General features: G+C 70.5%; 699 protein-coding genes, 15 tRNA genes, 1 other RNA gene, 50 pseudogenes and 1 riboswitch (1 of these 766 running past the window's edge). Of the genes and pseudogenes, 352 read left to right on the top strand and 413 right to left on the bottom strand.

Annotation, left to right across the window (positions count from 1 at the left end; translation table 11 throughout):
* The 9 genes and pseudogenes from trpB to ACRAWB_RS07150 all read left to right on the top strand — a co-directional run.
* On the top strand, positions 1 to 884 hold an 884-nt coding region (gene trpB, locus ACRAWB_RS07190), incomplete at its 5' end, for a tryptophan synthase subunit beta (protein WP_431352679.1).
* Positions 881 to 1,681, top strand: a complete 801-nt coding sequence (trpA, locus tag ACRAWB_RS07185; RefSeq protein WP_431352678.1) for a tryptophan synthase subunit alpha — start codon at positions 881 to 883, stop codon at positions 1,679 to 1,681. The genes trpB and trpA, both read left to right, overlap by 4 nt.
* 83 nt (positions 1,682 to 1,764) lie before the next feature.
* Positions 1,765 to 2,754 carry a prolipoprotein diacylglyceryl transferase gene (lgt, locus tag ACRAWB_RS07180; RefSeq protein WP_431352726.1) on the top strand — a complete coding sequence of 330 codons (990 nt, stop codon included), beginning with the start codon at positions 1,765 to 1,767 and terminating at the stop codon, positions 2,752 to 2,754.
* A gap of 170 nt (positions 2,755 to 2,924) precedes the next feature.
* Positions 2,925 to 7,501 (top strand): annotated as a pseudogene (gene gltB, locus ACRAWB_RS07175) (glutamate synthase large subunit).
* 42 nt (positions 7,502 to 7,543) lie between these two features.
* The gene (locus ACRAWB_RS07170) at positions 7,544 to 9,001 is read left to right on the top strand and encodes a glutamate synthase subunit beta (protein ID WP_431352677.1); all 1,458 of its coding nucleotides are present in this window, start codon (positions 7,544 to 7,546) and stop codon (positions 8,999 to 9,001) included.
* Between the two features lie 89 nt (positions 9,002 to 9,090).
* Positions 9,091 to 10,506 carry a pyruvate kinase gene (gene pyk, locus ACRAWB_RS07165; RefSeq protein WP_431352676.1) on the top strand — a complete coding sequence of 472 codons (1,416 nt, stop codon included), beginning with the start codon at positions 9,091 to 9,093 and terminating at the stop codon, positions 10,504 to 10,506.
* Positions 10,507 to 10,650: 144 nt separating this feature from the next.
* A complete protein-coding gene (locus tag ACRAWB_RS07160) occupies positions 10,651 to 11,709 on the top strand; it encodes a LolA family protein (protein WP_431352675.1) in 1,059 nt (352 codons plus the stop codon).
* Complete coding sequence (locus ACRAWB_RS07155) at positions 11,706 to 12,641, top strand: ABC transporter ATP-binding protein (protein ID WP_431352674.1); 936 nt, start codon at positions 11,706 to 11,708, stop codon at positions 12,639 to 12,641. Before ACRAWB_RS07160 ends, ACRAWB_RS07155 begins: the two co-directional genes overlap by 4 nt.
* Positions 12,642 to 12,737: 96 nt before the next feature.
* Positions 12,738 to 13,508 carry an ABC transporter permease gene (locus ACRAWB_RS07150; RefSeq protein WP_431352673.1) on the top strand — a complete coding sequence of 257 codons (771 nt, stop codon included), beginning with the start codon at positions 12,738 to 12,740 and terminating at the stop codon, positions 13,506 to 13,508.
* Positions 13,509 to 13,526: 18 nt separating this feature from the next.
* Here the strand turns inward: ACRAWB_RS07150 and ACRAWB_RS07145 are convergent, their stop codons facing one another.
* From ACRAWB_RS07145 to ACRAWB_RS07135, 3 genes are read right to left on the bottom strand one after another with little or no spacing between them, the layout of a single operon-like run.
* Positions 13,527 to 14,414: an EamA family transporter gene (locus ACRAWB_RS07145; protein ID WP_431352672.1), complete on the bottom strand. Its 888-nt coding sequence runs from the start codon at positions 14,412 to 14,414 to the stop codon at positions 13,527 to 13,529.
* Positions 14,415 to 14,462: 48 nt separating this feature from the next.
* On the bottom strand, positions 14,463 to 15,032 hold the full coding sequence (locus ACRAWB_RS07140) for an N-acetyltransferase family protein (RefSeq protein ID WP_431352671.1): 570 nt from the start codon (positions 15,030 to 15,032) through the stop codon (positions 14,463 to 14,465).
* 40 nt (positions 15,033 to 15,072) lie between these two features.
* Complete coding sequence (locus ACRAWB_RS07135; protein ID WP_431352670.1) at positions 15,073 to 17,514, bottom strand: phosphoketolase family protein; 2,442 nt, start codon at positions 17,512 to 17,514, stop codon at positions 15,073 to 15,075.
* A 94-nt stretch (positions 17,515 to 17,608) separates the two neighbouring features.
* Here ACRAWB_RS07135 and ACRAWB_RS07130 point away from each other — a divergent pair, with 94 nt between their 5' ends.
* Complete coding sequence (locus tag ACRAWB_RS07130; protein WP_431352669.1) at positions 17,609 to 18,532, top strand: alpha/beta fold hydrolase; 924 nt, start codon at positions 17,609 to 17,611, stop codon at positions 18,530 to 18,532.
* Here the strand turns inward: ACRAWB_RS07130 and ACRAWB_RS07125 are convergent.
* The gene (locus tag ACRAWB_RS07125) at positions 18,529 to 19,314 is read right to left on the bottom strand and encodes an SGNH/GDSL hydrolase family protein (protein WP_431352668.1); all 786 of its coding nucleotides are present in this window, start codon (positions 19,312 to 19,314) and stop codon (positions 18,529 to 18,531) included. The two genes, ACRAWB_RS07130 and ACRAWB_RS07125, sit on opposite strands and share 4 nt — an antisense overlap.
* A gap of 62 nt (positions 19,315 to 19,376) precedes the next feature.
* Between ACRAWB_RS07125 and ACRAWB_RS07120 the strand changes: the two genes are divergently transcribed.
* Positions 19,377 to 19,844 carry a VOC family protein gene (locus ACRAWB_RS07120; protein ID WP_431352667.1) on the top strand — a complete coding sequence of 156 codons (468 nt, stop codon included), beginning with the start codon at positions 19,377 to 19,379 and terminating at the stop codon, positions 19,842 to 19,844.
* A gap of 78 nt (positions 19,845 to 19,922) precedes the next feature.
* Here the strand turns inward: ACRAWB_RS07120 and ACRAWB_RS07115 are convergent, their stop codons facing one another.
* Together ACRAWB_RS07115 and ACRAWB_RS07110 are read right to left on the bottom strand one after the other, a co-directional pair.
* Positions 19,923 to 20,864, bottom strand: a complete 942-nt coding sequence (locus ACRAWB_RS07115) for a hypothetical protein (RefSeq protein ID WP_431352666.1) — start codon at positions 20,862 to 20,864, stop codon at positions 19,923 to 19,925.
* Positions 20,865 to 20,987: 123 nt separating this feature from the next.
* On the bottom strand, positions 20,988 to 22,019 hold the full coding sequence (locus ACRAWB_RS07110; protein ID WP_431352665.1) for an LLM class flavin-dependent oxidoreductase: 1,032 nt from the start codon (positions 22,017 to 22,019) through the stop codon (positions 20,988 to 20,990).
* A 48-nt stretch (positions 22,020 to 22,067) separates the two neighbouring features.
* Here ACRAWB_RS07110 and ACRAWB_RS07105 point away from each other — a divergent pair, with 48 nt between their 5' ends.
* The gene (locus ACRAWB_RS07105; RefSeq protein ID WP_431352664.1) at positions 22,068 to 22,877 is read left to right on the top strand and encodes a hydrolase; all 810 of its coding nucleotides are present in this window, start codon (positions 22,068 to 22,070) and stop codon (positions 22,875 to 22,877) included.
* Here the strand turns inward: ACRAWB_RS07105 and ACRAWB_RS07100 are convergent.
* Positions 22,870 to 23,196, bottom strand: coding sequence for a thioredoxin family protein (locus tag ACRAWB_RS07100; RefSeq protein ID WP_431352663.1), 327 nt, complete (start codon positions 23,194 to 23,196; stop codon positions 22,870 to 22,872). The two genes, ACRAWB_RS07105 and ACRAWB_RS07100, sit on opposite strands and share 8 nt — an antisense overlap.
* Before the next feature lie 84 nt (positions 23,197 to 23,280).
* Here ACRAWB_RS07100 and ACRAWB_RS07095 point away from each other — a divergent pair, with 84 nt between their 5' ends.
* Complete coding sequence (locus ACRAWB_RS07095; RefSeq protein WP_363809149.1) at positions 23,281 to 23,781, top strand: FBP domain-containing protein; 501 nt, start codon at positions 23,281 to 23,283, stop codon at positions 23,779 to 23,781.
* 7 nt (positions 23,782 to 23,788) lie between these two features.
* Here ACRAWB_RS07095 and ACRAWB_RS07090 read toward each other — a convergent pair.
* Positions 23,789 to 23,871, bottom strand: a tRNA-Leu gene (locus ACRAWB_RS07090).
* Between the two features lie 38 nt (positions 23,872 to 23,909).
* Between ACRAWB_RS07090 and ACRAWB_RS07085 the strand changes: the two genes are divergently transcribed.
* Positions 23,910 to 24,518 (top strand): ANTAR domain-containing response regulator, encoded by a 609-nt coding sequence (locus ACRAWB_RS07085; RefSeq protein ID WP_064109160.1) that lies wholly within the window; start codon positions 23,910 to 23,912, stop codon positions 24,516 to 24,518.
* Between the two features lie 13 nt (positions 24,519 to 24,531).
* Here ACRAWB_RS07085 and ACRAWB_RS07080 read toward each other — a convergent pair whose 3' ends face one another.
* Positions 24,532 to 24,876: a hotdog fold thioesterase gene (locus tag ACRAWB_RS07080; RefSeq protein ID WP_431352662.1), complete on the bottom strand. Its 345-nt coding sequence runs from the start codon at positions 24,874 to 24,876 to the stop codon at positions 24,532 to 24,534.
* A 116-nt stretch (positions 24,877 to 24,992) separates the two neighbouring features.
* On the opposite strand from ACRAWB_RS07080, the gene polA reads away from it, so the two are divergent.
* The 26 genes and pseudogenes from polA to ACRAWB_RS06950 all read left to right on the top strand — a co-directional run bounded on the left by polA (position 24,993) and on the right by ACRAWB_RS06950 (position 53,059).
* Positions 24,993 to 27,665: a DNA polymerase I gene (gene polA, locus ACRAWB_RS07075; protein ID WP_431352661.1), complete on the top strand. Its 2,673-nt coding sequence runs from the start codon at positions 24,993 to 24,995 to the stop codon at positions 27,663 to 27,665.
* Positions 27,666 to 27,686: 21 nt separating this feature from the next.
* Positions 27,687 to 28,031 (top strand): hypothetical protein, encoded by a 345-nt coding sequence (locus tag ACRAWB_RS07070; protein WP_431352660.1) that lies wholly within the window; start codon positions 27,687 to 27,689, stop codon positions 28,029 to 28,031.
* Between the two features lie 88 nt (positions 28,032 to 28,119).
* On the top strand, positions 28,120 to 29,793 hold the full coding sequence (locus tag ACRAWB_RS07065; protein WP_431352659.1) for a DUF885 domain-containing protein: 1,674 nt from the start codon (positions 28,120 to 28,122) through the stop codon (positions 29,791 to 29,793).
* 14 nt (positions 29,794 to 29,807) lie between these two features.
* A pseudogene (locus ACRAWB_RS07060) lies at positions 29,808 to 30,350 on the top strand (DUF4166 domain-containing protein); the annotation flags it as partial.
* A gap of 91 nt (positions 30,351 to 30,441) precedes the next feature.
* Positions 30,442 to 31,425 (top strand): epimerase, encoded by a 984-nt coding sequence (locus ACRAWB_RS07055; protein ID WP_431352658.1) that lies wholly within the window; start codon positions 30,442 to 30,444, stop codon positions 31,423 to 31,425.
* 108 nt (positions 31,426 to 31,533) lie between these two features.
* Positions 31,534 to 32,976, top strand: a complete 1,443-nt coding sequence (gene rpsA / locus ACRAWB_RS07050; RefSeq protein WP_431352657.1) for a 30S ribosomal protein S1 — start codon at positions 31,534 to 31,536, stop codon at positions 32,974 to 32,976.
* A gap of 83 nt (positions 32,977 to 33,059) precedes the next feature.
* Positions 33,060 to 33,661 (top strand): annotated as a pseudogene (gene coaE / locus ACRAWB_RS07045) (dephospho-CoA kinase).
* A gap of 77 nt (positions 33,662 to 33,738) precedes the next feature.
* Entirely contained in the window at positions 33,739 to 35,805 is a 2,067-nt protein-coding gene (uvrB, locus tag ACRAWB_RS07040; protein WP_431352656.1) for an excinuclease ABC subunit UvrB, read from the top strand.
* A 51-nt stretch (positions 35,806 to 35,856) separates the two neighbouring features.
* A complete protein-coding gene (locus tag ACRAWB_RS07035; RefSeq protein ID WP_431352655.1) occupies positions 35,857 to 36,609 on the top strand; it encodes a DUF4129 domain-containing protein in 753 nt (250 codons plus the stop codon).
* Positions 36,610 to 36,661: 52 nt separating this feature from the next.
* Positions 36,662 to 37,249 carry a hypothetical protein gene (locus ACRAWB_RS07030; protein WP_431352654.1) on the top strand — a complete coding sequence of 196 codons (588 nt, stop codon included), beginning with the start codon at positions 36,662 to 36,664 and terminating at the stop codon, positions 37,247 to 37,249.
* Positions 37,239 to 38,264, top strand: a pseudogene (locus tag ACRAWB_RS07025) (AAA family ATPase); the annotation flags it as partial. The gene ACRAWB_RS07030 and the pseudogene ACRAWB_RS07025, both read left to right, overlap by 11 nt.
* A gap of 55 nt (positions 38,265 to 38,319) precedes the next feature.
* Entirely contained in the window at positions 38,320 to 39,675 is a 1,356-nt protein-coding gene (locus ACRAWB_RS07020; RefSeq protein ID WP_431352653.1) for a DUF58 domain-containing protein, read from the top strand.
* Positions 39,672 to 40,193, top strand: a complete 522-nt coding sequence (locus ACRAWB_RS07015) for a hypothetical protein (RefSeq protein ID WP_431352652.1) — start codon at positions 39,672 to 39,674, stop codon at positions 40,191 to 40,193. Before ACRAWB_RS07020 ends, ACRAWB_RS07015 begins: the two co-directional genes overlap by 4 nt.
* A 210-nt stretch (positions 40,194 to 40,403) precedes the next feature.
* Positions 40,404 to 43,309 (top strand): annotated as a pseudogene (uvrA, locus tag ACRAWB_RS07010) (excinuclease ABC subunit UvrA).
* Positions 43,310 to 43,312: 3 nt separating this feature from the next.
* Positions 43,313 to 45,334: an excinuclease ABC subunit UvrC gene (gene uvrC / locus ACRAWB_RS07005; protein ID WP_431352651.1), complete on the top strand. Its 2,022-nt coding sequence runs from the start codon at positions 43,313 to 43,315 to the stop codon at positions 45,332 to 45,334.
* Between the two features lie 37 nt (positions 45,335 to 45,371).
* The gene (gene rapZ, locus ACRAWB_RS07000) at positions 45,372 to 46,265 is read left to right on the top strand and encodes an RNase adapter RapZ (RefSeq protein ID WP_431352650.1); all 894 of its coding nucleotides are present in this window, start codon (positions 45,372 to 45,374) and stop codon (positions 46,263 to 46,265) included.
* A 55-nt stretch (positions 46,266 to 46,320) separates the two neighbouring features.
* The gene (gene whiA, locus ACRAWB_RS06995) at positions 46,321 to 47,301 is read left to right on the top strand and encodes a DNA-binding protein WhiA (RefSeq protein ID WP_431352649.1); all 981 of its coding nucleotides are present in this window, start codon (positions 46,321 to 46,323) and stop codon (positions 47,299 to 47,301) included.
* Positions 47,302 to 47,341: 40 nt separating this feature from the next.
* On the top strand, positions 47,342 to 47,968 hold the full coding sequence (locus ACRAWB_RS06990; RefSeq protein ID WP_064109144.1) for a superoxide dismutase: 627 nt from the start codon (positions 47,342 to 47,344) through the stop codon (positions 47,966 to 47,968).
* A gap of 103 nt (positions 47,969 to 48,071) precedes the next feature.
* Positions 48,072 to 49,076, top strand: coding sequence for a type I glyceraldehyde-3-phosphate dehydrogenase (gene gap, locus ACRAWB_RS06985; RefSeq protein ID WP_431352648.1), 1,005 nt, complete (start codon positions 48,072 to 48,074; stop codon positions 49,074 to 49,076).
* 15 nt (positions 49,077 to 49,091) lie between these two features.
* A complete protein-coding gene (locus ACRAWB_RS06980) occupies positions 49,092 to 50,309 on the top strand; it encodes a phosphoglycerate kinase (RefSeq protein WP_431352647.1) in 1,218 nt (405 codons plus the stop codon).
* Positions 50,297 to 51,100, top strand: coding sequence for a triose-phosphate isomerase (gene tpiA, locus ACRAWB_RS06975; RefSeq protein WP_363809118.1), 804 nt, complete (start codon positions 50,297 to 50,299; stop codon positions 51,098 to 51,100). The genes ACRAWB_RS06980 and tpiA overlap by 13 nt, the downstream gene beginning before the upstream one ends.
* A 70-nt stretch (positions 51,101 to 51,170) precedes the next feature.
* Positions 51,171 to 51,416, top strand: coding sequence for a preprotein translocase subunit SecG (secG, locus tag ACRAWB_RS06970; RefSeq protein ID WP_018191139.1), 246 nt, complete (start codon positions 51,171 to 51,173; stop codon positions 51,414 to 51,416).
* 23 nt (positions 51,417 to 51,439) lie between these two features.
* Positions 51,440 to 51,805: an RNA polymerase-binding protein RbpA gene (locus ACRAWB_RS06965; protein ID WP_431352646.1), complete on the top strand. Its 366-nt coding sequence runs from the start codon at positions 51,440 to 51,442 to the stop codon at positions 51,803 to 51,805.
* 87 nt (positions 51,806 to 51,892) lie between these two features.
* Positions 51,893 to 52,324, top strand: a complete 432-nt coding sequence (locus ACRAWB_RS06960; protein WP_431352645.1) for a hypothetical protein — start codon at positions 51,893 to 51,895, stop codon at positions 52,322 to 52,324.
* 79 nt (positions 52,325 to 52,403) lie between these two features.
* Positions 52,404 to 52,670, top strand: coding sequence for a type II toxin-antitoxin system Phd/YefM family antitoxin (locus ACRAWB_RS06955; RefSeq protein WP_431352644.1), 267 nt, complete (start codon positions 52,404 to 52,406; stop codon positions 52,668 to 52,670).
* A complete protein-coding gene (locus tag ACRAWB_RS06950; RefSeq protein ID WP_431352643.1) occupies positions 52,667 to 53,059 on the top strand; it encodes a PIN domain-containing protein in 393 nt (130 codons plus the stop codon). Before ACRAWB_RS06955 ends, ACRAWB_RS06950 begins: the two co-directional genes overlap by 4 nt.
* Positions 53,060 to 53,080: 21 nt before the next feature.
* Here the strand turns inward: ACRAWB_RS06950 and pgl are convergent.
* The 6 genes and pseudogenes from pgl to tkt form a co-directional block, all read right to left on the bottom strand.
* A pseudogene (pgl, locus tag ACRAWB_RS06945) lies at positions 53,081 to 53,850 on the bottom strand (6-phosphogluconolactonase).
* On the bottom strand, positions 53,847 to 54,812 hold the full coding sequence (locus tag ACRAWB_RS06940; protein WP_431352642.1) for a glucose-6-phosphate dehydrogenase assembly protein OpcA: 966 nt from the start codon (positions 54,810 to 54,812) through the stop codon (positions 53,847 to 53,849). The pseudogene pgl and the gene ACRAWB_RS06940 overlap by 4 nt, the downstream one beginning before the upstream one ends.
* On the bottom strand, positions 54,809 to 56,350 hold the full coding sequence (gene zwf / locus ACRAWB_RS06935; RefSeq protein ID WP_431352641.1) for a glucose-6-phosphate dehydrogenase: 1,542 nt from the start codon (positions 56,348 to 56,350) through the stop codon (positions 54,809 to 54,811). Before zwf ends, ACRAWB_RS06940 begins: the two co-directional genes overlap by 4 nt.
* Before the next feature lie 24 nt (positions 56,351 to 56,374).
* Complete coding sequence (locus ACRAWB_RS06930; protein WP_431352640.1) at positions 56,375 to 57,985, bottom strand: glucose-6-phosphate isomerase; 1,611 nt, start codon at positions 57,983 to 57,985, stop codon at positions 56,375 to 56,377.
* Positions 57,982 to 59,112 (bottom strand): transaldolase, encoded by a 1,131-nt coding sequence (gene tal / locus ACRAWB_RS06925; RefSeq protein WP_431352639.1) that lies wholly within the window; start codon positions 59,110 to 59,112, stop codon positions 57,982 to 57,984. The genes ACRAWB_RS06930 and tal overlap by 4 nt, the downstream gene beginning before the upstream one ends.
* Positions 59,113 to 59,140: 28 nt before the next feature.
* Positions 59,141 to 61,231: a transketolase gene (gene tkt / locus ACRAWB_RS06920; protein ID WP_431352638.1), complete on the bottom strand. Its 2,091-nt coding sequence runs from the start codon at positions 61,229 to 61,231 to the stop codon at positions 59,141 to 59,143.
* A gap of 276 nt (positions 61,232 to 61,507) precedes the next feature.
* Between tkt and ACRAWB_RS06915 the strand changes: the two are divergent.
* Both ACRAWB_RS06915 and ACRAWB_RS06910 read left to right on the top strand, forming a co-directional pair.
* Positions 61,508 to 62,427, top strand: a pseudogene (locus ACRAWB_RS06915) (heme o synthase).
* 133 nt (positions 62,428 to 62,560) lie between these two features.
* On the top strand, positions 62,561 to 63,040 hold the full coding sequence (locus ACRAWB_RS06910) for a GNAT family N-acetyltransferase (protein ID WP_431352637.1): 480 nt from the start codon (positions 62,561 to 62,563) through the stop codon (positions 63,038 to 63,040).
* Here ACRAWB_RS06910 and ACRAWB_RS06905 read toward each other — a convergent pair.
* Entirely contained in the window at positions 63,014 to 63,955 is a 942-nt protein-coding gene (locus ACRAWB_RS06905) for a COX15/CtaA family protein (protein WP_431352636.1), read from the bottom strand. The two genes, ACRAWB_RS06910 and ACRAWB_RS06905, sit on opposite strands and share 27 nt — an antisense overlap.
* A 276-nt stretch (positions 63,956 to 64,231) precedes the next feature.
* Between ACRAWB_RS06905 and sufB the strand changes: the two genes are divergently transcribed.
* The 6 genes from sufB (at position 64,232) to ACRAWB_RS06875 (ending at position 70,017) form a co-directional block, all read left to right on the top strand.
* A complete protein-coding gene (gene sufB, locus ACRAWB_RS06900; RefSeq protein WP_431352635.1) occupies positions 64,232 to 65,650 on the top strand; it encodes a Fe-S cluster assembly protein SufB in 1,419 nt (472 codons plus the stop codon).
* Positions 65,647 to 66,864 (top strand): Fe-S cluster assembly protein SufD, encoded by a 1,218-nt coding sequence (sufD, locus tag ACRAWB_RS06895; protein ID WP_431352634.1) that lies wholly within the window; start codon positions 65,647 to 65,649, stop codon positions 66,862 to 66,864. The genes sufB and sufD overlap by 4 nt, the downstream gene beginning before the upstream one ends.
* On the top strand, positions 66,864 to 67,193 hold the full coding sequence (locus tag ACRAWB_RS06890) for a non-heme iron oxygenase ferredoxin subunit (RefSeq protein ID WP_431352633.1): 330 nt from the start codon (positions 66,864 to 66,866) through the stop codon (positions 67,191 to 67,193). Before sufD ends, ACRAWB_RS06890 begins: the two co-directional genes overlap by 1 nt.
* Before the next feature lie 2 nt (positions 67,194 to 67,195).
* The gene (gene sufC / locus ACRAWB_RS06885; RefSeq protein ID WP_431352632.1) at positions 67,196 to 67,990 is read left to right on the top strand and encodes a Fe-S cluster assembly ATPase SufC; all 795 of its coding nucleotides are present in this window, start codon (positions 67,196 to 67,198) and stop codon (positions 67,988 to 67,990) included.
* Between the two features lie 23 nt (positions 67,991 to 68,013).
* Complete coding sequence (locus ACRAWB_RS06880) at positions 68,014 to 68,343, top strand: metal-sulfur cluster assembly factor (RefSeq protein WP_064109127.1); 330 nt, start codon at positions 68,014 to 68,016, stop codon at positions 68,341 to 68,343.
* 75 nt (positions 68,344 to 68,418) lie between these two features.
* Positions 68,419 to 70,017, top strand: a complete 1,599-nt coding sequence (locus ACRAWB_RS06875) for an ABC-F family ATP-binding cassette domain-containing protein (protein ID WP_431352631.1) — start codon at positions 68,419 to 68,421, stop codon at positions 70,015 to 70,017.
* A 71-nt stretch (positions 70,018 to 70,088) separates the two neighbouring features.
* On the opposite strand, the gene ACRAWB_RS06870 is transcribed toward ACRAWB_RS06875, so the two are convergent.
* From ACRAWB_RS06870 to ACRAWB_RS06855, 4 genes are all read right to left on the bottom strand, one after another.
* A complete protein-coding gene (locus ACRAWB_RS06870) occupies positions 70,089 to 70,964 on the bottom strand; it encodes a patatin-like phospholipase family protein (protein WP_431352630.1) in 876 nt (291 codons plus the stop codon).
* Between the two features lie 160 nt (positions 70,965 to 71,124).
* Entirely contained in the window at positions 71,125 to 72,000 is an 876-nt protein-coding gene (locus ACRAWB_RS06865) for an SURF1 family cytochrome oxidase biogenesis protein (protein WP_431352629.1), read from the bottom strand.
* Positions 71,997 to 72,206, bottom strand: coding sequence for a hypothetical protein (locus tag ACRAWB_RS06860; protein ID WP_431352725.1), 210 nt, complete (start codon positions 72,204 to 72,206; stop codon positions 71,997 to 71,999). The genes ACRAWB_RS06865 and ACRAWB_RS06860 overlap by 4 nt, the downstream gene beginning before the upstream one ends.
* A 24-nt stretch (positions 72,207 to 72,230) precedes the next feature.
* Positions 72,231 to 72,482, bottom strand: a complete 252-nt coding sequence (locus ACRAWB_RS06855) for a DUF3099 domain-containing protein (protein WP_431352628.1) — start codon at positions 72,480 to 72,482, stop codon at positions 72,231 to 72,233.
* A gap of 157 nt (positions 72,483 to 72,639) precedes the next feature.
* On the opposite strand from ACRAWB_RS06855, the gene ACRAWB_RS06850 reads away from it, so the two are divergent.
* Positions 72,640 to 73,350, top strand: coding sequence for a beta-ketoacyl-ACP reductase (locus tag ACRAWB_RS06850; RefSeq protein WP_431352627.1), 711 nt, complete (start codon positions 72,640 to 72,642; stop codon positions 73,348 to 73,350).
* An 83-nt stretch (positions 73,351 to 73,433) separates the two neighbouring features.
* Here the strand turns inward: ACRAWB_RS06850 and serB are convergent, their stop codons facing one another.
* Both serB and ACRAWB_RS06840 read right to left on the bottom strand, forming a co-directional pair.
* On the bottom strand, positions 73,434 to 74,093 hold the full coding sequence (gene serB / locus ACRAWB_RS06845) for a phosphoserine phosphatase SerB (protein WP_431352626.1): 660 nt from the start codon (positions 74,091 to 74,093) through the stop codon (positions 73,434 to 73,436).
* Positions 74,090 to 75,334 carry a glucose-1-phosphate adenylyltransferase gene (locus ACRAWB_RS06840; RefSeq protein ID WP_431352625.1) on the bottom strand — a complete coding sequence of 415 codons (1,245 nt, stop codon included), beginning with the start codon at positions 75,332 to 75,334 and terminating at the stop codon, positions 74,090 to 74,092. Before ACRAWB_RS06840 ends, serB begins: the two co-directional genes overlap by 4 nt.
* Positions 75,335 to 75,381: 47 nt before the next feature.
* On the opposite strand from ACRAWB_RS06840, the gene glgA reads away from it, so the two are divergent.
* The 3 genes from glgA (at position 75,382) to ACRAWB_RS06825 (ending at position 77,782) form a co-directional block, all read left to right on the top strand.
* Positions 75,382 to 76,569 carry a glycogen synthase gene (gene glgA, locus ACRAWB_RS06835; RefSeq protein WP_431352624.1) on the top strand — a complete coding sequence of 396 codons (1,188 nt, stop codon included), beginning with the start codon at positions 75,382 to 75,384 and terminating at the stop codon, positions 76,567 to 76,569.
* A 50-nt stretch (positions 76,570 to 76,619) separates the two neighbouring features.
* Positions 76,620 to 77,408: an ABC transporter ATP-binding protein gene (locus ACRAWB_RS06830; protein WP_431352623.1), complete on the top strand. Its 789-nt coding sequence runs from the start codon at positions 76,620 to 76,622 to the stop codon at positions 77,406 to 77,408.
* Positions 77,409 to 77,530: 122 nt separating this feature from the next.
* A complete protein-coding gene (locus tag ACRAWB_RS06825; protein WP_115696813.1) occupies positions 77,531 to 77,782 on the top strand; it encodes a type B 50S ribosomal protein L31 in 252 nt (83 codons plus the stop codon).
* Positions 77,783 to 78,011: 229 nt separating this feature from the next.
* On the opposite strand, the gene ACRAWB_RS06820 is transcribed toward ACRAWB_RS06825, so the two are convergent.
* The 3 genes from ACRAWB_RS06820 to treS form a co-directional block, all read right to left on the bottom strand.
* Positions 78,012 to 78,335 (bottom strand): DUF4190 domain-containing protein, encoded by a 324-nt coding sequence (locus ACRAWB_RS06820; protein ID WP_431352622.1) that lies wholly within the window; start codon positions 78,333 to 78,335, stop codon positions 78,012 to 78,014.
* Positions 78,336 to 78,395: 60 nt separating this feature from the next.
* Complete coding sequence (locus tag ACRAWB_RS06815) at positions 78,396 to 79,082, bottom strand: exonuclease domain-containing protein (RefSeq protein ID WP_431352621.1); 687 nt, start codon at positions 79,080 to 79,082, stop codon at positions 78,396 to 78,398.
* Positions 79,083 to 79,199: 117 nt separating this feature from the next.
* Positions 79,200 to 80,909: a maltose alpha-D-glucosyltransferase gene (treS, locus tag ACRAWB_RS06810; protein ID WP_431352620.1), complete on the bottom strand. Its 1,710-nt coding sequence runs from the start codon at positions 80,907 to 80,909 to the stop codon at positions 79,200 to 79,202.
* A 101-nt stretch (positions 80,910 to 81,010) separates the two neighbouring features.
* Here treS and ACRAWB_RS06805 point away from each other — a divergent pair, with 101 nt between their 5' ends.
* On the top strand, positions 81,011 to 81,922 hold the full coding sequence (locus tag ACRAWB_RS06805; RefSeq protein WP_431352619.1) for an alpha/beta fold hydrolase: 912 nt from the start codon (positions 81,011 to 81,013) through the stop codon (positions 81,920 to 81,922).
* Positions 81,919 to 82,998: a glycosyltransferase family 4 protein gene (locus ACRAWB_RS06800; RefSeq protein ID WP_431352618.1), complete on the top strand. Its 1,080-nt coding sequence runs from the start codon at positions 81,919 to 81,921 to the stop codon at positions 82,996 to 82,998. The genes ACRAWB_RS06805 and ACRAWB_RS06800 overlap by 4 nt, the downstream gene beginning before the upstream one ends.
* Before the next feature lie 6 nt (positions 82,999 to 83,004).
* Here the strand turns inward: ACRAWB_RS06800 and ACRAWB_RS06795 are convergent, their stop codons facing one another.
* Positions 83,005 to 83,604 carry a histidine phosphatase family protein gene (locus ACRAWB_RS06795; protein ID WP_431352617.1) on the bottom strand — a complete coding sequence of 200 codons (600 nt, stop codon included), beginning with the start codon at positions 83,602 to 83,604 and terminating at the stop codon, positions 83,005 to 83,007.
* 38 nt (positions 83,605 to 83,642) lie between these two features.
* The gene (locus ACRAWB_RS06790) at positions 83,643 to 84,488 is read right to left on the bottom strand and encodes a Sir2 family NAD-dependent protein deacetylase (RefSeq protein WP_431352724.1); all 846 of its coding nucleotides are present in this window, start codon (positions 84,486 to 84,488) and stop codon (positions 83,643 to 83,645) included.
* Between the two features lie 77 nt (positions 84,489 to 84,565).
* Between ACRAWB_RS06790 and ACRAWB_RS06785 the strand changes: the two genes are divergently transcribed.
* Both ACRAWB_RS06785 and ACRAWB_RS06780 read left to right on the top strand, forming a co-directional pair.
* Positions 84,566 to 85,390 carry a TrmH family RNA methyltransferase gene (locus ACRAWB_RS06785; RefSeq protein WP_431352616.1) on the top strand — a complete coding sequence of 275 codons (825 nt, stop codon included), beginning with the start codon at positions 84,566 to 84,568 and terminating at the stop codon, positions 85,388 to 85,390.
* Between the two features lie 19 nt (positions 85,391 to 85,409).
* Positions 85,410 to 86,666 (top strand): D-alanyl-D-alanine carboxypeptidase family protein, encoded by a 1,257-nt coding sequence (locus tag ACRAWB_RS06780; protein ID WP_431352615.1) that lies wholly within the window; start codon positions 85,410 to 85,412, stop codon positions 86,664 to 86,666.
* Positions 86,667 to 86,675: 9 nt separating this feature from the next.
* Here ACRAWB_RS06780 and ACRAWB_RS06775 read toward each other — a convergent pair whose 3' ends face one another.
* On the bottom strand, positions 86,676 to 87,464 hold the full coding sequence (locus ACRAWB_RS06775) for an SGNH/GDSL hydrolase family protein (RefSeq protein ID WP_431352614.1): 789 nt from the start codon (positions 87,462 to 87,464) through the stop codon (positions 86,676 to 86,678).
* A 55-nt stretch (positions 87,465 to 87,519) separates the two neighbouring features.
* Here ACRAWB_RS06775 and ACRAWB_RS06770 point away from each other — a divergent pair.
* Positions 87,520 to 89,342: pseudogene (locus ACRAWB_RS06770) on the top strand (DEAD/DEAH box helicase).
* Positions 89,343 to 89,368: 26 nt separating this feature from the next.
* Here ACRAWB_RS06770 and ACRAWB_RS06765 read toward each other — a convergent pair.
* The 3 genes from ACRAWB_RS06765 to ACRAWB_RS06755 all read right to left on the bottom strand — a co-directional run bounded on the left by ACRAWB_RS06765 (position 89,369) and on the right by ACRAWB_RS06755 (position 92,748).
* A complete protein-coding gene (locus tag ACRAWB_RS06765) occupies positions 89,369 to 90,463 on the bottom strand; it encodes an FUSC family protein (protein WP_431352613.1) in 1,095 nt (364 codons plus the stop codon).
* 10 nt (positions 90,464 to 90,473) lie between these two features.
* Positions 90,474 to 91,583 carry a winged helix DNA-binding domain-containing protein gene (locus ACRAWB_RS06760; RefSeq protein ID WP_431352612.1) on the bottom strand — a complete coding sequence of 370 codons (1,110 nt, stop codon included), beginning with the start codon at positions 91,581 to 91,583 and terminating at the stop codon, positions 90,474 to 90,476.
* Between the two features lie 67 nt (positions 91,584 to 91,650).
* Positions 91,651 to 92,748, bottom strand: coding sequence for an App1 family protein (locus ACRAWB_RS06755; RefSeq protein WP_431352611.1), 1,098 nt, complete (start codon positions 92,746 to 92,748; stop codon positions 91,651 to 91,653).
* A 201-nt stretch (positions 92,749 to 92,949) separates the two neighbouring features.
* On the opposite strand from ACRAWB_RS06755, the gene ACRAWB_RS06750 reads away from it, so the two are divergent.
* The 5 genes from ACRAWB_RS06750 to ACRAWB_RS06730 all read left to right on the top strand — a co-directional run bounded on the left by ACRAWB_RS06750 (position 92,950) and on the right by ACRAWB_RS06730 (position 97,185).
* Complete coding sequence (locus ACRAWB_RS06750) at positions 92,950 to 93,606, top strand: TetR/AcrR family transcriptional regulator (RefSeq protein WP_431352610.1); 657 nt, start codon at positions 92,950 to 92,952, stop codon at positions 93,604 to 93,606.
* A 262-nt stretch (positions 93,607 to 93,868) separates the two neighbouring features.
* Complete coding sequence (locus ACRAWB_RS06745) at positions 93,869 to 94,765, top strand: ABC transporter ATP-binding protein (RefSeq protein ID WP_431352609.1); 897 nt, start codon at positions 93,869 to 93,871, stop codon at positions 94,763 to 94,765.
* On the top strand, positions 94,762 to 95,451 hold the full coding sequence (locus ACRAWB_RS06740; RefSeq protein ID WP_431352608.1) for an ABC transporter permease: 690 nt from the start codon (positions 94,762 to 94,764) through the stop codon (positions 95,449 to 95,451). The genes ACRAWB_RS06745 and ACRAWB_RS06740 overlap by 4 nt, the downstream gene beginning before the upstream one ends.
* A complete protein-coding gene (locus ACRAWB_RS06735) occupies positions 95,448 to 96,188 on the top strand; it encodes an ABC transporter permease (protein WP_431352607.1) in 741 nt (246 codons plus the stop codon). Before ACRAWB_RS06740 ends, ACRAWB_RS06735 begins: the two co-directional genes overlap by 4 nt.
* 70 nt (positions 96,189 to 96,258) lie before the next feature.
* A complete protein-coding gene (locus ACRAWB_RS06730) occupies positions 96,259 to 97,185 on the top strand; it encodes an ABC transporter substrate-binding protein (protein ID WP_431352606.1) in 927 nt (308 codons plus the stop codon).
* Positions 97,186 to 97,203: 18 nt separating this feature from the next.
* Here the strand turns inward: ACRAWB_RS06730 and ACRAWB_RS06725 are convergent, their stop codons facing one another.
* The 3 genes from ACRAWB_RS06725 to ACRAWB_RS06715 all read right to left on the bottom strand — a co-directional run bounded on the left by ACRAWB_RS06725 (position 97,204) and on the right by ACRAWB_RS06715 (position 99,325).
* The gene (locus ACRAWB_RS06725) at positions 97,204 to 97,896 is read right to left on the bottom strand and encodes a DedA family protein (protein WP_431352605.1); all 693 of its coding nucleotides are present in this window, start codon (positions 97,894 to 97,896) and stop codon (positions 97,204 to 97,206) included.
* A 107-nt stretch (positions 97,897 to 98,003) separates the two neighbouring features.
* A complete protein-coding gene (locus tag ACRAWB_RS06720) occupies positions 98,004 to 98,960 on the bottom strand; it encodes a M56 family metallopeptidase (RefSeq protein ID WP_431352604.1) in 957 nt (318 codons plus the stop codon).
* Entirely contained in the window at positions 98,957 to 99,325 is a 369-nt protein-coding gene (locus ACRAWB_RS06715; protein WP_363809064.1) for a BlaI/MecI/CopY family transcriptional regulator, read from the bottom strand. The genes ACRAWB_RS06720 and ACRAWB_RS06715 overlap by 4 nt, the downstream gene beginning before the upstream one ends.
* Before the next feature lie 92 nt (positions 99,326 to 99,417).
* Between ACRAWB_RS06715 and ACRAWB_RS06710 the strand changes: the two genes are divergently transcribed.
* From ACRAWB_RS06710 to ACRAWB_RS06690, 5 genes are read left to right on the top strand one after another with little or no spacing between them, the layout of a single operon-like run.
* Positions 99,418 to 100,827, top strand: coding sequence for a cytochrome ubiquinol oxidase subunit I (locus ACRAWB_RS06710; RefSeq protein ID WP_431352603.1), 1,410 nt, complete (start codon positions 99,418 to 99,420; stop codon positions 100,825 to 100,827).
* Between the two features lie 12 nt (positions 100,828 to 100,839).
* Complete coding sequence (gene cydB / locus ACRAWB_RS06705) at positions 100,840 to 101,868, top strand: cytochrome d ubiquinol oxidase subunit II (protein WP_431352602.1); 1,029 nt, start codon at positions 100,840 to 100,842, stop codon at positions 101,866 to 101,868.
* A 1-nt stretch (position 101,869) separates the two neighbouring features.
* Entirely contained in the window at positions 101,870 to 102,037 is a 168-nt protein-coding gene (locus ACRAWB_RS06700) for a hypothetical protein (protein WP_431352601.1), read from the top strand.
* 5 nt (positions 102,038 to 102,042) lie between these two features.
* On the top strand, positions 102,043 to 103,671 hold the full coding sequence (cydD, locus tag ACRAWB_RS06695; RefSeq protein ID WP_431352600.1) for a thiol reductant ABC exporter subunit CydD: 1,629 nt from the start codon (positions 102,043 to 102,045) through the stop codon (positions 103,669 to 103,671).
* Between the two features lie 19 nt (positions 103,672 to 103,690).
* Positions 103,691 to 105,526 (top strand): amino acid ABC transporter ATP-binding/permease protein, encoded by a 1,836-nt coding sequence (locus ACRAWB_RS06690; RefSeq protein ID WP_431352723.1) that lies wholly within the window; start codon positions 103,691 to 103,693, stop codon positions 105,524 to 105,526.
* Positions 105,527 to 106,192: 666 nt separating this feature from the next.
* Here ACRAWB_RS06690 and ACRAWB_RS06685 read toward each other — a convergent pair.
* The gene (locus ACRAWB_RS06685) at positions 106,193 to 106,750 is read right to left on the bottom strand and encodes an aminotransferase class IV (protein WP_431352599.1); all 558 of its coding nucleotides are present in this window, start codon (positions 106,748 to 106,750) and stop codon (positions 106,193 to 106,195) included.
* 256 nt (positions 106,751 to 107,006) lie between these two features.
* Here ACRAWB_RS06685 and pabB point away from each other — a divergent pair, with 256 nt between their 5' ends.
* From pabB to holA, 6 genes and pseudogenes are all read left to right on the top strand, one after another.
* On the top strand, positions 107,007 to 108,470 hold the full coding sequence (pabB, locus tag ACRAWB_RS06680) for an aminodeoxychorismate synthase component I (RefSeq protein WP_431352598.1): 1,464 nt from the start codon (positions 107,007 to 107,009) through the stop codon (positions 108,468 to 108,470).
* 138 nt (positions 108,471 to 108,608) lie between these two features.
* A pseudogene (gene leuS, locus ACRAWB_RS06675) lies at positions 108,609 to 111,193 on the top strand (leucine--tRNA ligase).
* 60 nt (positions 111,194 to 111,253) lie between these two features.
* Positions 111,254 to 112,111 carry a PHP domain-containing protein gene (locus ACRAWB_RS06670; RefSeq protein ID WP_431352597.1) on the top strand — a complete coding sequence of 286 codons (858 nt, stop codon included), beginning with the start codon at positions 111,254 to 111,256 and terminating at the stop codon, positions 112,109 to 112,111.
* 104 nt (positions 112,112 to 112,215) lie between these two features.
* The gene (locus tag ACRAWB_RS06665; protein ID WP_431352596.1) at positions 112,216 to 112,872 is read left to right on the top strand and encodes a helix-hairpin-helix domain-containing protein; all 657 of its coding nucleotides are present in this window, start codon (positions 112,216 to 112,218) and stop codon (positions 112,870 to 112,872) included.
* Positions 112,872 to 115,148 (top strand): annotated as a pseudogene (locus ACRAWB_RS06660) (ComEC/Rec2 family competence protein); the annotation flags it as partial. The gene ACRAWB_RS06665 and the pseudogene ACRAWB_RS06660, both read left to right, overlap by 1 nt.
* Positions 115,149 to 115,456: 308 nt before the next feature.
* Positions 115,457 to 116,497: a DNA polymerase III subunit delta gene (holA, locus tag ACRAWB_RS06655; protein WP_431352595.1), complete on the top strand. Its 1,041-nt coding sequence runs from the start codon at positions 115,457 to 115,459 to the stop codon at positions 116,495 to 116,497.
* A 110-nt stretch (positions 116,498 to 116,607) separates the two neighbouring features.
* Here the strand turns inward: holA and rpsT are convergent, their stop codons facing one another.
* The 3 genes from rpsT to ACRAWB_RS06640 form a co-directional block, all read right to left on the bottom strand.
* The gene (gene rpsT, locus ACRAWB_RS06650; protein WP_064109082.1) at positions 116,608 to 116,868 is read right to left on the bottom strand and encodes a 30S ribosomal protein S20; all 261 of its coding nucleotides are present in this window, start codon (positions 116,866 to 116,868) and stop codon (positions 116,608 to 116,610) included.
* Positions 116,869 to 117,019: 151 nt separating this feature from the next.
* Positions 117,020 to 117,502 (bottom strand): NAD-dependent epimerase/dehydratase family protein, encoded by a 483-nt coding sequence (locus ACRAWB_RS06645; protein ID WP_431352594.1) that lies wholly within the window; start codon positions 117,500 to 117,502, stop codon positions 117,020 to 117,022.
* Positions 117,421 to 117,897 (bottom strand): NAD(P)H-binding protein, encoded by a 477-nt coding sequence (locus ACRAWB_RS06640; RefSeq protein ID WP_431352593.1) that lies wholly within the window; start codon positions 117,895 to 117,897, stop codon positions 117,421 to 117,423. Before ACRAWB_RS06640 ends, ACRAWB_RS06645 begins: the two co-directional genes overlap by 82 nt.
* An 88-nt stretch (positions 117,898 to 117,985) precedes the next feature.
* Here ACRAWB_RS06640 and ACRAWB_RS06635 point away from each other — a divergent pair, with 88 nt between their 5' ends.
* Both ACRAWB_RS06635 and lepA read left to right on the top strand, forming a co-directional pair.
* A complete protein-coding gene (locus ACRAWB_RS06635; RefSeq protein WP_431352592.1) occupies positions 117,986 to 119,206 on the top strand; it encodes an amidohydrolase in 1,221 nt (406 codons plus the stop codon).
* A 69-nt stretch (positions 119,207 to 119,275) separates the two neighbouring features.
* Positions 119,276 to 121,126 (top strand): translation elongation factor 4, encoded by a 1,851-nt coding sequence (lepA, locus tag ACRAWB_RS06630; protein ID WP_431352591.1) that lies wholly within the window; start codon positions 119,276 to 119,278, stop codon positions 121,124 to 121,126.
* A gap of 3 nt (positions 121,127 to 121,129) precedes the next feature.
* On the opposite strand, the gene ACRAWB_RS06625 is transcribed toward lepA, so the two are convergent.
* A complete protein-coding gene (locus tag ACRAWB_RS06625) occupies positions 121,130 to 121,738 on the bottom strand; it encodes a dihydrofolate reductase family protein (RefSeq protein ID WP_431352590.1) in 609 nt (202 codons plus the stop codon).
* A gap of 118 nt (positions 121,739 to 121,856) precedes the next feature.
* Here ACRAWB_RS06625 and ACRAWB_RS06620 point away from each other — a divergent pair, with 118 nt between their 5' ends.
* Together ACRAWB_RS06620 and hemW are read left to right on the top strand one after the other, a co-directional pair.
* Positions 121,857 to 122,504, top strand: coding sequence for a DUF1990 family protein (locus ACRAWB_RS06620; protein WP_431352589.1), 648 nt, complete (start codon positions 121,857 to 121,859; stop codon positions 122,502 to 122,504).
* Positions 122,504 to 123,739: a radical SAM family heme chaperone HemW gene (gene hemW, locus ACRAWB_RS06615; protein WP_431352588.1), complete on the top strand. Its 1,236-nt coding sequence runs from the start codon at positions 122,504 to 122,506 to the stop codon at positions 123,737 to 123,739. The genes ACRAWB_RS06620 and hemW overlap by 1 nt, the downstream gene beginning before the upstream one ends.
* A gap of 12 nt (positions 123,740 to 123,751) precedes the next feature.
* On the opposite strand, the gene ACRAWB_RS06610 is transcribed toward hemW, so the two are convergent.
* Both ACRAWB_RS06610 and ACRAWB_RS06605 read right to left on the bottom strand, forming a co-directional pair.
* Positions 123,752 to 124,135 carry a DUF4870 domain-containing protein gene (locus ACRAWB_RS06610; protein ID WP_431352587.1) on the bottom strand — a complete coding sequence of 128 codons (384 nt, stop codon included), beginning with the start codon at positions 124,133 to 124,135 and terminating at the stop codon, positions 123,752 to 123,754.
* A 91-nt stretch (positions 124,136 to 124,226) separates the two neighbouring features.
* A complete protein-coding gene (locus tag ACRAWB_RS06605; protein ID WP_431352586.1) occupies positions 124,227 to 124,739 on the bottom strand; it encodes a DUF4870 domain-containing protein in 513 nt (170 codons plus the stop codon).
* Between the two features lie 73 nt (positions 124,740 to 124,812).
* Between ACRAWB_RS06605 and hrcA the strand changes: the two genes are divergently transcribed.
* The 10 genes from hrcA (at position 124,813) to ACRAWB_RS06555 (ending at position 134,703) form a co-directional block, all read left to right on the top strand.
* On the top strand, positions 124,813 to 125,835 hold the full coding sequence (gene hrcA, locus ACRAWB_RS06600; RefSeq protein ID WP_431352585.1) for a heat-inducible transcriptional repressor HrcA: 1,023 nt from the start codon (positions 124,813 to 124,815) through the stop codon (positions 125,833 to 125,835).
* Between the two features lie 50 nt (positions 125,836 to 125,885).
* Positions 125,886 to 126,998, top strand: coding sequence for a molecular chaperone DnaJ (gene dnaJ / locus ACRAWB_RS06595; RefSeq protein ID WP_431352584.1), 1,113 nt, complete (start codon positions 125,886 to 125,888; stop codon positions 126,996 to 126,998).
* A gap of 2 nt (positions 126,999 to 127,000) precedes the next feature.
* Positions 127,001 to 127,729, top strand: a complete 729-nt coding sequence (locus tag ACRAWB_RS06590; RefSeq protein WP_431352583.1) for a 16S rRNA (uracil(1498)-N(3))-methyltransferase — start codon at positions 127,001 to 127,003, stop codon at positions 127,727 to 127,729.
* A 70-nt stretch (positions 127,730 to 127,799) separates the two neighbouring features.
* Positions 127,800 to 128,156 (top strand): histidine triad nucleotide-binding protein, encoded by a 357-nt coding sequence (locus tag ACRAWB_RS06585; protein ID WP_431352582.1) that lies wholly within the window; start codon positions 127,800 to 127,802, stop codon positions 128,154 to 128,156.
* Entirely contained in the window at positions 128,143 to 129,231 is a 1,089-nt protein-coding gene (locus tag ACRAWB_RS06580; protein ID WP_431352581.1) for a PhoH family protein, read from the top strand. The genes ACRAWB_RS06585 and ACRAWB_RS06580 overlap by 14 nt, the downstream gene beginning before the upstream one ends.
* Before the next feature lie 8 nt (positions 129,232 to 129,239).
* Positions 129,240 to 129,701 carry an rRNA maturation RNase YbeY gene (ybeY, locus tag ACRAWB_RS06575; protein WP_064109068.1) on the top strand — a complete coding sequence of 154 codons (462 nt, stop codon included), beginning with the start codon at positions 129,240 to 129,242 and terminating at the stop codon, positions 129,699 to 129,701.
* An 8-nt stretch (positions 129,702 to 129,709) separates the two neighbouring features.
* On the top strand, positions 129,710 to 131,071 hold the full coding sequence (locus ACRAWB_RS06570) for a hemolysin family protein (protein ID WP_431352580.1): 1,362 nt from the start codon (positions 129,710 to 129,712) through the stop codon (positions 131,069 to 131,071).
* Positions 131,068 to 131,961: a GTPase Era gene (era, locus tag ACRAWB_RS06565; RefSeq protein ID WP_431352579.1), complete on the top strand. Its 894-nt coding sequence runs from the start codon at positions 131,068 to 131,070 to the stop codon at positions 131,959 to 131,961. The genes ACRAWB_RS06570 and era overlap by 4 nt, the downstream gene beginning before the upstream one ends.
* Positions 131,962 to 132,058: 97 nt before the next feature.
* Positions 132,059 to 134,005 carry a sensor histidine kinase gene (locus ACRAWB_RS06560; RefSeq protein ID WP_431352578.1) on the top strand — a complete coding sequence of 649 codons (1,947 nt, stop codon included), beginning with the start codon at positions 132,059 to 132,061 and terminating at the stop codon, positions 134,003 to 134,005.
* Positions 134,002 to 134,703, top strand: coding sequence for a response regulator (locus ACRAWB_RS06555; RefSeq protein WP_431352577.1), 702 nt, complete (start codon positions 134,002 to 134,004; stop codon positions 134,701 to 134,703). The genes ACRAWB_RS06560 and ACRAWB_RS06555 overlap by 4 nt, the downstream gene beginning before the upstream one ends.
* Positions 134,704 to 134,768: 65 nt before the next feature.
* Here the strand turns inward: ACRAWB_RS06555 and ACRAWB_RS06550 are convergent, their stop codons facing one another.
* A complete protein-coding gene (locus tag ACRAWB_RS06550) occupies positions 134,769 to 135,059 on the bottom strand; it encodes a DUF6504 family protein (protein WP_431352576.1) in 291 nt (96 codons plus the stop codon).
* A 102-nt stretch (positions 135,060 to 135,161) separates the two neighbouring features.
* Here ACRAWB_RS06550 and ACRAWB_RS06545 point away from each other — a divergent pair, with 102 nt between their 5' ends.
* On the top strand, positions 135,162 to 135,650 hold the full coding sequence (locus ACRAWB_RS06545; protein WP_431352575.1) for a DUF1707 SHOCT-like domain-containing protein: 489 nt from the start codon (positions 135,162 to 135,164) through the stop codon (positions 135,648 to 135,650).
* Between the two features lie 8 nt (positions 135,651 to 135,658).
* On the opposite strand, the gene ACRAWB_RS06540 is transcribed toward ACRAWB_RS06545, so the two are convergent.
* The 5 genes from ACRAWB_RS06540 to ACRAWB_RS06520 form a co-directional block, all read right to left on the bottom strand.
* A complete protein-coding gene (locus ACRAWB_RS06540) occupies positions 135,659 to 136,747 on the bottom strand; it encodes a VIT1/CCC1 transporter family protein (protein ID WP_431352574.1) in 1,089 nt (362 codons plus the stop codon).
* A 10-nt stretch (positions 136,748 to 136,757) separates the two neighbouring features.
* Positions 136,758 to 137,387 carry a helix-turn-helix transcriptional regulator gene (locus tag ACRAWB_RS06535; RefSeq protein WP_431352573.1) on the bottom strand — a complete coding sequence of 210 codons (630 nt, stop codon included), beginning with the start codon at positions 137,385 to 137,387 and terminating at the stop codon, positions 136,758 to 136,760.
* Positions 137,384 to 137,758 carry a helix-turn-helix transcriptional regulator gene (locus ACRAWB_RS06530; RefSeq protein WP_431352572.1) on the bottom strand — a complete coding sequence of 125 codons (375 nt, stop codon included), beginning with the start codon at positions 137,756 to 137,758 and terminating at the stop codon, positions 137,384 to 137,386. The genes ACRAWB_RS06535 and ACRAWB_RS06530 overlap by 4 nt, the downstream gene beginning before the upstream one ends.
* A gap of 58 nt (positions 137,759 to 137,816) precedes the next feature.
* On the bottom strand, positions 137,817 to 138,770 hold the full coding sequence (locus ACRAWB_RS06525) for a cation diffusion facilitator family transporter (RefSeq protein WP_431352571.1): 954 nt from the start codon (positions 138,768 to 138,770) through the stop codon (positions 137,817 to 137,819).
* Positions 138,771 to 138,846: 76 nt separating this feature from the next.
* Positions 138,847 to 138,932 (bottom strand) — tRNA-Leu (locus ACRAWB_RS06520).
* A 132-nt stretch (positions 138,933 to 139,064) separates the two neighbouring features.
* On the opposite strand from ACRAWB_RS06520, the pseudogene ACRAWB_RS06515 reads away from it, so the two are divergent.
* Together ACRAWB_RS06515 and ACRAWB_RS06510 are read left to right on the top strand one after the other, a co-directional pair.
* Positions 139,065 to 140,383, top strand: a pseudogene (locus ACRAWB_RS06515) (M20/M25/M40 family metallo-hydrolase).
* Positions 140,384 to 140,426: 43 nt separating this feature from the next.
* On the top strand, positions 140,427 to 141,290 hold the full coding sequence (locus ACRAWB_RS06510; protein ID WP_431352570.1) for an undecaprenyl-diphosphate phosphatase: 864 nt from the start codon (positions 140,427 to 140,429) through the stop codon (positions 141,288 to 141,290).
* A 16-nt stretch (positions 141,291 to 141,306) separates the two neighbouring features.
* Here ACRAWB_RS06510 and ACRAWB_RS06505 read toward each other — a convergent pair whose 3' ends face one another.
* On the bottom strand, positions 141,307 to 142,242 hold the full coding sequence (locus ACRAWB_RS06505) for a proteasome assembly chaperone family protein (RefSeq protein ID WP_431352569.1): 936 nt from the start codon (positions 142,240 to 142,242) through the stop codon (positions 141,307 to 141,309).
* Between the two features lie 146 nt (positions 142,243 to 142,388).
* Between ACRAWB_RS06505 and ACRAWB_RS06500 the strand changes: the two genes are divergently transcribed.
* From ACRAWB_RS06500 to lnt, 10 genes and pseudogenes are all read left to right on the top strand, one after another.
* On the top strand, positions 142,389 to 143,057 hold the full coding sequence (locus ACRAWB_RS06500; protein ID WP_431352722.1) for an HAD family hydrolase: 669 nt from the start codon (positions 142,389 to 142,391) through the stop codon (positions 143,055 to 143,057).
* The gene (locus ACRAWB_RS06495) at positions 143,054 to 144,097 is read left to right on the top strand and encodes a tRNA (adenine-N1)-methyltransferase (protein ID WP_431352568.1); all 1,044 of its coding nucleotides are present in this window, start codon (positions 143,054 to 143,056) and stop codon (positions 144,095 to 144,097) included. Before ACRAWB_RS06500 ends, ACRAWB_RS06495 begins: the two co-directional genes overlap by 4 nt.
* Before the next feature lie 40 nt (positions 144,098 to 144,137).
* Positions 144,138 to 145,055, top strand: coding sequence for a peptidylprolyl isomerase (locus ACRAWB_RS06490; protein ID WP_431352567.1), 918 nt, complete (start codon positions 144,138 to 144,140; stop codon positions 145,053 to 145,055).
* Positions 145,056 to 145,077: 22 nt separating this feature from the next.
* Entirely contained in the window at positions 145,078 to 146,136 is a 1,059-nt protein-coding gene (locus ACRAWB_RS06485) for a helix-turn-helix transcriptional regulator (protein WP_431352566.1), read from the top strand.
* On the top strand, positions 146,129 to 147,103 hold the full coding sequence (locus tag ACRAWB_RS06480; RefSeq protein ID WP_431352565.1) for a helix-turn-helix transcriptional regulator: 975 nt from the start codon (positions 146,129 to 146,131) through the stop codon (positions 147,101 to 147,103). The genes ACRAWB_RS06485 and ACRAWB_RS06480 overlap by 8 nt, the downstream gene beginning before the upstream one ends.
* Before the next feature lie 29 nt (positions 147,104 to 147,132).
* Positions 147,133 to 147,492 carry a hypothetical protein gene (locus tag ACRAWB_RS06475; protein WP_064108918.1) on the top strand — a complete coding sequence of 120 codons (360 nt, stop codon included), beginning with the start codon at positions 147,133 to 147,135 and terminating at the stop codon, positions 147,490 to 147,492.
* A gap of 4 nt (positions 147,493 to 147,496) precedes the next feature.
* A complete protein-coding gene (gene tatA, locus ACRAWB_RS06470) occupies positions 147,497 to 147,760 on the top strand; it encodes a Sec-independent protein translocase subunit TatA (RefSeq protein ID WP_431352564.1) in 264 nt (87 codons plus the stop codon).
* A gap of 43 nt (positions 147,761 to 147,803) precedes the next feature.
* Entirely contained in the window at positions 147,804 to 148,556 is a 753-nt protein-coding gene (gene tatC / locus ACRAWB_RS06465) for a twin-arginine translocase subunit TatC (protein ID WP_431352563.1), read from the top strand.
* A 36-nt stretch (positions 148,557 to 148,592) separates the two neighbouring features.
* The gene (locus ACRAWB_RS06460; RefSeq protein WP_431352562.1) at positions 148,593 to 151,025 is read left to right on the top strand and encodes a DEAD/DEAH box helicase; all 2,433 of its coding nucleotides are present in this window, start codon (positions 148,593 to 148,595) and stop codon (positions 151,023 to 151,025) included.
* Between the two features lie 58 nt (positions 151,026 to 151,083).
* Positions 151,084 to 152,642 (top strand): annotated as a pseudogene (gene lnt, locus ACRAWB_RS06455) (apolipoprotein N-acyltransferase).
* A gap of 46 nt (positions 152,643 to 152,688) precedes the next feature.
* Here lnt and ACRAWB_RS06450 read toward each other — a convergent pair.
* From ACRAWB_RS06450 to ACRAWB_RS06435, 4 genes are all read right to left on the bottom strand, one after another.
* On the bottom strand, positions 152,689 to 153,060 hold the full coding sequence (locus ACRAWB_RS06450) for an RNA polymerase-binding protein RbpA (protein WP_064108923.1): 372 nt from the start codon (positions 153,058 to 153,060) through the stop codon (positions 152,689 to 152,691).
* A gap of 126 nt (positions 153,061 to 153,186) precedes the next feature.
* Complete coding sequence (locus ACRAWB_RS06445) at positions 153,187 to 153,936, bottom strand: glycerophosphodiester phosphodiesterase family protein (protein ID WP_431352561.1); 750 nt, start codon at positions 153,934 to 153,936, stop codon at positions 153,187 to 153,189.
* Positions 153,933 to 154,943, bottom strand: a complete 1,011-nt coding sequence (locus ACRAWB_RS06440; protein ID WP_431352560.1) for an SPFH domain-containing protein — start codon at positions 154,941 to 154,943, stop codon at positions 153,933 to 153,935. The genes ACRAWB_RS06445 and ACRAWB_RS06440 overlap by 4 nt, the downstream gene beginning before the upstream one ends.
* Positions 154,940 to 155,434, bottom strand: coding sequence for an NfeD family protein (locus ACRAWB_RS06435; protein WP_064108926.1), 495 nt, complete (start codon positions 155,432 to 155,434; stop codon positions 154,940 to 154,942). The genes ACRAWB_RS06440 and ACRAWB_RS06435 overlap by 4 nt, the downstream gene beginning before the upstream one ends.
* A 133-nt stretch (positions 155,435 to 155,567) precedes the next feature.
* Between ACRAWB_RS06435 and ACRAWB_RS06430 the strand changes: the two genes are divergently transcribed.
* From ACRAWB_RS06430 to ACRAWB_RS06420, 3 genes and pseudogenes are all read left to right on the top strand, one after another.
* Positions 155,568 to 156,338, top strand: coding sequence for an SDR family oxidoreductase (locus ACRAWB_RS06430; RefSeq protein ID WP_431352721.1), 771 nt, complete (start codon positions 155,568 to 155,570; stop codon positions 156,336 to 156,338).
* Positions 156,335 to 158,328: pseudogene (locus ACRAWB_RS06425) on the top strand (S9 family peptidase). Before ACRAWB_RS06430 ends, ACRAWB_RS06425 begins: the two are co-directional and overlap by 4 nt.
* Before the next feature lie 61 nt (positions 158,329 to 158,389).
* Complete coding sequence (locus ACRAWB_RS06420; protein ID WP_431352559.1) at positions 158,390 to 160,090, top strand: RICIN domain-containing protein; 1,701 nt, start codon at positions 158,390 to 158,392, stop codon at positions 160,088 to 160,090.
* An 87-nt stretch (positions 160,091 to 160,177) separates the two neighbouring features.
* Here the strand turns inward: ACRAWB_RS06420 and ACRAWB_RS06415 are convergent, their stop codons facing one another.
* The 3 genes from ACRAWB_RS06415 to ACRAWB_RS06405 all read right to left on the bottom strand — a co-directional run bounded on the left by ACRAWB_RS06415 (position 160,178) and on the right by ACRAWB_RS06405 (position 162,526).
* Positions 160,178 to 160,819 carry an HdeD family acid-resistance protein gene (locus ACRAWB_RS06415; RefSeq protein ID WP_431352558.1) on the bottom strand — a complete coding sequence of 214 codons (642 nt, stop codon included), beginning with the start codon at positions 160,817 to 160,819 and terminating at the stop codon, positions 160,178 to 160,180.
* A 100-nt stretch (positions 160,820 to 160,919) separates the two neighbouring features.
* Positions 160,920 to 161,750 carry a DUF1206 domain-containing protein gene (locus tag ACRAWB_RS06410; protein WP_431352557.1) on the bottom strand — a complete coding sequence of 277 codons (831 nt, stop codon included), beginning with the start codon at positions 161,748 to 161,750 and terminating at the stop codon, positions 160,920 to 160,922.
* Positions 161,747 to 162,526: a phosphatase PAP2 family protein gene (locus tag ACRAWB_RS06405; protein WP_431352556.1), complete on the bottom strand. Its 780-nt coding sequence runs from the start codon at positions 162,524 to 162,526 to the stop codon at positions 161,747 to 161,749. Before ACRAWB_RS06405 ends, ACRAWB_RS06410 begins: the two co-directional genes overlap by 4 nt.
* 139 nt (positions 162,527 to 162,665) lie before the next feature.
* Here ACRAWB_RS06405 and ACRAWB_RS06400 point away from each other — a divergent pair, with 139 nt between their 5' ends.
* The 3 genes from ACRAWB_RS06400 to ACRAWB_RS06390 are packed head-to-tail and all read left to right on the top strand — an operon-like array spanning position 162,666 to position 165,281.
* Positions 162,666 to 163,907 carry an RICIN domain-containing protein gene (locus ACRAWB_RS06400; RefSeq protein ID WP_431352555.1) on the top strand — a complete coding sequence of 414 codons (1,242 nt, stop codon included), beginning with the start codon at positions 162,666 to 162,668 and terminating at the stop codon, positions 163,905 to 163,907.
* The gene (locus ACRAWB_RS06395) at positions 163,898 to 164,428 is read left to right on the top strand and encodes a hypothetical protein (protein WP_431352554.1); all 531 of its coding nucleotides are present in this window, start codon (positions 163,898 to 163,900) and stop codon (positions 164,426 to 164,428) included. The genes ACRAWB_RS06400 and ACRAWB_RS06395 overlap by 10 nt, the downstream gene beginning before the upstream one ends.
* A gap of 40 nt (positions 164,429 to 164,468) precedes the next feature.
* A complete protein-coding gene (locus ACRAWB_RS06390; RefSeq protein WP_431352553.1) occupies positions 164,469 to 165,281 on the top strand; it encodes an aldo/keto reductase in 813 nt (270 codons plus the stop codon).
* 10 nt (positions 165,282 to 165,291) lie between these two features.
* Here ACRAWB_RS06390 and ACRAWB_RS06385 read toward each other — a convergent pair whose 3' ends face one another.
* Both ACRAWB_RS06385 and ACRAWB_RS06380 read right to left on the bottom strand, forming a co-directional pair.
* Complete coding sequence (locus tag ACRAWB_RS06385; RefSeq protein WP_431352552.1) at positions 165,292 to 165,807, bottom strand: hypothetical protein; 516 nt, start codon at positions 165,805 to 165,807, stop codon at positions 165,292 to 165,294.
* Between the two features lie 49 nt (positions 165,808 to 165,856).
* Positions 165,857 to 166,315: an SRPBCC family protein gene (locus tag ACRAWB_RS06380; protein WP_431352551.1), complete on the bottom strand. Its 459-nt coding sequence runs from the start codon at positions 166,313 to 166,315 to the stop codon at positions 165,857 to 165,859.
* A gap of 82 nt (positions 166,316 to 166,397) precedes the next feature.
* Between ACRAWB_RS06380 and ACRAWB_RS06375 the strand changes: the two genes are divergently transcribed.
* Complete coding sequence (locus tag ACRAWB_RS06375; RefSeq protein WP_431352550.1) at positions 166,398 to 167,168, top strand: SRPBCC domain-containing protein; 771 nt, start codon at positions 166,398 to 166,400, stop codon at positions 167,166 to 167,168.
* Positions 167,169 to 167,178: 10 nt separating this feature from the next.
* On the opposite strand, the gene ACRAWB_RS06370 is transcribed toward ACRAWB_RS06375, so the two are convergent.
* Positions 167,179 to 167,823 carry a TetR family transcriptional regulator gene (locus ACRAWB_RS06370; RefSeq protein WP_431352549.1) on the bottom strand — a complete coding sequence of 215 codons (645 nt, stop codon included), beginning with the start codon at positions 167,821 to 167,823 and terminating at the stop codon, positions 167,179 to 167,181.
* A 95-nt stretch (positions 167,824 to 167,918) separates the two neighbouring features.
* Between ACRAWB_RS06370 and ACRAWB_RS06365 the strand changes: the two genes are divergently transcribed.
* Positions 167,919 to 168,308: a carboxymuconolactone decarboxylase family protein gene (locus tag ACRAWB_RS06365; protein WP_431352548.1), complete on the top strand. Its 390-nt coding sequence runs from the start codon at positions 167,919 to 167,921 to the stop codon at positions 168,306 to 168,308.
* A gap of 55 nt (positions 168,309 to 168,363) precedes the next feature.
* On the opposite strand, the gene ACRAWB_RS06360 is transcribed toward ACRAWB_RS06365, so the two are convergent.
* The 3 genes and pseudogenes from ACRAWB_RS06360 to adhP form a co-directional block, all read right to left on the bottom strand.
* Complete coding sequence (locus ACRAWB_RS06360; protein WP_431352547.1) at positions 168,364 to 168,666, bottom strand: hypothetical protein; 303 nt, start codon at positions 168,664 to 168,666, stop codon at positions 168,364 to 168,366.
* A 1,160-nt stretch (positions 168,667 to 169,826) separates the two neighbouring features.
* Positions 169,827 to 171,776, bottom strand: coding sequence for a heavy metal translocating P-type ATPase (locus tag ACRAWB_RS06355; RefSeq protein ID WP_431352546.1), 1,950 nt, complete (start codon positions 171,774 to 171,776; stop codon positions 169,827 to 169,829).
* Positions 171,757 to 172,826 (bottom strand): annotated as a pseudogene (gene adhP / locus ACRAWB_RS06350) (alcohol dehydrogenase AdhP). The gene ACRAWB_RS06355 and the pseudogene adhP overlap by 20 nt, the downstream one beginning before the upstream one ends.
* Positions 172,827 to 172,981: 155 nt before the next feature.
* On the opposite strand from adhP, the gene ACRAWB_RS06345 reads away from it, so the two are divergent.
* A complete protein-coding gene (locus ACRAWB_RS06345) occupies positions 172,982 to 173,404 on the top strand; it encodes a hypothetical protein (RefSeq protein ID WP_431352545.1) in 423 nt (140 codons plus the stop codon).
* Between the two features lie 28 nt (positions 173,405 to 173,432).
* Here the strand turns inward: ACRAWB_RS06345 and mgtA are convergent, their stop codons facing one another.
* Both mgtA and ACRAWB_RS06335 read right to left on the bottom strand, forming a co-directional pair.
* Entirely contained in the window at positions 173,433 to 176,075 is a 2,643-nt protein-coding gene (mgtA, locus tag ACRAWB_RS06340) for a magnesium-translocating P-type ATPase (RefSeq protein WP_431352544.1), read from the bottom strand.
* Complete coding sequence (locus ACRAWB_RS06335; RefSeq protein ID WP_431352543.1) at positions 176,072 to 176,998, bottom strand: universal stress protein; 927 nt, start codon at positions 176,996 to 176,998, stop codon at positions 176,072 to 176,074. The genes mgtA and ACRAWB_RS06335 overlap by 4 nt, the downstream gene beginning before the upstream one ends.
* A 116-nt stretch (positions 176,999 to 177,114) precedes the next feature.
* Between ACRAWB_RS06335 and ACRAWB_RS06330 the strand changes: the two genes are divergently transcribed.
* Positions 177,115 to 177,666 (top strand): flavodoxin family protein, encoded by a 552-nt coding sequence (locus ACRAWB_RS06330; RefSeq protein WP_431352542.1) that lies wholly within the window; start codon positions 177,115 to 177,117, stop codon positions 177,664 to 177,666.
* Positions 177,667 to 177,701: 35 nt separating this feature from the next.
* Here ACRAWB_RS06330 and ACRAWB_RS06325 read toward each other — a convergent pair whose 3' ends face one another.
* Genes ACRAWB_RS06325 through ACRAWB_RS06315 form a run of 3 tightly spaced genes read right to left on the bottom strand, consistent with a single transcriptional unit; the run spans position 177,702 to position 179,520 of the window.
* Positions 177,702 to 178,190, bottom strand: coding sequence for a universal stress protein (locus tag ACRAWB_RS06325; protein ID WP_431352541.1), 489 nt, complete (start codon positions 178,188 to 178,190; stop codon positions 177,702 to 177,704).
* A 19-nt stretch (positions 178,191 to 178,209) separates the two neighbouring features.
* The gene (locus ACRAWB_RS06320; RefSeq protein ID WP_431352540.1) at positions 178,210 to 178,587 is read right to left on the bottom strand and encodes a pyridoxamine 5'-phosphate oxidase family protein; all 378 of its coding nucleotides are present in this window, start codon (positions 178,585 to 178,587) and stop codon (positions 178,210 to 178,212) included.
* 27 nt (positions 178,588 to 178,614) lie between these two features.
* Complete coding sequence (locus ACRAWB_RS06315) at positions 178,615 to 179,520, bottom strand: universal stress protein (RefSeq protein ID WP_431352539.1); 906 nt, start codon at positions 179,518 to 179,520, stop codon at positions 178,615 to 178,617.
* A 124-nt stretch (positions 179,521 to 179,644) separates the two neighbouring features.
* Between ACRAWB_RS06315 and ACRAWB_RS06310 the strand changes: the two genes are divergently transcribed.
* From ACRAWB_RS06310 to ACRAWB_RS06280, 7 genes are all read left to right on the top strand, one after another.
* The gene (locus ACRAWB_RS06310; RefSeq protein ID WP_431352538.1) at positions 179,645 to 180,646 is read left to right on the top strand and encodes a zinc-binding alcohol dehydrogenase family protein; all 1,002 of its coding nucleotides are present in this window, start codon (positions 179,645 to 179,647) and stop codon (positions 180,644 to 180,646) included.
* An 11-nt stretch (positions 180,647 to 180,657) separates the two neighbouring features.
* Positions 180,658 to 181,533, top strand: a complete 876-nt coding sequence (locus tag ACRAWB_RS06305; protein WP_431352537.1) for a universal stress protein — start codon at positions 180,658 to 180,660, stop codon at positions 181,531 to 181,533.
* A 98-nt stretch (positions 181,534 to 181,631) separates the two neighbouring features.
* Positions 181,632 to 181,910: a hypothetical protein gene (locus tag ACRAWB_RS06300; RefSeq protein WP_431352536.1), complete on the top strand. Its 279-nt coding sequence runs from the start codon at positions 181,632 to 181,634 to the stop codon at positions 181,908 to 181,910.
* Positions 181,907 to 182,932, top strand: coding sequence for a GAF domain-containing protein (locus tag ACRAWB_RS06295; RefSeq protein WP_431352535.1), 1,026 nt, complete (start codon positions 181,907 to 181,909; stop codon positions 182,930 to 182,932). Before ACRAWB_RS06300 ends, ACRAWB_RS06295 begins: the two co-directional genes overlap by 4 nt.
* A 58-nt stretch (positions 182,933 to 182,990) precedes the next feature.
* The gene (locus ACRAWB_RS06290) at positions 182,991 to 183,317 is read left to right on the top strand and encodes an ATP-binding protein (RefSeq protein ID WP_431352534.1); all 327 of its coding nucleotides are present in this window, start codon (positions 182,991 to 182,993) and stop codon (positions 183,315 to 183,317) included.
* A complete protein-coding gene (locus ACRAWB_RS06285; RefSeq protein WP_431352533.1) occupies positions 183,314 to 183,958 on the top strand; it encodes a response regulator in 645 nt (214 codons plus the stop codon). Before ACRAWB_RS06290 ends, ACRAWB_RS06285 begins: the two co-directional genes overlap by 4 nt.
* Before the next feature lie 81 nt (positions 183,959 to 184,039).
* Positions 184,040 to 184,759 carry a BON domain-containing protein gene (locus ACRAWB_RS06280; protein WP_431352532.1) on the top strand — a complete coding sequence of 240 codons (720 nt, stop codon included), beginning with the start codon at positions 184,040 to 184,042 and terminating at the stop codon, positions 184,757 to 184,759.
* Here the strand turns inward: ACRAWB_RS06280 and ACRAWB_RS06275 are convergent, their stop codons facing one another.
* From ACRAWB_RS06275 to ACRAWB_RS06255, 5 genes are read right to left on the bottom strand one after another with little or no spacing between them, the layout of a single operon-like run.
* Positions 184,760 to 185,371 carry a universal stress protein gene (locus ACRAWB_RS06275; RefSeq protein WP_431352531.1) on the bottom strand — a complete coding sequence of 204 codons (612 nt, stop codon included), beginning with the start codon at positions 185,369 to 185,371 and terminating at the stop codon, positions 184,760 to 184,762.
* Entirely contained in the window at positions 185,371 to 185,616 is a 246-nt protein-coding gene (locus tag ACRAWB_RS06270) for a hypothetical protein (RefSeq protein ID WP_431352530.1), read from the bottom strand. The genes ACRAWB_RS06275 and ACRAWB_RS06270 overlap by 1 nt, the downstream gene beginning before the upstream one ends.
* Complete coding sequence (locus ACRAWB_RS06265; protein ID WP_431352529.1) at positions 185,613 to 186,107, bottom strand: universal stress protein; 495 nt, start codon at positions 186,105 to 186,107, stop codon at positions 185,613 to 185,615. Before ACRAWB_RS06265 ends, ACRAWB_RS06270 begins: the two co-directional genes overlap by 4 nt.
* 30 nt (positions 186,108 to 186,137) lie before the next feature.
* The gene (locus ACRAWB_RS06260) at positions 186,138 to 187,022 is read right to left on the bottom strand and encodes a universal stress protein (RefSeq protein WP_431352528.1); all 885 of its coding nucleotides are present in this window, start codon (positions 187,020 to 187,022) and stop codon (positions 186,138 to 186,140) included.
* Entirely contained in the window at positions 187,019 to 187,501 is a 483-nt protein-coding gene (locus ACRAWB_RS06255) for a pyridoxamine 5'-phosphate oxidase family protein (RefSeq protein ID WP_431352527.1), read from the bottom strand. Before ACRAWB_RS06255 ends, ACRAWB_RS06260 begins: the two co-directional genes overlap by 4 nt.
* Positions 187,502 to 187,602: 101 nt before the next feature.
* Here ACRAWB_RS06255 and ACRAWB_RS06250 point away from each other — a divergent pair, with 101 nt between their 5' ends.
* Entirely contained in the window at positions 187,603 to 187,896 is a 294-nt protein-coding gene (locus ACRAWB_RS06250) for a DUF5652 family protein (RefSeq protein WP_431352526.1), read from the top strand.
* A gap of 3 nt (positions 187,897 to 187,899) precedes the next feature.
* Here ACRAWB_RS06250 and ACRAWB_RS06245 read toward each other — a convergent pair whose 3' ends face one another.
* A complete protein-coding gene (locus ACRAWB_RS06245) occupies positions 187,900 to 188,100 on the bottom strand; it encodes a hypothetical protein (RefSeq protein ID WP_431352525.1) in 201 nt (66 codons plus the stop codon).
* A gap of 132 nt (positions 188,101 to 188,232) precedes the next feature.
* Between ACRAWB_RS06245 and ACRAWB_RS06240 the strand changes: the two genes are divergently transcribed.
* Genes ACRAWB_RS06240 through ACRAWB_RS06230 form a run of 3 tightly spaced genes read left to right on the top strand, consistent with a single transcriptional unit; the run spans position 188,233 to position 189,619 of the window.
* The gene (locus ACRAWB_RS06240) at positions 188,233 to 188,877 is read left to right on the top strand and encodes a hypothetical protein (protein ID WP_431352524.1); all 645 of its coding nucleotides are present in this window, start codon (positions 188,233 to 188,235) and stop codon (positions 188,875 to 188,877) included.
* Positions 188,799 to 189,404: a hypothetical protein gene (locus ACRAWB_RS06235; protein ID WP_431352523.1), complete on the top strand. Its 606-nt coding sequence runs from the start codon at positions 188,799 to 188,801 to the stop codon at positions 189,402 to 189,404. Before ACRAWB_RS06240 ends, ACRAWB_RS06235 begins: the two co-directional genes overlap by 79 nt.
* Positions 189,404 to 189,619, top strand: a complete 216-nt coding sequence (locus ACRAWB_RS06230; protein ID WP_431352522.1) for a DUF1918 domain-containing protein — start codon at positions 189,404 to 189,406, stop codon at positions 189,617 to 189,619. Before ACRAWB_RS06235 ends, ACRAWB_RS06230 begins: the two co-directional genes overlap by 1 nt.
* A 90-nt stretch (positions 189,620 to 189,709) precedes the next feature.
* Here the strand turns inward: ACRAWB_RS06230 and ppsA are convergent, their stop codons facing one another.
* The 4 genes from ppsA to ACRAWB_RS06210 all read right to left on the bottom strand — a co-directional run bounded on the left by ppsA (position 189,710) and on the right by ACRAWB_RS06210 (position 195,943).
* Positions 189,710 to 192,271, bottom strand: coding sequence for a phosphoenolpyruvate synthase (gene ppsA / locus ACRAWB_RS06225; protein ID WP_431352521.1), 2,562 nt, complete (start codon positions 192,269 to 192,271; stop codon positions 189,710 to 189,712).
* Complete coding sequence (locus ACRAWB_RS06220; RefSeq protein ID WP_431352520.1) at positions 192,238 to 193,275, bottom strand: 1-phosphofructokinase family hexose kinase; 1,038 nt, start codon at positions 193,273 to 193,275, stop codon at positions 192,238 to 192,240. The genes ppsA and ACRAWB_RS06220 overlap by 34 nt, the downstream gene beginning before the upstream one ends.
* An 18-nt stretch (positions 193,276 to 193,293) precedes the next feature.
* A complete protein-coding gene (locus tag ACRAWB_RS06215) occupies positions 193,294 to 194,481 on the bottom strand; it encodes an HAD-IC family P-type ATPase (protein WP_431352720.1) in 1,188 nt (395 codons plus the stop codon).
* Between the two features lie 241 nt (positions 194,482 to 194,722).
* Positions 194,723 to 195,943 (bottom strand): HAD-IC family P-type ATPase, encoded by a 1,221-nt coding sequence (locus tag ACRAWB_RS06210; RefSeq protein WP_431352519.1) that lies wholly within the window; start codon positions 195,941 to 195,943, stop codon positions 194,723 to 194,725.
* 115 nt (positions 195,944 to 196,058) lie between these two features.
* On the opposite strand from ACRAWB_RS06210, the gene ACRAWB_RS06205 reads away from it, so the two are divergent.
* Positions 196,059 to 199,175 (top strand): HAD-IA family hydrolase, encoded by a 3,117-nt coding sequence (locus ACRAWB_RS06205; RefSeq protein ID WP_431352518.1) that lies wholly within the window; start codon positions 196,059 to 196,061, stop codon positions 199,173 to 199,175.
* A gap of 21 nt (positions 199,176 to 199,196) precedes the next feature.
* Here ACRAWB_RS06205 and ACRAWB_RS06200 read toward each other — a convergent pair whose 3' ends face one another.
* Entirely contained in the window at positions 199,197 to 199,508 is a 312-nt protein-coding gene (locus tag ACRAWB_RS06200; protein ID WP_431352517.1) for a DUF805 domain-containing protein, read from the bottom strand.
* Positions 199,509 to 199,672: 164 nt separating this feature from the next.
* Between ACRAWB_RS06200 and ACRAWB_RS06195 the strand changes: the two genes are divergently transcribed.
* Positions 199,673 to 200,965 carry a wax ester/triacylglycerol synthase domain-containing protein gene (locus tag ACRAWB_RS06195; RefSeq protein ID WP_431352516.1) on the top strand — a complete coding sequence of 431 codons (1,293 nt, stop codon included), beginning with the start codon at positions 199,673 to 199,675 and terminating at the stop codon, positions 200,963 to 200,965.
* 39 nt (positions 200,966 to 201,004) lie between these two features.
* Here the strand turns inward: ACRAWB_RS06195 and ACRAWB_RS06190 are convergent, their stop codons facing one another.
* The 3 genes from ACRAWB_RS06190 to ACRAWB_RS06180 form a co-directional block, all read right to left on the bottom strand.
* Positions 201,005 to 201,229 (bottom strand): hypothetical protein, encoded by a 225-nt coding sequence (locus ACRAWB_RS06190; RefSeq protein WP_431352515.1) that lies wholly within the window; start codon positions 201,227 to 201,229, stop codon positions 201,005 to 201,007.
* Between the two features lie 104 nt (positions 201,230 to 201,333).
* Entirely contained in the window at positions 201,334 to 201,759 is a 426-nt protein-coding gene (locus tag ACRAWB_RS06185; protein ID WP_431352514.1) for a MarR family winged helix-turn-helix transcriptional regulator, read from the bottom strand.
* Positions 201,756 to 202,109: a VOC family protein gene (locus ACRAWB_RS06180; RefSeq protein WP_431352513.1), complete on the bottom strand. Its 354-nt coding sequence runs from the start codon at positions 202,107 to 202,109 to the stop codon at positions 201,756 to 201,758. The genes ACRAWB_RS06185 and ACRAWB_RS06180 overlap by 4 nt, the downstream gene beginning before the upstream one ends.
* Before the next feature lie 123 nt (positions 202,110 to 202,232).
* Here ACRAWB_RS06180 and ACRAWB_RS06175 point away from each other — a divergent pair, with 123 nt between their 5' ends.
* Entirely contained in the window at positions 202,233 to 203,054 is an 822-nt protein-coding gene (locus ACRAWB_RS06175; RefSeq protein WP_431352512.1) for an MIP/aquaporin family protein, read from the top strand.
* Between the two features lie 4 nt (positions 203,055 to 203,058).
* Here the strand turns inward: ACRAWB_RS06175 and ACRAWB_RS06170 are convergent, their stop codons facing one another.
* Entirely contained in the window at positions 203,059 to 203,400 is a 342-nt protein-coding gene (locus tag ACRAWB_RS06170) for a hypothetical protein (protein ID WP_431352511.1), read from the bottom strand.
* Positions 203,401 to 203,500: 100 nt separating this feature from the next.
* Here ACRAWB_RS06170 and ACRAWB_RS06165 point away from each other — a divergent pair, with 100 nt between their 5' ends.
* Positions 203,501 to 204,793 carry an MFS transporter gene (locus tag ACRAWB_RS06165; RefSeq protein ID WP_431352719.1) on the top strand — a complete coding sequence of 431 codons (1,293 nt, stop codon included), beginning with the start codon at positions 203,501 to 203,503 and terminating at the stop codon, positions 204,791 to 204,793.
* Positions 204,794 to 204,810: 17 nt separating this feature from the next.
* Here the strand turns inward: ACRAWB_RS06165 and ACRAWB_RS06160 are convergent, their stop codons facing one another.
* A complete protein-coding gene (locus tag ACRAWB_RS06160) occupies positions 204,811 to 205,581 on the bottom strand; it encodes a helix-turn-helix domain-containing protein (RefSeq protein WP_431352510.1) in 771 nt (256 codons plus the stop codon).
* A 251-nt stretch (positions 205,582 to 205,832) separates the two neighbouring features.
* Between ACRAWB_RS06160 and ACRAWB_RS06155 the strand changes: the two genes are divergently transcribed.
* Positions 205,833 to 207,218 (top strand): dihydrolipoyl dehydrogenase family protein, encoded by a 1,386-nt coding sequence (locus ACRAWB_RS06155; RefSeq protein WP_431352509.1) that lies wholly within the window; start codon positions 205,833 to 205,835, stop codon positions 207,216 to 207,218.
* A gap of 3 nt (positions 207,219 to 207,221) precedes the next feature.
* Here ACRAWB_RS06155 and ACRAWB_RS06150 read toward each other — a convergent pair.
* Positions 207,222 to 208,231, bottom strand: a pseudogene (locus ACRAWB_RS06150) (aldo/keto reductase).
* Positions 208,232 to 208,389: 158 nt separating this feature from the next.
* Between ACRAWB_RS06150 and ACRAWB_RS06145 the strand changes: the two are divergent.
* The 10 genes from ACRAWB_RS06145 to ACRAWB_RS06100 all read left to right on the top strand — a co-directional run bounded on the left by ACRAWB_RS06145 (position 208,390) and on the right by ACRAWB_RS06100 (position 216,932).
* Positions 208,390 to 209,304: an AraC family transcriptional regulator N-terminal domain-containing protein gene (locus ACRAWB_RS06145; protein WP_431352508.1), complete on the top strand. Its 915-nt coding sequence runs from the start codon at positions 208,390 to 208,392 to the stop codon at positions 209,302 to 209,304.
* A 22-nt stretch (positions 209,305 to 209,326) separates the two neighbouring features.
* Positions 209,327 to 210,433 carry a phospho-N-acetylmuramoyl-pentapeptide-transferase gene (gene mraY, locus ACRAWB_RS06140; RefSeq protein ID WP_431352507.1) on the top strand — a complete coding sequence of 369 codons (1,107 nt, stop codon included), beginning with the start codon at positions 209,327 to 209,329 and terminating at the stop codon, positions 210,431 to 210,433.
* A gap of 111 nt (positions 210,434 to 210,544) precedes the next feature.
* The gene (locus tag ACRAWB_RS06135; protein ID WP_431352506.1) at positions 210,545 to 211,396 is read left to right on the top strand and encodes a trypsin-like serine protease; all 852 of its coding nucleotides are present in this window, start codon (positions 210,545 to 210,547) and stop codon (positions 211,394 to 211,396) included.
* 69 nt (positions 211,397 to 211,465) lie between these two features.
* Positions 211,466 to 211,588 carry a type B 50S ribosomal protein L36 gene (gene ykgO / locus ACRAWB_RS06130; RefSeq protein ID WP_064108940.1) on the top strand — a complete coding sequence of 41 codons (123 nt, stop codon included), beginning with the start codon at positions 211,466 to 211,468 and terminating at the stop codon, positions 211,586 to 211,588.
* 124 nt (positions 211,589 to 211,712) lie between these two features.
* Entirely contained in the window at positions 211,713 to 213,185 is a 1,473-nt protein-coding gene (gene cls / locus ACRAWB_RS06125; protein ID WP_431352505.1) for a cardiolipin synthase, read from the top strand.
* Positions 213,186 to 213,208: 23 nt separating this feature from the next.
* Positions 213,209 to 213,613 (top strand): VOC family protein, encoded by a 405-nt coding sequence (locus ACRAWB_RS06120; RefSeq protein WP_431352504.1) that lies wholly within the window; start codon positions 213,209 to 213,211, stop codon positions 213,611 to 213,613.
* A 119-nt stretch (positions 213,614 to 213,732) separates the two neighbouring features.
* Positions 213,733 to 214,716 carry an MFS transporter gene (locus ACRAWB_RS06115; protein WP_431352503.1) on the top strand — a complete coding sequence of 328 codons (984 nt, stop codon included), beginning with the start codon at positions 213,733 to 213,735 and terminating at the stop codon, positions 214,714 to 214,716.
* On the top strand, positions 214,659 to 215,207 hold the full coding sequence (locus tag ACRAWB_RS06110) for an MFS transporter (protein ID WP_431352502.1): 549 nt from the start codon (positions 214,659 to 214,661) through the stop codon (positions 215,205 to 215,207). The genes ACRAWB_RS06115 and ACRAWB_RS06110 overlap by 58 nt, the downstream gene beginning before the upstream one ends.
* Before the next feature lie 2 nt (positions 215,208 to 215,209).
* A complete protein-coding gene (locus tag ACRAWB_RS06105) occupies positions 215,210 to 216,322 on the top strand; it encodes an epoxide hydrolase family protein (protein WP_431352501.1) in 1,113 nt (370 codons plus the stop codon).
* A 10-nt stretch (positions 216,323 to 216,332) separates the two neighbouring features.
* Positions 216,333 to 216,932, top strand: coding sequence for a dihydrofolate reductase family protein (locus tag ACRAWB_RS06100; RefSeq protein ID WP_431352500.1), 600 nt, complete (start codon positions 216,333 to 216,335; stop codon positions 216,930 to 216,932).
* A 9-nt stretch (positions 216,933 to 216,941) separates the two neighbouring features.
* Here the strand turns inward: ACRAWB_RS06100 and ACRAWB_RS06095 are convergent, their stop codons facing one another.
* A complete protein-coding gene (locus ACRAWB_RS06095; RefSeq protein WP_431352499.1) occupies positions 216,942 to 218,372 on the bottom strand; it encodes an FAD-dependent monooxygenase in 1,431 nt (476 codons plus the stop codon).
* A 98-nt stretch (positions 218,373 to 218,470) separates the two neighbouring features.
* Positions 218,471 to 219,067 (bottom strand): TetR/AcrR family transcriptional regulator, encoded by a 597-nt coding sequence (locus tag ACRAWB_RS06090; protein ID WP_431352498.1) that lies wholly within the window; start codon positions 219,065 to 219,067, stop codon positions 218,471 to 218,473.
* Positions 219,068 to 219,143: 76 nt separating this feature from the next.
* Between ACRAWB_RS06090 and ACRAWB_RS06085 the strand changes: the two genes are divergently transcribed.
* Positions 219,144 to 219,596 carry an ester cyclase gene (locus ACRAWB_RS06085; protein WP_431352497.1) on the top strand — a complete coding sequence of 151 codons (453 nt, stop codon included), beginning with the start codon at positions 219,144 to 219,146 and terminating at the stop codon, positions 219,594 to 219,596.
* A 2-nt stretch (positions 219,597 to 219,598) separates the two neighbouring features.
* Here the strand turns inward: ACRAWB_RS06085 and ACRAWB_RS06080 are convergent, their stop codons facing one another.
* On the bottom strand, positions 219,599 to 219,901 hold the full coding sequence (locus tag ACRAWB_RS06080; protein WP_431352496.1) for a YciI-like protein: 303 nt from the start codon (positions 219,899 to 219,901) through the stop codon (positions 219,599 to 219,601).
* Between the two features lie 17 nt (positions 219,902 to 219,918).
* Between ACRAWB_RS06080 and ACRAWB_RS06075 the strand changes: the two genes are divergently transcribed.
* From ACRAWB_RS06075 to ACRAWB_RS06045, 7 genes are all read left to right on the top strand, one after another.
* Positions 219,919 to 220,866 carry a cytochrome c oxidase assembly protein gene (locus ACRAWB_RS06075; RefSeq protein WP_431352718.1) on the top strand — a complete coding sequence of 316 codons (948 nt, stop codon included), beginning with the start codon at positions 219,919 to 219,921 and terminating at the stop codon, positions 220,864 to 220,866.
* Positions 220,867 to 220,985: 119 nt separating this feature from the next.
* On the top strand, positions 220,986 to 221,318 hold the full coding sequence (locus tag ACRAWB_RS06070; protein ID WP_431352495.1) for a PadR family transcriptional regulator: 333 nt from the start codon (positions 220,986 to 220,988) through the stop codon (positions 221,316 to 221,318).
* A 2-nt stretch (positions 221,319 to 221,320) separates the two neighbouring features.
* Positions 221,321 to 221,701, top strand: a complete 381-nt coding sequence (locus ACRAWB_RS06065; RefSeq protein ID WP_431352494.1) for a DUF1048 domain-containing protein — start codon at positions 221,321 to 221,323, stop codon at positions 221,699 to 221,701.
* On the top strand, positions 221,698 to 222,489 hold the full coding sequence (locus ACRAWB_RS06060; RefSeq protein ID WP_431352493.1) for an ABC transporter ATP-binding protein: 792 nt from the start codon (positions 221,698 to 221,700) through the stop codon (positions 222,487 to 222,489). Before ACRAWB_RS06065 ends, ACRAWB_RS06060 begins: the two co-directional genes overlap by 4 nt.
* Positions 222,486 to 223,250: an ABC transporter permease gene (locus tag ACRAWB_RS06055; protein ID WP_064108950.1), complete on the top strand. Its 765-nt coding sequence runs from the start codon at positions 222,486 to 222,488 to the stop codon at positions 223,248 to 223,250. The genes ACRAWB_RS06060 and ACRAWB_RS06055 overlap by 4 nt, the downstream gene beginning before the upstream one ends.
* A gap of 62 nt (positions 223,251 to 223,312) precedes the next feature.
* The gene (locus tag ACRAWB_RS06050) at positions 223,313 to 223,609 is read left to right on the top strand and encodes a DUF4287 domain-containing protein (protein WP_431352492.1); all 297 of its coding nucleotides are present in this window, start codon (positions 223,313 to 223,315) and stop codon (positions 223,607 to 223,609) included.
* Complete coding sequence (locus tag ACRAWB_RS06045; protein WP_431352491.1) at positions 223,606 to 223,863, top strand: hypothetical protein; 258 nt, start codon at positions 223,606 to 223,608, stop codon at positions 223,861 to 223,863. The genes ACRAWB_RS06050 and ACRAWB_RS06045 overlap by 4 nt, the downstream gene beginning before the upstream one ends.
* A 155-nt stretch (positions 223,864 to 224,018) precedes the next feature.
* Here ACRAWB_RS06045 and ACRAWB_RS06040 read toward each other — a convergent pair whose 3' ends face one another.
* The 3 genes from ACRAWB_RS06040 to ACRAWB_RS06030 form a co-directional block, all read right to left on the bottom strand.
* Entirely contained in the window at positions 224,019 to 224,387 is a 369-nt protein-coding gene (locus ACRAWB_RS06040) for a YciI family protein (protein ID WP_431352490.1), read from the bottom strand.
* 89 nt (positions 224,388 to 224,476) lie between these two features.
* Positions 224,477 to 225,220, bottom strand: a complete 744-nt coding sequence (locus tag ACRAWB_RS06035) for a class I SAM-dependent methyltransferase (protein WP_431352489.1) — start codon at positions 225,218 to 225,220, stop codon at positions 224,477 to 224,479.
* 25 nt (positions 225,221 to 225,245) lie between these two features.
* Positions 225,246 to 227,162 carry a diguanylate cyclase domain-containing protein gene (locus tag ACRAWB_RS06030; protein WP_431352717.1) on the bottom strand — a complete coding sequence of 639 codons (1,917 nt, stop codon included), beginning with the start codon at positions 227,160 to 227,162 and terminating at the stop codon, positions 225,246 to 225,248.
* A 127-nt stretch (positions 227,163 to 227,289) separates the two neighbouring features.
* On the opposite strand from ACRAWB_RS06030, the gene ACRAWB_RS06025 reads away from it, so the two are divergent.
* Positions 227,290 to 227,535 (top strand): hypothetical protein, encoded by a 246-nt coding sequence (locus ACRAWB_RS06025; RefSeq protein ID WP_431352488.1) that lies wholly within the window; start codon positions 227,290 to 227,292, stop codon positions 227,533 to 227,535.
* Between the two features lie 34 nt (positions 227,536 to 227,569).
* On the opposite strand, the gene ACRAWB_RS06020 is transcribed toward ACRAWB_RS06025, so the two are convergent.
* The gene (locus ACRAWB_RS06020; RefSeq protein ID WP_431352487.1) at positions 227,570 to 227,959 is read right to left on the bottom strand and encodes a RidA family protein; all 390 of its coding nucleotides are present in this window, start codon (positions 227,957 to 227,959) and stop codon (positions 227,570 to 227,572) included.
* A gap of 284 nt (positions 227,960 to 228,243) precedes the next feature.
* Here ACRAWB_RS06020 and ACRAWB_RS06015 point away from each other — a divergent pair, with 284 nt between their 5' ends.
* Positions 228,244 to 228,732, top strand: coding sequence for an FBP domain-containing protein (locus tag ACRAWB_RS06015; protein ID WP_431352486.1), 489 nt, complete (start codon positions 228,244 to 228,246; stop codon positions 228,730 to 228,732).
* Between the two features lie 25 nt (positions 228,733 to 228,757).
* On the opposite strand, the gene ACRAWB_RS06010 is transcribed toward ACRAWB_RS06015, so the two are convergent.
* Together ACRAWB_RS06010 and ACRAWB_RS06005 are read right to left on the bottom strand one after the other, a co-directional pair.
* A complete protein-coding gene (locus ACRAWB_RS06010) occupies positions 228,758 to 229,600 on the bottom strand; it encodes a class II glutamine amidotransferase (protein WP_431352485.1) in 843 nt (280 codons plus the stop codon).
* 96 nt (positions 229,601 to 229,696) lie between these two features.
* Positions 229,697 to 230,356, bottom strand: coding sequence for a Type 1 glutamine amidotransferase-like domain-containing protein (locus ACRAWB_RS06005; protein ID WP_431352484.1), 660 nt, complete (start codon positions 230,354 to 230,356; stop codon positions 229,697 to 229,699).
* Between the two features lie 69 nt (positions 230,357 to 230,425).
* On the opposite strand from ACRAWB_RS06005, the gene ACRAWB_RS06000 reads away from it, so the two are divergent.
* Positions 230,426 to 230,650, top strand: coding sequence for a hypothetical protein (locus ACRAWB_RS06000; RefSeq protein ID WP_431352483.1), 225 nt, complete (start codon positions 230,426 to 230,428; stop codon positions 230,648 to 230,650).
* Positions 230,651 to 230,683: 33 nt separating this feature from the next.
* On the opposite strand, the gene ACRAWB_RS05995 is transcribed toward ACRAWB_RS06000, so the two are convergent.
* The 6 genes from ACRAWB_RS05995 to ACRAWB_RS05970 form a co-directional block, all read right to left on the bottom strand.
* Complete coding sequence (locus ACRAWB_RS05995; protein WP_431352482.1) at positions 230,684 to 231,046, bottom strand: universal stress protein; 363 nt, start codon at positions 231,044 to 231,046, stop codon at positions 230,684 to 230,686.
* Between the two features lie 244 nt (positions 231,047 to 231,290).
* Positions 231,291 to 231,719 carry a VOC family protein gene (locus ACRAWB_RS05990; RefSeq protein ID WP_431352481.1) on the bottom strand — a complete coding sequence of 143 codons (429 nt, stop codon included), beginning with the start codon at positions 231,717 to 231,719 and terminating at the stop codon, positions 231,291 to 231,293.
* A gap of 115 nt (positions 231,720 to 231,834) precedes the next feature.
* A complete protein-coding gene (locus ACRAWB_RS05985; protein ID WP_431352480.1) occupies positions 231,835 to 232,902 on the bottom strand; it encodes a zinc-ribbon domain-containing protein in 1,068 nt (355 codons plus the stop codon).
* A gap of 46 nt (positions 232,903 to 232,948) precedes the next feature.
* Positions 232,949 to 233,704 (bottom strand): DUF1295 domain-containing protein, encoded by a 756-nt coding sequence (locus ACRAWB_RS05980; RefSeq protein ID WP_431352479.1) that lies wholly within the window; start codon positions 233,702 to 233,704, stop codon positions 232,949 to 232,951.
* Between the two features lie 90 nt (positions 233,705 to 233,794).
* On the bottom strand, positions 233,795 to 236,074 hold the full coding sequence (locus ACRAWB_RS05975) for a glycoside hydrolase family 3 C-terminal domain-containing protein (RefSeq protein WP_431352478.1): 2,280 nt from the start codon (positions 236,072 to 236,074) through the stop codon (positions 233,795 to 233,797).
* A gap of 23 nt (positions 236,075 to 236,097) precedes the next feature.
* A complete protein-coding gene (locus tag ACRAWB_RS05970) occupies positions 236,098 to 237,387 on the bottom strand; it encodes an MFS transporter (RefSeq protein ID WP_431352477.1) in 1,290 nt (429 codons plus the stop codon).
* 99 nt (positions 237,388 to 237,486) lie between these two features.
* Between ACRAWB_RS05970 and ACRAWB_RS05965 the strand changes: the two genes are divergently transcribed.
* On the top strand, positions 237,487 to 238,095 hold the full coding sequence (locus ACRAWB_RS05965) for a TetR/AcrR family transcriptional regulator (protein WP_431352476.1): 609 nt from the start codon (positions 237,487 to 237,489) through the stop codon (positions 238,093 to 238,095).
* A gap of 109 nt (positions 238,096 to 238,204) precedes the next feature.
* Here the strand turns inward: ACRAWB_RS05965 and ACRAWB_RS05960 are convergent, their stop codons facing one another.
* The 3 genes from ACRAWB_RS05960 to ACRAWB_RS05950 form a co-directional block, all read right to left on the bottom strand.
* Entirely contained in the window at positions 238,205 to 238,957 is a 753-nt protein-coding gene (locus ACRAWB_RS05960) for a hypothetical protein (protein WP_431352475.1), read from the bottom strand.
* Positions 238,958 to 239,010: 53 nt separating this feature from the next.
* Positions 239,011 to 239,083: transfer RNA gene (locus ACRAWB_RS05955), tRNA-Val, on the bottom strand.
* 140 nt (positions 239,084 to 239,223) lie between these two features.
* Complete coding sequence (locus tag ACRAWB_RS05950) at positions 239,224 to 239,694, bottom strand: peroxiredoxin (RefSeq protein WP_431352474.1); 471 nt, start codon at positions 239,692 to 239,694, stop codon at positions 239,224 to 239,226.
* A gap of 157 nt (positions 239,695 to 239,851) precedes the next feature.
* Here ACRAWB_RS05950 and aceE point away from each other — a divergent pair, with 157 nt between their 5' ends.
* From aceE to ACRAWB_RS05920, 6 genes are all read left to right on the top strand, one after another.
* Entirely contained in the window at positions 239,852 to 242,578 is a 2,727-nt protein-coding gene (gene aceE, locus ACRAWB_RS05945) for a pyruvate dehydrogenase (acetyl-transferring), homodimeric type (protein WP_431352473.1), read from the top strand.
* 22 nt (positions 242,579 to 242,600) lie between these two features.
* Complete coding sequence (locus ACRAWB_RS05940; RefSeq protein WP_431352472.1) at positions 242,601 to 243,800, top strand: PucR family transcriptional regulator; 1,200 nt, start codon at positions 242,601 to 242,603, stop codon at positions 243,798 to 243,800.
* An 84-nt stretch (positions 243,801 to 243,884) separates the two neighbouring features.
* Positions 243,885 to 244,805: an ACP S-malonyltransferase gene (locus ACRAWB_RS05935; RefSeq protein ID WP_431352471.1), complete on the top strand. Its 921-nt coding sequence runs from the start codon at positions 243,885 to 243,887 to the stop codon at positions 244,803 to 244,805.
* Positions 244,805 to 245,809, top strand: coding sequence for a beta-ketoacyl-ACP synthase III (locus ACRAWB_RS05930; protein ID WP_064108969.1), 1,005 nt, complete (start codon positions 244,805 to 244,807; stop codon positions 245,807 to 245,809). Before ACRAWB_RS05935 ends, ACRAWB_RS05930 begins: the two co-directional genes overlap by 1 nt.
* A gap of 44 nt (positions 245,810 to 245,853) precedes the next feature.
* Positions 245,854 to 246,105, top strand: a complete 252-nt coding sequence (locus ACRAWB_RS05925; protein ID WP_021765217.1) for an acyl carrier protein — start codon at positions 245,854 to 245,856, stop codon at positions 246,103 to 246,105.
* A 104-nt stretch (positions 246,106 to 246,209) separates the two neighbouring features.
* Positions 246,210 to 247,445, top strand: a complete 1,236-nt coding sequence (locus ACRAWB_RS05920) for a beta-ketoacyl-[acyl-carrier-protein] synthase family protein (protein WP_431352470.1) — start codon at positions 246,210 to 246,212, stop codon at positions 247,443 to 247,445.
* Between the two features lie 104 nt (positions 247,446 to 247,549).
* On the opposite strand, the gene ACRAWB_RS05915 is transcribed toward ACRAWB_RS05920, so the two are convergent.
* Positions 247,550 to 248,053, bottom strand: a complete 504-nt coding sequence (locus ACRAWB_RS05915; protein ID WP_064108971.1) for a DUF3145 domain-containing protein — start codon at positions 248,051 to 248,053, stop codon at positions 247,550 to 247,552.
* Positions 248,054 to 248,240: 187 nt separating this feature from the next.
* Here ACRAWB_RS05915 and ACRAWB_RS05910 point away from each other — a divergent pair, with 187 nt between their 5' ends.
* Entirely contained in the window at positions 248,241 to 248,444 is a 204-nt protein-coding gene (locus ACRAWB_RS05910; protein ID WP_431352469.1) for a PadR family transcriptional regulator, read from the top strand.
* Between the two features lie 74 nt (positions 248,445 to 248,518).
* Complete coding sequence (locus ACRAWB_RS05905) at positions 248,519 to 248,815, top strand: hypothetical protein (RefSeq protein ID WP_431352468.1); 297 nt, start codon at positions 248,519 to 248,521, stop codon at positions 248,813 to 248,815.
* Between the two features lie 3 nt (positions 248,816 to 248,818).
* Here the strand turns inward: ACRAWB_RS05905 and ACRAWB_RS05900 are convergent, their stop codons facing one another.
* Entirely contained in the window at positions 248,819 to 249,658 is an 840-nt protein-coding gene (locus tag ACRAWB_RS05900) for a DUF1684 domain-containing protein (protein WP_431352467.1), read from the bottom strand.
* A gap of 67 nt (positions 249,659 to 249,725) precedes the next feature.
* Positions 249,726 to 251,428: pseudogene (locus ACRAWB_RS05895) on the bottom strand (bifunctional 3'-5' exonuclease/DNA polymerase).
* Positions 251,429 to 251,537: 109 nt separating this feature from the next.
* Here ACRAWB_RS05895 and ACRAWB_RS05890 point away from each other — a divergent pair.
* Positions 251,538 to 251,873: a hypothetical protein gene (locus ACRAWB_RS05890; protein WP_431352466.1), complete on the top strand. Its 336-nt coding sequence runs from the start codon at positions 251,538 to 251,540 to the stop codon at positions 251,871 to 251,873.
* 19 nt (positions 251,874 to 251,892) lie between these two features.
* Here ACRAWB_RS05890 and ACRAWB_RS05885 read toward each other — a convergent pair whose 3' ends face one another.
* The gene (locus ACRAWB_RS05885) at positions 251,893 to 252,351 is read right to left on the bottom strand and encodes an NUDIX domain-containing protein (RefSeq protein ID WP_431352465.1); all 459 of its coding nucleotides are present in this window, start codon (positions 252,349 to 252,351) and stop codon (positions 251,893 to 251,895) included.
* A gap of 50 nt (positions 252,352 to 252,401) precedes the next feature.
* Here ACRAWB_RS05885 and ACRAWB_RS05880 point away from each other — a divergent pair, with 50 nt between their 5' ends.
* From ACRAWB_RS05880 to ACRAWB_RS05865, 4 genes and pseudogenes are all read left to right on the top strand, one after another.
* Complete coding sequence (locus ACRAWB_RS05880; RefSeq protein ID WP_431352464.1) at positions 252,402 to 252,881, top strand: NUDIX domain-containing protein; 480 nt, start codon at positions 252,402 to 252,404, stop codon at positions 252,879 to 252,881.
* A 61-nt stretch (positions 252,882 to 252,942) separates the two neighbouring features.
* Positions 252,943 to 253,305 carry a hypothetical protein gene (locus ACRAWB_RS05875; protein WP_431352463.1) on the top strand — a complete coding sequence of 121 codons (363 nt, stop codon included), beginning with the start codon at positions 252,943 to 252,945 and terminating at the stop codon, positions 253,303 to 253,305.
* Between the two features lie 149 nt (positions 253,306 to 253,454).
* Positions 253,455 to 257,371, top strand: a pseudogene (locus ACRAWB_RS05870) (Pls/PosA family non-ribosomal peptide synthetase).
* A pseudogene (locus ACRAWB_RS05865) lies at positions 257,368 to 258,661 on the top strand (M1 family metallopeptidase). The pseudogenes ACRAWB_RS05870 and ACRAWB_RS05865 overlap by 4 nt, the downstream one beginning before the upstream one ends.
* Positions 258,662 to 258,674: 13 nt before the next feature.
* Here ACRAWB_RS05865 and ACRAWB_RS05860 read toward each other — a convergent pair.
* Both ACRAWB_RS05860 and ACRAWB_RS05855 read right to left on the bottom strand, forming a co-directional pair.
* Positions 258,675 to 259,241, bottom strand: coding sequence for a 4'-phosphopantetheinyl transferase family protein (locus ACRAWB_RS05860; protein WP_431352462.1), 567 nt, complete (start codon positions 259,239 to 259,241; stop codon positions 258,675 to 258,677).
* 164 nt (positions 259,242 to 259,405) lie between these two features.
* Positions 259,406 to 259,987 carry a hypothetical protein gene (locus tag ACRAWB_RS05855; protein WP_431352461.1) on the bottom strand — a complete coding sequence of 194 codons (582 nt, stop codon included), beginning with the start codon at positions 259,985 to 259,987 and terminating at the stop codon, positions 259,406 to 259,408.
* A gap of 173 nt (positions 259,988 to 260,160) precedes the next feature.
* Between ACRAWB_RS05855 and ACRAWB_RS05850 the strand changes: the two genes are divergently transcribed.
* A complete protein-coding gene (locus ACRAWB_RS05850) occupies positions 260,161 to 260,352 on the top strand; it encodes a hypothetical protein (protein WP_431352460.1) in 192 nt (63 codons plus the stop codon).
* Entirely contained in the window at positions 260,349 to 260,906 is a 558-nt protein-coding gene (locus ACRAWB_RS05845) for a hypothetical protein (RefSeq protein ID WP_431352459.1), read from the top strand. The genes ACRAWB_RS05850 and ACRAWB_RS05845 overlap by 4 nt, the downstream gene beginning before the upstream one ends.
* A 30-nt stretch (positions 260,907 to 260,936) precedes the next feature.
* On the opposite strand, the gene ACRAWB_RS05840 is transcribed toward ACRAWB_RS05845, so the two are convergent.
* On the bottom strand, positions 260,937 to 261,539 hold the full coding sequence (locus ACRAWB_RS05840; RefSeq protein ID WP_431352458.1) for an LON peptidase substrate-binding domain-containing protein: 603 nt from the start codon (positions 261,537 to 261,539) through the stop codon (positions 260,937 to 260,939).
* 34 nt (positions 261,540 to 261,573) lie between these two features.
* Between ACRAWB_RS05840 and ACRAWB_RS05835 the strand changes: the two genes are divergently transcribed.
* Positions 261,574 to 262,071 carry a DUF427 domain-containing protein gene (locus tag ACRAWB_RS05835; RefSeq protein WP_431352457.1) on the top strand — a complete coding sequence of 166 codons (498 nt, stop codon included), beginning with the start codon at positions 261,574 to 261,576 and terminating at the stop codon, positions 262,069 to 262,071.
* A gap of 27 nt (positions 262,072 to 262,098) precedes the next feature.
* On the opposite strand, the gene ACRAWB_RS05830 is transcribed toward ACRAWB_RS05835, so the two are convergent.
* The 3 genes from ACRAWB_RS05830 to ACRAWB_RS05820 form a co-directional block, all read right to left on the bottom strand.
* A tRNA-Ile gene (locus tag ACRAWB_RS05830) sits at positions 262,099 to 262,172 on the bottom strand.
* 16 nt (positions 262,173 to 262,188) lie between these two features.
* A complete protein-coding gene (locus ACRAWB_RS05825; protein WP_431352456.1) occupies positions 262,189 to 263,442 on the bottom strand; it encodes a glycosyltransferase in 1,254 nt (417 codons plus the stop codon).
* A gap of 97 nt (positions 263,443 to 263,539) precedes the next feature.
* Positions 263,540 to 264,499, bottom strand: a complete 960-nt coding sequence (locus ACRAWB_RS05820; RefSeq protein ID WP_431352455.1) for a multidrug DMT transporter permease — start codon at positions 264,497 to 264,499, stop codon at positions 263,540 to 263,542.
* 41 nt (positions 264,500 to 264,540) lie between these two features.
* Between ACRAWB_RS05820 and def the strand changes: the two are divergent.
* Positions 264,541 to 265,106 (top strand): annotated as a pseudogene (gene def / locus ACRAWB_RS05815) (peptide deformylase).
* An 11-nt stretch (positions 265,107 to 265,117) separates the two neighbouring features.
* On the opposite strand, the gene ACRAWB_RS05810 reads toward def, so the two are convergent.
* Together ACRAWB_RS05810 and ACRAWB_RS05805 are read right to left on the bottom strand one after the other, a co-directional pair.
* Entirely contained in the window at positions 265,118 to 265,993 is an 876-nt protein-coding gene (locus tag ACRAWB_RS05810; RefSeq protein WP_431352454.1) for a sensor histidine kinase, read from the bottom strand.
* Positions 265,994 to 266,073: 80 nt separating this feature from the next.
* On the bottom strand, positions 266,074 to 266,397 hold the full coding sequence (locus ACRAWB_RS05805; RefSeq protein ID WP_431352453.1) for an SHOCT domain-containing protein: 324 nt from the start codon (positions 266,395 to 266,397) through the stop codon (positions 266,074 to 266,076).
* A 174-nt stretch (positions 266,398 to 266,571) separates the two neighbouring features.
* Between ACRAWB_RS05805 and ACRAWB_RS05800 the strand changes: the two genes are divergently transcribed.
* From ACRAWB_RS05800 to ACRAWB_RS05790, 3 genes are all read left to right on the top strand, one after another.
* On the top strand, positions 266,572 to 266,775 hold the full coding sequence (locus tag ACRAWB_RS05800; protein WP_431352452.1) for a hypothetical protein: 204 nt from the start codon (positions 266,572 to 266,574) through the stop codon (positions 266,773 to 266,775).
* A gap of 105 nt (positions 266,776 to 266,880) precedes the next feature.
* A complete protein-coding gene (locus tag ACRAWB_RS05795) occupies positions 266,881 to 268,119 on the top strand; it encodes a histidine kinase (protein WP_431352451.1) in 1,239 nt (412 codons plus the stop codon).
* The gene (locus tag ACRAWB_RS05790) at positions 268,116 to 268,778 is read left to right on the top strand and encodes a response regulator (protein WP_431352450.1); all 663 of its coding nucleotides are present in this window, start codon (positions 268,116 to 268,118) and stop codon (positions 268,776 to 268,778) included. The genes ACRAWB_RS05795 and ACRAWB_RS05790 overlap by 4 nt, the downstream gene beginning before the upstream one ends.
* 51 nt (positions 268,779 to 268,829) lie before the next feature.
* Here ACRAWB_RS05790 and ACRAWB_RS05785 read toward each other — a convergent pair.
* From ACRAWB_RS05785 to dusB, 11 genes are all read right to left on the bottom strand, one after another.
* Positions 268,830 to 268,902, bottom strand: a tRNA-Asn gene (locus ACRAWB_RS05785).
* A 79-nt stretch (positions 268,903 to 268,981) separates the two neighbouring features.
* A complete protein-coding gene (locus tag ACRAWB_RS05780) occupies positions 268,982 to 269,995 on the bottom strand; it encodes a D-isomer specific 2-hydroxyacid dehydrogenase family protein (RefSeq protein ID WP_431352449.1) in 1,014 nt (337 codons plus the stop codon).
* 11 nt (positions 269,996 to 270,006) lie between these two features.
* Positions 270,007 to 270,882, bottom strand: coding sequence for an ATP-binding cassette domain-containing protein (locus ACRAWB_RS05775; RefSeq protein ID WP_431352448.1), 876 nt, complete (start codon positions 270,880 to 270,882; stop codon positions 270,007 to 270,009).
* 10 nt (positions 270,883 to 270,892) lie between these two features.
* Complete coding sequence (locus tag ACRAWB_RS05770; RefSeq protein WP_431352447.1) at positions 270,893 to 272,581, bottom strand: ABC transporter ATP-binding protein; 1,689 nt, start codon at positions 272,579 to 272,581, stop codon at positions 270,893 to 270,895.
* Positions 272,578 to 273,648, bottom strand: a complete 1,071-nt coding sequence (locus tag ACRAWB_RS05765; protein WP_431352446.1) for an ABC transporter permease — start codon at positions 273,646 to 273,648, stop codon at positions 272,578 to 272,580. Before ACRAWB_RS05765 ends, ACRAWB_RS05770 begins: the two co-directional genes overlap by 4 nt.
* 1 nt (position 273,649) lies before the next feature.
* On the bottom strand, positions 273,650 to 274,747 hold the full coding sequence (locus ACRAWB_RS05760) for an ABC transporter permease (RefSeq protein WP_363809000.1): 1,098 nt from the start codon (positions 274,745 to 274,747) through the stop codon (positions 273,650 to 273,652).
* A 93-nt stretch (positions 274,748 to 274,840) separates the two neighbouring features.
* Complete coding sequence (locus tag ACRAWB_RS05755; RefSeq protein ID WP_431352445.1) at positions 274,841 to 276,469, bottom strand: ABC transporter substrate-binding protein; 1,629 nt, start codon at positions 276,467 to 276,469, stop codon at positions 274,841 to 274,843.
* Positions 276,470 to 276,635: 166 nt separating this feature from the next.
* Positions 276,636 to 278,495 (bottom strand): DNA primase, encoded by a 1,860-nt coding sequence (gene dnaG, locus ACRAWB_RS05750; RefSeq protein ID WP_431352444.1) that lies wholly within the window; start codon positions 278,493 to 278,495, stop codon positions 276,636 to 276,638.
* Positions 278,496 to 278,542: 47 nt separating this feature from the next.
* Complete coding sequence (locus tag ACRAWB_RS05745) at positions 278,543 to 279,814, bottom strand: DUF4282 domain-containing protein (protein ID WP_431352443.1); 1,272 nt, start codon at positions 279,812 to 279,814, stop codon at positions 278,543 to 278,545.
* Between the two features lie 73 nt (positions 279,815 to 279,887).
* Positions 279,888 to 281,210 (bottom strand): deoxyguanosinetriphosphate triphosphohydrolase, encoded by a 1,323-nt coding sequence (locus tag ACRAWB_RS05740; RefSeq protein WP_431352442.1) that lies wholly within the window; start codon positions 281,208 to 281,210, stop codon positions 279,888 to 279,890.
* Positions 281,200 to 282,390: a tRNA dihydrouridine synthase DusB gene (gene dusB / locus ACRAWB_RS05735; RefSeq protein WP_431352441.1), complete on the bottom strand. Its 1,191-nt coding sequence runs from the start codon at positions 282,388 to 282,390 to the stop codon at positions 281,200 to 281,202. Before dusB ends, ACRAWB_RS05740 begins: the two co-directional genes overlap by 11 nt.
* Before the next feature lie 138 nt (positions 282,391 to 282,528).
* Here dusB and ACRAWB_RS05730 point away from each other — a divergent pair, with 138 nt between their 5' ends.
* Both ACRAWB_RS05730 and ACRAWB_RS05725 read left to right on the top strand, forming a co-directional pair.
* Entirely contained in the window at positions 282,529 to 282,951 is a 423-nt protein-coding gene (locus ACRAWB_RS05730) for an aminoacyl-tRNA deacylase (RefSeq protein WP_431352440.1), read from the top strand.
* Between the two features lie 312 nt (positions 282,952 to 283,263).
* Positions 283,264 to 283,986: an endonuclease domain-containing protein gene (locus ACRAWB_RS05725; RefSeq protein WP_431352439.1), complete on the top strand. Its 723-nt coding sequence runs from the start codon at positions 283,264 to 283,266 to the stop codon at positions 283,984 to 283,986.
* Between the two features lie 173 nt (positions 283,987 to 284,159).
* On the opposite strand, the gene ACRAWB_RS05720 is transcribed toward ACRAWB_RS05725, so the two are convergent.
* The 3 genes and pseudogenes from ACRAWB_RS05720 to recO all read right to left on the bottom strand — a co-directional run bounded on the left by ACRAWB_RS05720 (position 284,160) and on the right by recO (position 286,415).
* On the bottom strand, positions 284,160 to 284,831 hold the full coding sequence (locus tag ACRAWB_RS05720) for a DsbA family oxidoreductase (protein WP_431352438.1): 672 nt from the start codon (positions 284,829 to 284,831) through the stop codon (positions 284,160 to 284,162).
* Between the two features lie 29 nt (positions 284,832 to 284,860).
* Positions 284,861 to 285,679 (bottom strand): isoprenyl transferase, encoded by an 819-nt coding sequence (locus ACRAWB_RS05715; RefSeq protein WP_431352437.1) that lies wholly within the window; start codon positions 285,677 to 285,679, stop codon positions 284,861 to 284,863.
* Positions 285,676 to 286,415, bottom strand: a pseudogene (gene recO, locus ACRAWB_RS05710) (DNA repair protein RecO). Before recO ends, ACRAWB_RS05715 begins: the two are co-directional and overlap by 4 nt.
* A gap of 144 nt (positions 286,416 to 286,559) precedes the next feature.
* Between recO and ACRAWB_RS05705 the strand changes: the two are divergent.
* A complete protein-coding gene (locus tag ACRAWB_RS05705) occupies positions 286,560 to 287,330 on the top strand; it encodes a trimeric intracellular cation channel family protein (protein ID WP_431352436.1) in 771 nt (256 codons plus the stop codon).
* On the opposite strand, the gene leuA is transcribed toward ACRAWB_RS05705, so the two are convergent.
* The 8 genes from leuA to ACRAWB_RS05665 all read right to left on the bottom strand — a co-directional run bounded on the left by leuA (position 287,327) and on the right by ACRAWB_RS05665 (position 296,340).
* Positions 287,327 to 289,093: a 2-isopropylmalate synthase gene (leuA, locus tag ACRAWB_RS05700; RefSeq protein WP_431352435.1), complete on the bottom strand. Its 1,767-nt coding sequence runs from the start codon at positions 289,091 to 289,093 to the stop codon at positions 287,327 to 287,329. The two genes, ACRAWB_RS05705 and leuA, sit on opposite strands and share 4 nt — an antisense overlap.
* Positions 289,094 to 289,230: 137 nt before the next feature.
* Positions 289,231 to 289,665: a phosphatidylglycerol lysyltransferase domain-containing protein gene (locus tag ACRAWB_RS05695; RefSeq protein WP_431352434.1), complete on the bottom strand. Its 435-nt coding sequence runs from the start codon at positions 289,663 to 289,665 to the stop codon at positions 289,231 to 289,233.
* On the bottom strand, positions 289,662 to 290,789 hold the full coding sequence (locus tag ACRAWB_RS05690) for a bifunctional lysylphosphatidylglycerol flippase/synthetase MprF (RefSeq protein WP_431352433.1): 1,128 nt from the start codon (positions 290,787 to 290,789) through the stop codon (positions 289,662 to 289,664). The genes ACRAWB_RS05695 and ACRAWB_RS05690 overlap by 4 nt, the downstream gene beginning before the upstream one ends.
* 940 nt (positions 290,790 to 291,729) lie before the next feature.
* Complete coding sequence (locus ACRAWB_RS05685; protein WP_431352432.1) at positions 291,730 to 292,110, bottom strand: hypothetical protein; 381 nt, start codon at positions 292,108 to 292,110, stop codon at positions 291,730 to 291,732.
* Positions 292,020 to 292,853: an alpha/beta hydrolase gene (locus ACRAWB_RS05680; protein WP_431352431.1), complete on the bottom strand. Its 834-nt coding sequence runs from the start codon at positions 292,851 to 292,853 to the stop codon at positions 292,020 to 292,022. The genes ACRAWB_RS05685 and ACRAWB_RS05680 overlap by 91 nt, the downstream gene beginning before the upstream one ends.
* A 316-nt stretch (positions 292,854 to 293,169) precedes the next feature.
* Positions 293,170 to 294,618, bottom strand: a complete 1,449-nt coding sequence (locus ACRAWB_RS05675) for an FtsX-like permease family protein (protein WP_431352430.1) — start codon at positions 294,616 to 294,618, stop codon at positions 293,170 to 293,172.
* Complete coding sequence (locus ACRAWB_RS05670; RefSeq protein WP_431352429.1) at positions 294,615 to 295,370, bottom strand: ABC transporter ATP-binding protein; 756 nt, start codon at positions 295,368 to 295,370, stop codon at positions 294,615 to 294,617. The genes ACRAWB_RS05675 and ACRAWB_RS05670 overlap by 4 nt, the downstream gene beginning before the upstream one ends.
* Positions 295,371 to 295,380: 10 nt before the next feature.
* A complete protein-coding gene (locus ACRAWB_RS05665) occupies positions 295,381 to 296,340 on the bottom strand; it encodes an acyltransferase family protein (RefSeq protein WP_431352428.1) in 960 nt (319 codons plus the stop codon).
* A gap of 407 nt (positions 296,341 to 296,747) precedes the next feature.
* Between ACRAWB_RS05665 and ACRAWB_RS05660 the strand changes: the two genes are divergently transcribed.
* Both ACRAWB_RS05660 and ACRAWB_RS05655 read left to right on the top strand, forming a co-directional pair.
* Complete coding sequence (locus ACRAWB_RS05660; RefSeq protein WP_431352716.1) at positions 296,748 to 297,581, top strand: DUF3097 domain-containing protein; 834 nt, start codon at positions 296,748 to 296,750, stop codon at positions 297,579 to 297,581.
* Between the two features lie 199 nt (positions 297,582 to 297,780).
* Positions 297,781 to 300,705 carry an MSCRAMM family protein gene (locus tag ACRAWB_RS05655; protein WP_431352427.1) on the top strand — a complete coding sequence of 975 codons (2,925 nt, stop codon included), beginning with the start codon at positions 297,781 to 297,783 and terminating at the stop codon, positions 300,703 to 300,705.
* Positions 300,706 to 300,764: 59 nt separating this feature from the next.
* Here the strand turns inward: ACRAWB_RS05655 and ACRAWB_RS05650 are convergent, their stop codons facing one another.
* Entirely contained in the window at positions 300,765 to 303,083 is a 2,319-nt protein-coding gene (locus ACRAWB_RS05650) for a SpaA isopeptide-forming pilin-related protein (RefSeq protein WP_431352426.1), read from the bottom strand.
* A 290-nt stretch (positions 303,084 to 303,373) separates the two neighbouring features.
* On the opposite strand from ACRAWB_RS05650, the gene ACRAWB_RS05645 reads away from it, so the two are divergent.
* From ACRAWB_RS05645 to ACRAWB_RS05625, 5 genes are all read left to right on the top strand, one after another.
* Positions 303,374 to 303,586 carry a hypothetical protein gene (locus ACRAWB_RS05645; protein ID WP_431352425.1) on the top strand — a complete coding sequence of 71 codons (213 nt, stop codon included), beginning with the start codon at positions 303,374 to 303,376 and terminating at the stop codon, positions 303,584 to 303,586.
* A gap of 135 nt (positions 303,587 to 303,721) precedes the next feature.
* Positions 303,722 to 304,414 carry a hypothetical protein gene (locus ACRAWB_RS05640; protein WP_363808848.1) on the top strand — a complete coding sequence of 231 codons (693 nt, stop codon included), beginning with the start codon at positions 303,722 to 303,724 and terminating at the stop codon, positions 304,412 to 304,414.
* On the top strand, positions 304,415 to 304,984 hold the full coding sequence (locus ACRAWB_RS05635) for a hypothetical protein (protein WP_431352424.1): 570 nt from the start codon (positions 304,415 to 304,417) through the stop codon (positions 304,982 to 304,984).
* Entirely contained in the window at positions 304,957 to 305,979 is a 1,023-nt protein-coding gene (locus ACRAWB_RS05630; RefSeq protein WP_431352423.1) for a hypothetical protein, read from the top strand. The genes ACRAWB_RS05635 and ACRAWB_RS05630 overlap by 28 nt, the downstream gene beginning before the upstream one ends.
* A complete protein-coding gene (locus ACRAWB_RS05625; RefSeq protein WP_431352422.1) occupies positions 305,979 to 309,368 on the top strand; it encodes an error-prone DNA polymerase in 3,390 nt (1,129 codons plus the stop codon). Before ACRAWB_RS05630 ends, ACRAWB_RS05625 begins: the two co-directional genes overlap by 1 nt.
* Before the next feature lie 20 nt (positions 309,369 to 309,388).
* Here ACRAWB_RS05625 and ACRAWB_RS05620 read toward each other — a convergent pair whose 3' ends face one another.
* From ACRAWB_RS05620 to ACRAWB_RS05610, 3 genes are all read right to left on the bottom strand, one after another.
* Positions 309,389 to 310,219, bottom strand: a complete 831-nt coding sequence (locus ACRAWB_RS05620; RefSeq protein WP_431352421.1) for an AMP nucleosidase — start codon at positions 310,217 to 310,219, stop codon at positions 309,389 to 309,391.
* A gap of 45 nt (positions 310,220 to 310,264) precedes the next feature.
* Complete coding sequence (locus ACRAWB_RS05615) at positions 310,265 to 310,990, bottom strand: VIT1/CCC1 transporter family protein (protein WP_431352715.1); 726 nt, start codon at positions 310,988 to 310,990, stop codon at positions 310,265 to 310,267.
* 78 nt (positions 310,991 to 311,068) lie between these two features.
* Positions 311,069 to 312,835: a proline--tRNA ligase gene (locus ACRAWB_RS05610; protein WP_431352420.1), complete on the bottom strand. Its 1,767-nt coding sequence runs from the start codon at positions 312,833 to 312,835 to the stop codon at positions 311,069 to 311,071.
* A gap of 68 nt (positions 312,836 to 312,903) precedes the next feature.
* Here ACRAWB_RS05610 and ACRAWB_RS05605 point away from each other — a divergent pair, with 68 nt between their 5' ends.
* On the top strand, positions 312,904 to 314,334 hold the full coding sequence (locus ACRAWB_RS05605) for an RNB domain-containing ribonuclease (RefSeq protein ID WP_431352419.1): 1,431 nt from the start codon (positions 312,904 to 312,906) through the stop codon (positions 314,332 to 314,334).
* A gap of 51 nt (positions 314,335 to 314,385) precedes the next feature.
* On the opposite strand, the gene ispG is transcribed toward ACRAWB_RS05605, so the two are convergent.
* The 4 genes from ispG to ACRAWB_RS05585 form a co-directional block, all read right to left on the bottom strand.
* A complete protein-coding gene (ispG, locus tag ACRAWB_RS05600; protein ID WP_431352714.1) occupies positions 314,386 to 315,519 on the bottom strand; it encodes a flavodoxin-dependent (E)-4-hydroxy-3-methylbut-2-enyl-diphosphate synthase in 1,134 nt (377 codons plus the stop codon).
* A gap of 85 nt (positions 315,520 to 315,604) precedes the next feature.
* Positions 315,605 to 316,927 carry a M50 family metallopeptidase gene (locus ACRAWB_RS05595; RefSeq protein WP_431352713.1) on the bottom strand — a complete coding sequence of 441 codons (1,323 nt, stop codon included), beginning with the start codon at positions 316,925 to 316,927 and terminating at the stop codon, positions 315,605 to 315,607.
* Between the two features lie 79 nt (positions 316,928 to 317,006).
* Positions 317,007 to 318,089: a 1-deoxy-D-xylulose-5-phosphate reductoisomerase gene (locus tag ACRAWB_RS05590; RefSeq protein ID WP_431352418.1), complete on the bottom strand. Its 1,083-nt coding sequence runs from the start codon at positions 318,087 to 318,089 to the stop codon at positions 317,007 to 317,009.
* A gap of 61 nt (positions 318,090 to 318,150) precedes the next feature.
* A complete protein-coding gene (locus ACRAWB_RS05585) occupies positions 318,151 to 319,497 on the bottom strand; it encodes an aminotransferase class III-fold pyridoxal phosphate-dependent enzyme (protein WP_431352417.1) in 1,347 nt (448 codons plus the stop codon).
* A gap of 75 nt (positions 319,498 to 319,572) precedes the next feature.
* Between ACRAWB_RS05585 and ACRAWB_RS05580 the strand changes: the two genes are divergently transcribed.
* The 3 genes from ACRAWB_RS05580 to ACRAWB_RS05570 are packed head-to-tail and all read left to right on the top strand — an operon-like array spanning position 319,573 to position 322,230.
* Positions 319,573 to 320,559: an FKBP-type peptidyl-prolyl cis-trans isomerase gene (locus ACRAWB_RS05580; RefSeq protein ID WP_431352416.1), complete on the top strand. Its 987-nt coding sequence runs from the start codon at positions 319,573 to 319,575 to the stop codon at positions 320,557 to 320,559.
* A 7-nt stretch (positions 320,560 to 320,566) separates the two neighbouring features.
* Complete coding sequence (locus tag ACRAWB_RS05575) at positions 320,567 to 321,469, top strand: hypothetical protein (protein WP_431352415.1); 903 nt, start codon at positions 320,567 to 320,569, stop codon at positions 321,467 to 321,469.
* A gap of 2 nt (positions 321,470 to 321,471) precedes the next feature.
* Positions 321,472 to 322,230 (top strand): lysophospholipid acyltransferase family protein, encoded by a 759-nt coding sequence (locus ACRAWB_RS05570; protein WP_431352414.1) that lies wholly within the window; start codon positions 321,472 to 321,474, stop codon positions 322,228 to 322,230.
* On the opposite strand, the gene ACRAWB_RS05565 is transcribed toward ACRAWB_RS05570, so the two are convergent.
* Positions 322,227 to 322,700: a CGNR zinc finger domain-containing protein gene (locus ACRAWB_RS05565; RefSeq protein WP_431352413.1), complete on the bottom strand. Its 474-nt coding sequence runs from the start codon at positions 322,698 to 322,700 to the stop codon at positions 322,227 to 322,229. The genes ACRAWB_RS05570 and ACRAWB_RS05565 overlap by 4 nt on opposite strands.
* A 67-nt stretch (positions 322,701 to 322,767) precedes the next feature.
* Between ACRAWB_RS05565 and ACRAWB_RS05560 the strand changes: the two genes are divergently transcribed.
* The gene (locus ACRAWB_RS05560; RefSeq protein WP_431352412.1) at positions 322,768 to 323,001 is read left to right on the top strand and encodes a hypothetical protein; all 234 of its coding nucleotides are present in this window, start codon (positions 322,768 to 322,770) and stop codon (positions 322,999 to 323,001) included.
* A gap of 27 nt (positions 323,002 to 323,028) precedes the next feature.
* Here the strand turns inward: ACRAWB_RS05560 and ACRAWB_RS05555 are convergent, their stop codons facing one another.
* On the bottom strand, positions 323,029 to 323,502 hold the full coding sequence (locus tag ACRAWB_RS05555) for an OsmC family protein (RefSeq protein WP_363808828.1): 474 nt from the start codon (positions 323,500 to 323,502) through the stop codon (positions 323,029 to 323,031).
* A 37-nt stretch (positions 323,503 to 323,539) separates the two neighbouring features.
* Here ACRAWB_RS05555 and gabT point away from each other — a divergent pair, with 37 nt between their 5' ends.
* Together gabT and ACRAWB_RS05545 are read left to right on the top strand one after the other, a co-directional pair.
* Positions 323,540 to 324,901, top strand: a complete 1,362-nt coding sequence (gene gabT / locus ACRAWB_RS05550) for a 4-aminobutyrate--2-oxoglutarate transaminase (protein ID WP_431352411.1) — start codon at positions 323,540 to 323,542, stop codon at positions 324,899 to 324,901.
* Positions 324,898 to 325,899, top strand: a complete 1,002-nt coding sequence (locus ACRAWB_RS05545) for an asparaginase (protein WP_431352410.1) — start codon at positions 324,898 to 324,900, stop codon at positions 325,897 to 325,899. The genes gabT and ACRAWB_RS05545 overlap by 4 nt, the downstream gene beginning before the upstream one ends.
* A gap of 74 nt (positions 325,900 to 325,973) precedes the next feature.
* On the opposite strand, the gene ACRAWB_RS05540 is transcribed toward ACRAWB_RS05545, so the two are convergent.
* From ACRAWB_RS05540 to ACRAWB_RS05525, 4 genes are read right to left on the bottom strand one after another with little or no spacing between them, the layout of a single operon-like run.
* Positions 325,974 to 326,825 carry an ABC transporter permease gene (locus tag ACRAWB_RS05540; RefSeq protein WP_431352409.1) on the bottom strand — a complete coding sequence of 284 codons (852 nt, stop codon included), beginning with the start codon at positions 326,823 to 326,825 and terminating at the stop codon, positions 325,974 to 325,976.
* On the bottom strand, positions 326,822 to 327,742 hold the full coding sequence (locus ACRAWB_RS05535; RefSeq protein ID WP_431352408.1) for an ABC transporter permease: 921 nt from the start codon (positions 327,740 to 327,742) through the stop codon (positions 326,822 to 326,824). The genes ACRAWB_RS05540 and ACRAWB_RS05535 overlap by 4 nt, the downstream gene beginning before the upstream one ends.
* On the bottom strand, positions 327,742 to 328,941 hold the full coding sequence (locus ACRAWB_RS05530) for an ABC transporter ATP-binding protein (RefSeq protein WP_431352407.1): 1,200 nt from the start codon (positions 328,939 to 328,941) through the stop codon (positions 327,742 to 327,744). Before ACRAWB_RS05530 ends, ACRAWB_RS05535 begins: the two co-directional genes overlap by 1 nt.
* Complete coding sequence (locus ACRAWB_RS05525; protein WP_431352406.1) at positions 328,941 to 330,155, bottom strand: ABC transporter substrate-binding protein; 1,215 nt, start codon at positions 330,153 to 330,155, stop codon at positions 328,941 to 328,943. Before ACRAWB_RS05525 ends, ACRAWB_RS05530 begins: the two co-directional genes overlap by 1 nt.
* 398 nt (positions 330,156 to 330,553) lie before the next feature.
* Between ACRAWB_RS05525 and ald the strand changes: the two genes are divergently transcribed.
* A complete protein-coding gene (gene ald / locus ACRAWB_RS05520) occupies positions 330,554 to 331,669 on the top strand; it encodes an alanine dehydrogenase (RefSeq protein ID WP_431352405.1) in 1,116 nt (371 codons plus the stop codon).
* 91 nt (positions 331,670 to 331,760) lie between these two features.
* Here the strand turns inward: ald and ACRAWB_RS05515 are convergent, their stop codons facing one another.
* From ACRAWB_RS05515 to ACRAWB_RS05475, 9 genes and pseudogenes are all read right to left on the bottom strand, one after another.
* Entirely contained in the window at positions 331,761 to 331,979 is a 219-nt protein-coding gene (locus ACRAWB_RS05515; protein WP_431352712.1) for an FHA domain-containing protein, read from the bottom strand.
* A gap of 385 nt (positions 331,980 to 332,364) precedes the next feature.
* Positions 332,365 to 333,909 carry a transglutaminase TgpA family protein gene (locus ACRAWB_RS05510; protein ID WP_431352404.1) on the bottom strand — a complete coding sequence of 515 codons (1,545 nt, stop codon included), beginning with the start codon at positions 333,907 to 333,909 and terminating at the stop codon, positions 332,365 to 332,367.
* Positions 333,855 to 334,673, bottom strand: a complete 819-nt coding sequence (locus ACRAWB_RS05505; RefSeq protein ID WP_431352403.1) for a transglutaminaseTgpA domain-containing protein — start codon at positions 334,671 to 334,673, stop codon at positions 333,855 to 333,857. Before ACRAWB_RS05505 ends, ACRAWB_RS05510 begins: the two co-directional genes overlap by 55 nt.
* Positions 334,673 to 336,016 carry a DUF58 domain-containing protein gene (locus ACRAWB_RS05500; RefSeq protein WP_431352402.1) on the bottom strand — a complete coding sequence of 448 codons (1,344 nt, stop codon included), beginning with the start codon at positions 336,014 to 336,016 and terminating at the stop codon, positions 334,673 to 334,675. The genes ACRAWB_RS05505 and ACRAWB_RS05500 overlap by 1 nt, the downstream gene beginning before the upstream one ends.
* Entirely contained in the window at positions 336,013 to 336,984 is a 972-nt protein-coding gene (locus tag ACRAWB_RS05495; RefSeq protein WP_431352401.1) for an AAA family ATPase, read from the bottom strand. Before ACRAWB_RS05495 ends, ACRAWB_RS05500 begins: the two co-directional genes overlap by 4 nt.
* A 96-nt stretch (positions 336,985 to 337,080) precedes the next feature.
* Positions 337,081 to 342,999, bottom strand: a complete 5,919-nt coding sequence (locus tag ACRAWB_RS05490) for an Ig-like domain-containing protein (RefSeq protein ID WP_431352400.1) — start codon at positions 342,997 to 342,999, stop codon at positions 337,081 to 337,083.
* On the bottom strand, positions 342,996 to 344,426 hold the full coding sequence (locus tag ACRAWB_RS05485) for a serine/threonine-protein kinase (RefSeq protein WP_431352399.1): 1,431 nt from the start codon (positions 344,424 to 344,426) through the stop codon (positions 342,996 to 342,998). Before ACRAWB_RS05485 ends, ACRAWB_RS05490 begins: the two co-directional genes overlap by 4 nt.
* Before the next feature lie 142 nt (positions 344,427 to 344,568).
* Positions 344,569 to 345,405 carry a PP2C family protein-serine/threonine phosphatase gene (locus tag ACRAWB_RS05480; RefSeq protein ID WP_431352398.1) on the bottom strand — a complete coding sequence of 279 codons (837 nt, stop codon included), beginning with the start codon at positions 345,403 to 345,405 and terminating at the stop codon, positions 344,569 to 344,571.
* 163 nt (positions 345,406 to 345,568) lie between these two features.
* Positions 345,569 to 345,634, bottom strand: a pseudogene (locus tag ACRAWB_RS05475) (hypothetical protein); the annotation flags it as partial.
* A 589-nt stretch (positions 345,635 to 346,223) separates the two neighbouring features.
* Between ACRAWB_RS05475 and ACRAWB_RS05470 the strand changes: the two are divergent.
* Positions 346,224 to 346,574, top strand: coding sequence for a hypothetical protein (locus ACRAWB_RS05470; RefSeq protein ID WP_431352397.1), 351 nt, complete (start codon positions 346,224 to 346,226; stop codon positions 346,572 to 346,574).
* A gap of 77 nt (positions 346,575 to 346,651) precedes the next feature.
* Here ACRAWB_RS05470 and ACRAWB_RS05465 read toward each other — a convergent pair whose 3' ends face one another.
* Entirely contained in the window at positions 346,652 to 347,392 is a 741-nt protein-coding gene (locus ACRAWB_RS05465) for a cache domain-containing protein (protein WP_431352396.1), read from the bottom strand.
* Positions 347,385 to 348,170, bottom strand: coding sequence for a FadR/GntR family transcriptional regulator (locus ACRAWB_RS05460; RefSeq protein ID WP_431352395.1), 786 nt, complete (start codon positions 348,168 to 348,170; stop codon positions 347,385 to 347,387). Before ACRAWB_RS05460 ends, ACRAWB_RS05465 begins: the two co-directional genes overlap by 8 nt.
* A 37-nt stretch (positions 348,171 to 348,207) precedes the next feature.
* Between ACRAWB_RS05460 and ACRAWB_RS05455 the strand changes: the two genes are divergently transcribed.
* Genes ACRAWB_RS05455 through ACRAWB_RS05445 form a run of 3 tightly spaced genes read left to right on the top strand, consistent with a single transcriptional unit; the run spans position 348,208 to position 351,982 of the window.
* Positions 348,208 to 349,416 (top strand): CaiB/BaiF CoA transferase family protein, encoded by a 1,209-nt coding sequence (locus ACRAWB_RS05455; protein WP_431352394.1) that lies wholly within the window; start codon positions 348,208 to 348,210, stop codon positions 349,414 to 349,416.
* A complete protein-coding gene (locus ACRAWB_RS05450) occupies positions 349,413 to 350,576 on the top strand; it encodes an acyl-CoA dehydrogenase family protein (RefSeq protein ID WP_431352393.1) in 1,164 nt (387 codons plus the stop codon). The genes ACRAWB_RS05455 and ACRAWB_RS05450 overlap by 4 nt, the downstream gene beginning before the upstream one ends.
* Positions 350,573 to 351,982, top strand: coding sequence for an aldehyde dehydrogenase family protein (locus ACRAWB_RS05445; protein ID WP_431352392.1), 1,410 nt, complete (start codon positions 350,573 to 350,575; stop codon positions 351,980 to 351,982). Before ACRAWB_RS05450 ends, ACRAWB_RS05445 begins: the two co-directional genes overlap by 4 nt.
* 73 nt (positions 351,983 to 352,055) lie before the next feature.
* On the opposite strand, the gene ACRAWB_RS05440 is transcribed toward ACRAWB_RS05445, so the two are convergent.
* The 3 genes and pseudogenes from ACRAWB_RS05440 to ACRAWB_RS05430 all read right to left on the bottom strand — a co-directional run bounded on the left by ACRAWB_RS05440 (position 352,056) and on the right by ACRAWB_RS05430 (position 355,803).
* On the bottom strand, positions 352,056 to 352,589 hold the full coding sequence (locus ACRAWB_RS05440) for a gamma carbonic anhydrase family protein (protein WP_431352391.1): 534 nt from the start codon (positions 352,587 to 352,589) through the stop codon (positions 352,056 to 352,058).
* Positions 352,590 to 352,748: 159 nt separating this feature from the next.
* Complete coding sequence (locus ACRAWB_RS05435; RefSeq protein WP_431352390.1) at positions 352,749 to 354,278, bottom strand: APC family permease; 1,530 nt, start codon at positions 354,276 to 354,278, stop codon at positions 352,749 to 352,751.
* A gap of 89 nt (positions 354,279 to 354,367) precedes the next feature.
* Positions 354,368 to 355,803 (bottom strand): annotated as a pseudogene (locus tag ACRAWB_RS05430) (gamma-aminobutyraldehyde dehydrogenase).
* 88 nt (positions 355,804 to 355,891) lie between these two features.
* Between ACRAWB_RS05430 and ACRAWB_RS05425 the strand changes: the two are divergent.
* The 3 genes from ACRAWB_RS05425 (at position 355,892) to ACRAWB_RS05415 (ending at position 359,263) form a co-directional block, all read left to right on the top strand.
* Complete coding sequence (locus ACRAWB_RS05425) at positions 355,892 to 356,374, top strand: Lrp/AsnC family transcriptional regulator (RefSeq protein WP_064108876.1); 483 nt, start codon at positions 355,892 to 355,894, stop codon at positions 356,372 to 356,374.
* A 2-nt stretch (positions 356,375 to 356,376) separates the two neighbouring features.
* Positions 356,377 to 357,792 carry an aspartate aminotransferase family protein gene (locus ACRAWB_RS05420; RefSeq protein ID WP_431352389.1) on the top strand — a complete coding sequence of 472 codons (1,416 nt, stop codon included), beginning with the start codon at positions 356,377 to 356,379 and terminating at the stop codon, positions 357,790 to 357,792.
* A gap of 82 nt (positions 357,793 to 357,874) precedes the next feature.
* Positions 357,875 to 359,263, top strand: a complete 1,389-nt coding sequence (locus ACRAWB_RS05415; protein WP_431352388.1) for an NAD(P)/FAD-dependent oxidoreductase — start codon at positions 357,875 to 357,877, stop codon at positions 359,261 to 359,263.
* A gap of 71 nt (positions 359,264 to 359,334) precedes the next feature.
* Here ACRAWB_RS05415 and ACRAWB_RS05410 read toward each other — a convergent pair whose 3' ends face one another.
* From ACRAWB_RS05410 to ACRAWB_RS05370, 9 genes and pseudogenes are all read right to left on the bottom strand, one after another.
* The gene (locus tag ACRAWB_RS05410) at positions 359,335 to 359,886 is read right to left on the bottom strand and encodes a YceI family protein (protein ID WP_431352387.1); all 552 of its coding nucleotides are present in this window, start codon (positions 359,884 to 359,886) and stop codon (positions 359,335 to 359,337) included.
* 111 nt (positions 359,887 to 359,997) lie between these two features.
* The gene (locus ACRAWB_RS05405) at positions 359,998 to 361,173 is read right to left on the bottom strand and encodes a glycoside hydrolase family 3 N-terminal domain-containing protein (protein ID WP_431352386.1); all 1,176 of its coding nucleotides are present in this window, start codon (positions 361,171 to 361,173) and stop codon (positions 359,998 to 360,000) included.
* 16 nt (positions 361,174 to 361,189) lie between these two features.
* Positions 361,190 to 362,185 carry a carbohydrate ABC transporter permease gene (locus ACRAWB_RS05400; RefSeq protein WP_431352385.1) on the bottom strand — a complete coding sequence of 332 codons (996 nt, stop codon included), beginning with the start codon at positions 362,183 to 362,185 and terminating at the stop codon, positions 361,190 to 361,192.
* Positions 362,182 to 363,111, bottom strand: coding sequence for a carbohydrate ABC transporter permease (locus ACRAWB_RS05395; protein WP_431352384.1), 930 nt, complete (start codon positions 363,109 to 363,111; stop codon positions 362,182 to 362,184). Before ACRAWB_RS05395 ends, ACRAWB_RS05400 begins: the two co-directional genes overlap by 4 nt.
* A 2-nt stretch (positions 363,112 to 363,113) precedes the next feature.
* Positions 363,114 to 364,490 (bottom strand): ABC transporter substrate-binding protein, encoded by a 1,377-nt coding sequence (locus ACRAWB_RS05390; protein ID WP_431352383.1) that lies wholly within the window; start codon positions 364,488 to 364,490, stop codon positions 363,114 to 363,116.
* 45 nt (positions 364,491 to 364,535) lie between these two features.
* Positions 364,536 to 366,216: pseudogene (locus ACRAWB_RS05385) on the bottom strand (glycoside hydrolase family 13 protein).
* Between the two features lie 151 nt (positions 366,217 to 366,367).
* Positions 366,368 to 367,380: pseudogene (locus tag ACRAWB_RS05380) on the bottom strand (LacI family DNA-binding transcriptional regulator).
* Positions 367,381 to 367,435: 55 nt separating this feature from the next.
* Positions 367,436 to 367,843 carry a hypothetical protein gene (locus ACRAWB_RS05375; RefSeq protein ID WP_431352382.1) on the bottom strand — a complete coding sequence of 136 codons (408 nt, stop codon included), beginning with the start codon at positions 367,841 to 367,843 and terminating at the stop codon, positions 367,436 to 367,438.
* A 1-nt stretch (position 367,844) separates the two neighbouring features.
* Entirely contained in the window at positions 367,845 to 368,522 is a 678-nt protein-coding gene (locus ACRAWB_RS05370) for a DUF433 domain-containing protein (RefSeq protein ID WP_431352381.1), read from the bottom strand.
* 69 nt (positions 368,523 to 368,591) lie between these two features.
* Between ACRAWB_RS05370 and ACRAWB_RS05365 the strand changes: the two genes are divergently transcribed.
* Positions 368,592 to 369,425, top strand: coding sequence for a UbiA family prenyltransferase (locus ACRAWB_RS05365; RefSeq protein ID WP_431352380.1), 834 nt, complete (start codon positions 368,592 to 368,594; stop codon positions 369,423 to 369,425).
* On the opposite strand, the gene ACRAWB_RS05360 is transcribed toward ACRAWB_RS05365, so the two are convergent.
* The gene (locus ACRAWB_RS05360) at positions 369,407 to 370,804 is read right to left on the bottom strand and encodes an MFS transporter (protein WP_431352379.1); all 1,398 of its coding nucleotides are present in this window, start codon (positions 370,802 to 370,804) and stop codon (positions 369,407 to 369,409) included. The two genes, ACRAWB_RS05365 and ACRAWB_RS05360, sit on opposite strands and share 19 nt — an antisense overlap.
* A 70-nt stretch (positions 370,805 to 370,874) precedes the next feature.
* Between ACRAWB_RS05360 and ACRAWB_RS05355 the strand changes: the two genes are divergently transcribed.
* Positions 370,875 to 371,513: a hypothetical protein gene (locus ACRAWB_RS05355; RefSeq protein WP_431352378.1), complete on the top strand. Its 639-nt coding sequence runs from the start codon at positions 370,875 to 370,877 to the stop codon at positions 371,511 to 371,513.
* Positions 371,510 to 371,716: a DUF6186 family protein gene (locus ACRAWB_RS05350; protein WP_431352377.1), complete on the top strand. Its 207-nt coding sequence runs from the start codon at positions 371,510 to 371,512 to the stop codon at positions 371,714 to 371,716. Before ACRAWB_RS05355 ends, ACRAWB_RS05350 begins: the two co-directional genes overlap by 4 nt.
* Here the strand turns inward: ACRAWB_RS05350 and ACRAWB_RS05345 are convergent.
* The gene (locus ACRAWB_RS05345) at positions 371,713 to 373,050 is read right to left on the bottom strand and encodes an LCP family protein (protein WP_431352376.1); all 1,338 of its coding nucleotides are present in this window, start codon (positions 373,048 to 373,050) and stop codon (positions 371,713 to 371,715) included. The two genes, ACRAWB_RS05350 and ACRAWB_RS05345, sit on opposite strands and share 4 nt — an antisense overlap.
* 234 nt (positions 373,051 to 373,284) lie before the next feature.
* Between ACRAWB_RS05345 and ACRAWB_RS05340 the strand changes: the two genes are divergently transcribed.
* From ACRAWB_RS05340 to ACRAWB_RS05330, 3 genes are read left to right on the top strand one after another with little or no spacing between them, the layout of a single operon-like run.
* Complete coding sequence (locus ACRAWB_RS05340) at positions 373,285 to 374,499, top strand: epoxide hydrolase family protein (protein ID WP_431352375.1); 1,215 nt, start codon at positions 373,285 to 373,287, stop codon at positions 374,497 to 374,499.
* Positions 374,496 to 375,449, top strand: coding sequence for an alpha/beta fold hydrolase (locus tag ACRAWB_RS05335; RefSeq protein ID WP_431352374.1), 954 nt, complete (start codon positions 374,496 to 374,498; stop codon positions 375,447 to 375,449). Before ACRAWB_RS05340 ends, ACRAWB_RS05335 begins: the two co-directional genes overlap by 4 nt.
* Positions 375,439 to 376,476 carry a thioredoxin gene (locus tag ACRAWB_RS05330; protein WP_431352373.1) on the top strand — a complete coding sequence of 346 codons (1,038 nt, stop codon included), beginning with the start codon at positions 375,439 to 375,441 and terminating at the stop codon, positions 376,474 to 376,476. Before ACRAWB_RS05335 ends, ACRAWB_RS05330 begins: the two co-directional genes overlap by 11 nt.
* Before the next feature lie 15 nt (positions 376,477 to 376,491).
* Here the strand turns inward: ACRAWB_RS05330 and ACRAWB_RS05325 are convergent, their stop codons facing one another.
* On the bottom strand, positions 376,492 to 377,370 hold the full coding sequence (locus ACRAWB_RS05325; protein ID WP_431352372.1) for a response regulator transcription factor: 879 nt from the start codon (positions 377,368 to 377,370) through the stop codon (positions 376,492 to 376,494).
* Positions 377,360 to 377,503 carry a hypothetical protein gene (locus ACRAWB_RS05320; RefSeq protein WP_431352371.1) on the bottom strand — a complete coding sequence of 48 codons (144 nt, stop codon included), beginning with the start codon at positions 377,501 to 377,503 and terminating at the stop codon, positions 377,360 to 377,362. The genes ACRAWB_RS05325 and ACRAWB_RS05320 overlap by 11 nt, the downstream gene beginning before the upstream one ends.
* Positions 377,504 to 377,728: 225 nt before the next feature.
* Between ACRAWB_RS05320 and ACRAWB_RS05315 the strand changes: the two genes are divergently transcribed.
* The gene (locus ACRAWB_RS05315; protein ID WP_431352370.1) at positions 377,729 to 377,974 is read left to right on the top strand and encodes a hypothetical protein; all 246 of its coding nucleotides are present in this window, start codon (positions 377,729 to 377,731) and stop codon (positions 377,972 to 377,974) included.
* A 307-nt stretch (positions 377,975 to 378,281) separates the two neighbouring features.
* Positions 378,282 to 379,457 carry an RtcB family protein gene (locus tag ACRAWB_RS05310; protein ID WP_431352369.1) on the top strand — a complete coding sequence of 392 codons (1,176 nt, stop codon included), beginning with the start codon at positions 378,282 to 378,284 and terminating at the stop codon, positions 379,455 to 379,457.
* Here the strand turns inward: ACRAWB_RS05310 and ACRAWB_RS05305 are convergent.
* The 11 genes and pseudogenes from ACRAWB_RS05305 to rplU form a co-directional block, all read right to left on the bottom strand.
* A complete protein-coding gene (locus ACRAWB_RS05305; RefSeq protein ID WP_431352368.1) occupies positions 379,444 to 380,070 on the bottom strand; it encodes a GNAT family N-acetyltransferase in 627 nt (208 codons plus the stop codon). The two genes, ACRAWB_RS05310 and ACRAWB_RS05305, sit on opposite strands and share 14 nt — an antisense overlap.
* Positions 380,071 to 380,138: 68 nt before the next feature.
* Positions 380,139 to 380,211, bottom strand: a tRNA-Ala gene (locus ACRAWB_RS05300).
* A gap of 85 nt (positions 380,212 to 380,296) precedes the next feature.
* Positions 380,297 to 380,674 (bottom strand): ribosome silencing factor, encoded by a 378-nt coding sequence (gene rsfS, locus ACRAWB_RS05295; protein ID WP_431352367.1) that lies wholly within the window; start codon positions 380,672 to 380,674, stop codon positions 380,297 to 380,299.
* A gap of 64 nt (positions 380,675 to 380,738) precedes the next feature.
* Positions 380,739 to 382,148 (bottom strand): hypothetical protein, encoded by a 1,410-nt coding sequence (locus ACRAWB_RS05290; RefSeq protein WP_431352366.1) that lies wholly within the window; start codon positions 382,146 to 382,148, stop codon positions 380,739 to 380,741.
* Positions 382,145 to 382,747 carry a nicotinate-nucleotide adenylyltransferase gene (gene nadD / locus ACRAWB_RS05285; protein ID WP_431352711.1) on the bottom strand — a complete coding sequence of 201 codons (603 nt, stop codon included), beginning with the start codon at positions 382,745 to 382,747 and terminating at the stop codon, positions 382,145 to 382,147. The genes ACRAWB_RS05290 and nadD overlap by 4 nt, the downstream gene beginning before the upstream one ends.
* A gap of 28 nt (positions 382,748 to 382,775) precedes the next feature.
* On the bottom strand, positions 382,776 to 383,012 hold the full coding sequence (locus ACRAWB_RS05280; RefSeq protein WP_431352365.1) for a hypothetical protein: 237 nt from the start codon (positions 383,010 to 383,012) through the stop codon (positions 382,776 to 382,778).
* A 54-nt stretch (positions 383,013 to 383,066) separates the two neighbouring features.
* A complete protein-coding gene (locus ACRAWB_RS05275) occupies positions 383,067 to 384,344 on the bottom strand; it encodes a glutamate-5-semialdehyde dehydrogenase (RefSeq protein ID WP_431352364.1) in 1,278 nt (425 codons plus the stop codon).
* 9 nt (positions 384,345 to 384,353) lie between these two features.
* Complete coding sequence (gene proB, locus ACRAWB_RS05270) at positions 384,354 to 385,196, bottom strand: glutamate 5-kinase (RefSeq protein WP_431352363.1); 843 nt, start codon at positions 385,194 to 385,196, stop codon at positions 384,354 to 384,356.
* Positions 385,193 to 386,745 (bottom strand): annotated as a pseudogene (gene obgE, locus ACRAWB_RS05265) (GTPase ObgE). Before obgE ends, proB begins: the two are co-directional and overlap by 4 nt.
* 79 nt (positions 386,746 to 386,824) lie before the next feature.
* Complete coding sequence (rpmA, locus tag ACRAWB_RS05260) at positions 386,825 to 387,082, bottom strand: 50S ribosomal protein L27 (protein ID WP_285117004.1); 258 nt, start codon at positions 387,080 to 387,082, stop codon at positions 386,825 to 386,827.
* Positions 387,083 to 387,112: 30 nt separating this feature from the next.
* Positions 387,113 to 387,421, bottom strand: coding sequence for a 50S ribosomal protein L21 (gene rplU, locus ACRAWB_RS05255; protein ID WP_431352362.1), 309 nt, complete (start codon positions 387,419 to 387,421; stop codon positions 387,113 to 387,115).
* Positions 387,422 to 387,673: 252 nt separating this feature from the next.
* Here rplU and ACRAWB_RS05250 point away from each other — a divergent pair.
* Positions 387,674 to 387,948: pseudogene (locus ACRAWB_RS05250) on the top strand (DUF4031 domain-containing protein).
* A 4-nt stretch (positions 387,949 to 387,952) separates the two neighbouring features.
* On the opposite strand, the gene ACRAWB_RS05245 reads toward ACRAWB_RS05250, so the two are convergent.
* Entirely contained in the window at positions 387,953 to 390,460 is a 2,508-nt protein-coding gene (locus ACRAWB_RS05245) for an Rne/Rng family ribonuclease (RefSeq protein ID WP_431352361.1), read from the bottom strand.
* A gap of 308 nt (positions 390,461 to 390,768) precedes the next feature.
* On the opposite strand from ACRAWB_RS05245, the gene ACRAWB_RS05240 reads away from it, so the two are divergent.
* Positions 390,769 to 391,386, top strand: a complete 618-nt coding sequence (locus ACRAWB_RS05240; protein WP_431352360.1) for a vitamin K epoxide reductase family protein — start codon at positions 390,769 to 390,771, stop codon at positions 391,384 to 391,386.
* Positions 391,387 to 391,462: 76 nt separating this feature from the next.
* On the opposite strand, the gene ndk is transcribed toward ACRAWB_RS05240, so the two are convergent.
* The 5 genes from ndk to ACRAWB_RS05215 all read right to left on the bottom strand — a co-directional run bounded on the left by ndk (position 391,463) and on the right by ACRAWB_RS05215 (position 398,006).
* Positions 391,463 to 391,885, bottom strand: coding sequence for a nucleoside-diphosphate kinase (gene ndk / locus ACRAWB_RS05235; RefSeq protein WP_363808710.1), 423 nt, complete (start codon positions 391,883 to 391,885; stop codon positions 391,463 to 391,465).
* A complete protein-coding gene (locus tag ACRAWB_RS05230) occupies positions 391,882 to 392,319 on the bottom strand; it encodes a DUF4233 domain-containing protein (RefSeq protein WP_431352359.1) in 438 nt (145 codons plus the stop codon). Before ACRAWB_RS05230 ends, ndk begins: the two co-directional genes overlap by 4 nt.
* Entirely contained in the window at positions 392,316 to 393,683 is a 1,368-nt protein-coding gene (locus tag ACRAWB_RS05225) for a bifunctional folylpolyglutamate synthase/dihydrofolate synthase (RefSeq protein ID WP_431352358.1), read from the bottom strand. The genes ACRAWB_RS05230 and ACRAWB_RS05225 overlap by 4 nt, the downstream gene beginning before the upstream one ends.
* Positions 393,680 to 397,042, bottom strand: coding sequence for an isoleucine--tRNA ligase (gene ileS, locus ACRAWB_RS05220; protein ID WP_431352357.1), 3,363 nt, complete (start codon positions 397,040 to 397,042; stop codon positions 393,680 to 393,682). Before ileS ends, ACRAWB_RS05225 begins: the two co-directional genes overlap by 4 nt.
* A gap of 346 nt (positions 397,043 to 397,388) precedes the next feature.
* Positions 397,389 to 398,006, bottom strand: coding sequence for a TetR/AcrR family transcriptional regulator (locus ACRAWB_RS05215; protein ID WP_431352356.1), 618 nt, complete (start codon positions 398,004 to 398,006; stop codon positions 397,389 to 397,391).
* Positions 398,007 to 398,073: 67 nt separating this feature from the next.
* Between ACRAWB_RS05215 and ACRAWB_RS05210 the strand changes: the two genes are divergently transcribed.
* From ACRAWB_RS05210 to ACRAWB_RS05190, 5 genes are all read left to right on the top strand, one after another.
* On the top strand, positions 398,074 to 399,396 hold the full coding sequence (locus ACRAWB_RS05210; protein WP_431352355.1) for an MFS transporter: 1,323 nt from the start codon (positions 398,074 to 398,076) through the stop codon (positions 399,394 to 399,396).
* A 93-nt stretch (positions 399,397 to 399,489) separates the two neighbouring features.
* Positions 399,490 to 402,096 (top strand): valine--tRNA ligase, encoded by a 2,607-nt coding sequence (gene valS, locus ACRAWB_RS05205; RefSeq protein WP_431352354.1) that lies wholly within the window; start codon positions 399,490 to 399,492, stop codon positions 402,094 to 402,096.
* Complete coding sequence (locus ACRAWB_RS05200; protein ID WP_431352353.1) at positions 402,093 to 402,539, top strand: N-acetyltransferase family protein; 447 nt, start codon at positions 402,093 to 402,095, stop codon at positions 402,537 to 402,539. Before valS ends, ACRAWB_RS05200 begins: the two co-directional genes overlap by 4 nt.
* A 312-nt stretch (positions 402,540 to 402,851) precedes the next feature.
* Complete coding sequence (locus ACRAWB_RS05195; RefSeq protein ID WP_431352352.1) at positions 402,852 to 403,082, top strand: GNAT family N-acetyltransferase; 231 nt, start codon at positions 402,852 to 402,854, stop codon at positions 403,080 to 403,082.
* The gene (locus ACRAWB_RS05190) at positions 403,082 to 403,354 is read left to right on the top strand and encodes a hypothetical protein (RefSeq protein ID WP_431352351.1); all 273 of its coding nucleotides are present in this window, start codon (positions 403,082 to 403,084) and stop codon (positions 403,352 to 403,354) included. Before ACRAWB_RS05195 ends, ACRAWB_RS05190 begins: the two co-directional genes overlap by 1 nt.
* A gap of 128 nt (positions 403,355 to 403,482) precedes the next feature.
* Here ACRAWB_RS05190 and ACRAWB_RS05185 read toward each other — a convergent pair whose 3' ends face one another.
* From ACRAWB_RS05185 to ACRAWB_RS05175, 3 genes are read right to left on the bottom strand one after another with little or no spacing between them, the layout of a single operon-like run.
* Positions 403,483 to 403,668: a hypothetical protein gene (locus ACRAWB_RS05185; RefSeq protein WP_431352350.1), complete on the bottom strand. Its 186-nt coding sequence runs from the start codon at positions 403,666 to 403,668 to the stop codon at positions 403,483 to 403,485.
* Entirely contained in the window at positions 403,665 to 404,930 is a 1,266-nt protein-coding gene (locus tag ACRAWB_RS05180; RefSeq protein ID WP_431352349.1) for an MFS transporter, read from the bottom strand. The genes ACRAWB_RS05185 and ACRAWB_RS05180 overlap by 4 nt, the downstream gene beginning before the upstream one ends.
* Positions 404,930 to 405,583, bottom strand: a complete 654-nt coding sequence (locus ACRAWB_RS05175) for an ArsR/SmtB family transcription factor (RefSeq protein ID WP_431352348.1) — start codon at positions 405,581 to 405,583, stop codon at positions 404,930 to 404,932. Before ACRAWB_RS05175 ends, ACRAWB_RS05180 begins: the two co-directional genes overlap by 1 nt.
* Before the next feature lie 107 nt (positions 405,584 to 405,690).
* Between ACRAWB_RS05175 and ACRAWB_RS05170 the strand changes: the two genes are divergently transcribed.
* Complete coding sequence (locus ACRAWB_RS05170) at positions 405,691 to 407,730, top strand: M3 family metallopeptidase (protein WP_431352347.1); 2,040 nt, start codon at positions 405,691 to 405,693, stop codon at positions 407,728 to 407,730.
* Between the two features lie 74 nt (positions 407,731 to 407,804).
* Complete coding sequence (locus tag ACRAWB_RS05165; protein WP_431352346.1) at positions 407,805 to 409,118, top strand: ion channel protein; 1,314 nt, start codon at positions 407,805 to 407,807, stop codon at positions 409,116 to 409,118.
* Here ACRAWB_RS05165 and clpX read toward each other — a convergent pair.
* The 7 genes and pseudogenes from clpX to ACRAWB_RS05130 form a co-directional block, all read right to left on the bottom strand.
* Positions 409,075 to 410,348: pseudogene (clpX, locus tag ACRAWB_RS05160) on the bottom strand (ATP-dependent Clp protease ATP-binding subunit ClpX). The gene ACRAWB_RS05165 and the pseudogene clpX overlap by 44 nt on opposite strands.
* A 101-nt stretch (positions 410,349 to 410,449) precedes the next feature.
* Positions 410,450 to 411,196, bottom strand: a complete 747-nt coding sequence (locus ACRAWB_RS05155; RefSeq protein ID WP_431352345.1) for an AAA family ATPase — start codon at positions 411,194 to 411,196, stop codon at positions 410,450 to 410,452.
* Between the two features lie 13 nt (positions 411,197 to 411,209).
* Positions 411,210 to 411,896 carry an ATP-dependent Clp protease proteolytic subunit gene (locus ACRAWB_RS05150; RefSeq protein ID WP_363808674.1) on the bottom strand — a complete coding sequence of 229 codons (687 nt, stop codon included), beginning with the start codon at positions 411,894 to 411,896 and terminating at the stop codon, positions 411,210 to 411,212.
* Positions 411,897 to 411,923: 27 nt separating this feature from the next.
* Positions 411,924 to 412,517: an ATP-dependent Clp protease proteolytic subunit gene (locus ACRAWB_RS05145; protein WP_431352344.1), complete on the bottom strand. Its 594-nt coding sequence runs from the start codon at positions 412,515 to 412,517 to the stop codon at positions 411,924 to 411,926.
* Between the two features lie 90 nt (positions 412,518 to 412,607).
* Positions 412,608 to 413,114, bottom strand: a complete 507-nt coding sequence (locus ACRAWB_RS05140; RefSeq protein ID WP_431352343.1) for a tetratricopeptide repeat protein — start codon at positions 413,112 to 413,114, stop codon at positions 412,608 to 412,610.
* A 76-nt stretch (positions 413,115 to 413,190) separates the two neighbouring features.
* The gene (gene tig, locus ACRAWB_RS05135) at positions 413,191 to 414,609 is read right to left on the bottom strand and encodes a trigger factor (RefSeq protein ID WP_431352342.1); all 1,419 of its coding nucleotides are present in this window, start codon (positions 414,607 to 414,609) and stop codon (positions 413,191 to 413,193) included.
* 60 nt (positions 414,610 to 414,669) lie between these two features.
* A tRNA-Pro gene (locus tag ACRAWB_RS05130) sits at positions 414,670 to 414,744 on the bottom strand.
* Between the two features lie 119 nt (positions 414,745 to 414,863).
* On the opposite strand from ACRAWB_RS05130, the gene ACRAWB_RS05125 reads away from it, so the two are divergent.
* Positions 414,864 to 414,934: transfer RNA gene (locus ACRAWB_RS05125), tRNA-Gly, on the top strand.
* Positions 414,935 to 414,994: 60 nt separating this feature from the next.
* The gene (locus ACRAWB_RS05120; RefSeq protein WP_431352341.1) at positions 414,995 to 415,666 is read left to right on the top strand and encodes a hypothetical protein; all 672 of its coding nucleotides are present in this window, start codon (positions 414,995 to 414,997) and stop codon (positions 415,664 to 415,666) included.
* A gap of 14 nt (positions 415,667 to 415,680) precedes the next feature.
* On the opposite strand, the gene ACRAWB_RS05115 is transcribed toward ACRAWB_RS05120, so the two are convergent.
* The 5 genes from ACRAWB_RS05115 to ACRAWB_RS05095 all read right to left on the bottom strand — a co-directional run bounded on the left by ACRAWB_RS05115 (position 415,681) and on the right by ACRAWB_RS05095 (position 418,437).
* Positions 415,681 to 415,893, bottom strand: coding sequence for an antitoxin (locus ACRAWB_RS05115; protein WP_064108829.1), 213 nt, complete (start codon positions 415,891 to 415,893; stop codon positions 415,681 to 415,683).
* A gap of 43 nt (positions 415,894 to 415,936) precedes the next feature.
* Positions 415,937 to 416,269 (bottom strand): cupin domain-containing protein, encoded by a 333-nt coding sequence (locus ACRAWB_RS05110; RefSeq protein WP_431352340.1) that lies wholly within the window; start codon positions 416,267 to 416,269, stop codon positions 415,937 to 415,939.
* A gap of 14 nt (positions 416,270 to 416,283) precedes the next feature.
* Complete coding sequence (locus ACRAWB_RS05105; protein WP_431352339.1) at positions 416,284 to 416,943, bottom strand: response regulator transcription factor; 660 nt, start codon at positions 416,941 to 416,943, stop codon at positions 416,284 to 416,286.
* 85 nt (positions 416,944 to 417,028) lie between these two features.
* A complete protein-coding gene (locus tag ACRAWB_RS05100) occupies positions 417,029 to 417,154 on the bottom strand; it encodes a hypothetical protein (RefSeq protein ID WP_431352338.1) in 126 nt (41 codons plus the stop codon).
* A complete protein-coding gene (locus ACRAWB_RS05095) occupies positions 417,130 to 418,437 on the bottom strand; it encodes a sensor histidine kinase (protein WP_431352337.1) in 1,308 nt (435 codons plus the stop codon). Before ACRAWB_RS05095 ends, ACRAWB_RS05100 begins: the two co-directional genes overlap by 25 nt.
* Positions 418,438 to 418,594: 157 nt before the next feature.
* Between ACRAWB_RS05095 and ACRAWB_RS05090 the strand changes: the two genes are divergently transcribed.
* Positions 418,595 to 419,077 (top strand): Dps family protein, encoded by a 483-nt coding sequence (locus ACRAWB_RS05090; protein ID WP_064108827.1) that lies wholly within the window; start codon positions 418,595 to 418,597, stop codon positions 419,075 to 419,077.
* A 61-nt stretch (positions 419,078 to 419,138) separates the two neighbouring features.
* Here the strand turns inward: ACRAWB_RS05090 and ACRAWB_RS05085 are convergent.
* Positions 419,139 to 419,587: pseudogene (locus tag ACRAWB_RS05085) on the bottom strand (NUDIX domain-containing protein).
* Between the two features lie 78 nt (positions 419,588 to 419,665).
* On the opposite strand from ACRAWB_RS05085, the gene ACRAWB_RS05080 reads away from it, so the two are divergent.
* The gene (locus ACRAWB_RS05080) at positions 419,666 to 420,394 is read left to right on the top strand and encodes an alpha/beta hydrolase (RefSeq protein ID WP_431352336.1); all 729 of its coding nucleotides are present in this window, start codon (positions 419,666 to 419,668) and stop codon (positions 420,392 to 420,394) included.
* Positions 420,346 to 420,942, top strand: a complete 597-nt coding sequence (locus ACRAWB_RS05075) for an alpha/beta hydrolase (protein ID WP_431352335.1) — start codon at positions 420,346 to 420,348, stop codon at positions 420,940 to 420,942. Before ACRAWB_RS05080 ends, ACRAWB_RS05075 begins: the two co-directional genes overlap by 49 nt.
* A gap of 390 nt (positions 420,943 to 421,332) precedes the next feature.
* Here the strand turns inward: ACRAWB_RS05075 and ACRAWB_RS05070 are convergent, their stop codons facing one another.
* Genes ACRAWB_RS05070 through ACRAWB_RS05055 form a run of 4 tightly spaced genes read right to left on the bottom strand, consistent with a single transcriptional unit; the run spans position 421,333 to position 424,905 of the window.
* Complete coding sequence (locus ACRAWB_RS05070; RefSeq protein ID WP_431352334.1) at positions 421,333 to 422,787, bottom strand: amidohydrolase; 1,455 nt, start codon at positions 422,785 to 422,787, stop codon at positions 421,333 to 421,335.
* On the bottom strand, positions 422,784 to 423,422 hold the full coding sequence (locus ACRAWB_RS05065; protein WP_431352333.1) for an FMN-binding negative transcriptional regulator: 639 nt from the start codon (positions 423,420 to 423,422) through the stop codon (positions 422,784 to 422,786). Before ACRAWB_RS05065 ends, ACRAWB_RS05070 begins: the two co-directional genes overlap by 4 nt.
* Positions 423,423 to 423,430: 8 nt before the next feature.
* Positions 423,431 to 424,417, bottom strand: coding sequence for an Fpg/Nei family DNA glycosylase (locus ACRAWB_RS05060; RefSeq protein WP_431352332.1), 987 nt, complete (start codon positions 424,415 to 424,417; stop codon positions 423,431 to 423,433).
* Positions 424,417 to 424,905, bottom strand: coding sequence for a ribose-5-phosphate isomerase (locus ACRAWB_RS05055; protein ID WP_431352331.1), 489 nt, complete (start codon positions 424,903 to 424,905; stop codon positions 424,417 to 424,419). Before ACRAWB_RS05055 ends, ACRAWB_RS05060 begins: the two co-directional genes overlap by 1 nt.
* 110 nt (positions 424,906 to 425,015) lie before the next feature.
* Here ACRAWB_RS05055 and pepN point away from each other — a divergent pair, with 110 nt between their 5' ends.
* On the top strand, positions 425,016 to 427,562 hold the full coding sequence (gene pepN, locus ACRAWB_RS05050) for an aminopeptidase N (protein ID WP_431352330.1): 2,547 nt from the start codon (positions 425,016 to 425,018) through the stop codon (positions 427,560 to 427,562).
* Positions 427,563 to 427,623: 61 nt separating this feature from the next.
* On the opposite strand, the gene ACRAWB_RS05045 is transcribed toward pepN, so the two are convergent.
* Positions 427,624 to 429,399, bottom strand: coding sequence for an alkyl sulfatase dimerization domain-containing protein (locus tag ACRAWB_RS05045; RefSeq protein ID WP_431352329.1), 1,776 nt, complete (start codon positions 429,397 to 429,399; stop codon positions 427,624 to 427,626).
* 156 nt (positions 429,400 to 429,555) lie between these two features.
* Between ACRAWB_RS05045 and ACRAWB_RS05040 the strand changes: the two genes are divergently transcribed.
* The 7 genes from ACRAWB_RS05040 (at position 429,556) to ACRAWB_RS05010 (ending at position 436,768) form a co-directional block, all read left to right on the top strand.
* Positions 429,556 to 430,467 (top strand): ATP-binding cassette domain-containing protein, encoded by a 912-nt coding sequence (locus tag ACRAWB_RS05040; protein WP_431352328.1) that lies wholly within the window; start codon positions 429,556 to 429,558, stop codon positions 430,465 to 430,467.
* Positions 430,464 to 431,315: an ABC transporter permease subunit gene (locus ACRAWB_RS05035; protein WP_431352327.1), complete on the top strand. Its 852-nt coding sequence runs from the start codon at positions 430,464 to 430,466 to the stop codon at positions 431,313 to 431,315. The genes ACRAWB_RS05040 and ACRAWB_RS05035 overlap by 4 nt, the downstream gene beginning before the upstream one ends.
* A gap of 71 nt (positions 431,316 to 431,386) precedes the next feature.
* Positions 431,387 to 432,733: a sensor histidine kinase gene (locus tag ACRAWB_RS05030; protein WP_431352326.1), complete on the top strand. Its 1,347-nt coding sequence runs from the start codon at positions 431,387 to 431,389 to the stop codon at positions 432,731 to 432,733.
* Positions 432,730 to 433,404: a response regulator gene (locus ACRAWB_RS05025; protein ID WP_431352325.1), complete on the top strand. Its 675-nt coding sequence runs from the start codon at positions 432,730 to 432,732 to the stop codon at positions 433,402 to 433,404. Before ACRAWB_RS05030 ends, ACRAWB_RS05025 begins: the two co-directional genes overlap by 4 nt.
* A gap of 62 nt (positions 433,405 to 433,466) precedes the next feature.
* Positions 433,467 to 434,678: a mechanosensitive ion channel domain-containing protein gene (locus ACRAWB_RS05020; RefSeq protein ID WP_431352324.1), complete on the top strand. Its 1,212-nt coding sequence runs from the start codon at positions 433,467 to 433,469 to the stop codon at positions 434,676 to 434,678.
* Positions 434,675 to 435,085, top strand: a complete 411-nt coding sequence (locus ACRAWB_RS05015; protein ID WP_431352323.1) for a globin — start codon at positions 434,675 to 434,677, stop codon at positions 435,083 to 435,085. The genes ACRAWB_RS05020 and ACRAWB_RS05015 overlap by 4 nt, the downstream gene beginning before the upstream one ends.
* Positions 435,086 to 435,121: 36 nt before the next feature.
* Positions 435,122 to 436,768 (top strand): FAD-binding dehydrogenase, encoded by a 1,647-nt coding sequence (locus ACRAWB_RS05010; protein ID WP_431352322.1) that lies wholly within the window; start codon positions 435,122 to 435,124, stop codon positions 436,766 to 436,768.
* Positions 436,769 to 436,778: 10 nt separating this feature from the next.
* On the opposite strand, the gene ACRAWB_RS05005 is transcribed toward ACRAWB_RS05010, so the two are convergent.
* Positions 436,779 to 437,012: a hypothetical protein gene (locus ACRAWB_RS05005; RefSeq protein ID WP_431352321.1), complete on the bottom strand. Its 234-nt coding sequence runs from the start codon at positions 437,010 to 437,012 to the stop codon at positions 436,779 to 436,781.
* 96 nt (positions 437,013 to 437,108) lie between these two features.
* Here ACRAWB_RS05005 and ACRAWB_RS05000 point away from each other — a divergent pair, with 96 nt between their 5' ends.
* Both ACRAWB_RS05000 and ACRAWB_RS04995 read left to right on the top strand, forming a co-directional pair.
* Positions 437,109 to 437,324 (top strand): hypothetical protein, encoded by a 216-nt coding sequence (locus ACRAWB_RS05000; protein WP_431352320.1) that lies wholly within the window; start codon positions 437,109 to 437,111, stop codon positions 437,322 to 437,324.
* A 182-nt stretch (positions 437,325 to 437,506) separates the two neighbouring features.
* A complete protein-coding gene (locus tag ACRAWB_RS04995) occupies positions 437,507 to 438,376 on the top strand; it encodes an acyl-CoA thioesterase (RefSeq protein WP_431352319.1) in 870 nt (289 codons plus the stop codon).
* A 200-nt stretch (positions 438,377 to 438,576) separates the two neighbouring features.
* Here ACRAWB_RS04995 and ACRAWB_RS04990 read toward each other — a convergent pair whose 3' ends face one another.
* Positions 438,577 to 439,296 carry a zf-HC2 domain-containing protein gene (locus tag ACRAWB_RS04990; protein ID WP_431352318.1) on the bottom strand — a complete coding sequence of 240 codons (720 nt, stop codon included), beginning with the start codon at positions 439,294 to 439,296 and terminating at the stop codon, positions 438,577 to 438,579.
* On the bottom strand, positions 439,293 to 439,805 hold the full coding sequence (locus tag ACRAWB_RS04985) for a sigma-70 family RNA polymerase sigma factor (protein ID WP_431352317.1): 513 nt from the start codon (positions 439,803 to 439,805) through the stop codon (positions 439,293 to 439,295). Before ACRAWB_RS04985 ends, ACRAWB_RS04990 begins: the two co-directional genes overlap by 4 nt.
* A 120-nt stretch (positions 439,806 to 439,925) precedes the next feature.
* Between ACRAWB_RS04985 and ACRAWB_RS04980 the strand changes: the two genes are divergently transcribed.
* Positions 439,926 to 440,360: a ubiquinol-cytochrome c reductase iron-sulfur subunit gene (locus ACRAWB_RS04980; RefSeq protein ID WP_431352316.1), complete on the top strand. Its 435-nt coding sequence runs from the start codon at positions 439,926 to 439,928 to the stop codon at positions 440,358 to 440,360.
* 85 nt (positions 440,361 to 440,445) lie between these two features.
* On the opposite strand, the gene ACRAWB_RS04975 is transcribed toward ACRAWB_RS04980, so the two are convergent.
* The 5 genes from ACRAWB_RS04975 to msrA form a co-directional block, all read right to left on the bottom strand.
* Positions 440,446 to 440,934 (bottom strand): acyl-CoA thioesterase, encoded by a 489-nt coding sequence (locus tag ACRAWB_RS04975; RefSeq protein ID WP_431352315.1) that lies wholly within the window; start codon positions 440,932 to 440,934, stop codon positions 440,446 to 440,448.
* Positions 440,935 to 440,947: 13 nt separating this feature from the next.
* Positions 440,948 to 442,630, bottom strand: coding sequence for an energy-dependent translational throttle protein EttA (gene ettA / locus ACRAWB_RS04970; RefSeq protein WP_431352314.1), 1,683 nt, complete (start codon positions 442,628 to 442,630; stop codon positions 440,948 to 440,950).
* A 108-nt stretch (positions 442,631 to 442,738) separates the two neighbouring features.
* Positions 442,739 to 443,239 (bottom strand): DUF6993 domain-containing protein, encoded by a 501-nt coding sequence (locus ACRAWB_RS04965; RefSeq protein WP_431352313.1) that lies wholly within the window; start codon positions 443,237 to 443,239, stop codon positions 442,739 to 442,741.
* Between the two features lie 22 nt (positions 443,240 to 443,261).
* Positions 443,262 to 443,675, bottom strand: a complete 414-nt coding sequence (locus tag ACRAWB_RS04960; protein ID WP_431352312.1) for a single-stranded DNA-binding protein — start codon at positions 443,673 to 443,675, stop codon at positions 443,262 to 443,264.
* Between the two features lie 135 nt (positions 443,676 to 443,810).
* Positions 443,811 to 444,335: a peptide-methionine (S)-S-oxide reductase MsrA gene (gene msrA / locus ACRAWB_RS04955; RefSeq protein ID WP_431352311.1), complete on the bottom strand. Its 525-nt coding sequence runs from the start codon at positions 444,333 to 444,335 to the stop codon at positions 443,811 to 443,813.
* 107 nt (positions 444,336 to 444,442) lie between these two features.
* Here msrA and ACRAWB_RS04950 point away from each other — a divergent pair, with 107 nt between their 5' ends.
* Positions 444,443 to 445,177 (top strand): hypothetical protein, encoded by a 735-nt coding sequence (locus ACRAWB_RS04950; RefSeq protein WP_431352310.1) that lies wholly within the window; start codon positions 444,443 to 444,445, stop codon positions 445,175 to 445,177.
* A gap of 80 nt (positions 445,178 to 445,257) precedes the next feature.
* Here ACRAWB_RS04950 and nadE read toward each other — a convergent pair whose 3' ends face one another.
* The gene (gene nadE, locus ACRAWB_RS04945; protein WP_431352309.1) at positions 445,258 to 446,097 is read right to left on the bottom strand and encodes an ammonia-dependent NAD(+) synthetase; all 840 of its coding nucleotides are present in this window, start codon (positions 446,095 to 446,097) and stop codon (positions 445,258 to 445,260) included.
* Positions 446,098 to 446,177: 80 nt separating this feature from the next.
* Here nadE and ACRAWB_RS04940 point away from each other — a divergent pair, with 80 nt between their 5' ends.
* On the top strand, positions 446,178 to 447,395 hold the full coding sequence (locus ACRAWB_RS04940) for a cation:proton antiporter (RefSeq protein ID WP_431352308.1): 1,218 nt from the start codon (positions 446,178 to 446,180) through the stop codon (positions 447,393 to 447,395).
* A gap of 1 nt (position 447,396) precedes the next feature.
* Here ACRAWB_RS04940 and ACRAWB_RS04935 read toward each other — a convergent pair whose 3' ends face one another.
* Complete coding sequence (locus ACRAWB_RS04935; RefSeq protein ID WP_431352307.1) at positions 447,397 to 448,251, bottom strand: LysR substrate-binding domain-containing protein; 855 nt, start codon at positions 448,249 to 448,251, stop codon at positions 447,397 to 447,399.
* Between the two features lie 163 nt (positions 448,252 to 448,414).
* Between ACRAWB_RS04935 and ACRAWB_RS04930 the strand changes: the two are divergent.
* Both ACRAWB_RS04930 and ACRAWB_RS04925 read left to right on the top strand, forming a co-directional pair.
* Positions 448,415 to 449,718: pseudogene (locus tag ACRAWB_RS04930) on the top strand (MFS transporter).
* A 41-nt stretch (positions 449,719 to 449,759) separates the two neighbouring features.
* Positions 449,760 to 449,835, top strand: a tRNA-Arg gene (locus ACRAWB_RS04925).
* A 51-nt stretch (positions 449,836 to 449,886) separates the two neighbouring features.
* On the opposite strand, the gene ACRAWB_RS04920 is transcribed toward ACRAWB_RS04925, so the two are convergent.
* The 4 genes from ACRAWB_RS04920 to ACRAWB_RS04905 form a co-directional block, all read right to left on the bottom strand.
* Positions 449,887 to 449,962: transfer RNA gene (locus ACRAWB_RS04920), tRNA-His, on the bottom strand.
* 49 nt (positions 449,963 to 450,011) lie between these two features.
* Positions 450,012 to 450,635 (bottom strand): oligoribonuclease, encoded by a 624-nt coding sequence (gene orn / locus ACRAWB_RS04915; RefSeq protein ID WP_431352306.1) that lies wholly within the window; start codon positions 450,633 to 450,635, stop codon positions 450,012 to 450,014.
* Positions 450,636 to 450,645: 10 nt separating this feature from the next.
* Positions 450,646 to 450,966, bottom strand: a complete 321-nt coding sequence (locus ACRAWB_RS04910; protein WP_431352305.1) for a hypothetical protein — start codon at positions 450,964 to 450,966, stop codon at positions 450,646 to 450,648.
* On the bottom strand, positions 450,945 to 451,442 hold the full coding sequence (locus tag ACRAWB_RS04905; RefSeq protein ID WP_431352710.1) for an SGNH/GDSL hydrolase family protein: 498 nt from the start codon (positions 451,440 to 451,442) through the stop codon (positions 450,945 to 450,947). Before ACRAWB_RS04905 ends, ACRAWB_RS04910 begins: the two co-directional genes overlap by 22 nt.
* 96 nt (positions 451,443 to 451,538) lie before the next feature.
* On the opposite strand from ACRAWB_RS04905, the gene ACRAWB_RS04900 reads away from it, so the two are divergent.
* Complete coding sequence (locus ACRAWB_RS04900; RefSeq protein ID WP_431352304.1) at positions 451,539 to 451,841, top strand: thioredoxin family protein; 303 nt, start codon at positions 451,539 to 451,541, stop codon at positions 451,839 to 451,841.
* 4 nt (positions 451,842 to 451,845) lie between these two features.
* Here ACRAWB_RS04900 and ACRAWB_RS04895 read toward each other — a convergent pair whose 3' ends face one another.
* Together ACRAWB_RS04895 and ACRAWB_RS04890 are read right to left on the bottom strand one after the other, a co-directional pair.
* The gene (locus ACRAWB_RS04895) at positions 451,846 to 452,064 is read right to left on the bottom strand and encodes a hypothetical protein (RefSeq protein ID WP_431352303.1); all 219 of its coding nucleotides are present in this window, start codon (positions 452,062 to 452,064) and stop codon (positions 451,846 to 451,848) included.
* A gap of 167 nt (positions 452,065 to 452,231) precedes the next feature.
* A pseudogene (locus tag ACRAWB_RS04890) lies at positions 452,232 to 452,327 on the bottom strand (helix-turn-helix domain-containing protein); the annotation flags it as partial.
* Between the two features lie 143 nt (positions 452,328 to 452,470).
* Here ACRAWB_RS04890 and ACRAWB_RS04885 point away from each other — a divergent pair.
* From ACRAWB_RS04885 to ACRAWB_RS04870, 4 genes are all read left to right on the top strand, one after another.
* Positions 452,471 to 453,739: an MFS transporter gene (locus ACRAWB_RS04885; protein WP_431352302.1), complete on the top strand. Its 1,269-nt coding sequence runs from the start codon at positions 452,471 to 452,473 to the stop codon at positions 453,737 to 453,739.
* Positions 453,740 to 454,079: 340 nt separating this feature from the next.
* Positions 454,080 to 454,871 (top strand): hypothetical protein, encoded by a 792-nt coding sequence (locus ACRAWB_RS04880; protein ID WP_431352301.1) that lies wholly within the window; start codon positions 454,080 to 454,082, stop codon positions 454,869 to 454,871.
* 54 nt (positions 454,872 to 454,925) lie between these two features.
* Positions 454,926 to 455,978 (top strand): hypothetical protein, encoded by a 1,053-nt coding sequence (locus tag ACRAWB_RS04875; protein ID WP_431352300.1) that lies wholly within the window; start codon positions 454,926 to 454,928, stop codon positions 455,976 to 455,978.
* Positions 455,979 to 456,057: 79 nt separating this feature from the next.
* Positions 456,058 to 456,339, top strand: a complete 282-nt coding sequence (locus ACRAWB_RS04870; RefSeq protein WP_431198315.1) for a metallopeptidase family protein — start codon at positions 456,058 to 456,060, stop codon at positions 456,337 to 456,339.
* A gap of 7 nt (positions 456,340 to 456,346) precedes the next feature.
* Here the strand turns inward: ACRAWB_RS04870 and ACRAWB_RS04865 are convergent, their stop codons facing one another.
* From ACRAWB_RS04865 to ACRAWB_RS04835, 7 genes are all read right to left on the bottom strand, one after another.
* Positions 456,347 to 456,625: a hypothetical protein gene (locus tag ACRAWB_RS04865; RefSeq protein ID WP_431352299.1), complete on the bottom strand. Its 279-nt coding sequence runs from the start codon at positions 456,623 to 456,625 to the stop codon at positions 456,347 to 456,349.
* A complete protein-coding gene (locus ACRAWB_RS04860) occupies positions 456,622 to 457,257 on the bottom strand; it encodes an ATP-binding protein (protein WP_431352298.1) in 636 nt (211 codons plus the stop codon). The genes ACRAWB_RS04865 and ACRAWB_RS04860 overlap by 4 nt, the downstream gene beginning before the upstream one ends.
* Complete coding sequence (locus ACRAWB_RS04855; protein ID WP_431352297.1) at positions 457,241 to 458,020, bottom strand: energy-coupling factor transporter transmembrane component T family protein; 780 nt, start codon at positions 458,018 to 458,020, stop codon at positions 457,241 to 457,243. The genes ACRAWB_RS04860 and ACRAWB_RS04855 overlap by 17 nt, the downstream gene beginning before the upstream one ends.
* The gene (locus ACRAWB_RS04850) at positions 458,017 to 459,528 is read right to left on the bottom strand and encodes an ABC transporter ATP-binding protein (RefSeq protein WP_431352296.1); all 1,512 of its coding nucleotides are present in this window, start codon (positions 459,526 to 459,528) and stop codon (positions 458,017 to 458,019) included. The genes ACRAWB_RS04855 and ACRAWB_RS04850 overlap by 4 nt, the downstream gene beginning before the upstream one ends.
* A gap of 5 nt (positions 459,529 to 459,533) precedes the next feature.
* Positions 459,534 to 460,157: an ECF transporter S component gene (locus ACRAWB_RS04845; protein WP_431352295.1), complete on the bottom strand. Its 624-nt coding sequence runs from the start codon at positions 460,155 to 460,157 to the stop codon at positions 459,534 to 459,536.
* 36 nt (positions 460,158 to 460,193) lie between these two features.
* Positions 460,194 to 460,305: riboswitch (TPP riboswitch) on the bottom strand.
* Between the two features lie 41 nt (positions 460,306 to 460,346).
* On the bottom strand, positions 460,347 to 460,673 hold the full coding sequence (locus tag ACRAWB_RS04840; protein ID WP_431352294.1) for a spore germination protein GerW family protein: 327 nt from the start codon (positions 460,671 to 460,673) through the stop codon (positions 460,347 to 460,349).
* 43 nt (positions 460,674 to 460,716) lie between these two features.
* Positions 460,717 to 461,991: a DNA polymerase IV gene (locus ACRAWB_RS04835; RefSeq protein WP_431352293.1), complete on the bottom strand. Its 1,275-nt coding sequence runs from the start codon at positions 461,989 to 461,991 to the stop codon at positions 460,717 to 460,719.
* A gap of 69 nt (positions 461,992 to 462,060) precedes the next feature.
* On the opposite strand from ACRAWB_RS04835, the gene ACRAWB_RS04830 reads away from it, so the two are divergent.
* Positions 462,061 to 463,065, top strand: a complete 1,005-nt coding sequence (locus tag ACRAWB_RS04830; RefSeq protein WP_431352292.1) for an aldo/keto reductase family protein — start codon at positions 462,061 to 462,063, stop codon at positions 463,063 to 463,065.
* 73 nt (positions 463,066 to 463,138) lie between these two features.
* On the opposite strand, the gene ACRAWB_RS04825 is transcribed toward ACRAWB_RS04830, so the two are convergent.
* The 4 genes from ACRAWB_RS04825 to ACRAWB_RS04810 form a co-directional block, all read right to left on the bottom strand.
* Positions 463,139 to 463,795 (bottom strand): hypothetical protein, encoded by a 657-nt coding sequence (locus ACRAWB_RS04825; RefSeq protein ID WP_431352291.1) that lies wholly within the window; start codon positions 463,793 to 463,795, stop codon positions 463,139 to 463,141.
* Positions 463,796 to 463,847: 52 nt separating this feature from the next.
* Positions 463,848 to 464,165, bottom strand: coding sequence for a hypothetical protein (locus tag ACRAWB_RS04820; protein WP_431352290.1), 318 nt, complete (start codon positions 464,163 to 464,165; stop codon positions 463,848 to 463,850).
* Positions 464,166 to 464,223: 58 nt separating this feature from the next.
* The gene (locus tag ACRAWB_RS04815) at positions 464,224 to 464,997 is read right to left on the bottom strand and encodes a YidC/Oxa1 family membrane protein insertase (protein ID WP_431352289.1); all 774 of its coding nucleotides are present in this window, start codon (positions 464,995 to 464,997) and stop codon (positions 464,224 to 464,226) included.
* Positions 464,998 to 465,081: 84 nt separating this feature from the next.
* On the bottom strand, positions 465,082 to 465,402 hold the full coding sequence (locus ACRAWB_RS04810; RefSeq protein WP_431352288.1) for a DUF6412 domain-containing protein: 321 nt from the start codon (positions 465,400 to 465,402) through the stop codon (positions 465,082 to 465,084).
* Positions 465,403 to 465,522: 120 nt separating this feature from the next.
* Here ACRAWB_RS04810 and ACRAWB_RS04805 point away from each other — a divergent pair, with 120 nt between their 5' ends.
* Positions 465,523 to 466,185, top strand: coding sequence for an SDR family oxidoreductase (locus ACRAWB_RS04805; protein ID WP_431352287.1), 663 nt, complete (start codon positions 465,523 to 465,525; stop codon positions 466,183 to 466,185).
* A 9-nt stretch (positions 466,186 to 466,194) separates the two neighbouring features.
* On the top strand, positions 466,195 to 467,913 hold the full coding sequence (locus ACRAWB_RS04800) for a long-chain-fatty-acid--CoA ligase (RefSeq protein WP_431352286.1): 1,719 nt from the start codon (positions 466,195 to 466,197) through the stop codon (positions 467,911 to 467,913).
* Here ACRAWB_RS04800 and ACRAWB_RS04795 read toward each other — a convergent pair whose 3' ends face one another.
* The 13 genes and pseudogenes from ACRAWB_RS04795 to ACRAWB_RS04735 form a co-directional block, all read right to left on the bottom strand.
* Entirely contained in the window at positions 467,914 to 468,420 is a 507-nt protein-coding gene (locus ACRAWB_RS04795) for a PaaI family thioesterase (RefSeq protein WP_431352285.1), read from the bottom strand.
* Between the two features lie 21 nt (positions 468,421 to 468,441).
* Positions 468,442 to 469,364 (bottom strand): annotated as a pseudogene (locus ACRAWB_RS04790) (oxygenase MpaB family protein).
* Positions 469,361 to 469,915 (bottom strand): YbaK/EbsC family protein, encoded by a 555-nt coding sequence (locus tag ACRAWB_RS04785; protein ID WP_431352284.1) that lies wholly within the window; start codon positions 469,913 to 469,915, stop codon positions 469,361 to 469,363. The pseudogene ACRAWB_RS04790 and the gene ACRAWB_RS04785 overlap by 4 nt, the downstream one beginning before the upstream one ends.
* Positions 469,916 to 469,954: 39 nt before the next feature.
* Positions 469,955 to 471,469 carry an Asp-tRNA(Asn)/Glu-tRNA(Gln) amidotransferase subunit GatB gene (gene gatB, locus ACRAWB_RS04780; protein ID WP_431352283.1) on the bottom strand — a complete coding sequence of 505 codons (1,515 nt, stop codon included), beginning with the start codon at positions 471,467 to 471,469 and terminating at the stop codon, positions 469,955 to 469,957.
* Positions 471,469 to 473,016: an Asp-tRNA(Asn)/Glu-tRNA(Gln) amidotransferase subunit GatA gene (gatA, locus tag ACRAWB_RS04775; RefSeq protein WP_431352282.1), complete on the bottom strand. Its 1,548-nt coding sequence runs from the start codon at positions 473,014 to 473,016 to the stop codon at positions 471,469 to 471,471. Before gatA ends, gatB begins: the two co-directional genes overlap by 1 nt.
* 3 nt (positions 473,017 to 473,019) lie before the next feature.
* Entirely contained in the window at positions 473,020 to 473,331 is a 312-nt protein-coding gene (gatC, locus tag ACRAWB_RS04770) for an Asp-tRNA(Asn)/Glu-tRNA(Gln) amidotransferase subunit GatC (protein ID WP_100059395.1), read from the bottom strand.
* Between the two features lie 68 nt (positions 473,332 to 473,399).
* Positions 473,400 to 475,190, bottom strand: coding sequence for an alkaline phosphatase family protein (locus ACRAWB_RS04765; protein ID WP_431352281.1), 1,791 nt, complete (start codon positions 475,188 to 475,190; stop codon positions 473,400 to 473,402).
* Positions 475,191 to 475,239: 49 nt separating this feature from the next.
* Positions 475,240 to 476,532: an alpha/beta hydrolase gene (locus tag ACRAWB_RS04760; protein WP_431352280.1), complete on the bottom strand. Its 1,293-nt coding sequence runs from the start codon at positions 476,530 to 476,532 to the stop codon at positions 475,240 to 475,242.
* Between the two features lie 230 nt (positions 476,533 to 476,762).
* Complete coding sequence (ligA, locus tag ACRAWB_RS04755; RefSeq protein ID WP_431352279.1) at positions 476,763 to 479,021, bottom strand: NAD-dependent DNA ligase LigA; 2,259 nt, start codon at positions 479,019 to 479,021, stop codon at positions 476,763 to 476,765.
* Positions 479,022 to 479,030: 9 nt separating this feature from the next.
* Positions 479,031 to 479,429, bottom strand: coding sequence for a YrhK family protein (locus tag ACRAWB_RS04750; RefSeq protein ID WP_431352278.1), 399 nt, complete (start codon positions 479,427 to 479,429; stop codon positions 479,031 to 479,033).
* Positions 479,426 to 479,707 (bottom strand): hypothetical protein, encoded by a 282-nt coding sequence (locus ACRAWB_RS04745; protein ID WP_431352277.1) that lies wholly within the window; start codon positions 479,705 to 479,707, stop codon positions 479,426 to 479,428. The genes ACRAWB_RS04750 and ACRAWB_RS04745 overlap by 4 nt, the downstream gene beginning before the upstream one ends.
* Positions 479,708 to 479,772: 65 nt before the next feature.
* Positions 479,773 to 480,872 (bottom strand): annotated as a pseudogene (gene mnmA, locus ACRAWB_RS04740) (tRNA 2-thiouridine(34) synthase MnmA).
* A 34-nt stretch (positions 480,873 to 480,906) separates the two neighbouring features.
* On the bottom strand, positions 480,907 to 482,085 hold the full coding sequence (locus tag ACRAWB_RS04735) for a cysteine desulfurase family protein (protein ID WP_431352276.1): 1,179 nt from the start codon (positions 482,083 to 482,085) through the stop codon (positions 480,907 to 480,909).
* Between the two features lie 46 nt (positions 482,086 to 482,131).
* On the opposite strand from ACRAWB_RS04735, the pseudogene glgX reads away from it, so the two are divergent.
* The 3 genes and pseudogenes from glgX to ACRAWB_RS04720 all read left to right on the top strand — a co-directional run bounded on the left by glgX (position 482,132) and on the right by ACRAWB_RS04720 (position 485,191).
* A pseudogene (glgX, locus tag ACRAWB_RS04730) lies at positions 482,132 to 484,218 on the top strand (glycogen debranching protein GlgX).
* Entirely contained in the window at positions 484,218 to 484,706 is a 489-nt protein-coding gene (gene ybaK / locus ACRAWB_RS04725; RefSeq protein ID WP_431352275.1) for a Cys-tRNA(Pro) deacylase, read from the top strand. Before glgX ends, ybaK begins: the two are co-directional and overlap by 1 nt.
* Positions 484,703 to 485,191, top strand: a complete 489-nt coding sequence (locus tag ACRAWB_RS04720) for an N-acetyltransferase family protein (RefSeq protein ID WP_431352274.1) — start codon at positions 484,703 to 484,705, stop codon at positions 485,189 to 485,191. The genes ybaK and ACRAWB_RS04720 overlap by 4 nt, the downstream gene beginning before the upstream one ends.
* An 84-nt stretch (positions 485,192 to 485,275) precedes the next feature.
* Here the strand turns inward: ACRAWB_RS04720 and glgP are convergent, their stop codons facing one another.
* From glgP to ACRAWB_RS04705, 3 genes are all read right to left on the bottom strand, one after another.
* Positions 485,276 to 487,846 carry an alpha-glucan family phosphorylase gene (gene glgP, locus ACRAWB_RS04715; protein ID WP_431352273.1) on the bottom strand — a complete coding sequence of 857 codons (2,571 nt, stop codon included), beginning with the start codon at positions 487,844 to 487,846 and terminating at the stop codon, positions 485,276 to 485,278.
* Positions 487,847 to 487,881: 35 nt separating this feature from the next.
* Positions 487,882 to 488,430: a hypothetical protein gene (locus tag ACRAWB_RS04710; RefSeq protein ID WP_431352272.1), complete on the bottom strand. Its 549-nt coding sequence runs from the start codon at positions 488,428 to 488,430 to the stop codon at positions 487,882 to 487,884.
* 137 nt (positions 488,431 to 488,567) lie between these two features.
* The gene (locus ACRAWB_RS04705; RefSeq protein ID WP_431352271.1) at positions 488,568 to 490,529 is read right to left on the bottom strand and encodes an alpha/beta hydrolase; all 1,962 of its coding nucleotides are present in this window, start codon (positions 490,527 to 490,529) and stop codon (positions 488,568 to 488,570) included.
* A gap of 504 nt (positions 490,530 to 491,033) precedes the next feature.
* On the opposite strand from ACRAWB_RS04705, the gene ACRAWB_RS04700 reads away from it, so the two are divergent.
* From ACRAWB_RS04700 to ACRAWB_RS04680, 5 genes are all read left to right on the top strand, one after another.
* Complete coding sequence (locus ACRAWB_RS04700; RefSeq protein WP_431352709.1) at positions 491,034 to 492,998, top strand: alpha-1,4-glucan--maltose-1-phosphate maltosyltransferase; 1,965 nt, start codon at positions 491,034 to 491,036, stop codon at positions 492,996 to 492,998.
* A 29-nt stretch (positions 492,999 to 493,027) separates the two neighbouring features.
* On the top strand, positions 493,028 to 495,235 hold the full coding sequence (gene glgB / locus ACRAWB_RS04695) for a 1,4-alpha-glucan branching protein GlgB (RefSeq protein WP_431352270.1): 2,208 nt from the start codon (positions 493,028 to 493,030) through the stop codon (positions 495,233 to 495,235).
* Positions 495,236 to 495,356: 121 nt separating this feature from the next.
* Positions 495,357 to 496,346, top strand: coding sequence for a hypothetical protein (locus ACRAWB_RS04690; protein ID WP_431352269.1), 990 nt, complete (start codon positions 495,357 to 495,359; stop codon positions 496,344 to 496,346).
* A complete protein-coding gene (locus ACRAWB_RS04685; RefSeq protein WP_431352268.1) occupies positions 496,343 to 497,260 on the top strand; it encodes a cell wall-binding repeat-containing protein in 918 nt (305 codons plus the stop codon). Before ACRAWB_RS04690 ends, ACRAWB_RS04685 begins: the two co-directional genes overlap by 4 nt.
* A 49-nt stretch (positions 497,261 to 497,309) precedes the next feature.
* Positions 497,310 to 498,338: a cell wall-binding repeat-containing protein gene (locus tag ACRAWB_RS04680; protein ID WP_431352267.1), complete on the top strand. Its 1,029-nt coding sequence runs from the start codon at positions 497,310 to 497,312 to the stop codon at positions 498,336 to 498,338.
* 224 nt (positions 498,339 to 498,562) lie between these two features.
* Here the strand turns inward: ACRAWB_RS04680 and ACRAWB_RS04675 are convergent.
* The 3 genes and pseudogenes from ACRAWB_RS04675 to ACRAWB_RS04665 all read right to left on the bottom strand — a co-directional run.
* Positions 498,563 to 499,156, bottom strand: a pseudogene (locus ACRAWB_RS04675) (SDR family oxidoreductase); the annotation flags it as partial.
* Positions 499,157 to 499,221: 65 nt separating this feature from the next.
* Positions 499,222 to 500,208, bottom strand: a complete 987-nt coding sequence (locus tag ACRAWB_RS04670; RefSeq protein ID WP_431352266.1) for a tetratricopeptide repeat protein — start codon at positions 500,206 to 500,208, stop codon at positions 499,222 to 499,224.
* A 70-nt stretch (positions 500,209 to 500,278) separates the two neighbouring features.
* The gene (locus ACRAWB_RS04665; RefSeq protein ID WP_431352265.1) at positions 500,279 to 502,147 is read right to left on the bottom strand and encodes a hypothetical protein; all 1,869 of its coding nucleotides are present in this window, start codon (positions 502,145 to 502,147) and stop codon (positions 500,279 to 500,281) included.
* 192 nt (positions 502,148 to 502,339) lie between these two features.
* Between ACRAWB_RS04665 and ACRAWB_RS04660 the strand changes: the two genes are divergently transcribed.
* Positions 502,340 to 505,174, top strand: coding sequence for a DivIVA domain-containing protein (locus ACRAWB_RS04660; RefSeq protein ID WP_431352264.1), 2,835 nt, complete (start codon positions 502,340 to 502,342; stop codon positions 505,172 to 505,174).
* Between the two features lie 15 nt (positions 505,175 to 505,189).
* Positions 505,190 to 506,227 carry an AI-2E family transporter gene (locus ACRAWB_RS04655; RefSeq protein ID WP_431352263.1) on the top strand — a complete coding sequence of 346 codons (1,038 nt, stop codon included), beginning with the start codon at positions 505,190 to 505,192 and terminating at the stop codon, positions 506,225 to 506,227.
* A gap of 1 nt (position 506,228) precedes the next feature.
* On the opposite strand, the pseudogene ACRAWB_RS04650 reads toward ACRAWB_RS04655, so the two are convergent.
* The 15 genes and pseudogenes from ACRAWB_RS04650 to ACRAWB_RS04580 form a co-directional block, all read right to left on the bottom strand.
* A pseudogene (locus tag ACRAWB_RS04650) lies at positions 506,229 to 506,971 on the bottom strand (alpha/beta hydrolase).
* Positions 506,968 to 507,267, bottom strand: a complete 300-nt coding sequence (locus tag ACRAWB_RS04645) for a hypothetical protein (RefSeq protein ID WP_363808547.1) — start codon at positions 507,265 to 507,267, stop codon at positions 506,968 to 506,970. Before ACRAWB_RS04645 ends, ACRAWB_RS04650 begins: the two are co-directional and overlap by 4 nt.
* Positions 507,268 to 507,302: 35 nt before the next feature.
* Complete coding sequence (locus tag ACRAWB_RS04640) at positions 507,303 to 508,013, bottom strand: lytic transglycosylase domain-containing protein (RefSeq protein ID WP_431352262.1); 711 nt, start codon at positions 508,011 to 508,013, stop codon at positions 507,303 to 507,305.
* A 54-nt stretch (positions 508,014 to 508,067) separates the two neighbouring features.
* Positions 508,068 to 508,613, bottom strand: coding sequence for a DivIVA domain-containing protein (locus tag ACRAWB_RS04635; RefSeq protein WP_431352261.1), 546 nt, complete (start codon positions 508,611 to 508,613; stop codon positions 508,068 to 508,070).
* 12 nt (positions 508,614 to 508,625) lie between these two features.
* Complete coding sequence (locus tag ACRAWB_RS04630) at positions 508,626 to 509,657, bottom strand: phosphatidate cytidylyltransferase (protein ID WP_431352260.1); 1,032 nt, start codon at positions 509,655 to 509,657, stop codon at positions 508,626 to 508,628.
* A gap of 3 nt (positions 509,658 to 509,660) precedes the next feature.
* A complete protein-coding gene (gene frr / locus ACRAWB_RS04625; RefSeq protein WP_064108768.1) occupies positions 509,661 to 510,215 on the bottom strand; it encodes a ribosome recycling factor in 555 nt (184 codons plus the stop codon).
* A gap of 55 nt (positions 510,216 to 510,270) precedes the next feature.
* A complete protein-coding gene (gene pyrH / locus ACRAWB_RS04620; protein WP_064108767.1) occupies positions 510,271 to 510,984 on the bottom strand; it encodes a UMP kinase in 714 nt (237 codons plus the stop codon).
* Positions 510,985 to 511,089: 105 nt separating this feature from the next.
* A complete protein-coding gene (tsf, locus tag ACRAWB_RS04615) occupies positions 511,090 to 511,920 on the bottom strand; it encodes a translation elongation factor Ts (protein ID WP_431352259.1) in 831 nt (276 codons plus the stop codon).
* Between the two features lie 30 nt (positions 511,921 to 511,950).
* Positions 511,951 to 512,859 (bottom strand): 30S ribosomal protein S2, encoded by a 909-nt coding sequence (gene rpsB / locus ACRAWB_RS04610; protein ID WP_363808536.1) that lies wholly within the window; start codon positions 512,857 to 512,859, stop codon positions 511,951 to 511,953.
* A 222-nt stretch (positions 512,860 to 513,081) separates the two neighbouring features.
* Positions 513,082 to 514,518, bottom strand: a complete 1,437-nt coding sequence (locus tag ACRAWB_RS04605) for a sugar porter family MFS transporter (protein ID WP_431352708.1) — start codon at positions 514,516 to 514,518, stop codon at positions 513,082 to 513,084.
* Between the two features lie 901 nt (positions 514,519 to 515,419).
* Positions 515,420 to 516,043: pseudogene (locus ACRAWB_RS04600) on the bottom strand (tyrosine-type recombinase/integrase); the annotation flags it as partial.
* Positions 516,044 to 516,472: 429 nt separating this feature from the next.
* A pseudogene (locus ACRAWB_RS04595) lies at positions 516,473 to 516,724 on the bottom strand (site-specific integrase); the annotation flags it as partial.
* 69 nt (positions 516,725 to 516,793) lie between these two features.
* Entirely contained in the window at positions 516,794 to 518,035 is a 1,242-nt protein-coding gene (dprA, locus tag ACRAWB_RS04590; RefSeq protein WP_431352258.1) for a DNA-processing protein DprA, read from the bottom strand.
* A 110-nt stretch (positions 518,036 to 518,145) separates the two neighbouring features.
* Positions 518,146 to 519,684: a YifB family Mg chelatase-like AAA ATPase gene (locus ACRAWB_RS04585; RefSeq protein ID WP_431352257.1), complete on the bottom strand. Its 1,539-nt coding sequence runs from the start codon at positions 519,682 to 519,684 to the stop codon at positions 518,146 to 518,148.
* Positions 519,684 to 520,040 carry a YraN family protein gene (locus tag ACRAWB_RS04580; RefSeq protein WP_431352256.1) on the bottom strand — a complete coding sequence of 119 codons (357 nt, stop codon included), beginning with the start codon at positions 520,038 to 520,040 and terminating at the stop codon, positions 519,684 to 519,686. The genes ACRAWB_RS04585 and ACRAWB_RS04580 overlap by 1 nt, the downstream gene beginning before the upstream one ends.
* Positions 520,041 to 520,187: 147 nt before the next feature.
* On the opposite strand from ACRAWB_RS04580, the gene ACRAWB_RS04575 reads away from it, so the two are divergent.
* Positions 520,188 to 520,733 carry a YbhB/YbcL family Raf kinase inhibitor-like protein gene (locus ACRAWB_RS04575; RefSeq protein WP_431352255.1) on the top strand — a complete coding sequence of 182 codons (546 nt, stop codon included), beginning with the start codon at positions 520,188 to 520,190 and terminating at the stop codon, positions 520,731 to 520,733.
* 3 nt (positions 520,734 to 520,736) lie between these two features.
* Here ACRAWB_RS04575 and ACRAWB_RS04570 read toward each other — a convergent pair whose 3' ends face one another.
* From ACRAWB_RS04570 to ACRAWB_RS04555, 4 genes are all read right to left on the bottom strand, one after another.
* Positions 520,737 to 521,060: a DUF2469 family protein gene (locus ACRAWB_RS04570; protein ID WP_431352254.1), complete on the bottom strand. Its 324-nt coding sequence runs from the start codon at positions 521,058 to 521,060 to the stop codon at positions 520,737 to 520,739.
* Between the two features lie 46 nt (positions 521,061 to 521,106).
* The gene (locus ACRAWB_RS04565) at positions 521,107 to 521,787 is read right to left on the bottom strand and encodes a ribonuclease HII (protein ID WP_431352707.1); all 681 of its coding nucleotides are present in this window, start codon (positions 521,785 to 521,787) and stop codon (positions 521,107 to 521,109) included.
* 83 nt (positions 521,788 to 521,870) lie between these two features.
* A complete protein-coding gene (rplS, locus tag ACRAWB_RS04560; protein WP_064108758.1) occupies positions 521,871 to 522,218 on the bottom strand; it encodes a 50S ribosomal protein L19 in 348 nt (115 codons plus the stop codon).
* A 204-nt stretch (positions 522,219 to 522,422) separates the two neighbouring features.
* Complete coding sequence (locus ACRAWB_RS04555; RefSeq protein ID WP_431352253.1) at positions 522,423 to 522,917, bottom strand: hypothetical protein; 495 nt, start codon at positions 522,915 to 522,917, stop codon at positions 522,423 to 522,425.
* A 91-nt stretch (positions 522,918 to 523,008) separates the two neighbouring features.
* Here ACRAWB_RS04555 and map point away from each other — a divergent pair, with 91 nt between their 5' ends.
* Entirely contained in the window at positions 523,009 to 523,773 is a 765-nt protein-coding gene (map, locus tag ACRAWB_RS04550) for a type I methionyl aminopeptidase (RefSeq protein ID WP_431352252.1), read from the top strand.
* Here the strand turns inward: map and trmD are convergent.
* Entirely contained in the window at positions 523,770 to 524,453 is a 684-nt protein-coding gene (gene trmD / locus ACRAWB_RS04545; RefSeq protein ID WP_431352251.1) for a tRNA (guanosine(37)-N1)-methyltransferase TrmD, read from the bottom strand. The genes map and trmD overlap by 4 nt on opposite strands.
* An 11-nt stretch (positions 524,454 to 524,464) precedes the next feature.
* Entirely contained in the window at positions 524,465 to 525,676 is a 1,212-nt protein-coding gene (locus tag ACRAWB_RS04540) for an MFS transporter (protein ID WP_431352250.1), read from the bottom strand.
* 46 nt (positions 525,677 to 525,722) lie between these two features.
* Here ACRAWB_RS04540 and ACRAWB_RS04535 point away from each other — a divergent pair, with 46 nt between their 5' ends.
* A complete protein-coding gene (locus ACRAWB_RS04535; protein WP_431352249.1) occupies positions 525,723 to 526,370 on the top strand; it encodes a GntR family transcriptional regulator in 648 nt (215 codons plus the stop codon).
* A gap of 35 nt (positions 526,371 to 526,405) precedes the next feature.
* Here ACRAWB_RS04535 and rimM read toward each other — a convergent pair whose 3' ends face one another.
* Genes rimM through rpsP form a run of 3 tightly spaced genes read right to left on the bottom strand, consistent with a single transcriptional unit; the run spans position 526,406 to position 527,769 of the window.
* A complete protein-coding gene (rimM, locus tag ACRAWB_RS04530) occupies positions 526,406 to 527,056 on the bottom strand; it encodes a ribosome maturation factor RimM (RefSeq protein WP_431352248.1) in 651 nt (216 codons plus the stop codon).
* A gap of 1 nt (position 527,057) precedes the next feature.
* Positions 527,058 to 527,288, bottom strand: a complete 231-nt coding sequence (locus ACRAWB_RS04525) for an RNA-binding protein (RefSeq protein WP_115694959.1) — start codon at positions 527,286 to 527,288, stop codon at positions 527,058 to 527,060.
* A 4-nt stretch (positions 527,289 to 527,292) separates the two neighbouring features.
* On the bottom strand, positions 527,293 to 527,769 hold the full coding sequence (rpsP, locus tag ACRAWB_RS04520) for a 30S ribosomal protein S16 (RefSeq protein ID WP_431352247.1): 477 nt from the start codon (positions 527,767 to 527,769) through the stop codon (positions 527,293 to 527,295).
* A gap of 181 nt (positions 527,770 to 527,950) precedes the next feature.
* Here rpsP and ACRAWB_RS04515 point away from each other — a divergent pair, with 181 nt between their 5' ends.
* From ACRAWB_RS04515 to ACRAWB_RS04500, 4 genes are all read left to right on the top strand, one after another.
* Positions 527,951 to 529,087 (top strand): glutamate--cysteine ligase, encoded by a 1,137-nt coding sequence (locus ACRAWB_RS04515; protein WP_431352246.1) that lies wholly within the window; start codon positions 527,951 to 527,953, stop codon positions 529,085 to 529,087.
* A gap of 51 nt (positions 529,088 to 529,138) precedes the next feature.
* Entirely contained in the window at positions 529,139 to 529,816 is a 678-nt protein-coding gene (locus ACRAWB_RS04510) for an SGNH/GDSL hydrolase family protein (protein WP_431352245.1), read from the top strand.
* Between the two features lie 34 nt (positions 529,817 to 529,850).
* Complete coding sequence (locus tag ACRAWB_RS04505) at positions 529,851 to 530,561, top strand: SGNH/GDSL hydrolase family protein (protein WP_431352244.1); 711 nt, start codon at positions 529,851 to 529,853, stop codon at positions 530,559 to 530,561.
* A gap of 82 nt (positions 530,562 to 530,643) precedes the next feature.
* Positions 530,644 to 531,363 carry an SGNH/GDSL hydrolase family protein gene (locus ACRAWB_RS04500; protein ID WP_431352243.1) on the top strand — a complete coding sequence of 240 codons (720 nt, stop codon included), beginning with the start codon at positions 530,644 to 530,646 and terminating at the stop codon, positions 531,361 to 531,363.
* 85 nt (positions 531,364 to 531,448) lie between these two features.
* Here the strand turns inward: ACRAWB_RS04500 and ffh are convergent, their stop codons facing one another.
* The 4 genes from ffh to ftsY all read right to left on the bottom strand — a co-directional run bounded on the left by ffh (position 531,449) and on the right by ftsY (position 537,863).
* Positions 531,449 to 533,020, bottom strand: a complete 1,572-nt coding sequence (gene ffh, locus ACRAWB_RS04495; RefSeq protein WP_431352242.1) for a signal recognition particle protein — start codon at positions 533,018 to 533,020, stop codon at positions 531,449 to 531,451.
* An 83-nt stretch (positions 533,021 to 533,103) separates the two neighbouring features.
* Complete coding sequence (locus ACRAWB_RS04490; protein ID WP_431352241.1) at positions 533,104 to 536,400, bottom strand: ricin-type beta-trefoil lectin domain protein; 3,297 nt, start codon at positions 536,398 to 536,400, stop codon at positions 533,104 to 533,106.
* An 80-nt stretch (positions 536,401 to 536,480) separates the two neighbouring features.
* Entirely contained in the window at positions 536,481 to 536,978 is a 498-nt protein-coding gene (locus tag ACRAWB_RS04485) for a DUF2004 domain-containing protein (protein ID WP_431352240.1), read from the bottom strand.
* Between the two features lie 9 nt (positions 536,979 to 536,987).
* Complete coding sequence (gene ftsY / locus ACRAWB_RS04480) at positions 536,988 to 537,863, bottom strand: signal recognition particle-docking protein FtsY (RefSeq protein ID WP_431352239.1); 876 nt, start codon at positions 537,861 to 537,863, stop codon at positions 536,988 to 536,990.
* Between the two features lie 23 nt (positions 537,864 to 537,886).
* Here ftsY and ACRAWB_RS04475 point away from each other — a divergent pair.
* A pseudogene (locus ACRAWB_RS04475) lies at positions 537,887 to 538,683 on the top strand (CHAD domain-containing protein).
* A 7-nt stretch (positions 538,684 to 538,690) separates the two neighbouring features.
* Here ACRAWB_RS04475 and smc read toward each other — a convergent pair.
* From smc to ACRAWB_RS04445, 6 genes are all read right to left on the bottom strand, one after another.
* Positions 538,691 to 542,239 (bottom strand): chromosome segregation protein SMC, encoded by a 3,549-nt coding sequence (smc, locus tag ACRAWB_RS04470; RefSeq protein ID WP_431352238.1) that lies wholly within the window; start codon positions 542,237 to 542,239, stop codon positions 538,691 to 538,693.
* Between the two features lie 130 nt (positions 542,240 to 542,369).
* Positions 542,370 to 543,083 (bottom strand): ABC transporter ATP-binding protein, encoded by a 714-nt coding sequence (locus ACRAWB_RS04465; RefSeq protein ID WP_064108738.1) that lies wholly within the window; start codon positions 543,081 to 543,083, stop codon positions 542,370 to 542,372.
* Positions 543,070 to 543,981, bottom strand: coding sequence for an ABC transporter ATP-binding protein (locus tag ACRAWB_RS04460; protein WP_363808493.1), 912 nt, complete (start codon positions 543,979 to 543,981; stop codon positions 543,070 to 543,072). The genes ACRAWB_RS04465 and ACRAWB_RS04460 overlap by 14 nt, the downstream gene beginning before the upstream one ends.
* Complete coding sequence (locus ACRAWB_RS04455; protein WP_363808492.1) at positions 543,978 to 545,225, bottom strand: branched-chain amino acid ABC transporter permease; 1,248 nt, start codon at positions 545,223 to 545,225, stop codon at positions 543,978 to 543,980. Before ACRAWB_RS04455 ends, ACRAWB_RS04460 begins: the two co-directional genes overlap by 4 nt.
* Entirely contained in the window at positions 545,222 to 546,229 is a 1,008-nt protein-coding gene (locus tag ACRAWB_RS04450; RefSeq protein ID WP_431352237.1) for a branched-chain amino acid ABC transporter permease, read from the bottom strand. The genes ACRAWB_RS04455 and ACRAWB_RS04450 overlap by 4 nt, the downstream gene beginning before the upstream one ends.
* 115 nt (positions 546,230 to 546,344) lie before the next feature.
* Positions 546,345 to 547,571 carry a branched-chain amino acid ABC transporter substrate-binding protein gene (locus ACRAWB_RS04445; protein WP_431352236.1) on the bottom strand — a complete coding sequence of 409 codons (1,227 nt, stop codon included), beginning with the start codon at positions 547,569 to 547,571 and terminating at the stop codon, positions 546,345 to 546,347.
* 225 nt (positions 547,572 to 547,796) lie between these two features.
* Between ACRAWB_RS04445 and ACRAWB_RS04440 the strand changes: the two genes are divergently transcribed.
* Positions 547,797 to 548,153: a hypothetical protein gene (locus ACRAWB_RS04440; RefSeq protein WP_431352235.1), complete on the top strand. Its 357-nt coding sequence runs from the start codon at positions 547,797 to 547,799 to the stop codon at positions 548,151 to 548,153.
* 100 nt (positions 548,154 to 548,253) lie between these two features.
* A complete protein-coding gene (locus tag ACRAWB_RS04435) occupies positions 548,254 to 548,850 on the top strand; it encodes an N-acetyltransferase family protein (protein WP_431352234.1) in 597 nt (198 codons plus the stop codon).
* Between the two features lie 10 nt (positions 548,851 to 548,860).
* Here ACRAWB_RS04435 and mutM read toward each other — a convergent pair whose 3' ends face one another.
* The 10 genes from mutM to ACRAWB_RS04385 form a co-directional block, all read right to left on the bottom strand.
* Entirely contained in the window at positions 548,861 to 549,775 is a 915-nt protein-coding gene (gene mutM / locus ACRAWB_RS04430) for a bifunctional DNA-formamidopyrimidine glycosylase/DNA-(apurinic or apyrimidinic site) lyase (RefSeq protein ID WP_431352233.1), read from the bottom strand.
* Positions 549,753 to 550,466: a ribonuclease III gene (gene rnc, locus ACRAWB_RS04425; protein ID WP_431352232.1), complete on the bottom strand. Its 714-nt coding sequence runs from the start codon at positions 550,464 to 550,466 to the stop codon at positions 549,753 to 549,755. The genes mutM and rnc overlap by 23 nt, the downstream gene beginning before the upstream one ends.
* A gap of 7 nt (positions 550,467 to 550,473) precedes the next feature.
* Positions 550,474 to 550,677 (bottom strand): 50S ribosomal protein L32, encoded by a 204-nt coding sequence (rpmF, locus tag ACRAWB_RS04420; RefSeq protein ID WP_064108731.1) that lies wholly within the window; start codon positions 550,675 to 550,677, stop codon positions 550,474 to 550,476.
* A gap of 2 nt (positions 550,678 to 550,679) precedes the next feature.
* The gene (locus ACRAWB_RS04415) at positions 550,680 to 551,243 is read right to left on the bottom strand and encodes a YceD family protein (RefSeq protein WP_431352231.1); all 564 of its coding nucleotides are present in this window, start codon (positions 551,241 to 551,243) and stop codon (positions 550,680 to 550,682) included.
* Between the two features lie 11 nt (positions 551,244 to 551,254).
* Positions 551,255 to 553,522: a transglutaminaseTgpA domain-containing protein gene (locus ACRAWB_RS04410; RefSeq protein WP_431352230.1), complete on the bottom strand. Its 2,268-nt coding sequence runs from the start codon at positions 553,520 to 553,522 to the stop codon at positions 551,255 to 551,257.
* On the bottom strand, positions 553,512 to 554,771 hold the full coding sequence (locus ACRAWB_RS04405; protein WP_431352229.1) for a DUF58 domain-containing protein: 1,260 nt from the start codon (positions 554,769 to 554,771) through the stop codon (positions 553,512 to 553,514). The genes ACRAWB_RS04410 and ACRAWB_RS04405 overlap by 11 nt, the downstream gene beginning before the upstream one ends.
* A gap of 76 nt (positions 554,772 to 554,847) precedes the next feature.
* On the bottom strand, positions 554,848 to 555,915 hold the full coding sequence (locus tag ACRAWB_RS04400) for an AAA family ATPase (protein WP_431352228.1): 1,068 nt from the start codon (positions 555,913 to 555,915) through the stop codon (positions 554,848 to 554,850).
* A gap of 8 nt (positions 555,916 to 555,923) precedes the next feature.
* A complete protein-coding gene (gene coaD, locus ACRAWB_RS04395; RefSeq protein ID WP_064108726.1) occupies positions 555,924 to 556,406 on the bottom strand; it encodes a pantetheine-phosphate adenylyltransferase in 483 nt (160 codons plus the stop codon).
* Between the two features lie 85 nt (positions 556,407 to 556,491).
* On the bottom strand, positions 556,492 to 558,723 hold the full coding sequence (locus ACRAWB_RS04390; protein WP_431352227.1) for an ATP-dependent DNA helicase RecG: 2,232 nt from the start codon (positions 558,721 to 558,723) through the stop codon (positions 556,492 to 556,494).
* Positions 558,720 to 559,505 carry a hypothetical protein gene (locus ACRAWB_RS04385; protein WP_431352226.1) on the bottom strand — a complete coding sequence of 262 codons (786 nt, stop codon included), beginning with the start codon at positions 559,503 to 559,505 and terminating at the stop codon, positions 558,720 to 558,722. The genes ACRAWB_RS04390 and ACRAWB_RS04385 overlap by 4 nt, the downstream gene beginning before the upstream one ends.
* Positions 559,506 to 559,554: 49 nt before the next feature.
* On the opposite strand from ACRAWB_RS04385, the gene rsmD reads away from it, so the two are divergent.
* Positions 559,555 to 560,142: a 16S rRNA (guanine(966)-N(2))-methyltransferase RsmD gene (gene rsmD, locus ACRAWB_RS04380; protein ID WP_431352225.1), complete on the top strand. Its 588-nt coding sequence runs from the start codon at positions 559,555 to 559,557 to the stop codon at positions 560,140 to 560,142.
* Positions 560,143 to 560,153: 11 nt separating this feature from the next.
* On the opposite strand, the pseudogene thiL reads toward rsmD, so the two are convergent.
* Positions 560,154 to 561,153, bottom strand: a pseudogene (thiL, locus tag ACRAWB_RS04375) (thiamine-phosphate kinase).
* Between the two features lie 25 nt (positions 561,154 to 561,178).
* Here thiL and ACRAWB_RS04370 point away from each other — a divergent pair.
* Positions 561,179 to 561,676: a DUF3515 family protein gene (locus tag ACRAWB_RS04370; RefSeq protein ID WP_431352224.1), complete on the top strand. Its 498-nt coding sequence runs from the start codon at positions 561,179 to 561,181 to the stop codon at positions 561,674 to 561,676.
* 21 nt (positions 561,677 to 561,697) lie between these two features.
* On the opposite strand, the gene ACRAWB_RS04365 is transcribed toward ACRAWB_RS04370, so the two are convergent.
* The 19 genes and pseudogenes from ACRAWB_RS04365 to ACRAWB_RS04275 form a co-directional block, all read right to left on the bottom strand.
* Positions 561,698 to 562,795, bottom strand: coding sequence for a D-alanine--D-alanine ligase family protein (locus ACRAWB_RS04365; protein WP_431352223.1), 1,098 nt, complete (start codon positions 562,793 to 562,795; stop codon positions 561,698 to 561,700).
* Positions 562,707 to 563,837 carry an NAD(P)H-dependent glycerol-3-phosphate dehydrogenase gene (locus ACRAWB_RS04360; RefSeq protein ID WP_431352222.1) on the bottom strand — a complete coding sequence of 377 codons (1,131 nt, stop codon included), beginning with the start codon at positions 563,835 to 563,837 and terminating at the stop codon, positions 562,707 to 562,709. The genes ACRAWB_RS04365 and ACRAWB_RS04360 overlap by 89 nt, the downstream gene beginning before the upstream one ends.
* The gene (locus ACRAWB_RS04355; RefSeq protein WP_431352221.1) at positions 563,830 to 564,603 is read right to left on the bottom strand and encodes a lysophospholipid acyltransferase family protein; all 774 of its coding nucleotides are present in this window, start codon (positions 564,601 to 564,603) and stop codon (positions 563,830 to 563,832) included. Before ACRAWB_RS04355 ends, ACRAWB_RS04360 begins: the two co-directional genes overlap by 8 nt.
* Positions 564,604 to 564,660: 57 nt before the next feature.
* A pseudogene (gene murA, locus ACRAWB_RS04350) lies at positions 564,661 to 566,030 on the bottom strand (UDP-N-acetylglucosamine 1-carboxyvinyltransferase).
* Complete coding sequence (gene leuD / locus ACRAWB_RS04345) at positions 566,027 to 566,626, bottom strand: 3-isopropylmalate dehydratase small subunit (RefSeq protein WP_064108718.1); 600 nt, start codon at positions 566,624 to 566,626, stop codon at positions 566,027 to 566,029. The pseudogene murA and the gene leuD overlap by 4 nt, the downstream one beginning before the upstream one ends.
* On the bottom strand, positions 566,626 to 568,119 hold the full coding sequence (gene leuC, locus ACRAWB_RS04340) for a 3-isopropylmalate dehydratase large subunit (protein WP_431352220.1): 1,494 nt from the start codon (positions 568,117 to 568,119) through the stop codon (positions 566,626 to 566,628). Before leuC ends, leuD begins: the two co-directional genes overlap by 1 nt.
* Positions 568,120 to 568,271: 152 nt before the next feature.
* Complete coding sequence (locus ACRAWB_RS04335; protein ID WP_431352219.1) at positions 568,272 to 568,796, bottom strand: FHA domain-containing protein; 525 nt, start codon at positions 568,794 to 568,796, stop codon at positions 568,272 to 568,274.
* Between the two features lie 21 nt (positions 568,797 to 568,817).
* Complete coding sequence (locus ACRAWB_RS04330) at positions 568,818 to 571,187, bottom strand: transglutaminaseTgpA domain-containing protein (protein WP_431352218.1); 2,370 nt, start codon at positions 571,185 to 571,187, stop codon at positions 568,818 to 568,820.
* On the bottom strand, positions 571,184 to 572,323 hold the full coding sequence (locus ACRAWB_RS04325) for a DUF58 domain-containing protein (RefSeq protein ID WP_431352217.1): 1,140 nt from the start codon (positions 572,321 to 572,323) through the stop codon (positions 571,184 to 571,186). The genes ACRAWB_RS04330 and ACRAWB_RS04325 overlap by 4 nt, the downstream gene beginning before the upstream one ends.
* A complete protein-coding gene (locus tag ACRAWB_RS04320) occupies positions 572,320 to 572,499 on the bottom strand; it encodes a hypothetical protein (RefSeq protein ID WP_431352216.1) in 180 nt (59 codons plus the stop codon). Before ACRAWB_RS04320 ends, ACRAWB_RS04325 begins: the two co-directional genes overlap by 4 nt.
* A 40-nt stretch (positions 572,500 to 572,539) precedes the next feature.
* Complete coding sequence (locus ACRAWB_RS04315; RefSeq protein WP_431352215.1) at positions 572,540 to 573,508, bottom strand: AAA family ATPase; 969 nt, start codon at positions 573,506 to 573,508, stop codon at positions 572,540 to 572,542.
* A 13-nt stretch (positions 573,509 to 573,521) separates the two neighbouring features.
* Complete coding sequence (locus ACRAWB_RS04310; protein ID WP_431352214.1) at positions 573,522 to 574,973, bottom strand: fibronectin type III domain-containing protein; 1,452 nt, start codon at positions 574,971 to 574,973, stop codon at positions 573,522 to 573,524.
* Positions 574,859 to 576,739: pseudogene (locus ACRAWB_RS04305) on the bottom strand (Ig-like domain-containing protein); the annotation flags it as partial. The pseudogene ACRAWB_RS04305 and the gene ACRAWB_RS04310, both read right to left, overlap by 115 nt.
* Positions 576,740 to 577,066: 327 nt before the next feature.
* A pseudogene (locus ACRAWB_RS04300) lies at positions 577,067 to 577,642 on the bottom strand (Ig-like domain-containing protein); the annotation flags it as partial.
* A gap of 1,142 nt (positions 577,643 to 578,784) precedes the next feature.
* Positions 578,785 to 579,663: a hypothetical protein gene (locus ACRAWB_RS04295; RefSeq protein WP_431352213.1), complete on the bottom strand. Its 879-nt coding sequence runs from the start codon at positions 579,661 to 579,663 to the stop codon at positions 578,785 to 578,787.
* Entirely contained in the window at positions 579,651 to 581,315 is a 1,665-nt protein-coding gene (locus ACRAWB_RS04290; protein ID WP_431352212.1) for a protein kinase domain-containing protein, read from the bottom strand. Before ACRAWB_RS04290 ends, ACRAWB_RS04295 begins: the two co-directional genes overlap by 13 nt.
* A 5-nt stretch (positions 581,316 to 581,320) precedes the next feature.
* Positions 581,321 to 582,568 carry an FHA domain-containing protein gene (locus ACRAWB_RS04285; protein ID WP_431352211.1) on the bottom strand — a complete coding sequence of 416 codons (1,248 nt, stop codon included), beginning with the start codon at positions 582,566 to 582,568 and terminating at the stop codon, positions 581,321 to 581,323.
* Positions 582,569 to 582,575: 7 nt separating this feature from the next.
* The gene (locus ACRAWB_RS04280; protein ID WP_431352210.1) at positions 582,576 to 583,394 is read right to left on the bottom strand and encodes a PP2C family protein-serine/threonine phosphatase; all 819 of its coding nucleotides are present in this window, start codon (positions 583,392 to 583,394) and stop codon (positions 582,576 to 582,578) included.
* Positions 583,391 to 584,458 (bottom strand): TerC family protein, encoded by a 1,068-nt coding sequence (locus ACRAWB_RS04275; protein ID WP_431352209.1) that lies wholly within the window; start codon positions 584,456 to 584,458, stop codon positions 583,391 to 583,393. The genes ACRAWB_RS04280 and ACRAWB_RS04275 overlap by 4 nt, the downstream gene beginning before the upstream one ends.
* Positions 584,459 to 584,663: 205 nt before the next feature.
* On the opposite strand from ACRAWB_RS04275, the gene ACRAWB_RS04270 reads away from it, so the two are divergent.
* On the top strand, positions 584,664 to 584,891 hold the full coding sequence (locus tag ACRAWB_RS04270; protein WP_431352208.1) for a KTSC domain-containing protein: 228 nt from the start codon (positions 584,664 to 584,666) through the stop codon (positions 584,889 to 584,891).
* A 99-nt stretch (positions 584,892 to 584,990) separates the two neighbouring features.
* On the top strand, positions 584,991 to 585,695 hold the full coding sequence (locus ACRAWB_RS04265) for a phosphatidate cytidylyltransferase (protein ID WP_431352207.1): 705 nt from the start codon (positions 584,991 to 584,993) through the stop codon (positions 585,693 to 585,695).
* A gap of 544 nt (positions 585,696 to 586,239) precedes the next feature.
* On the opposite strand, the gene ACRAWB_RS04260 is transcribed toward ACRAWB_RS04265, so the two are convergent.
* Positions 586,240 to 586,935 carry a hypothetical protein gene (locus ACRAWB_RS04260; RefSeq protein WP_431352206.1) on the bottom strand — a complete coding sequence of 232 codons (696 nt, stop codon included), beginning with the start codon at positions 586,933 to 586,935 and terminating at the stop codon, positions 586,240 to 586,242.
* Positions 586,936 to 586,982: 47 nt separating this feature from the next.
* Between ACRAWB_RS04260 and ACRAWB_RS04255 the strand changes: the two genes are divergently transcribed.
* Positions 586,983 to 587,651 (top strand): lysophospholipid acyltransferase family protein, encoded by a 669-nt coding sequence (locus ACRAWB_RS04255; protein WP_431352205.1) that lies wholly within the window; start codon positions 586,983 to 586,985, stop codon positions 587,649 to 587,651.
* Between the two features lie 115 nt (positions 587,652 to 587,766).
* Here the strand turns inward: ACRAWB_RS04255 and ACRAWB_RS04250 are convergent.
* The 3 genes from ACRAWB_RS04250 to ACRAWB_RS04240 form a co-directional block, all read right to left on the bottom strand.
* A tRNA-Glu gene (locus ACRAWB_RS04250) sits at positions 587,767 to 587,842 on the bottom strand.
* A gap of 94 nt (positions 587,843 to 587,936) precedes the next feature.
* On the bottom strand, positions 587,937 to 588,839 hold the full coding sequence (locus ACRAWB_RS04245) for a YegS/Rv2252/BmrU family lipid kinase (RefSeq protein ID WP_431352204.1): 903 nt from the start codon (positions 588,837 to 588,839) through the stop codon (positions 587,937 to 587,939).
* Positions 588,840 to 588,889: 50 nt separating this feature from the next.
* Complete coding sequence (locus tag ACRAWB_RS04240; protein ID WP_431352203.1) at positions 588,890 to 591,076, bottom strand: heavy metal translocating P-type ATPase; 2,187 nt, start codon at positions 591,074 to 591,076, stop codon at positions 588,890 to 588,892.
* Between the two features lie 86 nt (positions 591,077 to 591,162).
* On the opposite strand from ACRAWB_RS04240, the gene ACRAWB_RS04235 reads away from it, so the two are divergent.
* Together ACRAWB_RS04235 and ACRAWB_RS04230 are read left to right on the top strand one after the other, a co-directional pair.
* Positions 591,163 to 591,801 (top strand): MBL fold metallo-hydrolase, encoded by a 639-nt coding sequence (locus ACRAWB_RS04235; protein WP_431352202.1) that lies wholly within the window; start codon positions 591,163 to 591,165, stop codon positions 591,799 to 591,801.
* Positions 591,802 to 591,811: 10 nt separating this feature from the next.
* Entirely contained in the window at positions 591,812 to 593,203 is a 1,392-nt protein-coding gene (locus ACRAWB_RS04230) for a cryptochrome/photolyase family protein (protein WP_431352201.1), read from the top strand.
* A 7-nt stretch (positions 593,204 to 593,210) separates the two neighbouring features.
* Here ACRAWB_RS04230 and ACRAWB_RS04225 read toward each other — a convergent pair whose 3' ends face one another.
* A complete protein-coding gene (locus ACRAWB_RS04225) occupies positions 593,211 to 593,474 on the bottom strand; it encodes a hypothetical protein (RefSeq protein ID WP_431352200.1) in 264 nt (87 codons plus the stop codon).
* Positions 593,475 to 593,515: 41 nt separating this feature from the next.
* Between ACRAWB_RS04225 and ACRAWB_RS04220 the strand changes: the two genes are divergently transcribed.
* Entirely contained in the window at positions 593,516 to 593,704 is a 189-nt protein-coding gene (locus ACRAWB_RS04220; RefSeq protein ID WP_431352199.1) for a hypothetical protein, read from the top strand.
* Between the two features lie 79 nt (positions 593,705 to 593,783).
* Entirely contained in the window at positions 593,784 to 594,530 is a 747-nt protein-coding gene (locus tag ACRAWB_RS04215; RefSeq protein ID WP_431352198.1) for a nuclease-related domain-containing protein, read from the top strand.
* A 30-nt stretch (positions 594,531 to 594,560) separates the two neighbouring features.
* Here ACRAWB_RS04215 and ACRAWB_RS04210 read toward each other — a convergent pair whose 3' ends face one another.
* On the bottom strand, positions 594,561 to 595,439 hold the full coding sequence (locus tag ACRAWB_RS04210; RefSeq protein ID WP_431352197.1) for a metal-dependent hydrolase: 879 nt from the start codon (positions 595,437 to 595,439) through the stop codon (positions 594,561 to 594,563).
* Between the two features lie 62 nt (positions 595,440 to 595,501).
* On the opposite strand from ACRAWB_RS04210, the pseudogene ACRAWB_RS04205 reads away from it, so the two are divergent.
* Positions 595,502 to 596,380, top strand: a pseudogene (locus tag ACRAWB_RS04205) (Dyp-type peroxidase); the annotation flags it as partial.
* Between the two features lie 37 nt (positions 596,381 to 596,417).
* Here ACRAWB_RS04205 and ACRAWB_RS04200 read toward each other — a convergent pair.
* A complete protein-coding gene (locus tag ACRAWB_RS04200; RefSeq protein ID WP_431352196.1) occupies positions 596,418 to 597,323 on the bottom strand; it encodes a DMT family transporter in 906 nt (301 codons plus the stop codon).
* A 39-nt stretch (positions 597,324 to 597,362) separates the two neighbouring features.
* On the opposite strand from ACRAWB_RS04200, the gene ACRAWB_RS04195 reads away from it, so the two are divergent.
* The 5 genes from ACRAWB_RS04195 to ACRAWB_RS04175 all read left to right on the top strand — a co-directional run bounded on the left by ACRAWB_RS04195 (position 597,363) and on the right by ACRAWB_RS04175 (position 600,789).
* On the top strand, positions 597,363 to 597,860 hold the full coding sequence (locus tag ACRAWB_RS04195) for a MarR family winged helix-turn-helix transcriptional regulator (RefSeq protein ID WP_431352195.1): 498 nt from the start codon (positions 597,363 to 597,365) through the stop codon (positions 597,858 to 597,860).
* Positions 597,861 to 597,947: 87 nt separating this feature from the next.
* The gene (locus tag ACRAWB_RS04190) at positions 597,948 to 598,799 is read left to right on the top strand and encodes an ABC transporter substrate-binding protein (RefSeq protein WP_431352194.1); all 852 of its coding nucleotides are present in this window, start codon (positions 597,948 to 597,950) and stop codon (positions 598,797 to 598,799) included.
* Positions 598,760 to 599,689, top strand: coding sequence for an amino acid ABC transporter permease (locus ACRAWB_RS04185; RefSeq protein ID WP_431352193.1), 930 nt, complete (start codon positions 598,760 to 598,762; stop codon positions 599,687 to 599,689). Before ACRAWB_RS04190 ends, ACRAWB_RS04185 begins: the two co-directional genes overlap by 40 nt.
* Complete coding sequence (locus ACRAWB_RS04180) at positions 599,686 to 600,432, top strand: amino acid ABC transporter ATP-binding protein (RefSeq protein ID WP_431352192.1); 747 nt, start codon at positions 599,686 to 599,688, stop codon at positions 600,430 to 600,432. The genes ACRAWB_RS04185 and ACRAWB_RS04180 overlap by 4 nt, the downstream gene beginning before the upstream one ends.
* Positions 600,433 to 600,507: 75 nt before the next feature.
* Complete coding sequence (locus ACRAWB_RS04175) at positions 600,508 to 600,789, top strand: hypothetical protein (RefSeq protein ID WP_431352191.1); 282 nt, start codon at positions 600,508 to 600,510, stop codon at positions 600,787 to 600,789.
* A gap of 6 nt (positions 600,790 to 600,795) precedes the next feature.
* Here ACRAWB_RS04175 and sufU read toward each other — a convergent pair whose 3' ends face one another.
* Positions 600,796 to 601,233, bottom strand: a complete 438-nt coding sequence (sufU, locus tag ACRAWB_RS04170) for a Fe-S cluster assembly sulfur transfer protein SufU (RefSeq protein WP_431352190.1) — start codon at positions 601,231 to 601,233, stop codon at positions 600,796 to 600,798.
* On the bottom strand, positions 601,230 to 602,516 hold the full coding sequence (locus ACRAWB_RS04165) for a SufS family cysteine desulfurase (RefSeq protein ID WP_431352189.1): 1,287 nt from the start codon (positions 602,514 to 602,516) through the stop codon (positions 601,230 to 601,232). The genes sufU and ACRAWB_RS04165 overlap by 4 nt, the downstream gene beginning before the upstream one ends.
* Positions 602,517 to 602,674: 158 nt before the next feature.
* Between ACRAWB_RS04165 and ACRAWB_RS04160 the strand changes: the two genes are divergently transcribed.
* From ACRAWB_RS04160 to ACRAWB_RS04150, 3 genes are all read left to right on the top strand, one after another.
* Positions 602,675 to 604,342 carry an HAD family acid phosphatase gene (locus ACRAWB_RS04160; RefSeq protein ID WP_431352188.1) on the top strand — a complete coding sequence of 556 codons (1,668 nt, stop codon included), beginning with the start codon at positions 602,675 to 602,677 and terminating at the stop codon, positions 604,340 to 604,342.
* 50 nt (positions 604,343 to 604,392) lie between these two features.
* Positions 604,393 to 604,590: a hypothetical protein gene (locus ACRAWB_RS04155; RefSeq protein WP_431352187.1), complete on the top strand. Its 198-nt coding sequence runs from the start codon at positions 604,393 to 604,395 to the stop codon at positions 604,588 to 604,590.
* A gap of 97 nt (positions 604,591 to 604,687) precedes the next feature.
* A complete protein-coding gene (locus ACRAWB_RS04150) occupies positions 604,688 to 605,491 on the top strand; it encodes an alpha/beta fold hydrolase (protein WP_431352186.1) in 804 nt (267 codons plus the stop codon).
* Positions 605,492 to 605,606: 115 nt separating this feature from the next.
* Here ACRAWB_RS04150 and ACRAWB_RS04145 read toward each other — a convergent pair whose 3' ends face one another.
* Together ACRAWB_RS04145 and ACRAWB_RS04140 are read right to left on the bottom strand one after the other, a co-directional pair.
* Positions 605,607 to 607,010 (bottom strand): MFS transporter, encoded by a 1,404-nt coding sequence (locus ACRAWB_RS04145; protein ID WP_431352185.1) that lies wholly within the window; start codon positions 607,008 to 607,010, stop codon positions 605,607 to 605,609.
* 109 nt (positions 607,011 to 607,119) lie between these two features.
* Positions 607,120 to 607,999 (bottom strand): annotated as a pseudogene (locus ACRAWB_RS04140) (oxidoreductase).
* 101 nt (positions 608,000 to 608,100) lie between these two features.
* Here ACRAWB_RS04140 and ACRAWB_RS04135 point away from each other — a divergent pair.
* Entirely contained in the window at positions 608,101 to 608,967 is an 867-nt protein-coding gene (locus tag ACRAWB_RS04135) for a helix-turn-helix domain-containing protein (RefSeq protein ID WP_431352184.1), read from the top strand.
* On the opposite strand, the gene ACRAWB_RS04130 is transcribed toward ACRAWB_RS04135, so the two are convergent.
* Entirely contained in the window at positions 608,949 to 609,353 is a 405-nt protein-coding gene (locus ACRAWB_RS04130) for a DUF2510 domain-containing protein (protein WP_431352183.1), read from the bottom strand. The genes ACRAWB_RS04135 and ACRAWB_RS04130 overlap by 19 nt on opposite strands.
* Before the next feature lie 131 nt (positions 609,354 to 609,484).
* Here ACRAWB_RS04130 and ACRAWB_RS04125 point away from each other — a divergent pair, with 131 nt between their 5' ends.
* The 11 genes from ACRAWB_RS04125 (at position 609,485) to ACRAWB_RS04075 (ending at position 620,830) form a co-directional block, all read left to right on the top strand.
* Positions 609,485 to 611,392, top strand: coding sequence for a DUF4062 domain-containing protein (locus ACRAWB_RS04125; protein ID WP_431352182.1), 1,908 nt, complete (start codon positions 609,485 to 609,487; stop codon positions 611,390 to 611,392).
* Complete coding sequence (locus tag ACRAWB_RS04120) at positions 611,389 to 612,063, top strand: hypothetical protein (RefSeq protein WP_431352181.1); 675 nt, start codon at positions 611,389 to 611,391, stop codon at positions 612,061 to 612,063. The genes ACRAWB_RS04125 and ACRAWB_RS04120 overlap by 4 nt, the downstream gene beginning before the upstream one ends.
* A complete protein-coding gene (locus ACRAWB_RS04115; RefSeq protein ID WP_431352180.1) occupies positions 612,060 to 612,890 on the top strand; it encodes a hypothetical protein in 831 nt (276 codons plus the stop codon). Before ACRAWB_RS04120 ends, ACRAWB_RS04115 begins: the two co-directional genes overlap by 4 nt.
* A 73-nt stretch (positions 612,891 to 612,963) precedes the next feature.
* On the top strand, positions 612,964 to 613,749 hold the full coding sequence (hpaH, locus tag ACRAWB_RS04110; protein WP_431352179.1) for a 2-oxo-hept-4-ene-1,7-dioate hydratase: 786 nt from the start codon (positions 612,964 to 612,966) through the stop codon (positions 613,747 to 613,749).
* Positions 613,734 to 614,546, top strand: a complete 813-nt coding sequence (locus tag ACRAWB_RS04105) for an HpcH/HpaI aldolase family protein (RefSeq protein WP_431352178.1) — start codon at positions 613,734 to 613,736, stop codon at positions 614,544 to 614,546. Before hpaH ends, ACRAWB_RS04105 begins: the two co-directional genes overlap by 16 nt.
* An 85-nt stretch (positions 614,547 to 614,631) precedes the next feature.
* Positions 614,632 to 616,065, top strand: coding sequence for a fumarylacetoacetate hydrolase family protein (locus tag ACRAWB_RS04100; RefSeq protein ID WP_431352177.1), 1,434 nt, complete (start codon positions 614,632 to 614,634; stop codon positions 616,063 to 616,065).
* Entirely contained in the window at positions 616,047 to 616,727 is a 681-nt protein-coding gene (locus ACRAWB_RS04095; protein ID WP_431352176.1) for a GntR family transcriptional regulator, read from the top strand. Before ACRAWB_RS04100 ends, ACRAWB_RS04095 begins: the two co-directional genes overlap by 19 nt.
* A gap of 26 nt (positions 616,728 to 616,753) precedes the next feature.
* Complete coding sequence (gene hpaE / locus ACRAWB_RS04090) at positions 616,754 to 618,316, top strand: 5-carboxymethyl-2-hydroxymuconate semialdehyde dehydrogenase (protein ID WP_431352175.1); 1,563 nt, start codon at positions 616,754 to 616,756, stop codon at positions 618,314 to 618,316.
* Positions 618,317 to 618,363: 47 nt separating this feature from the next.
* The gene (hpaD, locus tag ACRAWB_RS04085; RefSeq protein ID WP_431352174.1) at positions 618,364 to 619,497 is read left to right on the top strand and encodes a 3,4-dihydroxyphenylacetate 2,3-dioxygenase; all 1,134 of its coding nucleotides are present in this window, start codon (positions 618,364 to 618,366) and stop codon (positions 619,495 to 619,497) included.
* 40 nt (positions 619,498 to 619,537) lie between these two features.
* Entirely contained in the window at positions 619,538 to 619,981 is a 444-nt protein-coding gene (locus ACRAWB_RS04080; RefSeq protein WP_431352173.1) for a hypothetical protein, read from the top strand.
* A gap of 33 nt (positions 619,982 to 620,014) precedes the next feature.
* On the top strand, positions 620,015 to 620,830 hold the full coding sequence (locus tag ACRAWB_RS04075) for a hypothetical protein (RefSeq protein WP_431352172.1): 816 nt from the start codon (positions 620,015 to 620,017) through the stop codon (positions 620,828 to 620,830).
* 8 nt (positions 620,831 to 620,838) lie between these two features.
* Here the strand turns inward: ACRAWB_RS04075 and ACRAWB_RS04070 are convergent, their stop codons facing one another.
* The 3 genes from ACRAWB_RS04070 to ACRAWB_RS04060 are packed head-to-tail and all read right to left on the bottom strand — an operon-like array spanning position 620,839 to position 622,790.
* Positions 620,839 to 621,966: an FAD-dependent oxidoreductase gene (locus ACRAWB_RS04070; RefSeq protein WP_431352171.1), complete on the bottom strand. Its 1,128-nt coding sequence runs from the start codon at positions 621,964 to 621,966 to the stop codon at positions 620,839 to 620,841.
* A gap of 41 nt (positions 621,967 to 622,007) precedes the next feature.
* Positions 622,008 to 622,346, bottom strand: coding sequence for a hypothetical protein (locus ACRAWB_RS04065; protein WP_431352170.1), 339 nt, complete (start codon positions 622,344 to 622,346; stop codon positions 622,008 to 622,010).
* Positions 622,347 to 622,394: 48 nt separating this feature from the next.
* Positions 622,395 to 622,790: a VOC family protein gene (locus tag ACRAWB_RS04060; RefSeq protein ID WP_431352169.1), complete on the bottom strand. Its 396-nt coding sequence runs from the start codon at positions 622,788 to 622,790 to the stop codon at positions 622,395 to 622,397.
* 140 nt (positions 622,791 to 622,930) lie between these two features.
* Between ACRAWB_RS04060 and ACRAWB_RS04055 the strand changes: the two genes are divergently transcribed.
* Positions 622,931 to 624,373, top strand: a complete 1,443-nt coding sequence (locus tag ACRAWB_RS04055; RefSeq protein WP_431352168.1) for an MFS transporter — start codon at positions 622,931 to 622,933, stop codon at positions 624,371 to 624,373.
* A 48-nt stretch (positions 624,374 to 624,421) separates the two neighbouring features.
* On the top strand, positions 624,422 to 624,751 hold the full coding sequence (locus ACRAWB_RS04050; RefSeq protein WP_431352167.1) for a hypothetical protein: 330 nt from the start codon (positions 624,422 to 624,424) through the stop codon (positions 624,749 to 624,751).
* A 24-nt stretch (positions 624,752 to 624,775) separates the two neighbouring features.
* On the opposite strand, the gene ACRAWB_RS04045 is transcribed toward ACRAWB_RS04050, so the two are convergent.
* Positions 624,776 to 627,118, bottom strand: a complete 2,343-nt coding sequence (locus tag ACRAWB_RS04045) for a cell wall-binding repeat-containing protein (RefSeq protein ID WP_431352166.1) — start codon at positions 627,116 to 627,118, stop codon at positions 624,776 to 624,778.
* Between the two features lie 192 nt (positions 627,119 to 627,310).
* Between ACRAWB_RS04045 and ACRAWB_RS04040 the strand changes: the two genes are divergently transcribed.
* Complete coding sequence (locus tag ACRAWB_RS04040) at positions 627,311 to 627,640, top strand: hypothetical protein (RefSeq protein ID WP_431352165.1); 330 nt, start codon at positions 627,311 to 627,313, stop codon at positions 627,638 to 627,640.
* Between the two features lie 77 nt (positions 627,641 to 627,717).
* Positions 627,718 to 628,071 carry a hypothetical protein gene (locus tag ACRAWB_RS04035; RefSeq protein ID WP_431352164.1) on the top strand — a complete coding sequence of 118 codons (354 nt, stop codon included), beginning with the start codon at positions 627,718 to 627,720 and terminating at the stop codon, positions 628,069 to 628,071.
* A 63-nt stretch (positions 628,072 to 628,134) separates the two neighbouring features.
* Here ACRAWB_RS04035 and ACRAWB_RS04030 read toward each other — a convergent pair.
* The 5 genes from ACRAWB_RS04030 to ACRAWB_RS04010 form a co-directional block, all read right to left on the bottom strand.
* A tRNA-Gln gene (locus ACRAWB_RS04030) sits at positions 628,135 to 628,206 on the bottom strand.
* Between the two features lie 57 nt (positions 628,207 to 628,263).
* Complete coding sequence (locus ACRAWB_RS04025) at positions 628,264 to 629,205, bottom strand: NAD(P)/FAD-dependent oxidoreductase (protein WP_431352163.1); 942 nt, start codon at positions 629,203 to 629,205, stop codon at positions 628,264 to 628,266.
* Positions 629,206 to 629,209: 4 nt separating this feature from the next.
* A complete protein-coding gene (gltX, locus tag ACRAWB_RS04020; protein ID WP_431352162.1) occupies positions 629,210 to 630,727 on the bottom strand; it encodes a glutamate--tRNA ligase in 1,518 nt (505 codons plus the stop codon).
* A gap of 25 nt (positions 630,728 to 630,752) precedes the next feature.
* Complete coding sequence (locus ACRAWB_RS04015; protein ID WP_431352161.1) at positions 630,753 to 631,538, bottom strand: fumarylacetoacetate hydrolase family protein; 786 nt, start codon at positions 631,536 to 631,538, stop codon at positions 630,753 to 630,755.
* 10 nt (positions 631,539 to 631,548) lie between these two features.
* A complete protein-coding gene (locus tag ACRAWB_RS04010; protein WP_431352160.1) occupies positions 631,549 to 632,028 on the bottom strand; it encodes a MarR family winged helix-turn-helix transcriptional regulator in 480 nt (159 codons plus the stop codon).
* Positions 632,029 to 632,153: 125 nt separating this feature from the next.
* Between ACRAWB_RS04010 and ACRAWB_RS04005 the strand changes: the two genes are divergently transcribed.
* Both ACRAWB_RS04005 and ACRAWB_RS04000 read left to right on the top strand, forming a co-directional pair.
* Positions 632,154 to 632,807 (top strand): hypothetical protein, encoded by a 654-nt coding sequence (locus ACRAWB_RS04005; RefSeq protein WP_431352159.1) that lies wholly within the window; start codon positions 632,154 to 632,156, stop codon positions 632,805 to 632,807.
* The gene (locus ACRAWB_RS04000) at positions 632,804 to 633,154 is read left to right on the top strand and encodes a Fe-S protein (RefSeq protein ID WP_431352158.1); all 351 of its coding nucleotides are present in this window, start codon (positions 632,804 to 632,806) and stop codon (positions 633,152 to 633,154) included. The genes ACRAWB_RS04005 and ACRAWB_RS04000 overlap by 4 nt, the downstream gene beginning before the upstream one ends.
* Positions 633,155 to 633,169: 15 nt before the next feature.
* Here the strand turns inward: ACRAWB_RS04000 and ACRAWB_RS03995 are convergent, their stop codons facing one another.
* The 4 genes from ACRAWB_RS03995 to ACRAWB_RS03980 all read right to left on the bottom strand — a co-directional run bounded on the left by ACRAWB_RS03995 (position 633,170) and on the right by ACRAWB_RS03980 (position 637,852).
* Positions 633,170 to 633,985 (bottom strand): ketopantoate reductase family protein, encoded by an 816-nt coding sequence (locus ACRAWB_RS03995; protein ID WP_431352157.1) that lies wholly within the window; start codon positions 633,983 to 633,985, stop codon positions 633,170 to 633,172.
* Positions 633,986 to 634,034: 49 nt separating this feature from the next.
* Positions 634,035 to 635,165: a branched-chain amino acid aminotransferase gene (locus ACRAWB_RS03990; protein WP_363808382.1), complete on the bottom strand. Its 1,131-nt coding sequence runs from the start codon at positions 635,163 to 635,165 to the stop codon at positions 634,035 to 634,037.
* A gap of 25 nt (positions 635,166 to 635,190) precedes the next feature.
* Positions 635,191 to 636,246, bottom strand: coding sequence for a 3-isopropylmalate dehydrogenase (locus tag ACRAWB_RS03985; RefSeq protein ID WP_431352156.1), 1,056 nt, complete (start codon positions 636,244 to 636,246; stop codon positions 635,191 to 635,193).
* 73 nt (positions 636,247 to 636,319) lie between these two features.
* Complete coding sequence (locus tag ACRAWB_RS03980; protein WP_431352155.1) at positions 636,320 to 637,852, bottom strand: MFS transporter; 1,533 nt, start codon at positions 637,850 to 637,852, stop codon at positions 636,320 to 636,322.
* Positions 637,853 to 637,910: 58 nt separating this feature from the next.
* Here ACRAWB_RS03980 and ACRAWB_RS03975 point away from each other — a divergent pair, with 58 nt between their 5' ends.
* A complete protein-coding gene (locus tag ACRAWB_RS03975; protein WP_431352154.1) occupies positions 637,911 to 638,480 on the top strand; it encodes a TetR/AcrR family transcriptional regulator in 570 nt (189 codons plus the stop codon).
* Between the two features lie 60 nt (positions 638,481 to 638,540).
* Here ACRAWB_RS03975 and ACRAWB_RS03970 read toward each other — a convergent pair whose 3' ends face one another.
* The 3 genes from ACRAWB_RS03970 to serA all read right to left on the bottom strand — a co-directional run bounded on the left by ACRAWB_RS03970 (position 638,541) and on the right by serA (position 641,868).
* Positions 638,541 to 639,776 (bottom strand): RNA polymerase sigma factor, encoded by a 1,236-nt coding sequence (locus ACRAWB_RS03970; protein ID WP_431352153.1) that lies wholly within the window; start codon positions 639,774 to 639,776, stop codon positions 638,541 to 638,543.
* A gap of 42 nt (positions 639,777 to 639,818) precedes the next feature.
* Entirely contained in the window at positions 639,819 to 640,184 is a 366-nt protein-coding gene (locus ACRAWB_RS03965; protein ID WP_431352152.1) for a YciI family protein, read from the bottom strand.
* Between the two features lie 91 nt (positions 640,185 to 640,275).
* Positions 640,276 to 641,868 (bottom strand): phosphoglycerate dehydrogenase, encoded by a 1,593-nt coding sequence (serA, locus tag ACRAWB_RS03960; RefSeq protein ID WP_431352151.1) that lies wholly within the window; start codon positions 641,866 to 641,868, stop codon positions 640,276 to 640,278.
* Between the two features lie 155 nt (positions 641,869 to 642,023).
* On the opposite strand from serA, the gene ACRAWB_RS03955 reads away from it, so the two are divergent.
* Complete coding sequence (locus ACRAWB_RS03955; protein ID WP_431352150.1) at positions 642,024 to 642,404, top strand: DoxX family protein; 381 nt, start codon at positions 642,024 to 642,026, stop codon at positions 642,402 to 642,404.
* Positions 642,405 to 642,418: 14 nt separating this feature from the next.
* Here ACRAWB_RS03955 and ACRAWB_RS03950 read toward each other — a convergent pair whose 3' ends face one another.
* The 9 genes from ACRAWB_RS03950 to ACRAWB_RS03910 form a co-directional block, all read right to left on the bottom strand.
* Entirely contained in the window at positions 642,419 to 643,150 is a 732-nt protein-coding gene (locus tag ACRAWB_RS03950) for a copper homeostasis protein CutC (RefSeq protein ID WP_431352149.1), read from the bottom strand.
* 84 nt (positions 643,151 to 643,234) lie between these two features.
* Complete coding sequence (gene ilvC, locus ACRAWB_RS03945; RefSeq protein ID WP_121260240.1) at positions 643,235 to 644,263, bottom strand: ketol-acid reductoisomerase; 1,029 nt, start codon at positions 644,261 to 644,263, stop codon at positions 643,235 to 643,237.
* Positions 644,264 to 644,302: 39 nt separating this feature from the next.
* Complete coding sequence (gene ilvN, locus ACRAWB_RS03940) at positions 644,303 to 644,812, bottom strand: acetolactate synthase small subunit (RefSeq protein ID WP_064108653.1); 510 nt, start codon at positions 644,810 to 644,812, stop codon at positions 644,303 to 644,305.
* Between the two features lie 3 nt (positions 644,813 to 644,815).
* Positions 644,816 to 646,621 carry an acetolactate synthase large subunit gene (locus ACRAWB_RS03935; RefSeq protein WP_431352148.1) on the bottom strand — a complete coding sequence of 602 codons (1,806 nt, stop codon included), beginning with the start codon at positions 646,619 to 646,621 and terminating at the stop codon, positions 644,816 to 644,818.
* Positions 646,622 to 646,674: 53 nt separating this feature from the next.
* Positions 646,675 to 648,369, bottom strand: a complete 1,695-nt coding sequence (ilvD, locus tag ACRAWB_RS03930) for a dihydroxy-acid dehydratase (RefSeq protein WP_363808372.1) — start codon at positions 648,367 to 648,369, stop codon at positions 646,675 to 646,677.
* A 71-nt stretch (positions 648,370 to 648,440) separates the two neighbouring features.
* Positions 648,441 to 649,265 carry a trehalose-phosphatase gene (gene otsB, locus ACRAWB_RS03925; RefSeq protein ID WP_431352147.1) on the bottom strand — a complete coding sequence of 275 codons (825 nt, stop codon included), beginning with the start codon at positions 649,263 to 649,265 and terminating at the stop codon, positions 648,441 to 648,443.
* A gap of 38 nt (positions 649,266 to 649,303) precedes the next feature.
* A complete protein-coding gene (gene otsA / locus ACRAWB_RS03920; protein ID WP_431352146.1) occupies positions 649,304 to 650,749 on the bottom strand; it encodes an alpha,alpha-trehalose-phosphate synthase (UDP-forming) in 1,446 nt (481 codons plus the stop codon).
* Between the two features lie 128 nt (positions 650,750 to 650,877).
* On the bottom strand, positions 650,878 to 651,783 hold the full coding sequence (locus ACRAWB_RS03915; RefSeq protein ID WP_431352145.1) for an SGNH/GDSL hydrolase family protein: 906 nt from the start codon (positions 651,781 to 651,783) through the stop codon (positions 650,878 to 650,880).
* Positions 651,784 to 651,831: 48 nt separating this feature from the next.
* Entirely contained in the window at positions 651,832 to 652,494 is a 663-nt protein-coding gene (locus ACRAWB_RS03910) for a TetR/AcrR family transcriptional regulator (RefSeq protein WP_431352144.1), read from the bottom strand.
* Positions 652,495 to 652,614: 120 nt separating this feature from the next.
* Between ACRAWB_RS03910 and ACRAWB_RS03905 the strand changes: the two genes are divergently transcribed.
* The 3 genes from ACRAWB_RS03905 to ACRAWB_RS03895 all read left to right on the top strand — a co-directional run bounded on the left by ACRAWB_RS03905 (position 652,615) and on the right by ACRAWB_RS03895 (position 657,478).
* Positions 652,615 to 655,500 (top strand): MMPL family transporter, encoded by a 2,886-nt coding sequence (locus ACRAWB_RS03905; protein ID WP_431352143.1) that lies wholly within the window; start codon positions 652,615 to 652,617, stop codon positions 655,498 to 655,500.
* Positions 655,500 to 656,297 carry a YhgE/Pip domain-containing protein gene (locus tag ACRAWB_RS03900; protein WP_431352142.1) on the top strand — a complete coding sequence of 266 codons (798 nt, stop codon included), beginning with the start codon at positions 655,500 to 655,502 and terminating at the stop codon, positions 656,295 to 656,297. Before ACRAWB_RS03905 ends, ACRAWB_RS03900 begins: the two co-directional genes overlap by 1 nt.
* 71 nt (positions 656,298 to 656,368) lie before the next feature.
* The gene (locus ACRAWB_RS03895) at positions 656,369 to 657,478 is read left to right on the top strand and encodes a hypothetical protein (protein WP_431352141.1); all 1,110 of its coding nucleotides are present in this window, start codon (positions 656,369 to 656,371) and stop codon (positions 657,476 to 657,478) included.
* 22 nt (positions 657,479 to 657,500) lie between these two features.
* Here ACRAWB_RS03895 and ACRAWB_RS03890 read toward each other — a convergent pair.
* Positions 657,501 to 658,654 (bottom strand): annotated as a pseudogene (locus tag ACRAWB_RS03890) (SLC13 family permease).
* 62 nt (positions 658,655 to 658,716) lie between these two features.
* Between ACRAWB_RS03890 and ACRAWB_RS03885 the strand changes: the two are divergent.
* Positions 658,717 to 658,935: a hypothetical protein gene (locus ACRAWB_RS03885; RefSeq protein WP_431352140.1), complete on the top strand. Its 219-nt coding sequence runs from the start codon at positions 658,717 to 658,719 to the stop codon at positions 658,933 to 658,935.
* 152 nt (positions 658,936 to 659,087) lie between these two features.
* Complete coding sequence (locus ACRAWB_RS03880; RefSeq protein WP_431352139.1) at positions 659,088 to 659,543, top strand: hypothetical protein; 456 nt, start codon at positions 659,088 to 659,090, stop codon at positions 659,541 to 659,543.
* Positions 659,544 to 659,589: 46 nt separating this feature from the next.
* On the opposite strand, the gene ACRAWB_RS03875 is transcribed toward ACRAWB_RS03880, so the two are convergent.
* Positions 659,590 to 660,966 carry a glucose-6-phosphate dehydrogenase gene (locus tag ACRAWB_RS03875; RefSeq protein WP_431352138.1) on the bottom strand — a complete coding sequence of 459 codons (1,377 nt, stop codon included), beginning with the start codon at positions 660,964 to 660,966 and terminating at the stop codon, positions 659,590 to 659,592.
* Between the two features lie 29 nt (positions 660,967 to 660,995).
* On the opposite strand from ACRAWB_RS03875, the gene ACRAWB_RS03870 reads away from it, so the two are divergent.
* From ACRAWB_RS03870 to ACRAWB_RS03860, 3 genes are all read left to right on the top strand, one after another.
* A complete protein-coding gene (locus tag ACRAWB_RS03870) occupies positions 660,996 to 662,771 on the top strand; it encodes a glycoside hydrolase family 15 protein (protein WP_431352137.1) in 1,776 nt (591 codons plus the stop codon).
* Between the two features lie 76 nt (positions 662,772 to 662,847).
* The gene (gene clpS, locus ACRAWB_RS03865) at positions 662,848 to 663,072 is read left to right on the top strand and encodes an ATP-dependent Clp protease adapter ClpS (RefSeq protein WP_431352136.1); all 225 of its coding nucleotides are present in this window, start codon (positions 662,848 to 662,850) and stop codon (positions 663,070 to 663,072) included.
* On the top strand, positions 663,069 to 663,572 hold the full coding sequence (locus ACRAWB_RS03860; protein WP_431352135.1) for a DUF2017 family protein: 504 nt from the start codon (positions 663,069 to 663,071) through the stop codon (positions 663,570 to 663,572). The genes clpS and ACRAWB_RS03860 overlap by 4 nt, the downstream gene beginning before the upstream one ends.
* A 7-nt stretch (positions 663,573 to 663,579) precedes the next feature.
* On the opposite strand, the gene ACRAWB_RS03855 is transcribed toward ACRAWB_RS03860, so the two are convergent.
* Positions 663,580 to 664,701: a hypothetical protein gene (locus ACRAWB_RS03855; protein ID WP_431352134.1), complete on the bottom strand. Its 1,122-nt coding sequence runs from the start codon at positions 664,699 to 664,701 to the stop codon at positions 663,580 to 663,582.
* Between the two features lie 175 nt (positions 664,702 to 664,876).
* Between ACRAWB_RS03855 and ACRAWB_RS03850 the strand changes: the two genes are divergently transcribed.
* From ACRAWB_RS03850 to ACRAWB_RS03790, 13 genes and pseudogenes are all read left to right on the top strand, one after another.
* A complete protein-coding gene (locus ACRAWB_RS03850) occupies positions 664,877 to 666,931 on the top strand; it encodes a hypothetical protein (protein WP_431352133.1) in 2,055 nt (684 codons plus the stop codon).
* Positions 666,928 to 667,950 carry a LacI family DNA-binding transcriptional regulator gene (locus ACRAWB_RS03845; protein WP_431352132.1) on the top strand — a complete coding sequence of 341 codons (1,023 nt, stop codon included), beginning with the start codon at positions 666,928 to 666,930 and terminating at the stop codon, positions 667,948 to 667,950. The genes ACRAWB_RS03850 and ACRAWB_RS03845 overlap by 4 nt, the downstream gene beginning before the upstream one ends.
* A gap of 28 nt (positions 667,951 to 667,978) precedes the next feature.
* Entirely contained in the window at positions 667,979 to 669,271 is a 1,293-nt protein-coding gene (locus tag ACRAWB_RS03840) for an ABC transporter substrate-binding protein (RefSeq protein WP_431352131.1), read from the top strand.
* Positions 669,272 to 669,347: 76 nt separating this feature from the next.
* A complete protein-coding gene (locus ACRAWB_RS03835; RefSeq protein WP_431352706.1) occupies positions 669,348 to 670,229 on the top strand; it encodes a carbohydrate ABC transporter permease in 882 nt (293 codons plus the stop codon).
* Between the two features lie 71 nt (positions 670,230 to 670,300).
* Positions 670,301 to 671,152 (top strand): carbohydrate ABC transporter permease, encoded by an 852-nt coding sequence (locus ACRAWB_RS03830; RefSeq protein WP_431352705.1) that lies wholly within the window; start codon positions 670,301 to 670,303, stop codon positions 671,150 to 671,152.
* Positions 671,149 to 672,171, top strand: a complete 1,023-nt coding sequence (locus tag ACRAWB_RS03825; RefSeq protein ID WP_431352130.1) for a hypothetical protein — start codon at positions 671,149 to 671,151, stop codon at positions 672,169 to 672,171. Before ACRAWB_RS03830 ends, ACRAWB_RS03825 begins: the two co-directional genes overlap by 4 nt.
* Positions 672,168 to 673,226, top strand: coding sequence for a glycoside hydrolase family 130 protein (locus ACRAWB_RS03820; RefSeq protein ID WP_431352129.1), 1,059 nt, complete (start codon positions 672,168 to 672,170; stop codon positions 673,224 to 673,226). Before ACRAWB_RS03825 ends, ACRAWB_RS03820 begins: the two co-directional genes overlap by 4 nt.
* Before the next feature lie 71 nt (positions 673,227 to 673,297).
* Positions 673,298 to 673,639: a YciI family protein gene (locus ACRAWB_RS03815; RefSeq protein WP_363808344.1), complete on the top strand. Its 342-nt coding sequence runs from the start codon at positions 673,298 to 673,300 to the stop codon at positions 673,637 to 673,639.
* A 6-nt stretch (positions 673,640 to 673,645) separates the two neighbouring features.
* Positions 673,646 to 674,869: an RNA polymerase sigma factor gene (locus ACRAWB_RS03810; RefSeq protein WP_431352128.1), complete on the top strand. Its 1,224-nt coding sequence runs from the start codon at positions 673,646 to 673,648 to the stop codon at positions 674,867 to 674,869.
* A gap of 45 nt (positions 674,870 to 674,914) precedes the next feature.
* Positions 674,915 to 675,306: pseudogene (locus ACRAWB_RS03805) on the top strand (NAD(P)-binding domain-containing protein); the annotation flags it as partial.
* Positions 675,307 to 675,450: 144 nt separating this feature from the next.
* Positions 675,451 to 675,756 (top strand): NAD-binding protein, encoded by a 306-nt coding sequence (locus ACRAWB_RS03800; protein WP_431352704.1) that lies wholly within the window; start codon positions 675,451 to 675,453, stop codon positions 675,754 to 675,756.
* An 83-nt stretch (positions 675,757 to 675,839) separates the two neighbouring features.
* A complete protein-coding gene (locus ACRAWB_RS03795; protein ID WP_431352703.1) occupies positions 675,840 to 677,012 on the top strand; it encodes an APC family permease in 1,173 nt (390 codons plus the stop codon).
* A 280-nt stretch (positions 677,013 to 677,292) separates the two neighbouring features.
* Positions 677,293 to 677,889: a TetR family transcriptional regulator gene (locus ACRAWB_RS03790; protein WP_431352127.1), complete on the top strand. Its 597-nt coding sequence runs from the start codon at positions 677,293 to 677,295 to the stop codon at positions 677,887 to 677,889.
* A gap of 69 nt (positions 677,890 to 677,958) precedes the next feature.
* Here the strand turns inward: ACRAWB_RS03790 and ACRAWB_RS03785 are convergent, their stop codons facing one another.
* Positions 677,959 to 678,192: a hypothetical protein gene (locus ACRAWB_RS03785; RefSeq protein WP_431352126.1), complete on the bottom strand. Its 234-nt coding sequence runs from the start codon at positions 678,190 to 678,192 to the stop codon at positions 677,959 to 677,961.
* Between the two features lie 139 nt (positions 678,193 to 678,331).
* On the opposite strand from ACRAWB_RS03785, the gene ACRAWB_RS03780 reads away from it, so the two are divergent.
* Together ACRAWB_RS03780 and ACRAWB_RS03775 are read left to right on the top strand one after the other, a co-directional pair.
* The gene (locus ACRAWB_RS03780; protein WP_431352125.1) at positions 678,332 to 678,880 is read left to right on the top strand and encodes an acyltransferase family protein; all 549 of its coding nucleotides are present in this window, start codon (positions 678,332 to 678,334) and stop codon (positions 678,878 to 678,880) included.
* A complete protein-coding gene (locus ACRAWB_RS03775) occupies positions 678,877 to 679,374 on the top strand; it encodes an acyltransferase family protein (RefSeq protein WP_431352124.1) in 498 nt (165 codons plus the stop codon). Before ACRAWB_RS03780 ends, ACRAWB_RS03775 begins: the two co-directional genes overlap by 4 nt.
* A gap of 74 nt (positions 679,375 to 679,448) precedes the next feature.
* On the opposite strand, the gene ACRAWB_RS03770 is transcribed toward ACRAWB_RS03775, so the two are convergent.
* Together ACRAWB_RS03770 and ACRAWB_RS03765 are read right to left on the bottom strand one after the other, a co-directional pair.
* A tRNA-Lys gene (locus ACRAWB_RS03770) sits at positions 679,449 to 679,524 on the bottom strand.
* 77 nt (positions 679,525 to 679,601) lie between these two features.
* Positions 679,602 to 680,663 carry an AI-2E family transporter gene (locus ACRAWB_RS03765; protein WP_431352123.1) on the bottom strand — a complete coding sequence of 354 codons (1,062 nt, stop codon included), beginning with the start codon at positions 680,661 to 680,663 and terminating at the stop codon, positions 679,602 to 679,604.
* A gap of 995 nt (positions 680,664 to 681,658) precedes the next feature.
* Between ACRAWB_RS03765 and ACRAWB_RS03760 the strand changes: the two are divergent.
* The 4 genes and pseudogenes from ACRAWB_RS03760 (at position 681,659) to ACRAWB_RS03745 (ending at position 685,608) form a co-directional block, all read left to right on the top strand.
* Positions 681,659 to 682,455, top strand: a pseudogene (locus tag ACRAWB_RS03760) (inositol monophosphatase family protein).
* Positions 682,452 to 683,369 carry an ABC transporter ATP-binding protein gene (locus tag ACRAWB_RS03755; protein ID WP_431352122.1) on the top strand — a complete coding sequence of 306 codons (918 nt, stop codon included), beginning with the start codon at positions 682,452 to 682,454 and terminating at the stop codon, positions 683,367 to 683,369. Before ACRAWB_RS03760 ends, ACRAWB_RS03755 begins: the two are co-directional and overlap by 4 nt.
* A 2-nt stretch (positions 683,370 to 683,371) precedes the next feature.
* Positions 683,372 to 684,628, top strand: coding sequence for an ABC transporter permease (locus ACRAWB_RS03750; RefSeq protein ID WP_431352121.1), 1,257 nt, complete (start codon positions 683,372 to 683,374; stop codon positions 684,626 to 684,628).
* The gene (locus ACRAWB_RS03745; protein ID WP_431352120.1) at positions 684,628 to 685,608 is read left to right on the top strand and encodes an NAD(P)H-quinone oxidoreductase; all 981 of its coding nucleotides are present in this window, start codon (positions 684,628 to 684,630) and stop codon (positions 685,606 to 685,608) included. The genes ACRAWB_RS03750 and ACRAWB_RS03745 overlap by 1 nt, the downstream gene beginning before the upstream one ends.
* Here ACRAWB_RS03745 and ACRAWB_RS03740 read toward each other — a convergent pair.
* Entirely contained in the window at positions 685,511 to 685,960 is a 450-nt protein-coding gene (locus ACRAWB_RS03740) for a DUF2809 domain-containing protein (RefSeq protein ID WP_431352119.1), read from the bottom strand. The genes ACRAWB_RS03745 and ACRAWB_RS03740 overlap by 98 nt on opposite strands.
* 80 nt (positions 685,961 to 686,040) lie before the next feature.
* Between ACRAWB_RS03740 and ACRAWB_RS03735 the strand changes: the two genes are divergently transcribed.
* Together ACRAWB_RS03735 and ACRAWB_RS03730 are read left to right on the top strand one after the other, a co-directional pair.
* On the top strand, positions 686,041 to 687,054 hold the full coding sequence (locus ACRAWB_RS03735) for an adenosine deaminase (RefSeq protein ID WP_431352118.1): 1,014 nt from the start codon (positions 686,041 to 686,043) through the stop codon (positions 687,052 to 687,054).
* Positions 687,051 to 687,878, top strand: coding sequence for an alpha/beta fold hydrolase (locus ACRAWB_RS03730; RefSeq protein ID WP_431352117.1), 828 nt, complete (start codon positions 687,051 to 687,053; stop codon positions 687,876 to 687,878). Before ACRAWB_RS03735 ends, ACRAWB_RS03730 begins: the two co-directional genes overlap by 4 nt.
* 19 nt (positions 687,879 to 687,897) lie before the next feature.
* Here the strand turns inward: ACRAWB_RS03730 and ACRAWB_RS03725 are convergent, their stop codons facing one another.
* Together ACRAWB_RS03725 and ACRAWB_RS03720 are read right to left on the bottom strand one after the other, a co-directional pair.
* Positions 687,898 to 688,164, bottom strand: coding sequence for a hypothetical protein (locus ACRAWB_RS03725; protein WP_431352116.1), 267 nt, complete (start codon positions 688,162 to 688,164; stop codon positions 687,898 to 687,900).
* 25 nt (positions 688,165 to 688,189) lie between these two features.
* Positions 688,190 to 688,588 (bottom strand): DUF7144 family membrane protein, encoded by a 399-nt coding sequence (locus ACRAWB_RS03720; RefSeq protein WP_431352115.1) that lies wholly within the window; start codon positions 688,586 to 688,588, stop codon positions 688,190 to 688,192.
* 241 nt (positions 688,589 to 688,829) lie between these two features.
* On the opposite strand from ACRAWB_RS03720, the gene ACRAWB_RS03715 reads away from it, so the two are divergent.
* A complete protein-coding gene (locus tag ACRAWB_RS03715) occupies positions 688,830 to 689,099 on the top strand; it encodes a hypothetical protein (RefSeq protein WP_363808303.1) in 270 nt (89 codons plus the stop codon).
* A gap of 25 nt (positions 689,100 to 689,124) precedes the next feature.
* Here the strand turns inward: ACRAWB_RS03715 and ACRAWB_RS03710 are convergent, their stop codons facing one another.
* Positions 689,125 to 691,290, bottom strand: a complete 2,166-nt coding sequence (locus tag ACRAWB_RS03710) for a hypothetical protein (RefSeq protein ID WP_431352114.1) — start codon at positions 691,288 to 691,290, stop codon at positions 689,125 to 689,127.
* Between the two features lie 417 nt (positions 691,291 to 691,707).
* On the opposite strand from ACRAWB_RS03710, the gene ACRAWB_RS03705 reads away from it, so the two are divergent.
* The 3 genes from ACRAWB_RS03705 to ACRAWB_RS03695 all read left to right on the top strand — a co-directional run bounded on the left by ACRAWB_RS03705 (position 691,708) and on the right by ACRAWB_RS03695 (position 693,160).
* Positions 691,708 to 691,986: a hypothetical protein gene (locus tag ACRAWB_RS03705; protein ID WP_431352113.1), complete on the top strand. Its 279-nt coding sequence runs from the start codon at positions 691,708 to 691,710 to the stop codon at positions 691,984 to 691,986.
* Between the two features lie 125 nt (positions 691,987 to 692,111).
* Positions 692,112 to 692,858 carry a hypothetical protein gene (locus tag ACRAWB_RS03700; RefSeq protein ID WP_431352112.1) on the top strand — a complete coding sequence of 249 codons (747 nt, stop codon included), beginning with the start codon at positions 692,112 to 692,114 and terminating at the stop codon, positions 692,856 to 692,858.
* Positions 692,859 to 692,860: 2 nt separating this feature from the next.
* On the top strand, positions 692,861 to 693,160 hold the full coding sequence (locus tag ACRAWB_RS03695; RefSeq protein WP_431352111.1) for a hypothetical protein: 300 nt from the start codon (positions 692,861 to 692,863) through the stop codon (positions 693,158 to 693,160).
* Between the two features lie 38 nt (positions 693,161 to 693,198).
* Here ACRAWB_RS03695 and ACRAWB_RS03690 read toward each other — a convergent pair.
* From ACRAWB_RS03690 to ACRAWB_RS03680, 3 genes and pseudogenes are all read right to left on the bottom strand, one after another.
* A pseudogene (locus ACRAWB_RS03690) lies at positions 693,199 to 694,058 on the bottom strand (formylglycine-generating enzyme family protein).
* A gap of 84 nt (positions 694,059 to 694,142) precedes the next feature.
* The gene (locus ACRAWB_RS03685) at positions 694,143 to 696,500 is read right to left on the bottom strand and encodes an arylsulfatase (RefSeq protein ID WP_431352110.1); all 2,358 of its coding nucleotides are present in this window, start codon (positions 696,498 to 696,500) and stop codon (positions 694,143 to 694,145) included.
* 67 nt (positions 696,501 to 696,567) lie between these two features.
* Positions 696,568 to 697,482: an HAD family hydrolase gene (locus ACRAWB_RS03680; protein ID WP_431352109.1), complete on the bottom strand. Its 915-nt coding sequence runs from the start codon at positions 697,480 to 697,482 to the stop codon at positions 696,568 to 696,570.
* A gap of 93 nt (positions 697,483 to 697,575) precedes the next feature.
* Between ACRAWB_RS03680 and ACRAWB_RS03675 the strand changes: the two genes are divergently transcribed.
* Complete coding sequence (locus ACRAWB_RS03675; RefSeq protein WP_431352108.1) at positions 697,576 to 699,822, top strand: LuxR C-terminal-related transcriptional regulator; 2,247 nt, start codon at positions 697,576 to 697,578, stop codon at positions 699,820 to 699,822.
* Between the two features lie 7 nt (positions 699,823 to 699,829).
* On the opposite strand, the gene ACRAWB_RS03670 is transcribed toward ACRAWB_RS03675, so the two are convergent.
* The gene (locus ACRAWB_RS03670; protein ID WP_431352107.1) at positions 699,830 to 701,230 is read right to left on the bottom strand and encodes an MFS transporter; all 1,401 of its coding nucleotides are present in this window, start codon (positions 701,228 to 701,230) and stop codon (positions 699,830 to 699,832) included.
* A 7-nt stretch (positions 701,231 to 701,237) separates the two neighbouring features.
* The gene (locus tag ACRAWB_RS03665) at positions 701,238 to 701,630 is read right to left on the bottom strand and encodes an SHOCT domain-containing protein (RefSeq protein ID WP_431352106.1); all 393 of its coding nucleotides are present in this window, start codon (positions 701,628 to 701,630) and stop codon (positions 701,238 to 701,240) included.
* A 199-nt stretch (positions 701,631 to 701,829) separates the two neighbouring features.
* On the opposite strand from ACRAWB_RS03665, the gene ACRAWB_RS03660 reads away from it, so the two are divergent.
* The 4 genes from ACRAWB_RS03660 to ACRAWB_RS03645 all read left to right on the top strand — a co-directional run bounded on the left by ACRAWB_RS03660 (position 701,830) and on the right by ACRAWB_RS03645 (position 704,356).
* The gene (locus tag ACRAWB_RS03660) at positions 701,830 to 702,060 is read left to right on the top strand and encodes a hypothetical protein (protein ID WP_431352105.1); all 231 of its coding nucleotides are present in this window, start codon (positions 701,830 to 701,832) and stop codon (positions 702,058 to 702,060) included.
* A gap of 105 nt (positions 702,061 to 702,165) precedes the next feature.
* Complete coding sequence (locus ACRAWB_RS03655) at positions 702,166 to 702,390, top strand: hypothetical protein (protein ID WP_431352104.1); 225 nt, start codon at positions 702,166 to 702,168, stop codon at positions 702,388 to 702,390.
* Between the two features lie 87 nt (positions 702,391 to 702,477).
* Entirely contained in the window at positions 702,478 to 703,332 is an 855-nt protein-coding gene (locus ACRAWB_RS03650) for a serine/threonine-protein kinase (RefSeq protein ID WP_431352103.1), read from the top strand.
* Between the two features lie 112 nt (positions 703,333 to 703,444).
* On the top strand, positions 703,445 to 704,356 hold the full coding sequence (locus ACRAWB_RS03645) for a helix-turn-helix domain-containing protein (protein WP_431352102.1): 912 nt from the start codon (positions 703,445 to 703,447) through the stop codon (positions 704,354 to 704,356).
* 147 nt (positions 704,357 to 704,503) lie between these two features.
* Here the strand turns inward: ACRAWB_RS03645 and ssrA are convergent.
* Positions 704,504 to 704,898: a transfer-messenger RNA gene (gene ssrA, locus ACRAWB_RS03640) on the bottom strand.
* A gap of 128 nt (positions 704,899 to 705,026) precedes the next feature.
* On the opposite strand from ssrA, the gene ACRAWB_RS03635 reads away from it, so the two are divergent.
* Positions 705,027 to 705,695, top strand: coding sequence for an SIMPL domain-containing protein (locus ACRAWB_RS03635; RefSeq protein ID WP_431352101.1), 669 nt, complete (start codon positions 705,027 to 705,029; stop codon positions 705,693 to 705,695).
* 11 nt (positions 705,696 to 705,706) lie between these two features.
* On the opposite strand, the gene ACRAWB_RS03630 is transcribed toward ACRAWB_RS03635, so the two are convergent.
* The 6 genes from ACRAWB_RS03630 to prfB form a co-directional block, all read right to left on the bottom strand.
* Positions 705,707 to 706,345 carry a DUF5666 domain-containing protein gene (locus ACRAWB_RS03630; protein WP_431352100.1) on the bottom strand — a complete coding sequence of 213 codons (639 nt, stop codon included), beginning with the start codon at positions 706,343 to 706,345 and terminating at the stop codon, positions 705,707 to 705,709.
* A gap of 45 nt (positions 706,346 to 706,390) precedes the next feature.
* Entirely contained in the window at positions 706,391 to 707,158 is a 768-nt protein-coding gene (locus ACRAWB_RS03625) for a tyrosine-protein phosphatase (RefSeq protein ID WP_431352099.1), read from the bottom strand.
* 13 nt (positions 707,159 to 707,171) lie between these two features.
* Entirely contained in the window at positions 707,172 to 707,648 is a 477-nt protein-coding gene (gene smpB / locus ACRAWB_RS03620) for an SsrA-binding protein SmpB (protein ID WP_064108608.1), read from the bottom strand.
* Between the two features lie 68 nt (positions 707,649 to 707,716).
* Positions 707,717 to 708,622, bottom strand: a complete 906-nt coding sequence (gene ftsX / locus ACRAWB_RS03615; RefSeq protein ID WP_431352098.1) for a permease-like cell division protein FtsX — start codon at positions 708,620 to 708,622, stop codon at positions 707,717 to 707,719.
* On the bottom strand, positions 708,619 to 709,698 hold the full coding sequence (gene ftsE / locus ACRAWB_RS03610) for a cell division ATP-binding protein FtsE (RefSeq protein ID WP_431352097.1): 1,080 nt from the start codon (positions 709,696 to 709,698) through the stop codon (positions 708,619 to 708,621). The genes ftsX and ftsE overlap by 4 nt, the downstream gene beginning before the upstream one ends.
* A gap of 50 nt (positions 709,699 to 709,748) precedes the next feature.
* Entirely contained in the window at positions 709,749 to 710,861 is a 1,113-nt protein-coding gene (prfB, locus tag ACRAWB_RS03605; protein WP_431352096.1) for a peptide chain release factor 2, read from the bottom strand.
* A 78-nt stretch (positions 710,862 to 710,939) separates the two neighbouring features.
* Here prfB and ACRAWB_RS03600 point away from each other — a divergent pair, with 78 nt between their 5' ends.
* The 3 genes and pseudogenes from ACRAWB_RS03600 to ACRAWB_RS03590 all read left to right on the top strand — a co-directional run bounded on the left by ACRAWB_RS03600 (position 710,940) and on the right by ACRAWB_RS03590 (position 713,394).
* A complete protein-coding gene (locus tag ACRAWB_RS03600; protein WP_431352095.1) occupies positions 710,940 to 712,205 on the top strand; it encodes an MFS transporter in 1,266 nt (421 codons plus the stop codon).
* 61 nt (positions 712,206 to 712,266) lie between these two features.
* Positions 712,267 to 713,300 (top strand): annotated as a pseudogene (locus ACRAWB_RS03595) (LLM class flavin-dependent oxidoreductase).
* A gap of 14 nt (positions 713,301 to 713,314) precedes the next feature.
* Positions 713,315 to 713,394 (top strand) — tRNA-Leu (locus ACRAWB_RS03590).
* Between the two features lie 61 nt (positions 713,395 to 713,455).
* Here the strand turns inward: ACRAWB_RS03590 and ACRAWB_RS03585 are convergent.
* Both ACRAWB_RS03585 and ACRAWB_RS03580 read right to left on the bottom strand, forming a co-directional pair.
* Entirely contained in the window at positions 713,456 to 713,590 is a 135-nt protein-coding gene (locus ACRAWB_RS03585) for a hypothetical protein (RefSeq protein WP_431352094.1), read from the bottom strand.
* Positions 713,591 to 713,820: 230 nt separating this feature from the next.
* On the bottom strand, positions 713,821 to 714,933 hold the full coding sequence (locus tag ACRAWB_RS03580) for a hypothetical protein (protein WP_431352093.1): 1,113 nt from the start codon (positions 714,931 to 714,933) through the stop codon (positions 713,821 to 713,823).
* A gap of 143 nt (positions 714,934 to 715,076) precedes the next feature.
* Here ACRAWB_RS03580 and ACRAWB_RS03575 point away from each other — a divergent pair, with 143 nt between their 5' ends.
* Complete coding sequence (locus ACRAWB_RS03575; protein ID WP_431352092.1) at positions 715,077 to 715,805, top strand: DedA family protein; 729 nt, start codon at positions 715,077 to 715,079, stop codon at positions 715,803 to 715,805.
* Between the two features lie 118 nt (positions 715,806 to 715,923).
* Here ACRAWB_RS03575 and ACRAWB_RS03570 read toward each other — a convergent pair whose 3' ends face one another.
* The 4 genes from ACRAWB_RS03570 to murI all read right to left on the bottom strand — a co-directional run bounded on the left by ACRAWB_RS03570 (position 715,924) and on the right by murI (position 719,086).
* Entirely contained in the window at positions 715,924 to 716,826 is a 903-nt protein-coding gene (locus ACRAWB_RS03570; protein WP_431352091.1) for a cation diffusion facilitator family transporter, read from the bottom strand.
* Between the two features lie 86 nt (positions 716,827 to 716,912).
* Positions 716,913 to 717,503, bottom strand: coding sequence for an RdgB/HAM1 family non-canonical purine NTP pyrophosphatase (gene rdgB, locus ACRAWB_RS03565; protein WP_431352090.1), 591 nt, complete (start codon positions 717,501 to 717,503; stop codon positions 716,913 to 716,915).
* The gene (rph, locus tag ACRAWB_RS03560; RefSeq protein WP_431352089.1) at positions 717,500 to 718,246 is read right to left on the bottom strand and encodes a ribonuclease PH; all 747 of its coding nucleotides are present in this window, start codon (positions 718,244 to 718,246) and stop codon (positions 717,500 to 717,502) included. The genes rdgB and rph overlap by 4 nt, the downstream gene beginning before the upstream one ends.
* 21 nt (positions 718,247 to 718,267) lie before the next feature.
* Positions 718,268 to 719,086 carry a glutamate racemase gene (gene murI, locus ACRAWB_RS03555; protein ID WP_431352088.1) on the bottom strand — a complete coding sequence of 273 codons (819 nt, stop codon included), beginning with the start codon at positions 719,084 to 719,086 and terminating at the stop codon, positions 718,268 to 718,270.
* A gap of 76 nt (positions 719,087 to 719,162) precedes the next feature.
* Here murI and ACRAWB_RS03550 point away from each other — a divergent pair, with 76 nt between their 5' ends.
* A complete protein-coding gene (locus ACRAWB_RS03550) occupies positions 719,163 to 720,482 on the top strand; it encodes a nicotinate phosphoribosyltransferase (RefSeq protein WP_431352087.1) in 1,320 nt (439 codons plus the stop codon).
* Between the two features lie 9 nt (positions 720,483 to 720,491).
* Here ACRAWB_RS03550 and ACRAWB_RS03545 read toward each other — a convergent pair whose 3' ends face one another.
* From ACRAWB_RS03545 to ACRAWB_RS03530, 4 genes are read right to left on the bottom strand one after another with little or no spacing between them, the layout of a single operon-like run.
* Positions 720,492 to 720,770, bottom strand: coding sequence for a DUF3039 domain-containing protein (locus ACRAWB_RS03545; RefSeq protein WP_064108596.1), 279 nt, complete (start codon positions 720,768 to 720,770; stop codon positions 720,492 to 720,494).
* A 40-nt stretch (positions 720,771 to 720,810) separates the two neighbouring features.
* Complete coding sequence (locus ACRAWB_RS03540) at positions 720,811 to 721,509, bottom strand: hypothetical protein (protein WP_431352086.1); 699 nt, start codon at positions 721,507 to 721,509, stop codon at positions 720,811 to 720,813.
* A complete protein-coding gene (locus ACRAWB_RS03535; RefSeq protein WP_431352085.1) occupies positions 721,506 to 722,351 on the bottom strand; it encodes a hypothetical protein in 846 nt (281 codons plus the stop codon). Before ACRAWB_RS03535 ends, ACRAWB_RS03540 begins: the two co-directional genes overlap by 4 nt.
* Before the next feature lie 11 nt (positions 722,352 to 722,362).
* Positions 722,363 to 723,328 (bottom strand): ABC transporter ATP-binding protein, encoded by a 966-nt coding sequence (locus ACRAWB_RS03530; protein ID WP_431352084.1) that lies wholly within the window; start codon positions 723,326 to 723,328, stop codon positions 722,363 to 722,365.
* 331 nt (positions 723,329 to 723,659) lie between these two features.
* Between ACRAWB_RS03530 and ACRAWB_RS03525 the strand changes: the two genes are divergently transcribed.
* The 6 genes from ACRAWB_RS03525 to ACRAWB_RS03500 all read left to right on the top strand — a co-directional run bounded on the left by ACRAWB_RS03525 (position 723,660) and on the right by ACRAWB_RS03500 (position 728,086).
* Entirely contained in the window at positions 723,660 to 724,352 is a 693-nt protein-coding gene (locus ACRAWB_RS03525; protein WP_431352083.1) for an NTP transferase domain-containing protein, read from the top strand.
* A gap of 74 nt (positions 724,353 to 724,426) precedes the next feature.
* Positions 724,427 to 725,290 (top strand): ABC transporter permease, encoded by an 864-nt coding sequence (locus ACRAWB_RS03520; protein WP_363809315.1) that lies wholly within the window; start codon positions 724,427 to 724,429, stop codon positions 725,288 to 725,290.
* A complete protein-coding gene (locus tag ACRAWB_RS03515; RefSeq protein ID WP_363808265.1) occupies positions 725,291 to 726,025 on the top strand; it encodes an ABC transporter ATP-binding protein in 735 nt (244 codons plus the stop codon).
* Between the two features lie 139 nt (positions 726,026 to 726,164).
* Positions 726,165 to 726,482 (top strand): hypothetical protein, encoded by a 318-nt coding sequence (locus ACRAWB_RS03510; protein ID WP_431352082.1) that lies wholly within the window; start codon positions 726,165 to 726,167, stop codon positions 726,480 to 726,482.
* Between the two features lie 178 nt (positions 726,483 to 726,660).
* The gene (locus ACRAWB_RS03505) at positions 726,661 to 726,972 is read left to right on the top strand and encodes a helix-turn-helix domain-containing protein (protein WP_431352081.1); all 312 of its coding nucleotides are present in this window, start codon (positions 726,661 to 726,663) and stop codon (positions 726,970 to 726,972) included.
* A gap of 61 nt (positions 726,973 to 727,033) precedes the next feature.
* Positions 727,034 to 728,086 (top strand): hypothetical protein, encoded by a 1,053-nt coding sequence (locus ACRAWB_RS03500; RefSeq protein ID WP_431352080.1) that lies wholly within the window; start codon positions 727,034 to 727,036, stop codon positions 728,084 to 728,086.
* A 6-nt stretch (positions 728,087 to 728,092) separates the two neighbouring features.
* On the opposite strand, the gene ACRAWB_RS03495 is transcribed toward ACRAWB_RS03500, so the two are convergent.
* The 4 genes and pseudogenes from ACRAWB_RS03495 to ACRAWB_RS03480 form a co-directional block, all read right to left on the bottom strand.
* Positions 728,093 to 728,968, bottom strand: a complete 876-nt coding sequence (locus ACRAWB_RS03495; RefSeq protein WP_431352702.1) for a glycosyltransferase family 2 protein — start codon at positions 728,966 to 728,968, stop codon at positions 728,093 to 728,095.
* 1 nt (position 728,969) lies between these two features.
* Positions 728,970 to 729,787: pseudogene (locus ACRAWB_RS03490) on the bottom strand (CDP-alcohol phosphatidyltransferase family protein).
* Between the two features lie 2 nt (positions 729,788 to 729,789).
* The gene (locus ACRAWB_RS03485) at positions 729,790 to 730,833 is read right to left on the bottom strand and encodes a glycosyltransferase family 2 protein (protein WP_431352079.1); all 1,044 of its coding nucleotides are present in this window, start codon (positions 730,831 to 730,833) and stop codon (positions 729,790 to 729,792) included.
* A 124-nt stretch (positions 730,834 to 730,957) separates the two neighbouring features.
* The gene (locus tag ACRAWB_RS03480; protein ID WP_431352078.1) at positions 730,958 to 732,622 is read right to left on the bottom strand and encodes a trypsin-like peptidase domain-containing protein; all 1,665 of its coding nucleotides are present in this window, start codon (positions 732,620 to 732,622) and stop codon (positions 730,958 to 730,960) included.
* Positions 732,623 to 732,767: 145 nt separating this feature from the next.
* Here ACRAWB_RS03480 and ACRAWB_RS03475 point away from each other — a divergent pair, with 145 nt between their 5' ends.
* Positions 732,768 to 733,967, top strand: coding sequence for a pyridoxal phosphate-dependent aminotransferase (locus ACRAWB_RS03475; protein WP_431352077.1), 1,200 nt, complete (start codon positions 732,768 to 732,770; stop codon positions 733,965 to 733,967).
* Here the strand turns inward: ACRAWB_RS03475 and ACRAWB_RS03470 are convergent.
* The 7 genes from ACRAWB_RS03470 to ACRAWB_RS03440 are packed head-to-tail and all read right to left on the bottom strand — an operon-like array spanning position 733,954 to position 739,991.
* Positions 733,954 to 734,793 carry a carbon-nitrogen hydrolase family protein gene (locus ACRAWB_RS03470; RefSeq protein WP_431352076.1) on the bottom strand — a complete coding sequence of 280 codons (840 nt, stop codon included), beginning with the start codon at positions 734,791 to 734,793 and terminating at the stop codon, positions 733,954 to 733,956. The two genes, ACRAWB_RS03475 and ACRAWB_RS03470, sit on opposite strands and share 14 nt — an antisense overlap.
* Positions 734,790 to 736,568: a sensor histidine kinase gene (locus ACRAWB_RS03465; RefSeq protein WP_431352075.1), complete on the bottom strand. Its 1,779-nt coding sequence runs from the start codon at positions 736,566 to 736,568 to the stop codon at positions 734,790 to 734,792. The genes ACRAWB_RS03470 and ACRAWB_RS03465 overlap by 4 nt, the downstream gene beginning before the upstream one ends.
* Positions 736,565 to 736,966, bottom strand: a complete 402-nt coding sequence (locus ACRAWB_RS03460; RefSeq protein ID WP_431352074.1) for a response regulator — start codon at positions 736,964 to 736,966, stop codon at positions 736,565 to 736,567. The genes ACRAWB_RS03465 and ACRAWB_RS03460 overlap by 4 nt, the downstream gene beginning before the upstream one ends.
* A complete protein-coding gene (locus ACRAWB_RS03455; RefSeq protein ID WP_431352073.1) occupies positions 736,959 to 737,117 on the bottom strand; it encodes a hypothetical protein in 159 nt (52 codons plus the stop codon). Before ACRAWB_RS03455 ends, ACRAWB_RS03460 begins: the two co-directional genes overlap by 8 nt.
* The gene (locus ACRAWB_RS03450) at positions 737,114 to 737,902 is read right to left on the bottom strand and encodes a PHP domain-containing protein (protein WP_431352072.1); all 789 of its coding nucleotides are present in this window, start codon (positions 737,900 to 737,902) and stop codon (positions 737,114 to 737,116) included. Before ACRAWB_RS03450 ends, ACRAWB_RS03455 begins: the two co-directional genes overlap by 4 nt.
* Positions 737,899 to 738,912, bottom strand: coding sequence for an ATP-grasp domain-containing protein (locus ACRAWB_RS03445; RefSeq protein WP_431352071.1), 1,014 nt, complete (start codon positions 738,910 to 738,912; stop codon positions 737,899 to 737,901). The genes ACRAWB_RS03450 and ACRAWB_RS03445 overlap by 4 nt, the downstream gene beginning before the upstream one ends.
* Positions 738,909 to 739,991: a response regulator gene (locus ACRAWB_RS03440; RefSeq protein WP_431352070.1), complete on the bottom strand. Its 1,083-nt coding sequence runs from the start codon at positions 739,989 to 739,991 to the stop codon at positions 738,909 to 738,911. Before ACRAWB_RS03440 ends, ACRAWB_RS03445 begins: the two co-directional genes overlap by 4 nt.
* Before the next feature lie 119 nt (positions 739,992 to 740,110).
* On the opposite strand from ACRAWB_RS03440, the gene ACRAWB_RS03435 reads away from it, so the two are divergent.
* Positions 740,111 to 740,187: transfer RNA gene (locus tag ACRAWB_RS03435), tRNA-Met, on the top strand.
* Between the two features lie 108 nt (positions 740,188 to 740,295).
* Here the strand turns inward: ACRAWB_RS03435 and ACRAWB_RS03430 are convergent.
* Positions 740,296 to 741,306 carry a hypothetical protein gene (locus ACRAWB_RS03430; RefSeq protein ID WP_431352069.1) on the bottom strand — a complete coding sequence of 337 codons (1,011 nt, stop codon included), beginning with the start codon at positions 741,304 to 741,306 and terminating at the stop codon, positions 740,296 to 740,298.
* A gap of 158 nt (positions 741,307 to 741,464) precedes the next feature.
* Between ACRAWB_RS03430 and ACRAWB_RS03425 the strand changes: the two genes are divergently transcribed.
* A complete protein-coding gene (locus ACRAWB_RS03425) occupies positions 741,465 to 742,616 on the top strand; it encodes an ROK family protein (protein WP_431352701.1) in 1,152 nt (383 codons plus the stop codon).
* A gap of 28 nt (positions 742,617 to 742,644) precedes the next feature.
* Here the strand turns inward: ACRAWB_RS03425 and ACRAWB_RS03420 are convergent, their stop codons facing one another.
* From ACRAWB_RS03420 to ACRAWB_RS03405, 4 genes are all read right to left on the bottom strand, one after another.
* A complete protein-coding gene (locus ACRAWB_RS03420) occupies positions 742,645 to 743,118 on the bottom strand; it encodes a hypothetical protein (RefSeq protein WP_431352068.1) in 474 nt (157 codons plus the stop codon).
* Complete coding sequence (locus ACRAWB_RS03415) at positions 743,118 to 744,287, bottom strand: ROK family transcriptional regulator (RefSeq protein ID WP_431352067.1); 1,170 nt, start codon at positions 744,285 to 744,287, stop codon at positions 743,118 to 743,120. The genes ACRAWB_RS03420 and ACRAWB_RS03415 overlap by 1 nt, the downstream gene beginning before the upstream one ends.
* 21 nt (positions 744,288 to 744,308) lie before the next feature.
* A complete protein-coding gene (locus tag ACRAWB_RS03410; RefSeq protein WP_431352066.1) occupies positions 744,309 to 747,368 on the bottom strand; it encodes a UPF0182 family membrane protein in 3,060 nt (1,019 codons plus the stop codon).
* A gap of 84 nt (positions 747,369 to 747,452) precedes the next feature.
* Positions 747,453 to 748,592, bottom strand: a complete 1,140-nt coding sequence (locus ACRAWB_RS03405; protein WP_431352065.1) for a YlbL family protein — start codon at positions 748,590 to 748,592, stop codon at positions 747,453 to 747,455.
* A gap of 171 nt (positions 748,593 to 748,763) precedes the next feature.
* Between ACRAWB_RS03405 and ACRAWB_RS03400 the strand changes: the two genes are divergently transcribed.
* Both ACRAWB_RS03400 and ACRAWB_RS03395 read left to right on the top strand, forming a co-directional pair.
* The gene (locus ACRAWB_RS03400) at positions 748,764 to 750,125 is read left to right on the top strand and encodes a zinc-dependent metalloprotease (protein WP_431352064.1); all 1,362 of its coding nucleotides are present in this window, start codon (positions 748,764 to 748,766) and stop codon (positions 750,123 to 750,125) included.
* Between the two features lie 90 nt (positions 750,126 to 750,215).
* The gene (locus ACRAWB_RS03395) at positions 750,216 to 751,142 is read left to right on the top strand and encodes a hypothetical protein (RefSeq protein WP_431352063.1); all 927 of its coding nucleotides are present in this window, start codon (positions 750,216 to 750,218) and stop codon (positions 751,140 to 751,142) included.
* Here ACRAWB_RS03395 and ACRAWB_RS03390 read toward each other — a convergent pair.
* Entirely contained in the window at positions 751,087 to 752,952 is a 1,866-nt protein-coding gene (locus ACRAWB_RS03390; RefSeq protein ID WP_431352700.1) for an ATP-dependent helicase, read from the bottom strand. The genes ACRAWB_RS03395 and ACRAWB_RS03390 overlap by 56 nt on opposite strands.
* A 5-nt stretch (positions 752,953 to 752,957) precedes the next feature.
* A complete protein-coding gene (gene nudC, locus ACRAWB_RS03385; protein WP_431352062.1) occupies positions 752,958 to 753,977 on the bottom strand; it encodes an NAD(+) diphosphatase in 1,020 nt (339 codons plus the stop codon).
* 61 nt (positions 753,978 to 754,038) lie between these two features.
* On the opposite strand from nudC, the gene ACRAWB_RS03380 reads away from it, so the two are divergent.
* The gene (locus tag ACRAWB_RS03380) at positions 754,039 to 755,112 is read left to right on the top strand and encodes a phosphotransferase (RefSeq protein ID WP_431352061.1); all 1,074 of its coding nucleotides are present in this window, start codon (positions 754,039 to 754,041) and stop codon (positions 755,110 to 755,112) included.
* On the opposite strand, the gene ACRAWB_RS03375 is transcribed toward ACRAWB_RS03380, so the two are convergent.
* On the bottom strand, positions 755,043 to 758,411 hold the full coding sequence (locus tag ACRAWB_RS03375; protein WP_431352060.1) for a UvrD-helicase domain-containing protein: 3,369 nt from the start codon (positions 758,409 to 758,411) through the stop codon (positions 755,043 to 755,045). The two genes, ACRAWB_RS03380 and ACRAWB_RS03375, sit on opposite strands and share 70 nt — an antisense overlap.
* Positions 758,408 to 758,982, bottom strand: the 3' end of a protein-coding gene (locus ACRAWB_RS03370) for an ATP-dependent helicase (protein ID WP_431352059.1). It continues 2,626 nt past the right edge of the window; the window shows 575 of its 3,201 coding nt (coding positions 2,627-3,201); its start codon lies beyond the right edge, outside the window; its stop codon occupies positions 758,408 to 758,410. The genes ACRAWB_RS03375 and ACRAWB_RS03370 overlap by 4 nt, the downstream gene beginning before the upstream one ends.

Raw genomic sequence — 758,982 nt, 5'->3', positions numbered from 1 at the left:
TCGCCGAGACCGGCGCCGGCCAGCACGGCGTCGCCACGGCGACAGCCGCCGCCCTGTTCGGACTCGAGTGCACCATCTACATGGGCGAGGTCGACACGGAGCGCCAGGCGCTCAACGTCGCCCGGATGCGTCTGCTCGGCGCCGAGGTCGTGGCCGTCAAGACCGGCTCGCGCACGCTCAAGGACGCGATCAACGACGCGATGCGCGACTGGGTCACCAACGTCGAGAACACCAACTACATCTTCGGCACCGTCGCGGGGCCGCATCCCTTCCCGGCGATGGTCCGCGACCTGCAGAAGATCATCGGCGAGGAGGCGCGCGAGCAGGTGCTGGCGCTGACCGGGCGTCTGCCGGACGCGGTCGCCGCGTGCGTCGGCGGCGGGTCGAACGCGATGGGCATCTTCCACGCGTTCCTGGACGACGAAGACGTCCGGCTGATCGGCTTCGAGGCCGGAGGCGAGGGCGCCGACACCCCGCGGCACGCGGCCACGATCACCAAGGGCCGCCCGGGCGTGCTGCACGGCGCACGCTCCATGCTGCTGCAGGACGAGGACGGCCAGACCATCGAGTCGCACTCCATCTCGGCGGGCCTCGACTACCCGGGCGTCGGCCCGGAGCACGCGTGGCTGGCGAAGATCGGCCGCGCCGAGTACCTGCCCGTCTCCGACGCGGATGCGATGGAGGCGCTGCGCCTGCTCAGCCGCACCGAGGGCATCATCCCGGCGATCGAGTCGTCGCACGCCCTCGCGGGTGCTCTGGCGCTGGGCCGCGAGCTCGGGCCCGACGGTCTCATCCTGGTGAACCTCAGCGGACGCGGCGACAAGGACATGGAGACCGCGGGTCGCTACTTCGACCTCATCGACGCGGACGCGGTGCAATCGTGAGCGGGGTCGCGGTCAGCCGCGTCGCCGACACGATCGCGCGACGCAACGAGGAGGCGGCCGGCGCCCTGGTCGGCTACCTGCCGGCGGGCTTCCCGGACCTCCGCACGAGTGTGGACGCCGCGGTGGCCCTGGCGCAGAACGGCGTCGACGTCATCGAGCTCGGGCTGCCGTACTCCGACCCCGTCATGGACGGCACGGTCATCCAGGCGGCGACCCAGCAGGCGCTCGGCGCCGGCTTCCGGCTCCGCGACGGCTTCACCGCAGTGCGCGAGATCACGGCGCAGGTCGACATCCCGGTGCTCGTGATGACGTACTGGAACCCCGTGCTGCAGTACGGCGTCGACCGCTTCGCCGACGACCTCGCCGAGGCCGGGGGAGCGGGGCTCATCACGCCCGACCTCATCCCGGACGAGGGCGCCGACTGGCTCGCCGCCTCCGACCGCGTCGGCCTCGACCGCGTCTTCCTCGCCGCACCGAGCTCGACCGACGCGCGCCTCAAGCAGGCCGTCGACGCCAGCCGCGGTTTCGTCTACGCCGTCTCCACCATGGGCATCACCGGCGCGCGCAGCGACGTGGATGCGGCGGCGCGCACACTCGTCGGCCGCCTCCGCGAGGCGGGCGCGACCAGCACGTGCGTCGGCCTCGGCATCTCCACGGCCGCCCAGGTGGCCGAGGTTCTGGAGTACGCCGACGGCGCGATCGTCGGCTCGGCGCTGGTCAAGGCGCTGGGCGACGGCGGCGTGGCCGAGGCGGGCCGCGTGGCCGCTTCCCTGGCCCGCGGCACGGACCGCCCCTGACCGCGTCCTAGACTAATCTCGCAGCGCGACACGTCGTGCGCTGTGCATCCTGATCGAAAGGCAGTCCTCGGGTGACCCTGACCATGAGCAGCTGGTACGCCAGCATCCCCAGCCCCGGGCCGGAGTGGCAGCAGATCCCGATCGACATCTTCGGGCTCCACTGGCGCATCCAGACGTACGCCATCATGATCCTCATCGGCATCGTCATCGCCGCGATCTGGACGTCGCGCCGCCTCACCAAGCGCGGTGCGGAGCCGGGCGTGGTGCTCGACATCCTGATCCCGGTCGTGGTGCTCGGCATCATCGGCGCGCGGCTGTACCACGTGGTCACGCACCCGGGCGACTACTTCTACCCGGGCGCCGACCCGTGGAAGGTCTTCGCGATCTGGGAGGGCGGCAACGCCATCTTCGGCTCGCTGCTCGGCGGCGCGGTCGGCGCCTGGATCGGCTGCCGCTGGACCGGCATCCGGTTCTGGACCTTCGCCGACGCCCTGGCCCCGGCCCTCCTGCTCGCGCAGGCGATCGGCCGCCTCGGCAACTGGTTCAACCAGGAGCTGTTCGGCCTGCCGACCAACCTGCCGTGGGGCCTCGAGATCGACTCCACCAACAAGGCCATCCCGGTCGGGCTCCCGGACAACACGCTGTTCCAGCCGCTGTTCCTCTACGAGATCATCTGGAACGTCATCGGCGTCGTGCTGCTCGTGCTCATCGAGCGCAAGTGGCACCTCCAGTGGGGCAAGCTGTTCGCCCTGTACCTCGTCTGGTACGGCCTCGGACGCTCCTACCTGGAGTCGATCCGCATCGACCCGAGCGAGTTCTCGTTCCTCGGCATCCCGACCAACGTCTGGGCCGCTTTCGCGGCGGTGGTGCTCGGTGTGATCGTCTTCGTCGTGCAGTCCCGCCGTCACCCCGGACTCGAGCCCAGCCCGTACCGGCCGGGTCGTGAATGGGTGCGTCCCGATGCTGAGGTAGACTCGGACGACACGGACCTGGACGACGAGGGCGCCGCCGACGTAGACGGTGCACCTGCCGGGTCCGCTTCGGCCAAGGCCACAAGCCCCACGAACGGATGAATTCCGACGGCACGAAGTAACCGTCGAGGCGATCCCACGCACTGACCGCACCGAACAGCCCGACCGCACCCGGATCGGGCGGAGCGGCGGAACCCCCTCCCAGCACGGGCCGAAGGCGTCCCCGCATTCACACATCCCCACATCCACGACACTGTGAGGACGGTCGACAGATGGCGCTCACGCCTCCCCATTCCCGCTTCGGGACCGTGCCAGGCCCCCAGGGCCTGTACCACCCTGCCCACGAGAAGGACGCCTGTGGCCTCGCCATGGTCGCCACGCTCCGCGGCACCGCCGGGCACGACATCATCGACGCGGCGCTCGAAGCGCTGCGTCACCTGGAGCACCGCGGTGCGGTCGGCTCCGACGCCGGCACCGGCGACGGCGCGGGCATCATCACCCAGGTTCCCGACGCGTTCCTGCGCGCCGTGGTCGACTTCGAGCTGCCCGCCGCCGGCCGCTACGCCGTCGGCAACGCCTTCCTGCCGAGCGACGATCAGACGCGCGCAGAGGTCAAGGCGGCGCTCGAGGAGATCGCCGGCGAGCACGAGCTGACCGTGCTCGGCTGGCGTCCCGTCCCCGTGCGCCCGGAGGAGCTGGGCACGCTGGCCCGCCAGGCCATGCCGGTCATCGAGCAGCTGTACGTCGCCTCCACCCGCGTGGACGAGAACGGCGAGCAGGTCTCGGGGATCGCCGTCGACCGCCAGACCTTCTTCCTGCGCAAGCGCGCGGAGCGCGAGCTCGACCTGTACTTCTCGTCGCTCTCCAGCCGCACCCTGGTCTACAAGGGCATGGTGACGACCCTCCAGCTGGAGCCGTTCTACCCCGACCTGTCGGACGAGCGCTTCGCGTCCAAGCTGGCGCTGGTGCACTCGCGCTACTCCACGAACACCTTCCCGTCGTGGCCGCTCGCGCAGCCGTTCCGCATGATCGCGCACAACGGCGAGATCAACACGGTTCAGGGCAACCGCAACTGGATGCGCGCCCGCCAGTCCCAGCTCGAGAGCGAACTGCTCGGCGACCTGCGCCCGATCTTCCCGGTCGTGACGCCCGGTGCGTCCGACTCGGCCTCGTTCGACGAGGTCGTGGAGCTCATCTCGCTCAGCGGCCGCCCGCTCCCGCACGCCGTCATGATGATGGTGCCGGAGGCGTGGGAGAACCAGACTGAGATCGACCCGGTCCGCCGCGCGTTCTACGAGTACCACTCGATGCTCATGGAGCCGTGGGACGGCCCCGCCGCGATCGTCTTCACCGACGGGTCCCTGGTCGGCGCGACCCTCGACCGCAACGGCCTCCGCCCCGGCCGTTACGTCGTCACCAACGACGGTCTCGTGGTGCTCGCCTCCGAGATCGGCGTGCTCGACATCGAGCCGAGCCGCGTGGTGCGGAAGGGCCGCCTGCGTCCCGGTCGCATGTTCCTTGTGGACACGGTCGCCGGCCGCCTCATCGAGGACGAGGAGATCAAGTCCGAGCTCGCCGCCGCCGCGCCGTACGGCGAGTGGCTGGACGAGGGCCGGATCAACCTGAAGGACCTCCCGGAGCGCGAGCACATCGTCCACACCCCGGCGTCGATCGTGCGCCGGCAGCGGACGTTCGGCTACACCGAGGAGGAGGTCCGCATCCTCCTGAAGCCGATGGCCACCACCGGCGCCGAGCCGCTGGGCGCGATGGGGTCGGACACGCCGGTCGCCGTGCTCTCCGAGCGCCCGCGCCTGCTGTTCGACTACTTCACGCAGCAGTTCGCGCAGGTCACGAACCCGCCGCTCGACTCGATCCGCGAGGAGGTCGTCACCTCGCTGAAGCTCGGCCTCGGCCCGGAGCGCAACCTCCTGACCGCGGGCCCCGAGCACGCGCGGCAGGTCGTGCTCGACTTCCCGGTGATCGACAACGACGAGCTGGCGAAGATCCAGCACATCGACCCGCGCCCGGGCAGCACGCTCACCACGACCGTGCGCGGCCTGTACCGGTCGGACGCAGGGCCGGATGCGCTCGAGCGCCGGCTGGCGGAGATGTGCGACGAGGTCGACGAGGCGATCGCGAACGGCGCGCAGTTCATCGTGCTGAGCGACCGCGACTCCACGAAGGACCTGGCGCCCATCCCGTCGCTGCTCATGCTGGCCGCGGTGCACCACCACCTCATCCGCTCCGAGACCCGCATGAAGGCGGGCCTCATCGTAGAGGCGGGCGACGTGCGCGAGGTGCACCACGTCGCGCTGCTCATCGGCTACGGCGCCTCGGCGATCAACCCGTACCTGGCGATGGAGACCTGCGAAGAGCTGGTCCGCAGCGGCATGATCACCGGCGTCAGCCCCGAGAAGGCGGTCAAGAACGTCATCAAGGCGCTCGGCAAGGGCGTGCTCAAGATCATGTCCAAGATGGGCATCTCGACCGTGTCGTCCTACGCCGGAGCGCAGGCGTTCGAGGCCGTCGGCCTGTCGCAGGCGTTCGTCGACCAGTACTTCACCGGCACCACCAGCAAGCTGGGGGGCGTCGGGATCGACGTCATTGCGGCCGAGAACCTGGCCCGGCACGACAGCGCGTACCCGTCGGAGGGCGCGGCACTCGCGCACGAGCGGCTGGCGACCGGCGGCGAGTACCAGTGGCGCCGCGACGGGTCGCCGCACCTCTTCAACCCGGAGACGGTGTTCCGCCTGCAGCATTCGACGCGCACCCGCCGGTACGACGTGTTCCGCGAGTACACGAAGCTCGTCGACGACCAGTCCGAGTCGCTGATGACCCTGCGCGGGATGTTCTCCCTCAAGGAGGGCGAGCGTCCGCCGGTTCCCATCGAGGAGGTCGAGCCCATCTCGTCCATCGTGAAGCGGTTCTCCACCGGCGCGATGAGCTACGGCTCCATCTCGAAGGAGGCGCACGAGACCCTGGCGATCGCCATGAACCGGCTCGGCGCCAAGTCGAACACCGGTGAGGGCGGCGAAGACCTCGACCGTCTCCTCGACCCGGAGCGCCGCAGCGCGATCAAGCAGGTCGCGTCCGGCCGGTTCGGCGTCACGTCGATGTACCTGACGCACGCGGACGACATCCAGATCAAGCTCGCGCAGGGCGCCAAGCCCGGCGAGGGCGGCCAGCTGCCGCCGACCAAGGTGTACCCGTGGGTCGCGCGCACCCGTCATGCGACCGCGGGCGTCGGCCTCATCTCGCCGCCGCCGCACCACGACATCTACTCGATCGAAGACCTCAAGCAGCTGATCTTCGACCTCAAGCGCGCCAACCCGGGCGCCCGCGTCCACGTCAAGCTCGTCTCCGAGTCGGGCATCGGCGCGGTCGCGGCCGGCACGGCGAAGGCGCTGGCCGACGTCATCCTGGTCTCCGGACACGACGGCGGCACCGGCGCGTCCCCGGTCAACTCGCTCAAGCACGCGGGAACGCCGTGGGAGCTCGGGCTCGCCGAGACGCAGCAGACCCTGATGCTGAACGGGATGCGCGAGCGCGTGGTCGTGCAGGTCGACGGCCAGCTGAAGACCGGCCGCGACGTCATCGTCGGCGCCCTGCTCGGGGCCGAGGAGTTCGGCTTCGCGACCGCCCCGCTGGTCGTCTCCGGCTGCATCATGATGCGCGTCTGCCACCTCGACACCTGCCCGGTCGGCGTCGCCACGCAGAACCCGGAGCTGCGCTCACGGTTCTCGGGCAAGCCGGAGTTCGTGGTCAACTTCTTCGAGTTCATCGCGGAGGAGGTGCGCGAGTACCTGGCGGCTCTCGGCTTCCGCTCGCTCGAAGAGGCGATCGGCCACGCCGAGCTGCTGGATGTGGACCGCGCGATCGACCACTGGAAGGCGTCCGGCCTCGACCTGGCGCCCATCCTGCACGGTCCGTCGTTCGGTCCGGAGGCGCCGCGACGCAACGGCCGCCAGCAGGACCACGAGCTGGAGCACCACTTCGACGTGCAGCTCATCGAGGCGGCCGAGGACGTGCTGACGAACGGCGGCACGCTGGAGCTGTCGCTCCCGATCCGCAACACGGAGCGCGCCGTCGGAACGATGCTCGGGCACGAGGTGACCGTGCGCCACGGCGAGAACGGGCTGCCCGCGGGTTCGATCGACATCACGCTGACCGGTTCGGCCGGCCAGTCGCTCGGCGCGTTCCTCCCCGCGGGCATCACGCTGCGCCTGGAGGGCGACTCCAACGACTACGTCGGCAAGGGGCTCTCGGGCGGCCAGATCGTCGTCCGGCCGCCACGCGACAGCGTGTTCCCGGCGGAGCGCAACGTGATCGCGGGCAACGTGATCGGCTACGGCGCGACCCAGGGCAGCATGTTCATCCGCGGCATCGTGGGGAGCGCTTCCTGGTCCGCAACTCGGGTGCCACGGCGGTCGTCGAGGGCGTGGGCGACCACGCGCTCGAGTACATGACCGGCGGGCTCGCCGTGATCCTGGGCGGCACGGGCCGCAACCTCGGCGCCGGAATGTCCGGCGGCACGGCGTACGTGTACGACCTGAAGCCCGAGCGCGTGAACCGCGAATCGCTCGCGAGCGGCGAGCTGGAGCTCCTGCCGCTCGGCAGCGCCGACATCGAGATCGTGCGCGATCTGCTCGAGCGGCACGTGGCGGAGACCGGATCGGCGCTCGCCACCCGTCTGCTGGAGGACTTCGACGCCACGGTGGCGAAGTTCGTGAAGGTGCTCCCGCGGGACTACGCCGCGGTGCTGCAGATGCGGCAGGAGGCCGTCGACGAGGGGCTGGACCCCGACGGCGATGTTGTGTGGAATCGGATCTTGGAGGTGACGGGCGGATGATTCTGTCTGACCCCAAAGGATTTGTCGACTTGGAGGTGACCGGTGGCTGACCCCAAAGGCTTTTTGAAGACGACCGAGCGGGAGCTGCCGAAGCGCCGTCCCGTCTCCGTGCGGCTCATGGACTGGAAAGAGGTCTACGAGGCGCAGGACCCGGCGCAGCTGCGCCGGCAGGCGGGCCGCTGCATGGACTGCGGCGTTCCGTTCTGCCACTCGGGCTGCCCGCTGGGCAACCTCATCCCGGAGTGGAACGACCTGATGTGGCGCGGGGAGGGCCGCCAGGCGATCGACCGCCTGCACGCGACCAACAACTTCCCCGAGTTCACCGGCCGCCTGTGCCCGGCGCCCTGCGAGTCGTCGTGCGTGCTCGGCATCAACCAGCCCGCAGTGACGATCAAGCAGGTCGAGGTCTCGATCATCGACCAGGCGTGGCAGAACGGCTGGGTGCAGCCGCACCCGCCGGAGCGCCTGACCGGCAAGACGGTCGCCGTCGTCGGCTCCGGTCCCGCCGGCCTCGCCGCCGCGCAGCAGCTCACCCGCGCCGGCCACACCGTCGCCGTGTACGAGCGCGACGACCGCATCGGCGGCCTGCTGCGCTACGGCATCCCGGACTTCAAGATGGAGAAGAAGCACCTGGAGGCGCGCCTCAACCAGATGATGGCCGAGGGCACCCGCTTCCGCGCGGGCGTCAACATCGGCGTCGACATCACCTGGGACGACCTGCGCGCCCGCTACGACGCGGTGGTCGTCGCGACCGGCGCCATGGTGCCGCGGGACCTGCCCATCCCGGGCCGTGAGCTCTCCGGCGTGCACTTCGCCATGGAGTACCTGGTACAGCAGAACAAGGCGGGCGCCGGCGACCAGGTCGCCGACCAGATCACCGCCGACGGCAAGCACGTCGTCGTCCTCGGCGGCGGCGACACCGGCGCCGACTGCATCGGCACCGCGCACCGCCAGGGTGCCGCCAGCGTCACGAACCTCGCCATCGGCAAGCAGCCGCCGGCGGAGCGCCCGTCGAACCAGCCGTGGCCGACCACCCCGACGCTGTTCGAGGTCCAGTCCGCGCACGAGGAGGGCGGCAAGCGCGAATACCTCGCGTCGACCGTCGAGTTCCTGGCGAACGAGTTCGGCGAGGTCCGTGCGCTGCGCGTGGCCGAGACGGAATTCCTCGACGGACGCCGCGTGCCGAAGGCGGGCACCGAGCGCGAGATCCCGGCCGACCTGGTCCTCCTGGCCCTCGGTTTCACCGGTCCGGAGCAGGACGAGCTGTCGTCGCAGCTCGGGCTGCCGTTCGACGGGCGCGGCAACGTCGCGCGCGACGGGCAGTACCAGACCGAGCAGGAGGGCGTCTTCGTCGCCGGCGACGCCGGCCGTGGCCAGTCCCTCATCGTCTGGGCGATCGCCGAGGGCCGTGCAGCAGCCGCGGCCGTCGACCGGTATCTTGAAGGGGAGACGCAGTTGCCGTCTCCGATCCGTCCCACCGACCGCGGCATCCTCGTCTGAGCTTTTCGAACGAGGCGATGCCCGCCAGGCCGGGCGCCAGAGCCACAACACGCGCCCCCCGGCGCAGAATCACGGAGCGAACAAAAAGCATGAGAAGGGCCAAAATCGTCGCGACCCTCGGGCCGGCGACCTCCAGCTACGACAACATCCGCGCGATCATCGACGCGGGTGTGGACGTGGCTCGGATGAACCTGAGCCACGGCAGCTACGAGGTGCACGAGGGGGTCTACGCCAACGTGCGCAAGGCCGCCGACGACGCCGGGAAGCCCGTCGCCGTCCTGGTCGACCTGCAGGGACCGAAGATCCGTCTCGGCAAGTTCGAGGCCGGCCCCTACGAGCTGGCCGAGGGTGACATCTTCAAGATCACCACCGAGGACATCATCGGCACCAAGGAGATCTCCTCGACCACGTTCAAGGGGCTGCCGAACGACGTCAAGCCGGGCGACTACCTCCTCATCGACGACGGCAAGGTCCGCGTCCGCGTGGTCGCGGTCGACGGTCCGGTCGTGACGACCGAGGTCGTCGTCGCGGGTCCCGTGTCGAACAACAAGGGCATCAACCTGCCGGGCGTCGCCGTGAACGTCCCGGCGCTGTCCGAGAAGGACGAGGCCGACCTCCGCTGGGGCCTCAAGCTCGGCGCCGACCTCATCGCCCTCTCGTTCGTGCGGAACGCCGCCGACATCGAGCGCGTGCACGAGATCATGGCGGAGGAGGGCCGCAAGGTCCCCGTGGTCGCCAAGATCGAGAAGCCGCAGGCCGTGGATGCGCTCGAGGAGATCATCGAGGCGTTCGACGCCATCATGGTCGCCCGCGGCGACCTCGGCGTGGAGCTGCCGCTCGAGGCGGTCCCGATCGTGCAGAAGCGCGCCGTCGAGCTGGCCCGCCGTGCGGCGAAGCCCGTCATCGTCGCCACCCAGATGCTCGAGTCGATGATCTCGAGCCCGGTCCCGACCCGCGCCGAGACCTCCGACGTCGCCAACGCCGTGCTCGACGGCGCGGACGCGGTCATGCTCTCGGGCGAGACCAGCGTCGGCGAGTACCCGGCCATCACCGTCCAGACCATGGCCCGCATCGTGACCTCGACCGAGGAGCACGGTCTGGAGCGCATCCAGCCGCTCGGCACCCGTCCCCGGACGCAGTCGGGCGCGATCACGCTGGCCGCCACGGAGGTCGCCGACTTCGTCGAGGCGAAGTTCCTGTGCGTCTTCACCGAGTCGGGCGAGTCCGCCCGCCGCATGGCGCGCCTGCGCAACAAGATCCCGATCCTGGCGTTCACGCCGGAGGAGTCGGTGCGTCGCCGCATGTCGCTGTTCTGGGGCGTCGAGTCCTTCGTCGTCGGCCGCGTCACCCACACCGACCAGATGGTCGCGCAGGTGGACGAGGCGCTGAAGTCGACCGGCCGCGCCGTCGACGGCGACAAGGTGATCATCATCTCCGGTTCCCCTCCCGGGATCCCCGGCACCACCAACGACATCCGCGTGCACCGGGTCGGAGACGTCCTCTAGCGCCGGTCGGAAGGGCCCCGCTGCGGCGGGGCCCTTCTGCATGTACGACCACGGGATGACGCCACGTCCGACCGGGGGATGAACTCCGGTTTCCCCAGGCAATCCGGAGGGTCGGAGCGCCCTCCGCGCGCGTATCCTCGGGCTATGGAACACCGTTGGATCCGCTGGGCGCCGGCCGTCGTCGTCCCCGTCGCGATCGCGGCCGCCGTGGTCGTCACGCCGCTGGCCGCCGGGGCGACCGATCTGCCCGTGAAGTCGCCGTCGGATGTGCTCCGGCTCGTCGCCGCGAGCGACACCCGGTCGTTCTCCGGCACCGTCGAGCAGACGTCCGAGCTGGGGCTGCCGAGCCTCCCGTCCACGTCGAGCGGTTCGCAGGATCGGAGCGCGACCGACGCGCTGGAGCTGGCACTGGCCGACCACACCGCGAAGGTGTGGGTCGACGGCCCGGCGAAGGTCCGTGTCCAGGTGCTCGACAGCCTGGCCGAGCGCGACGCGTACCGCGACGGCTCCGACCTCTGGCTGTACGACTCGAAGGGCGAGAACGTCACGCACGCGGCGATCCCCGCGCACGAGGAGAAGGCCCCGACGCCGGATGCGACCTCGCTCACGCCGTCGCAGCTCGCGCAGCGGTTCCTGGCCGCCGTCGACCCCTTCACGAAGGTCACCCTCGGCGACCCCGTGAAGGTCGCCGACCGCGACGCCTACGACCTCGTGCTCACCCCCAAGACCGATGCGACCCTGGTCGGCTCGGTCTCGATCGCCGTCGACGGCAAGACGGGCATCCCGCTGAAGGTCGCCGTCACGGCACGCGGAGAGAGCTCCCCGGCGTTCGAAGCGGGCTTCACCGCGTTCAGCACCGACAAGCCGGACGCCTCGGTGTTCTCGTTCACGCCGCCGAAGGGCGCGACCGTGACCGAGCAGAAGCTGCCGACCCGCGAGGACGCGGCCGCCGCCAAGGGTACGCACCCGAAGCCGACCGTCACCGGCGAGGGATGGTCGACCGTCGTCTCCCTGCCCGCCGGCTCCGTACCGGCGTCCGTGGCCGACGATCCGCTGTTCGCGCAGCTGACGCAGCCGGTGGACGGCGGACGCGCGCTCAGCGCCTCGCTGCTCTCCGTGCTGATCACCTCCGACGGCCGCGTGCTGGCCGGCGCCGTGCCGGTGTCGTCGCTGCAGGCCGCGGCGAACGCGCCCGCGCAGTGACCGACGCGGCGATCGCGACCAGCGGCCTTACCAAGCGCTTCCGGTCGCGGTCGGTCGTCGACGGCCTCGACCTGCACGTTCCGCGCGGCTCGGTGTTCGGGTTCCTCGGACCCAACGGCTCGGGCAAGACCACGACCATCCGGATGCTGCTCGGGCTGATCTCGCCGTCGGCCGGCTCCATCCGTGTTCTCGGCGAGGCGATGCCCGGTCGAGGAGCGACCGTCCTCCCGCGCGTCGGCGCTCTGGTCGAGGGCCCGGCGTTCGCGCCGTACCTGTCGGGCACGGCCAACCTGATCCGTCGCGACACCGCCGACCGCTACGCGCCCGGTGCGACGCGCCGCGCGCGGGTGGAGGCTGCGCTCGACCGCGTCGGCCTCTCGCACGCGGCGGGCAAGCACGTGCGCGCCTACTCGCTCGGCATGAAGCAGCGGCTCGGCATCGCCGGCGCGCTGCTCACCGACCGCGACCTGCTCGTACTGGACGAGCCGACCAACGGCCTCGACCCGCAGGGCACGCGCGAGGTGCGCACGCTGGTCCGCTCGCTCGCCGATGAGGGGACGACCGTGTTCGTCTCCAGCCACCTCCTGGCCGAGATCGAGCAGGTCTGCACGCACGCCGCGATCATGCGCGCCGGGCGGCTGGTCGCGCAGGGGTCGCTCGACGACCTACGGCGCGGCTCCGGGCCGCGGGTGGCCGTCGAGACGCCGGATGCCTCGCTCGCCGCGTCCGTGCTGGCGCGCTTCGGCTTGACCGCCGAGACCGCCGCTGGTGGCGTGGAGGCGGCTCTCCCCGCGGATGCTGCGCCCGCCGAACAGCTCGCCGCCGCCCTCGTCGGCGATGGCGTGCGGCTGCGCGGCTTCGCGGTGCGCGCGTCGAGTCTCGAGGAGCGGTTCGTCGAGCTGACCGGGGAGGGCTTCGATGTCGAGCAGTGAGCTGACCGCCACCGCGCCCGCCGTGCCGGCGTCCGTCGCCGCGCGCCGGGAGCGTCCGTCGGGGGATGGGCGCTGCTCGGCTCCGAGATCTCGGTCATGTTCCGCCGGTGGCGCACCTACGCGATGTTCGCCGCCCTCGCGGCCGTCCCCATCCTGATCGCCGTCGCCGTACGGATCACCGGGGGCAGCTCGCGCGGGCCCGCGTTCCTCAGCGAGATCAGCAGCAACGGCCTGTTCGTCGCGTTCACCGCCCTGGTGGTCTGCGTGCCGCTGTTCCTCCCGTTGACCATCGGCGTGGTCGCCGGTGACACGATCGCGGGGGAGGCGAGCCACGGCACCCTCCGCTACCTCGTGATCGCGCCTGCGGGCCGGCTTCGCCTGCTCGGCGTCAAGTACGTGGGCTGCGCGGTCTTCTGCGTCGCTGCGGCGCTCGTCGTCGCGCTCGCCGGCGCGCTGATCGGGATGCTGCTGTTCCCGATCGGACCGGTGACGCTGCTGTCCGGCGTGCAGGTGAGCCTCGGGGAGGCGTACCTGCGGATGCTGCTCATCGCGCTCTACATCGTCGTGTCGCTGCTCGGCCTGTGCGCGATCGGGCTGTTCCTGTCGACGCTCACCGACGTCCCGGTCGGCGCGATGGCAGCCACCGCGGTGCTCGCCGTCATCTCGCAGGTGCTCGACCAGCTCCCGCAGCTGGAGGGCCTGCACCCGTGGCTGTTCAGTCACTACTGGCTGGGCTTCGGCGACTTCCTGCGCGACCCGATCTCGTGGGACTCGTTCGGCCAGAACGCGCTGCTGCAGCTCGGCTACATCGCCGTCTTCGGCGCCCTCGCCATCGGCCGGTTCACGACGAAGGACATCCTGTCCTGACGGCCGACCGCCACCGGGTCACGGCACTGCTTCGGCCGTCTGCTCCAGCTCGGAGCGCGGCTGATCGCGCTGCGTCGCGATGGTGATGCCCGCCGCTGCGCACACGACGAGGATGCCGACCAGCTGGACGACCGTGAAACGCTCGCCCAGCACGATGACCCCGAAGATCGTCGCCACGACCGGACCGAAGCTCGTGATCACGGCGTAGAGCCGCGGGGTGAGCCGGCGCAGGATGAACGTGTCCAGGCTGTACGGCACCGCCGACGACAGCACGCCGAGGGCGAGCAGCATGAGCAGGATGCGCAGGTCGAGCTTGGAGTAGTCGACGACGATCAGGGCGAGCGGGACCGTCAGCACCGTGGAGACGACGCTCGCGACGCTCAGCCCCTCCAGTCCTGGAAGCCGCATCGCGACCCGGCGGGTCAGCAGGATGTACGCCGCCCAGGCCGCCGCCGCGGTCAGCGCCAGCACGACGCCCCAGGGGTCGATCGCGCCCTCCGTCGCCGTGAGCAGGAAGACGCCCGCCGCTGCGGCGACCGCGCATCCCGCATCCAGCAGCCGCCGTGACCCGACCAGCGCGAGTGCGAAGGGACCCAGGAACTCGATGGTCGCCGCGATCCCGAGCCCGAGCCGGCCGACCGCCTCGTAGAAGCTGAGGTTCATCGCCGCGAGCACCACGCCGAGCGCCAGCGCGGGCCAGAGCCGCGTCCACGTCAGCTCGGCGCGCTTCGGCCGGTAGAACGGCAGCACGGCCGCGGCGGTCACCACCTGGCGGGCGGCGACGACGACGATCGACCCGACAACCGGGATGAGCAACCCGGCGACCGCCGAGCCGAAGTTGATGCTGACCTCCGTCGCGACCTGGGTACTCGCTCCCACGAGACGGTCGCGACGGGTGGAGCTCACCCGATCGAGCTTACCGGCGCGCCAGCGCCGGGACCGTCGCCGTTCCCGTCACACCGTCCGCCGCATGATCGCCCGCGTCGCGCTCGGCCGGCGGACGACCTCGAACCCGCCGTCGCGGAACAGCGACACCGTCCCGTGGAACCGCTCGGCGTTCGACAGCGACGGCCGCACCTCCGGGTCGACGGGATACCCCTCCACGACGTCGGCGCCCTGCGAGCGCGCGTGCTCCACCGCGCCGTCGAGCAGCGCCCGCGACAGCCCCCGGTTCCGGAACTCCAGCCGCACCACGAAGCAGGTGACCGCCCACGGGTCCTCCGGGTCGCCCTCCACCCGCTTGGTGATGGGCGAGCGCCGCAGATTCGGGTAGGCCGAATACGGCTCGACCGCCGCCCATCCGGCTGGCTCCCCGTCGACCCAGCCGATCACGCCGGGCGTTCCCGCCTCCACCTGCTCGTGCAGCCGCGAGGCGCGCTCCGGACGCGACAGCTCGCGGAACTGCGACCCCGGCACCTTGAACCACTGGCACCAGCACCCCGAGGGATCGCCGCGCGTACCGAACACCACCTCCAGCTCGCTCCAGACGGAGGCGTCGGCCGGGCGGACCACGATGTCGCTCATGCGTCGACTCTAACGGCGACCCCCGACGACGCCGGACCCGTCAATCGTTGTCCCCGCCCGTGGTGTCGATCCGCGTGGTCCGCTCTCCGCCGCCCCACTTCCACTCGGCGACATCGGGGATGTCCTCCCCGTGCTCGCGCGTGTACTGGCGCGCCCGCAGCCGCGCATCCTGCATCTCCTGGCGGAGCCCCGCCTCCCGCGAGGCGAGCCCCGGCACCCGATCGATGACATCGATCACGAGGTGGAACCGGTCGAGGTCGTTGAGCATGACCATGTCGAACGGCGTCGTCGTCGTGCCCTCCTCCTTGTAGCCGCGCACGTGCAGGTTGTCGTGACCGGCCCGGCGGTAGGTGAGGCGGTGGATGAGCCACGGATACCCGTGATACGCGAAGATGACCGGCTTCTCGGTGGTGAACAGCGCGTCGTACTCCCGGTCGGTCAAGCCGTGGGGATGCTCGCGCGCGTCCTGGAGCCGCATCAGGTCGACGACGTTCACCACCCGCACCTTCAGGTCGGGGAGATGGCGGCGCAGGATGTCGGCCGCGGCCAGGGTCTCCAGCGTCGGGATGTCGCCCGCGCAGCCGAGCACCACGTCCGGCTCCTCGCCCTCCACCTCGGTCCCCGCCCACGGGAAGATGCCGATGCCGCGCGTGCAGTGCGCGATCGCGTCCTCCATGCTCAGCCACTGCGGCGACGGCTGCTTGCCCGCGACCACGACGTTCACGTAGTCCACCGACTTCAGGCAGTGGTCGTACGTCGACAGCAGGGTGTTCGCGTCGAACGGCAGGTAGACGCGCACCACGTCCGCCTTCTTGTTGACGACGTGGTCGATGAAGCCCGGGTCCTGATGCGAGGCGCCGTTGTGGTCCTGCCGCCACACGTGCGAACTGAGCAGGTAGTTGAGGGATGCGACAGGACGCCGCCACGACACCTCGCCCGCCGACTTCAGCCACTTCGCGTGCTGGTTGAACATCGAGTCGACGATGTGGATGAACGCCTCGTACGACGTGAACACCCCGTGCCGCCCGGTCAGCAGGTACCCCTCCAGCCAGCCCTGGCACTGGTGCTCGCTCAGCACCTCCATCGCCCGGCCGGTCGGGGCCAGGTGGTTGTCCGAGTCGATCGGCAGGTACTCGGCGTTCCACTGCTTGCTCGTGTCGTCGTACACGGCCTGCAGGCGGTTGGACGCGAGCTCGTCCGGGGCGAACAGCCGGAAGTCGTGCGGGTTCGCGGCCATCACATCCCGGAACCACTCGCCGAGCACCTTCGTCGCCTCCGCCACGGTGTCGCCGGGAGTGGACACGTCGACGGCGTAGTCGCGGAAGTCCGGCAACCTCAGGTCCTTACGCAGCAGGCCGCCGTTCGCCACCGGGTTCGCGCTCATCCTGCGCTCGCCGCGGGGCGCGAGCGAGGACACCAGCTCCACCGGGCGCCCCTCCTCGTCGAACAGCTCCTCCGGGCGGTACGACTTCAGCCACTCCTCCAGCAGCCGGGTGTGCGCCTCGGTGTCGCGCGCGTTCGCGAGCGGCACCTGGTGCGAGCGCCAGTTGTTCTCGGTCGGATGCCCGTCGATCTCCGCGGGGCATGTCCACCCCTTCGGCGTGCGCAGGATGAGCATGGGCCACGCCGGGCGTCCGTCGAGGGTGCCGGCGCTCGCCGCATCCTTGATCTCGGCGATGCGATCCAGGATCTCGTCCAGGGTCGCGGCCATGCGCTCGTGCACGGCGCGCGGGTCCTCGCCGTCGAAGCCGCCGGAGACGATGAACGGCGTGTAGCCGTAGCCGCGCATCAGATCGAGCAGTTCGGACTCCGGGATGCGCGCGAGCACGGTCGGGTTGGCGATCTTGTAGCCGTTGAGGTGCAGGATCGGCAGCACCACCCCGTCCTGCGCCGGATTGAGGAACTTGTTCGAGTGCCACGCTGTCGCGAGGGGCCCGGTCTCGGCCTCGCCGTCGCCGACGACCGCGGCGACCAGCAGGTCGGGGTTGTCGAACGCGGCTCCGTAGGCGTGCGAGAGGGCGTAGCCGAGCTCGCCGCCCTCGTGGATGGAGCCGGGCGTCTGCGGCGCCGCGTGGCTCGGGATGCCGCCGGGGAACGAGAACTGGCGGAAGAGGCGGCGGAGCCCGTCCTCGCTCTGGTCGATGGTGTTGTAGAGCTCGCTGTACGTGCCGTCGAGGTAGGCGCTCGCGACGACGCCCGGGCCGCCGTGTCCGGGGCCGGCGACGAACAGCGTGTTGAGGTCGCGCTCCTGGATGGCGCGGTTGAGGTGCGCGTAGATGAAGTTGAGGCCCGGGGTGGTGCCCCAATGACCGAGCAGGCGGGGCTTGATGTCGTCGCGGCCGAGCGGCCGGCGCAGCAGGGGGTTGTCGAGCAGGTAGATCTGGCCGACGGAGAGGTAGTTGGCGGCACGCCACCAGGCGTCGAGCCGGTCGAGGGTTTCCTCGCTGAGGTCGTGTCCGCGGATCTCGGTCGTGTCGGTCATGTGCTCCTCCGGTCCGGCCGCCGCGGCAGGCGGGTACGTCGTTCGTGGGCGGCTTGTCGCGCATCCTACGGCCGGTCCGCTCCGAACAACAGGCGTGGAAAAGACGATCGTGCAGACGGATGCCGGGGCGGTGGCCGTGCACCGAACGGCAGGTGAACTCCCGCCGGAGGAGTCGGTCGCGACCATCCTGCTGCACGGCGCGGCCGGATCGTGGACGACCTGGCGGCCGCTGATCGCGGCGCTGGAGGCGGAGCGCGGCGGCCCGGTGCCGGATTTGGTGGTGCCGGACCTTCCGGGCTGGGGCGCGTCGCCTGCGGAGCCGTCGACGCTGGATGCCGGGGTGCTGGCGGAGGCGGTGGCGGAGGTCGCGCGCGCGCTCGGCTACCGGCGATGGCGGGTGGTGGGGCACTCGCTCGGCGGGTTCGTCGCGCTGGAACTGGCGGTGCGGGAGCCGCAGGCGACCGAGAGCGTGGTGGTCGTGTCGGCGACGGTGTTCGGGGCGCGGGCCGACCGGCTGACCCGGGGCGGGATGCTGCTGCGGTACGCGCCGCTCGTCCTCCTGCTGGCCGGGATGCGGGTGCTGGCGGCGCTGGGCCGCGGCGGCCCGGCGTTCGTGCGCGCCCTCGACCGGTGGGGGCTGCTCCGGGTGCTCGTGTCGCCGCTCTTCAGCGTTCGGGTGCCGGGAGTCGTCCACGAGCTGGCGCGTGACTTGCGCCCCGCCGCGTTCGTGCGCGCCGTCACCGCCGCGCGCGCCTACCCGGCAGGGGAGCGGTGGGCGCGCATCCACTGCCCGGTGCTGGCGATCCGGGGTGACCGCGACGTGTTCGTCCCGGCCCGCGACGACGCGCGCCTGCCGGCGCTCATCCCCGGGTGGCGCACCGTCGTCCTGCCCGGCACCGGCCACTTCGCGCACGTCGAGCATCCCACCGCCGTCGCCCGCCTCGTGCTGGCATCCATGGGTCGCAACACGCCGTCACGCCCGTGCCAAAACGGCGTGTTGCGTCCCCTGGATCGCTAGAGCGGCTGGGCGGAGGTGGGGTCGACGACCGTGAGGGTGGCGATCTTCGCGGCGCGGCCGTCGCCGGAGGAGCGGCCGGTGAGCCTGCGCCCGATCCACGGCAGCACGTAGCGGCGGTAGTAGTCGGCGGTGCGCCGGGTGCGCTCTCCGGGCGGGGCGGCCGCGACCTCCGCGACGCCCCACTCCTCGGGCACCGGGACGCCGAGCGCCGTGAGCACGTTGCTCGCGACGCGCGCGTGGCCCAGCGGACCGAGGTGGAGGCGGTCGGCCGACCAGTAGCGGATGTCCTCCAGGCCCTCGTCGGCCCAGTTGTCCACGAAGGTGATGCCGTCGCGCGGCAGCATCGCGCGGACCGCGACCGCGAGCTCTTCGCCGCGGCGCCGCATGAGTCCACCCAGCGGGAGGTGCGCGCTCGGGTTCGCGCCGCTGAGGAGCAGCATGTGGCTGCCGGATGCGACCACGCGGTCGGCCGCATCCATCAGCGTCTTCGCCACGCCCTCGATGTCGACCCGCGGGCGCATGATGTCGTTGCCGCCGCCGTTGAGACTGACGAGGTCGGGATGCTGCGCGATCGCCGGCTCCACCTGTTCCGCCACGATCGGCCCGAGCTTGCGGCCGCGCACCGCGAGGTTCGCGTAGCGGAACGGCTCGGGCGACGCCGCGGCCATCCCGAGCGCGACGAAGTCGGCCCAGCCGCGCACCCGCCCGTCGGGGAGGTCGTCGCCGACGCCCTCCGTGAAGCTGTCCCCGATGGCGATGTAACTGGAGAATGCGATCGACACGGAGCAACGCTACTCCGCGCGGCTACCATGGGCCGCATCCACGACGGTGTGAGGGGGCTCCCATGCAGAAGGTCAGCACGTTCCTGTGGTTCGAGCGCGGGGTGGAGGAGGCGGCGGCCCTGTACACGTCCCTCATCCCGAACTCCGAGATCCTGGAGGTCCAGCGCTACGGGGAAGGGATGCCGGAGGGCCTGATCGTGCTGCGGTTCACGCTCGACGGGGTCGAGTACCAGGCGATGAACACCGGGCCGGCGAACGGCTTCACCGAGGCGTTCTCGCTGTCGGTGCTGTGCGACGACCAGGCGGAGGTCGACCGGCTGTGGGAGGCGCTGACCGCGGACGGCGGCGAGGAGAGCATGTGCGGTTGGCTGAAGGACCCGTGGGGCGTCAGCTGGCAGATCGTCCCGCGGCGGCTGCTGGAGCTGCAGTCCGACCCGGACCGCGCACGCGCGGCCCGCGCCAACCAGGCCATGCTCCGGATGCGGAAGCTCGACATCGCCGCGCTGGAGGCCGCCGCCGACGCCGCCTGACCACCCCGTGAAGTGCAGGTCGTTGCGCAGTTCTACGGCGTGTCGACCGCAACTAGCTGCACTTCACCGAAGGGAGAGTCAGCGGGCGAGGAGGTCCTGCCAGCTGCGCAGGTGCTCGACGGTCACGCCGCCGTAGCCGCGCAGCGACGAGAGCGCCGTGCGCACCTTCGCCGTCTCCGACTCCAGCAGGGCCGCGGTGTCGTCGCCGAAGGTCGCGGCGGGGCCGCCGGCGACCTCGGGCGTGTCGGTCTCGACGCCGATCGAGAACGGGATGCGCTTCGCCGCAGCGGCGGTCGCGGCCGGCTTCGCGTACGTGATGATCCCGTCCGTCTCGGCCGCATGGTCGCTGAACGCGACGATCGCGACCGACTTCAGGTGGGGGAGCAGCGCGTCGAAGGCGGTGCCGCCTCCCGGCTGCGGCTTGAGGGCCAGCCACCACGGCAGGTCCGCACCGACCGGCACCGAACCGGCCGCCACGCGTGCGGCGTCGTACATGGCCTGGAGCTTCGCGACCACCGCCGGCAACTCGCTGTCCGAGGACACCACCCACGGCTCGACGTCGAACTGCACGGCGTCGAACGGCGCGGCACGAAGCGCCGCGGTCGTCCACTGCGCCGCGAGCGACGGGTCGTCCGCCCAGGCAGGGTCGCCGCCGAGCGCGGCCACCTTCGTCACGCCGACCGCGTGCAACGCCGCCACGGCGTCCGTCAGCCACGCCGAGAACGGCCCCTCGTCGGCGGCCCACGGCACCGATAGGAACACCGTCTTCAGCTGGTGCGCCGCCGCGAACTGCGCCAGCGCCTGCGGCTCGAACTGCGGCATCCCCTCGCCCCGCGCGTCCACGGCCGGGTCGATCGGGTTGCCCCACGCCCACATCCCGGTGATGGCCGAGGAGGCGGTGGTGCCGCTGTCGACCCGCGCGGTCACGGCCGACGCCGGTGCGGCCGCGAGGAGCGACCCGCCGAGAGCGACGGCGAGCGCTGTGGAGACGAACACGGAGCGGAGACGACGGCCATCCATGGCACACCCTTCGGAAGCAGATCCATTGCAGTACTGCAGCTTCGGGTGCGCAGTACGTCAATCATCCCAATTTCCTGGGTATCGTCTATGCCGCGTTCGGGGTACAAACGCCCGAACCGGGGTTCAGTCCCGCCAGCCGAGCGCGGGGGCGATCTGCATCACGATCGTCTCGAGCAGGTGCGCGTTGTACTCGACGCCGAGCTGGTTGGGCACGGTCACCAGCAGGGTGTCCGCGTCCGCGACCGCGGCGTCCTCGCGCAGCTCCTCGACGATCTGCTCCGGCTCGCCGACGTAGCTCTTGCCGAACCGGGCGAGGCCGCCGTCGAGGTGACCCACCTGGTCGTGGCGGTCGGCGAGGGCGGATGCGCCGAAGTAGCGGCGGTCGAGGTCGGTGGTGATCGGCAGGATGCTGCGGCTCACCGAGACGCGCGGCTCGCGCTCCCAGCCGGCGGTCTTCCACGCCTCGCGGTACTGCTGCAGCTGCTCGTACTGGAGGTCGGAGAACGGGACGCCGGTGTCTTCCGTGAGCAGGGTCGAGCTCATCAGGTTCATGCCCTGCTCGGCCGCCCAGACGGCGGTCGCGCGCGTGCCGGCGCCCCACCAGATCCGGTCGGGGAGCCCGGGGGACTGCGGCTCGATCGCGAGCGCGCCGCGCTGGCCGCCGGTCATGGCCGGGTTCGCCTCGGCGACGCCCGCACCGGCGATCGCTGCGCGGAACAGCTCCGTGTGCCGGCGCGCCATGTCCGCGTCCGTCTCGCCCTCGGCCGGGACGTAGCCGAACGACTCCGACCCGCGCAGCGCCGTCTCGGGTGACCCGCGACTCACGCCGAGCTGCAGCCTCCCGCCGCTGATCAGGTCGGCGGCCGCCGCGTCCTCGGCCATGTAGAGGGGGTTCTCGTACCGCATGTCGATCACGGCCGTGCCGATGTCGATCCGCTTGGTGCGCGCGCCGATCGCCGCCAGCAGCGGGAACGGCGACGCGAGCTGCGGCGCGAAGTGGTGGACGCGGACGAATGCGCCGTCCGCGCCCAGCTCCTCGGCGGCGACGGCGAGCTCGATGGTCTGGGTGAGGGCGTCCGCCGCGGTGCGCGACACGGAGCCGGGGATGGGCTGGTAATGCCCGAAGCTGAGGAACCCGATGCGTTTCACATCCACTCCAATCCGTCCTCGTGGCAGCCTATTCCGCCGCGCTAGGGTCGAGGCATGGCGGAGTGGCTGTGCGCGACCTGTGCGGTGGAGTACGGAACGGCGGAGCATCCACCCGCCTCGTGCCCGATCTGCGAGGACGAGCGGCAGTACGTGCCGCCGACCGGCCAGGAGTGGACCACGCTGCAGCGGCTGCAGCGCGAGGGCGAGCGCGTGGTCGTCACCGAGCTGGAGCCCGACCTCTACGGCCTGCGCAGCGAGCCGAAGGTCGGGATCGGGCAGCAGAGCATCCTGCTGCGCACGCCCGACGGCAACCTGCTCTGGGACCCGACCGGCTACGTCGACGAGGCCGCCGCCGCAGCGGTGCAGGACCTCGGCGGCGCGGCCGTGATCGCCACCAGCCACCCGCACATGTTCGGCGCGCAGGTGACGTGGTCCCGGATGCTCGGCGACCCTCCGGTGCTCGTCAACGCCGCCGACCGGCACTGGGTGCAGCGCGAGGACGCCGCCATCCAGACGTGGACCGGCGAGGTGGAGGTGCTGCCCGGCGTCACCCTGCGGACGATCGGCGGCCACTTCCCGGGCAGCGCTGTCGTCCACTGGGATCGCGGCGTCGTGCTCAGCGGCGACACCGTCTTCCCAGGGCCGTCGCAGCGCTGGGTGACGTTCCAGCGCAGCTTCCCGAACGACATCCCGCTGTCGGCGCCCGTGGTGCGCCGGGTCGCCGACGCCGTGTGCGACCGGCCGTTCGAGCGGATGTACGGCAACCTCGGCAACGTGATCCCGGAGGATGCGCGCGGCGCCGTGCTGCGCTCGGCCGACCGGTACATCGGCTGGGTGAGCGGCGCCTACGACGACCTCACCTGAGGAACGGCGCCAGCTCCATCTCCATCGCGGGCTTCGGCTTCGCGCCGATGATCGTCTTCACGACCTCCCCGTTCTGGAACACCTTGATGACCGGCAGGGCGAGCGCCTTGTACGCGACCGTCGTGTCCATGTTCTCATCGGCGTTGATCCTGAGGATGCGGATTCGGTCCGCGTGCTCGTCCTGCAGCTGCTCCAGGATGGGCGTCAGCGCCCGGCAGGGCCCGCACCATTCCGCCCAGAACTCGACGACGGTGGTGCCCGGGGCGGCGAGGACATCCTCCTGGAAGCGGGCGTCGGTGACGCTCTCGATCGTGGTCATGGCGGCAGGCTAAGCCTTGACCCGTGGGGCAGGGTCAAGCGGTGCCTCCCGAAACCTGTGCGAGCATGGGACGAGGAGGTGCGCATGGAGATCCTGAGCCCGCAGCAGATCCGCGAGTCGTTCGTCAACTGCTCCCGCAGCGAAGCCGAGGAGCTTCCGATGCCGCCCGGCCTGCACGAGGTCGACTGGTCCCGCCGCGAATACCTCGGCTGGCGCGACCCGCGGCTGCCGCAGCGCGGCTACGTCGTCATCCCCACCGACGACGGCCCCGTCGGGATCGTGCTCCGCGCCTCTGAGGCCAGCATGCGGTCGCACGCGCCGTCGATGTGCGGCTGGTGCCAGGACGTGCACCTCACCAACGACGTCTGGTTCTGGTCGGCGCGGCGCGCCGGAGCCCCTGGCCGCAATGGTGACACCGTGGGCACGCTGGTCTGCGGCGCCTTCGAGTGCAGCGCCAATGTCCGCCGCACTCCGCCGCCGTCGTACGTCGGATTCGACGCCGATCTGGTGGTCGAGCAGCGCATCGAGGGGCTGGCCGAACGCGCCCGCCGCTTCGCCGCGACCGTCGTCGGCGCCCGCATCTAGAGAGTCGTGCCGCCGGTGGGACTCGAACCCACACGCCCTTCCGGACAAAGCATTTTGAGTGCTCCGCGTCTGCCATTCCGCCACGGCGGCGCACAACAACACCTGAACGATACCGTAGGATTTTGCTCGTGACTGACCAGGAACCGACCACCCCCACCGCACCCCGCCGCGTCGTCGTCGCGGAGGACGAGTCCCTCATCCGCCTCGACATCGTCGAGATCCTGCGCGACAACGGCTTCGAGGTGGTCGGTGAGGCCGGAGACGGCGAGACCGCCGTCGCACTCGCCACCGAGCTGCGCCCGGACCTGGTGATCATGGACGTCAAGATGCCGCAGCTCGACGGCATCTCGGCCGCAGAGCGGCTGTCGAAGGACCACATCGCCCCGGTCGTCCTGCTGACGGCGTTCAGCCAGAAGGAGCTCGTGGAGCGCGCGACCGAGGCCGGCGCCCTCGCCTACGTGGTGAAGCCGTTCACGCCGAACGACCTGCTGCCTGCGATCGAGATCGCGCTGGCCCGCTACCAGCAGATCATCGCCCTCGAGGCCGAGGTGTCGGACATGGTTCAGCGCTTCGAGACCCGCAAGCTGGTCGACCGCGCGAAGGGCCTCCTCAACGAGAAGATGGGCCTGTCGGAGCCGGAGGCGTTCCGCTGGATCCAGAAGGCGTCGATGGACCGCCGTCTCACCATGCACGACGTCGCCCAGGCGATCATCGAGCAGCTGGCGCCCAAGAAGTAGGGGCGCGGGGGCCTTACAGGTCCTTGATCAGGTTCGTGATGCGGATCGTGGAGCAGCGGCGGCCCTTGTCGTCCGTCACCGCGATCTCGTGCGTCGCCAACGTCCGGCCGAGGTGGATAGGCGTGCACACGCCGGTCACGTAGCCGCTGGTCGCGGAGCGGGTGTGCGAGGCGTTGATCTCGATCCCGACCGCGAGGCGCCCTTCGCCGGCCCAGAGGTTCGCCGACATCGACCCGAGCGATTCGCCGAGCACCACGTACGCGCCGCCGTGCAGGAGGTCCGCGGGCTGGGTGTTGCCCTCCACCGGCATGCGCGCGACTGCGCGGTCAACGGTGAACTCGAGCATCTCGATGCCCATCTTCTCGGCCAGTGCGCCGAGCCCCTCTGCTGCACGTACGCGAGTGCGTCCTCGGTCATCCTCGGCCTCTCCTGACGGTCGTCTGGACTGTCACCGGCCCCTTGTAGGCTGGGCTGGTGTCAGACTCCGAAAAGCCTACCCTTCTGATCATCGACGGCCATTCGCTGGCATTCCGGGCCTTCTACGCCCTCCCCGTCGACAGTTTCGTGAACCGCGAGGGTCAGCACACGAACGCGATCCACGGCTTCATCGCGATGTTCATCAACCTGCTGCAGCAGCAGAAGCCGACGCACCTCGCGGTCGCCTTCGACATCTCCCGCTACTCCTTCCGCACCCGGGAATATCCCGAGTACAAGGGCACGCGCGGCGAGACCCCGTCCGAGTTCGCCGGCCAGGTGCCGCTGCTCGAAGAGGCGCTGCACGCGATGAACGTGAGGACGATCGCGAAAGAGGACTTCGAGGCCGACGACATCCTCGCCACCCTCGCGCGCCAGGGAGCCGAGCAGGGCTACAAGGTCTTCATCGTCTCGGGCGACCGCGACACCATCCAGCTCGTCAACGACGACGTCACCCTGCTCTACCCGAACGTGCGAGGCGTCTCCGAGCTCAAGGTCTACGACCCCGCCGCCGTGCGCGAGAAGTACGGGATCGAGCCGTACCAGTACCCCGAGATCGCGGCGCTGGTCGGAGAGACGAGCGACAACCTGATCGGCATCGACAAGGTCGGCGAGAAGACCGCCGTCAAGTGGGTCCAGCAGTACGGCACGGTCGAGAACATCGTCGCCCACGCGGACGAGATCAAGGGCGTCGTGGGGCAGAACCTCCGCGACCAGAAGGAGAACGCGCTCCGCAACCGCCGCCTCAACCAGCTGCGCGACGACGTCGAGCTGCCGATCGGGCCGGCCGACCTCGAGCGCAAGCCGCTCAACGAGAACGCCGTGCGCGACATCTTCGCGCGCCTCCAGTTCAAGACGCTGCTCGAGCGGCTGATGAAGACGGCGGCAGAAGAGGGGATGCTCGACGGCGTCGCGGCGTCGGCCCAGGTCGGTGACGCGGGCGCGGTCACCGCGCCGGCCGTCCGCACGATGGTCGACGAGGAGCTGGCGAACTGGCTGTCGAAGGCGTCGGCCGATGGCGCGGCCGTCGCCGTCCAGCTGGAGCTCGGCCCAGCGGGCATCTCCGGTTTCGGCCTGGCGACCGCCGACGACAGCGTCTTCGTGCCGTGGGTGCCCGGCCGGCCCGACTACGCGGCGCTGGAGGAGTGGCTGGCGAGCAGCGCTCCCAAGTACTTCTTCCACGCCAAGCCGCAGTTCAAGGCGCTGAGCCGCGCCGGCTTCGTGGTGGACGGCCTCGCGTTCGACACGCGCATCGCATCCTGGCTCGTGAACCCCGGGGCGGCGGCCCAGTCGCTCGCCGAGCAGGTGTACGAGGTGCTGGGCGAGACCCTGCCGGTCTCCGACCCGAACCAGCTCGTCCCGATCAACGACGCCGTGAGCCCGGCGACCGAGGCGTGGTTCATCCGCCGCGTCGCCGAGGGCCAGGCGATCGCGCTCGACGAGGGCACCCGCAGCGTCCTGGACGACATCGAGCTGCCGCTGGTCGCCGTGCTCGCCGAGATGGAGCTGAACGGCGTCACTATCGACTCCGCGGTGCTCGCGCGCCTGCGCGGCCAGCTGACCGACAAGGCCAACGACTACGCTGCCCAGGCGTACGCGCAGGTCGGCCACGAGCTCAACCTCGGGTCCCCGAAGCAGCTGCAGCAGGTGCTGTTCGAGGAGCTGGGGATGCCGAAGACCCGCGCGACCAAGACCGGCTACTCCACCGACGCCGGGTCGCTGGCGGACCTGCAGGAGAAGAACCCGCATCCGTTCCTCGGCCTGCTGCTGCAGCACCGCGACGCGACGAAGCTCAAGCAGATCGTCGAGACGCTGGAGCGCTCGGTCGAGTCGGACGGCCGCATCCACACGACCTACGACCAGACGGGCACGAGCACCGGTCGTATCTCGTCGAACGACCCGAACCTCCAGAACATCCCGATCCGAACCGAGGAGGGTCGCGAGATCCGCTCCGCGTTCACGCAGGGCGAGGGCTTCGAGACGCTGCTGACCGCGGATTACTCGCAGATCGAGATGCGCATCATGGCGCACCTGTCGGAGGATCCGGGCCTGATCGAGGCGTTCAACGGCGGAGAAGACCTGCACCGCTTCGTCGGCTCCCGCGTCTTCGGCGTCACCCCGGCCGAAGTCACCCCGGCCATGCGCACAAAGGTCAAGGCGATGTCGTACGGCCTCGCTTACGGACTGTCCGCATTCGGCCTCTCGAAGCAGCTGCGCATCGAGACGTCGGAGGCGCGCCAGCTGATGACCGACTACTTCGAGCGCTTCGGCGCTGTGCGCGACTACCTCCGAAACGTGGTCGAGCAGGCCCGCGTGGACGGCTTCACCGAGACGATCTTCGGCCGTCGCCGCCCGTTCGCCGACCTCACCTCGACCAACCGCGTCATGCGCGAGAACGCCGAGCGTCAGGCGCTGAACGCGCCCATCCAGGGCTCGGCGGCCGACATCATGAAGGTCGCGATGCTCGGCATCGCCGGCGACATCATCGACCAGAAGCTCGAATCCCGGATGCTCCTCCAGGTGCATGACGAGCTCATCTTCGAGGTGGCGACGGGGGAGTGGGACGCGCTCGAGGCGATCGTGCGCGCCCGCATGGCCGGTGCGGCCGACCTTCGGGTGCCGCTCGACGTGCAGGTCGGCCGCGGCGCGAACTGGGACGCGGCGGCGCACTGACGGCAGGCGTAGCCTGCCCGTGTGAGCGAGCTCGAGCCGCGTAGACGCCGACGGAAGGCTGTCGCCCCGCGGCACGTCCCGAGCGAGGTCGTGCCGATCCCGCCGGAGGAGGCGCGCGAGTTCGTGCGCGCGGCCTTGAGGGGGACGAGCCTGCGCGACCCGGCCGCTCAGCTGCTGTCGCTCTTCGTGCTGTTCGAGCCGCACCTGCGGTTCCTCCCGGTGGATGCGACGCACACGCGCATCGAGTTCGACGCGGTCGGGCGGGTGCGCGGGGCCGACACGCTGCTGTACACGCGGAAACTCGGCGAGATCGACCGGTTCTTCGTCGCACTGCAGGACGAACTGGACCGGCGCGGCCTCGCCTGAATCCGTCCACACCCCGACTCTTTCGCGACTTGTCCACAATTCTGGGCGCCCCGTGCCGGGCGGGAGCGGTCGTCGGTAGTGTCGGAGCATGACCAACGATCAGAAGCGCGAACCCACCCCGGTCGACACGATCGCCGAGGAGTGGGTCGACACCCAGCTCGAGCTGTACCCGGAGTTCCACGTCTGGCTCGGCCGTCCCGGCCGTGAGGGCGAGTACGCCGATTACTCGCCAGCCGGCGCGGAGCACGCCATCGCCAAGGTGAAGGAGGCGCTGGCCCGCATCGAGGCGGCAGAGCCGGTCGACGACATCGACCGCGTCACCAAGATGGACCTCACGCGCGAGCTGCAGCTCACCGTCGAGAAGCACGAAGCGGGGTTCGCCCAGCGCGACCTCAACGTCATCGCGTCGCCGGCGCAGGAGCTGCGCGACATCTTCGACCTCGTGCCCACCGACACCGAAGACGACTGGGCCAACGTCTCCAAGCGCCTCCACAACCTCCCTGCGGCGATGGACGGCTACATCGAGACCCTGCGCAGCGGCATCGCGGCCGGCAACGTCCCGGCCATCCGTCAGGTGCGCGAGGTGCTGGCGCAGGCGCGCAAGCAGGTCGCCGACACCGGTTTCTTCTACGAGTTCACCGCCGACGCCAAGCCGCTGAACGGCGTGCTTCCGGAGTCGCTGAAGGCCGACCTCGCCGACGGCGCCCAGCAGGCCGCGCAGGCGTACGCCACGCTGGCCGACTTCTTCGAGAACGAGCTGGCGCAGCACGCGCCCGAGAAGGACGCGGTGGGCCGCGAGCTGTACGCGCTCGCCTCGCGCGGCTTCCTCGGCGCGACGGTTGACCTCGACGAGACCTACGAGTGGGGCATCGAAGAGCTGGCGCGCATGCGCGCCGAGCAGGAGTCGATCGCGAACGAGATCAAGCCGGGCGCGAGCGTGCTCGAGGCGATCGAATTCCTCGACGGCGACGCCAGCCGCAAGCTCCACGGCACCGATGCATTGCAGCGGTGGATGCAGGAGACCAGCGACCGCGCGATCGAAGAGCTCGGCCGCTCGCACTTCGACATCCCGGCCGAGATCCGTCGCCTGGAGTGCATGATCGCCCCCACGCAGGAGGGCGGTATCTACTACACCGGCCCGAGCGACGACTTCGCGCGCGCCGGCCGGATGTGGTGGAGCGTGCCAGAGGGCGTGACCGAGTTCGACACCTGGCGCGAGCTGACGACCGTCTACCACGAGGGTGTTCCCGGGCACCACCTGCAGATCGCGCAGGCGACGTACAACAAGGCGCAGCTCAACTCCTGGCGCCGCATCGCCGGCACCTCGGGTCACGCCGAGGGCTGGGCCCTCTACGCCGAGCGCCTGATGGAGCAGCTGGGCTACCTCGACGACCCGGCCGACCGCCTCGGCATGCTCGACGGCCAGCGGATGCGCGCGGCGCGCGTGGTGCTCGACATCGGCGTGCACCTGGAGAAGCCGCTGCCCGACGGGTCCCGTCCGTGGACGGGTGAGGACGCCTTCCCCTTCCTGCGCGAGAACGTCAACATGAACGACGGCTTCGTCCGCTTCGAGGTGAACCGCTACCTCGGCTGGCCGGGGCAGGCGCCGTCGTACAAGATCGGTCAGCGCATCTGGGAGCAGCTGCGCGACGAGTACGCCCGTCGCGAGGGCGCGTCTTTCGACATCAAAGCGTTCCACAAGAAGGCCCTCGACATCGGCGGCGTCGGCCTCGACACGCTGAAGTCGGCGCTGCTCGACTGAGCCGCGCGACACCTGTGACCTCTCCCTACCGCGTCGTGCTGGCCGCGGCGTTCGACGAGCTGCATCCGCGCCTGCGGACGTACTTCGACGCCATCCCGGCCGGCGCGGTGGGGCGGGGGAGCGGCGTGTTCGAGACGGTCGGCACGCCGCGGCGCTGGCTGTGGCCGGTTCTCGCCTGGTTCGCCAGGGCGCACGTCATGTTCCCGGTGTGGGAGCGGGATGTGCCGTTCACCGTGGCGAACCGGGCGGCGGTCGGTGCCGATGGCTCGCTGGCGGTTGCCGCGGTGCGGTCGTTCGAGTTGGCCGGGCGCGGCCGGGCTCGGTCGGCGCTCATGGTCGACGAGATCGGGGTCCGCGGCGGCGCGCTGATCGACCGGCTCGGCGATCCGGTGCGGGCCGAGGCGGTGTTCCGTGCGACCGTGCGGGATGGCGGCCTCCGGCTGCGGTCGACCGCCGTCAAGCTCGTGGTCGGTGGCCGACGGGTGCCGATCCCGCGGCTGGTCGCGCCGGTCGTGGTCCTCACGGAGCGCTGGGACGACCTGGCCGAGCGCCAGGAGGTGTCCATCGTCGTCGCCGTGCCGGTGATCGGCCGGATCTATCAGTACACGGGACGATTCCGGTACGGGATCGAGGAGGGGAGCAGCCGGAGTGACCGAGCGCATCGTGATCGCAGGGGCATCCGGATTCGTCGGGCGGTACCTGGAGCAGCACTACCGGGCGTCCGGCGCCGAGCTGGTGCTGGTCGGGCGCGCCGGGCCGGATGTCCGGTGGGACGATGCGGCCGGGCTACGAGCGGCGGTGACGGGAGCCGATGCGGTGATCAACCTCGCCGGCAAGAGCGTCAACTGCCGGTACGGCGACGCCAACCGCGCGGAGATCTTCCGGTCGCGGCTGGAGACGACGAAGGCCGTGCGTACGGCGATCGCCGCGAGCGACGCGCCGCCTCCCGTCTGGTTCAACGCGTCGACCGCCACCATCTACCGGCACGCGGAGGACCGGCCGATGACCGAGTCCACCGGCGAACTCGGCACGGGGTTCTCGGTGAACGTGGCCAAGGCCTGGGAGCGCGAGCTGTTCGAGGGCGATCTGCCGGCCACGCGCCGGGTCGCGCTGCGTATGGCGATCGTCCTGGGCGACGGCAGCGCGCTCACGCCCCTGGTGAACCTCGTGCGGTTCGGCCTCGGCGGACCGCAGGTCGACGGGCCGTGGTTCGCGACGGCGGCGCGACGCAACGCGGGCACGTTCCACGAGTTCCGGGCGCGCGGCGGACGCCAGAAGTTCAGCTGGGTCCACATCGCCGACGTGCTCGGCGCCATCGAGTTCCTGCGCGCGCGTCCCGACCTCGTCGGGCCGGTCAATGTGGCGGCACCGCATCCGACCGACAACCGCACTCTGATGGCGCTGCTGCGCCGGCTGCTCGGCGTGCGGGTCGGGGTCCCGGCGTACCGGTGGATGCTCGAGCTGGGCTCAGCGGCGATCCGCACAGAGACCGAACTGGTGCTGAAGAGCCGCTGGGTGGAGCCCGAACGACTGCTCGACGCCGGCTACCGTTTCGCCTTCCCCGACCTGGAGCCGGCGCTCCGCGACATCCTGGGCGAGCGCAGCTTGCTGGACGCGTCCAACGCCCGGTAGACTAGAACGTCACTTGTGTGACATCCCTATCCGCCTGCCGTTCGCGGAATCACATCGAAAACCTATCGCGACCGGCCTGATTCCTGTCCATTACGGAGCACCCACTACATGACAACCGCAACGACCGACAAGGCACCCAAGCAGGTCGCCGTCAACGACATCGGATCTGCTGAGGACTTTCTTGCCGCGGTCGAAAAGACGCTGAAGTTCTTCAACGACGGAGACCTCATCGAAGGCACCGTCGTCAAGATCGACCGCGACGAGGTCCTCCTCGACGTCGGTTACAAGACCGAGGGTGTCATCCCCTCGCGCGAGCTTTCCATCAAGCACGACGTCGACCCCACCGAGGTCGTCGAGGTCGGCGACACCGTCGAGGCCCTTGTTCTCCAGAAGGAGGACAAGGAAGGCCGCCTCATCCTGTCCAAGAAGCGTGCGCAGTACGAGCGCGCCTGGGGCGATGTGGAGAAGATCAAGGAGGCCGACGGCGTCGTCACCGGTACGGTGATCGAGGTCGTCAAGGGCGGCCTGATCGTCGACATCGGCCTGCGCGGCTTCCTGCCGGCTTCGCTCATCGAGCTGCGCCGCGTCCGCGACCTCACCCCTTACCTGGGTCAGGAGATCGAGGCCAAGATCCTCGAGCTCGACAAGAACCGCAACAACGTGGTGCTCTCGCGCCGCGCGCTGCTGGAGCAGACCCAGTCCGAGTCCCGCACCACGTTCCTCAACAACCTGCACAAGGGCCAGGTCCGCAAGGGCGTCGTCTCGTCGATCGTCAACTTCGGTGCGTTCGTCGACCTCGGCGGCGTCGACGGTCTCGTCCACGTGTCGGAGCTCTCCTGGAAGCACATCGAGCACGCCTCCGAGGTCGTCGAGGTGGGCCAGGAGGTCACCGTCGAGATCCTCGAGGTCGACCTCGACCGCGAGCGCGTCTCGCTGTCGCTCAAGGCGACGCAGGAGGACCCGTGGCAGGTCTTCGCCCGCACCCACGCGATCGGTCAGGTCGCGCCGGGCAAGGTCACGAAGCTCGTCCCGTTCGGTGCGTTCGTCCGCGTCGCGGACGGCATCGAGGGCCTTGTCCACATCTCCGAGCTGTCCGGCAAGCACGTCGAGCTGGCCGAGCAGGTCGTCTCGGTGGGCGACGAGGTGTTCGTCAAGGTCATCGACATCGACCTGGAGCGCCGCCGCATCTCGCTCAGCCTCAAGCAGGCGAACGAGGGCGTCGACCCCGAGGGCACCGAGTTCGACCCGGCGCTCTACGGCATGGTCACCGAGTACGACGACCAGGGCAACTACAAGTACCCGGAGGGCTTCGACCCGGAGACCAACGAGTGGAAGGAAGGCTTCGAGGCGCAGCGCGACGAGTGGGAGCAGCAGTACGCTGCGGCCCAGGCGCGCTGGGAGGCGCACAAGCGCCAGGTCGCCAAGGGCCTCGAGGAGGCTGCTGCCGACAGCGGCACCTCGTCGTACTCCTCCGACTCGGGCCAGGGTGGAACCCTCGCCGACGACGAGTCGCTTGCGGCTCTGCGCGAGAAGCTCAGCTCCAACAACTGAGCATCCTCACCAACGAGCGGCCGGCCCTTCGGGGCCGGCCGCTTCGTCGTTCCCGGCGGCACGGCCGCCGCTAGGCTGAACGGGTGCAGCTGATCGGACTCACCGGCGGGATCGCCTCCGGCAAATCGACCATCGCCTCCCGTCTCGCTTCCCACGGCGCCGTCGTGGTGGACGCGGACCGCATCGCCCGCGAGGTCGTCGAGCCGGGCACTCCGGCTCTCGCCGCCATCGCCGAGCGCTTCGGGGACGGGGTCATCGCCGCCGACGGCTCCCTGAATCGCCCCGCCCTCGGTGCCATCGTCTTCGGCGACCCCGAGGCTCTGCAGGCGCTCAACGGCATCACCCACCCCGCCGTGATGGCCGAGTCCACCGCGCGGTTCCGGGCCGCGGGGAGGCCGACCCGGACGCGATCGTCGTCTACGACGTCCCGCTGCTCGTGGAGTCGGCCAACGAGTACCGGTTCGACCGCGTCGTCGTGGCACACGCCGACGCGGAGACGCGCATCCGGCGCCTCGTCGACCTGCGCGGGATGGACCGCGCCGAGGCTGAGCGACGCATCCGGTCGCAGGCGTCGGATGACGAGCGGCTGGCCGTCGCCGACGTCGTCATCGAGACCGGTGGCACCCTCGCCCACACGCTGGAGCAGGTCGACGCCCTCTGGGAGGAGTTGCGCGCGGCCTCCTGAGCGGGCAGGGCCGATCGGCCGTTCCGCTGTGAGCGAGAGCGGGCCGCAGTGTCAGTGGTCCTTCCTAGACTGGAGACATGCTTCCCACGCGCTCCGTCCGTCCCTTCGAGGTCGTCAGCGAATACCAGCCGAGCGGTGACCAGCCGCAGGCCATCGCCGAGCTGGCGGGTCGCATCAACGCGGGTGAGACCGACGTGGTGCTGCTCGGCGCCACCGGTACCGGAAAGTCCGCGACGACCGCCTGGCTCATCGAGCAGGTGCAGCGCCCGACACTCGTGCTCGCGCACAACAAGACCCTGGCTGCGCAGCTGGCCAACGAGTTCCGCGAGCTGCTGCCGAACAACGCGGTCGAGTACTTCGTCTCGTACTACGACTACTACCAGCCCGAGGCCTATGTGCCGCAGACGGACACCTTCATCGAGAAGGACTCGTCCATCAACGCCGAGGTCGAGCGGCTGCGGCACTCCACCACCAACTCGCTGCTGAGCCGGCGCGACGTCGTCGTCGTCTCGACCGTGTCCTGCATCTACGGCCTCGGTGCGGCCGAGGAGTACCTGGAGGCGATGGTCGCCCTGCAGGTCGGCCAGAACGTGGGGCGCGACGCCCTCATCCGCCGCTTCGTCAACATGCAGTACGAGCGCAACGACGTCGACTTCTCGCGCGGCAAGTTCCGCGTGCGCGGCGACACGATCGAGATCATCCCGGTCTACGAGGAGCACGCGATCCGGATCGAGCTGTTCGGCGACGAGATCGAGGCGCTGTACTCGCTGCACCCGCTGACGGGCAACGTGATCGCCAAGCTCGACGCGGTGTCCGTCTTCCCGGCGACGCACTACGCCGCGAGCCCGGCGACCATGCAGCGCGCGATCGGCACCATCCAGGAGGAGCTGCACGAGCGCCTGCAGGAGCTGGAGCGCGAAGGCAAGCTGCTCGAGGCGCAGCGGCTGCGCATGCGCACGCAGTTCGACCTCGAGATGATGGAGCAGATCGGCTTCTGCTCGGGCATCGAGAACTACTCGCGCCACATCGACGGGCGGCTGCCCGGCGAAGCCCCGCACTGCCTTCTCGACTACTTCCCGGACGACTTCCTCGTCGTCATCGACGAGTCCCACGTGACGGTGCCGCAGATCGGTGCCATGTACGAGGGCGACGCATCGCGCAAGCGCACGCTGGTCGAGCACGGGTTCCGTCTCCCGAGCGCGCTCGACAACCGCCCGCTCCGATGGAACGAGTTCAAGGACCGCGTCGGTCAGACCGTGTACCTGTCCGCGACGCCGGGCAAGTACGAGCTGGGCATCGCCGACGGCGTCGTGGAGCAGATCATCCGCCCGACCGGACTCGTCGACCCCGAGATCGTCGTCAAGCCGACCAAGGGGCAAATCGACGACCTGCTCGAGGAGATCCGGCTGCGCGTCGAGCGCGACGAGCGCGTGCTCGTCACGACGCTCACCAAGAAGATGGCGGAAGAGCTCACCGACTTCCTCGCAGAGGCCGGCGTCAAGGTGCGTTACCTGCACTCCGACGTCGACACGCTGCGACGGGTCGAGCTGCTGACGGAGCTGCGCGCGGGCGTCTACGACGTGCTGGTCGGCATCAACCTGCTGCGTGAAGGACTCGACCTCCCCGAGGTGTCGCTGGTGGCGATCCTCGATGCGGACAAGGAGGGCTTCCTCCGCTCGTCCACGTCGCTGGTGCAGACGATCGGCCGTGCCGCCCGTAACGTCTCCGGGCAGGTCCACATGTACGCCGACGTGCTCACCGACTCGATGAAGAACGCCATCGAAGAGACCGAGCGCCGCCGCGAGAAGCAGATCGAGTACAACCGCGTGAACGGGATCGACCCGCAGCCGCTGCGCAAGCGCATCGCCGACATCACCGACATCCTCGCCCGTGAGGAGGCCGACACGGCCCGGATGCTCGCCGGCCGCGACCAGAAGCGCAAGAGCCCGACCCCGAACCTCCGGAACGGGGGCATCGCCGCCCAGGGGGCGGCCGAGCTCGAGGGGATCATCGCCGACCTCAACCAGCAGATGCTGGCGGCCGCGGGTGAGCTCAAGTTCGAGCTGGCGGCGCGGTTGCGCGACGAGCTCTCCGACCTCAAGCGCGACCTCCGGCAGATGGAGAAGGCCGGCCACCTGGGCTGACGCCCTTCGGTCGTCCACACGGTCGGCGCCCGAGCGCGTTACGGTGGCAGGGTGGCTTCGAGGACGACCGGACGGCGGCGCTGGACCTTCGCGGTGTGCGCCGCGCTGGTCGGCGTCGCGGTGGTCGCGGTCGCCTTCCAGGGCGCGCCCGAGTTCACCGGGCCGAGGATGTTCCTGCCGCCCGCGCCGATCGCCAGCGCACCGCCGCGGCCGCAGGTCTCGGGCAGTCCGGAACCGCAGGAGCAGACGCAGGTGCTCCACCTGGACCTCTCCTGGCTGTTCGTCGCGCTCATCGTGCTGGCGGTCGTGATCGCCCTCGCCCTGCTCTGGCGTCTGCGCCGCCGGCGCGCGCCGCCGAGGGAGCTGCCTCCGCTCATCGACGTGACGGACGCCGAGGTCGGCGACCCGCATCCTGAGCCGGAGCGCCATGTCGATCCGGAGCACGTGCGCCGCGGACTCGACCGCGCGTCCGCCGAGCTCGCCGACGTGCGGGAGCCGCGGGATGCGATCGAACGCGCCTGGGTGGGGCTGGAGGAGGACGCGGCCGACTCCGGCGTGCGCCGCCTGCCGGCGGAGACGCCCGCGGAGTTCACCACACGCGTCCTCGCTCGGGTCGCAGCCGACCGGGACGCGGCGCAGCGCTTCCTCGCGCTGTATCAGCGAGCGCGGTTCAGCAGCGCACCGGTCACGCCGCAGGACGTCGCCGCCGCGCGGTCCGCCATAGACGCGCTCCGGGCCTCGTGGAGCGACGCCCCGCGCGCACGCGCGTCGACATCGGCCGACCGCTTCGGAGCGAGCCGATGACCCGTCGCCTGCCCCCGCGGCTGCCGCGGCTCGACCGCTTCGGAGCCCGCCCATGACCCGCCGCCTGCCGCCCCGGATGCTGCGGCGGCTCATCCTGAGCGCGGTGCTCGGGATCGCGTTCGGCGTCGCCGCCTGGTACCTCGGGATGGACGCCGCTCACGCCATCGGGCTCGGCGCCGCCGCCTTCGCGATCACCGCCTGCCTCTCGGCGCTGGGCGAGGCCGCCGACGTGGTCTGGGCGGTCCCCGCGCCGCAACCCCGGCCGGGAGCGCGCCGCGACATCGTCCAGCTCGGCTGGTCGCTGGGCGCCCGCGGCGGCCGGGCGTCACCTGAAGGGGTCCGCCGCCTGCGGCTCGTCGCCGAGCGCGCTCTGGTCCTCCGGGGCCTCGACCTGGAGGACCGCACCGCCGACACGTGCCTCGAGGAACTGCTCGGGGCCGACGCGCTCCGACTGCTGCGCCGCGGGTCCGGAGTCGCCCCGCCGCGCACGTCGGAGGTGTCGGCGGCGCTCGCCCGACTGGAGGCGTCGGAGCGCGAGGACGCGGCCACGTCCCTTCCCACCGTCGGCGCCGCGGACGAGCCGAGCACCGCATCCCGACAGCCCGCCCCGAGCATCCAGGAGCCGCCACATGCCCGCTGATCCCATCCACCAGCACGACGGCGCGGCGACCGCGCCGACGACGGGGACGACCGCCCCGGCGGCCCTCGACATCCCCGACGTCGCTCGCCTGGGAGCCGCGGTGCTCGACCGTGTGAGCAGCGTCGTCGTCGGCATGCGGCAACCGCTCCGCATCGCTTTCGCGACCATTCTCGCGGGCGGCCACGTGCTGTTCGAGGACGTCCCGGGCCTCGGCAAGACGCTCGCCGCCCGGAGCATCGCGGCGGCGGTCGGGCTGGACTTCCGCCGGTTGCAGTGCACGCCCGACCTCCTGCCGTCCGACATCACGGGCTCGTTCGTGTACCTGCCGAGCACGGCGGAGTTCGAGTTCCGGCCGGGCCCGGTGTTCACCGGACTGTTCCTCGCCGACGAGATCAACCGCACGTCCCCGAAGACACAGTCGGCGCTGCTGGAGGCGATGGCCGAGGGGCAGGTGTCGGTCGAGGGTCGCAGCTTCGCGCTTCCGTCGCCGTTCCACGTGGTCGCGACGGCGAACCCGATCGAGTCGGAGGGCACGTATGCGCTGCCGGAGGCCCAGCTCGACCGGTTCATGGTCCGACTGAGCGTCGGCTACCCGGACGAGGCGGGCGAGTCGCGCGTACTCCTCGCCCGCGTGGCGCGTCGGCACGAGGTTGCGAGCGTCGAGCCGGTGATCGACGCCGCGACGCTGGCGGCCATGCAGGCGGGCATCGAGGCGGTGGATGTAGACCCCGACATCGCCGCCTACTGCGTCCGCCTCGCCGCGGCGACCCGCAGCCACCGGTCGGTGGAGGTGGGTGCGTCTCCGCGTGGCTCGCAGGGCCTGCTTCTGGTGGCTCGGGCGCTGGCCGTGCTGGATGGACGCGACTTCGTCCTGCCGGACGACGTCAAGGCCGTCGCCGTGCCGGTGCTCGCCCACCGCCTCACGCTCACCGTGCAGGCGTGGACGGGCGGCGTGCGCGCCGAACAGGTCGTCGCGGAGGTCGTCAACACAGTCGCCGGTCCGCCGGCGGTGGGGTGGGCCGCCACACGCCGGAGCCGGCGGAGGCGGCGGGGACGGACGCGCAGGGACGATGACCCACGGCACCGACCACTCCCACTCCGACCGCACGCACACCGCCGCGCGCGGCGGCTGGACGCTGAGCCCGGCCCTCGCCGGCGCCGTCGTGGTCGGTGTGGTGGGTGTGGTCGCGGCGTTCGTGATGACCCGCGTCGAGCCCGCGCTCGTCGGCGCGCCCCTGCTGCTCGCCGCCGCACTGAGCTGGGATCGCCGGCCCCGCAGGAGCACCGATACGGAGCCCTCGGACGACCTCCTCACCGAGACGTCCGTCGCCTCCACCGGCCCCGCGCATCCCGCGCCGGACGGCTCCACGGTCCTCACGGTGGACCTCCACGCCGCCGCCACGCAACGCCCGGACGCCCTCCAGCTGCGGCTGTCCCTCGGCGGCACCGCCCCGGTGGACGCCGTGCTGACCCCGCGCGCCGCCGCCCGGACAACGGGCGAGGTCCCGGTCGTCCACTCGGGTCCGCAGCGCGTGGCGGAGGTCGCCGCTCGCGCCCTCGGGGCCGACGCAGCGTGGGTCGGCGTCCCGGGCGAGGAGGCCTCCGTGGAGCGCGTCGTGCGTCCGCGCCGGCTGTCGCTCCGCCGCCTCCCGCTGCCGGCGCGCCTCCTCGGCCTCACCGGCCAGCACGTGTCGACGCGGCCCGGTGACGGGGGCGAGTTCCGCGACATCGACCTGTTCCATCCCGGCGACCGCCTCCGCCGCATCGACTGGCGCGCGACCGCTCGCGCCGGCCGCTCGGGCGAGCTGTACGTGCGCCGGACCACCGCCACGTCCGACGCCGCCGTGCACGTGGTGCTCGATGCGCGCGACGACGTGACCGGGATCGTCGCGGACTGGTCGCGCGCGTATCCGCGGCCCGCGCTGTCCTCGCTCGATCTGGCCCGCGAGGCGGCGGCCTCGCTGACGGTCGCGTACGCAGCGGTGGGGGACCGGGTCGGCTTCGACGATCTGGGGGAGTCTCGCCGCGTCCTCCCGCCTCGCGCCGGAGCCCGCCACCGCGAGCGGGTGCTGCGCGAGATCGAGCTGACGACGGCAACGGGCCTGACGTTCCAGCGCGTCCGCTCGCCGCGGCTGTCGCCGGGTGCGATCGTCTACGTGCTCTCGACCTTCCTCGACGACCAGCCGTCGACGCTGGCCCTCGGCTGGCGCGCGTCCGGCCACCGGGTGATCGCGGTCGACGTCCTCCCGGCGCGGGATGCGCGCGAGCTGACCGCCCGCGAGCGGCTGGCCCTGCGCACCATCGAGCTCGAGCGGCGCCTCCGCTTGCGGCAGTTGGAGGCCGGCGGGGTGGAGCTGCTGGGCTGGCAGGACCCCGTCTCCCGCGAGGCCGGCCTGCGCGCGCTGACAACAGCGAGGCGCGGATGAGCGACCCGGCACGCACGACGCCCGACCTCGGTACCCGCACCCTCCCCGGCTGGTCAGTGCGCGCGCTGTTCGCCGCGGTGGGACTGGCGCTGGTCCTCGCGGGTGTGCCGAGCGGCCCGTGGACGGCGATCGCCGCGCTCCTCGTGGGCGTGGCCGTGTGGCGGCCGCGCTGGCTGACCGCGTGGGTCCTGATCGGCGTGCTGGTGCTGTCGTCGCTGGTCGAGCCCGGCACCCTGACGGTCCGGATGCTCGCGCTGATCGCAGGCGCGCACGCCCTGCACCTGCTCGGTTCGTGGATGCTCGTGGTGCCGGCGGCGGCGCGGCTCCAGCCCGCAGTGCTGGTCCCGTCGCTCCGCCGGTTCGTGCTCCTCCAAGTGCCGATGCAGGTGGTGGCAGTGGCGCTGCTGCTGCCTGCCGGGCGGATCTCCGTCCCGATGCTCGCCGTCGTCTCCGGCCTCGCCGTGCTGGCGCTGGTCGGGATGCTCGTCCCCGCGCTGCTCCGCCGTCCGAACCGCTGAACCAAGGCCGTGGACGGGGTCACCCGGTTCGAATGTCGGTGGTCGCTCCTAAACTCACGCGTGCGGCGGATCACCGCGCTCCAGAGGGTAGAATCGAACGGATGTTCGAGGCGCCGGAGTGCGGTGCGCGGTGGGCGAACAGCCCCCTCGAATCAGTACGGATGGCGGAGAATAGAGCGAGTGAGCAACGGGCGAGTGAACAACGATCGGGTGCACGGGGACGGCGACATCGGCAGCAGCATCAGCCGGGTGACGGGCTCGCACCTCAGCGTGCGCGGCGCGCGGGTGCACAACCTCCACAACGTCGACCTCGAGATCCCGCGCGACTCGATGGTCGTCTTCACAGGCCTCTCCGGATCGGGTAAGTCGTCGCTCGCGTTCGACACCATCTTCGCCGAGGGCCAGCGGCGCTACGTCGAGTCGCTGTCCGCCTATGCGCGACAGTTCCTCGGTCAGGTCGACCGTCCGGACGTCGACTTCATCGAGGGTCTGAGCCCCGCGGTCTCGATCGACCAGAAGTCCACCAATCGCAACCCGCGGTCGACCGTCGGCACGATCACCGAGATCTACGACTACATGCGTCTGCTGTGGGCGCGCATCGGCGTGCCGCACTGTCCTATCTGCGGTGAGCGCATCCAGCGTCAGACCGTGCAGCAGATCGCCGACCAGCTCATGGAGCTCGAGGCCGGCACCCGCTACATGGTCGTCAGCCCGGTGGTCTCGCAGAAGAAGGGCGAGTTCGTCGACCTCTTCAAGGAGCTCGCGGCGAGCGGCTACTCGCGCGCCCTGGTCGACGGCGAGCAGATCCAGCTGTCCGACCCGCCGACGCTGAAGAAGCAGGTCAAGCACGACATCTCCGTGGTCATCGACCGTCTGGTCGCCGGCCCCGACATCCTGGGCCGCCTCACCGACTCGCTCGAGACCGCGCTCCGGCTCACCGACGGCCTGGTCCAGATCAACTACGTCGACCGCGAGGGTGCGGCGGCCTGGCAGAACTTCAGCGAGAAGCTGTCCTGCCCGAACGGGCACCCCATCCAGCTGACCGAGATCGAGCCGCGGACGTTCTCGTTCAACGCCCCGTTCGGCGCCTGCCCCGAGTGCTCCGGCCTCGGCACGCGCATGTCGGTGGATGAGGAGCTGCTGCTCGACGACGACGAGCTGAGCATCGCCGACGGCGTCATCGTGCCGTGGACCAGCCAGGGCAAGAGCCTCTTCAACTACTACGAGAAGCTGCTCGACGGTCTCGCGCGCGACCTCAAGTTCTCACTCAAGACCCCCTGGAAGAAGCTGCCGCAGAACGTGAAGGACGCGGTCCTGCACGGCGACAACTTCGAGGTCAAGGTCAAGTGGCGGAACCGCTACGGCCGAGAGATGTCGTACACCTCCGGCTTCGAGGGCGTGGTGCCCTACATCGAGCGCCAGTACCTCCAGGCCGAGACCGACACGCAGCGCGCCCGCTGGGCGGAGTACCTGCGTGAGGTGCCGTGCCCGGTCTGCGGCGGCAAGCGCCTCAAGCCCGAGGTGCTTGCGGTCCTCGTCCACGGCAAGAGCATCGCCGACGCGTCGCTGCTCAGCCTCAGCGACGCCCGTGCGTTCATGGAGAAGCTGCACCTGACCGAGCGCGAGCAGAAGATCGGCGCGCAGGTGCTGCGCGAGATCAAGATCCGCCTCGACTTCCTCATCCAGGTCGGCCTGAGCTACCTCGACCTGGCGCGCGCCGCAGGCACGCTTTCGGGCGGCGAGGCGCAGCGCATCCGTCTGGCCACGCAGATCGGCTCCGGCCTGACCGGCGTGCTGTACGTGCTCGACGAGCCGAGTATCGGCCTGCACCAGCGCGACAACCGCCGTCTGATCGACACCCTGGTCGCCCTGCGCGACCTCGGCAACACGCTGATCGTGGTCGAGCACGACGAGGACACCATCCGCACCGCCGACTGGATCGTCGACATCGGCCCGGGCGCGGGCGTGAACGGCGGGCACGTCGTCCACTCCGGCTCGTACGACGAGCTGCTGAAGAACACCGCGTCGCTCACGGGCGACTACCTGGCCGGGCGCCGCGAGATCGCCATCCCGGCGAAGCGCCGCAAGATCGACAAGAAGCGGATGATCCGGGTGGTGGACGCCCAGGCCAACAACCTCAAGAAGGTGACGGTCGACTTCCCGCTCGGCACGTTCGTCGCCGTGACGGGCGTCTCGGGTTCGGGCAAGTCGTCGCTGGTCAACGACATCCTGTACCGGGTGATGGCCAACAAGCTCAACGGCGCCCGCAAGGTGGCCGGCAAGCACCGCACCATCACCGGCCTCGAGAACCTGGACAAGGTCGTGCACGTCGACCAGGCGCCGATCGGCCGCACCCCGCGGTCCAACCCGGCGACCTACACGGGCGTGTTCGACCGCATCCGGAACCTATTCGCCGAGACGCCGGAGGCCAAGGCCCGCGGCTACCTGCCCGGCCGGTTCAGCTTCAACGTCAAGGGTGGACGCTGCGAGGCGTGCTCCGGCGACGGCACGATCAAGATCGAGATGAACTTCCTGCCCGATGTCTACGTCGCGTGCGAGGTCTGCGGGGAGCGCGGTACAACCGCGACACCCTGTCGGTGCACTACAAGGGCAAGAACATCGCCGAAGTGCTCGACATGCCGATCAGCGAGGCGGCGGAGTTCTTCAAGCCGATCTCGGCCATCCACCGCTACCTGCAGACGCTCGTCGACGTGGGCCTCGGCTACGTCCGACTCGGCCAGAGTGCGACGACCCTCTCGGGCGGCGAGGCGCAGCGCGTCAAGCTCGCGACCGAGCTGCAGCGCCGCTCCAACGGCCGCAGCGTGTACGTCCTCGACGAGCCGACCACCGGTCTGCACTTCGAAGACGTCCGCAAGCTCCTCCTGGTGCTGAACGGGCTGCTCGACAAGGGCAACACGGTCATCGTCATCGAGCACAACCTCGACGTGATCAAGTCGGCCGACTGGATCATCGACATGGGTCCGGAGGGCGGCGCCGGCGGCGGCGAGGTCATCGCGACGGGCACCCCGGAGCAGGTCGCCGAGACGCCCGGCAGCCACACCGGGTTCTTCCTCAAGGAGATCCTGCAGGGCGAGTCCGCCCGGGGCGCTGCGTAAGGGATGGCCGACACCGTCAGCTACCGGCCGAAGGCCGGCGAGATCCCGACCCAGCCGGGGGTGTACCGGTTCCGTGACAAGAACCGGCGCGTGCTCTACGTGGGCAAGGCGAAGAACCTCCGCGCCCGGCTCAGCAACTACTTCCAGCCGCTGCGCAGCCTCCACGAGCGCACCCGGCGGATGGTGACCACCGCGTCCAGCGTCGAGTGGACGGTCGTGGGCACCGAGTACGAGGCGCTGCAGCTCGAGTACACCTGGATCAAGGAGTTCAACCCGCCGTTCAACGTCAAGTTCCGGGACGACAAGACGTACCCGTACCTGGCGGTGACCCTCGGCGACCGCATCCCGCGGGTCATGATCACGCGCAACCGCAACATCAAGGACGCGCGCTACTTCGGGCCGTACACGAAGGTCTGGGCGATCCGCGAGACGGTCGACCTGATGCTCAAGGCGTTCCCGATGCGATCCTGCTCCGACGGGGTCTACCGGCGCGCTGAGCTCACGGGACGGCCGTGCCTGCTCGGCGACATCGGCAAGTGCGCTGCGCCCTGCGTCGGGCGCATCACCCCGGAGGACCACAAGTCGCTCGCGATCGACTTCGCGAGCTTCATGGCGGGGAACGACAGCGGTTACTTGCGCGACCTCAACGACAAGATGAAGCAGGCGGCGAGCACCATGGACTACGAGTCCGCGGCGCGCCACCGGGACGCCATCCAGGCGCTGGAGGGCGTGCTCGGCAAGAGCGCCGTCGTGCTGCCGGAGGATGTGGACGCCGACGTGTTCGGCATCGCCCACGACGAACTCGCCGCCGCGGTGACGCAGTTCATCGTCCGCGGCGGCCGCGTGCGCGGTGTCCGCAGCTGGGTGGTCGACAAGGAGCTCGACATGGGACTCGGCGAGCTCGTCGAGACCGTGGTGCAGAACGCCTACGACGGCCCGGACGCGCCGCCGCGCGAGATCCTGGTGCCTGAGCTGCCGGACGACACCGCCGAGCTCGACGAATGGCTCACGCAGCGCCGCCGCGAGACGCCCGACCCGTCCGCCCCGCGCGGCCGGCTCACCGGCCGGGTGGCGCTCCGCATCGCGCAGCGCGGCGACAAGGCGGCCCTCGCCCAGACCGTCGAGATGAACGCGAAGAACGCGCTCGTGCTCTACAAGACGCGCCGCAGCTCCGACTTCGTCGCGCGCTCCAAGGCGCTCAACGACATCCAGGACGCGCTCGGGATGACCGATGCGCCCCTCCGGATGGAGTGCTACGACGTCTCGCACCTCAGCGGCACCAACATCGTCGCCTCGATGGTCGTCTTCGAGGACGGCCTGCCCCGCAAGGATCAGTACCGCCGGTTCAGCATCCCCGAGTCGACGGACGACACCGAGTCGATCTACCAGGTGATCTCCCGCCGGCTGGCGTACCTGAAGGAGACGCCGGCGGCCGTGGTGGAGACGCTGGACGAAGAGACCGCCCTCGACGCCGAGGGCGCGGCGGGCGCCGACGAGGTCGTGGAGGACGCCGCCGAGCGCCGCCGCCGCAAGTTCTCCTATCCGCCCAACCTCCTGATCGTCGACGGCGGCCAGCCCCAGGTCGCCGCCGCGAAGCGGGCGCTGGATGAGTCGGGCGTCACGGGCATCCAGCTCGCCGGCATCGCGAAGAGGCTGGAGGAGATCTGGTTGCCCGACTCCGACTTCCCGGTGATCCTGCCGCGCAACAGCGACGCGCTGTTCCTCATCCAGCGCCTCCGCGACGAGGCGCACCGGTTCGCGATCACCTACCAGCGGGCGCGCCGCAAGCGCGACATCGGCACCGTGCTGGGCGAGATCCCGGGCCTCGGTCCGTCGCGGGTGAAGGAGCTGCTGAAGCACTTCGGCTCCGTCGCCCAGCTCCGCAAGGCGACGCCCGAGCAGATCGCCGAGGTGCGCGGCGTCGGGCCGCGGCTCGCGACCGCGGTGTTCGAGCGGCTGGCCGACGGCGCCGCCGCAGCGGATGCGCAGCCGCAGGACGGCCAACCGGTGGACAGCAGTCGCTAGGCTGGGAGCACAGCAGGAAAGCGGAGGAGACCGGTCGATGGCCACCGACGATGAGACGAACGCAAGCGCAGAGCAGCAGGAAGTGCTCATCGTCACGGGGATGTCGGGCGCCGGCCGCTCGACGGTCGCCAACGCGCTCGAAGACCTCGACTGGTACGTGGTCGACAACCTGCCCCCGCAGATGCTCCGTCCGCTCGTCGAGCTGGCGAACCGCGCCGAGTCCGGGCTGCCGCGCATCGCCGCGGTCGTCGACGTGCGCGGGCGCAACTTCTTCGTCGACCTGCGCGACATGATCCAGAGCCTCCGCGAGGGCACCAAGGTGCGCGTGCTGTTCCTGGAGGCGTCGGATGCGGTGCTCGTGCGCCGCTTCGAGCAGGTCCGGCGTCCGCACCCGCTGCAGGGCGACGGCACGATCCTCGACGGCATCAACGCCGAGCGCACCCGCCTGCGCGAGATCCGCGAGGCGGCCGACATCATCGTCGACACGACCGACCTCAACATCCACCAGCTCGCCACCAACATCACCGACACGTTCGCGGCGGAGGACGCGGCCGACGTCCAGGTCACGGTGATGAGTTTCGGCTTCAAGTACGGGCTGCCCGCCGACGCCGACATGGTCGCCGACGCGCGCTTCCTCCCGAACCCCTTCTGGAACCCCGAACTGCGGCCGCACACCGGCCTCGAGGAGGTCGTGCGCGACTTCGTCCTGACGCAGGACGGCGCGGCCGAATTCATCCAGGGCTACATGGCGGCGCTCAAGCCGATCGTCGCCGGCTACCAGCGCGAGAACAAACGCCACGCGCTGATCGCGATAGGCTGCACTGGCGGAAAGCACCGTTCCGTCGCGATTGCGGAAGAGCTCGCGGCACGGTTGCGCACTTTCCCCGGTCTGGCGGTGAACACCAAACACCGCGACCTCGGCCGTGAATGATCCCGGCCCATCCACCCACGGCATCACCCCCGCCTTGAGACAGTAAGGAATCCGATTGGCTCTCACCGCCGACGTCAAGGACGAGCTCACGAAGGTCGAGGTCGGCAAGACCACCGTCCGGGCAGCTGAGCTGGCCACCATCCTCCGGTTCTCGGGCGGCCTGCACCTCATCGGCGGCCGCATCGCGGTGGAGAGCGAGCTGGACACGCCCGAGCTCGCCCGGCGCGTGCGGAAAGACCTGGCGGAGCTCTACGGCGTCCGCAGCGACGTGTCGGTGACCTCGCCCTCCGGTGTCCGCCGCACCAGCCAGTACCTGGTGCGCGTGCTCGACGGCGGCGAGACCTTGGCCCGTCAGACCGGCCTGCTGGACGCTCGACGCCGCCCGATCCGCGGCCTCCCGAACCGCCTCACCACCGGCTCCCGCGAAGAGCTTGCGGCGGTGTGGCGCGGGGCGTTCCTCGCCAGCGGATCGCTGACCGACCCGGGCCGCTCGGCCGCGCTGGAGGTCACCTGCCCCGGCAACGAGGCGGCGATGGCCCTCGTCGGCGCCGCCGGCCGCATCGGCATCGCCGCGAAGGCGCGCGAGGTGCGCGGCGTGCACCGCGTCGTCATCCGCGACGGCGAGGCGATCAGCGCGATGCTCGTCGCCATGGGCGCCGCGCAGACGGTGGCCAATTGGGAGGAGCTGCGCCAGCGCCGCGAGGTCCGCGCAAACGCCAACCGCCTCGTCAACTTCGACGACGCCAACCTGCGCCGCTCCGCGCAGGCCGCCGTCGCCGCCTGCGCGCGCGTCGAGCGTGCGCTCGAAATCCTCGGCCCCGACGTGCCGAAGCACCTGCAGTACGCAGGCGAACTGCGCCTCGCCCACCGCGACGCGAGCCTGGACGAGCTCGGCCACCACGCCGACCCGCCGATGACGAAGGACGCGGTCGCCGGCCGCATCCGCCGCCTCCTCGCGATGGCCGACAAGCGCGCCTCCGACCTGGGCATCCCGGGCACGGAGGCGAGCCTCCCGGCCGATCTGGACGGGGTGTAGTTTTCAAACGTCGAACCCCAACCACAAGTGGAGATGAGTAATGGCTGACTACACGCTGCCTGACCTGCCGTACGACTACTCGGCCCTCGAGCCGAACATCAGCGGCCGGATCATGGAGCTGCACCACGACAAGCACCACAAGACGTACGTGGACGGCGCCAACACCGCCCTCGCGAAGCTCGCAGAGGCCCGCGACGCCGACGACCTGACCTACGTCAACAAGCTGGAGAAGGACCTGGCGTTCAACCTCGCCGGCCACGTCAACCACACCGTGTTCTGGAACAACCTCTCGCCGGACGGCGGCGACAAGCCCGTCGGCGAGCTCGCGGCCGCGATCGACGAGTTCTTCGGGTCGTTCGACAAGTTCCGCGCCCACTTCACGGCGTCGGCGCTCGGCATCCAGGGCTCCGGCTGGTCGATCCTCGCGTGGGACTCGCTGGGCCAGAAGCTCATCATCGAGCAGCTGTACGACCACCAGGGCAACCTCGCCGCGGCGACCGTCCCGCTCCTCATGCTCGACATGTGGGAGCACGCCTTCTACCTCGACTACGTGAATGTGAAGGCGGATTACGTCAAGGCGTTCTGGAACATCACCAACTGGGGCGATGTCAACGACCGCTTCCTCCGTGCGCGCGAGAAGACCGCGGGTCTGCTGCTACTGTCGTAGGCAGGATGGCGTCCCGGGAGGGAGCCTCCCGGGACGCCGACGTCCGCAACAACCACCCACCAAAGTGCGCCGTCCGGCGCCCATCGAGTAACTGGAGACATCTGTGTCCGTAAAGATCGGAATCAACGGATTCGGTCGCATTGGTCGTAACTACCTGCGCGCCGCCCTCGCGAAGGGCAGCGACCTCGAAGTCGTCGCGGTCAACGACCTCACCGACAACAAGACGCTCGCGCACCTGCTCAAGTACGACTCGATCACGGGCCGTCTGGACGCCACCGTGGAGCTCGACGGCGACAACATCGTCGTCAACGGCAAGCCGATCAAGGTCCTCGAGGAGCGCGACCCCGCCAACCTCGGCTGGGGCGACCTGGGCGTCGACATCGTCATCGAGTCGACCGGCCGCTTCACCAAGGCCGACGACGCGCGCAAGCACCTCCAGGCCGGCGCCAAGAAGGTCATCATCTCCGCTCCGGCGACGGGCGAGGACGCCACGTTCGTCATGGGCGTCAACGAGCACCTGTACAACCCGGAGACCGACAACATCATCTCCAACGCGTCGTGCACCACGAACTGCCTCGCGCCGCTCGCGAAGGTGTTCAACGACGAGTTCGGCATCGAGCGCGGTCTGATGACCACGGTCCACGCCTACACCGCCGACCAGAACCTCCAGGACGGCCCGCACTCCGACCTCCGCCGTGCCCGTGCCGCCGCGATCAACATCGTGCCGACCTCGACCGGCGCTGCGAAGGCCATCGGCCTGGTGCTCCCGGAGCTGAAGGGCAAGCTCGACGGCTTCGCCCTCCGCGTGCCGGTGCCCACCGGCTCCATCACCGACCTGACCGTCACGGCTTCGCGCCCGGTCACCGTCGACGAGGTCAAGGCCGCGTACAAGAAGGCAGCCGAGGGTCCGCTCAAGGGCATCCTGAAGTACACCGAGGACGAGATCGTCTCCAGCGACATCGTCTCCGACCCGCACTCCTCGATCTTCGACTCGGGTCTGCTGCGCGTCATCGGCGACCAGGTCAAGCTCTCGAGCTGGTACGACAACGAGTGGGGCTACTCCAACCGTCTCGTCGACCTGACCGAGTACGTGGCCGAGCGCCTCTAACGACAGGGAACCGACGTGACGCTCCGCACACTCGACGCACTCGGTTCGCTCGCCGGCAAGCGGGTCGTCGTCCGCTGTGATCTCAACGTGCCCCTCGAGGGCTCGAAGATCACGGACGACGGCCGCGTGCGAGCGTCGATTCCCACCCTGAACGCCCTGATCAATCAGGGCGCGAAGGTGGTCGTCATCTCCCACCTGGGCCGCCCCGAGGGCGCGCCCGACGCGAAGTACAGCCTGGCGCCGGTCGCCCAGCGGCTCTCGGAGCTGCTGGGCAAGCCGGTGACCTTCGCGAAGGACACCGTCGGCGGCGGCGCCGCTGACGCCGTGGCCGGACTGAAGGACGGCGACGTCGCCCTGCTCGAGAACCTTCGCTTCAACCCGGGGGAGACCGCGAAGGACGACGCCGAACGGAAGGCGTTCGCCGAGAAGCTGGCCGCCTTCGGCGACGCCTTCGTGTCCGACGGCTTCGGCGTCGTGCACCGCAAGCAGGCGAGCGTGTACGAGCTCGCGCAGCTGCTGCCGAGCGCGGCGGGCACGCTCATCGAAGCCGAGCTCGACGTGCTCGACCGGCTGACCGAGAATCCCGAGCGCCCCTACGCGGTCGTGCTCGGCGGCTCGAAGGTGTCCGACAAGCTCGGCGTGATCGGCCACCTCCTGCCGAAGGTGAATTCGCTGCTCATCGGCGGCGGGATGCTGTTCACGTTCCTCGCGGCGCAGGGCCACAAGGTGGGCTCGAGCCTGCTGGAGGCCGATCAGATCGACACGGTCAAGGGCTACCTGGCCAAGGCCGAGGAGCTGGGTGTGGAGCTGGTGCTTCCGCGCGACGTGGTCGTGGCCTCGAAGTTCGGCGCCGACGCGGAGCACGTGGTGCGCCCGATCGACGCCATCGAGGACACCGACTGGGGCGACAAGGGCCTCGGGCTCGACATCGGCCCGGAGACCGCAGAGCTGTTCTCCGAGTACGTGCGCGGCGCGAAGACGGTGTTCTGGAACGGTCCGATGGGCGTGTTCGAGCTCGCACCGTTCGCCGCCGGCACCAAAGCGGTCGCCCAGGCGCTGACCGAGGTCGACGGCCTGAGCGTCGTCGGCGGCGGCGACTCGGCCGCGGCCGTCCGTGCGCTCGGCTTCCGCGACGACCAGTTCGGTCACATCTCGACGGGCGGAGGCGCGAGCCTCGAATTCCTCGAAGGCAAGCGACTCCCCGGACTGGAGGTCCTCGGATGGCAGCAGTGAGCCCGTCGGTGCGGCGTGTGCCGCTCATCGCCGGCAACTGGAAGATGAACCTGGACCACCTCCAGGCGATCGCGTTCGTGCAGAAGCTGGCGTGGACGCTGAAGGACGCGAACCACGACTTCTCCGCGGTCGAGGTGGCCGTCTTCCCGCCGTTCACCGACCTCCGCAGCGTGCAGACGCTGATCTCGGCCGACAAGCTCCCGCTCGCCTTCGGCGGCCAGGACGTCTCCGAGCACGAGTCCGGCGCGTACACCGGCGAGATCTCCGCCGCCTTCCTGGAAGCGCTTGAGACCCGCTACGTGATCATCGGCCACTCCGAGCGGCGCACGCTGCACGGCGAGACCGACGAGCAGGTGGCCGCCAAGGTGGCCGCATCCTTGAAGCACAACATCGCGCCGATCATCTGCGTCGGCGAGACGGCGGAAGACCTCGAGGTCCACGGTGCGAGCGCCGTGCCGGTCGCGCAGCTGCGCGCCGCGCTGTCGAAGGTCGACTCGGCCGCCGACATCGTCGTGGCCTATGAGCCCGTGTGGGCGATCGGTTCCGGCCAGGCGGCGACGCCGGAGCAGGCCGAACAGGTCTGCGCCGCGCTGCGCGCCGTGATCGCCGACGTGCTCGGCGATGACGTGGCGGCCAAGACCCGCATCCTCTACGGCGGATCGGTGAAGTCGGGCAACATCGCCGGCTTCATGCGCGAGCCCAACGTCGACGGCGCGCTGGTCGGCGGGGCGAGCCTCGACGTCAACGAGTTCGCCGCGATCGTGCGGTACCAGAAGCACGTCGGCCTCTGAGCGGCCCGCGAGTTATACTGGTCGTTGGTTTTCCCCGGGCTCGGCCCGGTCGCTTCCCGAAAGGTTCCCCGTGCTCATTCTCCAGGTCGTCCTGCAGGTGCTGCTGGGCATCACCAGCCTCCTGCTGACGCTGCTCATCCTGCTGCACAAGGGCCGCGGCGGTGGCCTCTCCGACATGTTCGGCGGCGGTGTCACCTCCAACCTCGGCGCGTCCGGTGTCGCGGAGCGCAACCTCAACCGGATCACGGTCATTCTCGGGCTCATCTGGATCACGTGCATCGTGGTCCTCGGCCTGATCACCAAGTTCAGCGCCTAAGCGCTGGGAAGAGGGGAAACACTATGGCTTCCGGAGGAAGTGCCATTCGTGGCTCGCGCGTCGGCGCGGGCCCCATGGGGGAGCAGGACCGCGGTTTCCACGCGGAGCGCATCGCCATCTCGTACTGGGACGCTCTCGGCAACGAGACCGTCCGCTACTTCGCGGCGAACCTCCCCGAGGAGGAGATCCCCGACGTCATCGACTCGCCGTCGACCGGTCTGCCGGCCGGCCGCGACAAGGAGAACCCGCCGTCGGTCGCCAAGACCGAGCCGTACAAGACGCACCTCGCCTACGTGAAGGAGCGCCGCAGCGAGGAGGAGGCCGAGCAGCTGCTCGAGGACGCCCTCAACCAGCTCCGCGCCCGCCGCGGTCGTCCGACCAGCAACTGACGCGACTCTCGCACGAAGGCCGTTCACCCGATGGGTGGACGGCCTTCGTCGTGCGGCTAGACTGCGTCCCACAGCAGGAGGTGGCACATGCGCGGACCCGCCGACGACCGGATGCCCGCCTCCCGCGCGCTCGGGGACGAGGTCGGACGGCTCAGCCTGGTGGCTCTCCTCGACGAAGCCGTGGATCGCGCCGAGCAGGCGGAGGCGCTGCTCACCCGTCACGAGAACGGCGATGCGCTGGGCAGCGGGGAGGCCCGTCACTGCCTGCGCCTCCGCGTGGCCTTCGCGGAGCTGCAGCGCTGGGTCGACGACCTCGATCTGCCAACCGAGCAGACGGAGGTGCGAGACGAGGCCTCGCGGCTGCTTGCCTTCTACCTGCACCTGCTGACGCACGCCTTCGAGCGCGGAATCGGTCCGCTGGGCCGGGATCGCCTCGCCATCCGCAGCCGCGGCCCGCTGACCGGAGCCCCCGCCGCGCGCCTGGCGACCCTTCGCGAGCGCGTCCGCGCCGCGGCCTGACCGGGCCAATGCTTTTGTAGATAATTGTCTACGGTCTGGGATAGCGTTAGGGCTATACCGTGAAGGGATGCTCATAGCGATGACCGAAGAACCCCAGGCCAAGGAGATCACCGTAGGCCAACTGCGCCAGAACCCCACGCGCATGCTCGCCGACGTACAGGATGGCGCCGTGTACACGATCACGACCCACGGCCGTCCTATCGCGGATGTGGTCCCTCACTCTGCGTCCGCTTGGGCGGCGATCGACGAGGTCCGAGACTTCCTCGCGCGACCGGGAGACGTCGACTGGGCGAACGAGCTGGAGGGTCACCGCGCCGAGCAGCAGATGCGGGACCCGTGGGCATGAGGGCCCTCCTTGACACCAACGTCCTCATCCGCGGAAGGTATGAAGCGCCGGCGTCCGTGACTGAGACGGCGATCTCATCCGTCAGCTACGCCGAACTCGAGTTCGGCCTCGCCCGGCCGGACCTCGATCCCGTGGTCCGGTCGGAGCGGCGGTTCGAGCTGGCCGAGATCCGACGCCATTACGGCGCAGGCTTGCCGTTCGACGATCGGGCGGCCGCGTACTACGGGCACATCATCGAATCGGTGTACGCCCGTGGTCGCAATCCACGCGGGCGGATCGCCGATCTGATGATCGCCGCGACCGCACGGGCCCACGACGCGGTCATCGTCACGCACAACGCGGCGGACTTCGCGGGTCTGGAGCGGATCGTCCGCATCCTCCCTGCGTAGTCCGCCGCGTCGGGCGGTGCGTCAGTACGACGGCGCGATCAGCTGCTCGGGCACGTCGACCGCGGCGTCCTTGTCCACGAAGAACACGGTGCGCTTGCGGCCCTTGGCGCCCGCGACGGGCACCTCGGTGTAGCTCGCGCCCGCGAGGGCGAGGCCGAGGGCGCTCGCCTTGTCGCTGCCGGCGAGCACCAGCCAGATGCGGTCGGAGGAGTTGATGACGGGACGCGTGAGGCTCAGCCGCTGCGGCGGCGGCTTCGGCGACTCGCGCTCGGCGATCACCGACACCTCCGTCTCGCGGATGCCCGGCCGGTCCGGGAACAGCGACGCGATGTGCCCGTCGGGACCGACGCCGAGGAAGGTGATGTCGAACTTCGGCACCCGCCAGTCCTCGTGCCCGAACGCCTCGAGCTCGGCCGCGTAGACGCGGGCCGCCTCGTCGATGTCGGGGATCTCGTCGGACGCGGGGAAGGGGTGGACGTTCTCCGGCGGCACCGCGATGTGGTCCAGCAGGGCCTCACGCGCCTGGCGCTCGTTCCGCTCGGGGTCGTTCCGCGGCACGAACCGCTCGTCTCCCCACCAGAAGTGCACCTTCGACCAGTCGATGGTGTCGCGGGCGGGGAGGCGTTGACCGCCTCCAGCACCGCGATCCCCATCGTGCCCCCGGTCAGCGCGATGTTCGCGCGGCCGAGGTCGTCGAGGATGTCGATCGTCTTGGTGAGGAAGCGCGCGGCCACCGACGCGGCCAGAGCTTCCTTGTCGGGGTGAACGAGCACCCGCCGTTCGTTCGTCATGCCCTGGCGCCTGCTCCTTCGTCAGCGGTCTCCAGCAGTGCGAGACCCTTCGTGATCACCTCGCCGTAGAGGTCGTCCGGGTCCAGCCTACGCAACTCCTCGGCCAGGCAGTCGCGCAGGTTGCGGCGTGGCAGGGCGAGATCGTGGGTGGGCTGTCCCGGCTGCGACAGGCGGGCGACGTTCGGGACCTCGCGCTCCAGCTCGATGACGCCGGACGCGCGCTCCATCTTCACACCGTGGATGCCGCCGGAGCCGATCTTGCGCGAGGCGAGGTCGTACTGCACGGGCACCTGCAGCCGCAGGCGCAGCCACGCGGCGAGGAGGAGGGTGGAGGGGGAGTCCGCCGCACCGGCCACCTCGACGGAGGTGATCGGCTCGTACGGCGGCTGGTCGAGCACGGCCGCGAGCTGGGCGCGCCACAGCGTGAGGCGGGTCCAGGCGAAGTCCGTGTCACCGGGTGCGTACGTCTTGCCGAGGTGGAACAGGAAGTCCTGCGGGTTCGGCTGAGCGGAGGCGTCGGTGATGCGGCGGGTCGCGATGCGGCCCAGCGGGGAGTGGGACGCCTTCTCGGGCGCGATCCCCGGCCACCAGACCACGACCGGCGCGTCGGGGAGGAGCAGGCCGGTGACCAGTCCCTCCTCGTCGCTGGCGGTCTCGCCGTAGGCGCGGAGCACGATGACCTCGCTGGCCCCGGCGTCGCCGCCGACGCGGATCTGCGCGTCGAGGCGGGCTTCGCCCTTCTTGCGCTCGTCGTCCTCCTCGGTCGAGACCACGATGACGCGCATCGGGTGCTCGCGGGAGGCGTCGTTGGCGGCCTCGATGGCCTCCTCCTCCTGCCCGAGGTGGGTGGCGATGATCAGCGTGAGCACGCGGCCGAGGGCGACGGCGCCGCCCTCTTCGCGGATCTTGACCAGGGCCTTCGAAATGTTGCTGACGGTCGTCGCGGGAAGGTCGACGATCATGGACGCCTCCAAACGCGGCCGTCGCGCTCCAGGAGCTCGTCGGCCGATTTCGGGCCCCAGGTTCCGGGGCGGTACTGCTCGGGCTGGCCCTGCGTGGCCCAGAAGTCCTCGATCGGGTCGAGGATCTTCCAGGACAGCTCGACCTCCTCGTGGCGGGGGAACAGCGGCGGGTCGCCGAGCAGCACATCCAGGATCAGCCGCTCGTACGCCTCCGGGCTCGCCTCTGTGAAGGCGTGGCCGTAGCCGAAGTCCATGCTCACGTCGCGCACCTGCATGCCGGCGCCGGGGACCTTCGAGCCGAAGCGGATGGTCACACCCTCGTCGGGCTGCACGCGGATGACGAGCGCGTTCTGACCGAGCGCGCTGGTCTGCGACTCCGCGAAGAGCTGCTGCGGAGCCCGCTTGAACACGACCGCGATCTCGGTCACGCGACGGCCGAGGCGCTTGCCCGCGCGCAGGTAGAACGGGACGCCCGCCCAGCGGCGGGTGCCGATCTCGAGCTTGATGGCCGCGTATGTCTCCGTGGTGGAGTGCGGGTTCATCCCGTCCTCCTCGAGGAAGCCGACGACCTTCTCGCCGCCCTGCCAGCCGCTGCCGTACTGGCCGCGCGCCGTGGACGTGGAGAGGTCCTTCGGCAGCCGGACGGCGGCGAGCACCTTCTCCTTCTCCGCGCGCAGGTCTGCCGCGTTGAACGAGATGGGCTCCTCCATCGCGGTGAGCGCGAGCAGCTGGAGCAGGTGGTTCTGGATGACGTCGCGCGCCGCTCCGATGCCGTCGTAGTAGCCGGCACGGCCGCCCACGCCGATGTCCTCCGCCATGGTGATCTGGACGTGGTCGACGTAGTTGGCGTTCCAGATCGGCTCGTACAGCTCGTTCGCGAAGCGCAGCGCCAGGATGTTCTGGACGGTCTCTTTGCCGAGGTAGTGGTCGATGCGGAACACCGAGTCCGGCGGGAACACCGTCTCGACGACGGCATTAAGCTCGCGCGCGGACTGCAGGTCGTGACCGAACGGCTTCTCGATGACGACCCGTCGCCAGCCCTCGCCGGACTGGTCGGCGAGGCCGGACCGCTTCAGCTGCTCGGTCACGATCGGGAACGCCTTCGGCGGGATGGACAGGTAGAACGCGTGGTTGCCCATCGTTCCGCGCTCGGCGTCCAGCTGCTCGACGGTCTCCTTGAGGCGCCGGAACGCATCGTCGTCGTCGAACTCACCCGGAACGAACCGGATGCCCTGGGCGAGCTGCTGCCACACGTCGTCGTCGAACGGCGTACGGGCGTACTGCTTGACCGCGTCGTAGACGACCTTCTCGAAGTCCTGGTCCTCCCAGTCGCGCCGGGCGAACCCGACGAGGGAGAACCCGGGCGGCAGCAGGCCGCGGTTCGCGAGGTCGTACACCGCGGGCATCAGCTTCTTGCGCGACAGGTCACCCGTCACTCCGAAGATGATGAGGCTGCTGGGCCCCGCGATGCGATTCAGTCGGCGGTCGGAGGGCAACCGCAGCGGGTTGAACTCCGGGGTGATCTCCACCGGTGACAAGTGTCTGATCTCCTTAGTCGAGGGTCAGTTGACGGCCTCGAACAGCGAGACGACATCCGCCTCGGGGTTCGTGAGCGTCAGGGTCAGCACCGGACGGCCGTGCTCGCCGAGGACGCTCGCGTCGCCGGCGGCCTGAGCCTGGATGAGCTGACCGAAGGTGAAGGGACGGCCGGGGATCTCGAGGTCTTCCGGAGCCGTCGCCGTGATCTGGAGGAACACGCCGACCGCCGGACCGCCCTTGTGGAACTGACCGGTGGAGTGAAGGAAGCGCGGACCCCAGCCGAAGGTGACCGGGCGGTTCGCCTTGGCCGCGAGCAGGTCGCGGATTCCGGCGAGCTGGGGGAGGGCGAGCCGGTCGACGTAGGCCTGCACCGCGACGTAGCCGTCCGGGCCGAGCTGCGCGAGCAGCGCGTCCACAGCAGCGTCGAGGGTGTTCGCCTCGCCGAGGAAGGACCCGGTGGTGCGGACCTCGATGCCGCCCGCGGTGAACGCGGGGGCGACGGGCTCCGGCCGGTTGTCGAGCAGGGCGCGCGCGGCGACCTTGGCGGCCTCCACGTCCGGCTGGTCGAACGGGTTGATCCCGAGCAGGCGGCCCGCGACCGCGACCGCGTACTCCCACACGATGAGCTGCGCGCCGAGGCTGCCGGAGACCAGGATCTCGCCCTCGTGGCGGTCGGCCGGGAACAGGTGGTGCGCCTCCGCGTTGGCGACGAGGCGGACGACCTGCAGGTCGGCCGGCTTCGACTCCAGCTCAGGAGCCAGCGTGTCGAGCACGACCGGGAGAAGCCCCGTGCCCTCCTTGCCGGTGGACTCGGCGATCAGCTGCTCGGCCCAGTCGGCGAAACCGACGATGTGGGTGCCGTCCGCGACGATGCCGAGCTTGTCCTTGAGCGGGCTGGTGCCGGCGATCGCGGCGCCCAGCACGAGACCCGGGTTCTGCTCGTTGTCGACGGCGAGCTCGATCTGCGTGGCCTCGGCCTCGTCCAGCAGCTCGGAGATGTCGACGCCGGCGAGGCCCGAGGGGACCAGGCCGAACGCGGTCAGCGCCGAGTAGCGGCCGCCGACGTTCGGGTCGGCGTTGAAGACGCGGTAGCCGGCCTCGCGGGCGGACTGGTCCAGCGGCGAGCCGGGGTCGGTCACGACGATGATGCGCTCACGCGGGTCGATGCCCGCATCCTGGAACCACTTCTCGTAGACGCGCTTCTGGCTGTCGGTCTCGAGCGTGGAGCCCGACTTCGACGAGATGACCACCGCGGTGGCCTCGAGCCGGTCGCGGAGCGCCGAGAGCACCTGGCCCGGGTCGGTCGAGTCGAGCACGGTGAGCTCGGCCTCGGCCGTCCGGGTGATGACCTCCGGTGCGAGCGACGAGCCGCCCATGCCGCCGAGGACGATGTGGTTCACGCCCTTGGCGTGCAGCTCCTCGCGCAGCGCGACGATCTCCGGGACGAGCGGGCGCGAGATGGCGACCGCCTCCGTCCAGCCGAGGCGCTTGCTGGCCTCGGGTTCGGCGGCCGGGCCCCAGAGGGCCGGGTCCTGGGCGGTGATGCCGGACGCCACCTTGTCGGCGACGAGCTGGGGCACCACGGTGCGGACGGCCTCGGCCGCCGCACCGGTGACGTGGATGCGGAACGTCACTTGGCGGCTCCCTCGAGGGCGTTCTTCACGGTCTCGACGAGCTCGTCCCAGGAGACGATGAACTTCTCGACGCCCTCGCGCTCCAGGAGCTCGGTGACCTCGTCGTAGCTGATGCCGAGGTCGGCCAGCTTGTTGAGCACGTCGTTCGACTCGGCGTAGGTGCCGGTGACGGTGTCGCCGGTGATGTTGCCGTGGTCGAACGTCGCGTCCAGCGTCTTCTCCGGCATGGTGTTGACCACGTTCGGAGCGACCAGCGACTCGACGTACAGCGTGTCGGGCAGGCTCGGGTCCTTGACGCCGGTGGACGCCCAGAGAGGGCGCTGCTCGTTGGCGCCGGCGGCGACCAGCTGCTTGGCGCGGTCGGTGGCGAACTCCTTCTCGTAGACCTCGTAGGCGAGGCGGGCGTTGGCGATGCCCGCCTTGCTCTTCAGGCTCTCGGCCTCGTCGGTGCCGATGGCCGAGAGGCGCTTGTCCACCTCGGTGTCGACGCGCGAGACGAAGAACGAGGCGACCGAGTGGATGCCGGAGAGGTCGATGCCCGCCTCCTGGGCCTTCTCGAGGCCGGTGAGGTAGGCGTTGATGACCTCGCGGTAGCGCTCGAGGCTGAAGATCAGGGTCACGTTGACGCTGATGCCCGCCGCGATGGTCTCGGTGATGGCCTCGAGGCCTTCGACCGTCGCCGGGATCTTGATCATGACGTTCTGCTTCTGGATCTTGTCCGAGAGCTTCTTCGCGGCGTGGATGGTCGCCTGCGTGTCGTGGGCCAGCCCGGGGGCGACCTCGATGGACACGCGGCCGTCGACGCCGTTCGAGCGCTCGTAGACCTCGTAGAAGATGTCGCTCGCGTTGGCGACGTCGTCGGTGGTGATCTCGAAGATCGCGTCGTCGACGGAGACGCCGGCGGCGGCGAGCTGGCGGACCTGCTCGTCGTACGCCTCGCCCTTGGAGAGGGCGGCGGCGAAGATCGTCGGGTTCGTGGTGACGCCGACGACGTTCTTCTCGGCGATCAGCTTCTGCAGGCCGCCGGAGTTGATGCGCTCACGGGAGAGGTCGTCCAGCCAGATGCTGACACCCGCGGCCGACAGAGCGGCGGTGGGGGTCTGGGTGGTGGAGGTGGTGTCGGTCATTTTCTTCTTCTTCTCCTCTTGCCCGCGCTCAGAGCGACGCGAGCGATTCCTTCGCGGCGGACACCGCGTGCTCGGTGGTTATCCCGAACTCGCGGAACAGGGTCTTGTAGTCGGCGGACGCGCCGAAGTGCTCGATGGACACGCTGCGGCCGTGGTCGCCCACGATCTTGTCCCAGGCGAGCGCGAGGCCGGCCTCGATGGAGACGCGGGCCTTGATCTCGGCGGGGAGCACCTTCTCCTGGTACTCGGCGGGCTGCTCGGCGAACCACTCCAGGCTCGGGGCGGACACGACGCGGGCGTTGATCCCCTCGCCGCGCAGCACCTCGCGGGCCTCGAGCGCGATCTGCACCTCGGAGCCGGTCGCGATGAAGATCACGTCCGGCGTGCCGCCCGGCGCCTCGGCCAGGATGTACGCGCCCTTCGCGACGTTCGACGCCGACGCCAGGGTGTCGCCCTCGGCCTCGCCGTCGCCGCGCTCGAACACCGGGATGTTCTGGCGGGTCAGCGCGATGCCGGCCGGGCCCTGACGACGCTCCAGCATGGTCTTCCATGCCCAGGCGACCTCGTTGGCGTCGCCGGGGCGGACGACCGTGAAGTTCGGGATGGCGCGCAGCGTCGACAGCTGCTCGATCGGCTGGTGGGTCGGGCCGTCCTCGCCGAGGGCGACGGAGTCGTGCGTCCATACGAAGATCGACGGGATGTTCATCAGCGCGGACAGGCGCAGCGACGGGCGCTGGTAGTCGCTGAAGATGAGGAACGTGCCGCCGAACGGACGGGTCGGGCCGTGCAGCACGATGCCGTTGATGATCGCGGCCATCGCGTGCTCGCGGATGCCGAAGTGCAGCACGCGGCCGTAGGGGTTGCCGGTCCACTCGTGGGTCGAGCGCTCGCTCGGCACGAAGGACGGCGCGCCCTCGATGGTGGTGTTGTTCGACTCGGCGAGGTCGGCCGAGCCGCCCCACAGCTCCGGCATGGCCGGCGCGATGGCGTTCAGGACCTTGCCGCTCGCGGCGCGGGTGGAGACGTCCTTGCCGGGCTCGAAGACCGGGATGACGCTCTCGAGGTCGGGCGCCTCGCCGGACAGCAGGCGGTCGAGGAGCTGCTTGCGCTCCGGGTTCGCGGCGGCCCAGGCGTCGAAGCCCTTCTGCCACTCGGCGCGCTGCTCGGCGCCGCGCTCGACGGCCTTGCGGGTGTGCTCGATGACCTCGTCGGCGACCTCGAAGGTCTGCTCCGGGTCGAAGCCGAGGACTTCCTTGACGGCGCGCAGCTCGTCGGCGCCCAGGGCGGAGCCGTGGATCTTGCCGGTGTTCTGCTTCTTGGGCGACGGCCAGCCGATGATCGTCTTCAGGATGATGAGCGACGGCTTGTCGGTGACGGCCTTGGCGTTCTCGATCGCCTGGTACAGCTCCTCGACGTCCTCCTGGTAGACGCCGGTCTTCTTCCAGTCGACGACCTGGACGTCCCAGTGGTACGCCTCGTAGCGCTTCTGGACGTCCTCGGTGAACGCGATGTCGGTGTCGTCCTCGATCGAGATCTGGTTGCTGTCGTAGATCGCGATCAGGTTGCCGAGCTCCTGGTGGCCGGCGAGCGACGAGGCCTCGGAGCTGACGCCCTCCTCCAGGTCGCCGTCCGACGCGATCACGTAGACGTAGTGGTCGAACGGGCTCGTGCCGGGCGCGGCGTCGGGGTCGAAGAGGCCGCGCTCGTAACGCTCCGCATAAGCGAAACCGACGGCGGAGGAGATGCCCTGACCGAGAGGTCCGGTGGTGATCTCCACGCCGTCGGTGTGTCCGTACTCGGGGTGGCCGGGGGTGAGGGAGCCCCACGTGCGGAGCGCCTTGAGGTCATCGAGCTCGAGACCGTAGCCGCCCAGATAGAGCTGGATGTACTGGGTCAGCGAGGAGTGTCCCGCCGAGAGGATGAAGCGGTCGCGGCCGAGCCAGTGCTGGTCGTGCGGGTCGCGGCGCATCACCTTCTGGAAGAGCAGGTAGGCGGCGGGGGCGAGGCTCATGGCGGTGCCGGGATGCCCGTTGCCCACCTTCTCCACCGCGTCGGCCGCGAGAACGCGAGCCGTGTCTACCGCCTTGTTGTCAATGGGATCCCACTGCAGTGCTGCCACGTTGAAAACTGACCCTTCGTAGATATGGTGAGGGTCGTCGTGGAACCCGCACCGGTTGAGGTAGTGCGCGCCGTGGACGTCATCGGCGCCGCAGCCCGATGAGGGGCTTCGGCTGGCGAGCATCTTCAAGTATAGGTAACACGCACGAAACGTGGGGTCTTCCCCCAGGTGCTTGTGCTGTGGGCGGACACGGCGTATCCCGGCGAGGGCGCCTCTACGTGCCGTAGACTTGCACCGGGCTCTTCTGCCCCATCCGCTGAACACCACCGAGGAGCAATGGACGTCGCTGTAGAGAGCCGTGTCGAACCGGGCCGCATCGGCGTCGCTCGCAAGGTGAAGGCGTACTTCGCGCTCACCAAGCCGCGCGTGGTCGAGCTGCTGCTGGTGACCACGGTCCCCACGATGATCCTCGCGGCGAACGGCATCCCCAACCTCTGGCTCGTGCTCGCGACCGTCATCGGCGGCTACATGAGCGCGGGCTCGGCCGGCGCGTTCAACTGCTACATCGACCGCGACATCGACCGGGTGATGCGCCGCACCAAGAACCGCCCGCTGGTGACCGGCGAGCTTTCCGACCGCGAGGCCCTGGTCTTCGCGTGGGCGCTCGGCATCGCGTCCGTGCTGGTTCTCGGCTTCTTCACGAACTGGCTCGCCGCCGGGCTGTCGGTCGCGGCCATCCTGCTCTACGTCGTCTTCTACACGCTGATCCTCAAGCGCCGCACCCCCAGAACATCGTGTGGGGCGGCGTCGCCGGCTGCATGCCGGTGCTGATCGGCTGGGCCGCGGTGACCGGGTCGCTCGACTGGGCGCCGTTCATCCTGTTCGGAATCATCTTCCTCTGGACGCCGCCGCACTACTGGCCGCTGTCGATGAAGTACCGCTCCGACTACCAGGAGGCGGGCGTCCCGATGCTCGCGGTGGTCCGCGGCCGCGCGGTGGTCGGCCTGCAGGTCATCCTCTACGCGTGGGCCATGGTCGCCTGCTCGCTGCTGCTCATCCCGGTCGCGCACATGGGGCTGCTCTACACCGCGGTCGCGCTGGTCGCCGGCGGCTGGTTCATCTACGAGTCGCACCGCCTGTACAACCTGGCGATCCGTCACGAGAGCGTGTCGCCGATGCGCGTGTTCCACGGCTCGATCGCCTACCTGACGCTGATCTTCCTCGCGGTCGCGATCGACCCGCTGCTTCCCTTCTGAGGATTCTTCGACATCCGGTGGCGCGCCGCCTCGCACGCCCTTAGCATGTGCGCATGACGGCACCGCTGCTGACGACCCGCCTGTTGACGCCTCGGCTGGTGCTCGACCAGCCGGGGAGGCCGACATCCCGGACGTGCTCGACGCCTGCCAGGACGCCGAGACCCGGGCCTGGGTGCCGCTCCCGCTGCCCTACACACGGGACAGCGCGGAGTTCTTCGTGCGGTCGTACTGCCCGCACGGGCTGGCGAGCCACCGCTATACGGTGTGGGCGCTGCACCTCGCCACGGGCGGCCGGATGCTCGGCGCGCTCGAGGTGCGCCGCGACGAACGGGCGGGATCAGCCTCCCTCGGCGCCTGGTCCGGGCCCTGGGCGCGCGGGCGCGGCTACATGCGCGAAGCGCTCGTGGCCGTGACGCGGCATGCGCTCGACCCGCACGGCCTCGGCTTCGACCGGCTGAACTGGGAGTACGTGCCGGGAAACGAGTCCAGCAGGCGGCTCGCCGAGGCGGCCGGCTTCACGTTCGTGGAGGGGATCCGCTCCGTGGTCGAGCTCCACGGCGAGCAGCGCGAGGCGCTGGTCGGGACGCTACGCCGCGACGACGTCGGCCTCTGAGTCGGCCGCCGCGCCGAGCTGCGCGGCCGGAGCCTTGAGCGACAGCACGACGGCGGTCATCGCGGACGCCAGCAGGGCGGCGAGCATCATGTGCACGCCGACGAGGATGCCCGGCAGGCCGGTGTTCGCCTGGATGAGGCCCACAGCGATCTGCACCAGCTCGACCGCCAGCAGCAGGCGGGTGAAGAGGTGGACGCGCGTGGTCCGGTACCGGAACGATCCGATCACCAGCACGAGGGTCAGGGCGAAGGTGACGTACGCCGGGATGGCGTGCACATGCTGCAGGATCTCGGAGTTCAGCCCGTTGCGGGGCGCGTGCGCGTCGCCCGCGTGCGGGCCGCTGCCGGTGGTGAGGATGCCGACCAGGATCGTCAGTGCGACGACTCCGCTCGTGAGGTGCGCGACCCCCGCGAACCAGCCCGGCACCGCGCGGACGCGCGGCCCCGGCACCGCGTACAGCCGGAAGACGAAGGCGGTGCAGAGGCCAACGAGCACGATCGAGACCACGAAGTGCAGGCCGACGACGTACGGGTTCAGGCCGCTGAGCACGCTGAGGCCGCCGACGACGGCCTGGGCCGGGATGCCGAGCCCGGCGATCAGGGTCAGCCAGAACAGGTCCGGGCGCTGCTTGCGCAGCCGCAGGATCGCCACGAACGCGATGATCGCCACGAGGCCGAGCAGGACGCTGAGCACGCGGTTGCCGAACTCGATGATCCCGTGCACGCCCATCTCGGGGGTGTTCACCAGCGAGTCCGCCGTGCACTTCGGCCAGGTGGGGCAGCCGAGGCCGCTGGCCGTGAGGCGGACGAGGCCGCCTGTCCCGACCAGGACAACCTGCCCGACGAGGTAGATCCACCCGATCACCTTCAGGCGCGCATCCACACGGTCCGGCAGCCAGGCGATGAAGCGGTTCATGGTCTCTTTCGGGTCTGGGGATGCGGATACTCGGTCAATGCGCAGGCGCGCCTCTGTTCTTAGCTCGTCGCACCTGTAGAATTGATGGGTTCGAGGAACGCGCCTCGGTGCGCGGCCGTCAGGCGGTGCGCCACGGCCCGCCTCCACGAACAGTCTAGGTACGCAGTTGCGCCATTCGCACAATCACGACTCTCCGCGCCGACGGTCTCGCGCCGCGCGCCGAGGGGAATGAGCCGGACTGATATCCGGTTACGGATGGTAGGAAACGAGGTAGATATGTCAGACATCCTGATCGATCGGCCTGAGCTCGCCTCTTTGGGGCAGTACGAGTTCGGCTGGGCTGATTCCGACGCCGCGGGAGCTTCCGCACGTCGCGGGCTCTCGCCCGAGGTGGTGAAAGACATCTCCGGGCTCAAGAACGAGCCCGAGTGGATGCTCCAGCGCCGCCTGAAGGCCCTCCAGCTCTTCGAGCGCAAGCCGATGCCGACCTGGGGTGCCGACCTGTCGGAGATCGACTTCGATAACATCAAGTACTTCGTCCGCTCCACGGAGAAGCAGGCCCAGAGCTGGGAGGACCTGCCGGAGGACATCCGCAACACCTACGAGAAGCTGGGCATCCCCGAGGCCGAGCGCCAGCGCCTCGTCGCCGGCCTCGCCGCCCAGTACGAGTCCGAGGTGGTCTACCACCAGATCCGTGAAGACCTCGAAGAGCAGGGTGTCATCTTCATGGACACCGACACCGCGCTGCGCGAGCACCCCGAGTTCTTCGAGGAGTACTTCGGCACGGTCATCCCGGCCGGCGACAACAAGTTCGCGGCGCTCAACACCGCCGTCTGGTCGGGCGGCTCGTTCGTCTACGTCCCCAAGGGCGTGCAGGTCGAGATCCCGCTGCAGGCCTACTTCCGCATCAACACCGAGAACATGGGCCAGTTCGAGCGGACGCTGATCATCGCCGACGAGGGCTCCTACGTCCACTACATCGAGGGCTGCACGGCGCCGATCTACAAGTCCGACTCGCTGCACTCCGCGGTCGTCGAGATCATCGTCAAGAAGAACGCCCGCGTGCGCTACACGACCATCCAGAACTGGTCCAACAACGTCTACAACCTCGTCACCAAGCGGGCCACCGCGGCCGAGGGCGCGACCATGGAGTGGATCGACGGCAACATCGGCTCCAAGGTGACGATGAAGTACCCGTCGATCTACCTGATGGGGGAGCACGCAAAGGGCGAGACCCTGTCCGTCGCGTTCGCCGGCCCCGGCCAGCACCAGGACGCCGGCGCCAAGATGATCCACATGGCGCCGTACACGCAGTCGTCGATCGTCTCGAAGTCGATCGCCCGCGGCGGAGGCCGTGCCGGTTACCGCGGCGAGGTGCGGGTAGATGCGGCTGCGCACCACTCCGCCAACACGGTGCGCTGCGACGCCCTGCTGGTCGACACGATCTCGCGGTCCGACACGTACCCGGCGATCGACATCCGCGTCGACGACGTGCAGCTCGGCCACGAGGCGACCGTGTCGCGCGTGAGCGAGGAGCAGCTGTTCTACCTCATGTCGCGCGGCATGCCGGAGGACGAGGCCATGGCCATGATCGTCCGCGGCTTCATCGAGCCGATCGCTCGTGAGCTCCCGATGGAGTACGCACTCGAACTCAACAAGCTCATCGAGATGGGCATGGAAGGCTCCGTCGGATGACGCAGGACAGCCAGACGCAGACGCAGACCCCCCAGGCCGCGCCGGCGCCCACGCACATGCGCGCCCCGGTGCCGGTGCAGACCCGCTCGGAGCGGTTCACCTCGACTGAGGTGTCGGAGTTCCCGGCGGTCACCGGCCGCGAGCCGATGTGGAAGTACACGCCCGTCGCCCGCATCCAGGAGCTGACCACCGGCGACCTGGACGGTTCGCCGTACGTCTACGACGTGACCAGCGCCAAGGGCGTCTCGACCCTCTGGGTCGGCCGCGAGGACTCGCGCATCGGTCGCGCCGGCCGGCCGGAGGACCGCGCGTCCGCCAACGCCTGGACGGCGTTCGAGCAGGCGCTGCTGGTCAGCATCTCCGCCGATCTCAGCGGCGACCACCGCGAGGTCACGCTCTCGCGCGCCGGCCTCGGTGCGGCTCCGCGTGCGGCGCACACCGTCGTCGAGGTGGCGGAGGGCGCGACCGCGACCCTCATCCTCCAGAACACGGGCGCCGCGCACCTCACCGAGAACGTCGAGTTCCTGCTCGGTCGCGACGCCGACCTCACCGTCGTGTCGCTGCAGGAGTGGGACGACGACGCACTTCACGTGGCCGCCCACTTCGCGCGGCTCGCGGAGGGCGCGCGTCTCAAGCACGTCGCGATCACCCTCGGCGGCGGCGTCGTGCGGCTCAACCCGTCGGCGCACCTCGCCGGCGCGCGGTCGGATGCCGAGCTCCTGGGCGCCTACTTCGCCGACGCGACGCAGCACCTCGAGCAGCAGGTGTACGTCTACCACGACGGCCCCGAGACCCGAAGCCGCGTGACCTACAAGGGCGCGCTGCAGGGCGAGGGCGCACGGACCGTGTGGATCGGCGACGTGCTCATCGGCCCGAAGGCCGTCGGCACCGACACCTACGAGCAGAACCGCAACCTCGTCCTCACCGACGGCGCCCGCGCCGACTCGGTGCCGAACCTCGAGATCGAGACCGGCGACATCGTCGGCGCCGGCCACGCGAGTGCTACCGGCCGCTTCGACGACGAGCAGCTGTTCTACCTGCAGTCCCGCGGCATCCCGGAGGAGGAGGCGCGCCGCCTGGTCGTTCGCGGCTTCCTCGCCGAGATCGTGCAGCAGATCGGTTCGCCGGCGCTGCAGGAGCGCCTGCAGGCCAAGATCGAGGCCGAGCTCGAGACGACGTCGGTGACGGCCGCCTCGACCGAGGCCGCGCACTGATGGCGGGCCAGCGCGTCGCGTCCGTCGCCGAGCTCGTCGAGAACCAGGCGACGCGCGTGGTGCTCGACGGCGTGCCGATCGCCGTCGTGAAGGACTCCGCCGGCGACGTCCACGCCATCGGCGACACCTGCACCCACGGCGAGATCTCGCTGTCGGAGGGTTTCGTCGAGGACGAGACCCTGGAGTGCTGGGCGCACGGCTCCCAGTTCTCGCTCGTCACCGGCAAGCCCCTGAACCTCCCGGCCTATGAGCCGGTCCCCGTCTTCGCCGTCGAGATCATCGACGGAGACGTCTTCATCGACCCGAGCGTTACGAAAGAAACGAACTGACAATGTCCACGCTGGAAATCCGCGACCTGCACGTCACCGTCGAGACGGAACAGGGCACCAAGCCCATCCTGAACGGCGTCGACCTCACCATCAATGAGGGTGAGATCCACGCGATCATGGGCCCCAACGGCTCGGGCAAGTCCACCCTCGCCTACACGATCGCCGGTCACCCCAAGTACACCGTCACCGGCGGCACGATCACGCTCGACGGCGAGGACGTCCTCGCGATGACCGTCGACGAGCGCGCCCGCGCCGGCCTGTTCCTCGCCATGCAGTACCCGGTCGAGATCCCCGGTGTCACCAACACCAACTTCCTCCGCACCGCGAAGACCGCGATCGACGGCCAGGCGCCGTCCATCCGCACCTGGGTGAAGGACGTCCGCGAGTCGATGAACGCGCTGCGCATGGACAGCTCGTTCGCCGAGCGCAACGTCAACGAGGGCTTCTCGGGCGGCGAGAAGAAGCGCAACGAGATCCTTCAGCTCGAGCTGCTGAAGCCGAAGTTCGCGGTTCTGGACGAGACCGACTCCGGCCTCGACGTCGACGCGCTGAAGATCGTGTCGGAGGGTGTCAACCGCGCGAAGGCGAACACCGGCCTGGGCATCCTGCTGATCACCCACTACACGCGCATCCTGCGCTACATCAAGCCGGACTTCGTGCACGTCTTCGTCGCCGGCAAGGTGGCGGAGCAGGGCGGCCCCGAGCTCGCCGAGCGGCTGGAGGAGGAGGGCTACGACCGTTACGTCGACGCCCCCGAGTCCGCGTCCGCCGCTGCGGGCGAGCTGGCCGAGGCGTAAGGACCGAGAGGTAGAATCCAGGTATGCCCGCCACTCTGAGCCCCGCGCTCTTCGACCAGGTCGAGGAGGCGCTGAAGAACGTGATGGATCCCGAACTCGGGATCAACGTCGTCGACCTCGGCCTGATCTACGACCTGGCGTTCGACGAGGAGAACAACGCGCTCATCATCTCCATGACGCTGACGAGTGCCGGCTGCCCGCTCACCGACGTGCTCGAGGAGCAGACCGCCGAAGCGCTCGACGGCATCGTCGAGGCGTTCCGCATCAACTGGGTGTGGATGCCGCCGTGGGGTCCCGAGCGGATCACCGATGACGGCCGCGACATGATGCGCGCCCTCGGCTTCGCCATCTGACAACACCAACGACGGGTCCCGGTACGCGAGTGCCGGGACTCTCGCATGACCACCCCTGAACGAACGGACTGAACTGTGCTCGCCGTGCACGACCTCGAACTGCGCGTCGGTGCGCGCCTCCTCATGGAGGGCGTCTCCTTCCGCGTCGCGGACGGCGACAAGATCGGCCTCGTCGGGCGGAACGGCGCGGGCAAGACGACGCTGACCAAGGTGCTCGCGGGCGACCTGCTGCCCACGGCGGGCAAGGTCGACCGCTCGGGCGACCTCGGCTACCTGCCGCAGGACCCGCGCTCCGGGAACCTCGACGACCTCGCGCGCACGCGCATCCTCGACGCCCGCGGGCTCGGGTCCATCGTGCTCGGGATGCAGAAGGCCACCGTCGACATGGCGAGCAGCGACTCCGCGGTGTCCGAGGCCGCCATGAAGACGTACGGACGACTCGAGGAGCGCTTCCACCTGCTCGGCGGGTACGCCGCGGAGGCCGAAGCCGCATCCATCGCGTCCAACCTGAACCTGCCGGACCGCATCCTGGAGCAGCCGCTGAAGACCCTCTCGGGCGGTCAGCGTCGTCGCATCGAGCTGGCGCGCATCCTGTTCTCGGACGCCCGCACGATGATCCTCGACGAGCCGACCAACCACCTGGATGCCGACTCGATCCTGTGGCTCCGCGAGTTCCTGAAGAACTACACCGGCGGCTTCATCGTGATCTCGCACGATGTCGACCTCGTGGGCGAGACGGTCAACCGCGTCTTCTACCTGGATGCGAACCGCCAGGTGATCGACATCTACAACATGGGCTGGAAGAACTACCAGCGTCAGCGCGCCGCCGACGAGGAGCGCCGCAAGAAGGAGCGCGCCAACGCCGAGAAGAAGGCGGGCGCGCTGCAGCTGCAGGCGGCGAAGTTCGGGGCGAAGGCGACCAAGGCGGCCGCCGCGCACCAGATGGTCGCGCGCGCCGAGAAGCTGCTCGCCGGCCTCGAGGACGTCCGCCAGGTCGACCGGGTGGCGAAGCTCCGCTTCCCGACCCCGGCACCGTGCGGCCGCACCCCGCTGCAGGCGAGCGACCTGTCCAAGAGCTACGGCTCGCTCGAGATCTTCACCGCGGTCGACCTCGCGATCGACCGCGGCTCGAAGGTCGTGGTGCTCGGGCTGAACGGTGCGGGCAAGACCACGCTGCTCCGGATGCTCGCGGGCGTGGACGCGCCCGACACCGGGCAGATCGAGCCGGGCCACGGCCTCCGGATCGGCTACTACGCGCAGGAGCACGAGACCATCGACGTCGACCGCTCCGTGCTGCAGAACATGGTGTCGTCGTCGCCGAATCTGACCGAGACCGAGGCGCGCAAGGTGCTCGGCTCGTTCCTGTTCACCGGGGACGACGCGCACAAGCCCGCGGGCGTCCTGTCCGGTGGCGAGAAGACACGGCTGGCCCTGGCGATGATCGTCGTGTCGGGTGCCAACGTGCTGCTGCTCGACGAGCCGACCAACAACCTCGACCCGGCGAGCCGCGAGGAGATCCTGGATGCGCTCGCGCACTACGAGGGTGCCGTCGTGCTGGTCAGCCACGACGAGGGAGCGGTCGAGGCGCTGAACCCCGAGCGCGTCCTCATCATGCCCGACGGCACCGAGGACCACTGGTCGCGCGACTACCTCGACCTCATCTCCCTCGCCTAGCCGCCGAGCACAGGAAAAACGCTCTCGATCCGAGGGATCGGCGACGTTTTTCCTGTGCTCGCGGGGCGGGGTCAGGCCCAGAGGGCGGCGACCACCGGGGCGTACTCGCGGCCGCGGGTGTAGCCCGCTCGGGCCGCGGCGGGGCGCAGGGTCGGGTCGGTCGCGTTCGCGCCGTGCAGCTCCTCCGACTCCGGGCCGATCACCTCGACGCGGCTGCCGGAGGCGCGGAGCGCATCCACCTGCGCCGCGAGGTGCGTGCCCCAGGACGCGGGCGCGAGCGATCGGCCGTTGAACGGGGACAGGACCAGCACGCGCGCGTACCCGGTCGCTAGGTCCGCGTTCTCGGCGTTGATGCGGTAACCGCCGTCGAGGTAGCGGCCGTCCCCGATCCGCAGCGGATGCGCGTTCGACGTGCTCGCGGCCACCGCATCCAGCACGTCCACCCCGCTGTCGCGGTCGAAGACCACGCCCTGGGCGGTGCGCGCGTCCACGGCGGTGATCAGGATGCGCCGCTCCGGCCAGACCGCGCCGGGGAGCCGGGAGGCTGCGATCGCCCGCCAGCGCTCGGAGCGCGAGCCGTCGTCCTCGGCGTCGAGCTCGAGGCCCGACGCGCTCATCCGGCGGCGGTAGTCGTCCATGTCGGTGGAGGCGGCGATCAGTGACAGGACGCGGTCGAGCCCGCCGATCGGCCGACCGGCCGGTGCCGCCCCGCGCTGCGGTGGGGGAGTGAGGGCGGCGGCGTACAGCTCCGCCGGCTCGGTCAGGGACAGCTGGACGGCGGTCGTCGATCCGGCCGACGTCCCGACCGTGAGATCGGGCGCGGTGACGTCCACGCCCGCGTCGGCGAGGCCGGCGACCACGCCGATGAGCCAGGCGTTGCCGGTCGCGCCGCCGCCGCCGAGGACGAGTGCGCGCTCGGTGCGCGCAGAAGAAGGAGAAGTGTTCATGGGAGTCGCCTTTCGCGATGATGCGGAACGGCGCTCCCGGCGGCGAGGGTTCTAACCGCGCGATCGTGGGCTGAGGGGAGCGCCCACTGTCTGTGTGTGCATGGGTCTCACCTCCTGGAGTCGGAACACGATCGGCACGACCCTAGCACGCGCGCGGCGCTCAGCGCGTGGCGTCGAGCAGTTCGTCCTCGACGTCCGAATCCGTCCGCCTCGCCCGGCGCCGCCGCTCGCGCTCGGCGGCGCGCGCCCGCTCGGCCGGGTCGTCGGAATTGCGCTTGCGATACTCCGTCACGAGCGCGTAGCCGAGACCGAAGAACCCGATCAGCGCGAAGATGATCCACTGGATCATGTACGACCAGTGCAGCCCCTCGTCCTGTGTCGGCGGGGCGGTCACGGTGGGAGTCGGGGCGGTCGCCGGGGCCGGGTCCTCGCTGTCGAGCAGGCCGTAGGCGCCGGTGTAGAGGTCCGCCCCGTCGAGCTTCTGCTTGACGACGGAGAGCTGGATGGTGCCCACCTGATCCCCGGTCGCCGTGCGTCCGGCGATGGCCGGCTCGCTCGCCTTCAGCCGGGCGACCACGGTCACGGTGCCGGACGGCGCGGCCGGGATGTGGTCGGGCGAGTCGGTCTTGTTGCCGGTGGGGACCCAGCCGCGGTCGACGATGAACAGCGCCCCGTCCGCGGTCCGCAGCGGGGTCAGCACCTCGAACCCGGGGCTGCCGTTGAAGGGACGGTTGCGCACCAGCAGCTGCTGGTCGCGCTCGTACGTCCCGGTGACGGTCACGCGCGTCCACTCCTGCTTCGGCGAGTACGAGCCGAGCGTCGGCAGCTCGTCGGTCAGCGGCACCGGCTTCGAGTCGAAGTTCGCCGTGACCAGGGCGTTCGCAGCGGCAGCCTCCTTGGAGCGGGCGAGCTGCCAATTGGACAGGAAGCCGCAGGCGATGGCGAAGACGATCGCGAACGCGAGGTATCCGAGCCACCGGCGAGAGAACGCGAACCCCCAGCCCGACGGCTTTCCCTCGGCGTCGGGGCGGCTCATGCCTCTGCCCCGACGGCCGGCACGACGCGCAGCGGGAACTCCCGCGCGGCCAGGAACTCGCGCAGGAAGTCGACGTGCTCGTCGCACGCCAGCCAGATCTTCACGCGGTCCTCGCTGTGGATGCGCGGGTTGCGCCACTCGATCCGCCAGGACGCGGTCTCACGGCAGCCGGCGCGCGAGCAGGTGAGTGGCGCCGGCGCGTCCATCCCGATCACTGCGCGCCTCCTGTTTTACGGATCCTCGCGCGGGTTCTCGGCGCTCTGATCGGCGCGGGGAGTCTGCGGAGGGTACACAGGAACGATACCGCCTGGACGCTGGACGTCCGCCTGGCCGCGCTCCACCGACACGTTCGCGACGACGACAGCGAAATAGGGCAGGAAGACGGCCGCGATGATCGGCACGGCGGCCCACCATCCCGGCACGATCACGGCCACCAGCAGACAGATCACGCGGATGCCCATGGCGACCGAATAGCGGATCATCCGGTGCTTGCGCTCCTCGTCGGGAGAGAGGGGAGACTCGTGATCGCAGGTGCTGAGGGCTTCTTCATGAGCGTTGACTCAAGCGTACGTCCATAAACTTGGGTCGGACCCTGCTCGGGTCGAATACGCAGCAAGCACCATTCCTGAAGGGAAGCGCATGACCACGCCACGCACCGTCCTCGTCACCGGAGGCAACCGGGGGATCGGCTACGCGATCGCCGAGGAGTTCGTCGCCCAGGGCCACCGGGTCGCGGTCACCGCGCGCTCCGGGGAGGGTCCCGCCGGCGCGCTCACCGTGCGCGCCGATGTCACCGACACGGCGAGCGTCGACGCCGCCTTCACCGAGGTGGAGGAGAAGCTGGGCCCGGTGGAGGTCGTGGTCGCGAACGCGGGTATCACCAAGGACACGCTGCTCATGCGCATGACCGACGAGGAGTTCGACTCGGTCATCGAGACCAACCTCGGCGGCGCCTTCCGCGTCGTCAAGCGCGCGAACAAGGGGATGCTCAAGGCGCGCTTCGGCCGCATCGTCCTCATCTCGAGCGTCGTGGGGCTCTTCGGCGGCGCCGGACAGGTCAACTACGCCTCGTCGAAGGCGGGCCTCGTCGGCATGGCACGGTCGATCACGCGCGAGCTCGGCGCGCGCGGCATCACCGCGAACGTCGTCGCGCCCGGCTTCATCGAGACGGACATGACGGCGGAACTGCCCGAGGCGCAGCAGGCCGAGTACAAGAAGAGCATCCCCGCCGGTCGCTTCGCGCAGCCGAGCGAGGTCGCCAAGGTCGTCGCCTGGCTCTCCTCGGACGACGCCGGCTACATCTCCGGCGCGGTCATCCCCGTCGACGGCGGCCTCGGGATGGGTCACTAGATTCGTCATCGCTTCCTCGCTTATTCCTTCGGCACGCCGCACCCGAACGGATTAAGCGAGGAAGCGATGGATGTCCGCCGGGTTCAGCCGCGGAGGCCCAGGAGCGGGAGCACCTGGGAGAGGTCGGGGCGATCGATCACGAGGTCGGCCTCGGCGCGCACCTTCGGCTTGGCGTTGAAGGCGACCGCGAGGCCGGCCTCCGCCATCATCCGCAGGTCGTTCGCGCCGTCGCCGATGGCGACCGTTTCGGTGAGGTGAACGCCCGCCGCGGCGGCCCAGAACAGCAGGGCCTGCGCCTTGGCTGCGGCGTCGATCACCGGACCATCGACCTCGCCGGTGAGCCGACCCTCCTGGACCACGAGGCGGTTCGCGCGCCAGTGATCGAGGCCTAGCCGCTCGCCGATCGGGTCCAGCAGCTCGTGGAAGCCGCCCGACACCACCCCGACCACGCCGCCGGCGGCCTGGACGCCCGCGATGAGCTCGGGCACGCCCTCCGTCACCCGGATGCGCTCACCGACGTGCTGGAACACGGATGCGGGCAACCCGCGCAGGGTGCGCACGCGCTCCCGCAGGCTGCGCTCGAAGTCGAGCTCGCCGCGCATCGCCCGCTCGGTGATCTCCGCGACCTCGGTGCGCGAGCCCGCCTCCTCGGCGAGCAGTTCGATCACCTCGTCCTGGAGCAGGGTGGAGTCGGCGTCGAGCACGACGAGGACGGACGCTGTTCGGTTGTGCCTGTCAGTCATGGGACGACGTGCACGCCCTTGCCGACCACCGTGATGCCCGACTCGGTGACGGTGAAGCCGCGGGCGCGGTCGCGCTCCGGGTCGACGCCGATCTGCGCGCCCTCGGCGACCACCACGTCCTTGTCGAGGATGGCGCGGCCGACGAAGGCGTTCGGCTCGATCACCGCGCGCTCGAAGACGACCGAGTCGATCACCTTCGCGCCCGAGTCGACCTTCGCCCACGGCCCGAGGACGCTGCGCTCGAGGTGCGCGCCGGAGATGACGGAGCCGAGCGAGACGATCGAGTCGATCGTCGTGCCGAGGGCGCCGCGTCCATCCCGCACGATCTTCGCGGGCGGCGAGTTGAGCACCTGGCTGAAGATCGGCCAGCTGTTGTTGTAGAGGTTGAAGACAGGCAGCGCCGAGATGAGGTCCTGGTGGGCCTCGAAGAACGAGTCGATCGTCCCCACATCCCGCCAGTAGTAGCGGTCGCGGTCGGTCGATCCCGGCACGTCGTTGTTGTTGAAGTCGTACACGGCGGCCTCGTTGCGCGACACGAAGTCGGGGATGATGTCGCCGCCCATGTCGTGGTTGGAGTCCGGCCGGTCGCCGTCGCGGATCACGGCGTCGATCAGGGCGTCGGCGTCGAAGACGTAATTGCCCATGGAGGCCAGCACCTCGTTGGGCGAGTCGGGCAGGCCGATCGGGTCGCGCGGCTTCTCGCGGAACGCGCCGATGTGCGAGGGGCGCTGGGGCTCCACCTCGATGACGCCGAACTGGTCGGCGAGCCCGATGGGCTGGCGGATGGCGGCGACGCTCGCCGGAGCGCCCGAGTCGATGTGCGCCTGGATCATCTGACCGAAGTCCATCCGGTACACGTGGTCGGCGCCGACGACGACCACGATGTCGGGCTTCTCGTCGCGCAGCAGGTTGAGGCTCTGGAGGATCGCGTCCGCCGAACCGCTGAACCAGCGCTTTCCGAGGCGCTGCTGCGCGGGCACCGAGGCGATGTACGAGCTGGTGATGCCGTCGAGGCGCCAGGTCTGCGACACGTGGCGGTCGAGGCTGTGCGACTTGTACTGCGTGAGCACCACGATCTGGCGCAGCTGGGAGTTGATGAGGTTCGACAGCGCGAAGTCGATGAGACGGTACTGCCCGCCGAACGGGACGGCGGGCTTCGCGCGGTCCGCCGTCAACGGCATCAGCCGCTTTCCCTCTCCGCCCGCGAGGACGATGCCGAAGATCTTCTTGCCTGGTGCCATGCCCATAACAGTAGAGGCGAAGTGGGGGCTGTACTAGCGTTTCGGTCATGCGCGTCGATCTTCTGACCCGGGAGTACCCGCCGGACATCTACGGGGGAGCCGGGGTGCACGTCACCGAGCTGGTGCGTGCCCTGCGGACCGATACCGAGGTGGTGGTGCGCGCCTTCGGCGAGCCTCGGGACGAGCCGGACACCGCGTCCTACCGCGTTCCGGCCGAGCTGGCGGATGCCAATGGCGCCATCGCGACGCTCGGCGTCGACCTGCAGATGGCGCAGGACTGCGGGGGAGCGGACGTCGTCCATTCGCACACCTGGTATGCGAACGGCGCCGGTCACCTGGCCAAGCTGCTGCATGGCGTCCCGCACGTCGTCACGGCGCACAGCCTCGAGCCGCTGCGCCCGTGGAAGGCCGAGCAGCTGGGCGGCGGCTACCGCGTGTCCAGCTGGATCGAGAAGACCGCGTTCGAGGCCGCCGACACCGTCATCGCGGTGAGCGACGGGATGCGGCGGGACATCCTCGCCGCCTACCCCGCGCTCGACCCGACCAAGGTCGTCACGATCTATAACGGCATCGATCTGGAGCGCTGGCAGCCGCTGCGCGACGACGACCGCGCGCGGGCGCTCGGCATCGACCCCGACCGTCCGGCCGTCATCTTCGTCGGCCGCATCACGCGCCAGAAGGGCCTGCCGTACCTGCTGCGCGCAGTGCGGAAGCTGCCGCCGGAGGTGCAGATCATCCTGTGCGCCGGCGCGCCGGACACCCCGGAGATCCTGGCCGAGGTGACCGGCCTGGTCGAGCAGCTGCAGGCCGAGCGCGACGGCGTCGTGTGGATCGACCGGCTGCTTCCGAACGACGAGCTGCGGATCGCGCTCACCGCGTCCACCGTGTTCGTCTGCCCCTCGATCTACGAGCCGCTGGGCATCGTGAACCTGGAGGCGATGGCCTGCGGGCTGCCGGTCGTCGGCACTGCGACCGGCGGCATCCCCGAGGTGATCGTGGACGGTGTGACCGGCCGGCTCGTGCCCATCCAGCAGCTGCAGGACGGCACGGGGACGCCCACGGATCCGGAGCGTTTCGTGGACGATCTGGCTGCGGCGCTGATCGAGGTCGTCAGCGATCCGGCGCGCGCGGCGGAGATGGGCGAGGCCGGACGCGAGCGCGCCGAGACGTCGTTCAGCTGGACCACGATCGCCGAGCAGACCCGGGACGTCTACCGGTCGCTGCTGGCACGCTGACACGGCCGCTTCGTCACGGAGGGGCGCCCGGCGCAGGTAGGCTGGAGGGCATGGCCGACAGCGTTCTCCGACTTACCGACGTGTCCGTTGTACGGGACGGCAACCCCGTCCTCCAGGGAATCGACTGGGCGGTCGAGCCGGACGAGCGGTGGGTCATCCTGGGCCGGAACGGCGCGGGCAAGACCACGCTGCTCCAGATCGCCGCGGCGGCGCTGCACCCGAGCTCGGGCGAGGCCGTCGTGCTCGGCGAGTCGGTCGGCCACACGGACCTGTCGGAGCTGCGGCCGCTGCTCGGCTTCGCGTCCAGCGCGCTGGCCCGGCGCATCCCGCGCAACGAGCGCGTCCTGGATGTGGTGATGACCGCCGCGTACGCCGTCACCGGCCGCTGGAACGAGCTGTACGAGGAGATCGACGAGCGCCGGGCGCTCCGGGTGCTCGGCGAGTGGCACCTCGACCACCTGGCAGAGCGGACGTTCGGCAGCCTGTCGGACGGCGAGCAGAAGCGCGTGCAGATCGCGCGGTCGGTGATGACGGACCCCGAGATCCTGTTGCTCGACGAGCCCGCCGCGAGCCTCGACCTCGGCGGCCGCGAAGAGCTCGTGAAGCTGCTCGGCGGCTACGCCAGCGACCCCAAGTCGCCCGCCATCGTCATGGTGACCCATCACGTCGAGGAGATCCCGCAGGGCTTCAACCGCGCACTGCTCCTGGCGGATGGCCGGATCGCGGCCGCAGGCCCGATCGACGAGGTGCTGACCAGCGAGAACCTGAGCGACACCTTCGGCGTCGCGGTCGAGCTGAGCGAGACCGACGGCCGCTACGCCGCGCGCGCCACGTCCTGACCGATTTCGCAGCGCCGATCTGCTAAAGTAGGTAGCTGGCCCGGTCTGGGCCGACAAGCTTCCCGTCCTCACGCCGTCCGGCGCGGACACGACCGAATACGACACGCAACAAGGAAGTCCTGATGAAGACTGGCATCCACCCCGACTACGCCCCGGTGGTTTTCCGCGACCTGGCCTCGGGTGCGACGTTCCTCACCCGCTCCACCGTCTCGAGCGACAAGACCATCGAGTGGGAGGACGGCAACACCTACCCGGTGATCGACGTCGAGATCTCCTCCGAGTCGCACCCGTTCTACACGGGCAAGCAGCGCATCCTCGACTCGGCCGGCCGCGTCGAGAAGTTCAACTCGCGCTACAAGAACTTCGGCAAGTAAGCCGCGGCGGCTCCGCCGCACGCACGAAGGCCCCCGTCCTGTGGACGGGGGCCTTCGTCGTGTGTGGGACCCGGGCTGGATGCTGAGCATCCAACTCGATTCGTCACGAATGCACCTCATTCGAGGCGAAGGCGGTGCATTCGTGACGAATCTCGGGAGGAGCAGAGGCGCCCACACGCACGAAGGCCCCCGTCCTGCGGACGGGGCCTTCGGCGTCGCGGGGCGGGAGTCAGGAGCCCTGGTAGTAGACGTTCGGGTTGGCGGCGATCGCGGCGACGATGATGATCGTGAAGATGATGCCGAGGGCCAGCGCGATGAAGCCGATGATGATGGCGGCGAGAGCGAGGCCGCGGCCCTGCTCGCCGGTGCGCTTGATCTGCGACAGGGCGATGAAGCCCAGGATGATGCCTAGGATGCTGATGAAGAAGGTCGCGATGAAGGCGACGATCGCCAGCACGTTCCAGCCCCGCTGCGCAGGGGCGCCGTAGGACTGCTGGTACTGGGGCTGCTGCTGCGGAGGGAGAGGCTGCGGGTTCAGGTTGGAGTCGCTCATGGCCCACAGAGTAGTGGCCCAGCGGGGGCGGCTACCAGCCCCCGCATGCGGGGGAAGCGGTCAGCGCAGCGGCCAGGCACCGGAGGTCGTGAACGCGGGGTCGCGCTCGCGCTGCATGTACTCCTGGAAGTCCGCCGCCTGCTCCCGGCACCAGTCCACCTGGCGCAGGTGCAGCTCCGCCGCCTCCAGGGCGAGGGCGTCGGCGTGGATGCGCGCGAGCGCCTGAGCGACGCGGCCGGCGGCGATCGCGTCGGCTCCCGCGTCGTGGGCGGCGAGCAGGTCGACGCCGTAGTGGGTCGCGGTCACCGTGAGGGTGCGCTTGCCGCGGCGGAACTTGTCCACCGCCTTGTCGATCACCAGCGGGTCGATGATCGGACCGGGGGAGACCAGGGGCGCCACGCCGTAGCGGCGCGCCTCGCGGTCGAGCAGGGTGAAGTCGTACGGTGCGTTGTAGGCCACCACGGGGATGTCGCGGTCGAAAAGGCTGCGCAGCTGGGCGACGATCGCGGCCACTCCGCGGGCCGGATCCATCCCCAGCTCCCGCGCGCGCTCGGTCGTGATGCCGTGCACGGCGGTCGCCTCGGAGGGGATCTCGACGCCGGGGTTCAGGATCCAGTCGCGGCGGTGCAGCACCTCACCGGTCTCGTCGAGCAGGCCGACGTGGGCGGTGACGATGCGAGCCGACTCCACGTCGATCCCCGTGGTCTCCAGGTCGAAGACCCCCAGACGGTGGTGCCACGTGCTCATACCGCAACGTTATGCACCCCCACTGTCACTCCTGCGGATCACACGCCGAAGTGCAGGTAGTTGCGGTCGACACGCCGGTGGAGGGCGCAACTACCTGCACTTCACGCGAGGGGAGGCTCAGTCGCGGCGGGGCTCGATGTGCAGCCAGTAGAAGTTCTGCGTGCCGAGGGTCAGCGTGAAGCGGCCGTCCTCGGCGACGGTCGGGAACTCGGCCCCGCCGAACAGGTCGTACAGCGTCCGCCCGGCGAACTCCGGCGCCTCCAGCGTGACCGACACGGGATTGTGCGCGAACGAGAACACGCACAGCACGTCTTCCGGCTGGTCGCCGAAGTGCGTCCCGCTGCCCGCGTACGACCGGATGAACGCCAGCACCGACTCGTGATCGGTCGGCAGCACGCGGATGTCGCCCAGCCCGAACACGGGGTGCGCCTTGCGCACGTGGATGACGTTCCGGATCCAGTGCAGCAGCGACCGGGACTGCGCGAGCTGCGCCTCCACGTTCACCTGGTTGTAGTGGAACACCAGCGACTGGACGACCGGCAGGTACAGCTTGCCCGGGTCGGCGCTGGAGAAGCCGGCGTTGCGGTCCGGCGTCCACTGCATCGGGGTGCGGGAGCTGTCGCGGTCGGGCAGCCAGATGTTGTCGCCCATCCCGATCTCGTCGCCGTAGTACAGGAACGGGCTGCCCGGGAGCGAGAACAGCAGCGCGTGGGCGAGCTCCAGCTCGGCGCGGGAGTTGTCGAGCAGCGGCGCGAGGCGGCGGCGGATGCCGATGTTGGCGCGCATGCGCGGGTCGTAAGCGTACCAGCCGTACATCGCCTGCCGGTACTCCTCGCTCACCATCTCGAGCGTCAGCTCGTCGTGGTTCCGGAGGAACACGCCCCAGGCGGCGCCCTCCGGCACGTCGGTGGTCTCGGACAGCACCCGGACGAGCTCGCCGGCCTGCTGCGACCGCAGCGCATAGAAGATGCGCGGCATGACGGGGAAGTCGAAGGCCATGTGGCACTCCGGCTCCTCCTCGCTGCCGAAGAAAGCGGCCACCTCGCGCGGCCACTGGTTCGCCTCGGCGATCATGATGCGGCCGGGGTACTCGCGGTCGACCCACTCCCGCAGCCGGATGATGAACTCGTGCGTCTTCGGCTCGCCCTCGCCGTTGCCCTCGTCGGACTCGTACAGGTACGGGATGGCGTCCAGCCGGAAACCGTCCACGCCGAGGTCGAGCCAGAACTTGACGATGTCGTACATCGCCTCGTGGACGGCCGGGTTCTCGAAGTTGAGGTCGGGCTGGTGCGAGAAGAAGCGGTGGAAGTAGTACTGGCGCCGGGCCTCGTCGAACGCCCAGTTCGAGTCCTCGGTGTCGACGAAGATGATCCGGATGTCCGGCCACTTGTCGTCGGTGTCGTTCCACACGTAGAAGTCGCCGTACGGGCCCTCGGGGTCGGACCGCGACTGCTGGAACCACTCGTGCTGGTCGGAGGTGTGGTTGATCGGCAGGTCGATGATGATGCGCATGTTGCGCTCATGCGCCTTGGTGACGAGCTCGCGGAACTCCTCGATCGTCCCGAACTCGGGCAGGATCGCCTTGAAGTCGGACACGTCGTATCCGCCGTCGCGCAGCGGCGACTGGAAGAACGGCGGCAGCCAGAGCGCGTCGATGCCGAGCCACTGCAGGTAGTCGAGCTTGGAGGTGAGCCCCGAGATGTCGCCCGACCCGTCGCCGTTGCTGTCGACGAACGACCGCACCATGACCTCGTAGAAGACCGATCGGCGGTACCACTGGGGATCGAGGGCGAGCCCGGGCAGCGTGATGGGCGCAGTGAAGCTCACGGTTCTCCTTCCGGCGCGAGGCCGATGCAAACGATTACAACCAGTGAAGTCTAAGGTTCATTCGGGGTCCCGCGCGCCTCGGTTGCCTAGACTGGCGGACGATGTCCATCACCTCGCCCTACGCCGCCGACCTCGAGCGCGTCCCCGTCCGCGAGGGGGCCCTCGGCATCCTCGGCTCGACCACCCGCTTCTGGGACTACGGAGACCCGGATGCGGACACGACCCTGGTGCTCGTGCACGGCTTCCGCGGCGACCACCACGGCCTGGAGCCGGTCGTCGCACAGCTGCGCGGGGTGCGCATGGTGTCGCCCGACCTCCCGGGGTTCGGGGAGTCGACGCCGATGACCGAGGCGGCCCACGACATCGACGGGTACGGCCGCTGGCTGCGGGAGTTCGTGGCCGCGCTGGAGCTGCCGGCCGGAGGCCGTACGGTGCTTCTCGGGCACTCGTTCGGGTCCATCGTCGTGGCGGGCGCGCTGGCGACCGCGTCGTCCGGTCTCGCCCGGCCGGACGCCGTCGTGCTCGTGAACCCGATCGGCCAGCCCGCGCTGGAGGGCCCACGCGGCGTCCTCACGCGCCTCGCGATCTTCTACTACTGGCTCGCCGCCGTGCTCCCGGACCGTCTCGGCTTCGGGCTGCTGCGCAACCGCGTGATCGTGCGCGTCATGAGCATGGCGATGGCCAAGACGCGGGACGCATCCCTCCGCCGCTGGATCCACGACCAGCACGACCGCTACTTCTCCGCCTTCAGCGACCGCCGGGTGGTGCTGGAGGCGTTCCGCGCGTCCGTCTCGCACGACGTCAGCGAGTACGCCGCGCGCATCCCCGAGCGGACGCTGCTCGTCGCCGCCGAGAAGGACGACATCACGCCGATCGAGGCCGAGTTCCGGCTGCGGACACTGTTCCCGGACGCGGAGCTCGTCGCCATCCCTGATGTCGGGCACCTCATCCACTACGAGACGCCGGTGACGGCCGCGGAGGCGATCGAGCGCTTCCTGGGGGATTCCGCGTGAAGATCCTCTTCGACTGCCGCTACACCCGCATCGGGCGTCACGACGGCATCAGCCGCTACACCGCAGGCATCGTGACGGCGCTGGCGAAGCTGCACCCGGTCACCATGCTGATCAGCGACCACCGCCAGCTCGAGCTGCTTCCCGACCTGCCGTGGGAGCTCATCCCGTCGCCGACCTCGGCGGGGGAGCCGTGGGTCGCGCGCACGGTGAACAAGCTCGACCCCGACATCGTCTTCACGCCGATGCAGACGATGGGAGGCTTCGGCCGGAACTACCGTCTGGTGCTGACCGTCCACGACCTCATCTACTACCGGCACCCGACGCCGCCGCGCGATCTGCCGGCGTTCGTCCGCGGACTATGGCGGCTCTATCACCTGGCGTGGTGGCCGCAGCGGATGCTGCTGAACCGCTCCGACGCGGTCGTCACCGTGTCGGAGACGACCAAGGGCCTCATCGCTGAGAACCACCTGACGAAAAAGCCGGTCTACGTCGTGCCCAACGCGGCGGACATGCCCGCGCTCGCCCCGGGGCGTGCCGAGCGCACGGCGCCCGAGTCGAAGACCCTCGTCTACATGGGCTCGTTCATGCCGTACAAGAACGTGGACACGCTGGTGCGGGCGGCCGCGCTCCTGCCGGACTACACGCTCCACCTGATGAGCCGCGTCTCCGACGACGAGCGCCGGCGCCTCACCGAGCTCGCCCCGGACGCGCGCATCGTCTTCCACGACGGCGCGAGCGACGAGGAGTACGCCGAGACCCTGGCCGCCGCGACGGCACTCGTCACGGCGTCGCACGACGAGGGCTTCGGCATCCCCCTGGTGGAGGCGATGGAGCTCGGGACGCCGGTGATCGTCAGCGACATCCCGATCTTCCGCGAGATCGGCGGGGAGGCGGCACTGTTCTTCTCCGCGGACGACGCCGAGGAGGTCGCCGCGCGCGTGCGGCATCTCGAGGAGGACGGCGTGTGGGCCGCGCGCTCTGCGGCGGGTCGGGCGCAGGCGCAGCGGTACACCTGGGACGGATCGGCCCGGCACCTGCTCACGGTGCTGGAGACGACGGCGGCGCGATCTCGCTGAGGCCCGCTACATCACCGACGCGGTGAACAGGTCGCGATCCTCCGGTCCGAGGTTGAAGCGGTCGAGGGTCAGCTCGCCGTCGTCGTAGATGAACCGGTGCACCGATCCGTTCGGGATGAGCTCGCCCGGCCCGGGCAGCGCATGGTCGGTCACGTGACGCACCAGCGACGAGATGACGCCGCCGTGGCTGACGACGATGACGTTCTCGCCGGGATGCTGCTCGCCCAATTCCCGCAACGCAGGCAGCGCCCGCGCGACGACCTCGTCGCGGGTCTCGCGCCCGGGGACGGTCATCCCGTCGGGCCAGCGGTCGAGGATCTGTTCGCCGGTCAGCCCCTCCGCCTCGCCGTAATTGCGCTCGGCGACGGCGGGCAGACGCTCCGGGTCGCCGAGGCCGACGTGCCCCGCGATGATCCGGGCGGTCTCGAGCGCCCGGGAGAGCGGGCTCGCGTAGATCGCATCGAAGCGGCCTCCGGAGAGCGCGCGTCCGGTCGTCTCCGCCTGGGCCCGGCCCGTGTCGTTGAGCGGGATGTCGCTGGAGCCCTGGATGCGCTTCGCGAGGTTCCAGTCGGTCTGACCGTGCCGAACGAGGGAGATGAAGGTCACGCGCGTCCTTTCGCCGCGGGACGCGGGTGCTGGGTCGTTCAGCCGAGGCGCTTGGCGAGCTCGACGAGCGTTTCCGTCGTCCCGCCGTCCAGCTTAATGGTCGCGCGGCCGTCGCCCTTGGTCTGGCCCCGGTTGACGATGACGATCGGGAGGCGGCGGCGCCGGGCCTCCTCGAGCAGCCGGATGCCGGAGTTGACGACGAGCGACGAACCAGCGATGACAAGCGCGTCCGCCGACCGGACCAGCGCACTCGCCTCGCGGTACTTCTCGGCCGGGACGAACTCGCCGAAGAACACCACGTCGGGCTTGAGGTGACCACCGCAGACCGTGCAGTCGGGCACCACGAAGGCGTCGATGTCGGTGACGATCGCGTCGCCGTCCGGCGCGATCTCGACGGCGCCGTCGGTGTCGAGCCACGGGTTGGCGGCGTCGATGCGCGCCGTGATCGCCTCGCGGGCGAAGATCTGGCCGCAGACCAGGCAGAGCACCCGGTCCATCGCGCCGTGCAGGTCGACGACGCGGCGGGAGCCCGCCTGCTTGTGCAGGCCGTCCACATTCTGGGTGATGACCCCGTTGGCGGCGCCGGACGCCTCCAACTGCGCGAGGGCGCGGTGGCCGGCGTTGGGATGCGCGGCCGCGAAGCGGCGGTAGCCCAGGTGGCTGCCGGCCCAGTAGCGCTTGCGGAACCGGTCGTCGGCCAGGAACTGCTGGAACGTCATCGGCGTGCGCTTCGGCGCGCCCTCGCCGCGGTAGTCCGGGATGCCCGAGTCGGTCGACACGCCCGCACCGGTCAGCACCGCGAAGCGGCGGCCGCTCAGGAGCTCGACGGTCTGGTCGATGCCGCGGGCGAGCTCCGGCGGGAGCTCGGTCGTCAGCGTGGTCACAGGCACCTCCAGATCCTCCTCCACTCTAAACACCCCAGTTTTCGGATTTGTTTCGTCGGCCTGGCAATGTGGACGCCATGCTCCTGCACCGCATCGACGACCTGGAGGCCGACGGCCTCGCCGACTACTCCCGCCTCACCGATGTGGCCCTCCGCCGGGTGAGCGAGCCCGCGGGCGGCCTGTACATCGCCGAGTCGACCAAGGTGATCACGCGGGCGCTGGCCGCCGGGCACCGGCCGCGGTCGGTGCTGCTGCAGGAGCAGTGGCTCCCGGATGTCGAGCCGCTGTTGGCGCCCTATCCGGAGGTCCCGGTGTTCGTCGGCTCGGCGGAGGTGCTGGAGCGGCTGACCGGCTACCACCTGCACCGCGGCGCCCTGGCGGCCATGCACCGGCCGGAGCTGCCCGATCCCGCCGACCTGCTGCGGGATGCGCGGCGCGTGGTGGTGCTCGAGGACATCGTCGACCACACCAACGTCGGCGCCATCTTCCGCGCGGTCGCCGGCCTGGGCGCGGACGCCGTGCTCGTCACGCCGCGCTGCGCCGACCCGCTGTACCGCCGCAGCGTCCGGGTGAGCATGGGCACGGTGCTGCAGGTGCCGTGGACGCGACTGCCCGAGTGGGATGAGGCCGTCCCGCTGCTGCACGACGCCGGCTTCGACATCGCGGCGCTCGCCCTCGCCGACGACGCCGTCACGCTCGACGAATACGCGGCCGCGCCGCCGGAACGGGTCGCGATGGTCTTCGGCGCGGAGGGGGACGGGCTCAGCCGCCGGGCGCTGGCCGCGGCGGACACGGTCGTCACCATCCCGATGCTGCACGGGGTGGACTCGCTCAACGTCGCGTCCGCATCGGCGGTCGCGTTGTGGGCGCTGCGCGCGCGTTCTCAGCCGTCGCATCGGTAGCCCCGGATACCATCGGTACGTGCCCCAGCAAGTCCTCGCCGATCCGCCGCGCCGCGTTTCCCGTCAGGTGTACCGCCGCCGCCGGATCGTCGTCTTCGGGCTGCTGACCGCCATCCTGGTCGCATTCGTCTACGTCGTCGGGTCGCTCGTGGCTCCGGTGCCGGCGACCGCCGCCGTCACGGCACACGACAAGACGATCGTGCAGCCGGCGGCGCAGCTCGCCTGGCCCGGGTATGGATCGGCCGCGATCGTCGCTCCCGACTATCCCGGAGCGTCGGCGTCGCACGGCAGCGAGGCGAGCGTCCCGATCGCGAGCATCACGAAGACGATCACGGCTCTCGTGGTGCTGGAGAAGAAGCCGCTGAACGGGAACGAACAGGGCCCGGACATCACGTTCACCCAGCGCGACGTCGACATCTGGAATCAGGTGATCGGCGCCGGGGGATCCTGGGCGCCGGTCGTCGCCGGCACCTCGATGACCGAGAAGCAGGCGCTCGAGGCGATGCTGCTCCCGTCGGCGAACAACTACGCGATCTCGCTCGCGAACTGGGCGTACGGCTCCACGAACGCGTACGTGAAGGCGGCCAATGACTGGCTGGCGCAAAAGGGTTTCACGGGCACGAAGGTCACCACGCCGGACGGCCTCGACCCGGCGAACGTCAGCACGACGAAGGACCTGATCGGGATCGGCAAGCTCGTGCTCGCTTCGCCCGCACTCTCGTCCATCGTGTCGCAGAAGAGCGTGACGCTGCCCGGCGCGGGAGCTCAGGACAACACGAACTCGCTCCTCGGTTTCGAGGGAATGGACGGCATCAAGACCGGCAACACCGACGAGGCGGGCAACTGCCTCCTGTTCTCGGCGCAGGTTCCCGTCGGCGACACCAAGGTGCGCGTGCTCGGCGTCGTGCTCGGCGCGCCGACCCACGACGACCTCTGGGCGGGAGTGCAGGCGCTGCTGACCAGCGTCAAGGCGGGCTTCCACCAGGTGACGCCGGTGGAGAAGGGCCAGGTCTTCGGCACCTACACCACGGCGTGGGGCGCGTCGTCGAAGCTGATCGCCACCGAATCGAAGTCGTTCGTGGTCTGGTCGGACACGCCCATCGCGGTGGACCTGCAGACGCGTCCGCTGTCGTCCGGCTTCACGGGCGACATCCTCGGTCAGGGCACCTTCACGCTCAACGGCAAGACGGAGACGGTGCCGCTGGCGCTCGCGAAGGACGTGCCCGATCCCGGATTCGGCTGGCGGCTGGCGCACCCGGGCGGGCTCGGGGCGTAGGACCGGCGCTCAGTCGCCGCTGAGCAGGAAGGGCCCGGCCTCCGGACGCTTCGCCGTGATGTGGTCGCCCGACGACTGGTGCCGGATGCGGCGGAGCACCCACGGGACCAGGTACTCGCGCGCCCACGACAGGTCCTCCGACCGCGCCTGACGCCACGTCCGCGGCGGCAGTGGCTCGGGCTCCATCGGCTGCAGGTCGTTCTCGACGTTCAGCGCGGCCAGCACCATGCGGGCCACGGTGTGATGGCCGAGCGGCGCGAGGTGGAGGCGGTCGGGCGCCCACATGCGCGCATCCTGGATCTCGGTCAGCGACCACTGGTCGGCGACGATGCAGTCGTAGCGGGCCGCGATGGCGCGCACGTTCTCGTTGTAGATCGCCACCTTGCCGCGAATGCCGCGGAACACGGGCGAGAAGCCGACGTCGACCCCGGTGAAGACGACGACCGTCGCGCCGTCGGCACTCAGCAGCGACACGGCCTCGTCGAACAGCAGCGCGATCTGGTCGGGGTCGGTCCCGGGGCGGATGACGTCGTTGCCGCCCGCCGAGATGGTGATGAGGTCGGGGCGCAGCGCGACCGCCGCATCCACCTGCTCGTCGAGGATCTGCTTGATCAGCTTGCCGCGCACCGCGAGGTTGGCGTAGGCGAAGTCGTCGGTCTTCTGGCTGAGCACTTCCGCGACGCGGTCCGCCCAGCCGCGGTGACCGCCCGGGCTGCCGGGCTCCGGGTCGCCGATGCCTTCGGTGAACGAGTCGCCCAGAGCGACGTAGCGGGACCAGGGATGCTGAGCTTCGGCCATTGCTCCATTCTGCAACGCCCGAGGGTGTCGGTGCTCTCGGGTAGATTTGATCCAAGTGGAGACGACAGCAACACCCGAGCCGGACGAGTCCGAGCGACCCGGCGCGCACGCCGGCAGCTTCGCGGCCGAGCACCTGTCGCCGTCGTTCCCCGAGCGCGCGGCGTGGGGAACGGCCGGCAAGCTCCGTGCCTGGCAGGCCGAAGCGCTCGACGCCTACTTCGTGAACGAACCGCGAGACTTCCTCGCCGCTGCGACGCCCGGCGCCGGTAAGACGACCTTCGCCCTCCGCCTCGCCACCGAACTGCTCTCGCGCCGGGTCATCGAGCGGGTCACCGTGGTGGCGCCGACCGAGCACCTGAAGCGCCAGTGGGCGGAGGCGGCCTCCCGGGTCGGCCTCAACCTCGACCCCGACTTCAAGAACTCCGACGGCCGGTACGCGCGGCACTATCGCGGCGCAGCGGTCACGTACGCGCAGGTCGCGATGCGTCCCTCCCTGCACAAGGACATCACCGAGGCGCACCGGACGCTGGTCATCCTCGACGAGGTGCACCACGGCGGCGACGCGCTCAGCTGGGGCGACGGCATCCGTGACGCCTTCGAGCGCGCGACGCGCCGCCTGTCGCTGACCGGTACCCCGTTCCGCTCCGACACGGCGCCGATCCCGTTCGTCACCTATCTGCCCGACCGCCAGGGCATCCGCACCTCGGTCACCGACTACAACTACGGCTACGGCCGAGCCCTCGAAGACGGCGTCGTCCGTCCGGTCATCTTCATGGTCTACGCGGGCCACATGCGCTGGCGCACCAAGACCGGCGACGAGATGGAGGCGCGGCTCGGCGAGGGCAACACGAAGGACATCACCTCGCAGGCGTGGCGCACCGCCCTCGACCCGCGGGGCGAGTGGATCCCGGCGGTGCTGTCCGCGGCCGACCGCCGGCTGACCGAGGTGCGCAACTCGATCCCGGACGCGGGCGGCCTCGTCATCGCGACGGACCACTACGCGGCCCGGGCGTACGCCGACCTGCTGCAGCAGATCAGCGGCGAGCCGGTGACCGTGGTCCTCTCCGACGAGAAGGAGGCCTCCGACCGGATCGAGGCGTTCTCGAAGGGCGATTCGCGCTGGATGGTGGCGGTGCGCATGGTGTCGGAGGGCGTGGACGTCCCGCGGCTGGCCGTCGGCGTGTACGCGACCAGCGCCTCCACCCCGCTGTTCTTCGCTCAGGCGATCGGCCGCTTCGTGCGTGCCCGGCGTCGGGGTGAGACGGCGTCGGTGTTCCTGCCCAACGTGCCGACGCTGATGGCGCTGGCGAACGCGATGGAGTTGGAGCGGGACCACGCGCTCGACCGCGTCGTCGAGGAGAACGCCGAGGGCGATTTGTGGAACCCCGAGGACGCGATGGTCGCCGAGGCGAACCGCGAGGAGCGGGCGTCGGAGGCGCTGACCGAGGAGTTCGCGTTCGAAGCGCTCGGGTCGGAGGCGAACTTCGACCGCGTCCTGTACGACGGCAAGGAGTTCGGCAGCTTCGCCGTGCCCGGGACGGACGAGGAGCACGACTTCATCGGGCTGCCCGGGATCCTCGAGCCCGAGCAGGTGCACGAGCTCCTGCTGCAGCGCCAGCAGCGGCAGGCGCGCCGCCACTCGTCACGTCCCGCAACGGCCGAGGGGCACCCGCCGGCGCCGCTGCACCGGACGCTGAAGGAGCAGCGCCAGCTGCTCAACAGCCTGGTGGGGCTGTACTCGAAGAATTCGGGGGAGGCGCACGGCCTCATCCACGCCGAGCTGCGGCGCGTCTGCGGGGACCTGCGGTCGCGCAGGCGAGTGTGACGCAGCTGCAGGCGCGGATCGACTTCCTCCGCAAGCGGCTCGGCTCGCACTAGCGGCACGAAGCCGCTGCGCCGCGGGACTACGTCGTCGCCGCGTCGTCTCCTGCGATCTCGACGTGGATGCGGCGCAGATCCTCCACCAGGGAACCGATGAGCACCCAGTGCCGCGGGTCGGGCGTCGCGATGGTCAGCGGCGCCGTCAGCACCGGGATGCCGGCCGTCTCGGTTCCCGGCTCCACCACGGGCTCGTCCGGGTCGCGGGACAGCAGCCGCAGGTCGTGCGCGGCGCGGTGCAACTCGTCGCTGATCGCGTGGAGGGTCGGCTCGTCGGCGAGGCTGTCGTCGTAGTGGTCGTGGTAGGCGCGCGTCATCCCGAGCGTGCGGTTGATCAGCGGGCGGAGACTGTCGAACAGCTGCTGGTCGTGCTCGAGGTAGACGCGGTGCTTGCGCTGCCGCGGGTTGAGCGACAGGCTCTCGCCGGCGGCCGTGAGGGCGGTCTGCGCCTTGGCCTCCATCGGGCGGAGGAGTCGCGCCTCGATGAGCAGCGCATCCAGTTCGCCGCGGGTGTGCGTGGTGCGGAGCGCGTCGCCCAGCCGGTCGAGCGTGGAGGCGATCTCGTTCCCGAGCGCGACGACCGCCTGCCGCGCCGGCGCCGTGAGCACCGGCGGGACGATGGCGACGTTGACGACGACGCCGATCGCGGCTCCGATGACCGTCTCGACGATCCGCGCGAGCGCGTACTCGGGATCGGACGCGCCGATCGCCAGCACGAGCATCGCGGTGATCGGCACCTGATTCGCGGTGCCGGGCGTCAGCTTCAGCGCCCAGGCGAGCAGCACCGACACGACGACCGCGAGGAGCACGATCCAGCTGTTGGTGCCGAAGGCGAGGCCGATCAGGTAGGCGATCACCACGCCGACGATCACGCCGAGGGAGCGCTCGATCGCGCGCCCGACCGACTGGTTGACGCTCGGCTGCACCACCAGCAGAGCCGCGATGGTCGCGAAGATCGGCAGTTCGCCGTGCACGAAGACGCTCGCCACCGCCCAGGCCACGATCATGGCGACCGCGGTCTTCACGACCTGGAGGAACGGCGCCCGCGTGCTGGTCCGGATGGTGGCGGGGAGCGCGATCCCGGCCGGAAGCCGGCGGCGTTTCGTGCTGGTGCGTGCCACGGACTCCACGCTACCGGGCGTAGCGGGCGTACGCCTTCGCCGCGCGCTCCAACCGGGTGCTGCGGGCCTCGGTGAGCGGTGCGAACGGCTGCGGCACGACCCGTGAGCCGTCGCGGCGCCAGGTGCCGACGACCCGGCCGCCCGCGACGATGATGGGCTGGAAGACGCCGTTACCACCGGGCACGATCAGCTCGAAGTGGCCGTCGTCGAGGATGGGCGAGCGGTCCTGGTAGCCGAGCAGGTACTCGTCGAAGCCGGGCAGCAGGTGCACCGCATCCTTCTCGGCGCGGGTCGCGGGGGTGGAGGCGGCGCGATCCACGAGCTCGGCGGTCACCAGGTACTCGATGCCGTCGCTCTCGATCGTCGTCACGGCGTCGCCCAGGATGGCTAGACCCGTCTTCGCGCCGGCCACGGTGCCCTTCGTCCACCACACGAAGTCGCGGATGGTCGCCGGGCCATGGCCCTGCAGGTAGCGGAGGACGAACTGCGCGTGAGCCTCATCGGGTTCGAGCGCCGGGGGAGCGGGCGCCCACTCGTCGAGCAGCACCAGCGCTTGGGTCGGGTTGCCGTTGCCCGAGCGGATGACCGGTCCCCAGCACAGCAGGCCGGTCTGGGCGAGGAAGTAGATGAGGTGGTAGCCGCGCTGTCCGGCCGTGGACACTCCCGCGGCCTCCCACACCTCCATCAGTTCCGCACGGCCGATGCTGCGGCTGCCCGCGAGAGCGCCGGTGACGACCTCGGCCGCGCGATCGAAGTCGGCCGTTGTGAGCCCGAGCTGCTGCTGCCGTCGCCCGAGGCCGGCGACCAGGCGATCCATCGTGACCGAGAGCATCCAGCGGAGGTCTTCCGGCGGGACGAAGTGGAGCGTGCCGCGCATCGGCCACGACCGGATGAGGCGGCCGGCGTCGAGGTCGGCCAGCACGTCCGTGAGCGTCGCGCCGGTCGTGCGCAGGGCGAGCGCCCAGCAGCCTGCCGCGAAGTCCTGTCCCTGCAGAGCGAGCATCCGGCGCGCGACGGCGGCCGCGTCGGGCTCGCGCGGCCCGTCGATCGCCTGCGCGAGCCGCCGCATCCGGAGCATGTCGGCACGGGAGACGCGGGCGGGGGTGCGGCTGGCGGGCATGGAGGCCAGCCTGCCAGAGACCACCGACAGCCAGTCGCCACCGACACCTATCAGCGGCCAGGAGGCGTCAGAGCAGCCCGAGCTCGGTCAACTGCTCGCTGAGCCCGGCGCCGTCGGGCGCGTACACCCACGGGGTGCCCGACAGCTCGCTGTGCTTGTCGGCCTTCGACCGGCCACCGGCGAGCACCGCCTCCCCGCTGGACAGCTGCCGGATGGCCACCGCGGCGACGTTGTCGGGGTGCGCCACCGTGAACTCGCCGTAGAGGTCTTCGTCGTGCTGCCCGTCGTCGCCGATGAGCAGCCACTTGAGCCCGGGGAACTCCTGGGCCAGCCGCTCCAAGCTCGTCCGCTTGTGCTCGCGTCCGCTCCGGAACCAGCGGTCGTGCGTCGGGCCCCAGTCGGTCAGCAGCAGGGGACCCGCGGGGAACAGGTTGCGCGAGAGGAACCGGGTGAGCGTCGGTGCGACGTTCCAGGCGCCGGTCGAGAGGTAGAGGACCGGAGCGCCGGGATGCGCGGTCGCCAGGCGCTCCAGCAGCACCGACATCCCCGGCGTGGGCACGCGGGCGTGCTCGTCGAGCACGAACGTGTTCCACGCGGCGAGCAGCGGACGGGGGAGCGCCGTGACCATCACCGTGTCGTCGACGTCGGAGATGACGCCGAAGGTCGTCTTCGGGTCGACGACGAACACCGGCGCCTCGAAGACGCGGGTCGACTCGGAGGTGAACAGCTTGACCGTGTGCCAGCCCGGTGCGAGCTGCACGGGGACGACCGTGTCGATGACGCCGCCCCGGTCGGTGACCACCTCATGCCGGTCGCCCTCGATCTCGACGGTGACCGTCGTGTTCGCGAGCGGCACGCTGATGAACGAGCGCCAGCCGCGGACCGACTCCTCGCGCTTGCGGTGCAGCCGCTCGGCGCGGCTGCCCGGGCGCGGATCCTTCGCCAGCACGACGCGGCCCAGGATGCGCACCCAGCTGGGCGCGCCGTAGCCGGTGTACGGCACGATCGTCGGGAGGAAACCGCGTCTGCGGGCGCGCCGCGCACGGAAGTCGTGGAAGGCGTCCTCGATGCGGGCCGCCCGGTGCATGATCGGCTCCACCGCCGCGCTACGACGGGAAGCGAGGTCGCCGGAGACCTTGGCGGGGCGCGATTCGGGGGAGGGCATCTGATCCATTTTCTCATGGAGTGAAGGTTCATTCGTATGCATCCCCCAGATCTGGGGGACATTTCTTCGGCGGGTCGAAGAGTAATACCCAGCGGAAGTGAGGTTTCCCCGACTACGATCGAGGTATGTGCGACGGTGATCCCGTCGCCGGGCTGGGGACCCGCACCACCGACTGATCCAGAGAGAGAAGGAGTCGCCCTCGTGCCCATCAACGATCTGGTCGCCGGACAGAGCAGCGTCGGAGCGCCGCTCGTCCGAACCGAGCCGATCCAGGAGCGCAGCGCCGCCCGTATCGACGCCCTGCTCGACGCCGCCGCCGACGTGGTCGACGAGATCGGCTTCGACCGCCTGACCACGGCCATGGTGGCCGAGCGGGCCGGCGCGTCCATCGGCACCGTCTACCGCTACTTCCCGGACCGCATCGTGCTGCTGCAGGCGCTGCGCGACCGGGCCCTGCTGCGCTACCGCCACTCGGTCGTCGCCGCCATCCACGCCCAGGCGCCGGAGCACTGGTGGAACGCCGTCGAGGCGGCCATCGACGCATTCGTCGACATGTTCCGGACCGAGCGCGGATTCCGCATCATCCGGTTCGCCGACGCCGAGCGCGCGGGCGTGCCCGAGGACGAGGTGGTGCGCGAGGCCGGCTTCGCTCAGCAGTTCGCGCAGATCCTCTCCGACGAGTACGGCCTTCCGGCGGGCGACGACCTCGCCTTCCGCCTCGAGGTCGTCGTGGAGATCATGGACTCCCTGATCAACCGCGCTTTCGTGGAGGACCCGAACGGCGACGAGCGGTACATCGCCGAAGCGCGGACCGTCGCCCGCGAATACCTCGAGAGCCGGTTCGACCCCAAGGGCTGATCCGCCGGCCGCGGGAATGTCGGTGGTCGGTGGCAGGTTGCCATCCACACGGGCGAGCGCTCCGAACAGGGAGCGAACGCCGCTGAACGGCACCGTCACCGAACGAAGGGGGCCGCGTGAAAGCGACCCTGAACGTCACGATTCGACGCATTTCATTGCCAAAACAGCGCCCGGCTGTTTGGCTGGGGGCGATGGCCGCCACAGTCTTCACCTCCCGCAGCGACGCCGATCGCGCAGCGACCCGGTCGACGGGAGCGCTGTCGTGATCGAGTTCCGCGACGTGACGAAGCGCTTCCCGGACGGGACGCTGGCCGTCGACGACTTCTCGCTGGTCATCCCGTCCCGCAAGATCACCGTGCTCGTGGGCTCGTCGGGCAGCGGCAAGACGACCATCCTGCGCATGATCAACCGGATGGTGGATCCCACCTCGGGCGCGGTCGAGATCGACGGCCAGGACGTCCTGTCGCTGAAGCCCGTCGCTCTGCGCCGCTCCATCGGCTACGTCATGCAGAACTCCGGCCTCCTGCCGCACCGCAAGGTCGTCGACAACATCGCCACCGTGCCGCTGCTCAAAGGCGTCAAGAAGAAGGAGGCGCGGGAGCGGGCGCTGGAGCTGATGGACACCGTCGGCCTCGAACCCTCCCTCGCCGATCGCTACCCGAGCCAGCTCTCCGGCGGCCAGCAGCAGCGCGTCGGCGTCGCCCGCGGTCTCGCGGTCGACCCCAACATCCTGCTGATGGACGAGCCGTTCGGCGCGGTCGACCCGATCGTGCGAGACGACCTGCAGAACGAGCTGCTGCGCCTGCAGCGCGACCTCGGCAAGACGGTCGTCTTCGTGACCCACGACATCGACGAGGCGTTCAAGCTCGGCGACCAGGTCGTCATCTTCCGGAAGGGCGGCATCGTCGCCCAGAAGGGCACGCCCGCCGAGATCCTGGCCGACCCGGCCGACGACTTCGTCGCGTCGTTCGTCGGCGCCGACCGCGGGCGCCGCGTGCTGCACGTGGAGCAGACCCCGACCGGCTCGGTGCTGGTCGACAGCGACGGGCGCGCCGCCGGCGTGCTCTCCGGCGCGCAGCAGGGCGCCGTCCCCTCCGAGGCAAAGGCCGCGACCGTCTCGGTCGCGGGTGCTCCGGCGCAGGGTGAGGACGCGTCGTGAGCTTCTTGTGGTCGAACCTCGGCCCTGTCTGGAATCTCACGGTCAACCACGTGTGGCTCGCCGCGCTCCCGATCCTGATCGGCTTCGTCATCTCGGTGCCCATCGGCTGGGTCGCCAACCGCTATCGGTGGAGCCGCGGCGTGCTGCTGACGATCTGCGGCATCCTGTACGCGATCCCGTCGCTGCCGTTCTTCTTCGCCATGCCGGCGCTGATCGGCACGCAGATCCTGTCGCCGCTCAACCTCGTCGTCGCCCTGAGCGTCTACGCCGTGGCGATCATGGTGCGGACCGCGGCGGATGCGCTCGCGTCCGTTCCCGGCGACGTGCTGCAGTCGGCGACGGCGGTGGGTTACTCCGGCTGGCGCCGCTTCTGGTCAGTGGAGCTGCCGCTCGCCGGCCCCGTGCTGCTGGCCGGCCTGCGCGTCGTCTCGGTGAGCACCGTGAGCCTGGTCAGCGTCGGCGCGCTGCTCGGTGTGCCGAACCTGGGCTTCCTGTTCACCGACAGCCTCAACCGGTACTACCCGGAGGAGGCGGTCGTCGGGATCGTGCTCATCATGATCCTCGCGCTGCTGTTCGACCTGCTTCTGGTGGGGATCGGCCGGGTTCTGCTGCCGTGGGCGCGCGCCGATCGGCGGGCCAAGCGCCTCAGGCACCGTGAGACCGTGAAGGCGGTGACCGGCGCATGACCGACATCCTCGCCGCCTTCCAGTGGATCGCCGACCCGGCCAACTGGGCCGGACCCGGCGGCATCCCGGCGCGCACGGGCGAGCACATCCTGTACTCGCTGCTCACGCTGCTGCTCGCCGCGGTCATCGCGCTGCCGATCGGCTTCGCCATCGGGCACACCGGCCGCTTCCGGGGCCTCGCGGTCGGCGTCTCCGGCGCCCTCCGCGCGCTGCCGACGCTCGGCCTCGTGATCTACCTGGCGCTCATCACCACGAACCTGACGATCGTGCCGCCGCTGATCGCCCTCACCATCCTCGCCATCCCTCCGGTGCTCGCCGGCGCCTACTCCGGGGTCCAGTCCGTCGACCGGGCGCCCATCGACGCGGCGCGAGCGATCGGGATGACCGGCTGGCAGGTCTTCACCAAGGTGGAGCTGCCGCTCGCCCTCCCGCTCGTCATCGGCGGCCTCCGCTCCGGCGCGCTGCAGGTGATCGCGACTTGGACGGTCGCGGCCATCCTGCCCGTCGGCGGCCTGGGGCGGTTCCTCATCGACGGGATCGCCGTGCAGAACTACCCGGAGATGCTGGGCGGTTCGATCATCGTGATCGCGCTCGCCCTGGTCTCCGACGGGTTGTTCGCGATCGTCCAACGGCTCGTCGTCCCCCGGGGCGTCGTCGCCGGGCGCGTGCGCGACACCGCCGAGGGCGATCGCCGCTCCTCCCGCACCACGGCCCGCGAGAGCGCGCCGACCACCTGACTCGCACCACCCTCCCGAAAACCCCACGCACACCGAGCTCCCGCACCGGGACACCAAGAGAGAAGAGATCATGTTCGCATCCAAGAAGAGCCGCATCGCGGCCGGCGTGCTCGCCGCCGGGGCGCTGCTCGCGCTCAGCGCCTGCTCCTCCGGGGGCGGCGCGTTCAGCACCGGCTCCGCCTCGTCCTCGAGTGACGCCGTCACCATCGGCTCGGCCGCGTTCGGCGAGTCCGAGATCCTGATGCAGGTCTACGGCCAGGCCCTGGCGGCCAACGGCGTCAAGGTCAACTACAAGCCGAGCATCGGCCAGCGCGACGTCTACCTCAAGGCGCTGCAGGACGGCTCCATCGACCTCATCCCCGAGTACAGCGGCAACCTGCTCCAGTTCTACGACAAGAGCACCACCGCCACCTCGAGCGACGACGTCTACGCCGCCCTCAATGACGCGCTGCCGAAGGGCTACGAGGTGCTGGACCAGTCGGAGGCGCAGGACGCCGACTCGTACAACGTCACGAAGGAGTTCTCGGACAAGTACAACGTCAAGAGCCTCGACGACCTGAAGAACGTCACCGTGCCGTTGACCGTCGGCGCGAACCCGGAGTTCGCGACGCGCCCGTACGGCATCCCGGGCCTCAAGTCGGCCTACGGCGTCACCGCGACACTCAAGCCGATCAGCGACTCCGGCGGCCCGCTCACCGTGGCGGCGCTGAAGAACGGCGACGTCCAGCTGGCCGACATCTACACGACGACCCCTGCCATCAAGGACAACGGCTTCGTCACCCTGAAGGACCCGAAGAGCCTGATCGCCGCGCAGAACATCGTGCCGCTGATCAACAGCAAGAAGGCGTCCGACAAGGTCAAGGAGGTCCTGAACAAGGTCTCCAAGGAGCTCACCACCGAGGACCTGATCGACATGAACGGCGAGAACCAGGGCGAGAGCAAGACCCAGCCCGACCAGGTCGCCAAGAAGTGGCTTCAGGACCACCCGATCAAGTAACGGTCAGGCAAGTAAAGATCAAGCGGCTCCACCACGCGGCGGCTCGGGTTCCCGGGCCGCCGCGTCGGTGTCTGCGGACTCCATGTGCCGCGCCTCGCGCTTGCCGAGCACCTTCTTGACCACGTAGACCGCGACGATGAACAGCGCGATCACCGCGACGAAGATGTAGCCCGCCCAGTGCAGCTCGCGGGACAGCTCGCGGTAGCCGCCGGCCGCGGCCGAGCCGACGCTGACGTACGCGAACGCCCAGAGGATGCACGCCGGCACCGTCCACGCCATGAAGGTGCGGTACCGCATCGGGCTCATGCCGACGGTCAGCGGGATGAGCGAGTGCAGCACCGGCAGGAACCGGGACAGGAACACGGCGATACCTCCGCGCCGAGCGAGGTACGCCTCGGCGCGGTCGAAGTTGCGCACACCGATCCTGCGGCCGAGCGCGCTCGCGCGGATGCGCGGCCCGAAGAACCGGCCGAGCGCGAAGCCGATCGACTCGCCGCACAGCGCTCCGACGATGACGGCGACGACCAGGGCGACGTACTCGACGGGACTCGAGACCCCGGTGCTCGCAACCAGCACGACGGTGTCCCCGGGGACGACCAGCCCGACAAGGATCGACGTCTCCAGCATGATCGCGACCCCGGCCAGGAGCGTCCGCAGCACCGGGTCGACGCTCTGGACCAGGTCGAGGATCCAGGTGAGGGCGTCGTTCATGTCGTCGGCATCCGTCGCGGCATGCTCGAAGCGTAGCGGTGCACCCTGACCCGTCGCTGCACAGTGGCGGCGAGGACGCCCGGCTGCCCGTCAGCCCCGCGGCCCGGTCAGCTCAGGAGGATGACCAGCGGCGGAACGACCACCAGCAGCACGGTCGTCACCACGACGGCGGCGCGGGGCACCGGGCCGACGGTCCGTCGGTCGGCGGTGAGACGTTCCTCGCGGGCGAGCAGGGCCGCGCGACGCTGCTCGGGTGTCCGCTTGTCCTTCGGCGCGCCGAGGGCGGCGCCGGCCGGACCGGTCGCATCCACGAGCCTGATCGCGTCGGCGAGCACGGCGTCGCCCGACGCCTTGCGGGCGGTGTCGTCGGCCAGCTCCTCGAGCAGCAGCGCAACCGCATCCTGCGCCCGGGTCGCGATCGGGAACCAGGGGAGCGCCCGCTTCCAGGAGCGGAACGCGTCGAGCAGCAGGTGGTGCTTCTGACGCAGGTGGGCGCGCTCGTGCGCGACCACGGCGTCCAGCTCGGCGGGGGAGAGCAGTTCGATCATGCCCTCCGAGAGCACGGTGACGCTGCGCGCGCCGGGCAGGCAGTAGGCGGCGGGCGCGGGATGGTCGATCACGCGGGTGCTCGGCGTGTCCGGGAGTGGCGACGACAGCAGCCGCAGCAGCTCCATGTGCCGGTGCCTCTGGTTGCGGCTGCGCACCGCGGTGAGCGCCAGATTGAGGAGCAGGTGCGCGGTGAGGAGGATCGCCGCGCTCAGCAGGAACGCGTTGAGCAGGCTGACGCCCGGCGGCAGCGGGCCGCTGAACAGCGATGCGGCGGCGCCCTGGATGCGGCTCCACAGGTCGTCGCCGAACGGCAGCAGCCCCGCGAGCAGCAGGGACCCGATCATCGAGATGCCACCGGCGAGGGCGATGGACTGCCACAGCGCGACCGCGAGCACGGGCGCGGCGGCCGGCCACTTGGCGCGCGCGAGCAGCAGCGGCACCGGCCACGCGAGTGCGACGGCGAGCGCGCCCAGGAAGATCGCCCCGGCGAGCGGCGCGACGGGGTCGGTGCTCACACGCTGCGGGCGTCGAGCAGGCGGCGCAGCACCTCGGCTTCGGACTCGTCGACGGAGCCGACGAAGTACGCTAGCGCCTCGGTGCGGTCGGAGGACGACTCGAGCACTTCGCGCATGAGGTCGGCGACGTGGCCGGCGCGCGTGAGGGCGGCGTAGTAGAGGTGCGGTCGCGCGTCGCGGTCGCGGCCGACGAATCCCTTGGACTCCAACCGGGACAGCACGGTGAGGACCGTCGTCAGAGCTGGTGGCTTCCCACCCTCGCGGGATGCCGCTAGCTTGTCGCGTAGCTCACCGGCCGCGATGGGGGCGTCGCCGTCCCAGAGGGTGTCCATGACAGCCCGTTCCAGTTCTCCGAGGTTCGCCACGATCCCAGGGTAGCGCGAATGGGCTGGGAATGTTCTACACTTCGTAGAAGTTATTGTTCTACAGAACGTAGAAGTGATCCGGAGGGATGCACGTGAACGAACTGCTGGACCCGCTCCTGCTCTCACGCTGGCAGTTCGGGCTCACCACGATCTACCACTTCCTCTTCGTGCCGCTCACGATCGGGTTGGTCACCTGCACCGCGATCTTCCAGACCGCGTGGTACCGCACGGCGAAGCCGAAGTACCTCCAGCTGACCCACTTCTTCGGCAAGATCTTCCTCATCAACTTCGCGATGGGCGTGGTGACCGGCATCGTGCAGGAGTTCCAGTTCGGCATGAACTGGTCCGATTACTCCCGGTTCGTCGGCGACATCTTCGGCGCCCCGCTGGCGCTCGAGGGACTGCTCGCGTTCTTCCTCGAGGCGACGTTCATCGGCCTCTGGATCTTCGGCTGGGACAAGCTCCCCAAGGGGCTGCACCTGGCGACCATCTGGGTCGTCTCGGTGGGCAGCATCCTGTCGGCGTACTTCATCCTCGCCGCCAACGCGTTCATGCAGAACCCGGTCGGCTACCACCTCAACGAGGCGAAGGGACGTGCGGAGCTCACCGACCTGTGGGCGGTGCTCACGAACAAGGTCGCCCTCGCCGCCTTCCCGCACACGATCTTCGGCTGCTTCATGGTGTCGGCCGGCCTCATCATCGCGGTCGCCGCGTGGCACCTGTCGCGCAACCAGCACCTCGACACGATGCGCCCGGCGCTGAAGTTCGGCCTGTGGCTGATGATCGGCGCCGGAGTGGGCACCGTCCTGAGCGGCGACCAGCTGGGCCTCGCGATGGTCGAGACCCAGCCGATGAAGATGGCCGCGGCCGAGGCACTGTACAAGACCTCGACCGGCGCCGACGCCTCCTTCTCGATCTTCACCCTCGGAACACCCGACGGCGTCCAAGAGCTGTTCAGCATCCGCATCCCGTACCTGCTGTCGTTCCTCTCGACGCATACGCTGACCGGCACGGTCGAGGGCATCAACGACCTGCAGGCGCAGTACACGCAGCTGTACGGGCCCGGCGACTACACCCCGATCATCTGGGTCACCTACTGGGCGTTCCGGTGGATGATCGGCCTCGGCGCCGCGCACATCCTGGTCGCCCTCGCCGGCCTCTGGTTCACCCGCAAGGGCCGAAGCCCCAAGCCGTGGATGTGGCGGGTCGCGATCTGGGCGATGCCGTTGTCGCTGCTCGCCATGATCGTCGGCTGGATCTTCACCGAGATGGGCCGCCAGCCGTGGATCGTGTTCAGCCTCATGAAGACGGCGGACGGCGTCTCGCCCGGAACGAGCGGCCTGGAGGTGCTGATCTCGCTGATCGCCTTCACCGCGATCTACGGCACCCTCGCCGTCGTCGAGTTCAGGCTCATCAAGAAGGCGGCGCAGAAGGGCCCGGACGACGCCTCGAAGCATCTCGACGAGGCGGGCGAGCCCATCCCCGTCACCACGGTCTACTAGGAGGAGCAGGCAATGGATCTCGCAGTTCTCTGGTTCGGCATCGTCGCCTTCTTCTTCGTCGGCTACTTCGTGCTCGACGGCTTCGACTTCGGCGTCGGGATGGCCCTGCCGTTCCTCGGCCGCGACGACACCGACCGGCGCGTGATGATCAACACCATCGGCCCGATCTGGGATCTCAACGAGACGTGGGTGATCGTCGGCGGGGCCGCGCTCTTCGCGGCGTTCCCCGAGTGGTACGCGACGCTGTTCAGCGGGTTCTACCTGGCCCTGCTGCTCATCCTGCTCGCTCTCATCGTCCGCGGCGTGTCGTTCGAGTACCGCCACCAGCGGGCGAGCGCGCGCTGGAAGAAGTGGTTCGACGGGTTGATCGTCGTCGGGTCGGCGATCCCGGCGTTCCTTTGGGGTGTCGCGTTCTCGAACATCGTGCAGGGCGTGGCGCTCGACGCGAATCACGACTACACCGGCACGCTGTTCGACCTGCTGAACGGCTACGCGCTGCTCGGCGGCCTCACTATGCTGCTGCTGTTCTTCACTCACGGAGTCGTCTTCGTGTCCCTCAAGACCGACGGCGACCTGCGGCTCCGCGCGCGCCGGTTGGCGATCTGGTCGGGACTGGCCGCGATCGTCGTGGCCGCCGTCTTCCTCGGCTGGACGGCCGTCGCGCACTTCTCGCCGGTGTTCCTCGCGCTCGCGATCCTCGCCGCGGTCGCCCTCGTCGCCTCCTGGATCGCCAACCTGCGCGGCGTCGAGGGCTGGGCGTTCGGCTTCATGGCGGTGACGATCGCGCTGGCCGTGGTGTCCCTGTTCGCGGCGCTGTTCCCGGACGTCATGCCCTCCTCGCCGAACCCGGAGAACAGCCTGACGATCGCCAACGCGTCGAGCTCGCAGACGACCCTGACGATCATGACGTGGGTCGCGGCGATCTTCCTGCCGCTCATCCTCGTGTACCAGGGGTTCACGTACTGGATCTTCCGCAAGCGGGTGACGCGGGCGCACATCCCGCAGGAGGCCGAGGGCGCCCCGGAGTCGGTGACGGCCTGACATGCGCCCGCTCGACCCCCGCCTCCTCCGCTACGCGTCCGCGACGCGCGGCACGCTCGCTGCCGGCGCCCTCCTCGCGCTGCTGCAGACGGCGACCGTCATCGCGTTCGCGTGGCTCGTGACGGACGTGGTGGTGCGGGCGATCGCGGGGAGCCGCTGTCGTCCCTGAGCGGTGTGCTCGCGCTCCTCTGTGGGGTCGTCGCGGTACGCGCTGTGCTGTTCTGGGCGGTGGAGGCGGTGGCGTCGCGCGGGGGCGCGCGCGTGGTGGGGCAGCTGCGGGAGCGGCTGGTCGCGTCCATCGGGCGGCTCGGGCCGGGATGGGTCTCCCGCCGCAGCACGGCCTCGGTCACCCTCGTCGCGGGGCGCGGGATGGAGGCGCTGGACGGCTACTTCGCGAAGTACCTGCCGCAGCTGATCGCGACGGCGGTCGCCATGCCGCTGCTCGTGCTGGTGATCGGCTGGCGGGATCTCACCAGCGGCATCATCCTCGTGGTGACGCTCCCGCTCATCCCGCTGTTCATGGTGCTCGTCGGCTGGGCGACGCAGGCCGCGCAGCAGCGTCAGTGGGCCGCGCTGTCGCGGCTGTCGAGCGCGTTCCTGGATGTGGTGGCGGGCCTCTCGACGCTGAAGCTGTTCGGGCGGCAGCACCGGCAGGAGGCGCGCATCCGCGAGGTGAGCGAGCAGTACCGCGTGCACACGATGAAGGTGCTGCGCATGTCGTTCCTCTCCGGGTTCGTGCTCGAGCTCGCGGCGAGCCTGTCGGTCGCGGTGATCGCCGTCACCATCGGACTGCGGCTGCTCGGCGGGTCACTGGACCTCTCGGTCGGGCTGTTCGTGCTGCTGCTCGCGCCGGAGGCGTTCCTGCCGCTGCGGAACGTCGGGGCGGCGTATCACGCGGCGACGGAGGGGATCGAGGCGGCCGCGAACGCGTTCGCGATCATCGAGGAGGCGGAGGGTGCGGCTGGCGCGGCTGCGGTTGCGGCTGCGTCGCCTGCTGCTGTCGCGTCGGACGGGTCGCGGGGGCTGGTTTTCGACGGGGTCTCCGTCGGCTACGACGGGCGGGAGGTCGTCGGCGCGTTCGGCGCCGTCGTGGCGCCGGGGACGCTGGCCGTGCTGCGGGCGCCGAGCGGGAGCGGCAAGTCGAGCCTGGTGGCGGCCGCGCTCGGTTTCGTGCCCTACGAGGGACGAATCCTGGTGGATGGGCGGGCGGATGCGGCCGCTCGGCGTTCGGGGATCGCGTGGGCCGGGCAGCGCAGCGGACTCATGGCCGGGACGATCGCGTCGAACGTCGCGCTGGGCGACCCGTCGCCGTCTGCGGCTCGTGTCGCTGCCGCTCTGCGGGAGGCGGCGGCCGGCGAACTGGACCCCGCGACTCCCGTGGACGCGGGCGGGGCGGGACTCTCGGGCGGCCAGGCGCAGCGGGTCGCGGTGGCGCGGGCGCTGTACCGGCTGCGGTCGCGCGGGTGCCCGGTCCTCATCCTGGACGAGCCGACGTCGGCGCTCGACGCGGCGACCGAGGCGCGACTGCTGGAGTCGCTGCGCGGGATCGCACGGGACGGGGTGGCGGTGCTGGTGGTGAGCCATCGGGATGCGGTGGCGGAGGCGGCGGATGTGGTGCTGACGATGGAGGTGGGTGCGGGGGCCGTCTCCAAGGCGGCGGACGTCGTGCTGACGATGGAGGCGGGTGCGGGGGCTGTGTCCGCGGATGCGGTGCTGTCGACGGAGGCCGCTGCGGGGTCGCAACGCGCGGATGGACTACTGGCGGGTCCGGCGGCGAGGGACGCGGAGGTGTCGCGTGTCTGACGTGCGTGTGTCGGAGTCGATGGCGGCCGGTACGGACCCGGTGGAGGTCCGCCGCATCCTGCGCCTGGCGATCCCGCCCGCGGGACGCCTGTGGACGGCGATCGCGTTCGGCGTGCTGAGCGGCGCGAGCGCCGTTGCGCTGCTGGGGGTGTCGGCGTGGCTCATCACGCGGGCGTCCGAGCAGCCGGCGATGATGTACCTGTCGATGGCGGTGGTCGGCGTGCGGGCGTTCGCGCTCGGGCGAGCGTTCTTCCGGTACCTGGAGCGGCTGGCGGGCCACGACGCCGCGTTCCGTCAGCTCGGGACCGTGCGTTCGCGCCTCTACGCCCGGCTGGAGCCCCTGGCGCCGGACGGCCTCCGCGGAATCCGCTCGGGCGACCTGCTCACGCGGCTCGCGGACGACGTGGACGAACTCCAGAACCTCGCGCTCCGCGTCATCCAGCCGCTGGTCACGGCAGGGATCGTGGTCGCGGGTAGTGTCGTGGTCGCGTTTCTGGTGCTGCCGGCCGCGGGGTTCGGGCTGCTGGTCATGTTGGCCATCGCGTTCGTGGGCGGCGTGCTGCTGAACCGCTGGGCGGCCGGGACCGCCGAGCGACGGATCGCGCCACTGCGCGCGGCGCTCAACGACGCGCTCCACGACCTCGTCGCGAATCTCGATGTGCTGACCGCCTTCGGCGCGCTGGAGGCGGGGGAGCAGCGGGTGCGCGAGGCGAGCGAACGCCTGACCGCCGCCGCGCGTTCCCGGGCCATCGGACTCGGCGTGACGGCGGGGGCGGTCTCGCTGCTCGCCGGCGGCGCCACGGTGTGGGCGCTGGCCGCCGGCGTGCCGGCGCTGAGCGGCGGCGGACTGTCCGCGCCGGGACTCGCGGTGATCGCGCTACTCCCGATCGCGGTGTTCGAGGTGTTCGGGACGGTGCCGCTCGCCTTCGGCGCGTGGCGGAGCGTGCGCGCCAGCGCCGAGCGGATCGCGTCGGCCGCGCCCGCGGTGCTGCCGGACGGCATCCCGGTGGATGCGGCGGATGCGCTGCCGCTGGACGGAGGGGCGGTCGCGCCGGAGGTTACGTGCGGCGGCATCCCGGCGGATGCGCCCGATGCGCGGCCGCTGGCTGGAGCGGCCGTCGCGCCGGAGGCCGTGCACGGCGGCATCCCGGCGGATGGGCTCGGTACAGGGAAGCCGGGCACCGTGCGGGCTGTCGCGCCGGAGGTCGTGCTCGACGGAATGTCGGCCCACTGGCCGGACGCGGACGTCCCGGTGCTGCGCGACGTTGCGCTGCGCCTCCGTCCGGGCGAACGCGTCCTGCTCACCGGGCCGACCGGCGCAGGCAAGACCGCGCTGGCGCACGTGCTGACGCGGCTGATCGCCCACACCGGCGTCTACCGGCTCGGAGGTGCCGACGCGGACCGCGTCCGGCAGGACGACGTCCGCCGCGTCGTCGGACTGGTCGAGCAGCGTCCACACCTCTTCGACGCCGACGTTCGGCAGAACCTCCTGTTCGCCCGGGACACCGCGACCGACGACGAGCTGCTGGCCGCGCTCGAGCGCGTCGGCCTGCGCGAGTGGGTGGTCGAACGCGGCGGGCTGGGAGCTGCCGTGGGCGAGCGCGGCGCGCTGGTCTCGGGCGGTCAGGCGCAGCGGATCGCGCTCGCGCGTGCCCTCCTCGCCGACTTCCCGGTACTCGTGGTCGACGAGCCGACCGCCAACGTCGACGCCGCGGCCGCCGACGCGATCATCCGCGACGTGCTCACGACCGCCGCCGAGGACGGCCGCACCGTCCTCCTCATCTCGCACGCCGACGTCCCGCCCGACCTCGTCGACCGCACCCTCCGCCTCGAGGCCGGTGCGCTGGTCCACTGACTCGGCCCCTACCGCGCACCTACTCGTCCCAACACGCCGCTACGCCCCGTCGCAAAACGGCGTGTTAGGCCCACCAGATCGCGTGCCGTGGGCGGCGACACGCTCACCAACATCCTGGGCGGCGCCTGACAGCCTGTCCGTTCATCTACCGCTCCCAACACGCCGTTATGGCTCGCCGCTTAACGGCGTGTTGCGACCACTAGATCGCGTGCCGCGGGCGGCGGGACGCACGGCAGCACCCTCGGTGGGCCTGCTGACCACTCGCCGTTCATCTACTTGTCGCAACACGCCGTTATGGTTCGCCGCTTAACGGCGTGTTGCGACCACTAGATCGCGTGCCGGCGTCGACCGCCGCCGCGGCGGCTGAGACCGGCGCTTGCGTCATCCATGGGTTGCAACACGCCGTTATGGCACGCGCTTAGCGGCGTGTTGCGTCCCGTGGATGCGCGTCAGGGCAGCGGACGGGCGAGCGCCGCGAAGCGCTCTACTTGTCGCAACACGCCGTTGTGGCTCGTCTCCTAACGGCGTGTTGCGACCACTAGAGCGCGTGCCGGCGTCGACCTCCGCCGCGGCGGCGGCCGTGACCGGCGCTTGCATCATCCATGGGTCGCAACACGCCGTTTCCGGACGCGCGTAGCGGCGTGTTGCGACCCATGGATGCGCGCGTCACGGCAGCGGCCGCGCGAGCGCCGCGAAGCGGGCGCGCCACGCGTCCGTGCGCGCCGGGTCCAGCGCCAGCGCCGGGCCGTCGACCCACGACGTGACCGCCCGGATCCCGTGCAGCGCGTTGACCGCCCACAGCACTGCGCCGTCCAGCTCGGACGGACGCACCGTCTCCTCCTCGACCGGCACGCCGACCGCCGCCGCGATGCCGCGCACGGTCCGCGCGGCGACGCTGTCGACGCGGGGGAGCGAGAACGGCGGCGCGAATAGCGTCCCGTTCCGCCACCACAGCAGCGCCGAGGTCGCGCCATCGGACACGTGCCCGCCGTCGAGGATGACCGCCTCCTGAGCCCCCACCCGCTGCGCGCGCTGCCGCAGCGCGCTCAGCCGGTCGATGTCCGGACCCTTGAGGTGCGGCACCCGCCGCGGATCCCCGTCGGCGGTCGCCACGACCAGCGACTCCGTCAGCGCCGGCGCCGGCCGCAGCCGGAACCGCAGCCGCAGCGCCTCCCGCGCCCGCACGAGCTCGAACCGGGGGAACCACGCACCATCCGCGGGCACAGACGCGATCGCGGCATCCCAGAACGCCGACAGGTCGTCGCCCGCATACCCTGCTCGCGCACCGTCTCCATGAAGCGCGCGCGGTGCAACCCGAGCGCCAGGACGCGGCCATGCCGGACGAGGAACGAGTCCGCCCCCAGCAACTCTGTCTCGACGACCTCGCAGTCGTCGCGCACGCGGAGCGCGCCCTCCGCCCAGTCGGCGAGGGTGTTCACGGGACCGGCGCTGCGTGCATCCACTCGCCTAGGCTAGTGCGGTGGCCCACCCGCTCCGTGTTCACCGGCTCGACGCCTGGGTCGATCCCGCGGATGCCTTCGCGACCCTCTTCGGCGGCGACGGCGTGGATGCGGTCTGGCTCGACAGCGGTCCGGACGCGGTGACCGGGCGCTCGTTCATCGGCACCGGGCAGCTCACCGCGACGGCGTCTGTCCAGGACGGCACTGTCACGATCGGCGGCGAGACCCGGCCGGGCGGCATCCTCGACGCCCTGCGCGACGACCTCGCCGAGCGCGCGCACACCGATGCCACCGGCTACCCGCTCGGCGGCGAGACCCGGTCGGGCGGGATCCTCCACGCCCTGCGCGACGACCTCCGCGAGCGCCCGCATCCCGACACCAATGGATACCCGCTCGGCTGGTGGGGCAGGCTCGGGTACGAGGCCGGCGCGACCGTTGCCGGCGCGCCGGTCGCAGCCCCCAACGCCGCGAACCGGACCCCGGACGCAGCCCTCCTCTTGGTGGACCGCCTGATCGCCTTCGACCACAGCACCCGCACGGTCGACATCGTCGCCCTCGACGCCCCGGACGCCCGCGCCTGGATCCGCACCACCGCCTCCCGCCTCCTTACCGCCACCGGTGCAGCAGAAGCCCACGAGGCCTCGCGTCCCATCCCCACCATCCCCGCAGCCTGGCGCCACGACGCCCCCGCCTACCTCGCCCTCATCGCCGCCTGCCAGGACGCCATCCGCGCCGGCGACGCCTACCAGCTGTGCCTCACCAACCGCGCCCAGGCACGCACAGACGCCGACCCACTCGCCGTCCACCTCCGCCTGCGTCGGGCCAGCCCCGCGCCCTACGCGGGGTTCCTCCGGATCGGCGGCGACGTCCTGGTCAGCTCCTCGCCGGAGGAGTTCCTGCGGATCGACGGCCGCCGAATCCGCACCCGCCCGATCAAGGGCACCCGCCCGCGTGGCGCGACCGTCGCCGCCGACGTGGAGCTGCGCGCCGAGCTGGAGGCCAGCGAGAAGGAGCGCGCCGAGAACGTCATGATCGTCGACCTCATGCGCAACGACCTCGGGCGCGTCTGCGTGACTGGTTCCGTCGAGGTCAGCCACCTGCTCGCCGTCGAGAGCTACGCCCAGGTGCACCAGCTCGTCTCCACGGTCGAGGGGACGCTCCGCCCGGGCCTCGGCGCCGTGGACGCGGTGGCCGCGTGCTTCCCGGCCGGATCCATGACCGGTGCGCCGAAGCTCAGCGCCATGCGCATCCTGAACGGGCTGGAGGGCGGCCCGCGCGGCGCGTTCGCGGGCTGCTTCGGCTATCTCGGCGTCGACGGCAGCGCCGACCTCGCCATGGTGATCCGCAGCATCCACTTCTCGGACGGCGTCGCCACGATCGGGGCGGGTGGCGGGATCACCGCGCTCTCGGTGCCGGAGGAGGAGCTGGAGGAGGTCCGCGTGAAGGCCGCGGCGGTGCTCGCGGCGGCCGGAATCACGCCGTAGGCGAACCGGGAGCGCGCTGGGAACGGTCTGGACGCGTCCGACGTTTAGTACTCTGGAGACCCGGGCCCTGTCGCCCGGACCTCTTCCGTGCCCTCCCGCAGCAGGCGCAGGCACGACGGAAACGAGATTGAGAGTCACGTGGCAGACCAGCACGACGAGCAGACGCAGCCCGAGCGCGGGCAGTACGACTTCGCGACCATCCAGGAGAAGTGGCTCCCGGTGTGGGAGGAGCTGCGCCCGTTCGCGACCGACGACCCCGCCGACAAGCGGCCGCGCAAGTACATCCTCGACATGTTCCCGTACCCGTCCGGGGACCTGCACATGGGTCACGCCGAGGCGTACGCGCTGGGCGACGTCATCGCCCGCTACTGGCGTCAGCAGGGCTTCAACGTGCTGCACCCGATCGGCTGGGACTCCTTCGGCCTGCCCGCCGAGAACGCGGCGATCAAGCGCGGCCTGGACCCGGCCGGGTGGACCAACGACAACATCGCGCAGCAGAAGGCGTCGATGCGCCGCTACGCGCCCAGCTTCGACTGGGATCGCGTGCTGCAGACGAGCGACCCGGGCTACTACCGCTGGAACCAGTGGCTGTTCCTGAAGCTGTACGAGAAGGGCCTGGCCTACCGCAAGGCGAGCCAGGTCAACTGGTGTCCCTTCGACCAGACGGTGCTGGCGAACGAGCAGGTCGTCAACGGCCGCTGCGAGCGCTGCGACCACCTGGTCACCAAGAAGAAGCTGACCCAGTGGTACTTCCGCATCACCGACTACGCGGACCGCCTGCTGGATGACCTGAACCAGCTGGAGGGCGCCTGGCCGTCCAAGGTCATCTCGATGCAGCGCAACTGGATCGGGCGCTCGACCGGTGCCGACGTCACGTTCCAGATCGAGGGACGCGACGAGCCGGTCACGGTCTACACGACCCGTCCGGACACGCTGTACGGCGTCACCTTCATGGTCGTCGCGCCCGACTCCGACCTGGCCGCCGAGCTGGTGAGGGATGCGCGTCCCGAGGTCAAGAAGCGGTTCGACGACTACCTGGACGTCGTCCGCGGCACCACCGAGATGGACCGCCTGAGCACCGAGCGCGAGAAGACCGGCGTCTTCCTGGAGCGGCACGCGATCAACCCGCTGACCGGTGAGAAGCTGCCGATCTGGGCAGCCGACTACGTGCTGAGCGACTACGGTCACGGCGCGATCATGGCCGTGCCCGCGCACGACCAGCGCGACCTGGACTTCGCCCGCGCGTTCGACCTGCCGGTGCGCGTCGTGGTGGACACCACGCAGCCGGTGACCGGCGCCATCCCGGTGATCCACACGGATCCCGAGACCGGCGAGCCGATCCTGCCGGACGACGTCGAGCTGTCCAACCCGTCCGAGACGGGCGTCGCGCTGACCGGCGAGGGCCGGCTGATCAACTCCGGGCCGTTCGACGGGCTGAGCAAGTCGAACGCGATCCGTCGCGTCACCGAGGCCCTGCAGGCGTCGCACCTGGGCGCCCCGGCGAAGAACTTCCGCCTGCGCGACTGGCTGATCTCCCGGCAGCGGTACTGGGGCACGCCCATCCCGATCATCCACTGCGAGGAGTGCGGCGAGGTGCCGGTCCCCGAGGCCGACCTGCCGGTGCTGCTGCCGCCGGCCGAGGGCCTGGACCTGCAGCCGAAGGGCACCAGCCCGCTGGGCGCGGCGACCGACTGGGTCAACGTCTCGTGCCCGAACTGCGGCGGCCCGGCGAAGCGCGACACGGACACGATGGACACGTTCGTCGACAGCTCCTGGTACTTCCTGCGCTTCCTGAACCCGAACGACGCCACGCAGGCGTTCGACCCGCGCGAGGCGGAGAAGTGGGCTCCGGTCGACCAGTACGTCGGCGGCGTGACCCACGCCATCCTGCACCTGCTGTACGCGCGCTTCATCACCAAGGTGCTGTTCGACTTGGGTTACATCTCGTTCACGGAGCCGTTCACGGCGCTGCTGAACCAGGGCCTGGTGCTGATGGACGGCTCCGCGATGTCGAAGTCGCGCGGCAACCTGGTCAAGCTGTCCGAGCAGCTGGACGAGCACGGTGTGGATGCGGTGCGCCTGACCATGGCGTTCGCCGGCCCCCCGGAGGACGACATCGACTGGGCCGACGTGTCGCCGTCCGGCTCCGCGAAGTTCCTGGCGCGCGCCTGGCGCATCGCGGACGACGTGACGAGCGCTCCCGACGTGGTCTGGAAGACGGGGATGCGGCCCTGCGCCGCGTCACGCACCGCCTCCTGGCCGACGCGCCGGGCCTGGTGGAGTCGTTCAAGTTCAACGTCGTCGTCGCCCGTCTGATGGAGCTGGTCAACGCCACCCGCAAGACGATCGACTCCGGTGCCGGCCCCGCCGATGCCGCCGTCCGCGAGGCCGCCGAGGTCGTCGCCATGGCGCTGAACCTGTTCTCGCCGTACACGGCGGAGGACATGTGGGCGAAGCTGGGCTACGAGCCGTCGGTGGCGCTGGCGCAGTGGCGCAAGCCCGACCCGACCCTCCTGATCGAGGAGTCGGTGACCGCGATCGTCCAGGTCGATGGCAAGGTGCGCGACCGCCTGGAGGTCTCGCCGAAGATCCCGTCCGACGAGCTGGAGTCGCTGGCGCGCCAGTCGGAGGCCGTCATCCGTTCGGTGGGCGACCGCGAGGTCGTGAACGTGATCGTGCGCGCGCCGCGACTGGTGAACATCGCGACGAAGCCGCGGGGCTGATCCGGGTCTCCTGCCGGGCGCGAACGCGCAGGCAGGAGGCCGGGGGTTAGCATCGGCCGCATGACCCTGCCCGCTGACAGCCACGTTCACAGCGAGTGGTCGTGGGACACCGGTGGTCCACACTCGGAGGCCGTCGGACGGATGCGGGCGACGTGCGAGCAGGCCGTCCGCATCGGCCTCCCCGCGCTCTTCTTCACGGAACACCTGGACATCCCCGGCACCTGGCGCGCCGAACCGGACGATCTGATGCCGCACCAGCGCCACTATGTGCAGCCCGACGGTTCGATGGTCTTCGACCCTCTGGACGTGGACGGCTACTTCGACGCGATCGACCGGATGCGGCACGAGTTTCCGTCGCTGGAAATCTTCACGGGTGTCGAGTTCGGCCAACCCCATCTCTTCGAGGCCGAGGCCCGGGCGCTCGTCGACCTCGGCCGCTTCGACCGCGTCAACGGGTCGCTGCACACGCTCGACATGGGAGGCGGACGCGCCGAACCGAGCAGGCTGCTGAAGGAGCATCCACCCGCCGCGGTGATGGAGGCGTACCTGGCGGAGATCCCGGTCATGGTGGCGGGGTCGGATGCGTTCGACGTCTTCACGCATATCGACTACGCGCTGCGTCATTGGCCGGCGGACTCGGTCGGACCCTTCGACCCTCGGGAGTTCGAGGAGGGCATCCGCAGTGGGATGCGTGCCATCGCCGAGAGCGGACGCGCGCTCGAGCTGAACACGAGGCGCCTCTGGTCGTGGGTCGTCCAGTGGTGGGCGGAGGAGGGAGGGCGCACCATCAGCTTCGCGAGTGATGCGCACACGCCGGATGCGATTGCGAGCAACTTCCCGGAAGCGGTGATTCTTGCGGAGTCGTTCGGATTCCGTGCGGGGGCGACTCCGGGGGAGCTGTGGGTGCGTAGGGGTTGACGGAGCTGGGTTGAGCTGTTGTGCACAGCTCCGCGGTTTCGTCGTCTCTCCACAGATTCCCGCAGGCTGACGTGGTCTGAGTTGCGTCTTCCTAGCGTGGAGGGATGCGACACCGAGCCGAACACACTTCCGACGCCGAAGCCCCGGAGGGGCGTTCGGCGCGCGTCCAGGTCAGCATCGGCGCTGCGGTGGTGCTGGTCATCCTGGTGGCAGTCGTCGGCGTGCTCGTGTCGGCTGCCGCGCAGGGCGGTAGTGAGGTCCCTGTTGTGGAGCCGACGGCCTCCGGTTCGTCCCTCCTCCCGTCTCCAGCTGCGGTGGATACCGGCGGCCAGCTGCTGGTGCACGTCACGGGGGCTGTGCGGAAGCCGGGCATCGCATCGCTCGCCGCCGGGTCGCGCGTGCTCGACGCCGTTGCGGCGGCCGGCGGGCTGACCGATGACGCCGATCCTTCTGCCGTCAACCTCGCGCGCCCCGTCGCCGATGGTGAACAGCTCGTCGTCCTGCGCGTGGGTGAAGCGCCGCCGCCCGCGGCTGCAGCAGGCGGCGCGGGAGGTGCGGGCGCCGTAGGAGGCGTGGTCAACCTCAACACCGCGGCGCAGGCCGACCTCGAGACTCTGCCGCGCATCGGACCGGCGCTCGCCCAGCGCATCCTGGACTGGCGGCAGGCCAACGGCCGCTTCACCGCGGTGACGGACCTCCTGAAGGTCTCGGGGATCGGCCAGAAGCTGTTCGACGGGCTCAAAGACCGGGTGGCCGTCTGATGCCGGACCTCCGCCTCGCGCTGCCCGCGATCGGGCTGTGGATCACCTGCGCAGTGCTCATCGGGGTGCCGTCCGCGGCTGGGTGGACTGCGGTGGCGGCCGCTGGGGGAGCGCTGCTCCTGCTCGGGATTGCGGCCGTCCCGCGTCGGCGGGGCCGCTCCGATGTGCGCCTTGCGAGAGTCGTGCCTGCCGGGTCTGATGAGCCCACGACAGGCCGCGTGCCTCCCGTGTCCCGGTCCACCTCCGCTGTCCCCGCGACGGCACGTGCCGCCGTAAGGTTCCGTCGCGGGCCGTCCGCTGTGCATGCTGCGGGCCCCGCCGCCGCGACCCCCCGGCCCCGTCGCGGCCGCTTCGCCGCGGCCGCCACCGTCCTCGCCGCGACAGCCCTCGGGGCTGCAGTCGTCGCGGCGCAGAGCCCGGGCCGGGACAGCGCCACGCTCGCGACCGCCGCGCGCGACCGGGACTCCGTCGAGCTGCTGGTCCGCATCGATCGGACACCGCAGCGCATCTCCTCTGGCTTCGGCGACGAGCCGAGATGGTCGGCGCGCGGCACCACCATCTACTCCCCGACGAGCGTGCCGGTCACCCTTCAGTTCGACGCCGCGGTGAACGACGCACGCCGGCTCGCGAACGGCGCAGAAGTCCGCGCTCACGGCACGCTGGTCCGCAACGAACCCGGTGAAGCGACCACCTACACCGTGCGCGCTCCGAGCGGGGAATCGCCGGCTGTCGAGCGGGAGCCGCCGCCCTGGCTGGCGTGGGCGGCGACAGTCCGGACGGCGTTCGCCGAGTCCGCCTCCCGAACACCGGGAGGCGGCGGTGCCCTCCTCCCTGGCCTCGCGATCGGGGACGAGACATCGCTCCCGCCCGACCTCGACGAAGCGATGAAGGCGTCCTCGCTGAGCCACCTCACCGCCGTCTCCGGCGCGAACTGCGCGCTCGTCATCGGCCTCGTCTTCCTCTTGGCGCGCGCGGTGGGAGCAGGACGCCGGCTCCGGATCGGCCTCGCCGCGTTCGCACTCCTTGCCTTCGTGGGTCTCGTCGGCCCTGGGCCGAGCGTCATCCGGGCGGCCGCGATGGCCGGCGTGCTGCTGCTGGCGCTCGCACGCGGCCGTCCGGCCGACGGTGTCCCCGCGCTGTCGCTCGCCGCCGTCGTCCTTCTGGTGCACGACCCGTGGCTCGCCCGCGACTACGGGTTCGCGCTGTCGATCCTCGCGACGGCGGGTCTGCTCGTCCTCGCCGGTCCGCTCAGCGTCATCCTCCGTCGGTGGATGCCGCGCTCGCTCGCCATCGCGATCGCCGTACCGACAGCCGCCCAGCTGGCGTGCCAGCCGGTCCTGATCCTGCTGACGCCGTCCCTGCCGCTGTGGGGGATCCCGGCGAACCTGCTGGCCGAGCCGGCCGCCCCGGTGGCGACGGTGCTCGGCTGCCTGGCCTGCGCGGTTCTGCCGTGGGCTCCCGGCCTCGGCGACCTGCTCGTGCGACTCGCCTGGGTCCCCTCCGCCTGGATCGCCCAGGTGGCCACCCTCGCGAGCGGGCTGCCGGGCGGAGCGCTGCCGTGGGCTCCGGGCATCGTCGGGGTCGGGCTGTGCGCGGTCGTGCTGGTCGCCGTGGTCCTGGTCGTGATGCGCGGCGCGCCGCGGACGGTCGCTGTCGTGGCGGCGCTCGCGCTGGGCACCGGGGGAGTCGCTTACGTCGCCGTCCTCGGCGGTGGCACAGTCGGACGCGCCCTGGCCATCCCCGGTGACTGGCGGATCGCCGCGTGCGACGTGGGGCAGGGTGACGGTGTGCTCCTGCGCGACGGCGACGCGGTGGCGATGATCGACGTCGGTCGTCATCCCGAGCCGGCCGCCGCCTGCCTCGACCGGCTCGGCGTGAGCACGATCGAGCTGCTGGTGCTGACGCACTTCGACGCCGACCACGTCGGCGGGATCGCCGGGGTGGTGCCGCGCGTCCGGCGGGCGATCACACAGGCGCCCGACCGGGACGCGGACCTGCACACCCTCGCCGTGCTCGCCGAGCACCGCGTTCCCGTGGAGCAGGGCCACGCGGGCATGAGCGGGCGTCTCGGTTCGACGACGTGGCGGCTGGTCTGGCCTCCTGCTCCTGGTCCTTCCGTGCCGACGGACGCAGGCATCGGCAACCCCGGCAGCATCACCTTGGAGGCGGAGGGCGGCGGCGTCCGCTCGATCTTCCTCGGCGATCTGGGTGAAGAGGCCCAGGATGCGTTGCTCGCCACGCGCACCGTCCGCCCGGTCGACGTGGTGAAAGTCGCCCACCACGGCTCCGCCGACCAGAGTCCCGCGCTCTACCGCGCGCTCCAGGCCCGAGTCGGCCTCATCTCCGTGGGCGCGCGCAACGGTTACGGGCACCCGACGGCGTCGGCTCTTCGCATGCTGTCCGCCGCTGGCACTGTCCCGGTGCGTACGGACGAACGCGGGATGCTCTTGGTCTCGGCGGGATCGGGATCGTCGGGCGTCCGGGTCTGGAGCGAACACGGCTCGGCCGCGACTGACGGTGGTCGCCCGTATCCTGGAGGGGCGGCGCTGGGACGAGCCCTGACCGCGAACCAGCGAGGAGACACGTGGCGACCCGAGGCGGCAGCAGAGGCGGAGCGACCAAGGCACGCGCCGCCGTCAGCGCGATCCCGCAGCTCCCGTGGAACCAGGTGCGCGCGGCTCCGGTCGTGCTGGTCACCGGGTCGGAGGGGTTTCTCGCCGACCGTGCGGTCCGCACGCTGCGCGATGCCCTCAAGGCCGACGACCCCAGCCTCGAGATCAGCGACCTCCACGCCGGCGACTACGCGCCGGGCGAACTCCTCACCGTCGCGAGCCCCTCCCTGTTCGGCGAGCCACGGCTGATCCGCGTCGAAGCCGTGGAGAAGTGCAACGACGCGTTCCTCGCCGACATGCTCGACTACCTCAACGCCCCCGCCGATGGCACAGTCGTCACCCTCCGCCACGGGGGAGGGGTGCGTGGCAAGAAGCTGCTTGACGCGATCCGTTCGGGCACGGGTGGCGGCATCGAGGTCGTGTGCGCCGAGCTCAAGAAGGACGCCGAGAAGTACGACTTCGCGCAGGCCGAGTTCGCCGCGGCGGGCCGCAAGGTCACCCCGGGCGCGCTCCGTGCGATCACCTCCGCCTTTTCGGACGACCTCGCCGAGCTCGCGGCCGCCTGCCAGCAGCTGCTGTCCGACTCCGCCGAGCAGATCACCGAGGCGACCGTCGACAAGTACTACGGCGGCCGCGTCGAGACGAACGCGTTCCAGGTCGCGGATGCCGCGATCGCGGGGCGACACGGGGAGGCGCTGGTGACCATGCGGCACGCGCTCGCGTCCGGCGCCGATCCGGTTCCGATGGTGGCCGCTTTCGCCAGCAAGATCCGCACGATGGCGAAGATCTCAGGCTCGCGCGGCGGCTCCGGCCAGCTCGCACAGCAGTTCGGCCTGGCGCCGTGGCAGGTCGACCGCGCCCGCCGCGACCTCCAGGGCTGGACGGAAGACGGCCTCGGCCGCTGCATCGAACTCCTCGCCGAGACCGACGCGAACGTCAAGGGCGGAGGCCGCGACCCGGTCTTCGCGCTCGAGCGGATGATCCGCATCGTGAGCGCCCGCGGACGCGACTGAGTCGCGTCCCACCCGGCACCTCCCGCACATGCAGCGAGCCCCCGCCCGGACCGTGGTCCTGAGCGGGGGCTCGCTAGCGGCGCGGGACAGGTCCCGCGGTCGGTCGTCGCTTAGAGCGCGGCGACCTGCTTGGCGATCGCAGACTTGCGGTTCGCCGCCTGGTTCTTGTGGATGACGCCCTTGCTGGCCGCCTTGTCGATCTTCTTCGCGGCGAGACGCAGCGCCGCGGTCGCCTTCTCCTTGTCGCCCGCCACGACGGCCTCACGGGTGGCGCGGATGGCGGTCTTGAGCTCGCTCTTGACGGCCTTGTTGCGCTCCTGCGCCTTCTTGTTCGTGCGGTTGCGCTTGATCTGCGACTTGATGTTTGCCACGAGTGGTCACTTTCGTTTCTGAGTGAGTTAGGGATGTGCCGCTCAGCGGAGAGGGCGCCTTGCGGCGTTTCGTGCGGACACATCCACACGCAAGCCAACAAACAACTCTACCAGCGCCCTACGTCTCCTGCCAAAACCCGCGAGCGCCCGGTCAGACGCGGGCGGGCGCGTAGCTCCCGACCAGCAGCTCCTCCAGCAGCGACGGGCCGTTCGGCTCCCAGCCGAGGTCGATCCGCGCCTTCGTGCCGCGCGCCTGCTGGTCGAGCAGCAGCGCGTCCGCGAGCTGTTCGCCGAGCCGCGACCGCGATTCCTCCACCGACTCACCGGCGACACCGCCGGCGAGGCCCGCCGCCTGGGCCGCGGCCTCGCCCAGTTCGCGCACGGTCGGGTTCTGACCGCCGGCGCCGATGTACGTCGCACCGGCCGCGCCATGCTCGAGCGCGAGCACGTACAGCGCCGCCAGGTCGTCGACGTGGACGGTCGCCCAGTGCTGCGAGCCGTCGCCGATCAGGCGCAGGGCGGGAACTCCGGATCCGCGGGGCGCGTCCACGATCACGTTCGCGAGACCCTTGCCGTATCCGTACACGATCGACGGGACGACGACCGTGCCGCGCACGCCCTCGGCCTCGCGCACCAGCGCCTCGGCGGCACCGCGCCAGGCGGTGAGAGCCGGCGGAGCGACGGGGAGTCCTCGGCGATGTCGTCGTTGGAGCCGTACGTCCAGATGCCGCCGGTGTGGACGAACGGCTTGCCCGTTCCGGCCAGTCCGGCCAGCACCGCCGGGACCAGCACCGCGTCCACGTCCTTGGCCGACGCCAGGTGGATGACGCCGTCGCTCTCGCGCGCAGCCCGCTCGACGAGGGCCGCATCGGTCGCGTCACCGATCAACGCGGTGGCGCCGACCGCCTCGACTGCGGCGGCCTTCTCGGCGTCGCGCACGAGCGCGATGACGGAGTGGCCTTCGTCGAGGAGGCGGGGGAGGACAGAGGATCCGATGAAGCCGGTTGCACCGGTGAGAAGGATGGTCATAGCTGTCCACAACGCCTGTGGAGATCCCACATTCCCCAGATTTGGTCTTCGCCGCTGACGCGGGTTGCGCCGCGCGTAGGCTCGATCCATGACTTCCACCAGCATCGCCATCGTCAACGGTTATGTCGTCCCGGTCTCCGCGGAGCCCATCGAGAACGGCGTCGTCCTGGTCAGGGACGGCGTCATCGAAGCGGTCGGCACGGCCGACGAGGTGAGGTTGCCGGAGGGCGTGGAGGTCGTGGATGCGGCCGGCAAGTGGGTGCTGCCCGGCTTCATCGAGTCGCACGGCCATGTCGGCATCCATGAGGAGGCGAACGGCCCCGCGGGCGACGACACGAACGAGATGACGACCCCGAACACCGCGGCGGTCCGAGCGATCGACGCGATCAACATCGACGACGAGGGCTTCCGCGACGCGCTCTCCGGAGGCGTGACCTCGGTGGTGGTCAAGCCCGGGTCCGGCAATCCGATCGGCGGCCAGACGGTCGCCATCAAGACCTGGGGCGGCCGCATCATCGACGAGCAGGTCATCCACGAGGCCGTGAGCGTGAAGTCCGCCCTCGGAGAGAACCCGAAGCGGGTCTACGGCGGCAAGAACCAGACGCCGAGCACGCGTCTCGGCGTGGCGATGATCATCCGCGAGGCGTTCGTCGCGGCTCAGAACTACCGGGCGGCGCGCGACAACGCAGCGGCCGAGGGCAAGCCGTTCGACCGCGACCTCTCCAAGGAGACGCTGGTGCGCGTCCTCGACGGCGAGCTGGCCTGGGACCAGCACACTCACCGCCACGACGACATCGCCACGGCACTGCGCCTGGCCGACGAGTTCGGCTACCGGCTCGTCGTGAACCACGGCACCGAGGCGCACAAGATCGCCGACGTCCTCGCCGAGCGCGACATCCCGGTCATCTTCGGCCCGATGTTCACCTCGCGGTCCAAGGTCGAGCTGCGCGACCGGGCGATCGCCAACCTGGCGACGCTCGCCAAGGCCGGCGTGCGGGTGGCGATCACGACCGACCACCCGGTGGTGCCGATCAACTTCCTGATCTACCAGGCAGCCCTCGCGGTCAAGGACGGCCTGCCGCGCGAGACCGCCCTGGAGGCGCTGACGGTCAACCCGGCGGCATTCCTGCGGCTCGACGACCGGGTCGGCTCGCTGACCGCCGGTCTCGATGGGGACGTGGTGGTCTGGTCGGGCGATCCGCTCGACGTCAACTCTCGCGCGGAGCGGGTCTTCATCCAGGGCGCCGAGGTCTACCGCTTCGAAGACGGCCAGGGGCACGTCGTGGAGCGCGCCGAGCGCTTCGCCTGAGCGCCTCCGGGCGCACGCGTCACCGCGCGTGCGTCCGGGGGCCGGGGTTCATGGGAGAATGGCCGGACGATGTCACCACGAGCTCTTCAGGCCCTCGAGCCCGCCGCGACCGACCCGGCCTCCCTGCGCAACTTCTGCATCATCGCGCACATCGACCACGGCAAGTCGACGCTGGCCGACCGCATGCTGCAGATCACCGGCGTGGTCTCCGACCGGGACATGCGCGCGCAGTACCTCGACCGCATGGACATCGAGCGCGAGCGCGGCATCACCATCAAGAGCCAGGCCGTCCGGATGCCGTGGTCGGTCGACGGTGACACGTACGCGCTGAACATGATCGACACTCCCGGCCACGTCGACTTCACGTACGAGGTGTCCCGGTCGCTCGCCGCGTGCGAGGGCGCGATCCTCCTCGTGGACGCGGCCCAGGGCATCGAGGCGCAGACCCTCGCCAACCTCTACCTCGCCCTCGAGAACGATCTGACGATCATCCCGGTGCTGAACAAGATCGACCTGCCGGCGGCCGACCCGGACAAGTACGCGGAAGAGCTCGCCAGCCTCATCGGCGGCAAGCCGGAGGACGTCCTGCGCGTCTCCGGCAAGACCGGCATGGGCGTCGAGGCGCTGCTCGACCGGGTGGTCGCCGAGATCCCCGCGCCGGTCGGCGTGGCCGACGCGCCCGCCCGCGCGATGATCTTCGACTCCGTCTATGACAGCTACCGCGGTGTCGTCACCTACGTCCGCATGGTCGACGGCAAGCTGCAGCCGCGCGAGCGCATCCAGATGATGTCTACGCGCGCGACGCACGAAATCCTCGAGATCGGCGTCTCGTCGCCCGAGCCCACCCCGTCGAAGGGTCTCGGCGTCGGCGAGGTGGGCTACCTGATCACCGGCGTGAAGGACGTCCGTCAGTCGAAGGTCGGTGACACGATCACCTCCGCCGCGAAGCCGGCCACCGAGGCGCTGCCCGGTTACACCGAGCCCAAGCCGATGGTGTTCTCCGGCCTGTATCCGATCGACGGCAGCGACTACCCGGAGCTGCGCGAGGCGCTGGACAAGCTGAAGCTCTCCGACGCGGCGCTCGTCTACGAGCCCGAGACATCGGTCGCGCTCGGCTTCGGCTTCCGCTGCGGCTTCCTCGGGCTCCTGCACCTCGAGATCATCACCGAGCGCCTGTCCCGCGAGTTCGGCCTCGACCTCATCACGACCGCGCCGAGCGTGATCTACGAGGTGACGACCGAGGACAAGAAGACCGTCACGGTCACCAACCCGAGCGAGTTCCCGGGCGGCAAGATCGACAAGGTGGAGGAGCCGATCGTCAAGGCGGCCATCCTCGCCCCCAAGGACTACGTCGGCGTCATCATGGAGCTCTGCCAGAGCCGCCGCGGCTCGCTGCTCGGCATGGAATACCTCGGCGAGGACCGCGTCGAGATCCGCTACACGATGCCGCTCGGCGAGATCGTCTTCGACTTCTTCGACCAGCTGAAGTCGAAGACCGCCGGCTACGCCTCCCTCGACTACGAGCCCTTCGGCGAGCAGGAGTCCGACCTCGTGAAGGTCGACATCCTCCTGCAGGGGGAGACGGTGGATGCGTTCAGCGCGATCGTCCACCGGGACAAGGCCTACGCCTACGGCACGATGATGGCCTCCCGCCTGCGGGAGCTCATCCCTCGGCAGCAGTTCGAGGTCCCCATCCAGGCCGCCATCGGCGCCCGCATCATCGCGCGCGAGAACATCCGCGCGATGCGCAAGGACGTCCTCGCGAAGTGCTACGGCGGCGACATCACGCGTAAGCGCAAGCTCCTCGAGAAGCAGAAAGAGGGCAAGAAGCGCATGAAGATGGTCGGCCGCGTCGAGGTCCCCCAGGAGGCGTTCATCGCTGCGCTCTCCGGCGACACGGAGAAGAAGGACAAGAAGTAGCGGTCAGCCCCGCCGGTACACGTTCACCAGAACGCCCGACGCCAGCGGCCGGGTCGACTCCAGAGTCAGCCGCTGGTACGGGAAGCCGTCCGGGAACAGCTTCTTCCCCGTGCCGAGCACCAGCGGGTAGACCATCAGCCGGTACTCGTCGACGAGGTCGGCGGCCGCGAGCGTCTGCACGAGCTCCGTGCTGCCCCAGATGCGGATCTCGCCGTCGATCTCGTCCCGCAGCCTCGCGACCTCGTCGGCGACGTCCGGTCCGAGGAGGAATGAGTTCTTCCAGCCGAGCTCGGTGACCGTGCGGGAGACGACGTACTTCGGGATGCGGTTGTAGCGGCGGGTCAACTCGCCTTCGAGCCCCGGTGCGTCCTCATTCCACACACCCCACGAGCGCGCCCAGATGTCGTAGGTCGTCCGGCCGAGCAGCAGCGCCTGCGTCCGGCTCTCCCAGTCGAGCACGAGCGATCCGTCGGAGCCGTCGTCGTGCTCCGCGTCCCAGTCCAGCGCCCAGCCGCCGTACGGGAAGCCGCCCGACGGGTCCTCCTCCGGCCCGCCGCCTCCCTGCACCACGCCGTCGAGCGTGATGAACGCTTGCAGCACGATCCTGCCCATGGGTGCTCCCTTCCTCGCGAGTCCCGAGTCCCGAGTCCCGTCCACTACAGCACGACCGCCTCCCCGGCTCCAGACCCCCGTTTCGCGAACCCGCGCCGGATGGCGGAAGATGGATGACATGCGGCGCTCCAGCTTCACCGACCAACCCGTCACGTACGGGGCGGTCGGCGCCACCCAGGCGGCGGATCTGCTGTACTACCCGCCGAAGGGCTACAAGCCGCTGGAGCGCAGCATCCGGCTGGGCAGCGGCGACGAGCGCTTCGACACCGCGGCCACCGCGCTCATGGCGTGGGGCGTGCAGAAGGGCAGCGGCATCCTCGTCACCGACGTGAACGAGGGCACGGGCGTGCAGTACGAAGGCGTCGAGTTCGGCCCGGATGGCACCCCGATGCGGATGCGCGCCAACCGGCCCGAGGAGGACGTCTTCGCCGACGACGGCACGCCGTTCGTCCGCAACGGCATGACCGCCGTGCTGAAGATCCCGTTCGGCGCGTTCAAGGTCTCCGCGCCCATCCGCGTCGTCTACGTCATCGACGAGCCGCACCGGCGCGGTTTCGCCTATGGGACGCTGCACGGGCACCCCGAGAGCGGCGAGGAGCTGTTCCTGGTCGAGCGCCACGACGACGGGACAGTCTGGTTCGTCCTCCGCGCGCTGTCGCGGCCGTCCAACACGTTCTACCGCCTGGTCTCGCCGATCCTCGGGATGGTGCAGCGCCGCTACACGGCGAAGTACCTCCGGGCGCTCCACCCCGCGAGCTCCGCCTGATGCCGAGCACCCTGCCCCTGGGCGACCCGGCTCCCGCCGACGGGCTGCTGCCCGCGTCCGCCGCGCACGACGCGCACGAGCGCGACTTCGGCGTGTACCTGCACGTCCCGTTCTGCCGCGTGCGTTGCGGCTACTGCGACTTCAACACCTACACCGCCACGGAGCTGCGCGGCGTGTCCCAGTCCGAGTACGCGGGACACGCGGTGCGCGAGGTCGAGTTCGCCGCCGGCGTGCTGCGCGAAAGCGGCCTCCCGCACCGTCCCGTGTCCACCGTGTTCTTCGGCGGCGGCACCCCCACGCTGCTGCCGCCGGGCGATCTCGCCGCGATGCTGGGCGCGGTCCGCGACGCCTGGGGTCTCGCCGACGGCGCCGAGGTGACCACCGAGGCGAACCCCGACTCGGTGGATGCAGACGACCTGCGCCGCCTCGCCGACGCGGGCTTCACGCGCGTGTCGTTCGGGATGCAGTCCGCCGTCCCGCACGTCCTGGAGACGCTGGAGCGCACCCACGACCCGGCGCGCGTCCCGCTCGTCGTCGGCTGGGCGCGCGAGGCCGGCCTGCAGGTGAGCCTCGACCTCATCTACGGCACGCCGGGGGAATCGCTGGACGACTGGTCCCAGAGCCTGGACACCGCGCTGGCGTGCCGGCCGGACCACCTGTCGGCGTATGCGCTGATCGTGGAGCCGGGCACGAAGCTCGCGCGGCAGATCCGCTCCGGCCAGGTGCCCGAGCCGGACGACGACCTCGAGGCGGACATGTACGAGCTGGCCGACCAGCGCCTCGCCGACGCCGGGTACGACTGGTACGAGGTCAGCAACTGGGCGACCGACCATACCCACCGCTCCCGCCACAACCTCGCTTACTGGCTGGGTCACGACTGGTGGGGGATCGGCCCGGGCGCGCACAGCCACGTCGGCGGCGTCCGCTGGTGGAACGTGAAGCATCCCGCCGCCTATGCCCAGCGCGTGCTGGCGGGGGAGTCGCCGGCTGCCGGACGCGAAACGCTCGACGCCGGGACGCGGCACGTCGAGCGTGTGCTGCTGCTCAGCCGCATCCGCGAGGGCGTGTCGACCGCCGAGATCGGCGACGCCGGCCGCCACGAGATCCCCGGCCTGATCGCGGACGGCCTGGTAGACGGAAGAGCCGCCCTCCGCGGGTCGATCGTGCTGACCCTGCGGGGGCGGCTCCTGGCCGACGCGGTGGTGCGCCGGCTGCTCGCGGACGAGGCCGCCTGAGCGGCGAGTCCGCTAGCTGACGAACTTGATCGCGATCGGGTACGTGTAGTACTCGCCCTGGTTCGCCTTCACCGCGGCGATGATGCTGAACACGATGTCCAGGATCCACGCGGCGATGATGATGAAGATGCCGATGACGACGATCGACAGGATGCCGCCTACGACGTAGGCGATGAAGATCGTGATCTGGAAGTTCAGCGCCGTGGCCGCGTGCGCCCGGACGAACGGTCCGCGGTCCTTCAGCACCAGGTATCCGATGAGCGCCGGGATCCAGCTGAACAGGATGCCGCCGATCTGGATGAGGGTGGCCCAGAGCTTTTCGTCGGCCGGGCTGAGCTGCTGCGCGGCGCCGCCGTAGGGCTGCTGCGGCGGGGGCGGCGGAGGTGTCGCGGACATGGTGCTGTTCTCCCTTGTTGGACAGGGTGGACATGGTCGGCCTCAGCCTAGGGCGTGAAGCCCCAGCCTGAGAAGAGCCTGAACGCGTCGGTTACTTGATGAAGCGGAAGTTCACCGGGTAGCGGTACGTGCCGCCGCCGTTCACGCGCACGAAGCCGAGGATCGAGAACACCAGGTTCACGATGTACAGCGCCCACGGGATGAGCAGGCTGAACAGCAGCAACCCGATGCCGGTGAAGGCGAGGATGGCGCCGATGATCTGCGACGCGATCCACGCGAGGATCCAGGTGATCTGCCAGTTGAGCGCTTCCTTGGCCTCCTGGTTGGTGAGACGCCCGCGGTCCTTGAAGACGAGGTAGATGATGAGGGAGGGGAGGATCCAGAGGATGCCTCCCAGGTGAGCGAAGGCGGCCCACTGCTTGTCCTGCGCGGCGTCGAGCGGGGCGGCGGGGGTGGAGCCGTAGGGCTGCTGCGGGGGACGCCGCCGGCGGGGTCGGCGGGCTGGTTCGGGTCTGACATCGGCGTAACCCTTTCGTGATCGGTTGCGACACGCGTCGAACCGGTGCCCATACGGTACTGCCGCCGTGTCACAGGCGACAATCATCCTGTCCGCGTTTCCTCGCGGTAGGATTGGCACTCAAGAACAGCGAGTGCTAATCGGTCGACGGGAGGCGGGCATGGTCTCGGAACGCAGTCTCGAAGTGCTGCGCGTCATCGTTCAGGACTACGTGGCGTCGCGGGAGCCGGTGGGGTCGAAGAGCATCGTGGAGCGGCACTCCTTCGGTGTGTCCGCCGCGACCATCCGCAACGACATGGCACTGCTCGAAGAGGAGGAGCTGATCGCGGCTCCGCACACCTCGTCCGGCCGCGTCCCCACCGACAAGGGCTACCGCCTGTTCGTCGACCACCTGGCAGAGGTCCGGCCGCTGTCGACCGCTCAACGTACGGCCATCGAGACCTTCCTGGGGGCGTCCGCCGACTTCGACGACGTGCTCTCTCGTACGGTCCGCCTGCTCTCCCAGCTGACCAATCAGGTCGCTCTGGTGCAGTACCCGTCCGTCACCCGGTCGCGCATCCGGCACATCGAGCTGGTCGCGCTCGCCCCGCGGCGGCTGCTCAGCGTGCTCATCACCGACTCCGGCGCAGTGGAGCAGCGTGTCATCGAACTCCCGGCCGAGCTGAGCGATGAAGATGTGGCCGAAATCCGCGGAGCGATCAACGGCGCCGTCGCAGGGCTCACCCTGACCGAGGCGACCGCGCGGATGCGCGACCTGCCCGCCGCGCTCACGGACCGCACACGCACGCTGGTGGAGCCCGTCGCCAGCGCCCTGCTCGACCAGATCGCCGCCAACCGGCAGGAGAAGCTGGTGATGGCGGGCGCGGCCAACCTGGTCCGCACCGAGCTCGACTTCCCGGGCAGCATCACGCCGGTCCTGGAGGCGATCGAGGAGCAGGTGGTGCTGCTGCGGCTCTTCGACGAGATGGCGACCGACCAGCACGGCGTGGCCGTCAGCATCGGCCGCGAGAACGCCGGCTTCGGGCTCGCGGAAGCATCCGTCCTGTCCAGCGGTTACAGTGCGGCGGGAGCGGATGTGGCCCGCGTGGGCCTGCTCGGTCCGCTCCGCATGGACTACTCGGGCAACATGGCGGCCGTCCGCGCCGTCGCCCGTTACCTCTCCCGGCTGCTCGGCGACCAGTAGGCCGCCGGCACCCCGATCACAGCACGACGAAAGAAGAAGGAACAGCCCACGTGGCCGACCACTATGAAGTCCTCGGTGTCGAGCGAGACGCCAGCCCCGACGAGATCAAGAAGGCGTACCGCCGCCTCGCGCGCGAGCTCCACCCGGATGTGAACCCCAGCGCCGAGGCGCAGGAGCGGTTCAAGCTGGTGACGCACGCGTACGACGTGCTCAGCGACCCGCAGCAGCGTCAGCAGTACGACCTGGGCGGCTCCGGCGGGTTCGGCGGAGCGGGCGGGGCCGACTTCGCCGGCTTCAGCGACATCTTCGAGACGTTCTTCGGCGGGGGAGGCGGCGGAGGTCGCGGTCCCCGGTCTCGTCGCGAGCGGGGCCAGGATGCGCTGCTGCGCGTCGAGGTCGACCTCGACGAGGTCGTCTTCGGCACGCACCGCGACCTCGAGGTCGACACCGCCGTGGTCTGCGAGACCTGCAACGGCTCCTGCTGCCAGCCCGGCACCCAGCCGGTCACCTGCGACATCTGCCACGGCACCGGCAGCATCCAGCGGTCGGTCCGCTCGCTGCTCGGCAACGTGATGACCTCCAGCCCCTGCGGCACCTGCCGCGGCTACGGCACGGTCATCGCCACCCCGTGCGTCACCTGCCAGGGCCAGGGCCGCGTGCGCGCCCGCCGCACCGTCCCGGTGGACATCCCCGCCGGCGTCGACACCGGCCTGCGCCTGCAGATGCCGGGCAGCGGCGAGGCCGGCCCCGCCGGCGGCCCGAACGGCGACCTCTACCTCGAGATCAAGGTGAAGCACCACGAGGTGTTCAGCCGCGACGGCGACGACCTGCTCTGCACGCTGGAGCTCTCGATGACGGATGCGATCCTCGGCACGACCGCGACGGTGAAGGCGCTCGACGGCGACATCCGCCTCGAGCTCAAGCCCGGCACGCAGTCCGCCGACATCGTCACGGTGAAGGACCGCGGCATCACGCACCTGCGCGGCAGCGGCCGCGGCGACCTGCGGGTCGGCATCCAGGTGGTCACGCCCACCAAGCTCGACCACAAGGAGAAGGAGCTGATCAAGAAGTTCGCCTCCACCTACAAGGGGTCGCAGCCGACGCTGGCGCACTTCCAGCAGGGGCTGTTCGCCAAGCTCCGCGACCGGTTCCTCAACCTGTAGCCGTGGCGTCGCTCTACCTGCGCGAAGACCTGACCGACGTCGAGGTCGGCGGCCGGCTGTCGCTGACCGGCGCGGAGGCGAAGCACGCCGCGACGGTGAACCGCACACGGCCGGGGGAGTCGGTGCTCATCGGCAACGGCCGCGGCCTTGTCGCTTCGGGCGAGGTGCTGGTGTCCACGAACACCGAACTGACCATCGACGTGGAGTCGGTCTCCCGTGTCCCGCGTCCGACACCCGCGATCACGCTGGTGCAGGCGCTGGCCAAGGGCGACCGGGACGAGCTGGCCATCCAGGCGGCGACGGAGCTGGGGGTGGACGCGGTGGTGCCGTGGTCCGCATCCCGCTCGGTGTCGCGCTGGGAGGGACCGAAGGTCGCGAAGGGCCGGGAGCGCTGGGCGACGATCGTGCGCGAGGCGGCGAAGCAGTCGATCCGCGCATGGACGCCGGAGGTCGGCGAGCTGGCCACGACGAAGCAGATCGCGGCCCTGGCAGCGGGCGCGCGCGTGCTGGTGCTCGAACCCGACGCGGAGACGCCGCTCACAGGCATCGCGGCGGACGGCCGCGACCTCGTGCTGGTCGTCGGGCCGGAGGGCGGGATCGCGCCGCAGGAGCTCGAGGCCTTCCGCGCGGCGGGCGCGGAACTGGTGCGGCTCGGCGACACGGTGCTGCGCACGTCCACCGCGGGCCCCGCGGCGCTGGCGGTGCTGAACGCGGCGCTCGGGCGCTGGTGACCGCATACACCCGTCACGCCGACAGCGGACAGCCCGGCCGCATGTCACCCCGCGCGAATAGGATGGACGCATGGCAGACACGGAGCGTTCGATCTTCTCCCGCATCATCGCGGGCGAGATCCCGGCCGACGTGGTGTACGACTCGGAGCGCGTGATCGCGTTCCGCGACATCGCGCCGAAGGCGCCCGTGCACCTGCTCGTCGTTCCCAAGACCGAGCAGTACCGCGACGTCACCGAGCTCGCGGCGGGCGACCCGGCGCTGCTCGCCGAGGTCGTCGCCACCGCGCAGAAGCTCGCCGACGAGCACTCGGACGGCGACTACCGCCTCATCTTCAACACCGGCGCGGGCGCGGGCCAGACCGTGTTCCATGTCCACGCACACGTACTGAGCGGCCAGCTCGAGGAAGGATCACTTGCCCAGCTCTGAATCCACCCAGCCGAACCCGGCGGAGTCCGGCGCCGAGGCGCGCCTCAGCGTCGACGGCGTCCAGATGGTCCGCCTCCTCGGGCCGCAGGACCGCCTCCTCACCACGCTGGAGCGCCAGTACCCGCTGGTGAACGTGCACGTGCGCGGCAACGAGATCACGCTGACCGGAGACGCGACCCAGGTCGCGGCGGCGCAGCGGCTCGTGGAGGAGCTGCTGCAGATGGTCCGCAACGGCCAGGACCTCTCACCCGCTGAGGTCACCAGCTCGGCGAAGATGCTCGGCACCGACCTGAACCTCAGCCCGTCCGACGTTCTCGGGCAGGCCATCCTCACCGCCCGCGGCAAGAGCATCCGGCCGAAGACGCTCGGCCAGAGCCAGTACGTCGACGCGATCGACCACAACACGATCGTGTTCGGGATCGGCCCGGCCGGCACAGGCAAGACCTACCTCGCCATGGCGAAGGCCGTACAGGCGCTGCAGCGCAAAGAGGTCACCCGCATCATCCTGACGCGTCCGGCGGTCGAGGCCGGCGAGCGGCTGGGCTACCTGCCCGGCACGCTGACCGACAAGATCGACCCGTACCTCCGCCCGCTCTACGACGCGCTCAACGAGATGCTGGACCCGGACCTGGTGCCCAAGCTGCTCGCGGCCGGCACCATCGAGGTCGCCCCGCTCGCCTACATGCGCGGACGCACGCTGAACGACTCCTTCATCATCCTCGACGAGGCGCAGAACACGACGCCGGAGCAGATGAAGATGTTCCTGACGCGTCTCGGGTTCAACTCGAAGATGGTCGTCACCGGCGACATCACGCAGATCGACCTGCCGAACGCGGCGAGCGGCCTGCGGCTGGTGACCCGCGTCCTGAACGACATCGACGACATCCACTTCGCCCGCCTCACCAGCGAAGACGTCGTGCGCCACAGCCTCGTCGGCCGGATCGTCGACGCCTACACCGAGTACGACGCGCGTCAGCAGGCGCGCCACTTCGAGCGCGAGCAGGCGGCCGAGTTCGCCAACCGCGGCGAGCGGCGTGCCGGCTCGCCGCGAGTCCACCTGCCGAAGCGACGATAAGGGCCGCCGTGAGCATCGAGATCAACAACGAGTCGACCATCGAGGTGGACGAGTCCGCCCTGCAGCGGCTCGCTGCGTACGCGTTCGACATCCTGCACGTGCACCCGGACGCCGAGCTCGCCATCGTGCTCGTCGACGAGGCGGCCATGGAGCAGCTGCACGTGCAGTGGATGGACGAGCCCGGCCCCACGGACGTCCTGAGCTTCCCGATGGACGAGCTCCGCCCGGGCACCGAGGAGGAGCCGTCCCCGGCCGGGCTCCTCGGAGACGTGGTGCTCTGCCCGCAGGTCGCACAGGTCCAGGCGGAGACCGCCGGTCACAGCCTGCAGGACGAGCTGCTGCTGCTGACGACGCACGGCATCCTCCATCTGCTCGGCTTCGACCACGCCGAGCCGGCGGAGGAGCGCGAGATGTTCGCGATCCAGCGCGACATCCTGGTCGGCTTCGGCCGCTACGACCGACAGCGGTAGGAACCGGGATGCTGCAGGCGCTGTTCTTCATCGCCGCGTTCCTGCTCGTGGCGTTCGGCGGCCTCATGGCCGCGGTCGATGCCGCTCTGGCCGTCCGCTCGCGCGGCGACATCGCCGACCTGGCCACGACCTCACGGGCGAAGAGGTCGCTCCAGGCGATCTCCGAGGATCCGGGCGCGTACCTCAACGCGATCAACTTCACGCGACTTCTGGCCGAGACGACCGCTGCCGTGCTGGTGACGCTCGCCTTCGAGCAGATCTTCGAGCAGTGGTGGGTCTCGCTGATCCTCGCCGCGATCATCATGACCGCGGTGTCGTTCGTGCTGGTCGGCGTGAGCCCGCGCAGCGTCGGCCGTGCGAACTCGACCCTGCTGCTGCGGCTGACCGCGCCGGTGGTGCACTTCATCCGCATCGTGCTCGGACCCATCCCGGGCGGCCTGGTCGCGCTCGGCAACCGGGTCACGCCGTCCCGCGCCCGCTCGGCCCCGGTCACGAGCGAGGAGCAGCTGCTCTCGATCGTCGACGAGGCGACCGAGTTCGACGTGCTGGAAGAGGACGACCGGGAGCTCATCCACTCCATCTTCGAGTTCAACGAGACGGTCGTGCGCGAGGTGATGATCCCGCGCACCGACATGGTCACCGTCGACTCCACCGCGACGCTCGGCACCGCCATGGGGCTGTTCTTCTCGACCGGTGTCTCGCGCGTGCCGGTGATCGACGGCGGCGACCCGGACGAGGTGGTCGGCATCCTGTACCTGCGGGATGCGGCCAAGCTCAGCTTCGAGCGTCCGCTCGGCGCCGACGAGCTGACCGTGCGCGACCTCGCGCGCCCGGCGCTGTTCGTGCCGGAGTCGCAGAAGGCCGACGCGCTCCTCGCGCAGATGCAGCGCGAATCCAATCACCTGGCCATGGTGGTGGACGAGTACGGCGGCATCGCGGGCCTCGTCACGCTGGAAGACCTCATCGAGGAGCTGGTCGGCGACATCTCGGACGAGTACGACCATGAGGTCGCGCTCATCCAGCCGCTGGGCGAGGGCCGCTACCGGATCGCCACGCGCCTGCCCATCGACGACCTGGGCGAGCTGTTCGACCTGGAGATCGAGGACGAGGACGTCGACAGTGTCGGCGGGCTCGTCACCAAGGCGCTCGGCCGGCTGCCCGAGGTCGGCTCGACCGTCACCGTTCACGGGCTGCGCTTCACGGTCGACCGCATCGAGGGCCGGCACAAGCATGTCGCCTCGGTGCTGGTGGAGCGGGATGTCGCCCTGCTGCCGGAGCCGCACGGCGACGACGTCCCCATGCCCGCGGACCAGGACCGCCCCGACAAGCACCGTTCCGACCGCCACACCACCCAGGAGAGCCGCTCGTGACCGAGTACCACGCCGGATTCGTCTCATTCGTCGGCCGCCCCAACGTGGGCAAGTCGACGCTGACCAACGCCCTCGTCGGCGAGAAGGTCGCCATCACGAGCTCGAAGCCGCAGACCACCCGCCGCGCCATCCGCGGCATCATGCACCGCCCGGACGGCCAGCTCATCCTGGTCGACACACCGGGCATCCACCGTCCGCGGACCCTGCTCGGGGAGCGGTTGAACACCCTCGTCCAGTCGACGCTCGGCGACGTGGACGTGATCGGCTTCTGCGTCCCCGCCGACGAGAAGATCGGCCCGGGCGACCGGTTCATCAACGAACAGCTCGACGACTACCCGCGCGCCAAGAAGGTCGCGATCGTCACAAAGGTGGATGCGGCGGGTAAGGCGCAGGTCGCCGAGCAGCTGCTCGCGGTGTCCGCGCTGCGCGACTGGGAGGCGATCGTCCCGGTGTCGGCGGCCAGCGCCATCCAGCTCGACACGCTGACGACCGAGCTCATGAAGCTGCTCCCGGTGTCGCCCGCCCCGCTCTACCCGGAGGAGGCGACGACCGACGAAGGCCTCGAGGACCGCATCGCGGAGCTCATCCGCGAGGCCGTGCTGGAAGGCGTCGAGGACGAACTCCCGCACTCGCTCGCGGTGACCATCGACGACATGGTCGAGCGCGACGACAAAGACCTCGTCGACATCTACGCGAACCTCTTCGTCGAGCGCGACAGCCAGAAGGCGATCGTGATCGGCAAGGGCGGCAGCCGCATCCGCGAGGTCGGTGCCGCGGCGCGGAAGCCGATCGAGGAACTGCTGGGTCGTCACGTGTTCCTGTCGATCCGGGTGAAGGTCGCGAAGGACTGGCAGCGGGATCCGAAGCAGCTGGGGCGCCTGGGGTTCTAGCACCGGAGTCGTCCACAGGCACGGCTCGGCTACATCCCGAGGATGATTCCTGTGGATAGTCGCCGCGCCCGCGGTGGCAGGACCGTACGGTAGAAGCATGGCCTCCCGCAGCCGACTCCTGAGCGCGCTCGCTCCGCACCGCTGGGTGCTCGAGCCCGCGCTGGCCGTCGTGCTGTTCGGGGCGTGGTTCGTCACCGGGCTGCCGTTCGACCTCGCGGCCGCGCTGGCGCTGGTGTTCTACTGCGCCGCGGTGGCGCTGTCGCGGACGCTGCCCGGAGTCGCGCTCGGGCTGATCTGGATCGCGGTGCTGCTGGAGCTGACGGAGCAGTCCTCGTTGCCGGGCGCCTTCCGCGTGATCGCGGCGATCGCGGTGGTCGTGGCGCTGGTCGGCGTCGCCTCGCACGGCGGGCGGGTGCTGCGCTGGCTCGACCTCGCGTCGGCGATCCTGCTCGCGCCGGCCACGGCGTACCTGTTCACGGTGCGCGGCGACCTCAAGTTCCCGCAGTTCGGGCCGGTCATCGGCGGGTACTACACCAGCCAGGGCGTCGGCTTCCTGCTGATGAGCCTGCTGCTCGCGGTCATCTTCGTGGCGGCGTGGCTGCTCGGCTTCCTGGTAGCGCGTCAGCGCGCCGCGCAGGGCGGCTCGGCCGGGGGCGGCGGGGTCATCGGCGGGCAGGGGCCGTCGGTGCTCGTCTGGCTGGCGTCCAGCGGGGGAGCCGACGTCGAGGAGGACGACGCCGACCGGGCGCAGCTGGTGCGGCGGCTGACGCGCACGCAACTCACGGTCGACATGGTGGGAGCGGTCGCCTTCGAGGTGTTCTGCCTGCTGGTGGGGGAGCAGGACCGCGCCGCGTTCGTCGTGATCACGGTGTTCGCCGTGGCCGTCGCGCTGCGGCGGATGTCGCCGGCGATCGCGCTCTCGCTGGCGTGGCTCGCCGCGGTGCTGCAGATGACCACCGGGCACAGCATCCTGGTCAGCGACGTCGCGGTGCTCATCGTGCTGTATGCGACGGCGGCCTACGGCGACCGGGTGGTGCGCGCCGCCGGACTCATCTCGGCCGGCATCGGCGCGTTCGTCGCCGCGCTGTACCTGACGGTCACCGCGGCGGTCGCACAGGGGTACTACAACCTGCTGTCGAGCCAGATCGCGAGCGTCGCGCTGCAGTTCGCCTTCCTCTTCGTGGTGAGCGTCACCGTGCTGGGGCTATCGTGGGTGCTCGGGCTGCTCGTCCGCACCTGGCGGAACGCCCGCGCCGCACGGCGTGCCCGCGATGAGGCGGAGCTGGTGCGCGACCGGGCGGTCGAAGACGTCGTTGTCGAGCAGGAGCGGACGCGCATCGCGCGCGACATGCACGACGTCGTCGCGCACTCGCTGGCGGTGGTCATCGCGCAGGCGGACGGCGCGCGGTACGCCCGCCAGTCCGACCCGGATGCGGTGGATGAGGCGCTGGCGACCATCGCATCCACTGCCCGCTCAGCGCTCGGAGACGTGCGGGTCCTGCTCGCCGAACTGCGCGCGTCCGGGCCCACCGGCGCGGGGCTTCCGGGTGACTCAGAACGTCCGGTCGCCCACGACGGCCCGCAGCCGTCGCTCGCCGATCTGGACCAGACCGTCGAGCACATCCGCTCGGCCGGACTCGAGGTCCGCCTCGAGCGGACCGGAGCCGTCGAGCGGTTGGGATCGGCCCAGCAGCTGGCCGCCTACCGCATCGTGCAGGAGGCGCTGACCAACGCGCTCCGGCACGGCGACACCAGCCGTCCGGCGAGCGTCGTGCTCTCCGAGGGGGCCGCCGACGGCGGCTCCGGCCCGGGCGCGCGTCCGCCCGGCCTCGTCATCACCGTGAGGAACACCATGAAAGACACCATCGAGTCCACATCGACCGGGCCCGTGGGCACGGGTTCGGTGCCCCGCGTGGGCCACGGGCTGCCCGGGATGCGCGAGCGCGCCTCCCTCGCCGGTGGCTCGCTGACCGCGGGTCCCGTCGAGGGGGAGTTCGTCGTGTCGGCGTTCCTGCCGGGCGCTCCCGTCGGGGCGACGGCGTGAGCGGGGCGGAGGCGGCGGTCGAGACCGGCGCTCGCATCCGGGTGCTGCTCGTCGACGACCAGCCGCTGTTCCGTGCGGGCGTGCGAATGCTCCTCGGCTCGCAGGACGACCTGGAGTTCGCCGGGGAGGCGGGCAACGGGCAGGAGGGCGTCCGGGTCGCCGCCGAGACCCGGCCGGACGTGGTGCTGATGGACATCCGGATGCCGATCATGGACGGCATCGCCGCGACGAGCGCGATCATCGCGGACGCGGAGCGCGCCGGGCGCACGCCGCCGCGGATCGTGGTGCTGACGACGTTCGACCTCGACGAGGCCGCGGCCCGCGCCATCCGCGGCGGGGCGAGCGGGTTCGTGCTGAAGGACGCCGAGCCGGAGTTCCTGCTCGCGGCGATCCGCACCGTCCACGCGGGCAGCGCGGTCATCGCGGCGGGCGCCACCCGGGAGCTGTTCGAGTACTTCTCCGCGGCGAAGCCGGTGCAGCAGACGCCGCCGGAGTTCGAGTCGCTGACCTCTCGCGAGCGCGAGATCTTCGTGCTCGCTGCGCGCGGGTTGAGCAACGCCGAGATCGCAGGGTCCGAGTTCCTGAGCGAGGCGACGGTCAAGACGCACATCTCGCGCATCCTGGCGAAGCTCGGCCTGCGCGACCGCGTGCAGATGGTCGTCTACGCCTTCGAGCACGGGCTGACTGCGGCCGAATAGCCCCGCAGCGACGGTCGCGACGATCTCGCGGCGGTCCCCGCAGACGCCGACGGACCGCGCGGCCCTCAGTCGAAGACCCGCACCAGCCGCCACGAGCGCTCGACCGCGTCGTGCCGGACGTCGAACACGAGCGCCGCGCCGTCCTCGCTGGTGCCCTGGAAGCGCCAGCCGCCGATCTCGCGCGGGAGGCTCCCGACGGCGTACCGGTTGGCACCGAATGGCCGCCACCAGGCGCAGACCTCGGCCCAGACCGTGGGCGTGTCGGAGACCCGGTATCGTGTCGCCCGCCAGACCAGCCTTGTCGGCACCCCGTCCTCGGTCGTCCACACGGCGACCGCCTCGTCGATCTCGGTCATGCAGCTCACCTCATTCATCGAACATATGTTCGAATCCGAGTGTAACCGCGACCCGCCGACATCGCACCCCTCACGTCGGGCCGCCCTGTCATACTGGCCTCTATGGCCGACTTCACGGATCACTCGACCGCGTCCCTTCGCCTCAGCAACGACGAGCGCGAGCGGGCGGTCGCCGCCCTCCAGGCGGAGGCGGCGCAGGGGCGCCTGACCGCGGAGGAGGTCGAGGCCCGCACCGCGGCGGCACGATCGGCCGTCACCCGCGGCGACCTGGCTCCGCTCTTCCGGGATCTGCCCGGAGGCCTCCGCCTCGACCCGCAGACACCGCCCCAGCCCCAGCCGCCCTACCCGGCGCAGCAGCCGTACGCGGCACAGCCGGATGCGCGCGCGTGGGGCGGAAACGGCGCCGGCGCCGGCCGAGAGCCCGCGAGCCGTTGGGGCCTGCTCGCCGTGTCGATCATCCCGTTCGTGTCGCTGATCCTGTTCTTCATCACCGGCGCGGTGTGGGGTTACCAGTACAGCTGGCTGTGGTTCCTGCTCATCCCGCTCGTCGGCGCGATCACCTACGGGCCGGACGCCGGGCGCCGCCGCTAGGACGGACCTCAGCCGACGGTCGCGCCGAACAGCAGACCCAGGAGGTACGTGGCCCCGGCCGCGCCGTAGCCGATCAGGAGCTGCCGGATCGCGCGCTTGAGCGGCGACGCGCCCGACAGCAGGCCGACCACGGCCCCCGTGCCGAGGAGCACGATTCCGACGAGCAGCGCCGAGACGATGATCGCCACCGTGCCCGTGAGCCCGAACAGGAACGGCAGGATCGGGATGAGCGCCCCGGATGCGAAGAAGCAGAAGCTCGACAGCGCCGCGCTCCACCCCGTGCCGATCGCCTCGTGCTCGTCGTCGCCGTTGGTCGGCTGGATCGGGATGGGCGACGTCACCGCCTGGAGGCTGGAAAGCACCTCGCGCGCGTGCGACTCCGCCTCCTCGGCGGACATGCCGCGAGCACGGTAGACCAGGGTGAGCTCGTTCGCATCTACGTCGAGGTGGGGGAGCGCGGAGCCGGTGGCGGGGTTGGGTGTCGTCGCCTCGAGGAGTTCGCGCTGGGATCGCACCGAGACGTACTCGCCCGCGCCCATCGAGAGCGCGCCGGCGAGCAGGCCGGAGATGCCGGTGAGCAGGACGACGTGGGTCGGGACGCCGCTCGCGCTGATGCCGAGGACCAGCGCCAGGTTGCTGACCAGGCCGTCGTTGGCGCCGAAGACCGCCGCGCGGAAGGTGCCGGAGAGCCGCTGCCGGCCGCGTGCGGCGAGCGCGCGCACGACCTCCTCGTGCACCTGCTCGTCGGCGGCCATCTGCGGTGTGGCGTCGCGGTCGTCGGAGTACGGGGAGCGGGCCTCGGCGCGCTGGGCGAGCGCGAGCACGAAGACGGAGCCGAAGCGGCGGGCGAGCCAGCCGAGCAGCCGGGTGCGGACGTCGCCGCGCAGCGGCTTGCCCGCCTGCGGACCGAGGAGGTCGATCCAGTGCTGTTCGTGGCGGCGCTCGGCCTCCGCCAGGGCCAGGAGGATTTCGCGCTCCTCGCCCTCGCGGCGGCTGGCGAGGTCGCGGTAGACCGCAGCCTCCGCGCGCTCGTCGGCGAGGTAGCGTCGCCACCTCTTGATGTCGGCGGGGCTCGGGGTGCGGGCTGCGATCGTCATCGCCTCCAGTCTACCGGGGGTCGGGGAGCCTGACCTCGGCGGAGCCGTCGATGACCAGCTCCGCCGCGGAGCGGGTGAAGCGCTCGCCCCAGTCGGCCGCGGCGAGAACGGCCTCCTCGGGTCCCGAGATCCGGAACGGCGCATCCACCGCTGCGAGGCCGAACAGGGCCCACTCGGCGCTGTCCGCGGTGATCCGGACGGCGCAGGTGCCGTCGCCGTTGTCCTCGACCGTCGCCCAGCGGCCGAGGATGTCGACCACACGGTCGTGCGGGGCCTCGATGACCGCCTCGACGATCAGCGGCTCGATCGCCGTGTGCAGCGACGCGCGCACGTACTCGGCCGCATCCTCCGCGGGGAGCGCGCGCGGGCGGAACCGATGCCCGGTGGGCTTCGGGTCGGCGATGCGGTCGAGCCGGAAGCTGCGCCAGTCGAATCGGGTGAGGTCGTAGGCGACGAGGTACCAGCGGCGCTCGATCGAGACCAGGCGGTGGGGCTCCACCGTGCGGGTGGACGCCTGGCCGTCGCGGGCGACGTAGGCGAACTCGATCCGCTCCTCGTCGCGGCAGGCCTGGGCGAGGACCGTCAGGATGCCGGCGTCGGCGGTGGGCCCGGGGCCGAGCGCGGTGGTCAGGGTCGTCATCCGGAGGGCGTCGACGCGCCTCCGCAGCCGCGGGGGCATGACCTGCACCACCTTCGCGAGCGCGCGGACGGAGGCCTCGTCGACGCCGGCGATCCCGCTCTGGGCCGCTGTGCGCAGGCCGACCGCGAGCGCGACGGCCTCGTCGTCGTCGACGACCAGCGGGGGAGGGAGGCGCCGGCCGCCAGCTGGTAGCCGCCGGAGACGCCGCGGGTGGCGTCGACCGGGTAGCCGAGGTCGCGCAGGCGTTCGACGTCGCGGCGCAGCGTCCGCGGGGAGATGCCGAGCCGGTCGGCCAGTTCGTGGCCGGGCCAGTAGCGGTGGTTCTGCAGGAGCGACAGGAGTTGGAGTGCTCGGGATCCGGTGCTTGCCATGGATCCATTGTGCCCGGCATGCGGTCGGTTCCTGGCCGCTATGGCCGCAATACCCGCATTAGGGCACGGACGCTGGTACCAGTGCTTTCGCGCCCGGACGCGAGAGCGTCAGCACCGCCTCCGTGATCCAGGGCGACTCCTCGAGCGCCGCCTCGACGTCCTGCAGGTCGACCGCCACATCGGCTTCGCGGTCGTTTCCCCGCAGGTCGATCGCGGCCACCAGGTAGAACCGCTCCGGTCCCACGTACTCGAGGTGCAGGTAGGTGACCTTCTCGACTTCGGGATGCTCGAGCAGCGCGGCGAGGGCGGCCTCCCAGGCCCGATCCGACCCGGGCTGGCCGACGAGGAACCGCCGGTTGCGCTCGATGAGCACGAAGGCGACGATCGCCAGCAGCACGCCGACCAGGATGGAACCGAGCGCATCCCAGAAAGGGTTGCCCGTCAGCTCGTGCAGCAGCAGGCCGAGGAAGGCGATCACCAGACCGACCAGCGCCGCCGAGTCCTCCGCGAACACGGCGCGCAGCGTCGGGTTCGAGGTGCGGAGGACGTGCTCGAAGGTGTTCGTGCCCGCATCCGACGCCTTGGCGTGCGCCTGCCGGTACGACTGGATGAACGAGATGCCCTCGAAGACGAAGGCGGCGGCCAGCACGATGTAGCCGATGAGGTAGTTCGTGTCCTCTTCTTCGGACGAGAGCGCGGAGACGCCGTGCATGATCGACACCACGGCACCTGCGGTGAAGAGGCCGACGGCGGCGAACAGGCTCCACACGTACGCGTCGCGGCCGTACCCGCCGGGATGGGAGTCGTCACGCGGCTTGGCCGCCGCCCGCTCCGCCTGGATGAGGAAGATCTCGTTGCCCGCGTCCGCCCACGAGTGCGCCGCCTCGGCCACCAGCGACGCGGAGCCGGTGATCGCGGCGGCGATCGTCTTCGCGATGGCGACGAGGATGTTGGCCCCGAAGGCGAGCAGGACCGTGAACAGGCTGGAGGACGATCGCTTCTCACCGGGCACAGCGACACCATAGCCCCGCGGCGGAAACGCGGAAGGCCCCGGTCTTGTGCGACCGGGGCCTTCTCGCTCCTGCGATGTGTCCGAGGGGGACTTGAACCCCCACGCCCTATACGGGCACTAGCACCTCAAGCTAGCGCGTCTGCCATTTCCGCCACCCGGACAGGTGTTTTCGGCCTCCGGATCGCTCCGGCTGCCGAAGAAAGACGATAGCACGGTTTTCCCCTGCGCTTTCACTCCTCCACACACCCCGGGCGTGGCGCGGCGGCGGCGTGCACCGCCCGGTAGCGTAATGGGATGACCGACGAACTCCGCACCTCCGAGCCCGAGCTCGACGAGACCGCGATCATCGCGCGTGACCTCATCCGCTTCGACACCACGAACTTCGGCGAGGGCCGCTCGAACGGCGAAGCGGATGCGGCGGAGTACGTCGAGGCCAAGCTGGCCGCGCTGGGCCTCGCGCCCCGGGTGTTCGAGTCCGACCCCGGCCGCGCGAGCGTCGTCGCGCGGGTCGAGGGCGCCGACCCCGGCAAGCCGGCACTGGTCGTGCACGGGCACCTCGACGTGGTCCCCGCCGACCCGCGCAACTGGACCGTCGACCCGTTCGGCGGCGAGATCAAGGACGGCCTGCTCTGGGGCCGCGGCGCGGTCGACATGAAGAACATGGACGCGATGATCCTGACCGCGGTCGGCGACATCCTGAGCGCGGGGAGCGGCCCGCTCGCGACCTCGTCGTGGCCTTCTTCGCCGACGAGGAGGATGGCGGCCGCCGCGGCTCCCACCACCTGGTCGACAACCACCCGGAGCTGTTCCAGGGCGCGACCGAAGCGATCAGCGAGGTCGGCGGCTACTCCATCGACCTCGCGGGCCGGCGCGCCTACCTGCTGCAGACCGGCGAGAAGTCGCTGGTCTGGATCAAGCTGATCGCGCGCGGCCGCGCGGCGCACGGCTCGCGCCTCATCCGCGACAACGCGATCACGAAGCTCGCGGAGGCGGTCGTCACCATCGGTCGCGAGGAGTGGCCGATCCAGCTCACCGCGACGACCACGCGTCTCATCGGCGAGCTCGGCCGTCTGCTCGACGTCGACCCTCAGCGTGTCGGACCGGACGAGGTCGTGATCCGCACGGGCACGGCCGCGGGGTTCATCCTCGCGACGCTCCGGACGACGACCAACCCGACGCTTCTTGAGGCCGGCTACAAGCACAACGTCATCCCGGACACGGCGGAGGCGCTGGTCGACATCCGCACGCTCCCCGGCGAGGAGGACGCGGTGCTCGCGCGTGTCAGGGAGCTCGTCGGAGAGGACGTCGAGATCCAGGTGATGCACCGCGACATCGGGCTGGAGGCGGAGTTCGGCGGTGGACTCGTCGACGCCATCACCGGGACGCTCAACCAGCACGATCCCGAGGCGCCTGTGCTGCCCTACCTGCTCTCCGGCGGCACCGACAACAAGGCACTGAGCAAGCTCGGGATCACCGGCTACGGCTTCGCCCCGCTGCGGCTGCCGGCCGAGCTCGACTTCCCCGGCATGTTCCACGGCGTTGACGAGCGCGTGCCGCTCGACGCGCTAGTGTTCGGGAGGACCGTGCTCCGCGACCTCCTGCGCAGCTACTAGGTCCGTCCGTCCGCCTCCGACCCCCGGGACCGTCTACACGACCATGGAATTCATCAACGCCCTGATCCTCGGCTTCGTGCAGGGACTCACCGAGTTCCTGCCGATCTCGTCGTCGGCCCACATCCGCATCGTCGGCGAACTGCTCGGCACGGGTGCCGACCCCGGCGCCCGGTTCACCGCCATCATCCAGCTCGGCACCGAAGCGGCCGTGCTGCTCTACTTCTGGCGCGATATCGCGCGCATCGTCGCGCAGTGGTTCCGTGCGCTGTTCGGCCGCATCCCGCGCAACGACCCGGACGCGCGGATGGGCTGGCTGGTGATCGTCGGCAGCATCCCGATCGTGGTCCTCGGGCTGCTCTTCCAGAACCAGATCGAGACGGTGTTCCGGTCGCTGTGGATCGTCGCGACGACGCTGATCGTGTTCGGCATCCTGCTCGGCATCGCGGACTGGGTGGGCTCGAAGACGAAGCGGCTGCGGGATCTGACCTGGCGCGACGGCATCATCTACGGCTTCGCTCAGGCGCTCGCTCTCATCCCGGGCGTCTCGCGCTCGGGCGGCACCATCACCGCCGGGCTCTTCATGGGCTACCAACGCCGTGCGGCCGCCCGCTACTCGTTCCTGCTCGCGATCCCCGCCGTGTTCGGCAGCGGCCTCTACCAGCTGTACAAGGCGATCAAGGAGCCGTGCACCCAGGCGCTCGCGCAGGCAGGCACCTGCACCGTGGAGGTGTTCGGACCGGTCGAGACGGCCGCGGCCACCGTCGTCGCGTTCGTGGTCGGGCTGCTCGTCATCGCCCTGTTCATGGGCTACATCTCGCGCCGCAGCTTCCTGCCGTTCGTCATCTACCGCATCGTGCTCGGCGTGCTGCTGATGATCCTGCTCGCCACCGGAGTGCTCCAGGCCTGAGAGCCGCCGAGCCGGCTCAGCCGCGGCGCGGGTCGTCGGGCGCGCGCCCGGCCGTGCCGCCGTCGCGGCCGTCACCGCGGCGGCGCAGGTAGCGCTCGAACTCCTGCGCGATCGCCTCGCCGCTCGCCTCGGGCGAGTCGACGGTGTCGCGCGCCTGCTCCAGCTGCTGGATGTAGGACGCCATCTCCTCGTCGTCCGCGGCGAGGGCGTCGATCCCGGCCTCCCACGCGGCGGCCTCGTCCACGAGCGTGCCGCGGGGGATGGTCACGTCGACCAGCTCCTCGAGCTTGTCGATCAGCGCCAGCACCGCCTTCGGGCTCGGCGCGTTGTGCACGTAGTGAGGCACGGACGCCCAGATCATGATGGTCGGGATGCCGACGTCCTCCGCGCCCTCGGCGAGCGCGCTCAGGATGCCGACCGGACCTTCGTAGGTCGACCGCTCCACGCCGAGCTCGGCCCGCACCGCGGCGTTGTCGCTGGAGGCGAAGACCGAGATCGGCCGGGTGTGCGGCACGTCGGCGAGCATCGCGCCGAGGAAGACGACCGCTCCGATGTCGGCGGCGAGCGCCACATCCATGATCTCCGCGGTGAAGCTGCGCCAGCTTCTGGACGGCTCCGTCCCGAGCAGCAGGAAGATGTTGCCCGCGTTATCGCCGGTGACCGTGAGCTCGGCGTCGCCGGCCAGATCCTCCCCGATGCGGCCGGGCAGCGACGGGCCGTAGACCACGGCGGACGGCCAGATGAGCCGCCTCTTCCCGTCGTCGTCGGTCACCACGGGCCGGTTGAACTGGAAGTCGAAGTAGAGCTCGGGGTCGACCTCGGCGATCGGCACCACCTCGAGCTGTTCCTTGAGCGTCTTCACCGCGCCGCTGGCCGCCTCACCGGCGTCGTTCCATCCCTCGAACGCCACCACGAGGATGCGGCCACCGAGGATGTTCTGTCCGTCAGTCACGAAGTCGTCCCTCGTCCTTCCCGGCGACCGGTCGGGCCGCCATCCCTCAAGGATAGGCCCGCCCCTCTCCCGATAGACTTGCCCGTTGTGACCGCGTCTTCCCCCGCAGCGAACAGGCCCCCAGCGTCCCCGACCCCGGCGACGGCCTGCCCGCCGCCGTCCTCTGGGACATGGACGGGACCCTCGTCGACACCGAGCCGTACTGGATGGCGTCCGAGCAGGAGCTCGTCGGCTCGTTCGGCGGCACCTGGACGCACGACGACGGCCTGCTGCTCGTCGGGCTCGGGCTGTGGAACTCCGCCGAGATCCTGCGGTCGCATGGGGTCGCCATGGAGGCGGACGAGATCGTCCACTGGCTGACCGACCGCGTGCAGCGCAAGCTCGACGAGGAGGGTGTGCCGTGGCGTCCCGGTGCCCGCGAACTCCTGGAGTCGCTGCGCCAGCGCGGCATCCGCACGGCGCTGGTGACCATGTCGGTGCGCCGGATGGCGGAGCAGATCGTGTCCCACATCCCGTTCGACGCGTTCGACGTGATCGTGAGCGGCGACGAGGTGGAGGAGCCGAAGCCGGCTCCCGAGCCGTACCTGCGCGCCGCCCGGCTGCTCGGCATCGACGCCGCCGACGCGGTCGCGATCGAGGACTCGCTGGTGGGCCTGGCCTCGGCCGTCGACTCCGGCGCGGCCACGATCGGCGTGCCTCACATCGTCCCGCTGCCCGAGTCGGATGAGCACACCCTGTGGGAGTCGCTGGCGGGCCGCACCGCCGACGACGTGATCGCCGTGGCGCGGGCGCGCCGTGAGGAGGCCGGCCGATGAACGAGACGCGACGCAATTCCGGACCGTTCCGCGTAGGCGACCGGGTGCAGCTCACCGGGCCGAAGGGTCGGATGAACACCATCACGCTCGAGCCGGGCAAGCTCTTCCACAGCCACCGCGGTGTGCTGGAGCACGACGCCATCATCGGGCTGCCCGACGGCTCGGTCGTCACGAACAACGCCGGAGTCGAGCACCTGGCACTGCGTCCGCTGCTCACCGACTTCGTGATGTCGATGCCGCGTGGCGCTGCGATCGTCTACCCGAAGGACGCAGCACAGATCCTCGCCCTGGCCGACATCTTCCCGGGCGCGACCGTCGTCGAGGCGGGCGTCGGCTCCGGTGCTCTGTCGCTGTGGCTCCTGCGCGCGATCGGCCCGGAGGGCCGGCTGCTGTCGTTCGAGCGCCGCGAGGAGTTCGCCGACGTCGCCCGTGGCAACGCGGCCACCTTCCTCGGCGGCGACCCGGAGAACTGGACGCTGACCGTCGGCGACCTGCAGGACACGCTGCCCGCCGCCGTCGAGCCCGGCTCGGTCGATCGGGTCGTGCTCGACATGCTTGCGCCGTGGGAGACGCTGGACGCGGTCACCACCGCGCTCAAGCCCGGCGGCGTGGTGATCTGCTACGTCGCAACCGTGACGCAGCTGTCGCGCGTCGCCGAGGCGATCCGCGCCTCCGGCCACTACACGCATCCGCAGTCGAACGAGACGATGGTCCGCGGCTGGCACGTCGAGGGCCTGGCCGTCCGTCCCGACCACCGCATGATCGCGCACACCGGCTTCCTCATCACGGCGCGCCGGCTGGCTCCGGACACGGTCCTCCCCGAGCTCAAGCGCCGGCCCTCCAAGTCCGACTACTCGGACGAGGACGTCGAGGCCTGGACGCCCGGCGCGCTGGGGGAGCGGCAGTCCAGCCCCAAGAGCCTGCGCAAGCGGATGCGCGAGGCCGCCGCGAGCGCCGACCTGGCCCGCGGACGCGACGCGGATCACGACTCGGTCTCGGACTCCCCGGAGCCGGGCGAGGACACATCCGGCGTCCGTTAGCATGAACACGCCTTCGCAAGCCCCGACCGAAAGAGAACCCGTGCGCAGAGTCACCATCGGAAGAACGTCCGCCGTCGTGGTCGCCGTCGGCCTGGTGGCCGCCGCGCTCACGGGATGCTCGTCCAACCCGAACGCGGACTGCGGCACGGCCCTCCCGTCCGGAGGCGCTTCGCAGCTGGTGGAGGCGACCGGCAAGATCGGCTCCAAGCCGGACATCACCGTGCCGACCCCGCTCGACACGACGACGTCGCAGCGAACCATCCTCACCGAGGGCACGGGCGAGAGGGTCCACGAGGGCCAGGTTGTCGAGATCCAGTACACGATCCTCGACGGCAAGACCGGCCAGGTGCAGCAGACCTCCTACGGCAGCGGCGACACGTACCCGCTTGCGCTCGGCTCCGGCAATGCGGCGCTCAGCAAGGGCCTGCAGTGCGCGCCGGTCGGCTCGCGCGTCGCGGTCGTCATCTCGCCGAAGGACGCGGGCGGCCAGGGGGCGACCAGCTCCGGCGTCCTCGTGGTCGACATCCTGAAGGCGTACCTCTCGCAGGCGAACGGCGCCGTGCGCCCCTCCGCGTCGGGCTTCCCGACCGTGGTCCTCGCGCCCACCGGGCAGCCGGGCATCACCATCCCGTCCTCCGGTTCCGCGCCGAAGTCGATCCGCAGCGAGGAGCTGAAGGCGGGCGACGGCGCGACGGTCAAGCAGGACTCGCTCGCGATCCTGCACTACACGGCCGTCGGCTGGGAGAACAAGAACGTCGTGCTGTCCAGCTGGCAGTCCGGCTCGCCCGACCTCGTCTCGATCAAGACGGGTCAGAGCCAGGTCAACCAGGCGTTGCCGCAGAGCGTGCTGAAGCAGCTGGTCGGCAAGAAGGTCGGCTCGCAGGTCGTCGTCGAGGCTCCGACCGAGGGACAGGTCCCCGCGGCCGCCTGGGTCATCGACATCCTGGGGATCCGCTAACCGCTCGGACTAGGATGGACGGGTGTCCCGTTCCTCCTCCTCGCCCGCGCGCGTCCCGGTCGAGGAGCGCCTGTTCAGCCTCGTGCTGGCGCTGCTCGCGACCGAGAACGGGCTGACCAAGAGCGAGATCCTGTCGACCGTGCAGGGGTACCGCCAGCGGTACGAGCCGCACGGCGACAACAGCAGCCTCGAGCGACAGTTCGAGCGCGACAAGGACGACATCCGCGAGCTCGGCGTGCCGCTCGAGACGGTGGAGGCGCCGGAGGCCGCAGGCAACAATCAGCTGCTGCGGTATCGCATTCCCAAGGGGGCATACGACCTGCCGTCGGATGTCAGCTTCTCGCCGGAAGAGCTGACGCTGCTCGGGCTCGCCGCCGCCGTCTGGCGCGAGGGATCGCTGTCGGGGGAGTCGCGCCGCGCGCTGATGAAGCTGCGGTCGCTGGGCGTCGAGGCGGATGACCCGGTGGTCGGCTACGCGCCGCGGCTGCGCGTCCGTGAGAGCGCGTTCGAACCGCTCAGTCAAGCGCTGGAGCGGCACGTCATGGTGCAGTTCCCGTACCTCAAGCCCGGTGAGAGCGCGTCCCGGCAGCGCACCGTCGCGCCGCTGGCGCTCGTCCAGCACCAGGGCCGCTGGCACCTTCAGGGCATCGACCAGGATGCGCAGGGATCACGCACCTTCCTACTGTCGCGCATCGTCGGGGCGGTCAAGCTGACCTCTCGCGTCTTCGACCCGGAGCAGTACCGCGTCGCGGGCGAGGCCTTCGCCGAGCGCGCTCTGCTGGAGCTCGAGCGCATCTGGGAGTCCAACGTCGCCACGATCGAGGTCACCGCGGGCACGGACGCGGCGACGCGGCTCGGCAAGCGCTACGGCGACGCGGTGCCGGTGGGCGCGGAGGGCGAGCCGCTGCGGCTCACCGTCAACTTCTCCGACAGCAACATCCTCGCCGACCAGCTTGCGTCGTTCGGGCCGGAGGTGCTGGTGATCGCGCCGCCCGAGCTGCGCGACCAGGTGCTGCAGCGGCTCGAGGCCGTCGTCGCCGCCCACGGCGCCGACACGACCGGGGAGGCCGCCCATGGCTGAGCGCCGCAAGCCGATGCAGGCGCAGGACAAGCTGGCTTTCCTCCTCGCGCTAGTCCCGTACCTGATGGACCGCGACCGCGTGAGCGTCGCCGAAGCGGCGGAGCACTTCGGCGTGGAGCAGGAGCAGCTGCGCGACGCCGTGCGGCTGATCGCCGTGTCCGGCATCCCGGGCGAGACGAACGCGTATCAGCCGGGCGACCTGTTCGACATCGCCTGGGACGACTTCGAGGACAACGACCAGATCGTCCTGACGCACCAGGTCGCGATCGACGACTCGCCGCGCTTCTCGGCGCGCGAGGCGGCGGCGCTGATCGCCGGGCTCCAGTACCTCACCGCGCTGCCCGAGAACGCCGACCGGGATGCGATCGGCTCGCTCATGGCCAAGCTCGCCCGTGGTGCCTCGGCCGCGCCGAGCCAGCTCGCCGTCGCGCGGTCCGAGACCGACGAGGCGCTGGCGACCATCCGCGACGCCGTCATCGCCGGCGTGCAAGTGGAGTTCGACTATCTCAGCTCCCGCGGCGAGCGGGAGCGCCGCCGCGTCGACCCGCTGCGCATCGAGTCCGTCGACCAGGACTGGTACCTGCGCGGCTGGGACCACCTGCGCACCGCGATCCGCACCTTCCGCCTCGACCGCATCGACAACCTGGTCGCCACCACGGAGCCGATCACCTACCGGCCGGGTGACGTCAAGCTGCCGGAGACGCTGTTCACCGGCACCGACGAGGACCAGCTGGTGACCGTGGAGGTGTCGGCGTCGGCCATCCCGCTGATCGAGGACTACATCCCCGAAGGCGCAGCGCGTGTGGAGCGCGGGGGAGTCATCCGCACGAGCGTGCGCGTCGCCCACTTCCACGGGCTCAAGCGGCTGGTCGCCGGTCTCTCCGGCGTGCTCACCGTGCTCGACCCACCGGAGGCGCGCCAGGTCGTGGCCGGCTGGGCGCAGGCGGGCGTCGACCGCTACCGCTGAGCCACGCGCCCGCCCGCTAGGCTGGGCGTATGCCCTGGTGGTCGTGGCTGGTGATCTGGACCGTGCTCGTGCTCGGTCTGCTGGGCATGCTCGCGTTCTTCGCCTGGTGGCTGTTCCGCAAGGTGGTCGCCGCCGGTCGCGAGGCCGCCGCGCTCATGGAGAAGGCGGAGGTGCTGTCGCGCCGCGCCGATGAGCTCCACGAACGGTTCGAGCCGGCGGTTCTGGCCGACGCGGACGAGCTCCGCGCCGAGCGCGAGGACGAGCGCACCCGGCGCGCCTATGCCCGGCAAGCTCGCAGGGATGCGCGGGTCCGGCGCGGTAGACTACTGGTCGATGTGGATCCGGCGACGGTTCCCGATCGCTTCGCCCACCTTTTGAGAAGGACCTGATCTCATGTTCGCAGGACTGACCGGATGGCATCTGCTCATCATCCTCGCCGTGATCCTGCTGCTCTTCGGTGCGCCCAAGCTCCCGGCCCTCGCCAAGAGCATCGGCCAGTCGATGCGCATCTTCAAGGGTGAGGTCGACGAGCTGAAGAAGGACGGCAAGGACAGCACGTCCGACAAGCCGGCCGACGGCACCCAGAACGCGACGCCGGCGCCGACGGTCGCTCCCGCGCCGGTCGACCCCACGACCGAGCCCAAGCCGAAGTCCTAGTACCGTGGCCTCCACGAAGCGAGGCAAGAACCGCGAAGGACGGATGACGCTCGCCGAGCATTTCGTCGAGCTTCGCAAACGCCTCTTCCGCTCCGCCCTGGCACTGCTGGTCGGCTCCGTCGTGGGCTGGTTCCTCAGCGGTTACGTGATGGATGCGCTGCGCGGCCCGATCACCGAGATCGCGAAGCAGCAGGACCGCGTCGCGACGCTCAACTACGACAGCATCACGGGCGCGTTCGACCTGAAGATGCAGGTCGCGATCACGATCGGCGCGATCATCTCGAGCCCCGTCTGGCTGTACCAGATCTGGGCGTTCTTCGTCCCGGCGATGACGCGCCGGGAGCTCAAGTACGGGTTCGGCTTCTTCTTCACCGCGGTCCCGCTGTTCATCGCGGGTGGGGTGACCGGCTGGCTCCTGGTGCCGCACATCGTGAGCCTGCTGACGAGCTTCGCACCCGCTCCGGACACGGCCATCATCGGCGCGAAGACGTACTTCGACTTCATCCTCAAGCTGGTGATCGCGGTCGGGATCGCCTTCGTATTGCCGGTGTTCCTGGTCCTGCTGAACTTCGTCGGCGTCCTGAGCGCGAAGTCGATCATCGCGTCCTGGCGCTGGGCGCTCATCCTGATCGCGCTGTTCACCGCGATCGCCACCCCGGCCGCCGACGTGCTGTCGATGTTCCTGCTGGCGATCCCGATGGTGGGGCTGTACTTCGCGGCCTACGGCGTCGCCTGGCTGCACGACCGTCGCGCCGCGAAAGCCGCGAACCGGCTGGAGGCCGAACTCGCCGCGTGATGCGGGCCCTCCTGACGACAGGCATAGGCTGGTGGGGTGACCGACCAGACGCTCTCGCCGGCGGAGCGGTACGCCGCCTCCCGCGACCGGGCCCGCCAGCCCCTGCTCGAGACCTTCCGCGAGGGCCTGCGGTTCGATCTCGACCCGTTCCAGCGTGAGGCGTGCGCCTCGCTCGAACGCGGGAGCAGCGTCCTCGTCGCCGCACCGACCGGCGCCGGCAAGACGATCGTCGCCGAGTTCGCCGTGTTCCTGGCGATGCGCGAGGCGAACGCGAAGGTCTTCTACACGACGCCGATGAAGGCGCTCAGCAACCAGAAGTTCCAGGAGTTCGTCGAGGCGTACGGCCCGGAGTCCGTCGGACTGCTGACCGGCGACACGAACATCAACTCCCGCGCCCGCATCGTCGTCATGACGACCGAGGTGCTGCGCAACATGCTCTACGCCGACTCCGACCTGCTCACCGACCTCGCCTATGTGGTGATGGATGAGGTGCACTACCTGGCCGACCGGTTCCGCGGCGCGGTGTGGGAGGAGGTCATCATCCACCTGCCGTCGGAGGTGCGGATGGTGTCCCTCAGCGCCACGGTGTCCAACGCGGAGGAGTTCGGCGACTGGCTGCAGGCGGTGCGCGGCGACACCGACGTCGTGGTGTCGGAGGAGCGTCCAGTGCCGCTGGAGCAGCACATCCTGATGCGCTCCAAGCTGATCGACCTGTTCGACTCGTCCGGCCTCGCCGCGACCAACCGGGTCAACCCCGAGCTGGTGCAGATGGCCCGGTACGGCGGCCGGGTGCTGAGCAGCCGGCAGATGCGGGATGTCGGCCGCTACCATTCCAAGGGCGGCCGACCCGACGGCTTCCGGATGAACCGCGCCGACCTCGTCGCCCTGCTCGATGACCGCAACCTCCTGCCGGCGATCTTCTTCATCTTCAGCCGCAACGGCTGCGATGCGGCCGTCCAGCAGGTGCTGCGCGCCGGTGTGCGGCTGACCGAGCAGCACGAGCGCGAGGAGATCCGCGCGATCGTGGAGGAGCGCTGCCGCACCCTCCTCGATGAGGACCTGGCCGTGCTCGGCTACTGGGAGTGGCTGGAGGGGCTGGAACGCGGTGTCGCGGCCCACCACGCCGGACTGCTGCCGGCCTTCAAGGAGGTCGTGGAGGAGCTGTTCCGCCGCAAGCTCGTGAAGGTCGTCTTCGCGACCGAGACGCTGGCCCTCGGCATCAACATGCCGGCCCGCACGGTCGTGCTGGAGAAGCTGGAGAAGTTCAACGGCGAGGCGCGCGTCCCCATCACGCCGGGGGAGTACACGCAGCTCACCGGCCGCGCGGGGCGCCGCGGCATCGACGTCGAGGGGCACTCCGTCATCCAGTGGGAGGACGGGCTCGACCCGCAATCGGTCGCCTCCCTCGCCTCGCGGCGCAGCTACCCGCTCAACTCCAGCTTCCGGCCGACGTACAACATGGCGGTGAACCTCATCGACCAGTTCGGCCGGGTGCGGACGCGCGAGATCCTGGAGTCGTCGTTCGCGCAGTTCCAGGCCGACCGCGCGGTCGTCGACCTCGCGCGCAAGGCCATGCAGCAGGAGCAGTCGCTCGCCGGGTACGAGGAGGCGATGGCCTGCCACCTGGGCGACTTCAAGGAGTACTTCAGCATCCGCCGCGAGCTGACCGACCTGGAGCGCAAGGGCTCCCGCATCGAGTCCGCGTCCAACGAGGAGCGCGAGAAGCGGCAGCGCCAGCTCGCCGCGCTGCGCAAGCGGATGAAGGACCACCCGTGCCACCGGTGCACCGAGCGCGAGCAGCACGCCCGCTGGGCGGAGCGCTGGTGGAAGCTGAAGCGCGACACCGACCGGCTGCGGGCGCAGATCCAGTCCCGGACGGGCGCCGTCGCGAAGGTGTTCGACCGGGTCTCCGACGTGCTCCTCGAACTCGGCTATCTGACCGAGGAGGACGGCGAGACGGCGCTCACCGTGCACGGCCGCACCCTCAAGCGCATCTACGGCGAGCGCGACCTCCTCGTCGCCGAGTGCCTGCGCCGCGGCGTGTGGAAGGACTTGGATGCGCCCGGCCTCGCCGCCATGGCCTGCGCGCTCGTGTTCGAGCCGCGGCGCGACGAAGGCCTGGCGAACGAGCGGACGCTGCCGCGCGGCGCCTTCCGCCCCGCGCTCGAGAAGACGACCACCCTGTGGAGCAAGCTCGACGATCTGGAGCAGGACCACCGCCTCCCGGGCAGCGAGCCGCCCTCGACCGCGATCTCGCTGGCCATGTGGATGTGGTCGCGCGGTTCGGGGCTGGATGCGGTGCTCCGTGAGGCGGACATGGCAGCCGGTGACTTCGTCCGCTGGGCCAAGCAGACGATCGACCTGCTCGACCAGTTGTCGATCGTCGCCCAGGGCAACGTGGGCCGCGTCGCGCGGCAGGCGCTGGAGTCCATACGGCGCGGCATCGTCGCGTACTCGTCCGTCGCCTAGCCTGCTCGGGGCCTAGCCTGAGCGGCGCGCACGGCCGGATGACATAAGCTCTCCCTTCGTGCACATCCTCCCGCGAGCCCCGCTTCCGCTGTGGCTCGCGGTCATCGTCGCCGCGACCGCGGGGCCGGTGCTCGACTCCGGATTCCCTGCGCTCGACTGGTGGCCGATGACCTTCGTCGGCATCGCGATGGTGCTGCTGGCCCAGCGCGGCCGGCGGGCGGGATCGGCGTTCCTCGTCGGCTTCGTCGCGGGCGAGGCGTTCTACCTCGTCCACGTCGCCTGGACGGCGCTCTACCTCGGCCCGCTGCCCTGGATCGCGCTCTCCACGCTCGAGGCGCTTTTCTGGGGCGTCGGCGGCATCTTGATCACCCTCGCGTATCGCTGGGTGCCGCGTGCGTTTCCCACGCGGCTCGGGAGGCTCGGGCTGCTGCCCGTCGTCATCGCCGGGCTCTGGGTGCTCCGTGAGTTCGTAACCGGCACCTGGCCGTACGGCGGGTTCTCCTGGGGTCGGGTGGCCGAATCCCAGTCGACGAGCCCGCTCGCACCCCTGGTCGCCTGGCTCGGCATCTCCGGACTCAGCTTCGCGATGGTCTGGCTGGTGGCCTTCCTGATCGAGCTGGATGGCGCCATCGACGTGCGCGTGACCCCGCGCGCGCTCCTCGCCGGCGTCGCGGTCGCGCTGGTGTTCGCCATCCCCGCGTGGCCCGCCACCACGAACGGCACGACCCGCATCGCCGCGGTCCAGGGCAACGGCCCCGCCGGGTACTTCGACAACGCGCCGCCCGGCGCGGTCTTCGACACCCAGGTCACCGAGACGCTGCGCATCCCGGCCGCGCAGACGACCGGCGACAAGAAGGTCGACATGGTGGTCTGGCCCGAGGGATCGGCGATGCCGGACCCGACGCGCGACCCGGACACCGCCGCCATCCTGGACGCGCTCAGCCGTGAGCTCGGCGCTCCCTTCATCGTCGGCACGATCACGCAGCGCGACGACAAGCTCTACAACACCTCGCTGCAGTGGGAGGCAGGCAAGGGCGCCGTCGACTACTACGACAAGAAGCATCCCGTGCCGTTCGGCGAGTACGTGCCCGACCGTTCGTTCTGGCGCCCCTTCGCGCCCGACCTGATCGACCTGATCGGCCGGGACTACACACCGGGGACGCGGGACAACGTCTTCGACGTCGGCGGCGTGCGGGCCGGCATCTCGATCTGCTTCGACATCGTCGACGACCAGCTGCTCACCGACATGATGCGCGGGGAGCGCAGGTCATCCTGGCGCAGACGAACAACGCCGACTTCGGCGAGACCGACGAGAACCAGCAGCAACTGGCCATCGCCCGGCTTCGGGCGATCGAGTCCGGGCGGTCGCTGGTGAACATCTCGACGGTCGGCAGCAGCCAGATCGTGGGGCCGGACGGGCGGACGATCACGGCGATCGCGCCCTTCAAGCCGGGGCACATGGTCGCGGACGTGCCGCTCGGCACCACGACCACTCCGGCGACGCTGCTGAGCCGCGGGATCGAATTCCTCGCCGCCGGTCTCGGGCTGTTCGGGCTGCTGGTCGCGTTCACCGGGCGGCGTGGACCGCTACCGACGCCGGTCCCGCCGCTGACATGAAAAAACCGCCCTCACCCGAAGGTGAGGACGGTCTTCACGCTGCGGCTCAGGCGCTGTGCTTGCGCTCGCTGGTGCCGCGACGGGCCCGCAGGTACTGAAGGCGCTCCTCCAGAAGCTCCTCGAGCTCGGCGCGGGTGCGGCGCTCAAGCAGCATGTCCCAGTGGCTGCGCGGCGTCTTGACGTCGGTGTGGTCGACCTCGACGGGGGTGTCGTTGACCAAGAGGCGGGCCTCATGCCCGCAGTGCTTGCACTCCCACGTGTCGGGGGCCTCGGCCTCGGCCGAGAACACCATCTCGGTCTCCTGGCCGCAGACGGTGCATAGGTACGTGTAACGGGAACGCGGAGAGTAGACGACGCCTTCTTCGCTCTGTAGGCTTTGGGCGCCGAGTCTCATTCCGCGCAAGCTGCGATCTGCCATTGTGTGGTTCTCCTCTGTGCGCGCGAATCCTCACAGTTATAAACCGTCAAGCTGGGGATTCTCTTTCCGGGGGACCCGTTCTCCCAGTGGCCTCACAGAGTCAGTGCCCGCGGTCAGCGGCCGGAGTCAGCGCCGGGAGTCGACGATCCGGCGCAGGATGTCGCAGCGGTCGGTCACGATGCCGTCGACGCCCAGGTCGAGCAGGCGGATCATGTCGCCCGGCTCGTTCACGGTCCACACGTGCACCTCAGCCCCGGCATCATGGATGCGTTGCACGGTGCGGCGCGTGACGATGCGGAGCGGACCGCGCCGCTCAGGCACCTGCACGGCGACGAACCCGCGCAGCGCGCGGTGGACGGCCGATCCGACCCCGGTCTTGGCCCCCAGGAGCACCGGCACGAACTCCGACACCGCCGGGGAGGACGCGACGCCCGGGAGACCGTTGGTCACCGCTTTCCGCCGCTCGGGGGAGAAGCTGGTGATGAGGACGCGGTCGGTCGCGCGTGCGGCCCGGATGACCTCGACCGCCGGTGCGGTGGCGCGCGCATCCTTGACGTCGATGTTGAAGCGCGCCTGCGGGAACGCGTCGAGCGCTTCGGCGAGCGAGCAGAAGCCCTGGCCGTGCCCGAGGTCGATGCGCCGCAGCTCCGACATCGTCAGCTGCGCGACCTGGACGCTGCGTCCCGCGACGCGCGACAGGTCCGGGTCGTGCGCGATCACCGCAACGCCGTCCGCCGACGCGTGGATGTCGGTCTCCAGGTGCGTCGCACCCGCGGTCAGAGCGCGCGCGAACGCGAGCAGGGTGTTCTCGGGCGCGTCGATCGCCAGGCCGCGGTGCGCGATGACGCGTGGCGGCCGTCCGTCGAGGAAGCTCACGGAGTGGGCGCGGGGGCGGGCGGCACCGGGGGAGCGGGCGGTGCAGCGGCCTCGCCGCCGTCCGTCTGCGGCGCGATCGCATCATCCGTCGGGCCGCCGGCGCGCGGGGCGCCCGCCTGGCCGAACGCCGTCCCGATGCCCTTCAGCGCCTCCGTCAGCTCGCTCGGGATGATCCACAGCTTGTTCGCCGGGCCGTCCGCGAGCTTGGGCAGCGTCTGCAGGTACTGGTACGCCAGCAGCATGTTGTCCGGGTTGCCCTGGTGGATCGCGCCGAACACCGTGGTGATCGCCTGCGCCTCGCCCTCCGCACGCAGCACCTGGGCCTTAGCGTCGCCCTCGGCGCGCAGGATGGCGGCCTGCCGCAGACCCTCCGCGTTCAGGATCTCGGACTGCTTGGTGCCCTCGGCCGTCAGGATGAGCGCACGCCGGTCGCGCTCGGCGCGCATCTGCTTCTCCATCGAGTCCTGGATGGAGGTGGGCGGGTCGATCGCCTTGAGCTCGACACGGGACACGCGGATGCCCCACTTGCCGGTCGCCTCGTCGAGCACGAGGCGCAGCTGGCCATTGATGTTGTCTCGGCTGGTCAGCGCCTCTTCGAGGTTGAGGCCGCCGACGACGTTGCGGAGGGTGGTCGTGGTCAGCTGCTCGACCGCACCGAGGTAGTTGGCGATCTCGTAGGTCGCGGCGCGCGCATCCGTCACCTGGAAGTAGACGACCGTGTCGATCGAGACGACGAGGTTGTCCTCGGTGATCACCGGCTGCGGCGGGAACGACACGACCTGCTCGCGCATGTCGATGAGCGGCCGCACCTTGTCGATGAACGGCACGACCACGTTCAGACCCGGCATCAGCGTCTTGTGATACCGGCCCAGCCGCTCCACGACCCCGGCCCGCGCCTGCGGGATGATGCGGATCGAACGGAACAGCGTGACCAACACGAAGATCGCGATGATCAGGACGATCACGCTGACGACGATGGTCACGATGAGCTGGCTGGCGTCGTTCACGGGGCGATCCTCTCGGTCAGGCCGTCGGCGCCTGCGGAGACCGGTGCGGGTGCCACGACGGCGGTGGCGCCTTCGATCGAGACGACGACCACGTGCTCGCCGGGCACCAGCTCCGGGGGAGCGGCGGAGGCGATGCGCGCGGTCCAGGTCTCGCCGACCTGCAGCTTGACCAGCCCGGAGGTGCGGGTGACCGTCGAGACGACCACCCCGCCCATCCCGATCAGCCGGTCGACGTTGCTCTTGGCCGGGTCGCCGCCGCGTTTCAACGCGTGCAGCAACGGCGGCCGGATGAAGAAGATGAGGACGACCGAGAGGATGGCCGCGATGAGCAGCTGCAGCCACCACGGCGCTCCGAAGAGGCCCGAGAGCAGGCCCCCGAGGCTGCCGACGGCGATCATCAGGAAGACGAAGTCGAGCGTCAGCATCTCGATGATCACGAAGATCAGGATGAGGACCAGCCAGACGATCCAGGCGAAGGACGTGATGTCCATGACGTCCCCCTTTCGCTCCTTGATATGAAGGTACCAGCGTCGGCCGACGCCGCGTCGGACGCACTTGGTAGTCTCAGGATGCTAGACATCGACGCCGAGGAGTTTTCGTGGCCAACCCCTTTCCCCTGGTTCGCTGACGGGCAAGCGCGCCCTCGTGACCGGTTCGTCCCGCGGTATCGGCGCCGACACCGCGCAGTACCTCTCCGAGGCCGGCGCGAGCGTCGTCATCAACTACCGCAACAAAGAGGCGCGGGCTCAGAAGCTCGTCGCCGCCATCGAGGAGCAGGGCGGGACGGCCCTGGCTGTCGGCGCCGACCTCACGGATCCGGACTCGGTTGCGGCCATGTTCCGGACGGTCGAGGAGGCCTGGGGCGGTCTCGACATCCTCGTGCTCAACGCCTCCGGCGGCATGGAGTCGGGCATGGCCGAGGACTACGCCATGCAGCTCAACCGCGACGCGCAGGTCAACACGCTGACCGCCGCGCTGCCGCTGCTCGGCGAGGGCGCGCGCGTCGTGTTCGTCACCAGCCACCAGGCGCACTTCATCAAGACCACCCCGACGATGCCCGAGTACGAGGCCGTCGCAGTAAGTAAGCGAGCCGGAGAGGACGCCCTGCGCGCCCTCCTGCCGACGCTCGAGGAGAAGGGCGTCGAGTTCGTCGTCGTCTCCGGCGACATGATCGAGGGCACCATCACCGCGACGCTGCTCAACCGCCTGAACCCGGGCGCGATCGACGCGCGCAAGGAGGCCGCCGGTCGCCTGTACAACGTGAGCGAGTTCGCCGCCGAGGTCGCCGCCGCCGCGGTGGAGCCGATCCCGGCCGACCACACGCGCCTCGTCGGCGACGTGTCCAGCTTCACGCCGATCGTGGAGTCGGAGCTGACGGAGGGGCGCGGCGAGTGAAGCCGGCCGACCTCGACCTGCTCGTCGGCGTCTCCACGCCGACCGTGCATCCCGGGCGCGGCCGCGCGGTCGTCTCGATCACGCATCCGTCGCTCTCGGCGGACGCGACCGTCGGGCAGCTGTGGACCATCCCGCTCGGCGGTCACGCGGCGCCCAAGCTGCTGACCCGCGGCTTCCGCGACACCGCGCCGCGTTTCTCGCCGGACGGCCGCCTGCTGGCGTTCCTCCGCGCCGAGCCGAAGCGGCCGCCGCAGCTCTACGTCGTCGACGCCGGCGGCGGAGAGCCGGTCGCCGTCACGGACCGCACCCTGGGGGTCACCGAGTTCGCCTGGGCGCCCGACGGCCGCACTCTGGCCTTCGTCAGCCGCGAACCCGAGCAGGGCCGGTACGGGACGGTCGAGGGCATCGACCCGAACGGGGAGCCCGCCCGCCGCATCGACACCCTGAAATATCAGGCCAACGGGCTCGGCTACACGATCGACCGGCACGCGCACGTCTTCGTCGTCGCCGTGCCGGACGTCTGGTCGACGCCGACGCCCGCGCCCATCCCGCTGCCGGACGGCTCCAGCGACCCGGCGTCGGCGGTCGCGGAGCCGCGGCAGGTGACCGACGGGCCCTGGGACGACGGCTCGATCTCGTTCTCGCCGGACGGCAGCCGCATCGCCTTCGTCTCGGCGCGCCACGCGAGCCGCGACATCGACCTGCGCTCGAACGTCTTCACCGTCCCGGTAGAGGGCGGGGACGCACGCGACCTGACCGGCCCGCACGGGTCGTACAGCGTCGTGGACGCGCAGTACGCGAACAACGGCGTCCTGTTCTTCACCGCGCAGGACGTGGGGAGAGCGGCCGCGACTTCGTCGCCCGTAACGCCGCGCTCTACGTCATCGACGGCGAGGGTGCCGCACCGCGTATCCTGACCGATCCCGAGACCGTGGACTTCACTGAGTCGGAGATCGTCGCCTATCGCGACGACACCGTGCTCGTCCACGACCGCCGTCGCGGGGCGCTCGTGCTCACCGAAGTGGATGCGTCGGGCGCGGTCCGCACGCTGACCGACGACCGGACCGTGGTCGGCGGCGCCGGCGTCGCGGGTGACACCATCGTCGTGAACTTCGCCGACGCGCGCACAACCGGCGATGTCGCCCTGGTCGACGGTGAGGGGCTGCACCGCCTCACCGACCTCTCCGCGCCGTTACGTGCGAAGGGCGTGATTACCCCGCAGGAGCTGACGGTCACCGGTCGCGACGGCTACCCGATCCACGGGTGGGTGCTGGTGCCGGAGGGGGAGGGTCCGCACCCCGTGCTCCTCAACATCCACGGCGGTCCGTACGCCTCCTACACCGCCGCACTGTTCGACGAGGCGCAGGTCTACGCCGCCGCGGGCTACGCGGTCGTCATGTGCAACCCGCGCGGTTCCGCGGGGTACGGGCAGGAGCACGGCCGGGTCATCCGTCAGAAGATGGGCACGGTCGACCTCAACGACGTGCTCGACTTCCTCGACGGTTCGATCGAGCAGGTCGCCGGTCTCGACCGCGAGCGGGTCGGCATCATGGGCGGTTCGTACGGCGGCTACCTCACGGCGTGGACCATCGCGCACGACCACCGGTTCGCCGGCGCGATCGTCGAGCGCGGGTTCCTGGACCCCGACGCCTTCGTCGGCACGAGCGACATCGGCAGCTTCTTCGCCGACGAGTACACCGGTACCGACCCGGAGCTCATGCGCTCCCAGAGCCCGCAGGCCGTGGTCGATCAGGTGCGGACGCCGACGCTCGTGCTCCACTCGTCGGCCGACCTCCGCTGCCCGCTGGGTCAGGCCGAGCGCTACTACGCGGCGCTCAAGCGGCGCGGCGTGGAGACCGAACTGGTCATCTTCCCCGGAGAGGACCACGAGCTGAGCCGCAGCGGACGGCCGCGCCATCGCAGGCAGCGGTTCGACGTCATCCTGGACTGGTGGGCCGATCACCTGCCCAGCCGCAGCAACCACCGCTGAACGACGGAGCGGATTCCGTCGGATCGCGACATGATCCCGACGGTCGCTCGTCTTCATTGGTGTGAGCATCTTTTCCCAGAATCGCGGTACCAGCAAGCGCCTTCGCGTAGGCGGGGTCGTCGCGACCATCGCCGCCGCGGCTGCACTCGTCGTCGCCGGGGCCGGCCCTGCATCGGCGCACGTCGGGGGAGGGAACGTGGCGATCGACTGGTCCATCCCCGGCGCGCCCGCTGAGGGCGTACCGGAGATCCGCTTCCCGATGACGGTCAGCCCGGACGCCGCCCGCGTGTACGGCGTCTACTACGCGCAGCAGTTCGTCATCACGAACAACCCCGACGGCGGCTATACGGGTCTGCAACCGCGGCCGGACGTCGACGGTGTGCAGCGATTGCGCGCCGTCTTCTCCAGCTTCATCGCCGGGTCGAGGTCCACAGATCCCAACTGCAGCGACGGCGCGGATGGAGGCGCGGGCGTCAGCTGCGGCGTCGAGTTCGACGCCGTCTACGGGCACACCTACGACCTGGTCGTCTCCAAAGCCGCGGACGGCAGCTGGATCGGCACGGCGGTCGACACGGTCGACGCTTCCGAGGTCCACATCGGCCGGTGGACGGTGCCGGGCGACGGGCTGCTCACGACCACGTTCCGAGGCTTCGCGGAGTATTACGCGGGAGTGATCAGTTGCGGGGAGGCTCCGCGGATGGACGTGATCTACGGCGGTCCCACGGCGCCGGGTGGGCTGACCGGAGTCTCGACGTCGGGGGGCGAGTACAGCGACTGCGTCGGCCAGGCGAACTTCACGGCGACCACGGTCGGTAACGGAGTCAGGATCACGCGCGGCACCGTGGCCGCTCCCAGCGCGAGCGGGCCGCTCCAGAGCGCAGCGTCGACCAGCGATACGGGGGAGTGCGTCGATGTGCCTGGGAGCGACTTCAAGGACGGAGTGAAGCCGGCGCTGTGGTCGTGCCACGGCGGTGGCAATCAGCGATGGTCGCTGACAGCAGGCGGCCAGCTCATCGCCGGTGATATCTGCCTGGATGTGGACGCGGCGAGCCCCGCAGCAGGGTCGGAAGTGTTCTTGATGAATTGCTCGGGATCCGCTCGCCAGCGGTGGCAGTTCGCCGACGGGGCGATCCAGCATGTGGACTCCGGACTGTGCCTCCAGCCGGTCGGCGCCGTCACCGCGATCGGCACCACCTTCGAGCTCGCCGTCTGCGACGGGACCGCGACGCAGAACTGGCGCCTCGGCGGTTCGTCGAGCGTCGCGAGCGCACGTCAATCCGCGATCCCCACGCTTGAACCGGGCGCCACCGGGAATGTGAAGGTCTCGGTGACGGCTGGCGACACGGCCGTGAGCTCGCGCGTCGTGCTCACTGCGCCGACCGGCACCGTCTTCACCGGGCGGGCACAGTACTCGAACGGGGCGAGCGGGGCCACGTTCGACGGCGTTCTGTCGGCCGATGGCAAGACGCTCGAGCTGTCGCTCGACATGATCGCGGATCCGACGTTCGCCGACTCCCTCAGCCCGTTCGCCACGCTGACCTATAGCGCCGTCCTGCAGGCGGACGCCTCGCTCGCGCTCCGCGGGCCGGTCGCTGACGGTTCCTGGCGGGCCGCCGGTTCGAGCGGCGTGCTCGAGTACGTCGCTGACGGAGCCCAGTTCACGGCCGACGTGCCGGTGATGCATCCGCTCGGGTTGGCCGGGCTCGGTGTGGGCGCGCTGCTCTATGCGTTCCTCGCTCTGCGACGGGCGCGCATGGTCTGACGGGCGCGAGTTCGCCGCAGCACGACCGGGGGCGGCGGAACAGCCCCGCTCGAGTGATTCGAGCGGGGCCGTTTCGACTTCGTGGCGCTACGCGACGCGCGGAGCCGCGGGAGCGGAGTCCGTCGCCTTCAGCACGTCGCGGCCGAATGTGAACGCCCGGACGATGCCGATGATGCCGAGCACGATCAGCGCGATCGCGGCGAACAGCAGCAGCACCGCGGCGGACGACACCGGCAGGAACAGCACGACGATGCCGGCGATGATGCTCAGGATGCCGAACGCGATCGACCATCCGGAGTTGGGGGAGCGGCCGGACTCGGCCAGCGCCATGACGCCCTCGATGATCCACCCGACGCCGATGAACGCGACGGCGAAGATCACCAGGGTGATGGCGGCTGTCTGGACGTTCTTGAGCGCGAGGATGCCCACGAAGATGAGGAGGACGCCGAGGATGATATTGAGCGCCCTAGAGCCGCCCCTCATCCCGCGGCTGAAGATGCCGACGCCGAGACGCAGCACGCCGGCGACGAGGAAGTAGATCCCGAGGAAGACCGCCAGCACGGCGATGGTCTTCTCGGGCCAGAACAGCAGAACGATCCCCAGGATCAGCCCGACGGCGCCGCTGATGCCCAGCGCCGTGCGGATCGCGTTGATAGCGGAGCGCGTCATGTGACGGGCGTCCAGGGAGAACTCGTGCAGCATCGGGTCGGTCGGGTCGTTGAGGCTCATTGCTTCATCCCTTCGCATGGCAGCCGCGGCCTGCGGCTGGTGCTGACATTAGCGCTGGGATGGGGCCTGCCGTCAGAGGTGATCGCGGCGAGCGCCGGATTCAGAAGCGTGCGACCCAGGCCCGAAGGATGTTGTAGACGCCCGACGCGATGAGGCCTGCGCCGGTGGCGATCAGCAGCGCGACGCCGAGGGGGAGCGTCGACAGCGACTCGAACGCCCCGTACAGTCCGGAGGCCTCGTCCGGACGGACGGTGACGGCCGCCACGACGAACAACGTCCCGGCGACGCCGAGCACGAATCCTTTGGCGACGTAGCCGACAACGCCGAGCACGGTCAGCGCGGTCGCGCTGCCAGGGAGGTCGGGCAGCTGGATGTCGCGCAGGAACTTTCGACGCACGCCCTTGATGAACAGGAACACGCCGATGCCGATGACGGCGAGGCCGACCAGCACCAGGAGCACAACACCGCCGGGAAGGGCGAGGATCTGCGCGCTGAGGGTGCGCGTCGAGGAGCTGGCATCGCTCGGATGGCCCTGCAGCACAGCGAGGGCGGTCAGCGCGAGGGCTGCGTAGGCGATCGCCTTCCCGACGTTCTGGAGCCGCCTCGCCCAGCGCTTCGCCGGTGTGCCGGCGCGCATCAGGGCGGCCTCGATGAGCAGCCACACCGCGAGGGAAAGCAGGCCGATCAGGCTCACCCAGAGCAGCACGACCCCGCCGGGGAATTGTCCCAGCTGCTCCATCGCGCCGGACTGGTCCGCGTCCGCGAAGTGGTTGATTCCGAGCTGGATGGCGAGTGCCCCGAGCAGCACCTGCACCAGACCGCTGGCAGCGAAGCCGATCCGGGCGAGGACGTGCAGCACCGTGCTGTCCCGCGCTGTGCGGGCGGCGTCGCGCACCTTGTCGCCGGCGTCGGCGGTCCCGTTGGACGTCATGTGCCGTCCACCTGCGGCTGCGAGTGCTCGCCTTCGATCTTCTCGCCCTCGACGCGCACGGTGCGCCGGGTGTCGAGCGCGATCACTCCGCCGAGGACGGCGAGCGAGAGGGCGACGGAGCCGGTGGTGTCGCTGATCCAGTGGTATCCCAGGTAAAGGCGGCTGGCCACCTGCAGGACGATCAGCGCAACGGCGACCGTGAAGGCAAGGACGGTGAACCAGGGTTTCTGGATGCGGCTCGCCAGCAGGAACGCGAGGATGAGGAAGAAGTCGGACGCGCCGAGGACGTGCCCCGAGGGGAACGAGAAGGTGTGGTCCGGTCCCATCAGCATGAGCGACAGCGGCGGACGGGGGTGCTGGATGATCGGGGCGAGGATCTGCGCGAGCACCACGCCCGTCAGCATTCCCACCGCGAGCAGGAAGGGCCTCCACAAGTGCCGGGCCAGCAGCGCCCAGACGATCACGGTGATGAGCACGATGAACGGCATGGCCACCGGCCCGAAGATGATCGCCAGAACGGTCATGAACCCGGTCGTCTCGGCGGACCGCTGGGCGTTGAACCAACGTTCGACCGGTACGTCCAGGCGCTCGTAGCCGGTGTGGGTGATGACGTTCGTGGCGAGGAGGACGAAGGAGGTCAGGCCGACGATGACGAGCACGACAGACGTCAGGTACAGTCGCCGGCGGGTCTCGGCGGGGAGGTAGCGTTCTTCGACGATGAACCGTCTGTTCCAATCGGACAGACGGCTCGTTCGGAGGTCAGCGGCTGCGGGCACTTGGGTGGGGCCTTTCGGGACGGCGAGCAACGGCGACCCGTGGGGCGGGCGTCATGCACTGTACGCGGAAATCGTGCGGCTCTCCATTCCGTCGGGGTCTCCGGCGACACGATCCGGCCCCGAGCACGTCTTAAACAGTGTGAAGATCTTCTCCAGAAAGCTCGCCGGCGTCGTCGCTGCACTCGGCGCGGCCGGCGCACTCGCACTGGTCGCCGCATCCCCGGCCGCAGCGAATGTGGGCGGCGGCAATGTCCAGGTGACGTGGTCGATCCCAGGGTGGCCGCCGGAAGGGCTGTCCGACGTGAGCTTCCCGATGACGGTGGCGCCCACGACGTCCCGTCAGCCTGGCACCTACTACGCCGAGTTGTTCAACTTCACCGACTCGACGTACGTCGGATACACCGGCCTGCAGCCGCGGCCCGACCTGAACGGCTCGGAACGCATCCGAGGCGTCTTCTCGAGCTTCATGCCGGGCACGGTCACCGACCACCCGAACTGCGCGGACGGCGCAGACGGGGGACCGGGCGTCAGCTGCGGTCTCGAGTTCGACGCCGTCTACGGCCGCACGTACGACCTGCGCGTCGAACGGACGGCTCCGCGGAAGTGGACCGGCACGGCGGTCGACACGGTGACCGGCGCGGAGGTCGAGATCGGCTCGTGGACCGTCCCTGCGCTGGGCGGTCTCAAAGGCACGCGTACCTCGGGCTTCGTCGAGCACTACTCGAGCGTCGCGCAGTGCTCGCAGATGCCCTATGTCGACGTCACGTTCGGAGCCCCGCGCAGCGCGAGTGCGGGGCTGACGGGCAACGTCGGATTCAGCATGGAGTACGCCGACTGCGTCGGCCAGGGCGCCCTCACGCACACCACCGTGGGCTCCGGCGTCCGCGTCACCCGAGGCTTCGTGCAGCCGCCGCTCACGACGGCCGTCTCGCTCAACACCGGCGTGAACAACCGATGCCTCGACGTCCCTAGCAGCAAATGGGAGAACGGCACGGTCGTTGCGATGTGGAGCTGCAACTACAACAACAACCAACGGTGGTCGTTCACCTCGACGGGCCAGCTGCAGTCGAACAAGACCTGCCTGCAGACCCAGACGCCGAACCCGCTGGCGGGGGACAGGGTGATCATCCAGGACTGCGACAACAGCAAAGGGCAGCTCTGGGACTACGTCGACGGCGCCATCGTGGCGAGGACGTCGGGCCTCTGCCTGCAGCTCGATCCGGGCAACTCCTGGGCGGTCAGCCTGGGGACCTGCAACGGCTCCGCCGGGCAGAAGTGGCGGGCCATGAACGGCGCGAACCAGCCGGTTGCGACAGACCCGGCCGCCTCGCAGACTCGCTCGACGACCCTGCGCGAGGGGAGACGGGAACCGTGCAGCTGACCCTCAACGGAGGTGCCTCCGCCAGCAGCTCGCGGGTGACATTGACGGCCCCCAGTGGAACCACCTTCACCGGCGACGTCATGTACTCCAACTGGACCGGCGGCCTGCCCTTCACGGGAGAACTGTCTGACAGCGGTCGAACCCTGACCATCTCGCTGGCGATGCTGCCGAGCATCGCCGATGACAGCCTCATCCCGTTCGCCACGGTGCAGTACACCGTCGGTCTGCGCGCGGATGACGATCTCGCGCTGAAAGGCCCGGTGGGCGACGGTTCGTGGCAGGCCGGTGGGGCGAGAGGGCCGCTGAGTTATCAGGCGGACGGCGTCGTGCCGACGGACGTGACGGATCCGGACCCGGATGGAGGGCCGGTCGACCCGGACGGAATCGTCGATGTCCCGGTGGTCGATCCGCTGGTCGCCGTCGCAGGTGCCGGCGGCCTGGCCGTCCTCGCCGTGGTCGGAGCGCTCATCGCGGTCCGTCGTCGCGGACGGTGCGGGAGCGCAACGATCGGAGGGGCGTAAGGGGTTCACAGCCGCCACCGCGGGCGTACCGTCCGTCCACATGGAAACGACCCGCTCCCGGCTCGCCCAGGGCACGTGGTACATGGGCGAGGATGCGTCACGGCACGACAGCGAACTGGATGCGCTGCGCACCGGTATCGACGCCGGCCTCACGACAATCGACACCGCCGAGATGTACGGCGACGGAGCATCCGAACTGCTGGTCGGCGAAGCCATCGCCGGGCGCCGGGACGATGTCTATTTGATCAGCAAGGTCCTGCCGACCAACGCCCATGGACGGCGGATGGGGGAGTCGTGTCGCGATAGTCTCCGTCGGCTGGGCACCGACCACCTGGATCTCTATCTGCTGCACTGGCGGGGACGCCATCCACTGAGCGAGACCGTCGCTGGATTCGAGGAGCTGCTGCGCGAAGGACTCATCCGTTCGTGGGGCGTCAGCAACTTCGACACCGACGACATGGACGAGCTCGTCGCGGTGCCGGGCGGCGACCGCGTCGCCACCGACCAGGTGCTCTACAACCTGGAAACACGAGGGCCCGAAGTCGACCTGCTCCCGTGGTGCCGCGACGCGCGCGTCCCGCTGATGTCGTATTCGCCGATCGGTCACGGCAGCCTCCTGCGCACCTCGTCGCTCGCGTCGCTGGCGGAGGCGAAGGGCGTCACCGCGGCCCAGATCGCCATCGCCTGGGTGCTGCGCCATCCCGACGTCTTCGCGGCGGCCAAGGCCTCGACACGCGAGCATGTCCTCGAGAACCGGGCCGCCATGGATGTGACGTTCACGCCGGACGAGCTCGATCAGCTCGACCAACTCTTCCCGCGACCGCCGCGGAAGGTGCCGTTGGAAGTGCTCTAGCCGGACGGCCCTACTTCTTGCCCTTCTTGTCGTCGACGATTCCACCGATGAGGCCGCCGATCGCTCCGCCGAGCACGCCGCCGGCCGGCCCGCCGAGGAGCGATCCGATGCCGGCGCCGATGCCCGCAAGACTCGAGCCGTAGCTCACCCGGGCGATGGTGACGGTCGTGGACCCCTCAGGGGCGACCGAGATCTCGAAGGAGCCGACGGCAGCGGACGCCACGACGAGCGCAACGGGGCTGGCCTTGCCGCCCGCCGCCATCCTGTCGTAGATCTCTCGCGACTCGAAGTACGCCCGTTGCGGATCGGTCTTCTTCTCGCCGGCCTCGTACCCGAGTCTGTACAGCGCGAGCAGTGTCTCGACTTCCTCGTCGGTGATCAGTTCGGCCGCTTCCAGCCGGTCGAGGATGGCTTTGTGGTCGCCGACCATGTCACCCTTGTTCGCGTCCATGATGCGTCGGGCTTCCGCGCGTGCCGCATGCATCATCCCCGCGATGTCGGTACCGAGATACGTCGCATTCTCCATCGTGTGCCCCCGTTCGAGTTCTTCTCAGTAAAACACTCGGGGTCTGCTGTCAGGAGACCAGTCGTACGAGGTTGTCCAGCTCATTGGCGCGACCGGCGAGAAGGCGCTCGGTCCAGACGTCGTCGTGGAGCTCCTCCACCTGCATGACCACGCGCGTGCCGTCGTCCGAGGGCTGGAGGTCGACCACTGTCAACTGCTCATACGGTTCATGGTCCGGCACGAAGTCGATGACCGAGCGGTAGGCGATCCGGTGGGGTCGGTTCAGCTCGGTGAAGACCTTCCTGGCCTGCGTGCCCAGCGGCAGGCCGTTCTGTTCGAGGAAGGCGATCTGTGCGGGGTCCTCCGCGGTCATCGTGTAGACGAGCTCGCCTCCGGGGCGCACGTCGATGCGCTCGACGTCGGTGCGGAAGCCGTCCGGCGCCCACCAGCGCGAGATGCCGTCGGCGGTGGTCCAGAGCTCCCATACGGTTTCGGACGGGGCGGGGATGGTGCGCTCGATGGTCTTCATGGTTCTGTCCTCTCGGTTGGATTGCGTCGATACGAGCGAGACGATATATTCGTCGTGACGAATGTGTCAAGAGGGAGTCGACATGGAGATCCAGCAGGCGCTGGCCGCGATGGGGGAGCCGACGCGCTTCCGCATCCTGAGCCTGCTCGCCGACGGCCCGCGCACGGTCGGGGAGGTGGCTATCGGGATCGGCGCGCTGCAACCGCAGACCACGAAGCACCTGCAGCTGCTCGAATCGGTCGGCGTCGTCTCCATCGAGCGACTTGGTCGCCGACGCCTCGCGCGGCTGGACAGAGACGGCTTCCGCGAACTCGCCGACTGGCTGGGCGGCTTGGCGGCCGCCACGCCCGACGACGACGCCCTGCAGCGCTACGCGGCCGCGGTCCGGTCCGCCGGGGCGACGGCCGACATCCGGCTCGAGCGCACGTTCGCCGCGCCGGCCGATGCGGTGTGGCGGGCCTGGACGGACGCGCGGGAGGCGGCGCGCTGGTGGGCGCCCCGGCACTTCGAGGTCGTCCGCTGCGTCGTGGCGCCGCAGGCCGGCGCGCCGGTCGAGCTGGTGCTGCGCGAGGGTGACGGCGCCGAGTACGCGTCCGCTGGGGCGGTCCGCTCGGTCGACCCCGGCCGCCGCATCGTCTTCGACCTGTCGCCGATCGACCCGAGCGGCCGGCCGTACTTCGAGGTGATCGTGGATGCGGCGCTCGAGCCCGTCGGCGACGGCGCGGCGCTGCGCGTGCGCATCACCGCGGAGGGAGCCGATACGGAGGCGGCGCCGATGCTCGCCGGGTTGGAGCCCGGCTGGAGCCAGCAGCTGGACCGGCTCGAGGAACTGCTGGCGGGTGCGGGGTCCTGACGCCGTTCCGTCAACCGGAGCTGGAGCCGTTCGCGAACGGCAACGGCAGGGTGCCCTTCAGCTCAGATTCGGTCCCAATGTGTCTCTTCGGCACGTCGATGAGCCGGCTTACTGCGTCCCTCACCGCGGCGTGTCGGCGTTCTCGAGGCTCGGGTGTCGAACTGCCGAGTTGCGGGGCGAGGTTGTCCCATGCCATCGCGATTCCCCGCACGAGCGCGAGCAGTTCGACGGGGCTGTAGTCGTCAGGCACCGTGCCGGCGGCCTGGGCGTCGGCGATGGCGTTGAGCTTGACCTGGTGGGATTCGACGATTGCGCGAAGGGGCTCACCGTCGGGGCGCTCGAGCTGGTACCAGTGGGTGAGGCGGAGGGTGCGCGGGTGGTCTTGGTAGGAGTCGAAGAGTTGGGTGGCGTACCCGGGGAGGTCAGCGGGGTCGAAGTGGATGCGCTCGACGAAGGCGACGACGTGAGCCGTGAACACGGCATCGAACAGCTCGTCTTTGGTGCCGAAATACCGGTAGAGCATGGCCTTGTTCGCGTCGGCGTTCTCGGCGATCCGGTCAACGCGGGCACCGGCGATACCCACGGCGGCGAACTCCTCAGCGGCCGCTTCCAGGATGCGCGCGCGGGTAGCATCCGCGTCTCGAAACCGTGTCATCTGGCCACTCTAGTGGTAAGTAACCGGTTAGTTGCATTAGGGGGAGGGGGCGAGTATGTTCCCATGTAACCAACTAGTTACTTAGAGAGGTCGACATGACGGAGGACACACGCGATTACGACGCGGCGCTCGACGAGGCGGAGCGACTGCTCGGTTTCCGACTCGAACGGTTCCTCGGCACTGCGCCGACCGAGCCGGAGAACGCCGACGACTTCAAACGCATCGCGACCATCCAGGCGTTCGGTGATGCGTGGCCGCGCACCGACAGGCTGGACACCCGGACCCGTGCGATCGTCTCTGTGGCCATCGCAGCGACGCTCGGAGTGCTCGAACCGCTGCGCGGCCAACTCCGGATCGCACTCAACAACGGCGTGACGAAAGAAGAGATCGTCGAGGTTTTCATCCAGCTCGCCGCCTACGCCGGTGTCGCTCGTGCATTCGAAGGCTACGGTGTCGCGGCGGAGGTGTTCGCGGAGAACGGCTAGCGCGGCCGCAAGTCGCGGTTATACGCCGATAATGCACATTATGTCAGCTTACGCATCACTGAAGCGGACACGCGCTCACCTTCCACAGCACGGCGTGGTTGTCCTCGTTCGGGTTGGAGGCGAACCCTGCGACCGTTCCGTCCGGAGCGATAGCCGCGCCGATACCGTCCTCGTCGCCGCCCGGGAAGACGCCGAGCCGAGTGATCGCGCCGGACGGCGACCAGCGTGCTGCCACAGGAAGCACCGCGTCCGACGGGCGTGCATACCCGGCCATGTACCCGCGGTCGTTGATGTCGACGACGGTCGTCTCGGCGCCGAGAGTCGCCAGCGGGACGATCTGACCTGCCCTGTTCCACATGACGGCGCGGAGCGCTCCCCGGGCGTCGAATTGGCCGAGCCGATGGTGACGCCGGCCGCGTTGATGCCTGTGGCGATGCTCGCGTCACCGCTCGGCAGCGCACCGAGGGGCCGCGCGTGTCCGTAGGAGTCCCACCGCACCGCTCGGGTGAGGCCGCTGCTGAAGGTCGCCGTGCCGACCGCGGTGCCGTCGTTGTTGACCGCGTTCGCGGTGCTGCGCACGGCTCCGGGCAGGCTCTCCAGACGCGTGACCTGACCGACGGCGTTCCACCGCAGCGCCACGCCCACCGAGCGACTGGTTCCGAGCACCGAGTTGCCCACTACGACCCCGTGGTCGTTGATCGCCAGCGGCACGCTGCCCGCGGTCCCCGGCAGGGCGGCGAGAACGGTCATCCCGCCGAACGGCGTCCACCGAAGCGCGTCGGTCCGGGTCGCACCGTCCGCGCGCCCGATCATGATCGCGAGCTGGTTGAGCTGGGTGGCGGAACTCGACGTCGTTCCGGCCGGGACCGGGAGCCGGTGGATATGTCCGAAGGGATCCCAGAAGACGGCGCGTGACGGCGACACTCCGCTCGCCGTTCCAGCGTTCGAGTCACCGGCGACGAAGCCCAGAGCGTTGATCGCCCTCGGCGTGCTCTCCGTGCCTCCTGGCAGGGTTCCGAGGTCGGTAACGCGACCACCGGGGCTCCACCGCGCTGCGCGGAAGAACCGGGGTTGGTTGTCGGCTGTCGAGACGCCGACGCTGACGTCGAACGCGTTGATGTCCCTCCCCTCGCTCATGGTCCCTCCGGGGAGGGTCCCGAGATCGAACGGCGGACAGGAGACGGTTACCGTGGACCCGGTCGCCGTGTGCGCGGCGAGCGTTCCGGCGTCTGCCGGCGCTGCCAGGAGGACCGTCACAGCGGCGACGGCCGCCGTGGCCGAGGCGGCCGCGGTCAGGCGCCGGGCTGAGCGCAAGGTGTGGGTATGCATTTCGGGCTCTTTTCGATCAATAAGCGGACCGATGACGGCCCGCGGCGCTCCCCGTCGTCGCGCCGCGGGCCCCGCCGGCGGGCTCCACCGTCCCGCTTCGCACGCGGGTCCGGGAGCGATAGACCGGCGCCCTGACCGCTGGGACCGTCGCGGTCAGTGCTGCGACGCGGTCAGGCGGCTTTCGTTCCGTCACCCATCCTGCGGCGCCGTGGAAGCCGCCGGGGAGGGACTTTGGTCACTCGAGGACGACCGGCGCTCGGCACGGCCGGGTCGCGCGGCACGCAGGGAGGCGAGGATCGTCACCGCGTCGACCAGCTCCTGCAGCAACGCTCCGACGATCGCCGGGATGACGCCGAACGCCGCCACGATCATGAGGGCCACCGAGACGCCGATGCCCAGCCACACGCTCTGGAGGGCGATTCGAAGGGTGCGGCGTCCGATCCGGATGACGTCCACGACACCGGCGATGTCGTCGACGAGGAGCACGACGTCGGCGGACTCGCTCGCCGCCGTGGCGCCACGCGCCCCCATGGCGACGCCGACGTCTGCGCGTGCGAGCACGGGCGCGTCGTTCACGCCGTCCCCCACCATGACCACCGGCCGCTGCTGCAGCGATCCGACGTGCTCGACTTTGTCGGCAGGAAGGCACTCCGCCGTGAACCGGGTGATACCGAGCTCGCGGGCGATGGACGCCGCCGTCTCGGGCGCATCCCCGGTGAGCATTTCGACGTTCTCGATCCCGAGCGCGCGCAGCTCTCGCAGGGTCGAGGCGGTATCGGCGCGCGGCGGGTCCCGCTCGATCAGCGACCCCGCGAAAGCGCCGTCGACCGCGACGTAGACCGCCAATTCACCCGGGCCGATCAGTGTCCGTTCGGCCCCGACGGAGCGCGCGGACACGAAGGGGAACGTGCCGACGACGACGCGGTGTCGGTCCACGTCGGCGGTGACCCCGCTCGCAGCCCGCTCCTCGGCCGTCGAGACGCGGAGCAGCGGGAGCGATCGCTCCTCGGCGGCACGCACCACCGACTCCGCCAGCACATGGGAGGAGTACCGCTCGGCGCTCGCGGTGAGCGCCAGGAGACGGTCGGGGTCGTGGCCGGGCGCCGCCCTGACCTCCCGCAGGACGGGGCGGCCGGTGGTGAGGGTGCCGGTCTTGTCGAACACCACGGTCCTCGCGGACGCCAGCGTCTCCAGCACGGTCCCGGTGCGCACGATCACACCCCGGTGCGCCGCACAGCCCATCCCGCCGATGAACGCGACAGGAGCCGCGATCAGGAGCGGGCACGGGGTCGCAAGGACGAGCACTTGCGCGAATCGCACCGGATCGCCGCTGACGAACCACGCGAGGCCGGCCAGCGCGAGCGAGAACACGGTGAACGGGACGGCGACACGGTCCGCGAGGCGCACCACCCGGGCCTTGCTGCGCGCCGCCTGCGCGACCAATCCGACGATCTGCTGATACTGGCTGTCGACGGCGCTGGCGGTGGCCCGGAGGCGGATCGCGGTGGCGCCGTTGACGCTGCCGCTGAGAAGGGCGTCCCCGGGTCCGCGCTCGACCGGGATGCTCTCCCCCGTGATGGAGGAGAGGTCGAGCGATGCGCTCGGGCCGAGGAGCACGCCGTCCACGGGGACCACCTCCGCCGGACGTACCAGCAGCGCGTCGCCCGGCGCGACGTCGGCGATGGGCACGTCGTCGACCTCGTCGGCGCGCGCGGCGACGAACCTGTGCGCGGTCCGCGGTTCCCGCTGCAGCAGCGCATCGAGTTCCCGGCGCGCCCGCCGATTGGCGTAGTCCTCCAGCGCCTCACCGCCGGCGAGCATGAGGACGACGACCAGCGCTGCCGCGACCTCCCCCACGAGCACGGTCGCGGCGATGGCGACGATCGCCAGGAGATCGACACCGACCCGGCCGCCGATGACGCTCCGGATCATCCGGACGGTGTACCCGACAGCGTTGGCGAGGGCGTAGAGCGCGGCCGCCCATAGCGCGACGGTCCGGCTGCCGGCGAGGTAGAGCACCGCGCAGGCGATGCCGACGCCGAGGGTCAGAGTGACGACCCAGTAGCGACGAGCGAGTGAGAGGACGCGGCGACCCGTGCCCCGAGCCGCGGAGGCGTCGTCAGCCGTCCGTGGTGGCACGGGCGGTGCTCGGTGTCGCGGTCTCTGCAGGAAGCCCCGACTCGTAGGTGAAGACCAGCCGGGCTTGCACGCGGCCGGACAGCACCTCCTCGACGGCGTCGTTGACTTCGCGGAGGTGCCGCGCCTCGGCGATGACCCGCGTCCTGCCGGCCTTGTGCAGCGCGAACACCTCGGCCAAGTCCTGCCGCGTTCCGACGATGGATCCGATGATCGAGATGCCTTTAAGGACGGTGTCGAAGATCGGGACGGTGAGGGTCCCCTCCGCCGGAAGCGACACGAGGACGAGCCGGCCGCCGCGATTCAGCGACCGGAAGGCCTGATCGAACACGCTCGGAGCGACCGCCAGCACGACGGCGACGTCCGCGCCCCCGAGATGGTGGATGGCCTCCGCCGGGTCCACCTCGGCCGCGTTCACGGCGTGGTCGGCGCCCAATTCGACGGCGAGGTCGAGCTTGTCCTCGGAGACATCGACGGCGACGACCTTCGCCCCGACCAGTCGCGCGTACTGAACAGCCAGGTGGCCGAGCCCGCCGATGCCGAAGATCGCGACCCGCTCCCCGGGACGACCCGTGCGTTCCTGATGGCGGCGTACGTGGTGACGCCCGCGCAGGTCAGAGGGGCCGCTTCGAACGCGCTGACGCCGTCCGGGACGGGTGTGGCGAAACGCGCCTCCGCGACGGCGTACTCGGCGTACCCGCCATCCACGGAATAGCCGGTGTTGTGCTGTCGCTCGCACAGGTTCTCGCGACCGTCGATGCAGTAGCGGCACTCGCCGCAGGCGTAGCCCAGCCACGGCAGCGCCACCCGCTGTCCCACCTCACGGCTGGTGACGCCGTCGCCGAGGCGTTCGACGATCCCCACGCCCTCGTGGCCGGGGACGAACGGCAGCCCGGGCTTGACCGGCCAGTCGCCGTTCATCGCGTGGATATCCGTGTGGCAGAGGCCGCACGCCTCCATACGCACCAGGACCTGCCCCGGGCCGGGGGTCGGGATGGGACGGTCCTCGACGGTCAGCGGCTCGCGGTAGCGGTTCACGACGGCTGCATGCATGAGAGTGCTCCTTCGGTTCTCCAGCCAGTGTCGATGGAGGCGCCGGCCGCCACTGGGCCGAAGGTCCCTCGCATCACGCGCTGACGGGTCTTTCGGCCCGTCGCGGTGGCCATCGGCGGACCACCCTGGGAGGAGAAGAGACTCCGGGAGAAGCCATGAAACGTTGGATTCGCATCACCCTGACCGTGCTGAGCGCGGCAATCGGTGTCACGGCGGTTGCGGGCGGCCTCGCGCTGATCATCGGCGCTCTCACCGCCGCCTCCGGCGGCGTCGTCCCGCCCCGCGCCTATCTCGGCGGCAGCCCGTTCACGACCTACGTGGTGCCGGGGCTTATCCTCGCCGTCGTCGTGGGTGGCACCCACCTGGCGGCGTCCGTGCTGGTCGGTCGCGAGCGGCCTTCCGGCGCATTCGCAACCGCGGTCGCGGCGTTCGGGCTGTTGATCTGGATCTTCGTCCAGATGATGTTCATCCCGTTCAGCCCGTTGCAGGCGGCGTACTTCGTCGCCGGGCTGGGTGAACTCGGTCTCGTGCTGCTCGGCCTCGGCCTGTTCCGGCGCAGCACGGCGACGGCGTCGTGAGCCGTCATCCATCGATCCGGCGAGACGATCACCGTCGCGCGATCGTCCGCAACGGCTGCCGTGCCGTGAACCGGGCCGCGCGGCGCGCGACGCGGTGCCGGTACTCCCTGTGCCGGTGCACAGGCACCGCGGCTGCCAGCCTCCGGTAGTACCAGAGCTTCGCCGCCTCGACGAGCACCAGGTACACGAGCACCGTGGCGACCAGGGCGAGGAAGAACCCCGTGGGCAGCGGGGTGAACCCGAGCAGACCGGACAGGGGTGAGTACGGCAGCCACGCCCCGACGGCCACCACGCCGAGCACCGCAGCTACGAGGGCCGGCGACGGGCGGCTGCGCAGGAACGGGACGCGGTGGGTGCGGATGGCGAAGACGATCAGCGTCTGAGTCGCGATCGACTCGATGAACCAGCCCGAGCGGAACTCCGGTGGCCCCGCATGCAGGACGGCGAGCATGAGCGCGAAGGTCGCGAAGTCGAAGAGCGAGCTGATCGGGCCGAACAGCAGCATGAACCGCCGGATCGCTCCGATGTCCCAGTGGGCGGGGGCACGCAGCTGCTCCGGATCGACCCGGTCGGTCGGGATGGCGAGCTGGCTGCTGTCGTACAGCAGGTTGTTCAGCAGCAGCTGCCCCGGCAGCATCGGCAGGAACGGCAGCACGACCGACGCGACCGAGGCACTGAACATGTTGCCGAAGTTGCTCGACGTGCCCATGAGCACGTACTTGATCGTGTTCGCGAAGATGCGGCGACCCTCGGTGACCCCGTCGGCCAGCACACCGAGGTCCTTCTCCAGCAGGATCACGTCGGCGGCGTCCTTCGCCACATCGACCGCCGTGTCCACCGATACCCCGACATCGGCGAGATGCAGGGCCAGCGCATCGTTGACGCCGTCACCGAGGAAGCCGACCGCGCGGCCCTTCTGACGGAGGGCGCGAACGATGCGCGCTTTCTGTTCCGGCGACACCCGCGCGAAGATGGACGCGCTGCGGGCCTGCTCGACGAGGTCGGCATCCGTGAGCCGGTCGATGTCCGCCCCGGTGAGAGTCCGGAGTGTCGGCATGCCCAGCTCGGTGCAGACGCGTTCTGCGACCACCGCGCTGTCACCCGTCGCCACCTTCACGTCGACCCCCAGATCGACGAGCCGACGCAGGGAGTCGCGAGCGTCCGGCTTCAGGCCGTCGCGGAAGGTGAGGAAGCCCTGCAAGGTCAGACCGGCCTCGAGCCGGTCGTCCAGCGTGTCACTGCCGGGGACGGCACGGGAGGCGACGGCCACGACCCGCGCGCCGACCGCGTACAGCTCCGCCAGGACGGTGGCTGCGCCGGCGGCGTCCGGGCCGCAGAGCGGCATCACCGATTCCGGTGCGCCTTTGACGACGACGGTCGGCGGGGATCCGCCGACGGCGACCAAGGCCGTGCACCTTCTCCGCTCGTGGTCGAAGGGCCGAAGAGCGAGTCGGCGGTAGGCGGTGACCTCTGAGCCTGCGGCATCCGCCGCCGCCCACAGGGCCGTATCCAGCGGATTCATCCCCACATCTCCCGCCGCGCTCGGCTGAGCGTCCGTCGCCAACAAGCCCAGGAGCACCACGTCGGCCGGACCGGCTGCGGCGACGGGCACCGCCCGGTCGAAGGTGATCTCCCCGCTCGTCAAGGTTCCCGTCTTATCGGTCACCAGCAGGTCCAGGTCGCCTAAGTCCTCGATGCACACCATCCGCTTCACCAGCACCCGTTGGCGTGCGAGGGATCGGGCCCCGGCGGCGAGACTGGTGCTGACGACGGCCGGCAGGAGCTGCGGGGTGATCCCGACGGCGATCGCCAGCGCGAACAGGAGCGACTCCACCAACGGACGGCCGAGCACGAGAGCCGCGGCGAAGATGACGGTCGTCAGCACGAGGGCGACAGCCAGGAGGAACACCGAGAACCTGCCGAGCCCGCGCTGGAACTCCGTCTGCGGCTCCTGCGCCCCGAGACCGATCGCGATCCGCCCGAACTCGGTCGCCGCCCTCGTGGCGACCACCACCCCCACTCCCCTGCCCGCATGGACGACCGTCCCCATCAGCGCGCACGAGGACAGGTCGGCGACCGAGCTGCCTGATGGCACCGCCGTGACCGATTTGGCCACGGGAGCCGCCTCGCCCGTGAGGATGCTCTCGTCGCATTCCAGTGCCGTCGCTTCCAGGAGGCGGAGGTCCGCCGGGACCACGGTGCCGACGCTGAGCCGGACGACGTCGCCGACGACCAGCTCCGTCACGTCGACGGATGCAGGCGCTCCCGATCGCAGTACGACCGCCCGGTGGCGCAGCCGGTCGTGCAGAGCGTCCGCCGACCGTTCCGCTCGGAACTCGTTGACGAAGCCGAGGCCGACGCTGATCAGCAGGATGACGGCGATGATCCACGAGTCGACGCGGTCGCCGACGACGGCCGACACCGCGGAGGTCACCAGGAGCAGCAGGAGGATCGGGCTCCGGAACTGGCGGAGCAGGACCATCCAGGGTCGTGCCCGGTGCCCCCTGACTGCATTCGGCCCGTCGCGCGAGAGCCGGGCCGCCGCCTCTTCCGCTGACAGCCCCTCGGCGGAAGAGCGAGTGTCCGCGAGCAGTGAGGCCGCGTCGCGCGCGGCCGCGTCCCGTACGGGGCTCGCGGAATCCGGCTGCCGGAGCGCGGTAGCCTCGTTCACGGATGGAGCCGGGTGAGCGCCTCGTTGCGCGTCCGTACGACGACGACAGGGACGCGGACGTTGAGCAGGACATCGTGTCCGACCGAGCCCAGCATCACCCGTTGGACGCCGTGCCGGTCCCGCGTGCCGATGACGAGCATCCGGGAGCCGTCCGCCTCCGCCACGATCCCGGGCGCCGGCGACGTCTCCACCACCTCCGCGAACACGGTGATGCCCCGATCCAGTTCGAGCGCGTACTCCCGGGCCGCGTCCACGATCTGCCGGCGACGGTCCCCGAGCGAGATCTCCGGGACGAGACCGGCGAGGAGGGGGTTCGCGACATAGCCGGCGCACACCACGGTGAGCGGTTCGTCGAGTGCTGCGGCCTCATCAGCCGCGAACGCCACGGCGGCCTCGGCCGGCGGCTCCCCGTCGACCCCCACCACGACGCCCCTCCCCCGCGGCTCCCAGCCATGCGGGACGACGGCGACGGCGCATTCCGCCGCCGCGGCGACGCGAACGGCGAGCGAACCGGAGAAGGCGTGCTGGCGGTCGAGCTCCGAGGGCGTCCCGATGACAAGGAGGTCGGCCCCGGCCGACGCTCGTACGAGCTCGCGCCCGACGTGGCCGTAACGGAAGCCGGCTGTGACCTCCTGCTCGCCGCCGGGCAGAGCCGCATCGCTCGCGCTCGACGGCGGCACCGTCACCCGACGTGCGAAGTCCGCCATCCGTCGAAGGGCGATCGTCCGCTCCGCCTCGAGGAGCGTGCGTGCCGCGAGTTCCAGCGCTCTGCCCGGCCGGTCGGGGCTGTCGCCCCACGAGCGTTCGATCACGTAGACGAGTTCGAGCCGAGCCGCGTCCCGCGCCGCGCGGGTCGCTGCCCAGTCGAGGGCCGCCCGGTGCTCGGGGCGGCCGTCCACCGCGACCATGATGGTGTACGTCATCGCATCCTCCGAGGGCTGAACCGACGAACCGATCCTCCTGGGACCGCCAGCTCCTCCGTAGTGCCGAAGGTCCTTCGGCCCTGTCTGGCGTCGCCCGGCCCGGCGAGGGTATCGGCATGAACGAGACAGCACCGGTCGCACGGGCGACCATCCTCTACGAGTCCATGTTCGGAAACACGAGAAAGGTCGCCGAAGCCATCGCCGAAGGGCTGCGTCCGGTCGCATCGGTCACCCTGCTGCCGGTCAAGGACGCACCGGAGGCCATCGACGCCGACCTGCTCATCGTCGGCGCGCCCACCCACGTCCACGGCCTCAGCCGGCCCGCGACCCGCACGCAAGCGGGCGCATGGGCCGACGATGAAGCCCGTCACTTGACCCTCGAGCCGGACGCGGAAGGGATCGGCCTGCGCGAGTGGCTGGAGACCTGCGGCCGTGTGCCGCCGCAGTTCGCAGCGTTCGACACGCGGGCGGACATGACGGAACTGTTCTCCGGGTCCGCCGCCTCCGTGATCGACAAGCGGATGCGGAAGCTCGGCTCTCGCCGGTTCGTGCAGAAGCAGAGCTTCCTCGTCGACAAGGACAGCGTCCTGGAGGACGGTCAACTCGAGCGGGCGCGCGAGTGGGGGCGCACCCTGGCCGGCGAACTGCGGATGCCGGCGCTGCGCTGACGGGTCGCGCGCATCGCGGAACGGCGCGGGATGCCTCAGTGGCGCCCGGCGCCCTCGGTGTCGTGGATCACTAAAACCGGGCAGTCGGCGTGCTCGGCGCACGCGCGGGACACGGACCCGAGGAGCAGGCCGGTGAACCCGCCCAGGCCGCGGCTGCCGACGATCAGCATCTCCGCACCCTCGGATTCCGCGATCAGCTGACGTGCGGCCGACCCCGTGCGGATGACGGTGGAGTACCAATCGGGCACCTCCGCTCCGAACACGTCTTCGGCGGTGTCCCGGGCGATCGCCTGCGCGTCGGCCTCCGGCGACCAGTCCATGACGTAGCCGGGCCACGACTGCGGGTAGTCCCAGACCGTCACACCGACCAGGGTGCATCCGAGACGTTCCGCGATGCGGGCGCCTCTGCGCAGACCGGAGCGCGACGACGCGGAGCCGTCCACTCCGACCACGATGCGGCCGCCCGGATGGATGCGCTCCTCTTCCGGTCCGGTCGCGTTCGGGGAGGCGGTACCTGCGGACATGACGAACTCCTTTCGCGGGTCACCAGCGGTCGGGTTCGGGCATCCGGAGGAACCGGCGCCCGCTCAGGCTCTCGATGTCGATGTGCACGTAGCGGTACTTCAGCGTCGGAATCCAGGGTTGCAGCGGCGCCCGGTCCGCCTCGTCGATCTCCGCCTGATGGTCCAGCTGTCGGGCGTGGCCGTGGACGACGACACTCCAGGCCTCCTCGTCGCTGAACCCGTCGACCTCGAACGCGACGGCGCTGTGCACCGTCAGTTCCAGCAGCTTCGTGCCCGGGGCGGTCCGGATCAGGATGCTGTCCCCGTCCGAGTAGAAGTTGACCGGGAAGATATCGGGCTCTCCCCGGCGGCGGTCGCCAATCGCCCGAGAACCGCGCCTTTCAGCAGTTCGCGACACTCGTCCCGGCCGAGTTCCTGGACGGGCTCATCCGACGGCATGATGTTCTCCTTCTTGTCGGACCCCGGCGTCGACGACTGCCGGGGCGTGGACGATGATCGTCGGCGATGAGAGATTCAGCAGCACGTCGTACGCGACCGAACCGAGGGCGCCGGGCTGGGGCGCCTCTCGACGCGAGTCGCCGATGACCAGCAGCTCCGCCGATCGGGCGATCTCGTTGAGAGCGATCCCGGGCGGCCGGCGTACGACGCGGGCGCGGACGTTGATGTCCCGCTGGCGTCGTCGGACCCGTTCTATCGCCGTAGCCAGCAGCCCGCGCGCCACATCGTCGCGCCGGAGCTGCCAGTCCTGCGCCTCGTCGTCGCGGTCGGTCCGGAACGGTTCGGTCGCGTGGGAGGACCGCACGATGATCAGCTCGCAGTGATGGTCGCACGCCAGATCGGCCGCTACGTCGAGCGCTGCGCCGCCGGCAACGGTGTCGTCGAGTCCGACGACCACGCCACGTCGAAGGCGGGACTCCGCCTCGGGAACCACGGCCACCGGACCCGCTGCCAGGTTCGCCAACTGCAGGCTCCGCGACCCGAATGCCCGACCGTAGTGGAATCCCGTCTTATGGGTTCCGACGACGACCATGACGTCCGCATCGCTGAGCGACGCGAGCACCACCATCGGGCTCCCCGAACGCAGTTCGCCCGAGATCGGGAGGTCGCTCGCCAGCGCACGCGCGAACCGCAGCTCGCCATCCAGCCTCTGCCGTGCGTCCTCGTCCACCTCATCGATGAGGCCGGTGCCGACCACTCCCCACTCGTCGTCGGCGACAAGCACGAGCCGAACCTCCGCTTCGTGCTCCCGCGCGTGAGCGATGGCCCAGCGGGTGGCCGCACGGGCGGGGAGCGATCCGTCGACGCCGACGATGAACCTGCGCATGTGCATGGGGACCTCCACGCACAGTGTCGAAGACCTCTCCGAGAAGCGGGAGGGCCGTAGGTCCCGCGGGACCTTGGACCCGCTCCGGGCCCCATCCCGGCGATTGACTGCTTCCCGGAGGAGGTCGCCCATGACCGTGATGCGCGCGTGGCGTACGACCGGCGAGCCGGGCGGCCTGCGGCTCGATCGCATCGGGATTCCGGAGCCGGGTGCCGACGAGGTCCTGGTCCGCGTCGAGGTGTGCGGGCTCTGCCGCACCGACCTGCACGTGATCGACCATGAGATCCCCGTCCACCGGCCGGTCGTCACGCCGGGGCATCAGGCGGTCGGCCGGGTCGTCGCCGCGGGCGAGTGCGTCGTGGAGCCGGCCGTGGGCGCCCGGGTGGGCGTGGCCTGGCTGCGGTCGACCTGTGGGCAATGCGACTACTGCCGGACCGGCGCCGAGAACCTGTGCCCTCACTCGCGATACACGGGGTGGGATGCGGACGGCGGCTTCGCCGACTTCCTCACCGCGCCCGCTGCCTACGTCTACACGCTGCCCGACGACACGGCGGCGCTGGACCTGGCGCCGCTGTTGTGCGCAGGGATCATCGGCTTCCGCGCGCTCACCCGCGCACACCTTCCGCCCGGTGGCACGCTCGGGATCTACGGCTTCGGATCGAGTGCGCACGTCACCGCGCAGCTCGTCCGTGCCGCCGGGGGCCGATTCGTGGCGCTGACCCGCGGCGAGCAGAATCGCGAGCTCGCCCGCGAGCTGGGGGCCGCTTTCGTCGGAGAAGAGGCGCAACCGCCGCCCGAGCCGCTCGACGCCGCGATCGTGTTCGCGCCGGCGGGCGGACTGGTGCCGGTCGCGCTCAGAGCCACGCGAAGCGGCGGCACCGTCGTGCTCGCCGGCATCGAGATGTCCGACGTGCCGGTTCTCTCCTACGAGGACGACCTGTTCCGTGAGCGCGACCTCCGTACCGTCACCGCCAACACCCGGGCCGACGGCATGCGATTCCTCGCCGTCGCCCGGACGCTCGGGCTCCGCCCCACGGTCACTCCGGTACCCTTCGAGGCGCTTCCGGACGCCGTCGACGACCTGCGCCGGGGACGCGCACGCGGATCGCTCGTCCTGCGGGTGGACGCCTGAGGGGGAACCGCATGCTGGAACGAACGGTCGTGTGCTGGAACGGCACTCCCGCGTCCGCGTCCGCGCTGCGCTGGGCGCTCCGGCGCGCACGCGGGCCGCGCGGCGCACCCGTCGACGTGTTCGATGTGGTGGACCGTGGTCTGTTCGAGGGGGATCCGCGCGCCCTCGAGCGGGCGACCGTGCAGGAGGAGGAGCGTTTCGACGCCGCGCTGCGCGGCCTGGGCGAACTGTATCCGGGGACCGTCGGCGCCAGCGCGCTGCTCGTCGGCGACCCGCTGGAGGTGCTGTTGGGTCAAGCCGGCCCGCGGACACTCATCGTCGTCGGTTCATCGCCGCGGATCGGTCCGCGCCTGCGCTACGGGTGGTCCTTCGGCGCGCGGCTCGCGACCAACGCTGTCGGCGCCGTCGCCATCGTGCCGCAGGAGGAGGAGACGGTCGCCGGAGCGCGCGGCGGGGTCACCGTGGGCGTCGACGGCTCCGACACCGCCGAGATCGCCCTGGCCTTCGCCTCCGACGAAGCACAACAGCTCGATCAACCACTGAAAGTGGTGCATTGCTGGCGTGAGCCGCTGGCCGACGAACCGTTGATCGTCCCCGACGAGGACTTCGTCGACAGTCATGAGCGGGCTCACCGCGAACTGCTGGACGATCAGCTGCGTCGTCTGCGCGCTTCCCGGCCGGGAATCGAGGCCGAGCCGGTCCTGCTGCGCCGCCGGCCGGTCCAGGGACTGCGTCTGGAGGCGGAGCGCGCCTTCATGCTGGTCGTCGGAAGCCGCGGCCTGACCGGATGGCGGCGAGCCTGGGTCGGCTCCGTCTCGCACGGTGTGGTCCTGGACCTCGCCGCCCCGACGGTCGTCGTCGGGCCCGAGACCTCCGCGGATCTGTGAATGCACAACGTGGTGCCCCGAAAGGCGCCCAGAGCTACACTTCCCTTGAGCAACGTCACCGATACCGCCGCCTCGCGCGTCCGAGAGGGGGTCATGCGATGCCGGGCGATGAATCCCTCACCTTCCCCGATGCCCCGCGGGCCGAACTCGACAAAGCGCTCGCCCAGTTGGTCGAACAGGCCAGCCGGGTGATGCAGACGCAGGGGCGGCTGCGCGCGTTGGTGCGCGCGAACCGTGCGGTCGTCTCGCATCTCGAATTGCCCACCGTCCTCCGCACCATCGTCGAGTCCGCGGTCGACCTGGTCGGCGCCCGCTACGGCGCCTTGGGAGTGATCGCCGAGGGGGTGGCCTGGAGCAGTTCATCCACGTCGGCATGACGCACGAGGACGTCGCGGGGATCGGCCACCTCCCGGAAGGGCACGGCCTGCTCGGCGCGCTCATCGACGACCCGCGCCCGATCCGGATCGACTGCATCGCCGACGACCCGCGCGCTGCGGGCTTCCCGGCCGGTCACCCGCCCATGACGGCGTTCCTCGGCGTTCCGATCACGGTGCGGGACACCGTGTACGGCAACCTCTACCTCACGGATCCGGAATCCGGCGGCTTCAGCGACGAGGACGAGCAACTGGTCAAGGCGCTCGCCGCGACCGCCGGCTTCGCGATCGACAACGCGCGACTGTACGCGGAAACGGTGACACGGCAGCGCTGGACGGGTACCCTCGCCGAGATGACCGCGGCCGTGCTGGCAGCCGACGGCGCCGACGCGCTCAGCGAACTCGTCAGCCGGGTGGCGGCACTGGTCGACGCCCGGGCCGTCTTCGTGGCGGGCGCCGCAGCCGGGTCCGCCGAGATACGCGTGCTCGCTGCGGCGAGCGATGGAGCGGCGGATGAAGCCGCGTACCTGGTCGAGCAGCTGCATGGGGTGCTCGAGAGCGGCCAGCCGGTCCGCCTGGACGACATCCCGCTCCCTGCATGGAACGACGGGTGGCAGATCGGGCCCGTGCTGGTGGCGCCCTTCACCCTGGACGACGGCACGCCGGCAGCTTTACTCGCATTGCGAGAAGCCGGAGCGGCGGGATTCACCGCGTTCGAGCTGGAGCGGACCACCGGCCTGGCTCGTCAGGCGTCGCTGGTCATGGAACTCGCGGCGGCACGTGCGGATCGGCAACGGGCCCAGCTCCTGGAGGACCGCGCACGGATCGCGCGCGATCTGCACGACCACGTCATCCAGCAGCTCTTCGGTGCGGGCATCCAGCTCCAAGCCGTCGAGTCGGCAATCGGCCCGGGAGCGCACAGCGACCGGATCGACGGCGCAGTCGCAGCCATCGATCAGGCGATCGCCGAGATCCGGACGGCGATCTTCGCCCTCTCCCACCAGCACGACGTGGCGGGGGATTGAGGCACCGGGTGCTCGACATCGTCCACGATGTGGGTGGAGCGCTCCCCACCCGGCGACGGTGTCCTTCGCCGGCCCGGTCGACATCGTGACGGAGCCCGCGGTCGCCGACGATATCGCTGCATTCGTCCGCGAAGGCCTCACCAACGTCGTCCGGCACGCGGAAGCCGCCACCGCCTCCGTCGCCGTCTCGGCCTCGCCGGACGACATCACCGTGGCGGTCGTCGACGACGGCCACGGGATCGGAGAGACCAGCCGGCGGAGCGGCCTCGGGAACCTGGAACTGCGAGCGCGTTCCCGCGGAGGGACGCTCAGGGTGGAGTCGGGTGCCGACGGGACCCGGCTGTGGTTGCGGATCCCGATCGCAGAGGAACGGACGGACGCATGACGAGCTCGGCCATCCGCGTCTTCCTCGCCGACGACCACGAGATCGTGCGCCGCGGTCTCGCCGCCTTCATCGATGCCCAAGACGACCTCGAAGTCGTCGGGGAGGCGGCGACCGCCGCTCAAGCACGTTCACGCATCCTCGCCGTGAGGCCCGACGTCGCCGTCCTCGACGTGCGCCTTCCGGACGGCAGCGGAATCGAGGTGTGCAGACGGATCAAGCAGGAGGAGCCGGCTGTCCGCTGTCTCATGCTCACCGCGTACGACGATGAGGACGCGCTGCGCTCGGCGGTCATCGCGGGCGCGGACGGGTACGTCATCAAGGACATCCGCGGGAGCTCGCTCCTGGATGACATCCGCGCGGCGTCCCGCGGGCGTCGGCTGATCGACCCCCGCATGGCCGCGCGGGTGTCGTCGCAGCTCCGCGAGCCGGCCGACGATCCCCGGTTCGCCTCGCTGGGCCTCCGGGAGCGGCAGGTCCTCGCACTGATCGCGGACGGGCTCACCAACCGGCAGATCGGGGAGCGCCTGGGCCTCGCCGAGAAGACCGTCAAGAACTACGTCAGCTCGTTGCTGGCGAAGCTGGGCCTGGAGCGGCGGACCCAGGCCGCGGTGCTCCAACTGGAGCACCGCGGCCGCGGCTGATCAGCCGGCCTGAAAGTCCTCCCTCTGCGGGTGGGACCTTCGACTCTCACGGTGTGGTCACCGATGCGCGAACGTTGTGCCATGGACAGCACCAGCACGATGACCGGCACCCCCGATCCGCGCCCCGACCACGCGAGGACCGTAGACGACCTCGCGATCCGGCAGGCCGTCCAGGCGGAGCTCGCCTGGACTCCCGACGTCCACAGTCCCGAGATCGGTGTCGGGGTCAAGGAAGGCGTCGTCGTCCTCACCGGGGACGTCGGCTCACTGCGGGAGCGGATCGCGGCGATCTCCGCCGCACGGCGGGTCGCGGGCGTGCGAACGGTCGCAGACGAGCTTCGACTCCCCCGCGGTGACGGCGAGCCCGGCGGCCACAAACTGGCTGCAGCAGTGGACGCCATCCTCGCGTGGACCAGCGGCGTCCCGCACCAGGGCATTCGGGCCGAAGTGCACGACCACGCGGTGGTCCTCTCCGGAAGCGTCGACTGGGACTGGCAGCGCGTCGCAGCGAAGAAGGCGGTGGAACGAGTGTACGGAGTGCACGAGGTCGAGAGCCGGATCGAGCTGACCGGGCGCCCGCAGGCCGAGGACGTGCAGGAGCAGATCCGGAACGCCATCGTGCGGAGCGCGGTCCTCGACGCGGCGCGCATCCATGTCTCGGTGGAGGGCAGCGCCGTCACTCTGACGGGCCGTGTCGGCTCGTGGGTGGAGCGAAGCCAAGCCGTACGGACGGCATGGGCGTCACCGCACGTCACCGCCGTCCACGATCTGCTGCTGGTCGATTCCGGCGAGCGCGCGTGATCAGACCAGGCACTCCGGTGCGACCACGATGGTCGGCACCTCGATGCGCAGGATCATGGCGTGGCTGACCGACCCGAGCAGAAAGCGGTCCACGCCGCGGGTCTGCTGTGTGCCGAGCACCAGCAGTGAGGCGCTGCGTGCCTCCTGGGCGAGCGCGTCGGTCGCCTGTTCCTGTGTGAGGTGCGAGGAGATGATGAGGTCCGGATTGCTGCTGCGCAGGCTGTGGACGAACGCGTCCAGCATGCGCGCGTGCTCCGCCTCCAACTCGCCGAGGAGGGGCGACTCTACACGGATGTCGGAGACCGCGATCATCGGATCGAGCCAGGAGTGCACGACGAGTAATCCTTGCTCGAGCCTTCGCGCTTCCCGAGCGGCGAAGCGCGCCGCCTTCATCGACACCTCCGAACCGTCGATCCCGACGACGACCATGGTGCGGTCGCCCTCCGGCAAGGATGGTACGACTGCGAGCGCGCCGTGGACGCACCCCGCGAGCCGCGCGCCGAGGGACCAGTGGTATCGAGTCCGGAGTCCTGTTCGCCGACCGGTGCCGACGACCACCAGATTGTCCGGGCGCGAGAAGCTGCGCAGCTCGTCGAGCCGACCTCCCGCCATCACGTGCGTGTAGACGCGGAGCCCCGGATGCTGGTCGGAGATCCGCTCCGCCTCCCTGTCCGCGTCGCGGTGCCGTCGGCCACCATCTCCGGCGTGACCACCGCTCCGGGCACCGGTCGATCGGTGTCCTCGATGTCGACGAGGAGGATTCCGTCGCCGGTCCGTTCGGCCCGCTCGACCGCCCACTCCATCGCCACATCGGCCTCCAGCGAACCCTCCCAGCCGACGATCGTGCGCTCGCTCATACCCGGCCCCTCTCGTCCTGCCGCGTCGTGTGCGCAGCCGTGTTGCCGTTCGATGCAGGTCGGACCACCAGCACCGGGCACGGCGCCTGCGTGGTGCAGTAGAGACTGACCGACCCGAGGAACGGCGACGCCAGGCCACTGCGGCCCCGGCAGCCGACGACGAGCATCGCTGCACCCTCGGCCGCCGCGACCAGTACAGCGCCGGCATGCCCCGGCTCGGCCCGCACGGTGACCCATTCGGGGAGCGCTTCGCCGAACTGCTCCCGCGCGAGCTCCTGCAGCACCCCGTAGGCCACGACCTTCGGTGAGCGCCCGGGCTCGGGGAAGTACGCGTCGTACATGGAGGTCGAATGCTCCCAGGCCATGACGATCTCGAGGCGCGCGTCCAGCGCCTCTGCGAGCCGCGCCGCTTCGCGCAGCGCGTTCCGGGACTCGTCCGAACCGTCGACTCCGCACACGATGGGCGGCGACACAATCTTCGACTGGTGCATCTCCGGGCTCCTTCCAAGGGCTGAACGCGATCAGATCTCGTCGTCGAGCTCGGGCACGGAGAAGGCGTACTCGCGCGGCGTCACGAGCACGGGGCACGGCAGGTTCAGCAACACGTCGTGGCTCACCGAGCCGAGCATCGCGGCGGCCACCCTGCCCCGCCCGCGGGTTCCGACGATCAGGAGCGCGGCGCCGGCGCCCGCCGACACGAGGGCGGCCGCCGGGTTCTGACGCACCACCCGCGGCTCGATGCGCGCCTCCCGAGCGATCGGGACGTCGGCGATCGCGTCGGCGACGACCTGCTCTTCGCGTCGCACGTGCTCGGGGTCGGGCTCCGCCCCCGCGTCGAGAGCCGCCTGGAACATCACGGGGACGTCCCAGGCGTGGATCGCCTCCACCGTCCCGCCGAGCCAGCTCGCCTCGGTCACGGCGAGCGCCAGAGCCGAGCGCGCGAAGCTGGAGCGGTCGATCCCGACCACCACCGTATTGCGCTCCGGTTCCGGCGCGGCCGGTATCACGGCGACCGTGCACCGCGCCTTCGCAGCGACACGGAGCGGCAACGACCCGATGTGGGGCCCGCCCCCGTCGATCCGGCGGTCAGTGCCGACGACGAGGAGGGACGCGGCGTCGGATTCCCGCACCAGCGCGGCCGCCGGGGATCCGTCCACCCAGTGGAACGCGGCCGCGATGTCGGGTGTCAGCGCCCGCACGTGCCCGCGCGCCTGTCGCAACTGCGCCTCCACGGTCTCCGACAGGTCGAGGTGCGGACCGAACACGGCGCCGCTGAGGCGCGTGTCCAGGGCTGTGACGACGTCCAGGGCGCCGCCGCGCTGCCGAACCCGGGCGAGCGCCCAGTCCAGGGCCCGCCACGAGGATGCGGTGCCGTCGAAACCGACCACCGTCGTGCCGTCGCTCATAGCTCCTCCGCGCGTCCGGTGAAGATGTTCAACCGGATGCGGAAGACCGCTGCAGCACTGTCCGGCCGACCCAGAGTCGCCGTGTTCATGCGCGGGATGTCGACGACGCGGGCCATTCCGAGCTCAGCACCCGGGTGCTCCGTGCCAGTCGCGCCCGTGGCAGGTCGGAACCGTTCCAGCAAGATGTCGAGCCCTTCGCGTGCCGCGCCGCCGAGCAGCTGCTCGTATGTCCCCCACGCGATGACGCTCCGCCAGCGGTCGAGTGCGTCGACCGCGTCCACCTCGAAGCACACCTCCGGGCGCGCTCGCAGGGCCGACAGTTTACGGCCCTGCGCACTGTGGGCGTACACGTCGCCCTCGCGATAGGCGTAACTGATCGGCACCACGTAGGGTACGGAACCGTCGATCATCCCGAGCCGGCCCACCATCTGCTGCTCCAGGAGGTCTTCGATCTCGTCGCTCGTCATCTCTCGTGGCATCGGCCGCTCCCTTCAGCTCCTCCGACCCTGCCCCCTCGTGCGCGGGCCGGCCAGGACTTTGGGCCCTTCCGCCGCTCCCCCTGGCGGGCTTGAGTCGACACATGAACAGCAAGACCCATCAGTCCCCTCCGATGCCCGGCCCTGGCGGCAAGGCCCTTCTGGGGGCGGCGATCGCCTGGAGCCTCGCCTGGAAGGGCGCCTCCCTCTGGCGCGCGGCCCGCAACGGGAGCAAGCCGTGGTTCGTGACCCTCCTGGTCGCCAACACGCTCGGCGTGCTGGACGCGATCTATCTGTTCGGCGTCGACCGCCGACATGGGGATGAGGCGTTGGTCGAACGCGTGATCCTGGCCGAGACCGGCGAGCCCCCGCAGCGCGGCCACGCGCAGGAGACGTAGCCGTCACGCTCCCAGCAGCACCAGCACATGGTAGGTGACGTAGACCGGCCACACGATCGCCTCGAGCAGCCCGAGCACGACGCCCCAGAAGGAGCCGTCCGAGATCGACACGAAGTAGATCGCCGCACCGATGTACGCCAGCAGGAAGACGAAGCCCCACGGGCCGGCCGTCTCCACGATCCGGGTGTTCCTCTCACGAGACATCGCGCACCTCCATTGCGGACGATCATCGCGGGCGCGCGAGCGAGGCGACAGGACTTTCGGCCCCGGATGCCGTCAGCCTCCGGAATAGCGTTCAGACAGATGCTGAGCGCATCGTTCCCCGGAGGAGGAACCATGAACAGCCGGTCGCGAACCCGCCGATACCTCGCCGCTGTCGGCGCTATCTGCCTCGTCGTCCTCTGTGCGGGAGCGGCGCAGCTGCCGTCCGCGACAGATGCGCACGGACCCCATTTCTACAGCGGCGTCGCCGTCGACGTCTCCGGACCCGTCGACGGCGACGTCTACGCCGCCGGTCAGAGCGTCACGATCAGCGGCGATGTCCGCGGCGACGTCATCGCCGCGGCTCAGACGGTGACGGTCAGCGGCTCCGTCGACGGGAACGTCCGGCTCGCCGGGCAGGCCGTCACCATCACCGGCAAGGTCACGCGCAGCGGCACGATCTTCGCATCCACCCTGCTGGTCGATCGGCAGGGCGCCCTCGGGCGGGACCTCGTCGCGGCAGGCGGCTCGATCAACATCGCCGGCCAGGTCGGACGGGATGTGGTCGCTAGCGTCTCGCAATTGACGGTCGACGGCACCATCGGGGGCGATCTCACCTACTCCAGCGACAATACGGCGAGCATCCGGCCTGACGCGGTCGCAGGCACCGTCGAGCACACCCGACCCCAGGCAGCGCCACGGTGGAGATCTCCCCCTGGGCGGTCGTCGCCGGCTGGCTGCTGGGCGCGCTGTACGCCCTCGTCGCCCTCAGCCTCGTGACCGTTGCGGCCGCTCTGCTCGTCCCCCGCTGGTTGCACCGGGTGACGGACGAGCTCTTCCCCTCACCGTGGCGTGCGCTGCTCGTCGGATTGGTGGCGGCGATCGTCGTCCCGTTCGCGCTGCTGTTCCTCCTCGTCACCATCATCGGTGCGCCCCTCGCCCTGGCGGCCACGCTGATCTGGATCGTCCTGACGCTGGCCACGTTCGTCTTCAGCGCCCATTACCTCGGGCGACTCGTCATGCCCGGGCGGCACCATCCGGTGCTCACCACCTTCGTCGGCGGCGTCATCCTGATCATCGGGCTGCAGATCCCCTGGCTCAACATCCTGGTCTGGGTCGCCATGGTGCTGTTCGGCCTCGGCGCAGAACTGCTCGCGTTCCGCCGCGAGCGGCCGTGGACGATCGTGCCGCCTGCCGTCGGAACGGCCGCCACCGCCTCTGGGCTCGCACCCGCTCCTGCGACGACGGCGCCGCAGGAGACGCACTCGACGGCGGCTGCGCCGTCCCTCCCGGAAGGAGAGCACTGATGCGCGCATCTGTCGGAGAGTTCCTTGTCATCGCATCACGGCACGTCGACGAACCGGCCCGCGTCGGATTGATCCTGGAAGTGCACGGCCAGGACGGCGAACCGCCCTACGTGGTCAAGTGGGAGGACGACGAGAGCACCACGATCATGTTCCCCGGGCCGGATGCGCACACCGAACGACGGGGCAGCCGCGACCCCGACTCATCCCGCGGCTGACCGGTCCGGCACCGGCGTCAGTCGGCGAACCGTGCCCACTGATCGCGGGGTACAAGAACCTCCGCGCCCGCCCGCTCGATCACCCAGCAATCATCGCGGACGGCCACGAAGCGCCCGGCCAGGGTCTGCGGCGACCAATCCCCTGTGTCGTAGTGGACCCAGTGGACCAGATGGATCAAGGTGCCCTTCCGCGGGGTCGCCCCTGGCGCCAGTTCGGTCTCGGTCATGACGCGCCCCTTGTCCGCGCGCGTCGTACACGAAGGTGCGCACGGAGTGCATCGCCCGCTGCTCCACCTCCGCGACACCGGTGACGGCGTGGACGAAGCTGTCGGGGTTCAGCGAGAGGGAGTCGATCCCGTTCTCGACGAGGAAGCGTGCGAAATCCGGGTGGTCGCTCGGGCCCTGCCCGCAGATGCCGATGGGGATCCCGGCGGCGTGGCATTCGCCGATGGCGCGGGCGATCATCCACTCGACGGCCGGGTCGCGCTCGTCGAAGAGAGTTGTCAGCCGGTCGGAGTCCCGATCGACCCCGAGCACGAGCTGCGTGAGGTCGTTGGAGCCGATGGAGAATCCGTCGAACCGGGCGGCGAACTCGGCCGCCCGGATGACGTTCGACGGGATCTCGCACATCATGTACACCCGCAGACCGTTCTCGCCGCGCGCCAAGCCGTTGGCGGCGAGCTCGGCGAGCACGTGGTCCGCCTCGCCCGGCGTACGGCAGAACGGGACCATGACCAGGATGTTCCGGAAGCCGATCGACTCCCGCACCCGCTTGATCGCCTGGCATTCCAATGCGAACGCCTCGCGGTACGCCGGGTCGTAATAGCGTGAGGCGCCCCGGAAACCGAGCATGGGGTTCTCCTCGGGGGTCTCGAACGCCGCACCTCCGACGAGGTGCGCATACTCGTTGGCCTTGAAGTCGCTGAATCGGACGATGACGTCGTGCGGGTGGTAGGGCGCCGCCAGCTTCGCGAGCCCTCGCGCGAGCGTCTCCACGAAGAACTCGGACGGATACGCGAAGCGAGCCGTCGCCTCCCCTATCCGCCGGCGGGTCTCAGCCGGGACGCGCTCCGGATGCACGAGTGCCATGGGGTGGATGCCGATCAGCTCGCTGATGATGAACTCCATCCGGGCCAGACCCACCCCGGCGGCCGGAAGCCGCCACCAGCGGAACGCCGTCGCCGGGCTGGCGACGTTGACCATCACCCGTGTCCGGGTCGTAGGGAGATCGCTCACGTCGACCTCGATCCGCTCGAATCGCAGATCGCCGCGGTAGACCGTGCCGACGTCTCCTTCGGCGCACGAGACCGTCACGCGCTGCCCGTCCCTGAGGGTCTCCGTCGCGGATGACGCGCCGACCACCGCAGGAACACCGAGCTCGCGGCCGACGATGGCCGCGTGGCTCGTCGAGCCCCCGTGGTCGGTGACGATGCCGGACGCGCGCGTCATGATGGAGACCCAGTCCGGGTCCGTCATCTCGGCGACCAGCACCGCGCCGTCTGGGAAACGGGCGATGTCGGCGGGATCGCGGATGACGCACACGTCGCCCGAGGCGATACCGTCGCCGATCGCCGTTCCCGTCAGCAGCGGCTCCGAGCTCTCCAGGAGCCGATATTCGGTGAACGCCAGGTCGCTCCGTGCCGACTGCACCGTTTCCGGGCGCGCCTGCACCAGATACAGCGGCCCGGATTCGCCGTCGCGCGCCCACTCCATGTCCATGGGTCTTCCGTAATGCCGTGCGACCGCGACGGCCCAGCGGGCGAGTTGGAGGATCTCCTCGTCAGCCAGCACGAAGGCGCGCCGCCGCCGCGCCGGGGTCTCCACGATCCTGGTACGCCGCGTCCCGCCGCCTCCGTAGACCATGGTGCGATCCTTCGCGCCGAGCGTCCGCTCGATTATGGGAGACGCACCCGGCTGCTCGAGCAATGGCGTGAAGACCACGTAACGGTCGGGGTCGACGGCCCCCTGGACCACGAGCTCGCCGAGTCCCCACGCAGCGCTGATCACCGCGACCCGTGGGAACCCGGTCTCGGTGTCGATGGAGAACATGACGCCGGAGCCGCCCAGATCCGACCGCACCATGCGCTGCACGCCGACCGACAGGGCGACCGCGAGGTGGTCGAAGCCCTTCGCCTCCCGGTAACTGATCGCCCGGTCGGTGAACAGCGAGGCGTAGCAGCGGCGGCAGGCGTCCAGGAGTGCGCGTTCGCCGACCACGTTGAGAAAGCTCTCCTGGGCGCCGGCGAAACTGGCCTCTGGCAGATCCTCCGCCGTCGCACTGCTGCGGACGGCGACGGCCGGGGCCGCCTCCGCGGTCCGCTCGCCCAGTGCACGGTAGGCCTGCGCGATGGCGTCGGCTGTGCGAGCCGGAAAGGAGCCGCCCAGGAAGAGGGCGCGAAGAGCCTCGCCGGTCTCGCGCAGTCCGACCTCGCCCGAACGGAAGAGACGGAGCCGCTCCCGCAGCGCGGGCTCGATGCCGTTCTCCGAGACGTAGGCCCGGAAGGCTGCGGCCGTCGTCGCGAAACCGTCGGGGACCCGTATGCCCTCCTCAGCGAGCGAGCGGATCATCTCTCCCAGCGATGCGTTCTTGCCTCCGACTCGAGGGATGTCGGCCATGCCTACCCGCTCGAACCACACGACGTCTTCGTCCATGGGCTCAGGCTACGAACGGGCCGCCGGCATCCGCAGGGTCTTTGGGCCCCCTCGCGGAGGATCGCAGCCTCCAGCCGCTCGAACTCCGCCACGGTGCCGAGCCCCGTCCCCGGCGCGAGGACGGCCGCCGTCCCCGCGGCCACGCCCGCGACCAGCGCCTGCTCCGCCGGCCGTCCGGACGCCAGCCGATGCACCAGCCCGGCGACGAACGCGTCGCCGGCCCCGACCGTCCCCCGTGCGCGCACCGGCGGGGGCGCGACGAATCGAGCGCCGTCCGGACCGGCCAGGACCGCTCCTGCGGGGCCGAGCGTCACCGCCACGTAGCGGGCACAGCCGGCGTCGACGAGGGTGAGGGCCGCGGCCGCAGCCGCCGTGACGTCCGGGAGATCGCGTCCCAGGTGCGCCCCGAGCTCCCGACGGCTGGGGGTCGCGAGGAGGACGCCTTCGGCCAGCGCCTCCGCCAGGGCCGGTCCGGTCCCATCCACGACGCAGAGGACGTCGTTCTCCCGGGCGCGACGGGCCGCCCGCGCGTAGAAGTCGGTCGGCACCCCGGGCGCCAGGCTTCCGCTGGCCACCAGGATGTCGCCAGGAGCCGCGAGCTGCACGGCATCGTCGAGCAGCTCGCTCCACTCGGCCTCCCCCAGCTCCGGCCCCTCGAGGACGAATCGGTACTGCGAGCCGCTGTCGGCGTCGCCGACGCTGAAGCTGGCTCGGGTGCTCCCCCGCACCGGGACGACCACGGAGGGCACGTGCTCCTGCTCGACCAGCCGTCGGCAGGTCTCGCCGATGGTGCCGCCCGCCGTGTAGACCGCGACCGCGCGGCCGCCGAGCCTCCGCACCACCCGGGCCACGTTGATGCCGCCGCCACCGGGGTCGAGCCGGCTTCCGGTGCAGCACAGCTTGTGATCCGGAATCACCTCGGGAGCCATCGCACTGATGTCGAGCGCTGGATTCACCGTCAGGGTGATCACCAGCGCCTGCCGCGCGCTCGATTCGACCTCCATGTCGGGAGCATCGACCTCTCAGCCCGGGGACGCCAGGACTTTCGTCGCGCGGCCTCGTCGCCGTTCGGTCCAGCGCAGCAGCTCGTCCGCGCCCCAGACGATCAGCGGGCACGGGATCATCAGCACGACGACCCAGGGCGGGAGCGGGGCGGTGCCGAAGACCAGTTGAAGGGATGGGATGGTGCACAGGCCGACGACGAACAGCAGCTCCGCTGCGATCGCGCCCAGCAGCGGGCGATTGGTCAGCACGCCGATGCTGCGGAGGGATGACCGCTCGGTCCGGGCAGCGAACGCCGTGCCGACCTGGCAGGCGACGATCGTGGCGAAGGTCGCCGTCGTCGCTTGCACGTAGACCCCGTGAAGAGGCGTCCCCGGGCCGACGGGAGCACCCGGATACCAGCCGCCGACGCGGAGAACCACGAAGAACATGGCGAGCGCGAGGCACGCCGAGATCGTCCCCATGACCGCCCACGCCCGCAGGAGCAGCCGACGGCTGATCAGGTGCTCCGTCCGCGGGCGCGGACGTCTGGTCATGATGTCCGGCTCCGCGCGCTCGCGGCCGAGCGCGAGTGCCGGGAGGATCTCGGTGCCCAGATCGATGGCGAGGATCTGCAGCACCGTCAGAGGCAGCGGGATGAGTCCGCCGGACAGCGCGAACAGAAGGAACGGCACGATCTCCGGCACGGCGTGCACGAAGATGTAGAGGACGAATTTGCGGATGTTGTCGTAGACGCGGCGGCCCTCGCGCACCGCGGCGACGATGGTGGCGAAGTCGTCGTCGGTCAGGATCATGGTGGCGGCCTCGCGGGCCACGTCCGTTCCCGATCTGCCCATCGCCACACCGATGTCGGCGCGGTGGAGGGCCGGCGCGTCGTTCACCCCGTCACCGGTCATCGCGACGACGTGACCCAGCTGCTGGAGGGCCTCCGCGATGCGGAGCTTGCCTTCGGGGGTGCTCCGCGAGAACACGATCTCTCCCGGCTCCTCCAGCAGAGCGTCGAGCTGCGGTTCGGGGAGCGCATCCGCCTCCGGCCCCGGGATGACGCGATCGGCGCCGATGCCGACTTCCCGGGCGATCTCCGCGGCCGTGCGCCCGTTGTCACCGGTGACGACATGGATCGTGATGCCCGCGCTGTGGCAGGCGGCGACCGCCTCGGCGACTCCGGGTCGCGGGGGTCGAGGAGTGCGACGAGCCCGGTCAGGCAGAGGCCGGTCTCCGCCGACTCGGCGTCGGGCGGAACCGCGCCGACCTCCCGGTCGCCGAGGGCGATCACGCGCAGGCCACGACCGGCGAGGCCGTCGACGGCTCGTTCCACCTCCGCGCGCCCGACGTCCGTCAGCGGCTCCGGACCCTCGAGGGAGAGAACGGTGTCGCAGAGCGGGAGCACGGTCTCCGGTGCTCCCTTGACCTCGACGACCAGGCTGTCGGGTCGCCGGGTGACGACGCTCATCCGTTTGCGCTCCGCGTCGAAGGAGAACGTGGCGAGCCGGGGAGCGGGCTCGACCCCGAGCGCTCCGGCCCGCTCACGGAGAGCGGCCTCCATGGGATCCGTCGTCCGCTCGAGCTCCGTGCAGTCCGCCATGACGGCCGCCGACCGCCGCTCGACGAGGGATCCGGCGGCCGGCGGATCCGCCCCCAGGCCCAGAGCCGGTCCACCTCCATGACATTGCGGGTGAGCGTCCCGGTCTTGTCCGTGCAGATCACGGTCGTGCAGCCGAGCGTCTCGACCGCCGAGAGCTGCTTGACGATGGCGCCGAGCCGCGCCAGGGCACGCACCCCGACCGCAAGGGCCAGGGTGATGGTCGGGAGCAGCCCCTCCGGCACGTTCGCCACGAGCAGGCCGACCGCGAACACCGCCGCCTCCGGCAGCGAGAGCCCCGCGAGGAGCCCCAACGGGAGGAAGAGCGCACCGACGCCGACGGCGACTGCGGCGATCAGCCAGGTGGAGGTCCGGACCTGCCGCTCGAGCGGACTGGTCGCCGGCCGGCCGCGGTGGGAAAGCGCGGCGATCCGGCCGAGTTCTGTCGCGGCGCCGGTCGCGAACACGACCGCCCGAGCTGAACCTCCGGTGCAGGCGGCGCCCGAGAATACGGCGTCGGGGGCGTCGATCAGGCGCTGTGCGGTGTCGGGGATCCCGGCCGACCGCGTCACCGGAGCCGACTCGCCGGTGAGGGCGGACAGGTCGACCTGGACGCTGCCGCCGATGATCCGGGAATCGGCCGACACCCGGTCGCCCTCGGCGATCAGGAGCACGTCTCCCGGGACCAGCTCGGTCGCCGGGATGGTCGTCACAGCGCCGTCGCGGAGGGCCCTGGCCTGCTGCGGCAGGTAGCGTCCGAGCGCTTCGACGGCACGCTCCGCCTGACGCTCCTGCAGGAATGCCACGACGGCGTTGAGCAGGACCACCACGACGATCGCACCGGTGAGGATCGGCGTGCCGGCGATCCACGCCAGTACGGCGGCCAGCCACAGCAGCAGCGCCAACGGGTGCGTGAGCTGCCGCACCAGCTGCCCCGCCCAGCCGGTCTGCTTGCCTTTCGGCAGCGCGTTCGCCCCGTGGACGATCAGCCGCCGTGCGGCCTCGCGGCTGCCGAGGCCGTCCTCGCTCGTGCGCAGGTCGCGCAGGAGCACTGGCACGGGCATCTGGGTGATCCGGTCGGCCTGCACGCCCTCCCCTTCGCTCTCCCACAGGGTGCGGCCCCCTCCGCTCGCCGCGCAGGGGCTTAAGACCCGCACCCCGGACATGGAGCGCGCTAGCGTGCCGCTGTCGGAGGAGGCGCCTATGCACACGCTGCTCCACCGGACGTTCGCCGCGGTCGTCTTCGATCTGGACGGCGTGCTCACCGATACCGCATCCCGGCATCGTGAAGCATGGGCCCGCCTCTTCGACGAGGAACTTCCCCGGCTGTCCCCCGGCACGGGCGCGTTCACTCCCGACGACTACCGGCGGTATGTCGACGGCAGATCCCGAGAGGAGGGTATCCGCACGCTGCTCGCAGCGCGCGGCGTTCCGGCCGAAGAGTTGACGTTCGAACTCGTCGGGCGTCTCGCGCGCCGGAAGCAGTCCCTTTTCGAGGCGTCACTGGAGGAACGGGCCATCGCCCTTCTGCCGGGAGCGTCCGCGCTGCTGCATCGGCTTCGCAGCACGGGGGTGCGTGTGGGAGTGGCCACCTCCAGCAAGAACGCCGCGCGCATTATCGAGCAGACCGGGCTCGGTCCGCTCCTCGATGCACGCGTCGACGGAACGGACGCCGCCGCACTGGGCCTCCCCTCCAAGCCGGACCCGGCGCTCTTCCGCGAGACGTGCCGGCGTCTGGGCGTCGTCGCGTGCGACGCCGTTCTGGTCGAGGACTCCGAGGCAGGTCTCCTCGCAGCAGCTGCCGCCGGGTTCGGCTTCGCGCTGGGCATCGGCAGCGGACCGTCGCGTACCGCCGCACTCCGTCGGGCCGGTGCGGACGCGGTGGTCACAGGGCTGGACGTCGTGCGGGTCACCGCGACGGGAGGCCTCGCGTCCGTCGGTGTCATCGACGAGTGGGTGCTGCGCTTCGACGGCTCCGATACCGCGGCTGAGACCACCCGGGAGACCCTCTGCACGGTGGCCAACGGCTTCTGGGGCACGCGCGGATGCACCGAGGAGGCCGTGAGCGGGCCCGGCCACCGTCCCGGAACCTACTTAGCAGGGGTCTACGACGACGTCGAGGACAGCGCTGTCCATACCGAGGAGATCGTCAACCTGCCGAACTGGCTGCCTCTCCTCGTCCGGCCGGCCGGCGCAGACTGGCTCCGCCCCGGGACCGGGCGGTCCGACGTGCGGCAGGAGCTCGACGTCCGCCAGGGGGTGTTCCGACGCACCGTCACGATCTCCGACGCTGACGGTCGCGTCACCACGCTCCGATTCCAACGCTTCCTCTCCCTCGCCGACTGCCGCACGGGCGCGCAGCGACTGACCGTCGTCGCCCACAACTGGTCCGGCCGCGCGACCATCCGCAGCGGCATCGACGCCGGTGTGGTGAACACCTCGCCCGACATCCCAGGACCGGCACGCCGCCGGCACCTGCGCGTCCATGAACATCGGCCCCTCTCCGCGGACTCCACCGTCGTGGCCGCACAGACGGCGTCGACCGGGGTCGTGTTCGCTCTGGCGGAGCGCACCCGACTGTTCCGCAACGAGGTCGACGTGACCCCCGCCGGTCGATTCGGTCGCGACGCGGGACTCGCCTTCCACGACTTCGAGGTGGACATCGTCCCGGGCGAACCGCTGGTCATCGAGAAGACCGTCGCCATAGCGACGTCCCGCGACCGCGCGAGCGACGCGCCCGCGACCGCCGCGGCGGCCCGCGTCTCGCGGACCCCGTCCTTCTCTTCCGCCTTGGCGGCTCACGCCGAGGAGTGGGAGGCGCTCTGGAGCCTGTTCGCCGTCGAGATCCGTCCGGGCGGGCGCCACAGCCTGGAGGTGAATGTCAACACCTTCCACGTCCTTCAGACGCTCTGCGGCGCGGACGACGACCGCGACGCGGGCGTGCCGGCACGCGGCCTGCACGGTGAGGCCTACGGCGGCCACGTCTTCTGGGACGAGCTGTTCGTCCATCCACTGCTGACCCTGCGTCGGCCCGACCTGACACGGGCGCTCCTGGCCTACCGGGCGCGGCGCCTCCCCGAGGCCCGGTACGCGGCCGTCGCGTCGGGCCACGCCGGTGCACGATTCCCGTGGCGCAGCGCGACCTCGGGCGAGGACGTCACACCGGACCGGCTGCTGAACCCCCTGACGGGACGCTGGATGCCGGACCACTCGGCGCTGCAGCGCCATGTCGGCCTCGCGGTCGCCTACAGCGCGTGGCAGTTCTACGAGACCACCGGCGACGCGGACTACCTGGCGGAGCAGGGCTCCGAGCTCATCGTCGGCGTGGCCCGGTACTTCGCCTCGCTCGCCGAATGGGACGCTCCGTCGTCGCGGTACCGGATCTCAGGAGTGATGGGACCTGACGAGTTCCACGACGGACCCGTCGACGCGCCGGGGACCGGACTCACCGACAACGTGTACACGAACGTCATGACCGCCTGGTGCCTGCTCCACGCGGTCGACGCCGTCCGTCTGGTGTCCGCCCGCCCGGACCCCACCGCCCGGGACGCCCTGGGGGTTACCCCCGACGAGCTCGACCGATGGGCCCACATCGCATCACGCCTGCGCATCGTCTTCAACGCCGACGGCACTCTCTCGCAGTTCGACGGCTACGACGATCTGGAGCCGATCGACCTGGACGCGTTCCGGTCGCGCTACCCGACCGCGGGGCGCCTGGACCTCGTGCTGAACGCGCGGGGCGACACGACGAACCGCTATCAGGTCTCCAAGCAGCCGGACTGCCTGATGCTGCTCTACCTGCTCTCGGCGGAGGAGTTGCGTGACCTCCTGGCGCACCTCGGCTACCGCCTCGATCGCGATGCCGTCGTGCGGACCGTGGCGCGCTACTCGCGCGACTCGAGCTACGGCTCGACGCTGTCGAACGTCGTCCACTCCTGGCTGGAGGCGCGGGTCGATCGCGGGACGTCCTGGCGGTTCCTCGAGCGCTGCCTGCGGAGCGACCTGGCCGACATCCAGGGCGGCACGACGCAGCACGGCATCCATGTCGCCGCGATGGCCGGTTCGGTGGACCTCCTGGTGCGCTGCTACGCCGGCCTGGAGGCGCGTGCCGGCATGCTGTGGTTCCATCCGCTCCTCCCGGGCGAGCTCCGCTCCCTGCGGTTCACGGTCATGTACCGCGCCCATCGCCTTCAGGTGGCGATCACCCCGCGCACGGTGCGCATCGAGTCCGCACCCGGCGCGGCCGAGCCGATCCGGTTGATGGTCGAGGGCCGCCAGGCGGTCCTCCGCACCGGCCAGTCGCGGACCTTCCGGTTGTAAGGCACTCCCCGGTTCGGGTCGTCATGGACCGGGCGCGCCCGGTGGACGCCGGTCGAAACGAGCGCCGCGGGCGTTCGGCGGTAGCAGCGTCAGGACCAGCACGGTGAGCCCGCCCACGAGCGGAACGAGGACCAGCAGGAAGAAAGCACCCGAGAGGTCGGCGTCGTGCAGCCGCCGCCAGACCAGGGCAAGCCCGGGAACGAGGGTACCGAACGCCCAGGCGAGCGCGATCATCGTCGGGAGCGCCACGAGTGGTCCCGCGTCGAATCCGCCCTCCCCGTCGATCCGGCCGCCGGGCGGCGCGGAGACGAGGAACGTGACCTGGAGTGCCATCCCCTTCCCTGTCGAGGCCACCAGACCACTCCGCCCGCTCCGGCTCCGGTAGGGCCGATCGACCTGTCCGCGGTGTCGAGGCGGTGCTAGCCTCCGGCTGTCGACGGGAGGTCTGCGATGGCGGAACCGCAGGGCGCCCCGGAAACAGTGAAGGTGAGGATGTCATGCCCCGTGCGGTCAGCGGTTCGACACCGATGGCGGACGTGGACGCGGCGAACCTTGCGCTCGAAAGCGGCCAACCCAACGTCATCACCCTCGCCGGCCTCCTCGCACCGGGCGGCTTCGTCGATTCCCGGGGCGAGCCGGACGTGGCCGCGCTCCGCGACGCGCTCGCTCCGCGCATCCGGTCGGTGCCCGCGCTGAACCGGGCTCCCGAGAACGTCGACGGCGCGTGGAGCTGGCGGGAGGTCGCGCCGGATCTCTCGCACCACATCCGCCTCATCCCACCGGACTCCGCCTTCGAGGAGACGTGCGCCCGCGTCATCGTGCAGCCGCTCGCCTCCGGCCGCCCGCTCTGGGAAATGCTCCTCGTTCCGCACGCAGAGGATGACCGCTGCGGCTTGCTCTTCCGGCTGCACCACGCCGTGGCCGACGGAATGGGCGCCGAAGAATTGATCGCGGCGATCGCGGACCCGATGCGGACGGCTGGGCCCGGCGCCGTGACCGCGGGACCACCGCATCAGGCCGCCCCGCCACGGCGGCGGCCGCTCGTCCACCGAGCGGCGGACATCGCCGCGCAGACCCTCGCCGTCTTCCGCCGCTCCGTCGACTCCCGAGTCCTCCTCGGTCCGCTCGGGCCGACCCGCGACGTCGCGTTCGTCGATGTCGACCTGCAGAGGCTGCACGACGGAGCCCGGCTGCTCGGCGGCACGGTAGGTGACGCGTTCCTCGCCGCATTCGGACGCGGGCTCGGAGCCCTGCTGATCGCGGCGGGCGAAGAACCGCCAGTCACCGTTCCGGTCTCGTGTCCGGTCCGGATCACACGGCAGCAGGGCGAAGGGAACGCCACCGGAGTGATGCTGATCCCGGTGCCGGTGGCCCCGGTGGGCTCCGAGGACGACATCAGCGGTCGTGTCGCCCGAGTCGCTGCCGTGACCCGTTCCGAGAAGGTGCGAGCACGCGCCGCGGGAACGTTCCACCCGATGCGCAGCCCTCGTGCTGCCCGGTTGCTCATGCGATTCGCGCAGAGGCAGCGGGCGGTCGGCGCGATCGCGTCCGAGTTGACGGGACCGAGCCGCACCCTGCGCCTGGCGGGGTCGGAGCTGGTGGCCGCGTGGCCGCTCGCTCTGCTCTCAGGCAACGTTCGCGTCGGTGCCCTGGGCGTCTCCTACGCGGGGCGTTTCCGGGTGAGCATCCAGACGGAGGCGGATCACCTTCCGACTGCGCGGGTCGTCGCCGAGAGCATGGCGACCGCCTTGGACAGGATCGCCGCAGCACCGCAGGAGTCCGAGCGTTGAGATCCTTCCCTCAGCGAATCACTCCGAGGAGTGGGAGCCCTATACCTCCGCCGCGGCATCCGCCCGCTCGCGCTGCAGCCGGGAAATCGCTGCGATCAGCGCTACCCCGAGCACCCCGATCGCGGTCACCGCCGCCACGTGCTCTCCCGTGTGGCTGTGGCTCTCATGGCCGTGGTGATGATGCGCGCGCTTGTGCGCGCGCCGCCATTCGTGCTCGAGGTTCTTCCACTCGTGCTCCAGGCTCTTCTTGGACTTCGCGTTCATTTCTCGCACTCTCCGGCTCACGTCATGCGTCGACGCGGTCAAGCGACCGCCCGTGGCCAAAAGTAGATCGCGGCGCTTGCCGGGCGACAGACAGCGGAACCGCCTCAGTCGAGCGCGTTCCGGAGCCGCCGCAGAACGTCGGTCGTCTGCGCCAGCTCGTCCGGCGTGCTGACCCGGGCGGTCTCGTCCGCCCACGCCTGCCTCACGGGGCGAATGCGTTCGAGCGTCGCGCGTCCCTCCGCCGTGAGGTGCACCAGCGGTGCTCGTGCGTCATCCGGATCCGGCTCACGCCTCACGAGGCCGGCGCGTTCCAGGGCTCCGACGCTCTCGGCGGCGGACTGGCGGCGCATGCCGCGGCGGCGGGCGATCCCGGCGACGCTCAGTGGTCCGTGGGCGACCGCGCCGAGCGTCAGCCAGCGGGCCGAGGTCAGGCTCTCCCCCGCGACCAGGCGGTCCCCAGCCGCCGCGAAGGCGTCGGCCAGCCGGAAGACCTCGTCGACGAGGGCCGTGAGCTCCCGGCCGCCGCTCATGCCGACTCCACGAGGCAGACGAGGTGGCCGTCGGCGTCGCGCACCACGGCCATCCGCTCGCCCCACGGCTGCACAGCGGGTGGGTCGACGACCGCTCCCCCGGCGGCAGTCCAACGCTCGACCAGACGGTCGAGGCCGTCGACGGCGAACGTCAGCGCCACGGCAGCATCGGAGGCGGACGACGGCCGTTCGTGGAACATCATTTCGACCCCATCGCCGGTGCGCAGCCACGCGAACCCCTCCGCCGTGCGTTCGATGGCGAGCCCGAGCCCATGCACATAGGCCGGCAGAGTCGTCACGAGCGAACTCGACGAGATGACGACACGATGGAGGACCGCGCGAGATGACATGGCGCCATCATGCCGAGCTCGACAGGCCCCTGTCAAACCGTTGCGTGTCTCCCCGAACCCGTCGAACCAGTCCTACAATGCCGCTCGCCAGGCGCTGGCCGGGCGGTCGGGATCGGTGGAGTGATGAGCGAACCGCGTGCAGCAGGGATCGAGGGCCGCTTCGAGCGGTGGTTCGAGGCGGAGGTCGTCGAGCCGATGGCCGACTTCCGAAATCCGCGGCAGGAGTGGCGGCGGCTGGTGTCCGAGGTCTTCGGCACGTTCCTGCTCGTCATCGTCGCCGCCGGCGGAGGCATGATGAGCCAGGCGTATCCCGGCGCGATCAGCCGGACCGCCGCCGTGGTCGCGCCCGGGCTCATGGTGCTGGGGGTGATCCTGTTCATGGGCAAGGTGTCCGGCGCCCACCTCAATCCCGCGGTGTCGATCGCCTTCGCGCTGCGCGGCGACTTCCCGTGGTGGCGCGTACCCGGCTACATCATCGCCCAGCTGGGCGGCGCGGCGCTCGCGGCGTGGCTCCTGCACGGGATCATCGGTGTGTCTGCTCGCTACGGCAGCAACTACCCCGCGTCGAACGCCACGGACTGGCAGGCCTACTTCATGGAGGCGCTGCTGACACTCGGGCTGGTGAGCGTCATCCTCGGCACGGCGTCCGGCGCGCAGAACGTGGGCGTGGTCGGCGCTGTCGGCGTCGGCGGATACATCGCCCTGGCGGGGCTCTGGGGCAGCCCGATCTCGGGCACCTCGATGAATCCCGCCCGCACGTTCGGGCCCGACCTCGTCGGGCTCGACTTCCGGTCCTACTGGGTCTACGTGGCCGGCCCGCTCACGGGAGCCGTCATCGCCGTGCTGCTCGCGTTCGTGCTGCGGGGCTACGGCGGCGGCCGCAGCGGTTCCGCCGCGGCGCAGGGCGACCTGGCGACCGAGCCCGGTCGTCCGGACCAGGCCTGAACCCTCAACTCCCACGCACCAGCCGCGCCAGCGCCAGCCCGGCCGCCGACACCAACGGCGCCGCGGCGATAAGCACCGCGACGGGGTTCGGACGGAACACCGGCCCGCGGGGTCCGCCGATGTAGGCGCCGATCGGGAACGCGTAGCCGCCTCCACCGCCGCCGCTCCCCTCGCCGCGCTCCGCACCGCCCAGGTCCTCGCCGGACCCCTCGCCGCCTCCGAAACCGAAGACGACGATGGCGACGGGGAGGACGTCGTGACCGTCGAGCGTGGTCGTGTCGCCGTACGCGAGCCGCGCGCCCCAAGAGGGCACGTACTCAGCCAGTCTCTCGATGAGCTTCGTCATGGCTGAACGGTACGCGCGTGACCGGGCCACGGCCACTCTGGTGCACGAGGCCCGAGCGGACGATGATGTGCTCCGTGATGGCACCACCCGGGTCGACCCCATGACCCCCTCCGCCCGCCGGGTGCAGGGCGTCTACCTGACCCTCCTGCTCGGCAACACGCTCGCGGCGGCGTTCATCTGGGGCATCAACACGCTGTTCCTCCTCGACGCCGGCCTGACCAACTTCGAGGCCTTCGCCGCGAACGCCTTCTTCACCGCGGGCATGGTCGTCTTCGAGATCCCGACCGGCGTGGTCGCCGACACCATCGGGCGACGCGCCTCCTACCTCCTCGGCACCATCACCCTCTCGCTCTCGACCGCCCTGTATTGGCTGCTCTGGGTGTGGCACTCGCCCTTCGTCTGGTGGGCGCTGGCGTCCGTGCTGCTCGGTCTGGGATTCACCTTCTTCTCCGGTGCCGTCGACGCCTGGCTCGTGGATGCGCTGGGCGCGACCGGCTACACCGGGAGTCTCGAGGCGGTCTTCGGGCGCGGCCTGGTCGTGACAGGGGTGGCGACTCTCGTCGGCTCGGTGCTCGGCGGTGTGATCGCACAGGTGACGAACCTCGGCGTGCCGTTCCTTCTCAGGGCCGCGGTGCTGGCGATCATGTTCGTCGTCGCCTTCGTCGAGATGCACGACCTCGGGTTCACCCCCGACAAGTCGATGGGTCCGCTGAAAGCGACCAGGAACGTCCTGAACCAGTCCATCGAGCACGGGATGCGCAAGCGCTCGGTGCGGTACGTCATCCTCTCTGCACCGTTCGCGTCGGGCGTCGGGATCTACGCCTTCTATGCTCTGCAGCCCTACCTGCTGGTGCTCTACGGCGACCCGAACGCCTACTCGATCGCGGGCCTCGCGGCGGCCGTCCTGTCGCTCGCGCAGGTGGCCGGCGGCCTCCTCGCCCCTCGCCTCCGAAGGATGTTCGCCAAGCGGACGACGACCGTGATCGGGGCGTCTCTGACCAGCATCGTCATCCTGGTACTCCTCGGTCTGACGGCGTTCTTCTGGTTCGCAGTGGTGCTCCTGGTGGTGTGGGGGTTCGTCTTCGCCGTCGCCGGGCCGGTGCGGCAGGCGTACCTGAACGACATGATCCCGTCGAAGCAGCGCGCGACCGTCCTGTCGTTCGACTCGCTGTTCGGGAGCCTCGGCGGCGTCGTCATCCAGCCGACCCTCGGACGCGCGGCGGACCTCTGGGGCTACGGCACGTCGCTCGTCATCGGCGGCGCGATCGAGCTGATCGGGATCCCGTTCCTGCTCGCGAGCCGCCGCCAGGGCGATCCGGCCGACACGGCGGGCGCCCGGGACGACCAGGGCGACGCAGGCGACCACGGCGACACCGCGGTCAGCGCCTCCTGACGACGACCGGAGACGGATCAGACGGGCTGCCGCCTCTGCTGGCGCCGGAAGCGTGCGGGAGTCTCCCCCACGTCATCCCGGAACGCCCGGGTGAACGCCGACTCGGACCGGTACCCCACCTGCGATGCGATCTGTGCGACGCTCTCATCGCCGTCGACCAGCAGCTCGGCCGCGTGCATCAGACGCGCGCGGACCAGGAACCGCCCGAAGGTCATTCCGGTGGCCGCCTGGAAGCGCCGGAAGAACGTCGCCCGGGAGACCAGCGCCGTCGCGCTCATGCGGTCGACCGACCACTCCTCCCCCGGGTTCGCCAGCACCTCCTGGACGACGCGGCTCATGCGCTCGTCCGCCACGGCCGTCCAGAGTCGGGCGCGCCCGCCGGCGTCGGTCCCGGTGCGCAGCACGAGCGCGATGAGCACGGTGCACAGCGCCGACATGATCGCGGAGGATCCGGCGCCGTCGACGTCCGCCTCCGCCCGCATGAGAGCACTCAATCGCGCAAGGGTGGCCGCGCCGTCGCCGTTGCCGTCCCCGTCCCCGGACGCGTAGAGCGACGCTTGCGTCGGCGTCGGGAGCGACCCGAAGAGGATGGAGCCGGCTCCCGCCCCCACGCGGTAGTGGCCGCAGAACAGGTCGATGACGGGAGGCTCGTCCTCCCGGTCATCGCTCACGATCAGGTCGTACGACGACTGCTGCCGCTCCCGGGTTCCGGAGCTCGCCTCCGGCCCGCCGGTGATGATGCGGTGGCGATGCCCGGACGGGATGATGACGACGTCGCCTGCTTGCATGTGGTGGAGACGGCCGTCGACCTCGAGGTCGCACTCCCCTCCAGCAGGACGTGGAACGGCACTTCGCGCTCGCCGTGCGGGTCGATCGCCATCGTCGTCGAACCCGCGAGCAGGCAGCGCTTGTCGAGCGAGGCCTCGAGCCGCGCCATCCTCAAGAGTCGACTGATGTCGTCCATGATCTGAGACTATCGCGCGGATTCGTGACACCAAAACGCCTTCTGCTCTCACTCCAGCGCGAGCACACTCGAAGCATGAACACCACAACAGCACTGACCGCCGACGTCCTCGTGGTCGGCTTCGGAAAAGGCGGGAAGACCGCCGCACACGCGCTGACCGATACGGGGAAGCGCGTCATCCTGGTGGAGCAGTCCGACGAGATGTACGGCGGCACCTGCCCCAACGTCGGCTGCGTTCCCACGAAGATGCTGGTCCACTATTCCGGTTCGCGTCGCCTCGAGGACGAAGCCCAGGAGTTCTTCGCGAACTCGATCGAGGGTGTCCGGGCCCTCACCAGCGCCTTCCGCGCCGGGAACTTCGCGTCGCTCGATGGCAAGGACACCGCCACCGTCATCACGGGCACGGCGTCGTTCGTCGACCCGCACACTGTGAGCGTCGGGTCCGGAGAGGACCGCATCACGATCACCGCGCCGATCATCCTGATCAACACCGGTTCTGAGCCGATCCTCCCGGATGCGCCGGGCGCGGCCGGCAGCCGCTACCGGGTGACCAGCACCGACCTGATCAAGAAGGACGCGCTCCCCGAGCACCTGGTCATCATCGGCGGGGGCTACCTCGGGCTCGAGTTCGCCTCGATCTATCGGCACTTCGGGTCGCAGGTCACCATCCTGGAGGCCGCTGACCGCCTCCTTCCGAAGGAGGACGCCGACGTGGCCGAGGTGGTGGCCGGCATCCTGACCGGCGACGGCATCGAGCTCGTCACCGGCGCGCGCGTCACCTCCGTCGAGGACGCCGACTCGGGCGCCAGGATCGCGTACGAGAAGGACGGCGAGACGCACGTCGTCGAGACGGCAGCCTTCCTGGCCGCGACCGGCCGGCGCCCGGCCACCGACGGGCTGGGTCTCGCCGCCGCCGGCGTGGAGACCACCGCGCGCGGGGCGATCGTCGTCGACGAGAAGCTGCGCACCAGCCAGCCCCACATCTTCGCTCTCGGGGACGTGAACGGAGGGCCGCAGTTCACGTACATCTCGCTCGACGACGCGCGCATCGTCCTCGACCAGCTGCTCGGGGACGGCAGCCGGAGCACGACGGACCGCGTCGCGGTGCCGCGGACCCTGTTCATCACCCCACCGCTCGCCACCATCGGCCTGACGGAGGCGGAGGCGCGCGCCGAAGGTCGGAACATCAAGGTGGCGCGGGAGAACGTCGCCGACATCGTCGCGATGCCGCGCGCCTACACCGTGGAGGAGACGCGCGGCGTCATGAAGTTCATCCTGGACGCCGACACCGACCAGGTGCTCGGCGGCGCGATCCTCAGCATCGACGCGCAGGAGGTCATCAACGTCCTCGCTCTCGCCATGCGCCAGGGCGTGACGGCGAGCGAGCTCAAGCGCGCGATCTACACCCACCCGAGCAGCACAGAGGCCTTCAACGAAGTCTTCGACAAGATCGTGGCCTGAGGGTCACCGGCGACGCCGCGCCCGCTCCGTCAGGGCGGGCGGCGTCGCCGCGTAGCTGTCGTCGTTCAGTTCGGTGCCGGGCGGGACGATGGCGTCGATGCGGTCGAGGATGTCGTCCGTCAGGGTGACGTCGGCGGCGGCCAGCAGTCCGTCCAGCTGCTCCTGGGTCCGCGGGCCGATGATGGCGGCGCTCACCGCGGGATGCGAGGTCACGAACGCGATCGCCAGCTGCGGCATCGTGAGCCCGGCGTCGGCGGCGACCGCCTGCAGCTGCTCGAGGGCACGCGCCCGCCGCTGCCCGGCTTCGGTCTCCGGGTCGTAGAGCCCGGCTCGGGAACGGGCGCGGTGGCTCGACTCCGGACGTGGACGGCCGGACAGCCAGCCGCCGTGGAGCGGGCTGTAGGTGAGGACGCCCATGCGGTACTGCTGCGCGACCGGGAAGACCGCCCGCTCCGGGACCCGGCCGAAGATCGAGTACATCGGCTGCTCGCTGAGGAAGCGGTGGGTGCCGGCGGTCTGCGCGACCCACTGCGCCTCGACGATCTTCTCGGCGGCGAAGGTGGAGGCGCCCACCGCCAGCACCTTCCCGGACCGGATCAGGTCGTCGAGGGCGGTCAGCGTCTCGCTGAGGTCGGTCGTCCAGTCATATCGGTGCAGCTGGTAGAGGTCGATCCGGTCGGTGCCCAAGCGGCGGAGGCTGTCCTCCACGGCTCGCACGATCCACCGCCGCGACGCCCCCGCGGAGTTCGGGTCGGAGCCCATCGGGAGGCCGAACTTGGTCGCGAGCACAACCTCGTCGCGGCGGTCGCGGATCGCCCGGCCGACGATGGCCTCGGACTCCCCGCCGAATACACGTCGGCCGTGTCCACGAAATTGATCCCCGCGTCGAGCGCGCTGTTGATGATGCGGGCGGCGTCGTCATGGTCGGGGTTGCCCATCGCCCCGAACATCATGGTGCCGAGCGCGAGCTCGCTCACCGACCAGCCGGTCGCCCCGAAGGTCCTGCGTCTCATGTGGATCCATCCCTTTCCTGCGGATGACTCCATCGCATCACCGACGGCGGGGACGCCCTACACCGATCCTGCGGAGGTCGTGCACGATCCTGTCATGTCAGCGGACAACGCCACCGGATCGTTTGCGCCCAACCGCGTCCTGGTGCTTGTCTCGGAGCATGGGACAGCCGGCCGACCTGCGCGATCTGATCATCCGCCACGCGCGCGGTGGGATCCGCAGGAACATCGTCAACGGCCTCAGCCTCGGCGTCGTGACCGACGGCACTCCCCCGGCGGCCACCATGTCGGAGCCGTCGGTGACCCTCGTCGCCGGCGGCAGCAAGCGGACGGCCGTCGGCGACCTGGAGGTGGTCTACGGCGCGGGCGAATACCTCGTCGTCTCGATCGACCTCCCCGTCACCGGCCGTGTGGAGCGGGCGACCCCCGACGATCCGTTCGTCGTGTTCAGCCTGGCGCTGCGGCCGGCCGTTATCGCCGCCCTCCTGCTCGACACGGTGGAGGTCGCGCGGCCGCCCGCGTTCACGGGCCTCGCGGTCGGCACGGCCTCTCCGGACCTGCTCGACGCAGCGTCGCGGATGCTGCGGCTGCTGGACGACCCGGCCGACCTGGCGGCCTTGGGCGCCGCCGCCGAGCGCGAGATCGTCTGGCGCCTGCTCAGCGGCCCGCAGGGCGGGATCGTCCGGCAGATCGGCGTGGCCGACGGCAGCCTGGCGCACATCTCCCGGGCGATCCGCTGGATGCGCGATCACCTTGCCGAGCAGGTCGCGATCGAGGAGCTGGCGCGGATCAGCGGGATGAGCGCATCCACCTTCCACCGTCACTTCCGGGCGGCCACCTCGATGACACCCATCCAGTGGCAGAAGGCCTTGCGGCTGCGCGAGGCGCGGGCGCTGCTGCTCCGGGGCGCCGCGGGCGTCGCCGAAGCCGGGTACGCCGTCGGCTTCGGGAGCGCGTCGCAGTTCAGCCGCGAGTACCGCCGTGCCTTCGGGCAGCCGCCCGGACGCGACGCCCAGAACTTCCGAGGCGATGACGCTCCCGCCGCGCCCATCGGCGAGGGTGCCTGGATCCCCTGACCGCCGATGAGAGGATTCCCCGGTGGGGACCCTTCTGACTGCCGGCAGCCTTGCCCTCGTCTTCTCGTTGGCTCTGACTCCGGCGTTCATCCGGTTGTTCCGGCGGCTGAATCTGGGGCAGTTCATCCGCGACGACGGGCCGGAGAGCCACCACGTCAAGAGGGGTACGCCGACCATGGGCGGGATCGTCTTCATCCTGGCGACCCTGTTCGGTTTCTTCGTCGCCGCCTGGCTGAACGGTGGCGCCGCGATCACCCCGTCGGCCCTGCTGGTCCTCTTCATGCTCGTTGGGATGGCGGCGGTGGGCTTTCTGGACGACTACCTCAAGGTGCGCAATCAGCGGAGCCTGGGCCTCGGCGGCTGGTCCAAGATCGCCGGCCAGCTCGCCGTGGGCACCGCATACGCGATCCTCGCCGTCCAGCTCACGAACGCGGACGGCCTGACGCCGGCGTCGACGGCGATCTCAGCCGTCCGCGACATCCCGGACCTGGACTTCGCGCGGATCGCGACCGCCGTCCCGGCCGTCGGGGTCATCCTCTACCTGCTCTGGGTCAACGTCCTCGCCGCCGCGTCGACCAACGGCGTGAACCTCGCGGACGGATTGGACGGCCTCGCCACCGGGGCGTCCATCCTCTCGATCGGAGCCTTCGCGTTCATCGGCTTCTGGCAGTTCAGCCAGGCGTGCGGAGGCGATCGTGTGCAACCGGACAACGTGTCCAAGTGCTACCCGACCGCCGATCCGCTCTCCCTCGCCATCGTCGCCGCCGCCATCTGCGGAGCCCTCATCGGCTTCCTCTGGTGGAACACGAACCCGGCGAAGATCATCATGGGCGACACCGGCGCCCTCGGACTGGGCGGGGCGCTGTGCGCGCTCGCGATCGAGACGCACACCGAACTGCTGCTCCTGCTCATCGGCGGCCTCTTCGTCATCGAGGCGGGCTCGGTGATCGTCCAGCGCGCGTACTTCAAGGCCACCGGAGGCCGGCGGCTGTTCCTGATGACGCCGATCCATCACACGTTCGAACTCATGAACTGGCGCGAGGTGACCATCGTCGTGCGGCTGTGGATCGTGACCGGCATCCTCGTCGCGCTGGGCCTCGGCGTCTTCTATGCCGAATGGCTCGGCTGAGCTCGTCCCGTTCAGACGGCGAACGTCCCGGACGTCGGGGGTCTTGGCCGATCCTGTGAAAACGTACATACTCGATCCCACCGAATCCGCTTCGAGATCCAAGGGGGATCCATGCGAAAGAGAATCCTGGCAGCCGCGATCGCGGCCGCCGCTTTCGGCGCACTGCTGACCGGCGCACCCGCCGTCGCCAGCACCGGGGGCACGCCCGACGGGAACACCCATCCCGACGTCGGGCTGATCCTGTTCTACGACGCCGACGGGAGGTTCCGCTGCTCGGCGACGCTGGTGTCGCCGACGGTCGTGCTGACCGCGGCGCACTGCACCTCTGGGACGCTGGGCAAGACGCTCGTCACCTTCGACTCGGTCATCGCCGAGCAGCCGCCGGCGCCGTTCCCGGCCGCGGCGGACCCGAGCGCCGGGTACACGGCGGCGGAGATCACGGCTGCGGGGTACTACTCAGGGACCGCGTACACGCACCCGGACTACTCCGACTTCACCGACACTGCGAACTGGAACGACGTCGGCGTGATCGTGCTCGACCAGCCCCTCCCCTCGTTCGGCTCCGGCTACCCGGAAATCGCCCCGGTGGGGACGTTGGACGCGATCAAGAAGAGCGACCTGTCGAAGACGCTGTTCACGGCGGTCGGCTACGGCACCGAGGTGCGCAAGCCCGAGACCGGTCCGCAGAAGCCGCAGCCCATGAGCTACCCGCTCATCCGTCGCTACGTCGATATGCCGGGCCAGAAGCTGACGCCGCAGATCCTCCAGACGAACGGCAACCCGAACGACACCCGCGGGACGGGCGGCACCTGCTTCGGCGACTCGGGCGGCCCGGTGTTCCTCGGTGACCGGCTCGTCGCCGTGACGAGCTACGGCTACACGGACAACTGCCGCTACCTCGGCGGCTACCAGCGGGTCGACATCCCGGTGGTGGACGCCTGGCTCGCGACGTTCGGGGTGTAGCCGCACTGATGCAATAAACCGGCCCCTCCCGGTGTTGTTGAGAACAGGTTTCAATAAGGGAGGTCCGCCATGAAGGTACGCAACTCGTTGAGCTCGCTCAAGTCGATGCCCGGAGCGCAGGTCGTGCGCCGCCGGGGCCGCACGTTCATCATCAACAAGAAGAACCCGCGGATGAAGGCCCGCCAGGGCTGAGCGGCACGCGGTAGGAGGGCGCAGGGTCACGGACCCTGCGCCCTTCGTCGTGCAATCGCCGCCTTCCCGACCCGTCCCCTGCCCTGCCATACTCGCGACACCATCCGCGCGGGAAGGCGGTCGCATGAGCCCGGAGCAGTTCCCCATCCTCGGCGGCATCCTGATCGTCGCCGATCTCGTCATCCGGATCGCCGCCCTCATCATCGTGCCGCGCGACCGCAAACCGACTGCGGCCATGGCGTGGCTGCTCGCGATCTTCCTCATCCCGTTCATCGGCATCATCCTGTTCCTGCTGATCGGGAACGTGCGGCTGCCGAAGAAGCGGCGGGAGAAGCAGAAAGAGCTCGACCGGATCATCGCCGACCGAGCGCAGGGCATCCCTCCCCTCGGCGACCGCGGCGGATTCCCGGACTGGTTCGCGTCGCTCGCACGCCAGAACCGGGAGAACGGAGCCTTGCCGGCGGTCGCGGGCAACGCGGCCACCCTGATCGGCGACTACCGCTCGTCGATCGATGCGATGACCGCCGACATCGAGACCGCCCGGACGTTCGTGCACGTCGAGTTCTTCATCGTGTCCTGGGATGCGACGACGAAGCCGTTCTTCGCCGCGATGGAGCGGGCGGTGCAGCGCGGCGTGACGGTCCGGCTGCTCGCCGACTATGTCGCCTCCCGCCGCGCGGTCGACAGCGACAAGACGTTCGCCGAGCTCGACCGCATCGGTGTGAAGTGGAGCTGGATGCTCCCCGTCCGGCCGTTCTCGGGCGAATACCAGCGGCCGGATCTGCGCAACCATCGGAAGCTCGTGGTCGTGGACGGCCTCGTGGCGCACATGGGGTCGCAGAACCTCATCGACCGCAGCTACAACACGCCGAAGAACCTCAAGCGCGGACTCCAGTGGCAAGAGCTCATGGCCCGGATCACCGGGCCGGTGGTGGCCGAGACCAACGCCGTCTTCCTCTCCGACTGGTACCTCGAGACCGGTGAACTGCTGGGCGCGGATGCGCAGGTGCCCGCGGTGGACGTGCCCGCCGATCCCTCCGCCGACGCGCTCGTCTGCCAGGTGGTCCCGAGCGGCCCCGGCTACGAAGGTGAGAACAACCTCCGTCAGTTCCTCACCCTCGTCACGTCGGCGCAGCGGAAGGTCATCATCACCAGTCCGTACTTCGTCCCGGACGAGGCGATGATGTACGCCATCACCTCGGCGTGCCAGCGCGGGCTGGATGTGCAACTCTTCGTCTCCGAGATCGGCGACCAGGGGGCGGTGTGGCACGCGCAGCGGTCGTACTACGAACCGCTGCTGCGCGCCGGCGTGCAGATCTGGCTGTACCCGGCACCATTCATCCTGCACTCGAAGCACCTGTCTATCGACGACGACGTCGCCGTGATCGGGTCGAGCAACATGGACATCCGCTCCTTCGCGCTGAACTCCGAGGTGACCCTGCTGGCCTACGGCCGCTCGTTCGTCGACCAGATGCGCGCCATCGAGCAGGGCTATCGGGATGCGGGGCGGCAGCTGACACTCGAGGAGTGGCTGCGCGAGCCGAAATCGGCCACCTTCCTCGACGGGGTCGCCCGGCTCACCTCGGCGCTCCAGTAGGGGCCCTCCCTAGACTCGCGCGTATGGCCCTCGTCGACCACCTCGGAATGACCGTCGCCCACCTGCCGTCCGCGATCGCCCAGTTCGATCCGGTGTTGACCGCTCTCGGGTACACCCGGCGGGACGCCGAGGGGTCGGTGTCCTGGGACTGCGGGACCGAGACCGAGCTGATCCTCTTCCCCGAGCGGGAGGCTGGCTCCGGGCCGCACCGCCATGGTCGCGTCGGCTGGCAGCATCTCGCCTTCGACATCGCCACGCGGGAGGAGGTGGATCGACTCCACCAGATCGCGCTCGCGGCGGGATGGACGTCGGTCCGCGACCCGAAGCCGTACCCGCGCTTCAACGAGCGGTACTACGCGGCCTTCGTCGAGGACGACAACGGCATCCGCCTCGAGTTCGCGTATAACCCGCCGCGCACCGGCGCATAAGAAAAGGGAGGTCTTGACTCCCATACTCAATATATAGCACTCCAGGGGGCTTGCCGCAAGAGCCCCTCCCCGTGCAGAATGGCAGGCCTCACCCCGCCGTACGCACTGAAGGAGAGCGCTTGTCCGACATCCGGACCACATCCGCACCGACCGATTCCGCATCCGATCACTCCTCCCGCAACCGTCTCGTCATCTCGCTCCTGCTGGTCTCCGCCTTCGTGGTGATCCTGAACGAGACCGTCATGAACGTCGCACTGCCCGACCTCATGGCGGACCTCCACATCCCGCCGAGCCTCGGCCAGTGGCTGACCACGGCGTTCATGCTCACCATGGCCGTCGTCATCCCGACCACCGGCTTCCTGCTGCAGCGCTTCCGCACCCGCACGGTGTTCGTCACCGCGATGAGCCTGTTCACGCTCGGGACGCTCATCGCCTCGGTCGCTCCCGGCTTCGGCGTCCTCGTGGCAGCGCGCGTCGTGCAGGCGAGCGGAACCGCGATCATGATGCCGCTGCTCATGACGACCGTGATGACGCTGGTCCCGCCCACCTTCCGCGGCCGGACCATGGGGAACATCTCCATCGTCATGTCGGTGGCCCCTGCGCTCGGCCCGACGGTGGCCGGCGCCATCCTGAACGTCGCGGGATGGCGATGGATCTTCCTCTTCGTCCTCCCGTTCGCGGTCGGCGCGCTTCTGCTCGGCGCGCTGCGCATCCCGAACGTGAACGAGCCGAAGAAGGTGCCGGTCGACGTTTCTTCGGTCATCCTGTCGGCGTTCGCCTTCTCGGGGCTCATCTACGGGTTCAGCAGCGTGGCCGAGGCCGCGCAGGGCCGGCAGAGCCTTCCCGTGTGGATCCCGATCGCGATCGGCGCGCTCGCGCTCGCTGCGCTGGTCTGGCGTCAGCTCGCGCTCCAGCGGACCGACCGGGCGCTGCTCGACCTGCGCGTCTTCCGCTCGAGCGGGTTCAGCCTCGGAGTCGGAATGATGGCGATCGCGATGGCGTCGATGTTCGGGACGCTGATCCTCCTCCCCTCTACCTGCAGGGCGTGCTCGGGCTCACTCCCCTGTCGACCGGGCTCGTCCTGCTTCCGGGCAGCCTGCTGATGGGGCTGCTGGGTCCGGTCGTCGGCCGCAGCTACGACCGGTGGGGACCGACTCCCCTGATCATCCCGGGCACGATCGTCGTCAGCGCGGTGCTCTGGATGCTGACCCTGGTGGACCACGCGACCCCGGTGTTCCTCGTGGTGCTGGTTCACGTCGGCCTGTCCCTCGGGCTCGCGCTGACGTTCACGCCGCTGTTCACCTCGGCGCTGGGGTCGCTGCCGCCGCGCCTGTACTCCTACGGGTCGGCGATCATCGGGACGAACCAGCAACTCGCCGGTGCGATCGGTACGGCCCTGTTCATCACGGTGCTGTCGACCGTCGGCGCGCACGCGGTGACCGGCGGCGCACCCGCTGCCGCCGCGACCGAGGCCGGTATCCGGGCGGCGTTCCTCTGCGGGGCGTCGCTGTCGGTGCTGCTGGTGGTCGGCGCGTTCTTCGTACGCAAGCCCGTCGCGCCGGCGGCGACGCCTGTGCCGAGTGAGGAGGGATGACCATGGCGACGACTCTTTCGCCGTTCCGGGTCGAGGTTCCGGAGGCCGTGCTCGACGACCTGCGGACGCGACTGGAGCGGACGCGGGTCCTCCCGGCGATCGGGACGCCGAAGCGTCCGGGCGGACTCGGCGGGGAGCGACTGCGGGCGTTCGTGTCGCGCTGGTTGGACGTCGACTGGCGCGCCGAGGAGGAGCGGCTGAACGCGTACGAGCAGTATCTTGCGGAGGTGCGCGGGCACCGCATCCACGTCGTCCGGGTGCGGCCGCCCCGGCCGGCAGCGCGGGTGGTTCCGCTGCTGCTGCTCCACGGCTGGCCCAGCGCGTTCACCGAGTACCTACCCCTTGCGGACGAGCTCACGCGCGCCTCCGACGACGAGCTCGCGTTCGACATCGTCATCCCGTCGCTGCCCGGGTTCGTCTTCTCCGAGCTGCCGGAGGGACCGCTCACCCGGGTCGCCATCGCGGAGGACCTGCACGCGCTGATGACCGACGCGCTCGGCTTCGAACGGTACGGCGCCTTCGGCGGCGATATCGGGGGCGCCGCGGCGGGGTGGCTCGGCGCGGTGCACCCGGACGCCGTGATCGGGCTGCAGTTGCTGCATCCGCCGTTCCCCGCGGACGAGGAGCCGCAGTCCGACGAGGAGACCGCGTACCTCGCGGCCCTCGCGGAGTTCGACGAGGACGACGGCGGCTACAGCGCGATCATGGCCACCCGCCCCGACACCCTCGCCGCAGCGCTCGCCGACTCCCCCGCCGGCCTGCTGGCGTGGATCGGTGACAAGTGGGACGCATGGACGGACGGCGGGCTCGATGCCGCCACGGAGCGGGAGGTGATCCGCATCGCCACGCTGTACTGGACGACGGGCACCATCGCGACCTCGTTCCAGCAGTACGTGGACTGGCCCGACAACCCGCCGCGACCGACCATTCAGGCGCCGACCGCTCTGCTGCTCAGCCGGGAGTCGTGGCTGGACGGGTTCCCGCGCTCGTTCGCAGAGCGAGCGGTCGCCGGCCTCCGCTCCGTCGAGACCGCGGCCGCGGGCGGTCACTTCCTGGGCCTGGAGCACCCGCAGGCGACCGCTGCCGCCATCCGCGACACGTTCCGCCGATTCTGAAAGGAGCACCATGCGTCCCCTCATCGTCTCCGCCGCCGTCACCCTCGACGGCTTCAACGCGGGCCCGGGCGGAAACCCGCTCGCGCTCAACCTGGACCCGGCGTTCGACGCCCACAACCTCGCGCTGATGCGCGAGGCCGGGACCGTGCTGCTCGGCCGCGCGTCGTTCGACCTGTTCGGCTCGTTCTGGCCGATGGTCGCGGACGCGCCGGAGGACCCCGCCAACCCGGCCCTCAGCGCGGTGAACCGCGAGTTCAGCCGCCGCTATCGGGAGGTGCCGAAGCTGGTCGTCAGCGACCGGCTCGAGATCCCCGACGACCATCCCTGGCGGGACACGACCACGGTCGTCCCGGGCTCCGGCCTGCGTGAGCGGATCGAACGGGAGAAGGCGGGCGAAGGCGGCAGCATCGTCGTCTTCGCCAGCGGCTCCCTGTGGAATGGGCTGCTCGCCGACGGGCTGCTGGACCGGCTCGATCTCGTCGTCGGACCCGACGCGATCGGCGAAGGGGTGCCGGCGTTTCGGGGCGGTGTGCGGCTGAGGCCGGTTGAGGCGCGGATCCTCGACGGCTCGCGCAACGTGCTGCTCAGGTACGTGCCGGTGGCGGGCTGAGCGGGGGCCTCACACGGGTGGCGCGCCGAACCACCGGCGGAGCGCCGCGTCGAGCCCGTCCGCGTCATCGCCCAGCCACACCACATGGCCGTCAGGCCGCAGCAGCAGGGCGGGCGTGGGCAGCTCCCCCGGCGCCGCCGTGACCACATCGACACGCCCGGCCCACCCGTCCGCCGACAGCGTCCCCGTCCCGTCGAGCAGCATCCCGCGGCCGTCGCGCATCCGCTCGTAGAGGCGACCGTCGCCGACCGGCAGATCCCGCAGGCGGTTCCCGAGCAGCCGGGGCCCCTCGCCGACGTCGTAGCGGATGGCGGTCCCGGCCACCTTCTCGGCCAGGTACGTCGCCACGTCGTCGAACTCCATGAGCTCGGCCAGCACGCGGCGCACGGCCTGCGGCCCCGGTTCCGGCGACGTGAGCACCGCCTGTGCGCGCGTCGATGTGAGCACACCGTCGGCGACGGGATGCCGCTCGCTGCCGTAGGTGTCCAGCAGGCCCGCGGGCGCCCATCCGGCGATCTCGGCGGCGAGCTTCCAGCCCAGGTTCACCGCGTCCTGGATGCCGAGGTTGAGGCCCTGGCCGCCGAGGGGCGGATGCACGTGCGCGGCATCGCCCGCGAGCAGCACCCGGCCCTCCCGGTACCGCTCCGCCAGCCGGGTGGCGTCGGTGAAACGCGTGAGGGACCGTGGAGAGTGGACGCCGAAGTCGGTTCCGGCGACCTCTCGGAGCCGGGCGGCGAACTCCTCGAGCGTCGGCGCGACCGTCCGGTCCTCGGCGACGGCGGCGGCCGGGACGACGGCGCGCACCAGCCCGTCCGGGGTGGGGCCGATGCCGAAACCGCGCTCGGTCGTGCGGATCTCCGCGGTGACGGCGGCCATCTCCTCCGGCGACGCGGTCACCTGCACCTCGCCGAGGATCCACTCGATCTGGGCAGGCTCGCCGGGGAAGCCGATCCCGGCGAGCTTCCGGATGAGGCTGCGTCCGCCGTCCGCGCCGACCAGCCAGCCGCCGCGGACGGTCAAGCCGTCGGCCAGGGAGACGGTCACGCCCTCGTCGTCCTGGGCGAAGCCGACCACTTCGGCGCCGCGGCGCACCTCCGCGCCGAGCTCGACGGCGTGCTCGAACAGGATGCTGTCGGTGACCGGCTGCGGGATGCCGAGGACGTACGCGTGCGAGCTGTCCAGGTGCACGGGATGCGGGCTCGGAATGCCCGCGAAGTGCCCGATGGCCTGCGGATACGGGGTGCCGACAGCGAGGAACCGGTCCAGCAGTCCGCGCATGTCCAAGAGTTCGATGCTGCGCGGATGCAGGCCCAGCGAGCGGACCAGCGGCGTCGGCTCGGCGTCGCGCTCCAGCACCAAGACGTCGACGCCGTGAAGGCGCAACTCCGCCGCCAGCATCGTCCCCGTCGGGCCGGCCCCGCTGATGATCACGTCGTGCACATCGCTCCCCTCGTTCCGTGGAGCGACCATTCTGGTGCCTCACCGGGGCCTTGCAGCAAGACCCCACCCGGCCGGTATCCTGGAAATGCGGGAGGGGATCAGAGCAACTGCGCCGTGAGCACGTCGTGCAGCCAGCGCTCGAATCGCTCCGGCGGCCATCCCGACGCCACCACCAGCTCCTGGTAGACCCCGGGGGCCGCCATCGCGCGGTACACCGACTGCGCCTCCCCCACCGGCACAGCGAGGATCGGCTCGACCGACGCGATCAGGCTGTCCATCACGCGGTTCCTCCCGCGCAGTTTGGAGCGCAGCAGCTCCTGCGTCTCGCGGTCCTCATCCTGAGCGGCGTCGAGGATGCGGACCACGTCGAAGTCGGTCGAGTACAGCACGGTCAGCCAGTGGGCGGCGCCGGCGAGCCGGGCGCGGGGGTCGTCCTCCTCGAGAACGGCCTTGGCGAGCTCCCGCGCGCCCGCCCGTTCGAGCCATCGTTCGCAGATCAGGTTGAGGATTTCGCGCTTGGCTCCGAAGGCCGCGTACACGGTGCGGGTGGCGACCCCGGCCTCCCGTGCGATCGCCTCGATGCTCGTCACGGCGTAGCCGTCGCGCGCGAACAGCCGCTGCGCCGCCCACGCGATCCGCTGGCGGGTCTCGGCGGCCTGCTCCTGCCGGTACGTGCTCTTGACGTCAGCATCCACGAGTCGGATACTACCGGTGTACTCAGTGCAGTGTAACTGCATCGAGTACAGCGACAATGCAGACGAAGGAGTCATCATGATCACCGAGCGAGCGGCATCCACCGCTCTGAACGTCGTCGAGCGCATGCTCGACGAGGGGTTCTCCGACGGCCGTCTCGAGGTCGTCGACGAGCTGTGCTCCCCGGACATCGTGGAGCACCAGTTCGGCATGTCCGGCACGGCGGCGGACGCCATCCAGTACATCAAGAAGTGCATGGCCGACGTGCACACCGCGTTCCCAGACCTGCACTTCGAAGTGCAGGACTGGGTGGAGCGGGACGACACCATCTGGGTACGGGCCGAAGGCGTCGGGACCAACACCGGGCCGTTCGCGGGCCCGCCGACCGGGCTTCCGATGCGGCTCACCGTGTTCGACGTCGCGCGCGTGCGCGACGGACGCATCGTCGAGCACTGGGGCGTCCCCGACCGGTTCGAGATCCTGGTGCGGCTGGGACGCATCCCCGCCACCGCGGTCCCGTCGGCGGCGTAGCGCTACGGCCGGACGGGCGCCGTGGCCGTCTCTCCGAGTGCCGTCTTCCACTCGCGCGCCGTCCAGGCGGTGACCAGGCCGTGGGCGACGTACGGGTCGGCCGCGGCAAAGCGCTCGGCCGCACCGAGCGCGTCGTCGCCCTGGAAGACGAGCAGCCCGTCGAACGGGCCGTCGCCGAGCACGCCGCCGAGCAGCAGCTCGCCCCGTTCGACGGCCTCCCAGCCGAGGGCCAGGTGCGCAGGCCGAAGCGCCTCGCGAGCCGTCAGGTAGTCGTCGGCGTACGTGTACTGGAGAGCGGCGTGCATGGCTCCAGCCTAGGAGCATCCAGCGACGCCACAGAAGCGCAGGAGGAGGATGCGGTCGTCCCGAGATCCGAACGGAGCCGACCACGCCACCCCTCGCCGTCCTCCTCAGCACCTGGTCGCTCGATCCCGCGGCGGCGGCCGTCCTCGTCGCCGCGGCCGCCCTCTACCTCGGCGGCGTGGCGCGGCTGCGTCATCGGGGCCACCGCTGGCCCGCCCGGCTGACCGGCGCGTACCTCCTGCTCGGCCTCGGGTCGTACGCCGTCGTCTCGTTCGGCTTCCTCGGCGCGGAGAGCACCGACCTGCGCTGGGCCTTCACGACGCGGATCGCCCTCCTCCTGTTCGTCGTGCCCGCGCTGATCAGCCTCGGCCGCCCCGTCGCGCTCGCCCGCGCAGCGCTCGGCCCGGCCGGCCGTCGCCGCACCGACCGCATCATGCGCTCGCGGCCCGTCCGCGTCGTGGGCAGCGCCGCCTTCGCCCCCGTGTTCGCCTGCGCTGTGTTCCTGGTCTTCCTGACGCCGGTCGCCGCGATCCTGCGGGACTCCCCGTGCTCCGAGTGGACAATTTCGGTCGTGACCCCGCTCGCGGGCCTGCTCCTCGTCCTGCCGATCGCGGCGCACTCCGTGCTGCGCACAGGGTTCTTCGTCACCGTGGAGTTCCTGCTCGCATTCGTCGAACTCGTGCTGGACGCGATCCCCGGCCTCCTGCTGCGGCTCAACGACGGCATCCTCGACCACGCCCCGGCGATCGCCGGGCGCCTGCCGATCTGGTTCCCCACTCCCCTGCACGACCAGCACCTGTCGGGCGATCTACTGTGGTTCATCGCCGAGCTCGCCGACGTGCCGGTGCTCGTTATCCTCTTCGTTCGCTGGATGCGCCTCGACCGGCATGAGAGCCGCCGGCTCGACGACCTGAGCGACGAGGAGATGGCGGAGCTGACCCGGCGGCATCTGCAGGGGCGTAGTTAGGCCCCGGGTCGCCTTCTGATCCACTCAGACGGAGAAGTCACTATTCGGTCTTGCTAGGTACCGGTACTCAGTGATACTTTCTACCAGTAGTCAACATCACTGAGTAGGAGGTGACCCCGATGGCCAGCCAGATGACGGAAATGCTCAAGGGCACCCTCGAGGGGATGGTCCTCGCGATCCTCTCCGATCGTCCCGCATACGGATACGAGATCACCGCGCGGCTGCGCGACCAGGGCTTCACCGACCTCGTCGAGGGCACGGTGTACGCGCTGCTGGTGCGTATCGAGCAGCGCGGATTCGTGGACGTCGAGAAGGTGCCGTCCGAGAAGGGGCCGCCGCGCAAGGTCTTCTCGCTCAACGCGCAGGGGCGCGAACAGCTCGCAGAGTTCTGGAGGACATGGAGCTTCCTCGCGGAACGGATCGAACAGCTCCACACCGAAGGGAACGACTGATCATGGCAGCGAAGTGGATCGAGGCCCTTACCGGGTCGCTCGAGCAGAAGAAGCAGTACCGGCAGACCGTCGCGCGCATCGACGCGCTCCCCGAGCCCTACCGTTCGGCCGCGAAGGCGTTCCACCGGTACTTCCTGTACCAGGGCGGCCTGGTTGACGGGGACGTGCTCGTCACGATGTTCGGCGACTTCGCCGACCTGTGGGAGCGTGCGGCGGCCGACGGCACGCCCATCCGCGAGATCACCGGGGACGACCCGGCCGAGTTCGCGGAGACGTTCGCGGAGGCCTACACGGGCAAGCGCTGGATGGACAAGGAGCGCGACCGGCTCGACCAGGCGGTCGCAGCGGCCGCCGAACAGCAAGAAGGGGGAACACCATCATGACCGCCACCACGCTCGACCCGGCGATCCGGGTGCAGGGCATCACCAAGTCCTTCAAGGAGCTGGAGGTGCTGCGCGGGGTCGACTTCGACGTCGCCGCCGGCAGCATCTTCGCCCTTCTCGGCTCCAACGGGGCCGGCAAGACCACCCTCGTCCGCATCCTCGCGACCCTTCTGGAGGCGGACGGCGGCAGCGCCAGCGTCCAGGGCTTCGACGTCGGGTCGGCTCCGGCGGACGTGCGCCGCTCGCTCAGCCTGACGGGGCAGTTCGCGGCCGTCGACGAGGTGCTGACCGGGCGCGAGAACCTGGTGCTGGTCGCGAAGCTCCGGCACCTGAAGGACCCGGGCCAGGTGGCCGACCGGATGCTGGCCCGCTTCTCACTCAGCGACGCGGGCGACCGCAAGGCGGGCACCTACTCCGGCGGGATGCGGCGCCGGCTCGACATCGCGATGAGCCTGATCGGCGACCCGCCGGTCATCTTCCTCGACGAACCGACCACCGGCCTCGACCCGCAGGCGCGCATCGAGGTCTGGGACACTGTCCGCGAGCTCGCCCGCACCGGCACGACAGTGCTGCTCACCACGCAGTACCTCGACGAGGCCGAGCAGCTGGCCGACCGGATCGCGATCCTGCACAAGGGCACGATCATCCAGAACGGCACGCTCGCCGAGCTGAAGAGGCTCCTCCCCGCGGCCACGGTCGAGTACGTGGAGAAGCAGCCGACGCTCGAAGAGGTCTTCCTCGCCCTCGTCGGCGACGAGGACGCAGCAACCGAAAGGAGTGAACGATGAGCACCTACGTCCTCAGCGACACGCGCACCCTCACCGGGCGGTCGCTGCGTCACATCCTCCGCAGTCCGGACACGATCATCACCACCGCGATCACCCCGATCGCCCTGATGCTGCTGTTCGTGTACGTGCTCGGCGGGGCGATCCGGATCGGCACAGGCCAGTCGTACATCGACTACATGCTGCCGGGCATCCTCCTCATCACCATCGCATCCGGGATCGCCTACACGGCGTACCGGTTGTTCCTCGACCTCCAGGGCGGGATCTTCGAGCGGTTCCAGTCGATGCCGATCGCGCGGTCGTCGGTGCTGTGGGCGCACGTCCTCACCTCGCTCGTGGCCAACCTGGTCTCGGTCGCGCTGGTGATCGGGGTCGCCCTGATCATGGGCTTCCGCACCGGCGCGTCGGTCGGGGCGTGGCTCGCAGTGGCCGGCATCCTCATCCTGTTCACCCTCGCGCTCACCTGGATCGCCGTGATCGCGGGTCTGTCGGCCAAGACGGTGGACGGCGCCAGTGCGTTCAGCTACCCGCTGATCTTCCTGCCGTTCATCAGCTCGGCCTTCGTGCCGACGGAGTCGATGCCTGCGCCGGTCGCCTGGTTCGCGGAGAACCAGCCGGTCACCTCGATCGTGAACACCATGCGCGCGCTCTTCGCCGGACAGCCGGTGGGCACCGACATCTGGATCGCGCTCGCCTGGCTCGTCGGGATCCTGGTGGTCGCCTACGCCTTCGCCATCGCGAAGTACCGTCGCAAGTTCAACTGATCACCACGCCGACGCCGCCCGTCTCCCCATGGAGGCGGGCGGCGTCGCGTACGCTCGGCGCTATGTCATTCCAGGCGTATTTGGACACCATCGAGAAGAAGACCGGACTCACCCCGCGGCAGCTGGTCGACATCGCCCACGAGCGCGGGCTCGACGCGCCCGGCGTGAAAGCGGGCGACATCCTCGCCTGGCTGAAGGACGACTACGACCTCGGCCGCGGCCACGGGATGGCGTTGGTGCACGTCATCCAGAAGGGTCCGACGATCAGCACCAAGCACGTCGGCACGGACGGCGTGCACCGCGACGAGTCGGAGACCCTGTGGCTCGACGGCGTCGCGACCAAGCCGGCGAACCCGTGACCGAGTACCGCGCCGTGTTCGACGCCGAGGTCACGTTCTCGAACGAGGGCGGCCTGCAGGCGCAGGGCTTCCGCGTCGATCTGCCGGGGCCGGACGTCAGCGAGGACGAGATCGGCCGGCTGTTCGTGACCTCCCTCGACCTCCTCATGACCGAGACGGTGACCGTCCACAACGTGCGCATCATCGAGGAGCCGCACAAGGGGACGCGCGGAGGTCCTAGCGACCCGCGCGCGTTTGGCCCCGTCAATTCTTGACGGTTTCGGTCCTCCGAATTGAGGACACCGCCACTCCCCGCTAGCGTGATGGAGGCCCGGGGATGCCGGACCCGACGCGGACACGAATTCGCTGGCGAAGACGTCTCAACCCGACGCGAACGGATCGGCATCCCGGGGGAACCACCCCCGTTCCCCTAGCTGCTCTTGTCGCTGTGATCGACCAGCGGCTGCACCTGCACTCCGCTGTGATCGTGCCGCGCCTCCGCCAGTCCCGACGCCAGTTCGACCGCGGTCTCGCGGTCCGGCACGTCGATCAGATAGAACCCGCCGACGACCTCCTTCGCCTCGGTGAACGGCCCGTCGACCGCGACCGGTTCGCCGCCGTCGCCGCGCCGGACGGTCACCGCCGTCCGCGAGCCCTGCAGCTCGCCCGAGGCGCGGATCGCATCCCCGGCCTTCTCCCAGAACGCGCCGTGCGCGGCGTCGATCTCCGCACGCTCGGCCTCGGTCATGCTGCTCCAGCGCTCTTCGTCTCCCTGGATGAGGATGATGTATTCGGTCACGGTCAAGCCTCCTGTCTCGCATCATCTCGTGCTGATGCGTCGAACGGGAACCGCCCGGATCGACACGGCCCTGATCGACGCGGGCGGCCTCAGCGGACCGGTTCGAGCACCAGGAGCGGCGTCAGATAGTGCTCGGTGACCGTGCCGCCCAGCTCGTCGACCGCCCGGGCGGCTTCCTGCGCCTCGGCGGCCGTCCAGTCGCTGAACGTCGTGAACAGGTCCCGGACTCCGTCCGCGTCGAGGGCGATGGTCCAGGCGAACTCATCGGAGTGAACGGTGCGGAACAGGCCGCCGGACTCGAGAGCTCGTGCCCAGCTCACCGTGTCGGCCTCGTCCGGCTGCGGGCGGGGTGGAGCGTCCCGTGCGTCGACGATCCGCTGCACGCGTTCGCGGAACGGCCCAGGCGGGACCGACGGATCGCCGTAGGCGGTGCGCCACACCGCGAGCCGGCCGTCGGTCGCGAGGGTGCGGTGCAGCTTCGGCAGCACGACGTGGAGGTCGAACCAGTGCACGGCCGTCGCGATCGTCACGAGGTCGAACGCCCCGTCCGGGAGCTCGGCCTCCTCCGCCGTTGCGCGGATCACCTGCACGGCCGGAAGCGTCTTCTTCAGCCGCGCGGCCAGGGCGCGGCCCGGCTCGACGGCCGTGACCTCCATCCCGGCGTCGACCAGGATGCGCGTCGCCTGCCCGCTCCCGGCGCCGAGGTCGAGCGCCCGGGCGCCGGCCCGCAGCAGTCCGAGGGCGGCGAGGCGGTCGGTCAGCGCCGTCGGGTACGGCGGCCGGGCGCGGTCGTACAGGTCGGCATGCCGGTCGAAATGCATGGGGTCGGGCATGCCCCGACGCTACGCCGTCGGCGCCTCAGCGCGAGACGCGGTTGCGTCCCGTGTTCTTGGCGCGGTACATCGCCGCGTCCGCGGCGTCCAGGAGCTGCTTCGCCGTCGGCCCGGGCTCGATGGTGATGACGCCGCAGGAAGCCGTGACGGTCATCGCGCCGCGAGCCGTGTCGATGGGGTCGGCGATATCGCGCACCAGGCGGGCGGCGAAACGCTCCCCGTCCTCCTGCGTCGCCCCGCCGCTGAGCACGACGAATTCGTCGCCGGCCAGCCGCGAGATCACGTCGGTGGAGCGGCTGTCGCGGGTGAGCCGGTCGGCGATCGCACGCAGCACCGCGTCCCCGGTCTCGTGCCCGTGCCGGTCGTTGATCGACTTGAAGCCGTCGAGGTCGAGGAACAGCAGGACGCCGCCCTGGCCGTCGGTGACGGTCTTCTCGAGCTCGTGCTCGAACGACCGGCGGTTGTGCAGGCCCGTCAGGTGGTCGATCAGCGCGAGCTGCGCAAGATGGGCCTCGCGACGGCGGTCGAGCGCCCGAGCGAGGTCGCGGCCCAGTTCGCGCGACTCCTCGGCGACGGGACCCCACGGCAGGGCCGTGCCCTCGACGCTCTGCTTCCACTCGGAGAACGAACGGCGCGGCGACAGCGCATCGTCGCGGTTGGAGGCGGTCTGATCGCCGAGCCAGCGGATGACTCGCGCCACCTCGTGCCGGAAGAACAGCAGGACGCCGTGTGCGCCGACCGGGACGACCATGAGCCCCGCGAAGCCCGGCATCAGCACGCTGAGCGCCGGGTGCGTGCGCGCCAGCTCGTTCGTCGCCAGCGGCTCGGTGCCCGCGGCCGAGAGCAGCAGGCTGCGATCGGTCAGGGGCACGGCGCCGACGCTGCGGCTGACACCGTCCAGAGCGAGGATGGCGCCGTCGGCGCCCACGAGCCGGCACAGCTCGGCGCCGTTGTCGACGAGCGTGATCAGCGGGTCGTCGGAGGACGGGACCCCGGCGAGTACGGTAGCCCGCTGCTCCCGGATGCTGAGGTCACGGCGAAGCTGCCCGATCGACTCGAGCGCGCCGAGCTGCAGGGTCAGCTGCGTGGCCAGCACCTCCAGCGCGCGGCGCAGCAGGATCGGCATCCGTCTCCGGGTGCGGTGGGCGCACGTGATCATGCCGACCAGCCGGTCCTCCTGGATGAGCGAGAACGACACGGTCGACGCCTGTCCCATGTTGCGCATGAACTGGAGGTGGTGCGGCGACACGGCGCGCAGCTCCGCGCTGCTCAGGTCGAGCGGCGGGGAGTCGACGACCGAGACCAGCGGAGTCCCGAGGTCGTCCGTGCTGACGATCTGGCGCGAGAGCTTGGTCAGGTAGAGCGAACGGGCCTGCTGCGGGATGTCGGAGGCTGGGAAGTGCAGCCCACGATAGGACTCCATGTCCGGCTCGGACGCCTCGCCGGCGACCTCGCCGTGGCCGTCCTCGAAGAAGCGGTAGACCATCACCCGGTCGAAGCCGCTGATGCGCTTGACCTCCTCGGCGGCTGCCTGGCGGAGCTCGTCCGCGCCGGCCAGCAGGCCGAGCGAACGGATCGCACCGACGACGGAGGCCGACGGAAGGTCGGGCGCGGTGTCGGCGGGCTCCAGCTCGATGATGACCTGACCGCCCTGGCGGTGGGTCACGGCGTCGAAGGCCTCGTCGCCGATCTCGACGCGGATGGGGTCGCCGTGCGTCTCGGCGGTGACGCTCCACTCCAGCGTCGGGCTGTTCAGCTCGGAGACCGAGCGGCCGAGCCAGCGACCGGCGTTCTCGCTGACGGTGACGATTTCGTACGTCGCGATATCGACGACGAAGAGCATCCCGAACGACTGGATGCGACCGGGCGTCCTGATCGGTTCTTTGACGCATTCTTGCAGCCGTCGGAGCTCTGCGGGGTCGAGCCCGATATGTCCATCCACCACTTGACCCTAATGCACCTATTTCCGATTCACTAACGTCACCGTTATCCGAAAAACGCAGTCGCGAGGACTGTGCGCGGCGCCCGGACGGGTGGATGATGCCGCCGTGGACACGAAGGAGGACCCCATGGTCGACGCACACGACGATGACGTGACACCGCGCGACAGCGAGTACCCGGACGACGCGGGCTACCCGGACGGCGAGGGAACCCTCGACGAGGGCACCGGCGCCTACCGCGACGGGTCGTCCGCCGTCGGTCCGACCGGCGACGAAGCCGCCGACGACGGTGGCCGCGACGACACGGGCGCCGAGGGCGAGGCGGTCGTCGAAGAGCTCACCGAGTTCGACGGACCCGACCGCCGGGACGAGTAGGCCGGGACGAGTAGGCCGCGATCGCGATCCGGGCTCAGCTCGGGACGGATGCCACGGCGTCGATCTCGACCAGAGCCCCCGGACGCGCCGGCGTCACCGCGAGCACCGTGACCGCGGTGCGGTGGTCGCCCCACACGGTCCGCGTCGCGGCGTAGGCCGCTGTCGGGTCGATGCCCGCCGCGAGGTGGATGGTCAGCTTGACCACGTGCTCCGGCCCGCTCCCCGCGGCCGCGAGCACCGCGAGCAGGTTGCGCAGCGCCTGCTCCGTCTGCGCCTGCAGGCCCTCGAGGAGTTCGCCCTCGGCATCCACGCCGTTCTGGCCGCCGACGAAGAGCAGCGGCCCCGCCGGCGCGATCATCCCCTGCGCGAACGCCGGGCTGCGGAAGAGCTCCGGCGGGTCGACGGGTGTCGGTTCTCCGCTCATGACGCGTCCCTTTCTCCCTGTGCGGACCACTCTGCCCCCGACCACCGACATCGGCCAGAGCGTTAGAGTGGAAGAGTGAACCCGCTCATCTCGCAGCCCATCGGGCGTCTGGAGGTCGTCGGCGCGCTCAGCGCCGGCGCGAGATAGCGCTGTCCCCTCGCAAGTGATTCCGTGCGCTTCTGCGCGCGTCCCGCCGTGCATCCGCACGCTCCCGTGCGCTCGCGGCGTCTCCCACGGCCGGCATCCGGCCGTGCTCTCACGACCTCCGATAGACAGGTTCATCCATGATTCCCCTGACCGAGAGTCAGATCCGCTCCTCCTTCGTCAACGCCTCCCAGCGCGAGCGCAAGGAGCTCACCCTCCCCGACCTGGCGCAGCTGCGCTTCGACGACCTCGACTACCTGGGCTGGCGCGACCGCAGGCAGCCGGCACTGGGCTATGTCGTCGCCGTCGTCGACGGCGAGCCCGTCGGCGTGCTGTTGCGACAGGCGGACGGCCGCATCCGCTCGCGTCCCCAGTGCTCCTGGTGCGAGGACGTGCATCTCCCCAACGACGTCGTGTTCTTCATCGCGAAGCGCGCCGGCAAGGCGGGCCGCAACGGCAACACCCTCGGCACCCTGGTCTGCGACCACTTCCAGTGCTCGGCGAACGTCCGCAAGCGTCCGCCGACCGCCTACGTCGGCTTCGACGTCGAGGCCGCGCGACAGCAGCGGATCGACGCGCTGCGCGAGCACGTCGACGCGTTCGTCCGCCGGGTGATGGACGGCGACTGACGAAGACCCTGCGGGAGGCCGCCGCTCACGCCGCCTCCCGCAGGAAGTCCTGGTGCCGGTACCCGTCATCGTCCAGGATGGCGACGGTGGACTCCTCCACCTGGACGAACGCACCCGGCATGTCCGTCAGCGGTTCGGAGACGACCACCTTCGCCTTGTCACCGAAGACGTCGAGCCGCGCCGCATCCGGGTACAGCTCGCGGAGCTCCGGGATGGCCGTCGAGTGGAAGAGGGTCCGGCTCTTGTGCGCAGTGGAGTAGCGGAAGGCCCAGAGCGTGTGCCCGTCGGAGACGGCGATCGTGCCCTGCATCGGGTACTCGATGCCGGCCTTCCTCCCCTCCTCCTCCACGCGGCGGATGGCACGGCCGAGCGCGCCGATCGGGTCCTCCTGCAGGCCCTCCGTGATGGCGAGGTAGAACAGCACCTCGGAGTCCGTCGTCCCGTGGATGAGCGGGTACAGCGACGGGTCCACCGCGAAGGCGAGGGCGCGCTTGGTCTTCTGGAACCCGTCGAGGAAGCCGTTGTGCATGAACAGCCAGTTCTCGTAACGGAACGGGTGGCAGTTGCTCTGCTGGATGGGCGGACCCGCCGCCGCGCGGACGTGTCCGAAGAACAAGGGGCTGCTGACGGCGTTGGTGAGTTCGCGCAGGTTCTCGTCGTGCCACGCGGGCTCGATGCTGTGGAACAGGGACGGCGTGTCGCCCTGCACCGGGTCGCCGCCGTACCAGCCGAACCCGAAGCCGTCGCCGTTCACGGTCTCGTTGCCGAGCGGCGAGTTGAGCGACTGGGCGACCAGTGAGTGCTGCGTGTCCAGGATGAGTTCGGCGGGCTTCAGCGGCTCCCCCGAGTATGCGAGCCAACGGCACATGACGTTCCTCCCGAGGTTCCGGATGCGTCCGGGTGCGGACGGCCGCACCCTAGCCCGCGGCGGGGTATGGCGGGAATACAGAGAACGGCGGCGCGGTCAGCGGTCGAAGCGCTCCCAGTGCCCCTCGCTGACGACCTCGACGCGGTCGCCGACCACCGCGATCGCGGTCTGGTCGTCGATCGCGTACGACCGGCCCGGGATGCACTCCGCCCAGCGTCGCGCCGCGTCGAGGGTGTTCTCCGACCATCCCGGGTAGTCCAGGTGCGGGAAGATCGAGAAGTCGACCAGGCCGAGGGTGTCGTCCGGCCCGTCCGGCTGCCAGTCCAGGAACTCCCGGCCGACGCGCGGGGTCATCACCATGCTCCCCGCGCTGACGCCCACCCAGACGGTGTCGGGCAGCTCCGCGAGCAGGGCGGTGAGACCCGACCGCTCCATCCAGGTGCAGAGGTAGCGCGCCTCGCCGCCGTCGACCAGGAGCACGTCGGCATCGCGTACCCACGGCATCCAGCGCTCCTCGGCGATGCTCGGAAGCGCCGTCAGTTCGAGCACGCCGACGGACTTCCAGCCCAGCCAGACCAGGGCATCGCCGTCGCGGGTCGACCTCCACACGGTCTGCGGGCTGCACGCGGGCTGGCCCCATTGCGCGGTCGGGATGAACAGGGCGTCGCTCTCGGAGATCGGCTTGCCGAGCATCCCGACGAGCGCATCGCGGATGCTCGGATTGGTCACTCCGCCTGAGGTCAACAGCAGTTTCATCCATCACTCCTTCGTCGGTGCGGTGTCAAGGCCTGGCCGCAGAACAACCGGTCCACTTCACTTGGATGCATGACGACGCACACGGTCTACCTCCGGCAGGGGCTGGAGGTGGCGGAGATCTCGGACCACGAGTGGCGGATCAGCGACGCCGAGGCCGCTGCGCTCGGGGTGCCGCCGGTCGTGGGCTTCATCCTCCAGCTGGACGGCATGTTCGAGGTCACGCAGATCGGGCGGCCGGGGCGCCGCACCTACTTCCGCTCGTTCGACGCGGCGTTGCGCGAGCTGCACGGCTGACCCGCGCAGCGTCCGGGCCGACGGATGGACCCGTCACGCGATCGTCGGCGTGGCCAGGTCTTTGGCCGTCACCGGGACCACGACCACCGGTGTCCGCTGATCGTGCGTCAGCCGCGCCCCGACGGATCCGGCCAGCCAGTTCTCGAGCGCGTTGGAGAACCCCCGCCGGTGCGTCCCGACCACGATGAGCCGCGCCTCGGTCTCGGCCGCCAGCCGCCCCAGGGCCTTGGCCGGATCGCCGGCGAGCAGCCGCACCGACCATCCGCTCGGCGCGGGGTCGGCGTCGGCCAGCGCCGCTTCGATCGCGGAGGTGAGTGCCAGCAGGGCCTCGCCCTCCCCGCTCCGACCTCGGTCGGATGCAGCGACTCGTCGGCGACCTCGCCCGGCTTGTCCCACTCGGTGAGGTAGCTGTCCTCGGACACGTACGCGCACAGCAATGGTCTGCCCAGCTCGGCCGCCAGCCGCGCCGCCTCCGCCAGCACCGCTCGCGACTGACCGCGGTGCACCCCGACGATCACCGGATGATCCGGCGCGGCCCCTTCCCCGTCCGCCGCGGCAGCCGCTTCCCCCTCCGCACCGGCCGCTTCCTCCTCCGCAGCGGCCGCTTCCTCCTCCGGAACGCCGCCGCCCTGGTCGGACATCAGTCGTCCGACTCCTGCGGCGTGCCCGCGATGTTCACCAGCCACTGCACGCCGAACCGGTCGATCGCCATGCCGAAGCTGTCGCCCCAGGGCGCCTTGTTGAGCGGTTCGAGGACGGTGCCGCCCTCGACCAGCTTCTCCCAGTAGCCGGTGAGCTCGGCCTCGTCGTCGCCGCTCAGCGAGATGGAGATGTTCGAGCCCTCCTGAAGGTCCATGTGCGCGGGGACGTCTGCGGCCATCAGAGTGAAGCCGCCCGGAGTGGTGAGCTGCGAGTGCATGATCAGGTCGTTGTCCGCCGGGTCTTGCGCCATCTGGTACTCGGCGAAGGTGCTGCGCTGCACCTCCCCGCCGAAGACGGACTGGTAGAAGTCCATCGCCTCGCGCGCGGACGCGCGGAAGTTGAGGTAGGGATTCAGGATCGACGGCATGGTGTCCTCCTCGTGAGAGCTCGTGGATGCCCGTTCGCCGCCCAGCGTAGCGAGCGGTCCGGGCGCGTCACCAGAGCACAGACAGCCGGAAAAGCAGGCGAACGATCCGGCTCGCTCAGCGCCGGTACGCCGCCACGAACAGTTCGCCGCGGATCTCCCCCAGCCGCCCGAGGATGCGGTCCACGAGCGCGTCGGTCACGCCGCCGGCCGTGACGTCGAACGGCCCGATCGGCTGCAGTTTGCCGCACCGCACCCGGACGACCTCCCAGCCCACGGCGCGCAGCAGCCGGTCCTTCCGGCGGTCCGACTCCTCGCGCGGCCCGACGTGCTCGAGTCCGTGCCGCCCGGTCGTGTCGTACTCGATCGCCACCTTCAGTTCGGGGATGAGGATGTCGGGCCATACCTCGAGGTGCGCGTGGAACGGCTTCGCGACCCGTACCGCGTTGGCGTCGAGCGAGACGTCGAGCCGTGCCGCCAGCCGCCGCTTCAGCTCCGGCTCGGCCGCCGACGCGGGAACCGGCGCCCAGCGGCTGACGAACGCCTCTCCCACGGCGACCCGGTCGGCTCCGCCGCGCGCGTGCCGGCAGATCGGGCAGCGCCGACCTCCGAGGATGCGTTCGATCGTCGCCTGGTATGTCGGATGCCCGTGCTCGCACTGCCACGAGAACTTCCCGGCCGTGCTGTTCGCCGCCGATACCGCCACCCGCGACCCGGGCGCCGCCATGCTCACCAGCTGTTCGCGGGTCAGCGTCTCGCGGTCGAGACGCCGACAGAGGTAACAGCGGTCGTCATTCGGATCGTTCTCGATCCGTCGCAGGTCCCGCGCATGTCCGCAGACGTGGAGTCCCGCATCCGGCTCCGGAACCTTCACCGCGCGCGGCGCGGCCGCCTCCGCGCACTGCGGGCACCACACCGACCGCCGCCGCGTGCCGCCGGGCCGCGACCGCTGCTCCTCCGGGGTCGCCACGAACAGATGGCCGGAGTCGCACTGCCACACCAGGTACACGTCGGCAGCGGGCGGGATCTGCGTCAGCGTGATCCCATGGTTGAGGTCGGGATGGTACTGCCGCACGAGCACGGGATACCGCTCCCAGTCGGTGCGGTAGCGGCCGATCGCGTACGGCACGGCCTGGCCCTTCGACCACTGGCGGCGCGCCCACCACTGCTCGACGCTCTCGGGCACGGCATCCCTCCTTTCGGCGTCAGCCTAGGCGGGGCCGCCGACACCGTCAGAGCACGAAGGGGATGATCGCGCGCCGCTCGTGCGGATAGTCCGGGAACGTCGACCGGTACCACCGGTGGTTGGACACGGCCCTCGGAGCCAGGTTCGCCGCGGTGTACAGCGCGAAGGCGAGGCCGGCGAGCGACCAGGTCGCGATCGCCCACCCCGTCCATTCGACGATCTCGCCCAGATAGTTCGGGCTCGACACGTAGCGGAAGCCGCCGCCGTGCGGGATGCGGTACTCACCGCTGCCGTCGCCGCGGAGCTGCCGCAGCGTCCGATCCGACCGCATGTTGAGCGCCAGCCCGCCCGCGAACAGCGCCACGCCGATCCAGAACCGCGGGTCCGCGAGCCAGGCGGCCGGATACGCACCGTACTCCGAGATCCACCGCGCGTTGACCCACGCGTTGAGAAGGTTGAACAGGATGGCCAGCAGCATCACGACCACGGGCATCCGCGATCCCGACCGCATCAGGAACGGGTACACGAACGCCCGGTAGACGTAGTGCACCTGCCAGAGCAGCAGGAACAGGAGCGGCACGAGCTCGAACCGGTGCTCGCCCAGCAGATAGAACGCCGCGAACAGAAGGGACGCCGGCGCCTCCATCACGACCCACCCGACTCGCGCCGGCACCGTCGGCCCCCACCCGCCGCGCCCGTGACGCCCGCCGTACGGCGCAACGACGAACAGCAGCGCGACGAAGGTCACGGCCGCGAGCAGCAGCTCGGCGTACACGAACCAGCGGTATGGTCCCTCAGGCATGCCGTCAGGCTAGCGGGACACCACCTACTGGTCCCGACACGCCATTACGAGGCGGTCGATAACGGCGTGTCGGGACCAGTGGATGAGGCGCTACGCCTCCGGCGCGTTGGCCGCGGCGAGCAGCCCGTCGATCATCTCCGGCGTGACCGACCCGTCGGCCATCATGCCGATGCGGCCGATCGGGAACGAGCCCATCATCTTGTCCATGGACACCCCCTCCGGCATGATCGCCGACGCGCCCTCGAGCATCTGCGACATCCCGGCCAGCGCCTGCTGCACCAGCGGACCGGCGACAGGATGCGCCATCACCTCGGCGAGCGACGACTCGCGCGTGAGCGGCAACCGCACCTCGTCACCCGCGACCGCCACGGTCGCCGACGTGCGCAGGTCGCGGCTGGAGGCGCCGGCCTCGATCACGTAGTCGCCGCCCTCCACGATCCAGCGCTCGGCGCGGACGTCCCAGTACGCGAGATCCTGGCGGCGCACGGGGATCGTGACCTCGCGCGACTTCCCCGGCGCGAGCTCCACGGACACGAAGCCCTTGAGCTCGCGGGGCGCCCGCTGCACAGCCGATCCCGGCAGCGAGACGTACGCTTGCACCACCTCGCGGCCGGCGCGCTCGCCGGTGTTGCTGATCGTCAGGCGCACCTCCACGTCGCCCGCCGGGGTCGTCGAAGCGGTCGCATCGCCGTATCCGAACGTCGTGTACGACAGGCCGTGGCCGAACGGGAACGCGACCTCCATGCGCCGGGCGTCGTACCAGCGGTAACCGACGAAGATGCCCTCGCCGTAGCGGACGTGGCCCTCCTCCCCGGGGAAGTTGAGGAACGCGGGAGTGTCCTCCAGCCGCAGCGGGACCGTCTCGGTCAGCTTGCCCGACGGGCTGACGGAGCCGAACAGCACGTCGGCGGTGGCCGAGCCGCCGGCCTGGCCGAGCAGCCACGCCTCCACGATCGCCGGGACCGACTCCGCGAACGGAAGGGCGACCACACCGCCGTTCGACAGCACCACCACCGTGCGCGGGTTCGCGGCGACGACCGCGTCGATGAGGGCGAGCTGGTCGGCGGGGAGGTCGATGTCCTCGCGGTCGTAGCCCTCGGACTCCAGACGAGCGGGAAGCCCCGCGAACACGACCGCGACCGAGGCACGGGACGCCGCCGCGACGGCCTCGTCGCGCAGGCGTGCCGTCTCGGCGTCGGCGACATCCACCGAGAGCGAGAAACCCGGGGCGTACGACGCCTGCGGGGCGACCGCGCGGATCGAGGTGAGCGCGTCGTCCAGCCGCGTCGGGTGGATCATGGACGACCCCGCGCCCTGGTAGCGGGGCTTCTCGGCGAAGGCACCGATCACGGCGATGGACTGGTCGTCGCGCAGCGGGAGCAGCGGCGCGCCGTCCACCTCCTCGTTCTTCAGCAGCACGATCGAGCGGGAGGCGGCTTCGCGGGCGAGCGCGTGGTGCGCATCCACGTCGAGCGGTCCCTCCACCCTCGGAGTGGCCGCCCAGCGGACGGCGAGGTCGGCGTTGCGCTGCGCGGACGCGTCGAGCACCGCCTCGTCGAGCGTGCCATCCTCGACGGCCGCGACGATCTGCGCGTCGGTCACGCCGCCGGTGCCGGGCATCTCCAGGTCGAGGCCGGCCCGGAGAGCGGAGACGCGGTCGTTCACCGCGCCCCAGTCCGAGACGACCAGGCCCTCGAAGCCCCACTCGTTGCGCAGCACGTCGGTGAGCAGCCAGCGGTTCTCCGAGGCGAACACGCCGTTGATGCGGTTGTACGAGCACATCACCGTGTGCGGCTGAGCGTCCTCGACGACGCGCTGGAAGCCCCGCAGGTAGATCTCGCGCAGCGGACGCGCGTCGACGTCGGAGGAGGACCGCATCCGGTCGTCCTCCTGGTTGTTGGCCGCGAAGTGCTTCAGCGACGCGCCGACGCCCTGCGACTGGATGCCGCGCACCAGTCCCGCGCCGAGCACACCGGAGACGATCGGGTCCTCGCTGAGGTATTCGAAGTTGCGGCCGCACAGCGGGGACCGCTTGATGTTGATGCCGGGACCCAGGATGACGGCGACGTCCTCGATGGACGACTCGACCCCGAGGGCGGTGCCGACGCGTTCGGCGAGCTCCACATCCCACGACGAGCCGAGGGCGACCGCCGGCGGGAAGCAGGTGGCCGGGACGCTGTCGCCGAGCCCGAGGTGGTCGCCGCCCTCACGCTGCTTGCGCAGGCCGTGCGGGCCGTCCGTGAGCATGACGGACGGGACGTCGCCGACCGCCTTGGTGCGCCAGAAGCTCGCGCCGCTGGTCAGCGCGGCCTTCTCCTCGACGGAGAGGCCGGTGAGGTCGGCGCGCGCGCCGGTGGTGGTGTCGGTCATGGGGTTCCTTTCGGTGGTGATGGTCAGCGGGTCGCCTTGATGGGCCACACGGCCAGCGCGCCCAGGATGCCGAGAACGATCGCTATCGGGAAGAGCGCGGCGTAGCCGAAGGCGAGGACGATGGCGCCGGCGAGGCCGGGGGCGAGGGTCTGCGGGAGGGTGGCGGCGATGTTCACGACGCCGAGGTCCTTCGCGAACGACTTCGCCGACGGCAGCACCTCGCTCATCAGCGCGGTGTCGACGGCCTGGAACATCCCGAAACCGAAGCCCGAGAGGACGGTCATGATGATCCAGGCGTTCACATCCGGCCAGATCCACGGGAGCAGGAAGCCGAGGCTGACGACCGCGGCGGAGGCGAAGACGAACGGTTTGCGACGGCCGAAGCGGTCGGACAGCGGGCCGGAGACGACCGTCGAGATGATGATCCCGACGAGGCTGAGCAGGCCGAGCAGCGGGATGAGCCGTTCCGGGTGGTCGACATGGAAGTAGTCGGTGAGCAGGAAGAGCTGGAAGCCGGTGACGGCGAAGTAGCCGGTGTAGAGGAGCAGCCGCCCGGTGAACGCCCAGAAGAAGTCGGGGTGCGCGACCGGGTTCACCCAGAACGTCTTGAGGAACTGAACGTACGTGAACGGCTCGCGCTCCAGACGGGTGCTCGAGTAGTCCGGGTTGAACAGGACGAACAGGCTCAGCACCACGAGGGAGAAGACGGCGAAGAACACGTAGCCGACCGTGAGGCTGTTGAAGAAGAGGGAGCCGACGATCTGGCCGCCCAGCGCACCCACCATGAGCCCGATGCCGGACAGCGCGGCGAAGGTGCCGCGGCGCTTGAGCGGGACGCGGTCGGGCATGATCGCGGTGAGCGGGCCCTGGGCGAAGTTGTAGCTGATCTGCACCAGCGTCCAGGCGATGACGACGCCGACCAGGGAGTTCGCGAAGGCCAGGCCGACCAGGGACAGACCGCCGGCGAGCGATCCGATCACGATCCAGGGCGCGCGTCGACCGAACCGGGAGCGCGTCCTGTCGGAGATCTGTCCGGCGATCGGCTGGGCGATCATGGCGGCGAAGGCACCGATGGTGGCGGCGATGGTGAGGTTGGCGACCTTGTCCTGCTCGCCGAACAGCACGGTGATCTGCTGCGGGAGCAGGATGCCCGGCAGCGCGCCCCAGATTAGGTAGATACCGAGGTTGGCCGGGATGATCCACACCATCAGGCGGCGGAGCCCCCTGATAGGCGCGGGCGGGTCGTCGTTGCCGGCGGCGGTGCCGACGAAGGTGTTGGTGGTGACGGGTGGGACGGAGGTGTCTGACGTCATTGTCGTGGGGGTCCTCTCACCATCCACCGTGGATGGTGGCAAAACCTTACGTCACTCGGTTTTGGAAAAGCAAGCGTCGTTCGGGTTTATGCTCGGGACATGGCACGACGAGGCGCGTACGCGAAGGGTGTGGCCAAGCGGGAGGAGATCCTGGAGGCCGCCCTCGACGTCATTGCGCGCGAGGGCTGGCACGGCGCGTCGGTGAAGGAGCTGGCCGAGTCCGTCGGGCTGTCACAGGCCGGGCTGCTGCACTACTTCGGCAGCAAGGACGAGCTGTTCACGGCCATCCTGCGCAAGCGCGACGAGGTCGACTCGCGGCGCTTCCCGCAGGAGCAGCCCGTGTCGGCGGACCGCCTGCGCGAGGGCTTCGTGAGCGTCGTGCGGCACAACGCCGAGGTGCCGGGCCTGGTGCAGCTGTTCTCCCGCCTGGCGGTCGAGGGCGGCGACCCGTCGCATCCGGCCCACGAGTACTTCGCCGAGCGCAGCGCCACCCTCCGCGCCCTGTTCACGCAGGTGTTCGCGCAGCAGCAGGCCGACGGCGCCGTGACGCGCGACGTCGACCCCGAGACGCTGGCCCGCCTGGTGCAGGCGGTCTCCGACGGCCTCCAGCTGCAGTGGCTGCAGGACCCGTCGGTCGACATGGCCGCGACGGTGGATGCGATGTTCACCCTCCTGGCCGCGCACTCCCCCGGCCCGCACGACATCTAGTCGTCCCAACACGCCGTTATAGCCGGCGCCATAACGGCGTGTTGCGACCAGTAGATGGGCCGTGGCGCGCGTGTGCTGGGGTGCGGTGCGCCGGAGTTCAGGCAGCCATCTAGGCCAAGACAAGACCATTCTTCTCGGCCAACCACTTGGCAATAACCTCTGCTTGCTCTTGGTCCGGAACTTGGTCGTCGACCACCAGCGCAACTTCATATTGACCCCGGGGCCCGAGACTGACAGAAAAGTGCGCCCTATCGGGATGGCGCTTCAGGTAGTCACCCAGGTGGGCAAGATTCGGGTTGCCTTTGGCCGCGGGCTTTGCGGGGCTCCAGGCTCGACCAGGCGGGTAAGTGCTGGCTATCACACTCGCTTCACTCAAAGCGTGAGCATCGACTGTTTCCAGCTCGACGGTAATTGGGACGTCATGACCCATGGAGACGAGCATCGTGCCCGCGAAGATCGCGCCAAGACCAAGAGGCAGTGAAGGGGGCACCCCTTGAATAGATGCAAGAGCCTGTATTGCGTATGGGACGATGTATCCCAAAGCTTCCCTAGCTCGTTGGTTGAGCGGATGGACGATTATCGCCTCTCGCCAGGAACCGGAAGCGCCCCAGAGCAGGTCAAGCCGAATGTCTTCGCCTGGCGCGAGTGCTTCTTCCCCGAGCGCCGCGATAGCGGCAGCATCGAATGCTATCTGAAGTGCTCCGTTGAGGTTATTCACCACCCGCAGGTCGGTGGTTCGAATATGTAAATCGAGGATGAATACACCGAGTGTGGCCGACTCCAGTGGAGGCAGATCCAAGCTAACTTCCATCAGTGCATCGGCCAAACGGCGGACGTCATTGTCGTATGCGACCGTAGTCATGCACGGAAACTAGCCAATCTTTGCAGGGACGCACTAGTGGCTCGTTGCGGAAGTGGGCCCTGCCGGGATCGAACCGACGACATCCACGGTGTAAACGTGGCGCTCTACCAGCTGAGCTAAAGGCCCGGGATGCCGACCAGCCTAGCCGGTCGGAAACGGAGGAGTTCGGATCCGGCGCGCCGGAGGATGTTGCGATTGGGAGGGGTCGAGCGGGCCGGCAGCGAGCGGACTCCTCGGTTTTGATCGCAGGAGCCTAGTGGACGCGGTCAGACGTGCGCGGGCAGCCGGTCGAGCGCCGCGCGGTACGAGTCGATCGAGCGGGCCTCGCCCGGGGCCGTGATGAACGACGCGCGGATGATGCCGCGCTCGTCGACGAGGAAGGTCGCGCGGTTCGCGAAGCCCTTCTCCGGGAGGAATACCCCGTACTCCTTCGCGATCTCGCCGTGCGGCCAGAAGTCGGCCAGCAGCGAGAACGAGTAGCCCTCCTGCTCCGCCCACGCGCGCAGCGTGTACTTGGAGTCGACGGAGATCGCCAGGAGTTCGACGCGGTGGTCCTCGAAGAGGGCGAGGTTGTCGCGCAGCGCGCACAGCTCGCCGGTGCAGGTGCCCGAGAACGCGAGCGGGAAGAAGACGAGCGCGACCGCCTTACGGCCGCGGAAGTCGCTGAGCCGCACGGTCTCGCCGTACTGGTTCAGCAGCTCGAAGTCGGGTGCCTGGGTGTCGTTCTCAAGAGCCACGAGGAGACAGCATAAACCTGTCCGATCCGAGCGCCAACCATGCGGTCAACAGCGAACCCAGAGTGCGGCTAGGCTGAAGGATGGTGTCCACGCTTGTCGAGAACCGACAGGCTGCGACACGTCTTTCGATCCATCCGACACAAGAAAGAGGTCGAGGGTGACTGTAAACGACCAGGACCCGTACTCGGTGAACAACATCGATTCGGACCCGGAGGAGACCGCCGAGTGGCGGGAATCCCTCGACCAACTGGTTGCGGCCCATGGCCACGAGCGTGCGCGCGAGATCATGCTCAGCCTGCTGAAGCGCTCGTCCGAGCTGCACCTCGGCGTACCGATGGTCCCGACGACGGACTACATCAACACCATCTCCGCGGAGGACGAGCCCGCCTTCCCCGGCGATGAGGAGATCGAGCGCCGCTACCGCGCCTGGATCCGCTGGAACGCGGCCATCATGGTCCACCGCGCGCAGCGTCCCGGCATCGCCGTCGGCGGCCACCTCTCCAGCTACGCCTCGAGCGCCACCCTCTTCGAGGTCGGCTTCAACCACTTCTTCCGCGGCCAGGACCACCCCGGCGGCGGCGACCAGGTCTTCTTCCAGGGCCACGCCTCCCCCGGCGTCTACGCCCGTGCGTTCCTCGAGGGCCGGCTCAGCGCCGACCAGCTCGACGGCTTCCGCCAGGAGAAGTCGCACGCCGGCGGCGGCCTCTCCAGCTACCCGCACCCGCGCCTCATGCCGGAGTTCTGGCAGTTCCCGACCGTGTCGATGGGTCTCGGCCCGATCAACGCGATCTACCAGGCGCAGCTCAACAAGTACCTCACCAACCGCGGCATCAAGGACGCCTCCGACCAGCACGTCTGGGCGTTCCTCGGCGACGGCGAGATGGATGAGGTCGAGTCGCGCGGTCAGCTCCAGGTGGCGGCGAACGAGAAGCTGGACAACCTCACCTTCGTCATCAACGCGAACCTGCAGCGCCTCGACGGCCCGGTGCGCGGCAACGGCAAGATCATCCAGGAGCTGGAGAGCTTCTTCCGCGGCGCCGGCTGGAACGTCATCAAGGTGATCTGGGGCCGCGAGTGGGACGACCTGCTCGCCCGCGACACCGACGGCGCCCTGGTCAACCTGATGAACCAGACGCCGGACGGCGACTACCAGACCTACAAGACCGAGAACGGCGCCTACGTGCGCGAGAACTTCTTCGGTCGCGACCCGCGCGCGCTCGAGCTCGTCAAGGACTACAGCGACGACCAGGTGTGGGGCCTCAAGCGCGGCGGCCACGACTACCGCAAGGTCTACGCGGCCTTCAAGGCGGCCGTGGAGCACAAGGGCCAGCCGACCGTCATCATCGCCAAGACCATCAAGGGCTACGGACTCGGTCCGTCGTTCGAGGGCCGCAACGCGACCCACCAGATGAAGAAGATGACGCTCGACAACCTGAAGGCGTTCCGCGACGCGATGCGCATCCCGGTGTCGGACGCCCAGCTCGAAGAGAACCCGTACCTCCCGCCGTACTACAACCCCGGCGCCGAGGACGAGACCATCGGGTACCTGCACGAGCGTCGCCGCGACCTCGGCGGCTACGTGCCGGAGCGCCGCGCGAAGTACACCCAGTTCGACCTCCCGGACGACTCCGCCTACGCGATCGCCAAGAAGGGCTCCGGCACGCAGGAGGTCGCCACCACCATGGCGTTCGTCCGTCTGCTGAAAGACCTCCTGCGCTCGAAGGAGTGGGGCAAGCGCATCGTCCCGATCATCCCGGACGAGGCCCGCACCTTCGGCATGGACGCCTTCTTCCCGAACGCGAAGATCTACAACCCGAACGGCCAGAACTACACCTCGGTCGACCGCGAACTGCTCCTCGCCTACAAGGAGAGCCCGCAGGGTCAGATCATCCACGTCGGCATCAACGAGGCGGGCGCGGTCGCCGCGTTCACCAACGTCGGGACGTCGTACTCGACGCAGGGCGAGCCGCTGATCCCGGTCTACGTCTTCTATTCGATGTTCGGCTTCCAGCGCACCGGCGACGCCCTGTGGGCGGCGGGCGACCAGATGGCGCGCGGCTTCCTCATCGGCGCCACGGCCGGCCGGACCACGCTGACCGGCGAGGGCCTGCAGCACGCCGACGGCCACTCCCCGCTGCTCGCCTCGACGAACCCCGCGGTCGTGTCGTACGACCCGGCGTACGGCTACGAGATCGGCCACATCGTGCGCGCCGGTCTGGAGCGGATGTACGGCGGCAACCACCCCGACCCGAACGTCATGTACTACCTGACGGTGTACAACGAGCCGATCGTGCAGCCGGCCGAGCCGGAGGGTGTGGATGTGGACGGCATCGTCCACGGCATCCACCGCCTCCGCCCTGCCGACAACCAGGGCCCGAAGGCCCAGCTGCTCGCGTCCGGCGTCTCGGTGCCGTGGGCGCTCGAGGCCCAGCAGCTGCTGGCTCAGGACTGGGGAGTCTCGGCCGACGTGTGGAGCGTCACCTCGTGGGGCGAGCTGCGCCGCGACGGCCTCCGCGCCGACGAGCACAACTTCCTCTACCCGCAGCAGGAGAAGCAGGTGCCGTACGTCACCCGCAAGCTCCAGGACGCCGAGGGTCCGTTCGTCGCCGTGACCGACTACGAGCACGCGGTGCCGGATCAGATCCGTCCCTTCGTGCCGGGTGAGTACGCCACGCTCGGCGCCGACGGCTTCGGCTTCTCGGACACGCGTCCCGCGGCCCGTCGCTTCTTCAAGATCGACGGCCCCTCGATCGTGGTCCGCACGCTCGAGCTGCTGGCGGCGCGCGGCCAGGTGGACCCGAACGCTCCGGCGTGGGCGATCGAGAAGTACCTGCTGCACGACGTCAACGCCGGCACCACCGGCTCCGCGGGCGGCGAGGCGTAACACCGCCGTGGCAGGGAGCCAGGTGGAGAGGACGAAGCCCGAGACGTTGGCGTGGCTGCGCAAGATCTCGGGTGAGCTGGCCACGACCACGCTCAAGAAGCTCGAGGACACCCTTCCCTGGTACCGCGACATGCCACCGGGCCGACGCAGCGCCGTCGGCCTGGTGGCCCAGGCGGGCATCTCGTCGTTCATCTCCTGGTACGACGACCCGCGGTCCACGCCGTGGATCGCCGCGGACGTGTTCGGCGCGGCGCCACGCGAGCTGCTGCGCAGCGTGAGCCTGCAGCAGACCCTCCAGCTGATCAAGATCACGGTGGAGGTCGTCGAGGAGCGCGTCAAGACGGCGGGCGGCGAGGACCTGCGCGAGGCGATCCTGCTCTACTCGCGCGAGATCGCCTTCGCGGCCGCCGACGTCTACGCCCGCGCCGCCGAGGCGCGCGGTCTGTGGGACGCCCGGCTGGAGGCCTTGGTCGTCGACAGCATCCTGACGGGCGAGTACGACGACGAGCTGCCCAGCCGGATCGCCGCCCTCGGCTGGCACGGGCACGGCGAGGTCAGCGTCCTCGTCGGAACCGCGCCGAAGATGCTCGACGTCGACCAGCTGCGACGCACCGCCCGGCACATGTCGGCGGATGTGCTGATCGGCGTTCAGGGCAGCCGGCTCGTACTCGTGATCGGGCGCGCCTGGCCGAGCGACAGCACGCCGGACGACGCGATCGGCCCGGCGCCGGTCGTGTCGTTCCTCGAGATCGCGACCCAGCTGGAGCCCGGCTTCGGACCCGGCCATCTGGTGCTCGGCCACGAGGTCCCAAGCCTGGTGGACGCGTCCAAGAGCGCCAAGGCGGCCCTCGCCGGTTTCGCCGTCGCGAAGGCGTGGCGCAACTGCCCGCGTCCCGTGCACGCCGACGACCTGCTTCCGGAGCGGGCGCTCGCGGGCGACGGGCTCGCCCGCGCGACCCTGATCAGCCGCATCTACCGCCCGCTGCAGGCTTACTCGTCCGAGCTGCTGACGACTCTGTGGTGCTACCTCGACAACGGGCGCTCACTGGAGGCGACGGCGCGCGAGCTGTTCGTGCACCCCAATACGGTCCGCTACCGGTTGAAGCGCGTGTCCGAGGTGATCGGCTGGGACGCGACCGGCGCGCGCGAGGCGCTGATCCTGCAGGCGGCGCTCATCGTCGGCTCCATCAACGAGCCGGACTCGCCGCGCCGCGGCGGCTGAGTTGTAGACAGCCACAAGCATTCTTCGAATACTTCGTATCCATCCGACACATCCGCCTGGCGGAAGATTGGCAGACTGGAAACCGTGATCGTCATCGTGTGCCCGGGGCAGGGATCCCAGACCCCGGGCTTCCTCGAGCCCTGGCTCGCCGAATCCTCGTTCCGCGATCAGCTCACCGGCATCTCCGACGCGGTCGGCATCGACCTCGTCGCGCACGGCACCGTGAGCGACGCGGACACCATCCGCGACACCGCGGTGGCGCAGCCGCTCATCGTGTCCGCCGGCCTGCTGACGCTGTCCGCTCTGTTCGCCGACGGACGCCGTGAGCGCGTGGGCGGGATCGCGGGCCACTCCGTGGGCGAGCTGACCGCCGCGGCCGGCGCGGGCGTCCTGAGCGAGACCGACGCGGTCGCGTTCGTGCGCGAGCGCGGCGCCGCGATGGCGAAGGCGGCCGCCGAGGTGCAGACCGGCATGAGCGCGGTCATCGGGGCCGACGAGGCCGAGCTGCTGGCCCGCCTCGACGAGCTGGGCCTCTCCCCCGCCAACTACAACGGCGGCGGCCAGATCGTGGTCGCCGGCGCCCTGGATGCGCTGGCCCAGCTGGCCGAGAACCCGCCGGCGCGTGCACGCGTCATCCCGCTGCAGGTCGCCGGCGCGTTCCACACGCGCTACATGGCCCCCGCCGTTCCCGCGCTCGAGGCCTTCGCGTCCACGCTGACGACGAACGACCCGACCCTGCGCCTGTGGACCAACAAGGACGGCTCCGAGGTGACCGACGGCGCCGAGTTCCTGCGCCTGCTCGTCGGTCAGGTCTCGTCGCCGGTGCGCTGGGACCTCGACATGAAGGCGTTCGAGGAGGCCGGCGTCACCGGTCTCATCGAGGTCGCCCCGGCGGGCGCGCTCGTGGGCCTCGCGAAGCGCGGCCTCAAGGGCATCCCGACCGTCGCCATCAAGACCCCGGACGACCTGCCGGCCGCCTTCGACCTCATCGACCAGGAGGCCTGATGACCCACCCCACGCTGCAGCAGTCGCACGGACCGCAGTACACCCGCATCCTCTCCATCGGCGCCGCGCGCGGCGACCTCGTCGTGCCGAACGACGACCTGGTCGGCCCGATCAACTCCTCTGACGAGTGGATCCGCCAGCGCACCGGCATCATCACTCGCACGCGGGCCAGCCACGACGTCCTCGCCGTCGACCTCGCCACCGAGGCCTCGAAGGAGGCCATCGCGAAGTCGGGCGTCGACCCGTCGCTCATCGACGCGGTGATCGTCGCGACGATCTCCAACGTGCAGCAGACGCCGTCGCTCGCCGCCGTGCTCGCCGACCGCGTCGGCTCGAACCCGGCCGCCGCGTACGACATGAACGCGGCCTGCGCCGGCTACACGTACGGCATCGCCCAGGCGGACGCGCTCATCCGCGCAGGCGTCGCCCACTACGCACTCGTCGTCGGGGCCGAGAAGCTGTCCGACGTCGTCGACCCGACCGACCGCACCATCTCGTTCCTCCTGGGCGACGGCGCGGGCGCCGTGGTCATCGGCCCGAGCGAGTACCCCGGCATCTCGAAGACGGTCTGGGGCTCCGACGGCTCCAAGGCCGACGCTGTCGGGATGAACGGCACGCTCACCGAGTTCCGCGACGGCGAGAAGGAGTGGCCCACGCTCCGCCAGGAGGGCCAGACGGTCTTCCGCTGGGCCGTGTGGGAGATGGCCAAGGTCGCCAAGCGCGCCCTCGACGAGGCCGGGGTCGCTCCGGACCAGCTCGCCGCGTTCATCCCGCACCAGGCGAACATGCGGATCGTCGACGAGTTCGCCAAGCAGCTCAAGCTGCCGGAGACTGTCGCGATCGCGCGCGACATCGAGACGACGGGCAACACCTCCGCCGCCTCCATCCCCCTCGCGACCCATCGACTGCTCCAGGAACACCCGGAGCTGAGCGGCGGACTGGCGCTCCAGATCGGCTTCGGCGCAGGTCTGGTGTTCGGCGCCCAGGTCGTCGTGCTGCCCTAGACTGTTTCCCGGTCACAACGACACCCCCTCAAGGAGAGAAAACCATGGCATTGTCCACCGAAGAAGTTCTTGCCGGCCTGGCCGAGCTCATCAACGACGAGACCGGCATCGCGACCGACACGGTTGAGCTGGACAAGTCGTTCACGGACGACCTCGACATCGACTCGATCTCGATGATGACCATCGTGGTCAACGCCGAGGACAAGTTCGACGTCAAGATCCCCGACGAGGAGGTCAAGAACCTCAAGACCGTCGGAGACGCGGTCGAGTTCATCGTCAAGGCGCAGGACGCCTAAGGCTCAGGCCTGATTTCTCCGCGCGGGCGGCGCTCCCCGGGTCGCCGCCCGCGCGTGCGGGAGTGCTCTGACTCCCGCGACTCCACTCACAGAGAGTTGCCGTTATGACCAAGAAGATCGTCGTCACCGGCGTGGGCGCATCCTCGCCGCTCGGTGGCACCGCCCCTGAGAGCTGGGCCGCGCTGCTCGCCGGCGAGTCCGGAGCCCGCACCCTCGAGCACGACTGGGTCGCCCAGTACGAGCTGCCCGTCACCTTCGCCGCCGAGGCGAAGGTGCGCCCGGAGGAGGTGCTGGAGCGTCCCGTCGCCAAGCGCCTCGACCCCTCCAGCCAATTCGCCCTGATCTCCGCCATGGAGGCGTGGGAGGACGCCGGCCGTCCCGACGTGGCGCCCGAGCGCCTGGGCGTCGACTATGCCACCGGCATCGGCGGCGTGTGGACGCTGCTCGACGCCTGGGACACCCTCCGCGACCGCGGCCCGCGCCGCGTGCTGCCGATGACCGTGCCGATGCTCATGCCGAACGCGGCCTCGGCCGCCGTGTCCATGCACTTCGAGGCCCGTGCGTTCGCCCGCACCGTCGCCTCCGCGTGCGCGTCGAGCACCGAATCCCTCGTCAACGCCTACGAGCACCTGCAGGCGGGCCTCGCCGACGTGGTCATCGCGGGTGGCACCGAGTCCGCCATCCACCCGATCACCGTCGCCTCGTTCTCGTCGATGCAGGCCCTGTCGCGCCGCAACGACGACCCGGCGCACGCTTCCCGCCCGTACAGCGTCGACCGTGACGGCTTCGTCATGGGCGAGGGCGCGGCCAGCCTCGTGCTCGAGACCGAGGAGCACGCGCTCGCCCGCGGCGCTCGCATCTACGCCGAGCTCGCCGGCGGCGGCGTGACCGCCGACTCGTACCACATCACCGCGAACGACCCCGAGGGCCGCGGCGCCAGCCGGGCCGTCCACCTGGCGCTGCGCCAGGCGGGCGCGACGCCGGACGAGGTCACGCACATCAACGCGCACGCGACGAGCACGCCCGTCGGCGACCCGTCCGAGTACGTCGCCCTGCGCGAGGTGTTCGGCGACCGGGTGCACGGCATCCCCGTGTCGGCCACCAAGGCGTCCACCGGCCACCTGCTGGGCGGCACCGGCGCCCTGGAGGCGGTGTTCACGATCTTCGCGATCCGCGACCGCCAGGCCCCGCCGACGATCAACATCACCGAGATGGACCCGGCCATCCCGCTGCAGGTGAAGGGCGAGCCGCAGCCGCTGGGCGACGGCGCGCAGCTCGCGATCAGCAACTCGTTCGGCTTCGGCGGCCACAACGCCGTCGCCGCCTTCCGCAGCTACTGATCCGCTCCGCACAGCAGGAGGCCCCGGTCACGTGACCGGGGCCTCCTGCGTGTCACCGCGTGCGGGCGGCCGGAGCCTGGCCCGCCGCGGGAGGTCGTCGTCGCTCAGCCGACGTTGTGCAGCCAGATGACGGACGTGTCGTCGTGCGCGTGGCGGAACGGCTCGAGCTCGTCGTCCCACGCCTGCCCGAGGGCGAGACGCAGCTCACGGTGCAGCTCGAGGGCGTTCGCACCGGCGATCTCCATGGCGTAGCGGATGCGGTCCTCCGGCACGACCATGTTGCCTGCAGTGTCGACCTGGGCGAAGAAGATGCCGAGGTCGGGCGTGTGCATCCACCGGCCGCCGTCGGTGCCGTGGCCGGCGTCCTCCGTGACCTCGTAGCGCAGGTGCTCCCACCCGCGCAGCGCGGACGCCAGGCGTGCGCCGGTGCCCGCGGGACCGTCCCAGAAGAACTCGGTCCGCTGGGCGCCCTTCAGCACGGGCTGTGTCTCCCAGGTGAAATTGACCGCGCGACCCAGAGCGCGTCCCGCCGCCCACTCGATGTGGGGGCAGAGCGCGCTGGGAGAGGAGTGCACGTAGAGCACCCCTCGAGCTGCGTGTGCCGACATGGTTCTCCTCCGTTCGTTGGTGCGTCTTCCCCTACGACCAGGAACGGGATGGAGTGCTTCGGCGTATGAAATTGGATGCGCTCACGCGCGTTGCCACGATTATGCCTGAGAACCGCGGGTAGTTACAAGATTGTGATTCGGCGATTCGGTCGCCTGACGAACGCCGGAGCGGAATAGCATACCGAGTATGTCGGTGCAGAACGGTTTCCTGGCACTGCTGACGCAGGGCCCCGCCTACGGATCGCAACTCCAGAGCGAATTCCTCTGCCGGGCTGCGCACCGGCGCCAGCTCAACCCCGGGCAGGTCTACTCGACGCTCGACCGCATGACCGACCAGGGTCTGGTGGCGTCGGCCGGAGCGACCGAGGACGGCCTCCCCTCTACGAGCTGACCGAGGCGGGGCGCGAGGCGGCCGCCTCCTGGCTGAGCGACGGCCCGGCGGACGGCCGTCCCGACTGGGACGAGATGCAGGACCAGGTGCTTATCGCGGCGTCGCTCGACGGGGTGGATGCACTCCGCATCGTGGACGGGTATCGCGCGGCCTACGCGGAGCGCATTCGATACCTCTCGCACGAGGCGGACTCGCGGGCGCTCCTCGCCGCGAACCGCGCCGCCGAATTAGGCGCCAAAGCGGCCATCGAATGGCTGGACGAGGTCGCCACTACGCTCGCGTCGCATCCCGGCGCGCTGGCGCAGCCGCGGTCGCCCGAGCGCCCGCGTCGGGGCAGGCGTCCGGCAGCGGAGGCGGCTCCGGCCGACTAGCGGTCAGTGCAGCAGCTCACCCTGCTTGTTCAGCACGTTCTTCTCGCCCGCCTCGATCGGCACCGCGAAGCGGTTCTGCGCCGGCGGCAGCGGGCAGTTGAAGTTGTAGCTGAACGCGCACGGCGGCAGCACGGCGAGGTTGAAGTCGAGGGTGACGGTGCCGTCCTCGTTCGGGACGACGAACAGGAAGCGCCCGACCGAGTAGGTGCTGTCGCCGTTCGTGGTGTCCGCGAAGACGAGCTGCAGCGCGCGGCCGGCCTTGAACGCGGCGAGGTTGTAGTCGACGCCGTCCTTCGTGAAGGTGATCTCGCCGGGAATGACCATGTCGCGGGTCGCGCCGTCGTCCTTCAGGTGCTCGAAGCCGACGGTCTTGCCGCCCTCGATCGGGGTGAACTTGGCCTGGATGATCCACTCGGGGTTGAACGGGAAGGCGTCGATCGAGCCGAAGTTCTGGATGTCCTCGGAATTCGCGTCCCACACCCGCAGCGCGTAGTCCCCCGCCTCGCTGGCGATGACGAAACCGGTCTGGGTGTCGCTGAAGCGGATCGCGGACGGGTTGGGGTCGTCCTTGCCGCGGACGATCGCGGAGCCGTCGACGAGGACGTCGTCGACGACGATGTTGTCGGTCGCCTGCGCGGTGACCTTGAGGCCGGACTGGCCCTCGGGCAGCGGCGACCAGAGGCCCGGGACGCCCCAGACCGGCTGCTCCGACTCAGGGTCACCGGTGATCCACTGGGTGTTCACGAGGGCGAGGTTGCCCTGCGGTGCGGTGACCGCCTGCTCGCGGCGCGCGCGGTAGCGGGCCAGGACGGCGTTCGGGTCGGTCTGCACGGTGTCGGTCATGGTGTCCATCCTCGATCAGGTCGTAGGTCGTAACCAACTCCGACACTCGGGCATTCCTGTCGCGGCGTCATTTGGCCTGACCGTAGTCGTCGACGATCGCCGCGGTGACCGGGAACTCGACCGGGAAGCCGCCGAAGAGCAGACGCCCGGCCTGCGCAGCCGACTCCCTCACCGCGTCCGCCACCGCGTCGGCGAGTTCGGCGGGCGTGTGGACGATGACCTCGTCGTGCAGGAAGTACACGAGGTGCGGCGCCTCCGTCAGCATCGCCTCCGGGGCCAGGGCGGTCAGCCGGTTGCGCAGCTCGGCCATCCAGCACAGCGCCCACTCCGCCGCGCTCGCCTGCACGACGAAGTTGCGGGTGAAGCGGCCCCAGTCACGGGCGAGCGACCGCGCCCGGCGCTCGTCGGCGTCCGTCGACTCGGCGGCGAAGGCAGCGGACTGCGCGACCGCCCACTGCCGGCCCGGGAGCGGCGAGGAACGGCCGAGCCGCGACGTCACCTTCTCGCCGCGCTCCCCGCGCGCGCCGCCTCCTCGACCAGCCGGACGGCACGCGGGAACGCCCGCTGCAGCCGCGGCATCAACCGACCGCTCTCCCCGGACGTCGCCCCGTACATCGCGCCGAGCATGGCGACCTTGGCGTGCGCGCGCTCCTCCACCGCACCGGAGGCGACGATGCCCTCGTACAGGTCTTTGCCGCGTCCGGCCGCTGCCATCGCCTGGTCGGCGGAGAGCCCGGTGAGGACCCGCGGCTCGAGCTGGGCCGCATCGGCCACGACGAGCTTCCAGCCGGGATCGGCGACCACCGCCGCACGCACCTGCTTCGGCAGCTGCAGCGCGCCGCCGCCGCGCGTGGCCCAGCGGCCGGTGACCACGCCGCCGGGGACGTAGTCGGGCCGGAAGCGGCCGCCGCGCACCCACGCGTCGAGCCACGTCCATCCGTTGGCCGTCAGCAGCCGCGACAGCTTCTTGTACCGCAGCAGCGGCTCGATGACCGGATGCTCCACCCGCTTCAGCTCCCACGACCGGGTGGAGGTGGCCATGATCCCGGCGCGCTGGAGGGCCTTCAGCAGGTCGGGTGGGCTGTCCGGGTTGAGGTCGGGCGCGTCCAGGTGGTCGCGGATCTCCCGGACCAGCTGCTCGAGCACCGCGGGCCGGCCGTAGGACGGGCGCGGACCGAGCAGGCCGGACAGCAGCTCGTCGTGGCGCGCGGTGCTGTACGGGAGCCCCGCGTGCTGCAGCTCGACGCCGATGAGGGCTCCGGCGGACTCGGCCGCGAGCAGCAGGCGCAGCCGGCGCGGGTCGGCGCTCCGGGCCACGGCCTCCTCCTGCGCCTCGAACTCGGTGCGGACGGAGCGGGCCGGTGCGGCGGCCGACGGTTCGGGGTCGTCGAAGTCGAACAGCGCGGTGTGCGCGGGCGCGACGGGCTCGACCGGGTCGGCCACCACATCCCAGGGGCCCGGATCCGCGGTGGCCAGCGGGGTGCCGGCGGTCAGCGTCGAGTTGCGCAGGATGGTGTGGCAGAGCCGGAGGTCGACGCACCGCTCGACGCGCACCCCCGCGGCGAGCAGCGGCGGGTACCAGGCGCGGGTGTCGTCCCAGACCCACCGCGGGCGGTCGGCGCCGCGCTCTTCGGCTGCGACGAGTGCCGGCAGCCCGGCCTCTTCGACGAGCTCGGGCTCCTCCTCCGTCGCCGGCTCGTCCCCCGCGGCACGGGCCAGCCGCGTGACGCGCACGCGCCCGGGCGCGACGCGTTCGAGGAGGATGTGCACGCATCCATTCTCCGGCCCGCCGCCGACACCGGCGCGTCGCTTGCCAACCGGGTCGGCCGTGAGGATAATTCATCGAACGACGATGCCGACCCGAAAGGCATGATCGACGATGACCGTATACCTGCATGACAGTCAGGGTGTGTGGATAGCGTTCCGGACCGACCCGAGGTCCCGGGACCTGTTCAATCCGGATGGCGACTGGATCGGCTGGTTCCCCTGGGGCGACGACGATGCCGTCACGCCCGACGGGGAGTACCTGGGCACGATCCGCGGCGACCGGCTGTTCGCCCAGAGCTCGCACTCCTACCGCGGCTCCCCCGGCTATCCCGGCGCGCCCGCCTACCCGGGCGCCGCGCCCTATCCCGGGGCCGCCTCGTACACGGGCCTGCCGGACGGCTGCGACGACGTCGCCAGCGCGTTCCTCTGGCCGCGCGTCGCCTCCTGACGCGGGGCGTGCGGTCGCCTCAGTCCGAGAGGGCGGTCAGGCGCGCGCGGAGAGACGGCCAGGAGGCCGCGAAACCGGGATGCAGGGGCAGCGCGACGACTTCGTCGACCGGTACCCAGCGCAGCTCGATGCTCTCCACGTCCGCCATATGCGGCTCGAACGCGCGCACCGCCTGTGCGACGACGGTCGTGTAGGACCAGAAACCGAGGTCGAGCACGCTCTCGAACAGGACGTGGAGCGCGTCGGCGGGCACCGCCGCCTCCTCTGCGGCCTCCCGCAGGGCTCCCTCGACCGCGGACTCGTCCGCGTGACGCGCCCCGCCCGGCAGCCCCCAGGTGCCGCCGAAGTGACTCCAGTCGGCCCGGTGCTGCAGCAGCACCCCGCGCCGCAGGTCGTGCACGAGCAGCCCGGCCGCGCCGAACCGGCCCCAGAACCGCTGGCCGTCCGGCCCTTCCACCCACGCGTCACCCGAGTCCACGTACCCACGTTAGTCGCGCGGCTGGGGCGATGCGGTGGGAGGCTGGCTTCATGACCGTCCGCAGCGCCGCCATCCTCCTCCACCGCCGCCGCACCGACGTGGAGGTGTACATCGCGCACATGGGCGGCCCGTTCTGGGCGCGGAAGGATGAGGGGGCCTGGTCGTTCCCGAAGGGCATCGTCGAGGAGGGCGACCTCGGCGACGAGCTGTCGGCGGCCCGGCGGGAGTTCGCGGAGGAGATCGGGACGCCGCCGCCGGACGCCGACTACATTCCGCTCGGCGAGTTCCGCGGGTCGGGCAAGACGATCGTCGTGTTCGCGGCCGAGAGCGAGTTCGAGCCGGGCGAGGTGCGCAGCAACACGTTCGAGCTGGAGTGGCCGCCGCGGTCGGGGCGGAGGCAGGAGTTCCCGGAGGTCGACGACGCGCGCTGGTTCCCGCTCGACGTCGCGCGCACCAAGCTGACCAAAGCGCAGCGGCCCATTCTGGACGCGCTGGTCGCGCGACAGGAGCGCGACGCCGAAATGCCCTAGTCCGCACAGCCTCCCGCGCCCGTATGCTCGGCCCCACAGGGCGAGACCCGAGGGAGGGGCCGTGGCGAAGAGCAAGGCCGAGAAGGCCGCCGAGAGGGCGCTGGACACCGCGCGGGTCGCGGTCGGAGAGGCCGAGAAGGCCGTCCGCAAGCTCGACAAGAAGACCAAGCGCGAGGCCGAGGATCTGGCCGACAGGCTCGCCGCGGCCGCCAAGGATGCGAAGAAGGCCGTGCGGCGCGCGAAGGCCACGGCCGACGACGCCCGCGCCTCCGCCACGTCGGTGGCCGAGCACGTCGCCGTGCCCGCGTCGCACACCGGCATCCCGACGTTCCGCGAACTGCGCGACCGCGCGAAGGCCCGCGGCATCCAGGGCTACTCCCGCATGAACAAGGCGCAGCTGCTGCACGCGCTCGGCGAGGGATGACGACCCCGCCCCGAGTGCCCCCGGACGCCGTCGTTCACCGACGCTTAACCCGCCGCCCGTAGCGTGCCGCCGTGCCCGACAGCCCCGCTCGCACCACCCGAACCGCCCGACCGGCCGAGGTTCCGGCCGCGTCACCGACGCCCGGCCTGATGCTGCGCGGCGATCAGGCGCCGCCCCCGAGGACCCTGATCGACATCCTGACCGAGTCCGCCCGCCGCTTCCCGGACGCCTCGGCACTGGAGGATGCGGCCGGCGCCCTGAGCTACCGCGAACTGCTCGCCCGGGTCCAGGCGGGCGCGGCGGTGCTGCGCGAGAGCGGCATCCGGCGCGGCGACCGGGTCGGCGTGCGGATGAGCTCCGGCTCCCGGGACCTCTACCTGGCCATCCTGAGCGTGCTGACCGCCGGTGCGGCCTACGTCCCGGTGGACGCCGACGACCCGGAGGAGCGCGCCGAGCTCGTCTTCGGCGAAGCGGACGTGCGCGGCGTGCTCACCGACGCCGGGCTGCAGCTGACGGGCGAGCAGGACGCCCGGCCGGTGTTCGCCGCGGAGGCGCCGCATCCGAGCACCGCCGCCGTTCCGGTCATCGAGCCGCCGACGCCGGAGGACGACGCCTGGATCATCTTCACCTCCGGCTCTACGGGCACGCCGAAGGGGGTCGCCGTCCGGCACCGGTCGGCGGCCGCGTTCGTGGACGCCGAGGCGCGACTGTTCCTGCAGGAGGAGCCGATCGGCCCGCAGGACCGCGTGCTGGCCGGGCTCTCGGTCGCGTTCGACGCGTCCTGCGAGGAGATGTGGCTGGCCTGGGGTCACGGCGCGTGCCTCGTACCGGCCCCGCGGTCGCTGGTCCGCACCGGGATGGACCTGGGCCCTTGGCTGTCCGCCCGCCGCATCACCGTCGTCTCGACCGTACCGACCCTCGCCGCCCTCTGGCCCGTGGATGCGCTCGACAACGTGCGCCTGCTCATCTTCGGCGGCGAGGCCTGCCCGCCCGAATTGGTGATCCGCCTCGCGCTTCCGGGCCGCGAGGTGTGGAACACGTACGGACCGACCGAGGCGACCGTCGTGGCGTGCGCGGCGCCGCTGGTGCCGGGCGAGCCCGTCCGGATCGGTCTCCCGCTCGACGGCTGGGACCTCGCGGTCGTGGACGCCGAGGGGAATCCGGTGGCGGACGGCGTCGGCGGCGAGCTCGTGATCGGCGGCGTCGGCCTCGCTCGCTACCTGGACCCGGCGAAGGACGCCGCGAAGTACGCCCCCATGCCGACCCTCGGGTGGCAGCGCGCCTACCGCAGTGGGGACCTCGTCCGCTTCGACCCCGAGGGACTGTTCTACCTGGGCCGCGCCGACGACCAGGTGAAGATGGGCGGCCGCCGCATCGAGCTCGGCGAAGTGGAGGCGGCGCTGCAGCAGCTGCCGGGCGTCTCGGGTGCAGCAGCCGCGGTACGCCGGTCGGCGGCCGGCAACGACGTGCTGGTCGGCTACCTCGCCGTCCCCGATCCGGACGCCTTCGACCGCGCCGCGTCCCTTGCGCACCTGCGAGAGACGCTGCCCGCCGCGCTGGTGCCCCTGCTGGCGGTCGTCGATGAGCTGCCGGTCCGCACCTCGGGCAAGGTCGACAAAGCCGCCCTGCCCTGGCCGCTCGAGGACGCCGACGCCGACGGTGCAGGGGCCGCGACCGACGACCCCGTGGCGCAGGCGCTCGCCGCGGACTGGCGCAGCGTCCTCGGACTCCCCGTGTCGAGCCCCGACGACAACTTCTTCGACCTCGGAGGCGGCTCGCTCGCCGCGGCGCAGCTGGTGTCGCTCATCCGGCAGCGGCATCCCGACATCACGGTCGCCGACATCTACGCGACCCCGCGATTCGGGGCGATGGCGCAGGCGCTGGCCGAGAGCTCGCCGTCGTCGTCCGCGGGGTCGACGCACGTCGTGCCTCCGACGCCGTTCCGCATGCGCGCGCTGCAGACGGTGCTGGGCGTCCCGCTGTTCATCCTGGGCGGGATACGGTGGCTGCTCTACCTGCTGACGGCGTCCCTCCTGCTGCGGCCGCTCGGCGGCTTCGACGTACTGCCCGCGGTCGACCCTGTCTGGCTGATCATCGGCCTCGTGATCTTCGTCACGCCGTGGGGACGCATGGCCATCGCGGTGGTCGCCGCCCGGCTGCTGCTTCTCGGCGTGAAGGCGGGCGACCATCCGCGCGGCGGCGGCGTGCACCTCCGCCTGTGGCTGGCCGAGCAGGTCGCCCACCAGGTCGGCGCCGCCAGCCTCGCCGGGGCACCATGGATCCTCTACTACGCCCGCGCGCTCGGTGCGACGATCGACCGCGGCGTCGACCTGCACACGCTCCCGCCGGTGACCGGGATGCTGCGGATCGGCGCGGGCGCCTCGATCGAGCCCGAAGTGGACCTGGCCGGGTACTGGATCGACGGCGACGTCGTCCGCATCGGCGAGATCCGGATCGGCGCGGGCAGCTCGGTCGGCGCGCGCAGTTCGCTGATGCCCGGCACCAAGATCGGCCGCAACGCGACCGTCGCTCCGGGCTCCGCGGTGTTCGGCCGCGTTCCGGCGGGGCAGAACTGGTCGGGCTCCCCGCCGTCCGCGTCGGCCGTGCGCACGACTGGTGGCCGCAGGAGCGCCCGGAGCGCCGCACGCGCTGGGTGGCCGCGTATGCGGTCGCCTCGAGCGTCGTCTCCCTCGTGCCGGTGTTGGCGCTCGCCGTCGGCGCGGCCGTGGTGGCCGTCTTCGTGCGCGGCGCGACGGATTGGTGGGATGTCGTTGCACGCACAGCCATCGGTCTCGTCCCCGGCACGCTCGCCGCCGGTGTCGTGCTCGCCGCGCTGGTCGTCGTCCTGGTCCGCCTGCTCGGCATCGGGATGCGCGAGGGCGTGTACGCGGTGCGCAGCCGCGTCGGATGGCAGGCCTGGTCGACGGAGCGCCTGCTCGACCTCGCGCGCACCATCCTGTTCCCGCTGTACTCGAGCCTGTTCACCCCGGTGTGGCTCCGGATGCTCGGGGCGCGCGTCGGCCGCGACGTCGAGGCGTCCACGGTGCTGCTCCTCCCCCGGATGACGCGCATCCGCGACGGCGCGTTCCTCGCCGACGACACGCTCGTCGCATCGTACGAACTGGGCGGCGGGTACGTCCGGATCGCCAACGTCGACATCGGGGCGCGCGCCTTCCTCGGCAACTCCGGGATGGCGGGCGCCGGCAACCGCGTGCCGCGCGACGGTCTCGTCGCCGTGCTCTCGTTCGCCCCACGCAAGGCGAAGGCGGGGTCGTCCTGGCTCGGCTCCCCGCCCGTGCGGTTGCGACGGCAGGCGCAGGATGCGGACCTCTCCCGCACCTTCGAGCCGCCGGTCCGCCTGCGCGTCGCGCGCACCGCGTGGGAGCTGCTGCGCATCGTTCCGGTGTTCGTCACCTGCGCCATCGGGCTCGGCGTCGTCATCGCGCTGGGCGCCATCCACTCGGCATGGGGGCTCGCGTGGGCGATCGTGCTCGGCGGACCGGTGCTCATGCTGGCCGGGGCCGTCGCCGCCGCGGTGAGCACAGCGGCCAAGTGGGTGCTGCTCGGGCGGCTGCGCGCGGGCGAGCATCCGCTGTGGTCGTCCTTCATCTGGCGCAGCGAGGTGTCGGACACGTTCACCGAGATGGTCGCCGCTCCCTGGTTCGCCTGGGCCGCGGCCGGCACCCCCGCGCTGGTGTGGTGGCTCCGCAGCCTCGGCGCCCGGATCGGCTCCGGGGTGTGGATCGACAGCTACTGGCTTCCGGAGGCCGACCTGGTCACGCTCGGCGACGCATCCACGGTGAATCGGGGCTGCGTGGTGCAGACGCACCTGTTCCATGATCGAATCATGAGCATGGACCAGGTCACCATCGAGCGCGGCGGCACACTCGGCCCGCACAGCGTCATCCTGCCCGCCGCCGACATTGGCCGGGAGGCGACGGTCGGGCCGGCGTCGCTCGTGATGCGCGGCGAGACCGTCCCGGCCGGCAGCCGGTGGAGCGGCAACCCGATCGGTCCGTGGCGCGAGGTCGTCGTGCGCGAGTACCGGGCGCGGGTCGGCGGATGACGGACGTCCCGCCGCACAGCTACCTCCCCGCTCGGGCACCGACGACTACGCGGTGCTGCAGTACGACCTCGACCTGAACTACCGGGTGGCGACCAACCGGCTGGACGCGACCGCCGTCATCCGTGCCCGGGCCGCCGTGGATCTCGCCGCGGTCGTGCTCGATCTGGTCCACTTGAAGGCGAAGCGCGTCCGGTTCGACGGGCGGCGTGCGCGATTCTCCCAGAACGCGACGCATCTGCGGATCACGCCGCCCGCGGTGCTGGCGCCGGGTACGGAATTCACTGTGGAGGTCGCCTACGACGGCTCCCCGCGCCGCGGCGCACCCGATGGGGGACGCTCGGCTGGGAGGAGCTGACCGACGGCGTCATCGTCGCCGCGCAGCCCTCCGGCGCGCCGACGTGGTTCCCCTGCAACGACCGGCCCTCCGACAAGGCCGCCTACCGCATCCGGATCACCACCGAGCAGGCGTACACCGTGCTGGCGACGGGCGAGCCCACCGGCCACAGCGTGACCGGAGGCCGCGGCACCTGGAGCTTCGAACGCGACGAGCCGACCGCCACCTACCTCGCCGCCGTGCAGATCGGCCGCTACACCCTGGAGCGGCGCCACACCGACGGCGTGGACTGGGCCGTCGCCTATCCCCCGGCCCTCGCCCGCCGTGTGCTGCACGACTTCGAGCCGGTCGGCCGGATGCTGGAGGTGTTCCAGCGACGGTTCGGACCGTACCCATTCCCGTCGTACACGGTCGTCGTGACCGAGGACCCGCTGGAGATCCCGCTCGAGTCGCAGGCGATGGCGACCTTCGGGTCGTCGCACGCCGACGGCCGCGGCGGCTCGGAGCGGCTGATCGCCCACGAGCTCGCCCACCAGTGGTTCGGCAACAGCGTCGGCCTGGCATCCTGGCGCGACATCTGGCTGAACGAGGGCTTCGCCTGCTACGCCGAGTGGCTGTGGTCGGAGGGGTCGGGAGGACTGTCAGCGGGCGCCCACGCCCGCGCGCACCACGCCCGGCTGCGGCTCGCGGCCAAGGATCTGCTCCTCGGCGACCCGGGGCCGGACGACATGTTCGACGATCGGGTCTACAAGCGCGGCGCCTGCCTCCTCCACGCGCTGCGCAAGCGCATCGGCGACGAGCGCTTCTTCGAGCTGCTGCACGCCTGGTCGCGGAACCACCGATTCGGCACGGTCACCAGCGCGGATTTCGAGGCGTTGGCACGGGCGTACTCGGAGGAGCCGCTGGACGGGTTCTTCGACGCGTGGCTGCGGGAGACGCGGTTGCCGGCGCTGTGAGGATGAGTGCTGGCTAGCGCTGCTCGGCGGACGTGACGAGGAAGCCCGGTTCGCGGAGGAAGCGGAGGCGGTAGCGCATCCCGTCGAGTGCGGCGGCGCGGAACCGGAGGCGGACGGCGTCGGGCGCGACGCGCAGCCCGCGGCCGTCGGCCTTGAGGACCGCCTCGATCGCCGTCCATCTGCGAAGCGGATCGCCGCGTCCGGGTGCGAGGGAGGCGATGGCCGCGCGCCGCTCAGCGGTGACATCCTCGGGCTCGGCGTCGATGCCGACGGGGTGACGCGAGGCGGCGGCGAAGGCGCGTCCGCCGGCATGGGCGAGGGTCAGATGAATGGGCCTCGATGCGCCCTGCGCGTTCGGCCGTCCGTGCGAGAGGCTGCAATCGGGGCACCGTGCGTCGATGCGGATGCGAAGTTCGCCCACGCTTGCGGCCGCCGCGAACAGGGCGGCGCGACCCGCGAGGAAACGGCGTCGCGCGGCATCGTCCCGCAGACCGTCGAGTCGGGCGCGGTCGCCGTCGGAGAGGCGAGGGAGCGTTTCGTCGACGTCGGTGTCGTACGGCAGCACGACGAAGGCGGGCATCGCATCCTCCGTTCGCCGAATCCGACGGACCGATGCTACCCGGACGCCGCTGTGCGTGCCGGGCATCCAGGACCGGATGGACCCCGCACATGCGCGAGTCGCCGGTCAGCCGTCGGGCCGGCTGCCGGCGACTCGCCGTCAGGGTAAGCGGGACTTCAGTGGGATCAGCGGGCGGTGCCGTTGCTTCCGTCGTCGAAGCGCGGCGCCTCGTGGCGGGGCGCGTGACGCGCGGGGTCGTCGACCGGGGCTGCGGTGTCGTTGGCGGGAACGGTCCCGGCCGGCGCGGTCGTGCCCGCCGGAGCAGTCGTCCCGGCCGGCGCCGCCGTTCCTGTGGTCGCAGCAGCGGGTGCCGCATCGCGGGCGTCCACGTCGCGGCGCGTTCCGTCGTCCACGCGGTTGCCGTTGCGGTCGGTCTTCACGTCGGGGTCGACGCGGTCCGCCTTGCGCAGGGCCTCGTCCGACTCCGCGCGGGCCTTCTCCGCCGCCGCCTGGCGCTCGGCCGATTCGGCCTTCAGCCGCTCGGCGTCGACCTCCGCCTGCTTGGCGTCCGCGGCGGCACGGGCGGCCTTGGCCTCCCGCTCACGCGCGTCCAACTGCGTCTGTGCAGCCGACTGCCGCATCTCCTCGGCACGGCGGCGGTCGGCCTCGCGCTTGCGGTTGCGGCCGACGGTCGCGGCGATGACGGCGATCACGATGACGACGACCACCACGACGACGATCAGGATGATCCATCCGGTTGTGTTCATGCTGGCTCACGGTACTCCGGCGCGCCGAAATAGCTAGGGGATTGAAGGATTGCGCCGATGCGGTGGCCGAAGGGCTTACATCACCCAATGCAAACGTTGTATACTCACAACACACTCCCTAGGCTGGTCATATGGTCAGCAGAGGACGGCACCCCAAGAGTCCGATAGCGAATGTGCTCCGCGCGCTGTCCGGCGAACGGTTCGACGTGCTGCAGATCCACGTCGGCCACCGTTGGGGAAAGGTCATCTGCCGCGCATGCGACGCGAGCCAGGGAATCTGGACGACGCCGAGAGACGCCGACAACCACGCACGACAGCTGGAGCGGTTCGCCGCGAAGCACGACCACGAGGAGGCGCAGGGATGAGCACGCACACGTTCACGGTGCTGCTGGACCGAGAACCGACTGACGAGGACCACGACCGCCTCTACGAGGCCGGGCTCGACGACGCATCGGTGGAGACCGAGAACGGCACCGGTCTGCTGCACGTCGACCGCGAAGCCCCTACGCTCGACGACGCCATCCTGTCCGTCCTGCACGACCTCCGCGTCGCCGGATTCCGCGCAACCGGGCTGCAACAGGACGACCTCGTCTCACTGAAGACGATCGCCCAGCGGGCCGGCCGGTCGTACGAGGGCCTTCGCCTCCTGGCTACGGGGAAGCGCGGCCCCGGCGGCTTCCCTCCGCCCCTCTCGGGCGATGGATGGTCGCTGTACTCCTGGGCGCTCGTGTCGGCCTGGTTCCGTGAGCACTACCAGGTGGGCGACGAGGTCGACGACTACTCGCGAACCATCGCCGTCGCGGATCTCATGGCGCGCGCGCAGCTGATCGCGCACAGTGGGCGCCGACGCATCGACGTCGAGAGCTTCGCAGCCGGTTTCGCCGCGTTCGAGGTGGAGGCCGACGCGCAGAACGCGTAGGCGGACGGGATGGGTGAACGACGGCCACGTCTACCCGGCGGACCACAGCTCCTCAGCCTCCAGCGTCAGATCGACCACCTGACGCAGGAGACCTCCCATCGATGTCGACCTCAGCAGCGTGTACCTGTCGTATTCGCCCAGCGGGGCGCTCGCCGCCAGCTGCCACGCGGCTGCGACCGGATCCTCCGACAGCTCGATGTCCGCATCCGAGGACGACTCCGCGACGCGGGCGACCACGCGGCGGACGACCGCCTCAGCCTCCGCCCGCAGTGGCGCGAGTGCATCGGACCACTCCAGCTCCGGCAGCATCGACAGCTCAGCCCGGGGATACGGGTCCTCGTCGACCCAGCGATCGACCGTGAACCTCCTGGTTCCCACGCCGACGATGATCAGGTCGTCGGCTCCCAGGGCTGCATTCACCAGACGGGCCATCGTCCCGACCGACGCGCGCTGGTCGCCACCCCCGGCTTCGGAGCCGCGCTCGATGAGCACGACACCGAACTCGAACCCCGGTTCGTCCTCGTCGAGGAGTCGCCCGACCATCGTCAGATAGCGCGGCTCGAACACCCGCAGCGGGATGGGTGTGTACGGGAACAGCACGGAGCCGAGCGGGAACATCGGTGAAGCGGCCATACCCCAGTCAAGCACCGGCGCATAGAGTGAAGAAGTGCTCCGACCGCGTCCCGAGATCCCAGCAAAGGGACAGGAGTCCGTCTGGGACTACCCGAGGCCGCCGCGCATCGAGCGCGTCAGCGCGCCGGTCACCATCCGCCTGGGCGGGCAGCTCATCCTCGAGACGCGCGACGTCGTCCGGGTGCTCGAGACCAGCCATCCGCCGGTCTACTACCTGCCCATTGCAGACTTCGCGACCGGGGCGCTGGCCGACGCCGATGGTACATCGTTCTGCGAGTTCAAAGGCACCGCCCGCTATCTCGACGTGTGCGGCGGAGGCGAGGTGCGTCCCGCCAGCGCGTGGAACTACCCGCACCCGTCGCGGGGGTACGAGCTCCTACGCGACCGCGTGGCCGTCTACGCGCAGCGGATGGACGAGTGCACGGTCGACGGCGAGGTCGTCACGCCGCAGACCGGGGGCTTCTACGGCGGCTGGATCACCAGCGCGGTCGTCGGGCCCTTCAAGGGCGCGCCCGGATCGTCGGGCTGGTGAAACCCACCTCGACGAGAGGTGGGTTCGTAGGGCGGACGGGACTTGAACCCGTGACCGAGGAATTATGAGTTCCCTGCTCTGACCAGCTGAGCTACCGCCCCGAGCGGGCCGGCCCCGTCACTCCGGGGCGGGCACGCTGGAGGCCGCGTCCGTCACCGGGTCGGCCACCGGCTCACCACGATACAGGCTCTCGAACGTGCTGATCGTGGTCTGGATGTCGTGTGCGGCGACGATGCGGAGCGATGCGCGCTTGAGCACGTCGAGCTCGTCCTGCGGGAGGCGCAGGACGCTCTCCAGCTTGTCCGCGAGGTCCTGCGCGTCGCCCGGCCGGAACAGGTGTCCGTTCTCGCCGTCGTGCACGAGGTGCGGTAGCGCCATGGCGTTCGCCGCGACCACCGGCAGGCCCGAGGCCATGGCCTCCATGGTCGCGATGGACTGCAGCTCGGCGATGGACGGCATCGCGAACACGGTCGCGCGTGTATAAGCCTGGCGCAGCTCCTGGTCGCTCACGTAGCCCAGGAACTCGACCCGGTCTGCGATCCCGAGGGTTTCGGCCATCGTCTGGAGGTTCTTCAGCTGGTCGCCGCCTCCGACGATCTGCAGGCGCGCATCCAGATCCGCGGGCAGCAGCTTGATGGCGTTCAGCAGCACGTCGATGTGCTTCTCACCGGTGACGCGGCCGACGAAGAGGATGCGGTTCGCCGTGCGCGGCGTGAAGTCGGGCGTGTAGTTCTGCGCTTCGATGCCGCACGAGATGGCGTGCACTCCGCGCAGGCCGGTCGCGTTCTCGAGGAAGTCGGCGGCCTTGCGGGTCGGCGTGGTGACGGCCTCGGCGCGGTCGAAGCTCTTGCGGGCGTCGCGCCACTCGATCGCGATCAGCGCCTTCTGCAGGAACTTCGGGATGACCGTGAACTCCATGATGTTCTCGGGCATGACGTGGTTGGTGGCGACGATGCGGATGCCGCGCTTCTGCGCCTCGTAGGCGAGGCCGCGGCCGACGACGATGTGCGACTGGAAATGCACCACGTCCGGCTTCACCTCGTCGAGCACGCGACGAGCGTTCGCCTTGCTCATCCACGGCAGCGCGAAGCGGAGCCAGTCGTGCGGGTACCAGCGCCAGCTCCGCAGGCGGTGGGCCGTCATCTTCTGGCCCTCGTGCTCCTCGATCCAGGTGCCGTGCCTGCGGCTGGCCGCCGGAGCGACGATGTGGACGTCGTGGCCGCGCTCGACCAGGCCGGCGGCCAGGCGCTCGGCGAAGCGGGCGGCTCCGTTGACGTCGGGGGCGAAGGTGTCGCAACCCATGACGATGGTCAGCGGCTTCTTGGCTGCCGGGGCGGGCGGGGTCTGATGCGGTCCGCTCGTATCAGGCACGTGGTTCGTTCCCTACGGTCGAAGTGTTCGGTTGGCGAACGGGCACATCGTTCGCATTCCGGGCTGCAGGTGGGCCCGGTCGATTCAACGGCCTAGTCTAGGCGGGTTTCGCTCGCCACGTCCGCAATGCGGTCCGCGACCGGCGCGTCCGACGCCGACTGCGGGTGGTACTTCGCGAGCTGGAAGACGCCGAGGATTGCGACCGCACCGGTGAGCGCGAATCCGACCATCGCCCACCAGGGGCACCCGCCGCCTCGTTCAGCACGACGATGCCGATGGTGACCGCGACCAGCGGGTCGATCACCGTCAGCCCCGCGATCACGAGGTCCGGTGGCCCGGACGAGTACGCGTTCTGGACGAAGTACGCGCCGAGTACGGCGGCCAGCAGCAGCGCCACGATGCAGGCGACGAGGAGCCAGTCCCATTCCTGGTTCGAGATGCGGTCGATGGCGACCTTCGCGAGGGTGGCGACGAAGCCGTAGAGCACGCCGGCGCCGACGATGTACATGATCGCCTTGAACCGGTGCCGCAGGAACGCGAAGAGCAGCCCGAAGGCGATCAGCACGACGGCGAGGATGATCAGGATGACGACCAGCGCGCGGCTCGACACCGGCAGATCCCGAGCGAACACGGCGGCCAGCAGCACGAACGCGCCGACGCCGCTGACGCAAAGCGTGACCGCGATCACCGATTGATGGTTCAGCTTCACGCCGCTGACCTTGGCGTTCAGGATGCTCGTGATGACGAGTCCGACGACGCCGAGCGGCTGGACCAGGATGATCGGCGACAGCTTCAGGCTGACGAGCTGGAAGACGATGGCGAGGCCGAGCAGCAGCGTCCCGATGACCCAGGACGGGCGCGCGAGCAGCAGGCCGAGCTGGCGCACGTTGAGTCCGCTCTCGGCATGGCCCGCGTTCGCCTCGACCTTTGCGACGCCGTGGTGCTGCAGCTGGGCTCCGACGGAGAGGAAGACGGCACCGACGAGCGCGACCGGGATGCCCAGGAGCTGGCTGGGCTGATACGACAGGTCGAACGCGTCCATCAGTTCCGTACCCACCTGAACGACCCTACCGGGAATGATCCGGATAGTCTTGCCGAATGGCCGTCCTCCCGATCCGGATCACCGGTGACCCCGTCCTCCACTCCCCGCACGTCCCGTCGAGCAGATCGACGAGGAACTGCGCACCCTGGTGGCCGACATGTTCGAGACGATGGATGAGGCTCCGGGCGTGGGACTGGCCGGTCCCCAGGTGGGCGTGCCGCTGCGCCTCTTCGTCTACGGCTGGACCGACGACGACGACGTCCAGCACCGCGGCGTCGCGATCAATCCGACGCTGTGGCTCAGCCCGGCGGCCGTCGGCGAGCTGGATGAGGACACCGAGTCCGAGGGCTGCCTGTCGTTCCCGGGTGAGCGTTTCCCGCTCCGCCGGTCCGACCGAGCGATCCTCCAGGCGACCGACCTCGAGGGGAACGAGTACGAGGTCCGCGCGGAGGGCTGGCTGGCCCGCATCTTCCAGCACGAGTACGACCACCTCGACGGCGTGCTCTACGTGGACCGGCTGACCCACCCCTTCGGCAAGTCGGCGCAGAAGGTGCAGCGCAAGAACAGCTGGGGCGTTCCCGGCTTGAGCTGGCTGCCCGGGCGCGACCACCTCGAAGACTGAGGGACGCGGCGCTAGCGCCGCAGGTCGAGCCCGTGCACGCCGTTGTGGTGGCGCAGCGCGGGGAACACGACCGACAGGGTGAACCCCACTCCCGGCACGGTCTGCGCGTGCAGCGTTCCTCCGAACAGCGCGGCGCGGTCGCGCATCTCGATGATGCCCGCGCCCTCGTAGTGCTCCGTCAGCGCGCGCACGTCGTCGGCGATGGAGTAGGCGGTCGCCTGGTCGACGCCGTCGCGGTCGAGCCCGAGGCGTCTGGCGGCGGCGCGGATGCCGTCGTCCTCGACGCTCACCTTGAGGCCGTCGGACGTCCACGCGAAGGCGACGGAGGCGTTGGTGCCCGGGCCGCCGTGCTTGAGCGCGTTCTCCAGGCTCGTCTGCAGGATGCGGAAGACGGCCAGCTCGGCGCCCTGCCGCAGCTCGAACCGCTCGCCGGTCTCGGTGAAGGACACCGCGAGTCCGGCGTCGCGCAGCACCCGGAACAGGTCCCGCGCGGAGTGGAGGCTCGGCTGCGGGAGGGAGGCGTCCTGCGCTTCGCGCGCGACCGCCTGCAGCCGGCGCAGGTCCGCCAGCGCATCTCGGGCCGAGGTCTCGAGCGCTCCGACCGAGCGGACAGCCGCGGCGGGATCGGCGTCGGCGGCATACCGAACGCCCTCGGCCTGTGACACCAGCCGGGAGACGGACTGGATGGCCACATCGCCCAGGTCGCCGATGATCCGGAAGCGGCCGGCCTGTTCGGCGAGGTCGAGCTCGCGGTCGATGCGGTCCCACTCGGACTCCTGGCGGGTGTCGCGCAGCCGGCGGCGCAGGGATCGCTCCCTCAGCCACAGCACGAGGAGGATCAGGGCGGCGACGACCGCGATCGCGGCGATCACTGCGACGGCATCCATCCCGTGCTCCTTCCGGCCGCACGCGCGCGCGGCCCCGTCGATCGTACCGGGGCCGCGCGCGGGTCGTCGCCCGCAGTGGATCAGGCGGTGCCGTCGCGGTTGGCGCGCAGCACCTCCAGCCGGGCGCGGTACTCCTGCTCGTCGATGTCGCCGTTCGCGTAGCGCTGCGCGAGGGTCGACTCGGCGGACCGGGTCGCACCGCGCGGACCCCAGGGGCCGTAGCCGCCGTACCCGCCGCGCTCCGCGGCCGCACGACGCCAGCGCCGGCCGAGGAGGCCGAACAGGAGCACGAAGACGAGGATCCAGAAGATCGGGATGAAGATCCACCACCAGCCGACGAACGGCGGTCCGTACGCGACGACGCAGGGCGCTGCGGCGACGGCGGTGGCCAGTGTGCTGAGCATGATGTCTGTCCAATCGGTGTGGTCCGCGCCTGTCGCGGACGTCACTGTCAGCCTCGTCGCGAAGCCGCCCCGCCGAATCCGCCGCCGGGAGCGATCCGCGGTACTCCGCCGGGAGCAGGCGGCGGCGCGAAAGACCCCTGCCGGGAGGCGCCCTCCGGGACGTACGATGCGCGCATGGAGCACGAGGACGGACGGCACGACGACTCTTCGAACGAGGAGCCGGACGACGAGTTGAGCGAGTACGAGAACGACGACGCCGAGATCCGAGCGTCGGAGGAGCGCGAGGCCGGCCTGACGGCGTTCGGCGGCCCGGGCTTCGGCGGGCTGTTCGGCCATCATCGCGACGACGACGGCTTCAACGCGCAGAACAACCCGTGAGGTCGCCGGGCGCCGACCGCGTACTCCCCGGGGAGTAGCCGGGCAGCCGCCGGGAGACGCCCTGAGGCGGATGTGGGCCCCAGGGTGCGTGATTAGCATGAGGGAATGCCCTGGACTCCGCCCGCCGATCGAGGCGAGGGCGCGCGCCCGATGAGCGCGCCCACGGGTCCGGAGAACTGGATGCGGGGGCCGTGGTCGGAGCGGACGCCGCCGCACGGAGTCCGCTGGTTCGCGGCCGTGCTGGCAGCCGTGTTGCAACTGCCTGCCATCGCGATCGCCGGGAGCAACGCCGCGGCCGACCCGCTGGCGCTCGGCTTCGCGCTGCTGGCCTTCGCCGCCTCCTTCGTGCTGCTGCTCGCGCGCCGGCATCCGGGACTCACGGTCGTGGTGATCGCCGCGCTCTGCGCCCCTGCCATCGCGATCACGACCGGGCCGCCGTTCTCGGTCGTGCCGCTGGCTTTCGCGGTGGTGAGCGCCGTCGTCCGCGGCGCGCGGGTGTGGGCGTGGTGGACGCTCGCCGGGTTCGCGGTCGTCGGGCCCGCCGCCGCGTACCTGCTGCGGGGCAATCCAGCGGCCATGATCCGGCCACTCATCGTGGCGCTCATCCTCTGTCTGCTGGTCGGCGTCGGCGAGGCTCTGCGCAATCGGGGCGAGCGCTACCGGGAGGTCGCCCGCTCCATCGCCGCCCGGCGCGAGGCCGCGGCCGAGGCGGAACGGCTCCGCATCGCGCGGGAGCTGCACGACGTGCTGGCGCACTCGCTGTCGCAGATCAGCGTCCAGGCCGGCGTGGGGCTGCACCTGTTCGACTCGCGGCCCGAGAAGGCGCGCGAGAGCCTGGAGGCGATCAAGACGACGAGCAGTCAGGCGCTGGAGGAGGTGCGCGGCGTCCTCGGGTTCCTCCGGGGACCGGACGGGTACGCCGAGCGCTCCCCCGAGCCCGACCTCGCGCGCATCCCGGTGCTCGTGGAGACGTACCAGCGCGCGGGGCTCCGCATCGATTACGCGAATCGGATCGCGTCCACGCCGTCGGCCGCCGCGCAGCTCGCGCTGTACCGGATCGTCCAGGAATCGCTCACCAACATCGGACGGCACGCGCAGGCGTCGCGGGTCGACATCCACCTGGATGAGGCCGACGGCTGGTACGTGCTGACCGTCCAGGACGACGGGCGCGGGCTGCCGGCCGCGTCCGGCCCGGGAGACGACGGCGGCAAGGGGATGCTCGGGATGCGCGAGCGGGCCGAGCTGCTGGGCGGCCGGTTCGAGACGCGAACGCCCGATGGCGGCGGGCTGCTCGTGGAGGCGCGCATCCCCGCAACGCCCGCGGCCGAGGCGGTCGGCTCGTGATCCGCGTGCTGCTCGCGGACGATCAGCTGCTGGTCCGGGCCGGTTTCCGGGCGCTCCTGGAGTCGGAGGACGACGTGGAGGTGGTCGGCGAGGCCGGCACCGGCCGCGAGGCGGTCGAGCTGGTGCGCCGGACGCATCCCGACGTCGTGCTGATGGACATCCGGATGCCCGACGGCGACGGCCTGTGGGCCACCGAGGAGATCGTCGCCGACCCGGAACTCGCGGGCACGCGGATCGTCATCGTGACGACGTTCGAGCTGGACGAGTACGTGGCGCAGGCGATCGTCGCCGGCGCGAGCGGCTTCCTGGTGAAGGACACGGAGCCGGTGGAGCTGATCCGCGCGGTCCGCGTCGTCGCCGCGGGAGACGCGCTGCTCTCCCCCGGCGTGACCCGTCGCCTCATCGAACGCGTATCCGGCGGCCTGCGCCCCGCTCCCGACTCCGCGCGACTGTCACAGCTGACGGAGCGCGAGCGCGAGGTTCTGGCACTGGTCGCGCACGGCCTCACCAACACCGAGATCGGCGAGCGGCTGTACCTCAGCCCGCTCACCGCGAAGACGCACGTGTCGCGGATCATGACCAAGCTGGACGCGCGCGACCGCGTCCACCTGGTCGTGCTCGCCTACGAGACCGGACTGGTGCAGCCCGGCTGGCAGTAGCGCCGTCCGAACACGCAAAAGGCCCCCACCCCGAAGGGTGAGGGCCATACGCTCCCCGACTTGGACTCGAACCAAGAACCTGCCGGTTAACAGCCGGCTGCTCTGCCAATTGAGCTATCGAGGAATGCTTGATCAGCGAAGCTACTCTAGCAAGCTTCCCGGCCGCTCGTGAAATCGGCCGAGCGTCCCGGGTGCGTCGCCGCTCAGTAGCCCGCCGAGGGGTCCACGACACCCACGAAACGGCCGTCGTCGAGAAACGCGCGCACGTTCAGCCGGATGCGTTCCGCCAGCAGCGGCGCCGTCATCTCGGGGGTGTCCGCCTGGTGCGGAGTGATGAGGACGTTCGGCTCGTCCCAGAGCGGGTGCCCGTCGGGCAGCGGCTCCGGATCGGTCACATCCAGCCCTGCGCCCGCGATGGCGCCCGACCGCAGCGCGTCGAGGAGGGCATCGGTGTCCACCAGCCCGCCACGGGCGATGTTGACGAGATAGGCCGTGTCCTTCATCGCCGCGAACTCGGGGGCGCCGAACAGGTGCCGCGTCCCCTCGGTGAGCGCGGCCGCGACGACGACCAGGTCGGCCGAGGGCAGCACCTCGCCCAGCTGGGATGCGGTCACCGTGCGGACAGCGCCGGGCACCGGGGTCTCCGACCGCCGCACGATCGTCACCCGGGCGCCGAACGGCTCGAGCAGCCGCATGAGTTCGAGCGCGATCCCGCCCGCACCGACGATCACCACGTCGAGCCCGTACAGGGAACGGCCTTCCGGCTCCGTGGCCCACGAACGTGCCCGCACCCGTTTCGGGAGTACGCGCAGCAGGGCCAGGGTCAACACGAGCGCGTGCTCGGCGACCGGCTGCGCATAGGCGCCCTTCGCGCTGGTCCAGACCAGCCCCGCCCGGTCCTCCGATGCCAGGATGCCGGCGAAGGCATCCACCCCGGCGAACGGGAGCTGCACCCAGCCGATGCCGGGATGCGCCTCCAGCACCGCCGGGAAGGCCGCGGCGTCCTTGTTCGACAGCCACACGACGCCGCGCGTGCGCTCCGACAACGGCTCGACCGTGCCGCCGGCCGCCTCCACCGCCTCCACGAACTGCTGCTCGGGCTCCGGAAGCACCGCGATCGGTCCGGGCTCGGGGCGGCGGTCCGCGGGAAGCGCGGTGACTTCGTCCGCCATGACCGCCCGGTGCCGCGCGGTGTTCGTCGTCTCGTCCGTGCTCATGCCGTCTCTCCTCATCCGTCCTTCTGCGCCGCACGGCGGGTCGTCGCCGCCCGCTGCGGCCGCCGCTCCGTCCGCTGCTGCGGCGGCTTCAGCGCCTTCGCGAGCCCGGCGACGAAGGGGTGCGTCGGGTCGGCCAGCACCTCCTCGATCGGCCCGTAGCCGACCGGGCGGCCGCCCTGGAGCACCAGCGAGGTGTCCGTGGCACGCCGCAGCACGGCGAGGTCGTGGCTGACCACGACCGCGGAGAAGTCTTCGTGGGTCCGCAGCTGCGCGAGCAGGTCGATCACCGCATCCCGGACCGTCGCGTCGATTCCCGCGGTCGGCTCGTCGGCTATCAGGATGCTGGGGCCCAGCACCAACGCCCGCGCCAGGGCGACGCGCTGCCGCTGACCGGAGCTCAGCTCGTACGGGTACTTGTTCAGCACCGACAGCGGCAGATGCACGGTGTCGAGCATGGTCGCCGCCCGCGCGCCCGCCGCCCGCTTCGGGTAATGCGCATCGCGCTCGAAGATCGGCAGCGCGACGTTGTCCTGGACGCTGAGCGACGGCTCCAGCGTGGCCGCCGCCTCCTGCGGCAGGTAGCCGACATGGAAGGTCACCTCGGCCAGGTCGCGCCTCTTCGCCTTGCGGAGCTTGTGCCCGAGAACCGACGCCTCGCCGCCGCTGATGCGCGGTCCGGGATCGGACGCGCGCGCCGGGAGCACATGCCCGGCGAGCACCTGGGCGAGCGTGCTCTTGCCCGAGCCGGTCTCACCGAGAACCCCGAGCACCTGCCCCCGCTCGAGGCGGAAGCTCACCCCGCGCAGGGCCACGCACGATGTGCTGGGGCCCCGCGCGGGGTATTCGACGGACAGGTCGCTGACGACGATGGCGGGCTCGGAACTCACACCATCGACCCTAAGCGGTCGGCGCGCTCAACCTCCGCAGTTCCTCCCGCCGGTCGGCCTGTTCGGTCGGGTCCGGTACCGGGAGGGACGCGAGCAGCCGCTGCGTGTACGGCTCGCGCGGGTTGCCGAGCACTTCGGCGCCGGTGCCCTCCTCGACCAGGCGGCCGCGGTGCAGCACCGCGATCCGGTCGGCGAGCAGGTCGACCACGGCGAGGTCGTGGCTGATGAACAGCGACGCGAAGCCGAACTCGCTCTGCAGGTCGGAGAACAGCTCCAGCACGCGCGCCTGCACCGAGACATCCAGTGCCGACGTCGGCTCGTCCGCGATGAGCAGCGTGGGCTCCAGCGCCAGCGCCCGCGCGAGGCTGGCGCGCTGACGCTGGCCGCCGGACAGCTCGTGCGGGAAGCGGTCGCCGTAGGCACGCGGCAGCTGCACCGCCTCCAGCAGCTCGTCGACGCGCTTGCGCGCCTCGGCGGGCGAGGAGGCGCGGCCGTGCACCACCAGCGGCTCGGCCACGCACTCGGCGATGGTGAGCAGCGGGTTGAAGCTGGACGCCGGATCCTGGAACACGAACCCGATGTCGCTCCGCACCCCGCGGAATTGCCGTTCACGGACGCCGTTCATCTCGACCCCGAGCACTTCCAGCGATCCGCCGGTGACCCGGTTGAGGCCCGCGATGGCGCGGCCGATCGTGGTCTTGCCGGATCCCGACTCGCCCACCAGCCCCAGCACCTCGCCCGGACGGATCTCGAACGAGACCCCGTCCACCGCGACGAAACCGGGACGGCCGAGGCGGCCCGGGTACTGGATGCGCAGGTCGCGCGCCCGGACGACCGGCGCCAGCTGCGGGCGCTCGGCCCGGGCGATGGCCCGCTCCTGCGTCGCGACCGCGCCCTGCCCGATCTTCGGGACGGCGGCGAGCAGCTTCTGCGTGTACTCCGCCTTCGGCGACGCGAACAGCGTGTGCACGTCCGCCTGCTCCACGACCTTGCCCTGGTACATGACGGCGACGCGGTCGGCCAGGTCGGCCACCACGCCCATGTTGTGCGTGATGAGGACGATCGCGGCGCCGAACTCGTCGCGGCAGCGGCGCAGCAGGTCCAGGATCTCGGCCTGCACCGTCACATCCAGGGCCGTGGTCGGCTCGTCCGCGACGATGAGACCGGGGTTCAGCACGAGCGCCATCGCGATGACGATGCGCTGCTTCTGGCCGCCCGAGAACTGGTGCGGGTAATACTTGACCCGCTTCTCCGGCTCCGGGATGCCGACCCGCTCCAGGATTTCAATGGCCCGCGCCTGTGCCTCTTTCTTCGACAGCTTGGAGTGGGCGCGCAGCCCCTCCGCGATCTGCCAGCCGACCGGATAGACGGGGTTGAGGGCCGTGGACGGCTCCTGGAACACCATGGCGACGTCGGTGCCGCGCACCTCGCGGAGCCGGCGCTTGTCGATGGAGACGATGTCCGCCTGGGTCGCGCCGTCCTTGCTGCGCAGGACGACCGCGCCCGAGGCCGTCGCGGTCTCCGGCAGCAGGCCGAGGATCGTCTTCGCGGTGACCGTCTTGCCGGAGCCGGACTCGCCGACGATCGCCAGGACCTCCCCCGGCGCCACGTTCAGGCTGACGCCGTCGACCGCCTTGACGACGCCGGCGTCGGTCGCGAAACTCACCGACAGGTCGTCGATCTTTACGACGTCGCTCATGGACGCACCTCGATTCCGTGCTGATCGAACGATTCCCCGCCCTCGAGCCCGTCCACTCCGCCGGGGCCCGCGCTCAGCGAGCCGCCGGGGACGACGGACGTCTCGGCGACCTGGCCGGATGCCACCGCGGCACGACGGCGGCCGCGCAGACGCGGGTCGGCGAGGTCGTTGAGACTTTCGCCGACGAGCGTGATGCCCAGCACGGCCAGCACGATCGCGAGACCCGGGTAGATGGCCGTCCACCAGATCCCGGAGGTGACGTCGTCCACGGCCTTGTTGAGGTCGTAGCCCCACTCGGCAGCAGCCGTCGGCTCGATGCCGAAGCCGAGGAAGCCGAGGCCCGCCAGCGTCAGGATGGCCTCCGACGAGTTGAGCGTGAAGATGAGCGGCAGCGTGCGGGTCGAGTTGCGCAGGACGTGACGGAACATGATCCGCCCGTTGCTCGCGCCGACGACCTTCGCCGCCTCGACGTACGCCTCCGACTTGATGCGGACGACCTCGGACCGGATCACCCGGAAGTACTGCGGGATGTAGACCACGGTGATCGAGATCGCCGCGGCGAAGATGCCGCCCCACAGGCTCGACTGGCCGCCGCTGATCGCGATCGCCACGACGATGGCCAGCAGCAGCGACGGGAACGCGTAGATCGCGTCGCAGACCACGACGAGCACGCGGTCGAGCCAGCCGCCGAAGTAGCCGGAGATCAGACCGAGCAGCACGCCGAGGAAGATCGACAGGATGACCGCGACGATGATCACGAGGATGGCGGTCTGCGCTCCCCAGATCACGCGCGAGAACACGTCGTACCCGCCGGAGGTGGTGCCCCAGATGTGGGCGGCGCTCGGCGGCTGCTGCGCGCCGAACGACGTCCCGTCGGCCTTGGTCTGGGAGAAGCCGTAGGGGGCGATCAGCCCGGCGAAGATGGCCACGAGGATGAACACGACCGTGAGCACGAGGCCCACGACGAGCATCCCGCGCTGCAGCCCGACGCTCTGCCGGAGCTGGTGGACGATCGGCAGGCGGTCCCAGAGGGAACGCTTGCGGGAGGTGAGAGCTGCGTTCGACATCTCAGTACCTCACTCTCGGGTCGATGAGGGCCGCGATGACGTCGACCACGAAGTTGGTGAGGGTCACGATCACCGCGAGCAGCACCACCATGCCCTGCACGGCGACGAAGTCGCGCGCCTGGAGGTAATGCACCAGCTGGAAGCCGAGTCCCTTCCACTCGAAGGTCGACTCGGTCAGCACCGCGCCGCCGAGCAACAGGGCGATCTGCAGGCCGATGACCGTGATGATCGGGATGAGGGCCGGCCGGTAGGCGTGCTTGCGGAGCAGCCGCGACTCGGGCACGCCTCGGGAGCGGGCGGCGTCCACGTAGTCGGTGGACAGCGTCCCGATCACGTTCGTGCGCACCAGACGCAGGAAGATGCCCGCGGTCAGGAGGCCCAGGGCGATGCCGGGCAGCAGGGCGTGGAGCAGCACGTCGCCGACGACGGCCGGGTCGCCCGTCTGGAACGCGTCGATGAGGTAGATGCCGGTCTTGTTGTCGAGCGTCTGCATCTCCAGTTCGGAGCTGGTGGATGCGCGTCCGGCGACCGGGAGCCAGCCCAGCCAGATCGAGAAGATGAGCTTCAGCACGAGGCCGACGAAGAACACGGGCGTGGCGTAGAAGAGAATCGCGAAGATGCGAAGCGTCGCATCCTGCGCCTTGTCGCGGTAGTACGCCGCGATGAGACCGAGCGGGATGCCGACGATGAAGGCGACGATCAGCGCGTAGAACGCGAGCTCGAGGGTCGCCGCGCCGTAGGTGATGAGCACCTGCGTGACCGGCTGGTTGTCCGTGAACGTCGTGCCGAAGTCACCGCGCAGCAGCTGGCCCAGGTACTCGAAGTACTGGACGATGATCGGCCGGTCGTAGCCGGCCTCGTGCACCCGTTGTGCGAGCTGCGCCGGGGGCAGCTTGCCGCCCAGCGACGCGGTGATCGGGTCACCGGTCGACCGCATCAGGAAGAAGACGACGGTGACCAGGATGAAGATCGTGGGGATGATCAGGAGAGCGCGGACCAGGATGTAACGGCCGAGGCCGCCTCCCGATCGCCGCTTCGCCTTCGTCCGCTCGGGGCCGGGGGTCGTCCCGGCGTCGGCGGTGCTGACAGTCGCTGTCATGGAAGCCAATCGTGGTGGTTCGTGGAGAGGGTGGCTCGCTGCGTCAGCGAGCCACCCCGGTTCAGCTCAGAGCGTTTTCGCTCGTCGCCGAGGTTACTTCGAGAGCGCCCCGTAACGGAACTTGAAGGAGGCGTCGAGCGTCTTGTCCGCGCCCGACACGCCCTTCGCGACGACCGCGACCTGCGAGCCCTGCAGCAGCGGCAGGGTGCTCAGGTCGGCGCCCACCTTGGCCTGGATCTCCTCGATCAGCTTGGTGCGCTCGCCCTTGTCGGTCGTGCCCGCCTGCTTCGCGATGAGGTCCTGGACCTCGGCGTTGTCGTAGTGGTTCGCAAGGAAGTTGTCCTTGATGAAGAACGGCGACAGGTAGTTGTCGGCGTCGGAGTAGTCCGGGAACCAGCCGAGCTGGTAGGCCGGGTACACGTCGGCGGTGCGGTCCTTCGAGTACTGGACCCACTCGGTCGACTGCAGGTTGACCTTGAACAGGCCGCCGTTCTCCAGCTGCTCCTTCACGAGCGCGTACTCGTCACCCGAGGACGGGCCGTAGTGGTCCGGGTTGTACTGGAGGTTGAGGCTCACCGGGGTGGTCACTCCGGCCGCCTGCAGCGCCGCCTTCGCCTTGTCGAGGCTCGGGCCGCCGTTGCCGTCGCCGTAGAGGTCCTTCAGCACCGTGGTGGCGCCGGTCAGGCCGTCCGGGACGTAGGAGTACAGCGGGGTGTACGTGCCCTTGTAGACCTGGTCGGCGATGGCCGCGCGGTCGACGAGGTCGGCCGCGGCCTGGCGCACTGCGAGAGCCTTCTTGGCGTCCGCGTCGGACGTGGTGGCGCCGAACGGCTGGGTGTTGAAGTTGAACACGATGTAGCGGATCTCGCCACCCGGGCCCTTGACGACCTTGACCTTGTTGTTGCCCTCGAGGCTCGAGATGTCGGTGGCCGACAGGCTGCGGAAGGCCACGTCGATCGCGTTCTTCTGGATGTCGAGCTTCAGGTTCGACGACTCGGCGTAGTACTTGACGTTCACCTTCGCGGTGGCCGGCTTGCCGAGGATGCCCTTGTAGCCGTCGAACGCCTTGTACGCGATGAGGTTGTTGAAGTCGTAGCTCGTGATGTCGTACTGGCCGGCGAAGGGGTGGCCCTTCACGATCGTGTTGTCCGGCGTGACCTTGTCAGCGGAGAACACCTGCTCGTCGACGATCGGACCGGCCGGGCTCGAGAGCACCTGGGCGAAGGTCTGGTCGTTCGGGACCTTGAGCTTGAAGACGACCGTGGTCTTGTCCGGCGTGGAGACGCTGTCGAGGTTCGCGAGCAGCGACGCGGGGCCGTTGGGGTCGTTGATCTTGATCTGGCGGTCGAAGGTGAATTTCACATCCGACGAGGTCAGGTCGTGGCCGTTCGCGAACTTCAGACCCGGCTTGAGCTTGACCGTGAACTCGGTCGGCGACGTGAAGTCGGCGCTCTCGGCGATGTCCGGCTTGACGTCCGGGCTGCCGTAGGGGCTGTTCAGCAGGAACGGGTAGACCTGGTTCATCACGGCGAACGAGCCGTTGTCGTACGAGCCCGCCGGGTCGATCGACGTGATCTTGTCGGTCGTGCCGACGGTGATCGCGCCGCCACCGCCGCCGGATCCGTTGTTGCTGCCCGAGCAGCCGGCGAGCACCAGTGCCGCGGCCGCGAACGCGGCGGATACGGCGAGCAGGCGCCGTCCACCGTTGTGTGCGGATGTCATATCCGAGTACCTCTTCCTGGTGTGGGATGCGCGGCGGCGTCGTTGCAGGCGTGCGTGATCGCCGTTCGCGTGATGACTTTCCTAGCACGGAATCCTCACGGAACATGCATTCGAATGCGGATCCGGGCGCGATCTTCACACAAGCGCAACAAAAGAGCGCGGAAGGCTACTCGCCGCGAAGGCGACGTCGCTCGGATTCGATGGCGACCATGGCGATCGAGATCTGCCGCCGCAGCTCCGGATCCTCGGTGCGGCCGAGGCGCGCGGTGAGCTCGGCCTTCTCGCGCAGCAGGTCGCGGTCGATGAGGCCGTCGACGATGGAGCGGGCGTAGCGTCCCGTGTCGCCGTCCTGCGGGAGCGCGGCGACCGCCAGGGCGTTGACCGTCGGAGCGTAGGCCTGCGGGACCTCGGCGAGCACGCGGTCCACCCAGCCCGGCTGCGCCAGCGTGGAGAGCTGGCTCGCGATGGCATCGCGCACGACGGCGTGGGTCGGGTTCACGAACGGGACCTGCACCGCGCGGGCGGCCCGCTCGGCGCCCACCTCGCCGGGAAGCTGCAGAAGCACCATGAGGCTTTCGCGCTCGGTGCGCTGGGTCGGGTCGGCCAGGTCGGCCTGCGGGAGCGGGCGCGGCTGCTGCTCTGCGGCGGCGGCGTCGTACGGGGACGTCGGGCGCTCACGGGTGTCGCCGGCGCGCTGGCCTCCACTGCGCTGGGCCGCGCGGACCGCGCGGGTCGCATCCTGCAGCTCGGCGCCGGAGAGGCGGGCGAGCTCGCGGGTGTAGCCGCTCTGCGAGGCAGGGTCGCGGATGGTCGCGACGATCGGGGCGCCGGCGCGCAGGGCGGCGGTGCGTCCCTCCACCGAATCCAGGTCGAACCGCTCGACCACCTGGCGGATCATGAACTCGAACATCGGCTTGCGGGCGTCGATCATGCGGCGCACCGCGTCGTCGCCCTTCGCCAGGCGCAGGTCGCACGGGTCGAGGCCGTCGGGGCCGACGGCGACGTAGGTCTGAGCGGAGAAGCGCTGCTCCTCGCCGAACGCGCGGGTGGCGGCCTTCTGGCCCGCGGCGTCCGGGTCGAAGGTGAAGATGACGGAGCCCTGGCTGTTGTCGTCGCCCATCACCCGGCGGATCACCTTGATGTGGTCGACGCCGAACGACGTACCGCAGGTCGCGACGGCGGTCGTGATGCCGGCGAGGTGGCAGGCCATGACGTCGGTGTAGCCCTCGACGACGACGACCTGGTCCTGTCGCGAGATGTCGCGCTTGGCGAGGTCGAGGCCGTAGAGCACCTGCGCCTTCTTGTAGACGGCGGTCTCGGGGGTGTTCAGGTACTTCGGGCCCTTGTCGTCGTCGAGCAGGCGGCGGGCGCCGAAGCCGATGGTCTGGCCCGTGACGTCGCGGATCGGCCAGATCAGCCGGCCGCGGAAACGGTCGTAGACGCCGCGGTCGCCCTGGGAGACCAGGCCGGCGGCGAGCAGTTCCTCCTGCGTGTAGCCCTTGCCGCGCAGGTGCTTGGTGAGCTCGTCCCAGCTCTTCGGGGCGAAGCCGACGCCGAAGTGGGCGGCCGCGTTCGCGTCGAAGCCGCGCTCCCCCAGGAACCGGCGGCCCGGATCTGCGTCCGGCGCCGAAAGGCGGTTGCGGAAGAACTCCTCGGCGGCGGAGTTGGCGGCGAGCAGGCGGGCGCGGTTGCCCGACCCTTCCGACGGGCCGCCGCCGCCCTCCTCGTAGTGGAGCTGGTAGCCGATCCGCGCAGCAAGACGCTCGACGGCGTCGGTGAAGGACACGTGGTCCATCTTGAGCAGGAACTCGTAGACGTCGCCGCCCTCGCCGCAGCCGAAGCAGTGGTAGCGGCCGACGCCCGGGCGCACGTAGAAGCTGGGGCTCTTCTCGTCGTGGAACGGGCAGAGACCCTTGAGCGCGCCGACACCGCCGGTCTTGAGGCTGACGTAGTCGCCGACGATGTCGGCGATGTTGGTGCGGGCCTTGACCTCTTCGATGTCGCTCTGTCGAATCCGGCCGGCCATGCTCTCGATTCTAGTGAGCCGGACCGACGCTCACGGCGGCCTGTGGATTACTCGTTCGGTGGACGCCGACGCCGCGTGTTCTGGGCGATCTCGATGATGGCGCAGAACACCTCGATGCCGACGCGCAGCAGCAGCACCGCCAGCATCGCCCCCACCAGCGTGATCAGCACGCCGAACAGGAACACGAACGCCCCGATCGGAGCGTGCGTCGCGATCGCCGAGGTGAGCGAGTTGGCGAAGCCGACGACGATGCCGAGCCCGATGAGGACGAGGCCCACCACGTACACCGGACCGGCCAGCTTGCGCGTGACGTAGTTGGTGAAGGTGAAGTCGAACAGCGAGGAGAAGAACCGCGAGTCGTCGAGCCGGTCGGCGAGGTCGTTCACGGTGCGGCCGTGGGCGCCCGGGTGGGCGGTGCTGGGCGCAGTGCCGGCAGGCGCGGTGCCGGCAGGCGTGGGGCCGGAGACGCCCGGCGAGGCGGGCACGGCGGCGGGATGAGCGCCGGCCTGCGCTTCGGCGGTCGTGGCGCTGGAGTCGGCGACCGGCTCCAGGCGCTCCGTCGCGGCGGTCGTCTCGACGGTCGCGTCCGGGACTGTCGTCTCGGACGTCGGCGCCGCATCCGGTGTCGTCTCGAACCCGGACACGTCGGGGCCGGTCGCGGCGACCGGCTCGACCGGTTCGCTCGGCTCGGGCGGCACGATGGTCGCCTCCTGGTCCACGGCGGCACTCGCGGTGTCACCGGCCGCGTCGCCCGCAGCGGTCGTCCCCGCGTAGACCTCCTCCGCGGTGGGGAGGCGCTTGGTCGTCGCGACGTCCGTCTCCGCCAGGGGTTCGACCGGCGAGCTGGAGGTGTCGGCGGTCGTGGCAGCCGTCTTCGACTCCCCGGCCAGCGGCTCCCGCGCGCCGAGGGCGGCATCCATGATGCCGGGAGCCTCGCCCTCGGGGGCGATCGCCGGGGGCTTCGCGGTGGTGCGACGCGTGCGCGGCGTGGACGGCTTCTTGGCCGCCGCCGCGCCGGTGGCGGACGCTCCGGCGGCCTTCGAGGTCGCGGTCTTGCGCGTGGTGGTCGCCTTGACGGCGGCGGCTTTGGACGGAGTCCCGTCCGCGGGCACGGCGCCGTCCGCGCCGGTCGGGGTCTCATCCGCGGCGGTGGAGACCGTCTTCCTGGCCGTCGAGCGGGAGGTGGTCGTCCGTCCCGCACCGGTTCCGGTGGACGCGCGCGGAGTGCGGCGGGGCTTCTCCGGCGCGGCCGGGTTCGCCTCCGCCGACTCGCCCTCGGTGGGGCGGTCGTCGTCCGACGGCGGTAGTGCGGTGCTCATTCGTCTCCTCCTGAAGGCCTGTCCCCCAGCATTCTGCACAGGGCGGCCGGATTCAAGCCCGGTCGTCCGGACGTCAGTGCTGGACCAGTCGCTCGTACCAGCTGAGCGCGGACTGGTCGGTGAGGCTGGCGACCTGGTCCACGACCACCCGGCGGCGCTGCGCGTCGGTGTCGGCATCGCGCCAGTCCTCGGCGAAGCCCGGGTCGAGCTCCGCAGGACCGCGCTGGTACAGCAGGTCGGCCAACGTCGTCAGGATCTGCCGCTGCTGCGCGTAGATCGGCTGCCGCGTGTTCCGCGACATGACGAACGTCGCGACGATGCCCTTGAGCACGGCGATCTCGGCTTGGATGCCGAGCGGCACGACGACGTCGGCGCCGAAGCGGATGAGGTCGGTGCGACCCGCCGACTCCTTCGTCGCGTGGACGGCGGCGTGGGCGAACCGGCCGATCAGCTGGCTGGTGAGGTTCTTGAGGCGCGCCTGCGAACGGCGGGAGCCGTCCCAGCCGTCGAGCCAGATGTCCATCGAGTCGAGCCGGTCGAACGCCTCGATCAGCTCCTGATGGCTGACTTCGCCGCCGACCCACTCGTGCATCGACTGTACGAGGTCTTCGTGGTCGACCCGGCTGCCGAGCGCGGCGACGTCGATGTAGCCGTTGACCACCGCGTCCTCGAAGTCGTGCACCGAGTAGGCGATGTCATCGGAGAGGTCCATGACCTGCGCCTCGATGCACCGCTGGCGCTCGGGGGCGCCGGCGCGCATCCACTCGAAGACGGCGTGGTCGTCGTCGTAGAAGCCGAACTTCGCCCGTCCGCTCGGGTCGGGCACCGAGGACGAGGCCGGCCACGGGTACTTGCAGCTCGCGTCGAGGCTGGCGCGCGTCAGGTTGAGGCCGTACGGCCGCCCGTCACGGCCGAAGACCTTCGGCTCCAGCCGGCTGAGCAGTCGGAGGGTCTGGGCGTTGCCCTCGAAGCCGCCGATGTCTTCCGCCCAGGAGTTGAGGGCGCGTTCGCCGTTGTGCCCGAAGGGCGGATGCCCGATGTCGTGGGCGAGGCAGGCGGTGTCGACGATGTCGGGGTCGAGCCCGAGGCTGTTGGCGAGCTCACGCCCGACCTGCGCGACCTCGAGCGAATGCGTCAGCCGGTTGCGGGCGAAGTCGAGCCCGGCGGTCGGGCTGAGCACCTGCGTCTTGGCCGCCAGCCGGCGGAGGGCGCTGGAGTGCAGCAGCCGTGCCCGATCACGGGCGAAGTCGCTCCGTCGGTTGGAGTGGAGCTCCGGCAGCCAGCGTTCGCTGTCGTGCTCGGTGTAGCCGTCCGCGGCCGCCGCCCGGGCGTCCCGCTCTGCACCGCGCCCGCGTTCGGCGTCGTTGCGCGTGGTCGCCGCCACGTCATCCACCACTGTTGTGCACCTCCGCGTCGGCGACCTCGGCGCGCTGCGCGCCGTCGAGGTCGCGGCTCTGCAGCCAGCCCTCCGGCAGCGCCGGCCGCTTCGGCGAGCCCGCGCGGCCGCGCTGGCCCTCGGCCGCCTCGCCGGGGTACTCCTGGTCCCAGTCGAGGGTCGCGAGCAGGTCGTCGAGGTGCTGCAGGGTGTCGACCGTCGCGAGGCTCGCTCGGAGGTCTCCGCCCACCGGGTAGCCCTTGAAGTACCACGCCACGTGCTTGCGGATGTCGCGGCAGCCGCGCTCCTCGCTCTCGAAGAACTCGACCAGCAGCTCGGCGTGCCGGCGGAACGTCTGCGCCACCTGGCCCAGCGTCGGGTGGGCCTGCGCCGCGTCGGCCTCTGCCGCGCTGATCTCGCCCGCCCGTGCGCGGAACGCCGCGGCCAGGTCGCCGAACAGCCAGGGACGCCCCAGGCACCCGCGGCCCACGACGACGCCGTCGCAGCCGGTCTCCTCGACCATCCGGATCGCGTCGGCCGCGGACCAGATGTCGCCGTTGCCCAGCACCGGGGTGGACGTGATGGTCTCTTTCAGCTTCGCGATGGCCGACCAGTCGGCGTGCCCGGAGTAGAACTCCGCGGCCGTGCGCGCGTGGAGCGCCATGGACGCGACGCCCGCGCCCTCGGCGATGCGGCCCGCTTCGAGGTAGGTGAGGTGGTCGCTGTCGATGCCCTTGCGCATCTTGATGGTCAGCGGGATGTCGCCCGCCGCCCTCACGGCGCCCTCGACGATCTCGCGGAACAGGCCGAGCTTCCACGGCAGCGCCGCTCCTCCGCCCTTGCGCGTGACCTTGGGCACCGGGCAGCCGAAGTTGAGGTCGATGTGATCGGCCCGGTCCTCCGCGACGAGCATCGTGACCGCCTCGCGCACAGTGACGGGGTCGACGCCGTACAGCTGGATGGAGCGCGGCGTCTCGGACTCGTGGTGCGTGATGAGCCGGAGCGATTCGGGCGTGCGTTCGACGAGCGCCCGCGAGGTGATCATCTCGCTCACGTAGAGGCCGGCGCCGAACTCGCGGCACAGCCTGCGGAAGGCGGTGTTGGTGATCCCGGCCATCGGCGCCAGGACGACAGGCACGTCGAGCCCCAGCGGACCGATGGTCAGCTGAGGGGCGTGGCTTAGGGTGGCTGTGGTAGACATCTCATTCGATTCTCCCAGAAAGCGTGCTGAGCCATGGCCGAGAGCCCGGAATCGGTGGACAACTCATCCACTTCGCCCAGCGGTGGAGAACTTCCGCCCGGCCGCGAACGTGTGAGCGCGGACGCGGCGGCGCGCGGTGTGGACATCCGCATCGTCGAGCGTCCGGCCGCTCGGAGCCTGGAGGAGGCGGCCTCGCTGCTCGGCCTGCAGCCGTCGGACATCGTGAAGACGCTGGTCGTGAAGCGCAGCGACGACACCTTCGTGTTCGCGCTGGTGCCCGGCGGACGCAAGATCGCATGGGCGAAGCTGCGCGCCGTCCTCGGCGTCAACAAGCTGCAGCTGCCGGATGCGTCGGTCGCCCTCGCCGCCACCGGCTACGAGCGCGGGACGATCACGCCCTTCGGCAGCACGACGGCATGGCCGGTGGTCGCCGACGCGACCATCCCGGGCCGGACGGTCTCGATGGGCGCCGGCGAGCACGGCTACTCCCTCTTCGTCGACGCCGACGCGCTCATCGCCGCCTACGGCGCCACCGTCGCCGACATCACCGACCCCGAATAGCCCCTTCACCTACTCGTCCCAACACGCCGTTAAGGCCCGGCCCATAACGGCGTGTTGGGACGAGTAGGTGGTGGCCTGTGGATAGATTCCGGCGCGCTTTCGGCACGTCGGGCAGGGTGGCTGGATGAGAACCGCCCAGCCTCTTCCACCGGCGCTGCAGCTGTCCGCTTTCTCCGTAGCCGCGGCGCGGCGGCAGGGAGTGCCCCGCAGCGGCTGCGGCGCACCGATCTGACATCGCCCTTCCATGGCACGCGCCTGGCGGCCGAGATGAATCCGGAGATCCGCCTCCGGTGCGAGGCCTACCGGACGGTGATGATCCATGGATTGTTCTTCAGCCACGCCACGGCAGCTGCGCTGTACGGTCTGCCGCTCCCGACCCGCGTGCGCGATGCGGAGATCGACGTCAGCTGTGTGCTCCCGGCGAGGGCGCCGAAGGGACGCGGCGTAACAGGACACGCTCTCGCGACCGGCCCGACGCTGACAGAGATCGACGGTCTTCCGGTTCCGGAACCGGCAGAGGTGTGGTGCCAGTTGGCAGCCATCCTGACGGTCGACGAGCTGGTGATCGCCGGAGACGCCCTTCTCCGCCGCAAGCACCCGTTGTGCGCGCAGCGCACGCTGCAGGAGGCCGTCAGCGCGGCCGGATGCCGGCCAGGGGTGCGCAAGCTTAGGCAGGCGATCGAGCTGGTGCGGGCTCGGACGGATTCGCCGATGGAGTCCGTCCTCCGGCTGGCGATCATCCGCGCCGGATTGACGGAACCGGCCGTCAACTACGCGATCGCGGACGCAACGGGTCGGATCCGTGCGTCAGGCGACCTCGTCTTCCCGGCGGCGCGGGTCGTCGTCGAATACGACGGGGACCACCACCGGTCCGACCGCCGCCAGTGGAACACCGACATCGACCGTCTATACATCATCGAGTCGATCGGCTGGCGGGTCGTGCGCATCAACAGCGCGCACATGGCCGACGGCGCGCGCGAAGCGCTCGCGCGCATCCGCTCCGCGCTGAGATCTAGTGGTCCCAACACGCCGTAAAGAGGCGGTCGATAACGGCGTGTTGGGACGAGTAGATGGCTACGGGAGGGCGCAGGTGTCGCCGTCGCAGACGGCGGCGGCGGCGCCGAGCGGGATGAGGGATGGGCGTGGGGCGGGGGCGGGCGCCGCCGGCGCGGGCGCCGCAGGCGCAGCGCCAGCCGCCTCGGCGGCGGTCACGCGGTCACCGCGGCGCGCTCGGTCCAGACCTGCTCGAGGACCCGGGCGAACGTCTGCGCGTCCTGCGCGCCGGAGACGCCGTACTTGCCGTCGATCACGAAGAAGGGGACGCCGTTGATGCCGTACTCGGCCGCGGTCGCCTGATCGGCGCGCACGTCGGCGAGGTACTGCGACGACTCCAGCGCGGCAAGAGCCTCCGCGCGGTCGAGACCGATCTCGGCGGCGAGGTCCGCGAGGTCCGAGGTCCGGCCGACGTGCCGGCCCTCGACGAAGTAGGCGCGGAACAGGCGCTCCGAGAGTTCGAGCTGCTTGCCGTGGGCCTTCGCGAAGTGCAGGAGCTCGTGGGCCTTCACCGTGTTGGTGTGCTGGAGGTTGTCGTAGTCGTACTCGAGGCCGACGGACGACGCGATGCCGGTCACCCGCTTCAGCATCTGCTCGACCTGCGCGGCCGGGATGCCCTTGTGGCCGGACAGGAAGTCGATCTCGCTGCCGTCGAAGTCGACGGGGGTGTCGGGCGACAGCTCGAAGGAGTGGTACTCGACCTCGACGTCGCGGCCCTCGCCGGCGCCGGCGAACAGGCCGCTGCCCGCCTCGAACTTGCGCTTGCCGATGTAGCACCACGGGCAGGCGATGTCGGACCAGATGTCGATCTTGATGGGTTCGCTCACCTCAAGGGCAACATCCTGCACGACTGCAGTTATTCCGCCACCGCCGAAGCCGTCGGCGCATCGACCGCTCCCCCGAACCGGCGGCTGCGTCCCAGATACAACGAGATCGCGTCCCACAGATCAGTCCGGCTGAAGTCCGGCCACAGCGTGTCGAGGAACACCATCTCGGCGTACGCGCTCTGCCAGAGCAGGAAGTTGCTGGTCCGCTGCTCCCCCGAGCTGCGCACGAACAGGTCGACGTCCGGCATGTCCGGGAGGTACAGGTGGCGCTGGATGGTCTTCTCGCTCACCGCGGACGGCCGCAGCCGACCCGCGGCGACCTCCTCGGCGATGGTCCGCACCGCATCCGCGATCTCGGTCCGCCCGCCGTAGTTGACGCACATCGTGAGGGTGAGGATGTCGTTGCCGGCGGTCAGCTGCTCGGCGTACTGCAGCTCCTTGATGACCGACGACCACAGCCTCGGCTTGCGCCCGGCCCAGCGGACCCGCACGCCCCACTCGTTGAGCTGGTCGCGCCGACGGTGCAGGACCTCGCGGTTGAACCCCATCAGGAACCGCACCTCATCCGGCGACCGCTTCCAGTTCTCGGTCGAGAACGCGTACACGCTGAGGTGCTTGACCCCGGCCTGGATGGCGCCCGCCACCACGTCGAGCAGCGCGGCTTCGCCCGCGCGGTGGCCCTCGATGCGCGTCAGGCCCTGGCGGTTCGCCCAGCGGCCGTTGCCGTCCATGACGATGGCGACGTGCGAGGGCACGCTCCCGGCAGGGAACGCCGGCGGGTAGACCCCGGTCCAGTCGAGCGGGCGGTACTCCACCGCATCCTTGTGCGTGTACGGCTTCGGACTCATCCACTCGCCTTCGTGTCGTGCTGGACGTGCTGCAGGGAGCGCAGGCCGCGCTCCAGGTGCCATTGGGTGTACGCGGCGACGACGCCGTTGGCGCGGTTGCGCGTGGTCTCGGACGCCGCCTCGGCCGTCTCCCAGTCGCCGGTGAGCAGCGCGCCGAGCACCGCGATGGTGTCGGCGTCGACCTTCGGGGCGCCCTGCGGCGCGCAGTCGGCGCAGACGACACCGCCCAGCTGCACCACGACCGCGGTGTGCGGGCCGGGCGCGCCGCAGCGCGAGCAGTCCTGGAAGCTCGGCGCCCATCCGGCGAGGGACAGCGCCCGCAGCAGGTAGGAGTCGAGCGTAAGCCCGGGGCCGTGCTCGCGGCGGGACAGCGACCGCAGCGCGCCGACCAGGAGGAGGTACTGCTGCAGGGACGCCTCGGCGTCGGTCAGCCGGTCGGCCGTCTCGACCATCGCGTTCGCCGCGGTGTAGCTGGCGTAGTCGTCGGCGATGAGCGCGCCGTACGCGCCCAGGGTCTCGGCCTGGGTGACGACGTCGAGCGAGCGGCCCTCGTAGAGCTGCACGTCGGCGACCATGAACGGCTCCAGCCGCGACCCGAACCGGGACGCCGTGCGCCGCACCCCTTCGCCACCGCGCGGATCTTGCCGTGCTGGCGGCTGAGCATGGTGACGATGCGGTCGGCTTCGCCCAGCTTGTGGGTGCGGAGCACGACGGCTTCATCACGATAGGTCGGCACACTCCAGTATCTCGCTTTGGGCTGACAGTGCGTCGAACCTCGGTCGCAGGCTCCCTCGGCGCTGGGGTCGCGGCATCGCTCCGCGCTGCTCCTAGCTCCACCGCGCTGACAAGAAGGCGGATGCGCGCATGGTACTTATGGGTGGTGAGCAGCACGACCGTCCTGGCCATCCCTCTCTGGGGCGACCTCCTCGCCGTCGGCATCGGCAGCCTGCAGGGCGCGATGTTCGCCGCCGGCTTCCGCGACCGCCGGCTCGACCTGCTGGGCGTCGCGATCATCGGCGTCGCGACCGGCGTCGGCGGCGGACTCCTGCGCGACATCCTGCTCAACGTCACGCCGGTCGCGCTGCAGTCGAACTGGTACCTCCCGAGCACCGTCGTCGCCGCCCTGCTCGGGATGCTGCTGATCCGCCTCTTCCGGAGGCTGGACCCGCTCATCACCTTCCTGGACGCGCTGACCATCGGCCTGTTCGGCGCGATCGGCGCGAGCAAGGCGCTGGCGCTCGGGCTGCCGGAGGTTCCCGCGGTGTTCGTCGGCGTGGTGTCGGCCGTCGGCGGGTCGATCCTGCGCGACATGCTGCTCAACCTGCCGATCGCGCTGATGCACGTCGGCTCGCTCTACGCGGTGGCGGCCGGCGCGGGGACCATCGTTCTGGTGGTCATGATCGACCTCGGCGTCCCGCTGACCGTCGCCGCGATCGTCTGCGTCGTCGTCACGACTGTGATCCGCCTGCTCGCGGTCCGGTTCGGCTGGAGCCTGCCCGAGCAGCGCGAGCTGGGACGCATCCCCGCATGCGCTGGCCGCGCTTCGCCCGACGCCAGAGCGCGGCGCAGACCACCGAGCGCACCGAGACCGGCGCCATCCCGCGCTATCGCATCGACAAGGGCGAGTAGCGCGGGAGGCGAACGGGCTTAGGCCGAGACCAGCTCCTCGGCGCCCTGCTGGCTCCGCACCGCGCGGTTGACCGCCGAGACGACGGCCTTGAAGGACGCCGTGGTCGTGTCCGCGTCGATGCCGACGCCCCAGCGGCGCTGGCCGTCCACATCCACCTCGACGTACGCCGCCGCCAGCGCGGACTCGCTCGCCGACAGCGTGTGCTGCGAGTAGTCGTACAGGTGGGCGTCGACGCCGTGCTGGTGCAGGATGTCGAAGAACGCCGCGATCGGGCCGTTGCCCTCGCCGGTGGCCTTCGAGACGGTATCCCCGTCGCGCAGCGTCACCGTGAGGACGACGTGCTCGCCGGTCTCGTTCGACGTGGTGGTCGCGCCCAGTTCGAACCGGCCCCACTTGGCGTCCGGGTCGGAGGCGGGAGCCGGCAGGTACTCGTCCTGGAAGATGTCCCAGATCTGGCCGCTGGTGACCTCGCCGCCCTCGGCGTCCGTCTTCGCCTGCACGACGCCCGAGAACTCGATCTGCAGCTTGCGCGGCAGGTCGAGCGAGTGGTCCGTCTTCAGCAGATACGCGACACCGCCCTTGCCCGACTGCGAGTTGACGCGGATGACCGCCTCGTACGACCGGCCCAGGTCCTTCGGGTCGACCGGCAGGTACGGCACCGCCCAGACCAGGTCGTCGACGGTGACGCCCTCGCGCTCGGCCCGTGCCTCCATGGCCTCGAAGCCCTTCTTGATGGCGTCCTGGTGCGAGCCGCTGAACGCGGTGAAGACCAGGTCGCCTCCCCACGGGCTGCGCTCGCCGACCGGCAGCTGGTTGCAGTGCTCGACCGTGCGCTTGATCTGGTCGATGTCGCTGAAGTCGATCTGCGGGTCGATGCCCTGCGTGAACAGGTTGACGCCCAGCGTCACCAGGTCGACGTTGCCGGTGCGCTCGCCGTTGCCGAACAGGCAGCCCTCGATCCGGTCCGCGCCGGCCATGTAGCCCAGCTCGGCCGCGGCGACGGCGGTGCCGCGGTCGTTGTGCGGGTGCAGCGACAGGATGACGTTCTCGCGGTGGTTCAGGTGGCGCGACATCCACTCGATCGAGTCGGCGTAGACGTTCGGCGTCGCCATCTCGACCGTCGCGGGCAGGTTGATGATGACCTTGCGCTCGGGGGTGGGCTCGAAGATCTCCAGCACCTGGTTGCAGATGTCAGCGGCGAACTCGAGCTCCGTGCCCGTGTACGACTCGGGCGAGTACTCGTAGTAGATGGTCGTGCCGGGGACCAGCGACTCGAACTGACGGCACAGACGTGCGCCGCTGAGCGCGATGTCGACGATGCCCTGCTGGTCGGTGCGGAACACCACATCCCGCTGCAGGATGCTGGTGGAGTTGTACAGGTGGACGATCGCCTGCTTGGCGCCGACCAGCGACTCGTAGGTGCGCTTGATCAGGTGCTCGCGCGACTGCGTCAGGACCTGGATGGTGACGTCGTCCGGGATCGCGTTCTCTTCGATCAGGCTGCGGACGAAATCGAAGTCGGTCTGGCTCGCGGACGGGAACCCGACCTCGATCTCCTTGTAGCCCATCCGGACCAGCAGGTCGAACATGATGCGCTTGCGCTCGGGGCTCATCGGGTCGATGAGGGCCTGGTTTCCGTCGCGCAGATCGACGGCGCACCAGCGGGGCGCCTGCGTGATGTGCTGGGACGGCCAGGTGCGGTCCGGCAGGTCGACGCGGATCTGCTCGTGGAACGGCCGGTACTTGTGGATCGGCATGGCGCTCGGCGCCTGGGTGTTCTTCATGGTCTTCTCGAATCCTTCACTCGTGTGCTGGGGAGAGCCGACGACGAACTCCGCGACGAGTGAGGCCCGGGATTAGGACTCGTCGCGGCAGCTAAGGAGGAGCAGACCGTACACAGACACAACGCTACCACGCGCGGTCAGGCGCGTCCTCGCACGAACGACGCGGTCTGCCGTACGGACAGCCCGGGGAGGTACGCGCGGGTGAGCGCGATGCCGATCGCCGGCAGGGCCACCGGGTCCGGGTAGGCCATGATCAGCGGGTGCAGTTCGGGCTGGAACTTCCGCTTGAACTTGAGCAGCGACCGGAAGCCGTACACCGGTTCCAGCGATGAGCTGAGGTAGCCGAGGACGCGATCCATGGCGTCCTTCTCGTCGTCGGGTGTGGCCGCGGTGTGCGCGAGCGGCGCCGCGGAGAGCGACATGAACTCGATGCCGTCCTCCTTCATCCGCGTCGCGGCTTCGGCGATCAGGAACTCCATCACGCCGTTGATGCTGTCGGGGCGGCGGCGCATGAAGTCGAGCGTCCAGCCGACGACGATGCCGTTGCGGTACGTGGGCAGCCAGCTGGTCACAGCCTCGATGCGGCGGCCGTGGTCGTCACCCTCCCCTCGGCGACCGCGAGCATGAGCCGCACCTCGGGATCGCGCAACTCATCGATCCCGCCGAGCGTGAAGCCCATCTCGGGGAGGTCCTTCTCGGCGACCCACTGCTCGGAGATGTCGGAGAGCTGCAACGCGTCGGCGAGCGGGAGCGCGCTGTACGACGTCCACTCGGCCCGGATGCCGGCCCGCTGCGCCCGGTTGATGGACGACCGGACGTCCTGCCACTTCTTGCCCGTCGTCGCCCAGAGCTGCGGCCGGATGACCGTCTCCTCCGCCACGGTCATGGTGGACCAGCCCAGCCGCTCGAACAGGCCGCGGTAGCGGGATTCGACGCTGTAGAAGACGGGGATCCACCCGTTGTCGTCGCAGAAGCGCGCAAAGCCCTGGATGGCGCCGTCGTGCGGGGTGGGAGCGCCGAACGGGCCGCCGATGGTGAGCGCGACGCGACCCTCCACGCGGTACGCGATCGCTGCTCCGCGCTCCGGGTCGAACCAGTACGAGTTCCCGGGCCAGGTCGCCATGAACGAGATGGCGTCCCCGCCGCCCAGGTGGAGCAGCCTGCGGACGCGCACCGAGTCGTCCGTTCCTCGGCGGAGGCCCCGGCCGAGCATCGGCGCCAGGGCGCCGATGATGGCCACCAGCCAGAACACGGTCCCGATGTTGTGGTAGACGATGGTCGCGAGCGGCGTGGTCGGCAGGTACTGCACCGGCTCCCGCCGGAGGAAGCTGACCGGGACGAACCGCTCCAGCACGTCGGCGAGCAGGTCGCCCACGTCCACCGGCCGCGTGAAGCCGGTGTCGCGCTGGAGCCAGCCGACCAGCACGTAGAGCACGATCAGTCCGAGTCCCGTGGCGACGACGAGCAGGACGTAGCGCCGCACCGCGCGCGCCGACGGCATCACCGTGAAGTGCCGGCGGAAGATCACCAGCAGGATGGCCATCGCCAGCGGAACGAGGGTCGACAGCGCCAGGATGGCCGTGACCTCCCAGTACCGCGGCGAGACGGACGGGCGCGCGGACGCGATGGGCAGGATGCCGTAGTACAGAGCCGAGAGCAGTGCCAGCAGGCCGTTCACGGCGACCGCGAGCCACACCGCGAACCGGCGCCCGCGCAGCGAGGCCGTACGCGGCGACGAGGAGGAGCAGCAGCGGCAGCACGGAGAGCAGAACGGGCCCGAGCCCGTTGATCCGCTCGAGGGTGAGGTCGCGGACGCACTCGCGCGTCACCGCGAACGCCTGGCAGCGCTCGACGACCGACGACGCGCTCGGCGCCTCGTTGCTGAACAACAGGCCGACCGGCGACAGCATCCCGTAGCGGGTCGAACCGAGGAGGCCGATCACCGGGCCCAGCGCGGTGATCGTCACCGCGGAGGCGAGGAGCACGCGGACCTCGTGATGGGAGCTGCGCAGCCACCCGGCCGCGATCTTCCGCTGACGCAGCAGCGGGCCGAGCGCCAGCCCGGTGAGCACCGCGAGCAGGCGGTAGAGGTCGGACGGGAGCCCGGAGTACAGCAGGTACATCACCGCCACGAGCAGTGTGATGACCCGGATGCGGCGGCGCCACAGCGTCCCGGCGAACGCGCTCGCCGCCATGATCGTGCCGCCGATCGCGGTGAACGCGTCGAGCACCAGCAGGCCGTGCACGTTCCGTGCCCACAGCTCGCCGATGTCGTTCGCGAGCACCTGCAAGGTCGCGCCCACGACGATCCCGACCGCCGCCGTGCCGAAGAACGCCAGCGCGGTGCGCCAGGTCCCCATCAGCCGCTCGGACGCTCCGACGAGCACCACGCTGAGCACCAGCACGACGATGAGCTCGAGCAGGTCGTCGGTGAACACGACCGCCGTGAACGGCGCCCACCAGTGTCCATCGAGGAGCTGGACCGCGCCCGCCCCGAGCCAGCCGCGCAGCGGCGCGGTGCGGACCGCGCAGCGGGCCGGTGGCCAGCGCGAGCACGAGGATGAGCAGCGTCACCCCGGTGGTGAACGGATGCGTCGCGACCAGCCGGCCGAGGCGTTGGAGGAGGGCTTTCGGTCTCACGAACCGAGGCACATCTGCGCTGCGATGGCGGGGAAGCCGTGGGCGAGCACGTACCGTACGGTCTTCCAGTCGTGCGCGGTTCCCGGCGAGCTCAGCAGCTCGGCGTGGATGCCGGCGTTCTGCGCGTCCTGGTAGAGCGTGCGGGCGAACGCGGTGTACTTGGCGTCGCCCTGCCCTGCGCCGAATACCATCACGCTGTCGCGGTACGGGGCGTTGGCTTTCATCCGCGCCGCGGGCTGCGCCTTCTCGTACGCGGCCTTCGACCCGCCGAATCCCGTCGCGATGGTCAACTCCTCGTTCCCCAACGTCGGCCCCAGCTCGCTCGAGGACGCGAGCGCGGATCCGAAGAGATCCGGGCGCTCCGTCGCGAACTGCACAGCGCAGGTGGCACCCTGCGAGTAGCCGAACACCCCCATCCTGCCGGATCGCCGGTCACGCGCAGGTGAGAACGCACCCAGTTGCGCACATCCGCCAGCAGATAGGTCGCGGAGTTGCCGTAGTCGCGCGAGTCCACGCACATCGGGTTGCGGCCGGGGCCGCCGAGCTGGTCCGCGGCGACGACGATCGGCGCGTAGCCGCCGTGCGTCTTCGCGAAGGCGTCCATGGCCGTCGCAACGCCGCCGGCCGTGAACATGTCCGCGGGCGCGCCGGGCTGGCCGGAGAGCGCGTAGAGCACCGGGAGGGCGGGCGGGTTCGCCGTGAGGGCTATCGGCGGGAGGTAGACGACGGCCTCGCGCGCCGGGAACCGCGATTCGGTGCCGGGAATGCGAACGGTCCCGACCTCGCCTTTGGCGGGAACCGCCGGCGGGTCGCCCGCCGGGTCGGAGACGGTCGCCTTCCAGTCGGTCCCGGCCACGACCTCGCCCCGCTCGGCGTGCAGATCGAGACCCCGGTAGGGCACCACTCCGAGGGTGTCGTTGAGATTGCGGTACGCGCCGAAGTCGGCGTTGATGCCGCAGAACGCGGCAGCGAGGAAGACGGGGATGCTGATCAGGGCGATCAGCTTCCGCCACCACCGCGAGCGGAACAGGTTCGCGACCGCGAGGCTCACGCAGCCGAAGCCCAGCGCCGTCCACAAGGTCGTGACCGGAGTGAGCGCGACCCCGAACACGTCCATCACGTCGGTGACCAGCCAGACGACGAACCAGCCCGCCAGGCCGCCGAGGAGCGCGGCCGTGAGCCCGGCGAGCGTGCGCTTCCAGGTGGGGCGGATGAGCAGGTACAGCGCGAGGGCGGCGGCGAGGACATCGAGCGCGATGAGGAACGGCGGCTTGTCGATCCTCAGAGTCAGGAGCCAGTTCAGGGGATGTTCCTCTTCTGTGCGGGCGATGCGGCGTCACGGTCGGTGCGCGCCGGCGGCAGGACGCTCCATTATTCAGCGCCCAGTTCATCGATAGCTGAGGCTCTGTGAGAGTTCAGCCAACATTCAGCGCGTGTCACTCCACAGTGAGCGCCTGGACCGGCGAGACGCGGGTGGCCCGGCGCGTGGGCGCGAGCGCCGCGAGGACCGCGAGCGCGGCCGCCGCGAGGATGATCGCCCCGAGGAAGGGCCACGGCAGCACCGGGACGAGCAGGCCTCCGCCGGGGATCATCCCGAGCAGCGATTGCGCTCCGATCCAGCCGTACACGGTGCCGAGGACCAGACCGGTGAGCACCGAGGCGACGGTCAGCTGAGCGCTCTCGGCGAGGATCATTCGGCGCACCTGCGCGGCACTGAAGCCGAGCGCGCGGAGCAGCCCGAGCTCGCGGGCGCGCTGCAGCACGCTCAACGACAGCGTGTTGACGACACCGCACGCCGCGATGACCGCGGAGAAGCCGACCAGCACCGTGAAGACTGCGAGTGTGCCGCCGATCACGCTCTCAGCGCCGGCGTACATTCCCGGCTCCTTCGCGGCGGCCGAGCGGATGAGCTGCAGCCAGGTGGACGCGGCCACCACGAACATCGTGATCAGGGTCACCCCGATGACCAGACCGATCGCCGTGCGGGAGCTGCGCTCGGGGTTGCGGACGGCGTTGGCCGCCGCGAGACGGCCGGCGGCGCCGCGGCCGAGCAGCAGCCCCACTCCGCGCAGCACCGCGGGCAGGAAGAACGGCGCGGCCAGCACGATCCCGGTGAAGGACAGGATGCCGCCCGGCAGTGCGACGAGCACGCCGTACGACGACAGGTCGGCGAGTGGACCGCCGAGCCGGACGAAGACTCCGAGACCGAGGAGCAGGCCAAGCGTGAGGAGGGCTGTGCCGCCGAGCACCAGCAGGAGCGACACCGCCAGGCGGCCGCGGCTGCGCACGACGCGCGCCGGCCGTTCCTCGGCGGCGCCGAGCGCCTGCACCGGGGTGACCGCAAGGACGCGGCGGCTGCCGATCCATGAGGCCAGCCAGGTGGTCAGCGCGACCACGACCGCGGGGCCGACCATGGTGACGCTGAGCACCGGGTAGAGCGCGTCCGGGAGGATGCCGACGGCGACCATCGCCCGCACGGCGACGAGAGAGAGGACGGCGGCCGCCGCTCCCCCGATCGCCGCGCCGATGAGGCCGACGGCCAGACCTTCCGAGGCGACCGACCGGCGCTGGGTGCGGGCGCTGGAACCGATGAGGCGCAGGAGCGCGATGGTGCGCGTCCGCCCCGCGATCACGGTGGCGAACGTGTTGGTGGTGACGATGGCGCCGACGTAGACGGCGACGACGAAGAAGAGGCCGGCGACGATCGCGAGGGCGAGCTGGACGCTGCCGTGCTCCCCCATCGTGGACGCGCCGATGTAGGCGCCGAGGACGTTGACGCCGCCGACGAGGGCGACGCCGAACGCGGAGCTCAGGGCCGCGACCAGGATGCCCGCCCGGTGGTCGCGGGCGTTGGCGCGGAACGCGGAGAACGGGCGACGGCTCACGCGCGCGCCTCCATCCCGAGCATGAACGACGAGATCTCCTCCGGCGTCGATTGCGGACGCTCGGCGACCACGCGGCCGTCGGCCAGGAACACGATGTGGTCGGCGTAGCTCGCCGCTACCGGGTCGTGGGTGACCATCGCGATGCTCTGGCCGAAGGTGCGCGCCGCATCCTGCAGCACGCCGAGCACTTCGCGCCCCGTGCGCGAGTCGAGGTTGCCGGTCGGCTCGTCGGCGAACACCAGGTCGGGCCGGGTGGCGAGCGCGCGGACGATCGCGGCGCGCTGCTGCTGGCCGCCGGACAGTTCGTGCGGTCGGTGGGTGAGTCGGTCGCGCAGGCCGAGGGTGTCGATGAGGTGGTCGATCCATTCGTTCTGGACGCGGATCGGTCGGCGCCCGTCGAGCTCGAACGGCAGCAGGATGTTGCCGCGCACGTCGAGGGTCGGGACGAGGTTGAACGACTGGAAGACGAAGCCGACCCGGCGGCGGCGCAGCAGGGTGAGCTCCGCATCCCCGAGGCGGGTGATCTCGGTGTCGCCCAGGAAGACGCGCCCGCTGGTCACCGAGTCGAGCCCGGCCATGACGTGCATCAGCGTCGACTTGCCAGACCCGCTCGGCCCCATGATCGCGGTGAACCGGCCGGCGGGGATGCCGACGGTGACGCCGTCGAGCGCGTTGACACGCCCCGCGCCCGTTCCGTAGGTCTTCGTGGCCGCTTCGACGCGCGCCACCGTTTCGGTGAGAGTCAGCCCCATGACGTCGACGCTACGGAGGCGACGGCGCCGCCGGATCGGGCGTCGGGCCGATCCTGTGTCCTTCCTGAGGATGATGTGCGGCCCGGGGATGATGTGCGGCCGCCGCGTGCCTGACCCGCCAGCGCGGAGCACCCGTGAGGAGGACGGACGCGGGAGTCAGGTGCACGAGCAGCGCGAGCAGCCACGGCACGACGAGAGCGGTGACGAAGACGAGCGCGGACGGCGCGGCGCCGGCGACCCGCCACGTCTGGATCACGACCGCATGGGTGAGCACGACCATCAGCGACGGGACGGCCAGACGCGAGATGGCACGCCCCAGCCGGCCATTCACGCCGACGAACAGACGTAGGGCCACGAGCACCAGCCCCGCGCAGATCGCGAAGGAGACGACGACGGTGACCACGGGCATCCCCGTGTCGGCCTTCTTCAGGTCGACCGGCGGGACCAGCCGCGTCGCCACTGCTGCCAGCCCGGCCCCGGCGAGAACCACGCCCGCCACCGTCGGGTACGGGATGCGGTGCCGGTACCGCGCCAGCAGTCGCCCTGCCAGCACGAAGAACAGGCACGCCACGGCGGTCCCTGCGGACAGCGGCACGTCGCCCAGCGGAGCCCGGAACACCCACAACGAGACGAGTGCCGCCACCGGCGCGCACCATTGCAGCCACAGCGGAAGGCGCTCGAGCAAGCGGACGACCACAGCGGCCACGAATAGCGCCGTGACGAACCAGAAGGCCGCGAACTGCCCGCCGAGCGCCGTGCCGCCCCGCAGGGCGCTCTCGGCCGGGAAGGCCGCCTGGCCGCGAAGCAGGAGGTCGCCGACCAGCGGCGACATGATGATCGCCAGCCACGCTGCGTACGGTAGAAGCAGGCTGAGCGCCCGCCGCCGCACTTCGCCGATGATGCTGCGGCCGGGCTTCCACAGGTACCCCGTGAGCACGAAGAACACCGGCACGTGCCAGGCGAACAGCACGTCGCGGAGGGGTCGGCGCCGAAGACGTGCGTGTACACGACGGCGGTGACGCCCACCACGCGCAGGACGTCGACACCCACCGACCGTGTCCCGCCCATCCGCCGCTCCGTCCGCCACGCGAGCCCGCGGGCGTGCGAGCCGCGCCGGGCGACGTGCCGGATGGCCCGTCACCTATAGAGACGGAGTTCGGGCCGGTTCATGACTCCGAGGGACGGCTTACACAAGCCTTGTCTTCGCTGCGGGCTATTCGCGCAGACGACCATCTGCGCGCGGTCGCGCAGGCCGAGCTTCGCCAGGATGCGCGAGATGTGCGGCCTGCGGGTGGTGTGCTGCGCGGGGATGATGCGCGGCGGCCGCCGCGTGGCATCGCCGCAGCGCGCATCCCGTCGCATAACCTCCATCGGGTGATGGACGACCGCTACGGATCCGATGTGCTGGCCGGCGACTGGAGGAACGCAGGGCGCAAGCCCGTGCCGACCGTCGATGCAGTGCGGGATCTCGTCATCGAGGAGGCCGTGACCGGGTTCTGCGGGGCCGTGACGCGGCTCGAGGCGCAGACCGTCGAGCTGGAGGACTACTTCGGCAAGAAACGGGTGTTCCCGCTCAGCGGATCCTTCCTCATCGACGGCGAGCCGGTGCGGCTGGTCGTGCCGTCGAAGGCCGCGGCGGGCCGAACCCGCACCGCCTCAGGTTCGTTCAGCGTCGGCGAGCAGAAGGCGCGGGTGGCGCGCGCGAGCCGCATCTTCGTCGAGGGACGCCACGACGCCGAGCTCGTCGAGCGCGTGTGGGGCGACGACCTGCGCATCGAAGGCGTGGTCGTGGAGTACCTGGAGGGCGTGGACGACCTGGACGCCATCGTCAAGGAGTTCCGTCCCGACCGTGGGCGGCGCATCGGCGTCCTGGTCGACCACCTGGTGCCGAACTCGAAGGAGAGCAGGATCGCCGAGCAGGTCGCCCGTGGACCGTACGGGCAGCATGTGCTGGTGGTCGGGCACCCGTACGTCGACATCTGGCAGGCGGTCAAGCCTGCCCGCGTTGGACTGGAGGCCTGGCCCGCGATTCCCCGCTCGGTGCCCTGGAAGCACGGGATCTGCGCGGCGCTCGGGCTCCCGCACGAGACGCAGGCGGATATCGCGCGGGCGTGGAAGCGCATCCTCGGCCAGGTGCGGTCGTACTCCGACCTCGAGCCGGAACTGCTCGGCCGGGTCGAGCAGCTGATCGACTTCGTCACCGAGCCTTGAACGCACTGCAATGACGTCATTGGCTCCCCGCGGACGTCAGGCACCGGTCTCCCGCCTCGTCTGAGAGTGTGGGGAGGCGATCGCCTCCCTTCCGGCTCTGGACCACGGGGAGGCACCGGCGATGCGCCACCGCTACCACGATCCGTCACGACGTTCTCGCCATGTCGCTCGTGCGCGGCCGCTGCGACGACACCGCACCGTGACGGTGTGGCTCGCTGGTATCGCGGCGGGCGTCATGCTCGCGGTCGCGATGCTGCCCGAGTCACATGTGCAGGCGGCGACGACCACGGCCTCCACCGTCTACACCACCGGTTCCGACGTACAGACGGGCTCGAAAGCGGCCTCGTATGACGCCCCGGGAGGCCAGCTCACCGGAACTGTTGCCCCGGGTGACACTGTGAAGTGGGTCGTGCCCTACCAGAACAACACCTTGCGCAATGCGACGGTCGACCTCAAAGACGACCTCGCCTCCGCCGGCACCTACGTGGCCGACTCCCTCGTGCTCCCACCGGACCGCAGCGCAGGCATGGGCAGCCTGGTGGCGCAGTACAAGACCACCGGAGCGTGGACCACGGGCACGCCTCCCGCAGGGAGCACCGGCATCGGGTTCAGTGCAACCCTCATGCCGTCGGGAAACGAGCAGCGGTCATCGACCTTCCCGACACCGCCATCTGTCACCGCGCTCACCCTAGCTGGCGGCGATGGGTACAACATCGTGGAACACAAGAACGTGATCTACACGATCTATCACCATCGGACCGGCCCTGTGGTCTTCTGCGCGCGGCTCGATGGCGGCATCTGCCCCGGATGGCCGGCGGGGGCGAACGTCCAGTCGTGGTCGGCGACGGTCGGTGCGGCCATCGGAACCGGCACCTCGTTCCCGGGAAAGACGGCCATCCAGGGCGGGACCTGGCTCGTCGGCGACCGCTTGTACTGGCTGGCCGCACCCACCGACAACTCCAGCAACGGAATGGCCTGCCTTGATCTCGCGGCCAGCCCGCCGACGAGCTGCGGCTACACCGCTCTCACGGGCACGTCGAACAACAACAACAGCTGGTCGGCGCAGATCGGGGGCACCGGCATGCCGGCGGCGAACGGTAACCGCTACTTCGCCGCGATCAATGCGGGCAAGGCCGTCCTGATCTGCCTCACACCGACGAACGCCACGTGTGTGGGAGCGACCTTCTACGCGTCCGGGGTGACCAACGAGTTCTCCTACACTTCGGCGGCCTTCGGCGACTATGTGTTCGCCAGCCTCGGGCAGAACAACTTCAGCACCTGGCAGACCTTCTGTTTCAACACGAAGACGAACGCGCTCTGCTCGGGGACCTGGCCACGGGACTCGTCCGCGGGCGGCTCGATCGTCGGTGTCGGCACGCCGTTCGCACCCCTGCTCTCGACCACGGGCGTGCTGACGGGTGTCTGCACCATCGTCAACGGCCCGAATTCGTACTCGAACTGCTGGAACCTGAGCGGCGCGGCCGTGGGCAACGCGTACTCGGGAACCTCCGCCCAATTCACCGCGGGTGGCAACGGAACCGGAGACGTTCTCGTGCGCGGCACAAGGGTCTATCTTTCCAACGGCAACCAGGTCATGTGCCGCGACTTCGCTTCCTGGTCGGGCGCAGGCACGGTACCCGCCTGCTCGGGGTTCACGAACGTCGCCAACTCGATCAACTACACGATCCGCGAGGTCCCCGGGATCGCGGCGGACTGCCTGGTGGCCACCGGCGACACCGGTCAGATCCGATTCTTCGACGCCGTGACCGGCGGCACCTGTACGGCCACGTCGACCGTCGACCTCCGTGTGGATCCCACGGCGAGCTACTGCGGCAGCGGGGCGACCTCGTTCACCAGATGGAAGCTGCTGTCCGTGGCGGGACTCACGGCGGGCACCTTCCGGAACGTGACGGCGACGCTCAAGGACAAGAACGGCGCGATTCTCAGCGGCTTCAACGAGGCGGTCGTTCCCTCGGGCGGGTTGGACCTGTCGACGATCGCGACGACCGTGACCCCGCTCACCGCGACGGTCAGGGTCAACGGCGTGACCACTCCCTCCGGGGTGACCGCCGGCGCGGTGCGGATCACGTGGCAGGGGGCGCCGCCCGAAATGTGCTTCCAGACGACGGTGCCGACCGTGCAGTGCGACGCTCCGGCCACGACGATCTGGAATGCCGCGACAGCGGTGACGAGCTACCCGGGCGCGACGGACTCCCCGGGCAACCCGACCGGGCGTGCCTCGTTCTCGATCACTCCCACGACGGCCCAATGCAAGCTGACGATCGCCAAGACCTCGCCGGTGCAGACCGCGAATCCCGGGGATCGGGTTGTCTACACGATCACGGTGAAGAACGCCGGGACGCTGGCGTACGGCGCCGCGCAGTTCTCCGACGACATGACCGACGTCCTGAAGGATGCGTCGTTCCTCGGCGACCAGGCCGCGTCCACGGGATCCGTCCGCTACAGCGCCCCGGTGCTGAGTTGGTCCGGTGCTCTGGCGGCGGGCGCCACGGCGACGATCACGTACGCGGTGCGCATGTTCGATCCGGCCTCCGGGGACCACCGACTCGTCAACACCGTGGTGTCGTCGTCGCCACGAAGCAACTGCGCCGCCGGTTCCGTCGATCCGACCTGCACGGCGACGATCGTGGTGGTGGTCGCCGAGCTGGTCTGGCGCAAAGTCGATGCGACCGCCGCACACAACATCCTCACCGGAGCGGAATGGACGCTCAGCAGGGTGGACGCGTCGGGCATGCCGATCGGCACTGCGCTGACGGTGACCGACTGCGTGGCGGTATCGGCCGACCGCTGCACCGGGGCCGACCTCGATCCGCTGGGCGGCGCGTTCCGGATGGCGAACCTCGGCGGGGGCAGCTACCGGCTGACGGAGGCGCGAGCGCCGGTGGGCTACCGGATCAGTCCGACGCCGATCCCGGTGACGATCGCCGCGGCGTCGACCACGGTGACCCTCCCCGATGTGGTGAACCAGCAGATGCCTGTCCCGCTGCTTCCGTTGACCGGCGGACTGGGGGCCGAGCACCTGCAGCTGGCCGGTGGCGGACTGCTGGCCCTCGCGGCCGGGTTCGCCGTCTGGCAGCTGATCCGGCGCCGCCGGACAGCGTGATGGGCGCACGCGCGCGGCGTGCTGTGAGCCGGAACTGCTGGGCAGGGTGGCGCAGCTCCTCACGACAGCCGCCTCCGCTTCACCATCTGCACGGCCGCGAGGATGCCGGACAGCCCGGCGAGGATGCCTCCCGCGATCGTGTAGGTGTCCGCTCCGATGCCGCCCGTGAAGGGGAGGACCGGTGCGGGCATCTGCTCATTCACGACAGGGTCGAGGGTGGTCACGGTGCCTGCGGTGATGGTCACCGTGATCGGCGTCGTCACGAGGCGGAAGCCGACCGGTGCGCGGGTTTCGGTCAACACGTACTGTCCGGGGCGCAGGCCGGCGAGCCGGAACTGACCGCCCACCGAATCCGCATCCGGACCGGCACACGGCGCCGCGGCGCAGTCGTCCACCACGACTTCGCCGTTACCGTCGGCCGCTGCGAACTTCCACACAGCCCCCGACAGGAGATTGTGGTTCGGGGTCGCATCGACCTTCCGCCACACCACGTCACCGGCCGCGACGGCGACCGTCGCGGTGCAGCGCTTGTCGGTGGAGCCGGTGGAGCAGTTCCCTCCGCTGGCGGAGGTGACCACGGTGTTGACCAGCGAGCGGTCACCCTTTACGGGGCTATTGACGGTCACGGAGTAGGTGATCGTGACCGTCTCCCCCGCGCGCAGCGGACCCGACCAGGACAGCACCGCTCCGTTGATCGTGGCGCCGCCCGTCACGTCCCCGTTGTAGGTCGCGTCATCGAGCACCCGGGAGAGGTTGTCGGTAAGTGTGGCGGGGGATGCCGCCGTGAAGTCGCTGCGGCTGGGGTTCTTCACGGTCACCGTGTAGCGCACCACATCGCCCGGCAGGACGGACGCGGCCGACGCTTTCTTCTCGGCTTCGTACCATCGCACCGGGGTTTGCGTGGTGGCGGTGCATTGGCTCATGCACGAGGCACCACCGGTCACCGTGTTCACGAGGTTCCCGTCACCCGAACCGGGCTGTTTGACCGTGACCGAGTACGTGATCGTCACCTTGGCGCCGACGGCGAGCGCCCCCTTCCAGGACAGGGTCGTCCCGTTGATCGTCGCCCCGCCCGTGGCGTCCCCGTTGTAGGTCGCATCATCGAGTACCCCGGAGAGGTTGTCGGTGAAAGACGCCACGTCGGTGCCCGTGCCGGTGAACGCGGTGCGGCCCGTGTTGGTCACCACGACGGAGTAGGTGACCTTCTGCCCCGCGGCCACGATCGTCGGAGGCGCAGGGTTCGCCGTCTTCGCCACCGTGAACGTCTTCGACGAGTTCGTGATCGTGCACTGGTACGACTGCGCCCCGGTCGGGATGGTCACCGTCCATGTCGGATAGGCACCTGTGACAGCGGGTGGTTTGGATGCGTCCGTGCGGTTCGTGCAGGTCAGCACGCCGTTGTATTGATTGGCGGCGGATGTCGACCCGGCGGCGAGCGTGTCGCTGATCGTGTACGTACCCGGCACCGCGTATCCGTTCGCGGAGACGGTGAGACCCGTCCCGGTCGTCGTCGCGGTCGCGATCGTCCTCGATCCGCTCACCGCGGAGACCGTGAACTGGTCGGCCGGTGCGATGCGTGCCGTGTTGATCGTCTTCGTGAGGGTGAACGGTGATGCCGTCGGGCACAGCGCTGTGGAGCGCGCCTGGGCCAGGAAACCTTCCGCGTCGACCGTGCTCCCCACCTGCACCATGATCTCGTTCTTCCCCGTCACGAAACCGGTGAGGACGGTGCTGACCTGTGCGCCTGCCTGGTACCCGAATGCGTCGTAGGGCTTCGTCTGGGTCTGGGCCTTCAGTGAAGAGTTGACCCAGACTCCGCGCACGGTGTTGTCGGCGTACCAGTCCATCGAGACGCTGAACGAGGAAGCGACCACCACCGGATCGAGGGTGAAGGTGAATCGGTAGTAGAAGTTCCCGTAGACGCCGGACTGGTTCGAACCGCCCGAGGCCGGGGTCACGTACTTATTGGAGATCCACTGCGCGTTGCTGTACGGGCTGTTGACCCACTCGTTCTTCGTCTTCCCGACGTACGCGTTCGCGAAGGTCGCCGACCCTGGCAACGACGGAGCCAACGGGCCTTGCGGCACTGCGCCGGTTCCGGGATTCACGCCCGCGCTCCCGGTGCCGGCGGCGACCATCCACCGCTCCTCGACGGCCGCGTTCGCGGCAACAGCCTTCCGGCTCTGCACGTAGCCCGTGCTGAAGATGTTCGGGTCCGTATCGCACGTCACGGTCGGCACATCCGCCGCCTGCGACTCCTGTTCCGGTATCGCGCCGATCCCCAGCACAACACCGAGCGCGGTACAGGCAGCCACCGCCATCGCTGCCTGCGTCCAACGCAGCCTTCGCCTCCGCGCACCGCTGTGATACGTCTTCATCCCCGTCTCCTCTGCCGGGGGCAACCGCCCCTCACTGATGAGGACGTTGTTGGGAGGAGTAAACGACGCGGTCTGTCGGGCTATAGCTGTAATGCGGGCACGCGGCACGCGTGCTAGTGCAACGCCCTCCGAGTTCCCTGAAATGCCCCTATTTTCGCGTCGGATACGTTTCCGCCAGTCGCTAAACGGCGGCGCAACGATTCGAGGAAATGATGACAACTGCCGAGCCTCGCACGCCTGACAGGGATACCGACCGATGGCTGCTGGTCGCGTCCGTCGTCGTGGGCGTCATGACCGCTTTCGTCCCGCTGACGTTCATCGGTGCGGTCGGTCTCTTGGCCACGTTATCCGTGCGGTTGGCCCGTCAATGGCCTCAGTCAGCAGCGGTGCTGACGGCCTCGATCATCGTGCTCGGCGTGTCGCTCGTCGTCGCACTGGCGATCGGCATAGCCGCCGCCACCGTCTCCGACGCGGGCGCAGGAGGCGTGACCCTCACGCCGTGATCGGCGGACGCACGCGCTGCGGTGTCGGAGGCTCGGCGTAGGGTTCGTGCGCGGCCTCCGGCCGCCCTCCGTGTCCCTCCACAGGGATGGCAAATTCCGTTTGCACTGTTCGAACATATGTTCGAAAATAGGAGGGTGTCACTCGCAGCCCAGCACCTCAGCGAACCGGTCGTCGACCGGGCGCAGGTGCACGAGCTGCAGACCCGCATCCGGCAGATGCAGGCCACCAAGCTCGAGAGCCGCACGCTGCAGACGCATCCCGCCCTCTCCGCGCTGCTTCCCGGCGGAGCGCTCAAGGCGGGGGCGGCGTACTCGGTCCACGGATCCACCACGCTGCTGATGGCCATGCTGGCCGGCCCGAGCGCCGCCGGCGCCTGGTGCGGCGTGGTCGGTATGCCCGACTTCGGCGCCGAGGCTGCCGGTCGATTCGGCATCGACCTCGAGCGGCTGGTGCTGGTGCCCCATCCCGGCGACGACTGGCTGACCGTGACCGCGGCCGTGGTCGACGTGCTCAGCGTGGTGGTCGTCGCGCCCCCGTCCCGCGCCCGCGACGGCGACGTCGCGCGGCTCACCGCCCGGCTGCGGCAGCGCGAGGCCACGCTCATCGTCGCGGGTGACTGGCCGCAGGTCGAGGCGACGCTCACCGTCGCACGCAGCGGATGGGCCGGGCTCGGCGCGGGCGACGGCTACCTCTCGTCGCGGCGGGTGACGGTGGAATCCGCCCCCCGCGGCGGTTCCGGCCCGCGCCGCACCGCCGACCTGTGGCTGCCGGCGGTCGACGAGAGCTTCCGCGTCTCCGCCCCCACCCGGCTCGAGGCGGTGAGCTGAATGGCCGGTGCCCACGACCCCGCCGTCACCCGTGCCATCGTGCTGTGGTGCCCGGACTGGCCGGTGATCGCCGCGCGGCAGACGCTCGACCTCTCCGACGACCTGCCGCTGGCACTGGTCGACAAGGGCCTGGTGTTCGCGTGCTCCGACGCGGCCCGCGCCGACGGCGTGAAGCGCGGCCTCCGGATGCGCGAGGCGCAGGCCCGGTGCCCGCAGCTGGAGGTCGTCCCCTACGACCCGGTGCAGGATGCGCGCGCGTTCGAGCCCGTACTCGCCGCGATCGAGGAGATCACCCCCGGTGTCCAGCCGGTGCGTCCCGGCACGTGCGTGCTCCGCGCGCGCGGGCCGGCCCGCTACTACGGCGGAGAAGACGAAGCGGGCGCCGAGCTGCTGCGCTGCCTCGAGGGGCTGGGGCTGCCGGATGCGCGGGTCGGAATCGCCGACGGTCCGTTCGCCGCGGAGCAGGCGGCCCGCTCGACCGGCCGCGGCCGCGTGCGCATCATCCCGGCCGGCGGCTCCCCGCGTTCCTGGCGCCGCAGCCGGTGTCCCAGCTGGGCCTCGCCGACCTGACGCCGCTGCTGCGTCGGCTGGGCCTGCACACGCTCGGCGACATCGCCGCACTCTCGCGCACCGACATGCGCGAGCGCTTCGGCGAGCGGGGCGAGCACGCCCACACCCTCGCCAGCGGGCTCGACGGCGCCGCCGTGGTGCCCCGCACGCCGCCGACGCAGCTCGAGCGCGCCATCGAGTTCGAGCCTCCCCTCGACCGGGTCGATCAGGTGACCTTCGCCGTCCGCGGAACCGCGGAGCAGTTCGTCGCCGGCCTCACCAAAGCAGGGCTGGTGTGCACGTCACTGCGGGTCGAGGTGACCGACGAGTCGGGTCGGGTGAGCGAGCGCACCTGGCTGCATCCCCGGCTGTTCTCGGCGCCCGACGTGGTCGACCGCGTGCGCTGGCAGCTGCAGGGGGCGGGGGCGATCGACTCCGGTCTCTCGTCGCCGATCGCCCGGGTCGTGCTCGAACCCGAGACGGTCGACGACATCGGGCACCATGAAGACGGCCTCTGGGGCGGCGGAGCCGACGAGCGCATCCATCATGGGCTCACTCGTGTGCAGAGCATGCTCGGGCACGACGCCGTCGTCACGGCCACGATCGCGGGCGGCCGGGCGCCCGCGGAGCGCCAGGTGCTGGTGCCGTGGGGCGACCGGCCGGTGGGGGTCGCCCGCGCCGACCGCCCGTGGCCCGGCTCGCTGCCCGCACCCGCCCCGTCCACCGTGTTCGAGGTGCCCCGTCCCGTCGCCGTCCTGACCGAGGAGGGCACGACGGTCGAGGTGACCGATCGCGGCGACGTGACGGCCCCGATCGCCCGCTTCTCCCCCACCGGCCGCCCGGCGGATGCGCGCCCGGTCGACTCGTGGGCGGGGCCGTGGCCAGTGAAGGAGCGGTGGTGGGACGCCTCCCTGGCCCGCGCGCTGCACCGCTTCCAGCTGGTCGACGCCGACGGCACCGCGTGGCTGCTCGCCCTCACCGGCGAGGCCTGGTTCGCAGAGGCGAGGTACGACTGATGGGCTTCGACAACCCGCCCATCCCCTGGGCCGAGTTCGAGCGGCGGCTCTCCGGCCGGCGCACGAGCCAGCAGACCGACGAGCGACCGTCGTCGCGCAAACGGCAGAAGTACGTCCCCCAGCCCATCCCGGAGGAACCCGCCGAGGGTGCCGTCCCATACGCCGAGCTGCACGCGCACAGCAACTTCAGCTTCCTCGACGGCGCCTCCTCGCCCGAAGAACTCCTCGAAGAGGCGACCCGCCTGAACCTGCACGCGCTCGCGCTGACCGATCACGACGGACTGTACGGCGTCGTGCACCTGGCTGAGGCGGCGGAGGCCTACGACCGCGTCAAGACGGTGTTCGGCGCAGAGCTCTCGCTCTCGCTCAGCAAGCCGCAGAACGGCGAGCCCGACCCCGAGGGCAGCCACCTCGTCCTGCTGGCCCGGCAGCAGGAGGGCTACCACCGGCTCGCCGCCGCGATCACCGACGGGCAGCTCGCCGGAGACGAGAAGGGCCGTCCGGTGTACCGGCTCGAGGCGCTGTCCGAGCGCGCCGCCGGCGAGTGGATGGTGCTGACCGGCTGCCGCAAGGGCGACGTGCGTCTCGCCCTCGCCGAGCACGGCGAGCGGGCCGCGGAGCGCGAGGTGGCCCGGCTGGCCGAGCTGTTCGGGCACGACAACGTCCTCGTCGAGCTGATCGACCAGGGTGCCCCGCGCGACTCCACGGACAACGACATCCTGACCAGGATCGCCGGGCGCCTCGGCCTGCCGACCGTCGCGACCAACAACGTCCACTACGCGAGTCCCCGGCAGTACCCGCTGGCGACCGCGGTCTCGGCCGTGCGCGCCCGGCGCAGCCTGGACGAGCTCGACGGCTGGCTGCCCGCGGCAGGCTCCGCGCACCTGCGAAGCGGGGCCGAGATGGCCCGGCGCTTCGCCCGCTATCCCGGCGCGGTCGAGCGCACCGTCGGGATCGCCGACGACCTCGCCTTCCGGCTGCGGAGCGCCCGGCCGCGGCTGCCGAAGCAGGAGGTCCCGGAGGGGCACACGCCGATGAGCTGGCTGCGCGAGCTCACCTGGCGCGGCGCCGCCGAGCGCTACCCCGACCTCGACCGCGACCCCGCCAAGCGGGAGCGTATCGAGCGCGAGCTCGACGTGATCGAGGCGAAGGACTTCCCCGGCTACTTCCTCATCGTCCACGACATCGTCCGGTTCGCCCGCAGCCGCGGCATCCTCTGCCAGGGCCGTGGCTCCGCGGCGAACTCGGCGGTCGTCTACCTGCTCGGCATCACGGCGGTCGACTCGATCAAGTACGACCTGCCGTTCGAGCGGTTCCTCTCCAGCATGCGCGAGGAGGAGCCCGACATCGACGTCGACTTCGACTCCGACCGCCGGGAGGAGGTCATCCAGTACGTCTACGCGAAGTACGGCCGCCACAACGCCGCCCAGGTCGCCAACGTCATCACCTACCGGCCCAAGAACGCCGTGCGCGACATGGCGAAGGCGCTCGGCTACTCCACGGGCCAGCAGGATGCCTGGAGCAAGCAGATCGACTCCTGGGGCTCCGTGCAGACCAGCGACGACCACGACATCCCGGACGACGTGGTCGGGCTCGCGCAGCAGGTGCTGAAGTTCCCGCGGCACCTCGGCATCCACTCCGGCGGCATGGTTCTGACCGACCGGCCCGTCGGCGAGGTGTGCCCGATCGAGCACGCCCGCATGGAAGGCCGGACGGTGCTGCAATGGGATAAGGACGACTGCGCCTGGATGGGCCTGGTCAAGTTCGACCTCCTGGGCCTGGGCATGCTGTCGGCGCTCGACTACTCGATGCGCACGATCGAGGCGTCGCTCGGCGAGAAGTGGACGCTCGAGACCATCCCGAAGGAAGAGGCGGGCGTGTACGACATGCTCTGCCGGGCCGATTCCATCGGCGTGTTCCAGGTGGAGAGCCGCGCCCAGATCGGCACGCTCCCGCGGCTCCAGCCGCGACGGTTCTACGACCTCGTCATCGAGATCGCGCTCATCCGTCCCGGCCCCATCCAGGGCGGGGCGGTGCACCCGTACATCCGCCGCAAGCTCGGCAAAGAAGAGGTGACCTACCTGCACCCGGCGCTGGTGCCGGTGCTGGAACGCACGATGGGGGTGCCTCTGTTCCAGGAGCAGCTGATGCAGATGGCCGTCGCGGTCGGCGACTGCACCGCCGAGGACGCCGACCAGCTGCGTCGTGCGATGGGCTCCAAGCGCGGGGTCGAGAAGATCGACGCTCTCAAGGCCAAGCTCTACGAGGGGATGGCGCACAACGGCATCACCGGCGACGACGCCGACGCGATCTACGGCAAGATCGAGGCGTTCGCGAGCTTCGGCTTCGCCGAGAGCCACGCGATCAGCTTCGCCTTGCTCGTCTATGTCAGTTCGTGGATGAAGCTGCACTACCCGGGCGCCTTCCTCGCCGGGCTGCTGCGGGCGCAGCCGATGGGGTTCTACTCGCCGCGCACGCTCACCGCCGACGCGCGCCGGCACGGCGTCGTGGTGCAGCGGCCGGACATCCAGCGCTCGGGCGTCTTCCCGCTGCTCGAACCGCTCGACGAGGCACGTCAGGGGCCGACCGGCTCCGACGCATGCCTCGACACCGAGCAGCCGCCGATCGACCCGTTCGACCCGCGCGTGCCGCTCGACTTCGACGCGCATCGCCGCGACGGCGGCCACGCCGTCCGGCTGGGACTCGCGGGCGTCACGTCCATCGGCGAAAAGCTCGCGGAGCGGATCGTCGCCGAGCGCGAGGCGTTCGGCCCGTACCGCGACCTCTCCGACCTGGCCCGCCGCACCGGCCTCAACACCGCCCAGCTCGAGGCGCTGGCCGCCGCCGGCGCGTTCGAGGGCTTCGACCTGAGCCGGCGCCAGGCGATCTGGGAGGCGGGCAACGCCGCGCAGGAGCGCCCCGAGTACCTGGCGGGCACCGCCATCACCGTGCAGCCGCCGCTGCTGCCCCTGCTCTCCCCCGCCGAACAGCTGGCCAGCGACCTCTGGTCGACGGGCATCTCGACGGACGACCATCCCATCCGGTTCCTGCGCCCTGCGCTCTCCGCGCGCGGCGTCTACCCGGCCGACACGCTGATCCACGGCGAATCGGGCCGCCGCATCGAGGTCGGCGGCGTGGTCACCCACCGGCAGCGGCCCGCGACGGCGGCCGGGGTCACCTTCCTCAACATCGAGGACGAGACCGGGATGGTCAACGTCATCTGCCCTGTCGGCGTCTGGAACCGCTACCGCCGGGTGGCGCGGCAGGCGCCGGCGATGATCGTGCGCGGCATCCTGGAGCGCAGCGAGGAGGGCGTCGTCAACATCGTCGCCGACAAGCTCGAAGCGCTCGACACCGGCATCCGCACCGTCTCGCGGGACTTCCGATGAGCGCCGTGCCGCCCCGACCGCTACTCGTCGAAGCGCAGGTGCCGCACGCTGCGTCCGTTGCGGCGCACCAGCCGCAGCGCCTCCACCCCGATGCGGATGTGCCGCTCGACGTAGTCGCGCGTGACGCCGGCGTCGCTCTCGGACGTCTTCACGCCCTCCGGCGTCATCGGCTGGTCCGACACCAGCAGCAGCGCGCCGCTCGGGATGCGGTTCGCGAACCCGGCGGCGAACACCGTCGCCGTCTCCATGTCGACCGCCATGCAGCGCGTCCGGCGCAGGTAGTCCTTGAACGTGTCGTCGTGCTCCCACACGCGCCGGTTGGTCGTGTAGACGGTGCCGGTCCAGTAATCCTGCTTGAAGTCGCGGATCGTCGACGACACGGCACGCTGCAGCTGGAACGCCGGCAGCGCGGGCACCTCGGGCGGCAGGTAGTCGTTCGACGTGCCCTCTCCGCGGATCGCCGCGATCGGCAGCACCAGGTCGCCGACGCGGCTCTTCGGTTTGATCCCGCCGCACTTGCCGAGGAAGAGCGCCGCCTTCGGGCACACCGCCGACAGCAGGTCCATCACCGTCGCCGCGTTCGGGCTGCCCATGCCGAAGTCGATCATCGTGATGCCGTCCGCGGTCGCGTTAGGCATCGAGCGGTCGAGGCCGCGCACGTCCGTGTCGTACCATTCGGCGAAGCGCTGCACGTAGTCGGCGAAATTCGTCAGCAGGATGTACTCGCCGAACTCCTCGACGGGGGTGCCGGTGTAGCGCGGCAGCCAGTCACGGACGATCCCCGCCTTGTCGCGCATCGCGTGCTCGGAGGGAGCGGGGGTCGTGTCGATCGTGTTCTCCGCATCCACCACGGCCGGGACTCTCCTCTCGGGCGCCGATGCGCCGTTGCTCGTACGCTACCCGGCGACGGACGTTCCGAGGAGCGAACCCACCAGGAACGTCGCTGCAAGGGCGAGCGCGCCGCCGACCACCACGCGGATCATGGCGCGCCCGCGGGAGCTGCCGCCGATCCACGCGGCGATGTACCCGGTGATCGCGAGGGCGATGAGCACCGCCACGAACGTGACCGGGATGCGCACCGCGGCCGGCAGCAGGATCGTCAGCATCGGGAGGATCGCTCCGCAGGTGAACGCGACCGCCGACGCGATCGCCGCGTGCCACGGGCTGACGACGTCGTCCTGGTCGATGCCGAGCTCGGCCGAGAGGTGGGCCGAGAGCGCGTCGTGCTCGGTGAGCTCGAGCGCCACCTGCCGAGCGGTCGCCGGCGACAACCCCTTCGCCTCGTAGAGGCCGGTGAGCTCTTCCAGCTCCTCCTCCGGCATCTCGGCCAGCTCGCGCTTCTCCTTCGCGATCAGCGAGCGCTCGCTGTCGCGCTGGCTGCTCACCGACACGTACTCGCCCAGCGCCATCGAGATCGCGCCACCGACGAGGGCGGCGAGACCGGCCGTCACGATGGCCGGCACCGACGTGGTCGCGCCCGCCACGCCGACGACGACCGCCGCCACCGACACGATGCCGTCGTTCGCGCCGAGCACTCCGGCGCGCAACCAGTTGAGCCGTTGCGCCAGCCCGGCGCGATGCGGCTCGTCCGCGTGCGCGCCGTTGCCGGCGCCCTCTGCCATCTCGCTCATGTCGCCCAGCCTAGGAAGCGGCGGCACGCGCCGCCAGCAAGGTTCGGCGACCCTAAGCCGAGCCCCGGGCTACGCCGTGAGCTCCGCGACCGCCTCGGCGACGGGCAGCGTGCGGCGGTCGCCGGTGCGGCGGTTCCACAGCTCGACCTCACCCTGCGCCGCACCGCGGCCCACGACGAGCACCCGCGGGACGCCGATCAGCTCGGCGTCGCCGAACTTCACACCCGGCGAGACCTTCGGGCGGTCGTCGTAGAGCACGTCGAGACGGGCGTCCTCGAGCTGGGCGATGACCTCCTCGGCCAGCTCGTACGCCGCCGCGTCACGGCCCGTCGCGACGACGTGCACGTCGAACGGCGCGACCGACTCCGGCCACACCAGCCCGCGGTCGTCGTTGTTCTCCTCGGCGATGATCGCCAGGATGCGGGTGACGCCGATGCCGTACGAGCCCATCGTGACGGTGACGAGCTTGCCGTTCTCGTCGAGCACCTTGAGGCCGAGCGCTTCGGCGTACTTGCGGCCGAGCTGGAACACGTGGCCGATCTCCATGCCGCGGGCGAGCTCCACCGGGCCGGAGCCGTCCGGCGCGGGGTCGCCCGGCTTGACCTCGGCGACCTCGACCACGCCGTCCCACGAGAAGTCGCGGCCGGCGACGAGGCCGAAGACGTGCTTGCCCTCGATGTTCGCGCCGGTGATCCATCCCGAACCGTCGACCACGCGCGGGTCGACGACGTAGCGGATGCCGGTCGCCGACTCCTCGCCGAGCACGGGGCCCTCGGCCGACCAGGGGCCGATGTAGCCCTTCACGAGTCCGGGGTGGGCGCGGAAGTCGTCGTCGGTCGCTGCATCCACCTCGGCGGGAGCAAACGCCACTTCGGCGCGCTTCAGGTCGACCTCGCGGTCGCCGGGCAGGCCGACGACGACCAGCTCGCGGGTGCCGTCGAGGTGAGTGAGCGCGAGCACGACGTTCTTCAGCGTGTCCGCGGCCGTCCACGCGCGGCCGTCCGGACGGGGGTGCTTCTCGTTGGCCAGGTCGACGAGCGTCTGGATGGTGGGGGTGCCGGGCGTGTCCAGCACCTCCTGCGGGGTCAGCTTCTCGTACGAGCGCGCGGGCGGGGCGACCGTCGTGAACGCCTCGACGTTCGCCGCGTAGCCGCCGGGCGAGCGGACGAACGTGTCCTCGCCGACGACGGTCGGGTGCAGGAACTCCTCCGACCGCGAACCGCCCATCGCGCCCGCGTCGGCCTGCACGATCACGTACGACAGCCCGAGCCGGGTGAAGATGCGCTCGTACGCGTCGCGCTGCGCCATGTAGCTCGCGTCGAGACCTTCGTCGGTGGCGTCGAACGAGTAGGCGTCCTTCATCGTGAACTCGCGGCCGCGCAGCAGGCCCGCTCGGGGACGCGCTTCGTCGCGGTACTTGTCCTGGATCTGGAAGATCGTCAGCGGCAGGTCTTTGTACGACGAGTACAGGTCCTTCACCAGCAGCGTGAAGACCTCCTCGTGCGTGGGCGCGAGCAGGTAGTCGGCGCCCTTGCGGTCTTGGAGTCGGAACAGGCCGTCGCCGTACTCCTCCCAGCGGCCGGTGGCCTCGTAGGGCTCGCGCGGCAGCAGCGCAGGGAAGTGCACCTCGTGCGCCCCAGCGGCCGCCATCTCCTCGCGGATGATGCGCTCGATCTTCTCCTTCACGCGCAGCCCCAGCGGCAGCCACGCGAAGATCCCCGGCGCCTGGCGGCGGATGTAGCCGGCGCGGACCAGCAGCCGGTGGCTGGTGACCTCGGCGTCGGAGGGGTCTTCACGAAGGGTGCGGAGGAAGTAGTTGCTGAGGCGTGTAGGCACCAACCCAGTTTATGGGGAGGACGGGCACGCCCGCCGCGGCCGGAAAGACCCGGGGCTAGGGTGGCGGCATGCCCGACCGCAGGACCCGCGTCGCCCCGTCCCCCGCCGCCGCTCCCCTGGCCGCGTCGCTCCGGGCCCTCCGCCGCGAGTTGAAGCTGCCGGACGCGTTCCCGGAAGAGGCGAAAGCGGAGGCGCAGGCGGTCGCCGCACGGCATGCGCTCCCCGAGGCCGACCTCACCGACGTTCCGTTCCTCACCATCGACCCGGCCGGGTCCACCGACCTCGACCAGGCGCTGCACCTGGAACGCACCGCCGACGGGTTCCGGGTCCGCTACGCGATCGCCGACGTCCCTGCGCTGGTGTCTCCGGGCGGCGCCGTGGATGCGGAGGCGCGGCACCGCGGACAGACGATCTACGCTCCGGACGGTCGCGTCCCGCTGCACCCCGACGCCATCGGCGAGGATGCCGGGTCCCTGCTGCCCGGCGTCGATCGCGGTGCGTTCGTGTGGGACATCGCCTTGGACGCGACCGGCCACGAGACGGCGATCCAGGTGACGCGGGGGCGCATCCGGTCCCGTCGCCAGTGGAGTTACGAGGAGGCCCAGACGGCCCTCGACGACGGCACCGCGCCTCCCGAGCTTGCGCTCCTGCGCGAGGTCGGTGAGGCGCGCATCGCCTGCGAACGCGAACGCGGCGGCGCCAGCCTGAACACGCCCGACGAGGAGATCGTCGTCCGCGACGGCGCCTACACGCTCCAGCGCCGCACCACCCTCCCGGTCGAGGACTGGAACGCGCAGCTCTCCCTGCTCACCGGGATGGCGGCGGCGAAGCTGATGATCGACGGGCGGGTGGGCATCCTGCGCACCATGCCCGCGCCCGACGAGGAGGCGTTCCGCGGTTTCCGGGCGCAGACCGTCGCGCTCGGGCTGCCGTGGGCCGAAGGGATGCCCTATGGCGAGTACCTGCGGACGCTCGATCCCGCGCACCCACGGGCGGCCGCCGTACTGCAGGCGGCGACCGCACTCTTCCGCGGGGCGGGGTACGTCGTCATGGACGGCACCGTGCCCGCCGACCCGCAACAGGCCGCGGTCGCCGCTCCCTACGCGCACGTCACTGCGCCGCTTCGCCGCCTGGCCGACCGGTGGGCGCTCGTCATCTGCGAGGCGCTGTGCGCCGGACGGCCGGTGCCCGCGTGGGCGCGCGACTCGCTCGGCGAACTCCCCTCCATCATGGGTGCATCCTCCCGGCTGGCCGCTCAGGTCGAGGCCGGTGCGGTGGATCGCGTGGAGGCGGCGCTGCTCAGCTCTCGGATCGGCGACGTCCTGGACGCGACGGTGCTGGCGGTGCGCAACGGCACGGTGCTTGTGCAGCTCGACGACCCGGCCGTGAGCGCGTCGGCGCCGCGGGCGGACGGCGTCGCCGCGGGCGACCGGGTGCGGCTGCGGGTCACCGCCGCCGACATCGCGACTGGCAAGGTCGCGTTCGACCCCGTGCCCTGATCGGACGTGTCAGCGAGGACCCGTCAGCGAGGACCCGCCAGTGAGAACCCGTCAGTGCGCGCCGACGGTGACGCTCGGCTCGCCGGACGGGCGGTCGCCCATCTCGTCGGCCAGGCGGTTCGCCTCGGCGATCAGGGTCTGCACGATCTCCGACTCCGGCACGGTCTTGATGACCTCGCCCTTGACGAAGATCTGGCCCTTGCCGTTGCCGCTCGCGACGCCGAGGTCGGCCTCGCGGGCCTCGCCCGGGCCGTTCACGACGCAGCCCATGACCGCGACGCGCAGCGGCACGCTCATGCCCTGCAGACCCTCGGTCACGCTGTCGGCCAGCGAATACACGTCGACCTGTGCGCGGCCGCAGCTCGGGCACGACACGATCTCGAGCTTGCGCTCGCGCAGGTTGAGCGACTGCAGGATCTGCAGGCCCACCTTGACCTCCTCGGCCGGCGGGGCCGACAGCGAGACGCGGATGGTGTCGCCGATGCCCTCACCGAGCAGGATGCCGAACGCCGTCGCCGACTTGATCGTGCCCTGGAACGCCGGACCGGCCTCGGTGACGCCGAGGTGGAGCGGCCAGTCGCCGCGCTCGGCGAGCATCCGGTACGCCTTCACCATGACGATCGGGTCGTTGTGCTTGACCGAGATCTTGAAGTCGTGGAAGTCGTGCTCCTCGAACAGGCTCGCCTCCCAGACGGCCGACTCGACCAGGGCCTCGGGGGTCGCCTTGCCGTACTTCTCGAGCAGCCGCCGGTCGAGCGAGCCGGCGTTCACGCCGATGCGGAGCGAGACGCCCGCCGCCTTCGCGCGCTTCGCGATCTCGCCGACCTGGTCGTCGAACTTGCGGATGTTGCCCGGGTTGACGCGCACCGCCGCACAGCCGGCGTCGATCGCGGCGTAGACGTAGTTGGGCTGGAAGTGGATGTCGGCGATCACCGGGATCTGGCTCTTCTTGGCGATGATCGGCAGCGCCTCGGCGTCGTCTCGGCTGGGCACGGCGACGCGGACGATGTCGCAGCCGGAGGCCGTCAGCTCGGCGATCTGCTGGAGCGTGGCGTTGATGTTGGTCGTCGGCGTCGTAGTCATCGACTGGACGCTGATCGGGGCGTCGCCGCCGACCAGGACTTTGCCCACCCGGATCTGGCGGGACTTGCGACGAGGGGCGAGGGTTTCGGGGACCTTGGGCATCCCCAGATTGATTGCTGCCACGTCCCCATCCTACGCAGCGGAGTGGGAGCGGGCTGGATGGCGGCCGAAAGCGGCCGGAACGCGGTCAGCCGAACAGGTTGACCGGCTTGACGATGTCCGCGTACATCAGCAGGACGCTCATCCCGCCCAGCACGATGACGACCGCGAAGGTGAGCGGCATCAGCTTGGCCATGTCCACCGGGCCCGGGTCGCGGCGACGGAAGATCTTCGCGATCGTGCGCCGGAAGCCCTCCCACAGGGCACCCGCGATGTGGCCGCCGTCGAGCGGGAGCAGCGGGACGAGGTTGAATACGAACAGCGCGATGTTCAGCGACGCGAGCATGCCGATCATCGTGTAGACCTTGTCCACCACGGGCACGCCATCGAGCGCCGTGAGCTCACCGGCCGCGCGGCCGATGCCGACGACGCTGATCGGGCCGTTAGGGTCGCGCTCGGCGGACCCGAAGGCGGCGTTCCAGACGTCGACCATCCGCTGCGGGAGGTGCACGAAGACGTTGGCCACCGCGGCGGTCTGCGCGCCGACCGCGGGGAGCACCGCCGTCGGGGGCTGCGGGACGAGCTTGGTCACCGGACCGATGCCGACGAAGCCGACGGTCAGCGTCTCGATGCCGCCCGCGGCGTTCTTGACCACGGCGCCGTTCGCGTCCGTCTTCGCCACCTTGTTGACGACGGGCGTCACCTGCACCGTGCGCTGCTCCCCGTCGCGGCTGAGCACCATGGTGAGCGGCTGGCCGGCCGACTTCCGGATGATCGCGGTGGACTGATCCCAGCTGCTGATCTTCTGGCCGTCGATGCTGACGATGGTGTCGCCGGGCTTGAGGCCCGCGGCGGCCGCCGGCCCCTGGGTCGCGTCGGACGGGCAGGTCGCCGAGGTGCTGCCGGCGGGCAGCACGCACTGGCTCACCGTGGCGACCGTGGTCGAACTCTGCGGCGCGCCGAAACCCATCAGGAGCACGCCGAACAGCACGACCCCGATCACGAGGTTCATGAACGGGCCGCCGAACATGATGACGATGCGCTTCCAGACCGGCAGGCGGTAGAAGGTGCGCTCCTCCTCGCCGACGGCGACGGTCTCCGAGCTCGCGGTGCGCGCGTCCTGCACCATCTGCTGCATGAAGCCGGTGGTCGCGTTGCGGCCGCGGCCGCCCTCCTTGCCGGGCGGGAACATCCCGATCATCGAGATGTAGCCGCCGAGCGGGATGGCCTTGACGCCGTACTCGGTCTCGCCCTTCTTGAACGAGAACAGCGTCTTGCCGAACCCGATCATGTACTGCGTGACCTTGACGCCGAACAGCTTCGCGGGAACCAGGTGCCCGACCTCGTGCAGCGCGATCGACAGCGCGACGCCGATCAGGATGATGACGACGCCGAGGACGAACAGGAGCACGGATTCCACGGCTTCAGGGTAGCGGCGGCCGCCTTGGAGCTGGCCGCGAAGCCGCTCGGTGCGGGCTATGCGGCCTCTGTCAGTGTGCGGCGATCAGGGCGTCGGCCTTGGACCGGGCCCAGCGCTCCGATTCGGCCAGCGACTCGCGGGTCAGCTCGCCCGCGGGGACATGCGAGTCCACGACCCGCTCGACCGTGCCCAGGATGTCGAGGTAGCCGATCGCACCGGCGTGGAACGCGGCGACGGCCTGCTCGTTCGCCGCGTTGAAGACGGCCGGATACGTCCCGGCGGCCATGCCGACCCGCTTCGCCAGCGCCACGGCAGGGAACGCCGCGTCGTCGAGCGGTTCGAAGGTCCAGGTGTGCCCGGTGGTCCAGTCGAGCGGCGCCCCGACGTCCGGGACGCGGTCGGGCCAGCCGAGGCCGAGCGAGATCGGGAGGCGCATGTCCGGAGGCGAGGCCTGCGCGATCGTCGACCCGTCCACGAACTCCACCATCGAGTGGATGACGGACTGCGGATGCACCGTGACGTCGATCCGGTCGTAGGGCACGTCGAACAGCAGGTGCGCCTCGATCACCTCGAGGCCCTTGTTGACGAGCGTCGACGAGTTGGTGGTGACCACGAGGCCCATATCCCAGGTGGGATGCGCCAGCGCCTCCTGCGGCGTCACGTCGCGCAGCGACTCTCGCGAGCGTCCCCGGAACGGACCGCCCGAGGCGGTCAGGACCAGTCGCCGCACCTCCTCGCGGGAGCCCGACCGCAGGGCCTGCGCGATGGCGGAGTGCTCGGAGTCGACCGGGACGATCTGCCCCGGCGCGGCCGCGCGCTTCACCAGCCCGCCGCCGACGATCAGCGACTCCTTGTTGGCGAGCGCCAGCATCGCGCCGACCTCCAGCGCGGCGAGTGTCGGCCCGAGTCCCACGGAGCCGGTGATGCCGTTGAGCACCACATCCGCCTCGACCGAGCGAACCAGCAGCTCGGAGTCGTCGGCGCCGAGCGCGGTGTCGACCACCCCGAAGCGCTCCGCCTGCGCGGCGAGGTCCGCGGCGTTGTGGCCGGCGCTCAGGCCGACGACGCGGAACCGGTCGGGGTTCGCCGCGACGACGTCGAGCGCCTGCGTGCCGATCGAACCGGTGGACCCGAGGATGATGACTCTGCGCACGCTGCCATCGTACGCAGGCGCGGCTCGGCCGAGGTGGCGGATCGGCCCGCTCGACCCGGGGTCAGCCCAGCCGGCCCAGCGCCTCCTCGAGCACGGTGGCCGCGTCGTCGATCAGCTCCTCGCTGATGACGACCGACGGGAGCAGACGCAGGACGCTGTCCCAGCTGCCCGCATCCAGCGGGATGACCCCGTTGCGGGTCGCGTGGGCGAGTACGGCCTGCAGCGCCTCCGGGTTCGGGGTCTTCGTGCCCGGCTTCACGAGCTCGACGCCGAACATCGCGCCCTTGCCGCGCACCTCGCCGACGACCGGGAACCGCTCCGCCCAGTCGCCGATGCGGGCCAGGAGCGCCTGCTCGACGCGGCGGGCCTCGCCGAGGAGGTCTTCATCCTCGATGGCCTGGAGGGTGGCCAGCGCTGCCGCCGTCGAGACCGGGTTGCCGCCGAAGGTGCCGCCGATGCCGCCGGGCTGGACCGCGTCCATGATCTCGGCGCGGCCGGTGACCGCCGCGAGCGGGAACCCGCCGGCGATGCCCTTGGCGCTGGTGACGAGGTCGGGCACGACGCCGTGGTGCTCGATCGAGTACCACGTGCCGGTGCGGCCGATGCCGGCCTGGATCTCGTCGGCGACGAACACGATGCCGTTCTCGGCGCAGAACTCCGCCAGCCGCGCGAAGTAGCCGGGCGCCGGGATGATGATGCCGCCGTCGCCCTGGATGGGCTCCACGAACAGCGCCGCGAGCTCGGTCGCGCCGATGTGGGTGCGGATGTAGTCGATGGTGCGCTCCGCCGCCTCCTCGCCGGTCATCCCCTCGGGGTCGCGGAACGGGTAGCTGATCGGGAGGCTGTAGATCTCGCCGGGGAACGGGCCCATCCCGGCGCGCTCCGGCCAGGGGCGGTAGGTCATCGCCATGGTCAGGTTGGTGCGGCCGTGGAAGGCGTGGTCGAGCGTCGCGATGGCGCGACGGCCCGTGTACTTGCGGGCGATCTTGACCGCGTTCTCGACCGCCTCGGCGCCGGAGTTGACCAGGATGCTGTGCTTCTCGAAGTCGCCCGGCGTGATCTGCTGCAGCTTCTCGGCGACCGCGACGTAGTTCTCGTACGGGGTGACCGTGAACAGCGTGTGCGTGAGCTTGGACGCCTGCTCCGCGGCGGCCGCGGCGACGGCGGGATGCGCATGGCCGATGGTCGTCACGCCGATGCCGCAGCCGAGGTCGATCAGGCGGTTGCCGTCTACATCCACGAGGATCGCGCCGGAGCCCGACTCCATGTAGATGTTCGCGAGCGTGCCCGCGCCGCGGCTCACCGACGCGACCCGCCGCTGCTGCAGCTCCACGGAGCGCGGGCCGGGCAGCTCGGTGACGAGGTGACGGGACTGGGGCACGGAGAATTCGCGGGTCATGCCTTCCATCGTAGGCGGCGCATCCAGCGCACCCATGACCTCTTGTCAGCTTCGGCGGAGGCGGATAGGGCAGGATGGACGACCGTGCGTACCTCTCTCAAGGCCCTGACCGCGTCCGCGACCGCGGCCCTTCTCGTCGCCGGTCTCGCGGCGTGCAGCAGCAGCTCGTCCGAGCCGTCCTCGACCGCGACCCCGGGCGCCGCCGCCTGCCAGAACGTGAAGTCCGGCTCCACCTCCGACTCGGTGAAGGTCAGCGGCGACTACCAGAAGACCCCCAAGGTCACCTTCGCGACGCCCCTCAAGGCGACCGACCTGCAGCGCACCGTCGTCACCAAGGGCGACGGCGAGGAGGCCAAGGAGGGCGCGACGGTCGACATCGCGCTCGCCGCCTACAACGGCACCACGGGCAAGGAGCTGACCGCCGCCCAGGGCTTCGACGGCCAGGCCGCCGCGACCGTCCAGCTGAACGACAAGGCGTTCGTGCCGGGCCTGGTGCGCGCTGTCGAGTGCCTGACGATCGGCTCGCGCGTCGTGCTCACGGCGCCGGCGAAGGACGCCTTCGGCAACCAGGACCTCTCCCAGCTCAGCCTCACCGAAAAGGACAGCGTCGTGTTCGTCGCCGACGTCGTCGACATCCCGCCGACGCGCGCGGACGGCAAGGACTTGGCTCCGACCGCCGGCTTCCCGACCGTCAAGCTCAACGCCAAGACCGGCGAGCCGAGCATCACCATCCCGAAGGCCGACGCGCCCACCGAGACGAAGATCGCGCTGCTGAAGGAGGGCGACGGCGAGACCGTCCAGGCCGGCGACACCGTGACCGTCCAGTACAAGGGCGTCCTGTGGCGCAACGGCGAGATGTTCGACTCGTCGTGGAGCCGTGGAGCGCCCGCGTCGTTCCAGACCACCGGCGTCGTCCCCGGGTTCAAGAAGGCGCTCGAGGGCCAGAAGGTCGGCTCGCAGGTCATCGCGATCGTGCCGCCCGCCGACGGCTACGGCTCGGCCGGCTCGGGCGAGATCAAGGCCACGGACACCATGGTGTTCGTGATCGACATCCTGAAGACGTCCCGCTAGGCAGCCCGTGCGGCTCCCCCGCCTGCGTCTGATCGCCGCGGCGTCCGCCGTCGCGGCGGGCCTCGCGCTGGTGCCCGCGCCCGCGCTGGCCGAGTCGCCCGCGCCGTTCTACCCGGGCTACATCATCAGCGACGACAGCTTCTACAACCCGGATGCGATGACCCCCGGGCAGATCCAGGACTTCCTGGAGGAGCGGTCGTGCCACCCGAAGGACGGCGTGCCGTGCCTCGCCGACTTCCGGATGAACTCGCCAGCCCAGCCCGCGTCGGCGGAGCGCTGCGCGGCCATGCCCGCGCGGAAGAAGGAGGCGGCGAGCAGCATCATCGCCCGCGTCGCCAAGGCGTGCACCGTCAGCCCGCGCGTGCTGCTCGTCCTGCTGCAGAAGGAGCAGTCGCTCCTCACCGCACCGAGCGCATCCGGCTACCAGAAGGCGACCGGTTACGCCTGCCCGGACACCGCGGCGTGCGACACCCGCTACTTCGGGTTCTTCAACCAGGTGTACCGGGCCGCGTGGCAGTTCCGGGAGTACACCGTCCATCCCGGCGACTGGCGGTACAAGGTCGGCGACAACCGGATCCAGTACCACCCGGATCCGGCGTGCGGCGCCGGCGAAGTGAGGATCCTCAACCAGGCGACGGCGAGACCTGTACAACTACACGCCGTACCAGCCGAACGACGAGACGCTGAAGGCGAGGAAGGGTCAGGGAGGCGCGTGCTCGGCGTACGGCAACCTCAACTTCTCGCGGCTCTACTCCTCGTGGTTCGGGTCGCCGCTGGCGGTGCGGTACACCGGCTTCGTCGAGAGCTGCCTCACCTACACCGGCGGGTTCGGCTGCCGGATGGGCACCCCGCTCAAGCCGTGAACGGTTCGCATACCGCTCACGGCATACGCGCGCGCATAATCTCGTAAGGATGAGCAGCGACCAGACCGACGAAGGCGTCGCCGAGGTACAGAAGCCCGGCGCGATGTACTACGCCGGTCGCATCCTGATGGCCCCGCTGCTCAAGCTCGTCTACCGGCCGCACGTGATCGGCAAGCGCAACGTCCCGAAGCACGGCCCGGTCATCCTCGCCAGCAACCACCTGTCGTTCATCGACTCGGTCGTGATCCCGATGACGGCCCCGCGGCGTGTGCAGTTCCTCGCGAAGTCGAGCTACTTCGAGGGCACGGGCGTGAAGGGACGCATCTCCCGCGCCTTCTTCACGGCCATCGGAGCGGTCGGGGTCAAGCGCGGGGCGGGAGCGGCGGCCCAGGAGGCGCTGGACCAGTCACGACGCATCATCGACACCGGCGCCGCGTTCGCGCTTTATCCCGAGGGCACCCGTTCGCTCGACGGCCGCCTCTACAAGGGCCGGACCGGGATCGGCTGGCTCGCTCTCACCACCGGCGCTGTCGTCGTGCCGGTCGGGCTCATCGGCACCGACCAGATGCAGCCGGTCGGCGCCAAGTTCCCGAAGCCGCACCGGATCACGGTGCGGTTCGGCGAGCCGCTGGACCTGTCCCACTTCGGGCCGCCCGAGTCCGGACGCGCACGACGCCAGGCGACGGACGCGATCATGGCGGCCATCCACTCTCTCACCGGGCAGGAGCTGGCCGGCGTCTACAACGAGGCGCCGCCCGCGAGCACCGTGGAGCGCGTCAAGCGCGCACTGCGCCCCGAGCGCTTCTAGGCGTCCTTCTCCTTGGCGCGGTAGGTACGCGCCTTCTGCCGGTTGCCGCAGACCTCCATGCTGCACCACTGCCGCGACCCGTTGCGGGAGGCGTCGTAGAACGCCCAGCGGCAGTCCTCTCCCCCGCACAGCTTCACGCGGCCGAGCTTGCCCTGGATGCCGAGCACCACAGCGCTGGCCACGGCGGCCTCGGCGGCGGTGCGGGCGGTCAGGGCGACCGACCCGGGCTGCGGGGCGACCGGAAGGGCGAGGGACGGGAGGGGCGCCTCCTCGCCGGCGACGATCGCGCGCAGCGCGTCGCGCACCCGCTGGGCCTCTGCCCGGTCGCCCGGCTCGAGGCCGTTCTCGGCGGCCCACCGAGCGGCGACGGCGTCGTCGGCGAGCTGATCGACGTCCTCCTCGACGTCGAGGGTGTTGAGGAACGACACGAGCAGGTCGGCGCCCAGCTCGGGGGTCGCATTCGTACGCATGTAACCATTGTAACTCAATAGCGGGTTACGGTACTGTGTAACTACTCAACGCTGATAGGTGGTTATCATGCATCCGCTGTTCTTCTGGTCCATCTCCGTGAACGACCTCACCGAGCGCCAGCGCGAGGAGGCGGTGCTGCGGGCGCAGCGCGACTCCGGCACCGAGCAGCCGCCGCCGCTCTCCCGCGACGACCGCTGGCGCGCGGCCATCCAGCGCTGGGCCGCCGCCGAGCCCCCGCAGTCCGCCACTCCTGCGCCCGCCGCCTCCCCGACATCCGCGCCGCGCCTCGGCTGCGCCTGACCCTCGCCCTCGGTTCCGCCGGAGGGGTCAGGCGAGGGTGAGGAGTTCGGGGGCGTGGTGGACCGGGAAGTTGACGCTCGCGGCGATGAAGCACTTCTCCGAGGCGGGGGCGTGCAGGGACGCGGCCAGCTCGGCCTGGGCGGGGTCGGCGATCGTCACGCGAGGACGCAGGGTCGCCTCGGTGAAGTGGCCGCCGCCGTTGCCGGTCTGCTCCATGGTGCCGGTCGCCGCATCCGTGTAGCCCACAACCACGACGCCCGCTCGCGCCGCCTCGGCCAGGTAGCTGAGCATGTGGCACTGCGAGAGCGCGGCGAGCAGCAGCTCCTCGGGGTTCCAGCGGTCGCGGTCGCCGAAGAACACGCGGTCGGCCGATCCCTCGATGGAGTGCTTGCCCGCGGCGGACACGACGTGGTCGCGCCCGTAGTCCTTGTACCCGCTGGTGCCCGTCCCCCGGTTGCCCGTCCACTGCAGATCGATCGCGTACCCGTGCTCCAGCTTCATGGTCCGATTCTCGCACCGCCGGTAGACTCGGTTCACCATGACTGACACCGTGAGCACCCCCGCGCCCGTCTTCTCCGTTCCACAAGAACGCCGCATCGTCACCGCCGTCCCCGGCCCGAAGTCGCAGGAGCTGCACCAGCGCCGCCTCGCGGTCGTGCCGACCGGCGTCTCGTCCGCCCTGCCGGTGTACATCGCCAAGGCGAACGGCGCGATCCTCGTGGATGTGGACGGCAACCAGTTCGTCGACTTCGGCGCCGGCATCGGCGTGACCACGGTCGGCCACACCGAGACGGCGGTCGTGGAGGCCGCGGCCGGGCAGCTGCAGGACGTCATCCACACGCTCTTCACGATCACCCCGTACGAGGAGTACGTGCGCGTCGCCGAACTGCTCGCCGAGCACACCCCCGGCGACCACGCCAAGAAGACCGTGCTGGTCAACTCCGGCGCCGAGGCCGTGGAGAACGGCGTCAAGATCGCCCGCAAGTTCACCGGCCGCCGCGCCGTCGCCGTGCTCGACCACGCCTACCACGGCCGCACCAACCTCACGATGGCCATGAACTTCAAGGCCATGCCGTACGCGACCGGCTTCGGCCCGTTCGCCGGCGACGTCTACCACGCGCCGAACTCCTACCCGTACCGCGACGGGCTCACCGGCGAGGAGGCGGCCGCGCGCACCATCGCCTACCTCGAGAAGGTCGTCGGCGCGTCCGACCTCGCCTGCCTCGTCGCCGAGCCCATCCAGGGCGAGGGCGGCTTCATCGTCCCGGCCGAGGGCTACCTCGCGGCGCTCCAGGAGTGGTGCACCGCCAACGGCGTTGTCTTCATCGCCGACGAGATCCAGTCCGGGATGGCGCGCACCGGCGCGTTCTACGCCAGCGAGCACTTCGGCGTGGTCCCCGACCTCGTGCTGAGCGCCAAGGGCATCGCGGGCGGCCTGCCGCTCGCCGCTGTCACGGGCCGCGCCGAGATCATGGACTCCGCCCAGCCCGGCGGCCTCGGCGGTACGTTCGGCGGCAACCCGGTCGCCGCGGCCGCCGCGATCGCGGTGTTCGAGACCATCGAGCGCAACGACCTCCTCGCCGAGGGACAGCGCATCGAGAAGGCGCTCAAGCCGGCCCTCGAGAAGCTGCAGGAGAAGTACGACATCATCGGCGACGTCCGCGGCGTCGGCGCCATGATCGCCGTCGAGCTCGTCAAGCCCGGCACGGCGCAGACGACGAAGGAGCCGAACCCGGAGGCGGTCAACGCGATCGTCGCGGCGGCGGCGCAGCAGGGCATCCTGTTCCTCAACGCGGGCACGTGGGGCAACGTCCTGCGCTTCCTGCCGAGCCTCGCGGTGTCCGACGAGCTGATCGCCGACGCGGTGTCGGTCATCGACGACGCCATCGCCGGGCTGTGAGCGCGGTGGCGGCAGAGGTCTTCTCGGTCGACGAGGCCGTCGAGCTGGCGGTCGTCGAGCGCAGCGGCTTCGTGGAGTCGCGCCACGCCGGCTCGGCCGTGGTACTCGGTCCGGACGGCGCGATCGCCCAGTCGCTCGGCGCGCCCGAGCGCCCGGTGTTCCCTCGGTCGAGCATGAAGCCGTTCCAGGCCGTGGCGGTCATGGGCGCGGGCGTCCCGCTGGAGGGTGCGAGCGCCGTGCTGGCGACCGCGAGCCACGCAGGCACGCCGGCCCACCTGTCCGTCGTGCGCAAGCTGCTCGCGCAGGGTCAGCTGGCGGAGGACGCGCTCCGCTGCCCTGCTGACTGGCCGCTCGACGGCGCGTCGCGCGACGAGCTCGTGCGCGCCGGCGAGCACAAGCACCCGGTCTACATGAACTGCTCGGGCAAGCACGCCGCGATGCTCCTCGCCTGCCGCGTCAACGGCTGGCCGACCGAGAGCTACCTCGACCCGACGCATCCCGTGCAGCAGCACATCCGCGACACGATCGAGCGGCTGACAGGCGAAAAGGTCGTCGCGACCGGAGTGGATGGATGCGGCGCCCCGGTGCACGCGATGTCGCTCGTCGCGCTCGCCCGCGGCATCCAGCGCATCGCGACTGCCTCGGACGGCTCGCCGTTCGCCCTGTTCCGCAATGCGGCGCTCCTGAAGAACGCGGTGCTCGCGAACGGCTGGGCGATCGACGGTCCTGGACGCGCGAACACGGTGGTCATCGACGAGCTCGGCGTCTTCGCCAAGGGCGGCGCCGAGGGCGTCATGGTCATGGCGGCGCCCGACGGCACCACCGTCACGCTGAAGATCATCGACGGGAGCCTGCGCGCCGCTTCCATCGTCGCCCTGCGCCTGCTGGCCGACGCCGGAGCCCTGACACACGACGACGTCGACCGGGTAGCCCCGCAGCTCGACCTCGCCGTCCTCGGCCGCGGCGAGCCCGTCGGCTCCATCCGCGCCTCCTACTAGCCCCACCAGCCGTCGAGCACAGGAAAAACGCTCCGATCCACACGGATCCGGAGCGTTTTTCCTGTGCTCGGAGGCTACTGGCGGGCCAGGCGCTTGGCCCGGGCGGCGGCGGTCAGCTGCGAGATCAGCACCACGAGCAGGGTCAGGATGAAGACCGCACTCGCGATCACGTTCGCCTGGGCCGGGATGCCGCGGGACGCAGCGATGTAGATGTACATCGGGAACGTCGTCACGGCGCCGGCGTTGAAGTTCGTGATGATGAAGTCGTCGAAGCTCAGCGAGAACGACAGCAGCGCGGCCGACAGGATGCCCGGCAGCAGCAGCGGGAAGGTGATCCGCCAGAACACGGCGTTCGGCGAGCCGTACAGGTCGCGTCCCGCCTCCTCCAGCGCCGGGTCGAGCGACGCGACGCGCGCCTTCACCGTCACCACCACGAAGCTGATGCAGAACATGACGTGGGCGATGATGATCGTCAGGAAGCCCTTGTTCACGCCGAGGCTCAGGAACTGGGCGGCCAGGCCCGCACCGAGCACGACCTCCGGGCTCGCCATCGGCAGGAACAGCAGCAGGCTGGTCTGCGACCGGAACCGGAAGCGGTAGCGCATCAGCGCGATCGCGATCATGGTGCCCAGGGCCGTGGCGACGACCGTCGAGATGACGCCGATGATGATGCTCGCCATGAAGGCGTCGCAGATCCCGGCGGCGTCGCAGACGTTCGTCCAGTTGCGCAGGGTGAAACCGCGCCAGGCGATGTTGTTCTTGATCGCGTCGTTGAACGAGAACACGAACGTGTAGACGATCGGGATGAGCAGGAACGCCAGCGCGAGGAACGCGTAGACACCGAGTCCGAAGCCCTTGAACCGTCGCCGCCCTCGCGCTGCGCTCGGCGGAGTGGTGGTGTCGGTGATCGTGGTCATCTCGGTCACAGCAGCTCCTCCGTTCCGCTCCGCCGCACGTAGAACCCGACGATGACGAGGATGACGGCCATCAGGATGACGGACATCGACGCCGCGGTCGGATAGTTCTGCAGCACCAGGAAGTTGCTCTCGATGACGTTGCCCATCATCGAGGTGTCGGCCGCGCCCAGGAAGTCCTGCGACGCGTTGATGTAGTCGCCGGCCGCCGGGATGAACGTGAGCAGCGTCCCCGAGACGATGCCGGGCATCGACAGGGGCACGGTCACCTTCCGGAACGTCGTCCACGGGCTCGCGTACAGATCCTGTCCCGCCTCCAGCAGGCGCGTGTCCAGCCGCTCCAGCGTCGAGTAGAGCGGGAGGCACATGAACGGGATGAAGTTGTACGTCAGACCGAAGATCACCGAGAACGGAGTGCCGGTGATGTGGGCGTCGGGCGGCAGCACCGAGATCGCCTTGAGCGAGCTGGCGATCCAGCCGTCGTCGCTGAGGATCGCCTTCCAGGCCAGCGTCCGGAGCAGGAAGCTGATGAAGAACGGCGCGATCACCAGGGTCATCAGCAGGTTCTGCGCGACCGGCCGGCCGCGCATCTTCACGCCGATGAAGTACGCCAGCGGGTAGCTGATCACCAGCGCCGCCGCCGTGGCGATGAGCGCGTAGACGAACGAGCGCAGGATCTGCGGCCAGTACTCCGAGAACGAGTCGACGTAGTTCTGCCACTGGAACGCCGTCTGGTACTGACCGATGTCCCCGTCGGGCACCGGCGCCTGGAATGACGTGATGATCAGCGAGATCAGCGGCGTGAGGAAGAACAGGACGAGGTAGAGCACGCCGGGCAGCAGGAGGACGAGCGCGATGCCGCTCTTGCGGCGGACCGCGGGCTCCTGATCCTGCGTCGGCGGCGCGCCCGTGAACGCGGCGAGGGCCATCAGGCCTCCTCCAGCTCCGTCAGCATCCGCTCCCGGGCCTGCGCCGCCAGCGCCTGCGTGTCCGCGTCGTCGACGAAGCGGCCGTCCGCGGGCGGCTCGTCGGCGAGGACGAACGTGTGCGCCGGATCCCACGCCACCCAGACCTCGGCGCCGAGTCCGGCGACCGGTCCACTGGTCGTGTTCTGCGCGAACACGACGACGGTGCCGATGCCCGGCACGTCGACGAGGTACTGCGTGCTCACACCGCTGAACGACACGTCGGTCACGCGGCCCGGCCCGAGCCGGTTCGCGCCCGAAGCGATCGCGGCGGGGTCGGTGTGCAGGGTCAGCTTCTCCGGGCGGACGCCGACGGTCACGTAGCCGCTCGTCCGCTGCGCCCGCGAGCGGGGCACCTGGATGCGCTCTCCCCCGACGTCGACGCCCAGCGTCTCGGCGCCCGCATCCTTCACCGGGCCGGCGAACAGGTTCGACTGGCCGAGGAAGTTCGCGACGAACACCGTCGACGGCAGCTCGTACAGGATCTCGGGCGAGCCCATCTGCTCGATGCGCCCCTTGTTCATCACGGCGACGGTGTCGGCCATGGTCATGGCCTCCTCCTGGTCGTGCGTGACGTGCACGAAGGTGAGGCCGACCTCGGTCTGGATGCTCTTGAGCTCGAGCTGCATCTGCCGGCGCAGCTTGAGGTCGAGCGCGCCGAGCGGTTCGTCGAGCAGCAGCAGGGCCGGGCGGTTCACCACGGCGCGGGCGAGCGCGACGCGCTGCTGCTGACCGCCGGACAGCTGGGCGGGCCGACGGGCCGCCAGGTGGTCGAGCTCCACGAGCCGCAGCGCCTCGTGCGCCTTTGCGATCGGGTCGCCGATCCTCCGGCGGCGCAGGCCGAACGCGACGTTCTCGAGGATCGTCATGTGCGGGAACAGCGCGTAGCTCTGGAACACCGTGTTGACCGGACGCTGGAACGGCTTGGTGCGCGTCACATCCTGACCACCGATGAGGATGCTGCCCTCGGTCGGCTCCTCCAGTCCGGCGACCAGCCGCAGCGTCGTCGTCTTACCGCAGCCGCTCGGGCCGAGCAGGGCGAAGAACGACCCGGCGGGGATGGTGAGGTCCAGGTGCTCGATCGCGGTGAACCCGGGGAAACGCTTCTTGATGCCGTTCAGGCGCAGGTCCGCGCCCGACTCGGCGAATACTCCCTTAGCCATCAGGCCCCCAGGATCACCTTCTGGAACGCCGCCTGGTACTTCTGCTCCTCCACAGGGCTCAGCGTGCGGAAGACCTTGACCTGGCTGAGCGTGTCCGCGTCGGGGAAGATCAGCTGGTTGTCGGCGAGCTCCGGGTCGATCTTCGTGGCCGCCTCCTTGGCGCCCTCGACCGGGGTGATGTAGTTCACCCAGGCGGCGACCTCGGCCGCGACCTCCGGCTGGTAGTAGTAGTCGATCAGCTTTTCGGCATTCGCCTTGCGGGGCGAGCCGATCGGGATCACGAAGTTGTCGCTCCACAGGGTGCCGCCGGCCTCCGGGATGGCGAACTGCCAGTTGTCGCCGGCCTCGGCGTTGAGCTGGGTGATGTCGCCGGACCAGCAGATCGCGGCGAGGGTGTCACCGGACTTGAGGTCGTTGAGGTACGAGTTGCCCTTAATGTTGCGGATCTGGCCGTCGTTGACGTGCTTCGTCAGGGTGTCGATGCCCTTGTTGAAGTCGTCGTCACTGAACGTCTTGGAGATGTCGACGCCCTGCTGCAGCAGGATCAGGCCCATCGTGTCGCGCATCTCGCTGAGCACGCCGACCTTGCCCTTGAGGTCCGACTTCCAGAGGTCGTCGACCGACTTGAGGCCGTTCGGCAGCTTCTCCTTGTTCCAGCAGATGCCGGCGAAGCCGCTCTGCCAGGGGAGGGACTTCTTGCGGCCCGGGTCGAAGTCGACGTCCTTCAAGTTCGAGACGAGGTTCTTCTTGTTCGGGATCTTCGCCTCGTCGAACGGCTGCACGTAGCCGAGGCGGATCCAGCGGGCGATCATCCAGTCGGTGAGACAGACTGTGTCGGCGCCGATGTCCTTGCCGAGCTTGAGCTGGTCCTTCACCTTGGCGTAGTACGTGTTGTTGTCGTCGACGGCGACGTCGTACTTGACCTTGATGCCGCTCTGCTTCTCGAACGCCTCGAGCGTGGGGTACTTGCCCGCGTCATCCTGGTCGAGGTACGCCTGCCAGTTCGCCCAGGTGAGCGTCTTGTCGCTGGCGGACTGGTCCTTCGCGGCGGTGGGCTTGGAGTTCGCTCCCCCGGTGGAGCAGGCGGCCAGCGCGAGGGCGGCCGCGCCGGCTCCCGCACCGGCGAGGAGACCGCGGCGGGTGAGCTGGGAGGCGCGCGCCGACTGGACGAGCTGGCGGATCATCGGGTCTTGCGGGAGGTTGCTCGGTTTCACAGTGGTGCTCCTTGGGGGATCGAACACGGACCACGGGCGACGGCGCATCGGCGGCACGCCCTCGTGCCGTCGCGGTGGACCGATCCTGACACACAACCGTCGCGATCCGCATCAGAAAGTGCTCTGATGCTCCATTTGGAAACACAATCTTTACGAAATCCGTGCTGGATCGGTCGAAACGCCCGGGAAACCGCAGACGGGACGGTCCACCCGGCGCGGTCGCGCTGGGGGTGCGCGCTGGACGAACCGCCCTCGGAACGGCCGCCGCTGCGGAAAACGTCTGCGCGTGCCGGTGGATGGCGCGAAATCAGCACACTACGCACGAAAAGAACGTCGAAATCCTCCGTGAACCTCGCTATGGTGAGAGCGAACCCCATGTCGAGTGTCGAAGGAGCCCCATGAAGGTCGCGATCCCCCGCGAGATCAAGAACAACGAGTTCCGGGTGGCGATCACGCCGGCCGGCGTGCACGACCTGGTCGGCGCGGGTCACGAGGTGTTCGTCGAGACGGGTGCGGGCGTCGGCTCCTCCATCCCCGACGACCTGTACGCGGGCGCCGGAGCGACCATCCTGCCCGACGCGGCGGCGACCTGGGCGGCCGGCGACCTCATCCTGAAAGTGAAGGAGCCGATCGAGAGCGAGTACGGCTACTTCCACCCCGGTCTCGTGCTCTTCACCTACCTGCACCTCGCGGCCGACGAGGCGCTGACGCGCGCGCTGATCGCGAGCGAGGTCACGGCGATCGCGTACGAGACGGTGCAGCTGCCGACGCGCGCCCTCCCGCTGCTCGCCCCGATGAGCGAGGTCGCCGGGCGGCTCGCGCCGATCGTGGGCGCGAACACCATGCTGAAGCCCAACGGCGGCCCCGGCCTGCTCGTCCCCGGCGTCCCGGGCACCCACCCGGCCGTCGTCACGGTTCTCGGTGGCGGCGTCGCCGGCACGAACGCGATCTCGGTCGCGGTCGGCCTGGGCGCGGAGGTCACGGTGCTCGACACGAACATCCAGCGCCTCCGGGAGCTGGACGCCCTCTACGCCGGGCGCATCAAGACGATCGCGTCGAACAGCTTCGAGATCGACAAGGCCGTCGTCGCGTCCGATCTCGTCATCGGCTCGGTGCTCGTGCCCGGGGCGAAGGCGCCGAAGCTCGTGACCAACGAGATGGTGTCCCGGATGAAGGCGGGCAGCGTGCTCGTCGACATCGCGGTGGACCAGGGCGGCTGCTTCGAGGACTCGCACCCCACCACGCACGCCGACCCGACGTTCACCGTGCACCAGTCGGTGTTCTACTGCGTCGCCAACATGCCGGGTGCGGTCCCCCACACCTCCACCTACGCGCTGACGAATGCGACCCTCCCCTACGCACGTGCGATCGCGAACCGCGGCTGGCAGGAGGCGCTGCGCGCCGACGACTCGCTGGCCCTCGGCCTCAATGTGCACGCGGGCCGGGTCACGAACGAGGGCGTCGCCTCCGCGCACGGCCTCGAGGCGACCTCCGTCGCCGACGCCCTCCGCTAGGCGCCCGCGAGCACAGGAAAAACGTCGCCGATCGAGTCGATCGGCGACGTTTTTGCTGTGCTCGGCGGCTAGGCGCGGAGGGGTCGGAGGGTCAGGATACGTCGAACCACTGGTCGCCGATCTCGACGCGGGTGCCGCGCGTGACGCGGTAGCGGCGGCCGGCCTCGCATTGGCGGGCCACACCGCCGAGCGGATGCGCGACCGTGCCGTTGCCGGAGTAGCGGTCGCAGATCCACAGTTCGTCGCCCTCCAGGCCGAACTCCAGGTGCGTCTTCGAGACGCTGCGCGTCGGGTCGGAGAGGACGACCAGCTGGTCGACGTGCTCCCCGGCTGTGTGATCGGGCGGCGGCCGACGAGTCCGGAGCCGGAGACCTCGATCACGTCGCCGGTCGAGAAGCTGAGCGTGAAGCTGCGCTGCACCGCCGGACGCGCGGGCGGCGCGTCCTCGACCGAGACGATGGTCATCGCCTGCGTCGGCGGCAGGCCGTCCTCATCCAGCTCGACCTCGCCCGGGAAGCGGCCGGCGACAGCGGGCGCGGGCGGACGCTCGGCGACACGGTCGGAGATGATGGACGTGTCGGACGGTCGCGAATCGGCCACCTCCGGCGGCCGCAGCCGGGACGAGGTCACCGAGCTGCCGCACATGGGGCAGAACAGCGTCCCCTCGGCCAGCTCCGTCCCGCACACTCGACACTTCATCGGCTCTGTCCCTTTCCGCTTCCTCTCCCACGGTAGCCGAGCGAGCGCAGCGAGACCGCCGCGAGCAGCCGCTTCCACCGCGTGTCGCGCTTGGCGAGCTGTCCGCGCAGGTCGTCGACGGCTTTCCAGACGGACTCCGCCTCGGCCGGGGTGGGCGCGACGCCGCTGTAGGTGGCGCGGTCGGCGACCATCGCCAGGGCGTTGGCACGGGAGCCGCCGATGGTCTCCGCGAACTCGACCCGGGTGGCGGCGGGCGGAGGGTCGTAACCGTGGTCGACGGCCGCATCGGCGAACTCGCGCCAGCCGCCGACGATCCGCTCACGCGCGGTCGGGGCGCGGCGGCGGAGGGTGCGCCGTCGCCACTTGGCCGCGAGCACCGCGAGGAACGGGGAGGCGATCAGGGCGAGGATGAGCACCGTCCAGCCGGCGATGACCAGGACCGTGAGCAGCGTCTCGAGCGCCGGGTCGGGCTTGGGCTGGTTCGACGGGTCCACCTGCGCCTGCGGCGGCTCGTCGTTCTGCTGCGGGTTGTCGTCCACCGGCGGCTGGACGTTGGTCTGCGGTCGCGAGATCTGCGTCGGCTGGTCGGGCTGCTTCGGCGGAACCGGACGCAGCGGCGGGGTCGGATCGACGGTGACCCAGCCCTTCGTCGTCTGGACCTCGATCCACGCCGAGATGTCCGAGCCGGTGAACACGACCGCACTCCCCGCGACGTCCTCCGGCGCGACGAACCCGACGACCACGCGGGCCGGGAATCCGAGCTGGCGTGCCATGAGCGCCGCCGTGACGGCGTACTGCTCCTGGTCGCCGAGCATCGGGACGTCGGTGAGCAGTTCGGTGATGCGGTCCGCACCGTGACCGGAACGGCTCGCCGGCTCACCGGGGCCGATCCCGTGGCTGATGTAGCCGTCCTGCGCGAGCCCGCGGAGCGCCGCCGCCAGTTTGGGCCCTGCACCGCTGACGCCCGCGGTGTACTTCTGCAGCGCCGACTGCAGCTCGTCCGGGATCACGGACGGACGCGGCACCGAGTCGGTGCCCGGCTGCACCTTCTGCAGCTGCGCGGCGGTGAGGATGGGCTTGACCACCGACTCCTCGGTGTAGCTGTCGCCGGCCCGCAGCGACGTGGTGACCGCGCCCGTGCCGGTCACGTCGTTGTAGAAGAACGCGCCGGCGAGGCTGGAGGCGCGCGGGCCCGAGAACTGCACCTGCTCCAGCTGCCCGGTGCCCGGGAGCCACGGGCCGCGATAGCCGCCCACCACGACGGTGATCGTGGTGCGCTTCCCGTTCGTCGCGCCCTGATCGAGGCGGTACGGGACGCGGGTGAACGATCCGGACGCGCTGGTCGCCTCGGCGCTTCCGACGGAGTAGGTCACGCCGTCGTAGGTGTCGAGCGTCGCGATCCGCAGCCGCCGGTCCGACGGCAGACCGGCGACCGTGAGCATCCGCTCGTCGGCCTTCGCGGGCTCGAGGAAGGAGCGGAAACCGCTCAGCGGGCTCGGGTACTGCCGCGGGTCGAACGGCTGCTCGACCGCCGTGCGCACGACCTGCCGGTCGCCGGTCGGGGGAAGCAGGGCCGCCGCGGCGATCCCCCGGCGGCCGCGGCGACGACCATGACCGTCGCCCCCGCTGCGGTGAGCACGGCGGTCGAGACGCGCTCGCTCCTGCTCTCGACGAGCTGGCCGCTCTGCTCGCGCAGCGTTCGCACGGCAGCCGAGCGCCGCAACAGCCGGAACCGGATCAGCCACGCGAGGATGACGACGAACAGTGCGAGGAGCAGCAGCAAGGGGACGGGCGCCACCGACGACCCGAGCAGGATGCCGGCGACGACGAGGAGCACCGGCGGGATGGCGGCGAGCTCCGGGCGGGACGACCGCAAGGCGACGGTGACCGTCAGCACCGTCGCCAGCAGCGTCAGCAGGAAGGCGGGCACCAGGAGCGCCTGATATGAGCCGACCGGCACGGTGATCGTCACCAGCTGCTTCCAGCTCAGCCAGGTGCCCTGCACGAGGTCGACGAAGCCCTCCGGGCTGGGGAGCAGTCCCCCGGCGGCCGCCTCGGACGGCACCGCGAGCTGCACGCCGGTGCCGAGGTACACGAGCACGACGAGCCCCGCGACGGCGATGCTCGGCAGGCGCCACGCCCATCCCGCGACCGCGATGGCGGTGCCGAGGAGGAGGGTCGCGGCCAGCATCAGGATGAACGCGCTCGACTGGTACGTGGGCCAGAACGACCACGCGCCCAGCGCCACTGCGACCACGGCGAAGAGGACGTCGACCAGGGCCCGAAGGGAACGACGCGCGGGCATCAGGTGGCCAGCCGTTTCGCGAGGCTGCGCTGAAGGTCCTCCAGGTAGCCGATGGTGAGGACGCTGAGGTCGGCCACGCGCCGGAGCGACGGCACGGCGCCCTCGTCGCAGACGATGGCGACCACGTCCACTCCGAGCGGGAAGTGCGCCGCGGCTGCGCGCAGCTGCGTGGCGGTGGGCGTCGACCCGCAGATCAGGAACGCGATCGAGATGCCGGCCGCGTCGTCCGAGGCCACCTGCGCGAGCTCCGGGAGCCGGAGCGCCGCGTCGGCGGTCTCGACCCCGGCGAGGTCGTCGAGCAGCCGGCCGCGGTTGACCGTGCTCAGGCGGCGGACGGTGAACAGCATCCGCTTGGCGAAGTCGGGCGTCGCGGCGGATGCGACCACGGAGACGGTGCGGGAGTCGAGCATCGCCCGCACGCCGAGCGACCCCGTGGCGCTGACCGCGAGCTCGAACTCCTCGTCGGTCGCGTAGTCCGCCGCCGACAGGCTCAGGGCCACCAGCAGGTGGCTGCGCCGGGTCTCCTCGAACTGGCGGACCATGTAGCTGCCCGTCTTGGCGGTCGACTTCCAGTGGATGAAGCGGCGCTCATCCCCCGGCACGTACTCGCGCAGCGCGTGGAAGGCGATGTCGCTCGCGGTGAGGTCGCGGGTCGGCGACCCCTCGAGGTCGCGGACGAAGCCCGTGCTCATGCTCGGGATCGCGATGGTGCGCGGATGCACGAACAGATCGAGGGAGTCCGCCCAGACCACTTCGCGCCGCAGCAGCCCGATCGGGTCGGCGCGGACGGTGCGCACGGGGCCGATCGGCACGATCCCGCGACGGCTGGTGGGCACCACGAAGACGTCCGAGTGCTCCTCGGCGGGCGCCAGGGAGGGAGCGGCGAACTCGGCGAGCCCGTGGCCGACGGGCACCTCCACACGCACGCCGGGGAGTCTCCGTCGAAGCGGATTGCGGACGGACACCTCCCCGGGGGCGCGGTCGCCGACCACCACGCGGTTGGCCGGGAGCGAGAGCCCGACGTCGTACGCCGTGCGGCCGATCAGATAGCCGGAGGCGACGACGAGGAGCACCACGGCCGTCCACCCGGCGACGACCGCCTCGACCCAGCCCCAGACATAGCCCGCGGTCAGGGCCAGGACGGCGAGCACGAGCATCGACCAGCCGAGCGCCGTCACCACGGAGCCGACCCGGCGCGCGAGTGTCGCGACCGCGCGGCCGGCGGTGGCCGAGCTGCGCACCACCCACACGATCGCGTCCGCGAGGAACCCTTCGCGCTCGCCGACGATACGGGCGCGCGCGTTGGTGAGCTCGGTCTGCGTACGGGTGATGGTAGTGGTCACACGGCAGCCCGATCGCTCGGCGGCGGCGTCTCGATGAGCAGCTGGCCGACGATGCTGGAGGCGCTGACGCCCTCGAACTCCGCCTCGGGGTCGAGCACCAGGCGGTGGGCGAGCACCGGCTCGGCGAGGGCCTTCACGTCGTCGGGCGTCACGTAGTAGCGGCCGGATGCTGCGGCGAGCGTCTTGGAGGCGCGCAGCAGCGCCAGGGCGCCGCGCACGCTCACGCCCAGGCGGATCTCGTCGGCGGTGCGGCTGGCCTCGACCAGACGCGACACGTAGTCGTTGATGGTGGGGTCGACGTGGACCCCGCGCGCGATCGTGGCCATCTCGACCACGGTCGCGGCGGAGATGATCTCCGGCACGACGACCTCGTGCGCCCGCCGTTCGCTCCCCTCGAGGATGCGCAGCGTCGCCTCGTGGTCCGGGTAGCCGATCGACGCCTTCATCAGGAACCGGTCGAGCTGGGCCTCCGGGAGCCGGTAGGTTCCCGCCTGCTCGATCGGGTTCTGGGTGGCGATGACCATGAACGGCGCACCGACGGAGTGACGCACGCCGTCGACGGTGACCTGCTGCTCCTCCATGACCTCCAGCAGAGCCGACTGCGTCTTCGGGCTCGCGCGGTTGATCTCGTCGGCGAGGACGATGTTCGCGAACACCGGGCCGCGGTGGAACTCGAACGCGCCGGAGCGCTGGTCGTAGACGTTGACGCCGGTGATGTCGCCGGGCAGGAGGTCCGGGGTGAACTGGACGCGGTTGGTCGTGCCCCGGACGCTCTCGGCGATCGCGCGCGCGAGCGACGTCTTGCCGGTGCCCGGGTAGTCCTCGAGCAGCAGGTGCCCCTCGCTGAACAGCGCGGTAAGAGCGAGCCGGATCACGTGGGACTTGCCGAGCAGGACCTTGTCGATGTTCCCGACGAGGCGGTCGAACACTCCGGAGAACCAGCCGGCCTGCTCGGGGGTCATCGTCATGCTCCGGCCTCTTTCGGTTCGGGGCGCGGCGCGAGGGGCCGCAGGGAAGGGGTGTGCACCGCGCGATGCGGCTGAAGACAGTATGCCGTTCGTGGATCATTGCAACGTCGATCCCGGATAGTCGGTGGAGAACGTGTCGCCACCAGAGACGACGCTCACCGTCAAGGTCGGCGCGGGGTCGTTCGCCGGCGCCGTGCAGGAGGCGGTCTCGCCCGCGGCCGGCATGGGCAGCTGCGTCGTGCCGTCGCAGCTGTACGTGACGGCGTCGTAGGCCCCGGTCGGCCAGCTCGTCCAGGTGAAGACCTGGCTCGCCGGGTCGTACCGGGCGCCGCCGATGGTGAGGTTCACCGCGACCCCCAGGTCCTGCGTCGCGTTCTGCGCGGTGCAGAGCGACGAGCCGTCGGGATAGCCCTCGCAGACCTGGGTGATCCGTACGGTCAGCGGGACGCCGTAGTGGTTGGCCCCCGAGCCGTCCAACACGCCGCTCGTGCCGCTCAGGGTGCCCGAGTCGACCACCGCGCCGCCGCTGAGCAGCTGGTAGGCGAATCGTGGGTTGGAGCCGCCGCCGGCGCGGTACGACACGGTGACGTTGAAGTCGGCGGTCCGCGTGGTCTGGTTCAGGACGCGCGACACGACCGCGATCCCGGTCACGTCGCCCGGCGACTGCCGCGGGGTCGCGCTGACGATCGCCGCCGGCGTGCAGCCCTGACCGTTGTAGGCGTAGACGATGAAGTTGTAGGTCTGGTTCGGGCTGAGTCCGCTGATGACGGTGCTGCCGCCCTGCACGCGCCTGAGGCCGTTGGTCGACAGGGACGACTGCCCGGTCTCGACGCCGCTGACCTGGCAGGAGGTGGGGTTCGCGCCCTGGAAGGCGGCCACGAAGTAGTCGGTGATCGTCTTGCCGTTCTCGCCGAAGACCCCCGACCAGCTGAGCGTCGCGCTCGTGCCGGCCTGCGTGTCGGGCGTTGCGACCGGGGCGACGCCCGTCGTCGTGGGCGCACCCGCCGGCACGCCGCTCCCCTGTGTCTGGTTCCACGTCGTCCGGCCCTGGTAGAACTCGTTGCGCGACGAGACGGTGAAGGCGATCGTCGCGCCGTTGGCGATACCGGGGTCGGTGACGTTGAGCGCGTAGCCGGTGCCGACCGGGTCCGAGCCCGAGACCTGGAGAGCGTTCGTCACGCCGCCGATCGTCACCACGTACGAGGTGATCGGGCTGGCGCCGGGCGCGTTCGCCGGCTTGGTCCAGGAGATGCGGAGGCCATGGTCGAGCGGCGTCGAGGACACGCCGGACGGCGCGTTCGGGATGACGTCCGACCACACCGGCTCGGCGTACGAGGTCGGGTCGGAGAGGCCGAGCGCGTTCTGCGCGCGCACTGTCAGCGTCACCGCGTTCGAGGGGCCGTTGCCCGGCGTGGTGACCGCGCAGGTCGTGGTCGTGCAGGGCGTGGTGGAGAGGACCTGCCCGGTCGCGGCGTTCGCCATCGTCACCTGGAAGCCGGTGATCGGGGAGTTGTTGAAGGCCCCGGGGATCCAGCTGAGCGTCAGGCTGCGGTCGGCGATCGTTCCGATCTGCACGTTGGAGACCGGGGCGGGCCGGTCCTGCACCGAGACGGTGACCGTGCCCCAGGTGTACCGGTCGGGGTCGCCGGTGGCGTCCGCCACCTCGTACTGCAGGGTGGTGTCGGCCGGTGCCGCCGTCGGCGAGACCGAGATCTGCAGCTCGGAGTTGTCGGCGCTGGGCGTGATGCTGAGGCCGTCGGGCAGGCCGCTGCCGAGGCCACGCACCGCGACGACACGCAACGGCTTGCCCGGGAACGGGTTGGTCGCGCCGTCGTTCGCGAGCACGTCGACGGTCGTGGTCTGGCCACGCGGCGCGATCACGCGGTCGGGCTGGGGGCTCGCCAGCGGACGGGTGGACGGCACCACCTGGATGTCGATTCGTCCGGCCTGGCCGGAGTTGACCGCGTCCTTCACCCCGATCGAGAGCGACGGCATGGAGCCCTTCGGCGTGCCGGTGGCCACGGTCACCGTGAGCTGCTGCCCGTCGATGGACGCGGTGACGCCGTTCGGCCGGGGGTTCTGGATGGAGTAGACCAGTTCGCCCTGGTCCTTGGCGTAGGGGTAGGTCGTCACCTTGGTCAGGTCGACGGTCTTCGTCTGGCCCGGCTCGAAGTCGATGAGGGCACCGGTGAACACCGGCGGCTGGTTCTCCCGCGGCGTGACGTCGATCGGGAGCACGATCGTGGCGACGTTTCCCTGCGGATCCGTTGCACTCGACCCGTCGGTGACCTGGAACGAGATGGACGCCGGCCCGAAGTAGCGCGGCGACGACGTGAACTGCAGGGTGTCGTTGCCGGCCACGAGGTCGTCGCCGTTGGCGTGGGTCGCGCGCACGGTGGCGGCGTCGGTCAGCCGCACTTTCCGGTTGCCGACCGCGACGATGTAGTCGTTCAGGTGGATGGTCAGCGTCTTCTCGCTCACCACCGTCAGCTTCGGCGCCCCGCGCTTCACCTGCGGCAGCGCGTCGTCGTAGCCCGGAACGTGCACGAAGCCGTACGCGACGACGGACTCGTCTTCGGGGTTGGCGACCTTGAACGGCACGATCTGGCTCTTGGCGCCGATCGCGATCCGGATCCGCTTCGCCGCCGTCACCTGCGCATCCGCGCCGTACCCGGACACCAGCGAGAGCTTGAGGCTCGAGACCGGGCCGTCGGCGAAGAACACGTTCGCCAGCACGTTCACGTCGACCCGGTTCTTGCCGAGGATGTCGGAGAGGCCGAGCGTGGTGTCCGACACCACCGGCCGCGCCGGCGGGGCCTTCTCGTCGACGGTGAGGCGGAGGAACGCCTGGCTCGTCCCGCCGCGCTGGTTCTGGATCGTGTAGAGGAACCCGTAGGCACCCGGAGTCTTCGGAGCGGTCACGGTGACGACGTCGCCGCTGATCTTCGCCTTCGCCTTCCCGTCGAGCGACGTCACCGCGGTGACGCTCAGTGGACTCCCGTCGGGGTCGCTGTCGTTGGCGAGAACCTGCACGCCGAGGGTGCGTCCCGGCTTCGCCGTCACGTCGTCCTCGACCGCGATCGGGTTGCGCGCGCCCTCCACCCGGGCGGCGATGCCGACCCGGACGGTCCCGGTCGCGCGCGCGCCGAGCGCGTCCACGACGGCGTACGTGAAGGTGTCGGTGCCCGCGGCGTAGTCGCCGGCCTGGAAGTCCATCCAGTCCGGGCCGGACGCGATCACGGCGCCCTTCTGCGGGTTGGTCTCCTGGCCGATGAACTGCACCGAGTCGCCGTCCGGGTCGATGCCGGACAGCGGCACGGTGATGCGCACCGTGTCGCCCGCGAGCACGCGCGCGGTGACGGTCTTGGGCACGGGCGGGTTGTTGGTCGCCGCGTCGCGCTCGCGCACGGCGATGGTGACCTCCGCGGTGGCCCACTGCCCGTCCTCGCCCGAGACGCGGTACGCAGCGGTGTAGTTGCCGGGCTTCGCCGGAGCGAGGTAGCGGAGGTGGTCGCCGCTGACGAACAGCAGACCGGCGCCGCTCGGAAGCGGCGTCGCCAGGGTCGGGTCGAGCGTCAGCTTGTCGCCGTCCGGCTGGATGTCGTTGGCCAGCACCGGGATGTCGACCACGTCGCGGACGCGCACCGACACCGAGTCGGGCGCGGCGATCGGCGGCTGGTGGACCGTCAGCGGCGGGAGCTGCACCACGGTCACCGTGCCCACCGTGTCCGTCAGGCCGTTGCTCAGCCGGTAGTGGAAGTCGACCGGTCCCTCGAGCGGCCGGCTCAGCGTGACCCGGAGCGTCCGCTGCTGCAGGACCTGCACGCGGACGCCCGTGGACGCCTCCGGATCGGTGACGCCGGTGACCAGCAGCACGCCGCCGGAGGGGTCGATGTCGGTGGAGAGGACGTCCACATCCTGCGTCGACTGCTCGCGGATGAACGCGGTGTGCGGGACGGCGATCGGCGCCGTCTTCGCCCCGGGCGGCGCCTTGACCTCGACACGGACGACACCGGTGGCGGTGATCACGCCGTCCGTCACCGAGTACTCGAAGTTGTGCGTGCCTGCCTGGTCGGACTCGAAGCGGAACGTGCCGCCCTGGTAGTCCGGCGTGATCGTCGCATCGGCCTTTGTCGGCACGGTGCTCAGGCGGACGGGGCCGTTGCCGCCGCGCACATGGTCGAGCGGCGAGACCGTCACCTCCTGGCCCTGGTAGGCGAGCACGGCGAACGGGTCGGCGATGATCGGCACCTGGCCGGGCGGGCGGACGGTCACCGCGAGCAGCCCCGCGGATTCGGCGCGACCGTCGGAGAGCGTGAGCGCCACATCCTTCACGCCCGTCCCGTCGCCGTGATCGGAGTATGCGACCTGACCCTGCGGGGTGAAGGTCACGGTGTCAGGGGCGGCGATGGATGCGGCGGACAGGTAGAAGGAGTCGCCGTCGGGGTCGAAGCAGTCGCCGAGCACGGGCGCCGACACGCGGCCTCCGGATTGCACGACGGCCTTGGCGTTCCGGACGCAGACCGGCGGCGTGTTCTCGGCCGCCGTGCGCACGGCCACGGTGACGTGCGCGGTCGCGGTCCCGCCGCGGCCGTCGGAGATCGTGTAATCGAACGCGATGGAGCCGGTCGCCGTGTCCGGCAGCGAGATCTGCAGCTGCTGATCGGCGTTGGTGAGCTCGAGGGTGCCCTGCGACGCCGGCACGCCGGTGAACGAGTCGATCGTCAGCACGTCGCCGTTGGGGTCGTAATCGTTGAGCAGCACGGGCAACGGCGTGACGCGTCCTGGACGGGCGCCGAACGAATCGTCGACGGCGACGGGAGGCTGCTCCTGCTTCTCGTACTGCGGAGCGGTGTCCTGCTTGGTCTGGTTGACGAGCTCCTGCGTCGACTTCTTGGAGACCAGCTCGTCCCAGTTGTCGATGCGCGTGTTCCCGCTCTGCACCGCCCAGGCGACGCCCGACCGGCCGTCGTTGAGCACGACCCGGGAGCCGTTGACCCGGAACCCGAGGGCGGCGCCCGACGGGACGTCCTTCAGCGTCGCCCTCTCGCCCGCGCCGGAGGCGCCGCAGGAGCGCCAGGTGTTCCCACCGCTCCAGGCCGCGTACGTGCAGCCCGCGACCGTGACCGGGGCCGCGGCCGCACCGCCGCTCTGTGTGACGGGACGCGTAGGCCGGCCGCCGTCCAGCGGCACCCGCACGAGACCGGCGCCGGACGCGATCCACACCGCCCCGCCTCCGGTCGACGGCTGCTGCAGCACCGGTTCGGAACCCTCCGGCAGGACGCCGCGGAGATCGACGGCGCGTCCGTCCACCCACAGCGCCCGCTGGTCGGGGTCGAGCAGTGCCCAGTGGCCGCCGACCGACGTCAGCGACACGTTGGCGCCGTCGCCCTTCGTGGCGACGTCGGTCGTGGCGGTGGACGGCTCCGCCGCGTTCAGGTCGGCGCGCACCAGTGTCCGGGTCGCGGGCTGGTAGGCGAACAGCACGCCCGACGGGTCCATCGCGGAGACCGCACGGCCGCCCAGATCGATCGTCGCCGCCGAACCCGAGTTGAACGTGTCGAGCTGCTTCACGGTGGTCAGCCAGAGCTGTCCCGTCGTCTGGGACATCAGCGCGACATGGCCGCCGGCGAGCGAGACCTGCGGCGACCGCGGCGGCAGCGCGACCGACTTGCCCGCCTCGGCCGTGGCCGGGTCGACGACCGCGACCGTGTTGGCCTCGCGGTCGATCAGCAGGACGTCGGTGCCGTCCTGCACCACGTCGAGCGATTCGCCGGTGCCGGCGACGACCGAGTTGAGCTTGTCGATCTCTGTGTTCGCGCGCCCGAGCGACTTCTTGGCGTCGCTCGCCACCCACACCGCCGCGTCGTCGAGCTGGAGGTGCTGGGCGCTATAGCCGCCAGAGACGACCGCGAGCGTGGTCACCAGGGCCGCCACGGCCGTCCCGCTGACGGCCGTCGCGGCGACCGACTTGTGGGCGGTCAGCCAGGACCAGAACGCGGCGAGGCGGGTCACGTCCCGGCCGTCCTCTCGACGCACTTCTGGCCGCTGGGCGTGCCGGTGCGGCCGTCGCGGTTGACGGTCACCGTGACGCACACGGTCTGGCCGGGCTTCGCATCCACCCGGAACTCGGTCGCATGCTGGCTGCTCGGCGGCTGGTCCTGCACGGTCACCTGGTAGGTGTCGCCGTCCTGCAGACCCGGGTCGCTCCAGCTGAACACGATCGTGCTGCCGGTGACGCGGCCGCTCAGGTCGCGGACCGTCGGGATGTCGCTGCTGGAGCCTGCGCGCACCAGCACGAGGGAGGCGGTGATGCCGAGGACCACCACCAGCGTCGCGCATGCGATGAGCGCGATGACGAGGGCACGCGGCGTCTTAGACGGCGGCGCCTGCTGCGGGATCTGCCCGCTGCCGCCGGTCTCGCGCACGACCGTGCGCGTGGGCGCGCGGGTCACCGTCGCCGACGCGGGTGCGGCCCGACGCCGGCGGCGGCGGGCGCCCGGGTCGACCGCCATGACGCCCTTGACGCGGGTGCGGTCCTCCGGGTCGCCCGCTGTGGCGAGCGCCCAGTCGTCCATGGCGACCTCGATCGGCGTCTGCGGCAGGCCCATCTCGGCCTCGACCGCCTGCAGCTCGCGGATGAACTCCAGAGCGCTGCGCTGCCGCTGCGACGGCTTGCGCGACATCGCCTTGAGCAGCATCTGCTCGAGCCGCGGCGGCACGTCGGCGCGGCCGATCGGCAGCGGACGGCTCTTGGTGATGCGCTGGATGAGCTCGGCGGCGGTGTTCTCTTTTCCCGGCACCTCGAACGGCGAGCGGCCGGCGAGCAGCGAGTACATCGTCGCGCCCAGCGACCAGACCTCGCTCGCGATCGTGCCGCTGGTCTCGTCGAGGAGCACTTCGGGCGCCGACCACGGGATCGACAGGCCGATCGCCTCGGTGACATCGGCTTCGCTCAGCGTCGCGGCGATTCCGAAGTCGCTCAGCACGGGATGCCCGTACGCGGTGCTCAGGATGTTCGACGGCTTGATGTCGCGGTGCAGCACGCCTGCGCGGTGCGCCGTCTCGACCGCGCTCGCGATGCGCACGCCGATGCTCAGCACCTCGGGGACCGGTAGCGGCTCCGAGCGGTAGCGCTGACCGATCGCCGCCGAGCACAGCTCCATGACGAGGTAGGGGCGGCCGTCGGAGGACACGCTCGCCTGGTACACCGTGAGGATCGACGGATGGGTGCTCAGCTGCGCCATGAGGTTGGCCTCGGCCTGGAACATCTGCTTGACCTGGCTGGTGACCACCTCGGCCAGCATGACCTTGACCGCGACCTGCCGGCGGGGCATGTTCTGCTCATAGAGGAACACGTCGGCGAAACCGCCCGAACCGAGCACCCGGACGTACGAGAAGCCGGGAAGGTTGGGCGGCTGGGACGGCAAACGCCGGGCCATCGGATCCCTCCCGTTCGTCGGCGAAAACGCAGCGCGCAGAGTGCGAAAAGCGTCTGACAATTGTAGGCAGCGGCCCCTGAGCCTGGCCTGGCCGGGACCCGTACTGGGGATAACTCGATGACCCCCAACTCGGGGGACAACATCAGTGGCGGCGAGCCGCCCGACGGGACTCGCCGTCGCGGTGGGAGCCGGACTCCGGCGTCGCCAGGACGTCGACCACGACGACCGTGACGTTGTCCCGTCCGCCGTTGCCGAGGGCCGCATCCATCAACTGCTGCGCGGCGTCGAGCGGCGACGATCCCTCGCCCAGGAAGTAGCGGATGCCGTGCTCGGTGAGCTCCTTGGTGAGGCCGTCGGAGCACACCAGCAGCCGGGATCCGGCGACGATCGGGAGGAGGAAGTAGTCCGGGATCGGGTCCTCGTTGAAGCCGACCGCGCGGGTGATGACGTTGCTGTGCGGGTGGACCTCGGCCTCCGCCGGAGTGATCGCGCCCGCGTCCAGCAGCTCCTGGACGATCGAGTGATCGACGGTCAGCTGCTCGAGGGTCCCGTCGCGGTAGCTGTAGACGCGGGAGTCGCCGATGTTGAACACGAGCCAGTAGGGCGCGCCGTCGACCAGCGTCAGCGCGATGCCGGTCACCGTCGTCCCCGTGCCGAGGTCGGTCTGGCCGACGCCGCGGCTCATGTCGTCGACCGCGGAGCGCAGCGCCTCGGTGAGTGCGACCTCGCCCACGAAGTCGGCCTTCACCTTCTCGGCGAGCCGGGTGACGACCGCGGTGCTGGCGAAGTCGCCGGCGGTGTGGCCGCCCATCCCGTCGGCGACGGCGAAGATCGGCGAACGCGCGAGGAGGCTGTCCTCGTTCACGCTGCGCCGGTAGCCCGTGTCGCTCAACGCCGCCCACGAGAGGCTGATATGCGCGTCGGGATCGCCGGGCACGGCCACGGTGTGGCGTCTGCTGCTGCGACCGATCTGGGTCACTCGCGTCCTTCTGCTCGGCGGGCGGTGATCTCGATGATATTACCGTCGCCGATCTCGACCCTCGCCCCGGCGAGCACCACGACCGACTCCCCGGCCGCAGGCGCCGGCTGCCGGCCGGACCCGTGACGACCGTCCCGTTCGTCGAGCGCAGGTCGGTGACGACGACGGCGTCCCCCGCCTGCTCGATCCGTGCGTGGGTCGACGAGACCTCCTGCGTGGGCGACGCCACGGTCACGAGCCGCGGCGTGATGCCCGACTCGACCCGCTGCAGGGTGGGGCGGCGACCGACGAGAAGGGGTGTGTCGAGGGTGAGCGTGTCCCCCGACGGGAGGCGTGCGGCGAAGGCGGCGGGAGGCGGCGGGAGGACGACCGGCTCGGTCGCAGGGAACGCGTCGGCGGGCGGGAGGGTCAGCGGCCCAGCGGGGAGCACCGGCGTGTCGCGGGCGGCCTCCGGCTCCTCGATGTCGACGGCGCCCGGCAGTTCGTGCGCCGCGGGCCGTACCGCGGGCGGTACCTCTTCGGGGTCGGCGACGACGGGTCCCGCTCCGTGGCCGAACAGGCTGGAGCTGCGCCCGCGTTCCCGGATGATCGTCTCCTCGGCGGCCGGTCCGGCGGTTCCGGCAGGGCCCGAAGGATCGGCCGCGGCCTGCGCCGCCGCATCCTCCGGGGCGGCTGCGCTGCGCTCAGCGCGCTCGATGGGCTGCAGGGACCAGGTCAGCAGCTCTCCGTCGGCGACGCCGATCCCGAGCGGCAGCGACCCGACCGAAAGCCGGGCGACCGGTCCGGTCTGCGCGTCGTCGCCCTGCAGCACGAGGCCTGTGACGGTGCGGAACTCCGCGAGCACCCACGGCTGGACGCCGCCCGCGGAGAACCGTCGCGAGCCTCCGACCGAGAAGACGTCGATCGCCGCGGAGCCGCGGACCACGGCGGTCACGGTCACCTCGCCCGAGGCGTTCGGCTCTGCGAGCTCAGCGACGGCAAACGAGCGAACACTGTCCGTCCCGGCGAGCGGGAAGGCGCCGACCACGGACTCGATGGTCGCGAGCTCCGAATCGGCGAGCCAGAACACCTGGTCGACGATCGCGTCGGAGACCGTGCTGTCGACCGCCGCGACGAAACGCCGGCCGGCGATGAGCAGCCAACGCGACGGTCCGGACGTGGGGGCGTAGCGGATGAAGCCGCTCGTCATCGTCGGCTCCTCCTGATCGTGCCGGGGTGGGGGTCGATGCGAGTGTACCCGGCCGGGTCACGGGCGCGGGCGCGCGGTCCGCACCACCCGGAACGGCGTCCCCGCGCAGGACAGCGCGTCGTCCGGCACCGGCACCACCGAGCCGACGACGACGGCCGGATCGCCGGAGAGCAGCACCCGGCCGGAGGCGTTGACCAGGGCGATCGGCTCCCCCGTCGCCAGCAGCACGGGCAGCAGCTCCCGCTCCAGCCGTTTGACGTAGACGTCGACGCCGACGACACCGAGCACGGCGCCGTCCCGTTCGACGGGAGACGTCATCGTGACGATGTAGTCGCACGCGCACAGGTGGTCGACGTACGGACCGGTGATGTGCGTCCGGTGCGTGGACGAAGGGACGCGGTACCACTCCAACGACGGGAAGTCGCGCAGATACTCGGCGTACGCCCGCGACGCCAGGTCGAGGCGCGACGGGCCGGACGTCGCCCCGAAGACCGGGTTGTCGTCCAGGGCCCCCAGCCACCACGCGAAGTGCAGGTCTCCGGTGCGGGTGGTCTCCGGCGCCGCGATGAAGCCGGCGCCGATGAGGAGCGGATCCGCGGACGCGAGCTCGGGAAGCACAAGGCCCCCGACGCGCTCGTCGAGAGCTGCGGGATCGGTCGCGCCCTCCCCGGCCACGACCTCCAGGATCGACGTCCGCCAACTTGCGAGCAGAGAGTGGATGCCGTCGAACAACTCCGCAACGCGTTCGGCCACGGCCTCCGCGTCCACCGGGGGACGGACCGGCGCGAGCTCAGCCATCGATCGTCCCGCCCGTCTCCACGCGGGCTTTCGCCTGCAGCAGCCACCGGGCGACCGCATCGACGAGGCCGCTCACCTCGGCACGCGCCGACACGGCGTCGCGGGCCGCGACCGCATCGGCGATCCGCCGCGCGCGTTCCTCAGCCGACGCACGCAGAGCCGAGTCGCGCATCCCGAGCCAGAGCAGCGGACCGAACTCGGCCTGCAGCCGCAGTTGCTCCCGCACCAGGCGGGTCGACTGGCTGAGCACCGCCAGCTCCAGCAGGAAGCCGCCCGCGTTGCGTCGTGCCTCCGCGGCGGCCGAGAAGTCGGCCGCGTCCAGCCAGCGGCGGAGGCGGTCGTCGTCCTCGGGCGTCGAGCGCTCCGCAGCGCGGTCCGCGCAGCCCGCGGCGATGGTCGTCACGTAGACGGCGAGGTCGCTCAGCTCGACCTGCGAGAGGCCGCGCAGCCGCGTGGTCAGCAGGGCCTCGTCCGGGTCGCCGGGGTGCACGACGAAGCTGCCGCCGTCGCGCCCGCGACGGGTCTCGACCAGGCCCGCCTGGCGCAGCATCCCGAGTCCTTCGCGCGTGGTCACGAGCGCGACGCCGAAGCGGCGGGCGAGCTCGGCCTCGCTGGGCAGCCGCTCCCCCTGCGCCAGCACCCCGAGGACGATGGCGTCGGCGAGCCGCCGGGCCACCTGCTCGGCGCGACCCGCGTCGGCAAGCTGGGCGAACACCGCGTCGCGCGCACCGGGCGCGGCCCGCGTCGTGCGCGGGGCGGGGGCGGAGGACGCGGTCACGCCACCACGATATCCCGACTCAATCATTCGCTATAGGATGAATTCGCGTGAGCGAAGGAGCGAGCATGGCGGACTTCCCCCGAAGGGCACACCGGGCGTCCTGAACGGGCTCCGCGTCGCCGACTTCTCCCGCGTCCTCGCCGGTCCCTATGCCACCATGATGCTCGCCGATTTCGGCGCCGACGTGGTCAAGATCGAACCGCCGCACGGCGACGACACGCGCGCCTGGCGGCCACCGGTGGACGACGCCGGCGAATCGACGTACTTCGGCGCTGTCAACCGCAACAAGCGGTCCGTGGTCTGCGACCTGACGACCGCCGAGGGACTGGAGACCGCGAGACGCCTCGCCGAGACGGCGGACGTCGTCGTCGAGAACTTCCGCCCGGGCGTCATGGAGCGTTTCGGCCTCGACGAGCAGACCCTCCGCGCCGCGAACCCCGGCGTGGTGTACTGCTCCATCACCGGTTTCGGACGCGACGCGGGCGCGGCGCTGCCCGGCTACGACCTGCTCGTGCAGGCGGTCGGCGGCCTGATGAGCATCACCGGCGCCCCGGACGGCGAGCCGAGCAAGGTCGGCGTCGCCCTGGTCGACGTCCTCACCGGCCTCAACGCGTTCTCCGGCATCCTGCTCGCCCTGCGCCAACGGGACGCCACCGGCCGCGGCTCCCGAGTGGATGTCGAACTCCTCGGCTCGCTGCTCGCGGCCCTGACCAACCAGGCCTCCGGGACGCTCGCCACCGGGCGCTCCCCCGCCCGGCTCGGGAACGCGCATCCCTCGATCGCCCCCTACGAGCTGTTTTCAGCCGCCGACCGCGAGCTGGTCGTCGCGGTGGGCAACGACCGCCAGTTCACCGCGTTCGCCGCCGCCGTCGGCCGGCCGGACCTCGCCCAGGATGCGCGCTTCGCCACCAACGAGGCGCGGGTCGCGCACCGCGACGCCCTCAGGGACGAGCTCGCGCCGCTCCTCGCCGCGCGGCCGGCCGCCGACTGGGTCGCGGCCCTCACCGCCGCGCGCGTGCCCGCCGGCCTCGTCAACGGCGTCGCCGAGGCGTTCGCGTTCGCCGAATCGCTCGGGCTCCCCGCGGTGGTCGAGACCACCGATCCCGCCACCGGCCGGCGCTCCCGCCAGCCGGCCACGCCCATCCACCTGGACACGGCCCCCGCCGTGCACCGCACCCCGCCCCCGCTGCTCGGCGCGCACGACGCCCGCTGGGCCGACGAGACCGACCGAGAGGACCGACCGTGACGACGACGCTCGACGAGGCGTTCAGCATCGACCACCTGCTCACCGACGAGGAGCGCAGCTGGCGCGACCGGGCGCGCGCGTTCGCGGCCGACCGCATCCGCCCGGTGATCGAGCAGGATTTCGAGGACAAGCACTTCCGCCGCGAGCTGGTTCCGGAGCTCGGCGCGCTCGGCGTGCTCGGCATGCACCTGAAGGACGAGGGATGCGCCGGCGCCGGTGCCGTCGCCTACGGCCTGGTCTGCCACGAGCTGGAGGCGGCGGACAGCGGCTGGCGCACCTTCGTGTCGGTGCAGGGCTCGCTGGCGATGAGCGCCATCTCGAAGTTCGGCTCCGACGAGCAGAAGGCCGAGTGGCTGCCGCCGATGGCGCGCGGCGAGCGGATCGGCTGCTTCGCCCTCACCGAGCCGGAGGGCGGCAGCGACCCCGCCGCGATGCGCACCCGGGCGCGGCGCGAGGGCGACGACTGGGTGATCACCGGGACGAAGCGCTGGATCGGGCTCGCCGCGATCGCCGACGTCGCGGTCGTCTGGGCCGCCACCGACGAGGGCGTGCGCGGGTTCCTCGTCCCCACGACCACCCCCGGATTCACGGCGACGGCGATCGACGGCAAGCTGTCGATGCGCGCGTCCATCCAGTGCGACATCGTGCTCGACGAGGTCCGTGTCCCGAGCGACGCGCAACTGCCGGGCGCCCGCGGACTGTCCGGGCCGTTCTCCTGCCTCAACGAAGCGCGGTACGGGATCGTCTGGGGCGCGATGGGCGCCGCACGCGACTGCCTCGAGGTCTCGATCGGGCGCGCGACGACGCGCGAAGTCTTCGGCCGCCCGATCGGGGCGACCCAGCTCATCCAGGAGAAGCTGGCGAACATGCTTGTCGAGTACGAGAAGGGGATGCTGCTCGCGCTGCACCTCGGCCGCCTGAAGGAGGCCGGTCGCCTCACGCCCACGCAGATCAGCGTCGGGAAGCTCAACAGCGTCCGCGAGGCGTTGGACATCGCGCGCGAGGCCCGCACCATCCTCGGCGGAGACGGCATCACCAGCGCGTTCCCCGTGATGCGGCACATGGCCAACCTGGAGTCGGTGCGCACCTACGAGGGCACGGACGAGATCCACACCCTGGTGCTCGGCCGCGCTCTGACCGGGCTGGCGGCGTTCGCGTGAGTGGCGCGGAGGCGCAGGTCGCGGCGGACGTGGACGCTGCGGTCGCCGCCGCGGCACGCGCGGCGCGCATCCCGACGACCCGCGAGCAGCGGGCCGGCTGGCTGGACGCGCTGGCGGACGCCCTGGACGCCGGCCGGGAACCGCTGGTCGCCCTCGCGCACGAGGAGACGCACCTCGCGACCGCACGGCTCGACGGCGAGGTCACCCGGACGGTGTCGCAGCTCCGCTTCTTCGCGGGCGTCGTCCGCGAGGGCGGCTACCTGGAGGCGGTGGTCGAAGCGCCCGACGCGACGCTCGTGCCGCCGCGTCCCGACCTCCGCCGGATGCTCCGACCTCTCGGACCCGTCGCCGTGTACACCGCGTCCAACTTCCCGTTCGCGTTCTCGGTGCTCGGCAACGACACCGCGTCGGCGCTCGCCGCCGGATGCCCGGTGGTCGTCAAGGCGCATCCCGGACACCCCGAGCTCTCCCGCCGCACCGCCGCGCTCGCCCGGGCTGTGCTGCCGGTCGGCTGGTTCGGCCTGGTCGAGGGGATGGACGCGGGCGTCGCCCTGGTGCAGCATCCCGGCATCCGGGCGGCCGGGTTCACTGGGTCGGTGCGCGGCGGACGGGCCCTGTTCGATCTGGCCGTGTCGCGTCCTGACCCGATTCCGTTCTACGGCGAGCTCGGCAGCATCAACCCCGTCGTGATCACGTCGGCCGCCGCGACGGAGCGCGCAGCGGCGATCGGCGCCGGCCTCGTCGCCTCCTTCACGCGGGACGCCGGCCAGTACTGCACCAAGCCGGGACTGGTGTTCGCGCCGCAGGGTCTCGGGATCGAGGACGCGGTGCGCGACGCCCTCGCGGACGCTCCGGCGAGCAGGCAGCTGACCCCCGCCATGGCGGACGGCTTCGCGAGCGGGGTCGCGGAGCGGGCGTCGCTCGCCGCGGAGGTCCTAACCGGTGCGGCGAGCGACGGGGAGTCGACGCCCACGGTGCTCGTGGTCGACGGCGCCGCCTTTCGGGCGGATCCGGACGCCTTCCTCGCGGAGTGCTTCGGCCCCGTCACCGTGCTGGTCCGCTACGCCGAGGGTGAGCTCGACGGGATGCTCGACGCTCTCGAGCCCTCGCTCACGGCGACGATCCACCGCGGCGGCGACGAGGACGTCTCCGCGCTGGCCGAGCGACTGACGGCAGTGGCCGGACGCCTGCTCTTCGACGGCTGGCCGACCGGCGTCGCGATCGGCTGGGCGCAGCACCATGGCGGCGGCTGGCCCTCGACGACGGCGAGCGTCCACACATCCGTCGGCGCGACGGCGATCCGCCGCTGGCTCACGCCGATCGCGTACCAGGACGCGCCCCACGCGGTCCTCCCGCCGGAACTGCGCGACGGCAACCCGCTCGGCATCCCGCGCCGCGAGTCCTGACGCGCGAAGATTCGTGCCGAATGTGCGTTCTGGCCGTGCCATTCCGCACATTCGGCACGAATGCGTGACTGCGTCAGTCGGTGGTGGGCGCGAGCTCCGTGTCGCCGGCATGGGCGCCGTAGAAGGCCGACTGCTGCCGCATGATCTGACGCATGGTCGCGCCGGCTCCTGCGCCGTACACCGTCCCCGTGAAGTCGAGCTCGCGCTGGACCGCCCAGATCTCGTCGTGGCGGTCCGGCGGCAGGATGTGTGCGGGATCGCCGACCGCGACCCACCCGATCGGCACCACCGCACCGGGCGCCAGGACCGTGTTGACCTGGACGACCCCGTTGATGCGGACCTCCGCACCCGCGCCGATGCGGCTCCCAGGGAACAGGGAGGCGTTCGTCGCGATGAACGCCTCATCCCCCACGGTGCTCCCGTTCACGTGGGCGCCGGGACCGACCATCACGGCGGCTCCGACGTGCGCCGGGTGCCCTGCTCGGCCGCGGACCAGGGCGTGCTCCATCACGACGCTGTCCTCGCCGATCGTCACCACCCCGTCCTCCGCGCTGAGCACGGCCCCGTGCAGGATGCGGGCCCCGGCGGCGATCCGCACGTCGCCCACGACCACCGCCGACGGCGCGACCCACGCCCCCGGATCTACCCGTGGCTCAGCGCCCCGATGCCCGTACAACATCCCCACACCCTAGCCGCCGCCCGCGAGCACAGGAAAAACGCCGCCGCTCGGGCTGAACGACGACGTTTTCCCTGTGCTCGACGGCTGCTAGACGGGCGTGGAGTCGGGAGCCGCGGCGGGCTGAGCGCGGCGGGCGCGCAGCAGCTCGGCCACGCGGATCGCGTCGCCCTCCGGGGCGTTCGAGTTGCGGTCGGGACGTGCGATGAAGAGGTACAGGAGTCCCGCACCGGCGACGATCCCGAGCCCGATCAGCACGATCCAGTCGTTGAACACATTGCCCGTGTTCGTCGGCCACGCCAGCAGGATCATCGCGAACACCCCGTACGCCAGCGCCAGGATGTTGACCACGAGTCCTGCGCCGCCCAGGCTGAACGGCCCCGCCGGACGCCACCCCTTGAGGCGCTGACGCAGCGACGCGAGCACCACCGACTGGAACGCCACGTAGATCCCGAGCACCGCGAACGCGGTCACCTGGGTGATGAGCCCGTCCGGCCCGACGTAGACGATCAGGCTGATGATGACCGGGATGCTGCACGCCACGATCAGCGCGTTGACCGGCACCTTCGTGCGCGGCGACACCTTCGCCAGCCAGCGGTGCGCCGGGACCATCCGGTCGCGCGCGAACGAGAAGAGCAGCCGGCTCGCGGCCGCCTGCAGACTGAGCACGCACGACAGGAACGCGGTCACCGCCACGACCAGGAAGATCTTCGCCCCGACCGTGCCGAGCGCCGACTGCAGGATCTCCGGGATCGGGTCCACATCCTTGCCCGCGACGATCTTCTCGAGGTCGGGAGCTGCCAGCACGTAGCCGCCGAACGCGAACAGCGCCGAGACGCCGCCGACGAGGATCGTCATGATCATGGCCTTCGGGATGCGCCGGGCGGGATTCGCGACCTCCTCGGCCACATCCCCGCACGCCTCGAACCCGTAGAAGAGGAACAGGCCCGCGAGCGCGGCGCCGAGGAACGCGGCGATGTACGACCCGTCGCCCTGCACCCCCATCGAGTCGAAGAACACCGAGAACGGGTGCTTGCGCTGGAAGATCAGCAGGTACAGCCCGACCGCGATCACGCCGATGAGCTCGGCCGCCAGGCCGATCCGCGCCACGGTGGCCAGGGTCTTCGTACCGGTGAAGTTGAGCGCGAGCGCGACGACGAGCAGCAGAACGGTCAGGCCGAGCGTGACCTCCTTGGTCGCCTCCAGCCCGAACAGGCTCGCCAGGAACCCGCTGCCGTAGGACGCGACGGCGGTGATCGTGACGATCATCGCCCAGACGTAGACCCACGCCGCCATCCAGGCGTAGCGCCGGCCCCACAGCCTCCGGGCCCACGGGTAGATGCCGCCGTGGATGGGGTACTGCGAGACGACCTCGCCGAACACCAGCGACACCAGCAGCTGGCCGGCGCCGACGATGACGATCCACCAGATCGAGGGCGGACCGCCGGTCGCCATGGCCACGGCGAACAGCGAGTAGACGCCCACCAGGGGCGACAGGTAGGTGAACCCGAGGGCGAAGTTCGCCCACAGGGTCATCGACCGGTTGAAGGAGTCCTCGTACCCGAGGACGGCGAGGTGTTCGCCGTCCTCCAGATGCGAGGACGAGTGCTCTGCAGACATCGAATGCCTTCCACGTCGGTTCCACACGGCGATGTGTGTGGAGGCAGCGTAGCGGAGAGCGCGGCCGAATACCTATAGGACAGGATGTTTTACTCGCCGATGTACGACATGACGTGCTTGATGCGCGTGTAGTCGTCGAATCCGTACTGCGAGAGGTCCTTGCCGTATCCCGAGTGCTTGAACCCGCCATGCGGCATCTCGGCGACGATCGGGATGTGCGTGTTGATCCACACGCACCCGAAGTCGAGGCCCTTGGCGAAGCGCATGGCGCGGCCGTGATCCTTCGTCCACACGCTCGAAGCCAGGCCGTACTTCACGCCGTTGGCGTTCGCCAGCGCCTCCGCCTCGGTCGAGAACCGCTGCACGGTCTGCACGGGCCCGAAGATCTCGTTCTGCACCGCCTCGTCGTCCTGCCGCAGCCCGGACACGATGGTCGCCTCCCAGAAGTAGCCGCGCTCCCCTGGCGGCGCCCGCCGGTCTCGACGGTCGCGTGGTCCGGCAGTCGGTCGACGAACCCGGACACCTGCGCCAGCTGGTTCGCGTTGTTGAGCGCGCCGTACAGGATGCCGTCCTCCCGCGGCGCGCCGGTCCGCGCGTTGCCGCGCGTGTACTCGGCGAGGGCGGCGACGAACTCGTCGTGCACCCCGTCCTGCACCAGCAGCCGGGTGGCCGCCGTGCAGTCCTGGCCGGCGTTGAAGTACCCGGCCGCGACGATCCCCTCGACCGCCTTCTCGATGTCGGCGTCGTCGAAGACGATCACCGGCGCCTTGCCGCCGAGCTCGAGGTGCACCCGCTTGAGGTCGAAGGAGGCGGCGCGTGCCACCTCCATGCCGGCCCGTACCGAGCCGGTGATCGAGATCAGCTGCGGGATCGGGTCCGCGGTCATCGCGGCGCCGGTCGTCCGGTCGCCGAGCACGACGTTGAGGACGCCCGCCGGCAGGAACTCGGCCGCCACCTCCGCGAGCAGCAGGGTCGACAGCGGCGTCGTGTCCGACGGCTTCAGCACGGTCGTATTGCCCGCGGCGAGGGCCGGCGCGAACTTCCACACCGCCATGTTGAGCGGGTAGTTCCACGGCGTCACCTGCCCGACGACGCCGATCGGCTCGCGGCGGATGAACGACGTGTGGTCCTTCATGTACTCGCCTGCCGAGCGCCCCTCGAGGTTGCGGGCGGCGCCGGCGAAGAAGCGGATCTGGTCCACCGACAGCAGGATCTCGTCCTCCACGAGCGTGGCCCGCGGCTTGCCGGTGTCCTGCGATTCAAGGTCGGCGAACTCGTCCGCACGCTCCTCCATCGCGTCGGCGATGCGGAACAGCGCGAGCTGCCGCTCGGCCGGCGTCGTCTCGCCCCAGACGGCGAAGGCGGCCTCGGCCGCGCGGTACGCCTCGGCCACGTCCTCCGCCGTCGAGATCGGCGTGGTGCCGTAGACCTCCTCGGTCGCGGGATCGACCAGCTGGATGGCGTCCGAGCCGCGCGCATCCACGTGCTCGCCGCCGACGAAGTTCCGGAGTTCGGGTGTGCTCATGCCCGCAGCCTACTGATTTCGTCAGCGAAAGCGGTAGATCGGTGCGGAATCGCTTGCCAGGTCCCCCATCCGCTGACAGAATCGGTCCATGAGTACCCCTCGGGCAACGAACGGCCAGAAGGCTGCGACCATCGACGATGTCTCCAAGGCGATCATCGAGCAGTTGCAGGTGGACGGCCGCAAGTCGTACGCGGAGATCGGCAAGGCCGTCGGTCTCAGCGAGGCGGCGGTGCGCCAGCGCGTGCAGAAGCTGACCGAGTCGGGTGTGATGCAGATCGTGGCCGTGACCGACCCGATGCAGCTCGGCTTCTACCGCCAGGCGATGATCGGCGTACGGTGCACCGGAGACACACGGGCCGTGGCCGACAAGCTGGCGGCCATGCCGGACGTGGATTACGTGGTGCTGACCGCCGGCACCTTCGACATCCTCGCCGAGGTGGTGTGCGAGAACGATCTCGACCTCATCACGATGCTCAACTCCGAGATCCGGACGCTTCCGGGAGTGCTCTCCACGGAGACGTTCGTCTATCTCAAACTCCACAAACAGTTCTACAACTGGGGAACGCGATAACCATGACGACAACCGTAGAAACCTTCGGCGAGCCCATCACACCCGATGAGGCGGACCTGCAGGCGAAGGCCCGGGACCACCTGTGGATGCACTTCGCCCGCCAGTCGGTGATGGAGGATGGCCACGGCGTCCCGATCATCACCAAGGGCGAGGGCCACCACATCTGGGACGACCACGGCAAGCGCTACATCGACGGCCTCTCCGGGCTGTTCGTGGTGAACGCGGGCCACGGGCGGAAGCGCCTCGCCGAGGCTGCTGCGAAGCAGGCGGAGGAGCTGGCGTTCTTCCCGATCTGGTCGTACGCCCACCCCAACGCCATCCGCCTGGCCGACCGGCTCGCGTCCTACGCGCCCGGCGACCTCAACCGCGTCTTCTTCTCCACCGGCGGCGGCGAGGCGGTCGAGACCGCGTTCAAGCTGGCGAAGTACTACTGGAAGCTCCAGGGCAAGCCGACCAAGCACAAGGTGCTGTCGCGCTCGGTCGCTTATCACGGCACCCCGCAGGGCGCGCTCGCGATCACCGGCATCCCCGCGATGAAGGAGATGTTCGAGCCGCTGACCCCCGGCGGGTTCCGCGTGCCGAACACGAACTTCTACCGCGCCGACGAGATGGGCGCCCCGAGCGACGACATCGAGGCCTTCGGCGTCTGGGCGGCGAACCGCATCGAGGAGATGATCCAGTTCGAGGGTCCGGACACCGTCGCCGCGATCTTCCTCGAGCCGGTGCAGAACTCCGGCGGCTGCTTCCCGCCGCCTCCCGGATACTTCCAGCGCGTGCGCGAGATCTGCGACAAGTACGACGTGCTCATGGTCAGCGACGAGGTCATCTGCGCCTTCGGCCGCATCGGCCACATGTTCGCGTGCGACGAGTACGGCTACGTGCCGGACATGATCACCTGCGCGAAGGCGATGACCAGCGGCTACTCCCCCATCGGCGCAACCATCATCAGCGACCGCATCTACGAGCCCTTCAAGCACGGCAACACGTCGTTCTACCACGGCTACACGTTCGGCGGTCACCCGGTCTCGGCCGCGGTCGCGATGGAGAACCTGGACATCTTCGAGGAGGAAGGCCTCAACGAGCGCGTCCGCGAGAACTCCCCGCTGTTCCGCGCCGAGCTCGAGAAGCTGCTCGCGCTGCCGATCGTCGGCGACGTGCGCGGCGCCGGCTACTTCTTCGGCATCGAGCTTGTGAAGGACAAGAACACCAAGGAGACCTTCGACGACGACGAGTCGGAGCGCCTGCTCCGCGGGTTCCTCTCGAAGGCGCTGTACGACGCGGGCCTGTACTGCCGCGCCGACGACCGCGGCGACCCCGTTGTCCAGCTCGCTCCGCCGCTGACGATCGGACCCGACGAGTTCGCCGAGATCCGGCAGATCCTGGAGTCGGTCCTCACCGAGGCGTCCAACCACCTCTGATCTGCATCCACTGGTCCCAACACGCCGTTATGCACCCGAACGTAACGGCGTGTTGGGACCATTCGTTCATCTAGGGAGACGCATGGATTACCGCGAGGTCGGGTTCTGGTTCGATTCGATCGCCGAGCAGGAGGACGGGTTCCGGGCCCGGCCGGGGCTGGAGTCCGACGCGGACGTGGACGTGGCGATCGTCGGCGCCGGGCTGACCGGGCTGTGGACCGCGTATTACCTGCAGGAGCGCGACCCGTCCTTGCGCATCCTGCTGCTGGAGAAGGAGGTCGCCGGGTTCGGCGCCTCCGGCCGCAACGGCGGATGGTGCTCGGCGCTGTTCCCCTGGTCGGCCTCGAAACTGGAGAAGCGGTACGGCTTCGACGCGGCCGTCGCGACCCGACGGGCCATGGTCGACACGGTGGATGAGGTCGGCCGCGTCGCCGAGGCCGAGGGCATCGCCATCGACTACGCCCGCGGCGGAACCGTGACCTTCGCGCGCTCCCGTCCGCAGGTCGAGGCCGCGCGCGGGGAGTTCGAGGAGTCGGAGCGCTTCGGCGTCGACGAGGTCGCGCTCTGGGGCACCGAGACGGTCCGCAGCCGGTTCAACGCGCCGGATGCGGTGGCCGCGACGTTCACGCCCGCGTGCGCGCGCATCCACCCGGCCAAGCTCGTGCGCGGCCTCGCCCGCGTCGTCGAGCGCCGCGGCGCGACGATCGCCGAGGGCACCGAGGTGCTGTCGTGGGACGACGGGACCGTCCGGGCTCGCTCCGGCGGCGCCGACCGACTCGTGCGCGCCGGGACCGTGGTGAACGCCACCGAGGGCTACGGCTCGCAGCTGCCGCAGGTGGGCCGACGCATCCTGCCCCTCTATTCGCTGATGATCGCGACCGAGCCGCTGCCCGACGCCACCTGGGAGCGCATCGGGATCGAGCACGGCCAGACGTTCACCGACTTCCGGAACCTCATCGTCTACGGGCAGCGCACGGCCGACAACCGGTTCGCGTTCGGCGGCCGCGGCGCGCGCTACCACCTGGGCAGCGCCATCCACCCCTCCTACGACCGGTCGCCGCGGGTGCGCGAGCATCTGGTGCGGACCCTGTTCGACCTGTTCCCGGATGCGGCGGGCGCGCGGATCACGCACCACTGGGGCGGGCCACTGGGCGTCCCGCGCGACTGGCACGCGAGCGTCGGGTACGACGTGGACGCCCGCGAGGCGTGGGCCGGCGGTTACGTCGGGGACGGGCTGAGCACCACGAACCTCGCCGGTCGGACGTTGGCCGATCTGCTGACCGGTGCACGCACGTCGCTGACGGAACTCCCCTGGGTCGGCCACCGCTCCCCGCGCTGGGAGCCCGAGCCGCTGCGCTTCGCCGGCGCGAACGCCGGCCTGGTCGCGATGGAGTCCGCCGACCTCGAGGAGGCGGTCACGCGCCGCCCGTCCGTCGTCTCGCGCGTCCTCGCCCCGCTCCTCGGCCACTAGCCCGCGAGAACAGGAAAAACGTCGCCCCGCGAGCGCGGAGGCGACGTTTTTCCTGTGCTGGGCGGCTGGGATCAGGCCTGGTTCAGGACCGCCTGCAGCTCGAGGGTGATGGTGACGTCGTTGCCGAGCAGCATGCCGCCGGTCTCGAGGGCCGCGTTGTAGGTGAGGCCGAAGTCCTCGCGGTTGATCTTGGTCTTCGCGGTGGCGCCGGCCTTGTAGTTGCCGTAGGGGTCCTGGCCGAAGCCGCCGAAGTCGAACTCGAAGGTGACCGGCTTCGTCACGCCCTTGATGGTCAGGTCGCCGTCGACCAGGAACTCGCCGCCCTCGTGGCGAACGCCGGTGGAGACGAAGTCGATGGTCGGGTGCTCCTCGGCGAGGAAGAAGTCGCCGGTGCGGAGGTGCGCGTCGCGGTTCGCGTCCTTGGTGTTGATGGACGCGACGTCGGCCTTGGCGGTGACCTTGGAGTCGAGCGGGTTCTCGGCGGTGACGAAGGTGGCGTCGAAGTTCTCGAACACGCCCTTCACCTTGCTGATCATCAGGTGGCGGATGCTGAAGCCGACCTCGCTGTGGGTGGGGTCGATGGTCCAGGTGCCTGCCTTGTAACCGGGGATCTCGATGGTCACGGGTGTCTCCTTCAGGGAAGTCGCTCACGGGATGGCCTATCCATCCGCGTCAGGTACATGCAAGCGCATCGAGTCCGGGGATATTCCGATTTCGCGAAAAAAGTTGACGCGTCACCCTTTGGGCGCGAGCGAGTGCCGGAGGACCAGGAGTTTCCGGGCATCCGCGTCGATCTGCTCGAGGGGGATGCGCCCCCGCTGCACCGCGACGGTCACGGCGTCGATCAGCGCGTTCGGGTCGGTCTGCGGGCTCTGCACGATCAGCACCATGGTGTTGCCGGCCGCGACCGCCTGCACCGCGTTCTCGCCCGCATCCTGATACTGCGGCAGGCGCGTGTCCTGCAGCATCCGCAGGTCGTCGGTGATCGTGACACCGCGGAAGCCGAGCCGGTCGGCGAGGAGGCGGTGCCAGGTCGCCGAAAGCGACGCGGGCTGCGCATCCACCCCGCTGTAGACGAGGTGCCCGAACATGACGAACTCCGCTCCGGCGTCGACGCCCGCGCGGAACGACGGCTCGTCCTGGGCGGCGTAGCGGCCGAGGTCGACGGCTGCGGTCGGGACGGTGTGGTGCGAGTCCGCCTCCGTCTCGCCGTGACCCGGGAAGTGCTTGAGGGTGCTGAACACCGCGCCGCGCTCCCCCGTCACCGACGCGGCGACGCGCGCTGACGCCGAGGCGGGGTCGGTGCCGAGCACGCGGTCGGCGATGAACGACGACGGATCGGCGGTCACGTCGGCGACCGTGCCGAAGTTCACGGAGACGCCGGCCTGCTTCAGCAGCTGCGCCCGCGCGGCGAACGCGGCCTGCGTCGCCGCGGGAGGCTGCGACCGCAGCCCCTCGCCGCCGGGCTGTCCATCCCACGGCAGGCGGGTGACGTCGCCGCCCTCCTCGTCGATGCCGATCAGCGGCGGCAGCGCCGGGTCGGTCGCCCGGGTCGCCGCGGTCTGCGCGGCCAACGCCTGGGGCGTCGGCGGGATGTTGTCGCCCATGAAGATGAGGCCGCCCAGTCCGTAGCTGCTGACGAACGCCTGCAGGGCGGCCGGGTCGGTGCCGGGCGCGTGGAGCATGAACAGGCTCGCGACCTTCTGCCGCAGGGTCATGTTCGCGAGGCGCACATCCACCCACACCTCTGCCGGGTCGCGGGTCGGCGTCGGTGTCGCGGAGGGCGTGGCGCGCGCCGAGGTGCGCCCGGCCTCCGCCGGCGACGCAGCCCCGGAACACCCGGCCAGCGCGAGGACAGCGGCCGCCGCGACGGCGGCGACGAGCATCCAGCGGGACCGGTTCGAAGGCATCCCACGATCGTAGACGTCAGCCCTTGACGGCGCCTCCGAGCCCGGCGCTCCGCAGGAACAGCCCCTGGAACACGAGGAAGAGCGCGATCGGGATGAGGGTCGAGATCGCGAGCGCCGCCAGGTACACATCGAGCTGGATGGCCGCCTGCAGCGTGGGCAGGCGCACCGACAGCGGCTGGATGGCGGGGTCACGCAGCACGAGCAGCGGCCAGAGGTAGTCCTTCCAGGCGGCGATGATCGCGAACACCGACACGACGCCGAGGATCGGCTTCGACATCGGCAGCACGATCGACCAGAACAGCCGGAACGGCCCGGCCCCGTCCGTCTTGGCCGCCTCGAACACCTCGCGCGGCAGGTTGTCGAAGAACCGCTTCACCAGCACGACGTTGAACGCACTCGCGCCGGCCGGCAGCCACACCGCCCAGAAGGTGTTGATGAGCGACTGCCCCAGCAGCGGCGGGTTCAGGATCGTCAGGTATAGCGGCACGAGCAGCACCACCGACGGCACGAACAGGGTGGTCAGGATGAGGCCGTACAGCACCTTCCCGTAGGCGGGACGGAGCACACTCAGCGCGTAGCCGGCCGTCGTCGCGACGATGATCTGCGCCGCCCACGAGCCGGCGGCGACCCAGATCGTGTTCACGAACTGCACGTCGATGTGGACGGTCGACCACGCGGTCGACAGGTTCGCCCAGTCGACGCCGTGCGGGAACAGCGCCATCGGCGTCCGCAGCGTGTCCTCCGTCGGTGTGATCGCCGACTTCGCGAGCCAGAGCAGCGGACCGAGGCCCACGACGACGAGCACAAGCAGGAGCAACCCGTGCACCACGCGCGTCGACCAGCGCACGCCGGGCTTCCGCCGATCGGAGACCGAGAGGATGCCGCGCTCCCCTTCTTCTGCCGGACGCCGGCGCCGACGCCGACGGCGCGGCGGCTCGGGCGCGCCGCCCTCCTCGATGACGTCGCCGAGCACGTTGCGGACTTCGGGCGGGAGCGTTGTCGTGGTCGTCAATTCTGGCTCCAGGACTTGGTGAGGCGGAAGTACACGAGCGACAGCACGGCGAGGAACGCCGCGAGCATCAGGCTGAGGGCGGTCGCGGCGCCGTAGTCCCCGCCGAGCGAGTTCTGGAACGCGTACCGGTAGATCAGCAGCAGGATGGTGACCGTCGAGTCGACCGGCCCTCCGCCGGTGAAGAGGAACGGCTCCAGGAACACCTGCGCCGTCCCGATGATCTGCAGGATGAGCGTGATCAGCAGGACGCTGCGCAACTGCGGCATCGTCACGTGCCAGACCTTCTGCCAGATGCCCGCGCCGTCCACCTCGGCCGCGTCGTACAGCTCCGGCGCCACGCCGGTGATCGCGGCCAGGTAGATGATGATCGTCCCGCCTGCGGCCGCCCACGTCGCCTCGACCACGAGCGACGGCATCGCCTGCGTCGCCGACTGGATCCACGGCTGCGGCGGGATGCCCACCCAGCCGAGGATCGTGTTGAACACCCCGTCGGGGCGCGCGTCGTAGAAGAACTTCCACAGCAGCACCGCCACCACCGGCGGCACGACCACCGGCAGGTACGCGAGCGCGCTGTACAGCCCCTTCGCCCGCTTCACCTCGCTCATCAGCACGGCGGCGACGAGCGGGATCGGGTAGCCCAGTATCAGCGCGAGGAAGGCGAACCAGGCGGTGTTGCCGACCGCCGTCCAGAACAGCGGATCGTTCACCACCTGCACGAAGTTGTCGAACCCCACCCAGGTGGGCGCGGTGACGAGGTTGGTGTGCTGGAAGCTCATCACCACGCTGCGCACGATCGGCCACCACGAGAACACCCCGAAGATGACGAGCATGGGCAGCAGGAAGAGCAGGGAGCTGAGGCCCCCGCCGCGCACCCAGGTGAGGGGTGTGCGGCGGGGACGCGTCAGCGTGCGATCGTGTGCGGTCACGGTCACTTGTCGGCGTCGACGAGCTTCTGGATGTCGCCGTCGACCTTGGTGAGGAGCTGGTCGATGTCGGCGTTCTTGTCCGTCAGCACCGCCTGGACCACCGAGTCGAGCGCGCCGTACAGCTCCTGCGTGTGCTTGTTCGGCTCGGGCACCAGGTTGGCGTCGAAGATCTTGTCCGTGAATCCGGCCACGTTCTCCTGCGGCACGTTGATCTCGTCCTTGATCCACTCCATGTTCTGGTCGTAGGTGGCCTTGTCGAACACCGGGAGGGTGGGGACGCCGACCGGCTGACCGGACTTCACCAGCACCTTCGCGTCGGCGACCGCCTGCTCCTGGTTCAGCAGCTTCTGCATGTAGTAGAAGTCGATCCACTTCACCGCGGCCTCCTTCTTGGCCTGCGACGACTTCGGGCTGACCGCCGCGACGTTGCCGCCGCCGAGGACGCCCGCGTCGCTGTTCGAGGAGTCGATCGGCAGCATGGTCAGGCCGTAGTTCTTCGGGTCGACCGCGTTCTGCTGCACGAGCGAGGTGAGAACGTCGGAGCCGGACGGGTACATCGCGATCTGCCCGGCGCCGAACGCCTGGTTGATGCCGCTCCAGTCGAGCAGGAAGTTGCTGCCGACCGAGTTGTCCTCCCAGCGGAGGTCGTGCAGCCACTGCAGCGCCTCCTTGGTCACGGGGTTGTTCGTCGTGACCTTGGTCTTCCCGCCGTCGGTGGTCTCCATCCGGCCGCCGCGCGAGTACACGGTGGTGGTGAGCTCCCAGCCGCCGGTGTTGCCCTGCGTCATCTGCATGTAGCCGGCGACGCCCGGCACCTTCTCGGAGATGGTCTTCGCGGCTTGGCGGACCTCGTCCCAGGTCGTCGGCGGCTTGTCCGGGTCGAGTCCGGCCTTCTGGAAGATCTCGCGGTTGTACGACAGGCCCATCGCGTAGGGGCCGTACGGAATGCCGTAGATCTTGTCGCCGGACTTTGCGACCGCGAGCACGTTCTCGTTGAACTTGTCGGCGTACGGCAGCTTGTTCACCTCAGCGGTGATGTCGGCGAGCTGGCCGGCCTGCAGGAGCGACTGCGAGTCGGTGAACGGAACGTTGAAGACGTCGGGGAGGGTGCCGCCCGCGAGCTGCGTCGCGAACGTGGGACCCGTCCACTGGTACTCCTCGGACTTGACGACGATGTTCGGGTTCGCCTTCTCGAACTCCTTCACCCGGTCGTCGAACGCCTTGAAGGCGGCCTTGTCGCTGCCCGGGATGAGGCTGGCGACGGTGATGTGGACCTTGCCGTCGTTCGCCCCTCCGCCGGCGGAGGAGCATCCGGCGAGGAGGCCGGCCCCGGCGATCGTGACCGCGGCGACGGCCGCGATGGTGCGTGGTGACTTCATTGTCTGGACCCTTTCGAGTGTGATGCGGTGCGTGGATGGTGCGATTCAGGTGGTGAGGTGCCCCGCGGCGCCGGGCCGCGTGCGCAGCCAGGCCGTGGAGTCGGGAGGGAGCAGGCCGCCGACGAGCGGGCTGCTGCTGAGGAGGATGGCCTGGTGCTCGGGCAGGGCGACCGGGCTCGCGGACAGGTTGGTGACGCTCGCGAAGGCGGGCCCGCGCCCGAATGCGAGCACCCCTCCGGAGCGTCGAGCCAGGCGAGCGGTCCGTCTCCGAGGCCCGGCTCGGCCCGACGGAGGCGCAGCGCCTGGCGGTACAGCCACAGCATCGAGCTGGGGTCGCTCTGCTGCGCCTGCACGGTCAGGCCGGCCCAGTCGGCCGGCTGCGGGAGCCACGGGGCGGCGGCCGCGCCCTCCGGGCTGAAGCCGAAGGGCGGCTCGGTCCCGCGCCAGGGCAGCGGGACGCGGCAGCCGTCACGGCCAGGGTCGACACCGCCGGAGCGCTCGTGCATCGGATCCTCGCGCAGTTCGTCCGGCAGGTCCTCGACCTCGGGGAGGCCGAGTTCGTCGCCCTGGTAGATGTACAGCGAGCCGGGCAGCGCGGCGGTGAGCAGGGCGGCCGCCCGCGCGCGGCGGCGGCCGAGCACGAGATCGGTGGGCGTCCCCTTGCGCTTGGTGGCGAACGCGAACGACGAGTCCTCGCGGCCATACCGGGTGACCGCGCGCGTGACGTCGTGGTTCGACAGCACCCAGGTGCTCGGCGCGTCGACCGGGGCGTGGGCGGCCAGGGTGTCGTCGATGGATGCGCGCAGCTCCCTCGCATCCCACGGCCGGGCCAGGAAATCGAAGTTGAATGCCGTATGCAGCTCGTCGGGCCGCAGGTAGAGCGCGAAGCGGTCGATCTCGGGCAGCCAGATCTCGCCGACGAGGACGCGGGTGCCGGGGTAGCCGTCGGCGAGGGCGCGCCAGCCGCGGTAGATGTCGTGGAGCTCGTCGCGGTCCTGGGTGGGGTGCTCCCCGCTCCCGGGTTCTCGGGCACCTCGGGCAGCGAGGGGTCCTTGACCAGCAGCGCGGCGGAGTCGATGCGGACGCCGGCGACACCGCGGTCGAACCAGAAGCGCAGGATGTCCTCGTGCTCGCGGCGCACGTCCGGGTGGTTCCAGTTGAGGTCGGGCTGCTGCGGGCTGAACAGGTGCAGGTACCAGTCGCCGGGTGTCCCGTCGGGGTTCGTGGTGCGCGTCCAGGTGTCGCCGGAGAAGTTGGAGCGCCAGCCGGTCGGCATCCCCTCGCCGTCGGGTCCGGTGCCCGGGCGGAACCAGAACCGCTCCCGCTCGGGCGTCCCGGGACCCGCGGCCAGCGCCTCCTGGAACCAGCGGTGCCGATCCGAGACGTGATTCGGGACGATGTCGATGATGGTGCGGATGCCGAGCGCGAGGGCTTCGCGGATCAGCGCCTCCGCCTCCTGCAGATCGCCGAAGGCCGGGTGGATGCGGCGGTAGTCGGCCACGTCGTAGCCGCCGTCGGCGAGCGGCGAGTCGTACCAGGGCGTGAACCAGAGCGCGTCGACGCCGAGGTCGGCGAGGTAGGGCAGGTGCTCGCGAACGCCGGCCAGGTCGCCGACGCCGTCGCCGTTCCCGTCGGCGAAGCTCCGCGGGTAGATCTGGTAGATGACCGCGCTGCGCCACCACTCGGGGTCGTCGAGGGGTGGCGTCGGGAAGACGGGCGCTTCCACCAGGGAGAGGTCCACGCTGAGCCTTTCGGTCGTCTGTCACGACGGACCGTCCGGCGCCGTCGTCGCTTCCGAAATGTAGCTAGCTCGACGAAATGACGCAAGAACTAAACAAAACGCAATCAGCTTGCGTACTTTTGCGTGCGCTTGCGAGTCAGGAGGGGTGCGGAGCGGGCCCCGTCGACCCGCGGACGACGAGCTCCGGCTCGAAGAAGAGCTCGTCGCGGATGGCCGAATCGCTCGAGATCTGCCGCAGCAGCAGCTCGATCACGGTGCGCCCCATCGGCTCGATCGGCTGCCGGATCGTCGTGAGCGGCGGCTCGGTGGAGTTCATCAGCGCCGAGTCGTCGTACCCGACGATGGAGACGTCCCGCGGCACGGACAGCCCCGACCGCCGCGCGGCGCGGATCGCGCCGAGCGCCATCGGGTCGCTCGCGCACAGGATCGCGGTGACGCCCTGCGCGAGCAGCCGCGTCGCCGCCGCCTGCCCCGCCTCGAGGGAGTAGAGCGAGTGCACGACCAGCGACTCGTTGAGCGGAGTGCCCCATCCCTCGGCCAGCCGGCGTGCAGCCTCGAGCTTGCGCTGCGACGGGACGTGGTCGCGAGGCCCCAGCAGCAGCCCGATGCGCTCGTGGCCGAGCGAGCGCAGGTGGGTCAGCGCCTGGGCGGTGGCGACCGTGTCGTCGCACGAGACGGTGGCGAAGTGGAGGCTGTCGACCGGTGCGTTCACAAGCACGGTCGGCAGGTTGAGGTCGGTCAGCCGGCCGTAGTGGGAATGGTCGGCATCCTGCTGCGCGTAGGCGCCGCCGACGAACACGACGCCGGACACCTGCTGCTGCAGCAGCAGCTCGACGTAGTCGGCCTCGGAGATGCCGCCGGCGGTCTGCATGCAGAGCACCGGCGTGTAGCCGTTCTGCGCGAGCGCGCCGCCGATGATCTCGGCGAAGGCCGGGAAGATCGGGTTCTGCAGCTCCGGCAGCACGAGCCCGACGAGCCGGGCGCGCTCCCCCGCAGCTTGGTGGGGCGCTCGTACCCGAGCACGTCCAGGGCAGTGAGCACGGCCTGGCGGGTCGCATCCGAGACCCCGGGCTTGTCGTTCAGGACACGGCTGACGGTGGCTTCGCTGACTCCGACCTTGCGCGCGACCTCGGCGAGACGTTTCGACATGGCAGTAGTGTACGCAAGTGCTTGCAGATGGGTGCAAGTTTCTTGCAGTTACTCTCTAGGCGGGCCAGTTGAGACGCTTTCGGCGGAGCCCGCTCACGGAGAGCGAGAAGACGAAAGGCGGCCGCACGGTCGCCAATCGGTGGATCCGGACAGCGTGCTGCAGACAGACGTCCCCCATCGCCTCCGCCGTGAGGTCGCCGCGCGCGAAGGCGATCACGCGCGCGTCGTTGACGTGGATCGCCATGGCCTCGAGCGGGCGGGACGCGATCATGTGGTCTTTGGTGAGCAGGAGGAAGCCGGCACCGGTCCCCGCACTGATCCACTCCTGATCCGCCATCTTCTGGGCGCGGGCGTCGCCGAAGTGCTCGGCCAATGTCGTCACATCCCAGTCGGCAGCCCTGAGGCGCGACACCAGCTTGCGCTGCCCCAGCGACCGGTCGAGAAGCATGCGCGCGGACTGCATCTCAGGCAGCCTGGATGATCAGCGACCTCAGCTCGCGAGGTTCGAGATCGAAGTCCTCGGCGACATCGCGCAGGGCCTCGCCGGCACGCACTCGACTGAGCACATCGTCGACCCGCACTCCGATCCGGTCGATCGTCGGATGTCCGGAGTTCCGCTTCGGATCGACGACCACATCGACCACCTCGAAGGTCGGCAGGTGGATGACGCTGACGTAGCCGTCCTCGTACTGGATGCTCTTCAGGAACTCGTTGACGACCTCCTTGAAGACGCCCTGATGGTTCCGGACGACCACGAGATCGCCTTCGCCGTTGCGGATCAGGATCTCGGCGCCGTCCGTCATCAGACGCTGGCTCAGCAGCGCATCCTCCATACCGATCTCGTGCCGCAGCACGTCGATGGCGGGTCGGATACGGGCCATCGGGAGGCCGGCTCGGCGGAACGCTTCGATGATGTACCCCTCGGCCAAGGCGGTGAAGGGAACGGTGAGTCCGCGTCCCGGGCGAACGCCGGTGAGGAGCGGCGCGCTCTCACCCCAACGACCTTCCTGGCGCTGCTTGAACTTCTGGCCGTGAGCCCACCGCGTGAACGACGTCGGCGGAGCCTGGATGATCCGGGCGGCCTCGCTCTGCGAGTAAAGGGGCGCCGTGTACGGCAGCTCGCGCGTCAGCGGTGTTTGCATGCAAACATTCTACCGTGTTCGGCGGAGGCGGAGTAATTGCGGCCATCGCCGAGGACTACCATGACCCCCATGGCGAAGAAGGTGGTCTCCCTCCTCCTCGCCAGCCACCCCGGCCCCACCGTCGTCGTGACGGTGATCGCCGTCGGCCTCGGCATCGGGCTCGGCTACCCGCCCGGCCGCCTCGTCCTCCTCGCCCTCGCCATCCTGTTCGGCCAGTTGTCCATCGGCTGGAGCAACGACTGGCTGGACGCGGCCCGCGACCGAGCCGTGGAGCGCACCGACAAGCCCGCCGCCCGCGGTGACGTCTCCGTGACGACGGTCCGCGCCGCCGCCTTCATCGCGCTGGCCGTCGGGCTGGTCCTCACCCTGCCGCTCGGGATCGCCGCCCTCGTCGTCCACGCCATCGCCATCGCGAGCGGCTGGGCCTATAACCTGGGCCTCAAGTCGACCGCGTACTCCTGGGTGCCGTTCGCCGTCGCCTTCGGCCTCCTGCCCGCCATCGCGACCCTCGGCCAGGAGCAGCCGGCGTGGCCGCAGTGGTGGGTCTACGCGGCCGGCGCCCTGCTCGGCGTCGCCGCGCACGTCACCAACGTGCTGCCCGACCTCGAGGACGACGCGCGCACCGGCATCCGCGGCCTGCCCCACCGCCTCGGCGCGCGGCCGAGCGGGCTGCTCGCGTTCTCCGCCCTCGCACTCGCCACCCTCTTGATCACGTTCGGGCCCGGCCTGCCGGTACGGCCCGTCCTGCTCGTCGGGCTCGTCATCGGACTCGCGGCCGCGATCACCGGGGTTGTGCTCCTGCTGCGCCGCAGCCCGACACGCCTGCTGATGCAGCTCATCATGACCTGCGCCATCGTCGACGTCGTGATGCTGGCGCTCGCCGGTCAGTCCGTGACGGTCTGAACCTTCTCGGCCGCCGGCACGCCGTTGCGGATGCCGATGCCCGAGACCACGCCGCCGATGAGCAGCAGCAGGGCGCCCGCCACCATCGCGCGGTGCAGCCCCGCCTCGTCGAGCGTGCCGCCGATGATCATCCCGATCGCCGCTACCGCCAGCAGACCGGCGATGCGCGAGACGGCGTTGTTCACCGCGGAGGCGATGCCGGCCTGCTCCGGGTGGATGGCGCCCAGGATCGCGCTGGTGAGCGGCGCGACCGTGATTGAGAGGCCGATGCCGAAGAGCAGCACAGCGGGCAGCAGCGTCGTCCAGTAGTTGACGTCCGTGCCCATCGTGAGCAGCCACAGGAAGCCGGCGGCGGCGATGACCGGGCCGATCGCCATGAACAGCCGCGGCCCGTACCGCCCGGCGAGGCCGCCGAAGAAGCCCGAGAGCAGAAGCATGCACAGCGTCGACGGGATGAAGACGAAGCCGGCCGCAATGGCCGAGAACCCGGCCACCTGCTGCAGGAACAGCGTCACGACCAGCGGTCCGAACGAGAGCGCGCCGTAGACGAAGAAAGTGGAGATGTTGCCCACCCAGAAGTTGTGGACGCGGAACAGCCCGAGCGGCAGCATCGGCTGCTTCACCCGCGTCTCGACGACGAAGAACGCCGCCAGGCTGAGCAGACCGACCACGAAGGGGATCCAGACCCGCGGGCTCCCCCAGCCGAACGTACCCTGCTCGATCAGGGCGAACACCGTGCCCGCGAGGCCGAGCGAGCCGAGGATCGCGCCCGCGATATCGACGCGGCCGCCCATCCCGCGATCGGCCACGTGCACCGTCATCAGGAGCACCAACGTGATCGCGATCGGGATGACGTTGATGACGAACACCCACCGCCAGCCGAGGGTGTCGACGAACAGGCCGCCGACCACCGGACCCGCGATCATCGCGATGCCGGTCCACGCGGTCCATCGCCCGATCGCCTTCGCCTGCGCCGGTCCCTCGAAGCGGGAGATGATGATCGCCAGCGAGCTCGGCACGAGCAGCGCGCCCGCGACACCCTGCAGCGCCCGCGCGAGCACCAGGAACACCCCGGATGGCGCGAAGGCGCACAGCAGCGACGTGACGCCGAAGCCGATCAGCCCCGCGTAGAGCACGCGCTTGCGGCCGAACACATCCGACAGCGAGCCCGCGATGAGAATGAGCGAGCCGAGGGTGACGAGGTACGCATCCACCACCCACTGCTGCAGCTGCAGGCCGCCGCCCAGCTCCTTCGAGATCGCGGGGAGCGCCACGTTGATGACGGCGCCGTCCAGGAACGCGACGAAGCTCGACAGGATCGCGATGACGAGCACCCGGAGTTGAAGGGACGTCATCGGTTCGATCCGCGTTGTGGCCATGGGCTCATTCAACGCGTCCGGAGGGCGGCGCGGCAAGCGCGCCGCGCGGGGCGCGGCGTAGAGTTCGCGCATGGCTGAGCAGGGGCGCGCCGCGCCGTCCGAACGGCGCACCGCCTCGGCCCGCGTTCTGCTGCTGACGCGCCTGGCATGGATCGCGGTCCTGCTCGTGACCACCCTCTTCCATGTGGTCCGCGGAGCCCCCGTTGACGCGTGGATCTACGGGCTCGGGGCCGCCGCGCTCGTCCTCGACCAGCTGCGCTGGCTGCGCATCCCGCTGCGGCTACGCTCCGACCGTGACAGGCTGTCGCGGAGGATCGTCGCCGGGGTGCTGATCGCCGTCGCGGCGCTGACCGTGGCTGTGACGCCGCTGTACGGCCCCGCGGACACGGCGATCGTCGTGGGCCTCGGCGTACTGCTGCTCCCGGTCGTCTGGGCCGACCGGCCCGCCGGCGCGGCCGAGGCGACGGATGCCTCCTCCCGTCCGGTCCGCCGCGCTGCGGTCCTCTGGTCGGCCGTGATCGCCGCCGGCTGCGCCTGGGAGATCGGCGCGTTCTTCCTCGGCCGCGACCTGCCCGCGCACGAGCAGGACTTCCCCGCGCTGTCCGACCTCATGGATCCGGTGCTCGCCTGGCAGCCCGCGCGCGGCGTCCTCGTGGCGCTCTGGCTGCTCGGCGGGTATGCGCTCATCCGGAGGGGGCGGAGGCGATGAGGGACATCACGACGGCCGGGTTCGTGCTGTGCGGGCTGCTGATCGTCGCGCTGGTGGTGCAGGCGCGGATCGCACCGGGGACTGTCGCGCGGCTCACCACCGTGCTGGACATCGTGATGACCGACCGCGCCGCCCGCTTCACCGTGATGCTGTTCTGGTGGTGGATCGGCTGGCACTTCCTGGTCGTGCCGCCGCAGCCCTAGTTGTTGCCCTTGGTGCAGGTCTGCTGTGCGGCGGTCTGGCCGGTGATCGTCGACGGCAGGTCGATCGGTCCGCCGGAGCCGGTCGGCGCGGGCGTCGCGCCGGTGTCCGGTGCGGCGGGTGCGGCCGGAGTGGTCGGCGTCACCGGGGACGGCTCGCCGCCGGCCCCCGCATCCGGCGCGGGCGACGCGGTCGCGGTCGGGTCCTCCGCCGCGCGGCCGGTGGAGCCGGTGAGCTTGACCGGCTGGTCGTTCACCAGCGCCTCGTCGAGCGCACTCGCGGCCGTGTCGTCGGGGACGACGCGGTTCGGGTCGTCCGGGTCGGTGACCGCCGGATACTGCACGAAGACCATGTTCTCGAGCCCGGTGTCCTTCAGCGCGAGAGCGATCTGCACCAGCGTGGTCGGATTGGTCAGGCTCTCCGACGGCGTGATGTTGTCCACCGCCGCCTTCGCGAGGGAGTAGAGCTGCACGGGGTTCGACAGGACGCCGCCGCTCACGATCTTGCGCGCGAGCGCCGAGAGGAACACCTGCTGGTTGGAGATGCGGCCGAGGTCGCTGCCGTCGCCGACGCCGTGGCGGCTGCGCAGGAACGAGAGGGCCATATCCCCGACGATCGTGCTCTCGCCCGCCGGCAGGTCGAGCGGCGGGTTCGTGTAGTCGTCGGTGACCGGGCTCGCGAGGCACACCGTCACTCCCCCGACGGCGTTCGACATCGCGCTCACGCCGTTGAAGTTGATGGTCGCAGCGAACGGGATGGTCAGCCCGGTCATCTTGGACACGGTCGCCACCACACAGTTCAGGCCGCCGCGCGACAGGGCCGTGTTGAACTGCGCGTACGAGGTGCCGTCGATCGTCCCCTGGCCGTTCGGGTCGGGACAATCCGGGATGGCGACCATGAGGTCGCGCGGGAAGCTGACCACCATCATGCTCTTGTGGTCCTGGGCGATGTGCAGCAGCATCGTGACGTCGTTGTTGCCGGCGCCGCTGCTGGCGTCCTGCTCCTCCGCGCTGTTGTAGATGCCGCCGAGGTCGCTGCGGCTGTCGGTCCCGGCGAGCAGGAGGTTGATGCCGCCCGGCATGGCGGAGACGTTCGGGATGTCCTGAGGGATCGCCGACTGCCCCGGCGCCGCCTGCAGATGCACGCCGGTCTTGATCGAGCGCGCCACATCCCACACGGCGTAGGCCGCGATGGACCCGGCGCTCACGAAGGCGACGACCACGACGGCGGCGAGCAGCTTGAGGGCAGCCACGGCGCCGCGCCGCCGGGGCAGGCGGCCGTGCCGGACGCCCTCCGGTCCGCGGGCGCGCTGGTGGCGTCGCGGCAGATCGGTCATCGGCATCCCTCGGTCGTCGGTCGTTGACGCGATCCTAGCCGCCCAGCCTTTCCCCCGGCTGCGAAGCGCGCGGGCGGGGTGTGACCGTTCTCATGACGCGTAGGGGCTTTCCCCCAATTCCTTCATCCACCCCGCATGCCCTTGGGGGTCTTCCGGATGCCACCGCCCGCCCACCACGCGCACGCTCGTCGTGCGGGGGTCACTCGGCCGCCGCCACACCCGCAGGAGGACCCCATGACCGTCACCGAACCGCGCCCGGCCGCCGGGAGCGCCGCGCCCCAGATCCGCCCCTTCCACTACACCGCCTCAGACGACGAGCTCGCCAATCTCAAGCGCCGCATCCTCGCCACCCGCTGGCCCGAACGGGAGACCGTGGACGACACGTCGCAGGGGGTCCGGCTCGACGTCATGCGTGCCCTCGCCGACTACTGGGCGAACGAGTACGACTGGCGGGCGATGGAGGCGCGGCTCGCCGGGCTGGACCAGTTCGTCACCGAGATCGACGGACTCGACATCCACTTCATCCACGTCCGGTCGCCGCACGAGGAGGCGCTGCCGATGATCGTCACCCACGGCTGGCCGGGGTCCATCATCGAGCAGCTGAAGATCGTCGGACCGCTGACCGACCCGACCGCGCACGGCGCCGACGCGTCCGACGCCTTCCACCTCGTCATCCCCTCGCTCCCCGGGCACGGCTTCTCGGGCAAGCCGGACGCGACGGGATGGGACCCCATCCGGATCGCGAAGGCCTGGGCGCAGCTCATGGAACGGCTCGGCTACGACCGCTACGTCGCCCAGGGCGGCGACTGGGGCAACGCCGTCACGGAGCAGCTGGCACTGCTGCAGCCTCCCGGACTCGTCGGCATCCACACCAACATGCCGGCGACCGTGCCCGACGCCATCCAATCCGCCCTCGACGCCCACCAGGACCCGCCGGCCGACCTGAACGACGAGGAGCGGGGCGCCTGGGACCAGCTGGCCTACTTCTACGCGCACGGGCTGGCCTACGCGCAGGAGATGGGCAACAAGCCGCAGACGCTCTACGCGCTCGCCGACTCCCCCGTCGGCCTTGCGGCGTGGATGCTCGACCACGATGCGCGCAGCTACGACATGATCGCCCGCGTCTTCCAGGGCGGCTCCGAGGGGCTGAGTCGCGACGACGTGCTCGACAACGTGACGCTCTACTGGCTCACGAACACCGCCGTCTCCTCCGCCCGGCTGTACTGGGAGAGCAAGCTCGCGTTCTTCGCGCCGAAGGGCGTGCCGCTGCCCACCGGCGTGAGCGTCTTCCCGGATGAGATCTACGCGGCACCGCGGACGTGGGCGACCGCGGCGTACCCGCACCTCATCCACTTCAACCGCCTCGACCGCGGCGGCCACTTCGCCGCCTGGGAGCAGCCGGAGCTGTTCTCGCAGGAGGTCCGCGCGACGTTCCGGTCGCTGCGGTGAGCGGGGCGGATCCGCTGCCGGTGCAGCAGGTCGACGCCGGCGAGCTGAACGTCGGCTACGCGGATGCGGGAGCGCCCGATGCTCCTCCCGTGCTGCTGCTGCACGGCTGGCCCTACGACCTCCACTGCTACGACGGCGTCGTCCCGTTGCTCGTCGACGCGGGGTTCCGCGTGGTCGTGCCGTACCTCCGCGGGTACGGGACGACCAGGTTCCGCGACCCGGGGGCGCTGCGGAACGGACAGCCGGCCGCGCTCGCATCCGACGCCCTCGCGCTCCTCGACGCCCTCGGCATCGACGCGGCGCTCATCGGCGGTTGTGATTGGGGCGCCCGGACGACGAACGTCCTCGCCGCGCTCTGGCCCGAGCGCGTCCTCGGCCAGGTCACCGCGAGCGGCTACCTCGTCGCCGGGCAGGCCGCCAACGCGCATCCGCTGCCGCCCGCGAGCGAGTTGGCGTGGTGGTACCAGTACTACTTCGCCACCGAGCGGGGACGCGAAGGCTACGACCGGTACCGGGACGACTTCGCCCGCCTGATCTGGCGAACCGCGTCGCCGGAGTGGGCGTTCACCGACGCCGACTTCGAGCGCAGCCGGCCGGCGTTCGCCAACCCGGACCACGTCGACATCGTCATCCACAACTACCGCTGGCGCCTCGGTCTCGCGCCCGGCGACCCGCGGTTCGACGACGTGGAGGAACGGCTCGCCGCCCGGCCCCCGATCGCCGTCCCGGCGATCACCCTCGAGGGCGACGCCAACGGCGCCTTCCACCTCGAGCCCGCCGCCTACCGTGACCGGTTCACCGGGCCCTACGAGCACCGGACCATCGGCGGCGGAGTCGGCCACAACCTCGCGCAGGAGGCACCGCGAGCCTTCGCCGACGCCGTGATCGACACCGCCCGCATGGCCGGGATCCTCGCCCGCGGATCGGAGGAGGCGTCCGGTGTCCGATGACCGCTCCCGCGGGCTGTTCCGTTCGATTGCGCACCGGCTCGCCGGCGACGAGGAGGCTCTGCCGGATGAGGGCCGCCTCCCGTCGTTCTCCCGGGCGACCGGGTGGCTGAACAGCGAGCCGTTGACGCCGGAGGGGCTGCGCGGCCGCGTGGTGCTCGTCGACTTCTGGACGTACACGTGCGTCAACTGGCTGCGGACCCTCCCGTACCTCCGTGCCTGGCACGAGAAGTGCGCGGACGACGGGCTCACCATCCTCGGCGTGCACACGCCCGAGTTCGGCTTCGAGCACGACCGCAGCAATGTGGTCGCGCGGACCGCAGCGCTCGGGGTGCGTTACCCGGTCGCGGTGGACGACGACTACGGCGTGTGGGGCGACTTCGCCAACCACTACTGGCCCGCCGTCTACCTCGCTGACGCGGACGGCATCCTCCGGTACCACCACTTCGGCGAGGGCGAGTACGCGCGCACCGAGATGATGATCCAGCGGCTGCTGAGGGACGCGGGAGCTCACGATGTCGACCTCGACCTGGTGATGGTCGACCCGGTGGGGCTGGAGGTCGCCGCGGACTGGCGCGACCTCCGCTCGCCCGAGACGTACCTGGGCTACGCGCAGAGCAGCGGCTTCGTCGACGAGTCGCCCGACCGGTACGACCGGCCGGAACGGTACACGGCCGACCGACGGCTGCCGCTGAACGCCTGGACGCTCGACGGCCTGTGGACGCAGGCGCGGCACGCCGCCGTGCTCGGCGAGGCGGACGGCGGGGTGGCTTTCGCCTTCCAGGCCCGGGATGCGAATCTCGTCATGGGTCCGACACCGGCCGGCACGAGCATCCCGTTCCGGGTGCTCCTCGACGGCGAGCCGCCGGGCGACGCCCACGGGACCGATGTGGATGCAGAGGGCCGCGGCGTGCTCGACCGGCAGGACACGTTCCAGCTGGTCCGCCAGACCGGCCCGATCCGCCAGCGGGTCGTGGAGCTGCGGTTCGACGCGCCCGGGGCGGAGGCCTACTGCTTCACCTTCGGGTGAGGAGCGGCTGCCCGTTCACGCGATCCCGTGCCGCAGGGCGTACGCGGTGGCCTCGCTTCGCCGGGCCACCCCGATCTTGCGGTAGAGGCTGGTGATGTGGCGTTCGATGGTGCGGTCGCTCAGCCACAAGAGCGCCGCCATCTCCTTGTTGGACAGGCCCTGCGCGAGGAGACCCAGCACCTCCAGTTCGCGGCGGGTGAGGGAGGCGGCGAGCGGTGCGATCGCCGAGGCCGCCGCGGGCGTCGGCGGGGTGGCCACGGGCTGGGGCGTCGGCCGCTCGGTGTCGCGCGCCACCTGCTGCAGCCGCCTGGACAACGCCGCCAGCGCCGGCGACAGGTCGTCCATCAGTGACCGCAGCATCCGGTCCCGACGATCCAGCTCCCGCTCGGCGTCCCGCCGTGCCGCCTGCTCCCGCGCGATCCGCCGAGCGGTGTGCAGCGCGATCGCGGCCTGACCCACCGCGACCCGCAAGAGGTGCGTCTCGCGCTCGGTCGGGAAGTCCGGCCGCGGGGCGGAGACGGCGACCACGCCGGTGCCCCAGGGCAGCGTCAGATCGAGGGTGGCGACCTTCGCAATGTCGTCCGCGTCCGTGTCGTGCGAGCGGAGCGCACCCGTGGTCACGCCCGGGCGGCGTCCGGCGTTCTCACGTCCGTCACCGTCGATCGCCGCCAGCAGCCGCAGCCGAGCGGCGGGTCCGGACGGGCGCCAGGCTTCGAGTGCTTCTCCCTCGTCCGGTCCGGCGAACCGGGCGAACGCCGCATCCAGACGCAGCATCCCGACGAGCACGCTGAGCAGCCCGTCGGCGATCTCAGTCGGGGTGTGGTCGACCCAGAGGGAGGGCAGCGCCAGCAGCGCGCCGAGGTCGCGCATCCAGGTGCGGTCGTCAGCGTCCATCGCGGTCCTGCTCCCCCAGGAAGTCCTCCGGCGGCAGGAAGAACGGGTTCTCCTGCAGGCAGACGTGCCGGTAATGGTCGAGCACCCCGCCCGCGCAGGTCACGGTGTCCGCTGCACGTCCGCTGTCCGTCATGGTCCGTCATCCGCCCCGCTTCGCGAGGGTAGTGCAGGCCGCTCGGCCCGCACAACGGCCGACCGACCGTTCCGCCGCCGAGGCCCGGCGGCTACGCTCGCAGCATGACGAACAAGACGCCGCGCGAAGAAGAGATCCAAAAGGAGCAGGAGGCGAAGGACGCCGAGAAGGAGCGCCTGGAGCAGGAGGAGGAGCGCCGGCTGCGCTGACGCCGGTCTGCCGCCGGTGAACGACCACCACGAGTACCTGGTCGTATACGACTACGGAATGGGCGGCCTGTGGGGCTTCGTCAGTGCACCGTCCGCAGAGGCCGTACGAGAGCGCTACCCGGAGTTGGCCGTCGTCGACGATCCACCCGAATGGATGGACGCAGACACGCTCGCGGAACTCCGCGCGACGCGCACGCCCGGCATCGACGATCCCACGACGGGGATTCTCGCCGTCGTGGTGCGAGATCGGAGAAGCCCGTAGCGGCCCCCGCGCTGACCGCTCCTTGCCCCCCAGGGCCCCGACCCGGTACAGTCGGGAACCCTGCGCCACCGGGCGCAGGCAGCCCACGCTGACGAACGCCGAACGGAAGGACACGCGATGAGCCCCCTGCAGCTGAGCTCTCTGCAGTACGCGCAGCGCGACAATCGCTTCCGCGCGCTCGAGCGCATCCGGGGTCTGTAGCACCATTGCCGCAGCCCCGCCGTTCGAGGACCGGGGCTGTCCTTCCTTCGCGTCTCGCGTCGGTCCGGCCGTCCCGGCCGCACACCGATGAAGAGACGAAAGGATCATGGAAAGAATCTCGAACCGCCTGCTGAGCTGGGCCTCCCTGCTGGAGGACTCCACGCGCACCCAGGCGGTCACCACCTCGCGGATGCCGTTCATCCACCCGCACCTCGCCCTGATGCCGGACGCGCACCTGGGCCTGGGTGCGACGGTCGGGTCGGTCATCCCGACGCTCGGCGCCATCATGCCGGCCGCCGTCGGGGTCGACATCGGCTGCGGGATGATCGCCGTCCGCACGCAGTTCACCCGCGACGACGTGGCGGCCATCACGACGCCGCTGTCGGTGCTGCGGACGGACATCGAGCGCGCCATCCCGCTGTCGGCCGGCGCCCGCAACCGGAAGATCGTCGCGACCGCCGAGCCGCGCATCGCCGAACTCACCCGGATGGCCGAGGAGGCCGGGTTCGACCCGGCCGAGCACAGGCGCGACTGGGAGTACCAGCTGGGGACGCTCGGCTCCGGCAACCACTTCATCGAGGTGAGCCTGGATGAGGACGACGCCGTGTGGCTGTTCCTGCACTCGGGCTCGCGCGGCGTGGGCAACCGGATCGCCGGCCACCACATCGCCGTCGCCCAGGAGCTGATGCGAAGGTGGTGGATCGAGCTCCCCGACAAGGACCTCGCCTACCTGGTGGAGGGCACGGCCGAATTCGACGCGTACATCGCCCAGCTGCGGTGGGCGCAGCACTTCGCCCTGCTCAACCGCGAGGAGATGATGGACCGCCTGGTGCGGCAGACGTCGGAGTGGTTCGGCACGCCGGTGATCGAGCAGGGGCGCATCAACTGCCACCACAACTTCACGGAGCGGGAGACCCACTTCGGCAGGGAGGTGTGGGTGTCGCGGAAGGGCGCGATCTCGGCGCGTCCGGGGCAGCCCGGGCTGATCCCGGGCTCGATGGGCACCGCCTCCTACGTCGTCGCGGGGAAGGGAAATCCGCTGTCGCTGCACTCGTCGCCGCACGGCGCCGGGCGGCAGTTCTCGCGGTCGGCGGCGCGCAAGCGCTTCACCGTGGAGCAGCTTCGGGAGGCGATGACGGGGATCGAGTTCCGCGACACCGACGCCTTCCTGGACGAGATCCCGCAGGCCTACAAGCCGATCGACCAGGTGATGGCGGACGCCGCGGACCTCGTCGAGGTGCGGCACACGCTGCGTCAGCTCGTCAACGTCAAGGGCGACTGACCGGCGCGGGCGGCACGTCACGCCACATGGTCGTGACGGCCGCCCCATCGATCACCGAACGGAAGCCGCCGAGCGGGCGGAACCCCGCCCGCTCGTAGCGGTGGTCGTTGGCGGGGTTCGTGGACTCCAGATAGGCGGGGATGCCCTGCTCGTCGAAGGCGCGCAGGCTCTCGGCCAGCAACTGCTGGCCGATCCCGCGGCTGCGGTGGTCGGGGTGCGTTGCCAGCAGGCTCAGGTACATGTGGGACCGGTCGTGCGGGTGGGACTCCTCGAACCGCTCCCAGAGGCGCTGGTACGCCTCGAAGCGGTCGGGCGTCAGCGTCCGCCGCATCAGGGCGTCGGCCTCGGCCTCCTGCTCATCGGTCAGCTCGGGGACCTCCGGCGGGAGCCAGATCGCGACGGTCGCCGCCTCGCCGTCCGGACCGTCGGCGAGGCGGACCGCGCCATGCGGGATGGCGCCCTCGACGAAGAAACGCCAGAACGGCTCCAGGTGGCCGGTGCTCCCGTCAGCCGCCTCGAGCGCGGGACCCCAGACCGGGTCGTCCCGGAACGCGAGCGCGATCGTCGTGGTGATCGCATCGACGTCGGCGGGCGTGGCGCTGCGGCTCTGCATACCGAGAACTGTAGCGGCAAAGAAAAGACCCCCGGCGGAGCGTTTCCGCTCTCGACCGGGGGTTTCGGTGGATCTGAGGGGACTCGAACCCCTGACCCCCTGCATGCCATGCAGGTGCGCTACCAGCTGCGCCACAGACCCAGAGTGTGTTCCGTTCGGGCCGTTCGGACCTCCCGGGACAACTCCTCAAGCCTACTACATCGCAGGCGCGAGAAAAAACTGAGGGCTACTCGGCCGATTCGTGGACCGGCAGCTGGATCGGGAGCACCGGGCAGTCCTTCCACAGCCGCTCCAGCGCGTAGTACATGCGGTCCTCCTCGTGGAAGACGTGCACGACCAGGTCGCCGAAGTCGAGCAGCACCCAACGGCCCTCGGCCTTGCCCTCTCGACGGAGGGTCTTGACGCCGGCCTCGTTGAGCTTGTCCTCGACCTCGGAGGCGATCGCGAGCACGTTGCGCTCGACGCGGCCGCTGGCCAGCAGGAACGCGTCGGTCAGCGGCAGCGGGCCGGAGACGTCGAGGGCGACGAGATCCTGCGCGCCCTTCGAGTCGGCGGCGGCGGCTGCCACCTGCAGGATGTCCCGGGCGTGCTGGGATGCGGTCACAGAGAGTCCTCCGGTCGCGTTCGGTGCGAGGGTGATGCGTAGATGGATGCGGACGCGCGGATGATCAGAACACCTTCAGGACGTAGGCCGCGACGAGCAGCCCGATGACGCCGACGGCGAGGACGCCCGCGACGGTCATCAGGATGACCGGGAGGGCGTTGCCGCGCTTCTTGGGCGGCGCGATGACGCCGCGGGTCGAGGTGTGCGTGCTGATGGCGCGGGATGCCCGCACCGGCTGCACCTCGGACGTGTTGAACTCGTTCTCCTCGCCGTCGAGCAGGCGGTCGATGTCGGAGGAGTCGATGCGGTCGGGGTGCGCGCCGGTCGCGCCCATGCCGCGAGGCAGGTCGATGGATCCGGTGACCAGGATCTCGCCCGTCTGGGTGAGCGGCGAGCTGACATCCGGCTGCGGGATGACCGGCAGGATGAGCGCGTTCGTCGTGGTCGCGGCCGTCGACTGCGTGACGTTGCGGGTCGTGATCGGCTGGTTCTGGTCGTCGAGCTCGGCCGCGGTCGACCAGTGGCCGGTCGGCGGGGTGAACGGGCGGCGCTCCTGCGCGGAGGTGTCCTCCTCCGCGTCGACCGGGGCAGCTGCAGCGGACGCGGCCTGCGCGGGCGCAGGCGTCTCCGCCTTGGGCGCAGTCGGCGCGCCGAACGCGGCGAACGGCGATGTGGAGCTCTGGGTCACCGTGGTCTCGGGCTCGGCGGTGCGCGAGGCGCCCGGAGCGGAGGACGGGGTCAGCGGGGCGAACGGCCATGCCGACTTCTCGCTGGTCGACGGAGCGTCGGCCTCGGCCGGAGCGGCGGCGCTGGACGCCGCGGGAGCGGCCGCCGCCGTCTCGGCGCCGTTCGCCGCCTCGGACTCGGGGCCGGAGGTGAACGTCACCGGGAACACCGGCTCGCCGACCGCGGCCGGGTGGTTGGCCTGCGCGTTCGCCTGCTGGGCCTGCAGCATGGCGCGGAGCTCACGCCGGGTGAGCGTGCGCTCGGGAACTGAATCGCCGGCTGCGGGTGCGTTCGTCGCCGACGCCGGGGCGCTGGAAGCGGCAGCGGGCGCCGCCGAGTCGGCGGGCTGGAGGATCGCCATCGGCTGGGTCACGGGCTCGGGCTGCGAGGGGTCGGGCGCCTGGCGGAACAGGCCGAAGGAGTTGCCCGAGGGCGACGAGACACCGGGCTCGGCGAAGGCGCTCGCGGGGATGGCGGGACGCTCGTCCGCCTGGGCCGCCGGAACGGCAGCCTTGGGCGCGCCGGTCTCAGGTGCAGCAGCCTCGGGCACGGCGGTCTCAGCCGCAGCGGTCTCGACCGTGGGCGCTGCGTCGTCGTCACGCTGCCCGGACGTGGTCATCTCCGGGATCTGGCCCGCAGGGGTCGGCTCAGCCGTGCCCGCGCGACGCGAGCGCTCGAACTCCCGTGCCTGTCGCCGCGTCTGCGCCTGCGGCTGGCCCGTCGGCGGCTGTTCAGGCCACGATGTCATGCCACGCTCCGATACAGATGGTGCTTGGAGATGTACTGAACGACCCCATCCGGCACGAGGTACCAGACCGGGAATCCCCTGCTGACCCGGCTCCTGCAATCGGTCGAGGAGATCGCCAGGGCCGGAACTTCCAACAAGCTTACGTCCTGCTCCGGTAATCCAGAAATACTCAAGTCGTGTCCCGGACGACTCACAGCTACGAAGTGCGCGAGCTCCCACAGCTCGGCGACGTCGCGCCAGCTGAGGATCTGCGCGATCGCGTCCGCTCCCGTGATGAAGAACAGCTCGGCATCCGGACGTTCCTCGTGCAGATCGCGCAGCGTGTCGATCGTGTAGGTGGGACCGCCGCGGTCGATGTCGACGCGGCTGACGGTGAACCGAGGGTTGGACGCGGTGGCGATCACGGTCATCAGGTAGCGGTGCTCCGCCGGGGTGACCGGTCCCTTCTGCCACGGCTGGCCGGTCGGCACGAACACGACCTCGTCCAGGTCGAACGATTGGGCGACTTCGCTGGCGGCGACCAGGTGGCCGTGGTGGATCGGGTCGAAGGTGCCGCCCATCACGCCGATCCGAGGCCGGCCCGTCTGCGTCAGTTCCATGCCGGCGTCAGCCCGCGCGCGGGCCGGCTCAGTGTCCCTGGGTCGGGTGGCCGGTGCCGTGGTGCGTGGCACCCGGGGCGCCGGCGTGCGCGGCCGCGTCGGGGGCGGAGCGGTGGCTGTGCCGGTTGGCGACGTCCTTGAAGCTCCAGATCACGAACGCGAGCGAGATGAAGATGACGATCGCGATGGCGCCGAACGCCCAGGCCGGCATCGGGAGCTCGACGTGCGTCTCGGCCTCGGCGAGGACGGTCGTCAGGAATGACATCGTGCGTGGTCCTTTCTGCGGGCCTCACGGCCCGATGACGAGTCTAGCGGTCGCCTACGCCCGGATCTGGCCGGACCCGCGGACGATCCACTTGGTGCTGGTGAGCTCGGGCAGCCCCATCGGCCCCCGCGCGTGCAGTTTCTGGGTCGAGATGCCGACCTCGGCGCCGAACCCGAACTCGCCGCCGTCGGTGAACCGCGTCGAGGCGTTGACCATGACGACGGCCGAATCGACCTCGGCGAGGAAGCGCTCGGCGTTCTCGAGGTCGCTTGTGATGATCGACTCGGTGTGCTGCGTCGAGTAGCGGCGGATGTGGTCGATCGCCTCGTCGAGGTCGTCGACGACCTTGACCGAGATGTCGAGGCTCATGTGCTCCGTGGCGTAGTCCTCGTCGGTGACCGGCACCCCGTCCGGGGCGAACGGCAGCGCGCGCTCGTCGGCGTGGATGGTGACCCCGGCCTCCCGCAGCGCGCCGAGGACCGGCGGCAGCAGCCGGTCGGCGGCGGCACGGTGCACGAGCAGCGTCTCGACCGCGTTGCACACGCTCGGCCGCTGGACCTTGGCGTTGCGCACGATGTCGACCGCCCAGTCCTCGCGGGCCGACTCGTCGAGCACCACGTGCACGACGCCGGCGCCGGTCTCGATGACCGGGACGGTGGACTGGGTGACGACCGTCTGGATGAGGTCGGCACTCCCCCGCGGGATGAGGACGTCGACGAAGCCGCGCGCCGTCATCAACTCGGCCGCGCCCTCCCGACCGAAGTCGTCGATGGTCTGCACCGCGTCGGCGGGCAGACCCGCCGATGCCAGAGCCTCCTGGATGACCCGCACCAGCACGCGGTTGGTCTCGATCGCGGCACTTCCGCCGCGCAGCACCGCCGCGTTGCCGCTCTTGATCGCGAGCGCCGCGATGTCGATGGTCACGTTGGGCCGCGCCTCGTAGATCGCGCCGACGACGCCGAACGGCACGCGCACCTGCGTGATCTTGACGCCGTTCGGCAGAGCGCTGCCGCGCACCGCCTGGCCGACCGGATCGGTCAGCCCGACGACCTCGAGCACCGCGTCGGCGAGGCCCTGCAGGCGCGCCGGGCTCAGCGTCAGCCGGTCGAGGAGCCCCGTCGACAGGCCGTTCTCGCGGCCGTTCGCCAGGTCGAGCTCATTGGCGGCGAACACCTCGTCGGAGGCTGCGAGCACGCCGTCGGCGATCGCCCGCAGCGCGCGGTTCTTCTGCTCGGTGTTGGCCACGGCCAGCGCGCGCGACGCGGTCTTGGCAGCGGCCAGCCGCTCCTGCAGCGACAGCGTGGCGGCGGGCGCCTGGGTGATCGAGGACATGCGTCGATACTAGGACGCGGCGGCGTCCGAGGTGACGGCCGACGACGAACCTGTGGACAACCCGTCCTCGGTCGGCGCGGGCGCGAACCACGTGCCGACCTGCTCGCCCCGCAGCGCCTGCGAGACGAGCGAGGTCGCAGTGAGGACGACGGCCGTTCCGCGCTCGGCGGCCTGCCGCGCCGCAGACACCTTGGTCACCGCTCCCCCGCTGCCGACACCGGAGAGCCCCGTGGACCCGATCTCGACTCCGGCCAGCTCGTCGTCCCAGCCGACGTGCTCGATGCGCTCGGCGCCCGCCTCGTGCGGCGGCCGCGTGTACAGAGCATCCACATCCGACAGCAGCACCAGGAGGTCCGCCTCGACCAGCAGCGCGACCAGCGCCGCCAGGCGGTCGTTGTCACCGAACCGGATCTCGTGCGTCGCCACCGTGTCGTTCTCGTTGACGATGGGCAGGATGCGCAGGTCGAGCAGCCGTTCCATGGCCCGCTTCGCGTTGCTCCGGTGTGTCGGGTTCTCCATGTCGCCGGCGGTCAGCAGCACCTGGCCGGCGACGATGTCGTAGCGGTCGAGGCTGTCCTGGTAGCGGTAGATCAGCACGTTCTGGCCGACCGCGGCCGCCGCCTGCTGGGTGGCGAGATCGGTGGGACGCTCGGAGAGCGACAGGTACGGGATGCCGGTCGCGATGGCGCCGGACGACACGAGGATGACCTGGGTGCCGCGGCCATGCGCCTCGGCGAGGGCGTCGACCAGCGGCGCGATCTGACCGGCGTTCTCGCCGCTGATGGACGACGAGCCCACCTTGACGACGATGCGCCGGGCGGTCGGGATCTGGCTGCGGTCGTCGATCGTCATCCCTCGCTGCTCTCCTCCTCCGCCGTGCGCACGGCGTTCTCGTCGTAGCTGTCGTCCTGCCAGAGGCCGGCCTCGCGTTCGCGCAGCAGCTCCTCGCGGGCCTCGGCCTTGGCGTCCATCCGGTCGAAGTAGTCCTCGCGACGCTGGTTGCGTGTCGGCCGGGCGTTCGTGTCCAGGCGGGCGTCGGTGCCGCGCGGCGCGGTGATGAGCTCGGCGGTCGAGGTGAGCGTGGGCTCCCAGTCGAACACGACGCCGTTGTTCCGGCCGATGACGACGGTGGACCCGGCCACGGCACCGGCGCGCACCAGCGCGTCCTCCACGCCCAGCTTCGCCAGACGGTCGGCCAGATAGCCCACGGCCTCGTCGTTCGCGAAGTCGGTCTGGGCGACCCAGCGCTCGGGCTTCGCGCCCAGGATGCGGTAGACGGGACCGTCGGTGCCGCCCTCGACCTTGACCACGTAGCCGGAGTCGTCGACGGCTTTCGGGCGGATGACGATGCGGGGACGCGCCTGCTCCAGCTCCAGCTGCTCCGTGCGCGCCTTCTCGACGATTTCGGCCAGCGCGAACGACAGCGGACGCAGCCCCTCGTGGCTGACGGTGGAGATCTCGAACACGCGGTAGCCGCGCTGCTCGAGCTCCGGGCGGACGAACTCGGCGAGCTCGCGAGCATCCGGGACGTCGATTTTGTTGAGGGCGATCAGCTGCGGGCGCTCCAGCAGCGGCGTCTGGCCCTCGGGCACGGGATAGGCGGCGAGCTCGGCGAGGATGACGTCGAGGTCGCTCAGCGGGTCGCGGCCGGGCTCGAGGGTCGCGCAGTCGAGCACGTGGAGCAGCGCCGAGCACCGCTCGACGTGGCGCAGGAATTCGAGGCCGAGGCCGCGTCCTCGCTCGCGCCCTCGATGAGGCCGGGGACGTCGGCGACGGTGTAGCGGACGTCGCCCGCCTGCACCACGCCCAGGTTCGGGTGGAGCGTCGTGAACGGGTAGTCCGCGATCTTCGGCTTGGCCGCGGAGAGGGCGGCGATGAGGCTCGACTTGCCGGCCGACGGGTAGCCGACGAGGGCGATGTCGGCGACGGTCTTGAGCTCGAGGCGGATGTCGCCCTCCCACCCGGGGGTGCCGAGCAGGGCGAAGCCGGGCGCCTTGCGCTTCGGGTTCGCCAGAGCCGCGTTGCCGAGTCCGCCGACGCCGCCGGCCGCCGCGACGAAGCGCATGCCCGGCTCGGTGAGGTCGGCGAGCTCCACGCCGTCCTCGTCCTTGACGACGGTGCCGACCGGAACGGGCAGTTCGAGGTCTTCGCCGGTGTGACCGCTGCGGTGGTCTCCCATCCCGAACCCGCCGTTGTCGCTCGCGCGGTGCGGGTGGCGGTGGTAGCCGAGCAGGGTGGTGACCTGCGGGTCGGCGACGAGGACGATGTCTCCGCCGTTGCCGCCGTTGCCGCCGTCGGGGCCTGCCAGCGGCTTGAACTTCTCGCGACGGACCGAGACGCACCCGTTCCCGCCGTTGCCCGCGCGCAAGTGCAGTGTCACGCGGTCGACGAAGGTCGCCATGGTGCTCTCCTAGATTGTGGTGAAACGCGGATGGGCGGGCCGAAGCCCGCCCATCCGGAAGTGGTGCTCGTGGGGAGGCTCAGGCCTCGGCAGCCACGATGTTGACGACCTTGCGGCCGCCCTTGTTGCCGAACTCGACCGCGCCGGCGGCGAGGGCGAACAGCGTGTCGTCGCCGCCACGGCCGACGTTCACGCCGGGGTGGAAGTGCGTGCCGCGCTGGCGGACCAGGATCTCACCCGCGTTGACGGTCTGGCCGCCGAAGCGCTTCACGCCGAGGCGCTGCGCGTTGGAGTCGCGGCCGTTGCGAGTGGAGCTCGCTCCCTTTTTGTGTGCCATGTCTTCTTCTCCTCGAGAACGGTCTGTCGGCTACTTGATGCCGGTGATCTTGACGCGCGTGAGCTCCTGACGGTGGCCCTGGCGCTTCTTGTAGCCGGTCTTGTTCTTGAACTTCTGGATGTGGATCTTCGGGCCGCGGAGGTCGCCCAGGACCTCGGCGGTCACGACGACCTTCGCGAGCGACTTGGCGTCGGAGGTGATCGTGTCACCGTCGACCAGCAGCACCGGCGCGAGCTGGACCGTGCCGTTCTCGTCGGCCTTGATGCGGTCCATCGTCACGATGGTGCCGACCTCGACCTTCTCCTGCCGGCCACCGGCGCGCACAACTGCGTAAACCACTTGTCAGTACCTTTTCGTCGGGGAACAGTTCCCGGCGCTGCCGCGGACCTGGTCCTGCTCTTCTACTTTGTTGGATATCACTGGCGAGTCCGCCCGTTCGCGTGTTGCGACCGACGGCTCTCAGAAAACCATGTTGGCGGCCGAGCAGCACCCGGCACACACCAACGGTCAACTTTACCCGACGCCCAGGCCACCGTCAATTCGGTGGGAAGCCTTCCGGCCGGTGTCGGAGCCCGTTCCTACAATCATTCTATGACGGTCCTGATCGATCCCCGGCATGGCCGGCCCACGGCATGTTGTGGTCGCATCTGGTCAGCGACGCGTCGCTCGACGAACTGCACGCCTTCGCGGCCGCGAACGAGGTGCCGCGGCGCGCGTTCGATCTCGACCACTACGACGTGCCGGACAAGCGCCACGACGAGCTCGTGGCCGCCGGGGCGCACCCCGTCTCCGGCCACGAGCTCGTGTCGCGACTCATTGCCAGCGGTCTGCGGGTGAAGGCCCGCGACCGCGTCCGGCGGCACTGACGCCCTACTCGCCCTTCGGGGCCAGCTCGCCGCCGGCGATGACCGCGGTGCTTGCGCGACGGCTGCGGCTGCGACCCTGTCCCGGCTCCTTGGGAGCGGGCAGCGCGTCGAGCACGGAGTCGAGCAGCAACTCGGTCTCGTGCTGCGACGGCCGCTGCGGCGCCTGGACGGGCGCGGGCTCGGGGAGCTCGATGAGCGGGATGCCCGCGTCGGCGGCGTCGTGCGCGGCCTCCGGAGCCTCCGCCTGCGTCGCCGGCTCCTGCGAAGCAGCCTGCTGCTCCGGCGCCTGCTGACGGTCGGCGCCGCCCTTGCCCTTGCGGCGACGCTTCTTGGCCGTGACCTCGGTCACCGTCACCTCCGCGACGGTCACCTCCGACACCTCCACCTGCTCGCCCTCGGACGGCTTCGCGTCGTCCTCGTGGTGGTGGATGGTCGACGCCGCGATCTTGGCCAGCGCGTTCTTGGCGTCGTCGGTGATCTCATGCGTGCCGGCGTGGCCGTTCCCGTTGCCGTTGGAGCCGGCCGGCGATCCGCCGTTACCGTTCCCGTTTCCGGATCCGCCGTTGCCGCCGCGGCCGCGACGGCGCTCGTTGGACGGCTGCTGCTGCGGCTGGCGGTGCTTCACCACCGGGTCGTGGTGGACGATCACGCCACGACCGGCGCAGACCTCGCACGCCTCGCTGAAGGTCTCCAGCAGGCCGAGGCCGAGCTTCTTGCGGGTCATCTGGACGAGTCCGAGCGAGGTGACCTCGGCGACCTGGTGCTTGGTCCGGTCGCGGCTCAGGCACTCCACCAGGCGGCGGAGGACGAGGTCGCGGTTCGACTCGAGCACCATGTCGATGAAGTCGACGACGATGATGCCGCCGATGTCGCGGAGGCGCAGCTGGCGGACGATCTCCTCCGCGGCCTCCAGGTTGTTCTTGGTGACCGTCTCTTCCAGATTGCCGCCGGAGCCGACGAACTTACCGGTGTTGACGTCCACGACGGTCATCGCCTCGGTGCGGTCGATGACGAGCGAGCCGCCCGAGGGCAGCCACACCTTGCGCTCCAGCGCCTTCTCGATCTGCTCCGTGATGCGGTACTCGTCGAACGCGTCGCGCTCGCCCTCGTACGGCTCCACGCGATCGAGCAGGTCGGGAGCGACCTGGCGGAGGTAGTTCTCGATGGTCTGGCGCGCGTCGTCGCCGGCGATGATCAGCTTCTGGAAGTCCTCGTTGAAGACGTCGCGGATGATCTTGATCAGGAGGTCCGGCTCGCTGTGCAGCAGCGCGGGAGCCTGCTGCGTCTCGACGCGCTGGCTGATGTCAGCCCACTGCGCGGTCAGACGGTTGACGTCGAGCGTCAGCTGCTCCTCGGTGGCCCCCTCGGCGGCGGTGCGCACGATCACGCCGGCGCTCTCGGGCAGCACCTCCTTGAGGATCTTCTTGAGGCGCGCGCGCTCGGTGTCCGGGAGCTTGCGGCTGATGCCGTTCATGGAGCCGTTAGGCACGTACACGAGGTAGCGGCCGGGCAGCGAGATCTGGCTGGTGAGGCGGGCGCCCTTGTGGCCGACCGGGTCCTTGGTGACCTGCACGAGGACGCGGTCGCCCGCCTTCAGCGCCAGCTCGATGCGGCGCGGCTGGTTGCCGGTCTCGACGGCATCCCAGTCGACCTCGCCGGAGTACAGCACGGCGTTGCGCCCACGGCCGATGTCCACGAACGCGGCCTCCATGCTCGGGAGGACGTTCTGGACGCGGCCCAGGTAGACGTTGCCGATGAGCGACGCCTCCTGCGAGCGGGCGACGTAGTGCTCGACGAGGACCTTGTCCTCCAGCACGCCGATCTGGATGCGGCCGCCCTTGGAGCGGACCACCATCTGCCGATCGACGGACTCGCGGCGGGCCAGGAACTCGGCCTCGGTGATGACGGGACGGCGGCGGCCGGCGTCACGGCCGTCGCGGCGGCGCTGCTTCTTCGCCTCGAGGCGCGTGGAGCCCTTTACCTTCTGCGGCTCGGTGATGAGCTCCGGCTCACGCGGTGTGCGCACCTTGACCACGGTGTTGGCCGGGTCGTTGGCCCCTTCGCGGCCGGATTCCCCGGCGCGGCGGCGGGAGCGGCGGCGGACGCCGGTGGGCGGCTCCTCCTCGCCCTCCGGGAGCGGCGGGAGCGGCAGGATGTCCGGTGCCTGGAAGAGCAGGGTGGTCGGCGGCAGGCCGGGCGCGGAGGCTGCGGCCGGCGTCTCGGCGTCGCCCAGCTTCTCCGGCAGCGCCGGGGGCTCGGGCGTCACGGGCGCGGTCGGGTCGACCTGCGCCGCGGGCGCCGCCTGCTCGGTCGCCGCCTGCTCCGGTGCGGCCTGGGCCTGCTCGGCCACCGCCCCCACCTCAGGCTCGTCAGCGGCCGGAGCGACGGTCTCGGAAACGCTCGGAGCCGCCTTCCTCACCACGCGTCGCGTGCCGAAGAGGCCCTTGCGCTTCCGTCCTCCCGTCTCCGTCTCGTTGTCGTTCGTGTTGTCGATATTCTCGTTATCCACCATCGCTGGTGCACTCCTCGACCGGCGGCGGTTCCCCGCTCGCCGGGTACTCTCCGTCGGGAGGCGGCGCGTGCGGCGCCTCCCTCAATCCTGTTCGGATGCCGCCGGGCTCGTGGCGCGGCAGGCCTCCTTCTCACTGTTCTCCGCCGGCCTCTACGGCCGGCCTTTCACTGGGCGCTCCAGGCGCCCACAAGCCTTTGTCGTTCCTCCCGGCCGGAGCCGGGACGACTGCTGCAACGATTATCGCACGGGCCGCGCTTCCGGCGTTCCTCTCCCAGGGCGACACGCAGGCGGCGTGCCATAATCCGAGGGTGTCCGACCTTCCCACCGAGGCCGCCTACCGCCGCCCGACCGCTCTCGCTGTCTTCCTCATCGTCGCCGGGGCCATCGGCCTCTGGGCCGCGTTCATGCTCACGGTGGACAAGTTCCACCTTCTCGAGGACCCGAATGCGCAGTTGTCCTGCAACTTCTCGGTGCTGGTCGGCTGCTCCAAGAACCTGAACTCCTGGCAGGGCTCGCTGCTCGGCTTCCCGAACCCGCTGCTCGGGATCGGCGGCTGGACGGCCACGATCGCCGTCGGCGTCGGTCTGCTCGCGACCCGCGCGCGCTTCGCCCGCTGGTACTGGATCGCCTTCAACGTCGGCGTGCTGCTTGCGCTGGTGCTCGTGATCTTCCTGATCACGCAGTCCCTGACGGTGCTGAACGTGCTGTGCCCGTGGTGCATGGTCACCTGGGTCGTCACCATCCCGACGTTCTGGGCGGTGACGCTGTACAACCTCAAGGAGGGCAACATCCCGGTGCCGGAGCGCGCACGTCGTCTGTTCGGGACGCTCTACAGCTGGGTGCCCCTGATCACGATCGTCTGCTACGCGATCGTCGCCGTGCTGGCGCAGATCCAGCTCGACTGGATCCACCGCGCGTTCATCTGAGCCTCTGGCTGACGCAACACGCCGTCCGGCCAGGTGGCGGGACGGCGTGTCGCGTCATGCAGAGGCGGGCGGCGGGTCAGCCAAACCAGAGAGCGAGCTCGCGCTGCGCCGACTCGGGCGAGTCGGAGCCGTGCACGAGGTTCTGCTGGACCTTCAGGCCCCAGTCGCGGGCCAGGTCGCCGCGGATGGTACCGGGTGCGGCGGTCGTGGGGTCGGTCGCACCGGCGAGAGAGCGGAAGCCCTCGATGACGCGGTTGCCCGCGAGGCGGATGGCCACGATCGGGCCGGACTCCATGAACTCGACCAGCGGCTCGTAGAACGGCTTGCCCTCGTGCTCGGCGTAGTGCTGCGCGAGCAGGTCGCGGTCGGCCTGCAGCATCCGCAGGTCGACGAGCGAGTAGCCCTTCGCCTCGATGCGGCGCAGGATCTCGCCGGTCAGGCTGCGAGCGACGCCGTCCGGCTTGATGAGGACGAGGGTTTCCTCGACGGCACTGGTCATGGGTTCTCCGTTCCGTTGCCGGCAGCCCGTGCGGCTGCCTGATTGTTTCGGTCGATGCGCGCGGCGGCGATCATGCAGTACGCCCACATGGCGGTGAAGATCGCGCCGACGATGAAGAAGGCGGGGACGAGGAGGCCGGCGGCGACGAGGACCACCTGCGCGATCCATCCGAGCACCACGCCGAGGGTGCTCCGCAGCAGTCCGATCGCGATGATCATGAGGACGATCAGCGCTGCTCCCCCGCCGAGCGCGACCCACGCGGGCAGCGCCTGCAGGCCGAACAGCACCAGCGCGCCGAGGAACACGACGAGCAGTTCGAAGCCGAGGACGATAGACCCCAGCATCTCGCGGAGGGAGCGCTGACGGCGGGGCCGCCCGGGCTTCGGCGCGGGCGCGGGTGCGGGTGCCGGCTCGGGCTCGGGAGCGTCGGTCACGACGCCGCCTGCTTCCACTCCTGCTCCTCGGCGTACGCCATCGCCTGGCCGACCAGCACGATGCTGCCGGCGACGACGACGGCGCGCTTCGGTCCGTCCTGAGCCCACTCCCGGGCGCCCTCTAGCGCGTCGATGGCGTCCGAGTAGACGATGACCGCCTCGTCGCCGACCTCGTCACGGACGACGTCGCCGAAGTCCTCCGCGTCCCGTGCCCGGTCGGAGCCGGGCTGCGTCACGAAGAACTGGGTCGCCACCGGCGCCAGCGCGCGGATCACGCCCCGCGCGTCCTTGTCCTCCAGGATGCCGACGACGAACGTGATCTCGTCGAAGTCGAAGTAGCTGCGCAGGGCGTCGGCGAGCACCTGAGCGCCCGCCGGGTTGTGCGCGGCGTCCACGAGGATGCTCGGCTCGATGCCGATGAGCTGCAGGCGTCCGGGCGAGGTCGCCGTGGCGAACCCCTCCTCGACCAGGTCGGCCTTGAGCGGCTGCGTGCCACGGCCGAGGAAGGTCTCGACCGCTGCGACCGCCACCGCGGCGTTCTGCGCCTGGTGGTCGCCGTAGAGCGGCAGGAAGACGTCCTCGTAGGTGGCCGCTCGGCCGCGGACGGTGACGAGCTGGCCGCCGACGGCGACGCGCGTCGCCGCGACGTCGAAGTCGCGCGGCTGCTCGGCGAAGGTCGACTCCGTGAGTTCGGAGGCCTCCCGCAGCACGCGGTCCGCCTCCGGCGTCTGCGACGACGACACGACGTCGGCCGACGGCTTGATGATGCCGGACTTGGTGCGGGCGATCTCCTCGACGGTGTCGCCGAGCGCCTTGGTGTGGTCCAGCGCGATCGGGGTGAAGACCGCGACCTGGCCGTCGCCGACGTTGGTCGAGTCCCACTCGCCGCCCATGCCGACCTCGATCACCGCGACGTCCACGGGGGCGTCCGCGAAGGCGGAGAAGGCGAGCGCGGTCAGCGCCTCGAAGAACGTCAGGGGCGCCTTGCCCTGCTCCTCCAGCTCCGCGTCCACGATGTCGAGGTAGGGGCTGATGTCGTCCCAGTTGCGCACCAGCGCCTCGTCCCCGATGGGCTCGCCGTCGATGACGATGCGCTCGTTGAAGCGCACCAGGTGCGGGCTCGTCAGCAGCCCCGTGCGGAGCCCGTAGGCGCGCAGCAGGCTCTCCGCGATGCGGCTCGTCGACGTCTTGCCGTTGGTGCCGGTGATGTGGATGATCGGGTACGCCCGCTGCGGGTCGCCCAGCAGTTCCACGGCGCGCCGGGTCGCGTCGAGGCGCCGCTCGGGCGCGCCCTCGCCGATGCGGGCGAGCAGCGCCTGGTAGACCTCGTCCGCGCGGTCGCGGAAGTCCTCGTCGTCGGTCACAGGGCCGCCTCCTCCACCTTGGTCACGCCGACCGTGAACGCGCCGGCGTTGGCGAACTGCCCGGCGCCGAAGCCCTGCGCGAAGGCCGCGTCCTGGTCCGATGCTCCCGCAGCCGAGACCTGCACCGCCAGGGCCAGCGTCTCGGTCGCGATGTCGACGTCGCCCGCGAGGCCGAGCGCGCGCGCGTCGTCCTCGTGCTCGAACGTCAGGCTCAGCCGGATGCGGTCGCTCACGTCGAGACCGGCCGCCTTGCGGGTGTCCTGCACGGCGCGGATGACGTCGCGGGCAAGTCCCTCGGCCTCCAGCTCCGGCGTGGTCGCGGTGTCGAGCAGCACGAAGCCGCCGCCCGCGAGCAGCGCGAGCGCGGAGCTGTCATCGCCGCTCCCCGCCGTCTCGAGAACGAGGTCGTACTCCCCCTCCACCAGGTCGATGCCGCCCACGGTCACGACGCCGTCCGCCTCGGACCAGTCGCCGGAGCGCGCGGCCTGGATGACCTGCTGCACCTGCTTGCCGAGGCGGGGTCCGGCCGCACGGGCGTTCACGGTCAGCTTGCTGGTGATGCCGTAGCGCGCCGCACTGTCGTCCTGCAGCTCGACCAGCTCGACCGCCTTGACGTTGAGCTCGTCGCGCAGGATGCCCTTGAACGGTCGCAGCGCCTCCGCGTTCTCCGCGACCACGGTCAGCGTCGCGAGCGGCAGACGCACACGGCGGCCGGCCTGCTTGCGCAGCGAGAGCGCGGTGGAGCTGATGGCGCGGATGCGGTCCATCGCGTCCACCAACGCGTCGTCGGCCGGGAACTCCGTCGCCTCCGGCCAGTCCGTGAGGTGGACGGAGCGGCCGCCGGTGAGGTCCTTCCAGATGCGCTCGCTGACGAGCGGCAGCAAGGGAGCTGCGACACGGGTCAGCGTCTCGAGCACCGTGTAGAGGGTGTCGAACGCCTCGGTTCCGCGCCCGTCCTCATCCACGCCCTCCCAGAAGCGGTCGCGCGAGCGGCGCACGTACCAGTTGGTGAGCACGTCGGCGAAGTCGCGCAGCTTGGCGGCGGCGAGCGTCGAGTCCAGGCCCTCCAGGTCGGCGGTCACGGCCTCGACCAGGTCGCGCGTCTTGGCGAGCAGGTAGCGGTCGAGCACGTCGGTGGACGTGGTGGAGCGCTTCGCCTCGTAGCCGGTCGCGTTGGCGTACAGCGAGAAGAAGTACCAGGTGTTCCACAGCGGCAGCAGCACCTGACGGACGCCCTCGCGGATGCCCTCCTCGGTGACGACGAGGTTGCCGCCGCGCAGCACCGGGCTCGACATCAGGAACCAGCGCATCGCATCCGAGCCGTCGCGGTCGAAGACCTCGTTCACGTCCGGATAGTTGCGCAGCGACTTCGACATCTTCTGCCCGTCGCTGCCGAGCACGATGCCGTGGCTGATCACGTTCTTGAACGCGGGCCGGTCGAACAGCGCCGTCGCGAGCGTGTGCAGCAGGTAGAACCAGCCGCGCGTCTGCCCGATGTACTCGACGATGAAGTCGGCCGGGTTGTGCGTTTCGAACCAGTCGTGGTTCTCGAACGGGTAGTGCACCTGCGCGAACGGCATCGACCCGGAGTCGAACCAGACGTCCAGCACGTCCGGGATGCGTCGCATCGTTGAGCGGCCCGTCGGGTCGTCCGGGTTCGGGCGCGTCAGCTCGTCGATGAAGGGTCGGTGCAGGTCAGGCTCTCCCGCCGCGTTGAGCGGCAGCCGTCCGAAGTCGCGCTCCAGCTCCTCCAGGGAGCCGTACACATCCACGCGCGGGTACGCCGGGTCGTCGCTCTTCCAGACCGGGATGGGCGAGCCGAAGTACCGGTTGCGCGAGACAGACCAGTCGCGCGCACCGGCCAGCCACTTGCCGAACTGGCCGTCCTTGACGTTCTCGGGCACCCAGGTGATCTGCTGGTTGAGCTCGCCCATCCGGTCGCGGAAGTCGGTGACGCGGACGAACCAGCTCGACACCGCCTTGTAGATGAGCGGATTGCGGCAGCGCCAGCAGTGCGGGTACGAGTGCTCGTAGCTCGCCTGGCGCAGCAGACGGCCCTGCTCCTTCAGCATCCGGGTCAGCGGCTTGTTCGCGTCGAACACCTGCAGGCCGGCGACCTCCGGCACGTCGGGCAGGAAGCGTCCGCCGTCGTCCACCGAGATGATGACCGGGATGCCGGCCTTCTCGGTGACGCGCTGGTCGTCCTCGCCGTAGGCCGGGGCCTGGTGGACGATGCCGGTGCCGTCCTCGACGGTGACGTAGTCGTCCACGAGGATGCGCCACGCGTTCTGCGTGCCCCACTTCTCGGTGTCGGCGTAGAAGTCCCAGAGGCGGTCGTACTCGACGCCTTCGAGCTCGGAGCCGCGGACGGTGCCGGTGACCGCCGCGAGGGCGTCGGTGGGCGACTCGTACCCGAGGTCCTTGGCGTAGTTGCCGAGGAGGCTCGCGGCGATCAGATAGCGGCCGCTCAGGACCTCCTGGTCCGGGTCGCCGTAGGAGTCGGCGGCGCCGTTCGGCCCGGAGGGGACGACGGCGTACTCGATGTCGGGGCCCACGGCCAGCGCGAGGTTGGTCGGGAGGGTCCACGGCGTGGTCGTCCAGGCGAGGGCGCGCACGCCGGTGAGGCCCAGGACCTCCGCCTTCTCGCCGACCAGCGGGAACGTCACCGTGACCGTCTGATCCTGACGCATCTTGTAGACGTCGTCGTCCATCCGCAGCTCGTGGTTGGACAGCGGAGTCTGGTCGCGCCAGCAGTACGGCAGCACGCGGTAGCCCTCGTAGGCGAGGCCCTTCTCGTGCAGCTGCTTGAAGGCCCAGATCACCGACTCCATGTAGGAGGTGTCGAGCGTCTTGTAGTCGTTGTCGAAGTCGACCCAGCGCGCCTGCCGGGTGACGTACTCGCGCCACTCGCGGGTGTAGCGGAGCACGGAGTCCTTCGCCGCCTGGTTGAACGCGGCGAGCCCCATCTCCTCGATCTGGCTCTTGTCGGTGATGCCGAGCTGCCGCTCGGCCTCGAGCTCGGCGGGGAGACCGTGGGTGTCCCAGCCGAAGCGGCGCTCGACCTTCTTGCCGCGCATGGTCTGGAAGCGCGGGAAGACGTCCTTGGCGTAGCCGGTCAGCAGGTGGCCGTAGTGCGGCAGGCCGTTGGCGAACGGCGGACCGTCGTAGAAGACCCACTCCTCGGCGCCGTCGCGGTTGTCGATGGAGGCGCGGAAGGTGCCGTCCTCGTCCCAGAACTTCAGGACGTCGGTCTCGATCTCGGGGAAGACGGGGCTGGCCACCACTTCGGGGCGGCGCTCTACGTCGGGGCGCTCGGCGGCGCCTTCGTTCGAGTCCGGTGCGGACTTGGGGTACGGCATCTCTCTCCTGGCAGGTTTCACGTGCTGCACGAGGACGCCGGACGCTCGCACGCCCGTCGCGGTACCACCCCGCTTGCCCGCTCCGCCTCCGTCGCCGGGGAGGGCCACTCATCGTTCGGCTGTGACGGGCCGGTCCCGTTCGGTTCTACTGGGCGCCGCTCGCGCGCCGCCGTTCTTCCGAAGACTCCCCGGCGATACCCGGATCACAGCCTGTGCCCTCTATCTTATCCGCTCCTCGCCCCTCCGCGTCCGGCCTTCGACGAAGTGCAGCTAGTTGCGGTCGACACGCCGCGCGAGGCCGCAACTACCTGCACTTCACGAGGGAGGGTCGCTCGAAGTGGGCGCGTCAGAGGACGGCGGCGTAGCCGGCGCACACGGGCGCGACGGCGTCGCGGACGAGCGGAGTGAGCGGCCCGCGGCGCACGCCGGCGCGCGCCCACGCCGTCGCTGCAGAGACCGCTGCGCCGACGACCGCGGTTGCGGCGGCGCGCGGCAGCAGCGCGTCGGGCGACGCGCCCGCTCGGGCCGCGATGAACGCCTGAACCCGCCGCACGAGCGCTAGGAACCGCGGCAGCGCCGACGCCTGCAGCTCCGCATCCGTCCCCATCAGCTCCACCTGGGTCACGGCCAGCGGCAGTCGCCCCGGCCCGAACGCGTCGGCGAGGCGCGTCATCGCCTCGAGCACCGCGTCCATCGGCGCCAGCTCCGACGAGACGGAGGCGAGCGTGCCGTCGAACGCGGTTAGCGCCTCATCCACCTCCAGCCACAGCAGATCGCTCTTGGACCCGACGTAGTTGAAGAAGGTGGCCCGGCTGACCCCGGCGCGACGGGCGATGTCGTCGACCGTGGTGCCCGCGTAGGTCTGCTCGAGGAACAGTTCGGCGGCCGCTTCGGCGATCATCGCGCGGGACGAGGAACGGGGACGGCCGGCACCGGACGGACGAGGGGAATGCGCGACCGACATCCGCTGTTCTCCTTCCGTGCCATTATTGGACCCGGTCCAAATACTATTCCGTTTTCGAAGGACAGCCGTGACTACCACCGCAACCCCCGTCCGCAGCGAGACCGATCGCCCCGGAATCACCCCCGGCACCGCCCGCCGCGTCACCATCGCGTCGTTCGTCGGCACCGCGCTCGAGTCGTACGACTTCTACCTCTACGCGTACTTCGCCGCGTTCTTCGTCGGTCCCCTCTTCTTCGCGCCGCTCGGCGCGTTCGGCGGGGCGCTCGCAGGCTTCCTCGCGATCGCGGCCGGGTTCGTCATCCGCCCGGTCGGCGCGATCGTCTTCGGCCACCTCGGCGACCGGATCGGACGCCGCCCGACCCTGCTCATCACCATCCTGATCATGGGCCTGAGCACCGGACTCGTCGGCGTGCTGCCGACGTACGCGGCGGCGGGATGGTTCGGCGCCATCGCGACCGTGCTGCTGCGCCTGCTCCAGGGCTTCTCGGTCGGCGGCGAGTGGGGCGGCTCCATCCTCCTCGCGACCGAGTACGCGAACCCGAAGAAGCGCGGCTTCTACGCGGCGCTCCCCCAGCTCGGCTCGCCGGTCGGCTCCATCCTGAGCGCCGTCGTCTTCATCGTGCTGACCCTCACCCTCTCGACCGCCGACATCGCGGCCTGGGGATGGCGCATCCCGTTCCTGACGGCGTTCCCGCTGCTGCTCGTCTCGCTCTACCTGCGCTGGTCGATCGACGAGACCCCGGTCTTCCGCAAGCTGCTCGAGACCGGCCGCCGCGACCGCTTCCCGGTGGTCGAGGTCTTCCGCAAGGCGCCGACGGGCTTCATCATCGGCATCGGCGCGGCCATCCTCGGCATCGGGTCGTACTCGCTGATGAACACGTACATGGTCGACTACGGCACCGCGGTGCTCGGCTTCAAGTACCAGGACCTGCTGGTCGCGACGACCATCGGCGGCCTGCTGCAGCTGATCACGATCCCGCTGTTCGGCGCCTGGGCGGCGCGGATCGGATCGGCGAAGGTCGTCGCGTACGGCGCGATCGGAACGCTGATCGTCGCCTTCCCGATGTACTTCCTGCTGCAGTACGCGAACTTCGGCATCCTGGTCGCGAGCATGATCATCGGCGGCATCCTGCCCACGCTCTCGTGGGCGGCGCTGGGCGGCCTGATGTCCGACCTCTTCCCGAGCGACGTGCGCTACAGCGGCCTCTCGGTCGCGTACAGCATCGCGGCGCTGCTGACCTCGTTCGTCCCGGCGCTCACGCTGATCTTCGGCCAGGCGACCGGAAACGCGTGGTGGCACCCGGGCATCGTGCTCGCCGTCATGTCGGCGATCACGCTGGTGGCGGCCCTGTTCGCCGCTCGCCGCAAGCCCTACGTCGACGAGGTCTGAGCGAGGTCCGGGCGCGTTCGGTACGCTTGAGGGGATCCCACACTCAGGCACCTCGAGGACACGGTGCCGCATATATCGAATCGGAGGACCCCTATGAGCACGCCGAACGTGCCCGACAAGCCCGCCCTGGAAGGGCTCGAGGCCAAGTGGGGTGACCGCTGGCAGAGCGACGGCACCTTCCGGTTCGATCGGGAGGGCGCGCTCGCGGCCGGCCGCGACGGGGTCTACTCCATCGACACCCCGCCGCCCACGGCCTCCGGTTCGCTGCACATCGGCCACGTCTTCAGCTACACGCACACGGACGTGGTGGCGCGTTTCCACCGCATGCGCGGGCAGAAGGTGTTCTACCCGATGGGCTGGGACGACAACGGCCTGCCGACCGAGCGCCGCGTCCAGAACTACTACGGCGTGCGCTGCGACCCGTCGCTGCCCTACGACCCGGACTTCACCCCTCCGTTCGAGGGCGGTGACAACAAGAGCACGAAGGCGGCCGACCAGAAGCCGATCTCGCGCCGCAACTTCATCGAGCTGTGCGAGCGGCTGACCGAGGAGGACGAGAAGCAGTTCGAGGCGCTGTGGCGCACGCTCGGCCTCTCCGTCGACTGGTCGCAGACCTACCGGACCATCGGTCGCGACTCGATCCACACGTCGCAGCTGGCGTTCCTGCGCAACATCGAGCGCGGCGAGGCCTACCAGGCGCAGGCGCCGACGCTGTGGGACATCACCTTCCGCACGGCGGTCGCGCAGGCCGAGCTCGAGGACCGCGAGCAGCCGAGCGCGTACCACCGTGTCGCCTTCCACGGCGCCGACGGTCCGATCTACATCGAGACCACGCGCCCCGAGCTCCTGCCCGCGTGCGTGGCGCTGGTCGCGCATCCCGACGACGAGCGCTACCAGGCGCTGTTCGGCACCACCGTGCGCACCCCGCTGTTCGACGTGGAGGTGCCCGTCGTGGCCCACCACCTCGCGCAGCCGGACAAGGGATCGGGCATCGCCATGATCTGCACGTTCGGCGACATCACCGACGTGACCTGGTGGCGCGAGCTCGACCTCCCGAACCGCGCGATCATCGGCTTCGACGGCCGTATCCTCCCCGAGCCCCCCGCGGTGGTCACCTCGGAGGCCGGACGCGCCGCGTACGCGGAGCTCGCCGGCAAGACGGTGTTCTCGGCCAAGCAGGCCGTCGTGGAGCTGCTGCGCGCCTCCGGCGACCTGGACGGCGAGCCCAAGCCCATCCAGCACCCGGTGAAGTTCTTCGAGAAGGGCGACAAGCCGCTCGAGATCGTGTCGACCCGTCAGTGGTACGTCAAGAACGGCGCCCGCGACGAGGAGCTGCGCGCCCGGCTCATCGAGCTGGGGCGCCAGATCGACTGGCACCCCGACTTCATGCGCATCCGCTACGAGAACTGGGTGAACGGGCTCACGGGCGACTGGCTGATCTCGCGCCAGCGCTTCTTCGGCGTGCCGATTCCCGTCTGGTACCCGCTGGACGGTGTCGGCAACCCGCTGTTCGATCAGCCGATCATCCCCACCGAAGACCTGCTGCCGGTCGATCCGTCGTCCGACACCGCGCCCGGCTTCGAGGAGTCGCAGCGCGGCCAGGCCGGCGGCTTCGTCGGCGAGCACGACGTCATGGACACCTGGATGACCTCCTCCCTCACCCCGCAGCTCGCGGGCGGGTGGATGCGCGACCCGGAGCTCTTCGACGCGGTCTTCCCCTACGACCTGCGCCCGCAGGGTCAGGACATCATCCGCACCTGGCTGTTCTCGACCCTCCTCCGCGCGAAGCTCGAAGCGGATGTGGCGCCCTGGACGAACGCGGCCCTCTCCGGCTTCATCGTCGACCCCGACCGCAAGAAGATGTCCAAGTCGAAGGGCAACGTCGTGACGCCCGCCGACATTCTGGAGAAGCACGGCTCCGACGCGGTGCGCTACTGGGCGGCCTCCAGCCGGCTCGGGACGGACGCGGCGTTCGACCCGCAGAACCCGACGCAGATCAAGATCGGCCGCCGTCTGGCGATCAAGCTGCTCAACGCGGCCAAGTTCATCCTCGGCTTCGACGCCCCGGCGTCGCTCGACCTGGCCCAGGTAACCAGCCCGCTGGACCGCAGCATGCTGCAGAACCTGGCCGGCGTGGTCGCGGATGCGACCGCCGCGCTCGACGGCTACGACCACGCCCGCGCGCTGGAGATCGCCGAGACGTTCTTCTGGACGTTCTGCGACGACTACCTGGAGCTCGTGAAGGAGCGCGCCTACGGCGAGGACTCGGCCGAGAAGTCCTCCGCCGTCGTCGCCCTGCGCGTCGCGCTGTCGACGTTCCTCCGGCTGTTCGCGCCCGTGCTGCCGTTCGCGGCCGAGGAGGCGTGGAGCTGGTCCGAGGAGGGCTCTGTGCACGTCGCCGCATGGCCGGAGCCGTCGGAGGTCGCGCAGGACTGGAGCGCCGACCGCGACGTCCTCGCCATCGTCGGCCGTGCCCTGACCGGCATCCGCGGCGCGAAGACCGCTGCAAAGGCATCGCAGCGCACCCCGGTCGACTCGGCCGTCATCGCCGGCCCCGACGCCGAGATCGCGGCCGTCGAGTCCGCCGCGGGCGACCTCCGCTCGGTGGGCAGGATCGCGGACCTCCGCTTCGCCTCCGCCGAAGAGCTGACGGTGACCGATATCCTGCTCGCCGCAGCCCCGATCGAGGAGGAACGATGACAGCGAGCGTCCGCAGGGTCGAGGACAACGAGTTCTTCACCTGGCTCGACCTCTACGTCGGCTACGGCGAGTTCTACGAGACTCCCGTGACCGACGAAAAGGCGCTCCTGGTCTGGAGCTGGATCTCCGACCCGGAGAACGAGCTGGAGGCGTACTTCGCGGTCGACGAGGAGGGCACCCCGATCGGGCTCGCGCACGTTCGCGAGTTCGTGCGCCCCCTCGACGGCAGCAAGGGCCTGTACCTCGACGACCTCTTCGTCTCGCCCGACGCGCGCGGCGCCGGGGCCGGCTCGGCGCTGCTGGAGGCCGCGCGCGAGTCCGCCAAGGAGCGCGGCCTCTCGGTCGTCCGGTGGATCACCGCGAAGGACAACGAGACCGCCCGCCGCCTCTACGACAAGGTCGCAGAGAAGACCAAGTGGGTCACCTACGACCTCGTCCCCTGAACCCGACCGCGATATGGTCGGAACACGCAGCGTGCATGCATTCGGGCGCGCAACGGGAACGGAGGAATCCATGGCGATCGAGGTTCGACCGGTCAGGGACGGCGATTTCTTCGCCTGGCTCGATGTGTACGCGCAGTACGCCGAGTTCTACGAGACGCAGCTGACCGACCAGAAGGCGCTCGTCCTGTGGTCGTGGCTGACGGCCCCCGAGCACGAGGAGAACGGCTACGTGGCCGTCGACGGCGACCGGATCGTGGGGCTCGCCCACGTGCGCGAGTTCGCACGCCCCTGGAGGGCGACCGGGGCCTCTTCGTGGACGACCTGTTCGTCATCGAGGAGGAGCGCGGCAAGGGCGTCGGCGGTGCTCTCCTGCAGCAGGCCCGCTCGCTCGCCGAGGAGCGCGGCCTCGGCGTCGTGCAGTGGATCACCGCCCACGACAACGACACCGCCCAGAAGCTCTACGACCAGGTGGCGAACCGGACGCAGTGGGTCACGTACGAGATCGAGCTGGCGACCGCTCCCACCACGGCTGGGCGCGCCTGATGCAGCTCGGGACGCGGTGGAGCGTCGGCGAGCAGCCTCCTGCGAACCTGCCCGAGGTCGTCGCCTACGCCGTGCAGACGGTCGAGGAGGAGCTGGTCGCGACCGACGTCGAGACCACCGGCTGGAAGTGGACGCTGACCTGGCTCGAGGGAAAGCCCGTTGTCACGCTCGACGACGGCACCGAGATCCGGTACAACCCCTCCGAGGACTCCGCGACCATTACGCAGCTGGTCGAGACGGACACCTCCGACTACGACGTGGACGAGGCCTGACCCGTCCCGTTCCGGCGTGTCGGGTGTTCGCCCACCGAACAGCCGTCGAGCACAGGAAAAACGTCGCCGTTCATCGCAGCGGGCGACGTTTTTCCTGTGCTCGGGGGCTTGCCTGGTGAGTACACGGATCAGCGCGGGAGCTGCGGGAGGGTGCGCGCGGCCGCGTCGCGGGTGCGCTCGATGAGCGCGACGCGCTCGGCGTCGCGAGGCGCGCGCGAGAGCGGGCGGTCGGCCCACGCGGTGAGGGCCTTCCCGGCGCGGGCGGCCAGGCGGTGCGTGAACGGACGGTACGTGGAGACGAGGACGGCGGTCATGACGGTTGTCCTTCCGGGATGGGTTCGGCAGCCGGCTCCTGAGCGGACGCCGACAGGATGAGACGGGACGCGATGAGCGTCAGGACGACCACCAGCCCGCCGCCGATCACGAACGGCAGCCGGAGGTCGATGCGGGCGACGAAGCCGCCCAGGACGGTCGCGATGGGAGTGAGCCCCCACCCGATGGTGCGGACGATGCCGAGCGCGCGGCCGAGCATGGCGCCCGGGATGATGGCCTGGCGGATGGCGCCCCACGGGACGTTCCACACCGCCACCCCGCAGGCGCCGATCGCGTAGGCGGCGATCGCGACGACCACGTTGGACGTCACGCCGACGCCGAGGATGCCGACGCCGCTCACGAGGATCGCCCAGAACATCACGCGGCCGCGGCCGAAGCGGGCGACGAATCGTGGCGACAGAAGGGCCCCCACGAGCGCGCCGACGCCGATCGCGGCGGTCACCACGCCGATGAGCGCGGCGGGCACCTCGAACGTCTGCAACAGCAGGAGCACCACGCTGCCCTGGGCGAAGGCGAGCGCGGAGGCCGTGATCGAGGTGAGCACGATCATCCAGCGCAGGAAGCGATGGTCCCAGAGGTAGCGGACCACCGCCGAGAGCGGCGGTCGCGCCTCCGCCTTGCCGGTGTCGCCTGCGCGGTGCGCGTGGGCCGCGGCGGCGGGGATGCTCAGCGCGAGCAGCCCCGCCACCAGGAAGCCCGCTCCGGTCAGCCAGATCGGAAGCACGATGGCGGCCGCGAACAGGAAACCCGCGACCGGTGTCGCGATGAAGTTCTGGATGGTGATCTCGGCCGACTGCATCCGCCCGTTCGCGCGGTCCAGCTGGTCGCGGGTGACCAGCGCCGGCACGACGGTGGTCGTCGCGTTGTCGAACACGGTCTCGCCGAGCCCGAAGGCGAGGACGCACACGTACAGCAACCAGATGTTCAGCGTGCCGGTCGTGATCAGCAGGGCCAGCGCGGTCGCGACGGCGAAGCGCAGGGAGTTGGCGACGGCCATCGCGATGCGGCGGTCGACCCGGTCGAGCAGCATCCCGGCCGGGATGCCGAAGAACAGCCACGGCAGGAAGGTCACGGCGCTGACACCGGCGATCAACGCCGGGTCCCGCGTCAGGGTCGTCGCGATCAGCGGGACCGCGGTACGGCCGATGCCGTCGGCGAGGTTGCTCGCGATCGCGGACGTCCACAGACGCGCGAAACCGCGGCCCAGCGGGGCGTTCACGGCGACGGGAGCGGCGGCGGACATCAGCGGTCCTCCTGCTCCACCAGGGGGAACGCGTTGAACTGGACCTGTGCGCGCTTGCGCTCCCCCAGCTCCACGCCCGCGGCCTCGGCGTCGGCAGCCTCGGCCTTCCACTTGGCCTTCAGCCGCGTCTGCAGTTCGTAGTACTCGCGGCCGAGCTCGGCCAGCTGCTCCCGGGTCACCTCCAGGTGAGAGGTGGAGAGGGTGCTCGACTCCATCCACTCGAAGCCGAAGGTGTCGAGCCCGCGGCGGAGGAAGGTGGAGAGTCGGCGCACGTTGTTCTGCTGCCAGCCGAGCGAGATGAGCTCGTTGGCCTCGCGGCCGGCCGGGGTGTCGAGGGTTTCGGGCGAGCCGATGGTCACACCGCCGGGCGCCATGCGCCACCAGCGTTCGCGGCCCGAGCCGCGCTCGGTGTCCTCGACGATGATGTCGTGCTTGGCCAGCTGGCGCAGGTGGTAGCTGGTCGCCCCGCTCGACTCCCCCAGCCGCTCGGCGAGCATGGAGGCGGTCGCGGGGCCGAAGTCGGACAGCTCGTTCATGATCTCGACGCGCAGCGGGTGCGCGAGGGCCCGCAGCGCGGCCATGCCCAGGGCGTCCTCATGCGGGAACTTTCCGCCCGCCGCACCGATCGGTGCCGGCTTCTGTTCGTCTGTCATGCCCTCAGAATAGCCATGCAAAGACTTCTTTGCAACTAGTTCTTTGCATTGCTTTGTTTGCAATGAATCCTTTGCGAGCTATCCCGCCGGGTGTCTAGGCTGGGCACATGACCGACGCCGCGAATCCCTTCTTCTCGCCCAGCACGCTCCCGTACGGCCTCCCGCCCTTCGCGGCGATCCGCGACGAGCACTACCGCCCCGCTTTCGAGCACGGGATGGAGGAGCAGCTGGCCGAGGTCGCGGCCGTCGTCGACGACAGCGAGACGCCGACCTTCGAGAACACCCTGCTGCCGCTCGAGCGCAGCGGGCAGACGCTGCAGCGCGTCGCGGAGGTCTTCTTCAACAAGAGCTCGTCCGACAGCACCGACTTCACCAACGAGCTGGAAGAGGAGATCGCGCCCCGCCTCGCCGCCCACAGCGACGCCATCCGGCTGAATCCCGCCCTGTACGCGCGCATCGCCGACGTGCACAGCCGCCTCGACGAGCTGGGCCTCGACGCCGAGTCGCGGTATCTGGTCGAGCGCTACTACACCGAGTTCACCCTGGCCGGCGCCGGTCTCGACGACGCGGGCAAGGAGAAGCTGCGCGAGTACAACCAGCGCCTCTCCACCCTGACGACCCGCTTCGAGAAGAACCTGCTCGCCGACACCAACGACCTCGCGGTCGTGTTCGACACCGCGGAGGAGCTGGACGGCCTCGGCGAGGGCGAGCTCTCCGCCGCCGCGCAGGCCGCCGCCGACCGCGGCCTCGACGGGAAGTACGTGGTCACCCTCGTGCTGCCGACCGGCCACCCGTGGCTCGCCGATCTCACGCGGCGCGAGTCCCGCGAACGGATCATGGCCGCCTCCCGCGCGCGAGGCACCCGCGGCGGCGACCACGACACCCGGGAGCTCGTGCTCGAGATCACGCGTCTGCGCGCCGAGCGCGCCCGCCTGCTGGGCTTCGACACGCACGCCGCCTACGTCACCGCCGACGAGACCGCTCGCACACCCGAGGCCGTCGCCGACATGCTCGGCCGCCTCGCTCCCCCGGCGGCCCGCAACGCCCGCGCCGAGCAGGCCGATCTCCAGCGGCAGCTGCCCGACGGCGAGACCGTCGAGGCGTGGGACTGGGCGCACCTCACCGGCAAGGTCCGTGCCGAGAAGTTCGACGTGGACTTCGCCGCGATGCGGCCGTACTTCGAGGCCGAGCGTGTCCTGCACGACGGCGTCTTCTACGCGGCCAACCGGCTCTACGGGATCACGTTCGAAGAGCGTCCCGACCTCGTCGCCTACCATCCGGAGGCGCGCGTCTTCGAGGTGCGCAACGAGGACGGGTCGGGACTCGGCCTCTACATCCTCGACCTCTACACCCGCGACTCCAAGCGCGGCGGCGCGTGGATGAATCCCCTCATCTCCCAGTCGGCGCTGCTCGACACCCCGACGGTCGTCGTGAACAACCTCAACGTGCCGAAACCGGCCGCCGGTGAGCCGACGCTGCTCACCTACGACGAGACGAACACCCTGTTCCACGAGTTCGGGCACGCGCTGCACGGCCTGTTCGCGCGGGTGACCTATCCCAAGTTCGCCGGCACCAACGTGTTCCGTGACTTCGTCGAGTTCCCCAGCCAGGTGAATGAGATGTGGATGCTGTGGCCCGAAGTGCTCGAGAACTACGCCGTCCACCACGTCACCGGCGAGCGGATGCCCCAGGAGCTCGTCGACCGGCTGCACGCCGCCGAGGGCTTCAATGAGGGCTTCGCCACCAGCGAGTACCTGGCCGCCGCCCTGCTCGACCAGGCGTGGCACCGGATCACCGCCGACGACACCGTGACCGACGTCGCGGCGTTCGAGGCGGAGGCGCTGGCGGCCGTGGGTCTCGACAACCCGGCCGTGCCGCCGCGGTACGCGAGCACCTACTTCGCGCACACCTTCTCGGGCGGCTACGACGCGGGCTACTACTCCTACATCTGGAGCGAGGTGCTGGACGCCGACACCGTGGAGTGGTTCCGCGAGAACGGCGGCCTGCTGCGTGAGAACGGCGACCGCTTCCGGCAGCGCCTCCTCGGCGTGGGCGGGTCGAAGGACCCGCTGGAGGCCTACCGCGACTTCCGGGGCCGGGACGCCGAGATCGAGCCGCTGCTGAAGCGGCGCGGTCTCGACGGGTGACGCGGGTATAGCCGCCCCTCCGCGGCGCGCTCTACTCTGTGCCCATCCGGCTGGACGGGCAGGAGGGGGCGCGGATGTCGACGACCGATCAGAGCGAGGTGGAGCTTCCCACCCCGACGGTCCGGCAGCTCCTGCTGCTGAGCATCCCTTCGATCATCATCGGCGTCCTCACCGCCCTCTCCCTGTGGCTAGTGGATGAGGCCGCCGATGTGCTCCACGACGGCATCTGGACGTCCCTCCCCCAGGCACTCGGCATCGACCCGAACTCGGGATGGTGGATCTTCGTCGTCCTGACGTTCACGGGCGTCGCGGTCGGGCTGACGATCTGGCTGATCCCCGGCCACGGCGGCCCGGACTCGGCGACGACGGAGCTGGTGTCGCCGCCCATGCGGCCGGTCATCGTCCCGTCGCTCGCACTGGCGGCCATCCTGGGCCTCGCCGGCGGCGTCAGCCTGGGGCCGGAGAACCCGATCATCCTGATCAACGTCAGCCTGCTGGTGTGGCTGGCGGCTCGCGCGTTCAAGGCCGTCCCCGCCCGGATGGTCGCGATGATGGCCATCTCGGGCACGATCGGCGCGCTCTTCGGGACGCCGGTGGCGGCGGCGCTCATCTTCACGGCGATCATGGCCGCCGTGAAGGGCGGCGGTTCGCTTTGGGACAAGCTGTTCCTCCCGCTGGTCGCCGCGGCGGCGGGCTCGATCACGATGACGCTGCTCGCGCATCCCTCGTTCGCCATCGCCATGCCGGCGTACACGACCATCACGGGATGGGATGTGCTCGCGTCCCTCGTCATCGCCATCATCGCGACGGCGATCGGGCTGGTCGCGGTGTATCTCTTCCCGCTCGTCTACCGCCTGTTCCACGGCCTCCGGCACCCGCTGCTCATCACCGTCGCGGGTGGCCTCGTCCTCGGCATCCTCGGCGCGATCGGCGGACCGATCACGTTGTTCAAGGGGCTCAGTCAGATGAACGATCTGGTGACCCACCGCGACGCCTACAGTCCGGGGCAGCTCGCGCTCATCGTCGTCATCAAGCTGCTCGCGCTGCTCGTCTCGGCCAGCGCGCTGTTCCGCGGCGGACGCATCTTCCCGTCCGTCTTCATCGGCGCGGCCGTGGGCACGCTCGCGGCTGCTCTCGTGCCGGGGATCCCGCTGCAGGTCGCGGTCGCCTCAGGCGTGCTCGGGCTCACGGTCGCCGCGGCACGGGACGGCTGGGTCGCGATCTTCGTCGGAGTCGCGGTCACGCAGAACCTGATCGTGCTGCCGATCTTGTGCCTCGCCATCCTGCCGGCCTGGCTGATGGTGACGCGGGCGCCGGAGCTGCTGATCACGCCCCGGCCGACGATTACGCCGACTTCTCCTCGCGCCGCGGGCGGTGCGGGACGATAGTCGGCGCTGCGTTCTCGAGCACCGCCTCCTTCGTCACGACCACGCGCGCCACCTCGGAGCTGGACGGCACCTCGAACATGATCGGGCCGAGCACTTCCTCCATGATCGCGCGGAGTCCGCGGGCGCCGGTCTTGCGGAGCACCGCGAGATCGGCGATCGCCTCGAGCGCCGCGTGGTCGAACTCCAGCTGCACGCCGTCGAGCTCGAACATGCGCTGGTACTGCCGGACCAGCGCGTTCTTCGGCTCCGTCAGGATCTGCATGAGCGCATCCTGATCGAGCGGCGTGACCGTGGTGACGACCGGGAGGCGGCCGATGAACTCGGGGATGAGACCGAACTTGTGGAGGTCTTCCGGCAGCACCTCGCTGAAGAGGTTGATGTCGTCGCCCTTCGAGTGCAGGGGGCGCCGAAGCCGATGCCCTTCTTGCCCGCGCGGGACGAGATGATCTCCTCCAGCCCGGCGAAGGCGCCGGCCACGATGAACAGCACGTTCGTCGTGTCGATCTGGATGAACTCCTGGTGCGGATGCTTGCGGCCGCCCTGCGGCGGGACCGAGGCGACCGTGCCTTCGAGGATCTTGAGCAGCGCCTGCTGCACGCCCTCGCCGGAGACGTCGCGCGTGATCGACGGGTTCTCGGCCTTGCGGGCGATCTTGTCGACCTCGTCGATGTAGATGATGCCCGTCTCGGCCCGCTTGACGTCGTAGTCGGCGGCCTGGATGAGCTTGAGGAGGATGTTCTCGACGTCTTCACCGACGTAGCCCGCCTCGGTCAGCGCGGTGGCGTCGGCGACGGCGAACGGCACGTTGAGGCGCCGGGCCAGCGTCTGGGCGAGGTAGGTCTTGCCGCATCCGGTCGGGCCGATCAGCAGGATGTTCGACTTGGCGATCTCGACGTCGTCGATGGAGTCGGCCGACGTGATGGTCTGCTTGGCGCGGACGCGCTTGTAGTGGTTGTACACCGCGACGGCGAGCGACCGCTTGGCCTGCTCTTGTCCGATGACGTACTCCTCCAGGAACCCGAAGATCTCCTTGGGCTTCGGGAGGTCGAACTCGCTCGACGTCTCCTCACCCGCTTCGGCGAGCCGTTCTTCGATGATCTCGTTGCAGAGCTCGACGCACTCGTCGCAGATGTACACGCCAGGACCGGCGATGAGCTGCTGAACCTGCTTCTGGCTCTTGCCACAGAAGGAACACTTGAGCAGATCGGCGCTTTCCCCGATGCGTGCCATCCCTCTCCCCTCCTTCTTCGGGTCGTTCTTCCGTCGAGCCTAACCCGTGAGACCGACATTGGCGCGCATGTCGGCCGTTTTGCTTCACGCGGCGGTTCTGCTCACAGCAGATGGCGGAAGTAGCGGCCCGGGGCGTCCAGGAAGGATCGCCACTGTGCGACGATCTCCAGGTCCTCCCACGACGACTCGCGGATGCCCCATTCGCCCAGTTCGAGGATGTGGGCCCCGGGCAGCGCGGCGAGGATCGGCGAGTGGGTCGCGCAGAGCACCTGCGTGCCGCGCTCGGCCATCACATTCAGGTTGGCCAACCAGGTGAGGGTCGACTGGAACGACAGCGCCGCCTCCGGCTCGTCGAGGCACACGAGACCCGCGACGAACTGCGGGTGATTGAGCTTGTTCGCGAGGAGGGTGTTGAACGACTCGCCATGGCTCATCTCGTGGAGCCGCGGGTCGGTGGGGGCGGCGACCGTCTCGGCGTAACTGTAGTAGCCGTGCATGGTCTCGGCGCGCAGGAAGAAGCCCCACTTCGCCGCCCAGGGCGCGCGCTCGATGTACAGCCACTCGCCGAGCGGGGATTCGCTGGGCCTGGTGACGTGCCTGCCCTGGTTGCTCCCGCCCTCCGGCGGCAGACCGTAGGCGGTCGCGACCGCCTCCACGATGGTCGACTTGCCGACCCCGTTCTCGCCGACGAGCATCGTCACCCCGGCGGGCAGCTCCAGGCCCTCACGGAGCAGCTGGCGGACGGCCGGGATCGTCGCGGGCCAGCGCCCCGGGTCGTACGGCGCGTCGGCGTACACCCGGACACGACGAACGGGGCGGTCATCGAACTGACCGCCCCGTTCCGCCATGCAGCGAAGGTTACTACTTGACCAGCGCCGGCAGGGTCTTGCGGCTGGTGAGCACCTGGTCGATGAGGCCGTACTCCAGGGCCTCCTGGGCGCCGAGGATCTTGTCGCGGTCGATGTCCTTGTTGACCTGCTCCACCGAGCGGTTGGAGTGCTTCGACAGCGTCTCCTCCAGCCAGGTGCGCATGCGCATGATCTCGTTCGCCTGGATTTCGATGTCGGACGCCTGCCCCTGACCGGCCTCGCCGACGGCGGGCTGGTGGATGAGGATGCGGGCGTTCGGCAGCGCGAGGCGCTTGCCCGGGGTTCCGGCGGCGGTGAGCACGGCGGCGGCCGAGGCGGCCTGGCCGAGCACGACCGTCTGGATCTGCGGGCGGATGTACTGCATCGTGTCGTAGATCGCCGTCATCGCGGTGAACGAGCCACCGGGCGAGTTGATGTACATGACGATGTCGCGGTCCGGGTCCTGGCTCTCGAGCACGAGGAGCTGGGCCATGATGTCGTCTGCGGACGCGTCGTCGACCTGCACGCCGAGGAAGATGATGCGGTCCTCGAACAGCTTGGCGTACGGGTCCTGGCGCTTGTAGCCGTAGGCGGTGCGCTCCTCGAAGCTGGGGAGGATGTACCGGGAGCCCGGGGCCTGGATGCCGCCGAACGCCTGACCGCCGACTCCGGCGGATCCGCCGAGCATGGGGGTGTTCATACTGTTTTCCTTATCCTTCAGGCGTCGTCAGTTCTTGTCCGGCTCGGTGCCGCCGCCGCCGGAGACGTCGAGAGCCGACTCGCGGATGTGGTCCACGAAGCCGTACTCCAGTGCCTCCTGAGCAGAGAACCAGCGGTCGCGGTCGCCGTCGGCGTTGACCTGCTCGACGGACTTGCCGGTGGCCTCTGCGGTGATCTGCGCGAGGCGGTTCTTCATGTCGATGATCAGCTGCGCCTGCGTCTGGATGTCGCTCGCGGTGCCGCCGAAACCGCCGTGCGGCTGGTGGAGCAGCACGCGGGCGTTCGGGGTGATGTACCGCTTGCCCTTGGTGCCCGCGGTGAGCAGCAGCTGCCCCATCGAGGCGGCCATGCCGATGCCGACGGTGACGATGTCGTTCGGGACGAACTGCATCGTGTCGTAGATGGCCATACCGGCGGTGATCGAGCCACCGGGAGAGTTGATGTAGAGGTAGATGTCCCGCTTCGGGTCCTCCGCGGCCAGGAGCAGCAGCTTCGCGGCGATCTCGTTCGCGTTCTCGTCCCGGACCTCGGAGCCGAGCCAGATGATGCGGTCCTTCAGCAGTCTGTCGAAAACACTGGGCTGGATACCCATGTCGGCCATGTTCGCTCCATTTCCTTTGTCGCTTGGCATCGAATCTATCGGAGCGCCGGGCGCATTTCGGCGCTGTTCGCCGTGGGCAGATGCGGCGGCTCAGTCGTCGTCGAGGGCGGCCGCGTAGGCGGTGACGGCGCGGCCGTAGCGCGGGAGGTGCGGGGCGAGCGCGCCGAGGGCTTCGCGGAGGGCGTCGGCGCGCATCCCGTCGTCGAAGAGGGCCAGGGCGGCGAAGGCCCGGGCGGCGTCGGCGAGGGGATGCTCGGGCTCGGCGGCGAGGAAGTCGCGCAGCAGGCTCAGCGCCTCCGCGGGCCGGTCGAGGTTGCGGAGGGTGCTGGCGAGCTGGACGATCGCCTCCCCGCGGTACGGCTCGGCGAGCCCGTGGGCGAGGGCGGCGCGGTAGAACGGCTCGGCGTCGGTCTCGCGGCCGGCGAAGTCGCGGGCGCTCGCGGCCTCGAACAGCGCCTCCGGGTCGTTGGGGTCGCGCTCGGCGACGAGGGCGTCGATCGCGGCGAGCGTTTCCCGCTCGTTGCTGTCGTCGGCGTCCGCCCACACCGCGTCCACCCGCTGCCGCCAGTCGTCGCTCATCCGCACTCCCTCATCCATGGGCGCCTCCACATGACACGACACGCCGCCTCGTAACAGTACGAGACGGCGTGTCGTGTCAACCAGAGGGGACGGCTTACTTGTCGTCGGCCTTCTTCTTGGAGGAGCGCTTCTTCGGCTTCTCCTCGGCGGCGGGGGCCTCCTCGGCGGCCGGCTCGTCGGCCGGGGCCTCAGCAGCTTCGCTGCTGTCGGTGGCCTCGTCGGACGAGTCGTCGTCGCCGGCGATCGCCGTGAACTCGGCCAGGTCGACCGGCTTGCCGTTGGAGTCGACGACCTTCACCTTGCCGAGGATGATCGCGAGCGCCTTGTTGCGGGCGACCTCGCCGACCATCGACGGGATCTGGCCGTTCTCGCTGAGGATCTTCACGAACTCGTTCGGGTCCATGCCGTACTGGGCGGCACCCTGCACCAGGTACTGGGTGAGCTCGTCCTGGCTGACCTTGATGTCCTCGTTCTGCGCGACCTCGTCGAGGAGGATCTGCGTCTTGAACGTCTTCTCGCTGGACTCCTTGACCTCGGCGCGGTGCACGTCGTCCTCGAGGCGGTTCTCCTGCTCCAGGTGGCGGTGGACCTCGTCCTCGACCAGCTGCTCCGGGACCGGGATCTCGACCAGCTCGAGCAGCGTGTCGACCAGCTGGTCGCGCGCGGCGGTGCCCTGGCCGAACACCTTGGCGCGCTCGACCTGCGCGCGCAGGCTCTGGCGCAGCTCGCCGATGGTGTCGAACTCGCTGGCGATCTGCGCGAAGTCGTCGTCGGCCTCCGGGAGCTCGCGCTCCTTGACGGCGTTCAGCGTGACGGTGATCTGCGCGTTCTCGCCCTCGTGGTCGCCGCCCATGAGCGGGGCCTCGAAGGTGGTGGTCTCGCCGGCGGTGAGCGTGTCGAGCGCTTCGTCGATGCCGTCGATGAGCTCGCCGGAGCCGATCTCGTACGAGATGTTGGCCGCGGTGTCGACCTCCTCGCCGCCGATCTCGGCGGTCAGGTCGATCTGCGCGAAGTCGCCGGTCTTGGCCGGGCGGTCAACGGTCACGAGGGTGCCGAAGCGGCTGCGGAGGCGGTCCAGCTCCTCTTCGACGTCGTCGACGCCGACCTCGGCCGCGTCGACCGTGATGGTGATGTCGTCGAACGACGGCAGGGTCACCTCGGGGCGGGTGTCCACCTCGATGGTGAGGAGCAGATCGCCCGAGAAGTCCTTCTCGTTCGGCCACTCGGTGATGTCCGCCTCCGGACGGCCGAGCGGGCGCACGTCGTTCTCCTCGATGGCCTGGCGGTAGAACCCGTCCAGACCCTCGTTGACCGCGTGCTCCAGGACGGCGGCCTTGCCGACCCGCTGGTCGATGATGGGCGGCGGCACCTTGCCCTTACGGAAACCGGGGATGCTCACCTGCTCCGCGATGTGCTCGTAGGCGTGCTTGATGGACGGCTGCAGCTCCTCGGGCGTCACCGAGATGACGAGCTTGGTGCGCGTGGGGCTGAGCTTCTCGACCGTGGTCTTCACGATGTCTGGGTTCTCCTGAATGTTCGAACGATGGTCTTCTCGCAAGGAACGAGGTCCTCGTCGGGGCGACAGGATTCGAACCTGCGACCTCCCGCTCCCAAAGCGGGCGCTCTAGCCAAGCTGAGCTACGCCCCGGCTTGAAGCGGTGCGAAAGACCGTCCCCGAGTCTACTGCACGCTCGGCCGCGGCGCGTGTACTACGATGGTCTCCGGCCACCGCGCAGAAGGTGGCCACGGCGCCGCCGGTGCGGCCCCGGGGATGTAGCTCAATGGTAGAGCCTCAGTCTTCCAAACTGATTACGCGGGTTCGATTCCCGTCATCCCCTCCGTTTACTCGACGTTTTGGCCGCTGGTGCGGCCCGCGATCGTCGCGCCACAATGTCCCCATGACGGCGCCTCCCCCGCCTGACGACCACCTCACCGACGCGCAGCGCAGCCTCCGCGCCCAGCTTCTCGCGACCGAGCACTGGAGCCTGCTCGCCTCCCGCAGCACCACGCAGAGCGAAGTCCTCACTCGCATCGCGATCTTCCTCACCCTCGTCTCCGCCGGCCTCGTCACTCTCGGCTTCATCGGCCAGGCCAGCGGATTCCGCGGCTGGTTCGGGCTGGCCGCGCTCGGGGTGCTGCTCGTGCTGGCGCTGCTCGGGCTGATCACGATGGTGCGGGTGTTCAACACCGCCGACGAGGACATGATGTACGTCGTCGCGATGAACCGGCTTCGCGCGGCCTACCTCGACCTCGATCCGGGGCTCGACCGCTACCTCTACGCGTCGGCGAACGACGACGAGGAGGGCATCCGGGTGACGTACCACTTCTTCGGACCCCGCGGCGCTACACCGGTGCTGGGCAGCTCGATGATGCTGATCGCGGTCGTGGAGTCGATCGTGATCGGGCTGCTCGTCGGCAGCACGACGGCGGCGATCGGTGCGACACCCGCGATCGCGATCGTCGCCGGCGTCGTCATCGCGATCGTCGCGGTGGTGCTGTCGATGATCTGGGGCTTCTCGATCTACCGGCGGGCGATCGCCACGTTGCGGCCGGTCAACCCCAGCCGCTGACCGCCAGGTGACCGCTATTCGTTGCCGACGTGCTTGTCGGCCTGGTCTCGGGCGCCCTCGATCTTGTCGTCGTACTTGCCGCCGGTGACCTTCTTCGCCGCTCCCGCCACGCCGTCGAGCAGCTTGTCGCTGATGTCCTCGGCCTGCTCGGAGCTCAGGGCGTCCTTGACCTTCGGGTCGTTCAGGAACTCCTGAGCCTTCTTGGTGATGTCGTCGAAACCTGCCATGCGGCCATCCAACACCCCGACGGCGACGGCGGCCAGGTGCGGGTCAGGAAGGCAGCGACCCCATCGTGAGCTCCGGCGACACACTCTCAGGAAGCGGGAACCAGGCGAGGAACGTCACACCCTCCTCCGTCGCGTCGAACCGCGCGATGGTGCGGTCACCGGGTTCGAAGAAGGTGTCGCCCGGTCGCAGCACCCACTCCGGCCCGTCGCCGACGGCGAACAGCACCGACCCGCGCTCGATCACGCCGAAGACCGGGCCGTTGTGCCAGTGCGCTCCGGGATGCAAGCCCGGCGCGATCTCGATACGACGCACCTCCACGTGCCGGACGGGGACGACCGCATCGAGGCGGTGGTCGTCCAGGGTCTTGCGGGTCACATCCATGAGTCTCCTCAGCGCTGCAGGAAGGCCAGGACCGCGAGCACGCGGCGGTGGTCGTCGCCCGAGTCCTCGAGCCCCAGTTTCTGGAAGATGGAGGTGACGTTCTTCTCGACGGCCCCGACACCGACGACCATGCGCGCGGCGATCGCAGCGTTGGTGCGGCCCTCGGCCATCAGCTCCAGCACCTCCCGCTCACGCGGCGTCAGGGTGGCGAGCGGATCCGTCCGGCGGGTCAGCAGCTCGCGGACGACCTGCGGGTCGAGCACGGTCCCGCCGGCGGCGACACGGGTGACGGCGTCCTCCAGCTCGTCGAGGGACGCGATGCGGTCCTTGAGCAGGTAGCCGGTGCCGCCGTCCCCGCCCGCCAGCAGCTCCTGGGCGTACGTGCCCTCGACGTACTGCGAGAGCAGCAGCACGGCGATGTCGGGATGCTCGCGCCGGATGCGCAGCGCGGCCCGCACGCCCTCGTCGCGGAACGTGGGAGGCATCCGCACGTCGAGCACGACGACGTCGGGCATGAGGTCCGGCAGCGACTCGAGGAGTGTGTCCGCATCCCCGAATGCGCCGACGGTGTCCAGCCCGGCCTCGTCGAACAGGCGGATCAGCCCCTCGCGGAGGAGGACGGAGTCGTCGGCGACGACGACGCGCAGCGGTCGGTCTTCACTCGGCACGCTCCCAGCCTAGGGCGCATCGAGTTGACGCAACACGCCGTTGCGGCGGGTGGCCGCACGGCGTGTTGCGTCAACCAGACGCGGCTCAGGCGAGCGGGATGCGGGCGCCGATGCGGGTAGGGCCGCCGGCGGGGCTCTCGACCACGAGCTCGCCGCGGAGGCCGCGCACGCGCTCCTGCAGTCCGCTCAGTCCGTGACCGGCGACGAGCAACGCTCCCCGCGGCCGTTGTCGGTCAGCCAGACGTTCAGCCACCCGGCGCCCGACGCGTCCGTCGTCTCGTCGATGAACATCCGAGCCGCTGCGGCCTCCGAGTGCTTCGCGAGGTTCGCGGCGAGCTCGGCGAGCACGTAGTAGGCGTTGCGTTCCAGCTCCGGGCTGAATCGCTCCCCCTGCTCCAGCGTCGACTCCACGGTGATCGGGATGGGACTGCGCGCGGCGAGCGAATCGGCGGCGGCGACGAGGCCGCGGTCCTGCAGGATGGGCGGGGCGAAGCCGCGGGACAGGGCGCGCAGCTCCTCCAGGGTGTCGCCGGCCTGCTGCCGGGCCTCGGCGAGCAGGGTGGCGGCGGCCTCCGGGTCGTCGGCCAGCTTGCGCTCGGCGGCGGCGATGTCCATCTGCAGGCGGATCAACCGCTGCTGCGGACCGTCGTGCAGGTCGCGCTCCAGGCGGCGCAGCGCCTGGTCCTCGGCCGCGACGGCCGCGCCGCGCGAGGCGGACAGGTCGGCGACCTCGGCCTGCAGTGCCTCCGACGGCCAGCGTCCGAGCACGCCGCGGGCGATGCCGTGGTGCGCCAGGGTCAGGCCGCGCGTGACGAACGGCAGCGTCGCGGCGAACAGCACGCCCGCGATCACGTACAGGATGCGGTCGCCCGTGTTCGGGTCGAAGGTCGAGTGCGTCCGGAAGACCGCATCCACGATGGTCTGCGATAGGTAGAAGTCACGGTTGCCCTGCGGGATGAACGGCAGCCAGATCCACCCGGTCAGGCCGCCGAGCGCGATGGACGCCCACGTGATCGTGAGCGACCAGGACACGATGCTGACGACCGGGTTGATGATCACGCCGTGCAGCAGGTACAGCCAGTAATGGCCGTTGGCGAAGGGTCCGAAGATCGCCCGCCAGAAGGTGCGCGGCGTGCCGGGCTTCTCCCACACCGGACGCGGGATGGACGGGCGGCCCGCCCAATCCAGACGCGTCAGCTCGACGATGCCGAAACCGCGCGCGGTGTAGAAGGCGGCGACCACGATGAAGAAGCCGATGTAGATGACGATGGTGCCGACGCCCGTCCAGAACAGGGTGAGCAGCACGGTGAGGCCGACGATCGCGATCGGCATGGTGAGCAGCAGGAAGCCGAGCTCTCTCGGGACGCCCCGCCAGAGCGAGCCGTAACGGGCGGGCGCCGAGGTGCGGGCCGAGGCTGGGGCCGGGGTGGGAGCGGGGCCGGATGCGGTCACGGCATCCAGCGTGGCAGAAGTGGTGACGGGTTCGGTGGACATGACCTCAGCCTGGCCGGAAGGGGTCTGCTCACCCCATCCCGCGACCCTCCGGATGGATCCGGGGGTTAACCCGACCTTACTTAGCGGAGCCTTCGCTTCGTTGTCGGAATGCGAGGCCGTCGCTAGCGTTGGGGCAGGTGGAAGAAAGGACGCACAGATGACCGACATCGCCGCAATCCCCAGTGTCTCCAACCCGGACGTCGCGGCCGGGGTCGCGCAGTTCCTCAGCCCGGTCGTGGTCGACCTCACCGCCATCGTCGTGAACGGCAAGCAGGCGCACTGGCACGTGCGCGGAGCCAACTTCATCGGCGTGCACGAGCTCCTGGACACCATCGTCGACCACGCTCAGGAGTGGGCCGACCTGGCCGCCGAGCGCATCGTCGCCCTGGGCCTCCCGGTGGATGCCCGGCTCGGCACGGTCGCCGCGAAGACCACCACGGGCGAGCTGACCGCCGGCTTCCGCCCCTCGAACGAGACCATCGCCGAGGTGATCGCGCAGCTCGACGCCGCGCTCGCCGCCGTCAACACCGCCGTGCGCGAGCTCGCTGAGCTCGACGCGACCAGCCAGGACGTCGCCATCGAGATCGCCCGCGGGCTCGACAAGGACCGCTGGTTCCTGTTCGCCCACATCAGCGAGTAGCGCCGCCCGTCGGGAGGGCCGTCCGCGTTGCGGGCGGCCCTTCGTCGTGTGCGGGGGCGGCTCAGCCCAGGGCGAGCGCGTCCGCGATCAGGCGGTCGATCCAGGCGCGGCGCGGTAGCTGTGCGATGGCGTCCGGTGCGAACCAGCCCAGCTCGAGGAGTTCATCCAGGTCGGGGGCGGGCTCGCTCAAGAGGCGGCATTCGTAGGCGACGGTCGTGTACGCCACCCGGTCGCCGTTCGGGTACTCGACCATCAGCGGCTCGCCGCCGTACGCGCCGATCACGCGTCCCACCTCGACGCGCGCGCCGGTCTCCTCCCGCACCTCCCGGATCAGGGCGTCGACGGGCTCCTCCCCGGCTCGATCCCGCCGCCGATGATGCTCCACAGGCCGGAGTGCGCATGCCGCCCCAGGAGGAAGCGGTCGCCGTCGCGGATGAGGGCCGAGACGCCGGGGAGAACGAGCAGGTCGTGCCCGATCCGGTCGCGGACGGACTGCACGTAATCGGACATCGGCATGACCGCAGCCTACGCATCCTTCCACGCGCTGTCCCGTGGACAGCCTCTCGGCCGCGGCGTTAGGCTCCGGCCATGCGCCGCCGGGTGATCGTCGCGGTCGCGCTCGGCGCCGTCGCGGTGGTCGGGCTGCTGATCGCGCCCGCGGCCGGCGCCGCGCCGATCACGACCTTCGACGTGCTGAAGGCGATGAACGACGAGCAGCAGGAGGCGTACCTCGCCAAACATCCCGAGCTCGTGATCCAGCTGGCGAACACCGACCCGGACGCTGTGCACGCGGAGTGGGACGACCTGGATGCGGAGACCCGCACCGACGCGATCGAAACGCTGCCCGAGGTGGTCGGCAACCTCGACGGCGTCGACTACAAGGACCGCGAGAAGGCGAACCGGCGCGCGCTGAAGCAGGCGATCGCGACCGAGAAGCGGGACCTCGAACGGCACCCGGAGGACGCCACCGCGACGCGGGTCCTCACGGCGCTCACGGCCATCCAGAAGACCGTCGGCGGCAAGAGAAAGCCTGCGCGGCACCTCATCTCGCTCAGCCTCGACCGGCCTCCGCTCGCCGCGGTCGCGCTCGGGAACCTGGACACCGCGTCCGACATCACCTTCGTCGTGCCGGGAATGGGCACGTACACGGACGACATGCAGCTGTGGACGCAGTCCGCGCAGAACCTGTTCGACGAGCAGGGAACGGTGGGCGCGCCGACGCGGCGGGCGGTGGTGTCGTGGATCGGGTACGTCACTCCCCGCCCGGAGTGGATGCGGCCCTCGGCGACTACGCGTCGCGCGGCGCGCCGCTGCTGACGGCCGACCTCCGCGGCGTGAACGCAGTGCGGCACGAGGACCCGCCGCGCGCCCTCAACGTGGTCGCCCACTCGTACGGGACGACCACGAGCGCGGACGCTCTCGCCGACGCGCACGACGTCGGCGTGTACGCGTTCGTGATGCTGGGCTCTGCGGGGATCGAGGACCGCATCCCGAACGCCGGCGCGCTCGGCGTGCAGCACACGTACGCGGGCGAGGCGGAGGCGGACGGGGAGGCGCGGTTCGGCCGCATCACGCGCCGCGACCCGCGGTCACCGGGGTTCGGGGCGACGGTGATCAGCGTCGACGGGGACGAGACGGCCGACCTGCTGCCCGTCACCGGGCACGCGCCGGTGCTGCACTCGCCGTGGAACGACGACCCGTACTCGAGCGCCTGGTCGCACATCACGAGCACGGCGCTGTTCGAGGAGAAGTTCGCCGAGCACCTGACCCACTACGGGTACCTGGACGCGTCCACCGAGTCGCTGCGGAACACCGCGATCGCGACGACGCCGGGCGTCGACCGGCTGCTGCTGCGCGGGCGGTGATCGAAGACGCCCGCCTCACGTCGATTCGTGACGAATGGTCGTTATGCGGGGCTCGAAGCGAGCATTCGTGACTCATCCTTGCGTGCCGTCGGGGCGGCGATGGTCGCGGCGACTAGCGCGCGATTCGTGACGAATGGGCGCCATACGTGACGAATGACGTGCATTCGTGACGAATGGTGCTGGACGGCAGCCGCGACGATTCGTGACGAATGGTCGTTATGCGGGGCTCAGAGCGAGCATTCGTGACGAATCCTTGCCTGTGGCATCTCGGCAGGGGCGGGGCGACTGGCGTGTGATTCGTGACGAATGGTCGGGATTCGTGACGAATGAGGTGCATTCGTCACGAATGGCGGGGGAAGGAGACGCGGCGAAGGTGGCCACGCACGCGCGTCAGCGCAGGGTGTCGTGCGTGAAGCGGCCGGCGAGGAGGGCCGCGGCCACCGGCATGCTGCGGAGGTCGTCGGGCGCGGCAGCGAGCGGGTCGCGGTCGAGCACCGCGAGGTCGGCCGGCTGGCCCGCGGCGACGGTGGAGCGGGTGGATGCGCCCAGCGCCACCTCGGCGGACACCGCCTGCTCAGGGTGCCACGGCTCGCGCCCGTCGCGCGTGCGTCCGACGGCCGACGCGATCGCGGCCCACGGGTCGAGCGGCGCGACGGGCGCGTCCGAGCCGAAGGCGAGCCGAGCGCCGGCGGCGTGGAGCTCGGCGAGCGGGAACGCGCGGTCGGTACGTCCGGACCACAGCGAATCGGCCACATCCCGGTCGTCCATCGCGTGCTCCGGCTGCACGCTCGCGGTCACGCCGAGGCGTGCGAAGCGCGGGATGTCGGATGCGTCGATCAGCTGCGCGTGCTCGATGCGCCCGCCCGCGCCGACGGCCTCGAAGGCGTCGAGCGCACGCCGGTTGGCCTCGTCGCCGATCGCGTGGACGGCCGCGGTCAGGCCGTGGCCGTAGGCGAGCCGGAGCGCATCCACCAGTTCCTGCGCGGTGAGGTTCGCGACGCCGTGGCCGCCGTCCGGGTACGCGTGGCTGCAGAGGGCAGTGCGCGTGTTGAGCGAGCCGTCCGAGATCACCTTCAGAGGTCCGACGGTCAATAGTCCGCCCGTCCCTTCGATGACCTCGCCAGTGCGCAGGCCGAGCGCGATCGCCCGGTCGAGGTCTTCGCGGTAGATGCCGAAATCGACACGCAGGCCGTCGGCGCCGGCGGCCATCCGGCGCGTCCACACGTCGAGGTTCCAGCCGTACTCGAGGTCCACGATGCCGACCACGCCGCGCGTTGCAGCGGCGCGGGCGGCATCCGCTGCCCAGCGGTCGAGGGTCGCGTCGTCGGCAGCGGTGAGGAGGCTCGTCACGGCGAAGCTGGCTTCCTCGCGGAGGACCGCGTCCACCGAGTCCGGCGCGAACCGACGCGCAGCAGCGGTGTTCAGCCACGAGCAGTGCAGGTCGCCGGCGATGAGCACGACTGGGCGGTCGCCCGCGGCTGCATCCAGCAGCTCCCGGGTCGGGATGTCGGGCCACAGCGCGTCGTGGAAGCCGAAGCCGACGAGCACGTCATCGCCCGGGTCGGCGGACGCCCGCTCGCGAACCAGCGCTGCGGCCTCGGCGGCGGACGCGGCCCGGGACACGTCGAGGCGCCGCGCGGTCTGGGCCCACTGCGTGAAGTGCACGTGCTGGTCCCACAGTCCGGGCAGCACCCACCGGCCATCGAGGTGGATGCGCTCGCCCGATGCGCCTCCGGCGGGCGCGGCTCCGGCAGGCGTCACAGCCGCGATCCGCGAACCCTCGAGCACCACATCCACCAGGCCGTCACGCCCGGGCACCCGCGCACCGGCGAGGACCAGCGTCATCGTGCCGCGCGGCGCCGGTCGTGCACCAGCTGCATCTCGCGCAGCAGCCCGGCACTCGCATAGGGCCCGTCGCCGTCGAGCTCGGTCATGATCGCGTCCACGATGTGGTCGGGCCGGTTCTGGCTCATCTTCTGCTTCGCGACAACCCGCGTGGGCGTCAGGCGGAGGCCGACGGTGCCCGAGACGATCCGCTCGGCGTAGGCGGCGTCCTCCAGCGTCCCGCGCATCCGTCGGGGCGACGGCAGCTCATCCTCGAAGTGGTCGACCGGCCGCGCCAGGACGTCCAGGTTCTCCTCGTCGCTCAGCAGCTCCGGCACCCCGGAGAAGTGGGCGGCTATGAAGTTCCAGGTCGGCACGGCCGGCTTCTCGTCGTACCAGCCGGACGAGATGTAGCCGTGCGGACCCTGCACGATGACCAGCAGTTCGTGCTGCCCGAGTTCGTGCAGCTGCTCGTCGGGCCGGCCGACGTGGCTCAGCAGCGTCAGCTCCTCGCGGGTTTCGTCGAGGATGACCGGATAGTGGGAGGCGACGAGCCCGTTCGCCGTGTTCGAGACGAACGTCGCCCACGGGTTCTCGCGCACGAGCCGCTTGAGCTCGGCCGGGTCGGTGAGCGTGAAGCTCGGATTCTGCCGCACAGCGCCTCCTAAGCCTGATCCACGGGGCACCAGTACAGCTTGCGGCCGCCCAGCTCCTCCATGACGATGTTGGTGCCGCACACCCGGCACGGCAGTCCTTCGCGCTTGTAGACCCAGTGCCGGTCGTCGCGGCTCGCCATCGCCTTGCGGTACGAATCGTCGTCGAGGTCGTCCATCGTCATCATCTGGCCGGTCTCGACGCCGATGCGGAGAAGGTGCACCCAGTCGCGCCAGAGCGCGCGCACCGTGTCCTCCGGTACCTTCTTGCCGGGTGTGTGCGGGTTCTGCCGCGCACGGAACAGCAGCTCGGCCCGGTAGACGTTGCCGATGCCGCTGACGACGCTCTGGTCCATGAGCAGCAGCGCGATGGAGGTCGGCTTCCGCTTCACGATCGAGACGAAGCGCTCCTCCGCCTCCGGGCCGTCATCGACCTGGGGATCGGGCCCCAGCTTCGCGATCACCGCATCCACCTGCGCCGGGTCGAGCACTTCGCAGGCGGTCGGTCCGCGCAGGTCGGCGACCGCGGTGTCCGTCAGCAGCCGTACCCGCACCTGGCCGATGGGCTCGGGCGGGAACGACGTGATCTCGGGCTCCACCTTCTCCGACTCGGCCATGCGCAGCCGGGTCCGTCGCGGGGCGCCGATGGAGTGGAGGGAGTTCTCGCCCGCCGAGTCGAGGATCGGGTCGAGGTCGGTCCCGCGCTGGTTGGTCTGCCCCATCCGGCCGTTCGCGCTCGCGATGGTCGGGTCGATGCTGATGTCGCCCGCGAAGTCCCACGCACCGTAGAGGCCGAGGTGGACGCGCAGCCACAGCTCGTTGTCGAACTCCAGGAACATCTGCTTGCCGACCGCCTTGGCGTCGGTCATGACGTGCCCGTCGATTCGGGTGGCATCCGCGGCGAAGCGGCCCTGCGGCGACGACACCTCGACGCGGTGGCCCACGAAGTTGACGGCGAACTGCCGCGCGATGCGATGGACGGAGTGACCCTCGGGCATCAGCGGTCCACGTTCTTGCCCGCGATGTCGCCGGTGGCCTCGTACTCCGCGAGCTGGGCGATGCGCCGCACGTGACGTTCCTCGAACGAGAACGGCTCGGCGATGAAGGTGTCGATGAAGCCCTTGGCCTCGTCGACCGTGTGCTGGCGCGCGCCGATGGCGATCACATTGGCGTCGTTGTGCTGCCGGGCGAGCTGGGCCGTGGACTGGTTCCAGACCAGCGCCGCGCGCACGCCCTTCACCTTGTTGGCCGCAATCTGCTCGCCGTTGCCGGACCCGCCGAAGACGATCCCCAGCGCTTCGATGCCCGCCTGCTGGTCGCGCACGACCGCCGCCGCCGCGTTGATGCAGAACGCCGGGTAGTCATCGATGGGGTCGTAGTCCTTCGGCCCGTGGTCGATCACCTCGTGACCCGCCGCGCGCAGGTGCTCCTGCAGGTCTTCACTGAACTCGAGCCCGGCGTGGTCGGTGGCGATGTGGATGCGCATATCCACAGTTTAGGGACGACCGCCGACGACGCCGGTGCCGGTGGCTAAGGTGGAGCGGGTGGACACGATCCACGCCGTCACAGAAGCCCTCACCGCTGAAGGAGCAAGCGTTGCCCGGAGAGAACCTCACCCGCATCGAAGCGCAGGAGCGCGCGTCCCTCGTCCGCACCCACTCGTATGACGTCACGCTCGATCTGACGACCGGACCGGAGACGTTCCGGAGCACCACGACCGTGCGCTTCGCGGCGAAGGAGGGTGCCTCGACGTTCATCGACGCCATCACCCGCACCGTGCACTCCGTGACGCTCAACGGCGTCGAGCTCGACCCGGCGCAGGTCAGCGACGGCGTCCGCATCCAGCTCGACGGGCTCAAGGACGAGAACGAGCTGACCGTCGACGCCGACGCGATCTACACCAACACCGGCGAGGGCCTGCACCGCTTCGTCGACCCGGTCGACGGGGAGGTGTACCTCTACAGCCAGTTCGAGGTGCCGGACTCGCGCCGCATGTTCGCGGTGTTCGAGCAGCCTGACCTCAAGGCGCAGTTCACCTTCACGATCACGGCTCCCGACCACTGGGCGGTCGTCAGCAACTCCCCCACCCCCGAGCCGACCGACGCGGGCGAAGGCAAGAAGACGTGGGCGTTCGCCCCGACGCCGGTCATCTCCTCCTACATCACGGCCCTCATCGCCGGCCCGTACGAGTCGGTGCACAGCGAGCTGACCAGCCGCGACGGCCGCACCATCCCGCTCGGCGTCTACGCCCGCAAGAGCCTCGCCGAATTCCTCGACGCCGACTACATCTTCGACAAGACCCGCGAGGGCTTCGCGTTCTACGAGGAGCGGTTCGACTACGCCTACCCGTTCGAGAAGTACGACCAGCTGTTCGTGCCGGAGTTCAACGCCGGCGCGATGGAGAACGCGGGCGCGGTGACCTTCACCGAGACGTACGTCTTCCGCTCCAAGGTGACCGACGCGATCAGGGAGCGCCGTGTCGTCACGATCCTGCACGAGCTCGCCCACATGTGGTTCGGCGACCTGGTGACGATGAAGTGGTGGAACGACCTCTGGCTGAACGAGTCGTTCGCCGAGTACGCCTCCACACTCGGCACCGCCGAGGCCACCGAGTGGACCGAGGCCTGGACCACCTTCGCGGCGATGGAGAAGAGCTGGGCGTACCGCCAGGACCAGCTCCCGTCGACGCACCCGATCGTCGCCACGATCAACGACCTGGAGGACGTGCAGGTCAACTTCGACGGCATCACCTACGCCAAGGGCGCCTCGGTGCTCAAGCAGCTGGTGGCGTGGGTCGGCCAGGACGACTTCCTCGCCGGGGTCGCCCGGTACTTCAAGAAGCACGCCCATGGCAACACCGAGCTCAAGGACCTCCTGGTCGAGCTCGAGGCGACCAGCGGCCGCGACCTGACCGACTGGTCCAAGAAGTGGCTCGAGACCGCGGGCGTCAACACGCTGCGCCCCGAGCTCGAGGTGGATGCGGACGGCGTCATCACGTCCTTCGCCGTACTGCAGACCGCCGCGGCCGACTACCCCACCATCCGCCCGCACCGCCTCGCGATCGGCCTCTACAACCTGCGCGACGGCAAGCTCGTGCGCGAGGAACGCCTGGAGCTGGATGTGGACGGCGAGCGCACCGAGGTCGCCGAGATGGTCGGCGGCACGCGCCCCGACCTCATCCTGATCAACGACGACGATCTTGCCTACGCGAAGATCCGTCTCGACGAGGCGTCGCTCACGGTCGCGATCGAGCACCTGTCCGAGATCGAGAGCCCCCTCGCCCGCTCCCTCGTCTGGGGTGCGGTGTGGGATGCGACCCGCGACGCCGAGTCCAGCGCGAGCGACTACGTGCGCCTGGTGCTGGGCAACATCGCGTCCGAGACCGAGTCGACCACCCTCCGCACCACGCTGAACCAGTTGGTGCTGGCGGCGACCGCGTACGTCGCGCCCGAGCGTCAGAAGGAGACCGCGCAGGGTGCGGCCGACGCGCTCTGGGAGCTGGCGAAGGGCGCAGAGGCGGGCAGCGACGCGCAGTTCCAGTTCGTCAAGTTCTTCGCGGCCCTCGCGTCCACGGACGAGCAGCTGGCGACCATCGCGGGCCTCCGCGACGGCTCGATCGCGCTCGACGGCCTGACGGTCGACACCGACCTCTCGTGGGAGCTGCTGATCGCGCTCGTCGCGGGCGGTGCAGCGGGCAACGCCGAGATCGACGCGGCGCTCGCCGCCGACAACACGGCGAACGGCGGCCAGTTCGCCGCGCAGGCCCGCGCCGCCATCCCGACGCTCGAGGGCAAGCAGGCGGCGTGGGACTCGGTGTTCGAGTCGGACAGCCTGCCGAACACGATCGTCCGCTACACCGGCATCGGGTTCCAGCGCGCCAAGGACAAGTCGGTGCTCGCGCAGTTCATCGAGCCGTACTTCGCGGCGCTCCAGGGTGTCTGGACCTCCCGCACCTACAAGATCGCCGAGTACCTGGTGGAGGGCATGTACCCGGCCCCGCTCGCCAACGAGGCGCTGCGGGACGCGACCCGCGCCTGGCTCGACGCGAACGCCGAGCCGGCCGCGCTGCGCCGCATGGTGGTCGAGAACCTGGCCGGCGTCGAGCGCGCCCTCGCCGCGCAGAAGCGCGACGCGCAGGGCTGAGCGGCCCGACCGACCGGTCCGCGAAGGGGCTCCGCTGCGGCGGGGCCCCTTCGTCGTTCCGTCAGCGGTCCGCGAGGTGGATGTGTTCGTGCGGTGCCGGGTCGAACACGGCGAAGAAGGCCCTGGCGTCGTCGAGACCGCCCTCGGTGAGTGTCGCCTGTCCGTCGTCCACCGCCTTGGCGAGGCCACCGTAAAGATCCACGAACAGCATCCCGAGCGCAGCCGCCTTCGGCAGCTCCGCGACGAACGAGGGCCCGTCGGGAATCGACTTCGTGGTCTCGACGACCCCGTTGCGCACGAGGAGACCCATTTCGTCGCCCGTGTCGGTGAACCTGATGCCCGCGGAGGATTCGACTCCCTCCGCTTTCTCCGGATCGATGCGGAACCGCAGGCCCTCGAACAGCGCGGGAGCCGGCATGGCTGCGATCTGGTCGGGAGCGTTGATGTTCACGGCAAGCGAGTAGTCGATGCTGCCGTCGAGCTCCCGGGCGGCCGTGAGGTAGAAGTTCCGCCAGTTGGAGTTCGGGGTGGTGTAGCCGATCCGCCGCAGCGCGTCGGCCTTGAGCTTCCGTGCTTCCTCGTCACCCGGATCCACTCGCACCACGTGGCGAAGGAGCTCCGCGGCCCACTGGTGATCGCCCGCTTCGGCGACGCGCTTCGCCTCGGACACGACGGCGTCCCGGCCGCCCATGAGATCGATGTACCGTCGCGACGCTTCGACGAAGTGGATGGGCGCGAGCGTCGTGGGGTCCGCGTCGAACCAGCCGAGCTCGCCGACATAGATCTCGCGCACCGAATGGGGGACGCCTCCGTAGAAATCTCCGAGCCATTCGCTCTCAGCGAGCGATTCGGGCAGTCGGACCTTCTCGACGAGGTCGTCGGGGAGGTAGCCCTTGTTGATGTGCCGAAGCGTCTGGTCGTAGACGAAGGAGATCGCGTCCCGGTAGTCGCGCAGAACCCGCGCGACCTCGGCCCGCCCTGCCAGCGGCCGACCGTGCGACGGGATCATGAAGTCGGCCGGGAGAGGGCGCAGGTGCGCGTCGATCGACCTGAACCAGGCCTGCGGGTCCCGGTACCGCGACCCGCGGATGGTGTGCAGGTTCGGGAACGACTCGCCCTGGATGACCTCCGCCGACTGGAGCACGCCGAGGTCGGGGAACCACGTGACGATCTCGTCGATCGCTTCGCTCGGCGCCCACGAGTGGACCATCCGGACGCCGGCGATGGTGTGCTCGAGCGTGTCATCCACCGGCGTGTTCGGCGTGACCAGGCTGATGGTCTTCATCACGAAGTCGGGACCGAGGCCCCCGTTCACGCGACCCTCCGGCCCCACTTCGAGCAGCGTGCCGAGGCTGTAGTCGAGGCGGGCTGCGATGATCGGACCGTCGCCGCTGATCGAGTTGGCCAGCACGTTGTCCATGAAGTCGCGGTGGGCGATCACCGCGACCTCCCCGGAATCCGCCTGCTCCTGAGTGATGAAGGCCTTCACGCCGGCGTAGTGATCGGTGTGCCAATGCGAGTACACGACCGCCTTGATCGGCTTGTCCGTGATCCTGTCGAGCTGTTCCTTCTGCAGCCGGCCCTTCTCCACGTCCTCCGCGGGATCGATCAGGATGACGCCGTCGTCGCCGACCACGACGGTGAGAGCGGACAGCGCGTACCCGAAGATCTGGTAGACGTTCTTCCCCACGATTTCGAACACGCCCGGATCCATGGTCCGCGAATGGTCGGACATCTCCCGCGGCACCGTCTCGGCGTACTCGGTGTACGCCGTGTTGTCACCGTGCGGCGTGAAGACGACCCCCTCGTCCGCCCCCAACCAGTACTTCTCGCCCATGCAGGCCTCCCCGTCTCGGTCGGCCTCCGACATGGGCCGGCTCGGCGCCAGCCAACCACAGGGCGGAGGCCCCGGGGAAGGACCGACCGCGGTCCCCTACCGCGTGGTACCGCGGGAGGATGCCGCCGCCCGCGGTGCGCCCCTAGTCTCGGAGTCATGATCCAGCTCGATCACCTCACCAAACGCTTCGGCGCGAAGACCGCCGTCGACGACATTTCCGTGACCATCCAGCCGGGCAAGGTCACCGGCTTCCTGGGCCCGAACGGCGCAGGCAAGTCCACGACCATGCGGATGATCATGGGCCTCGACCGGCCGACCGCGGGCACCGCCCTCATCAACGGCAAGCGCTACGCGCAGTTCCGTTCCCCGCTCACCGAGGTGGGCGCCCTGCTCGACGCGAAGGCCATCCACACCGGCCGCACCGCGTACAACCACCTGCTCGCGCTCGCGGCGACCCACGGCATCCCGAAGTCCCGCGTGCACGAGGTCATCGGCATGACCGGCCTGGAGTCGGTCGCGAGCAAGCGCGTCGGCGGCTTCTCGCTCGGGATGGGGCAGCGGCTCGGCATCGCCGCCGCCATGCTCGGCGACCCCGCCACGCTCATCCTGGACGAGCCGGTCAACGGGCTCGACCCGGAGGGCGTCCTCTGGGTCCGCCAGTTCGCGAAGCACCTGGCGAGCCAGGGCCGCACGGTGTTCCTCTCGTCGCACCTCATGAGCGAGATGGCGCTGACCGCCGACCACATCGTGGTGCTGGGCCGCGGCCGCGTGCTCGCGGACGCCCCGGTGGACCGCATCCTCGCCGGCGCCACCCGCCACGCCGTCCGCGTGCGCACCCCGCAGCCGGAACAGCTCGCGCGGGCCGTCGCCGGCGCCGACGTGGCGGTGACCGGCGTGGAGGCACAGCTGCTGGAGGTCACCGGCCTCACCGCCGCGCAGATCGGCGAGGCCGCCGCCCGTGACGGCATCGTGCTGCACGAGCTGACGCCGATCAGCGCCTCCCTCGAGGAGGCCTACCTCGAACTCACCCAGGACGACGTCGAATACCGCACGGAGGTCAGCCGATGAGCACCGCCACCGCATCCATCCAGCCGGGTGCCACGCACCCGCACACCTCGCTCGGCCACCTGCGCTTCGACCGGGTCGTGCGCTCGGAGTGGATCAAGCTCCGCACCCTCCGCTCGACGTTCTGGACGCTGATCGGGGTCGTCGTCCTGATCATCGGCCTGCCGGCGCTGATCGCGGCCGTGGTCCCGAGCCTGTCGGTGATCGAGTCCCGGGCGCCGGCCAGTCAGCTCACGGCGTTCACCACCAACACGGCGACGGCGGGTCTGACGTTCGCGCAACTCGTCGTCGCGGTGCTCGGCGTCCTCGTGATCAGCGGGGAGTTCTCGACGGGGATGATCCGCTCCTCCTTCACGGCCGTCCCGCACCGCTTCCCGGTGTTCGCCGCCAAGGCGATCGTGCTCTTCCTCACCTCGTTCGTCATCGGGCTGGTGAGCTTCGCGGCCTCCTGGGCGATCGCCGTCCCGCTGCTGACGGCGAAGGGCTACGCGGGCGATCTCTTCGCGTCGGACACGCTGTGGAACATCGTCGGCGCGGCGACCTACCTGGGGCTCGTGTCCATCTTCGCCCTCGGCGTCGGCGCAATCGTGAAGTCGACGGCCGGCGGCATCTCCACCGCCCTCGGCGTGCTCTTCCTGCTGCCGATCGTCGCGGCTCTGCTCACCAGCCTGCTGCCGAAGCAGACCTGGATCGCGGATGCGTCCGCCTATCTGCTCAGCGCGGCGGGTTCCGGCATGGCGGGCCTCGCCAACCACGACCTCGAGCCGTGGGCGAACGTGGTCACCGTGCTGGTCTGGGCCGCCGTGTCCTTCGTCGTCGGGGCCGTGCTCCTGCAGCGCAGGGACGCCTGACCCGCCCAGTGACCACCGAAGCGACACCGCCGGACGCCCCGGGCGGACTCGGACTGCCGAGACCGCCCGGGGTGCTCCGGCGTTTCATGCTGGCACATCCGTTCGTCGTGGACGTCGCGCTGGCGGTGATCTACCTGCTCCCGTCGGTCATCGGCGCGATCATCGTGTCGGCGACCGAGCCGAGCCCGCGCGAGATCGCCCACCTGGCTCTCTCGGTGGTGGCCGGTCTCGCGCTGCTGGCGCGCCGCTACCGGCCGGGGCTGGTGTTCGCCATCGCCACGGTGGTGCTCGGCGCGAGCGTGTTCCTCGGGCGGGATGTGGATGTGCTGCCCACCCTCTTCGCGTTGTACGCGCTGGCGGTGTACCGCTCCATCCGCTCGGCCTGGATCGCGTTCGGCGTCACCGCGTTCGTCACGGTCGGGACGCTGACCGCGCAGGTGCTGCTCGCCCGGGCGGCCGTGTTCACCCCTCTCGAAACCGCTGCGCTGCCGTCGGGCATCCTCGTGCTGTCGTTCTCGGCGGTCGCGGTCCTGGTCGGCAGCAATTCAGGCAACCGGCGCCGGTATCTGGATGCGCTCATCGACCGGGCGCGCCAGCTCGCTCGCGAGCGGGACCAGCAGGCGGTGATCGCCGCGGCCGCCGAGCGCAGCCGTATCGCCGGCGAGCTGCACGACATCGTCTCGCACAGCCTGACGGTGATGATCACCCTCGCGGACGGGTCGGCCCGGCAAGCGCCGACGGACGCGGAGCGCTCGGCGGAGACCATGCGGTTGGTGGCCGAGACCGGGCGCGGGGCGCTGGCGGACATGCGTCGGTTGCTCGGCGTTTTGCGCGACGGCGACGAGGCGGCCGCGCGCGAGCCGCAGCCCGGCGTGGGCGACCTTTCAGCGCTGGTCGAGACTTTCCGCGCCGCCGGGCTGCCGGTGCGGATCACGGTGTCGGGCGACGCGCCGGACGACGCCGGGCAGCAGTTGACCATCTTCCGCGTGGTGCAGGAGGGGCTGACGAATGTGCTCCGCTACGCGCCCAGCTCCACGGCCGTCCGTGTGGTGCTGGTGTTCGGCGCGGATCGCGTGATCATCACCGTGGACGATGACGCGACCGTGCACGGTGCCCCGGATCAGGGATCCGGTCGCGGGCTGATCGGACTGCGGGAGCGCGTGGCGCTGTACGGCGGCACGCTGGAGGCGGGGCCGCGGCCAGGTGGAGGGTGGCGGGTGCGTGCGGTGTTCGACGCGGTGCGCTCGGTGCCGGGCGCCGCGGCCGTGGAGCCGGCCGCCCCGCCGTCGCTCGCCACCAGGACGGCCTCCACCGCACCACGGACCGCCACGCAGCCCTCCGGGCCTCCCGCCGGCGCCCCATCGCCCACTCCGCCTACCCCCACCACGCCGTCCCCCACCCCGAAGGAGGCCCCGTGACCGACTCCCCCATCCGCATCCTGCTCGTCGACGACCAGCAGCTGGTCCGGCTCGGCTTCCGCATGGTGCTGGATGCGGAACCCGGCCTCACGGTCGTCGGCGAAGCGGGCGACGGCGCCGAAGGTGTCCGGTTGGCCGGCGAGCTGCGACCGGATGTGGTCCTCATGGATGTCCGGATGCCCGTCCTCGACGGAATCGAGGCCACCCGGCGGATCGTCGAGGCGAACGCTGAGGCGCGGGTGATCGTCCTGACGACGTTCGACCTCGACGAGTACGCGTTCGGCGGCCTGCGCGCCGGGGCGAGCGGATTCCTGCTCAAGGACGCGCGGCCGGAGGAGCTGGCCGCCGCCGTGCGCGCTGTCGCAGCCGGAGACGCGGCCGTGTCGGGCCGGGTGACCCGTGCGATGCTCGAGCTGTTCGCCGACCGCCTGCCGACCGGAGCGACGGCCGCAGCCGGAGCGACCGATCCCGCCGCCGCGCTCACCCCGCGCGAGCGCGAGATCCTGGTCGCCATGGGCGAAGGCCTGAGCAACGGCGAGATCGGCGCACGGTTCTTCCTCACCGAGTCGACCGTGAAGACCCACGTCGGGCGCGTGCTGGCGAAGCTGCAGCTGCGCGACCGCGTCCACGCCGTGATCTTCGCCTACGAGAACGGGCTCGTCGAGCGATGACCGACGGCACGGCGGCGCGGTCCAGCGAGCCCCAAGGCCGCGCTCGGTAGGCTCGAACGGGTATGGGAATCCTCAAAGCAACCTTCTGGGAATCGATCGGCTCGTGGGCGGTCGACGCCGGATGGAACCTCGTCTCCGCTGCCTGCATCATCGGCGGGGCGTTCTTGCTCGCCTGGATCCTGCGGGTGGTCATCCGCAAGGTCGTCGCGCGGATCGTCTCGGGCGTCAAGAAGGGGCAGAACGTCAGCGACGCGCAGGCGCTGGTGAACTCGCCGCTGGCGGCCGTCCGCCTGGTGCAGCGCACGCGCACGCTCGGGTCCGTTCTCACGAACATCGTGCATGTGACGATCGGGATCATCGCGATCCTCCTCGTCGTGCAGGTCTTCGCGCCGAACGTGCTGGGGTCCTTCGCCCTGCTCACCGCCGCCCTCGGCGCCGGGCTCGGTTTCGGCGCGCAGAACATCGTCAAGGACGTGCTCAACGGCCTCTTCATGGTCATGGAGGATCAGCTGGGTGTCGGGGACATCGTCGACCTCGGTCCGGCCACCGGCGTCGTGGAGGCGGTCGGCATCCGGGTCACCCTCGTGCGCGATGTGAACGGGACCCTGTGGTTCGTCCGCAACGGCGAGATACTGCGTGTCGGCAACATGTCGATGGGCTGGGCCCGCGTCATCATCGACCTCGCCGTGCCGTACGACACGGACGTCGAGGCGGTCGAGGCGAAGATGATGGAGACGGCCACCGCGCTCGCCACCAGCACCAAGTGGCGCTCGCGCATCCTCGAGAAGCCGGAGCTGTGGGGCATCGAGTCGATCTCCGCCGACGCGGTCATCATCCGGATCGTGCTGAAGACCCGCACCACGGCCAAGGACGACGTCTCGCGCGAGCTGCGCGCGCGTCTCAAGGAGGCGCTGGACGAGATGCAGGTGAAGCTGCCGTCGCTCTCCGCCGTCGTGCTCAGCGGCTTCGACAGCGCCGCGAGCGTGGCGGGAGCGAAGCCGCCCAAGACGCGTCCGAGCACCGTGGTGACGCCCGAGCCGCCGCTGAAGGGGCGGAAGGCGCGCGCCGCCGCGAAGCGGAAGGTGGCCGACCCGGGCGCGGTGCAGATCGTGCCGGTCGACCCGCCGGAGCCGAAGGCGTCCGCGGCCAGGGCGTCCGCTCCGAAGACGTCCGCTCCGAGGGCGACCGCGCCGAAAACCCCGGCGCCGAGGGCCACCGACCCGAAGCCCGCGCCCAAGCCGCGCACCACCGAGCCCGAGGAAGACCAGCCGTGAGCAGCATCCCGATCATCCCCACTGGCCCGCAGCCGGCGTTCTTCGACGAGGTCGGCGGGCACGAGACGTTCGTGAAGCTGGTGGACGCCTTCTACGACGGCGTCGCCGACGACCCGGTGCTGCGTCCGATGTACCCGGAGGAAGACCTGGGCCCGGCCAAGGAGCGTCTGGTGATGTTCCTCGAGCAGTACTGGGGCGGCCCCACCACCTACAGCCAGCAGCGCGGCCACCCCCGGCTCCGGATGCGGCACAACCCGTTCAAGGTGAACCCGGACGCGCGCGACCGCTGGCTCGCGCACATGCGGGTGGCGGTCGACGGGCTCGGGCTCTCACCACTCCACGAGGAGACCCTGTGGAGCTACCTGGAGCGGGCCGCGTTCGCTATGGTCAACACATTCGAGGAGTAGCACTCCCCCGCCATCCCGGTGCCGAAGGAGACACGGATGACACACGAACCCGACGCGATCGTCGTCGGCGCCGGGCTCTCGGGCCTCGTCGCCGCCTCCGAACTTCTGGATGCGGGACGGCACGTGACGATCGTCGAGCAGGAGCCGTCCGCGTCCTTCGGCGGGCAGGCGTGGTGGTCGTTCGGCGGGATCTTCCTCATCGACTCCCCGGAGCAGCGCCGGATGGGCGTGCACGACTCCCTCGCGCTCGCCCGCGACGACTGGTTCGGCACGGCCGGGTTCGACCGCGTCGAGGACCACTGGCCGAAGCGCTGGGCGGAGGCGTACCTGCAGTTCGCCGCCGGTGAGAAGCGCGCCTGGCTGCGCGAGAAGGGCGTGTCGTTCTTCCCCGTCGTCGGCTGGGCCGAGCGCGGCGACGGCCGCGCGGGCGGCCATGGCAACTCGGTGCCGCGCTTCCACATCACCTGGGGCACCGGCCCCGGGGTCGTCGAGCCGTTCGCCCGACGGGTGCGGGCGGCCGCGGCGCAGGGCCGCGCGGCCATCCGGAACCGGCTTCGCGTCGACGAGCTGATCGTCGAGGACGGCCGCGTCGTCGGCGTGCGCGGGGCGGTGCTCGCGCCCGACACCGCCGAGCGCGGTGCGCCGAGCAACCGCGACGTGACCGGCGACTTCGAGTTGCGGGCGCCGGTCGTCATCGTCGCCTCCGGCGGCATCGGCGGGAACCACGACCTCGTGCGGGCCATGTGGCCGGCGCGTCTCGGCGAACCTCCCGCGAACATGCTCTCCGGCGTCCCGGCACACGTGGACGGCCGGATGCTCGGCATCGCGGAGACGGCGGGCGCGCACCTGATCAACGGCGACCGGATGTGGCACTACACCGAGGGCATCCAGAACTGGGATCCGGTGTGGGAGCAGCACGGCATCCGCATACTCCCGGGCCCGTCGTCGCTCTGGCTCGACGCGCGCGGCGAACGCCTGCCCTCGCCGCTGTTCCCCGGCTTCGACACCCTCGGGACGCTCGAGCACCTGCGGCGCACCGGCTCGGACTACAGCTGGTTCGTGCTCACGCAGAAGATCATCGAGAAGGAGTTCGCGCTGTCGGGCAGCGAGCAGAATCCCGACCTGACCGGCAAGGACGTGCGCCTGCTCGCCAAGCGGGTCGCGCCGGGCGCGCCGGGACCGGTGGAGGCGTTCAAGCAGCACGGCGCGGACTTCGTCGTCGCGGACAACCTGGACGACCTCCTCGCCGGGATGCAGCGGATCGCGGACGTGCCGCTCGACGCCGAGCTCGTCGCCCGGCACGTGCGAGAGCGAGACCGGCAGCTCGACAACGAGTTCGGGAAGGACCTGCAGCTCGCGGCCATCCGCGCGGCGCGGAGGTACCGGGGCGACAAGCTGATCCGCGTCGCGATGCCGCACAAGCTGCTCGACCCGGCGGCGGGACCGCTCATCGCGGTCAAGCTGCACATCCTGACTCGGAAGAGCCTCGGCGGAATCGAGACCGACCTCGACGGGCGCGTGCTCGCCGCCGACGGCTCGGTCGTTCCGGGCCTGTACGCCGTCGGCGAGGCGGCGGGCTTCGGCGGCGGCGGGATGCACGGCTACCGCGCCCTCGAGGGGACCTTCCTCGGCGGCTGCCTCTTCTCCGGCCGCCAGGCCGGCCGCGCCGCCGCCCGCGCCTGACCCGGCCGGGCTAGCGGCGGAGGGACCAGGACGGGCGGCGGATGAGGGTGTGGCCGCGGCGGGTGGTGAGGCGCGTCCAGGTGCCCGTCTCGTGGATGGTGACCGGCTCATCGTCGCCGAGGAAGCCGAGCGATTCGGCCGCGAAGGCGGCGCCGGCGGGGATGTACTCCAGACCGTCGATCGGGCGGCCCCACACCTCGGCGCGCACCCGCTGCACCAGCTGCTCGCCCGTGCCGGTCGGCACGGCCTCCGCGACCTCGGCGATGCCGGCCTGCGCGATCGTCCGCAGCTGCGCCGCATCCGTCTCGCCGACCGAGCGCCAGCCGCCGCGCGGCGGGAGATGCCCGCCCAGGTCACGGTCGACACCTCCAGCGGGAGGCGGATCTCCACCGGGCCCTCAGGCGCGTCCTCCCTCTCCGACGTCTCGCGGACGCGCGCGATGCGGTCGAGCAGCGAGCGGATCGGCACCACCGCGTCGAACTCGACGTCGGCTCCGGTCGCGAAGGTGCGCAGCCCCAGCACGGTCGGGGTCTCATCCATCAGCCCGCGCGGGTAGAGGATCGCGGTGTACACGGCGAGGATGCCGGACCCGGCGATCAGGCGCACGGATCCTTCCTCGACCCGGGAGGCGCGTGACAGATAGGTGTGCAGATCGGCGACGGCGAGAGCGTCCGCCAGAGAGAACGAGGGGTTCATCGGACCTCTAAACTACCAAGAGACCACCGACTTGGAGGCACAGTGACCGAGCCCCTGGATTCCCTGCTGACCGCGCTCGATCTCACCGACACGGGAGCCCGCACCAGCGAGGACATCTTCACCGGTCCGTCCCAGTGGATGCCGCTGGGCCGCGTATTCGGGGGGCAGGTTCTGGCGCAGTCCATCGTGGCCGCGACCCGCACCGTGGAGCCGGACCGCGCCATCCATTCGATGCACGGCTACTTCCTGCGGCCGGGCGACGTGAACTTCCCCATCACGTTCTCGGTGGACCGGATCCACGACGGCCGGTCGTTCTCGACGCGGCGGACGCAGGCGTACCAGAACGGGCTGCCGATCCTGTCGATGATCGCGTCGTTCCAAACCGAGGACGACGGCTTCGAGCACCAGGACGCGATGCCCGGCGGGGTGCCGGACCCGGAGTCCCTGCCGTCGACCGCCACCTCGCTCGAGGACGTGCGGCATCCGGTCGCACAGTATTGGGCCAGCCAGCGGCCATTCGACATGCGGCACGTCACCTCGCCGGTGTACCTGTCGGTCGAGGGCGAGCGGGTCGCGCACCAGTCGGTGTGGTTCCGGACGATCGGCGACATGCCGGACGACCCGGCACTGCACCGCGCGGCGCTGGCGTACGCGAGCGACTACACGATCATGGAGTCGGTCATGCGCCGGCACGGGATCGCCTGGGCGACGCCCGGGCTCAAGGCCGCCAGCCTCGACCACGCCATGTGGTGGCACCGGCCGGCCCGCGTCGACGAATGGCTGCTGTACGTGCAGGAGTCGCCGACCGCGGGTGGCGGACGCGGCCTCTCGAACGGCCGCATCTTCTCGCGCGACGGCCGGCTGGTCGCGAGTGTCGCCCAGGAGGCCACCATCCGCCTCCCCCGCGACTGAACCCCGCGTCTCCCCTCCATCGACTCCGCGAAGAATGCACGCCCGCGCGGCGTGTCGCGGACACTCCGTGCGTAGTCGATGGAGGGCGGGTTGATCGCGTGTACGAGCGGTCGTGTCCAACCCCCATCGCCGAGTCCGCGAAGAATGCACGCCCGCGCGGCGTGTCGCGGGCACTCTGTGCGGACTCGATGTGGTGCGCGTCAGCCGAAGGTGCTGCGGAGGAGGACGGTGCCGTCGTAGGCCGAGCGGATGTCGACGGTGGCGATGTCCTTGATGGCGACGCTCGTGGTGGCGACCGGGAGGGCGGTCGTGCCCTCGTCGGCGGTCCAGGTCGAGATGGTGTGCTGCTGTCCTGCTCGGTCGGTGACGACCATCGCGTAGGTCCAGGTGTGAGCGCCTTCCTCGGCGCCGACGTGCGCGTACCGGCAGGTCGAGTCGATGCGCGTGCCCCACGGCTCCGGGGTGAGGCGCACGTCGGCGGTCAGTGCGCTCGGCTCCACCTGCTGCATCACGACCGCGGCCTGTGGGGTCGCGGCCGGGTTCACGATGCCGGGGAGGACCAGCGCGGCGACCCCGATGAGCAGCACGGCCGCGGCGGCTGAGAGGCCCGCGACCAGCCAGCGTCCGCGGGCGCGACGGCGACGGACGGTGTGCAGCAGCGCCGGCAGGACGTCGGCGCTCGGGCCCTGTGCGTCCGGCGCGTCGACCGCGGCCACCGGGGCGTCCTGCTCGAGCAGCGCGAACGCCTGTTCGCGCGGCACGCGGCCCAGGATGCCGGGCATCCCGGCGAGCTCGGACACCGCCTCCGAGCAGCGCTCGCACTCGCGCAGGTGCGCCTCGAACTCGCGCCGTTCCGTCGGCGAGAGCGCGCCGAGCACGTACGCGGCGTCCCAGGTGGCGAACTCGTCGTGCGTGGTCATCGTTCCGTCACCCCTCTCTCCTGGAGCGCGAGCCGCAGCGCGCGGAGTCCGTAATGCAGGCGCGACTTGACGGTCCCCTCGGGGATGTCGAGCTCGCGCGCGATCTCGGCGACCGACCGGCCGCCGTAGTAGGCGTGGACGATGACCGCCCGGTGCTCCATCGACAGCTCGGCCAGCGCGTCCGACACCAGCCAGGAGTCGAGCACGGCATCCGCCTCGCTGTCCGGGGACGGATGCTCCGGCAGGTTATCGGCGCCGAACTCGTGCCGGTGCGCCGCACTCCGGCGATCGTCGATCACGAGGTTGCGCGCCACCGTGAACAGCCACGTGCGTGCGGACTGCTGGGACTGGTCCAGGACGGACGGCTTGCGCCAGGCGCGCAACAGCGTCTCCTGCACGATGTCGTCGGCCATCGCACGGTCGCCGGTGAGGTGCACGACGTACCGCCACAACGCCTGCGCGTGCTGATCGTGCAGCTCGCGCAGCAGGCGGGCGTCCTCCTCCGGCATGTTCACCTCCACTCAGTACACGATGCAGCGCGCGGAAAGGTTCACACGCGAAGGTTGAACCGAACGGGATATCGTCCCGTGAATACCGTAAGAGACGTCATCGACGAACGGGAGAACCGTATGAACGACCACGCTCCGCTGACCCGCCGCACGCTCTTCACGATCGGAGGCGCCGCCACCGGCGCGGTACTGCTCGCCGCCTGCACCCCGGGAGGCGCGCAGGACTCGGGAGGGTCGGGCGACGGCGGATCCGGCGGCTCGGGCTTGGCACAGGTGTCGCTCGCGTCCATCCCGGTCGGCGGCGCGGTGTCGGCGACGCTCGCGGGCAAGCCCATCGTGGTCTCGCAGCCGACCGCCGGTCACGTCGTCGCGTTCAGCGCGGTGTGCACCCACGCGGGATGCACGGTCGCGCCGCAGGGCAAGGAGTTCGACTGCCCCTGCCACGGGTCGAGGTTCGACGCGGCCACGGGTGACGTGCTGAATGGGCCGGCCAGCGATCCGCTGCCCAAGCTCAAGGCCGAGGTGTCCGGCGACTCCGTGACGGTCACCGCGTAGGGCAGCGGCTGCGCGCCCGCGATTCGTGCCGAATGTACGTTATGGCGTCGTCATAACGCGCATTCGGCACGAATGCTTCGCGGGATCAGCCGCGCTTTGCGAAGGCGACCGGCTCGTCGAGGTACGGCGTCCACGCCGCGCGCTCGCGATCGTTGATGCGGCGCGGGCGCTGGCTCGCCGCATCCACCAGGACGATCGTGGTCGCAGCGCGTGAGAAGAGCGTGCGCGGCTCGGTGCCCTCGGGCGTCCAGACCTCGTAGCAGACCTCGAGGCTCGCGCCGCCGAGCCGCCCGAGCCACAGCTGGACGTCGAGCGGCTGCCGGAGGTACGGGATCGGCGCCAGGTACTCGATCTCCTGGCGGGCGATCAGCGTCAGCGTGTCCGCTCCGGGCCGCCCGTCGAGCACCGCGGTCGACCCGCCGACCGCCTCGCCCGACCCCTGGCCGGAGTCATCGGTCGCCCAGAACGCCTCGATGCGCGCCTCCTCGAGGAGGCGCAGCATCTCGGCGTTGTTGACGTGCCCGTAGGCGTCGAGGTCGCTCCAGCGGAGCTTGATCGGGACGTGCAGCCGCATGCGCTCGCCAGCCTCAGTCGCGCGTGAGCTTGCGGTACGCCGAGCGGTTGGGCTTGGCGGCGTCCGGGCCAAGACGCTTGACCTTGTTCTCCTCGTACGCCTCGAAGTTGCCCTCGAACCAGTACCAGTTCGCCGGGTCCTCGTCGGTGCCCTCGTAAGCGAGGATGTGGGTCGCGATCCGGTCGAGGAACCACCGGTCGTGGGTGATGACCACGGCGCAGCCGGGGAACTCGAGCAGTGCGTTCTCCAGGCTCGACAGCGTCTCGACGTCGAGGTCGTTGGTCGGCTCGTCGAGAAGCAGGAGGTTGCCGCCCTGCTTGAGCGTCAGCGCCAGGTTGAGGCGGTTGCGCTCACCACCGGAGAGCACGCCCGACTTCTTCTGCTGGTCCGGACCCTTGAACCCGAAGGTGGAGACGTAGGCGCGCGACGGCACCTCGGTCTTGCCGACCTGGATGTAGTCGAGCCCGTCGGACACGACCTCCCAGACGTTCTTGTTCGGGTCGATGCCGCCACGGGTCTGGTCGACGTACGAGATCTGGACCGTCTCGCCGACCTTGAGGTCGCCGTCGTCCAGCGGCTCCAGACCGACGATCGTCTTGAACAGCGTGGTCTTGCCGACGCCGTTCGGGCCGATGACCCCGACGATGCCGTTGCGCGGCAGGGTGAAGGTGAGGCCGTCGATGAGCTTGCGGTCGCCGAAGCCCTTCTCGAGGTCCTTCGCCTCGATCACCACGTTGCCGAGGCGCGGCCCCGGCGGGATCTGGATCTCCTCGAAATCGAGCTTCCTGGTGCGCTCCGCCTCGGCAGCCATCTCCTCGTACCGAGCGAGTCGGGCCTTCGACTTGGCCTGACGGCCCTTGGCGTTGCTGCGCACCCAGTCCAGCTCCTCGGAGAGGCGCTTGGCGAGCTTGGCGTCCTTCTTGCCCTGGATCGCAAGACGCTCGCGCTTCTTCTCGAGGTAGGTCGAGTAGTTGCCCTCGTACGGGTACAGGTGACCGCGGTCGACCTCGGCGATCCACTCGGCCACGTGGTCGAGGAAGTACCGGTCGTGCGTGACGGCGAGCACGGCGCCGTGGTACTTGCCGAGGTGCTGTTCGAGCCAGAGCACGCTCTCGGCGTCGAGGTGGTTGGTGGGCTCGTCGAGGAGCAGGAGGTCGGGCTTCTGCAGCAGGAGCTTGCAGAGCGCGACACGGCGCTTCTCACCACCGGAAAGGGTGTTGACCGGCCAGTCCCCCGGCGGGCAGCGAAGCGCGTCCATCGCCTGTTCGAGCTGGGAGTCGAGGTCCCAGGCGTCGGCGGCGTCGATCTGCTCCTGCAGCGTGCCCATTTCGGCGAGCAGGGTGTCGAAGTCGGCGTCGGGGTCGGCGAGGAGTCCGGAGATCTCGTTGAACCGGTCGACCTTCTGCTTGATCTCGCCCACGCCCTCCTGGACGTTCTCGAGCACGGTCTTGTTCTCGTCGAGCTGGGGCTCCTGCATGAGGATGCCGACCGTGTAGCCCGGAGTGAGCTTGGCCTCGCCGTTGGAGGGCGTGTCCAGGCCGGCCATGATCTTCAGGATGGTGGACTTACCGGCGCCGTTCGGACCCACGACGCCGATCTTGGCGCCCGGAAGGAACGCCATCGTGACATCGTCGAGGATCACCTTGTCGCCGACCGCCTTGCGGGCGCGCACCATCGAGTAAATGTATTCGGCCACTCTTCTTCTCAAACTCCCTGTCGTCGGCTTCTTGCCGTATACGAGGATACCGGGATCGCGTGTGCTCCCGGGCGGTTCCCGGCGGTCCCGGGCGTTCTCAGGCGGCTGTCACCAGTCGATCGGGCGCGTCTGGCCGATGAGGCAGGTGCCCGTCGGGAGGACCGGCACGGCCTGGCTCCAGTAGCCGCCCGCGTCGGCGCCGTTCTGGCCGATGAGGCAGGTGTCGCCCATGCGCACGGCGAACTGGATGGAGTTCGCCTTCAGTCCGATCGTCGTCGTGTCGACGGTGAGCTGCATGTCGGACTTCGAGAATCCGGCCGCGACGAGCGCGTCGATGAAGTCGCGACCCTTCGCATCCGGGTTCGCCGCGAGCGTAGCCCGGTTGACCTGGTCGAAGTACGGCAGGTTCTGCTCGGCCGTTCCGCCGGGCACCAGCGCGATGGCGGCAGGCGCCGACGGAGTCGGAGAGGCGGGGGCGGAGCTCTCCGGCGCCGACGGACTCGGCGTCGCCGTCGTCGTGCCGGTGCACCCTGTCAGCGCGAGCAGGACCGCGACCCCGGCCGCGAAGAACGACGCGGACACGGCGGAGGAACCGGTCCTTCGGACCATGGAGCGCGTCATATGCATGATCTTAGGGGGCCGCCCCTGGGAGAGCGTCGGGAGGCGCGACCCCCTCCTCGCCCGCTGGCCCGCCGACGGACTTCGTGAAGCGCGAGCGCCCCCAGGCGAGGTCGTGCCCGATCGAATCGGCCTCGATCTCGACCGTGACTCCCTGCTTGTCACCGGTCCACTCCCGGAGGTGGATGCGCCCCGCGACCAGCACCGGATCGCCCTTCGCGATCGAGCCGGCGGCTCCCAAGGCCAGCTTGCGGAACGCGCTCACCGTGTACCAGTTGTGCCCGCCGTCCTCCCACGCGGACGCCTGCCGGTTGTAGCGGCGCCGTGTCGTGACGAGCCGGAAGCTCGTGATCGGCAGGCCGCCCTCGGTGACGAGATGGCGCGGCTCGGTGGCGACGAAGCCGCGGACGGCGACGGTGTCGGACATGGTCTCCCCTTTCGGAACGCCCGCCGCGGTGGCGGGTGCGAGACCACTCTCGCGCCCGGCGCGAGCGAGCGCAGGACAGGATCCGGATCCGTGGATAACTCCGAAAGGTGCCGCCCTGTGGACGACTACACCCGACTACGCCGCGACGTACTCCGCATACGACGCCCGGATCTTGTTCACCTTCGGCAGGGCCACCGCGAGGCAGTAGCCCTGCCCCGGGTTCTTGGCGAAGAAGTCCTGGTGGTACTCCTCGGCGCGGTAGAACGGGCCCAGCGGCTCGAGAGTGGTGACGATCCCGCCGTCCCAGTACTCCGCCGCGCGGTCGCGGGCCGCCTCGAACAGCTCGCGCTGCGCCTCGCCGTCGTAGAACATCGCCGAGCGGTACTGGGTGCCGATGTCGTTGCCCTGGCGGTTGAGCTGGCGCGGGTCGTGGAGGGTGAAGAAGACGTCGAGGATGACGCTCGCCGGGATCACCTCGGGGTCGAAGGTCACCGCGACGGCCTCCGCGTGCCCGGTCCGGCCGGTGCAGACCTCTTCGTACGTCGGGTCCACCGCCGTGCCGCCGGTGTAACCGGACACCACGTCCTGCACGCCGCGCAGCACGCGGTACACCGCGTCCAGGCACCAGAAGCACCCACCGGCCACCACGAATGTCTGCATTACCCGTCCCCTTCCGATCCGACAGCCTCCATTCTGCTACGGCCGCAGTTGGCGACACGACGCGAACGGTCCGCGGGAGGTCGCCGAAGCGCCGTTACCATCGCGGCATGCAGTGGTGGAATGACTTCGTCGATTGGCTCTCATCGCCGGCAGCGCGCCCGGTGATCTTCTATGCGGCGGTCCTCGCGGTCGCCGTCATCCTCTCCGGCCTCATCGCCGCGTGGATCGCCCGGGGCGCCCTCAAGGGCCTCCTCTCCCGCACCGACCGTCAGCAGAAGGCGTCCGCCATCGCAGCCCTCGTGGACGCGGCGACCGAGGCCTCCGTCTGGAACTCGCTCACCCCGGCCGAGCAGGTGCTCTCCGACCGCGCGGTCGGCCAGGCCGACATCATGGTGCGCCTGCTCCCGATCAAGAGCTCCGGGCTCGCCGCCAACTGGGCCGGGCACCAGCTCGCCGAGCTGAAGCGGGCGTCCGCGACCTTCGGCTACCAGGCCGACCCGGCGATCGCCGAGTTCCGCGACCGCCTCATCGAGTGGCAGAACAAGCCGGGCCGCGCCCGCAAGATCTTCCAGAGCGACCTCGAGCGCTGGCGGTTCGAGAACACCGACAACGAGCGCTCGCTGATCGCCCAGCAGGACGCGTGGGTCGCCCAGCAGCACCACGAGCAGTACGCGACCACGCCGAGCGCCGGAGCGACGGACACAGGCACGGCCGACAGCACCGCCCCCACCGCCGACCGCGCGCAGGAGCCTGCGCCCGCCAATCCGTTCGCCGCGGCCGCCGCCGAGCCGAACGCGTCCGCCGACACCTCCCCGACCGCCCGCCTGGGCCAGCCGGTCTGACACGCGGCAGAGCACTCCACCCGAACACGAAGGGCGCCGGCATCACGCCGGCGCCCTTCGTCGTTCTCGGAACAGCCGGCTCAGCGGCTGTACGACCCGTCATTCCACCAGGAGTCGAACATGCTCGCCGGGGGCTGCCGCTTGTGCTCGGTGGCGCGGTAACGCTGCTCCAGGGCCTCCGCCACCTCGTCCGCGACGTCGTTGCCCTCGAGGTAGTCGTCGATGTCCTCGTAGGTGAGCCCGAGGTTGTCCTCGTCGGTCTGGCCCGGGTTGAGGTCGAGCAGGTCGGCCGTGGGCGCCTTCTCGTAGAGCCGGGCGGGCGCGTCCAGGTACCGCAGCAGCTGCTTGCCCTGGCGCTTGGTGAGCCCGCTCAGCGGCAGGATGTCGGTGCCGCCGTCGCCGTACTTCGTGAAGAAGCCGGTCACCGCCTCGGCGGCGTGGTCCGTGCCCACCACCAGGTAGGCGCCCTGGCCGGCGATCGCGTACTGGGCGACCATGCGGATGCGCGCCTTGACGTTGCCCTTCACGAAGTCGGTCATCGGCTCGCCGAGCGCGTCGGCGTACTCGTCCTCGACGCCGTCGGTTCCGCGCTGGATGTTGAACACGACCTGGCGCTTCGGCTGGATGAAGGACAGCGCGAGCTGCGCATCCTCCTCGTCCCGCTGCACGGCGTAGGGCAGCCGCACGGCGACGAAGTCGGCCTCCGTGCCCTCCGCGGCGAGCCGTTCGACGGCGAGCTGCGTAAGCCGGCCCGCGAGCGTGGAGTCCTGGCCGCCGCTGATCCCGAGCACGAAGCCCTTCGCGCCGGTGGTGCGCACGTAGTCGACCAGGAAGCCGACGCGACGCTCGATCTCCGCCGCCGGGTCGACCTCGGGACGGACGTGCAGATCCTCGATGATTCTCGCCTGTTGTTCACGCATGACGCTCACACTATCCCCGGCGGATTTCGCCCGTGTGAACGGTCTGCCACAGAGCCCGTCGCGTCGCTAGCATGCGGCCCATGGACCCCGCTGTCACGACCGTCGTGCTCGTCCCGCTGATCGCCGTGGCGGCGGCGCTGCTGACCACGGCGATCGGGCGCTGGGTGAAGATCCCGCTGGTGGTCTTCGAGATCGTGCTCGGGCTGATCATCGGGCCGAGCGTGCTCGGCTGGGTGCACGAGACCGACGAGCTGAACGCCCTGGCGAACTTCGGTCTCGCGTTCCTCTTCTTCATGGCGGGCAACGAGATCGACTTCGCCTCCATCGGCGCACCGCGGCTGCGGAAGGCGTCGCTGCTGTGGGTGGTCTCGCTCGCCGCGGGCATCCTGTTCGCGGCGCTCATCGCCGGGGATGCGATCCGCGGCGTCTATCTCGGCATCGCCCTGACGTCCACAGCGCTCGGCACGCTCATGCCGGTGCTCCGGGATGCGGGCGAACTGCGCACGCCGTTCGGCCGCGCGGTCACGGCGGTCGGAGCGATCGGCGAGTTCGGTCCGCTGCTCGCCATCTCGCTCTTCCTCAGCGGGCGACGGCCCCTCGCCGCCGCGCTGGTGCTGATCGGGTTCGCGATCATCGCCGGTGGGGCCATCTCGTTCGCCTCGCGCGGCGGTCACCGCCGGTTCCACGCCCTGGTGCGCGCGACGCTCCACACCAGCGGCCAGTTCGCCGTCCGGTTCGTGGTCCTCATCATCGCCGCACTGGTCGGCCTGAGCATCGCGCTCGGCCTCGACATGCTGCTGGGCGCATTCGCGGCGGGCGTGCTCAGCCGCATCCTTCTGGCGGGCGCGGAACCGGCGGACGCGCACCAGATCGAGAGCAAGCTGGAGGCGGTGGCGTTCGGCGTCGTGGTGCCGATCTTCTTCATCAACACGGGGATCGGATTCGACCTGAAGGCGCTGCTGGGATACCCGCGAGCGCTGCTCCTCCTGCCGGTCTTCCTGGTGCTGCTGATCGTGGTCCGCGGCATCCCGGCCTCGTTCTCCGCTCCGCCGGGCTCGTCGCCCCGAGACCGCGCCTCGCTCACGTTGTTCGCGGCGACCGGACTGCCGATCATCGTCGCGGTGACACAGATCGGCGTGCGCGACCACGAGCTCCCGGTCGGCACCGCGACCGCGCTGGTGGGGGCCGGGATGCTGTCGGTGCTGGTCTTCCCGCTCGTCGCGCTCACCCTTCGGCGGCGCAGCCTCGACGGCGGCATCCGGCCGGCGGACCCCGACGCGATCCCGATCGAGGGCTGAGCTACGCGACCCGGCTGACGGCGCGGGCGAGGATGGCGGTCGTCAGCGCCTCCACGGGCTCGCGGGCGGCCGACGGGTTCGACAGCAGCGTGAAGTCCACGTGGCCGAGCTCCGGGAGCCCGAACCGGTTCGTCACCTTGATGAGGTCGGTCGGGATGAGCGAGCGCGGGAACACCGCGACGCCGATGCCCGCGCGCACAGCGGCGAGCACGCCGTTCACCTCGCGGGTGTTGCAGGTGATGCGCCACGTGCGTCCCGCCGCCTCCAGCGCGTCGATCGCGGCCTGCCGGCTCAGACTCGGGCCCTGATACGAGATGAGCGGCACCGGGCCGTCGGGATCGAGGATGGTCTTCTCCTGCCCCATCCACACCAGCTCGTCGGTCGCGACCACCGTGCCCTCGGTCGTCCCGGGCGTCTGCTTGATGAAGATCAGGTCGAGCTGCCCGGCCTTGAGCTTGCGGTGCAGCGGCGCCGACTGGTCGACGGTGAGCTCCAGGTTGATCTGCGGGTTCTGCTGCCGGAAGTGGCGCAGGATGCGCGGCAGCGTCGTGATCGCGAGGTCGTCAGCGGCGCCGAACCGCAGGCGCCCGCGCATCGCCGAACCGCTGAAGTAGCTGTCCGCTTCGGCCAGCGCGGCGAGGATCGTCCGCGCGAAGCCGGCCATGGCGTCCCCGTTGTCGGTGAGGCGGACCTCCCGGGTGTCGCGCGCGATCAGCTGGCGTTTCGCGGACTGCTCCAGCTTGCGGATGTGCTGGCTGACGGTCGGCTGGCTGATGCCGAGGCGCGCCGCCGCCTTCGTGAAGCTGCGCGTGTCGGCGACCGCGAGGAACGTCTGGAGGAGCACCGGGTCGAACATCGCGCATCCATTCGAAAAGCCAATGGGAGTTATAGCCGTTATCGGGAACAAGAATAGCCCCGGATGCGTAGTGTCGAAGCGAGACATCATACGAAACCAGCGACGACATCGAGGTAACACCACAGTGGCGCACTCCACCGCAGCGGCCCCGCCCACCGGACCCATGCCGGTCCTCTCCGCCAAGCCGCCGTGGCGCGAGACGTTCGTCTCCCTCCGGGTGCCGAACTACCGCCGCTTCGCCGCGAGCAACCTCGTCGCCAACACGGCGCTCTGGATGCAGCGGATCGCGATGGACTGGCTGGTCCTGCAGCTCTCGGGCAGCGTCGCCGCGGTCGGCGTCACGGTCTTCATGCAGTTCACCCCGATGCTCATCCTCGGACTGTGGGGCGGCGTCATCGCCGACCGCTACTCCAAGCAGACCCTTCTCGTGATCACCCAGTCGTGCGCGGCGGGGCTCGCGGCGCTGCTCGCCGTGCTCACGCTCACCGGCGGCATCGAGGTGTGGCACGTCTATGCGATCTCCTTCGCGCTCGGCCTCGTCACCGTGGTGGACAACCCGGCGCGCCAGGTGTTCGTGAACGAGCTGGTCGGGCCGAAATACCTGCGCAACGCGATCAGCCTCAACTCGTCGATCTTCCAGCTCGGCGGACTCATCGGCCCGGCGCTCGGCGGCGTGCTCATCACGGCGGTCGGCGGCGGCTGGTCGTTCGCGATCAACGCGGTCGCCTGTCTTGCGGTGGTGTTCGCGGTCGCGACGCTGAAGCGCTCGGAGCTGCACTCCTCCCCGCCGCGCCGCGCCGGAAGGGCCAGTTGATCGAGGGCATGCGCTACGTGCGCAGCAAGCCGGTGATCTTCTGGACGGTCGTCATGGTCGCGGTGATCGCGGTGTTCGCGTTCAACATGCCGGTGTTCCTCGCGGCCTACGCCAACAACGTCTTCCACGTCGGCGCGCAGGGTTACGGGCTCTTCAACGCCCTCGTCGCGGCCGGCGCGCTGACCGGAGCTCTGGCCTCCACCCGCCGGACGAGCGTGCGCCTGTCCATGGTCGTCGGAACGGCCGCGGCGCTCGGGATCGTGCAGGCGCTGGCCGGATTCGCGCCGGGCGAGGTGGCGTTCGGGATGCTGCTGATCGGCGTCGGCGTGGGGAACCTGCTGTTCATCACCGCGGCGAACTCGCTCGTGCAGATGTCGTCGAACGTGCAGATCCGCGGCCGCGTGATCTCGCTGTACATCCTGGTGCTACTCGGCGGCCAGGCCCTCGGCGGACCGCTGATGGGCTGGATCGTGGAGCAGGTCGGCCCGCACATCGCGATGGCGATCTCCGGCCTCGTGCCGGCGGCGGCCGCAGCGGTCGTCGCGGTGCTGATCGCGCGGCAGGCGAGCCTGCGGCTGCGGTTCGGGCTGCGCGGCCGGCGGCCGGTGATCGCCATCGTCAACCGCGCGGGGAAGAGCGGCGCCACGCTCTGACGGGCGGGCGCGCACGGCGCCTCCGGTATCGTGGACGTGTCGCCCCCGTAGCTCAGCGGATAGAGCAGGAGCCTTCTAATCTCTTGGTCGCAGGTTCGATTCCTGCCGGGGGCACCAATTCCCAAGACACGAAAAAGGCCCGGCTCCTGAGGGAGCCGGGCCCTTTGCTGGGGTGAGTAACGGGGCTTGAACCCGCGACCTCCTGGACCACAACCAGGCGCTCTACCAACTGAGCTATACCCACCATGTGCTGCGATCCGGCCTACCGGGCCGATCGAGGCAACTCGTCGATTCTAGTACATCCGGGGAGCCCATTTTTCCACGACGCCGGTCGCCACCGCCTGCACGTCCTCAGTCGTCGGGCCGGGAGGCGCGACGAACGCGGCGGAGCGGTAGTAGTCGAGCTCGCGGATGGACTCGAGGATGTCGGCGAGGGCGCGGTGGCCGCCGTTCTTCTCGGGGGCGTTGAAGTAGATGCGTGGGAACCAGCGGCGGGCCAACTCCTTGATCGAAGACACGTCGACGTTGCGGTAGTGCAGGTGGTTGTCGAGCCGCGGCATGTACTTCGCGAGGAACATGCGGTCGGTGCCGATCGTGTTGCCGGCGAGCGGCGCGGTGCGCGCGGTCGGCGCGAACTTGAGCACGTACTCCAGCACCTCGTACTCGGCTTCGGCGAGGCTCTTGCCGTTGGGGATCTCTTCGATCAGCCCGGAGGTGGTGTGCATCTGCCGGACGAAGTCGCCCATGTGCTCGAGCGCCGAGTCGTCGGGCTTGATGACGATGCTCAAGCCGGGGTCGAGCACGTTCAGCTCGAAGTCGGTGATCACCACCGCGATCTCGACGAGCTCGTCGACCTCGAGGTCGAGGCCGGTCATCTCGCAGTCGATCCAGACCAGTCGATCCGAGGAGGTAGCCATACCAGCGAGTCTAGTGCGGGCCTCCGACGGTCCTCGGCACGGGGAGCTTCGGACCGCGTCCATCGCCCGTCGACACGTGACGCAGACGGCGCGCGACCCACGGGATCGCGTACACGCGCAGCCACGTGCGGAGCGGAACCGCGTCGGGCGGGGCGGGCGGGTCGTCCGGCGGCACGGACGGCTCTGGCCCGCCGATCTGCGCGAACGGCACGCCGAGCGCGTGAGCCGCCTGCGCCGCGAGCAGCCGGTGGCCCCGCGTACTGAGGTGCACCCGGTCGGACGCCCACATCGCCGGGTCGCGGAACTCCCTCACTCCCCACACGTCCAGCACGATCGCGCGCTGGTCGCGGGCGATGCTCCAGATGTTGGCGTTGAAGACGGCCGCGCGCCCCGGAACGGCTTGAGGAAGAAGGCGAACTGCGGATCGAAGATGTTCGCCAGCAGCACGGTGGCGCCGGACGCGCGCAGCGACCGGATGCCGGACTCCAGCCGCGCGGCCAGCGCGTCCGGATCGGCGGCGGGGCTCATCAGATCGTTGCCGCCGACCATGACCGAGACGAGGTCGGGCCCGAGCTCGAGCGCGTGCGGGACCTGCGCATCCACTACGTCCGCGATGCGGCGGCCGCGGACGGCGAGGTTGGCGAACTCCACGGAGGCACCGGAGAGCCGCGCGTCGCCGTCCAGGATGCCGGCCAGGCGGTCCGCCCAGCCGAGGAACGCGTCCGGCTGCCCGGGCGCGCTGTCGCACAGCCCCTCGGTGAGCGAGTCTCCGAGGGCGACGTAGCGCGTGAAGGTCGTTCGGCTCACGGTCCGATCTTCGACCGGCGGAGGCGCCGGGCGCGTGCGCGGACGCCGGGTTCCGCGCGATCGTCGCCGCGATTTCGCCGGACGTACACTGACGGTGTGGATACGACACCGGCCGTTGACCCGGCGGACACCCGGGACGCGCAGCTCACGCTCTACACGTCGGCCTTCTGCGAACCGTGCATGCAGACGCGGGCGGTCCTGGCGGAGGCCTCCCGGCTCGCACCGCGCATCCGGGTGACCGAGCGGGATGTGGCGCGCAACCTGCAGGAGGCGGAGCGCGACGGCATCCGCTCGACGCCGACCGTGATCGTCACGGGCGCCGACGGCTCGGAGGTGTTCCGCGCGGAGGGTGTTCCGACCCTCGCGCAGGTGCTGTCGGCTGCGGCGAAGGCGCTCTGAGCGGCTAGTCGGCGGCGCCGGGCGCGCGATGCAGCAGGAAGATGCCGCCGTGCGCCGGCAGGTGTGACCGTTCGGCGTCGGTCTCGACGTACTCGTCGAGCACCGCGACGATCCGCCGGTCGAGCTCGGCCAGGTCCTCCGGCGACAGGTGCAGCGAGAATCGCGCGTAGGTCGCGATGGACGCGGGTCCGGCCTCGGCGAGCTCCTGCTGGAACGCCTCCACCGGAGCGAGCCCGTGCGAAAGGTCGAGATCTTCCAGCGGCGCGGACAGCCACCAGCTCTTGCCGGTCGAGCGGTACGGCTTCTCCAGGGCGCCGGACTCCCCGTCCGCACCGCGGCCGGCTCCAGGAAGCCCGCGTCGACCAACTGGCGCACGTGGTAGTAGACGGTGCCCGCATCCACCCCCAGCCGGTCGGCGAGCTGCTTGTTCGTGAGCTCGCCGTCCCCGCAGAGGCGCAGGATGCGCACCCGCAGCGGGTGCGACATCGCCTTCAGCTCCTGCGGCGTCGCGGGCCGGCGCTTCGCGTCGGGGTCCGGCGGGCTCTCATCGCTCATGGGACGATCGTAGCTTGTGATTGGGATTCTTCCATGCGATTGAGTTTTCTCAATCGGTGTGCCAGGCTGGCGCCATGAGTACGAACGGCCTCGGGGCGCGCTACTGGAAGCTGTGGACCTCGGCCGGCCTCTCGAACCTGGCCGACGGCGCGATGAAGGTCGTGCTTCCGCTCGTCGCGATCCGCTACACCGACTCCCCCGCCCTGATCGCCGGGCTGGGCTTCGCGTTCACCCTCCCCTGGCTGCTCTTCGCCCTGACCGCAGGCGCCCTCGCGGACCGGATCGACCGCCGCCGCTTGATGCTCGTGGCGAACAGCGCCCGCGCACTGTTCCTCGCCTGCCTCACGGTCGTCACCGTCCTGGGCGGAGGGTCGATCTGGCTGCTGTACGCCGCCGCGCTCTGCATCGGGATCGCCGAGACGGTCTACGACACGTCCTCGCAGTCGATCCTCCCCCAGCTCGTGCAGCGCGACCGCCTGTCGCGGGCCAACGGCCGGCTCTACGCCGCGGAGCTCACCGCCAACGAGTTCGTCGGGCCGCCGCTGGGCGGCTTCCTGGTGGCCATCGGCGTGGGCTTCGCCTTCGGGACGCCCGCGCTGCTGTGGGTCGCCGCGATCGGCGTGCTGCTGCTCGTGCGCGGGCGCTTCACGACCGAGCGCACCGGGTCCACGACCATCCGCGCCGACATCGCCGAGGGCCTGCGCTTCCTGGGCCGCAGCACGCTGCTGCGCACGCTCGCGATCATGGTGGGCGTCTTCAACTTCGCGAGCTCGGCCGTGTTCACGGTGTTCGTGCTCTACGCCGCCGGCCCGAATTCGGTCATGAAGCTCTCGGATCCCGCGTACGGGCTCCTGCTCACGTTCTCGGCCATCGGCAGCGTGCTCGGCACGTTCCTCGCCGAGCCCGCCGAGCGGTGGCTCGGGCGCTCGCGGGCGCTGGCGCTCACGATCGTCGGGTCGCTTCTCACCGTCGCGACGCCGGGCTTCACTGCGAATCCGTTCATCATCGGCGCCGGGATGCTGCTGGGCGGCATCACCGTGTCCATCTGGAACGTCATCACCGTGTCCCTGCGGCAGCGCATCACACCGACCCGCCTGCTGGGCCGATTGAACAGCGCCTACCGGCTGCTCGCCTGGGGGACGATGCCGCTCGGGGCGGCGGCCGGCGGCCTTCTCGGGCAGCTTCTCGGGGTGCAGTGGGTGTTCGTCATCATGGGCGCTCTCGTGCTCCTGCAGCTCATCCCCATGTTCTGGATCACCGACCGGCGGATGGACGCGGCGGAGGCCCAGGTAGAGGCTCAGGAGGCGACGGAACCGGCCGCTCAGGGCTCCGCGGATCGGTGACGCGTACACGACTTTGCCAGGTTCCGTGCCCCAACCGTCCAGAATCGACGCCTAGGGTCTCATAACGACGGCAACCGATATGCCGTCCGTGCCGCGCAGGCGGCATCCAGCCCCCACCCCCAACCCTGAGGCGCCCCCGCGCCCGCTCCTGGATGCACTGGCCTTCCCACGCCCGGCACACCCGCGCCGCATGCCGCGCCTTCCGGACCACGGGTCCACGAGGCGCTTCCGCGCATGCTCGCGGCAGCCAGCCCGCAGGACCGCCCCCGAACAAACGGCGGTCCCGCACGCGCCGAGTCGGCGTTCGTGCGCAGACGGGGAAGCCCGATCCAGGAACACAATGCTCAGCACTCTTCGCAAGACCGTCAAGAACAGCCCCGTCCCCTTCACCCGCATCGTCACCGGCGCCGCCACCCTGATCATGAGCGCCAGCCTGATCGCCCCCGCGGTCGCCCAGCAGCAGGCCAGCGAGCGCGAGACCCGCGCGCTCAGCGCGTCCACCGGGATGCGCCACGAACAGCTCGGCGTGTACGGCTCGATCGTGCGCGACCGCCTCGAGCGCGAGGCGAAGACCACGCTCGCCGGCGCCCAGAGCACCGTCGCCGCCAACGAGACCAAGGTGGACGCGTCCGCCGCCAAGACCGCGATCGCCGGCCTCAGCGACTTCACGAAGCTGACCGACGACAAGCTCATCGACTCGATCGGCAAGACGCAGGTCGCCTCCAACGCGCTGGCCGTGGCCGGCGCCGAGCACGACCGCCAGGTCGCTGCCGCCGCCGCTGCTGCCGCGGCCGCCGCTGCCGCCGCGCAGGCCAACGCCAACACGGTTGAGGGCGCCAAGGCGACCGCCGCGAGCCTCGCCTCCAGCCAGTACGGCTGGGGCGCCGACCAGTTCAGCTGCCTCGACCGGCTCTGGCAGCGCGAGTCCGGCTGGAACTACCAGGCCTCCAACTCCGGCAGCGGCGCCACGGGCATCCCGCAGGCACTGCCTGGCAGCAAGATGGCCTCGTTCGGCACCGACTGGGCGAGCAACGCCACCACGCAGATCAAGTGGGGCCTCGACTACATCGCCCGCGGCTACGGCACGCCGTGCGGCGCCTGGGGCCACTCGGAGTCCTTCAACTGGTATTGATCCGCCTGAGCCTGCCGGCGGAGCCGCCTCGGCTCCGCCGGTAGACTCGCGCGGGTGACCACCCCCAGCGCTTCCCCCACCATCCGCGGCGCACACCTCGTCGGCAGCGTCAACCTGCCGGACGCCGAGACCGTGCTCCGCACCGTCAGCTCCCACCTCGGGCCGCAGCTGCGCCGCATCCCCGACGGCGAGGTCGGTGAGCGCTTCTACTGGGTGCAGTTCCAGACGAAGCGGCTGGATGAGGTGCGCGGCCTCTCGCGCATCCCCGGTGAACCGCACCTCCTGCGCGGGGTGTTCGACGGACGGCCGTTCCGCCTCGACGAGGGCGTCTCCGCCGACGAGCTCGTCTTCCCCAACCTCGGCTACGCCGATGCCGCGCTCGCCTCGTACGGGACGTTCCGACGGCTGCGCGACGAGGGCGCGATCGCGCCGGGGACGCGGTTCCAGGTCTCGCTGCCGACGCCGGCCGGGGTCATCGGCCCGTTCGTCGTCCCGGAGGACCGCGCCGCGCTCGAACCCGCCTACGAGCGGGCGCTCTTCGGCGAGCTTCAGCGCATCCTGGACGGCATCCCGCACGACGACCTCGCGATCCAGTGGGACACGGCCGTCGAGTTCGCGCTCCTCGAGGGCCGCATGCCGTCGTGGTTCGGCGACGACGTGCTCGCCGGCGTGCTGGAGCGCGCCGCCCGGCAGGCCGCGGCCGTCCCCGCCGACGTGCAGGTCGGCTACCACCTCTGCTACGGCGACGTCGAGGAGCAGCACTTCGTGCAGCCCAGCGATGCCGGCCACCTCGCGGACGTCCTCGGCGGCATCCTGGCGCAGGCGCCGCGTCCGGTGACCTGGGTGCACCTCCCGGTGCCGATCGAGCGCGACGACGCCGCGTACTTCGCGCCGCTCGCGTCGGTCGCGGTGCCGGAGGGCACGGAGCTGTACCTCGGACTCATCCATCACGAGGACGGCGTGGAGGGCGCGCAGCGCCGTGCCGCGGCCGCCGCGACCGCGATCACGTCGTTCGGCGTGGGCACCGAGTGCGGCTTCGGCCGCGGGCCGAGCGAGCGCACTGCTCCCCTACTCGACCTGCACGCCGCGGTCGCCGAGGCCTGGTGAACCGGCCGTGAGCCTGTCGCTCGGCGCGGAGGCCTTCGAGGCGCTGGTCACCGACGAGCTCGACCAGCTGCCGGACGAGATGGTCGACGGCCTCGACAACGTCGTGTTCGTGGTCGAGGACCGCCCAGAGGACGGCTCGCTCGACCTCCTCGGCCTGTACGACGGTGTCGCCCTCACCGAGCGGGACGCGTACGGGTTCGGCGAGATGCCGGACCGCATCATCCTGTACCGGGAGCCGCTGCTCGCGATCAGCGCCGACGAAGACGAGCTGCGCGACGAGATCCACATCACGCTGGTGCACGAGATCGCGCACTACTACGGCATCGACGACGACCGGCTCCACGAGCTCGGCTGGGCGTGAAGCTACGTCAGGCGCCGTAGCCGAAGATCGACTCGTCTTCCTTGTCCGCCTCGACCGGGTCGGAGTCAGGCTGGTCGAAGTGGTACTCCACCAGCAGGTCGTCGCCGGAGTGACGCTGCTCGCCGGCCACGTACCAGAACGTGGACTCCAGGCCCTCGACGGCGGCGATCACGCCGATGCGCTCGTCCACCTGGCCGTCGACCAGGAAGCGGCGGTCGGTCTGCCCTACGAGCGGGCCGTCGGCGTACTCGACGATGTATTCGGGGTCCTGTCGTGCGTCGGTCATGCCTCCACCGTAGTCCCTGGTCGGGGTTCCGCGAGGCCCGCGGCCGTCACGTCGAGGACGAGACGGGCGAGCTGGACGGGGTGCTCGCGCTCCACGAAGCGCTCGAACTGCGCCTGCCAGCGGTCCCACTCGACGGCGAAGGTCTCGCCGTCGCGGGCGAGAGCGCGGCGTTTGCGCAACGCGTCGTCGGCGTGGAGCCAGACGGTGAGGTCGGCGAGCGAGGCGTTCTCGCGGGAGAGGGTGCCGCATCCCTCGACCACCAGCGGCTCGCCTCCGGTGACGGTGTGGAGTTCGGCGGCCCGGTGCCGCTCCCAGTCCCACCGTTCCCAGGCGCCCCGGCCGGTGGCGCGGAGCGGTTCGAGAAGGTTCCGGCCCAGAGCGGTGCTGCCGGCGTCGAGGCCGTCCCAACCGGGATAGAGGTCGTCCATCCTCACTAGCCGCGGCACGCCCTCGGCCGGCCATCGGGCGAGCAGGCGGTCGGCGAGCGAGCTCTTGCCCGCTCCGCTCGGCCCGTCGATCAGGATGACCGGGGTTCGTCCGCCGCCTTTGGCGGCTGCGACCGAGGACACCACGGCCGCTTCGAGCGCGTCCAGGGCCGCGCCGCCCTCGAGGGGTTCAGCTGAAGGGGGCATTCCACGTCCCGAGGGTGACGGCGGCTCCGACGGCGACTCCTGCCACGAGGAGCGCGACGGCGAGGGTCGCCCAGTCGCGGGCGCGGAACACGGAGGGTCGTGCCCAGGTCCGCCGCGTGTGCGCCCCGAAGCCCCGCGCCTCCATCGCCGTCGCGAGCTTGGTCCCGCGCCGCAGTGACAGCACGAAGAGCGCGAACGCCTGGCCGGCGAAACGACGGAGCGCGCCCGACTCGGCCACCCCGCGGGCGCGGCGGGCGAGCGTGAGCGCACGCCAGTCCTCCGCGAACAGCCCGATCAACCGGAGGCCGGCCAGCGCGCCGATCACGAAGCGGGCGGGCAATCGCAGCAGCTGGCCGAGGCCGTCGGCGAGGTCGGTCGGGTCGATCGTGACGAAGAGCAGCACGGCCGGGATGCCGATCGCCAGCACCCGCAGGGCGGTCGCCCACGCCAGCGCGATCGACCCGTCGCTGATCTCCACGGCCCACCACTGCACGTAGACCGTCCCGGAGGTCTGGCCGTAGAGCAGCGTGGTGAGCCCGGCGAGCGGCGCCGCGACCCAGACCGGGGCCGTGCGCGTGACGATCGTGCGCAGCGACAGACCCGAGAACAGCAGGAGCACCAGTTCCAGGCCCAGCGCCACGCCGGCGGACACCGGGTCGATCGAGAGCAGCAGCGCGAGGGTGACGATGAGGGCGGCACCCAGCTTCGCCACCGGGTTGAGGGTGGCGAGCGGACCGGTCCGCACCGGCTGCACGAGCGTCATGCGGCGACCTCCGCCGCGTCCAAGCGGAGGGACGACGCGCCCACCGCGGCTACGAACTCCGCGTCGTGAGTGGCGGCGACCACGGCGTGGCCGTCGGCCCGGAGCTCCGCCAGGAGAGCGACCAGGCCCTCCCACGTGCGTGCATCCTGACCGAAGGTGGGCTCGTCCAGCACCAGGAGGCGCGGGCGCGTGGCGAGCGCGGTGCCCACCGAGAGTCGGCGCTTCTGACCGCCGGAGAGGGTGAACGGGTTCGCCTCGGCGACGGATTCCAGCGCCAGCCGGGCGAGCAGATCCTCCACCCGCGCCGACACCTCCGTCTCCGCCAACCGGAGGGCGCGCGGACCGGCGGCCAGCTCCTCGCGGACCGTGGACGCGATGAACTGGTGCTCCGGGTTCTGGAAGACGCTCCCGATGCGGGTGAGCAGTTCGCGGGACCGCCACGCGGTGGGATCGGATGCAGCGCCGGCGGCGAGGGTCGCCTCCGCGGTCAACGAGCCGGCCACCGGCGGGAGGAGACCGCCGAGCGTCAGCGCGAGCGTCGACTTGCCTGCGCCGTTGCGTCCGGTAAGGGCGAGCGCAGACCCCTCGCGCAGGTCCACGTCGACGGGATGCCCGACCACGACCGCCGCGTCGCCCGCGCGCGCACGGCCTCGTCGGCGGCCGCGCGTCACGGCGGGCCCGCGCCCGAACGCGAGCGACCGCCCGGTAAGCAGGGGCGCCCCCTCCGATACGACGGGTGCCTCCGGGACCGGCGTGCCGGGCAGCCAGACGCCCGCCCGACGCAGCTCGCCGGCGACATCCCGCAGCACCGTATCGGGGTCGCCGTCGGCCAGCACTCCCCCGTCCGCGCCGAGCACGACCACCCGCGTCACCAGGTCCCGCCACACGGCCACCCGGTGCTCGACGACCACGAGCGTGGCGCCGGTCGCGTCGAGCGCCGCGCGCACCGCGTCCCGGACCTCCAGCACCCCCTCGGGGTCGAGGTTGGCCGTGGGCTCGTCGAGCAGCAGCAGCCCTGGGCGCATCGCGAGCAGGCCGGCCAGCGCCAGCCGCTGCTTCTGACCGCCCGAGAGCTGCGCCGTCGGACGGTCGAGCGGCACGTCGAGACCGACGGCGTCGAGCGCGTGGCGTACGCGCGCCCACAGCTCGTCGCGGGGCACGCCCAGGTTCTCGCCGGCGAAGGCGACGTCGTCGCCGACCCGGGCGAGGATGACCTGCGCGTCCGGGTCCTGGAGCAGCAGCCCGGCCGTCCCGCGCGCCTCGGCCGGCGACCGGCCGCCGATCGCGAGCGCGCCTTCCGGCTCCCCGTCGTCATCGCCGCCGAGCACGCCGGCCAGCCCGGCCAGAAGTGTGCTCTTGCCCGCACCGGACGCGCCCAGCAGCAGCACGCGCTCGCCCGGCTCGATCGCCAGGTCGATGCCCCGCGCCGCCCAGGCGGTGCGCCCCGAGTAGCGCCAGCCCCAGCCGTCGACCCGAACGGCGACCGGGGCCGGCTGTCCCGTGATCACGTTCGTCAGACCCGGACGGCCTTCCGCGACTCCCGGCCCGCGGCGAAGCGGCTCAGCGCTCCCGTCTTGGCGAGCGCGCGCACCAACAGCCACGAGCCCAGACCGGCGATGACCGCGCCCGAGATCGTCGTCGTGATCGTGTACGTGATGGCGAACCCTGCCTTCGAGCCCGGGTACCAGTAGAGGAGGTCGAGGATCGACTCGGCGAGCCCCGCGCCCGCACCGGCGAGCACCGCCGGCACCAGGCGCCAGTTCGCGTAGAGGAACAGGGCGAAGACGATCTCCGCGCCCAGCCCCTGCACGACACCGGAGAGCAGCGTCGCGAAGCCCCACTGCGTCCCGATCAGGGCTGAGACGATCGCCGCCACCAGTTCGCCGTAGAGTGCGGCGCCCGGCTTGCGGACGATGAGGGCGACGAGCACCCCGGCGAAGAGCCACGGCCCGTTCAGGATTCCCTGGAAGCCGGGCAGCACGGCGCCGACCGGGCCGGAGATCGGGTTCTGGAGGATGCCCCAGACCCAGAAGACGACGCCGGAGGCGACGGCCACGACGCTGGCGACGACGATGTCGACGACCCGCCAGCGGAAGGTGCGCGGGCGCGCGCCCGTGGAGAGAAGAGTTGCGTGCACTGTTCGTGCCCTTTCAGTCGAATGGAACAGGGCACGGGATGAATGAGATGGCCTCCCTGCGCTGGCATGACCCAGATCAGGTTCGACGGTCGAGACTTGGAGAAGTCTCCTCTCAGCCCGGCTACACCGGACTCCCGTGTTCGGGACCCAGTGTAGCCCCGCCGAAGGGGTTCTACGTCGTCAGCGCGGCTACTTCTTCAGCGCGCGGATGACGCGGGACCACGCGAAACCCGTCACGAACACGAACGGGATCGCGACGACGATGAGCGTGATGATGTTCGGGCGGAAACGGAGCCCCAGCTCGTCGGAGACGTACGCGCCGAAGGGGACGGCGATCCCGCCGCCGCCCGCGCCGCCCGGCGCGTTCTCGTCGCCGGCGCCGCCCGCGCCGAACCCGAACTGCACGGCCGCTACCGGCACGATGGTCGTCCCGTCGACCACGACGGGCTCGCCGTAGACCGACTTGATGCCGGAACCGGTCACGGTCTCGGCGAGTTTCAGCGAGAAGTTCGTCATGCGGCCACGGTAGCGCTCGCAGGCCTGCGGCAACAGGTTCGGATCAGTCGCTGACGTACTTGGGATTGCGGCCGTCGCGCTCCTCGTCGTCGGCGTCCTTCGACCGGCGCACGAGCGACGCCGGGCCGATCATCCCGCGCCCGAACCGTGCGCTCACCGCATCGAGCGTCCGCTCGGTCTCGCGCCACTCCTCGTCCGGATCCCACAGCGCGAGCGCGTCGCCTCCCGCGTCGAGCAGCTGCTCGGCGCGCACGCCGATCAGGCGCAACGGCGTCTGCCGGACGTCGAGACCGAGGGCGTCGAACACATCCCACGCCTCCTCGAACAGCCGGCGGCCGACGTTCGTGGGCTCGGCCAGTGTCCGGGAGCGCGTGATGGTCCGGAAGTCGGAGAAGCGGACCTTGATCGCGACCGTGCGGGCCACCATCCCGTGCTTGCGCAGCCGCTCTCCCACCCGGCCGGAGAGCCGCAGGAACTCGCGCCGCAGGGTGTCGAGATCGCCGACGTCGGTGCCGAACGTGTTCTCGTGGCCGATGCTCTTCTCGCGCGATTCGGTGATCACGCGGCGCGCATCCCGGCCGTTCGCGAGGTCGTGCAGGCGGCGCCCGCTGGCGTCGCCGACGGCCTTCTGCAGGACGTGCAGCGGCGCGTCCGCGAGGTCGGCGACGGTGAGCAGCCCCATCCGCTCCAGCGAGGACTGGGTGCTCGCGCCGACGCCCCACAACGCCCCGACCGGCAGCGGCCGGAGGAAGCTCAGCGTCTCGGCCTTCGGGATGACGAGCAGACCGTCCGGCTTCGCGCGTCCCGAGGCCAGCTTGGCCATGAACTTGGTCGCCGCGACCCCGACCGAGCAGGTCAGTCCCGTCTCCTCCAGCACGCGGGTGCGGATCAGCTCGGCGATGCGCCGCGGAGAACCGAGCAGCCGCCTGCTCCCCGACACGTCGAGGAACGCCTCGTCGATGCTCAGCGGCTCGACCAGCGGCGTCACCTCGTGGAAGATGTCCATCACCTTGCGCGAATACTCCGTGTAACGCTCGTAGTGCGGCGGCAGGATGATGGCGTTCGGGCAGAGCCGCAGCGCCTGCGACATCGGCATCGCGCTGCGGACGCCGTACCGGCGCGCCTCGTAGGTGGCGCTCGTGACGACCCCGCGGCCGCCCGCGTGCCCGACGATCGCGGGCTTGCCGCGGGCATCCGGGCGCTCCAGGAGCTCGACGGACGCGAAGAACGCATCCATGTCGACGTGGAGGATGCCGGCCTCCGAGTCGTCGACGTCGGCCGCGCTCACCTGCCGCTCGCTGCCGTCCGCTCGTCCCACCCCTCCAGCTTCTCACCTGCCGCCGACAGCGGCTGCGTCCGCGTCGGCGGATCGGGATACGGTGAAGCCATGGAATTCAGGTACCTCGGCAACAGCGGACTCAAGATCTCCGAGATCATCTACGGCAACTGGCTCACCCACGGCTCCCAGGTCGAGAACGACACCGCGACCCAGTCGGTGCGCGCGGCGCTCGACGCCGGCATCACCACCTTCGACACGGCGGACGCCTACGCCAACACCGTCGCGGAGCAGGTGCTCGGCGACGCCCTCGCGAGCGAGCGCCGCCAGTCCCTCGAGATCTTCACCAAGGTCTACTGGCCCACCGGCCCGAAGGGTCACAACGACGTCGGGCTGTCGCGCAAGCACATCCTCGAGTCCATCGACGGCTCCCTGCAGCGCCTCGGCACCGACTACGTCGACCTCTACCAGGCGCACCGCTACGACTCGGAGACGCCGCTCGAGGAGACCATGCAGGCGTTCGCCGACGTCGTCCGCCAGGGCAAGGCGCTGTACATCGGCGTCAGCGAGTGGACGGCCGACCAGCTGCGCGCGGGACACGCGCTCGCGAAGGACCTCGGCATCCAGCTCATCTCGAACCAGCCGCAGTACTCCATGCTGTGGCGCGTCATCGAGAAGAAGGTCGTGCCGACCTCGGCCGAGCTGGGCATCTCGCAGATCGTCTGGTCGCCGGTGGCCCAGGGCGTTCTGACCGGCAAGTACAAGCCGGGCGCTCCGCTGCCCGAGGGCAGCCGTGCCACCGACGAGAAGGGCGGCGCCGGCGCCATCCAGAGCTTCATGAAGGACGACGTGCTCACGGCGGTGCAGCGCCTGCAGCCGATCGCGGACGAGCTCGGCATCACCATGGCGCAGCTCGCCGTGGCCTGGGTGCTGCAGAACCCGAACGTCGCCGGCGCGATCGTCGGCGCGTCGCGTCCGGAGCAGGTGAAGTCGAACGCCGAGGCCGCGGGCATCCGCCTCTCCGGCGACGTGCTCGCGCGCATCGACGAGGCCGTCGGGGACGTCGCCGAGACCGACCCCTCCCTCACCGTCTCCCCCGCCAAGCGCCCCGCGTAAGACCCACCCGCGAAGTGCAGGTAGTTGCGCGCGACACGCCGTGCAGCTGCGCAACGACCTGCACTTCGCGGGGTCAGACCAGGGCGGCGACCAGGGGGCGGAGCCAGTCCCGGAAGGCGACGGAGTCGTCCCGCAGCGACGCGCTGAGGGCCACGGTGTGCGGGCCGACGATCCAGGCCCCCTTCTCCGCGAGCGGGAGCACGTCGATGTCCAGCCGGAAGTAGCCCGCCTGCCGCCGCAGCTCGTGCTCCCGCTCCCGGACCACCTCGACGATGTCGGCGGCGCGGCGGGCGTGCTGCTCGAGGCTGGTGGCGGTGTACTCGGCATGGCGCGCATCCGCCCACGCCGCCGCCACGGCGTAGTGCGCGATGATCGCATCCTGCAGGTCGATGGCGCGGTCGAACGCCTCGAAGTGGGGCGGATGCAGCAGGGGCCCCGAGAGTCGACGGTGGCGGTCGGAGGCCACCTCGAACCACGCCTGCCACTGCTCGGCCAGTGCGTCCGGAGCGGTCGCGGCGGAGCCGGCGAGGGGCGCGTGCCGTGTCCGCGTCCGTCCGTCCCCCTGTGCGGACGGACGCGAGAGCACGGACGCGACCGCCGGCTGCAGGGCGGGCAGCGCCGGATGCGCGCGCCCGGCGAGCCCGGCGAGGTCGCGGATGGCGAGGGCCATCAGCAGGTCCCACGGGCAGTCTTCCGTGACCTGCCATCGAAGGGTGCCCTCGACGAACATGCCGACATTGTAAGTTCGCCGTCCGACAGGAGGTAGAGGGTGCCGAACCGGTTCAGCCGGGGTAGGGCTCCTCAGCCACGAGCAGCGCCGCAGGGATGACCGCACGCTCGTACGGACCGCGGCCGTCACGACGGCGCTGCGGCTCGAAGAAGGCGACCGTCCAGGTGGTCAGCCCGTCGAGCGGCCCGTAGACGTTGCGCAGGCTGCGGTCGCCGGGCGCCACGATGACGCCGGTCGGCTCGCCGACCCAGTCGTCCGACGACGGCTGGTCGTGCTCACGCACGTACACCTGCACGCCGACGCCGAGGCCCGGCGCGTCCGCGGCCGGTGCCGAAGGGGTGCGGTCGTCCTTCGCGCTGCGCTTCCACATGCGTCCATGCTCCCATCCGTGCATCTGCGGGGGCTGGATGCGGCCGGGCCGCCGCCTGTCAGTGCGACGTGGTCGGCGTCGCCGTCCCGCCCGCCCGGCGCGCCGGGTCGAGGAGCCGGCGCAGCGTCCACCGCTCGGCGACCGTCCACGCGGTGGAGGTGAGGATGTAGACCGCCGCCGCCAGCGGCACGAACGCCGCGAACACCACGGTCACGTACGGCAGGAACGACAGCGCGCGCAGCATCCCGACGGGCGTCTGGGCCCCCTCTGGCTGCGGCAGCGTCAGCACGCGCCGGGACACCGTGGTCACGATCGCGATCAGCGCCAGCACGCCGAGGTAGACGAGCATCGCCGGCCAGACGCCCGCACCCGCGCCGGTCAGTCCGACGAAGCTGGTGCCGAGCGGCGCTCCGAACGCGTGCTCGGTGAGCAGCGCGTTGGCGTGCCCGGCGATGGTGGCGTGGGTGAAGACCGCATAGACGAGTGTGATGACCGGGATCTGCGCGAGCAGCGGTAGCATCCCGGCGAAGGGCGACACCTGCTCGGCCTGGTACAGCTCCATCGTCTTGCGGGTCAGCGTCTCGCGGTCGCCCTTGTGCCTGCGCTGCAGCTCGGCCAGGTGCGGCGCGAGCCGACGGCGACTGTACTCGGCGCGCACCTGGCTGATGCCGACCGGGATGAGGAGGACGCGGACGAGCACCGTCAGCATCGCGACGGCGACGAGGCCGGCGAGCGTGCCGACGACGGGCTCGACGGTAGCGGAGAGGGCGGTGACGAGGCCGTAGGCCCCGTCGAGGACGGCCGCGATCGGCGGCCAGGAGAAGAAGTCCATGAGTGTGAGTGGTCCCTGCGTTTCGACGGAAGAGTGGACGCGTCTGGTCGCATCCACCACCTCCCGCGAACGCGGGATCGGCGGCTACGCGACCGGCAGGGGCGCGCCCGGCGCTCGGGGGCGCGGTCGACCGTCGGCGTCGGGGTCGGACGGCCCCTCGGCGAGCCAGCCCGCGGCCGGCTCGATGGGACGCGACCACACCGCGCGCAGGCGCAACGAGGCGGCCAGGGCGGCCACCGACCGCACGGCCGCAGCGGCGAGGACGGCGACGAGGCCCAGGGCTCCGGCCACGCCGGCCAGCGCCACGAGCCCGGCGGTGCCGCCGCCTGCGCCGAAGGAGCCCGCGCCCAGCGAGCCGACGACGGACGCGGTGGCGCGTCCGATCAGCTCGAGCAGGGCGGTCATGGTGTCGACGCTAACAGAGCGCGCGCCCGCAGCCCAGAGCGTTCGCGCCCGGCGGACGCGTGTCGCGCCGGATCTCCTCATCATCCCCGAGCGGCATGCGAGCGGTGGAAGGATGGAGGCATGACTCGAGTCGCGATCATCGGTGCCCACGGAAAAGTCGCCCAGCAGCTCATGCGGGTGCTCTACGACCTCGGCGACGACTTCGTCGGCGTCGTCCGGAACGACGAGCATGCCGACGACGTCTACCGCCTCGGCGGCGAGGGCGTCCTGCTCGACATCGAGAAGTCGGACGCAGACGCGCTGGCCGCGGCGATCGCGGGCTGCGACGCCGTCGTGTTCACCGCGGGCGCGGGGGCGGGCTCGGGCATCGAGCGGAAGCGCACCGTCGACTACGGCGGATCGGTGAAGGCCCAGGAGGCGGCGAAGCAGGCGGGCATCCGCCGCTTCGTCCAGGTCTCGGCGTGGGGCGTCGACGCACCGGTCGACGACGCCGATCCGGTCTGGAAGGCCTATGTCGAGGCGAAGCGCGACGCCGACGCGGTGCTGCGCGAGTCGGGGCTGGAGTGGACCATCCTCCGTCCGGGCGGCCTCACGATGGACGAGGGCACCGGCCGCATCCAGCTCGGCGACAGCGTCCCGCGCGGCAGCATCGCGCGGGAGGACGTCGCCCGCCTCATCGCGCTCGTGCTGCACGAGCCCGCGACGGTCGGCCACCAGTGGGAGGTCGTCTCCGGGGACACCCCGATCGACGATGCGGTGCGGGCGGCGACCGCCTCCGCGTAGGCTTTGCGCGTGACCAGCGACGTGACGAGCGACCAGTCCCCGTACAGCGCCAAGCCGTGGGTGCACGGCTACGCACCGGGCGTGCCCGCCGAGGTCAAGGTGCCGGAGGGCTCGCTCCCCCACCTCATCGACGAGTCGGTGAAGACGTACGGCAAGCACGTCGCGCTGGAGTTCTTCGGCGCCACGACCACCTACGCCGAGCTGGGCGAGCAGATCGCCCGCGCGGCGGAAGGCCTCCGCAAGCTCGGCGTCTCCAAGGGCGACCGGGTCGCCCTCGTGCTGCCGAACTGCCCGCAGCACGTCGCCGCCTTCTACGCCGTGCTGCGCCTCGGCGCGGTCGTGGTCGAGCACAACCCGCTCTACACGCCGCGCGAGCTCCGGCACCAGTTCGAAGACCACGGTGCGACCGTCGCGATCGTGTGGGACAAGGTCGCCAAGACGGTCCAAGAACTCCCGTCCGACCTGGGCGTGAAGACCGTCATCTCGGTGGACCTGACCCGGGCCATGCCCGCCTCCAAGCGGTTCGCACTGCGCCTCCCGGTGAAGGCGGCGCGCACGGCGCGCGAGCAGCTGACCGCAAAGGTGACCGGAACCATCCTCTGGGACACGGTGGTCGCCTCCCGCAAGCTGAAGGCCTCGTACCCGCGACCCGAGCGCGACGACCTCGCGCTCATCCAGTACACGTCGGGCACGACGGGCTTGCCCAAAGGCGCGATGCTCAGCCACGCGAACCTCAACGTCAACGCTGCGCAGTCCCGCGCCTGGGTGCCGACCATCGAGCGCGGCTCCTCCGTCGTCTACGCCGTGCTGCCGCTCTTCCACGCCTACGGCCTCACCCTCTGCCTCACCTTCGCGATGAGCATGGGCGCACGCCTGGTGCTGTTCCCGAAGTTCGACCCGGACCTGGTGCTGGATGTGGTCAAGAAGCATCCCGCGACCTTCCTACCCGCGGTGCCGCCGATCTACGAGCGGCTGGTGCAGGCGGCGGAGAAGCGCAAGGTGTCCCTCTCCGGCATCGAGATCGCCATCTCGGGCGCGATGAGTCTGCCTCAGGGCATCGTCGACCTCTGGGAGGAGAAGACCGGCGGCTACCTCGTCGAGGGCTACGGCCTCTCGGAGTGCTCCCCGGTTCTGATGGCGAACCCGGTCGGCGCGACCCGCAAGCCCGGCACTGTCGGCCTGCCGTTGCCGAGTACCGAGCTGCGCGTCGCCGACCCGGACGACCCGACGGTCGACCGTCCCTTCGGCGAGGAGGGCGAGCTCCTGGCGCGCGGACCGCAGGTGTTCTCGGGCTACTGGCGCAAGCCGGACGAGACGGCGAAGGTGCTCACCGCCGACGGCTGGTTCCGCACCGGTGACATCGTGACGATGGACGAGGACGGCTTCGTCCGCATCGTCGACCGGATCAAGGAGCTCATCGTCACAGGCGGCTTCAACGTCTCCCCGACCGAGGTCGAGGATGCGCTGCGCTCCTTCCCGGGCGTCGCCGACGTCGCCGTGGTCGGCCTTCCCCACCGCCGCGGCGGCGAGGACGTCGTCGCCGCCGTCGTCATGGAGAAGGGCGCCTCGTTCGACGAAGAGGCCATCCGCGCGTACGGCCGCGACTGCCTCACGCCGTACAAGGTGCCGAAGCACGTCTACCAGGTGGACGAGCTGCCCCGGTCGATCGTCGGCAAGGTCATCCGCCGCAAGGTGCGTGACCTGCTGCTCGCCGACCAGGCGAAGTAGCTAGCTTCCGATCGGGAAGACGAGAAGCGAACCCGTCGCGGTCGCGACCGTCTTGCCGGACGCGTCGGTGACCACACCGTCCGCGAAGGCGACCCGGTTGCCGGGCTTCGTCACCGTCGCGACGCAGGTCAGCTGCCCGGTGTGGGCGTAGACCGGGCGCAGGTAATTCACCTTGATCTCGATCGAGGTGTAGCCCTGCCCCTGCGGCAGCGTCGTCTGCACCGCGCAGCCGAGCGCCGAGTCGAGCAGCGTGCAGACCAGCCCGCCGTGGACGGTCCCGATCGGATTGTAGTGCGACTCGTCGGGCTCGCAGACGAAGGTGGCCGTACCGGGATCGGCCGCGACCAGCGTCATCCGCATCAGCTCGGTGATGGGAGGCGGCGGCAGTTCGCCGCGGAGCATCGAGCGCAGGTAGTCGAGCCCGCTGACCGTCGGCATGACGGCCACCCCGGGAGCCGGGTCCTGCCAGGTGACGGTGCGGGTGCGGTCGGTCACGTCGTCGTGCATGACCTCATCCTGCCCCATCGGTCAGGACGCTGCGAGCCGCGCCAGCCGGCGTCGCGCGGCGAGTTCGGCCTGCGTCTGAGGACCGAGCAGGACGCGGGACCCGCGGAGCACCAGCCCCGTCGCCGCATGGAGCGGCAGGAGGCGTTCGGCGCGGGTCGGCGGCAGCCCGAGCAGGTCGCGGTGCCGCGGCTCCAGGGTGGACACGGCGGCGCGGAACACGATCCGGTACGACGGCCGCAGCATCCTCCGCAGTGGAGCCTGGCGGATGAACCGCACGATCTCCTCCACCTCCGGGCCGCCGCGCAGCTCCCCGCGTCGGTGATCGCGTCGATCTCCGCGCGCAGCTCCGCGGCGCTGCGCGGCGGGTTCTCGACGCCCATCAGCTCCGCCGCGATCGCCCACTCGGCGATGTAGCCGTCGGCACCGCCCGGGATGGGGTCGCCCCATTGTTCGTGCGCGGTGAGGAAGGCGTCCGTGAAGGCGAGGTGCACCCAGCGCGCGAGGTCCGGGTCGTTGGCGGAGTACGGCCGCTCCACGCCGTGGCCGTCGACGTATGTGCCGACCACGCGGCGATGCAGCGAGCGGACCATCTCCGACCCCGCGACCGCCTGACCTCGGCTGCCGAAGGTGACGGTGTGGATCCACTGGATGGTCCCGGCGAGCCGGCCGAGCGGGTCCTCGCGGAAGCGCGAGTGGTCGCGCACGCCCGCCAAGGCTCCGGGATGCAGCGCCTGCAGGAGCAGGGCACGCACGCCCGCGACCAGGGTCGGCATCCCGCCGTGCACCGCCCAGGCGGCGCTGTCCGGTGCGAAGAAGCCCTCGTCCTCACCGTCCTCCAGTCGGAGCACCCAGGCGGGCACCTCGTCGGAGCGCCCGGCCAGGGTCTCGATCAGCCGCGTGCGGAGGGGCGTGAGGACGCGGTCGACCGCGGTGGGTCCGCTCATCCCGCCGCTTCCAGGCCCAGTCCCTCGATGAGCTGGGCGTCGGGCAGCGAGGCGATCAGGCGTCCCGGCAGCAGGATCTTGGACCGGCGCGCCCCGGAGCCGATGATCACGACCTCCTCGTCGGCGACGCGTGCGTCCACCAGCACCGGCCAACCCACGGGGAGTCCGATCGGCGTGATGCCGCCGTACTCCATCCCGGTCAGCTCGACCGCGCGGTCCATCGGCAGGAAGGACGCCTTGCGCACGTCCAAGAGGCGCTTGACGGTGTTGTTGACGTCGGCACGGGTGGTCGAGAGGACGACGCACGCGGCGATCCGCTCGACCCCCTCGCGCTTGCCGCCGACGACGACGCAGTTCGCCAGGTTGGACGCGTCGAGCCCGAACTCGTCGCGGGTCGCCGCCGTGTCGGAGATGTCGGGGTCGATCTCGACCACGCCCACCTCATCCAGCCAGCCGAGCGCTTCCAGTGTCTGGAGGGTCGACGGCGCGAGCAGGTCGGTGCGGGAGGATGCGGGTGCGGTCGTGAGACCGCCGAGAGTGAAGACGCCCATACCGCTACTCTGCACGCGGAGCCTGGGAGCGAGCAAACGCTATTCGGCGCTGCCCGCCCGCTCCAGCACCAGCTCGCGCACGCGGGCCGCGTCGGCCTGGCCGCGCATCGCCTTCATCACCGCGCCGATGACCGCGCCGGCGGCCTGCACCTTGCCGTCGCGGATCTTCGCGAGCACGTCCGGCTGGGCGGCCAGCGCCTCGTCGATCGCGGCGATCAGCGCGCCGTCGTCGGACACGACCGCGAGTCCGCGGGCCTCGACGACCTCCTGCGGGCGGCCCTCGCCGGCGATGACGCCCTCGAGCACCTGGCGCGCCAGGCGGTCGGTGAGGGTGCCTGCGTCGACCAGTGCGGCGAGCTCGGCGACGTGCTGCGGGCTGACCAGCGTGCCGGCCGGCACGTTCTGCGCGTTCGCGAGGCGGGCGATCTCGCCCGTCCACCACTTGCGCGCGGCGGCGGGCGACGCGCCGGCGGCGACCGTGGCCTCGACCTCGTCGAGCAGGTCGGCGTTGGCGATGTCCTGGAACTCGAGCGCCGTGAAGCCCCAGTCGGCGGCGAGGCGCTTGCGGCGGGCGGCCGGCTGCTCCGGCAGCGTGCCGCGCAGTTCCTCCACCCACTCGCGGCTCGGGGCGACCGGCACGAGGTCGGGCTCCGGGAAGTAGCGGTAGTCGTCCGCGTCCGACTTCGGACGGCCGGCGCTCGTCGTCCCCGTGTCTTCATGCCAGTGGCGGGTCTCCTGCACGATGGTGCCGCCCGCCTCCAAAATGGCCGCCTGACGCTGGATCTCGTACCGCACCGCACGCTCGATCGAGCGCAGCGAGTTGACGTTCTTGGTCTCGGTGCGCGTGCCGAGCTCCGAGGAGCCACGGCGGCGGAGCGAGACGTTCGCGTCGCAGCGGACGTTGCCCTCCTCCATGCGCGCGTTGGAGACGCCGAGCGCCTTCACGATGTCGCGGATGGCGCGCACGTAGGTGCGGCCGACCTCGGGCGCGTCCGCTTCGGCGCCCTCGATGATCTTGGTGACGATCTCGACCAGCGGGACACCGCCGCGGTTGAAGTCGACGAGCGAGTAGTCCGCGCCCTGGATGCGGCCGGTGGCGCCGCCGACGTGCGTCAGCTTGCCGGCGTCCTCCTCCATGTGCGCGCGCTCGATCTCGATGGTGAGCTCGCGGCCGTTCTCCAGCTCGATGGTGATCGAGCCGTCATGGGCGATCGGCTCGTCGTACTGCGAGGTCTGGAAGTCCTTCGCGAGGTCCGGGTAGAAGTAGTTCTTGCGCGCGAAGCGGCTCGACTCGGCGATGTCGCAGCCGAGGGCGAGGCCCAGGCGGATGCTCGACTCGATCGCCTTCTCGTTGACCTGCGGCAGACCGCCGGGGAGGCCCAGGCAGGTCGGGCAGGTGTTCGTGTTTGCGCCGGAGCCGAACTCGTTGGCGCAGCCGCAGAACATCTTGGTCTTGGTGTTCAGCTCGACGTGAACCTCGAAGCCGAGCACGGGCTCGAACAGTTCGAGGGCCTTGTCGTAATCCATCAACTCGGCCTTGGTGGCGGTGGCCATCAGACGGCTCCCTCTTCACTCGCGAACATCTCGGTGGCGCTCAGATCCGGCGCCTGGCTCAGCAGCGATCCGCCCCACTGCTCCTCCAGCAGGCGCTCGAGCGCCGCACCGAAGGTGTAGAGGCGGGCGTCCGCGCGGGCGGGCGCCATCAGCTGCATCCCGACGGGCAGGCCGTCCTCGGGCGCGAGCCCGATCGGCAGCCCCATACCGGGGATCCCGGCGAGATTCGCCGGGATGGTGGTGATGTCGTTCAGGTACATCGCCATCGGGTCGTCGATCTTCTCGCCCAGCTTGAAGGCGGTGGTCGGCGCGCTCGGGCTGACCAGCACGTCCACCCGCTCGAACGCGGACTGGAAGTCGCGCTGGATGAGCGTGCGCACCTTCTGCGCGCTGCCGTAGTAGGCGTCGTAGTAGCCGGCGCTCAGCGCGTAGGTGCCGAGGATGATGCGGCGCTTGACCTCGGGGCCGAACCCGGCGTCGCGGGTGGCGGCCATCACGCGCTCGACCGTCACGGGGCCCTCGGCGGGGTCGACGCGGAGGCCGAACCGCACGGAGTCGAAACGCGCCAGGTTGCTGGACGCCTCGGCCGGGAGGATCAGGTAGTACGCGGCGACCGCGTACTCGAAGCTCGGAGCGCTGACCTCGACGATCTCGGCTCCGGCCGACTCGAGCAGGGCCAGGGACTCGTCGAACCGCTGCTTCACGCCCGTCTGGAAGCCGTCGCCCGCGATCTCGCGGATGACGCCGACGCGGACGCCCTTGAGCGCGCCCTCGCGCTGCCCGGCGCGCGCGGCGTCCGCCATCGACGGCCACGTGTCGGTCAGCGACGTGGAGTCGAACGGGTCGTGCCCGGCGATGACGTCGTGCAGGAGCCCCGCGTCGAGGACGCTGCGGGACACCGGACCGACCTGGTCGAGCGAGCTGGCGAGCGCGATCGCGCCATAGCGGCTGACGCCGCCGTACGTGGGCTTGACGCCGACCGAGCCGGTCACCGCGGCGGGCTGGCGGATCGAGCCGCCGGTGTCGGAGCCGAGGGCGAGCGGTACCTCGAAGGCGGACACGGCCGCGGCCGAGCCTCCGCCCGATCCACCCGGGATGCGCTCCAGGTCCCACGGGTTGCGGGTCGGCCCGTACGCCGAGTGCTCGGTGGACGAGCCCATGGCGAATTCGTCCATGTTCGTCTTGCCGAGCGGCACCAGGTCGGCCTCGCGCAGCTTGCGGACGACGGTGGCGTCGTACGGCGGGAGCCAGCCCTCGAGGATCTTCGATCCGGAGGTGGAGGGCATGTCCTCGGTGGCGAGGACGTCCTTGATCGCGATCGGGACGCCGGCGAGCGGGCCGAGCGGGTCGCCCGCGGCGCGGCGGCCGTCGATCTCGGCGGCGGTGCGGAGCGCCTTCTCGCCGGCGACGTGGAGGAACGCGTGCACGTCGGCGTCGACCGCCTCGATGCGGTCGAGGTGGGCGCGCACGGCCTCCTCGGAGGACACCTCGCGCGAGGCCAGCTTGTCGGCGAGCGCGGAGGCGCTGATCCGGGTCAGGTCGGTCATGGCTTACTCCTCGTCCAGGATGGTGGCGACCTTGAAGCGGTCGCCCTCACGGTCGGGGGCGCCGGAGAGCGCCTGCTCGACGGTCAGCGACGGCCGCACCTCGTCGGCGCGGAACACGTTCGTGAGCGGCATCGGGTGGCTGGTGGCGGGGACGTCGGGGCCGGCCACCTCCTGGACCTTGGCGACGGACTCGACGATCTGGCCGAGCTCCTTCGTCAGGCTCTCGAGCTCTTCCGGGCTGAGGTCGATCCGGGCGAGGTTCGCCAGGTGCGCGACCTGTTCGGCGGTGATGTCGCCTGCGCTGGTTTCAGACAAGGTGCGTCTCCGTGGGATAGGCATGATGAACGGGCGTGGTCGCGAGTGCGAAAGGCCCACTGACGATTCTAGGACGAGCCGAACAGCCCGCGCCCCAGTCCGTTGACCGCTTGGTACGCCTCCTTGTAGGTGACGGGTACCTTCGCACCGGGCGGCCCGTAACGGGCCATGAGCAGCCCGACCAGCCCGACGCCGGGCGGGCTCAGGGGACGGTCCTCGTCCTGCGGCGCCGGCGCGTCCGCCTCGGGGTTCGCCGGCAGGTACTGCGGGTGCGTGTCCGGCCACGTTCCGGGCTGCCGCGGTGCGCTTCGGTTGATCGCGTTCTCGATCGTCCGCGCGCCGCGATCGCGCTCGGTGAGATGCTTCAGCCGGTACTTCTTCGCCAGCGTCGCCACGACCGCCGAGTGGTGCATCTCCTCGTGGATGATCGTGTTGCGCTCCGTGTACGCGGAGATCGCGATCGCGGGGACGCGCACGCCGAGCCGGTCGAAGCCGAACCCGTTCTCCCCTGGGCCGCTGTCGTCCGGCGGCGTCGCCGCACCCGGCGCGACGTGGTCGTACGTGCCGCCGTGCTCGTCGAAGGTCACCAGCAGCATCGTGTTGAGCGCGTTGGAGCCCTTCGCGCTGCGGGACTCGCGGATCGCCGAGTACACGCGGTGCAGCAGCAGGTCGCCCGCCCGGACGTCCGAGATCGCGCCGCCGACGACCACCTCACCCGAGATCTCCTCCGCGGTCATCGGGCCGCCCGGCGGGTGCATGTCGTTGTGGTCGTACAGCAGACGTGGCTCCACGAACGCGTAGTCCGGGAGGGTGCCCTCGGCGACGTCGACGTAGAACTGCGACATCGTCCGGAAGTGCGTCTTCCAGTAGGGCTCGAGCACCGGCGCGTGGATGAAGCCGGTCAGCGAGAAGAGCTGGCGGTCGTCGTAGTAGACGCGCCAGCTGCGCCCCGCCTCCTCGAGCCGGTTGAAGATCGTGGGCGCGTCGTTCTTCGGGTCGAACCACTTGCGAAGCCCCTCGGCGCCCCCGTTGTCGACGTACCCGTGCGAGGTGGACGCGTGGAAGAACGAGCGGTTGCAGAAGGTCTGGGACGGCACGGCGCAGTGCCAGTCGTCGTACACCGCGAACTGCCGTGCCAGCGTCGAGAACACCGGCAGCATGTCCGGCGTGAAGCCGCCCATGATGCGGCGGTAGTCGTCCACCACCGGCTCCCGCCCGGTGTCCTTGCGGAGGACGCCGATGTAGTCGCGCACGAACCCGCGCATGGTGGGCTTCGCGCCCGGCTTCGGCGCGTTGTACGGCGGGAGCATCTGCGGCAGCCGAGCGTCGGCGTTCGACGGCGGATCGACCACCTCGTAGAGCTGCGTGTTGACGTGCGGGTAGACCTCGCCCGGGTCGGGCGACGGCTGGCGCATGACGAAGTCGGTCGTGCCCTGGTAGGCGTGCGCCGGGATGTCCGGGCCGCCGGCGGGGTCGGGGTTGCTGTAATCGCCGAACGCCAGGCCCTCGAACCGCTTGCCCTTCGGCAGCGTCTCCTCGTCGTAGAGGTGCCCGAGGAGGTTGTCGAACGAGCGGTTCTCGTACATGAGCACGACGAGGTGGTCGAATCCCGGTCCATCACCGCGCGGCGGGAGCGGCGGGTACTGCTCACCGGATTCGTCGGCCGTGGGCGACGTCGCTCCTGCTGCGCCGCCGATCGCCGCGCCGGCCGCTCCCCCGGCCGCGCCTCCGGCGACCGCACCCGCGGCGACAAGACCGGCGCCCTTGAGGAACGCCCGGCGGCTCGCGCCGCGCTGCTCCTCGGCCCGGTCGGGCTCGGCCCGGTCGGGCTCGGCGGGATCGTCCTCGTGGGGTCGCATCCCATCCATTATGGGTGCCGCCGCCGACATCGCCGCGGGACGGGCCGGATCAGCGCGAGGCCGCCTGGGTGGTGCGATCGGACCCGCTGCCGCCCGAGCCGCTGCCGCCCGCGATGACGAGGTCGCCGCGGTCGATGCCGATCACCGCGAGGTTGCGCATGCACTCGGTGCCGGCGGTGAAGTACTCATTGTGGCCGGAGGACCCGGCCAGCTTCTCGTGCGTGAGCGGGTCGGTCGCGCCGCCGACGCCCATCGGCTTCGCGCCGTAGCCGGGCGATCCCGGGTCGCTGCCGAAGAACGCGCTGTTGACGATAGGGTCCATCGGCGCCTCGCCGACGAAGACGTCGCCGCCGGTCACGGAGAGTCCGGCGACGGACTGGGCGGGACTGCCGGGCGAGCCCATCAGCGCCAGCGAGTCCACCGTGACCGTGTGCCGTTCCAGCGCCATCAGCGCCGCGGTCGATCCGTACGAGTGGGCGAACAGGCTGAGGTGCGGCTGGTTCGCGCTCCGGAGGGCCCGGATGCCGACGAGCGTGCGCTCCAGGCTGTCCGCGCCCTGCGTGGCGAGGGTCGTGCCGCCGATGTTCGTGAGGACCGGCGTCTGGTAGCCGATCCAGGCGACAACGGCCACACCCGGCGCGCCGCCGTTGCCGCGCGGGCCGAGCATCCGCTGGAGGAAGCCGGTCTGGAGTTCGTACTGCTCCTGCGCGACCTGCGCCCACGACTCGATCTGCTCGCCGACGGACATGTACATGCCGGGTACGAGGACGCTTACGTACGCCGCTGTGCTCAGGTCGCCGACCACGATGGAGGCCTTGGCGTCGGCGGAGGGGTCGAGGCTGACCAGGGTGCGCTTGACGCCGTCCTTCTTGGCCAGGGCCTTCTTCACGTTGTCGAGGGTTTCGAGCTGGCGCTGCAGGGCCACACGCTGCGTCCGGCCGTGCTCGGTCTTCAGCGTGCGGGTCACGCTGCTGATGGTCTGCTTCAGGTCGAGCGCGTTCGCCGTGCCGCGGACCGCGTAGGGCACGCCCTCGAGGTTGCCGACCACGTGCGGCGCGGCCTCCACCAGAAGCTTCTGCTTCGCGGGGTCGATGAGCGGCCAGACGCGCTCCACGTCGGCGGGGGCCGGAGACTGCCGCAACAGCGACTCCAGCTTGGCCCGGTTGGCGTCGAGGAAGCCGGGGAGCGCCGACGCGTCGATGCCCGACACGGCGCCGAGCACCGACATGGCGGCGCCCCCTCCGTTCGGCGCGGACGGGACGTCGGAGACCGGTCCGGAGATGGACGCGGGAGCAGCCGCGTAGGCACTGATGGACGTTGTGGGAGCGTTCTCCGCGGGCATGACAAAGGCCCCGGTCAGTCCGGAGACGACCGAGGTCACGGTGAAGACAGCTGCAAAGCCGACCAGCACTCCGTCCGGGTCCCTCCGAGAGCGAGCGAGCTAAGCCCTTGCAGTGCGCGGGGAGCGCACACCTCGACTCTACCCATGAATGGGTGGCGGACGGCAGGCCGTTCTACCCCCGATTCGGGGGAGAACTCGAATACTGTCCACCGGATGACGGACCGGATTCGTCACTCTTCGAGCGCCTGCGGACCCTCCTCGACCAACCGCTTGAACTGCGCCGCGTCGATCACCCGCACGCCCAGTTCCTCCGCTTTGGCGAGTTTCGATCCGGCGCCCGGCCCAGCGGCCACGAAGTCGGTCTTCTTGGACACGCTGGATGCGGCCTTCCCGCCCGCGGCGATGATCGCCTCCTGCGCTCCCTCGCGGGTGTAGCCCTCCAGCGACCCGGTCGCGACCACGGTCAGGCCGGCGAGCACTCCCCCGGCCTCGTCCGCGGCGCCGGGGCCGGCGTGGCCGGGGGTGGTGAACTGGACGCCGTCGGCCGCCCAGCGCTCGACGATCTCGCGGTGCCAGTCGACCTCGAACCAGGCGAGCACCGCGTCAGCGATGATGCCGCCCACGCCGTCCACTGCCGCGAGCTCGTCACGGGACGCCGTGCGGATGGCGTCGAGCGACCCGAAGTGATTCGCGAGCGCCCGCGCAGCCACCGGCCCCACATGACGGATGTTGAGGGCGACCAGGATGCGCCACAACGGCTTCTCCCGTGCGGCCTGGAGGTTGTTCAGCAGCTCCACCGCGCTCTTCGACGGAACGTACAGCTCGTTGCCGTCGAACTCGGGGGCCTCCGGGTCGTACGCGCCGTCCTTCTTCTGCCGCCGGCGGCGGAACGGGGTGTCTACCTTCTCCTCCCCCGAATCCGTCAGCTTGGGCAGGCCGGTCTCCGAATCGCGCACGACGACCTCGATCGGGAACAGGTCCGCGAGCGTCAGCCCGAACAGGCCGGCCTCGGTCGGGAGCGGCGGCGTCTCCGGGAACCGCGGCTGAGTGAGGGCGGCGGCCGCGACCTCCCCCAGCGCCTCGATGTCGAGCGCGCCGCGGGACCCGATGTGCTCCACCCTCCCGCGCACCTGCGCCGGGCAGAACTCGGCGTTCGGGCAGCGGAGGTCGATGTCCCCCTCCTTCGCCGGCGCCAGCCGCGTTCCGCACTCCGGGCAGTTCTCTGGCATCACGAACTCGCGCTCGGTGCCATCGCGCAGCTCGACCACCGGGCCGAGCACTTCGGGGATGACGTCTCCCGCCTTGCGCAGCACCACGGTGTCGCCGATCAGCACGCCCTTGGCCTTGACGACCTCCTGGTTGTGCAGCGTCGCCTGCCGCACCTCGGAACCGGCGACCCGCACCTTCTCCATCACCGCGAATGGCGTGGCCCGGCCCGTGCGTCCGACGCTCACGACGATGTCGAGGAGCTTGGTGTTGACCTGCTCCGGCGGGTACTTGTAGGCGATGGCCCAGCGCGGAGCGCGGCTGGTCGCGCCGAGCTCGTCGTGCAGCGCGAGCTCGTCGACCTTGATGACGATGCCGTCGATCTCGTGCTCGACCGCGCCGCGGTGGGCGCCGTAGTACTCGATGAACTCGTCGACCTTGGCGACGCTGTCGACCACGCGGTAATGCGTCGAGGTGGGCAGACCCCATCCCTGCAGGAGCTCGTAGACCTTCGACTGCGCGTCGACGGGCGGATTCTGCCAGGCGCCGATGCCGTGCACCAGCATGTGGAGGCGGCGCAGGCGATTGTGCATGAGCTCGAGCTGGGCGGCGTTCTTGCCCTCCGCCTTCTGACGGAGCGATCCACTCGCGGCGTTGCGGGCATTGGCGAACACGCGCTCGCCGGCCTCCTGCTGGTGCGCGTTCAGCTCCTCGAACTCGGCGACCGGGAAGAAGACCTCGCCGCGCACCTCGACGAGCGCGGGCGGCTCGTCGGTGGCGAGCCGGGTCGGGATGGCCGGGATCCAGCGGATGTTCTCGGTGACGTCCTCGCCGACGACGCCGTCGCCACGCGTGGCGGCCGAGACGAGAACGCCGCGCTCGAAGCGGAGGTTGATCGCGAGCCCGTCGATCTTCAGCTCGCAGAGGTAGTCGACCTTCCGGCCGGCGTCGCGCTCGACCTTGGCGGCCCACGCTTCGAACTCCTCGATCGAGAAGACGTTGTCGAGGCTCAGCATCCGCTCGGCATGCTCCACCGGGGCGAAGAGCGTGGTCTGCGCGCGTCCACCGACCGTCTGCGTCGGGCTGTCCTGCGACTGGAGCTCGGGATACAGCCGCTCGAGCTCTTCGAGCCGCCGCATCATCCGGTCGTACTCCTCGTCGCTGACGAGCACCGTGTCGCGCTCGTAGTACGCGTCGCGCAGCTCCAGGATGCGCGTCGTCAGCTGCTGCGCCTCTGCCCGCGCTTGCGCGAGCTGGTCGTCGGTCGTCGTCTCGATCGCCACAGGTCCAGCTTAATCGGCACCTCCGACGCCGGACCGGGCGGCCGCGCCCCGCCGCCGCGGCCGCATAGGGATCGACCGCCGGCTCAGCACCGCCGCGGCGAGGAAGCACGCGGCGCCCAGCAGCGTCCCGAGATTGGCCCAAAGCAGGCTCACCGGGTCGCCGGTCTCCGGGATCGTGTAAGCGCCGATCGCTGACAGCCCGAAGAGGATCGAGCCGAGGAGGTTGAGCCAGGTGCCGTGCCAGGTGCGCGCCTGCGGATCCCACAGCCGGTCGCGGTCGACGGTGGCCACCACGGCGAGGGCGCTTGCGACGAGGAAGCAGATCGACCCGAACGCGTCCGGACGCCAGCCGTCGCCGACGCGGGTCTGCGCGTTCAGCGCGACGATCAGCGCCTCCGTCGTGCTCACGTTGAAGAACAGCGTTCCGACGAACTGGACGGCGGCGGCCCACCAGTCGTACCAGTCCGCCCGCGTCGAGCCGCGGCGCGGGGCTTCCGACCGCTGAGCGCCAGCTGGATGAAGGCGGCGGCCGTGAAGAACAGCGCGCCGACGAAGAAAGTCGTGTTCGTCCACACCCCGCCGACGGCGCGCTGGTACGACGGGACCGCGCCGACGAGGAACAGCAGCGAGCCGATCGCGAAGCCCCACGCCTCGCGTCTCAGCCGAATCGCCCGCGCCGCTGTCATGGCCGGAGCCTAAGCGGTCCGGCGCGCTCCTGGCACCGGGGGGATCGGCGGCGTCGGCCCGATGCTCAGACCGGGACGGCAGACACGGTGCGGTCGATGGTCGTCTGACCGAGAACGCGCGTGCCGACGTACACGACGGCGGTCTGCCCGGGCGCCACGCCGTTGAGCGGGACGTCCGGGCGGATGACGAGCTCCCCGTCCACCACGGACGCCACCGCAGGCACCGGGTCGGCGTGGGCGCGGATCTGGACCTCGCACGCGAACGGCGTCGCAGGATCCGCGGGCGGCATCCCGGCCCACGTGTAGCGGGAGCCGGCGATCTCGGCGATGTCCAGCGCCTCGCGCGGGCCGACGACGACCTCGTTCTCCTTCGGCCGCACCTCCAGCACGAAACGCGGGCGGCCGTCCGGCGACGGGTAGCCGACGTTGAGACCCTTGCGCTGGCCGACGGTGTAGGCGTGGGCGCCCTCATGGGAGCCGAGACGGTTGCCCTCGCGGTCGACGATGTCGCCGGTCGCGGTGCCGACGCGCTCGGCGAGCCAGCCGCGGGTGTCGCCGTCGGGGATGAAGCAGATGTCGTGCGAGTCGGGCTTGTTCGCGACGCTGAGGCCGCGCGCCGCGGCCTCGGCCCGCACCTCGGCCTTGGACGGCGTGGCGCCGAGCGGGAACATCGCGTGCGCCAGCTGCTCGGCGGTCAGCACGCCGAGCACATACGACTGGTCCTTTGCCCACGCGCTCGCGCGGTGCAGCTCGCGGTTGCCGTCCTCATCCGTCACGATTGCCGCATAGTGGCCGGTGCAGACTGCGTCGAAGCCGAGGTCGAGCGCCTTCTCGAGCAGGGCGGCGAACTTAATGCGCTCGTTGCAGCGCATGCACGGGTTGGGCGTGCGCCCGGCGGAGTACTCGGCGATGAAGTCGTCGACGACGTCGAGCTTGAAGCGCTCGGAGAAGTCCCACACGTAGTACGGGATACCGATGATGTTCGCCGCGCGCTGCGCATCCATCGAGTCCTCGATCGTGCAGCAGCCGCGGCTGCCGGTGCGCAGCGTGCCGGGCATGCGCGACAGCGCGAGGTGCACGCCGACCACGTCGTGCCCCGCCTCGACGGCGCGCGCCGCCGCCACCGCGGAGTCCACTCCCCGCTCATCGCCGCCAGAACCTTCACCCGCCGATTCTACCCGGCGTTCGGAGTGGCATTCTCAGCGGGCGAGGCGCGACGGGCGCTCGGCGAGACCGGCGCGCGCCGCCTGCGCGTAGGCGGCGGGGAGCGCCGCGAGCAGCGCGTCCACATCCGCCTCCGTGGACGTGCGGCCCAGGGTGAACCGCAGCGCGCTCCGCGCCTCCTCCTCACTCCGGCCCATCGCCGGGAGCACGTGGGACGGCTCGGGGATTCCCGCGGTGCACGCTGAACCCGTGGAGACCGACACGCCGGCCATGTCGAGCAGGAAGAGCAGCGAGTCGCCCTGCGCTCCTGGGAAGGTGAAGTGCGCGTTGGACGCCACGCGGTCCGGTCCCGGCTCCGGACCGCTCAGCACGGCCTCGGGCACGACATCCCGCATCCCGCGGATCAGCCGGTCGCGCAGCGCGGCAAGCCGGGCGGTCTCCGCCTCCCGCTCCGCCTCTGCCGCACGAGCCGCGACGGCGAACGACACCGCGGCCGCCACATCCTGCGTCCCGCTGCGCACCTGCCGCTGCTGGCCGCCGCCGTGGATGAGCGGCACGACGGTGGACGCGCGGCTCAGCACGAGCGCGCCGATCCCCACCGGGCCGCCGATCTTGTGCGCCGAGACGCTGAGCGCATCCACCCCGAGCGTGGAGAAGTCGAGCGGCACATGCCCATACGCGGCAACGGCATCCACATGGACCGGCACCCCGGCCGCGTGGGCGACTGCGGCGAGCGCCGTCACGGACTGAACGGTCCCGACCTCGTTGTTGACCGCCAGGAAGGTCAGCAGCGCGACGTCGTCCCCGGCGATCGTGGGCGGCACGATGATGCGACCGGAGGCGTCGAGCGGCAGCCACTCGGCGCGCGCGCCCTCTGCGCGCTCCAGCCATTCCACCGTGTCCATGGTCGCGTGGTGCTCGCCGCCCGGCACGAGGATGCGTGGGCGGGTGGCTCCGCCGTTGCGCGCCCAGTACATCCCCTTGACGGCGAGGTTGATGGCCTCGGTGCCGCCGGAGGTGAATACGACCTCGATGGGGTCCGCGCCGAGGGTCGCGGCGACGGTCTCGCGCGCCTCCTCGAGCATCCGCCGGGCCTGCTGGCCCTGACTGTGGATGCTCGACGGGTTGCCGACGACGCCCATGGCCTCGGCGTAGGCGGCGATCGCCTCCGGGCGCATCGGCGTGGTGGCGGCATGGTCGAGATAGACCGGCACGGTGCCCTCCCCAGCGGTCCAGGCGTGTGTCACTACTCTAGATCGCATGACCTCGACCGATCCCCTGCGCAATCTGGGAGTCCGCGTCGGGCCGCACGGGGGCGAGCTGCGGGTGTTCTCCGCAGCGGCGGATGCGATGGAGTTGTGCATCTTCGACGAGCACGACCCGAACTGGATGACCAAGGCGGTGCCGATGACCCGGGACGCAGGCGGCGTCTGGCTGGGCCGTTCGCGCTCGCTGACGGTCGGCACCCGCTACGCCCTCCGCGTGTCCGGCCCCACGGCGCCCGCGAACTCCTTCGACCCGGAGGCGCTGCTCATCGACCCGTACGCCCGCGGCCTGGTGCGGGTCGCCGCCGACGGCTGGCGGTCGGTGGTCGTGTCGGACGGCTTCGACTGGGGCGAAGCGCGCAAGCCCGCCACCCCGCTGGACCACACGGTGATCTACGAGGCGCACGTGCGCGGGATCAGCAGGCTGAATCCGGAGGTCCCGGAGGAGCTGCGCGGCAGCTACGCAGGTCTGGCGCACGAGTCGACCATCCGCTACCTCAAGGATCTGGGGGTGACGGCCGTCGAGCTGCTGCCGGTGCACGCGTTCGTGTCGGAGCAGCGGCTCATCCGCGAAGGGCTCACCAACTACTGGGGCTACAACACCCTCAACTTCTTCACCCCGCACGCCCCGTACGCCTCGCGTGACGCTCAGGCGGCGGGTCCGGAGGCGGTGCTCGCCGAGTTCAAGGGCATGGTGAAGCTCCTGCACCTGGCCGGCATCGAGGTGATCCTCGACGTGGTCTACAACCACACCGCCGAGGAGGGGCACGACGGCCCGCGCACCAGTTTCCGCGGAATCGACAACGCCACCTACTACCGGCACGACGACACCGGCGCGTACATCGACGTCACGGGATGCGGCAACACGGTCGACTTCGGCAACCCCGTCCCGCAGCGGCTCGTGCTCGACTCGCTGCGCTACTGGGCGAACGAGATGCAGATCGACGGCTTCCGCTTCGATCTCGCTGCCACCCTTGGGCGCGGGACCGACGCGTCCTTCCACCGCGACCATCCCCTGCTCCTTGCCGCCCAGTCCGACCCGGCGCTCGCGGGTGTGAAGCTGATCGCGGAGCCGTGGGATGTGGGACTCGGCGGCTGGCAGACCGGCAACTTCCCCGGGCCGGCGGACGGGCACGACGGCTGGTCCGAGTGGAACGACCGCTACCGCGACCGCGTGCGCAATTTCTGGCTCGCCGACATCGCCGACGCCCGGCGCAACGGGCAGGCACCGGTTGGCATCGGCGGCTTCGCGACCCGGCTGGCGGGATCGTCGAACACGTTCTCGCCGGAGCGCGGGCCGCTCGCGTCCATCAACTTCGTGACGGCGCACGACGGCTTCACCATGGCCGACCTCACCGCCTACGACGTCAAGCACAACCTCGGCAACGGCGAGAACAACCGCGACGGGACGGACAACAACCGCTCGTTCAACCACGGTGTCGAGGGGCCCACGACGGACGAGTCGGTGCTCCTCGTGCGCGCCAAGGCCATCCGGAACCTGATGGGGACCCTGCTGCTCTCGGCGGGCGTCCCGATGATCACCGCGGGCGACGAGTACGGACGTTCCCAACGCGGCAACAACAACGCCTACTGCCAGGACAGCGAACTGACCTGGCTGAGCTGGCTGCGCACCCGCGAGCAGCGGGAGCTGTACGACACGACGAAACGCCTGCTGCAGCTGCGCCGGGACAACCCGGCCCTGCGGCCGGTCCGCTACGCCGTGTCCGGCCAGGAGACACCGAACGCCAGCCACATGGACTGGTATGACGCGACAGGGCAGCGGATGGACGACGAGGACTGGAACTCCCCGCCAACCGGACTCTGCAGTACGTGGCGGCGTCGACCCCGGTCACGGAGGAGTTCAACCGCATCCTGCTGATCGTCCACGGCGTCGAGGACGATGTGGAGGTGTCGCTGCCGGCGGCGCCCGGTGTCACGTCGTACCAGCTGCTGTGGGACTCCTCGACGGAGGTGCCGATCCCGGAGGATGCGACCGAGTACCCGCCCGGGACGACCCGGCTCGTCGGCGGCACCTCGATGCAGCTCTACCGGGCGAACGGTCCGCGGGTCGAGGAGGACTGATGGCGCGGGCGAAGGCGGCGGCGGGGACGCCGGCCACGGTCGCGCTGACGGCCGCGGGCATCCCGTTCGCGGCGCATCCGTACGAGCACGACCCCTCGGCGCCGTCGTTCGGGCTGGAGGCGGCGGAGGCGCTGGGCGTGGAGCCCGATCGTGTGTTCAAGACGCTGCTGGCCGACACCGACCTGGGGCTCGCGGTCGGCGTGGTGCCGGTGACCGGGATGCTCGACCTCAAGGCGCTCGCCGCCGCGGTCGGCGCGAAGCGGGCGACGATGGCGGACCCGGCGGTCGCGGAGCGCCGCACCGGGTACGTCGTGGGCGGCATCAGCCCGGTCGGGCAGAAGACCGCGCATCCGACGGTCGTGGACGAGACCGCGCAGCTGTTCGACACCGTGTTCGTGTCGGGCGGCAAGCGCGGCTTCGACATCGAGCTGGCGCCCGGAGACCTGCTGACGGCGACCGGCGGCTCCTACGCGGCGATCGCGAAATGACCGGCGAGATCATGGTCCGCCGGGCGACGGTCGCGGATGCGGCGGGCATCGCTCGCGTGCACGTCACGGGATGGCGGGAGGCGTACGCCGGACGGCTCGCCGCCGACTTCTTGGACGGGCTCGACGAGGCGCGCTTCGCCGCCAACTGGGAGCGCATCGTGGTCGACGGCGTGACCGACGCGTTCGTCGCCGAGCGCGACGGGGAGATCGTCGGCTGGGCGACGGCAGGACCCGGCCGCGACGACGACCCACCGCGTCCGCGCGAGCTGGAGGGCATCTACCTCGTCGCGTCCGCGTACGGCTCCGGAGCCGGCCAGCAGCTCCTCGACGCCGCGGTGGGCGACTCCCCCGCGTACCTCTGGGTCATGGAGGGCAACGCCCGCGCCGAGTCGTTCTACCGCCGCAACGGCTTCGCCCCCGACGGCGCGACCTCCACGCACACCCTCGGCGCCACGACCGTCCCCGTCCTGCGCTTCACCCGCTGACGGCCGCCGCCGACCGCCGAGTCCGCAAAGAGTGCACGCTCCCCCGACGTGTCGCGTGCAGTCTTTGCGGACTCGATGGCGGGGTCAGGAGGCGGTGGTGACCAGGCCCAGCTCGGCGGGGGTGAGGAGCAGGTCGTTCACGGGGACGACCCGGACGGTGTAGCCGAAGGAACCTGCCCAGGCCAGGCGGACGGTACCCACGAACTCGTGCGCGACCGTTGCATCGTGCGTCCCGGGCACCGAGGTGTCGACCGTGAGCGCCTGCTGGCGGGTGTCGGTCAGCTCGTCGTCGTGGCTGCGCCCGTAGACGACCTGCACCTCGACGTCCGACGGGTCGAGCCCGTTCAGGTGGACCAGCGCGCGGACGTGCAGCTCGTCGCCCACCTGCGGCACCGCATCCACACCTCCCGCGTCGACGTGCGCGACGTTGACGCCCGGCCACGCCGCCTCGACCTTCGCCTTCCAGTCGGCGAGCGAACGCGCCTCGGCGAAGTCGTCCTCGGTCAGCCGGTCCTCGTAGGAGGCGGCGGGCACATACAGGCGCTCCACGTACTCGCGCACCATCCGCTCAGCCGACAGCGGCGCGGAAAGGGTCGCGAGCGTGTGCCGGATGCGCGCGATCCACGCGGTCGGAACGCCGTCACCGTCACGGTCGTAGAACCGCGGGGCGATCTGGTGCTCGATGAGGTCGTACATCGCCTCGGCCTCGAGCGCGTCGCGCTCTGCGCCGTCCCCGGCGGCGTCCGCCGACGGGATCGCCCAGCCGTTCTCGCCGTCGTAGAACTCGTTCCACCAGCCGTCGAGGATCGACAGGTTGAGCGCGCCGTTCAGCGCCGCCTTCATGCCGGACGTGCCGCACGCCTCGAGCGGCCGCAGCGGGTTGTTCAGCCAGACGTCGGTGCCCGGGTAGAGCAGCTGGGCCATGCCGATGTCGTAGTCCGGGAGGAACACCATCCGCTGCCGGATGTCGGCCTCCGACGCGAACTGCACCAGCTTCTGGATGAGGCGCTTGCCTTCGTCGTCGGCGGGATGCGACTTGCCCGCGATCACGAACTGGACCGGCCGCTTCGGGTCGGTGAGGATGCGGCGCAGCCGGTCGGGGTCGTGCAGCATCAGCGTCAGACGCTTGTAGGTGGGGACGCGGCGCGCGAAGCCGATGGTGAGGACGTTCGGGTCGAGCAGGTCGTCCATCCACGCGGGCGCGATGCCGCCGGGGTTCTGCTCCTCCCATGCGCGCTCGAGGCGGCGGCGGGCGTCCTGCACCAGCTGCTCGCGCATCCGGTTGCGCACGCCCCACAGGTCGAGGTCACTGACCGCGCCGCTGTTCGCCCAGTCGGCGTGTGTCGTGTCCTCGGTGCCCAGCCGCTCCAGGGCGAGCGCGCGCAGCATCGGGTCGGTCCAGGTCGGCGCGTGGACGCCGTTGGTGACCGAATCGATCGGCACCTCCTGCGGGTCGAAGCCCGGGTAGAGGCCGTTGAACATGTGGCGGGACACGTCGCCGTGCAGCTTCGAGACGCCGTTCGCGTGCTGGCCGAGCCGGAGGCCCATGACGGCCATGTTGAAGACGTCCGGAGAGCCGCCCGGGTAGTCCTCCGCGCCGAGCGGGAGCACCTGATCCACGGACACGCCCGGAAGGAGCGAGGTGGAGAAGTACCGCTGGACCAGCGGCCTGTCGAACCGGTCGATGCCCGCGGGGACCGGCGTGTGCGTCGTGAACACGGTGCCCGCACGCACGACCTGCAGCGCCTGGTCGAAGGTGAGCCCTTCGCCGATCAGGTCGGAGATGCGCTCCAGCCCGAGGAAGCCCGCATGGCCCTCGTTGGTGTGGAACACCTCCGCCTCGGGCGCGCCGGTCAGCTCGGTCCACGCCTTCACGGCGCGCACGCCGCCGATGCCGAGCAGCAGCTCCTGCAGCAGGCGGTGCTCGCCGCCGCCGCCGTACAGACGGTCGGTGACCGAGCGCAGGCGCTCCTCGTTGTCGGGGATGTCGGTGTCGAGCAGGAGCAGCTTCACGCGTCCGACGGCAGCCTGCCAGACGCGCGCGTGCAGCACGCCATCCGGCAGGGCCAGCGAGATCTGCACCGGCGTGCCGTCCGGATTGCGGAGGACGCTGAGCGGCAGGCCGTCAGGATCGAGCACCGGGTAGCTCTCCAGCTGCCAGCCGTCCGGCGTGATCGCCTGGGAGAAATAGCCGGAGCGGTAGAAGAGCCCGGCGGCGACGATCGGCACCCCGAGGTCACTGGCCGCCTTCAGGTGGTCGCCGGCGAGGATGCCGAGGCCGCCGGAGTACTGGGGCAGCGTGGCGGCGATGCCGAATTCCGGCGAGAAGTAGGCGATGGTCTTGGGCGCGCCCTCGCCCAGCGACTGGTACCAGCGCGGCTCGCTGAGGTACGCGCGGAGGTCGTCGCGGATGTGGTTCGCCCAGTCGACGTAGCCCTGGTCGCCCGCGAGCTCGGCGAGCCGCGAGGGCTCCACCGCGCCGAGAAGGGCGATCGGATCGTGTCTGACCTGCTGCCACAGCTCGGGCGAGATGCGGGCGAACAGCTCCTTGGTGGGCTCGTGCCAGGACCAGCGGAGGTTGCCTGCGATCTCCTCCAGAGCGGAGAGGTTGTCGGGGAGGACGGCGCGGACGGTAAATCGACGGATGGCCTTCACCCGCTCCACCTTAGGGGAGGCAGATTGCGCGCGGGTTAATCCCTGACCGGATTCACGACCGGGGCATCCCAGGCGGGCAGGGGTAGCCACACGCCCGGAACGGAGTCCCGGAGGACATCTTCCGACCGAAGACGCTCCGCGAGATGAACGAGAAGCTTTTTGCCCGGACCCCAATACGATCCGCTGTACACGCTGAGCGAGTAGTTGCCGTTGGTGCGGACGGTGTATTCGACGCAGAACCCGTCGCCCGCCCAACCTTGCAGGTCGGTCGAGTTCTGCGTGAGCTTCTGCTGCTTGACCGTCCACCCTTGCGCGGCGAAGTGCTTCCGCATCGGCTCCAGATCCGCCTCGTCCCCCTTTGCGCCGGGAGGCTGGATGGTGCGCGCATCGTCGAGGAGGTAGCTGTTCTCAACCGTCATGCCCGCGGGGGTCATGTAGGCGGTCTCGTTTCCCCCATTCGGCAGGAGCCCGGCACCGATCCATCCCCACGGCCCATCGCTGATCACCAGTTGCGCGTCACGAAGCATCTCCTCCAGACGGGTGTACCGCTGCGCGTACAGCGCGTAATGCTCGCTGATGCTCATGGCTTCCGCCTCAGCGCGCTTCATCCCAGCGTGATCCTTTCCCATCAACGGGTCTCCCTTCATCCATGCGCATCCCGTACTCGACAGCACCACAACGGCCAGCGCACCAGCGGCCAATCGGCGCACCGTCCCACGCTTCACTTCGGCCTCCCATTGGCGATGATCTCCATCGTCCCGCGTTGTGCGGCAGAGCGCGGCGACAGGTAACCGACCTTGTCCGAGTCTGGTCGGGCATCTTTCCCTTCCCCGACCTCGGGGTGCAGGTCGTGCCCGGTCACGTCTCGCGTCCCGGGGACACCGACGGACGGGAACACCCTCACTCCATCGATGTCTCGTGGATCGGTGCGGGAGCCGTAAGTTATCGTGCGGCCGAACCCCGCGATGAGGTCGTTGCTTTCTGTGGCGAACACCTCGCCCACATTGAGGTCGGCCGCTGTCGTGCCCGTCGCGAACCCCACCGACCCGTGCGACGTGAAGGTGGTGGTCGGGTATTTGGTGAGCTTGAGCGCGTACGACGCCGTCGTGGAACCGTACGAATGCCCGGTCACATTCACCCGCTCGGGCGCGTTACCCGGTCGGCCCGCATGCAGACCGTCGAGGAAGGTGGCGAGCGGCTTGGCCCCATCCATCGCACGGTTGGGAGCCCCGACCTCCGGCGGCGCCGGCGCGCGATAGCCGAACCACGACACCATCGCGTACGTCGCATCGGGGTTCTCCTTCGCCGCAGCTCGGGCGAGGTCCCTTCCGGCGCGGAGATGCGGAGCGAGACCGCCCGCAAGCGTCGAGCCGGCCCCCGGCACGTTCACAGTGACATTCGTCGCCCTATCCAGGTCCCCCAAGGAGACGGCGGCCGTCACGGCCCCGTTCCGCGCCCTGAAGTTCACCAACTGAACGACCTGGTTCTCTGGCCCACCCGGGATGCGGTGTTTGTACGCTTCAGCTTGTCTGAGCGCTTCATCCAGCGCCTTCGCCTCACGGACGAACTCATCGAGCGACCCGGGCCGATGCCGCGGGTCCATCGCCTCGTACACCGACGCCGGGTCCTTCAACGCCTTCTTCAGCACCGCGCGGTTGCACGCGTCGCGAACCCCGAACGGAATCCCGTCCAGATTGCCGAACAACTCCGGAGCCTTCTTCAGCAGCGCGGCGAGGCCCGGGGAGTCCTTCACCCGTCCCCACCACGCGGCCACCTCGTCCGGAGACGGAGGGTCGTCCAGCGCCTTCCACGCGAGCTGCGGGTTCTCGGTCACCAGGGGCGCCCACTGGTCCGTTGTCAGCCGCTCCAACGCGGTGAGGAAGCCGCCCCCGCCGGACAGGTCGGCCGTCGTCAGCTTGCTCAACGCCGTCACGAACTCGCCGCGCGTCGACGGCTCGAACCTCGGCGCACCGGTCGCGGCGGCCTCCATTCCGTCCCGGAACGCCCGCTCTCTTCTGGCGTGCTGCTCCTGCGCCCGAATGCCCTGAGCTCGCGCCTCACTCAGACGCTGCTCCGCCGTCTCGATGTGTCTCCGGACCGGGTCCAGCGCCTGTTCGGCCGCGTGTACCTCGCGTTCGACGGCTGCGAGCTGCGAGGCGGTCGGCACTGTGACCCCGGGCGGCGGGGTCAGCCCCTGGTACATCGCGAACGTGCGTTTCAACGCCTTAGCCGCGGCCTCGGAACCCAGGAAGGCTGCGGACAGCTCGGCGAGCAACTGGTGGCCGTGTTCGATCTCGCTCAGCGCTTCCACCGCAACGTGTAACGCCGTCCGGGATTGCGCGTGGGCCTCCCCCAGGTCATGAGACCACCGCGCGGCCACGGCGGCGCCGGCGCGATGCTGGGACGCCGCCGTTCTGTGCCGCTCCCCGACCGTGAGCACTCGCCCGGCGAATACCTCCGCGGCCATCCCGGACCACGCCGGCTCGCCCACCCTCGAGTGGATGCGCTCCAGCGCCATGGTCTGCGCCTCCAGACGCTGTGCCACCCACTTCAGCTGGTGCGCGAGCGTGTCCACCTCCTCCGGATCGCCTGGCGTCGGGTCATCCTCGAAGAGCAGCGGGGACCAATCATCGACCTCAGAAGACACGCGAGCCCCCGCCAATCGATGCAGCGCTCCGCGCATCCCGCCGCTCGTAGCCGTCAGCCGCCCCGGCCAAGATCGCCCGCAACTCTTCCACGGAGGCGGTCAGCGCCCGCTGGCCCGACCCCCATTGGTCCTCGAAGCCCTCGAACGCCCACCTCGCGGGCGGCGCCCCCAACCGGCGGACATCGACCTCGGGACGCGCGTGCGGATCGTTCAACGCTCCCAATTCACGCGCCAACTCCCGCAGCAGCGCCGGCTCCACAGCTACCTTCATGTCGGCACCGCCTCCCGAATCACCAGACTCAAATACCGTACCGCAACTCTTGTTGCAGCATTCTTTATGCAGGCATTCGCGGCAGATGCGTGGCGGGCAGATCTGCCCCATGACGGGCGAGCGAATGAGTGTACGTTCGGACCGTGGTGAAGAACGCAGCGACCAAGTCAGCAGCCGCCGCGCCCGAGGCGGCCACGAAGCAAGCCCCCGCGCAGGCGGCGCCCCCGGCGACCCCCGCGCACTACGAGCCCCTGCTCCCCCGCATCCCCATCCTGGAGCTGTCGCCCCAGGTCGATGAGGGGCTGTGGGCGGCGACGGCGTTCAGCGGCGAGGTGATCCCGTTCCGGGCGACCGCGTTCCGGGAGGGGCACGACAAGATCGGCGTCGACCTCATCCTGCTCGACCCCGCCGGGCAGCAGACCGAGCACCACATGCACCCGCTCACTCCCGGCACCGACCGGTGGGAGGTGGAGGTGCAGCTCGACCAGACCGGCCTCTGGCGCTACCGCGTGCAGGCGTACGCCGACGAGTACGCGACCTGGCACCACAACGCCGAGGTGAAGGTCCCGGCCGGGATCGACGTCGAGCTGATGCTGACCATCGGCCACGACCTCCTCGTGCAGGCGTCCAAGGACAAGCGGCGCAGCACCGCCGAGCGCCGCCACCTCTCGGAGGCGGCCAAGGTGGTCGCGGACACCAAGCGGCCGGTGGAGGAGCGTTTCCAGGCGGCGGTGGACGACCGCATCCAGCAGGTCCTCGCCGAGCGACCCGTGGTGAGCCTGCCGTCCCTGTCCGCCACGCGCGCCATCCAGGTCGAGCGCACGCGCGCCGGCGTCGGCAGCTGGTACGAGTTCTTCCCGCGGTCGGAGGGCGCGAAGAAGCGCGCCAACGGCACCTGGCAGTCCGGCACCTTCCGCACGGCGGCGAAGCGCCTGCCCGAGATCGCGGCCATGGGCTTCGACGTCGTCTACCTGCCGCCGATCCACCCGATCGGCCGCACCTTCCGCAAGGGACCGAACAACACGCTCGACGCGGGCCCCAACGACCCGGGATCGCCGTGGGCGATCGGCAGCGCCGAGGGCGGCCACGACGCCATCCACCCCGACCTCGGCACCGAGAAGGACTTCACCTTCTTCCTCGGCAAGGCCAAGCAGGCCGGCCTGGAGGTCGCGCTCGACCTGGCGCTGCAGGCGTCGCCCGACCACCCGTGGGTCCAAACCCACCCGGAGTGGTTCACCACCCTCCCCGACGGCACCATCGCCTACGCGGAGAACCCGCCGAAGAAGTACCAGGACATCTATCCGATCAACTTCGACAACGACTACGAGGGCCTGCGCCAGGAGGTGCTGCGGATCGTCCGGCACTGGATGGCGCTCGGCGTCCGCATCTTCCGCGTCGACAATCCGCACACCAAGCCGCTTCACTTCTGGGAGTGGCTGATCCACACGGTCAACGAGACCGACCCGGATGTGGTGTTCCTCGCCGAGGCGTTCACGCGACCCGCGCTCCTCCGAACCCTCGCGAAGGCCGGGTTCCAGCAGTCCTACACGTACTTCACCTGGCGGAACACGAAGGAGGAGCTGGAGGAGTTCCTGGACTCGCTCGCGCACGAGACGGCCGACTACATGCGGCCGAACCTGTTCGTGAACACGCCGGACATCCTGACCGAGTACCTGCAGTTCGGCGGTCAGCCGGCGTTCAAGGTGCGCGCGGCGATCGCCGCGACGGCCGCGCCGACCTGGGGCGTCTACTCGGGCTACGAGCTGTTCGAGAACGTCGCCCGGCCGGGAGCCGAGGAGTACATCGACAACGAGAAGTACGAGTACCGTCCGCGCGACTACACCCGCGCCCAGCAGGAGGGGCGCTCGCTCGCCGGCTACCTGACCATGCTCAACCGGGCGCGCAGCGAGCACCCCGCGCTGCGCCAGCTGCGCAACCTGTCCATCCACTGGAGCGACGACGACAGCATCCTCGTCTACTCCAAGTACCTCGACGGCCGGTTCACGCGCAGCGGCAAGGCGGACGCGGTGATCGTGGTCGCGAACGTCGACCCGCACTCGGTGCGCGAGACGATCATCCACCTCGACCCCACCGCGTTCGGGATCCCGTTCGGGCAGCAGTTCGAGGTGAAGGACCGGGTGACCGGCCAGCGCTGGACCTGGGGCACCGACAACTACGTGCGCCTCGACGCCTTCACCGAGCCCGTTCACATCCTGTCCGTCCGCCCGCTGTGACCGCCGACCGAGAGCTGAGGAGCCGCACCATGTCCCCCATCCCCGAAGGCGCCGCCGCCGTCGAACTGCCCGCCCTCGACGAGGGTCTGCTCGCCACGATCGCCGCGGGCAGCTACCACGACCCGCACTCGGTGCTCGGTCAGCACCAGGTCAACGCGTCCGGCGTGGCCGACCCGGTCACCGTCATCCGCACCCTCCGACCGCTCGCCAAGGAGGTCTTCGCCATCCTGTCGACCGGTGCGCACATCGAGCTCGCCCACGCCGGCTACGGCGTCTGGCAGGGCGTCGACATCGTGGGCCCTGGCGCCTACCAGATCGAGGCACGGTACGACGACGGCAGCACGTGGATCGCGGACGACCCGTACCGCTTCCAGCCGACCATCGGACAGCTCGATCTGCACCTGATCGGCGAGGGACGCCACGAGACGCTGTGGACCGCGCTCGGCGCGCACGTGCGCGACCTCGGCGGCGTCGTCGGAACCTCCTTCACCGTGTGGGCGCCGCACGCCCGCGCGGTGCGCGTCGTCGGCAACTTCAACGGCTGGGACGGCACGCTCTACTCGATGCGCAACATGGGCTCGTCCGGCGTCTGGGAGCTGTTCGTCCCCGGCCTCGGCGAGGGCGAGATCTACAAGTTCGACATCCTGACGCAGGACGGCGGCTGGGTGCGCAAGATCGACCCGCTCGCTCAGCTCGCGGAGACGCCGCCGGCGACCGCCTCGCGCATCACCGTCAGCCGCCACGAGTGGGAGGACGGCGAGTGGATGAGCTCCCGCGCCGCGCACGACCCGCACGCGGGCCCGATGAGCGTCTACGAGCTCCACTTCGGTTCGTGGCGGCCGGGGCTCGGCTACCGCGAGGCGGCGGACGAGCTGATCGATTACGTCGGCGCCCTCGGCTACACGCACGTGGAGTTCCTGCCACTCGCCGAGCATCCCTTCGGCGGCTCATGGGGCTACCAGGTGACCGGCTACTACGCGCCGACGAGCCGGTTCGGCCACCCCGACGACCTCAAGTACCTCATCGACCGGCTGCACCAGGCCGGCATCGGCGTCATCCTCGACTGGGTTCCCGGCCACTTCCCGAAGGACGACTGGGCGCTCGCCCGGTTCGACGGCCAGCCGCTGTACGAGCACGCGGACCCCCGACGCGGCGAGCACAAGGACTGGGGCACGTACATCTTCGACTACGGCAACTCGCAGGTGCGCAACTTCCTCGTCGCGAACGCGCTGTACTGGCTCGAGGAGTTCCACGTCGACGGGCTCCGCGTTGACGCCGTCGCCTCGATGCTGTACCTCGACTACTCGCGCAACGACGGCGAATGGGAGCCGAACATCCACGGCGGCCGCGAGAATCTGGAGGCCATCGGCTTCCTCCAGGAGGTCACGGCGACCGCGTACAAGCGCAATCCGGGCACGGTGATGATCGCAGAGGAGTCGACCAGCTACGCGGGCGTGACGGCGCCGACCTCGTCCGGCGGCCTCGGGTTCGGCCTCAAGTGGAACATGGGCTGGATGCACGACTCGCTCCAGTACATCCACGAAGACCCGATGTACCGCAGCTACCACCACGGCGAGATCACGTTCTCGTTCGTCTACGCGTGGAGCGAGAACTTCCTTCTGCCCATTAGCCACGACGAGGTCGTGCACGGCAAGGGGTCGCTGCTGAACAAGATGCCCGGCGACCACTGGCAGCAGCTGGCGAACGCCCGGGTGTTCCTCGCGTTCATGTGGGCGCATCCCGGCAAGCAGCTGCTGTTCATGGGCCAGGAGTTCGGGCAGCTGTCCGAGTGGAGCGAGGAGCGCGGCCTCGACTGGTGGATGCTCGACCAGCCGGCGCACCGCGGGCTCTGGAACCTCGTGGCGCAGCTCAATGCGGTGTACAAGGACAACCCGCAACTCTGGGCGGCCGACAACGAGCCGCAGGGCTTCGAATGGCTCGACGGGTCCGACGCGCAGGGCAACGTCATCGCGTTCCTCCGCAAGGACCGCGACGGGTCGCCGATCGCCGTGATCTTCAACTTCTCCGGGGCGCCGCACAGCGACTACCGCGTCGGCCTGCCGTTCGCCGGAGAGTGGGAGGAACTGCTCAACACCGACGCAGAGACGTTCGGCGGATCGGGCGTGGGCAACCTCGGCGCGGTCACCGCGACCGACGACCCGTGGATGGGACGCCCGGCCTCCGCCGTGCTGACCCTTCCGCCGCTCGGGGCGCTGTACCTGAAGCCGCGCGGCTGACGGTGTTCCCTTTGTCGGCATTGCCTTTATAGGACCGTCGGCGGCGACGGATTCCGATCGCATCATCCGTCTCCCTCAGTAGAAGGCGCCAACCGGCGCTGTGCCTCTATCGAGGGAGATCATGAAGCACGTTGTTCGACTCGTCGCCGCCGCGACGGCCTCGGCGCTCACCGCCGCCGCCGTGGTGTCTGCGACCGCGCTGCCGGCTTCCGCCGACACCACGGGTGACACCCTGGTGTACGACGCGAAGACCGGCAGCGTCCTGACGGATCCCGTCGGCGCTCTGCGCAACGGTCCCGGCTATTCCACCTACGCCGCCGAGGTGAGCGCTTTCAGCTACACCGTGAAGCTCGTCGCATCGCCGCGGATCGAGCAGTACCGGTCGACGATCCAAGCCGTCGCTGCCGAGCTCAACGCGTCCGGGCTCGCCTCCCTGACCGTGGCAGCGGGACAGTTTCCGCGCGCGCTGCCCGGGGACCACGAGATCACGGTCGACGCCGACTCCACCAGCCTCTGTGGATCGACGAACCTCGCCGGCTGCGGAGCGCCCGGAGTGACGAGGCGCGCCGGAAGCGACTCGCTGAACACCTCGGGGCGAGTGTGGCTCTTCCCGGTGACCGACGGGTACTCGGCCGCGAACAAGCGTCACGTCGTCGCACACGAACTCGGGCACGCCCTCGGCCTGGACCACTACGCCGACGCCTACGGCGGGGTCACGCAGGTGATGCACCCGTCCTCCTACGCGTCGTCCACCTTCCAGACGGGCGATCGCAACGGCTTCGCGTTCCTCGCGCGCGACTTCGCACCCGTCGGCACGATCGATGCCGTCACGATCCCGTCACCGGGCACGCTGCGTGTTCGCGGATGGGCGTTCGACCCGGACCAGAATGCAGCGGCGACCGTTCAGATCACTGTCGACGGCGTCCAGGCAGCGCAGCGGACGACGTCCATCGCGCGCCCCGACGTGAACAGCGCCTACGGGCTGCCCGCCTCCGCGGGGCGGGGCTTCGAGATCGACGCGCCCGCCGCAGTGGGGCCCCATGTCGTGTGCGCTCGCGTCCTGAACTTCCCCGGACGAACTTCTCACCGGTCGGCACCTGCGCCGCGGTGACCCGCCAGGGACAGGTCGTCACCGACCGGGTCCAGGGGTCCGATCGCTTCGCATCGGCGGTGGCGGTGTCGAAAGCGGCATTCCCCGGCACGGCGCCTGTCGTGGTCGTCGCCAACGGTGAGGCGTTCCCGGACGCCCTTGCCGCCGGTCCGGCCGCTGCCAAGCTGGGCGGACCGCTTCTTCTCGCCCGAGCCACGGCCCTCACCGACACCACGGTCACAGAGATCAAGCGACTCAAGCCGTCGCGCATCGTCGTCGCGGGTGGACCGAATTCCATCAGCGATGGAGTTCTGGTCCAGCTCAAGACGCTCGCCACGACGGTGGAACGGGTCAGCGGCGGCGACCGGTACGAGACCTCCCGCAAGCTGGCGGCCCTCGCCTTCCCACGGGCCACCACGGTCTACGTCGCATCGGGAGACGCCTTCCCGGACGGTCTGGCCGCCGGTGCGGCGGCGGCATCGTCTGCCGCACCCCTCCTTCTGGTCAGCAGCTCCGCCGGGTCAGTCGACGCCCCCACGGCGAGTCTCGTCAAAGCCCTGGGCGCCACGCGTGGACGCGTCGTCGGAGGGGTGAATGCCGTGCAGGAGGGCGTCGTCAGCGGTGTGCGAGCGACCGTGGCGGACACCCGGCGGATCAGCGGACCGGATCGCTTCGCGACCGCCATCGCCGTGAGCGCCGACGGCTTCACGGCGGCGCCGCGCGCGTTCGTCGTCAGCGGGATGGACTTCCCCGACGGTCTGGTGACCGCGCCGCTCGCCGGGCGCAGCCACGCGCCCGTGTACCTGTCGTCTGGCGACTGCCTCGACCGCTCCGTGCTCACGGACCTCGACCGGCTCGGGGCGACCCGGCTGACCCTGGTCGGCGGAGAGGCCTCGCTGTCATCGAACGTCGCCCGCGTCCGATTCTGCTCCTGACGCGCGCGCTCGTGTCCCTCATCCCTGTCTTCCTTCCTGAGGAGAAGTAATGCTCACCAAGCTCATCCGCCCATCCGCCCTAGTGGCAGCGGCCTGCGTGGCCCTCTGCGGTCTCGCCATCGCCGCACCCGCTTCCGCCCGAGTCGCAGCCGACGGTGCGTCGTTCATCGATGCGGCCACAGACCGTCTCGCCGGGCCCGACCGGTTCGCCACCTCTGTCGAGGTCTCGCGATCCAGCTACCCGGGGACCGCATCGGTCGTCTACCTCGCCAGCGGCCTGGACTTCCCCGACGCACTGGCCGCCGGGCCCTCTGCCGCACTCCAGAAGGGGCCCGTGCTGCTCAGCCGGCAGGATTCCGTACCGGCCGGCGTCCGCGCCGAGATCGAGAGGCTGCGTCCCGACCGCGTCGTCATCGTGGGAGGGACGGTGAGCATTTCCAGCAGGGCCGAGAAATCACTCTCCGGCTCGTCGTGGAAGGTCGAACGGATCGGCGGAGCCGATCGCTATGCAACGGCCCGGAAGATGGTCACGTCGACCTTTTCTGGCACCGTTTCAAAGGTCTACGTCGCGAGCGGCCGGGACTTCCCGGATTCGCTGTCCGCGGGAGCCGCGGCCGCCAAGCATTCCGGACCGATCCTCCTCATCGACGGACAGGCGGCCACGGTCGATGCGGAGACCGTCGCACTGCTGAAGCAGCTCAAGCCGGGCTCGATCGTGGTCGCGGGCGGTCTCGATGCCGTCAACCAGCCGGTCTACGCGGCGCTCGCCCGCCTGGCCCCCTCGATCGAACGGGTCGCGGGCTATTCGCGGATGGAGACCTCGGCGCTCATCGCCGGGGCGTGGTCGTCCGCCTCGCACGTGTACCTCGCGTCTGCGACACAGGCGGCCGATGCGGTGGTCGCATCCGCCGCCGCCGGCGCGCGCGGCGAACCTCTCCTCGTGACGATTCCGTGGTGCGTAGACCTGGCCATCGTGGACCGACTCAAGGAACTCTCCACGACGTCCGTGACCTTCGTCGGCGGCCCCGACGCACTCCCCCAGGAGCTGCTGGAACGCGGGTGCATCTTCCGACCGTAAACAGTCGACGTACCGCCCACTGACGGCGTGCGCTCAGGCCCGGGAGTCGACCCAGGCGCTGTAGTGCACGCCGTCGACGGCGTGGTCGGGCACGAGGTTGTGGCCGGCGCGCCACGTCGCGCCCAGTCCCCGCCGAGGCGGACCGGCACGATGAAGCGGCGGGTGCCGCTTGCGCGCTTCCACTGCTCCGCGAGCGACCGCGCCGACTCCACACGCGGGCCGCCGATGTGGCGGACGCTGTCCGGCTCCCCCGCGCCCTCGGCCACGTCGACCAGCACGCGGGCGACATCCCCCACCGCGATCGGCTGGAACCGGGTGCCGCTCGGAGCGAGCAGGGCTCCGACCGGGCGGCCGCGCTCGAAGATCGCGGTGACGAAGTCGTGGAACTGGGTCGCTCGCACGATCCGGGTGTCGAGCGGCGACTCCCGGTAGGCGCGCTCCTGAGCCGCCTTGGCGCGGTAGTAGCCGTAGGAGGACCCCTCGACGCCCACGATCGACAGCACGACCGCGCGATGCACGCCGAAGCGTGCAGCAGTGTGCACGAGGTTCTGCGCGCCCACGGCGAAGACGTGGGCGGCCTGCTTGCCCATCGCGTTGCTGGTGTCGACGATGACATCGACGCCCTCGACCGCCTCCTCGAGTCCCGCACCGGTGACGAGGTCGGCCGTGACGTAGGCGGCCCCGTTCACGTAGGCGTCAGCGTCGTCATCGGGCACCCGGCGGGCGGCGACGACCACTTCATGGCCTCTTTCGATCGCTTCGGCGGTGACGGCGCGGCCGGCGAGGCCGGTGCCTCCGACGACGAGCACACGGGACATGGGCCATCACTCCTGAGCCGGTGAGGGGACGAGAACGCCGCCGACCGCGGCCCGTGGGGTCGGGCTCAGTACAGCAGCGACGCCAGCCTAGCCCTGGCCTTGCCGACCCGCGGGTCGTCCACACCCACGATCTCGAAATACTCCAGGATGCGCGCACGCACCTCCTCCTTGCCCGCCGCGTCGAGCGACGGGAACAGGGTGAGGAGGCGGTCGAAGGCGTCCTCGACGTGTCCACCGGAGATGTCGAGGTCGGCCACGCCGAGCTGGGCCTCGGCGTCGCGCGGCGCCTCGGCGGCCGCGGTGCGCAGCTCGTCGGCCGAGTGACCGCTGAGGCGTGCGAGCAGGCTCACCTGCGCGAGGCCCGCGGCGGCCATGGTGTCGCGCGGGTCCTGGGCGATGGCGGTGCGGTAGGCGCGGATGGCGCCCTCGTAGTCCCCGCGGTCGATCGCGTCGTACGCCTCCTGGTGCAGCGGGGGCAGTGGCGGCTCGGGGGCCGGCTCGGCCGCTGCGGCTTGGGCGTCCGCGCCGTCCGCGCCGCCCTCGACGGTCACCGTCTCGGTCACACCGTTCTGTGCGGCGAGCTGAAGCAGCTGCTCGAAGACGTCACGGAGCTGGTCCTCGGGGACGACACCGGCGAACAGCTGGACCGGACGGCCCGCCACCAGCGCGGCCACCGTGGGGACCGCCTGGGCCTGGAACGCCTGCGTCAGCTGCGGGTTCGCGTCCACGTCGATCTTCACGCCGACGAGGCGGCCCTGGAAGCTGCCGACGGCGCGGTCGAGCACCGGCGCGAACTGCTGCCACTGCTCCGACCGGTCGGTGCCGAGGCCGACGACGATCGGCACGCGCATCGACAGGTCGATGAAGTCGTTGAAGTTGGCGTCGGTGCCCTCGAAGTACAGGCTCGGCAGGGTCAGGTCACCCGTCGGCTGTCCGGCGGGTGCACCGGATGCGCCGCCCGCAGCGCCCGCGGCCGGAGCCGGACGGTTGACGAGCGAGCTGAGATCGACGGCCCCGCGCAGGTTGGTGGGCGGGGGCGGGACGTTGCTCATTGATCCTCCACGTGTCGGTGCTCGACGATTCCGGCACGACTGTCCAGGATACTCGCGTCGCTGCCGTCCGTTACGGGATCTGCTCGGCCGAAGTCATGCCCTGGGCGAACCCGAGCAGGGTGATCTTGGCGTCGGATCCCGCTGGCGGCACGTAGAACGCGAGCTGGTAGCCGAAGTCGGACTGGATGCCGGTCTTCGACGACGCCACGCCGCTCAGTGCGGCCGCGGTCGCCCCGGCGCTCACCTCGGCGCCGGCCTCGACGACCTTCAGCACCTGGGACTCCTTGAGGTCGGTCCAGACGATCGCACCGGAGTCGTTGGTCGCCATGGCGACATCCTTGCCGTCACCCGGCGCGCTCGTGAAGGTCAGCGACGCAGTGGCCGGCACGGCCGCCTTCTGCTTCGCCTTCCAGTCGGCGCCCACCTGCGTGCGCAGGGTGTCGCCCTCGGCGCTGAACAGGCTCGCATACTGGCTCTTGTCGCCGTTCATCAGGATGTCGCCGTACGCGGCGGCCACCTTCTCCGGGGGCAGGGCGAGTAGCTTGGAGTCCGGCGGGACGACCGCCGAGCCGATGCTGGCCGGGGCGAGGTTCGGCACCTTGGCCTTCGGCTCGAGCGAGACGGCGTACTCCACCTGGTAGTTGTCGCGCGGCGTCGCCTGCACGAGGGTCAGCGCGATCGGCGCCTGGGCGTTGCCCTTCGCGTCCTTCGGGCTGTCGATGACGGCCGCGACGGTCCGCGGCCAGGTGTCGGTCGCCTGCGGCAGCGAGAGCACGATCGGGCTCGCCGGGATAGCGGGAAGAGCGGGCTCGTCGGCCTTCTTGGCGCGGATGGCGTAGTTCGCTGTGCGGAGCTGGAGCGCGGGCCCCGTGAACCGCGCCTTGGCGAGGTCGGGGCTGGCCTTCGCGTCGGCCTGGCCTGCCGCGTCGGAGATCCGCTTCACGATGCGCTCGAGCTGCGGGACCGTCACGGCGGGCGGCAGCTGCCCCTGCGCGTCCGGCGCCTCGGTCGCGAGCGGGGTCGCGGTCTTGGAGGGGGTGGTGGCCGCGTCCGTGCCCGTGGTGCAGCCGGTCAGCGCCAGGGCGCCGGCGACGGCGACGGGCAGGATGACGCGTGCGCGACGGCTGGAACGGCGGCCGCGCGGGGTGGTCTCGATCATGGCGGTGGGCTTGTACTTGGGAGCCTTGGGCAGCTTCGGCATCTTCGGGCCGCTCTTGCGGCGCGGACCACGCGAACGGCGGTGGGTGTACAGACCCCAGAGGTACAGGGCGATGCCGATGACGAGCAGGATGAGCCCGCCGATGATGAGCGGGAACGCCCACGGGGTGCTGGAGTCGACGGGCCAGGTCACGGTCACCCGTGAGGGAGCCGCCTTCGTGCCGTCGGTGGCGACGATGACGCTCACGTCGTCCGGGATGTTCATGCGGGTCACCTGGGCGGACTCGCCGTCGAACTCCTCGAGCCAGAGGTCGGAACCGGCCGGGTTGGGCCCCGCGGTGGCCGCGGTCGTGGAGTCGGTGGTCGCGCCCGCCGCGGGGGTGGGCGTCGGAGTGGGGGTCGGCGTCGCGGTGGACGTCGACTCGTCATCGTTCGAAGCGGTCGGCTTCGGCGTCACGGCCTTCGTCGACAGATCCCCGGTGGACTTCTGATAGCGCACGGCGACGTACTTCTGGTCGCCGAGCCACGCCTTGACGTCCGCTGTACGGCCGTAAGCCACGACCGGCTGAGCGCCCGCCGGAGCATCCGAGATCGTCAGGGTCTGCTGCCCGGGATGGGCGTTGAGGGCGGAGCCGTCGATCACCAGGTAACGCGGGTCTCCGGAGACGGTCGCGCCGGCCTCGATATGGGTCGGCGGCGCGAAGACGGTGCGCTGCGCGATGCCGGCCACGATCATGACCGCGGCGACGACGAACGCGACGATGGCGAGTACGAAACGCAAGCAGGACTCCTCATGTGCCGATAGTTCGGGGGCGGGCACAGTCACACGACGATACCGGACATGCCTGAAAGGCAGCTAACCCTTGCCTGGACGCTTTCGGCACCCCCCGTGCGGGCGGACATCCGCGAATTGTAGGATCGTCGCGGCGCGCGTGAGGCGGGTCGACCCGAACATCCCCCAGGAGTAACAACAGTGGCCACCGACGAATCCACCTTCACGCAGGCCTTCCGCGGCTATGACAAGGACGAGGTCGACAAGGCGCTGCAGGAGCTGCGACGCGAGCTGATCGCGTCCAACACCAAGGCGGCCGACTCCGCCAAGGAGATCAAGCGGCTGCAGGCGCGGATCGACGACCTCAACGCGGAGATCGAGGAGGTCGGCAGCCCGACCTACTCCGGGCTGGGCACCAAGCTCGAGAACACCCTCCGGGTGGCCGAGGAGCAGTCCACCCGCCTGATCGCGCAGGCCGACATCGACGCCGAGAAGCTGCGCGCCGGTGTGGCGGCCGAGATCGAGAAGGTCAAGAAGGCTGCGGCCGCGCAGGCGGAGCGCATCCTGGCCGACGCCCAGGCCCGCGCGACGACGCTGCTCGAGGACGCGCAGATCGAGTCGGGTGAACTGCTCACCAAGACCCGCGCCGACAAGGAGACCCTGCTCAACGACGCCATGCGCGAGGCGGCCGCCATCCGCGGGGCCGTCGCCACCGAGGCGGCCGAGCTTCGCGCGACGAGCAAGCGCGAGGCCGCAGCGGTGCGCGCCGAGGCCGACCGGGAGGCTGCGGAGCTCAAGGCCGTCGCATCCCGCGAGGCGGAGGCCGCACGGGCCGAGGCCGCCGAGCTCGACCGCACCATCGCCGCCCGCCGCGCCGAGCTCGAGAACGCGCTGGCCGAGGACCGCGCCGCGTTCGAGCGCGAGGCCGCCCAGACCCGCCTGGAGCTGGATCGCCGCGTCGCCGACACCGCCGACCGCCTCGCCGCGGAGAAGACCGAGACGCGCAACGCCCTCGCCGCCGAGGCCGCACAGGCGAGAGCCGACCTCGCCGCCGAGGTCGAGGAGCAGCGCTCGGAGCTGGCTGCGGCCGTAGCGCAGACCCGCGCCGACCTCGACAACGAGGAGAAGACCCGTCGCCTGGCCCTCGCGACCGAGGTGGAGCAGACCACCAAATCCCTGGCCGCCGAGGTCGAGCAGACGAAGGCCGCCCTCGCCGCCGAGGTGGAGCAGGCCCGGTCCGCCCTCGACGCCGACGTCACCTCCACCCGCAGTGCGCTGGCCGACGAGGTCGAGCGCACCAAGGCCGAGCTGGCCGATGAGGTCACCCGCACCCGCTCCGCGCTGGCGGAAGAGGTGTCTCGCACCAAGTCCGAGCTCGCGACCGAGGTCACCACCACCCGCTCCGCGCTGGAGAACGAGGTCACCTCGACCCGCGCCGCGCTCGAGAGCGAGGTGACTACGACCAAGACCGCCCTCGCCGAGGAGGTCGAGCGCACCACCACGCAGCTCGCCGACGACGTGCTGCAGACGCGCACCACCCTCGATAAGGAGACGACCGAGACCCGCACAGCCCTAGAGGCCGACCGCGCCGCGACCGCCGCGCAGCTGGCCGCCGACCGCGAGCAGACCGCGAGCGAGTTGGCCGCCGAGGTCGAGCAGACCCGCGCCCGCCTCGCCGCCGACGCGGAGCGCCAGCGCCGCGAACTCGACTCCGAGGCTGCGGACCTCCGCGCGGAGCTCGCCACCGAGGTCGACACCGCCCGCTCGGCGCTGGCGGACGAGATCGCGCGCGAGCGCAGCGCCGTGCAGGCGGAGCTGACCGCCGAGCGCGCCCGCCTCGCCGCCGAGGTCGAGTCCACCACCACCGCCCTCGCCGCCGAGGTGGAACAGACCCGGTCCAGCCTCGAGACCGAGGTGGCGACCACCAAGGCCGCCCTCGCCGCTGAGGTGGAGCAGACGAAGAAGGCCCTCGAGGCCGAGGTCACGACGACGAAGGCTGCGCTGGCGGATGAGGTCGAGCGCACGCAGACCGCGCTGGCGGCCGAGGTCGAGCAGACCAAGGCGGAGCTCGCGGCCGAGGTGGAGCAGACGAAGTCGGCGCTCGAAACCGAGGTGACCACCACCAAGTCCGCGCTGGCCGCCGAGGTCGAGCAGACCACGAAGGCCCTCGCCGCCGAGGTCGAGCAGACGAAGAGCGCTCTCGCCGCCGAGTCCGAGCAGACGCGCAGCAAACTCGCCGAAGACGTTCGGAGCACGACGACGGACCTCGCCGGCCAGCGCGAGGCGACCGCGAACGAGCTCGCCGACCAGCGCGAGCAGCAGCGCCTGGAGTTGGAGCGCGAGTCCGAGCGCATCCGCCTCACGATCGCCGACGATGCACAGCAGTCCCGCGTCGCGCTCGAGAAGGAGACCGCAGAGGCCCGCGCCGAGCTCGCCCGCGAGGTCGCGGAGGCACGCACCGCGCTCCAGGCCGAGCTCGCCGAGCGTACCGCCGCCTTCGAGCAGGAGGCCGCCGGCGCCCGCGCCGCCCTCGACACCGAGCTGACGACCCTGCGCACGAGCACCCTCGAGGAGGTGGAGGCGCGGTCGCGCGAGATGGAGCAGGCGCGCATCGACCTCGACGTCGAGCTCCGCGCCCGCCGCGACGAGGCCGAGAAGGAATACCTGGCCCGTCACCAGGAGGCCGTCGCCCAGACCCAGAAGTACCTCGACGAGGCGAACGTCCAGCTGGCGGAGGCGGTCAAGCGGACCGCGCAGGCCCGCTCCGAGGCGGAGGCCTTCGAGACCGAGGCCCGGCGCACGGTCACCGAGGCCCGCAAGAAGGCCGAGGACACCGCGGCCGCGATCATCCGGGACGCCGAGGAGCGCTCCGACGCGCTGCTCGCCGAGACCGAGGAGCGCACGCAACGCCTGGTCGCCGACGCCGAGGAGCGCCTGGCCCAGATTAGGATCGAGCGTGAGGCCGTGGCCGGGTACTTCGAGAACCTCCGGGGCGTCCTGCAGCAGGCCGAGAAGGCGACCGCAGACCGCGACTGATCCCAGGGGGAACACGTGAAGATTCAGAACCCGTTCCGCCTCGGCTTCATCGGTGTCCTCGGCGTCGGGCTGGGCCTGCTCATCCTGAGCGCCATCGTCAGCCTGGCGACGATCATCACCTACATCGGCGCCGCGCTGTTCCTGGCGCTGGGCATCGAGCCGCTGATCTCGTTCCTCGAGCGTCGGCGCTTTCCCCGCTGGCTGGCGCTCGTGGTCGCCCTCGTCGTCATCATCGGCGCCTTCGTCGGCCTGATCTGGGCGATCGTGCCGATCGCGGTCGATCAAGCCTCGCAGCTGGTGCAGAACACGATCAACTGGGTCAACAACGGCGACGCCGAGAAGTGGTTCCTCAGCCTCCAGCACCAGTTCCCGGGCATCGTCAACCAGCAGAACATCGACGCCGTCACCGAGTGGCTGCAGAAGAACCTGCCGGACATCACCTCGAAGGTGCTGCAGACCGGCGTCGGGATCGTGCAGGGCCTCTTCGGGGTGATCATCGTGATCATCCTGACCATCTACTTCACGGCATCGCTGCCGAGCATCAAGCGGTCGGCGTACCAGCTCGTCCCCGCCTCCCGCCGGGCGCGCTTCGCGGACATCGGCGACCAGATCACCGACTCCGTCGGCAAGTACGTCATGGGCCAGGTCTCGCTCGCGCTCGTCAACGGCGTGCTCAGCGCGATCTTCCTGACCGTGATCGGGGCGAAGTTCCCCATCCTGCTCGCTTCGATCGCGTTCTTCTTCTCGTTGATCCCGCTCGTCGGAACGATCACCGGCTCGGTCATCATCGTCGCGGTCTGCTTCCTCTCCGGGCCACCGACCGCCATCGCCGCCGCGATCTACTACCTCATCTACATGCAGGTGGAGGCGTACGTGCTGAGCCCGCGCATCATGAACCGCGCGGTGTCCGTCCCCGGTGCCCTGGTCGTCGTCGCGGCCCTCGCCGGCGGCACGCTGCTCGGGATCCTGGGCGCGCTGGTCGCCATCCCGTTCGCGGCGGCCATCCTGCTCATCGTGAAGCAGGTCGTCATCCCGCGGCAGAACGAGCTTTAGGTCACGCTCCGGTCGGCGCCGGCCACTCGGTCGGCAGCGGCAGCGCCGACGGGTTCACGCGCTGCACGATCTCCGTGAGGACTCGGCGCGTCTGGTTCTCGCCCACCCACAGATGCTTGCCGCCCTCCACGTCGACCAGGTCGATCTGCGGGAACGGCGCGAACTTCTGCTCCGCCTCGGCCGGCCGCAGGAAGTCGTCGTGCTCGGGGATGAGCGCGACGACGGGTCGGGTCTCCCCGCCCACGCCGCCAGGTGGTGCGGCTTGGCGCGGTGGAGCGGCGGGGACAGCAGGATGACGCCATCGACCGGGAGCTCGCGGCCGTACATGAGCGCGAGCTCGGTCCCGAACGACCATCCGACCAGCCACGGATGCGGCAGGCCGCGCTCGGCGACGAACGCCATGGCGGCCTCCACGTCGTAGCGCTCCCCCACACCATCGTCGAAGGCGCCCTGGCTGCGCCCTCGCGGCGACGCGGTGCCGCGCGTGTTGAAGCGCAGCACGGCGATGTCGGCCAGGGCGGGCAGGCGGGCGGCGGCCTTGCGGAGGATGTGGGAGTCCATGAAGCCGCCCGCGGTCGGGAGCGGGTGCAGCGTCACCAGCGTCGCAACCGGCGCGCGGTCCAACGGGGTCGCCAGCTCGCCGACGAGGGTGAGCCCGTCCCGAGTCTGGAGCTCGATGTCCTCACGCCGCGCAGGCAGTTCGACACCGCCGCGGATCTCGATGGTCGTTCCTTCGGTGCTCATGCGATCCTCCAGCAGGACTCGTGCCAGTGTCTCCGTGCGGCGAGGTCGGCGGCGTCGCCGAGCACGCCGTCGGCACGCCAGGCGACCAGGTGCGCCGTCCCGGGCGGGATGTCGCGCCCGCAGCCCGGGCAGACGTACGTCTTCTGCGCCTGGACGGCCGAAACCGGCTGCACGTTCCACTCGACGCCGCGCCGTGTCTCCGTGCGCCGCCAGCCGGCGAGCAGGCGGTCGAGACCGTCCGGCTCCTCCTCCCGACGACCGGCTGAGCGGCCTCGGGGACGGTTGGAGCGCGGCATGCGTCCAGTCTAGGCGCGCGGACGCGCCGGACGGATCAGTACCAGCCGGAGGACTCGGAGTGCGCCCAGGCGCCGCACGGCGTGCCGTAGCGGCCCGCGATGTAGCCCAGACCCCAGTTGATCTGGACCGACGCGTCGGTCTCCCAGCCCGGACCCATCTTGCTGCCCGGGAGAGCCTGCGGGATGCCGTAGGCGCCGCTCGGGTTGGCCGCGTTGACGCGCCAGCCGGACTCGCGGCTCCACAGGGAGTCGAGGCAGCCCCACTGGTCATCGCCCCAGCCGCGCGCCTGCATCATCTGGTAGCCCAGGTCGCGGGCGGTGCCGGCGGTCGGGATCGGCGCGGACGGGTTGCTGCTGCGCGAGGAGGACGACGACGACTTCTTCGAGGCGGTCGGGGTGGGCGTCGGCGTCGGGGTCGGCGTGGGCTTGGCCTTCACCGAGACGGGCTCGCGCGTGATGGTCTGAGCGGGCGCATCCGGAGCCGTCAGCTCCTGGGCGGGTGCACCCTCGTAGCGCTCGGTCGTGGGGATCTGCTGCAGCGACTCCGCGTACGCCGGGGTGGTCGTCGTGCCCGAGAACGGGTCGATGACGTTGACCAGGGCGAACCCGGCCACGGCGATGAAGGCGAAGCCCGCGATGGCTGCACGGGACCGGACATGCGGATGCCTGGACCGCTTGAACGCGACCCCGACCGGGTTGGCCGGACTCAGCGGTACGATCTCCGCTTCAGCTTCTCGTCTACCCACGATCACAGAACGATAACGGAGATCGCCGGAAAACCCAAGATTCCGCCCCCGCACTCAGCGAACCGCCAGCATGACGTCGGTGACCGCGTCGAGCAGGAGATCGACCTGGACTTCGCGATATCCGCCGCGCTGCTCGCGGAAGGTGACGGTCCGCACCTCGTCGACGCTCATCGGCCGGCCGTCCTGGAAATAGCGGACCAGACGGTTGGCGAAGCGGTCGACGTCGTTGCGGTTGTAGCCGAGCGTGAGGAAGCTGACGCGGTCGAACCGATTGCCCAGCGGGCGGTCCAGGCGGTTGAGGACGACCTGCGCCGTCGTGCGCGCATCCTCGAACCAGGCGGCGTCTCCCGCCGCGGCTCGTGCCGCGTCCCGCTCCCGCGCCGCGAACGCGTCCTCCAGACGCTCCAGGGCCGCGTCGACGTGCGAGGTCGAGTAGCCGCCCTTGTGCATCGAGAACGCCGTGTGCCGGATGTCTGCCGCGGTCAGGTCGGGCGCCGAGTCGTCGCCGTCGTACGCGCGGCGTGCGGTGAGGAGGAATTCATCCACCTGCTCGACGTCGTAGCCCTGCTGGGACTTGGGGCTGCGGGGGAAGGTGCTCACTCCCCCATTCTGTCATCGGAAGATGAGGAACAGCACGTACGTGACCGCAGCGGACGGCAGGATCGAGTCGAGCCGGTCGAGGAATCCGCCGTGACCGGGCAGCCACGAGCTCATGTCCTTGATGCCCAAATCGCGCTTGATCAGCGACTCGGCCAGGTCGCCCGCGGTCGCGGTCAGCAGCACGACGACGCCGAAGAGGATCCCGAACCACCACGGCTCGCCGATCATGAAGACCGAGAGCAGGATGCCCGCGATGATGGCCGCGGCCGTCGCGCCCGCGAACCCCTCCCACGTCTTCTTGGGGCTGATCGTGGGCGCCATCGGGTGCTTGCCCCACGAGAGTCCGCTCACGTACGCGCCGGTGTCGACCGAGACGACCAGGATGAGGAACGCCAGGACCCACCACTCGCCGCCGTCCTCCGCGAGGAGCAGGATGACGAAGCTTCCGAGCAGGGTGACGTACAGCTGCACGAACACCGACCAGAGCAGGTCGAGGCCGAGGGCCTTGGGACCTGCGCGACCGGCCGGGACGACCAGTTCGACGAGGCGCCACAGCACCACCAGGACGATGCCTGCGGAGAGAGCCACCAGCTGCCCGCCCGCGTGCAGGTAGAACGCGGCCGGCACGATCCCGACCGCGGCCAGCACCGTCGGGATGCGCGGCACCCGACGTCCCGAACCCCGGAACGCCTGCGCCAGCTCGAACGCGGCGAAGCCGATCATCGCCACGCCGAACACCAGGAACAGCTGCTTGATGAAGATCAGGCTGACGACCACGACCGCGCCGACGGCCACGCCGATCACGATGGCCAGGATCAGGTTGCGGCCGGTGCGCGCGGCGATCCGCTCATTGGTCGCATCCAGTTGCGCCTTGCGCACCTGCACCTGGCGCTCGAAGTCGGCACGCGTGGCCTGCACCTGCGCCCGCAGCTCGTCGCGCGAGCGCGGCTTGGCACGCCGGGACGGAACCCCCGACGCCTGCGCCCCGACCGGAGGCGTCGCCGCCGGTGGGGTGGGCGGCCGGGATGAGCTGTCCTCGGTCATCGGCTAGACCTCGAGAAGTTCGGCTTCCTTGCGCTTCAGCGCCTCGTCGACGGCGTCGACGTGCGTGCGCGTGATGGTCTCGAGCTCCTTCTCGCCGCGCGCCACCTCGTCGTCGCCGACCTCGCCCTTGAGGGCGTCGAGGTCGTCCTTGGCCTTGCGCCGGATGTTGCGGATGGCGACCTTGGCGTCCTCGCCCTTGCCGCGCACGATCTTCACGAACTCCTTGCGGCGGTCCTCGGTCAGCTCCGGGAGGGTGACGCGGACGATCTCGCCGTCGTTGCCGACATTCGCCGACAGGTTCGGCATGTTGACGATCGCCTTCTCGATCTCCTTGAGGGCCGACTTGTCGTACGGCGTGACGAGAAGGACGCGCGCCTCCGGGTTCTGCAGACCGGCCAGCTGGGCCAGCGGGGTCGGCGAGCCGTAGTAGTCCACGAGCACCTTCTGGAAGAGAGCCGGGTTGGCGCGGCCCGCGCTCACGGTGCCGAAGTCCTCCCTCGCCGCGTCCACGGTCTTGCTCATGCGCTGGCGTGCGTCGGAAATCACATCCGCGATCACGGTCTCTCCTTCAGATCAGTGGTTCGGTGTCTAGTCTATTGCGGGGCCGCCCGGCTCAGCCGAGCAGTGTCCCGATCTCGGCGCCGAGCAGGGCCGCGGTGACGTTCCCCGCCGGCTCGATGCCGAAGATGCGCATCGGCATCCCGTTGTCCATGCAGAGGCTGAGCGCGGTGGAGTCGACCGCCTTCAGGTTCTGCTGCAGCGCCTCCTGGTGCGTGATCTGGTCGATCTTGCGGGCGTCCGGGTTGGTGCGCGGGTCGTCGTCGTACATGCCGTCGACGCCGTTCTTGGCGACGAGCACCACGTCGGCGCTGATCTCGAGCGCGCGCTGGGCGGCGACGGTGTCGGTGGAGAAGTACGGCAGGCCGGCGCCGGCGCCGAAGATGACGACGCGGCCCTTCTCGAGGTGACGCTCCGCGCGGCGCGGGATGTACGGCTCGGCGACCTGGGTCATCGAGATCGCGGACTGGACACGGGTCTCGGCGCCCGCCTGCTCAAGGAAGTCCTGCAGCGCGAGCGAGTTCATGACCGTGCCGAGCATGCCCATGTAGTCGGCGCGGCCGCGGTCCATGCCGCGCTGCGACAGCTCGGCGCCGCGGAAGAAGTTGCCGCCGCCGACGACGATCGCGATCTCGACATCCTGAGCCGCCTGCGCGATCTCGCGGGCGATGCTGCTGACGATGTCCGGGTTGACGCCGAGCTGGCCGCCGCCGAACGCCTCGCCGGAGAGTTTCAGAAGGACCCTGCGTCTCTTGTTGACTGCCGACATACGTGAATAGCGTCCTTCCGTGTGTGGTTCTGGTCGATGCTAGTCGGTGGCGCACAGAAAAGGAGTCCGGACCGTTTTCACGATCCGGACTCCTTCATCGTCTGCTTACGCGCCGACCTTGAACCGGGCGAAGCCGGACACGGTCAGTCCCGCGTCCTTCAGCACCTGGCTGATGGTGAGCTTGTTGTCGCGGGCGTACTCCTGCTCGAGCAGGGCGACCTGCTTGAAGTAGGCGCCGAGACGACCCTCGATGATCTTCGGGAGCGCGGCCTCGGGCTTGCCCTCGTTGCGCGAGATCTCCTCGACGATGCGACGCTCGTTCTCGACCTCATCGGCCGGGACGTCCTCACGCGAGAGGTAGGTCGGGTTCGCGAACGAGATGTGCTGCGCGATGCTGCGTGCGGTCTCCGCGTCGTCGCCGGCATAGCCGAGCACGACACCGACCTGCGGGGGCAGGTCCTTGGAGGTCTTGTGCAGGTAGATCGCGAAGTGCTCGCCGTTCACGACGGCGATGCGGCGGAGCTCCACCTTCTCGCCGAGGATGGCGGCCTCGTCACCGATGAGCTCGGCGACGGTCTGGCTGCCGGCGGGGGCCGCAAGGGCCTCCTCGACGGTGGTGGCGCCGGCGGCAGCGGCCGCGTCGAGGACCTTGTCGGCCAGCGCGACGAACTTGTCACCCTTGGCGACGAAGTCGGTCTCGCAGGCGAGCTCGATCATCGTGGCGGTGCCGTTGCCGTTCTCCTTGGCGGCGACAAGGCCCTCGCTGGTGGAGCGGTCGGCGCGCTTGGCGTTGCCCTTCGCACCCTTCAGGCGCAGGATCTCGGTGGCCTTCTCGACGTTGCCGTCGGCCTCCTCGAGCGCCTTCTTGGTGTCGACCATGCCGGTGCCGAGCTGCTCGCGGAGAGCCTTGATGTCGGCGATGCTGATGTTTGCCATGTTCTGACTGGAACCTTCTGTCTCGAAGACTTACTTGGACTCGGCGTCGGTCGCCTCGGCCTCGACGGCCTCGGCGTCGGCCTCGCCCTCGGCGATGGCGTCGGCGGAGTCGGCCTTGGCCTCGGCCAGGTCGGCGTCAGCGGCCTTGGCGGTCTCGGCGCTCGACTGGACCTCGTCGGACGACTGCGAAAGCAGCTCCTGCTCCCACTCGGCGAGCGGCTCGGCCTGCTCGGCGCCCTCTTCGGGCTTCTGGTGGCGCTGGATCAGGCCCTCGGCCGCGGCGTCGGCCACGATGCGGGTGAGCAGCGTGACGGAGCGGATCGCGTCGTCGTTACCCGGGATCGGGTACTGCACCTCGTCGGGGTCGCAGTTGGTGTCGAGGATGCCGATGACCGGGATGCCCAGCTTCTTGGCCTCGTCGATCGCAAGGTGCTCCTTCTTGGTGTCGACCACCCAGAGCGCGCTCGGGGTCTTCGACAGGTTGCGGATGCCGCCCAGCGACTTGTGGAGCTTGTCCAGCTCGCGCTTCTTGATCAGCAGCTCCTTCTTGGTGAAGCCGCTGGTGGTGCCCTCGAAGTCGAGCTCCTCGAGCTCCTTCATGCGGGCGAGGCGCTTGGAAACGGTCTGGAAGTTGGTCAGCAGACCACCCAGCCAGCGCTGGTTGACGTAGGGCTGGCCGACGCGGGTCGCCTGCTCGGCGATCGCCTGCTGGGCCTGCTTCTTGGTGCCGACGAACAGGATCGTGCCGCCGTGGGCGACGGTCTCGCGCACGAAGTCGTACGTCTTGTCGATGTACGCGAGCGACTGCTGCAGGTCGATGATGTAGCTGCCCGAGCGCTCGGTGAGGATGAAGCGCTTCATCTTCGGGTTCCAGCGGCGGGTCTGGTGCCCGAAGTGGACGCCGCTGTCGAGCAGCTGGCGCATGGTGACGACGGCCATTGCCGTTCTCCTTTTGGTTGCGGTTGTCTGCGACGGCCGGCGGCCGCCTCTCCTGGTGCCCCGCGCGCATCCGCACCCCGCCGCCCGGCACGGTGGAACCGTGGGCGATGAGGAGACCGGTGGATGCGCGTCCCGACCCGGCGGATTACACCGCAGGACGTTCGGGCACGCGTAGTCACTCCGACGAGCGGAGTGCTTCATACATCCTAGCAGGAATGGGCGTCAGGCAGAGTCGCCGCTGGAGCGCACCTGCGGGCCGCGCACACGGCCGCCCGCGTTCTTGAACAGGGTCTCCGCCTGCTCCAGCGCCATGCCGTTCGTCTCGGGGATCTTGAAGAACACGAAGAAGAACGACAGGGCCGCGAACACGGCGTACATCCCGTACGTGAACGGCAGCGAGAAGTCGGCCAGCGCCGGGAACGACACCGTGATGAGGAAGTTGGCGATCCACTGCGCGGCCGCCGCGACGCCGAGCGCCTTGCCGCGGATCCGGCTCGGGAAGATCTCGCCGAGCAGCACCCAGACGAGCGGGCCCCACGAGGCGCCGAAGCAGATCACGAAGATGTTCGCCGCGACCAGCGCGATCGGTCCCCATGGCGCCGGGAGGCTCACGGCTCCGTCGTGCTTCACGGCGAAGGCGAACGACACCGCCATGACGCCGAGCGACAAGGCCATACCCACCGATCCGGTGAGCAGGATGGGGCGGCGACCCACGCGGTCGACCAGAAGGATCGCGACGATCGTCACCACGACGTTCGTCACGGAGGTGATGACGGTGATCAGCAGCGAGCTCTTCTCCGTGAATCCGACCGCCTGCCACAGCGTGGTCGAGTAGTAGAAGATCACGTTGATGCCGACGAACTGCTGGAACACCGACAGGATGATGCCGATCCAGACAATCGGCTTCAGACCAAGGCGGTTGCCGGCGAGCGTCGCCTTCGCGCCCTCGTTGTCCTCCTTGATCGCGTTCTCGATGTCGCCGATCTGACGGTCGACGTCGCCCTCCGGCACGAGGGTGAGGAAGATCTTGCGCGCCTCGTCGTGCCGCCCGGTCGCGAGCAGGAACCGCGGCGACTCGGGGAGCGTCAGCGCCAGGATGCCGTACACGACCGACGGGATCACGCCGACCAGGAACATCCAGCGCCATGCCTCCAGCCCGAACCACAGCTCCTTGGACGCCGACCCGGCGATGCCCGCGAGCAGCGCGTCGGAGAGGAGCGCGACGAAGATACCGATGGTGATGGCGAGCTGCTGCAGCGATGCGAGCCGCCCACGCGACTGACGCGGCGAGATCTCGGCGATGTACGCCGGGGCCACCACGGAGGCGATACCGATGCCCAGACCGCCGACGATGCGCCAGAGGCCGAGGTCCCAGGCGGAGAACGCGAGGCCCGCGCCGATCGAGCTGACGAGGAACAGGCCGGCGCCGAGCAGCATCACCTTCAGGCGCCCCCAGCGGTCGGCCAGGCGGCCGGCGATGAAGGCGCCGACGGCGCAGCCGAGCAGGGCGACGGCGACGATGAAGCCGGTGATCACGGCGTTCAGCGCGAAGTTGTGCTGGATCGAGTCGACCGCCCCGTTGATGACGGACGAATCGAAGCCGAACAGGAAGCCGCCGACCGCCGCGGCTATGGCGAGCCCGGTGACCCTTCGCCGCATCTTCGCGGTGGGCTGAGGGGCGTTGTCGTCGGTCGTGTCGGTGGAGGCTTTGCGTTGTTCAGACATGTCATCCCTTTTCGGTTGTGCTCGCCCCCGGTGTCCGTGCCGGGGTCCGTGGGCCGGGGCGCGACGAGGGCAGACATCACGGTACGCCGGGAAGCGGGCGGGGAGAACCGTCGACGAGGTAGGTGCGGTCACAGGTGTGCGGAAGGTCGGGTTTTCCACGGATTCCGGCGCGAGCGGATCCGTGGGTGGGCCGCGACGGGAGGCTGGAGGCGCGGTCGGCAAGGTGCCGGCGGGGAGGTGTGGTTGATGGGTGCTGGGATGCGGTGGGCGCGGATTCTGGGCGGCGTTGTGGTGGTCGCGGTCGCCTGGCTCGCGGCGGGATCGCCGGGTGCGGCGGGCTCCTCGCGTGCCGAGGGATCGCCGGGTACAGCGGGTCCATCGGCGTCGGTTTTGAGGTCCGCCCCCGAGTCGGAGCTGGCGCGGTCGCGGCCGGCGTGGTCGTGGCCGGTGCCTTCGCCGGACATCGTGGCGCCTTATGTCGCGCCGGCCACTGCGTACTCCGCAGGGCACCGCGGCATCGACCTCGCAGCGGTCGCCGGCGCCGCCGTCTCCGTGCCCAGCGATGCGGAGGTGCGGTTCTCCGGCGTCGTGGTCGACCGCCCCGTTCTGACGCTGGACCACGGAGACGGTGTGCTGTCGAGCTACGAACCGGTCCAGGGGCTCCTCCCCTCGGAACATTCGTCCCCCGCGGCACCGTATTCGGGACCGTGGCGACAGGTGGACACTGCGACGGCGGCTGCCTCCACGTCGGCGTCCGGGTCGATGGGCAGTACGTGTCGCCTCTGCTGTTCTTCGACCGCGTCCCGCCTGCGGTGCTCCTTCCCCTAGGGACGGACTAAGCGCGCGGGTGGGCCAGGCGGTAGGCCTCTTTCAGACGCTCGCTGGAGACGTGAGTGTAGATCTGGGTCGTGCCGAGGCTCGCGTGGCCGAGGAGTTCCTGGACCGCGCGCAGGTCCGCCCCGCCGTCGAGCAGGTGGGTCGCCGCCGTGTGACGCAGCGCGTGCGGCCCCGACGGTCCACCACCGGGGACCTCCGCGAGCAGCCCCGCCACCAGCTCGTACACCGCTCGGCTCCCCATCCGTCCACCCCTTGATCCGAGGAAGAGAGCCGGCCCGGACCCCGCCACGGCGAATTGCGGCCTGCCCGCACTCAGCCACCGCTGCACCGCGTGCAGCGCGGGCACGCCGAACGGGACGACCCGCTCCTTGGACCCCTTGCCGACCACCCGGACGGTCAGCCGGTCGAGGTCGATGTCGTCGACGTCCAGCCCGGTCAGCTCGGACACGCGGATGCCCGCCGCGTACAGCAGCTCGACGACCGCCACATCCCGGACCGACCCCGGGTCGCCCTCCTCCGCCCGAGCTGCGAGCGCCGCCAGGATGCCGTCCATCTGGTCGCGCGTGATCACCCGCGGCAGCGTCTTGTCCGCCTTCGGCGCCCGAAGCCGCGCCGCCGCGTCCACGACACCACCCGCCTCGCCGCTCCCGTCCCTGCCGCTGCCGCTGCCGCCGCCGTCGCTGCCGCCGGCATCGCTGCCGTCGACGCCGCTGCTGCTGACGGTGTCCCGGCCGCGGCTGCTGCTGATGTCCCTGCCGCCGCCGCCGCTGCTGCTGCTGATGTCCCTGCCGCCGCCGTCGCTGCCGCCGGCATCACTGCCGCCGCTGTCGCTGCGGTCCGCGCCGCTGCTGCTGACGGTGTCCCGGCTGCCGCTGTCGCTGCCGTCCGCGCCAGTGCTGCTCACGATGTCCCTGCCGCCACCCCTGCCACTGCTGCTGCTGCTGCCGCCGCTGCCGCTGTCCGTGTCCCGGCCGCTGTCGCCGCCCCCTGCAGCGCCTGACGAAGCCTCGGAGTCGGTCGGCGCCGCTGATTCGGCCGTCCGGGCGAGCCAGCTGCTGAAACCGCGGGCGGACGCGGACCGGCGCGCCAGTGTCGACTTGGCAAGCCCACGCTGGGAACCGTCCCAGAGCCAGTCACGGTAGAGGTCGAGCGTCAGCCCCGTCGGCGAGTCGACGCCACGCTCGGCGGCGAACGCGGCGAGCGCCGTGAGATCCGCCCGATACGCCCGGATGGTCTGTGGCGAGTACCCGCGCTCCACCTTGAGGTGGCGCTCGTAGTCGTCGATCGCGCGGCCAAGGTTCACCCGTCCAGCTTCGCTCCCCCACACCGCAGCGGGAGGCAGCGACGCGCGAGGCTCCACGCATCGGGCGCATCAGCGGTGGCTCCTGTCGATGAGGACCCAGCCGCCGGCGCTCTCGCGCGCTCGGCCGGCGAGGTCGAGTCGGCCAAGGACGGCGGCGACGGTTGCGAAGGGCAGCGCGGATCGGGCGGCGATCTCGTCTGCGCTTGCGAAGCGACGGGTAGCCAAGGCGCTGAGGACGGCGCGCTCGTCTCCGTTCGCCGTCGTGTCGGTGGCTGCGACCTCGGGAGCCGCAGGATCGGGCGGCGGGGCCGTGGCGAAGGGTTCCGCGAGCTCCGCCATCTCGTCGGTGGTCGTCACGCAGGTGGCCGCGTACTCGCGGATGAGGCGGTGGCAGCCTGCCGACGCCGGGGAGAGGACGCTCCCGGGCACGGCGCCGAGAGGGCGACCCATCTGGGCCGCGTGACCTGCCGTGTTCAGCGAACCCGAGCGGTGGCCGGCCTCGACCACCACGGTGGCCGTGGCCGCGGCGGCGATGAGCCTGTTCCGCATGAGGAAGCGCCACCTCGTCGGGGCTGAGCCCGGGGGCAGTTCCGCGGCGATGACGCCCTCCGACGCGACGCGTTTGAGGAGGTCACTGTTTCCCGCCGGGTACAGACGGTCGGGGCCTCCCGCGAGGAAGGCGACGGTCATGCCGCGGCTCGCGAGCGTGGCCCGGTGGGCTGCCGCGTCGATGCCGTACGCGCCGCCCGAGACGATGGCGAAGCTGCGGTCGCTGAGGCCGGCGGCGCTCTCCATTGCGACGTGCTCGCCGTACTCGGTGCAGGCCCGGGCACCGACGAGAGCGATCGACCGGCCGAGGTGCTGGAGGCGCGCGCCGTCTCCGCGGATCCACAGCGACAGGGGCGGGCCCTCATCGAGGGAGGCGAAGCCCTCCGGCCACCAGGGCGAATCAGGGGTGAGAAGCCGCGCGCCGATCCTGCCAGCGCGTTCCAACGCCTTCACGGATTCCGAGAGGGACAGCCGTTGACGCCATCGGGCCAATGCATCTCGCGCACGCTTTCCCCCGATTGCGGTATCGGCGGCGATGTTCCGTCCTTCGCCCTCGGCTGGGCAGGACGCCGCGTGAGGAGCATCCGGCCCGTCGACGATCGCACGGAGCAGGCCGACTGGACCGAGCGCGTCGACCAGCCGTCCCGCGTCGAGGTCGCCCGGCTCGATCGCCGTGCTGAGCGCGACGCGGGCGAAGCGTTCCTCCGACGTCGCCGCGCCGGCTGCGTGGCCTTCAGCGCTCGGGCGGACAGGCGCAAGCACCCTCTCCAGCTCACGCCGGGCAAGCCCGGGAATGGCGGTGCGGTCGGACGCGTCAGCTCGCACGGCGCCGGCAACGGACTGCGCCACCGCGCACCGTTCACACGCGGCGTTCATGCCGGCATCCCTCGGCGCAGGAAGAGTGCACGGCCCACGTGATCGACATCCGGCGAGGCGGCGTCGTCGAGGTCGGCGAGAGTCCAGGCGAGACGCAGGGCGCGGTCGTAGCCGCGCATCGTGATCATGCCGCGTTCGAGCGCCCGGTCGATCGGGGCGGTGACGACCGCGCTGAGCCGGCGTTCGGGTGCGCGGAGCCAGCTTCCGGCGACCTCGGCGCTTCGCGTCCACTCGGTGCCGCGCAGGCGCTCTGCGGTGCGTTCCCGGGCGGCTGCCACCCGCGAGCGGAGCTCGCTGCTCGTGCGTCCCTCGCCGCGCGCGAGTGCGCCGCGCACGGCGGCGAGGCCGAGCCGACGCACCGACAGGCGGATGTCCACGCGGTCGATGAGCGGACCGGACATGCGGGCCTGGTACCGGCGGCGCGCCATCGGGGTGCACGTGCACTCCGCATCGGGCGAACCCCAGTGTCCGCAGGGACACGGATTGGAGGCCAGGACGAGCTGGAACCGAGCTGGGAAGGTCGCAGCCCCGCGCGCCCGGTGGATCGTGATGGTTCCGTTCTCGAGCGGCTGTCGGAGCGAGTCCAGCACCGAGGGTGGGAACTCCGCGGCTTCGTCGAGGAACAGGACCCCGTGGGTCGCACGGACGATCGCCCCGGGAGTGATCCGGCCGCTCCCGCCGCCGACGAGCGCCGCCGCGGACGCGGTGTGGTGGGGCGCCTCGAACGGCGGCCGGCGCACAAGATCGGATCCGACCCGAAGCCCGGTCAGCGACCGGATGCACGTGGCCTCGAGGGCCGCGGCATCCGACAGATCCGGCAGGAGCGACGGCAGGCGCTTGGCGAGCATCGTCTTGCCCGCTCCCGGCGGCCCGACCATCGACACGTGGTGTCCGCCCGCGGCCGCGGCGACCAGCGCCTCCACCGCCTCGTCGTTGCCTGCCACGTCGGCGAGGTCGGGCTCCACGATGGCGTCCTGCTCGGTGGCGACCGACGACACTGCGTCTTCGTCTATCGGATCGAGGTCGGCGCCGTGGGCGATCGCCGTGGCACGCAGTCCGGTCACGCCGACGACCTCGATCCCCTCGACCAGCCCCGCTTCGTCGGCGCATGCCGCCGGAACGAAGACACGCGAGAACCCCGCGTCGCGCGCCGCAAGGACGGCGGGCAGCACACCGGGCACGGGCCGCAACCGGCCGTCGAGGCCCAGCTCGCCGATGTGCACGGCACGCGCGGCAGAGTCGGCGGGCACGGTACCCGCGGCCGACAGCGCCGCGATGGCGATCGCCAGATCGAACCCGGAGCCCTGCTTCGGCAGCGCCGCGGGCGACAGGTTGACCGTCAGCTTCTTCTGCGTCAGTGGACACCCGGCGTTGACCGCGGCGGCCCCGACACGCTTGCGCGACTCGCCGAGGGCCGTATCCGGTAATCCGATCAGCACGAAGGCCGGGAGGCCGGCGGAGATGTCGGCCTCGACCTCCACGACGTGCCCCCGGAGGCCGTCGAGGGCGATGGCGAACGTGCGTGCGAGCGTCATCAGGCGATCCCTGTCAGGTGCTCGACGAGGGGGCGCTCCGTCCACGCATCGGTCACCGCGACCGCGTCGATGCGCACCTCGGCTGAACCAGGGCCGCGTTCTCGGCACCAGGCGGCCGCCAGGCGCCTGAGTCGAGCCGCCTTCGTCGAGGTGATCGCCTCGAACGGATGCCCGAACTCGAACGACGACCGCGTCTTCACCTCTGCGAACACCAGGGTCGCGCCGTCGCGCAGGATCAGGTCGAGCTCGCCCGACGGGCAGCGCCAGTTGCGGTCGAGGAGCCGGTACCCGCGCTCCTGCAGCCATTCGGCCGCGACCTGCTCGCCGCGGCGTCCCAATTCGTCTTTCTGTGCCATGTGAACCTCCGCGTCCAGCCTCGCGAGCGCGGACCTGCCGTGGGCTCGAGAGCGCGGATCTGTGGAGAAGTCGTCCACGTGACGACCTGTGGACGCAAACCGACGGACCAGCGACTAACGTTGATCCGCCCCGACGAAAGGACGCCCATGGCCCGGCTCGGTCACCTGCTCCGCAACCGGCGCGCCGGCGAGGACTCCCTCACCTGGCGCGCCGACGGCCTCGATGCGCCCGAGACCGTGTCGATCACGAGCCCCGACTTCGCCGACGGCGGCCCCATGCCGCAGCGGACCGCCGGACACCCGGTCGGCGACAACGTCTCCCCCGCGCTGGCATGGTCAGGCGTCCCGGCGGAGGCGCGTCAGCTCGTCCTCATCGTCGAGGACCGCGACGTGCCGTTCTCCCGCCCGATCGTGCACGCGGTGGCGCGGCTCGATCCCGAACTCACCGGCGTCGACACAGGCGACCTGGTCTCGGGAGGCCCCCACGGCGACGGGATCATCTCATTTCGCCAGAAGGGCTACCACGGCCCGCGGCCGATCCCCGGCCACGGCCCGCACCACTACGTGTTCCAGCTCTACGCCCTCGACCGCCCTATCCCGGGAGACGCCACGCTTCGACCTGCCACCGTGGTGGATGCCATGCGCGGCCATGTCCTCGCCCGCGGCCGCCTCACCGGCACCTACGAGCGCTGAACGTCACTCGTCGAGTGCGAGCTCCTTGGGCAGCTCGAACTCCTTCGAGGACAGCTCCTCGATGTTGACGTCCTTGAACGTCAGGACGCGCACCGACTTCACGAACCGGTCGGCGCGGTAGACGTCCCATACCCAGACGTCGTTCATCGTCACCTCGAAGTAGAAGTCGTGCTCGGTGTCGCGCCGCACGAACTCCACCTCGTTCGCGAGGTAGAAACGGCGCTCCGTCTCGATCACGTACTTGAACTGCGAGACGACGTCCCGGTACTCGCGATACAAAGCCAACTCGACCTCACGGTCGTAGTCGTCGAACTCGTCCTCATCCATCGTCCGTCAAGTCTATGCCGGATGGAGGGCGCGCGCGTCCGAGCGGTCAGACCTGTGGAAGAGGCTCGTCGACGAAGTCCATCAGCGTCGGCTGCTTGAGCCACGTCAGGCGGTGCAGCGCGCTCGGTCCGAGCTCCGCGATCGCGGCGAAGTGCTCGGGCGACGAGTACCCCTTGTTGCTGGCCCAGCCGTAGCCCGGGTACTCCGCGTCGTGGGCGATCATCATCCGGTCGCGGTGCACCTTCGCGATGACGGAGGCGGCGGCGACGGACGCGCAGTCCCGGTCGGCCTTGATGCGGGTGACGACCTTCGCGGGCCGCATCAGCGCCGGGTTGAGGTAGTCGTAGTTGCCGTCGAGGATGAGCGTGCTCTCGTGCACCAGCGCGCCCTGTTCCTCCAGCTGGGCGAGCGCTCGGGCGCCGGCGAGACCGAGGCAGCGCATGATGCCCAGCGAATCGACCTCTGCGGCGGTAGCCAGCCCGACCGCATGGTGCATCGCCCACTTGCGGCACAGCGGATCGAGGGATTCGCGTACCGCCTCCGGCAGCAGTTTGGAGTCGCGCAGCCCCGGCGGGATGCGCTTCACGGCGGTGTCGATGACGACCATCCCCACCGCGACAGGACCTGCGAGAGCGCCGCGCCCGACCTCGTCGACGGCGACGATCGACGTGACGCCCTGGCGGTAGAGGGACTTCTCGAACCGCAGCGAGGGAGAGACCGGGGTCATCACCACCCCAGGATAAACGACCGAGCCCCCGGTCCATGTCAGGATCGGGGGCTCGTGATGCTCTGGAAGAGGAGCGGGCGAGATCAGTTCTCGCGCTTCTCCTTGATCTTCGCCTTCTTGCCGCGGAGCTCGCGCAGGTAGTACAGCTTCGCGCGGCGGACGTCACCGCGGGTGACGACCTCGATGTGGTCGATGACCGGCGAGTGGACCGGGAACGTGCGCTCGACGCCGACCTGGAAGGAGACCTTGCGGACCGTGAAGGTCTCGCGGACGCCCTCGCCGGAGCGGCCGATGACGACGCCCTGGAAGACCTGGATACGAGAGCGGTTGCCCTCGATGATGTTCACGTGCACCTTGACGGTGTCGCCGGCGCGGAACGCGGGGATGTCCTGCTTGAGGGACGCGGCGTCCACCTGGTCGAGGATGTGCATGGCTGTTCGCTCTCTGTACCCGCCACCGGTCGGGAACGGACTCGGGGCCGCCTCACAGCGAGGATCGGCCGTCTGGGTTCGATTGTGGTGTGTCCGCGAGAAGTGCTGGCTCCCCCGTGGCAGAGCCTGGCCGCGGCACAAGGGTCAATTCTGCCATGCGAGGGGCCGATTCACCAAAGCGGATGGATGGGCGACCCGCCCCGGTCACCGCACGTCGCGCCGCTCCTCGATCACGATGTACTCGCCGTCGTCGACCGTCACGACGGGCTCCGCCGGCACCTGCGGCCGCGCGGCTCGCTCGTAAGCGGCGAAAGTCGCCTGCACGCGCATGCGTGTCTCCCGCAGCAGCTCCCAGACCGCGACCCAGAAGGTGGCGACGAACAGCATGATGCCGAGCACCGCGAACCAGCCGGTCGCGCCGGGCACGAAGAAGCCGAAGCCGATGATCGTCAGGTGCCAGAGGCCGAACAGCAGCACATCCCACCACGACACGGCACGTCGCTCGCGCACGCTGCGACGAGCCATGACGATGCCGCTCGCGACGAGCATGGCGACGAAGAGGATGGGGCAGAGCACCAGCAGCCCGAGGAACGACCATCCGCTCCCCTGGTTGAACGCCGCCCAGCCGATCAGCAGCCAGGCGGGCAGGACCACGGCAGCCGGAAAGAGCCACCAGTAGAACGCCTTGCGGATGAACACGACACCAGCGTACTCACGGGCGGCTGTGCTGCGGCTGCGGGTTTGCCGCGCGCACCTGCGAGACTGGAGCCGTACGTCGAGAGGAGACCGTGTGATCGAGCTGAGGACCCCGGCCGAGATCGAGCAGATGCGCCCGGCCGGCCGCTTCGTGGCCGACGTGCTCGCCGAGACCGCGGCCGCGGCCCGCGTGGGCGTGAACCTGCTGGAGCTGGATGCGCTCGCGCACGATCTCATCCGCCGTCGCGGCGCCGAATCCTGCTACATCGACTACCACCCCTCGTTCGGCGCGAGCCCGTTCGGGAAGGTGATCTGCACCTCTGTCAACGACGCGGTGCTGCACGGGCTCCCGCACGACTACCGGCTTCAGGATGGCGACCTCCTGACCCTCGACTTCGCCGCCTCCGTCGACGGCTGGGTCGCCGACTCGGCCGTCAGCCTCGTGGTCGGCACGCCGCGCAACGAAGATCTCCGCCTCATCGACACGACCCGGCGGGCGCTGGCCGCGGGCATCCAGGCGGCGCAGCCTGGCGGCCGGATCGGCGACATTTCGGCCGCGATCGCCGCGGTCGCGCACGCCGAGGGGTACTCGATCAACACGCAGTTCGGCGGCCACGGCGTCGGACGGACGATGCACGGCGACCCGCACATCTCCAACGATGGGCGCGCCGGCCGCGGCTACCCCCTGCGCCCGGGTCTGGTCATCGCGATCGAACCGTGGTTCCTCGAGACCACGGACGAGATCTACACCGACCGCGACGGCTGGACGCTGCGCAGCGCGGACGGCTCGCGCGGCGCCCACTCCGAGCACACCGTCGCCATCACCGACAACGGCCCGCTCGTCCTCACGGCCCCCTAGGGCAGCAGGTCGGGGCGCACGGCGCGCGTGCGGGCGAGCTGCTGCTCGTGGCGCCAGGCGTCGACGGCGCCGTGGTTGCCCGAGAGGAGCACCGGCGGCACCTCGCGGCCGCGCCAGACCGCCGGCTTGGTGTAGCTCGGGTACTCGAGCAGCCCGTCCTCGTGCGACTCCTGCACCAGGCTCTCGGGGTTGCCGACCACGCCCGGGATGAGGCGGCCGACGGCTTCGATCATCGCCATCGTGGCCACTTCTCCCCCATTGAGGACATAGTCGCCGATGCTCATCAGACGCACGCGCGCCCGGGACGCCGTCTCGTCGAACACACGCTGGTCGATCCCCTCGTAACGTCCGCAGCCGAACACCAGGTGCTGCTCCTGCGCGAGCTCGCGCGCGGTCGCCTGCGTGAACACCTCGCCCGCCGGCGACGGGAAGATCACCACCGGGTCGGACCCGCCGTCCAGGATGCCGTCGAGCGCTTCGCCCCACGGCTCCGGCTTCATCACCATCCCGGCTCCACCGCCGTACGGTGTGTCGTCGACGGTGCGGTGCCGGTCGTGCGTGAAATCGCGCAGGTCGTGCACGCCCAGCTCGATCAGCCCGGACTGCCGGGCCTTGCCGAGCAGGGAGATGTCGAGCACATCGAAGAAGGTCGGGAAGATCGTGACGATGTCGATGCGCATGGAATGAGAGTCTAGGCGGGCACGACCGCGAGCTCCCGATCCCGGGGCACGAGCGGGGTCGCGACGGCCGGGCAGACCGCGACGAGGGCGAAGGCGACCGGGTACCCGACCCAGCCGATCAGCGCGCCAACAGCGGGACCCACGACCGACGCCGCCAGGAACTGCCCGGTGTTCTGCGCCCCGAGCGCGCGCCCGGACCAGAACGGACCGGCGATCTCGGCGACCGAGGTGTAGGCGAGCCCGTTGTCGGCCACCGTGACGATGGCCGCGACGATCAGGATGACCGCCGCCGCGACAGAGCCCAGGGCGGATGCCGCCGCCATCAGCAGCATCACGACGACGGCGCACAGCGACACCCAGCGCAGCGGCCGCAGGTGGCTGCCGACGCGGTCGCTGAGGACGCCGATCCCGATGCGTCCGATCGCCCCCGCGAACTGGCTGACGCCGATCACGATGCCGGCCGCGAGCGACGAGAAGTGGAGTTGCGACACCAGCCAGACCAGCCCGAAGGTCGACACGGTGAACTGCGGCACGACCAGCAGCATCGACACACCGTGGATGCGCCAGAGCAGCGACGTCTCGCGGTACGGACGCCACACGGCTTGGGGATGCGCGTCCTCGCCGTCTGCGGCGCGCCGCGGCGGACGCGGCGGGTCGACGATCCCGATCGCGCACAGGATCGCGGACACGCCGCACAGCACCGCGGGGACCACCAGTGCGGCGGCGATCCCGCCCGACGCCGCCAGGAGCGGGACGCTCACCGCCGCGATCGCGACACCGAGCGGTTGGCACATCTGCCGGATGCCCATGGCGAGCCCGCGCCGCTCCTTCGGGAACCAGCCGATCACGACGCGACCGCTGGCCGCATTGGGACTGGCCGACGCCATCCCGCCGACCAGGAACAGTGCGCCCAGCGCGACGTACGAGTCCACGAACATCGCGGCGACGGCGGCGAGGGCGGTGATCGCCAGCCCGGAGGCGATGACCCAGCGCTCCCCGATACGGTCGCTCAGCGCGCCCCAGGCGATCAGAGTCAGCACGAGCCCGAGGGTCGGCGCCGACGCCAGCAGGCCGGCCTGCGCCAGGCTCAGCCCGCGCTCGGTGTGCAGCAGCGGGATGAGGAACGCCGGCGTCGAGACGAACACCGTCGAGCTCGCCTGGGCGAGCACGCCGAACGCGAGCATCAGCAACGGGCGGGGACGGCGTTCGGTCCGGCGGTTCATGGGTATACCCTAGCGGTATACCAGGCCGGTATACCAAAGGAGGATCATGGCCGACCCCACCGCGTACGACCGCCTGCGTTCGCAGATCCTCGACCTCGACCGGGTGCCCGGGTCGCGCCTCACCGAGCGCGGTCTCGAGGCCGAGCTGGGCGCGTCCCGCACCCCGCTCCGCGCCGCGCTGATGCGGCTGGAGGCGGAGGGACTTGTCGCGCGCGACGGCCGCGCCTGGCAGGTCTCTCCCATCGACCTCGGCGAGATCGCGCGCCTCAGCGAGCTGCGGGACGCGGTGGAGACCGCCGCCGCGCGGCTCAGCTGCGCGCGGGCGTCCGACGCGGACATCGCGTCCCTCGCCGCACACCTGGACGAGTTCGACACGAGCGTCCCGGCCGACGAGGCCGTGCGAGCGGGGACGCATTTCCATGTCCGCCTCGCGGCGCTCTCGGGCAACCACTTCTTTGCTGACACGGTGGACTCCGCCATGACGCGGCTGGCGCGTTCGCGCTGGCTGGTCGCGCGCAGCGAGGAGGCGTGGCAGGAGCACCGCGAGATCGTGCAGCTCATCGCCGACCGGCAGGCGGACGCCGCCGCAGAGCGCATCCACGCCCACATCGTCGGCACCCACGAGAGGCTGCTCGCCGCTCTGGATGCAGATGCGCGTGCACTGCGCGGGCGCGGACTCGCGATCGTCGGCTGAACGACGAAGAGGGCGACCCGTGGGTCGCCCTCTTGTCAGTCCTCGTTCTCGCCCTCGCCTGGAGCGTTGTCCGGCGACGGCTCAGGAGCCGAGTCCGGCTCCGGCTCGTCGTCCGGCAGATCCTCGAAGAGGCCCGCCGGCGGCGTCAGCGTCACCGTGCCTGCAGTCATGTCGACCTCCGGCACGATCGCCTTGACGAACGGCACCAGCACCTCGCCGTCCGCCGTCGCGATGGCCAGAAGGTCTTGCGCCGGCAGATGGTCGACGCGCGCGACGCGGCCTACTTTGACGCCGTCGCGGAGCGCGTCCAGCCCGACCAGCTGGTGGTCGTACCAGGCGTCCTCCTCGTCCGGCAGCTGCTTCTCGTCCTGGCTGACCCAGAGGATCGCCTTGACCAGCGTCTCGGCCTCCGTGCGGTCGTCGACGCCCACGAAGAACCCGACCGGGTGGCCGTTGTACCAGCGCAGCTCGGACAGCTCGAGGGTCTTCCCGTGCCACTTGGACGCGGTGGGCACCTGCAGGGTGAACACCGCGCCGGGCACGAACCGCTTCTCGGGCTCGTCCGTGTAGAGCTCGATCTTGATCGCGCCCTTGAGGCCGTGCGCCTTCGTGAGACGCCCCACGCGCAGCTCGGTCTGACCGGGCCGGGGAGCGACCTCCTTGCGAGGCAGTTTGTGGTCCGCCACCTCAGTCGTCGACGACGTCGACACGGACGCGCCGGCCGTCGGCCAACGCGGTCACGAGGGTGCGGAGCGCCTTGGCCGTGCGGCCGGAGCGGCCGATCACCCGGCCGAGGTCCTCGGGATTCACGCGAATCTCGAGGACCTCGCCACGCGGGGAGCTCTTGGCCACGACGTGGACGTCGTCAGGGTGATCGACGATCCCCTTGACCAGGTGCGTGAGCGCGGGTGCGAGCAAGACGTCAGGCCTTCTCGTCCGACGCGTCGTCCGCGATGGCCTCGGCCTCGGCGACGACGTTGGCCTCGTCGGCCTCCTCGCGCTCGACCTCGGCCTCGACGACGGCCTCGGCCTCGGCGGCGGACGGCTTGTCGGCCTTCGGCTTCAGGACCGGCTTCTTCTTCTCGTCGGCGACGAACGCGACCTTCTCGTCAGCGGTCTTCACGGTCGAGACGGCGTTCTTGTCGCCCTTGAACTTGCCCCAGTCGCCGGTGAGCTTCAGCAGCGCGGTGACCTGCTCGGTCGGCTGGGCGCCGACGCTCAGCCAGTACTGCGCGCGGTCGGAGTCGACCTCGATGCGCGAGGGCTCCTCGGTCGGGTGGTACAGACCGATCTCCTCGATGACACGACCGTCGCGCTTGGTGCGCGAGTCGGCGACGACGATGCGGTAGTACGGAGCGCGGATCTTGCCCAGGCGCTTCAGACGGATTTTGACAGCCACGGTTCTCCTGTATGAGTGGATGAGTTGTGTCGAACTGACTGCCGGGGGCGTGGGGGCACACGCGGCAGGAGGTCTAATGTTCGTCCCACGGGCCGGATAGAGGGTCGGGCACGTCGAACTCAACTAGCTATTCTGTCAGACATTGCGCCCCTTTGAACAATCGGATGGACGGGACGACCGCATGCAGATCGAATTCTCGGAGTCCGAGCGCTCCACCGTCGGCATCGAGTGGGAGCTGGCGCTGGTGGACGGCTCCACCGGCGACCTCGTCCACATCGCCGACGAGGTGCTTCGGGAGCTGGGGACGCCGGACGGCCGTGAGCACCCGCAGATCACCCACGAGCTGCTGCTGAACACCGTCGAACTGGTCAGCCGGGTGCACAAGACGGTCCCCGCCGCGATCACCGACCTTCAGGAGCTGATCGGCCTCGTCCGCGAGGTGACCGACCCGCTCGGCGTCGAACTCATGTGCGCGGGGACGCATCCCTTCGCCCAGTGGTTCGACCAGAAGGTGACGCCGAACGAGCGCTACGACCGGCTGCTCGACCGCACGCAGTGGTGGGGGCGGCAGATGATGATCTGGGGCGTGCACGTGCACGTCGGGATCGACTCGGTCGACAAGGCGCTCCCGATCGTCAACGGGCTGCTCACCTACTACCCGCACCTCCAGGCGCTCAGCGCGTCGAGCCCCTTCTGGGCCGGCGCCCGCACGGGATACGCGTCCAACCGCGCGCTGATGTTCCAGCAGCTGCCGACGGCGGGCCTGCCGTGGCAGTTCGGCACCTGGGCGAACTACGAGGAGTACGTGCAGGACCTCGTGACGACCGGCGTCGTGGAGGACCACTCCGAGGTCCGCTGGGACATCCGCCCGTCGCCGAAGTGGGGCACGGTCGAGATGCGGGCCTGCGACGGCCTGTCGACGCCCGACGAGGTGGGTGCCGTGGCGGCGCTCATCCACTGCCTGACGGACCGGATGTCGGGGCAGCTGGATGAGGGCGTGGAGCCTGTCACGCTGCAGCCGTGGTTCGTGCGTGAGAACAAGTGGCGCGCCGCTCGCTACGGGCTCGACGCGGAGATCATCCTCGCGCCGGACGGCAGCGAGCGGCTGGTGTCCGACTCCCTCCGCGACCTGGTCGAGGACCTGCAGCCGGAGGCCGAGCGGCTGGGCTGCGTGGACGAGCTCGGCACGGTGCTCACCATCCTGGACACGGGCGCCAGCTACCAGCGCCAGCTCGCGGTCGCCGAGCAGAACGGCGGCAGCCTGCAGGCCGTGGTGAGCTCGCTCACGCACGAGCTGCGCAGCGGGCTGGCGCGCTGAGCACATCCACGCGCTGAGCGCATCCATAGGATCCGCGCGTACCGTATGGGCATGCTCGCTCGACGCCCCCTCGCCGCGGCAGCGACGGCCATCACCGCGGCCCTGCTGGCGCTGACGGCGCTCTCGGGCTGCTCGGCCGCCAACGGCGGCGCGGCGGATGCGGTCGGCGCGGGGGCTACGCCGTCGGCGTCGGCGCAGCGTGTGGCGATCGTGGGCGACTCGATCGAGTCGGGCCTCGGTCTGGAGCCGTCGGAGGCGTGGCCCGCGCTCGTCGCGCAGACCCGCGGGTGGCGGCTCGACAATCTCAGCGTGCCCGGCGCCGGATTCGTCGCCCAGGGCTCCGACGGAAACGACTTCTCGGCGCAGGTCGACACGGCGATCGCCGCGAAAGCGCAGCTGGTGTTCATCGGCGCCTCGGACAACGACCTCGGACAAGACCTGGCCGAGGTCTCGAAGGCGATGAAGACAGCCGTCGACCGCCTCCACACCGAACTCCCGGATGCGCGCATCGTCGGCTTCAACGCGCTCTCGGGCGCGGCCTCCGACGACGACCTCGCCCCGGTGGATTCCGCGCTGCAGCAGGCAGTCGAGGAGGTCGGCGGCGACTGGCTCGACCTCGGCCAGCCGTACCGGGGCCTCGCCGGACTGGTGCAGGACGACGGCGAGCATCCCACCCTCCCGGGGCAGCAGGCGATCGCCGCCGTGGTTGAGTCGAAGCTCGGCGCGTGAAAGGGCACCCAGACGCCTCGGGTAGCGTAGCGGCGTGACGAACCGACGTTCCCTCGGGGCCCGCCTCGCCACCCTCGTCGCTGCGACCGTCGTCGCTACAGCCCTCACCGGCTGCACCGCGTCGGGGCAGGCCGCCCCCGCTCCCACCCTCATCCCCTCCCCGACCCCGACGAGCACGCCGACCTCCGCGCCGGTCACGGCGGCGGCGATCGGCGACTCGATCGCGATCGGAAACGGCGTCCCGGCGGAGGACGCCTGGCCCCTCCTCGTCGCCGACCGCTTCGGCTGGACGCTGAGCGACTTCGCCGAGAGCGCCGCCGGTTTCACGGTCAAGGGACTCAACACCCACACATTCGACGACCAGGTCAGCGCCGTCATCCGGCTGCGACCGCAGGTCGTGCTCATCGGCGGCACGCGCAACGACGTCTTCGCGTCGACGCAGGGGCTGAAGGCCGCCGCCACCGCCGCTCTTCAGCGCCTCCGGACAGCCCTCCCCCACGCCCGGATCATCGGCGTCGGCCCGCTGTGGGGCTCCGATCAGCCGCCCGCGCAGATCGCAGTGATCGACAAGACCGTGAAGGAGGCGGTGCTCGACGTCGGTGGCTCGTGGGTCGAGCTGGGCCAGCCGTTCACCGGGCATCCCGAGCTGGTGCTGTCCGACCACGTGCATCCCACCGTCGAAGGCCAGCGGATGCTCGCCGACACGATCGCGGATGGGATCGCCTCCCAGTACGTACTGCGCTGAGTCGCGCCGGCTAGCACCGCGCCGACACGCCCGGGAGGGGAACACAGCGTTTTCGCAGGTTGGTCCGTCTAGCCTCGCACCCGTGCGCACCCGAATCGCCGTCCTGGCACCCGCGGCCCTGACCGCCGCTCTGCTCGCCCTGGCGGGGTGCGCCGCCGCGCCGACCGCGCGTCCCCTCGCCGCCGATCCCCGCTCGTCGGCCGTCGCCGCTCCCGCGGCCGGCGCCGGCCACGCGGACGCCGCTGAGACGGTCGACGCCGTTGCGATCGGGGACTCCATCGCGTTCGGCAAGGGCGTCGCCCCGAGCCAGGCGTGGCCCGCGCTCATCGCCGCCGAACACGGCTGGCGGCTCACCGACCTGGCCGTGTCCGGCTCCGGCTTCGTGAAGACCGGATGGAACGGCACCACCTACCGCCAGCAGGTCGATCAGGCGCTGCGCCTCCACCCCGAGGTCATCATGCTCGCCGCGACCCGCAACGACCGTGAGCAGGACCCCGCGCAAGTCACGGCCAACGCCGACCGGATGCTTCGCGAGCTGCGCTCGACGTTCCCCGACGCGACGATCATCGGGGTGACGGGCATCTGGGGTTCCGATCAGCCGCCTGCGACGATGACCACCGTCGACGGGATCGTCGGCGACGCCGTCAGGGATGTGAACGGCACCTGGCTGGACATCGGCTTCCCGCTCGTCGGCCACCAGAACCTGCTGCAGCCGGACGGCATCCATCCGAATGCCGCCGGGCAGAAGGTTGTCGCGCAGACGATCGAGTCGAAGCTGCGCCCGCTCAACCTCGCGCTCTAGCCCGCGAGCACAGGAAAAACGTCGCCGATCGGCTGGATCGGCGACGTTTTCGCTGTGCTCGGCGGCTGAGCGGTTGGGCTCGGGGCTAGCGGCCGAGGAACTTCTGGAGGGCGGCCATCTCCTCGTCGGACGGGCCGCCCTGCGGAGCGGGGGCGTTGCCCAGGCCGAAGCCGCTGCCGCCCGCTGCTGCAGCGCCGCCCGGCTTGACGCCGGCCGCCAGCGCGGCGTTCTCGGCCGCGCGCTTCGCCGGGTTGCCGGAGCGCGAACCGCTCTTCTTCTTGTTCTTGGCCTGCTTGCGGCCCGCGTAGGACGCGCCCGGGATGGGGCCCATGCCGGGGACGTTCGGCACGCCGCCCTTGGCGACGGTCTTCATCATCTTGGCGGCCTGCTCGAACCGGGTCACGAGCTGGTTCACCTCGGTGACCGTGGTGCCCGATCCCTTCGCGATGCGCAGGCGGCGGGAGCCGTTGAGCAGCTTCGGGTTGGTGCGCTCCGCCTTGGTCATCGACTGGATGATGGCCTCGGTGCGCACGATCTCGCGCTCGTCGAAGTTGTCGAGCTGCTGCTTCATCTGGCCCGCGCCCGGCAGCATGCCCATCATCTTCTTGATGGAGCCCATGTTGCGCAGCTGCTGCATCTGCTTGAGGAAGTCGTCGAGCGTGAAGCTGTCGGTCGCGAACTTCTCGGCGACCTTGCGCGCTTCCTCCTCGTCGAAGGCCTCCTGGGCCTGCTCGATGAGGGTCAGGATGTCACCCAGGTCGAGGATGCGCGACGCCATGCGGTCGGGGTGGAACGGCTCGAAGTCGTCCAGGTTCTCACCCGTCGAGGCGAAGATGATCGGGCGGCCGGTGACGGAGGCGACCGAGAGGGCCGCACCGCCGCGCGCGTCGCCGTCGAGCTTGGACAGCACGACGCCGGTGAAGTCGACGCCGTCCTGGAACGCCTTGGCCGTGGCCACCGCGTCCTGACCGATCATCGCGTCGATGACGAACAGCACCTCGTCCGGATCGGTCGCCTTGCGGATGTCGGCGGCCTGCTTCATGAGCTCGGCGTCGACGCCCAGGCGGCCGGCGGTGTCGATGACGACGGTGTCGTACTGCTTGGTCTCCGCGAACTTCAGTGCGTCCTTCGCCACCTTGACGGGGTTGCCGACGCCGTTGCCCGGCTCCGGCGCGAACACGGGCACACCCGCCTGCTCGCCGACGATCTGGAGCTGGGTGACCGCGTTGGGGCGCTGGAGGTCGGCGGCCACGAGGAGCGGCGTGTGGCCGTCCTTCACGAGCCACTTGCCGAGCTTGCCGGCGAGCGTCGTCTTTCCGGCGCCCTGGAGGCCCGCGAGCATGATGACGGTCGGCGGACGCTTCGCGAACTGCAGGCGGCGCTGCTGACCGCCGAGGATGCCGACCAGCTCCTCGTTGACGATCTGGACGACCTGCTGCGCCGGGTTCAGCGCCTTGTTGACCTCGTCGCTGAGCGCGCGCTCCCGCACCTTGCCGGTGAAGTCCTTGACCACGGGGAGCGCCACGTCGGCGTCGAGCAGCGCGCGGCGGATCTCGCGCACGGTGCCGTCGACGTCAGCCGGCGACAGCTTGCCCTTGGTGCGCAGGTTCTTGAAGGTGTCCGCAAGACGGTCGGACAGCGAGCCGAAAGTAGCCATGATCCTGACATTCTATCGGGCCGTGCTGGTGGCCCGCCGAGGACGGCCCGCGGGTGAGCCGGCAGGACCCACCCGCAGGCCCGCTACCGGGCGAGCGCCGTCCAGTTCTGGTTGGGTTTGCCGGTACACGTGTAGGCGAGCACCGGCGCGCCATCCGAATCCCAGGTGCCGAACACGTCCAGGCACCTGCCGTCGTGCTGGGATTGCAGGATCATCGTGCCGTCCACGTGCACCGTCGGTGCCCAGCGGAACGTGGGGTCGGCCCCGTTGCACCCGGCGTCCAGGACCGCCTGCTGGTCGCCGCCGTACCAGCGCAGGCAGGTGTTCGTCTCCGCGTTCCGCAGGACGCCGCCTCCGTTGCTCCCGTCGATGGCTGTCCAGGTCCACAGGTCAGCGGCCGTCGCAGGGAACGTGGACGAGATGACCGCCTGCTTGCGCCTGTCCACTGCTCCGACCGGGGCATCCGCGTAGGTCAGGACGCGCGTCGACGAATGCGAGGGCTGCAACGTCAGCGTCCGCTTCGTCTCGATCGGGTGCGGTGTCGCCACGGCAGGGCGCCAGTTCTGGTTCGCGCCGCCGTTGCACGTCCACGATTCGACGACCGCCCCCTCGGCGTCCTCCAGGTTGCGGACGTCCAAGCACTTCCCGTCCCGTTGGGACTGCAGGATCATCGTCCCGTCCGCGTGATGGGTCGGCCCCCAGCGGAAGACGGAGTCCGCGCCGTTGCACTGGGCGTCCAGGACCGCCGGAGCGTTGTCCCCGGTCCAGCGCAGGCAGGAGTTCGTCGACACATTGCGAAGCAGGCCGCCGCCGTTGCTTCCGGCGACGGGAACCCAGACCCATCGCCCGGCGGCGAGCGCCGGCAGGGTTTCCGCGATGACCGCACGACGGCGGGTGTCCGACGACCCGGCAGGCGCGGCCGCATAGGCCAGTGTGCGGGTGACGGAGTTCGCCGGCTGCAACGTCACAGCGGACGACGCCTCGAACGAGGTCGCGACGACGACGCGCCAGTCCTGATTCGCTCCCCCGTGACATCCCCACGCCAAGACCTGTGCTCCGTCGGCGTTCGTTCCGGAGGAGACGTCTAGACATTCGCCGTACGCCTGTGACTGCAGGACCATCGTCCCGTCGGAGTGGATCGTGGGACCCCAGCGGAACGCCTGATCGGAACCGTCGCAGCCGGCGTCGAGCACCGTCTGAACGCTTCCGCCGACCCATCTCAGGCAGGTGCCCGTGGCCACGTTCTTCAACAGGCCTCCGCCGTGACTGCCGTCGACGGGGGTCCATCCCCAGACACCGCCTGCGATCGCCGGCGTCGTCGACGAGATCACTGCGCGCGAGCGCGAATCGGAGGATCCGGCCGGCGCAGGCGCGTACGTCAGGGAGCGAGCGGTGCCGTCCGTCGAGCTCTTCGGCTCCAGGGTGATCGGGAGGGACGAGAGGAGAGCGCCGGGCGAGGACCATACTTCGTCGGCATGTTGGTTGCAGTCGCCCATGACCACGACGGTGCCGTCGACGGTCGAAGCATCCTTCACCGCGACACACCGGCCGCTGGCAGTGCTCACGATGTTGCCATTGGGTCTGAGTGTCCAGACCTGTGACGACCCGGAGGAGGACGAGCACCGTCTCATCGCGACCGGAGCGCCGATGCCTCCGGAGTCGGCGGTGAGGCACAGCGCGTCACCGTCCTCGCCGTCGGCGAAGGCTGTGATGCGGCCGTCCGGCTGGCGCTCCCACTTCTGCCACGGTTTGGTCGCGTCGCACGTCTCGATCTCCGCGGCGCCGCCCACCACCGGACTTCCGCCCTGCACGGAGAGGCACTTCCCCGACGCCGACCGGAACTCGATGGCGCGGTAGTCCCGACCCGCGGCCCCGGTGATCGGGAGCGTGCTGTACGAGAACGCGAAGTTCGCACTCGACACCCAGGTGAATCCACTCATCGCGGTGAAGCGCGCGGGCGAGACGGTCGCCGACGCTCCTCCGCCGCCACCGCCCATCGACTGGCAGCCGCCGCCGTAGTTCGTTCCCTCCTGGCCTCCTTCGACGCCGCCGCCACCGCCACCGGCGATGACGCTGCTGCTCCGTCCGGTGAAGCTCGACCGCCGGTGGAGGTCGCCTCCCTTGCCACCGGCGTAGGCGTCGGAGCCCGAGACGCCGAAGGCGAGCGCGCCGGCCTGCGGAGTGAAGGCCTCTCCCCCGTTGCGTCCGCCGTGGCCGCCGCGCCAGCCGTTCTGGCCCGCGCACGTGCCTCCGCCGGCACCGCCGCCTCCACCCATCAGGGCGATGACGTTCTGCAGGTTCTCCCGCGTGCACGGCCCGTCCAGGCAGAGCGCCGACGAGCCGCCACCCGCTCCGCCGCCGTAGCCGGTTCCGCTGCCGCCGCTCGACCAGCCGGTCCCGGCCTGCGGGTAGCCGCTCGGATTGGTCCCTGGGCATCCGACCAGGGCCGTGATCGGCAGATCCCGGTCGATGAGGAGGCTGACCGCGATCGCGGTGCCGTAGCCTCCGCGCTGACCACCGCCGCCGCTCGACCCCCACGAGGTCGATCCCGGCGCACCCCCGATCATCAGGTTCACGTAGTGGGCACCCTGTGCGTGCGCGATGATGCTCGCGTTCCGGCAGTCCCCCTGCCCGTTGTAGTACTCCCCGATGAGGTCGATCCAGCCCCGGATGTTCGCCACGCTCACCGCGTTCACCTGGCTGCTCGGGCAGATCGCGTTGTCGAGCGGTTCGACCGACGATGTGACCGCGTAGAGCATTTCCACCGGCCCTCCGTTCCACGGTGCGAACAGCCCGCCCCCGGAGTCGCCCGGGCACGCGGAGACTCCGTTCGCGCCGCGTCTGGCGCTGACCCGGTTGTATGCGAGAGCGGACACCGTCACACCGCCTTCGCGCAATGTGCCGGAGCCGGAGCCTCCGGCGGAGTTGCCGTAGCCGCGGAGTGTGAGCTGCGTTCCGACCGGGGGATTCGCACTGGCGAGAACAGCGTTGAAGCTGGTCCCCGACGGAACCCGTGGAAGGATGACGATGGCGACGTCCAGCTCAGGGTTCTTGTGCCATTCGATGGTCTCCATGGTCTCGCCGTTGCGCAGTGAGACGGTGAGCTTCGACGCGTCGGTCGCTCCCTCCACGCAATGCCGCGCGGTGATCACCTGGCGGTTGCCGATGTACGTGCCCGAGCAGTTCCCCAGGCCCTCGGCGTCGATGAGGACCATATGCTTGGCGGCGCCGGCCGCCGTCGTGGTCCCGTTGGTGACGGCCGCCGCAGGTGCGGCCGGCCACGCGGTGGCCGCCACCACGAGCGCGATCATCGCGGCGAGTACGCGCGGGACACGGAACCCGCGTCGTCCGAGCCGCGGTCCGAATGGTCTGGCCGCCATGGCCTCTCCTTTCCATAGACGAGTACGTCTACTTCTTCAGGAGTGGCCTTCCCCGCGTTTATGACGCGATCGGGCTTATATCACTGTGTCTCGACGTTCACGACGTCACCGCGGACATCGAACGACACCGTCAGCACCGCGTCCGTCTCGTCCGGCGCGATGGAGTAGTCGAAGGTCGCGAACACCTCGTCCTCGTCGGCGCGATCGGCCTGGATGACGACGGTGAGCAACTGCAGCGACCGCAGGACGTCGATGGCGATGTCGCCGGAGTTGTAGACCAGCAGGTCGAGGAGGTCGTCGCCCAGCTTGTCGACGTGCTCGTCGATGTAGCTGGTCGTCGCCGACTGGCGGGAGCTCAGTTCGGCGATCAGCGCATCCCGCGCTCGGGCGTCGAAGCCCTCCAGCGCCTGGATGAGCGCGGCGGCGGAGTCCAGCGCGAACTCCGGCACGCCGCTCTCGTCGTCGGCCAGCAGCTCGACCTCGACGGTCTGGTCGCCCAGCTCGACGGTGTCGTCCCAGGCGAGGCCTCCGCTCGCCGTCTCGCCGATGAGGCCGAAGAAATCGTGCTCGATCGCCATGGCGCGACCCTATCCCACCAGCTGCTGGGCGAAGACGTGCGGGGTGAAACCGGTCAGGTCGTTGATCCCCTCGCCCTGGCCGACCAGCTTGATCGGGATGCCCGTCCGCTCCTGCACGGCGAGCACGAAGCCGCCCTTGGCCGAGCCGTCGAGCTTGGTGAGGACCAGGCCCGTCACGCCCGCGTGCTCCAGGAAGGCCTCGGCCTGCGCCAGGCCGTTCTGGCCGGTCGTCGCGTCGAGCACGAGCAGCACCTCGGCGATCGGGGACTGCTTCTCGACGACGCGCTTGATCTTGGACAGCTCGTCCATCAGGCCGCCCTTGGTCTGCAGCCGCCCGGCCGTGTCGATGATCACGATCTCGGTGCCGTCGCGCTTCGCCTTCTCGACCGTCTGGAACGCCACGGACGCCGGGTCCTGACCCTGCTGCTGCGGTCTGACGATCTCCGCACCCGCACGCTCGGCCCAGGTCGCCAGCTGCTCGACGGCCGCGGCGCGGAACGTGTCCGCCGCTCCGACGACCACCGAGCGGTCGTAGGTGCGCAGGAACTTCGCGAACTTGCCGATCGTCGTGGTCTTGCCCACGCCGTTCACGCCGACCACGAGCACGACCGCCGGGCGGTCGCTCAGCTTGAGCGTGGTGTCGAGCTTCGACAGGCGCTCCTCGAGTGTTTCGCGCAGCATCCGCTGCAGGTCTGCCGGATCGGTCGTGTGATACCGCTCCACCTTGGCGCGCAGGTCGTCGACGACCGCCTCGGTCACATCCGGGCCGAAGTCGGCGGTGATGAGCGCCGTCTCGAGATCGTCCCAGGTGTCTTCGTCGATGGTCTTCTTGGCGAACAGCCCGCGGAGGGCGCCCGACAGAGACCAGGGGGTGCGGTCAGCCATGATCATCAGATTAGCCGGGCCGGATGTACCGTGTGGTCATGTACGCGCTCGTGGGGGTATCGGCGGAGCTGGCGGAGCAGCTGGTGGCGATCGAGACGGGCGGCGAGGATGCGGTCCATCAGGCGAGGACGCGGGTGCGGCGACTGCGCAGCATCCTGAGCGTGTACCGACGCGCATTCGATCGCGACGCCGAGCGCCGGATGCGCGCGCGGCTGAAGGGACTCGGGCATCGACTGGGCGATATGCGCGACCTGGAGGTGCGCGCGGGAGACCTCGCCGGGCTCGCGGACGAGCAGACGGACCCCGCCGTGGTGAAGGCGATCTCGGCCCTGGCGGCGAGGACGCGCGAGCAGCACGAACGTGCGCTGGACGACCTCCTCCGGCTGCTGCGGAGCCGAGGACACCGGGAGCTCCTGGCCGACCTGCAGCAGTTCGCCGCCGCTCCCCGCTGAGCGAGGCCGGCGAGGCGGATCCCGGAAAGGTCGCACGGAAGGGCCTCAAGAAAGCAGTGCGCCGCGTGCAGCGGAGCGATGGGGACGGACTGGAGCAGCGGCACGCGACCCGGAAGGCGGCGCGCCGGCTGCGCTACGCTGCGGAGGCCGTAGCCGACGACCTCGGCGACCGGGCCGAGCGTCTGGCCGCGGCGGCCGAGACGGTCCAGGATGCGCTGGGCGACCACCGCGACCTGATCCTGCTGGCCCGGCAGCTGCGCGAAGGAGCGCCCGACGGCACGCTGGACGCGATCGCCGCCGACTGCGAACGGCGCGCCGCCGACGCGCTTGCGCCGGTCGACGACGCCCTCGCCGCGATCGAGTGGTGAGGACGCGCTAGCTGGCCTGTTCCTGCGCGACGCGCTGGCCGACGACCGCCGACACGCCGTCCTGGCGCATCGAGACGCCGTAGAGCGCGTCCGCGATCTCCATCGTCCGCTTCTGGTGCGTGATGACGATCAGCTGGCTGCTCTCGCGGAGGTCTTCGAAGATCGTCAGCAGGCGGCCGAGGTTGGCGTCGTCGAGTGCCGCCTCCACCTCGTCCATGATGTAGAACGGGCTGGGACGCGCCTTGAAGATCGCGATCAGCAGCGCGACCGCCGCGAGCGACCGCTCGCCGCCCGAGAGCAGCGACAGGCGCTCGATCTTCTTGCCCGCGGGCTTCACCGACACCTCGATGCCCGTGGTGAGCAGGTCGTCCGGGTTGGTCAGCGTGATGCTGCCCTGCCCCCCGGGGAACAGGATCGGGAACACGCGCGTGAACGCCGCCTCGGTGTCCGCGAACGCGGACTCGAAGATCGTCTGCATCCGCTCGTCGATGTCCTCGATGATCGTCAGCAGGTCCTTGCGGGTGTTCGTGAGGTCGGTCAGCTGCTCGGTGAGGAACTTGTGCCGCTGCTCCAGGGCGGCGAACTCCTCCAGGGCGAGCGGGTTCACCCGGCCGAGCTGGGCGAGCTTGCGCTCGGCGGCCGCGAGACGCTTCTGCTGCTGCTCGCGCGAGAACGGCACGGTTTGCGGCTCGGCATCGGGGTCGGCGTCCTGCTCCTCGCCGCGGGCCGCGTCGACGGGCACCGGCACGTCGGGTCCGTACTCGGCGACCAGGACGTCCTCCACCAGCCCGAGCTCGCTTCCGGCACGCTCCAGGAGGCTGGACAGGTGCAGCTTCTTCTCGTAGATCTGCAGCTCGAGGCCGTGCACGGACTCGGTGATGGCCTGCAGGCGCTCGCGGACGGCGTTCTCGTCGCGGCGGAGCGTCGCGAGTTCTTCGTTCTGGCTGGCGCGCTCGGCCTCCGCGGTCGCGAGCTCGACGCGGGCCTGCGCGACGCTGCGGTCGACCGACGAGAGCACCGCCGGGAGCGCGTCGATCACGGACTCGGCGGCGTCGAGCTGACGGCGGCGGATCACGGCACGGCGGGCGGCCTCCTCGGCGGCGGCCCGCTCCGCGTCCAGCCGGCGGGCCAGGGCTTCGCCGCGGGCCTGCTCGGCGCGGACGCGCTCCTTCGCCGTCTCGACGGCCAGGCGCGCCTCGACCTCGGCTTCGCGGGCGACATCCAGCTCGGTCGACAGGCCGTCACGGGCGCTCACATCGAGGATGGGACGAGGACGCGAGCGGGCCGCATCCAGCTCGGCCTTCGCCTTCTCGGCCGCCTGCTCCGCCTCGGCGACGCGCTCGGCGGCCTGCTCGAGCGCCTTGCTGAGACGGTCGAACTCGGCCTGGGACGCCTCCAGCTGCACCTTGAGCCGGTTCAGCTGCTCGGTCTGCGCCGCGAGCTTCGCGTCGAACTCGCGCAGGGTCGTGAGGGCGGCCTGCGACTGCTCCTTGGCCACCTGCAGCACGCCGCGCTGCTCGGCGAGGGCGAACTTGGCCCGGTCGATGAGCGACGTGACCTCGGTCAGCCGCTCCTGCGCGGCCTCCCGGTCGGCGATGAGCTCGATGCGGCTCTGCTTCGCGCCGGAACCGCCGCGGAGGACGTGTTCGGTCAGCACGTCACCGGACTTCGTGATGATGGTCACCGGACCACCGAGCGAACGGCTGCGGAACGCCTCGAACGCGCGCTGGGCGGCGTCCAGGTCGTCGGCGATGGCGGTGAAGGCGAGGATGCCGCGGACCCCGGTCGGCGCCTCCACGACGTTCGTCGCTGGGACGACGCCCGGGACGCCGGCCAGGTCGACGTCGGCCGCGGCGGCGTCGGCGATGACCACTTCGACCCGCCCGAGGTCACCGGAGGCTGCGTGCGCGACGGCGGCGCGGGCGGCCTCCCGGTCGTCGGCGAGCACGGCGTCGGCCAGCGTGCCGAGGGCGGCGGCGATCGCGGCCTCATGACCGGGGTGGACGCGGACGTGCTCGGCGACGAGGCCGCGCACGCCGTCGAGACGGTCCGCGACGAGGGCGGCCGAGCCGTCCTTCTGGTCGAGAGCCATGGACAGAGCGCTGGTGCGGGCGGCGAGGGCGTCGCGTTCGCGTTCGAGCGTGTGCAGCTCCTCGCGCAGGCGCTCGATCTCGCCCTCTGCGTCGAAGACCGCCGCCTGCGCGAGCTCGTACGCCTCGTCGAGGTCGCCCTCGCCGACGTCCGCGGTCGCGGCCTCCGCCTCGCGGGCGGCGAAGTCGGCGCGGGCGCGCTCGCGGCGCTCGGTGGCGGCGTCGAGCGCGTTCTGCTGCCGCAGCACTTCGCCGCGAACGGCCGCGAGCCGCTGGGCGGCCGCCTCGGCCTGACCGTTCAGCTTGGAGATCTCGAGATCGTGTCGGGAGACCAGCGCGCTCTGCGCCGCGATCTCCTCGTCCACCGCATCCAGTCGGGCTCGGGCGTTGCGGGTGGCGGCCTGCGCCGCCGTCCACGCCGCCTCCGCCTCGGTCACGACGCCGCGCAGGCGGTCGACTTCGTCCTTGGCATCCTGAACGTTCTGCGGAGTGACGCTGGGCGTGGCGTCGGAGGCGTCGGCCTGGCTGCCGAGGAGGGCGACGCGCTGGTTGGCGAGCGTGAAGAGGCTGCGCAGCCGCTCCTGCACCGACTCCAGTGCGAAGGCGGTGCTGCGGGCCTTGTCGACCGCATCCCCCACCTGCGCCTGCTCGAGCCGGGCGCGGCGCAGCTGCTTCTGCTCCAGCTGCTCCTGCAGCACGATCTGCTCGCTGTGCCGCTCCGCCTCGGTGCGGCCGTGCGAGTCGAGGGTGCGGCGGAGGGTGACCACCTCGTCCGCGAGGAGGCGCGCCCGCGCATCCCGGACCACGGCGGCGATGGACTGCGCCTCACGCGCGATCTCGGCCTGGTGCCCGAGCGGCTTCAGCTGGCGACGGACCTCGCCCGCCAGGTCGCTGAGGCGCGTCAGGTTCGTCTGCATCGCCTCGAGCTTGCGAAGCGTCTTCTCCTTGCGGCGGCGGTGCTTCAGGATGCCGGCGGCCTCCTCGATGAAGCCGCGGCGGTCCTCGGGGCTGGCGTGCAGCACGGCGTCGAGCTGACCCTGGCCGACGATGACGTGCATCTCGCGGCCGAGACCGGAGTCGCTGAGCAGTTCCTGCACATCCAGGAGCCGGCACGACTGCCCGTTGATGGCGTACTCGCTGCCGCCGTTGCGGAACAGCGTGCGCGAGATGGTGACCTCGGAGTACTCGATCGGCAGCGCGCCGTCGGAGTTGTCGATGGTGAGCTGCACCTCGGCGCGGCCGAGCGGACCGCGCGTGGCGGTGCCGGCGAAGATGACGTCCTCCATCTTGCCGCCGCGAAGCGTCTTGGCGCCCTGCTCCCCCATCACCCAGGCGAGCGCGTCCACGACGTTCGACTTGCCGGACCCGTTGGGGCCGACGACGCAGGTGACGCCCGGCTCGAAGGCGAAAGTCGTCGGCTGCGCGAACGACTTGAAGCCCTTGAGCGTCAGACTCTTCAAGTACACGCAGGCGAATTTACCGGACGTTCACGGGCTTGCCGCGCCGGAGCGCCGGGTGACCCACCCCGAGTACACGAAGAGTGCACGCTCTCCGGGTGGAAAGCGTGCACTCTTCGCGGACTGGATGGAGGTGACGTCACGCGACGCCCAGGTACGCCTCCTTGATCGCCGGGTCGGACAGCAGCTCGCGCCCCGTCCCCGCGCGGGTGATCACACCGGTCTCCAGCACGAACGCGCGATGTGCGCGGGCCAGCGCCTGGTTGGCGTTCTGCTCCACCAGCAGGACAGTCGTGCCCTGCTTGTTGATCTCCGTCACAATCGAGAAGATCTGGCGGATGAACTGCGGGGCCAGGCCCATCGACGGCTCGTCGAGGAGCAGGAGGCGCGGGTTCGACATCAGCGCGCGGCCGATGGCGAGCATCTGCTGCTCGCCGCCGGACATCGTGCCGCCGACCTGCGTCTTGCGCTCGGCGAGACGCGGGAACAGCCCGAACACGCGGTCGAAGTCCTCGCCCATCTTGGAGCGGTCCTTGCGGCCGAAGGCGCCCATGTCCAGGTTCTCCATCACCGTCATCCCCGGGAAGATCCCGCGGCCCTCCGGCGCCTGCGAGATCCCGCGGATCACGCGGATGTGCGCCTTCATCTTGGTGATGTCCTCCCCGTCGAAGAGGATGCTCCCCTTCGAAGGGTTGAGGATGCCGGAGATCGTCTTCATGGTCGTCGACTTGCCGGCGCCGTTCGCCCCGATGAGGCTCACGATCTCGCCCTCCTCTACGGAGAACGACATGTCGTGGATGGCCTCGATCCGGCCGTAGGAAACGCTGATGTTCTTCAGCTCAAGCAACGTCATCTTCGGGCTCCCCGAGGTAGGCGGCGATCACTTTCGGGTCGTTCCGGATCTCCTCCGGGCTGGCGTCGGCGATCTTCCGCCCGAACTCCAGCACCACGATCCGGTCGGTGACGCCCATGACCAGCTTCATGTCGTGTTCGATCAGCAGCACGGTGTACCCGTCGGCGCGGATGGTGCGGATGAGCTCCATCAGCTCCTCCTTCTCCGCCGGGTTGAAGCCGGCGGCCGGCTCGTCCAGGCAGAGCACCTTCGGGTCCGTCGCCAGCGCACGCGCGATCTCCAGGCGGCGCTGGTAACCGTACGGCAGCGACCGCGACAGCGAACCGGCGTGGTCGGCGATGCCGACGAACTCCAGCAGCGCCATGCCGCGGTCGATCGACGACTTCTCCTCGCGCTGGTGGCGCGGCAGGCGGAGCAGCGCACCGGGCACCGAGGTGCGGTGGCGCGCGTCCAGACCGACGACCACGTTCTCCAGAGCGGTCATCTCGCCGAACAGGCGGATGTTCTGGAACGTGCGCGACAGTCCCATGCGGGTGATCTGGTGCTGCTTGCGGCCCTTGATCGTCTGGCCCTCCAGCAGCACGTCGCCGCTGGTCGGCTTGTAGACGCCCGTCATCGCGTTGAAGCAGGTCGTCTTGCCTGCGCCGTTCGGGCCGATCAGACCCAGGATCTCGCCGCGGCGGATGTCGAACGTCACGTCGTCGAGCGCGGTCAGACCGCCGAACTTCACGGTCAGGTTGCGCACTTCCACGATGTTCTCGCCGACCTCGACCGCGATCTCGCGGTCCGGGGCCGCAGCCTCGGCGACCTCCAGGTCGATGCCCGCGGCCTCCAGCTCGTCCTCGTTGGCGCCGAGCGCCGGCTCCTCCTCGGGAGCGGTGTTGCGTGCGTCCGTCATCGTGCGCCTCCCTTCGCGCCGTCACCATCGAGCGATCCCGCGTCGAGCGTCGCCGTGCCGACCGCCGGGGTGGCCCCGGTCACCGGCCTCGGGCTCCGCTTCGCCGCGTCCACCATCAACCGGTAGGCGTGCCTGCCGTAGGCGAGCAGCTTCTGCCGCGCCGGGAACAGGCCCTGCGACCGGAAGATCATGATCAGCACGAGGGCGATGCCGAAGATGAGGTACTTGTAGTCCGCGATGACGGTGAACCGCAGCGGGATGTACGCCACGATCGCGCCGCCGAGCATCGCGCCGACCTTGTTGCCCGCACCGCCGAGGACGACGGCCGCGAGGAACAGGATGGACGTCTGCACGTCGAACTTCTGGTTGTTGACGAAGCCGACCTGACCGGCGAACAGCGCGCCGGAGAGACCGCCGACGCCGGCGCCGATCGCGAACGCCCACACCTTGTACTTGAAGGTGGGGACGCCCATGATCTCGGCGGCGTCCTCGTCCTCGCGGATGGCGACCCACGCGCGGCCGACGCGGCTGCGCTCGAGGTTGCCGACCAGCAGCAGGATCACGATGATGACCGTGATCGTCAGCCAGTACCAGGGCACGCCGTTCGAGTTCGAGAAGATCGGCACGCCGTCGGCGTTGGTCCCCGGCGGGTGGCCGACGTTCTGGAAGCCGACCTGGCCCTTCATCGCGGGGATGATCGTGGCCAGGATGCGGACGATCTCACCGAAGCCGAGGGTCACGATGGCCAGGTAGTCGCCGCGGAGGCGGAGCGTCGGGACGCCGAGGATGATGCCGAACGTCATCGTCACCGCGATGGCGACCGGGATCGTCCACAGGTACGGGATCTTGACGAACGGCGAGTCGGGGCTGGTCAGCATCGCCGCGGTGTACGACCCCACGGCGAAGAACGCCACGTAGCCGAGGTCGAGGAGGCCGGCGTAGCCGACCACCACGTTCAGGCCGATCGCGATGAGCGCGTACACGGCCATCGAGAAGCAGGCCAGCGGCCAGTCGTTGCCGGGCGCGGTGCTCAGCGGGAAGAAGTTGAGGTACGGCAACGCGTACGCCAGCGCCACGACGATCAGCAGCCACGCCCACTGCACGGGGCGGGGCAGGTTGTTCCAGCGGTCGCGGAACTGCTGGAACGGGCCGTTGGCGCGCTTGCCGCGGCCGGCCTCGAACGCGTCGACCGCCTGCTCCTCGCGGCCGTCGGGGAGGACCCGGGGACCTTCCGTCATGCTCATGCGCGGCTCCTTCCGAGCGAGGTGCCCAGGATGCCGCTGGGCTTGACCAGCAGCACCAGGACCAGGACGACGAACGCGACGACGTCGGTCCATTGCGAGTCGCCCAGCAGGATCTGGCCGTAGTTTCCGATGACGCCCAGCAGCAGACCGCCGAGCAGTGCGCCGCGGACGTTGCCGATGCCGCCGAGGACGGCCGCGGCGAACGCCTTGACGCCCAGGATGAAGCCGCCGTTGTAGATGACGCCCGAGGGGACGAGCATCACGTAGAACAGGGCCGCGGCGCCGGCGAGGATACCGCCGGTGATGAACGTGATCTGGATGATCCGCTCCTTGTTCACGCCCATCAGCGTCGCCGTGTCCGGGTCCTGCGCGACCGCGCGGATGCCGCGGCCGGTGCGGGTGCGGCGGATGAACCAGTCCGTGCCGACCATCAGCAGCACCGAGGCGATGACGATGATCAGCTGCTGGCTGTTCACGATCGTGCCGAAGACGTCGAAGATCGGCTGCGGGATGAACATGGTCACCGCCGGCTCCGCGTTCGCGCCCCGGATCAGGAAGATCAGGTACTGGATGGTGAACGACGCGCCGATCGCGGTGATCAGGAAGACCAGGCGGGGTGCGTTGCGTTTCCGCAGCGGCCGGTAGGCGACACGCTCCAGGATCCACGCGGTGGCTCCCGCCGCGACCATACCGACGAGCAGCGCCAATATGAGGTCGCCGATGATCGCCGCTGGACTGAGGTTGGGGGCGCTCGGGCCGAAGCCCAGCGTGGTGAGGGTGACGACGACGCCGTAGGCGCCGACGATGAACACTTCGGAGTGGGCGAAGTTGATGAGGTTCAGGACGCCGTACACCAGCGTGTAGCCGACGGCGATGAGGCCGTAGACCGCGCCGAAGGTGAGGCCGTCGAAGGTTGCGCTCCAGAAGTTCTGGACGAGCGCGTTGACGTCGAAGTTGATCCAGGAACTATCGAGGGCGGGATGGAGGACGAGGGTTTCGAGCATTCGAGCATCCAGGGGTTCTGGGCCGGATCACCGTCGATCCGATCGATTTGAAGAGCGTAGTCCGAAAAGAAGGGTGCCGCGGGCCGCTGGGGCCCGCGGCACCCTCCTGGTGTCGTTATTCGCCGATGGTGCCGATCGGAACGATCTTGCCGTTCTCGACCTTGTAGCCGTAGACGGCAGGCGCCTGCAGCTCACCGGTGGCGTCCCACTTGTAGTGCTTGCTGAGGCCGTCGGCGTCGTAGTCCTTCACGAAGGACAGCAGGTCGGCGCGGGTCGTCTTGCCCTTGTCGATGCCCGACAGGAGGACGGTCGCGGCGTCGTAGCCCTCGATCGAGTAGGTGCCCGGCTCGGCGTTCGCGAGCTTCTTGTAGGCGCCCTCGAAGTCGGTGATCAGCTCACCCGGGATGCAGGGGCAGGTGAAGTACGCGTTGCTGGACGCGTCGCCGGCCAGCTTGATGAACTGGTCGTCCTTCACACCATCCGGGCCGACGAACGTGCCCTTGTAGCCCTTGTTGACCAGCTGCTGGTCGAACGGAGCACCCTCGGCGTAGTAACCGGCGTAGTAGACCGCGTCCGGCTTCGCGTTGATGATCTTGGAGATCACCGCGGAGAAGTCCTTCTGGCCGGTGGTCACCTTGTCGGTGCCGACGAGCGCGTCGCCGAGCGCCTTCGAGGTCTGGGTGCCGAGGCCGATGCCGTAGTCGGAGTCGTCCTGGACCAGGTAGACCTTCTTGGCCTCCAGCTTGCCCGTGAGGAACTTGGCCGCCGCCGGGCCCTGCACCGCGTCGTTGCCCAGGCCGCGGAAGAAGGTCTTCCAGCCGTTCTGGGTCAGGCCGGGGTTGGTGGCCGACGGGGTGATGTGGACCAGGCCCTGCTGCTCGAAGATGTTGCCGGTGGCCTTCGACTCACCCGAGAACGGCAGGCCGACGACGCCGATGATGTCGGCCTCGTTGACGGCCTGGGTGACTGGACCGGTCGCCTTGTTCGGGTCACCCTCGGTGTCGAACTTCTTGAAGGCGACCTGGCAGCCCTTGTTGGACTCGTTGTGCTGGTCGATCGCCAGCTGGATGCCGTTGTAGATGTTGATACCGAGCTGAGCGTTCGGGCCGGTCTCGGCGCCGACGTAGCCGATGGTCAGGCCAGCAGGACAGGTGGCCTTTCCGTCGCCGGCGGGGAGCACCGCGTCCTTGGGGACATCGACCGACGTGATCGCCGGGATGTCGACCTTGGACGAGTTCCCGTTGGTGGATCCTCCCGTGGACGGCTGGTTCGCACATCCGGCCAGGAGCAGTGCGACTGACGCTGCAACAGCCGCACCGATGGTGACTTTCTTCCGTAGCATCTCTTGCCTCTCGACGTTCAATTCGTCGCGAACGCAGCGTTCTTGCCACGTCGCACCACGAATAGGTGTGCTGAGACTACCGTGCGCGCAACGAAATGCCACACCATTCGGGATCGGGATTTACACGATCGAAACCAAACCGTTCGGGATGCTTCACACCGCGTGGCGCCCTGGATAGGCTGAAGCCTCTCGCGGACCGGCTCGAGGAGGTGTCGCACGTTGCGCGTGACGCGGCTGCTCATCCCGGATGCGCTCGGCACACCGGAAGCGGCCGCGTTCGAGGAGCTTAACGGCGTCCTGAACGGCATCGTGGTCGACCTGTGGGGCGACGAGGACTTCGTCGAGACAGCGGAGCAGGCGCTGGCCGCGTACCGCGAGCACGAGTACACCGAGCGGATCGTCTTCGTCGCTGTCGAGGAGGGCGCGATCGTCGGGCGCGTCGAGGCGATCTTCCCCTCGACGAGGACTCGGAGACCGTGTCGCTGCTGGTGGACGTGGTACCGGCGCTCCGCGGACGCGGGATCGGTTCGGCGCTGCTCGCGAAGGGCGAGGAGCTGGCGGCGGACGGCGGACGCCGCGTGATCTCGACGTACACCGAGCACCCCGTGCGCACGCTGGAGGCGACGGACCGGCTGGTCCGGGCGCCTGTGGGGACGGCCGGACTCCCCGCGAGTCGCGCGATGTGCGGTTCGCCCTCCGCCACGGCTACACGCTCGGCCAGATCGAACGGTCGAGCGAGCTCCACCTGCCGCTGCCACCGGCGCTGGAGGCCGGACTCACGATGCCGCTGAACGGCTTCCGTCTGGTGTCGTGGTGGGGCGCGGCCCCGGACGACCTGCTGGAGCGCTTCGCGGCGATGAAGGCGCGGATGGCGACGGACATCCCGCAGACCGGCATCGCCGTCGACCCGGAGGACTGGGACGGCGAGCGGGTGCGGTCGCAGGAGCGCACGCTGGTGGCGCGCGGCGAGCCGCTGCTCGTGACCGCCGCGGTGCACGAGGCGACCGGCGAGATCGCCGCCTATACGGAGCTCGCGGTGCCGGCGGACGGGACGAAGGCGGAGCAGTACGACACGCTGGTGGCGCGCGCGCACCGCGGACACCGGCTCGGCACGGCGGTGAAATTGCGCAACATCCAGGAGCTCGGCCGCCGCGCGCCGCACATCCGCCGCATCCTGACCTGGAACGCCGACGAGAACGACCCGATGCTCGCGATCAACCGCGCGTTCGGGTTCCGGCCCCACGCGCTGACGGGGCACTGGCAGAAGACGCTGGAGTAGCGTCCCGACGTCAGGCGGCCGCCCGCGGGGCGCGCAGCCGCTGACACCGCGGGCAGAAGTGCGAGCCGCGGTTCATGAACTGCTCGCGGACGATCGGGGTGCCGCAGCGCGGACACGGTTCACCCTGGCGGCCGTAGGCGTTGAGGCTGTGGGAGAAGTAGCCCGAGTTGCCGTTGACGTTGACGTATTGCGCGTCGAAGCTCGTCCCTCCCTCGGCCAGCGCCTTCTCGAGGACGTGGCGGATCTCGGCGAGGAGGGTGCGGACCTTCGCGCGGCTGAGCGAGTTCGCCGGCTGGGCGTAGTGGATGCGCGCCGCCCACAACGCCTCGTCGGCGTAGATGTTGCCGATGCCGCTGACCAGGGTCTGGTCGAGGAGGGCGCGCTTGATGCCGGTGTTCTTGCGCGCGAGCGCAGCGGCGAAGCGGGCGTCGTCGAACGCGGGGTCCAGCGGGTCGCGGGCGATGTGGGTGACCTGGGTCGGGATCAGCGGTTCGTCCGTCCCGAGGCCACCGTGCGCGCCGTCGTCCGTCGGCACCAGCGAATCGACCGCCATGGAGCCGAAGATGCGCTGGTCGACGAAGTGCACCCAGAGCTCGCCGTGCTCCGGGCTCTCGATGTGCAGGCGGATGCGGAGCAGGCCGGCCTCCGCCGTTCCGGGCTCGCGCAGAAGGATCTGGCCGCTCATCCCGAGATGGGCGACGATGGCGCGGCGCGGGGTGCCCTCGAGCGGGATCCACAGGAACTTGCCGCGGCGGACCGGGCCCTGCATGGTCCGGCCGGTGAGCAGCGTCTCGAACGCGCCCGCGACGGGGTCGTGCCGCTTCAGCGACCGCGGTTCGAAGACCTCCACGCCGAGGATGGTCGCGCCGGTGACCGCGGGGGCCAGTCCGGCGCGGACGACCTCAACCTCGGGAAGCTCGGGCACGTCGTCTCGTCAGTTCCGTCCAGGCGCTGAGCGCCGCGGCCATCTCCGCCTGCTTCTTGCTGGTGCCCTCGCCGGTGGCGGTGACCAGGCCGCCGACCTCGACGGTGGCGTGGAAGGTCTTGGAGTGGTCCGGCCCGGTGTTCGTCACCGTGTAGACGGGCAGGCCCGCGCCGCGGTGGGCGGCCGCCTCCTGCAGGCTCGTCTTCGGGTCCATGGCGGCGCCGAACCGGTCCGGGTCATCGAGCAGGGGCTCGATCAGGCGCAGGACCAGCGCGGTCGCGGCGTCGCCGCCCGCATCGAGGTACGTCGCGCCGATCAGCGCCTCGACCGTGTCGGCCAGGATGGACGCCTTCTCGCGTCCGCCGCTCTGGTTCTCACCGCGGCCCAGCTTCAGGTACTCCCCCAGGCCGATGCCGCGCGCGACCTCCGCCAGCGCGACGGAGCTGACGAGGCTGGCGCGCCGCTTGGCGAGCTCACCCTCGTCGAGGTGCGGGTTCTCGCGGAACAGCTTCACCGTGACCGCCTGCCCCAGGATCGAGTCGCCGAGGAATTCAAGGCGCTCGTTGTTGGGGATGCCGCCGTGCTCGTACGCGTACGAACGGTGTGTCAGCGCAAGCTCGAGAAGCTCGGGGTCGATATCGACCCCGAGCTTCTGGAGGAGTGCAGTGCGGTCTGTGTTCTCAGAGACCACGCGACGATCAGACGTCGGCGACCTTGCGGCCCTTGTACTCGAGGAAGAGGGCGGTGCCCGCCGAGTCCTCGACCACCTTGGCGCGGTGCGGGAGGCTGTAGGTGACCTTGCCGTTCTCGATGGTCTTGACCAGCGTGGGGGCCGAGGCCTTCCACTGCGAACGGCGGGCGTGGGTGTTGGCGCGCGACTGCTTCCGCTTGGGGACGGCCATGGCTATCTCTTCTCTGTGTTCGTTCCGGAAACATCCGGGTGGTCATCGGTGTCGGAAGCCTGGAAACCTGCGAGCGCCGACCATCGAGGATCGATCGTCTGGGTGGGCTCGCGGTCCGGTACATCCGCCAGCCTCTCCCCGGTCTCGGGGTCGAGACCCGGGCAGTCCGGCCGGCACACCGGCTGGAACGGCAGTGACAGCACCACCGCATCCCTGATCAGAGGTTCAAGATCCACGTGGTCGTCGTGAACCTCATGATCGAAAGCTTCGTCAGAAGGATACGCGAAAAGTTCCTGGAAATCGACTTGGACAGGCTGCTCGATGTCGATCAGGCAGCGTCCGCAGACGCCGACGGCCGTGCTCTGGGCGTCCGCGGTGACGAGGATGCCCTCGTGCATCGACTCCAGCCGGAGGTCGAGATCGATGGTCTCGCCCTCGGGCACGCTGATCAGGCCCTCGCCGAGCTTCTCCGTGACCGGGATGCTGATGCGCTGCTCGCGCATGGCGCCGGGATGGCGCATGAGGTCGTACACATTGACGGTGTACGGGGAGTTCTTCGTAGTCACGAGGAACTATTTTACGCGGCGCTCCGGGGCCTGGCGGCGGAAGGCCAGCCCGCTGGCAGCAGAGACACAGGAATCAGCAGCGCCTTGGTGCGGAGCGCGGCGCCCGCCTGCGCCTCCAACGCCGAGACGACCGCCGTGAGGTCGTCGGCGAGCCCGCCGGCCCAACGGCGTGTCGGCGGTCCGTACGCATCTCGCTCGAGCTCCGCGAGCAGACGCTTCACCGCGTCCTCCCCCGGCGTGCCGGCGACCGCGACGGCGATCCGGCCGGCGAAGACGCGCGGCGTCTCGGTCGGCGGCGCGCTCCAGCCCAGATCGCGGACGGTGTCGCGCAGCTCGTCCCAGACGAGGGTGGCGCCGCCCCACTCGTCGTTCAGCTCACGCAGGCGTCTGCGCCGTCGGAGTCGCCGCCAGACGGCGGGGATGAGCAGCACGGCGATGACGAGGATGCCCACGCCGATGCCGGTCGCGAGCGGTTGGGCGCTCGACTGGGCGGTGAAGGAGGCGGAGCCGGTCTGGTTCGCCGGGTCGGTGGGCACGAGCGCCTTCGGAGCCGCGCCGGATGTGGACGTCGACGTCGGCGCCGGCGCGGCCGGATCCGTCTGCGGCCGCGTGTAGTCGGGGACCGAGCCACGGCCGACGGTGGGCTCGAACGGGACCCAGCCCACCCCGGCGAAGTACAGCTCCGGCCACGCGTGCAGGTCGTCGCTGGTGACGGTGTACTGACCGGGGTTGGTGGCCGTGCCGCCGCTGGTGGCGCCCGGCAGGTAGCCCTCTGCCACACGCGACGGGATGCCCAGCGTGCGCGCCATCAGCGCCATCGCCGAGGCGTAGTGGACGCAGTATCCGCTCTTCACCTCGAGGAAGCGGGCGATGACCCGGGCGCCGTCGCCGTCGAAGCCCTGCTTCAGCGGTGTCTGCGTGGAGTACACGAAGCCGTTGTCGCGGAAGTAGTCCTGCAGGGCGACGGCCTTGTCGTACTCGGTGACCGCGTCCTTCGTGGCCTCGAGCGCCGTCTGCTCGATGATCGGAGGCATGCGCGGCGGCAGGAACAGGTCGCGCTGGGCCTCCTGCGGGACGATCCCGCCCGCCGCCTTGAGCTGATCGGCCGTCGGCTGCAGCACGAGGCTCGTCGCCGTGTACTTCTGGCCCTGCGTGGTGGAGTTGATGCCGCCGATGGTGAGGTCGTCCGGGTCCCACGACCAGGTGCCGTTCAGTCCCTTCACCGACTGCACGGGAGCCGGCGCCGGCAGCCAGCGGCTGGTCATCTGATCGATCTCGATGGTCGTGCTGATCTTGGTGGTCTTGACCGTTTTCGAGAGCCCCGCGACCGGGCCGATCGTGGCGCCGTCGGTGAGGCGGTTCGTGTCGCGCTCGCGGTGCTTCCACACCGAGCCGGTGAACTGGTCGAGCGAGGCGAGCTTGAGGTATTGGCCGTTCGCGGCGCTGGTCGTGTAGGTCAGGGCCCGCACGGCGGCCGGGCGACGCAGGTCCTTTCCGAGGTCGACCAGCGGGGTCACCGTCCCGCCGATGGAGATGCCGCCCGCGGTGAACGAGGTCGCTCCGCCCTGTTCGAAGCCGGGAGCCGTGCCGGCGAGCACGACGGCGACGGCGATTGCGGACGCGCCGACAGAGAGGGCGGCACCCGGGCGGGGCGTCGCCGACCGGCGGGTGCGGACGTCGCTGCGCAGCAGCCACAGGTACGCCGCGGCGGAAGCTGCGAGGGCGAAGGGATCGAGCCCGTCGCCGAGCAGCGCTCCCGGCACCACGAGCACGGCTCCGACCGCCAGTGCCGTGAACGCGGGCGTGCGGACGGCGACCGCGAGGGTGTCGAGCATCAGCGCGAGCAGGCAGCCGCCCCCGACGACGAGGAACAGGAACTCGGGCAGCGCCTCCGCCGGCGTGCCCTGCTGGTAGATCGAGAGCATCGCCTGCTGCAGGTACTGTCCCCAGCCGGCGACCGTCGCCGGCGTCGGGATGAGGCCGAGCAGCCCGGTCCCGCGCCCGAACGCCGCGGTCATGATCGCCGCCGACTCGGCCAGCAGGAGCACCGGGACGACGCCTCGGGGCACGCCCAAGCTCCTGAGGCCGGCGCCGGTGACGAGCACCAGGGCGGCGGTCCCGACCAGCGCGAACCACCACCCGAAGCCCTGGATGAGTCCGACCAGGGCGTAGCTCAACGCCAGCACTTGGAGGATCATCGCGCCGGTGAGGCGCCAGTAGCCGACGCGGCGGCGGGCGCCGACACGCGGGACCGCGAGCGCGAGGGATTCAGTCGCCACCGGACACCACCCTCGCCCGCTGCCGGTGCATCGCGCGCAGCCAGCACTCCGCCGGGTCGTCCCCGGCGCGGAAGGTCACGCACAGCCAGCCGGCGTCGCCGAGCACGTCCACGACGTCCGACTCCACGGATTCGGCGACGAAGGCGACGGCAGGGTCGCCCATCGACCGCAGCGACGCCAATGCGCCGAGCTCCCCGGGTGCTCCGGCGAGCACGGCGAAGACCGGGACGGCGCGCCCCGCCTTGCGCAGCCCGGCGCCGAGCTCGGAGACGGCGTCGTCCCGCTCGACAGGCGTCGCCTCGACGGCGGCGAGGTCGGCGAGCAGCATCCGGTCGGCGCTGCCGGTGTCGTACGTGGCGGTGGTCGACCCCAGCGTGCCGGTGCGGCCGGCGCCGCTGCGGCCGGAGAGCTGCCGCTCCCCCGTCTCGACGACGCTGACGACGAAGCCCTCGTCCAGCAGGTGGACGCCGATCGACGCCACGAGGTCGACCAGCGTCTCGAACTCGGCGGAGTCGGCCGCGCCGGCCGGCCCCGCGGCAACGGCGCGCGTGTCCATCAGCAGCCACGACTCCGGGTTGCTGCGCTGCTCCTCCTGCCGCACCATCAGCTGGTCGTGGCGAGCGGTCGCGCGCCAGTGCACGCGACGCAGCGGATCGCCGGGCCGGTACTCCCGCGCGATCAGCTCATCCGCGCTCGGGATGCTGTGGCGCAGGAGCTCGTGCTCGGTGCCCTCGCTGTGGGCCACATCCAGTTCGCCGCGGGACAGCGGCACGACCCGCGGGGTGACCAGCAACTGCCGCGGCTGGCCGATCGCGTACTCGGCGTAGGCGACGCCGAAGGGATCGGTCCGGCTGACGATGAGCGGGCCGACGGCGTGGGCTCCCCGGCGCTCCGGCACCACATCCTGTCGCAGCACGACTGTGTCGCGCCCGCGGACGGCCTCCGGCTGGTGGGCGCCGAGACGCGGGAACGGCGCCGAGGCCTGCACGCCCACGACGGCCGGCGCCGTCTCGCGCCAACGCGCCGCCGGGCTGGGTCGCGGGGACTGGTTGCGGGCGGTGGTCACGATGGTCGTCTGCTCCCCCACCGCGACGACGTCGGGATGGAAGCTGCGGGTCACGGTCAGCCGGGGGCGGTCGACGGTCACCGAGATCATGGCCGCCAGCGGCAGCACGGTGAGGAAGACGCCCACGAACAATACATCGGTGCGGCCGAACAAAGCGGAGGCGATGAGGGCGACCACGCCCACGGCGCCGAGGGTCCACCCGCGCGCGGTCGGGCGCGGCCGCTTCAGCGGCGACGAGGCGCGACCACGGCCCGGCACGCTAGCGCCCGGTTCCCCGCACCGGCGCAGGCGAGCCGGAACCGACGGGCACGGGCGTGGAGGCCACGATCCGGCGCACGATGTCCGCGATCACGGGCGCGCTCTCGTGGTGGTGCCCGAGGGCGCGGCTGGTAGGCAGGAGGCGGTGGCCGAGCACCGGCACGGCCAGCGCGTCCACGTCGTCCGGGAGAACGAAGTCGCGGCCAGCCAGCGCGGCCATCGCCTTGGCGGCGCGGATGAGCTGCAGCGTCGCGCGCGGGCTCGCGCCGAGGCGGAGGTCGCGGTCCTCGCGGGTCGCGCGCACCAGATCCACCGCGTACTGCTTGACCGGCGTGGAGGCGAACACACTGCGCGCGGTGACCATCATCGCCCGCAGCTCGTCCGAGGTGACGACGGGCCGGATGCGCGAGAGCGGGCTCGACGTGTCGCGCGTGGTGAGCATGGCGAGCTCCGAGCCCTCGTCGGGGTACCCCATCGCGATGCGGGCCATGAAGCGGTCGCGCTGCGCCTCGGGCAGGGCGTACGTGCCCTCCATCTCGACCGGGTTCTGCGTCGCGACGACGATGAACGGCGCGGCGAGCGGATACGTGGAGCCGTCGACGGTGACCTGGCGCTCCTCCATGCACTCCAGCAACGCCGACTGCGTCTTGGGGCTCGCGCGGTTGATCTCGTCGCCGATGACGATGTTGGCGAAGATGGCGCCCGGCTTGAACTCGAACCGCCGCTCCGCCTGGTTGTAGACCGAGACACCGGTCACGTCGCTGGGCAGCAGGTCGGGGGTGAACTGGATGCGGCTGACGCTGCAGTCGACCGACTTCGCCAGCGACTTCGCGAGCATGGTCTTGCCGACGCCCGGCACGTCCTCGATCAGCAGGTGCCCCTCGGCCAGCAGGACGACCAGCGCGGTCTGCACCGCCTCGTGCTTGCCGTCGATCACCGACTCCACATTGGCGGTGATCTGCTCGGCGGCGCGACGCAGCTCGTCCAGGCCCATGCCCGGGGCCGTGCCCGTTTCTTCCTCGGGCGCGACGGACGACTCGGTGGGCTGGCGCGTCGCGTAACTGTTCATGGCTGGGCTCACGTCTCCTGGAGGTACTCGTGCACGGCCGGCGGCACGTAGGGGCTGACGTCACCGCCGAGGGCGGACACCTGGCGCACCAGCGAGCTCGACACGTGCGCGTTCGCCGGGTTGGGCAGCAGGAACACGGTCTCCACGTCCGCGAGGTGGCGGTTGACGATCGCCATCGGCGTCTCGTAGGTCACATCCACCTGGGACCGGATGCCCTTCACCAGCACGTGCGCGCCGACGTCGGTGCAGTAGTCGACCAGCAGGCCGACGGACCAGGAGGCGATGACGATGTTGCCGACGATCCCGGCGTCCTCGATCGACTTCTCGATGAGGGCGACCCGCTGCGCGATGGGCAGCAGCGCGGTCTTGTCGGGGTTGTGGACCACCACGACGTGGACTTCGTCCCAGATCCGGGCGGCACGTTCGATCACGTCGAGGTGCCCGAGGGTGACCGGGTCGAACGATCCAGGGACAACGGCGATCCTGTTCATAGACCTTCAGACTATCCCGCGGAAACCGGCATTTCGTTGTGAATCCGTTACCAACGGGTTTCGTCCGGGTGGCGGGCCAGCGGGCCTACGACTTGCCGAGGAAGGCGCGCTCGCTCTCGTCCAGCCGCCGGACGAGTGCGGCAGCGAGGGCGGGATGCTGCGCGAGCGCCGGGTCCCCCTCCAGCGTCTCCTCGGCCGCGACCCGGGCCTCGGCGATGAGCTCGCCGTCGGAGACCACACGCAGCAGCCGCAGCGACGATCGGCCGCCCGACTGGCGGCTGCCGAGCACGTTGCCCTCGCGGCGCAGCTCGAGGTCGACGTTGGCCAGCTCGAAGCCGTCCAGGGTCGCGGCGACCGCGTCCACCCGCTCGCGCGCCAGGCTGCCCTGCTCGGCGGCCGTGACCAGCAGACACAGGCCGGGGATGTCGCCTCGGCCGACCCGGCCGCGCAGCTGGTGGAGCTGCGAGACACCGAAGCGGTCCGCATCCAGCACCACCATCGCCGACGCGTTCGGGACGTTGACGCCGACCTCGATGACGGTGGTCGCGATCAGCAGGTCAATGTCGCCGGCGGCGAAGGAGCGCATCACCTCGTCCTTCTCGTCGGACGGCAGGCGCCCGTGGAGGACGCCGATGCGGGCGTCGCGGAAGAGCGGGTCGGCGCGGACCTGCGCGGCGACGGACTCGACGTTCGCGATGGGACGCGGTGGGGCGCCGTCGGCCGTCTCCTCCGCCGGTTCCGGGTCCTCCCCGTCGTCCTCCGCGTCCTTGCCCGAGATGGCCGGGCAGACGACGAAGACCTGGCGGCCCTTGGCGATCTCCTCGGATGCGCGCTCCCAGATGCGCCGCTCCCACCCCGGGCGGTCGGCGAGGGGGACGACGAAGCTCTCGATCCCCTGTCGGCCGGCGGGGAGCTGCGCGATGGTCGACACGTCGAGGTCGCCGAACACCGTCATCGCGACCGTGCGCGGGATGGGCGTCGCGGTCAGGACGAGGACGTGCGGCGGCGTCCCGCCCTTGGCCCGCAGCGCCTCCCGCTGCTCGACGCCGAAGCGGTGCTGCTCGTCGACGACGACGAGACCGAGGTCGAAGAACGTGACGGCGTCCCCCAGCAGCGCGTGCGTACCGACGACGATGCGCGCCTGCCCAGAGACCGTCCGGAGAAGCGCGCGCTTGCGCTCGGCCGCCGACAGCTGCCCGGTGAGGAGGGTCGGCATCAGCTGTGCCGAGAGGTCGGGGCCGAGCATCGCGGCGATCGACCGCAGGTGCTGGGCGGCCAGGACCTCGGTGGGAGCGAGGAGGGCGGACTGGCCGCCGGAGTCCGCGACCGCGAGCATCGCCCGCAGCGCCACGAGCGTCTTTCCGGAGCCGACCTCGCCCTGCACCAGGCGGTGCATGGCCGCGGTGCCGGCGAGGTCGCGTTCGATCTCGCCGCCGACCACATCCTGATCGCCGGTCAGTGCGAACGGCAGCGCGGCGTCGAACCGCTCCAGCAGTCCGCCCGGTACCGCGACGCGCGGCGTGGCCGCGGCCTCGCGCGTCGCCGCCCGCTGCTGCAGCAGGGCCGCCTGCAGCACGAACGCCTCCTGGAATCGCAGCGAATCGCGCGCCCGCTGCCACTGGGAGTCCTTCTGCGGCCGGTGGATGCCTTCCAGCGCCTCCCGGAACGGCACAAGGCCGCGCTCGACGACCACGGCGTCCGGGACGGGGTCGGGGACGTCGCCCAACGCGTCGAGAGCGAGCCCGACCGCCTTCTGCACCTGCCAGCTCGCCACCGTGCCCGTCGCCGGATAGATCGGGATGGGCGTCATCGCCCAGTCCTTCGCCGCCGCGCTGCCCGGGCTCACGGCGTTCTCGGCGTCCGGCTCGAACAGCTCGTAGTCGGGATGCGCCAGCTGCAGCGCTCCGCGGTACGCGGACACCTTGCCGGCGAAGATGCCGCGCACACCCGGCATGAGCTCGCGCGAGCGCCACGCCTGGTTGAAGAACGTCAGGGTGAGGATGCCCTCGCCGTCCGAGATCTTCACCTCGAGGATGCTGCCGCGGCGCGCCCGCATCGGCCGCTCCTGCACGCGCAGGACCTCGGCGATGATCGTCACGTTCTCGTCCAGAGGGAGGTTCGCGAGAGCCGTCAGCTCGCCGCGCTTCGCATAGCGGCGCGGATAGTGGCTGAGCAGGTCGGCGATCGTGCGCATCCCGAACGCCTTCTCGAACGCCGAGGCCGTCCGGCCGCCGAGCACGCCGGTCAGGCGCGCGTCGAGGCCGAGCGCGCCCGTGTCGGCGGACCCGGGGCCGACCGGGGCGGAAGCGGAGGTCATGACTCGATCGTATGCGCCGCGTCCGACGCCTCGCCCGCGGTCTCCGCGTCGCGTCGCGCGACGACCGCGCGGAGGAGCGCGAGCTCGTCCTCGACCGCCTTCTCCCCCGGCCGCTCGTCGTGAAGTCGCGTCTGCAGCGCCAGGGCCTCGTCGAGCCGGCCGAGCTCCCGCAGGGCGCGGCCCCTCGCCCAGTGCGCGGCGAACCGCTGATCGGGGGTGCCGTAGCGGTCGGCGTACTCCGCCGCGTCCTCGAAGGAGACGAGCGCCGCCTCCGCATCGCCGCTGTCGAGGCGCGCCCAGCCGCGCAGGTCGTGGAGCACGACGCCCCACCGCAGCACGCGCGGGTCCCCCGTGCCCGCCAGATCGGCGAGCCCTTCCTCGATCCACTGCTCGGTGTGCGGCCGGTCGGCCTCGGCCAGCGCGAGGGCGGTCTCGACGGCCAGGGCGACGTCCGCATCCCGCCGCGCCGCGCGCAGCGCCTGCTCCAGCAGCGGGACGGCCTCGTCGGGCCTATCGGCGGCGAGCCGGACCCGACCGCGCTCCAGCAGCACCCGCACCTCCAGCACGCCGTTCGCAGGCTCCAGGGAGTCGAGCAGCGCCTCGGCCTCCTCGATGCGGCCCTGCAGGCCGAGCGCACGCGCACGCTGGGTCTGCAGCTCGGCCCGGACGACCTCCGATCGTGCCGGTTCGGCGGCGGCAGCAGCCAGCCGTTCAGCGGAGGCGATCGGGTCACCGGGGAGCCACAGGGCGTCGAGCTCTGCCTGCTCCAGGCGTTCCTCCATTCACACATTCTGGCCGCTCGTCCTGCGCCGACGCTAGGCTCGTGGGGCTATGACCCGAATCGTCGCCGGCTTCGCCGGATCGCTCACCCTGCAGGTCCCGAAGAGCGGGACGCGCCCCACCAGCGACCGGGTCCGCGAGGCGATCTTCTCGGCCCTGGACGCACGCGACGCCGTCCACGGGGCCCGCGTGCTCGACCTGTACGCCGGCTCGGGGGCGCTTGCGCTGGAGGCGGTGAGCCGCGGGGCGGCGTCGGCGGTGCTGGTGGAGAAGAACGCGGCCGCGGCGCAGGTCTGCCGTCGCAATGCCGCTGCCGTCGCCACGGCTGCCCGCTCGGCGTCCCGGCACGCGCCGCATCCGCTGCCGACCATCGACGTGCGGGCCTCGGCGGTCTCGTCCTACCTGGCGGGAGCCTCCGGCCCGTTCGACGTCGTGTTCATCGACCCGCCCTACGACGTGCCGGACCACGAGCTGCTGGAGGTCCTGACGGCGCTCGCCCCGCTGCTCTCCGACGACGCCGTCGTCTGCGTCGAGCGGAGCGCACGCGGCCCCCAGCCGACGCTTCCGCCAACCCTGACCCTCGAACGCCGCAAGGACTACGGAGAGACCGCGATCTTCTGGCTCACGCCCGCCGCGTAGCCCGCGGCGTGCTAGCCGCGGCCGCCGTCCCACTCGAGGTAGGGGTCCCAGCCGCCGCGCTCGTCGAAGGGGCGGTCGTCGACCAGCAGGCCCTCGCCCGCGCGGACCACGCCGACACGACGGAAGCCGCCGGGGAGCGGGACCTCGGGCGGGAACGCGGCGAACAGGCCGTGGTCCTCGCCGCCGGTGAGCGCCGTCCGCGGGTCGGGGCCGAGCGCGGAGGTGTCCAGGTCGATGGCGACGCCGCTCGCCTCCGCCACGCGCCGGGCGTCGAGGGCGAGGCCGTCGCTGAGGTCGAGCATCGCGGTGGCGCCGGCCTCCGCCGCGAGCGGTCCGTCGGCGATGGGGGGACGCGGCCGCAGCTGCGCGCCGATCGTCTCGGGATGCGCAGCCGCGACGGCGGCGAAACGCTCCGCGTCCGGCTCGCCGGCGGCATCCACAGCTTCGGCGAACAGCAGGCGAAGGCCGGTCGCGGCCTCCCCAGCCTGCCGGACACGGCGACGACATCCCCGGCGCGGGCGCCGCTCCGCAGGACGGGCGGGCGGCCCTCCAGATCGCCGAACGCGGTGACGGCGAACGTCAGCGTCGCCGAGACAGAGAGGTCGCCGCCGACGACGCCGCAGCCGGGAGCCAGCTCGGCGCACGCCATCCGGAAACCGTCGGCGACCCCTCCAGCCACGCGACCTCTGTTTCGGGAGGCGCGGCGATCGCCACCACAAGCGCGGTCGGCACCGCCCCCATCGCTGCGACATCGGACAGGTTCGTGGCGGCGGCCTTCCAGCCGAGGTCGACGGGGCCCGACCAGGCGAGGCGGAAGTCCGGGCCGTGCACCATCATGTCCGTCGTCACGACGAACCGGCCGTCGGGGGCGGCGAGCACGGCGGCATCGTCACCCGGCCCGACCAGCGTCGCCCGGGACTCCGGGAGCCGCGGGAAGATGCGCCGAAGCGCCTCCCGCTCCGAGGCCTCCCCGAGGGTGAGGCCGGCCGCGTCGCTCCCAGAGTTTCCCATGATCTGAAACGGTAGCCTGAAACCGATGTCCTCTCGTCGCCGTGCCCTCCCGGCCCTCCTGCTCGCCGGTGCCGCGCTGCTCCTCGCGGGATGCGCGCCCACCGTCTCGCTCGACCCCGCGTCCGACAGCAACGCCCCGGGATGCGCCGAGATCAGCGTCCGGCTGCCCGACACCGTCGCCGACAAGGCGAAGCGGGAGACGGACGCGCAGGCCACCGGCGCCTGGGGCGACCCGGCCGCGGTCATCCTGCGCTGCGGGGTGCCGCCGATCGGCGCGACGACCAAGCCGTGTGTCAACGTGAACGGCGTGGACTGGGTGCTCATGACCGACCCGGCGGCCAAGACGATCGTCTACCAGACGTTCGGGCGGACGCCTGCGACCGAGATCATCATCGACCACGTCGCGGGCGTGTCGGACTCGTCGGTGCTGCCTGAGTTCGCGAGCGCCGTGCAGACCGTCCCGCAGACGCAGAAGTGCCTGTCGACGCTCGACACGGACCCGACGGAGACGCCGGCGCCGTAGCCGCCGGCCACCCCGCCGGGCTCAGGCGGCGGCGCGGGCCAGGGCGACCTGGATGAGCTCGTCGATCAGCGCCGGGTAGCTGAGCCCGCTCTCCTGCCAGCAGCGCGGGAACATCGAGATCGGGGTGAACCCCGGCATCGTGTTGATCTCGTTGACGACGAAACCGTCGGCGGTGAGGAAGAAGTCCACCCGGGACAGCCCCTCCGCACCGATCGCGTCGAACGCGCGGACGCCGAGCTCGCGCATCTCGGCCAGCTGCGCGTCCGTCAGGTCGGCCGGGCAGACCAGGTCGATCCCGGGCGCATCCAGGTACTTGGCGGCGAAGTCGTAGAAGTCGCGCCCGCTCAGGACGATCTCGCCCGCGACCGACGCGCGCGCCTGCTCTCCGGGGCGGCCGCCGAGCACCGCGATCTCGACCTCGCGGCCGGCGACCATCGACTCGATCAGCACGTGGTCGTCCTCGGCGAGGGCGATCGTCATGGCCTCATCGAGGCCGGACCACTCGGTCACCTTGGTGACACCGACGCTGGAGCCGGCGCGTGCCGGCTTGACGAATGCGGGGAGCCCGAGCGACCGGACGTCGTCGCGGACGGCGTCGGCATCGGAGCTCCACTCGAACGCCGTCACGGTGCGCCACGGCGCGACCGGGATGCCCGCCTGCTGCAGCACGGTCTTGGTGAAGTGCTTGTCCATCCCGAGCGCGCTCGCCAGCACGCCGCTGCCGACGTACGGCAGGCCGACCAGTTCGAGCAGGCCCTGCAGGGTGCCGTCCTCGCCCCACGGGCCGTGGAGGATCGGGAAGACGATGTCGACGTCGCCGAGCGAGCGGCGGGTGCCGTCCGCCTCGACGACCGTGAGCTCCTTCGTGGCGACGCTGTCGGGCCACAGGATGCGGGTGCCGTTGTCGTCGACCTCTGGCAGCTTCTCGGCGTTCAGCGCGAAGCGCGCGGCGTCGTCCGGTTGCAGGGTGAAGGCGCCTTCGTGGGTGATCCCGACCGGGATGACGTCGTAGCGGTCGCGGTCGATCGCCTCAAGAACGCCCGCCGCCGTCGCGCAGCTGATCGAATGCTCGCTTGAGCGACCCCCAAAGAGAAGCGCGACTGCGACCTTGTCCGTCATCCAATGTCCTTTCGCCTTGCGGCTCGTCCGAATCCGTCGTGAGATGCGGCGCGATGTCCTTCGGATCGAGCGTACCGGCGAGCACCTGGCTCACCTGACGGACGATCGGCATGTCCACGCCGCGTGCTTCGGCCAGGCTCAGGATGGGCGCGACAGACGCCAACCCCTCCGCGGTCTGGTTCATCTGCTTCACGACGTCGTGGAAGCCGTAGCCTTGGCCGAGCAGCCGGCCGGCGGTGTTGTTGCGACTGAGCGGCGATTCGCAGGTCGCGATCAGGTCGCCCAGTCCGGCGAGGCCGGAAAGAGTCTCGGGCTGTGCGCCGTACGCCACCGCGAAGTCGGTCATCTCGACCAGCCCGCGCGTGATGATCGAGGCCTTGGTGTTCTCGCCGTACCCGACGCCGTCGACGATGCCGATGGCGACGGCGATCAGGTTCTTGAGCACGCCGCCGAACTCCGTGCCGATCACGTCGGTGTTGACGAAGCTGCGGAAGTAGCGGTTGGTCGCCGAGATGGCGACCGCCTGCGCGGTCTCGAGGCTCGCGGACGAGACCACCGCGGCGGTGGGCTGCTCACGGGCGATCTCGAGTGCGAGGTTGGGGCCGGACGCGACGGCGATGCGCTCCGGCTCGATCGGCAGGCCCTGGGCGATCACCTCGCTCATCCGCAGGCCGGTGCCCTTCTCTACGCCCTTCATCAGGCTCACGACCACGGTCTCGGGCCCGAGGAACGGGATCATCGCCTCCAGGTTGGAGCGGAGGGTCTGGCTGGGGATCGAGACGAACACCTGCTCGGCATCGCGCATCGCCTCGCCGAGACGTGCGGTGGCGCGGAGGTTGCGCGGGAGGTTGATGCCCTCCAGGTAGTCGCTGTTGCGCTTCACCTCGTTGATCTCGCGGGCGATCTCCGGGCGCCGCGCCCACAGCACGACGTCGGAGCCGCCGTCGGCGAGGATCTTCGCGAACGTGGTGCCCCAGCTGCCGGCGCCGAGGACGGCGATGCGGCGGGGACGGGCGACGGGAGGCTTCACTGCTCTAGCCATCGAAGCGGCCCGTCTCCTTCTGGTCGTGCTTGGTCGGATCCCAGCGCTCGGCCGGCGCCTTCTCGCCGCGCAGGTCTTCGAGGAGGGCGGTGATCGCATCCATGATCACCGCGGTGGCCTCGGTCAGGGTCGAGTTGTCGAGGGGGCGGCCGCGGAACGCCGAGAGGTCGACGGGGTCCCCCACCTTGACGTCGATCGTCTTGCGCGGGAACCAGCTGATCTTCTTCGCGTAGCGCGCCATGACCTGCTGGGTGCCCCAGTGCGCGATCGGGATGACCGGCAGGTCGTTCTCGAGCGCCATGCGGGCGGCTCCGGTCTTGCCGCGCATCGGCCACATGTCGGGGTCGCGCGTGAGCGAGCCCTCGGGGTAGATGATGACGATCTGGCCCTCGGCCGCGATCCGCTGCGCCGCTTCGAGGGGCGCTGAGCCGCGGGCGCTTCCGCCTCGCGAGACCGGCACCTGGCCGGACTTGCGAAGGAACCAGCCGAACACGGGGACGCGGAACAGGCTCTCCTTCGCGAGGAACCGCGGGAGACGACCCAGCTTCCACGAGACCATGCCGATCATCACCGGATCGATCTCGCTGTAGTGGTTCGGCGCCAGGATGAACGCACCGGTGCGGGGCAGCTTGTCGCCGTCCACGATCCGGAACCGCGCGAGCAGGCTCCCGATCGGGATGATGAGCCCTGCAAGGACCCAGAAGATGGAGGGGCGGCTCTTCTCGGAGCGCTGCTTCTTCGGAGGCGTCACGGTTTCAGGCACCATCCCATTATCCGCGACCCGGCATGGCGCGAAGCGCATGCCGGGCCGCGGACGGGAGGATCAGCCTTCCATCGTGAAGTCGGCGCCCAGGAGCTCCAGCTTGGTGATGAAGTTCTCGTAGCCGCGGCTGATGATGCCGACGTTGCTCACGGTCGAGCGGCCCTCGGCGGTCAGCGCCGCGATGAGGTGGCTGAAGCCGCCGCGGAGGTCCGGGACCTCGATGTCGGCGCCGGTCAGCTGCACCGGGCCCATGATGACCGCGGAGTGGTTGAAGTTGCGCTGGCCGAAGCGGCACGGGTGGCCGCCCAGGCACTCCTTGTGCACCTGGATCTTCGCGCCCATGTCGTTGAGCGCATCCACGAAGCCGAAGCGCTGCTCGTACACGGTCTCGTGGACGATCGACACGCCCTCGGCCTTGGCGAGCGCCACGACGAGCGGCTGCTGCCAGTCGGTCATGAAGCCGGGGTGCACGTCGGTCTCGATCACCACCGGCTTCAGCGGGCCACCGGGGTGGAAGAAGCGGATGCCGTCGTCGTTGATCTCGAACGCGCCGCCGACCTTGCGAAAGACGTTGAGGAAGGTCAGCATCTCGGGCTGGCGTGCGCCGCCGACGTAGATGTCGCCGCCGGTCGCGAGCGCCGCGGCGGCCCAGCTGGCGGCCTCATTGCGGTCGAACAGCGCGGTGTGGCTGTAGCCCTCGAGGCGGTCGACGCCCTCGATGCGGATCACGCGGTCGGTGTCGACCGAGATGATCGCGCCCATCTTCTGCAGGACGTTGATGAGATCCATGATCTCGGGCTCGATCGCCGCGCCCTTGAGCTCGGTGATGCCCTCCGCGCGGACGGCGGTGAGGAGCACCTGCTCGGTCGCGCCGACGCTCGGGTACGGCAGCTCGAGCTTGGCGCCCTTGAGGCCGTTCGGGGCCGTCATCCGGATGCCGCTCGGCAGCTTGTCGACGATGGCGCCGAACTTGCGCAGCATCTCCAGGTGGTAGTCGATCGGACGGTCGCCGATGCGGCAGCCGCCGAGGTCGGGGATGAACGCCTCGCCCAGCTTGTGCAGCAGCGGCCCGCAGAACAGGATCGGGATGCGGCTGGAGCCGGCGTGCGCGTCGATGTCGGCCATGTGCGCCGACTCGACCGCGCTCGGGTCGAGCAGGAGCTCGCCCTCCTCGGCGCCGTCGGTCACCTTGACGCCGTGCACCTCGAGCAGCCCGCGGACCACGCGGACGTCGGAGATGTCGGGAACGTTCCGCAGAACGCTCGGGCCTTCACCGAGGATCGCGGCGACCATCGCCTTCGTGACGAAGTTCTTGGCGCCGCGGACCTCGATGCGGCCCCGCAGGGGATGCCGCCGTTGATCGTGATGCGGTCGCCCTTGAGGCCGACGCGCGCTCCAGCTGCCTGGGCGTCCTGAAGAAGTGAGTTCAAAGTTTCACCGGGAGGGTCGTGGGCCGCCAGCTCGCGCGGCCCGATTCGTATTCGGAGATGAGCGCTTCGTCGCGCAGGGTCAGGGCGATGTCGTCCAACCCTTCGAGCAAACGCCAGCGAGTGTAGTCGTCGATGTCGAAAGACACCTGGACTTCCCCGACGGTCGCAGTCTTGGCAACCAGATCCACGGTCGCGGCTATTCCCGGCTGAGCTTCGATGGCCTCCCACAGCCGCTCGGCGTCCTCCTCGGAGATCACGCCCGTGAGCAGGCCCTGCTTGCCCGAGTTGCCGCGGAAGATGTCGGCGAACCGGGGGCTGAGGACCACCCGGAACCCGTAGTCGCGAAGCGCCCAGACGGCATGTTCGCGTGACGAACCCGTGCCGAAGTCCGGGCCGGCGACGAGCACCGTGGCGCCCGCGTACTCCGGGCGGTTGAGGATGAAGTCCGGGTCCTGGCGCCACGCGTGGAAGAGGGCGTCGTCGAAGCCGGTCTTGGTGACGCGCTTGAGGAACACCGCCGGGATGATCTGGTCGGTGTCGACGTTGCTGCGCCGGAACGGGACGGCCGTTCCGGTGACGGTCTCGAACTTCTCCATCAGGCGCCCACCTTCTCTCCGACGCGGGTATCCGTGCCGCCATCCTCCGGCGTGTCGCCGCCTTCGTTCTCCAGGTCCCAGGGGCTAGAGAGCGTGCCGCGGATCGCGGTCGCGGCGGCCACCAGCGGCGAGACCAGGTGCGTGCGGCCGCCCTTGCCCTGGCGGCCCTCGAAGTTGCGGTTGGAGGTGGAGGCGCAGCGCTCCCCCGGCGCCAGCTGGTCCGGGTTCATGCCGAGGCACATGGAGCAGCCGGCGAACCGCCACTCCGCGCCGAACTCCTCGACGATCTTGTCGATCCCCTCGGCCTCGGCCTCGATGCGCACGCGGGCGGAGCCGGGCACGACCATCACGCGGACGTTGTCGGCCTTCTTGCGGCCCTTGATGATGGACGCGAACGCGCGGAGGTCTTCGATGCGGCTGTTGGTGCACGAGCCCATGAACACGGCGTCCACCGGGATGCTCTTCATCGGCGTACCGGGCTCGAGGTCCATGTACTCCAGCGCGCGCTCGGCAGCGGCCCGCTGGTTCGCATCCGCGATGACCGACGGATCCGGCACGCTCTGGCTGAGCGAGACGCCCTGCCCCGGGTTCGTGCCCCAGGTGACGAAAGGCTCGATCTCGTCCGCGTCGAGGTACACCTCGGCGTCGAAGACGGCGGCGTCGTCGGTCTGGAGGGTCTTCCAGTACGCGACCGCCTCGTCCCAGTCGGCGCCTTCCGGCGCGTGCGGACGGCCCTTCAGGTAGGCGAAGGTCGTCTCGTCGGGCGCGACCATGCCCGCGCGGGCGCCGGCCTCGATCGACATGTTGCAGATCGTCATCCGGCCCTCCATCGAGAGCGAACGGATGGCGCTGCCGCGGTATTCGAGCACGTAGCCCTGGCCGCCTCCGGTGCCGATCTTGGCGATGACGGCCAGGATGATGTCCTTCGCGGTCACGCCGGGCCGCAGTTCGCCCTCGACGGTGATCGCCATGGTCTTGAACGGCTTCAGCGGCAGCGTCTGCGTGGCGAGCACGTGCTCCACCTCGCTGGTGCCGATGCCGAACGCCATCGCGCCGAACGCGCCGTGCGTCGAGGTGTGCGAGTCGCCGCAGACGACCGTGATGCCCGGCATGGTGAGGCCGAGCTGCGGGCCGACCACGTGGACGATGCCCTGCTCGACGTCGCCGAGCGAGTGCAGGCGGATGCCGAACTCCTCGGCGTTGCGGCGCAAGGTCTCGATCTGGGTGCGGCTGGTGAGGTCGGCGATCGGCTTGTCGATGCCGATGGTGGGCGTGTTGTGGTCTTCGGTCGCGATCGTCAGATCGGGACGGCGGACCGGGCGCCCGGCCATGCGCAGGCCGTCGAAGGCCTGCGGGCTGGTGACCTCGTGGACGAGGTGCAGGTCGATGTAGATGAGGTCGGGCGAGCCGTCCTCGCCTTTGCTGACCAGGTGGTCGTTCCAGACCTTCTCGGCCAGCGTGAGCGGCCGGGAGGTGGGTTCGATGGTGCTCATGTTCTGCGAACTCCTTAGCGTGTGAACGGATCAGCCGTCGACGGACTCCGCGGCGAGAGTGGCCTGATGTCTAGGACTCGCCGCGGCGGCTAAGGAGGAGAAGACCCGCGTACACGAGTGACAGGCTATCACCCGAGCGCGCGCGGTCCGGCTCAGGAGCGTTCGGCGCGGACGCGGAGGTCGCCGAGCAGGAGTTCGCTGCCGGGGGTCACGGGGACGGGCTCCCCTGCCGGGATGCGGACGCCCGCGAGCGTGACGCCGTTCGTCGAATGCAGATCGATCACGGTGAGCGCATCGCCGTCCGGGAGCAGTGCGGCGTGGGTCTTCGAGACCGTGGACGCGGGGTCGTCGAGCGCGATGAGCTCGGCGTCGACCGCACCGGCCGGCGCGGCGGCGGCGGACGGGTTGCGGCCGAGGAGGACCGGGCGCGTCACCGGGAGGCTGCGGTCGCCGGGCAGGTGCAGCCGCCAGACGGGACGCGCGGGCACGACCGGGCCGCCGGGGCCCGGCGGCGGGGTGAACGCGGGCAGGGGACGGCCGGGCGCAGGCTCACGGTCGGCCGGCGGCGGCGGGCCGGGGCGGCGGTCCGGGATGCGCGGGGCGTCCGGTGACGGTGCGGGATCGGGCCGCGACGGGATGAGACCGGGCGGAGGCACGATGAACCCGCTGTCGTCCATGCGCCCACTATACGAGGGGGCTCAGGCGCGGCGCGGGCGCCGGTAGCGGAAGGCCGCCAGGCGGCCGCGCAGCGGACCGGCGGCCTTCGTCGCCTGCGCGAGCGCGTCGTCGGCCGTGCTCCACGCCCGGTCGACCCGTTCCTCCGTCAGGACGGACCCGTCGAAGACGGCGGCGTCGACGTGGCGGGCCAGGTCGCGCAGGCCGCCGTCGGGGACGGGCAGGCTCTGGACGCGCGACTGCTCCTCCAGCGCGTCCGCCGTCTGGATGCGGGTCGCCTTCTCCGGCAGGGTCAGCCCGAGCTCGGCGTAGCCGTCCGTCAGCTCGTCCCAGGCGCCGGCGGCGCGTCGATCGGGAGGACCCGTCGTCTCGCGCCGGCGCCGTCGTCGCCGCTTGAGGGCCGTCACGATGAGGAGGGGCACGAAGTACGCCAGCAGCGGGATGCCGATCACGCCGAGGACCACCCACGCCCAGACCGGCAGCTGGAAGGGCTTCGCCTTGTCCTTCGGGTCGTTGTCCTTGGTCTTCACCGGTGTCAGCAGGTCTTCGGCGCGCGGATCGGCGGGCGGAGGCTGTCGCACCTGCGGCTGCGGTTCGAGCTTCGGCTTGGTGGTCTGGTTCTTCGGCGCGTCGGTCTTGGTCGGCGTCGGGAAGAACGGCACCCAGCCGACGCCGTCGAACGCCACCTCGTCCCAGGCGGTCACGTCATCGCCGGTGACGATGGTGGTGCTGCCCGTCACCTTCGGGGCGAAGCCCATCACCACGCGGGTCGGGTAGCCGAGCCGCCGGGCCATCAGGGCGAACGCGCTCGCGTACTGCTCCTGGTCTCCGACCATCGGCGCCTTTGACAGCAGATCGGTCATACGGTCCGCGCCCTGGCCGGCGCGCGACGGCACGGGGTCGGACGCCCGGCCGTGGCTGAGGTAGCCGAGCGATTTGAGCGAGCGCTCGATGTTCCGCAGCTTCTGGATGGCCGTGTCGGCCGAGCCCGCGTACTCCTCCGCCTTCGCGGAGACGACGTCGGGCACGTTGGTGACCGGCGGCAGAGTGAGCTTCGCCGGAGGGACCTTGGCGAGAGCGCGGTCGTTCGGCACCTTCTGCGCGGTCGCGCCGACGGTGTAGGTCAGGCCGTCATGCACGCCGCTGGTGACGGCCGCCGTGCCGGTCGCGGTGTTGACGCGGACGGTGGCCGCCGGATCCTGGCCGGTGTGCTCGTCGAAGGTGAGGCGGTTCGTGTACCCGAGGGTCGGCAGCCACACGTCCGAGTAGCCGAGCACGTCGATGGACGCGGTGGACGACGCGCCCGCCGTGAACAGCGGCGGCTTCGGGATGGTGCTGCCCAGCAGCTCGAAGGCGCCCGAGGCGTCCGCATCGCTCCCCGGGGACGCGACCGACCAGACGACACCGTCGTAGCTGTCCATCGTGGCGAGCCGGATGACCTGACCCTGCTTGAGGCCCGTCACGGCGAAGAGCTTCGTCTTCTGGAGGTCCTTGGTGTACTTGCGGAAGCCGGCGAGCGGGCTCGGATAGTCGAGCGGGTCGAACGGCGGCGTGATCTCGTCGCGCACGACGAATCGGGACGCCGACGGCGGGGCGAGCACTGATCCAGTCAGCGCGCCGACCAGCACAGCCCCGAGGACGACCGCGGCGCCGCCGAGCAGCCGGCTACGGCGCACGGCCGAGTCGGTCTCCACCCGCTCCCGCGCGAATCGCGCGCGGCGCCAGGACAGCCAGACCAGCGCGACAGCGGCGAAGACGACGCCGCGGATGCCGGCGAAGAACGGGTCGCGCGTCCCGAGGAGGATCGCCGCGAGGAGCAGCAGCGCCGGCCCGATCAGGAGCACGGCCGCGCGGCCGGCGGAGGCCCGGCGCACGCGCGGCAACCAGCGGACGGCGAGCGTCACGGACACCAGCGAGACGAGCCACCCCGCGACGTACGGCACGACGGCTACGTACGGCGGCGCCTCCAGCGGCGCCTGCAGAGTGACGGCGTCCGACCACCCGAAGACCGCTCCCAGCACCAGGCCGGAGAGGCTGTCGAGCGACGGGAGCACCCCGTAGAGCGCGAGGCCGGGCAGCGCGAGCGGCGTCCCGAGCAGGAAGTAGGCGGCCAGCGCGATGACGACTGTCAGGGGCCACGACAGCCGGAACAGGCGGCCGAGCAGGGCGACTCCCCCGCCGACGACGATGCCGCCCACGGCCGCCGGCACGAAGGCGTAGTGGCCGAACGCGGGCTCGAAGCCGATCACCGCGACGAGGCTCAGCAGCGTGAGCACGGCGACGTCGATCCACGTCGTCGTCGACAGCCGGTCGAGCAGCGGTGCCGTCGCGGCTCGGCCCGTCGGCCCGCCGCCCGCGGACGTGCGTCGCCCGGTCCCGGTGGCGGCGGTCATCGGCCTGCCCGCTTCAGCAGGGCCGGCAGCTCCGGCAGTTTCGACACGGTGATCAGCATCGAGCGGCCGAGCCGGGCGAGCCGCGGCTCCCCCGCCTCGTCGACGCGGATGACGATCGTCTCGGTGTCGGCGCCCCACAGGGCGGCGGCGCCGCGCAACTCGGCGGGGTCGATCTGCGAACCTGCGACGGTCACGGCGAGACTCGGCGCCGCCAGCCGCAGGGTGGCCTGGCGCAGGAACTCCCGGGTGCTCGGGTGCGCCGCCTCCACCGGCTGGATACGGCAGGAGTCGTCGAGCAGCGCCGTCGGCGTCGCCACCCGCATCGGGCCGCCCTGCCAGACCGCGTCGATCTCCGTCTCCTCGCGGATCACCTGGCAGCCGATGGACGTCATCACGGAGACGCCGAGCTCGAACTCCTCGTCGGAGGCGAAGTGCGACCGCTCGGCGTCGAACGCGAGCAGCAGCTGCGATCGCCGCGTCTCCTGATACTGCCGGACCATGAGCTGCCCGGTGCGCGCCGACGTCCGCCAGTGCACGTTCCGGATGTCGTCGCCGGGCTCGTACGTGCGCAGCGCGTGGAACGCCAGGTCACTGTCCGTGATGACCTTCGTGGTCTGTCCCTCGAGGTCGCGGACCAACCCCCGCGCCGTAGCGGCGAGACGGACGGTCTTGGGGTGCACGAACAGCTCGATCAGATCCGTCCACTGGTTCGTGCGGCGCAGCAGCCCGAGCTGGTCGCCGCGCACCGAGATCGCTGGGCCGGCGAGGATGAGCGCGCGCCGCGCGGTCGGGACGGCGAACAGCTCCTCCGTCTCGGCGCCGGGCGCCAGACGCGGGATGGTGAAATCGGCCTGACCCTCGCCGACGGGTAGCTCCATCCGGGTGGGCAGCACCGGCCGCGCTCCGCTGTTGGCGACGGTCAGCCGGCCGAGCGCGCGGTCACCGGCGACGACGCGCCTCGGGTTGAGCTCGATCCCCACCCCGTACGTCGATCGCCCGAAGACGAAGGCCGTCGCGATCACGAGCGCCGCGAGAAGCGTCGCCGCGATGAAGACGAACTCCGCCCAGCCGAGCCACACCGCGAGCACGATCGAGACGACGGCCGACGCCAGCACGATCCAGCCGAGCGTGCTCACGACAACGACGACGGGACGGACGCGCGCGCCGATCGCACGCCCGAACGGCGCCGCCCACCCCCGATCCGGCCGGCCGCATGGCCGAGCGTCGCGCCGACCTGGGACGCGGCGATGCGCGCCTGATCGGTCGCGGACGCGCGGCGGCGCCGAGCGCGGGCGGGACTGTCGGTCGTCATAGGGATTCCTGTTGGGAGTCTGGTCGCTGAGCGAGGGGCCTCAGGCCGCCCGGTACGCAGGCGGCGTCGCGGACGCGACCGCCCGCTCCACCACGTCTGCGGCGGTCACCCCGGCGAACTCCGACTCGGGGTCGACGATCACGCGGTGGGCGAGCACCGGCAGGGCGAGGTCGCGGATGTCGTCGGGCGTCACATAGGTGCGTCCGGCGGCGATCGCCCAGGTCTTCGCCGCCCGGGCGAGCGCCAGCGCGCCGCGGATGCTGACGCCGAGGGCCGAGTCCTTGTCGTCGCGCGTCGCCGTGACGATCTCGCTGAGGTACCCCATCACGCTGGCGTCGGTGTGCACCTCGGACGCGAGCTGCGCCAGCGTCGACACCGCGTCGGGGGCGATGATCGGCCGCACCGCGGACGCGCGCGCCCGGTTGGACGAGTCGAGCAGCAGGTCGACGGTGGTCGCGTGATCCGGGTACCCGAGCGATGTCTTGATGAGGAAGCGGTCGAGCTGAGCCTCGGGCAGCGAGTACGTCCCCGCCTGCTCCACCGGGTTCTGCGTGGCGATGACGATGAACGGCGACCCGACGGGATGCCCGACGCCGTCGACCGTCACCACCCCCTCTTCCATCACCTCGAGCAGCGCGGACTGTGTCTTCGGGCTGGCGCGGTTGATCTCGTCGGCGAGCACGACGGTCGCGAAGATCGGCCCCGCGTGGAACTCGAAACGACCGGTCGACTGGTCGTAGATGGTCACGCCGGTGACATCGGACGGCAGGAGGTCGGGCGTGAACTGGATGCGGGACTGCGTGCCCTCGACCGTGTTGGCGAGCGCCTTCGCCAGGACCGTCTTGCCGGTGCCGGGCACGTCCTCGAGCAGCACATGGCCGCCGGAGAGCATCGCCGTGATCACCAGGCGGATGCTGTGCTCCTTGCCGAGAATCGCCTTGTCGACGTTGGCGACGAGTTGCCCGAACGCCCCGGCGAACCAATCCGCCTGCTCCTGTGTGACTGCCACGTGTCTTATCTCCCTACTTGGACCAGTCCTGGACACTGCTCTGGACGCCGCCGACCACCACGTACGCGCCGGGGTACCCGCACCACGGCTCGATGCTGCTGTTGGGGTTGCCGTGATAGTGCCCGTACCCGCTGCCGTCGGTGTTGACCGTCCGGGTGGACAGCGTGCTTCCATTGCAGTGCACCTGCATGCTGAACGACGAGTTCGCCTTGAAATTGTGGATAGTCACGTCGTACGTGTAGCTGTGGGTATATCCGGGCTTGAGGTCGCCCTTCGACAGGTCCACCGAGGGCGACGGCGGCGGCGGATCGTTCACCTGGACGGTGTTGGAGGTCGCGCGCGGACCGTTCTTGCCGCCCGGGTTCGACGCGTAGATCTCGAAGGAGTACTTCCCTGCGCCCTTGTTGTTGACCTTCGCGGAGGTCGACGTGGTGTCGTTCCAGCTCCCGCCGTTGAGGCGCCAGTGATACGTCGCCCTGCCGCCGCCGGTGCCGTCCGGGTCGGAGAGCGCGTTCCAGCTCAGCGTCAGGTCGCTCGGCGCGTTCCCACTGCTGCTGATCCGCGCGCCGCTGACCGCGGTCGGGTTGCCGTACGGCGTGACCGCCGGGCTCGCCGCCGACTGCTCGCTCCATCCGTCCGCGTTCTGCGCACGGACCGTGAAAGAGTAGGACCTGCCGTTCGTCAGTCCGCCGATCGTCACGTCGCCGACCGACTGCGTCGTCACCGTGTGCGTGCCGTCCGTGACCTGGTAGTTCGTGATCGGCTTCCCGTTGTCGGCCGACGCCTTGATCGACACCGTGACCGTGCCGTCGCCTGCCCGCGGATTCGACGGCGCGCTCGGCTTCGCCGGAACGTCGTAGATCGTCACGCGCAGCTGCCCGATGGCCGCCGCCGTGCGCTTCGGATCCTTCGTCGCATCCTCGACGTGGTAGACGACGTTGACCGCGCCGATCGCCGCCCCCGAGGACGCGCTGACGCTGATCGACGACCCCGTGTGCGTGACCGTGACGCCCGACGGCGCGCTCTGCGCCTTCGCGTCGGTGATGGTCAACGCCTGACCCGGGAACGGGTTCACCCACTGGTCGTCCCCCGCGGCGCCGTTCAGCGTGGCCGTCTGCCCGCGCTTGACCTCCTCGGTCTGCGGCGGGTTCTTCTGCGTCGCGACCGGCCGGCTGGAGCTCACGACCTGGACGTTCACCGTGCCCTGGATGGTGTGCGTGCCCGAGCTGATCGTCACCGGGATGGACGCGGTCTCTCCCGCCTGCGTGCCGAGCGGCGCCGAGAGGGTCAGCGTAGACCCGCTGAGCGACGACTGGATCTTCGGGTTCGGAGACGTCCCTCCGGAGTACGTCAGTTTGCTGAGGATGGCGGGGTTCGGGTGGAAGCTCGACGCCCGCAGGTCGACCGAGAGGGGAGCCTCCCCTGGCTCGATCTTCTCGCTGGGCGAGGTGAACGTCGGTGCCACGTCGGACTGGTCGGGCTCCCCACGGTGATGGGCAGCACGAGCGTCGTCACGCGGTCGGCGCTCGTCCCCGCCTCCCGGCCGTCGTTCACCTTGAAGGTGATGGCGGCTGGCCCGCGGTACCCCTTCGCCGCCGTGAAGGTCAGCGTCTGCTCGTCGCCGTACGACGACCCGCCCGCGCTGTTCGTCGCGCTGACGCCCGAGGGGCCGGTGAGCTTGTAGCCGCGGCCGGAGGGCACGGTGACGATGTCGGACAGCTTCCAGCTCTTGGATCCATCGGCCTGAACGATCTGCTGCGGCAGCCCGTCGCGGAGGCGCGGCGGCGCGGTCGCGTCGCCCTTCGGCGGCACGACGACGAACGCGGTGCCCTTGAGGTCGGTGACCGGGTCGGTGAGCGTGTAGGCGATCGCGAGCCGCTGCTCCCCCGGCTTCACGGTGAGCGTGCCGTCGTCGCCGACGGTCGCCGCCGAGGCGTTCGGGCCGGTCACATCCACCTTCAAGGCGTCGACGAGCCCGGACGGGTTGGTCGCGCCGTCGAGGACGTTCACCTTCACGCTGGTCTTGTTCGCGACCTCGTCGGCCTCGAGCACATGGTCGATCGCCGTCGGCGGGACGTCCTTGGCGTTCGGAGTGACCGTGACCTGGATGAAGGCGCTGGCGACGCCGCCCTGGCCGTTCGTGATCTGGTAGCGGACGACGAAGGAGCCCTCTTCCTTGGGGGCGGTGACCAGCACGATCTTGCCGTGGACAGAAGCCTTGAGCCCGTCGTCCACCTGGAGCAGCTTCTTCTGCAGCGCGATGGCGTATCCGTTGGGGTCCGAATCGTTGTCGAGCACCGGCACCGCGATCGTGCGTCCCGGCTTGACCTGCACGGGGTCGTTGACGGCGATCGGCGGCCGCACCTGGTCCGGCCGCGGGATGACCGCGATCGAGACCGTGCCGGTGGCCGTCTTCCCGTACGTGTCCTTGACCTGGTACGTGAACGTGTCGGTGCCCGCCGAGTCCGGATACGCCTCGTAGGTGAAGGACCGGCTGGTGGAGTCGGAGATGCGCCCCAGCGTCGGCTGCGTGGCGAGGCCCGAGAGCGTCACCGAGTCGCCGTCCGGGTCGATGCCGTCGAGCGGAACGTCGACCGGCACCGAGGAGCCGGCGAAGGCGCGCACGGTCAGCGGCGCCGGCTGCGGCGCACGGTCGGAGCCCTTGTCAGGCGCCTGGACCACGAATGTGAGGGTCGCCTGCGCCTTCTGTCCGTACTTGTCGGTGATGCCATAGACGACGTTGTACTGGCCGGGCGTGGTCGGCGCCTGGTACCGGACGGTCTCGCCGCTCACGAACGCGGTCGCGCCCTGGCCGGCGCCCGCCGCGTCCCGGAGCTGCGCATCCAGCGTGAACGGCGCGTTGTCCGGCGAGTAGTCGTTGTCCATGACGGGCACCGTCGCGACGTCACCCGCGCGGACCGGCACCTGGTCGTCCACGGCGACCGGGGGCTGGTGCTGCACCAGCGGCGGGACGGGGACCACCGTGATCCCGGCCGTCGCCTGGGCCACGCCGTCGGAGACGACGTAGGTCAGCTGCACCTGCTGGGTGAGCACGGCGGGGGCGGTGATCTTCACGACCGCGTTGTCGAGCACTTCGACGTTGAGGTCCTGAGCCCCCGCGCCGACCGCGACCGAGCGCACGGCGAGCACGCGCCCGGAGGGCGAGACGTCGTTGTCGAGCACGGCGACCGAGGTCGGCTCGCCGGGTCGCACGTACGCCTTGTCGGTGACGGCGATCGGCGGCGCCTCGCTGGCGCCCTGCGCGGCGATGTCGACGCGGGCGAGGCCGGTCGTCGTCTTCGGGCCCGCGCCGAGCGTGTACTCGACGTAGTACTGCCCCGCCGCATTGCTCTTGACCGTGATGGTGCCCTTGGTGGCGTCCGTGGTCACCTGCGCGCCCGAGCCGTCGAGGGAGGCGCCCACGAGCGTCAGCGGCTCGCCCGACGGCGACTGGTCGTTGTCGAGCGGATGCAGCACGACAGGCCGCCCGGTGAAGCCGTCCGCGAAGTCCGTGACCGCGACCGGGTCGAGGGTGCCGGCCGGCTTGACCGTCACGATCAGGCTGCCGGTGGTGGACGCGCGGCCGTCCGAGACGGTGACCCGCACCTCCTTCGACCCGGCCTGCCCGGTCTTGCTCGTGAAGGTGACATCGCCGTTGGGCTTGAAGCGCACGTCGTCCTCGGTGGTCGCCGTCGCGGCGACCAGGCTGAGGTCGTCGCCGTCGGGGTCGATCCAGTCGTTGAGGATGTTGTAGGTGACCGACTGGCCGACCTCGGTCTGCGCGGTGCTCGACCGGGTGGACGCGGGAGCCGTGTTCGCGGCCGGCTGCTTGAGCGTCGCATCCACCTGCGCTCCAGCGGCGCCGCCTCGGCCGTCGTCGACGGAGTAGCGGAACGAGATCGTCCCGCTCAGCCCCTCCTTCGGGGTGAACTGGATGGCGCGGCCGCCTTCGACGAGCTGCAGCTCGCCCTGCGCGGCGGGGATCGCCGAGACGTCCGAGATGGTCAGCACGTCGCCGTCCGGGTCGGTGTCGTTGGCCAGCACGTGCAGCACTGTGGAGCGGCCGGGCCGAACGCCGTAGGCGTCGTTCACCGCGATCGGCGGACGGTTGACCTTCGAGCGCTGCGCGAGCATATCGGCGAAGGACTGCACCACCGGCTTCTCCTCGCCGGTGTTCCCCTGCACGGTGGTGTCGTTGGGCTTCAGCTGCGCCCAGTTCTGCACAAGCCGCATGTTGGAGGAGACCACCCAGGCGTTGCCGTCGCGGAGGTTGTTGAGCGCGATCACGCCGTGGTTCACGCGGAACTCGAGGTCGTCGCCCTTCACCGGCTGGTCGATGTCGAGCCCGACCGGCTTCTTGCCGTCGCAGGCGTAGAGGTAGCGGCCGGAGCCGGACCACGCACCGTAGGAGCAGTCGCCGAGCCGCACGGGGGCGGACACCGCATCCGGGCCGCCCTTCGCGGTATCGCCCGCGGGAGTCGCGGTGACCGTGCCGCCGCCGAGCGGCACGGTCAGGAGGCTGTTCGCCGTGGCCACGAGCGCCGACGGGTCGTCCTGCCCCGGCTGCTGGAGCTTCAGTCCCTTCGCCGGCAGGTCGACGGTCGTGCCGGAACCGGTGATGACCCGGTTGCGCTGGGTGTCCAGCACGACGGGCTGATCTCCGACCGCGGTCAACTGGAACGCACCCGGCACCGGGAAGTCGCGGGTCTGCGGCTTCGCGTTCGGCTGGTCCACCGTCACGAGCCGCTTGCTCTTGGGGGCGACCACGAACGTCTTGCCCGACTTGGCGACAGCGAGCTTCGCGCCGCTCCCGACCTTCGCGATCGGTTTGGTCTTGGCTTTGTCGAAGTCGAGGCGCCCGGATGCGTCCAGCACCCACAGAGAGCCGTTCGGCGCGAGTACCGACAGGGTGTTGCCGCCGTAGCCGACCTGCGAGTCCTCGGGGATCTGGATGCGTCCGCCGAGCGACACGAACGCCGGGTCGATGCGGTCCACGGTGCCGTGCGGGAGGTCGGTCAGGAAGTACGCCGCTCCATCCTGCAGCACGTCCAGGTCGGCGCTCGCGCCGGTGACCGCCGCATCCAACTCGTCGATCTGGTGGTTCAGCCGGCCCCCGAGCAGCTTCTCGCCGTTGGTGACCCAGACGTCGCGGGTGTCGAGCTCGACGGCGTTGACCGGGAAGCCCTTGTGCAGGACGGCGATCGTGAGCGGGACGCCGGCGACGACGGCGACTGCGGTGATCATCGCGAGCGTCTTGCGCTCACGGATCCACCTGCTCAACGAAACCAAGACTCTGCTATCCCCCGGGCTGGAAAAACGCGTCCACGGTAACACGGCGCTCCGACGCGTCCGAATGGGGAGGACTCCCCATTCCCGCCGGGCCGCGCACCTCGCGCGTCAGTCGTCCGCCCCACCATCCCGCGAGGTCGCGGAAGGGTCAAGGCGCTCGGAGCCCCCTCAAGGAGGGGCAGATCCTCGACCCCGACGAGTCGCGTGGTCACCGCGTACTCGACCAGGCGGGCACGACGGTTGGTCGCGAGCTTGCCCCGGCCGCCGCGCAGCCCGGCGACGCCGAGCTTGTCGAGCTTGTCGCAGACGTTGTCGAGCTTGCGGTTGAACGTGGTCATGCTCCAGCCCAGCCGCTCCGCCGCCTCGGCCGAGGTGGGGATGGTTCCCCGGCCGGGCACGCTCTGTGTCAGCACGCCCTCCGCGAGGGCGACGATGAGCTGCCGCTGGCTCGTGGTCAGAGTGACCGGGAGGACCGTCGTAGAGCCGTGGGAGGCGTCCACCTGGACCGCGGTGGCGTACCAGTCCTCGTCGCTGGTGATGGTGAAGTCGTACGTGGTCGCGCCGGCGCTGAACATGACGTGCATGGTCGGGAAGACGATCGGGAGCTTGGCGCCGGGCGCGAGCCAGGCCTGCATGGTGCCGGTGGCGTCGGTGACGGTCGCGGTCAGGAGGGTGCCGACGTTGCTCAGCCACCACATCCCGTAGTCGTGCACCACCGTGAGGAAGCGGCGGTGGAGGTACGGGTTGTCGTCGATGGTCAGCTCCGCCTCGCGGCCGATGCCGAACTCGGTGCCCGGCTCGACCGTGTACAGCTCGCCGCAGTACTCGACCGTGAGCGGAGTCGCCGCGCCGGTCACGAGGTGCACGCCTTCAGCTGCTCGGAGGTGCGACCGGCGCGGACCGTCGCGATGTCGATGCACACCGGGACGCCGGGCGTGAGTCCGGTGACGGTGACCTTCGGGTCGGTCGTCACGGACGGTCCGTTGGTCGTGCCCTCCTGCACCCAGGTGTACTGGTCGCCCTTCTCGGGGTGCTCGGTCTTCCAGGCGAAGGTGGCGCTGGCGCCGTCCGGTGCGCGGACGGCGGAGACCAGGACCGGCGGCGGGACGACCGTCACCGCGATGCCGCCGTCGTCGCCGCCTGTGCCCGCGGCGGGGGTGCGCGGCGCGGCGGTCGGGGCGAGGACATTTGCGAGGATCGTGGCCGCGACGCCGAGCAGGACGACCGCGGCAGCGCCGACGCCGATCCAGGTGAGGAGACGGCGGCGAGGGTCGCGTGGGGTGGTGACGGGGGCGTCCTCGGCCGGCGGAGCCGCGGTGTCGTCGTCCGCCGGCGCGGGCGGTCGCGAGCGCAGCACGGTGTGTTCGGGGACGGCGGTCTCGCGGGCGGCGGCCACTGAGGGCTGCGGGACCACCGGGACGACGCCGCGCACGCGGGTCGCCGCGGGTTCCTGCGCGACGGGCTCGGCTGCCTCGGCGGCCTCTCGGACGGGCGCAGCGGGCCGCTCCTCCGGCTGCGCGCGGATGGTCGCCACCGCCCGCGCCCGCGTCTCCTGCTCGTCGCCGCTGCCGCCGGGCGCGGGGCGCGCATCCCCGACGCTGAGGTTCGGCACGTCGATGCTGGTCGGCGCCAGGCCCAGTTCCAGCTCGACCCGCTGCAGAGCGCGGGCGAAGTCGACGGCCGACTGATAGCGGTCCTCGCGCCGTGTCGCCATGCCGCGCCGGAGGGACGCGGTGAGCGATGCCGGGACGTCGGTGCGGTCGAGCGGGGTGATCATCCCGCGCTCGATGCGGCCCATCAGGTCGAGGGTGCCGTTCGACCGTCCCGGCACCTCGAACGGCGTCCGGCCGGCGAGCAGCGTGTGGACGGTCGCGGCGAGCGAGAAGATGTCGCTGCGCACATCCGGGTCCGGGTCGTCGGAGAACATCTCCGGCGGCGACCACGGCACGCTGAGGCCGACGCTGCGGCTGCCCGAGGTGGCGGTGTCCGACGGCTCCCGCCGCAGCTCGGACAGCGTCGTCGTGTGCACCGGCAGCTCCTCGAGCGCGGATGCGATGCCGAAGTCGGTCAGCGCCGGCCAGCCGAGCGCGTTGGTGAGCACGTTCGCGGGCTTGATGTCGCGGTGCAGGATGCCCGCGGCGTGCGCGGTCGCGACCGCGCTCGACAGGCGGACGCCGGTGCGCAGCGCGTCCTCGACGCCGATCCGCTCGCGCTTCAGCCGGTCGGCGAGCGACGGGCCGGAGCAGTACTCCATCACCAGATACGGTCGGTCGTCGCCGGCGACCCCCGCGTGGAAGATCGTGACGATGTAGGGATGCGCCGAAAGCCGGGCCATGACATTCGCCTCGGCCACGAAGCGCGCGCGGGCCGCCTCGTCCACGCCGTCCGTCAACAGCACCTTCACGGCGACGCTGCGCTTGGGAAGCTCCTGCTCGTACAGGAAGACGTCGGAGAACCCGCCGGACCCGAGCAGACGGATGAAGTGGAAGCCGTCGAGCTCGGGCGGCTGCGACGCCATGCGCCTCATCCGGCCGCCTCGACCGTCAGCGTCGCGCCGCTCCCGAGGTCGATCAGCGTGCCGACGACGACCGTGGTCGGCTCGCCGCTGCGGAGCTTCTGCGGGGACGCCCCCGGCAGCACGATCAGCGTGCCGTTGCGGGAGTGCAGGTCGGTCACCACGACGCTGTCACCCTCGACGGCCACGGCGACGTGCGAGCGCGAGATGTCGTCCTCGGCGCTCGTCAGGGTGACCGGGCGGGCGCCGCGGAGCGACGGCACCGCCGCGACGTTGGGCGCGCGGCCGACGACGATCGGGACGGACAGCGGCTCGCGGCGGCCGTCGGAGAGCAGCAGGGCGTACTCGAGACGGTCGGGCGCGGCGGGCGCGGGCTCGGCCGGAGCGCTGCTGCGCTGCGGCAGGTCGCCGCTCATGACGGTGAGGCCGTCGTGATCGCCCTCCAGCCGGCCCGCGGCCGGCGGGAACGAGTCGGTGATGAAGCCCGGTAGGTCGATGCGCGGCGGTGCGGCCTCCTCCTCGTCCGGACGCACGGCGGCGTCCTCGACGCTCCGCACCATCGTGGCGCCGAACAGGTGGTCGTAGCCGGTGGTCTCGGCCACCGGGGCGGCCGCGGTCGAAGTGGATGCGAGCGGCGCGACGTCTGCCAGCGTCGTCTCGGGGACGCGGGTGTGGGGATCGGGCTCAGCGGGCAGCTCATCGCCGGCGAACGGCTCAACTGCGGGCCCCGCGACGACGGGCTCGGCAGGCACATCGACGACCACCGCATCCACCGGACCGGTGTCGCGCTCGCGCTTCGGCGGCGCCGCCACCGTGGCGCCCACGTCCTCCGCACGGTCGGCCACCGACCACGCGAGACCCGACGCACGCACGACACCCTCGACGAGAGGCAGGGATCCGACGCCGGTGCGCTCGCCGAGCACCGCGCCCTCCGCGTCAGCCAGTTGCGTCTCGACCCATGACGACACGCCGGTCGCCCGGACGTCCCGGTCGCGGCCGCCCTCGGTCACCGTCGCGGACGCGGCCCCGCGGACGGCGAGCAGCACCGTCTCGGCGGAGGCGTCCAGCAGGGCGAACGGCGGCGTGCGGCTCAAGCCCCGCGCGACCAGCGCATCCAGCGTCTCGGCGAAGCCCGCGCGGACCGCATCGAGCAGCGTGCGGAGCCGGCCGGCGTCGGTCTCGGTGACCAGCAGCGCGCGTCCACCGCCCGCGACGACCGCCCACTCCCCTGCCGTCGTCTGCTGAACCTCGAACACGGACGACCTACTCCCTCGGCTGCGTGTCTTCGAGCTCGCGGCCGCCTGCGCCGTCCACGCGGTCGCGCGTGTCGACGGGAGCCGGAGCATCCTCCCCGGTCACCGATTCAACCACGATCACGGTGATGTTGTCGTGGCCGCCGGCCGCGTTCGCGGCCGCCACCAGAGCCTCCGCCGGATCGGCCGGCGCTTCGGCCAGGATCGAGGCGATCTGCTGGTCGCTCAGCTCGCGCGTCAGGCCGTCGGAGCAGATCAGGAAGATCTGCCGCCCCTGCTCGGGGACGAGGGCGCTGTCGGTGTCGACGAAGTCCTCGGCGCCGAGCGCGCGGGTGATGACATTCCGCTCGGGATGCACAGCCGCCTGCGCCTCGGAGATGAGGCCGGCGTCCACCAGCTCCTGGACCGCCGAGTGGTCGACGGTCAGCTGCCGCAGTCCCCGGCCGTCCCAGCTGTAGACGCGGGAGTCGCCGACGTTGACGATCATCCACTGCTCGGACGCGAGCTCGGGCACCCGCACGCGGACGATGCCGGTCAGCGTCGTGCCGGCGACCGCGGCTCCGGACTCGTCCGCGCCCGACAGCGCACGGACCGCCGCGTTGGCCTCGTCGATCGCGCGGATGACCTCGTCGGGCGTGGGCCGCGTCCCCGGCTGGAGGGTACGCGCCAGGCTCTCCACCGCGGTGCTGCTCGCCAGGTCGCCGCGCGCATGCCCGCCCATGCCGTCGGCGACGACGAACACCGGGTCCTGCGCCAGAGCGCTGTCCTCGTTGACGTGCCGGACCGCACCCGTGTCGCTGCGGACGCTCACGCCGACGAGAGAGCTCATGTGCGGGGGTCCTCCTGGATGCCGTCGACGGCCGCGTTCTCGGCCTCGTCCTCTTCGGTGTCGTCGCCGTGGATGGCCTCGGCGACGGTGGTGCCGCTCATCCGCAGCTTCACCAGACTTGCAATCGTAGCGACAAGCATCGCACCGACGATCACCGCGAGCGAGGTCCAGGTGCTGATATCGGGCGCCCACTCGATGTGCTCTCCGCCGTTGATGAACGGCAGCTCGTTCTCGTGCATGGCGTGGAAGATCAGCTTCACGCCGATGAAGGCGAGGATGAACGCGATCCCGTACTTGAGGTACACCAGCTTGTCGAGCAAGTGCCCGAGCAGGAAGTACAGCTGCCGGAGGCCCATCAGAGCGAACACGTTGGCGGTGAAGACGATGAACGGGCTCTGCGTGATGCCGAAGATCGCCGGGATGGAGTCCAGCGCGAACAGCAGGTCGGTGGTGCCGAGCGCGAGGAACACGATGATGAGCGGCGTGAACATCCGTCGCCCGCTCACGGTGGTGCGCAGCTTGTTGCCCTCGTACTGGTTGGAGACCTTGAGGTGGCGGCGGGCGAACCGGATGAACCAGGAGTCCTCCTCGCCCTCGTCGTCGTGGCTGCGGAACGCCTGGTTGAACGCCGTCCACAGCAGGAACGCGCCGAACAGGTAGAAGATCGCGCTGAAGCTCGCGATGAGTCCTGCGCCCAGGAGGATGAAGACCCCGCGGAAGATCAGCGCCAGGATGATGCCCACCATCAGGACCTCCTGCTGGTACTTCCTGGGCACCTGGAACCTGGCCATGATGATGACGAACACGAACAGGTTGTCGATGCTGAGGCTGTACTCGGTCAGCCACCCGGCGAGGAACTGCCCGGCGTGCTCCGCATCCCCGATCAGCAGCATCAGCAGCGCGAACACGAGCGCGAGGGCCACATAGAAGGTGACCCACAGCGCCGCCTCTTTCGGGCTCGGGATGTGCGGCCGCTTGAAGATGATCAAGAGGTCGAACGCGAGGATGGCGAGCAGGACGACGAACGAGCCGATCTCGAACCAGAGGGGCAGGGCGCTGTTCACAGGGGAACCTTTCGAAGGGCGTGCGGCATGGCCGAAAGTCTCTCCCGCACCTCGCGGTGCCCCTGCGCCCGGGTCCGCCGACATGGAGGGCCGTGATGACGTGCGCAGCGCCGGAACCCCTGAGGGCCCGTCCGGGATACTCCCCTTCGCTCCGGCCATAGTAGTCGGCTCGGGGCCGCCGCGTCGCGCGGCGTAGGGTGCGGATGTGGAACGGGTGGGGTTCGACAGCACGGTGATCGCGTCGGCTGGGTATGACAGCGGGCTGCGGATGCTGGAGGTGGAGTTCACGTCGGGGGCGGTGTACCGGTACTTCCTCGTGCCGGGGCGGGTGTGGCGGGAGCTGCGGACGGCGGAGTCGGCCGGCGGGTACTTCGGGGCCGCGATTCGGGGGCGGTACCCGGAGGAGTGGATGCCGGACGGCGGGACGCGTTGACGCGCTGTCGCCTCAGCTGATCACGAGTCCGACTTCAGAGTTGTCGCCGCGCCAGGATAGCCTCCACTCACAGTGGCGAGGGTGACGGAGAGGCGCAGGATGACGGTCGTGATTTCGGCGATACCGTGGCTCGTGGTGAGCCTTGTGGGCGGCGCCGCCGCCTGTGTTCCGCTGTATGGCGGAAACGTCCGCCGGTTTCTCCGTTCCAGCCTCTTCGTGAAGGTGGTGATGTGGGTCCCCCTCTTCGTCGCGTTCGTCGTGGCGGTTTCCGGCGGTCTCCTCACCGGGCTCGTCTCGGGCGTCCTGCTCGCCTCGATCGGCGCCATAGAGTGGCTTCGCCGCGACACCGCGGGTCGCACGCGGTGGTACCTTGCTCTGTTCGTGGCCTCGTGTGCGGTTTGGCCGATCTCGACGGCGCAACTCGCCCCGCCGCTGTGGATGACCTATTGCCTGTCCTCTGTCTTCTCCGATGTGACGGCCTTCTTCTTCGGGAGATACCTCGGTCGTCACCGCTTGCCGGACTGGATCAATCGTGACAAGTCCTGGGAAGGCGTGTTGGGGCAGTTGCTCGGAGGGGTGCTCGGCGTGCTCGTTCTCGGGATGATCTTCGGCACTGCGCCGACCCTGCTTGCGGGGCTCGTCATCGGCGCGGCCAGCGCGATCGGTGACCTGGTGAACAGCGTCGCCAAGCGCATCGTCGGAATCGAGGACTGGGGCTCCACCATCCCGGGTCACGGCGGCGTGATCGATCGATTCTGCAGCCTGAACATCGCCCTGGCTGCAGCCGTCCTGCTACCCAGGTGAATCGCTACTGAGGAGGAAGTAGATGCCAGAGCCCCACGACGAGCAGTCCGAGGCTGAGGGACCCATGCCCTCCTCGGCGGGCGGTGCGTATGACCCCGACACGTCAGCCGCATCCGCTCACGCGAACCCCGATCCGCTCGGCTGGACGTCGAAAGGCGAATATCTCGCGACGCGTCCGCGATCGGAAGCGCCCCGCGCGACCCGATGGTGGGGTATCGCCTTCGCCATCTGCCTGCTCGTGTGGCTCATCGACATGTTCCTTCTCGGGAGCCTGACGGCAGTCAAGGGCGACCCCGAATACTCATCGAAGTTCGTCCAAGGCAAGCCGATCGCCACCGCGGCGCTGTTCGGCATGATCGTTACCTACTTCGGCGTAGTCGTGTGCATATGGGGCGTGAAGGCGTGGAAAGGCCGAAGCCGCACGATGCTCATTCTCGGCCTCATCGCCGTGGTGAATCCGTTCAGCGCCATCATTCTGCTGTGGGTGGCCTTCTGCGGCTGGAGCGGTTGCTACGCCCCTGAGCTCCGACGGCCTGGCCTTGGCTCAGCTGTAAAGGGCGCTCACCCGCATGAGAAGCAGTGTGAAGATGACGACCGCCGCAATGAGCAGACGCATGTAGTTCCGGTATACGAAAGGGTGCACGATCGGGAAGAGCGCGACGGCGACCGAGTAGCCGATGAGGTAGCGGGAGATGCGTACCACGACGGCGAATCCGACGAACATGAGCGCGCTCCAAAGGCCCATCGTGGGGGCGTGGGCGAGAAAGACCTTGTACGGAACGCCGGAGAACGGCTGGTTGACGAGAGCGAGCGTTCCCATCGTCCGGTACCACTCATCGGTTTGTGTCAGCATCCGCGGGAAGACGTACGGAACACGAAGTAGCACGTCATCCGGCAGGCGCCACGTCAGCGCTACGACCGTTCCGACTAGTGTGCCTGCGAGGTCGTACGTGAGCAGACTCAGCTTGTGCCTCACCTTCATGAAGACGATCAAAGCGAGCAGGAACTCGGGGATCACCCACCACACGAGCGCCTCGGCGAAGGCCCAGCAGAACACCAGGGCGTTCGACTCCCTGCTGACGAGGAAGAACTCCATGAACTGGTTGATGTGGGGTTGCTTGTCACGGATGTCTCGGCGATGGCGCAGGAAGAACACGACGACGAAAGGCAGGGCGAAAAGGGCGATCCCACCTGCTACCACGAGCAGGTTCCACCCGAACTCTGCGACGAACCATCCCACGGGCGCACGATAGCGTGAACCCACACCCTCGGCGGGAAGGCGGGTCGATGACCCTGTATTGGATCCTCAAGGTCGTCTTCGGGCCCCTCGCGATGATGGTATTCCGACCGTGGACGCGCGGGCGAGCCGGCGTGCCCTCGCAGGGCGCCCTCATCCTCGCGGCCAACCACCTGTCGTTCGTGGACTGGTTGCTGATTCCCTTGGTGACACCTCGGCGCGTGACCTTTCTCGCCAAGAGCGAGTTCTTCGAATTACCCGGGGTCGGCGGCACGTTCGTCCGGTGGCTGATGCGGACGACAGGACAGATCCCGGTTCGCAGGGCGGGCGGCCCGGAGGCGGATCGCGCCCTCGACCGCGCAGCCGACATCCTCGGACGCGGCTCGGCGATCGGGATCTTCCCGGAGGGTACTCGTAGCCCGGATGGTCGCCTGTACCGGGGTCGTACCGGTGTAGCACGCCTCGCTCTGGAAACCGGCGCGACTGTCGTCCCCGTCGCCGTGATCGGCACGGCTCGCGTCCTGCCTATCGGGACGAAGGTACCCCGAATCCACCGCGTCGGCGTGGTCTTCGGCCAGCCTCGGGACTACAGGCAATACGGCGGCAACACGGACGAGGGCACGCTCCGGACGATAACCGACGAGATAATGCACGACATAGCGGATTCAACCGGCCAGCCGTACTGCGACGCCTACGCGGCGGACTTCCGACTTCCTTAGGGGTGGCGCACCGGCCGCTCGGTGCCGGCAGACGGTGTTGCGCTACCCGGTCCGGGGTCCCGGGATGGCAAGAAAAAGCCCGCTCCCGGCGGATTTCTCCGTGGGAGCGGGCTGTTGGTGACCCCAGCGGGATTTGAACCCGCGTTACCGCCGTGAGAGGGCGACGTCCTAGGCCGCTAGACGATGGGGCCGTCTGGCAACTAGAAGATCATGCCACAGATGGGTTGCGGGTGCCAAAACGAGGGCGGCGTCCCGGGCGCGTCGCGAGGCTCCGCGCAGCGCGGATCACGCGAGGACGCGGAGGGCGCCCGGCGCGACCGTGACGTCGATCGGCAGCGGGCCGATGCGCTCGCCGTCCGCATAGGCGACGATCCCCTCCGCCTCGATGCGGACGGCGGCGGCGCGGAGCAGCGTGACCTCGGGGAGGTCGGTGTGCTCGCCGCGGAAGACCTTCGGGAACATGCGGAGGAACCGCAGTCGCGACATCCGCTCGACGATGAAGAGGTCGAGCATTCCGTCGGCGAGGTCGGCGTCGGGGGCGATGCGCATGCCGCCGCCGAGGGAGCGGTTGTTGGCGACCGAGACGAGCATGGCGTCCACCTCGATCAGGCGGCCGTCGGCCTGGATGCGGTACGGCCGGGCCCGCAGCGTCGCGAGCTCGCGGACCAGGGCGACGACGTAGCGGCTGCGGCCGCGCGGGCGCGTCATGAGGTTGGCGCGCTCGTTCACCGTCGCGTCGAAACCGGCGGAGACGACGCAGCCGAACCAGGTGGTCAGCTCGCCGTGGCGGATCGTGCCCGCGTCGATCGTGCGCGGCTCTCGTTGCAGGGCTTCGAGGAGGAGGTCGATCGCCGCCTCGGTGTCGTCGACCGGGATGCCGAGGCCGTCCGCGAGGTCGTTGCCCGTGCCGCTCGGGACGATGCCGAGCGGCAGGCCGGTCTCGGCCACGAGGTCGATGCCGAGGTTCGCCATGCCGTCTCCGCCGACGACGACCAGCGCGTCGGCGCCCTCCTGGATCGCCTTCGCGGTCTCGCGGCGCAGCAGCTCGATGTTCGCCTCGTCCATCGTGACCACCCGGTGGCCGGCCGCGCGCAGCCGCTCGACCACGCGTGGGCCGACCTCACGGCGGTGGCCGAAGGAGGCCATGGGGTTGACCGCGACGACGACGGCCCGCGGAGTCACGGTCACAGTGCACGATGATGACACATCACTGGCACGCTTCCCGGCACGCGCCTCCGTCAGAGGCGCAGGCGGCGGAGCAGCTGGGCGTTGAGCGCGACGACGATCGTCGAGACCGACATCAGCACGGCGCCGAACGCCGGCGAGACCAGGATGCCGAGGCCGATGGCCACGCCCGCCGCGAGCGGCAGCGCGATCACGTTGTAGCCGGTGGCCCAGCCGAGGTTCTGCAGCATCTTGCGGTAGGTCGCCCGGGACAGCGTGATCACCTTGGCGACCCCGCGCGGGTCGCTCGAGGCGAGGACCACGCCGGCGGACTCGATGGCGACGTCCGTTCCCGCGCCGATGGCGATGCCGACGTCGGCCTGCGCCAGCGCCGGGGCGTCGTTCACGCCGTCGCCGACCATCGCCACGCGCGAGCCGTCGGCCTGCAGCTGTGCGACTGTTGCCGACTTGTCGCCGGGCAGCACCTCGGCGAACACCTCGTCGATTCCGAGCTGAGCGGCGACCGAGTCGGCCACCGCCCGCGAGTCGCCCGTCAGCATGGCCACCCGGATGCCTGCGTCGCGCAGCGAGCGCACCGCCTCCTGCGACTCGGGGCGGATGACGTCCGCCAGGGCGATCAGGCCGAGGACACGGTCGCCGGCGAGCACGTAGACGACGGTCCGTCCCTCGCGACCGGCGGCGTCGGCGGCCTCGCGCAGCTCGGCCGCGGGCTCGAGTCCGCGCTCGCTCAGGAGGCGCGGCGCGCCGACGGTGATGGTCTCGCCCGCGACGCTCGCGGACGCGCCGCGTCCGCCCAGCGCCTCGAACTCCGCGACCGGCGCGATCGTCAGGCCGCGTTCGCGCGCGTGGCGGACGATCGCCGCACCGATCGGGTGCTCGGCGGGAGCCTCGACGGCCGCGGCGAGCGCGAGCAGCCGATCGGCGTCGCCGTCGCTCGCAACCACGGACACGACGCCCTGGCGGCCCTCGGTGAGCGTCCCGGTCTTGTCGAACAGGACGACGTCGATGCGACGGGCATCCTCCATGGCGTGGCGGTCGCGGATGAGCAGGCCGTTGCGGGCGCCGAGTGCGGTGGAGATCTGGGCGACCAGCGGGATGGCCAGGCCGAGCGCGTGGGGGCACGCGATGATCAGCACGGTGACGACGCGCTCGAGGACGAACGCGGGGTCGCCCGGCCGGAGGATCGTCCACACGACCAGGGTCAGCACGGCGACGGCGAGCGCGACGTAGAACAGCCAGGCGGCGGCACGGTCGGCGAGCACTTGCGCACCGGACTTGCTCGCCTGCGCCTCCGATACGAGCTTCATGATGCCGGCGAGGGCGGTGTCGCCTCCGGTGCGGGTGACGCGGACGACGAGCGAACCGCTTCCGGAGATGCTTCCGGCGACCACCTGCTCCCCCGCCGTGCGGGTGACCGGAGCGGACTCACCGGTCAGCAGGGACTCGTCGACGTCGCTGCGGCCGTCGACGATCTCGCCGTCGGCGGGGACGGCCGCGCCAGGACGGACGCGGACGAGGTCTCCGACGCGCAGCTCGGAGACCGCGACGGTCTGCGGCTCGGCGTGCGGTTCGGCGACGCGCTCGGCGGTGTCCGGGAGCAGCTTGGCCAGCTCACCCAGAGCGTCCTGAGCACCCATGACCGCGGACATCTCGATCCAGTGGCCGAGCAGCATGATCAGGATGAGGGTCGCGAGCTCCCACCAGAAGTCCATGCCGGGGAGGCCGAGGGTCACCGCGACGCTGTAGCCGAACGCGACCACGATGGCGAGCGAGATCAGGGTCATCATGCCCGGCTGCTTGGCCTTGAGCTCGTCGACCGCGCCCCGGAGGAAGACGAGTCCGCCGTAGAAGAAGATGACGACGCCGAAGACGGCGGGGATGTACTGGCTGCCCGGGAAGCGCGGACCGTCGAGGCCCAGGATCTCCTGCAGACCCTGCGAGAAGATGAGCGTCGGGATGGTCAGGACGAGGGTGAGCCAGAACTTGCGCTTGAAGATGGCCGGGTCGTGACCGGCGTGCCCGGAGTGGTCGTGGCCGGCGTGACCCGAGTGGTCGTGGCCGGCGTGACCCGCATGGTCGTGCCCTGCGTGACCGGAGTGGTCGTGCCCCGCGTGACCGGCATCGTCGTGCGCCATCTGCTCGGCGTGCTCGTGGCTCTCGTGATGCTCGTGGCCCTCGTGCCCGTGATGCTCGTCGTGCCCGTGCTCGGCGACCGGTGCGTGCTGTTCTCTCTCGTCCATAACGCCTCCAACGGTACCCCCTAGGGGTATGTTCCTCAACCTCTCCGCGCTTGCGTGCGCATCCCATCCGGTATTTCCTGGGACCCATGAGACTCACGAAGTTCGAACACTCGGGACTCCTCCTCGAAGAGGACGGACGCAAGCTCTTCGTCGACCCGGGCAGCTTCACCTCGCCGCTGACCGACACTGCGAACGCCGTGGCCGTGGTGATCACCCACGAGCACGCCGATCACTGGACCCCGGAGCAGCTGAACCGCGTCCTCGACCTCTCCCCCGATGCGAAGATCTTCGCGCCTGAGGGTGTCGCCAAGGCGGCAGCGGACTTCGACATCACCGTGGTGCACGCGGGCGACACCGTGGAGGCCGGCCCGTTCACCCTCCGGTTCTTCGGAGGCCGTCACGCCGTCATCCACGAGAGCATCCCCGTGGTGGACAACCTCGGTGTGCTGATCAACGACCAGCTCTACTACGCCGGCGACTCCTTCTTCATCCCGGAGGGCGTCGAGGTCGACGTGCTCGCGGCCCCGGCCGGAGCGCCCTGGATGAAGATCTCCGAGACGATGGACTACGTGCTCGCGGTGAAGCCCAAGCGCGCGTTCCCCATCCACGAGATGGTGCTCGCCCGCGCGGGCAAGGACATGTCGAACGCGCGTCTGCAGTGGGCGACCGAGCAGGGCGGCGGCACGTTCTATCCGCTCGAGCCCGGCGATTCGCTCGACCTGTGACCGCCGCCGGATGAGCGAGCCCGAGGAGCAGGACCGCCCCGCCGTCGTCTGGTTCCGCGACGACCTCCGCATCGCCGACAACCCCGCACTGCACGCGGCCGCCGAGTCCGGGCGGCCCGTGGTGTGCGTGTTCGTCTGGGACGACGAGACGCCCGGACTCCGGGCACCCGGGGCCGCAAGCCGGTGGTGGCTGCACCACAGCCTCGCGTCGCTGGCGGATTCGCTCGAGGGGCTTGGTGCGCGACTGACCATCCTGCGCGGCCCGTCGGAGACGACCGTCACCCGCCTGCTGCGGGACACGGACGCCGCCGCCGTCTTCTGGAACCGCCGCTACGGCGGCGTCGAGCGCCGGATCGACGAGGCGGTGAAGTCGACCGCGCACGACGACGGCCGGGAGGCGGTCAGCTTCGGCGCCAACCTGCTCTTCGAGCCGTGGACCATCCGCACCGGCCAGGGCACGGCGTTCTCGGTCTACACGCCGTTCTGGCGCGCGTGCCTGGCCGCGCCCGCGCCGCGCAGACCCGGCCCGGCGCCGCGGAGCCTGCGTGGTGCGCACGCACCTGAGACCGTGAAGGCCACCACCCTCGACGCGCTCGGCCTCCTGCCGACGCATCCCGACTGGGCCGACGGCCTCCGCGAGGCGTGGCAGCCCGGCGAGAAGGCGGCGCACCAGCAGCTGGAGAGCTTCCTGGCCGACGACGTGGGCGCGTATCGCGAGCAGCGCGACGTGCCCGGCGTGGACGCCACGTCGCGCCTCTCTCCCCGTCTGCGCTGGGGCGAGGTGAGCCCGCACCAGGTCTGGCACGCGACCGCGGAGCGCCGCGACCACGCGACCGCGCAGGGCGCCGCCACCTTCGTCTCGGAGCTCGGCTGGCGCGAGTTCGCCTACCACACGCTCTTCGAGCACCCCGATATGGCGACCGTGAACATCCATCGCGAGTACGACTCCTTCCCGTGGCCTCGGCTGCATCCGTCCGCGCTGAGGGCCTGGCAGAAGGGTCGCACCGGCATCCCGCTCGTGGACGCCGGGATGCGAGAACTGTGGAGAACGGGAGTCATGCACAACCGTGTGCGCATGGTGACCGCGTCGTTCCTCATCAAGAACCTGCTGATCGACTGGCGGCACGGGGAGCAGTGGTTCTGGGACACGCTCGTGGACGCGGACCCGGCCAACAACCCCTTCAACTGGCAGTGGATCGCCGGAAGCGGCGCAGACGCGGCCCCGTACTTCCGCGTCTTCAACCCCGAGCTGCAACGCGAGAAGTTCGACCCGCACGGCGACTACGTGCGCCGCTGGGTGCCCGAATGGGACACCGGTGACTACCCCGAGCCGATCGTCGACCTCAAGGAGACACGGCAGGCGGCCCTGGCCGCCTACGACGTGGTGAAGCGATCGCGCTGACGGAGGGTCAGCGGCCGTGCTCGGCCAGGATCTGGTCGACGTCGATGCGCTGCAGCAGGGCGTCCCAGTCGATCGACCGCGCCTCGTCGGCCGCCTCCTCCTCGGCGAACACCTTGCCGCTGCGCTCGACCACGACGCCGGCGGGCAGCATCCGGTTGAGCTCGGCGAGGATCGCGTCGTCGACGGCTTCGGTGTCGAAGTCGGCGCCGACGCGGGCGAGGTAGTCGCCGGAGACGGTGTAGGAGACGATCCCGGTTTCGATGCGGCTCATGCTCGCATGCTATCCCCTCGCCGAGGCGTACTGTGCGGGCCATGAGCGACCGACCGGACGACACCGCAGCACCCCGCGACGCCGAAGAGCTGACCGACGCCGTCAGCGACCTGGGACAGACCGACGAGGACCGTCTGGAGGCGGTCCGCGAGCACAACGAGTCACTGGAGGAGCGCCTGCCGAGCGACGACGACCTGCCGCGCACGCACGGGTCCCCGGAACAGGGGTAGCCTCCTCGCTCCGTCCCAGCCTTGGGGGCTGGGAGGTTCCCCGAGCGCTCCGTATGGTGGCCGAGTGAATGGACAGCGGATGCGCGACAGGGCCCCCGGGGCAGCCGTGATGGAGCACGTCGTGCGGCTGCACGCCCAGACCCCGCCCCGCTCCGCGATCAGCCGCGTACTGGGCCGTCACCCGCTCAGTGACGACGCCCAGCCCTGGTTCACCGGCGCGCTGGGCGAGCGCGAGGTCGGGGCGCTCCTCTCCCGCCTTCCGCAGGGCTGGAGCGCGTTCCACGCCGTGCCGGTCGGCTCCGGTGACGCGGACGTCGACCACCTGGTTGTCGGACCCGCCGGCGTCTTCGTGATCAACACGAAGCACCATCGCGGGGCCGCGTTGACCGTCTACGAGCGGTCGGTGCTCGTCAACGGCGTCAAGCAGCCGTACCTCCGCAACTCCGACCTGGAGGCGTCCCGGATCCGCGGACTACTGCTCCGCGCCGGTATCGAGGCGCCCGTCGAGCCGGTCATCGTCGTGGTCGGCGCCAAGGAGCTGAAGATGCGGCAGAGGCCCCGGCGCGCCGCCGTGCTGCGCTCCGAGGGCCTGGTGCGCTGGCTGTCACGCCGCCCGGGCCGCCTGGACGCGGAGACCGTTGCACGCGCCGCCTCCCTCTTCGACGACCCGGCCACCTGGCGTCCGGTCGCCGCCACGGACGACACCCTGGAGCGCTTCGGCGCGATCGAGCGGGAAGTGCGCAGCGCGCACTGGGTGCGCCTGGGCTGGGTTCTCGCAGCGGCGCTCGGGATGGTCGCGGTCGCGCTTCCGTTCCTGCCCCACTGACCGAGCGGACCGAGGGCGCCGAACGTCGTGTCAGGCGGGCTGCGCCGTCGTCCGCATGGTCAGGCCCAGAGCGCCGTCCGCCTCCGACAGCTCGAGAGCGACCGTGACGGACGCCAGCTCGGCCAGCGAGCGCAGATGGGTGCCGCCGCACGGGATCTCGACGACGCCCTCGGGCAGCTCGGCGCGCCAGCGACGGCGCTCCCCCAGCCCGTGACCGTCGCCGTCCCGGACGATCGCGATCGGAGCGGCCGCCGCGACCCATCCCGCCAGCGTCGCGTCGATCGCCTCGGTCGCCTCCTCGATGCGCCCCGCGAGCTCGGCCGCGGCGAAGCCCTTCTTCCGCAGGCTCTTGCCGATCCGGTACTCGTCGAGCGACCCCTCCGGCAGGATGCGCGAGGACGTGATGGCGAGCTGGTCGAAGTTCGGGCGACCGCGTCCATCGACCGGCACATCCTTCGTCCACAGCGGAGCGAAAGCGTCGTTCAGGGCGAGCGACGCCAGATGGCAGGCGGTGTGCCCGGCGGAGAGTGCGCGCCGCAGCTCCCCATCGACCGTCACGGTCGCCGTCGCGCCCGGCTCGATCCCCGACGCGTCGTCGACCAGGTGGCAGACGACGAAGGCCCACCCCTCGGTGCCGGTGCGCACGGGCGCGTTCCCGACGTACAGCGCGGAGCCGTCGGTCGCGCCGACGACCGCATCCACGATCGCATAGTCGCGCCCGTCCACCGCGAGCGTCCCCGCATCGGCCGGCTGGTCGGGCCAGACCGGGTCGACCGGGTGGAACGCCGTCCGGTCGAGTACGACGGCGGAGCGCCCCTCCTCCAGCGGCTCCACGTGGAGCACGGTGCCGGTCGAGGCGAGGTCGCCGTCGGGGTAGGTGACGACGGTGTCGGTGGCGGGGAACGTCATCCTCCCAGCCTACGGTCGCGCGCGAGTGGCGGAGCGCCGTCCCGGTACGGCAGCATGGCGGCATGGCGAACACCGGCGACCAGCCCTGGCAGCGCGTCCCCATCGATCCCCAGAGCGTCGACGCGCCGTTGTCGCGCGCGGCGGTCTTCCTCGTGGTCACGGTCGGCGCGTCCGACGAGGCGCTGGCCACCGTGAAGGATGTCCTCGGCGGCATCACCGACCAGGTCAAGACGGTCGGCTTCCGCGACCTCGGCGCCCGGCTCTCCTGCAACGTCGGCATCGGCGCCGCTCTGTGGTCGCGCCTGACCGACACGCCACCGCCGCGGGAGCTGCACCCCTTCCGGGAGATCGCGGGTCCGGTGCACACGGCCGTGTCGACGCCCGGCGACCTGCTGTTCCACATCCGGGCAGAGCGCGGCGACTTCACCTTCGAGCTGGAGCGGCAGCTGCTCGACGCGCTCGGCGACGCGGTCGAGGTCGTCGACGAGGTGACCGGGTTCCGCTACTTCGACGCCCGCGACCTGCTCGGCTTCGTCGACGGCACCGCCAACCCGGCCGGCGGCGACATGACGCAGGCGACGACGGTCGGCGACGAGGACCCGGAGCACGCCGGCGGCAGCTACGTCGTCGTCCAGAAGTACCTGCACGACCTGTCGAAATGGGGCAAGCTGCCGGTGCCGTCGCAGGAGGGCGTGATCGGCCGCACCAAGGTGGAGAACATCGAGCTGCCGGACGCGGAGCACGGCCAGAAGTCGCACAAGACGCTCGCGACGATCGTGGACGAGGCCGGCGTCGAGCACGAGATCCTGCGCGACAACATGCCGTTCGGCCGCCCCGGGCACGGCGAGTTCGGGACGTACTTCATCGGCTACTCGCGCGCGCTGTGGGTGATCGAGCGGATGCTGGAGCGGATGTTCGTCGGCGACCCGGTCGGCAGCTACGACCGCATCCTGGACTTCTCGACCGCGGCCACCGGAGTCACGTTCTTCGCGCCGACGAGGACCTTTTGGAGTCGCTGGGCGACTGAGGCCGCCGCCGCACCTGGCCGACGGCGATGCCGGCGAGCACGATCGCGAGTCCGGCGAGCTGTCGGCCGCTCAGCACCTCTCCGGCGACCACCGCTCCCAGCACCACGCCGGTGACGGGGTTGAGCAGTCCGATCAGGCCGACCGTTCCGGCGGGAAGGTGGCGCAGCCCCGCGAACCAGGCGACGAACGCGAGCGCTGTCGCGACGACGGTCACGTAGGCGAAGCCGGCCAGCGCCGGGCCGTCGAGTGCGGGCGGCGCCCCCTCGACGACGAGCGCCGAAGGGAGGACGAGCACACCGCCCGCGAGCAGCTGCCAGGCGGTGGAGGCGACGAGATCGACGCCGCCCCAGCGGGTCGCCAGGGCGTATCCGGTCGCCGAGCCGGCGAGGGCGAGGAGCGCCAGGAGGATGCCGACCGGATCGACCGGCCCGTCGCCCCCGAACAGCATCAGTGCCACCCCGGCGATGCCCGCGACGCCGCCGACCAGCGCAACGGCCCGTGCCCGCTGGCCCAGTACGATCCGAGCCGCGGCCATCAGCGCCAGCGGCGAGGCGGCCATGACCGTGGCGGCCACGCCGGACGGCAGCCGCTGGGCCACCGCATAGACGAGCGCGAAGAAGCCGCCGGTGTTGAGGACGCCGAGCACCGCCGTGCGCCACCACCACGCGCCATGCGGCCGGCGGCGCGCGATCAGCAGGAGAAGCAACCCCGCGGGCAGGGCCCGGATCACCGCGCCCCACAGCGGCTCCGCGGGCAGGACGGCACGGGTGACGACGTAAGTGGAGCCCCAGGCGACCGGCGCGATCGCCGTCACGAGCATCCATCGCCAGGAGGCGCGGAGCGATGTATCTTCCATGGAAACTACTTTAGCTTCCGCGGAAGGTATTGTGAAGGCATGGATCACGAACCAGACGCTGTCGACGCCATCCAGGCCGAATGGAGGCGCGAGCGACCAGAGCTGGACGTCTCACCTCAGGGCGTCATCGGCCGGCTCCACCGCGTCGCCGCCCGTCTGACCGACGAGCTCACGACGGTCTACGACCGGCACGGGCTCGCCGAGGGCGACTTCGACGTGCTCGCCACCCTGCGGCGCGCGGGCGCCCCCTTCGAGCGGACCCCCGGCGAGCTGGCCGAGCACACGATGATCACGACCGGCGGGATGTCGAAGCGCATCGACCGTCTCGAGCGGGCCGGCCTCGTCACACGGCGCGCCTCGGAGACCGACGGGCGCGGGCGCGTGGTGGCCTTGACCGAGCGCGGCCGCGAGGCGATCGATGCGGCGTTCACGGATCACATGGCGAACGAACGCCGACTGGTCGACGAGTTGGACGCGCACGACGCGGCCGAGCTTCAGCGCATCCTGACCCTCTGGCTCGGCCGGCTGGGCGCGTAACACAGCGCAAGGAAGTTGCCCCTCGCGCGCGCGTGCGAGAGCCTGACAGCACCCCTGCCCCGCACCGTGCATCCACCCGGAGGATCCATGTCCCGCTCGCGCCGCATCCTGGCCGTCGCCGCCGCCGTCACCGCCACCGCGCTCGCTCTCGCGGGCTGCTCCGCGGGGTCCGCCGGCAGCGGCTCCTCCTCCGGCGGCGACGACGGCTACATCACCCCCGGCAAGCTCACCATCGGAACCGCCGAACCGGCCTACTCGCCGTGGGTGCTCGACGACAAGCCGCAGTCGGGCAAGGGCTTCGAGGCCGCCGTCGCGTACGCCGTCGCCGACAAGCTGGGCTTCAAGAAGGGTGACGTCACCTGGGTGCGCACCACCTTCGACCAGGCGATCGCGCCCGGACCGAAGACCTTCGACTTCAACCTCCAGCAGTTCTCGATCACCGACGAGCGCAAGAAGGCCGTCGACTTCTCGTCGCCGTACTACGAGACCAGCCAGGTGGTCGTGACCACGGCCGCCTCTCCCGCCGCCAAGGCGTCCTCGATCGCCGACCTCAAGAAGCTCACCATCGGCGCCCAGACCGGCACGACCAGCTTCGACGCGGCCGAGAAGCAGATCGCCCCGAGCGGCGGCGTGCAGGCGTTCAACACCAACGACGACGCCAAGCTGGCGCTCGAGAACAAGCAGGTGGACGCCATCGTCGTCGACCTGCCCACAGCCTTCTACCTGCGGGATGCGGAGCTCAAGGACGGCAAGATCGTCGGCCAGCTCCCCAAGGTCGACGGGCAGCAGGGCGACCAGTTCGGCCTCGTGCTCGCCAAGGACAGCGCCCTGACGAAAAAGGTGACCGAAGCGGTCGACGCGCTCCGCACCGACGGCACGCTCGACAAGCTCGCCACGCAGTGGCTCGCCGCCGACGGCGACGCGCCCGTGCTGAAGTAGCCTTCGACGGTGAGCACCACCACGTCCACCCCTCCCGCACCCACCGGCGCTCCCCGCCCAGCGCGGTCGAGCTCGACCGCCGGCTCTACCGCAAGCGCCAGACCACGCGCTCGGTGCTGATCAGCCTGGCCAGCACCCTCGTGGTCGCGGTGCTGGCGTGGGTGTTCGTGATCAACACGCCCGGGTGGGCGCGGGTCCAGCAGACGTTCTTCGACCCGGCCGTCGCCGTGGAGGCGTGGCCGCGCGTCTTCGAGGGACTGCTCCTCAACATCCGGGTGCTCATCGTCGCGGCGATCGGGGTGCTGATCGTCAGCATCCTGCTCGCCACCGCGCGCACCCTGCGCGGACCGATCTTCTTCCCGCTGCGCGCACTGGCCGCCGGGTACACCGACCTGTTCCGCGGCATGCCTCTGATCATCGTGCTGTACCTGGTCGGCTTCGGGCTGCCCGGACTGGGCGTGTTCCCGCGGATGCCACCGGAGTTCTGGGGCACGATCGCGCTCGTCCTGGTCTACTCGGCCTACGTCTCGGAGGTCTTCCGGGCGGGGATCGAGGCGGTTCACCCGTCGCAGCGGCTCGCCGCGCGCGGGCTCGGGCTGTCGTATTCGCAGACGCTGCGGCTCGTCATCCTGCCCCAGGCCGTCCGCAAGGTGACCCCTGCCCTGATGAACGACTTCGTCGCGATGCAGAAGGACGTCGGCCTGATCTCGGTGCTCGGAGCGGTGGATGCGGTGCGCGCCGCCCAGATCGAGACCGCGGCCACCTACAACTTCACCCCGTACGTGCTGGCGGGCCTGCTGTTCGTCCTCCTCGCGCTGCCGATGATCCGGCTCACCGACTGGTATTCGGCACGCATCCGCCGCCGCGAGCAGGTCGGGAGCATCGTATGAGCGAGCCGGTCCTGCGCCTGCGAGGCGTGCGCAAGCGCTTCGGCGAGGTGGAGGTGCTGCGCGGCATCGACCTCGACGTGCACCAGCACGAGGTCGTCGCCTTGATCGGGTCGAGCGGGTCGGGGAAGTCGACGCTGCTGCGCACGGTCAACCTCCTGGAGCAGCTGGACGACGGGCAGATCTTCCTCGGCGAGCAGGACATCAGCGACCCGCGCGTCGACGCGGATGCGGTCCGCGGGCGGATCGGCGTGGTCTTCCAGCACTACAACCTGTTCCCGCACCTGTCGGTGCTCGACAACGTGACGCTCTCCTCCCGCCGCGTGCACCGCCTCCCGAAGGCGGACGCCGAGCGGAAGGCGCTCGCGCTGCTCGACGGGATCGGGCTGGGCGACAAGGCGAAGGAGTTCCCCGACCGGCTGTCCGGCGGCCAGCAGCAGCGCGCGGCGATCGTCCGCGCCATCGCGACCGACCCCGAGCTGCTGCTGCTCGACGAGGTGACCAGCGCGCTCGACCCGGAGCTCGTCGGCGAGGTGCTGGAGCTCATCCGCTCGCTCAAGGCCTCCGGCACCACGATCGTGATGGCGACGCACGAGATGGCCTTCGCGCGCGACGTCGCCGACCGCGTCGTGTTCCTCGACGCAGGTGTCATCGCCGAGCAGGGTCCGCCCGCGCAGCTGTTCGGCGCACCGCGTGAGGACCGCACGCGCGCCTTCCTCGCGCGCTTCGCCGAGCCGATCGCGTAACGCGGCGAAGGGTTACGCAACAGGTCGTCATCTTCATGGCGACGGGATGCGGCGGCGCGATACAAACAGTCGATCATGTCGCGCATCTTCACGAGCACGTTCAACCCCGGCCGCGCCCGCTGGGAGCTGGTCGTCAGCCCCCAGGGCGACGTCTACGCCTTCCCGCTGACCCTGCCCATCGCGCAGCGGCAAGCGCTCGGCGGCCACAAGCGGTACCTCGTCGGCCGGGTGACCAAGGGCTCGGAGACGTGGGTCGCGGCGGGGCCGTCCGGGCTCGTCTACGGGACGACGTTCCCCTCGCTGCCGTCGGCGGTCGAGGCGATCGCGGCCGAGGTCGACCTGTCGCCGGTGCCGTAGCCGGCCTCAGGCGGACTTGAGCAGCGCGTCCTCGAGGGCGACCCAGGGCAGCATCGCGCACTTCACGCGCGTGACGTACTTCGAGACACCGGCCAGCGCGACTGCGTCGCCCAGCAGCTCCTCGTCACCCTCCAGCGCGCCCTTCGAGTGCATCAGCTCACGGAACGCGGCGATGGAGGCGGCCAGCTGGTCCCGGTCGACCTCGTGCACCAGATCGCTCAGCAGCGACGCGGAGGCGGTCGAGATCGAGCAGCCGTGCCCCTCCCAGCCGATCGAGCGGATGCGGCCGTCGGCGTCCGTGCGCACGCCGACCGTCACCTCGTCGCCGCAGGTGGGATTGAACTGGTGGGAGCTCGCCGCCTCGTCGCCGGCGATACCGTAGCCGTGCTTCTCCTTGGAGTGGTCGAGGATGACCTGCTGGTACAGGTACTGCAGGTCGCTCATCGGACGCCTCCCGCCACGCCGAAGAAGACGCGGGCGTCGGCGATCGCCTCGACCGCCGCGTCCACCTCGTCGGCGGTGTTGTAGAGGTAGGTGCTGACGCGCGTGCTCGCCGTCGCGCCGAAGCGGCGGTGCACCGGCTGCGCGCAGTGGTGGCCGACGCGCACCGCGATGCCGCGGTCGTCGAGGAACTGGCCGACGTCGTGCGCGTGGATACCGTCCACGACGACGCTCGCCAGACCGACCCGCGGAACACCTGGGCCGGGGCCCAGGACGCGGACGCCCTCGATCTCGGAGAGCCCGGCGAGCAGCCGCTCGCCCAGCGCCTCCTCGTGCGCCTCGATCGCCGGCATCCCGACGCCCTCGAGGTAGTCGACGGCGGCGGCCAGCGCGACCGCCTGCGACACACGCTGCGTGCCCGCCTCGAACCGCTGCGGCGCGGGCAGGTACTCGGCGCCCTCGAGGGTGACCTGCGTGATCATCGAACCGCCCGTGAGGAACGGCGGGAGGGCGTTCAGCAGCTCGCTGCGACCGTACAGCGCGCCGACGCCGGTCGGGCCGAGCATCTTGTGCCCGGAGAAGACGGCGAAGTCGACGTCGAGCGCCGGGAAGTCGACCGCGAGATGCGGGACGGACTGGCAGGCGTCGAGCACGACCAGCGCGCCGTGCTCGTGCGCCAGGGCGACGAGCTCGGCGACGGGGTTGATGCCGCCCAGGACGTTGGAGACGTGCGCGAACGCCACGACCTTGGTGCGGGGGCCGATCAGCTCGGCGGCCTGGTCCAGACGCAGCATCCCGTCGTCGGTGAGGCCGATGACGCGGAGGGTCGCGCCGGTGCGCGCGGCGAGCTCCTGCCAGGGGATGAGGTTCGCGTGGTGCTCGGCCTCGGTCACGACGATCTCGTCGGCCGCCCCGAGACGGAACCGCTCGGCGGCCGCTCCACCGCGGCCGAGGGAGGCGTTCGACATCCCGTAGGCCAGCAGGTTGATGCCCTCGGTGGCGTTCGAGGTCCACACCAGCTCCTCCGGCCGCGCGCCGACGAAGCCGGCCACGCGGGCCCGGGCGTCCTCGAACAGCTCGGTCGCCTCGCCGGCGACGGTGTGCGCGCCGCGATGCACGGCGGAGGTGTAGCGCTCGGCGAAGGCGCGTTCCGCATCCAGGACCTGGCGGGGTTTCTGCGACGTCGCCCCGGAGTCGAGGTAGACGAAGGGATGCCCGTTCACCTCGCGGGAGAGGATCGGGAAGTCCGCGCGGATCGCGGCCGTGTCGAGGATTTCGGTGCGCATACGGGCCACAACGTTACCGGGGTCCGCTTCAATCCCGCTGTGCGTTCCGCGCTCGCGTGCTCATCGGCGCACTTGGAGTCGAGGGCGCGCGGTGGCTAGGCTGCACCTGGCCCCCGAACAGGGGTGGAATCCGACGACCCGATGGCGAAGGTGCGGTCATGGCGAATACTCTCCCCACTCCCTCCCGGCTCCGGCGCGCGCTCGTCGCGGGTGCCGGTGCTCTGGCTCTGGCGCTCGGCGTCGGGCTGGCGGACGCGCCCGCGGCGCAGGCCTGGGATCCCGGCCACGGCGGCGGCCACGGCGACACGGCGCTGGCACCGCGGACCTCGTTCACCATGGCGCCGGACGGCTCCAGCGGCGCGACGGCCGGCGGCGAGGGCATCCCGAACATCGACTCGGTCAAGAAGACCATCGCGACCTACTACGGCGACCCGGGCACCGGCATCGCCAACAAGACCGACTCTCCTTACATCCGTGAGCTCGCCGGCATCCTCGCCCGCGAGAAGTCCCAGCTGCAGGCCGGCTACGACCGTGCGATCACGCACGGCCAGAAGCCCGCGATCGTCTTCGACGCCGACGACACCACGCTGTGGACGTACGACATGGAAGTCGCGGACATGCACTTCACCTTCGACCCGAAGGAGCAGGACGTCTGGGTCCAGGACCAGCGCTTCCCTGCCACGCCCGGGATGGTGGCCTTCGTCAACCGGGCGGCCGCGATCGGGTACACCGTCTTCGGTCTGACCGGTCGGAACGATGACCAGAAGGCCGCGACCCTCGGCAACCTGACGAAGGACGGCTACACCGCCTTCACCGCCGACCGGTTCTACACGAAGTGGACGGGCGTGGGCGCCTCGCAACAGCCGTCGTACGTCTCGTGCGCCACGGCGAAGTGCACGACGGTCGAATACAAGGCGCTCACGCGCAAGCACATCCAGGACCTCGGCTACACGATCACGCTCAACGTGGGCGACCAGTGGTCCGACCTGCAGGGCGGGTACGCGCAGCAGTCGCTGAAGCTGCCGAACCCGACGTACTACCTCCCGTCGCCGGACCTTCCCGGTGTGAACGAGCCGCAGCTCGCGCCCCGTACGCACTTCACGATGGCGCCGGACGGCTCCAGCGGCGCGACCCAGGGCGGCGAGGGCATCCCGAACATCGACTCGGTGAAGAAGACGATCGCGACCTACTACGGCGACCCGGGCACGGGCATCGCGGACAAGACGGACTCGCCGTACATCCGGGAGCTGCGCTCGATCGTGCAGCGCCAGGCGCCGGTGGTCGCCGCGCAGTGCTTCGTCGAGAAGAAACTGCATCGCAATCCGGCGATCGTGCTCGACACCGACGACACCACGCTGTGGACGTACGACATGGAGGTGGCGGACATGCACTTCACCTTCGACCCGGTCGAGCAGAACGTGTGGGTGCAGGAGCAGCGCTTCCCGGCCACGCCGCATATGACGACGCTCGCCGCCGTCGCCCAGAAGGCCGGCTGCACGCTGATCGGGCTGACCGGCCGCAACGACGACCAGAAGGCCGCCACTCTGGGCAACCTGGCGAAGGTCGGCTACACCGGCTTCACGGCGCAGAACTTCTACACGAAGTGGACGGGCGTGGGCGCCTCCCAGCAGCCGGCGTACATCCAGTGCGCGACGGCGAAGTGCACGACGATCGAGTACAAGTCGCAGACGCGGGCTCACATCGAGTCGGCGGCCGGCGGGAAGTTCGATATCGTCGCGAACTTCGGCGACCAGTACATCGACCTGATCGGCGGCTACGCCGACCGGAGTGTGAAGCTGCCGAACCCGACGTACTACCTGCCGTGACGGGTCTGCTCAACCGTGCCCCGGGCGACCCTCGCCGGTAGGCTCGGGGCATGGTCGAGCGGACGAACGGGTCGCCGTGGTTCTTCATCCTCGGAGTGGCGCTCGTCGTCGTCGGGTTGGTGGGACCGCTGCTGGTGGACGCCGTGACCGGGGACGTCCAGTGGCTCGTCCGCGGGGCGGGTGTCCTGGTCGCGATCGGCGGCGCTGTGCTCATCGGCTTCGGGGTGCGGCGGCGCCAGGGGCGCTGATCCCTCCGCCGAATTGCTCGTCGTTGCTGCCAGGCCCGGCGTGTCGACCGCAACGACGAGCAAGTCGGCGCGGGGCGCGAGGGATACGCTGGCGGCCATGAGTACGGTCACGTCCTCCGACGGCACTTCTCTCGCGTACGAGCTCGACGGGAGCGGCCCCGCCGCCATCCTCGTCGACGGCGCGCTCTGCTTCCGCGACGCAGGGCCCATGCGGCCGATCGCCGCGGCGCTGCGCGATCGGCTGACCGTCGTCCTCTACGACCGGCGCGGCCGGGGCGAGAGCACGGACGCGCTCGCCGATCCCGCCGCGGGCGCGGTGGCGGTCGCACGCGAGATCGACGACCTCGCCGCGCTGATCGACGCTGCCGGCGGCTCCGCCTCGCTGTTCGGGATGTCGTCGGGCGGCGCGCTGGCGCTCGCGGCGGCCGCCGCGCTCGGTGCAGACCGCGTTCCCCGCGTCGCCGTCTACGAGCCGCCCTACTTGCCGGACCCGATGCTGCCGTCCGCGCAGGCGTACACCCAGCAGCTGCAGGCGGCCCTGGCTGCAGGCGACCGCGAGGGCGCCGTCGCGCTGTTCCTCCGGCGCGTGGGCGTGCCGGAGGCGGGCATCGAGGGCATGCGCCGCTCCCCCGGCTGGGACGCGACGCTCGCGCTCGCTCCCACACTCGCCTACGACGACGCCGCGATGGGCGACAGCCGCGTGCCGGACGACCTCCTGCAGGCCATCCCCGTCCCCGTGCTCGGTCTCGCCGGCGAGCAGACTCCCGACTTTCTCCGGCTCGGCGCCGAGGGCGTCGCATCCGGCGCACAGGACGGCACCTACGAGATCGTCGCCGGGCAGACCCACGACGTCTCCGCCGACGCCGTCGCTCCGCACCTGCTCCGCTTTCTCACCGTCTGACGCGCCGCCGCCACGACGCCGTCGAGTCCGCGAAGACTGCACAGTGCGACGGCGTGTCGCGTGCACTCTTCGCGGACTCGATGGTGGGCGATACCGCGTCAGCTCGACGCGAGCGTCAGCTCGCGGAGGCGCGAGCCGGCGCGGGCTCGGCGGTGCGGATGCCTCGGATGGGGCTGACCTCCTGCTCGGCCTCGTGGTCCGGGCCGAGCGGGATGCCGGTGCGGTCGCGGAGGACGAGGGTGGCCAGCAAGCCGAGGACGGTCATCCCGGCGAGGTACCAGGTCACCGACAGCGTGCTGCCGGTCGCCTGCACGAGCGCGGTGGCGATGGTCGGCGCGAAGGCGCCGCCCAGGATCGCGCCGATCGCGTAGGAGATCGACACCCCGGAGAAGCGGATCGAGGCCGGGAACAGCTCCGAGTACAGCGCCGCCTGCGGCCCGTAGGTGAAGCCGAGACCGATCGTGAGGATGGCGAGCCCGACGAGCAGCAGCCCGATGTTGCCCGTGTTGACCAGCGGGAACAGGGTGAACACGCCGACGAGCTGCAGGATCCAGCCGACGATATAGGTGGTGCGGCGTCCGATGCGGTCGCTCAGCCAGCCCGCGACCCACGTGGCAAGCAGCCACGTGACCGCGGAGGCGGCCACCGCCCACAGCACCGGACCGCGCTCGAGCTTCAGCGGCCCCTCCGGGTTGGTCGCGTAGTTCTGGATGTACCCACCCGTGGTCATGTAGCCGACGGCGTTGTTACCGGCGAAGACGAACGCGGCGACGATCACCAGGAGCCAGTGCTTGCGGAACAGCTGCACGATCGGCATGCGGGTGCGCGCGCGGCGCTCGGCGATCTCGGTGAACACCGGGCTCTCCTCGACGCGGCGACGGACCCAGTAGCCGATCAGGATGAGCACGACCGACAGCAGGAACGGCACCCGCCATCCCCACGCCAGGAAGGCGTCGCCCGGCGCGATGACAGTCATCAGCGCCATGATCCCCGAGGCGAGCAGCAGCCCGAGCGGCACGCCGATCTGCGGGGACGCGCCGAACAGGCCGCGCTTCGCGGTCGGCGCGTGCTCGACGGCCATGAGGACCGCGCCGCCCCACTCGCCGCCGGCCGAGATGCCCTGCAGCACACGGAGCAGCACCAGCAGGATCGGTGCGGCGATCCCGATGGCCTCGTACGTCGGCAGCAGGCCGACGAGCGCCGTCGCCAGGCCCATCAGGATGAGCGTGGCGACGAGCACCCGACGCCGGCCGTACCGGTCGCCGAAGTGACCGGCCAGGAACGCGCCCAGGGGACGGAACAGGAAGCTGACGCCCACGGTGAGGAACGACAGCACGGTCGCGAACTGCGGACCCGCCGGGGCGAAGAACAGCTGCCCGAAGACGAGTCCGGCGGCGGACGCGTAGATGAAGAAGTCGTACCACTCGACCGTGGTGCCGATCACCGTGGCGAAGACCACGCGGCGGCGGTCGGTCGGCGACCGGAAGCTACCGGTCGGCGTGAAAGGGGATGTGCTCATCGTCGTGTACTCCCGGAATTGCTGACATCATCGTCCGGAGCGGCGCTCCGTGCGGCAATGATATACGATTTCGCATCCGACGCAACGGGCGATGTCCGCATCCCGTTCGTCAGCCGATCGCGTTCAGTTCCCGCAGCGCATCCGCCGGCAGTTCGAGCGCCGCAGCGGCGATGTTGTCGCGCAGGTGCGCCACGGAGGACGTGCCCGGGATGAGCAGCAGGTTGGGCGACCGCTGCAGCAGCCAGGCGAGCGCGACGGCCAACGGCGTCGTCTCGAGCCGGGCGGCGACCGCGGCGAGCTCGCCGGACTGCAGCGGGCTGAAGCCGCCGAGCGGGAAGTACGGCACGTACGCGATGCCCTCCCGGGCGGTCTGCTCGATCAGGGCGTCGTCGTGCCGGTTCGCGATGTTGTAGAAGTTCTGCACCGTGACGACCGGAGCGATCGTCTGCGCCTCGGCGAGCTGGTCTGCGGACACCGTGCTCAGCCCGAGGTGCCGAATGAGCCCCTGGCGCTGCAGATCGGCCAGCGCGCCGAACTGCTCGGCGAGCGACCCCGGCTCCGGGCGGTCGAAGCCGCCCACCCGGAGGTTCACGACGTCGAGCGCGTCCAACCCCAGCGAGCGGAGGTTCTGGTGCACCTGGTCGCGCAGCTGCTGCGGCGAGCGCGCATGGGGCCAGCCGCCGTCGGCGTCGCGTTCCGCTCCGACCTTCGTGACGATGTGCACCTGCTCCGGATAAGGCGCGAGCGCTTCACGGATCAGCTCGTTGGTGACGTGAGGTCCGTAGAACTCGGCGGTGTCGATGTGGGTGATGCCCGCTTCCACGACCGCGCGCAGCACGGCGATGGCCTCGTCGCGGTCGGCGGGCGGCCCGGAAGACGCCCGGGCCGGCGAGCTGCATGGCGCCGTAGCCGACGCGGGTGAGGTCGAGGTCTCCCACGCGGTAGGTGCCGCCGGGGAGGGTGGAGAGGGTCTGTTCGGAATCGGTCATGCCTCCACTCTGCGCGTCCGTCAAGCGATCAGGCAGTGCCGCCGCGATCCTGGGGATGAGAGGACCTGGCTGCGACCTGTGGACACTTCTAGACTCGCCTGGTGCCCACCCGCTCCGATCCCAACTCCCTCGGCGAATACCTCCGCGCCCGGCGTGAGCTGGTCGATCCTGCCGCGGTCGGGCTCCGGGTCACCGGCGTGCGCCGCACCCCGGGTCTCCGCCGCGAGGAGGTCGCGACGCTGGCCGGGATCAGCGCCGACTACTACCTCCGGCTGGAGCAGGGCCGGGACCGGCACCCGTCCGCGCAGGTGCTCACCGCCCTGGCCCGCGTCTTCGACCTCGACCCCGACGCCACCGCCTACCTGCTGAGCCTGGCCGAGCCGAAGCCGGCCGCGGCCCGCCGCGCCGTCCGCCGCACGGTGCCGAAGGGGATCCTCCAGCTGCTCGACTCGCTGGACCTTCCCGCCTTCGTCGAGGACCGGATGTTCGACGTCCTCGCCGCGAACCCGCTCGCGACCGCTCTCTCCCCCGCCATCGCCCCTGGGAGCAACCGCCTCCGATCGCTGTTCCTCGACGACGCCGAGCGAGCGCTCTATCCGGACTGGGAGCAGGCGACCGCCGGCCTCATCGCGTCGTTCCGCGCGTCCATCGGCAGCGACGTGGCCGACCCGCGCATCGCGCAGCTGGTCGGCGAGCTCTCGCTACGCAGCGAGCACTTCCGCCGGCTGTGGGCGCGCCACGACGTCCGCGGGCTGGGCGGCGGCGCCGCGCGGCTCGACCATCCCCGGCTCGGGATGCTGGAGCTCAGCCGCGAGAAGCTGCCGATCGGCGACTCGGGCGGCCAGCTGCTCGTGATCTATCACGCCGAGCCCGGGTCGGCGACGGCCGCGGCGCTCCGGACGTTGCGCGACGAGCTGCGTCCCGAGCAGGCCCAGGAGACCGACGGCCGTCAGTTGCGGGTGAAGTAGAGGAACATCCAGACGACGAAGAGGGCCGCGCCGACGATCCCGATGACGAGCCCCGAGGTCGCGCGTCCGCGTCCGGCGTTCGGCTGCCCCGCCCCCTCCAGCTGCTCTGCCATCCGTCGGCCTTGCACGCCGAAGACGATCGCCAGGATGGACGGGAGGGCGAACGGGTTGATGACCAGGCTGACGAGGCTCCAGACGAGTGCGCTGGTCGCCTTGCTGTTCTTCACCGGAACGGCCGGCGCGTAGTACGGGTAACTCTGCGGCGGATAGGTGGGCACCGGAGCGACCGGGACGGGCTGGACGTGCTGCGTCCAGGCGGCGCCATCCCAGTACCGCACCGTCCCCGGGCCGCTCGGATCGGCATACCAGCCGGGCACTGCGGTCATCGTCCACCTCTCTCGCGGGTCGTCCGTCCAGTCTCCCGGTCGGCCTGCCGCCGACGTCAGCCCCTCTCCGGGGCGCATCGCCGGCATCCGCCCCCTGGTGCAGCGCCGGGCGCGTGGCCCACAATGCGGGCATGACTCCGGGGCCACCCGTGATCCGGACACCCGACCAGCGCCTGCGGATCTTCGTCAGCTCGACCCTCAAGGAGCTCGCCGCCGAACGCCGCGCGGCGCGCTCCGCCATCGAGCGCCTGCATCTCGCTCCGGTGATGTTCGAGCTGGGCGCCCGCCCGCATCCACCGCGGGACCTGTACCGGGCCTATCTGGAGCAGAGCGACGTCTTCGTCGGGCTGTACTGGGAGCGCTACGGCTGGGTCGCGCCGGACGAGGAGGTGTCGGGGCTGGAGGACGAGTACAACCTCTGCCCGCCCGACCTCCCCCGGCTCATCTACATCAAGGACCCGGCCCCGGCCCGCGAGGAGCGGCTGACGGAGCTGCTGGCGCGCATCCGGAACGACGACCATGCGTCGTTCAAGTACTTCGAGTCGGCCGGGGAGCTGGAGGCGCTGCTGGAGGCGGACCTCGCGGTGCTGCTCGCCGAGCGGTTCGAGCTCAGCCGGGCCGCGGCCGCGTCTCCCACGATCGCGGCCGCCGCTCCCGCCCCCGCGCCCGCACCGGCGACCTCCCTCCCCGTGCCGCTGACCCGCCTCGTCGGTCGCGAGGACGACATCGCCGCCGTGCGCAGGATGCTCGACGAGGGCGCGCGGCTGGTCACCATCCTCGGCCCGGGCGGCATCGGCAAGAGCCGTCTCGCCATCGCGACGGCGGCGGGCATGGCCGAGCACTTCCCGGACGGGTCGGTCTTCGTCGACCTCGCGCCCGTGCACGACAGCGCGGGCCTCACGGTCGCGCTCGCCCGCGCGCTCGGGGTGCGCGACACCGGTGATGCACCCCTCGACGACAAGGTGACCACCGCGCTCCGCGACCGACGCCTGCTGCTCGTGCTGGACAACTTCGAGCAGGCGCTCGCCGCGGCGCCCGCCGTCACGGCGCTCCTCGCCGCCGCTCCCGGGGTCGCCGCCCTCGTCACGAGCCGGTCGCTCCTCCGGGTGGGAGGCGAGCGTGGTTACGACCTCGGCCCGCTTCCCGACGGAGACGCGGTCGCGCTGTTCGTGGAGCGCGCCCACGCCGTGCGTCCCGATTTCGAGGTCACCGCGTCGAACGCCGCCGACGTCGAGCGGATCTGCGCGGCGCTCGACCGCGTCCCCCTCGCCTTGGAGCTGGCCGCCGCGCGCATCCGCGTCCTCCCGCCCGCCGAGCTGGCGCGTCGCCTCGACCGCCGGCTGCCCCTGCTGGTCGGGGGCGCCCGCGACCTCCCCGAGCGGCAGCGGACGCTGCGGGCGACCATCGACTGGAGCGTGCAGCTTCTCGATCCGCCCGTGCGGGTGGCCCTGTCCCGGCTCGGCGTGTTCGAGGGCGGGTTCAGCCTGGAGGCGGCGGAGTCCGTCGTCGCGGCCACCGCCGGCTCCGGAGCGGACGACGCCGACACGCTCTCGTGCCTGGCGAACCTGGTCGACAACAGCCTCGTCCGCCAGCACGACGACGTGGACACGCCTCGCTTCTCGCTGCTCGCGACGGTCCGGGAGTACGCGCTCGAACAGCTGGAGCAGGAGGGCGCGCTCGCACGGACCCGCGACGCGCACGCGGCCTACTACCTCGCGCTCGGCGACCGGGCCGACCCCGAGCTGGAGGGCGCCGGCCAGCACGCCTGGGTGATGCGGCTGGCCGAGGACACGGGCAACCTGCGGGCCGCGGTCCGGCACCTGCTCGACGAACGCGACTGGGAGCGCGCCGCCCACCTGGCCTGGAGCCTGTACGTCTACTGGTGGGTCACCGGCCTTCTCGGCGAAGTGCGCGGCTGGATGGAGCGTCCGCTCGCTAGCGGGGACCCCTGGACGACCGGACGCGCGCCATCGCCCTCTACTTCACGCAGGCGATCGCGTTCTGGCAGGACCACGAGGGCACGGTCGTCGAGAAGTTGAAGGAGAGCGCCGAGCTGTTCCACGGCGCCGACGACTCCGACGGCGAAGCGCTCGCGCTCATCTCGGTGGCCCTGGCGATGCTGGCGTCGGCCGAACCGGACCCCGCCGCGGCCGACGGCGCGATGGAGACGAGCCTCGGCCTGTTCCGCGACGGCGGCGACCGCTGGGGCCAGGCGATGGCGCACGTCATGCTGGGCCGCGTCGCGTTGCTCCGGCAGCAGGTGGATGCGGCCCTCGCCCAGTTCGAGGAGAGCCTGACCCTGGCGCGCGACAACGGCGACGAGCTCGGCGTGACGATCGCGCAGCACCACCGCGGGTGGGCGCGCCTGCTGCTCGGCGACCCGGCCGGCGCGACCTCCGACTTCGCCGGGTGCCTGGCACTGTCCGTCCGGCTCGGGCACGTGGAAGGCGTCGCCTACGGGTTGGAGGGCATGGTCGCCGTCGCCGCGCTCGCGGGCGACGTGCGGCGCACGGGGCGCCTGCTCGGCGCGGTACGCACCCTGCGGGAGCGCACGGGCCTGCACAACGCGCCGGCGTTCTCGTTCCACCAGCTGTTCGTCGACCGGATGCTGGCGGCCGGCGCCGACCGCGACGCGTTCGACGCCGCGGTGGCCGAGGGACGCGGCCTCGCCGTCGAGGACGCCGTGGCCGAGGCGCAGGGGCACACGTGAGCGACCGCATCCACCCCTACACGCGCGTGGTGGGCGCGATCATCATCCCGTTCCTGGTGGCGGCGTTCGTGCTGCTGTATCCCCTCGCCGACACCACCGACGCGCTGTTCGCCTGGACCATCCTGCCGCCGATCACCGCGATGCTGCTCGGCAGCGCGTACGCCGGCGGGATCGTGTTCTTCGTGCACGTCGTCCGGCCGAACACCTGGCGGTCGGTGCGCCACGGGTTCCCCGCGGTGCTGCTGTTCGCGACGCTGCTCGCCGTGGCGACGTTCCTGCACTGGGACCGCTTCCACTTCGGCTTCCTGTCGTTCAACGTCTGGGTGACGCTGTACGTGACGACGCCTTTCCTCATCCTCGTGGCGATGATCCTGAACCGCGGGGAGGACGACCGGTCCCCGTCGCCGCGGGAGGTGCTGCTTCCGGGGTGGGTCCGCATCCTGCTGACCCTCATCGGGATCGGTTCGCTCGTGACCGGCCTGGTGCTGTTCGTGGCGCCGCAGGTCGGCATCGCGGTGTGGGCGTGGCCGCTGACACCGCTGACCGCGCGGGTGTGCGGCGCGATCCTGACGCTGCCCGGGATGGTGAACGTCTGGATGCTCGGCGACGCCCGATGGAGCGCGTTCCGGCAGATCTTCCAGGCGCAGCTGCTCGCGCTGGCGCTGATGCTGCTGGCGCCTCGCGCTGCGCGGCGGCGAGCTGCTGTGGTCGCGGCCGTCGGCGCCGCTGTTCGTGAGTGGGTTGGCGGTGTCGCTGCTGGCGTACGCGGCGCTGTACTGGTGGGCGGAGGCGCGGCGGGGGCGGTGACTGCCGCATGGCCGCAATAGGCAACCGCCGCCGGATGATATACGATCCATCGCGGGGCCTCCCGCCCCTCCTCCGACGTCGAAGGGAGCCCGCGTGCTCGACAGCCCGACCATCCAGGCGATCGCGGATGAGCTCGCCGCGGCGGAACGCGACCGCAGCACGGTGCCGCTGCTGACCGCCCGGCATCCGGAGATGACCGTCGAGGACTCCTACGCCGTCCAGCGCGTGTGGGTCGAGCGCGGGCTTGCCGACGGGCGTCGGCTGGTAGGCCGCAAGATCGGGCTCACGTCGAAGGTCATGCAGCAGGCGACCGGCATCACGGAGCCCGACTACGGCGCCATCTTCGCCGACATGGTCTACGAGACCGGGTCCGTCATCCCGTTCGACCAGTTCTCGAACGTCCGCATCGAGGTCGAACTCGCGTTCGTGCTGCGCGAGCCGCTGGAGGGCCCGGATGTGACCCTCTACGACGTTCTGGACGCGACGAAGTACGTCGTCCCCGCGCTCGAGATCCTGTCGTCCCGCATCGAGTTGCAGGGCCGCACCATCGTCGACACCATCTCGGACAACGCGGCCATGGGCGGCATGGTCGTCGGCGGCCGCCCGGTGGCGGCGGACGCGGTCGACCTGCGCTGGGTGAGCGCCCTCTTGTACCGCAACGAGACGATCGAGGAGTCGGGCGTCGCCGCCGCCGTGCTCGACCACCCCGCGAACGGCGTCGCGTGGCTGGCGAACAAGCTGGCGCAGCACGGGACGCGGCTCGAGGCGGGCGACATCGTCCTCGCCGGATCGTTCACCCGCCCGATGTGGGTGGAGCGCGGCGACACCGTCCACGCCGACTACGGAACCCTGGGAGCCGTCACATGCCGATTCGTCTAGACCCGACGCCCACCTTCGCCGACCGGCTGCGCGCGGCGGACCGGACGCTGTTCGGGATGTGGTCCTGCGGCGGCAGCGCGCTCGCCGCCGAGATCTGCGCGGGCAGCGGGCTCGACATCGTCCTCATCGACGGCGAGCACTCCCCCATCGGCCTGGAGTCGATCCTCGCCCAGCTGCAGGCGGTCGCCGCCTACCCGACCGTGCCGGTGGTCCGCGCGCCCTACGGCGACACCGTCGTGATCAAGCAGCTGCTCGACCTGGGTGCGCAGAACATCCTGGTGCCGATGGTCGACAGCGCGGAGCAGGCGGAGGCGATGGTCCGTGCGGTGCGCTACCCGCCGCAGGGCGTCCGCGGCGTGGGCAGCGCCCTGGCGCGCTCGTCGCGCTGGAGCCGCATCCCGGACTACCTGGCCCGCGCGAGCGAACTGGTGTCGCTCACGGTGCAGATCGAGACGGTCGAGGGACTGGACGCGGCCGCCGGCATCGCGGCGGTCGAGGGTGTGGATGCGCTGCTCGTCGGCCCCGCCGACCTCGCCGCGTCGATGGGCCGGCTCGGGCAGCAGAACCATCCGGACGTCGTCGCCGCCGTCGAGCGCGTGATCGACGCGGGACGCGCGGCCGGAACGCCGGTCGGCGTGAACGCGTTCGACCCGGCGATGGCGGACCGGTACGCCGCGGCGGGCGCGGCGTACGTGCTGGTGGGCTCCGACGTGACGCTGCTGGCGCGCGCCTCCGAGGCGCTGGCGGACCGCTTCATCGGCGACTCCTCCGACGGCCGCGCGCCGGCGGCGTATTGACTGCATTGCCGCACCTCCACAGATCGTATACAATCCTGAATACAGTCCTCCCGGACCTTCCCCGACGACGAGGAGCACCACGCACGTGACCGACATCAGCCGCCCCGGCAAGATCATCGCGGTGCACCTGAACTACCGGTCCCGGGCCGCGCAGCGCGGCCGCACCCCGGCCCAGCCGTCGTACTTCTTCAAGCCCTCCTCGTCGATCGCCGCGACCGGCGGCGAGCTCGAGCGACCCGCCGGGACCGAACTGCTCGCCTTCGAGGGCGAGATCGCGCTCATCATCGGCCGCCCGACCCGCCGCGTCTCTCCGGAGGAGGGCTGGGCGGCGGTCTCCGGCGTCACCGCCGCCAACGACTTCGGGCTCTACGACCTGCGTGCTGCGGACAAGGGCTCCAACGTCCGCTCGAAGGGCGGCGACGGGTTCACCCCGCTCGGGCCGTCCGTCCTCGACGCCGCCGGCCTCGATCCCGCCGCCCTGCGCGTGCGCAGCTGGCTGAACGGGGAGCTGGTCCAGGAGGGCACCACCGACGACCTCCTCTTCCCCTTCGGCCGTCTGGTCGCCGACCTCTCGCAGCTCATGACGCTCGAGGCGGGCGACGTCATCCTGACGGGGACCCCGGCCGGCTCGTCCGTGACCGAACCCGGCGACACCGTCGAGGTCGAGGTGGATGCGCCGACCGCGCCGGGCGCGCCGAGCACCGGCCGTCTGGTCACCCGCATCACCGCGGGCAGCGTCCCGTTCGGCGACTTCGGGACGAAGCCCAGCGTCGACGATCACCAGCGCGCGGAGGCGTACGGCACCCCCGAGACGCCGGCATGGTCGCTCTCGGACGATCTCCGCGCCAAGCTCGCCTCCGTCGCCACCGCGACCCTCAGCTCCCAGCTGCGCAAGCGCGGCCTGAACAACGTCAGCATCGACGGCCTCACCGCCACGCGCCCCGACACGAAGGTCGTCGGCACCGCGCGGACGCTCCGCTACGTCCCGAACCGGGAAGACATCTTCGACTCGCACGGCGGCGGCTACAACGCGCAGAAGCGCGCCTTCGACGGCGTCGGTCCGGGTGAGGTGCTGGTCATCGAGGCACGCGGCGAGCGGGGCAGCGGCACCGTCGGCGACGTGCTCGCCCTGCGCGCGCAGGTCAACGGCGCCGCCGGGATCGTGACCGACGGCGGCGTCCGCGACCTCGCCGTGGTGGCCGCGCTCGACATCCCGACGTACCACAACGGCCCGCACCCGGCGGTGCTCGGCCGCAAGCACGTGCCGTGGGACACCGACACGACGATCGCCTGCGGCGGCGCGACTGTGCAGCCGGGCGATGTGATCGTGGGCGATGCGGGCGGGCTGCTCGTCATCCCGCCCGCGCTGGTCGAGGAGGTCGTGGACGCGGCGATCGAGCAGGAGCGCGAAGAGGAGTACATCGCCGAGCAGGTGGCCGCCGGCCACCCGGTCGACGGGCTGTTCCCGATGAACGCCGAGTGGAAGGAACGGTACCGCGCATGGCGGACGCAGCAGTGAAGGCGGTCGCGCCGAGCAAGTCGCAGCTGGCCTACGACTTCATCCGGGCGCGCATCGACGATGGTCGCTACGTGTCGGGCTTCCGGCTCGTGCTCGGGCAGATCGCGGGCGAGCTCGACATCAGCGTCGTTCCCGTGCGCGAGGCCATCCGCCGGCTGGAGGCCGAGGGCTTGGTGACGTTCGAGAAGAACGTCGGCGCACAGGTCGCCCTGCTGAAGGAGGCCGAGTACACCTACACGATGGAGACGCTGGCACTCGTGGAGGGCGCGGCGACCCAGCAGTCGGCGCCGTTCCTCACCCCCGAGCACCTGGAGCGGGCGCGCGCGATCAACCGCGAGATGATCGCCTGCCTCGACGACTTCATCCCCCACCGGTTCACGCAGCTCAACCAGGAGTTCCACGCGGTGCTGTTCGAGGAGTGCCCCAACCCGCACATCCTCGACCTGGTGCACCGCGGGTGGAACCGGCTGACCGTGCTGCGGGACTCCACCTTCAGCTTCGTGCCCGGCCGCGCCCGCGAGTCGGTCGACGAGCACGAGCACATCCTCACCCTCATCGAGTCCGGGGCTCCGCCGCTGGACATCGAGCTCGCCGCCAGGAACCACCGCCTGGCCACCCTGGACTCGCTGCACGCGTACCAGAACGAGCACAAGCAGCACTGACCCACCGATCGGAACGGAGGCCGCGCATGGCGCAGCACGCAGTGTCCACCCACCATGTCCCGGAGAATCTGCCGGCGAAGATCCAGCACTTCATCGACGGCGAGTTCGTCGACAGCGTCTCGGGCAAGACGTTCGACGTGCTGGACCCGGTGTCGAACGACACCTACGTGCAGGCCGCCGCAGGGCAGAAGGAGGACATCGACCTCGCGGTCGGCGCCGCCACCCGCGCGTTCAAGACCGGTCCGTGGCCGCGGATGAAGCCCCGCGAGCGGGCCCGCGTGCTGAACCGGATCGCCGATGCCGTCGAGGCGCAGGATGCGCGGCTCGCCGAGCTGGAGACCTTCGACACCGGGCTGCCGATCACACAGGCGCTCGGGCAGGCGCAGCGCGCGGCGGAGAACTTCCGCTTCTTCGCAGACCTGATCGTGGCGCAGGCCGACGACGCCTACAAGGTGCCGGGCAGCCAGCTGAACTACGTCAACCGCAAGCCGATCGGCGTCGCGGGGCTCATCACCCCCTGGAACACGCCGTTCATGCTGGAGAGCTGGAAGCTGGCTCCCGCGCTGGCGACCGGCAACACGGTCGTGCTGAAGCCGGCTGAGTTCACGCCGCTGTCGGCGTCGCTGTGGGCGACGATCTTCCGTGAGGCGGGTGTGCCGGACGGCGTGTTCAACCTGGTCAACGGTCTCGGCGAGGAGGCCGGGGACGCGTTGGTGAAGCATCCGGATGTGCCGTTGATCTCGTTCACCGGTGAGAGTCGCACCGGGCAGATCATCTTCGGGAACGCCGCGCCGTTCCTGAAGGGTCTGTCGATGGAGTTGGGCGGCAAGTCGCCCGCCGTGGTGTTCGCGGATGCCGACCTGGAGGCCGCGATCGACTCGACCCTGTTCGGCGTGTTCTCGCTGAACGGCGAGCGGTGCACGGCCGGGTCGCGGATCCTGGTCGAGCGGCCGATCTACGAGGAGTTCTTGTCGCGGTACGCGGAGCGGGCGAAGAACATCGTCGTCGGCGACCCGCACGATCCGAAGACCGAGGTCGGGGCGCTCGTGCACCCGGAGCACTACGAGAAGGTCATGTCCTACGTCGAGCTGGGCAAGCAGGAGGGCCGGCTGCTCGCCGGCGGCGGCCGCCCCGAGGGGCTGGAGACCGGCAACTACGTCGCGCCGACCGTGTTCGCCGACGTGCCCGCGGACGCCCGGATCTTCCAGGAGGAGATCTTCGGCCCGGTCGTCGCGATCACCCCGTTCGACAGCGACGAGGAGGCGCTGGAGCTCGCCAACGGCGTCAAGTACGGGCTCGCCGCCTACATCTGGACCAGCGACCTGGAGCGCGCGCACACGTTCGCGCAGAACGTCGAGGCCGGGATGGTGTGGCTGAACTCCCACAACGTCCGCGACCTCCGCACGCCGTTCGGCGGTGTGAAGGCCTCGGGTCTGGGACATGAGGGCGGCTACCGCTCGATCGACTTCTACACCGACCAGCAGGCGGTCCACATCACGCTGGGCCCCGTCCACACCGCCCGATTCGGCGCCGCCGTGCACCAGCCGGAGGAGGCCGAGGAGGCCGCCGAGGACGCCGGCGACGCCTGACCCCCACTTTCCGACCGATCCACCCTCAGCGCAGAGAGAGCACCACCATGACCATCACCCCCGGCTCCCCCGAGCCCATCGTGACCGCCGGCGACCCGATCCCGGCACCGACCGACCGCATCCCCACCCCGAAGGCCACCCCGCCGGACGTGGTGCGCTGCGCCTACATGGAGCTGGTCGTCACCGACCTGGCCGCAAGCCGCGAGTTCTACGTCGACGTGCTCGATCTCGTCGTCACCGAGGAGGACGAGAACACCGTCTACCTGCGCTCGTTCGAGGAGTTCATCCACCACAACCTCGTGCTGCGCAAGGGCCCGGTCGCCGCCGTCGCCGCGTTCGCGTATCGGGTGCGCACGCCGGAGGACCTGGACCGCGCGGTCGAGTTCTACACCGAGCTCGGCTGCCGTGTGGAGCGTCGCGCCGAGGGCTTCACGAAGGGCGTCGGGGACTCGGTGCGCGTCGAGGACCCGCTCGGCTTCCCGTACGAGTTCTTCTACGAGGTGGAGCACGTCGAGCGTCTGGCCTGGCGCTACGACCTGTACACGCCCGGCGCCCTGGTCCGCATCGACCACTTCAACCAGGTGACCCCGGACGTCCCGCTCGCCGTCGCCTACATGGAAGACCTCGGATTCCGCGTCACCGAGGACATCCAGGACGAGGCCGGCACCACCTACGCCGCGTGGATGCGCCGCAAGCCGACCGTGCACGACACCGCGATGACCGGAGGCGACGGCCCGCGGATGCACCACGTCGCCTTCGCCACCCACGAGAAGCACAACATCATCGCGATCTGCGACAAGCTCGGCGCCCTCCGCCGCAGCGACTGCATCGAACGCGGCCCCGGCCGCCACGGCGTCTCCAACGCCTTCTACCTCTACCTGCGCGACCCCGACGGCCACCGCGTCGAGATCTACACGCAGGACTACTACACCGGCGACCCGGACAACCCCGTCGTCACCTGGGACGTGCACGACAACCAGCGCCGCGACTGGTGGGGCAACCCGGTCGTCCCCTCCTGGTACACCGAGGCCTCGCTCGTGCTCGACCTCGACGGCAACCCGCAGCCGCTCACCAGCCGCACCGACGACTCCGAAATGGAGGTCACCATTGGCGCCGACGGCTTCTCCTACACCCGCAAGGGCGACGAGGCGCAGGGCTTCAAGCTGGGCGCGCAGGTCTGATCGGTCGCGCGGAGGGCCGGCGGTCGGCCAGGATGTCGACATGAGGCGGCGCGCGTGGGTGGTCGCGGCAGCGACCGCGCTGACGCTCGTCGTCGCCGCCGGCGCCGTCGGTCTGGCCGCGGCGGCTCAGTCGGCCGGCATCATCCGGCCGGCGGCGATGTGCCTGCCCGCACCGCTGCACGCACGTCCTGCCGTGGTGCATCCCGGGCAGACGGTAGCGCTGTCGAGCGGTCCGGCCGCCTGCGACCTCGGATACGCGCGGGACCGGCTCTACGTCGTCGTACTCCAGCATCGGGATGTGCACACGCCGCCGCTGCACGTCGCGGTCGCCCGGGACGGCCGCTTCGAGACCGAACTGGTGGTCCCCCCGGACTTTCCCCGCGGCGAGGCCGTGCTGAGCGTCGAGGGCAGTCCGTATGACGAGTGCGACGACACCGGCAGCGCCTCCTGCGCCGGCTACTGGGTGCCCGTCGTCGTGGAATGAGCCCTGATAGGGTCGCCCCATGATCCATTGGGGGTGGTCCGCGTCGCCGCGGCCTTGGTCGTGGTCGGTGCGGTGGGGTTGACGTCGGGATGCGCGCTGCTCGCGCCACCGCCGCATCCGTCGCCGACGCCGACGGCCGTCGACTCACCCGACGCCGAGCCCGCCGCCGCGTCGTACCCGCAGCTGCAGCTCCGCGGTCAGACCATCGCCACCGGGCGCCTCGTTCCGATCGAGCACGACCCGGTCGACGACCCTCATGCTGACCACCCGCTGACCGGCGCTGTGCGGGTGACGGTAGACGATGAGGGCACGATCCAGGTCCGGATCACGCCGGACGACCCGGCAACCGCCGACCTGACGGGGCTCAGCCTGTTCATCACGGGAACGCGCCACGACGGACAGCCGGAGAGCATCCAGAGCAACCTCCAGTTCGGGCTCGTATCATCCCTGGACCGCACGGAGCCGAACGGAGAGCTGGTGCTGCCGATCGGAGGCCAGTTCCCCGCCCTCGGCGACCCCAGCTGGCTGCACTCGGTCGAGGAGAGCCTGCCGGGCGACGGCCGGGTGTTCGCCGCCGCATCCCTCAGTTGGACCGTGCCCTCCCCGTACCCGGGGCTCACGGTGAAGGACTCCGGCCTCATCCCGTTCGCCCGCGGCAAGGCCCTGATGGAGGACGGCGTGCTCACCACCTACGTCCCGAACCCGTACGACACGATCACGGCGGTGACTCACCGCTTCGGCATCACCGAGACGCAGCTGCTGTGGCTGAACCCGTGGATGGTGCAGACCGGCTCCAATCCCGAGCTGAAGTACGGGATCGGCGTCAACCTCGACCCGGCGCGCCGCTGACCCGGGGCTCAGGCGTCGGGTGACGCGACCGCCAACCGGAACCGCTCCGCCGCGGGCTCGCCATGGAGCGCGAGGCGCGCGAGCACGTCGCCGAGCGCCGGCCCGAACTTGAAGCCGTGCCCGGAGAACCCGGTCGCGATCACGACCGGGCCGACGCGGTCGAGCACGAACTCCTCCTGCGGCGTGCTGTCGTAGAGGCAGCTGATGCCCTCCGGGCGCGTGGAGTCGACGCCCGGCACCCAGTCCGCGACGTAGCGCTGCAGGCCGGCCAGCCGGTCCGGGTCGATGGTGCGGTCGCGGTGGTCCGGGTCCACCTGGGGCCCGACACCGTGGAAGCCGACCTTCACGCCCTCCCCCGGTGTCAGCAGGCCGTAAGCGCCGGTCACACCGTCTTCGGTGGGGTGGTGCACGAAGCTCGGCCAGGCCGCCTCGCTGTCCGCGGGGCCGGCCACCAGCGGGAAGTGCGCCGGCTGCTCCTCGGTGACCCGGACCGTCGGAAGCTCCACGCCGCGCGCGTCCAGGAACGGACGCAACAGCTCGGGCGTCCACGACCCCGCAGCGACGACGACGGCATCGGCGGTGTGGACGCCGTCGGAGGCCGTCACCGTCACTCCGTCGCCCGTCTCGGCGATGTCCGTCACACGCGCGCCGAACCGCAGGTCCGCTCCGGCGGCGGCCGCCGCGTCGAGCAGCGCCTCGATCGCGTCCGCCGCTCGAAGGCGTCCACCGCCCGGGCTGAACAGCACGTGCTGCTCGAACCGCAGCCCCGGCCAGCGCGACGTCGCCTCGTCCGCGGTCAGCCACTCGTACGGGAGCTCGGCCGCATCCTGCGCTTCGGCGATCGCCGTCAGCGCGGCGAGGTCGCCGTGATCGAGAGCGCCGGTCGGGTCGAGCAAGCGACGCCCGCTGACCCGCTCGAGGTGCGTCCACCCTTGGAGCGCCCGCACGGACAGCTCCACGTAGTCCTGCTCGGTGTAGCCGTGCCGGAAGATGCGCGACCCGCCGTGCGACGAGCCGCGGTCGTGCCCGCGCTCGAACGCCTCGAGGAGAACGACGGACGCGTCCTCGCGGGCCAGCGACCAGGCGGTCGCGGCGCCGACCACGCCCGCACCGATGACGATCACACGCGCAGCCATGCCGTCACCCTATCGAGCGGGTTCCCGGCTGTTTCGATTTGTTAATGCGAACCCAGGTAGGAGCCCGACATACTGAATCCGCCGCGCGGGTCCGGCGACGGCTCCGGCTCGTCGAAACGCGGATTCGGCTTGCCCGGGAGGCTCTGCGGGGCCCGGTGGGAGCGTCGCGCCGCGAGGATCCCGAGGACGGTCAGCGCCAGGAGCACGGCTCCGGCCGCCACGAGCAGCCAGCCTGCGGCCTCGCCCCAGGTGATCAGCACGATCCCGAACGGAGCCGTCAGCCACACTCCGAGACCGGCGACGCAGCTCAGCACCACGAACAGCGCGACCCGCCGGCGTCGGCGCTCCTCCCGCTGCAGTCCCTCCATCAATGCGCTCATCGGCGACCACCCCCTTGGGCTCACCTAGCGGCACGGCGACCGATTCCGTCAGCGTGTCGGCCGCTCGACCACCTCGAAGCGGTTGCCGTCGGGGTCGGACGCGGCGAACATCGGCGGAACACCGGTCCATCGCAGCAGCTCCCCCACATCCACTCTCCGCTCCCTGAGGGTCGCGTGCGTCCGCTCGGCGTCGAGCGTTTCGAACCGGATCCCCGTCTCCACCCCCGCCGGAGCGCTGTCCGTCGCGCTGACGAGCGAGACCGACACCGGGGAGCCGGGCGGCGCGAGCATGATCCAGCGCCCGCCCGTCTGCGGGAGGGGCGCATCCACCAGGACACGGAAGCCCAGCACGTCGCGGTAGAACGCGAGCGCGCGGTCCTGGTCCGCGACCGGGATGCCGATGGTGTTGACGCCGACGATGCCGGCTCCGTCGCTGTCCGTCATGGCGGTATCCTCCCGCGTCGCGGTCGGCGCGGGTAGACCCTGGTCATCGGGTGGGTATCCCCCAGGCGCGCGGTCTGTGCCAGCATGACGCCCGGGGCTTGGGATGAACGAACCGTCTGCCGCAGACGGGAGGACCCTCGATGACGACACCGACCTCGCCGGGCGACACCACGGAGCCCGCTGTCGTCCCCGCGCGCAGACGGGCCGTCGGCCTGCTCGTGGTGATGGAGTTCGGAAGCGGCTTGATCCAGGGGTGGTATCCCCCGCTGCTCGCTGCGATCGGGACCGAGTTCCATGTCACGCCGGCGCAGCTGAACTGGGTCTCGACGGGCTATCTGCTGGCCGCCGTCGTCTGCGTCCCCCTGATCGGAAGGCTCGGCGACCGCTTCGGCCACAAGCGGATGCTGACGACCGTGGCCGCGTCCAGCGCTCTCGGTTCGATCCTCGTAGCGCTCGCGCCCGGTTTCGGCGTGCTGTTGCTGGGCCATGCCCTGCAGGCGTTGTTGCTGGCCTCGCTCCCCCTCGAATTCGCCATCGTCCGGAACCGGGACCAGATGTCCTCCAGCCGCTCGATCGGGAAGCTCGTCGGCGCGCTCACCGTCGGCGCTGCTCTCGGCGGCCTCGGGTCGGGTCTCGCATATGGCGCCTTCGGGGCTCTGCGCCCCGCGCTGTGGATTCCGGCGGCCTTCATGATGTTGTGCGCGCCCATGGTGTGGTTCCTCGTGCCGGAGTCCAGCGTCCGTGCGCGTGGCCGGGTGGACCTGCTCGGCGCCACCCTGCTCAGCGTGGGCCTCGCGGCCGTGCTGGGCGGCGTCTCGAACGCCTCGACCTGGGGATGGAGCACTGCCGCGACCTGGTGCGTCATCGCCGTCGGGGGCGTCCTGCTCACAGCGTGGGCACTCGTCGAGAAGCGCGCCGTCGATCCACTCGTCGACCTGGCCATGCTCAGGCGGGCAGGGATCCGGCTGCCCATCCTGGTGGCGTTCCTCTTCGGTGCGCAGCTCTACGGGAGTCAGACGGCGTCGTCGGTGTACCTGCTGAACGACCCGGCCGTGCTGGGTTTCGGTCTCGGGATCAGCCCGGCTCTGGCCGGCACGTTCGTTCTCGCGCAGGCCGGGGCCGCCTTCGTCTCCGCGACGAACGGCTTCCGGCTCTCCGCCCGCATCGGGCCGCAGGCGACGGTCGCGCTGGGCGCTGTGCTCGGTTCGCTGAGTTTCGTGGCGCTGATCCTCGTCCCGCACTCGCTCGCCGTGTTCTACGCCGCGTGGGTGGTCCGCGGCCTCGGCAACGGGCTCGTCGTATCCACGCTGCCCGCCATCATCGTCGCGCGTGCGCCCGCGGACTCGGTCGGTATCGCGTCCGCGCTCTACAGCACCGCCCGGATCTCCGCGGGTGCGATCGCCGGAGCGGTGTTCGCGCTCGTGATGTCCAGTCTCCTCATGACGTACACGACCGAGGGCGGCACGCAGACGACGACCTCGTTCGCCGGATACGCGGCCGTATGGGCGATCTGCGCGGCACTCGATCTCGTGGTCGGCGCTCTCTCGCTCCTGATCGGCAGGACGGCGACCCGAGGCACTTGAGAGATGCGCACGACCGCCATTGGATGGAGTCCTACGAAGGGAGAGCCGGTGTCCACCGACCAGTATCACGAGCCGCCGAACGAACTCGGCGAGGAGACGCGGACGTTCGCCCGCATGTGCGCGAGCCTGTCCGAGGAGGCGGAGGCGATCGGCTGGTACGAGCAGCGCATCGCCGTCGAGAAGGACGAGGTCGCGCAGGCGATCATGCTCGACTCCCTCGCCGAGGAGTACAAGCACTTCAGCATGGAGCTGGAGTTCCTGCTTCGGGCGAAGCCGCAGTGGCGGGAGACCGCGAAGGGGATCCTGTTCCAGGACGGCGACATCGTCCAGCACGGCGAGGAGGCGGAGGAGGCCGCGGAGGACGCGCCGGCGGGGTGATCCCGCACCGGCGCGTCCCTGCGGTCAGCGACCGGTCGGGCGCTCCGTTCCCTGGTTCACCCGAAGGAGCGGGCCGACCGGCTGGCCGGACTCCGCTGCACCGCTGCCGAAGGCCGTGACCTTCTTACCCGTCACCGGCGCGGACGCCGGGTAGGCGGGAGCGATCACCGAGAAGACGTCGGCGCAGCTCTCCAGCGCCGCGACGCTCCCGTGCAGGACCGTCGCGCCGCCGACCAGCGAGATCTTCGTCGCGCCGAGGAAGTACGTGTCGTCCAGCGTGCGCTGTGGGACGCAGTTCGGGAGGGTGATGAACAGCGGCGACGCTGTCTTCCCTGACCAGGCCGAGGCGCCCAGCGCGTCCGGGAAGTTGAGCCCGTTCGCCAGGATGACCCGGCTGCTCGTGATGAACGCCGTCTCGACGACCTGCTGCGACGAGTCGAACCGGTCGGAGCCCGCCAGGTGCACGACTGTCCCGTACTTCGCGAAGTCGGCGACGAGCGATGGCGACATCACGGCCGAACCGCCAATGATCACGATCTTGCTCGTCCCGAGCGACTGCAGCAGTGCGGCGGTCGGCGCATCCACCGAGGTGGTGTTGCCGTTCACCAGGAGGAGCGGAGCGTGCAGACTGCCCGCGGCGCCACCGGCGCTCAGCGAGTCGGGGAAATTCAGCCCCGTCGAGACGTACACGATCGGCGCCGTCTTGAAGGAGTGCTTGATGACCGCCTGCGACGTGCCGAACCGGTCGCTGCCGTACACACGCTGCACGTCCGGGGAGAGCCCCTTCAGCGCGTTGAACACCGCAGAGCCGACGACCGCAGGGCCGCCCACGACCACGATGTGCGCCGGGTGCAGGCGGGTGATCTCCGCGGAGACGGACGCCGGCAGGTAGGTGGGCGCCGTGAGCAGCAGCGGGCCCGAGTCCTGCGCGGCCGCCGGACCGCCCGAGAGCGCGTCCGGGAAGGAGATGCCGTTCGCGACATACACGGTGCCGACGGCGGAGGCGTCGGGATACGCAGCCTTCGAGACGGCGACCGAGGTGTCGAAGCGGTCGCTGCCGGAGGTGCGGCTGACGGTCACGACGCGGAGCGTGTAGGTCTGCGTGACCGAGTCCTTGTACGTGTCCGTCGCCGTCAGATCGAACGTGTAGTCGCCCGGCGTCGTGGCCGTGCCGACGATGGTGTCGCCCGCAATGGTCAGGCCGGTGGGCAGCGTCCCCTTGGTGACGGAGAAGGTCAGCGCCTCGCCCGACCAGGACCACGCCGCGATCTCCTTCGAGTAGGACGTTCCTGCCGGGACGACGCCGGACACGCTGCCCAGGAAGGAGACCGGCTCCCAGTACCCGTAGACGCTGGCGCCCGCGCCGAATGCGACGGTGTTCGTGAAGACGTCGACCCCGACGTGGGGCGCGGTGGCCGTCGGGATGGGGTTGGTGGCGGTGGTGGCCGTGCCGGTGACCGTGTCGACCTGGGCGATCTGCGCGTTGTTGAGCGCGATCACCGTCTGGGTGGTCGGGTCCACGCCCAGGGCCTGCACCCCAGCGCCGAAGGACGAGGGCAACGTCACCGGGGACGCCGCCGTGTGATCCGGACCGTGGACGACGGACAGCGTGGAGAGCGATGCGAAGCCGACGTAGGCGTTGTGGTGTGCCGGGTCCACGGTCAGAGCGGACGGGGCCGCCGGGAGGTTCACGGTGCCGGAGACGGTGGACGACGCCTCGTCGACGACGGCCACCTTCTGCCCGACCGCGTCGAGCGCGTAGAGGGTCCCGGCCTGGCTGTCGACCTCGACGCGCGTCAGCGTCCCGCCGACCGTGATGGGGGTGCCGACGGCGAGCGTCGTCTCGTTGACGGGCACCAGGGTCCCGTCGGCCCCGGTCGCCACGAATACCGTCGCGCTGCTATGGTCCACGGTCAGATCGCGGACGTCGCCTGCGACCGTCGCCGTGCCGGTGACCGTGTTGGTGCGCTCGTCGATCCGATAGAGCTTGTGCTGCCCCGCGTCGAGCGCCCAGACCAGCGCCCGCGTCGCGTCGACACCGAGGAGCGGAGCGGTGGCGCCGGAGAGCGGCACGGACCCGATCACGTCACCCGAGAACTCGTCCACGATCTTCACCTGACCGGCGAGACCCGCGAACGCGTGCGCGGTGTAGGAGTCGACCGCGACATCGGTGACGGTGCCGACTGTGCTCGAGAACGCACCCAGCCAGACGCCGTTGCCGGGATTCGCGGACGCGGGCACCGCGCCGAGGGCGGCGAGCCCGGTGGCGGCGAGTGCGGCGGCGGTCAGCGCAGCGACGGTGCGCCGACGGGGATGCGCCGTTCCGGATCGTTCGACGACGGGGACGGAGGCGGCGCGATCACGCAACGGCGGCTCACTTTCGAGAAGGGCTCGCTTCTGAGAGCGCGAGCATCCCGCTCAGTCAAGACCATCGGGCACGGAATACGTCTACCCCAATGAGGGGGACGCTTCCCACCCACCTGGTTTGGGGGTGCGACGAAGCCCCCGCCGTCGATGTCCTCCGCTAGCGTCGCATCGAGCCCTATTGGAGGAGGCCCGATGCCCATACTGTTCTCCATCGGGTGGATCGTCCTCGTCGCGACCGCGATGATCGTGTTCCGCCGACGAATCGTCGACCTCCTGATGCGCATCGCGGCACAGACGGAGGACGAGGTGTCGCAACGACGCGACCTCACGATCGGGGTGATCCTGGTCGCCGCGTTCATCTACGTGCTGGCAGGCTCCCTCGCCGCGTACACATTCCTGCCGGCCGCCTTGCGGACACTCCCGCTCGCCATCGGTCTGCCGGTCTGCGGACTACTCGCGATTCTGTATTGGGTGCGGTTCTCCAACGCGGGACTCTCGGTGCTCGGGTGGCTCCGACGGTGACGGACGCGCTAACGCCCGGCACGACGAGTGTCCGAACCGGACGGGTCCGTTGGTATCGGCGCCGTCCCCCGGCGGGGATGCCGCGGTTCGCGCGCCGGGTCTGGTGGGCGGGGCACGTGCAACTATTCGTCGCCGCCGCCGTGGTTCCAGCCTCCGTGGCGGTGTGGGCTGTCGGGCTCGCGACCCCTGAGCTTTCGGCATTCACCTTCTACGCCGTCCTCGGGCTGGCGATGGTGGCGCCCTTCGTGTGCTCCGGCCTCATGCTCCGCTCGTTCGCGGGCGACCTTGCACTGGACTCGACCTCGACGTGGTTCCGGGTATTCCAGCTCGTGCTCGTCGTGCTGGGGATCGCCGTCACGTCGATCGGCTTCGTCTTCTTCGACGTCTTCGTGCTGCTCTTGTTCCTCGGCGGATTGGTCACCGCATTCTGAGACGCGGGCAGCAAAAAAGCCCCGGCCAGCTGTTTTTCAACAGAACGGCGGGGCTATTCACTGCTGGGGTACCTGGACTCGAACCAAGAACAACTGAACCAGAATCAGCCGTGTTGCCAATTACACCATACCCCACTGCTCCGAACCGCGGCCCGGGCACGAGAACCAACTCTAGCCTACGCGCGGGCCGGACTACAAAACGGCGGCGCCGTCCAGCGACAGTCCGATGAGGTCGCGGTTGACGGCCGCCGCGACCACCGCGCCGGAGCCGGCGGCGACGATCAGCTGCTGCGGTCCGGGCGCCGTCGTCTCGCCCGCGGCGTAGACGCCGGGAACGGAGGTGCGGCCCTGTGCGTCCGTCACCAGGTAGCCGTCGGAGTCGCGGTCCAGGTCCAGCGCGTCCGCGAACGCGAGCTGGGGCGACCACACCGGGCGGAGGAAACCGCGCGCCCGCTCGATCACGGTGCCGTCCGCCAGGCGGACGCCGGTCAGCACACCCTTCTCCCCCACGACGTCGTCGATCGGGCGGCGCTCGATCGCCACGCCGAGCTGGGCGAGCATCCGCTCCTCCTCAGCGTCGACGACGTCGGCGGCGTTCGTGAAGACGATGAGGTCGTCCGTCCACTGGGTCAGCAGCAGGGCGCGCTCGGCGAGATCCGACGTCTCGCCGATCAGGGCCAGCGGCTGGCCGGCCGTCTCGTAGCCGTCGCACTCGACGCAGCTGTGCAGCTGGGTGCCGTAATAGGCGCGGAGGCTCGGGATGGCGGGCATCGTCTCCGACACGCCGGTCGCGATGACCACCGCGTCGGCCCGGGCGTCCACATCGGCGCCGCCGCGCACTCCGCGGCCGGTGACGCGGAAGCCGTCGCCCTCGAGCTCCACGGCGCCGACCTGGGCGAAGACGACCGAGGCGGTGTCGTAGGCGTCGACCTCCTCGCGGCCGAGGCGGCGCAGCTCGAGCGGCGAGATGCCGTCGCGGGTGACGAAGCCGTGCGCCCGCAGGGTCGCCGCGTGGCGGGGACGGTTGCCGTCCACGACGAGCACCCGCCGCCGCGCCCGCGCGAGGTTCAGTGCGGCCGACAGTCCGGCCGGTCCCCCGCCGACGACGACGACCTCATACGACTCCTCGCTCACGCCGTCACCCCAGCGTCGCCGACAGCCGGTCGAGGCGGGCGATGGTCTCGGCCTTGCCGAGGATCTGCATCGACTCGAACAGCGGAGGCGACACCCGGCGACCGGAGATCGCGACGCGGAGCGGACCGAACGCCACGCGCGGCTTGAGCCCCAGGCCCTCCACGAGCGCGTCGCGCAGCGCGGCCTCGATCGCGTCGTGCGTCCACTCGGCCTCGGGCACGAGCTCCAGCGCGCCGAGGGACGCGGCCAGCACCTCGCCCGCGTTGTCGGGCAGCGAGGCGCGGGCGTCGTCCTCGATCGTGAGCGATGCGGCGTCCGTGAACAGGAAGCCCAGCATGCCGGGCGTCTCGCCGAGCAGCTGCACGCGCTCCTGGACAAGCGGCGCGGCCTGCGCGAGCACGTCGTGCTGAGCGGGCGTCAGCGGCTCCTCGACGACGCCGGCCGCGGCCAGGTACGGGATGGTGCGCTCGGTGAAGTCCGCGACATCCAGCAGGCGGATGTGGTCGCCGTTGATCGACTCGGCCTTCTTGAGGTCGAACCGGGCCGGGTTGGGGTTCACATCCTTCACGTCGAACGCCGCGACCATCTCGGACAGCGAGAACACGTCGCGGTCGTGCGTCAGCGACCAGCCGAGCAGCGCCAGGTAGTTCACCAGGCCCTCGGGGATGAAGCCGCGGTCCCGGTGGTGGAACAGGTTCGACTCGGGGTCGCGCTTGGAGAGCTTCTTGTTGCCCTCGCCCATGACGTACGGGAGGTGCCCGAAGCGCGGGACGAAGGTGGTCACCCCGGCGTCGATGAGCGCGTGGTACAGCGCGATCTGGCGCGGGGTGGACGAGAGCAGGTCCTCGCCGCGGAGCACGTGCGTGATGCCCATGAGCGCGTCGTCCACGGGGTTCACGAACGTGTAGAGCGGGTGGCCGTTGGGGCGCACGACGACGAAGTCGCTGAACGAGCCGGCCTTGAAGGTGATCTCGCCGCGCACCAGGTCGTCGAAGCTGAGGTCGTCGTCGGGCACCCGGAGGCGCAGCGCGGGCTCGCGGCCCTCGGCGCGGTACGCCGCCTTCTGCTCGTCGGTGAGGTCGCGCTCGAAGTTGTCGTAGCCGAGCTTCGGGTCGCGGCCGAGCGAGACGTTGCGGGCCTCGATCTCCTCCGCCGTGGCGAAGCTCTCGTAGATGTGGCCCGACTCCTTCAGCCGCTCGATGAGGTCGCGGTAGATGCCGTAGCGCTGCGACTGCCGGTAGGGGCCGTCCGGACCGCCGACGTCGATCCCCTCGTCCCAGTCGAGCCGCAGCCAGCGGAGCGCTTCGAGGATCAGCTGGTAGCTCTCCTCGCTGTCGCGTGCCGCGTCGGTGTCCTCGATGCGGAAGATCAGCTTGCCGCCGGTGTGCCGGGCGTACGCCCAGTTGAACAGCGCCGTGCGGATGAGGCCGACGTGCGGCGTCCCGGTCGGCGACGGGCAGAAGCGCACGCGCACATCGGCGCCGGTGGCCTCGGAGAAGGGGTGAGCGATCGAGTCAGACATACGTCCTCGATCTTACCGGGAGGGCCTACTTCGCAGCGCGCACCGGATTGACCAGCGACCCCACTCCGTCCACCTCGACCTCGACGGTGTCGCCGGGCTTCATCGGCCCGATCCCCGCCGGCGTTCCGGTGAGGATGACGTCGCCCGGCAGCAGCGTGAACACGCTCGACGCGTAGGCGATGATCGACGGGATGTCGTGCACCATGTCCGAGATCGGCGCCTCCTGCTTCAGCTCGCCGTTCAGGCGGGTGCGCAGCACGGCATCCGAGGCCAGCTCGGTCTCGATGACGGGCCCGAGCGGGCAGAAGGTGTCGAAGCCCTTCGCGCGCGTCCACTGGCCGTCCTTCTCCTGCAGGTCGCGGGCGGTGACGTCGTTGGCGACGGTGTACCCGAAGATGTGGTCGGCCGCGTCCTCGGCGGTGACGTTGCGCGCGATCTTGCCGATGATGACCGCCAGCTCGCCCTCGTAGTCGACGCGCTCGGACTGCGGCGGCTGGATGATGGCGTCGCCCAGCCCGATGACGGCGGTGTTGGGCTTGAGGAACAGCAGCGGCTCGCCCGGCGCCTCCCCGCCCATCTCAGCGGCGTGGTCGCGGTAGTTCTTGCCGACCGCGACGACCTTCGACCGCGGGATGACCGGCGCCAGCAGCGAGCCGACTTTGCCGAGCGGGACGCGCTCCCCGGTGGTCTCGAAGCCGACGAACATCGGGTCGCCGGCGAGCACGACGAGGGCGTCCTCGTCGACGATGCCGTAGTCGATGGCGGGGGTCGTCGAACCCTCGCGGGTGTGGCTGAAACGTGCGATCTTCACGGGATCGAGCCTAGCGCCGTCCGGTGGGGCGCCCGTCGGAATAGCCGGCGTGCACCTCCGGGTCGAGACCGTGGGCAGCCGCGAGCTTCGCGATGAGGGCCGCGAACGTCTCGCGCTCGCCCTCGTCGAGGGGAGCCAGGATGTCGGCGTTCTGCGTCTGGGCCGCGACCCGGACCTCCTGGAGGGTGCGCTCCCCGGCCTCCGTGACGTCGAGGCGGTGGTTCCGGCGGTCCTCGGGATCGCGGGTTCGGACGACGAGACCGGCCCTCTCCAGAGAGTCCACGAGCACGACGACGCGGCTCGGGACCGTGCCGAGCCGGGTCGCGAGCGCCCGTTGGCTGAGGCCCGGCTCCCGCGCGACGATCCGGAGCACGCCGGCCGTGGCCGGAGTGAGTCCGGAGGGTTTGACGAGGTCGGCGAAGCGGGCGGACGCGAACGCTCCCAGCTGGGAGAGGAGGAATCCGGTACGGGCAGGTCGGCGGGCGGGCACGATGGCATCATAGCGCGATTGACAGAACGATTCATAGTGCGCATCATTAATGCCATGACTGATTTCATCGACCACGGACCCGGGCGACGCCGATCGGGGGTCCTCCGCCCGGCCCCCTCGCGATCGTGTCTCTCGCGCTCACCCTCGCCGGCGTGATCGTCCTGATCGCCGGGACCGGATCGGCTCCCGACCCCTTCGCCGCGCCGCAGGAGGTCGCGGCCTGGTACGGCCTGAATCAGGCCGCCGTGCGGATCGGTGCGCTGCTCCAGTTCGGTGCGGCCGTCCCGCTCGGCATCCTGGCGGCGACGGTGTACGCCCGCCAGCTCCGCCTGGGTGTGCGCGTGCCGGGACCGGTGATCGGCTTGTACGGCGGCATCGCCGCATCCCTCTCCCTCATGACGTCTGCGCTCATCACCTGGTCGCTCAGCTACCCGACCGGCCCGGGCGCCGATGGCACCGTCGCCGCACTCGCGCGGGTTGCCTTCGGGCTCGGCGGGGTCGGATACGCGACCGGCCTCGGCCTCCTGATCGCCGGGATCGCGGTTCCGGCGTACATCCTCCGGCTGTTCCCGCGCTGGCTCGCGGCGATCGGGCTCGTCCTCGGCGCACTGGGCGAGCTGTCGTTCCTCTCGCTCGCCCTCGATCCCCTGCAGTTCTTCCTCCCCGTCGTCCGCTTCGGCGGGGGCGTGTGGCTGATCGCCGTGGGCTTCCTGCTTCCGGTGTCCCGCCCAAAGCGTGGCCCGCGGACTGATGCCGGGTCTGTCGAGGTGGTCTCGTGACGATCCTGCGCGAGGCGCTGGTCCTCGTCCATCTGGTCGGTTTCGCCCTGCTGCTCGGCGGTTGGGCCGCACAGGCGATCCGCCGCGCCTACACGACGACGCTCCTGTTCCGCATCGGACTCGGCATCATGATCGGCTCCGGGCTGTTGCTGGCGATCCCGTTTCCGGCCGGGATCCAGCTCGACTACGTGAAGCTCGCGGTCAAGCTCGTCGTCGCCCTCGCCATCGGCGGGATGTTCGGCGTGGTCATCACGCGCGAGCGCGGCGGCAAGCCGACGGCGGGACCGTTTTGGACCATCGGCGCGCTCATCCTGCTGAACGCGGTCATCGCCGTCTTCTGGCACTGACCGGGGCGCGTCGCCTCAGGCTGGCTCACTGAGCGTCGCCACGATCCGGGTCACCGCCGGCGTCGGGATGCCGTGCCGCTCGCCGATCCGGACCAGTGCGCCGCCGAGAGCGTCCAGCTCGCTCGGGGCTCCGGCCGCGAGGTCTTCCTGCAGGGAGGTGCGCATCCCGCCCGGGACGCTGCGCAGCGCGCGCACCAGGTCCAGCTCGGAGGCCGGGACGCCCTCGGCGGCCGAGCAGGCGACCACCTCGGAGACGACCGCCTCGGTCAGCTCCGGGTCCTCGCTGAGCGCGGCGCCGGCCGGCTGCCGCCAGTACGAGGTGAGCAGCGCGAGGGAGGCGAGCAGGCGGAACTTCGCCCACAGGACCTCCGCCTCGCTGCCGCCGACCCGGACGCTCGGCCCGGCGTCCGTCAGCGCCCGCACGGACGCGAACCCGGCTGCCGCCTCCGGCGCCTCGATGCGGACGAACGGGCTGCGGTGGTCGATCACCGTCGGAGAGGCGCGCAGTGCCGACACCGCGACCGACGCGCCCGCGACCGGCACACCGGGCAGCGCGGCGCGCAGCGGCGCCATGTGCTCGACGCCGTTGAGGAACGAGATCACCTCTGCCGGACGGGCGGCGACGATGCCCGGGAGCACATCGTCCAGCCCGTACGCCTTGGTGGCCAGGATCACGCTGGCGCCCTCGGGCACCTCCGTCTCGGCGCGCACCCGCTGGACGCCGTCGCCGAACGTCGCGCTCCGCACCTCGATGCCGTCCCGGCGGATGGCGGCGACGGTCGCCGGCCGGCCCACGGCGACGACCTCCTCCCCGACCGCTGCAGCAGCCACGCGAAGAGCCCGCCGACCGCGCCCGGACCGACGACCGCGAACACCACGCTTACGCGTCCAGGCGGTACATCCAGTTGTGGCGGTCGCGCTCGCGCCCGTACTGGATGTCGGTCAGCTCCTGGCGCAGCGACATCGTCAGCTCGCCCGGAGGGGCGGTGATGTCGCCGACCGTGAAGGTGTCGGACTTGAGCTCGCCGATCGGCGTGATCACCGCGGCCGTGCCGCACGCGAACACCTCGACGATGTCGCCGGACTCGACGCCGTCGCGCCACTCGTCGATCGTGACCTTGCGGCGCTCGACCTTGTGGCCGCGGTCGCGGGCGAGCTGCAGCACCGAGTCGAGGGTGATGCCCTCGAGGATGCTGTCGGACTCGGGAGTCACGAGTGTGCCGTCCTTGTAGACGAGCACTACGTTCATGCCGCCGAGCTCTTCGAGGTACTTGCCCTCGACCGAGTCGAGGAACAGCACCTGCGCGCAGCCGTGCTCGTAGGCCTCGGCCTGCGGAAGAAGGCTGGAGGCGTAGTTGCCGCCGGTCTTCGCCGCGCCCGTGCCGCCCTTGCCTGCACGCGACCAGCGGTCGGACAGCCAGATGGACACGGGGGCCACGCCGCTCGGGAAGTACGCGCCTGCCGGGCTCGCGATCAGGTAGTACGCGACCTTGTTGGCCGGCCGCACGCCGAGGAACGCCTCCTTGGCGAACATGAAGGGACGCAGGTAGAGGCTGGTCTCCGGCGCATCAGGAACCCAGTCGCCGTCGACCGCGACGAGCTGCTTGAGCGAGTCGAGGAAGTGCTCCACCGGGAGCTCCGGCAGGGCCAGACGGTAGGCCGAACGCTGCATGCGGGCTGCGTTGGCCTCGGGGCGGAAGGTCCAGATCGAGCCGTCCTCGTGGCGGTACGCCTTCAGGCCCTCGAAGATCTCCTGCGCGTAGTGGAACACCGCGGCCGAGGGCTCCAGCGAGATCGGGCCGTAGGGCGAGACGCGCGGACGGTGCCAGCCGCCCTTCGCCGACCAGCAGATGTCGACCATGTGGTCGGTGAAGTAGTTGCCGAATCCCGGGTTCGCAAGGATCTCGGCGCGCTCCGCCGCCTCGCGGGCGGCTTCGTTGCGGCTGACGTTCCAGAGCAGGCCGGAGGTCTCGGTGGGTCCGTTGGTGAGGGAGATGCTGGTCGAGGTCATGACAGTCCTTTATGCGACGGGTGATTCAATTCTGCGCCACTCGGGCGGCGATCGCGTCGCCGATCTCGGCGGTCGTTCGCACAGCGCCCGTGCGGGCGGCGAGGTCGGCGGTCACCGCGGACTCGATCCGCGCGGCGAGCTCGGGCTCGCCCAGGTGGCGGAGCAGGAGCGCCGTCGAGAGGATCGCGGCGGTGGGGTCGGCCTTCTGCTGGCCGGCGATGTCGGGGGCCGATCCGTGAACCGGCTCGAACATGCTCGGGAAGGCCCCGGCCGGGTTGATGTTGCCCGAGGCCGCCAGCCCGATGCCGCCGCTGATCGCGGCCGCGAGGTCGGTGAGGATGTCGCCGAAGAGGTTGTCCGTGACGATCACATCGAATCTAGCAGGATCCGTCACGAGGAAGATGGTCGCCGCGTCCACGTGAAGGTAGTCGACCGCGACATCGGGATGCTCGGCGGCCACCGCGTCCACGATCCGCTTCCACAGCGAGCCCGCGAAGGTCAGCACGTTCGTCTTGTGCACCAGCGTCAGCTTCTTGCGGCGCTGCTCCGCCTGGTCGAAGGCGTAGCGGACCACCCGTTCGACGCCGAAGGCCGTGTTCACGGAGACCTCGTTGGCGATCTCCTGCGGCGTGCCCTGGCGGATCGCTCCCCCGTTGCCGACGTACGGCCCCTCCGTGCCCTCCCGGACGACGACGAAGTCGACCTCGCCCGGATCGGCGAGCGGGCTCGCGATGCCGGGGAAGAGCGTGGTGGGCCGCAGGTTGACGTAGTGGTCGAGCGAGAACCGCAGCTTCAGCAGCAGCCCGCGCTCGATGTTCGCGCCGGCGAGCCGCGGGTCGCCCGGCTTTCCGCCGACCGCCCCGAGCAGGATCGCGTCGTGGCCGGAGATGGCCGCCAGGTCGTCGTCCGTGAGCACGTCGCCGGTGGCGAGGTAGCGGTCGGCGCCGAGCGAGAAGTGCGTCTTCTCGAACGCCAGGTCGCTGCCGGCGGTGACCGCATCCAGCACCTTCACCGCCTCGGCGATGACCTCCGGACCGATCCCGTCACCCGGGATGACGGCGAGCTTGACGGAACGGGACATGGCACTCCTGCGCTGGTTCGATGGGCGGATCCGGTCCCGCTACTCTATCGTCGCGCGCTTGCCGCGCCGCCCGTCAGGAGCGGACGCGGCGCAGGGTGACCAGCGCGACGACAGCGGCGGCCGCCACCAGTCCGACGCCGATGACCGCTGTCACACCCACACCGCTGTCGAACGCCGCGCGCGCCGAGGTGAGCAGCTGCTCCGCGAGCGGTGCCGGTAGCCCGTTCGCCACGGTCACCGCGCCGCCCAGCGTCTCCCCCGCCGCATCCGCCTGCGCGGACGTCAGGCCGGTCGGCACGACCAGAGCTGCGCGGTAGGACGCGGTGATCAGCGTCCCGAGCGTCGCCGTGCCGAGCACCGCGCCCAGCTCGTACGCGGTCTCGGAGACAGCGGACGCGGCGCCCGCCTTCGCGGCCGGTGCGGTCGAGATCACGAGCTCGTTCGACACGGTCTCGGCCGCGCCGATACCGGCGCCGAGGAGCACGAAGGACGCGAGCAGGACGCTCCAGGGAGCGCCGCCGCCGGTCAGCGCGACCAGCAGGTACCCGGCCGCCGACAAGGTCAGACCGCCCGCGATCACCACGCCGGGCCGGATGCGCCGCGCGATCGGCACGACGACGAGGCCCGCGACGATCATCGTCAGCAGCCCCGGCAGCAGCACGAGGCCCGACTGCAGCGGCGTCAGCCTGATCACCAGCTGGAGGTGCTGGGACACGAAGAACAGGAAGCCGACCAGCGACACCACGCTCAGCAGGTTGACGACGACCGCGCCGCTGAAGGCGGGACGCGTGAACAGGCGCATATCGAGCATCGGGATGGGTCGCCGCAGCTGGCGGCGCACGAACAGCGCCCCCGACGCGATCCCGACCAGGATGGCGACCACCGCGACGAGCGAGAAGCCGTCGACCGCGAGCGTCTTGATGCCGTAGACGATCGGCGCCATGGTGAGCAGCGAGAGCACGATGCCCGGCGCGTCCACCGGTCCCGGCTCCGGGTCGCGGGACTCGCGCACCAGCAGCGGGGCGAGCACCAGCAGCGGGATGAGGACCGGCACCGCGAGCAGGAAGACCGACCCCCACCAGAAGTGCTCCAGCAGCACGCCGCCGACGATCGGCCCCAGCGCGGAACCCGCGGCGAAGCCGGCGGCCCAGATGGCGATGGCGAGCCGCCGTTGCTCGCGGTCGAGGAACACGCTGCGCAGCAGCGACAGCGTCGACGGCATCAGCATGGCGCCGAACACGCCGAGCAGCGCACGGGCGCCGATCAGAAGCTCGGCGCTCGGGGCGAAGGCGGCCAGCGCCGACACCGCGGCGAAGCCGGTCGCACCGATGAGCAGGAGGCGACGCCGGCCGATCCGGTCGCCGAGGCTCCCCATGGCGACGAGCAGTCCGGCGAGGACGAGCGGATACACGTCGACGATCCACAGCATCCCGGTCGCGCTCGGCTTCAGCGCCTCGGAGATCGATGGCAGCGCGAAGCTCAGCACGGTGTTGTCGACCGAGACCAGCAACGTCGGGAGCATGAGCACCACGAGCGCCGCCCACGCGCGCCCGCCGGCCCGGGGCGGGACGGCGACGGGCAGACGGGTGCTGGCGGTGGCGGACATGCGTCTACTGTACCGTCTGGACGGTACAGTAGCAAGTGAACGCGACTAGCATGTGGACATGCCGACCGACCCGTCCGCCACCCCCGCCTCCTCCCGCAGCGCGCGCGATCGCGTGCTCGACGCCTTCGAGGAGCTGCTGGCGGAGCAGAGCGAGCGCGCCGCGACGCTCGACGCGGTCGCCGCTCGCGCGGGGGTCTCGAAAGGTGGCCTGCTCTATCACTTCGCTTCGAAGGAGGCGCTGGTCGGCGGGGTGCTCGAACGCTTCGCCGGCCTCGTCGCCGACGACGTCGAGCGGATGCGCGCCGACGAGGCAGGCCCGGTCGACTACTTCCTGCGTACGTCCATCCCCACGGATTCGCGCTTCGAGCGGGCGGTGGTCGCGGTCGCGCGGCTCGCCCAGGCCGCGGACCCGCGTGCCCGCGACGCCCTGGCGGACGCCCAGCGCGTCTGGCTAGGCGCGCTAGAGGAGGCGGTCGGCGATCCGCTCGCCGCCCGGATGGTCATGCTCATCGGCGACGGGATGTACTACAACGCGGCGCTGCTGCCTGCGGCGAACACCGTGCTGCGCGACGAGACAGACGTGGACCAGCTGATCGCGCTCGTGCGCGACATCGCGTCCGCGCGCTAGCTTCGCTGCCGCGCGACATTCGTCGCGAATGGCGACCATTCGTGACGAATGCGGGAGGGGTCAGCCCGCCTCTGCGAGCAGCCGTTCGAGCGATCGTGCCGTGCGGTCGTCGCGCGCGGACCGGATGGCCGCCCGATAGGCGTCCGCCGCCTCCTGTTCGCGGCCGGTCAGCCGCAGCAGGTCGGCGCGGGCGGCGTGCGCCTCGGCCGCCAGCAGGCCGGTCGCGAGCGCGGGATCGGCGTCCAGCGCCGCCAGCGCGACCTCGGGTCCCGCATCCGGGCTGTGGCCGAGCGCGACGATCCTCCCGAGACGCGCGGCCGGACTGGGCCACTGCCGCACCAGGCCGTCGTACAGCCGGGCGATCGCGGGCCAGTCGGTCGCCTTCCACGTCGGCGCGATCGCGTGCAGCCCGGCGATACCCGCCTGGAGGGCGTACCGGCCGCCTCCCTGCAGTGCGGTCGTCGCCAGCGCCTCGCCCTCGGCGATCAGCGCCGCATCCCAGCGCCGCCGGTCGGCCTCACGGAGAGTGGCGAACTCGTCGTCGTCGGTCAGCCGGGTGGACTGGCGCGCCTCGGTCAGCAGCAGGAGCGCCAGCAGTCCGGCGCTCTCGGCGTCGCCGAAGACGCGGTGGGCGTCGCGGGCGAGCTCGATCGCATCCCGGCGAAGGGTCGCGTCGACCGTCTGGTGTCCGACCGTGTACAGCAGGTAGATCGTGGTGAGCGCGTCGGGCATCCGTGCGGCCACCGCAGCCGGGTCGTCCAGCGCGAACCGCAGCCGGGCGTCGTGGATGCGCTTCTTGGCGCGGGTGAGGCGCGCCGCCATCGTGGGCTCGGGCACGAGGAACACGTCGGCGATGCGGGCGGTCGGCACGCCGCAGACGAAGCGGAGCGCCAGCTCCACCCGCGCCTCCGGAGCCAGCTCGGGATGCGCGACGACGAGGATCAGCTCCAGCCGCTCGTCCCCGGTGAACACGGAATTCTCCTCGATAGCGTCCGGCGCGGCCGCTGCGCGCGCCACCTCCGCAGCCAAGGCGGGTGCGGCGCGTGCCGCCGTCTGTTCGCGCCGCAGCGTGTCCAGCGCGACGCGACGCGCGACCGTGGTCACCCAGGCCGCCGGGTTCGCGGGAGCGCGCCCGCGGTCGGCCTCGACGACGGCGCGCGCGAACGCCTCCTGCACCGCGTCCTCGGCGAGCAGGAGGTCGCCCGTGGTGCGCGCGACGGCGCCCAGGATGCGCGGCGACTCGTCGCGCCACGCCCGTTCGAGCGCGGCGCGACCGACGTCGGCGTCCGCCGTCACTGGGCCGCCGTCACGACGTCGCCGTCACAGGGCTGCCGTCACTCAGCGCACCGCATCCAGCACCAGCACCGGGTACAGCTCGATCGAGCCGCGCGTCGGGCATAGGGCGGCGAGCTCGCGCGCCTGCTCCGGGCTCGACGCGGTGAAGCTGTAGAACCCGGTGATCGCCTCGCTCGTCTCGCCGAACGGACCGCTGGTGAAGACCGGCGTGCCGTCGGCGCCGGGCGTGATGCGGGTTGCCTGGCCGGCCTCCTGCAGCGCGTTGCTGGCGACGATGCGCTCCCCCGCGGCCGTAACGGCGTCCTGGAACGCCTTGTGACCGGCCATGCCGGCCTGCCAGTCGTCGGCCGTCATCGTCTCGGGGCTCCAGTTCGGCTCGCGGATGAGCAGAACGTACTCGTCGGACATGGTGTCTCCTCAGATCGTAGGGATATCGACACCCCTACGACGCAAGTAGGCCACACGAATCGACAGCGCGGAAGAGAAATCTTCCCCGGAGTCAGGACTCCGTGATGTCGATCTCCTGCATCAGGTCGGCGTCGATCGCGAGGCGCACCTTCTCGAGCAGCCCGTCGGGCACGCGCGAGTCGACGGTCAGGACGCTGAGCGCCTTGCCGCCGGCCGAGGTACGGGCGATCTGCATGCCCGCGATGTTGATCGCGGAGTCGCCGAACTCGCGGCCGTAGACCGCGACGATGCCGGGACGGTCGTCGTAGACCATGACGACCAGGTGCTCCGCGATCGGGACCTCGACGTCGTAGCCGTTGATGCCGACGATCTTCTCGATCTGCTTCGGGCCGGTCAGAGTGCCCGAGACCGAGATCTGCGAGCCGTCGCTCAGCGCGCCGCGCAGCGTGATCAGGTTGCGGTACTCCTCGCTCACCGAGTCGGTGATGAGGCGGACCTCGATGCCGCGCTGCTCGGCGAGCAGCGGCGCGTTCACGTACGACACGGTCTCGCTGACGATGTTGGTGAAGATGCCCTTCAGTGCCGCCAGCTTCAGCACGCTGACGTCGTAGTCGGCGAGCTCGCCGCGCACCTCGACGTCGACGCTCGTGACCGGGCTGCCGGCGAGGCCGGAGAACACCTGACCCAGCTTCTCGACCAGCGGGATCCCGGGCCGCACGTACGGATCGATGATGCCGCCCGCGACGTTGACCGCATCCGGCACGAGCTCTCCCGACAGCGCCAGGCGGACCGAGCGGGCGACCGAGACGCCCGCCTTCTCCTGCGCCTCGTCGGTCGACGCGCCGAGGTGCGGCGTGACGACGACGTTCTCGAGGGCGAGGAGCGGCGAGTCCTGCGGCGGCTCGGACACGAACACGTCGAGGCCGGCGCCCGCGATGGTGCCGGTGGCGAGGGCGCGGTACAGCGCGTCCTCGTCGATGAGGCCGCCGCGGGCGACGTTGACGATGAACGCGGTGTCCTTCATCTGCGCGAGCTGGTCGTCGGAGATCATGCCGGTGGTCTCCGGCGTCTTCGGCATGTGGATGGTGACGAAGTCCGCCTGCGCCAGCAGCTCGTCCAGGGTCACCAGCTGCACGCCGAGCTGCTGGGCGCGCGCGCTCGTGACGTACGGGTCGTAGGCGATGACGTTCGTGCCGAACGCCTGCAGGCGAGCGGTGATGAGGGCGCCGATGCGGCCGAGGCCGATGATGCCGACGGTCTTCTCGTACAGCTCGACGCCGGTGTACTTCGACCGCTTCCACTGCCCCTGCGCGAGCGCGCTGTGCGCGGCCGGGATGTGACGGGCCAGGCTCAGGATGTGACCGACAGTCAGCTCGGCGGCCGAGATGATGTTGGAGGTCGGCGCGTTGACGACCATGACGCCCGCGTTGGTCGCGGTCTTGATGTCGACGTTGTCGAGGCCGACACCCGCACGGGCGACGACCTTGAGCTGCTTCGCCGCCTCCAGCACCTCGGCGTCGACCTTGGTCGCGGACCGGACCAGGATCGCGTCGGCGTCGGCGACCGCGGACAGGAGCGCCGGACGGTCGGTGCCGTCCACGTTCCGGACCTCGAAGTCGGGCCCCAGGGCTTCGACGGTGGCGGGCGAGAGTTCTTCGGCGATCAGGACGACCGGCTTTGTCACGTGGCAGATCCTTACGGTGGTGCGAGGGCTGGCTTGGGATGAAAGTGCGCCACGGTCGGTGGGGCGCCGAACGGCTTAACTCTAGCGGGGCGTCAAGCGCGCTTTTCGCCGCGTTACGGGCGGTGGAGGTCGTGCGCCCGGGAGAGGATGGGCGGGTGACTCCGTTCGAGATCGTCCAGCTCGTCCTGCGCATCGCGCTCGCCCTCGTGTTCGTCGGGATGGGGACGCTCCACTTCGTGCCGGGGCCGGCGCGCGGGATGGCCGCGATGATCCCGCCGGCGGTGCGGGTGGTGTCACCGCGCGCCCTGGTGGCGTTCACGGGCGTGTGCGAGCTGGCGGGCGGGATCGGGCTGCTGGTTCCCGCGACCCGGGTGGCCGCGGCGATCTGCCTGGTCGTGTTCCTCGTCGCGGTGTTTCCCGCGAATGCCTACGCCGCCGGAAAGACCGAGCGGTTCGGGGTGTTCGCCACACCGCTCGTGCCGCGCGCGATCCTGCAGGTGGTGCTCATCGCGCTCTGCGTGGTGTGCGCGCTGTAGCGAGCCTCAGCGTGTCAGGCGGGCGAGGCGCGCAACGGCGACCGCCTCGGCGACCGTCGCCGCGTCCGTGATGTCGTAGCGCGCATCCCCACCGCCGGGGCCGCTGGGCGCTCCGACGACCGAGTCGCGGGCGGAGAGATGCACCGCATCCACCCCGCTGGAGGCGATTCTCGGGATGTCGTCGATGCGGACGCCTCCCCGGCCATCACCTCGATCCGGCCTGCAGCCCGCTGGGCCAGCGCCCTGAGCGTCGCGACGCCGTCGATGGTGCGGCTCGCGCCTCCCGAGGTCAGCACGCGCCCGACGCCGAGGGCGATCAGCTCCTCGAGCGCGGTGGCCTGGTCGCCGATGATGTCGAAGGCCCGGTGGAACGTCACGGGTAGGCCTTCCGCCGCATCCACGAACCGGCGCAACGCCTCGCCGTCGACGGTGGCGAATTCGTCGAGCGCGCCCACCACGACGCCGGCCGCACCCGTCGCGCGGGCGAAGCGGATGTCGGCGACGGTCAGCGCCACCTCGGCGGCGTCGTAGACGAAGCCGCCGCCGCGGGGACGGACGAGCACGTGCACGAAGCCGTCCCGCTCCTCCCGTCTCGCCTCCTCGACGGCCGCCGCGATGAGTGCAGCGGACGGCGTGAGGCCGCCCATCGCCAGCGCCGTGCAGAGTTCGACCCGGTCGGCGCCCTCGGCGAGGGCGATGCGCACGCCGGTGGGATCCTGCACCGCGATCTCGACGGCGACGCCCATGGATGCTCCTCACACGCGAGGAGTGCCGCACGCGACGCGTGCGGCACCCCTGAGACTAGTGCGCGGTGACCGTGACGGTCAGGCTCAGCGAGCGACCTCGCCGTCGACGTAGTCGTCGTCGTTGGAGGCGTTCCAGGCGAAGAGCTTGCGCAGCTCGCGGCCGGTGGCCTCGATCGGGTGCTGCTCGCCCTTGGCGCGGAGCGCCAGGAACTCGGGCGCACCCGCGTCCTGGTCGGCGATGAAGCGCTTGGCGAAGGTGCCGTCCTGGATGTCGGACAGCACGGCCTTCATGTTCTCCTTGACGTGCGGGTCGATGACGCGCGGGCCGGAGACGTAATCGCCGTACTCGGCCGTGTCGGAGACCGACCAGCGCTGCTTGGCGATGCCGCCCTCCCACATGAGGTCGACGATGAGCTTCAGCTCGTGCAGCACCTCGAAGTAGGCGACCTGCGGCTGGTAGCCGGCCTCGGTCAGGGTCTCGAAGCCGTACTGGACGAGCTGCGAGACGCCACCGCACAGGACGGCCTGCTCGCCGAACAGGTCGGTCTCGGTCTCCTCGGTGAAGGTGGTCTTGATGCCGCCGGCGCGGAGGCCGCCGATGCCCTTCGCGTACGAGAGGACGAGCGGCCAGGCGTTGCCGGTCGCGTCCTTCTCGACGGCGACGATCACGGGGACGCCGCGGCCGGCCTCGTACTCGCGACGAACCGTGTGGCCCGGGCCCTTCGGGGCGACCATGATCACGTCGACGCCCTCGGGCGCCTCGATGTAGCCGAAGCGGATGTTGAAGCCGTGCCCGAAGACGAGGGCGTTGCCCTCCTGCAGGTTGCCCTGGATGTCCTCGGCGTAGAGGTGGCGCTGCACCTGGTCCGGCGCGAGGATGACGATGACGTCGGCCCACGCCGCGGCGTCGGCGGCGCTGAGGACGCGGAAGCCCGCCTCCTCGGCCTTCGGCTTCGACTTCGAGCCCTCCTTGAGGCCGATGACGACCTCGACGCCCGAGTCGCGCAGGTTCTGCGCGTGGGCGTGGCCCTGCGAGCCGTAGCCGATGACGGCGACCTTCTTGCCCTGGATGATCGAGAGGTCCGCGTCGTTGTCGTAGTAGATCTCAGCCACTTGGCTACTCCTTGCTGGTTGGTTCGGAAGAATCGAAAACTAGTTCTTGAAGACGCGCTCGGTGATGGACTTGCCGCCGCGGCCGATCGCGAGGAGGCCCGACTGGGCCATCTCCTTGATCCCGTACGGCTCCAGCACCTTGAGCAGCGCCTGCGTCTTTCCGCTGTCGCCGGTGACCTCGATCACCAGCGCGTCGGTGGCGACGTCGACCACGCGGGCGCGGAACAGGTTCACCGCTTCGAGCACCTGCGAGCGGGTGGAGTTGTCCACCCGCACCTTGATGAGCAGGTGCTCCCGCTGGACCGACTGTGCCGGGTCGAGCTCGACGATCTTGATCACGTTGATCAGCTTGTTGAGCTGCTTGGTGACCTGTTCGAGCGGGAGGTCTTCGACATCGACCACCACGGTGATGCGCGAGAGGCCGTCGACCTCGCTCGTGCCCACCGCGAGCGAGTGGATGTTGAAGCCGCGGCGGGCGAACAGCCCGGCGACACGGGTCAGCAGACCGGGCTTGTCCTCGACGAGGAGGCTCAGAACGTGCGTGCTCATGGGTCACTCCCCTCCGAACGACGGACTGTGGTCGCGGGCGTACTGGACGTAGCTGTTGCTGACGCCCTGCGGCACCATCGGCCACACCATGGCGTCGGCGCTCACGACGAAGTCGATGACGACCGGCCGGTCGTTGGTCTCGAGCGCGAGCTTGATCGCGGCATCCACTTCCTCTTCCTTCGTGACACGGATGCCGAGGGCGCCGTACGCCTCGGCCAGCTTCACGAAGTCGGGGACGCGGACGGTGTCGTGGCCCGTGTTCAGGTCGGTGTTGGAGTAGCGGCCGTCGTAGAAGAGGGTCTGCCACTGCCGCACCATGCCGAGCGACGAGTTGTTGATGATCGCGACCTTGATCGGGATGTTGTTGATCGTGCAGGTGGCGAGCTCCTGGTTGGTCATCTGGAAGCAGCCGTCGCCGTCGATCGACCACACCGTGCGGTCGGGCTGGGCGACCTTCGCGCCCATCGCCGCCGGCACCGAGTAGCCCATCGTGCCCGCGCCGCCGGAGTTCAGCCACGAGTTGGGACGCTCGTACTTGATGAACTGCGCGGCCCACATCTGGTGCTGTCCGACGCCTGCGGTGTAGATGCCCTCCGGGCCGGTCAGCTCGCCGATCCGCTGGATGACGTACTGCGGCGCGAGCAGCCCGTCGCTGGTGGGCGTGTAGCCGAGCGGGAACTCCTCGCGGAGCCCGTTCAGGTACGTCCACCACTCGACGATGTCGGGCTTCTGGGCGCGTGACGCCTCCTGGAACGCCGCGGTCAGATCGACGATGACGTCCTTGGCATCGCCGACGATGGGGACGTCGGCCATCCGGATCTTCGAGATCTCGGCCGGGTCGACGTCGACGTGCACGATCTTCGCGTTGGGTGCGAACAGCGAGGTGTTGCCGGTGACGCGGTCGTCGAACCGCGCGCCCAGCGACACGATGAGGTCGGACTCCTGCAGCGACAGCACCGCGGGCACCGTGCCGTGCATGCCGGGCATGCCGAGGTGCTGCTTGTGCGTGTCGGGGAAGGCGCCGCGCGCCGTCAAGGTCGTGACGACCGGCGCGCCGGTGGCCTCGGCGAGCTCCAGGAGTTCCTGCGACGCCTTGGCGCGGATCACGCCGCCGCCGACGTAGAGCACCGGCTTCTTGGCCTCGGTGAGCAGCTGGGCCGCTGCCAGCACCTGCTTGCCGTGGGCCTTGGTGATCGGCCGGTAGCCCGGCAGGTCGACCTTGGGCGGCCACACGAAGGGTGCGCTGTTCTGCTGCGCGTCCTTGGTGATGTCGACGAGCACCGGACCCGGGCGGCCGGTGCCGGCGATGTGGTAGGCCGCCGCGATGGTCGCCGGGATCTCCTCCACGCTCTTCACGAGGAAGGAGTGCTTGGTGATCGGCATGGTGATGCCGACGATGTCGGCCTCCTGGAACGCGTCCGTGCCCATCAGGGTGGAGAACACCTGGCCGGTGATGAACACGACGGGGACGGAGTCCATGTGCGCGTCCATGACCGCGGTGACGAGGTTGGTCGCGCCGGGGCCCGACGTCGCCATGGCGACGCCCACCCGGTTGGAGGCGACCGCGTAGCCCTCGGCCGCGTGACCGCCGCCCTGCTCGTGACGCACCAGGATGTGCCGGATCTTGGTCGAGTCCATGATGGCGTCGTAGATCGGCAGGATGGCACCGCCCGGAAGTCCGAAGACGTCGGTGACGCCCAGGAGCTCGAGGGTGCGGACGACCGACTGCGAGCCGGTCAGATTCTCGGGCGACGCCGTGCCCGGCGCCGCGGACGGCAACACAGTGCTGGGGGTTGCATCCGTGGACATGCCTTTATCAGTCCCTTACGTACGAAGATGGTTTACGGTGCTGGCGCAAAGGCTCAGCCGGTGACGGCTCCTTCAGCTGCGGAGCGCACGAGCTTGGAGAACTTCGCGAGAACGCCACGGGTATAGCGCGGAGGAAGAGGCGCCCAGCCTTCACGGCGGGCGGTCAGCTCGGACTCGTCGACAAGTAGGTCGAGGGAGCGAGCCGCGATATCGACCCGTATCAGATCACCATCGCGCACGAAGGCGATGGGACCTGCGTCCACCGCTTCGGGTGCTATGTGGCCGATGCACAGGCCGGTTGTGCCGCCTGAGAATCGTCCGTCCGTCAATAGTAGTACATCCTTGCCGAGGCCCGCGCCCTTGATGGCAGCGGTGATGGCCAGCATCTCGCGCATGCCCGGGCCGCCCTTCGGGCCCTCGTAACGGATGACGACGACGTCGCCGGCCTTGATGGTGCCCTCGGTCAGCGCGTCCATCGCGGCGCGCTCGCGCTCGAACACGCGCGCGGGGCCCTCGAAGACGGTGGCGTCGAAGCCGGCCGTCTTGACGACAGCACCCTCGGGAGCCATCGAGCCCTTGAGGATGGTGATACCGCCGGTGGGGTGGATGGGGTTGTCGAGCGAGCGCATGACCTCGCCGTCCGGTGCGGGCGGGTTGATCTCGGCCAGGTTCTCGGCGACCGTCTTGCCGGTCACGGTGAGGCAGTCGCCGTGCAGCAGGCCCGCGTCGAGCAGCGCCTTCATGACGACCGGGACGCCGCCGTGGCGGTCGACGTCGTTCATGACGTACTTGCCGAAGGGCTTGAGGTCGCCGATGTGCGGCACCTTGTCGCCGATGCGGTTGAAGTCGTCGATCGTGAGGTCGACCTCGGCCTCGTGCGCGATCGCGAGCAGGTGCAGCACCGCGTTGGTCGAGCCGCCGAACGCCATGACCACGGCGATGGCGTTCTCGAACGCCTCCTTGGTCATGATGTCGCGTGCGGTGATTCCCTTCTTGAGCAGGTTGACCACGGCCTCGCCGGAGCGGTGCGCGTAGTAGTCGCGGCGGCGGTCCGCCGAGGGCGGCGCGGCCGACCCCGGGAGGCTCATGCCGAGCGCTTCGGCCACGGAGGCCATGGTGTTGGCCGTGTACATGCCGCCGCACGCGCCCTCGCCCGGGGCGATGGCGCACTCGATGCGCTTGAGGTCTTCTTCGCTCATCTTGCCGGCCTTGCACGCGCCGACCGCCTCGAAGGAGTCGATGATCGTGACGTCCTTCTCGGTGCCGTCGGAGAGCTTGACCCAGCCCGGCGCGATCGACCCGGCGTAGAGGAAGACCGCTGAGAGGTCGAGCCGTGCTGCCGCCATGAGCATGCCGGGGAGCGACTTGTCGCAGCCGGCGAGAAGGACGGTTCCGTCGAGCCGTTCGGCCATCATCACCGTCTCGACCGAGTCGGCGATGACCTCGCGCGACACCAGCGAGAAGTGCATGCCCTCGTGGCCCATGGAGATGCCGTCGGAGACCGAGATGGTGCCGAATTGGAGCGGATAGCCGCCACCCGCGTGCACGCCCTCTTTCGCGCCCTGCGCGAGACGGTCGAGCGAGAGGTTGCAGGGCGTGATCTCGTTCCAGGACGAGGCGATGCCGATCTGCGGCTTCTCCCAGTCTTCATCGCCCATGCCGACGGCGCGGAGCATCCCGCGGCTGGTGGTGGCTTCGATCCCGTCCGTGACGACGCGCGAACGCGGTTTCCAATCGACTTCTGGCATGGAACAACTCTAGGACGTCTCGAATGCCCCTCCGACCATGTGTCCAGAACGGTGGAGAACCCGCGATCGGGTCAGTCTGTCGACGACTTCACGTGGGCCTCGCGCGCCTGGGCCAGCAGGGTCAGCAGCGTCGCGATCGCGCGCTCGTCGGCCACCCGGTACTGGGCCGCCGTCTCCCCCTCGCCCACCTTGATGCCCACATCGCCGTCGGCGGGCCGGAGCACCCGGAAGCCGTCCTCGTCGGTCACGTCGTCGCCCGCGAACAGCACAGCGGTCGCCTTCGTGTACTCACGCAGGCGCTCCACCCCGTCGCCCTTGTGCGCCTCGCGGATCGAGAACTCGATGATGTCCTTGCCGTCGCGGATGGTCAGCGCCTCGCTCACGGAGGCAGCCGCAGCGCGAGCCCGCGCGACGACGTCCGGCCCGAGGCCGTCCTCGACCTGCCGGTAGTGCACGCCGTACCCGACCGGCTTGGTTTCGAGCTTCGCACCGGGCACGTCGTCCACGAGGGCGCCGAGCGCGTCCCCCAGGCGCTCCAGCGTCTCCTGCTCGGTGGGCGACAGATCCAGCGAGACCCCGTCGCGCCCGAAGCGGATCTCGACCCCGTGCGAGCCGATGAGCAGCGCATCCGCGTCGGCCTCCGTCACGACCTCGAGGCTCGACAGCGGACGGCCGGACACGTACGCGACCCACGTGTTCGGCAGGTGCTCCAGCCGGTCGAGCGCGGCCTTGGACTCGGGCAGCGCCCGGGCGCCGCGCGGGACGTCGACGAAGGGCGCGAGCGTCCCGTCGAAGTCGAGGGCGAGCAGCAGGCGATCGGTGGTGGCGAGCTTCTGCAGCGCGGTGGCGAGGGCGACGGCGGAGGCGGGCGGGAGGTGCGAGGCGGTGTCGGTCATGCGGCTTTCAGACGGGGAGGAACAAACAGTGGATGGGCTCAGCGGCGGTTGACCGGCGGGTCCTGGAGCGGGTGGTCGCCGTGGGCGCTGCGGGTGAGCGCGTCGAGGAAGGACGCGGACCAGCGGGCGACGTCGTTGGTGAGCACCTTCTTACGCAGCGCGCGCATCCGGCGGGTCCTGTCGCGCTTCGGCATCGCGAGCGCCTGCATGACGGTGTCCTTGAGGCCTTCGATGTCGTGCGGGTTGATCAGCAGCGCCTGCCGCAGCTCGTCGGACGCACCGGCGAACTCGCTGAGGACGAGCACGCCGTCCTCGTCGACGCGGGTGGCGACGTACTCCTTCGCGACGAGGTTCATACCGTCACGGAGGGCGGTGACCAGCATGACGTCGGCGGCCAGGTACAGCGCGACCATCTCCTCCCGCGGGTAGCCGTGGTGGAGGTACGCGACCGCGGTGTGGCCCAGCGTCGAGTAGTCGCCGTTGATCCGGCCGACGGTCAGCTCGATCTCGTCGCGCAGCTGCCGGTAGGTCTCGACGCGCTCGCGGCTCGGGCTCGCGACCTGGACGAGCGTGACGTCCTCGGCCTTCACGCGGCCTTCCTCCAGCAGCTCGCCGAACGCCTTGAGCCGGTGGCCGATGCCCTTGGTGTAGTCGAGCCGGTCGACGCCGAGCATGATCTTCTCGGGGTTGCCCAGCTCCTCCCGGATCTCGCGGGCGCGCGCCTGGATCTCCGGGCGCCGCGCCAGATCCTGGTACTGGTCGGCGTCGATCGAGATCGGGAACGCCCGGGCGAGCACCGTGCGCACCAGGCCGCCGCGACGGTCGGTCGTGACGTGGCGGTGCGACCCGGCCTCCGGGTCGTCCGTGTCGATCGGCACCTCGATGATCGGCCCGCGCGTCTCGTACCCCTTGAGCCGGCGCACAGCGCGCGAGAAGTTGCCCGCGTCGGCCACCCGCTGGAAGCCGATGACGTCGGCGCCGAGCAGCCCGTCGATGATCTGCCGGCGCCAGGGCAGCTGCGAGTAGATGCCGTACGGCGGGAACGGGATATGGTTGAAGAAGCCGATGACGAGGTCCTGCCGCAGCTCGCGCAGCATCGCGGGGACCAGTTGCAGCTGGTAATCGTGCACCCAGACGACGGCGCCCTTGGCGGCGACGGACGCCGCAGCCTCGGCGAAACGGCGATTGACCTTCACGTAGCTCTCCCACCACTCCCGGTGGTACGACGGCTGCGCGATCACGTCGTGATAGAGCGGCCACAGGGTGTCGTTCGAGAAGCCCTCGTAGTACTCCTGCAGCTCCTGCTCGCTGAGCGGCACGGGGAGGATGTTGATCCCGCCCGCCTCGAACGGCTCGATCTCCTCGTCCGAGACGCCGGCCCAGCCGATCCACACGCCGTCCTGCGACCGCATGACCGGCTCCAGCGCTGCGACCAGACCGCCCGGCGAGGGCCGCCAGTCCGCGTTGCCGTCGTCATCGACCACCCGGTCGACCGGCAGGCGGTTGGAGACGATGATCAGGTCGTAGGTCGTCGGTTCTGGCGTCGCGGTGATGGTCGGTCAACTCCCTTGAAGGCTCTCGGCGTGAGACACCAGCCAGGGTACCAGCGCCCCTACTGCGCCTTGCCGAGCAGCTGGATGAGGCGGCTCGCGTACTCCGCATAGCCCGCGGCGGTGGGATGGAAGACGTCCGCCCCCGAGGTGTTCAGCCACGGCCTCCGGTCGCCGATGGCGTGACCGGTGAAGTCGACCGGCAGGTACGTCAGGGGCTTGCCGTCGGCGCGCTGCTGGTCGACCGCCTGACGGATCACCTCGTTGAGGCCGATGGTCGCGGCGTTGATGGCCGCGGCCGTTTGGAAGTCGGGTGCGCTCGGATCGGACGCGTCGTACAGCAGGGTGTAGCCGGTGACGACGATTCGTGCGTTCGGGGCGGCCTGCGCGATGGCGCTGTAGACCGTGTCCAGCCGGTCAGGCAGCACGTTGAGGAGCGAGAGGGCCGCGGTGACCTGGTTGCGGCAGGCGGCCGCCTTGCCGGCCGCGCAGCTCCCGGCGATCTCGGCGACGCCGAGGTCGTTGCCGCCGATGCTCACGGTGACGAGGTCGGTGCGCTCGTCGAGGGCGATCAGCTGGTGCTTGAGCAGGTCGGACGTGGTGGCTCCGGCGCAGGCGGCGTTCACGACGAGGTCGACGCCTGCCTTGCGCGCGAAGACCGACGGGTAGCTGTTGGCGCTCAGCTTGCACTTGCCCTGCTCGGCTCCCGCGCCCATTCCCGCCGCGAAGGAGTCGCCGACGGCGACGTACCGGGTGGACGCGGTGAGCGGTTCCTTCGGGAACGGGTCGGGCGTCTGCGTGGGCGCGGGGACGGACGTGGCAGCCGGGCGCGGCGCACCCGCGCTCGAGGGTGCGCCGGAGCAGCCGCTCAGGACGAGGGCGGCGGACGCCGCGGCCAGCACGGCGACGGCGCGGAGCACACGGGAGGCGCGCGGCGCGCGGGGGTCTCGGGATGCTTCGGGTCGCATCCGTCAGACACTAGACCGCCCGGCTTGGGGAACGCTCAAACGTGCCGATCACACGCGCTCGGTGAGGGCCAGCAGGATGGCGGGCACCGACTCCGACAGCCGCTCGGGGAAGGTGCGCTGGTCGTCGGCCAGCACCGCGCGCGCCTCGCCGTTGGCGCACAGCTCGGCGATGACCCGCACGGCCTCGGCCGGCTCGATGGTGAACCGGCGTCCGGCGCTCGCGAGGGCCTGGACGACGATCTCGGTCAGCTCGGCGAAGAACTCGTCGTAGTACCGCAGGTAGTCCGCCGCGATCGAGTGGTCGCGCAGCGCCATGAGCTGGAACTCGGCCTGCACCAGCCACCAGCGCCGGTCGTCGGACTGCAGCTCCAGGATGCGCGTGATCGTCCGCAGCACGTCCTCATCGTCGAGCTCTGCCCCCTGCTCGCCCACGAGCGGGGCGAGGAACTGCTCGACGCCCGCATTCAACTGCTCGAGCCGCATCCCCATCTCGCGCTCGATGAGCGCCAGGAACAACTCCTCCTTGCTGGAGAAGTTGGAGTAGAACGCGCCGCGCGTGAACCCGGCGGCCTCCACGATCGTCTCGACGCTGGCCGCGCTGACCCCCTGGTCGGCGAACACCTCGAAGGCGGCGTCGAGCAGGCGCGTCCGGGTGCGCCGGCGCCGACCGGACTCGGTGGGCGCGTCTTCCGTGAGAGTCGTGGTGTTCAAGCTGAAACCTTCCTGAATCCAACTTTCGATACAGCAGTGTATCCGATACGGTTCTGTACGGATACAACGGTGTATCGAACTGTTTTTCGTCGCTTTCGGTACTCACCCACTGGAGAACCCGTGTCCTCGCTCCTGTACTCGGTCGGCCGGTGGGCCTTCCGCGCCCGCAAGCTGGTCCTGATCCTCTGGATCGGGCTCCTCGCCCTTCTCGGCGGCGGCGCCCTGCTCCTCAACCAGGGCACGGACAACAGCTTCAGCATTCCGGGCACCGAATCGCAAGAAGCGCTCGACACGCTGAGCCGCACGTTCCCGCAGGTCAGCGGCACCAGTGCGCAGGTCGTGGTGGTCGCGCCCGACGGGCAGACCGTCGACGACAGCGACATCAAGAAGCCCATCGAGGCAGCCGCGTCCGACCTCAAGGACGTCGACGGTGTCTCCGGCGTCACCTCCCCCTACTCCGACCAGGTCAAGGACCTCGTCTCCGACGACCGCTCCGCCGCGATCATCACCGTTCAGCTGAAGGGTCAGATGACCACGGTGACGGCCGAGACGAAGGACGACATCAAGAAGGTCGGCGCCGACCTGGCGAAACAGCTCCCGGACGGCTCGAAGTCGGCCGTCGGCGGCCAGCTGTTCTCGCAGAACCTGCCCACCCTGTCGGTGATCGAGCTGATCGGCGTCGGCATCGCGCTCATCGTGTTGATCGTCACGTTCGGCTCGTTCCTGGCCGCAGGGATGCCGCTGCTCACGGCCATCCTCGGTGTCGCCATCTCGATGTGCCTCATCTTCATCGCGACGCTGTTCGGCTCCATCTCGTCGACCACGCCGATGCTCGCGCTCATGCTCGGGCTCGCGGTCGGGATCGACTACTCGCTGTTCATCATCTCGAGGCATCAGGGGCAGTTGAAGGCCGGGGTGCCGCCGGAGGAGTCCGCCGCGCGCGCGGTCGCGACCGCTGGATCGGCGGTCCTGTTCGCGGGCATCACGGTCATCATCGCGCTGGCGGGCCTCGCCGTCGCCAACATCCCCTTCCTCACCACGATGGGTCTCGCGGCGTCGGCCGCGGTCGCCGTCGCCGTGATCATCGCGCTCACCCTCACGCCGGCACTGCTCGGCTTCGCCGGTGCGCGTCTGACGCCCGGGCGACGGAAGTCCGCCCGCGAGGAGAAGCGCCGCGCGGCGGCGGCCGCCGAGGCCGACGAGGTCGAGGCGCCGCCTGCGGAGCCCACCCCCGCTCCCGCCGCCGACTTCGCACACGCGGCCAACGCCGAGATCCCCCGCGGGTTCTTCCGCGGCTGGGTGCGCGCCGTCACACGCTTCCCGATCGTCACCGTCGTGGCGGTCATCGTCGGCCTCGGCATCGCCGCCCTCCCGGCGCTTCAGCTGCGGCTGGCTCTACCCGACGCCGGCTCGCAGCCCGAGAGCTCGTCCGCACGCGTGGCCTACGACCTCGTCTCCGAGCACTTCGGCCCCGGCTACAACGGGCCGCTGATCGTCACCGGATCCATCATCCAGAGCACCGACCCGCTGGGGCTCATGAAGAAGATCGGCGACGAGATCGCCGACCTGCCGGGCGTCGCCTCGGTCCCGCTGGCGACCCCGAACGCCACCGCCGACACCGGGATCGTCCAGGTCGTGCCGACGACCGGCCCGGACGACCCGAAGACCGCCGACCTCGTCGCCGAGATCCGCGCGAAGCACCAGCACTTCCTCGACGAATACGGCGTCGACCTCAAGGTCACGGGCAACACCGCCGCGCAGATCGACGTGTCATCGCGACTCGGCGGCGCCCTGCTGCCGTTCGGCGTGCTCGTGGTCGGGCTGTCGCTCATCCTGCTGACGATGGTGTTCCGGTCGATCGCGGTGCCGATCAAGGCGGCGCTCGGCTACCTGCTCTCGGTGGGCGTCGCGTTCGGCGCCGTCACGGCCGTGTTCGAGTGGGGCTGGCTGTCGGATGTGCTGCACGTCGACAAGACCGGGCCGATCATCTCGTTCATGCCGATCATCCTGATGGGCGTGCTGTTCGGCCTCGCGATGGACTACGAGGTCTTCCTGGTCAGCCGCATCCGCGAGGACTACGTGCACGGTGGCAATGCGCGGCGCGCGATCCAGAGCGGATTCGTCGGCTCGGCGAAGGTCGTGACCGCGGCCGCGATCATCATGATCTCGGTGTTCGCCGCGTTCGTCCCGGAAGGCGACGCGTCGATCAAGCCGATCGCGCTCGGCCTCGCCGTCGGCGTGTTCGTGGACGCGTTCATCGTCCGCATGACGCTGGTGCCCGCGGTGCTGCAGCTGCTGGGCGAGAAGGCCTGGTGGATGCCGCGCTGGCTCGACCGCATCCTCCCGTCGTTCGACGTCGAGGGCGACGGCCTGCAGAAGGAGCTCCAGCTCGCCGACTGGCCCGAGCCGGGCGCGACCGACGTCGCCGCCGCCGAGGGACTGACCGTCGCGACGCGGAAGCGCACGCTGGTCGGCGACGTGTCGTTCCGGCTCGGCGACGGCGAGGTGCTGGTGGTCCACGGCGGCGACCGCACCGCTGCTCTCGCCCTGCTCATGGCGATCACGGGACGCACGCACGTGAACGGCGGCACCGTGAAGGTCGCCGGGTTCGTCCTCCCGACGCGCGGGGCAGCGGTCCGGTCCGCCACCTCGGTCGTGCGGCTGGACCACTCCGACACCCCGGTGGAGGACGTCCGCCGGGCGCTCGCCAGCCGCCCGCAGCTGCTCGCCCTGGACGCCGTCGACACCCTCACCGACCCGGTCGAGCGGCGCCGCCTCCGCGCCGAGCTGACCGCCGCGCTCAGCCGGGCGCGCGTCGAGGAGCGGCCGTTCGCCCTCGTCGTCAGCTGTGTCGACCCGTCCGGTCTCGACGACCTCCTGCCCGACACGGCCGAGCCGACCGCCGTCGACCTGTCCGACGCGCCGCGCGCCGCGACGCCCGTCACCGATCTCACCGACACCGACCGCGCCGAGCACGGCGCCCACCTCGAGAAGACGAACGCCTGATGACCACGCCCACCTCTCCCCTGCGCCGCCCCGGGTCGCTGTTCTCGCTGGAGCGGATGCGCTCCGACAAGCGCGTCACCTGGCTCACCATCGCCGGCATCCTGCTCGTCCCGCTGGTCATCGGCGGCCTGCTCGTCTGGGCGCTCTGGAACCCGACCGAGCGCCTTCACGACGTCAAGGCGGCCGTGGTCAACCTCGATCAGCCGGTGAAGCTGAACGGCCAGACCGTCCCGCTCGGGCGCCAGATGGCGGCCGGGCTCCTCGACACGAAGAACGACAACTTCTCGTGGGTGCTGACGGACAAGAAGGACGCGGACAAGGGCATCGCGAGCGGCGAGTACGTCTCGGTCGTGACCATCCCGGAGAACTTCTCGAAGGCGGCGACCTCGACCGCGGGGAAGGCGTCGGAGGCGACCCAGGCCACCATCGACGTTCGCACCAGCAAGGACTCGAAGCTCGTGGACCCGGCCATCAGCCAGGCCGTGACCACGACCGCCACCTCGGTGCTCAACAAGCAGCTGACCTCGACCTACATCGAGAACGTGTACGTCGGCTTCAACACGCTCGGCGAGCAGCTGGGCAAGGCCGCGACCGGCGCGGATCAGCTGGCGGGCGGACTGACGCAGCTCGCGAGCGGGACGCACCAGCTCGCCGACGGGGCGGCACAGCTGTCGACCGGTGCATCGTCGCTCGCAGGCGGCATCTCGCAGCTGTCGGACGGGACGTCGGGGCTGGCGGACGGGCTGCAGCAGCTCTCGGGCGGCGCCGGCTCGCTCGCGGGGGACTGCAGACCCTGAACGACAAGACCGCTGCCCTTCCATCGCAGGCGCAGCAGCTCGCCACCGCCGCCGGAGGCGTGTCGACCGGCGTGAACCAGACGGCCTCCGGGCTGGGCGAGCTCTACACCAACTGCGTCGCCCTCCACACCGCCGCCGACCCGATCTGCGCGGGCATCAAGCAGACGCAGAACGGCATCACGCAGGCCGGCCCGGGCGGCCGCCCGAGCCTGTCGAGCCTCGCCTCCACGGTGGCGAGCGGCAACGCCGGGCTCGCGAGCGGGCTGACGGCGCTCTCGGCCGGGATCGGGCAGTCGGCCGCCGGCGCGGCGCAGCTCTCCGGCGGCGTCGCCCAGTCCGCATCCGGCGCCCAGCAGCTCGCTTCAGGCGCATCGCAGTCCGCGGACGGCGCGCAGCAGTTCGCGACCGGTGTCCAGCAGCTGAGCGACGGCATCCCGGCGCTCGCGTCCGGCGCCGACCAGTCGGCCTCCGGCGCCTCGTCGCTCGCGACGGGCCTGCACACGGCCGTGAAGCAGTTGCCGTCCTACGACACCGGCGAGCGGACCAGCCTCGCGAAGGTCGCGGCCGAGCCGGTCACGCAGAAGAGTTCGGGCACCACCGCGTTCGGTAGCTCCAGCATCCCGCTGTTCGCCTCCGTCGGGCTGTGGCTGGGCGCGCTGGCGACGTTCCTCGTGCTCCAGGCCCTGTCCCGCCGTGCGCTGCTGACCTCCCGGGCCGCCGGCCTCATCGCGCTCGACGGCTTCGTGCCCGCCGCCGTGCTCGGCGTGCTGCAGGGCGTGCTCGTCTCCGCGGTCATGGCTCCGGCGCTCGGGCTCGACGTCGGGCACTGGTTCGGCTTCGCCTGGCTGGCGGCGGCGACCGGCATCGCCTTCGCGGCGGTGAACCACGGCCTCGTCGCCCTGCTGGGCGGGATCGGCCGCTTCCTGTCGATGCTCGTCGTCGTGATCACGCTCGCCTCCGGCATCGTCTCGACCGCGCCCGACTTCTTCGATGCGGCGCTGCCCTGGCTCCCGACGGCTCCCGCGATCACCGCGCTTCAGGGCGCGATCGACGGATCCGCGGACGCCTGGCGCGGCCTCGGCGGCCTGCTCCTCTGGGCGGCCCTCGGCTTCGCCCTCGCGCTGATCGCCGTCGCCCGCCGCCGCGTGATCAACGCCGCGCAGCTCCTCCCCGCCGAGTAGCCGCCGCCCCGCCCGCAGCCGGTCAGAGGGTGAGGGAGAGGGCCAGGGTGGCGAGGACGACGGTGACGGGGGCGACGATCAGGCCCAGGAGCATGTAGCGGGACCAGCGGATCTCGACGTCGAACGACGTCAGGCGCTGGTGCCAGAGGAGGGTCGCGAGGCTCGCCCACGGCGTGATCAGGGGACCGGCGTTCACGCCGATGAGCAGCGCCGCGAGCCGCGCTGGGCTCTCGGCGACCGGCTCCAGCGCCAGGTAGGCCGGGAGGTTGTCGATCGCGTTCGCGCCGACCAGCCCGGTCAGGGACAGCCGCAGCAGGGCCAGCGGCGACTCCCCGTGCCGGAGATCGTCGCCATCAGCGTCCCGAGCCCGGCCGCGTGCAGCGCCTCGATGAACAGGAACAACCCGGAGGCGAGCAGCACCAGCTGCCAGGGCAGCAGACCGAAGCGCACGACCCCGCGCCGACGCACGAGGAACAGCACCACGAGAACGACGGCGGCGATCGTCGTCGGCAGCCACACCGGCAGCCCCGAGACCAGCAGCGGGACCAGCGCCACCACGACCGCGCCGGAGACCCAGAACAGCACCGGGTCCTCGATGCCGTCCTCCTCTCCCGTCTCGTAGCGCACGAGGAGGAAGCGCCGGGCGATCACGAAGACGACGATCATCGGCACGATCATCGCCACCAGCGCGGGCGCCCACATGAGCGCCGCGAACGCCGCAGGCGACGGGTCGCCCATGGAGTGCTGCGCGAGCAGGTTGGTCAGGTTGGAGACCGGCAGCAGCAGCGAGCCGGCGTTCGCCATCCATACGGTGGTCAGCGCGAACGGAAGCGGGTTCAGCCCGGCGTGCCGCGCCATCACGATCACGACCGGCGTGAGCAGCACCGCGGTCGTATCCAGCGAGAGGAAGATCGTGCTCAGCGCGGCGACGAGCACGACGAGCAGCCACAGCACCCAGGCGCGGCCGCGGCCCCAGCGCGCGGTCTGCTGCGCGAGCACGGTGAAGACCCCCGCCTCGGCGGCGAGCTCCGTCACCACGGTGATGGCGATGACGAAGAGCAGGATGGGCCAGACGCGGTCCCACAGCTCGACCGCCTCCGGGACCGGCAGCAGACCGGTCGCCACGGCGATGCCGCCGAGCACGAGGAGCACGGCGCCCACGATCGCGGTGCGCATCGTCCTCCTCCCGGCCTCGACCATCGAAGCGTACGCTACGGGACGACCCGGAAAGGAATCGGATGCGCAAGTACCTCTTCAACGGCGCCGTGATCAGTGCGGCGATCGGACTCTGGACGACCATCCAGTCCTCCAAGAGCGGCCCCCGCGACTGGCGCGTCCCGCTCATGTGGATCAACGCCGGGATCTCGCTCGTGCTGGCCGTCGGAGCCGTGCTCCAGGAGACGCGGGAGGCCTCTGAGCGCGAATCCAACCCGGTTGGTGCACGAAAGGGCCGCTGACCCGCCGAATTCCGCGGATCTCCCGGCGTGTTGCGCGGGTTTCCTCGGCACTCCTCCAGGACACTTGTATTACTGGTGAACCTGGAAGGGGTTGCGCGATGTTTGGTCGTAGGCGGCATGCCGCGGCAGTGCCGGCGGCTCCGGCTCCGCAGTTGACGGATGCCCAGATCCTCGAGCTCGTCCACGGAAAGGTGTCCGAGCTCATCGGAGAGGACGGCGAGTGGACGGTCGTCCGCCGCGCCCAGGACGACACCGACACCATCTTCCACTCGATCCTCGCCCAGTCGGTCTCGGTCGGCATCGCCGCCGCGATCGCCGAGGCGCGTCGCCGCCTCGAGGCCGGCGAGTCGCTGACCGCGCCGCAGCACCTGGCCGCGGAGGTCGCCGACGCGCCCGTCGAGGCCGAGGTCGTGCACGCGCACGTCGCCGAGGCCGCTCCGGTCGTCGAGGTCCCCGCCTCAGAGGTGGAGGCGCCTGCCGCCGAGCTCGAGGCCGAGGACGAGCCCGCCGCGTTCGGCTGGGAGCCCGCCCCGATCACCCAGTGGACGGACCTCCGCAAGCCGGTGACCGGCGAGTTCCCGCTGATCTCGCACCGCACCGCGGCCTGACCCGCCGACGGCGAGCCCCACCGCGGCTCGCGCCGGCAGCCGCCGTTCAGCCCAGCTCGGGCCAGTCCTCCGGACCCTCCGACCCCGCCGGATACTCCTCCAGCGGGACCTTCCCGTCACGCCAGGCCGCCAGCACCGGCTCCACGATCCGCCAGCACTCCACCGCCGTGTCGGCGCGCACCGACAGCGACGGATCTCCGTCGAGGATGCCCTCCAGCACCTCGCCGTAGGCCAGCAGCGCACCCGGCCCGAACTCGGCCTTGAGCGTCGTCCGCTCCAGCTCGTACGGGTCGCCGGTGCCGTTGATGTTGATCTCGATCGACATCGAGTCCGGCGCGAACAGCAGGCGCAGCTTCGCGGGCTCGGTCGACCCCGTCAGCCCGGTCGGGATGTGCGCGGCCGGCGTGAAGGTGACGACCATCTCACGCCGGCGGCTGCCGAGCGCCTTGCCCGAGCGCAGGGTGAACGGCACGCCCTTCCACCGCCAGGTGTCCACCTGCAGGGTGACTTCGGCCAGGGTCTCCGTCTCCCGCGACGGGTCGACGCCCTCCTCATCCTTGTAGGCGGGCAGCTTCTTGCCGTCGATCTCGCCCGCCGCATAGCGCGCGCGGCGGCTGGATGCGACCGGATCGTCGCCCCAGACCTTCGTCGCGCGCAGCACGATCTGCTTCGCGTCGCGCAGGTCGGCCGCTCCCAACGTCGACGGCGGCTCCATCGCGAGCACCGCCATGACCTGCAGCAGGTGACTCTGGATCATGTCCATCAGGGCGCCGGCGCCGTCGTAGTACCGCGCGCGTCCTTCCAGGCCGAGGGTTTCGTCGTAGATGACGTCGACGCGCTCGATGTGCAGGCCATCCCACAGCGGCTCCATGATGCTGTTCGCGAAGCGGACACCGAGGATGTTGAACACGCTCGACCGGCCGAGGAAGTGGTCGACGCGGTGGATCTGGTCCTCCGGGACGAGGGTCGCCAACTGCGCGTTGAGCGCGATGGCGCTCTGCCGGTCGGTGCCGAACGGCTTCTCGAGGGCGAGCGTGAGGCCCTTCGGCAGGTCGAAGGTGCCGAGCGCCTGGCACGCCTTCGCCGTGACCGCGGGCGGCAGCGCGAAGTACAGGGCGGGGACGCCCTTCACGCTCCCGAGCAGGTTCTGGAGGTCGTCGGCGCTGGTGGCGTCCGCCCTCACATAGCGGGTCTCCTTCAGCAGCTTCTCGACGGCGTCGCCCTTGGCCCCGACCGTCGCGAACGACTTCGTGATGATCGCGCGCCAGGCGTCCGCATCCAGATCATCGCCGGCCGAGCCGACGAGCGAGATGGAGCGCTGCGGTTGATCGGTGAGCAGCTGGCCGATCGCAGGGAGGAGCAGCCTCGACGTGAGGTCGCCGGATGCTCCGAGAATGACAAGAGTGTCCACAGCCTGCGTCATGCGGATCACAGTACGGCCATACTGGGAATATGTCGCTCCCCATCGAGGATTACGCCCTGATCAGTGACTGCTTCACCGGGGCCCTCGTCGGAAAGGACGGGAGCATCGACTGGCTGTGCCTCCCGCGCTACGACTCGCGCTCCATGTTCGGCGCGCTGCTCGGCACCGAGGACCACGGCCGCTGGCTGGTCGCCCCCGCCGATGCCGAGGCGACCAGCACGCGCAGCTACGAGAAGGACACGATGATCCTCGTCACCCGCTGGGTGACCGCCGAGGGCGAGGTCGAGGTCGTCGACCTGATGCCGATGGACGACCACCGCGCCGACATCATCCGCCGCGTCCGCGGCGTGAGCGGGACGGTGAAGATGCACCAGGATCTGCGCATCCGCTTCGGGTACGCCACCGCCATCCCCTGGGTGCGTCAGGACAAGACCGAGAAGCCGCACGCGCTCATCGCGGTCGCCGGACCCGACGCGATCGTCGTCCGCGGCGCCCAGCTGCGCCCGACGAACCACGCGCACGAGGGCGAGTTCACCGTCCACGCCGGCGAGACGGTCGACCTCACGCTCACCTGGTTCCCGTCGCACCGGGACGCTCCCCCGGCGCTCGACGTCGAGCACTCGATCCAGCACACCAGAGAGTGGTGGACCACCTGGGCCAGCGGTTGCGAGCACGACGGCCCGTACCGCGACGAGGTCGTCCGCTCCCTGCTCCTGCTGCGCGCGCTCTCGCACCTCGAGACCGGCGGCATCGTCGCCTCCGCGACCACCTCGCTGCCCGAGGCCTACGGGGGCGAGCGCAACTGGGACTACCGATACGTGTGGCTGAGGGACGCGTCCCTCACGATCGCCGTGCTGCTCGCCCACGGCTACAACGACTACGTCGACCACTGGCGCGACTGGCTCCTCCGCGCCATCGCCGGCGACCCGGGCGACGTGCAGATCATGTACGGCCTCGCGGGCGAGCGCGACCTCGACGAGCGCATCATCGACAGCCTCCCGGGCTATCAGGGCGCGCATCCGGTGCGCATCGGCAACGACGCCTCGAACCAGTTCCAGGCGGACGTGATCGGCGAGGTCATGCTCGCCCTCGACCACGGCCGCCGCGAGGGGAACGCCGAGACGCGCTTCTCGTGGGCGCTGCAGCGCGCCCTGATGAACTACCTGGAACAGCACTGGCGCGAGCCCGACCACGGCATCTGGGAGATCCGCGACAAGCCGCAGCACTTCGTCCACTCGCGCGCCCTGGTCTGGGCCGCGTTCGACTGCGCCGTCCGCGCCGTCGAGGAGTACGGCCTCGAGGGGCCGGCGGAACGCTGGAAGCGCGAGCGCGAGGCCATCCGCGCCGACATCGAGGCGAACGGCTGGGATGCGCACCGGGGCACCTACGTGCAGCACTTCGGCACGACCGAGGTGGACGCGTCCCTCCTCCAACTCGCCCAGGTCGGCTACATCGACTACGACGACCCGCGGATGCTGGGCACCGTGAAGGCCATCGAGGACGACCTCCTCCGCGACGGCCTGCTGCTGCGCTACCGCACCGAGTCCGGGGTGGACGGCCTGCCGCCGGGCGAGCACCCGTTCCTGGCCTGCTCGTTCTGGCTGGTGGAGCAGTACGCGCTCTCGGGCCGCCGCGACGACGCCATCCGGATGATGGATCGGCTGCTGAGCCTGGCGAACGACGTTGGCATGCTCTCCGAGGAATACGACGTCGAGGGCCGCTCCCATGCGGGCAACACCCCGCAGGCGCTGACCCACCTGACGTTGGTCCGCGCGGCGGACGCGATCGGCGGCCTGCCGCTGTGAGCACCACCCCGGCCACCGGCGCCGGCACCCTCGAGAAGACCGGGACGGACGAACTGCTCGAGCTCGGCTCCCCTGGGTGACGATCGTCTGGAACGACCCCGTCAACCTGATGAGCTACGTGACCTACGTCTTCCAGACGTACTTCGGGTTCCCGCGCAAGGAGGCCGAGCGGCTGATGATGCTGGTGCACACCGAGGGCCGGGCGGTCGTGGCGACCGGCACCCGCGAGGAGATGGAGCGGCACGTGGAGGCCATGCACGATTACGGCCTGTGGGCGACTCTGACCAAGGCGGACGCATGACCCCCTTCCGAAGGCATCGCGACGGGACCGTCTCGGCGCGGTTCCCCGAGGATGAGGCGGAGCTGCTGACCTCGCTGGCCGAGCAGTCCATCGAGCTGGCGCGAGCGGCCGCCGACCCGGACGCCGACGGCTTCGACCCGGCCCTCGACCGGCTGCTGCCCGACGCCTATCCCGATGACCCGCAGGCATCGGCCGAGTTCCGCCGCTTCACGGCCGCCGGGCTGGCCGAGCGCAAGGAGGCGAGCGCCCGCGCGATGGTCGAGTCGCTGTCCCGACGTGAAAACGGGATGGCCGTCGCCGTGCTCGACCCGGCGCAGGTGACCGCGTGGCTGCGGACGATCACGGACATCCGTCTCGTGCTCGCGGCTCGGCTCGGCATCCACGAGGACGGCGACGAGGGCGACATCCACGACGAGGACTCCGCTCTCCAGCGCGCGGTCTACGACTGGCTCGCCGGCGTGCAGGAGCTGCTGGTCATGACGGTGCAGCCCCGGCGCTGAGCAGCGGTCAGACCGGGTAGCGCACCGCGGCGGCCGCGGGTCCGCCGCCGGGGACGTCCTCCGCGCGGAGGGCGTAGACCTTCGCCTTGGAGGCCAGAGCCCGCCGCAGCACCTCGTCCACCACGCCGTACTCCCCCGGTGCGTCGTCCGGTCCGAGCGTGATCGCTCCCGTGTCGTCGTCCACCGTGCCGGGCACCCGGCGGTCGATGTCGATCACCAGCGACTCGACAGCGCCGAACGTCGCGGCACGGGCGATGTCACTGAGGTCGACCAGCGCCGTTCCGGCCGCGATCCGGGACTCGTAGGCGTCGCGCAGCGCAGCGACCTTGCTCGCATAGAGCCGGTCGAGCACGCCGCGGGCGGCCGTGGCGATCTCCTCGTCGGTCTTGTCCTCCGGGCTGCCGCCAATCGTCTCGGGCACGAGCCGCGGGTGCTCCCCTGCCCCGCGGAAGATGCCCGCGAGCGGTTCGGCGGCGGCCAGGATGAGCGGTTCGGTGGAGTTGGCCAGCAGCGGGTGCAGGGCGCGCTCGATGGCCTGCACGTACTCCAGCATCCGCACCTTCTGCCCCTCGGAGCCCTGGATGCGCCCGTCCGGCGAGCGGCCGCTCACCGAGGCCAGGCCGACCGCGTCGGCGACGTCGCGCGGCATCCCGGGCACGTCGATCCGCTCCGGCGGCCGGTCGGGCGTGATGTGGAGCAGCCGCACCGAATTGCCCGCGAGGGCCAGGATGAGCGCCGACTGCGGGAAGGTCAGCGCTCGCAGCAGCGGCTTGACGTAGAACCGGTCGGCGATCTCGCACGCGGTGCCCAGCCGGTTCGGCAGCCGGAACGTCTCGGCCAGGTCGCCGTCGAGGAACACCGCCAGCGAGCGCGACTGGTAGCGCCAGAAGTCGCGGTCGTCGAGGATGCGCTGCCCCTCCGCCTGGATGGACTGGATGCGCGGCCGCCCCACCTCCAGCCTCTCGAGCGCCCGGACGGCGCTGGCGAGGTGGTTCTTCAGCTCGATGCGCGCGCGGTCGGCCTCCGCGGGGGTCGTCCCGGTCGGCAGGTAGATGCTGACGCAGCCGGGTTGACGCATCGCGGCGATCCGCTCGACGTCGGCCTTGGTGGGAATGTCCTTGTACTCCACGGGTGGTCCTCCTGCCCCGTCGGTGCGGCGTGGTCGGTCGCGGTGCGGCCAGTCTCGTCGTGCCGCGGGCGGCTCCACAAGACTCCACATTGACTTTCTCTCGGACGGGGTCTACCGTCCTTTAAACCGGTTTAGCTGACCCCCATTCGGGGGAACGACCACAAGGGACGCAACGATGCGCAACCGAACACTGACGATGCAGAAGGCTGTCCTCGGCCTCGCCCTGGGCGCCGCCTTGGCGGTCACAGGGGCCGGGATCCCGGCCCAGGCGACGACATCGACCGCCGCAGCGCCGGCGAAGCTCACGAACCTCTCGCACCTCGACTTCCTGCTCGACGACGTGCCGCTGCTGCCCGGCGTCGCCGGGCACACCACCTACCGCGCCGCCGACGAGCCCACCGCCCGCGCGCCATGGGTGTACGCCGACCGGCAGGCCGACGGCAGCTTCCACCGCGTCGGCGGCGGCCCGATCACCGACCCGGCTCGTGGCTGGTACGCCCAGGGCGCGTACGACGCCGACGACATCTCGCGCGCCGCCGTCGTCTACCTCCGCGACTGGAAGCAGAACGGCACCGCGTCCAGCAGGACCACCGCCTACGAACTGCTCCGCTCGCTCACCTACCTCCAGACCGCCGACGGGCCGAACGCGGGCAACGTCGTCCTCTGGCAGCAGCACGACGGCACGCTCAACCCGTCCGCCATCCCGAAAGAGCTGCCCGACCCGTCCGACTCCGCCGAGTCGTTCTGGCTGGCGCGCACCGTCTGGGCGCTCGGCGAGGGCTACGCCGGCTTCCGGAGCGCCGACCCGGCGTTCGCGTCCTTCCTCGCCGACCGGATGCACCTCGCGCTCGGCGCGCTCCAGCGCCAGTCGCTCGCGCAGTACCCGCAGACGCAGGTCGCCAACGGTGTCACGGTGCCCGGCTGGCTGATCGTCGGCAGCGCCGGAGCGACCGCCGAGGCGGTCCTCGGCCTGAGCGCGTTCGCCGCCGCCGCTCCCGGTGACACCGCCGCGCGCACCGCACTCGCGCACTACAGCGAGGGCATCGCGAAGCTGCAGAGCGGCGGTGTCGGCCAGTGGCCGTTCGGTGCGCTGCTGCCCGAGGCGAACTCCCCCACGTTCTGGCATGCCTGGGCCGGCATGCAGCCCGCCGCCCTGACCGCAGCAGCCGGCGTCCTCCACGACAGCGGGCTGCAGAAGGCGGCGACCACCGACCTCGCGCAGTTCACCGCCCAGCTCCTGGCGACGGGCGGACCGGACAACGGCTGGACGCCGACCCCCGCCGATCGCACGCAGATCGCGTACGGGGTCGACTCGCGCCTCGAGGGGCTGGTGGCCGCGTCCGACGCGACCGGCGCCTCCGGCCTCGCCGCGCTGGCGGGGGCGCAGGCGGCCTGGTACTTCGGCGCCAACCGCGCAGGGACCCCCGCCTACGACCCGGCGACCGGCGTGTGCGTCGACGGCATCGCGGCGGACGGCACGGTCAACCGCAACTGCGGCGCGGAGTCGGCGATCCATACCCAGCTCAGCATGCTGGCGCTGGATGCGCATCCCGCGATCGCCCGCACGGCCACCGCTCTGACCCGCACCACCGCCACCGAGGGGCTGAGCGTCGTCGAGGCCGAGAGCGGCACGACGACCGGCCCGGTCACCACGGTGACCCCGCCCTCGGCGTGGACCGGTTCGGCCAACTGGTCGGGCGGAGCCTATCTCCAGGCCGGCGACGGCTCGACGGTGACCATCGGACTTCCGGCCGGCCACCCGGCCGCGCGGATCCTGCCGATCGCCGACCTCGGACCCGGCGGCTCCGGCACCACGAGCTGGACCGCCTCCGTGGGCCGCGTCGCCCTCCCGCTCGTCCGCACCGACAACGTCCGCCCGGGCGAGCAGGGCATCGCGCCCAGCCCGGTGTTCCTGCTCCCGCAGACGCTGCCCGTCCCGGTCCCCGCGCAGGCGACGAGCGTCACCGCGAGGGTGTCGGGCACCGCGCGGCTGGATGCCCTCCTCGTGCAGCCGATCGTGTCGCACCTCGGCCTGGCGGGTTCCGGCGCACTCGACGTGTACGTGAACGCGACGAACGTCCCGGTCCCGCACAAGCTCGCAGGCGCCGGCCCGGTCACCGCGACGAGCTACGACTCCTCGGGACGCCAGGTCGGGCGCACCCAGACCGTCGGCGCCCACGGTTTCGTGCTCGTGCAGCCGGGCGGGTTCACGGTGGTGACGCCCAAGTGAGCCCGGCCAACGTCACCATCAACGACGTCGCGCGGGCGGCGGGCGTGAGCAAGTCGCTGGTCTCGCTGACGCTCAACGACCGGCCGGGCGTCAAGACCGAGACCCGGGAGCGCATCCTGCAGACCGCTCGTGAGCTCGGCTGGACGCCGCATCCCGGCGCCCGCGGGCTGACCACGCGCCGTGCCTACGCGCTGGGCCTCGTGCTCCGGCGCGAGCCGCGCACCATCGAGGTGGACCCGTTCTTCGCGGGCTTCATCGCCGGTGTCGAGGCCGTCCTCTCCGATCGGGGCAACGTCCTCGTCCTGACGATGGTGCCCGATGCGGCGGCCGAGGAGCGCGCCTACGAACGGCTCGCGGCCGACAAGCGCGTCGACGGCTTCCTGCTCACCGACCTGCTGGCCGAGGATGCCCGCATCCCGCTCATCGAACGCCTCGGCTCGTTCGCGGTCTCGCTCGGCGAACCGCTCGGCGGCAGCCCCTTCCCCGCGGTCACCCGGGACTACGACCCCGGCATCGACGACCTCGTCGCGCACCTCGTGGGCCTCGGCCACCGCCGCATCGCCCACGTCTCGGGCGACGAGCGGATGCTGCACGGCCGTCGCCGCCGCGAGCGCTTCGAGCGGGCCGTGCACGAGGCAGGACTCACTCCCGTCATCGTCCCCACCGACTTCTCCCCCGAGCAGGGCGCCGCCGCCACCGCCGCGCTGCTCGACGGGGAGGACCGCCCGACCGCCATCGTCTACGGGAACGACCCCATGGCGATCGCCGGGATGGGCGTCGCCCACGAACGCGGGCTCGACCTTCCGGGCGAGCTCTCGGTCACCGGGTTGGACGGGTCCCAGATCGGGTCCTACGTCTACCCCTCCCTCACCACCCTCGACAACGACCCGGCCGGCTTCGGACAGGCCGCCGCCACCGCGCTGCTGCGGCTGGTGGAGGACGGCGAACCGGGCGACGTCGCCCTCCCTCCGGCACGGCTGGTGGTGCGCGCCTCCACGGCGCCGCCGGCCGGTCGCTGAACCCCGCAACCCCATCGAAAGGCACACCATGCGAATGCGCAGAATCGCCGTCTCGCTCGTCACCGCCGGCATCGTCGCCGGAACCCTCGCCGCCTGCGGCTCCAGCGGCGGCGGCGGAGGTGACGCCATGAAGGCGCACGGCCCCATCACCATCTGGTACTCGAACAACGAGCAGGAGGTGCAGTGGGGCAAGGCCATGGTCTCGGCCTGGAACTCCGCGCACCCGAAGGAGAAGATCAAGGCCCAGGAGGTCCCGGCCGGCAAGAGCACCGAGGAGGTCATCGGCGCGGCCATCACCGCAGGGACCACTCCCTGCCTGGTGTTCAACAACCTCCCCGCGGCCACCGGCCAGTGGCAGAAGCAGGGCGGCCTGGTCGACCTGTCGAAGTTCTCCGACGGCGCAAAGTACATCGAGGCCCGAAGCGGAGATGCGGCCAAGCAGTACAAGTCGGCCGACGGCGACTACTACCAGATGCCCTGGAAGCAGAACCCGGTCATGATCTTCTACAACAAGGCCATCTTCCAGAAGGCCGGGCTCGACGCGGAGAACCCGAAGCTCTCGACGTACGCCGACTTCCTCGCCGCCGCGCAGAAGATCAAGTCGTCGGGTGCCGCGCCCTATGCGATCTACCCGGCGCCGACGAGCGAGTTCTTCCAGGTGAACTTCGACTACCTGCCGCTGCTGGCCGCTGAGACCGGAGGCAAGACGTTCATCGAGAACGGGAAGGCCACGATCACGGGCCAGGACTCGCTGGATGTGGCGAACTTCTGGAAGCAGATCTACAGCGACGGTCTGGCCGGCAAGGAGCAGTACCAGGGCGACGCCTTCGCGGACGGCAAGTCCGCCATGGCCATCGTCGGACCGTGGGCGATCGCGTTCTACGGCGACAAGGTGCAGTGGGGCTCCGTCCCCGTCCCGACCAAGGACGGCAAGTCCGCGGACGAGACGTACACCTTCCCCGACGCGAAGAACATCGGCATGTACACGTCGTGCAAGAACCAGGGCACGGCGTGGGACGTCATCAAGTTCGCGACCAGCAAGGAGCAGGACGGCAAGCTGCTGGATGTGACCGGCCAGATGCCGATCCGCTCCGACGTGGCCACCACCTACGCCGACTACTTCAACGCCCACCCGGACTACAAGGAGTTCGGAGCCCAGAGCGCGCACACCACGGACGACCCGACGGGCACCAACACCATCGCCCAGATGCAGGCCCTGCGCGACGCCTACACGAAGGCGGTCGTGAACGGCAGCGGCTCGGTGGAGGACGCCTTCAAGGCCGCCGCCCAGAAGATCGACAAGCTGCAGGCCCAGAAGTAGCCATGACCACCACCTCTGCTCCCCGGCGGCGGGCACCGCGCCCGCCGCCGGTCCCGGCCGGCGCCGTCGCGCGCCGATCGTGCAGCGCGTCCTCGGCAGGAACCCGCTGGGCTGGCTGTTCGGTGCGCCGTACATCGTGTTCGTGCTGGTCATCTACGCGTTCCCGCTGTGCTTCGCGGTGTACATGTCGTTCTTCGACTACTTCTTCGCGGCGCCCGGCGCGAACGTCACCCAGCCGTTCGTGGGCCTGGACAACTACATCCAGGTCTTCACCGACCCGGCGGTGCTGCAGTCGTTCGGCAACGTCGGCATCTTCCTGATCATCAACGTCCCGCTGACCGTCGTGCTGTCGCTGCTGCTCGCCTCCGGGCTCAACAGCATCACGCGGTTCCGGACGTTCCTGCGGACGAGCTACTACGTGCCCTATGTCACGGCGAGCGTCGCGATCATCGGCGTCTGGCTGTTCCTCTTCGGCCAGAACGGCCTGATCAACAACATCCTCGGTCCGCTCGCGCCCAGCCCCAGCTGGCTCTCGAGCCCCGTGCTGGCCATGCCCACCATCGCGATCTACGTGACGTGGAAGGGCCTCGGGTTCTACATCCTGCTGTACCTCGCCGCACTGCAGAACGTGCCGACCGAGCTCTACGAGTCCGCGGCGACCGACGGCGCCGGCAAGGTGCGTCAGTTCTTCTCGGTCACCGTCCCGGGCGTGCGTTCGGCGACGGTGCTCGTGCTGCTGCTGTCCACGATCACCGGCGCGAACCTGTTCACCGAGCCGTACCTCCTCACCGGAGGCGGCGGTCCGGACGGGCATTCGGCGAGCCCGGTGCTCCTCGTCTACCAGCAGGGCATCCAGCAGGGGCACCCCGGCTACGCCGCCGCCATCGGCATCGTGCTCGTGATCGGCGTGCTCATCATCGGCTGGCTGCAGAACCGCTTCGTCGGAGGGAGGGACTGATGACCCAGACGAATCAGCGCTTGGAGCCGGCGCCGCCGCCCACGCGCAGTCCACGAGCGAAGCGCCACGACATGGCGGGCGCCCGAAGCCTCAGCCGCGGCCAGGCCATCGTGCAGGGGATCGTGCTGACCATCGGAGCCATCGCGTTCCTGTTCCCCTTCTATTACATGGTGGTGGGATCGCTGCAGGCGTCGCCGAACACGACGGTCGCGGGAGCATTCCCCAACCCGTCCAATCTGACGCTCAACAACTACGTGAACATCGACTCGCGCATCGACCTCGTGCAGGGCCTGATCAACTCCGGGATCTTCACCGGCGGGGTGCTGCTCGGGACGGTCGTCTTCGGCGTTCTCGCCGGGTACGCCCTCGCGATCCTGCAGTGGCGCGGCCGCGGGGCGACGTTCGCCCTGGCGCTGCTGGTGCAGACCATCCCGTTCCAGCTGCTGATGATCCCCCTGTACGTGCTCATCGCCCGCAGTTACGGGCTGGCCGACAACTACCTCGGCATGATCCTGCCCTTCCTCATCAACTCCGCGGCCGTGCTGATCTTCCGTCAGTACTTCCTGCAGCTTCCCCGGGAGCTGTTCGACGCCGCCCGGGTGGACGGCGCGGGCGAGTTCCGGCTCCTGTGGCGAATCGCGCTCCCGCTGGTGCGTCCCGCGCTGGTCACGGCGCTGCTGCTCACCTTCATCGGGCCGTGGAACGAATTCCTCTGGCCGTTCCTGATCACCAAGGACGCGAGCCTGCAGCCCCTGGCCGTCTCGCTCGCCAACTACATCTCGAACGTCTCGAGCTCGACCGCGAACCCGTACGGCGCCATCCTGGCGGGTGCGGTCGTGCTCGCGGCCCCGGTCGTGGTGCTGTTCATCGTGTTCCAGCGGTACTTCACGTCCAGCGACCTCGGCTCGTCGGTGAAGGGATGAGCGGGGTGGACACGGCCGTCGACCAGGCGGCGCTGCTCGCCAGCTACCGCGAGGCACTGGCGCACAGCAACGCCCTGACCGACCGCATCTCGACCGATCAGTTCTCGGCGCACTACGCCGAGCGCCCCTCGTGGGCGATCGGGCCGTTCGAGCGGGACCCGTCGCTGACCTTCCGGCTGGACGGCCAGTGGGAGGACCCGACCGGGATCGGATGGACCAGCGACTCGATCTTCAATCCGACCGTGATCGAGCGCGGCGACGAGCTGCACCTGATCTACCGGGCGTCGCCGCGGAAGGAGTCGACCGCGAGCCGGATCGGCCACGCCGTCCGCCGTGACGGCGTGTGGACGGATTCGCCGCTCAATCCCATCGTCTACCCGACCCTCGCGAACGAGGCACTGGGCTGCGAGGACCCGAAGGTCTACGCACTGGACGACGGGTACGTCCTCTTCTACAACGCCATCTGGCGGCGCGAGGACGGGTCGGTCGCGGTGGACATCATGTCCGCCGTCTCGGACGACCTCGAGCACTGGGAGAAGCGTGGGCTCGTCGTCCCGTACGACGTGTCCGAGTACTGGGCGAAGGGCGCGGTCCTCCCGCGCGACGCCGCCGGGCGCGCGGTGCGGATCGGCGGCGAGTACCTGATGTTCCTCTCGGAGGGATGCGGCGGCCGGCCGACCGTCGGCCGCTCGGCGGACGGACTCGACTGGCGCTTCGGGACGCGGCCGTACCTCGACCTGTCGCCGTTGAACGGCTCCCTCTACGAGGTGGCCTGCGCGGCCGTCGACGGCGACGACCTCGTCCTCGACTTCTTCTACGCCGACGAGCACGGCGACTTCGCCGCCGCCCAGGCCCTGTACGCGCTGGACGATCCGTTCACGCAGCGTGCGATGAACCGCGGCGGCTCCCTCGCCTGGGGCGGCCTGCAGAAGATCGGCGGCCGCTGGTCCTTCGCGCAGGGCTGGGACGCCCCCGCCGGCGAACGCGAACTCTATTTCTACCGGGAGGTGGACGCATGACCCCGTTTCCGTATCGGCTGACCCGCGCCGGCGTCGTGATGACGCCGGTCGAAGGCGACCCGCTCGAGGCGGAGGGGGTGCTCAATCCCGCCTCCGGCCGCGGACCCGACGGCGAGCTCTACCTGCTGCCGCGGCTGGTGGCCGAGGGCAACGTGTCGCGCGTCGGGCTCGCCCGCGTGATCCTCGAGGACGGCACGCCGGTCGCGGTCGAGCGGCAGGGCGTCGTGCTCGAGCCCGACCGGCCGTTCGAACGCGGGCGCAGCAACGCCGGCGTCGAGGATCCGCGCACCACGTTCATCCCGTCGCTCGGGCTGCACGTCATGACCTACGTCGCCTACGGACCGCTCGGCCCGCACACGGCCGTCGCGGTGTCCGACGACCTGCGCGCGTGGCGCAGACTCGGTCCCGTCACCTTCGAGTACGACGACGAGATCGGCATCGACCTGTCGCTGTTCCACAACAAGGACACCGTGTTCTTCCCGGAGCCCGTCACCGCGCCGGACGGCACCCCGAGCTTCGCCGTGCTGCACCGGCCGGTCTGGGACCTCTCCGGCATCCGGCCGGGCGAAGGCGAGCATCCGCCGGCGGGCGAGACGCGCCCCAGCATCTGGATCGCGTTCATCCCGGTGGAGGCGGTCGAGCGCGACCTCGGCGAGCTGGCGCGCTGGCGGCAGAACCGGTTCCTCGCGGGCCCCGAGTTCCCATTCGAAGAGCTCAAGATCGGCGCGGGACCGGCGCCCCGCCGGGTCCCCGAGGGCTGGCTGCTCCTCCACCACGGCGTCACCGGACAGCTGGAGCCCGGGGTCGACCAGCAGAAGAACGTCAACTACGCGGCCGGGGCCATGATCCTCGACGGGGACGGGCCGTGGCGTGTGCTGCAGCGGACCTCCGAGCCGCTGCTGGCGGCCGAGACCGAGGACGAGCGCAGCGGCATCGTGCCGAACGTCGTCTTCCCGACGGCGATCGAGACGGTGGACGGACGCGACTGGGTCTTCTACGGCATGGCCGACTCCAAGATCGGTGTGGCACTGCTGGAGCGCGAGGTGTCGAAATAGCGGGGTCGCGTTCGTGTAGACGGTGAGAGCGCCCTTCCCTTCGCCCCGGGCGCTCGGGAAGGATCACCACCATGACCCAGTACCTGCTCAGCGTCATCGAGCCCGACGGCCCCATCCCGGAGCCGGACGTGATGGCGCGCATCGACCGCGACGTGACCGCGGTGGACGCCGACATGCGCACCTCCGGCGTGTGGGTGTTCTCCAACGGCCTGCTCCCACCGGAGTCCGCCACCGTGCTGCGCCCGGCCGACGGCGACGTGCTCGTCACCGACGGGCCGTTCGCCGAGGGCAAGGAACACCTCGGCGGCTTCTCGATCGTCGACGTGCCGGACCTGGACGCGGCGCTCGAGTGGGGACGCCGGCTCGCGCTGGCGACCACCCTGCCCATCGAGGTGCGGCCGTTCCGCGGCTGACGCCCGATGGCTGACGACGCCCGCATCGCGCGGATCTTCCGTTACGAGTACGGCCGCGCGGTCTCCGTCCTGTACCGCGTCCTCGGCGACCTCGACGGCGCCGAGGACGCGGTGCAGGAGGCGTTCGCGGTCGCGGCCGAGCGCTGGCCGCGCGACGGCATCCCGCCCGCGCCCGCCGGCTGGATCATCACCACCGCCCGGCGGCGGGCGATCGACCGGCTGCGACGCGAAGGGGTGGGCCGGTCGCGCGAGGCGGAGGCGGTGCAGCTCGCACTGCTTTGGGAGCCGACCGCGGAGCCCGACGACATCCCCGACGACCGCCTGCGCCTCATCTTCACCTGCTGCCACCCGGCTCTCTCCCCCGAGGCGCGTGTCGCGCTGACGCTGCGGCTCCTCGGCGGACTCTCCACCGCGGAGATCGCACGAGCGTTCCTGGTGCCCGAGCCGACCATGGCGCAGCGCATCTCCCGGGCCAAGGCCAAGATCCGCGACGCGCGCATCCCGTACCGCATTCCCTCGGCGGGAGATCTGCCCGGGCGGCTGCGGTCGGTGCTGGCCGTGCTGTACCTGATCTTCAGCGAGGGCTATGCCGCGTCGGCGGGCGACCGGCTGGTGCGCGAGGAACTGTGCGACGAAGCGGTGCGGCTCGCCCGCGTGCTGCGTTCGCTGCTGCCGGACGAGGAGGAGGTGCTGGGGCTGCTGGCCCTGCTGCTGCTCGTGGATGCGCGCCGCGCCACCCGTGTCGACGACACCGGCGAGCTCGTGCCGCTCCCCGAGCAGGACCGCTCGCTGTGGAAGCGGGACCTGATCGCGGAAGGCCATGCGCTGGTGCGGGACTGCCTGCGGCGCGGACGGCCCGGTCCTTACCAGCTGCAGGCGGCCATTCAGGCGGTGCATGCCGACGCACGCAGCGCCGAGGAGACGGACTGGCCGCAGATCGTCGCGCTGTACGACCAGCTCCTCACCGTCGCGCCGACGCCGATCGTCGCGCTCAATCGCGCGGTCGCCGTGGCCGAGGTGGACGGTCCCGCCGCTGCACTCGAGGCGGTCGAGCCGCTGCGCGAACCGCTCGCCCGGTTCTACCTGCTGCACGGCGTGCGGGCCGGGCTGCTCGCTCGGGCCGACCGGCCGGCGGAGTCCGCCGCCGAATACGACGCCGCCGCCGCGCTGTCCGCCAACGAGGCCGAGCGCGCCTTCCTGCTCCGCCGTCGCGCCGCCCTCCCGGTCTGAGCGCACCCCTTCCGCGGGCGCTGCGGCAGGCGCACAGTGGACGGCATGGACATCGCGCTGCTCGGACTCGGCCGTATGGGCCGGGAGCTCGTCACCCACCTGATCGACGCCGGCCACACGGTCACCGCGTGGAACCGCTCGCCCGGCCCCACCGAGACCGTCGGCCGCCGCGGCGCGCGGATCGCGTCCTCCCCGAGGAGGCGGTCGCAGGCGCCGCCGTGGTCGTCTCCGTGCTGTTCGGCCCGGACGCGGTGCGCGAGACGATCGTGGACCCCGGCCTCGACATCCCCTCGGGCGCGTTGTGGATCGACGTGACCACCGTCGCGCCTTCGGACGCCGACGACTTCGCCGCCTGGGCATCGGGTCGTGGCGTGCGGTACGTCCATTCGCCCGTCGTCGGGTCGCTGGCACCGGCTCGCGCCGGCAGCCTGGCCGTGCTCATCGGCGGGGCGCACGACGACGTCCGCGAGGCGCGCGGCATCGTCAGCCTGTGGGCCGACCCCGACAAGATCCGCACCTTCGACGCGCCCGCGAAGGCGGCGTCGGCCAAGCTGGTCGCCAACCTCGCGCTGGCCATCTCGATGGAGGCGCTGAGCGAGACCCTGCGCCTCGGTCGCGCCGGCGGGCTCTCCACGGATGAGGTGCTGGGCGTCCTCCCGCTGACCACGATCGCGCCCATCGCCGCGATGAAGGGACCGGTCGTGGCGTCCGGCGACTTCGGGGACACGCAGTTCTCCGCGGCCCTCCTCGCCAAGGACCTCCGGCTCATGCTCTCCACCGCCGACACCCCGCTCCCGGCCGCCGCCCTGGTCGCCGCCGAGCTGCAGCGCGCGGTGGATGCGGGCCACGGCGACGAGGACTTCTCCGTGATCGCCCGCGACCGCTGACGCGCTACGCTCGGCCTGTGACGAACGGCCAGCTCGCCCGGCGCCTGACCCTCGGCGACGCGGTGGTCATCGGCCTCGGCTCCATGATCGGCGCCGGCATCTTCTCGGCGTTCGCCCCCGCCGCCGCGGCGGCCGGCGCCGGCCTGTTGGTCGGGCTCCTGATCGCCGGCTTCATCGCGTTCTGCAACGCCACGTCCTCCGCGCAGCTCGCCGCCCAGTACCCGACTTCCGGCGGCACCTACGTCTACGGCCGGGAGCGGCTGGGCGAATGGCCCGGATTCCTCGCCGGCTGGTCCTTCGTCATCGGCAAGACCGCCAGCTCGGCGGCGATGGCGATCACCTTCGCCACCTACGCCGTCCCCGCTGCCTGGGTGAAGCCGGTCGCCATCCTCGCCGTCGCCGCCTTGACGGTCGTCAACACGCTCGGCGTCACCCGGACGGCGCTGGTCACCCGCATCCTGGTCGTGGTGTCGCTGCTCGCGCTGGCGGTCGCGGTGGTCGTCGGCTTCACGCACACGTCCGGTTCGGCGTCGCTCCCGGGGGTGCCGGTCACTCTCTACGGCGTGCTGCAGTCGGCCGGGTTCCTGTTCTTCGCGTTCGCCGGGTACGCCCGGGTGGCCACGATGGGCGAGGAGGTGATGGATCCGTCCCGGACCATCCCGCGCGCGATCACGACGGCGCTCGCGATCACGCTCGTCGTCTACGCGCTGGTCGCCGTCTCCGCCCTGCACGCGCTGGGACCCGCGGGTCTCGCCTCCGCCCCCGCGCCCCTCGGCGCGGTCGCCGACACGACCGGCGCCGCGTGGCCGGGGGCCGTGATCGCCGTCGGCGCTTCCGCTGCGGCTCTGGGGGCCCTCCTCGCGATGATCGCTGGGATCGGCCGCACCACGCTGGCCATGGCGCGCACCCGGGACCTCCCGTCCTGGCTCGCGGCCGTGCATCCGCGCTTCCGCGTCCCGTACCGGGCCGAACTCGTTCTGGGTCTCGTCGTGTGCATCCTGGTCGCGGTCACCGACCTCCGCGGCGCGATCGGGTTCTCGAGCTTCGGCGTGCTGCTCTACTACTTCGTCGCGAACGCGTCGGCGTGGACGCAGTCCCGCGATCATCGTCGCTACCCGCGGTTCCTCGCGGCGGCCGGGGCGGTCGGCTGCGTCGTCCTCGTCGCGGCGCTCCCGATCGGGTCGATCGTGGCGGGGCTCGTGGTCGTCGTCGTCGGGCTCGCGTACCGCTGGATCCGGCTGCGGCTGGTGCGGTGAGGGCGGCGCCCCCACGCCGCCCTCGCCCAGAGTCTCCGTCGCCTGCGAACTGCTCCCCTAGCGCCGGGCTCCGAAGACCGCGCCGGGACATACCAAAATCCCTGTCGGCGCGTTCTCCACCCTAGCGGGCTGGCAGCGTGTCTTCAAGCTGGCTTGGAAGGCGTGTCAGACCATATGGTCTGCTGGGATCGTATGCATACCGGCCGCGCGCGGGCAGGGAATCGACCTGTCACGATATCCTTCACACGGGGGCCAACATCCGCACGAGGAAGGTCCGTCCATGGCAGAACGCTCTCGGCAGGCTGCCGAGACCCGGGAGGCGGTGCTCGACGCCGCCGCCACCGAGTTCGCCCGGTACGGCTTCAGCGGCGCCCGCCTCGACCGGATCATCGCCGCGACCGGCTTCACGAAGGGCGCCGTCTACTTCCATTTCGAGTCGAAGCAGGCCATGGCGGACGCCGTGCTCTCGGGCCGTTTCGACGCGTGGCCGGCGATGGTGCAGGACGTCCGCGACCGCGGCGGCCGCGGCCTGTCCGGGATGCGGCTGCTGGCCTGGCGGGTGACGCGCACCATGGCGACGAACATCCGAACCCGCGCCGCGATGCGCCTCAGCCAGGAGCTCCGCCTCGTCCCGGCCGGCTTCAACCCCTACGACGCCTGGGCCGAGCGCTTCCTCCCCTTCCTCGACGAGGCGATCGAGGACGGCGACGCCCCCGCATCCCTCGACCGGATGCGCGCGGCGAAGACAATCGTCAACTGTCTGTTCGGCGTACTTTCCGTCGCGATCGACTCCGGCACCGAGGACGAGGTCGACGCCGAGCTGGAGGCCCTGTGGCGACTGATCACGCCGGGGCTGCGGACGGGCGGGGCGGGCTGAGCGCAACTACTCGTCCCAACACGCCGTTATGCGGCCAGCCGTAACGGCGTGTTGGGGCCAGTAGATGCTTCAGGCGAAGACGTCGCGGGCGGGGGTGCCCACCAGTAGGCGGTCGCTCATCAACCGGGCGACGATCTCGTCTCGCCTGCCGCGAAAGGCTTCGGGAACCACGCGATCCCAGTCCTCGGCTCGCGGTATGTCGACGAAGGAGCCCAGGCGGAATTCGAAGGCGTCAACACCCTCCAGGTATTCGACGCTCTCTTTAGTCGAGTACCGGACCCTAAATTCGTCGCCGTCAGTCACGAGCACAACTCTTGCATCATTTCGCCCGCCAACGTGGCACCGCTGAAGACCAGACAAGAGAGGCCGAATGCAAGGCTCCCGCGGTTTGGGTCGGTCGCTGGTGAACGGGCGCGTCTACCGACTCGCTAAGCTGCACAGCGTGCGCTCGAACTCGCTGACCTACATGCCGGCGCTCGACGGGCTGCGCGGCCTGGCCGTGACGATGGTGTTCATCGAGCACGCGCTGCCCGGCAACGTCTTCCCCGGCGGCCTCGGCGTCGACATCTTCTTCGTCATCAGCGGGTTCCTGATCACGCGCATCCTGCTCAGGCAGCACCATAAGACCGGACGCATCCGACTTGGGTCCTTCTACCTCAAGCGGATGCTGCGCCTGTACCCGGCGCTGCTCGCGATGGTCGCCGTGTTCGCCGTGCTCTGGTTCACCCTGGGCGTCAGCATCCGCGACGCGGTCACCTCGTGGATCGCCAGCCTGCTCTACGTGTCGAACATCGTCATGGCCCACACGGCGATCCCGATGCACTCGCTACGCCACACCTGGTCCCTCGCCATGGAGGAGCAGTTCTACCTCGTCTGGCCGATCCTTCTCATCCTCTTCCTGTGGGCCAAGCTCCCCGCGCGGCGATCGTGGCGATCCTGCTCGCAGCTGCGGCCGCCACACTCGTCGCATTCGTATCCTGGCCGGCGTTGAAGTTCAGCCCCCTCACGCAAGCGGGCGCGCTCCTCATCGGATGCGCAACGGCGTTCCTGGTGGAGAAACGCCCGTGGCAGAGCCGCACCGCTGCCTACATCGCCGGAGGCGCACTGGCGGCGGTCATCATCTTCGCCTGCTTCGTGGACCTGCCGTACGTGGTCCTGAAGATCGCCGTCGCCGCCCTCATGCCCCTCGTGCTTCTCCACCTGGCGTTCGGCCAGAGCCTCATGGTCCGGCTGTTCTCCGTGCGGCCCGTGGTCTACATCGGCCTCATCAGCTACGCCATCTACCTCTGGCACTACCCGATCCTGCAGGCGCTCCATCACTCCGGGTTCGGGCTGCGTGGCTCGGCAGTGGTCGCCGTGCCGCTGACATTGGCGGCTGCGGTTGCGAGCCAGTACCTCGTCGAGCGGCCGTTCAACAAGCTCAAGGATCGGATCGGCACGCGAAACCTGGCGCGCCCGACTCGCACCCTCGTCAACGTGAGCTGAGCGGGCGGCTTTTCCACCACCCCACACAACGCAAAAGGCCCGACCGGATGATTCATCCGACCGGGCCTTCTCACTGGTGCGCCCCCAGGGACTTGAACCCTGAACCCATTGATTAAGAGTCAATTGCTCTGCCGATTGAGCTAGAGGCGCATCCGGTTCGGTTTCCCGAACCGAGGCTCAACACTAGCATCCGATCGCGGGGCTTCGCCAATCGAGGATCGCTCGGCTCACGCGCGCTCTTTTCGGGGCATCACGACCTCTTTGATGATGAGGATCACGCCCGCCGAGATCGGGATCGCGACCAGCGCGCCCGGCAGCCCGAACAGGGTGGAGCCGGCCAGCGCCGAGATCAGGACCACCGAGCCCGGCACCTGCACCGCCTTGCCCATGACCCGCGGCGTGAGGATGTACGCCTCCACCTGCATGTAGATCAGCATCAGCACCAGAACGACCACGCCGCTCACCGGCGAGTGGATGAAGGCGAGCACCGACATCACCGCCGTCGTCAGCACCGTGCCGATCAGCGGGATGAGGGTGATGAAGAACGCCGCCAGCGCGATGAGGAAGGCGCCGGGCACGCCGGTCGACAGGAGCAGGATGAGGCTGAACACCGAGTTGCAGAACGCGAGGACCACCATCCCGCTCAGATACTTGCCGAAGTTCTGGAGGATCCGCTCGGCGTAGTTCTCGAAGCGCGCGCGGTGCGAGCGGCGCACCAGCCGGTAGGCGGCCTGCTTTGTGGCGTCGTAGGAGGCGATGAAGTAGATGGTCAGGATAGCGATGAAGAAACCGGTGGTGACGGCGTTCAGCACCGACAGCCCGAACCCGACCAGGCCGTTGCCGATGGTCGCCCAGGTCTGCGGGTTCTTCACCTGGTCCGAGATCCACGTGACCAGTTGGCCGGCCAGCCCGTTGGTCGACGCGTTGACCGAGTCGAACCAGCCCTCGCTGCGGAGTGTCGCGACCTCCTTCGGAACGGCGTCCGCCAGGAACGCGATCTGCTGCACGATCAGGGGCACGATCACCCAGATGATGGCGATGAGCACGGCCACGATCAGCAGGATGACGGTGACGATCGCCCAGCCGCGCTTCATGCCACGGCGCTGGAACCAGCGGATGAGCGGGTCCAGGCCGACCGTGGCGAACATCGCGAAGAACACCGAGAACAGGATGGACCGCAGCCCGTAGACCACGAAGCCCGTCGCGACCGCTCCGATCGCGCCGAGCGCGAGCACGTAGCCGTAGACCAGCGGCCGGTCCCTCAGCGCAGGGCCGCGCGTGGTGCTCACGGGCTTCTGGATGAATCGCATCGCCCCTCCGATCGCGCCCACCCCGGGCTACGGCGAGCGTATCGCCTCAGCGAACATCCGGGTGATGGTTGCGCTTCTGCAATCTCTTCGCCCGACGTATCTTTTCTGCGCGTAAAGGATCACACTGATGAGTACCGCGCCCGGGCTCCCGGAGCTTGTGCTCGTGAGGGAGGGGAGAGCCCATGGGAACGCTCACGTACGACTCGATCGTCATCGAGTTCGACGACAGGTTGCTCGCGCACCTGCAGATCGTCATCGTCAACAAGCTGCGCCGCCGCGAATCCTTCGCGATGTCGTGGCGGGATGCACCGGAGGTCGGCGACGGCCGCAGCGCCATCTGGCTCGACCCGAGCATCCCGATCTACTTCAAGTTCGACGGCTCACGGGTGCCGATGATCAACCGGGAGTGGGTGGAGCGGCTGGCCGAGTCGGCCGCGAGCTCCCACGGCCTGGTCGTCACCGGCGAAGACGGCGAACTCAATGAACGTCCGGCGCGTATCGGCACCATGACGGCTCCCGTCCCCTCGGAGTCGCCGCCCGCACGCACTGAACGGGTGACGGCCTCAGAGGTCGTCGAAGTCGGGGCGGCCGTCGGTGCCGGTCGCCCCGGCCTCTCCGCCCGCCGGCTCGGCCTGAGGCTTCCGCGGCGCAAGCTGCGCCGTGAGCGCCCGAAGGCGGTCGACCAGCTCCGGATCCTGGAGCTCGGGGCCGATCAGCTCCACCGGCTCGCTGACGATCTGGCTCGCCGGCCCGATCAGAACCTCCACCTCGTCCACGTCGCCCTGGATGGTGCGGCCTGGTACGAACACGGTGTCCGCGACGCCGTGCCGTCCGAGCGCGCGGGCGTACTCCAGCAGAGCTTCGGCCAGCTCGTCACCGGTGTAGAAGACGGTCCCCGCATACACGATCCTGCGCATGGATCCACAGGTACCCCCGCTGGCCCGGCTGCCAAGGCCGCCGCTAGGCTCGTCAGCGTGACCGACACCGCAGCGTCCTCCCTCGCCGCCGATCTCGACCTCGCCCTGCGTCTCGCCGACGCGGCGGACCGCATCTCGCTCGGGCGGTTCCGCGACCGCGACCTGCACGTCGAGACCAAACCCGACCGCTCCCCCGTTACCGAGGCCGACCTCGCGGTGGAGCGGGCGATCCGGGACGCGCTGGCGGCCGAGCGACCGGCGGACGGCATCCTGGGCGAGGAGTACGGAACCGAGGGAGACACCGCGCGGCAGTGGATCGTCGACCCGATCGACGGCACCGCCAACTACCTGCGCGGCGTGCCCGTCTGGGGCACGCTCATCGCGCTCGCGGTCGACGGCGTCCCGCGCGTGGGCGTGGTGAGCTCCCCGCGCTCGGGCGCCGCTGGTGGGCGGCGGCCGGCGGAGGGGCGTGGACCACGGACGCGCCGGACGCCCAGCCGCGCCGCATGCGCGTGTCCGGCGTCGCCGACCTCGAGCACGCGTCGCTGAGCTTCCAGAGCATCGCGCAATGGGATGAGGCCGGGTACCTCGACCGGCTCATCGCCCTCACCCGGCGCATCTGGCGCGATCGCGCCTACGGCGACATGTGGTCGTACATGCTGCTGGCCGACGGGCTGGTGGACGCGGTCGGCGAGTTCGGCGTGAAGACGTACGACCTCGCGGCGCTCATCCCGATCGTGGAAGAGGCCGGAGGGACGTTCACCTCGGTCGAGGGCACACCCGGTCCGGGAAACGGCTCCTCGCTGGCGTCCAACGGACTGATCCACGCGGCCCTTTTGGAGGCGCTGGCATGAGCGACGGGACCGAGCCGCTGGTCCACATCCAGGGCTTCCGCATGGACTTCGGACGCACGACGGTCATCCGCGATCTCTCGTTCGACATCGAGCGCGGTGAGACGTTCGGCTTCCTCGGAAGCAACGGCTCGGGCAAGACGACGACCATCCGCGCGCTGCTCGGCATCTACCAGCCGACCGCGGGCGTCCTGCACATCGACGGCAAGACCTTCAGCCCCGAGGCCGGAGAACGGCTCGGCTACCTCCCCGAGGAGCGCGGGCTGTACAAGAAGGAGTCGGTCATCGACGTGATGGTCTACTTCGGCCGGCTCAAAGGCCTCGGTGCGGAGCAGGCCCGGCGCTGGTCGCGCGAGTACCTGGAGCGGGTCGGCATCGGCGACAAGGAGAAGGTGCGGCTCGACAAGCTCTCCGGCGGCCAGCAGCAGAAGGTGCAGCTGGGCGTGACGATCATGAACGACCCGGAACTGCTCATCCTGGACGAGCCCACCAAGGGCTTCGACCCGGTGAACCGGCGCCTGCTGATGGACATCATCGACGACCAGAAGCGCGCCGGCTCCACGGTCATGATGGTGACCCACCAGATGGAGGAGGTCGAACGCCTCTGCGACCGCGTCATCCTGCTCAAGGACGGCGTCGCGCGCGCCTACGGGACGGTCGAGGAGGTCCAGGACCAGTTCGGGGGGACGATCGTGCACGTCGACCACGAGGGGGCGATCCCCGCGTCGGCGTCGTACGCCGTGCTGTCGGACGCCGACGGCCACGCCCAGCTCGAGCCCGCCGAGGACGCGGACACCGCAGGCATCCTCCGGGAGCTGGTGGATGCGGGCGTTCGGGTGACGCGCTTCGCCCCAACCCGCAAATCGCTCGACGACATCTTCGTCGAGGTCTACGGCGCGCAGAGCCAGGAGGACTGATCATGGCCCGGCACAACCTCGGCACGGTCATCGGCTTCGAGTTCCGGCGCACCATAACCAAGCGCCGGTTCTGGGCGATCACGCTGATCATCCCCATCCTGGTGTTCGGCCTGGGCGGCCTGATCATCGCGTCCAACGTGTCCACGGCGAACACCGCCGACCAGCAGAAGAACGCGCGGTTCGAGTTCCTGTACTCCGACTCCTCCGGACTCGTGGATCCGGCGATCGCCAAAGCGTACGGCGGCACCGAGATCACCTCCCAGGCGGAGGGCGTCGAAGAGGTGCAGATCGGCGGGACGCCGGCCTACTTCGCGTACCCGGCCGACCCCGCCACCCAGACCATCCGGGTGTACGGCGAAGACTCGGGGGTCTTCCAGAACAGCAAGTACTCGGCGGTCGCCGCGTCCCTGCTCTCGGCGAGCGTCCAGAAGAAGGTGGGCGACCCGACAACGGTCGCCGTGCTGCGTGGCGACGTGAAGACGAACACGACGACGTTCCTGAACGGCAAGGTGGCGCCCGGGTTCGAGGCGATCCTGCCCGCGCTCCTCTTCCTGGCGGCGTTCTTCATCGTGATCGTCTTCCTCGGCAACCAGATGCTCAACTCCACGCTGGAGGAGAAGGAGAACCGCGTCACGGAGATGATCCTGACGACGATCAACCCGACGAACCTGCTGCTCGGCAAGGTGATCTCCCTGTTCGCCATCGGAATCATCCAGCTGTCGGTGTTCGCCCTGCCGATGCTGATCGGCTACCTCTTCTTCCGGAATCAGCTGCAGCTGCCGGACTTCGATCTGAGTGGCCTGGTGTTCGACCCGCAGAAGATGATCGTCGGCGCGCTCATCCTGATCGGCGGCTTCGCCCTGTTCACCGGGACGCTCGTGGCGGTCGGCGCGATCATGCCGACGGCGAAGGATGCGGCGCCGGTGTTCTCCGTCGTCGTCTTCGCGGTCGTGATCCCCTTGTACGCCTCGGGTTTCGCGATCAGCTCGCCGCAGTCGCCCGTCGTGCAACTGCTCGCGTACTTCCCGTACACGGCGCCGATCACGGCGCTCATCCTGAACGCGTTCGGCTCGCTGCCGCTCTGGCAGGCGATCATCATCATCGTCGAGCTGTTCGTGCTCTCGGTGATCGTGCTGCGGATCGCGGTGCGGCTGTTCCGCTACGGGTCGATCGAGTACTCCAGCAAGGTCAAGGTGCGGGATGTGCTCGGCCGGCGGTCCGACCGCAGCCGGCCGCTGCAGGGCGCGGGGCGCTCCTGATGCGCGCCGTCGTCGTGCCGCGGCCTGGAGAGGCCGAGGTGCTGGAGGTCGCCGAGCGGCCGGATCCCGTGCCCACGGCGAACGAGGTGCGCATCCGCGTCACCGCAGCCGGGCTCAACGGCGCCGACCTGAGCCAGCGGCGCGGGTACTACCCGTCACCGGCCGGCGCGCCGGAGTGGCCGGGGCTCGAGGTCTCCGGCACGATCGACGCGCTCGGCGATGCGGTCGAAGGGTGGAGCGTCGGCGACCGGGTATGCGCGCTGCTCCCCGGCGGCGGGTACGCCGAGTTCGTGACAGTCGATGCGGGGCTGGTGCTGCCGGTCCCCGACGCTGTCGACCTGGTCGAGGCCGCCGGGCTCCCCGAGGTCGCGGCCACCGTGTGGTCGAACGTCTTCGACCTCGGCCGCCTCGCGTCTGGAGAGGTGCTGCTCGTGCACGGCGGTTCGAGCGGCATCGGGACCATGGCCATCCAACTCGCCCGCGCCCGCGGCGCACAGGTCATCGCGACGGCCGGCAGCGACGACAAGGCGGACTTCTGCCGCGAAGTCGGCGCGGACGCCGCGGTGAACTACCGCACGCAGGACTTCGTGGAGGCGGTGGACGCGTTTACGGACGGCCACGGAGCGGACGTCGTCCTCGACATCGTCGGCGGGGCGTACATCGCGCGCGATCTGGAGGCGCTGGCGACCGGCGGCCGCATCCTGTCGATCGCGGTGCGCGACCGCGAGCCGGCGTCGATCGACCTTGGGCTGATGATGCGCAAGCGGGCCTCCGTGCTCGCCACCACGCTGCGCGCCCGGCCGCTCGCCGAGCGGGTCGCGATCATCGCCGCCGTGCGGGAGAACGTGTGGCCGCTCCTCGCGGAGGGACGCATCCGGCCCGTCATCGACTCGGTGTTCCCGCTGGAGGACGCTGCGGCGGCGCACCGGCGGATGGAGTCGTCGGCGCACCGCGGGAAGATCCTGCTGCGCGTCGGATGACGGCGTCGGCCGCTGCCATGAGCGCCGCGCCGAGGGCGTAAGCGACGAGGTCGGTGCCCTGGAACGTGGTACCGAGCACGAGCGCCGCACCGGGCACGACGGTGGCGAGCTGGGCCGGGATGCCGGTCAGCTGGAAGAACTCGACCGCGGCGGAGGCGCCGAAGGCGATTCCCGCCGCCACGACGGGAGCGCTTGGCGGCAGCACCGCTCCCACGACGGCGTAGAGCATAGCCGCGTAGAGAGCGTCGCCGACGAACGTCCATCCGGCGCTGTCGGTGGTGCGTGCGAGGACGAGGCCAGCGACGATCAGCGCGGCGGCGGCGAGGACGAGGACGATGCGGCGGCGGACCATAGGGCGACGCTACGGCGGATGCGGCGGACCCGCGTCCGTCTGCAGGCGCAGCGTCGTCGGTCGGTGGGAGGATCGTCATCATGACGGACGCCCTGACCGACGACGCCCTGCTCGCCCTGCCCAAAGCCGAGCTGCACCTTCACATCGAGGGGACGCTGGAGCCCGACCTCGCGTTCGAGCTCGCCGCGCGCAACGGGGTGGAGCTGCCCTACGCCGACGTGGACGAGCTCGCCGGGCAGTACGACTTCGACGACCTGCAGTCGTTCCTCGACCTCTACTACGCGACCATGGCCGTCCTGCTGACCCGGGAGGACTTCGCCGAGCTCACCCGGCGCTACCTCCGCCGCGCGCACGCGCAGGGCGTGCGGCACGTCGAGCTCTTCTTCGATCCGCAGGCGCACACCGCTCGTGGCGTGGCGTTCGACGACGTGGTCGACGGGATCGGCGACGCCCTGGACGAAGCCGAGCGCGAGCACGGGATGACCGGTGCACTCATCCTGTGCTTCCTCCGCGATGCCCCGGTGGCGTCCGCCGAGGGGGCGCTGACCGCCGGACTCGCCCGAACCGACCGCATCGTCGGCGTCGGTCTCGACTCGGCCGAGGTCGGCTATCCGCCCTCGCTGTTCGAGGCGGTGTACGCGCGCGCTCGCGAGGCGGGCCTGCACGCGGTCGCGCACGCCGGCGAGGAGGGACCGCCCGCCTATGTCTGGGAGGCTCTGGACCTGCTGCACGCCGAGCGGATCGACCACGGCATCCGCTCGATCGAGGATCCGGACCTGGTCGCGCGCCTGGCCGGGGAGCGCATCCCGCTGACTGTGTGCCCGCTGTCGAACGTGCGGCTGCAGGCGACGCCCGACCTACGCGACCATCCGCTGCTCCGGCTCGACGCGGCGGGCGTGCCGGTGACGATCAACTCCGATGACCCCGCCTACTTCGGCGGCTACGCGGGCTCGAACTTCATCGCCGTGCGGGATGCGCTCGGGCTGACCGCCGACCAGGCACGTCGGTTCGCGCGCACCTCGATCGAGGCGTCGTTCGCGTCGCCCGAGCGCAAGGACGCGCTGCTCGCCGAGCTCGAGGCGTGGCGGCCGTGAGCGAGCCGCAGCGCCTCGTCACCGCCGATGGCCGAGCGGTGCGGTACTTCGACACCGGCGGCACGCCGGACGCGCCGGTGCTCGTGTGGCACCACGGGACTCCGCAGACCGGCGCGGTGATCGAGCCCGTGGCCGCCGAGGCCGACCGCAGGGGCGTGCGGGTGGTCTCGGTCACGCGCCCCGGCTATCCCGGATCGGATCCGCTCCCCGGCCGATCGGTCGCCGACGCGGCGGGCGACGTCCTGGCTGTGCTCGACGCCCTCGGCGTCGAGCGGGTGGTGACCGCCGGGGCATCCGGCGGCGGCCCGCACGCGTTGGCGTTGGCAGCCCTCGCCCCGGAGCGGGTGGCCGCGGTCGTCACGCTGGCCGGCATCGCGCCGTTCGACGGCTCGCCGGACTGGTTCTCGGGGATGGCCTCACCGGGCGGACTGCAGGCCGCCCTCGCGGGCCGCGACGCGCGGATGGCGTACGCCGAGACCACGGAGTGGGACCCGGAGCAGTTCACGGCGCGCGACTTCGAAACGCTCGAGGGACCGTGGGGCGCCTTGGGCGCCGACGCGCAGGCGGGTTCGGCCGAAGGCCCGGTCGGCGAGGTGGACGACGACGTGGCGTACACGTCCCCCTGGGGCGTCGAGCTGCGCAGCGTGCGCCAGCCCGTGCTGCTCATCCAGGGCGGCGCCGACCGCGTCGTGCCGGCACCGCACGCGGCGGCGATGCTCGAACGGCTCCCCCACGCCGAACTGTGGATCCGTCCGCGCGAGGGGCACGTGTCGGTGCTCACCGCGTTCGGTGTCGCGCTGGACTGGGCGCTGACGCAGTGGTGAGAAGATCGGGGTACGACCGTCAGTCGTCCGGCATCGACACCTGCTCCACCATCGCCCCGTCCTTGACCGTCCCCGGCAGCGTCTCCTCGTAGAGGAACGCCGCGCAGTCGGGCCAGGAGCTGGCGTCGGCGAGGCGGAACACCTCCACCGCCTGCGCGCCCTCGAACGTGGCGGACGTGCGGAGGATGCCCGGCGGGCGGCCGCCCTCAAGCGGTAGGCGGACGCTGAAGGAGTCCCGCGACTCGTCGGGGTAGAGGAGAAGCGCGAGGAACGTCGCTTCGCTCATCTCCCCATCCCCCGACGGCCGGATGTCAGGAGCGCAGTTCGCGCCCGTGGACGGTGACCGCGTAGATGACCAGCACGTCGATCGCGACCATCACGATCGACCACCAGGGCTGCGCCGGGAGCGACATCAGCTGCGACACGGCGTTGACCGCGGCGATGATGACGGCGAACACGCGCGCCCACATCGCGCCGCGCATGAGGAAGATGCCGGCGAGGAGGAGCAGGACACCGATGATCAGCGACCACCAGCCCCAGGCCGCGACGTTGAAGGATGCGACCGCGCCGCCGCTCACGAAATAGGCGGTGTTCGGTCCGACGATCGCCATGATCCCGTAGAAGATGTCGATCGCCGCGCCGATGATGAGCAGGATGGACGCGAAGTACGCCCAGCCGACCCAGCCGGTCGCCGATGGTGCCTGAGACATGGGAACCGCCTTTCACGCAGGGACGCACCGGCGGTCGCCGGAACGCCGGAGGGCCGGCCGGCCCACCCCCGCGAGCCGGCCGGCTGGACGCGCCGGGTGCCACTCGGGTGCCGAAAAGTCCCGGGTCCAGCGCATCGCCTGTTGAGCCTTCGCCCGCATGATGCACCCGGGTGCCCCGGGTCGGCTAGACATGATTTTTGCCATCTTCCGCAGGCGGGTGCGGGTGTTGCACAATCCGATCATGGGCGAGGCGGAGAACATCGCGGCGACCACCCTCGGGCCGGGACGGGCACCCGGGGGAATCCCGCTGAGGATACATCTAGGCGAGCCGGAGTATGCGGCGCTGGTCCGCATCGCCCGGAACAGGAACACCACGGCGGCGCACCTGGTCGAGCAGCTGGTGCTCGGCGCACTGCAGAAGACGGACGTGCCGCCGCCCGTGATGTCGTACCCGAAGCGGCCGCACACCACGTACGAGCAGGCCACCAGCGGGTTCAAGCCCGACGAGTGAGCGGCGGCCCGCGGCGGCCCGCGGGTCAGGTTCCTTTGATCTCGAAGTGGAACCGGCCGTTCTGGGCCGAGACCCCGCTCGCGCTGCCCTCGGGCAGCTGGTGCAGCAGCGCCTGCTGGTTCAGGCAAAGCAGCTGGGCGAAGTCGTCGTTCGCCTTCGTGACGGCGTCCTGCACCTTCTGAGAGGTGGCGGCGGCCGAGGCCTGCGCGGACGCCTCGGCGTCCTGGATGGCCTGGCCGGCCTGCTCCGCCGCTGCCGACGCGGCCGCGCCCACGGCAGCGCGAGCCTGGTCGAGCGTCGAGCTCACCTTGGCTCCGGCTGCGGCGAGCGACTGCTGGATGCCGGTGGCCGTCTGGGACACCTTCTGGTCGAACGAGCTGGCCAGCGACTGGACCGCGGCTTGCGCCTGCTGCAGCTGGGTCGTGATGGTCTGGGAGACGCCCGCGAGCGCCGTGTCGACCGCCGTCTGCTTGGCCACGAGCTCCCCGTCGACCGTCGTCTTCAGGGTGGTCGCCGCATCCACCATCGACGCGGTCTGCACGGCGAGAGCGGTCACCTGATCGCGGGCCGCGGTCGCGGCGGACTGCAGATCGTTCAGGGCCGTGTCGACGTCGTCGGCGAGCGCCTTGGTGTCCTGGAGATCCTTCTCGAGCTTGGCGAGGGCGGCGTCCGCAGGATGCTGCAGCGCGGCGACGTCCTGCTCGATGGTGTCGAGGGCCGAGCGTACGGCGAGCGCCTTCTGCAGGAGCGGCGGGAGCGAGGCGACGAACGTGTCCAGTTTCGCGGACGCGTCGTGTGCCGCGCTGTTCACGGCGCCCGCGATCGCGAGCATGGCGTCCGCCGTGTCGCGCACTTTGGCGATGTTCGGCGCCGGAGCGTCGACGGCGGCGGTCAGCGCGGCCAGCTTCGCGTTCACCGGCCCCGGGTCCAACTTCGCCAGCAGCGCGGCGAACTGCGTCTGGAGGCCGGCCAGGTCGTCGAGCGAGGGGCCGGTGACGGCCGGCGAGCCGAGGTCGGGTTGCGGGATGTCCGGCAGGTCGACCCCGGGAAGCGCCACCCCGCCCTGGGCGAACGAGGGGAGGGACAGTCCGCTCAGGCCGCGCTGCTTCTGCTGCGACGACGACGAGGGTGACGTTCCCCGGGTGTTCTCGAAGGCCGCCATGCGCTGCTGCAGTGCGTCGAGGGAGCTCTGCACAGCGGCGGCGGCCTGGCCTGCCGCATCCTGCGCCGCGCCGAGCGTCTGCGCTGAGGTCGCGGCGGCCTTTCCGGTGATCGACGTGGGGTCGAGCGTGGCGAGGGTGAGCCCGGCTTTCGGCACCGACGACTTCTTGGAGGTCATGGTGAGCGTGAAAGTCTGCGTGGTGGGTCCGAGCGGCTGGAACAGCGCCTGCGTCCAGGAGAGGTCGACGCCCTTCTTGCTGTGCGCGGGAGCAGCACCCGGCGCGGTGAAGCTCTCGGTTCCCGCCGGGATGGTCAGCGACAGGTAGGCGACGATGGGCTGCGGGGTCGAGAGCGTGCGCTGCTGCGGACTGCCGTCGAACCCGGTGAAGCAGGCGTTCGTCGATGCGGTCGTCGTGTTGGTGACGGTGTAGCTGACGGTGACGGTGCCGTCCTTGCCCTTGATGTCGCGGCTGACGTGGTCGGCCGTGACCGTCTTGCCGTTGAACGCGTACGAGGTCTTGACCGTGACCGGGAGCTTCGACTCGTACTTCGAGGTGTACGTCTGGTCGGTCACGCCGTGCGGATCGATGGAGATCTGGGCCACACCGTCCTTCACCGTCGGCTTCTTCGTCCCGCCCTCGGCCTTGAGGTCCTGCGTGGAGAGGGGGATGCCGACCGTCACCGGGGTGTCGCCGCTCGCGGAGAGCACCGTCGTCGCCTTGGGGGTGCCGTCGATGCTCCCGTCCGGTTTGATGCTCGCGTCGACGTGCTGGAAGACGCCCACCCAGGTCGTGCCCGAGGTCGATCCGGCGGTCGCCGGGACCGGGTCGTACGGAGACTTCTCGTCGGGCGTCGCGCATTGGGTGTTCGCAGGCGGGGCGGCGGAGGCACCGGTCTGGGTGCCTTCCGTCGTCGGATCCGGCGTCGCCGTGTCCTCCGCCGCTGCGCCTCCCGAGCTGCATGCGGCGAGCGTCAACGGCAGCGCGACCACGAGAACGGCGGCCAGGCGCCGGTACCCTTTCGCGCGCATGATGTCCTCGCAATCGTCTGTCCCGCGAACCACGCTAGAAGCCGCACCACCGGGTCGAAAGTCAGTGTCTATCGCAGTGAGCAGCGCCCCTTCTACCGTGTGGCGTGATCCGCAACCTGACAGGAGGAACCGCCATGTCCACCAAACCGTCCACCATCGCCGTGGCCACCTACGCGACCCGGGACGCGGCCGACGAAGACTACGAAGTCGTCCGCGGCGCGAAGCACCAGGGCCAGCTCGACCATCTCGCAATCGCAGTGATCGACAAGGACGCCGACGGCAAGCTCAAGGTCGACCGCCACGACTCCTCGGCCAAGCACCTCGCCTGGGGCGGCGCGATCATCGGCGCCGCGTTGACCGTCATCGTCCCGCCGGTCGGGATCGCCACGCCTCGCCGGCGGCGCGACCACCACCGGTGTGCTCGCCGGGGCGGGCGGCATCATCGGCCACTTCCACCGCAACATCCCGAAGGAGACGATCGAGCAGATGGGCTCCCTGCTGGCGTCCGGCGACGCCGGGTTGATCATCGTCGCGGAGGATCCGAAGGGCCTGGACATCGGTGCCCTGCTGACCAATGCGCAGAAGAAGGTGGTCACGGCCGATGTGAAGGACGACAAGGACGCCGCCAAGGACGCCTTGGAGTCCGCGTTCGATTCGATGAAGGCGGAGGAGCCGGCGACGGCGGCTGCGTCCTAGCCGCGAGTAGATGGAGGCGCCTAGCCTGCTGACCTGGAAACCTACTGAAATACAGACATTTCCTCATCGTATACGTTGCTGTCTACCGCCGACACGGCGGCGCAACGATCGAAGGAGATGTCCAGATGAACCGACTGGCGAAGGTCACCGCGACGAGTGGAATCGCACTGTCCCTCGTACTCGGAAGCGGTGTCGTTGCGGCGAACGCCGATGAAGCCCCCGGCTCGGCCGAGGCCGTGTTCGACGAGTTCGTGGATGCGTTGGGGGTCAGCGCGACGACGGACGCAGCCCTCACCCAGCGGTTCGACCGGTTGTCTGACGCTGAACAGGAACGACTAGTCGACGCAATCGAGGAGGACCCTCTGTCGGTGCTGACCATCACCGCCGGTGAACCGACGCTGACATCGGGGACCGCCACCACGGCGGAGCCGGCGGTCGCACGCAACAGCGCCCCCACTGCCAAGCGCGTGTCGCGAAGCGCCCTGGCCTCCGCCAAGACGGCGGCGGTGCGAGTTGCCGGCGGACTCCACGTCCAGACTGTGGCATCCAACCCTCGTTACACCGCCACGTACCCGGTGAACGCCAGCCTGTTCGGCATCACCACCGGCACGTTCACCATGCGATACGTCTTCGAAGCCACGTCGACTGCCGTCAGTCGCAACCTGGAGTGCACCGGCTGGTTCACCGGTGCGGCCGGGGTCTGGAGTATCAGCACGAGCCAAAGCAATTACGTCTCAGGCGGTCTCGGGTCGTGCACGGTCAACTACCGGATGTCTTTTGCCTTCAAGGGGAGTTTCTTCTCGGCCAACAAGCAGCAGCAGCTCCAGTACAAAGGCACTCGGCTCGCCAGCGCGAGCCTGAAGAACATCTAGTCATGAGCGCACCCCCAGTAGCTCGCACTCGTGCGGGCGCGACCGACCGATGGCTGCTCGTCGCCTCCGTCGTCGCCAGCGGTTGTGTCGTGTTCTCGCCCATCGCTCTCATCGGCGCAATCGCTCTCCTGGTCTGGGTGTCCGTGCGGCTGGCCCGTCAACGACGTCGTTCGGTGGCGCTCCTGACGACCTCGATCGTCGTGCTCAGTCTGTCCATCGTCAGTGCGCTGTCAATCGGCATCGTCACCGCCTCTGTCTCCGACTCGGGGCCTGGGAGCGTGACCCTCACCCCGGGTGGGTAGTCCGCCCGAGACTCGCCCCGGGTCCTAGCCCACCCACCTCACGCGTCCGCCGCGCAGCGGAACCCGATGTGCGTGGTCGCCGTGTCCTCCGTCTGCGGCGACCGCGCCGCCGGGCGGAACCGCAGGCAGTACTCGGGGCTGCACAGGTACGACCCGCCCTTGAGCACGCGGCGCACCGGAGACGGATCGACCGTCCCCGCCGAGAGCAGGCTCGGCCGGGCCCCCGCGTCCACCGGCCGCTCCCCCGGCACGACGTGTCGCGGGGCGTAGTAGTCGCTGGTCCACTCCCAGACGTTGCCGATCAGGTCGTACAGCCCATAGCCGTTGGGCGGGTACGAGCCGACCGGTGCCGGGGTGGCGCCGAACCGGCCGCGGTTGTCGTAGGGGAAGCGGCCGAGCCAGGTGTTGGCCCGCGCTTCGCCGTCGGGATAGGGCTCCTCCCCCACGCGAAACGGGCGCCGTCGACGCCGCCGCGCGCCGCGTACTCGTACTCGGCCTCGGTGGGCAGTCGCTTGCCCGCCCAGGCGGCGTACGCGGTCGCGTCCTCGTAGGCGACCTGCACGACCGGGCGATCCATCCGGTCGTCGATGACGCTGTCCACGCCCTCGGGGTGCCGCCAGGACGCTCCGGGCTCCCACCGCCACCACTGCCGCCAATCGCGCAGGTCCACCGGGCCCCGGGTGGCGGTGAACACCATCGCGCCGGGCTCGCGGTCCTCATCGCTCAGGTCGGGGAAGTCCGCCGCGTCGAGCGGACGCTCCGCCACCGTCACATACCCGGTCGCCTGCACGAAGGCTGCGAAATCGGCGTTCGTCACCTCGTACCGGTCGAGCCGGAACGCTGCGACCACGCGCCGGTGCACCGGCTGCTCCTCCGGGTAGAACTCCGCGGACCCCATGGCGAACGATCCGCCCGGGATGAGCACCATCTCCTCCATGGGCGACACCGTAGCGCCTGCCACCCGCGCCGGACGAGTCATCCGTCACTCCCGCGACATCATGGCGACGGCCTCGCGCTCGAGGTCGACGTACGGCTTGCCGCTGACGTCGACGACGACCCGGTGCAGCGTCCCGCCGGTGAACGTGTACGGGTGCCGGCCCGGGTAGTCGGACGTCACCGGTTCCCCGCCGTCGTATCCTGCGCACAGCCCCTCCCCGCCGATGCTGAAGGAGCCGGGCTGGGTCTGGATGCGTCCCTCCCCCACCTTCTTGTCGCCGTAGTAGAGACTCAGCACTCCCTCCGCCACCCCGGGCGCCTTCTGCCCGTCCTTCTCGAACGAGGCGGACAGGATGAGACCTTCGCCCGTCGGGAGATCTTCCGTGGCGTCCACCTTCTGCTCGAGGTCGCCGACGAAGTTGTTGACGTAGTGCAGGCGCCCGTCCTTGACGTACAGCGCGTGCCCGCCGAACCGCGAGCCGTGGGCGAAGAGCACGCCCTGGGCGCCCGCCGCGGGCAGGTCGACCAGCGCCCCGATCGAGAAGGAGCGGTTGCGGATGTTCACTGCCTGCGACTCCGGGACCTCGGCGCCGCCGGGTCGGTACACATACCGTTCTCGCGGCGGAGCCACCTGGGGCCTGGGCGTCTGCAGGATCTCGAGCGCCGAGCGGTCGTCGAGCGGGAACGCCTGATTGGCGCCGGCCTCCGAGAACCACAGGTTGATGAGGTCGCGCAGCCGCTCGGGCTCCTCGGCCGCCAGGTCGTGCACCTCGGAGCGGTCGACATCCGTGTGGTACAGCTCCCAGGTGTCGTCGCCGAAGTGACCCCAGCCGCTGATCACCGGGTGGCTCGAGACCGCTTTCCACCCGTCATGCCAGACGGAGCGGGAGCCGAGCATCGCGTAGAACTGCGTCGTGCGCGTGGTGGGCTGCTTCGCGTCGTCGATCGCGGACTTCATGCTGACGCCGTCGAACCGCGACTGGGCGTACCCGCCGATCTGGTCGGGCGATCGGACGCCCAGCAGCTCGAGGATGGTCGGGGTGATGTCCGTGATGTGGTGGTACTGGTCCCGCAGCTCGCCGCCGTGTCCGAGGACCTTCGGCCACGAGAAGATGCACGGGTCCGCGGTCCCGCCGTTGTAGTCGTAGCGCTTCCACATCTTGAAGGGGGTGTTGAACGCCATCGCCCATCCGGTCGGGTAGTGGTTGTAGGTCTGCGGGCCGCCGAGGTCGTCCAGCTGCTTGAGGTTCGCCTCCAGGCTGTCCGGGATGCCGTTCATGAACTTGTTCTCGTTCACCGAGCCGTCCGGACCGCCCTCCGCGCTCGCCCCGTTATCGGAGACGAGGATGACGAGCGTCCGGTCGAGCTCGCCCGAGCCCTCCAGGTAGTCGAGGAGGCGTCCGATGTGGTGGTCGACGTGCGCGAGCATCCCGGCGTAGACCTCGGCCATCCGCGCGTAGAGCCGCTTCTCGTCATCGCCGAGCGAGTCCCAGGGCTTGGTGTAGTCGACCGGAGGGAACGGTGCGTCATCCGGACCGGTGCGGGTCTGCGGCGTCCCGATCGGATTGATCGGCGGCAACTCGGTGTCCTGCGGGACGATGCCGAGCTCCTTCTGCCTGGCGAGCGTCTTCTCCCGCATCTTCTCGTAGCCCTCGTCGAACTGTCCTGCGAACCTGTCGATCCACTCGCGCGGGACGTGGTGAGGCGCATGGCACGCGCCCGGGGCGAAGTAGAGGAAGAACGGCTTGTCCGGCGCGATCGCCTTCGCATCGCCGATGAACTCGATCGCCTTGTCGGTGAGGTCTTCGGTGAGGTGGTACCCCTCCTCCGGGCTCTTCGGCTGATCCACCGGGTGGTTGTCGTACACGAGGTCGGGATACCACTGGTTCGTCTCGGCGCCGAGGAAGCCGTAGTACCGCTCGAAGCCGCGTCCCGTCGGCCAGTTGCGTCGGGTGGAGGCGACGTTCATCTCGTCCGACGGGCAGATGTGCCACTTCCCGATGGCGTAGGTGTTCCATCCCGCCTCGTTGAGGATCTGCGAGATGAACCCGTTCTCGGGTGGGATGGTGCCGCTCGCGTTCGGGAAGCCGGTCGCCGCCTCGGTGATGCACGCCATCGAGTTGCGGGTGTGGCTGCGGCCGGTGAGCAGGGCCGCGCGGCTCGGCGAGCAGAGCGCCGTCGTGTGCCACTGCGTGAACCGCACACCGGAGTCGGCGATGCGGTCGATGTTCGGGGTGGGGACGGGACCGCCGTAGCAGCTCATCGCCGAGAAGCCCACGTCGTCCAGCGTGATCAGAAGGACGTTGGGCGCGCCGTCCGGCGCTTTCGGGGGCTCGAACGGTGTCCAGTCGGGAACGGAGTCGCGGATGTCGAGTTCGATGCGACCGCTGAACGGCGTGGCCATGGCGTCTCCCGTCGTCGAGGGATGGTGTGCGGTCGCACCATAACGTCGGCCCGGACGGCGTGGATAGTCAGCTCGTGACGAAGACGGTGTCCCAGTCGTCGCGCACACTGACGACGGTGAGCCCGTCGGCGCCGGCACCGGCAAGCGCCTGCTCAGCGCCGGCGTCGTAGGCGGTGTCGCCCCGCTCGCCGTCGTCATGGTGGATGAGGAGGCTGAGCCAGCGCGGGTGCCTCCGCGGGTAGCGCAGCATGGGAAGGTCGCCGTTCGAGTTGCCCGCCGCGAGCACCGGACGGCGCCCCACCCGTGTCCAGATCCGCACCGGCTTCTGCGGCCCGTCGTCGAAGAAGTCCATCGCGGTGCCGTAGCGGACGTCGTCCGTCGCCTCGTCGAACGTGAGACCGACCGCCGAGCCGATCACCCGCTCCGGCGGCACCCCGTAGAAGGGCTCGCTGATCGGCCGCATGAAGTCCCGATCGCCGCCGGAGACGATGTAGCACGCGAAGCCGTGAGCGGCGAGGTAGCGCAGCAGCTCGACCATCGGCCGGTAGACCGCCTCGGCATAGGGGCGGTGCAGCGTGAGGTGGTCGACCTCACGGTAGAACCGCGCCACCGACGCCGCGTAGTCGTCCACGCTCACGCCCGCGGTCGAGCGCACCACCGCGGCGATCGCGACCCGCAGGTCGGTGTCGTCGCCGGCGTAGTGCTTCTCGAGTGCACGGCCCAGCCACCCATAGTCACCGGTCCGGACCGAACGGTAGGGCTCCTGGGCGGCGAGCGCCGGGTCGGTCGCGGCGGCCCACTCGCGCACCAGGTAATGCAGCTGGGTGGGCATCGGCTTCTCGGTCCACAGCGTTCCGTCGTTGTCGAACACCGCGACGCGGTCCTCTACCGGGATCGCGTCCGGACCGCCCGAGACCGCCTCCACGAAGGCGGTGATCGCGTCCCGCGTCGCCCCTGGTCGCCAGGATGGCAGGTCGTCCATGCGGCCGACCCTATTGCGCGCGGCGGGCAGCGGATAGACCGCGTGCGAATCCTGCGTTCTCACGGCGATCCCGGTGTGGCACGATGACCGGCGATGAGGGGGAAGCTTGGTGACGAGACGCCAGCGCTCGACGTCGTCGCCTCGAAACTCGCCGCACCGCCGATGCGCACCGGCATCGTCGGCCGCGCTGCGCTGCTGGAGCACGTAGCGCAGCACAGCGACGTCCCCATCGTGTCCGTCGTCGCCCCCGCCGGATACGGGAAGACGACCTTCCTGGCGCAGTGGGCGCGAGCGGACAGCCGTCCGTTCGCCTGGGTGTCGGTGGACGAGAAGGACAACGACCCCACGGTGCTGCTGGCCTACGCGGCGGAGGCGTTGAACCGTCTCCAGCCCGTGCCGCGCCGGGTGTTCGACGCGCTCGGCTCGCCCGCGAGCTCGCTGTTCGGGACGATCGTGCCGCGGGTGGCCTCTGCGTTCGCGACCCTGCGCGAGCCCGCCGTGCTGGTGATCGACGACCTGCACCTGATCGACGATGTCGAGTGCCGCGCCGCGCTCTCGGTCCTCGCGGACAACGTCCCGGCGGGGTCGCAGCTCGTCCTCTCCGGCCGCTCCGCGCCTCCGGTGCGCGTCCCGCGGCTGCGCGCGGAGGGGCGGCTGCTCGAGTTCGGCGCGGCCGACCTCGCCCTCTCCCCGGAGGAGGCGGCAGGTCTGCTGCGCGCGGCCGGTGTGGACGCGAGCCCGGAGCAGATCCGTGACGTGTACCTGCGGACCGAGGGCTGGGCCGCTGGGGTCTACCTGGCGTCGCTCGCCCTCCACCAGACCGGCGGCTCGGGCGACGCACCCGACGTCGGCGGCGACGACATCTTCATCGGCGACTACATCGAGTCGGAGTTCCTGGCCCGCCTCTCGGCCGGTCAGCGGGACTTCCTTCTCCGCGCGTCGGCGCTGGAGAGGATGTCCGCGCCGCTCTGCGACGCCGTGCTGGAGCTCGATCACGCCGGCGACCTGCTGAGCTCGGTCGCCCGGTCCAATCTCCTCGTCCTCCCTCTGGACCACCGCGGCGACTGGTACCGCTTCCACCACCTGCTGCGCGACCTGATGCAGGCGGAGCTCCGCCGCGCGGAGCCGGGTCTGCTGCCGGCGCTCCAACGTCGTGCGGCGGACTGGTACCGGGCGGAGGGACAGCCGGAGGAGGCGATCGCGTACGCGATCCGCGCCGACGACGCGGACGCCGTGGCGGAGCTGCTGCCGCAGGTGTGGGGTCCGCTCTACCGGCGCGGCCGGACGGCCACGCTGGAGCGCTGGTTCGAATGGCTGGAGCAGCGCGGCGGGATCGAAGATCGCCCGGTGAACGCGATGAACGCCGCCTTCCTCGCCATGATCACGGGACACGCGGATACGGCCGAGCGCTGGGCTACGGCGGTCGACCGCTGGCGAGAGACGGCAGGCGGTTCGTTCGGCGATCCGTACACCGACGCGCTCGCCGCCACGCTGCGCGCGATGCGGTGCGCAGACGGCATCGACCGGATGCTGTCCGACGCCGATGACGCCGCCGCGCTGTTCGCCCAGGCCGGCGCGGTGCCGCCGATCGCGCCGCTCCTGCAGGGCACCGCGCGGTCGCTCGCCGGCGAACCGGACTCCGCAGACGCCTTCCTCCGGGCGTCGGCCGAGACGGACCCGCGGCGGCAGTCGGCCGACGTGCTCGCTCTCGCCCTCGGCGAGCGCGCCGCGGTCGCTCTGGGTCGGCATGACTGGGTCGCCGCGGAGGCCGAGCTGCACCGTGCGCGCTCCGGGCTGCGGGAGGCGGGCGTCGACGCGTCCTATGCCGTCGCACTGGTGAGCGCCCTGCGAGCCCGGACGTTGCAGCACCGCGGCGACATCGCGGGGGCGCGGGACGAGCTCTCCGTGGCGCTTCGTCTGCGTCCGCTCCTCACCTTCGCATTACCGCATCGGGCGATGCGGTCGCGCCTCGCGATCGTGCGGACGCAGATCGCCCTCGGCGACCCGGCCGGAGCCCGGACGGTGATGGCGGAGGTCGACGAGATCCTGGCCCGGCGTCCGCACCTCGGCACGCTGGTCGACGAGGCGGAGGAGCTGCGGCGCGCCGTGACGGACCTGCCTGCCGGAGCCGTGGCCGGCGCGTCCTCTCTCACCACCGCGGAACTGCGGGTGCTCCCCATGCTCGCGACGCATCTCACCTACTCGGAGATCGCCTCCGAGCTGTACGTGTCGAAGAACACGGTCAAGTCGCAGGCGTACTCGCTGTTCCGCAAGCTCGGCGCCCGCAGCCGCGGCGAGGCCGTGGCCCGCTCGCGCCAGCTCGCGCTGCTCGAGAGCTGACCCGCTCTCATCCGGTGACGGTCTGACCGGTGACCGCTTCTTCGCGCCCGCGCGGCAGGAACCCGGCGACCACCGCACCGGCGAGCGCGACCACGACGAGGACGGCCATGGCGGCCACGTAGCCGCCCGCCCGCTGGCCCACGCCGAACCCGAGCACCGTGCCGACGATCGCGGTGCCGAAGCTGGATCCCAGGTTGGACACGCTTCGCGACAGTCCGGAGATCTCCCCCTGCTGCGCTTCGGGGAACGCCGACTGCACGACGTTCACGCTCGGCGTGAGCATCACGCCGACCCCCAGACCGATGACGAGCAGCCCCGGGACGAACGGCCAGCCTCCCGGGATCGCCCCCACCAGCAGGAGCAGCACGGTCCCGATCCCGGTCAGCACAAACCCGCCGAGGATCAGCGTGCGCTGCGCCATGATCCGCACCAGGCGCCCCGCGGCGAGCGAAGAGACGAGGATGCCGACCGTCGCCGCGGTGAAGATCACGCCCGTCTCGATGGCGTCGTAGTGCCGCACCACCTGCAAATGACTCGACACCAGGAACGAGATCCCCATCAGCAGCAGCCACTGGAAGTTCTGCGTGACCAGCCCGAAGTTCGAGGTGCGGTTGGCGAAGAGCGAGGTCGACAGCAGCGGTTCGCGATGTCGTCGCTCGAGCCTCCGGATCCACGCGAAGAACCAGGCGATCACCGCGGCGCCCGCGATGAGCAGCACCACCGCCAGCACCGGCGACGTGTCCACGACGAGGATGCCCGCGACGAACAGGACGAGACCGGTGCCCGAGAGCACGGCGCCGACGACGTCGTACGGGCGTCCCGGATCCGGCGCCAGCGGGTCCTTCAGCGCGAGCGCGAACAGGATGATGACGACGATGATCAGCGCCTGGAACAGGAAGGCGGCGCGCCAGCTGATCGCGCTGCAGATCCATCCGCCGATCAGCGGGCCCGTCGCCGCGCCGACGCCGCCCGCCGCGCTCACCAGCCCGAACGACCGGGCGCGGCTCTGCGTGCCCTTCCAGTACAGCGTCACCAGGATGTACACGGGAGGGATGAGCAGCGCCGTCCCCGCCCCCTCCAGGATCGAGTTGCCCAGGATGAGGAGGCCCAGCCCCGGAGACAGCGCGCTCAGCACCGCCCCGAGGCCGTAGATCGCGAGGCCGAGCAGGAAGCACGTCTTGCGCCCGAGCAGGTCGGTCAGCTTGCCGAACGGCACCATCAGCGCCGCCATCGTGAGCAGGAACAGCGTGATGGAGAGCTGGATGCCCGCGACGGTGGTGCCGAGGTCCCGGCTCATGTCGTTGAGCATCACGTTCATGTTCGAGCCCGCGAACGAGCAGATGAACTGGGCCAGCGCCAGGGGCACCAGCGTCCATCCGGCGACCGTGCGCGTCGTCGTGGTGCTCATCGTGCGATCAGCGGGTGCCGGCGAGCGCCTGCGCCTTCAGCGTCTCGTACTCGGCCTGCGTGATCGCGCCGCTGTCGAGCAGCCGTTTGGCCGACTCGATCTCGCCGGCGGGCGACGCGGCCCCCGACCCGGCCACCTGCCGGATGTACTGATCGTTCGCCTGCTGCGCCTCGGCCATGCCTGCCATGTTCCGCTGCGCCATCTTCCCGCCGCGAGCGATCAGGTAGATGAAGGCGGCAAGGAACGGGAAGATCACCAGGAACAGCACCCACAGCGCCTTCGCCCACCCGCTCAGCGTGGGGTCCCGGAAGATGTCGATGATGACGCGGATGAAAATCGTGATGCATACGAACACGAGGTAGAACCAGAACGACCAGACGAGGAAATCCCAGAACGTCATGACGACTCCAACCATTCGGGCACGCGGTGCTCCGCTGTGCGTGGCCGCACGCTACTTCGTCGGGAGGGCGCTCGGGAAGATGCAGAAAGTCACCCGACTTACTACTTGTCTTTTGAACCATCGCGGGTTCACACTGAGCGCATCCGGGCGTCCAGATAGCGCAACGGAGAACCGTAATCGGCAACGGGAGGGGACTGCCGTGACACTGCACGCGAAGATCCACGACCCGCACCCGGACGAGATCGCCCCGGTGCCCTACCTGCGGAACGGCCAGCTCATCTCGCTGATCCGCTGGGACCGCGTCGCCGGCGACTGGAAGTACACGACGCTCCTCGCCGAGTACGCCGGCCGCGACGAGAAGACCTGGCAGGTCGTCGCCCAGGGCCGCCCGATGATCCTGGACCGGACCGAGTGGGCCATCTTCACGTGAGGATGCGTGCAGGTTGACATCCCATTTCATACCGAAGGGATGATGACGTCTCTCCCTCCTTCGCCCTACCGTTCGATCGGATCGTTCTCGAGGGGAGGAGTCATCATGATCGACGAGGGCGAATACAACCACCCGCCGCACGCGCCCCGCGTGCGGGAGCACATCGGGCTCATCCGGTGGCGGCGGACGTCGGACGGCGAGTGGGAGTGCGAGACTGTCACCGGCCAGTACGCGGGCGGCGACTCGCACTGCTGGCGGGTGCGTCTCTACACGGGGATCGAGCTCGAGTACGACCTGGATGACTGGGCGCCCTACAAGCCCCAGCTCTGATGCTGGCCGCGCGGCAACCGCATACCTCAGGCTCGCGCCCCCGTCTACCGGGCGGCGAAAATCCGCGGAATCCCGGAGAATATCGGGGTGAGTAAACCCGCCGCCCCGGTCCCGCTCCTGCTCGGACGGTATCGGCCGAACCAGCTGCTCGCGCGCGGCGGCTCCTCGATGGTCTTCCGCGCCCGCGACGAAAACCTCGGCCGCGACGTCGCCGTCAAGCTGTTCTCCTCCGGGAGCGACGACGACGTCGCCCGCTTCCGGACCGAGGTGAGCGTGCTCGCCGGCCTCCGGCACCACGGGGTCCTGTCGATCCTCGACGCAGGTGTCGACGACTCGTCGCCGCGCGACCCGCGCCCGTTCCTCATCATCGAGCTGGTCGAAGGGGACACGCTTCGCGCCTTGCTGAGCGCCGGCCCGCTGACGACGAGGCAGATCGGCGAGGTCGCGTTCGAGGTCGCCGAGACGCTGGAGTACGTGCACGCGCGCGGCGTCATCCACCGCGACGTGACACCGACCAACATCATGGTCGTCGACTACGGCACGCGGTTCTCGCGTCCGCGAGCGCGGCTGACCGACTTCGGTATCGCCATCCACGCGACGCGTCCGCAGGAGATCACGGAGGAGACGTTCGGGACGGCCGCCTACCTCAGCCCCGAGCAGGTCAGGGGCGAAATCCTCACGCCGGCGTCCGACATCTACTCCCTCGGCCTGGTCCTGCTGGAGTGCTTCACGCGGACCGTCGCCTTCCCCGGCTCCCCCGTGGAGTCGGCGCTCACCCGGCTGGAGCGCGATCCGGACATGCCGGACGACGTCCCCGAGCCGTGGCGCGCGCTCATCCTGTCGATGACGCAGACCGACCCGCGGCGCCGGCCGTCCGCCGCGGACGTCGCGACGGCCGCGCGCGAAGCACTGCGGGCCGACAGGGAGCACGAGCCGGCGTAGGCGGAGCGCCTGCGCAAGCGATCCGTCCCTTGCGCGAAGCGGCCGGGGGCGTAGCCTTGTCTCCGATGTAGCGGAGGGGCGGCGGCGCATTGTGACCGTGCAGCGTTTTGCAGTGAGCACCCGGGATCCCGACGTCGCCGCGGCCACGGTGTACGGGATGTTCGGCAATCCGATCCGCTTCGAGTCCGACCCGAACCGTGACTTCGCTTTCGAGGTGGACGGCGTTGTCTCGGATGCCGGCCTGACGGTCGCGACGATGTCGTTCCCCACGGCCGCCGCGCTCGATTCCGGGGAGTTGCCCGACTACACCGTGTCGATGATGGAGGGCGACATCCGGTGGCACGAAGCGGACACAGTCAGACCGATCACGGCTCCCTTCATCGTCCCTCCCGGCACAGCGGCCCGCCTGCGCTGGTCGGCCACGAGGACCCTCAATATCGGGTTCCCCGAGGACCGGCTCGCCCCGTACACCGGCGGGCCGACACCGACGATCGCCGTGCTAAACAGCGAACGCGTCGACACCCGCGCGGTTGAGGCGCTGGTGCGCATGCTGAACGCCACGCTGCTCGCGGAGCCGCAGGTCCTCGAGAATCCCCTGATCCAGGCCAGCGTCCTGGAGGCGCTCCTCGCCGCGATCGCCGCCACGTACCCCATCGCCCGGCAGACGACGGATCACGCGCGTCCGACCGCTTTGCGGCGTGCGATCCGCTACATCGAGGAGCATCTCGATCAGCCGGTGACCGTGGCGGAGGTGGCCGCAGCGGCCCGGATGTCCGTCCGCGGAGTGCAGGCCCTCTTCCAGCGGGAACTGGGGATGAGCCCGCTGCAGTACCTGCGCCAGGAGCGGCTCGCGGCTGCCCGCGCGGACCTTCTCGCCGCCGACGAACCGGGAGTCGTGGGGATCATCGCGCGCCGCTGGGGCTTCCCCCATCCGCCGCGTTTCGCCGCATACTACCGCGCGATCTACGGCGAGTACCCCTCCTCGACGCTCCGGGAGTCCCCGGAGGACGACGTGCCCGGATGACGTACGCGAGCACCACGTTCAGCTCCCCCGACGACCTGGAAACGGTTGCCGCCAAGCTGAACGCGCGGGCAGCCCGAGGCCGCGGCGCAAACACGAAAGTCCCCCGGAATTCCGGGGGACTTTCGTCAACGTGTGACAGCGACCGAATGGTGGAGATGGGGGGAATCGAACCCCCGTCCACTGCTGTGGTCATGTGCCTTCTACGGGCGTAGCCAGTGAAATCGCTTTCTCGGCCCCGGAACTTGTCGCTGGCACCTGTTCCGGCGGGCCCAGTATCAGTGGAAGTCCCTCTGCGCCCTGATGCTCAACGCAGAAGCAAGTTCTCTAGCTGACGCCAGGATCCGGGTAGAGAACAATTCCCGGTCTGACGGTCTCTCAAATGGCGGAGGTGAACTTACGCCGCGAGGGCGAAGTCGGCCTTGGCCGAGACAGTGCTCTTGTTATTGGCACTTATTTTTTCGCATGGATCGTTAACGAGATAACCATGCATCCTCGACCCGCTTCTCACAGTCACGCAGACAATGTCGAAACCGATCATCCCCATGCGCGGCCTGTCGGCCGGGTCGCTGTCACACGCTGTTGAGTTGCTTCAGATACCGCCTCGCCACATCAGCGGCGAGCTTCACATCATACAACACCGAGGCCGTCCCGTTTATGCCAGCATCGGGTCATGGCCGACACGATCATCACCGTCCAGGGCGAGTACGAGCTGAAACACCCGGCGGAGCGCGGCGCGCTGCGGCTCCGGGTCACCTATGAGGGGCGGTCGCGGGATGAGGTGCTGGCGCTGACCACGCAGCGCCAGCTGTCGCTCACCGGTGAGCTGCGCGACCTGCACGATCCCCAGCGCGGCCCGGTGGTGCAGTGGGCGTCCGATCAGCTGCGCGTCTGGGGCGACCGGCCGTGGAACCCGGACGGCTCGCGGGGCGACGTGGTCCACCACGCCGAGGTCGGCATCGACGCGGTGTTCAGCGACCTGGCGACGCTCTCCGACTGGGTCGGCGTCGCGTCCCTGCTCGACGGAGTCGCGGTCGACGGTGTGACGTGGTCGCTCACCGAGGCGCGACGCCAGACGCTCACGCAGGAGGCGCGTCGCCGGGCGGTCGAGAACGCCGTCGCCAAGGCGACGGTCTACGCGACGAGCCTCGGCCTCTCCTCGGTCACGCCGCTCGCGCTCAGCGACCCCGGGATGCTCGGGGACGGATCCGCGCCCGGCCAGCCGCCGCAGCCGCTGTTCGCCCGGGCGGTCTCGGCCGACACGGGCGGCGCGACACTCTCGCTCAAGCCGGAGCAGCTGACCATCGCGGTGCAAGTGCACGCACGCTTCACAGCCTCCTGACCCGCGACAGCTCAGGAGCCGGGGGTCGCCGGCCCGGGTGTCGACGGCGGACGGGTCGGGAACGAGTCGAGCTTCAGGATGCGCTTCGCGGTGATCGTGCCGTCGGAGCGGCTGCCGATCACGACGACCTCGTCGCCCGTGGCGAAGGCGGACTTCGACGACGACTGGCCCGGCGTGCCGTAGACGGTGGACGCGTCCACCTTCACATCGACCGACGCGCCGTTCTGGCGGTCGATCGTCCAGGTGTCGCCCGAGATGGACGCGATGGTGCCGCGGACGAGAGCCTGTCCCTGCTGCATCCCACCGCCGTTGCCCTTGCCGTTCCCGTTTCCGCCGCCGTTCCCCTTGCCGCCGTCGTCGTCGCCGGGCATCCCCGGCATCCCCGGGAGGCCCGGCTGCACCTCGTGCGGGACGGAGTGCGAGATCATCCGCTCCCCCACGCGCGTCACGACGCCGGCGACCGCGAAGGCGCCCGCCGTGAAGATGCCGATCAGGACCACGATCGACAGCACCAGGGTGGAGATCGCGAACGCGAGACCGTGCCGCTTGTAGAACGGCTCGGCGACGGGCACAGGACCGGGTGCGGCCGCAGGGGGAACCGGCGGCTCCTGTCGAGGCGGAAGGGGCTCGGTCGGCTGGGTATTGCTCATGCTCATATATAAGCAGGAGTGACCCGGGACGCGCCTCCGAGATGGTTATGGGTTCGGTGTGAATGACTCCGAGGCGTCCGCATCCACCAGCACCGACCGGAGCTTCGCCAGCTCCATCTCGTCGAGCCCGGCGGTGAGCAGGTACCGGTGCACGCTGCCGTAGCGCTCCTCGATGCGGTCGATCGTCGTCTCCAGCGCCTCCCGCGGGCTGCCGCCCAGGATGACGCGCAGGTCGGGCGTGACCTCGACGCCGTAGCCGCGGACGAGCTCCAGCATCCCCTCCAGCCACGGGCCTGCCAGGTTCGCCTCGGTCGCGGCGTAGTCGGCGACCACCGTCTCGCGGTCGACGCCGACCGCCAGCAGCGCGAGCGCGACCACGATGCCCGTGCGGTCCTTGCCCGCCGTGCAGTGCACGACGACCGGCTCATCGCCCGTGTCGGCGATCTCGCGGAGCGCCCGGACGATGACGTCCGTGTGCTGGAACACGATCTTGTCGTAGAGGTGCACGATCGTGGATCCGACCGTCGACGCCGACGCCCCGGAGCCCTCGAACACCGGCAGGTGCAGCACCTCGATTCCGAGCCCGTCCAGGTCATCCGGCAGCGCCTGCACCTCGAAGTCGTCGCGCAGGTCGATCACGACGCGCACGCCGAGCTCGCGCAGGCCCTCGCGGCCGGCCTCGCCCAGCCGGCCGAGCGCATCCGCCCGGAACAGCTTGCCCGGCCGGGTGACCCCGCCGTCCGCCGCGTATCCGCCCACATCCCGGAAGTTGTAGGTGCCTTCGATCGGGATGCGCTGAGCGGTGGAGTCCATGCTCCTCAGTCTGTCACTCGCCGAGGTGGTTGCGCGTGGACATGGCCCGCTGCGCCTCGCGCTGGTCCTGACGCTCGCGCAGCGCCTGGCGCTTGTCGTACTCGCGCTTGCCCTTCGCGATGGCGATCTCGACCTTGGCGCGACCGTCGTTGAAGTAGATCGACAGCGGCACGATCGTGTAGCCGCCCTGCTTGACCTTGTTCTCGATCTTGAGGATCTGCGCCTTGTGGAGGAGCAGCTTGCGCTTGCGCCTCGGGGCGTGGTTGTTCCACGTGCCGTCGGCGTACTCGGGGATGTGCACGGCGTCGAGCCACGCCTCTCCCCCGTCGACGAACGCGTAGCCGTCGACCAGCGACGCCCGCCCCAGCCGGAGCGACTTCACCTCAGTTCCGGTGAGCACCAGGCCCGCCTCGAAGGTGTCCTCGATCGTGTAGTCGTGGCGCGCGCGGCGGTTGGTGGCCACGACCTTCTGGCCCTTCTCCTTCGGCACTGCTCGCTCCTGACGTTGACGCGGATCGCTGCCCGGCACGTCGCCGGGCAGCCATCCAGTCTAGCGGGTCAGACCCGCAGATACCGGCGGATCGCGAAGTTGGCCGAGGCGGCGGCCAGCAGCACGCCGATCACGATCAGGATGGGGATCACGAGCCAGGCCTGGTCCATCCCGACGAAGTTGATCGACTGGATGCGCTGGCTCAGGTAGCCGCGCACGAAGAACTGCACCCCGACGGCGATGACGACCGACGCGAGGATGGAGCCGATCAGCGCGGCGATCACGCCCTCGATGATGAACGGCGTCTGGATGAAGCGGTTCGAGGCGCCCACCAGACGCATGATCCCGATCTCCCGTCGCCGCGAGAACGCGGAGAGCCGGATCGTGGTCGCGATCAGCAGCACCGCGGCGACGAGCATCAGCGCGGCGATGCCGATCGCGGTGTAACTGGCCGCGTTCAGGATGCTGAAGATCTGGTCGAGGTAGCTGCGCTGGTCGACCACGCTCTGCACGCCCGCCGATCCCGACAGCGTCTCGGTCAGCACCGCCGAGTTGTTCGGGTCCTTCAGATTCACCCAGAACGTCTGCGGGATCATTTCCGGCGTGACGAAGTCGGCGATCTGGTTGCCCTTGAACTGCTCCTTGAACTGCTCGTAGCCCTGCTTCTGGTCCTGGAAGTAGAACTTCTGGATGTACGGAGCGAGCTCCGGGGACTTCAGCTGCTTCTCGACCGCCGCGATGGTCTGGTCGTTGGCGGCGCCGCCCGGGCAGTTGTCGGTCTCGGTGCACATGTACACGGCGACCTGCGCACGGTCGTACCAATAGGTCTTCATCTGCCCGATCTGCATCTGCAGCAAGACGGCGGTGCCCACGAAGGTGAGCGAGATGAAGGTCACCAGGATCACGGAGACGACCATGGAGAGGTTGCGGCGGAGACCGTTGCCGACCTCCGACCAGATGAGTCCGAATCTCATTTCGTCGGCCCCACATTCTGGTCGCCCTCGCGGTCGCCGTTGTCGCGCAGCCCGCTGAGGTCGAGGTTGGCGGTGAAGTTGAGGTGGTCGGGCAGCTGCTCCGACGCCGGCGGCTGCGCGACGGGCTGCTGCGGCGCGACGGGCTGCGGCGCGACGGGCTGGACCGGCGCGGTGTGCTGCGGCTGCGCGGACACCGGCTGCGCCGGGACCGGCTGGACCGGGGCGGTCTGCTGCGGCAGCGAGACCGGCGCCGTCGGCACCGAGGTCGGCGCGTGCGGCCGGGTCATCGGAGCGTCCACGGGCGCCTCCGCCGGGATCCCGCCCGCGTACACGGGGGTCGCCACCGACACGGGCTCGTCGCGCTCCAGCGGCTGGGCGATCGGGACCGCGGCCGTGAAGCCGTAGCCGCCGTGACGCTCGTCACGGACGATCTGCCCGCCGACCAGCTCGATCACGCGGCGCTTCATCTGGTCGACGATCGCGGCCTCGTGCGTCGCCATGAGCACCGTGGTGCCGCCGGCGTTGATGCGCTCCAGCGTCGCCATGATCCCCGCACTGGTGGCGGGGTCCAGGTTTCCGGTCGGCTCGTCCGCGAGGAGGATCTGCGGCTTGTTCACCACGGCACGGGCGATCGCCACGCGCTGCTGCTCACCACCCGAGAGCTCGTGCGGCAGGCGCTGGGCCTTGCCGTCGAGTCCGACCATCTTGAGCACATCCGGGACGGCCTCCTGGATGAAGCCGCGCGACTTCCCGATGACCTGCAGCGTGAACGCGACGTTCTGGAAGACGGTCTTGTTCGGGAGCAGGCGGAAGTCCTGGAAGACGACGCCGATGTTGCGGCGGAAGTAGGGGACCTTGCGAGAGGAGATCGTGCCGAGGTCCTGACCCAGCACGTGGATCTTGCCCTTGGTCGGCTTCTCCTCTTTGAGGATGAGACGCAGGCAGCTGGACTTGCCGGAACCCGAGGCGCCGACGAGGAAGACGAACTCTCCGCGCAGCACTTCCAGGTTGATGCCGTTCAGCGCCGGGCGCGCCGTGCCCGCGTACTGCTTGGATACGTGTTCGAACCGGATCATGACCCTTCGAGACTAAGCAACCCGGGCGCGATCCGCAGTAGCGACATGCGCTAGTCGTCCGCTTTGCTCCCGGCCCGCCAGCGGATCCCCGCCGCGATGAAGCCGTCGAGGTCGCCGTCGAAGACGGAACTCGGGTTGCCGGACTCGAAGCCGGTCCGCAGGTCTTTCACCAGCTGCTGGCCGTAGAGGAAGTAGGAGCGCATCTGGTCGCCCCAGCTCGCCGTGATGTTGCCGGCGAGCTCCTTCTTCTTGGCCGCCTCCTCCTCCTTCTGGAGCAGGAGCAGTCGGGTCTGAAGCACGCGCATGGCCGCGGCGCGGTTCTGGATCTGCGACTTCTCGTTCTGCATCGAGACGACGATGCCGGTCGGGAGGTGCGTGATGCGCACGGCGGAGTCGGTCGTGTTGACCGACTGGCCGCCGGGGCCCGAGGAGCGGAAGACGTCGATGCGGATGTCGCCCTCGGGGATGTCGACCTCGGTCGCCTCCTCCATCAGCGGGATGACCTCGACCGCCGCGAACGACGTCTGGCGCTTGTCCGCCGAGCCGAACGGGCTGATCCGCGCGAGGCGGTGCGTGCCGGCCTCGACCGAAAGCGTGCCGAAGGCGTAGGGCGCGTCCACCTCGAAGGTCGCGGACTTGATGCCCGCGCCCTCGGCGTAGGACGTGTCCATCACCTTGACCGGGTACTTGTGCTGCTCGGCCCAGCGCAGGTACATGCGCATCAGCATCTCGGCGAAGTCGGTGGCGTCGTCGCCGCCCGCGCCGGAGCGGATGGTGACGATCGCAGCGCGTTCGTCGTACTCGCCGCTCAGCAGCGTCTGCACCTCGAGGTCGCCGAGCGCGGTCTGCAGCGACGCCAGCTCGGCGCGCGCCTCGGCGGCCGACTCCTCGTCCTCCGCCTCGTTCGCCAGCTCGACCAGGACCTCCAGATCGTCGAGACGCCGCTCGATCGCGGTGATGCGCCCGAGCTCCGCCTGACGGTGGCTGAGGGCGCTGGTCACCTTCTGCGCGTTCGAGGTGTCGTCCCAGAGGTCGGGAGCGCCGGCCTGCTCGCTGAGGTCGGCGATCTCGGCGCGGAGCTTCGGCACATCGACCACCGCCGCGATGTCGTCGAAGGTGGAGCGCAGGTCCGCGATCTGGGAGGAGAGGTCGAGTTCGATCATGTCGGCATCCAGCCTACCGGGCGGCACCCGAGCGTGGACCGCGGGGCGCCATTGGAGAAGTTGTACGGTGTTAACGACATGACTTCCGACGAGCGCACCTTCGACTTTCGCTCCGTCGCCCTCGCCGCCTTCCTGCCGACGCTGCTCTTCTCGATCGGCGAGGGGGCGATCATCCCGATCATCCCCGTGGCCGCGGGCAACCTCGGCGCCGGGCTCGCGATGGCCGGCTTCATCGCCTCCATGGTGATGCTCGGCGAGCTGGCGGGCGACATCCCGAGCGGATGGGTGGTCTCGCGCTTCGGCGAGCGCACCTCCATGATCGGCGCCGCCGCGGTGGCGATCGCGGGCGTCGTGGTGTGCCTGCTCGCCCCGAATTACTGGGTGCTCATGGTCGGCATCTTCGTGGTCGGCGTCGCCACCGCCGTCTTCGCGCTGGCGCGGCACGCGTTCATGACGACGTACGTCCCCATCCGCTACCGCGCGCGGGCGCTGTCGACGCTCGGCGGGATCTTCCGCGCCGGCTGGTTCGTCGGGCCGCTGATCGCATCCGGGATCATCGCGCTCACCGGGTCCACCCAGTCCGTGTTCTGGATCTTCATCGTCAGCTGCCTCGGCTCGGTCATCGTGCTCATCGCGCTGCCGGATCCGGAGCGGATGTTCGGTCCGTCGCCGCGGGTCGCCGACGAGTCGGGTGCGCAGGTCACGGCCGGCGAGGAGGAGGCCGAGGAGCGCACGCACGGCCTGTTCCGCACCATCTGGTCGTTCCGCGAAGTTCTCGCGCGGATGGGCGCAGGCGTCTCGCTGGTCGCCGCCATCCGATCGGCCCGAACGGTGCTGCTGCCGCTGTGGGCCGTGTCCATCGGCCTGAGCGAGTCGAACACCGCCCTCATCATCGGCATCGCGGGCGCGGTCGACTTCGCGCTGTTCTACGCGAGCGGCCAGATCATGGACCGGTTCGGCCGGATGTGGAGCGCCATCCCTTCGATGATCGGGCTCGGTCTCGGCTTCCTCGTGCTCGCGTTCAGCCACGACCTCGGCTCGGCGGTCGCCTGGTACATCGGGGTCTCGCTCTTCCTCTCGGTGGCGAACGGGATCGGCTCCGGCATCGTCATGACGCTCGGCGCCGACCTCGCGCCGAAGGAGCACCCCGCGGCCTTCCTGGGCGCCTGGCGGTTCTCCGCCGACGCGGGCCAGGCCGCCGCTCCCTTGTTCGTCTCGCTGCTGACCGCGCTGGTCTCGATCTCGTTCGCGAGCGGGGTCATGGGCGTGCTCGGGCTGGTCGGCGCCGGGATGCTGGCTCGCTACATCCCGCGCTACGTCCCGAGGAGAGCGCGCCCGGCCTGACAGGGAATACCCTCGACGATGACAGCGCTAGTCCATGCACACGCATGAATCGAGGGATGGGATGGCCGCGATGGAACTCGGGATCGACACGTTCGGCGACGTGACGCTGGACGCCGACGGCGCACCGCTGCCGCAGGCGCAGGTGCTGCGGAACGTCGTCGCGGAGGGGGTGCTTGCCGACCGGGTCGGGCTCGACTTCTTCGGCGTGGGCGAGCACCACCGCCAGGACTTCGCGGTCTCGGCCCCGGAGGTCGTGCTGGCGGCGATCGCCGCGCAGACCGAGCGCATCCACCTCGGCTCCGCCGTCACCGTGCTGAGCTCGGACGACCCCGTCCGCGTGTTCCAGCGCTTCGCCACGCTCGACGGCATCTCGAACGGGCGCGCGGAGGTCATTCTCGGGCGCGGGTCGTTCATCGAGTCCTTCCCGCTGTTCGGCTTCGACCTGGCGCAGTACGAGGAGCTGTTCGAGGAGAAGCTGAACCTGTTCACCGAGGTCAGGAAGCAGGAGCCGGTCACCTGGGAGGGCAACCTGCGCGCGCCGCTCAGCGAGCAGTCCGTGTACCCGCACCTCGAGCACGGCCTCCTGAAGACGTGGATCGGCGTCGGCGGCAGCCCCGAGTCGGTCGTCCGCGCCGCGCACTACGGTCTCCCGCTCATGCTGGCGATCATCGGCGGCGGCCCGATGCGGTTCCAGCCGCTCGCCGAGCTGTACCGCAAGGCGCTGGAGCAGTTCGGGCAGGATGCGACGCTCCCCATCGGCATCCACTCCCCGGATTCGTCGCCGAGACCGACCAGGAGGCGAAGGACACGCTGTGGCCGCACTACGAGGTCATGACCAACCGGATCGGCCGCGAACGCGGCTGGCCGCCCGCCTCCCGCGCCCGCTTCGAGCACGAGGCCGGACCGGACGGCGCCCTCGTCGTCGGGTCGCCGGAGACCGTCGCGCAGAAGATCGCCTACGCGGCGAAGGGACTCGGCGCGACCCGGTTCGACGTCAAGATGAGCAACGGCACCTTGCCGCATGCTGACCTCATGCGCTCGATCGAGCTGTACGGCACCGAGGTCGCTCCGCGCGTCCATGAGCTAATGTCGTAGCCGCGCACAGGCGCGCGGGAGTGGTGAAACTGGCAGACACGCAGGATTTAGGTTCCTGTGCTTCGGCGTGAGGGTTCGAGTCCCTTCTCCCGCACAGTCGACTGAGGGGCGCGGATCAGTCCGCGCCCCTCAGCTGGCTTCCGGCGGTCGCCTGCCTAGCCTTCTCGCTTCACTGGAGCGATGAAGCTGCCGGCGAAGACTATGCCCGCCGCTGTGATGGCGAGCACAAGCCTGACCCACAGGTTCAGCCCGTGCCCGACGTATGCCACAGTGCCCAGCACGACCACCATGACTCCTCCTAGCACCGCTAGATAGAGCCACACTGCAGGACGCAGAGGGGGCCGGAACACTGAACCCCTTGCGCGACTCCACACTCGATCAACAGCTGCGCACACAATCGCTCCCGCCGTCAGCGCCATTGCGCCCCACGGCGCCGGGAGGAGTGAGGCACCCAGCAGGGTGGCCGCGACGACGAGAGCCATTGAGGCGAAGTACGCGAAGTGCCGAGGCCGCGCCAGCATCAGAACCCTTTGCAGCTTCCGGCGATTCCGGCCGCCGCAAACGCACTGGTTACGACCCAGGCGGTGACGCCGGCAGGCGGGAACCACACCAGTGCGACCGTCGCTCCGCCCAGGGCAAGTACGCATCCGCTCCTCCAGGTGGGCTTCACGTAAGCACCGCCACGGTAGACGAGGCTAAGCGACTGAACCATGCGGCCGTTGATGTATTTCTGTAGGTAGCTCCCCCTGCAGTTCGTAAGGTTCTCGTTCGGCTTCATGAAATAGCTGCTGCCGTTCGGGTTAACGCAGTTGTAGGAGTAGACGCCCGTGGTGGCAGGGTCAGCCACAACAGGGAATGCTGTCGCCTCGGTGAAGTCCACCACCTGCGTAAGCGTGTTTCCGTGCAGCTCGTAGTGGGTAGGCACAGGTGCCCCGTTGGCGTCCTTCGCCCAGGCCTCCCCGAACACGGTCAACGGTGCACCATCCGCGGCGACCGCAGCGATGGTCCCCTGCCCATCCGCCGTGAGCGATGCGCCTGCCGGAAGGTCGATCGGATAGTCGTACCTGTGAGGGGCGTCGACGTTCTCGATAACGGTGTTGATCTGCGTGGCTCCGTCCGAAAGAACGAAGGGAACCGTGGTCGAGCCGTTGTTGTTGTTGAACGCCACCACTCCCGCGAGCGGGGAGTCGGTGGCGTCGGATGCCTGCTGAGCGAACGGGAGTCCAATGGTGACCGAGTCCCCGAGCGAGATTCCCTCGGAAGGATCGACCGGAACCGTGATGGTGCCGCCGGGAACCGACGCTTCCGCCGCAACGTCCGCATCGCTGTTCACGGGCGCGACATTGGAAAGCGACTCCGGCACCACGATGCGAATTGCGGCGACTGCATCCGCAGCATTCACCTCGTCGGTATCGGTAAGCGTGAATCCGGAGAGGCTGGCGAAGAGCGCACAGCTTCCTGCGATGGTCGCAACCGACTTCAGGGCAAAGGATTTCCGCATGGGAATCTTCTTTCGTTCGTCATCGAACGTCGGAACGGCGTGGGCCTCACCCGCGAAGCGGAAGGATCGGTGATCCTCACCCGCAAAGCGGAAGGATCGGTGGTCCGCGACGTGACGGGAGTGCCCCGTCACCTGGGTAGACGCGGAAGAGCCGGAATCGTGACGCCGCAATACGGAGAAGCCTGCGCACTTTTTTTCGCACGCTTCGTGCAGCTTCGAGACATCTCACGACGCTAAACTCGGCCACAGCTTTCCCACTGAATCCCTGGAGAACTGTGATCCATCACGCCGGCCTCATCCCGTGGCTCGACCCGAACACCATCATCCATTCGGCGGGACCGTGGGCGCTCCTCGTGGTGTGCGGCATCATCTTCGCCGAGACGGGTCTCCTGATCGGCTTCCTGTTCCCGGGTGACACGCTTCTGATCATCTCCGGGCTCCTCACGCACACCTCGCTCGTGTTCGGTGTCGACATCTGGTGGGTGTGCCTGGCGATCGCGTTCGCCGCGTTCCTCGGCGGCGAGGTGGGGTACCTGATCGGCCACAAAGCCGGTCCGAGGGTGTTCGAACGCAAAGAGTCCGGCCTGTTCTCGATGGAGAACGTGCGACGGACCAACCGCTTCTTCGAGCGTTTTGGTGCGCTCGCGATCATCCTGGCTCGTTTCGTGCCGATCGTCCGCACGTTCGCGCCAGTCGCCGCGGGCGTCGGCCACATGAACTACAAGAAGTACTCGCTCTACAACGCCATGGGCGCGCTGATCTGGGGCGCAGGCGTCACGTACTTCGGGTACCTGATCGGCTACATCCCGCCGGTGGCGACGTTCGTGTCGAACTACATCGACATCATCCTGATCGGCGCTGTCGTGATCACGCTGGTGCCGACGCTGTTCCACTACTTCGAGTCGGTCCGCAAGGCCAAGCGCAACGCGGCGACGGAGGCCGAAGTGACTGCTCCTCCCGTCATCGAGGAGCCGACCGAGCCGGCCGCCCGCCCGGAGGCCTGAGCCGCCTCAGCAGCAACGACGGAGATCGGTCTTCGAATCTCCGACATTGAGCAGTCCTGCAGGAGAATCGCGCCGACGACGTCGGAATCTCCGACGTTGTGCGCGCAGGCGACGCGCCTCAGCGGTGGAACTCGTCCTCGTGGGCTGCGTGCTCCGCGGGCTCGAGCTGGAACGTCGAGTGCTCCACGTCGAAGTGCTTCGACAGGCAGCCGGACAGTTCGTCGAGCAGCGCGCCCGTGCGTCCTGACCGGAACACCGACTGCTCGCACACCACGTGCGCGCTGAACACGGGCGCGCCCGAGGTGATCGCCCACACGTGCACGTCGTGCACCGCCACGACGCCCGGAGTGCCGAGGATGTGGTCCCGGATCTCGGCGACATCGGTATCCGCCGGCGCCGACTCGCTCAACACGCGCACCACATCCCGCAGCAGCGTGAAGGCGCGCGGCACGATCAGCACGGCGATCAGCAGCGAGGCGATCGCGTCGGCGGGCATGAAGCCGGTGGTGAGGATGACGACGGCCGCCACGATGACGGTCGCCGAGCCGACGAGGTCGCCCAGCACCTCGAGGTAGGCGCCGCGCATGTTGATCGAGTGCCCCGCCGACGGGCGCAGGATGAGCAGCGCCCCGAGGTTCGCGACCAGGCCGATCACCGCGACGATCAGCATGGGGACGCTGTGGACCTCCGCCTCGCCGCCCACCAACCGGCCGATCGCGCCGATGGTCACGGTCACGGCGACGACGACGAGGATGAGGCCGTTGATCAGCGCGCCGAAGACCTCCGCCCGCTGGAAGCCGAAGGTCTGCCGGTCCGTCGCCGGACGCGCGGCGACGATCGTCGCCATGAGCGCGATGATCAGGCCGGCCAGGTCGCTCAGCATGTGGCCCGCGTCGGCCAGAAGCGACAGCGAGCCGCTGATCCAGGCGCCGACGACTTCCACGACGAGCACCGCCGCCACGATGCCGATGGCGATCAGCAGGCGGTTGCGGTTGGCGGTGTGGCCGTGGTCGTGACTCATCTCAGCTTCTACGGTAGATAGAAGTCGCCGCTCCCGCCAGGGCTCCGGGCTAGATGGGAATGAGTGCCGTTCTCAGAGCGGCGCGCTCACGCCAGCTCGCGGAGCGCCGGCACGATCGCGGCGAGCGCCCGTGCCCGGTGGCTCTCGGCGTTCTTCTCCTCCAGGGTGAGCTCAGCCGCGCTGCGGTCGTGCCCGTCCGGCAGGAAGATCGGGTCGTAGCCGTGCCCGTGCTCGCCGCGCGGCTCGCGCGCGATGCGGCCCGGCCAGACGCCCTGCACCAGCGTCGGCTCGCCGCCCGGCACGACCAGAGCGAGCGTCGCCGTGAAGTGCGCGGTGCGGTCCTCGTCGCGGATGTCGGCGAGCTGAGCGAGCAGCAGCCGGATGTTCGCCTGCGCATCCCCGTGCGTCCCGGACCACAGCGCCGAGAAGATCCCGGGGGCGCCGCCCATCACATCCACGCAGATGCCGGAGTCGTCGGCGAGGGCCGGGAGGCCGGTGTGGGCGGCGGCGGCGCGCGCCTTGATGATCGCGTTCTCCTCGAAGCTCGTGCCGTCCTCGACGGGCTCCGGGCCCTCGTAGGTGACGATCTCGAGTCCCGGGACCTCGCGGCCGAGCATTTCCTGGAACTCCTGCGCCTTGCCCCGGTTGTGCGTGGCGAGGACGACCCGCACGCTCACGCCTCCAGGGCGGGCGCGAGGGTCGCGGTCTGGATGGCCGCCAGCTCGGTCGCGCCGCCGAGCGCGAGGTCGAGCAGCGAGTTCAGCTCGTTGCGGTCGAACGGCGCGCCCTCGGCCGTGCCCTGCACCTCGACGAAGAGGCCGCGGCCGGTGACGACGACGTTCATGTCGGTCTCGGCGCGCACGTCCTCGACGTAGGCGAGGTCGAGCATCGGCGTGCCGTCGATGATCCCGACCGAGACCGCGGAGACGGAGTCGATCAGCGGCGTCGCCTTCTGGCCGATGAAGCGGTGCTCCCGGCCCCACTCCAGCGCCTCCGCCAGCGCTACGTAGGCTCCGGTGATGGCCGCGGTGCGCGTCCCGCCGTCGGCCTGCAGCACGTCGCAGTCGAGCACGATGGTGTTCTCGCCGAGCGCCTTCATGTCGACGACCGCGCGCAGGCTGCGGCCGATCAGGCGGCTGATCTCGTGGGTGCGGCCGCCGACGCGTCCCTTGATCGACTCGCGGTCCATCCGCTCGTTCGTGGAGCGCGGCAGCATCGCGTACTCGGCGGTGACCCAGCCGCGGCCCTTGCCGGACATCCAGCGCGGGACGCCGTTGGTGAAGGAGGCCGTGCACAGCACCTTCGTGTTGCCGAACGAGACGAGCGCCGACCCCTCGGCCTGGCGGCTCCAGCCGCGCTCGATGGTGACAGGACGCAGCTGGCTCGGCGTGCGCCCGTCGGCGCGGGTGATGTCGGTCACGGATTCTCCTCGATGGATGGTCTACAGCGGCAGGTCGATGACGCCGGTCTGCACCAGGTCGACGGCCGAGACCTCGGGGCCGATGAACCGGTGCGCCAGGCGCAGGAAGTAGTCGGCGTCGGAGCCGGTGGCCTCGTAGCGGAGGGTCGGCGGCAGCGGCGAGCGCCGCTCCATGCCCTGGCCGACGAGCGTGCGGTAGACGTCCTTGGCGGTCTCGGTGTCGCTCGACACCAGCGAGACGCCCTCCCCCATCACGTACGAGATGGCGCCCTTGAGGAACGGGTAGTGCGTGCATCCCAGCACCAGGGTGTCGACATCGGCGTCGCGCAGCGGCTTCAGGTACTCGGCGGTGACGCGCAGCACCTCCTCGCCGCTGGTGATGCCCGCCTCGACGAACTCGACGAAGCGCGGGCAGGCCTGGGTGAACAGCTGGAGCGTCGGCGCGGCGGCGAACGCGTCCTCGTAGGCGCGGGACGCGATGGTGCCGACGGTGCCGATCACGCCGACCCGGCCGGTGCGCGTGGCGGCGACTGCGCGGCGGACGGCCGGCTGGATGACCTCGATGACCGGCACGTCGTACCGCTCGCGCGCATCCCGCAGCATCGCCGACGACGCGGTGTTGCAGGCGATGACGAGCAGCTTCACGCCCTGGTCGACGAGGAAGTCGAGCACTTCGAGCGAGTAGCGGCGGACATCCGCGATGGACTTCGGGCCGTACGGGCTGTGCGCGGTGTCGCCGACGTAGAGCAGCGACTCGTTCGGCAGCTGATCCCGGATCGCCCGGGCGACGGTCAGCCCGCCCACTCCCGAGTCGAAGATCCCAATCGGCGCATCCGTCACAGCAGTCCAGCCTACCCGGCCGCCTCGCCCGCACGGCCGCTCGGATGTGCGCTGAGCGCGTGAGTAGGCTGGCGACGTGACCGAGACTTCCGCGTCCACCGCCTTCCTCACCGACCGCTACGAGCTCACGATGCTCGACGCCGCCCTGCTGGCCGGCACGCACGACCGCGAGTGCGTGTTCGAGGCGTTCACCCGGCGTCTCCCGGCCGGCCGCCGATACGGCGTGCTCGCCGGCACCGGGCGCCTGCTGGAGCTGATCGAGCAGTTCCGGTTCGGGGATGCGGAGCTGCAGTTCCTGCGCGACAACCACGTCGTGCGCGACGAGACGATCGACTGGCTGGCCGACTACCGGTTCTCCGGCACCATCCGCGGCTACCGCGAGGGCGAGCTGTTCTTCCCCGGGTCGCCGTTCTTCATCGTGGACGCCCCCTTCGCCGAGGGCGTCATCCTCGAGACGCTGCTGCTCAGCGTCTTCAACTACGACTCGGCGGTCGCCTCCGCCGCCGCGCGCATGGTGTCCGCCGCCGGCGGCCGCCCGCTCGCCGAGATGGGCTCGCGCCGGGCGAACGAGCGGTCGGCCGTCGCCGCGGCCCGCGCGGCCTTCATCGCCGGTTTCTCGGCCACCTCCAACCTCGAAGCCGGCCGCACCTGGGGCGTGCCGACCATGGGCACGGCCGCGCACGCGTTCACCCTGCTGTTCGACAGCGAGGAGGCCGCGTTCCGGGCGCAGGTGGATGCGCTCGGTCCCGGCACGACGCTGCTGGTCGACACGTTCGACGTCGAGAAGGCGATCGAGACGGCGGTGAAGGTCGCAGGTCCCGAGCTCGGCGCCATCCGCCTCGACTCGGGCGATCTGCCGAAGCTCGTGAAGCAGGTACGTGCACAGCTGGACGACCTCGGCGCGACGAAGACCCGCATCACCGTGACCAACGACCTCGACGAGTTCACCATCGCGGCCCTCGCCGCCTCCCCGGTCGACTCGTACGGCGTCGGCACGTCCGTCGTCACCGGGTCCGGCTATCCCGCCTCCGGCATGGTCTACAAGCTGGTCGCGCACCGCAGCACCGGCAGCGACGGCGCGTGGATCCCGGTGGCCAAGAAGTCCGAGCACAAGGCGAGCGTGGGCGGCCGCAAGCACCCGGTGCGCCGGCACGACGCCAGCGGTACGGCCATCGCCGAGGTGGTGCACATCGTCGAGGAGGGCGACACCCCGGACGACACCGGCCGCGACCTCCTGACGCCGCTGATCACGGACGGGGAGGTGCACCGCGAACACCTCGGGATCGAGGGGACGCGACGCGCACGCGAGCACCGGGAGCTGGCGATGAGCGAGCTGCCGGACGAGGCGTTCCGCCTGGGCCGCGGCGACCCGGTGCTGCCGACGATCTTCGAGTGACGCGGCGGGCTACTCGCCCTGGAGGCCCTCGTAGATCTCGCGGCAGGTCGGGCAGACCGGGAACTTCTCGGGGTCGCGGTTCGGCGTCCACATCTTGCCGCACAGGGCCTTGACGGGCTTGCCGGTGATCGCAGACTCGAGGATCTGCTCCTTCTTCACGTAGTGCGAGAAGCGCTCGTGGTCGCCCGGCTCCTGGTTCTGCAGCAGCTCCTCGAGCTCGCGGTCGAGGGTGGTCGCACCGCCGCCGCTTGGCATGCCGCCGGGCTCGGAGATGCTCGCTTCGTTCATGCCTCCAGTGTAGACGCCGCGGGCTGCGACGCTCCTTGACTCAGTCGTTGCGGTTGGCGAACGCCATGAGCTCCGGCCCGCGCCGGTCGAACACCCGGCCGCCCAGCCAGAGGCCGACGAACAGCGTCCCGAACCCGATCAGCACGGCCACGACCGGTGCGACGGCCAGCCAGAAGGCGTTCACGGTCAGGCCCAGCACCAGGAAGATGAGGACGGGCGACGCGAGGATCAGGATGGCGAAGAAGCTCAGCGACTGCACGACGGCCGCCGACGCTCCCGAGGTCTGCGGCTGCGTGAACGCGCTGTCGCCGGGTTTCGTGGCGGGGTACGGGAACAGCGCCGACGAGATGCTGGACAGCCCGAGCCCGATGACCAGGATGGCTCCGCTCAGCGCGGCCACCGACGGCAGCACCGCCCAGTCGCCGAAGACGATCGTCGTCGCGATCGACCCGAGCACGAGCACCGGGATGCCGACGACGACCGGCGGGAACATCCGCCCCGCGCGGTCGGCGAGGCCGCGGACGCCCGACACCAGGTGCATCCAGATCGCCGTGCTGTCGTACGCCAGATCGTTGTGGATGCTCCAGCCGAGGAACAGGCACACCAGCGGCAGCGGCACCAGCGCGATGAAGTGCGACGGGAGCCCGGCGAGGGCGAGGGCCACGATCACGAAGATCGGGATGACCGGGATGAGGACGATCGACACCCAGTAGCGCGCGTCCCTTCCCCAGTACGTCATGGAGCGGGCGGCGACCGCGGCCGTGGGACCGCCGGGCAGGCGGTCGAACCAGCCGAGCCCGTGGTACGCCTTCGACCGTGCCTCGCGCTCCGGCGACGCGATGACGCGGGCGACGAGCGCGACCCAGCCCAGCCACAGCAGGCCGAGCGTGACGAGGGCGATGAGCAGCTGCAGGAGCGCCGCGCCCCACTGACCCTGGGCTGCCGCGCCCGGGGCCGACCATGCGGCGCCGAGGGGGTCCAGGCGAGCCAGCGCGCGAAGCCGCCGAGGGCGCCGAGTCCGTCGCGGCCCCAGTCCACGGTGACGAGCAGCAGCAGCACCGGAGCGACGAGCACGAGCAGCAGGATGCCGATGACCCCGCCGGCCTCGCGCGAGCGCCGCGTCGAGAGCATGGCGTGGGCGATCGCCGTGGTGACCCGGGAGGCGAGCACGCAGGTCAGCACGACCACGACGGCCGAGACGAGCGCGATGAGCACGGTGCCCGGATTCTGCGACCAGGTGATGACGGTGGCGGCGCTGCACACGATGAGCACGAACGACGGGATGCCGAGCAGTCCGGCGAGAAGGAGCCCGGTGGCGAGCGTGCGGTTCGGGATGCCGAACAGCGAGAACTCCCGCGGGTCGAGCGTGTCGTCGACCCCGAACAGCAGGGGCAGCAGGGTGAACCCGGCGACCACGACCGAACCGATCACGACGACCACGCTGTGGGTGGCCGCGGTGTCGGCGACCGAGCGTGCCGCGATGAGCGACCCGACGACGAGGACGGTGATGAAGCCGCCGTAGAGCAGCCCGATCACCAGGCCGAAGACCTGCCACGGGGTCCGCCGGAAGGCGTTCCCCATGATCTGGGCCTTCAGTCGGAGAAACTGTGCAACCACTCCATGCCTTCCGCTGCCTTGCGACCGCCGGCCAGTTCGACGAAGCGCTCCTCGAGCGTCTGCTCGCCGCGCACCTCCTCGATCGTGCCCGCTGCGAGCACCTGCCCGCGCACGATGATGGCGACGCTGTCGCAGACCCGCTGGATCATGTCCATGCCGTGGCTCGACACGACGACCGTGCCGCCGGCCGCGGTGTACCGCTGCAGGATGTCGATGATGTTGGCCGCGGAGACCGGGTCGACCGACTCGAACGGCTCGTCCAGCACCAGCAGCCGCGGCGAGTGGATCATGGCCGCCGCGAGGGCGATCTTCTTCGTCATGCCCGCGGAGTAATCGGCCACGAGGCGGTCGAGTGCGTCCTCGATGCCGAAGGCGGTGGCGAGATCGGCGGTGCGCGCACGCACCGTCTTCGCGCTCAGCCCGCGCAGCGTCCCCGCATAGCGGAGGAACTGGGCGCCGGTCAGTCGGTCGAAGAGCCGCAGCTTGTCGGGCAGCACGCCGATGATGTGCTTCGCGCGCACCGGCTCGGCCCAGACGTCCACACCGTGCACCACGACGCGGCCGGCGTCGGGACGCAGCAGGCCGGTGACGATGGACAGGGTCGTCGTCTTGCCGGCGCCGTTCGGGCCGACGATGCCGTAGAACGAGCCCTCCTTGATGTCGAGGGTCACGCCGTCGACGGCCACGACCTCGCCGTAACGCTTGTGCAGCCCGCCGATGGACAGCACGGTCGGCCGCGTGTCGACCGGCTTCGGCTCCTCGGCCACGGGCTTCGCGGCGGCGCGCGTAGTGCGCGGTTTCGCCGTCGTGGTGCGCTTGCGCGGGGCGCGCGTGCTCGTCGCCGCCGCGGCCGCCGCGGTCTTGGCCGGCGCGCGCTTCGGCGCGGCGGCGGGCTGCGCCTCCTCGGTCTGCGCGGCCGCTTGTTCAGCGGTGTCCGCCATGGTGTCCCCCTCTGCGAGCCCGCCGGTTCCGCCTTCTGCGGCTCCTCGACGGACGAGGAGGGCGTAGGGAGGGCGTGCTCGGAACTCACCCCGCTAACGTACCAATACCTGCATTCATGCGAACCCCTGGTCGGTATGTGGCGCGGGTCGGCTCCCTCCGAAAACCCTGTGCGGAAGATAACGACCCAGCAACGACATGCGTCAACCCCCTGCCCCCGGACAGGGGACCCCGGTATTCTCGACGAAGCATGGAAATCGTGGGTGACCACTTCGTGAACTCGCGGTCCGTGCGTGCTCAGCGTTCGCAGAGCGACGACCCAAGGAGACGATTGTGACGACCCAGGTAGTGATCCTCGCGGCCGGAATGGGAAGCCGACTCGGCCGGAGCCTCCCGAAGCCGCTCACCGAGCTGAGCGACGGCCGCACGATCATGCAGCAGCAGTTCGACAACATCCACGCCGCCTTCGGCAAGGACGTCCAGGTCACCATCGTCGTGGGCTACAAGCTCGAGCACATCATCGAGGCGTTCCCGGACGCGCAGTTCGTCTACAACGAGCAGTACGACCAGACCAACACCTCCAAGAGCCTCATGCGCGCCCTGCAGGCCTCCGGCAACGGCGGCGTGCTGTGGATGAACGGCGACGTGGTCTTCGACCCGGCCGTCCTCGTGCGCGGCGCCGCGATGGTCGCCCGCGACCAGACCTTCGTCACGGTCAACACCTCGTCCGTCGCCGACGAAGAGGTCAAGTACACGACCGGCCCCGAGGGTTACATCCAGGAGCTGTCCAAGACCGTCAAGAACGGTCTCGGCGAGGCCGTGGGCATCAACTACATCTCCTCGACCGACAAGGCCACCCTGCTGCGCCAGCTGCAGCGCGTCGGCGACCAGGATTACTTCGAGCGCGGCATCGAGCTCGCCATCGAGCAGGACCGCCTGCTGGCCGAGCCGGTCGACATCTCCGACCTGTACGCCGTCGAGGTCGACTTCCAGGAGGACCTGGAGCGCGCGAATCTTTTCGTATAGTCGAAGCCGCCGCGTGAGCCCTCACGCAGCTTCGATCAATACGATGGGTTCTCGTGACCAGTATCCCGACTGAAGTGCGCCCTGCGCAGCGCACGCGCTTCACGCGCTACCGGCACTCCCTCTGGCTGCTGACCAAGCGCGATCTGCGCGTCCGGTACTCCACCAGCGTCCTCGGCTACCTGTGGTCGATCCTCGATCCGCTCGTGATGAGCGCGATCTACTGGTTCGTCTTCACGGTCATCTTCAAGCGCGACGTCGGTGAGAACCCGTACATCGTGTTCCTGCTCGCCGCGCTCCTGCCGTGGATGTGGTTCAACGGCGCGGTGTCGGACAGCACTCGCGCATACATCCGCGAGGCGAAGCTCATCCGCTCGACCATGATCCCGCGCACGATCTGGGTGAACCGGATCGTGGCGTCCAAGGGCATCGAGTTCCTGCTGTCGCTGCCGGTGCTGGCGTTCTTCGCGATCATCACGGGCGCCAAGCTGAACGTCGACGTCGTGTTCTTCCCGCTCGCGATCCTCATCCAGACCGTGCTGACGATCGGTGTGGGGCTCATCGTCGCCCCTCTCGTCGTGTTCTTCCGCGACCTGGAGCGGGCCGTGAAGCTCGCGCTGCGCTTCCTGTTCTACGCCTCCCCCATCATCTACAGCGCCCGCGACCTGCCCGGCGGCTGCGGCGGCGGGATCGCCGCCAAGCATTGCGCCGCGTACGTCGCGACGCATCCGGGCGCCTCCACCGACGTGCTGTTCTCGCTGCACTTCTGGTCGGCGTTCAACCCGCTCACCGGCATCTTCAGCCTCTACCGCTCGGCGTTCTTCGCCGAGGAGCTGGACTGGTTCCTGGTCGGCGTCGCCGCCGCCATGTCGCTGGTGATCCTGGGCATCGGGTGGCTCGTGTTCCGGCGCTTCGAGCGCGACGTGCTGAAGGAGATCTGAGTGGCACCGGTCATCGCCGTCGACGGACTCGGCGTGCGCTTCCGCCGCAATCGCGGCGCGCGCCGCTCGTTCAAGGACCTGTTCTCGTCGCGGGAGCGCCGCACGCGCCCGGACGACTTCTGGCCGCTGCGGAACGTCACCTTCCACGTCCAGCCCGGTGAGGCGATCGGCGTGGTCGGGCGCAACGGACAGGGCAAGTCGACCCTGCTCAAGCTCGTGGCGGGCGTTCTGCTGCCCGACGAGGGCTCCGTGCGCGTGACCGAGGGGGTCGCTCCCCTGATCGAGATCACCGGCGGCTTCGTCGACGACCTCACGGTGCGCGACAACGTGTACCTCACGGCGGGCCTGCACGGGATGTCGAAGGCCGAGATCGACGCGCGCTTCGACTCGATCATCGACTTCGCCGAGATCGGCGACTTCGTGGACACCCCGTATAAGCACCTCTCCAGCGGCATGAAGGTGCGCATCGCGTTCTCCGTCATCGCGCAGCTCGAGGAGCCCGTGCTGCTCGTGGACGAAGTGCTCGCGGTGGGCGACCGCGGCTTCCGGGAGAAGTGCTACCGGCGCATCGAGGAGCTGCTGGCCGGCGGCCGGACGCTGTTCTTCGTCTCGCACAACGAGAAGGATCTGCGCCGGTTCTGCCAGCGCGGGCTGTATCTCGACAAGGGCAAGCTGGTGCTCGACGGGCCGATCGGCGACGTCCTGGAGCTCTACAACACCGACTACGGCAGCTGAGGAAACCGTTGGTCGGTGCGCCTTTCTCACGCGCAGAGAAAGTGTCCACAGAAAAAACTTCGGCGAGTTCTCCACAGAAACAGCGTTCGTGCCCGGTTCTGGGCCCTCGAGCGTCGGAGGGCCTCGTTAGTTTCGTCGCATGAATCGACTCCGCATCCTCCGCAGTCCCTCTCTGGCCCCTCGTCCCCGGCGCTTCGCGTACCGCGTGCCGTGGCGGGTCGACCGCACCACCGCACCCCACTTCCGGCTCGTCAACGAGGGGCGCGAGACCCTGACGGGCGTGACGGTCAGCGTCGCCGGCAGCTCGCGTCTTCGCGTCAGCGCGCCGACCTCCGTCGCGCCGGGCGAAGCCGTGCGTGCCAGTGTCCACGGGTCGGACCCTGCCCGCGACACGGTGCTGGTCGTGCGCTGGTTCCCGCCGGACGGGCGCGAGTACCTGTGGCAGCTGAGTCTCTGACGCCCGTCCCACCGGCCCGGGCGGTCCCCGCCCGGGTCGGGCTCGGCGGCGGCGTCCCGCACGCTCGCTTCTGAATGCGTATATCGACCGCATTAGCGGCCCAGAACGCATGAGGTCCGGCGAACCGGGTGCTCGTGCTCTGGCATTGCGCGCGCACCGGCCGTGTACTGGAACCATCATGAAAGACCCCGTCGCCCCAGCCGCCGCCCTGCTCGGCGAACGCATCCGCCGAGCCCGCCTCGACCTGGGGCTCAGTCAAGAGGCGATCGCCGGCCTGGCGGCGATGCACGTCACCAACTTCGGCAAGATCGAACGCGGGGTGGCGAATCCGAGCCTCCTCACCGTCGTCCGGATCGCGACCGCTCTCGGGACCGACGTCGCGTTCCTCACGCAGGACATCAAGCGCGAGCACTTACCGCCCGACCACCGGGTCCACTCGGCCCGCGAGTACCTTCGCGAGCGGCGGCGGCGTTCCCGCCGTTCGTCGTGACCACGACTCCCGCGGTGTCATCGGATGGCGCTCACGGATAACCGGCCTACACTCTCGGGTGATGGCCAAGAAGCAGCAACCGATCATCTCCGTCACCGGTGGTCCGCAGCGGGGCGGCGATACCCCGCGGGCTCTGAACACGACGCTGGACCGTTTCCTCGGCATCCAGCGTCCCGTGGTGCTCGCGCACCTGCGGAGCCTGCGACGGCGGCACCCTGAGGCGACGGCGGACGACCTGGCGCGGATGCTCGAGCGCCGTTACGTCGCGGCCGTGACGAGCGGCGGCGCCGCGGTCGGCGCCACGGCGGTCATCCCGGCGGTCGGCACGGGCATCACGCTGGCGCTGTCGGGCCTGGAGACGGCGGGCTTCCTGGAGGCGACCGCGCTCTACGCCCAGTCGATGAGCGAGCTGCACGGCATCGCCGTCGACGACCCGGAGCGCGCGCGGGCCCTGGTCCTGACGATGATGCTCGGCCGGGAGGGCTCCGACCTGGTTCGCCAGCTCGCCGGTCAGTTCGGCGGGGGCGGGGTGACGCGCACGGCGTACTGGGGCGAATTGGTGACCTCGACCCTCCCGTCGATGGTCGTCGGTCCCTTGGTCGACCGGCTGAAGAGCGCCTTCATCCGCCAGTTCGCGGTACGGGGCGGAGCGAGCATCGTCGCGCGGGCGATCCCCTTCGGCGTGGGCGCCGTCATCGGCGGCGCGGGGAACAACATCCTCGCCCGGCGGGTGGTGCAAAACGCACGCCTCGCCTTCGGACCCGCGCCTATGGTCATCCCCGAGGCGTTGACCCCGGTCGAGGGCCCCGGCGCTGTACGCCGCCTCGGAGCCGCGACCGGCGGTGGTGCGGTCAAGGTCGGCCGCGCGACCGGTGACGGCGCCGTGCGGTTCGGACGCGCGACGGGAGAGGGCGCAGCCCGTTTCGGACGGGCGACGGGTGAGCGGGCCGCCCGCCTGGGCAAGGCGCTGCGCGGAGCGCTCCCTGGTCGGTCCTCCACAGACGACACGCCTCCGAAGGCCCCGCGGGCTCTCGAAGCACTCCCGCGTCCCGAGGACGAGACCGCGGCGACCGGACAGCCGGACGACGCGGGAGCGGAGAAGGCTACGGGCTGAGCCCGCTCAGACGATCGGAGGCCGACCGGCGGCCGTCATGCGGGCCACGGTCCGCCAGCGGAGCGGGCGTCGCTCCCCCGGGTCCGTCCGCCAGCCCTCGGCCCAGCCGCCGAACCAGGCGCGCAGCACCGCGGGCTTGCGGAACCAGCGCAGCAGCTGGATGCCCGTCCACGACCCGACGTACAGCGGGACGAGCACCGCGGGCAGGTTGCGCCGCGCCAGCCACACGCGGTTCCGGGCGTTGAGCCGGTAGTAGTACGAGTGCCGCGTCGGGGAGACCGACGGATGCTCCGCGACGAGGTCGCCGGCGTACCAGACGCGCTTGTCCTGGTCCCACACCTTCCAGGCCAGGTCGATGCCCTCATGGGCGTAGAAGAACGGCGCCGCCCATCCTCCGGCGCGCTCGAACACCGCGCGCGGCATGACGATGACCGCCTCGAGCACGGCGAACACGTTGCTCGACCGCTCCGGGTCGCCCTTGCGGATGCGTGGGATCCAGCGACGGGGAGCCGGGCCGCCGTCGGGCACCCGCAGCCGCGGCTGCAGCATCCCGATGTCGGGTTCCGTGCGCAGCTTCGCGACCGCGTCGGCCAGGAACGTGGCCGACGGGATGTCCGCGTCGTCGTCCAGGAAGAACAGCCATTCGCCGGAGACCAGCGGCACACCCGCGTTCCGCCCGGCCGGGATGCCGACGTTCTCGGGCAGCGCCAGCGAGCGCACGCCGGCAGGCAGGGCCGGGTCGGCGGTCGCCGGGTCCCAGCCGTTGCCGACGACGACCACGTCCGTCGCCACGCCCTGCTGGGCGAGCACCGACTCCAGGCCGCGCCGCAGCTCGGCCGGCCGCGTGCCCTGGGTGAGCACGACGACCGCGACGGCGGGCATCTCAGCCACGGACCCGCCGCGACGCCATGATGGTCACGAAGTGGCCGATCAGCGCCAGGATCGACAGCGGCACCAGAGCGCTGAGCAGGATGCGGTCGGCGAGCGTCGCCCCGATGAACAGGCCGACGATCGAGAACACGAAGATCAGGATGGTCAGCTCGACCGAGTGGTACAGGCGGTGGAACGGCAGGAAGCGCGCGGCCCGGCGCAGCGTCGCGACGAGCCCGTGCGTCGGCGCGTACTCCGACTGCGTGTCGGCGAGCTTCGGCAGACCGGCGTTCGCCCGCGCCACGCGGACCATGTCGTTGAGCGCCTTGTTCAGCACGATCACCAGCGCGAGCAGCGTGCCGAGGTTGGTCCACAGGAAGTCCTGCGGCGCCTCGAACGGGTACCCCGCAGCGCGGATGCCCAGGACGATGGCGATCAGCGTCTCGGTCGAGTAGTGCCCGACGTTGTCGAGGAAGATGCCCGCCGGGGAGGAGGTGCCGCGCCAGCGCGCCACCTCGCCGTCGCAGCAGTCGACGAGCATCTGCAGCTGGCCGAGCACGAGGGCGAGGGCCGCGCCGGCGATGCCCGGGATGAGGAGCGCCGCGGCGGTCGCCCATCCCGTCAGGATCATCAGCCCGGTCACGCCGTTCGCGGAGATAGAGGTCTTGAGCAGGAACCACGTCAGGTACGGCGACAGGTTGCGCAGGTACAGCGATGCGGTCCAGTGCTCGGCGTTGCGGCGACCGCGCACCTCGGGGGCTGCGCGACCGCCCGCAGCTCGGCGATCGAGGACGGACGGGCGCCGTGCGCCGCAGGTCCGGGTACGGTCATGCCTACCTTCCCGTGTGGGCAGTGATGTTGCGGGTGAGCGACAGGTATCCGAGGACGAAGCCGATCCCCCAGCTGAAATGGATGCAGGGCAAGACTACGAGAAACCACAGGAACGGGCGAAAACCGTCGCGCCGCCCCCACAGCACGGCGGAGACGATCACGATCACGGCGTACAGCGCCGGGATCGCGAAGCCCCACAGCAGCCACGGCGTCGCGCCGAGCACGGCCTGGACGATGCCCGCGATCCCGAGGAGGGTGCCGACCGCGACGCCGATCACCATGACCGGCGGCGCGAAGTAGCGGAGGCCGTTGGACGCCGGGAAGCGCCGGGCCAGCTCGCCGCGCCAGATGCCGGTTGAGAACATCTGCCGCGCGAGCCGGTACACGTTCGGACGGGGACGGTAGGTCACCTTGAGCTTTGGAGTGAACCAGACCGTTCCGCCGGCGGTGCGGATGCGCCGGTTGAGCTCCCAGTCCTGCCCGCGCTTGATCTCCTCGTCGAAGAGGCCCACCTCGAGCAGGCGGTCGCGGCGGAAGACGCCCAGATAGACCGTCTCGGCGGGGCCGGGCTCGCCCCCGACATGCAGCTTCGTGCCGCCGAGGCCCACCCGGCTGCCGTAGGCGCGCGCCACGGCGCGCTCGAAGTCGGTGGTGCCCTGCGCATCCATCAGGCCGCCGACGTTGTCGGCCCCGGTCTCGAGGATCGTCTCGACCGCGATGCGGGCGTAATCGGGCGGCAGGACGCTGTGCGCGTCCACCCGGACGACGACCGGGTACCGCGACTCGCGGATGGCGAGGTTGAGCCCTGCGGGCGTGGAGCCGACGACGTTGTCCACGACGCGGATGCGCGGGTCGACGGCGGCCAGCTCCTCCACCAGTTCGGTGGTGCCGTCGATGCTGGGACCGAGGGCGATGGTGACCTCGAACGGACCGGCGTAGTCCTGCGCGAGAAGGCTGTCCACGGCGGCTCGGACGTGGGTGACCTCATTCAGGACGGGCATCACATACGAGACACCCGGGAGGGTGTCAGCGCTTTCGTCCGTCATCTGGTCCTTCGGTGTCGCGGGTCGGCGTCGAGCCTATCAGCCGGGCCTGCGCCGAACCCGGGAGCCCGATGACGGCGGAAGGCCGCCCCGCGCCTGCGGGACGGCCTTCCGGGAAGGGTGCCGGTCACTCGGCCGGGAGCGACCCCAGCGTGACCGAGGCGGTCTTGGTCTGGCCGCCGCGGATGTACGTCACGTCGACCTTGGCGCCCGCGGCCTGTGCGCGCACCTGCGCGGTCAGGTCGGTCGCGTCGGTGATCGGGGTGTCGTTGAGGTTGACGACGATGTCGCCCGCCTTCAGGCCCGCGTCCGCTGCCGCTCCCCCGCTGCTGATGCTCTTGATGAGCGCGCCGACCGTGGTGGCCTTGGCGTCGCTGCTGGCGTCGGCGACGGAGGCGCCCAGGAGGCCGTGCGTGGCCTTGCCGTCCTTGATGATCTCGTCGGAGACGCGCTTCGCGAGGTCGGACGGGATGGCGAAGCCGACGCCGATGCTGCCCGACTGCGAGCCGTCGGAGCTGGAGCCGCCCGCGCTCGCGATCGCCACGTTGACGCCGATCAGTTCGCCCTTGCTGTTGAGCAGCGCGCCGCCCGAGTTGCCCGGGTTGATCGACGCGTCGGTCTGGATCACCGGGAGCGAGATGGTGCCGGTGCTCTGCGTCTGCTGCTGCTGCGAGCCGGAGCCGCCCTGGTCGGGGAAGTTGAAGTTGAACGGGTTCTGGCTGCCGCCACCGCTGTTGGAGTCGTCCTTCGGCGCCGCCGAGGAGGCGATGCTGATGGAGCGGTTGAGGGCGGAGACGATGCCGTCGGTGACGGTGCCGGAGAGTCCGAGCGGGGCGCCGATGGCGACCGTGGTGCTGCCGACGTTGAGCTTGCTGGAGTCGCCCCAGCTGATCGGGGTCATTCCGGACGCGTTGTCGAGCTTGATCACGGCGAGGTCGGTGGTCGGGTCGGTGCCGACGACCTTCGCGGTGTAGATCTTGCCGTCGTTGTCGGTCACCGTGACGCTCACGTTGCTGGCCTGGCCGTCGAGGGTGACGACGTGGGTGTTGGTGAGCACGTAGCCGTCCGAGGTGAGGACGATGCCGGAGCCGGTGCCGCCGGAGCTGGAGGCGGTGACCGAGATGGTGACGACGCTCGGCGACGCCTTGGCGGCGACGGCCGTGACCGTGCTCGCGTTGTTGGCGTCGTTGACCGTGATGTTCTGGGGGCCGGAGACCGTCTTGATCGTGGCGTTGCCCGCGTCGGTGGCGGCGAAGATGCCGACGCCCGCGCCGGCACCGGCGACACCGCCGACGAGCGCGCCGATGGCGAGGGTCGCGATGATCAGGCCGCTGTTGCCGCGCTTCTTCTCCTTCGGAGCCGTCGCGGTGGCGGTGGGCGCGCCGGGAGCGGTGGCGTACGCCTGCTGGTGGCCGTCGGCGCCGTAGGGCTGCTGGCCGTAGCCGGCCGGCTGGCCGAAAGCGCCGTTGCCGTAGTGCGGCTGCTGCGGGTGCTGTCCGTACGGCTGGCCGTAGGGCTGACCGTACGGCTGCGGCTGCACGGGCTGGGTCGGCTGGGTGTGCTGGGCCGGCGGAACCGGCACGGTCGGCTGCTGCGCGGTCGGCTGCTGCGCGGTCGGCTGCTCGGCCGTCGGCTGCTGCGCCGTCGGCTGCGCGGCCGGGGTCTGCGGGGCCGCGGGCTGCTCCGCGGCCGGGGTGGTGTGCTCGGAACCGGCGGCAGCATCCACGACCGCGTCGGTGTCGGCGTCGTGCTGGGAGTTCGCGGGCTCCGGGGTGTTCGGGGTGTCGGTCATGGTGTTGCTCCTTCCAAGCACGAACAGCTTGGGATGCCAACCTGAGCGTTTTATTTGCCGATGCTGTGGACGACCTTCTGCAAGTCGATGACTCTCCACAACGTATCCGATGGGTCCGGTGCGAGTAAGGCCGTAGCGTGTCGGTATGACGATTTCCGGAGGCTGGAGACGCGCCGCGGGCGGCGCCGGACTGCTCGGCGCGGACGGCACGGTGCGGCCCACGATCTTCGCCGAGATGAGCGCTCTGGCGGTGCGCACCGGCGCGATCAACCTGGGCCAGGGCTTCCCCGACGAGGACGGCCCCGCCGAGGTGCTGGAGGCGGCGGTCGCGGCCATCCGCGACGGCGAGAACCAGTACCCGCCAGGCATCGGCATCCCCGACCTCCGGCTCGCCGTCGCCGAGCATCAGCGGCGCTTCTACGGGCTGGAGGTGGACCCCGACCGCGAGGTGCTGATCACCGCGGGAGCGACCGAGGCGATCGCCGCCTCCCTGCTCGCGCTGGTGGAGCCGGGCGACGAGGTCGTCACGTTCGAGCCGTACTACGACGAGTACGGTGCCGTCATCGCGCTGGCCGGCGGCGTCCACCGCACGGTGCCCCTGGAGCCGCCCGCGTTCCGTCCGGACCTCGACCGCCTGCGCGCGACCGTCACCGACCGGACGCGCGTCATCCTCGTGAACACCCCGCACAACCCGACGGGGTCGGTGCTCGACCGGGAGACGCTGATCACGATCGTGGAACTCGCCGACCGGCACGACGCGATCATCGTCACCGACTCGGTCTACGAGCACCTGACGTTCGGACCGGAGCACATCCCGATCGAGAGCCTGCCCGGCGCCCGCGAGCGGACGATCGCGATCTCCTCCGGCGGGAAGACGTTCAACACGACCGGCTGGAAGATCGGCTGGCTGACCGCGCCTCCGGAGCTCGTGACCGCCGTGCTGGCGGTGAAGCAGTTCCTCACCTTCGTCAACGGCGCGCCGTTCCAGCCCGCGATCGCGGCCGGGCTCCGGCTGCCGGACTCCTACTTCACCGGGATCGCGACCGCGCTCGCGCACAAGCGCGACCTGCTCTCCGACGGGCTGCGGGCCGCCGGGTTCGGCGTCTACCCCTCCGACGGCACCTACTTCGTCGTCGCGGACGCGGCGCCGCTCGGGTTCCGGGACGCGGTGGAGCTGTGCCGTGCGCTGCCCGAGCTCGCCGGCGTGGTCGCCGTGCCGCTCGGCGCCTTCGCGCGCGACGAATACGCGGCGCGCACCGCCTCCCTCGTCCGCTTCGCCTTCTGCAAGCGCACCGAGGTGCTGGAGGAGGCGGCTCGACGGCTGGCGGCGATCAGAGCGGCGTGACGCCGTACCGGCGCAGCCGCAGTGCGGGGTTGCGCTCGCGCACCTCGCGCACCCGGGCGGACGACACCTCCCCGACCGCGACGCCGGTGGTCTCGCCGAGGGCGGCGATCGTGACGCCCATCGGGTCGACGACGGCGCTCGCGCCGACGCCGATCGCGGGCGGATGGTCGGCTGCGGCGACATACAGCGTGTTCTCGATGGCGCGCGCGGCGAGCAGCGTCGTCCAGTGGTGCTCCTTGAGCGGTCCGCGCACCCACTCGGCGGGAACGGCCACGAGGTCCGCCCCGGCGTCCGCCAGCCGCCGTGTCACCTCGGGGAACCGCAGGTCGTAGCAGGTCTGCAACCCCACCACGATGCCGTCGACCGCGAACGTCTGGGGCGCATCCAGGTCGCCCGGGACGACCCACTCCGACTCCTGCGCGCCGAACGCGTCGTACAGGTGCTGCTTGCGGTAGGTGGCCACGACATCCCCCGCCGGGTCGACGGCGACGAGCGTGTTGGAGAACTTGTGCGCCACGTCGGTCTTCTCGACGAGCCCCGCGACGACCCAGAGGCCGTGCTCGCGCGCCGCCGCGGCCAGGGTGCCGACGAAGTCGCCGTCGAGGCCTTCCGCGTTACGGGCGAAGGATGCCCCGAGCGGGTCGACGAAGTACGACGAGTACTCGGGCAGCACCACCAGCCGTGCGCCACGGGAGGCGGCGACCGCGATCAGCCCGGACGCCACGTCCCGGTTGTGGACGCGGTCCTCCCCCGGCGCGAACTGCACCACCGCGACCGCGATGGTGCGGTCGTCGATCGTCAGCTCGGCCGGCCGGTCGTCGCTCATTTCGTCACCTCGGCCCGCGGGATCGCGTCGGTCACCGGCTGCGGCGTCTCCACCGGCAGCACGATGCTGATCGAGGTGCCGACGCCCTCCTCGCTGGCGATGTCGAGCCGGCCGCCGTGGGCCGTGACGATCGCCTTCGTGATGGTGAGCCCGAGCCCGACGCCCGGCACCGCGTTGCGCGTCGCGGTCGAGGCGCGGAAGAACCGCTGGGAGAGCTGGCTGAGTTCGACCGCCGGGATGCCGATGCCCGTGTCGGTCACCGCGATCACGGCGTGCTCGCCCTCGGGTCGCAGCGCCACCGTGACCGTCCCGCCGCGCGGGGTGAACTTGAGCGCGTTGGAGACGAGGTTGTCGACCGCCTGGCCCAGGCGCACCGTATCGCCCCGAACCACCACGGGGTTGTCCGGGACCTCGCTCACGAGGGTCACGCCGGCGTTCGCCGCGACTGGGCCTGCCGACTCGACGGACGTGGACACGACGCCGCCGAGGTCGACGTCCTTGATCTCCAGCGGGAAGCGCCCGGACTCCACTTGGGCGGTGAAGAGAAGGTCGCCGACCAGGCGCAGCAGACGGTGGGCGTTGCGCTCGGCGACGCCGAGGTACTGCAGCTGCTCCTCCGAGAGCGGCGCCTCCTCGTCGTCGCGCATGAGCTCCAGATAGCCGAGGATCGAGCTCAGCGGCGTGCGCAGCTCGTGCGAGATCAGCCCGACGAACTCGTCCTTGAGGCGGGCGAACTCGCGCGCCTGCGTCATGTCGGTCGCCACGAAGATGAAGCCGACGCGGTGGCCGTTCTCGTCCAGGCGCGGCGTCGCGGCGACCTGCACGGCGACGCGCTTGCCGTCGGGACGCACGTACGTCCAGTCGCGGACGTCCGCGGACCCGGCACGGACGGTGTCCACCAGGGCGGAGAAATCGTCGATGCTCGACACGGTCGTGAACCGCGCGTCCATCTCCTGGAGACGCTGCTCCAGCTCCTCGTGCAGGTGGAAGTCGATGACGTGGTGCTTGCCGTCGAGCACCTGCTTCTCGGTCACGCCGAGCATCTTCTCCGCGCCCGGGTTCCACACGTCGATGAGGCCGTCGAGGTCGGTGCCGATCACGGACTGCTCGGTGACGGCGTTCCAGATGCTCTGGATGAGGCGGTTCGCGGTCTTGAGGCGCGCCTCGTTCAGCACCAGCTCGTCCTGGGCGGTGACCGCCTGGGCCAGAAGCGCCTGATGCTGCTCGGCCGACTCGTGCGCGGCCTTCAGCTGGATCCGCATCCGGTGGGCGATCTCGTTGACGACGATCGCGACGATGAGATAGATGAGCGGCGAGAAGAACGCGCGGACCACATCGCCCGGCGTGCGGGTGCCGCCGTCGATCACCAGAGGCGCGAACAGCACGACGAAGGTGCCGACCGCCGCGATGAGGATGTTGACGCGCCCCTCCTCGGTCGCGATCCACACGAACGGGAGCAGGGTCAGCACCGCGAACGGCGAGAACGACGAGCCCGTCCCCAGCCGGAGCAGTGTCACCGCGAGGAGGGACAGCACGGGCACGGTGAGCGTCCACTCGGGGTGGAACCGACTCCACGGCACGACGGCGGCCAGCACGGATGCGACGGCGACCAGCGCCATCCCGCCCCAGAACAGCGCCGGATCGGTGATGGGGACACCGTTCGGGATGACCGCGATGACAGCGGCGATCGCGAAGCCCGCGATCGTCGGCAACTGTTTCATGAACGCCGACGGCGAGTCGATGGGGATGCGGCTCAGCCAGCGGTCGATGGTCATGCGGGCTCTCCCAGCTCGAGCATTTCGCGGATGCGGGTCGACAGCAGGCGGGGGCTGAACGGCTTCACGATGAAGCTGTCCGACCGGTCCGCCACCACTCCGTGGTCGGTGAGCAGCTGAACCGACGCGGACACCATGAGGATGAGGGTCGATCGGGTCAGGTCGTCGGAACGGATCGCCTCGGCCACCTCGACGCCGTTGAGGCCGGGCATGGAGATGTCGAGCACGGCCAGGTCGATGCCGCCGGAGCGCACCGCGTCCAGTGCCGCCTGGCCGTTGTCCACGGCCGCGACGATCTCGACGCCTGCGCGGGTGGCCGCGATCTTCATCAGGCCCCGGATGTCATCGTCGTCATCAGCGATCACAATGCGCTTGGAGCGTGCAGTGGCGTCAGACATGGAGGAACACCACCCGCACCACGATGATGACGGCGCAGACGAGCAGCGCGATCCCGGCGTAGACCGGCAGGCGGTACTCCCACCGCCGGTTGCGCTCCAACTCGTCCTGGATGCGCTCCCGCAGCTCGGACGACGGTTCGACGGGACTCATCGCGCTCCCTCTCCCTGCGTGGGCTGCTGCTCGGCGCCCACCTGCGCGGCCGCCGCCTGCAACAGGGCGGGGACGCGGTCGTAGCGTCCGACGTCGGACGCCACGTGGCTGTCGGTGGAGGCAACGATACGCGCACCCGCGTCCAGCAGGGCGGTGATGGCGGCGGGGCCCGGGCAGGCCCACTTCTCGTTGACCTCGACGATCGTGCCGGTGGCGGCGGCCGCCTCGGCCCAGGCGAGCAGGCGCTCCGGCCCCAGCTGCGCCTCGTCCAGCCCGATCTTGGGCAGGATCGAGAACCAGTGCGCCAACTGGGCGTGCCGCGTCCGCTCCATCGCCCGGATGCTCGCCTCGATGAGGAGGTCGAGCGCGTCGTCCTCGGCGAGCCCTGAGTCGAGCCGTTCGCGGGTGGCCCGCGGCGACCACGGTCCGTCGGTTCCGGGGAACTGGTGGTCGCCGATGACGACCGCATCCACCCCGCCCGGGCCGACGACGAGGTCGGCGGGCGTGTCGACGGCGCCGGACGCATCCAGCAGCTTCGCCTCGACGCCCGTGAGGACGGTCAGGCCGTCGGGAACGCACTCGGCGGCGACCGCGGCCAGGAACTCGGGCACGTACGTCGTCGAGGCACGGACGTGGTCGGTGAGTCGCAGCGTGTGGAGGCCGGCGTCCGCGGCAGCCCGGATGTTCTCGGCCAGCGTGCTCTGCGCGTCGTCCGAGAAGGTCGAGTGGACGTGGAAGTCGCCGAGCAGCAGCGCCGGGAGGCGATCGGCCTCGGTCCCGCTCACTCCTCGGGTCCCTCCGTGTGCGCGGCGTTCTCGGAGACCAGTACGTCGGCGGGACGCAGGAAGACATCCTCCAGGAACCGCACGTTGGCCAGTTCCTCGAAGTCGACCGCTGACGGCACCGGGCGTCCGAGCACCAGGTCCAGCAGGAGCGACGGCATGTCGACGCCCGAGGCGATCGTCAGCGGCATCGCGCCGGGGAAGCGCGGGTTGACCTCGAGGAGAGCGGGCACGCCCTCCGTGCTGTAGCGCAGCTGCACGTTGGCGACGCCGGTCAGGCCGATGGCGCGTGCCACGGCGGCGGCGGTGTCGGAGAGCTCGGGGCGGCGGACCGTGCGGCCGGCGATCGAGACGCCGGAGTCCACGCGCTCGCGCGACCGGGGCACGGCGGCGATGACCTCGCCGTCGAGGCCGGCGAGCACGTCCACCGAGAACTCCTCCCCGGGCAGGTTCTCCTGGATGATGATGCTCTCGTCGGTTCCGAGCTCTTCGAGGGCCGTTCGGTCGGCGATGAGGCGGACGCCGCGCGAACCCGCGCCCGAGCGGGGCTTGACGATGACCGGGAAGGTCCAGTCGGCGCCGACGCCCTCCTGGTTCAGGAGGCGCGTCTCGGGGATGCGCGCCTGGCCGGCGACCCGCTGGACGAGCGCGAACTTGTCGAGGCAGGTGACCAGGGTGTCCAGGGACGGCGCGGCGAGCTTCGTGCCGACGGCCTCGAGTTCGTCGCGGCGGGCGGCGAGCCCGGGCAGCTCCACGTCGACTGTGGAGTAGAGCACATCGATGCGGTCATCACGGCTCATCGCGATCAACGCGTCCACGAAGCCGTCGGAGCGTCCGGGCGGCACGATCCGACGGCGGTCGTCGGCGACGAGGTAGAGGCCGCTGGCCCAGCCGTCCATGTCGGCGGCGAACACGTCCACGTCGTCCCGCGCGAGCAGGGAGCGGATCACGGCGACGCCGGCCGGGCCGCCGGCTCCCGTGATCAGGACGCGGATTCGTTCGGGGTCGGTCATTCGGCTGTCCTGTTCAGTCGGGATCCCGGGTAGCGGGCGGAGGCCTCGATGGAGGAGGCTGGCACGGAGATGTCCGCGGTATCGCGCATCACCTCCAGCGGCTCGCAGTTCTTGCCGCCGCCGAACCGCGACCAGTAACGCGCGGTGGCGAGCACGAAGTCCGGCTCGAGGTAGGCGCGCAGCTCGGTCTGCGAACGGAAGCAGTCGATGAGCCGCAGCTTCGTCTCGGTGAACCCGTCGATCGGGACGAAGCGGGTCGGCCGGAAGTCGATCGTGGCCGACGGGCTCTGATAGCAGCAGACCGTGCGGACGCCGCGCGTGGCGACGACCGTGGCGGCGTGCACGGCGCGGTGATCCTGATGCCGGTCGTGCGCCGAGTGGGTGTAGACGATGTCCGGCTGCACCTCCGCGACCACACGCTCGATGATGCCGACGGTCGGGTCGGCGGCCGAGATCTGGGTGTCCTCGAGGTCTTCCAGGAACAGGCGGGCCCCCAGCAGCTCGGCGGAGGCGAGCGATTCGTGCTGCCGGTCGTCGGCATCCCCGCCGCGCGCCCCGCGGGACATCGTCAGGACGACGACCTGGTTGCCGGCGTCGCGATGTGCCGCGAGGATGCCGCCGACACCGATCTCGACGTCGTCGGGATGCGCGCCGATCGCGAGAACGACCTGCTGCCGCTGCGCTGCGCGCTTCACGCGTCCCTCCGCGGCCAGGCGGTTGACGATCGCGACGAGCTCGGCGGAGGCCACGGGCTTGGTCAGGAACTCGTCCGCCTGGGCGCGCAGCGCGGAGACGGCGTAATCGACCGAGACGTGGGCCGTCATGACGACCACCGGGAGGCCGGGATGCTGGCTGCGCAGCTCCTTGAGGAGATCGATCCCGGAGATGCCCGGCATCTCGATGTCGGTGATCACGAGGTCCGGCTCGAACTCGTCGATCGTCGCCAGGGCGATCGACGGATCGGTGACGGCGATCGCGACCGCGTCCGCACGCTTCTCCAGCACGGTCTTCATGAAGAAGGCCACATCCGGGTCGTCCTCGACCACCACCACCCGGAACTTCGTCACGGCACTTGCCATCGCATCCCCTTTACTGGACACGACTCTAGTAGGACGACCGGTCCACACGAGAGGACTCGCCCGGGCGGTGTTCGCGATTTCACGCGCCCTGAATCCCGTGCTAGAGTTTCTTCTTGTGCCGCGGGGTGGAGCAGCTCGGTAGCTCGCTGGGCTCATAACCCAGAGGTCGCAGGTTCAAATCCTGTCCCCGCAACCACGAAGGCCCCCTGATCAGGGATTCTCTGATCAGGGGGCCTTTTTGGTGCCCTGTTTCGGGCCGCTGCATATGGGGCGCCGTCGCGCGATCTCGCCTTTCGCGCGCGGGTCAGCGGTAGAGCGGGGAACCGTCCGGGGCGGCGGGGACGGGCGTTCCGTCGACGAAGGTCGGCCACGCCAGGCGGTCGGTGGGCGCCAGCGCGGCGAAGTCGGGGCGTCCGTCCGGGCCGGCCGGGACCGGGCGCCCGTCGAGGAGACGCGGCCAGGCCAGCTGCTGAGCGGCAGCGGGCGGCGGCGCGAACGTCGGAACCGGAGCGACGATCGGTGCGGGCGCGGGCTGCGCGGCAGCGGGAGCCGCAGCCGGCTGCGGGGCCGGAGCCTCAGCCGGCTGCGCGGCCGGAGCCGGAGCCGCGTACGGGGCGGCCGGAGCGGGCGCCGCCGCGTACGGCGCGTTCCCGCCCGCGTACACCGGCGGGTAGGACGGCACGGCCCCAGGCGCCGGCGCCGCCGCCCGCTGACCGCGCGTGGTCACCAGCCCCCACAGCGGCACCAGCACGAAGCACACACCGGCGACGATGCTGATCGCGCCGATGACGCGGCCGTAGTAGTCCAGATCCCAGAAGTCGTTGAACGGCTGCGGCGCGGGCAGGGTCACCAGCACGGCGATCAGGGCGATCGCGGCCAGGCCGATGATCGCGATGACGTCGGTCGCCTGCGAGCGCCAGCGGCTCCACAGCAGCCGCAGAAGGTCGCCCAGCCCGATCATCGCGCGCACCCACAGCAGGGTGCCGAGGCCCAGGAAGAACGCCTCCACGATGTCCCCCGCCGTGTACGAGCCGAACCAGATCACGCCGATCCACAGCAGCAGGAGGTATGCATCCAGCGCCAGCGACGACAGCTCGAACCAGTCCGGACGGTACCGGCCGATCACCGAGTCCACCCACACCAGCAGGGCGAACACCACGAGGGCCACGTTGGTGCTGATGACCCGGCCCAGCGTCTCCCCACTCACCCCGAACAGCACGAAGCCGATGGACAGCAGCGCCGCCAGCACCACCACTCCGATGAGCACCCTCAGCGCCCACGCCCCGATCGCACTCGCTCCCCTGCCAGCAGCCACGCGCCGCGTCCTTCCCCTCGATAGGCGGGAGCGATCGCCCCCGGCCGTCACGCTACCGGATGTCAGCGTCCGGACACCGGTTGTGGACGCATCCGATCGCAGCGGCCCATTCGCTAGGGTCGAGCTGACGACACCAGAGCAGCAGAGGAGCGGCGGTGATGGAGGACCACGGCAAGGCGACCCAGGCCGCCGTCCGCGAGCGCAACCTGACCACGGCGCTGCAGCTCGTCCTCGCGGGCAACGGAACCGCGACCCGTGCCGGGATCGCGCGCCGCACAGGCCTCACCAGCGCGACCGTGTCGTCCCTCCTCGCCGGTCTCATCGCCGATGGGCTCGTCATCGAGGGGCAGCTCGCCGAGAGCACCGGAGGCAAGCGCGCGACCACGCTGCGGGTCGCCGCCGAGAACCACGTGCTGCTCGCGCTCATCGTGCAGCCGGGCCTGGTCCGCGGAGCCGTGCTCGACCTGCTCGGGCGCGAGCTCGCCACCGTCGCACAGCGCCCGGCGACGCCCGGATCGCTGGAGGACGTCCGCGCGGTCGTCCGCAAGCTCGTGGGCGCGACGACGGCCCGCATCGTGGCGGTCGGCGTGCAGGTACCAGGCATCGCCGACGGACCGCTGATCCGGGAGTCGGTGCAGCTCGGCTGGACGGATGTGGACCTCGCGCGCGAGCTCTCCGGCATCGTGGACGCGCCCATCCACCTGATCAACGACGCGGACGCCGAGGCGATCGCCGAGTCCACCGCGTCCGACGACCCGGGCGCCGACGATTTCGGCGCCAGCCAGCTGTTCGTCTCGCTGAGCACTGGCGTCGGCGCGGCCGTGATCCTGGACGGCGAGGTCGTCACCGGGGCGTCGCACCGGGCGGGCGAGATCGGGCACGTGCCCGTGCTCTTCGGGCCGGACGCGCCGGTCTGCGCGTGCGGCAACCGCGGCTGCCTCGAGGAGGTGGTGTCGGTGACCAGCCTGCTGGGCCTCCCCCACGGCACCGACCTGGAAGCCCTCGACCTGGCCGCGCTGGCGGCCACCCCGGAGTCGCGGCAGCGGATCGCCGATGGCGCGCGCGTGCTGGCGCGGGCGCTGCTGCTGGTCGGCGCCGCGCTCGACGTGCCGACCATCGTGCTCGGCGGCGCCGCTCCGAAGCTCGGGCCGGAGTTCATCGGTCACCTCCGCGCCGAGGCTGCGCGGCATCCCGTGAAGGCGGCCATGCCGCTCGGCTTCCGCTACGCCCGGGTCGCGCAGGAGCAGCCCTACCGCGGCGCCGCCCAGCACGCCCTGCGCTCCACCCTCGGCGTCACCTGGGCTGCGTAGCCCGCCCGCCCGCCTGCGCGGGGCCGGGTCAGGAGGCGGTGAGGAGCGCGAGGAGGGCGGCGCCGTGAGCGCGGTCGTGGCCGAAGGTGGCGATGTCGGCGTACGAGGGGTCCGGATGCGCGCCCGTGTCGACCACCAGGACACTGCGGCAGGTCGCGCGCACCGCGTCCACCACCTGGCGCGCCCAGCGGGTGCGGGCATTGTCCGCGCCGACCACGACGACCGGTGTGGCGGTGGCGAGCACGAGCTCCGGGTCGTCGTGGGGACCCACCATCACGACGGGGTTTCCGGCCCAGCGGGATGCGACGGCGCTGCCGGGCTCGGCCCACGCCTCCCCCAGTGTGTACCAGCGCGGGACGCCGAGCGCGTCGTTGTCGACGGTCGCAAGCCGCACCACGGTGCAGCGGCCCCGGAACCGGTCCAGGCCCTCCTGCACGCCCGGCGCGAAGCGGAACGGCACGAGCGTCGCCGCGCGCGCCTCCGGCTCCACGACCAGGGTCATCAGGACACCCCCAGCTGGGCCGACAGCACCATGACCACGCAGCCGCGGAGCACGATGTCGCGGCCCAGGCTCGTCATCCGGATGGCGACGCCCGAGTGGAAGCCGGCCATCGTGCGATTGCGCAGGGTCTCGCCGACCGCGTCCAGCAGGACACCGTCGATCAGCTCCTCCGGACCGCTCAGCACGACCTCGGAGAGGTTGAGTGCGCCGACGATCGGGGCGAGGGCCACGCCGAGCCGCTGCCCGGCCTCCCGCAGCACCGGAGCGACGGGCTCTCCCGCCGCCTCCGAGGCGGCGACGCGCGACTCGAGCCGCGGGACGGCGAGCCACGCCTCCAGGCAGCGCTCGCGGTCGTACGGCGCCTCCGGGCCGTCGTCGGTGCCGACCATGACCTGACCGATCTCACCGGCGGCGAAGCGGCTGCCGAAGACGAGCGCTCCCGCCACGAGCAGGCCGGAACCGACACCGTGGCCGACCTTGACGAGCATCATGTCGCCCTGCGCGTCGGCGAAGCCGTGCTCGGCGAGCACCGCGACATTCGCGTCATTCGCGACGAAGACCGGCAGGCCGGTGCGCTCGGCGACGCGGCGCTGCAGCGGCTCGTCCACCCAACCGAGGTTTGGGGCGGCGGCGACCGTGCCCTCCGCATCCACGATGCCGGGCGAGCCGATGCCGATGCCGAGCACCGGCGCGGTCGTCGCGGCGACCAGGCGGTCGACGAGGGTGAGGACCTTCGCGGTCGCCTCCTCGCCGCGGCTGCCCGCGAGCTCCACCTCGACCGTACTCAGGATGCGGCCGTCCATGTCGAGCACCGCGCCGCGGAACACGGCGTGCTCGCTGAGGTCGACGCCGATGATCTGGGTCGCGCCGCGGTTCACGTCGAGCAGCACGGCGGGCTTGCCCGGCCGGGCGTCGTCGCGCTGGCCGAGCTCGACCACCAGGCCCTCCGCGATGAGCTCGCCGACGAGGTCGGAGATGGTGACGCGAGTCAGCCCGGTCGTACGGGCCAGGTCTGCGCGGGAGACGCGTCCCGACCGGTACAGCGACTGCAGCACCAGGGAGCGGTTGTGGCCGCGGGCGTGCTCCGGCAGCACCTTCGTGCGCGGACGCAGCGCCCGTCCGGGGATGAGTCCGCGGTCGGGTTGGCGCGTGCCCTGGTCGATCACCATGTTTGTTAGTAAAGCTGACAATCAAAGTCCTGGCAACCGTTTCGCCGACTTTTCTGCGCGTGCCGAACAGCGCGCGTGACTTCCGACGGCCACCGAACATAGCGAAGCGGCCCGTGCGCATTCCACGGGCCGCTTTGCTGGAGCGGGACTACTTGGCGGCGGGCTGCCCCTCAGCCGCCACGGCGTCGGAGATCGCCTGCTGCAGGCGCTTCTGGGCCTCGCCGTACGCGTTCCAGTCGCCGGCCTTGAGTGCGGCCTGGCTGTCGGAGAGCGCCTGGTTCGCACGCTGCAGCGCCTCCTGCAGGGCCGTGTTGGAGCCGGCCGAGCTGCTGCCGCCGCTCGATCCTCCCCGCTGGTCTGGCCGCCACCGGTCTGGCCGCCCGTGCTGCCGCCCGTCGTCGGGACGTTGTTGTCACCCGCGGTCGCGCCCGAGTCGCCGCCGAACAGGGCATCCAGCGCCTGGTCGAGCGTGTCCTCGAACTCGATCTTGTCGCCGAACGCGACGAGCACCTTCTGCAGCAGCGGGTAGCTGGTCTCACCCGACGACCGGACGTAGACCGGCTGCACGTACAGCAGGCCGCCGCCGACCGGCAGGGTCAGCAGGTTGCCGTTGATGACCTCCGATTTACCCTGTCGCAGCAGGTTCAGCTGTTGCGAGACTGTCGGATCGGAGTCGAACTGGTTCTGCATCTGGCCGGGGCCGGGGATGGTGTCGCTCGACGGCAGCTGCAGAAGTCTGAGCTTGCCGTAGCCGGACGAGACCTTGCCCTTGGTGCTGCCGGCGTCCGCATCCACCGCCAGGTAGCCCTTGAGCACCGATCGGCTCGACTCGCTCGTGCCCGCCGGGATGAAGGTCGAGTACAGCGAGAACGCGGGGTTGTCCTGACCGGGCATCTTCATCGTCAGGTAGTACGGCGGCTGGAGGGCCGGGTTGCTCGACGGAGAGGTCGGGTCGTTGGGCGTGGTCCAGGCGTCCTCACGCGAGTAGAAGGAGCCGGCGTCGTCCACGTGGTACTGGCCGAGCACCGAGCGCTGCACCTTGAACAGGTCGGACGGGTAGCGCACGTGGCTCAGCAGCGCGGCGCTCATGTCGCTCACCGGCTTGACCGTGGTCGGGAAGACTTTCTCCCACGTCTTCAGCACCGGGTCCTTGGTGTCCCAGGCGTACAGCGTGACCGAGCCGTCGTACGCGTCGACGGTGGCCTTCACCGAGTTGCGGATGTAGTTGATGTCGTCGAAGGCGTACGCGGGCTTCGGGGTGTCCTTGTCCGCGGTCGCCTCGCTCAGGCTGCCGACGTGCGAGTACGGGAACTGGTCGCTCGTGGTGTAGCCGTCGATGATCCACTTGACCCGCCCGTCCACGACCGCGGGGTATGCCTGCGAGTCGAGGGTGAGGTACGGCGCGACCTTCTGCACGCGCTTGATCGGGTCGCGGTCGTACAGGATCTGCGAGTTGCTGTTGACGGCGTCGGACAGCACGATCTGCTCGTCCTGGAACTTCAGCGCGTAGACCAGCCGCTTGAAGATGTTGTCGAGCTTCGGGCCGCCGTTGCCGCTGAACGTCGTGTACGTCTGCTGCGCGCCGTCCGAACCGCCCGGGTAGTCGAGCTCGACCGCCTTGCTGTCCTTCGGGGCGCCGACGATCGAGTACGTCGGCGACTGCTCGCCGAAGTAGATGCGCGGCTGGTACTCCCCCAGCGTCCCGGTGGTCGGGATGCCGGACTCCATGAAGACCGGCTGGCCGTCGGGCGAGCGCTGGTTGCCGTAGGCGGCGACGAGGCCGTAGCCGTGCGTGTAGACGATGGTGTCGTTGAACCAGTTGCGCGCGCTGCCGAGGCCGGACTGCTGCAGCTCGCGCACGGCGACCACCGCGTCCTGCTGCGTGCCGTTCATCTCGTAGCGGTCGACGTTCAGCTTCTCGGGGAACGCGTAGTACTGCCGGAACTGCTGCAGCTGCCGGAACGACGGCGACACCACGGCAGGGTCGAGGATGCGGATCTGCGCGGTGGTCTGCGCGTCCTGGCGCAGGGCGCCCTGCTCGGCGGTCGTCTTGGCGTTGTACGGGATGGTCTCGATGTCGGTGAGGCCGTACGCCTCGCGGGTGGAGTCGATCCCGCGCTGCACGTACGGCGTCTCGAGCGTCTTCTGGCTCGGGTCGACCTGGAACCGCTGCATCACCCACGGCACGATCGCGCCGGCGACGAGCGCCGCGACGATCAGCAGTGCGGTGCCGACGATCGGGAACCGCCAGCGGCCGATGAACGCCGTCAGAACGAACAGCAGGGCGACGAGGATCGCGGCTCCGGCCAGGATGGCGCGGCCCGGAATGGTCGCGTTGACGTCCGTGTATGCCGCGCCGTTGATCATGTCGTTGACGTTGGAGTCGGTGACCGTCGCGTAGCGGTCGAGCCAGATGCTGATGCCCTGCAGGAGCAGGTAGAGCGCGGCGATGACCGAGATCTGGACGCGCGCGGCGCGAGAGATGCGCACCTCACGGCCGCTGACGCGGATCGACCCGTAGAGGTAGCTGGTGGCGAGCGTCGCGAGCAGCGAGATCAGCACGACCGCCGAGGCGAAGCCCACGGCGCTGCGGTAGAACGGCAGCGCGAAGAGGTAGAAGCCGATGTCGAGGTGGAACAGCGGGTCGGTCTTGCCGTACGCCGTGCCGTTCAGCCACATCGCGGCGGTCTGCCAGCGGCTCGCCGCCGAGACGCCGGCGAAGATGCCGAAGACGATCGGGATGCCGTACATCGCCAGGCGGCGCAGCGGCTCGATGACCTGCTGGTAGCGGTCGAGCTGCGAGTTGAGCTTGGCGTAGACCGGACGGAGACGGTAGGCCAGCTGGATCGACAGCCACAGCGGCAGTGCCATGCCGAAGAACCCGATGAAGAACATCGAGATGCCCGCGAACCACTGCGTGGTGAGCACGTTGAGGTAGCCGAGCTGGTTGTACCAGAGGATGTCGGCGTACAGTCCCGCGAAGACGAAGAACAGGATCACGACCGCGACGATCACCCCGAGCGTGATCCAGATCGCCGCGCGCCGGCGGCCTGCGGGTCGAACTGCAGCTGTTGAACTCACGTATGGCCTTCTTGGTCTCGCGTGGCGGGGGTGAGAACCATCCTAGGCAGTGGACGCTGCGAGATTGCTGCGGCCCGGCGGTGATCAGCCTGCGGGGCAGGTGGGAAGATCCGCCGTGCTGGATCCGTCCCGCACAGCCTGCAGGACCTTCAGCGAATCGGACAGCGTCTTCACCGCGAACACTTTGAGCCCCGACGGGATGTGGCCGGTGACCTCGTCGCAGTTGGACGCGGGTGCCAGGAAGTAGGCGGCCTTGCCGGTGTCGCGCGCCGCGTACATCTTCTGCCGGATGCCGCCGATCGGGCCGATCTGGCCGGTGTTGTCGATCGTGCCGGTGCCGGCGACGCGCTTGCCGCCGTTCAGCGACTGCGGGGTCAGCTTGTCCATGATGCCGAGGGCGAACATCTGGCCGGCGCTCGGACCGCCCACGTTGTTGAGCTGGATCTTGACGTCGAACGGGAAGGTGTAGTCCATCCCGGCGCCGATCCCGAGCACGACCTGGCCCTGCGACTCGATCGGAGTGATGGACACGGTCGACGCGGCGCCGTCGCGCAGGATGCCGAGCTCGGCGGCCTTGCCCGTCCCGTTCGCCTTGACCGCGTCCCGGAGCTCCTGGACGCTCGAGATCTTCTCGCCGTTGACCGACGTGATCTCGTCGCCGACCTTCAGCACCTCGGCGGCCGGGGTGCCCTTGATCAGCTGCTTGACCGCGACGTTCTCGGGGAAGGTGTAGCCGAGCTGGTTCAGCGCGGCGGCGATCGCATCCTGCTGCGAGTCGACCATCAGGGCCGCGTTCTCCGCGTTCGACTGCTCGGTCGTGGTGCCGGGCGGGAAGACGGTGTCGAGCGGCAGCACGGCCTTGCTCGGCTGGAACCACGCTGAGGCGATCTCGAACCAGGTCGGACGCTGGTCCGGGTTGCCGACGACCGAGACGGTCAGCAGGTCGAGCGAGCCGGACGTCGGGTACGTCTTCTTGTCCGGGATGCTGATGAGCTGCTTGGCATCGTCGCTGGGCGGAGCGCCCACCTGCTGGTCGGTGCCGAGCGTGTTGAAGACAGGACCCGGCTGCTCGATGACGAACGGAGCGGGGACCAGCGCGAGGACGAGAGCGAGCACGACGGCGACGCCGATCGCGATCCAGCCGGCGATGACGCGTCGCGGAGGGGCGACCCTGACCGGTTCGCCGCCCGCCGGCGGCTGAGGCTCGTCGTCGAACAGGGTCACGGGATGGGTCCTCTCGATCGGTGTTCGCCACGGGCGCACGGTCCGAAGGCGAGCTTAGGCCAATTCTCACCCGCCACCCCGGCGCCAGCGGCTAGCGTAGATCACGAGCCTGAAGCCGCGCCGACGGCCTTCCCCGACGGCCGGCTCGCATCGAGAAGAGGGACGCTGACCATGGCCGACGACCGGAACGACGACCGGGACCCGGATCGCGACGACGACGAGTTCCGCGACATGCTGAGCCAGTTCCTCTCGGGGAACGGCGCGTCGATCGACCCGAGCCGCCTCGCCGGCGCCGCGGGTCTCCCGAACGACCCGGCCAGCATCCAGGCGCTCCTCGGGCAGCTGCAGAACGCGCTGATGAACCCGGGCGGCGGCATCAACTGGGACATCGCCGCGCAGCAGGCGCGCCAGCTCGCGTCCGACGGCGCCCACGCGGTGACGCCCGCGGAGCGCGCGACGCTCGACCAGGCCTTCCACGTCGCCTCGCTCTGGCTCGATCAGGCCACCGGCGTCGCCGGCCTCAGCACGACCCCCGAGCTCATCGGCCGCGCCGAGTGGGCCCGGCAGACCATGCCGCTGTGGACCCAGCTCGCCGAGCCCGTCGCCCTCAGCATCTCGGACGCGCTGACCCGGGTGCTCTCGGAGCAGGCGCCCGAGGAGATGCAGGCGCTGCTGCAGAACGCCGGCCAGGTGATGCGCTCCATCGGCGGCGCCCTGTTCGCGATGCAGCTCGGCCAGGTGGTCGGGCAGCTCTCGAAGGAGGTCGTCTCGGGCGGCGACATCGGCATCCCACTGCTGCCCGAGGGCCAGGCCGCGCTCATCCCTCAGAACGTCGCGGAGTTCGGCGACGGGCTCGACATCCCCGAGGACCAGATCCAGCTGTACCTGGCGGTGCGCGAGCTGGCGCACGCCCGGCTGTTCCGCCACGCTAAGTGGCTGCGGCTGCAGCTGATCACCCAGATCACCGCGTTCGCCAAGGGCATCACCATCGACACCGACGCGCTCGAGTCGCTGGCCGAGAACTTCGACCCGTCGAACCCGGAGGAGTTGCGCGAGGCCATGGTGAGCGGCCGGCTGATCCCGCCGCGCACCGAGGAGCAGCAGGAAGCCCTCGGCCGCCTCGAGACCGTGCTCGCGCTGATCGAGGGCTGGGTGGATGTGGTGACCGCGAACGCGACCCGGCTGCTGCCGCGGGCGGACGCGATCGCCGAGACCGTGCGACGCCGCCGGGCGTCGGGAGGGCCGGCCGAGTCCGCGTTCTCGACGCTGGTGGGTCTGGAGCTGCGCCCGCGCCGGCTGCGTGAAGCGGCCGCCATGTGGCGCGCCGTGTCGGACGCGGTCGGCATGGACGCCCGCGACGACCTGTGGTCGCACCCCGACCTCCTCCCCCAGTCCTCCGACCTCGACGACCCGTCGGCGCTGGTAGCCCGGCTGACCGCGGCGGCGAGCGGACAGGCGCCCGAGCAGGACGCGCTCGACCAGGCGATCGAGGACCTGCTCCGCGACGACCGGGACCGCCCGACCGAGGGCTGAAATCGTCCCCACCCTGTGGAGGGTTCGGGCCGGGAAATCGGGTCTGTGGACAACCGCTGATCGGCGTGCCCGCTCGGGCAGGCTGACTGCATGGTCTACGCACTCGATCCCCGTATCCCCCGCGTCTGGCGCACGCCCGACAGCATCCAATTCGGCGTTGAGGCGCCCGTGCTGGTGCTGGAGGGGGTGAGCCCGGCCGAGGAGCGCATGCTCGCCGCGATGGCGACCGGGGTGACCGCCGAGGGGCTGCGGGTCGTCGCGGAGAGGGCGCGGGCGGAGCCCGGTGAGGCGGAGGCGCTGCTGGAGCGGGTGCAGGCGGTGCTCGTGAGGGCGGGGCGGCGGGCGGGTGCGCCGGTCCGGGCGAGGCGGGTGCTGGTCGACGGCGGCGGGGAGACGGCGGCGGTGCTCCGGAGGATGCTGAGCGGGGTCGGGGTGGAGGTGGGGGTTGGGCCGCCGTGGCCGCGGTGGGCCGATGGGGCTGATGCGGTGGGTGCGGTGTCTGCGGTCGATGCGGTGGTGATCGTCGCGTCGTACGCGGTGGAGCCGCAGCGTCATGCGCGCTGGCTGCGGCGGGATGTTCCGCATTTGCCGATCGTGTATGGGGACGGCGGGGTCACGGTCGGCCCGCTGGTGCGACCCGGGCGCGGCCCGTGCCTGCGCTGCGTCGACCTCCACCGGACCGACGCCGACCCGGCATGGCCGGCCATGGCGACGCAGCTGCATACGCGGGATCCGGTTGGCGAGACCGCGGTCGCGGCGGGGGCTGCGGCGGCGCGCGCGGCGGCGGTGCTGCTGGCGGAGTTCGGCGCGGCGGAGTTCGGCGGCAAGGGCGTGCCCAGTGCCGGGCGTGGCGCGGGAGCGGAGCTCGGCGGGCGCACGAAGACGGCCCGGCTCGCCGCGGAGGCGGAATCCCGCGCGGCCGCGCTGAGCGCCCGCCTCGCTCCGGGAGCCGTGGAGTGGGTCAGCCGCGCGTGGGAGCCCCACCCCGAGTGCGGGTGCCTGGGGCTGCCGCCGTGACGTCGCCGGAGCGGCCGGAGTCGCGGGCGGCGGTCGAGTCGCGGGTGTCCGTCGAGTCCCCGTCGGTCGTGGAGTCGCGAGCACCCGCGGACGCACGGGCGGCCGGCGGGCGCAGCTCGGCGAGGAAGCGCGACGGCTGGCGGAGGCTCGGGCGGCCGGGCTGGTTGCTGCGCTCCGACCAGCTGAGGCGCAGGCGGCGGCGGGCTCGGGTGATGCCGACGTAGAGGAGGCGGCGTTCCTCATCGACCTGCTCGAACGTGGTGGCGTAGCTGATCGGCACCAGGCCCTCGCTGAGGCCGACGAGGTACACCGACGGCCACTCGAGGCCCTTCGCGGCGTGCAGGGTCGCCAGCGTGACCGCCGACATCGTCGGCTCGTGCTGGCCGGCCTGTCGCGCCTGCAGCTCGTCGGTGAAGCTGCGCAGCGTCTGTCCGGGCGGCTGCTCGTCGACGAGGCCCATGATCGCGTTCAGCGACTCCCAGCGCTCGCGCACGGCACCGCGCGCCTCCGGCGGCTCGACCGACCAGCCGAGCGAGCGCAGCACGTCGCTCACCGACTTGAACAGCGGGTCCGGGGTCGCCACCAGGCTCGCGGCTCGCAGCGACATCACGGCCTGGCGGACCTCGGGCAGGTCGAAGAAGCGCTTCGCGCCACGGATCTGGTAGCTGATGCCGAGGTCGCCGAGCGCCTGCTCGAGCGCCGCGGCCTGCACGTTGACGCGGTACAAGACGGCGATGTGCTCGGGGCGGGCGCCCGCAGCGAGCTCGGCGGCGATCTGACCGGCGACGGCGCGCGCCTCGGCGCGGTCGTCCTCGAAGCCGACCGGGCCGGGCACGGGCTCCGCCTCGCGGTCGCCGGCCGCGGCGAGCTCCGCCGGGCGCAAAGTGAGCGCGCCCGACCGCCCGCGCATCAGCCGGTTGGCCGTGTCGATGATCGGCGGCGTCGAGCGGTAGTTCTGCTCCAGCCGTACGACGGTGGCTCCTGGATGCTCATGCTCGAACCCGAGGAGGTAGTCGCTGCGCGCACCCGCGAACGAATAGATGGTCTGACTGGCGTCGCCGACCACGCAGAGGTCGTTGCGCGTCCCGAGCCACAGGGAGAGGAGATCGTGTTGGAGAGGCGAGACGTCCTGGTACTCGTCGACGACGAAGAACCGGTACTGCTCGCGCACCTGCATGGCGACCGCGGGCTCGCTCTCGATCATCCCGGCGCAGGCGAGCAGCACATCCTCGAAGTCGATCTGCTTGCGCTCGTCCTTGAGGTCTTCGTAGCGCTGCAGCAGATCGGCGACCTGTTCCGCGGACAGCGTCCCCGGCGTCGGCCGCCCGGCGGCCGTGTACTGGTCGATGCCGAGGCCGGAGACCTTGCGCCACTCGATCTCGGCGGCGACGTCACGCAGGGTGGCGGTGTCCACCTTCAGCTTCAGCGTCTCGGCGGCGTGACCCAGGATGCGGCCCTTGCCGTCGAGCACCGACGGCAGCTGGCCGCCGACGACCTGCGGCCAGAAGTAGTTGAGCTGGGCGAGCGCCGCCGAGTGGAACGTGCGCGCGGAGACGCCGCCGGCCCCGAGCTGGCGCAGACGCCCGCGCAGTTCGGCCGCGGCCCGGTTCGTGAACGTCAGCGCCATGACGCGGTTCGGCGCGTACGCGCCCGAGGCGACCCCGTACGCGATCCGGTGCGTGATGGCCCGCGTCTTTCCCGTGCCCGCACCGGCCAGGATGCACACCGGGCCGACCAGCGCCTCCGCTGCCACCCGCTGCTGCGCGTCCAGGCCGGCGAGCAGCGCGTCCGGGGCGGCGGCCGACTCCACGGCGCTCACGCGGCCGGCGGCTCGTCGAGCGGGCCGCCGTACCAGTCCTCGATGAGCGCGCGCGCGATCGATGACCGTCCGGGGAGGATGATCTGGTCGCGCGCCGCCCACAGCTCGTCGCGGCTGAACCAGCGGACGTCCAGGATCTCCTCGCCGTCCGGGTCGAGCGCCGAAGCGGCCTGGTCGTCGGCCAGTCGTGCGGTCATCCCGACCATGACGGAGGCGGGGAACGGCCACGGCTGCGATCCCTTGTACCGCGCATCCACCACGCGGACGCCGGCCTCCTCGAAGATCTCGCGCTCGACCGCGGCCTCGAACGACTCCCCCGGCTCGACGAAGCCGGCGAGCAGCGAGTAGCGGGAGTGCTCCCACATGGCGTTCGAGCCGAGGAGCAGGCGGTCGTCGGCGTCCAGCACCGTCACGATCACCGCGGGGTCGGTGCGCGGGAACACCTCGGACTGGTCCTCGAGGCAGCGGCGGACCCATCCCGCCTGCTCCACCACCGTGGGCGAACCGCAGCGCGGGCAGTGCGTGTGCGAGGCGTGCCAGTTGGCCATGGCCAGCGCCTCGGTGAACAGGCCTGCGTCGCGGTCGCTGAGCGCGGTCGCGACGGTGCGGAGGTTGCCCCAGCGCGCCTCGTCCGGCTCCAGCTCCTGCGCGGCCGCATCCGTCAGCACCTCCAGCACGACGGCGGTGCCGGCGGGCTCGGTCTCCGTCGCGACCGTGGTGCGGCCGAGGTAGACCCGGATGAGCGCAGAGGTGACGCGCTCCACCGGCAGCAGGTCGAGCGCCGCGGGTCCCGCATCCGGAGCCGACCAGCCGTCCGCGGCCGGAGTGGCGGCCTCCACGCTCTCGGCGGTCAGCAGGGCGCGCCCCTTCCACAACGGCAGCACGCGGGTAGCCGGCTCCCGCCAGAGCTCGTCGAACAGCGCGGGGCGCGAGCGCGCGGCATGGTCACGATCGGTCGCGTGGCGCGACAGCGGAAGCGCCGCGAGCGGAAGGGAAGAGGTGGGGGCGGACGACATCGAGGTCCTTTCGGGGCGTGGCGGAGGCCGAACGCAGGTGAGGCCCGTTTAGCCTAGGTGCATGGCCAGATCCCACTTCACTCTAGCCGCGCTGGCCACCTCGGCCGTCCCCGACCTCGACGTCTCCGGCGCCCGCAGTCACAGCGCCGGCGGGTCCGGCGACTTCGACTCGGCGCTGCTGAGCACGAGGGACGGCCGGACCGTCATCGTCCGCGTCCCCACCACGCAGGTCGCCGAGACGGAGCAGAGCGCCGACCTCGTGGCCCTGCGCGCGCTGACCACCGGCATCCGCAGCCGTCTGCCGTTCGACGTGCCGCACTATCTCGGCCAGGCGCCGGTCGGCGGCACGCGCGCCGTCGTCTACGAGTACCTGCCCGGTCATCACATCTCGGTCGCGGACGTGCCGCCGGGCGACGGGCTCGCGGGTTCCATCGGGCACGCGATCGCCGCCATCCACGCCCTGCCCACCGCCTTCGTCGGCGAGGCCGGCCTGCCCGTGATGTCGGCCGCCGAGTGCCTGACCGCCGCCAACTCGGTGATCGAGTCGGCCGCCTCCACTGGGCTTCTGCCGACGGCGCTGCGCGACCGCTGGCGCGACGCCGCGGCCGACCACTCGATCTGGCAGTTCCAGCCGACCGTCATCAACGGGTCGCTCACCGCCGAGTCGTTCCTCGTCGAGGACGACTCGGTCTCCGCCGTGCTCGGCTGGTCGGCGCTGCGCGTCGGCGACCCGGCACGCGACCTGCACTGGCTGCTCGCGATGAATCCGGAGGCGACCGACGGCGCGCTCGGCGCCTACGCCTCCACCCGCCAGGTGGCGACCGACCGGCAGTTCACACAGCGCGCCATGCTGTACGCGGAGCTGGAGGTGGCCCGCTGGCTCCTGCACGGCCGCGAGGTGCGCGACCAGTCGATCGTCGACGACGCCGTCGAAATGCTCGACGGGCTGGTGGATCGGGTGCACAGCAACTCGATGAACCCGCTGTCGACCGCGACCGGCCCGATCATGGCCGTGACCGACGTCGAGGCGATGCTCGACCGCACGCCGGGCGACCGGGCAGAGGCCTACGGCCGCTCGGGCGGGATGAAGCCGGTGGCCGACGACCAGAGCGACGTCAGCTCCTCCTCCGCGTAAAGCCGCTCGGGCCGGACCACGCGGTCGTCGGCGACGAAATAGAACACGGCGTCGATCCGCTCCGGGTCGATGCCGGCGTAACGGGCGAAGGCGAGCCGGTACAGCGCGAGCTGCAGCTGCTTGCGCTCGAGGTCGTCCGCGTCGCGCGGCGCCTTGCCGGTCTTCCAGTCCACGATCTGGTAGTCGTGGACGCCGTCCTCGGCGCGGTAGACCGCATCCAGCTTGCACACGACGACCTGCCCGGCCAGCGTGATGTGGATCTCGAGCTCGACCTCCTCCGGTGCCCGGCCGGACCACTCGCTGTTCTCGAACGTCGCCTTGAGCTCGGCGAAGCGCTCGGCCTCGAGCATGTCGCCGGCGAGGTCGAGCTCGGCGCTGGACGCGTCCAGCTCGTCGGCGGCGCCGGCGACCGTGCCGAACCGCTCCTCCACCCAGGCGTGGAACAGCGTGCCAAGACGGGTCTGCCGGTAGGGACGCTCGGGCATCGGCCGGCGGAGCGCCGCCGCGACGGACGCGGGATCGCTGACGTAGTCCTTGAAGCGCGACGCCGGGATGCGTGCCGGAAGCTCGACCAGCCCGGCCTCCTCGTCGCGGCGTGCCCGTTCGGCGAGCAGCAGGTCGAGGTCGCGGGCGTACACGCCGCCGTCCCCCGGGCCGAGGTCGCGGGCGCGGCGGACCGCCTCCGCGGCGGCCTCCACCCGGCTGCGGCGTGCACCCAGCGGCTCCAGCGGCCAGGTCACCGTCGAAGAGGTCAGGGCGAGCGGATTCTCGTCGGGCTCATCGCAGTCGGGGAACGCGTCCTCGGGCAGAAGCCCGGCCGCCTGCAGTTCGAGCAGGTAGGACCCGGGACCGCGCGGCTTCGTCTGCGTGGACCAGTACGAGCCGGTCAGCAGCAGCCGGCGCCGGGCACGGGTGACCGCGACGTAGATGAGGCGGCGCTGCTCGTCGAGGTGGCGCGCGACGTTCTCCTCCTCGAAGGCGGCGATCGACTCGTGCACGTCCTTCTGCGTCTCGGCCGTGCGCCAGGCGATCACCGGGAGCTCGGCGGAATCGCCGCGGAACTCGTTCGGGAGCTGCCCGAAGGCCAGCCAGCCCTTGCGGCTCTGCGGCGGTCCGGGCAGCTCTCCGTCGACGAGCCGCGGCACCGCGACGACGTCCCACTCCAGGCCCTTCGCGCCGTGGATGGTGAGGATCTGGACCGTGCCCGGCTCGGCGTCCTCGCTGCGCGGCGCGAGGTTGTCGCGCTGCTCCGCCTCGGCGAGCCAGGAGAGGAAGGAGCCGAGCGTCGCCTGGTCGTCGGCAGCGAGGTAGGACGCGACCTGCTCGGCGAAGGCGTCGAGGCTCGCCTGACCCAGCTGGGCCGTCTCGTTGGCGGCGACCTCGATGTCGAGCAGCAGCTCCTGCTGGACCAGGGTGACGAGGTCGAGCAGGTCGAGGCCGACCCGCGAGCGCAGGTGGTCGAGGCGGCGACCGGCGTCGCGCATCCGCTCGAGTCCGGCGGGGCTGAAGCCCTCGAGCCGGCCGTGGCCATCGGGGGCCTCCAAGACGAAGTCGAGCGCGTCGACCAGCGAGGCGCCCTCCTCGCCCGCCACCGAGCGGCGCAGGCGGTCGCGCAGCTCGGGGTCGAGCCGCTGGTGCCGGTGGTCGCGCTCGGCGAGCCAGGAGGCGACGTCGCGCAGCGCGGCGATGTCCTTCGGGCCGACGCGCCACTTCGCGCCTGTCAGCAGGCGGATCAGCTCCGACCCCGCGGTCGGGTCGTGCATCACTCGCAGAGCGCTGACCAGGTCGGCGATCACCGGCTGCTCCAGCAGACCGCCGAGGCCGAGCACGTGGTACGGGATGCCGTGGCGCGCGAGCGCCGTGGTGAAGACATCGATCTTCTTGAGCGAGCGGCACAGCAGCGCCGCGCTCGGTGGTGCGCCGTCGGCGTCGCGCTCGCGCATCCGCTCGCCGAGCCAGGTGGCGACGGTCTCGGCCTCGTCGGCCACGGTCTGCTCGAACGCCGCGGTCAGCTCGCCCGCGACGGCTCCGGGACGCGGCTGCAGCTGCTCGACGTGCACCGGCGACGCCGCGGTCAGCGGCGCCACCAGCGCGTTCGCGGCGTCGAGGACGCGCGTCGGGTTGCGCCAGCTCGTGCTGAGCGCGTACTCGTCGGCTGCGCCCTCGGTGCCGGGGCGCTCGCCCGTGAAGTCGGCGGAGAACCGGCCGAGGTTGGCCGCGCTCGCGCCGCGCCAGCCGTAGATGGACTGGTGCGGGTCGCCCACCGCCATGACCGGCTGTCCGGCGAACAGTCGGGACAGCAGGCGCGTCTGCACGACCGACGTGTCCTGGTACTCGTCGAGGAGCACGACCCGGTAGCGGCGGCGGTAGTCGGCCGCGACCTCCGGCAGCCGCTCGCACACGGCGAGGGCGAACGCGACCTGGTCGGAGTACTCCACGAAACCACGGCGCCGCTTCTCGTCGGCGAAGGCGCGTGCGAGGTCGAGCAGCGGCGGTAGCGACCCCACGGCCTCGATCGCGGACCGCACCGAGGCGTACAGCTCCTTGACACGGCCGTTGCCGGTGGGGAGCTCGGCGACACGGCCGAAGCGCTCGACCATCCGCTCGACCTCGTCGGCGTCGGCGACGTTCTCGCTGAGCGCGCGGCTGAGGCCGACGACGGCGCTGGTCACCGCCTCCACACCCTTGTCGAGCTCGACCAGGCGGTCGTCGGTGCTCGTCACCACGAGCCGGCGCGCGAGCTGCCAGGCGGACGCCTCGCTCAGCACCGCGGACTCGGGCTCACGCCCGATCAGCAGCGCGTTCTCGCGGAAGATCGCGTTCGCGAACGCGTTGTACGTCGCCACCTCCGGCGCCTCGAACGGATCGAACTCGACATCGGTCACGCCCGAGGCGACCAGCTGCTCGATGCGCGTGCGGATGCGCCCGGCGAGCTCGCCCGCCGCCTTGCGCGTGAAGGTCAGGCCCAGGATCTCCGGCACGCGCACGTGCCCGTTCGCCAGCAGCCAGACGACGCGGTTCGCCATGGTCTCGGTCTTGCCGCTGCCCGCGCCCGCCACGACGATCGCCGGGCGCAGCGGGGCCTCGATGACCGCCTGCTGCTGCGGGGTGGGGATGGGCAGCCCGAGCGCTTCGGCGATCTCGGCGGCGCTGAGGGCGCGCGTCGGCCGGGGCCGCTCCGGCGCTGCCGCCTCCTCCTCGGCCAGGGAGAACGCCTGCTCGACCAGGTCGAGCCCGGCCTGCTCGGTCGCCCACTCCAGCAGGCTGTCGTCGTCGACGTGGGTCGCCTCGTCGGTCATGCGCCACCTCCCGCGCTGCCCGCGCCGGCACTGCCCGCTCCAGCACTGACGGCCGGGACCAGGTGGATGCGGTACTCGTAGCGCCCGTGCGGGTCGCGTTCGCCGAGGTCGACCACACCGGCGAAGGTCGCGGCGGCCATGCCGTCGGCGGCGTCGGCGACGCGTTCGCGCAGGCGTTCCAGCCGCTCCTCGTCCACGCGGTCCTGGGCCACCTCGCGGTAGCCCTTGCCGCGGACGCCCTTGGCGACGAACAGCAGCTTGGCTCCCCCGGACGGCAGGCCGCCCGCCTGCGCGACGGCGCCGTGCTCCATGGCGAGCTGGTACGCGCCGAGCTGCGCGTGCTCGGCCGCCTCGGCGGCGGAGGGCGTGCGATTGCCGGTCTTGAGGTCGACGATGACGACCGTGCCGTCGGGGGTGCGCTCGACGCGGTCGATGGTGCCGCGGACGAGTGCCCGGCCGACGCGCAGCTCGAAGGAGCCCTCCGACCCGAGCAGGGTCCCTCCCGCCCGCTCGAAGTCGCGGAGGTATTCGGAGACGCCGGCGGTCAGCGTGCGGGTGCGCCGCCGCTCCT

The sequence above is a fragment of the Leifsonia poae genome (assembly GCF_050632865.1).
GTDB lineage: Bacteria > Actinomycetota > Actinomycetes > Actinomycetales > Microbacteriaceae > Leifsonia > Leifsonia poae_B.
This window is presented reverse-complemented; position numbering and strand designations above follow the sequence as displayed.

Excerpts from the sequence above, each read along its gene's own strand:
- ACRAWB_RS03965 (WP_431352152.1), bottom strand. The coding sequence starts at position 640,184 with ATGTCCGACGAGTACGTTCTGCTCATCCGCGAGCCGAACTGGAGCCCC.
- ACRAWB_RS03510 (WP_431352082.1), top strand. The coding sequence starts at position 726,165 with ATGAATCGACTCCGCATCCTCCGCAGTCCCTCTCTGGCCCCTCGTCCC.
- ACRAWB_RS03465 (WP_431352075.1), bottom strand. The coding sequence starts at position 736,568 with ATGACCATCGACCGCTGGCTGAGCCGCATCCCCATCGACTCGCCGTCG.
- ACRAWB_RS06380 (WP_431352551.1), bottom strand. The coding sequence starts at position 166,315 with ATGAAGACCATCGAGCGCACCATCCCCGCCCCGTCCGAAACCGTATGG.
- ACRAWB_RS06310 (WP_431352538.1), top strand. The coding sequence starts at position 179,645 with ATGACCGTGATGCGCGCGTGGCGTACGACCGGCGAGCCGGGCGGCCTG.
- ACRAWB_RS05840 (WP_431352458.1), bottom strand. The coding sequence starts at position 261,539 with ATGGCCGCTTCACCGATGTTCCCGCTCGGCTCCGTGCTGTTCCCGTAC.
- glgA (WP_431352624.1), top strand. The coding sequence starts at position 75,382 with ATGCGCGTCGATCTTCTGACCCGGGAGTACCCGCCGGACATCTACGGG.
- ACRAWB_RS05435 (WP_431352390.1), bottom strand. The coding sequence starts at position 354,278 with ATGTCTGCAGAGCACTCGTCCTCGCATCTGGAGGACGGCGAACACCTC.
- ACRAWB_RS04940 (WP_431352308.1), top strand. The coding sequence starts at position 446,178 with ATGGACCCCGCTGTCACGACCGTCGTGCTCGTCCCGCTGATCGCCGTG.
- ACRAWB_RS06635 (WP_431352592.1), top strand. The coding sequence starts at position 117,986 with ATGACTTCCACCAGCATCGCCATCGTCAACGGTTATGTCGTCCCGGTC.
- ACRAWB_RS05120 (WP_431352341.1), top strand. The coding sequence starts at position 414,995 with ATGACGGCGCCTCCCCCGCCTGACGACCACCTCACCGACGCGCAGCGC.
- ACRAWB_RS03745 (WP_431352120.1), top strand. The coding sequence starts at position 684,628 with ATGCGCGCCGTCGTCGTGCCGCGGCCTGGAGAGGCCGAGGTGCTGGAG.
- ACRAWB_RS04235 (WP_431352202.1), top strand. The coding sequence starts at position 591,163 with ATGAGACTCACGAAGTTCGAACACTCGGGACTCCTCCTCGAAGAGGAC.
- ACRAWB_RS03840 (WP_431352131.1), top strand. The coding sequence starts at position 667,979 with ATGCGAATGCGCAGAATCGCCGTCTCGCTCGTCACCGCCGGCATCGTC.
- ACRAWB_RS04175 (WP_431352191.1), top strand. The coding sequence starts at position 600,508 with ATGTCGCGCATCTTCACGAGCACGTTCAACCCCGGCCGCGCCCGCTGG.
- ACRAWB_RS06830 (WP_431352623.1), top strand. The coding sequence starts at position 76,620 with ATGGCCGACAGCGTTCTCCGACTTACCGACGTGTCCGTTGTACGGGAC.
- ACRAWB_RS06545 (WP_431352575.1), top strand. The coding sequence starts at position 135,162 with ATGGCCGACTTCACGGATCACTCGACCGCGTCCCTTCGCCTCAGCAAC.
- ACRAWB_RS04040 (WP_431352165.1), top strand. The coding sequence starts at position 627,311 with ATGCCCATACTGTTCTCCATCGGGTGGATCGTCCTCGTCGCGACCGCG.
- leuC (WP_431352220.1), bottom strand. The coding sequence starts at position 568,119 with ATGAGCACCATCGAACCCACCTCCCGGCCGCTCACGCTGGCCGAGAAG.
- ACRAWB_RS03530 (WP_431352084.1), bottom strand. The coding sequence starts at position 723,328 with ATGGCGGACACCGCTGAACAAGCGGCCGCGCAGACCGAGGAGGCGCAG.
- ACRAWB_RS04705 (WP_431352271.1), bottom strand. The coding sequence starts at position 490,529 with ATGCGCGGAGCGCTGCATCGATTGGCGGGGGCTCGCGTGTCTTCTGAG.
- ACRAWB_RS05770 (WP_431352447.1), bottom strand. The coding sequence starts at position 272,581 with ATGAGCGACGTCGTAAAGATCGACGACCTGTCGGTGAGTTTCGCGACC.
- ACRAWB_RS04960 (WP_431352312.1), bottom strand. The coding sequence starts at position 443,675 with ATGTCCGACACCGTCGCCGTCCGCGGCTTCGTCGCCACCGAGCCGCGC.
- ACRAWB_RS07160 (WP_431352675.1), top strand. The coding sequence starts at position 10,651 with ATGGAACACCGTTGGATCCGCTGGGCGCCGGCCGTCGTCGTCCCCGTC.
- ACRAWB_RS06480 (WP_431352565.1), top strand. The coding sequence starts at position 146,129 with ATGGCTGAGCGCCGCAAGCCGATGCAGGCGCAGGACAAGCTGGCTTTC.
- ACRAWB_RS05960 (WP_431352475.1), bottom strand. The coding sequence starts at position 238,957 with ATGACTACGGTCGCATACGACAATGACGTCCGCCGTTTGGCCGATGCA.
- ACRAWB_RS04190 (WP_431352194.1), top strand. The coding sequence starts at position 597,948 with ATGTCCCGCTCGCGCCGCATCCTGGCCGTCGCCGCCGCCGTCACCGCC.
- hpaE (WP_431352175.1), top strand. The coding sequence starts at position 616,754 with ATGGCGCAGCACGCAGTGTCCACCCACCATGTCCCGGAGAATCTGCCG.
- ACRAWB_RS03860 (WP_431352135.1), top strand. The coding sequence starts at position 663,069 with ATGACCCCCTTCCGAAGGCATCGCGACGGGACCGTCTCGGCGCGGTTC.
- orn (WP_431352306.1), bottom strand. The coding sequence starts at position 450,635 with ATGGCTACCTCCTCGGATCGACTGGTCTGGATCGACTGCGAGATGACC.
- ACRAWB_RS04465 (WP_064108738.1), bottom strand. The coding sequence starts at position 543,083 with ATGACGTTGCTTGAGCTGAAGAACATCAGCGTTTCCTACGGCCGGATC.
- ACRAWB_RS03535 (WP_431352085.1), bottom strand. The coding sequence starts at position 722,351 with ATGGGGAACGCCTTCCGGCGGACCCCGTGGCAGGTCTTCGGCCTGGTG.
- ACRAWB_RS05280 (WP_431352365.1), bottom strand. The coding sequence starts at position 383,012 with ATGTCATTCCTGACGACCGTCCTCGCCGAGGCCGAGACGCACGTCGAG.
- ACRAWB_RS03815 (WP_363808344.1), top strand. The coding sequence starts at position 673,298 with ATGACCCAGTACCTGCTCAGCGTCATCGAGCCCGACGGCCCCATCCCG.
- ACRAWB_RS05370 (WP_431352381.1), bottom strand. The coding sequence starts at position 368,522 with ATGCAAACACCGCTGACGCGCGAGCTGCCGTACACGGCGCCCCTTTAC.
- ACRAWB_RS07105 (WP_431352664.1), top strand. The coding sequence starts at position 22,068 with ATGGCGGAGTGGCTGTGCGCGACCTGTGCGGTGGAGTACGGAACGGCG.
- ACRAWB_RS06200 (WP_431352517.1), bottom strand. The coding sequence starts at position 199,508 with ATGGCACTCCAGGTCACGTTCCTCGTCTCCGCGCCGCCCGGCGGCCGG.
- ACRAWB_RS04785 (WP_431352284.1), bottom strand. The coding sequence starts at position 469,915 with ATGGGCGTCTTCACTCTCGGCGGTCTCACGACCGCACCCGCATCCTCC.
- ACRAWB_RS06870 (WP_431352630.1), bottom strand. The coding sequence starts at position 70,964 with ATGAACACTTCTCCTTCTTCTGCGCGCACCGAGCGCGCACTCGTCCTC.
- ACRAWB_RS06605 (WP_431352586.1), bottom strand. The coding sequence starts at position 124,739 with ATGATTGTCGCCTGTGACACGGCGGCAGTACCGTATGGGCACCGGTTC.
- ppsA (WP_431352521.1), bottom strand. The coding sequence starts at position 192,271 with ATGGACGAAGACGTCGTGTGGTTCGAGCGGGTAGGCATGGCCGACATC.
- ACRAWB_RS03685 (WP_431352110.1), bottom strand. The coding sequence starts at position 696,500 with ATGGCCACGCCGTTCAGCGGTCGCATCGAACTCGACATCCGCGACTCC.
- ACRAWB_RS04580 (WP_431352256.1), bottom strand. The coding sequence starts at position 520,040 with ATGGCACAGAAAGACGAATTGGGACGCCGCGGCGAGCAGGTCGCGGCC.
- ACRAWB_RS04155 (WP_431352187.1), top strand. The coding sequence starts at position 604,393 with ATGGTCGAGCGGACGAACGGGTCGCCGTGGTTCTTCATCCTCGGAGTG.
- ACRAWB_RS05090 (WP_064108827.1), top strand. The coding sequence starts at position 418,595 with ATGACCGACATCGCCGCAATCCCCAGTGTCTCCAACCCGGACGTCGCG.
- ACRAWB_RS04365 (WP_431352223.1), bottom strand. The coding sequence starts at position 562,795 with ATGACGGACAAGGTCGCAGTCGCGCTTCTCTTTGGGGGTCGCTCAAGC.
- ACRAWB_RS03655 (WP_431352104.1), top strand. The coding sequence starts at position 702,166 with ATGATCGACGAGGGCGAATACAACCACCCGCCGCACGCGCCCCGCGTG.
- ACRAWB_RS04080 (WP_431352173.1), top strand. The coding sequence starts at position 619,538 with ATGAGGCGGCGCGCGTGGGTGGTCGCGGCAGCGACCGCGCTGACGCTC.
- ACRAWB_RS06410 (WP_431352557.1), bottom strand. The coding sequence starts at position 161,750 with ATGACGTCCAACGGGACCGCCGACGCCGGCGACAAGGTGCGCGACGCC.
- ACRAWB_RS05275 (WP_431352364.1), bottom strand. The coding sequence starts at position 384,344 with ATGTCCTCGATCACCCAGGCGCCCGCCGCCACGCTGTCGCTGCAGGAG.
- ndk (WP_363808710.1), bottom strand. The coding sequence starts at position 391,885 with ATGACCAGTGCCGTCGAGGAAACCCTCGTCCTCATCAAGCCGGACGGC.
- ACRAWB_RS06230 (WP_431352522.1), top strand. The coding sequence starts at position 189,404 with ATGCGCGCATCTGTCGGAGAGTTCCTTGTCATCGCATCACGGCACGTC.
- ACRAWB_RS06100 (WP_431352500.1), top strand. The coding sequence starts at position 216,333 with ATGCGTCCCCTCATCGTCTCCGCCGCCGTCACCCTCGACGGCTTCAAC.
- ACRAWB_RS05905 (WP_431352468.1), top strand. The coding sequence starts at position 248,519 with ATGCAGGACCAGGTGCTTATCGCGGCGTCGCTCGACGGGGTGGATGCA.
- ACRAWB_RS05115 (WP_064108829.1), bottom strand. The coding sequence starts at position 415,893 with ATGGCAGGTTTCGACGACATCACCAAGAAGGCTCAGGAGTTCCTGAAC.
- ACRAWB_RS05485 (WP_431352399.1), bottom strand. The coding sequence starts at position 344,426 with ATGGCCCGGCGTTTGCCGTCCCAGCCGCCCAACCTTCCCGGCTTCTCG.
- ACRAWB_RS04570 (WP_431352254.1), bottom strand. The coding sequence starts at position 521,060 with ATGGATGAGGACGAGTTCGACGACTACGACCGTGAGGTCGAGTTGGCT.
- ACRAWB_RS05965 (WP_431352476.1), top strand. The coding sequence starts at position 237,487 with ATGGCACGACGAGGCGCGTACGCGAAGGGTGTGGCCAAGCGGGAGGAG.
- ACRAWB_RS06665 (WP_431352596.1), top strand. The coding sequence starts at position 112,216 with ATGCGACACCGAGCCGAACACACTTCCGACGCCGAAGCCCCGGAGGGG.
- ACRAWB_RS03420 (WP_431352068.1), bottom strand. The coding sequence starts at position 743,118 with ATGACCCTGGTCGTGGAGCCGGAGGCGCGCGCGGCGACGCTCGTGCCG.
- ACRAWB_RS05320 (WP_431352371.1), bottom strand. The coding sequence starts at position 377,503 with ATGACGGACAGCGGACGTGCAGCGGACACCGTGACCTGCGCGGGCGGG.
- glgB (WP_431352270.1), top strand. The coding sequence starts at position 493,028 with ATGTCCCCCATCCCCGAAGGCGCCGCCGCCGTCGAACTGCCCGCCCTC.
- ACRAWB_RS06205 (WP_431352518.1), top strand. The coding sequence starts at position 196,059 with ATGCACACGCTGCTCCACCGGACGTTCGCCGCGGTCGTCTTCGATCTG.
- ACRAWB_RS03635 (WP_431352101.1), top strand. The coding sequence starts at position 705,027 with ATGGCCGACACGATCATCACCGTCCAGGGCGAGTACGAGCTGAAACAC.
- ACRAWB_RS06080 (WP_431352496.1), bottom strand. The coding sequence starts at position 219,901 with ATGCACGCCGCTCTCCAGTACACGTACGCCGACGACTACCTGACGGCT.
- ACRAWB_RS06055 (WP_064108950.1), top strand. The coding sequence starts at position 222,486 with ATGAGCACCTACGTCCTCAGCGACACGCGCACCCTCACCGGGCGGTCG.
- ACRAWB_RS04860 (WP_431352298.1), bottom strand. The coding sequence starts at position 457,257 with ATGCCCCCTTCAGCTGAACCCCTCGAGGGCGGCGCGGCCCTGGACGCG.
- ACRAWB_RS07140 (WP_431352671.1), bottom strand. The coding sequence starts at position 15,032 with ATGAGCGACATCGTGGTCCGCCCGGCCGACGCCTCCGTCTGGAGCGAG.
- ACRAWB_RS05155 (WP_431352345.1), bottom strand. The coding sequence starts at position 411,196 with ATGGCGGAACGGGGCGGTCAGTTCGATGACCGCCCCGTTCGTCGTGTC.
- ACRAWB_RS04540 (WP_431352250.1), bottom strand. The coding sequence starts at position 525,676 with ATGAACCGCCGGACCGAACGCCGTCCCCGCCCGTTGCTGATGCTCGCG.
- ACRAWB_RS03460 (WP_431352074.1), bottom strand. The coding sequence starts at position 736,966 with ATGTCTGACGCCACTGCACGCTCCAAGCGCATTGTGATCGCTGATGAC.
- ACRAWB_RS05310 (WP_431352369.1), top strand. The coding sequence starts at position 378,282 with ATGGAAAGAATCTCGAACCGCCTGCTGAGCTGGGCCTCCCTGCTGGAG.
- ACRAWB_RS04220 (WP_431352199.1), top strand. The coding sequence starts at position 593,516 with ATGAGCGACCGACCGGACGACACCGCAGCACCCCGCGACGCCGAAGAG.
- ACRAWB_RS05055 (WP_431352331.1), bottom strand. The coding sequence starts at position 424,905 with ATGCGCATCCACATCGCCACCGACCACGCCGGGCTCGAGTTCAGTGAA.
- hemW (WP_431352588.1), top strand. The coding sequence starts at position 122,504 with ATGCCGAGCACCCTGCCCCTGGGCGACCCGGCTCCCGCCGACGGGCTG.
- ACRAWB_RS06025 (WP_431352488.1), top strand. The coding sequence starts at position 227,290 with ATGGTCGACGCACACGACGATGACGTGACACCGCGCGACAGCGAGTAC.
- ACRAWB_RS05800 (WP_431352452.1), top strand. The coding sequence starts at position 266,572 with ATGGAGCACGAGGACGGACGGCACGACGACTCTTCGAACGAGGAGCCG.
- ACRAWB_RS04720 (WP_431352274.1), top strand. The coding sequence starts at position 484,703 with ATGACCGGCGAGATCATGGTCCGCCGGGCGACGGTCGCGGATGCGGCG.
- ACRAWB_RS04320 (WP_431352216.1), bottom strand. The coding sequence starts at position 572,499 with ATGACGACCGACAGTCCCGCCCGCGCTCGGCGCCGCCGCGCGTCCGCG.
- ACRAWB_RS06360 (WP_431352547.1), bottom strand. The coding sequence starts at position 168,666 with ATGTGGAACAGGGCAGGTCAGATCGTCCCGCTGGCGACTCTCGGCGCC.
- ACRAWB_RS06105 (WP_431352501.1), top strand. The coding sequence starts at position 215,210 with ATGGCGACGACTCTTTCGCCGTTCCGGGTCGAGGTTCCGGAGGCCGTG.
- ACRAWB_RS05505 (WP_431352403.1), bottom strand. The coding sequence starts at position 334,673 with ATGCCCGCGCGTCGTTCCCTTCGGGCCCTGGTCGACGTCCTCTTCGCC.
- ACRAWB_RS04240 (WP_431352203.1), bottom strand. The coding sequence starts at position 591,076 with ATGGACGAGAGAGAACAGCACGCACCGGTCGCCGAGCACGGGCACGAC.
- ACRAWB_RS05765 (WP_431352446.1), bottom strand. The coding sequence starts at position 273,648 with ATGTCGAACGCAGCTCTCACCTCCCGCAAGCGTTCCCTCTGGGACCGC.
- ACRAWB_RS04865 (WP_431352299.1), bottom strand. The coding sequence starts at position 456,625 with ATGACCGACGCACGACAGGACCCCGAATACATCGTCGAGTACGCCGAC.
- ACRAWB_RS05805 (WP_431352453.1), bottom strand. The coding sequence starts at position 266,397 with ATGCTCAGCACACTGGCCACCGCCGTCGCCGCAGCGCCCTGCGTCGTC.
- ACRAWB_RS05760 (WP_363809000.1), bottom strand. The coding sequence starts at position 274,747 with ATGACAGCGACTGTCAGCACCGCCGACGCCGGGACGACCCCCGGCCCC.
- ACRAWB_RS06815 (WP_431352621.1), bottom strand. The coding sequence starts at position 79,082 with ATGAGCACGTGGCACCACCGTCTGGGGGTCTTCGACCTGGAGACCACG.
- ACRAWB_RS04565 (WP_431352707.1), bottom strand. The coding sequence starts at position 521,787 with ATGACCCCGGTCTCTCCCTCGCTGCGGTTCGAGAAGTCCCTCTACCGC.
- cydB (WP_431352602.1), top strand. The coding sequence starts at position 100,840 with ATGGATCTCGCAGTTCTCTGGTTCGGCATCGTCGCCTTCTTCTTCGTC.
- ACRAWB_RS03455 (WP_431352073.1), bottom strand. The coding sequence starts at position 737,117 with ATGAGTCCCGTCGAACCGTCGTCCGAGCTGCGGGAGCGCATCCAGGAC.
- ACRAWB_RS06255 (WP_431352527.1), bottom strand. The coding sequence starts at position 187,501 with ATGCCACGAGAGATGACGAGCGACGAGATCGAAGACCTCCTGGAGCAG.
- ACRAWB_RS06240 (WP_431352524.1), top strand. The coding sequence starts at position 188,233 with ATGAACAGCCGGTCGCGAACCCGCCGATACCTCGCCGCTGTCGGCGCT.
- ACRAWB_RS04095 (WP_431352176.1), top strand. The coding sequence starts at position 616,047 with ATGGCGGACGCAGCAGTGAAGGCGGTCGCGCCGAGCAAGTCGCAGCTG.
- ACRAWB_RS06495 (WP_431352568.1), top strand. The coding sequence starts at position 143,054 with ATGAACGAGACGCGACGCAATTCCGGACCGTTCCGCGTAGGCGACCGG.
- ACRAWB_RS06670 (WP_431352597.1), top strand. The coding sequence starts at position 111,254 with ATGACCCTGCCCGCTGACAGCCACGTTCACAGCGAGTGGTCGTGGGAC.
- ACRAWB_RS06990 (WP_064109144.1), top strand. The coding sequence starts at position 47,342 with ATGGCTGACTACACGCTGCCTGACCTGCCGTACGACTACTCGGCCCTC.
- ACRAWB_RS03700 (WP_431352112.1), top strand. The coding sequence starts at position 692,112 with ATGAACCGACTGGCGAAGGTCACCGCGACGAGTGGAATCGCACTGTCC.
- ACRAWB_RS06700 (WP_431352601.1), top strand. The coding sequence starts at position 101,870 with ATGCGCCCGCTCGACCCCCGCCTCCTCCGCTACGCGTCCGCGACGCGC.
- ACRAWB_RS04060 (WP_431352169.1), bottom strand. The coding sequence starts at position 622,790 with ATGACGGACAGCGACGGAGCCGGCATCGTCGGCGTCAACACCATCGGC.
- ACRAWB_RS06735 (WP_431352607.1), top strand. The coding sequence starts at position 95,448 with ATGACCGACATCCTCGCCGCCTTCCAGTGGATCGCCGACCCGGCCAAC.
- ACRAWB_RS04535 (WP_431352249.1), top strand. The coding sequence starts at position 525,723 with ATGGCCGACCCCACCGCGTACGACCGCCTGCGTTCGCAGATCCTCGAC.
- ACRAWB_RS05560 (WP_431352412.1), top strand. The coding sequence starts at position 322,768 with ATGCATCCGCTGTTCTTCTGGTCCATCTCCGTGAACGACCTCACCGAG.
- ACRAWB_RS03830 (WP_431352705.1), top strand. The coding sequence starts at position 670,301 with ATGGCGGGCGCCCGAAGCCTCAGCCGCGGCCAGGCCATCGTGCAGGGG.
- ACRAWB_RS05035 (WP_431352327.1), top strand. The coding sequence starts at position 430,464 with ATGAGCACCGCCACCGCATCCATCCAGCCGGGTGCCACGCACCCGCAC.
- ACRAWB_RS03440 (WP_431352070.1), bottom strand. The coding sequence starts at position 739,991 with ATGGCAAGTGCCGTGACGAAGTTCCGGGTGGTGGTGGTCGAGGACGAC.
- ACRAWB_RS05855 (WP_431352461.1), bottom strand. The coding sequence starts at position 259,987 with ATGAACACAACCGGATGGATCATCCTGATCGTCGTCGTGGTGGTCGTC.
- pyrH (WP_064108767.1), bottom strand. The coding sequence starts at position 510,984 with ATGTCGGCAGTCAACAAGAGACGCAGGGTCCTTCTGAAACTCTCCGGC.
- ACRAWB_RS04990 (WP_431352318.1), bottom strand. The coding sequence starts at position 439,296 with ATGACCACGCACGACGAGTTCGCCACCTGGGACGCCGCGTACGTGCTC.
- ACRAWB_RS05650 (WP_431352426.1), bottom strand. The coding sequence starts at position 303,083 with ATGAAGACGTATCACAGCGGTGCGCGGAGGCGAAGGCTGCGTTGGACG.
- ACRAWB_RS04360 (WP_431352222.1), bottom strand. The coding sequence starts at position 563,837 with ATGGCTAGAGCAGTGAAGCCTCCCGTCGCCCGTCCCCGCCGCATCGCC.
- ACRAWB_RS03790 (WP_431352127.1), top strand. The coding sequence starts at position 677,293 with ATGGCAGAACGCTCTCGGCAGGCTGCCGAGACCCGGGAGGCGGTGCTC.
- ACRAWB_RS04225 (WP_431352200.1), bottom strand. The coding sequence starts at position 593,474 with ATGAGCCGCATCGAAACCGGGATCGTCTCCTACACCGTCTCCGGCGAC.
- ACRAWB_RS04630 (WP_431352260.1), bottom strand. The coding sequence starts at position 509,657 with ATGACCGAGGACAGCTCATCCCGGCCGCCCACCCCACCGGCGGCGACG.
- rpmF (WP_064108731.1), bottom strand. The coding sequence starts at position 550,677 with ATGGCCGTCCCCAAGCGGAAGCAGTCGCGCGCCAACACCCACGCCCGC.
- ACRAWB_RS06620 (WP_431352589.1), top strand. The coding sequence starts at position 121,857 with ATGCGGCGCTCCAGCTTCACCGACCAACCCGTCACGTACGGGGCGGTC.
- ACRAWB_RS05365 (WP_431352380.1), top strand. The coding sequence starts at position 368,592 with ATGGCGAAGAAGGTGGTCTCCCTCCTCCTCGCCAGCCACCCCGGCCCC.
- dnaG (WP_431352444.1), bottom strand. The coding sequence starts at position 278,495 with ATGGCCGGCCGGATTCGACAGAGCGACATCGAAGAGGTCAAGGCCCGC.
- ACRAWB_RS06585 (WP_431352582.1), top strand. The coding sequence starts at position 127,800 with ATGGCAGACACGGAGCGTTCGATCTTCTCCCGCATCATCGCGGGCGAG.
- ACRAWB_RS03990 (WP_363808382.1), bottom strand. The coding sequence starts at position 635,165 with ATGACCTCGACCAGCATCTCCCTCACCAACGGACCCACCGAGACCTCC.
- ACRAWB_RS04290 (WP_431352212.1), bottom strand. The coding sequence starts at position 581,315 with ATGGCGTCGCAGCCGCCCGAGCTCGACGGCTTCCACTTCATCCGTCTG.
- ACRAWB_RS06640 (WP_431352593.1), bottom strand. The coding sequence starts at position 117,897 with ATGACCATCCTTCTCACCGGTGCAACCGGCTTCATCGGATCCTCTGTC.
- ACRAWB_RS06280 (WP_431352532.1), top strand. The coding sequence starts at position 184,040 with ATGGACAGCACCAGCACGATGACCGGCACCCCCGATCCGCGCCCCGAC.
- ACRAWB_RS05890 (WP_431352466.1), top strand. The coding sequence starts at position 251,538 with ATGACCGTATACCTGCATGACAGTCAGGGTGTGTGGATAGCGTTCCGG.
- ACRAWB_RS06070 (WP_431352495.1), top strand. The coding sequence starts at position 220,986 with ATGGCCAGCCAGATGACGGAAATGCTCAAGGGCACCCTCGAGGGGATG.
- ACRAWB_RS03885 (WP_431352140.1), top strand. The coding sequence starts at position 658,717 with ATGCGCAAGTACCTCTTCAACGGCGCCGTGATCAGTGCGGCGATCGGA.
- dusB (WP_431352441.1), bottom strand. The coding sequence starts at position 282,390 with ATGTCTACCACAGCCACCCTAAGCCACGCCCCTCAGCTGACCATCGGT.
- ACRAWB_RS06345 (WP_431352545.1), top strand. The coding sequence starts at position 172,982 with ATGAAACGTTGGATTCGCATCACCCTGACCGTGCTGAGCGCGGCAATC.
- ACRAWB_RS06330 (WP_431352542.1), top strand. The coding sequence starts at position 177,115 with ATGAACGAGACAGCACCGGTCGCACGGGCGACCATCCTCTACGAGTCC.
- ACRAWB_RS06270 (WP_431352530.1), bottom strand. The coding sequence starts at position 185,616 with ATGAGCGAGCGCACGATCGTCGGCTGGGAGGGTTCGCTGGAGGCCGAT.
- ACRAWB_RS03400 (WP_431352064.1), top strand. The coding sequence starts at position 748,764 with ATGGCCGACGACCGGAACGACGACCGGGACCCGGATCGCGACGACGAC.
- ACRAWB_RS05360 (WP_431352379.1), bottom strand. The coding sequence starts at position 370,804 with ATGGCCACAACGCGGATCGAACCGATGACGTCCCTTCAACTCCGGGTG.
- ACRAWB_RS04230 (WP_431352201.1), top strand. The coding sequence starts at position 591,812 with ATGAGCGAGCCCGAGGAGCAGGACCGCCCCGCCGTCGTCTGGTTCCGC.
- ACRAWB_RS03630 (WP_431352100.1), bottom strand. The coding sequence starts at position 706,345 with ATGAGCAATACCCAGCCGACCGAGCCCCTTCCGCCTCGACAGGAGCCG.
- ACRAWB_RS05715 (WP_431352437.1), bottom strand. The coding sequence starts at position 285,679 with ATGAGTCCGAAGCCGTACACGCACAAGGATGCGGTGGAGTACCGCCCG.
- ACRAWB_RS05755 (WP_431352445.1), bottom strand. The coding sequence starts at position 276,469 with ATGACATCCGCACACAACGGTGGACGGCGCCTGCTCGCCGTATCCGCC.
- ACRAWB_RS04950 (WP_431352310.1), top strand. The coding sequence starts at position 444,443 with ATGCAGTGGTGGAATGACTTCGTCGATTGGCTCTCATCGCCGGCAGCG.
- ACRAWB_RS05900 (WP_431352467.1), bottom strand. The coding sequence starts at position 249,658 with ATGACCGACACCGTGCAGACCGACCCGAACGCCGTCCTGGCCCGCTAC.
- ACRAWB_RS06510 (WP_431352570.1), top strand. The coding sequence starts at position 140,427 with ATGGAATTCATCAACGCCCTGATCCTCGGCTTCGTGCAGGGACTCACC.
- ACRAWB_RS04195 (WP_431352195.1), top strand. The coding sequence starts at position 597,363 with ATGGATCACGAACCAGACGCTGTCGACGCCATCCAGGCCGAATGGAGG.
- ACRAWB_RS03475 (WP_431352077.1), top strand. The coding sequence starts at position 732,768 with ATGACGATTTCCGGAGGCTGGAGACGCGCCGCGGGCGGCGCCGGACTG.
- ACRAWB_RS05845 (WP_431352459.1), top strand. The coding sequence starts at position 260,349 with ATGAGCACGCACACGTTCACGGTGCTGCTGGACCGAGAACCGACTGAC.
- ACRAWB_RS06730 (WP_431352606.1), top strand. The coding sequence starts at position 96,259 with ATGTTCGCATCCAAGAAGAGCCGCATCGCGGCCGGCGTGCTCGCCGCC.
- ACRAWB_RS05915 (WP_064108971.1), bottom strand. The coding sequence starts at position 248,053 with ATGTCGGCACACGCAGCTCGAGGGGTGCTCTACGTGCACTCCTCTCCC.
- ACRAWB_RS06275 (WP_431352531.1), bottom strand. The coding sequence starts at position 185,371 with ATGGCGGGAGGTCGGCTCGACGAGCTGCGCAGCTTCTCGCGCCCGGAC.
- ACRAWB_RS04215 (WP_431352198.1), top strand. The coding sequence starts at position 593,784 with ATGCGCGACAGGGCCCCCGGGGCAGCCGTGATGGAGCACGTCGTGCGG.
- ACRAWB_RS04760 (WP_431352280.1), bottom strand. The coding sequence starts at position 476,532 with ATGCCCGCGGAGAACGCTCCCACAACGTCCATCAGTGCCTACGCGGCT.
- ACRAWB_RS03625 (WP_431352099.1), bottom strand. The coding sequence starts at position 707,158 with ATGGACTCCACCGCTCAGCGCATCCCGATCGAAGGCACCTACAACTTC.
- ACRAWB_RS03485 (WP_431352079.1), bottom strand. The coding sequence starts at position 730,833 with ATGACGGACGAAAGCGCTGACACCCTCCCGGGTGTCTCGTATGTGATG.
- ACRAWB_RS05645 (WP_431352425.1), top strand. The coding sequence starts at position 303,374 with ATGACCGCTTTCGTCCCGCTGACGTTCATCGGTGCGGTCGGTCTCTTG.
- coaD (WP_064108726.1), bottom strand. The coding sequence starts at position 556,406 with ATGAACAGGATCGCCGTTGTCCCTGGATCGTTCGACCCGGTCACCCTC.
- ACRAWB_RS05390 (WP_431352383.1), bottom strand. The coding sequence starts at position 364,490 with ATGAAGTCACCACGCACCATCGCGGCCGTCGCCGCGGTCACGATCGCC.
- rsmD (WP_431352225.1), top strand. The coding sequence starts at position 559,555 with ATGACCCGAATCGTCGCCGGCTTCGCCGGATCGCTCACCCTGCAGGTC.
- ACRAWB_RS05910 (WP_431352469.1), top strand. The coding sequence starts at position 248,241 with ATGTCGGTGCAGAACGGTTTCCTGGCACTGCTGACGCAGGGCCCCGCC.
- ACRAWB_RS05345 (WP_431352376.1), bottom strand. The coding sequence starts at position 373,050 with ATGACCGATCTGCCGCGACGCCACCAGCGCGCCCGCGGACCGGAGGGC.
- ACRAWB_RS04145 (WP_431352185.1), bottom strand. The coding sequence starts at position 607,010 with ATGAGCACATCCCCTTTCACGCCGACCGGTAGCTTCCGGTCGCCGACC.
- ACRAWB_RS05975 (WP_431352478.1), bottom strand. The coding sequence starts at position 236,074 with ATGACCGACACCACCACCGGCGCGCGCGCCGACCTCACCGGCCTCTCC.
- ACRAWB_RS05415 (WP_431352388.1), top strand. The coding sequence starts at position 357,875 with ATGGATTACCGCGAGGTCGGGTTCTGGTTCGATTCGATCGCCGAGCAG.
- ACRAWB_RS07095 (WP_363809149.1), top strand. The coding sequence starts at position 23,281 with ATGGAGATCCTGAGCCCGCAGCAGATCCGCGAGTCGTTCGTCAACTGC.
- leuA (WP_431352435.1), bottom strand. The coding sequence starts at position 289,093 with ATGAAGAACACCCAGGCGCCGAGCGCCATGCCGATCCACAAGTACCGG.
- ACRAWB_RS03950 (WP_431352149.1), bottom strand. The coding sequence starts at position 643,150 with ATGGGCGTCGCCGTCGAGATCGCGGTGCAGGATCCCACCGGCGTGCGC.
- ACRAWB_RS05880 (WP_431352464.1), top strand. The coding sequence starts at position 252,402 with ATGACCGTCCGCAGCGCCGCCATCCTCCTCCACCGCCGCCGCACCGAC.
- ACRAWB_RS05190 (WP_431352351.1), top strand. The coding sequence starts at position 403,082 with ATGCAGCTCGGGACGCGGTGGAGCGTCGGCGAGCAGCCTCCTGCGAAC.
- ACRAWB_RS05530 (WP_431352407.1), bottom strand. The coding sequence starts at position 328,941 with ATGGCTAAGGGAGTATTCGCCGAGTCGGGCGCGGACCTGCGCCTGAAC.
- ACRAWB_RS05660 (WP_431352716.1), top strand. The coding sequence starts at position 296,748 with ATGGACGACCGCTACGGATCCGATGTGCTGGCCGGCGACTGGAGGAAC.
- ACRAWB_RS04510 (WP_431352245.1), top strand. The coding sequence starts at position 529,139 with ATGCTCGCTCGACGCCCCCTCGCCGCGGCAGCGACGGCCATCACCGCG.
- ACRAWB_RS05930 (WP_064108969.1), top strand. The coding sequence starts at position 244,805 with ATGACCCACCCCACGCTGCAGCAGTCGCACGGACCGCAGTACACCCGC.
- ACRAWB_RS06325 (WP_431352541.1), bottom strand. The coding sequence starts at position 178,190 with ATGTCCGCAGGTACCGCCTCCCCGAACGCGACCGGACCGGAAGAGGAG.
- gabT (WP_431352411.1), top strand. The coding sequence starts at position 323,540 with ATGACTGACACCGTGAGCACCCCCGCGCCCGTCTTCTCCGTTCCACAA.
- ACRAWB_RS04165 (WP_431352189.1), bottom strand. The coding sequence starts at position 602,516 with ATGCGCACCGAAATCCTCGACACGGCCGCGATCCGCGCGGACTTCCCG.
- ACRAWB_RS04065 (WP_431352170.1), bottom strand. The coding sequence starts at position 622,346 with ATGAGCGCATTGATGGAGGGACTGCAGCGGGAGGAGCGCCGACGCCGG.
- ACRAWB_RS04810 (WP_431352288.1), bottom strand. The coding sequence starts at position 465,402 with ATGACCGCCCTGCTCGAGCTGATCGGACGCGCCACCGCGTCCGTCGTC.
- ACRAWB_RS05095 (WP_431352337.1), bottom strand. The coding sequence starts at position 418,437 with ATGTCCACCGAACCCGTCACCACTTCTGCCACGCTGGATGCCGTGACC.
- ACRAWB_RS03800 (WP_431352704.1), top strand. The coding sequence starts at position 675,451 with ATGGAGGCGCTGAGCGAGACCCTGCGCCTCGGTCGCGCCGGCGGGCTC.
- tatC (WP_431352563.1), top strand. The coding sequence starts at position 147,804 with ATGACGCTCGCCGAGCATTTCGTCGAGCTTCGCAAACGCCTCTTCCGC.
- ACRAWB_RS03935 (WP_431352148.1), bottom strand. The coding sequence starts at position 646,621 with ATGTCCACGGATGCAACCCCCAGCACTGTGTTGCCGTCCGCGGCGCCG.
- ACRAWB_RS04370 (WP_431352224.1), top strand. The coding sequence starts at position 561,179 with ATGTCCTCTCGTCGCCGTGCCCTCCCGGCCCTCCTGCTCGCCGGTGCC.
- ACRAWB_RS04840 (WP_431352294.1), bottom strand. The coding sequence starts at position 460,673 with ATGACGAACTTCTCGCTGAAACTCGCCGAGACCGTGACCGGTTCCGGC.
- ACRAWB_RS06865 (WP_431352629.1), bottom strand. The coding sequence starts at position 72,000 with ATGAGCCGCCCCGACGCCGAGGGAAAGCCGTCGGGCTGGGGGTTCGCG.
- gatA (WP_431352282.1), bottom strand. The coding sequence starts at position 473,016 with ATGACCGACCTGACCCGGATCAGCGCCTCCGCGCTCGCCGACAAGCTG.
- ACRAWB_RS06725 (WP_431352605.1), bottom strand. The coding sequence starts at position 97,896 with ATGAACGACGCCCTCACCTGGATCCTCGACCTGGTCCAGAGCGTCGAC.
- ACRAWB_RS03870 (WP_431352137.1), top strand. The coding sequence starts at position 660,996 with ATGTCGCTCCCCATCGAGGATTACGCCCTGATCAGTGACTGCTTCACC.
- ACRAWB_RS06625 (WP_431352590.1), bottom strand. The coding sequence starts at position 121,738 with ATGGGCAGGATCGTGCTGCAAGCGTTCATCACGCTCGACGGCGTGGTG.
- ACRAWB_RS03980 (WP_431352155.1), bottom strand. The coding sequence starts at position 637,852 with ATGTCCGCCACCGCCAGCACCCGTCTGCCCGTCGCCGTCCCGCCCCGG.
- ACRAWB_RS04455 (WP_363808492.1), bottom strand. The coding sequence starts at position 545,225 with ATGAGCATGACGGAAGGTCCCCGGGTCCTCCCCGACGGCCGCGAGGAG.
- lgt (WP_431352726.1), top strand. The coding sequence starts at position 1,765 with ATGAGCAGCTGGTACGCCAGCATCCCCAGCCCCGGGCCGGAGTGGCAG.
- ACRAWB_RS03695 (WP_431352111.1), top strand. The coding sequence starts at position 692,861 with ATGAGCGCACCCCCAGTAGCTCGCACTCGTGCGGGCGCGACCGACCGA.
- ACRAWB_RS06540 (WP_431352574.1), bottom strand. The coding sequence starts at position 136,747 with ATGACGATCGCAGCCCGCACCCCGAGCCCCGCCGACATCAAGAGGTGG.
- ACRAWB_RS06050 (WP_431352492.1), top strand. The coding sequence starts at position 223,313 with ATGTCATTCCAGGCGTATTTGGACACCATCGAGAAGAAGACCGGACTC.
- ACRAWB_RS07065 (WP_431352659.1), top strand. The coding sequence starts at position 28,120 with ATGACCAACGATCAGAAGCGCGAACCCACCCCGGTCGACACGATCGCC.
- ACRAWB_RS04400 (WP_431352228.1), bottom strand. The coding sequence starts at position 555,915 with ATGAACAGTTACGCGACGCGCCAGCCCACCGAGTCGTCCGTCGCGCCC.
- ACRAWB_RS04200 (WP_431352196.1), bottom strand. The coding sequence starts at position 597,323 with ATGGAAGATACATCGCTCCGCGCCTCCTGGCGATGGATGCTCGTGACG.
- ACRAWB_RS06305 (WP_431352537.1), top strand. The coding sequence starts at position 180,658 with ATGCTGGAACGAACGGTCGTGTGCTGGAACGGCACTCCCGCGTCCGCG.
- cls (WP_431352505.1), top strand. The coding sequence starts at position 211,713 with ATGAGCCCGGAGCAGTTCCCCATCCTCGGCGGCATCCTGATCGTCGCC.
- rplS (WP_064108758.1), bottom strand. The coding sequence starts at position 522,218 with ATGCACATCCTCGACCAGGTGGACGCCGCGTCCCTCAAGCAGGACATC.
- ACRAWB_RS06370 (WP_431352549.1), bottom strand. The coding sequence starts at position 167,823 with ATGACACGGTTTCGAGACGCGGATGCTACCCGCGCGCGCATCCTGGAA.
- ACRAWB_RS06175 (WP_431352512.1), top strand. The coding sequence starts at position 202,233 with ATGAGCGAACCGCGTGCAGCAGGGATCGAGGGCCGCTTCGAGCGGTGG.
- ACRAWB_RS05555 (WP_363808828.1), bottom strand. The coding sequence starts at position 323,502 with ATGAAGCTGGAGCACGGGTACGCGATCGATCTGCAGTGGACGGGCAAC.
- ACRAWB_RS06535 (WP_431352573.1), bottom strand. The coding sequence starts at position 137,387 with ATGACGACCCTGACCACCGCGCTCGGCCCCGGGCCCACCGCCGACGCC.
- ACRAWB_RS06085 (WP_431352497.1), top strand. The coding sequence starts at position 219,144 with ATGATCACCGAGCGAGCGGCATCCACCGCTCTGAACGTCGTCGAGCGC.
- ACRAWB_RS06000 (WP_431352483.1), top strand. The coding sequence starts at position 230,426 with ATGACGACGCACACGGTCTACCTCCGGCAGGGGCTGGAGGTGGCGGAG.
- ACRAWB_RS04355 (WP_431352221.1), bottom strand. The coding sequence starts at position 564,603 with ATGGTGCCTGAAACCGTGACGCCTCCGAAGAAGCAGCGCTCCGAGAAG.
- ACRAWB_RS05305 (WP_431352368.1), bottom strand. The coding sequence starts at position 380,070 with ATGCAGAGCCGCAGCGCCACGCCCGCCGACGTCGATGCGATCACCACG.
- nadE (WP_431352309.1), bottom strand. The coding sequence starts at position 446,097 with ATGCGTGAACAACAGGCGAGAATCATCGAGGATCTGCACGTCCGTCCC.
- ACRAWB_RS06530 (WP_431352572.1), bottom strand. The coding sequence starts at position 137,758 with ATGGCAAGCACCGGATCCCGAGCACTCCAACTCCTGTCGCTCCTGCAG.
- ACRAWB_RS06785 (WP_431352616.1), top strand. The coding sequence starts at position 84,566 with ATGCTCCTGCACCGCATCGACGACCTGGAGGCCGACGGCCTCGCCGAC.
- ileS (WP_431352357.1), bottom strand. The coding sequence starts at position 397,042 with ATGCCGTACCCCAAGTCCGCACCGGACTCGAACGAAGGCGCCGCCGAG.
- ACRAWB_RS05495 (WP_431352401.1), bottom strand. The coding sequence starts at position 336,984 with ATGACGATGACCCCCGAGCAGGCCGGCTGGTTCTCCGGAGTGTTCGAC.
- ACRAWB_RS06550 (WP_431352576.1), bottom strand. The coding sequence starts at position 135,059 with ATGACCGAGATCGACGAGGCGGTCGCCGTGTGGACGACCGAGGACGGG.
- ilvN (WP_064108653.1), bottom strand. The coding sequence starts at position 644,812 with ATGAGCACGCACGTTCTGAGCCTCCTCGTCGAGGACAAGCCCGGTCTG.
- ftsX (WP_431352098.1), bottom strand. The coding sequence starts at position 708,622 with ATGAGATTCGGACTCATCTGGTCGGAGGTCGGCAACGGTCTCCGCCGC.
- ACRAWB_RS06570 (WP_431352580.1), top strand. The coding sequence starts at position 129,710 with ATGCTGCAGGCGCTGTTCTTCATCGCCGCGTTCCTGCTCGTGGCGTTC.
- ACRAWB_RS05615 (WP_431352715.1), bottom strand. The coding sequence starts at position 310,990 with ATGGCAGAGGGCGCCGGCAACGGCGCGCACGCGGACGAGCCGCATCGC.
- ACRAWB_RS05565 (WP_431352413.1), bottom strand. The coding sequence starts at position 322,700 with ATGCGTACGAATGCGACCCCCGAGCTGGGCGCCGACCTGCTCGTGTCG.
- lepA (WP_431352591.1), top strand. The coding sequence starts at position 119,276 with ATGTCACCACGAGCTCTTCAGGCCCTCGAGCCCGCCGCGACCGACCCG.
- ftsY (WP_431352239.1), bottom strand. The coding sequence starts at position 537,863 with ATGGCTGACCGCACCCCCTGGTCTCTGTCGGGCGCCCTCCGCGGGCTG.
- tal (WP_431352639.1), bottom strand. The coding sequence starts at position 59,112 with ATGACCGACACCACCTCCACCACCCAGACCCCCACCGCCGCTCTGTCG.
- ACRAWB_RS03900 (WP_431352142.1), top strand. The coding sequence starts at position 655,500 with ATGACCACGCCCACCTCTCCCCTGCGCCGCCCCGGGTCGCTGTTCTCG.
- ACRAWB_RS06950 (WP_431352643.1), top strand. The coding sequence starts at position 52,667 with ATGAGGGCCCTCCTTGACACCAACGTCCTCATCCGCGGAAGGTATGAA.
- ACRAWB_RS04745 (WP_431352277.1), bottom strand. The coding sequence starts at position 479,707 with ATGACAGCGGCGCGGGCGATTCGGCTGAGACGCGAGGCGTGGGGCTTC.
- ACRAWB_RS04150 (WP_431352186.1), top strand. The coding sequence starts at position 604,688 with ATGAGTACGGTCACGTCCTCCGACGGCACTTCTCTCGCGTACGAGCTC.
- ACRAWB_RS06185 (WP_431352514.1), bottom strand. The coding sequence starts at position 201,759 with ATGAGCGGCGGCCGGGAGCTCACGGCCCTCGTCGACGAGGTCTTCCGG.
- ACRAWB_RS04880 (WP_431352301.1), top strand. The coding sequence starts at position 454,080 with ATGCTCAGCACTCTTCGCAAGACCGTCAAGAACAGCCCCGTCCCCTTC.
- ACRAWB_RS04815 (WP_431352289.1), bottom strand. The coding sequence starts at position 464,997 with ATGGACTTCTTCTCCTGGCCGCCGATCGCGGCCGTCCTCGACGGGGCC.
- ACRAWB_RS07015 (WP_431352652.1), top strand. The coding sequence starts at position 39,672 with ATGAGCGACCCGGCACGCACGACGCCCGACCTCGGTACCCGCACCCTC.
- ACRAWB_RS06265 (WP_431352529.1), bottom strand. The coding sequence starts at position 186,107 with ATGCACCAGTCGAAGATTGTGTCGCCGCCCATCGTGTGCGGAGTCGAC.
- ACRAWB_RS04690 (WP_431352269.1), top strand. The coding sequence starts at position 495,357 with ATGAAGCACGTTGTTCGACTCGTCGCCGCCGCGACGGCCTCGGCGCTC.
- ACRAWB_RS05070 (WP_431352334.1), bottom strand. The coding sequence starts at position 422,787 with ATGACGCTGGTCCTCGCCGGTGCGCGGGTGCCCGGGCGTGACGGCCTG.
- ACRAWB_RS05020 (WP_431352324.1), top strand. The coding sequence starts at position 433,467 with ATGGGAATCCTCAAAGCAACCTTCTGGGAATCGATCGGCTCGTGGGCG.
- rpsA (WP_431352657.1), top strand. The coding sequence starts at position 31,534 with ATGACAACCGCAACGACCGACAAGGCACCCAAGCAGGTCGCCGTCAAC.
- ACRAWB_RS06160 (WP_431352510.1), bottom strand. The coding sequence starts at position 205,581 with ATGCAAGCAGGCGACGTCGTCATCATCCCGTCCGGGCATCGCCACCGC.
- ACRAWB_RS06145 (WP_431352508.1), top strand. The coding sequence starts at position 208,390 with ATGGGACAGCCGGCCGACCTGCGCGATCTGATCATCCGCCACGCGCGC.
- tpiA (WP_363809118.1), top strand. The coding sequence starts at position 50,297 with ATGGCAGCAGTGAGCCCGTCGGTGCGGCGTGTGCCGCTCATCGCCGGC.
- ACRAWB_RS04280 (WP_431352210.1), bottom strand. The coding sequence starts at position 583,394 with ATGAGCTCTCTCGTCGGCGTGAGCGTCCGCAGCGACACGGGTGCGGTC.
- rpsB (WP_363808536.1), bottom strand. The coding sequence starts at position 512,859 with ATGGCCGTCGTCACCATGCGCCAGCTGCTCGACAGCGGCGTCCACTTC.
- ACRAWB_RS06010 (WP_431352485.1), bottom strand. The coding sequence starts at position 229,600 with ATGTGCCGTTGGCTCGCATACTCGGGGGAGCCGCTGAAGCCCGCCGAA.
- ACRAWB_RS06390 (WP_431352553.1), top strand. The coding sequence starts at position 164,469 with ATGGAAACGACCCGCTCCCGGCTCGCCCAGGGCACGTGGTACATGGGC.
- ACRAWB_RS05605 (WP_431352419.1), top strand. The coding sequence starts at position 312,904 with ATGCCCGACCGCAGGACCCGCGTCGCCCCGTCCCCCGCCGCCGCTCCC.
- ACRAWB_RS04645 (WP_363808547.1), bottom strand. The coding sequence starts at position 507,267 with ATGCCGCGCTCCAACCGTCCCCGAGGCCGCTCAGCCGGTCGTCGGGAG.
- ACRAWB_RS04975 (WP_431352315.1), bottom strand. The coding sequence starts at position 440,934 with ATGCGGCTGCACGTCCCGATCAAGCTCCGCTGGAGCGACCTCGACGCC.
- ACRAWB_RS04605 (WP_431352708.1), bottom strand. The coding sequence starts at position 514,518 with ATGCGGCGAAGGGTCACCGGGCTCGCCATAGCCGCGGCGGTCGGCGGC.
- ACRAWB_RS04160 (WP_431352188.1), top strand. The coding sequence starts at position 602,675 with ATGGCGAATACTCTCCCCACTCCCTCCCGGCTCCGGCGCGCGCTCGTC.
- ACRAWB_RS04385 (WP_431352226.1), bottom strand. The coding sequence starts at position 559,505 with ATGGAGGAACGCCTGGAGCAGGCAGAGCTCGACGCCCTGTGGCTCCCC.
- ACRAWB_RS04210 (WP_431352197.1), bottom strand. The coding sequence starts at position 595,439 with ATGACGTTCCCCGCCACCGACACCGTCGTCACCTACCCCGACGGCGAC.
- ACRAWB_RS04485 (WP_431352240.1), bottom strand. The coding sequence starts at position 536,978 with ATGGCGATCGAGCACGATTTCTTCGGCCTCATCGGCGAGACGGCGAGC.
- ACRAWB_RS05570 (WP_431352414.1), top strand. The coding sequence starts at position 321,472 with ATGAGCAGCGACCAGACCGACGAAGGCGTCGCCGAGGTACAGAAGCCC.
- ACRAWB_RS05670 (WP_431352429.1), bottom strand. The coding sequence starts at position 295,370 with ATGGGGCTGACTCTCACCGAAACGGTGGCGCGCGTCGAAGCGGCCACG.
- ACRAWB_RS03570 (WP_431352091.1), bottom strand. The coding sequence starts at position 716,826 with ATGAGTCACGACCACGGCCACACCGCCAACCGCAACCGCCTGCTGATC.
- ACRAWB_RS04390 (WP_431352227.1), bottom strand. The coding sequence starts at position 558,723 with ATGACCTCCGCTTCCGCCCCGGTCGGCCCCGGGTCCGCCGACACGGGC.
- ACRAWB_RS04965 (WP_431352313.1), bottom strand. The coding sequence starts at position 443,239 with ATGGTCCGAAGGACCGGTTCCTCCGCCGTGTCCGCGTCGTTCTTCGCG.
- ACRAWB_RS05725 (WP_431352439.1), top strand. The coding sequence starts at position 283,264 with ATGATCCATGGATTGTTCTTCAGCCACGCCACGGCAGCTGCGCTGTAC.
- ACRAWB_RS04515 (WP_431352246.1), top strand. The coding sequence starts at position 527,951 with ATGCAGATCGAATTCTCGGAGTCCGAGCGCTCCACCGTCGGCATCGAG.
- ACRAWB_RS06825 (WP_115696813.1), top strand. The coding sequence starts at position 77,531 with ATGAAGACTGGCATCCACCCCGACTACGCCCCGGTGGTTTTCCGCGAC.
- ACRAWB_RS03425 (WP_431352701.1), top strand. The coding sequence starts at position 741,465 with ATGGAGGACCACGGCAAGGCGACCCAGGCCGCCGTCCGCGAGCGCAAC.
- ACRAWB_RS04070 (WP_431352171.1), bottom strand. The coding sequence starts at position 621,966 with ATGGCTGCGCGTGTGATCGTCATCGGTGCGGGCGTGGTCGGCGCCGCG.
- ACRAWB_RS07080 (WP_431352662.1), bottom strand. The coding sequence starts at position 24,876 with ATGGGCATCGAGATGCTCGAGTTCACCGTTGACCGCGCAGTCGCGCGC.
- ffh (WP_431352242.1), bottom strand. The coding sequence starts at position 533,020 with ATGGCTACTTTCGGCTCGCTGTCCGACCGTCTTGCGGACACCTTCAAG.
- ACRAWB_RS04460 (WP_363808493.1), bottom strand. The coding sequence starts at position 543,981 with ATGACGGACGCACGCAACACCGCTCCCGAGGAGGAGCCGGCGCTCGGC.
- ACRAWB_RS04855 (WP_431352297.1), bottom strand. The coding sequence starts at position 458,020 with ATGACGCTCGTGCAGCCGGTGCGGACCGGTCCGCTCGCCACCCTCAAC.
- ACRAWB_RS07135 (WP_431352670.1), bottom strand. The coding sequence starts at position 17,514 with ATGACCGACACGACCGAGATCCGCGGACACGACCTCAGCGAGGAAACC.
- ACRAWB_RS03725 (WP_431352116.1), bottom strand. The coding sequence starts at position 688,164 with ATGAGCGAAGCGACGTTCCTCGCGCTTCTCCTCTACCCCGACGAGTCG.
- ACRAWB_RS05810 (WP_431352454.1), bottom strand. The coding sequence starts at position 265,993 with ATGGATGCCGTCGCAGTGATCGCCGCGATCGCGGTCGTCGCCGCCCTG.
- sufB (WP_431352635.1), top strand. The coding sequence starts at position 64,232 with ATGTCAGACATCCTGATCGATCGGCCTGAGCTCGCCTCTTTGGGGCAG.
- ACRAWB_RS06475 (WP_064108918.1), top strand. The coding sequence starts at position 147,133 with ATGCCCTGGTGGTCGTGGCTGGTGATCTGGACCGTGCTCGTGCTCGGT.
- ACRAWB_RS03505 (WP_431352081.1), top strand. The coding sequence starts at position 726,661 with ATGAAAGACCCCGTCGCCCCAGCCGCCGCCCTGCTCGGCGAACGCATC.
- ACRAWB_RS03720 (WP_431352115.1), bottom strand. The coding sequence starts at position 688,588 with ATGTCTCAGGCACCATCGGCGACCGGCTGGGTCGGCTGGGCGTACTTC.
- ACRAWB_RS06295 (WP_431352535.1), top strand. The coding sequence starts at position 181,907 with ATGACGCACGAGGACGTCGCGGGGATCGGCCACCTCCCGGAAGGGCAC.
- ACRAWB_RS03850 (WP_431352133.1), top strand. The coding sequence starts at position 664,877 with ATGCGCAACCGAACACTGACGATGCAGAAGGCTGTCCTCGGCCTCGCC.
- ACRAWB_RS05350 (WP_431352377.1), top strand. The coding sequence starts at position 371,510 with ATGAGGGACATCACGACGGCCGGGTTCGTGCTGTGCGGGCTGCTGATC.
- ACRAWB_RS06760 (WP_431352612.1), bottom strand. The coding sequence starts at position 91,583 with ATGCCCGCCAGCCGCACCCCCGCCCGCGTCTCCCGTGCCGACATGCTC.
- ACRAWB_RS06315 (WP_431352539.1), bottom strand. The coding sequence starts at position 179,520 with ATGCACATGCGCAGGTTCATCGTCGGCGTCGACGGATCGCTCCCCGCC.
- ACRAWB_RS06805 (WP_431352619.1), top strand. The coding sequence starts at position 81,011 with ATGTCCATCACCTCGCCCTACGCCGCCGACCTCGAGCGCGTCCCCGTC.
- ACRAWB_RS03735 (WP_431352118.1), top strand. The coding sequence starts at position 686,041 with ATGACGGACGCCCTGACCGACGACGCCCTGCTCGCCCTGCCCAAAGCC.
- otsB (WP_431352147.1), bottom strand. The coding sequence starts at position 649,265 with ATGACCGACACCGCCTCGCACCTCCCGCCCGCCTCCGCCGTCGCCCTC.
- ACRAWB_RS04935 (WP_431352307.1), bottom strand. The coding sequence starts at position 448,251 with ATGTTCGACCCGGTGCTCCTCCAGACGTTCCTCGCGGTCGCCGACACG.
- ald (WP_431352405.1), top strand. The coding sequence starts at position 330,554 with ATGAAGGTCGCGATCCCCCGCGAGATCAAGAACAACGAGTTCCGGGTG.
- ACRAWB_RS03875 (WP_431352138.1), bottom strand. The coding sequence starts at position 660,966 with ATGACGCAGGCTGTGGACACTCTTGTCATTCTCGGAGCATCCGGCGAC.
- ACRAWB_RS04035 (WP_431352164.1), top strand. The coding sequence starts at position 627,718 with ATGCCGCGGTTCGCGCGCCGGGTCTGGTGGGCGGGGCACGTGCAACTA.
- ACRAWB_RS04335 (WP_431352219.1), bottom strand. The coding sequence starts at position 568,796 with ATGGACGACAGCGGGTTCATCGTGCCTCCGCCCGGTCTCATCCCGTCG.
- ACRAWB_RS03915 (WP_431352145.1), bottom strand. The coding sequence starts at position 651,783 with ATGCGACCCGAAGCATCCCGAGACCCCCGCGCGCCGCGCGCCTCCCGT.
- ACRAWB_RS05920 (WP_431352470.1), top strand. The coding sequence starts at position 246,210 with ATGACCAAGAAGATCGTCGTCACCGGCGTGGGCGCATCCTCGCCGCTC.
- ACRAWB_RS05535 (WP_431352408.1), bottom strand. The coding sequence starts at position 327,742 with ATGGCCCTCGCCGCGTTCACGGGCGCGCCGCCGACGCAGGATCAGGAG.
- ftsE (WP_431352097.1), bottom strand. The coding sequence starts at position 709,698 with ATGATCCGGTTCGAACACGTATCCAAGCAGTACGCGGGCACGGCGCGC.
- ACRAWB_RS05585 (WP_431352417.1), bottom strand. The coding sequence starts at position 319,497 with ATGGAAGGCATGACCCGCGAATTCTCCGTGCCCCAGTCCCGTCACCTC.
- ACRAWB_RS05745 (WP_431352443.1), bottom strand. The coding sequence starts at position 279,814 with ATGAGCACCGCACTACCGCCGTCGGACGACGACCGCCCCACCGAGGGC.
- ACRAWB_RS03380 (WP_431352061.1), top strand. The coding sequence starts at position 754,039 with ATGGCCAGATCCCACTTCACTCTAGCCGCGCTGGCCACCTCGGCCGTC.
- ACRAWB_RS04330 (WP_431352218.1), bottom strand. The coding sequence starts at position 571,187 with ATGACCGCCGCCACCGGGACCGGGCGACGCACGTCCGCGGGCGGCGGG.
- ACRAWB_RS03445 (WP_431352071.1), bottom strand. The coding sequence starts at position 738,912 with ATGACCGACCCCGAACGAATCCGCGTCCTGATCACGGGAGCCGGCGGC.
- ACRAWB_RS04490 (WP_431352241.1), bottom strand. The coding sequence starts at position 536,400 with ATGGCGGCCAGACCATTCGGACCGCGGCTCGGACGACGCGGGTTCCGT.
- ACRAWB_RS05000 (WP_431352320.1), top strand. The coding sequence starts at position 437,109 with ATGCCCGCCCAGGTCACGGTCGACACCTCCAGCGGGAGGCGGATCTCC.
- ACRAWB_RS04805 (WP_431352287.1), top strand. The coding sequence starts at position 465,523 with ATGACTCGAGTCGCGATCATCGGTGCCCACGGAAAAGTCGCCCAGCAG.
- ACRAWB_RS05355 (WP_431352378.1), top strand. The coding sequence starts at position 370,875 with ATGGCTGAGCAGGGGCGCGCCGCGCCGTCCGAACGGCGCACCGCCTCG.
- ACRAWB_RS07100 (WP_431352663.1), bottom strand. The coding sequence starts at position 23,196 with ATGACCACGATCGAGAGCGTCACCGACGCCCGCTTCCAGGAGGATGTC.
- ACRAWB_RS07030 (WP_431352654.1), top strand. The coding sequence starts at position 36,662 with ATGACCCGCCGCCTGCCGCCCCGGATGCTGCGGCGGCTCATCCTGAGC.
- ACRAWB_RS05040 (WP_431352328.1), top strand. The coding sequence starts at position 429,556 with ATGATCCAGCTCGATCACCTCACCAAACGCTTCGGCGCGAAGACCGCC.
- ACRAWB_RS04765 (WP_431352281.1), bottom strand. The coding sequence starts at position 475,190 with ATGCGACCCCACGAGGACGATCCCGCCGAGCCCGACCGGGCCGAGCCC.
- valS (WP_431352354.1), top strand. The coding sequence starts at position 399,490 with ATGAGCACGCCGAACGTGCCCGACAAGCCCGCCCTGGAAGGGCTCGAG.
- ACRAWB_RS06260 (WP_431352528.1), bottom strand. The coding sequence starts at position 187,022 with ATGAGCGACGGCACGACGGTGGTCGGTTTCGACGGCACCGCATCCTCG.
- ACRAWB_RS04585 (WP_431352257.1), bottom strand. The coding sequence starts at position 519,684 with ATGACGCTCGCACGCACGTTCGCCATCGCCCTCGACGGCCTCCGGGGG.
- ACRAWB_RS06690 (WP_431352723.1), top strand. The coding sequence starts at position 103,691 with ATGGCGGCCGGTACGGACCCGGTGGAGGTCCGCCGCATCCTGCGCCTG.
- ACRAWB_RS06250 (WP_431352526.1), top strand. The coding sequence starts at position 187,603 with ATGAACAGCAAGACCCATCAGTCCCCTCCGATGCCCGGCCCTGGCGGC.
- ACRAWB_RS06435 (WP_064108926.1), bottom strand. The coding sequence starts at position 155,434 with ATGGACATCACGTCCTTCGCCTGGATCGTCTGGCTGGTCCTCATCCTG.
- ACRAWB_RS05405 (WP_431352386.1), bottom strand. The coding sequence starts at position 361,173 with ATGCCTTCGAACCGGTCCCGCTGGATGCTCGTCGCCGCCGTCGCGGCG.
- ACRAWB_RS05635 (WP_431352424.1), top strand. The coding sequence starts at position 304,415 with ATGGCCGGTGCCCACGACCCCGCCGTCACCCGTGCCATCGTGCTGTGG.
- ACRAWB_RS05150 (WP_363808674.1), bottom strand. The coding sequence starts at position 411,896 with ATGAACACCCCCATGCTCGGCGGATCCGCCGGAGTCGGCGGTCAGGCG.
- sufD (WP_431352634.1), top strand. The coding sequence starts at position 65,647 with ATGACGCAGGACAGCCAGACGCAGACGCAGACCCCCCAGGCCGCGCCG.
- ACRAWB_RS05215 (WP_431352356.1), bottom strand. The coding sequence starts at position 398,006 with ATGTCGGTCGCGCATTCCCCTCGTCCGTCCGGTGCCGGCCGTCCCCGT.
- hrcA (WP_431352585.1), top strand. The coding sequence starts at position 124,813 with ATGGTCTCGGAACGCAGTCTCGAAGTGCTGCGCGTCATCGTTCAGGAC.
- ACRAWB_RS03585 (WP_431352094.1), bottom strand. The coding sequence starts at position 713,590 with ATGGTGGTCGTGCTGGGCACTGTGGCATACGTCGGGCACGGGCTGAAC.
- prfB (WP_431352096.1), bottom strand. The coding sequence starts at position 710,861 with ATGATCGAACTCGACCTCTCCTCCCAGATCGCGGACCTGCGCTCCACC.
- ACRAWB_RS06035 (WP_431352489.1), bottom strand. The coding sequence starts at position 225,220 with ATGCCCGACCCCATGCATTTCGACCGGCATGCCGACCTGTACGACCGC.
- ACRAWB_RS06450 (WP_064108923.1), bottom strand. The coding sequence starts at position 153,060 with ATGGCAGATCGCAGCTTGCGCGGAATGAGACTCGGCGCCCAAAGCCTA.
- ACRAWB_RS04445 (WP_431352236.1), bottom strand. The coding sequence starts at position 547,571 with ATGCTACGGAAGAAAGTCACCATCGGTGCGGCTGTTGCAGCGTCAGTC.
- trmD (WP_431352251.1), bottom strand. The coding sequence starts at position 524,453 with ATGCGCATCGACATCGTCACGATCTTCCCGACCTTCTTCGATGTGCTC.
- ACRAWB_RS05060 (WP_431352332.1), bottom strand. The coding sequence starts at position 424,417 with ATGCCCGAGGGTCACTCCGTCCATCGCATCGCGCGGCAGTTCGCCGTC.
- ACRAWB_RS04830 (WP_431352292.1), top strand. The coding sequence starts at position 462,061 with ATGGAATTCAGGTACCTCGGCAACAGCGGACTCAAGATCTCCGAGATC.
- ACRAWB_RS05170 (WP_431352347.1), top strand. The coding sequence starts at position 405,691 with ATGACCGACGCCGCGAATCCCTTCTTCTCGCCCAGCACGCTCCCGTAC.
- tatA (WP_431352564.1), top strand. The coding sequence starts at position 147,497 with ATGTTCGCAGGACTGACCGGATGGCATCTGCTCATCATCCTCGCCGTG.
- ACRAWB_RS03985 (WP_431352156.1), bottom strand. The coding sequence starts at position 636,246 with ATGTCCCGTTCCGTCAAGCTCGCCGTCATCCCGGGTGACGGGATCGGT.
- ACRAWB_RS03755 (WP_431352122.1), top strand. The coding sequence starts at position 682,452 with ATGAGCGACGGGACCGAGCCGCTGGTCCACATCCAGGGCTTCCGCATG.
- ACRAWB_RS06180 (WP_431352513.1), bottom strand. The coding sequence starts at position 202,109 with ATGTCATCTCGCGCGGTCCTCCATCGTGTCGTCATCTCGTCGAGTTCG.
- ACRAWB_RS03395 (WP_431352063.1), top strand. The coding sequence starts at position 750,216 with ATGGTCTACGCACTCGATCCCCGTATCCCCCGCGTCTGGCGCACGCCC.
- nudC (WP_431352062.1), bottom strand. The coding sequence starts at position 753,977 with ATGTCGTCCGCCCCCACCTCTTCCCTTCCGCTCGCGGCGCTTCCGCTG.
- sufU (WP_431352190.1), bottom strand. The coding sequence starts at position 601,233 with ATGAGCGACCTGCAGTACCTGTACCAGCAGGTCATCCTCGACCACTCC.
- ACRAWB_RS06375 (WP_431352550.1), top strand. The coding sequence starts at position 166,398 with ATGGAGATCCAGCAGGCGCTGGCCGCGATGGGGGAGCCGACGCGCTTC.
- ACRAWB_RS04255 (WP_431352205.1), top strand. The coding sequence starts at position 586,983 with ATGACCCTGTATTGGATCCTCAAGGTCGTCTTCGGGCCCCTCGCGATG.
- hpaD (WP_431352174.1), top strand. The coding sequence starts at position 618,364 with ATGACCATCACCCCCGGCTCCCCCGAGCCCATCGTGACCGCCGGCGAC.
- ACRAWB_RS03810 (WP_431352128.1), top strand. The coding sequence starts at position 673,646 with ATGGCTGACGACGCCCGCATCGCGCGGATCTTCCGTTACGAGTACGGC.
- ACRAWB_RS04105 (WP_431352178.1), top strand. The coding sequence starts at position 613,734 with ATGCCGATTCGTCTAGACCCGACGCCCACCTTCGCCGACCGGCTGCGC.
- ACRAWB_RS06905 (WP_431352636.1), bottom strand. The coding sequence starts at position 63,955 with ATGAACCGCTTCATCGCCTGGCTGCCGGACCGTGTGGATGCGCGCCTG.
- ACRAWB_RS06415 (WP_431352558.1), bottom strand. The coding sequence starts at position 160,819 with ATGAGCCTCAACGACCCGACCGACCCGATGCTGCACGAGTTCTCCCTG.
- ACRAWB_RS03540 (WP_431352086.1), bottom strand. The coding sequence starts at position 721,509 with ATGACGTACTGGGGAAGGGACGCGCGCTACTGGGTGTCGATCGTCCTC.
- ACRAWB_RS05180 (WP_431352349.1), bottom strand. The coding sequence starts at position 404,930 with ATGTCCGCCGCCGCTCCCGTCGCCGTGAACGCCCCGCTGGGCCGCGGT.
- ACRAWB_RS03820 (WP_431352129.1), top strand. The coding sequence starts at position 672,168 with ATGACCCCGTTTCCGTATCGGCTGACCCGCGCCGGCGTCGTGATGACG.
- ACRAWB_RS03740 (WP_431352119.1), bottom strand. The coding sequence starts at position 685,960 with ATGGTCCGCCGCCGCATCGTCCTCGTCCTCGCCGCCGCCGCGCTGATC.
- ACRAWB_RS06015 (WP_431352486.1), top strand. The coding sequence starts at position 228,244 with ATGATTCCCCTGACCGAGAGTCAGATCCGCTCCTCCTTCGTCAACGCC.
- ACRAWB_RS06220 (WP_431352520.1), bottom strand. The coding sequence starts at position 193,275 with ATGGAGGTCGAATCGAGCGCGCGGCAGGCGCTGGTGATCACCCTGACG.
- ACRAWB_RS06955 (WP_431352644.1), top strand. The coding sequence starts at position 52,404 with ATGACCGAAGAACCCCAGGCCAAGGAGATCACCGTAGGCCAACTGCGC.
- ACRAWB_RS04985 (WP_431352317.1), bottom strand. The coding sequence starts at position 439,805 with ATGCCGGAGGAGGACGCCCGCCTGCTGCGCGAGCTGCACGATCAGCAC.
- ACRAWB_RS03495 (WP_431352702.1), bottom strand. The coding sequence starts at position 728,968 with ATGCCCGCCGTCGCGGTCGTCGTGCTCACCCAGGGCACGCGGCCGGCC.
- ACRAWB_RS05795 (WP_431352451.1), top strand. The coding sequence starts at position 266,881 with ATGCCCTGGACTCCGCCCGCCGATCGAGGCGAGGGCGCGCGCCCGATG.
- ACRAWB_RS06165 (WP_431352719.1), top strand. The coding sequence starts at position 203,501 with ATGACCCCCTCCGCCCGCCGGGTGCAGGGCGTCTACCTGACCCTCCTG.
- ACRAWB_RS07020 (WP_431352653.1), top strand. The coding sequence starts at position 38,320 with ATGACCCACGGCACCGACCACTCCCACTCCGACCGCACGCACACCGCC.
- ACRAWB_RS05045 (WP_431352329.1), bottom strand. The coding sequence starts at position 429,399 with ATGGGCGAGAAGTACTGGTTGGGGGCGGACGAGGGGGTCGTCTTCACG.
- ACRAWB_RS05145 (WP_431352344.1), bottom strand. The coding sequence starts at position 412,517 with ATGGCCGACATGGGTATCCAGCCCAGTGTTTTCGACAGACTGCTGAAG.
- ACRAWB_RS07150 (WP_431352673.1), top strand. The coding sequence starts at position 12,738 with ATGTTCCGCCGGTGGCGCACCTACGCGATGTTCGCCGCCCTCGCGGCC.
- ACRAWB_RS03470 (WP_431352076.1), bottom strand. The coding sequence starts at position 734,793 with ATGAGCGACGACCGGCCGGCCGAGCTGACGATCGACGACCGCACCATC.
- ACRAWB_RS04055 (WP_431352168.1), top strand. The coding sequence starts at position 622,931 with ATGACGACACCGACCTCGCCGGGCGACACCACGGAGCCCGCTGTCGTC.
- ACRAWB_RS03710 (WP_431352114.1), bottom strand. The coding sequence starts at position 691,290 with ATGCGCGCGAAAGGGTACCGGCGCCTGGCCGCCGTTCTCGTGGTCGCG.
- ACRAWB_RS06135 (WP_431352506.1), top strand. The coding sequence starts at position 210,545 with ATGCGAAAGAGAATCCTGGCAGCCGCGATCGCGGCCGCCGCTTTCGGC.
- ACRAWB_RS03500 (WP_431352080.1), top strand. The coding sequence starts at position 727,034 with ATGGCCAAGAAGCAGCAACCGATCATCTCCGTCACCGGTGGTCCGCAG.
- ACRAWB_RS06190 (WP_431352515.1), bottom strand. The coding sequence starts at position 201,229 with ATGAACGCGAAGTCCAAGAAGAGCCTGGAGCACGAGTGGAAGAACCTC.
- ACRAWB_RS07115 (WP_431352666.1), bottom strand. The coding sequence starts at position 20,864 with ATGGATGGCCGTCGTCTCCGCTCCGTGTTCGTCTCCACAGCGCTCGCC.
- ACRAWB_RS06365 (WP_431352548.1), top strand. The coding sequence starts at position 167,919 with ATGACGGAGGACACACGCGATTACGACGCGGCGCTCGACGAGGCGGAG.
- ACRAWB_RS05325 (WP_431352372.1), bottom strand. The coding sequence starts at position 377,370 with ATGGACGCTGACGACCGCACCTGGATGCGCGACCTCGGCGCGCTGCTG.
- ACRAWB_RS06020 (WP_431352487.1), bottom strand. The coding sequence starts at position 227,959 with ATGAGCGGAGAACCGACACCCGTCGACCCGCCGGAGCTCTTCCGCAGC.
- ACRAWB_RS03480 (WP_431352078.1), bottom strand. The coding sequence starts at position 732,622 with ATGACCGACACCCCGAACACCCCGGAGCCCGCGAACTCCCAGCACGAC.
- ACRAWB_RS06840 (WP_431352625.1), bottom strand. The coding sequence starts at position 75,334 with ATGGCACCAGGCAAGAAGATCTTCGGCATCGTCCTCGCGGGCGGAGAG.
- ACRAWB_RS06820 (WP_431352622.1), bottom strand. The coding sequence starts at position 78,335 with ATGAGCGACTCCAACCTGAACCCGCAGCCTCTCCCTCCGCAGCAGCAG.
- serB (WP_431352626.1), bottom strand. The coding sequence starts at position 74,093 with ATGACTGACAGGCACAACCGAACAGCGTCCGTCCTCGTCGTGCTCGAC.
- ACRAWB_RS04980 (WP_431352316.1), top strand. The coding sequence starts at position 439,926 with ATGAACGACCACGCTCCGCTGACCCGCCGCACGCTCTTCACGATCGGA.
- ACRAWB_RS05165 (WP_431352346.1), top strand. The coding sequence starts at position 407,805 with ATGTCGACGACCGATCAGAGCGAGGTGGAGCTTCCCACCCCGACGGTC.
- ACRAWB_RS05200 (WP_431352353.1), top strand. The coding sequence starts at position 402,093 with ATGACAGCGAGCGTCCGCAGGGTCGAGGACAACGAGTTCTTCACCTGG.
- ACRAWB_RS04180 (WP_431352192.1), top strand. The coding sequence starts at position 599,686 with ATGAGCGAGCCGGTCCTGCGCCTGCGAGGCGTGCGCAAGCGCTTCGGC.
- uvrC (WP_431352651.1), top strand. The coding sequence starts at position 43,313 with ATGGCCGACACCGTCAGCTACCGGCCGAAGGCCGGCGAGATCCCGACC.
- ACRAWB_RS04130 (WP_431352183.1), bottom strand. The coding sequence starts at position 609,353 with ATGACCGCAGTGCCCGGCTGGTATGCCGATCCGAGCGGCCCGGGGACG.
- ACRAWB_RS05425 (WP_064108876.1), top strand. The coding sequence starts at position 355,892 with ATGAGTACCCCTCGGGCAACGAACGGCCAGAAGGCTGCGACCATCGAC.
- pyk (WP_431352676.1), top strand. The coding sequence starts at position 9,091 with ATGAGAAGGGCCAAAATCGTCGCGACCCTCGGGCCGGCGACCTCCAGC.
- ACRAWB_RS04825 (WP_431352291.1), bottom strand. The coding sequence starts at position 463,795 with ATGTTCGTCGAGGGCACCCTTCGATGGCAGGTCACGGAAGACTGCCCG.
- ACRAWB_RS06755 (WP_431352611.1), bottom strand. The coding sequence starts at position 92,748 with ATGCCCTCCCCCGAATCGCGCCCCGCCAAGGTCTCCGGCGACCTCGCT.
- sufC (WP_431352632.1), top strand. The coding sequence starts at position 67,196 with ATGTCCACGCTGGAAATCCGCGACCTGCACGTCACCGTCGAGACGGAA.
- ACRAWB_RS04450 (WP_431352237.1), bottom strand. The coding sequence starts at position 546,229 with ATGCTCGAAACCCTCGTCCTCCATCCCGCCCTCGATAGTTCCTGGATC.
- uvrB (WP_431352656.1), top strand. The coding sequence starts at position 33,739 with ATGCTTCCCACGCGCTCCGTCCGTCCCTTCGAGGTCGTCAGCGAATAC.
- ACRAWB_RS05455 (WP_431352394.1), top strand. The coding sequence starts at position 348,208 with ATGAATTCGCGTGAGCGAAGGAGCGAGCATGGCGGACTTCCCCCGAAG.
- ACRAWB_RS05290 (WP_431352366.1), bottom strand. The coding sequence starts at position 382,148 with ATGACATCGTGGCCTGAACAGCCGCCGACGGGCCAGCCGCAGGCGCAG.
- ACRAWB_RS03680 (WP_431352109.1), bottom strand. The coding sequence starts at position 697,482 with ATGGACGACCTGCCATCCTGGCGACCAGGGGCGACGCGGGACGCGATC.
- ACRAWB_RS06155 (WP_431352509.1), top strand. The coding sequence starts at position 205,833 with ATGAACACCACAACAGCACTGACCGCCGACGTCCTCGTGGTCGGCTTC.
- proB (WP_431352363.1), bottom strand. The coding sequence starts at position 385,196 with ATGACGATCGACGACCGCAGCCAGATCCCGACCGCCCGGCGCATCGTC.
- ACRAWB_RS06285 (WP_431352533.1), top strand. The coding sequence starts at position 183,314 with ATGACGAGCTCGGCCATCCGCGTCTTCCTCGCCGACGACCACGAGATC.
- rpmA (WP_285117004.1), bottom strand. The coding sequence starts at position 387,082 with ATGGCACACAAAAAGGGAGCGAGCTCCACTCGCAACGGCCGCGACTCC.
- ACRAWB_RS05990 (WP_431352481.1), bottom strand. The coding sequence starts at position 231,719 with ATGCCGTCGATCCTGAATCCCTACCTCAACTTCCGCGCGTCCGCGCGC.
- msrA (WP_431352311.1), bottom strand. The coding sequence starts at position 444,335 with ATGCAGACATTCGTGGTGGCCGGTGGGTGCTTCTGGTGCCTGGACGCG.
- ybaK (WP_431352275.1), top strand. The coding sequence starts at position 484,218 with ATGGCGCGGGCGAAGGCGGCGGCGGGGACGCCGGCCACGGTCGCGCTG.
- ACRAWB_RS06855 (WP_431352628.1), bottom strand. The coding sequence starts at position 72,482 with ATGATCCGCTATTCGGTCGCCATGGGCATCCGCGTGATCTGTCTGCTG.
- ACRAWB_RS05860 (WP_431352462.1), bottom strand. The coding sequence starts at position 259,241 with ATGCCCGCCTTCGTCGTGCTGCCGTACGACACCGACGTCGACGAAACG.
- ACRAWB_RS05925 (WP_021765217.1), top strand. The coding sequence starts at position 245,854 with ATGGCATTGTCCACCGAAGAAGTTCTTGCCGGCCTGGCCGAGCTCATC.
- ACRAWB_RS06060 (WP_431352493.1), top strand. The coding sequence starts at position 221,698 with ATGACCGCCACCACGCTCGACCCGGCGATCCGGGTGCAGGGCATCACC.
- ACRAWB_RS03415 (WP_431352067.1), bottom strand. The coding sequence starts at position 744,287 with ATGGTGATCGACCAGGGCACGCGCCAACCCGACCGCGGACTCATCCCC.
- ACRAWB_RS05080 (WP_431352336.1), top strand. The coding sequence starts at position 419,666 with ATGCGCCGCCGGGTGATCGTCGCGGTCGCGCTCGGCGCCGTCGCGGTG.
- nadD (WP_431352711.1), bottom strand. The coding sequence starts at position 382,747 with ATGGAACTGACGCAGACGGGCCGGCCTCGGATCGGCGTGATGGGCGGC.
- ilvD (WP_363808372.1), bottom strand. The coding sequence starts at position 648,369 with ATGCCAGAAGTCGATTGGAAACCGCGTTCGCGCGTCGTCACGGACGGG.
- ACRAWB_RS03665 (WP_431352106.1), bottom strand. The coding sequence starts at position 701,630 with ATGACGTTCTGGGATTTCCTCGTCTGGTCGTTCTGGTTCTACCTCGTG.
- ACRAWB_RS05340 (WP_431352375.1), top strand. The coding sequence starts at position 373,285 with ATGACCGTCACCGAACCGCGCCCGGCCGCCGGGAGCGCCGCGCCCCAG.
- ACRAWB_RS03795 (WP_431352703.1), top strand. The coding sequence starts at position 675,840 with ATGATCGGCGCCGGCATCTTCTCGGCGTTCGCCCCCGCCGCCGCGGCG.
- ispG (WP_431352714.1), bottom strand. The coding sequence starts at position 315,519 with ATGCCCAAGGTCCCCGAAACCCTCGCCCCTCGTCGCAAGTCCCGCCAG.
- ACRAWB_RS05980 (WP_431352479.1), bottom strand. The coding sequence starts at position 233,704 with ATGCCTGAGGGACCATACCGCTGGTTCGTGTACGCCGAGCTGCTGCTC.
- ACRAWB_RS05175 (WP_431352348.1), bottom strand. The coding sequence starts at position 405,583 with ATGACAGACGAACAGAAGCCGGCACCGATCGGTGCGGCGGGCGGAAAG.
- ACRAWB_RS06065 (WP_431352494.1), top strand. The coding sequence starts at position 221,321 with ATGGCAGCGAAGTGGATCGAGGCCCTTACCGGGTCGCTCGAGCAGAAG.
- ACRAWB_RS06120 (WP_431352504.1), top strand. The coding sequence starts at position 213,209 with ATGGCCCTCGTCGACCACCTCGGAATGACCGTCGCCCACCTGCCGTCC.
- ACRAWB_RS05625 (WP_431352422.1), top strand. The coding sequence starts at position 305,979 with ATGGGCTTCGACAACCCGCCCATCCCCTGGGCCGAGTTCGAGCGGCGG.
- ACRAWB_RS04710 (WP_431352272.1), bottom strand. The coding sequence starts at position 488,430 with ATGAGCATCAGCGAGCATTACGCGCTGTACGCGCAGCGGTACACCCGT.
- ACRAWB_RS06385 (WP_431352552.1), bottom strand. The coding sequence starts at position 165,807 with ATGGAGAATGCGACGTATCTCGGTACCGACATCGCGGGGATGATGCAT.
- ACRAWB_RS06860 (WP_431352725.1), bottom strand. The coding sequence starts at position 72,206 with ATGGACGCGCCGGCGCCACTCACCTGCTCGCGCGCCGGCTGCCGTGAG.
- ACRAWB_RS04870 (WP_431198315.1), top strand. The coding sequence starts at position 456,058 with ATGGTCGACGGCCTCGACAACGTCGTGTTCGTGGTCGAGGACCGCCCA.
- ACRAWB_RS05140 (WP_431352343.1), bottom strand. The coding sequence starts at position 413,114 with ATGGATGAGGGAGTGCGGATGAGCGACGACTGGCGGCAGCGGGTGGAC.
- ACRAWB_RS05245 (WP_431352361.1), bottom strand. The coding sequence starts at position 390,460 with ATGGTGGATAACGAGAATATCGACAACACGAACGACAACGAGACGGAG.
- ACRAWB_RS05970 (WP_431352477.1), bottom strand. The coding sequence starts at position 237,387 with ATGACGTCAGACACCTCCGTCCCACCCGTCACCACCAACACCTTCGTC.
- ACRAWB_RS04795 (WP_431352285.1), bottom strand. The coding sequence starts at position 468,420 with ATGCACGACGACGTGACCGACCGCACCCGCACCGTCACCTGGCAGGAC.
- ACRAWB_RS03600 (WP_431352095.1), top strand. The coding sequence starts at position 710,940 with ATGACTTCCGACGAGCGCACCTTCGACTTTCGCTCCGTCGCCCTCGCC.
- leuD (WP_064108718.1), bottom strand. The coding sequence starts at position 566,626 with ATGGAGAAGTTCGAGACCGTCACCGGAACGGCCGTCCCGTTCCGGCGC.
- ACRAWB_RS03375 (WP_431352060.1), bottom strand. The coding sequence starts at position 758,411 with ATGACCGACGAGGCGACCCACGTCGACGACGACAGCCTGCTGGAGTGG.
- ACRAWB_RS06245 (WP_431352525.1), bottom strand. The coding sequence starts at position 188,100 with ATGTCTCGTGAGAGGAACACCCGGATCGTGGAGACGGCCGGCCCGTGG.
- ACRAWB_RS06005 (WP_431352484.1), bottom strand. The coding sequence starts at position 230,356 with ATGAAACTGCTGTTGACCTCAGGCGGAGTGACCAATCCGAGCATCCGC.
- ACRAWB_RS07120 (WP_431352667.1), top strand. The coding sequence starts at position 19,377 with ATGCAGAAGGTCAGCACGTTCCTGTGGTTCGAGCGCGGGGTGGAGGAG.
- ACRAWB_RS03670 (WP_431352107.1), bottom strand. The coding sequence starts at position 701,230 with ATGAGCACCACGACGACGCGCACGGTCGCCGGATGGACGCTGGTGCCC.
- ACRAWB_RS06775 (WP_431352614.1), bottom strand. The coding sequence starts at position 87,464 with ATGGCCGAAGCTCAGCATCCCTGGTCCCGCTACGTCGCTCTGGGCGAC.
- ACRAWB_RS04670 (WP_431352266.1), bottom strand. The coding sequence starts at position 500,208 with ATGAGCAACGTCCCGCCCCCGCCCACCAACCTGCGCGGGGCCGTCGAT.
- ACRAWB_RS06880 (WP_064109127.1), top strand. The coding sequence starts at position 68,014 with ATGCCCGCCACTCTGAGCCCCGCGCTCTTCGACCAGGTCGAGGAGGCG.
- ACRAWB_RS05420 (WP_431352389.1), top strand. The coding sequence starts at position 356,377 with ATGACGACAACCGTAGAAACCTTCGGCGAGCCCATCACACCCGATGAG.
- ACRAWB_RS04575 (WP_431352255.1), top strand. The coding sequence starts at position 520,188 with ATGGCCCGGCTCGGTCACCTGCTCCGCAACCGGCGCGCCGGCGAGGAC.
- rapZ (WP_431352650.1), top strand. The coding sequence starts at position 45,372 with ATGGCCACCGACGATGAGACGAACGCAAGCGCAGAGCAGCAGGAAGTG.
- ACRAWB_RS03675 (WP_431352108.1), top strand. The coding sequence starts at position 697,576 with ATGAGGGGGAAGCTTGGTGACGAGACGCCAGCGCTCGACGTCGTCGCC.
- gltX (WP_431352162.1), bottom strand. The coding sequence starts at position 630,727 with ATGTCTGACTCGATCGCTCACCCCTTCTCCGAGGCCACCGGCGCCGAT.
- ACRAWB_RS05185 (WP_431352350.1), bottom strand. The coding sequence starts at position 403,668 with ATGACCGCCGTCCTCGTCTCCACGTACCGTCCGTTCACGCACCGCCTG.
- ACRAWB_RS06170 (WP_431352511.1), bottom strand. The coding sequence starts at position 203,400 with ATGACGAAGCTCATCGAGAGACTGGCTGAGTACGTGCCCTCTTGGGGC.
- ACRAWB_RS03750 (WP_431352121.1), top strand. The coding sequence starts at position 683,372 with ATGGCCCGGCACAACCTCGGCACGGTCATCGGCTTCGAGTTCCGGCGC.
- ykgO (WP_064108940.1), top strand. The coding sequence starts at position 211,466 with ATGAAGGTACGCAACTCGTTGAGCTCGCTCAAGTCGATGCCCGGAGCG.
- ACRAWB_RS03975 (WP_431352154.1), top strand. The coding sequence starts at position 637,911 with ATGCCGACCGACCCGTCCGCCACCCCCGCCTCCTCCCGCAGCGCGCGC.
- tsf (WP_431352259.1), bottom strand. The coding sequence starts at position 511,920 with ATGGCAAACATCAGCATCGCCGACATCAAGGCTCTCCGCGAGCAGCTC.
- ACRAWB_RS05780 (WP_431352449.1), bottom strand. The coding sequence starts at position 269,995 with ATGAGCACGGACGAGACGACGAACACCGCGCGGCACCGGGCGGTCATG.
- ACRAWB_RS06610 (WP_431352587.1), bottom strand. The coding sequence starts at position 124,135 with ATGTCCGCGACACCTCCGCCGCCCCCGCCGCAGCAGCCCTACGGCGGC.
- ACRAWB_RS05375 (WP_431352382.1), bottom strand. The coding sequence starts at position 367,843 with ATGCAGTCCGCGCGCATGCTTCTCGACCGGTCGCTGGGGCAGCGCAAG.
- ACRAWB_RS06335 (WP_431352543.1), bottom strand. The coding sequence starts at position 176,998 with ATGACGTACACCATCATGGTCGCGGTGGACGGCCGCCCCGAGCACCGG.
- ACRAWB_RS04820 (WP_431352290.1), bottom strand. The coding sequence starts at position 464,165 with ATGTGGAAGCGCAGCGCGAAGGACGACCGCACCCCTTCGGCACCGGCC.
- ACRAWB_RS06300 (WP_431352536.1), top strand. The coding sequence starts at position 181,632 with ATGCCGGGCGATGAATCCCTCACCTTCCCCGATGCCCCGCGGGCCGAA.
- ACRAWB_RS05465 (WP_431352396.1), bottom strand. The coding sequence starts at position 347,392 with ATGGCTGAGCTCGCGCCGGTCCGTCCCCCGGTGGACGCGGAGGCCGTG.
- gatB (WP_431352283.1), bottom strand. The coding sequence starts at position 471,469 with ATGGCCACCGCCACCAAGGCCGAGTTGATGGATTACGACAAGGCCCTC.
- ACRAWB_RS04885 (WP_431352302.1), top strand. The coding sequence starts at position 452,471 with ATGAGTACGAACGGCCTCGGGGCGCGCTACTGGAAGCTGTGGACCTCG.
- ACRAWB_RS06890 (WP_431352633.1), top strand. The coding sequence starts at position 66,864 with ATGGCGGGCCAGCGCGTCGCGTCCGTCGCCGAGCTCGTCGAGAACCAG.
- ACRAWB_RS03715 (WP_363808303.1), top strand. The coding sequence starts at position 688,830 with ATGGGCGAGGCGGAGAACATCGCGGCGACCACCCTCGGGCCGGGACGG.
- ACRAWB_RS04680 (WP_431352267.1), top strand. The coding sequence starts at position 497,310 with ATGCTCACCAAGCTCATCCGCCCATCCGCCCTAGTGGCAGCGGCCTGC.
- ACRAWB_RS06195 (WP_431352516.1), top strand. The coding sequence starts at position 199,673 with ATGCCCCGTGCGGTCAGCGGTTCGACACCGATGGCGGACGTGGACGCG.
- ACRAWB_RS06960 (WP_431352645.1), top strand. The coding sequence starts at position 51,893 with ATGCGCGGACCCGCCGACGACCGGATGCCCGCCTCCCGCGCGCTCGGG.
- ACRAWB_RS06965 (WP_431352646.1), top strand. The coding sequence starts at position 51,440 with ATGGCTTCCGGAGGAAGTGCCATTCGTGGCTCGCGCGTCGGCGCGGGC.
- ACRAWB_RS03545 (WP_064108596.1), bottom strand. The coding sequence starts at position 720,770 with ATGAACGAAGCGAGCATCTCCGAGCCCGGCGGCATGCCAAGCGGCGGC.
- ACRAWB_RS06850 (WP_431352627.1), top strand. The coding sequence starts at position 72,640 with ATGACCACGCCACGCACCGTCCTCGTCACCGGAGGCAACCGGGGGATC.
- ACRAWB_RS06940 (WP_431352642.1), bottom strand. The coding sequence starts at position 54,812 with ATGATCGTCGACCTTCCCGCGACGACCGTCAGCAACATTTCGAAGGCC.
- ACRAWB_RS06560 (WP_431352578.1), top strand. The coding sequence starts at position 132,059 with ATGGCCTCCCGCAGCCGACTCCTGAGCGCGCTCGCTCCGCACCGCTGG.
- ACRAWB_RS05010 (WP_431352322.1), top strand. The coding sequence starts at position 435,122 with ATGACACACGAACCCGACGCGATCGTCGTCGGCGCCGGGCTCTCGGGC.
- ACRAWB_RS04265 (WP_431352207.1), top strand. The coding sequence starts at position 584,991 with ATGACGGTCGTGATTTCGGCGATACCGTGGCTCGTGGTGAGCCTTGTG.
- ACRAWB_RS04125 (WP_431352182.1), top strand. The coding sequence starts at position 609,485 with ATGACTCCGGGGCCACCCGTGATCCGGACACCCGACCAGCGCCTGCGG.
- ACRAWB_RS03825 (WP_431352130.1), top strand. The coding sequence starts at position 671,149 with ATGAGCGGGGTGGACACGGCCGTCGACCAGGCGGCGCTGCTCGCCAGC.